Origin of the sequence: Burkholderia sp. AU33423 (assembly GCF_002223135.1) — a bacterium.
In the GTDB taxonomy this organism is placed as follows: Bacteria; Pseudomonadota; Gammaproteobacteria; order Burkholderiales; family Burkholderiaceae; genus Burkholderia; species Burkholderia lata_D.
In genome coordinates this window covers 1-918,887 of record NZ_NKFH01000004.1, presented here as the reverse complement: position 1 = coordinate 918,887, position 918,887 = coordinate 1, and the positions used below count along the sequence as shown (strand labels likewise).

The 918,887-nt window shown below is 66.4% G+C and carries 823 protein-coding genes, 16 tRNA genes, 1 rRNA gene, 2 other RNA genes, 6 pseudogenes and 3 riboswitches (1 of these 851 running past the window's edge); of the genes and pseudogenes, 356 read left to right on the top strand and 492 right to left on the bottom strand.

Translation table 11 applies throughout. The features are described from left to right. Positions 1-707 carry the 5' portion of a hypothetical protein gene (locus CFB50_RS06945; protein ID WP_089445346.1) on the bottom strand. 187 nt of this gene lie to the left of the window's left edge, so only the first 707 of its 894 coding nucleotides appear in the window; it begins with the start codon at positions 705-707; its stop codon lies beyond the left edge, outside the window. A 91-nt stretch (positions 708-798) separates the two neighbouring features. Between CFB50_RS06945 and CFB50_RS06940 the strand changes: the two genes are divergently transcribed. Next, positions 799-1,149, top strand: coding sequence for a helix-turn-helix domain-containing protein (locus CFB50_RS06940; protein ID WP_373452945.1), 351 nt, complete (start codon positions 799-801; stop codon positions 1,147-1,149). A gap of 7 nt (positions 1,150-1,156) precedes the next feature. Here the strand turns inward: CFB50_RS06940 and CFB50_RS06935 are convergent, their stop codons facing one another. The 7 genes from CFB50_RS06935 to CFB50_RS06910 all read right to left on the bottom strand — a co-directional run bounded on the left by CFB50_RS06935 (position 1,157) and on the right by CFB50_RS06910 (position 14,925). Beyond that, positions 1,157-1,819, bottom strand: a complete 663-nt coding sequence (locus tag CFB50_RS06935) for a hypothetical protein (RefSeq protein ID WP_256978763.1) — start codon at positions 1,817-1,819, stop codon at positions 1,157-1,159. Between the two features lie 16 nt (positions 1,820-1,835). Continuing rightward, positions 1,836-2,129, bottom strand: coding sequence for a hypothetical protein (locus CFB50_RS06930; RefSeq protein WP_089445344.1), 294 nt, complete (start codon positions 2,127-2,129; stop codon positions 1,836-1,838). Between the two features lie 1,916 nt (positions 2,130-4,045). Further along, entirely contained in the window at positions 4,046-4,297 is a 252-nt protein-coding gene (locus CFB50_RS06925; RefSeq protein WP_089445343.1) for a PAAR domain-containing protein, read from the bottom strand. A 29-nt stretch (positions 4,298-4,326) separates the two neighbouring features. After that, positions 4,327-5,214 (bottom strand): hypothetical protein, encoded by an 888-nt coding sequence (locus CFB50_RS38570; RefSeq protein ID WP_144020635.1) that lies wholly within the window; start codon positions 5,212-5,214, stop codon positions 4,327-4,329. Continuing rightward, positions 5,180-8,260 (bottom strand): lytic transglycosylase domain-containing protein, encoded by a 3,081-nt coding sequence (locus CFB50_RS06920; RefSeq protein ID WP_179254154.1) that lies wholly within the window; start codon positions 8,258-8,260, stop codon positions 5,180-5,182. Before CFB50_RS06920 ends, CFB50_RS38570 begins: the two co-directional genes overlap by 35 nt. Before the next feature lie 51 nt (positions 8,261-8,311). After that, positions 8,312-10,819: a type VI secretion system Vgr family protein gene (locus tag CFB50_RS06915; RefSeq protein WP_089445342.1), complete on the bottom strand. Its 2,508-nt coding sequence runs from the start codon at positions 10,817-10,819 to the stop codon at positions 8,312-8,314. Positions 10,820-11,256: 437 nt separating this feature from the next. Then, positions 11,257-14,925 (bottom strand): SIR2 family protein, encoded by a 3,669-nt coding sequence (locus CFB50_RS06910; RefSeq protein WP_179254153.1) that lies wholly within the window; start codon positions 14,923-14,925, stop codon positions 11,257-11,259. 393 nt (positions 14,926-15,318) lie between these two features. Here CFB50_RS06910 and CFB50_RS06905 point away from each other — a divergent pair, with 393 nt between their 5' ends. Further along, positions 15,319-15,918 (top strand): recombinase family protein, encoded by a 600-nt coding sequence (locus CFB50_RS06905; protein ID WP_089445341.1) that lies wholly within the window; start codon positions 15,319-15,321, stop codon positions 15,916-15,918. 531 nt (positions 15,919-16,449) lie between these two features. On the opposite strand, the gene CFB50_RS06900 is transcribed toward CFB50_RS06905, so the two are convergent. Next, positions 16,450-17,226 carry a hypothetical protein gene (locus CFB50_RS06900; RefSeq protein WP_144020633.1) on the bottom strand — a complete coding sequence of 259 codons (777 nt, stop codon included), beginning with the start codon at positions 17,224-17,226 and terminating at the stop codon, positions 16,450-16,452. Between the two features lie 242 nt (positions 17,227-17,468). Here CFB50_RS06900 and CFB50_RS06895 point away from each other — a divergent pair. Then, a tRNA-Ile gene (locus CFB50_RS06895) sits at positions 17,469-17,553 on the top strand. Positions 17,554-17,644: 91 nt separating this feature from the next. Here CFB50_RS06895 and CFB50_RS06890 read toward each other — a convergent pair. Next, on the bottom strand, positions 17,645-18,883 hold the full coding sequence (locus tag CFB50_RS06890) for a tyrosine-type recombinase/integrase (protein WP_089446052.1): 1,239 nt from the start codon (positions 18,881-18,883) through the stop codon (positions 17,645-17,647). Between the two features lie 536 nt (positions 18,884-19,419). Between CFB50_RS06890 and CFB50_RS06885 the strand changes: the two genes are divergently transcribed. Further along, positions 19,420-19,854, top strand: a complete 435-nt coding sequence (locus tag CFB50_RS06885; protein WP_089446051.1) for a hypothetical protein — start codon at positions 19,420-19,422, stop codon at positions 19,852-19,854. Positions 19,855-19,940: 86 nt separating this feature from the next. Here the strand turns inward: CFB50_RS06885 and ppx are convergent, their stop codons facing one another. Further along, positions 19,941-21,455: an exopolyphosphatase gene (gene ppx / locus CFB50_RS06880; protein ID WP_046545374.1), complete on the bottom strand. Its 1,515-nt coding sequence runs from the start codon at positions 21,453-21,455 to the stop codon at positions 19,941-19,943. 279 nt (positions 21,456-21,734) lie between these two features. On the opposite strand from ppx, the gene ppk1 reads away from it, so the two are divergent. Next, the gene (gene ppk1, locus CFB50_RS06875; protein ID WP_089445339.1) at positions 21,735-23,798 is read left to right on the top strand and encodes a polyphosphate kinase 1; all 2,064 of its coding nucleotides are present in this window, start codon (positions 21,735-21,737) and stop codon (positions 23,796-23,798) included. A gap of 127 nt (positions 23,799-23,925) precedes the next feature. Here the strand turns inward: ppk1 and phoR are convergent, their stop codons facing one another. The 11 genes from phoR to CFB50_RS06820 all read right to left on the bottom strand — a co-directional run bounded on the left by phoR (position 23,926) and on the right by CFB50_RS06820 (position 36,160). Then, positions 23,926-25,245: a phosphate regulon sensor histidine kinase PhoR gene (phoR, locus tag CFB50_RS06870; RefSeq protein WP_069247655.1), complete on the bottom strand. Its 1,320-nt coding sequence runs from the start codon at positions 25,243-25,245 to the stop codon at positions 23,926-23,928. Between the two features lie 57 nt (positions 25,246-25,302). After that, positions 25,303-26,004: a phosphate regulon transcriptional regulator PhoB gene (phoB, locus tag CFB50_RS06865; RefSeq protein WP_027787869.1), complete on the bottom strand. Its 702-nt coding sequence runs from the start codon at positions 26,002-26,004 to the stop codon at positions 25,303-25,305. 29 nt (positions 26,005-26,033) lie between these two features. Further along, complete coding sequence (gene phoU / locus CFB50_RS06860; protein ID WP_069247654.1) at positions 26,034-26,738, bottom strand: phosphate signaling complex protein PhoU; 705 nt, start codon at positions 26,736-26,738, stop codon at positions 26,034-26,036. Positions 26,739-26,756: 18 nt separating this feature from the next. After that, positions 26,757-27,605, bottom strand: coding sequence for a phosphate ABC transporter ATP-binding protein PstB (gene pstB, locus CFB50_RS06855; protein WP_069247653.1), 849 nt, complete (start codon positions 27,603-27,605; stop codon positions 26,757-26,759). 15 nt (positions 27,606-27,620) lie between these two features. After that, positions 27,621-28,514 carry a phosphate ABC transporter permease PstA gene (pstA, locus tag CFB50_RS06850; protein ID WP_069247652.1) on the bottom strand — a complete coding sequence of 298 codons (894 nt, stop codon included), beginning with the start codon at positions 28,512-28,514 and terminating at the stop codon, positions 27,621-27,623. Continuing rightward, positions 28,511-29,497 (bottom strand): phosphate ABC transporter permease PstC, encoded by a 987-nt coding sequence (gene pstC / locus CFB50_RS06845; RefSeq protein WP_089445338.1) that lies wholly within the window; start codon positions 29,495-29,497, stop codon positions 28,511-28,513. The genes pstA and pstC overlap by 4 nt, the downstream gene beginning before the upstream one ends. Positions 29,498-29,591: 94 nt before the next feature. Next, positions 29,592-30,626 carry a phosphate ABC transporter substrate-binding protein PstS gene (gene pstS / locus CFB50_RS06840; RefSeq protein WP_069247650.1) on the bottom strand — a complete coding sequence of 345 codons (1,035 nt, stop codon included), beginning with the start codon at positions 30,624-30,626 and terminating at the stop codon, positions 29,592-29,594. 452 nt (positions 30,627-31,078) lie between these two features. Then, complete coding sequence (gene glmM / locus CFB50_RS06835) at positions 31,079-32,434, bottom strand: phosphoglucosamine mutase (RefSeq protein ID WP_089445337.1); 1,356 nt, start codon at positions 32,432-32,434, stop codon at positions 31,079-31,081. A 28-nt stretch (positions 32,435-32,462) separates the two neighbouring features. After that, entirely contained in the window at positions 32,463-33,356 is an 894-nt protein-coding gene (folP, locus tag CFB50_RS06830; RefSeq protein ID WP_373452944.1) for a dihydropteroate synthase, read from the bottom strand. A gap of 76 nt (positions 33,357-33,432) precedes the next feature. Next, the gene (gene ftsH / locus CFB50_RS06825) at positions 33,433-35,331 is read right to left on the bottom strand and encodes an ATP-dependent zinc metalloprotease FtsH (protein WP_069247647.1); all 1,899 of its coding nucleotides are present in this window, start codon (positions 35,329-35,331) and stop codon (positions 33,433-33,435) included. Between the two features lie 166 nt (positions 35,332-35,497). After that, entirely contained in the window at positions 35,498-36,160 is a 663-nt protein-coding gene (locus CFB50_RS06820; RefSeq protein ID WP_046545366.1) for an RlmE family RNA methyltransferase, read from the bottom strand. Positions 36,161-36,353: 193 nt separating this feature from the next. Between CFB50_RS06820 and CFB50_RS06815 the strand changes: the two genes are divergently transcribed. After that, positions 36,354-36,881 carry a YhbY family RNA-binding protein gene (locus CFB50_RS06815; RefSeq protein ID WP_089445335.1) on the top strand — a complete coding sequence of 176 codons (528 nt, stop codon included), beginning with the start codon at positions 36,354-36,356 and terminating at the stop codon, positions 36,879-36,881. A gap of 78 nt (positions 36,882-36,959) precedes the next feature. Here CFB50_RS06815 and CFB50_RS06810 read toward each other — a convergent pair whose 3' ends face one another. The 8 genes from CFB50_RS06810 to gloB form a co-directional block, all read right to left on the bottom strand. Continuing rightward, positions 36,960-37,418 carry a DUF4149 domain-containing protein gene (locus CFB50_RS06810; RefSeq protein ID WP_006497614.1) on the bottom strand — a complete coding sequence of 153 codons (459 nt, stop codon included), beginning with the start codon at positions 37,416-37,418 and terminating at the stop codon, positions 36,960-36,962. Positions 37,419-37,432: 14 nt separating this feature from the next. Further along, a complete protein-coding gene (gene greA / locus CFB50_RS06805; protein ID WP_057927897.1) occupies positions 37,433-37,909 on the bottom strand; it encodes a transcription elongation factor GreA in 477 nt (158 codons plus the stop codon). A gap of 118 nt (positions 37,910-38,027) precedes the next feature. Beyond that, on the bottom strand, positions 38,028-41,282 hold the full coding sequence (gene carB / locus CFB50_RS06800; RefSeq protein WP_089445334.1) for a carbamoyl-phosphate synthase large subunit: 3,255 nt from the start codon (positions 41,280-41,282) through the stop codon (positions 38,028-38,030). A 49-nt stretch (positions 41,283-41,331) separates the two neighbouring features. After that, positions 41,332-41,991, bottom strand: coding sequence for a leucine efflux protein LeuE (gene leuE, locus CFB50_RS06795; RefSeq protein ID WP_089445333.1), 660 nt, complete (start codon positions 41,989-41,991; stop codon positions 41,332-41,334). 37 nt (positions 41,992-42,028) lie between these two features. Then, positions 42,029-43,174 (bottom strand): glutamine-hydrolyzing carbamoyl-phosphate synthase small subunit, encoded by a 1,146-nt coding sequence (gene carA / locus CFB50_RS06790; protein ID WP_041492797.1) that lies wholly within the window; start codon positions 43,172-43,174, stop codon positions 42,029-42,031. A 365-nt stretch (positions 43,175-43,539) separates the two neighbouring features. Beyond that, a complete protein-coding gene (locus tag CFB50_RS06780; protein WP_089445332.1) occupies positions 43,540-44,757 on the bottom strand; it encodes an MFS transporter in 1,218 nt (405 codons plus the stop codon). 157 nt (positions 44,758-44,914) lie between these two features. Beyond that, a complete protein-coding gene (locus tag CFB50_RS06775; RefSeq protein ID WP_089445331.1) occupies positions 44,915-46,474 on the bottom strand; it encodes a transglycosylase SLT domain-containing protein in 1,560 nt (519 codons plus the stop codon). A gap of 151 nt (positions 46,475-46,625) precedes the next feature. Then, positions 46,626-47,432, bottom strand: a complete 807-nt coding sequence (gene gloB / locus CFB50_RS06770) for a hydroxyacylglutathione hydrolase (RefSeq protein ID WP_089445330.1) — start codon at positions 47,430-47,432, stop codon at positions 46,626-46,628. Positions 47,433-47,450: 18 nt separating this feature from the next. Between gloB and CFB50_RS06765 the strand changes: the two genes are divergently transcribed. From CFB50_RS06765 to dnaQ, 3 genes are read left to right on the top strand one after another with little or no spacing between them, the layout of a single operon-like run. Beyond that, the gene (locus CFB50_RS06765; protein ID WP_069247641.1) at positions 47,451-48,263 is read left to right on the top strand and encodes a class I SAM-dependent methyltransferase; all 813 of its coding nucleotides are present in this window, start codon (positions 47,451-47,453) and stop codon (positions 48,261-48,263) included. Further along, positions 48,260-48,703, top strand: a complete 444-nt coding sequence (rnhA, locus tag CFB50_RS06760; protein WP_039347704.1) for a ribonuclease HI — start codon at positions 48,260-48,262, stop codon at positions 48,701-48,703. The genes CFB50_RS06765 and rnhA overlap by 4 nt, the downstream gene beginning before the upstream one ends. A 38-nt stretch (positions 48,704-48,741) precedes the next feature. Continuing rightward, positions 48,742-49,476: a DNA polymerase III subunit epsilon gene (gene dnaQ, locus CFB50_RS06755; protein WP_089445329.1), complete on the top strand. Its 735-nt coding sequence runs from the start codon at positions 48,742-48,744 to the stop codon at positions 49,474-49,476. Positions 49,477-49,512: 36 nt separating this feature from the next. Here dnaQ and CFB50_RS06750 read toward each other — a convergent pair whose 3' ends face one another. Further along, a complete protein-coding gene (locus CFB50_RS06750) occupies positions 49,513-49,845 on the bottom strand; it encodes a YnfA family protein (protein ID WP_089445328.1) in 333 nt (110 codons plus the stop codon). A gap of 539 nt (positions 49,846-50,384) precedes the next feature. Between CFB50_RS06750 and proP the strand changes: the two genes are divergently transcribed. Beyond that, positions 50,385-51,872, top strand: coding sequence for a glycine betaine/L-proline transporter ProP (gene proP / locus CFB50_RS06740; RefSeq protein ID WP_089446050.1), 1,488 nt, complete (start codon positions 50,385-50,387; stop codon positions 51,870-51,872). A gap of 82 nt (positions 51,873-51,954) precedes the next feature. On the opposite strand, the gene ltrA (CFB50_RS06735) is transcribed toward proP, so the two are convergent. The 3 genes from ltrA (CFB50_RS06735) to CFB50_RS06725 all read right to left on the bottom strand — a co-directional run bounded on the left by ltrA (CFB50_RS06735) (position 51,955) and on the right by CFB50_RS06725 (position 54,861). Next, positions 51,955-53,346 (bottom strand): group II intron reverse transcriptase/maturase, encoded by a 1,392-nt coding sequence (gene ltrA, locus CFB50_RS06735; RefSeq protein WP_089445327.1) that lies wholly within the window; start codon positions 53,344-53,346, stop codon positions 51,955-51,957. Positions 53,347-53,851: 505 nt separating this feature from the next. Beyond that, positions 53,852-54,046 (bottom strand): hypothetical protein, encoded by a 195-nt coding sequence (locus CFB50_RS06730; RefSeq protein WP_089446049.1) that lies wholly within the window; start codon positions 54,044-54,046, stop codon positions 53,852-53,854. Between the two features lie 185 nt (positions 54,047-54,231). Then, entirely contained in the window at positions 54,232-54,861 is a 630-nt protein-coding gene (locus CFB50_RS06725; protein ID WP_089445326.1) for a glutathione S-transferase family protein, read from the bottom strand. Positions 54,862-55,097: 236 nt separating this feature from the next. On the opposite strand from CFB50_RS06725, the gene CFB50_RS06720 reads away from it, so the two are divergent. Beyond that, positions 55,098-56,315: a polyhydroxyalkanoate depolymerase gene (locus CFB50_RS06720; protein ID WP_089445325.1), complete on the top strand. Its 1,218-nt coding sequence runs from the start codon at positions 55,098-55,100 to the stop codon at positions 56,313-56,315. A 7-nt stretch (positions 56,316-56,322) separates the two neighbouring features. On the opposite strand, the gene CFB50_RS06715 is transcribed toward CFB50_RS06720, so the two are convergent. The 11 genes from CFB50_RS06715 to madL form a co-directional block, all read right to left on the bottom strand. Continuing rightward, the gene (locus tag CFB50_RS06715; protein WP_089445324.1) at positions 56,323-56,967 is read right to left on the bottom strand and encodes a phosphoribosyltransferase; all 645 of its coding nucleotides are present in this window, start codon (positions 56,965-56,967) and stop codon (positions 56,323-56,325) included. A gap of 125 nt (positions 56,968-57,092) precedes the next feature. Continuing rightward, on the bottom strand, positions 57,093-57,614 hold the full coding sequence (locus CFB50_RS06710) for a phospholipase D-like domain-containing protein (RefSeq protein WP_089445323.1): 522 nt from the start codon (positions 57,612-57,614) through the stop codon (positions 57,093-57,095). Between the two features lie 117 nt (positions 57,615-57,731). Beyond that, positions 57,732-58,664, bottom strand: coding sequence for a malonate decarboxylase subunit epsilon (gene mdcH / locus CFB50_RS06705; protein ID WP_089445322.1), 933 nt, complete (start codon positions 58,662-58,664; stop codon positions 57,732-57,734). Beyond that, on the bottom strand, positions 58,661-59,527 hold the full coding sequence (gene mdcB, locus CFB50_RS06700) for a triphosphoribosyl-dephospho-CoA synthase MdcB (RefSeq protein ID WP_089445321.1): 867 nt from the start codon (positions 59,525-59,527) through the stop codon (positions 58,661-58,663). The genes mdcH and mdcB overlap by 4 nt, the downstream gene beginning before the upstream one ends. After that, on the bottom strand, positions 59,524-60,192 hold the full coding sequence (mdcG, locus tag CFB50_RS06695; RefSeq protein WP_089446048.1) for a malonate decarboxylase holo-[acyl-carrier-protein] synthase: 669 nt from the start codon (positions 60,190-60,192) through the stop codon (positions 59,524-59,526). The genes mdcB and mdcG overlap by 4 nt, the downstream gene beginning before the upstream one ends. Continuing rightward, the gene (gene mdcE, locus CFB50_RS06690; protein ID WP_089445320.1) at positions 60,179-60,886 is read right to left on the bottom strand and encodes a biotin-independent malonate decarboxylase subunit gamma; all 708 of its coding nucleotides are present in this window, start codon (positions 60,884-60,886) and stop codon (positions 60,179-60,181) included. Before mdcE ends, mdcG begins: the two co-directional genes overlap by 14 nt. Further along, a complete protein-coding gene (locus CFB50_RS06685; RefSeq protein ID WP_089445319.1) occupies positions 60,873-61,811 on the bottom strand; it encodes a biotin-independent malonate decarboxylase subunit beta in 939 nt (312 codons plus the stop codon). The genes mdcE and CFB50_RS06685 overlap by 14 nt, the downstream gene beginning before the upstream one ends. Further along, positions 61,808-62,125 carry a malonate decarboxylase acyl carrier protein gene (gene mdcC, locus CFB50_RS06680; RefSeq protein ID WP_089445318.1) on the bottom strand — a complete coding sequence of 106 codons (318 nt, stop codon included), beginning with the start codon at positions 62,123-62,125 and terminating at the stop codon, positions 61,808-61,810. Before mdcC ends, CFB50_RS06685 begins: the two co-directional genes overlap by 4 nt. Positions 62,126-62,135: 10 nt before the next feature. Further along, positions 62,136-63,782, bottom strand: coding sequence for a malonate decarboxylase subunit alpha (mdcA, locus tag CFB50_RS06675; protein ID WP_089445317.1), 1,647 nt, complete (start codon positions 63,780-63,782; stop codon positions 62,136-62,138). Between the two features lie 134 nt (positions 63,783-63,916). Next, entirely contained in the window at positions 63,917-64,684 is a 768-nt protein-coding gene (madM, locus tag CFB50_RS06670; RefSeq protein ID WP_027808885.1) for a malonate transporter subunit MadM, read from the bottom strand. An 11-nt stretch (positions 64,685-64,695) separates the two neighbouring features. Next, entirely contained in the window at positions 64,696-65,091 is a 396-nt protein-coding gene (madL, locus tag CFB50_RS06665; RefSeq protein WP_006485307.1) for a malonate transporter subunit MadL, read from the bottom strand. Between the two features lie 330 nt (positions 65,092-65,421). Here madL and CFB50_RS06660 point away from each other — a divergent pair, with 330 nt between their 5' ends. Both CFB50_RS06660 and CFB50_RS06655 read left to right on the top strand, forming a co-directional pair. Continuing rightward, a complete protein-coding gene (locus CFB50_RS06660) occupies positions 65,422-66,270 on the top strand; it encodes a LysR substrate-binding domain-containing protein (RefSeq protein ID WP_027787899.1) in 849 nt (282 codons plus the stop codon). 167 nt (positions 66,271-66,437) lie between these two features. After that, complete coding sequence (locus tag CFB50_RS06655) at positions 66,438-66,719, top strand: DUF4148 domain-containing protein (protein WP_089445316.1); 282 nt, start codon at positions 66,438-66,440, stop codon at positions 66,717-66,719. 34 nt (positions 66,720-66,753) lie between these two features. On the opposite strand, the gene CFB50_RS06650 is transcribed toward CFB50_RS06655, so the two are convergent. Continuing rightward, a complete protein-coding gene (locus CFB50_RS06650) occupies positions 66,754-67,671 on the bottom strand; it encodes a 3-hydroxyacyl-CoA dehydrogenase NAD-binding domain-containing protein (RefSeq protein ID WP_089445315.1) in 918 nt (305 codons plus the stop codon). A 247-nt stretch (positions 67,672-67,918) separates the two neighbouring features. On the opposite strand from CFB50_RS06650, the gene CFB50_RS06645 reads away from it, so the two are divergent. Continuing rightward, on the top strand, positions 67,919-68,359 hold the full coding sequence (locus tag CFB50_RS06645; protein WP_089445314.1) for an Hsp20/alpha crystallin family protein: 441 nt from the start codon (positions 67,919-67,921) through the stop codon (positions 68,357-68,359). A 16-nt stretch (positions 68,360-68,375) separates the two neighbouring features. After that, positions 68,376-68,786: an Hsp20/alpha crystallin family protein gene (locus CFB50_RS06640; protein ID WP_043182225.1), complete on the top strand. Its 411-nt coding sequence runs from the start codon at positions 68,376-68,378 to the stop codon at positions 68,784-68,786. 88 nt (positions 68,787-68,874) lie between these two features. Here the strand turns inward: CFB50_RS06640 and CFB50_RS06635 are convergent, their stop codons facing one another. Both CFB50_RS06635 and CFB50_RS06630 read right to left on the bottom strand, forming a co-directional pair. After that, positions 68,875-69,210 carry a TFIIB-type zinc ribbon-containing protein gene (locus CFB50_RS06635; RefSeq protein WP_089445313.1) on the bottom strand — a complete coding sequence of 112 codons (336 nt, stop codon included), beginning with the start codon at positions 69,208-69,210 and terminating at the stop codon, positions 68,875-68,877. Positions 69,211-69,303: 93 nt separating this feature from the next. After that, complete coding sequence (locus tag CFB50_RS06630) at positions 69,304-70,059, bottom strand: TerC family protein (RefSeq protein WP_089446047.1); 756 nt, start codon at positions 70,057-70,059, stop codon at positions 69,304-69,306. Positions 70,060-70,167: 108 nt separating this feature from the next. On the opposite strand from CFB50_RS06630, the gene CFB50_RS06625 reads away from it, so the two are divergent. Both CFB50_RS06625 and CFB50_RS06620 read left to right on the top strand, forming a co-directional pair. Beyond that, entirely contained in the window at positions 70,168-71,061 is an 894-nt protein-coding gene (locus CFB50_RS06625; protein ID WP_089445312.1) for a LysR family transcriptional regulator, read from the top strand. 115 nt (positions 71,062-71,176) lie between these two features. Beyond that, entirely contained in the window at positions 71,177-72,259 is a 1,083-nt protein-coding gene (locus tag CFB50_RS06620; RefSeq protein ID WP_089446046.1) for a DUF2242 domain-containing protein, read from the top strand. A 65-nt stretch (positions 72,260-72,324) separates the two neighbouring features. On the opposite strand, the gene CFB50_RS06615 is transcribed toward CFB50_RS06620, so the two are convergent. Together CFB50_RS06615 and CFB50_RS06610 are read right to left on the bottom strand one after the other, a co-directional pair. Next, positions 72,325-72,564, bottom strand: coding sequence for a hypothetical protein (locus CFB50_RS06615; RefSeq protein WP_089445311.1), 240 nt, complete (start codon positions 72,562-72,564; stop codon positions 72,325-72,327). A gap of 188 nt (positions 72,565-72,752) precedes the next feature. After that, a complete protein-coding gene (locus CFB50_RS06610; RefSeq protein WP_089445310.1) occupies positions 72,753-73,673 on the bottom strand; it encodes a pyridoxal-phosphate dependent enzyme in 921 nt (306 codons plus the stop codon). Positions 73,674-73,830: 157 nt separating this feature from the next. Here CFB50_RS06610 and CFB50_RS06605 point away from each other — a divergent pair, with 157 nt between their 5' ends. The 6 genes from CFB50_RS06605 to CFB50_RS06580 all read left to right on the top strand — a co-directional run bounded on the left by CFB50_RS06605 (position 73,831) and on the right by CFB50_RS06580 (position 81,855). Beyond that, positions 73,831-74,751 (top strand): LysR family transcriptional regulator, encoded by a 921-nt coding sequence (locus CFB50_RS06605; protein WP_089445309.1) that lies wholly within the window; start codon positions 73,831-73,833, stop codon positions 74,749-74,751. A 735-nt stretch (positions 74,752-75,486) separates the two neighbouring features. After that, on the top strand, positions 75,487-76,692 hold the full coding sequence (locus CFB50_RS06600; protein WP_089445308.1) for an MFS transporter: 1,206 nt from the start codon (positions 75,487-75,489) through the stop codon (positions 76,690-76,692). Positions 76,693-77,265: 573 nt separating this feature from the next. Then, the gene (locus CFB50_RS06595; RefSeq protein WP_089445307.1) at positions 77,266-77,769 is read left to right on the top strand and encodes a Csu type fimbrial protein; all 504 of its coding nucleotides are present in this window, start codon (positions 77,266-77,268) and stop codon (positions 77,767-77,769) included. A gap of 15 nt (positions 77,770-77,784) precedes the next feature. Further along, positions 77,785-78,504, top strand: coding sequence for a fimbrial biogenesis chaperone (locus CFB50_RS06590; protein WP_089445306.1), 720 nt, complete (start codon positions 77,785-77,787; stop codon positions 78,502-78,504). A gap of 7 nt (positions 78,505-78,511) precedes the next feature. After that, entirely contained in the window at positions 78,512-80,896 is a 2,385-nt protein-coding gene (locus CFB50_RS06585; protein ID WP_089445305.1) for a fimbria/pilus outer membrane usher protein, read from the top strand. Beyond that, positions 80,893-81,855, top strand: coding sequence for a Csu type fimbrial protein (locus CFB50_RS06580; RefSeq protein WP_089445304.1), 963 nt, complete (start codon positions 80,893-80,895; stop codon positions 81,853-81,855). Before CFB50_RS06585 ends, CFB50_RS06580 begins: the two co-directional genes overlap by 4 nt. Positions 81,856-81,887: 32 nt before the next feature. On the opposite strand, the gene CFB50_RS06575 is transcribed toward CFB50_RS06580, so the two are convergent. The 4 genes from CFB50_RS06575 to CFB50_RS06560 form a co-directional block, all read right to left on the bottom strand. Next, complete coding sequence (locus CFB50_RS06575) at positions 81,888-82,184, bottom strand: hypothetical protein (RefSeq protein ID WP_144020632.1); 297 nt, start codon at positions 82,182-82,184, stop codon at positions 81,888-81,890. A 104-nt stretch (positions 82,185-82,288) separates the two neighbouring features. Further along, positions 82,289-83,311, bottom strand: coding sequence for a histone deacetylase family protein (locus CFB50_RS06570; protein WP_089445302.1), 1,023 nt, complete (start codon positions 83,309-83,311; stop codon positions 82,289-82,291). A gap of 49 nt (positions 83,312-83,360) precedes the next feature. Beyond that, positions 83,361-84,632 (bottom strand): Zn-dependent hydrolase, encoded by a 1,272-nt coding sequence (locus CFB50_RS06565; protein WP_089445301.1) that lies wholly within the window; start codon positions 84,630-84,632, stop codon positions 83,361-83,363. A gap of 31 nt (positions 84,633-84,663) precedes the next feature. Next, the gene (locus CFB50_RS06560) at positions 84,664-85,974 is read right to left on the bottom strand and encodes an MFS transporter (protein ID WP_089445300.1); all 1,311 of its coding nucleotides are present in this window, start codon (positions 85,972-85,974) and stop codon (positions 84,664-84,666) included. Positions 85,975-86,164: 190 nt separating this feature from the next. On the opposite strand from CFB50_RS06560, the gene CFB50_RS06555 reads away from it, so the two are divergent. Next, the gene (locus CFB50_RS06555; protein ID WP_069256256.1) at positions 86,165-87,121 is read left to right on the top strand and encodes a LysR family transcriptional regulator; all 957 of its coding nucleotides are present in this window, start codon (positions 86,165-86,167) and stop codon (positions 87,119-87,121) included. Positions 87,122-87,179: 58 nt separating this feature from the next. Here CFB50_RS06555 and CFB50_RS06550 read toward each other — a convergent pair whose 3' ends face one another. The 3 genes from CFB50_RS06550 to CFB50_RS06535 all read right to left on the bottom strand — a co-directional run bounded on the left by CFB50_RS06550 (position 87,180) and on the right by CFB50_RS06535 (position 90,822). Beyond that, on the bottom strand, positions 87,180-88,250 hold the full coding sequence (locus tag CFB50_RS06550; RefSeq protein WP_089445299.1) for a porin: 1,071 nt from the start codon (positions 88,248-88,250) through the stop codon (positions 87,180-87,182). Between the two features lie 160 nt (positions 88,251-88,410). Further along, positions 88,411-89,841, bottom strand: coding sequence for a purine-cytosine permease family protein (locus CFB50_RS06545; protein WP_089445298.1), 1,431 nt, complete (start codon positions 89,839-89,841; stop codon positions 88,411-88,413). 303 nt (positions 89,842-90,144) lie between these two features. Further along, positions 90,145-90,822 (bottom strand): SOS response-associated peptidase family protein, encoded by a 678-nt coding sequence (locus tag CFB50_RS06535; RefSeq protein ID WP_089445297.1) that lies wholly within the window; start codon positions 90,820-90,822, stop codon positions 90,145-90,147. A gap of 192 nt (positions 90,823-91,014) precedes the next feature. Between CFB50_RS06535 and CFB50_RS06530 the strand changes: the two are divergent. Then, positions 91,015-91,257: pseudogene (locus CFB50_RS06530) on the top strand (LysR family transcriptional regulator); the annotation flags it as partial. Positions 91,258-91,281: 24 nt separating this feature from the next. Here CFB50_RS06530 and CFB50_RS06525 read toward each other — a convergent pair. From CFB50_RS06525 to CFB50_RS06495, 8 genes and pseudogenes are all read right to left on the bottom strand, one after another. Then, complete coding sequence (locus CFB50_RS06525; RefSeq protein ID WP_089445296.1) at positions 91,282-91,911, bottom strand: NAD-dependent epimerase/dehydratase family protein; 630 nt, start codon at positions 91,909-91,911, stop codon at positions 91,282-91,284. Between the two features lie 128 nt (positions 91,912-92,039). Continuing rightward, positions 92,040-92,246: pseudogene (locus CFB50_RS06520) on the bottom strand (helix-turn-helix domain-containing protein); the annotation flags it as partial. A gap of 78 nt (positions 92,247-92,324) precedes the next feature. Beyond that, on the bottom strand, positions 92,325-93,716 hold the full coding sequence (lpdA, locus tag CFB50_RS06515) for a dihydrolipoyl dehydrogenase (protein WP_089445295.1): 1,392 nt from the start codon (positions 93,714-93,716) through the stop codon (positions 92,325-92,327). 7 nt (positions 93,717-93,723) lie between these two features. Beyond that, positions 93,724-95,061, bottom strand: coding sequence for a dihydrolipoamide acetyltransferase family protein (locus CFB50_RS06510; RefSeq protein WP_089445294.1), 1,338 nt, complete (start codon positions 95,059-95,061; stop codon positions 93,724-93,726). Position 95,062: 1 nt separating this feature from the next. Beyond that, positions 95,063-96,103 carry an alpha-ketoacid dehydrogenase subunit beta gene (locus CFB50_RS06505; protein ID WP_034197866.1) on the bottom strand — a complete coding sequence of 347 codons (1,041 nt, stop codon included), beginning with the start codon at positions 96,101-96,103 and terminating at the stop codon, positions 95,063-95,065. 2 nt (positions 96,104-96,105) lie between these two features. Next, complete coding sequence (locus tag CFB50_RS06500; protein ID WP_089445293.1) at positions 96,106-97,338, bottom strand: 3-methyl-2-oxobutanoate dehydrogenase (2-methylpropanoyl-transferring) subunit alpha; 1,233 nt, start codon at positions 97,336-97,338, stop codon at positions 96,106-96,108. Positions 97,339-97,820: 482 nt separating this feature from the next. Continuing rightward, complete coding sequence (locus tag CFB50_RS38565) at positions 97,821-97,991, bottom strand: zinc-binding dehydrogenase (RefSeq protein ID WP_256978757.1); 171 nt, start codon at positions 97,989-97,991, stop codon at positions 97,821-97,823. Positions 97,992-98,122: 131 nt separating this feature from the next. Further along, entirely contained in the window at positions 98,123-98,617 is a 495-nt protein-coding gene (locus CFB50_RS06495) for a hypothetical protein (protein WP_089445292.1), read from the bottom strand. A 247-nt stretch (positions 98,618-98,864) separates the two neighbouring features. Here CFB50_RS06495 and CFB50_RS06490 point away from each other — a divergent pair, with 247 nt between their 5' ends. The 8 genes from CFB50_RS06490 (at position 98,865) to CFB50_RS06450 (ending at position 108,575) form a co-directional block, all read left to right on the top strand. Further along, entirely contained in the window at positions 98,865-100,337 is a 1,473-nt protein-coding gene (locus CFB50_RS06490; protein ID WP_089446045.1) for an HD domain-containing phosphohydrolase, read from the top strand. 1,023 nt (positions 100,338-101,360) lie between these two features. After that, entirely contained in the window at positions 101,361-102,386 is a 1,026-nt protein-coding gene (locus CFB50_RS06480; protein ID WP_089446044.1) for a LacI family DNA-binding transcriptional regulator, read from the top strand. A 75-nt stretch (positions 102,387-102,461) separates the two neighbouring features. Further along, on the top strand, positions 102,462-103,490 hold the full coding sequence (locus tag CFB50_RS06475; protein WP_089445291.1) for an ABC transporter substrate-binding protein: 1,029 nt from the start codon (positions 102,462-102,464) through the stop codon (positions 103,488-103,490). 17 nt (positions 103,491-103,507) lie between these two features. Then, entirely contained in the window at positions 103,508-104,332 is an 825-nt protein-coding gene (locus CFB50_RS06470) for an ABC transporter permease (protein WP_089445290.1), read from the top strand. Between the two features lie 10 nt (positions 104,333-104,342). After that, positions 104,343-105,239, top strand: a complete 897-nt coding sequence (locus CFB50_RS06465; RefSeq protein ID WP_069247586.1) for an ABC transporter permease — start codon at positions 104,343-104,345, stop codon at positions 105,237-105,239. Positions 105,240-105,252: 13 nt separating this feature from the next. Next, the gene (locus CFB50_RS06460) at positions 105,253-106,284 is read left to right on the top strand and encodes an ABC transporter ATP-binding protein (RefSeq protein WP_069247585.1); all 1,032 of its coding nucleotides are present in this window, start codon (positions 105,253-105,255) and stop codon (positions 106,282-106,284) included. An 84-nt stretch (positions 106,285-106,368) separates the two neighbouring features. Beyond that, the gene (locus tag CFB50_RS06455) at positions 106,369-107,193 is read left to right on the top strand and encodes a phosphodiesterase (protein WP_089445289.1); all 825 of its coding nucleotides are present in this window, start codon (positions 106,369-106,371) and stop codon (positions 107,191-107,193) included. 182 nt (positions 107,194-107,375) lie between these two features. Beyond that, entirely contained in the window at positions 107,376-108,575 is a 1,200-nt protein-coding gene (locus tag CFB50_RS06450; RefSeq protein WP_089445288.1) for an MFS transporter, read from the top strand. 21 nt (positions 108,576-108,596) lie between these two features. Here CFB50_RS06450 and CFB50_RS06445 read toward each other — a convergent pair whose 3' ends face one another. Then, entirely contained in the window at positions 108,597-109,805 is a 1,209-nt protein-coding gene (locus tag CFB50_RS06445) for an EamA family transporter (protein ID WP_089445287.1), read from the bottom strand. 505 nt (positions 109,806-110,310) lie between these two features. Between CFB50_RS06445 and CFB50_RS06435 the strand changes: the two genes are divergently transcribed. Together CFB50_RS06435 and CFB50_RS06430 are read left to right on the top strand one after the other, a co-directional pair. Beyond that, positions 110,311-110,664: a type II toxin-antitoxin system RelE/ParE family toxin gene (locus CFB50_RS06435; RefSeq protein ID WP_089445286.1), complete on the top strand. Its 354-nt coding sequence runs from the start codon at positions 110,311-110,313 to the stop codon at positions 110,662-110,664. After that, positions 110,661-110,942: a helix-turn-helix domain-containing protein gene (locus CFB50_RS06430; RefSeq protein WP_089445285.1), complete on the top strand. Its 282-nt coding sequence runs from the start codon at positions 110,661-110,663 to the stop codon at positions 110,940-110,942. The genes CFB50_RS06435 and CFB50_RS06430 overlap by 4 nt, the downstream gene beginning before the upstream one ends. Before the next feature lie 75 nt (positions 110,943-111,017). Here the strand turns inward: CFB50_RS06430 and CFB50_RS06425 are convergent, their stop codons facing one another. The 3 genes from CFB50_RS06425 to CFB50_RS06415 form a co-directional block, all read right to left on the bottom strand. Next, the gene (locus CFB50_RS06425) at positions 111,018-111,806 is read right to left on the bottom strand and encodes a molybdopterin-dependent oxidoreductase (protein WP_089445284.1); all 789 of its coding nucleotides are present in this window, start codon (positions 111,804-111,806) and stop codon (positions 111,018-111,020) included. Between the two features lie 29 nt (positions 111,807-111,835). Next, entirely contained in the window at positions 111,836-112,468 is a 633-nt protein-coding gene (locus CFB50_RS06420) for a cytochrome b/b6 domain-containing protein (protein WP_089445283.1), read from the bottom strand. 92 nt (positions 112,469-112,560) lie between these two features. Continuing rightward, complete coding sequence (locus tag CFB50_RS06415; protein ID WP_089445282.1) at positions 112,561-112,836, bottom strand: pentapeptide MXKDX repeat protein; 276 nt, start codon at positions 112,834-112,836, stop codon at positions 112,561-112,563. Between the two features lie 272 nt (positions 112,837-113,108). Beyond that, positions 113,109-113,225: riboswitch (TPP riboswitch) on the top strand. Between the two features lie 124 nt (positions 113,226-113,349). On the opposite strand from CFB50_RS06415, the gene thiC reads away from it, so the two are divergent. The 5 genes from thiC to CFB50_RS06390 all read left to right on the top strand — a co-directional run bounded on the left by thiC (position 113,350) and on the right by CFB50_RS06390 (position 119,025). After that, positions 113,350-115,281, top strand: coding sequence for a phosphomethylpyrimidine synthase ThiC (thiC, locus tag CFB50_RS06410; RefSeq protein WP_069247577.1), 1,932 nt, complete (start codon positions 113,350-113,352; stop codon positions 115,279-115,281). Positions 115,282-115,520: 239 nt separating this feature from the next. After that, positions 115,521-115,733, top strand: coding sequence for a glycine zipper 2TM domain-containing protein (locus CFB50_RS06405; RefSeq protein WP_069247576.1), 213 nt, complete (start codon positions 115,521-115,523; stop codon positions 115,731-115,733). A gap of 219 nt (positions 115,734-115,952) precedes the next feature. Further along, positions 115,953-116,207: a hypothetical protein gene (locus CFB50_RS06400; protein WP_006497666.1), complete on the top strand. Its 255-nt coding sequence runs from the start codon at positions 115,953-115,955 to the stop codon at positions 116,205-116,207. 152 nt (positions 116,208-116,359) lie between these two features. Continuing rightward, positions 116,360-117,286 (top strand): DMT family transporter, encoded by a 927-nt coding sequence (locus tag CFB50_RS06395; RefSeq protein WP_089445281.1) that lies wholly within the window; start codon positions 116,360-116,362, stop codon positions 117,284-117,286. Positions 117,287-117,744: 458 nt separating this feature from the next. Beyond that, positions 117,745-119,025 carry a sensor domain-containing phosphodiesterase gene (locus CFB50_RS06390; protein ID WP_069247573.1) on the top strand — a complete coding sequence of 427 codons (1,281 nt, stop codon included), beginning with the start codon at positions 117,745-117,747 and terminating at the stop codon, positions 119,023-119,025. Between the two features lie 57 nt (positions 119,026-119,082). Here the strand turns inward: CFB50_RS06390 and arfB are convergent, their stop codons facing one another. Genes arfB through recC form a run of 4 tightly spaced genes read right to left on the bottom strand, consistent with a single transcriptional unit; the run spans position 119,083 to position 128,826 of the window. Continuing rightward, positions 119,083-119,487 (bottom strand): alternative ribosome rescue aminoacyl-tRNA hydrolase ArfB, encoded by a 405-nt coding sequence (gene arfB / locus CFB50_RS06385; RefSeq protein WP_039352282.1) that lies wholly within the window; start codon positions 119,485-119,487, stop codon positions 119,083-119,085. After that, complete coding sequence (locus CFB50_RS06380) at positions 119,484-121,784, bottom strand: AAA family ATPase (protein ID WP_089445280.1); 2,301 nt, start codon at positions 121,782-121,784, stop codon at positions 119,484-119,486. Before CFB50_RS06380 ends, arfB begins: the two co-directional genes overlap by 4 nt. Beyond that, positions 121,781-125,491, bottom strand: coding sequence for an exodeoxyribonuclease V subunit beta (recB, locus tag CFB50_RS06375; RefSeq protein ID WP_089445279.1), 3,711 nt, complete (start codon positions 125,489-125,491; stop codon positions 121,781-121,783). The genes CFB50_RS06380 and recB overlap by 4 nt, the downstream gene beginning before the upstream one ends. Then, positions 125,488-128,826 carry an exodeoxyribonuclease V subunit gamma gene (gene recC, locus CFB50_RS06370; RefSeq protein ID WP_089445278.1) on the bottom strand — a complete coding sequence of 1,113 codons (3,339 nt, stop codon included), beginning with the start codon at positions 128,824-128,826 and terminating at the stop codon, positions 125,488-125,490. Before recC ends, recB begins: the two co-directional genes overlap by 4 nt. Before the next feature lie 182 nt (positions 128,827-129,008). Here recC and CFB50_RS06365 point away from each other — a divergent pair, with 182 nt between their 5' ends. Together CFB50_RS06365 and CFB50_RS06360 are read left to right on the top strand one after the other, a co-directional pair. Further along, positions 129,009-131,300, top strand: a complete 2,292-nt coding sequence (locus CFB50_RS06365; RefSeq protein ID WP_089445277.1) for an FUSC family protein — start codon at positions 129,009-129,011, stop codon at positions 131,298-131,300. A gap of 290 nt (positions 131,301-131,590) precedes the next feature. Further along, positions 131,591-132,958, top strand: a complete 1,368-nt coding sequence (locus CFB50_RS06360) for an amino acid permease (protein ID WP_089445276.1) — start codon at positions 131,591-131,593, stop codon at positions 132,956-132,958. Between the two features lie 147 nt (positions 132,959-133,105). Here the strand turns inward: CFB50_RS06360 and CFB50_RS06355 are convergent, their stop codons facing one another. Next, positions 133,106-133,267, bottom strand: coding sequence for a hypothetical protein (locus CFB50_RS06355; RefSeq protein ID WP_006476417.1), 162 nt, complete (start codon positions 133,265-133,267; stop codon positions 133,106-133,108). A gap of 244 nt (positions 133,268-133,511) precedes the next feature. Here CFB50_RS06355 and CFB50_RS06350 point away from each other — a divergent pair, with 244 nt between their 5' ends. From CFB50_RS06350 to CFB50_RS06340, 3 genes are read left to right on the top strand one after another with little or no spacing between them, the layout of a single operon-like run. Then, a complete protein-coding gene (locus CFB50_RS06350) occupies positions 133,512-134,555 on the top strand; it encodes a Fe(3+) ABC transporter substrate-binding protein (protein ID WP_043182119.1) in 1,044 nt (347 codons plus the stop codon). Beyond that, positions 134,545-136,236: an ABC transporter permease gene (locus CFB50_RS06345; RefSeq protein ID WP_089445275.1), complete on the top strand. Its 1,692-nt coding sequence runs from the start codon at positions 134,545-134,547 to the stop codon at positions 136,234-136,236. The genes CFB50_RS06350 and CFB50_RS06345 overlap by 11 nt, the downstream gene beginning before the upstream one ends. Before the next feature lie 4 nt (positions 136,237-136,240). Beyond that, positions 136,241-137,014 (top strand): ABC transporter ATP-binding protein, encoded by a 774-nt coding sequence (locus CFB50_RS06340; protein ID WP_089445274.1) that lies wholly within the window; start codon positions 136,241-136,243, stop codon positions 137,012-137,014. An 81-nt stretch (positions 137,015-137,095) separates the two neighbouring features. Here CFB50_RS06340 and CFB50_RS06335 read toward each other — a convergent pair whose 3' ends face one another. The 4 genes from CFB50_RS06335 to CFB50_RS06320 form a co-directional block, all read right to left on the bottom strand. Next, positions 137,096-137,566, bottom strand: coding sequence for an Lrp/AsnC family transcriptional regulator (locus CFB50_RS06335; protein ID WP_011351482.1), 471 nt, complete (start codon positions 137,564-137,566; stop codon positions 137,096-137,098). A gap of 253 nt (positions 137,567-137,819) precedes the next feature. After that, the gene (locus tag CFB50_RS06330; protein ID WP_089445273.1) at positions 137,820-138,461 is read right to left on the bottom strand and encodes an NAD(P)-dependent oxidoreductase; all 642 of its coding nucleotides are present in this window, start codon (positions 138,459-138,461) and stop codon (positions 137,820-137,822) included. Between the two features lie 130 nt (positions 138,462-138,591). Beyond that, positions 138,592-139,047, bottom strand: a complete 456-nt coding sequence (locus CFB50_RS06325) for an Rrf2 family transcriptional regulator (RefSeq protein ID WP_069247562.1) — start codon at positions 139,045-139,047, stop codon at positions 138,592-138,594. A 90-nt stretch (positions 139,048-139,137) separates the two neighbouring features. Then, positions 139,138-139,566, bottom strand: a complete 429-nt coding sequence (locus tag CFB50_RS06320) for a hypothetical protein (protein ID WP_069247561.1) — start codon at positions 139,564-139,566, stop codon at positions 139,138-139,140. Between the two features lie 192 nt (positions 139,567-139,758). Between CFB50_RS06320 and CFB50_RS06315 the strand changes: the two genes are divergently transcribed. The 3 genes from CFB50_RS06315 to CFB50_RS06305 all read left to right on the top strand — a co-directional run bounded on the left by CFB50_RS06315 (position 139,759) and on the right by CFB50_RS06305 (position 143,717). Beyond that, complete coding sequence (locus CFB50_RS06315) at positions 139,759-140,094, top strand: hypothetical protein (protein ID WP_069247560.1); 336 nt, start codon at positions 139,759-139,761, stop codon at positions 140,092-140,094. Positions 140,095-140,368: 274 nt separating this feature from the next. Further along, positions 140,369-141,562 carry an ammonium transporter gene (locus CFB50_RS06310; protein ID WP_069247559.1) on the top strand — a complete coding sequence of 398 codons (1,194 nt, stop codon included), beginning with the start codon at positions 140,369-140,371 and terminating at the stop codon, positions 141,560-141,562. Positions 141,563-141,752: 190 nt separating this feature from the next. After that, complete coding sequence (locus CFB50_RS06305) at positions 141,753-143,717, top strand: PhoX family protein (RefSeq protein ID WP_089445272.1); 1,965 nt, start codon at positions 141,753-141,755, stop codon at positions 143,715-143,717. A gap of 96 nt (positions 143,718-143,813) precedes the next feature. Here the strand turns inward: CFB50_RS06305 and CFB50_RS06300 are convergent, their stop codons facing one another. The 13 genes from CFB50_RS06300 to CFB50_RS40405 form a co-directional block, all read right to left on the bottom strand. After that, positions 143,814-144,446 carry a type II secretion system protein gene (locus CFB50_RS06300; protein ID WP_089445271.1) on the bottom strand — a complete coding sequence of 211 codons (633 nt, stop codon included), beginning with the start codon at positions 144,444-144,446 and terminating at the stop codon, positions 143,814-143,816. Further along, positions 144,443-144,832 carry a type II secretion system protein gene (locus tag CFB50_RS06295; RefSeq protein ID WP_069249252.1) on the bottom strand — a complete coding sequence of 130 codons (390 nt, stop codon included), beginning with the start codon at positions 144,830-144,832 and terminating at the stop codon, positions 144,443-144,445. The genes CFB50_RS06300 and CFB50_RS06295 overlap by 4 nt, the downstream gene beginning before the upstream one ends. A gap of 8 nt (positions 144,833-144,840) precedes the next feature. Further along, complete coding sequence (locus CFB50_RS06290; RefSeq protein WP_256978754.1) at positions 144,841-145,398, bottom strand: type II secretion system protein; 558 nt, start codon at positions 145,396-145,398, stop codon at positions 144,841-144,843. A 3-nt stretch (positions 145,399-145,401) separates the two neighbouring features. Then, positions 145,402-147,720: a type IV pilus secretin PilQ gene (locus CFB50_RS06285; protein WP_089445269.1), complete on the bottom strand. Its 2,319-nt coding sequence runs from the start codon at positions 147,718-147,720 to the stop codon at positions 145,402-145,404. Further along, the gene (locus tag CFB50_RS06280) at positions 147,721-148,272 is read right to left on the bottom strand and encodes a hypothetical protein (protein WP_373452943.1); all 552 of its coding nucleotides are present in this window, start codon (positions 148,270-148,272) and stop codon (positions 147,721-147,723) included. 38 nt (positions 148,273-148,310) lie between these two features. Next, complete coding sequence (locus tag CFB50_RS06275) at positions 148,311-148,877, bottom strand: hypothetical protein (RefSeq protein ID WP_089445267.1); 567 nt, start codon at positions 148,875-148,877, stop codon at positions 148,311-148,313. Then, positions 148,874-149,404: a hypothetical protein gene (locus CFB50_RS06270; protein WP_089445266.1), complete on the bottom strand. Its 531-nt coding sequence runs from the start codon at positions 149,402-149,404 to the stop codon at positions 148,874-148,876. Before CFB50_RS06270 ends, CFB50_RS06275 begins: the two co-directional genes overlap by 4 nt. Next, on the bottom strand, positions 149,401-150,321 hold the full coding sequence (locus CFB50_RS06265; protein WP_089445265.1) for a hypothetical protein: 921 nt from the start codon (positions 150,319-150,321) through the stop codon (positions 149,401-149,403). The genes CFB50_RS06270 and CFB50_RS06265 overlap by 4 nt, the downstream gene beginning before the upstream one ends. Then, the gene (locus tag CFB50_RS06260) at positions 150,302-152,023 is read right to left on the bottom strand and encodes a GspE/PulE family protein (RefSeq protein WP_089445264.1); all 1,722 of its coding nucleotides are present in this window, start codon (positions 152,021-152,023) and stop codon (positions 150,302-150,304) included. Before CFB50_RS06260 ends, CFB50_RS06265 begins: the two co-directional genes overlap by 20 nt. Before the next feature lie 18 nt (positions 152,024-152,041). Continuing rightward, positions 152,042-153,244, bottom strand: a complete 1,203-nt coding sequence (locus CFB50_RS06255) for a type II secretion system F family protein (protein ID WP_089445263.1) — start codon at positions 153,242-153,244, stop codon at positions 152,042-152,044. Between the two features lie 55 nt (positions 153,245-153,299). Next, positions 153,300-153,716, bottom strand: a complete 417-nt coding sequence (gspG, locus tag CFB50_RS06250; protein WP_069249251.1) for a type II secretion system major pseudopilin GspG — start codon at positions 153,714-153,716, stop codon at positions 153,300-153,302. A 219-nt stretch (positions 153,717-153,935) separates the two neighbouring features. After that, positions 153,936-154,610, bottom strand: coding sequence for a response regulator (locus CFB50_RS06245; protein WP_069247548.1), 675 nt, complete (start codon positions 154,608-154,610; stop codon positions 153,936-153,938). 30 nt (positions 154,611-154,640) lie between these two features. Beyond that, positions 154,641-155,213: an SCO family protein gene (locus CFB50_RS40405; RefSeq protein WP_373452951.1), complete on the bottom strand. Its 573-nt coding sequence runs from the start codon at positions 155,211-155,213 to the stop codon at positions 154,641-154,643. Positions 155,214-155,753: 540 nt separating this feature from the next. Here CFB50_RS40405 and CFB50_RS06235 point away from each other — a divergent pair. After that, positions 155,754-156,992, top strand: coding sequence for a sensor histidine kinase (locus CFB50_RS06235; RefSeq protein ID WP_256978751.1), 1,239 nt, complete (start codon positions 155,754-155,756; stop codon positions 156,990-156,992). Between the two features lie 14 nt (positions 156,993-157,006). Here the strand turns inward: CFB50_RS06235 and CFB50_RS06230 are convergent, their stop codons facing one another. After that, positions 157,007-157,786, bottom strand: coding sequence for a response regulator (locus tag CFB50_RS06230; RefSeq protein ID WP_089446043.1), 780 nt, complete (start codon positions 157,784-157,786; stop codon positions 157,007-157,009). A gap of 511 nt (positions 157,787-158,297) precedes the next feature. On the opposite strand from CFB50_RS06230, the gene CFB50_RS06225 reads away from it, so the two are divergent. Next, a complete protein-coding gene (locus tag CFB50_RS06225; RefSeq protein WP_089445259.1) occupies positions 158,298-158,927 on the top strand; it encodes a transglycosylase SLT domain-containing protein in 630 nt (209 codons plus the stop codon). A gap of 106 nt (positions 158,928-159,033) precedes the next feature. Here CFB50_RS06225 and CFB50_RS06220 read toward each other — a convergent pair whose 3' ends face one another. The 11 genes from CFB50_RS06220 to CFB50_RS06170 form a co-directional block, all read right to left on the bottom strand. After that, on the bottom strand, positions 159,034-159,543 hold the full coding sequence (locus CFB50_RS06220; RefSeq protein WP_089445258.1) for a DUF1269 domain-containing protein: 510 nt from the start codon (positions 159,541-159,543) through the stop codon (positions 159,034-159,036). A gap of 132 nt (positions 159,544-159,675) precedes the next feature. Next, complete coding sequence (gene ccsB, locus CFB50_RS06215) at positions 159,676-160,899, bottom strand: c-type cytochrome biogenesis protein CcsB (protein ID WP_089445257.1); 1,224 nt, start codon at positions 160,897-160,899, stop codon at positions 159,676-159,678. 152 nt (positions 160,900-161,051) lie between these two features. Continuing rightward, complete coding sequence (locus CFB50_RS06210; protein WP_089445256.1) at positions 161,052-161,885, bottom strand: c-type cytochrome; 834 nt, start codon at positions 161,883-161,885, stop codon at positions 161,052-161,054. Positions 161,886-162,041: 156 nt separating this feature from the next. Continuing rightward, complete coding sequence (locus tag CFB50_RS06205; RefSeq protein ID WP_089445255.1) at positions 162,042-163,427, bottom strand: cytochrome C; 1,386 nt, start codon at positions 163,425-163,427, stop codon at positions 162,042-162,044. A 160-nt stretch (positions 163,428-163,587) separates the two neighbouring features. Further along, positions 163,588-165,318 (bottom strand): c-type cytochrome, encoded by a 1,731-nt coding sequence (locus CFB50_RS06200; protein WP_089446042.1) that lies wholly within the window; start codon positions 165,316-165,318, stop codon positions 163,588-163,590. Next, positions 165,315-166,145 carry a hypothetical protein gene (locus tag CFB50_RS06195; protein WP_089445254.1) on the bottom strand — a complete coding sequence of 277 codons (831 nt, stop codon included), beginning with the start codon at positions 166,143-166,145 and terminating at the stop codon, positions 165,315-165,317. The genes CFB50_RS06200 and CFB50_RS06195 overlap by 4 nt, the downstream gene beginning before the upstream one ends. A 5-nt stretch (positions 166,146-166,150) precedes the next feature. Beyond that, a complete protein-coding gene (locus tag CFB50_RS06190) occupies positions 166,151-166,990 on the bottom strand; it encodes an outer membrane lipoprotein-sorting protein (protein ID WP_174945747.1) in 840 nt (279 codons plus the stop codon). A gap of 61 nt (positions 166,991-167,051) precedes the next feature. Continuing rightward, positions 167,052-167,552 carry a hypothetical protein gene (locus CFB50_RS06185; RefSeq protein ID WP_089445253.1) on the bottom strand — a complete coding sequence of 167 codons (501 nt, stop codon included), beginning with the start codon at positions 167,550-167,552 and terminating at the stop codon, positions 167,052-167,054. Then, positions 167,549-176,302: a choice-of-anchor Q domain-containing protein gene (locus CFB50_RS06180; RefSeq protein WP_089445252.1), complete on the bottom strand. Its 8,754-nt coding sequence runs from the start codon at positions 176,300-176,302 to the stop codon at positions 167,549-167,551. The genes CFB50_RS06185 and CFB50_RS06180 overlap by 4 nt, the downstream gene beginning before the upstream one ends. 17 nt (positions 176,303-176,319) lie before the next feature. After that, positions 176,320-177,969 carry a multicopper oxidase domain-containing protein gene (locus CFB50_RS06175; RefSeq protein WP_089445251.1) on the bottom strand — a complete coding sequence of 550 codons (1,650 nt, stop codon included), beginning with the start codon at positions 177,967-177,969 and terminating at the stop codon, positions 176,320-176,322. 66 nt (positions 177,970-178,035) lie between these two features. Continuing rightward, on the bottom strand, positions 178,036-179,619 hold the full coding sequence (locus CFB50_RS06170; protein WP_089445250.1) for a multicopper oxidase domain-containing protein: 1,584 nt from the start codon (positions 179,617-179,619) through the stop codon (positions 178,036-178,038). Between the two features lie 825 nt (positions 179,620-180,444). Here CFB50_RS06170 and CFB50_RS06165 point away from each other — a divergent pair. The 5 genes from CFB50_RS06165 (at position 180,445) to CFB50_RS06145 (ending at position 189,823) form a co-directional block, all read left to right on the top strand. Next, positions 180,445-181,269: an IclR family transcriptional regulator gene (locus CFB50_RS06165; RefSeq protein WP_069247538.1), complete on the top strand. Its 825-nt coding sequence runs from the start codon at positions 180,445-180,447 to the stop codon at positions 181,267-181,269. A 254-nt stretch (positions 181,270-181,523) separates the two neighbouring features. Then, a complete protein-coding gene (locus CFB50_RS06160) occupies positions 181,524-182,894 on the top strand; it encodes an MdtA/MuxA family multidrug efflux RND transporter periplasmic adaptor subunit (protein WP_089445249.1) in 1,371 nt (456 codons plus the stop codon). Positions 182,895-182,909: 15 nt separating this feature from the next. After that, complete coding sequence (locus CFB50_RS06155) at positions 182,910-186,023, top strand: MdtB/MuxB family multidrug efflux RND transporter permease subunit (RefSeq protein WP_089445248.1); 3,114 nt, start codon at positions 182,910-182,912, stop codon at positions 186,021-186,023. Between the two features lie 3 nt (positions 186,024-186,026). Next, a complete protein-coding gene (locus CFB50_RS06150; RefSeq protein WP_089445247.1) occupies positions 186,027-189,335 on the top strand; it encodes an efflux RND transporter permease subunit in 3,309 nt (1,102 codons plus the stop codon). Positions 189,336-189,439: 104 nt separating this feature from the next. Continuing rightward, complete coding sequence (locus CFB50_RS06145) at positions 189,440-189,823, top strand: VOC family protein (RefSeq protein ID WP_089445246.1); 384 nt, start codon at positions 189,440-189,442, stop codon at positions 189,821-189,823. Positions 189,824-189,947: 124 nt separating this feature from the next. On the opposite strand, the gene CFB50_RS06140 is transcribed toward CFB50_RS06145, so the two are convergent. Beyond that, positions 189,948-191,399, bottom strand: a complete 1,452-nt coding sequence (locus CFB50_RS06140) for an NYN domain-containing protein (RefSeq protein WP_089445245.1) — start codon at positions 191,397-191,399, stop codon at positions 189,948-189,950. A gap of 312 nt (positions 191,400-191,711) precedes the next feature. On the opposite strand from CFB50_RS06140, the gene CFB50_RS06135 reads away from it, so the two are divergent. Beyond that, entirely contained in the window at positions 191,712-192,341 is a 630-nt protein-coding gene (locus CFB50_RS06135; RefSeq protein WP_089445244.1) for an NAD(P)H-binding protein, read from the top strand. A gap of 101 nt (positions 192,342-192,442) precedes the next feature. On the opposite strand, the gene CFB50_RS06130 is transcribed toward CFB50_RS06135, so the two are convergent. After that, entirely contained in the window at positions 192,443-192,994 is a 552-nt protein-coding gene (locus tag CFB50_RS06130; protein WP_089445243.1) for a peroxiredoxin, read from the bottom strand. 279 nt (positions 192,995-193,273) lie between these two features. Between CFB50_RS06130 and cdpA the strand changes: the two genes are divergently transcribed. Both cdpA and CFB50_RS06120 read left to right on the top strand, forming a co-directional pair. After that, entirely contained in the window at positions 193,274-195,016 is a 1,743-nt protein-coding gene (gene cdpA, locus CFB50_RS06125) for a putative bifunctional diguanylate cyclase/phosphodiesterase (protein ID WP_217481559.1), read from the top strand. A gap of 27 nt (positions 195,017-195,043) precedes the next feature. Continuing rightward, positions 195,044-196,543: an HDOD domain-containing protein gene (locus CFB50_RS06120; RefSeq protein WP_089445241.1), complete on the top strand. Its 1,500-nt coding sequence runs from the start codon at positions 195,044-195,046 to the stop codon at positions 196,541-196,543. Positions 196,544-196,651: 108 nt separating this feature from the next. Here CFB50_RS06120 and CFB50_RS06115 read toward each other — a convergent pair whose 3' ends face one another. The 17 genes from CFB50_RS06115 to hpnI all read right to left on the bottom strand — a co-directional run bounded on the left by CFB50_RS06115 (position 196,652) and on the right by hpnI (position 216,802). Continuing rightward, entirely contained in the window at positions 196,652-197,446 is a 795-nt protein-coding gene (locus tag CFB50_RS06115; RefSeq protein ID WP_043182082.1) for an ABC transporter substrate-binding protein, read from the bottom strand. A 355-nt stretch (positions 197,447-197,801) separates the two neighbouring features. Beyond that, positions 197,802-198,857: a succinylglutamate desuccinylase gene (gene astE, locus CFB50_RS06105; protein ID WP_089445240.1), complete on the bottom strand. Its 1,056-nt coding sequence runs from the start codon at positions 198,855-198,857 to the stop codon at positions 197,802-197,804. Further along, positions 198,841-200,181, bottom strand: coding sequence for an N-succinylarginine dihydrolase (gene astB, locus CFB50_RS06100; protein WP_047850485.1), 1,341 nt, complete (start codon positions 200,179-200,181; stop codon positions 198,841-198,843). The genes astE and astB overlap by 17 nt, the downstream gene beginning before the upstream one ends. 14 nt (positions 200,182-200,195) lie before the next feature. Further along, positions 200,196-201,659, bottom strand: coding sequence for a succinylglutamate-semialdehyde dehydrogenase (astD, locus tag CFB50_RS06095; RefSeq protein ID WP_089445239.1), 1,464 nt, complete (start codon positions 201,657-201,659; stop codon positions 200,196-200,198). 7 nt (positions 201,660-201,666) lie between these two features. Next, positions 201,667-202,698: an arginine N-succinyltransferase gene (gene astA, locus CFB50_RS06090; RefSeq protein WP_089445238.1), complete on the bottom strand. Its 1,032-nt coding sequence runs from the start codon at positions 202,696-202,698 to the stop codon at positions 201,667-201,669. Further along, a complete protein-coding gene (aruF, locus tag CFB50_RS06085) occupies positions 202,695-203,747 on the bottom strand; it encodes an arginine/ornithine succinyltransferase subunit alpha (RefSeq protein WP_089445237.1) in 1,053 nt (350 codons plus the stop codon). The genes astA and aruF overlap by 4 nt, the downstream gene beginning before the upstream one ends. 30 nt (positions 203,748-203,777) lie before the next feature. Beyond that, entirely contained in the window at positions 203,778-205,010 is a 1,233-nt protein-coding gene (locus tag CFB50_RS06080) for an aspartate aminotransferase family protein (protein WP_089445236.1), read from the bottom strand. A gap of 1,035 nt (positions 205,011-206,045) precedes the next feature. Then, positions 206,046-207,089, bottom strand: coding sequence for a GlxA family transcriptional regulator (locus CFB50_RS06075; RefSeq protein WP_089424883.1), 1,044 nt, complete (start codon positions 207,087-207,089; stop codon positions 206,046-206,048). 22 nt (positions 207,090-207,111) lie between these two features. Beyond that, complete coding sequence (locus tag CFB50_RS06070) at positions 207,112-207,912, bottom strand: ABC transporter ATP-binding protein (protein WP_039348269.1); 801 nt, start codon at positions 207,910-207,912, stop codon at positions 207,112-207,114. A 20-nt stretch (positions 207,913-207,932) separates the two neighbouring features. Continuing rightward, on the bottom strand, positions 207,933-208,646 hold the full coding sequence (locus CFB50_RS06065) for an ABC transporter permease (protein WP_011351456.1): 714 nt from the start codon (positions 208,644-208,646) through the stop codon (positions 207,933-207,935). Next, the gene (locus CFB50_RS06060) at positions 208,643-209,332 is read right to left on the bottom strand and encodes an ABC transporter permease (RefSeq protein WP_043182060.1); all 690 of its coding nucleotides are present in this window, start codon (positions 209,330-209,332) and stop codon (positions 208,643-208,645) included. Before CFB50_RS06060 ends, CFB50_RS06065 begins: the two co-directional genes overlap by 4 nt. 271 nt (positions 209,333-209,603) lie before the next feature. After that, a complete protein-coding gene (locus CFB50_RS06055; RefSeq protein WP_089445235.1) occupies positions 209,604-210,161 on the bottom strand; it encodes a hypothetical protein in 558 nt (185 codons plus the stop codon). Positions 210,162-210,286: 125 nt separating this feature from the next. Continuing rightward, on the bottom strand, positions 210,287-211,678 hold the full coding sequence (gene ltrA, locus CFB50_RS06050; protein ID WP_089445234.1) for a group II intron reverse transcriptase/maturase: 1,392 nt from the start codon (positions 211,676-211,678) through the stop codon (positions 210,287-210,289). Positions 211,679-212,119: 441 nt separating this feature from the next. Next, entirely contained in the window at positions 212,120-213,163 is a 1,044-nt protein-coding gene (locus CFB50_RS06045; protein ID WP_069247519.1) for an HpnL family protein, read from the bottom strand. Further along, positions 213,160-214,044, bottom strand: coding sequence for a hopanoid biosynthesis-associated protein HpnK (gene hpnK, locus CFB50_RS06040; protein ID WP_089445233.1), 885 nt, complete (start codon positions 214,042-214,044; stop codon positions 213,160-213,162). Before hpnK ends, CFB50_RS06045 begins: the two co-directional genes overlap by 4 nt. Positions 214,045-214,047: 3 nt before the next feature. Then, positions 214,048-215,490 carry a hopanoid biosynthesis associated radical SAM protein HpnJ gene (hpnJ, locus tag CFB50_RS06035; protein WP_306426965.1) on the bottom strand — a complete coding sequence of 481 codons (1,443 nt, stop codon included), beginning with the start codon at positions 215,488-215,490 and terminating at the stop codon, positions 214,048-214,050. Positions 215,491-215,626: 136 nt separating this feature from the next. Beyond that, positions 215,627-216,802 carry a bacteriohopanetetrol glucosamine biosynthesis glycosyltransferase HpnI gene (hpnI, locus tag CFB50_RS06030; RefSeq protein ID WP_089445232.1) on the bottom strand — a complete coding sequence of 392 codons (1,176 nt, stop codon included), beginning with the start codon at positions 216,800-216,802 and terminating at the stop codon, positions 215,627-215,629. 640 nt (positions 216,803-217,442) lie between these two features. Between hpnI and CFB50_RS06025 the strand changes: the two genes are divergently transcribed. Then, positions 217,443-218,441 carry an LLM class flavin-dependent oxidoreductase gene (locus CFB50_RS06025; protein ID WP_089446040.1) on the top strand — a complete coding sequence of 333 codons (999 nt, stop codon included), beginning with the start codon at positions 217,443-217,445 and terminating at the stop codon, positions 218,439-218,441. Positions 218,442-218,477: 36 nt separating this feature from the next. On the opposite strand, the gene CFB50_RS06020 is transcribed toward CFB50_RS06025, so the two are convergent. After that, complete coding sequence (locus CFB50_RS06020) at positions 218,478-219,539, bottom strand: alpha/beta fold hydrolase (protein ID WP_089445231.1); 1,062 nt, start codon at positions 219,537-219,539, stop codon at positions 218,478-218,480. A gap of 173 nt (positions 219,540-219,712) precedes the next feature. On the opposite strand from CFB50_RS06020, the gene pdxY reads away from it, so the two are divergent. The 3 genes from pdxY (at position 219,713) to CFB50_RS06000 (ending at position 224,511) form a co-directional block, all read left to right on the top strand. Beyond that, positions 219,713-220,573: a pyridoxal kinase PdxY gene (gene pdxY, locus CFB50_RS06015; RefSeq protein ID WP_089445230.1), complete on the top strand. Its 861-nt coding sequence runs from the start codon at positions 219,713-219,715 to the stop codon at positions 220,571-220,573. A gap of 280 nt (positions 220,574-220,853) precedes the next feature. Next, complete coding sequence (locus tag CFB50_RS06010) at positions 220,854-222,998, top strand: phosphocholine-specific phospholipase C (RefSeq protein ID WP_089445229.1); 2,145 nt, start codon at positions 220,854-220,856, stop codon at positions 222,996-222,998. Between the two features lie 364 nt (positions 222,999-223,362). Then, the gene (locus CFB50_RS06000) at positions 223,363-224,511 is read left to right on the top strand and encodes a branched-chain amino acid ABC transporter substrate-binding protein (RefSeq protein WP_069247514.1); all 1,149 of its coding nucleotides are present in this window, start codon (positions 223,363-223,365) and stop codon (positions 224,509-224,511) included. A 137-nt stretch (positions 224,512-224,648) separates the two neighbouring features. Here CFB50_RS06000 and CFB50_RS05995 read toward each other — a convergent pair whose 3' ends face one another. Beyond that, positions 224,649-225,398, bottom strand: coding sequence for a FadR/GntR family transcriptional regulator (locus CFB50_RS05995; protein WP_069247513.1), 750 nt, complete (start codon positions 225,396-225,398; stop codon positions 224,649-224,651). Between the two features lie 358 nt (positions 225,399-225,756). Here CFB50_RS05995 and gudD point away from each other — a divergent pair, with 358 nt between their 5' ends. Then, complete coding sequence (gene gudD, locus CFB50_RS05985; protein WP_069247512.1) at positions 225,757-227,109, top strand: glucarate dehydratase; 1,353 nt, start codon at positions 225,757-225,759, stop codon at positions 227,107-227,109. A gap of 92 nt (positions 227,110-227,201) precedes the next feature. Here gudD and CFB50_RS05980 read toward each other — a convergent pair whose 3' ends face one another. From CFB50_RS05980 to CFB50_RS05970, 3 genes are all read right to left on the bottom strand, one after another. Then, the gene (locus CFB50_RS05980) at positions 227,202-227,666 is read right to left on the bottom strand and encodes a DUF2214 family protein (RefSeq protein WP_089445227.1); all 465 of its coding nucleotides are present in this window, start codon (positions 227,664-227,666) and stop codon (positions 227,202-227,204) included. A gap of 39 nt (positions 227,667-227,705) precedes the next feature. Then, positions 227,706-228,512, bottom strand: coding sequence for a hypothetical protein (locus CFB50_RS05975; protein WP_089445226.1), 807 nt, complete (start codon positions 228,510-228,512; stop codon positions 227,706-227,708). Between the two features lie 236 nt (positions 228,513-228,748). Further along, the gene (locus tag CFB50_RS05970) at positions 228,749-229,813 is read right to left on the bottom strand and encodes a glycosyltransferase family 4 protein (RefSeq protein WP_006476459.1); all 1,065 of its coding nucleotides are present in this window, start codon (positions 229,811-229,813) and stop codon (positions 228,749-228,751) included. Positions 229,814-230,377: 564 nt separating this feature from the next. On the opposite strand from CFB50_RS05970, the gene CFB50_RS05965 reads away from it, so the two are divergent. Beyond that, complete coding sequence (locus CFB50_RS05965; protein ID WP_069247509.1) at positions 230,378-232,210, top strand: ABC transporter ATP-binding protein; 1,833 nt, start codon at positions 230,378-230,380, stop codon at positions 232,208-232,210. 77 nt (positions 232,211-232,287) lie between these two features. Here CFB50_RS05965 and otsA read toward each other — a convergent pair whose 3' ends face one another. Continuing rightward, a complete protein-coding gene (gene otsA / locus CFB50_RS05960) occupies positions 232,288-233,667 on the bottom strand; it encodes an alpha,alpha-trehalose-phosphate synthase (UDP-forming) (RefSeq protein WP_089445225.1) in 1,380 nt (459 codons plus the stop codon). Beyond that, complete coding sequence (otsB, locus tag CFB50_RS05955) at positions 233,664-234,416, bottom strand: trehalose-phosphatase (protein WP_089445224.1); 753 nt, start codon at positions 234,414-234,416, stop codon at positions 233,664-233,666. Before otsB ends, otsA begins: the two co-directional genes overlap by 4 nt. 281 nt (positions 234,417-234,697) lie before the next feature. On the opposite strand from otsB, the gene CFB50_RS05950 reads away from it, so the two are divergent. Genes CFB50_RS05950 through CFB50_RS05940 form a run of 3 tightly spaced genes read left to right on the top strand, consistent with a single transcriptional unit; the run spans position 234,698 to position 236,672 of the window. After that, positions 234,698-235,333 carry an SCO family protein gene (locus CFB50_RS05950; protein ID WP_089445223.1) on the top strand — a complete coding sequence of 212 codons (636 nt, stop codon included), beginning with the start codon at positions 234,698-234,700 and terminating at the stop codon, positions 235,331-235,333. Positions 235,334-235,345: 12 nt separating this feature from the next. Continuing rightward, a complete protein-coding gene (locus CFB50_RS05945; protein WP_069247505.1) occupies positions 235,346-235,792 on the top strand; it encodes a copper chaperone PCu(A)C in 447 nt (148 codons plus the stop codon). 10 nt (positions 235,793-235,802) lie between these two features. Continuing rightward, on the top strand, positions 235,803-236,672 hold the full coding sequence (locus CFB50_RS05940) for a cytochrome c oxidase assembly protein (RefSeq protein WP_089445222.1): 870 nt from the start codon (positions 235,803-235,805) through the stop codon (positions 236,670-236,672). A gap of 22 nt (positions 236,673-236,694) precedes the next feature. On the opposite strand, the gene CFB50_RS05935 is transcribed toward CFB50_RS05940, so the two are convergent. Both CFB50_RS05935 and CFB50_RS05930 read right to left on the bottom strand, forming a co-directional pair. After that, a complete protein-coding gene (locus CFB50_RS05935; RefSeq protein WP_089445221.1) occupies positions 236,695-237,180 on the bottom strand; it encodes a GNAT family N-acetyltransferase in 486 nt (161 codons plus the stop codon). A 126-nt stretch (positions 237,181-237,306) separates the two neighbouring features. Continuing rightward, a complete protein-coding gene (locus CFB50_RS05930; protein WP_085040580.1) occupies positions 237,307-238,179 on the bottom strand; it encodes a pirin family protein in 873 nt (290 codons plus the stop codon). Positions 238,180-238,288: 109 nt separating this feature from the next. Between CFB50_RS05930 and CFB50_RS05925 the strand changes: the two genes are divergently transcribed. Next, complete coding sequence (locus CFB50_RS05925) at positions 238,289-239,206, top strand: LysR family transcriptional regulator (protein ID WP_089445220.1); 918 nt, start codon at positions 238,289-238,291, stop codon at positions 239,204-239,206. A 102-nt stretch (positions 239,207-239,308) separates the two neighbouring features. Beyond that, positions 239,309-239,812, top strand: a complete 504-nt coding sequence (locus CFB50_RS05920) for a GAF domain-containing protein (RefSeq protein WP_089445219.1) — start codon at positions 239,309-239,311, stop codon at positions 239,810-239,812. A gap of 157 nt (positions 239,813-239,969) precedes the next feature. On the opposite strand, the gene map is transcribed toward CFB50_RS05920, so the two are convergent. Both map and CFB50_RS05910 read right to left on the bottom strand, forming a co-directional pair. Next, positions 239,970-240,776, bottom strand: coding sequence for a type I methionyl aminopeptidase (map, locus tag CFB50_RS05915; protein ID WP_069247500.1), 807 nt, complete (start codon positions 240,774-240,776; stop codon positions 239,970-239,972). After that, on the bottom strand, positions 240,776-241,012 hold the full coding sequence (locus CFB50_RS05910) for a ParD-like family protein (RefSeq protein WP_039348336.1): 237 nt from the start codon (positions 241,010-241,012) through the stop codon (positions 240,776-240,778). The genes map and CFB50_RS05910 overlap by 1 nt, the downstream gene beginning before the upstream one ends. 141 nt (positions 241,013-241,153) lie before the next feature. Between CFB50_RS05910 and CFB50_RS05905 the strand changes: the two genes are divergently transcribed. The 5 genes from CFB50_RS05905 to CFB50_RS38555 all read left to right on the top strand — a co-directional run bounded on the left by CFB50_RS05905 (position 241,154) and on the right by CFB50_RS38555 (position 245,160). Continuing rightward, positions 241,154-241,777, top strand: coding sequence for a helix-turn-helix domain-containing protein (locus tag CFB50_RS05905; RefSeq protein WP_089445218.1), 624 nt, complete (start codon positions 241,154-241,156; stop codon positions 241,775-241,777). A gap of 58 nt (positions 241,778-241,835) precedes the next feature. Beyond that, entirely contained in the window at positions 241,836-242,384 is a 549-nt protein-coding gene (locus tag CFB50_RS05900; RefSeq protein WP_089445217.1) for a GNAT family N-acetyltransferase, read from the top strand. Between the two features lie 1,154 nt (positions 242,385-243,538). Further along, entirely contained in the window at positions 243,539-244,228 is a 690-nt protein-coding gene (locus CFB50_RS05895) for a hypothetical protein (RefSeq protein ID WP_069247496.1), read from the top strand. 87 nt (positions 244,229-244,315) lie between these two features. Next, positions 244,316-244,546: a hypothetical protein gene (locus CFB50_RS05890; RefSeq protein ID WP_069247495.1), complete on the top strand. Its 231-nt coding sequence runs from the start codon at positions 244,316-244,318 to the stop codon at positions 244,544-244,546. Between the two features lie 311 nt (positions 244,547-244,857). Further along, positions 244,858-245,160, top strand: coding sequence for a hypothetical protein (locus CFB50_RS38555; protein WP_144020631.1), 303 nt, complete (start codon positions 244,858-244,860; stop codon positions 245,158-245,160). A gap of 305 nt (positions 245,161-245,465) precedes the next feature. On the opposite strand, the gene CFB50_RS05885 is transcribed toward CFB50_RS38555, so the two are convergent. Next, positions 245,466-245,882: an AidA/PixA family protein gene (locus CFB50_RS05885; protein WP_089445216.1), complete on the bottom strand. Its 417-nt coding sequence runs from the start codon at positions 245,880-245,882 to the stop codon at positions 245,466-245,468. 296 nt (positions 245,883-246,178) lie between these two features. Between CFB50_RS05885 and CFB50_RS38550 the strand changes: the two genes are divergently transcribed. Then, positions 246,179-246,490, top strand: a complete 312-nt coding sequence (locus CFB50_RS38550; RefSeq protein WP_144020630.1) for a hypothetical protein — start codon at positions 246,179-246,181, stop codon at positions 246,488-246,490. 1,119 nt (positions 246,491-247,609) lie between these two features. Further along, positions 247,610-247,924, top strand: coding sequence for a hypothetical protein (locus CFB50_RS38545; RefSeq protein ID WP_144020629.1), 315 nt, complete (start codon positions 247,610-247,612; stop codon positions 247,922-247,924). Between the two features lie 340 nt (positions 247,925-248,264). Here CFB50_RS38545 and CFB50_RS05875 read toward each other — a convergent pair whose 3' ends face one another. The 10 genes from CFB50_RS05875 to uvrC form a co-directional block, all read right to left on the bottom strand. After that, positions 248,265-248,828, bottom strand: coding sequence for a TlpA disulfide reductase family protein (locus CFB50_RS05875; protein WP_089445215.1), 564 nt, complete (start codon positions 248,826-248,828; stop codon positions 248,265-248,267). Continuing rightward, positions 248,818-249,885 (bottom strand): hypothetical protein, encoded by a 1,068-nt coding sequence (locus tag CFB50_RS05870; RefSeq protein WP_089445214.1) that lies wholly within the window; start codon positions 249,883-249,885, stop codon positions 248,818-248,820. Before CFB50_RS05870 ends, CFB50_RS05875 begins: the two co-directional genes overlap by 11 nt. Before the next feature lie 151 nt (positions 249,886-250,036). Further along, on the bottom strand, positions 250,037-250,399 hold the full coding sequence (locus CFB50_RS05865; protein ID WP_089446039.1) for a DUF2946 domain-containing protein: 363 nt from the start codon (positions 250,397-250,399) through the stop codon (positions 250,037-250,039). Positions 250,400-250,909: 510 nt separating this feature from the next. Continuing rightward, a complete protein-coding gene (locus tag CFB50_RS39425) occupies positions 250,910-251,050 on the bottom strand; it encodes a hypothetical protein (RefSeq protein ID WP_166893620.1) in 141 nt (46 codons plus the stop codon). 103 nt (positions 251,051-251,153) lie between these two features. Then, positions 251,154-251,227: transfer RNA gene (locus CFB50_RS05860), tRNA-Cys, on the bottom strand. Between the two features lie 100 nt (positions 251,228-251,327). Then, positions 251,328-251,403, bottom strand: a tRNA-Gly gene (locus CFB50_RS05855). A 51-nt stretch (positions 251,404-251,454) separates the two neighbouring features. Beyond that, positions 251,455-251,530, bottom strand: a tRNA-Gly gene (locus tag CFB50_RS05850). Between the two features lie 53 nt (positions 251,531-251,583). Continuing rightward, positions 251,584-251,659: transfer RNA gene (locus tag CFB50_RS05845), tRNA-Gly, on the bottom strand. A gap of 135 nt (positions 251,660-251,794) precedes the next feature. Further along, complete coding sequence (gene pgsA, locus CFB50_RS05840) at positions 251,795-252,382, bottom strand: CDP-diacylglycerol--glycerol-3-phosphate 3-phosphatidyltransferase (protein ID WP_011351424.1); 588 nt, start codon at positions 252,380-252,382, stop codon at positions 251,795-251,797. Between the two features lie 90 nt (positions 252,383-252,472). Continuing rightward, complete coding sequence (uvrC, locus tag CFB50_RS05835) at positions 252,473-254,506, bottom strand: excinuclease ABC subunit UvrC (RefSeq protein ID WP_089445213.1); 2,034 nt, start codon at positions 254,504-254,506, stop codon at positions 252,473-252,475. Positions 254,507-254,582: 76 nt separating this feature from the next. Here uvrC and earP point away from each other — a divergent pair, with 76 nt between their 5' ends. The 3 genes from earP to CFB50_RS05820 all read left to right on the top strand — a co-directional run bounded on the left by earP (position 254,583) and on the right by CFB50_RS05820 (position 258,117). Beyond that, positions 254,583-255,776, top strand: coding sequence for an elongation factor P maturation arginine rhamnosyltransferase EarP (earP, locus tag CFB50_RS05830; RefSeq protein ID WP_089445212.1), 1,194 nt, complete (start codon positions 254,583-254,585; stop codon positions 255,774-255,776). A gap of 127 nt (positions 255,777-255,903) precedes the next feature. Beyond that, the gene (efp, locus tag CFB50_RS05825) at positions 255,904-256,461 is read left to right on the top strand and encodes an elongation factor P (RefSeq protein WP_011351421.1); all 558 of its coding nucleotides are present in this window, start codon (positions 255,904-255,906) and stop codon (positions 256,459-256,461) included. 270 nt (positions 256,462-256,731) lie between these two features. Then, a complete protein-coding gene (locus CFB50_RS05820) occupies positions 256,732-258,117 on the top strand; it encodes a sigma-54-dependent transcriptional regulator (RefSeq protein ID WP_069247490.1) in 1,386 nt (461 codons plus the stop codon). A gap of 189 nt (positions 258,118-258,306) precedes the next feature. Here the strand turns inward: CFB50_RS05820 and nagZ are convergent, their stop codons facing one another. The 22 genes from nagZ to CFB50_RS05710 form a co-directional block, all read right to left on the bottom strand. Next, complete coding sequence (gene nagZ, locus CFB50_RS05815) at positions 258,307-259,335, bottom strand: beta-N-acetylhexosaminidase (protein WP_085039819.1); 1,029 nt, start codon at positions 259,333-259,335, stop codon at positions 258,307-258,309. Positions 259,336-259,351: 16 nt separating this feature from the next. Continuing rightward, on the bottom strand, positions 259,352-259,780 hold the full coding sequence (gene acpS, locus CFB50_RS05810; RefSeq protein WP_089445211.1) for a holo-ACP synthase: 429 nt from the start codon (positions 259,778-259,780) through the stop codon (positions 259,352-259,354). 72 nt (positions 259,781-259,852) lie between these two features. Continuing rightward, on the bottom strand, positions 259,853-260,629 hold the full coding sequence (gene pdxJ / locus CFB50_RS05805) for a pyridoxine 5'-phosphate synthase (RefSeq protein WP_046545252.1): 777 nt from the start codon (positions 260,627-260,629) through the stop codon (positions 259,853-259,855). After that, positions 260,626-261,462: a DNA repair protein RecO gene (recO, locus tag CFB50_RS05800; protein WP_089445210.1), complete on the bottom strand. Its 837-nt coding sequence runs from the start codon at positions 261,460-261,462 to the stop codon at positions 260,626-260,628. Before recO ends, pdxJ begins: the two co-directional genes overlap by 4 nt. Continuing rightward, positions 261,449-262,348, bottom strand: coding sequence for a GTPase Era (gene era / locus CFB50_RS05795; protein ID WP_006476493.1), 900 nt, complete (start codon positions 262,346-262,348; stop codon positions 261,449-261,451). Before era ends, recO begins: the two co-directional genes overlap by 14 nt. A 60-nt stretch (positions 262,349-262,408) precedes the next feature. Further along, positions 262,409-263,635, bottom strand: a complete 1,227-nt coding sequence (rnc, locus tag CFB50_RS05790) for a ribonuclease III (RefSeq protein ID WP_089445209.1) — start codon at positions 263,633-263,635, stop codon at positions 262,409-262,411. 154 nt (positions 263,636-263,789) lie between these two features. After that, on the bottom strand, positions 263,790-264,683 hold the full coding sequence (gene lepB / locus CFB50_RS05785) for a signal peptidase I (RefSeq protein WP_089445208.1): 894 nt from the start codon (positions 264,681-264,683) through the stop codon (positions 263,790-263,792). Between the two features lie 16 nt (positions 264,684-264,699). Next, the gene (gene lepA, locus CFB50_RS05780) at positions 264,700-266,493 is read right to left on the bottom strand and encodes a translation elongation factor 4 (RefSeq protein WP_069247485.1); all 1,794 of its coding nucleotides are present in this window, start codon (positions 266,491-266,493) and stop codon (positions 264,700-264,702) included. 193 nt (positions 266,494-266,686) lie between these two features. After that, the gene (locus CFB50_RS05775) at positions 266,687-266,929 is read right to left on the bottom strand and encodes a glutaredoxin family protein (RefSeq protein ID WP_069247484.1); all 243 of its coding nucleotides are present in this window, start codon (positions 266,927-266,929) and stop codon (positions 266,687-266,689) included. 7 nt (positions 266,930-266,936) lie between these two features. After that, positions 266,937-268,436, bottom strand: a complete 1,500-nt coding sequence (locus CFB50_RS05770; RefSeq protein WP_089445207.1) for a DegQ family serine endoprotease — start codon at positions 268,434-268,436, stop codon at positions 266,937-266,939. A 16-nt stretch (positions 268,437-268,452) separates the two neighbouring features. Next, a complete protein-coding gene (locus CFB50_RS05765; RefSeq protein WP_039348382.1) occupies positions 268,453-269,505 on the bottom strand; it encodes a MucB/RseB C-terminal domain-containing protein in 1,053 nt (350 codons plus the stop codon). Between the two features lie 5 nt (positions 269,506-269,510). Next, positions 269,511-270,128: a sigma-E factor negative regulatory protein gene (locus CFB50_RS05760; RefSeq protein ID WP_027788009.1), complete on the bottom strand. Its 618-nt coding sequence runs from the start codon at positions 270,126-270,128 to the stop codon at positions 269,511-269,513. An 86-nt stretch (positions 270,129-270,214) separates the two neighbouring features. Then, a complete protein-coding gene (rpoE, locus tag CFB50_RS05755) occupies positions 270,215-270,814 on the bottom strand; it encodes an RNA polymerase sigma factor RpoE (protein ID WP_069247482.1) in 600 nt (199 codons plus the stop codon). 91 nt (positions 270,815-270,905) lie between these two features. Beyond that, positions 270,906-271,370: a hypothetical protein gene (locus tag CFB50_RS05750; RefSeq protein WP_069247481.1), complete on the bottom strand. Its 465-nt coding sequence runs from the start codon at positions 271,368-271,370 to the stop codon at positions 270,906-270,908. Positions 271,371-271,382: 12 nt separating this feature from the next. Then, positions 271,383-272,615, bottom strand: coding sequence for a beta-ketoacyl-ACP synthase II (fabF, locus tag CFB50_RS05745; RefSeq protein WP_069247480.1), 1,233 nt, complete (start codon positions 272,613-272,615; stop codon positions 271,383-271,385). Between the two features lie 167 nt (positions 272,616-272,782). Then, positions 272,783-273,022 carry an acyl carrier protein gene (gene acpP / locus CFB50_RS05740; protein ID WP_004197638.1) on the bottom strand — a complete coding sequence of 80 codons (240 nt, stop codon included), beginning with the start codon at positions 273,020-273,022 and terminating at the stop codon, positions 272,783-272,785. 144 nt (positions 273,023-273,166) lie between these two features. After that, complete coding sequence (fabG, locus tag CFB50_RS05735; RefSeq protein ID WP_006476504.1) at positions 273,167-273,916, bottom strand: 3-oxoacyl-ACP reductase FabG; 750 nt, start codon at positions 273,914-273,916, stop codon at positions 273,167-273,169. A 36-nt stretch (positions 273,917-273,952) separates the two neighbouring features. Then, entirely contained in the window at positions 273,953-274,885 is a 933-nt protein-coding gene (gene fabD / locus CFB50_RS05730; protein ID WP_089445206.1) for an ACP S-malonyltransferase, read from the bottom strand. An 83-nt stretch (positions 274,886-274,968) separates the two neighbouring features. Then, positions 274,969-275,958, bottom strand: a complete 990-nt coding sequence (locus CFB50_RS05725; protein WP_089445205.1) for a beta-ketoacyl-ACP synthase III — start codon at positions 275,956-275,958, stop codon at positions 274,969-274,971. Then, entirely contained in the window at positions 275,959-277,065 is a 1,107-nt protein-coding gene (plsX, locus tag CFB50_RS05720; protein ID WP_089445204.1) for a phosphate acyltransferase PlsX, read from the bottom strand. 129 nt (positions 277,066-277,194) lie between these two features. Further along, positions 277,195-277,374, bottom strand: coding sequence for a 50S ribosomal protein L32 (gene rpmF, locus CFB50_RS05715; protein ID WP_006051932.1), 180 nt, complete (start codon positions 277,372-277,374; stop codon positions 277,195-277,197). A 98-nt stretch (positions 277,375-277,472) separates the two neighbouring features. Continuing rightward, positions 277,473-278,108: a YceD family protein gene (locus CFB50_RS05710; RefSeq protein ID WP_089445203.1), complete on the bottom strand. Its 636-nt coding sequence runs from the start codon at positions 278,106-278,108 to the stop codon at positions 277,473-277,475. A gap of 230 nt (positions 278,109-278,338) precedes the next feature. Here CFB50_RS05710 and CFB50_RS05705 point away from each other — a divergent pair, with 230 nt between their 5' ends. Further along, the gene (locus CFB50_RS05705) at positions 278,339-278,971 is read left to right on the top strand and encodes a Maf-like protein (RefSeq protein ID WP_089445202.1); all 633 of its coding nucleotides are present in this window, start codon (positions 278,339-278,341) and stop codon (positions 278,969-278,971) included. Continuing rightward, entirely contained in the window at positions 278,968-279,690 is a 723-nt protein-coding gene (locus tag CFB50_RS05700; RefSeq protein WP_089445201.1) for an SAM-dependent methyltransferase, read from the top strand. The genes CFB50_RS05705 and CFB50_RS05700 overlap by 4 nt, the downstream gene beginning before the upstream one ends. A 57-nt stretch (positions 279,691-279,747) precedes the next feature. Here CFB50_RS05700 and CFB50_RS05695 read toward each other — a convergent pair whose 3' ends face one another. The 4 genes from CFB50_RS05695 to CFB50_RS05680 are packed head-to-tail and all read right to left on the bottom strand — an operon-like array spanning position 279,748 to position 282,820. Then, entirely contained in the window at positions 279,748-280,740 is a 993-nt protein-coding gene (locus CFB50_RS05695) for a S49 family peptidase (protein ID WP_089445200.1), read from the bottom strand. A 12-nt stretch (positions 280,741-280,752) separates the two neighbouring features. Continuing rightward, on the bottom strand, positions 280,753-281,154 hold the full coding sequence (locus tag CFB50_RS05690) for a Rieske (2Fe-2S) protein (RefSeq protein ID WP_043181955.1): 402 nt from the start codon (positions 281,152-281,154) through the stop codon (positions 280,753-280,755). After that, positions 281,151-281,810, bottom strand: coding sequence for an HAD-IA family hydrolase (locus tag CFB50_RS05685; RefSeq protein ID WP_089445199.1), 660 nt, complete (start codon positions 281,808-281,810; stop codon positions 281,151-281,153). Before CFB50_RS05685 ends, CFB50_RS05690 begins: the two co-directional genes overlap by 4 nt. A 5-nt stretch (positions 281,811-281,815) precedes the next feature. Further along, positions 281,816-282,820 carry an RluA family pseudouridine synthase gene (locus CFB50_RS05680; RefSeq protein WP_039348433.1) on the bottom strand — a complete coding sequence of 335 codons (1,005 nt, stop codon included), beginning with the start codon at positions 282,818-282,820 and terminating at the stop codon, positions 281,816-281,818. Between the two features lie 725 nt (positions 282,821-283,545). Here CFB50_RS05680 and CFB50_RS05675 point away from each other — a divergent pair. From CFB50_RS05675 to CFB50_RS05650, 6 genes are all read left to right on the top strand, one after another. After that, the gene (locus CFB50_RS05675; RefSeq protein WP_089445198.1) at positions 283,546-286,710 is read left to right on the top strand and encodes an Rne/Rng family ribonuclease; all 3,165 of its coding nucleotides are present in this window, start codon (positions 283,546-283,548) and stop codon (positions 286,708-286,710) included. Positions 286,711-286,841: 131 nt separating this feature from the next. Next, on the top strand, positions 286,842-287,954 hold the full coding sequence (moaA, locus tag CFB50_RS05670; protein ID WP_069247470.1) for a GTP 3',8-cyclase MoaA: 1,113 nt from the start codon (positions 286,842-286,844) through the stop codon (positions 287,952-287,954). A 28-nt stretch (positions 287,955-287,982) separates the two neighbouring features. Continuing rightward, positions 287,983-288,600 (top strand): molybdenum cofactor guanylyltransferase MobA, encoded by a 618-nt coding sequence (gene mobA, locus CFB50_RS05665; protein ID WP_089445197.1) that lies wholly within the window; start codon positions 287,983-287,985, stop codon positions 288,598-288,600. 105 nt (positions 288,601-288,705) lie between these two features. Then, entirely contained in the window at positions 288,706-290,004 is a 1,299-nt protein-coding gene (gene moeA, locus CFB50_RS05660) for a molybdopterin molybdotransferase MoeA (RefSeq protein ID WP_089445196.1), read from the top strand. A 41-nt stretch (positions 290,005-290,045) separates the two neighbouring features. Next, positions 290,046-290,321, top strand: coding sequence for a hypothetical protein (locus tag CFB50_RS05655; protein WP_006401288.1), 276 nt, complete (start codon positions 290,046-290,048; stop codon positions 290,319-290,321). Further along, complete coding sequence (locus tag CFB50_RS05650; protein WP_089445195.1) at positions 290,318-290,803, top strand: GNAT family N-acetyltransferase; 486 nt, start codon at positions 290,318-290,320, stop codon at positions 290,801-290,803. Before CFB50_RS05655 ends, CFB50_RS05650 begins: the two co-directional genes overlap by 4 nt. 90 nt (positions 290,804-290,893) lie before the next feature. Here CFB50_RS05650 and rmuC read toward each other — a convergent pair whose 3' ends face one another. From rmuC to pncB, 5 genes are all read right to left on the bottom strand, one after another. Beyond that, positions 290,894-292,372 carry a DNA recombination protein RmuC gene (rmuC, locus tag CFB50_RS05645; RefSeq protein WP_089445194.1) on the bottom strand — a complete coding sequence of 493 codons (1,479 nt, stop codon included), beginning with the start codon at positions 292,370-292,372 and terminating at the stop codon, positions 290,894-290,896. After that, complete coding sequence (locus CFB50_RS05640) at positions 292,369-293,358, bottom strand: 2-hydroxyacid dehydrogenase (RefSeq protein ID WP_069249244.1); 990 nt, start codon at positions 293,356-293,358, stop codon at positions 292,369-292,371. The genes rmuC and CFB50_RS05640 overlap by 4 nt, the downstream gene beginning before the upstream one ends. Positions 293,359-293,439: 81 nt before the next feature. Continuing rightward, entirely contained in the window at positions 293,440-294,870 is a 1,431-nt protein-coding gene (locus CFB50_RS05635; RefSeq protein WP_089445193.1) for a sodium:proton antiporter, read from the bottom strand. Positions 294,871-294,913: 43 nt separating this feature from the next. After that, entirely contained in the window at positions 294,914-295,576 is a 663-nt protein-coding gene (locus tag CFB50_RS05630; protein WP_089445192.1) for a LutC/YkgG family protein, read from the bottom strand. An 88-nt stretch (positions 295,577-295,664) separates the two neighbouring features. Continuing rightward, entirely contained in the window at positions 295,665-296,864 is a 1,200-nt protein-coding gene (pncB, locus tag CFB50_RS05625; protein ID WP_089445191.1) for a nicotinate phosphoribosyltransferase, read from the bottom strand. Positions 296,865-297,186: 322 nt separating this feature from the next. Between pncB and fdxA the strand changes: the two genes are divergently transcribed. The 8 genes from fdxA to CFB50_RS05580 all read left to right on the top strand — a co-directional run bounded on the left by fdxA (position 297,187) and on the right by CFB50_RS05580 (position 301,559). Then, entirely contained in the window at positions 297,187-297,510 is a 324-nt protein-coding gene (fdxA, locus tag CFB50_RS05615) for a ferredoxin FdxA (protein ID WP_011351384.1), read from the top strand. A 103-nt stretch (positions 297,511-297,613) separates the two neighbouring features. After that, positions 297,614-297,689, top strand: a tRNA-Asn gene (locus CFB50_RS05610). A 75-nt stretch (positions 297,690-297,764) separates the two neighbouring features. Beyond that, positions 297,765-297,840: transfer RNA gene (locus tag CFB50_RS05605), tRNA-Asn, on the top strand. A 119-nt stretch (positions 297,841-297,959) separates the two neighbouring features. Then, positions 297,960-298,445 carry a CreA family protein gene (locus CFB50_RS05600; protein WP_089445190.1) on the top strand — a complete coding sequence of 162 codons (486 nt, stop codon included), beginning with the start codon at positions 297,960-297,962 and terminating at the stop codon, positions 298,443-298,445. Positions 298,446-298,507: 62 nt separating this feature from the next. Continuing rightward, the gene (locus tag CFB50_RS05595) at positions 298,508-299,407 is read left to right on the top strand and encodes an AraC family transcriptional regulator (RefSeq protein ID WP_089445189.1); all 900 of its coding nucleotides are present in this window, start codon (positions 298,508-298,510) and stop codon (positions 299,405-299,407) included. Positions 299,408-299,510: 103 nt separating this feature from the next. Then, the gene (locus tag CFB50_RS05590) at positions 299,511-300,278 is read left to right on the top strand and encodes an AzlC family ABC transporter permease (protein ID WP_089445188.1); all 768 of its coding nucleotides are present in this window, start codon (positions 299,511-299,513) and stop codon (positions 300,276-300,278) included. Beyond that, complete coding sequence (locus CFB50_RS05585; protein WP_069247459.1) at positions 300,275-300,613, top strand: AzlD domain-containing protein; 339 nt, start codon at positions 300,275-300,277, stop codon at positions 300,611-300,613. The genes CFB50_RS05590 and CFB50_RS05585 overlap by 4 nt, the downstream gene beginning before the upstream one ends. Positions 300,614-300,773: 160 nt before the next feature. Then, on the top strand, positions 300,774-301,559 hold the full coding sequence (locus tag CFB50_RS05580; protein WP_089445187.1) for a DUF4088 family protein: 786 nt from the start codon (positions 300,774-300,776) through the stop codon (positions 301,557-301,559). A gap of 123 nt (positions 301,560-301,682) precedes the next feature. Here CFB50_RS05580 and CFB50_RS05575 read toward each other — a convergent pair whose 3' ends face one another. Further along, positions 301,683-302,084: a hypothetical protein gene (locus CFB50_RS05575; RefSeq protein ID WP_069247457.1), complete on the bottom strand. Its 402-nt coding sequence runs from the start codon at positions 302,082-302,084 to the stop codon at positions 301,683-301,685. Positions 302,085-302,354: 270 nt separating this feature from the next. Between CFB50_RS05575 and CFB50_RS05570 the strand changes: the two genes are divergently transcribed. The 3 genes from CFB50_RS05570 (at position 302,355) to fumC (ending at position 305,647) form a co-directional block, all read left to right on the top strand. Continuing rightward, the gene (locus CFB50_RS05570) at positions 302,355-302,573 is read left to right on the top strand and encodes an RNA-binding S4 domain-containing protein (protein WP_006486208.1); all 219 of its coding nucleotides are present in this window, start codon (positions 302,355-302,357) and stop codon (positions 302,571-302,573) included. A 135-nt stretch (positions 302,574-302,708) separates the two neighbouring features. Continuing rightward, complete coding sequence (norM, locus tag CFB50_RS05565; protein ID WP_089445186.1) at positions 302,709-304,097, top strand: multidrug efflux MATE transporter NorM; 1,389 nt, start codon at positions 302,709-302,711, stop codon at positions 304,095-304,097. A gap of 155 nt (positions 304,098-304,252) precedes the next feature. Continuing rightward, positions 304,253-305,647, top strand: a complete 1,395-nt coding sequence (gene fumC, locus CFB50_RS05560) for a class II fumarate hydratase (protein WP_047850516.1) — start codon at positions 304,253-304,255, stop codon at positions 305,645-305,647. A 52-nt stretch (positions 305,648-305,699) separates the two neighbouring features. Here the strand turns inward: fumC and CFB50_RS05555 are convergent, their stop codons facing one another. Both CFB50_RS05555 and CFB50_RS39420 read right to left on the bottom strand, forming a co-directional pair. Beyond that, on the bottom strand, positions 305,700-306,212 hold the full coding sequence (locus tag CFB50_RS05555; RefSeq protein WP_039370920.1) for an acyl-CoA thioesterase: 513 nt from the start codon (positions 306,210-306,212) through the stop codon (positions 305,700-305,702). A 130-nt stretch (positions 306,213-306,342) separates the two neighbouring features. Continuing rightward, positions 306,343-306,483, bottom strand: a complete 141-nt coding sequence (locus CFB50_RS39420) for a hypothetical protein (RefSeq protein WP_164991999.1) — start codon at positions 306,481-306,483, stop codon at positions 306,343-306,345. Between the two features lie 199 nt (positions 306,484-306,682). Here CFB50_RS39420 and CFB50_RS05550 point away from each other — a divergent pair, with 199 nt between their 5' ends. Continuing rightward, positions 306,683-307,390 (top strand): ArsR/SmtB family transcription factor, encoded by a 708-nt coding sequence (locus CFB50_RS05550; RefSeq protein WP_046545220.1) that lies wholly within the window; start codon positions 306,683-306,685, stop codon positions 307,388-307,390. 162 nt (positions 307,391-307,552) lie between these two features. Next, the gene (locus tag CFB50_RS05545; protein ID WP_089446037.1) at positions 307,553-310,141 is read left to right on the top strand and encodes a DUF6600 domain-containing protein; all 2,589 of its coding nucleotides are present in this window, start codon (positions 307,553-307,555) and stop codon (positions 310,139-310,141) included. Between the two features lie 102 nt (positions 310,142-310,243). Here the strand turns inward: CFB50_RS05545 and CFB50_RS05540 are convergent, their stop codons facing one another. Then, positions 310,244-311,215 carry a thymidylate synthase gene (locus CFB50_RS05540; RefSeq protein WP_089445185.1) on the bottom strand — a complete coding sequence of 324 codons (972 nt, stop codon included), beginning with the start codon at positions 311,213-311,215 and terminating at the stop codon, positions 310,244-310,246. Positions 311,216-311,256: 41 nt separating this feature from the next. After that, positions 311,257-312,654 (bottom strand): sigma-54 dependent transcriptional regulator, encoded by a 1,398-nt coding sequence (locus CFB50_RS05535; protein WP_089445184.1) that lies wholly within the window; start codon positions 312,652-312,654, stop codon positions 311,257-311,259. Positions 312,655-313,155: 501 nt separating this feature from the next. On the opposite strand from CFB50_RS05535, the gene CFB50_RS05530 reads away from it, so the two are divergent. Both CFB50_RS05530 and CFB50_RS05525 read left to right on the top strand, forming a co-directional pair. Further along, a complete protein-coding gene (locus CFB50_RS05530; protein ID WP_089445183.1) occupies positions 313,156-313,476 on the top strand; it encodes a hypothetical protein in 321 nt (106 codons plus the stop codon). Between the two features lie 274 nt (positions 313,477-313,750). Next, entirely contained in the window at positions 313,751-314,251 is a 501-nt protein-coding gene (locus CFB50_RS05525; RefSeq protein WP_069247452.1) for a dihydrofolate reductase, read from the top strand. Positions 314,252-314,334: 83 nt separating this feature from the next. Here the strand turns inward: CFB50_RS05525 and pmbA are convergent, their stop codons facing one another. After that, positions 314,335-315,705 carry a metalloprotease PmbA gene (gene pmbA / locus CFB50_RS05520; protein ID WP_039370934.1) on the bottom strand — a complete coding sequence of 457 codons (1,371 nt, stop codon included), beginning with the start codon at positions 315,703-315,705 and terminating at the stop codon, positions 314,335-314,337. A 127-nt stretch (positions 315,706-315,832) separates the two neighbouring features. Between pmbA and yjgA the strand changes: the two genes are divergently transcribed. Then, positions 315,833-316,438: a ribosome biogenesis factor YjgA gene (gene yjgA, locus CFB50_RS05515; RefSeq protein WP_272481932.1), complete on the top strand. Its 606-nt coding sequence runs from the start codon at positions 315,833-315,835 to the stop codon at positions 316,436-316,438. Further along, positions 316,419-317,039 carry a molybdopterin adenylyltransferase gene (gene mog, locus CFB50_RS05510; RefSeq protein ID WP_046545213.1) on the top strand — a complete coding sequence of 207 codons (621 nt, stop codon included), beginning with the start codon at positions 316,419-316,421 and terminating at the stop codon, positions 317,037-317,039. The genes yjgA and mog overlap by 20 nt, the downstream gene beginning before the upstream one ends. Before the next feature lie 16 nt (positions 317,040-317,055). Here the strand turns inward: mog and orn are convergent, their stop codons facing one another. Then, on the bottom strand, positions 317,056-317,676 hold the full coding sequence (gene orn, locus CFB50_RS05505) for an oligoribonuclease (protein ID WP_089445182.1): 621 nt from the start codon (positions 317,674-317,676) through the stop codon (positions 317,056-317,058). Positions 317,677-317,793: 117 nt separating this feature from the next. Between orn and CFB50_RS05500 the strand changes: the two genes are divergently transcribed. From CFB50_RS05500 to CFB50_RS05490, 3 genes are all read left to right on the top strand, one after another. After that, entirely contained in the window at positions 317,794-319,053 is a 1,260-nt protein-coding gene (locus CFB50_RS05500; protein ID WP_089445181.1) for a M48 family metallopeptidase, read from the top strand. Then, positions 319,050-319,991, top strand: a complete 942-nt coding sequence (gene rsgA, locus CFB50_RS05495; protein WP_069247449.1) for a ribosome small subunit-dependent GTPase A — start codon at positions 319,050-319,052, stop codon at positions 319,989-319,991. Before CFB50_RS05500 ends, rsgA begins: the two co-directional genes overlap by 4 nt. 66 nt (positions 319,992-320,057) lie before the next feature. Then, positions 320,058-320,375, top strand: a complete 318-nt coding sequence (locus tag CFB50_RS05490) for a putative signal transducing protein (RefSeq protein ID WP_011351362.1) — start codon at positions 320,058-320,060, stop codon at positions 320,373-320,375. Between the two features lie 64 nt (positions 320,376-320,439). Here CFB50_RS05490 and CFB50_RS05485 read toward each other — a convergent pair whose 3' ends face one another. The 6 genes from CFB50_RS05485 to rpsP all read right to left on the bottom strand — a co-directional run bounded on the left by CFB50_RS05485 (position 320,440) and on the right by rpsP (position 324,569). Then, complete coding sequence (locus CFB50_RS05485) at positions 320,440-321,378, bottom strand: CobD/CbiB family protein (protein WP_021159740.1); 939 nt, start codon at positions 321,376-321,378, stop codon at positions 320,440-320,442. A 120-nt stretch (positions 321,379-321,498) separates the two neighbouring features. Continuing rightward, complete coding sequence (locus CFB50_RS05480) at positions 321,499-322,185, bottom strand: CoA pyrophosphatase (protein ID WP_089445180.1); 687 nt, start codon at positions 322,183-322,185, stop codon at positions 321,499-321,501. An 87-nt stretch (positions 322,186-322,272) separates the two neighbouring features. Beyond that, the gene (rplS, locus tag CFB50_RS05475) at positions 322,273-322,665 is read right to left on the bottom strand and encodes a 50S ribosomal protein L19 (protein ID WP_006753174.1); all 393 of its coding nucleotides are present in this window, start codon (positions 322,663-322,665) and stop codon (positions 322,273-322,275) included. Between the two features lie 133 nt (positions 322,666-322,798). Continuing rightward, positions 322,799-323,593 carry a tRNA (guanosine(37)-N1)-methyltransferase TrmD gene (trmD, locus tag CFB50_RS05470; protein WP_006476548.1) on the bottom strand — a complete coding sequence of 265 codons (795 nt, stop codon included), beginning with the start codon at positions 323,591-323,593 and terminating at the stop codon, positions 322,799-322,801. 1 nt (position 323,594) lies between these two features. Beyond that, positions 323,595-324,272, bottom strand: coding sequence for a ribosome maturation factor RimM (rimM, locus tag CFB50_RS05465; RefSeq protein ID WP_089445179.1), 678 nt, complete (start codon positions 324,270-324,272; stop codon positions 323,595-323,597). Positions 324,273-324,314: 42 nt separating this feature from the next. Next, the gene (gene rpsP, locus CFB50_RS05460; RefSeq protein WP_006476550.1) at positions 324,315-324,569 is read right to left on the bottom strand and encodes a 30S ribosomal protein S16; all 255 of its coding nucleotides are present in this window, start codon (positions 324,567-324,569) and stop codon (positions 324,315-324,317) included. 153 nt (positions 324,570-324,722) lie between these two features. Here rpsP and CFB50_RS05455 point away from each other — a divergent pair, with 153 nt between their 5' ends. Both CFB50_RS05455 and CFB50_RS05450 read left to right on the top strand, forming a co-directional pair. Next, positions 324,723-325,862 (top strand): PQQ-dependent sugar dehydrogenase, encoded by a 1,140-nt coding sequence (locus tag CFB50_RS05455; protein ID WP_089446036.1) that lies wholly within the window; start codon positions 324,723-324,725, stop codon positions 325,860-325,862. A gap of 109 nt (positions 325,863-325,971) precedes the next feature. Then, positions 325,972-326,439 carry an NINE protein gene (locus CFB50_RS05450; RefSeq protein ID WP_089445178.1) on the top strand — a complete coding sequence of 156 codons (468 nt, stop codon included), beginning with the start codon at positions 325,972-325,974 and terminating at the stop codon, positions 326,437-326,439. A 49-nt stretch (positions 326,440-326,488) separates the two neighbouring features. Here CFB50_RS05450 and CFB50_RS05445 read toward each other — a convergent pair whose 3' ends face one another. After that, positions 326,489-327,670: a PA0069 family radical SAM protein gene (locus CFB50_RS05445; protein WP_089445177.1), complete on the bottom strand. Its 1,182-nt coding sequence runs from the start codon at positions 327,668-327,670 to the stop codon at positions 326,489-326,491. Between the two features lie 90 nt (positions 327,671-327,760). Then, positions 327,761-328,249 (bottom strand): Lrp/AsnC ligand binding domain-containing protein, encoded by a 489-nt coding sequence (locus tag CFB50_RS05440; protein WP_011351353.1) that lies wholly within the window; start codon positions 328,247-328,249, stop codon positions 327,761-327,763. 145 nt (positions 328,250-328,394) lie between these two features. Between CFB50_RS05440 and CFB50_RS05435 the strand changes: the two genes are divergently transcribed. Further along, a complete protein-coding gene (locus CFB50_RS05435; protein WP_089445176.1) occupies positions 328,395-329,681 on the top strand; it encodes a D-amino acid dehydrogenase in 1,287 nt (428 codons plus the stop codon). A 276-nt stretch (positions 329,682-329,957) separates the two neighbouring features. Here the strand turns inward: CFB50_RS05435 and CFB50_RS05430 are convergent, their stop codons facing one another. The 5 genes from CFB50_RS05430 to CFB50_RS05410 form a co-directional block, all read right to left on the bottom strand. Next, complete coding sequence (locus CFB50_RS05430; RefSeq protein ID WP_089445175.1) at positions 329,958-330,893, bottom strand: electron transfer flavoprotein subunit alpha/FixB family protein; 936 nt, start codon at positions 330,891-330,893, stop codon at positions 329,958-329,960. 16 nt (positions 330,894-330,909) lie between these two features. Continuing rightward, entirely contained in the window at positions 330,910-331,659 is a 750-nt protein-coding gene (locus CFB50_RS05425) for an electron transfer flavoprotein subunit beta/FixA family protein (RefSeq protein WP_011351349.1), read from the bottom strand. A gap of 228 nt (positions 331,660-331,887) precedes the next feature. Further along, positions 331,888-332,682 (bottom strand): MetQ/NlpA family ABC transporter substrate-binding protein, encoded by a 795-nt coding sequence (locus CFB50_RS05420; RefSeq protein WP_089445174.1) that lies wholly within the window; start codon positions 332,680-332,682, stop codon positions 331,888-331,890. Positions 332,683-332,711: 29 nt separating this feature from the next. Then, positions 332,712-333,365 carry a methionine ABC transporter permease gene (locus CFB50_RS05415; protein WP_069249240.1) on the bottom strand — a complete coding sequence of 218 codons (654 nt, stop codon included), beginning with the start codon at positions 333,363-333,365 and terminating at the stop codon, positions 332,712-332,714. Further along, the gene (locus CFB50_RS05410) at positions 333,355-334,389 is read right to left on the bottom strand and encodes a methionine ABC transporter ATP-binding protein (protein ID WP_046545198.1); all 1,035 of its coding nucleotides are present in this window, start codon (positions 334,387-334,389) and stop codon (positions 333,355-333,357) included. The genes CFB50_RS05415 and CFB50_RS05410 overlap by 11 nt, the downstream gene beginning before the upstream one ends. Before the next feature lie 219 nt (positions 334,390-334,608). Here CFB50_RS05410 and CFB50_RS05405 point away from each other — a divergent pair, with 219 nt between their 5' ends. Continuing rightward, entirely contained in the window at positions 334,609-335,529 is a 921-nt protein-coding gene (locus CFB50_RS05405; protein WP_089445173.1) for an alpha/beta hydrolase, read from the top strand. Between the two features lie 28 nt (positions 335,530-335,557). On the opposite strand, the gene CFB50_RS05400 is transcribed toward CFB50_RS05405, so the two are convergent. Continuing rightward, positions 335,558-336,481, bottom strand: coding sequence for a histone deacetylase family protein (locus CFB50_RS05400; RefSeq protein ID WP_089445172.1), 924 nt, complete (start codon positions 336,479-336,481; stop codon positions 335,558-335,560). Between the two features lie 43 nt (positions 336,482-336,524). On the opposite strand from CFB50_RS05400, the gene mltB reads away from it, so the two are divergent. After that, a complete protein-coding gene (gene mltB / locus CFB50_RS05395; RefSeq protein WP_089445171.1) occupies positions 336,525-337,868 on the top strand; it encodes a lytic murein transglycosylase B in 1,344 nt (447 codons plus the stop codon). Between the two features lie 79 nt (positions 337,869-337,947). Here the strand turns inward: mltB and cysM are convergent, their stop codons facing one another. From cysM to gyrA, 16 genes are all read right to left on the bottom strand, one after another. Continuing rightward, the gene (gene cysM / locus CFB50_RS05390; protein WP_069247438.1) at positions 337,948-338,850 is read right to left on the bottom strand and encodes a cysteine synthase CysM; all 903 of its coding nucleotides are present in this window, start codon (positions 338,848-338,850) and stop codon (positions 337,948-337,950) included. Between the two features lie 211 nt (positions 338,851-339,061). Beyond that, positions 339,062-339,403, bottom strand: coding sequence for a ComEA family DNA-binding protein (locus CFB50_RS05385; protein ID WP_089445170.1), 342 nt, complete (start codon positions 339,401-339,403; stop codon positions 339,062-339,064). Positions 339,404-339,477: 74 nt separating this feature from the next. Then, the gene (rfaD, locus tag CFB50_RS05380; protein ID WP_039343257.1) at positions 339,478-340,470 is read right to left on the bottom strand and encodes an ADP-glyceromanno-heptose 6-epimerase; all 993 of its coding nucleotides are present in this window, start codon (positions 340,468-340,470) and stop codon (positions 339,478-339,480) included. Between the two features lie 63 nt (positions 340,471-340,533). Then, entirely contained in the window at positions 340,534-341,484 is a 951-nt protein-coding gene (gene rfaE1 / locus CFB50_RS05375; protein ID WP_011351339.1) for a D-glycero-beta-D-manno-heptose-7-phosphate kinase, read from the bottom strand. Between the two features lie 7 nt (positions 341,485-341,491). Next, complete coding sequence (locus CFB50_RS05370; RefSeq protein ID WP_089445169.1) at positions 341,492-342,892, bottom strand: UDP-glucose dehydrogenase family protein; 1,401 nt, start codon at positions 342,890-342,892, stop codon at positions 341,492-341,494. A 90-nt stretch (positions 342,893-342,982) separates the two neighbouring features. After that, positions 342,983-344,155 carry a lipopolysaccharide assembly protein LapB gene (gene lapB, locus CFB50_RS05365; RefSeq protein WP_089445168.1) on the bottom strand — a complete coding sequence of 391 codons (1,173 nt, stop codon included), beginning with the start codon at positions 344,153-344,155 and terminating at the stop codon, positions 342,983-342,985. A 53-nt stretch (positions 344,156-344,208) separates the two neighbouring features. Beyond that, positions 344,209-344,502, bottom strand: coding sequence for a lipopolysaccharide assembly protein LapA domain-containing protein (locus tag CFB50_RS05360; protein ID WP_069247432.1), 294 nt, complete (start codon positions 344,500-344,502; stop codon positions 344,209-344,211). A gap of 210 nt (positions 344,503-344,712) precedes the next feature. Next, on the bottom strand, positions 344,713-345,036 hold the full coding sequence (locus CFB50_RS05355; RefSeq protein ID WP_006486894.1) for an integration host factor subunit beta: 324 nt from the start codon (positions 345,034-345,036) through the stop codon (positions 344,713-344,715). A gap of 22 nt (positions 345,037-345,058) precedes the next feature. Then, a complete protein-coding gene (rpsA, locus tag CFB50_RS05350; RefSeq protein ID WP_011544885.1) occupies positions 345,059-346,771 on the bottom strand; it encodes a 30S ribosomal protein S1 in 1,713 nt (570 codons plus the stop codon). 141 nt (positions 346,772-346,912) lie between these two features. Beyond that, positions 346,913-347,599, bottom strand: coding sequence for a (d)CMP kinase (gene cmk, locus CFB50_RS05345; RefSeq protein ID WP_039343267.1), 687 nt, complete (start codon positions 347,597-347,599; stop codon positions 346,913-346,915). 13 nt (positions 347,600-347,612) lie between these two features. After that, a complete protein-coding gene (aroA, locus tag CFB50_RS05340; RefSeq protein WP_089445167.1) occupies positions 347,613-348,917 on the bottom strand; it encodes a 3-phosphoshikimate 1-carboxyvinyltransferase in 1,305 nt (434 codons plus the stop codon). 13 nt (positions 348,918-348,930) lie between these two features. Next, entirely contained in the window at positions 348,931-349,857 is a 927-nt protein-coding gene (locus CFB50_RS05335) for a prephenate dehydrogenase/arogenate dehydrogenase family protein (protein WP_089445166.1), read from the bottom strand. Between the two features lie 186 nt (positions 349,858-350,043). Continuing rightward, complete coding sequence (pheA, locus tag CFB50_RS05330) at positions 350,044-351,126, bottom strand: prephenate dehydratase (protein ID WP_069247429.1); 1,083 nt, start codon at positions 351,124-351,126, stop codon at positions 350,044-350,046. Between the two features lie 33 nt (positions 351,127-351,159). After that, on the bottom strand, positions 351,160-352,242 hold the full coding sequence (gene serC, locus CFB50_RS05325) for a 3-phosphoserine/phosphohydroxythreonine transaminase (RefSeq protein WP_089445165.1): 1,083 nt from the start codon (positions 352,240-352,242) through the stop codon (positions 351,160-351,162). A 155-nt stretch (positions 352,243-352,397) separates the two neighbouring features. Continuing rightward, the gene (locus CFB50_RS05320) at positions 352,398-352,997 is read right to left on the bottom strand and encodes a DUF2059 domain-containing protein (RefSeq protein WP_006486966.1); all 600 of its coding nucleotides are present in this window, start codon (positions 352,995-352,997) and stop codon (positions 352,398-352,400) included. Between the two features lie 83 nt (positions 352,998-353,080). Next, complete coding sequence (gyrA, locus tag CFB50_RS05315) at positions 353,081-355,684, bottom strand: DNA gyrase subunit A (RefSeq protein ID WP_089445164.1); 2,604 nt, start codon at positions 355,682-355,684, stop codon at positions 353,081-353,083. Positions 355,685-356,223: 539 nt separating this feature from the next. Here gyrA and ompA point away from each other — a divergent pair. The 4 genes from ompA (at position 356,224) to ssrA (ending at position 358,866) form a co-directional block, all read left to right on the top strand. Beyond that, complete coding sequence (gene ompA, locus CFB50_RS05310) at positions 356,224-356,895, top strand: outer membrane protein OmpA (RefSeq protein ID WP_069247426.1); 672 nt, start codon at positions 356,224-356,226, stop codon at positions 356,893-356,895. A gap of 155 nt (positions 356,896-357,050) precedes the next feature. After that, positions 357,051-357,749 carry a bifunctional 2-polyprenyl-6-hydroxyphenol methylase/3-demethylubiquinol 3-O-methyltransferase UbiG gene (gene ubiG / locus CFB50_RS05305; protein ID WP_069247425.1) on the top strand — a complete coding sequence of 233 codons (699 nt, stop codon included), beginning with the start codon at positions 357,051-357,053 and terminating at the stop codon, positions 357,747-357,749. A gap of 13 nt (positions 357,750-357,762) precedes the next feature. Further along, positions 357,763-358,479, top strand: a complete 717-nt coding sequence (gene gph, locus CFB50_RS05300) for a phosphoglycolate phosphatase (protein ID WP_089445163.1) — start codon at positions 357,763-357,765, stop codon at positions 358,477-358,479. A 17-nt stretch (positions 358,480-358,496) separates the two neighbouring features. Next, positions 358,497-358,866: a transfer-messenger RNA gene (ssrA, locus tag CFB50_RS05295) on the top strand. A gap of 275 nt (positions 358,867-359,141) precedes the next feature. On the opposite strand, the gene CFB50_RS05290 is transcribed toward ssrA, so the two are convergent. Continuing rightward, a complete protein-coding gene (locus tag CFB50_RS05290) occupies positions 359,142-359,495 on the bottom strand; it encodes a DUF4148 domain-containing protein (protein WP_089445162.1) in 354 nt (117 codons plus the stop codon). A gap of 396 nt (positions 359,496-359,891) precedes the next feature. Between CFB50_RS05290 and CFB50_RS05285 the strand changes: the two genes are divergently transcribed. Next, complete coding sequence (locus CFB50_RS05285; protein WP_179254152.1) at positions 359,892-361,097, top strand: IS110 family transposase; 1,206 nt, start codon at positions 359,892-359,894, stop codon at positions 361,095-361,097. Positions 361,098-361,325: 228 nt separating this feature from the next. Here CFB50_RS05285 and CFB50_RS05280 read toward each other — a convergent pair whose 3' ends face one another. Further along, a complete protein-coding gene (locus tag CFB50_RS05280; protein ID WP_089445160.1) occupies positions 361,326-361,595 on the bottom strand; it encodes a hypothetical protein in 270 nt (89 codons plus the stop codon). A 101-nt stretch (positions 361,596-361,696) separates the two neighbouring features. Next, positions 361,697-362,803: a substrate-binding domain-containing protein gene (locus CFB50_RS05275; protein WP_089445159.1), complete on the bottom strand. Its 1,107-nt coding sequence runs from the start codon at positions 362,801-362,803 to the stop codon at positions 361,697-361,699. 131 nt (positions 362,804-362,934) lie between these two features. On the opposite strand from CFB50_RS05275, the gene CFB50_RS05270 reads away from it, so the two are divergent. Genes CFB50_RS05270 through CFB50_RS05255 form a run of 4 tightly spaced genes read left to right on the top strand, consistent with a single transcriptional unit; the run spans position 362,935 to position 368,237 of the window. Further along, on the top strand, positions 362,935-363,435 hold the full coding sequence (locus tag CFB50_RS05270) for an NAD(P)H-dependent oxidoreductase subunit E (RefSeq protein ID WP_089445158.1): 501 nt from the start codon (positions 362,935-362,937) through the stop codon (positions 363,433-363,435). Then, positions 363,432-365,009 carry a formate dehydrogenase beta subunit gene (locus CFB50_RS05265; protein ID WP_089445157.1) on the top strand — a complete coding sequence of 526 codons (1,578 nt, stop codon included), beginning with the start codon at positions 363,432-363,434 and terminating at the stop codon, positions 365,007-365,009. The genes CFB50_RS05270 and CFB50_RS05265 overlap by 4 nt, the downstream gene beginning before the upstream one ends. 17 nt (positions 365,010-365,026) lie before the next feature. Beyond that, positions 365,027-367,978 (top strand): formate dehydrogenase subunit alpha, encoded by a 2,952-nt coding sequence (fdhF, locus tag CFB50_RS05260; RefSeq protein ID WP_069247418.1) that lies wholly within the window; start codon positions 365,027-365,029, stop codon positions 367,976-367,978. 7 nt (positions 367,979-367,985) lie between these two features. After that, on the top strand, positions 367,986-368,237 hold the full coding sequence (locus CFB50_RS05255) for a formate dehydrogenase subunit delta (RefSeq protein WP_089445156.1): 252 nt from the start codon (positions 367,986-367,988) through the stop codon (positions 368,235-368,237). A gap of 8 nt (positions 368,238-368,245) precedes the next feature. Here CFB50_RS05255 and CFB50_RS05250 read toward each other — a convergent pair whose 3' ends face one another. Then, positions 368,246-369,889: an FAD-dependent monooxygenase gene (locus CFB50_RS05250; RefSeq protein WP_089445155.1), complete on the bottom strand. Its 1,644-nt coding sequence runs from the start codon at positions 369,887-369,889 to the stop codon at positions 368,246-368,248. A gap of 130 nt (positions 369,890-370,019) precedes the next feature. On the opposite strand from CFB50_RS05250, the gene CFB50_RS05245 reads away from it, so the two are divergent. Beyond that, on the top strand, positions 370,020-371,861 hold the full coding sequence (locus CFB50_RS05245; RefSeq protein WP_441299793.1) for a tetratricopeptide repeat protein: 1,842 nt from the start codon (positions 370,020-370,022) through the stop codon (positions 371,859-371,861). Between the two features lie 84 nt (positions 371,862-371,945). Here the strand turns inward: CFB50_RS05245 and CFB50_RS05240 are convergent, their stop codons facing one another. After that, on the bottom strand, positions 371,946-373,241 hold the full coding sequence (locus tag CFB50_RS05240) for an MFS transporter (RefSeq protein WP_089446035.1): 1,296 nt from the start codon (positions 373,239-373,241) through the stop codon (positions 371,946-371,948). Positions 373,242-373,592: 351 nt separating this feature from the next. Here CFB50_RS05240 and CFB50_RS05235 point away from each other — a divergent pair, with 351 nt between their 5' ends. Then, on the top strand, positions 373,593-374,543 hold the full coding sequence (locus CFB50_RS05235; RefSeq protein ID WP_179254151.1) for a hypothetical protein: 951 nt from the start codon (positions 373,593-373,595) through the stop codon (positions 374,541-374,543). 76 nt (positions 374,544-374,619) lie between these two features. Here CFB50_RS05235 and CFB50_RS05230 read toward each other — a convergent pair whose 3' ends face one another. Continuing rightward, on the bottom strand, positions 374,620-375,312 hold the full coding sequence (locus CFB50_RS05230; protein ID WP_089445152.1) for a DUF2968 domain-containing protein: 693 nt from the start codon (positions 375,310-375,312) through the stop codon (positions 374,620-374,622). A gap of 115 nt (positions 375,313-375,427) precedes the next feature. Then, positions 375,428-376,609 carry a gamma-glutamyl-gamma-aminobutyrate hydrolase family protein gene (locus tag CFB50_RS05225; RefSeq protein ID WP_089445151.1) on the bottom strand — a complete coding sequence of 394 codons (1,182 nt, stop codon included), beginning with the start codon at positions 376,607-376,609 and terminating at the stop codon, positions 375,428-375,430. Positions 376,610-376,889: 280 nt separating this feature from the next. On the opposite strand from CFB50_RS05225, the gene CFB50_RS05215 reads away from it, so the two are divergent. From CFB50_RS05215 to CFB50_RS05170, 8 genes are all read left to right on the top strand, one after another. Beyond that, positions 376,890-377,570 (top strand): GntR family transcriptional regulator, encoded by a 681-nt coding sequence (locus CFB50_RS05215; protein ID WP_089445150.1) that lies wholly within the window; start codon positions 376,890-376,892, stop codon positions 377,568-377,570. A gap of 7 nt (positions 377,571-377,577) precedes the next feature. Next, complete coding sequence (locus CFB50_RS05210; RefSeq protein ID WP_089445149.1) at positions 377,578-378,954, top strand: amidase; 1,377 nt, start codon at positions 377,578-377,580, stop codon at positions 378,952-378,954. A gap of 139 nt (positions 378,955-379,093) precedes the next feature. Next, on the top strand, positions 379,094-379,606 hold the full coding sequence (locus tag CFB50_RS05205; RefSeq protein ID WP_069247410.1) for a disulfide bond formation protein B: 513 nt from the start codon (positions 379,094-379,096) through the stop codon (positions 379,604-379,606). A 628-nt stretch (positions 379,607-380,234) separates the two neighbouring features. Continuing rightward, complete coding sequence (gene xdhC, locus CFB50_RS05195; protein ID WP_089445147.1) at positions 380,235-381,245, top strand: xanthine dehydrogenase accessory protein XdhC; 1,011 nt, start codon at positions 380,235-380,237, stop codon at positions 381,243-381,245. A gap of 18 nt (positions 381,246-381,263) precedes the next feature. Then, on the top strand, positions 381,264-382,289 hold the full coding sequence (locus CFB50_RS05190) for an adenosine deaminase (RefSeq protein WP_069247409.1): 1,026 nt from the start codon (positions 381,264-381,266) through the stop codon (positions 382,287-382,289). A 27-nt stretch (positions 382,290-382,316) separates the two neighbouring features. Further along, positions 382,317-382,664 carry a hypothetical protein gene (locus CFB50_RS05185; protein WP_089445146.1) on the top strand — a complete coding sequence of 116 codons (348 nt, stop codon included), beginning with the start codon at positions 382,317-382,319 and terminating at the stop codon, positions 382,662-382,664. Beyond that, entirely contained in the window at positions 382,661-383,977 is a 1,317-nt protein-coding gene (gene guaD, locus CFB50_RS05180) for a guanine deaminase (protein ID WP_089445145.1), read from the top strand. Before CFB50_RS05185 ends, guaD begins: the two co-directional genes overlap by 4 nt. 148 nt (positions 383,978-384,125) lie before the next feature. After that, positions 384,126-384,263: riboswitch (yybP-ykoY riboswitch) on the top strand. Positions 384,264-384,341: 78 nt separating this feature from the next. Then, the gene (locus CFB50_RS05170) at positions 384,342-384,914 is read left to right on the top strand and encodes a TMEM165/GDT1 family protein (protein WP_046545165.1); all 573 of its coding nucleotides are present in this window, start codon (positions 384,342-384,344) and stop codon (positions 384,912-384,914) included. Between the two features lie 52 nt (positions 384,915-384,966). On the opposite strand, the gene CFB50_RS05165 is transcribed toward CFB50_RS05170, so the two are convergent. Continuing rightward, positions 384,967-385,665: a DUF4136 domain-containing protein gene (locus CFB50_RS05165; protein WP_089445144.1), complete on the bottom strand. Its 699-nt coding sequence runs from the start codon at positions 385,663-385,665 to the stop codon at positions 384,967-384,969. Positions 385,666-385,852: 187 nt separating this feature from the next. On the opposite strand from CFB50_RS05165, the gene pepN reads away from it, so the two are divergent. The 7 genes from pepN to CFB50_RS05130 all read left to right on the top strand — a co-directional run bounded on the left by pepN (position 385,853) and on the right by CFB50_RS05130 (position 393,725). Then, positions 385,853-388,546 carry an aminopeptidase N gene (gene pepN, locus CFB50_RS05160; protein ID WP_089445143.1) on the top strand — a complete coding sequence of 898 codons (2,694 nt, stop codon included), beginning with the start codon at positions 385,853-385,855 and terminating at the stop codon, positions 388,544-388,546. A 281-nt stretch (positions 388,547-388,827) separates the two neighbouring features. Continuing rightward, positions 388,828-389,841 carry a class 1 fructose-bisphosphatase gene (locus CFB50_RS05155; RefSeq protein WP_069247404.1) on the top strand — a complete coding sequence of 338 codons (1,014 nt, stop codon included), beginning with the start codon at positions 388,828-388,830 and terminating at the stop codon, positions 389,839-389,841. A 207-nt stretch (positions 389,842-390,048) separates the two neighbouring features. After that, positions 390,049-390,124, top strand: a tRNA-Thr gene (locus CFB50_RS05150). Between the two features lie 170 nt (positions 390,125-390,294). Next, positions 390,295-391,104 carry a helix-turn-helix transcriptional regulator gene (locus tag CFB50_RS05145; protein WP_089445142.1) on the top strand — a complete coding sequence of 270 codons (810 nt, stop codon included), beginning with the start codon at positions 390,295-390,297 and terminating at the stop codon, positions 391,102-391,104. A gap of 164 nt (positions 391,105-391,268) precedes the next feature. Beyond that, complete coding sequence (locus CFB50_RS05140; RefSeq protein WP_089445141.1) at positions 391,269-392,999, top strand: FAD-dependent oxidoreductase; 1,731 nt, start codon at positions 391,269-391,271, stop codon at positions 392,997-392,999. Further along, positions 392,996-393,208 (top strand): hypothetical protein, encoded by a 213-nt coding sequence (locus tag CFB50_RS05135; protein WP_089445140.1) that lies wholly within the window; start codon positions 392,996-392,998, stop codon positions 393,206-393,208. Before CFB50_RS05140 ends, CFB50_RS05135 begins: the two co-directional genes overlap by 4 nt. Positions 393,209-393,470: 262 nt before the next feature. Continuing rightward, the gene (locus CFB50_RS05130) at positions 393,471-393,725 is read left to right on the top strand and encodes a GlsB/YeaQ/YmgE family stress response membrane protein (protein ID WP_039343362.1); all 255 of its coding nucleotides are present in this window, start codon (positions 393,471-393,473) and stop codon (positions 393,723-393,725) included. Between the two features lie 79 nt (positions 393,726-393,804). On the opposite strand, the pseudogene CFB50_RS05125 reads toward CFB50_RS05130, so the two are convergent. The 4 genes and pseudogenes from CFB50_RS05125 to CFB50_RS05115 form a co-directional block, all read right to left on the bottom strand. Then, positions 393,805-394,113 (bottom strand): annotated as a pseudogene (locus tag CFB50_RS05125) (TlpA family protein disulfide reductase); the annotation flags it as partial. A gap of 18 nt (positions 394,114-394,131) precedes the next feature. Further along, a pseudogene (locus CFB50_RS38535) lies at positions 394,132-394,272 on the bottom strand (exo-alpha-sialidase); the annotation flags it as partial. Further along, positions 394,260-396,641: a TonB-dependent receptor gene (locus CFB50_RS05120; RefSeq protein WP_089445139.1), complete on the bottom strand. Its 2,382-nt coding sequence runs from the start codon at positions 396,639-396,641 to the stop codon at positions 394,260-394,262. The pseudogene CFB50_RS38535 and the gene CFB50_RS05120, both read right to left, overlap by 13 nt. A gap of 124 nt (positions 396,642-396,765) precedes the next feature. Next, positions 396,766-397,155: a DUF2946 domain-containing protein gene (locus CFB50_RS05115; RefSeq protein ID WP_089445138.1), complete on the bottom strand. Its 390-nt coding sequence runs from the start codon at positions 397,153-397,155 to the stop codon at positions 396,766-396,768. A gap of 239 nt (positions 397,156-397,394) precedes the next feature. Between CFB50_RS05115 and CFB50_RS39415 the strand changes: the two genes are divergently transcribed. Both CFB50_RS39415 and CFB50_RS05110 read left to right on the top strand, forming a co-directional pair. Then, the gene (locus CFB50_RS39415) at positions 397,395-397,499 is read left to right on the top strand and encodes a chorismate mutase (protein ID WP_162269111.1); all 105 of its coding nucleotides are present in this window, start codon (positions 397,395-397,397) and stop codon (positions 397,497-397,499) included. Between the two features lie 223 nt (positions 397,500-397,722). Next, the gene (locus CFB50_RS05110) at positions 397,723-398,316 is read left to right on the top strand and encodes a chorismate mutase (protein ID WP_089445137.1); all 594 of its coding nucleotides are present in this window, start codon (positions 397,723-397,725) and stop codon (positions 398,314-398,316) included. 34 nt (positions 398,317-398,350) lie between these two features. Here the strand turns inward: CFB50_RS05110 and CFB50_RS05105 are convergent, their stop codons facing one another. Together CFB50_RS05105 and CFB50_RS05100 are read right to left on the bottom strand one after the other, a co-directional pair. Continuing rightward, positions 398,351-399,487 carry an exonuclease domain-containing protein gene (locus tag CFB50_RS05105; protein WP_089445136.1) on the bottom strand — a complete coding sequence of 379 codons (1,137 nt, stop codon included), beginning with the start codon at positions 399,485-399,487 and terminating at the stop codon, positions 398,351-398,353. 141 nt (positions 399,488-399,628) lie between these two features. Then, on the bottom strand, positions 399,629-399,832 hold the full coding sequence (locus tag CFB50_RS05100; protein ID WP_011351289.1) for a cold-shock protein: 204 nt from the start codon (positions 399,830-399,832) through the stop codon (positions 399,629-399,631). 400 nt (positions 399,833-400,232) lie between these two features. Between CFB50_RS05100 and CFB50_RS05095 the strand changes: the two genes are divergently transcribed. Both CFB50_RS05095 and CFB50_RS05090 read left to right on the top strand, forming a co-directional pair. Next, on the top strand, positions 400,233-400,505 hold the full coding sequence (locus CFB50_RS05095; RefSeq protein WP_069247397.1) for a hypothetical protein: 273 nt from the start codon (positions 400,233-400,235) through the stop codon (positions 400,503-400,505). A gap of 501 nt (positions 400,506-401,006) precedes the next feature. Then, on the top strand, positions 401,007-402,158 hold the full coding sequence (locus CFB50_RS05090) for a porin (RefSeq protein WP_069247396.1): 1,152 nt from the start codon (positions 401,007-401,009) through the stop codon (positions 402,156-402,158). Between the two features lie 83 nt (positions 402,159-402,241). Here CFB50_RS05090 and greB read toward each other — a convergent pair whose 3' ends face one another. Then, positions 402,242-402,805, bottom strand: a complete 564-nt coding sequence (greB, locus tag CFB50_RS05085) for a transcription elongation factor GreB (protein WP_089445135.1) — start codon at positions 402,803-402,805, stop codon at positions 402,242-402,244. Between the two features lie 129 nt (positions 402,806-402,934). Here greB and CFB50_RS05080 point away from each other — a divergent pair. From CFB50_RS05080 to CFB50_RS05070, 3 genes are all read left to right on the top strand, one after another. Continuing rightward, positions 402,935-403,011, top strand: a tRNA-Arg gene (locus CFB50_RS05080). A gap of 67 nt (positions 403,012-403,078) precedes the next feature. Next, positions 403,079-403,155, top strand: a tRNA-Arg gene (locus CFB50_RS05075). A gap of 60 nt (positions 403,156-403,215) precedes the next feature. Continuing rightward, positions 403,216-403,292: transfer RNA gene (locus CFB50_RS05070), tRNA-Arg, on the top strand. Positions 403,293-403,490: 198 nt separating this feature from the next. On the opposite strand, the gene CFB50_RS05065 is transcribed toward CFB50_RS05070, so the two are convergent. The 4 genes from CFB50_RS05065 to CFB50_RS05050 form a co-directional block, all read right to left on the bottom strand. Then, the gene (locus CFB50_RS05065; protein WP_089445134.1) at positions 403,491-405,857 is read right to left on the bottom strand and encodes a RelA/SpoT family protein; all 2,367 of its coding nucleotides are present in this window, start codon (positions 405,855-405,857) and stop codon (positions 403,491-403,493) included. 63 nt (positions 405,858-405,920) lie between these two features. Then, complete coding sequence (rpoZ, locus tag CFB50_RS05060; RefSeq protein WP_006025620.1) at positions 405,921-406,124, bottom strand: DNA-directed RNA polymerase subunit omega; 204 nt, start codon at positions 406,122-406,124, stop codon at positions 405,921-405,923. 58 nt (positions 406,125-406,182) lie between these two features. Continuing rightward, positions 406,183-406,866 (bottom strand): guanylate kinase, encoded by a 684-nt coding sequence (gene gmk, locus CFB50_RS05055; protein ID WP_069247393.1) that lies wholly within the window; start codon positions 406,864-406,866, stop codon positions 406,183-406,185. 6 nt (positions 406,867-406,872) lie between these two features. Continuing rightward, on the bottom strand, positions 406,873-407,796 hold the full coding sequence (locus tag CFB50_RS05050) for a YicC/YloC family endoribonuclease (RefSeq protein WP_011351283.1): 924 nt from the start codon (positions 407,794-407,796) through the stop codon (positions 406,873-406,875). Positions 407,797-407,970: 174 nt separating this feature from the next. Here CFB50_RS05050 and rph point away from each other — a divergent pair, with 174 nt between their 5' ends. The 9 genes from rph to CFB50_RS05000 all read left to right on the top strand — a co-directional run bounded on the left by rph (position 407,971) and on the right by CFB50_RS05000 (position 414,493). Then, a complete protein-coding gene (gene rph, locus CFB50_RS05045) occupies positions 407,971-408,702 on the top strand; it encodes a ribonuclease PH (protein WP_069247391.1) in 732 nt (243 codons plus the stop codon). A gap of 1 nt (position 408,703) precedes the next feature. Further along, positions 408,704-409,330, top strand: a complete 627-nt coding sequence (rdgB, locus tag CFB50_RS05040; protein WP_027788105.1) for an RdgB/HAM1 family non-canonical purine NTP pyrophosphatase — start codon at positions 408,704-408,706, stop codon at positions 409,328-409,330. Positions 409,331-409,364: 34 nt separating this feature from the next. Next, on the top strand, positions 409,365-410,579 hold the full coding sequence (gene hemW, locus CFB50_RS05035; RefSeq protein ID WP_089445133.1) for a radical SAM family heme chaperone HemW: 1,215 nt from the start codon (positions 409,365-409,367) through the stop codon (positions 410,577-410,579). 43 nt (positions 410,580-410,622) lie between these two features. Continuing rightward, positions 410,623-410,710, top strand: a tRNA-Ser gene (locus CFB50_RS05030). Positions 410,711-410,852: 142 nt separating this feature from the next. Continuing rightward, on the top strand, positions 410,853-411,248 hold the full coding sequence (locus tag CFB50_RS05025) for a hypothetical protein (RefSeq protein ID WP_089445132.1): 396 nt from the start codon (positions 410,853-410,855) through the stop codon (positions 411,246-411,248). Positions 411,249-411,484: 236 nt separating this feature from the next. Continuing rightward, on the top strand, positions 411,485-411,778 hold the full coding sequence (locus CFB50_RS05020) for a hypothetical protein (protein WP_089445131.1): 294 nt from the start codon (positions 411,485-411,487) through the stop codon (positions 411,776-411,778). Between the two features lie 335 nt (positions 411,779-412,113). Next, positions 412,114-412,605, top strand: coding sequence for an energy transducer TonB family protein (locus tag CFB50_RS05015; protein WP_089445130.1), 492 nt, complete (start codon positions 412,114-412,116; stop codon positions 412,603-412,605). A 293-nt stretch (positions 412,606-412,898) separates the two neighbouring features. Beyond that, the gene (locus CFB50_RS05005; protein WP_089445129.1) at positions 412,899-414,209 is read left to right on the top strand and encodes an MFS transporter; all 1,311 of its coding nucleotides are present in this window, start codon (positions 412,899-412,901) and stop codon (positions 414,207-414,209) included. Positions 414,210-414,313: 104 nt separating this feature from the next. Next, positions 414,314-414,493 carry a hypothetical protein gene (locus tag CFB50_RS05000; protein ID WP_039343411.1) on the top strand — a complete coding sequence of 60 codons (180 nt, stop codon included), beginning with the start codon at positions 414,314-414,316 and terminating at the stop codon, positions 414,491-414,493. A gap of 19 nt (positions 414,494-414,512) precedes the next feature. On the opposite strand, the gene waaC (CFB50_RS04995) is transcribed toward CFB50_RS05000, so the two are convergent. After that, positions 414,513-415,511: a lipopolysaccharide heptosyltransferase I gene (waaC, locus tag CFB50_RS04995; protein WP_089445128.1), complete on the bottom strand. Its 999-nt coding sequence runs from the start codon at positions 415,509-415,511 to the stop codon at positions 414,513-414,515. Between the two features lie 169 nt (positions 415,512-415,680). Between waaC (CFB50_RS04995) and CFB50_RS04990 the strand changes: the two genes are divergently transcribed. Further along, a complete protein-coding gene (locus CFB50_RS04990; protein ID WP_089445127.1) occupies positions 415,681-417,240 on the top strand; it encodes a chloride channel protein in 1,560 nt (519 codons plus the stop codon). A gap of 116 nt (positions 417,241-417,356) precedes the next feature. Here CFB50_RS04990 and CFB50_RS04985 read toward each other — a convergent pair whose 3' ends face one another. From CFB50_RS04985 to CFB50_RS04965, 5 genes are all read right to left on the bottom strand, one after another. Further along, a complete protein-coding gene (locus tag CFB50_RS04985) occupies positions 417,357-417,758 on the bottom strand; it encodes a YXWGXW repeat-containing protein (protein WP_089445126.1) in 402 nt (133 codons plus the stop codon). 160 nt (positions 417,759-417,918) lie between these two features. Continuing rightward, on the bottom strand, positions 417,919-418,173 hold the full coding sequence (gene minE / locus CFB50_RS04980) for a cell division topological specificity factor MinE (RefSeq protein ID WP_006476634.1): 255 nt from the start codon (positions 418,171-418,173) through the stop codon (positions 417,919-417,921). 12 nt (positions 418,174-418,185) lie between these two features. After that, a complete protein-coding gene (gene minD / locus CFB50_RS04975; RefSeq protein WP_046545140.1) occupies positions 418,186-419,001 on the bottom strand; it encodes a septum site-determining protein MinD in 816 nt (271 codons plus the stop codon). A 59-nt stretch (positions 419,002-419,060) separates the two neighbouring features. After that, complete coding sequence (minC, locus tag CFB50_RS04970) at positions 419,061-419,834, bottom strand: septum site-determining protein MinC (RefSeq protein ID WP_089445125.1); 774 nt, start codon at positions 419,832-419,834, stop codon at positions 419,061-419,063. Between the two features lie 169 nt (positions 419,835-420,003). Beyond that, the gene (locus CFB50_RS04965; protein WP_027788116.1) at positions 420,004-420,516 is read right to left on the bottom strand and encodes a GNAT family N-acetyltransferase; all 513 of its coding nucleotides are present in this window, start codon (positions 420,514-420,516) and stop codon (positions 420,004-420,006) included. 669 nt (positions 420,517-421,185) lie between these two features. Here CFB50_RS04965 and CFB50_RS04960 point away from each other — a divergent pair. Further along, on the top strand, positions 421,186-422,346 hold the full coding sequence (locus CFB50_RS04960) for an alkane 1-monooxygenase (RefSeq protein WP_089445124.1): 1,161 nt from the start codon (positions 421,186-421,188) through the stop codon (positions 422,344-422,346). Between the two features lie 102 nt (positions 422,347-422,448). Here CFB50_RS04960 and CFB50_RS04955 read toward each other — a convergent pair whose 3' ends face one another. The 3 genes from CFB50_RS04955 to serS all read right to left on the bottom strand — a co-directional run bounded on the left by CFB50_RS04955 (position 422,449) and on the right by serS (position 426,007). Then, positions 422,449-423,984 carry a methyl-accepting chemotaxis protein gene (locus CFB50_RS04955; protein ID WP_089445123.1) on the bottom strand — a complete coding sequence of 512 codons (1,536 nt, stop codon included), beginning with the start codon at positions 423,982-423,984 and terminating at the stop codon, positions 422,449-422,451. 513 nt (positions 423,985-424,497) lie between these two features. Continuing rightward, positions 424,498-424,588 (bottom strand) — tRNA-Ser (locus CFB50_RS04950). A gap of 117 nt (positions 424,589-424,705) precedes the next feature. After that, positions 424,706-426,007, bottom strand: a complete 1,302-nt coding sequence (gene serS / locus CFB50_RS04945; RefSeq protein WP_089445122.1) for a serine--tRNA ligase — start codon at positions 426,005-426,007, stop codon at positions 424,706-424,708. Positions 426,008-426,270: 263 nt separating this feature from the next. Between serS and CFB50_RS04940 the strand changes: the two genes are divergently transcribed. Further along, entirely contained in the window at positions 426,271-426,537 is a 267-nt protein-coding gene (locus tag CFB50_RS04940) for a DUF2164 domain-containing protein (RefSeq protein ID WP_047850576.1), read from the top strand. Positions 426,538-426,583: 46 nt separating this feature from the next. Here the strand turns inward: CFB50_RS04940 and CFB50_RS04935 are convergent, their stop codons facing one another. The 3 genes from CFB50_RS04935 to CFB50_RS04925 form a co-directional block, all read right to left on the bottom strand. Next, a complete protein-coding gene (locus CFB50_RS04935; protein ID WP_089445121.1) occupies positions 426,584-427,894 on the bottom strand; it encodes a replication-associated recombination protein A in 1,311 nt (436 codons plus the stop codon). Between the two features lie 207 nt (positions 427,895-428,101). After that, a complete protein-coding gene (lolA, locus tag CFB50_RS04930) occupies positions 428,102-428,791 on the bottom strand; it encodes an outer membrane lipoprotein chaperone LolA (protein WP_089445120.1) in 690 nt (229 codons plus the stop codon). 46 nt (positions 428,792-428,837) lie between these two features. Beyond that, positions 428,838-431,147, bottom strand: coding sequence for a DNA translocase FtsK (locus CFB50_RS04925; protein ID WP_069247376.1), 2,310 nt, complete (start codon positions 431,145-431,147; stop codon positions 428,838-428,840). A 431-nt stretch (positions 431,148-431,578) separates the two neighbouring features. Between CFB50_RS04925 and trxB the strand changes: the two genes are divergently transcribed. From trxB to CFB50_RS04910, 3 genes are all read left to right on the top strand, one after another. Further along, positions 431,579-432,541 carry a thioredoxin-disulfide reductase gene (trxB, locus tag CFB50_RS04920; RefSeq protein WP_089445119.1) on the top strand — a complete coding sequence of 321 codons (963 nt, stop codon included), beginning with the start codon at positions 431,579-431,581 and terminating at the stop codon, positions 432,539-432,541. 137 nt (positions 432,542-432,678) lie between these two features. Continuing rightward, the gene (locus tag CFB50_RS04915; RefSeq protein WP_089445118.1) at positions 432,679-433,458 is read left to right on the top strand and encodes a Smr/MutS family protein; all 780 of its coding nucleotides are present in this window, start codon (positions 432,679-432,681) and stop codon (positions 433,456-433,458) included. Beyond that, positions 433,445-434,068, top strand: coding sequence for a trimeric intracellular cation channel family protein (locus CFB50_RS04910; protein ID WP_027788121.1), 624 nt, complete (start codon positions 433,445-433,447; stop codon positions 434,066-434,068). The genes CFB50_RS04915 and CFB50_RS04910 overlap by 14 nt, the downstream gene beginning before the upstream one ends. Before the next feature lie 86 nt (positions 434,069-434,154). Here CFB50_RS04910 and CFB50_RS04905 read toward each other — a convergent pair whose 3' ends face one another. The 4 genes from CFB50_RS04905 to CFB50_RS04890 all read right to left on the bottom strand — a co-directional run bounded on the left by CFB50_RS04905 (position 434,155) and on the right by CFB50_RS04890 (position 438,557). Next, on the bottom strand, positions 434,155-435,273 hold the full coding sequence (locus CFB50_RS04905) for an ABC transporter ATP-binding protein (protein WP_089445117.1): 1,119 nt from the start codon (positions 435,271-435,273) through the stop codon (positions 434,155-434,157). 112 nt (positions 435,274-435,385) lie between these two features. Further along, positions 435,386-436,243, bottom strand: coding sequence for a carbohydrate ABC transporter permease (locus tag CFB50_RS04900; RefSeq protein WP_011544828.1), 858 nt, complete (start codon positions 436,241-436,243; stop codon positions 435,386-435,388). Next, the gene (locus tag CFB50_RS04895) at positions 436,233-437,171 is read right to left on the bottom strand and encodes a carbohydrate ABC transporter permease (RefSeq protein ID WP_042977917.1); all 939 of its coding nucleotides are present in this window, start codon (positions 437,169-437,171) and stop codon (positions 436,233-436,235) included. The genes CFB50_RS04900 and CFB50_RS04895 overlap by 11 nt, the downstream gene beginning before the upstream one ends. 138 nt (positions 437,172-437,309) lie before the next feature. After that, positions 437,310-438,557 carry an ABC transporter substrate-binding protein gene (locus tag CFB50_RS04890; RefSeq protein ID WP_069247370.1) on the bottom strand — a complete coding sequence of 416 codons (1,248 nt, stop codon included), beginning with the start codon at positions 438,555-438,557 and terminating at the stop codon, positions 437,310-437,312. Positions 438,558-438,987: 430 nt separating this feature from the next. On the opposite strand from CFB50_RS04890, the gene zwf reads away from it, so the two are divergent. The 3 genes from zwf (at position 438,988) to CFB50_RS04875 (ending at position 443,132) form a co-directional block, all read left to right on the top strand. Then, positions 438,988-440,457 carry a glucose-6-phosphate dehydrogenase gene (gene zwf, locus CFB50_RS04885; protein WP_089445116.1) on the top strand — a complete coding sequence of 490 codons (1,470 nt, stop codon included), beginning with the start codon at positions 438,988-438,990 and terminating at the stop codon, positions 440,455-440,457. An 88-nt stretch (positions 440,458-440,545) separates the two neighbouring features. Then, positions 440,546-441,226, top strand: coding sequence for a 6-phosphogluconolactonase (pgl, locus tag CFB50_RS04880; protein WP_089445115.1), 681 nt, complete (start codon positions 440,546-440,548; stop codon positions 441,224-441,226). After that, positions 441,204-443,132: a bifunctional transcriptional regulator/glucokinase gene (locus tag CFB50_RS04875; protein WP_089439434.1), complete on the top strand. Its 1,929-nt coding sequence runs from the start codon at positions 441,204-441,206 to the stop codon at positions 443,130-443,132. The genes pgl and CFB50_RS04875 overlap by 23 nt, the downstream gene beginning before the upstream one ends. 96 nt (positions 443,133-443,228) lie before the next feature. On the opposite strand, the gene CFB50_RS04870 is transcribed toward CFB50_RS04875, so the two are convergent. Next, the gene (locus tag CFB50_RS04870; protein ID WP_089445114.1) at positions 443,229-444,446 is read right to left on the bottom strand and encodes a Bcr/CflA family multidrug efflux MFS transporter; all 1,218 of its coding nucleotides are present in this window, start codon (positions 444,444-444,446) and stop codon (positions 443,229-443,231) included. 248 nt (positions 444,447-444,694) lie between these two features. Between CFB50_RS04870 and CFB50_RS04860 the strand changes: the two genes are divergently transcribed. From CFB50_RS04860 to CFB50_RS04820, 9 genes are all read left to right on the top strand, one after another. Continuing rightward, positions 444,695-445,159, top strand: coding sequence for a hypothetical protein (locus tag CFB50_RS04860; RefSeq protein ID WP_089445113.1), 465 nt, complete (start codon positions 444,695-444,697; stop codon positions 445,157-445,159). Positions 445,160-445,335: 176 nt separating this feature from the next. Beyond that, positions 445,336-446,619, top strand: coding sequence for a glutamate-1-semialdehyde 2,1-aminomutase (hemL, locus tag CFB50_RS04855; RefSeq protein WP_089445112.1), 1,284 nt, complete (start codon positions 445,336-445,338; stop codon positions 446,617-446,619). Positions 446,620-446,634: 15 nt separating this feature from the next. After that, entirely contained in the window at positions 446,635-447,756 is a 1,122-nt protein-coding gene (gene ribD / locus CFB50_RS04850; protein WP_089445111.1) for a bifunctional diaminohydroxyphosphoribosylaminopyrimidine deaminase/5-amino-6-(5-phosphoribosylamino)uracil reductase RibD, read from the top strand. A 14-nt stretch (positions 447,757-447,770) separates the two neighbouring features. Beyond that, the gene (locus CFB50_RS04845) at positions 447,771-448,400 is read left to right on the top strand and encodes a riboflavin synthase (RefSeq protein ID WP_089445110.1); all 630 of its coding nucleotides are present in this window, start codon (positions 447,771-447,773) and stop codon (positions 448,398-448,400) included. Positions 448,401-448,745: 345 nt separating this feature from the next. Continuing rightward, on the top strand, positions 448,746-449,264 hold the full coding sequence (locus CFB50_RS04840) for a DUF1993 domain-containing protein (protein WP_069247362.1): 519 nt from the start codon (positions 448,746-448,748) through the stop codon (positions 449,262-449,264). Positions 449,265-449,450: 186 nt separating this feature from the next. Continuing rightward, a complete protein-coding gene (ribBA, locus tag CFB50_RS04835; RefSeq protein ID WP_089445109.1) occupies positions 449,451-450,593 on the top strand; it encodes a bifunctional 3,4-dihydroxy-2-butanone-4-phosphate synthase/GTP cyclohydrolase II in 1,143 nt (380 codons plus the stop codon). Between the two features lie 53 nt (positions 450,594-450,646). Then, positions 450,647-451,165, top strand: a complete 519-nt coding sequence (gene ribH / locus CFB50_RS04830; protein ID WP_011351235.1) for a 6,7-dimethyl-8-ribityllumazine synthase — start codon at positions 450,647-450,649, stop codon at positions 451,163-451,165. Beyond that, a complete protein-coding gene (gene nusB / locus CFB50_RS04825) occupies positions 451,162-451,599 on the top strand; it encodes a transcription antitermination factor NusB (RefSeq protein WP_021157083.1) in 438 nt (145 codons plus the stop codon). Before ribH ends, nusB begins: the two co-directional genes overlap by 4 nt. Before the next feature lie 72 nt (positions 451,600-451,671). Continuing rightward, the gene (locus tag CFB50_RS04820; protein ID WP_089445108.1) at positions 451,672-452,868 is read left to right on the top strand and encodes a pyridoxal phosphate-dependent aminotransferase; all 1,197 of its coding nucleotides are present in this window, start codon (positions 451,672-451,674) and stop codon (positions 452,866-452,868) included. A 101-nt stretch (positions 452,869-452,969) separates the two neighbouring features. On the opposite strand, the gene CFB50_RS04815 is transcribed toward CFB50_RS04820, so the two are convergent. Further along, a complete protein-coding gene (locus CFB50_RS04815; protein ID WP_089445107.1) occupies positions 452,970-454,082 on the bottom strand; it encodes a lytic transglycosylase domain-containing protein in 1,113 nt (370 codons plus the stop codon). A 596-nt stretch (positions 454,083-454,678) separates the two neighbouring features. Here CFB50_RS04815 and CFB50_RS04810 point away from each other — a divergent pair. Further along, positions 454,679-456,235: a UbiD family decarboxylase gene (locus CFB50_RS04810; protein WP_089445106.1), complete on the top strand. Its 1,557-nt coding sequence runs from the start codon at positions 454,679-454,681 to the stop codon at positions 456,233-456,235. Positions 456,236-456,293: 58 nt separating this feature from the next. Next, complete coding sequence (locus CFB50_RS04805) at positions 456,294-456,962, top strand: LysE family translocator (RefSeq protein WP_089445105.1); 669 nt, start codon at positions 456,294-456,296, stop codon at positions 456,960-456,962. Between the two features lie 124 nt (positions 456,963-457,086). Here CFB50_RS04805 and CFB50_RS04800 read toward each other — a convergent pair whose 3' ends face one another. Next, positions 457,087-457,389 carry a hypothetical protein gene (locus CFB50_RS04800; protein WP_039371021.1) on the bottom strand — a complete coding sequence of 101 codons (303 nt, stop codon included), beginning with the start codon at positions 457,387-457,389 and terminating at the stop codon, positions 457,087-457,089. 515 nt (positions 457,390-457,904) lie between these two features. On the opposite strand from CFB50_RS04800, the gene CFB50_RS04790 reads away from it, so the two are divergent. Further along, positions 457,905-458,834, top strand: a complete 930-nt coding sequence (locus CFB50_RS04790) for a Rossmann-like and DUF2520 domain-containing protein (protein WP_089445103.1) — start codon at positions 457,905-457,907, stop codon at positions 458,832-458,834. 72 nt (positions 458,835-458,906) lie between these two features. After that, positions 458,907-459,470 carry a YggT family protein gene (locus CFB50_RS04785; RefSeq protein ID WP_069247355.1) on the top strand — a complete coding sequence of 188 codons (564 nt, stop codon included), beginning with the start codon at positions 458,907-458,909 and terminating at the stop codon, positions 459,468-459,470. Positions 459,471-459,485: 15 nt separating this feature from the next. Here the strand turns inward: CFB50_RS04785 and CFB50_RS04780 are convergent, their stop codons facing one another. Both CFB50_RS04780 and crcB read right to left on the bottom strand, forming a co-directional pair. Beyond that, positions 459,486-459,836: a DUF190 domain-containing protein gene (locus CFB50_RS04780; RefSeq protein WP_089446033.1), complete on the bottom strand. Its 351-nt coding sequence runs from the start codon at positions 459,834-459,836 to the stop codon at positions 459,486-459,488. A 23-nt stretch (positions 459,837-459,859) separates the two neighbouring features. Next, positions 459,860-460,246: a fluoride efflux transporter CrcB gene (crcB, locus tag CFB50_RS04775; RefSeq protein WP_069247354.1), complete on the bottom strand. Its 387-nt coding sequence runs from the start codon at positions 460,244-460,246 to the stop codon at positions 459,860-459,862. Between the two features lie 405 nt (positions 460,247-460,651). Here crcB and CFB50_RS04770 point away from each other — a divergent pair, with 405 nt between their 5' ends. Further along, entirely contained in the window at positions 460,652-461,863 is a 1,212-nt protein-coding gene (locus tag CFB50_RS04770) for a S53 family peptidase (protein WP_089445102.1), read from the top strand. 37 nt (positions 461,864-461,900) lie between these two features. Here CFB50_RS04770 and CFB50_RS04765 read toward each other — a convergent pair whose 3' ends face one another. From CFB50_RS04765 to CFB50_RS04755, 3 genes are all read right to left on the bottom strand, one after another. Further along, complete coding sequence (locus CFB50_RS04765; RefSeq protein WP_089445101.1) at positions 461,901-462,770, bottom strand: SIR2 family NAD-dependent protein deacylase; 870 nt, start codon at positions 462,768-462,770, stop codon at positions 461,901-461,903. A 184-nt stretch (positions 462,771-462,954) separates the two neighbouring features. Continuing rightward, a complete protein-coding gene (locus tag CFB50_RS04760) occupies positions 462,955-463,335 on the bottom strand; it encodes a DUF4406 domain-containing protein (RefSeq protein WP_089445100.1) in 381 nt (126 codons plus the stop codon). Continuing rightward, positions 463,332-463,931 carry an NUDIX domain-containing protein gene (locus tag CFB50_RS04755; protein ID WP_089439421.1) on the bottom strand — a complete coding sequence of 200 codons (600 nt, stop codon included), beginning with the start codon at positions 463,929-463,931 and terminating at the stop codon, positions 463,332-463,334. Before CFB50_RS04755 ends, CFB50_RS04760 begins: the two co-directional genes overlap by 4 nt. Before the next feature lie 81 nt (positions 463,932-464,012). On the opposite strand from CFB50_RS04755, the gene CFB50_RS04750 reads away from it, so the two are divergent. From CFB50_RS04750 to CFB50_RS04740, 3 genes are all read left to right on the top strand, one after another. Further along, complete coding sequence (locus CFB50_RS04750) at positions 464,013-464,768, top strand: DeoR/GlpR family DNA-binding transcription regulator (RefSeq protein ID WP_089445099.1); 756 nt, start codon at positions 464,013-464,015, stop codon at positions 464,766-464,768. 223 nt (positions 464,769-464,991) lie between these two features. Continuing rightward, complete coding sequence (locus CFB50_RS04745; RefSeq protein ID WP_089445098.1) at positions 464,992-465,603, top strand: chromate transporter; 612 nt, start codon at positions 464,992-464,994, stop codon at positions 465,601-465,603. Then, a complete protein-coding gene (locus CFB50_RS04740) occupies positions 465,600-466,139 on the top strand; it encodes a chromate transporter (RefSeq protein ID WP_089445097.1) in 540 nt (179 codons plus the stop codon). Before CFB50_RS04745 ends, CFB50_RS04740 begins: the two co-directional genes overlap by 4 nt. Before the next feature lie 119 nt (positions 466,140-466,258). Here the strand turns inward: CFB50_RS04740 and scpB are convergent, their stop codons facing one another. From scpB to CFB50_RS04725, 3 genes are all read right to left on the bottom strand, one after another. After that, positions 466,259-467,068, bottom strand: coding sequence for a methylmalonyl-CoA decarboxylase (gene scpB / locus CFB50_RS04735; RefSeq protein ID WP_089445096.1), 810 nt, complete (start codon positions 467,066-467,068; stop codon positions 466,259-466,261). Continuing rightward, complete coding sequence (locus CFB50_RS04730) at positions 467,065-468,288, bottom strand: CaiB/BaiF CoA transferase family protein (RefSeq protein ID WP_089445095.1); 1,224 nt, start codon at positions 468,286-468,288, stop codon at positions 467,065-467,067. The genes scpB and CFB50_RS04730 overlap by 4 nt, the downstream gene beginning before the upstream one ends. 61 nt (positions 468,289-468,349) lie before the next feature. Next, positions 468,350-469,672, bottom strand: a complete 1,323-nt coding sequence (locus CFB50_RS04725; RefSeq protein WP_089445094.1) for an MFS transporter — start codon at positions 469,670-469,672, stop codon at positions 468,350-468,352. A gap of 170 nt (positions 469,673-469,842) precedes the next feature. On the opposite strand from CFB50_RS04725, the gene CFB50_RS04720 reads away from it, so the two are divergent. Together CFB50_RS04720 and CFB50_RS04715 are read left to right on the top strand one after the other, a co-directional pair. Continuing rightward, on the top strand, positions 469,843-470,772 hold the full coding sequence (locus CFB50_RS04720) for a LysR substrate-binding domain-containing protein (protein WP_089445093.1): 930 nt from the start codon (positions 469,843-469,845) through the stop codon (positions 470,770-470,772). Positions 470,773-470,850: 78 nt separating this feature from the next. Continuing rightward, positions 470,851-471,495, top strand: coding sequence for a LysE/ArgO family amino acid transporter (locus CFB50_RS04715; protein WP_089445092.1), 645 nt, complete (start codon positions 470,851-470,853; stop codon positions 471,493-471,495). Here CFB50_RS04715 and CFB50_RS04710 read toward each other — a convergent pair. From CFB50_RS04710 to CFB50_RS04700, 3 genes are all read right to left on the bottom strand, one after another. Continuing rightward, positions 471,481-472,641 (bottom strand): mandelate racemase/muconate lactonizing enzyme family protein, encoded by a 1,161-nt coding sequence (locus CFB50_RS04710; RefSeq protein ID WP_089445091.1) that lies wholly within the window; start codon positions 472,639-472,641, stop codon positions 471,481-471,483. The two genes, CFB50_RS04715 and CFB50_RS04710, sit on opposite strands and share 15 nt — an antisense overlap. Before the next feature lie 116 nt (positions 472,642-472,757). Continuing rightward, on the bottom strand, positions 472,758-473,222 hold the full coding sequence (locus CFB50_RS04705) for an ion channel (RefSeq protein WP_089445090.1): 465 nt from the start codon (positions 473,220-473,222) through the stop codon (positions 472,758-472,760). Positions 473,223-473,559: 337 nt separating this feature from the next. Continuing rightward, positions 473,560-473,904: a cupin domain-containing protein gene (locus CFB50_RS04700; RefSeq protein ID WP_089445089.1), complete on the bottom strand. Its 345-nt coding sequence runs from the start codon at positions 473,902-473,904 to the stop codon at positions 473,560-473,562. Between the two features lie 237 nt (positions 473,905-474,141). Between CFB50_RS04700 and CFB50_RS04695 the strand changes: the two genes are divergently transcribed. The 3 genes from CFB50_RS04695 (at position 474,142) to trmB (ending at position 476,561) form a co-directional block, all read left to right on the top strand. Then, a complete protein-coding gene (locus CFB50_RS04695) occupies positions 474,142-475,410 on the top strand; it encodes an IS256 family transposase (protein WP_089445088.1) in 1,269 nt (422 codons plus the stop codon). A gap of 174 nt (positions 475,411-475,584) precedes the next feature. Continuing rightward, positions 475,585-475,659 (top strand) — tRNA-Gly (locus tag CFB50_RS04690). Positions 475,660-475,793: 134 nt separating this feature from the next. Next, on the top strand, positions 475,794-476,561 hold the full coding sequence (trmB, locus tag CFB50_RS04685; protein WP_089445087.1) for a tRNA (guanosine(46)-N7)-methyltransferase TrmB: 768 nt from the start codon (positions 475,794-475,796) through the stop codon (positions 476,559-476,561). A gap of 111 nt (positions 476,562-476,672) precedes the next feature. Here the strand turns inward: trmB and CFB50_RS04680 are convergent, their stop codons facing one another. From CFB50_RS04680 to CFB50_RS04670, 3 genes are all read right to left on the bottom strand, one after another. Then, positions 476,673-477,503, bottom strand: coding sequence for an undecaprenyl-diphosphate phosphatase (locus tag CFB50_RS04680; protein WP_046545097.1), 831 nt, complete (start codon positions 477,501-477,503; stop codon positions 476,673-476,675). 81 nt (positions 477,504-477,584) lie between these two features. Continuing rightward, positions 477,585-478,166, bottom strand: a complete 582-nt coding sequence (locus tag CFB50_RS04675) for a DUF1439 domain-containing protein (RefSeq protein ID WP_046545096.1) — start codon at positions 478,164-478,166, stop codon at positions 477,585-477,587. After that, entirely contained in the window at positions 478,163-478,477 is a 315-nt protein-coding gene (locus CFB50_RS04670) for a YkgJ family cysteine cluster protein (protein WP_069249234.1), read from the bottom strand. Before CFB50_RS04670 ends, CFB50_RS04675 begins: the two co-directional genes overlap by 4 nt. A gap of 173 nt (positions 478,478-478,650) precedes the next feature. Here CFB50_RS04670 and hemN point away from each other — a divergent pair, with 173 nt between their 5' ends. The 16 genes from hemN (at position 478,651) to ureG (ending at position 493,346) form a co-directional block, all read left to right on the top strand. Then, the gene (hemN, locus tag CFB50_RS04665; protein ID WP_089445086.1) at positions 478,651-480,042 is read left to right on the top strand and encodes an oxygen-independent coproporphyrinogen III oxidase; all 1,392 of its coding nucleotides are present in this window, start codon (positions 478,651-478,653) and stop codon (positions 480,040-480,042) included. A 79-nt stretch (positions 480,043-480,121) separates the two neighbouring features. Then, entirely contained in the window at positions 480,122-480,379 is a 258-nt protein-coding gene (locus tag CFB50_RS04660; protein WP_006488573.1) for a hypothetical protein, read from the top strand. Between the two features lie 104 nt (positions 480,380-480,483). Beyond that, entirely contained in the window at positions 480,484-481,140 is a 657-nt protein-coding gene (locus CFB50_RS04655; protein ID WP_069247335.1) for a protein-L-isoaspartate O-methyltransferase family protein, read from the top strand. A 14-nt stretch (positions 481,141-481,154) separates the two neighbouring features. Beyond that, entirely contained in the window at positions 481,155-481,478 is a 324-nt protein-coding gene (locus CFB50_RS04650) for a rhodanese-like domain-containing protein (RefSeq protein WP_089424695.1), read from the top strand. A gap of 425 nt (positions 481,479-481,903) precedes the next feature. Continuing rightward, positions 481,904-483,211 (top strand): urea ABC transporter substrate-binding protein, encoded by a 1,308-nt coding sequence (urtA, locus tag CFB50_RS04645; RefSeq protein ID WP_069247333.1) that lies wholly within the window; start codon positions 481,904-481,906, stop codon positions 483,209-483,211. A gap of 149 nt (positions 483,212-483,360) precedes the next feature. Continuing rightward, the gene (urtB, locus tag CFB50_RS04640) at positions 483,361-484,980 is read left to right on the top strand and encodes an urea ABC transporter permease subunit UrtB (RefSeq protein WP_089445085.1); all 1,620 of its coding nucleotides are present in this window, start codon (positions 483,361-483,363) and stop codon (positions 484,978-484,980) included. 1 nt (position 484,981) lies between these two features. Further along, a complete protein-coding gene (urtC, locus tag CFB50_RS04635; protein WP_089445084.1) occupies positions 484,982-486,169 on the top strand; it encodes an urea ABC transporter permease subunit UrtC in 1,188 nt (395 codons plus the stop codon). After that, positions 486,166-487,026, top strand: coding sequence for an urea ABC transporter ATP-binding protein UrtD (urtD, locus tag CFB50_RS04630; protein WP_069247331.1), 861 nt, complete (start codon positions 486,166-486,168; stop codon positions 487,024-487,026). The genes urtC and urtD overlap by 4 nt, the downstream gene beginning before the upstream one ends. A gap of 4 nt (positions 487,027-487,030) precedes the next feature. Then, positions 487,031-487,723: an urea ABC transporter ATP-binding subunit UrtE gene (urtE, locus tag CFB50_RS04625; protein ID WP_089446032.1), complete on the top strand. Its 693-nt coding sequence runs from the start codon at positions 487,031-487,033 to the stop codon at positions 487,721-487,723. Positions 487,724-487,917: 194 nt separating this feature from the next. Continuing rightward, positions 487,918-488,793, top strand: a complete 876-nt coding sequence (locus CFB50_RS04620) for an urease accessory protein UreD (RefSeq protein WP_089445083.1) — start codon at positions 487,918-487,920, stop codon at positions 488,791-488,793. Positions 488,794-489,027: 234 nt separating this feature from the next. After that, positions 489,028-489,330: an urease subunit gamma gene (gene ureA / locus CFB50_RS04615; RefSeq protein WP_006406310.1), complete on the top strand. Its 303-nt coding sequence runs from the start codon at positions 489,028-489,030 to the stop codon at positions 489,328-489,330. Positions 489,331-489,338: 8 nt separating this feature from the next. Continuing rightward, a complete protein-coding gene (locus tag CFB50_RS04610; protein WP_046545089.1) occupies positions 489,339-489,644 on the top strand; it encodes an urease subunit beta in 306 nt (101 codons plus the stop codon). Between the two features lie 29 nt (positions 489,645-489,673). Further along, positions 489,674-491,380, top strand: a complete 1,707-nt coding sequence (gene ureC, locus CFB50_RS04605) for an urease subunit alpha (protein WP_089445082.1) — start codon at positions 489,674-489,676, stop codon at positions 491,378-491,380. A 22-nt stretch (positions 491,381-491,402) separates the two neighbouring features. Next, a complete protein-coding gene (gene ureE, locus CFB50_RS04600; RefSeq protein ID WP_089445081.1) occupies positions 491,403-492,014 on the top strand; it encodes an urease accessory protein UreE in 612 nt (203 codons plus the stop codon). After that, positions 492,001-492,681, top strand: a complete 681-nt coding sequence (locus CFB50_RS04595) for an urease accessory protein UreF (protein WP_089446031.1) — start codon at positions 492,001-492,003, stop codon at positions 492,679-492,681. Before ureE ends, CFB50_RS04595 begins: the two co-directional genes overlap by 14 nt. A 17-nt stretch (positions 492,682-492,698) precedes the next feature. Then, positions 492,699-493,346, top strand: coding sequence for an urease accessory protein UreG (ureG, locus tag CFB50_RS04590; protein ID WP_046196649.1), 648 nt, complete (start codon positions 492,699-492,701; stop codon positions 493,344-493,346). 63 nt (positions 493,347-493,409) lie between these two features. Here ureG and waaA read toward each other — a convergent pair whose 3' ends face one another. The 4 genes from waaA to CFB50_RS04570 form a co-directional block, all read right to left on the bottom strand. Continuing rightward, a complete protein-coding gene (gene waaA / locus CFB50_RS04585) occupies positions 493,410-494,765 on the bottom strand; it encodes a lipid IV(A) 3-deoxy-D-manno-octulosonic acid transferase (RefSeq protein WP_089445080.1) in 1,356 nt (451 codons plus the stop codon). A 37-nt stretch (positions 494,766-494,802) separates the two neighbouring features. Next, positions 494,803-495,687, bottom strand: a complete 885-nt coding sequence (locus tag CFB50_RS04580) for a Kdo hydroxylase family protein (protein WP_089445079.1) — start codon at positions 495,685-495,687, stop codon at positions 494,803-494,805. Between the two features lie 34 nt (positions 495,688-495,721). Continuing rightward, on the bottom strand, positions 495,722-496,717 hold the full coding sequence (waaC, locus tag CFB50_RS04575; RefSeq protein ID WP_089431360.1) for a lipopolysaccharide heptosyltransferase I: 996 nt from the start codon (positions 496,715-496,717) through the stop codon (positions 495,722-495,724). A gap of 174 nt (positions 496,718-496,891) precedes the next feature. After that, positions 496,892-498,286 (bottom strand): phosphomannomutase/phosphoglucomutase, encoded by a 1,395-nt coding sequence (locus tag CFB50_RS04570; RefSeq protein WP_089445078.1) that lies wholly within the window; start codon positions 498,284-498,286, stop codon positions 496,892-496,894. A 263-nt stretch (positions 498,287-498,549) separates the two neighbouring features. Between CFB50_RS04570 and CFB50_RS04560 the strand changes: the two genes are divergently transcribed. Genes CFB50_RS04560 through CFB50_RS04540 form a run of 5 tightly spaced genes read left to right on the top strand, consistent with a single transcriptional unit; the run spans position 498,550 to position 503,987 of the window. After that, positions 498,550-499,806, top strand: coding sequence for a lipopolysaccharide biosynthesis protein (locus CFB50_RS04560; protein WP_039361066.1), 1,257 nt, complete (start codon positions 498,550-498,552; stop codon positions 499,804-499,806). Continuing rightward, positions 499,803-500,627, top strand: coding sequence for a glycosyltransferase (locus CFB50_RS04555; protein WP_089445076.1), 825 nt, complete (start codon positions 499,803-499,805; stop codon positions 500,625-500,627). The genes CFB50_RS04560 and CFB50_RS04555 overlap by 4 nt, the downstream gene beginning before the upstream one ends. A gap of 51 nt (positions 500,628-500,678) precedes the next feature. Beyond that, on the top strand, positions 500,679-501,815 hold the full coding sequence (locus tag CFB50_RS04550) for a glycosyltransferase family 4 protein (RefSeq protein WP_089445075.1): 1,137 nt from the start codon (positions 500,679-500,681) through the stop codon (positions 501,813-501,815). Positions 501,816-501,830: 15 nt separating this feature from the next. Further along, on the top strand, positions 501,831-502,853 hold the full coding sequence (gene galE / locus CFB50_RS04545) for a UDP-glucose 4-epimerase GalE (protein WP_089445074.1): 1,023 nt from the start codon (positions 501,831-501,833) through the stop codon (positions 502,851-502,853). Positions 502,854-502,880: 27 nt separating this feature from the next. Beyond that, positions 502,881-503,987: an MraY family glycosyltransferase gene (locus tag CFB50_RS04540; RefSeq protein WP_089445073.1), complete on the top strand. Its 1,107-nt coding sequence runs from the start codon at positions 502,881-502,883 to the stop codon at positions 503,985-503,987. A gap of 99 nt (positions 503,988-504,086) precedes the next feature. Here CFB50_RS04540 and CFB50_RS04535 read toward each other — a convergent pair whose 3' ends face one another. Genes CFB50_RS04535 through CFB50_RS04520 form a run of 4 tightly spaced genes read right to left on the bottom strand, consistent with a single transcriptional unit; the run spans position 504,087 to position 508,749 of the window. Beyond that, positions 504,087-505,961, bottom strand: coding sequence for a polysaccharide biosynthesis protein (locus tag CFB50_RS04535; RefSeq protein WP_089445072.1), 1,875 nt, complete (start codon positions 505,959-505,961; stop codon positions 504,087-504,089). Positions 505,962-505,973: 12 nt separating this feature from the next. After that, positions 505,974-506,990, bottom strand: coding sequence for an MraY family glycosyltransferase (locus CFB50_RS04530; RefSeq protein WP_089445071.1), 1,017 nt, complete (start codon positions 506,988-506,990; stop codon positions 505,974-505,976). A gap of 5 nt (positions 506,991-506,995) precedes the next feature. After that, positions 506,996-507,961 (bottom strand): UDP-glucose 4-epimerase family protein, encoded by a 966-nt coding sequence (locus tag CFB50_RS04525; RefSeq protein WP_089445070.1) that lies wholly within the window; start codon positions 507,959-507,961, stop codon positions 506,996-506,998. Then, on the bottom strand, positions 507,958-508,749 hold the full coding sequence (locus CFB50_RS04520; RefSeq protein ID WP_256978739.1) for a glycosyltransferase family 2 protein: 792 nt from the start codon (positions 508,747-508,749) through the stop codon (positions 507,958-507,960). The genes CFB50_RS04525 and CFB50_RS04520 overlap by 4 nt, the downstream gene beginning before the upstream one ends. Before the next feature lie 353 nt (positions 508,750-509,102). Between CFB50_RS04520 and CFB50_RS04515 the strand changes: the two genes are divergently transcribed. Both CFB50_RS04515 and CFB50_RS04510 read left to right on the top strand, forming a co-directional pair. Then, on the top strand, positions 509,103-511,478 hold the full coding sequence (locus CFB50_RS04515; RefSeq protein WP_089445068.1) for a glycosyltransferase: 2,376 nt from the start codon (positions 509,103-509,105) through the stop codon (positions 511,476-511,478). Between the two features lie 115 nt (positions 511,479-511,593). Continuing rightward, positions 511,594-512,262 (top strand): NeuD/PglB/VioB family sugar acetyltransferase, encoded by a 669-nt coding sequence (locus CFB50_RS04510; protein ID WP_089445067.1) that lies wholly within the window; start codon positions 511,594-511,596, stop codon positions 512,260-512,262. 46 nt (positions 512,263-512,308) lie between these two features. On the opposite strand, the gene CFB50_RS04505 is transcribed toward CFB50_RS04510, so the two are convergent. Then, positions 512,309-514,213 carry a glycosyltransferase family 2 protein gene (locus CFB50_RS04505; protein ID WP_256978737.1) on the bottom strand — a complete coding sequence of 635 codons (1,905 nt, stop codon included), beginning with the start codon at positions 514,211-514,213 and terminating at the stop codon, positions 512,309-512,311. Between the two features lie 55 nt (positions 514,214-514,268). After that, positions 514,269-515,228, bottom strand: a complete 960-nt coding sequence (locus tag CFB50_RS04500; RefSeq protein WP_256978735.1) for a glycosyltransferase family 4 protein — start codon at positions 515,226-515,228, stop codon at positions 514,269-514,271. Between CFB50_RS04500 and CFB50_RS39880 the strand changes: the two genes are divergently transcribed. Further along, positions 515,223-515,639 (top strand): hypothetical protein, encoded by a 417-nt coding sequence (locus CFB50_RS39880; RefSeq protein WP_240159137.1) that lies wholly within the window; start codon positions 515,223-515,225, stop codon positions 515,637-515,639. The two genes, CFB50_RS04500 and CFB50_RS39880, sit on opposite strands and share 6 nt — an antisense overlap. Before the next feature lie 29 nt (positions 515,640-515,668). Here CFB50_RS39880 and CFB50_RS04495 read toward each other — a convergent pair whose 3' ends face one another. From CFB50_RS04495 to rfbB (CFB50_RS04460), 8 genes are all read right to left on the bottom strand, one after another. After that, positions 515,669-517,036, bottom strand: coding sequence for a glycosyltransferase (locus tag CFB50_RS04495; protein ID WP_256978734.1), 1,368 nt, complete (start codon positions 517,034-517,036; stop codon positions 515,669-515,671). Then, complete coding sequence (locus tag CFB50_RS04490) at positions 516,966-518,111, bottom strand: DegT/DnrJ/EryC1/StrS family aminotransferase (RefSeq protein ID WP_089445063.1); 1,146 nt, start codon at positions 518,109-518,111, stop codon at positions 516,966-516,968. Before CFB50_RS04490 ends, CFB50_RS04495 begins: the two co-directional genes overlap by 71 nt. Before the next feature lie 77 nt (positions 518,112-518,188). Beyond that, on the bottom strand, positions 518,189-519,502 hold the full coding sequence (locus tag CFB50_RS04485; RefSeq protein WP_089445062.1) for an ABC transporter ATP-binding protein: 1,314 nt from the start codon (positions 519,500-519,502) through the stop codon (positions 518,189-518,191). Further along, on the bottom strand, positions 519,492-520,298 hold the full coding sequence (locus tag CFB50_RS04480) for an ABC transporter permease (RefSeq protein ID WP_089445061.1): 807 nt from the start codon (positions 520,296-520,298) through the stop codon (positions 519,492-519,494). Before CFB50_RS04480 ends, CFB50_RS04485 begins: the two co-directional genes overlap by 11 nt. 76 nt (positions 520,299-520,374) lie before the next feature. Continuing rightward, entirely contained in the window at positions 520,375-521,271 is an 897-nt protein-coding gene (gene rfbD / locus CFB50_RS04475) for a dTDP-4-dehydrorhamnose reductase (protein ID WP_089445060.1), read from the bottom strand. Beyond that, positions 521,268-521,816, bottom strand: coding sequence for a dTDP-4-dehydrorhamnose 3,5-epimerase (gene rfbC, locus CFB50_RS04470; RefSeq protein ID WP_089445059.1), 549 nt, complete (start codon positions 521,814-521,816; stop codon positions 521,268-521,270). The genes rfbD (CFB50_RS04475) and rfbC (CFB50_RS04470) overlap by 4 nt, the downstream gene beginning before the upstream one ends. After that, the gene (gene rfbA / locus CFB50_RS04465) at positions 521,801-522,694 is read right to left on the bottom strand and encodes a glucose-1-phosphate thymidylyltransferase RfbA (RefSeq protein WP_089445058.1); all 894 of its coding nucleotides are present in this window, start codon (positions 522,692-522,694) and stop codon (positions 521,801-521,803) included. The genes rfbC (CFB50_RS04470) and rfbA (CFB50_RS04465) overlap by 16 nt, the downstream gene beginning before the upstream one ends. 11 nt (positions 522,695-522,705) lie before the next feature. Continuing rightward, on the bottom strand, positions 522,706-523,767 hold the full coding sequence (gene rfbB / locus CFB50_RS04460) for a dTDP-glucose 4,6-dehydratase (protein ID WP_089445057.1): 1,062 nt from the start codon (positions 523,765-523,767) through the stop codon (positions 522,706-522,708). 339 nt (positions 523,768-524,106) lie between these two features. Here rfbB (CFB50_RS04460) and CFB50_RS04455 point away from each other — a divergent pair, with 339 nt between their 5' ends. Then, positions 524,107-524,946, top strand: coding sequence for a symmetrical bis(5'-nucleosyl)-tetraphosphatase (locus tag CFB50_RS04455; RefSeq protein WP_089445056.1), 840 nt, complete (start codon positions 524,107-524,109; stop codon positions 524,944-524,946). A gap of 32 nt (positions 524,947-524,978) precedes the next feature. Here the strand turns inward: CFB50_RS04455 and CFB50_RS04450 are convergent, their stop codons facing one another. The 8 genes from CFB50_RS04450 to CFB50_RS04415 all read right to left on the bottom strand — a co-directional run bounded on the left by CFB50_RS04450 (position 524,979) and on the right by CFB50_RS04415 (position 531,576). Beyond that, positions 524,979-525,836: a lysophospholipid acyltransferase family protein gene (locus CFB50_RS04450; protein ID WP_089445055.1), complete on the bottom strand. Its 858-nt coding sequence runs from the start codon at positions 525,834-525,836 to the stop codon at positions 524,979-524,981. A 19-nt stretch (positions 525,837-525,855) separates the two neighbouring features. Beyond that, positions 525,856-527,136: a dihydroorotase gene (locus tag CFB50_RS04445; protein ID WP_089445054.1), complete on the bottom strand. Its 1,281-nt coding sequence runs from the start codon at positions 527,134-527,136 to the stop codon at positions 525,856-525,858. Positions 527,137-527,188: 52 nt separating this feature from the next. Further along, the gene (locus tag CFB50_RS04440; protein WP_006476735.1) at positions 527,189-528,220 is read right to left on the bottom strand and encodes an aspartate carbamoyltransferase catalytic subunit; all 1,032 of its coding nucleotides are present in this window, start codon (positions 528,218-528,220) and stop codon (positions 527,189-527,191) included. A 73-nt stretch (positions 528,221-528,293) separates the two neighbouring features. Beyond that, entirely contained in the window at positions 528,294-528,806 is a 513-nt protein-coding gene (gene pyrR, locus CFB50_RS04435; protein ID WP_089445053.1) for a bifunctional pyr operon transcriptional regulator/uracil phosphoribosyltransferase PyrR, read from the bottom strand. Next, positions 528,793-529,242, bottom strand: coding sequence for a Holliday junction resolvase RuvX (gene ruvX, locus CFB50_RS04430; protein WP_089445052.1), 450 nt, complete (start codon positions 529,240-529,242; stop codon positions 528,793-528,795). The genes pyrR and ruvX overlap by 14 nt, the downstream gene beginning before the upstream one ends. Further along, positions 529,239-529,817 carry a YqgE/AlgH family protein gene (locus CFB50_RS04425; RefSeq protein ID WP_011351143.1) on the bottom strand — a complete coding sequence of 193 codons (579 nt, stop codon included), beginning with the start codon at positions 529,815-529,817 and terminating at the stop codon, positions 529,239-529,241. Before CFB50_RS04425 ends, ruvX begins: the two co-directional genes overlap by 4 nt. 182 nt (positions 529,818-529,999) lie before the next feature. Continuing rightward, complete coding sequence (locus CFB50_RS04420; RefSeq protein WP_089445051.1) at positions 530,000-531,301, bottom strand: hypothetical protein; 1,302 nt, start codon at positions 531,299-531,301, stop codon at positions 530,000-530,002. Positions 531,302-531,405: 104 nt separating this feature from the next. Beyond that, entirely contained in the window at positions 531,406-531,576 is a 171-nt protein-coding gene (locus CFB50_RS04415) for a rubredoxin (RefSeq protein ID WP_004186709.1), read from the bottom strand. Positions 531,577-531,830: 254 nt separating this feature from the next. Here CFB50_RS04415 and CFB50_RS04410 point away from each other — a divergent pair, with 254 nt between their 5' ends. Beyond that, on the top strand, positions 531,831-532,697 hold the full coding sequence (locus CFB50_RS04410; RefSeq protein ID WP_089424656.1) for a hydroxymethylpyrimidine/phosphomethylpyrimidine kinase: 867 nt from the start codon (positions 531,831-531,833) through the stop codon (positions 532,695-532,697). A 188-nt stretch (positions 532,698-532,885) separates the two neighbouring features. On the opposite strand, the gene groL is transcribed toward CFB50_RS04410, so the two are convergent. Both groL and groES read right to left on the bottom strand, forming a co-directional pair. Then, positions 532,886-534,526, bottom strand: a complete 1,641-nt coding sequence (gene groL, locus CFB50_RS04405) for a chaperonin GroEL (RefSeq protein ID WP_039361154.1) — start codon at positions 534,524-534,526, stop codon at positions 532,886-532,888. 46 nt (positions 534,527-534,572) lie between these two features. Next, positions 534,573-534,866: a co-chaperone GroES gene (groES, locus tag CFB50_RS04400; RefSeq protein ID WP_004186661.1), complete on the bottom strand. Its 294-nt coding sequence runs from the start codon at positions 534,864-534,866 to the stop codon at positions 534,573-534,575. Between the two features lie 680 nt (positions 534,867-535,546). Here groES and CFB50_RS04395 point away from each other — a divergent pair. The 6 genes from CFB50_RS04395 (at position 535,547) to CFB50_RS04370 (ending at position 543,305) form a co-directional block, all read left to right on the top strand. Then, the gene (locus CFB50_RS04395; RefSeq protein WP_089445050.1) at positions 535,547-537,013 is read left to right on the top strand and encodes a carbohydrate porin; all 1,467 of its coding nucleotides are present in this window, start codon (positions 535,547-535,549) and stop codon (positions 537,011-537,013) included. Between the two features lie 64 nt (positions 537,014-537,077). Continuing rightward, positions 537,078-538,211, top strand: coding sequence for a hypothetical protein (locus CFB50_RS04390; RefSeq protein ID WP_089445049.1), 1,134 nt, complete (start codon positions 537,078-537,080; stop codon positions 538,209-538,211). A gap of 11 nt (positions 538,212-538,222) precedes the next feature. Next, positions 538,223-539,527, top strand: a complete 1,305-nt coding sequence (gene efeB, locus CFB50_RS04385) for an iron uptake transporter deferrochelatase/peroxidase subunit (protein WP_089445048.1) — start codon at positions 538,223-538,225, stop codon at positions 539,525-539,527. Between the two features lie 65 nt (positions 539,528-539,592). Then, positions 539,593-540,627 carry an iron ABC transporter substrate-binding protein gene (locus CFB50_RS04380; RefSeq protein ID WP_089445047.1) on the top strand — a complete coding sequence of 345 codons (1,035 nt, stop codon included), beginning with the start codon at positions 539,593-539,595 and terminating at the stop codon, positions 540,625-540,627. A gap of 2 nt (positions 540,628-540,629) precedes the next feature. Then, positions 540,630-542,228 carry an ABC transporter permease gene (locus tag CFB50_RS04375; RefSeq protein WP_089445046.1) on the top strand — a complete coding sequence of 533 codons (1,599 nt, stop codon included), beginning with the start codon at positions 540,630-540,632 and terminating at the stop codon, positions 542,226-542,228. 27 nt (positions 542,229-542,255) lie between these two features. After that, positions 542,256-543,305 carry an ABC transporter ATP-binding protein gene (locus CFB50_RS04370; RefSeq protein WP_089445045.1) on the top strand — a complete coding sequence of 350 codons (1,050 nt, stop codon included), beginning with the start codon at positions 542,256-542,258 and terminating at the stop codon, positions 543,303-543,305. A 46-nt stretch (positions 543,306-543,351) separates the two neighbouring features. Here CFB50_RS04370 and CFB50_RS04365 read toward each other — a convergent pair whose 3' ends face one another. The 9 genes from CFB50_RS04365 to CFB50_RS04320 form a co-directional block, all read right to left on the bottom strand. Beyond that, positions 543,352-543,867, bottom strand: a complete 516-nt coding sequence (locus CFB50_RS04365) for an SRPBCC family protein (RefSeq protein ID WP_069247292.1) — start codon at positions 543,865-543,867, stop codon at positions 543,352-543,354. A 44-nt stretch (positions 543,868-543,911) separates the two neighbouring features. After that, positions 543,912-544,544, bottom strand: a complete 633-nt coding sequence (locus tag CFB50_RS04360) for a LolA family protein (protein ID WP_089445044.1) — start codon at positions 544,542-544,544, stop codon at positions 543,912-543,914. Then, positions 544,541-544,972: a quinol oxidase gene (locus tag CFB50_RS04355; RefSeq protein ID WP_179254149.1), complete on the bottom strand. Its 432-nt coding sequence runs from the start codon at positions 544,970-544,972 to the stop codon at positions 544,541-544,543. The genes CFB50_RS04360 and CFB50_RS04355 overlap by 4 nt, the downstream gene beginning before the upstream one ends. Before the next feature lie 28 nt (positions 544,973-545,000). After that, positions 545,001-545,783: an anti-sigma factor family protein gene (locus tag CFB50_RS04350; protein WP_069247290.1), complete on the bottom strand. Its 783-nt coding sequence runs from the start codon at positions 545,781-545,783 to the stop codon at positions 545,001-545,003. After that, positions 545,780-546,295, bottom strand: a complete 516-nt coding sequence (locus CFB50_RS04345; protein WP_039361534.1) for a sigma-70 family RNA polymerase sigma factor — start codon at positions 546,293-546,295, stop codon at positions 545,780-545,782. Before CFB50_RS04345 ends, CFB50_RS04350 begins: the two co-directional genes overlap by 4 nt. A gap of 34 nt (positions 546,296-546,329) precedes the next feature. Beyond that, the gene (locus CFB50_RS04340) at positions 546,330-546,689 is read right to left on the bottom strand and encodes a COG4315 family predicted lipoprotein (RefSeq protein ID WP_089445043.1); all 360 of its coding nucleotides are present in this window, start codon (positions 546,687-546,689) and stop codon (positions 546,330-546,332) included. Between the two features lie 289 nt (positions 546,690-546,978). Then, entirely contained in the window at positions 546,979-550,344 is a 3,366-nt protein-coding gene (locus tag CFB50_RS04335; RefSeq protein WP_089445042.1) for a beta strand repeat-containing protein, read from the bottom strand. A 482-nt stretch (positions 550,345-550,826) separates the two neighbouring features. Beyond that, entirely contained in the window at positions 550,827-552,071 is a 1,245-nt protein-coding gene (locus tag CFB50_RS04325; RefSeq protein ID WP_089445041.1) for an NAD(P)/FAD-dependent oxidoreductase, read from the bottom strand. A gap of 73 nt (positions 552,072-552,144) precedes the next feature. Next, complete coding sequence (locus CFB50_RS04320) at positions 552,145-552,924, bottom strand: ABC transporter substrate-binding protein (protein ID WP_089445040.1); 780 nt, start codon at positions 552,922-552,924, stop codon at positions 552,145-552,147. 379 nt (positions 552,925-553,303) lie between these two features. Here CFB50_RS04320 and CFB50_RS04315 point away from each other — a divergent pair, with 379 nt between their 5' ends. The 5 genes from CFB50_RS04315 to CFB50_RS04295 all read left to right on the top strand — a co-directional run bounded on the left by CFB50_RS04315 (position 553,304) and on the right by CFB50_RS04295 (position 558,717). Beyond that, positions 553,304-554,278 (top strand): ornithine cyclodeaminase family protein, encoded by a 975-nt coding sequence (locus tag CFB50_RS04315; protein WP_089445039.1) that lies wholly within the window; start codon positions 553,304-553,306, stop codon positions 554,276-554,278. Further along, on the top strand, positions 554,275-555,069 hold the full coding sequence (locus tag CFB50_RS04310) for a helix-turn-helix transcriptional regulator (protein WP_069247283.1): 795 nt from the start codon (positions 554,275-554,277) through the stop codon (positions 555,067-555,069). The genes CFB50_RS04315 and CFB50_RS04310 overlap by 4 nt, the downstream gene beginning before the upstream one ends. Positions 555,070-555,276: 207 nt before the next feature. Further along, entirely contained in the window at positions 555,277-556,008 is a 732-nt protein-coding gene (locus tag CFB50_RS04305) for a DsbA family oxidoreductase (RefSeq protein WP_069247282.1), read from the top strand. A gap of 139 nt (positions 556,009-556,147) precedes the next feature. Continuing rightward, entirely contained in the window at positions 556,148-557,587 is a 1,440-nt protein-coding gene (locus CFB50_RS04300) for a DHA2 family efflux MFS transporter permease subunit (RefSeq protein WP_089445038.1), read from the top strand. Between the two features lie 341 nt (positions 557,588-557,928). After that, on the top strand, positions 557,929-558,717 hold the full coding sequence (locus CFB50_RS04295) for a sulfite exporter TauE/SafE family protein (RefSeq protein WP_069247280.1): 789 nt from the start codon (positions 557,929-557,931) through the stop codon (positions 558,715-558,717). Positions 558,718-558,823: 106 nt separating this feature from the next. Here CFB50_RS04295 and CFB50_RS04290 read toward each other — a convergent pair whose 3' ends face one another. From CFB50_RS04290 to CFB50_RS04265, 5 genes are all read right to left on the bottom strand, one after another. After that, on the bottom strand, positions 558,824-559,261 hold the full coding sequence (locus tag CFB50_RS04290; RefSeq protein ID WP_089445037.1) for a hypothetical protein: 438 nt from the start codon (positions 559,259-559,261) through the stop codon (positions 558,824-558,826). Next, the gene (locus CFB50_RS04285; protein ID WP_256978730.1) at positions 559,261-559,818 is read right to left on the bottom strand and encodes a nucleotidyltransferase domain-containing protein; all 558 of its coding nucleotides are present in this window, start codon (positions 559,816-559,818) and stop codon (positions 559,261-559,263) included. Before CFB50_RS04285 ends, CFB50_RS04290 begins: the two co-directional genes overlap by 1 nt. 286 nt (positions 559,819-560,104) lie before the next feature. Then, on the bottom strand, positions 560,105-561,940 hold the full coding sequence (locus tag CFB50_RS04280; protein WP_089430682.1) for a S10 family peptidase: 1,836 nt from the start codon (positions 561,938-561,940) through the stop codon (positions 560,105-560,107). Between the two features lie 616 nt (positions 561,941-562,556). Next, a complete protein-coding gene (locus tag CFB50_RS04270) occupies positions 562,557-564,647 on the bottom strand; it encodes a D-(-)-3-hydroxybutyrate oligomer hydrolase (RefSeq protein ID WP_089445036.1) in 2,091 nt (696 codons plus the stop codon). A 139-nt stretch (positions 564,648-564,786) separates the two neighbouring features. Continuing rightward, a complete protein-coding gene (locus tag CFB50_RS04265; protein ID WP_089424630.1) occupies positions 564,787-565,152 on the bottom strand; it encodes a BON domain-containing protein in 366 nt (121 codons plus the stop codon). Between the two features lie 439 nt (positions 565,153-565,591). Between CFB50_RS04265 and CFB50_RS04260 the strand changes: the two genes are divergently transcribed. The 3 genes from CFB50_RS04260 to CFB50_RS04250 all read left to right on the top strand — a co-directional run bounded on the left by CFB50_RS04260 (position 565,592) and on the right by CFB50_RS04250 (position 568,784). Further along, the gene (locus tag CFB50_RS04260) at positions 565,592-567,034 is read left to right on the top strand and encodes a TAXI family TRAP transporter solute-binding subunit (RefSeq protein WP_069247276.1); all 1,443 of its coding nucleotides are present in this window, start codon (positions 565,592-565,594) and stop codon (positions 567,032-567,034) included. Positions 567,035-567,128: 94 nt separating this feature from the next. Further along, positions 567,129-567,767, top strand: coding sequence for a DsbA family protein (locus CFB50_RS04255; protein ID WP_089445035.1), 639 nt, complete (start codon positions 567,129-567,131; stop codon positions 567,765-567,767). 69 nt (positions 567,768-567,836) lie between these two features. After that, positions 567,837-568,784: a LysR family transcriptional regulator gene (locus CFB50_RS04250; RefSeq protein WP_089445034.1), complete on the top strand. Its 948-nt coding sequence runs from the start codon at positions 567,837-567,839 to the stop codon at positions 568,782-568,784. 34 nt (positions 568,785-568,818) lie between these two features. Here the strand turns inward: CFB50_RS04250 and CFB50_RS04245 are convergent, their stop codons facing one another. The 4 genes from CFB50_RS04245 to xdhA all read right to left on the bottom strand — a co-directional run bounded on the left by CFB50_RS04245 (position 568,819) and on the right by xdhA (position 573,943). After that, complete coding sequence (locus tag CFB50_RS04245; RefSeq protein ID WP_089445033.1) at positions 568,819-569,220, bottom strand: polyketide cyclase; 402 nt, start codon at positions 569,218-569,220, stop codon at positions 568,819-568,821. An 88-nt stretch (positions 569,221-569,308) separates the two neighbouring features. Beyond that, positions 569,309-569,926 (bottom strand): xanthine dehydrogenase accessory protein XdhC, encoded by a 618-nt coding sequence (gene xdhC / locus CFB50_RS04240; RefSeq protein WP_089445032.1) that lies wholly within the window; start codon positions 569,924-569,926, stop codon positions 569,309-569,311. A gap of 84 nt (positions 569,927-570,010) precedes the next feature. Further along, positions 570,011-572,374, bottom strand: coding sequence for a xanthine dehydrogenase molybdopterin binding subunit (gene xdhB / locus CFB50_RS04235; RefSeq protein WP_089445031.1), 2,364 nt, complete (start codon positions 572,372-572,374; stop codon positions 570,011-570,013). Between the two features lie 18 nt (positions 572,375-572,392). Further along, positions 572,393-573,943 carry a xanthine dehydrogenase small subunit gene (gene xdhA, locus CFB50_RS04230; RefSeq protein ID WP_089445030.1) on the bottom strand — a complete coding sequence of 517 codons (1,551 nt, stop codon included), beginning with the start codon at positions 573,941-573,943 and terminating at the stop codon, positions 572,393-572,395. Positions 573,944-574,279: 336 nt separating this feature from the next. Here xdhA and CFB50_RS04225 point away from each other — a divergent pair, with 336 nt between their 5' ends. Then, the gene (locus CFB50_RS04225) at positions 574,280-575,494 is read left to right on the top strand and encodes an MFS transporter (RefSeq protein WP_089445029.1); all 1,215 of its coding nucleotides are present in this window, start codon (positions 574,280-574,282) and stop codon (positions 575,492-575,494) included. 80 nt (positions 575,495-575,574) lie between these two features. On the opposite strand, the gene CFB50_RS04220 is transcribed toward CFB50_RS04225, so the two are convergent. The 3 genes from CFB50_RS04220 to CFB50_RS04210 all read right to left on the bottom strand — a co-directional run bounded on the left by CFB50_RS04220 (position 575,575) and on the right by CFB50_RS04210 (position 577,886). Next, the gene (locus tag CFB50_RS04220) at positions 575,575-576,171 is read right to left on the bottom strand and encodes an RES family NAD+ phosphorylase (protein ID WP_089445028.1); all 597 of its coding nucleotides are present in this window, start codon (positions 576,169-576,171) and stop codon (positions 575,575-575,577) included. Positions 576,172-576,181: 10 nt separating this feature from the next. Then, positions 576,182-576,853: a hypothetical protein gene (locus CFB50_RS04215; protein ID WP_089445027.1), complete on the bottom strand. Its 672-nt coding sequence runs from the start codon at positions 576,851-576,853 to the stop codon at positions 576,182-576,184. A 142-nt stretch (positions 576,854-576,995) separates the two neighbouring features. Further along, positions 576,996-577,886, bottom strand: coding sequence for a DMT family transporter (locus CFB50_RS04210; protein WP_089424621.1), 891 nt, complete (start codon positions 577,884-577,886; stop codon positions 576,996-576,998). A 135-nt stretch (positions 577,887-578,021) separates the two neighbouring features. Between CFB50_RS04210 and CFB50_RS04205 the strand changes: the two genes are divergently transcribed. Further along, positions 578,022-578,957: an AraC family transcriptional regulator gene (locus tag CFB50_RS04205; protein ID WP_089445026.1), complete on the top strand. Its 936-nt coding sequence runs from the start codon at positions 578,022-578,024 to the stop codon at positions 578,955-578,957. Between the two features lie 27 nt (positions 578,958-578,984). Here the strand turns inward: CFB50_RS04205 and CFB50_RS04200 are convergent, their stop codons facing one another. After that, positions 578,985-580,196 (bottom strand): pyridoxal-phosphate-dependent aminotransferase family protein, encoded by a 1,212-nt coding sequence (locus CFB50_RS04200; RefSeq protein WP_069247266.1) that lies wholly within the window; start codon positions 580,194-580,196, stop codon positions 578,985-578,987. Positions 580,197-580,950: 754 nt separating this feature from the next. Between CFB50_RS04200 and CFB50_RS04190 the strand changes: the two genes are divergently transcribed. The 5 genes from CFB50_RS04190 to CFB50_RS04170 all read left to right on the top strand — a co-directional run bounded on the left by CFB50_RS04190 (position 580,951) and on the right by CFB50_RS04170 (position 586,566). After that, positions 580,951-581,934 carry a LysR family transcriptional regulator gene (locus CFB50_RS04190; protein WP_069247265.1) on the top strand — a complete coding sequence of 328 codons (984 nt, stop codon included), beginning with the start codon at positions 580,951-580,953 and terminating at the stop codon, positions 581,932-581,934. Between the two features lie 30 nt (positions 581,935-581,964). Then, the gene (locus CFB50_RS04185) at positions 581,965-582,963 is read left to right on the top strand and encodes a 2-hydroxyacid dehydrogenase (protein ID WP_089445024.1); all 999 of its coding nucleotides are present in this window, start codon (positions 581,965-581,967) and stop codon (positions 582,961-582,963) included. Between the two features lie 180 nt (positions 582,964-583,143). After that, positions 583,144-583,908, top strand: coding sequence for a 5,6-dimethylbenzimidazole synthase (gene bluB / locus CFB50_RS04180; protein WP_089445023.1), 765 nt, complete (start codon positions 583,144-583,146; stop codon positions 583,906-583,908). A 234-nt stretch (positions 583,909-584,142) separates the two neighbouring features. Beyond that, on the top strand, positions 584,143-585,312 hold the full coding sequence (locus CFB50_RS04175; protein WP_089445022.1) for an MFS transporter: 1,170 nt from the start codon (positions 584,143-584,145) through the stop codon (positions 585,310-585,312). Positions 585,313-585,405: 93 nt separating this feature from the next. Further along, positions 585,406-586,566, top strand: coding sequence for an MFS transporter (locus tag CFB50_RS04170; protein ID WP_089445021.1), 1,161 nt, complete (start codon positions 585,406-585,408; stop codon positions 586,564-586,566). Between the two features lie 214 nt (positions 586,567-586,780). On the opposite strand, the gene fahA is transcribed toward CFB50_RS04170, so the two are convergent. The 5 genes from fahA to CFB50_RS04145 are packed head-to-tail and all read right to left on the bottom strand — an operon-like array spanning position 586,781 to position 592,710. Further along, the gene (gene fahA / locus CFB50_RS04165) at positions 586,781-588,085 is read right to left on the bottom strand and encodes a fumarylacetoacetase (protein WP_089445020.1); all 1,305 of its coding nucleotides are present in this window, start codon (positions 588,083-588,085) and stop codon (positions 586,781-586,783) included. After that, positions 588,082-589,416, bottom strand: a complete 1,335-nt coding sequence (hmgA, locus tag CFB50_RS04160; RefSeq protein ID WP_089445019.1) for a homogentisate 1,2-dioxygenase — start codon at positions 589,414-589,416, stop codon at positions 588,082-588,084. Before hmgA ends, fahA begins: the two co-directional genes overlap by 4 nt. A gap of 15 nt (positions 589,417-589,431) precedes the next feature. Further along, the gene (locus CFB50_RS04155; RefSeq protein ID WP_089445018.1) at positions 589,432-590,793 is read right to left on the bottom strand and encodes an MFS transporter; all 1,362 of its coding nucleotides are present in this window, start codon (positions 590,791-590,793) and stop codon (positions 589,432-589,434) included. After that, entirely contained in the window at positions 590,790-591,020 is a 231-nt protein-coding gene (locus CFB50_RS04150) for a DUF2783 domain-containing protein (protein ID WP_069247256.1), read from the bottom strand. Before CFB50_RS04150 ends, CFB50_RS04155 begins: the two co-directional genes overlap by 4 nt. A gap of 28 nt (positions 591,021-591,048) precedes the next feature. Beyond that, entirely contained in the window at positions 591,049-592,710 is a 1,662-nt protein-coding gene (locus tag CFB50_RS04145; protein ID WP_089445017.1) for an FAD-dependent oxidoreductase, read from the bottom strand. Between the two features lie 364 nt (positions 592,711-593,074). On the opposite strand from CFB50_RS04145, the gene CFB50_RS04135 reads away from it, so the two are divergent. After that, positions 593,075-593,878: an EAL domain-containing protein gene (locus CFB50_RS04135; RefSeq protein ID WP_089445016.1), complete on the top strand. Its 804-nt coding sequence runs from the start codon at positions 593,075-593,077 to the stop codon at positions 593,876-593,878. Between the two features lie 205 nt (positions 593,879-594,083). Here the strand turns inward: CFB50_RS04135 and CFB50_RS04130 are convergent, their stop codons facing one another. Then, positions 594,084-594,494, bottom strand: a complete 411-nt coding sequence (locus CFB50_RS04130) for a GFA family protein (RefSeq protein ID WP_089445015.1) — start codon at positions 594,492-594,494, stop codon at positions 594,084-594,086. A gap of 131 nt (positions 594,495-594,625) precedes the next feature. Beyond that, on the bottom strand, positions 594,626-595,417 hold the full coding sequence (locus CFB50_RS04125; RefSeq protein WP_069247252.1) for an IclR family transcriptional regulator: 792 nt from the start codon (positions 595,415-595,417) through the stop codon (positions 594,626-594,628). A 262-nt stretch (positions 595,418-595,679) separates the two neighbouring features. On the opposite strand from CFB50_RS04125, the gene CFB50_RS04120 reads away from it, so the two are divergent. Then, complete coding sequence (locus tag CFB50_RS04120) at positions 595,680-596,867, top strand: acyl-CoA dehydrogenase (RefSeq protein ID WP_046545018.1); 1,188 nt, start codon at positions 595,680-595,682, stop codon at positions 596,865-596,867. A gap of 150 nt (positions 596,868-597,017) precedes the next feature. Here the strand turns inward: CFB50_RS04120 and CFB50_RS04115 are convergent, their stop codons facing one another. Next, a complete protein-coding gene (locus CFB50_RS04115; RefSeq protein WP_069247250.1) occupies positions 597,018-597,656 on the bottom strand; it encodes a peroxiredoxin in 639 nt (212 codons plus the stop codon). Positions 597,657-597,973: 317 nt separating this feature from the next. Between CFB50_RS04115 and CFB50_RS04110 the strand changes: the two genes are divergently transcribed. The 3 genes from CFB50_RS04110 to CFB50_RS04100 all read left to right on the top strand — a co-directional run bounded on the left by CFB50_RS04110 (position 597,974) and on the right by CFB50_RS04100 (position 599,283). Next, positions 597,974-598,276, top strand: coding sequence for a DUF883 family protein (locus tag CFB50_RS04110; protein ID WP_006494044.1), 303 nt, complete (start codon positions 597,974-597,976; stop codon positions 598,274-598,276). Positions 598,277-598,406: 130 nt separating this feature from the next. After that, on the top strand, positions 598,407-598,796 hold the full coding sequence (locus CFB50_RS04105; protein WP_069247249.1) for a phage holin family protein: 390 nt from the start codon (positions 598,407-598,409) through the stop codon (positions 598,794-598,796). A gap of 43 nt (positions 598,797-598,839) precedes the next feature. Continuing rightward, on the top strand, positions 598,840-599,283 hold the full coding sequence (locus CFB50_RS04100) for a DUF3318 domain-containing protein (RefSeq protein WP_089445014.1): 444 nt from the start codon (positions 598,840-598,842) through the stop codon (positions 599,281-599,283). Positions 599,284-599,340: 57 nt separating this feature from the next. On the opposite strand, the gene CFB50_RS04095 is transcribed toward CFB50_RS04100, so the two are convergent. The 8 genes and pseudogenes from CFB50_RS04095 to glyA (CFB50_RS04060) all read right to left on the bottom strand — a co-directional run. Beyond that, positions 599,341-599,787, bottom strand: coding sequence for a type IV pilin protein (locus CFB50_RS04095; protein WP_089445013.1), 447 nt, complete (start codon positions 599,785-599,787; stop codon positions 599,341-599,343). After that, on the bottom strand, positions 599,784-600,245 hold the full coding sequence (locus CFB50_RS04090; RefSeq protein ID WP_089446028.1) for a hypothetical protein: 462 nt from the start codon (positions 600,243-600,245) through the stop codon (positions 599,784-599,786). The genes CFB50_RS04095 and CFB50_RS04090 overlap by 4 nt, the downstream gene beginning before the upstream one ends. A gap of 200 nt (positions 600,246-600,445) precedes the next feature. After that, positions 600,446-601,285 carry a PilW family protein gene (locus CFB50_RS04085; RefSeq protein ID WP_089445012.1) on the bottom strand — a complete coding sequence of 280 codons (840 nt, stop codon included), beginning with the start codon at positions 601,283-601,285 and terminating at the stop codon, positions 600,446-600,448. After that, the gene (locus CFB50_RS04080) at positions 601,275-601,676 is read right to left on the bottom strand and encodes a type IV pilus modification PilV family protein (RefSeq protein ID WP_089445011.1); all 402 of its coding nucleotides are present in this window, start codon (positions 601,674-601,676) and stop codon (positions 601,275-601,277) included. The genes CFB50_RS04085 and CFB50_RS04080 overlap by 11 nt, the downstream gene beginning before the upstream one ends. Positions 601,677-601,681: 5 nt before the next feature. Next, a complete protein-coding gene (locus CFB50_RS04075; protein WP_089445010.1) occupies positions 601,682-602,245 on the bottom strand; it encodes a GspH/FimT family pseudopilin in 564 nt (187 codons plus the stop codon). A gap of 152 nt (positions 602,246-602,397) precedes the next feature. Further along, a complete protein-coding gene (nrdR, locus tag CFB50_RS04070; protein WP_050011738.1) occupies positions 602,398-602,877 on the bottom strand; it encodes a transcriptional regulator NrdR in 480 nt (159 codons plus the stop codon). 6 nt (positions 602,878-602,883) lie between these two features. Further along, positions 602,884-603,057: pseudogene (gene glyA, locus CFB50_RS40615) on the bottom strand (serine hydroxymethyltransferase); the annotation flags it as partial. Between the two features lie 109 nt (positions 603,058-603,166). Continuing rightward, positions 603,167-604,258: pseudogene (glyA, locus tag CFB50_RS04060) on the bottom strand (serine hydroxymethyltransferase); the annotation flags it as partial. 137 nt (positions 604,259-604,395) lie between these two features. Beyond that, positions 604,396-604,496: riboswitch (ZMP/ZTP riboswitch) on the bottom strand. 180 nt (positions 604,497-604,676) lie between these two features. Between glyA (CFB50_RS04060) and CFB50_RS04050 the strand changes: the two are divergent. The 9 genes from CFB50_RS04050 (at position 604,677) to CFB50_RS04010 (ending at position 611,221) form a co-directional block, all read left to right on the top strand. Continuing rightward, positions 604,677-605,423: an SDR family NAD(P)-dependent oxidoreductase gene (locus CFB50_RS04050; RefSeq protein ID WP_089445009.1), complete on the top strand. Its 747-nt coding sequence runs from the start codon at positions 604,677-604,679 to the stop codon at positions 605,421-605,423. A gap of 102 nt (positions 605,424-605,525) precedes the next feature. Continuing rightward, entirely contained in the window at positions 605,526-606,011 is a 486-nt protein-coding gene (ybgC, locus tag CFB50_RS04045; RefSeq protein WP_089445008.1) for a tol-pal system-associated acyl-CoA thioesterase, read from the top strand. A 130-nt stretch (positions 606,012-606,141) separates the two neighbouring features. Further along, positions 606,142-606,819, top strand: a complete 678-nt coding sequence (gene tolQ, locus CFB50_RS04040) for a protein TolQ (protein WP_021157170.1) — start codon at positions 606,142-606,144, stop codon at positions 606,817-606,819. Positions 606,820-606,829: 10 nt separating this feature from the next. Further along, positions 606,830-607,279, top strand: a complete 450-nt coding sequence (gene tolR / locus CFB50_RS04035) for a protein TolR (RefSeq protein ID WP_089445007.1) — start codon at positions 606,830-606,832, stop codon at positions 607,277-607,279. Next, complete coding sequence (tolA, locus tag CFB50_RS04030) at positions 607,276-608,331, top strand: cell envelope integrity protein TolA (protein ID WP_089445006.1); 1,056 nt, start codon at positions 607,276-607,278, stop codon at positions 608,329-608,331. Before tolR ends, tolA begins: the two co-directional genes overlap by 4 nt. 109 nt (positions 608,332-608,440) lie before the next feature. Next, positions 608,441-609,736, top strand: a complete 1,296-nt coding sequence (gene tolB, locus CFB50_RS04025; protein WP_089445005.1) for a Tol-Pal system beta propeller repeat protein TolB — start codon at positions 608,441-608,443, stop codon at positions 609,734-609,736. A 17-nt stretch (positions 609,737-609,753) separates the two neighbouring features. Beyond that, positions 609,754-610,266, top strand: a complete 513-nt coding sequence (gene pal, locus CFB50_RS04020; protein WP_089424598.1) for a peptidoglycan-associated lipoprotein Pal — start codon at positions 609,754-609,756, stop codon at positions 610,264-610,266. Between the two features lie 19 nt (positions 610,267-610,285). Continuing rightward, on the top strand, positions 610,286-611,035 hold the full coding sequence (gene ybgF, locus CFB50_RS04015; RefSeq protein ID WP_011351071.1) for a tol-pal system protein YbgF: 750 nt from the start codon (positions 610,286-610,288) through the stop codon (positions 611,033-611,035). A 109-nt stretch (positions 611,036-611,144) separates the two neighbouring features. After that, positions 611,145-611,221: transfer RNA gene (locus CFB50_RS04010), tRNA-Lys, on the top strand. Between the two features lie 169 nt (positions 611,222-611,390). Here CFB50_RS04010 and CFB50_RS04005 read toward each other — a convergent pair. Then, a complete protein-coding gene (locus CFB50_RS04005) occupies positions 611,391-611,711 on the bottom strand; it encodes a helix-turn-helix domain-containing protein (RefSeq protein ID WP_069247240.1) in 321 nt (106 codons plus the stop codon). A 138-nt stretch (positions 611,712-611,849) separates the two neighbouring features. Between CFB50_RS04005 and CFB50_RS04000 the strand changes: the two genes are divergently transcribed. From CFB50_RS04000 to CFB50_RS03975, 6 genes are all read left to right on the top strand, one after another. Then, a complete protein-coding gene (locus CFB50_RS04000; protein WP_174946159.1) occupies positions 611,850-612,245 on the top strand; it encodes a hypothetical protein in 396 nt (131 codons plus the stop codon). 67 nt (positions 612,246-612,312) lie between these two features. Further along, complete coding sequence (locus tag CFB50_RS03995) at positions 612,313-612,792, top strand: hypothetical protein (RefSeq protein ID WP_069249225.1); 480 nt, start codon at positions 612,313-612,315, stop codon at positions 612,790-612,792. A gap of 110 nt (positions 612,793-612,902) precedes the next feature. Continuing rightward, positions 612,903-613,115, top strand: a complete 213-nt coding sequence (locus CFB50_RS03990) for an antitoxin MazE family protein (RefSeq protein WP_069247238.1) — start codon at positions 612,903-612,905, stop codon at positions 613,113-613,115. Then, on the top strand, positions 613,112-613,435 hold the full coding sequence (locus CFB50_RS03985; RefSeq protein WP_069247237.1) for a type II toxin-antitoxin system PemK/MazF family toxin: 324 nt from the start codon (positions 613,112-613,114) through the stop codon (positions 613,433-613,435). The genes CFB50_RS03990 and CFB50_RS03985 overlap by 4 nt, the downstream gene beginning before the upstream one ends. 517 nt (positions 613,436-613,952) lie before the next feature. Then, positions 613,953-614,270, top strand: coding sequence for a hypothetical protein (locus tag CFB50_RS40485; RefSeq protein ID WP_231937745.1), 318 nt, complete (start codon positions 613,953-613,955; stop codon positions 614,268-614,270). Between the two features lies 1 nt (position 614,271). Continuing rightward, the gene (locus CFB50_RS03975) at positions 614,272-615,306 is read left to right on the top strand and encodes a relaxase/mobilization nuclease domain-containing protein (protein WP_083265841.1); all 1,035 of its coding nucleotides are present in this window, start codon (positions 614,272-614,274) and stop codon (positions 615,304-615,306) included. A gap of 248 nt (positions 615,307-615,554) precedes the next feature. Here CFB50_RS03975 and CFB50_RS03970 read toward each other — a convergent pair whose 3' ends face one another. From CFB50_RS03970 to CFB50_RS03930, 9 genes are all read right to left on the bottom strand, one after another. Continuing rightward, positions 615,555-615,863 carry a hypothetical protein gene (locus CFB50_RS03970; RefSeq protein ID WP_069247235.1) on the bottom strand — a complete coding sequence of 103 codons (309 nt, stop codon included), beginning with the start codon at positions 615,861-615,863 and terminating at the stop codon, positions 615,555-615,557. A 101-nt stretch (positions 615,864-615,964) separates the two neighbouring features. After that, positions 615,965-616,915 (bottom strand): fatty acid desaturase family protein, encoded by a 951-nt coding sequence (locus tag CFB50_RS03965; protein WP_069247234.1) that lies wholly within the window; start codon positions 616,913-616,915, stop codon positions 615,965-615,967. Next, the gene (locus CFB50_RS03960; protein WP_089446026.1) at positions 616,912-617,529 is read right to left on the bottom strand and encodes a phosphatase PAP2 family protein; all 618 of its coding nucleotides are present in this window, start codon (positions 617,527-617,529) and stop codon (positions 616,912-616,914) included. Before CFB50_RS03960 ends, CFB50_RS03965 begins: the two co-directional genes overlap by 4 nt. Further along, positions 617,526-618,683 carry a hypothetical protein gene (locus tag CFB50_RS03955; protein ID WP_089445003.1) on the bottom strand — a complete coding sequence of 386 codons (1,158 nt, stop codon included), beginning with the start codon at positions 618,681-618,683 and terminating at the stop codon, positions 617,526-617,528. The genes CFB50_RS03960 and CFB50_RS03955 overlap by 4 nt, the downstream gene beginning before the upstream one ends. Then, complete coding sequence (locus CFB50_RS03950) at positions 618,680-619,429, bottom strand: hypothetical protein (RefSeq protein ID WP_089445002.1); 750 nt, start codon at positions 619,427-619,429, stop codon at positions 618,680-618,682. The genes CFB50_RS03955 and CFB50_RS03950 overlap by 4 nt, the downstream gene beginning before the upstream one ends. Next, the gene (locus CFB50_RS03945) at positions 619,426-620,442 is read right to left on the bottom strand and encodes a hypothetical protein (RefSeq protein ID WP_089445001.1); all 1,017 of its coding nucleotides are present in this window, start codon (positions 620,440-620,442) and stop codon (positions 619,426-619,428) included. The genes CFB50_RS03950 and CFB50_RS03945 overlap by 4 nt, the downstream gene beginning before the upstream one ends. Positions 620,443-620,507: 65 nt before the next feature. Continuing rightward, the gene (locus CFB50_RS03940) at positions 620,508-621,572 is read right to left on the bottom strand and encodes a glycosyltransferase (RefSeq protein ID WP_089445000.1); all 1,065 of its coding nucleotides are present in this window, start codon (positions 621,570-621,572) and stop codon (positions 620,508-620,510) included. Positions 621,573-621,714: 142 nt separating this feature from the next. After that, positions 621,715-622,158, bottom strand: coding sequence for an inner membrane protein YiaA (yiaA, locus tag CFB50_RS03935; RefSeq protein ID WP_069249222.1), 444 nt, complete (start codon positions 622,156-622,158; stop codon positions 621,715-621,717). A gap of 103 nt (positions 622,159-622,261) precedes the next feature. Beyond that, complete coding sequence (locus CFB50_RS03930) at positions 622,262-623,209, bottom strand: cupin domain-containing protein (RefSeq protein WP_089444999.1); 948 nt, start codon at positions 623,207-623,209, stop codon at positions 622,262-622,264. Positions 623,210-623,338: 129 nt separating this feature from the next. Here CFB50_RS03930 and CFB50_RS03925 point away from each other — a divergent pair, with 129 nt between their 5' ends. The 3 genes from CFB50_RS03925 to cysC all read left to right on the top strand — a co-directional run bounded on the left by CFB50_RS03925 (position 623,339) and on the right by cysC (position 625,483). Then, the gene (locus CFB50_RS03925) at positions 623,339-623,668 is read left to right on the top strand and encodes a carboxymuconolactone decarboxylase family protein (RefSeq protein WP_011351062.1); all 330 of its coding nucleotides are present in this window, start codon (positions 623,339-623,341) and stop codon (positions 623,666-623,668) included. Between the two features lie 215 nt (positions 623,669-623,883). Continuing rightward, positions 623,884-624,717: a class II glutamine amidotransferase gene (locus tag CFB50_RS03920; protein WP_089444998.1), complete on the top strand. Its 834-nt coding sequence runs from the start codon at positions 623,884-623,886 to the stop codon at positions 624,715-624,717. A gap of 169 nt (positions 624,718-624,886) precedes the next feature. Beyond that, positions 624,887-625,483, top strand: coding sequence for an adenylyl-sulfate kinase (gene cysC / locus CFB50_RS03915; RefSeq protein WP_089444997.1), 597 nt, complete (start codon positions 624,887-624,889; stop codon positions 625,481-625,483). 141 nt (positions 625,484-625,624) lie between these two features. On the opposite strand, the gene CFB50_RS03910 is transcribed toward cysC, so the two are convergent. From CFB50_RS03910 to CFB50_RS03805, 20 genes are all read right to left on the bottom strand, one after another. Next, positions 625,625-626,248, bottom strand: a complete 624-nt coding sequence (locus CFB50_RS03910) for a GNAT family N-acetyltransferase (RefSeq protein WP_373452950.1) — start codon at positions 626,246-626,248, stop codon at positions 625,625-625,627. Between the two features lie 47 nt (positions 626,249-626,295). Continuing rightward, entirely contained in the window at positions 626,296-627,624 is a 1,329-nt protein-coding gene (locus CFB50_RS03905; RefSeq protein WP_089444995.1) for an aminotransferase class I/II-fold pyridoxal phosphate-dependent enzyme, read from the bottom strand. 285 nt (positions 627,625-627,909) lie between these two features. Beyond that, positions 627,910-628,932, bottom strand: coding sequence for an IS110 family transposase (locus CFB50_RS03900; protein WP_069250572.1), 1,023 nt, complete (start codon positions 628,930-628,932; stop codon positions 627,910-627,912). 196 nt (positions 628,933-629,128) lie between these two features. Next, entirely contained in the window at positions 629,129-630,046 is a 918-nt protein-coding gene (locus tag CFB50_RS03895; RefSeq protein WP_089444994.1) for a UDP-3-O-acyl N-acetylglycosamine deacetylase, read from the bottom strand. Then, on the bottom strand, positions 630,043-637,680 hold the full coding sequence (locus CFB50_RS03890; protein ID WP_089444993.1) for a type I polyketide synthase: 7,638 nt from the start codon (positions 637,678-637,680) through the stop codon (positions 630,043-630,045). Before CFB50_RS03890 ends, CFB50_RS03895 begins: the two co-directional genes overlap by 4 nt. A gap of 3 nt (positions 637,681-637,683) precedes the next feature. After that, positions 637,684-639,213: an LTA synthase family protein gene (locus tag CFB50_RS03885; protein ID WP_089444992.1), complete on the bottom strand. Its 1,530-nt coding sequence runs from the start codon at positions 639,211-639,213 to the stop codon at positions 637,684-637,686. After that, positions 639,210-640,001, bottom strand: coding sequence for an SDR family NAD(P)-dependent oxidoreductase (locus CFB50_RS03880; RefSeq protein ID WP_089444991.1), 792 nt, complete (start codon positions 639,999-640,001; stop codon positions 639,210-639,212). Before CFB50_RS03880 ends, CFB50_RS03885 begins: the two co-directional genes overlap by 4 nt. Next, positions 639,994-641,199, bottom strand: a complete 1,206-nt coding sequence (locus CFB50_RS03875; RefSeq protein WP_089444990.1) for a capsule biosynthesis protein — start codon at positions 641,197-641,199, stop codon at positions 639,994-639,996. The genes CFB50_RS03880 and CFB50_RS03875 overlap by 8 nt, the downstream gene beginning before the upstream one ends. Before the next feature lie 619 nt (positions 641,200-641,818). After that, entirely contained in the window at positions 641,819-642,775 is a 957-nt protein-coding gene (locus CFB50_RS03870) for a phytanoyl-CoA dioxygenase family protein (protein WP_089444989.1), read from the bottom strand. A 129-nt stretch (positions 642,776-642,904) separates the two neighbouring features. Then, positions 642,905-645,205, bottom strand: coding sequence for a glycosyltransferase family 2 protein (locus CFB50_RS03865; RefSeq protein WP_089444988.1), 2,301 nt, complete (start codon positions 645,203-645,205; stop codon positions 642,905-642,907). Between the two features lie 296 nt (positions 645,206-645,501). Further along, a complete protein-coding gene (locus CFB50_RS03860) occupies positions 645,502-647,790 on the bottom strand; it encodes a glycosyltransferase family 2 protein (RefSeq protein ID WP_089444987.1) in 2,289 nt (762 codons plus the stop codon). Next, a complete protein-coding gene (gene rfbC, locus CFB50_RS03855; RefSeq protein WP_089444986.1) occupies positions 647,787-648,329 on the bottom strand; it encodes a dTDP-4-dehydrorhamnose 3,5-epimerase in 543 nt (180 codons plus the stop codon). Before rfbC (CFB50_RS03855) ends, CFB50_RS03860 begins: the two co-directional genes overlap by 4 nt. Next, on the bottom strand, positions 648,326-649,234 hold the full coding sequence (gene rfbA / locus CFB50_RS03850) for a glucose-1-phosphate thymidylyltransferase RfbA (RefSeq protein WP_256978726.1): 909 nt from the start codon (positions 649,232-649,234) through the stop codon (positions 648,326-648,328). Before rfbA (CFB50_RS03850) ends, rfbC (CFB50_RS03855) begins: the two co-directional genes overlap by 4 nt. Continuing rightward, complete coding sequence (rfbD, locus tag CFB50_RS03845) at positions 649,227-650,117, bottom strand: dTDP-4-dehydrorhamnose reductase (protein WP_089444985.1); 891 nt, start codon at positions 650,115-650,117, stop codon at positions 649,227-649,229. The genes rfbA (CFB50_RS03850) and rfbD (CFB50_RS03845) overlap by 8 nt, the downstream gene beginning before the upstream one ends. Positions 650,118-650,119: 2 nt before the next feature. Further along, complete coding sequence (rfbB, locus tag CFB50_RS03840) at positions 650,120-651,178, bottom strand: dTDP-glucose 4,6-dehydratase (protein ID WP_089444984.1); 1,059 nt, start codon at positions 651,176-651,178, stop codon at positions 650,120-650,122. Positions 651,179-651,538: 360 nt separating this feature from the next. Next, the gene (locus tag CFB50_RS38505; protein ID WP_144020626.1) at positions 651,539-655,261 is read right to left on the bottom strand and encodes a rhamnosyltransferase WsaF family glycosyltransferase; all 3,723 of its coding nucleotides are present in this window, start codon (positions 655,259-655,261) and stop codon (positions 651,539-651,541) included. Positions 655,262-655,605: 344 nt separating this feature from the next. Then, the gene (locus tag CFB50_RS03820) at positions 655,606-656,259 is read right to left on the bottom strand and encodes an ABC transporter ATP-binding protein (protein WP_089444983.1); all 654 of its coding nucleotides are present in this window, start codon (positions 656,257-656,259) and stop codon (positions 655,606-655,608) included. A 7-nt stretch (positions 656,260-656,266) separates the two neighbouring features. Continuing rightward, on the bottom strand, positions 656,267-657,061 hold the full coding sequence (locus tag CFB50_RS03815; RefSeq protein ID WP_089444982.1) for an ABC transporter permease: 795 nt from the start codon (positions 657,059-657,061) through the stop codon (positions 656,267-656,269). After that, positions 657,051-658,160, bottom strand: coding sequence for a hypothetical protein (locus tag CFB50_RS03810; protein ID WP_089444981.1), 1,110 nt, complete (start codon positions 658,158-658,160; stop codon positions 657,051-657,053). Before CFB50_RS03810 ends, CFB50_RS03815 begins: the two co-directional genes overlap by 11 nt. Before the next feature lie 2 nt (positions 658,161-658,162). Further along, positions 658,163-659,347, bottom strand: a complete 1,185-nt coding sequence (locus CFB50_RS03805; RefSeq protein WP_089444980.1) for a polysaccharide biosynthesis/export family protein — start codon at positions 659,345-659,347, stop codon at positions 658,163-658,165. Between the two features lie 440 nt (positions 659,348-659,787). Here CFB50_RS03805 and CFB50_RS03800 point away from each other — a divergent pair, with 440 nt between their 5' ends. The 6 genes from CFB50_RS03800 to CFB50_RS03775 all read left to right on the top strand — a co-directional run bounded on the left by CFB50_RS03800 (position 659,788) and on the right by CFB50_RS03775 (position 668,441). Beyond that, the gene (locus tag CFB50_RS03800; RefSeq protein WP_089444979.1) at positions 659,788-660,939 is read left to right on the top strand and encodes a glycosyltransferase family 4 protein; all 1,152 of its coding nucleotides are present in this window, start codon (positions 659,788-659,790) and stop codon (positions 660,937-660,939) included. Positions 660,940-660,966: 27 nt separating this feature from the next. After that, a complete protein-coding gene (locus tag CFB50_RS03795) occupies positions 660,967-662,979 on the top strand; it encodes a capsular polysaccharide biosynthesis protein (protein WP_089444978.1) in 2,013 nt (670 codons plus the stop codon). A gap of 250 nt (positions 662,980-663,229) precedes the next feature. Continuing rightward, positions 663,230-664,042, top strand: a complete 813-nt coding sequence (locus tag CFB50_RS03790; protein ID WP_089444977.1) for a mechanosensitive ion channel family protein — start codon at positions 663,230-663,232, stop codon at positions 664,040-664,042. A 244-nt stretch (positions 664,043-664,286) separates the two neighbouring features. Next, positions 664,287-666,656, top strand: a complete 2,370-nt coding sequence (locus CFB50_RS03780; protein ID WP_144020625.1) for a hypothetical protein — start codon at positions 664,287-664,289, stop codon at positions 666,654-666,656. A 130-nt stretch (positions 666,657-666,786) separates the two neighbouring features. Next, positions 666,787-666,939: a hypothetical protein gene (locus CFB50_RS39410; RefSeq protein ID WP_179254148.1), complete on the top strand. Its 153-nt coding sequence runs from the start codon at positions 666,787-666,789 to the stop codon at positions 666,937-666,939. Positions 666,940-667,013: 74 nt separating this feature from the next. Beyond that, a complete protein-coding gene (locus tag CFB50_RS03775; protein WP_089444974.1) occupies positions 667,014-668,441 on the top strand; it encodes a mannose-1-phosphate guanylyltransferase/mannose-6-phosphate isomerase in 1,428 nt (475 codons plus the stop codon). Positions 668,442-668,593: 152 nt separating this feature from the next. Here the strand turns inward: CFB50_RS03775 and CFB50_RS03770 are convergent, their stop codons facing one another. Next, the gene (locus tag CFB50_RS03770; protein ID WP_179254147.1) at positions 668,594-669,277 is read right to left on the bottom strand and encodes a DedA family protein; all 684 of its coding nucleotides are present in this window, start codon (positions 669,275-669,277) and stop codon (positions 668,594-668,596) included. 173 nt (positions 669,278-669,450) lie between these two features. Between CFB50_RS03770 and mutL the strand changes: the two genes are divergently transcribed. Next, positions 669,451-671,442 (top strand): DNA mismatch repair endonuclease MutL, encoded by a 1,992-nt coding sequence (mutL, locus tag CFB50_RS03765; RefSeq protein WP_089444972.1) that lies wholly within the window; start codon positions 669,451-669,453, stop codon positions 671,440-671,442. Next, positions 671,439-672,419 (top strand): tRNA (adenosine(37)-N6)-dimethylallyltransferase MiaA, encoded by a 981-nt coding sequence (miaA, locus tag CFB50_RS03760; protein WP_089444971.1) that lies wholly within the window; start codon positions 671,439-671,441, stop codon positions 672,417-672,419. Before mutL ends, miaA begins: the two co-directional genes overlap by 4 nt. A 5-nt stretch (positions 672,420-672,424) precedes the next feature. Here miaA and tetR read toward each other — a convergent pair whose 3' ends face one another. Beyond that, positions 672,425-673,057, bottom strand: a complete 633-nt coding sequence (gene tetR, locus CFB50_RS03755; RefSeq protein ID WP_089444970.1) for a tetracycline resistance transcriptional repressor TetR — start codon at positions 673,055-673,057, stop codon at positions 672,425-672,427. A gap of 63 nt (positions 673,058-673,120) precedes the next feature. Between tetR and tet the strand changes: the two genes are divergently transcribed. Next, positions 673,121-674,320 (top strand): Tet(A)/Tet(B)/Tet(C) family tetracycline efflux MFS transporter, encoded by a 1,200-nt coding sequence (tet, locus tag CFB50_RS03750; protein WP_089444969.1) that lies wholly within the window; start codon positions 673,121-673,123, stop codon positions 674,318-674,320. Between the two features lie 61 nt (positions 674,321-674,381). On the opposite strand, the gene purM is transcribed toward tet, so the two are convergent. Continuing rightward, positions 674,382-675,437, bottom strand: coding sequence for a phosphoribosylformylglycinamidine cyclo-ligase (purM, locus tag CFB50_RS03745; protein WP_006484927.1), 1,056 nt, complete (start codon positions 675,435-675,437; stop codon positions 674,382-674,384). A gap of 250 nt (positions 675,438-675,687) precedes the next feature. Here purM and hda point away from each other — a divergent pair, with 250 nt between their 5' ends. The 6 genes from hda to panB are packed head-to-tail and all read left to right on the top strand — an operon-like array spanning position 675,688 to position 680,777. Beyond that, the gene (gene hda / locus CFB50_RS03740) at positions 675,688-676,422 is read left to right on the top strand and encodes a DnaA regulatory inactivator Hda (protein WP_006484992.1); all 735 of its coding nucleotides are present in this window, start codon (positions 675,688-675,690) and stop codon (positions 676,420-676,422) included. A gap of 11 nt (positions 676,423-676,433) precedes the next feature. Then, the gene (locus CFB50_RS03735) at positions 676,434-677,111 is read left to right on the top strand and encodes an HAD family hydrolase (RefSeq protein WP_069247202.1); all 678 of its coding nucleotides are present in this window, start codon (positions 676,434-676,436) and stop codon (positions 677,109-677,111) included. A gap of 5 nt (positions 677,112-677,116) precedes the next feature. Then, positions 677,117-678,655, top strand: a complete 1,539-nt coding sequence (pcnB, locus tag CFB50_RS03730; protein ID WP_089444968.1) for a polynucleotide adenylyltransferase PcnB — start codon at positions 677,117-677,119, stop codon at positions 678,653-678,655. 35 nt (positions 678,656-678,690) lie between these two features. Next, positions 678,691-679,233 (top strand): 2-amino-4-hydroxy-6-hydroxymethyldihydropteridine diphosphokinase, encoded by a 543-nt coding sequence (gene folK / locus CFB50_RS03725; RefSeq protein ID WP_069247200.1) that lies wholly within the window; start codon positions 678,691-678,693, stop codon positions 679,231-679,233. After that, entirely contained in the window at positions 679,230-679,916 is a 687-nt protein-coding gene (locus tag CFB50_RS03720; RefSeq protein ID WP_089444967.1) for a deoxynucleoside kinase, read from the top strand. The genes folK and CFB50_RS03720 overlap by 4 nt, the downstream gene beginning before the upstream one ends. A gap of 45 nt (positions 679,917-679,961) precedes the next feature. Beyond that, positions 679,962-680,777: a 3-methyl-2-oxobutanoate hydroxymethyltransferase gene (gene panB / locus CFB50_RS03715; RefSeq protein ID WP_069247198.1), complete on the top strand. Its 816-nt coding sequence runs from the start codon at positions 679,962-679,964 to the stop codon at positions 680,775-680,777. A gap of 121 nt (positions 680,778-680,898) precedes the next feature. On the opposite strand, the gene CFB50_RS03710 is transcribed toward panB, so the two are convergent. The 5 genes from CFB50_RS03710 to grpE all read right to left on the bottom strand — a co-directional run bounded on the left by CFB50_RS03710 (position 680,899) and on the right by grpE (position 687,312). Continuing rightward, a complete protein-coding gene (locus tag CFB50_RS03710; RefSeq protein ID WP_089444966.1) occupies positions 680,899-682,827 on the bottom strand; it encodes a chorismate-binding protein in 1,929 nt (642 codons plus the stop codon). Between the two features lie 13 nt (positions 682,828-682,840). Beyond that, positions 682,841-683,977, bottom strand: a complete 1,137-nt coding sequence (dnaJ, locus tag CFB50_RS03705; RefSeq protein ID WP_069247196.1) for a molecular chaperone DnaJ — start codon at positions 683,975-683,977, stop codon at positions 682,841-682,843. A 268-nt stretch (positions 683,978-684,245) separates the two neighbouring features. Further along, positions 684,246-686,198 (bottom strand): molecular chaperone DnaK, encoded by a 1,953-nt coding sequence (dnaK, locus tag CFB50_RS03695; protein WP_069247195.1) that lies wholly within the window; start codon positions 686,196-686,198, stop codon positions 684,246-684,248. 147 nt (positions 686,199-686,345) lie between these two features. Then, positions 686,346-686,756 carry a thioredoxin family protein gene (locus CFB50_RS03690; RefSeq protein ID WP_069247194.1) on the bottom strand — a complete coding sequence of 137 codons (411 nt, stop codon included), beginning with the start codon at positions 686,754-686,756 and terminating at the stop codon, positions 686,346-686,348. A 10-nt stretch (positions 686,757-686,766) separates the two neighbouring features. After that, positions 686,767-687,312 carry a nucleotide exchange factor GrpE gene (grpE, locus tag CFB50_RS03685; RefSeq protein ID WP_069247193.1) on the bottom strand — a complete coding sequence of 182 codons (546 nt, stop codon included), beginning with the start codon at positions 687,310-687,312 and terminating at the stop codon, positions 686,767-686,769. A gap of 355 nt (positions 687,313-687,667) precedes the next feature. Between grpE and CFB50_RS39405 the strand changes: the two genes are divergently transcribed. Next, positions 687,668-687,829 (top strand): hypothetical protein, encoded by a 162-nt coding sequence (locus CFB50_RS39405; protein WP_006476841.1) that lies wholly within the window; start codon positions 687,668-687,670, stop codon positions 687,827-687,829. Here CFB50_RS39405 and CFB50_RS03675 read toward each other — a convergent pair. The 3 genes from CFB50_RS03675 to hrcA form a co-directional block, all read right to left on the bottom strand. Beyond that, positions 687,801-688,208, bottom strand: a complete 408-nt coding sequence (locus CFB50_RS03675; RefSeq protein ID WP_069247192.1) for an RNA-binding S4 domain-containing protein — start codon at positions 688,206-688,208, stop codon at positions 687,801-687,803. The genes CFB50_RS39405 and CFB50_RS03675 overlap by 29 nt on opposite strands. Positions 688,209-688,292: 84 nt before the next feature. After that, the gene (hemH, locus tag CFB50_RS03670; RefSeq protein WP_089444965.1) at positions 688,293-689,357 is read right to left on the bottom strand and encodes a ferrochelatase; all 1,065 of its coding nucleotides are present in this window, start codon (positions 689,355-689,357) and stop codon (positions 688,293-688,295) included. A gap of 147 nt (positions 689,358-689,504) precedes the next feature. Next, positions 689,505-690,527: a heat-inducible transcriptional repressor HrcA gene (hrcA, locus tag CFB50_RS03665; RefSeq protein WP_031399637.1), complete on the bottom strand. Its 1,023-nt coding sequence runs from the start codon at positions 690,525-690,527 to the stop codon at positions 689,505-689,507. Positions 690,528-690,658: 131 nt separating this feature from the next. On the opposite strand from hrcA, the gene CFB50_RS03660 reads away from it, so the two are divergent. Next, positions 690,659-691,561, top strand: coding sequence for an NAD kinase (locus CFB50_RS03660; protein WP_069247190.1), 903 nt, complete (start codon positions 690,659-690,661; stop codon positions 691,559-691,561). 19 nt (positions 691,562-691,580) lie between these two features. Then, positions 691,581-693,230 carry a DNA repair protein RecN gene (gene recN / locus CFB50_RS03655; protein WP_069247189.1) on the top strand — a complete coding sequence of 550 codons (1,650 nt, stop codon included), beginning with the start codon at positions 691,581-691,583 and terminating at the stop codon, positions 693,228-693,230. A gap of 119 nt (positions 693,231-693,349) precedes the next feature. Here the strand turns inward: recN and glnE are convergent, their stop codons facing one another. Beyond that, positions 693,350-696,151 carry a bifunctional [glutamate--ammonia ligase]-adenylyl-L-tyrosine phosphorylase/[glutamate--ammonia-ligase] adenylyltransferase gene (glnE, locus tag CFB50_RS03650; protein WP_069247188.1) on the bottom strand — a complete coding sequence of 934 codons (2,802 nt, stop codon included), beginning with the start codon at positions 696,149-696,151 and terminating at the stop codon, positions 693,350-693,352. A gap of 227 nt (positions 696,152-696,378) precedes the next feature. Here glnE and CFB50_RS03645 point away from each other — a divergent pair, with 227 nt between their 5' ends. The 5 genes from CFB50_RS03645 to CFB50_RS03620 all read left to right on the top strand — a co-directional run bounded on the left by CFB50_RS03645 (position 696,379) and on the right by CFB50_RS03620 (position 704,888). Beyond that, on the top strand, positions 696,379-700,578 hold the full coding sequence (locus tag CFB50_RS03645) for a YhdP family protein (protein WP_069247187.1): 4,200 nt from the start codon (positions 696,379-696,381) through the stop codon (positions 700,576-700,578). Between the two features lie 63 nt (positions 700,579-700,641). Then, positions 700,642-701,469 (top strand): carbon-nitrogen hydrolase family protein, encoded by an 828-nt coding sequence (locus CFB50_RS03640; RefSeq protein ID WP_069247186.1) that lies wholly within the window; start codon positions 700,642-700,644, stop codon positions 701,467-701,469. Between the two features lie 85 nt (positions 701,470-701,554). Next, complete coding sequence (gene tldD / locus CFB50_RS03635) at positions 701,555-703,021, top strand: metalloprotease TldD (RefSeq protein ID WP_039361365.1); 1,467 nt, start codon at positions 701,555-701,557, stop codon at positions 703,019-703,021. Positions 703,022-703,422: 401 nt separating this feature from the next. After that, complete coding sequence (aroG, locus tag CFB50_RS03625; protein WP_069247185.1) at positions 703,423-704,496, top strand: 3-deoxy-7-phosphoheptulonate synthase AroG; 1,074 nt, start codon at positions 703,423-703,425, stop codon at positions 704,494-704,496. Between the two features lie 122 nt (positions 704,497-704,618). After that, positions 704,619-704,888, top strand: a complete 270-nt coding sequence (locus CFB50_RS03620) for a type II toxin-antitoxin system Phd/YefM family antitoxin (RefSeq protein ID WP_089444964.1) — start codon at positions 704,619-704,621, stop codon at positions 704,886-704,888. Positions 704,889-704,960: 72 nt separating this feature from the next. Here CFB50_RS03620 and hmpA read toward each other — a convergent pair whose 3' ends face one another. Next, positions 704,961-706,169 carry an NO-inducible flavohemoprotein gene (gene hmpA / locus CFB50_RS03615; protein ID WP_069247184.1) on the bottom strand — a complete coding sequence of 403 codons (1,209 nt, stop codon included), beginning with the start codon at positions 706,167-706,169 and terminating at the stop codon, positions 704,961-704,963. A gap of 92 nt (positions 706,170-706,261) precedes the next feature. Next, entirely contained in the window at positions 706,262-706,813 is a 552-nt protein-coding gene (locus CFB50_RS03610) for a cob(I)yrinic acid a,c-diamide adenosyltransferase (RefSeq protein WP_039361370.1), read from the bottom strand. A 173-nt stretch (positions 706,814-706,986) separates the two neighbouring features. Here CFB50_RS03610 and CFB50_RS03605 point away from each other — a divergent pair, with 173 nt between their 5' ends. From CFB50_RS03605 to proC, 6 genes are all read left to right on the top strand, one after another. After that, a complete protein-coding gene (locus CFB50_RS03605; RefSeq protein WP_089444963.1) occupies positions 706,987-708,396 on the top strand; it encodes an FAD-binding oxidoreductase in 1,410 nt (469 codons plus the stop codon). Between the two features lie 41 nt (positions 708,397-708,437). Further along, complete coding sequence (locus CFB50_RS03600; RefSeq protein ID WP_089444962.1) at positions 708,438-709,931, top strand: FAD-linked oxidase C-terminal domain-containing protein; 1,494 nt, start codon at positions 708,438-708,440, stop codon at positions 709,929-709,931. A 185-nt stretch (positions 709,932-710,116) separates the two neighbouring features. Continuing rightward, the gene (gene glcE, locus CFB50_RS03595) at positions 710,117-711,205 is read left to right on the top strand and encodes a glycolate oxidase subunit GlcE (RefSeq protein ID WP_069247181.1); all 1,089 of its coding nucleotides are present in this window, start codon (positions 710,117-710,119) and stop codon (positions 711,203-711,205) included. A gap of 3 nt (positions 711,206-711,208) precedes the next feature. Beyond that, positions 711,209-712,435: a glycolate oxidase subunit GlcF gene (gene glcF, locus CFB50_RS03590; protein ID WP_089444961.1), complete on the top strand. Its 1,227-nt coding sequence runs from the start codon at positions 711,209-711,211 to the stop codon at positions 712,433-712,435. Between the two features lie 131 nt (positions 712,436-712,566). After that, the gene (locus CFB50_RS03585; protein WP_089446023.1) at positions 712,567-713,265 is read left to right on the top strand and encodes a YggS family pyridoxal phosphate-dependent enzyme; all 699 of its coding nucleotides are present in this window, start codon (positions 712,567-712,569) and stop codon (positions 713,263-713,265) included. 51 nt (positions 713,266-713,316) lie between these two features. Next, the gene (proC, locus tag CFB50_RS03580; RefSeq protein WP_089444960.1) at positions 713,317-714,129 is read left to right on the top strand and encodes a pyrroline-5-carboxylate reductase; all 813 of its coding nucleotides are present in this window, start codon (positions 713,317-713,319) and stop codon (positions 714,127-714,129) included. Positions 714,130-714,274: 145 nt separating this feature from the next. Here the strand turns inward: proC and ubiA are convergent, their stop codons facing one another. From ubiA to recG, 6 genes are all read right to left on the bottom strand, one after another. After that, positions 714,275-715,138, bottom strand: coding sequence for a 4-hydroxybenzoate octaprenyltransferase (gene ubiA, locus CFB50_RS03575; RefSeq protein ID WP_089444959.1), 864 nt, complete (start codon positions 715,136-715,138; stop codon positions 714,275-714,277). Between the two features lie 275 nt (positions 715,139-715,413). Then, positions 715,414-715,902 carry a non-specific DNA-binding protein DpsA gene (gene dpsA / locus CFB50_RS03570; RefSeq protein ID WP_069247177.1) on the bottom strand — a complete coding sequence of 163 codons (489 nt, stop codon included), beginning with the start codon at positions 715,900-715,902 and terminating at the stop codon, positions 715,414-715,416. Between the two features lie 105 nt (positions 715,903-716,007). After that, a complete protein-coding gene (locus CFB50_RS39400; RefSeq protein WP_166896068.1) occupies positions 716,008-716,157 on the bottom strand; it encodes a hypothetical protein in 150 nt (49 codons plus the stop codon). A 93-nt stretch (positions 716,158-716,250) separates the two neighbouring features. Further along, positions 716,251-718,437, bottom strand: a complete 2,187-nt coding sequence (gene katG / locus CFB50_RS03565; protein WP_089444958.1) for a catalase/peroxidase HPI — start codon at positions 718,435-718,437, stop codon at positions 716,251-716,253. A 643-nt stretch (positions 718,438-719,080) separates the two neighbouring features. Continuing rightward, complete coding sequence (locus tag CFB50_RS03560; RefSeq protein WP_060084059.1) at positions 719,081-720,040, bottom strand: hydrogen peroxide-inducible genes activator; 960 nt, start codon at positions 720,038-720,040, stop codon at positions 719,081-719,083. 125 nt (positions 720,041-720,165) lie between these two features. Further along, a complete protein-coding gene (recG, locus tag CFB50_RS03555) occupies positions 720,166-722,502 on the bottom strand; it encodes an ATP-dependent DNA helicase RecG (RefSeq protein ID WP_089444957.1) in 2,337 nt (778 codons plus the stop codon). A gap of 167 nt (positions 722,503-722,669) precedes the next feature. Between recG and queA the strand changes: the two genes are divergently transcribed. The 6 genes from queA to CFB50_RS03525 all read left to right on the top strand — a co-directional run bounded on the left by queA (position 722,670) and on the right by CFB50_RS03525 (position 730,529). Next, positions 722,670-723,737, top strand: coding sequence for a tRNA preQ1(34) S-adenosylmethionine ribosyltransferase-isomerase QueA (gene queA / locus CFB50_RS03550; RefSeq protein ID WP_069247174.1), 1,068 nt, complete (start codon positions 722,670-722,672; stop codon positions 723,735-723,737). Positions 723,738-723,894: 157 nt separating this feature from the next. Continuing rightward, positions 723,895-725,094 carry a tRNA guanosine(34) transglycosylase Tgt gene (tgt, locus tag CFB50_RS03545; protein WP_069247173.1) on the top strand — a complete coding sequence of 400 codons (1,200 nt, stop codon included), beginning with the start codon at positions 723,895-723,897 and terminating at the stop codon, positions 725,092-725,094. A gap of 245 nt (positions 725,095-725,339) precedes the next feature. Beyond that, positions 725,340-725,663, top strand: coding sequence for a preprotein translocase subunit YajC (gene yajC / locus CFB50_RS03540; protein WP_006476868.1), 324 nt, complete (start codon positions 725,340-725,342; stop codon positions 725,661-725,663). Between the two features lie 106 nt (positions 725,664-725,769). After that, on the top strand, positions 725,770-727,791 hold the full coding sequence (gene secD, locus CFB50_RS03535) for a protein translocase subunit SecD (RefSeq protein WP_069247172.1): 2,022 nt from the start codon (positions 725,770-725,772) through the stop codon (positions 727,789-727,791). Between the two features lie 16 nt (positions 727,792-727,807). After that, positions 727,808-728,758, top strand: a complete 951-nt coding sequence (gene secF / locus CFB50_RS03530) for a protein translocase subunit SecF (protein WP_069247171.1) — start codon at positions 727,808-727,810, stop codon at positions 728,756-728,758. 208 nt (positions 728,759-728,966) lie between these two features. Further along, entirely contained in the window at positions 728,967-730,529 is a 1,563-nt protein-coding gene (locus tag CFB50_RS03525; protein WP_373452942.1) for a S41 family peptidase, read from the top strand. Positions 730,530-730,547: 18 nt separating this feature from the next. On the opposite strand, the gene CFB50_RS03520 is transcribed toward CFB50_RS03525, so the two are convergent. The 4 genes from CFB50_RS03520 to CFB50_RS03505 form a co-directional block, all read right to left on the bottom strand. After that, positions 730,548-731,825, bottom strand: a complete 1,278-nt coding sequence (locus CFB50_RS03520) for an MFS transporter (RefSeq protein ID WP_069247170.1) — start codon at positions 731,823-731,825, stop codon at positions 730,548-730,550. 218 nt (positions 731,826-732,043) lie between these two features. Further along, positions 732,044-732,625, bottom strand: coding sequence for a YceI family protein (locus tag CFB50_RS03515; protein WP_069247169.1), 582 nt, complete (start codon positions 732,623-732,625; stop codon positions 732,044-732,046). Positions 732,626-732,690: 65 nt separating this feature from the next. Beyond that, positions 732,691-733,251 carry a YceI family protein gene (locus CFB50_RS03510; protein WP_011350991.1) on the bottom strand — a complete coding sequence of 187 codons (561 nt, stop codon included), beginning with the start codon at positions 733,249-733,251 and terminating at the stop codon, positions 732,691-732,693. Positions 733,252-733,259: 8 nt separating this feature from the next. Beyond that, entirely contained in the window at positions 733,260-733,820 is a 561-nt protein-coding gene (locus tag CFB50_RS03505) for a cytochrome b (RefSeq protein ID WP_069247168.1), read from the bottom strand. A gap of 258 nt (positions 733,821-734,078) precedes the next feature. Here CFB50_RS03505 and CFB50_RS03500 point away from each other — a divergent pair, with 258 nt between their 5' ends. The 6 genes from CFB50_RS03500 to CFB50_RS03470 all read left to right on the top strand — a co-directional run bounded on the left by CFB50_RS03500 (position 734,079) and on the right by CFB50_RS03470 (position 741,767). Next, a complete protein-coding gene (locus tag CFB50_RS03500; protein WP_069247167.1) occupies positions 734,079-734,744 on the top strand; it encodes a paraquat-inducible protein A in 666 nt (221 codons plus the stop codon). Further along, a complete protein-coding gene (locus tag CFB50_RS03495; RefSeq protein ID WP_069247166.1) occupies positions 734,741-735,370 on the top strand; it encodes a paraquat-inducible protein A in 630 nt (209 codons plus the stop codon). Before CFB50_RS03500 ends, CFB50_RS03495 begins: the two co-directional genes overlap by 4 nt. Continuing rightward, a complete protein-coding gene (locus CFB50_RS03490) occupies positions 735,363-736,982 on the top strand; it encodes a PqiB family protein (RefSeq protein WP_069247165.1) in 1,620 nt (539 codons plus the stop codon). Before CFB50_RS03495 ends, CFB50_RS03490 begins: the two co-directional genes overlap by 8 nt. Beyond that, positions 736,979-737,704, top strand: a complete 726-nt coding sequence (locus CFB50_RS03485; protein ID WP_069247164.1) for a PqiC family protein — start codon at positions 736,979-736,981, stop codon at positions 737,702-737,704. The genes CFB50_RS03490 and CFB50_RS03485 overlap by 4 nt, the downstream gene beginning before the upstream one ends. 472 nt (positions 737,705-738,176) lie before the next feature. Beyond that, positions 738,177-740,300, top strand: coding sequence for a site-specific recombinase (locus CFB50_RS03475; RefSeq protein ID WP_069247163.1), 2,124 nt, complete (start codon positions 738,177-738,179; stop codon positions 740,298-740,300). Between the two features lie 165 nt (positions 740,301-740,465). Continuing rightward, on the top strand, positions 740,466-741,767 hold the full coding sequence (locus CFB50_RS03470) for a THUMP domain-containing class I SAM-dependent RNA methyltransferase (RefSeq protein ID WP_089444955.1): 1,302 nt from the start codon (positions 740,466-740,468) through the stop codon (positions 741,765-741,767). Positions 741,768-741,863: 96 nt separating this feature from the next. On the opposite strand, the gene CFB50_RS03465 is transcribed toward CFB50_RS03470, so the two are convergent. Further along, positions 741,864-742,328: an SRPBCC family protein gene (locus CFB50_RS03465; RefSeq protein ID WP_069247161.1), complete on the bottom strand. Its 465-nt coding sequence runs from the start codon at positions 742,326-742,328 to the stop codon at positions 741,864-741,866. Further along, positions 742,321-742,653: an ArsR/SmtB family transcription factor gene (locus CFB50_RS03460; RefSeq protein WP_069247160.1), complete on the bottom strand. Its 333-nt coding sequence runs from the start codon at positions 742,651-742,653 to the stop codon at positions 742,321-742,323. Before CFB50_RS03460 ends, CFB50_RS03465 begins: the two co-directional genes overlap by 8 nt. A gap of 173 nt (positions 742,654-742,826) precedes the next feature. Here CFB50_RS03460 and CFB50_RS03455 point away from each other — a divergent pair, with 173 nt between their 5' ends. Both CFB50_RS03455 and CFB50_RS03450 read left to right on the top strand, forming a co-directional pair. Then, a complete protein-coding gene (locus tag CFB50_RS03455) occupies positions 742,827-743,231 on the top strand; it encodes a VOC family protein (RefSeq protein WP_069247159.1) in 405 nt (134 codons plus the stop codon). Between the two features lie 73 nt (positions 743,232-743,304). Continuing rightward, positions 743,305-743,991, top strand: a complete 687-nt coding sequence (locus CFB50_RS03450; protein ID WP_069247158.1) for a helix-turn-helix transcriptional regulator — start codon at positions 743,305-743,307, stop codon at positions 743,989-743,991. A 77-nt stretch (positions 743,992-744,068) separates the two neighbouring features. Here CFB50_RS03450 and CFB50_RS03445 read toward each other — a convergent pair whose 3' ends face one another. Continuing rightward, on the bottom strand, positions 744,069-744,992 hold the full coding sequence (locus CFB50_RS03445) for a carbon-nitrogen hydrolase family protein (protein ID WP_046544957.1): 924 nt from the start codon (positions 744,990-744,992) through the stop codon (positions 744,069-744,071). An 80-nt stretch (positions 744,993-745,072) separates the two neighbouring features. Here CFB50_RS03445 and CFB50_RS03440 point away from each other — a divergent pair, with 80 nt between their 5' ends. Further along, complete coding sequence (locus CFB50_RS03440) at positions 745,073-745,993, top strand: LysR family transcriptional regulator (RefSeq protein ID WP_069247157.1); 921 nt, start codon at positions 745,073-745,075, stop codon at positions 745,991-745,993. 88 nt (positions 745,994-746,081) lie between these two features. Here the strand turns inward: CFB50_RS03440 and CFB50_RS03435 are convergent, their stop codons facing one another. The 3 genes from CFB50_RS03435 to CFB50_RS03425 are packed head-to-tail and all read right to left on the bottom strand — an operon-like array spanning position 746,082 to position 749,013. Continuing rightward, positions 746,082-747,533 (bottom strand): NAD(P)(+) transhydrogenase (Re/Si-specific) subunit beta, encoded by a 1,452-nt coding sequence (locus tag CFB50_RS03435; RefSeq protein WP_069247156.1) that lies wholly within the window; start codon positions 747,531-747,533, stop codon positions 746,082-746,084. After that, positions 747,530-747,856 (bottom strand): NAD(P) transhydrogenase subunit alpha, encoded by a 327-nt coding sequence (locus CFB50_RS03430; protein ID WP_069247155.1) that lies wholly within the window; start codon positions 747,854-747,856, stop codon positions 747,530-747,532. The genes CFB50_RS03435 and CFB50_RS03430 overlap by 4 nt, the downstream gene beginning before the upstream one ends. Positions 747,857-747,873: 17 nt before the next feature. Then, entirely contained in the window at positions 747,874-749,013 is a 1,140-nt protein-coding gene (locus CFB50_RS03425) for a Re/Si-specific NAD(P)(+) transhydrogenase subunit alpha (RefSeq protein ID WP_069249217.1), read from the bottom strand. Between the two features lie 274 nt (positions 749,014-749,287). Between CFB50_RS03425 and CFB50_RS03420 the strand changes: the two genes are divergently transcribed. Both CFB50_RS03420 and mnmA read left to right on the top strand, forming a co-directional pair. After that, positions 749,288-749,797 carry an NUDIX hydrolase gene (locus CFB50_RS03420; protein ID WP_069247154.1) on the top strand — a complete coding sequence of 170 codons (510 nt, stop codon included), beginning with the start codon at positions 749,288-749,290 and terminating at the stop codon, positions 749,795-749,797. Continuing rightward, positions 749,794-750,942 carry a tRNA 2-thiouridine(34) synthase MnmA gene (gene mnmA / locus CFB50_RS03415; protein WP_069247153.1) on the top strand — a complete coding sequence of 383 codons (1,149 nt, stop codon included), beginning with the start codon at positions 749,794-749,796 and terminating at the stop codon, positions 750,940-750,942. Before CFB50_RS03420 ends, mnmA begins: the two co-directional genes overlap by 4 nt. A 48-nt stretch (positions 750,943-750,990) precedes the next feature. Here mnmA and CFB50_RS03410 read toward each other — a convergent pair whose 3' ends face one another. Then, positions 750,991-751,365 carry a winged helix-turn-helix transcriptional regulator gene (locus CFB50_RS03410; RefSeq protein ID WP_069247152.1) on the bottom strand — a complete coding sequence of 125 codons (375 nt, stop codon included), beginning with the start codon at positions 751,363-751,365 and terminating at the stop codon, positions 750,991-750,993. 74 nt (positions 751,366-751,439) lie between these two features. Here CFB50_RS03410 and CFB50_RS03405 point away from each other — a divergent pair, with 74 nt between their 5' ends. Further along, positions 751,440-752,210: an NAD(P)H-dependent oxidoreductase gene (locus CFB50_RS03405; RefSeq protein WP_069247151.1), complete on the top strand. Its 771-nt coding sequence runs from the start codon at positions 751,440-751,442 to the stop codon at positions 752,208-752,210. 190 nt (positions 752,211-752,400) lie between these two features. After that, the gene (locus CFB50_RS03400; protein WP_069247150.1) at positions 752,401-754,020 is read left to right on the top strand and encodes an FMN-binding glutamate synthase family protein; all 1,620 of its coding nucleotides are present in this window, start codon (positions 752,401-752,403) and stop codon (positions 754,018-754,020) included. A gap of 112 nt (positions 754,021-754,132) precedes the next feature. Here the strand turns inward: CFB50_RS03400 and CFB50_RS03395 are convergent, their stop codons facing one another. Then, positions 754,133-754,747, bottom strand: a complete 615-nt coding sequence (locus tag CFB50_RS03395; RefSeq protein ID WP_069247149.1) for a glutathione S-transferase family protein — start codon at positions 754,745-754,747, stop codon at positions 754,133-754,135. A gap of 184 nt (positions 754,748-754,931) precedes the next feature. Here CFB50_RS03395 and CFB50_RS03390 point away from each other — a divergent pair, with 184 nt between their 5' ends. From CFB50_RS03390 to CFB50_RS03345, 10 genes are all read left to right on the top strand, one after another. Further along, positions 754,932-756,317: an aminopeptidase P N-terminal domain-containing protein gene (locus CFB50_RS03390; protein WP_089444954.1), complete on the top strand. Its 1,386-nt coding sequence runs from the start codon at positions 754,932-754,934 to the stop codon at positions 756,315-756,317. A 40-nt stretch (positions 756,318-756,357) separates the two neighbouring features. Then, positions 756,358-757,545: a UbiH/UbiF/VisC/COQ6 family ubiquinone biosynthesis hydroxylase gene (locus CFB50_RS03385; RefSeq protein ID WP_069247147.1), complete on the top strand. Its 1,188-nt coding sequence runs from the start codon at positions 756,358-756,360 to the stop codon at positions 757,543-757,545. 124 nt (positions 757,546-757,669) lie between these two features. Further along, complete coding sequence (gene dusB, locus CFB50_RS03380; RefSeq protein ID WP_006497523.1) at positions 757,670-758,737, top strand: tRNA dihydrouridine synthase DusB; 1,068 nt, start codon at positions 757,670-757,672, stop codon at positions 758,735-758,737. Then, positions 758,734-758,967, top strand: coding sequence for a Fis family transcriptional regulator (locus tag CFB50_RS03375; RefSeq protein ID WP_006476892.1), 234 nt, complete (start codon positions 758,734-758,736; stop codon positions 758,965-758,967). Before dusB ends, CFB50_RS03375 begins: the two co-directional genes overlap by 4 nt. Before the next feature lie 44 nt (positions 758,968-759,011). After that, a complete protein-coding gene (purH, locus tag CFB50_RS03370; RefSeq protein WP_069247146.1) occupies positions 759,012-760,577 on the top strand; it encodes a bifunctional phosphoribosylaminoimidazolecarboxamide formyltransferase/IMP cyclohydrolase in 1,566 nt (521 codons plus the stop codon). A gap of 151 nt (positions 760,578-760,728) precedes the next feature. Further along, a complete protein-coding gene (gene ruvC, locus CFB50_RS03365) occupies positions 760,729-761,271 on the top strand; it encodes a crossover junction endodeoxyribonuclease RuvC (RefSeq protein ID WP_069247145.1) in 543 nt (180 codons plus the stop codon). 192 nt (positions 761,272-761,463) lie between these two features. Next, positions 761,464-762,045 (top strand): Holliday junction branch migration protein RuvA, encoded by a 582-nt coding sequence (ruvA, locus tag CFB50_RS03360; protein WP_089444953.1) that lies wholly within the window; start codon positions 761,464-761,466, stop codon positions 762,043-762,045. A gap of 119 nt (positions 762,046-762,164) precedes the next feature. Continuing rightward, on the top strand, positions 762,165-763,235 hold the full coding sequence (gene ruvB, locus CFB50_RS03355) for a Holliday junction branch migration DNA helicase RuvB (protein ID WP_069247143.1): 1,071 nt from the start codon (positions 762,165-762,167) through the stop codon (positions 763,233-763,235). A gap of 24 nt (positions 763,236-763,259) precedes the next feature. Further along, positions 763,260-764,213, top strand: a complete 954-nt coding sequence (locus tag CFB50_RS03350; RefSeq protein WP_089444952.1) for an oxygenase MpaB family protein — start codon at positions 763,260-763,262, stop codon at positions 764,211-764,213. 151 nt (positions 764,214-764,364) lie between these two features. Next, the gene (locus tag CFB50_RS03345) at positions 764,365-765,492 is read left to right on the top strand and encodes a ParB/Srx family N-terminal domain-containing protein (RefSeq protein ID WP_089446022.1); all 1,128 of its coding nucleotides are present in this window, start codon (positions 764,365-764,367) and stop codon (positions 765,490-765,492) included. 60 nt (positions 765,493-765,552) lie between these two features. Here CFB50_RS03345 and CFB50_RS03340 read toward each other — a convergent pair whose 3' ends face one another. Genes CFB50_RS03340 through tyrS form a run of 3 tightly spaced genes read right to left on the bottom strand, consistent with a single transcriptional unit; the run spans position 765,553 to position 767,935 of the window. Next, positions 765,553-766,215 (bottom strand): histidine phosphatase family protein, encoded by a 663-nt coding sequence (locus CFB50_RS03340; protein WP_089444951.1) that lies wholly within the window; start codon positions 766,213-766,215, stop codon positions 765,553-765,555. Positions 766,216-766,238: 23 nt separating this feature from the next. Beyond that, complete coding sequence (gene dtd, locus CFB50_RS03335; RefSeq protein ID WP_021163703.1) at positions 766,239-766,697, bottom strand: D-aminoacyl-tRNA deacylase; 459 nt, start codon at positions 766,695-766,697, stop codon at positions 766,239-766,241. Further along, positions 766,694-767,935 carry a tyrosine--tRNA ligase gene (gene tyrS, locus CFB50_RS03330; RefSeq protein ID WP_069247140.1) on the bottom strand — a complete coding sequence of 414 codons (1,242 nt, stop codon included), beginning with the start codon at positions 767,933-767,935 and terminating at the stop codon, positions 766,694-766,696. Before tyrS ends, dtd begins: the two co-directional genes overlap by 4 nt. A 142-nt stretch (positions 767,936-768,077) precedes the next feature. On the opposite strand from tyrS, the gene CFB50_RS03325 reads away from it, so the two are divergent. Next, positions 768,078-769,226, top strand: coding sequence for an anhydro-N-acetylmuramic acid kinase (locus CFB50_RS03325; RefSeq protein ID WP_069247139.1), 1,149 nt, complete (start codon positions 768,078-768,080; stop codon positions 769,224-769,226). 113 nt (positions 769,227-769,339) lie between these two features. Here CFB50_RS03325 and erpA read toward each other — a convergent pair whose 3' ends face one another. Genes erpA through rplM form a run of 4 tightly spaced genes read right to left on the bottom strand, consistent with a single transcriptional unit; the run spans position 769,340 to position 770,762 of the window. After that, positions 769,340-769,711 carry an iron-sulfur cluster insertion protein ErpA gene (gene erpA / locus CFB50_RS03320; protein ID WP_011350956.1) on the bottom strand — a complete coding sequence of 124 codons (372 nt, stop codon included), beginning with the start codon at positions 769,709-769,711 and terminating at the stop codon, positions 769,340-769,342. A 20-nt stretch (positions 769,712-769,731) separates the two neighbouring features. Then, on the bottom strand, positions 769,732-769,920 hold the full coding sequence (locus tag CFB50_RS39395) for a hypothetical protein (protein ID WP_166893546.1): 189 nt from the start codon (positions 769,918-769,920) through the stop codon (positions 769,732-769,734). 9 nt (positions 769,921-769,929) lie between these two features. Further along, the gene (rpsI, locus tag CFB50_RS03315) at positions 769,930-770,322 is read right to left on the bottom strand and encodes a 30S ribosomal protein S9 (RefSeq protein ID WP_011883283.1); all 393 of its coding nucleotides are present in this window, start codon (positions 770,320-770,322) and stop codon (positions 769,930-769,932) included. Between the two features lie 11 nt (positions 770,323-770,333). After that, positions 770,334-770,762 carry a 50S ribosomal protein L13 gene (rplM, locus tag CFB50_RS03310; protein WP_009687896.1) on the bottom strand — a complete coding sequence of 143 codons (429 nt, stop codon included), beginning with the start codon at positions 770,760-770,762 and terminating at the stop codon, positions 770,334-770,336. A 311-nt stretch (positions 770,763-771,073) separates the two neighbouring features. Between rplM and CFB50_RS03305 the strand changes: the two genes are divergently transcribed. Then, entirely contained in the window at positions 771,074-771,379 is a 306-nt protein-coding gene (locus tag CFB50_RS03305) for a DUF1090 family protein (RefSeq protein ID WP_069247138.1), read from the top strand. A 411-nt stretch (positions 771,380-771,790) separates the two neighbouring features. After that, the gene (locus CFB50_RS03300) at positions 771,791-772,255 is read left to right on the top strand and encodes an OsmC family protein (protein ID WP_172625585.1); all 465 of its coding nucleotides are present in this window, start codon (positions 771,791-771,793) and stop codon (positions 772,253-772,255) included. Between the two features lie 70 nt (positions 772,256-772,325). Here the strand turns inward: CFB50_RS03300 and rnpB are convergent. Together rnpB and pyrC are read right to left on the bottom strand one after the other, a co-directional pair. Then, positions 772,326-772,737, bottom strand: an RNA gene (gene rnpB / locus CFB50_RS03295) — RNase P RNA component class A. A 72-nt stretch (positions 772,738-772,809) separates the two neighbouring features. Next, positions 772,810-773,874: a dihydroorotase gene (gene pyrC / locus CFB50_RS03290; protein WP_089444950.1), complete on the bottom strand. Its 1,065-nt coding sequence runs from the start codon at positions 773,872-773,874 to the stop codon at positions 772,810-772,812. Between the two features lie 205 nt (positions 773,875-774,079). On the opposite strand from pyrC, the gene CFB50_RS03285 reads away from it, so the two are divergent. Next, positions 774,080-774,991: a class II glutamine amidotransferase gene (locus tag CFB50_RS03285; RefSeq protein WP_069247137.1), complete on the top strand. Its 912-nt coding sequence runs from the start codon at positions 774,080-774,082 to the stop codon at positions 774,989-774,991. A 540-nt stretch (positions 774,992-775,531) separates the two neighbouring features. Next, the gene (locus CFB50_RS03280; RefSeq protein WP_089444949.1) at positions 775,532-780,793 is read left to right on the top strand and encodes an autotransporter outer membrane beta-barrel domain-containing protein; all 5,262 of its coding nucleotides are present in this window, start codon (positions 775,532-775,534) and stop codon (positions 780,791-780,793) included. A gap of 100 nt (positions 780,794-780,893) precedes the next feature. Here the strand turns inward: CFB50_RS03280 and CFB50_RS03275 are convergent, their stop codons facing one another. From CFB50_RS03275 to CFB50_RS03250, 6 genes are all read right to left on the bottom strand, one after another. Next, on the bottom strand, positions 780,894-781,619 hold the full coding sequence (locus CFB50_RS03275; RefSeq protein WP_011350949.1) for an amino acid ABC transporter ATP-binding protein: 726 nt from the start codon (positions 781,617-781,619) through the stop codon (positions 780,894-780,896). Beyond that, entirely contained in the window at positions 781,616-782,293 is a 678-nt protein-coding gene (gene gltK, locus CFB50_RS03270; protein ID WP_069247135.1) for a glutamate/aspartate ABC transporter permease GltK, read from the bottom strand. Before gltK ends, CFB50_RS03275 begins: the two co-directional genes overlap by 4 nt. After that, positions 782,293-783,033: an amino acid ABC transporter permease gene (locus tag CFB50_RS03265; RefSeq protein ID WP_089444948.1), complete on the bottom strand. Its 741-nt coding sequence runs from the start codon at positions 783,031-783,033 to the stop codon at positions 782,293-782,295. Before CFB50_RS03265 ends, gltK begins: the two co-directional genes overlap by 1 nt. An 84-nt stretch (positions 783,034-783,117) precedes the next feature. Beyond that, the gene (locus CFB50_RS03260) at positions 783,118-784,011 is read right to left on the bottom strand and encodes a glutamate/aspartate ABC transporter substrate-binding protein (protein WP_069249215.1); all 894 of its coding nucleotides are present in this window, start codon (positions 784,009-784,011) and stop codon (positions 783,118-783,120) included. Between the two features lie 252 nt (positions 784,012-784,263). Further along, positions 784,264-785,550 carry a Glu/Leu/Phe/Val family dehydrogenase gene (locus CFB50_RS03255; protein WP_069247133.1) on the bottom strand — a complete coding sequence of 429 codons (1,287 nt, stop codon included), beginning with the start codon at positions 785,548-785,550 and terminating at the stop codon, positions 784,264-784,266. Between the two features lie 273 nt (positions 785,551-785,823). Continuing rightward, complete coding sequence (locus tag CFB50_RS03250) at positions 785,824-786,777, bottom strand: LysR substrate-binding domain-containing protein (protein ID WP_046544936.1); 954 nt, start codon at positions 786,775-786,777, stop codon at positions 785,824-785,826. 230 nt (positions 786,778-787,007) lie between these two features. Between CFB50_RS03250 and purB the strand changes: the two genes are divergently transcribed. Next, complete coding sequence (purB, locus tag CFB50_RS03245; RefSeq protein WP_089439230.1) at positions 787,008-788,396, top strand: adenylosuccinate lyase; 1,389 nt, start codon at positions 787,008-787,010, stop codon at positions 788,394-788,396. Positions 788,397-788,471: 75 nt separating this feature from the next. Here the strand turns inward: purB and CFB50_RS03240 are convergent, their stop codons facing one another. Next, positions 788,472-789,893 carry an NAD(P)/FAD-dependent oxidoreductase gene (locus CFB50_RS03240; RefSeq protein ID WP_089444946.1) on the bottom strand — a complete coding sequence of 474 codons (1,422 nt, stop codon included), beginning with the start codon at positions 789,891-789,893 and terminating at the stop codon, positions 788,472-788,474. Between the two features lie 284 nt (positions 789,894-790,177). Between CFB50_RS03240 and CFB50_RS03235 the strand changes: the two genes are divergently transcribed. Beyond that, positions 790,178-790,825 carry a TetR/AcrR family transcriptional regulator gene (locus CFB50_RS03235; RefSeq protein WP_089444945.1) on the top strand — a complete coding sequence of 216 codons (648 nt, stop codon included), beginning with the start codon at positions 790,178-790,180 and terminating at the stop codon, positions 790,823-790,825. A gap of 77 nt (positions 790,826-790,902) precedes the next feature. Here CFB50_RS03235 and CFB50_RS03230 read toward each other — a convergent pair whose 3' ends face one another. The 4 genes from CFB50_RS03230 to edd form a co-directional block, all read right to left on the bottom strand. After that, positions 790,903-791,406, bottom strand: a complete 504-nt coding sequence (locus tag CFB50_RS03230) for a gluconokinase (protein WP_069247129.1) — start codon at positions 791,404-791,406, stop codon at positions 790,903-790,905. Positions 791,407-791,419: 13 nt separating this feature from the next. Continuing rightward, complete coding sequence (locus tag CFB50_RS03225; protein WP_089444944.1) at positions 791,420-792,781, bottom strand: GntP family permease; 1,362 nt, start codon at positions 792,779-792,781, stop codon at positions 791,420-791,422. Positions 792,782-793,000: 219 nt separating this feature from the next. After that, the gene (eda, locus tag CFB50_RS03215) at positions 793,001-793,627 is read right to left on the bottom strand and encodes a bifunctional 4-hydroxy-2-oxoglutarate aldolase/2-dehydro-3-deoxy-phosphogluconate aldolase (RefSeq protein ID WP_069247127.1); all 627 of its coding nucleotides are present in this window, start codon (positions 793,625-793,627) and stop codon (positions 793,001-793,003) included. 19 nt (positions 793,628-793,646) lie between these two features. Then, positions 793,647-795,503 carry a phosphogluconate dehydratase gene (gene edd, locus CFB50_RS03210; RefSeq protein ID WP_089444943.1) on the bottom strand — a complete coding sequence of 619 codons (1,857 nt, stop codon included), beginning with the start codon at positions 795,501-795,503 and terminating at the stop codon, positions 793,647-793,649. A 294-nt stretch (positions 795,504-795,797) separates the two neighbouring features. On the opposite strand from edd, the gene CFB50_RS03205 reads away from it, so the two are divergent. After that, positions 795,798-796,646 carry a MurR/RpiR family transcriptional regulator gene (locus CFB50_RS03205; RefSeq protein WP_031398862.1) on the top strand — a complete coding sequence of 283 codons (849 nt, stop codon included), beginning with the start codon at positions 795,798-795,800 and terminating at the stop codon, positions 796,644-796,646. Between the two features lie 101 nt (positions 796,647-796,747). Here CFB50_RS03205 and CFB50_RS03200 read toward each other — a convergent pair whose 3' ends face one another. From CFB50_RS03200 to CFB50_RS03160, 9 genes are all read right to left on the bottom strand, one after another. Then, entirely contained in the window at positions 796,748-797,170 is a 423-nt protein-coding gene (locus tag CFB50_RS03200) for a CopD family protein (RefSeq protein ID WP_011350935.1), read from the bottom strand. A gap of 19 nt (positions 797,171-797,189) precedes the next feature. Next, on the bottom strand, positions 797,190-798,461 hold the full coding sequence (locus CFB50_RS03195; protein ID WP_089444942.1) for a glutamate-5-semialdehyde dehydrogenase: 1,272 nt from the start codon (positions 798,459-798,461) through the stop codon (positions 797,190-797,192). A gap of 138 nt (positions 798,462-798,599) precedes the next feature. Further along, positions 798,600-799,694 (bottom strand): DNA polymerase III subunit delta, encoded by a 1,095-nt coding sequence (gene holA, locus CFB50_RS03190; protein WP_089444941.1) that lies wholly within the window; start codon positions 799,692-799,694, stop codon positions 798,600-798,602. A gap of 18 nt (positions 799,695-799,712) precedes the next feature. Next, complete coding sequence (locus tag CFB50_RS03185; protein WP_069247123.1) at positions 799,713-800,267, bottom strand: LPS-assembly lipoprotein LptE; 555 nt, start codon at positions 800,265-800,267, stop codon at positions 799,713-799,715. Between the two features lie 38 nt (positions 800,268-800,305). Further along, the gene (gene leuS, locus CFB50_RS03180; RefSeq protein ID WP_089444940.1) at positions 800,306-802,900 is read right to left on the bottom strand and encodes a leucine--tRNA ligase; all 2,595 of its coding nucleotides are present in this window, start codon (positions 802,898-802,900) and stop codon (positions 800,306-800,308) included. A gap of 283 nt (positions 802,901-803,183) precedes the next feature. Continuing rightward, positions 803,184-803,645, bottom strand: a complete 462-nt coding sequence (locus tag CFB50_RS03175; RefSeq protein WP_069247121.1) for an ExbD/TolR family protein — start codon at positions 803,643-803,645, stop codon at positions 803,184-803,186. A 24-nt stretch (positions 803,646-803,669) separates the two neighbouring features. Next, the gene (locus CFB50_RS03170; protein WP_059528793.1) at positions 803,670-804,338 is read right to left on the bottom strand and encodes a MotA/TolQ/ExbB proton channel family protein; all 669 of its coding nucleotides are present in this window, start codon (positions 804,336-804,338) and stop codon (positions 803,670-803,672) included. 18 nt (positions 804,339-804,356) lie between these two features. Then, positions 804,357-805,154, bottom strand: coding sequence for a 4-hydroxy-tetrahydrodipicolinate reductase (gene dapB / locus CFB50_RS03165; RefSeq protein WP_069247120.1), 798 nt, complete (start codon positions 805,152-805,154; stop codon positions 804,357-804,359). Between the two features lie 65 nt (positions 805,155-805,219). After that, positions 805,220-806,038, bottom strand: a complete 819-nt coding sequence (locus tag CFB50_RS03160; RefSeq protein ID WP_089444939.1) for an outer membrane protein assembly factor BamE — start codon at positions 806,036-806,038, stop codon at positions 805,220-805,222. A gap of 141 nt (positions 806,039-806,179) precedes the next feature. Between CFB50_RS03160 and fur the strand changes: the two genes are divergently transcribed. Beyond that, positions 806,180-806,608 carry a ferric iron uptake transcriptional regulator gene (gene fur, locus CFB50_RS03155; protein ID WP_043191276.1) on the top strand — a complete coding sequence of 143 codons (429 nt, stop codon included), beginning with the start codon at positions 806,180-806,182 and terminating at the stop codon, positions 806,606-806,608. Positions 806,609-806,787: 179 nt separating this feature from the next. Here the strand turns inward: fur and CFB50_RS03150 are convergent, their stop codons facing one another. From CFB50_RS03150 to CFB50_RS03140, 3 genes are all read right to left on the bottom strand, one after another. Further along, positions 806,788-807,306 carry an ureidoglycolate lyase gene (locus tag CFB50_RS03150; RefSeq protein ID WP_069247118.1) on the bottom strand — a complete coding sequence of 173 codons (519 nt, stop codon included), beginning with the start codon at positions 807,304-807,306 and terminating at the stop codon, positions 806,788-806,790. Between the two features lie 14 nt (positions 807,307-807,320). Beyond that, positions 807,321-808,328 carry an allantoicase gene (alc, locus tag CFB50_RS03145; protein WP_089439217.1) on the bottom strand — a complete coding sequence of 336 codons (1,008 nt, stop codon included), beginning with the start codon at positions 808,326-808,328 and terminating at the stop codon, positions 807,321-807,323. Between the two features lie 105 nt (positions 808,329-808,433). Then, a complete protein-coding gene (locus tag CFB50_RS03140; RefSeq protein ID WP_069247116.1) occupies positions 808,434-809,756 on the bottom strand; it encodes a C4-dicarboxylate transporter DctA in 1,323 nt (440 codons plus the stop codon). Positions 809,757-809,968: 212 nt separating this feature from the next. Between CFB50_RS03140 and CFB50_RS03135 the strand changes: the two genes are divergently transcribed. Next, entirely contained in the window at positions 809,969-810,691 is a 723-nt protein-coding gene (locus tag CFB50_RS03135; protein WP_089444938.1) for a FadR/GntR family transcriptional regulator, read from the top strand. Positions 810,692-810,736: 45 nt separating this feature from the next. Here CFB50_RS03135 and cynR read toward each other — a convergent pair whose 3' ends face one another. After that, on the bottom strand, positions 810,737-811,627 hold the full coding sequence (cynR, locus tag CFB50_RS03130) for a transcriptional regulator CynR (RefSeq protein ID WP_089444937.1): 891 nt from the start codon (positions 811,625-811,627) through the stop codon (positions 810,737-810,739). Between the two features lie 312 nt (positions 811,628-811,939). Here cynR and CFB50_RS03125 point away from each other — a divergent pair, with 312 nt between their 5' ends. Next, the gene (locus tag CFB50_RS03125) at positions 811,940-813,139 is read left to right on the top strand and encodes an MFS transporter (RefSeq protein ID WP_089444936.1); all 1,200 of its coding nucleotides are present in this window, start codon (positions 811,940-811,942) and stop codon (positions 813,137-813,139) included. A 102-nt stretch (positions 813,140-813,241) separates the two neighbouring features. Here CFB50_RS03125 and CFB50_RS03120 read toward each other — a convergent pair whose 3' ends face one another. From CFB50_RS03120 to CFB50_RS03105, 4 genes are all read right to left on the bottom strand, one after another. Then, positions 813,242-814,300 (bottom strand): L-idonate 5-dehydrogenase, encoded by a 1,059-nt coding sequence (locus CFB50_RS03120; RefSeq protein WP_089444935.1) that lies wholly within the window; start codon positions 814,298-814,300, stop codon positions 813,242-813,244. A gap of 10 nt (positions 814,301-814,310) precedes the next feature. Next, the gene (locus CFB50_RS03115) at positions 814,311-815,267 is read right to left on the bottom strand and encodes a 2-hydroxyacid dehydrogenase (RefSeq protein WP_089444934.1); all 957 of its coding nucleotides are present in this window, start codon (positions 815,265-815,267) and stop codon (positions 814,311-814,313) included. Positions 815,268-815,336: 69 nt separating this feature from the next. Beyond that, complete coding sequence (locus CFB50_RS03110) at positions 815,337-816,785, bottom strand: MFS transporter (RefSeq protein ID WP_089444933.1); 1,449 nt, start codon at positions 816,783-816,785, stop codon at positions 815,337-815,339. A gap of 149 nt (positions 816,786-816,934) precedes the next feature. Further along, positions 816,935-817,708, bottom strand: a complete 774-nt coding sequence (locus CFB50_RS03105) for an SDR family NAD(P)-dependent oxidoreductase (protein WP_089446021.1) — start codon at positions 817,706-817,708, stop codon at positions 816,935-816,937. Between the two features lie 151 nt (positions 817,709-817,859). On the opposite strand from CFB50_RS03105, the gene CFB50_RS03100 reads away from it, so the two are divergent. Further along, positions 817,860-818,762: a LysR substrate-binding domain-containing protein gene (locus CFB50_RS03100; protein WP_089444932.1), complete on the top strand. Its 903-nt coding sequence runs from the start codon at positions 817,860-817,862 to the stop codon at positions 818,760-818,762. 76 nt (positions 818,763-818,838) lie between these two features. On the opposite strand, the gene gap is transcribed toward CFB50_RS03100, so the two are convergent. Then, positions 818,839-819,849, bottom strand: coding sequence for a type I glyceraldehyde-3-phosphate dehydrogenase (gap, locus tag CFB50_RS03095; RefSeq protein WP_059500962.1), 1,011 nt, complete (start codon positions 819,847-819,849; stop codon positions 818,839-818,841). Between the two features lie 89 nt (positions 819,850-819,938). Then, positions 819,939-822,011, bottom strand: a complete 2,073-nt coding sequence (gene tkt, locus CFB50_RS03090; protein ID WP_089444931.1) for a transketolase — start codon at positions 822,009-822,011, stop codon at positions 819,939-819,941. Positions 822,012-822,227: 216 nt separating this feature from the next. Between tkt and speE the strand changes: the two genes are divergently transcribed. From speE to CFB50_RS03075, 3 genes are all read left to right on the top strand, one after another. Beyond that, positions 822,228-823,085 (top strand): polyamine aminopropyltransferase, encoded by an 858-nt coding sequence (speE, locus tag CFB50_RS03085; RefSeq protein WP_089444930.1) that lies wholly within the window; start codon positions 822,228-822,230, stop codon positions 823,083-823,085. Between the two features lie 161 nt (positions 823,086-823,246). Continuing rightward, positions 823,247-823,663 (top strand): VOC family protein, encoded by a 417-nt coding sequence (locus CFB50_RS03080; protein WP_069247106.1) that lies wholly within the window; start codon positions 823,247-823,249, stop codon positions 823,661-823,663. Positions 823,664-823,680: 17 nt separating this feature from the next. Then, positions 823,681-824,448 carry a 16S rRNA (uracil(1498)-N(3))-methyltransferase gene (locus CFB50_RS03075; RefSeq protein WP_089444929.1) on the top strand — a complete coding sequence of 256 codons (768 nt, stop codon included), beginning with the start codon at positions 823,681-823,683 and terminating at the stop codon, positions 824,446-824,448. Positions 824,449-824,454: 6 nt separating this feature from the next. Here CFB50_RS03075 and CFB50_RS03070 read toward each other — a convergent pair whose 3' ends face one another. From CFB50_RS03070 to CFB50_RS03050, 5 genes are all read right to left on the bottom strand, one after another. Beyond that, positions 824,455-825,276 (bottom strand): hypothetical protein, encoded by an 822-nt coding sequence (locus CFB50_RS03070; RefSeq protein WP_089444928.1) that lies wholly within the window; start codon positions 825,274-825,276, stop codon positions 824,455-824,457. 66 nt (positions 825,277-825,342) lie between these two features. Beyond that, positions 825,343-826,086, bottom strand: a complete 744-nt coding sequence (locus CFB50_RS03065) for a hypothetical protein (RefSeq protein WP_089444927.1) — start codon at positions 826,084-826,086, stop codon at positions 825,343-825,345. A 214-nt stretch (positions 826,087-826,300) separates the two neighbouring features. Then, positions 826,301-826,864: a barstar family protein gene (locus CFB50_RS03060; RefSeq protein WP_069247103.1), complete on the bottom strand. Its 564-nt coding sequence runs from the start codon at positions 826,862-826,864 to the stop codon at positions 826,301-826,303. Positions 826,865-826,880: 16 nt separating this feature from the next. Continuing rightward, the gene (locus CFB50_RS03055; RefSeq protein ID WP_006476946.1) at positions 826,881-827,312 is read right to left on the bottom strand and encodes a ribonuclease domain-containing protein; all 432 of its coding nucleotides are present in this window, start codon (positions 827,310-827,312) and stop codon (positions 826,881-826,883) included. Positions 827,313-827,690: 378 nt separating this feature from the next. Beyond that, the gene (locus tag CFB50_RS03050) at positions 827,691-830,033 is read right to left on the bottom strand and encodes an NADP-dependent malic enzyme (protein WP_269466151.1); all 2,343 of its coding nucleotides are present in this window, start codon (positions 830,031-830,033) and stop codon (positions 827,691-827,693) included. Between the two features lie 135 nt (positions 830,034-830,168). Between CFB50_RS03050 and thiL the strand changes: the two genes are divergently transcribed. Genes thiL through CFB50_RS03035 form a run of 3 tightly spaced genes read left to right on the top strand, consistent with a single transcriptional unit; the run spans position 830,169 to position 832,240 of the window. Continuing rightward, on the top strand, positions 830,169-831,167 hold the full coding sequence (gene thiL, locus CFB50_RS03045; RefSeq protein WP_089444926.1) for a thiamine-phosphate kinase: 999 nt from the start codon (positions 830,169-830,171) through the stop codon (positions 831,165-831,167). Continuing rightward, positions 831,157-831,708 carry a phosphatidylglycerophosphatase A family protein gene (locus tag CFB50_RS03040; RefSeq protein ID WP_069247100.1) on the top strand — a complete coding sequence of 184 codons (552 nt, stop codon included), beginning with the start codon at positions 831,157-831,159 and terminating at the stop codon, positions 831,706-831,708. Before thiL ends, CFB50_RS03040 begins: the two co-directional genes overlap by 11 nt. Before the next feature lie 31 nt (positions 831,709-831,739). Next, complete coding sequence (locus tag CFB50_RS03035; RefSeq protein WP_034186407.1) at positions 831,740-832,240, top strand: CinA family protein; 501 nt, start codon at positions 831,740-831,742, stop codon at positions 832,238-832,240. A 38-nt stretch (positions 832,241-832,278) separates the two neighbouring features. Here CFB50_RS03035 and CFB50_RS03030 read toward each other — a convergent pair whose 3' ends face one another. From CFB50_RS03030 to mpl, 18 genes are all read right to left on the bottom strand, one after another. Continuing rightward, a complete protein-coding gene (locus CFB50_RS03030) occupies positions 832,279-833,337 on the bottom strand; it encodes a phosphorylcholine phosphatase (protein WP_069247099.1) in 1,059 nt (352 codons plus the stop codon). A 221-nt stretch (positions 833,338-833,558) separates the two neighbouring features. After that, positions 833,559-834,386, bottom strand: a complete 828-nt coding sequence (pyrF, locus tag CFB50_RS03025; protein ID WP_069247098.1) for an orotidine-5'-phosphate decarboxylase — start codon at positions 834,384-834,386, stop codon at positions 833,559-833,561. Positions 834,387-834,425: 39 nt separating this feature from the next. Beyond that, complete coding sequence (locus CFB50_RS03020; protein ID WP_089444925.1) at positions 834,426-835,487, bottom strand: aldose 1-epimerase; 1,062 nt, start codon at positions 835,485-835,487, stop codon at positions 834,426-834,428. 49 nt (positions 835,488-835,536) lie between these two features. Continuing rightward, positions 835,537-836,346, bottom strand: coding sequence for an SDR family NAD(P)-dependent oxidoreductase (locus CFB50_RS03015; RefSeq protein ID WP_089444924.1), 810 nt, complete (start codon positions 836,344-836,346; stop codon positions 835,537-835,539). A 23-nt stretch (positions 836,347-836,369) separates the two neighbouring features. Further along, the gene (gene araH / locus CFB50_RS03010) at positions 836,370-837,386 is read right to left on the bottom strand and encodes an L-arabinose ABC transporter permease AraH (RefSeq protein WP_089444923.1); all 1,017 of its coding nucleotides are present in this window, start codon (positions 837,384-837,386) and stop codon (positions 836,370-836,372) included. Positions 837,387-837,456: 70 nt separating this feature from the next. Next, on the bottom strand, positions 837,457-838,968 hold the full coding sequence (gene araG / locus CFB50_RS03005; RefSeq protein ID WP_089444922.1) for an L-arabinose ABC transporter ATP-binding protein AraG: 1,512 nt from the start codon (positions 838,966-838,968) through the stop codon (positions 837,457-837,459). A gap of 69 nt (positions 838,969-839,037) precedes the next feature. Continuing rightward, positions 839,038-840,033: an arabinose ABC transporter substrate-binding protein gene (locus CFB50_RS03000; RefSeq protein ID WP_069247093.1), complete on the bottom strand. Its 996-nt coding sequence runs from the start codon at positions 840,031-840,033 to the stop codon at positions 839,038-839,040. A 102-nt stretch (positions 840,034-840,135) separates the two neighbouring features. Further along, on the bottom strand, positions 840,136-840,915 hold the full coding sequence (locus tag CFB50_RS02995; protein ID WP_089444921.1) for an SDR family oxidoreductase: 780 nt from the start codon (positions 840,913-840,915) through the stop codon (positions 840,136-840,138). Beyond that, positions 840,915-841,592 (bottom strand): 2-dehydro-3-deoxy-6-phosphogalactonate aldolase, encoded by a 678-nt coding sequence (locus CFB50_RS02990; RefSeq protein ID WP_089444920.1) that lies wholly within the window; start codon positions 841,590-841,592, stop codon positions 840,915-840,917. Before CFB50_RS02990 ends, CFB50_RS02995 begins: the two co-directional genes overlap by 1 nt. 22 nt (positions 841,593-841,614) lie before the next feature. Continuing rightward, positions 841,615-842,640, bottom strand: coding sequence for a 2-dehydro-3-deoxygalactonokinase (locus CFB50_RS02985; protein ID WP_089444919.1), 1,026 nt, complete (start codon positions 842,638-842,640; stop codon positions 841,615-841,617). Next, positions 842,637-843,536, bottom strand: a complete 900-nt coding sequence (locus CFB50_RS02980; RefSeq protein ID WP_089444918.1) for an IclR family transcriptional regulator — start codon at positions 843,534-843,536, stop codon at positions 842,637-842,639. Before CFB50_RS02980 ends, CFB50_RS02985 begins: the two co-directional genes overlap by 4 nt. Before the next feature lie 348 nt (positions 843,537-843,884). After that, on the bottom strand, positions 843,885-844,286 hold the full coding sequence (locus CFB50_RS02970; RefSeq protein ID WP_089444917.1) for an EF-hand domain-containing protein: 402 nt from the start codon (positions 844,284-844,286) through the stop codon (positions 843,885-843,887). A gap of 80 nt (positions 844,287-844,366) precedes the next feature. Beyond that, on the bottom strand, positions 844,367-845,977 hold the full coding sequence (locus CFB50_RS02965) for a S10 family peptidase (RefSeq protein ID WP_179254146.1): 1,611 nt from the start codon (positions 845,975-845,977) through the stop codon (positions 844,367-844,369). A gap of 437 nt (positions 845,978-846,414) precedes the next feature. After that, complete coding sequence (gene mtgA / locus CFB50_RS02960) at positions 846,415-847,152, bottom strand: monofunctional biosynthetic peptidoglycan transglycosylase (protein WP_089444916.1); 738 nt, start codon at positions 847,150-847,152, stop codon at positions 846,415-846,417. Positions 847,153-847,166: 14 nt separating this feature from the next. Then, positions 847,167-848,033, bottom strand: a complete 867-nt coding sequence (aroE, locus tag CFB50_RS02955) for a shikimate dehydrogenase (protein ID WP_089444915.1) — start codon at positions 848,031-848,033, stop codon at positions 847,167-847,169. Beyond that, on the bottom strand, positions 848,030-850,117 hold the full coding sequence (locus CFB50_RS02950; RefSeq protein WP_069247087.1) for a ribonuclease catalytic domain-containing protein: 2,088 nt from the start codon (positions 850,115-850,117) through the stop codon (positions 848,030-848,032). The genes aroE and CFB50_RS02950 overlap by 4 nt, the downstream gene beginning before the upstream one ends. Positions 850,118-850,197: 80 nt before the next feature. Continuing rightward, complete coding sequence (locus tag CFB50_RS02945) at positions 850,198-850,767, bottom strand: YqiA/YcfP family alpha/beta fold hydrolase (RefSeq protein ID WP_089444914.1); 570 nt, start codon at positions 850,765-850,767, stop codon at positions 850,198-850,200. Further along, positions 850,764-852,353, bottom strand: a complete 1,590-nt coding sequence (mpl, locus tag CFB50_RS02940) for a UDP-N-acetylmuramate:L-alanyl-gamma-D-glutamyl-meso-diaminopimelate ligase (protein ID WP_373452941.1) — start codon at positions 852,351-852,353, stop codon at positions 850,764-850,766. The genes CFB50_RS02945 and mpl overlap by 4 nt, the downstream gene beginning before the upstream one ends. A gap of 42 nt (positions 852,354-852,395) precedes the next feature. Here mpl and CFB50_RS02935 point away from each other — a divergent pair, with 42 nt between their 5' ends. The 10 genes from CFB50_RS02935 (at position 852,396) to CFB50_RS02890 (ending at position 860,632) form a co-directional block, all read left to right on the top strand. After that, positions 852,396-853,040 (top strand): UDP-N-acetylmuramate--alanine ligase, encoded by a 645-nt coding sequence (locus CFB50_RS02935; RefSeq protein WP_069247084.1) that lies wholly within the window; start codon positions 852,396-852,398, stop codon positions 853,038-853,040. Between the two features lie 7 nt (positions 853,041-853,047). After that, positions 853,048-853,599, top strand: a complete 552-nt coding sequence (locus CFB50_RS02930; RefSeq protein ID WP_046544895.1) for a TlpA family protein disulfide reductase — start codon at positions 853,048-853,050, stop codon at positions 853,597-853,599. A gap of 194 nt (positions 853,600-853,793) precedes the next feature. Continuing rightward, entirely contained in the window at positions 853,794-854,246 is a 453-nt protein-coding gene (gene aroQ, locus CFB50_RS02925; RefSeq protein WP_011350880.1) for a type II 3-dehydroquinate dehydratase, read from the top strand. Between the two features lie 66 nt (positions 854,247-854,312). Beyond that, entirely contained in the window at positions 854,313-854,786 is a 474-nt protein-coding gene (gene accB, locus CFB50_RS02920) for an acetyl-CoA carboxylase biotin carboxyl carrier protein (protein WP_039353042.1), read from the top strand. Between the two features lie 84 nt (positions 854,787-854,870). Continuing rightward, on the top strand, positions 854,871-856,238 hold the full coding sequence (gene accC, locus CFB50_RS02915) for an acetyl-CoA carboxylase biotin carboxylase subunit (protein WP_069255717.1): 1,368 nt from the start codon (positions 854,871-854,873) through the stop codon (positions 856,236-856,238). A gap of 2 nt (positions 856,239-856,240) precedes the next feature. Next, the gene (gene prmA, locus CFB50_RS02910) at positions 856,241-857,143 is read left to right on the top strand and encodes a 50S ribosomal protein L11 methyltransferase (protein WP_069247082.1); all 903 of its coding nucleotides are present in this window, start codon (positions 856,241-856,243) and stop codon (positions 857,141-857,143) included. A 45-nt stretch (positions 857,144-857,188) separates the two neighbouring features. Beyond that, the gene (locus tag CFB50_RS02905) at positions 857,189-858,538 is read left to right on the top strand and encodes a zinc-ribbon and DUF3426 domain-containing protein (RefSeq protein WP_089444913.1); all 1,350 of its coding nucleotides are present in this window, start codon (positions 857,189-857,191) and stop codon (positions 858,536-858,538) included. A gap of 73 nt (positions 858,539-858,611) precedes the next feature. Continuing rightward, a complete protein-coding gene (gene tpx, locus CFB50_RS02900; RefSeq protein WP_069247080.1) occupies positions 858,612-859,115 on the top strand; it encodes a thiol peroxidase in 504 nt (167 codons plus the stop codon). Positions 859,116-859,200: 85 nt separating this feature from the next. Beyond that, positions 859,201-860,139 (top strand): carbohydrate kinase family protein, encoded by a 939-nt coding sequence (locus CFB50_RS02895; RefSeq protein ID WP_089444912.1) that lies wholly within the window; start codon positions 859,201-859,203, stop codon positions 860,137-860,139. Positions 860,140-860,158: 19 nt separating this feature from the next. Then, positions 860,159-860,632, top strand: a complete 474-nt coding sequence (locus tag CFB50_RS02890) for a glycine zipper 2TM domain-containing protein (protein ID WP_021161893.1) — start codon at positions 860,159-860,161, stop codon at positions 860,630-860,632. Positions 860,633-860,891: 259 nt separating this feature from the next. Here CFB50_RS02890 and CFB50_RS02885 read toward each other — a convergent pair whose 3' ends face one another. From CFB50_RS02885 to CFB50_RS02845, 7 genes are all read right to left on the bottom strand, one after another. Next, a complete protein-coding gene (locus CFB50_RS02885) occupies positions 860,892-861,587 on the bottom strand; it encodes a histone H1-like DNA-binding protein (RefSeq protein WP_069247078.1) in 696 nt (231 codons plus the stop codon). 28 nt (positions 861,588-861,615) lie between these two features. After that, positions 861,616-861,942 (bottom strand): hypothetical protein, encoded by a 327-nt coding sequence (locus tag CFB50_RS02880; protein WP_076841698.1) that lies wholly within the window; start codon positions 861,940-861,942, stop codon positions 861,616-861,618. 82 nt (positions 861,943-862,024) lie between these two features. Further along, on the bottom strand, positions 862,025-863,236 hold the full coding sequence (locus CFB50_RS02875; RefSeq protein ID WP_039353057.1) for a ribonucleotide-diphosphate reductase subunit beta: 1,212 nt from the start codon (positions 863,234-863,236) through the stop codon (positions 862,025-862,027). A 365-nt stretch (positions 863,237-863,601) separates the two neighbouring features. Next, positions 863,602-866,595, bottom strand: a complete 2,994-nt coding sequence (locus CFB50_RS02865; RefSeq protein ID WP_069247077.1) for a ribonucleoside-diphosphate reductase subunit alpha — start codon at positions 866,593-866,595, stop codon at positions 863,602-863,604. Positions 866,596-867,046: 451 nt separating this feature from the next. After that, positions 867,047-867,637 carry a 1,6-anhydro-N-acetylmuramyl-L-alanine amidase AmpD gene (ampD, locus tag CFB50_RS02855; RefSeq protein ID WP_089444911.1) on the bottom strand — a complete coding sequence of 197 codons (591 nt, stop codon included), beginning with the start codon at positions 867,635-867,637 and terminating at the stop codon, positions 867,047-867,049. Next, complete coding sequence (locus CFB50_RS02850; protein ID WP_089444910.1) at positions 867,634-867,951, bottom strand: PP0621 family protein; 318 nt, start codon at positions 867,949-867,951, stop codon at positions 867,634-867,636. Before CFB50_RS02850 ends, ampD begins: the two co-directional genes overlap by 4 nt. 13 nt (positions 867,952-867,964) lie before the next feature. Then, entirely contained in the window at positions 867,965-868,858 is an 894-nt protein-coding gene (locus CFB50_RS02845) for a cytochrome C assembly family protein (protein ID WP_027783481.1), read from the bottom strand. Positions 868,859-868,947: 89 nt separating this feature from the next. Here CFB50_RS02845 and ffh point away from each other — a divergent pair, with 89 nt between their 5' ends. Next, positions 868,948-870,315 carry a signal recognition particle protein gene (gene ffh, locus CFB50_RS02840; RefSeq protein ID WP_069247074.1) on the top strand — a complete coding sequence of 456 codons (1,368 nt, stop codon included), beginning with the start codon at positions 868,948-868,950 and terminating at the stop codon, positions 870,313-870,315. 94 nt (positions 870,316-870,409) lie between these two features. Then, positions 870,410-870,961, top strand: coding sequence for a hypoxanthine-guanine phosphoribosyltransferase (locus CFB50_RS02835; RefSeq protein WP_069247073.1), 552 nt, complete (start codon positions 870,410-870,412; stop codon positions 870,959-870,961). A gap of 92 nt (positions 870,962-871,053) precedes the next feature. Here CFB50_RS02835 and CFB50_RS02830 read toward each other — a convergent pair whose 3' ends face one another. Both CFB50_RS02830 and CFB50_RS02825 read right to left on the bottom strand, forming a co-directional pair. Continuing rightward, complete coding sequence (locus CFB50_RS02830) at positions 871,054-871,656, bottom strand: MarC family protein (protein ID WP_069247072.1); 603 nt, start codon at positions 871,654-871,656, stop codon at positions 871,054-871,056. A 21-nt stretch (positions 871,657-871,677) separates the two neighbouring features. After that, a complete protein-coding gene (locus tag CFB50_RS02825; protein ID WP_089444909.1) occupies positions 871,678-873,414 on the bottom strand; it encodes a proline--tRNA ligase in 1,737 nt (578 codons plus the stop codon). 218 nt (positions 873,415-873,632) lie between these two features. Between CFB50_RS02825 and CFB50_RS02815 the strand changes: the two genes are divergently transcribed. Both CFB50_RS02815 and CFB50_RS02810 read left to right on the top strand, forming a co-directional pair. Then, positions 873,633-874,280, top strand: coding sequence for an RNA pyrophosphohydrolase (locus CFB50_RS02815; RefSeq protein WP_069247070.1), 648 nt, complete (start codon positions 873,633-873,635; stop codon positions 874,278-874,280). Positions 874,281-874,293: 13 nt separating this feature from the next. Further along, positions 874,294-874,902, top strand: a complete 609-nt coding sequence (locus tag CFB50_RS02810) for a CNP1-like family protein (RefSeq protein WP_069247069.1) — start codon at positions 874,294-874,296, stop codon at positions 874,900-874,902. Between the two features lie 95 nt (positions 874,903-874,997). Here CFB50_RS02810 and proB read toward each other — a convergent pair whose 3' ends face one another. The 4 genes from proB to rplU all read right to left on the bottom strand — a co-directional run bounded on the left by proB (position 874,998) and on the right by rplU (position 878,105). Beyond that, positions 874,998-876,116: a glutamate 5-kinase gene (gene proB / locus CFB50_RS02805; protein WP_089444908.1), complete on the bottom strand. Its 1,119-nt coding sequence runs from the start codon at positions 876,114-876,116 to the stop codon at positions 874,998-875,000. A gap of 88 nt (positions 876,117-876,204) precedes the next feature. Next, a complete protein-coding gene (obgE, locus tag CFB50_RS02800) occupies positions 876,205-877,317 on the bottom strand; it encodes a GTPase ObgE (protein ID WP_069247067.1) in 1,113 nt (370 codons plus the stop codon). A gap of 188 nt (positions 877,318-877,505) precedes the next feature. Continuing rightward, entirely contained in the window at positions 877,506-877,769 is a 264-nt protein-coding gene (gene rpmA, locus CFB50_RS02795) for a 50S ribosomal protein L27 (protein ID WP_006476999.1), read from the bottom strand. A 24-nt stretch (positions 877,770-877,793) separates the two neighbouring features. Continuing rightward, positions 877,794-878,105 (bottom strand): 50S ribosomal protein L21, encoded by a 312-nt coding sequence (gene rplU, locus CFB50_RS02790; protein ID WP_006025184.1) that lies wholly within the window; start codon positions 878,103-878,105, stop codon positions 877,794-877,796. Positions 878,106-878,315: 210 nt separating this feature from the next. Between rplU and CFB50_RS02785 the strand changes: the two genes are divergently transcribed. From CFB50_RS02785 to CFB50_RS02745, 9 genes are all read left to right on the top strand, one after another. After that, positions 878,316-879,311, top strand: coding sequence for a polyprenyl synthetase family protein (locus tag CFB50_RS02785; RefSeq protein WP_089444907.1), 996 nt, complete (start codon positions 878,316-878,318; stop codon positions 879,309-879,311). A gap of 149 nt (positions 879,312-879,460) precedes the next feature. Next, positions 879,461-879,537 (top strand) — tRNA-Pro (locus CFB50_RS02780). A gap of 141 nt (positions 879,538-879,678) precedes the next feature. Next, positions 879,679-880,971: an HlyC/CorC family transporter gene (locus tag CFB50_RS02775; RefSeq protein WP_174947201.1), complete on the top strand. Its 1,293-nt coding sequence runs from the start codon at positions 879,679-879,681 to the stop codon at positions 880,969-880,971. Positions 880,972-881,054: 83 nt separating this feature from the next. Further along, positions 881,055-882,329 (top strand): GspE/PulE family protein, encoded by a 1,275-nt coding sequence (locus CFB50_RS02770; protein WP_089444906.1) that lies wholly within the window; start codon positions 881,055-881,057, stop codon positions 882,327-882,329. Then, a complete protein-coding gene (locus tag CFB50_RS02765; protein ID WP_089444905.1) occupies positions 882,326-883,537 on the top strand; it encodes a type II secretion system F family protein in 1,212 nt (403 codons plus the stop codon). Before CFB50_RS02770 ends, CFB50_RS02765 begins: the two co-directional genes overlap by 4 nt. Positions 883,538-883,582: 45 nt before the next feature. Beyond that, a complete protein-coding gene (locus tag CFB50_RS02760) occupies positions 883,583-884,494 on the top strand; it encodes a prepilin peptidase (protein WP_089444904.1) in 912 nt (303 codons plus the stop codon). A 1-nt stretch (position 884,495) separates the two neighbouring features. Then, complete coding sequence (gene coaE / locus CFB50_RS02755; RefSeq protein WP_089444903.1) at positions 884,496-885,104, top strand: dephospho-CoA kinase; 609 nt, start codon at positions 884,496-884,498, stop codon at positions 885,102-885,104. Between the two features lie 109 nt (positions 885,105-885,213). After that, on the top strand, positions 885,214-885,969 hold the full coding sequence (gene zapD, locus CFB50_RS02750) for a cell division protein ZapD (RefSeq protein ID WP_069247060.1): 756 nt from the start codon (positions 885,214-885,216) through the stop codon (positions 885,967-885,969). Positions 885,970-885,994: 25 nt separating this feature from the next. Then, positions 885,995-886,195: a DNA gyrase inhibitor YacG gene (locus tag CFB50_RS02745; RefSeq protein ID WP_083265830.1), complete on the top strand. Its 201-nt coding sequence runs from the start codon at positions 885,995-885,997 to the stop codon at positions 886,193-886,195. Positions 886,196-886,248: 53 nt separating this feature from the next. On the opposite strand, the gene CFB50_RS02740 is transcribed toward CFB50_RS02745, so the two are convergent. The 4 genes from CFB50_RS02740 to secA form a co-directional block, all read right to left on the bottom strand. Further along, entirely contained in the window at positions 886,249-886,692 is a 444-nt protein-coding gene (locus CFB50_RS02740) for an NUDIX domain-containing protein (protein ID WP_039353126.1), read from the bottom strand. Next, entirely contained in the window at positions 886,689-887,558 is an 870-nt protein-coding gene (locus CFB50_RS02735; protein WP_069247059.1) for an ATP-binding protein, read from the bottom strand. Before CFB50_RS02735 ends, CFB50_RS02740 begins: the two co-directional genes overlap by 4 nt. A 19-nt stretch (positions 887,559-887,577) precedes the next feature. Next, positions 887,578-888,819, bottom strand: coding sequence for a bifunctional glutamate N-acetyltransferase/amino-acid acetyltransferase ArgJ (gene argJ, locus CFB50_RS02730; protein WP_089444902.1), 1,242 nt, complete (start codon positions 888,817-888,819; stop codon positions 887,578-887,580). Between the two features lie 144 nt (positions 888,820-888,963). Next, positions 888,964-891,762 carry a preprotein translocase subunit SecA gene (gene secA / locus CFB50_RS02720; protein ID WP_069247057.1) on the bottom strand — a complete coding sequence of 933 codons (2,799 nt, stop codon included), beginning with the start codon at positions 891,760-891,762 and terminating at the stop codon, positions 888,964-888,966. Between the two features lie 256 nt (positions 891,763-892,018). Between secA and CFB50_RS02715 the strand changes: the two genes are divergently transcribed. Continuing rightward, on the top strand, positions 892,019-892,495 hold the full coding sequence (locus tag CFB50_RS02715) for a DUF721 domain-containing protein (RefSeq protein WP_069247056.1): 477 nt from the start codon (positions 892,019-892,021) through the stop codon (positions 892,493-892,495). Between the two features lie 87 nt (positions 892,496-892,582). Here CFB50_RS02715 and lpxC read toward each other — a convergent pair whose 3' ends face one another. The 18 genes from lpxC to coq7 all read right to left on the bottom strand — a co-directional run bounded on the left by lpxC (position 892,583) and on the right by coq7 (position 912,743). Next, entirely contained in the window at positions 892,583-893,500 is a 918-nt protein-coding gene (gene lpxC, locus CFB50_RS02710; protein ID WP_011350845.1) for a UDP-3-O-acyl-N-acetylglucosamine deacetylase, read from the bottom strand. Between the two features lie 240 nt (positions 893,501-893,740). Continuing rightward, positions 893,741-894,247, bottom strand: coding sequence for a peroxiredoxin (locus tag CFB50_RS02705; RefSeq protein WP_011350844.1), 507 nt, complete (start codon positions 894,245-894,247; stop codon positions 893,741-893,743). A gap of 188 nt (positions 894,248-894,435) precedes the next feature. Further along, positions 894,436-895,623 carry a cell division protein FtsZ gene (ftsZ, locus tag CFB50_RS02700; RefSeq protein ID WP_089444901.1) on the bottom strand — a complete coding sequence of 396 codons (1,188 nt, stop codon included), beginning with the start codon at positions 895,621-895,623 and terminating at the stop codon, positions 894,436-894,438. Between the two features lie 117 nt (positions 895,624-895,740). Continuing rightward, positions 895,741-896,973 carry a cell division protein FtsA gene (gene ftsA / locus CFB50_RS02695; RefSeq protein WP_006487138.1) on the bottom strand — a complete coding sequence of 411 codons (1,233 nt, stop codon included), beginning with the start codon at positions 896,971-896,973 and terminating at the stop codon, positions 895,741-895,743. 26 nt (positions 896,974-896,999) lie between these two features. After that, the gene (locus CFB50_RS02690) at positions 897,000-897,752 is read right to left on the bottom strand and encodes a cell division protein FtsQ/DivIB (protein WP_069247054.1); all 753 of its coding nucleotides are present in this window, start codon (positions 897,750-897,752) and stop codon (positions 897,000-897,002) included. 19 nt (positions 897,753-897,771) lie between these two features. After that, positions 897,772-898,713 (bottom strand): D-alanine--D-alanine ligase, encoded by a 942-nt coding sequence (locus tag CFB50_RS02685; protein ID WP_089444900.1) that lies wholly within the window; start codon positions 898,711-898,713, stop codon positions 897,772-897,774. 1 nt (position 898,714) lies between these two features. Next, positions 898,715-900,112, bottom strand: coding sequence for a UDP-N-acetylmuramate--L-alanine ligase (gene murC, locus CFB50_RS02680; protein ID WP_069247052.1), 1,398 nt, complete (start codon positions 900,110-900,112; stop codon positions 898,715-898,717). Continuing rightward, positions 900,109-901,212, bottom strand: a complete 1,104-nt coding sequence (gene murG / locus CFB50_RS02675) for an undecaprenyldiphospho-muramoylpentapeptide beta-N-acetylglucosaminyltransferase (RefSeq protein ID WP_089444899.1) — start codon at positions 901,210-901,212, stop codon at positions 900,109-900,111. Before murG ends, murC begins: the two co-directional genes overlap by 4 nt. Next, entirely contained in the window at positions 901,209-902,492 is a 1,284-nt protein-coding gene (gene ftsW / locus CFB50_RS02670) for a putative lipid II flippase FtsW (RefSeq protein ID WP_069247050.1), read from the bottom strand. Before ftsW ends, murG begins: the two co-directional genes overlap by 4 nt. Continuing rightward, on the bottom strand, positions 902,489-904,003 hold the full coding sequence (gene murD / locus CFB50_RS02665) for a UDP-N-acetylmuramoyl-L-alanine--D-glutamate ligase (protein ID WP_089444898.1): 1,515 nt from the start codon (positions 904,001-904,003) through the stop codon (positions 902,489-902,491). Before murD ends, ftsW begins: the two co-directional genes overlap by 4 nt. A gap of 28 nt (positions 904,004-904,031) precedes the next feature. Then, entirely contained in the window at positions 904,032-905,201 is a 1,170-nt protein-coding gene (gene mraY / locus CFB50_RS02660; RefSeq protein WP_006477019.1) for a phospho-N-acetylmuramoyl-pentapeptide-transferase, read from the bottom strand. A gap of 16 nt (positions 905,202-905,217) precedes the next feature. After that, on the bottom strand, positions 905,218-906,624 hold the full coding sequence (locus tag CFB50_RS02655; protein WP_089444897.1) for a UDP-N-acetylmuramoyl-tripeptide--D-alanyl-D-alanine ligase: 1,407 nt from the start codon (positions 906,622-906,624) through the stop codon (positions 905,218-905,220). Continuing rightward, complete coding sequence (locus tag CFB50_RS02650) at positions 906,621-908,159, bottom strand: UDP-N-acetylmuramoyl-L-alanyl-D-glutamate--2,6-diaminopimelate ligase (protein WP_089444896.1); 1,539 nt, start codon at positions 908,157-908,159, stop codon at positions 906,621-906,623. Before CFB50_RS02650 ends, CFB50_RS02655 begins: the two co-directional genes overlap by 4 nt. Beyond that, positions 908,156-910,003, bottom strand: a complete 1,848-nt coding sequence (locus tag CFB50_RS02645) for a peptidoglycan D,D-transpeptidase FtsI family protein (protein ID WP_089444895.1) — start codon at positions 910,001-910,003, stop codon at positions 908,156-908,158. Before CFB50_RS02645 ends, CFB50_RS02650 begins: the two co-directional genes overlap by 4 nt. Beyond that, entirely contained in the window at positions 910,000-910,341 is a 342-nt protein-coding gene (ftsL, locus tag CFB50_RS02640) for a cell division protein FtsL (protein WP_009694564.1), read from the bottom strand. Before ftsL ends, CFB50_RS02645 begins: the two co-directional genes overlap by 4 nt. Next, positions 910,338-911,279, bottom strand: a complete 942-nt coding sequence (gene rsmH, locus CFB50_RS02635) for a 16S rRNA (cytosine(1402)-N(4))-methyltransferase RsmH (protein WP_089444894.1) — start codon at positions 911,277-911,279, stop codon at positions 910,338-910,340. Before rsmH ends, ftsL begins: the two co-directional genes overlap by 4 nt. Before the next feature lie 23 nt (positions 911,280-911,302). After that, the gene (gene mraZ / locus CFB50_RS02630; RefSeq protein WP_006487094.1) at positions 911,303-911,731 is read right to left on the bottom strand and encodes a division/cell wall cluster transcriptional repressor MraZ; all 429 of its coding nucleotides are present in this window, start codon (positions 911,729-911,731) and stop codon (positions 911,303-911,305) included. Positions 911,732-912,116: 385 nt separating this feature from the next. Next, positions 912,117-912,743, bottom strand: coding sequence for a 2-polyprenyl-3-methyl-6-methoxy-1,4-benzoquinone monooxygenase (coq7, locus tag CFB50_RS02625; protein WP_027788457.1), 627 nt, complete (start codon positions 912,741-912,743; stop codon positions 912,117-912,119). A gap of 277 nt (positions 912,744-913,020) precedes the next feature. Between coq7 and CFB50_RS02620 the strand changes: the two genes are divergently transcribed. Further along, on the top strand, positions 913,021-914,172 hold the full coding sequence (locus tag CFB50_RS02620; protein WP_069247044.1) for a porin: 1,152 nt from the start codon (positions 913,021-913,023) through the stop codon (positions 914,170-914,172). Positions 914,173-914,448: 276 nt separating this feature from the next. Here CFB50_RS02620 and CFB50_RS02615 read toward each other — a convergent pair whose 3' ends face one another. The 3 genes from CFB50_RS02615 to rrf all read right to left on the bottom strand — a co-directional run bounded on the left by CFB50_RS02615 (position 914,449) and on the right by rrf (position 918,884). Continuing rightward, a complete protein-coding gene (locus tag CFB50_RS02615) occupies positions 914,449-916,122 on the bottom strand; it encodes a long-chain fatty acid--CoA ligase (protein ID WP_089439157.1) in 1,674 nt (557 codons plus the stop codon). Positions 916,123-916,258: 136 nt separating this feature from the next. Beyond that, a complete protein-coding gene (locus CFB50_RS02610; RefSeq protein WP_089444893.1) occupies positions 916,259-918,334 on the bottom strand; it encodes a molybdopterin-containing oxidoreductase family protein in 2,076 nt (691 codons plus the stop codon). A 437-nt stretch (positions 918,335-918,771) separates the two neighbouring features. Next, positions 918,772-918,884: ribosomal RNA gene (gene rrf, locus CFB50_RS02605) — 5S ribosomal RNA — on the bottom strand. Positions 918,885-918,887: the final 3 nt, after the last annotated feature.

Sequence of the window (918,887 nt, the reverse complement as noted above, 5' to 3'; positions counted from 1 at the left end):
ATCGTGAGCCGAGCGGAACCGACATCGAGAATCGCCTGTCGGGCTGCGTCCTTGATCCGCTCAGGGCCGCTTCCTTCGCCGACACCGATCACCGCCCCCGTCGTGTCGCTGAACGCCTCTCGGACATCGAGGAAATCGCTTCCGGTCGGCATCCTCCATTCCGATGCAGCAGGTTGCGCGCCACGCATCGCCATCAGGTAGGCGTCAACCAAGCAATGCAGCACGGAAGGATGAGGAGATTCGGGAACGAACACGACCGCATCGGCGCGACCTGAAAGCTCGGCCGCAACTGCTCGAACCAGCGAGCCCGGAGGAAGCGGCGGCTGGGCCAGCAACACTACAATTCGCGCTCCGGCCTTCCGTGCGGCGGCGCTCACAATCGCCGAGACTCGCAGCGCATCCGGCTCGGCGGTGGCGGCGATGACTATCACCGCGTTCGCCCCCTCGAACGGTACGTGACCGGCAACCGGCGTTACGCCATCGGATAACTTGCCAGCCGTCACCGCTGCGACCTGCTGGAATGTGATGCCACTGTCGATGCCCGTCCGGTAGTACAGACCGGCTACCGATCCGCCTCCCGCTTCCCCCACGCCGACAATCTGAATCGACGAATGACCGTGCCCGCCGCCGGATGGTCCCCGCGCGGGCCAGCTCTCGAATTGAATCCCGTCTGTTGTAGTGGTCTTTTGTATGGTGGTTGCCGACATTTTTTTGGTTCCCCGGATGGCCTTGGGCGTGCGCCCTCAGCAGTTTTGTACGGTTAACATAACAAATAATGAGTGGTTTGGGAGATGGTATTTGCTGCGTTCAGGCGGCATCCTCTCGGTCATGAAAGCACCCGTCCCACCCACCGAAGAACGCAACCCCATTACCGTCGCCGTTGGAAAGCGGCTCAAGGAAGTCCGTCGACATGCTGGCAAGAGTCAGGAAGACCTGGCTCACGAGGCGTCGGTCGGTCGAGCCGCGATCAGTTCGATCGAGTCGGGTGTGACGAACCCGACGGTGCTGACGTTGGCGGCGTTGTGCGGGCCGCTCGGCATTTCGCTCTCGGAGTTGTTCGCGCCGCTAACGATGACGCTAGAGGACAAGGACGCCCGGCGAATCAACGTCGCCAAGCCGCCCAAGATCGAACGCTCACGATTGCGCTGACGCTGCACTACGGCGGCCGAGCCTTCCTCTCTGCCGCTGTTGCAGATGACCTGATCGACATTGCGCCGGTGAGCACGACTTTCCGTTGATCAAACCCAGTGACGTATTGGGCGTTTCCACTCAACCTGCCGAGGTCGGCTGCTGTCCGTGTCAACCGCGCGTTGTAGGCCGCGAGTACAGGCTCGGCTTCGGCAGAATCGACTACCAGCAACGTATGTCCGTCGAAGGTCGCCCCGATCTTTCGCCCCTCAATACCGACGGCCAACACTGCATGCAGGGTCGCGCGGCGTGACTGTCGAAATGTCAGGATCACCGGCCGACCGCGCATCACTTCTCGTTTGCTGAACCGGAAAACATCTGTGTGCGTTCCCTCGAAGCAGGCTGGGCGTAATCCCCAGTCGAGTTCTCGAATCAGCGCTTGCAACTCTTCGAGCGACACGCCGGAGAGATAGAGCGGCTGTGCACGACGCCAGAATTCCGCTTCCGGGGAGCTACGACGCGACGACACATGCAAGGGATCGGACAAGAACCCAAGCATGGCAAGCGCCATTGCTGTCGCATGCCACGCGCAGCCGCCGTCCCAGCAACCCTGAAACGAAAATGCTGGAGCATTCGAATTCGCGAGGGTGAGACGTCGGCCGGACTGAAGAGCCGGATGGAGTTGCTGCACGGTGGCCTCCATCGGGTCAGTATTCGAACGGCAACAAAAGGGTTGTCGCCCGCCGATCGGCTTCCGTGATGACCCACAGCCGTTCGCCACGATCGCCCAGCTCATACGCAGACAGCAGACGCGTTCCATGTGTCTCCGCGAGATCGTTCGAGCGAGCATCGGCCGCGCAGACGACACCCCAATCACCTCTGCTGTGCCGCCGAAGCAGGCCATTGGCGTTGGTGCCGGTTCGATCGAGAAGATCGAGCGCACCCGGTGTGGCAACAATCAAGCCAAGAGGGAACAAAGGTTCACGACGATGCGCATCCATAATTAGGTATCCATAATAATTAAGACGAGCGAAGGCACCGAACTGATGTTCGGAAACAATCTCACGGGTGGAAAAGACTGAAACGCGAGGCGATATAGGGGCGTTTCAGGAAAGCGAGGTGCGATGAATGGGACCGCGAGAGCCGTTGAAGACGCGACGCCCAGGCGGAGCCGTAAAACGTGCAGGCAACCACGAGGCAGAGAGGCAGTACTAGGGATTTTCGCTAAAAATCGACCAAAAACACCCCAGAACGACTCTTCGGCACGGAAAATGTAGCACAACCCGACCAAAACCGATAAAAGGGATCGATCAATCACCCTCAAATAGGTAATTTTTACTTTTCAGTGTCTTCTGGCCGGTCTCGAACGCTCCGGCGGTACCGGAAATGACCCTCTGACTTATTTTCCGGCCCGTCAGGGGCTCCGATTCACCCCAGATAGGGCTTGACATGGGTGCAGCCATGCGGCGGCGCTATGGACCGAATTTTTTCATCGAAAGAATTTTGTAATGTTTGCGCGGTGCGGCAACCGCCAGATGGGACCGTTGCGGGGTGAAAAAATGGGTACCGGTGCTCATTTTTTGAGCAAAACAGGCTGCCTCGGGTACTTGGCAGCCCGAAATATAGGCTGATGCCTTTATTACCCACCCAAACCGGCCGCTGAAATGCCAAAATGAGGCTCGATATTGGTTTCCAGTCCGGTCAAATCCGCTCAAGCGACGCCGAATCAAGGTTCTGACGACTTAACTACCTCGTAGCGGCGCTTCCGCCTCGTTTTTTCCAGGGTAATCTGCGAAAGATACTGACATTGAGCGCACCAGTTGCCGGCTGACGAAACCTGCCGGGGCCTCGCCCACCATCGATGGCCGCGCGCACACTCCCATTCGAGCCTCGTGTTGTTGTCGACATAGTGCTCAGATACGCATATGCCGCCCCGGTCCGCAGCGATCGATCGCATCAATTCGATGCCCTGCCGCTGCCTGTCTTCGGTACGACATGTCGGACACCAGTGCCCCTTCAAGATTTCCGTACCCCACGCCATCCACTCGTGTCCCCGGTCGCACTGAAATGGGTAACGAGCCTGAATACGTTGATAGCAGGATGCGAGGCATCTGCCGCCGTGCTCCGCCGCCTTCGCTTGCAGTTTCGCAAGTCCGTCGGGAATTCGCCGCGCATCAACGAAGCATTCTTGACACCATGCCTTACGCAAGATGTCGTAGCCAGCGGCCTCCCATTCATGCCCATTCCCGCATCGGAATCGATACTTCGCCATGCGGCCGTTATAGACGGGCGACAAGCATTCGCCGCCGCGCTCTCGCGCACGATCCTGTATCGGTTTCAGGCCGCCTTGATATCGACGACGCTCAGCTCGTCGTTCGGTGGAGCACTTTGCACACCAATGATCGGCCAAGACCGAAGCGGCGCTGGCCTCAAACTTATGGCCTGCAGCACAGACGAAGCGGTAGTGTGCGCTTTTTCCACGATACCGCTTACTCAGACACTGACCTCCAGCCGAGACAGCCGTCTCGTGCATTAGAGTCATCGTCTGCTCGCCCCAGCATTTAAGGCATCGTACCGAGCGCCGCGTCACTCGGACGAGGCGCAAAAGACTGGCTCCCAACTGGGAAGATACGTGCCCGTTTTCGCAACGAAACCGGTACTGATGCGAGACACCGCGCCACTCGCGGGCCATCAGCGTGAATCCCGCCGTGGCGAGGTAGTCACGAATTTTCGAGAGGCGATCGCTGCCGGGTACCATAAAGACTGCTCGTGTTACCAATAACAAACCATGTGTTACCCAACAACCCCGCCTTGAAAAAGTGTGCCGGGTATTAAGTGCTACACATCAGCGATGTGCAGATTTCGATACACGTCCGATGACGGTTGTCGACAAAGTGCCGCCGTTTCGATCTTAGGCTCAAACGAGACTTGAGATTAGGTGACAGCCGCATGTGGCGCGGTGGCCGTGCCGTGCGATCGGAATACCATCATCAATCATTGACGGATCGCCTTCCTCTATGAGGTTAGGCGACACATCGGGATGCTGGGGGCACGAGACGCGATCGCCCTTACGGGCGACATAGCGGCCATCGAAACGCATGGTCGTGGAGCCTGTTTCGACTTTGCCACCGTGGTCGGTGTCGTCACCGATACGGATCAAGTTCATCATAACTCACCCTAATAAAATGGTTTTGCGTATTAATTTTTTTGATGAAAATAATTTATGTCGTCGCATTTCAACCATTTCTCGATAACAACGCCTTTCTTGGTTACATACCGAAATTTAACATACCCACCCTCGGGGTCTCCGAGAGTCTTTACTTTGTCGCCAGCTATTAAGTATGCCTTCCCCCTTCCTTGAGGAGATGGTTGATCATATAAATACGCACGCTCAGCGACGACAAAGTCGTTTTCCGTTGCTTGATCGGCCGCCACCTTCCAGGAAGGAGGTATTTTTTTGACTAGAGATATCAAGTCATTCTTTTCATTCTCTCCAACCCTAGAGAAGTAGGCACGATCATTTTTTTTGATAATCTTATTGTTCTCGATAAAATTAATGGCGCCACCCTCATCAACGACATAGATGGTATCGTAACAATACGGATCTTTTTCTTCGTTTGATGGCTTTTTGTCTAGCAATAGAAATACACTCCGGCCGATCATTTTTTTATCTGCCGGCTTGCACATTGAATGTGACGCCATAATATCAGGCACCATTGGATTCAGATTTTGCGAGAAGAATGAACGAGGGAAATAACGCCCGGCCTCCAGTCCAATCACCACTCCATCATGGTTGACAAACCAGTTATTGTTGTTTTGCTCGGAACAATTGCATGAGCATGACACCAACGTCCAATCGCTTTTTTTGTTCCAAGACATTTGGATTGGTGAATTTGGGCACAGATTTTTTGCTTCGCTCATGTCATTGGTGACGGCCGTTGTGCACTCATCTCCGGGTCCACACTTAACTGAACCGTCTTTCTCAGTGGCCATTACATCTGCGGCACCGGAAGCTATGGCAATGGCAAGTAGCAGCCTCAGCGAAATCACTTTACAATCCGCAAACATTTCTTTCTGCCTTTCCATTAAGAAGTTTGAAGTTTACGTTATCTCTTGGCCTAGGTTTTTCGTGCTTGACTGGTGCATGTGGATATGGCTTTTGTTGAATGATCCCCATGCGACGACTGGTACAATCAAAAACGGAGCTGGGATTGGCTACCTTTGCTCTCTCTTGGACTGCTATTTTTAATAAGTCAATCTGTGTTGCAGGTTTTTCCGTGGCCGTGCGCTCCCGAATCTGCTGTGAGGCCTTACTTAAATCACCCTGTTGAACGCACAAATCATACAGAGCGCAGTAAGTAACCAGTTGCACTGATTCCATCAAATCAGAACGAAGCCCGCGCAGAAATTTCAAGCAACCCAAAACGTATTGGTGATATTTTGCAGCCTCATGAATTTGAATCGCCTGAAATTTTTCGTTGTCACCGATCGCTTTAAATGTTTTCACCCAGTTAGCTTTGTTACTATTTTGCTGCGCGATTGCCCAATTTTTTTGGGCCACAGAGTCGCCGCTATTTATGGCATTCCAAATTGCTTGGTAATTTGTGCCAGGGGCAAATGCGGCTTCAAAGGCCTGAGGGTCGACGTCGTGCATTTCTTTTAGAATCGGCCCGAGTGTATTCATGCCGAAATTCCACTGAATCAATCCGAAAGACATGCCCATGCCATCAAAATTATCTGCGCACTTCCCAAAACTTGGATCTCCGTTCTCAAAACCTGCCGTGATAAATAATGCAATCTTTTGGGCTTCGATTAATGGAATGCAGTCCCCGCCTTCACACGTGAAATTGCCAATCAACCCAATCGGATGGAAATGCCATGGCTTCGGCTCTTTCGGAAGAATCTTCGAATCAATACACTGAACATCTTCCCACCACTGAAGCTTCTTGATCCGCTCCATCTCGTTCTGCCATTTCCATGGCACGAGCTTCATATGAGGCGTGATGTCCTCCCACTTCCCCATATTGCCGCCCCATTCGCTTTCACTTTTCACGACTATGTGCGAAATCGCTTCGGCTAACCATGGCGTCTTCTGCGCATCCGCCAATTCCGCGGCAGTAACCTTGCCATCGTGATTGACATCAATGGCTTTTTCGAGCTTCTGGATGAGCTCACTGGTGGCCAATGCATCAGCACTCGGCTTGAAGTTATCCTGATCCTCTCCCATGGCCAGTTCAGCGACGAACAGGTAACGCTTGAACATATCAACCATCGTGGTCGAACTGTTGTCGACGAGCTCGAACCCCGGCCAGTCCCACTGGCTACACAGCTGCACTTTGAGATGGTCCCGTTCACGCACCCAGCCTTGACGCGTTCCACCGTCCTTCGTGCCGACCGTCACGTTCCACCAGCGTTTCGTTTTTCCGCTCGCTTCCTTGTCTTCTCGTGCCAAGCTTTGCGGTCCCTGCTTGTCAAGATCGACCACCCGAAATATGACCCGGAAGTCCGTTGGGGGCCCGTCTGCTTGGCTAACCTTTAGCGGAAAGTCTTTCCAGCCCTTGACAGGCGCCTTCGTCATTTGATTGACAAGACCTAGGGTGCTGTCGATCCAGAACGGGATACCGGTCGGCGTCTCGATTGATTCAGGCTTTTCCGCTGGCTTTGCCTTGTGCTTCTTCCCCTTGCCAGCCGGAGCAGCAGGCTCCGGTTGCACGGCAGGAATTTTTACGGTCTTGGGCTGTACCTTGACCCATCGCGATTTCGGATCGCTGATGGGTACGAGCTTCAAATCCGTCTGCTCAAGGGTGTAATCTGGATCAGGCGCTTTCGTCACGAGTTTTGCACCTGCCAGAACTTCCAGAAAAGGCTTGTCCATATTCGGATCCGCCGCCGACAATTCCTTCGCGCGCGCCTGACTCTTGGCGATGAACGCTGGAAGATCGGGGCCCGCAAAAACTTCGAGGTGCAGCAACGGTCGGGTGGGCAACGGCGGTGTGGGTTTCGCTTCCCTGTATCGCTGGTATTGTCCGATATGCGCAACAACGTCTCCCGCCTTGACAGGGTACGGCTTCTTGAGCACGACCACCTGATCGACGGGGCCAGACTGGGGAATCGGCTCGAGCTCCGAAACGAAAACGTAACCCCACTTCAGTTGCACGTCGGGCGGCTGACCAACGACTGGGCCCACCGGATCACCTTTAATGATCTTCGTGATTTTTGCCCAGCCCTTGCGCCCACCGCTATCAGCCTCATTCACAGTGAGTTCCGTGCCCTCGGGTAGCAAACCGAGGAGCTTGGCGTTCGGAGTAATGCGAACCCGCACACCTGAGACAGGCTCCGGCAGCGCATCATCTGGGCCTCGTTGCTGCGGCGACGAATCGTCATCGGGCGCACTCGGATCGATCGGCTTCGGTTTCGGAAGGTCCTGTTTGTTCGGTTTCAATGCTCGATACGAGCGGTCAGCTTCCCAGTACGGAAGAGGCTTGAGTTGCGGCGCCTTGGTGTCCGCACTCTCCGTTTTGGGCTGATCGAGCGCGGCTTTATACGTTTTCCAGTCGAGCGTATGCATGTACAGACTGAAGAACGTCAGCGTTTCACCGGGTGGCGGACCGGAGGACGCGGGAGCTGGTGTCGGGGCTGGCGGCGGAGGCGTTGCATTGCCCCCTGAGGCGGGTGATCCGGCGGGTGCATTTGCGGGGGCGGGTGCTGGTTGCGTCTTTATCGGTGCGGGTGGCAATTGCAATGTATGGCGGATCAACACGAAGCCCCGCGAGTACAACGCATGACGCTGGTCCTGGTAGGTCAGCGTGGGGTATTCGTTGTCGAGTCGGTAAGCGACAACCTCGCCCGTGGCGATCGCGCGTACGCCTTCGTCCTGTTTCAGGGCCTCACCTGTTTTCTGCCCGAAGTGAATGCCGCCGTGCCAGATGCCGCTAGCTCCCAGTGGATAAAATCCATCCTCCGCAGTCGCAAGCACCTTCATGTAGGTCATGGGGTCTGCGGCATCGGACGCTGCACCTTCCTTGGTAGCAGGCGAAAATGGATAGCTCCATGCAAGAGGCGTGTACGCGGGTTTGGCGTCCGGCTCAGGCGTCTTGGGAGGTTGTTTTTTAGGAGGGTGCTTATCCGTCATGGCAATTGAAATCGTAAGTCGTTATCGTGCTTCAGGAACGGGGCATCTCGATCAACCAGAGAAATCGTCGGCGTAACCACCATGCTTCGAAATCGGCGTGCCGTTCAGCGGATCACGCAACGTCATGGTCGACGCACCGGGCTTGTCCCACGACGCGCATTTTTCGAGAATCTGGCCCGACGTCCCGTTCTCGATCATGTCAGGCGTGATCTTGATATACGATCCACCGACATTAAGAATCAGTTCCTTCTCTGCGCGCAGAATCATCCGTCCCGATGCACTCTCGATCTTGACGTCCTGCTGCGCCAGCATCGTCAACGCATCGTTCTGAGCCTGAATTTCGATAGGGCCTTTGGTCGCGAAAATTTTGATCCCGAGGTTTTGAGCGTACAGGCTGATCTTGCTCATCACGCTCGCGAGCAGCGACTTCCCGGCTGCGAGATTGACATTTTTCCCCGCTACCAAGTTGACCTGTTGATTCGCCGACGCGTGAATCGATTGCTGGCTGGATAGGCCGACACCTGCCGGGCTCGACAGCAGCAACGCCGGTTTCGCAAAGCCACTGGCATTCCCCGTTCCACCGCCAGCCGTGCGGCCACCTTTGGTGACGCCCGGAACGTTGCCCTGCGTCATCTCAGTAAAGGCCTTCATCGCATCGCTGCCGTCCTGCAGGCTTTCGGCCCGATTCGTTTCGCTCGCCTGCGAGACCGTCTCTAATACTGCCTCCGAAGCTGCGAGCTGATCGGTCGCGGCCGATACGTTCATTGGCTGTACCGCTGCCGGGTGAGTCGAGATCGACAGGCCTTGTACCGCCCGAATCGCTCCATGCGCCTCCGACTTGAGATCAAAGCCACTGCCAACGAACGAGCCGCGCGTGTTATCGGACTGTTCGATCAGATAGCCGAGATGCAGGTGAGAACTGTAGCTCGACGAGTAAAGTTGAGCCCGGTTCTGCCCGCTCGAGTCGTCCATGACAAGCTGGTTGAAGCCGTCGCCACCATACTCGCGAGAGCGGAAACCAGACAGCAGGCCGTGCGTATGCCATACCGGCATCGTCGCGCCCCCGTGCAGTCGCGAGATGATCACCGGTCGGTCGCAATCGCCATTTACGAATCCTAGAAGCACTTGGTCATCTTTGCGCAACGGGAAATAGCCGCCGCGCCTAGCGCCCGCGTCCGGCATCGCCGCGCGAATCCACGACGTAGACTTCGTATTGCGATCCTTTCGACTGTTCGACGTCCGGACCCGCACACGATTGCCGTCGTCTGTGACGATTTCCTCGTCACTATCGGTTACGACAATTGCCGTCTGCAAATGCATTTCCGGCTTCTCATGCTCGAATGGGCTGCGAAATGGCGTCTTGCGAAGTTGCGCTTCGATCTCGACGTGAAAAAATCCGGTACCGCCATCGCGGTGGCTCACGGTCGTACCAGTTCCGGCCACCTTGACCTGTTCGATCGCGCTGCGCAGGCTGCGCGGGAATCGCGTGAGCGCATCCATGCCGGGCAAGTTATTTTGGATCAGCCAGTCGCTCGCGATGATCGACAGCTCGCGTTCCTCTTCCGGCAATGCATCGAAGAGGGGATGTCCCGACACCTTGAACCAGTAGCCTGGCAATGCATAGCGGGGACTGCCGATCGCGAAATAGCGTTTTGCTCGCGAAGCCCATTCCTCGGTGCGAATGCGGGCCTGTTGTTGTCCAGCATCAGATTCGGCCCACGTCTGTGAGCCGGTATAGAGATACTCTTCGCCCTGACCAGGTAACTCCTCCAAGTCGGCCGCTGGCGTGCTCGCCTGTTTATCGAGGTCAGGTCGCTTGTAGTCGGCGGTCCCGAGCGTCAGCGTCGCACTTTGGGCGTCCTGCTGTTCGCTCAACTGGGTAAGTCCGTCGAAATCCTCGTCGGTACCCGCGTGGCTGAACTTCATCTCCGAATTCGGTAACGATGGCCCAAAATAGAGGTCGTCCATCATGACGACCTTGTGCGATTTGCCATCCTTCGCGAAATCGAATCGCGGAAACACGCCGACCTCTTCCAGACTCCGGTGGACAAAATTCCAGTCGGTTTCCCACTGCACACGGTGCGAATACGAGCGCATCGCCGCGCGTAGCTCCTGACCATAGTTGCCGGAAGCCTGCGGATGTTTTTCGAAGACGTCGGTGAGAATCTGCCAGCCGCTGGCTTCCTGCCAGTCGCGCCGATCGCTGCTGAGCTTGAGGAAGCTTAACCACGAAGAGAACTGAAGCTGAAAATACGAGACGGTTCCATCGTTTCCAAGGCGGCGAGCCCGCTGCACATAGCCATGGATCGGCAGATAGCCTCCGTCAGTCTGCCGAATCCAGAGCGTGACGGGTTGCAGCATCAGAGCGTTGAGCTTGATCTTGTCGCCCATGACGGATGAGGCGTCAACGGTCACCTCGAAATTGCGCCCAAGCCGCGCGTTGATCTTGACGTACAGCGGCGTGAGCCAGTCGTCACCAACCGGCGTGTCAAGTTTGACGATGCGGTCGAACTGCGCATAGCCTCCGCGCAGCACCTTCAGCAAGACTTCCCCGCTCATGCGGTCACCCCGTTTTGTACAGAACGCGTCCGACCGTAACTAGACATCAAAACGCCGGGACTGCGTATGTGTTACATGAAAATTACAAATAACAAACATAAATATTAAATTCAGCCTTCACGCAGAGGCCGCAGTCGACCTAAAGTGTGATTGCGGAAGATGCCTCCAAAGATCATACCAAAGTCCGCTCGCCACGATAAAGGCGCCGTGACGATTCTTGACTGTCTTCTTGACGCTATCCGCCGAAACTCATCGCAGATTCGAATTACCGACCTTCACACCAGCACAACCAAAATCAGCGCCCGCCGACCTGTCGATCGTCGAGTCGTCAACCACTCAGTGCGTCATTTACTACGAGAAATCAGAGTGGTTGACGGGCCCGCTTCACGAGCCATCTACATCGCGCCCCAGTAAAAATACAAGGCGCTATCAGCACCCTATTCCGACAATAAATTATGTAGTCTTCTCCACGATTTTGTGGCTCGTAGAGTAGGGGCAGCCTCGACAATTTCATCCAGTAGCTCCCGCAATCCCATAGGGGGATAGCTAGGTGCCTGTTCGATGATTCTGTCTATCAAGAAAAGCACCTGCTTTGGCCATCTTCTGGAGAGTGACAGATTTTCTGTCATCTTTTCTCGCAAGCCATAAAGCACCACGTCCGGATGCTCAATTGGGGTAAGGTAGTCTCGCACAGCCTCTACAACCTTATTGAAGAGATTGGGTAGATCCTGAGCCATACGAATCATGCTTTCCGTGATAGCACTAGACTGCAATACGACTTCCTGTGGCCAAGTCGATACAAAAAATGACTTACCAAATGTTTCCCACGCTGACTGATCCACCACGATTCGACCAACCATCCATAATGCAGACTGCCGCCCCAAATCACTGATCTCCTGTAGAATGCGACGGCATTCTACAGCATTAATATATCGCCTATCGTTAGCCCACCAATATCTGGCGACGATCAACATATGTACCGCATTCCTTTCCAGCTCCTCATCTGACAACAGACTTTTGGATTCCGAGAAAAGCGCTACAAAATCACTCTTCAACAAATGAAAGAGCGCAGCCGAAGGCACATTTGCCTCCCAAATTAAACCTGCCCATACTGCGTTCGACAATGTGTTCTTGCGAGAGAAAAGTTGAAGTATTCGGCGCTTTACCCATCGGCTGTCCACATAAAAGAGGAAGTTCAATCGTCGGCCAACCAAGGTAGCCGCATGATGCGCCCCGTCACCAGGGGATGTAAGCGCTCGGCAGATTCTTTCAAGCAGTTCAGCATCGAGCCCCTCATTTAATTGGTAGCTCTTCTCCCCCAAAGTAGAAAACAACGTCTCAACCATACGACCTACCGGTGCATTTATGGCAAAATCCATCGACCTCGAAAAAGATTTCACCTCCCCACCCTGCCTTATCTCATGAATAGCACTTTCCGTTGCCCTACCCCCCATCGCAATAATCTTATCGAATACCCTGTCCCATAGACTCCAGAAGACATTTTCTCGATAAGAAAACAAGCGAGGCAAGTATTTTTCAATCCATGATGTAGCCTCAAAGCGAATTCTAAAAAATAAATCTTCTTGAGCGTCAGCAAGCTTGTACGCACAAATCAGAAGTGCTTTTCTCGGCGCGGCATCCGGCCAATTGGAAAGCAACTGTTTCCAAAGAAATACACTATGGTCGCCCCCTGGTTCATACACCGAAAGAGCTCTGAGTGCTCTGACTGGCCGCGCCGACGCAAGTCCAGCGAACGGTGCGTGTTCGACAAAATCTGAATTGTCATGTCGTGACAATTTAAGAGCTTGCGGGACAATTTCGGCCAATGGCAGGTGCAGCAAATTCTCTGGGTCCGTCTTTCGCTGAACCCAGCCGCTTCTACCATCCCAATCGTGGTCGGCAGCCTTCTCAGCATCCTCACTCCAACCCGGCCTTCTCCGGATAGCACTGAGAATATTTACGGCTGATCGCGATAACTCGCAGCCATTCCGTTCGAGCCATCCTAGAGAAGTACCGGCATCAAAAATAACTCTCTGCTCATAGTCCTCAGACGCCTCCCCCTCATACGGTTGCCGACCGTCGATGAACCTCTGCTCTATGCGCCTTCGGATCTCAGGTCGAACATCACACCATCGATCTCTGAGCAACAGAAGCACTTCCCGCCGCATATATGCATTCCAGAACACCTCATCAGATAACCCATTAAGCCCCTGCTCAACACACTCGCCATCAAATACGATGCGATTCCGCCAAAAATGTAATTTCAGTTTGTCAAAAAAATACCTATCTGATTTAGGCCATTTCACCACCTCATCACGTGCGTCTTCCGGATAAAGATCGCACAAGCGTTGAAACAATTCAACCGCCCAGAAGAAATCCGCCTCGACACCTTCACGATGACGGATATGCCCTCCCGGTCTTGCATCAGGTTCAATTGCAGGCAACCTAAAATAACTTAACGATCCGATGATTTCGTTCAGAAGGTCTATTGAACGGAGCAATATTCGCCGAACAATCTGAAAAACAGCAAGCACGAGATGGTCCGGGACGTTAATGTCGGCTCCATGTCGCTGCGCGGTTACAACTTCAAATCGAACAAGCCTCTCCATATCAACCGATTCATCTATCGGAGGCGGTACGGATGGGCGGGTGGCAGACATAGCCTTCACTGAAAGCCGTGGCTGCGCGATTTTTTCAAGCTTGCGAAGTACGGAAGTAGACCAGCCCTCGGTACGAATTCGATCAGCAAGCCTATACCATGAAAACTCCCTTACATCTTCCGGCAACTCAGCGAACGACTCGGACATGAGCGCCCAAATATGTCTAGATTCGCCTTCAAATGCTGAAACGGCTCCATTGCGCCCATTCAATCGACGATCCACAGCCTCCAAGAGCGATGAATGTAGACTCCGCTGCCGCGCGGCCCACCAAATAGCGGCAGGTTGTTCTGCGACTCGCTCAAACCAACGGACCAGCCACCAGAGACGCTTCGAATCCACGGTACCGGGAGAGGATCGCATCCCAGCGAGGCGCATGTAGTTCTGACCATCGTCATCAGTGGCCAATGTTCCGATCAGATCGACACCGCCTACGTCCGTAGACCGGCCATTCGCTGGAGGACGAGGTGGATCATCATCCAGTCCAAACTCTACGTGCGGATTGATCTCTGCTGCATCATTCGACCAGCCATTCTTTTCTGGACGTCCATATCGCGAGAATTTATCAAAAACACACAGCCATTCCGCTGGAGGTGGGGGCTCAGCGTCAGCAAACGCTTTCGCGCCTTCTCGAGTTTCGACCAACGCAACAACCTGACCACGCTGATGTGGAAGCAACGACCGTGGCGATGTGTGCGCATGCGCGAGAACACTTGCAGTCCACGAGTCCTTGTTGATTGCTCGAACAGACCAAGCTTCGAGCGTTGTCCATAAGTCATCAAACTGCCGAAAGGCTATACCGGTTACACCCAATTCGTGCCACTTCGCGCGCACGGTCTCCGGCTCCCCTCGGTCGAACGCATAAATTGTGCGCAATTTCGCGGAATTGCTTGCGGACAAACCTTCGAGGAGATAACGAACCGGGGGATCACTTGCTGAGTATCCCAATAGCACAACCACCCGCTGCTCAAGCAACTGACGCATAAATGTCGTCGCCCAGCCGTCTGCAAGATACGCACGGCCGAAGTCGGCCGAACTCAGCACGAGATTCTGACCATCGTCGCTCTGCTGCCGCAGACGGCCGTGAAGATAAACAATCCCCGTCGGCACCTCCATGGCTGTCATCGGTGGCAGCAACGGTGGTGTCCACCGACGCAGCTGTCTATTCGCCCGCTCAAACATCAGATCGAAGTTTGTCGTCACTACGAGCGGAGTACCGGAAGCATCAGCAGAGAGACGGAGGATAGCTTCATGCTTAGTCGGATTTGCTGCCTTTGGTATCTTCAATAGCCAATTGACCTCCCGCTCGACCCTCGGACGGGAATACTCTCTATGAAGAAGGCCAAATACTTGATCCAACGGCGGCGCCAGGTCCGGGTCGTTTTTCTCCATTGCAGGCGCCATGAGCTTGCCAATTTTTGACGCTGGGGAAACACCCAGACGCGTCATGACGCACTTCGTGAGTTTGAAAAAACTCGGTAAGCCAACTGGCATAGAAACACCAGCGCCACAAAAAAATACTACTTCGCCTTTATCCCTGAGGCTTAGCAGCTCATTTGGGATCGACGGCCCGTCAGGTAGGAACCTCAGTTTAGTCTCCGTTTGGTCAAAAACGACATCGAACAAAGCCTGATATCGAATGCCGTAGCCTACCGCAACTCGCAGAGTCAACGGGAGCAGCACGCATAAACACCAGCGCGCACGCCATTCATAAATATGGATCACTTGGGTACACCGTAACGAGCCAGTGGTGCGGGGATCGGGGCGTGGATCAATGGGGTCAACCGTCAAATTGAGCTATGTTATAATTGATCCATATACCCTAATGATCCACACAAAGCCATGCGCAAGCTCTACTACGGACGGATTTCCACCACGGACGGCCAGTCCTCGGCGAGCCAGTACGATGACGCCAAAGCCCACGGTGTCCAAGACAAGGACGTTTTCATTGACGAGGGCGTGAGCGGCTACCACGTCGCCCCTGACGCGCGGGAGCAGTGGCGCAAAGCGGAACTCGATCTGCGGCATGGCGGCGTTCTCGTCGTGCGCTGGCTCGACCGGATCAGTCGCCGCTATGACGAACTACATCGGACGATGCGCCGGCTAATGGACCTCGGCGTTCGGGTCGAATGCACGCTCAACGGAATGGCTTTTGACGGGACAGCCAAAGACCCCATCGAGAAAGCGACGCGAGATGCAGTGTTGGCATTTATGGCCGCTCAGGGCGAAGCGGACTACCGCAACCGGGCAGAGATGCAGCGCCGCGGTGTCGCGATCGCGAAGGCGGAAGGGAAATACAAGGGGCGCGCGCGATCCCACGACTACGCAGCCATCAAGGCATGGCGCGCTGAAAGCGGCGCGAGCATTCGGGAGACTGCCGAGCAGTTCGGTGTGGGAACGGCTACCGTAAAGCGAGCATGCGCAGAGCACCTGCTGTCCTGACCGGTAGCCAATCGCAAATATCAATGTGGCTGGCAATCAACAAGTCCGACCGCAGTTGTCTACCACGCTCACACCAGCAACCGGCCCGGTAACTTACCGGACGATTAATTACCGAATCGAGGATACCGCCACGTTACGGAATTCGTTGGTGAGTGAGCGCTAGCCGGAAACATCGGCCGCAACTACGAACTGCGATCGCGGCCGAGAGACAATAACCGAATGGGGAACCGACCGTTAGCGAGACGACCTCAAGTCGGTTTGGAGCAGCAGCAGTTCTTGCAGTGGCGGGGCATGCGCGAAAACGCGGGCACGCATGGGCGAGAGCCGTAGCATGCTACGGCCCTCGCTAGTACAATGAGTGCCTACAGTCGAAATGCAACTTTCACTGTAGGCGATTGGGTCTTCTGATGGTCACTTTCGTCACCGGTCCTTTCCGCTTGATCAGGCCGACAAGCTCGGCTGTCCGTGCTGGACATAGTTGCACTGAAGGGCTGGACGGTCGCACGTCTGGCCCTTCGCCTTTCCCCTCGATCACTGTTTTGCCTGCGCTAGCGTTTGGATGAACGCGCACAGACGATCTGCCTCGTCCTTCGTCATATCAATCGGGATAACAATCTGAGCCAAATGGCCCGGCCGGAGCGGAAACGGCAGCGCTAGGTTCGCGCCCGTTGACGTGCCGCCGATGGTCTTCGGGACAGAGTGGTCAACCTCGCCCCTAGTTTGATCTGGATTGGTCGTCGCGGCTGGCGTTTCCGCCGCTTGGTTCGGTTTGACCGTAGCCTTTTTTCTCTGCTCTGGCTTGTCGTTCTTACCATTGGGCAACCCACGCGAGGGCGCCTTGTAGTTGGTGGGGTCGGTCTTGTAGCTGACGAATTGCTGGATTACAGCCGTCACCCGCTTTTCATACGTCTTCAGCGATTCAGGGGACAAATCGCCCGGATGCAAATTGTTGTACCTCAATACCTGAGATTTGACATCGATCTGTCGAACGTCTTCGTCATCGGGGATGTCGACGAGCAGTTTCTTGACCGCTGCTTTCCAACTGTTGCCCGTGTTCACGTTCACCCAGCCCTTGCTGGTGATCATGTCAACGAACTGCAAGAGACCTGATTTTGTAATGGCTTCCATCTGGATTCCCCACATTAGATGGGATGGATATCTAGGATTGTACAGGCTATCTAGATTTTTTTGGAGGGATTTTCCAGTGCTGTGCCGAACGGCTAGATGGGCATCGGTGAGATAAGGCAGGCCGTCAAAACAGACAACACCTGTTGTGCCGCGCGCAAAAATGGCGTTAGTGTCGAGCATGGGTTGCTGGAGCCAGGAATCTCGAGCCGCGCTGAGGCATCAATCAACGGGGATTTTTGACCGTAGGGACGCGATCGTCGACTCCGTCGGTGCGGATTAGGGTCGGAGCCGAGCGGAGCGTCAAACCGGGGCCGTCACGCGAACAACGGCTAACCGGGTTGTCGACGGCTTCCTTGCGAGCGCGTGCTGTTGGCGGTACAGTTTGCGCTTGCTGAGCCACCTGCGGAATGCAGCAGTATTCCAGAGGTGGCTGAGTGGCAGAAAGCAGGGGACTGATACTCCCCAAACCGCGCAAACGGTTCACGGGTTCGAATCCCGTCCTCTCCGCAAAGCCCCCGTCCGCAAGGCGGGGGCTTTTACGGTTTACCACTTGGCGAAGACTGCCCCCTTCCGCCTTCATCTTGCCATCGCCAAATCCTCATTTGTCGTCACCTCCCTCGATAGATTCCGGTGTCCGTACAATTCGTGCAGCTTCGAGCATCGCCTCAGCCGCAGTTTCCATCGAATTGCGAACAGGTTCCATCCAGAGACGCGCATAGATTGCTGTCGTCTGCGTTGATTTGTGGTTCAGCGATCGGCCGATCACCGACAGATTCGCGCCGGTCCCCGCCTGCCACGACCCCATCGTGCGACGAAGATCATGCAACCGAAGATCGGCAATGCCGGCCTTATCAAGAATGATCTTCCATGCCTTCTTCGGCGAAACGAGATGCCCCGCCTCGCCCGAGCCCGGAAACACGAACGGCGAGCCCCCTCGATCCTTACCCCGCCCTCGCAGAATAGCCGCCACATCCGGAACCAGAGGAACGCTTTGCGGCGTTCCATTTTTCGTATCCGGGATACGCCACTCCGCTCGGTCGAGATTCACCTGATCCCAACGCATCGCAAGAACATTCCCTCTGCGCGCGCCAGTCAACAGGCTGACCAAGATGTAGTCCCGCACCGTGGCATTCGGATACGCCAACACCTGTTCGAAGAACTTCGGCAGTTCGTCCGGCTGCAGGAAGCGATCCCGGCTGACTTCGCTATGTTTGCGGATACCGTGGCATGGATTCATCTGGCTCCAGATTCCCCATTCGATCGCCTTGCCAAAGATACTGCTGACAAGCGCAAGCACCCGGTTCGCCATCACCTTGTGATCCTTGCTGATCTTGGTGAACAGTTGAGCAACCGTCGCCTTCGTGATCTCCGATAGCTGCCGCGACGCGAGGTTGATACCGTCCCCATTACTGGAAAGGTATTTCTCGAATTTCTGCTTGTCTTCCGCTGCCGTCTTTTTGTGCGGAACGCTGTGATTCTCGTAGTACTGGTCAAACAGCTCGCCAAAAGTCATCTCCGCGCGGCGGGCACGCTTCAGATCGGCTGGATTCGTCCCACCGGCGATGTCTGCGATCAGAGTCAGAGCTTGCGTCCTCGCTTTATCGACCGTCAGATCGGGATAGCGCCCAATCTTGATCCGCTCGGGCTTACGATTGACTTTCCGATAGAGAATGAACGTCTTGACGCCGCTCGGGCCGATGCCGATCGCTAGACCGCTCACCTTCGTGTCGTAGTAATACTTCCAGCCCTTCTCTGGCATCGGCAACGCTTCGATCGCCGCTTTCGTAAAATTCAGGGCGTCCTTGCCCGCCCGCTGCTTTTTCTCGCTATCGCTCATCGTTGCTACCATTTTGCTACTACGTGTAGCGTTGTGGGTCGGAACACAAAATCGCAGTGAGCTTAAATTTTACATCAAATCAATGGCTTATGATTTTTATCGATCACCAATGACGTTGAGAATAGCAGGAGCACCCGATTTGGGATCAGAGGGTCGTAGGTTCGAATCCTATCGCTCCGACCAAGGAATCAAGGGGTTACGGTTTATACCGTAGCCCCTTTTCCATTTCTGGGCCCGTTAAGCGTCAACCGGGATTCCGGTTCGCAGCGCCTCGATTCATTGTAGGGATCAATTGGGGCATCGACGCTACAACGATCCACCCAGCCCTCGGCGGCCCTATTTCGAAGGTCGGCACAAAGCAAGTGGCTTACGGCCTTTCGCTTCAAATGCAGGAAAGGCTGACTGGAAACGACCGAGCGCCCGCCTGGCCGGCCCATCGAATCACCGACGGCATACGGGCCAACAAGCCATCCGCAGCCCGCATACGGCACTTGCAGGAACACGCGATAATGCGCGTGGACAACCTGCATCCGCGCATGAAAAACAACATTCTCAAGACCGCCCTCTGCGCATCGCTGCTCGCGCTCGCGACTGCCGGCACCGCGTCGGCCAAAGCGCTCGACGACGCACTCGACTGCCACTCGACCGGCCACAAATTCGTCGCGCCGCTGCTCGCCGCCGGCGACATCCAGTCGGAGCCGATGCATGTCGAATCGAACTCGGTCAATGCATTCCGCACGAGCCACACGCTGACGGCGTACGGCTTCGGCGTCTATGTCGTACTCGGATACCAGGCGAACGACCCGATCTTCCGTCCGGGCGACGGCACGCCGATCGGCGACTGGGCCTATGGCGTCGTGGTACGGGGCACGAAAAGCGCGGTGGAAGAAGCCGTGCGCAAAGCCGGCAGCGATGCGACCGTCAAGCAGGCGTTTCCGTTCCTGACCGCGATCGTCTGTTCGTCGGACTGAGCGGCCGCTAGGACGATCATGCGGCAAGCCTGAGGGGCAGCAAGCCTGCCTGCTGCCCGGCCCCTCCCAGCCCCGCTATCGACCTTTTAGGCGCCGGTATACACCACGCGATACGGGATACCGACCTTTTCCCACTCGGCCGCCTCCTGGCTGAGGCTATAGTCGGTCAGCGGGTTCTGCTCGACCCACGCGCTCGGCAGGCGCACTTCATACCCACCTTTCTTCATCTGCGAAACGGAAATGTCCGGCAGCCCGGCATCGGTCCGGCGCCGGCACAGCAGCGCCGCAAGTCGCAGGCAGAACAGCAGCGGCCACTCGACCTCGCGCGCCTGCGACAGCTTGCCGAGCTTGCCGGCGTGACCGAGCACGAGCGCGGCGAGGCGCGCCTGGTCGGTGCGCGAAAAACCCGGCATGTCCGCGTTGCTCGCAATATAAGCCGAGTGCTTGTGATACGCGCTGTGCGAGATCGACAAACCGATCTCGTGCAACGCGGCCGCCCAGCCGAGGAACATCCGCCCTTCCTCGCGCGCCTCTTCGTCGGCTTCCTCGAGTTCGTCGTAGAAACGCCCCGCCAGCGCGCCGATCCGCTCGGCCTGCGCACGATCGACACCGTAGCGGCGCGTGAAGCCCTCGACGGTGACCGCACGCATGTCCTCGTGCTGCGTCCGGCCGAGCAGGTCGTACAGCACACCGAGACGCAGCGCGCCGTCGGTCGTATCGACGTAGTCGACGCCGAGCTCCTCGAACACCGCGAGCATGATCGCGAGGCCGCCCGCGAGCACCGGCACGCGATCGGGCTTCAGTGCGATCAGCTTCAGCCGGTTGACGTTCTCCGACTTGATCAGCGCGCGCTTCAGCCGCTCGAGACCGCCGCGCGAAATGCCGTGCGTGATGCCGGGATCGTTGAAGCCGTTTGCCTCGACGAGTTCCGCGAGCGCACGCGCGGTGCCCGACGAGCCGATCGCCTGGTCCCAGCCGGCCTTCTTGTACTCGCTTGAAATGATCTGGATCTCGCGCTTGGCCGCGAGCTCGGCCTGCCGCATCGTGTATTCGTCGACGTTGCCGGCCGGAAAGAAGGTGCGGCTGTGGCTCACGCAGCCGATATAGAGGCTCTCCATCACGATCGGCGTGTAGTGCGAGCCGATGATGAATTCGGTGGAGCCGCCGCCGATGTCGACGACGAGCCGCTTGCCCGCGCTCGCGGGCACCGAATGCGCGGCACCCGCATAGATCAGCCGCGCTTCTTCGCGGCCCGCAATCACTTCGATCGGGAAACCCAGTGCCGCTTCGGCCTCGCCGAGAAATTCGCCCGCGTTCTTCGCGACACGCAGCGTGTTCGTCGCCACCGCGCGCACGTGATCGGGATGGAAATCGCGCAGGCGCTCGCCGAACCGCTTGAGCGCTTCCCAGCCACGCTCCTGCGACGCGCGATCGAGCATCTTGTCACTCGACAGGCCCGCGGCCAGCCGGACGGGCTCGCGCAGCGCGTCGACGGGATAGATCTGGCTGCCCGCCGGCGTTTCCTCGACGCGACCGACGATCAGCCGGAAGCTGTTCGAGCCGAGATCCACGGCAGCCAGCAAGTGGGGGGTTGTAACCATCAGAAGGGGGCTCCGTGCGCGTTCGCCCGCGGCGGCCGGTGCGACAGCCGTGGGTGATCAATCAAAGGCGACATTTTAAGCGTGGAACGCTTGCCGTTGCCACGCTTCACGGGCATGCATACTGCTCGTTTGCATATAGCCGAAACATTTATGAGACGAAACGGTTACAGCGTAGAATTTCCCGATATAAATACACTACTGTCATCAGCACGTCATCGTACCGTGAGAGTTTCCGAGCGTCCTTTCGAATCATCGCCCGAATCACCCCCTACTCTGCCGATGTCCGTCCGTTATCCGCTTCTCAATCGTGAACTCGGCATCCTCGGTTTCAACGAGCGCGTGCTGGCCCAGGCAGCCGATCCGCAAGTCCCGTTGCTCGAGCGTCTCCGCTTCATCTGCATCACCAGCAGCAACCTCGACGAATTCTTCGAAGTCCGGATGGCCGGGCTGCAGGAGCAGATCCGCGACAACCCCGGCGCACTGACGCCCGACGGCATGTCGTTACAACATGCTTACGACCTCGTCGTCGAACGCGCGCAGCGGCTCGTCCATCGACAGTACACGATGCTGCACGAAACCGTGCTGCCCGCGCTCGAACAGGAAGGCATCTACTTCCACGCGAGCGACACGTGGAACGACGAGCAACTCGAATGGGCGCGCCGCTACTTCCTCGACGAGCTGCTGCCGGTGCTCACGCCGATCGGCCTCGATCCCGCCCACCCGTTCCCGCGCGTGCTGAACAAGAGCCTGAACTTCGTCGTCGAGCTCGAAGGCCGTGACGCATTCGGCCGCCAGGCCGTGATGGGCATCGTGCAGGCGCCGCGCGCGCTGCCGCGTGTCGTGCGCATGCCGCACGCGCTGTCGGGCTTCGAGCACGGCTTCGTGCTGTTGAGCTCATTCATGCAGCGCTTCGTCGGCGAACTCTTCCCGCAGCTGAGCGTGAAGAGCTGCAACCAGTTCCGCATCACGCGCAACAGCGAGCTGTTCGTCGACGAGGACGAAATCACGAACCTGCGCGTCGCACTGCAGGGCGAACTACCCGCGCGCCACCTCGGCAATGCAGTGCGCCTTGAGGTGTCGGCCGACACGCCGCCGCACATCGTGCGCCGCCTGCTCGAGGAAAGCGAACTCGGCGAGAAGGATTGCTATCGCGTGGCCGGATCGGTGAACCTCGTGCGGCTGATGCAGATTCCCGATCTCGTCGATCGCCCCGACCTGAAATTCACGCCGTTCACCGCGTCGACTCCGTCCGCGATCACGAACGCGCCGACGATGTTCGACGCGATCGACAACGGCGACATCCTGCTGCACCACCCGTACGAGAGCTTCCAGCCGGTGCTCGAACTGCTGCAGCAGGCCGCGAAGGATCCAAGCGTCGTCGCGATCAAGCAGACGATCTACCGCACCGGCACCGATTCGCCGCTGATGGACGCGCTGATGGAAGCCGCGCGCAACGGCAAGGAAGTGACCGTCGTCGTCGAGCTGCTCGCGCGCTTCGACGAGGAAACCAACATCAACTGGGCGTCGCAGCTCGAAGCCGTCGGCGCGCATGTCGTGTACGGCGTGGTCGGCCACAAGTGCCACGCGAAGATGATGCTGATCGTGCGGCGCGTCGTGCAGGCCGGCAAGGCGTCGCTGCGCCGCTACGTGCACCTCGGCACCGGCAACTACCACCCGCGCACGGCACGCCTCTACACCGACTTCGGTCTGATGACGGCCGACCAGAAGATCTGCGAGGACGTCCATCACGTGTTCCAGCAGCTGACCGGCATCGGCGGCGAACTCACGCTGCACGAGCTGTGGCAGTCGCCGTTCACGCTGCATCCGCGCATCATCGATTCGATCCGCGCGGAGATCGACAATGCACGCGCCGGCAAGCGCGCGCGCGTCGTCGCGAAGATGAACGCGCTGCTGGAGCCGACGGTGATCGCGGCGCTGTACGAAGCGTCGCAGGCCGGCGTCAAGGTCGACCTGATCGTGCGCGGTGTCTGCGCGCTGAAGCCGGGCGTGCCGGGGCTGTCGGAAAACATCACCGTGCGCTCGATCGTCGGCCGCTTCCTCGAGCACCACCGGATCTACTATTTCCACGCGAACGGTGCCGAGGACGTCTATCTGTCGAGCGCCGACTGGATGGACCGCAACCTGTTCCGCCGCGTCGAAGTCGCGTTCCCGATCCGCGATCGCAAGCTCAAGCGGCGCGTGATCGCCGAAGGGCTGTCGGTGTGCCTCGGCGACAACCAGTCGGCGTGGCAGATGCAAAGCGACGGCCACTACCGCCGCCGTCGCGCCGGCAAGACGATCCGCAACGCGCAACTCGGGTTGCTCGCGAAGTTCTGCTCTTGAATCGGTAGCGCGGCGCGCGTCGCGCACCGCGTCGCTCCAAATAAAAAACGCAGCCCGCGGGCTGCGTTTTTTGTTGCGAACCCGGCATGCCGCCGCTCGCCAAAGAGCGACGGATGCCGTTACGCGATCATGCCTCGTAAGCGGCCGGCCGGATCGCGATGATGCGCGCGCCCGGGAAGCGTGCGGTGAACGTGCTGCCGCGCCCTTCCTCGCTCTGCACGTACAGGTGCGCGTCGTGCCGCTGCAGCACGTGCTTGACGATCGCAAGGCCGAGCCCCGTGCCGCCGGTGTCGCGCGAACGGCTGCGGTCGACGCGGTAGAAGCGTTCGGTGAGCCGCGGCAGGTCGGCGGCCGGGATGCCGAAGCCGCTGTCCGTGACGGAAAACACACCCTGTGCACCTTCGCGCCGCCACGTCACGACGATCTTGCCGCCTTCCGGCGTATAGCGGATCGCATTCGTGACGAGATTCGCGAACGCGCTGAACAGCTCCGTCTGCGCGCCGGTGACGCCGAGCGTCTCGTCGATCGCGAACGCGATGTCGTGATGCCCGTTCGACAGCGTCTGCGCGTCCTCCTTCAGATGGTCGAACACGGCACGCATGTCGATCGCGCGATCGAGCGGCGGCTTGCTCTCGCCTTCCAGCTTCGCGAGCACCAGCAGGTCGGTGACGATGTGCCGCATCCGCGAGGCCTGCTGCTCCATCATGTCGAGATAGCGCGCACGGTCTTCCTCGTTCAGCGGCAGCTCACGCATCGTCTCGAGAAACCCCGACAGCACGGTGAGCGGCGTCTTCAACTCGTGCGACACGTTCGCGACGAAGTCGCGCCGCATCGCATCGGTCCGCTCGAGCTCGGTGATGTCCTGCGTGAGCAGCAGCTTGCGGTTCTCGCCGTACGGAAACACCTGCACTTCCAGCACGTTCTGCCGCGAATCGCCCATGCCGCGCATCACGAGCGTCTCGTCGTAATGTTGCGCGTTCAGATAGCGGACGAACTCGGGATGGCGTACCAGGTTGGTGATGTGCTGGCGCAGGTCGCGCTTCGCGTCGAGGCCGAAATGAACCTCGGCGATCGCGTTGCACCACTCGATCTGGTCGTGATCGTCGAGCATCGCGACGCCGTTCGGCGATGCCTGGATCGCCTGGATGAAGCGCGAATGCTGCTGTTCGACCTGACGCACCTGCGCATGCCACTGCTTCGCGAGCTTGTGCAGACGATAGTAGATCTCGCCCCAGATGCCCGGCGCGCTCGGCACCTCGCCATAGACCGGCGCATCGAGCAGCCGCCACAGACGCTGCGTATGAAAGGTGCTGAAAAAGCCCTGCGCGATCAGCATCACGACCACGAACACGAGGCCCGCGGTCGGGCCGGCGAAAACGCCGACCAATACGCCGATCAGCACGAGCAGCACGAGCGACACCAGAAAGCGCGCCCAGATGATGTTCATGATTCAGCGCCCGAAAGAATGAACGGCATGCCGTGGCACACGGCATGCGTGGATACGTTACGCGTGCTTGGCGAGCCGGTAGCCGCTGCCGCGCACGGTCTCGATCATCGCATCGCAGCCGGCCGGTTTCAAGGCCGCGCGCAATCGTTTGATGTGCACGTCGACGGTGCGCTCCTCGACGAACACGTGGTCGCCCCACACCTGGTCGAGCAGTTGCGTGCGGCTGTGCACGCGCTCCGGATGCGTCATGAAGAAATGCAGCAGGCGGAACTCGGTCGGGCCGAGATCGAGCTTGATCTCGCTGCCTTCCGCATGCGCGGCGACGCGATGCGTGGCCGGGTCGAGGCGCAGCCCGTTGATCGACACGACGTCCTCGGTCAGCTGCGGCGCGCGGCGGCGCAGCACGGCCTTGATCCGCGCCATCAGTTCCTTCGGCGAGAACGGCTTCGTCACGTAGTCGTCCGCGCCGATTTCGAGGCCGAGCACCTTGTCCTGCTCGTCGCCGCGGGCGGTGAGCATGATGATCGGGATGTGCTTGGTCCGTTCGTTGTTGCGCAGGTCGCGCGCGAACGCAATACCGGACTTGCCCGGCAGCATCCAGTCGAGCAGCACGAGATCGGGCAGCACGTCGCTGATCAGGTTCTGCGCCTGTTCGGCGTTGTACGCCCGAATCGGGCAGTGACCGGCGTGCTGGAGATTCACCGAGATCAGTTCGGAAATCGCGGGCTCATCTTCAACGACGAGAATGTTGCTGGGCATCGGCACCTCTGTTCTTCCTATGGAGTCGATTAACTGTTGGCTTCGCGATCGAGCGTGTCGCGCGGCTGGTGCCGCACGTCGGTGCCCTTCACGATGTAGATGATGAATTCGGCGATGTTCTTCGCGTGGTCGCCGATCCGCTCGATCGCCTTCGCGATGAACAGGTAGTCGAGGCCGACCGAGATCGTGCGCGGATCTTCCTGCATGTACGACACGAGCTTGCGCACGAACGCGCGGAATTCCATGTCGATTTCCTTGTCGTCCTTGACGATCTGCGCGGCGGCCACCGTATCGAGGCGCGCGAATGCGTCGAGCGCGCGGCGCAGGATCGTCACGGCCATCTCGCCCGACACCTTGATCTCGGCGATGTTGACCGCACGCGCGGCCGGCTCGTCGACCAGGCGGCGCACGCGCTTCGCGATCTTCTCGGCCTCGTCGCCTGCGCGCTCGAGGTTCGTAATCGTTTTCGAAATCGACATCAAAAGGCGCAGGTCACGCGCGGCAGGCTGCCTCCGCGCGATGATGTTGCCGCACTCCTGGTCGATGTCGACTTCCATCGTGTTCAGGACTTCCTCGTTCGCGATCACCTTCTCGGCCGCATCGCGATCGAATTCGTTCAGTGCGTGCATCGCGCCGACGATCTGCGACTCGACGAGCCCGCCCATTTCCAGCACTTTCGACGACACCGCGTTGAGATCGGCGTCGAACTGGCTCGACAGATGTTTATCCGACATGGCTGTTGTTCTCCGTCATCAGCCGAAGCGGCCGGTGATGTAGTCTTCCGTTTCCTTGCGCACCGGCTTGATGAAGATCTTTTCGGTCTCGCCGAATTCGATCAACTCGCCCAGGTACATGTAGGCCGTGAAATCCGAGCAGCGTGCGGCCTGCTGCATGTTGTGCGTGACGATCACGACCGTGTAGTCGCTCTTCAGCTCCGCGATCAGCTCTTCGATGCGGCCCGTCGAGATCGGGTCGAGCGCCGAGCACGGTTCGTCGAGCAGCAGCACTTCCGGACGGATCGCGATGCCGCGCGCAATGCACAGACGCTGCTGCTGGCCGCCCGAGAGGCCGTAGCCGCTCTGGTTCAGCTTGTCCTTCACTTCGTTCCACAGCGCGGCCTTCGTCAGCGCCCACTCGACGCGGTCGTCCATTTCCGAGCGCGTGAGCTTTTCGAACATCTTCACGCCGAACGCGATGTTGTCGTAGATCGACATCGGGAACGGCGTCGGCTTCTGGAACACCATGCCGATCCGCGCGCGCAGCAGCGAGATGTCGCGCTTCGTCGTCAGCAGGTTCTCGCCGTCCATCAGGATTTCGCCTTCGGCGCGCTGCTCCGGATAGAGCGCGAACATCTTGTTGAACGTGCGCAGCAGCGTCGACTTGCCGCAGCCCGACGGGCCGATGAACGCCGTCACCTTCCCTTCGGGAATGCTCAGGTTGATGTTCTTCAGCGCATGGAACTTGTTGTAGAAGAAGTTGAGGTTGTTGACCTCGATCTTCGCGTTCAGCGGCTCGAGCGGACGGCCGTGCGCCGCATCTTGCGTGCCGGCCGGCGCTGCAGTGCGCTCGACAGGATTCAGGTGGCTTTCTGCCATATTCATCGGATTGCTCCGCCGTTACTTTTTCGAGAAGATCGAGCGCGCCAGGATGTTGAGTCCAAGCACCCCGAGCGTAATCAGGAACACGCCCGCCCATGCGAGCGACTGCCATTCGGCAAACGGGCTCATCGCGAACTTGTAGATCGTGACGGGCAGGTTCGCCATCGGCTGGCTCATGTCCCACGAGAAGAACTGGTTCGACAGCGCGGTGAACAGCAGCGGCGCCGTTTCGCCGGCGATCCGCGCGACGGCAAGCAGCACACCCGTGATGATCCCGCCGACCGACGCGCGCAGCGTGATCTTCAGCACCATGCGCCACTTCGGCGTGCCGAGCGCGAAGGCTGCTTCGCGCAGCGCGTTCGGCACGAGCTTCAGCATGTTCTCGGTCGTGCGGATCACGATCGGAATCTGCAGCAGCGCGAGCGCGATCACGCCGGCCCAGCCCGAGAAGCGCCCCGACTTCGCAACGACGATTGCGTACACGAACAGGCCGATGACGATCGACGGCGCGGACAGCAGGATGTCGTTGATGAAGCGGATCGTGCTCGCCAACAGGTTCTTCTGGCCGTATTCGGCGAGATAGACGCCCGCGAGGATACCGATCGGCGTGCCGACCAGCGTACCGAAGCCGCACAGCAGCAGGCTGCCGACGATCGCGTTCGCGAGACCGCCGCCTTCCGTGTTCGGCGCCGGCGTCGATTCGGTGAACAGCTGCAGCGACAGGCCGCCGACGCCGAGATGCACCGTCGTGTAGAGAATCCACACGAGCCACAGCAGGCCGAAGGCCATCGCGGCGAGCGACGCGGTCAGCGCGATCGCATTGACGGCCTTGCGCTTGCGCTGCAGGCGGTTGCGCATCGCGTCGAGCACGGCGCCGTCCGGCCCCGGGAAATTCATGATGGGCTCGCTCATTTCTTGCCCTCTCCCTTCTCGAGACGAAGCAGCAGCAGTTTGGAGATGGTCAGCACGACGAACGTGATCACGAACAGGATCAGGCCCAGTTCCATCAGCGCGGACGTATGCAGGCCCGGCTGCGCTTCCGCGAATTCGTTCGCGAGCGCCGACGTGATGCTGTTGCCCGGTGCGAACAGCGACACGCTGTCGAGCAGGTTCGTGTTGCCGATCACGAAGGTCACGGCCATCGTCTCGCCGAGCGCGCGGCCGAGGCCGAGCATCACGCCGCCGATCACGCCGGTCTTCGTATAGGGCAGCACGACCTTCCACATCACTTCCCAGGTCGTGCAGCCGATGCCGTACGCCGATTCCTTCAGCAGCACGGGCGTGACTTCGAACACGTCACGCATCACCGATGCGATGTACGGGATGATCATGATCGCGAGGATCACGCCGGCTGCCAGGATGCCGATACCGATCGGCGGGCCGGCGGTCAGCGGGCCGAGAATCCACACGTCCTTGAACAGGCGGCCGATCGGCTTCTGGAAATATTCCGCGAAGATCGGCGCGAACACGAGCAGGCCCCACATGCCGTAGACGATCGACGGAATCGCGGCGAGCAGCTCGATCGCGATGCCGAGCGGGCGGCGCAGCCAGACGGGCGACAGCTCGGTGAGGAACAGCGCGATGCCGAAGCTGACCGGTACGGCGATGACGAGCGCGATGATCGACGTCACGATCGTGCCGTAGATCGGCACGAGCGCGCCGTAGATGTCCGAGTTGGGATCCCACTCGGATTGCAACAGGAAGCCGAGGCCGAACTTCTGGATGGTCGGCATCGACGCGATGATCAGGGAAACGATGATCCCGCCGAGCAGCAGCAGGGTCACGATGGCGGCAAGCCGTGCAAGACCGCCGAATACGACATCCCCGAGGCGGCTCGGCGCGCGTTGCTGCGCAACGTCGGCGGACCGTGAGGACGTATAGGAAATATCAGACATGGGTGCCTGCTTTTGATTGCCGGGCGCCGTAACGCCCGGCTTTACCGCACACACTGCCCGACCGGCACGGCCGGGCAGCGAACCGCTGCAATGCTTACTCGGCGGCGACCGGCTTGCCCGAAGCGTCCGTCACCTTGATCTTCCACTGCTTGCGGATTTCCGCTTCGACTGCCGGCGGCAGCGAGATGTAGTCGAGGCTGTCGGCAGCCTTCTCGCCGTTCTTGAACGCCCAGCTGAAGAACTTCAGCGTTTCGACGCCCTGCTCCGGCTTGTCCTGCTTCGCGTGCAGCAGCACGAACGTCGCGCCGACGACCGGCCATGCTTCCTTGCCCGGCTGGTTCGTCAGGATCTGGTAGAACGACTTCGACCAGTTCGCGCCGGCAGCAGCGGCCTTGAACGTTTCCGTCTTCGGCTCGACCACCGTGCCCGTCGAGTTCTTCAGCGCGGTGTAGACCATGTTGTTCTTCTTCGCGTACGCCCATTCGACGTAGCCGACTGCGCCCGGCAGGCGCTGCACGAACGCTGCGACGCCGTCGTTGCCCTTGCCGCCCGTGCCCGTCGGCCAGTTGACCGTCGTGCCTTCGCCGACCTTCGACTTCCACTCGTCGTTGACCTTCGACAGGTAGTTCGTCCAGATGAAGCTCGTGCCCGAGCCGTCAGCGCGGCGAACCACGGCGATGTCCGTGTCCGGCAGCTTGACCTTCGGGTTCAGCGCGGCGATCGCCGGGTCGTTCCACTTCTTGATCTTGCCGAGGTAGATGTCGCCGAGCACCGGGCCCGACAGCGTCAGTTCACCCGGCTTCACGCCCGGCACGTTGACGACCGGCACCACGCCGCCGACCACCGTCGGGAACTGGAACAGGCCTTCCTTCGCGAGCTCGTCATCCTTCAGCGGAGCGTCAGAACCGGCAAAATCGACCGTCTTCGCGACGATCTGCTTCAGGCCGCCCGACGAGCCGATGCCTTGGTAGTTGACCTTCGCGCCGCCGGTCTGCTGGTAGTCAGCAGCCCATTTCGTATAGATCGGCATCGCGAACGTGCTGCCTGCGCCCGTGATGTCGGCAGCGTGAGCGGCGACGGCGAAAAGCGCGCCAGCCAGGCCGGCAATCGCGGTTTGCATCAATTTCATGAGACCTCCAGTGTGTGAGCGGATGACTACGGCACCGCGAAGGTTAGGGGCTCCTCATGACGGTAATGTGACAATCGATGAAACTGGCGTGACAGTAACATGACTGGTTGAAAGGGAGTATCGGGTGCGGTGTGCGCGGCGCCCGGACGGCGCCGGAACAGCGGTGGCGGCAAGAATTGCCTGCCTGGAAGGGACGGGATGACGACCCGTTTCACATGGGTGCGAGCGGATCGTAGCGCGGTGTCTGCGCCATGGAAAGCCCCTGGTCGTGGCGGGCCGATATCAGGGGTCGGACGATTTTTCGCCCCTGGATTGCGGTGGCGACGCGTCCTTCTTTATAGGTATCGCAAACCTTTGCGTCTGACGAAATCACGGCGCCCCGAAGGCGCCGTGTGCGGGTTCGCCGGAGCACCGGCGCGCAGGTGTTTGACCTGACGCGCCGGGCCCGCGCGTCAGGCCGTCGCCGCGCGCACCGCGTCGGCAATCGTCTCCGCATGGCGGACCGCGTCGGCGGCCTGCTGCGCTTCGACCATCACGCGCAGCACGGGCTCCGTGCCCGATGCGCGGATCAGCACGCGGCCGCTGCCGGCGAGCGCGGCCTCGGCTGCGTCGATCGCGGCGCGAATCGACGTGCTGCCCTTCCAGTCGGCGCCCGGCTTCATTCGCACATTGATCAGCTTCTGCGGGAACAGCGTGACGCCGTCGAGCATCTGCGCAAGGGTCTTGCCGCTGCGCTTCAGCGCGGCCAGCACGAGCAGCGCCGACACGATGCCGTCGCCGGTCGAGTGGCGGTCGAGCGACAGGATGTGGCCCGAACCTTCCGCGCCGAGCTGCCAGCCGTGCTCGCGCAGTTGCTCGAGCACGTAGCGATCGCCGACCGCCGCGCGGACGAACTTCACGCCCTCGCGCTGCAGCGCGACTTCGACCGCGAGGTTCGTCATCAGCGTGCCAACCGCGCCTTCGACCTTGCCGTCGGTCGCGACCCGGTCCTTCACGAGCACGTAGAGCAGCTCGTCACCGTTGTACAGCCGACCGGTCGCGTCGACCACTTGCAGGCGGTCGGCATCGCCGTCGAGCGCGATGCCGAGGTCGGCGTGGTTCGCGCGCACCGCGCGCACCAGCGCGTCCGGCGCGGTCGCCCCGACGCCATCGTTGATGTTGAAGCCGTTCGGCGCGACGCCGATCGGGATCACGTCCGCGCCGAGTTCGTGGAACACATGCGGCGCGATCTGGTACGCGGCGCCGTGCGCGCAGTCGATCACGAGCTTCAGCCCGCGCAGGTTGAACGCGGCCGGGAACGTGCTCTTGCAGAACTCGATGTAGCGGCCGGCCGCGTCGTCGAGGCGGCGCGCCTTGCCGAGGCCGTCCGACGACGCGCACTCGAGCGGCTTGTCGAGCCACGCTTCGATCGCGGCTTCGGTGTCGTCCGGCAGCTTGTTGCCGTCGGCGGAGAAGAACTTGATCCCGTTGTCGTGATACGGGTTGTGCGACGCGCTGATCACGACGCCCGCCGACAGGCGCAGCGCACGCGTCAGGTACGCGACACCCGGCGTCGGCATCGGGCCGGCCAGCATCACGTCGACGCCCGCCGCCGAGAACCCGGCCTCGAGCGCGGCTTCGAGCATGTAGCCCGACACGCGCGTGTCCTTGCCGATCAGCACGGTCGGGCGCGAGCCTGCCGCAACATCGGCCGAGCTGGCCAGTACCTTGCCGGCTGCGTAGCCGAGACGCAACACGAAATCCGGCGTGATGGGTGCCTCACCCACCGTGCCGCGAATGCCGTCCGTGCCGAAATATCGACGTCCCATGGTGAATCTTCCTCCTTCGTCTTCTGACTTATCGTTGCCGCGCGGCTTCGCGCACGGCAACCCAGATTTTCAGCGCGTCGACCGTCGCCGCGACGTCGTGCACGCGCACGATTGCCGCCCCGCGCTCGACCGCGCACACTGCGGCCGCCACGCTCGCCGCGACGCGCTCCATCGGCGGCTTGCCGCCGATCACCGCGCCGAGCATCGACTTGCGCGACATGCCCGCGAGTATCGGATACGCGCGGCCGTCGGGCCGCGCGGGTGCCGTGCCCGGCAACGCGGCCAGCAATGCATAGTTGTCGTCGACGACCGCCTTGCCGAATCCGAAACCGGGATCGACGCAGATCCGCTCCGGCACAATCCCCGCATCGCGCAGCGCCTGCGTGCGCTCGGCGAGAAAATCGCGCACATCGGTCACGACGTCGCCGTAATCGGGTTCGCCGACCTGCATCGTCTGCGGCTCACCAAGCATGTGCATCGCACACAGCCCGCAGTTGCCGTCGCGCACCGCGTCGATCGCGCCCGGCTGGCGGAACCCCCAGATGTCGTTGATCAGGTCGGCGCCTGCCGCCAGCGCCGCACGCATCACGGCCGGCTTGTAGGTATCGATCGACAGCGGCACGTTCAGCGGCCGCAGCGCTTCGACGAGCGGGATCACGCGTGCGAGTTCCTCGTCGAGCGGCACGGGCGGCGCGCCGGGGCGCGTCGATTCGCCGCCGATATCGAGAAGGTCGACGCCTTCGGCAATCATCCGCTCGGCCTGGCGCAGCGCATCGTCACGCGCGAGGAAGCGGCCGCCGTCGGAGAACGAATCAGGCGTGGCGTTGAGGATGCCCATCACGAGCGGGCGTTCGAACGTCAGTTCGAAGCGGCCGCACTGGAGTGGCGCGGGAATGAATGGGGAAACAGCGGAATCGGACACGAGCAACTGGCGTGAATGAATGCAAAACGGGCCGGTGTGAAGCCACACCAGCCCGTGAACGGCGCTAAAGCGGAGATTATGCCGCCGGCGAAGCCGGCGCCGGCGCGTTGCCGGGCTTCACCTCGGCGCTGCTGCCACCACCCGACGAATCGCCGCCGACAGCCGGCGAGCTCTTCGGGGAGCGCGGCGGACGGCCTTCCATGATGTCGTTGATCTGATCGGCATCGATCGTCTCCCACTCCATCAGCGCGGCGGTCATCGCTTCGACCTTGTCGCGGTTCTCTTCGAGCAGGCGGCGCGCAAGGCCGTACTGTTCGTCGAGCACGCGGCGGATTTCCGAATCGACCTTCTGCTGCGTCGCTTCCGAGATCGTGCGCGTGAAGCCGCGGCCGAACGGCGATGCATCGTTTTCGTCGTCGACGTAGACCATCGGCCCGAGCGCGTCGGTCATGCCGAAACGGGCCACCATCGCGCGTGCCGTCTGCGTTGCCTTGTTGAAGTCGTCCGATGCGCCGGTGCTGACCAGGTTCATGAACAGCTCTTCCGCCACCCGGCCACCGAACAGGATCGCAAGGCGGTCCATCAGGTAGTCCTTCGAGTACGTTTCGTTGTCATGCTCCGGCAGCTGCCACGTGACACCCAGCGCGCGACCGCGCGGGATGATCGTGACCTTGTGCACGGGGTCCGCCTTCGGCAGCAGCTTCGCGATCACCGCGTGGCCCGACTCGTGATAAGCGGTCGCACGCTTCGCTTCTTCGCGGATCACGGCCGACTTGCGCTCCGGACCCATGAAGATCTTGTCCTTCGCGTCTTCGAAATCCTGCATCTCGACGATGCGCTTGCCGCGACGTGCGGCGAACAGCGCAGCCTCGTTCACGAGGTTCGCGAGATCGGCGCCCGAGAAGCCCGGCGTGCCGCGTGCGATGACTGCCGCATCGACGTCGTTCGCGATCGGCACCTTGCGCAGGTGCACGCGCATGATCTGCTCGCGGCCGCGGATGTCCGGCAGACCGACGTAGACCTGGCGGTCGAAACGGCCCGGACGCAGCAGCGCCTTGTCGAGCACGTCGGAACGGTTGGTTGCGGCGATCACGATCACGCCCGAGTTCGCCTCGAAGCCGTCCATCTCGACGAGCATCTGGTTCAGCGTCTGTTCGCGTTCGTCGTTACCGCCGCCCATGCCGGCGCCGCGATGACGGCCGACCGCGTCGATTTCGTCGATGAACACGATACACGGTGCATGCTTCTTCGCCTGCTCGAACATGTCGCGCACACGAGCCGCGCCGACGCCGACGAACATTTCGACGAAGTCCGAACCCGAGATGCTGAAGAACGGCACCTTCGCTTCACCCGCGATCGCGCGAGCCAGCAACGTCTTGCCGGTACCCGGGGGGCCGACGAGCAGCACGCCGCGCGGAATGCGACCGCCCAGCTTCTGGAATTTCTGCGGATCGCGCAGGAAGTCGACGAGCTCGGACACTTCTTCCTTCGCTTCGTCGCAGCCCGCGACGTCGGAGAAGTTCACCGCGTTGTTGTTCTCGTCGATCAGCCGCGCGCGCGATTTCCCGAACGAGAATGCGCCGCCTTTGCCGCCTCCCTGCATCTGCCTCATCATGTAGAACCAGAACACGATGATCAGGATCGTCGGCCCGAGGTAGTACAGCGCGGACATCAGCGCATTCGGCTCATCGTCGGCCTTGCCGCTGACCTGCACGCCGTACTTCATCAGATCGCCAACCATCCAGATGTCGCCGGGCGACACGATCTGGTATTTCTGGCCATCAGCCGGAGTGACGGTGAGGTTGCGCCCCTGAACGATGACGTTCTTGACCTTGCCGTTCTTGGCGTCGTCCATGAACTGCGAATAGGACACGCCTTCCTGGACGCGGGGCTTGTCGAACTGCTTGAACACCGTAAACAGCACCAGTGCGATCACCAGCCACACCGCTGCCTTCGAAAACATATTGTTGTTCAAAGCACCACTCCTTCACTCGTAGACGAGCGCCTACATTTTCCTTGCGGCGCCCCTCGGTCATTCTAATCCAGTCCGACCACCCTCGCCATAAGCATTGACAACCGCCGCGATAGCGCTTCGCTTGTCTGGCAAGGGCCGGAGCCCGTTTGCGGCACTTCGCTGCGCATCAGCGCGGACGTTTCAGATGCCGACCCAAAATGAACGTTTCGGACGATTTGTCGCGGGACGCCTTCGGCTTGCGCGGCGCGACGGTCTTAAACTGCTGTTTGAATTTCTCGACGATCTGGCTGTAGCCGCTGCCGTGAAAGCATTTCACGAGCAGCGCACCATCCGGCTTCAGATGATTCTGCGCAAATTCGAGCGCCAGATCGCACAGATGCTCGATGCGCGCCGCGTCTGCCGAGGCCACGCCAGAGAGGTTGGGGGCCATGTCGGAAATAACAAGGTCCACCGCGCGCCCTTCGAGCACTTCTTCGAGCTGGTGAAGGACTTCGTCCTCGCGGAAGTCGCCCTGCAGGAAGTGGACGTCGGCGATCGGCTCCATCGGCAGGATGTCGAGCGCCACGATCGTGCCGTCGATGCCGCCTTCGCGTTCCGCGTCACGCTTCTTGCCCTGCGCGAGCTTGTTGCGGGCATACTGGCTCCAGCTGCCCGGCGTCGCGCCGAGGTCGACGATCACCTGGCCCGGACGGATCAGCTTGTCCTGCTCGTCGATTTCCTTCAGCTTGTACGCGGCGCGCGCGCGATAGCCCTCCCGCTGCGCCATTTTGACGTAGGGGTCGTTGATGTGGTCGTGCAGCCAGTGCTGGTTGAAGCGGTTTTTTGCCATTCGAGAGAGAGATTGCTGCCCATTGCTTCGTGAAGCCGCGCTTTTAGCGGATAATACGCGTCTTCTTCGCGCGGCTGCGGCCCCTTTTCAGGCCCAAGCCGCGATTTTACGTGGTTTCGGCGCACGGCTGACGCGGTAACTTCCCGCGATCGCTATTCAGTCAGCGCGCCCTTATTTAGATTTCGACATTTCCATGCCCGCCCTTTCGCTTTCTCCCGCCGAGCGCTCCGCGCTGCGCTCCCAGGCCCATGCGCTCAAGCCCGTCGTGCTGATCGGCGCCGAAGGGCTCACCGACGCCGTACTGAAGGAAATCAAGGTGCACCTCGATGCGCACCAGCTGATCAAGATCCGTGTGTTCGGCGACGAACGCGACGAGCGCATCGCGATCTACGACGAGATCTGCGACCGCCTGAGCGCGGCGCCGATCCAGCACATCGGCAAGCTGCTGGTGATCTGGAAGCCCGAAGCCGCCGCAGCGGCCCCGTCCCGCGGCCGTCGTGCCGGCACGCTGCCGAGCGCGGCCGAAGCCGTCGACGACAAGAAAGGCCGTGCACCGCGCACCGTCAAGGTCGTCAAGGTGTCGCCGAACGCGAGCCCCGTGCGTCGCCCGCGGCCGGTCAAGGTCACGGTGCGCGGCAACGAGCGCGTGACGGCAGGCGGTAACGTGAAGCGCGCCAAGAAGCGCCAGGCCAGCACGAAGCGTCCGTTCCAGGACAAGTAAGCATCGAGGCGGCACGGCTCACCGTGCCACCACCCTGCCCGCGGGCCCGGCATCGACCGGGCCTGCGCGGCATTCGCGTCAGGCGTCGCGCGCCGGCAGACGCCAGATCAGCATCAGCCCCAGCACGCTCTCGACGAGGTAGAACACGCTCGAGACGCCGTGCAGCATCCCGAAGCGGCTCGCATACGGCGAGTTCGCGATATCGGTGCCCGCGTCCATTGCGGCCACCCGCAGCGCGTTCATGAACGGCTGCAGCGCGAAATACCCGACCAGCACACACACGACCATCGCGGCGACGATCCAGCGCACGCGGCGATACTCGCTGCTGCCGCGCCGCACCTGCTGGTTCGACAAGGCGAGCAGCAGCACGCCGCACACGACACCGAGGATCGCCTCGATACGGAACAACTGGGCGGCGACCGAACCGGCCGTCATCCGCTCCAGCGTCTTGAACAGCACGGGCGCGACCGCATACCCGATCGTCAGCAGGCTGCCGACCCACACGGCCGACAGCAGACGGAACACGCGATGCGGCATCACGTCGCCCCGCTTCAGATGTAGCTGACCGAGATGATTTCGTACTCGCGCACGCCGCTCGGCGCCTGCACGGCCGCGACGTCGCCTTCGGACTTGCCGATCAGCGCGCGTGCGATCGGCGAACTGACCGAGATCAGGCCGTGGTCGATATCGGCTTCGTCGTCACCGACGATCTGGTACTTGACGGTGTCGCCCGACTCGAGATCCTCGAGTTCGACGGTCGATGCGAAAACCACACGGCCTTCGGCATCGAGCACGGTGGGATCGATGACCTGCGCGGCCGACAGCTTCGATTCGAGTTCCGCGATACGACCCTCGATGAAGCCCTGCTTTTCCTTCGCGGCATCGTATTCGGCGTTTTCGGACAGGTCGCCCTGTGCGCGGGCCTCCGCGATCGCGTTGATCACGGCCGGCCGCTCGACGGACTTGAGGCGCTGCAATTCATCGCGCAGGAGTTCCGCGCCACGCTTTGTCAACGGAATGGTGCTCATAAACGGCTCAATCGCTAAAAACGGCTTTAAAAAAAATCACCGCGATTAAGCGCGTTTCCGATGCACTGGAAACACCGCCTAATCGCGGCACGTGTTGCTTCGACAGGTAACTGACTGCTTAGTTTAGGCGAGCGTGAAGACCTTGTAAATCATAGACTTCCAGATCCTTCAGGTAGCGCAGGCCTTCAACCGCCGCGCGCGCGCCCGACATCGTCGTGTAGTACGTGACCTTGTGCGCCTGCGCGCTCATGCGGATCGAACGCGAATCGGCGATCGCCTGGCGCGTTTCGTCGACCGTCGTGAACACGAGTGCGATCTCGCCGTTCTTGATCATGTCGACGATGTGCGGACGGCCGTCCTTCACCTTGTTCACGACCTTCACCGGCACGCCGGCCGCTTCGATCGCGGCAGCCGTACCCTTGGTCGCGACGATCGGGTAGCCGAGGTCGTGCAGCATGCGCGCGACTTCGACCGCCTTCGGCTTGTCGGCGTCCATCACGGTCAGCAGCACCGTGCCCGACTCCGGCAGGCGCGAACCGGCCGCGAGCTGCGACTTGAACAGCGCTTCGCCGAACGTCTGGCCGACACCCATCACTTCGCCGGTCGAACGCATTTCAGGCCCGAGGACCGGATCGACGGTCGGGAACTTGACGAACGGGAACACCGCTTCCTTCACGCTGAAGTACGGCGGCTCGACTTCCTTCGTCACGCCCTGCTGCGCGAGCTTCTGGCCGACCATCGCACGCGCCGCGATCTTCGCGAGCGGCAGGCTGGTCGCCTTCGACACGTACGGCACCGTGCGCGATGCGCGCGGGTTCACTTCCAGCACGTAGATGATGTCCTGCTTCGAACCGTCCGCCTGCGGCACCTGCTGGATCGCGAACTGCACGTTCATCAGGCCGACCACGTTCAGCGCCTTCGCCATCGCGCCCGTCTGGCGCTTCAGTTCGGCAACGGTTTCCTTCGACAGCGAGTACGGCGGCAGCGAGCATGCCGAGTCGCCCGAGTGGACGCCCGCCTGCTCGATGTGCTCCATCACGCCGCCGATGAACACGGCTTCGCCGTCGCAGATACAGTCGACGTCGCACTCGATCGCATCGTTCAGGAAGCGGTCGAGCAGCACCGGCGAATCGTTCGACACCTTCACGGCCTCGCGCATGTAGCGCTCGAGGTCACGCGGCTCGTGGACGATTTCCATCGCGCGGCCGCCCAGCACGTACGACGGGCGCACGACCAGCGGATAGCCGATTTCGTCGGCCAGCGCGAGCGCTTCGTCTTCGGCGCGTGCGGTGCGGTTCGGCGGCTGGCGCAGGCCGAGGTCCTGCAGCAGCTTCTGGAAGCGTTCGCGGTCTTCGGCCGCATCGATCATGTCCGGCGACGTGCCGACGATCGGCACACCGTGCGCTTCGAGGTCGAGCGCGAGCTTCAGCGGCGTCTGGCCGCCGTACTGGACGATCACGCCGACCGGCTTTTCCTTGTCGACGATTTCGAGCACGTCCTCGAGCGTCAGCGGCTCGAAGTACAGGCGGTCGGACGTGTCATAGTCGGTCGACACCGTTTCCGGGTTGCAGTTGACCATGATCGTTTCGTAGCCGTCCTCGCGCATCGCGAGCGCCGCGTGCACGCAGCAGTAGTCGAACTCGATGCCCTGGCCGATCCGGTTCGGGCCGCCGCCCAGCACCATGATCTTCTTGTTGGTGGTCGGCTGCGCCTCGCACTCTTCCTCATAGGTCGAGTACATGTAGGCGGTCTTCGTCGCGAACTCGGCCGCGCAGGTGTCGACGCGCTTGTAGACCGGGCGCACGTTGAGTTCGATGCGGCGCTTGCGGACGTCTTCCGGCGTCGCGCCGAGCAGCTTCGCGAGGCGGCGGTCGGAGAAGCCGCTCTGCTTCAGGTAGCGCAGTTCGTCGAACGACAGCGACGCGAGCGTGCGGCCGCCGAGCGCCTTTTCCTTCAGGATGATCTGCTCGATCTGCTCGAGGAACCACGGGTCGATCGCGGTTTCCGCGAAGATTTCCTGGGCCGTCATGCCGATCCGGAACGCATCGCCGACGTACCAGATGCGGTCCGGGCCCGGCTCGTGGATCTCGATCGCGATCTCGTCGCGGTTGGTCGACTTCTCGTCGAGACCGTCGACGCCCACTTCGAGACCGCGCAGCGCCTTCTGGAACGATTCCTGGAACGTGCGGCCGATCGCCATCACTTCGCCGACCGACTTCATCTGCGTGGTCAGGCGCGAATCGGCTTCGCGGAATTTCTCGAACGCGAAGCGCGGGATCTTCGTGACGACGTAGTCGATCGTCGGCTCGAACGACGCCGGGGTCTGGCCGCCGGTGATTTCGTTCTTCAGCTCGTCGAGCGTGTAGCCGACCGCCAGCTTCGCCGCGACCTTCGCGATCGGGAAGCCCGTCGCCTTCGATGCGAGCGCCGACGAACGCGACACGCGCGGGTTCATTTCGATGACGACCATGCGGCCGTCCCGCGGGTTGATCGAGAACTGCACGTTCGAGCCGCCCGTGTCGACGCCGATCTCGCGCAGCACCGCGAGCGATGCGTTACGCAGGATCTGGTATTCCTTGTCGGTGAGCGTCTGCGCCGGCGCGACCGTGATCGAGTCGCCGGTGTGCACGCCCATCGGGTCGAGGTTCTCGATCGAGCAGACGATGATGCAGTTGTCGGCGCGGTCGCGCACGACTTCCATCTCGTATTCCTTCCAGCCGAGCAGCGATTCTTCGATCAGCAGCTCGCGCGTGGGCGAGAGATCCAGGCCGCGCTTGCAGATCTCTTCGAACTCTTCGCGGTTGTAGGCAATGCCGCCGCCCGAACCGCCGAGCGTGAACGACGGGCGGATCACGACCGGGTAGCCGCTGCCGCCGGTGAGCGCCATGATCTCGGCGTGCACCTGGGTCGCTTCTTCCATCGAGTGCGCGATGCCCGACTTCGCGGAACCGAGACCGATCTTGGTCATCGCTTCCTTGAACTTCTGGCGGTCTTCCGCCTTGTCGATCGCTTCCGGCGACGCGCCGATCAGCTCGACGCCGAACTTCTCGAGCACGCCGTGGTGGTGCAGGTCGAGCGCGCAGTTCAGTGCGGTCTGGCCGCCCATCGTCGGCAGGATCGCGTCCGGGCGCTCCTTCTCGATGATGCGCGCGACGACTTCCCACGTGATCGGCTCGATGTAGGTCACGTCGGCCGTGTTCGGGTCGGTCATGATCGTCGCCGGGTTGCTGTTGACGAGAACGACCTTGTAGCCCTCCTCACGCAACGCCTTGCAAGCCTGCGCGCCCGAATAGTCGAACTCGCACGCCTGGCCGATGATGATCGGGCCGGCGCCGATGATGAGGATGCTCTTGATGTCTGTGCGTTTTGGCATGGCTTGTGAATTCAATAAGTAATCGTTGTCGTGGGTCGGCCGGCTGCGCTCAGCTCATCGTGGCGAGTGCGAGCTTCACCGAGAATCCGATGAACAGGCCACCCACGCTGCTCGCCGCGCCTGCTGCAAGCTTGCGGCGGCGGCGGAAGTGCTCGGCAAGCCGCGCACCGGCGAAGATCAGCGTGCTCAGGTACAGGAAGCTCGCGCATTGCGCGATCGCCCCGAGCACGACGAACGACAGCGCGGGATGCGGGAATGCCGGGTCGACGAACTGGATGAAGAACGAGATGAAGAACAGGATCGCCTTCGGATTCAGCAGGCTCACGATCAGCGCCTTGCGGAACGGCCGCTCGCCGTCGACCGCGGGCGGCGCATCGGCCGGCGCATGGGCCGGTGCGCGCAGCTTCCGCCACGCGCTGCGCAGCATGCCGGTGCCGATGTAGAGCAGATACGCGGCGCCGCCGTACTTGACGACGGAGAACAGCAGCGGGTTCGCCTTCAACAGCGACGCGACGCCGGCGGCGGACAGCACCATCAGCACCGTGTCGCCGACGAACACACCGCACGCCGCGCGATAGCCGGCCTTCACGCCGCGCTGCGCCGCGAGCGACAGCACGTACATCGAGTTCGGCCCCGGCAGCAGGATGATGAAGATCACGCCGAACACGTAGGTCCAGATATCCGTGATGCCGAGTGCGTGGCCGAACATGATGCGAATCTCCCGTCCTTCGGTTGCGTCGTTGACGTTAGGCGTTGCGCTGCTTCGCCGCGTCCATCAGCGCGGTGAAACGGTCGAACAGGTAGCCGATGTCGTGCGGGCCGGGCGACGCTTCCGGGTGGCCCTGGAAGCAGAATGCCGGCTTGTCGGTCAGCTCGAAGCCCTGCAGCGTGCCGTCGAACAGCGACACGTGCGTCACGCGCGCGTTGGCCGGCAGCGAATCCGCGTCGACCGCGAAGCCGTGGTTCTGCGACGTGATCACCACGCGACCGTCGCCGAGATCCTTCACCGGGTGGTTCGCGCCGTGGTGGCCCGTCTTCATCTTCAGCGTCTTCGCGCCGACCGCGAGGCCCATGATCTGGTGACCCAGGCAGATGCCGAAGGTCGGCACGCCGCGCTCGATGAACTGCTTCGTGGCCGCGATCGCGTAGTCGCACGGTTCCGGATCGCCGGGGCCGTTCGACAGGAACACGCCGTCCGGATTCAGCGCGAGCGCATCTTCCGCGCTCGCCTGTGCCGGCAGCACCGTCACGTGGCAGCCGCGCTCCGCGAGCATGCGCAGGATGTTGTACTTGACGCCGAAATCGTACGCGACGACGCGGTACTTCGGCGCTTCCTGCATGCCGTAGCCGCCTTCGAGGCGCCATTCGGTCTGCTTCCATTCGAACGGCTTCGTGGTCGACACGACCTTCGCGAGATCCATGCCCGCGAGACCCGGGAACGAGCGCGCGAGCTCGATCGCCTTCGCTTCGTCGTCCGAGCCCGTCAGGATGCAGCCGTTCTGCGCGCCCTTGTCGCGCAGGATGCGGGTCAGCTTGCGGGTGTCGATGCCGGCGATCGCGACGACGCCTTCGTCGCGCAGGTAATCGCCGAGCGTGCGGTCCATGCGGAAGTTCGATGCGAGCGAGGGCAGATCACGGATGATCAGGCCGGCGGCATGGACTTTCGTAGCTTCGACGTCTTCGGCGTTGACGCCGACGTTGCCGATATGCGGATAGGTGAGCGTGACGATCTGGCGCGAGTAGCTCGGATCAGTCAGGATTTCCTGATAGCCGGTGATCGCGGTATTGAACACGACTTCGCCGATCGTGTGGCCTTCGGCCCCGATCGAATAACCACGAAAGACCGTGCCGTCGGCGAGTGCAAGCAAGGCGGGAGTAAAAGACGGCAACACGGGAGGCTCCTTGGGGAACACCCTGCTGCCGACCTGTTTACCCTGCCGCGCGAGCGCCGCGCTGCGTGGGCGCGCGTGGTCGCTTGCTGGACGCGGCCTGCGTTGTCGAGACGCGAACCCGGCGCGTGGCGCACGAGGCTTCGCGGCATCGCCCGGCAGGCGGCGTGCGGCGGATGAACGGGATGAATGAGGTAGGCGCTAGGGTGCGAGGTTGATCAGCACAAACTTTCAAATTATAGCCTGAAAATGGCCCTATCTTCAATTGATATGGCCGTCCGATCGTGCGCGCGCCACGTCCGGCGACGCGGCACAACGCGCTGCGGCCCCGTTTACGCGGCCGCCCTACCCGTCAGCGTACCGCCGGATCAGTGCGCTTGACCAGCGCCGCGCGCGGGCCAGACGTACCAGACCGCGCTCGCGAGCTGCAGCGCGAGCAGCACGCCCCATGCAGTGAAATGCGCGGCCGCCGGGTAGCGGCCGTCGACCGCCGGCCAGTGCGACAGCACCGCGCCGACACCGATCTGGAACGCAAAGATCAGCACGAAGATCACGAGCGTGAGCGTCGTGTTCGCGCGGCCGATCAGGTGAGCGGGAAAATGCCCGGCCATCACCGCGTAGGTCAGGATGCCGACGCCGCCGAACATCCCGTAGGCGGCCCACAGCACGGCCGGCGGCAACGGCACGCGCGCGACGATCACGGCCTGCGTCGCGACGAACAGCGCCATGCCCACGCCGCAGAACGCGTACACGGACACGCCGCGCCGCTCGAGCACCCGCGCCGCGGCGCCGAAGCCGACGCAGCCGGCCATCATCGCGAAGCCGAGCACCGACACGAGGCGTGCGGCATGCGACGCATCGAACCCCGCGACATCGCGCAGGTACGGTCCGACCCACAGCGACTGCATCGCATAGAACACGCCCTGCGTGACAACGGAAAACGACGAGATCTTCCAGAACGCACGGCTGCTCAGGATGTGCCACGTGCCCTTGAACTGGCTGACGAGCCCGCCCTGGTGGCGCACCTGCCGCGCCTCCGGTGCGCCCAGCCCGATCGACGCCGCGACGATCACCGTCAGCACCGCGAGGCCGAAGCAGATCGCGCGCCAGCTCGTCCAGCCGAGCAGCCAGGTGAGCGGCGAGCCGACCATCACGCCGCCGAGCCCGCCCACGGCCATCACGAGGCCGTTGACGAGCGGCAGCCGGCCGACCGGGAAATGCTGCGCGAGCGCCTTGAACGCCGCGCCGAGACACACCGAGACGCCGACGCCGATCAGCAGCCGGCCGACCATCATCGTGCCGAGGCTGTGCGCGGCGCCGAACACGGCCGCGCCGGCGGCCGCGAACAGCAGCATGCCGGCCGTCACGCGGCGCGGGCCGAAGTGGTCGAGCATCACGCCGGCCGGGATCTGCGCGCCCGCGAAGCCGAGGAAATAAAGACTGGTGAGCAGGCCGAGATCGGCGGCCGACAACCCGAGCTCGTGCGTGACGAACGGCGCGAAACCCAGATTGACACCGCGAAACACGTACGACACGAAATACCCGACCGAAAACAGCGCGAGCACCCTCACCTGCACCGACGACATCACCTCTCCTTGTTATATGAAGGCCTTCGAAGCAGCGCCCCCGCGCCGCGCACAAACAAAAACGCCGTCACCTCGGTGACGGCGTTTCCTTGCATTTCGTCGGATGATACCGCAACCGCGCGAACCGGGCCGGCCGCACGATGCGCTCGCGACTGCGTTACTTCTTCTTGCCCTTGTGCGCAGCGGCCTTGGCCGGTGCCGCCTTCGCCGATTTGGCGGCCGGCTTCGCCGCGCCGCGCTTCGCGCCGTGCGACTTGCCGCCCACCGCCAGGCTCGCGCGCTCGATGTGCGCCCCGCCGGCCGACGTCGCGATCCGCTCCGGACCGGGTTCCGCCGGCACCGAACGGCCGACCGGCACGTGCAGCACGAGCGCCTGGCCCGGCATCGCGAGATCGCGGTGCGTACGGTTCCACGCCTTGAGCTGGCCGACCGACACGCCGTAGCGGCCGGCGATCGCCGCCATCGACTGCTTGCGGCGTACGCGGATCAGCATCTTGCGCGTGTCGGGTACGTCGGGTTCCATCGCGAGCGCGCCGTTTTCGGCGACGTCGGCGCTGATGTCCTCGTCGTCGTCATCGCCGCGCGGCACGACGATCGTCGAGCCCGGCTTCAGGCGCATGCCGGCCGGAATCTTGTTGATCGACATCAGCGTATCGGCGTCCACGCCGATCTTCTCGGCGATCGCGGCCGGCCGCGCCCGTTCGCTGACCGTATAGGTGGTCCACGACGACAGCTGGCCGTTGTACGCCTTCAGGTTCTTCTCGAACGCCGACGCGTTGTCGAACGGCAGCAGGATCTGCGGTTCGGTCGCGCCGAGAATCACCGGCTTCGAGAACGACGGGTTCAGCGAGCGGAATTCGTCGAGCGACAGGTTCGCGAGCTTCGCGGCCACCGCCACGTCGATGTCGCGCGACGTCGTGACCGTCACGAAATACGGGTGGTTCGGGATGTCCGGCAGCGCGAGGCCGTACTGCTGCGGATTCGCGATGATGTTCTTCACCGCCTGCAGCTTCGGCACGTAGTTGCGCGTCTCGTTCGGCATCCGCAGGTTCAGGTAGTCGGTCGGCAGGCCGGCCGCCTGGTTGCGCGCGATCGCGCGCTGCACGTTGCCCTCGCCCCAGTTGTACGCGGCCAGCGCGAGATACCAGTCGCCGAACATGTCATGCAGGCGCGACAGGTAGTCGAGCGCGGCGCTCGTCGACGCGAGCACGTCGCGGCGCTCGTCCTGCCACATGTTGCGCTTCAGGTTGTACGTGCGGCCCGTGCCGGGCATGAACTGCCACATGCCGGCCGCCTTCGCGACCGACAGCGCCTGCGGGTTGTACGCAGACTCGATGAACGGCAGCAGCGCGAGCTCGGTCGGCATGTGACGCGCCTCGAGTTCCTCGACGATGTGGTACAGGTACTTCTGCGAGCGCTCGGTCATGCGCTGCACGTAGTCCGGGCGCTGCGTGTACCACGTGGTCTGCATGTCGACGAGGTCGGTCTGCAGGTCCGGCATCTGGAAACCGCGGCGGATGCGACCCCAGAGATCGGAGTCTGCACTGGTCAGGTCGCCGACGGATTGCTTGTCGACGTCGACAGTTTCTTTGGCGGTGGCTGATTTACGGAGGTAGGTGGACGTCGCCTGCGAATCGGCGGCGTTGTTGGCGACAGGGGCCTGGCTCGCACAAGCGGCGAGCAGCAGAACCACCATCGCACTCAATATAAGTCGCATGAAAATCTCTGCTTCCGACGGCTGGAAATTGCAGGCGATACTACGGAAGTGCGTGCTTCACGTCAATAAAAACACCGAAAACTCAGCGAAATCCTACATTTGGAGCAATTTTTACAGACACTGCTTGAGCTTTGGAGTCCTCCGGAAATCATCATCGGAACCGGTTTTTCCACTCGCGCATCAGCGTGAACGCTGTCAGACGATCCGGCACCGTTTCGTGCAGTTCGGCCTCGAGCGTCGCGCGGATCGCATCGCTGTCCGCACGCATGAACGGGTTAACGGCGCGTTCATGCGCGATCGTAGTGGGCAGTGTCGGCACGCCGCGCGCGCGCAGCGCCTGTGCGTCGTCGCGCCACGTGGCGAGCGCCGCATTGCCGGGTTCGCACGCGAGCGCGAAGCGGATGTTGGACAACGTGTATTCGTGTGCGCAATGCACGTGGGTGTCGCCCGGCAACGCCGCGAGCGCGTCGAGCGACGCGAGCATCTGCGCGGGCGTGCCTTCGAACAGGCGCCCGCAACCGCACGAGAACAGCGTGTCGCCGCAGAACACGTGCGGCGCCGCGTTGCCCGGCCCGGCCGCCTGGAAATAGGCGATGTGGCCGCGCGTATGGCCCGGCACGTCGAGCACGTCGAACGTGGCGGCCGGCGCGTCGAGCGTCACGCGCGCGCCGCCCGAAAGCGGCCGCGTGACCACGCCGATCGCCTCGGCCGCGGGGCCGTAAACGACGAGCGGAACATCGTCCGGTTGGCTATCGCGCAGGGCCGCGACACCGCCGACGTGGTCGGCATGATGGTGCGTGAGTAAAATAGCGGTCAACCGCCAGCCTCGTTCGGCAAGAACCCGGCGCACCGGCGCGGCTTCACCCGGGTCGACGGCGACCGCATCGCGGCCGTCCGAGACGAGCCAGATATAGTTGTCATCGAATGCCGGAACCGGCACGTATTCCAGCTCGTTCATGGGCGCCCAATCATCGTTATGTCCGATCGTCAAATTATAGACTGGCCCGCCTGGACCGACTCACCACCCGGCCGCTACGTGCTGGGCTGGGAGCAGGCGCAGCTCGACCGGATCGTGTCCGACGTCTTCGGGTTCCACGCGCTGCAGCTCGGCCTGCCGCAGCTCGACGCGCTGCGCGAGAACCGCATGCCGTATCGCGGCCTCGTGCTCGATCCGGCGAGCGGCGCGAGCGCGCCGTACCAGTATCCGTGGGCGCGCGAAGCGCATGCGCCCGAGCACGCGCCCGACGGCCGCAGCACGACCTGGTGCGACCTGCTCGACCTGCCGTTCGAGTCGCAGAGCGTCGACCTGATCGTGATGCCGCACACGCTCGAATTCACGTCCGATCCGCACCGGCTGCTGCGCGAGGCCGAGCGCGTGCTGATGCCGGAAGGCCAGCTCGTGATCACCGGCTTCAATTCGCTCAGCCTGTGGGGCATGCGGCAATCGTTCGGGCGCATGGCGAACCGCCCGTTCGTGCCGGCCACGCGCGACCAGATCGCGTTCATCCGGCTCAAGGACTGGATCAAGCTGCTCGGCTTCGACCTCGAACGCGGCCGCTTCGGCTGCTACCGGCCGCCGCTCGCCACCGACCAGTGGCTGGCCCGCTACGGCTTCATGGAAGCCGCCGGCGACCGCTGGTGGCCGATCTTCGGCGCCGTCTACATGGTGACGGCCGTCAAGCGCGTGCGCGGCATGCGCCTCGTCGGCCAGATCCGGATGAAGAAGCCCGTGCTCGCACCGGGCCTGACGCCGGCGGCCTCCCCGACCACCCATCAAGAACATTCATGACTACCGATACCATCGACATCTATACCGACGGCGCCTGCAAGGGCAACCCCGGCCCCGGCGGCTGGGGCGCACTGATGCGCTACGGCGACAAGGAGAAGGAGCTGTTCGGCGGCGAGCCCAACACGACCAACAACCGCATGGAGCTGATGGGCGTGATCGCCGCGCTCGAAGCGCTGAAGCGGCCGTGCCAGGTGATCGTGCATACCGACTCGCAATACGTGCAGAAAGGCATCAGCGAGTGGATCCACGGCTGGAAGAAGAAAGGCTGGGTCACCGCGGCAAAGACGCCCGTGAAGAACGCCGACCTGTGGAAGCGGCTCGACGCGCTCGTCGCGCAGCACGAGGTCGAGTGGCGCTGGGTCAAGGGCCACGCGGGCCATCCCGAAAACGAGCGCGCGGACGCGCTCGCGAATCGCGGCGTCGAATCGCTCACGGCCTGAACGCGGGCCGCTCCCCTGTTTCCTTTGTTTTTCCCGACATGCGCCAGATCATTCTCGATACCGAAACCACCGGCCTGAACGCCCGCACGGGCGACCGCCTCATCGAAATCGGCTGCGTCGAGCTGCTGAACCGGCGGCTCACCGGCAACAACCTGCACTTCTACGTGAACCCGGAGCGCGACAGCGATCCGGGCGCACTGGCGGTGCACGGCCTCACGACCGAATTCCTGAGCGACAAGCCGAAATTCGCGGAAGTCGCCCACCAGATCCTCGACTTCGTGAAGGATGCCGAGCTGATCATCCACAACGCGCCGTTCGACCTTGGCTTCCTCGATGCGGAATTCGCGCGGCTCGGCCTGCCGCCGTTCACCGAGCATTGCGGCGGCGTGATCGACACGCTGGTGCAGGCCAAGCAGATGTTCCCGGGCAAGCGCAACTCGCTCGACGCGCTGTGCGACCGCTTCGGCATCAGCAACGCGCACCGTACGCTGCACGGCGCACTGCTCGACTCGGAGCTGCTCGCCGAGGTGTATCTGGCCATGACGCGCGGCCAGGACAGCCTCGTGATCGACATGCTCGACGACGCGGGCGCCGACGGCGGTGCCGCCAACGGCCAGCGCGTGTCGCTCGCCGCGCTCGATCTGGCCGTGGTGGCCGCAAGCGACGACGAACTCGCCGCACACCAGGCGCAGCTCGACGAGCTCGACAAATCGGTCAAGGGCACCTGCGTGTGGCGCACGTCCGCCGCCGCAGGCGTCGCCGAAACGGCTTGAAGCAGAGGCGGCCGGCGGTTCGCGCCGCGGCCGCGCTCACGCGCGCGGCTGCAGTGCGATGACCGCCATTCCGCCGAGCGCAAGCATCGCGCCGGCCACGTCCCAGCGGGTCAGCGCAACGCCATCGACCACCCGCAGCCAGACCAGCGCCACCGCGATATAAACGCCGCCGTACGCGGCATAGGTGCGCCCCGCCGCACTCGGGTGCAGCGTCAGCAGCCACGCGAACAGCGCGAGCGACAGCGCGGCCGGCACCAGCAACCACACCGGCCGGCCGCCCTTTAGCACGAGCCACGGCAGGTAACAGCCGACGATTTCGGCCAGCGCGGTGGCGGCAAACAGCGCCGCGATCCTCATCAGTTCGGTCATCCGGTTCCTCGTGAATTCGGCCCCTGTCACCAGGAGCCGCACGGCCCCGCCGTGCGCCGCCGATCATACCCGAGCCGCCTCCGCCGGACGCCCCACCAGCCGGGCGTTTCCCGGCAATTTGCACGATCATCCGTCATCGTGCTATCATGTCGCCTGTTTCAACATTCAATCTCTGTCTATTCGATTCCGAGAGAAGTCCGTCCGCGCGTTGCGGGCCGGCGCTTCGACCGAAATTGCACACACAGGAAAGCCCGCCCGACAGGCCCGCTTTTCTCGTTTCGTTGCCCCTCCGGGGCGCTTGCCGGAACGCTGGACACCGTCCGCACCGGCAGCTGCCGCCTGCATCACGCGGCCCATTCTTCATGAGCGCACTGTCGCGACGGCCCATCGGGCCCGCGTCGAAGCAGCCCCTTACGGCCCTTTACCGCCCATCGTGCAGTAAGTGCTTAAAGGTCTGCCCCGACGCGCCGCAGCCGACATCGCGCTCGCCGGCAAACCGTGTCGGACGGCTCGCCCGTTCGGCGCAGTCAAAGGAGTGCATGACCTTGACCGCAACACACGTCAGCCCGACCGCTGCTTCTTCCACCGCTTCGTCGTCCGGCGAAGCCCCGCTCGTCGCGGACGACATCACCGTCGTCGACCAGAGCCTCCTCAAGCGCGCCGTCAGCGCCATGGCCATCGGCAATGCGATGGAATGGTTCGACTTCGGCGTGTACAGCTACATCGCCGTCACGCTCGGCAAGGTGTTCTTCCCGTCCAGCAGCCCGTCCGCGCAGCTGCTCGCGACCTTCGGCACGTTCGCGGCCGCGTTCCTCGTGCGCCCGCTCGGCGGCATGGTGTTCGGCCCGCTCGGCGACCGCATCGGCCGCCAGCGCGTGCTCGCCGCCACGATGATCATGATGGCCGTCGGCACGTTCGCGATCGGCCTGATCCCCAGCTACGCGTCGATCGGCATCATGGCGCCCGTGCTGCTGCTCGTCGCCCGCCTCGTGCAGGGCTTCTCGACCGGCGGCGAATACGGCGGCGCAGCCACCTTCATCGCCGAATTCTCGACCGACAAGCGCCGCGGCTTCATGGGCAGCTTCCTCGAGTTCGGCACGCTGATCGGTTACGTGATGGGCGCGGGCGTCGTCGCGCTGCTCACCGCGTCGCTGTCGCAGGAAGCGCTGCTGTCGTGGGGCTGGCGCGTGCCGTTCCTGATCGCCGGCCCGCTCGGCCTGATCGGTCTCTACATCCGGATGAGGCTCGAGGAAACGCCCGCGTTCAAGCGCCAGGCCGAAGAGCGCGAAGCGCAGGACAAGGCCGTGCCGAAGGCGCGCTTTCGCGAAACGCTGATGCGCAACTGGCGCGCCCTGCTGCTGTGCGTCGGCCTCGTGCTGATCTTCAACGTGACCGACTACATGGTGCTGTCGTACCTGCCGAGCTTCATGTCGTCGACGCTGCACTTCGACGAATCGCACAGCCTCGTGCTCGTGCTGATCGTGATGGTCCTGATGATGCCGCTGACGCTCGCCGCCGGCCGCCTGTCGGACAAGATCGGCCGCAAGCCCGTGATGCTCGCCGGCTGCGTCGGCCTGCTCGCGCTGTCGATCCCGTCGATGATGCTGATCCACGCGGGCACCACGGCGTCGGTGTTCGGCGGCCTGCTGATCCTCGGCGTGCTGCTGTCGTGCTTTACCGGCGTGATGCCGTCGGCGCTGCCGGCGCTGTTCCCGACCGAGATCCGCTACGGCGCGCTCGCGATCGGCTTCAACGTGTCGGTGTCGCTGTTCGGCGGCACGACGCCGCTCGTGACCGCCTGGCTGGTCGATGTCACGCACAACCTGATGATGCCCGCGTACTACATGATGGGCGCCGCCGTGATCGGCATCGTGTCGGTCGTCGCGCTCGCCGAAACCGCGCGCCAGCCGCTCAAGGGCTCGCCGCCGGCCGTCGCGTCGCGCCGCGAAGCCCACCAGCTCGTGCGCCAGATGCGCGAGGACGACGAATCGGAGATGTACGGTGTCGCGTCGCCGGCACGCGCCTGAGCGTCGCCATCGGGTAGGGAGAGGGGTTACCCCCTCAGCCCTCCCACACCACCGTACGTGCGGTTCCGCATACGGCGGTTCATCAAGAACGCTGGAGGCGCTGCTGAGTATCCAGCAGCGAGACCAACCCCAAGGCGTCGAAGTAGCGTTTCGGGAAGGCCGCGTTCATGTGGCTCGCTCCCGCGTTCCACCATGGCCCTCGCCCATTGCGGGACGATTGCCATGCGCGTGCCTCCGTGAGGCCCCTTCGACGCAACATGATCGCGCGGGCTCCCCGGCGTTTCGCCTGTCTCCATAGAAGACTGCGCATTCGCCGTCTGACCCACCCGTCCAGTTCCTCCAACGCGCCTTTGACCTCCGTGTGCCGGAAGTAGCTTATCCAGCCGCGAAGCACCGGGTTCAGCGCCTCGATCGTCTGCGATACGCTACGCCCTCGGCCCGGACGCATCAGCTCCTTGACCCGCGCCGTCAGCCTCTTCAGGCTCTCCGGCGCGATTCGCAGCCTCGCCTGACGATGCATCGTCACGCTGTAGCCCAGGAACTTGCGCGCCCACGGTCGTGCACACGTGCTCTTCGCCTCGTTGATTCGCAGCCTCAGGCGCTTCTCGAGAAACGCCTTCATCTGTATCAACAGCCGCTCGCCCGCCACCTTGCTTCGAACATAGATGTTGCAGTCGTCCGCATAGCGGCAGAACGCGTGGCCGCGTCGCTCAAGCTCGCGGTCCCAATCCGTCAGCAGGATGTTCGACAGCAGCGGCGAGAGCGGCCCGCCTTGCGGCGTCCCCTCCCGTCGCACCGTCACCATCCCGCCTCGCATCAGGCCCGCCTCCAGATACCGCCGGATCAGCTTGAGCACCCGATCATCCTTTACCTGCCGGGCCACCCGCGACATCAGGATGTCGTGGTTCACCCGGTCGAAGAACTTCTCCAGATCGATGTCCACCACCCAGCGAAGGCCTTCCTGCACGTACTGTCGTGCCTTCAGCACCGCCTGCTGCGCGCTGCGTCGCGGCCTGAAGCCGTAGCTCGACTCGGAGAACCCCGGCTCGAACATCGGTTGGAGTACTTGGTGCAGCGCTTGCTGGATCAGCCGGTCCAGCACCGTCGGGATGCCCAGTGTCCTTACCCCGCCCGCAGGCTTCGGTATATCCACCGCGCGCACCGCCGCCGGTACGTATCGCCCTTCCAGCAGCGCCGCCTTCACGCTCGGCCAATGTACCTTCAGCCAGCCTTTGAACTGCTCCACCGGCAAGTCATCGACTCCCGGTGCGCCACGGTTCTCGACCACCCGTCGATACGCCAGCCACAGGTTGCTGCGTTCTACCACCGCCTCCATCAGCGATGGCCCCTCCGCTTTCGCTTGCCCGGTAGCCGCCGCGCCAACCTCCGCACCACGCGCGCCATCCCCAGGGTTCCGCCCCGGCTCCTGCGTCATGGCCCCGTTCTCACGGGCTTGTGCTTCATCGGCTCGCATCGAGTCTCCACCGTCCTAATCGCGGTCCTTCATGTTCGGGCCTTCAGCCTCGCGGCCTACTATGCCCTCTGCTGACTTCTGCATGGCCATCCCGACGCCTCTCGACGCCAGTAGCACTTCGGCAGCCGTGCAGATCTCCCCGGGTATTGCGCACCCACCTTCGCGCTTATGCCTGTCGGATATACGCCGCATCGTCCCGTGCAAGTTTCGGGCTTCGGCCTTTATGGCTGCCTTACCCCGATGCGTCGCCTCTTATCCGCTTCCTGTTCGTCAGGCCAGCGCTTTGCCTCGGGCTTCCTTCAGACTCGCAGTCACCCACGACGCCCTTGCCTCTAGCTAACACTTCCCCTTGCCGGGCGTGTAGAGGACTTTCACCTCCTAGTGAGTGCGCCCTGCCGGGCGCACCATGAAAAAGCCCCGGCCGAAGCCGGGGCCCGATCGAACCCGATCCGCCCGACCGGCTTGCGCCGGCCGGGCTTTTTTCATCCATTCGACGCCAGCGCGCTCATGCCTGCGCTTCGCAGTGGCGGCAGAAAATCAGCGCTCGCGAGCGCGACACGGCGGCCTGCGCACCGCGCGCCGCGACGATCAGCCCGATCTGACCGAGATTGAAATCGCGCTCGACCATCAACTGCGTCAGCGCAGCAAGCGGCAACACGAGGGACGGGTGGTACAGGCTCGATTCGATCAGGGCTTTCATCAGCGGCTCCATCAGGCAAGGCGTCATTCGATGGAGTGGATTCTAGGGACCGGCCGCGTCCGGATAAACAGCGCGAATGCGAAGTCACTTGTCAGCCGCCGAGAACAATCGACAACGTCATGCCCGACAAGGCCGAGCGGGCGACGGGCAGCGGCGCGGGGCCCCGCCGCCTGTCGCCGCGACGCCTAGACGAGCGGTGTTTCGACGAACGCCGGCAGCGCTTCCGCCCGCGCCGAATGCGCGGCCAGTGCCGGATAACGGGCCGGATCGATCCGCGCGAGCACCGGGTAGTCGGCGGCCATGAACTGCGTGAAGCGCCATGCGACCGCGACCGTCACGTCGGACTGCAGCAGGCGCGCGCCGCCGAACCAGCCGTTCGCGGCCGCGACGAGCGGCTCCAGTGCGCCGTATGCGCCCTCGATCTGGCTCAGCACGCGCTCGAGCCACGGCGCATGCTGCTTGTCGGCCGGACGCAGCGCCTGCTCGTAGACGACCTGCACGGTCTTCTCGGCGGCCGCCAGCGCGAAGCCGACCGGCACGAGCGCGCGCAGCCGCGCATCGGCGGTATCGAGCAGCAAGCGCCGCTCGGGCGCGACCCGATGATCGAGATAGTCGACGATCAATGACGAATCGAGCAGCGTCGCGCCGTCGTCGGTCACGAGCGTCGGCGCCTTGACGACCGGGTTGGTCGCCCTGAACTGCTCGAAATGACGGAACACCGAGATCGACTCGTGTTCGAACGGGAGGTCGAGCAGCTTCGCCGAAATGGCGACCCGACGCACGAACGGGGAATCCAGCATGCCGATCAGCTTCATCGCGAACGCTCCGCTTGAGGGGAATGGGAACGACGACTGTAGCAGCGTCGTCTGGCTTCGCCTAGCGCCCGCCGCCGCCGGCGCCACGAATGCGTTTGCCGACATAGCGGAACGTGCGCGGCCGGCCTTCGCGCCCGTGCGCCTGATGCGCATCAACCGGCCGCGCACGGGGCTCACGTTGTCCGGCCACAGTGACCATAATGCAAGTTCACGCCCCTTCCGCCCCAAGATTCGTCATGTGGTATGCCCTCGTCGAGCAGCAGCGGGAATGGATGCGCGCCTGGCGCGCCGCGACGCGGCACGCGTTCGACGCGTGGCCCGCGGCCACGCTGCCGCACGCCGCGTCGTCATGCTACGACGACCTGTTCGAGCCGCTGCTCGGGCCGCCGGACGGGCCCCCGCACTTCGACATCGGATGGCCGGCGCTCGGCGAGCGCGTCGTCGCGCGCATGCCGTTCTGCGACCTGCGGCACTTCACGCGCGCCGATGCGCGGCGCACGGTGCTGCTGTGCGCGCCGCTCGCCGGGCACGCGGCCGTGATGATGCGGGAAACCGTCGAGACGCTGCTCGCGGACGGCGATGTCTGCATCACCGACTGGCGCAATGCGCGCGACGTGCCGCTCGCGTCGGGCCGATTCGGGCTCGACGAGTACGTCGCGACGCTCGACGGCTTTGTCGACGGGCTCGCGCACGACGACCGGCCGCTGCATGTCGTCGCCGTGTGCCAGGCGACCGTGCCGGCGCTCGGCGCGCTCGCGCTGCGGGCGGCCCGCGGTCTCCCCTCGCCCGCGAGCGTCACGCTGATCGGCGGCCCGCTCGACGCGCGCCGGAATCCGAGTGCGCTCGGCACAGCCGCTGCCGCCCATTCGCTCGGCTGGTGCCACCGCCACCTGATCGACGTCGTGCCGCCCGGCTTCGCGGGGCACGGCCGCCACGTGTTTCCCACCTATCTGCAACAGGGCGAGATCGCGCTCGTGTACCCGCAGCGCTTCCTGTCGCTGATCGAAGCGTACGCGCTGGCCGCGTCGCGCTTCGACATGACCGGGCTCGCCGGCGCGCGGCGCGCGCTGCTCGAATACACGGCGCTGCTCGACATGCCGGCCGAGTATTTCCTCGATACGGTCGACATCGTGTTCCAGCGCATGAGCCTTGCGCTCGGCACGTGGGACGTGGGCGGCCAGCGCGTCGAGCCGGCGGCCTTGCGCGGCATCGTCCTGCTGACCGTCGAAGGTGCATGCGACAAGGTCACGGGCGCCGGCCAGACGCACGCGGCGCTCGACCTGTGCAGCGGCCTCGCCGACGACGAGCGCTTCCGCATCGACATCGACGACTGCGATCACTACGGGCTGTTTACGGGGGCGCGCTGGCACGGGGATGTGCATCCGATGTTGCAGCGCGTGTTCGCGTGGGCCGAATCCCGCCGCCCTCGCCCGCGCCGCATCCGGCGGACGTGACGCGGAATCAGCGCCGCGCCGCGTCGAGCAATGCGCGCACCTCGTCGTCACTCGTCTGCTCGAAGCGCGCGTAGAACTGGCTGATCCCGAAGAACGGCAGCGGCAACGTCACCGCGACGAATGCGTCGGCCAGATCGTCGAACACATGCCGTGTACCCGCCGGCGCGACCGGGGCAGCGGCCACGATCCGCGCCGGGTGACGCTCGCGCAACGCCTGCAGCGCGACACGCATCGACGCGCCGGTCGCGACGCCGTCGTCGACGACGATCGCGATGCGCCCTTCGACCGGCAGCGGCGGCGCGGCACCGCGATACAGCGCTTCGCGCCGATGCAGTTCGGCGGTCTCGCGCGCGACCACGTCGGCGAGTTGTTCGTCGGACACGTTCATCGAGCGGAGCACCGAACGCTGCAGATGAATCGCACCGCCCGTCGCGATCGCACCCATCGCGAGCTCGGGATCGTACGGCACGCCGAGCTTGCGCACGACCAGCACGTCGAGCGGCGCATGCAGCGCACACGCGACCGGATACGCGACGGGCACACCGCCGCGCGGCAACGCGAGCACGACGACATCGCCACGCCCCGCGTAATCACCCAATGCGCCGGCCAGCTGGCAGCCGGCATCGGTGCGATCGGCAAAACACTCGAACACGATCGGCTCCCTGCCGTTGCGCCGGATGCGCGAAACCCGCGCCGGCGCCTGTCAACGAGCATGGTTCATCGGCCGCGCCGATGCAAGCAGGGTCACACCGGCACGCGCGGCGCCGAGGGAAAAGGTCAGAGGCCGCCGGCCTGTCGGTACAGCCGCCAGAACGACTGTGCATAGGATTGCGCGAGCTCGGGCGCACGCTGGAACACGTTCACCGTTTCCGCATGCGCGGCCGCGCCTTCGGACAGCGTGGTCAGCGCGACGCTGTCGTCGACGATCACGAAGCGCGGCGCAGGATCGCCGTGCCGCGAATCGATCGCCACGTCGATGCCGGAGGACTTCAGATAGCCCGCGCCGCTGTACCTGCCCGCGCGCGGCGAACGCACGAGCACGACACGCACCTCGACCCCGCGCGCGCGGGCGGCGCGCAGCGCGCTCGCGACCGCCGGCGGCACGTGCGTGTAGCCGGCCAGCAGCACGCGGCGCTGCGCCTGCCCGATCAGGTCGACGGTCGCGTCGGCCGCCGCATTGTCATACGAAAAGTATGTGCCGACCGATGCGGCATCGGACGGAATCTGGGCGGCGTGGGCGCCCGCCGCGCAGCAAAGCGCGGCGAGAAGGAAGGCGGCTGGTCTCATGGCGGGCGCCATTTTAGCGACGCCATTTCGCGTGGCAAGCACCACCTGCGATGCTGCTGCGCCGGCGCAACACACAGCGCAAAACCGGTGCCCGCTGCGCGGGCTACAGCCCGTTTTTCATGCGGTCGATCAGCCCGCCGCGACGCGTGAGAGCCAGCTCGCCACGCCGTCGACGGAACGGAAATCCGCGAGGCTGCGCGCCGGCAGCGCCGGATAGGCGCCGCCAGCCATCTCGGCCAGCGCGCGGCCGGGACCGAGCTCGAGGAACGCGGTCGCACCGGCCTCCACGCAGGCGGCCAGACAGGCCGCCCACTCGACCGGCTCCGCGATCTGCCGCGCAAGCTTGTCGAGGCCGGCGTCGACGTCGAGCACCGATGCGCCATCGATCCCCGAAAACAGCCGCGCGCCGGGCAGCGGCCGCCGCACCGGCGTCGCGGCGAGCGACGCGCGAAACACCGGCACGGCCGCGGCGAGCCGGCGCGTGTGCGACGCGATCCGCACGCAGACGGGCGCGACGCGCAGCGCGCCGTCGCGCGACGCATCGTCGGCCACCGCATCGACATCGGCCTGCCGCCCCGCGACCACGAATGCATCGCCGGGATTCGCGATCGCGATCGCCGCGTCGCGACCGTCGCACAACCGCGCGAGTTGCGCGCGCGTCAGGCCGCGTACGAACACCATCCGCTCGTCGCCGCCGCTCGCGGCATCCATCGCGCGCGCACGCGCATCGGCCAGGTCGAGCGCGGCGTCCGGCTCGATCATTCCCGCGACGCTCCACGACGCGACTTCGCCGACGCTGTAGCCGGCGACGCAGCGCCGGCGCGGCCACACCGCGTCGAGCAGCACGGCGGCGGCGAGCGCCTGGACCGTGCAGAGAATCTGCGCGGCACGGTTTTCGCGCAGCGCATCCGGCCCGGCCTGCCGGACCCACGCGCGCGGATCGTCGCCGAGGAGCCTGCCGGCGTGCGCGAACAGCGCGTCGGCCTGCGGCGCAGTGCCGGTCAGGTCGAACATGTCGGCGCGCTGCGCGCCCTGCCCCGAACAGAGGATGGCCAGCGTCATCGCACGCCCTCGTCAACTTCGAGCGCATCGACGAAGACGCTCATCGCGAGCAGGTCGGCCGCGCCGCCCGGGCTCAGCCGCCGTGCCACGAACGCACGATGCGCGGCGGCCGCGCGCAGCCGCCAGTCGCGCGCACGCACGCCGCCACGTGCCACGAACGCGCGTGCGGTCGCCCGCGCGAAGTCGAGGCCGGCCTGCCCGCCCCGGTGCAGCAGGTTCGTATCGTCGAGCGCGGCAATCAGCGAGAAGCATGCATCGACGCGCGCGGCTTCCGGATCGCCCGGCAGGTCACGCTGCGCGCGACGCAGCGCGGGCAGCCCGACCGCATAGACGGTCGTGAAACCGTCGGCCGCCTCGCGACGTGCGCCGCCGACGCCGTAGCGGCGGCTCGCGCGTTCGCCGTGGCTGTCGGGCAAGCGCGGGCCGCCGAGGATATCGGCACCCCAGCGGCGGGAGACGAACGCACCCAGCGTCATGCCGAGCGGCACGGCCCCCGGCATCGCACGGCGGCCCGCGGCCGCACACAGCAGCCCGAGCCCGAAGATTGCGCCGCGATGCGTGTTGACGCCGCCGGTCGCGGCGAGCATCGCGTGCTCGGCACGCAGGCCGATCTTGCGCAGCACGGCCATGTCCGCATCGCGTGCGCCCGCGTCGGCCAACTCGGCGAAATACGGCCGCAGCACGGCGGCGCTGCGGGCGAACGTCGCGGCATCCATGTCGGTGTGACTGCCGGTGTCGACGTGACTGACGAGCCCCGGCTTCGGATAGGTCTCGATTTCGAGCACGAGGCTGCGCTCGGCCAGTTCGGCGATGCGCTCGGCTTCGGACGGCGCCGGTACGCGGCAGGCAGCCCATGCACTCATCGCGCACCTCCGATGAATGCGTCGGCCGGCATCAGTTCGACGGCGATCGCGGTCTTGACCGCGACTTCAGGCTGCCGCGTATGCAGTTCGCGCCAGTTGACGCCCGCGCCGTCGTCGCGCAGCAGTTCGCCGTCGATGCGCATCGGCGCGCGCGCGTCGATCGCCGCGAGGCCGTCGAGCAGCGGCGCGAGCGACGCCGGGTCCGGCAGCGGGAACGCGATATCGAGATCGGACGACGCCCCCAGATAGGGTTCGCCCGTCAGCGCCTGCCATGCAAGGCTGCCGAACACGCGGCCCTGCACGCCGTAACGCGCACCGAGCGCATCGAGTTCGCGCAACGCCGTGCGCCACGCGTCGGGCGCGGCGGCGAGCACGTCGGACAACGCCGGCAGCGAGCCGACCGTCGCGAGCGCGTCGGCAGCCGCGTTCAGCGCGATGCGCCGCTTGCCCGCGGAAGGCGGCAGCGGCAGGCCGAGCGGCACGCGGCCGGCATCGGCCTCGTCAGGCGACGCGCGGCGCACGATCAGCGGCCAGCCGCGTTCGGCCCACGCCTGCACGAGCGGATCGGCCGCGAGCGCGGGATCGCGCGCGAATGCCGCGCCCCACCCCGCCGCCGTCAGCGTGACGAGCGTGTGGCGGCGCAGCGGCAGCTCAGCGTGCGGCACGCGCGAGTGCCTCGACGCGCTGGGCGACATCGGCGGCAACCGGCCGGCCGCGCGCGGCACGCGGATCGACGCGGGCGGCCGGCTTGCCGAGCCATTCGCCGACCTGCGCGTCGAGCGCGCGGGCCGGATCGAGCACGGCGTCGACGGCGCCCATCTTCACGAGATTGTCGAGCCCCGGCGCGAACACCGGCGTCGAGCGCGACATCTCCTTCAGCACGTCGATCGGCAGCTTGGTCACGCGCGACATCGACGGCAGGTCCATCACCTCCGGCTCGGCGCCCGGCACCGCGAGCAGCGTGCGCGTCGCGAGCGCAGTCGCGATGAACGCGCCGGCGGCCGTGTGGCCATACAGCACGCCGATCGTCCGGTGCCCGGCGAGATCCGCGTGCATCAGGCACTTCGCGAGATGCGGCAGCCCTTCGTTCAGGCCCAGCAGCTCGTCGCGCTTGCTCATCCGCTGGCTGTCGCTGTCGACCAGCACGAGGATCGGCGTGTCGCCACCGCGTTCGATCGTGTCGAGCACGCGCGCCGCGAGCGTCAGCGCCTCGTCGATGCCGAACGGCAAGCGGTCGGCGACTCCGATCACGTCGACGCGCGTGCCGGCCAGTTCCGCGTGGCCGGTCAGCAGGCCGCCGTGACGGGCGATCGAATGGCCTTGCGGGAACAGTGATTTCAGGACTTCATCGAGCGTCATGCGAGCTCTCCTGCAGTTGGTCCGCGAGCGCGGCGAAGGCTTCGTCCGGCATCCCCGGAATCGCTTCCGGCGCCGATGCGCCCAGCGCACGCCACACGTCGAGCGCATCCTTGCACGCGCCGAACCGTTCGATGCGCGCCTCGAGGCGGGCCTGCTCCGCGCGCAGCATCGTCGCATCGAACTTCGGCGCACGGCCGATCAGCTCGAGCGCCGCCGCACGGAACGCTTCGGGCGTGTCGGCCACGTAGCGGTCCGCGCCGCCGATCAGCCGCCGGTGCTTGCCGCCCATCGTGCGCCAGATCAGCGCGCGGTCCTTCGCATCGAATTCCTCGACGCCGCGATTGGTCTCGATCACTTCGGGGCCCGACACGCTGATGCGGCCCTGCTCCGATATCGCGAGCGCCGAGCAGCACGCGGCGAGCAACCCGCCGCCGCCATAGCAGCCCGCGCGCCCGCCGATCAGCCCGATCACCGGCACGCCGGCCGTACGTGCTTCGACGAGCGCGCGCATGATCTCGGCGATCGCGAGTTCGCCCGCGTTCGCTTCCTGCAGCCGCACGCCGCCCGTATCGAACAGGATCAGCACCGGCTTGCCGGTTTCGCGCGCGGCACGCAGCAGCCCCGTGAGCTTCGCGCCGTGCACTTCGCCGAACGCGCCGCCCATGAAGCGGCCTTCCTGCGCGGCGACGAACACCGGCTGGCCGTCGAGCCGGCCGTGGCCGACCACCATCCCGTCGTCGAACTGCTGCGGCAGGTCGAACAGCGGCAGGTGCGGGCTCGTCACGCGCTCGGCCGGGCCGAGGAATTCGCTGAAACTGCCCGTGTCCAGCAGCCCGTCGATGCGCTGCCGCGCCGATGCTTCGTACCAGCTCGCGGCATTCGCGACGAACGCGGGGGCGTCGTGATCGTGATTCACGTCGTTCATGCTGCCTCTCCCTCGATCGCCCGCACCGCCTGCGCGAGCCGCAGCGACACCATGTCGGGGCGCGCGCCGCCGTCGTTGATCGACAGCTTCAGGCCGCCCGGCGTGCGCCGCTCGACGAAATCCATGACGACGGCCTGCCACACCGCGCCGAACCCGACCGCCGCCGTGCGGATGTCGATCTCGCATTCGTTGCCCGGCAGCACGCGCTCGACGAGCACTTCGAGATTGCCGGATGCCACCACGCCGACGAGCGCCGCGGCCTGCTCGCCCTTCGCGCGTTCGCGCGCGGTGAAGCGATAGTTCAACTGTTCCATGCCCTTGTCCTTACCAGTTGCGGAACCGGGCCGGCGGCGCATAGAGGCCGCCCGACCAGTGCACGAGATCCTTGATCGAACGCGCGGCGAGCCAGCGGCGATCGGCGTCGAGCGGATCGATGCCGAGATCCTCCGGGCGACGGATCACGCCGCGCTCGCGCAGCCGCTCGACCATCTTCCGGTCGCGGCCGCGGCCGACTTCCGTATAGCCGGCGACGCCGCGGATCGCGTGCTCGCGTTCGTCCTTGTCGCGGCACATCAGCAGGTTCGCGATCCCTTCCTCGGTGACGATGTGCGTGACGTCGTCGCCATAGACCATGATCGGCGCGAGGTCGAGCTGCAGCTTGTCGGCGAGCTTCAGCGCGTCGAGCTTCTCGACGAACATCGGCACGTTCTTGTCACCGAACGTCTCGCCGATCTGCACGACGAGCTTGCGGCCGCGCCTGAGCGCCGCCGGCGTGTCGGGATCGGCTTCCGCGCCGGCCTTCAGCCACGGCTCGCTCGGATGGCGCCGGCCGCGCGCGTCGCTGCCCATGTTCGGCGCGCCGCCGAAACCGGCGATGCGCTCGGCCGTGACCGTCGACGAATGGCCGGACAGGTCGATCTGCAGCGTCGAGCCGATGAACATGTCGCACGCATACAGGCCGGCGGTCTGGCAGAACGCGCGGTTCGAGCGCAGCGACCCGTCGGGGCCCGTGAACCAGATGTCGGAGCGCGCGCGGATGTAGTCGTCCATCCCGACTTCCGAGCCGAAGCAGTGGATCTGCTCGACCCAGCCCGACTCGATCGCGGGAATCAGCGTCGGATGCGGATTGAGCGCCCAGTGCGAGCACACCTTGCCCTTCAGCCCGAGCTTCTCGCCGTAGGTCGGCAGCAGCAGCTCGATCGCGGCCGTGTTGAAGCCGATCCCGTGGTTCAGGCGCTTGATGCCGTACGGCGCGTAGATGCCCTTGATCGCGAGCATCGCGGTGAGGATCTGCGTTTCGGTGATCGCCGCCGGATCGCGCGTGAACAGCGGCTCGACGTAGAACGGCCGGCCGGCCTCGACGACGAAATGCACGCGGTCGCCCGGGATGTCGACGCGCGGCACCTTGTCGACGATGCGGTCGACCTGCGCGATCACGATGCCGTCCTTGAACGCGGTGGCCTCGACGACGGTCGGCGTATCTTCGGTGTTCGGGCCGGTGTACAGGTTGCCGTCGCGATCCGCGCTGACCGCGGCGATCAGCGCGACCTGCGGCGTGAGGTCGATGAAGTAGCGTGCGAACAACTCGAGATAGGTGTGCACCGCGCCGAGCGCGATCTTGCCGCCGAACAGCAGCTTCGCGATCCGCTGCGACTGCGGGCCCGAATACGCGAAGTCGAGACGCTTCGCGATGCCGCGCTCGAACACGTCGAGATGCTCGGGCAGCACGACGCCCGACTGCACCATGTGCAGGTCGTGCACCTTCGCGCTGTCGACGTCGGCGAGCGCCGTCGCGAGCAGGTCGGCCTGCTTCTGGTTGTCGCCTTCGAGGCAGACGCGGTCGCCGGGCCGCAGCACCGCTTCGAGCAACGCCACGGTGTCGCGCGCATCGACCCGCTTGCCCTGCGCGTAAGCCGCGCCGGCCGCGAGGCGTGCATCGCGCGCCTGCCGCGCGTGATTCCATCCCGTCATGAACAGTTCTCCCGCTTCGATGGTTCAGCGGCATTCTAAGCCTGGCGCCGCCGCCGATTGATGATGTTGACGAATGCGACTCAGAGGACGCGGCGATGGATGTGGCCCGCGCACGAGCCGCCCATCGGTCGGGCCTATGCGCCGACCAGCGCGCGCGTCGTGAAGAACAGCAGCGACGGCCCGAGCAGGCAGCCGACGCCCGTGTGGAACGTCGCAACCAGCGCGCCGTACGGGACGAGCCGGCGGTCGGTCGCAGCGAGCCCCGCGCTCACGCCGCTGACGGTGCCGGCCAGGCCGCCGAAGATCATCGCGGAGCGTGGCGTCTTCAGGCCCATGAAGTTGGCCGCGACCGGCGTGCCGACCATCACGATGATCGCCTTCACGAGCCCCGTCGCGATGCTGAGCGCGATCACGTCGGAACTCGCGCCGATCGCCGCGCCCGTGACGGGGCCGACGATGTAGGTGACGGCGCCCGCGCCGATCGTCGTCATGCTGACCGCATCGGTATAGCCGAACGCGCGAGCGACGCACGCGCCGACGATGAACGGCAGCACGGTGCCGAGCAGCAGCGACACGACGCCGACGAGCCCGGCCTTGCGCGCCTCGGTCGGCTGCACTTCGAACGCGGTCGCGACGATCGCGAAATCGCGCAGCATCGCGCCGCCCATCAGGCCGATGCCGGCGAACAGCTTGACGTCGGCCAGCCCCTTCTCGCCGCCGGTGAATGCGCCGCCGACATAGGCCAGCACGAGACCGATCACGATCGCGATCGCGGAGCCGTGCACGCGGCCGAACGTGAGCTTGCGCGACGCGATCGACGACAGCCACATGATCAGGCCGACCAGCGCGAACGACGCGACGAGCCCGTTGTGGGCGACGGTTTTTTCGAGCATCTGCAGCATGGCGGCCTCCTTCACTGTTCTTCGAATTGCGGCACGCCCGCGAAGGCCGTGTCGTCGCGCCCCGTGCGCGCGAGTACCGCGATGCAGCATGCGCAGATCGCGACCGCGCCGACGGCGGCCAGCAGCGCGACGGGGCCGCCCTTGAGCGCGGCGACGACGTTCTGGTTCGCGGCCATCGCGACGACGACCGGGATGTACATCGCGCCCCAGAAACCGACGCCGGCCTCGGTCTCCTTCGGCAGCCAGCCGCGGCGGTGCAGCCAGAGCCGCAGGCAGATCAGCAGCAGCATCGCGATGCCGACGCCGCCGACGTTGGTCTTCACGCCGATCGCGCTGCCGAGCAGGTCGCCAAGGAACAGTCCGGCCAGGTGGCAGAACGCCAGCAGCGCGGTTCCGTAGATGATCATGAGTCGTCTCCAGTCTCTTCGTGACGGGCGCCTGACACGTGCGGGAGCCAGGCCCGCACGCCGATCCCGGGCGGACTGTCTGTCTCCTGCGGCGGGGCGCCGCGGCCCGGCGGCTCGTCGTGCGAGCGCGTTCTCGGGGTCGATGGGATGATGCGGTTTCGGGCCGGACGCCGGATGGCTTAGACTGACCGATGCCATCGGCGGCGCGACACGGGCTACGCGTCCAGTTCCCCCCCATTGGTGGAGGCCGCACTGGCGCGTGATCCGATACTAGCGCCGCACAATGCGGCCATTTATGAAGTTGTCGAAACCGATTCAGTGGATTTAGCAATGCGCCCGTTACCGCCCGAGCTGCTGCGCAGCTTCGTCGCCGTCGCCCAGTCCGGCAGCTTCACCGCCGCATCCGAGCGCGTGAGCCTGTCGCAGTCGACCGTCAGCCAGCATATCCGCCGCCTCGAGGAGCTGCTCGACCGGCCGCTGTTCGAACGCGACACGCGCAACGTGCACCTGTCGCAGCACGGCGACGCGCTGTTCCGCTACGCGGTGCGGATTCTCGAACTGATGGACGAGGCTGTCACGTCGGTGTGCGGGCCGCCGCTGTCGGGCAAGGTGCGGCTCGCGATGTCGGAGGATTTCGCGTCGGCGCACCTGACGGCCGCGCTCGCGAGCTTCGTGCAGCGCAATCCGGAAGTCGAGCTCGCGATCTCGACCGGGCTGTCGGGCGACCTGTTCGACGCGCTCGACGAGGGGCGGCACGATCTCGTGTTCGCGAAGCGCATCGCCGGCAGCCGGCGCGGCCGCGTGATCCGCAGCGAACCGCTGTACTGGTGCACGGGCCCCGATTCGCGGATCACCGGCCACGAGGCCGTACTGCCGCTCGCGATGCATCCGGAGCCGAGCGTGTCGCGCCGCCGCGTGCTCGAATCGCTCGAGGCCGTCGGGCGGCCGTACCGGATCGCGGTCGTGAGCAGCAGCGTCGCGGTGTTGCGCGCCGCCGCGAGCGCGGGGCTCGGCGTCAGCGCGTTCGCCGGCTACGTGATCCCGGCCGGGCTCGCGCGGCTCGACGCCGGGCTGCCCGAACTCGGCGAACTCGAATACGTGATCGACCGGCCGGCGGCTGCGTCGCGTTCGACGCTCGCACTCGAAGCGACGCTGATCACGGCGGCGTCGGAGTTGTAACCGCATCGGGAGCGACCTACGCAGGGGAGATCGCACCCGCACCTGACAGCTTTGCCCGGAACGCGTCATCGTCCACGCAGCGCCCGCTCGCGACAATGGGACCCATCGGAACGCACGGCCAGCCGCCGCGCGCATCCGGTGTCCCGTCCCCTTGATCGGAGCACGCCATGAATGTCATGCGATTCGCCGTCGCGACCGCCGCCGCCGCCCTGCTGTCCCCCGCCTTTGCCCAGACCGACGCTTCGGCCCCGGCACAACAGGGCCTGACACGCGCGGAAGTCATCGACCAGCTCAAGCAGGCCTATCTCGACGGCGAACTGCCGACCAACGACGGCAACTACCCGCCGGACGCCGCGACACGTTCGCGCAACCGCGAACTCGTGCAGGCCGTGAGCCCGGCGTGGCTGGCCCACACGCCGCCCGCCAGCCAGGCGACGTCGCAGCAATGACCGGCGCCGCCGCGCCGGCGCAACGCCATCAGGATCACGGCAGGAAGCTGCGGCGCCGCGCGTCGATCAGCTCGACGAGCAGGCGGTCGCGTTCGGCCGCGAGTTCCTGCATCGAGCGCTCGCCCTGGATCGCGCGCAATTCGTCGTTCAGCTTGCGATCGACGTCCGGATCGAATGACGGCGTGCCGAGATCGTCCCACCAGCTCGTGATCGGCCCCGACAGGTGTTCGAGAAAATGCGCGATCCCGCCCGCGCCGCCGCCGAGGTGATAGGTCAGGCACTGCCCCATCAGCCCCCACCGCAGGCCGGGCCCCCATGCGACGGCCTTGTCCGCATCGGCCACGCTCACGACGCCTTCGCCGACGAGGTGATACACCTCGCGGAACAGCGCGGCCGCGAGCCGGTTCGCGACGTGGCCGGTCATCTCCTTGTTGAGGACGATCGTCTGCTTGCCGAGCGCATCGTAGAAATCCTTCACGCGCGCGATCATGTCCTGGCTGGTGGCATCGCCGCCGACCAGCTCGACGAGCGGAATCAGGTGCGGCGGATTGAACGGATGCGCGATCAGGCAACGCTCCGGATGCTTGTCGCACGCGGTCTGGATGTCCGACATCTTCAGGCCCGACGAACTCGACGCGATCGGCACGTGCGCGGGCAGCACGTCGTCCATCTGCCGGTACAACGCGCGCTTCAGGTCGAGCCGCTCCGGGCCGTTCTCCTGCACGAAGTCGACGCCGTCGAGCGCACGCACGAGATCGGCGTCGAACGACAGCCGCGCGGAAAGTTCGGCGGCCCTTTCGCCGAGAAACGCGGCCAGCGCGTCGCGCAACCGCGTGTCGGCTTGCGGCGCCGGATCGGTCGCGACGACGTCGAAGCCCTGCGTCAGATAGAAGGCGGCCCAGCTCGCGCCGATCACGCCGGCGCCGACGATCGCGATGCGTCGAATGTCCATGATTGTCCCGTGTCGTTGGTCTGCAAACAGATCGCGGCGATTGTCGCATCGAATCGCGCGGGCCTGCATTGACGCAGATTGCAGATTCCCTCTTGAAATGCGTTTCGGCTGCCACTAATTACGCGTCGTCGGGCAGTGCAACATGCAGCGCACTGCTCCCGTTTCGATCCAGTGGAGCATCCACGACGCGCCCGCCGCAGGCGCCGCGCCGTCACGTCTCCCGCGTTCCCTGTTCAGGAGGACCAACATGAGCGGTATCCATTTCGGTAGCGACCTGTTCGACGAATTCGCCCGCGTGCAGCGGCAAGTGGCCAACCTGCTCGGCGATCGTCCGACCGGCATCCGCGCGGTACGGCCCGGCGCCTTTCCCGCGCTCAACGTCGGTGCCACCGACGGCGCCATCGAGATCGTCGCATTCGCACCCGGCATGGCCGCGGCCGACTTCGACGTCTCGATCGACAAGGACCTGCTGACGATCAGCGGCGAGCGCAAGCCTGCGCCGCGCGGCGAAGGCGACGATCTGCGCACCTATGCACAGGAACGCTTTCACGGTGCATTCCGCCGTGTCGTCGAGCTGCCGCGGGATGCGGATCCCGACCAGGTCAGCGCCCGCTACGAAAACGGCTGCCTGCTGATCCGCGTCGGCCGGCGCGAGGCATCGAAGCCGCGTGCGATCACCATTCAATAATACTCAGGATACCGACATGAATGCGAACCCGACCCTGGCCGAGCGTCAGACGAACACCGTCCACCCCGCTGCCGCCGAAGCGGCCCGCCGGCCCGCGATCACGCCGGCCGTCGACATCGTCGAGAATCATCTCGGCGTCACGCTGCGGGCCGACCTGCCCGGCGTGCCGCGCGAGAACCTCGACGTGAAGGTGCACGACAACACGCTGACGATCGAAGCCGACACGCATCTCGACACACCGGCCGACCTGCGCGTGCGGCACGCCGAAATCCGCGCGACGCGCTATGCGCGCAGTTTCGTGCTGAGCCCGGATCTCGACACGTCGAGGATCGACGCGAACCTGCGCGACGGCGTGCTGACGCTGACGATTCCGCGCCGCGAGGAAACGCGTCCGCGCCGCATCGACGTGACGGCCGGCAACGCGTAAGCCCCCACGCGGGCGGTCATCCCGCACGCATGAAAAAGCCCCGCCGGGTAAGCGCCCGGCGGGGCTTTTTTTACGACGTGCAGCGCAATCAGTCGAAGTCGAACAGGTCGAACACCGATTTCTTGCGACGTTGACCATCGTGCTTGTAGCGATCGTCGTATGAGCGGCCGTCGTGTCCGTCACGGCTATCGTGCGCGCGAGCGTCGCGCCCCCACCCGCCGTCGTGGCCGCGCGGTGCTTGCGCATCGTGCCGCACGGGCACCGCGTCGCGACGCACCGGCGCATCGCCGGTCTCGCGTGCGATCAGCTTGTCGAGTTCGCCGCGATCGAGCCACACACCGCGGCAGGTCGGACAGTAGTCGATCTCGATCGACTGGCGCTCGGCCATCAGCAGGTCGGGCGTCTTGCAGACTGGGCATTTCATCGCGCTTCTCCTTTCCGTGCGAATTTCGTCTGGATTCCATAAGAGGCGCGTGACGCCGGCCACCGCAGCGGCAGCCGTGTCACGCGCGCTGGCTCAGTGGCCATCCGTCGATGGCGAGCGCTTCGCCTTCGCGCGCCGCGCCAGCATGTTCATGCCTTCGACGAAAGCCGAGAACGCCATTGCCGCGTAGATATAGCCCTTCGGCACATGCGAACCGAAACCTTCGGCGATCAGCGTCATGCCGATCACGACCAGGAACGACAGCGCGAGCATCACGATGGTCGGGTTGCGGTCGATGAAGCGTGCGAGCGGCTGCGCGGCGAACAGCATCACGGCGACGGCGACGATCACCGCGACGAACATGATCGGCACGTGCTCGGTCATGCCGATCGCGGTCACGATGCTGTCGATCGAGAACACGATGTCGAGCATCACGATCTGGCCGATCGCGGCCCACATCGTCAGGCCGACCGCACCGCCCGAACCGCCCGCGCCTTCACCGTCGCGCGACACGTGGTGATGGATCTCGGTGGTCGCCTTCCACACGAGGAACAGGCCGCCCGACAGCATGATCAGGTCGCGCCACGAGAACGCGTGATCGAACAGCGTGAACACGGGTTCGGTGAGGCTCGCGATCCACGCGACGCTGCCGAGCAGCGCGAGGCGCATCACCAGCGCGAGCGCGATGCCGAGGCGCTGCGTGCGGGCGCGCTGCGCTTCGGGCAGCTTGTTGCTGAGGATCGAGATGAAGATCAGGTTGTCGATGCCAAGCACGACTTCCATCACGACGAGCGTCAGGAGCGCCGCCCAGACGGCGGGGTCGGCGGCAAGTGTCAGCAGGTAGTCCATGAAATGGGCCGATACGAAAGTGGAAAGCCAGATCATAGGCCGCCCCGAATTTCGAAAAAATCAGAGAGAATCTGATTTTTGGTTCGGTTTTTCCGAAATTACGATCCGATGCTCAATTTCCGACATCTGTACTATTTTTGGGTCGTCGTGAAGGAAGGCGGCTTCGCGCGCGCGGCCGCGCGGCTCGACATGGCCGTGCAGACCATCAGCGCGCAGGTGCGCGACCTCGAAAAAGCGCTCGGGCACCAGTTATTGCGCCCGGCCGGGCGCGGCGTCACGATGACCGACGCCGGCCAGGCCGCGTTTGCGCGCGCGGAGGCGATCTTCGAGATGGGGCGGCTGATCCCCGACGAAGTGCGCGCGGCGGCCAGCCAGCCGACCGTGCGGCTCGCGGTCGGCCTCGCGGACGGCATCTCCAAGCTCGCCGCGCACGCGATCCTTGCACCCGTGCTGGATACCCCCACGCTGCGGCTGCTGTGCCACGAAGGCGAGCACGATGCGCTGCTCGCGGAGCTGGCGCTGCATCATCTCGATCTGGTGCTGGCCGGCCAGGGCGCGCCGTCCGGCTCGAACCTGCGCGTGACGAGCGAGCGGCTCGTCGCGTCGCCGGTCGACTGGTATGGCCCCGCGGCGCTCGTCACGCCGGCCGCGCGGCAGCACTTTCCGCAGTGCCTCGCCGACCTGCCCGTGCTGTTGCCGACCGCGCATTCGGCGCTGCGCGCGCGCCTCGACCAGTGGCTGGAGAGTGAACGGATCGTGCCGCGCGTGGCGGGGGAATTCGAGGACAGCGCGCTGATGGCCGTGTTCGCGGCGCGCGGCCTTGGCGTGTTCCCGCTGAGCGAACTCGGCGCGAACGATGCGTCGCTGCTGCGCGGATTGCGCCGGCTAGGACGCGCGGGCGACGTGACCGAGGAGATCCACGCGATCCGCTCCCGGCGCGGCGAACACCATCCGCTGACGTCGCGATTGCTGGCCGCCGCACGCGGCGCACCGGCCGCCTGAAGCGAGCGCGACATCAAAGGAAACTATAATGACGCCCCGGCCTTACGAGATTGCCGCGCGCTTCATCCAGGCACCGCCGTTGCGCGACCTCTCGCCAAGCCTTCTGAAAGACGCCATGCACAACCGATTTCGCCTGTTTTCCGTTTCGTGCGCGCTCGCGGCCGCGACCGTGCTGGCGGCGTGCTCGTCGCCGCCCAAGCCGATCTACCAGCAGGAACAGTTCGACGCGACCAGCAGCCCGTACGCGCATACGTTCCACTCGAAATCCGACGCGGCCTGCGAGGCCGCGCGGCGCGCGCTGCTGAGCCAGGGCTATGTGGTGTCGTCGTCGCGCAACGATGCGGTCGACGGCAGCAAGAATTTCCAGCCGAACAACGACATGCACGTCGTGATCGAGTTTCACGTCGTGTGTGCGGACGCGAACGCGGACGGCTCGTCGAGCATCGCGTACGTGAACGCGGTGCAGGATCGCTACACGCTGAAGAAGTCGAATACGTCGGCCAGCGTGGGCTTGAGCGTGTTCGGCTCGCTATCGTTGCCGATCGGGTCGAGCGACGATGCGCTCGTCAAGACCGCCAGCGAGACGATTCCCGCCGGCGTGTTCTATGAGCGCTTCTTCAATCTCGTCGAGCATTTCCTGAAGATCGACCCGGCCCGCCGCGATCGCGCGACCGTCAAGGCCGCCGAGAAGGAACCCGTCACGCCGCTGCCCGAACCCGCGCCGACGCCGCAAGGCGAGCCGATGAAGATGACGACCCCGGTCGTGCCGACGCCGCCCGCGGCGCCGGTGCCGCTTTCGTTGCCGGCGGTCGCGCCCGAGTCGGGGGCGAATGCCGTGCCGGCCGCCGCGTCGGCCGTGGTTGCGCCGGCGGCGATGCGGGCTGCCGCGCCGGTGGCGGCGTCGGGTGCGACGCCTGCATCGGCCGCGTCGTCGACGCACGCACCGGCGGCCGGATCGGCATCCACGCCGGCTTCGGCTCCCGCGTCCGGCCCGGCATCGTCACCTGCAGCAGCATCGACGCCCGCCGTTTCGGCACCGGCCGCTGCAACACCGGCACCGGTCGCGCCGGCGCCTGCATCCACCGCCTCGGCCCCCGTATCGGCATCGGCGCCCTCGAGCCCATCGCCCGCGCCTGCCGCCGCCAACCCCGTCGCCTCGTCCGCACCGTCCGGCGCGAGCGCACCGGCCGCACACTGACCGGCCATCCGTATCGTCGCGCCCGACCACATCCGGCAACGCGCGACGATACGCTCCCTCATTCGTCACAGGAATTTCTGCGCCGCCGGCGGCCTGCTCGTCGTGTCGCTGACGTAGCTTCGATGCTGCGCGACGGGCACACGCGGCCGATGCCGACGTTCGCCGGGATCGACGGCCGCCTGGCCGTCATCCGACAGGCCGGCTAGTGCCGGCCGCCCCGCCTTCTGCAACGTCGCACGCAGCGTCTGCGTCGGCTCGACGGTCGCCGTCGCGTCATCGCTGGCGATCGCAAAGATATCCGTCATCGACCACCATCCGGCCGTCCCACGACAAACCGGCCAACGCCGGCCGCACCACCTACCGCAACGTCGCGCGCAGCGTCTGCATCTGCTCGACGGTCGCCGTCACGCCGCCGCAGACGATCGCAAAGATATCCGTCGTCGACCACCATCCAGCCGTCCCACGACAAACCGGCTAGTGCCGGCCGCCCCACCTACCGCAACGTCGCGCGCAGCGTCTGCATCTGCTCGACGGTCGCCGTCACGCCGCCGCAGACGATCACGGCGATATCCTTCGCCGAGGCGAGCACGGGCACCGGCCGCTCGAGCGCGGCCAGCGCGGCACCGCACGCGGGCTCGACGACGATCCGGTGCGCGTCGAGGAATCGCAGTGACGCGCCCACCGCCTCGGCATCGGACACGACGACCGGGTGAATCTCGTGTCGCGCGGCCCATTCGACCGCCGCCTCGCACGGCCGCTTCGCCCCGAGCGACGTCGCGATGCTCGTGATCGCCGGCAATTCGACCACCTGCCCCTGCGCGAGCGAGCGAGCATAGCAGTCGGCGCCTTCCGTTTCGACCGCGACCACCGGCACGTCGTGCCAGCCGTTGCGCGCCAGCCCTTCGAGCACGCCGCACAGCAGGCCGCCCCCGCCCACCGCGAGCACGACCGCGTCGGGCTTCGGGCCGGCCGCTGCCATCTCGTCGATCATCGTCGCGTGGCCCTGCCACAGCACGCGATCGTCGAACGGATGGACGAACGCATCATGCTCGCCGAGCACCGACTGCGCGAACGCATTCGCCTCGACCCAGCTCGCACCGTGCACGACGAGCTCTGCGCCCTCGACACGGATCAGCTCGCGTGCGCGGGCCGACGCGCTCTCCGGTACGACGACGAGCACCGGCACGCCGAGTTCGCGGCCGCAATACGCGACCGCGATGCCCGCGTTGCCGCCCGACGACGACACGAACCGCCGCGCGCCGGCCGCATGTCGCGCTTCGCAGACGGCGCCGATACCACGCAGCTTGAACGAGCCCGACGGCTGCAGCGCCTCGAGCTTCAGCCGGATGGTCCTGCCGAGCCGGCGGGATGCGATTGGCGAGCGGATATAAGGGGTCGGGATATGCAGCGGCATGGGGCGGGACCAATGGGAACGGAGAGAATGCTCGCGACGCGCAATGGCGAGCGGGGAATGACGGTCATCGTACGGCACGCCCCTCATGCTTTCCAATACCATCGAATGGCGTTTGCTATGCTCCACAGGTATATCGATGAATCTGAATGGATGCCGCATGCGCCAGATCGAATTGCGTCACCTGCGCTACTTCGTGGCCGTCGCGCAAGCCGGCAGTGTGATGGCCGGCGCCCGCGCGGCCGGTATCGTCCAGCCCGCACTGTCGCGACAGATCCGCGAACTCGAGGACGCGATCGGCACGCCGCTGCTGGTGCGCCGCGCAACGGGCGTCACGCTCACGGCGGCCGGCGCCAGCTTCCTGCGGGACGCGACCGGCCTGCTCGCGACACTGCAGGACAGCCGCGAGCGCGCCCTGCGCAGCGCGGCCGGCCAGCTGGGCGAGCTGCGGCTCGGAGCGCTGCCGAACTGCCTGCCGCTGCCCGTCGTCGGCACCGTCCTCAAGGCGTTTCGCGACGCATGCCCGGACGTGAAGCTGTCGATCGCGCCGATGCTGTCGGCCGAACAGGCGAATGCGCTGATGCGCGGCCAGCTCGACGGCGGGATCATGGCGTGGCGTCAGGACGAGGCGCCGCACCTGTCGGGCGTGCGGCTGCTGAGCGACCGCTTCGTGCTCGCGATGCCCGCGCCGCCGGGCGGACGCTTCACCGCGCCGCGCACGCTGGCCGACGTCGCGAACGAGCCGTTCGTCTGGTTCGACGCGCAGCGCTCCGCCGCGCACCACCGGTTCCTGATGGCGCAGTGTCAGCAGGCCGGCTTCATGCCGCGCATCGCGCAGGTCGGCAGCGACATTCCGACGTTGATCGGCCTCGTCGCGGCCGGGATGGGCTGTGCATTCGTGCCGGAAAGCGCGTCGCCGACCTGCCCGCACACGGTCCGACTCGTCGCGCTCGACGAACTCGCGAGCCGCTTCGATATCGAGTTCGTGTTCGACGGTGCGGCCGTGCCACCGTCGCCCGTCGTCGCGCGGTTTCTCGAGGCCGTGCGCGATGCGACCGGTGAAGCCCGCCAAGCGGGCTGAGTGGGCAGCAGATTCGGCAATCTCGCCCGGCACTTGAGCGACGTGACTTGCGGTGCCGAATGACGGGCGGAATCCCCTTCCGCCCAATCGTCGCTTCGGCTGCCGAAACACGCTAAATAGCCGCATCTTTTTTGCAAAAATTCTTTCAAAACGACGACGCCGGACGCCGTAGCGCCGGTGTTTTTAAATTGACACCAAAAACGGCCGTTTAACGCCGCTTCGAATTGTCATGATCCGAAATATACTGCGCGCGCATCCAACCCTCGTGCCAAAGAGAGGATGCCTTTCCGCCCCGGTCACGGTCCCCCTGTGATCGGGGCTTTTTTTGCCCGCGGGCCTTGTCTGAAAAGGGTTTCAGCGATGATGCGAGATTCGCCCGGCGTGGCGCCAGCCGCCTGACCGGCCCGTCCGATCCGCACGGCCACCCATCGCCGGACAGTCGGTGGACGGCTTCCGGCTCATCTGGCGGGAGCGACCGTCAGTCCGCGTCGAAGCGCCGATGGATCGCAATCTCCCGGCCTGAAGCCGCATTCCGAGCTTTACAAAAATCTTTCACAAAAACATCTCTTTCACCCGCTCCACCACCGGGCCTCAGGCGCTCGCTGCATTGTTGACATGAAATCAAGATAATTTCGTTCGGACACGGCTTTTTCCGCAAAAGTCATGCAGGCACACTTCGTCCTGTCCTCAACGGCCCGTGCCGTTCGTTGTTTCTCGACTACAGGAGCCCATCGCGTGAATACCACGACTTCCCCTCCTTCCCGCCCGGGTGGCAGCGCCGCGCTGCCGCTGCTGGCACTCGCCGCCGGTGCGTTCGGCATCGGCACGACCGAGTTCTCGCCGATGGGCCTGCTGCCCGTGATCGCCGACGGCGTGCATGTGTCGATTCCGCAAGCCGGCATGCTGATCAGCGCGTATGCGATCGGCGTGATGGTCGGCGCGCCGCTGATGACGCTGCTGCTCGCCCGCTGGTCGCGCCGCTCGGCGCTGATCGCGCTGATGTCGATCTTCACGATCGGCAACCTGCTGTCGGCGTGCGCGCCGGACTACACGACACTGCTGCTCGCCCGCCTCGTGACGAGCCTCAACCACGGCGCCTTCTTCGGACTCGGCTCGGTGGTCGCGGCCAGCCTCGTGCCGCGCGAAAAGCAGGCCAGCGCGGTCGCGACGATGTTCATGGGCCTCACGATCGCGAACGTCGGCGGCGTGCCGGCCGCAACCTGGCTCGGCCAGATCATCGGCTGGCGCATGTCGTTCGCGGCGACCGCGGGCCTCGGCCTGGTTGCGATCGCCGGGCTGTTCGCCGCGCTGCCGAAGGGCGAAGCCGGCAAGATGCCCGACCTGCGCGCCGAACTCTCGGTGCTGACGCGCCCCGTCGTGCTCGGCGCGCTCGGGACGACCGTGCTCGGCGCCGGCGCGATGTTCACGCTCTACACCTATGTCGCGCCGACGCTCGAACACCTGACCGGCGCGACGCCCGGCTTCGTGACCGCGATGCTGGTGCTGATCGGCGTCGGCTTCTCGATCGGCAACATCGCGGGCGGGCGCCTCGCCGACCGCTCGCTCGACGGCACGCTGATCGGTTTCCTGCTGTTGCTGATCGCGACGATGGCCGCGTTCCCGGTGCTCGCCGGCACGCATGCCGGCGCCGCCGTCACGCTGCTCGTATGGGGTGTCGCGACGTTCGCGGTCGTGCCGCCGCTGCAGATGCGCGTGATGCGGGCGGCCCACGAAGCGCCGGGCCTCGCGTCGGCCGTCAACATCGGCGCGTTCAACCTCGGCAACGCGCTCGGCGCGGCGGCCGGCGGCGCAGCGCTCTCGGCGGGCTTCGGTTATGCGGCCGTGCCGCTCGTCGGCGGGCTGATCGCCGCGGCCGGACTCGCACTGGTCTTCCTGCAGATCGCGCAGCAGCGCCGCGCACCGGCCGCCGCGAATTCGTAATCGCGACACGTCGCGCGCCGGCGATGCATGCCGAACCGCCGATCCGTACCGACACACGCTCACGGCCGCGCAATGCGGCCGTTTTCGTTTTCAACGATCAATTCGAATTCGACAATCCCTCGATGCAAAAATCCGGAATATCGAGCAATTTCACAGCGAGCCGGATTCCATTCATTTTAAAAATACTGAAATAGACCCAATCCATTCGAATGATTCATTCCCCGCCCCTTCCATTTCATCCAACGCATTAATCACCCATTTCCCACGGGCCGGCTCAACTCGCCAAGTCAGCTGAAAATCGTATCGAACCCCGCGTGAATTACTCATCATTGCCGCACCGCGGGATAATTTTTCGCTCGAATCGCCCGGAATAAATCGAAAAATTCAACTCTCCCCGGTTTTATTCAATCAATACCCGGATCAAATGTAACAAAATGAAACAGCATTAATTTAAAGATTGAAAGACTTGCCGATTCGTATCAGCATCTGCGATACCGTGGCATGCGAAGCGCGGCATAAATTCAATGAAAAAACAATCGATGAGGGGTCAGTGTGAAAGTCGCCATTGCTTCCATGACATTGTCGCTCGCGCTGTCAATCGGCCTTTCGATTCCCGCCGCCGACGCTGCCACCTATTCGAACGGCACCGCGACCGCCACCTTCAACGTCACGCTGACGCTGCAGCCGAACTGCACGATCGCCGCGAACCCGCTCGCCTTCGGCACCAGCGGGGTGCTAGCCACCGCGATCAACCAGCAGACGACCGTGAGCGTCACCTGCACCAACACGACACCGTACAACGTCGGTCTCGACGCGGGCACGGTCACGGGGTCGAGCGTCGCGAGCCGGCTGATGGCCGGCACGGCGACCGGCAACACGTCGACGACCGTCGGCTTCCAGCTCTACCAGGATGCCGGTCGCACGACGATCTGGGGCAACACGCAAGGCACGGACACCGTGGCCGGCACCGGCACGGGCGCAGCACAGACAATTACCGTCTACGGCCAGGTGCCCGCGCAGGCGACACCGAAGCCGGACACCTATCAGACGACCGTCACCGCAACCGTCTACTTCTGACCGGCGCTGCTCCCTATGTCCGCACTACGTCGAACGCTCGCCGCGCTACTGTGTGCGGGCGGCGCCGCGCACGCCGCATCGCTGCAGATCTCCCCGGTCACGATCGAATTCGGCACCGACGACACGGCCACCGGCATCACGCTGCGCAATCCGGGCGGGCGCCCCGTGTACGGGCAGGTGCGCGTGTTCCGCTGGGACCAGGCCGACGGCCAGGACACACTGACGCCCACCCAGGATCTGCTGGCCAGCCCGCCGCTCATCGAAGTCGGCACGCAGTCCGAACAACTGATCCGCGTCGTGCGCGCATCGCGCACGCCCGCCGGCGCCGAGCAGACCTACCGGCTGCTGATCGACGAGCTGCCGCAGCCCGGCGAAGCGCCGGCCAACGGCGTGTCGATCCGGCTGCGCTATTCGATTCCGGTGTTCGTCGAGCCGGCAACCAACGGCGCGCCGCAGCTCGACTGGACGCTGCTGCGCGGCAACGGCGGCTGGGTGCTGCGGGTGCGCAACGGCGGCACGCGGCGCGCGCAACTGGCATCGGTCGAACTCGTGACCGGCGACGGCCACACGTATCCGCTCACGCACGGCCTGCTCGGCTATGCGCTCGCGGGGCGCACGGGCCAGTGGAGCGTGCCGCTGCCGGCGGGCGTCGCGCTCGGCGGTACGGTCACGGTGCGCGCGGCCGTCAATTCGCAGCCGGCCAGTGCGGTCGTCAAGGTGGAGCCGCCGGGCTAGACCGCCGGTGCGCCGCCCGGCCTCTCCCCCTTCGCCACGCGCCGGCACGCGTCCAGCCAACGGACGCAGGACGCCGCACCGTTCGCCGCGCGCCGCGCTCGCGGCCGTCGTCGCCGGCGGCCTGCTCGCGCTCGGCTGCGCACGCGCGGATGAACCCGCGGCACTCGTGATGACCGACAGCACGCACGACGTGATCCTCGAAGTCAGCGTCAACGGTGAAAACACGACGCTGCTCACGCACTTCCGCGAACGCGACGGCCGCCTGTCGGCGAGCGGCGCAGACCTGCACACGATCGGCGTCGCGACCGACCGGCTCGGCATCGCCGACGCGACGACGGTCGACCTCGACACGATTCCCGGCCTGCGCTACCGCTACGACGCGGCGCACCAGAGCGTCGACCTGCAGATGCCCGACACGCTGCGCCGGCCGTACGCGGTCGACAGCCGCGCGCTGCGGCCGACGGAGGCGGCCAGCGCGTCGCGCGGCATCGCGATCAACTACGAGGCGTACGCGCAGACGCTCGGCGACCGGCAGTACTCGCTCTACACCGACGTGCGCTACTTCGATCCGGGCGGCGTGTTCGACACCACGGGCGTCGCGACCTTCTATGACGGCCGCCGGCGCTACACGCGCTTCGATACGTCATGGAGCCGCTCGGACCCGGCAAGGCCGAGCACGACACAGATCGGCGACACGATCTCGGGATCGCTCGCGTGGACGCGCTCGGTGCGCCTCGGCGGCTTCCAGTGGCGCAGCAACTTCGCGCTGCGGCCCGATCTCGTGACGTTCCCGATCCCGTCGCTCGCAGGCTCCGCGGCCGTGCCGTCGGCCGTCGACCTGTACATCAACAATGTGCGCCAGTACACCGGCAACGTGCCGAGCGGCCCGTTCATCATCCACGACGTGCCGGGCATCACGGGCGCCGGCCAGGCGACCGTCATCACGCGCGACGTGCTCGGGCGCACCGTCGCGACGTCCGTGCCGCTCTACGTCGATACGCGCATGCTGTCCGCCGGGCTGTCGAGCTATTCGTTCGAAGCCGGCTTCCTGCGCCGCAACTACGGGCTGCAGTCGTTCGACTACGACGCGCGGCCGGCCGTCAGCGGCTCGATGCGGCGCGGCATCACCGATGCGCTGACCGTCGAGGGGCACGCGGAAGCGACCGGCGGCGTGCTCAACACCGGCATCGGCGCGCTGCTGCGGCTCGGCAATGCGGGCGTCGTGAGCGGCGCGGTCGCAGGCAGCGCCGGCCGCTATCCGGGTACGCAGGTGAGCGTCGGCTACCAATTGATCGAACCACGCTTCTCGATCAACGCGCAGACGATCCGCGCGTTCGGCCGCTACGGCGACCTCGCCTCGCGCGACGGCGCGACGGTGCCCGCGGCGACCGACCAGGCGACGCTCGCGCTGCCGTTCATGCACCGCCAGACGCTGTCGCTCAGCTATATCGGCTTCCGGCTGCCGCAAGGCCCGAGCACGCGGATCGGCACGGTGTCGTACACGTTGAGCTTCGGCGATCTCGCGTCGCTGAGCGTGAGCGCGTACCGCGACTTCGCGCAGCAGGGTGCGAACGGCGCGTTCGTGTCGCTGAACATCGGGCTCGGGCGCAACACGTCGATCAATACGACCGTCGGGCGCCAGCGCGGCCAGTCGAACTACACCGTCGACGCGAGCCGTCCTCCCGACTACGGTGGCGGCTGGGGCTGGGGCGTGCAGACGGGCGGCACGGGCGCGGTGCCCTACCGGCAGGCACAAGTACGCTATCTCGGCCATGCAGGCGAAGTCATCGCGGCCGCGCAGAACATCGACCGCCAGACCGGCGCATCGCTCGACGTCAGCGGTGCGCTGGTGTTCATGGACAGCAGCCTGCAACTGTCGCGCCGCATCTACGACGGCTTCGCGCTGGTATCGACCGATGGCGTCGCGGGCATTCCGGTGCTGCACGAAAACCGCGTGATCGGCACGACCGATCGCACGGGGCACCTGCTCGTGCCCGACCTGAACGCGTACCAGAACAACCAGATCGCGATCGACTCGATGAAGCTGCCCGCCGATGCGCGGATCACCCGCACGTCGATGATGGTCGTGCCGCAGGCGCAATCGGGCGTCGTCGCGCAGTTCGGGGTGTCGCGCTATCGCGCGGCGTCGGTGATCCTGCGCGATACCGACGGCCGCCCGCTGCCGGCCGGTGCGCGCGTGCATCACGCCGAAAGCGGCGCGGATACGATCGTCGGCTACGACGGGCTCACGTTCATCGACGGACTGAAGGAGGACAACCACCTCGTGATCGACTACGGCACGCAACGCTGCGTCGCGGACTTCGCGTTCACCGCGCCCGGCAACGGCACACTGCCGACCATCGGGCCCCTCACCTGCCGGGCCGCACCATGAGGCTCGCGCTGCTGGTCCTCGTTGCCTTTGTCGCGTGGTTCGGCTCGCCCCGTCACGCACAGGCCGAAAGCTGCACGGCCACCGCATCGGACGTGAGCTTCGGCTCGGTCAGCCCGATCTCGAACGCGCCGGTCGCCGTAACCGGCACGGTCGGCATCACCTGCACGTGGTCGCCCGTCTCGCTGACGCCGAACGTGGTCGTCTGCCTGAATCTCGGCGGCACGAGCCCGCGCAGCCTCGTCAACGGCAGCAACGCGATGCAGTACGACCTCTATCTCGACGGCGGGCATTCGGTCGCGTGGGGTTCCGTGTATTCCGGCACGACTCCGGCGTCCGTCACGCTCGTCAAACCCGCGGTCGGCACGAGCGCATCCGCGACGGTCACCGTATACGGACAGATCACCGGGAACCAGCCGACCGTGCCGACGACCGGCAACAGCACGACGACCTACTCGCAGGCGTTCGGCGGCAACACGACATCGTTCAACGCCGGGTTCTATCTGGTCGGTGCGCCGACCTGCGCGTCGCTGACGACATCGAACGGGACCTTCCCGTTCAGCGCGACCGCCAACGTCATCAACAATTGCAACATCAGCGCGACCAACGTCAGCTTCGGCACCGCGAGCCAGCTGTCGGGCACACTCACGGCAACGGGTACGATCACCGCGCAGTGCACCAACGGCGACGCATGGAAAATCGCGCTGAGCGGCGGCAACAGCGGCAACGTGACGGCACGCCAGATGCAGCGCAGCAGCGGTGGCGGCACGATCGGCTACGGGCTTTACACGGACGCCGCACGCTCGATCGCGTGGGGCGACGGCACGGGCGGCAGTTCGACGGTCACGGGTGTCGGAACCGGCACGTCGCAGGTCGTGACCGTGTACGGTGCGGTGCCGGCGCAAACGACGCCCGCGCCCGGCAACTACAGCGACATGATCACTGCGACGATCAGTTTCTAGCGTTCAGTGGCATGAGCGGGCGCACGCGCCGTTCAGAACGTGACGGTCCATGCGGGCGATGCGCCCGCGCCGATGCTGCGCGGCGCCGATCGCACATCGGGCAGCGGCGCGTGACTGAGCACGAACGGCGTACCGTGCGCGCAACTGACGCGTGGCATGCCGGCATCGGCGGCGCCCTGCGGCTCGCCGGTGCCGATCGTGCAGGTTTCCGGAATGGTGAGACTGACGCGCAGCGGAATCGAAGGTTCCGTCGCGCTCGCGAGCGACCCGACGCCCGGCACGGCGAGCGCGATGGCGATCGCACCGCGTCTGATTTGGTCTGCTGTCATCGTGCGGCTCTCCTTCATGCATTCATTCAGCATAGGCGCGAATTATCGGCGTGCATGCGGAAAACCTGCAACCGCACGCACGCGATCGCGCCCCGCCGCGCCGGTCAGCGCGCGGCGGCAAACCCGCCGAAAAACGCACGCGCATTCGCGTCGAGGCTGTCGAGGTGATAGCCGCCTTCCTGCACGATCACCGTCGGCAACCCGAGCGCGCCGATCGCGCCGCCGAGCCGCCCGAAGCCGTCGGTCGTGACGGCCACCTGCGATTGCGGATCGTCCTTGTAGATATCGAAGCCGAGCGCGAGCACGAGCGCATCGGGCTGGAACCGCGCGAGCGCGCGCAGCGCGTCGTCGAGCCGCTCGAAGAACGCCGACTCCGGCGCGCCGTGCGGCATCGGCAGGTTGAGGTTGAATCCGTCGCCGGCCCCCGTGCCCGTCTCTTCCTCATAGCCCGCGACGACCGGGTAGAAGTTGGTCGGGTCGCCGTGGATCGACACGTACAGCACGTCGTCGCGGCCGTAGAAGATCTCCTGTACGCCCTGCCCGTGATGCATGTCGGTGTCGAGGATCGCGACCCGGCGATGGCGGCCGAGCAGCGACTGCGCGGCGATCGCCGCATTGTTTAGGTAGCAGAAGCCACCGGCCGCGTCGCGGCGTGCGTGATGGCCGGGCGGCCGGCACAGTGCGTACGCCTCGCGCGCGCCGTCGTTGACGTCGGCCGCGGCCGCCAGCGCGCCCTGCGCGGACCAGTACGCGGCGCGCCACGTGTTCGCACCGACCGGGCAGCTGCCGTCGGCGAGGTAGCGCGCGGCTTTCGCAAGCACGCCGCGCAGCGGGTTCGGGTCGCGCACGAACACGTTCGACATCACTTCGTCGCCCCAGTCGTCGGGCATCTGCTTCCAGTCGCGATGCGCTTCTTCCAGGAAGCGCAGGTAGTTCATGTCGTGCACGGCCGCGATCGGTGCAGTGCCGCGGTCGGCCGGCTCGCGCACGTCGAAGTCGAGCGACCGGACGGCCGCGACGAGCCGCGCCGCGCGCTCGGGTACTTCCTGCGGCTCACGCATCTGGCCGCGCGACAGGTAGCTGCGCGGATGGTGCAGCAACTGCTCGGGATGGAAATAGGTTTTCATCGTTCGCCCTCGTCGGTTTTTCGATTTGTCGGCTTACCGGCTCGCCGCGTCATGCGTCCTGCGCGGCGGCCGCCACGGCAACGCCCGCCGCGACGCCGGCGCGCGCGAGCACCGCATGAAGCAGCACGTTCGTGCCGCGCGTCACGTCATCCGGCAGCGCATCCTCGGCTTCGTTGTGCGACAGGCCGTCGACACACGGGATGAACACCATCGCGGTCGGGACGCAACGCGCGAGCAGGATCGCGTCGTGGCCCGCGCCGCTGACGATCCGCTCGTTCGTGTAGCCGAACTTCGCTGCCGCCTGCGCGACCTGTTCGACGCAGTCGCGATCGAACGGCGTCGCCGGGCTGCGCCAGCACGTTTCAATCGCGACCTGCACGCCGCGCGCGGCGGCGACACGCATGCACGCATCGCGCAAGTCGCGCTCCATCGCATCGACTTGCGCATCGTCGTGATGGCGAAGGTCGACCGTGAACGTCACGTCGCCCGCAATGGTGTTGCGCGATGCATTGCGGATGCCGACCTGACCGATCGTCGCGAGCCCGTGCGGCGCATAACCGGCGACGATCCGTTCGAGTTCGAGCGCCATCTGCGCACTCGCGAAATACGCATCCTTGCGATACGGCATCGGCGTCGTGCCCGCATGCGCGGCCACGCCCGTCACCGTCACGTCGAGCCAGCGGATCGCCTGCCCGCCCGTGACGATGCCAATCGTCGTGCCGTTCGCCTCGAGCACGGGGCCCTGTTCGATATGCGCTTCGAAGTACGCATCGACCGCGCCGCCCACCGCACGCGCGCCGCGATAGCCGCATGCGTCGAGCGCCGCGCCGAGCGTGACGCCGTCGGCGTCCTGCTTCGCGAGCGCTTCGTCGAGCGGCAATGCGCCCGTGAACACGGCCGAGCCGAGCATCGCCGGCGCGAAACGCGCGCCCTCCTCGTTGGTCCAGGACACGATTTCCAGCGGCTTGTCGGTCGCGATGCCGGCGTCGTTCAGCGTGCGCACGAGTTCGAGCGCGGCGAGTACGCCATAGACGCCGTCGAAGCGGCCGCCTTCGGGCTGCGTGTCGAGATGGCTGCCGATCAGCACCGGCGCGGCCTGCGCATCGGTGCCGTCGCGCCGCGCAAACAGGTTGCCGACTGCGTCGACGCTCACCGTCATCCCCGCGTCGCGGCACCACTGCGCGAAAAGGTCGCGCCCGCGACGGTCGTCGTCGGTGAGCGCGAGGCGCCGCACGCCGCCGCGCGGCGTCGCGCCGACACGCGCCATCTCCGCCAGGCTCTGCCACAAACGGGCGCCGTCGATTTCCAGCAGGTCTTTCATGTGCACTCCGGATGAATTCGTTCGTTGAGGGTCACTGCGAGCCGAGCGCTTCGGCGGCGGCCGGCCGTGCCGCGCGGCGTGCGTCGAGCGCGACGATGCACAGCAGCGAGATGCCGGCGAGACACGTGTAGAACACCGCGAGCGGCCACCACTGGCCCGCGAATCGATGCGCGAGCCACGTGCCGACCAGCGGCGTCAGCCCGCCCGCGAGCGCACCGCAGATCTGGTAAGCGAGCGAGATCGCCGAATAGCGCACGTGCGCGGGGAACACGTCGCTCACGAAGCCCGCGATCACCGAATAGAAGCCGGCCATGCAGACCACCGCGAGCGCGATGCCCGCGATCAGCGACGCGGACGTGCCGCCCTGCACGAGCATGAACATCGGATACGGCGACAGCATCGCGAGCAGCGCCGCGAGCTTCAGGAAGCGCGCGCCGCCGATGCGCTCGGCGATCCACGCGGCGATCGGCTGCGCGACGAACTGGATGATCGCGACCGCGAACAGGCTGTCGAGGATCAGCGAGCGCGAGACGCCGACGTACTGCGTCGTGTACGCGATCATGAACGTGTTCGTGAAGTAAACGCCCGCGATGCCGATCGTGTTCGCGCCGATGCAGAGCGCCACGAGCCCCGACGCGGAGCGGAACACTTCCGCGACCGGAAGCTTCACCGTGCGGTTGGTTTCCTTCACGCGCGCGAATTCCGGCGACTCGTTCACGCCGAGCCGGATCAGGATGCCGACCACGAGCAGCACCGAACTCGCGAGAAACGGCAGGCGCCAGCCCCAGGCGAGGAAGTCGGCCTTGTCCATCGACGTGACCGCGCGGAACGCGATCAGCGACAGGATCAGCCCGGCCGGGCTGCCGAGCTGCGCGAACGATGCGAAGAACGTGCGGCGCCCCTGCGGCGCATGCTCGCCCGCCATCAGCACCGCACCGCCCCATTCGCCGCCGACCGCGATCCCCTGCACCACGCGCAGCGCGACGAGCAGCACCGGCGCGAGCATGCCGACCTTCGAATAGTCGGGCAGCAGCCCGACGCAGACGGTCGCGACGCCCATCATCATCAGCGTCGTCATCAGCGCCTTCTTGCGGCCGATACGATCGCCGAGATGGCCGAAGATCACGCCGCCGAGCGGCCGCGCGAAGAAGCCGACCGCGAACGTCGCGAACGACGCCATCGTGCTGACGAAGCGGTCATGGGACGGGAAATAGAGTTCGCCGAATACGAGCGCGGCCGCGGTTGCATAGATGTAGAAGTCGTACCACTCGATCATCGTGCCGATGAACGCGGCCGTCGCGGCGCGTCCCGGCTGGCGGGCGGAAGGAAGGGACTGGGTCATGCGGGCTCCTGACGCGCGCCGCTGCAGAGCGACGCGCAATATCGTGTGAGGGCCGTCTGTCGCGGCCTTGGGCCGCACGCTGCGGCACCCCTCCTTTATCGGCGACCGCAAATCATTAGTCAAATTTCAAGTTATTATTCGGCGTATAAATTCAGCTAATGTCTGCCATGACGCCTCGCCCGGACACCCGATGCGCCCCGACCTCGCCCCGTTCCTGAACGACCGCCTCGACTGGAACCTGTTGCGCACCTACCTGGTGATCATCCAGGAGCGCAGCGTGAGCCGCGCGGCCGCGCGCCTGCACGTCACACAGCCGGCCGTGAGCCAGGCGTTGCGGCGGCTCGAGGACACGCTCGAACGCAAGCTGATCGAGCGGCGCGGCACGCACTTCGCGCCAACGCCTGCCGGCGAAGCCGTCTACCGGATCGCGAGCGACATCTACGGCGGCATCTCGCGTCTCGAAACCGAAATCGACGACAGCACCGCCGACCTGACCGGTTCGATCCGGCTGCTGACGGTGAGCCGCATCGAGTCGCCCGTCTACGACGAATTCCTCGCGGACTTCCATCGCGCGTACCCGCGCATCGACCTGCAGATCGAGGTGATGCGCTCGTCGGACATTCTGTCTTCGCTGCTGCAGAAAACGGCCACGGCCGGGCTCGGCCTGTGCCGCACGCCGCACGACAAGCTGGAGATGCGCTGCTTCCTGCGCCAGCGCTATGCGATCTACTGCGGCCGCCATCACCGGCTGTTCGGGCAGACGCAACTGCGGATGGACGATCTGCTCGCCGAGAATTTCGTGTCGTTCACGAGCGACCAGATCGGCGACAGCCTGTCGCCGCTCACCGTGTTTCGCGATCAGCGGGGCTTCACGGGGCGCATCGTCGCGTCGTCGCCGAGCCTCGAGGAAGTACGGCGGCTGATCTTCGCCGGCTACGGGATCGGCTGCCTGCCCGAGCACATCGTGCGCGACGACATCGCACAGCAGCGGCTGTGGCGGCTACCGCCCGACGACGGGCTCGTCGATGTCGACGTGTTCCTGCTGTGGCATCGCGATCGCAAGATGAACGCGGCGGAGCACGCGTTTCTCGACGCGATGGAGCGCTGCATGCAGCGCTATTCGCTTGCGGAGCGGTTGGGGAAATAGCGGCGCGAACGCGCCCGCGAAATGCACCGGGCGCGCACGGCCCGGCGCGTCGGCCTCGTCAGAACCGATGCACGATACCCAGCTGCACACCCCGTGCATTCGCCCCCGGATACGCGAGCGGCAGGCCGGGGTTCGCCGCACCGGCGAGCGTATAGCCGGCCTGGTTGCGGTTGCGCAGGTACGACAGCGCACCGTAGAAGCTCGTGCGCTTCGACAGGTCGTACTCGTACATCAGCCCGAGCTGGTCCGCATGGTTGCCCTGCGACGACCGGTCGTGCAGATACGCGTAGCCGAGCGCCACGTAGTTCGCCGGATTGAACTGGTATTTGACCGACAGCCCGACCACGCGCGAATCGATGCCGAGATCGGCCCACTTCACCGCGGAGAAGCCGCCGTACACGGTGGCCTTGCCGATCGCGTACGACGCGCCGGCCATGATCGTGCGATCGGTGGTGGTCGCCGTCGCGTTCTTCAGCCACTGGCCCGCGACGAACGCGCCGAACGGCCCGTGCTCATAGGTCAGGTCGAACTGCTGGCTGGAACCTGCCGAGCGCACGCCGCCCGCATCGCCGAACCCGAAGTACAGCCCGCCCTGGAAGCCCGCGATCTCCGGGCTCTGGTACGACAGCGTATTGCTGGTGCGGAACGCAAACACGGTCAGGTTGTCCATGCCGGACGCCTGCGTGACGCCGCCGAACGCATCCTGGCCGCCCTGGTCGTTGAACAGCGGCGAATTCTGGCGCCCCGCGCGCACCTTGCCCCACTGCCCCGCGATGCCGACCCACGCCTGCCGGTTGAACAGGCTGCCCGCACTCGCGAGCGAACCGTCGTTCGGGTTGAAGCCGTTCTCCAGCGCGAACTCTATCTTCTGACCGCCGCCGAGATCCTCGCCGCCCTTCAGCCCGAAGCGGCTGCCCCACTGGCCGCCCGAATTGATCGCCGCCGTATAGCCGTTACCCGTATTCACGTACTGCGCGAACTCGTCGATCACGCCGTACAGCGTGACGCCGTCCTGCGCGAACGCGGCGCCCGGTCCGGCGATGCACGCCGCCGCGACCGTCATGCGAAGACCGGCGTGCACCATCCGTGCCCGGGAATCGCTTCCGCGGGCCGCCTTTTGTTTAGTCATACTATTCAATGGTCAGAGAATGAAAAGACACCGTGCGCGGCAGTCGCCCCGCACCGGCATCGTGGGAAAGGAAACGTGTGGGAGAACCGGGCGCAGGCAGCGCCCGGCTCGCGCGACAGTCAGGCCGGCAGCCTGCCGGCCCGAGGCGCGTGACGTGTCGTCAGTGGTGAACTTCGCCGCGTTCGAGCGGCAGGATCAGGCGTTCGGGAATGCTGCGGCGCGACGCGCGCGCGCCGATGTAGTACAGCACGGCCGGCACGACCAGGCCGAGGATCCACGAGATGTCGGTGCCGCCGAGCGCGTCGACGAGCGGGCCCGTGTAGATATGCGTCGACATGAACGGCAACTGCACGAGGATGCCGACCACGTAGATCGTGATCGCCATCACGTTCCAGCGGCCGTAGCGGCCGTCCGGATCGGACAGCGCCGGCACGTCGTAGCGCGAGCGCGTGAAGCAGTAGTAATCGACCAGGTTGATCGCGCTCCACGGCGTGAAGAACGCGAGCAGGAACAGGATGAACGCGGTGAATTCCTTCAGGAACGAATGGCGGCCCGCGAGCGCGATGAGCGTGGATACGCAGATCATCCCGAAGATGTAGACGAGGCGGCTGCGCGACGACACAGCACCCTTGCCGCGGAAGCCGCTGACGATCGTCGCCATCGACATGAAGCTGCCGTATGCGTTGAGCGCCGTCACCGTCACCTTGCCGAATGCGATGCTGAAGTACAGCAGCGCAGCCACGGCGCCCGTCGAGCCGAGGCCGACGATATACGACACTTCATGGTGCGCGAACTGGCTGCCGGCCAGAGCCGCCGCGAACACGCCGAACACCATCGCCGCCTGCGCGCCGATCACCGAGCCGAGGCCGACTGCGACGAACGTCGCGACCGACGACGTCGAGCGCGGCAGGTAGCGCGAATAGTCGGCGACATACGGGCCGAACGCGATCTGCCACGACGCGGACAGCGACATCGACAGCAGGAAGCTGGCGAGCGAGAAATGCTTGTTCGCGAGCAGCGCGCCGATGTCGTGGTTCGCGAACAGCTGCGTGAACATGTAGACGAACGCGGCGATGCCGACCACGCTCGCGATCCGGCCGACGGCGTGGATCGCGCGATAGCCGAACACGGTCAGCACGACGATCACGGCCGCGAACAGCAGGATGCCGGCTGCGTCGTCGACGTGCAGCAGCTGCGCGACGGCCTGCCCGGCCAGCACCGAGCCGCTTGCGGAAAAGCCGATGTACATCAGGCACACGAGCACGATCGGGATCATCGCGCCGTAGACGCCGAACTGCACGCGGCTCGAGATCATCTGCGGCAGCCCGAGCTGCGGCCCCTGCGCACCATGCAGCGCCATCACCGCGCCGCCGATGAACTGGCCGAGCAGCAGCGCGACCAGCGACCAGAACACGTCGCCGCCGAGCACGACCGCGAGTGCGCCCGTGACGATGGCTGTGATCTGCATGTTCGCCGACAGCCACAGCGTGAACTGGCTCAACAGGCCGCCGTGGCGCTCGGCGTCGGGAATGAAGTCGATCGAACGGACTTCGATCAGGCCGCCGGCTTTTCCACTGGGGTTCGTTGACACGGGGAAATCTCCAAAATACTCAGGATCACAAATGGTTTGAACGAGACGGGAAACTGCGAGCCGCCCTTTCGGCTCGGCGGGTGCGGGGCGCCGTGGATCGCCGGCATGCGCCACGCACGCACGGTCTGCGCACTGGCGCGCAAGCGGCACGACGTGTGCCGACATTGCCAGCGGATGATCTTGTATATACAACTTGCAAGGTATCGGGGATTACCCGGTATCGGCCGATGATCGAAGTTGTCCGAATAATGGGGAGACGTTCGACCCGTACAGGCGAAAGCTGGATGTCGGAATAATGAAAGCTCAGGCGCGCGCGGGCGATGCTTGGTCCGGCTCGGCCATCATGTCGGCGGCGGGAAGGAGGTTCAGCATGCGCCGGGCGGCCTCGATGTCGCGCCCATGCAGCCATTCGTCGTAGTCGTCGCGGCGCAGCATCACGACGCCCCGCTTCTCTTCGCCGGGCCGATGCATCCGCGCGAACAGCGGGTGCGTATCCGCGTTGACCGTGAGCATCGCCATGCCCACGCGTTCGCGGCCGTCGTCGCCTTCGTAGCGCCGCCAGATGCCGGCGATGCAGTACGGTTGCCAGCCGTCGACGCCGATCCGCTGCCACACGTTGCGCCCGGTTTCGTAGCAGGGTTCGAAGATCCAGCGCACCGGAATCAGGCAGCGCTGACCGTTGCGCCACGCGTTGCCGTAGAGCCGCGACGAGCCGACCGTTTCCGCCCGTGCGTTCATCGTGTCGAGCTTCTTCTTTTTACGGCCGTTCTCGTCGACTCGCTCCGGCTGCATGAATTTCGGCCAGAAGCCGAACACGGCCGCGACGACCTCGAGGCCGTCGCCGGCGGCGCGCGCGATCGGCGCCGCGTAGTCGGGATACACGTCGGGTGCCCACGGGTCGCGGCGATACAGATCGCCGATGCCGATCTTCAGTTCGCTGATACCCGGGTCTTCGTCGGGGGCGCGGTAGTGAGTGCACACGGCTCGGCGGACGATGGAAGCAATGTTTCCATCGTAGGTCAGCGCATGCGCGGGGACGGCGCTATCGTTTTGTAAGACGAAACAGTTTTACGAATCGATGATGCGCCGGACGTTGCCCGACGCGTGCCGTCACGCGTGCTGTTAAATCTGCAGCGTCAGGATTTCATCGCCGGCGCGATGCATACAGGCAGATCAGTCGACGCCGACGTGATCTTCATCCTGTCCGGCGCGCATGTCGGCTTCCTGCCCGACCACGGCGCGGCGCCGTGGGTTGCCGCGGGCAAGATGCGCCGGCTGCTCGCGAGCAAGCTGAGCCATACGGTCGAATTCCTGCTCGCGACACCGCGCAACTGCGACGGCAGCGAAGCGCTGGACGCGTTCACGGCGGCGCTCGCCGAACAGTTCGGCGGGCTCGACGGCTTCGCCGGTCAGTGACCGGCGCGTGCCGCCCGTTTTGCGTCAGACGAGTTGGTCCGACGCGATGACCTGCACACCCGGCCGCGCGTCGATTGCCGCGTCGAGCATCGCGCGGGCGATCCGCGACGCGGGATTCACGCGCCACTTCGCCGGCAACACCGGTCCGGCCACGTTCAACGCGGACACCAGCAACCGCTCGCCGAACCTGAATTCGTCGCGGCTGCCGCCGATCAGGCCGGGCCGCACGTAAGTGAGCGACACGAACCCGACACCGGCGAGCGCCTGCTCGACCTCGCCCTTCACGCGGTTGTAGAAGATGCGCGACGCCGGGTCCGCGCCGAGTGCGGAATTCAGCACGTAAGCCGGTGTGCCGTAGCGGTGCGCGAGCCGCGCGACCGCGAGCGGATAGTCGTGGTCGACGCGCCGGAATGCCGCCTGGGAGCCCGCGGCGCGCATCGTGGTGCCGAGCGTGCAGATCACGGCGTCGGCGTGCCACCAGTCGGCCGTGTCGGGCAGATGATCGAAATCGACCTCGAGCGCGCGCATCTTCGGGTGCGGCGACAACGGGCGGCGCGCGAGGACGATCACCTGATCGACCCGCGCATCGGCGAGCGCGACTTCGAGGACGTGACGTCCGACGAGTCCGGTCGCGCCGACGAGCAGCAATTTCATGTCCGGTCCTTCGGTGTGGAGCCTGCGTTGGCGAGCCGGGAACGGCCCGGTTTCCGGCTTCCCACATGATCGTCGGGCGGCTCTGCGCCGACAACCCTCCAACATCTCTAAAAGTTACAGGCCGTACGCTACAAACCCGCCGCTTGTCGCGACACGCTCGGCGCGACACCCGTCCAGCGCTTGTACGCCTGCGAGAACGACGACATGTCGCTGAATCCCAGTTCCTGCGCGATTTCCTTGATCGACAGCCGCCTTTCCGCGATCGGCGCCTGCTCGCGGATCTTGCGCACCGCGCCCGACATGCCCCTGACGCATGCGCCGTCGTCCTGCAACCGGTCGAGCCGGCGCTGCAAATGAAAAGCCGCCGATGCGCACATTGCGCATCGGCGGCTTCGTGTCACGCGGGATACGCGTCACACATGCAACGCATGCCCGAGCGCACGCAGCGCGGCCTCCTGCAGCGCTTCGCCGAGCGTCGGGTGAGCATGGATCGTGCCGCCGATGTCCTCCAGCCGCGCGCCCATCTCCAGCGACTGCGAGAACGCGGCAGCCAGTTCCGACACACCGCGCCCGACCGCCTGCCAGCCGACGATGAGATGGTTGTCGCGCCGCGCGACGACGCGCACGAAGCCGTCGGTCGCCTGCAGCGTCATCGCGCGCCCGTTCGCCGCGAACGGGAACGACGCGCTCACGCAATCGACCTCGGCCGCACGCGCGTCGTCCGGCGACCAGCCTGCCGTGACGATCTCCGGATCGGTGAAGCACACGGCCGGGATCGATGCGGGCACGAACTTGCGGCGCTTGCCGGCGATCAGTTCGGCCACCATCTCGCCCTGCGCCATCGCACGATGCGCGAGCATCGGCTCGCCGGCGACGTCGCCGATCGCCCAGACGTTGCGCATCGACGTCCGGCATTCGTCGTCGATCCACAGCGCGCGGCCGTTGCGATCGAGCGGCAGCGACTCGAGCCCGAAGCCGTCGACGCGCGGCCGGCGGCCCACCGCCACCAGCACGCGGTCGGCCTGCAACGTCTGCTCCGCGCCATCGGCGGCCTGCACGCGCACCGCGCCGTGTTCCGCGGGCCCGAGCACCTTGTGGCCGAGCAACAGTCGCACGCCCAGCCGCGCGAGCGAATCGGCAACCGGCCGCGCGAGTTCGGCATCGTAGGCGGGCAGCACGCGCTCCGCCGCTTCGACCACGCTGACGTCGACGCCGAGCTTGCGATAGACGATCCCAAGTTCGAGCCCGATATACCCGGCCCCGACGACGACCAGCCGCTTCGGCAACGTCTCGGGCGACAGCGCCTCGGTGGACGACACGACATGCCCGCCGAACGGCATCGACGGCAGCGCGACCGGTTCGGAGCCGGTCGCGAGCAACAGGTGCTCGCAGCTGATTCGCGTCGTGTGGCCGCCGCCGACGACGTCGACGGTCTTGCCGTCGACCACGTGCGCATCGCCATGCAGCACGCGCACGCCGTTCTTCTTGAGCAGCGCGCCGACCCCGCGCGTCAGCCGGTCGACGATGCCGTCCTTCCATGCGACGCTTTTCGCGATGTCGATCTCGGGCGTGCGCACGCGAATCCCGAGCGCGCCCTCGCCCGCGTGGCCGCGGGCCTGTTCGAATGCGTCGGCCACGTGGATCAGCGCCTTCGACGGAATGCAGCCGATGTTCAGGCACGTGCCGCCGACCCGGTCGCGCTCGACGAGCACGGTCGGAATGCCCAGCTGGCCGGCGCGAATCGCGGCGACGTAGCCGCCCGGGCCGCCGCCGATCACGAGCAGCGTGGTGTGTTCGTTCTTCATTGCGTTATCACTCCACGAACAGCAGTGCCGGGCGCTCGAGCACCGCGCGCACGGCCTGGATGAATTCGGCCGCATCCGCGCCGTCGACGACACGATGGTCGAACGACGACGACAGGTTCATCATCTTGCGTGCGACGACCGCGCCGTCGCGGATCATCGGCCGCTCGACGATGCGGTTCACGCCGACGATGCCGACTTCAGGATGATTGATAACCGGTGTCGACACAATGCCGCCGAGCGCGCCGAGGCTCGAGATCGTGATCGTCGAGCCGCTCAGCTCGTCGCGCTGCGCGCGGTTCGCACGCACCGCATCGGCAAGCCGCGCGATCTCGGCGGAAATCGACCATACGTCCCGCGCTTCCGCATGACGCAGCACGGGCACCGTGAGGCCGCCGTCCGTCTGTGTCGCGACGCCCATGTGCACCGCGCCGTAGCGCGTGACGACACCCGCTTCGTCGTCGAAGCGCGCGTTGATCTGCGGGAAGTCGCGCAACGCGATCACCATCGCGCGGATCAGCAGCGGCAGCGGCGTGAGCTTGCCGCGCGTATCGCCGTAGCGACGGTTCAGATCCGTCCGCAACGATTCGAGCTCGGTGACGTCGATCTCCTCGACGTAGCTGAAGTGCGGAATGCGGCGCTTCGCTTCCTGCATCTTGCGTGCGATCGCACGTCGCAAGCCGATCACCGGTACGTCGGTTTCGTCGTTGCGTTCGGCGTAGCCATGCGCGTGTGCTCCGCGTGATCCGCGCGCCCCACCGCCACCGGTGCCCGCATACGCATCGAGATCCGCATGCAGGATCCGCCCTGCTTCGCCGGTGCCGCGCACATAGCGCAGCTCGATGCCCATGTCCCATGCGCGCTGGCGCACCGCCGGCGATGCGAGCGGCCGTTCGCCCGGCGCGAGCGCCGCGCGCGGCGGCTCCACTTTCTCCGCGTGGTCGGCATGCTTCGCACGACGCGGCTCCGCGGGTGCGTGCTTCGCAGCCGACTTGGCGGACGATTCCGCCGGCGCGTCGGCCACCGCCTTCGACGGCGCCGCCGCGACCGGTGCGGTTGCTACCTTTGATTCCCGCACCGGTGCGCCGGCCTTCAGGTTGCCGTCGCCTTCGACCTCGAGGCGGATCAGCTCGCTGCCGACCGCCATCATCTCGCCGATCCGGCCGCCGAGCTCGATCACCTTGCCCGTCACCGGCGACGGAATCTCGACCGCCGCCTTGTCGGTCATCACATCGGCGAGCGGCTGGTCTTCCTTGATCGTCTGCCCGACTTCCACGTGCCAGGCCACCAGCTCGACCTCGGCAATCCCTTCGCCGATATCCGGCATCTTGATGACATGAATCCCCATCTCACGCCTCCATCACGCGTCGCAACGCTTCACCGACCCGGGCCGGGCCCGGAAAGTACGCCCACTCCTGCGCATGCGGATACGGCGTATCCCAGCCCGTCGTGCGCTCGACCGGCGCCTCGAGGTGGTAGAAGCAATGTTCCTGGACCAGCGACACCAGTTCCGCACCGTAGCCGCAGGTGCGCGTCGCCTCGTGCACCACGACGCAGCGCCCGGTCTTGCGCACCGACGCGACGATCGTGTCGAGGTCGAGCGGCCACAGCGTGCGCAGGTCGATCACCTCCGCATCGATGCCCGTCTCCTCGGCCGCGGCGAGCGACACGTGCACCGTCGTGCCGTAGGTCAGCACCGTCACGTCGTTGCCGGGGCGCACCACGGCGGCCGTATCGAGCGGCACCGTGTAGTAGCCCTCCGGCACCGCGCTTGCCGGATGCTTGAGCCACGACGTGACCGGCCGATCGTGATGGCCGTCGAACGGCCCGTTGTACAGCCGTTTCGGTTCGAGGAAGATCACCGGATCGTCGTTCTCGATCGATGCGATCAGCAGCCCCTTCGCGTCGTACGGATTCGACGGCATCACCGTGCGCAGCCCGCACACCTGCGTGAACATCGCCTCCGGGCTCTGGCTGTGCGTCTGACCGCCGTAGATGCCGCCGCCGCAGGGCATGCGGATCGTCATCGGCGCGATGAACTGGCCGGCCGAGCGATAGCGCAGCCGCGCGCCTTCCGACACGATCTGGTCCGACGCCGGATAGAAATAGTCGGCGAACTGGATCTCGCACACCGGGCGCAGCCCGTATGCACCCATCCCCACCGCCGCGCCGACGATCCCGCTTTCGGAGATCGGCGCGTCGAACACGCGCGACTTGCCGTATTTGTTCTGCAGTCCTTCGGTACAGCGGAACACGCCGCCGAAATAGCCGACGTCCTGCCCGAACACGACCACGTCGCTGTCGCGCCCGAGCATCACGTCCATCGCCGAGCGCAGCGCCTGGATCATCGTCATCGGCTGCGTTGCCGTGCCTGTCTCGTGTTGCGCCATGATCACGCTCCCAGTTCCTGGCGCTGACGGCGCAGGTGCGCGGGCAGCTCCTTGTACACGTCGTCGAACATCGAAGCCGGCGACGGAATCCGGTCGTCGGCCAGCGTGCCGAATTTCTCCGCTTCCTTCTGTGCGGCAATTACCTCGGCCTCGAGCTCGGCCGTCAACGCTTCGTGCGCGCTGTCGGACCAGATGCCCTTGACGATCAGGTGGCGCTTGAAGCGTTCGATCGGATCGCCGAGCGGGAAATGGGACCAGTCGTCGCTCGGACGGTACTTGGTCGGATCGTCCGACGTCGAGTGCGCGCCCGCACGGTAGGTCACCCATTCGATCAGCGTCGGCCCGAGATTGCGGCGCGCGCGTTCGGCCGCCCAGCTCGACGCCGCGTAGATCGCGAGGAAGTCGTTGCCATCGACGCGCAGCGACGCGATTCCGCAGCCGACGCCGCGCCCGGCGAAAGTCGTGCCCTCGCCGCCCGCGATCGCCTGGAACGTCGAGATCGCCCACTGGTTGTTGACGACGTTCAGCACGACCGGCGCGCGGTACACGTGCGCGAACGTCAGCGCGGTATGGAAGTCGGATTCGGCCGTCGCGCCGTCGCCGATCCACGCGGACGCGATCTTCGTGTCGCCCTTGATCGCCGACGCCATCGCCCAGCCGACCGCCTGGATGAACTGCGTCGCGAGATTGCCGGAAATGGAGAAGAAGCCCGCTTCGCGGTCCGAATACATCACGGGGAGCTGGCGGCCTTTCAGCGGATCGCCTTCGTTCGACATCAGCTGGCAGATCATCCGTTCGAGCGGGACATCGCGCGCGATCAGGATGCTCTGCTGCCGATAGGTCGGGAAGCACATGTCGCCGTCGCGCAGCGCCATCGTGTGCGCGGTGCCGATCGCCTCTTCGCCGAGGCTCAACATGTAGAAGGAGATTTTCTTCTGACGCTGCGCGATCATCATGCGCGCGTCGAAAATGCGGGTCTTGAGCATCGCGCGCAGGCCGGCGATCAGCCGCACATCGTCGAGGTCCGGTGCCCACGGGCCGACGGCCTTGCCGCTGTCGTCGAGCACGCGCACGAGGCTGCGGGCGAGATCGGCGGTGTCCGCCGCGGCAACGTCGATCGGCGGGCGGCGAACCGCACCGGCCGGCGATAGATGCAGATAGGAAAAGTCCGTCTTGCAGCCCGGGCGCCCGGTGGGCTCCGGCACATGCAGACGCAATGGCTCTGACAGGCTCATCGTGTCGTCTCCACGCTCGATTGTGTCTCACGCTATTTGGGAACGCGCGGCCGGTTGCCGGCCTGCGCGCTGACTGGCGTGCGGATAGGCACGTCAATCTATTAAATTTAGGCAATATGGGGCCAGCCGTCGATGACCAACCCGCTCGACTGCGGTGAGCATATTTGCCATGTCGCGCTCAGGCAGGCCGCCAGGCGGGCACCGGTCGGCGCTCCGGCGTCGCCGTGCCGGTGCGAACCGGGGCCTGACGGGAAATCGCGGATGCCGCTACGACCGATGCCGGGCGCGGAGCGGATGCGCCGGACAACGCCGGCACGCCGCGCCCGATCGGGCGGCAGTCGATGTCAGGGGAATGTCGATCGCGGAGGAACGCCGCCGATCGGTGTGACCAATTCGCTCACCACGCGGATGCGAAGCGCGGCGAGCCGGCCTCGAGCGCTTGCCGGGAGATACGTCCCCGCATCTCCCGGCACGCTCGAACGTCAGTGGCTTTGCGCAGGCGTGAACACGCCGCGAAAGCGCATCTTCCCTGACGCGAGGCGGTCATAGGCGTCGGTCGCCTGGTCCAGCGAGAACGTCTCGACGATCGGCTTGACCTTGCCTTTGGCGGCGAGGTCCAGCACTTCGCTCAGGTAGCGCAAGCCGCCGTTCATCGCCACGTTTCGGGCGGGCTGCGGGCGCTAATCGACCTGGTGCGGGTGCGGCCGGTAGATGCCGATCCGAAAAGCCGCACGCCCGGGCGCGCGGAGCGATGAAGCAACGCGGCGCCCGCTTTTTCGCACAGTCAGGCGCGGCTGCGGTACGACCGAAGCCGCACGAGCTGCAGCACCGATCCAAGCACGAAGATGCCCAGCCACGCGGCGAGCGACCCGCGCACGAGGGGGGATGCGGGGCCATTGGCAAGCGGGTGACCGATCGGCAGCCGCGTCAGCGTCTCGTTGATCCCGGGAACCAGCAACAGAAAGAAGCTGAACGAGAAGGCGAACTGGGCCAGGTACGGCCGTGCACGCCCCAGCGCTTCGATGCGCGGCACGAGGAGCCCGCCCGATATCGCGATCAGCGCCAGGATGCCGAGTGCGTGCCCGGCATTGAAGCCGCCGGTACTGGACAAGCCGAACGACGTGAACACGGATATCGCCATGCCTGCGACGTAAATCCTGGCGGCCCGGGTCGCGTTGTCGATCTTCTGGTACCGAGCGAAGCTGTAGAGCCCCGCTGCGAACGTCACCAGGCTGACGAGGGTGTGACCGGCACCCAAGGCGGAAATGGGATGAGGCATAAGACGACGACTCCTTCTGACAATGTGGGCCCCGGTCGCCGCGACTTCAGCGACACCGGCGGCGCAAGGAAGCATTCGTGTGGCGTTGCATGTCGCTTGCCTCACTTGCAGCCAGATTGTCCCGATCGTTCGCGCCGTCCGGGATCGGTCAAATGACCGACCCCGGACAGCGTCATGCAACGCGGCGCCCGCGCCCGTGTCGCGTATGATCGTTCGCTCGTCCCTGCGTTTTTTCAAGCCGAGCCCGATGTTCGACGCCGACGCCAGCCACGCCGCACTGCGCATATTCGATTCCGTGAGGGCCATCGCCTTCATCGGCGATCTGAGCATGGGGCAACCGACCGACCATTCGCTTCGCACCGCGTGGCTGGGTGTACGACTCGCGGACGCGGCCGGACTGGGCGCATCGACGTGCGATACGGTTCGCGAGGTGTCGCTGCTTCGCTGGTCGGGTTGTACAGCGAACGCAGCAGGGTTCGCGCAGGTGTTCGGCGACGACATCGCGATCCGCACGGCGATGCTCGAGAACAGGCCCGGCATGGCCGAGGCAATCGGAGGCGCCGCCGCGTCGATGACGCAACTCGCGCGGATTCACTGCGAAGTCGCCGGCGAGGTCGCGCACATACTCGGGCTCTCGACGGCGACCGAAACGGCGCTGCGTCACATTTTCGAAGCCTGGGACGGCAGCGGCTTCCCTGCGCAGCTCGCACGCGAACGCGTGCCCGCAGCCGTGCCGGTCGTCGCGCTTGCCGGCGATCTGGAAGTGCTGGGTCGCACGTATGGCGTCGAGCGGGCACTGGGACTGATCGGGCAGCGCGCCGACTCGCGGTATCCGTCGCACCTCGTCGCGACGACGATACGTCACGCGCAAGCCTGGCTGACGGAACTGGAACGCACGTCGCCGGCCGAGTTCGACATCGCACTGGCGACCTCCGACATGCAACGGATGACTTCCGCCGAACTGATCGCCGACATCGTCGACCTGAAAGTGCCGTGGATGACGGGTTTTTCGCGTGCGGTCGCCGTGACGGCGGCCGGGTGTCACGCGCGACTCAAAGCGGATGACGCCGGGCGTTCGCTCGTCTACCAGGCCGGACTGATTCACGGCATCGGCAGGGCCGCCGTACCCAACGACATCTGGAACCTGGCTACGGCGTTGCCGGCAAGCGCGTGGGAGAAGGTTCGGCTGGTACCGTACTGGACGGAGCGCGCCGGCAAACAGTCCGGCGCGCTGCGCCATGCCGCGCTGCTGGCATCGCATGCTTACGAACGGCTGGACGGTTCGGGGTATTTTCGCGGCTCACATGCATCTGCGCTGACGCTGGAGGCGCGCGTGCTGGCGGCATCCGTCGCGTGGGTCGCATTGCGATCGCCGCGCCCCTGGCGCGCCGCGCTGACCGACGACGCGGCCGCCCGTCTGCTGAGGGACGAGGCCTCGCACGGCCGGCTATGCGGCGAAGCGGTCGGTGTGCTGACGTCGGCAGGCATCCCCGTCGCCAGACGCGTATCCAGAAGTGCACCGTCCGGTGCCGGCCTGTCCGGGCGAGAGATCGACGTGCTGCGCGTCATCTCGCGCGGCGCGAGCAACAAGGAGGCCGCGCGGGAATTGACCATCAGTCCGAGCACGGTGCGCACGCACATCGAAAGCGTGTTTCGCAAGCTTGGCTGTTCGACGCGCGCGGCAGCGACGCTCAAGGCATCGGCAATGGGCCTGATCTGAATGGCGCATCAGGCGGACGGTGGAACGCTCGGGTCACGAGGTGACGCGCTTTCGCATCGACACGTCGCGCACGCGCAATCTGACCTTCATGCGCGAGGGGGGTGATTCGTAGGGATCGCGTCGCTTCATGGTGCGACGTTTTCGTTGCGTGGTGGGGTTCGCGGCGTCGTCAGGAGGCGCGAGTTCCATCACGCGTCGGCGATGACTCGGCGTGACTTGGCCGCAGAACCACCCTGCCGGTCCATTCGACGAGTCGCTGATGGCGGTGGCGTCGCCGTTCGGTCGTCGGTAATCACACCCGACGCCACGCCACAAAAACAAAAAACCCGCGAGCGCATGGCTTCTCGCGGGCTTTCGTCCCTTCATTGAATCGCGATGAAGCGATCGTGGTGCCGGGGACCGGACTCGAACCGGCAAGCCAGTTAAGGCGGCGGATTTTCGTCACACTGCTTCTTTCAAAGCCGGCATCGCGTGCGCGATGCCGTTCGTGCGCTGGACTATGCCTTCACCGTCGCGCGCGGGCTTGCCTGCTGCCCGTGCGCCTTAGGCGCCCCCCGTCTAGTCTCTACACCTTCCTCGCGGATGCCGCGAGGCTTGGCTCGGCGTTGCCTCGATGCGCGCATCAGGGGTTTCGCCGAATTTGAAGGGTTCTGCACCGACCGTTTCCGACCGGGCACTCAATCGTTTAAGTCCGCTATGTTTACCAATTTCATCACCCCGGCAAGAGGGCGGACGCGATTCTACCATTGCTTGCGCATGCGTTCCCTTATTCCGCGGCGCTGCACCACGCCCCCCACCGCCGCACGGCATCCTCCTGTGTCGTCGGCGCCCACACACCGCCCCCCAACGATTTCCTCCCGCACTGCAGCATCCCCGATACAATCAAGTCTGCGTCGTCCGACGGCCCTATCCGTCAGACGTTTGTGTCGTGCTTTTTGCGAAACAAGCGTCGCCCGCGTCATCGCGAAGTCACATTGGTTTTCGATAATTCCCCCGCCGAAAACGTTTACATCGCAAGATTTCATGACCTCGACCATCAAGGACGTCGCTGCCCTCGCGGGCTTCTCGATCGCCACCGTCTCGCGTGCGATCAACGCCCCGCATACCGTCAGCCCCGCCACGCTGCAATCGATCCGCACCGCGATCGACACGCTGCAGTTCCGCCCGAGCCCGCTCGGCCGGCAACTGCGCGGCGAGCGCACGCGCCTCGTCGGCGTCGTCGTGCCGACGTTGTCGAACCCCGTGTTCACCGACTGCCTGCAAGGCATCGACGAGCTCGCGACCGCGGCCGGCTTCAAGCTGATCCTGATGACGACCGAATACGACACGGCGCGCGAGCGCCACGCGATCGAGACGCTGCGCGAGCAGCGCGTCGAAGGGCTGATCCTCACCGTCGCCGATGCGGATACCCACCCGCTGCTCGACATGCTCGACCACGACGGCCCGCACTACGTGCTGATGCACAACGACACGCAGCGCCGCCCGTCGGTCTCGGTCGACAACCGCAGTGCCGCGTATGACGGCGTGCGGCTGCTGACCGCGCGCGGCCACCGCCGCGTGCTGATGCTGGCCGGCTCGCTCGCCGCGTCGGATCGCGCACGCCAGCGTCATCTCGGCTATGCGCAGGCACTCGAGGAAATCGGCGTCGCCACGCTGCCGCCGGTCGAAGTCGACTTCAACGCGCCCGAGCTGCCCGACGCGGTGCTCGCGCATCTCACCGCGCACGCGACGCGGCCGACCGCCCTCTTCTGCAGCAACGACCTGCTCGCGATGGTCGTGATGCGCGGCCTGCGCCGCGCGGGCTTCTCGGTTCCCGACGACCTGTCGGTGCTCGGCTTCGACGGAATCGCGATCGGCGAACTGCTCGCGCCGCCGCTCGCGAGCGTCGCGACGCCGAACCGCGACATCGGCCGCCACGCGTGGCAGCGTCTCGTCGAATGCATCGGCGGCGCAGCGATCGACCGCACGTCGCTGATCCTGCCGCACGTGGTGCGCGACGGCGCGACGGTCGCTCCGCCGGCCACCGACCTGCAATTGCGCAAGGCCTGAACGCGCGCCGCCACACACGTACACACGCACGCCACCACACCACCCCAGCGCCTCACCCTCGCCCGGAGATCTACAGTGTCCTTTCGCCTGACCTCGCTGCTGCGCGCGTTTGCCGCGCCGCTCGCCTGCGCCGCGCTCCTCGCCGGCGCGCCCGCCGCCCACGCCGACGAAACGGCGATCTGCTACAACTGCCCGCCGGAATGGGCCGACTGGGCCGCGCAGATCGCGGCGATCAAGCAGAAGACCGGCATCCGCGTGCCGTTCGACAACAAGAACTCGGGCCAGTCGATCGCGCAGCTGATCGCCGAGCAGAAGAGCCCGGTCGCCGACGTGGTCTACCTCGGCGTGTCGTCGGCGTTCCAGGCGAAGGACAAGGGCGTGATCGCGCCGTACAAGCCCGCGCACTGGAACGACATCCCCGCGAACCTGAAGGATCCGCAAGGCTACTGGTTCGCGATCCATTCGGGCACGCTCGGCTTCTTCGTGAACAAGGACGCGCTCGACGGCAAGCCGGTGCCGCGTTCGTGGGCCGATCTGCTGAAGCCGGAATACAAGGGCATGGTCGGCTATCTCGATCCGTCGAGTGCGTTCGTCGGCTATGCGAGCGCGGTGGCCGTGAACCAGGCGCTCGGCGGCAGCCTCGACAACTTCAAGCCGGCACTCGACTGGTTCAGGAAGCTGAAGGCGAACGCACCGATCGTGCCGAAGCAGACCGCGTATGCGCGCGTGCTGTCCGGCGAGATTCCGATCCTGCTCGACTACGACTTCGACGCGTATCGCGCGAAGTACAAGGACAGCGCGAACGTCGAATTCGTGATTCCGAAGGAAGGCACGATCGCGGTGCCGTACGTGATGAGTCTCGTGAAGGGCGCCCCGCACGACGCGAACGGCAAGAAGGTGCTCGACTTCGTGTTGTCGGACGAAGGCCAGAAGCTGTGGGCCAACGCGTACCTGCGCCCGGTGCGCGCGCAGACGCTCGGCGCCGACATCGCGTCGAAGTTCCTGCCGGCAAGCGAATATGCGCGTGCGAAACCGGTCGACTTCGACAAGATGGCAGCCGGTCAGCAGGCATTCGGCCAGCAATACCTGCAAGTCATGCAGTAAGCGGCCGGACATCATCGATGCTTGACCTGACTTTCCCGCTGCGCTGGCGCGTCGCGCTCGTCGCGCCGGCGCTCGCGGTGTTCGCCGCCTTCTGGCTGCTGCCGATGGCGGCACTCGTGCAGGTGTCCGCCGACGGCGCGTTCTTCTCGCACTACGCGGCGCTGCTCGGCAATGCACGCTACATGAAGAGCCTCGGCGAGACCGTCGCGCTGTCCGCGGGCGTCACGCTCGCGACGCTCGTGCTGTCGACGATCTCGGGCCTCCTGCTCGCACGCCGCGAATTCGCGGGCAAGCGCGTGCTGCTCGCGCTGCTCACGTTCCCGCTCGCGTTCCCGGGCGTCGTCGTCGGCTTCATGGTGATCATGCTCGCCGGGCGACAGGGGCTGATCGGGATGCTGTCCGCGAAGCTCACGGGCGACAAGTGGGTATTCGCATACTCGGTCGCGGGCCTGTTCATCGGCTACCTGTACTTCTCGATTCCGCGCGTGATCGTCACCGTGATCGCGGCGGCGTCCAAGCTCGACGCGTCGCTCGAGGAAGCCGCGCGTTCGCTCGGCGCGTCGCCGTGGCGCATCTTCGTCGACATCGTGCTGCCCGCGCTCGCGCCAGGCCTGATCGCGGCCGGCGCGATCTGCTTCGCGACCGCGATGGGCGCGTTCGGCACCGCGTTCACGCTCGCCACCGACCTGAACGTGCTGCCGATGACGATCTATACCGAGTTCACGCTGAACGCGAACATCGCGACGGCAGCCGGCCTGTCGATCGTGCTCGGCATCGTCACCTGGGCCGTGCTCGCACTCGCACGCCGCTTCACCGGCCACACCGCCGCCGCCGCGGCCTGAGGATTTCCGCATGCAATCGCTTTCCGGCTCTTCCGCGCCGTCGCCGGCCCCCGCTCCCGCGCAGGCGAACGGCGTCGCCCGCCGCGCGCCGCGCGTCACCGGCGCGCGCGCGATCGCCGCGCTGCAATGGGGCGTCACGCTGCTGCTGTGCGCGTTCCTGATCGTGCCCGTCGTGATGTCGGTGCTCGCGGGCCTCACAGTCAACTATTTCCGCGGCCTGTCGAGCGGCCTCACGCTGCGCTGGCTCGAACAGGTGTGGCAGCAGTATCACGGCTCGGTCGCGCTGTCGCTCTACGTCGCGTTCGCGACGCTCGCGATCGTGCTCGCCGTCGGCGTGCCGGCCGGCTATGCGCTCGCGCGCAGCAAGAGCCGCGCCGCGCGCGCGATCGAGGAGGCGCTCGTGCTGCCGGTCGCGCTGCCCGGCCTCGCGTCGGCGCTCGCGCTGCTGGTCGTGTACGGCGGCTTCACCGCGTTCCGGATGAGCCTGTGGTTCATCGTCGTCGGCCACGTCGTGTTCACGCTGCCGTTCATGGTGCGCGCGGTGGCGGCCGTCGCAGCCGGCGCCGACCTGCGCACGCTCGAGGAAGGCGCGGCCAGCCTCGGCGCGTCGTTCGTCACGCGCTTCGTCACGATCGTGCTGCCGAACCTGCGCCCCGGCATCGTCGCGGGTGCGCTCGCGGTGCTCACGCTGTCGATCGGCGAATTCAACCTCACGTGGATGCTGCATACGCCCGACACCAAGACGCTGCCGGTCGGCCTCGCCGATACGTATGCGTCGCTGCGCCTCGAAGTCGGCAGCGCGTACACGATCCTGTTCCTGCTGATGACGCTGCCGCTGCTCGTCGCGATGCAGTGGCTCGGCGTCGATCCGTCCGGCACGCGGGCACTCAAGAAGCGCCCGCGCTGAATTTCTCGCAGACATGAAACTCGATTCCACTCCCATCACCCTGACCCGCTGCGCGAAGACGTTCCGCGGCACGCGCGTGCTCGAACCGCTCGACCTGTCGATCGGCGCGGGCGAAACGCTCGTGCTGCTCGGGCCGTCGGGCTGCGGCAAGACCACGACGCTGCGCCTGATCGCGGGCCTCGACACGCCGGACGCCGGCGGCACGATCGCATTCGGCAATGACGACGTGACCGCGCTGCCGATCGAGCGCCGGCAGGTCGGCATGGTGTTCCAGAACTACGCGCTGTTTCCGAACCTGACGGTGCGCGGCAACGTCGGCTACGGGCTGAAGATCCGCAAGACCGAGCCGCGCGCGCTGCGCGAACGCGTCGACGAGTTGCTCGCGATGATGCGGCTCGACGCGCATGCGGACAAGCCGATCGACCAGTTGTCGGGCGGCCAGCGCCAGCGCGTCGCACTGGCCCGCGCACTGGCGGTGCGGCCGCGCGTGCTGCTGCTCGACGAGCCGCTGACCGCGCTCGACGCGAAGCTGCGCGACACGCTGCGTCGCGAGATGAATACGCTGCTGCGCGAACTCGGCGTGACGACGGTCTACGTGACGCACGACCAGGCCGAAGCGATGGAGCTCGGCGACCGGATCGTCGTGATGGGCGCGGGCCGCATCGAGCAGATCGGCACGCCGCGCGACATCTACTACCACCCGGCGAACCGCACTGTCGCGCAGTTCATCGGCACGCTGAACCGGCTCGCCGGGCAATGGCGCGACGGCACGCTGGTGACCACGGGCGGCGCGATCGCGACGCCGCACGCCGCCGACGAGTGGTTCTTCCGCCCCGAGGATGCGCAACTCGCCGATCCCGGCCAGGCGCCGCTGCGCGGTGCCGTCAGTGCGTGCGCGTTCCTCGGCGAACGTACGCGGCTCACGATCGAGCATGCGGCCCCCGACGCGCTCGTGATCGACGTGCCGGGCCGCATCGCGCTCGCACGCGGCACGGCCGTCGGCCTCACGATCGCGCCGGAAGGCCTGATCGCGCTCGGCGCCTGATCCGTCATTCCGGCATCATTCATGCAGCACCCCACCGCGGCGCACGACGCCGCGACAACAATCAGACAATTCCGAGGAACGACGATGCTGCTTGCTCAAATCAGCGATCTCCACATCAAGCGTCCGGGACAGCTCGCGTACCGGCGCGTCGACACCGCGGCCGCGCTCACGCGCTGCATCGAAAAACTGAATGCGCTCGTGCCGCGCCCCGACGCCGTGCTCGTCACCGGCGACCTGACCGATTTCGGCCACGATGAGGAGTACGGCAACCTGCGCGGGCTGCTCGCCGCGCTCGAGATTCCGTACTACCTGATGATCGGCAATCACGACGACCGCGCCGGGCTGCGCCGCGCGTTCGCCGATCGCGCCGAACTGCAGGACGGCGAATTCGTGCAGTACGCGCTCGACGTCGGCGCGGTGCGCGTGCTGGCGCTCGATTCGCAGGTGCCGGGCGCAAGCCATGGCGACCTGTGTGACGCACGGCTCGCGTGGCTCGCCGCGCAGCTCGACGCGGTGCGCGACCGCCCCGTGATCGTCGCGCTGCATCACCCGCCGTTCGCGTCGGGCATCGGCCACATGGACAAGCTGCGCCTCGCGCCGGCCGCCGCCGCGAAACTCGACGCGCTGCTGCGCGGCCATCCGAACGTCGAGCGCGTGCTGTGCGGCCACGTGCATCGCACGATGTTCACGCGCTTCGGCGGCACGCTCGCAGCCGCGGTGCCGTCGCCCGCGCATCAGGTCGCATTCGACCTGCGGACCGATGCGCCCTCCGCGTTCCGGCTCGAACCGCCGGCCTTCGCGGTCCATCGCTATACGCCCGATACGGGGATGACGTCACATCACGTGTATGTCGATGAAGGGGCCGGGCCTTATCCGTTCTATGAACCGACGGGTGAGCTGGTCGACTGACGGGTTGACGCACGCACGATGACGGGCAGCGGCCGGCTGGTTACACCGGTTTGGCCGATTTGCCCCGCCCGGCAGGATTCCCGTCGCTCCGGTATGATCGGCAGCCTCGACGGCGCCCTGCCCGCCTGCGCACCCGACGCGTGCGCCGCGCGCTGCGCCGCCCCACTTCCGTTCGCGCAGCCATGTCCACCGCCTCCACCGACCGTCCGGCCGACGCCGCCTCGCCCCACTATTCGCGCAGCCTGCTGTTGCTGCTCGCGACGATCGCGGGTGTGTCCGTCGCGAACATCTACTACAACCAGCCGCTGCTCGACAGCTTCCGCTCGGCGTTTCCCGACGGCGCTTCGTGGATCGGCGCGGTGCCGACCGCGACGCAGCTCGGCTATGCGGCCGGCATGTTCCTGCTCGCGCCGCTCGGCGACCGCTTCGACCGACGCGGGCTGATCCTGATGCAGATCGCGGGCCTGTCGATCGCGCTGATCGTCGCGGCCACCGCGCCGTCGCTGGCCGTGCTCGCCGTCGCGAGCCTCGCGATCGGCGTACTCGCGACCATCGCGCAGCAGGCCGTGCCGTTCGCCGCCGAGATCGCGCCGCCCGCCGAACGCGGGCATGCGGTCGGCACCGTGATGAGCGGCCTGCTGCTCGGCATCCTGCTCGCGCGGACGGCCGCCGGCTTCGTCGCCGAGTATTTCGGCTGGCGCGCGGTGTTCGCCGCGTCGGTCGCGGCGCTCGTCGCGCTCGCCGCCGTGATCGTGCTGCGGCTGCCGCGCAGCTCGCCGACGTCGACGCTGTCGTACGGCAAGCTGCTCGGTTCGATGTGGCATCTGGCGGTCGAACTGCGCGGGTTGCGCGAGGCATCGCTGACGGGTGCCGCGCTGTTCGCGGCATTCAGCGCGTTCTGGCCGGTGCTGACGCTGCTGCTCGCCGGCGCACCGTTCCATCTCGGCCCGCAGGCAGCCGGCCTGTTCGGGATCGTCGGGGCAGCGGGTGCGCTCGCGGCACCGTACGCGGGCCGCTTCGCGGACAAGCGCGGCCCGCGCGCGATCATCTCGCTCGCGATCGCGCTGCTCGCGCTGTCGTTCGTGATCTTCGCGCTGTCGGGTTCGAGCCTCGTCGGGCTCGTGATCGGCGTGATCGTGCTGGACGTCGGCGTGCAGGCCGCGCAGATCTCGAACCAGTCGCGCATCTATGCGCTGAAGCCCGAGGCGCGCAGCCGCGTCAACACGGTGTACATGGTGTGCTATTTCATCGGCGGCGCACTCGGCTCGTCGGCCGGCGTCGCCGCATGGCACGCGTTCGGCTGGATCGGCATGTGCACGACCGGGCTGGTGTTCACCGCGCTCGGGGGCTGGTTCCACCATCGCGGCGGCCGGCGCGACTGAGCGCGACCGGCCACGGCCGCGTCACGCGTCGGCGCGGGGTGCGGCCGGTTCGGCGGCCGGTGGCGGAGCAAACGCCGGTGCCGGTTCAGCGATGGGCGGCGTGGTGAACGCCGGTGCCGGATCAATGACCGCGGCAGGATCCATCACGGCAGCCGGCGTCGGCACGGCCAGCGCAACGGCGGAAGGCGCCAGGATCGGCGCCGCATCCGGCACCGTGATCTGTTCGGGTACTGATGAAGCCTCTACCGTCGACTCGGCTGCCGCGGCCGCCGAACTGACAGCCGCCGCGCGCGCCGCGGGCCGGCGCGCCGGGTCGAACACGAACGACAGCCCGACGCTGCCGAGGATCGCGACGGTCGCGACCACGGTCGCCATCGTCACCGGTTCGCCAAGCAGCAGCGCACCGAGCGCGACCGCGACGATCGGGTTCACGTACATGCAACTGCTCGCAATGATCGGGCTCGTATGGCGGATCAGGTAGCCGTACGCGACGTACGCGGCCATCGTGCAGAACACCATCAGGTACAGGAACGCGAACACCGGCCCCACCATCAGGTGCTCGACGCGCTCGCCGACCAGCCACGCGACGAGCGTCGAGATCATGCCGCCGAGACCGATCTGCAGCGACGTGGACAGAAACAGGTCGGACGGCAGCTTGAGCCGCGTCGCGAGATGCGCGCCCCCCGCCCAGAACAGGGCGCCGGCGAGCACGCAGATCGTGCCGAGCGCCGAATTGTGCGCGGCCGCGCCGCCCGAGTTCAGCACGACGATGCCGACCATCCCGAGCGCAACGGCCGACCACTCGCCTTTCGTGACGGGCCGCCCGGCAACCGCGGCGATCACGGTCGCGAACAGCGGCACCGTGGCCACCATCACCGCGGCCGAGCCGCTGCTGACCAGACTGATCCCGAGCGCGATCGTGCCGGACGACAGCGCGACGAGCATCGTGCCGACGATCCCCGCATTGCGGATCTCGAGCAGCGTCGGCCATTCGGGCTTGCGCCGCAGCGCGAAGATGAACAGGCCGATCCCGCCGAGCAGGTTGCGCAGCCCCGACAGCAGCAGCGGCGGGAACGACTGCAGCGCGAAATGCAGGCCGCTGTAGGTCGAACCCCAGACGAAATAGATGAAGACGAGCGCCAGCGCGACGCGGCCGCCGCGGCTTTGCGGCAGGCGGATCCGGAACGAGAAGCGGGCGAAGAAGTCGAGGAGACGGTCGAGCGGCGTCATTGCGCAGCCTGCCCGCACGTCACGCCGCGTGCTCCGCTGAAAGACGCCGGCGATGCCGGCAAACGGCCCTGGCGGGACCGGGAAGGCAGAGCGAACGTGCGGAACGACATGGCAGTGCGAACGGCGACGAAAGAGAACCGGCAAGCGGCGGCAGAGGGACAAAAAAAACGCGCGCAACCGTTTCGGCTGCGCACGCTCGGCATTATGGCATCAAGGATTCGAAAGCATCGTCGGACCAGTCTGAAAGGATCGCGAATGATGTTTCCGCGCGACATTTCCCGGCCGGCGGGCGGGTGAAATCGGGGGCCCGATACGCGACACGCATGCGTTGCCGGGTGTCAATCCGACCCGCCATCCACGCCCATCCGTCGCGGTCGAGTCAGCCATCGACCAAACGGCCAGTCCTGCGCGCCAGCCAGCGCTTCCCCCTTATCGTGACGGTCAACTCACGCGCGTCCTGCCCTGCGCGGCCCTCTTTCGAAACCCACACCACCCATACAATATTTTGTATAATTCGACCATTCTTCCGCCGAAGCCGGTTGTTTTCGTCGGCAGCGCGCTGGACGATCTTCGCGGCTTTCCGTTGTCCGCGCGACGCGAAGCCGGCCACCAGATCGACCAGGTACAACGCGGGTTCGCGCCCGACGACTGGAAGCCGATGCGTACCGTCGGCATCGGCGTGCGGGAAATTCGCCTGCGCGATGCGAGCGGCGCGTTCCGGATCATTTACGTCGCGACATTCGCCGACGCCGTCTACGTGCTGCACTGCTTCCGGAAGCAATCGGCGCGCACCACCAGGGCCGATATCGAACTGGCCGCCCGGCGCTATCGCGCGCTGACGATGGAGAGGAAACGATGACCAACGACCGTTATTCGAGCGTCTGGGACGCAATCGAGGGCCAGCCGGCCGAAGCCGAGAACATGAAGCTGCGATCCGAGCTGATGATCGCGCTCAAGCAGCGCATCGCACAGCTCGAGCTCAGTCAGGCCCAGGCCGCGAAACAACTGGGTGTCACGCAGCCGCGCGTCTCCGACCTGATGCGCGGCAAGATCAACCTGTTCGGGCTCGACGCGCTCGTGAACATGGCGGCGGCCGTCGGCCTGCGCGTCGACCTCCAGGTGCGCGAATCCGCGTGACGCGTCACGTGCGATGCCGCGCTGCCCGACGCATCGCGGCCCGCGCATGCGCCGCGACCGCATGCCGCGCACCGCTCACGATCCGCCGAACCAGTTGTACCCCTGGTCGACCCAGTAGCCGCCCGGAAACGTATCGGTCACGAAGATCTCCATGATGTGCTTCGGATTCTTGTAGCCGAGCTTGGTCGGCATCCGCAGCTTCATCGGGAAGCCGAATTCCGGCGGCAACCGATGGCCGTCGTAGTCGAACGCGAGCAGCGTCTGCGGATGCAGCGCGGTCGGCATGTCGATGCTCTCGTAGTAATCGTCCGCGCACTTGAAGCCGACGTACTTCGCCCGCGTATCGGCGCCGGCGCGAGCGAGAAACGCGCCGAACGGCGTACCGCCCCAGCGGCCGATCGCGCTCCACCCTTCCACGCAGATATGCCGCGTGATCTGTTCCTCGTGCGGCAACGCATACAGTTCGTCGAGCGTCCACACGCGCTTGCCCGTCACGCGGCCGGACAGCACGAGCCGATACGTCGACGCGTCGACGTGCGGCACCTCGTCGATCCCGTAGTACGCGTTGAACGGGAACGGTCGCGTGATGTCGGCTTCGGTGTAGGTCGGCGCGAGCCGCTCGCCGCTGAACAGCCAGGCCTGCACGCGGTCGTTCATGCGCGACACCGTCTCGAGGAACGTGTTGACCGACGCGTCGTCCTTCAGCGTGCAGCCGGTCAGCATCGTCAGGCCGCCGAGCGTCAGCACGCGCCGGTTGAACAGACGCCGCGACGGCATCTCGAGCTCGCGGCGCACGTCGAGTTCGAGCGACTTCCGGTCGAGCGTCCAGCGCGAACCGTCGCGCTTGTATTCGGATTCCGACATGATGATTTCCTTCACCCGAAGTTGACGGGTCAGCGCCCGCGCAGCATCGCGAGCAGCGAGCGAGGCACCAGCAGCGCCATCGCGACATGAACGACAATGAATGCGACGAGCAGCGACATCGCCCAGAAGTGCACGACACGCGCGTTGTCGTAGCCGCCGAACAGTTCGCGCAGCAGCGGGAATTGCACGGATTTCCAGATCGTGAGCCCCGACAGCACCAGCACGACGAGATCGACGATCGCGGTCAGGTAGGCGGCACGCTGCACCGCGTTGTAGACGCTCAGGTCGGCGTGCGACAGCCGCCCGCCCAGCGCGGCACGGACGTCGCGCCAGATCGACGCCGGCGTGACGGGCAGCATCTTGCGCGCGAGGCGCCCCGTCGCGATCGACATCGTCAGGTAGAACAGCCCGTTGAAGACGAGCAGCCACATCGCCGCGAAATGCCATTGCAGCGCGCCGCCGAGCCAGCCGCCGATCGTGATCCCGTGCGGGAACGTGAACGGCGGATAGATCGGCGACGCGTCGTAGATGCGCCAGCCGGACAGCACCATCAGGATCGCCGCGAGCGCGTTGAGCCAGTGGCTCGCGCGCACCCACAGCGGATGGATGGGGCGCGCGGGCGGCGTGGCGACCGCGCGCCCGGTGGCGGGAACGGTTTGCATGATGAAGACTCCCGGTATGAGTCAACGGGACGGGACGAGATGCGCGCGGCCGCCGTGCGACGCACGCGCCGGCCGCGCCGCGTCCGCTTCCGTCAGTTCGACGGCGCCATCTTGTCGCCCGACGGCTTGCCCATCTCGTCGTGCGACATCTCGTCCTTCTTCATCGCGCCTTTCTTCATTGCATGCTTCTTCATGCCGTCCTTCTTCATCGCGTCGTGGCCCATTGCATCCTTGGCCATCGCGTCGTGGCCCATCGCATCCTTCGACATCGACGAACCCGGCTGCGAAGTCGCGTCGTTCTGCGCATACGCGCCCGTGGCGATCGTGGCGAATGCGGCGACGCAAGCGGCAATCAGTACTTTTTTCATGACATCTCTCCAAAACAACATGGGTTTAAGGAGCCGAATAGACGGACGACGTCGCGGGAAATGACAGCCGCTGCGAAAATTTTTTTTGAGGTTGCGCGAAAGCGCGTCATGCTGCACCGCTTTGCCGTGGCCGGCCAAGCCGGGAGGCCATGCGGCGGCGACGCGCGCTGCCATTTCGACGGGCCATCGCACCGCCCGCCATGCTGCGGCCGCACCGGGGCAGCCGATCCTCTCCCGGTTGAAACCGCCGCCAAGCCAGTGTATCGTGTGCGCTGCTAACGCGGGGGTCCTGCAATGCGCCCGGTCAAACAACCGGCATTGCGGGTGAGAAATACCCTTTGAACCTGATCTGGATAATGCCAGCGCAGGGAAGCGTACGGATTTCGCCGCCATCCTTCTGACGAAATCCGCCGCCTCACCAAGCCTCGTCTCCTGCTTAGCTCGAGCCCCACATACGTCAAGGGCTCCGGGCAAGCGCCGAAGCGCCTGTCCGGCGCTCACACAGGAGATTGCATGAACGCCAATCCGAAGTTTCTGTCCGCCGACGCTCATGTCGACGCCGCGGCCGTCGCCCCGCTGCCGAATTCCCGCAAGGTTTATGTCACCGGCTCCCAGCCCGACATCCGCGTGCCGATGCGTGAAATCACGCAGGCCGACACGCCGACCGGCTTCGGCGGCGAAAAGAATCCGCCGATCTACGTGTACGACACGTCGGGCCCCTACACCGATCCGGACGCGAAGATCGACATCCGTGCGGGCCTGGCCCCGCTGCGCCAGGGCTGGATCGAGGCGCGCGGCGACACTGAAGTGCTCGACGGCCTGTCGAGCCAGTACGGCCTCGAGCGCGCGGCCGACCCGGCCACCGCCGACCTGCGGTTCCCGGGCCTGCACCGCAACCCGCGCCGCGCCCAGGCCGGCAAGAACGTCACGCAGATGCACTACGCGCGTCAGGGCATCATCACGCCGGAAATGGAATACATCGCGATCCGCGAGAACCAGCGCCGCGCCGAGTACCTCGAGAGCCTGAAAGCGAGCGGCCCGAACGGCGCGAAGCTCGCCGCGATGATGGGCCGCCAGCACCCGGGCCAGGCGTTCGGCGCAGCAGCCTTCGGCGCGAACGCGCCGGCCGAGATCACGCCGGAATTCGTGCGCTCGGAAGTGGCGTGCGGCCGCGCGATCATCCCCGCGAACATCAACCACCCGGAATCCGAGCCGATGATCATCGGCCGCAACTTCCTCGTGAAGATCAACGCGAACATCGGCAACTCGGCCGTCACGTCGTCGATCGGCGAGGAAGTCGACAAGATGACGTGGGCGATCCGCTGGGGCGGCGACACGGTGATGGACCTGTCGACCGGCAAGCACATCCACGAAACGCGCGAGTGGATCATCCGCAACAGCCCGGTGCCGATCGGCACGGTGCCGATCTACCAGGCGCTGGAAAAGGTCAACGGCAAGGCCGAGGATCTCACCTGGGAAATCTTCCGCGACACGCTGATCGAACAGGCCGAGCAAGGCGTCGACTACTTCACGATCCATGCGGGCGTGCGCCTGCAGTACGTGCCGCTCACCGCGAACCGGATGACCGGCATCGTGTCGCGCGGCGGCTCGATCATGGCGAAGTGGTGCCTCGCGCACCACAAGGAAAGCTTCCTGTACGAACACTTCGAAGAGATCTGCGAGATCATGAAGGCGTACGACGTGAGCTTCTCGCTCGGCGACGGCCTGCGCCCCGGCTCGATCTACGACGCGAACGACGAAGCGCAGCTCGGCGAGCTGAAGACGCTCGGCGAGCTCACGCAGATCGCGTGGAAGCACGACGTGCAGGTGATGATCGAAGGCCCCGGCCACGTGCCGATGCAGCTGATCAAGGAGAACATGGATCTCCAGCTCGACTGGTGCAAGGAAGCGCCGTTCTACACGCTCGGGCCGCTGACCACCGACATCGCACCGGGCTACGACCACATCACGTCCGGCATCGGCGCCGCGATGATCGGCTGGTTCGGCACCGCGATGCTCTGCTACGTGACGCCGAAGGAGCACCTGGGCCTGCCGAACAAGGACGACGTGAAGGAAGGCATCATCACGTACAAGCTCGCCGCGCACGCCGCCGATCTCGCGAAGGGCCACCCGGGCGCGCAGGTGCGCGACAACGCACTGTCGAAGGCGCGCTTCGAGTTCCGCTGGGAAGACCAGTTCAACATCGGCCTCGATCCGGACAAGGCGCGCGAATTCCATGACGAAACACTGCCGAAGGATTCCGCCAAGGTCGCGCACTTCTGCTCGATGTGCGGCCCGCACTTCTGCTCGATGAAGATCACGCAGGACGTGCGCGAGTTCGCGGCGCAGCAGGGTGTGTCGGAAACCGAAGCGCTGAAAAAGGGGATGGAAGTGAAGGCGGTCGAGTTCGTCAAGACCGGCGCCGAAATCTATCACCGTCAGTAAGCGAATACGCGCTCCGGCGCTCCCCGCCGGATCGCCTCGCCAGGCACGAAGCCCGCTTTCGAGCGGGCTTTTTTGCGCATGCGGCGTGCCTGCCGGCCCATGCGAAACAATTGATTACGAAACCGCGCGAGCCTTAACAAGTCCTTACAGCAGCAGCGCGGGACGGCGCGTAGATTGGGGACATGCGCGGCCGCCAGCCGGTCGTGCGCCTTCCGTTCACTACCACAAGGACAACGATCATGAATTCGATTCGGCGTTTTGGGGTATACGCGCTCCTCGTCGCGACAGTAGCCAGCCTGTCGGCCTGCGATTCGATGTCGCGACGCCAGCGTGATACGGCAATCGGTGCGGGTGTCGGCGGCGTCGCCGGCGCGGCGATCGGCGGTAACGCGCTGTCGACGCTGGGCGGCGCGGCGGCTGGCGGCATCATCGGTAACCAGGTCGGCAAGTAAGCAGTCCGACATCGGCCGGCGGGGCGTCGTCGCCCCGCCGCAGGCCGCGCGGTTCAACGGCGTTTCCGCGGTGCGGAAGCGCCGTTTTCGTCTGTCGCGCCGCAACAGGCGCGGCCGCTCCACCCGGAAATGATCGGTTACCGTTTCTCATACCGTGTCATCGGTACTCGGCCTAAGCTTCAGGCATCTGCCGATAGCCGGCTCCGCCGGAGACACATCATGAACAGGACCTTCGTCGCCGCGGCACTTGCCTGCACGACGCTTGCCGGCTGCTATTACCCATACGGGTACTATCCGGGCGGCTATTACACGGCGGCGCCGGTGCCGGTACAGCCCGCGCCCGTATATGTCGATCCGGCCCCCGCCTACTACTATCCGGCGCCGGCCTATGCGCCCGCATGGGGCGGTTATTGGGGCCCGGCGCTGTCGCTCAATTTCGGCTTCGGCGGACGCGGCGGCTGGCGCCATCACTGATCTGATCGGCCGCGCCGCGCGTGGCGGGGCGTCCGCCGCCCAGCGGCAAACCGGCGAAATTGCCGTTTCTTGTCGTTTCATCCGATCATGAAACGACGGGGCGGTAACGCGGTGTAAGATTCCCCGCATCCCGTCCCCGCCCTCGCCGATCGATGTCACCCAAGAACGCTTTCCTGCTGACCGTGCTCGCCGCCCTGTGGGGCGCGTCCTTCCTGTTCATCCGAGTCGGCGTGGTCGATTTCGGCGTCGCGCCGCTGATGGCGTTGCGGGTGGGCATCGGCGCGCTGTTTCTCGCCGGCTTCGCGCTGACGCGCTTCAAACCCGCCGATCTCGGCGCCCGGCTGCGCCGTCATGCGTGGCCGTTGTTCGTCGTCGGCGCACTGAACTCGGGCATTCCGTTCTGCCTGTTCGCGTTCGCCGAACTGACGTTGTCGGCCGGCCTGACGTCGGTGATCAACGCGACGACGCCGCTCTGGGGCGCGCTCGTGGCCTACCTGTGGCTGAAGGACAAGCTGTCGCTGCCGCGCGCGCTCGGCCTCGTGATCGGTTTCGCCGGCGTGCTCACGCTCGTGTGGAACCAGATCGCGAATGCGCACGGCGAAACGGGCGCCGCCGCGACCGCCCTCGCCGCCGTCGCGGCGCTCGGTGCGACGCTGCTGTACGGCATCGCGGCCAACTACACGAAACGCAAGTTGACCGGCGTCGATCCGCTCGTCAACGCGACCGGCAGCATGATCGGCTCGACCCTCCTGCTGCTGCCGTTCGCGATCGCCACCTGGCCGGCCGCGCCGGTCAGCGCGCACGCGTGGGGCTCGGTGCTCGCCCTGGGCGTCGCCTGCACGGGCATCGCGTATTTCATCTTCTTCCACCTGATCGCGCACATCGGCCCGGCGCGAGCGATTACCGTGACGTTCGTGATCCCCGTGTTCGGCCTGCTGTGGGGCGCGCTGTTCCTCGGCGAACACGTGTCGGCCGTGATGATCGAAGGCTGCGCGATCGTGCTCGTCGGCACCGCGCTCGCGACCGGCGTGATCAAGCGGATTCCCGGGATCCGGCCGCGCAGCGGCGAAGCGACCTGACGATTCATTCAGGTGCACGCGCCGCCATCGTTCCGGCCGTGATGCCTGACGACCGGACGCCGACCGTTCATCGCCGCGCCGCGGAGGGTGCGGCAGCGCGACCGGCATTCCTCTGACGGCGACCTTCGCTCGCCTTTTGCCGGCCGCCAGGATTTCCCGCCTCGCATGCCATGCCATGCCATGCCATGCCACCGGATTGTCATGTGCGGCGGCGACGCCCGACGCTACGCGGCGGTCATGCGCGGCGCGCATGCGAGCGGCGCCGGCCGCAGTTGCATTCCCGCGTGCGTCTGGAGTTTCCCTGATACGCGAGCGGCCGCGTTCCCGTTACACTCCGAACACTTACCCGCAGAAGGCGGTCTCGATGTCCCACGTCCTTTCGCGTCCGCCGGCGCGTACGACTGCTTCAGCGTGGCGGCGCGCTGCCGTTCCGCCGCGCACTCCCGGGCACCGGTGACATGAAGCCCGCCCGCGACCTCTCGCTCGACTCCCTGCTCGAAAGCCTCACGCCGACGCCCGGCGGCTGGGTCGCCACCTATCGCACCACGACGTTGCGCAGCGTGTTCCAGCCCGTGCTGTCGATCACGCACAAGCGGGTCGTCGGTTACGAAGCGCTGCTGCGCGTCGTCGATTCGAACGGCGCACTGATCTCGCCCACCGCGCTGTTCGACAAGACGCGCGCCGACGCCGACGCGCTGCTGCTCGACCGGCTCGCGCGCTGCCTGCATACGGCCAACTTCGTCGCGCAGGGCATCGGCGACGGCTGGCTGTTCCTGAACGTCACGCCGCGCGTGCTCGACTCGGGCCTCGTGCAGCGCGAATTCGTCGAGGCGCTTTGCCGGCATTTCTCGCTGCCGCCGAACCGCATCGTGCTGGAAGTCATCGAACAGCCGGCACGCGACGAAGCCGCGCTCGCCCGCACGATCGACATGATCCAGCATCGCGACTTCCTGATCGCGATCGACGACTTCGGCACGGGATTCTCGAACTTCGACCGCGTGTGGCGCGCGCGACCCGATATCGTCAAGCTCGATCGCTCGCTTGTCGTACGCTCGACCGGTTCGGCCGACGATCGCCGCATCATGCATCACCTCGTGTCGATGCTGCATCAGGCCGGCGCGATGGTGCTCGCCGAGGGGGTCGAGAGCGACGACTCGCTGCAGGCGCTGATGGAAGCCGATATCGATTTCGTGCAGGGTTTTCAGTTCGGCCAGCCCGATGCATCGATCGCACATGCCAGCGCGGCAGCACCCGCGATGCTCGACGCCGCGTGGCAGCGCTTCATCGCGCGCCGGCATGCGCCGGTCGTCGCCGAGCAGCCGGGCTTCGACGCGATCGAGCGGCTCGTGCTGTCCGGCGCGGCGGCGTTTTCCGCAAGCGGCAACCTGCAGGACGCCGCGCAGCGCGTGTTCGCGGTGCCGGCCGCGCGCCGCGTGTTCGTCACCGACGAAACCGGCGAGCAGTTCCTGCCGTCGATCGGCGCGCGCGCCGACGACGGCCAGGCGGGCTTCACCCGCCTCTCGCCACTCTTCCCGGAAACCCACAGCAACTGGTCGCGGCGCCCGTATTTCCAGCGCGCGATCGCCGCGCCCGGACGCGTCGCGCTGATGGGCCCGCACTTCTCGTTGACGGAAGGCCGCGACTGCTACACAGCCGCCGTCGCGATCCGCGCGCAGAGCCGGCTGGTCGTGTTCTGCGTCGACTTCGTGCTCGACAGCGCCGGGACCGTGATGCGCTAGCCGGCACGACGGTGGGCAAACGACGCGCGCGCCAGTCGTTCACCCCTCATCGATTCGTCAGTCGATCACCTTCCCTCTCCCCGACTTCACCACGCTGCGGCGCGACTTGTGCTCGAGCCGCCGCTCCTTCGACGCACGCGTCGGCCGCGTGGCGACCCGCGCACGCGGCGTGAATGCCACGCCGCTGATCAACGCATCGAGTCGCGCCAGCGCGGCTTCGCGGTTCTTTTCCTGGGTGCGATATTCCTGCGACTTGATCACGACGATGCCGTCGCGCGTGATGCGCTGGTCGGACAGGGCGAGGAGCCGCTCCTTGATGACGGGCGGCAACGACGACGCGCGGATATCGAAGCGCAGGTGGATCGCGCTCGATACCTTGTTCACGTTCTGGCCGCCCGCGCCCTGCGCGCGCACGGCCGTCCATTCGACTTCGGCCGGATCGAGCGTATAGCGGATCATCATCGCGAAGCCTCCCCGCGGCGCCGTGCCAGCGCCTCGTCGACGCGTGCCGCGAGCCCCGAATCGCGTTGCGTACGCGTCGCGACCGCCTGCGCCAGCACGCGCCGCGGCCCGATCACCTGCACACGTGTGCGGGCACGCGTGACGGCCGTATAGACGAGTTCACGCGTGAGCACGCGGCCGAACGACGCCGGCAGCACGAGCGCGGCTTCGTCGAATTCCGAGCCCTGCGATTTGTGGACCGTCAGCGCGAACGCGGTTTCGTGCGGCGGCAGCGCGGCCGGCGATACCGCGCGCGCGGTGCCGTCCGCACGCCTGAACCACACGCGCAGCACACCGTGCGCGTCGGGCAGCGCAATGCCGATATCGCCGTTGAACAGCCCGAGCGCATAGTCGTTGCGCGTCACCATGATCGGCCGCCCCGTGAACCAGTGCGCGCCGACCGCCAGCGGCACCCGCGCCGCGTGGCGCACGTGCGCGGCCACGAGCGCATTGACGTGCTCCGCACCGCGCAAGCCGCTGCGAGTTGCGCACAGGATCCGGAACCGGTTGAGCGCGTCGAACAGCGGCAGCGGATCGGGCACCGGCGCGGCCAGCGTGTCGCACAACGCGTCGAGGTAAGCACCGAAGCGCCGCGCGAGCCGCTCGACCGTCGACGACGCGAGCGACTCGCCCGCATCGTCGTGGAATGATGCGGCAGCCGAATCGTCGGCGGGCAGCGCGTCGAGCGCGGCCTGCACGTCGCCGCTGCGGATCGCGAGCGACAGCCGCCCGATCGGCGAATCGAGACCGAAGCGGTAATTGCGTTCGAGCCAGACCACGCAGTCGGCGAGCGGTGCGGGTGCGGGCGTGGCTGGCGCGGCGGCCGTTTCGTCCGGCAATATCGAAGTGATCGACGCAAGCGCCGCGTCTCCCGCGTCGAACGGCGGCAGCTCGACGGCGTCGAGCCACGCAAGTTCGTCGACCTCGATCCACGCAGGGGCGTCGCCTGTCGCGCCAGCCTCACCAGGCTCACCGGTTTCGGTCAGCACCGGACCTGCGGCCGGCGGCGGCGCGACGCTGGTCGTCGAAACTTCGTGATCCTGCGGTTCGTCGTCGAAGAGCGATGCCTGTCGCTCATCGACTTTCCGTCGCGACGCCGGTTTGCGCGTAGCGGCCGCGGCAGGCGCCGGCGGCCGGACCGCGGCGGAAACCGGATCTGCAGCCGGAATCGCTGCGGTCGCGGCTTCATCCTGCACCGGCAGCGCCGCAACGAATGCCGCCTCGTCGATGCCGAGCGCCTGCGCGATGCGCGTGCGCGCCGCGGCGGTAAACGCCGGCCGCGCGCTCAACTCTGCGAACACGGCGCCCGCCTCGACCGCGGCCAGTTGGTCCTTGTCACCGAGCAGCACGAGCCGCGCACCCGGCGCGAGCGCATCGAGCAGATGCGCGGCGAGCGCGACGTCGATCATCGACGCCTCGTCGACGACGATCAGGTCGTACGGCAGCGGATTGTCGCGATGATGCCGGAAGCCGGCCGCCCCGCCGCCGCCCAGCAACCGGTGCAGCGTGAACGACGTCTCCGGCAGGCGCGCCGCGAGTTCGGGCGGCAGGTCGCCGGCCCGTGCGTGCAGCGCTTCCTGCATCCGCTGCGCGGCCTTGCCGGTCGGCGCGGCCAGCGCGACGCGCAGCCCCGGATGCGCGTCGAGCAGACAGGCCAGCACGCCGACGACGGTCGTCGTCTTGCCCGTGCCCGGGCCGCCGCTGACGATCGTCACGCGGCCCGTCAGCGCGACGATCGCCGCGACGCGCTGCCAGTCGACTTCGCCGGTTGCCGGCCCGAAGTAACGCGCGAGGCTGTCGCGCAACCGGTCGGGCGCGAGACCGTCGTCCGGCGCGGCCACGCCGGCCTGCGCGACGAGCGCATCGGCAAGCCGCCGTTCGTAGTCGAAATAGCGCGACAGGTACAGGTGGTCGTGGCGGTCGACGATCAGCGGCCGCTCGTCGCCGCGTGCGAGCGTGCCGAACGCGACCACGCCGCTCGCGGCAAGCGCCGAGCGGACTTCGTCGAGCGGTGCTTCGTAGCGCTGCGCGAGCGCGCCGAGCGCGACGCACACGTGGCCGCCCGCGGTCGCACGACTCGTCGCGAACGCGGCACGCGCCGCCCACCGCGCGGCCGCGGCCGGTGCGCCGGCACGGCGGGAAAGGTCGCCGATGCGACGCGCGAAACCTTCCGCGAGTGCGATACCGAAATCGGCGGGTTCGGGCAGGCGCGCGACGAGGCCGCCGGTAAATTCGAGCGTGTCGTCGTGCGCGTTCATGCGCGGCCCCCGTCCATCATCCGGTCGAGTGCGTCGACGAGCGCGCGCTCGGGCCGCCGCGCATGCACGCCGGCCGGTTTGCCGTCGCTGCGCCAGCCGGGCCGTACACCACGCACGAACAGGTACAGGTAGCCCGCGACATGCGTGTCGTAGTCATAGTCGGGCAGCCGCCCGCGCAGGTAGCGGTGCAGTGCGACCGTATAGAGCAGCGCCTGCAGGTGATACGCGTGATCGGCCATCGCGACGTCGAGCGCGCGCGGGCCATAGGCGTCCGGCGTCGTGCCGAGATGGTTCGACTTCCAGTCGACGATCCAGAAGCGGCCGTCGTGTTCGACGATCATGTCGATGAAACCCTTGATGAAACCGGCGAGCAAGCCCGCCTCCAGTGCAACGTCCGGGTAGCCGTGCGCGACCAGCAGGCGGCGCAGCGCCATCAGGTCGAGCGCGGGCGCCGGGAACAGGAAACCCATTTCGTCGAGCCGCTTCGCGGGATCGAGATCGGCGAGCCGCATGCCCGGCACGAGCTCGGTGCGCACGACATCGTCGACCAGCTGCACCATCATTGCCGGCAGGCGCGCGGCCAGCTCGGGCACGGCCTCGACCGGCCGGTCGTGCAGCGCGCCGAGCGCGGCCCTGGGCCACGACTCGGGCTCGGTGAAGCGGCTGAGTTCGAACAGGCGGTGCAGGCACTCGCCGGCCGCCGCGCCGCGCGGGAACACGAGGATATCGTCGTCCGGTGGCTCGGGCGCGACCATATCGGCCAATAGCCACTCGCCGTCCGGCACCACCGCGGCAAGCGCATCGTGATCGGGCCGCAGCTCGTCGTCGGGCACGGCCGCGACACCCACCTCCTCGCGCGCCATCGACGCGGTCAGCGAACTGAAGCTGGCCATCCGCCACGCATCGTGCAGCACACGTGTCGCATGGCGCGCCGCGAGCGTCTGCGACGCGTCGTGCCCGGCCGCGAGACGCTCGGGGCGCACGGGCGCCGGCAGCGGCGCGACGCTCACGGGGCCCCCCGCGAGCGCCTGCCACGCCGCATCGAGCGCGGCTTCGTCGGGCGGCTCGTCGAGCCATGCATCGAACGACTGGCCTGCGCCCGCGACGAGCCAGTTGAGCACGCTACGCCGTGATTCTCGCGTCGAGCGCGACGACAGGTACGGCCCGGCGACAACATAGCAGCGATAGACCGCGCGCGTGAGCGCCACGTAGACGAGCCGCGCGCGTTCCGCCGCCTGCTCGCGCAGCGCCTGCCGCGCCGCATGCTCGGCTGCCTCGTCGTCGCAGCCGTAATGCAGCACGGCGTCGCCCGCATCGTCGTGATACTCGCGCGCATCGGGCAACGCGGACGCGGGCGGCTCGCGCAACCCGCCGTCGTTCAGGAACGGACAGAACACGATCGCGTATTCGAGGCCTTTCGACTTGTGCACGGTGACGATCTGCACGAGGTTGCGATCGGATTCGAGCCGCAGCTGCGCTTCCTCGCCGCCGCCGTCGAGCCGTTGCGCGGCGAGCCAGCGCAGCGTCGGCGCGATGCCCGGCTGCGCGGACGCGCGCGCCTGCGTCAGTTCGGCCAGATGATTGATGTCGGTCACGCGGCGTTCGCCGTCCGCGCCGGCCATCAGTCGCTCGGCAATCCGCAGCTCCCGCGTGAACGTGCGCCACATCACCGCGAAGCCGCGCTCGCGCCACAACAGCCGATACCGCGAAAAGCGCTCGACCCAGCTCATCGCGTCGGCGCTGTCCGCCGCCGATGCTTCCCGTTGCGCATCGCCGTCGCCCTGCTCCATCCGCCACAGCGCACCGGCATCGAGGCCGAACCAGTCGGATGCGAGCGCCGCGCGCAAGCGCCGCAGGTCGCCCGGTGCATCGATCGCCGCCAGCACGCGTTCGAGCTGCTCGGCGTCATTAGTCGAGAACACCGAAGCCTGCGCCAGTTCGACGCTGCCGATGCCCCACGTCGACAGCACGCGCTTCACGAGACTGCCCTGCCGGTGCGTCTGCACCAGCACAGCGATGTTGCCCGGCGACAGCGGTGTCTCGCCGAGCCGCACGCGCCCTTCGCGCGCGCCGCGCATCAGCCGCGCGATCTCGGCGGCACAGGCCTGCGCGGCCTGTGCCTGCGCATCACGCTTGAGCAACGTGCCTTCGCCACCGGGCAACGCCCACACCCGGAAGTCGCCGGCCGGGCCCGGATCGGTTGCGTCGACGAACGGCGCGCGCGCGCGCGTGCCGGCACGCACCGCGTAGTAGTCGAGCCCGTCGAGCACGAACGCGCGCGGATTCGACATGAAGAAGCGGTTGCACGCATCGACGATCGCGGGCGTCGACCGCTGGTTGACCGCGAGCGTATAACGCTCGCTCGCCCGTGCGCGCGCGGCAAGATAGGTATGCAGATCGGCCGCGCGGAAGCTGTAGATCGCCTGCTTCGGATCGCCGACCAGAAACAGCGGGCCACCCGGCGCGAAGATCCGGTCGAAGATCGCGAACTGCAGCGGGTCGGTATCCTGGAACTCGTCGATCAGCGCGGCCGGATAGCGCGCGCGCAGCGTCTCGGCGAGCCACGGATGCGCATGCAGTGCGTGGTACAGGTTCGCGAGCAGATCGTCGAACGAGACGACGCGCCGCGTGCGTTTGCGCTCGGCCAACTCACCCGGCGCCATGTCGAGCCATTCGGCGATCAGCGCGAGCCAGCGCGCGCGCTGCGCGGCCTCGGCCGCCGCCACGGCCGCTTCGAGCGCATCGGCCACGTCGAAGAACGCGTGTTCGGGCGTCGCGCCGCCTTTTTTCGTGGCCTTCACGAGCGCGGTGCGCGTGAGCTTCAGCGCGGCCTTCGGCAGCGCAGCCGTCGCGTCGCCCTGCGCGAAATGCGCGGCCCATGCGGCCAGCGCATCGGCAACCGCTTCGGGTTTGTGCGAGCGCTGGTTGAGCGCGGGCTGCGCGGTGCGCAGCAACGCATCGATCGCTTCGCGTTCGGCCGCCCACATCCGCCCGGCCTCGGCGAAGCATTCGGCAGCCGCCGCCTCGGCCGATTCGTCCGGCTCGGTCACGCCGTCCCAGCGCAGCGCGGCAAGCGGCTTCTTCAGCCGGCGCGCGAGCTGTGCATCGAGCGCGGCCGGGCCGGCGCCCGATTCGACGAGCCAGGTCGCGAAGCCCGGCCAGCGCGCGGCTGCCGGCTCGACGCGCGTGCGCCAGAAATCCGCGGCGAGCTCGAAGCGCAGCGACGCGTCGTCGGCCTCCATGTCGAACGCGAACGGCATCGCCGCCGCGAACGGCGCTTCCTGCAACGCGCGCTGACAGAACGCATGGATCGTATGGATCGCGGCCTGGTCGAACGCGCGCAGCGCACGCCGGATCCGCTTCGCGGCCGTTTCGGGATCGAGCGCGCCGTCTTCGCCGAGCGTGGTTTCGAGTAGACGCTCGATGAACGGATCGCCGCCGTCGTCACCGGTGTCGAGCGCATGCGCGAGCTGCGCGAGGCGACCGCGAATCCGCTCGTGCAGCTCGGCGGTCGCCGCTTTCGTGAAGGTCACGACGAGGATTTCATCCGCACCGAGATCCTTCTCCAGCAACAGGCGCACATACAGTGCGCAGATGTTCCAGGTCTTGCCGGTACCGGCCGATGCCTCGATCTGGTTGACACCATCGAGCGGGCACGCGAACACGTCGAGTTCGAGCGCCTGCTGCGGCTGTGACACGGCGCTCATGCGACCTCCTTCAGATGCGCGACGAGCGGATCGAACACGAGCCGCGCGAGCGTGCCGAACGGCTCGTCGAGCGATGCATGCGCGCCGCGCCACGCGATCGCGATGGCGGGATCGTCGGCTTCGCTCACGACCCGCTCGTTGATCCAGACGCTCGCGGCCTTCGCCTCGCCGTCGGACACCCTCGCCCACGCGCTGCGCGGGAAAAACCGCAGCGGCATGCGCCGCCCCGCGCGAAACAGCGCGGCCAGCGGCGCGAGCTGCTCGAGCGGCGCCGCGACGGGCGTCAGCTCGAACGCACCGCCGCTGCCGAACCACAGCGTGCGGCGCGGGCCGTCAGGCTCCACCGCGCAGTAGACGAGATGCGCGAGCCACGCGGACAGGTAGTCGCGCGCACTCGGCCGTGCATAGCGATAGATGATCTGCCCGGCCGGCGTGAGCCGGTTCAGCGTGCCGTGCAGGTCGAACGGCGCGCTCACTGCGTCGCCCGACAGCAGCGCGTCATCGGCGCCGAACAGCGCCTGTTCGGTGTCCGGCCAGGCCGGCACGATGGTGAGCGTGAACGGCCGCCGCTCCATCCCGTCGGCCAGCGCGCGGCGCACGTTCGACGCAAGCTGCGTCATCGAACCGAGCGCCTGGTCGCGCCACACGGCGCCGGTCGCACCGCCCGGCAGTTCGGGGCTCGCGTCCGCGATGCGCAGCGCGTGATCGAGCACGCCGCCCTCGTCCGACTCGATCAGCAGCGGCAGCACGCGCTCGGCGAGCGCATCGCTACCGGCGAAGTCGAGTGCGAACGGCTCGGTGTCGAGCAGTTCGGCCTGCGCGTCGGCAAGCACGATGCCGAGCCGCGCGCGCAGCAGCGCACGTGCGGGATGCCGCCAGAAGCGTTCGAATTCGCTGAATGCGACAGGCTCGACCGGTTCGGCCGGCAGCGGCTGCGCGAAGAACGGCAGCTCGCGCGGCCCGTCGCGCGACGCCTCGGCGGCCAGCAACGTTGCGAGCGTCGCACGCTCGGCGTCGAAGGAAACGAGTTCGCTGCCGGGCTGGAAATAGGCGGCCGCGAACGGTTGCAGCGGATGCTCGACGACGAATGCACGCCGCGCGGCATCGACCGCGTCCGGTGCCGCGTCGGGCCCGGCCGTGACGAGCGCGAGATGGTCGAGCAGTTCGTCGACGAGTGCCGCGGGCGGCAACGGCGCGTTGTCGCGAATGCTGCGGCCGGTGTACGCGATCATCAGCCGGTCGCGCGCGGCGAGCAGCAGGTCGAGAAACAGGTTGCGCTCGTCGTCGCGGCGCTGCCGGTCGCCGAGCTTCGGCAACACGGCCATCAGGTCGAATTCGTCGGCACGCGCGAGGCTCGGCAGCACGCCATCGTCCATCCCGAGCAGGCAGACGACGCGATACGGCAGGCCGCGCAGGCTCGTCAGCGACGAGAACGTGACGCCGCCCCACGGCACGCCGCCGCGCGCCGGATCGTCGAGCGCGGCGGCCAGCCCCGCCCGGACGACGGCCGCCGGCAACGCTTCGTCGGGCGCGCCCTCCGTCATCGCGGCCAGCATCGCGTCGAGCGCGTCGCGCACGCCCGCGAGCGCGTCCGCATACGCGGCGCCCGAATCGAAGAACCGCGCGAGCGTGTCGGCGAACAGCTCGCTCCAGCCTTGCGGCGTATGCGATTCGGCCAGCCGCCGCGCGAAGCCGTCGAGATCGTCGGTGAAGCGTGCGAGCCGGCCGAGCAGTTCGGCCTCGCTGCCGGTGGCCGCCTCGATCGGCAGCCACGCGCCGACCGGCGCCGCGCCTTCCGGCATCGCATAACCGAGAAAGAGCCGCGCGAGCGCATCGGAGAACGTATGGCGCGGCGACGGCACGGCCGCGTCGTCGCTCGCGAGCGGCGACAGCCCGCGCCGCGCGCCGGCGGCCGCGAGCCAGGTCTGCACCGTCTCGAGCGCGGCCGCATCGATACCGTAGCGCGCCGCCACCGCGTCGACGCGCAGCCATTCGACCAGTTCGGGTGCGCCGACCTGCCGCTCCGGCAACGCGAGCCAGTCGAGCAGCACGCGCGCGACCGGGTTCGCCTGCGACGGCGGCAGGCCGGTGATCCGGTAAGGCACACGCGAGCCGCCGGCGCCGGCCGTGCCGAACACGGCGTCGATCAGCGGCCCGGCCGCCGCGAGATCGGCCACCGCGACGAGCACGTCGGACGGTTGCAGGCTCGCGTCGGCGTCGAACCACGCGAGCAGCCGGTCGTGCAGCACCTCGAGCTGGCGCGCGAGGCTGTGGCACACGTGCACTTCGATCCCGCGCTCGGCCGGCGTATCGCCGATTTCGGCCTCCGGCTGCAGTTCGAGGATCGCGTTCTGCACGCGCGCGAGCCACGTCGGCGCGGGATTCTCGACGAAACGCGACGCGTCGCCCGACGCGGCGCTTTCAGTCAGCTCGTGCAGCATGTGCAGCTGCGCCTGGGTCTGCCGGCCCCATTCGGCGAGCAGCGGATGGCCGACTTCCTGGTAATCGAGCCGCCCGGCCGCATCGAGCGCCTCGGCATGCGCGGCGGTCACGATGTCGAACCAGAATTCGCGGCACGGGTTCAGCGCATAGACGCGCACATCGATCCAGCGCGACAGCTCGCGCAGCAAGGCGACGTGCAGCGGCGGCATCGTCGGCAGCGCGAACACGCTGACCGATTCCGGCCAGTCCGCGCGCGCGATGGCGTCGGGATCGAGATGGCGCGCCTCGACGAGGAAACGGTGCGCCGGCGGCGTGCCGCTGTCGCTCAGCTCCGCGAGCAGCGCGCGCCACAGCGCGGCCTGCCAGCGTTCGTCGTCGCGCGCGGCGTCGCTGATCCCGCGCGGCGCGCCGTCGCCCGCGAGCACGGACTCGCCAGCCTGCCATGCGGCCAGCCATTCGGGACGATAAGTCAGGTAATGATCGAGCACGGCCGCGACGCGGTGCGCCAGCTCGTAGCGCATCGCATCGTCGGACGCGGACAGATACGCGGCCAGCCGCGGCGACGCGAGCCACGGCGCACCGTCGTTCGCCTGTGCAAACAGCCGGTAGCAGCGCCACACGAGGCGATCGGGTGCGAACGGCGAACGCGCTGGGACCGCCAGCACGCGGCCGATCTGCGCCCACAGCCATTGGGCGAGATACGTGAACTCGACGTTCGCGCACACGCCGTTGCGCGCGGCGATGTCGAGCTCGAGACGGCGGCGCAGCGCCGCGCTCGGCACGATGACCTGTTGCGACGCCCACGGGCCATTGCGGGCCGGGAACGCGGCCAGATCCTCGAGCAGCGCATCGGCCAGCGTTTCGTGACGGTTCGAATAGAAGAGATGGAGCATGAGGCAGGCGTCGGAACCTCGCGCCGGCCGGGCCGGGCGAACAGGATCACCAAGGATAGCAAATGGGCCGCCGTCGCGAACCTCGTCCGGAAAGCCTGGTTTTACGGACCGCGAAATACGATAGACTCGTCGCCAGTCAAGATGCCGCCCCCGGGCGTCTTCGTCTGCTATTCAGCCCATCGATGCGCTATTCGGTCGAAATCAGAAAGTTTTTCTACAGCCAGTACTTTTTCGGCGGCCTGCGGATCGCGGTCGGCGTCTCGCTGCCGGCCGTGCTGTGCCTGATCGTGTTTCACAACCGGGAGCTCGGCTTCACGATCTCGACGGGCGCGCTCGGCGCCTGCGTCGTCGACATGCCGGGCCCGCTCAAGTACAAGCACAACGAAATGCTCGCTTGCAGCGTGATCGGTTTTCTGGCCGCGCTCGCCACCGGCCTCGCGACACCGAACATCTTCGTGCTGTGGCTCACCATCGTGCCGCTCACCTTCGTGCTGTCGCTGATCGTCGTCTACGGCAACCGCTGGCCGCAGATCAGCTTCGCGACGCTGTTCATGATGGTGATGACGCTCGAGGAGAAGTTCACGCCGCTGCAGGCGTTCATCAACGCCGGCTGGATTCTCGCGGGCGGCCTCTGGTACACGTACTGGGCCACGCTCGTGTCGCAATGGCAGGCGCGCCGGATCGAGCAGCAGGCGCTTGCCGAGAGCCTGTTCGCGTGCGCCGACTACCTGCTCGCGCGCGCGCAGTTCTACGATCTCGATGCCGATCTCGACGAGTGCTACCGCAATCTCGTCGCGAAGCAGATCACGGCGGTCGAAACGCAGGAAACCGCGCGCGACATCGTGCTGCGCAACCTGCCGAAGCTGCGGCGCGGCAAGCTCGACCCCGCCCGCACGACGATGTACAACCTGTTCATCAACAGCGTCGACCTGCACGAGCTGTTCGTCGGCGCGCACACCGATTACCCGCTCGTGCGCAATACGTTCGGCGGCTCGGACCTGATCATTTTCTATCGAGACCTGATCCGCAAGGCCGCCGCCGATCTCGAGGAGGTCGGCCTCTCGGTGCTCGAAAACCGCGCGCCGCATTCGCACATCAGCGTGAAGGCCGAGCTGCGCGCGATCGAGTACGAGATCGAGCTGATGCGCAAGAAGAACTTCCCGGCCACCAACGCGGAAGCGTATGCGGCCGTGCTGGCCACGTTCCGGCGCATCTGGAGCGCGACGCGCCTGATCGACCGGATGCGCCGCAACCTGTCGGGCCACGCCGATCCGCAGCAAACCGAACTGAAGATCGACAAGGCGCTCACGCGCTTCCTGCAGCGCCGCCGCATGTCGCCGCTGCTGATCTTCTCGAACCTGAACATGCGCTCGCCGAGCTTTCGCCATGCGCTGCGCGTGACGATCGCCGTGGCGGTCGGCTTCTGGATCGGCCGGCTGCTGCCGCTCACGAACGCGTACTGGATCGTGATGACCACCATCATCATCCTGAAGCCCGGCTACTCGCTGACCAAGCAGCGCAACGCGGCGCGTATCGTCGGTACGCTGATCGGCTGCGCGGCGAGCGTCGCGCTGATCTACACGGTCAAGGATACGCACCTGCTGATCGCGATCATGTTCGGGTCGATGGTGATGAGCTACAGCCTGCTGCTGTTCAACTACGCGGCGAGCGTCGTGTTCACGTCGTCGTACGTGCTGCTGATGTTCCACCTGCTCGCGCCGGGCAGCATGCGGATCATCGGCGAGCGCGCGATCGACACGGTGGTCGGCTGCATGATCGCGATCGCCGCGAGCCGGCTGTTCCCGTACTGGGAATACCGGCTGATGGGCAAGCAGGTCGCCGACATGCTCACCGCCACCCGCAAGTATTTCGAGGCCGTGTGGCGCGCGGGGCGCGGCATGTCGCCGCCGCCGGTGCCGGCCGCCGACGGCGCGGCCGTCGTGCCGGTGGTCGCCGCGGCCATCGAGACGCCGGCCACGGCCCTCGACGACGACTACCGCTACCGCCTCGCCCGCAAGGACGTGCACATCGCGTTCGCGAATCTTGGGCAGGCGTTCCAGCGGATGATGATCGAGCCGAAGGCGCACCAGCGCTTCGTGCCCGAACTGAACGACCTGCTCGTGCAGACGCACGTGCTCGGCGCGCAGATCACGGCCGCCGCGCCGCTGATCCGCACGGCCTGCGCGGCCGACGGCAGCCTCCTCCACGACGACGCGCTGCATCGCGGCCTCGCCGCGGTGCTCGACAATCTCGAGAAGGCCGAGGCGGGCGAGCCGCCGCCCGCCGACCAGCTCGACGCGTCGAAGCAGATCACGCGCGACCTCGACGCGATGGTCGTGTCCGCGGAGAAATCCGATGCGGTGGGGGCCGAGCTCACGCACGACCTGAAGGTGCTCGCGCACCAGTGCAAGCAGATGCTGGCGTCGTCGCTGCTGATCCGCAAGGATGCGAGCGTGATCCGCCTGCCCGCCTGACCCAGGCTTTACCCCGCCGGTGGCCGGCCCGCGCATGTCGCGGATCGGCCCCGGCGCTCCCCGATTCAGCGATCCCCGAAGCATGACCCGCCCGTTCCACGCGGCCCGCGCCCTCGAAGCGCGACCGCCCAGCCCCCCATTGCGCCCGTCGCGCCAGTCAGGGAATACCCGATTCCGGTCACCCGGCCCGGCTTGTTATCATTCGTTCACATTTAAGTTGTATAGACAACTTGAGACAATCGGACCGGCTCCGCTCGCCCGGTCCGTCGCATAACGATATCGGAGACACGATGAAAAACTTGCAGCGCCACCTGAGCGCGCGGCACATCCGCTTTCTCGCGCTGGGTTCGGCGATCGGCACGGGCCTGTTCTACGGGTCGGCGTCCGCGATCCAGCTCGCGGGCCCGGCCGTGATCCTGGCGTACATCCTGGGCGGCGCGGCCGTCTACATGGTGATGCGCGCGCTCGGCGAGATGGCCGTGCGCGAACCCGTCGCCGGCTCGTTCGGCCACTACGCGACCGAGAACCTCGGCCCGTTCGCCGGATTCGTCACCGGCTGGACCTACACGCTCGAAATGGTGATCGTCGCGATCGCCGACATCACCGCCTTCGGCATCTACATGGGCTTCTGGTTTCCGGATGTCCCGCAATGGATCTGGGTTCTCGGCGTGGTCGCGATCATCTGCGGGCTGAACCTGTGCCACGTGAAGGTGTTCGGCGAACTCGAGTTCTGGCTGTCGATCATCAAGGTCGGCGCGATCATTGCGATGATCGGCGGCGGCGTCGCGATCCTGCTGACCGGCATGCACTTCGGCCACTCGGCCGACGTGCCGACGTTCGCGAACCTGTGGAACCACGGCGGCTTCCTGCCGAACGGCGTCGGCGGGCTGATCGCGTCGCTGTCGGTCGTGATCTTCGCGTACGGCGGGATCGAGGTGATCGGCATGAGCGCCGGCGAGGCGAAGGATCCCGAGCGCGTGATTCCGCGCGCGATCAACGCGGTGCCCGCGCGCATCCTGCTGTTCTACGTGCTGACGATGGTCGTGCTGATGTCGATCAGCCCGTGGACGGGTGTCGGCAACGACGGCAGCCCGTTCGTGCAGATCTTCTCGGCACTCGGCGTGAAGTCGGCCGCGACGATCCTGAATCTCGTCGTGATCAGCGCGGCGATCTCCGCGATCAACAGCGACATCTTCGGCGCAGGCCGGATGATGTTCGGGATGGCGCGCCAGGGCCAGGCGCCTGCCGTGCTGATGACGACGTCGCGGCACGGTGTGCCGTGGGTCACGGTGCTCGTGATGGCGGTCGCGCTGCTCGTCGGCGTGCTGCTCAACTACCTGATGCCGAAGGACGTGTTCCTGATGGTCGCGGCGATCGCGACGTTCGCCACCGTGTGGGTGTGGCTGATGATCCTGCTGTCGCAGGTCGCGATGCGCCGCCGGCTGTCGAGCGCCGAAGTCGCGGCGCTGAAGTTCAAGGTGCCGTTGTGGCCGGTCGCGCCGGCACTGACGATCGCGTTCATGGGCTTCGTGATCGTGATGCTCGGCTGGTTCGAGGACACGCGCGTCGCGCTGGTCGTCGGCGCGGCCTGGCTCGCGCTGCTCGCGGTCGTGTTCTACGCACGGATCCGCCCGAAATTCGCCCCTGCGTCACGTTGACGCACGACTGACCTGCCTACGCGGCGCGCCGGTTCCGGCGCCCGCTTCTCTCCCGGCTCCGCGCGGCATCCAGCGCGCCAGCAGCCGGGGATTCCGCCCCTTCGCATGCACCTGCGGGCGCGGCCCGCCGGGCCGCGCATCGGCACGTCAGTGCGACGCCGCGCTCGCGGCCTCGGCCGGATGGGCCTCGTCGTACGCGTGCTTCTGCGAAATCGCGTTGTACAGGATCGTCCCGATCACGAGCAGCACGGCCACGACGATCAGGATGCTCACGTTGCGGACAGGATTCTTCTTGCGCTGATCGTTCATGGTCGGGGCGACTCCGTCAAATTCATCGAAGCGGGCATTCTACGCGCTTGCGCGCCCGCTGCGACGCGCCGTTTCCGGCCCCCCTTCCCCGCCCTCCCCGCGCCCATCGCAAGCTTTCATTTGATAATCGTTCCTATTTCGATCTAGAATCTCGAGTCTTTCATTTTGTAATGTTTCGGATCGCTCGGGCGGCAGGCGCGCTCCGGAACGCTCCCTTCGTCCACCTGCCCCTTCCGGAGTCTTCATGTCGAATCCGCGCACCCGCCTGCTGCCGCTTGCCGGCGCCCTCGCCCTTGCCGCCGCCGCTTTCGCGCCGCTGGCCCAGGCAGCCGAGGAAGTGAGCCTGTACACCACCCGCGAACCGAAGCTGATCCAGCCGCTCATCGACGCGTTCACGAAGCAGAGCGGCGTCAAGGTCAACACGGTGTTCGTGAAGGACGGCCTGCTCGAGCGTGTGAAGGCGGAAGGCGCGCAGTCGCCGGCCGACGTGCTGATGACGGTCGACGTCGGCAACCTGCTCGATCTCGTCGACGGCGGGCTCACGCAGCCGGTGCGCTCGAAGGCGCTCGACGACGCGATTCCCGCGAACCTGCGCGGTGCGAACGGCGACTGGTACGCGCTGTCGCTGCGCGATCGCGTGCTGTACGTCGAGAAGGACCTGAAGGTCGACGCGTTCCGCTACGAGGATCTCGCCGATCCGAAATGGAAGGGCAAGGTCTGCATCCGCTCGGGCCAGCACCCGTACAACACGGCGCTCGTCGCGGCGATGATCGCGCACGATGGCGAAGCGGCGACCGAGAAGTGGCTGCGCGGCGTGAAGGCGAACCTCGCGCGCAAGGCAACGGGCGGCGACCGCGACGTCGCGCGCGACATCCTCGGCGGCATCTGCGACGTCGGCCTCGCGAACGCTTACTACGTCGGTCACATGAAGAACGCGGAGCCCGGCAGCGACGCGCGCAAGTGGGGCGACGCGATCAAGGTCGTGCGGCCGACGTTCGCGAACGCGAAGAGCGGCGGCACGCACGTGAACATCAGCGGCGCGACGGTCGCGAAGCACGCGCCGCACAAGGCCAACGCGGTGAAACTGCTCGAGTACCTCGTGTCGCCGGAAGCGCAGGCGCTGTATGCGCAGGCGAACTACGAATACCCGGTGCGCGCGAACGTGAAGCTCGACCCGGTGATCGCCAGCTTCGGCACGCTGAAGATCGACCCGCTGCCGCTGGCGGACATCGCGAAGCATCGCAAGCAGGCGAGCCAGTTGGTCGACAAGGTCGGTTTTGACAACTGACGCAACCACCGCCGGCGGCGCGCGCCGCCCGCCCGGCCGGCCGCGCGTGTTGCCGCGCGCGGGCAGCCTGTGGCTGCTCGCGGCGCTGGCGATCGCCGCGGCGGTCGCGGCGCCGCTTGCGGTGCTCGTGGCCGCCGCGTTCGACGCCGATCTCGCGCACTGGCGCCATCTCGCCGAATTCGTGCTGCCGCAGGCACTCGTCAATACGCTGCTGCTGCTCGCGGGCGTCGGCGCGATCGTGTCGATCGTCGGCACGGGCTGCGCGTGGCTCGTGACCGCGTACGACTTTCCCGGCCGCCGGATGCTGACGTGGGCGCTGCTGCTGCCGCTCGCGGTTCCCACCTACATCGTCGCGTTCGCCTATCTCGACCTGCTGCACCCGATCGGCCCGGTACAGGGCGCGGTCCGCTGGCTGCTCGGCTTCGACAGCCCGCGCCAGTTCCGCCTGCCCGACCTGCGTTCGCTGCCCGGCGCGATTTTCGTGCTCGGCTTCGTGCTGTATCCCTATGTTTACCTGAGCACGCGCGCGATGTTCGTCACGCAGTCCGCGAGCCTGCTCGAAGCCGCGCGCACGCTCGGCGCGGGACGCATGGCCACGTTCTGGCGCGTCGTCGTGCCGCTCGCGCGGCCCGCGATCGCGGTGGGCGTGAGCCTCGCGCTGCTCGAAACGCTGAACGATATCGGCGCGTCGGAATTCCTTGGTGTGCAGACGCTGACCGTGTCCGTCTACACGACGTGGATCACGCGCTCCGATCTCGCCGGCGCCGCGCAGATCGCGCTCGCGATGCTCGCGATCGTCGTCGGCATGATCGTGCTCGAACGCTACGGACGCCGCCGCCAGCGCTATGCGCATAGCCGGCGCATGCGGCCGATCGCGCCGCGCCGCCTGACGGGCACGGCGGCCTTGGGCGCCGCGGTGCTCGGCTGGCTGCCCGTGCTGCTCGGCTTCGGCGCACCGGCCGCGTACCTCGCGGTCGAGACGGCCAAGCGGCTGCACCTGGTCGGCGGCGTATCCGCACAACTGATGACCGGGCTCGCGAACACACTGACGATCGCCACCGCCGCCACCCTCGCGACGCTCGTGTGCGGGCTCGTCGTCGCATGGGCGGCGCGCGCGCAACGCGACAGCGCCCGCGCGGGCCCGGCCCGCGTGGGCGCGAGAATCGCGAGCCTCGGCTATGCGGTGCCCGGCACCGTGCTCGCGATCGGCCTGCTGATCCCGTTCGCGGCGGCCGACCGGCTGTTCGGCGCGGCGCTCGGCCGCGACGGGCTGCTGCTGATGGGTTCGACCGCCGCGCTCGTGATCGCCTATACCGTGCGCTTTCTCGCGATCCCGGCCGGCAGCATCGAGGCCGGCCTCGCGCGCATCCCGCCGTCGCTGGAACAGGCGGCGCGCTCGCTCGGCGAGACGGCCGGCGGCACGCTGCGCCGCGTGCACCTGCCGCTGCTGCGGCCCGCGCTCACGACGAGCGCGCTGCTGGTGTTCGTCGACGCGATGAAGGAATTGCCGGCGACGCTGCTGCTGCGTCCGCTGAACTTCGACACGCTCGCGACCTGGCTGTATGCGGAAGCCGCGCGCGGCACCTACGAGGAAGGCGCGGTCGCCGCGCTCGCGATCGTGCTGGCCGGGCTCGTGCCCGTGATCCTGCTCGCCCGCACCCGCTACAAGATCGGAGCCTGACACCGTGAACCTGCTCGAACTCGACGACCTCTGCCTCGCCTACGACACGCCGCACGGCCGCCGCACCGTGGTCGACGGGCTGAGCCTCGCGCTGCCGCGCGGCGACATCGGCTGCCTGCTCGGCGCGTCCGGCTGCGGCAAGACCACCGTGCTGCGCGCAATCGCCGGCTTCGAGCCGGTGCGCATGGGGCGCATCATGCTGGACGGCGTGCCCGTCGCGGCGCCATCGCTCGACGTGCCGCCCGAGCGGCGGCGCATCGGCATGATGTTCCAGGATTACGCGCTGTTCCCGCACCTGAGCGCGGCGGACAACGTCGCCTTCGGCCTGCGGCGCATGCCGAAGGCCGAACGACGCCTGCGTGTCGCGGAGATGCTCGAACTCGTCGGCCTGGCCGATTCCGGCGGCGCGTATCCACACGAGCTGTCGGGCGGCCAGCAGCAGCGCGTCGCACTCGCGCGTGCGCTCGCACCGTCACCGGAGCTACTGCTGCTCGACGAACCGTTCTCGAATCTCGACGTCGATATGCGCGAGCGGCTTGCGTTCGAGCTGCGCGACATCCTGAAACGCACCGGCCACACCGCGATCCTCGTCACGCACAACCAGGCCGAGGCGTTCGCGATCGCCGACCGGATCGGCGTGATGAAGGACGGCCAGCTCGCGCAATGGGATACGCCGTACGCGCTGCATCACCATCCGGCCAGCCCGTTTGTCGCGGATTTCGTGCGCCGCGACGCGCTGGCCGACGAACGCGCGCGCGCACTGGCGCGCGGCCGCTGAACCCGCGGGCGCGATACGCGCCCGCGTCGTTTCATCGCCGCGTTTCATCGCCGCGTTTCGTTCCTGCGTTTCATTGCCGCGTCAGGCCGGCTCGGCAAGATCGCGCACGGGCAGCGCGGTCGAATACTTGATCTGCTCCATCGCGAACGACGAGCTGACGTCGAACAGCGGCACCGCACGAATCAACTGCTTGTAGACGCGGTCGTAATCGTCGATGCCGGCCACCACGACGCGCAGCAGGTAATCGGTCTCGCCGCTCATCCGGTACACCTCGACCACTTCCGGCATGTCGCGCACGGCCTGCGTGAAACGCTGCGCCCATTCCTCGGTGTGCTGGTTCGTGCGGATCGCGACGAACACGGTCGTGCCGACCCCGAGCTTGCGCGGATCGCACAGCGCAACCTGCGCGCGAATCGCGCCGGTTTCCTTGAGCCGCTGCACGCGCTTCCAGCACGGCGTCTGCGACAGGTTCACGCGCTGCGCCAGTTCCGCGATCGGCAGCGTGGCATCCGCCTGCAACAGCTCCAGCAGCTTGCGATCGATGGCGTCCATTTCTCCAGTCCCTCGTAGATAGAAATTTATTCTATTCATCCTGCACAACGGGGAACAATATGAAAACGGCTTCGCCGCGTCGACCGGTATAAATACCGATCCGGTACGCGCGCGGAGCGAGCGGATCCGCCGCCACACCGCACGCGCCAAATGAAACAGGCGATCCCGCCCGTGAAGGTGGAATCGCCTGGCGTTCCTGCACGTCGCGGCCAGCCCGGCGCTCACGCGCCACGGGCCAGCGTCAGCGCACCGCTCAATACGCGACCGTCGCGATCTCGTGCACGAAGCTGCCTTGCTCGAGCGCGTCGACGAACGCGATCGCGTAGTCTTCCGCCGAGATCTTGCTGTTGCCTTGCGCATCCACGATCAGCTTGCCGACGCCCGTGCGGAACGTACCCGTCCGCTCGCCCGGGGCGATCAGTGCAGCCGGCGCGAAGAACGTCCAGTCGAGATCGCCGACCGTCTTCAGGTAGTCGAGCGCGTCGCGGTGCGCGAGCGCGACCGCCTTGTACGCTTCCGGGAAACCTTCGCTGTCGACGAGCTGCTTGCCCGGCGCAACTTCGAGCGAACCCGCGCCGCCCACCACCACGAGCCGCTTCAGCCCCGCCTGGCGCGTGCCGGCGACCAGCGCCTTCGCAGCGGCGACGACCTTCGCCGCATCATCCTGCTTCGGACCGTACGCGCTCGCGACGACGTCATGGCCCGGCAGGGCGGCCGCAATGCTGGCCGCGTCGAACAGGTCGGCCGCCTTCGCGGTGATGCCGTCGCCGGCTGCACCCGGATGGCGCGACAGCGCGGTCACGCGATGGCCGCGTCGTGCAGCTTCCGCGGCGATGCGCGAGCCGATCGTGCCGGTGGCGCCGAACAGCGCGATATTCAAGGTACGTTGCGTCATATCGATTCTCCAGTAAGAAAAATATGTAACGTAGTTAATTACATATAAGACCGAAAAAAAACGGGGCAAAGCCCCCGTTGTGCCGGTCGCCACGCGTCTCGCGCCGTCCGGCTTCCTGCCCTGCTGCCGCTCACCCGCCGGCGCGTGTCGCCTGCTGCGTGCGCTGCTCCAGATCCAGCACGTCGGCCGTGACGTCGGCCAGCGTGCGCGTGCCAAGCGATGCTTCCATCGCACGCTGCGCGTCGCCGATGTAGTCGATCAGCGCGCCCTGGATGTGCCGCCCGACGAGACACGCCGGATTCGGCGCCTCACGGTGCAGCGCAAACAGTTGCGCATCGTCGACCGCGCGATACACGTCGAGCAGCGTGATCGCGCCGGGCTCGCGCGCCAGCAGCGCACCGCCGCCCGCACCCAGTTGCGACGTGGTCAGCCCTGCGGCCGCCAGCATCGACAGCAACCGGCGGATCAGCGCCGGATTCGTGTTCACGCTACCCGCGATGATGTCGGACGACAACGGCACGCCCTCCTGCATCGACAGCAAGGCAAGCACGTGGACGGCAAACGCGAACCGGCTGCTGGTATTCATTCCTGACTCACTTGACGACGCCGGCCCATCCCGCAGCCGGCGACATGTGTAACTACTATAATTACATTTAGCGGATCATGCAAGCCCGCGTCACTCTCCGCTCGCGGGCTTGGCGCCCGACGCATTCTGCTGGCTCCACTGCTGGAGCTTCTTGCCGGCTTCGGCGATCTTCGCGCCGGCTTCGGAAGCCGCATGCGCGACGACCGCGGACGCGGCCGCGTCGATCTGCGCCTGCGCGGCGGATGCGAGGCCGCTCGCGGACAGCGGCGGCACGGCCGACGCCGCGGAGGCGATGCCGGCCTTCGCGGCGTTGAGCTGCTGGTTGACGGTGCTCGCCACCTGGTCGAGCGCCTTGGCCGCATTGTTCGCGGCATCGGCGGCCGCGCTCGCGGCCGTATCGGGTTGCGTGGCCGGCGCGCCGGACTTCTCGCAGCCCGCGAGCAACAACAGCGCACCGGCGGCCACGGCCGCCAATACGGACCCGGGCACGCGACGCGCCCGCGATGTCTTCATGTTCATCAGCAATCTCCGGCCGCGCGTCGCGCGGCCTCGTGGTTGGACCGACGTCGATGATACCGCCTGTGGAACAGGGCCAATCACGCGCCGCTATTAAAAATGGCTTTCAATTTCGGACTCGTCTGATTTAATCGCACACGCGAGGACACTAAAGTGGGCACGCTTCAACCCGCTTTGGACGTGCCCCTTTTTCCCATGAATTTTCTCGTCGACTGGCTCATCGCCCTGGCCGCCGTGCTCGCCGCCACCCTGTTCCTGTGCCTGCGCCCGCCGTCGGCCCATCGCCTGGCCGAATCCGGGCGCCCGCGCCGCGTCGCGTCCGCGCGCCTGCTCACGCAGGCCGTGATCGGCTTCTGGACGGCCGCGCTGATCGTCGCGGAAGGCATCCTCGGCCCGACCGCCGACGGCCAGTCGCTGGCGGGCTTCGCGGCACTCGCGTTTGCCGCCCTCGGGCTGACGACCGTCGCCGCCTACTGGTCGGCGTGCGCGCTGCGGCTGCGCCGGCCGCCGCTGCTGTTCCCACGTCACTGATGCGCCGGAACGGTGCGCAGCGACCTACCTTCGCGCACCACGACGCACCACACCGCGCCAATCGGCACGTCACACGCACCAGTTCTGCACGTGTCGCACCACACGCGTGCACCCCGAATCACATAGCATACGCATCGGCCGCGCCCCCTTCCCGTGCACGATTCACCGGATTGCCGCACCACACGGTGTTGAAGCACCAACTCCACGCAGCCGTTCACCAAGTTGGCTCGATACTTGCGTTCCTCGCCCGTTTTTTGCGCAAGGAAGCCACGGCATGGATGGTCTGAAATCCGGCGTCGATACACTGTTCCTGTTGATCGGCGCCGTCATGGTGCTCGCGATGCACGCGGGCTTTGCTTTTCTCGAACTCGGCACGGTCCGCAAGAAGAACCAGGTCAACGCGCTCGTGAAGATCCTGGTCGACTTCTCGGTGTCGACGCTCGCGTACTTCTTCATCGGCTACACGATCGCGTACGGTGTCGAGTTCTTCGACGACATCGGCACGCTGTCGCAGCACAGCGGCTATGCGCTCGTGCGCTTCTTCTTCCTGCTGACCTTCGCGGCGGCGATCCCCGCGATCGTGTCCGGCGGCATCGCCGAACGCGCGAAGTTCAATCCGCAGCTCGTGGCGACGCTGATCATCGTCGGCTTCATCTATCCGTTCTTCGAAGGGATCGCCTGGAACGAACGCTTCGGCGTGCAGGCCTGGCTCACGCACGCGTTCGGTGCGCCATTCCATGATTTCGCGGGTTCCGTCGTCGTGCACGCGTTCGGCGGCTGGGTCGCGCTGCCGGCCGTGCTGCTGCTCGGCGCGCGCCACGGCCGCTATGCGAAGGACGGCCGGATCGCCGCGCACCCGCCGTCGAACATCCCGTTCCTCGCGCTCGGCGCGTGGGTGCTCGCGGTCGGCTGGTTCGGCTTCAACGTGATGAGCGCGCAGACGCTCGACAAGATCAGCGGCCTCGTCGCCGTGAACTCGCTGATGGCGATGGTCGGCGGCACGCTCGCCGCGTGGATGGCCGGCCGCAACGACCCGGGCTTCACGTACAACGGGCCGCTCGCGGGTCTCGTCGCGGTGTGCGCGGGTTCCGACGTGATGCACCCGATCGGCGCGCTCGTCACGGGCGCCGCGGCCGGCGCGCTGTTCGTCGCGATGTTCACCTGCGTGCAGAACAAGTGGCGCATCGACGACGTGCTCGGCGTGTGGCCGCTGCACGGCATGTGCGGCGCGCTCGGCGGTCTCGCGGCCGGCGTGTTCGGCCTGCCAGCACTCGGCGGTCTCGGCGGCGTGTCGTTCATGTCGCAGCTCGTCGGCACGCTCGGCGGCATCGCGATCGCGACCGCGGGCGGCACGCTCGTCTACGGCGCGCTGAAAGCGACCGTCGGGCTGCGCCTCGACCGCGAAGCCGAGTTCGACGGCGCGGACCTGTCGATCCACCGCATCTCGGCGACGCCCGAACGCGATTGAGCGCAAACGCTTGCGACCGGCGGCCGTCCGTTCACCTGACGGCCGCCCGACACATCATTACGTTTTCAATTCAAAAAACTTTCATCTAGCGTCCCTACACTTCCGTCCAGTTTTCAATTTGCCTTCGCCGAGCTTGCCGATCGCCTGCTTCGCGAAGGCCATTCTTCCAACAACTGAAACTGGACTCCACATGCCCGCGTTGCCCAATACTTCCCGTCGTCAGGCCCTGAAGATCCTCGCCGGCGCGCCGATGCTTCCGCTTTCCGGCCTCGCGCTGCCGGCCCTGCTGACGGGTTGCGGCGGCGACGACAATCCGGCGTCGACGCCGGCCCCGGTCGCCGCCGCGTACACGTCGGCGACGTTCTCGGCGATGGCCGCTCCGACGCTCGACAACGCGGCCGCGATGGCCACGACGACGGTCGGCTCGACGCTGTCGGTGTCGTTCTCGGACGGCTCGGCGCGCAACTTCAAGCTGGCGTACCGGCCGTTCTTCGTGACGGGCGACCTGGTGCCGGACGGCAAGGGCGGCACGACGCTCGCGGGCGGCTACTACGACATCAACAACCAGCCGATCATCGACCGCTCGGTGGCCGGTAAGGAACGCCAGTTCTATTCCGACTGCCCGGACGGCAGTTCGCTGCTGACGCTGAAGAACGCGAACGTGCCCGGCGTGAAGGGCAACACGGTGTTCGCGGTCGTGCAGTTCGAATACACGACGCGCGACCAGGCCAGCGCATCGCAATACGGCCAGCTGCCGTCGCCGATCGCGGTGCTGACGCTCGATCAGGATCCGGCCAACGGCGCGCTGAAGGTCGTCAAGTACCACAACGTCGACACGTCGAAGGCGCACGGGCTGTGGATCACGTGCGGCGCGAGCCTGTCGCCGTGGGGCACGCACCTGTCGAGCGAGGAGTACGAGCCGGACGCGACGAAGGTCGCGACCGACGCGCAGTTCAAGGCGTTCAGCAAGAACACCTTCGGCGACGAGACGAAGGCGAACCCCTACCACTACGGCCACCTGCCCGAGATCACCGTGAATCCGGACGGCACGGGCAGCGTGAAGAAGCACTACTGCCTCGGCCGCATCTCGCACGAGCTGATCCAGGTGATGCCGGACCAGCGCACCGTGATGATGGGTGACGACGCCACCAACGGCGGCCTGTTCATGTTCGTCGCCGACAAGGCGGCCGACCTGTCGGCCGGCACGCTGTACGTCGCGAAGTGGACGCAGACGTCGTCCGCCGGCGCGGGCACCGCGACGCTCACATGGATCAAGATCGGCCACGCGACCAGCAGCGAGATCGAAGCGCTCGCGAACACGCTGAAGGCGTCGGACATCATGGACCTGGTGACTACCGACCCGAACGATGCGAGCTACACGAAGATCCACTTCGGCGGCAAGTTCAACTGGATGCGCGTGAAGCCGGGGATGGAAAAAGCGGCCGCGTTCCTCGAGACGCACCGCTACGCGGCGCTGCTCGGCGGCAGCATGGCGTTCACGAAGCTCGAAGGCACGACCGTGAACGCGAAGGACAAGATCGTCTACACGGCGATGTCGCGGATCGAAACGTCGATGGTCAAGGGCAATGCGGTGTCGCGCGACGTCGCGGTCGACAAGAAGATCGCCGCGGGCGCCGTCTATGCACTGAACCTGAAGGGCAGCCAGCGCGACACGACGGGCAGCACGATCGACAGCGAGTGGGTGCCGGTCGACATGGGCGCGCCGGCCGCGCTCGTCGGCGAGGATCTCGCCGCGGCCGACGGGCTCGGCAACCTCGCGAACCCGGACAAGATCGCGAACCCGGACAACCTGAAGTTCTCCGAAAAGCTGCGCACGCTCTTCATCGGCGAAGACTCGGGCATGCACGTGAACAACTTCCTGTGGGCCTACAACGTCGACACGAAGTCGCTGGTACGCGTGCTGTCGTGCCCGGCCGGCGCCGAATCGACGGGCCTGCACGCGGTCGACGAGATCAACGGCTGGACCTACATCATGAGCAACTTCCAGCACGCGGGCGACTGGGAATCGCCGCTGCACGACAAGGTCAAGCCGACGCTCGATCCGCTCGTGCGCGCGAACTTCAAGGATCGCTTCGGCGCCAGCGTCGGCTACCTGACCGCCGAGCAGACCAGCATCAAGCTCGCGAAGGCCTGACCGGGCGTCCCTTTCTTCACCACGTTCATTCGTCGGCGCTCCACGCCGGTTTATGCGCGATGCCCGTGTGGGCATCGCGCTTTTTTTCGTCGTCCATCAACGCAGACCGGACCGCGCCTGCCCCGGCAGGTATCCGCCCGCGAACCCGGAAAGGCTCGGGAAGCTGCCCACCGACGCAGACGCAGGCGCAGGCGTGGAAGCGGACGCACCGTCGGCCGGCGCGATCAGGCCGGGGGCGAGATAAAGGAAGCGCCACTTTCCGTAGGTTTCCTCGCCTTCGAAATCCGCATACCGAGGCGGAAATCCCGCGCGCTTGATCGTCGCCAGATCCGAGCTGCTGTAGATGCCGTAGAAGCGATCGGCGCGCCACAGGAATCCCCAGTCGTTCCGACCGGTGACCGGATCGGGATACGCGCGGCGCAGATGATGGATCGGCTTCGGAAAGCGGCTGTCTTCCAGCAGGTCGTCGACGGTTTCCGGATAGGCGCGCGCCAGCCGGTAGTAGTGGACGATCGCCCTCCGGTACTGATCGCCGACGAACAGCAGTTGCCGCTCCTGCTCGCGGCGACGCTGCAACGACCAGACATCCAGCGCGCCCGCCAGCGCGATCGACATCAGCATCAGCGCGATCAGCAGCGCCAGCAGCACGAGCCCGCGCTGACGTGCGGTGCACGGGCGGCCGCGCATCGCCCGCGCGACGACGTGCGCGGCTCGGCCGGCCTGGCTCATTTGGGCACGCTCGTCGCAGCGGGTTGAGCAGCCTGTGCGCTGCTCGCGGGCGCCACGTCGTAGACGCCCGGCTTGGTCTCGTCCGACGATGCGATCGCCGCCCACTTGTCGTCGCCGTTCACCGGATCGAGCGGGACCGCGCGCAGATAATGTTTCGAGACCAACTCGTCGAGCGTTTCGGGATACTGACCGTTGTCACCGTAGTACTGGTCGATCGCGTTGCGCATCACCGCGATGTTCTGTTGCCGGACCTGCTCCTTGCCGCGCTCGATGCTGTGCATGTAACGCGGCACCGCCAGCGTCAGCAGCAGGCCGATGATGGCCATCACGACCACGATCTCGATCAGCGTGAAGCCGCGAGTCCTGCGGATGCGAGCGGGGTTCATGATCACCGTCACCATTGTTTGTACGGGATGCCGTTGATGCCGACACGCGCGGATTTCGAGGTCACGTCGAACACGTCCTTGCCGGCCTCGGCGCTCCCGGATATCCCGTCGGCCGCCGGGTCGCCCGCCGCCGGATCCGGCGGCGTTCCATAGGCGCGCACGTCCCAGGTCTCCTCGGCGGGCGTATCGGGATCGCCGGCGAAGAACGGATCGCGCGGCACCCGGCGCAGGAACATCATCAGGCCGCCCTTCGGATCCCTCGCGTTCTTCACGCCCGTCACCAGCACGGCGAGCGACGGCGGATAGCCGGACGCTTCCGGTTCCTTGTCGATCTGCCCCGCGTCGCTCGCATCCTTGTACGCATCGACCGCGGTGCGGATCTCGCGCAGCGCGGCGCCGAGTTCCTGCTCCTTCTGGCGCTGCACGATCAGTTCGGAAAACGGCATGATCGCGAACGCAAGAATGCCGACGAGCGCGAGCGTGATCACCATCTCGATCAGCGTGAAGCCCCGCTGACCGGGATGACGAGGGCCGCCGACGCGCGACGTGCGGTGATGGATAGCCACGGTTCAATTTCCGGTGGGAACCGCGTGAAGCGGGTTTTCGCTCGGGATATCGCCCGCCGGCATCTGCAGCGTCGACGCCGGTGCCGCAGCCGGTGCCGCAGCCGGCGGCGCGGCCGGTGCCGCGACCTGCGTGGTCGACTGCGGCGTCGCCACCGGCGTCACGGTGGTGCCTGGGGCCGGCGCCACTTCGTTGCCCGCCGGCTCGGCGGCCTGCGCCGCGCCATCCGCGGGCGACGCTCCGCCTGTTGCCGCCGCGGGGGCAGGCAACTGCGGTCTCGCGAAGCGTCCGCCGTACGGTTCGGGCGGCGGCGTCGTGCGCGGCGCGGCCGGCATCTGCCCGAACGCGCCGCTCTCCGGCGACGGTTGCGCCCGGATCGCGGCCGCCTCCAGCGGCGTGGACGTCCTGCGGCCCGAGGTGCCGCCGCCCACGCTGCCGGGCACCACCTTCGCGACGGGCGCCGGCGCCGACGATGCGGACGCCGGGGCGGACCCTTCCGCGTTCAGCGCGACCGGGTCGAGCCGCAGCTGGTCGGCGTGCACGTTGACGTCGGTGCCCGACCACACTTCCTGCGTGTCCGAATCCGCCGCGACCTGTGGACGCACGATGCGCGGTGTGATCTGCAGCACGATCTCGGTCTTCTTGTGATCGCCGCCATGATCCGAGAAGAGCCGACCGAGCAACGGCAGTTGCCCCAGGCCCGGCACCTTGTTCGCGTTCCGGCGATCCTCGTCCGAGATCAGCCCGCCGAGTATCTGGGTTTCGCCATCCCGCAGGCGCAGGCTGGTCGACGCGCTGCGCGTACCGATCTGATACGCGAGCGAGCTGAGGCCTTGGGAATTGCTGCTCGAGATCGTGTTGGTGATATTGCTGACCTCGAGATTCAACTTGATGCCGACGTCGCCGTCGCGGTAAACCTGCGGCTCCACTTCGAGCTTGATGCCGACATCGAGGTACTGGATCATCTGCGTGAACGACGGGCCGCTCGTGCTCGGCGTGCTCGAGCTCGAAATCACCGGCACCTTGTCGCCGATCATGATGCGCGCCTTCTCCTTATTGCGCGTGCGGATGCGCGGGCTCGCGAGCAGGTTCGCGTCGGTATCCGTGAGCTTGAAATCCGCGGTCGCGGACAGGCCGCTGACATTCAGTGCATTGATCGGCAGATGGTGCAGCCCGCCCCAGGTATTCGCCGTGCTCGGCGTCGACACCGTGAACGAATTCGGCCAGTCGATGCCGAGCTGCGTCATCCGCTCGTGCGACACCTCCAGCACCTGCACTTCGAGCATCACCTCCGGTTCCGGCAGGTCCTGCGCGGCGATCATCTCCTCGGCGACCTTGATCATGTCCGGCGTGCCGCGGATCGTCACGGTGTTCGCGTGCTCGTCGATCACGACTTCCTTCACCTTCAGCAGGCTCTTCAGCAGCGACTGGATCTGCTTGGCATCGACGTTCGACAGCTGGAACGTGCGCACCTTGAGCTCCTGGTATTCGAGTTCCTTCGCGGGTGTCGCCGGATAGATGAACAACGTGTTCGCGTTCATCTGCTTCTTGTCGAGCTGGTTCTGCATCAGGATCATGTCGACCGTGTCCTGCAGCGACGCGTTCTGCACGAAGATCGTCGTCTTCAGGTCGGCGCGCACGTCGCGGTCGAAAATGACGTTCAGTCCGGAGGTCCGCGACAGCGCCTCGAACACCATCCGCACATTGGCGTCGCGGAACTGCAGCGACACCGGCGTGCGCATGATCGACGAAGCGGCGAGCTTGTCGTCCCGCTCCGCGCGTTGCTGCTGGCGCTTTGCGTCGAGTTCCGACTGCATGCTCAGCGCCATCGCATTGGCCGGATCCTCGACCAGCACGCGATGCACGCGGTCGGCCGCCGGCGCGTACGAGCCGCGCTTCATCATGCGGTCCGCTTCCTGCAGGATCGCCAGATGCTTGCGGTCCTGCTCGATCATCGTGCCGATCCGGCGCGCGCGCTCGCTGGTCGGGTCGAGCTCGGCCGCCATGTAGGCGGACCGCGCCGCGTCGTCGAACTGGTTCTGCCGGCGAAACGTGTCGGCGTTGTCCAGCAACTCGTTGACCTGCGCGTCGCGGTCGTGCATCGCGTCGATCCTCACCTGCGCATTGGTCGGATCGTCGTGAACGTTCGGCACATGCGCGCAGCCGCCGCCCGCGAGCAGCGCCACGGCGATCGCCAGCGCGCGTGTCGTCGCGATCCGGCTGACCGGCGCATGCCGGAGGTCGAACGGGGCGGCAGGCGTGAGGAGGGTCGACGGGCCGCTGTCCCCGGTGCGGCGCGCATCCCGTGTGCGTGAGGTTTTCATCTACTTTCCTTCCACTGGAATGGACACCACCTGCACCTGGTTCAGCGGCAGATAGGTGAGCACCACGCTCGACTCCGAAACCGACTCGACGCGATACTGGCGATCGATCACGTCGCCCGGAGACACGATCAGCAATTGATCCCCGTTGCTGAGAAACACACGCGGCCTGGCCGCCTTGGCATCCTGTTCGCCGACAAAGGTGAAAGGCATCGGCGGCGCCGTCGGCGGCGCCGGACGCGTTTCGGGCGGCGGCGGCACGACGGGGGGCGGCGGCAGCCACGACGACGCGGTGAACGGGTCGTGCGCCGCCTCGACGGACACCGGCGCACGCAATGCGGCGAGCCGCTCCAGCGGCGTCGGCGCCGCGACCGGTGGCGCGGGTCGCGACGCGGGCGTGGCCGGCGCGGCGTGCGCGGCGGCCCGGGCTGCCGGTGCGTGTGCGCTGTCGCGATGCACGCCGGCAATCGCCGCAACCGGCGACGTGCTCCGCGTCGCCGCGACCAGCACGCGATACCCGGCGCCGGCGAAGACGACGCAGCACAGTGCCAGCACGATACGCGTGCGCGAAGCCGGCTTCAGGGCGATGGCGTTCATGGCTGCGCGCTCCGGTAGATGAGCTCGAAGCGCACCCGCGCATCGAGGATATTGCTGCCCACCGCGGGACGCTCGACGTGGATTTCCTGCAGCGCCGCATTCGGCACGGTGTTGAGCACCGACGCCAGGAAATGCCGGATTGCGCCGTACTGATCCTTGACCGGCAACAGCACCTCGTAGCGCGCGAAGCGCGCGCCTGAATCGGTCGTCACCTGGTACTCGGCGGAGCCGAGCGTCAGGTGACTGTCGCGCGCCTGCGCGAAGATCGACGCGATGTCATCCGCGCTTTGCGTGAAACGCGGGAACAGCTCGGGCAACGCGTCGAGCGAAACCGCCTCCGCCGCCGGCGCGGGCGCGCCGGCCGGACGATGGACGGGCGCGGCCCGTACGAGCCCGGCCGGCGCGCGCAGCGCGCGCGTATCGGCATCCAGGCCGGGTACCGCCGCGACCATGATGGTCGCGGCGCCGACCAGCAGCAGGCCGGCAAGGCCCGGCAGACCGAACGCGCGCCGCCATTCGAAACGCAACGTGAGCAGCCGGTCGGCCAACCGATCGGTTTTCATGACTTCCTCCAGACGGCGGTGATCTGGAAACGCACCGGCATGCCCGGCACGTTGCTCTCGACGAGATGGCCGTTGAGCACCGCTTCGCGCAGCACGACGCTCGTCTGCAGATACTTCAGGTACGCGATCATCGCGTCGGGGTTCTTCGCTTCGGCCGTGATGCGGATCTGCCCCTGCGCCGGGTTCTGGTCGATGCCGATCAGCGCGACGTCGTGGTCCGGATAGTCCTCGACGATCGAGAACAGCGTCTGCCACGGCACCGTCAGCTCGCGCAGCACCGCCCCGCTCTGCTTTTCCGCGAGCTTCTCGGCCGCCGTCGGCAGCGCCTTCGCGACGTGCCGCTGCGCGAGCGTCCGGTGCCGGGCGGCCTCCATGCTCTCCTGCACGCGGTCGTTCTCCGCGTAGGCGTGCCACAGTCGCGCGCCGCTGGCGACACACAGCAGCACGGCAACACCGAGCAGGATCATGCCGCCCATCCGGACGCGCGCGCCGCGCCGGCAGAAGTCGATATCGAGCGGCCGCATCATGGCGCATACTCCATCAGCCGGCGCGCCGGCGAGCCGTCGAGCGCCGGCAGTGCGGGCCGGATCGCGGCCGCGAAACGCGCCTCGAACGGTGCCGCGTCCGTGTCGAGCGCCGGCAGATAGACCGTACAGTCCCTGGACTTCAGGCCCGCCCGCGTCGCCGAGCGTTCGAACAGTTGCTCCGCGAGTTCGGCGAGCCGCGACGCGTCGCCCAGCTCGCCGGGAAAGAGGCGCTGCGCATCGTACGCCGCCCAGCCGCCCCGCTCGATCACGACCGCCTGGAGCAACGCGTCGGCGGCGACCAGCAGCAGCGCATCGCCGTCGGACTTCACAGCGAGACGGTTCAGCGTCTCCGGCAGACACGATCTCAGGCTGCGCACGCGCACCCCGGCGGCCGCACCGACATCGTGGATGCCGTCGTACAGCGTGCGCGACAGCGCGCTGGCAAAGAGCGCGCGGCCGCCGGGCTGCACGCAGAAGCGCACCATCAGCGATTCGACGTCGATCCCGTACGTATCGGAGAAATGGGCGAGCGCGATCGTTTCGAGTTCGCGCGTGCGCAGCGTGCGGAAATCGCCGCGCAAAATCGCGTGGCGGCACCAGAAATCGTCGAGCACGATGTGTGCGCTGCGCTTCGGCGGCGTCTTGCCGTGCGCCGGCACGTGCGCGTCTTGCTCCTGCGCTTCGGAGGCGGAGACAGTGGCATCGGTAGCGGCGTCAGGTGGCGCGGCAAACGCGGCACGCAGTGCGTCGAGCACGCCCGTCTCGCTGCCGAACCGCTCGTCGGGAATCCCGATGCTGACCGGATCGCCGGCAAGCGTGCGCCGGTGCAGCCGCCACGGTACGGACGTGCGGACCCCGACCACGACTTCGCGCGTGCCGACGCCGATCGCAAGCGCATTATTCGACCATGGTGACACGATTGATCTCCTCGAGCGTCGTCTCGCCGCGCCTCACCTGCTCGATCGCCGCCGATCGCAGCGTCGTCATCCCGTAGCGCAGCGCCGCCGCCTTGATGTGCCCGAGCGGCGCGCGCTCCGACAGCAGTTGCCGCAGCTCGTCGTTCATGCGCAGCGCCTCCGCGATCGCGCGCCGACCCCGATAGCCGCTGCCGCGGCACATCGCGCACCCCGCGCCGCGCCGAAACAGGTAGCCGCCGGCCGTGTCCGGATCGATGCCCGAGCGGGCGAGCGTATCGGCGTCCACGCTGTCCTCGACGAGGCAATCCGGGCAGCACCGACGCAGCAGCCGCTGGGCGACCACGCCGTTGAGCGCGGATACGAAGCTGTACGAATCGACCTGCATGTTCGTGAAGCGGCCGATCACGTCGAACACGTTGTTCGCGTGGACGGTCGTGAACACCTGATGGCCGGTCAGCGCGGCCTGCACGGCGATCTGCGCGGTGTCGGGATCGCGGATCTCGCCGACCATGATCTTGTCCGGATCGTGCCGCAGGATCGAGCGCAGCCCGCGCGCGAAGGTCAGGCCTTTCGCCTCGTTGACCGGAATCTGCAGGATTTCGCCAAGCTGATATTCGACCGGATCCTCGATCGTCACGATCTTCTCGAGGCCGTTGTTGATTTCGGTGAGGATCGCGTAAAGCGTCGTGGTCTTGCCGCTGCCGGTCGGCCCCGTGACGAGCAGCATGCCGTACGGCATGGCCGCGACCGAACGCATGAACCGCGTGTCGCCCGGCTGGAATCCCAGCGCCTCGAGCGTCAGGCCGCCCGCGGCCTGGGAAAGCTGGTAGCGGTCGAGAATCCGCAGCACTGCGTCCTCGCCGAACTGGTTCGGCATGATCGACACGCGGAAATCGATTTCGCGCCCGGCGTACATCGCCTTGAAGCGCCCGTCCTGTGGAATGCGGCGCTCCGCGATATCGAGTTCGGAGATCACCTTCACGCGTGACAGTACCTGGTCGGCGACGTCATGGCCGTCGACGCGCCCCACCACGGTGAGCACGCCGTCGACCCGGCACTTGATCATCAATCCGTTCGCCCGGCATTCAAGGTGGATGTCGCTCGCCAGCATCTTGAGCGCATCGTAGATCGTCGAATTCAGCAGGCGCACCACCGGACTGTCGTCGCTGCTGATGCCCTGCAGCGTCAGCGCCAGCGACGCGGGATCCGGCGCGTGCTGGATCGAATCGTCGAACGCGAGCGAATCCATCGCGCGGATATCCTTCTCGCGCACGGCCAGATACGCGTTGAGGTCCCCCGCGCTCGCGAGCGCCCAGCCGTACGGCATCGCCGGCCGCGCGCGCATCCGGTGCTCGACCCAGCCACGCGTGCGCGCATCGAGCGGGTCTGCGATCGCGAACAGCAGCGCGTCGCCGCCGTCGGGATCGCGGAAGCACACACACAGGCGCGCCGTCGCCTCGACGAACGACACCGTGTCGAAATCGGGCTCGAGACGATCCAGTTCGCGAATCCCGATCGGCTTCATGTGGAATTGCGCGGCGAGCCGCACACGTATCTCGTCCGCGCCGAGGGCCGTCTGCGCCATCAGCGCTTCGAGCGCGCGAATACCGGAACCGTGCCGCTCGCCGAGCGCGCGCAGGATATCGCGCAATTCGACGCCTGCGTCGGGCAGGTTTTCCGGGAGGGTGATGTCGGTATCCACGCGTGTCTCCTGAGCGGCCTACTGGATGCTCGACGCGATCTCGAAGATCGGCAGGTACATCAGCACGACGATGCCGCCGATCACCACGCCGATCACGATCATCATCACGGGCTCGATCAGTCGCGAGATCAGATCGATCGTGCGCGACACCTGCGCTTCCTGGAACGCGGCGATCCGATCGAGCACGGGCCCGAGGCCGCCGGTTTTTTCGGCCACCGTCAGCAGGCGATAGCCGATCGCATTCGCGAGGCCGGCCTGCTGGAACGCATCGGAGATCCTCGCGCCATTGCGGACCTGCTGCAGCGCGCCCGCGAGCGCGGCCTGGTCCGCCCGGCCGACCAGGCCGCGCGCAAGGTCGAACGCACGCACGGCGGGAATACCGCCGTCCACCAGCATCGCCGTCGTGCGATAGAACTGGGACTGGCGAAACACGCGGAAGTGTTGCCCGATGCCGGGCAGCGCCAGCAGGCGATCGGCGATCCAGATCCGCAGCGATGGCCGACGCAACGCGATGCCGGTCACCACGGCCAGCACCGCGAGGCCGATGCCCAGCCCGGTGCCGTGCGCGTGCACCATGGCGCCCCACGCCATCAGCAGCCTCGACATCAGCGGCAGTTCGCGGCCGCTGTGTTCGAGGAGCGTCGCGAATCGCGGCACGACGAAGCCGAGCAGGAACAGCACGACGGCCGCGCCGACGAAAAGCAGGACCGTCGGATAGATCGCGGCCGACACGACGCGCCCGCGCAGCTCGTGAAGCGTCGCGCTATTGCGCGAGTAACGCGTCAGGCTGCCGGCCAGGCCGCCGGTCTGCTCGCTCGCCTTGACGCACGCGACCAGCACCGGCGGGAAGATGTGGCTCGCATGCTCGAGCGCCGCCGACAGCGACAGCCCCTCCTCCAGTCGCCGCAGCAGGTCGCGATAGACCTGCGCGGACGCCTCGCGCCGCACGTTGCCGCCGAGCGTGCGCAATGCGTCGACGACGCCGACCCCGGCATCGAGCAGCGCCGCCAGTTCGCGCGCGAACATCTCGACGTCGAACCGCCCGCCCGGCATGCCTAGCCGGCCCGTGCCGCGCCGTTGCCGCCGTGCGTCCGCGTTCACCGACACGACGCGAAGGCCGCGCGCACGTGCGAGCGCCGTCGCGCTGGCCGGCGAATCGCTGTCGACGCGAAGCGTCTGGACCAGGCCATTCGTATCGAAAACACGCAGCACGAACTTCACGTCGATTCTCCTTGCGCACGGCTCGCGACAGGCACGGCCGCCGCGCCACGCATCGCTACCACGACGAGATCGTCACGTTCTCGCCGGTACCGCCGCCGCGTCCGTCCTTGCCCAGCGAAAACAGGTCGTAGTCGCCGTGCTCGCCCGGCGAGCGATACTGATAGGGCCGGTCCCACGGATCGGCCGGAACGGTTTTCTGCAGATAGGGACCACTCCACCGCGATGCGTTTTGCGGCTTGTTCACGAGCGCATCCAGCCCCTCCTCGGTCGTGGGATAGGAGCCGACGTCGAGCCGGTATTGATCCAGCGCCTGGCCGAGGGACACGATCTGCGCACGCGCGATCTTCACGTTCGACTTGCCGACCTGTTCGAAATACCGTGGCGCCACGAGCCCTGCCAGCAACCCGATGATGACCATCACGACAAGCAGCTCGAGCAAGGTGAAGCCGCGACTCGCGTACGCGCGGCACACGCGTCGTTCAACACGCTGCCGCTGGTCCGCCCCCCCGGCGGCCGGGATCGAGAACGATTCGTGGCTCACGGCTCCCTCCCTGTATCGACCCGCGGCATCGGCACCGCCGATGCCGTTGATTGCATTCTTGCTCGCGTCGGTACGGGTCAGAAGTAGGGAGTGCCGTCCATCCCTGTGGGTAAATCCCCTCCAGTTTCGCCATGCGTCAATGGAGGGTGTTCACACACGGTCGTCGTCGTTCAGCGCGAGCACGCCGATGTCGATCGCGAAGTGGACCAGGCCGGTCAGGTTCACGATGCCGAGCTTGCGCATGAGATTGGCACGGTGCTTGTCCACCGTTTTCGGACTGACCTTCAGGCACTCGCCGACCTGCCGGCTCGTGTGCCCTTCGGCAACGAGCCGCAACACCGTGCGCTCACGATTGGTCAGCGCATTCCACAATCGCGCCTTGTGCGCGCTCGCGTCGTGCAGCCCGTGCAGGCCGGCGCGGGCACGATACGCGTCGAGGCTGACCACACACTTTCCCTGCATCACGAAACGCATCTCGCGAACCAGGTCGGCGAACGGCGAGTCCTTGACCACGTAGCCGTCGGCGCCGGCGAAGAACGCCTCGCGCACGTTGTCTTCGCTGCGATGGACCGTGAGGACGATGATCCGCGTATGCGGCGCGTCGCGCTTGATCGTCGCGATCGCTTCGAAGCCGCTGCCGCCCGGCATGGATAGATCCATCAGGATCAGGTCGGGCCGCGTCTTCTCGGCGAGACGGCAGGCCTCGACCCCGCCGCTCGCCGCACCGACGATGCAGTAGTCGGCCAACTCGGAAACCAGATGACTCAGGCCGACGCGTAACAGATGCTGGTCCTCGACGATCAGCACGCGGTGCTTGTTATCCAATTTCGACGCTCCCTTGCAGAAACGTGGCACCTAATTGGACGCGACGACATCGTGATAGGCGGCGAGCAGTTCGGTCGGCGTCGCGAAGCCGTCGATACGCAGCCACGGCTGGCCCGGCGCGGCCCGCACGAACGTCACCGGCGTGTGATTCATCTTGTCGCCGCGATACACATTGAATGCGCGCTGAGCCGCAACGCTCGCATCGACGGTACCGGTGTAGTGCTGCCATTCGGGGCCGGCACCGAAGCGTGCCGCGTAGGTCCGGAGCCGCTCGGGCGTGTCCGCCTCCGGATCGACCGAGATCGACATGATGTGCACCTTGTCGCGGTCGGCGCCGAGTTCGCCCTGCAGTTGTTCGAGTGTCTGGCTGACCATCGGGCAGATGGTCGTGCAACTGGTGTAGATGAACGTCAGGAACACCGGGCGGCCGTCGTCGAGCTCCTTGACCAGCGAAACGGCCTGACCGTCGTCGCGCACGAGCTGGACCGACGGCTCGGCATACCGGACGATCGTGTGCACGGTGCCCGGCATCACGGCGTGATGCATGTGCATGCCGGCGGCTTCGGTCGCGACCTCGGTCATGTGCGAGTCGGTTTTGCTCACCTCGCTCCCGGTGGGTGCGGCCGGTGCGTGCTCTGCGGGGTGCTCTGCGGGGTGCTCGGTGGCAGGCTCCGCGGCGGGTCCGGTAACAGGCGCAGCAGCAGGCGCGATGGCCGGCTCCGTCGCGTGCTCCGCGGTGGGCGGCGCAGCGTCGGCGGCGCTATCTACGGCGGTCCTGACCGGTTCTTCGACACCTTTCTGCATGTCCATTCCCATCGGACTTTCGCTGGCGTCCGGCGCGGCATCCTGCATGGCGCTCATGTTTGCGACGGCGCCCTCGGCGGCGCCACCGCCGGCGTTCATGATCTCGCTGCCATCGGGCGCACACCACGCGGGCGTCGTGGCAAGCGCAGCGCCCGCGATCACCCATGCGCGCATCGTCGATCTTGCGATCCTGTTCATACCAGCCTCCCTGACACGAGTGCAGGCGCCGGATAATTCCGTGCCTCGTCAATGCAGTGTCATGAAGTTGATCGCAAGCGTCATGGGATGACGCCCCCCAATGGCCGGTAGGACATGTCCGCTTGGCTGGAATGCCAGTGCATGCGTAAGGGATGGCCCTATGCATTACGCGCGAAATCCCCATGTTGCGGCCGGAGTCGGTCACGTCCTAGAATGACCGAAACCTTACGGTTTCCTGAAAACTGCGCATCGGGAGCTACCATGACTGAACACCAGCCCGAAGAGCCACGGATCAGGCTGCTCGACCTGATCGATGCGATGCGCAAGCTGCGCGGTGCCGTGCGTCCCGACGATCGCGGCACCGGTATCGTCACCGATGCGCGTGGCGCGGCGCTTGCCATTCTCGACCGCGACGGAACCTTCCTGGCGGTCAATCGCAGCGCCGCGGCGCTGTTCGGTTACACGACCACCGAGCTCGTCCACCGGCACCTGGTCGAACTGGCACCCGACGACGCCCACGCCGAACTGACGAATGAACTGTCGAGGAACAGCGCCCTTGCGCAGCATTCGTTCGCGGCCATGCTCAGCGGGCGAAGCGGCCATCCCGCGCGATTCGTCGTACATCAGCAGGTGCTGCCCGGCACCGGCCTGTCGCTGACGCTGTTCGAGGAACCGCCGCCCCCCGAGCCCGAACGGCGCGGCGCTGCGGCAAACGATACGGGCGTGCATGCCTTCCACACCTATATGCTGATGGGCCAACAGAAGGAACGGCATCGGCTTGCCGCGGAATTGCACGACGGGCTCGGCCAGGCGCTGACGCTCATCAAGCTGATGAATGAGGACGCGCTCATGCGCATCCGCCGAGGCGAGATTGCCGACGCGACGAATCTGCTCGACGTCGCCGTGTTGCGGATCCGCGAAACGATCGGCGAAGTGCGCCAGATCTGCGGCGAACTGAAGCCGCCGATGCTCGACAGGCTCGGGCTGCCGGCCGCGCTCGCTTCGCTTTGCCAGCGCATCGAGCGGGACGCGAACCCGCTGTCGGTCGAGTTCAATTGCAACGTCGACGACGACGACATACCGGATCATCTGAAGGCGGACATGTTCCGAGTTGCGCAGGAAGCGTTGCACAACGTCGTCAAGCATGCGCAGGCAACCGAAATCGTGCTCGGCCTGCAACACGATCCGGGCGGCCTGCTGCTGACGATCGACGACAACGGCGTCGGCTACGAGCGTCATCCGCTCTCGACGGACGACGCGCGCGCGGCGGGGCTCGGGCTCATCGGCATGCAGCACCGCATCGAGTCGCACGGCGGCACGCTTGCGATCCGGTCATCCGCCGCGACGGGTACACGCGTCTCGGCCACCTGGCCGGTCTGATGCGCCAGCCGCGCTCAGCGCTTCGCGCCGCCCGCCGGATAGTCATCCAGCCGCACGACGGCACCCTCAACCACCCCTGCGTCGACGACCGGGTGCGTCAGCACGTCGTCTACGTTCGGCTCCGCGCATTTCGCCGCGAGCGTGGTCAACAGACCCATGTTCATCGCGACGAGCACCAGTTCCGTCAGATTCGCGAGATGGAGCTTGTGCATCATGCTCGCCCGATACTTCTCGATCGTCTTCGGGCTCAGGTTCAGGTACAGGCCGACCTGCCGGTTGGTACGCCCTTCCGCGATCAGTTTCAGTACGCTACGTTCACGCGCGGTCAGGATGTCCCAAGCCCTTTTCGGCGCAGGCATTTCGCGCCCCGTCACGAACGAGTCGACCATGTAGCCGTATACATCCGCGCTCAGGTGCTTCTTCCCCTGCATGACCATGCGCATGGCGAGCAGCAATTCGTCAAACGAAACGTCCTTGAGCACGTAGCCTTCGACGCCCGCCCGCAGCGCCTCGCGCACATACTCTTCGTTCTGGTGGACCGTGAGCACGACGATCCGGATGGTCGGCATTCGACGCTTGATCGTCGCGCTCGCATCGATGCCGTTCATCCCGCGCATCGACAGATCCATCAGGATCAGATCCGGCGCGAGCGTCATGGCCAGATGGCAGACCTCCTTGCCGTCCCGCGCTTCTCCGACGACTTCGTAATCCCCCTGTGCGCAAAGCATCGACCGGAGCCCGTTTCTCAGCAGATCGTGATCCTCTGCAATGACCACTCGATATTTAGTATTCACGACTTCCCCCAAGTATTCCCGCGCGTTGGACATCAATGCCTCGTTGCACGGTGCCGGACTGCTTTCAATCATTTCATCGGTCCGGTCCGATGGCGGTTGTCCGGCCATGCCCGTTGTGCCCGCAAGGATCGCGCCAGCGCGCCACGCGCCAGCCCCCCGCGCCGGCATACACGTGCGGAATAGCCCCGCGGTAGCAGGAAATGTTTCAGGGTTGCATCGATTCAGCGTTGTGCGACGCATCCGTACGACTACGGATGGCGCGACTATCCAATCGCTTTCGTCGCGCGCGAAAAGATTTCTTCTTGAGCAACGATTGCGTTGAGCAAAAAACAATCGTCGCGCGTAAGGATCGTCAACTTCTGTCAATTACTGTGCGCTACCGATCATTACTTGTGTAACACTTTTGCAGCGCTGCCGCCGCGTATGGCCCCGGGCGTCGAAGTGTAGGAGGGTGCCCCATTGTCGATGAGCCGGCACGGCCACGACAATGCAGATGCAGGAGGCCAGAAAGATGCACCGCCACCCTTCATCCGGATTGAGCAAAGCCATCGTTGCCGCATGCGTGGGAATCGGCTCGGCATGGTCGTGCGTCGGCGTCGCGCACGCGCAGATTTACGGCACGGTGGCGAACAATGGCGTCATCGTCCTGACCAACGAGCCCGGCACGGCCAATCTGAAAGTGATCGTCGCGGCCCCCGGTCCGGCCGCATCGGCAGTGAAGCATGCCGCGCCGAAATCGGCGGTCGCGTCGTCGTTCGCGGACGTGATCACCGAGGCAAGCGCGGCGTTCAACGTTCCGCCCGAACTCCTTCGCGCGGTGATCGACGTCGAATCGGGATACAACCCGAAGGCGGTCTCGGACAAAGGCGCGCGCGGGCTCATGCAATTGATGCCGGAAACGGCGCGGCGCTTCTCGGGCGGCGACATGCTCGATCCGCGCGACAACGTGCTGGCCGGCGCGCGGTATCTGCGTTTCCTGCTCGACCTGTTCAAGGAAAACGTCGAACTCACGCTCGCTGCCTACAACGCCGGGGAGAACGCCGTGATTCGGGCCGGTTATCGCATTCCGTCGTTTCCGCAGACGCGCGAGTACGTGCCGCGCGTCCTGGCGCGCTACAAACGGCTCCTCGCCGCGAACTGAAACGCGGGCGGCACGCGATGCCGCCCGCGACGCGCGTACGATCCGCGGCCCGGCGTCACCGAGCGATGGCGGCCGGCGTGACACCGGCCGACGGGTCGAGAGACGATCAGGGAAATGCCGGGATGGTCGGATCTTCGCCCTGCAGATGCGCATCCCTATGATGAAGCTTGATCGCGTCCTCGATCTCGTGAACGCGGTCGGTCGGAACGTCGATCATCATCAGCAATTCGCCGTGCTCGATGCCGTCCTCGAAGCGCTTCAGGCGCGTGCTCGGCACGTCGACACCGATCATCGTCGCCACCCATGCGCCGAAGGCCGCGCCGAACAGCGTGATCGCCACGACGATGCCGCCGCCGATCCGCAAACCGTCGGGCGGGAACGCCAGCACGAGCAGCCCGAGCAGCATGCCGGTCCCGAAGCCGACCGCGGTGCCGCGCGCGAGTGACGGCAGCAGATCGCTGCGTTGCACGAGCGTGGCCTCCGGCAACCCGTCGCGCATCACATCGTGATTGGCGAGGCAATGGATATGTCGCCACTCGATTCGCAGCGACAGCAACTCGCCGACGATCGACTGCGCGCATTGCGTCGTCGGCAACAGAAAGTAGACCCGTCTCATGGTTCCTCCTACGTCACCGCGCAATGCGGCGATCCCCCCTTCGGACATTCTGGTCCGGCACGCGTCCGGCTTGTAGTGGTAGTGCTCGCCGAAGTGCATGGGTAGAACACGGTAGAAGCCGTCGCGCGCGTTTCAGAGCTGCCCGTAGCTGTGCAGCCCGGACAGGAACATGTTGACGCCGAGGAACGCGAAGGTCGTCACGAGCAGGCCCGTGAGCGCCCACCATGCGGCCACCGTGCCGCGCAGGCCCTTCATCAGGCGCATGTGCAGCCACGCCGCGTAGTTGAGCCACACGATCAGCGCCCAGGTTTCCTTCGGGTCCCAGCTCCAGTAGCCGCCCCACGCTTCGGCGGCCCACAGCGCGCCGAGGATCGTCGCGATCGTGAAGAACGCGAAACCGACCGCGATCGACTTGACCATCACGTCGTGGAGCACGTCGAGCGTCGGCAGGCGATCGGCGAGCACGCCGCGCGCCTTCATCAGGTACGCGACCGACACCATCGCCGACAGCGCGAAGCTGCCGTAGCCGATGAAGTTCGCCGGCACGTGGATCTTCATCCACCAGCTCTTCAGCGCCGGCACGAGCGGCTGGATCTGCTGCGCGTCGCGCGCGACCGAGTACCACATCAGGAAGCCGACGGCCGCGCTGATCACCAGCAGCACGAACGCGCCAAGCGCGCGCGTGCCGTAGTGGCCTTCGTAATACAGATAGAGCAGCGCGGTGATCAGGCTGAACAGCACGAACACTTCATACAGGTTCGACACCGGAATGTGCCCGACGTCCGTCCCGATCAGGTAGGACTCGTACCAGCGCACCATCAGGCCGGTGAAGCCCATCAGCACGGCGACCCACGTGAGCTTCTGGCCGATCGCGGAACCCGACTCCGAACGCGCGAGCAAGCCGATCCAGTAGAAGATCGTCGCGAGCACGAACAGCGCGCTCATCCACAGGATGGCCGACTGGCTCGACAGGAAGTACTTGAGGAAGAACGCCGAATCGGCGCGCGCGAGATCGCCCTGGTAGATCTGGATCGACAGCAGCGCGAGCACGGCGATCGACGCCATCATCAGCCGCGCGGGCTTCCAGCGCCAGCCGAGCGCGACGAGCGCCGGCACGGCGCCGATCATCACCGCCTTGTCGTAGTCATCCATGTGCGCGTTGTAGTGCACGAGCGCATAGCCCGCGCCCACCACGAGCGCCAGTGCGAACAGCCAGTCGAGCAGCGACAGGCGCGCGAGGAACGGACGGTCGTCGAACAGATCGACTGCCCGAACCTCCCGCAACGCACCTGTTTGCCGATACGGCGACGCGGCAACGGAAGCCGCATCGCCGCGAGAGGATTGCATCGCTTTCATGGCATTCACCGGAATGGAACTGCGCAGGGTTGGAAGAAAAAGAGGCGCCCCGCCCCGGGGGAGACGAAACGCCTAAATGATCACAGCCGGCGCCGGCCGCCTGCCCGCCGCGCGGCACGTGCCGCCTGCGACGCCGATTCGGCGGCGCTTGCTCATTGATCAGCCGGCGGGTTCGTCGGTGCACCGGCCTCCGGCGCGTTCGTCGGTGCACCGGCCTCCGGCTCGTTCATCGATGCACCCACCTCCGGCGCGTTCATCGGTGCACCCACCTCCGGCGCGTTCGTCGATACGCCGGTTTCCATCGGGCTCGTCGATGCACCGACTTCCGGCGGGTTCGCCGGTACGCTGGCCTCCGCCGGGAATGCCTCGACGAATGCCGCGACGGCGCGCATGTCCTGCTCCGTCATGTTCGAGCACACCGACTTCATGATCGCGCCGCGCGGCCGCGTGTCGGTTTCCCGGAAGATCCTCAGTTGCTTCAGCACGTAGTCCGCGTGCTGGCCGGCGAGACGGGGAAACCCGCTCATGCCCTCGCCATGCTGGCCATGACACCCGATACAGGCCGCGACGCCCTTGTCCGGCAGGCCCGACACGAAGATCGCCTTGCCCGTGTCGACGAGCAAGCGATCGCCGACCTCGCCGAGCGCCGCAGGCTGGCTCGAGAAATAATCCGCGAGCTGGTCGATCTGCGCATCGGTCAGATGCGTGAAGCCCCACATGTAGCGCTTCGCATTCGGATCGGCGCGCGCGTGATGCTTGAAGTCGTTCAACTGATCGACGAGATATTCCTTGCGCTGTCCGGCCAGCTTCGGAAACATCGGCGACACCGACACACCGGTCGCGCCGTGGCAGTTCGAGCACACCTGCAGCGCGATGGTCTTGCCGGACACGGCCGGGTTGTCGACCTGCCGCGACCGCTCCAGGTCGTGGCAACCCGCCCCGGCCAGCACCAGCGCAAGCGAGACGATATGGGCCACCTTGTTCATGTCAGGCACCTCCTTGCCGCAATTTCCGACGCCGCGCGAACCGATTCCGTTCGGCAACGGTGCGCATCTGCATCGACACGCGATGCGAGATGCGCGCCACCCGCTCGCTGCGCGTGCTCCAGTCGGCCTGGCGAACGGGGAACGCCGGCCGGGAAGTCAGAACGACGCGACCCATAGGTACAGGAACAGCGTGTCGTTGTCCCGTGCATTGCGACCCGCGCCGTCGTAGTTGGTCGCCGCACCGAGGAACCGCGTGAAATGCGTGTACTGCAAGCCGATCCGCACGTACTGAACCGGTATCCAGAAGATCTCCGGCGTCCAGCCCTGCGTGTTCGGATGGAAGTTCGCGCTGCCCGAATACAGCGTGCTGTCCGCCGTGCCGGTCGTATTGAAGAACGACAGGCTCACGCCGTATTTGTTCTGGTAGATGTACGACGCCTTGAGCCGCAGCGAATCGAGACGCGCCGCCGCACTGTCGCCCAGCACGAAGTTGTTCGGGTCGTGGATGTTCTCGCGCACGTAGCGCGCCTGCGCGGTGACCGTGTGCGGCTCCAGCAGGTACTGGTACTGCGTGTCGAAACCGTAGTCGCGATAGCGTGTCACGCCCGTGCCGAAGATCGGGAAGTTGTTCGGGTCGTTCGGATAGATGTCGACGCTCAGCCCGAACGCGCCGACCATCAGGCTGTGCGGGCCCCATTCGCGCGTCAGCGCGATGCGCGCATACGGGTTGTAGCCGCGCAGATAGACCTGCGGGTGGTCCGGGTTGCCCTCGTGGTTGCCGTGGCTCAGGAACGACCAGATGCCGTCGGCCGTGCTGTAGGCGGTCAGCTCCGCATAAACCGTCTTGTTCCAGTACAGGTAGCCGCCCATGCCGACCACCTGCATCGCAAGACTCCCTTCGAGCACCGGCAGCGCCGGAACGCTGGCGACCGGGCTGATCGTGGACGCGATGTACGGATAACCCCAGGCCGGCGCGGTGTTGAAGACGTCCTGCACGGTCGGGTTGTTGTGCAACGTCAAGCCGAGGATCAGATCGGTCCCGGCGGACATGATCCGGTCGACGAAGCGGAAGTCGGTATTGTCCGACGACCAGTGGCCTTTCCATTTGCCGCTGTCGTTCTGGTGATCGTAGTTCGTATAGGTAAACTGAGCGAATCCACCGATCTTGTCGGTGATCTTCCCGGCGAGGAACACGCTCGCGAAATCGAAGATCGGCAGCGCGTTCTTGGGATTGATCGGGTTGCCGTTGGCGTCGCTGTTGCCCCGTGTCGTGCTCAGGTCGCCGATGGCCATCGCGGCGAGCGGAATCGTGCGCTCGCCCAACGTATAGCCGTTCAGCTTGAACATGCGCCCGTACGGCGTGAGTTCAGGAAACTGTCCGCCGGCATGGCAAGCGACGCAGCTCTGCCCGGTCTGGCGCGCAAAGATCGGCAGCGCGTGCGCGACGGACGCCTGCAGCAACGCGAGCGCCGCGAGCACGGCCAGCCAGCCGCGATATGCCCGGCGATGTCGCGCATCATGGCCGGCCAGGAACGTTGTCATGACGATTTCCCTCCCCGCATCGTTTGCCGCGATACTCCGGCGCGACATCGGAACGTCGCGCGATGACTTCATTGTGCGAAGCACGCATCGGAACCGACATGGGGCGACTCCCTCCATACGCGGTCTGATCCCCACTCCATCCGCAGGCGCGTACCGCCGTTCACGGAACGATCCAGCCTCCGTCGGCGGAGATCTTCGTGCGGTCCGGCCCGGCGAACCGCACGATATAGCCGCCCTTCGACGCGAAGCGCTGCCCGGGCGCGAGCGTCAGGCGCGGGTAGTAGCCGGTCAGGATGCGGCGTTCGAGCATGTCCTGGATGCGCTCGACCAGATACTCGGGCACGAACGAATCGACCACGTGACTCAGCGTTTCGGCGAGCAGGCCGCACGCGAGATAGGTATCCGCCTGCACCTGCGGCGCGACCATCGGTATCTTCCGGATCGTGAACCAGCCGAACGCGTAGTCGACGCGCACGCGCCGCCCCTCGGGCAAATCGAACGGATAGGCGACGCGCGTCACGCCGCGCCAGCTCGTCGGCAGCGGCATGCTGTCGAGCCCGCCGAGGAGCCCCGACACGAACACCGTGTCCGACGCGGGCGGCATAGGGTCGAGCGCCGCGAGATCGGGCGGCCGCAGCCACAGCACGAGCACGTCGTCGCTCGGCATGCGGCGCAACGCGTGCGCGACGCCGTCGCGGGGCGCGAGCGCGTGATTCGACACCGCGATGCCGCGCGCCTTCAGCGCGGCTGCCAGCGCCTGCGCGCCGCGCTCGCCGTTGTCGCCCGCGCGATAGACCTGCCATACCGTCTTCACCGGCCGCGCGCCGGCTTCGTCCAGGATGCGCTTCGCGATCAGGTCCGACTCGAGCAGCACGCCACGCGAGAAGTACACGGAATAGAAATCGCGATCGGTCTCGACCGGCACTTCGACGTTCGGAAACAGACACGGCACGGCCGCCGCTTCGCAGAAGTCGTGGACCGGCGCCCAGTTCCGGCCGCCGAGCCCCGACACCACAGCCAGCACCGGCTGCCGCTCGAGATACGCGTCCAGTTGCGCATGCCACGTGTCCGGCGGCCCGGTGAGCGACCAGACATGCAGTTCCCAGCGCCGATTGACCATGAACATCATTTTTCGCGTCGAGCGCAGCGGCGGCGTCGTGCCGAACGGAAACGCGTTCTTGTCCGCGAAGTAGTGCTGCAGGACGTCGAGCATGCCCGCCCGCTTCACCGGGTCCGCGTCCGGCGTGACGATCGTCGCGAAATGCAGCACCGTGTCCGTCACGCCCGGCAGCCGGCGCCGGTCGAGGCGTTTCAGATACCCGCTCAGCGCGGCCATGTCGGCATCGTCGAGCGCATACTGCGGCATCAGCCCGGCGAGCGGCCGGCCCTCCGAATCGATCCCGTCGCGCACGGCCCGCGCGAGCTGTTCTTCCGTGTACGGTTCGCGATCGGTGCGCATGCCGGGGACGTACGGAATGTCGAGATCCTCGCCGGTCTGCGCGCGAGGATGCACGAGGTAGCGCCACGTGATCGGCGGGATCGTATTGTTGCCTTCCTTCGCACCGAGGCCGCTGCGCCGGTGGCAATTGATGCAGGCGGCCGCGGCACCGCGCAGGCGCACGCCGTCCTGATGCATCGCTTCGAGCGGCGCGCCCGAACCGAGGATGCCGCGCTGGTAGATCGCCGCGCCCGCGTCCGCCGGCGCGGCAGCAGCGGACACGGCGGAGACGGCCGACGCGGTCGGCACGGCGGGCGCCGCCGCCTCGTCGCCGAGCGCCTGCCCTGCGCTCACGCCCAGTACGGCCAGCACCATCCACCGCGCCAGCTGCCTGCGCGACGCCGGCAGGCACACCCGCGCGAGGGCGCGCAGCCGCCCCCGAATGCCGTTCATGGCCGGGCCGTCGGCCCGCCGACGCCGGGCAGTATCGGCCACGCGTTCGCATCGATCGCCACCGGACGGCGTCCGCCCGGCGACGCGGGCCGCGCGAAGATCGCGTCGTCGAGCGGCGGATTCAGCGACACCTTGTCGATGAACAGCGTGTCCTTGGTCGCTGCCGCGGCCGTGCCGCTCTCGATCTTCATCGGGATCTGCAGGCCGTCGATGCGCTTGAAGTTGCTGTAGTTCACCTCCACGGTGATCGGGCCGGCGGGCCCGCGCACCACGCGGTCGGCCTTCACGTCCAGGAACGTATGGCTGTCGATCCACACGTGGCGCACCGCGCCGGATGGCAGCTTCACCGCGAGGCGGTACGCGTCGTGACCGCCGAGCGATTCGACGCCGTCCAGCGCCACGCCGATGCCCTTCGCGTCATGGTCGACCAGCGGCCCGTCGATCACCTGCTCGTCGCGCGCGGACGTCAGCTCGCCCGGCGTATACGGCCGCAGGCTCGCCCCGCTGCTCGCGCCCTGCTTCCAGCCTTCGCGGCCGTCGAACACGCGCACGGCCTTCTGGTTGAGCACGGTGAGTTCGAAGCGCGTCTTGTTCGGCCGCTTCATCGCGAGGATGAACGGCATGTCGCGCACGGGCGCGTTCGGGCTGTCCACATGGCCCGACCAGACCATCGTCTGGATCTTGCGCCATGCATCGGGCCCGCCTCGCGCCGCGATGTTCTTCTCGACGACCTGGTCTGCGGTCAGGCCCTGTCCCGGCAATTGCTCGCACGCGCACAGGGCCGCCATCGCGCAGCCGGCGAGCACCCACGATCCGATCCGTCCCATGGCCGTCACCTCGTCGGGCTGTCCGTCGGGTGACTCGCCACCCGGGCGACGGTGAGCGGCGGCTTGCCGAACAGCGCGTCGTCGGCCGTCTCGTTGAGCGCGACGTGCTCGATCGTGATCCGGTGCGTCTGCCTGACGCCGCTCACGACGGTCTCGAGCGTGTGCGGCATGACCAGCCCGTTCTCCTTGCGGTAATCGCGATAGAGGATGGCGACGCTATGCGTCTTGCCATCCAGTACGCGCGGTTCGCCGTCGATCTTCAGTTCGAGGAAGCTCGACGCGTCGACCCACAGACGCCGCGTCGCGCCGTCCTTCGTCGTCAGCTTCAGCACGTACGCGCGGTGCCCTTCCACCTGCTCCGTGCCGAGCGTCTCGATCGTGGTGCCCTTGTTCGCGTAGTCGATCAGCGGGCCGTCGAGCTCGGCTGACGACGCGGCCGACTTGAGCTGCGCCGGCGTATACGGCTCGACGTCGTTGCGGCCGAGGTACGGCCGGACGAGCCAGCCCTGCGAACCGTCGTACACCTGCAGCGCGGTCTGCTGCTCGAACTGGATCTCGAGCCGGCTCTTGCGCGGGCGCTTCAGCGTCAGCGTGAACGGCAGCTTCACGTTCTTCTTGCCGCCCGCATCGAGCTGGCCCGTCATCCTGAGCGTCGACACCGCCCGCCACGCCTGCAACCCGCCGCGCGCCGCGACATTGCGCGCGGCGATCTGCGCCGCGTCCATGCGCGCGGCCGACGCCGCCTGCGCATTCCCCGCCGCCGAAGCCGCGAAGGCGGCCTGGCCGAAAGTCAGAAAGACGGCGGCGCACGCCGCCGAAATCGACTTGAAAAGAAACCGGTTCATGACTGCTCTCCCCGCATGCAGGCCGCCCGTTGCCGATGCGCGACGGCACGCGTTTATGTGATTACTCGACCACCAGCCCGTCGATATGCAGCGAATCGATCAGGATGCTGACCCGTTCGCCGCGCTTGATCGGCCCTCCCTTGTTGGAAAACACCATCCAGTACTCCTGACCGGCGATCAGCTGGCCGGTCTGCCGCAGCGCGCCGATCTGGTCCATGACCGGAATCACGAGCATCGCGTGGCTCGTTTCTCCGTACAGGTAGACGGTCGACTTCGTATCGGCGAGCAGCCGCGCCTTGTCCGGATCGACCACGCGATAGCTGAAGCGGATCAGGTTGCCCGACGCGGTGCTGCGCACGTGCAGGTCGTCGATGCCTTTCCCCATCTGGTAATAGGCCTTCGCCTCGCGCGGCAGGCTCACCGGCACGTACGGCGAGCGCCGGTGCGCGGCCTCGGCCGGCGCGTCCTGCCCGGCCGCGGCCGGCCGCGGCAGGACCACGGCAACGCACGCGCCGCCCGCGAGCAGCAGCGCCGCTGCCGTGCGCCACGCGGCCCGTTTCACCGCAGCGCCCCGGTGAGCGTGGCGGGTGCCGCCTGTGCCGGAATCGGCGCCGGCGGGCGCGGCGCGGTACCCGGTTGGGTACGGGTCTGCGTCTGCGTGCGATTGCGCGGCGGCGTCTGGGCCGGGGCCTGCAGCAGCACGTTTGACGGCGGCCGCGCGAGCGCCGGAGACTGCGTCAGCGCGCCGGCCGGCCGCGGCCGGGTCACCGGCGGAGCCAGCCGCGCCCCTGCAAGCGGCCGCCTCAGCGCCGGCGCCACGATCGGTGGCAGCGGTACGTTACGGCTGAAGATGGCCGGGATTCCGCCGATGCCCGGGATGCCGCCGACACCCGGGATTCCGCCGCCACCCGGGATGCCACCGCCGCCCGGAATTCCGCCGACACCCGGGATGCCACCGCCGCCCGGAATTCCACCGCCCCCAGGGATAAGCGCGGCAAGGCCGGTCGGCTGGCCCCCCAGTGCGAGCGGGTCGATCGGCGTGCCGCCGCCGAGCAGGCCGCCAAGCAGGCCCGGCGTCACGTACTCGACCGCGCCGATGTCGTAGCCGTTGGCTTGCGGCCGCGGCGTGCCGAAGATGTCGTGATGCGGTGCGCCATGCCCGGTGGCCGCCCCGATCGCCGGCGACGTGCCCTTGATCGAGTAGTTGCCCATCATCACGTTGTAACCCGCACTGCCCGGCGTGAGCGCCTCGTTGAACAGCGACAGCGGCCCGTACGACATGTTGATCCACTGGTTGCCTTCATCGGGCGTGGCCGTCGGCATCAGCCCGAACAGCGGGTTCGGCATCACCGCGTCGGCGATCCCGGGCGGCACGGCGAAGCCGTTCCCGCCGGCTTCCGGCGGCACCCGCGACCCGTTGCAGTACTGGCCCACCGTCTGCGGATCCGCCGCGATGTTGGTCGCGTCGTAGCCCGCCGTGCTGGTCATGATCGAATGTCGCGGATTCATGGTCAGCCCGGACTGGTGATTGGCCGGCCCGGTGTCGCCGTACGCGCCGATATCCCAATAGAACGGCGGGGTCGTGCCGCCCGTCACGCAGTAGCCAGTCGACTGCCCCTTCTGGTTCAGGACCGGGTTCAACGTGACCGCGTTCTGCACGCCGGGGATGTTCGGGTTCGGCTGCGAACTCACCGAGATGTAGAACGAGCGGTTTTGCCAGAACAGGTTGTTGGTCAGCACCGGGTTCGAGAACTTCGTGCAGTTCGGCGCATCCTCGGGACACCTGACGTGCCCGTTGAAATTCGCGGGCGGGACGAACGCTGCCAGCAGGTTCTGCGTATGGGACGTCGTCTCCAGCCCGGCCGGTTGCTGCGTCGAGGTCTCGATGAAGCTCGTGCAGGTCGAGTCCGCGCTGTTCGGGCTGCTCGTGCATCCGGGCGGCGGCACGTTCGACTGCGACGCGGCCGGCGTATTGAACAGCACGCCCGCCGACGCCGTCGCATCGTTCGCGATCACCGTGTTGTTGATGAAGTTCACGCGCACCGCATCCTGCAGCGACACGCCGCCGCCCGACCAGCCGGCCACGTTGTCCGCGATGATGTTGTTGATGACGCGCACCTGGTACCACTTGTTCGGGTTGCCGAGGTTGCGCTGCACGTCCGTGCCGTTGACGTTCTGCAGCCGCAGGCCGCCGCCCTTGCCGCTTTCCGCGGTATTGCCCATGATCAGGTTGCCGTCGATCACCAGATCCGGGCCGATGCCGTCGGAGAGCTGCGGCGCGCAGTCGACGTCGACGAGGCTGTTCTCGCAGAACGTGCCGTCGGGCGGCACGCCCTGCGCGATGATGCCGCCGCCGTACGTCGGCAACGTCGGGTTGTTGCTCTGGTTGAACAGCACCACGTTGTGCGACAGGTCGCCGTTGTAGCTGAACCCGAAGTGCGCGACGCCGCCGCCGTCACCGCTGCTGATGTTGCCGCAGACCCAGTTGTAGTTGAACTTGTAGTAGTCGGCGCCCGAGCAGAGCGTCACGCCACCCGCCGACGACGGCGTGGTCGAGTTGATCTCGTCGCCGTACGACGCGTTCCCCGTCACCGCGTTGTGGTGAACGTTGACGAACGTGTTGTACATGAACGGCAGCTGCGTCACGCCGTCCGCGGCGATGGTGCCGTCGGGCACCTCCACCTGGCCGACCGTGATGCCGCCCGACAGCGTGCCGGCATTGCCGGTCACCCGGTTGTTCGAGACCTCCGTGTAATGGTTCCAGCCGTGCAGGAAAATCCCGCCGCCGCCCTGCGAGCTGTTGGTGACCGTGATCCCGTCGATGCGCGACGGGTTGCACAGGAAGTTGCTGTAGTTCGGGTTGTTCGGATCCGTCGTGCAGTCGTGCCGCGTGAGCAGCGTGCAGACGCCGTTCGCGGTGCAGTTCGCGCTCGGCCTCACACCCTTGCCCAGCACCGTGATGCCCGCGCCTTCATACGCGCCCAGCAGCGACGGCTCCATCAGCAGCTCGCCGAGATTGCCGTTCAGCGTACCGTCCCAGCCGACCGTCGGCTCGAACGGGATCGGATCCGCGTGCCCCTGCATCTGCGTCGAGCACTGATAGGCGCCTGACGGATCGTACGGGTTGTTGGTCGGCGAGATCGGCTTCGTCGGGTCGTACGCGGCCGAAATCATCCCGCCGTCCAGCGACGTACCGAACAGGCACGAGATCAGCCTGCGCCACGGATCGAGCTTGCCGGACGGATGCGTGTTCGCATTGACCGTCACCGACGCGGCGCCGACGCCTTGCAGCCGCACCGGCTTCCACATCACCAGCATCTCGTTGTACGTGCCCGGGCCGACGACGATCATGTCGCCCGCGCTCGCGTTGTCGATCGCGGTCTGCAGCGCGTTGCTCGCGCCGTTCTCGCCGCCGACGTAGGTCGGCGTCTTGCCGCCGACCGTCACCGTGACCGCGTCGATCGAGCGCTTGCCGTTGCCGGCCGTGACCACGAGCTCGCCGCACTGCGTCGCCGGCGCGCCCATCTGCTGGATCGTGCAGGTCGACGGCACCGTCAGCCCCGGCAGCGTCGGAATGCTCAGGTCGGGCACGGTGACGACGATCTGCGAGTCGCTCCACGACACGACCGGCGCTTTGACGCCCGCGATCGTGACCGTACCGGTGCCCTGCGATCCGCCGAAGCCGTAGTGGCGCGTGATGAACTTCTGGTTGAACGGCGCCGCGGTCTTGTTCGGTCCGGTGTACGCGTGGTTCGGCACCTGCTGGTCGCCCAGCGCCTTGATCGTCAGCGTCTTGCCGGGCGCACTGACCCACGGGCCCGCGCCGGCGCCGATCGCATCGCCGGTCACGCTCGAGATCGCCGGCGTCGCATCCGGATACGCGCAGTCGGGCTGGTTGTATCCGTCGGCGAACGCCTGCACCGGCACCACCGGCGTATCCATGTACTGCGTCTGTCCGGGCATGAACGGAATCTCGTAACAGAACTGGCTGTAGGCCGGGTTGTACATCGGATCGGTCATCATCTTGCCCGGATGATTCGGATCGGGGATCGGGCCCGGGTCGTTCATGCACGTGACCATCATCGTCGGCGCATAGCCGGTCGGGTTCGGCGGGTTCACTTCCCAGGTCGAGAAGGTCAGCCCGTTGTAGATGCCCCACTGGTCCGAATAAGTGCGCGAGGTTTCGTTGCCGGAGAAGTCCTTGAACGAGACCGGCACGTTCGGCACCGCGAACTTCTCGCCGAACTGCGGCGAATACGGGTCGAACTCCGACGAGAAGTCGTCGAGCATGAAGCCCGTGTAGTGCGCCGCGACGTGCGTCGAGCTGAAGATCCAGAACTTCGCGAGCACGGATTCCTCGTCGGTCAGCATCACCTCCTTGCGATCGCACAGATGCCGGGACGCGCCCGCGAACGGTGCGACTTCCTTCGAGCCCGGGAACAGGCTGATGTAGTCCGGCACGATGCGCAGCTCGCCGACGCACGGCCAGAACCGCTCGACGCTGCCGGTGTCGCCTTCGGCATGCGGCGTCGAACCGAGGTTCGTGGTCGGGTTCTGCGCATTGTTCTTGTTGTACGTCGAGTTCACCGCGGCCTGGTCGGGCAGGATGAAGATCGCGCCGATCCCGCCGAACTGCTGCGTCACCGGGGCGATGAAGTTGTCGCCGATCAGGATGTTCTTGTCTTCCTCCTTCACCAGTTCATAGCCCGGCGGCACGATGATCTCGACCACGTACTTGCCGGCCGGCAGCATCGGCGTGCCGTCGACGGGGTTCTTGCCGACGCAGATCGTGCAGTTCGACGCGACCGGCTTGCCGTTCGCATCCGTCGCCGTCACGCTCGGGAACTTGTACATCCCGTCATACGGCGCCGGCTGGATCTGGTTGAACACGTGCATGCCGTCGTAGCACTTGAACTGCGCGTTCGCCGGCAGTTGCCGATGCTGCGGATCGAGCCAGTTGGTGCTGTTCTTCAGCGTGAAGTAGAACGGGTCGTTCGGATCCTGGCCCGGGCAGTTCATGTTCGGCGTCACGCCGTCCGCGCGGAAGCCCTGCGCCCAGTCGTCCCAGCTCGCCGTCTTGGTCGTGTCCACCAGCGTCAGGTTGGACGTGCCGTCCGCGGCCGTGCCCTCCTGATACAGGTTCACCGTGACGTTCGGCACGTTGGGCGTCCACTTCGTGTGGATAAGCAGCGTCGGATCGTCGAACGGCCGCGTCGACGCATAGATCACCTCGCCGTGAATCCCGCCGTTCTCGCCCTTCGCGAACGGCGTCTTGCCGAACTCGATGAACGAGTTCTGCCCGGAGAAGCCCTGCCATGCCTCCGAGTTCACCCACGGCGGATCGACCCGGCCGGTCGAGCCGCTGCCGGTCGACGAGCAATCCGCGTCCGCGCAGTAGCGAGCGCCCGGCACCCGCAGGTTCGACGGCACGGGCAAGGTTTCGACCGTGTTCGCGAAATTCCCGGCGATCGTCGAGTTCCCGCTGCCGGGCACGCCGGTGCTGTCGACCGGACCGCCCGCGTCGTACACGACGTGCGTGCCGGTCGACTTGAAGCGCGTCTGGTCATCGTCCACCACGTACCAGTTGAACAACGGGAACACTTCGTTGAACGGCGCATAGCCATTGCCGTCCGTGTTGTTGAAGCTCGAGAAGCTGCCGTCGCGGAACCGCAGGTTGGTCGACGCCAGCGCGATGCCGGGATCGTCCGGGTGCGAGATGCCGTCGCCGTGCAGGTCGATGAAGGTCCGCGTATAGAGGTTCGTCTGCCACTGCAGCACGGCGAGATCACCGACGTCGACCGTCGTGCTCCCGTTGGCCGCGGGCAGCTGGACGGCCTTCGCCAGCCCGTCGACGATCTGGTCGTTCCACTGATCGAAGACCGTGATGCGCGTCGTGCCGCTCGGCAACCCGCTGATCGTGAAGCGGCCCTGGCTGTCGCACTTCGTGAAGCCGTAATCCTCGCCGTCCGGATCGCCGACGCTCACATAGCATTGCGAGAACGCCAGCGAATCGTGCGAACCGCTACTGTACAGATTCTCGTTCGGCGGACGGCCGTAGTGCAGGTTCGTCACGCGGCCCGTGATCGTGTTCGGGCACGCGCCGGTGTCGCACAGCCCCGTCTTGGCCGTGTTGGTGCGCCGCGCGTTGATGGTCTTCGGATTCGCGAAGCCGATCGACACGTGATAGCCGGCCGGCCCGAACTCCTGGAAGTACGCGGGCCCGCCGACCTTGATGAACGCGTCGTGCGCCTTCTGGCCGTCAAGCGTGTTGGTCTGCAGCCATTCCTCGCCACGGCCGATCCGGTCGGCGGCCGGCGTCGCGATCACGCCGTAGCGGCCCGGCATCAGGTTGGCGATGACCGCCTGGCCGACCAGCGGCGACAGCGTCTTGCCGTCCGATTCGAATTTGGGGCAGGTCGGGATCATGCCGACCAGGCCGTCGGTCGCCGTCGTGATCGGGCACGCATTGAGCCCGGTGAGCGGGTCGATGGTGCCCTGCAGCGAATTCGACAGCGGCATGTTGAACATGTCGTAGGTCATCTGCCCGGTCGGGTCGCCAGTGCCACCGGCGTCGTCCCAGAGCTTGATCTCGAAGCCGCCGAGGCCCGGCTCGCGCGCGGTGCCGAAACCGTCGGTCCCGCCGCTGACATCCACTTCGCCGTTCAGCGGCGCATCGTCCTCGAACACGAACACCGACAGCTTCGCGGTCTGGTACGGGGTTTCCGTCAGCAGCACGTTGAGCTGCCCGGCCTGGCCCGCCGCGGTCTGCCCGGCCTTCGCGGCCGTGATCTGCGCGGGCGAAATCGGCGCGCCGCCCATGCTGTGGCCGCACTTGCCGGTGCCCGGCGCGAAATCCGCGCCGCTCGGGCCCGACGGGCAGTCGAGCGCGATGCTGAATTGCCGCGTGGTGTTGGCGGGCGGCACGCCGCCGCCATTCACGAACGTGTTGCCCGCGTCACCCGGCAGGATCGAGATGTAGTAATGCTTGGTCGGATCGAGCGCCACGTACTTCGGATCGACCGGCGTCTGCTGCGAAACGTTCGTGCCGGTACGGCACGCGCCGTTGCCGACGTCGCACACGGTCGGCAGGTGCGTGTTGGACACCGGGTCGTACACGGTCTGCCCGGATTCGCACGCGACGGTGCCGACGCAGCCGGCCGCCACCACCGGCATGTAGCTCGTATGGAAGTTCGTGCCGAGACTCGGCACCGGCAGCGGCGGGCAGTTCGCCGGCCGCGACGTCGTCGAGTTCACCTGGCAGGCCGGATCGATCTGCATCGTGCGGTCTTCCTCGATGATCCAGCGATAGTCGGTGAGCTTGACCATCTTGTTCGGTGCGACCGCATCCGGCGCCATGCTCGGCGCATCCATCACGTTCACGACCAGCCCGCTGCCGGGATTGAACGTGACCGTCACGGTCCCTGCGTTCGCGCTCGTCTGGTTCTGCGTGTTGGTGACCTTGTACTGGAACGTCATCGTCTGCGCGGACGCACCGGCCATCGGCGGCGTCGTCGGCGCCGCGGTAAACGAGCCGTCCGGATTCAGCGTCACGGTGCCGTTCGTCGCGCTCGACGCGACGATCTGCGCGGTGAGCGGCAGCCCGGACGGATCGCTCGCGCTGGCGAGCACGCCGGGCGCGCCGATCTGAACCTGCGACGCGATGTTGCTCGAGAAGCTCGCATTGCCGGCCGTGGGAACCGACAGGCACTTGTTGCTCGTGGTGCAGGCGGTCAGCGTCACCTTCGCCGTCACCGGCGGCGTGCCGTTGGTCGACTGATAGACGAAACTGTCGTTCGTCGCGCTGCTCGACAGATACGTGAACGTACCGTCCGTGTTCAACGTGAGCGTGCCGCTCGCGGGCGGCGTCTGGACCTTCACGCCGTACACGCCGGAGTCGTTCGCGATCACGCCCTTGGCCGGATCGGACACGGCCAGCGTCGTGCCCGGCACGAAGTAGTAGTTCGCGCCCGCGGCGGTCGGCGTTTCGCCGACGCCGGCGGTCGCCGACGGTTGGGCGTTGTTGACCGCGATGTAGCCTTGCATCCCGCCATCGCGCATATTGTTGGTCGACAGGCTCAACTCGCGGTCGTATACCGGCATCGCACCTGCGGCCGGCGCGTTCACCATCACGTCGTAGGTCTTGCCAGCCGCCATGAACACGGCGTTCTGGATGCGCGCGGCGCCGGGAATCACGTTACCGTCCTCGGCGATCAGCGTGAAGCCGGGAACGGACGGATTGCCCGTTTGCGCGCCGACCACGGCCGGAACGTGCATGCGCAGCCCGGCGTTCACCATGCGCACGAGCACCTGCCCGGTCGACGGCGGCACGGTCGCGCTCGGCGGAAAAGCCGACGCGTTCGGGTTGGTGCGATCGAAGGCCACGCCGTTGATCAGGTAATAGCGCGGATCGTAGTTCACCACCGGCGGATAGCAGGTGCCGAACGTGACCGACTTCGAGTCGCCGCACCCGCCGGGCTGCCCCGACCACGCAGCGGTTTCGCTGAAGCCCTTGGTCGCGACGGCCGCGGCGACCGCGGCGTTCTGCACCGGATCGATCTCGCTCATCACGAGCGGCACGTCGGCGTCGTAGCACGACGCCGTCTGCGGATAGGCCTGCTTCGTCGATGCGCACGTCGAGCTGGGGACGCCCGGGCTCTTCACCACCAGCACCCCGTAGAGGCCCATCGGCCCCTGGATCGACGGGTGCGTGCCCGACTCGAGCAGGTAGGTGCCGGGCTTGAGATTGGTCCAGGTGAGCGTCGTGTGCGATTTCGGATCGGTCGACGGCGCCACCTCGGTCCCGAACGACTGAATGCGCGGCCCCTGCGCGGGCGGCACGAACGATGCCATCGGCGCGGTCGAGGTCGCCGTGACGATCGGCCAGGTCGTGGCGGTCTGCGTCGGATGGGCCGGGCTCGGCGTGGTCGTCGGCTTGTCGCCCAGACCGCCGCCCAGCTGGCCGACGATGACGAGCGAGGTCGGCACGGGCGCAGGCAGGTTGTTCGTCAGGTTGATCTGCAGCTGCCCTGCCGGCACGGTGACGACCACCGGCGACCAGTTCGCACCGGCGGCCGGATTCGCCGCCGCGCAGGTCGCATTGGCGGCCGGCATCGCCGCAACGGCGGCCGGCGTGCAGCTGTAGCCCCACATCGGCACCGCCTGCCCGTCCGGCATCAATGCCGTGGATGCCTTCGCCGTCAGATTGACGACCGCTTGCGCGAAACATGCTTCGCCTGCCGTCAGCAATATGGATGCCGCGACCCCCGCCTTGAACAGATCAAGGAGCGTCGCCGTGAGCTTGGTGGATCTCATCGCCTTTCTCCCCACCCCTAATTGGATTCGTCGATCGGAAATACCGGAGGATCAACGAGCATCATCATCATCATTCCGCCCGGGAAGATGTTGTTCGTCGTGATCTCGCGCTCGTTATGCGAGTGCCACATGAACGCGAAGCCTGCTTCCGTCGCCGGCGGGTTCAGGATCGTGTTGCTGGGTGGCGACGTGCCGGTCGGCGCGGTCGCACGCACGGTCGCGTCCGGCCCGAGATACGGACTGCCGCCGTACCAGAAACCGTTCGTCAGGATGTTCGAGTCCGGCAACGTGACCGGCCCGCCGCTGGCGACCTTGCCGAACGGCGCCTTCTCGAGCGCCTTGCCGTGGTCCTGGCACCACTCGTAGTAGTTCGGCGCGCTGCGCGGCGCCGGCGGATTCGACGCCGTCGTGTAGTAGCCGTTCGCGTCCGGCACGCAGACGGAGCCGTCGCCCGCGTAGTGCGCATAGACGTCCCAGTTCAGGCCCTTGCCGGTCCAGTAGAAAATCCCGTCCAGGGTGGTGCCCGGCGTGGTGGTGGTCGTGAACAGCAGCGGACCGGCCGGCAACTGCGGGTTCGCCGGGTGGCTCGGGTCGACCGGGCTGAGCAACAGGTTGCCGTCGCGCGCCAGCACGCGCACGTGATTGCCGTGCTCGTGGAACGGATGCTGCCAGCGGCCGGTGCCGATGATCCGCAGCAGCACCAGTTCGCCCGGATGCATGTGCGGGTTGCCGTTGTACGGCTGGTGCGGGTACTGCGGCGCGTAGTTCGGATCCATGTCGTCCGGCATCGAGCGGCCGTTGACCATGAAATAGGCCGGGTGATAAGGCTCGGTCTCGACCGTCATGCAGCCGGTCGGCTTCGTGCATGACGTATTTGCCGCCACCTGCTGCTCTGCCTGCTGATGGATACGCGGATCCATTTCGGAGAACTGAAAAAGATACTCACGGTCATAGCATGCCGCGCTGTTGTCGAATGCCGCCGCTGCGTTGCGGAAATCGTGCTGGCCGAACGGCCTGCCCGAATCCGGCAGCGCCATGCAGCCTGCCGTGTTGACCGCCGTATTCGGCAGCACGATGATCGCCCCGTACAGCCCCATCTCGATCTGCAGGTCGCCCTGCGTGCCGCTGTAGTACGTATGCGTACCCGGCGTCGCCGCGACGAACGTGTAGGTGACCGTCGCGCCGTGCTGCGCTTCCTGCGCCAGCAGCCCGGCAACGCCGGAGGTGCCGGTGCAGGTCTTGCCGTCCGGGCTCAGGGTGCCCGTGCACACGACGAAGCCGGGAAACAGCATCGACGTGTTGCCGGCCGCCGCGGGCAGGTTGTTGGTGAGTGTCACGGTGATGATGTCACCCTGCCTGACGATCAGCGTCGGACCGGGAATCTGCATCGTCGGACAGGTCGCACCGGTAATCGTCGACGGCGAGAAGACGAGCGGCGTCGCGCTGGTCGCTGCACAGCCGTAGCCCCACGAATAGACGCTCGTGCCGTCCGGCTGCGTGATGCGCGCCTCCTGGGCCGTGAGGTTGAAGACCTTGCCGGTGATGCCCGGCGCGGCGGCTTGCGCGTGCACCGACAGCAACGCGGCGAGCGTCGCGACACCGACGCGTGCAAGCCGTCCGAGACGGGCGAGCGTCGCGGTCCAGGCATGATGAGTGATGTGTCCCACGGCTTTTCTCCTCAGGGCAGGACTTCCCGGCCGGGTCCGCCCGATGAGGCGGGCGGACCCTGGTCATCAAAGAGTGCAATGCTTCGTGACCGGATCCACGGCGCTGCAGATGTGGACCTCGGTCATCAGTCCGCCGAAGTTCTCCTGATCGTTCGACAGGTGATCGAGGTTCGGCGTGTACAGATAGAAAATCTGGCCCGAGTGGTACTTCGTCTTGTCGCTGGCGTCCAGAATCAGGTCGAGCGATTCGCCACCGCCGAGCGTGATCGAATTGGTGTCGTAGGCCATGTTGTTGCCGGCCATGTCGCGCAGCATGCGGGCGTTGATCGCGATCACGTGCATCGGAATGCCGATCGACGCCAGCGTCTGATATTCGGTCACGTCGAGATCCGAGATCCGCAACAGCGCCCGGCCGCCGGCCGGAATGTTGACCAACGTCGGCAGCGGTTGCGACGGATGCATCGAACTGTCCGAAGCGGGCGTCGACATCGGCCCTTCGGTCACGGTATCCGGATAGCTGCGGCCGTTCAGCAGGAAGAACTTGTCCTTCATGTCGGTGAACGGCTCGGGATTGAACGTCATGCCGACGAAGTGGAAGTTCGGATCGAAGCCGTGGATCTGGATCGGATACTCGACGTCGTACGCGGTCGAGCCGTCGCCGTCGTTGTACGCATAGAGCGACAGCGTTTCCGGCGAGGTCGCCGGGATGTTGGGATTCGCGGCGCGCACGAGACCGTTGTTGCGCGTCGGCAGCGGCGTCGAGCACAGAATGTCGTTGCCGCAGCGCGTCCGGAGGTCCGCCTGTTGCGTGACCAGCGCCTCGTACAGCGACACGCCCTTCGGCACCCGGTCCTGGCGCGGGCGCACGTAGATCTGCCCGACCATGCCCATCTGCAGGTGCTCCGGCGGCGTGATGTGGCAGTGCCAGAAATAGGTGCCGGCATCCGGCGCCAGATAGTAGTAAGTGAAGCTCGCGCCGATGTTGATCGCCACGGACGCATCGGGCACGCCGTCGTAGAACGACGACGCATTCGGATAGCCGTGGAAGTGCACCGTGTGCCGCTCGAACAGGTCGGGACGCATGATCATCCCGACGTTGGTCAGCGTGAGGAAGAACTCGTCGTCCTCGTCGATCGCCATCAGCGGCGCGGGCTGGTTGCCGTTCATCACGCCGATGTCCATGATCGGGCGCGGATCGACGTGGCCGGTCAACGCACCGCCGGCATCCGGGTCGGGCGCGAGCCCGACCGCGCCGTTGTAGGTCGGGTCGGTTCGCGGGTCGCCGACGGTGTTGAATACCGACGCGAGCTCCGTGCCGGGCAACCCCGCCTTGACGTCGGCAAGCCCGGAGAGCGGGCCGAACGCGAACAGGTAGGTCTGCACGCCGTTGGCCATCGTCGCGTAACCGTCGCCGCCGGAGATCTGCTGGCATTTGATCGCACCGTTGACGGCACCGGTCGCGGTCGAGGTCTGTCCGGTGTAGGTCGGTTTCGTGTAGGCGGGCTCGCCGACGCCCGGTGCGAGCGCGGTCGGGTGGGCGGGCGTGGTGAACGGGCATTGAACCCGGAACGACTGAGCGAACGAAGGAGCGGCGCACAGGAACAGCAACAGTGCCGCCACACTGCTGCAATACGCGCGGGTACTGAACATATGACCTCCATCCGAGGGGTCAACCAGCGATACGCGCTGGACGTCATGCTCTGCTGCGGACGCGGGCTGGCGACGTCATCGCCCTGACCCGTATCTGGATTCTGCAGATGCGCATGAACGGCCGGGATGGGGCACCCCCCTACTTTTGCGTAGGGGGCCACCAGTGTGCGGGAGGCGTCATGCTTCGCACATGGCCGGATGCGCGGCCGGGCGGGCTTGCAGCGCATCGTCGGGATGGCGAAACGACGGTGCGCGACCGCCCATGCCGGTCATGACAACCGCCGACCACGCCGTGTCGGCGACATGCCGGTGTTTGCACTGCGCGGCCGCGGCAGGATCGATGACGTATGGCGAGACTCGTCCCGATAGCCGAATTTAATTAAAATCATGGACCGGATGCAGGAAGGTGCGGGACGCGGCAGGCTTGGGCTGTATCGGAAGGGCGCGGCGAACCAGGCGGTCGCCGGAAAGACGGGCAAAAAAAAGCGCCACGGAGACCGTGGCGCTAAAAAAGTTCTAGCCATTCCGAGGGCCGTGCTAGAACCTGAGAGACTGCGCGAAACATCGTTGCCGGTTAAACTCTTGAAACGATGTTTCGAAAACGTGAGACATTCTTTCCGTTTCCGCCCGACAAGTCAAGCGGTATTTGCACCGGTTCATGCACTTTCTGGCAACGCTCATTTGAGCGTTTTCCTAATAAACCAAGGGTGAACCCGTAAAATCTCATCCAATGACCGGTTCACCCGCGGAACATGCATCCTTTGACAATAGTCCTACAATACCAACAAAATTGAAATCGAGTTTCGGAATTAGAGAGAATCCCTCGTGTCGACAACTGTAACCCCTCCCGCGTCGCGGGACCGTGAATCGTCGCCCGACGAGATCACCGCCCTTGCCCGCGGCCTCGCCGTGCTGCGTCGCATCGCGGCGGCCGACGCGCCCGTCAGCAACCGCGAGCTGACCGAACTGACCGGCATCCCGAAGCCGACCGTCTCGCGCATCACCGCCACGCTCGTCAGCGCGGGCTTCCTGTTCCAGTTGCCCGACAGCGAGCGCTTCGTGCTCACCGCGTCGGTACTCGAACTGAGCCACGGCTTCCTGCGCAACTTCGACATCCGCGCGCGTTCGCGGCCGTTCATGATCGAGCTGGCCGAACGCACGTCGCTGTCCGTGCACCTCGCGGTGCGCGACCGGCTCGACATGGTCGCGATCGACGTGGTCCGTCCACGCTCGGCCGTGCTCGTCACGCGCCTCGAGATCGGTTCGCGGATGGACATCGCGCGCACCGCGGTCGGCCGCGCGTATCTCGCCGCACTCGAGGACGACGAACGCCGCCAGTTGCTCGAGTCGCTGCGCACCACGGCGGGCGACGACTGGCCGCACGTGTCCGCGCGCCTGAACCCCGCGCTGGACGACGCGATGCGCGACGGCCACGCGATCGCGATCGGCGAATGGCGCGAGGGCCTGAATGCCGTCGCGGCCGGTTTCGTCGGTCCGTCGGGCCAGCGCTATTCGGTGAATTGCGGTGGCGCGTCGCACCAGTGCCCGCCCGAATGGCTGGACGAACACGTGGTGCCCGCGCTGCACGAATGCATCGCGAAAATCACGCGCGAAATCGGCGGCGCACCGGCCCGTCGCATCGCCGTGTAATCGTTTCGTCATCGTCCTGTCGCGTTCTGTAACGACCGTAACCCGTTGAAAGATAGACCGCTGGACTGTAACGGGGACGGGACGTAGGATCATGCCCATCGTCGCGCCGCACTCGCGGTGCGCACCGCTCTTTTCCCGCGCAGACCGGCGGGGGCCCGGACCGAGCCGGGCGCCCCCTCCCCGGCACCGCTCGCCCACGCGCAGCTCAGCAGTCCGATTTCCGGCCCGCCGCGCCGTCTTCCTGACAGATCACGATGGATAACGAACAAAAGCCCACGCCTCCTTCGAAAGAACCCGCGTCCCCCGCCGCGCGGCGCCCGCGCCGCACGCTGATGGCCGGCGCGCTCGCGGTCGTCGTCATCGGCGGCCTGCTGTGGTGGCATCCGTGGAACCGCACGCCGGCGGCCGGCACGGGTGCGAGCGGCGCAGGCGCAAGCGCGGCCGGTGCCGCCGGCGGCCACCGCGGCCGTGGCGGCCCCGCCGCGATGGCGAACATTCCGCAGCCCGTGCAGGTCGCAACCGCGACGCAGGGCGAAATGCCGATCGTGCTGTCCGCGCTCGGCACCGTCACGCCGCTCGCGAACGTGACGGTCAAGACGCAGTTGTCCGGCTACCTGCAATCGGTGGCATTCCAGGAAGGCCAGATCGTCAAGAAGGGCGACCTGCTCGCGCAGATCGACCCGCGCCCGTACCAGGTCGCGCTCGAGAACGCCGAAGGCACGCACGCGCGCGACTCGGCGCTGCTCGCGACGGCCCGCCTCGACCTGAAGCGCTACCAGACGCTGCTGTCGCAGGACTCGATCGCGTCGCAGACCGTCGATACGCAGGCCTCCCTCGTCAAGCAATACGAAGGCGCGGTGAAGACCGACCAGGCCGCGATCGATTCCGCGAAGCTGAACCTCACTTATGCGCGCATCACCGCGCCGGTGACGGGCCGCGTCGGCCTGCGCCAGGTCGACCCCGGCAACTACGTGACGCCGGGCGATACCAACGGCCTCGTCGTGATCACGCAGCTGCAGCCGATGAGCGTGATCTTCACGACGTCGGAAGACAACCTGCCGCAGATCGTCAAGCAGGTGAACGCGGGCCAGAAACTGTCGGTCACCGCATACAACCGCAACAACACGGTGCCGCTCGAGACGGGCTCGCTCGCGACGCTCGACAACCAGATCGACACGAGCACGGGCACGGTCAAGCTGCGCGCGAACTTCGATAACAAGGAAGGCATGCTGTTCCCGAATCAGTTCGTGAACACGCGCCTGCTCGTCGACGTGATGCGCAACGCGACGATCGTGCCGACCGCGGCCGTGCTGACCGGCTCGATCGGCCAGTTCGTCTACGTCGTGAAGCCCGACAACACGGTGACCGTGCGCAAGGTCACGATCGGCCCGGTCGACGGCGAACGCACCAGCATCGTCAGCGGCATCGCGCTCGGCGAGCGCGTCGTGACCGACGGCTCCGACCGCCTGCGCGAAGGCGCGAAGATCTCGATCCCGGCCGACAAGCCGAAAGGCGCGTCGGGCGCGCGCGGCGCCGGTGCGGCGTCGGGCGCATCGGGCACCGGCGGCCATCGCGGCGAACACAAGCACGGCGCGTCGCAGGCAGCGGCCCCCGCGGCCCAGTAACGCGCGGGCCGCTCGATGAATCCCTCCCGCCTCTTCATTCTCCGGCCGGTCGGCACCGCCCTCCTGATGGCGGCGATCATGCTGGCCGGTCTCGTCGCACTGCGCTTCCTGCCGCTCGCCGCGCTGCCGGAAGTCGACTATCCGACGATCCAGGTCCAGACCTTCTACCCGGGCGCGAGCCCGGAGGTGATGACCTCGTCGGTCACCGCGCCGCTCGAACGGCAGTTCGGGCAGATGCCGTCGCTGAACCAGATGTCGTCGCAAAGCTCGGCCGGCTCGTCCGTGATCACGCTGCAGTTCTCGCTCGACCTGCCGCTCGACATCGCCGAGCAGGAAGTGCAGGCCGCGATCAACGCGGCCGGCAACCTGCTGCCGTCCGACCTCCCTGCCCCGCCGATCTACGCGAAGGTCAACCCGGCCGATGCGCCGGTGCTGACACTCGCCGTCAAGTCGAAGACGCTGCCGCTCACGCAGGTGCAGGATCTCGCCGACACGCGCCTCGCGATGAAGATCTCGCAGGTCGCGGGCGTCGGTCTCGTCAGCCTGTCGGGCGGCAACCGCCCGGCCGTGCGGATCCAGGCGAACCCGACCGCGCTCGCGAAGTACGGGATGAACCTCGACGACCTGCGCACGACGATCTCGAACCTGAACGTGAACACGCCGAAGGGCAACTTCGACGGCCCGACGCGCGCGTACACGATCAACGCGAACGACCAGCTCACGAGCGCCGACCAGTACAACAGCGCGGTCGTCGCGTACAAGAACGGCCGCCCGGTGATGCTCACCGACGTCGCGACGGTCGTCGCCGGCTCGGAGAACACCAAGCTCGGCGCGTGGGTGAATGCCGACCCCGCGATCATCCTGAACGTGCAGCGCCAGCCGGGCGCGAACGTGATCCAGACGGTCGACGCGATCAAGGCGCAATTGCCGAAGCTGCAGGAAACGCTGCCGGCCGCGCTCGACGTGGAGATCGTCACCGATCGCACGACGATGATCCGCGCCGCCGTGCGCGACGTGCAGTTCGAACTGATGCTCGCGGTCGCGCTGGTCGTGCTCGTGATGTACCTGTTCCTCGCGAACGTCTACGCGACGATCATCCCGAGCCTGTCGGTGCCGCTGTCGCTGATCGGCACGCTCGCGGTGATGTACATGGCCGGCTTCTCGCTGAACAACCTGTCGCTGATGGCGCTCACCATCGCGACCGGCTTCGTGGTCGACGACGCGATCGTGATGATCGAGAACATCGCCCGCTACGTCGAGGAAGGCGAAACGGGGCTCGAGGCCGCGCTGAAGGGCTCGAAGCAGATCGGCTTCACGATCATCTCGCTGACGGTGTCGCTGATCGCGGTGCTGATCCCGCTGCTGTTCATGGGCGACGTGGTCGGGCGCCTGTTCCATGAATTCGCGATCACGCTCGCGGTGACGATCGTGATCTCGGCGATCGTGTCGCTCACGCTCGTGCCGATGATGTGCGCGAAGCTGCTGCGCCATTCGCCGCCGCCCGAGAGCCATCGCTTCGAGGCGCGCGTGCACCGGGCGATCGACTGGGTGATCGCGCGCTACGCGGTCGCACTCGAATGGGTGCTGAACCGCCAGCGCTCGACGCTCGTCGTCGCACTGCTGACGCTCGCGCTGACCGCCCTGCTGTACGTCTACGTGCCGAAGGGCTTCTTCCCCGCGCAGGATACCGGCGTGATCCAGGCGATCACGCAGGCGCCGCAGTCGATCTCGTACGGCGCGATGGCGGAGCGCCAGCAGGCGCTCGCGGCCGAGATCCTGAAGGATCCGAACGTCGAGAGCCTCACGTCGTTCATCGGCGTCGACGGCAGCAACATCACGCTGAACAGCGGCCGGATGCTGATCAACCTGAAGGCGCGCGACGAACGCTCCGAGACGGCCGCGCAGATCATCCGCGACCTGCAGCACCGCGTCGCGAACATCACCGGCATCTCGCTGTTCATGCAGTCGGTGCAGGACCTGACGATCGACTCGACCGTCAGCCCGACGCAGTACCAGTTCATGCTGACGAGCCCGAACTCGGAAGAGTTCGCGACCTGGGTGCCGAAGCTCGTCGCACGGCTGCAGCAGGAGCCGTCGCTCGCCGACGTCGCGACCGACCTGCAGAGCAACGGCCAGTCCGTCTACATCGAGATCGACCGCCCGAGCGCCGCGCGCTTCGGCATCACGCCGGCGACCGTCGACAACGCGCTGTACGACGCGTTCGGCCAGCGCATCGTGTCGACGATCTTCACGCAGTCGAACCAGTACCGCGTGATTCTCGAGTCCGAGCCGAAGGAGCAGCACTACGCGCAATCGCTGAACGACATCTACCTGCCGTCGGCGGGCGGCGGCCAGGTGCCGCTGTCGTCGATCGCGTCGTTCCACGAGCGGCCGTCGCCGCTGCTGGTCGCGCACCTGTCGCAGTTCCCGTCGACCACCATCTCGTTCAACCTCGCGGCGGGCGCGTCGCTCGGCGAGGCGGTCAAGGCGATCGACGCCGCCGAGAAGGACATCGGGCTGCCCGCGTCGTTCCAGACGCGCTTCCAGGGCGCGGCGCTCGCGTTCCAGGCATCGCTGTCGAACCAGCTGTTCCTGATCCTCGCCGCGGTCGTCACGATGTACATCGTGCTCGGCGTGCTGTATGAGAGCTACATCCACCCGATCACGATCCTGTCGACGCTGCCGTCGGCCGGCGTCGGCGCGCTGCTCGCGCTGATGATCACCGGGCACGACCTCGACATCATCGGGATCATCGGCATCGTGCTGCTGATCGGCATCGTGAAGAAGAACGCGATCATGATGATCGACTTCGCGCTCGAGGCCGAACGCGTCGAAGGCAAGCCGCCGCGCGAGGCGATCTACCAGGCGTGCCTGCTGCGCTTCCGGCCGATCCTGATGACGACGCTCGCCGCGCTGCTCGGCGCGGTGCCGCTGATCGTCGGCTCCGGCGCGGGCTCCGAGCTGCGCCAGCCGCTCGGGATCGCGATCGCCGGCGGCCTGATCGTGTCGCAGGTGCTGACGCTGTTCACGACGCCCGTGATCTACCTCGGCTTCGACTCGCTCGCGCGCCGCGTGCGCGGCTGGTTCGAACGCCACGGCCCGCAAGCCGGCTCGCGCACGGATGCGTAAGCCATGAACCTGTCGCGCCCCTTCATCACCCGCCCCGTCGCGACGACGCTGCTCGCGCTCGGCGTCGCGCTCGCGGGCCTGTTCGCGTTCATCAGGCTGCCGGTGTCGCCGCTGCCGCAGGTCGATTTCCCGACGATCTCGGTGCAAGCGTCGCTGCCCGGCGCGAGCCCGGAAACGGTCGCAACCAGCGTGACGAGCCCGCTGGAGCGGCACCTCGGCTCGATCGCCGATGTGTCCGAAATGACGTCGACCAGCACGGTCGGCAATGCGCGGATCATCCTGCAGTTCGGGCTGAACCGCGAAATCGACGGCGCCGCGCGCGACGTGCAGGCCGCGATCAACGCGGCGCGCGCCGACCTGCCCGCCGCGTTGAAGAGCAACCCGACCTACCGCAAGGTCAACCCGGCCGATTCGCCGATCATGGTCGTCGCACTGACGTCGGAAACGGCGTCGCCGGCGAAGGTGTACGACGCCGCGTCGACGGTGCTGCAGCAGTCGCTGTCGCAGATCGACGGGATCGGCCAGGTCACCGTGAGCGGCTCCGCGAACCCGGCCGTGCGCGTCGAGCTCGAACCGCAGTCGCTGTTCCATTACGGGATCGGCCTCGAGGACGTGCGCGCGGCACTGGCTTCCGCGAACGCCAATGCGCCGAAGGGCGCGATCGAGTTCGGCCCGCAGCGCTTCCAGCTCTATACGAACGACCAGGCGTCCCAGGCGTCGCAATACCGCGACCTCGTCGTCGCGTACCGCAACGGCTCGGCCGTGCGGCTGTCCGACCTGTCCGACGTCGTCGATTCGGTCGAGGACCTGCGCAACCTCGGTTTGTCGAACGGCAAGCGCGCGGTGCTCGTGATCCTCTACCGCTCGCCCGGCGCGAACATCATCGAGACGCTCGACCGCGTGCGCGCGGCGCTGCCGCAGCTCACCGCGTCGCTGCCGGCCGACATCACCGTCACGCCGGTGCTCGACCGCTCGACCACGATTCGCGCGTCGCTGAAGGACACCGAGCACACGCTGCTGATCGCGGTCAGCCTCGTCGTGATGGTCGTGTTCCTGTTCCTGCGCAACTGGCGCGCGACGCTGATCCCGAGCGTCGCGGTGCCGATCTCGATCATCGGCACGTTCGGCGCGATGTACCTGCTCGGCTTCTCGATCGACAACCTGTCGCTGATGGCGCTGATCGTCGCGACCGGCTTCGTCGTCGACGATGCGATCGTCGTGCTCGAGAACATCTCGCGGCACATCGAGAACGGCAAGTCGCGCATGCAGGCCGCGTTCGACGGTGCGCGCGAGGTCGGCTTCACGGTGCTGTCGATGAGCATTTCGCTCGTCGCGGTGTTCCTGCCGATCCTGCTGATGGGCGGCATCGTCGGGCGGCTGTTCCGCGAGTTCGCCCTGACGCTGTCGCTCGCGATCGCCGTCTCGCTCGCGGTGTCGCTCACGGTCACGCCGATGATGTGCGCGCGCCTGCTGCCCGAGTCGCACGACCCGCAAAACGAAGGCCGCTTCGGGCGTTTCCTGGAACGCTGTTTCAGCCGCATGCAGCGCGGCTACGAACGCTCGCTGTCGTGGGCGCTGCGCCGGCCGCTCCTGATCCTGCTGACCCTGTTCGCGACGATCGGGCTGAACGTCTACCTGTACATCGTCGTGCCGAAGGGCTTCTTCCCGCAGCAGGACACCGGGCTGATGATCGGCGGCATCCAGGCCGACCAGTCGACGTCGTTCCAGGCGATGAAGCTGAAGTTCTCCGAGATGATGCGGATCGTGCAGGGCAACCCGAACGTGAAGAGCGTCGCGGGCTTCACCGGCGGCACGCAGACCAACTCGGGCTTCATGTTCATCACGCTGAAGGACCGCACCGAGCGCAAGCTGTCGGCCGACCAGGTGATCCAGCAGCTGCGCCCGCAGCTGGCGGACGTGGCAGGCGCGCGCACGTTCCTGCAGGCGGCGCAGGACATCCGGGTCGGCGGCCGGCAGAGCAACGCGCAGTACCAGTTCACGCTGCTCGGCGATTCGAGCGCCGACCTGTACAAGTGGGGGCCGATCCTGACCGAGGCGCTGCAGAAGCGCCCCGAGCTGACCGACGTGAACTCCGACCAGCAGCAAGGCGGCCTCGAGGCGATGGTGACGATCGACCGTGCGACGGCCGCGCGGTTCGGCATCAAGCCCGCGCAGATCGACAATACGCTGTACGACGCATTCGGCCAGCGTCAGGTCTCGACGATCTACAACCCGCTGAACCAGTACCACGTGGTGATGGAAGTCGCGCCGAAGTACTGGCAGAGCCCCGAGATGCTGAACCAGGTGTGGGTCAGCACGTCGGGCGGCAGCGCGAACGGCTCGCAGACCACCAACGCAGCGGCCGGCACCTACGTCGCGACCTCCGCCGGCACGTCGAGCGCCGGCACGGCCACGCAGAGCGCCGCGGCGATCGCGTCCGACTCCGCGCGCAACCAGGCGCTCAACTCGATCGCCGCGAGCGGCAAGTCGAGCACGTCGTCGGGTGCGTCGGTGTCGACGTCGAAGTCGACGATGATCCCGTTGTCGGCGATCGCGACGTTCGGGCCGAGCACGACGCCGCTGTCGGTCAACCACCAGGGGCTGTTCGTCGCGACGACGATCTCGTTCAACCTGCCGCCCGGCGTGTCGCTGTCGCAGGCGACGCAGGTGATCTACCAGACGATGGCGCAGGTCGGCGTCCCGCCGACCATCGTCGGCAGCTTCCAGGGCACCGCGCAGGCGTTCCAGCAGTCGCTGAACGACCAGCCGATCCTGATCCTCGCGGCGCTGCTGGCCGTCTATATCGTGCTCGGGATCCTGTACGAGAGCTACATCCATCCGATCACGATCCTGTCGACGCTGCCGTCGGCCGGCGTCGGCGCGCTGCTTGCGCTGCTGCTGTTCAAGACCGAGTTCAGCATCATCGCGCTGATCGGCGTGATCCTGCTGATCGGTATCGTGAAGAAGAACGCGATCATGATGGTCGACTTCGCGATCGACCAGACGCGCAACTACGGGAAGTCGTCGCTCGACGCGATTCACGAAGCGTGCCTGCTGCGCTTTCGCCCGATCATGATGACGACGATGGCCGCGCTGCTCGGCGCGCTGCCGCTCGCGTTCGGCAACGGCGACGGCGCCGAGCTGCGCGCGCCGCTCGGGATCGCGATCGCCGGCGGCCTGATCGTGTCGCAGGTGCTGACGCTCTATACGACGCCGGTCGTCTACCTGTACATGGACCGCTTCCGCGTGTGGGCCGAGAAACGGCGCAACCGCCGCGGGAATTCCGGCGGGCCGGCCGTCGCCGGGGAGTGATGAAGCGGCCGCCTTGTGCGGCCGTTTTTTTTGCGTTTGAACAGCGGCGACGATCGGCTATCGTGAGTCCATGCCCACCGCAGGGCCCTTCACGGGGACACACCATGAACGTCCAGCTCAACCATACGATCGTCTGGTGCCGCGACAAGCGCGCGTCGAGCCGCTTCCTCACCGAGCTGCTGGAATTGCCGCCGCCGACGCCGTTCGGCGCGATGCTGGTCGTCCCGCTCGGCAACGGCGTGTCGCTCGATTTTTATGAACAGGCCGGAGAGATCGCGTCGCAGCATTACGCGTTCCTGCTCGACGAAGCCGGCTTCGATCGCGTGCTCGCGCGCATTCGCGAGCGCGGGCTGCCGCACTGGGCCGATCCGGCGAAGCGGCAACCCGGTGACATCTACCGCCACAACGGCGGCCGAGGCGTGTACTTCGACGATCCGGACGGCCACTTTCTCGAAGTGATGACGCAGCCTTATGTGCTGAACGACTAGTCCGGCTGGCGGGCCCGCATTGCGCCGGCCGCCATGGCGTGGAGCGGGGCCCGCCTGGGTGTCGCCGGTTGCGTTGCGGACGACACCCGAGGCCGGCGGCCGCTATTCGGCCGCTATTCCGCCATTACTCGGCCGCTGCCGCCGTCTTGCGCGGACGCCGCGCGCGCGGCGCCGCCTTGCGGGCCGGTTTCTTCGGCTTGGCTTCGGCCGTCGCGTCGCCAGCCGCCTCGGCCGGCGCAGCCGCCACCTCCCCGCCGACATCGCTGCCCGCCGGCTCGGCGTGCGTCACTGCGGCGTGCCGCGCATCGCCCTGCTCCGCGTCACGATGCGTCTCGTCCGCATGCTTGCCATGCGCGTGCGTGTCGCCAGCGTGCTTCGGCGCGCCATGCCCGGCGGCGTCCGGCTCCCCGGCCGCCTGACGGCCTGCGGACTTCGCGGCGGCGCCCTTCTTCGCGCCGGCCTTCTTCGCCGGGCTCTTGCGCGCACGCTTGCGGCCATCCTTCGCGTCGCCGTGCCCCTCGGCCACGTCCACCGCTTCAGCCGTTTCAGCCGGCACGACCGCCGCGGTTTCGGCGGCTTCAGCCATCGCCGCCTCTTCCGCGTCGGCCTGCACGGTGTCGTGCACGGCCGCTTCCGCCCGCTGCTCGCGGCGTCGCGGTTCGCGACCGGCCCGCGCCGGCTCGGCCGCGCGCGCCCCGTGGTGCGCGCCATGGTGGGCGGCACCACCGTCGCCGGCCTGCTCTGCGGCCGCCGACTGGCGTGCCCGCGACACGAACGCGCCAGACTTGTCGTCACGCCCCACTTCGAGCAGGCCGCGCGCCTGCGCCTCGTCGAGCAGGTTGCCGAACGCGCGGAACCCGTAGTACGACTCGTTGAAATCCGGCTTGCGACGCTTGATCGCGCTCTTGAGCACCGACGCCCAGATCTTGCCGACGTCGTCCCGCTCCGACGCGAGCGCGTCGAACGTCTCGACCGCCAGCGCGATCGCCTCGGCCTTGCGCGCGTCCAAGTCGTGCTTGCGCGACGGCTCGTCCGGCCGCTTCGCGCCGCCGTTGCCCGCACGCTGCTGCTGTTCGCGCTTGGCGAGCGCGCGCTGCTGCTCGCGCACCAGGTCGTCGTAGAAGATGAATTCGTCGCAGTTCGCGACCAGCAGGTCCGACGTCGATTTCTTCACGCCGACGCCGATCACCTTCTTCGCGTTCTCGCGCAGCTTCGACACCAGCGGCGAAAAATCCGAGTCGCCGCTGATGATCACGAACGTATCGACGTGCGACTTCGTGTAGCAGAGGTCGAGCGCGTCGACGACGAGCCGGATGTCGGCCGAGTTCTTGCCCGACTGGCGCACGTGCGGAATCTCGATCAGTTCGAAGCTCGCCTCGTGCATTGACGCCTTGAAGCCCTTGTAGCGATCCCAGTCGCAATAAGCCTTCTTCACGACGATGCTGCCCTTCAGCAGCAGGCGCTCCAGCACGGGCTTGATGTCGAACTTCTCGTACTTCGCGTCGCGCACGCCGAGCGCGACGTTCTCGAAGTCGCAGAACACGGCCATGCTGACGTTGTCCAGGGGTAATGCCATGTGTACTCCAACCAGTGGGCCGATGCGTTGTATGACGTAACGGCGAAAAATGCATCGCGCACATGATAGCCGGTCGGCGCGTCATTCCCGCATCCGTGTGAGTGAATGGCGACCGGAATGTCGGCGTCGGTCGCGCCGCCGCAGCTCACGTGCCCGCACCGGGCAGCCCTGACCGGCGCCCGATGCCGGTACGCCCGCTGCCGGTATGCCCCTTAATACACACCCGCCGCATCGGCAAATCGACATTACACTTGAGTTATCGGTCGTCCGTCCCTATCTGGACGGATGACGCATCGAGCAAGGAGCGGTTTCATGACGACGAAGGTACTGCTGATTGGCGCGACCGGCCGAACGGGCCAGGCCTGCGCGGATCTGCTGCTCAAGCAGCCGGAGTTCGAGGTCACGGCGCTCGTGCGCCGGCACGGCTATGCGCTGCCAGGCGCACGGGTGGTCGAGGCCGACCTGACGAACGATTTCTCGCACGCATTCCAGGGCATCTCGCACGTGATCTACGCGGCCGGCTCGGCCGAATCGGAAGGCGCGGCCGAGGAGGAGCAGATCGACCGCGACGCGGTCGCCCGCGCGGCCGAATACGCGCTGGCTTACAACGCGCAGAAGCTCGTGGTGATCAGCTCGCTGTCCGCGTACCAGCCCGAACTCGGCCCGGACGCGCTGCGCCACTATTCGCAGATGAAGCGCGAAGGCGACGATCGCGTGATCGCGTCCGGCGTCGACTACGCGATCCTGCGCCCCGGCCCGCTCACGGACGATCCGGGCGTCGGCAAGATCGCGCTGACCGACGTGTGGTTCGAAGCCGCCCCGCCCGTGTCGCGCCAGGATGTGGCCTGGGCCGCGATCGAGGCGATCAAGCTGGGCATCTCGCGCAAGATCGTCGGCTTCGTTGGCGGCAGCGTGCCGATCGAGCAGGCATTGCGGGCCTAGCGGCCTCTCGCGCGCCGCCGCTCGGGCGGGCGTGTTGCTCCGTACCGGGCGGCCCGCACGACGGGCCGCTTTGCCGTGCGGGGGTCGTGCGGCGCGGCCGCTTACTGCTTCGGATGCGCGTCAGCCCACGCCTTCACGGCGGCGAGCGTGTTCTCGACGTGCTTGTCGGGCGACAGGCTTGTGTATTCGTAGAGCACCTTCCCTTCCGGCGAAATCACGTAGGACACGCGGTTCGCCTTGTCGATCGCCGGCAGCTTCGCGTCGTATTCGCGGATGATCTTCGCGTCCGGATCGGCCGCGACCGGGAACTTGCTCCGGCACTCACTCACCGAGAACTTCGCCAGCGTGTCGATGTTGTCAGCCGATACGCCGATCACCGTCGCGCCGTAAGCCTTGTAACGGTCGACCGCGTCCGCGAACGCATGCGCCTCGATCGTGCAGCCCTTCGTGAACGCGGCCGGGTAGAAATACAGCACGACCGGCCCCTGCTTCAGCGCGTCCGCGAGCGAGTACGTGTAAGTCTTGCCGCCCAGCGACGCCTGCGTCGTGAAATCGGGCGCCGCGGCACCCGGCTTCAATTCCGCCTGCGCCATCAGCGCATGGCCGGCCACCAGCGCCGCCACGGCGGCGCCCAGCAACAGTTTTCGCTTCATCTGCGTCCTCATTTCTTATAAAGTCAGCCTCGATGTAGGCCCCGCCGGCGTTCGCCTGTCGAACACCCGCGCGACCGATCCGGTCCAGCGGCAACGCCATCCGCGGCCGGTCCGTTAAAGATTCCGCACAGTCTGCCGTTATTCCTTCCGGACAACCGGTTCCAGCCCTTCACGTCAGCGAGAAACATGGAAGCCAACAGGAAACAGACGTCACGCAAGGGCTCCTGGCGCAGCGCCTTGCATACGCTGCGCCGCTTCGCTCGGTCGGGCGGCGCGCTGATGCCCGCGCGCGCCGTTGCGCCGCGACGCGACGACTCCGTGCGCAACTGGCTGGAACAGACGGTCGGCACGGTGGATTTCCTCGCCCATGTCGATCGCGAGCTGCGCTTTCTGTACGTGTCCGACGCGAGCCTGCGCTTCATCGGCTACCACCGCGACTACCTGCACACGCTGACGCTGCGCGACCTGATCGCCGAACAGGATACCGCGGCGCTCGAAGACCTGCTCGCCCGCGCCGCGCGTTCCGGCCAGGTCGAGAAGGCGACGATGTGCATCGTCAAGTCGCTCACCTACCCGCTGGACGTCGAGATCCGCGCGTTCAAGAGCCGTCACCACGGGGTCGACGGGTTCGCGATCGCGGCGTTCGACGTGTCGTCGTGGCGCGCGCTCGAGGCGCGCCTGACTTACGAAATGCACCACGACCCGATGACGGGGCTCGACAACCTGTCCGCGCTCGTGCCCGCGTTGATCCGCGCGCAGCAGGCCGCCGACGGGGACGACACCTGCGCGGCGCTGCTGCTGCTCGACCTCGACGACTACCAGCGGATCAACCGCGCGCTCGGCTACGACGCGGGCGACACGCTGCTGCGCGAGACCGCGCAGCGGCTGAAGGCGCTCGTCACGCCGAACGAGCAGCTCGCGCGCGTCGCGAGCGACAAGTTCGCGGTCGTGCTCGGCGCACCGAACCGCGCGCAGGCGAGCGATGCGGCGGACGCACTCGCACGCCGGCTGCAGGCCGCGGTGCGCGAGCCCTACGTGTACCAGGGGCAGACCGTGCACCTGTCCGCGAGCATCGGCATTGCGCTCTACCCTGACGAGCGCTCGGCGCCGCATCGCGCGCAGCACCACAGCCCGCTGCTGCGCCGCGCCGACCATGCGCTCGCGCAGGCGAAGGCGTCGGGCGGCAATGCGCTCGCGTTCCACGCCCCCGTCGACGATCCGGCCGACGCCGAACGGCTGAAGCTCGAGGCCGACCTGTACGACGGCGTGCGCAACGGCGAGTTTTCGCTCCATTTCCAGCCGATCACGCGCAGCCGGTCGGGCGCGGTGGTCGGGGTCGAGGCGCTGATCCGCTGGCGCCATCCGGTGCACGGGCTCGTGCCGCCGGCGACCTTCATTCCGCTCGCCGAATCGATCGGCCTGATCAACTATCTCGGCAACTGGGTGCTCAAGGCCGCGTGCATGCAGCTCGTCGCCTGGGACCGCCAGGGGCTCGCGCTGCAGTACGTGGCGGTCAACGTGTCGCCGCAGCAGTTCCGCGACCCGCGCTTCACGCAGAGCGTGCGCGAGGCGATCGCGCTGACGGGCATCGACCCGCGCCGCATCGTGCTCGAGATCACCGAAAGCCTGCTGATGCACGACCCCGCGCAGGCAAAGGGGCTGCTCGAGGAGCTGACCGATCTCGGCATCCGCTTCGCGATCGACGATTTCGGCACCGGCTATTCGAGCCTCGCGTACCTGCAGCGCTTCCCCCTTGCGAAGCTGAAGATCGACCGCAGTTTCGTCGAGAACCTGCTGACCTCGCGCAACGATCGCGCGATCGTGTCGGCGGTGGTCGGCCTCGCGCAGACGCTCGATCTCGAACTCGTCGCGGAAGGCGTCGAGACCGAGGCGCAGCGCGAATTGCTGACGGAGATGGGCTGCAACCATATCCAGGGCTGGCTCGTCTGCCAGGCGCTGCCGTCCGAGGAGCTCGCGCGGCGCTTCGAGGCGCAGCAGCTGCACCTGCACGCCGCCGCCTGACGCGCGCGGCGAACCGGACAGATCCGTATGTCAATCACCGAACACCTGCCCCGCACCGCATTGCTCGACAAGCTGTGGGCCCGGATGAACGAACGGGGCGATTTCCCGCTGCTGTCGGAATCGCTGCGCGCGACGATGGCCGCGATGAAGAACGACGACCTCGACTTCACCGCGCTCGTGCGCGTCGTGCTGTCGGACTTCGCGCTCACGCAGAAAGTGCTGCGGCTCGCGAACTCCGCGATGTACATGGCGTTCGGCGGCAACATCACGACCGTGACCCGCGCACTGATGGTGCTCGGCATGGACGCCGTCGGCCACCTGGTCGTCGGGCTCAAGCTCGTCGACCATTTCCATCAGAGCACGCCGCGGCGCATCGACGCGAAGCTGGAGCTGAACCGCGCGCTGCTGTCCGGCTGCGTCGCGCGCAAGCTCACCGAGCGCGCCGAGCTGCGCTCGGGCGAGGAAGCCGTCGTCTGCACGCTGATGCGCCAGGTCGGCAAGCTGCTGGTGGTCTGCTATCTCGACAGCGAATGGGACCGGATCCGCCGTCGCGCGGCCGAGCTGAACGGCGACGAAGCGGCCGCCTGCGTCGATGTGCTCGGCGTCGGCTTCGACGAGATCGGGCTCGAGGCGGCCGCGCGCTGGCGCCTGCCCGACGTGATCCGCGCGGGGATGGCCGATCACGACCACGTGGTCCATGCCGATGCGTTCGGCAACGAGGATGACGATCACGATGCGGGCCATGCGACCGATGACGGCCCGGCCGACCGCGTCCGCTGGCTGCGCACGATCAGCCGCTGCTCGACCGACGTCGCGGGTGCGCTCGTGATGCCCGCGAGCCCGCAGCGCGATGCGCGCATCGCGGCGCTCGCGCAGCACTACGGCGCGGAACTCGACATGGAATCCGACGTGCTCGTCGAGATCGCCGAGCGGCTCGCGCGCGAGGAAGCGAGCGACACCGTGATGCGCGAGATCGTCGAGCTGCGCGCGAACGCCGATGCGATCGCGCGTGCGCAGGCCGAGCCCGAGGTGTGCCTCGAGGCCGGTCTCGCGGACCTGCGTGCGCTGCCGTCCGAGCACGTACTGACGCCCGTGCTCGCACTCGCGTCGGAAAGCCTGCTGGCCGGCCTCGCGTTCACGCGCACCGTGATGTTCGTGCGCCACGACGACGGCATGTTCGCCGCACGCCTCGGCTTCGGCCCCGGCGTCGATACGACGCTCGACCGGCTGCGCTTCGACGAGCGCTTCGAGCCGGACGTGTTTCATCTCGCCATCTCGAACTCGGTCGGCATCTTCATCGAGCAGGCGCAGGAGCCGAAGATGATGAAGCGCCTGCCCGCGTGGTATCTCGACGCATTCGACGACACGCGCGCGTTCGTGCTGCTGCCGGTGCGCGTCGGCACGACGACCGTCGCGTTGCTGTACGGCGACTGGGCCGGCGCGCAGCCCGCGCGCAAGATCACGCAGCAGGAGATGGCCGTGCTCAACGAGCTGGCGCGCGAACTGGGCCGGTTCTTTCCGGCCTGACGCTGCCGCCGGCCGCTGCCGCGCCGTTTCCCGCCCATTCCCGCTCCCGAAAACAAACCGGCCGCATCAGCGGCCGGTTTGCTTGCATCGTGCGATCGAACGCAACGCTTACTTGAGCGTCACGGGCACGCTGAAGTACTTCTTCGCGAGGTTGTCGATCGTGCCGTCGGCCTTCAGTTCCTTCAGCGCCTGATCGAGCGCGGTCTTCAGCGCCGCGTCGTTCTTGCGCAGGCCGAAGCCGACGCCCGAGCCGAGGATCTCGGCGTCGCTCACGGTACCGCCCGCGAACGCGAAGCCCTGGCCTTGCGGCTTCGTCAGGAAGCCCTTCGAACCGGCTTCCGCGTCCTGGAACGTCGCGTCGAGACGGCCCGACTTCAGGTCGGCATACGCCAGGTCCTGCGTCTGGTACGGCACGACTTCGACGCCGGCCGGCGCCCACTTCTTCTTCGCGTACGCTTCCTGGATCGTGCCCTGCAGCACGCCCACGCGCTTGCCCTTCAGCGATTGCGGGGTCGGCAGCAGGCCGCTGCCCTGCTTCGCGATCAGCTGGTTCGGGATCGTGTAGATCGCGTCGGTGAACGCGATCGCGTGCTTGCGCTGGTCGGTGATCGTCATGTCCGAGTTGATCGCGTCGAACTTGCGCGCCTGCAGCGCCGGGATCAGGCCGTCGAAGTCGTTCTCGACCCACACGCACTTCGTCTTCAGCTTCGCGCACACCGCGTTGCCGATGTCGATGTCGAAGCCGGTCAGCTTGCCGTCGGGCGTCTTGTATTCGAACGGCGCGTACGAGGCTTCGACGCCGAAACGGATCTCTTTCAGATCCGCCGCCATCGCGCTGCCTGCCGCCACGGCCGATGCCGCCACCACCGCGTGCGCGGCCACTTTACGCCAATCCAACTTCATCAGGTGTTCTCCTCGATACTCGAATGTTCCGGAACTACGGGCGCATGCATCATTGCAGGGTCGGATGACCACGGCAATGCCGCCGCCGCGCCGTGATGCGGCGCAACAGCCGCAAGGCCGCGATTGTACCAATCCGCGCGGCCCGATATGGCAAAGCAGCCGCCGGCACGCGATGCTGCGCTGCGGGCGCCGACGTCAGCCGGGCGGCCCGTCGAACTTGCAAGACGATGTCGCAAATACGCAAGCGCGACCCGCGGGCCTTCTGCGCGGCGTGCGAGCGTTATCTCGAAATAGGAATGGTCGCCGGGCGATGCGCGGGCCGCGGGTCGCCGCGGCCACGCGCAACCGGTTACCGTCAGACGAGCGCGGCGATCGTGTCGCGGGTCGTGTCGACGACGAGCAGGCCCGCGCGCAAACCCGGCTTCACCGACGGATTCGGGAACACGATGCGCTCCTCGTCGTGCGTCACCGTGTAACGGTAGTCGCCGTCCTGCGCGAGCACCGTGCCGCGTGCGAACGCGGTGAAGTTCGCGACGTCGGCCGCGACGAACAGCTCGAGCGCGTCGCTCTGCTTCGTGATCTGGTCGATCACCGTGAAGACGCGCGGCAACGGAACGTCCACCTCACGATTGGCGCCCGACACGAGCTTGCGCACCGCGCGGTCGGCCGGCGCGAAGCGCGCCAGGTCGTTCTGGCCGAACGGGCGCACCTTGCCGAGTTCCAGCGTGCACGCGAGCGCGCCGCAGTGCTCGGCCGTGAAATGCGAGTACGTGTTGCCCTTCGCGGTATGCAGCAGCACGGCCGCGATCCGCGCGTCGCCGAGCCATTCGAACATCGTGCGCGTCGGCGGCATGCCCGTGTGCGGCAGCAGCGCGAACTGCTCGAACACCGACGCGCGGATCGCCGTGTGCATGTCGATGTGCCAGCGCGCGGCGCCGGCCGGCGCGGCCGCGAAGAACGCGGTGGCAGCGGCTTCGAGCTGCACGGCGCGCGGCGCTTCGCGGCTGTCGGGCACCTGCGCGTGACGGCCGCTGAACAGCCGGTTCAGGTCGTCGTCGAGATAGCGTTCGCCGGCGCGCATCGCCGGTACGTTGCCGAGCACGACGAGCAGCCGGCACGCGAGCGGCAGCGCGCCCGACGCGAGATCGTGCACGAGCATCGACAGCAGCTCGATCGGCGCCGTCTCGTCGCCGTGCACGCCGGCCGACACGAGCACGCTCGCGCGCGCCGGGCCGGCGGCGTCGGCCACGGCCGGCTCGAGCGCGAGCAGACCGTCGCCGAGCCATTGCCAGCGCACGGCGCCGGCGGCACAGGTGCCGTCCGTCGCGGACGGTGCGCCGCCGGCCAGCGTGAACGCGAGGAAGTCGTCGAGCAGCGCGTCGGCCATGCGGGAATCAGCGCTGGAAGTCATACAGCGAACCGACGCGCAGGATCTGCGTGAGCTCGTCGAGCGCGGTGCGCGATTCGTCGAGCAGCGCCGGATCGGCGAGGTCTTCCGGTGCGAGGCGATCGCGATAGTGCCGGTCGATCCACGTGTCGAGCGACGCGAACAGCGTGTCGTTGATCCACACGTTCGACGTGACGGCCGCGCGCTCCGCTTCGTTCAGCACGACGCGCAGGCGCAGGCATGCAGGGCCGCCGCCGTTCTTCATGCTTTCGCGCAGGTCGAACACGAGCACGTCGTGGATCGGGCCGTTGCCGGCCGCGAGTTCGTCGAGATAGGCCGCGACGTTGCCGTTCTCGCGGCATTCCTGCGGCACGACGAGCACCTGCGAGCCGTCCGCGCGCGACAGCAGCTGGCTGTTGAACAGGTACGACGTCACCGCGTCGTTCACGCTCACGGCGGCCTCGGGCACCTCGATCACGTTTAGGCGTGCACCACGGGCGTCGAGCGCGGCGGTCAGCGTGTCGTAGATCGCCTGCTTGTTGACGAACGCGCGTTCGTGCGTGAACAGCGTGTCGCGGTTGCCGACCGAGATCACGTCGTTGTGGAACACGCCTGCGTCGATCACGTCCGGATCCTGCTGCGCATAGACCGTCGCTTCTTCGGCAAGGCCGTGGCGATGCGCGACCGCGCGGCTCGCCTCGAAGGTCTGGCGCGCCGGGAAGCGCTTCGGCTCGGGGCCGCGGCGGTATTCCGCGCGGCCGTACACGAAGAACTCGATGCCCGGCTTGCCGTATTCGGCGCAGAAGCGCGTGTGGTTCGCCGCGCCTTCGTCGCCGAGTGCCGGCGTGCCGGTCAGCGCTTCATGCACCGCGAAATGCGCGGGATCGGCGAACAGCGTCGACAGCGTGCGGCGCGTCGCTTCGTGCTCGATCGCGCGATGCAGCTTGCTGCACAGGTTCGCCGGCGTGAAGTGCACGCGGCCGTCGCTCGTGTCGGCCGACGGGCTGACGGTCGCCGCGTTCGCGGTCCACATCGCCGACGCCGAGCTCGCCGCGGCGAGCAGTTCGGGCGCCTGCTTCGCGGCCTTCGCGATCACGTCCGCGTCCTTGCCGGAGAAGCCGAGCTCGCGCAGCAGGCGCAGCGACGGCCGCTCCTGCGGCGGCAGCACGCCTTGCGCGAAGCCGAGATCCGCGAGCTGCTTCATCTTGCGCAGCCCCTGCTTCGCGGCGGCCTTCGGATTCGCGGCCGACTTTTCGTTGTTGAGCGACGCCACGTTGCCGAACGACAGCCCGGCGTAGTTGTGGGTCGGGCCGACGAGCCCGTCGAAATTGGCTTCTTGTGCGTTCATCGTCGTTCCCTCGATCAGAAATGCAGGCCCGGCGACAGGCTCGCGGGCAAGGTCAGTTGCGTGCTTTCCACCGACGCCATCGGATACGCGCAATAGTCGGCCGCGTAGTACGCGCTCGGGCGATGGTTGCCCGAGCGGCCGGTGCCGCCGAACGGCGCGGCGGACGATGCGCCGTTGGTCGGCCGGTTCCAGTTGACGATCCCGGCGCGAATGGTGCGGCGGAAGTGTTCCCATGCGTTCGCGTCGTCGGCCAGCAGGCCGGCGGACAGGCCGAACGCCGTGTCGTTCGCGCGCTCGATCGCTTCGTCGAACGTCGCGTAGCGGACGATCTGCGCGAGCGGGCCGAAGTGCTCCTCGTCCGGCAGGTTCGCGACGCCCGTCACGTCGACGATCGCCGCGTTCACGAAGCCGAGGCGCGGATCGCGCTGCGTCATCGCGATGATCGGCGTCGCGCCCTGCTCGATCAGGCGCGACTGCGCGTCGACGAGCTTCGCCGCGGCACGCGCCGAGATCACCGCGCCCATGAACGGCTGCGGATCGGCGTCGAACACGTCGGCCGTGATCTTCGACGTGACGTCGGCGAAGCGCGCGAGGAAGCGGTCGCCGAACGCGCCCTGCGGCACGAAGATGCGGCGCGCGCACGTGCAGCGCTGGCCGGCCGACAGGAACGCCGACTGGATCGTGTGGTGGACGGCCGCGTCGATATCCTCGACTTCGCCGATCACGAGCGGGTTGTTGCCGCCCATCTCGAGCGCGAGCACGATTTCCGGACGGCCGCCGAACTGCTTGTGCAGCAGCGTGCCAGTATCCGAGCTGCCGGTGAAGAACAGCCCGTCGATCTGCCGGTGGTTCGCGAGCGCGATGCCCGTGTCCTTCTCGCCCTGCACGAGGTTCAGCACGCCGTCCGGCAGGCCGGCGTCCTTCCACACTTCGACCGTCGCGCGTGCGACGCCCGGTGCGAGCTCCGACGGCTTGAACACGACCGCGTTGCCGGCGATCAGCGCGGGCACGATATGGCCGTTCGGCAAGTGGCCGGGGAAGTTGTACGGGCCGAACACCGCGACGACGCCATGCGGGCGGTGACGCAGCACCGCGACGCCGTCGGCCATGTCCTGGCGCTTCTCGCCGGTGCGTTCCTGGTAGGCCTGGATTGAGATGCCGACCTTCGCGGCCATCGACGCGACTTCCGTGCGTGCTTCCCACAGCGGCTTGCCCGTCTCGCGGCCGATCGCGGTCGCGATCGCTTCCTTGCGTTCGTTGAGCAACGTGGCGAACCGCTTGACGATCGCGCAGCGCGATTCGAAGTCGAGCGCCGACCAGCCGGCGAATGCGCGACGCGCGCTTGCGACCGCACGATCGACGTCGGCCGCCGACGCGCTTTCACCCTGCCATGCGATCTCGTCGGTGCCCGGGTTGCGCGAAGCGAACACGGGGCCCGAGCCTGCGACCCAGGCGCCGTCGATGAAGAGTTCCGTCATGATTCGTTTATCCCTGTTTGACTTTGAGCGGCAGCACGCGGACCGGATCGCCGGCCTTCACGTCGAGCGCGACTGCATCGTCGGCCGACAGCACGAACGATCCATTCGCGACCACGCCCGGCGCGACGCCGACGCGGAAGTCGGTGAGCGACGTATTCGACACGAGCGACTTCGGCGCGTCATCCCTTGCATCGGGCACACCGATCGCGACCGGCACGACGACGCTCTCGCGCACCGTGCGCAGGTCGTTCACATGGCATTCGAGCACGGGGCCCGCGTCGAAGATGTCGACGTGATTCTGGTAACGCAGCCCTTCCGCCTCGAGCATCTTGCGGGCCGGCAGCGTGTCGCGGTGCGTGAGGCCGACCGCGTCCTGCGCGTCCTGCGGCAGCAGGTCGACGTACACCGGATAGCGCGGCATCAGTTCCGCGAGGAACGACTTGCGGCCGTGCGAGCTGAGATAGTCGGCCGCGTTGAAATCGATCTGGTAGAAGTGCGAACCGACTGCGCGCCAGAACGGCGACGTGCCGTCCTCGTCGAAGTGGCCGCGCAGTTCCGCGCAGATGCGTTCCGGAAAGCGCTCGCGGAACTGCGCGATGAACATGAAGCGCGAGCGCGACAGCAGGCCGCCCACGCCGCCCGTGCGATAGCGCGGGCTCAGGAACAGCGAGCACACTTCCGCATAACCGGTCAGGTCGTGCGAGATGTTCAGCGCGGACATCCGCGTCCACACGCCGAGCTCCTGGCTCGCGTGCACGACCGTGCTCACGCGGTAGTTGTAGAACGGCTGTTCGAGGCCGACCTGCGTCTCGATCCCGCACACGCCTGCGATGTCGCCCGTCTTCGACTCCTCCATCACGAAGAAGTAGCCGGCCTCGCCTGCTGCCGCCTCGCCCGCGAGCGTGCGGCGCGTGCGCTCGATGCGCGCGGCGAGCGCGTCGCGATCGGGCTTGAACGTGGTCAGGCCCGGCCCGGTTTCCTTCGCGAGCGACACGAGCGCGTCGACGTCGCCCGTTTGTACGACCCGAACGACGATCATGCTGCGTCTCCCTTCAAATCTTCATCGTCGCGGCGGTGCAGCGGCACGCAGCGCACGACATCGCCCTCCTTCACATCGAGCGCCGCGCGCACGTCGCCGGCCAGCGGCGCATCACCCGCATCGCCCGGCAGGTCGGCCAGCACGCAGCGGAACGATTCGCCGCTGCCCGTCGACACCATGTAGGCGACATCGCCCTGCTGGTGCGCGGCCTCGCGCACGATGCGCTCGGCGCCGTGCTTCACGCACGCGGTGCGGTCGACCTGTGCGGTCAGCACCGGGCCCGCGTCGAAGATGTCGACGAAGCGGTCGGGCTCGAAGCCTTCCTCGAGATGGATGTCATAGGCGAGCAGCGCCGATTCGTTCGGCTCGCCGAGCACGCGCTGCGCGGCTTCCGGCAGCAGCGGCACGTAGAGCGGATAGGCCGGCATCACTTCCGCGATGAAGGTCCGGCTGCGGCCGCCCGACGCGATGTCGACGTCGGTGAAGTCGCGGCCGAAGAACTTGCGGCCCACCGCTTCCCAGAACGGCGATGCGCCGTTGCCGTCGCTCACGCCGAGCAGCAGCGTGAACACTTCCGGCGTGAAGCGCCGGCGGTTCGCGGCGATGTACATCATCCGCGCACGCGAGATCAGGTGCGCGGCCGCGTCGCCGCGCAGCGACGGATCGACGTAGAAGCCCGCCAGCCGGCTCTTGCCGGTCAGCTCGTGCGACATCGTGAGCGCGTGGATCTTGCGGTTCACGTGCAGCTCGCGCGACGCGTGAATCAAGGCGTCGTTGCGGAACGCGTAGAACGGTTCCGAGTAGCCGGCCGCGGCCACGATGCTCGCCGTGCCGAGCAGCTTGCCGGTCGACGAATCCTCGAGCACGAAGAGGTAGAACTCCTCGCCGGCGAAGTCGACGTCCGCGCGAAACGAATCCTCGGAAAGCGCCACGCGCGCTTCAAGCGCCGCGCGGTCGTGCGGCAGCGAGTGCAGGACCGGCTGCGCGATGCGCGCCATGTGCGCGAGCGCATCGAGATCCGTGAGTTTGCCGGGGCGAACAAATAGCATCGTCGTTCCTGTCTGCGATGGGCGCGCCGATCAGCGCGCGGTGGCTTCCTGGGCGGCGAGCACTTGTTCGACGGCCTTCTCGAAGCGCTTCATGCCTTCGTCGAGCAGGTCGAACGGGATCACCAGCGACGGGACGAAGCGCAGCACGTTCGGGCCGGCGATCAGCATGATCAGGCCGTTTTCCGCGGCGGCGGTGACGAAGTCCTTCGCGCGGCCGTCGAATGCCGCGGTGAGTTCGGCGCCGACGAGCAGGCCCTTGCCGCGCACGTCCTTGAAGATGCCGAAGCGCGCGTTGATGCGCTCGAGCGCGCCTTTCAGGCGCACGCTGCGTTCGCGGACGCCTTCGAGCAGCGCCGGGTCGCCGATCAGTTCGACGACCTTGTCGGCGATCGCCGATGCGAGCGGGTTGCCGCCGTACGTCGTGCCGTGCACGCCGACCTTGAAGTGCGCGGCCAGTTCGTTCGTCGTCAGCATCGCGCCGATCGGGAAGCCGTTGCCGAGCGCCTTGGCGGTCGTCAGGATGTCCGGCGTGACGCCGGTATCCATGTACGCGTAGAACTGGCCCGTGCGGCCGACGCCCGTTTGCACTTCGTCGAAAATCAGCAGCGCGCCGTGCGCATCGCACGCTTCGCGCAGTGCCTTCAGGAAGGCCGGATCGGCCGGGATCACGCCGCCCTCGCCTTGCACGGGCTCGACGATCACGGCGCAGGTTTGCGGGCCGATCGCGGCCTTCGCGGCTTCGATGTCGTTGAACGGCAGGTGCTTGATGCCTTCCGGCACCGGGCCGAAGCCTTCCGAGTATTTCGGCTGGCCGCCGACGCTGACCGTGAAGAACGTGCGGCCGTGGAACGACTGCACGAACGACACGATTTCGTATTTGTCGGCGCCGTGGCGATCGAACGCGACGCGGCGCGCGAGCTTCAGTGCGGCTTCATTTGCTTCCGCGCCCGAGTTTGCGAAGAACGCGCGGTCGGCGAAAGTCAGCGATTCGAGGCGTTTCGCGAGGCGCAGCACCGGCTCGTTCGTGTAGCCGTTGCCGATGTGCCAGAGCTTGCGGCCTTGTTCGTCCAGCACCTTCAGCAGTTCCGGGTGGCCGTGGCCCAGCGACGTTACCGCGATGCCGCACGCGAAGTCGATGTACTCGCGGCCGGCGGTGTCCCACACGCGGGAGCCCTCTGCACGGTCCGGCACGAACGGGGCGGGGGAAAATACCGGCACCATCACTTCGTCGAATGTCTGGCGGGTCACGGTCGAGGTCGTCATGGTCGTTCCTTTCGGTTTCGTAAGAGGGTTCAACAGGATCAAGTTTAGGTAAGGGTGACGCAAGCGTCTTGCGGAATTGCGACGGGTTCTATCGGAAGCGGATAGTGCGGTTTGTTTTTGCCCTTCCGGGCGGGGGTTCTTCGTTTTTTGGTGGCGGTATTTTGAGGCTTTTTGGGTGGTTCGCTTGTGTTTGGCGTGAAGCACCTGTGGACTTGTCGGTCTATTAGTGTCGCCCCTGCGCGGGGCGGCGGTTACTTTTCTTTGTCTTGCCAAAGAAAAGTAACCAAAAGAAAGGCGCTCGGATAACGCATGACTTCCCGGTGCCATAGCGCTCAGAGTGGACCGCGCCTAAGTGTCCGCGCCAGTCACGAACACGGAGTGGTTCGAGCAATGGTTCTGACACCACTCACCACCCAACAGAGCGGTATACCGCCCGCCAGCTCCGCCCTCGCTTCGCTCGGCCGACAGGGACACCCCCTCCAGTAACGCTTCAGGTCAATCAGTTCCAGCAATCACGAACAAGCACCCCGAATTCAACGAATCAAGGCGAGCCCTCATTCGCCAGGAAAAAGGGACGCAGCACGCACTTACGCACTCACGACGTTATCAAACACTCACCGATGGCAAGCAGTCCGATAGGTACGAATGGTGTGAGAAAAGACGGGTTGCGTGGTTTGCTGATGCATCGCCGGCAGAAGCACGTAAGTGCATGCAATGCGACGTGAAGTACCTTGCAGCCGAGCGTAGCGAGGATGGAGCTGGCGGGCGGTATACCGCTCTGTTGGGTAGTGGGAGGTGTCAGAACCATTGCTCGAACCACTCCGTGCTCGTGACTGGCGCGGACACTTAGGCGCGGTCCACTCCGAGTACCATGGCACCGGGAAGTCATGCGTTATCCGGGCGCCTTTCTTTTGGTTACTTTTCTTTGGCAAGACAAAGAAAAGTAACCGCCGCCCCGCGCAGGGGCGACACTAATAGACCGACAAGCTCACAGGTGCTTCACGAAAACCGCAAGCGAACCACCCAAAACCAAAATCACCCCTTATCCCCGCGCTCGACAAGCGCGCCCCCTCGAGGCTCACCGCCGCCCCCGGTCTGCTTTTCGAGCCAGGCTCGCCGATCCTCCCGAGGCGTGACCCCGAACCTTTCGCGGTAAGCGTTAGAGAAATGCGCAGCAGAAGAAAACCCACAAGCGAGAGAAACCTGCACAACCGACTTGCTGGTCCGCTGCAACTGCGTCCGGGCCTTGAGCAACCGAAGATTGAGGTAATACTTGGAGGGCATTGCCCCGAGATACTGTCGAAAGAGCCGTTCCAGTTGCCGGCGTGACACGCCAACGAGCTCGGCGATCTCATCGGTCGTCAAAGGATCTTCGACATTGGCTTCCATCAACAGCAACGCATCATTCAACCGAGGATGCCGCTCGCCCGGCGCAGTAACAAAAGGAATCCGCTGCCGCTCCTCGCCACTGCGCAAAGTCCCGGCGCCGAGCGCATCGGCGATCCTCTCGGCGAGATCGGGCCCATGTTCCCGGCCAATCATGGCCAGCATGAAATCAACGGTGGCCTGCCCACCGGCACAGGTAGCCCGATCGCGATCGATCTCGAAGATCTGCTGCGTGACGATCGACCGCTCGAACTGTTCGGCGAACTGCTGATACGTCTCCCAGTTCACGCTCACGCGATACCCGGAAAGCTGCCCGGCCATGGCCAGCCACCACACGCCGTGGTGAATGCCAGTGACGACCGGCGTCCGCTGCCCCACCCTCGCGAGACTCGCGAGAAACAACCGATAGTCGGCAAACTGCTGAAAACGCTCCGACACGACGATCACCCAATCACACGCGATCGCATCGTTGAACGCGGCATCGGCATGCCACTGCGCGCCGCCGGCGAGCGGCACCGGCCGCCCGTCCCACGAACACACCTGCCACCGATACAGCAGCCGCCCGTCAATCTCGTTCGCGAGGTTCAGCGCATCGACGATCGGACCCACGCCCGACATCGACACGGGCGGCAATGCAACGATCGCCACCTGCGTCGTGCGGGTGGCGCCTGCGGGACGAGACACCGGTACCACGGTTGAAACCTGCCCTGTCGCGTTACTTGAGACTGCCCGACAGGAACTGCTTCAGCCGCTCGCTCTGCGGGCGTACCAGCACTTCCTTCGGATCGCCCTCTTCCTCGGTCCGCCCCTGATGCAGGAACATCACGTGGTTCGACACGTTGCGCGCGAAACCCATCTCGTGCGTGACGACGATCATCGTGCGACCTTCCTCGGCCAGCTTCTGCATCACCTTCAGCACTTCGCCCACCAGTTCCGGGTCGAGTGCCGACGTCGGTTCGTCGAACAGCATCACGTCCGGATGCATCGCCAGCGCACGCGCAATCGCCACGCGCTGCTGCTGGCCGCCCGACAAATGCGACGGATACTGCTTCTCGACGCGCGGCGGCAAGCCGACCTTCTCCAGGTACTCGCGCGCCCGCTCCTCGGCTTCCTTCTTCGAAATGCCGAGCACGTGCACCGGCGCTTCCATCACGTTCTCGAGCACGTTCATGTGCGCCCAGAGGTTGAAGTGCTGGAACACCATCGCGAGCTTCGTGCGGATGCGCTGCAACTGCTTGTGATCGGCGACTTCGAGCGCACCGGCGCGGTCGGTCTTCGTGCGCACGGCCTCGCCGTCGACGACGATCTGCCCCGCATTCGGCCGCTCAAGAAAATTGATGCAGCGCAGGAACGTGCTCTTGCCCGAGCCGCTCGCGCCGATGATGCTGATGACGTCGCCGGCCTTCGCGTTCAGCGATACGCCCTTGAGCACTTCGTTGTCACCGTAGCGCTTGTGAATGTCGACCGCGGCAAGCTTGGTGGAAGCGGCAGCGCTCGTTTGAGTGATCTCGGCCAACTGGCTCTCCTCGAAGTGATTCAATGACGGGCGGCCGCGAGATACGCAAGCCAGTGGCGCTCCGCGCGACGAAACGCCGCGACGAGTGCGAACGATACCGCAAGATAGATCAGTGCGGCGATCCCGAACGACTGGAACGCCATGTAGGTCGCGGAATTCGCGTCACGCGCGACCTTCAGGATGTCCGGCACGGTCGCGGTGAATGCAACGGTCGTCGCGTGCAGCATCAGGATCACCTCGTTGCTGTACAGCGGCAGCGCGCGGCGCAGCGCCGACGGCAGGATCACGCGGCGATACATCGTGAACGGCGACATCCCGTACGCCCGCGCAGCCTCCACTTCACCGTGCGGAATCGCGCGGATCGCACCCGCGAAGATCTCCGTGGTGTACGCGCAGGTGTTCAGCGCGAACGCGAGAATCGCGCAGTTGAAGCCGCTGCGGAAGAACGCGTCGAGCAGCGAATGCGAACGCACGAACTCGAGGCTGTACATGCCCGTGTAGAGCAGCAGCAACTGCACGTAGAGCGGCGTGCCGCGGAACACGTACGTGTAGAACCGCACCGGCGTCGACACCCACTTGTTCTTCGATACACGTGCGACCGCGAGCGGCACCGCGCACACGAAGCCGAGCGAAATCGACGCGACGAGCAGCCACAGCGTCACCGCGAGGCCGGAGAGGCGCTGGCCGTCCCAGTAAAGGAACGCCTGGCCGAATTCCTGGAGGATCTCGATCATAGTTCTGCGTGCCGCACGCCCATGGAATAACGCTTCTCGAGCTGGATCAGCACGAGGTTGGAAACGGTCGTGATCGCGAGATAGATCAGCGCCGCGACGAGGATGAAGAAGAACATGTTGAATGTGCTCTTGCCGGCGTCCTGCGCGGCCTTCACGACGTCCGCGAGACCGATGATCGACACCAGCGCGGTGGCCTTCACGAGCACCTGCCAGTTGTTCCCGATCCCGGGCAGCGCGAAGCGCATCATCTGCGGAAACATGATCCGCGCGAACACGCGCGCGCCGCTCATCCCGTAAGCCGCACCGGCTTCGAGCTGGCCGCGCGGCACCGACAGGAACGCGCCGCGGAACGTCTCGGTGAAGTACGCGCCATAGATGAAGCCGAGCGTCAGCACGCCGGCCACGAACGGGTCGATGTCGATCTGGTCCCAGCCGACGAAGTCGGTGAACTGGTTCAGCCAGATCTGGATGCTGTAGAACAACAGCAGCATCAGGACGAGATCGGGCACCGAGCGGATCAGCGTCGTATAGCCGGTCGCGATCGCTCGCAGCACCCGGTTGTGCGACAGCTTCGCCACCGCGCCAATCAGCCCCAGCGCCACCGCAGTGGCGAGCGACAGCACCGACAGCTCGATGGTCTGCACGGTGCCGGCCCAGAGGACAGGACCAAAGCCGTAAAGGAACACGCGCGTCTCCAGAGTTGGAATGGATGCCGACGCGTCTACCTGTCCCGCGCCGGGCTGACGCGGATAGTCGCAAGCGAAATTGATTGCCTCAAACCACCTGGCACGCGATTGCTGCATCGCAACAATCCGCCCCATCATTTGCAACTACGACCTACGCCGCTGTTTCAAAAGGGAAAAAGCCGCTCCCTGACAACCGGATAACGTGCAGGGAAGCGGACTTTTTGCAATTTTCCGGTCGCTTTTTCGATATAGCGCCGAAGACGGGTTGCGCCTACCGTCCCTTCAGGATGTCGGAGCGCGAAGTCGTATAGACAAGCCCGTCCGGGCCGAAATGGACGTTGAAGAATGCGTCGGTGTTGACGCCGTCCTCGAGCCAGCGCCAGCTCCAGACGATCTCGGGCTTGAGCGGATACTGCGCGATGTCGCCGGGCTTGCCGAGCAGGCGCCGTACCTCGTCCTCGTTCATGCCCGGACGCACTTTCGCGAAATTCTCGGCGGTCAGCACCTGCGTCGCGCCCGTGTAGCGGCCATTCGCATCGAGATCGACGAACCACGTCTGGTTGCCCATCGGGCCGCGCGGGTATTCGAGCCGCTTCGAGCCGTCGGTGAAGTCGCGCTCGGTCTCGGGCTTGCCCATCGTGCCGCGCACGTCGGCCTCGGTCGATTCGCCGACCTTCAGCCCCTTCAGCAGCAGCGGCGCGGGCTTGATCGCGTTGAAGAAGTCCCTGATACGTTGCACGTCGAGGTTGCCTTGCTTGTCGTCGCAGCCGGTCAGCGCCAGCACAGCGGCCAGCATCGTCACGGGAAGCAGCCGGAAACGGAAATTCATCGGAAGAAATGCGCGTCGAGAAAACACGCGGCAAGGATACCCGCGCAACGCATTGGGTAGGGAGAGGGGTTACCCCCTCAGCCCTCCCACACCACCGTACGTGCGGTTCCGCATACGGCGGTTCATCAAGAACGCTGGAGGCGCTGCTGGGTGTCCAGCAGCGAGACCAGCCCCAGGTCGTCGAAGTAGCGTTTCGGGAAGGCCGCGTTCATGTGGCTCGCTCCTGCGTTCCACCAAGGCCCTCGCCCATTGCGGGACGATCGCCATGCCCGTGCTTCCGTGAGTCCCCTTCGACGCAGCATGGTCGCGCGGGCTCCCCGGCGTTTCGCCTGCCTCCATAGAAGGCTGCGCATTCGCCGTCTGACCCACCCGTCCAGTTCCTCCAACGCGCCTTTGACCTCCGTGTGCCGGAAGTAGCTTATCCAGCCGCGAAGCACCGGGTTCAGCGCCTCGATCGTCTGCGATACGCTACGTCCTCGACCCGGACGCATCAGTTCCCTGACCCGCGCCGTCAGCCTCTTCAGGCTCTCCGGTGCGATTCGCAACCTCGCCTGACGATGCATCGTCACGCTGTAGCCCAGGAACTTGCGCGTCCACGGCCGTGCACACGTGCTCTTCGCCTCGTTGATTCGCAGCCTCAAGCGCCTCTCCAGAAACGCCTTCATCTGCATCAACAGCCGCTCGCCCGCCGCCTTGCTTCGAACATAGATGTTGCAGTCGTCCGCATAACGGCAGAACGCGTGGCCGCGTCGCTCAAGCTCGCGGTCCCAGTCCGTCAGCAGAATGTTCGACAGCAGCGGCGAGAGCGGCCCGCCTTGCGGCGTCCCCTCCCGTCGCACCGTCACCATCCCGCCTAGCAGCAGGCCCGCCTCCAGATATCGCCGGATCAGCTTGAGCACCCGATCATCCTTCACCTGCCGGGCCACCCGTGACATCAGGATGTCGTGGTTCACCCGGTCGAAGAACTTCTCCAGATCGATGTCCACCACCCAGCGGCGGCCTTCCTGCACATACCGCCGTGCCTTCAGCACCGCCTGCTGCGCGCTGCGCTGCGGCCTGAAGCCGTAGCTCGACTCAGAAAACCCCGGCTCGAAGATCGGTTGGAGTACTTGGTGCAGCGCTTGCTGGATCAGCCGGTCCAGCACCGTCGGGATGCCCAGTGTCCTTACCCCGCCCGCAGGCTTCGGTATGTCCACCGCGCGTACCGCCGCCGGCATGTATTGCCCCTCCAGCAGCGCCGCCTTCACGCTCGGCCAATGCATCTTCAGCCAGTCCTTGAACTGCTCCACCGGCAAGTCATCGACTCCCGGCGCGCCACGGTTCTCGACCACCCGTCGATACGCCAGCCACAGGTTGCTGCGTTCTACCACCGCCTCCATCAGCGATGGTCCCTCCGCTTTCGCTTGCCCAGTAGCCGCCGTGCCAGCCTCCGCACCACGCGCGCCATCCCCGGAGTTCCGCCCCGGCTCCTGCGTCATGGCCCCGTTCTCACAGGCTTGTGCTTCATCGACTCGCATCGAGTTTCTACCGTCCTAATTGCGGTCCTTCATGTTCGGGCCTTCAGCCTCGTGGCCTACTATGCCCTCTGCTGACTTCTGCATGGCCATCCCGACGCCTCTCGACGCCAGTAGCACTTCGGCAGCCGTGCAGATCTCCCCGGGTATTGCGCACCCACCTTCACGCTTATGCCTGTCGGATATACGCCGCATCGCCCCGTGCAAGTTTCGGGCTTCGGCCGTTTTGGCTGCCTTACCCCGATGCGTCGCCTCTTATCCGCTTCCTGTTCGTCAGGCCAGCGCTTTGCCTCGGGCTTCCTTCAGACTCGCAGTCACCCACGACGCCCTTGCCTCTAGCTAACACTTCCCCTTGCCGGGCGTGTAGAGGACTTTCACCTCCTAGTGAGTGCGCCCTGCCGGGCGCACCAAAAGCGCGAGACGGGCGCGCGGCCCGTCTCGTATTCAGTGCGTCGTTTCGGTTTCGGTCTCGGCCACGCGACTCGCCGCTTGGGGCGAGCGCGGCACGGCCGGCGGCGCACTGATGCGGCGCCGCGTGCGCACGAGTTCGGCCAGCTGCCACGAACCGAGCGCCAGGCAGCCGAACAGCACCTCGCGGCCGCGCTTGACGAGCGCGAGCGACAGCGCCGTCTCCCGGTCGACGCCGAACATCTGCGCGAGCAGCACGACGGTCGCCTCCTGTACGCCGAGGCCGCCCGGCACCATGAACGCCGCATGGCGCACGGCCTGCGTCATCGCCTCGATCGCGATCGCGCCGCCGATCGACACCGGATGGCCGAGCAGCGCGAGCGCCCAGTAGATCTCGAGCGCGCCGAGCACGTAGCCGGCCAGCTGCCAGAAGAATGCGCTGAACAGCAGGCCCGTGCGCGACATCAGCCCGTCGATGTCGGCGTCGAGCCGCTTGCCGTCGACGCCCTGCAGCAGCCGGTGCGAATCGCCGAGCAGGCGGCCCGCGAAACGCTCGATCGCATGGAAGATGCCGCCGCGGCGCATCAGCACGACGCCGAGCACCGGCAGCGGCAGCGTCAGCAGCAGCGCGAGGCCAATCGTGCCGCCGCCCATGTTGTCCGTCGTCGCGAGCAGCAGCACGAGGCCGAGCGCCGCGAACGCATACTGGACGACGATCGTCACGAGCACCTCGACGATCACCGATGCCGTCACGCGGCTCGCGTCGGGCACCTGCCAGCGCGCGAGCCGGATGCCGACCAGCTCGCCGCCGATCCCGACCACGGGCAGCAGCCGGTTCACCGCTTCGCGCACGGTCGCGATCCACCACAGGAACGGCAGCGACGAGCGCTTGTCGAGCAGCAGGTGCCACGCGTAGGCGTCGAGCAGCAGCGGCAGCGCATGGAACGGCACGAGCCACAGCAGCGCGTAACCGGCGCGCGCGAGCATCTGCGACACGTCGCCGATGCCCTCGTGCAGCCCCAGGGCGAGCAGGATGCCGATGCCGAGCGGCCAGCCGAGCCATTTGATCCACTTGGTCATGACGGCTGCGCTCCCGGTGCGCGCGACGCCGGCGTGCCGCGCCGTGCGGCGGCCTGGCCGAACACGTCGGCAAAGCCGCCGGTCGCGACGCCCGCGGCCTTCAGCGCGGCCGCGACACGCGGCGACAGCAGCGCATCGAGTTCGTCCACCGGACGGTAGCCGGCCATCGTCGGCGTGATCGGGCCGTCGCCGGCCTCGGCCGGATGGCAGTAGATCTCGCCGACGCCCGGCGGCAGCTTGGCGAGCGCATCGAGCAGCACGGCCTCGTCCATCGCGCCCGTATGCTCGATCCCGACCACGTAGTCGTTGTGCGCGAGCCCCGCGCGGTCGAGCCGCGCGCGCACGAGCGCGATCCACGGCTTGAGCAGCGCGGGCGCACTCGTCTCGTACGGCAGCCGCACCGCGCGCAGCCCGTAGTCGCGGCCGATCTCGATGATCAGCGACAGTACGGTCGGATGCAGGTGGAAATGCTTGTGCGCGTTCACGTGGTCGAGCGGCAGGCCGCTCGCCGCGAACGCGTCGAACTGCGCGCGAATCTCGCGGCGCAGCTGCGCGCGCACGTGCGGCAGGAAGAAGAAGCGGCAGCCGTCCTTCGCCATCGCATCGCCGAACCGCCCGTCGGGGCCGACGAGCGCGGGAATCTCACGTGCGGGCAGCGTGGCCGGCCCGTCCGCGAGGACGAGATGCAGGCCGACCGCGAGCGACGGCAGCCGCCGCGCGCGCTCGATCGCATCTTGCGCGGCGGGCGCGCCGACCATGAGGCTGGCGGCGTTCAGCACGCCGTCGCGGTGCGCGCGCTCGACCGCCGCGTTGACGCGCGGGTGCAGCCCGAAGTCGTCCGCGGTGAAGATCAGCGCCCGCGCCGCCGGGTGCGTCGCCACGAATCAGGCCTCGTGCGCGCGCAGGAAGCGGAAGAACTCGACGCCTTCGCGCAGGCGGCGCTTCATCATGTCCCAGCTCGTCAGCATCTCGCGGACGATCTCCCAGATCTTCGACGGGCGGAAGTAGAACTGGCGATAGAACTGCTCGAGGTGGTGATAGATCTCGTCGCGCGACAGGTGCGCATAACCGATCGCCGCGAGCTGCACGCCTTCCTTGCTGACCAGGTTGATGGTCTTGTTCTCTTCCATCCAGCCGTTTTCCACGGCCTGCTTGTAGAGCGTCGTGCCCGGATACGGCGCGGCGAGCGACACCTGGATCGTGTGCGGATTGATTTCCTTCGCGTACTCGATCGTCTTCTTGATGGTTTCTTGCGTCTCGCCCGGCAGGCCGAGGATGAAGGTGCCGTGGATCTTGATGCCGAGCTTCTTGCAGTCCGCGCTGAAGCGGCGCGCGAAATCGGTGCGCACGCCCTTCTTGATGTTCACGAGGATCTGGTCGTCGCCGGATTCGAAGCCGACCAGCAGCAGGCGCAGGCCGTTTTCCTTCATGACCTTCAGCGTCTTGTACGGCACGTTCGCCTTCGCGTTGCACGACCACGTCATGCCGAGCTTGCCCAGGCCGATGGCGATTGCTTCAGCGCGCGGCAGGTCGTCGGTGAAGGTGTCGTCGTCGAACATCAGTTCCTTCACTTCCGGCATGTTGTCGCGGATCCACTTCGCTTCCGCGAGCACGTTCTCGACCGAGCGCGTGCGGTAGCGATGGCCGCTGACCGTCTGCGGCCACAGGCAGAAGGTGCAGCGCGACTTGCAGCCGCGGCCCGTGTAGATCGACACGTACGGATAGTTGAGGTAGCCGATGAAGTAGTTGTCGATCTTCAGGTCGCGCTTGTAGACGGGCGCGACGAACGGCAGTTCGTCCATGTTCTCGAGGATCGGACGCGCTTCGTTGTGCTCGATCGAGCCGTCCTTCGCGCGCCAGCTCAAGCCCTTGATCTCCGGGAACGGCTTGCCTTCGGCGATTTCCTTGCAGGTGTAGTCGAATTCCTCGCGGCACACGAAGTCGATGGCCTCGCTCGCCGTGAGCGAGTTGTGCGGATCGACCATCACCTTCGCGCCGACCATGCCGACCAGCATCGACGGCTTCATCTTCTTCAGGTCCTGCGCGAACATCGCGTCGGTCGGGAACGACGGCGTGCTCGTGTGGATGATCACGAGGTCGTAGTCGTTCGCGATCTTCAGCGTTTCCTCGACCGACAGGCCGTCGGCCGGTGCGTCGACGACGCGGCTGCCCGGCACGAGCGCGGCCGGCTGCGCGAGCCACGTCGGATACCAGAAGGAACGGATTTCGCGCTTCGCCTGATAGCGCGACCCGGCTCCGCCGTCGAAGCCGTCATACGAAGGGGCCTGCAAGAACAGCGTTTTCATGAATGCTCCGGTAGCCTGCATAGTTCGATTCGTCACAACGATTCAGTCAAAAAACCGCGGGCCGCCGTGCCGGCGCCCGCCTCTCTGTCATGTCGCGCCGCACGGCCTCGCCGTGCAACGCGTCTCGGCCCTCGGGCCGGGTTCGGTCGGAACGGCCCTAGCGGCCGTCCACTGCTTCCACTGCCGCCGTCGCGCGTTCGCCGCCGACGACCGTCATCCTCGCGCCGCGCCACACCACGTGCGTGCCGAACACGGCCGCGAGCCACTCGAGCGCGAGCAGCGTGTCGCGCACCGCGACGAGCGGCAGGTCGCGCCAGAACGCGCGCCAGCCATCCTCGCCGCGGGCGTGCAGCACGAGCCGCCCGAACGCGCCCACCACGGCCGCCCAGCCCGCCAGCGAGCCGGCGAAGGTGCCGTCGAGGCGCAGCGCGAGCGCCGCGCCGATCGCGAGCCACGGCACGGTAAACGTAATGAACAGGAACGCGAAGCCGGCCGGGTTCAGCGAACGGATCGTGCGCAGCCAGCGCGTCTCGCGGTGCCACAGCGGCCCGAACGACGGTTCGATCACGTCGGTCGCGACCTCGACCTCCGACAGCACGGTGCGTCGCCCGAGACGGCGCGGCAGCTCGGCCAGCCAGAAATCGTCGGCCAGTTCGTCCTTCAGCGCGGGAAAGCCGCCGACCCGGTCGAGCGTGTCGCGCGTCAGCGCGAGCGTCGCGCCGAAGCCGAAGCGGCTCGAGCGGCCGAGGTGCGTGATCCGGACCGACGGTGCGAACCATGCGTCGACGAATTGCGCGCCGATCCGCGTCCAGAACCCGCCGACGCTGCGCGCATGATACAGGCACGTGACGACACCGACCGACACGTCGGCGAGCGGCGCCGTCACGTGCTCCAGATAGTCGGGCTTTACCGCGATGTCGCTGTCCGCGATTACGATGCGGCCGTACTTCGCGCGCTCGGCGAGGTTGATCAGGTTGCTGACCTTCAGGTTCTTGCCATGCACGCGCGCGTCGATCACGAGCGTGATGTCGCACTCGGGATAATCGGCGCGCAGCCGTTCGACCACGGCAATCGCCGGATCGGCCGCCGATGCGACGCCGAACAGCACTTCATACCGCGGATGGCGCTGCTCGCAGAACGTCGCGAGGTTTTCGTACAGGTGCGGCTCCGCGCCGCACAGCGGCTTGAGCACGCTGACCGGCTCGAAGCCGTCGCGCACGGCCGTGCGCGGCGTACGCGGCCGCGGCGCGAACGCGGCGACGAGCGCATAGCCGGCCGCGGCCAGCGTGAAGACGATCAGGAGCCAGTCGAGCATCGTTGCGGTTGCCGTCATGCGCGACGCCTCCCGGCGACCTGAACGCCATGGAGAACGCTTGAGCATGATTGAGCGTGATTCGATATTCCGGCAACGACGAACGCGGGCACGACCCGACTCCTTGTTCCAGCAGCGTCTGTGTATGGGGGAGGCTCGACCCATCTTTCGGATACGGCCATGCCCGGCTTCGCGTGGTGCATCTCCGCGCGACGCCCGGACGGGATGCGGGAAGATTCGTATGGCTACCTTCGGCACAACATGGGTAGGCGCCGGATTTTAGCAGCCTGCGGCACCCCGCGCTTGGCACTACGAGAAACGGACTGGTGCATTTCCGGCAAAGCTGTGCAGTCGGCGAACCATTTGGGCGCACCCGCGTTCACGTTAGCGTAAGCGGTTTGCAGGCGTATTGCAGTCTTGAAAATCATACGTTTCGTGCAAATTTGTACGTCGATGCGAATTCACATCCAATCGCCGTAAAGACCGGTAATTAATCACCAATTAGATTGATTTTTGCAACGATCACCGAATTCGACCCTGCACCCCTGAAAGGCGCATGGGTATCGGGCCGCCTCCAGCACGTTCCGGAACCCTTTGGCAAAATCCTTGGCATTTGTTGCGTCAGCGCATCACCGCGCGCGCCCCTTTCGAAGGCCATCCGATGATTCCGTTTTCCGTACTCGATCTCGCCCCCATTCCGGCCGGCGCCGACGCCTCCCAGGCATTCCGCAATACCGTCGATCTCGCGCAGCATGCGGAACGCTGGGGTTACCGGCGCTACTGGCTCGCCGAGCATCACAACATGCCCGGCATCGCGAGCGCGGCAACGGCCGTCGTGATCGGCCATGTCGCGGGCGCCACGCAGACGATCCGGGTCGGGTCGGGCGGCATCATGCTGCCGAACCACGCGCCGCTGGTGATCGCCGAGCAGTTCGGCACGCTCGCGTCGCTGTATCCGGGGCGCATCGACCTCGGCCTCGGCCGTGCACCCGGCACCGACCAGACCACGTCGCGCGCGCTGCGCCGCGACCTGATCGGCAGCGCCGACTCGTTTCCGGATGATGTCGCCGAGCTGCAGCGCTACTTCGCGGAGCCGGTGCCCGGCCAGCGCGTGCGCGCGGTGCCCGGCGCAGGGCTCGACGTGCCCGTGTGGCTGCTCGGCTCGAGCCTGTTCAGCGCCCAGCTCGCCGCGATGCTCGGGCTGCCGTTCGCGTTCGCGTCGCACTTCGCGCCGGATTACCTGATGCGCGCGCTCGAGATCTATCGTGCGCAGTACCGGCCGTCGGCCGCGTGGCCGAAGCCGCATGCGATGGTCGGCGTCAACGTGTTCGTCGCCGATACCGACGACGAGGCGCGGCGCCTGTTCACGTCGCTGCAGCAGCAGTTCATCAATCTGCGGCGCGGCACGCCGGGCAAGCTGCCGCCGCCGGTCGACGTGCTCGAGGCGAACGAGCTCGAACTCGCGACCGTCGCGCATTCGCTGTCGTTCGCGGCCGTCGGCTCGCGCGACACGGTGCGCGACAAGCTGCGCGACCGCATCGCGCAGACGGGGGCCGACGAGCTGATCGTCACCGCACAGATCTACGATCACGCGGCACGGCTGCGCTCGTTCGAATTGACCGCGCAGATCCGCGACGAGCTCGCGAGCGAAACGCGCTGACGGCGCGCGCCCGGGCCGCCTGCGGCCGGCCCGGCATCACTGCGGGTGCACGGCCTCCAGCCCGGCGAGCAGCGCCTTGTGGAACGCGTCCGGATCCTGGATCTGCGGCGCGTGCCCGAGCGCCGGGAACTCGACGAGCTGCGCGCCGGGGATCGCCGCCTGCGTGCGCTTCGCGAGTTCCGGGTAGCGGCCGAGCTTCGCATGCACGTCGGGCGGCGAAACATCCTTGCCGATCGCGGTCGTGTCCTTGTCGCCGATCATCAGCAGCGTCGGCACGCGGATCGCGCCGAGTTCATAGACCACCGGCTGCGTGAGGATCATGTCGTAGATCAGCGCGGAGTTCCACGCGACCGCGTCGCGACCGGCGCCACGGTACATCCCGGCCAGCATCTGCACCCAGCGCTCGTACGACGGCGACCACTTGCCCGCGTAGTACGTGCCCTGCTCGTAGCGGCGAATGCCGTCGGACGTGGTCTTCAGTTCGCGCGCATACCAGTAGTCGACCGGCAGCGGCGGCACGCCGAGCGCCTTCCAGTCCTCGAGGCCGATCGGGTTCACGAGCACGAGCTGGTCGGTCGCCTTCGGATACATCAGCGCGTAGCGCATCGCGAGCATCCCGCCCGTCGAGTGCCCGACGATCGTCGCCGACTTCACCCCCATCGATTCGAGCAGCGCATGCGTATTGCGTGCGAGCTGCTGGAAGCTGTACTGGTAGCGATCGGGCTTCGACGACTTGCAGAAGCCGATCTGGTCCGGCGCGATCACGCGATAGCCGGCGCGGCTCAGCACGCCGATCGTGTCCTCCCAGGTCGCCGCGCAGAAGTTCTTCCCGTGCAGCAGCACGACGGTGCGGCCGTTCGGGTGTGCCGGCTGCACGTCGAGGTAGGCCATCTCGAGGGTTTCGCGCTGCGACACGAACGTGTAGAGATGCACGGGCGCCGGATAAGTGAACCCTTCCAGGCGCGGGCCATACACGGGCCCGTCGTTGCCGGCGGGCGAGGCGGCGGCCGCCATGGCGGGCACGGCGCACGCGACGGCGACACCCGCGCCGAGCACGGCGGCGCGCACGGAAAACAACATCTTGCGAATCGAAAGCATGGCGATCACGGTGATTGGAGACGCACGCGGGCGGCCGGGCCGCCTCGCGCCCCGCGATTCTACGCGGTCGCGCTGACGACGGCGCGCAACACTCCGGCGCCGCGCGACTTCCGCGTGCGCGACGAACTCGGGTATCGTGTGACGTGACCCTGAAACGCGTGCAGGCGCTTCCCATGAAAAACGTCCTCAGCATTCAGTCGCACGTCATCTACGGCCATGCCGGCAACAGTGCGGCCGTGTTCCCGATGCAGCGCCTCGGCGTCAACGTCTGGCCGCTCAATACCGTCCAGTTGTCGAATCACATGCAGTACGGGAACTGGGCCGGCAGCGCGATCGATGCCGCGAAGATGGAGCAGCTCGTCGACGGCATCGCCGCGATCGGCGCACTCAAGCGCTGCGACGCCGTGCTGTCCGGCTTCCTCGGTTCGCCGCCGCAGGCGCGTGCGGCGATCGAGATCGTCCGCTCGGTGAAGGCGATGAACCCGAACGCGTGGTACTTCTGCGATCCGGCGATGGGCCAGACGGGCGGCATCCGGCCCGAGCCGGGCGTCGAGGAATTCATGGTCCAGGAGGTGCCGGCGCTCGCGGACGGCATGTCGCCGAACCACACCGAACTGCAGAAGCTCGCCGGGCGGCGCATCGAAACCGTCGCCGAAGCCGTCGAAGCCTGTCGCTCGCTGATCCGTCGCGGACCGCAGATCATCCTCGTCAAGCACCTGCACGACCGCAACAGCCCCGCCGATCGTTTCAACATGCTCGCGGTCACCGAAACCGAAGCGTGGATCGGCCAGCGCCCGCTGTACGCGTTTCCGCGCCATCCGGTCGGCGTCGGCGACCTGACCAGCGCGATCTTCGTCGCATGCCGGCTGCGCGGCGACTCCGTGCGCGCGGCGTTCGAGCACACGCTCGCGGCCGTCCACGCGGTCGTGAAGGCCACCTACGATGCGCGCCGCTACGAGCTCGAACTCGTCGCCGCGCAGGACGAAATCGCGCGCCCGAGCGAATGGTTCGGCGCGTGGGTCACGGACGCCTGACACGCCGGCATCGCCCTCCGCTTCACCGGTGCGCATCCCGCGCCGCATCGCTTTCCCGCCTCATCCCCGCCGCACCGCGACCGCTGGCGACATGCACCCCGATGCCGCTTCGATATCACTTCGATGCGGATGCAAACGTTTCCGGACTTCACATGAATGACACCGATTTCTCGCTATGCTCGCGGCGGCACCACCCGGCGCAGCCGCATCCTGCGACCCGGGCGCGCCCTTCCAGCAGGTCCCGCCAATCGGCTCCCCCCTTTACCGCACGATAACGACCATGACCCGATCGAACCGTCGTGACTTCCTGCGCGTCGCTGCCGGCACCGCCGGCGCCGCCGCGCTGAACCTGTTCCCCCCCGTGATTCGCGATGCGCTTGCGATTCCCGCGAACCGCCGCACCGGCACCATCCGCGATATCGAACACATCGTCATCCTGATGCAGGAGAACCGCTCGTTCGACCACTACTTCGGCACGATGCGCGGTGTCCGCGGCTTTGGTGACCCGCGTCCGCTGCGCCTCGCGAACGGCAAGTCGGTGTTCCACCAGCCGGTCGGCCCGGCCGAGCTGCTGCCATTCCACCCGGGCGCGGACAAGCTCGGCCTGCAGTTCCTGCAGGATCTGCCGCACGGCTGGCAGGACATGCACGCCGCCTGGAACAAGGGCCGCTACGACCAGTGGGTGCCGAACAAGGGCACCACGACGATGGCGTACCTGAAGCGCGACGACATCCCGTTCCACTACCAGCTCGCCGACGCGTTCACGATCTGCGACGCGTACCACTGCGCGATCCCGAGCTCGACCGACCCGAACCGCTACTACATGTGGACCGGCTACGTCGGCAACGACGGCACGGGCGGCGGCCCGGTGCTCGGCAACGAGGAAGCGGGCTACGGCTGGACGACCTATCCGGAAGTGCTGGAGAACGCCGGCGTGTCGTGGAAGATCTACCAGGACGTCGGCACCGGCCTGAACGCCGCCGGGTCGTGGGGCTGGACGCAGAACCCGTACATCGGCAACTACGGCGACAACTCGCTGCTCTACTTCAACCAGTACCGCACCGCGCTGCCCGGCACGCCGCTGTACGAGAAGGCGCGCACCGGCACCAACATCAGCGCGGGCGGCACGCTGTTCGACGTGCTGCAGCAGGACGTGAAGAACGGCACGCTGCCGCAGGTGTCGTGGATCTGCGCACCGGAAGCGTATTCCGAGCATCCGAACTGGCCGGCGAACTACGGCGCGTGGTACATCGAGCAGGTGCTGCAGGCGCTCGTGTCGAATCCGGAGGTATGGAGCAAGACCGCGCTCTTCATCACGTACGACGAAAACGACGGCTTCTTCGACCACGTGCCGCCGCCGTTCGCGCCGCAGTCGCGCGACAACGGGCTGTCGACGGTCGCGACGACCAACGAGGTGTTCCCCGGCGACGCATCGCACATGGCCGGCCCGTACGGGCTCGGGCCGCGCGTGCCGATGCTCGTCGTGTCGCCGTGGACGAAGGGCGGCTGGGTCTGCTCGCAGACCTACGATCACACGTCGCTGCTGCAATTCATCGAGGCACGTTTCGGCGCGCAATACCCGGTCAAGGCCGGCAACATCTCGCCGTGGCGCCGCGCGGTGTGCGGCGACCTGACCGCCGCGTTCGATTTCGCGACGGCCGATGCCGGCTGGCCGAAGCTGCCGGACACGAGCAGCTACGCGCCGCCCGACCGCCTGCGCCATCCCGACTACATCCCTGTGCCGCCGGTGCTGCAGAAGCTGCCGAAGCAGGAGGCCGGGCTGCGTCCGGCGCGCGCGCTGCCGTACGAGCTGTTCGTGCACGGCCGCGTCGAATCGGTGAACGGCCTGTTCCGGCTGACCTTCGCGAACACGGGCCGGGCAGGCGCCGCGTTCCAGGTGCAGTCGCGCAATCGCCTCGACGGCCCGTGGGCGTACACGGTCGAAGCCGGCAAGCGGATCGCCGACACGTGGAGCGCCACGGCGTCTCTCGGCCTGTACGACCTCGACGTGTACGGCCCGAACGGCTTCTACTGCCATTTCCGCGGCCCGTTCGCGACCGGCGTCGGCAGCGCGAACGTGAACCCCGAGGTGATCTACGGCTACGACGTCGCGAACGGCAACATCACGCTGCGCCTGATGAACCGTGGCCACAAGGCGGTGCGGCTCAAGGTCACCAACGCGTATGGCCACGGCCACGCGCGCACGTTCGACCTCGCACCGGGCCAGCAGGTCGACGACTACTGGGATCTGCGCGGCAGCCACGGCTGGTACGACCTGACCGTCAGCGACGGCCGCCTGCTCGGCTTCCTGCGTCGCTTCGCGGGTCACGTCGAAACCGGCCGCCCGAGCACCAGTGATCCGCTGATCCGCACGCACGCATCGCACGACGATGCCGAAGCCGCATCGGACGCCCTGTCCGACTGACGGCATCCCGTGCGCGGCGCGGCCCCGACGGGCCGCGCCGCCTCCCTGTTCCCCCCTCCTCTCGGCCCGCTCCGTTCGCGACGGGAAACTCCCGATACCGGCTGCCGCCGCACGCGCGGAAGCTATGCGCAAATCCGCACCGAATGCGCGGCGAATTGCCAAGACCCGGGCATATCGGCGACCTATATATCGAGGCGATCGGGGCTCTTCTTCGCGGAGCCTGACGGGAGATTCTTCCGAGGATAACGATGCCGACCTCCCCGCCCGATTCCGAGAAGCGGTCGAACCGCCCGCCCGTCGCACGCGTCCGGCCCGCCCGGGCGCATGCGGTACTCACTCGCAGGTATCGAACAAGAGGAACAACATGAAATTCCGTCATTCCCTGCTGTCGGTGTCGATTGCATCCGCGCTTGCCCTTCTCTCGCAACAGGCCGCCCAGGCCGCCGATACGACCGACGTGAAGGTCGGCTTCGCCGCGCCGCTCACGGGCGTGAACGCCGGCTACGGCAAGGATCTGCAGAACGGCGTGCAGCTCGCGCTCGACGATGCCGCCGCGCAGAAGGTGCAGATCGCCGGCAAGCCTGCCCACTTCAACCTCGTCGTGCAGGATGACCAGGCCGACCCGCGCATCGGTGTGCAGGCCGCGCAGGCGCTCGTCGACCAGAACGTGTCGGTCGTGGTCGGCCACTTCAACTCGGGGACGACGATTCCGGCGTCGGTCGTCTACGACAAGGCCGGCATCCCGGTGATCGATCCGGCCGCGACCAACCCGACGCTCACCGCGCGCGGGCTCGCGAACATGTTCATGGTGATCGCGACCGACGGCCAGAACGCCGGCAACGCGGGCAAGTACGCGGTCGACGTGACGAAGGCGAAGCGCATCGCGATCATCGACGACCGCACCGCGTTCGGCCAGGGCGAGGCCGACGAGTTCGAGAAGGCCGTGAAGGCCGCGGGCGGCAACCTCATCGGCCGCGAATTCACCAGCAACCAGGCGGTCGACTTCCGCGCGCAGATCACGAGCCTGAAGGCGAAGAACCCCGACCTGATCTTCTTCGGCGGCCTCGATTCGCTCGCCGCGAACTTCATCAAGCAGATGCGCCAGCTCGGGCTGAACGCGCAGTTCGTCGGCGGCGGCGGCGTGAAGGACAACGAGTTCATCAAGATCGCGGGCCCGGCCGCCGAAGGCGCGATGGCGTGGGAATACGGCCGGCCGCTCGACGAGCTGCCGCAGGGGAAGGATTTCGAACAGCGCTTCAAGAAGCGCTTCGGCGTCGACGTGCTGTCGTACGCGCAGTTCGGCTATGACGCCGCGTGGGCGGCAATCAAGGCGATGCAGGCGGCCGGCTCGACCGACCCGAAGGTCTATCGCCCGGCGCTGAAGAAGATCGACTTCGAAGGCGTCACCGGCCGCATCTCGTTCGCCAACGACGGCTCGCTGAAGAGCGGGATGTCGACGCTGTACCAGGTGAAGAGCGGCGCGTGGAAGACGATCACGACGAAGGGAGGCTGATCGGCGGTGCCGGCGGCCGGCGGCGGCAACGCCGCCCGGCCCCGGTGATCGATGAACGGATATCGATCTTGTATGACGACTGATGTTGAGGCGATTCGACCGGGCCGGCGGCACTGTGGGCCGCGCCGCCCGGTGCGTCAGCCGGCCTCGGCCTCGGCGGCCTCGTGCGCGCGGCGCAGCCGTTCGCGGCTGTTGGTGAGGTGCGTGCGCATCGCCGCGCGTGCCGCTTCCGGGTCGTGGCGCGCGATCGCCTCGTAGATATCCTCGTGTTCGTGGTTCAGCCGGCCGACGTAGCGCTCCAGATCGTCGCCGGCAAAGCGGGCCGAATTCACGCGCGTGCGCGGAATGATCGACGTGCCGAGCTGCGTCATGATGTCGACGAAATAGCGGTTGCCGGTGGACTGCGCGATCTGCAGGTGGAACTGGAAGTCGAGCTGCGCCGTGTCGCGGCCGCCGCCCGCCCCCGATGCGATCGCGTCGAGCGCGCGCCGCAGCGCGGCCAGGTCGGTATCGTTCGCGCGTTGCGCGGCAAGGCTCGCGCATTCGCTTTCGAGGCTGATGCGCAGTTCCAGCACCGCGAGCACGTCGCGCAGCGTCGTGATCGTCGCCGGGTCGATGCCGAGCGTCTGGCGGCGCGACGGCTCCAGCACGAAGCTGCCGATGCCGTGGCGCGTTTCGATGAGGCCGCTCGCCTGCATCCGCGAGATCGCCTCGCGCACGACCGTCCGGCTCACGCCCTGCGCCGCCATGACTTCGGTTTCGGTCGGCAGCTTGTCGCCGGGACGCAGCGTGCCGTTTTCGATCTGCGCGGTCAGCGCGTCGACGACATCTTGTGCGAGGCTGCGTGCGCGACGGCGCGGCGCTGCGGGAAGCGTAGGCACGGACATGAGGCCGGTTCCTTTTTGAATGATCGTAATGTGAGCCGAGGGTTTACGCGGGGTTTGAGCGAAAGCCGATGATTCATTATACTGCGTCACAAGTCATCCGACGACTGATGATCGAAACACGGATCTCCTGTCGACTCAAGCGCGCAGTCCAGCGCCGCCTGGTCCCATGCCTTACGATCGGCCAGCGTTCGCGTTCTGCGCTCCGCTGGTCAGGTTGTCGCCCCCACCCCGTTTCGGGTTGCGTCGACCTGCGGGGCTTGCGCGCCGCGCATGTCGGTTGTCGAATGATCGCACCTCCCGTCGCGCGCGGCAAAGCTTTTGCCGCACGGCATTGCCCACCCTTTCGCCATCGCCGCCCATGAACGCCGTCACTGCCTCGCCCTCCCACGACACGCCGCGTATCGTCGACCTGCAAGCGATTCCGGTCGCCGGCCACGACAGCATGCTGCTCAACCTGAGCGGCGCACACGGCCCGTTCTTCACCCGCAACCTCGTGATCCTGAAGGACAGCGCGGGCCGCACCGGCGTCGGTGAAGTCCCGGGCGGCGAAAGCATCCGCCGCACGCTCGACGATGCGCGCGCGCTCGTCGTCGGCCAGCCGGTCGGCAATTACCACGCGGTGCTCAACGACGTGCGGCGCACCTTCGCCGACCGCGACGCGAGCGGCCGCGGGCTGCAGACCTTCGACCTGCGCACGACGATCCACGCGGTCACCGCGCTCGAAGCCGCGCTGCTCGACCTGCTCGGCCAGCATCTCGGCGTGCCGGTCGCCGCGCTGCTCGGCGAGGGCCAGCAGCGCGAGCGCGTCGAAATGCTCGGCTATCTGTTCTACATCGGCGACCGCACGAAGACCGCCCTCGCCTACCGCGACGGCCGCGGCGCGACCGACGACTGGACGCGCGTGCGCGACGAAGCCGCGCTGACGCCCGAGGCCGTCGTGCGGCTTGCCGAGGCCGCACATGCGCGCTACGGCTTCAACGACTTCAAGCTGAAGGGCGGCGTATTCGAAGGCGCGAGCGAGATCGAGGCCGTGACGGCGCTCGCCGAGCGCTTCCCCGACGCGCGCGTGACGCTCGACCCGAACGGTGCGTGGTCGCTCGACGAGGCCGTGCGGCTGTGCCGCGACCAGCATCACGTGCTTGCGTACGCGGAAGATCCGTGCGGCGCGGAGAACGGCTACTCGGGCCGCGAGGTGATGGCCGAATTCCGCCGCGCGACCGGGCTGCCGACCGCCACCAACATGATTGCGACCGACTGGCGGCAAATGGGTCACGCGGTGCAGTTGCAGGCCGTCGACATCCCGCTCGCCGATCCGCACTTCTGGACGATGCAGGGTTCGGTGCGCGTCGCGCAGATGTGCCGCGACTGGGGCCTCACGTGGGGCTCGCATTCGAACAACCACTTCGACGTGTCGCTCGCGATGTTCACGCACGTCGCGGCCGCAGCACCAGGCCAGGTCACCGCGATCGACACGCACTGGATCTGGCAGGACGGCGAGCGGCTGACGCGCGAACCGCTGAAGATCGAGAACGGGCTGGTAGAGGTGCCGAAGCGGCCGGGGCTCGGCATCGATATCGACATGGATGCCGTCGCGGTCGCGCACGAGCTGTACAAGCAGCACGGGCTGGGTGCCCGCGACGACGCGGCGGCGATGCAGTATTTGATTCCCGGTTGGACCTTCAACAACAAGCGCCCCTGCCTCGTGCGCTGAGCGTGGGACGGACCGGGCGGCAGGGTCGCCCGGTCGAGCCTGGGCCCCACCTACCCGGCCACGCCTAGCCGGCCGCACCTACCCGGCCAGGCCTAGCCGGCCGCCCCAATCCCCCGCGCCATCCCCGACGCGGCGAACACGATGACGATCACGAGCACCGCCTGCCAATGGCCGATCCGCACATAGGTGCGCGCGCGGCCGAGATCGGGCATCTGCTGCTGCCGCGCGGCGATGCGCCACCGGATCAGCCCGAGCATCGGCACGACCTCGAGCAGCAGGATCAGCACGAGCGCGGTCATCTTCAGGTGAAAGAGCGGTTCGTGCAGGTAGTACGCGGCGCCTTTCTCGAAACCGCCGAACGCGCGCATCAGGCCCGTCACGATCAGCACGAGCGCCGACAGCCCCCACGCGGCATCCGCCTTGAATACGCCGGGCAGGTCGGCCGCCTGCGCCGACGCGATGAGCCGGCGCAACGCGCGGTTACGCCCCGCGATCGCGGCAAACGCGACGCCGAACGCACTCAGGTGAATGGCAGCCAGCAACCAGCGGACGATCATCACGCCTCCCTGTCGCCCGCATGCCGTGCACGGGACGTGTCAGACGATCTGTTTGAGCGCGGCGTCGAGCGCGAGCACCGCGACGCGGTCGCCTTCGGTCGCGAGCGGCGCACGCATGACGACCTGCCGGTTGTGGCCGACGGCCGCCGGCGAATCCCACAGCAGTTCGACCTTCGGTCGATTGAAGAAGCTGCCGCGGCGTGGCGGCACGACGGCCGGCTGCGCGTCCGATGCACCCTCGCCTGCGGCAGGCGCCGCCTGGCCGGGCCAGCGCACCGACAGTTCGCGCGCATCGTACTGGCCGACCTTGCGGCTTTCCATCCACACGATCGCAGTGCGCGTCAGCACGTCGAGCGAAATCGCATAACGGCCGACCGCGAAGCGCCGGGCGGCCACGTTGGTCCGCCACAGCGGCCGCGGGCGGCAGATCCAGACGATCGCCGCATAAAGCGCCGGTGCGGCGACGAGCCAGCCGTTGGTCGCCGTCACCGCATGCAGCGCGAGGCGCCAGCCGTCCACCCAGACGAACACGCCGATCGACCAGACCGCGAACAGGAAACCGATCAGCGCGAAGACGCGCAGCGCCTGGCGCAGCCACTGCGGCAGCGGATGAAACGGCCGTTCGGCGCGCGCGACGGCGCCCGGCAGCGCGAGCAACAGGAAGATCAGCAGGAGGTAGACGAATGCCCAGGGCGACGACACCATCGCCGACAGCGACGAGCGATAGCCCATCTGGGACATCGAGAACAGCCAGCGCGCGAGCAGCACGAGACCGATCGCACGCAACGCGAAGATCACACCGGCGCCGGGGGCCGGCGCTGCGCGCGTGGATTTCGTTCTCGCCAAGACTGCTCTCCTCTGGATATTCGTGCGGGGCCGGATTTCACGGCACGGCCATTATAGGGACATTACCGTCTGGACAGACGGACGGATGCCCTGCCGGGCCGCTTCGGGGGCCGTTCGCGGCGTCGGGCGCGGCGAGAATACAACAGATCCGCGCCGTGGATGTGACAACGCCCCGCCGGGAACCCGGACGGGGCGTCGATGGCAAGCCGCCCGCCGCAACGCGGCGGCGGCCGCGATCAGCTTGCGTTGACTTCGCGAAGCACCGTGCGACGCTTCTGGCGCAGCAGTTCCTCGTAGCCCTTCACGTAGTTCTGCGCCATCACCTTCGACGAGAAGCGGGCTTCGAACGCGGCGCGGACCTTCTCGCGCGGCAGCGTATCGAGGCGCTTGAGCGCGGCAACGGCCGACAGTTCGTCTTCGACGACGAAGCCCGACACGCCGTTGTCGATCACTTCCGGCACCGAGCCGCGCTTGAACGCGATCACCGGCGTGCCGCAAGCCATCGCCTCGATCATCACCAGGCCGAAGGGCTCCGGCCAGTCGATCGGGAACAGCAGCGCGTGCGCGTTGCCGAGGAATTCGGTCTTTTCGGATTCGCTGATTTCGCCGATGTACTCGACGTGCGGCAGCGCGAACAGCGGCTTGATCTTCTCTTCGTAGTACGCGCGGTCAGCCTTGTCGAGCTTCGCGGCGATCTTGATCGGCAGGCCGGCCTGCTCGGCGATGCGGATCGCCGTGTCGACGCGCTTCTCCGGCGAGATGCGGCCCAGGAACGCGAGGTAGCTCGGCTTGACGTTCGGGATCGGCGTCAGCAGGTTTTCCGGAAGGCCGTGGTAGACGGTCGACAGCCAGTTCGCCTGCGGCAGCGGGATGCGCTGGTTGTCGGAGATCGACACGACCGGCACGTCGCTGAATGCGTTGAAGATCGGCTGCAGTTCCGGCAGGTCGAGACGGCCGTGCATCGTCGTCAGATGCGGGACCGGCTGGCGCGAGAACAGCGAGAACGGGTAGTAGTCGATGTGGCAGTGCAGGACATCGAACTCTTCCGCGCGGCGGCGCACCTGCTCGAGGAGCAGCATGTGCGGCGCCATCACGTCGCGGATCGTCGGGTCGAGGCGCAGCGCCTGCGGCCAGCAGGCTTCGAGCTTCGCGGAGGTTTGCGAATCGCCGCTCGCGAAGAGCGTCACGTCATGCCCCATCTCGACAAGTGCTTCGGTGAGGTAGGACACCACTCGCTCGGTACCACCGTACAGTTTCGGGGGCACCGCTTCGTGCAACGGAGCGATTTGGGCGATTCGCATGCGTAACTCCTAAAAAATCGGCTAAAAACCAGGTATGGGTCGGCAACCTGCCGGCGGTCCGGGCTGGATGCATGTCGTCCGAAAGATCGGACGAATCAGCCTGCCGGGGGCGTCAAACCCGCGCTGCTCAAGGAGCGTCGGCGACGCGACAGGCATAGAACGTTTGAAACGAAGACCCGTTGACAGGGGTTCGTAAAAAACCTGGAATCGAACCCGGAGCCGATTATCTAGGGTTAATCCCGATACGGCGCACAACATTTCAAACACTTTACTTTGTTACAAAGGCGCAACACTTTGCAACCCGCGGACTTGGGTGTCCGTTCTAGAGTGGAAGGCCCTTTTGGCATTCCTTGCCCCCGTGACCGCCGGCAGCGTGATTCCGGCACATGAGGCAGGACGGGATGCCGGATTTTATCTCAAAATCGACCGCGAGCCCCTGGCCAAGGCAAGATTCGCGCAGCGCGACACGCGGGCTTGTTTACAATGCCGGATTATTCAGTCCGGGCGAACGCCGGCCTGCGATCCAGCCGCCACGCTCACTCACCGAATCACCGCACGCATATTTTGGAATCTCTCACCCCTGCCCAGCGCAACGCCCACAACGCGAAGCTGTCGAGCTACGCGCATCGACCGATCGCGTTCCTGTTCCGCTACATCCGCCTGCATCCCGTCGCCCACCTGATCGTGCTCGGCAGCGTGCTGGCCGCCGTCGGCTGCGCGCTCGGCTCGCAATACGCGATCAAGCACCTGATCGACGTGCTGGCGACCGGGCGGCATCACCCCGGCCCGCTGTGGAGCGCGTTCGCGCTGCTCGTCGGGCTGATCGCGGCCGACAACCTGCTTTGGCGCGTCGGCGGCTGGTTCGCCGCGCACACGTTCGTCGCGGTCACCGGCGACCTGCGGCGTGACCTGTTCCAGTATCTGATCGGCCATTCGCCCACCTACTACGCCGAAAAGCAGCCCGGCACGCTGGCGAGCCGCATCACGGCCACGTCGAACGCGGTCTACACGTCGGAGAACACGATGGCGTGGAACGTGCTGCCGCCGTGCATCGCGGTGATGGGCGCGATCCTGATGATCATCGTCGTCAATCCGATGATGGCGGCCGGCCTGCTCGGCTGTTCGGCCGTGCTGTCCGTCATCCTGTTCAAGCTCGCCGGGCGCGGCTCGGCCCGCCACCACGCGTTCGCGGCGAAGGCCGCGGCGGTCGACGGCGAGCTCGTCGACGTGATCGGCAACATGGGCCTCGTGCGTGCGTTCGGGATGACGCTGCGCGAACAGAAACGCTTCGGCGCGACGGTCAAGGCCGAGATGGATGCGCGCCAGCAGAGCCTGCTCTATCTCGAGAAGCTGCGCCTGCTGCACGCGGTGATCACCGCGATGCTGTCCGCCGGCCTGCTCGGCTGGGCGCTGTGGCTGTGGGACCAGGGCCGCGCGACGTCGGGCGACATCGTGCTCGTCAGCTCGCTCGGCTTCACGATCCTGCACGGCACGCGCGATCTCGCGGTCGCGCTCGTCGACGTCACGCAGCACATCGCGCGCCTGTCCGAGGCGGTCAAGACGCTGCTCGAGCCGCACGGGATGCCGGACAGCTCCGACGCGCAGCCGCTGTCAGCCAAGGGCGGCCGCGTCGATTTCGAGCGCGTGACGTTCGCCTATCCGCACCGCCGCGCGATCCTCGACCACTTCGACCTTCGTATCGAGCCGGGCCAGCGCGTCGGCCTGATCGGCAAGTCGGGCGCCGGCAAGTCGACCGTGCTCGCGCTGCTGCAGCGTTTCTACGACACGCAGGACGGCGCCGTGAAGGTCGACGGCCAGGACGTGAAGACGATCACGCAGGACAGCCTGCGCCACGCGATCGCGCTCGTGCCGCAGGACATCTCGCTGCTGCACCGGACGATCTACGACAACATCGCGTACGGCCGCCCCGAAGCGACCCGTGAGGAAGTGCTCGCCGCCGCGCGCGACGCCCGCTGCGCGGAGTTCATCGAAGCGATGCCGGAAGGCTATGACACGATCGTCGGCGACCGCGGCGTCAAGCTGTCGGGCGGCCAGCGCCAGCGTATCGCGATCGCGCGCGCGATCCTGAAGGATGCGCCGATCCTGCTGCTCGACGAAGCGACGTCCGCGCTCGACAGCGCCTCCGAGGAAGCGATCCAGAGCGCGCTCGACCGCCTGATGGTCGGCCGCACGGTGATCGCGATCGCCCACCGCCTGTCGACGCTGCGCAACTTCGACCGGATCATCGTGATGAACAACGGCAAGGTGATCGACGACGGCCCGCCCGACGTGCTGCGCAACCGCCCGGGCCTGTACCGCGACCTGCTCGCGAAACAGCACGGCCGCCATCACCCGGCCCCCGACGGCAGCACGCCGACCGGCGAACGCGTGGCCTGACACACCGGTCCGCAGCCGACAAAAAAGCCGCAGTGCGCGTCGCACTGCGGCTTTTTTATTACTCGGTGAACCGCCCGTTACGCGTGCTGCAGATCGCGCAGGAAGTTGTCGCGCCACACCGACACGTTGTTCTCGCGAAGCTGCGCGATCATGTCCGTATAACGCGCGCGCCGCTCGGCGAGCGGCATCGTCAGCGCCTGCGACAGCGCATCGGCCATCCCGTCGATATCGATCGGATTGACGATCAGCGCCCCCGTCAGCTCGCGTGCGGCACCCGCGAAGCGCGACAGCACGAGCACGCCCGGATCCTCCGGATTCTGCGCGGACACATACTCCTTCGCGACGAGGTTCATCCCGTCGCGCAGCGGTGTCACGTAGCCGACCCGCGCGAGCCGGTACAGCGCAGCGAGCAGCTGGCGGTCGTACTGGCGATGGATATAGAGGATCGGCGCCCAGTCGAGTTCGGCGAAGCGTCCGTTGATGCGCCCCGACTCCCCTTCGAGCTGCAGGCGGATGTCCTGGTACGCGCGCAGCTCCGCGCGGGTCGACGGTGCGATCTGCAGGAACGACACGCGATTGCGATGCGACGGCTCGTGTTCGAGCAGCTTCTCGAACGCGCGGAAGCGCTCGACGAGCCCCTTCGAGTAATCGAGCCGGTCGACGCTCATGATCAGCTTGCGGCCGCGCAGCGAGGTCGCGAGCGTACGCACCGCCTTGCCGTGCTCGCCGGCCTGCGCGAGCGACGCGATCTCGTCCGGATGCACGCCGATCGGATAGGCGGCCGCGCGCAGCGTCCGGCCGAATGCGCGCACCGTCGCCAGGTGGCCGTCGCGCTCGATCGTGCCGCCCGCTTCCGATTCGACGTAGTCGCAGAACGCGCGCAGGTCGGGTTCGGTCTGGAAGCCGAGCAGGTCGAACGCGCACAGCGACTCGACGAGGTCGCGATGCGGCGGCACGCTGACGAGCACCTGCGCAGCCGGAAACGGGATGTGCAGGAAGAAGCCGATGCGGTTCTTCACGCCGGCCGCGCGCAGCGCGCGCGCGAACGGGATCAGGTGATAGTCGTGCACCCAGATCACGTCGTCGTCCTGCAGCAGCGGCACGAGCTGCTGGGCGAGCCACACGTTCACGCGGCTATAGCCTTCGAACTCGTGACGGTCGTACTGGATCAGGTCGGTGCGGTAGTGAAACGCGGGCCACAGCGTCGCGTTCGAGAAGCCGCGGTAATACTGGTCGTAGTCGCGCCGCGACAGGCCGATGGTCGCGAACGTGACCGGCCCGTGCTCCTCGACGCGGATCTGCGGCGCGCCGGACGCGACGACCTCGCCGCTCCAGCCGAACCACATGCCGCCCGTCTCCTTCAGCGCATCGTAGACGCCGATCGCGAGACCGCCCGCCGCCGGTTCGCCTTCCGAAATCGGCGCGACGCGGTTTGAAACAATGATGAGGCGACTCATGCGTCCGGTTGCCCCGCACCGAGCCAGCGCGCGATCTGCTCATGCAGCGCGTCGACCGAATCGAGCCGCGTGCGGGCAGACGTCTCGCCCGCGCCGACCTTGATCGACAGGCCGCCGCGCGCGTTGACCACCGCGAAGCCCTTCTCGTCGGTCAGGTCGTCGCCCGCGAACACCGGCATACGCCCCGCGAACGGCGGTTCGTCGAGGAACGCAGCGAGCGCGCGCCCCTTGTCGACGCCTTTCGGCTTGATCTCGAACACCATCTTGCCGGGCTGCAGCACATACGCATCGGCGTAGTCGGCGACGAGGCGCTCGGTGGCCGCGCGTGCAGCCGCCTCGCGCTCGGGCGCGTTGCGGTAGTGCAGCGCGACGGCCGCGCCCTTGATTTCGAGCAGCATGCCCGGATGACGGTCGACGACGGCCGCCAGCTCGCGCTCGATGCGCAGCAGGCGTTCGTCGTTGAAGCCGACGCGCTGCGTGTCGCCGTTCGCATCGCGGCGCTCCGCGCCGTGCAGGCCGGCGATCGGCATGCCGGGCATCTTCAGGAATGTGTCGATGTTGTCGATGCCGCGCCCGGACACGATCGCGACCGCGCCGTGCGAGCGGCGCTGCAGCTCGTCGAGCAGCGTCAGCAGCGACGGCGGAACATGAATGCTGTCGGGCGTCGGCGCCAGTTCGACGAGCGTGCCGTCGAAGTCGAAGAAGAACGCGGTGTCGGTCAGGGACAGGGAAGCCGGAACGGATTGCATCGATTCGATAGTGTGAGGGCCGGCCGGCAAACGCCGGGCGGCCGCTGCGCGAATGGAATTGTGCGCATCTTACCGCGCCTGCGCATCGAGATGGGCGAAACCGGTGCGGCGCCGGCGTCGCGCCGCCGCGCGCGTCAACTGCGACATATTGCCCCGCTCTCCCGCGGCGTACGGGTTTCGAAAGGACGCAGGCGCGCGAATTGCGCTACAGTCGCAACCGCCTGCCGCGCGACGCATGGCGCCGCGCCACCGGCCACCATTTCGTCTGATCGAGCCCCTGGATGTCGTCTGCCCGCACCGCGCCGCACCGGCGCTTCTCCCGCCTCATCCGCACGGCCGCGGCCCTCGCCGCCGCCGTGGCGCTCGCCGCGTGCTCGCACGACGAGCCGCGCTGGAACCTGACCAACGTTACCGGCCACCTGCCCGACCTGTCGTTCACGCTGACGGGCGGCGACGGCCATCCCGTCGACGCCGATGCGTTCCACGGCCAGGTCGCGCTCGTCTACTTCGGCTACACGCACTGCCCCGATGTCTGCCCCGAAACGATGGCGCGGCTGATGGAAGTGCTGGCGAAGCTCGGCCCGCAGGCCAACAACGTGCGCATCCTGTTCGTTTCGGTCGATCCTGCGCGCGACACGCCGCAGGCAATGCAATCGTATGTCGCCGCGTTCGACGCCGCGCATGCACGCGGCCTGACCGGCACCGACCGCCAGATCGAGTCGCTCGCGAAACGCTATCGCGTCGCGTACCAGATGGAAAAGCGCGATCCGTCCGGCGGCTACGAAGTCACGCACAGCTCGGCCGTCTACATCTTCGACGCGAGCGGCCGCGCCCGCCTGCTGGCGACCGACCGGGACTCGCCCGACGCCATCGCCGCCGATCTGCGCCGGATCATCGACACCGCCTCCACTACCTGAATTCATCCCGACATGAAAACGAAAACGACCCTCAAGACGCTCGCCCTCCTCGCCGCGCTGTGCGCAGGCGCTCACGCGTATGCCGCCGGCGCGATCACGGCGCAGAATGGCTGGGTGCGCTGGCTGCCGAACAAGCTGCCGGCAGGCGGCTACGTGACGCTCGTGAACACGAGCGACAAGCCGGTCGATCTCGTCGACGTCGGCAGCCCCGACTACGGGATGGCGATGCTGCACCAGACCGTCTCGAATGGCTCGACGCAGAAGATGGAAATGGTCGACAAGCTGACGATCCCCGCGCGCGGCAAGGTCGACATCGCGCCGGGCGGCTACCACTTCATGCTCGAGGAGCCGAAGCACGCGATCAAGCCGGGCGACACCGTGCACCTGCGCCTGAAGTTCTCCGACGGCGAAACGGTCGATGCGCCGTTCGCCGTGAAATCGCCGGCCCAGGCGAAGTGATGCGCGCGCGATGAACCTCCTGTACTGGCTCGATCCGTGGGAACCGTCGCCCACCGTGGTAATCGCGGTGCTGGCCGCCGCCGTGCTGTTCGCACGCGGCGTGAAGAAGGCGAAGGTATCGCCGCTGCGGCAGTTCTCGTTCTGGTTCGGGCTGACGGCGCTCTACATCGCGCTGCATACGCGGCTCGACTATTTCTTCGAGCACGAGTTCTTCCTGCACCGCGCGCAGCACCTCGTGCTGCACCACCTCGGGCCGTTCTTCATTGCGCTGTCGTATCCGGGCGCGGCGATGCGCGCGGGCATTCCGTTCCGCTGGCGGCAGCGTTTCGTGCGCCCCGCGCTCGCGTGGGCGCCCGTGCGCGCGACGCTCGACGTGGTGTTCCATCCCGTCGTCGCGGTCGTGCTGTTCGTCGGGCTGATCTATTTCTGGCTGCTGTCGCCGATCCACTTCATCGCGATGCTCGACTGGCGCCTCTATCGCGTGATGAACTGGAGCATGGTGATCGACGGGCTGCTGTTCTGGTGGCTCGTCGTCGATCCGCGCCCCGCGCCGCCCGCGCGGTTGTCGCCGGGCCGCCGGATCCTGATCGTCGTCGCGGCGATCCCGCCGCAGATCGCGCTCGGCGCGCTGATCTTCTTCACGCCGCACGAGCTGTATCCGATCTATTCGATCTGCGGCCGTGCGTTCACGTGGCTGAGCCCGCTGCGCGACCAGCAGATCGGCGGCCTGCTGCTGTGGATTCCCGGCTCGATGATGAGCGTGATCGGCGCGCTGATCGCGCTGCGCCACTGGCTGCGGCTGTCCGCGCGCGGCCGCCTGATCGATGAACGGGCCGCGCAGTGCGCGGCCCGGCCGCCGGTCGCGCACGCCGCGCACTGACGGCTGGGCGGCGCATCGCGCATTACGCGCGTGCGCTGCTCATCCACACGTGCGGGATGCCGTCCTCGTCGTGCACGTCCGAACTCGGCGTGAAGCCGAATGCGCCGTAAAAACGCTGCAAGTGGGCCTGCGCGTGCAGGCTCACCGGCGTATCCGGCCACTGCGCGCGGATATGCTCGAGCGCACGCGACAGCAGCCCGTTGCCGAGGCCCGCGCCGCGAAACGCGGCGGTCGTCAGCACGCGGCCGATGCGTACGTCGGTGTTCTGCGCATCGGGCAGCAGCACACGCAGATAGCCGGCCACGCGACCGGCCGGATCGAAGGCGGCCAGGTGCCATGCGGCCTGATCCGCGTCGTCGATGTCGCGATACACACAGTTCTGCTCGACGACGAACACCGCGCTGCGGGCTTCGAGGATCGAATAGACTTCGCGCGCCGTCAGCGCGTCGAAGAATTTCCAGCGCCAGTCGAGATCGGCGGCGCTCGGGGATGCAGCGGATGCGTTCATGGTCGGTCCTGATTCGGGCGCGCCGGCCGGCGCGCGGCAATCGACGATTATGCCTCGAAGCGCACTCGCCGCGCGACCGACTGCCCGCGCACAAAAAAAAGCCCCGCATTGCGCGGGGCCTGTCCGTCATGCCGGCATCTGGCCGAAGCGGCCGCTGTTGAAGTCCTCGATCGCGGTACGAATCTCCGCTTGCGAGTTCATCACGAACGGCCCGTAACCGACGACGGGTTCGTCGATCGGTTCGCCGCTCAGGATCAGCAGCTTCGCGTCGCCGTTCGCTTCGATCTCGACATCGCTGCCGTCGCGGCCGAGTTGCACGAACTGCGCTTCGCGGGCGACCGTCTCGCCGTTCACCTGCACGGTACCGCTCAGCACGACCACCGCGAGCGTACGCCCTTCGGCGACCGGGAACCGCGCATGGCCGCCGGCCACGAGCCGCACGTCCCACACGTCGATCGGCGTATGCGTGCGGGCCGGGCCGCGCCGCCCGTCGAGTTCGCCCGCGATGATCCGCGCACGCCCCGCGCCGTCCGGCAGCTCGACCACGGGGATGTCGGCGTTCAGCAGCGTCTGGTAACCGGGCGCCCCCATCTTGTCCGCGGCGGGCAGGTTCACCCACAGCTGCACCATCTCGAGCGGGCCGCCGCGCTTCGTGAACCCTTCCGAGTGGAATTCCTCGTGCAGGATCCCGCTCGCGGCCGTCATCCACTGCACGTCGCCCGGGCCGATCACGCCGCCCGCGCCGGTCGAGTCGCGGTGCGCAACCTCGCCGTCATAGACGATCGTCACCGTCTCGAACCCGCGGTGCGGATGCTGGCCGACACCGCGCGGTGCCGCGGCCGAGCCCGGCTCGAACGTGGTCGGGCCGGCGTAATCGAGCAGCAGGAACGGGCTCAGGTGCGCGCCGTGGGACTGGTAGCTGAACATCGAACGCACCGGGAAACCGTCGCCGACCCAATGGCCGCGCGGCGCACTGTACACACCCTGGATCTTCTTCATTGCCTTCTCCGAATTGCGGCGAAACACGTGTTTCGCATCCTGGGTAGAAATATAGTGGTGGAACGATCGATCCGGTAGACTGCCAAAATCGCACTCAGCGTTCCATTTCATGAACGATAAAGCGCGGGATCTGAACGATCTCTATTACTTCGTGCAGGTCGTCGAACACGGCGGCTTCGCTCCGGCCGGGCGGGCGCTGGACATGCCGAAATCGAAGCTGAGCCGCCGCATCGCGCTGCTCGAGGCGCGGCTCGGGATGCGGCTGATCCAGCGCTCGACGCGCCGCTTCACGGTCACCGACGTCGGCCAGACCTATTACGCGCATTGCCGCGCGATGCTCGTCGAAGCCGATGCGGCCGACGAGGCGATCGCGCTGCTGCACGAGGAGCCACGCGGCATCGTGCGCGTCAGTTGCCCGATCGTGCTGCTCGATTCGCTGGTCGGCACGATGATCGCCGCGTTCATGGTCGCGTGCCCGCGCGTCGAGATTCATCTGGAAGCGACCAACCGGCGCGTCGACGTGGTCGGCGAAGGAATCGACGTCGCGATCCGTGTACGCCCGCCGCCGCTCGAAGACAGCGATCTCGCGCTGCGCGTGCTGGCCGAGCGCGGCCAGTGCCTCGTCGCGAGCCCGGCGCTGCTGCGCGAGCAGGGCGTCCCGGCCGTTCCCGCCGATCTCGCGCGCCTGCCGAGCCTCGATCACGGCGCCCCGCAGTCCGCGCACGTGTGGCGGCTGCGCGGGCCCGACGGCGCGCACGCGGAAATTCATCACCAGCCGCGCTTCGTGACGGGCGGCATGCTCGCGCTGCGCGCGGCGGCCGTCGCGGGCGTCGGCATCGTGCAGTTGCCGACGATGATGGTGCGCGATGAGGTCGCGCGCGGCGAGCTGGTGACCGTGCTGCCCGACTGGGCGCCGCGCCGCGAGATCGTGCATGCGGTGTTCGCGTCGCGCCGAGGGTTGCTGCCCGCGGTGCGCGCACTGCTGGATTTTCTCGCGGAGCGGTTTGCCGAACTCGAACCCGATTGAGCGCGCCGCTTCACGCGTGACCAGGCGCTGCAAACCCTGCGCGCGTGCCGTAGACTGCGGTACGCGCATCGCGCATTCCACAACCCTGATCGCTTTCCCGCCATGTTCACGCTGTCCAACGACCCCAACGCCTCCAAGGCCGATCAATACGCGACGCTCGTCGAGCAGGCCCGTGCACTCGTCGAATCCGAACGCGATCTGACCGCGAACGCGGCCAACTTCGCCGCACTCGTCTACCACTCGCTGGACCGTCTCAACTGGGCCGGCTTCTACTTCTTCGACGGGACGGAACTCGTGGTCGGGCCGTTCCAGGGCAAGCCCGCCTGCGTGCGGATCGCGCTCGGCAAGGGCGTGTGCGGCACGGCCGCGCAGACGCGCGAGACGCAGGTCGTGCGCGACGTGCATGACTTCCCCGGCCATATCGCGTGCGACGCCGCATCGGAGTCGGAAATCGTCGTGCCGCTGGTGGCCGCCGACGGCACGCTGATCGGCGTGTGGGACGTCGACAGCCCGGTCGCCGCGCGCTTCGACGACGAAGACCGCCAGGGGATGGAAGCGCTGTGCCGCGTGTTCGTCGAACACGCATGGCAGAAGGCGCGCGGTTGAGCGGCGGCCAGACCGCGCTCCCCAACCAAGCAATCGGTCGCCGCGTTCGCGCGTCAATCGCGCGCGCCGCGCAACCTCGAACGAAAGCGAAACGGGCCCCGCAAAGGGGCCCGTTCCACTGTGCCGCTGCACCACCCTTCGTGGCGCACGGCAGGTATCAGGCAGCGTGCGTGCCGGACAGCGCCGGGAACGCCTGCGGCTTCGCGTCCTCGGTCAGCACCTCGAAGCCCGTTTCCGTCACCACGACCATGTGCTCCCATTGCGCCGACAGTGAATGGTCCTTCGTGACCACCGTCCAGCCGTCCGCCAGCATGCGCGTGTCGCGCTTGCCCGCGTTGAGCATCGGCTCGATCGTGAAGATCATCCCCGGCCGGAGCGGCACGCCGGTGCCCGGACGGCCATAGTGAAGCACCTGCGGCTCGTCGTGATAGACATCGCCGATGCCGTGCCCGCAGTATTCGCGAACCACGCTGAATCCTTCGCGATGCGCGACCTGCTGGATCGCGTAGCCGACGTCGCCGAGCGTCGCGCCCGGACGCACCGCGCGAATGCCCGCGTGCATCGCCTCATAGGTCGTCGCGACGAGGCGCCGCGCAAGCTCGTTCGGTTCGCCGACGAAATACATGCGGCTCGTATCGCCGAACCAGCCGTCCTTGATCACCGCGATGTCGAGGTTCACGATGTCGCCGTCGCGCAGCGGCCGCGACGTCGGAATGCCGTGACACACCACGTGGTTGACCGATGTGCACAGCGTCTTCGGATAACCGTGGTAGCCGATGTTCGCCGGGATCGCGCCGAGCACGTCGACGATGTATTCGCGGCAGCGTGCGTCCAGATCATCGGTGGTGACGCCCGGCTTCACGTGCTCGGTGATCATCGTCAGCACCTGCGACGCGAGCTTCGCGGCTTCGCGCGACTTGGCGATTTCCGCGGCGCCGCGGATCGGGATTTCTCGTTTCGCCATTACGCCACCTGCTCGATGCCGTGCTCGACCGGTTCCGCCGGCCCCGTCTCACCGCCCCGTGCTTCGGCCTCGATCAGCATCCGGCAGATGTCACCGTAGGACAGCGCCGGATTGAGTTCCGCCAGCATCCCCACGCGCAGCCAGTGTTCGGCCTGCGCGTTGATCGAGCGGCTCAGCGCCGTGCTGGTCGAGCGCAGCCGCTCGTGCATGTGCTCGGAAATCTTGATGATGCCCATATATCCCCAATTAAACGAAACGTAGTCGATTCGTATATTACGCCGCGCACGACTGCCGGGCAAGCTGTTGGAATCCCGTCGAGCCGTCTGAGGTCGATCCCGTTGACAGCGAATTCCAGTTTGCTGGAAAATAAATCCATCATGAAAGAATCAGCGCCCCCCGTTGCCGACGACACCGGCATCAACGAACGCATCGCCCGGCGCGTACGCGACCTGCGCACCGTGCGAGGCTACACGCTCGATGCGCTGGCCGCGCGCTCCGGCGTCAGCCGTTCGATGATCTCGCTCATCGAACGCGCATCGGCCAGCCCGACGGCCGTCGTGCTCGACAAGCTCGCGGCCGGGCTCGGCGTGTCGCTGGCTGGCCTGTTCGGCGGCGACCCGGACGACACGCCCGCGCAGCCGCTGGCCCGTCGCGCGCAGCAGGCCGAATGGCGAGATCCGGCGTCCGGCTATGTGCGCCGCAACCTCTCCCCGGCCGGTTGGCCGTCGCCGATCCAGCTCGTCGAGGTGGATTTCCCGCCCGGCGCACGCGTCGCGTACGACAGCGGTGGACGCGAAAGCGCGCTGCATCAGCAGGTGTGGGTGATCAGCGGCCGCGTCGACGTCACGTTCGGCGACGCGCTTCACGAACTTCACGAAGGCGACTGCCTGGCGATGCGGCTCGACCAGCCGCTGATTTTCAGCAATCCGTCGTCGCATGCCGCCCGCTATGTCGTCGCGATCTGCGATGCGTCTGCCGCCGCCGGCGTGCGGAACCTCTGATGAACGCGTCGTCGCAGTTGCCGTGCGCGCGCCCTATCCATTGCCCACAGGAGCCGGTATGAATTCCCCGAAACAGCGCGACGACGTGCGCCTGATCGATTGCAGCGAGGCCGAGCATGCGCCGGCCATCCTCGAGATCCTGAACGACGCGATCGCGAACTCGACCGCGCTGTACGACTACAAGCCGCGTCCACCGGAAGCGATGGTCGCGTGGTTCGCGGCGAAGCGCGCGGGCGGCTTCCCGGTCATCGGCGCGGTCGATGCGTCGGGCACGCTGCTGGGCTTTGCGAGCTGGGGCACGTTCCGCGCGTTTCCCGCCTTCAAGTACACGGTCGAACACAGTGTGTACGTGCATCGCGACCAGCGCGGCCGCGGGCTGGGCGAGGTGCTGCTGCGCGAAGTGGTCCGGCGCGCGCGCGAAGCGCAGGTACACGTGGTGGTCGGCTGCATCGATGCGACCAATGCGGGAAGCATCGCTCTGCATACGAAACTGGGCTTCGTGCACTCGGGCACGATCGCGGAGGCGGGATTCAAGTTTGGCCGCTGGCTCGATGCGGCGTTCTATCAGCTGACGCTCGACACGCCGGCGCAGCCGGTGGATGGGTGATCGGCGGGAGGCCGTTGCATGCGCCGTGCGCGTCGGCCACCAAGCGATGCGGAGACGTGTAGCGTGCAAGCGTGCCGCCACCTCCTCTTCTTGGCCCAAAAAGCGCGCTTCTCGCCTGCTCGTCAGGGCCGCTGGGCAACTCGGGTTCCAAAGCACTTCCCGGTCACATGAGCACGCAACCCCCGCGGCACCTGCAATCATCACCCCGATGGTGCAACAGTGCCTGCGCCCTGTCTGACAAGGTTCGCGCCTAAAGCGACGCCGCGACCTACGCCCGCCTTTTCGGGGACGAGCCGTTGCCGACCCACTGCGGTCTCCCGCAACGCTCTGGCGCAGACCTTCGAAGCAATCGTTGAGCGCATCGCAGATACACTGCGGCTGCGCCCCTTCAATAGCCCTAGGTAGATTTCCTGCAACGAGCTCAACGCCGCATTCCTCCAACCGCCTTTTCGCGGCAACCAAGAACTTTGTTCCCCGAGCATCAGGTGCGTACTCGTGAATCAATTCAATCCGCACCTCTTTGCCGCGGAGCACGCTCTCCCCTTACCAGTCTCCCGACGCGCTATGTAACAACCCGGCGCGAGCGGAACGGGCAATTTGCAGTAGAGCGGTAACGGCAGCCGTAGTTTCATTTACCGAATATTCATCGTGATCGGCACTCGGATCCGAAACCGAAACTACAACGCTCGGCGCTGACAAAAACATCCGCTATTGCCAACAGAGAAACGCTCAATTTAATTAAATATAAAATCATAAAATTGACACCTAAGGGTAAACGATAAATCGTTTACCACACCTTATTTAAGGAAATTTCCTAAGATGATCTAACGGGGATGACGGACTGGATTATTTCCTGCCACCGGAAAATCATTACGGCACTTCTTTTTTAAAAACTATTGAGAAATTTCACCAGAGCCTCCGGCAGTCGCCAATGGGGCGGAAAGACCTATTGCCGACGACAAACATTCCGAGCACGAGCACTGGATGCCTGTCAAAAAATATACAACCCGAATCCCGGGCGCTGTAGATTTTGTCTACCAAAGAGTATCAGACCGTCAATCGCAGATTACGGAGACATTTATGTAAAAAATCAAGCCACCCATGAACCCAGTGCAGCGAGGCACAAAATCCATCTTTCATCGTGGAGACCGAAAATGACTTCTTATTATGTTGATTTCAACAATGATACCAAGCAGACCTGGACTATGGCTGTATACCAGACCCTGCCGAGTTCAATTGGACTGGAGAGCGTGTCGTGGAAGCAAACGACCGTCCCTCAAAGTGGCGCCAGCGGTGTGACGTGGGATATTTTCTACAACGTCGCCATTGCCAATTACCAGCAGATCGGTGGTATTGGAGTCTACAAAGCCAGTCAGACGTTGAAGACGGAATTGGGAACGGCATGGGACTGCATTTTCCAAGATAACGTCCAGCAATTGGTGCCGGGGTCCGGTTCCGTACCGGGAGATTCCGTCCTGATCAATAACAAGTCGACCAATCTCGCGAACCTTGGCATCGGCATGAGCGGTCAGGGATCGGTGTTCAAGAAGGGCGTGGTCAGCGGCGCATCGGCTCAGTTCCAGGTGACACCGACTTATTGGGTCGGCTTGTTCAATTCACTCGTCCTCGGCGAAGTGATTTCAAGCAATGTCGTGGTGGGTCCGCTACAGCTGTCCTACCCTAGCGGGCAGAATCTCGCGACTGTCAACGCATACATGGACGGCAACACGATCAAGCTCAACGTCACATACGGCCAGCAAGTTGCTGTCGAAAATAATGTGGCGGAAAGAATCATTGCTGCGCAACCAGCGCGGTCCGGGATTTTGCTCGAATACGGTAACTAAATGGCTGCGTGCCATTGTTATGCGAGAGATAAGTACCGTAACGGTGCCTATTTTGTTACCCATTACTTTTCGACCGAGACAATCGATATGCGCACCATTGCCAAGATTCTCTTTCCGACCTTGATGGCCTGCCTTTTTTTCAACGGTGAAGCCGGCGCCGCCGAAAAATCCTTCTGCTATTACCATCACAATTGTCCTGCCGACGGAAAGCTGCCGAAAGGTCAGTTGCCCGAGCAATACACCAAGCGGCAATGCACGAACGGAGGAGGAAAGAGCTGGGGCGAAGGCCCGAAGAGCTGCGAGAATGTGAACGATTGATGGGGCAATCGCCTCTAAAAACGAGTCCACCTCGTCACACGAGGTAATAGCAGGAAGAATCGCATAATTATTTAACATCCCAACAACTGCTTTTATATTTATGACGCACCTTCACCTCGTGCCTGAACGGTGCGTTCGCAGCCCCTGCCACTTCCCTCGTTGTGGCAGGGGGTTTTTTAGTGTCCTCCGATATTACGGTCGCACGGTCTGGTCATGCCATAGGCGGGCCTTCCAAACGAGTTGCCCGAATTCCGCCAACGCGTGGGACAGGACGAGTTGCTCGACGCCTGGAGCACAACCACCTTCAGGAAATGACGCTCGAACAACGCTTCGTGCCGGAACGCGTGCATGTGCACCGAACGTTGGAGGGCCGCACGACGGCGACCATTGATGGAAAGCCCACACCGGCGTCGGCCACAAGTACTTTTTCCCCGCGGGGCGACAGCGCCTTTCCGGTCCTGCCGGTCACAGGGTGGCATTACTCTCGCCCGTTCAATGGCCGGGAACCCGCCATCGATGGCATGAAAGCCGCATGCGGAGCGACGCCGATCGCATCGCGGTCGTCCGCAACGTTCAACGACGTCGGCTCTGGTAAAGCGACCGATGGTCGTTGAGACTGAGGTAATCGCTCGCGAGCGGCAGATGCGCGACCGACAATTCCGCCTCCAAACGCAACGGATTCGAAGCCGGCGGACGTTCAGTCCGCGTCCGGAACATCTGCCCCCAGTTTCCCGCCAAAGCAACTTTTCTGCAGGTTCGCGAGATTTGACTGACTCATCGCCGCCAGCCGCTGGCGGGCTATGCTCGCCACCACACTGCTAGCCCGTCAAAACAACTTGACGGGCCACGCCACATCGCCCCAACTCAAGACAAGCAACCAATTTTGGCGATCAGCAATTAATTAGAGTCGTCAATTCAATTACTCGCTCTCATCTTCGGACGCGCGAGGAGTTGCAGTAATAAACGGATCGAAACTCATAGGAGGCGAATCATCAAGAATCAAACTCATACTATATTGGACCTTGGTACCCGCCTTCGCAACATACGCCTGTGTGCTAGTCACGCCACCCGGCGGGATATGATCAACATTGATCATGCCAGAATTTACAGCCTGCCCGTTAATTCCAGCTATTGAAACATCATTCCCAGGATTAATTGATGTAACAGTCCATTGAATCGTATCCTTGACCTTGCATGTCGTCTGCAACTCATTCCCGCCCTCTCCATTGACTCCAACGTACCCGGTCGAATCGATCATATACGTGTATTTGGCAAGATTCTTCTCCTGAAGAGCCTTGCTAACATTGACGACCACCAGAACATAACGGATTGCCATGACGCCCTCATTTATAAAAAATAGATCATAAATTGATTCGAGCCAAAATCACCACAAAGCAGCCACTCCAAACCTCAAATACCCGCCACAACCAGAAACAGCTCCTGCACCGTCGATACTAACCCCGTCAATGAAAATTTCAATTACAACCAATAACATCCATCAACCCTCGAAAAGAATCAATTAACCCGACAATTAACAAAATTCGATCAAACGAGATCTTCGATTGACGAAACATTTTCATCATCTAGAATCATTCTGAGCTTCACCTCATCAACAATCGAAAGGAATCGAAAATGGAAACGATCAAACCGAATATTCTCGAAATTTACAAAGACGCAAGAGTCATTCGGATCGAGGCAAGTCCGAATATCTACACCAACAATCTGCTCGCCACACTGGCCCAGCGAAACGGCGACGAAATCCATTTTCAATTTCTGGCCGACCCATCAAGAGGTCAATCCGCAATAGATCACATTTACGTTGCACTAATGGCCAGCCTCTATTCCGGCCGCCCCGTAACCATTCAAACGAATGGAAGAGCGAGCACAGAGGGATACGGCTACATTAGCAATTGCACCATTTCCGCCCCCCAGTCTTCACAATGAATCTCAACTGTTGATAGGCGAGCAAAACCGCTCCATTTGCAGCCGGTTTTTTCATCGAAAACAGGCCCACATGTTCGAATGCCGGCTTGGGACGCCAAGCAGGAAAACCGGAGCGCTTGCGGTGAGCATGTTGGCCAAAATCCGGCGAAAGCATTTCCCGATGGCGTCCCTCTCCGGGATATTTCCCGACGTACCGGGCTGTCCAGCAACACGATCAGACGAGGGCTTCGAGAGCCATTCGCTCGCGAGGGATGAAGGTTCGCAGCGCGGTGCGTTCGGTCCTATGTCGTTCGAATATGAGGACGCGTTCCAGTTTGACTGGGCTGCGAACACGTCCCCATCTGCGGATTGCGCCGGCGCCTCTAAGCGGCGCATGTAAAACTCGCGACAAGCCGGGCATTCTCGCTTGTTGGGTACGACACCCGAAGTCGTGAAATGTTGTTCAGTTCGTCGTTGTCGGCCGAGAACACTTCATCCTTGATGCTGATAAGGATCGTGCCGAGCCTCCGCTTCCGAACTGTCGACAACGCGGCAACGATCAGCTCCGCCGACTGTAGTGGTCAAATGAATCCGGACACTGATTTAGGTGAGAATGCTCGCGGTCTGAACCGCCTGGATTTCTAGAACAGATCGAATGGCGGACTGGCACCGGCTGTCGCGGAAGAAAAACTTAACGCAGTGTCCGGAACGAGTCGACCACTACAGGTGGAGGTCAACGTACGCGTCGCCCTCTTCCTCAGTGTCAAAGGTCTGGGAAAGTGGCTTTTGGTAGCAGGTTCGCCCGCTTGATGGGGCATCCCTCGTGCCGGACGGCCGCAGTCGTTTGCTCGCCATGCCCAGATGAACTCGCCTCGATTGCCAACTAGCCGATTGACGGATGGTTGGCGTCGGTTTTTAGTTGATTGCAGGCGACTCTTTACCACTCTGAACAACTTCGTTACAAGGACGAAAGCGACGCAGAAAAAAGAAAAGCCCCGCCGAAGCGGGGTTTTATCTCGTTCTACCTTGAGGCGCGAGCCGGAGTCGAACCGGCCTAAACGGCTTTGCAGACCGTCACATCTTATTTCATATCAATCACTTATTATGTTTAACCGCCCAACTTAACCGCCTTTCCAGTGTATGGGCGGACTGAAACAACTAGACGATCTGGTACGGCAAGCAAAGCAACTCGAAGTGGCACTGAACTCTCGCGCTCGGCAGGCAGCCGATGAGTTGTTTTCCGACTACGTGAAATTATTCAGGGCCCACATGGAGGCCAGTGGCTTTACGGTGCAAGCATCGCAGGTCAATGCGATAGCCCAATACGGCAGCACAAATATCATGATGGCTTGTGACTTCGCCGAGGAGCAGCGTACAAGCTCAATTGTTGTTCGCATCGAATCCCCAGCACTGGATGACGAATATTCAGTGAATGTGTCACGCATTCCGGTATAGAACGCTGGCGAAATAACACCAAAGAGCCCCATCGAAAAAGCGCAACAGCGGCTAGCCACGCTGAAACAAGAGTACACAAGTGACGCACACTTGCGCTTCATCGTGCATCCGCGAAACTCTGCACCCATAGAACGCGACACGTTCCAGTCCGTCCTCGAGCTGCTGCTGCCTGAATGACGTATCCGTCCCTCCTGTAGTTCAGGGGAGGGAACTATAAACGCAAGGCTTATTCAATCACTTGCGACCTATCCCCGCCAGTGCAAATCCGAACGAGAAAGCGTCCCGTCGGGGTGCATAGCGACTGGCGGGGAGCCGCCTGACAATGTGATCGATACCGATTCTATCTTCGCAAGAGCGGCGCAACGACGCGCTCAAGGCGCTCGGCAGTCCACGACGGTTGCGGATCGTCCCAGCCATTGTCGACGAGGAGCCCGTTCCGGTCGATCGTGAAGTTCACCGGGATCCGCCACATGCGCCCGTAGCCTCCGGCATAGGCACTCCCCAACAGCCCCACCGGAAAGCTCAGGCCGGCCGCCACCTGCCGCACCTCCGCGGGGTTGTCCGGCCCGTCCAGGCTGAAGCCGAGCACGCGCAGGCCGTTCGCCGCATGGCGCGCGGCATACGCGGACAACAGCGGCAGTTCGGTCCGGCAGGGCTCGCACCATGTGGCCCAGAAGGTCAGGATGACGACATTACCCCGCAAATCCTCACTGGCGATGCTTTGTCCGTCGAGCGTGTGCAGGACGAGGCCGGGCGCCGGACGGCCGACCGTCAGACTGCCGGCCTGTGCGGCCGGCAGCCATCCGCCGACGCCGGCGCCCAGTGCAAGCCCTCCAGCCATGCGCAGCCAGTCGCGCCTCGCCCGGCGACGCCCGCGGCTTCCCCCCAAACCGTCAGAACGCATAGCTCGCCCCCACCGTGCCCGACCAGCGCGGGAACAACTGATAGCCGCTGAGCCTGCTGTACAGCGCCTTCTGGACGAACGCATAGACGCTCAGGTTCTTCACGACGTTCACCGTCACGCCGGGCGACAGATAAACGACCGTGCCGGCCGTGTTGCCGGTGTCGGCGAGCGCCCCCTGGTCCGAACTCTTGCGCGTCACGTTGATCTGGAGCTGCGGCACGATTCTCGGGTTCTCCTCGTAACGCAGGCCGACGCTGACCGTCGCCTGGTTACCGGGCCGGAAGTCCTCGCCGAGGCCGCGAAGATTCTCGACCACCGCAGCCTGGAATTGACCGTTGATGAACGCGTCGAAATTCTGGCTGACCGGCTGATAGTAGTACGCACCGACGATCAGATCGGTACTGCCCGTCCCGGGCTGCAGGCTCGTATCGAGGGCCTGGCCGTTCGCGCTGTTCGGGCCTGACGAGAAGAACACCGGGCTACGCCCGACGTTGGCGCCCGTCAGCACGTTCTGGCCGCCGTACTTTCCCGTCGGCAGCTTGACCCCCAGTTGCACGCCGAGATTGCGGGTCGGCAGGAAGCCCTGGTAGCTGGCGATCAGCTTGATGTCGCCCAGCCCCTTGCTGGTGACGCCGCTCAGATTGTCGGGTGTGAGCTGGTCCGGCGTGGCATTCCCGTACGTCGAGTGGCCCCGATCGACGAACGGCACGATCGCGCTGAAGTTCCACTTGGGGTTCGGGCTGTAGCTGATGCCCAGGTTCCAGTAGCGGTTGATCGTCTGGTTCTCGACCTCCTGGCTGCCGCCTGCCGCGTTGATCGCCGCCGGTACAACGGCCGAAACCGCATGCGTTCCGCTGCGCAACTGGTTCTGCGGGATGAAGGTGTAGTCCAGGCTGATACGCCAGCCCGGCATGGCCGAATACCCCATCGCGGCATCCGTGCTCAGCGAGCAGCCACAGGTCGCGCAGGCGTGGGCGGCAACCGGCAGAGTCAAGCCCGTCAGACAGGCGAACGCGGCCAACGCCGCGTCGACGGTCTTCTTCGATTCGATTCGCATATCGTTCCCCTCTCATGTCGTGTGCAGGCACGCGCGTTATCCGCAACATGGCGGACGCGCGGTGCGAGATGACCCGATTGCCGGCTCGCGGCCGCGGGCGTTTCACGCGCCGCGGGGGAGCCTGTCCGGATCAACTGCTGGAGTGACTACGTCAGAGGTAGAACGGCGAATCGCGGGGCCGGCCCGCCCGGGGGATATCCCGAAGGACGAACGGGCGTGAAGCGGGTGGATGCGCGACGGCATAGCCGGGAACCGCCAGCCATTGCGGCAAGGACGGTGACGGTGCAGGCGCATGATGCACGAGCAGGTCGCAATACCCGCAAGCCGCGAAATGGTCAGCGGCAAGTGCGTGATTGTCTGCGTCGGGCTGTCCGTCGGCCGAACAGATCGATGCGACTGGCGCATTCTGGTCATGGGAGACCAGGGCATGGCTCACGAGCGGCGCAATGACGACGAGCAGCATGGCAAACATGCCAAGCCACGCTGCCAGACGATTGCGGGAACGTGCGGTCATGATGAGCGGCATCGGGACGGTGGCTGGATCTTAGCCGAAGCGAGCCGTGGCAACCGGAAAACCGTCGTCGGCACGATGCGGCCCTGCCCCGGACGGTTCTCGTGACGGCGCGCGTTCGAAACCGGCCGCCGGGATCCGGCAGCCGTTTGCGATGACGATCGTGCTGCGGATCGGTACGCGCGCACTGTCCGCTCGTCGATTTGACTTCATTGAACTGTCCCCCGCCTGGTCGATGGGTCAGGCGGCGCCGAAGTCGCATGGCGCGCCTTGAGCCTTTCGATTTCTGAATTCGATAACGCAAACGGCGTGCCATGTGAAGCAGGCGCCCGCCGTCATTACACGTCAGGCGTATGCAAAAAAACGCCGTCGTATTGATCGCATGAAGTGTTTCAGACCTGCAACGCTGTCGTCGACATCGTGGCGAACGTGTCGGGCACGACGCTTCATGCGGGCGCTCTTCCATGCTGACGTCGATCGGATACAGGCACTTGCCTGCTTCGCGCGAGGCACTCAATCGAGGTTGCGCAACACCATCGGTACGATGCGCACTGTCGCAGACAATTTCGCGTGCGTCAGGTCATTCGTCGCATCAACGAATGCTTCCGTTTCAGTCTCGCAACGCATACGTGAATTTCGTTCCAGACGACTCATGTTCAATCCGCGGTCCAACGTCGGACGCTTGGCGGTTGCAACGTCGCGGAAAGTGGCTCCGGGCGCAGAAAAAAGAAAAGCCCCGCCGAAGCGGGGCTTTATCTGGAGGCGCGAGCCGGAGTCGAACCGGCCTAAACGGCTTTGCAGGCCGCTGCATAACCGCTTTGCTATCGCGCCAAAAGCGGACTGTGCGAATGCCGTGAGGCAAGCGACAGATTTTTTATTCGAGGACTGAAAGTCCATCAAATAAAAGGGGAAGCGTGGCTTCCCCATTACTTGGAGCGGGAGACGAGTCTCGAACTCGCGACCTCAACCTTGGCAAGGTTGCGCTCTACCAACTGAGCTACTCCCGCATTGTCCTGCATCTGCAGCGCTTCGCCGACCAACACGCTGCCAGAAAAATCTGGAGCGGGAGACGAGTCTCGAACTCGCGACCTCAACCTTGGCAAGGTTGCGCTCTACCAACTGAGCTACTCCCGCATGTGTCCTGCATCTGCAGCGCTTTGCCGACCAACACGCTGCCAGAAAAAATCTGGAGCGGGAGACGAGTCTCGAACTCGCGACCTCAACCTTGGCAAGGTTGCGCTCTACCAACTGAGCTACTCCCGCGTATTGCTGCGCTACTGCTTCCCCGTCACACACTTACTTCGTCGTGCAGCGGAGAAGCGAGATTATGTCGAAGGCACATTCGTGTGTCAAGGGCTTTTCCAGCCCTTTTTACAAAAACCTGCTCGACCGGACGGATCACGCGCCGCCGCGCTCGCGAATCTGCGGCCATGCGAGCTTCATGTAGTACAGCATCGACCAGATCGTCAGCACCGCGGCGAGATACATCAGCCATTCGCCCCACACGCGCGTGTCGATCGTCGCGACGCCGAGCGGCAGCGGCCCGTAGAACAGCAGCATTGGAATCGCGACCATCTGGCATGCGGTCTTGAACTTGCCGAGCTGGTTCACCGCGACGCTCTTCGACGCGCCGATCTGCGCCATCCACTCGCGCAGCGCCGAAATCGCGATCTCGCGGCCGACGATCACAAGTGCGATCGCCGCGTCGACCCGCGAAATCTGCACGAGGATCAACAACGCGGCCGTCACCATCAGCTTGTCCGCCACCGGATCGAGAAATGCACCGAACGACGACGTCTGGTTCCACTTGCGGGCCAGATAGCCGTCGAACCAGTCGGTCAGCGCCGCGAGTATGAAGATCGCCGCCGCCGCAAGATTGCGATGCGCGCCGCCCATCACCGTGTCCGGCAGATAGAACACGCCGACGACGAGCGGAATCAGCACGATTCGTACCCACGTCAGGAAAATCGGGAAATTGAACGGCATGGCATGCGGGACAGTAAAGGATTCGCAATTGTGCCGTGTCGACCGGCCTGCCACAAGAACGCTGGCAAGGCTGCCGGCCGCACGGCCGCGTCAGTGAAGCTGCTTGTAGATCTGCTCGGCGAGCGCGTGCGAGATGCCCTCGACGCTCGCGAGTTCCTCGACGCTCGCGGCCACCACGCCGCGCAACCCGCCGAACCGCGCGAGCAGCCGCTGCCGGCGCTTCGCCCCGACGCCCTCGAGTTCCTCGAGCCGCGACGTCTGGCGCGCCTTCGCCCGCTTGGCACGCATGCCGGTGATCGCGAAGCGGTGCGCCTCGTCGCGGATCTGCGCGACGAGCATCAGCGCGGCGCTTTCCTTGCCGAGTTCGAGCGGCGTACGGCCGTCCGCGAACACGAGCGTCTCGAGGCCGACCTTGCGCCCCTCGCCTTTCGCGACGCCGACCAGCATCGACGTGTCGAGACCGAGCTCGGTGAACACCTGGCGCGCGATTTCGACCTGACCCTTGCCGCCGTCGATCAGCACGATGTTCGGCAGCAGGCTCGATGCCTCGGCCTGGCGCGTCGACTCGCCGTCGATACCGGCCGCATCGTCGGCGGCAGCCGCCTGCGCGGCCTGCTCGACCATCTTCTCGTAGCGACGCGTGAGCACCTGCCGCATCGCCGCGTAGTCGTCGCCCGGCGTGATCCCGGTGATGTTGTAGCGACGGTATTCGCCCGACTGCATCTTGTGATGGTGGTAGACCACGCACGACGCCTGTGTTGCCTCGCCCATCGTATGGCTGATGTCGAAGCATTCGATCCGCAGCGTCGCGAGATCGTCGCATTCGTAGCTGAGCGTCTCCGCGAGCGCACGCGTGCGCGCCTGCTGCGAGCCCTGCTCGGACAGCAGCCGCATGAGCGCGATCTGCGCATTCTGCTCGGCCATCGACAGCCACGCGCGCCGCTGCCCCTGCGGCTGCCGCACCAGCGATACCTTGTGGCCGGCCTGCTCGGACAGCAGCTCGAGCAGGTCGCGGCTCGCGGGCGCATGGCTCACGACCAGCACGGGCGGCACGCGGTTGCCGAGATAGTGCTGCGCGATGAACGCGTCGAGCACCTCGGCCTCGACCGACGCCGCCGCGTCACCGCGCGTGCGGCCGGGTTCTTCCGCGGGCAGGTCGGGCAATGTATCGGCGGACGCATCGGCCGCCTCCGCCAGCTCGGACTCGTCGCCGATACCGCCCTCGGCGAGCGTCAGCGCGCTTTCGACGTGCGTCGGGAAATACGCCTTGTCGCCGAGATGCCGGCCGCCGCGCACCATCGCGAGGTTCACGCACACGCGCCCGCCCTGCGCGACGACGGCCAGGATGTCGACGTCGCTGTCGCTGCCGACCTCGATCGCCTGCTGGTGCAGCACCGTCGCGAGCGAGCTCATCTGGTTGCGCACGGCCGCCGCCTGCTCGAATTTCAGCTCGGCCGCGAACGCGTGCATCTTCTGCTCGAGTTCCTTCATCACTTCGGACTGCCGGCCGAGCAGGAAACGCGCGGCGTTCGATACGTCGATCGCGTAGTCCTCGTCGGAGATCGCGCCGACGCACGGCGCCGTGCAGCGCCCGATCTGGTGCAGCAGGCACGGCCGCGTGCGGTTGTTGAAGACCGAATCCTCGCAGGTGCGCAGCTGGAACACGCGCTGCAGGATCTGGATGCTCTCGCGTACGGCCCAGGCACTCGGGAACGGCCCGAAATACTGATTCTGCTTGTCGACCGAGCCGCGGTAGTAGGCCATCCGCGGAAAGCGGTGCGCAGTGAGCTTCAGGTACGGATACGACTTGTCGTCGCGAAACAGGATGTTGTAGCGCGGCGCGAGCGCCTTGATCAGGTTGTTCTCGAGCAGCAGCGCCTCGGCCTCCGAGCGCGTGACGGTCGTCTCGATGCGCGCGATGCGCGTAACCATCATCGCGATGCGCGGCGACAGCTGCGTCTTCGTGAAATAGCTCGATACGCGCTTCTTCAGGTCGCGTGCCTTGCCGACATAGAGCACGGCGCCCGCCGTGTCGTAGTAGCGATAGACGCCCGGCATGTGCGGCAACTGCGCAAGGATCTTCTTCGGTTCGAACGGGGTATCGGAAGCTTCAGGGGATGTCATGCGTGATCCGGGCGCCTTGTAACGCGGAACGGGTCTATTAGAATCGCCAGTTTAGAGCATTCACCGGCCCGCTTCGATGCCCCGCACCACCGCTGCCCCCCCGCCCGCCACGCCGCTCGCGCCGGGCGAACCGATCGCCTGCGACCTCTTCTGTACGGTGGTCGACAATTTCGGCGACATCGGCGTCTGCTGGCGCGTCGCGCGCCAGCTCGCGCACGAGCACGGCTGGCAGGTTCGCCTGTTCGTCGACGACCTGCGCACGTTCGCGCGCCTGCTGCCCGGGGTCGATCCCGACGCGGGACGGCAGACGGTCGACGCGATCGTGATCGAGCACTGGCATGCGGAAGCCGGCGACGCACTGGAGATCGCCGACGTCGTGATCGAAGCGTTCGCGTGCGAGCTGCCCGGCGCGTATCTCGCGGCGATGGCGCGGCGCGAACGGCACCCCGTGTGGATCAACCTCGAATACCTGAGCGCCGAGGACTGGGTCGCCGATTTCCATCTGCGGCCGTCGCCGCATCCGCGCTACCCGCTGCTGAAGACGTTTTTCTTCCCCGGCCTGTCGGCCGGCACCGGTGGCGTCCTGAAGGAACACGACCTCGATGCGCGCCGCACGGCCTTCGAAGCCGATGCGGCGGCGCGCGACGCTTGGTGGCAGCGCGCGACCGGCGGCGCGCCGCCCACCGCCGGCACGACGGTCGTCAGCCTGTTCGCATACGAGAATCCGGCCGTCGACGCGCTGCTCGCGCAGTGGCGCGACGGCCCGACGCCGGTCGTCGCACTCGTGCCGGCCGGTCGCGTGTCGCCTGCCGTCGCGCGTTTTTTCGGGGTCGAGTCGTTCGGCGCGGGCACGCACGCGCGCAGCGGCAACCTGACTGCTCACGGGCTCGCGTTCGTCCCCCAGGCCGACTACGATCCGTTGCTATGGGTGGCCGACCTCAATTTCGTGCGCGGCGAGGATTCGTTCGTCCGGGCGCAGTGGGCCCGCAAACCGTTCGTGTGGCACATCTACCCGCAGGCCGACGACGTGCATCTGCCGAAGCTCGACGCCGCGCTCGCCCACCTGTCGGCCGGCCTCGCCGACGCGCCGCGCGCGGCGCTCGAGCGGTTCTGGCACGCATGGAACGGCGTCGGCACGCCCGACTGGGCCGATTTCTGGCAGCACCGCGCGGCACTGGACGCCAACGCGGTCCGCTGGGCCGATGCGCTCGCGGCCGTCGGCGATCTCGCCGGAAAGCTGGCGGAATACGCAAAATCTCAGTTAAAATAAGCGGTTATCCGACGGCTGACCAGGCAAGCGCTCGCTTTTGGCGTCCACCGGAACGCACCGCTTGCGCCGTCAGCCGTTGCGCAACGCTCAGGCACCTATTTATTTGATTTGATCAGGACAGTTTTTTATGAAAACCGCACAGGAACTCCGCGTAGGCAACGTCGTGCAGATCGGCAGCGACGCATGGGTCATCGCCAAGGCTGAATACAACAAGTCGGGCCGTAACTCCGCCGTCGTCAAGATGAAGATGAAGAACCTGCTGACGAACGCAGGCCAGGAAGCGGTCTACAAGGCTGACGACAAGTTCGACGTCGTCGTGCTCGACCGCAAGGAAGTGACGTACTCGTACTTCGCCGATCCGATGTACGTGTTCATGGACGCCGACTACAACCAGTTCGAAGTCGAAGCGGAAATGATGGGCGAAGCGCTGAACTACCTCGAAGACGGCATGGCTTGCGAAGTCGTGTTCTACAACGAGAAGGCGATCTCGGTCGAACTGCCGACGGTCCTCGTTCGCGAGATCACCTACACGGAACCGGCAGTCAAGGGCGACACGTCGTCGGGCAAGGTGCTGAAGAACGCCAAGCTCGCAACGGGCTTCGAGCTGCAAGTGCCGCTGTTCTGCAACACCGGCGACAAGATCGAAATCGATACGCGTACGAACGAATACCGCAGCCGCGCGTAATCGCCAGCGATACCCGCATCGAACAAAGCGCCCTTCGGGGCGCTTTTTGTTTGTCCGGCGCCAACAACCGGGCGAGAATCAGGGTCATGTAAAGCACAAAAATCCACCGGTAAAGATATTCAATTTGTATCATCGGTAACTGTTTTATAGCGTCGGAGAAATAATGCTCGTGACGCGTTCAGCGGGGCATAAAATCAGTTTTTAATCCGACATGCGGCTGCGGCCCCGACGGCCGACAGCCCGCCTCTCTTGACTCGACTCGCGTCCACCATGCCACACGCCCTGATTGTCGAAGACGATCCCAACAGCCTGTCCGGCCTCACCGCGCTGCTTGCCGCGGACGGCTTCTCGGTCGACACGGCCACGTCGCTCGCCGAAGCGCGCACGGCGCTCGGCCGCTCGATTCCCGACGTCGTTCTGGTCGACCTGAACCTGCCGGACGGCAGCGGGTTCGACCTGCTCCAGCACCTGCCGCAGCAACAGCCGAATGGCTCGCTGCCCGTCATCGTGCTGACCGGCAATGCGACGGTCGAGAGCGCCATCGAGGGCCTGCGTCACGGCATCTGGGACTACCTGTTGAAGCCGATCAACATTCCGCGCCTGCGCAGCCTGCTCGCGCGGATCCCGCGTCCGTACGAACTGATCGACGAAGTGCAGTCGCTGCGCGCCTCGCTGCGCCATCTCGGCCGCTTCGGCGCGCTGGTCGGCCGCAGCGACGCGATGCAGCACGTGTACGACATGATCGAGCACAACGCGCGCACGGAGACGGCCGTACTGTTCTCGGGCGAAGCCGGGACCGGCAAGAAGCTGGCCGCGCGCACGCTGCACGACCTGAGCCGGCGCCGCAAGGGGCCGTTCGTGTCGTTCGACTGCCGGACGATCGCGCAGGCCGGCCGGCATGGCGCCTCGCTCGACAGCGTGCTGTTCGGCCATGAGCGCGGCGCGTTCGACGGCGCGGAGCGCCGCGAATCGGGCCTGTTCGAACAGGCCGGCGGCGGCACGCTGTTCCTCGACGAAATCACCGCACTGCCGCTCGTGCTGCAGGAAGCGCTGCTGCATGCGCTCGATTCGCAGAACTTCATGCGGATCGGCGGCACGAGCTCGATCACGAGTGATTTCCGGCTGATCGCGACCACGCGCCGCCCGGCGCGCGAAGCGGTCGCGAACGGCACGCTGCGCGAGGATCTGTGGCTGCGCCTCGATGCGGCATCGATCACGATGCCGCCGCTGCGCGAGCGCGACGGCGATGCGCTCGCGATCGCGGATGCGCTGATCGACGAACTGAACCGCGACGCGCGCACAACCGGCCGCAGCACGACCGACAAGCGCGCGGCGCCGGGCTTCGTCCGTGAATGCCTGTCCTACGAATGGCCGGGCAACGTGCGTGAACTGCAGGAGCGCGTGCGCTTCGCGTACGACGCATCGGGCGATTTCATCGAGACGCTGCGCGCGGGCGAGCCGAGCTTCTCGGCCGGCGCCGCCCTGAACGGCAGCAGCGTGCAGATCAAGGTCGGCACGCCGCTGTCCGACGTCGAGGATCTGCTGATCCGCGCGACGCTCGACGCCGTCGGCGGCACGCGCCACCGCGCGGCAACGTTGCTCGGTATCAGCCCGAAGACGCTGTACAACAAGCTGCAGCGGATGAAGGTGAACTGAGCGGGCGACGATGCTCGAAGGTATTGGCAGGGCTTGACCGTTAGTTGCACCACAGCACACTTGGTCGACCTGCCTGATTCCTGAAGCTGCCCGGTTCGCACCGGCAGTCACTCATGAAAAAGCCGCGCGATTGCGCGGCTTTTTGTTTCGGTGACCGGAACGGCGCAGACCGCGCCATCCCCTCCCCGCTCAAGCCAGTGCGCTGCTCAACAGCGCCTGCGCCTGCAGATACTCGGGCTGCGCGATCAGCTTGTCCCACTTGAGCGCCTTGCCGCGCGCACGCATCCGCTTGATGCGTCGCACCGACTCGTCCGTGGCTCGCGCTTTCAGCCCGTTCAGCACGACCTCGGCCGCGTCCGGCTGGTTGCAGACGAGCACCATGTCGCAACCGGCCGCGAGCGCGGCGTCGGCCGCCTGCGTGAGCGTGCCGCCTTCGCGCGCGGCTTCCATCGACAGGTCGTCGCTGAAGATCGCGCCCGTGAAGCCGAGCCGTCCGCGCAGGATGTCCTGCAGCCACACGCGCGAGAAACCGGCCGGCCGCTTGTCGACCTGCGTGTAGATCACGTGCGCGGGAATCACCGCGGACAGCGACAGACCGAGCCAGTCGTACGGTGCGACGTCCTGCTTGAGGATCGCGTCGAGGGTACGGTCGTCGGTCGGCAACGCGACGTGCGAGTCGGCCTCCGCGAAGCCGTGCCCCGGGAAATGCTTGCCGCAGTTCGCCATCCCGGCGAGCGACAGCCCGTGGTTCAGGCTCTTCGCGAGCAGCGTGACGACGCGCGGATCGCGATGGAACGCGCGATCGCCGATCACTTTCGAGTGCCCATAGTCGAGGTCGAGCACGGGCGTGAAGCTCATGTCGATCCCGCACGCACGCAGCTCGGCGGCCAGGATGTAGCCGACGGCCGTGGCGACCTTCGTCGCGAGCAGCACGTCGCGATCCCACAGCTCGCCCAGGCGGCGCATCGCGGGCAGCACCGTGAAGCCGTCGGTGCGGAAACGCTGCACGCGCCCGCCTTCGTGATCGACGGCGATCAGGATGTCTTCGCGCACCGCGCGGATCGAGTCGGTCAGCGCGGTCAGTTGCGCGCGGTTCTGGAAGTGCCGCGCGAACAGGATCACGCCGCCGGTATTCGGATGCGCGAGGCGCCGCGCATCGTCGCGCGACAGGGCCGTGCCGACGACGTCGAGCATGACCGGGCCGGGAGTCGTTTTCATTGAATCGGGAATTCCGTCAGGAGGAGGTTCGGGAAGCAGGTGCAGGCGCGGCGTCCGTCTCGGCGACCACGAACGACACCGCATAGTCGCGTTCGTCGCTGACCGTCACGCGCGCCGTGATGCCACGGGCGGCAAGCCAGTCGGCCAGCTCGCCCGATGCAACCACGTACGGCTCGCCGCTCGGGTGGTTGAGGGTCTGCAGCGCACGCCACGTCATCGGCCAGTGCATGCCGAGCCCGATCGCCTTCGAGAACGCTTCCTTCGCGGAAAAGCGCGTCGCGAGGAACGCGATGCCGCGCGCCTCGGAGCGAGCACGGCGCGCATGGAACACGCGCAGCTCGTCGGGGCCCAGCACCTTCTCGGCAAACCGGCCGCCCGTGCGTTCGAGCACGGCCGCGATGCGGCTCACCTGGGCGATGTCGGTACCGATGCCGTAGATCGCCATGTCAGTACGCGCCGGTACGACCCGGCCGGGCCGGGTCGGGCATGACGCGCGACGCACGGCGGCATCTCATCTTCAGCGCGCGCCGCCATGCAGCGCGGCAACGCGTGCGGCAACCATGATCGCCTTCATTTCGCGCACCGCGTTGTCCCAGCCCGCGAAAATCGCGTGCGCGACGATCGCGTGGCCGATGTTCAGTTCGACGATACCGTCGATCGCGGCGATCTGCTGCACGTTCGTGTAGTGCAGCCCGTGACCGGCATTGACCTTCAGGCCGAGCTGCGCGCCGGCCTGAACGCCCGCGACGATGCGCTCGTATTCGCGCTGCTGCTCGGCTTCGTCGTGCGCTTCGGCGTAACGGCCCGTATGCAGCTCGATCACCGGCGCGCCCGCTTCGTGCGCGGCACGGATCTGCGTCTCGTCCGGATCGATGAACAGCGACACGCGCACGCCCACGTCGGCAAGCTGCTTGCACGCCGCACGCACGGCCTCGAAGTGGCCGGCGACATCGAGACCGCCTTCGGTCGTCAGTTCCTCGCGCTTCTCGGGCACGAGGCACGCGTCGTGCGGACGCACTTCGCAGGCGATATCGAGCATCTCGGCCGTCACCGCGCATTCGAGGTTCATGCGCGTCTTCAGCAGCGGACGCAGCTTGCGCACATCCGCATCGACGATGTGGCGTCGATCCTCGCGCAGGTGCAGCGTGATCGCATCCGCACCGGCTTCTTCGGCGGCGAGCGCCGCGCGGATCGGATCGGGATAGGTCGTGCCGCGCACATTGCGCAGCGTCGCGACGTGGTCGATGTTGACGCCGAGGTCGATGGCGGTGGGCGTTGTCAGGAAGAAGCTCATAGGTTTTGCAGGTCGATCAGGATCTGACGCGTGGCAAGCGGCGTACCGCCGAGATAGGTGTTCAGCAGGAAGCGCATCAGCGTCTTGCTTTGCGCAACCGTCTGGGCTCGATGGTAATCGTCCTGCTCCATATCGAGCAACGTCTGTCCGGAAATGACCGGCCAGTGCGATGGGACTTCGTCGTCCGCATTGCGCACGCCACGCTCGGGATCGAACACGTAGCGACGATCAGGCTCGACCGCGCGGCGCGCGACCGTGCGGTTCAGCGCCATCGCGTAGCCGGTTTCGCGCAGCAGCACGCGCTCGAACGAGCGCAGCACCTGCACCGCGGGTTCGCCGTGCGCGAGGCGCGTGAGGGTCAGCACGTAATGATTGAAGAGCGGTGGCTGGGGATCTTCGCGTGCGCAGAATTTCACGAGCAGCTCGTTCACGTAGAAGCCGCACAGGAGCCCGTCGCCGCCGAGCGGCAGCATCCCGCCGACCCACTCGGCGCCCGTCAGCGTGCGCACCTCGGATTTGCCCGACCAGGACAGCAGCAGCGGCTGAAAGGTCTGCAGTACGCCGCGCAACGCGGAGTGCGGGCGCTTCGCGCCCTTCGCGACGAGCGCGAGCCGGCCATGATCACGCGTCAGCACGTCGATGATCAGGCTCGTTTCCCGATACGGATAACTGTGCAGCACGTATGCCGGCTGCTCGGCGACACGGAAATCGGACGTGCGTGACGTCGCGCGCCGCGCCTTGCGCGGCGGTTCGGGCGGTGCCGGCAGCGGCGCGTCGTTCGCACCGGCCGTCACCGCGTCTTCAGTCGACGTCAGCGCGTCATTCGTACCCATAGGCGCGCAGCCCCGCCTCGTTGTCGGCCCAGCCGCTCTTCACCTTCACGAAGGTCTCGAGATACACGGGGCCGTCGAACAGCTTCTCCATGTCCATCCGCGCCTCGGTGCTGATCTGCTTGAGCTTCTCGCCCTTCTTGCCGATCACCATCGCCTTGTGCGAATCGCGTTCGACGAGAATCGTCGCGAAGATGCGCTTCAGGCGCCCTTCCTCCTCGAACTTGTCGATCAGCACGGTGCTCGTGTACGGCAGTTCGTCGCCGGTCCAGCGGAACACCTTCTCGCGCAGGATTTCGGCTGCGAGGAAACGCGAGCTGCGGTCGGTCAGTTCGTCCTCGCCGTAGATCGGCTCGCCTTCCGGCAGGTACGGCTTGATCGTGTCCAGCAGGCGCTTGATGTCTTCCGGTTTTTGCGCCGACAGCGGCACGAGCTCGGTGAATTCGCGCAGCTCGCTCACCTTCTGCATGAACGGGAACAGCGTGGCCTTGTCGTTCACGCGGTCGATCTTGTTCGCGATCAGCAGCGTCGGCATGCCGGGCGGAATCAGGTCGAGCACCTTCTGGTCGTCGGGGCCGAATCGGCCGGCCTCGATCACGAACAGGATCACGTCGACCGACGTGAGCGTCGACGTGACCGCACGGTTCAGCGAACGGTTCAGCGCGGTGCTGTGGCGGGTCTGGAAACCCGGCGTGTCGACGAACACGAATTGCGCGTCGTCGAACGTATTGATGCCGGTGATGCGGTGGCGGGTCGTCTGCGCCTTGCGCGACGTGATGCTGATCTTCTGGCCGACGAGTGCGTTCATCAACGTCGACTTGCCGACGTTCGGGCGGCCCACGATCGCGATCATGCCGCAACGGAAACCGGTAGGAGCGGGAGTGTTCATATCGTTTGGGAGACAGGTTCGGAAACGGCCGCGCGGCGCGCGGCACGATCGATGGGCAATTCAGTGGTCGGCATCGGCCACGCGCGCCTGCGCGGCGGCGAGGCTCGCGCCGCCCGGCGGCGTCTCGGAATCCGGTGCCGCGGCGTCGCGTGTGCGCGCAGCCGCACGCGAAGCGGGGTCGGTACCGGCGGACGGCTTGTCGGCGGACGACGATGCCGGATCGGCGGCCTGGCCAGCCGGCTTGTCGGCTGCGCGTGCAGCGGGCACGGCTTCCGCGGGCTTCTCCGCGCCCTTGTCGGCTCGCTCGGCCGGCTTGTCGACAGCCTTGTCGGCCGCCGGCTTCGCCGCCCGTTCGCCCTTTTCCGCAGCCGCGTCGACATGCGCCGCGCGAATCGCGGCCATCGGCGCCGCGGCCGGCTCGGTACCGGTCGCGGCGGTGGCCGCAGGCGCCGCACCGGCCGCCCTCGCCTCGCGCGCCGCCGCGCGTTCCTTCCGCTCCGGCGAGCGCAGGTCGAGCGCTTCCTGCACGCCCTTCACGCCCGGCACGATTTCGGGTTCGACATGCTTCGACCCACGCGCGTTTTTCGAGCGCTTCGGCTTCGCGGCCAGCATCGGCGCGGCCGCCATCACTTCATCGAGCGCCTTCTTCGCGGCAGCCTGCTCGGCTGCGCGCCGGCTCGCACCGGAGCCCGACACCTTCACGTCGAGCTTCGGCACCGTGCATTCGACTTCGAATTGCTGATTGTGCGCCGCACCATGCGTCGCGACCACCGTGTAAGTCGGCAGCGCGATCTTGTGCCCCTGCAGGTATTCCTGCAGCAGCGTCTTCGCGTCCTTGCCGAGCGTGCGCGGATCGATGTGGTCGAGAATCGGGATATAGAGGCGCTTGATGACCCCTTGGGCGGCTTCGAAGCCGCCATCGAGGAACACTGCCCCGATGATGGCTTCGAACGCGTCCGCGAGGATCGACGGGCGGCGGAACCCACCGCTGCGCAGCTCGCCCTCGCCGAGCCGCAGCCCGTCCGAGATATTCAGGGCCTGAGCAATTTCGTACAGCGACTGCTGCTTGACGAGGTTGGCGCGTACGCGCGACAGATCGCCTTCGTCCAGCTTGCTGAAACGCTGGAACAAAAGGGCGGCCACCGCGCAATTCAGAACGGAATCGCCGAGAAACTCGAGCCGTTCGTTGTGCGTGGCACTGTGACTGCGATGGGTCAAAGCCTGGCGCAACAATTCCGCATTGCGAAATTCGTAGCGCAGCCGGCTTTCCAACTGGGATGAGGGCATGTGCAGGAGTATAACGCGGGCGCCCGGTCGGGCCGAAACGGCACGGCCGGACGCGACAAGGCGTGACGAGGCGGTGTTACCGCCGGTTCTTAAAGTAGTTCGGCACTACGCGACGCGGCCCGTGCGTCGCGTAGTGCGAGTGAGTCGAATGCGATCAGTTGAAGGAACCGATGCGCTTCAGTTCGCTGAAGTTCATCCAGATGAAGAACGCGCGGCCGACGATGTTCTGGTCCGGCACGAAACCCCAGTAGCGGCTGTCCGCACTGTTGTCGCGGTTGTCGCCCATCATGAAGTAGTGACCCGGCGGCACCTTGCAGATCACGCCGCGGCTGTTGTACGTGCAGTTGTCGCGAAACGGATAGTCGTATGCGCCCATCACGAACGGCGGCACGGCCGGGTTGTTGAGGATCGCGTTCTTCTTGTTGCCGATCGTTTCCTCGAACTGCTTCGCGTAGTTCTGGCGCTCGTCGTCGAAGAAATCGGGCAGCGGCGTTTCGGGCACCGGCTGGCCGTTGATCGTGAGCTGCTTGTCCTGGTACGCGACGATATCGCCCGGCAGGCCGATCACGCGCTTGATGTAGTCGACCGATTCGTCCTTCGGATAGCGGAACACGACGACGTCGCCGCGCGACAGCGGGCTGCCCTGCGTGATCTTCGTGTTCGTGACCGGCAGGCGCAGCCCGTATTCGAACTTGTTGACGAGGATGAAATCGCCGACGAGCAGCGTCGGCACCATCGAGCCCGACGGAATCTTGAACGGCTCGACGACGAACGAACGCACGACGAACACCGCCAGGATCACCGGGAAGAAGCTCGCCGTGTACTCGAGCCACCACGGCTGGCGCAGCTTCTCGTCGCGCAGCTTCGAACGCGTCTGCACCGCGTTTTCATCCGCAAAGCGCTTGTCGATGCGCGACTGCTGGCGATCGAACTCCTCGATCGCCGAGTCGGCCGCCTTGCGTCGCTGCGGCAGGAACACCAGTTTGTCCAGCACCCACGCTACGCCCGTCAAAATGACGAGCACAAAAAGAATCAGCGCAAAATTCATAAAAGGATCAGTCCTGTTATTTGTCTTCGACGCGCAAGATCGCAAGGAACGCTTCCTGCGGGATCTCGACCGAACCCACCTGCTTCATCCGTTTCTTGCCTTCCTTCTGCTTCTCGAGCAGCTTCTTCTTTCGCGTGATGTCGCCGCCGTAGCACTTCGCGAGCACGTTCTTGCGCAGCGCCTTGATGTTCTCGCGCGCGACGATGTGCGCGCCGATCGCGGCCTGGATCGCCACGTCGTACATCTGGCGCGGGATGATCTCGCGCATCTTCGCGGCCACTTCGCGGCCGCGATATTGCGACTGCGAACGGTGCACGATGACCGACAGCGCATCGACCTTGTCGCCGTTGATCAGCATGTCGACCTTCACGACGTCCGACGAACGGTATTCCTTGAACTCGTAGTCCATCGACGCATAGCCGCGCGACACCGACTTCAGGCGATCGAAGAAGTCGAGCACGATCTCGGCCATCGGGATCTCGTACGTGAGCTGCACCTGGCGGCCGTGATACTGCATGTTGATCTGCGAGCCGCGCTTCTGCTCGCACAGCGTGATCACCGAGCCCACGTAATCCTGCGGCATGTACAGATTCACGGTGACGATCGGCTCGCGGACTTCCGCGATACGGCCGGGCTCCGGCATCTTCGCCGGGTTCTCGACCTTGATCGTCGAGCCGTCGCTCTGCACGACCTCGTAGACGACCGTCGGTGCGGTCGTGATGAGATCCATGTCGAACTCGCGCTCGAGCCGCTCCTGCACGATTTCCATGTGCAGCAACCCGAGGAAGCCGCAGCGGAAACCGAAGCCGAGCGCCTGCGACACTTCCGGCTCGTACTGCAGCGATGCGTCGTTCAGCTTCAGCTTCTCGAGCGACTCGCGCAGCGCGTCGTACTGGTTCGCCTCGACCGGATACAGCCCCGCGAACACCTGCGGCTTCACTTCCTTGAAGCCCGGCAGCGGCTCGGTGGCGGCCTTGGCCACGTGAGTGACGGTATCGCCGACCTTCGCGGCCGTCAGTTCCTTGATGCCCGCGATGATGAAGCCGACCTGCCCCGCCGACAGCGATTCGAGGTTGCGCGACTTCGGCGTGAACACCCCGACGTGCTCGACCGGATACTGCGCGCCGGTCGCCATCATCTTGATCTTGTCCTTCGGACGCAGCGTGCCGTTGACGATACGCACGAGCATCACGACGCCGACGTAGTTGTCGAACCACGAGTCGATGATGAGCGCCTGCAGCGGCGCGGCCGGATCGCCTTTCGGCGGCGGCACCTTCGCGATCAGCGACTCGAGCACGTCCTCGACGCCGAGGCCCGTCTTCGCGCTGCAACGCGTCGCGTCGGTCGCGTCGATGCCGATCACGTCCTCGATCTCCTCGATCGCGTTCTCGGGGTTCGCGGCCGGCAGGTCGATCTTGTTCAGCACCGGAACGACCTCGACGCCGAGCTCGATCGCCGTGTAGCAGTTCGCGACGGTTTGCGCCTCGACGCCCTGACTCGCATCGACGACCAGCAGCGCGCCTTCGCACGCGGACAGCGAACGGCTGACCTCGTACGAGAAGTCGACGTGCCCCGGCGTGTCGATCAGGTTCAGGTTGTAGACCTTGCCGTCGCGCGCGCGATAGGACAGCGCGGCTGTCTGCGCCTTGATCGTGATGCCGCGCTCGCGCTCGATATCCATCGAGTCGAGCACCTGCGCTTCCATTTCACGGTCGGCGAGGCCGCCGCATACCTGGATGATGCGATCCGCGAGCGTCGACTTGCCATGGTCGATGTGCGCGATGATCGAGAAATTGCGAATATGATCCATTCAGTGCCGATCAAGCGAAAAAGGCGCGCTCGACGACTGCAGAGCACGCCTTGTGTAAGTCGGTGAAAAAACAGCTTATTTTAGCCGAAAAGGCCTTTGCCGGGCGGGTTTTACTACGCCGTGCCGTGCGGTGGCCCGCCGGGGGCGCCCGCCGGGTCAAGCCCCGTGCGAAACGACGCCCGCCAGCGGCAGGTCAGGCTCGGCGCCGAGACGTCAGCGCGTCGCGTACCCGTGCGTCGTCGAACCGGTGGCGGCATACCTCCGCCCCGTCCAGCAACAGCACGGGCACGTCCTCGTCGTAGCGGGCGACGAGTGCCGCATCGGTGTCGATGTCGACGTAATCGACCGCGACGCCGAATTCGGCCGCCACCGGCGCCAGTGCGTCGCGCATGTCGTCGCACAGGTGGCACCAGCCGCGGCCGTAGAGCGTGAACATCGGCGCGTTACTTCTGGCGCGGCCGCACGGGCACGAACTGCGTGTTGTCGCCACGCCGCACCAGCACCGCGACCGCCTTCTGCGGATCGAGCTGCGCGGTCACGTCGGCGAACTGCTTCGCGTTCGTGATGTCGGTGTCGCCGACGCGCAGCACGATGTCACCGCGCTGCAGGCCCGCACGGGCGGCCGGGCCGTCGACGCCGTCGATCTGCACGCCGTTCTTCAGCTTCAGCGTCTTCATCTGCTCCGCCGTCAGGTCACTGACCGTCAGGCCGAGCGAATTGGTCTGGCGCGGCTTCTGCGGCGCGTTCTTGCGCTGCTCGGCCTTTGCCGTCGTTTCGGCCGGCGTTTCCGCGATCGTGATCGGCAGATCGCGAGCCTGACCCTTGCGCCACACGCTGACCGTCGCCTTCGTGCCGGGCTTCGTGTCGCCGACCATACGCGGCAGATCCGACGCCGCATCGACCGAACGGCCATTGAACTTCAGGATGATGTCGCCCGGCTGGATGCCCGCCTTGTCGGCCGGGCCACCCGGCTCGACGCTGCTGACGAGCGCGCCCTCGGCCTTCGGCAGCCCGATCGAATCGGCCACGTCCTTCGTCACCTCGCCGATCGCCACCGCGATCCGGCCGCGCGTGACCTTGCCCGTCGCCTTCAGCTGGTCGGCCACGCGCATCGCCTCGTCGATCGGAATCGCGAACGAGATGCCCATGAAGCCGCCGGTACGGCTGTAGATCTGCGAGTTGATGCCGATCACCTCGCCCTGCATGTTGATCAGCGGGCCGCCCGAGTTGCCGGGGTTCACGGCGACGTCGGTCTGGATGAACGGCAGGTAGTCGCCCGTATTGCGGCTCTTCGAACTGACGATGCCGGCCGTGACCGTGTTGTCGAGGCCGAAAGGCGAACCGATCGCGACGACCCACTCGCCGACGCGCACCTTGTTCGAATCGCCAATTGCGACGACCGGCAGGTTCGACGCCTGGATCTTGACGACCGCGACGTCCGTGCGATCGTCGACGCCGATCAGCTTCGCCTTGAATTCACGCTTGTCGGTCAGCGTCACGTAGATGGTGTCCGCATCGTCGACGACGTGCGCATTGGTCATCACGTAGCCGTCGGCCGACACGATGAAGCCCGAGCCGACGCCGCGATTCTGTTCGGTGTCGGGCGGATTGTCCGGCGTCGGCGCGTTTTTCGGATTGCCGCCGCCATTGCCGCCACCGTTGCCCGGCGCCTGCGGCAGCGGAATGCCGAAGAAGCGGCGGAAGAATTCCGACATGTCGCCGTTGTCGAAACCCGGCGGAAGCACGCCGCGCGGGCCGGGTACCGGCACGTTCGCGGTGGTCCGGATGTTCACGACCGCGGGGCCGACCTTTTCGACGAGATCGGCGAAATCGGGAAGGCTGGCAGCGGGAGGCGTGACAGCGACCGCGGTTTGCGGGACGAGCGGCAGGCAGGCACACAGCGCCGCCGCCGCGAGCACTTTGCGCAGCGTGAGTTTCGTCATGTCGGAAGCCGTAGCGTTACTTGGAAGCCTTGTATTCTATGGCAGACGCGAACTGCTGCAACGTAGCCGGCGGCACTTCTCCGAGTACGGTGATCCAGTAGTCGCCGCGGCGCTTCACGAGAACGTTCGTTGCACCGGTGCTGCCCGCGCCTTCCTTGCGCGTATTCTTTTCGGCCGGCTCGATGAAAACCGAGATCGTCGCGAGACCGTCGGTGAAGACGGCCTGATCGACCGGGATCGGCGGCTCACCCGCGTCGCGCGCGGCCATCGGCCGCCGCACTTCGCGAATCTTCTGGAAACCGGCCACGCTCGGGGCGAGCTGCCAGCCCTGCGCTTCCATGTCGACCGTCGCAACCGGCGGCCGTACGACCGTCCAGCCGTTCAGGTTGCGCATGCCGGCCGCGATCGCGGCCTTGTCGCCGCTTGCGCCGCCCGTCTGCAATTGCGAGAACGCGATCTGCTCGAGCACGTGATCGTTCGCATCGAGCGTCTGCGAGCGCAGCAGCAGCCCCGTGCGCGCGTCGGCCCACAGCTTGTACGTGAAGCGGTACGCATCCTTCGGCACGAGCTCGACGACCTGCGCGTCGATCCCCGCCACGCGGTCCTTGCCGAGCGACTTCGCGTCGTAGACGGACATCACGTGCTCGCCGCTCGCGCCGAGCAGCGCGGGGAACGAATCGCGCGTCTGACGGCGCTCGACCACACACAGCTTGCGCTCGGGCACGAACGTGTACAGCTCGTCGTTATGGCGCAGCAGCTTGCGCGGCTTGCCGTCGAGCGTCTCGATGCGCTCGAACTCGCCGTCGCGGGACGCGACGTGCGCGATGCGCGACGACTGCACATACCCGCCGCGCTGGTAGACGAACGTGCCTTCGTAGCTCTGCTGCTGCGCCGCTTGCTGGACACGGTCGAGCCAGTCGGCGGCACCCTTGCGGGTCGCGACGGGATCGTCCGGTTGCTGGGCGCTGGCAGGAAGGGATTGAACGGACAACAGGGCGGCTGCGCAAAGCAGTAGGGCCGGCAGCCGCTTCCATCCGGAGATGGCGTGATTCAACTGCAATGTCCGCATCGGGTTTATTGGCCTGGCGTGGTGGTCACGGCAGCGCGGATCAGCGGCATCGAACCCGTGACGACGGGCTGCTGCGCGAATTGCTGGTGCGCTTCAAGGTATTGGTCGAGGCTGGCGTCGCGGATGATGTTGACGTCCTGCAGGCCCGGCTGGGCCGATGCCTGCGCAACCGTCACGCGCTGCAGGTTGCCGCCTTGCGGCGCACCGGCCGACGCGACCTGGACGGCGCCCGGGGCACCGGCCGTCTGCATTTGCGGGACGACGATCCACGTCAGCGTGGCCGCCGCGGCGGCAACCGCGAACGCGGGCACGACGCGCCGGCGCAGCGACAGCAGCTTGCGCGCGACGGGTGCGGCCGCCGGCGCGAGCAGGTGCGGCTCGCTTTCGAGCGCAGCCGACATGCGCGCGGTGAACGCGACGCTCAGCGCAGGCGACAGCGCGAGCTCGTCCGAGCGCAGCGCATCGCCGATCAGGTGGTAATGGGCCCACGCAGCGCGATCCGCGCGGTTGAGCTCAGCCAGAAACTGCCCGTTGTCCGGGCCATCGAACATTTCGCCGTCGACCAGCGCGGAAAGGCGCTCGCCGCGCGAGCACGCTTGCGACTGCGTATTGACCGACCCCATGATGCTCCCCATCTTGCACACCCCGTCGTGACTTCACGACTCTAACCGTAACTAGACCCCGACCCGCGTCGCTCCGCCTGTCGCGCTTACCAGCGCTTGCCTTCGGGCGTATCGAGCAGCGGACGCAATTTGGAAGCGATTGCCTCACGTGCGCGGAAGATCCGCGACCGGACCGTCCCGATCGGACAGCCCATCATTTCCGCGATCTCTTCGTAGCTCAGGCCCTCGATCTCGCGCAGCGTAATTGCCTGGCGCAGTTCTTCGGGCAGCAGAGCCATGGCAGCGTTGACCGTCTCGGCAATCTGCTTGCTCATCAACATCGACTCAGGCGTGTTGATATCCCTTAGTTGGTCTGCGTCGGAGAAAGTTTCCGCTTCCTCCGCATCGGCCTCGGTCGAGGTCGGCGCCCGGCGGCCTTGCGTCGCAAGGTAGTTCTTCGCCGTGTTGACGGCAATTCGGTACAACCACGTATAGAACGCCGATTCGCCGCGGAATTGCGGCAGCGCACGATACGCCTTGATGAACGCGTCCTGAGCCACATCCTCGACCTCGGCGGGATCCCGCACGAGGCGCGAGATCAGCCGAATGATCTTGCGGTGGTATTTGGAGACCAGGAGTTCGAACGCTGCCTTGTCGCCCTTCTGTACGCGCTCGACCAGAGCCTGATCGATTTCTTTTTCACTCACCTGACAAATCCGTTAACTAGGGATGCAACGCGGAGCGATATTGTAGCGTTCCCGCGCCGGCCGCTGGTTACGGTAGGTAACCGTGCCGCCGTCAAACCCGCCCCGCCGCGCCCGCCGTTCTCGCCAGCACGGAAAGCGCGCTGAACGATGCGGCGTCGAGCGCATCGGCCGGAATCAGCAGCGGCCGGGCCCGCCGGGCACCCTGCCCGACCGACAGCACCAGCAGCAGGCTGCTCCAGTGCGCATGGCCCGTCACGCGGCCGCGGGCCAGCAGGCGCCCGGTGCGGCCAAACGCCGCGACTTCCCCGAATGCGTCGATCTGCAACTCGGCCGGCAGCCGGCGGGCACAGGCCCGCGCAGCGCACACGGCCAGCAGCGCGGCCGTCACGGCCGACACGCCTGCGCCGGCGGCAGCGCCCGCGCGCGGCGCCCAGAACAGGTAGGCCGACGCGGTAGCCGATGCGACGAACACGGCCAGCACGAGATACGACACGGCCGAGGCCCGCAACGCAAAGCGCTGCGGACGCCCGGCCGGAGCATCGAATGGACTCGTCAAGCGATTGCGGCGTCAGACGCGCTTGAACACCAGCGTGCCGTTGGTGCCGCCGAAGCCGAAGTTGTTCTTCACGGCTACGTCGATCTTCATGTCACGCGCGGTGTTCGCGCAGTAGTCGAGATCGCACTCCGGGTCCTGGTTGAAGATGTTGATGGTCGGTGGCGACACGTTGTTGTGCAGCGCCAGCACCGTGAACACCGATTCGAGGCCGCCCGCGCCGCCCAGCAGGTGGCCCGTCATCGACTTCGTCGAGTTCACGACGATCTTGTACGCATGCTCGCCGAAGGCCGCCTTCACCGCGTCCGACTCGTTCTTGTCGCCCAGCGGCGTCGACGTGCCGTGCGCGTTCAGGTACTGGACCTCGTCCGGGTTCACGCCGGCGTCGCGCAGTGCCGCGACCATGCAGCGGCGCGGGCCGTCCATGTTCGGCGCGGTCATATGGTACGCGTCGCCCGTCATGCCGAAGCCCGAGACTTCCGCGTAGATCTTCGCACCGCGTGCTTTCGCCGCTTCGTACTCCTCGAGCACCATCACGCCGGCACCCTCGCCCAGCACGAAGCCGTCGCGGTCCTTGTCCCACGGACGGGATGCGCTAGCAGGGTCGTCGTTGCGGGTCGACAGCGCACGCGCCGCCGCGAAACCGCCGATGCCGAGCGGCGACACCGTCGATTCGGCGCCGCCCGCGACCATCACGTCGGCGTCGCCGGCCTGGATCAGGCGCGCTGCGAGACCGATGCTGTGCAGGCCGGTCGTGCAGGCCGTCACGGCCGCGAGGTTCGGGCCCTTCAGGCCGAACATGATGCTCAGGTGACCCGAGATCATGTTGATGATCGAACCCGGCACGAAGAACGGCGAAATCCGGCGCGCGCCGCGATCGACGTAGGTCTGGTGCGTATCTTCGATCATCGGCAGGCCGCCGATGCCGGAACCGACCAGCACGCCGATGCGTTCCGCATTGGCTTCGTTCACTTCCAGCCCGCTGTCCTTGATGGCCTGGACGCCGGCGGCGATGCCGTAATGGATGAACGTATCCATGTTCCGGGCTTCCTTCGCCGGGATGTACTCCTCGGCGACGAAACCCTTCACTTCGCCCGCGAATTGGCAGGCGAGGTTCGACGCATCGAACTTCGTGACGGTGGCAATACCGGACTTGCCGGCGACGAGATTGGCCCAGCCGTCGGCAACATTATTGCCAACAGGCGAAATCAGCCCCAGGCCTGTAACAACAACACGACGGCGGCTCACGGTAACCTCTTTTCCATTATTGGATGACAAAAACAAAAGCCACAGTGGCCACAGGAACCAGCCCTGCGAGCCCTGTGGCTGTTAGTCCGTCCGGCGCGAGGCCGGCAGGATGGCGCGTCAATCGCGAAGATCGCGGCGACGTGGCGGACAAGCGCGAAAGGCGCTCGTTACGCCTTGACGTTTGCGCGAGCGTAGTCGATCGCTTGCTGAACCGTCGTGATCTTCTCTGCTTCTTCGTCCGGGATTTCCATGCCGAACTCGTCTTCCAGAGCCATCACCAGTTCGACGGTGTCGAGCGAGTCGGCGCCCAGGTCGTTCACGAACGAAGCTTCGTTCTTGATCTCGGCTTCGGCGACGCCCAGTTGTTCAGCGACGATCTTCTTGACACGTTGTTCGATGTTGTCCATTACCCCTCCGAGGGAAAGTTCAGATTTACAAGTGCGCGCATTTTATCAGGTTTGCTGACGCCAAAACGCGCGTTGGCTTGATGGTCGATCAAGCACCGATCCGCCTGAAAAACGGGATACGGCGCGGATGGTAAACGAAAATCGTTACGACATGTACATGCCGCCGTTCACGTGCAGCGTCGTACCGGTGATGTAACCGGCTTGCGGCGATGCGAGGAACGCGACGGCATGGGCGATGTCTTCCGGGCTGCCGAGGCGGCCGAGCGGAATCTGGGTCTTGAGCGCGGCCTGCTGTTCTTCCGGCAGCGTCTTCGTCATGTCGGTGTCGATGAAGCCCGGCGCCACGCAGTTCACGGTGATGCCGCGGCTGCCGATTTCACGTGCAAGCGCACGCGTCATGCCCGCCACGCCGGCCTTCGCAGCCGCGTAGTTGACCTGACCCGGGTTGCCGGCCGAGCCGACCACCGACGTGATGTTGATGATGCGGCCGCCACGCGCCTTCATCATCGGGCGGAGCACGGCGCGCGACAGGCGGAACACCGACTTCAGGTTGGTGTCGATCACCGCGTCCCAGTCCTCGTCCTTCATCCGCATCGCGAGCTGGTCCTGCGTGATGCCCGCGTTGTTGACGAGCACGTTCAGCGCGCCGAATTCCTTCACGGTCGCGTCGATCAGCGCCTCGGCGGCTGCCGCGTCGTTGACGTTCAGCACCGCGCCGCGGCCCGTGACGCCCGCTTCCGCAAACGCTGCGGTAATCGCAGCGGCGCCCGATTCGCTCGTCGCCGTGCCGATCACCGTCGCACCCAGGCGGGCGAGTTCGAGCGCGATCGAACGGCCGATGCCGCGCGATGCGCCGGTGACGATCGCAACCTGTTTATCGAGAGTCTTGTCCATGAATCGAATATCCGTCTCTTGAGAAAAGGCGCCGCGTCAGGCGGTCACCAGCTTGAGCGCTTCGTCGAGCGAAGCCGGATCGAATACCGACGCGCCCGTCAGGTTGCCGTCGATGCGCTTCGTCAGGCCGGCGAGCACCTTGCCCGGACCGCATTCGATCACGTGCGTGACACCCGTGCCGGCGATGTGCCGCACGCACTCGACCCAGCGCACCGGGCCTGCGGCCTGGCGCACCAGCGCATCCTTGATCGCAGCCGGATCGCTGACCACGGCGACGTCGATGTTGTTGACGACTGGAATCTGCGGCGTCTTGACGTCGACGTTCGCAAGATAGTCGCGCAGTTGATCCGACGCCGGCTTGAGCAGCGACGAATGGAACGGCGCCGACACCGGCAGCGGCAGTGCGCGCTTCGCGCCCTTCGCCTTTGCGATTTCGCAGGCCTTTTCGACCGCGGCCTTGTTGCCTGCGATAACGACCTGCGCGGGTGCATTGAAGTTCACCGCTTCGACGACGCCCGCTTCCGCGGCTTCGGCGCAAACCGCACGCACCGTGTCGTCATCGAGGCCCAGGATCGCGGCCATGCCGCCCTGGCCGACCGGCACGGCCGTCTGCATCGCCTGCGCGCGGAAGCGCACGAGCGGCACCGCGTCCTTGAACGCGAGCGCGCCTGCGGCGACGAGCGCCGTGTATTCACCGAGGCTGTGGCCGGCAACGATCGCCGGCGCCGGGCCGCCTGCCTGCTGCCACGCGCGATAGCACGCATAGGCTGCGGTCAGCATCACGGGCTGCGTGTTGGTGGTGAGGTTCAGCTCCTCGGCCGGGCCTTCGGCGATCAGCTTGCCGAGATCCTGATTGAGTGCATCGGACGCTTCCTGGAGCGTCTCGCGCACGACGGCCAGATCGGCGAATGCGTTGAGCATGCCGACCGCCTGCGAGCCCTGCCCCGGAAATACGAATGCAAATTTCATATCGTCCCCAATTGAATCGATTCGGACGGCGCGCACGAATGGCGCACCGATGGGATCCGCGCGCAGCAGTCGCGCGCCGCGGATCAGTAGCGGAAGACCGACGCGCCCCAGGTGAAGCCGCCGCCGACGCCTTCGATCAGCACGTGCTGGCCGCGCTGGATGCGACCGTCGCGCACCGCGGTATCGAGCGCCAGCGGGATCGACGCGGCCGACGTGTTGCCGTGCTGGTCGACCGTCACGACCATGCGCTCCTGCGGCAGGCCGAGCTTGCGGCAGGTGCTGGTCATGATGCGGATGTTGGCCTGGTGCGGAATCAGCCAGTCGATCTGCTCGGGCGCGAGATTCGCCTTCGCGAGCGCCTCGATCGCGACCTTCTCGAGCACGTTGACCGCGAGCTTGAACACGGCCTGCCCGTCCATGTACAGGAACGCGCTGCCTTCGATCACGCCGCGGTTGACGTTGCCCGGCGTGCAGAGGATGTGCGAATAGCTGCCGTCCGCGTGCAGCGCGCTGCCGAGCACGCCCGGCTCTCCCGACGCGGACAGGATGACCGCGCCCGCGCCGTCGCCGAACAGCACGCAGGTCGTGCGGTCCTTGAAGTCGAGAATGCGCGAGAACGTCTCCGCGCCGACGATCAGCGCCGTGCGGTGCTGGCCGCTGCGGATGAAGCTGTCGGCCGTCGCCATCGCGTACGCGAAGCCCGAACACACGGCCTGCACGTCGAATGCCGCGCCGCCGTTCTTGATGCCGAGCTTGTTCTGCAGCAGGCACGCGGTGCTCGGGAACACGTAATCGGGGGTCGAAGTCGCGACGATGATCAGGTCGATCGACTGCGGATCGATGCCGGCGGCTTCGATCGCGCGACGCGACGCCTCGAGCGCGAGGTCGCTGGTCGTGACGTCCGGTGCGGCGAAATGGCGCGCATGGATACCCGTGCGCGCAACGATCCATTCATCGCTCGTCTCGATGCCTTCCTTCGCAAGACGATCGGTCAACTGCTGGTTCGTGACGCGGTCAGGCGGCAGGTAGCTGCCCGTGCCGAGCACGCGGGAATAGAGAGTCGATTGGGCCATTTATGCTTTAGAGGATTGCGCAGCGGAAGGTTCGGCGTGATGGCCTGCGGCGGGGCTTGCATGGCCCGCGCCGCCCGAGTCGTGTTCGCCTTCGCCGAGCGACACTGAATTATCCGCCATCGCGCGCGCGAGGCGCTCCAGCACGCCGTTTTTGACGGCATCATACCCGCGTTTGATCGCCCACTCAAACGCGTAGGCATCGGCCGAACCGTGGCTCTTGATCACGAGGCTTTTCAGCCCCAGCAGCGCCGCGCCGTTGTACTGGCGGTGGTCGACGCGCTTCTTGAAACGCATCAGGACAGGCAGCGCGAGCAGCGCCATCAGCTTCGACATCAGCGAACGGCCGAACTCCTCGCGGATGATGTCCGACAGCATCTGCGCGAGCCCCTCGGACGTCTTCAGCGCGACGTTGCCGACGAAGCCGTCGCACACGATCACGTCGACCGTGCCCTTGTAGATGTCGTTGCCTTCGACGTTGCCGCGGAAATTAAGCGTGCTGGCGCGCAGCAGTTCGCCTGCGCGCTTGATCGTCTCGTTGCCCTTGATCACCTCTTCGCCGATGTTCAGCAGGCCGATCGTCGGACGTTCCTTGCCTTCGAGCGCCGCCACGAGTGCGTGCCCCATTTCCGCGAACTGCAGCAGGTGCTGCGGTTCGCAGTCGACGTTCGCGCCGAGGTCCAGCATCATCGTGTAGCCGGTCGGGTTCGGCAGGGCGAACGCGATCGCGGGCCGCTCGATGCCGGGCAGCGTCTTGAGTACGTAACGGGAAACGGCCATCAGCGCGCCGGTATTGCCGGCGGAGATGCAGGCCTGCGCCGCGCCTTCCTTGACGTGGTTGAGTGCGACGCGCATCGAAGAATCCTTCTTCTTGCGCAGCGCCACTTCGACAGGGTCGTCCATCGCCACGACTTCGGTGGCGGGAACGATGGTCAGCGCGGGATCGTCGAGGGCTTTCAGCTTTTTCAGCTGAGCGCGGATCGCGCTTTCGATGCCGACGAGCATCAGGTGCGCATCGGGATGCGCGCGGACGAACTTGACTGCCGCGGGAACGGTCACGGACGGGCCGTGGTCGCCTCCCATGCAATCGATTGTGAGCTTTACGGTCATGGAATGCGACGAATTTCAGGCACAAAAAAGCGGCAGTTGAATGCCGCCTTTTTGTTGAGCCAGGAAAGTGTCAAGCGAACCAGTTGTCACGCGAACGGCAAGCGTAGCGCGCAACGCGTGACTTGACGCTTAGTCGTTCTTCGTCTTGACGACTTTCTTGCCGCGGTAGTAGCCGTTCGGGCTGACGTGGTGACGCAGATGCACTTCACCCGTGCTCGGCTCGACTGCCAGCGGCGCTGCCGTCAGGAAATCGTGCGAACGATGCATGCCGCGCTTCGACGGCGACTTCTTGTTTTGCTGGACTGCCATGACTAACTCCTAAATAATTTTCCGGATTCTAACACAGCCCGATCCGGCGCTTAACTACCCTGGCCCAAAGCCTTTACGCCTTCCCGCGCCACAACTGCTTAGTGTTTCTTGGTGCCGTCACCGTCCTTCTTCAGCGCTTCCAGCGCTGCGAACGGATTCGGCCGTTTGCCTTCGTCCCCGGCTTCACCGGACTCTTCGTCCGACTCTTCCGCGGGACCGCTCGCACCCGACACGAGGCTTTCGTGAACTGCCGGGCAAACCTCGTGCTTGGGCACGAGCGGCAACGAAAGCAGCAATTCCTCTTCGATCAAGTCGACGAGATCGAACTGGCGTGAGCCCACGATCACATCGGCTTCATCGTCGTCGAGCGGAAATTCTTCAGCTTCTTCTTCGGTCGCGACGACCCGGTACGTCATATCGACGTCGAACGTCTGGTCGTACGGGCTCATGCAGCGCTGGCACGTGAGCCACGCATGGCCGTGCACCGCAAGGCGCAGATACGGCTGCTGCCCGTCGGCGCCGTCGTCCTGCAATTCCTTCTGGGTGAACCCTTCCGCCTGCCATGTGAAGACCGTGTCGCGATCTGGCGCGTCCGCGGGCACTTCGTTTAACATGCGCGGCAGTTGCGAGAGGCGCACCGCACCGGCTGCCTGCCGCCCGCTGCGGGCGAACTCGAACAGGTCGATTGCATGCGGATCAAGCGCCGCAGCCGGTTTGCCAGAAGAAGTGTTCATATGCGCTCCTGCCTACAGGCTGACTTGCGAATCCGGCTTGGTACCGCTCGCGTACGGCTCATCCACGGATGACGTACTTTACTTCCGAAGACCCGGCAGGCGCCACCACAACGGAAGCCTGCCGACGAAAAGCGGGAAAGCATACCTGTTTTACCTTTTGCGGTCAATCACTTAAGCTTGCGTCCGCGCAACGCCACACAACACCCGACGACTCACCGATCCAACCGACCATGCCGGATACCGTTTGCCGCCCGCCGCGGCTGATTCTTGCCTCCAGTTCACGCTACCGCCGCGCGCTCCTCGAGCGCCTCGGCCTCCCCTTCGACGTCGTGTCGCCCGACCTCGACGAAACTCCGCACGACGGCGAAACGCCGGCCGCGACCGCCCTGCGGCTCGCCGGCGCGAAAGCGCGCGCCGTCGCCGCCACCATCGACGCGCCGGACGGCGTGCTCGTGATCGGGTCGGACCAGGTCGCGACCTTCGACGGGCTCCAGATCGGCAAGCCCGGCACCCACGAGCGTGCGCTCGCACAACTCGTGTCGATGCAGGGCCGCGAAGTCGAATTCCACAGCGCGCTCTGCCTGTACGACAGCCGGACGGGCGAAGCACAGGTCGAGGACGTCGTCACGCACGTGCGCTTCCGCTCGCTGCCCGAGGCCGAACTCGACGCGTACCTGCGTGCCGAAACGCCGTACGACGTCGCCGGCAGCGCGAAGTCCGAAGGGCTCGGCATCGCGCTGCTCGACGCGATCGACTCGAACGATCCGACCGCGCTCGTCGGCCTGCCGCTGATCGCGCTCACGCGCATGCTGCGCGCCGCCGACTATCCGTTGTTTGCAATCACCCGTGGAGACCGCGCATGACCGCCGGCACGCTTTACCTCGTCCCGAACACGCTCGGCGAAGGCGACGAGTCGATGCTCGCGGCCGTCCTGCCCGCGGCCGTGCAGGCGCGCGCCGGCACGCTCGGCTATTACATCGGCGAGAACGCGAAGACGACGCGCGCCTTTCTGAAGAAGATCGGCACGACGCGCCCGATCCAGGAAATCGAGATCAGCGAACTGAACGTCAACACGCCGGCCGGCGCCATCGACCGGCTGCTCGCACCCGTGCTGGCCGGTGCGGACGCCGGCCTCGTGTCCGAAGCCGGCTGCCCGGCCGTCGCCGACCCCGGTGCCTTGCTGGTGCGCCGCGCGCACGAGCGCGGCGTGAAGGTGGTGCCGCTCGTCGGGCCGAGTTCGATCCTGCTCGCACTGATGGCATCGGGCCTGAACGGCCAGAGCTTCGCGTTCAACGGCTACCTGCCGGTCGACGCGGCCGCGCGCGCGAAACGCCTGCGCGAACTCGAGCAACTGTCACGCAAGGCGCGCCAGACGCAGATCTTCATCGAAACGCCGTACCGGAATCAGGCGATGCTCGACACGCTCGTCGCGACCTGCGCGCCGTCGACGCAGATCTGCGTCGCGGCCGACCTGACCCTCTCGACCGAGACGATCGCGAGCCGTACCGTCGCGGACTGGAAAAAGGCGCCTGCACCGAATCTGCACAAGCGCCCTGCGATCTTCCTGCTGCTGGCGAACTGAACGCGGCAGGCGAACCGCCCCCTGAACGGCGGGCCATCGCGGCCCGCCCGCCTCCGGTCAGCGCAGGCTGACCGACGCACCGCCGGCCGTCAGCGCCTTCATCGCGGCGCCGCCGACCGCCGCGCCGAACTTGCGCGCGACGCGGTTCGTCAGGCTTTCCTTCACCGTATAGTCGACGAGATCCGGCGCCTTCAGCACGTCGCGCGCGACCGTGTCGGTCGTGCCGTAGCCGTCCGCAAGCCCGAGCTCGACGCTCTTCTCGCCGGTCCAGAACAGGCCCGAGAACATGTCGGGCGTCTCGTGCAGCCGCTTGCCGCGGCCATCCTTCACGGCCTTGATGAACTGCGCGTGCACCTGGTCGAGCAATGCCTGCGCATGCGCGTCCATCTTCGGCGTTTCCGGAGAGAACGGGTCGTAGAAGCCCTTGTTTTCACCCGACGTATGCAGGCGCCGATCGACACCGAGCTTGCCCATCAGCCCGGTAAAGCCGAACCCGTCCATCAGCACGCCGATCGACCCGACGATGCTCGCCTTGTCGACGAAGATCTTGTCGGCCGCGGACGCGATGTAATAGCCGCCCGATGCGCACATGTCGGTCACGACGACGTACAGCGGCTTGTCCGGATGCTTCGCGCGCAGCCGGCGGATCTCGTCGTAGACCATCCCGGCCTGCACCGGGCTGCCGCCCGGGCTGTTGATCCGCAGCACGACACCGACCGTGCCGTCGTCGTCGAACGCGGCGTCGAGCGCGGTATTGATGTCATCGGCGTTTGCGTTGACGCCAGCCGCGATCTCGCCGTCGATCGTCACGAGCGCCGTATGCCGCCCGCTCGACGAAAACTTCGAATCGCTCGAGAAATCGATCAGCGCGAACGCGAACAGCACGAATACGGCGAGGAACGCGAAGCGGAAGAAGATCTTCCAGCGCCGCGCCGCGCGCTGCTCCTTGACGGCCGCGAGCGCGATCCGCTCGAGCGCCGCGCGCTCCCAGTTCGGTTCACGGCTGTCGGGACGGGAGGAGGAATCCGGGGAATTCGGTTGGTCGGCCATGCAGGGTTGTCGTTAGTCGGTCGTAGCGGGAACGGCGGGACGCAGGTCGGCGTCGGGCACCCAGAATACCGCACGCCCGTCGGACGTGTCGCGCTCGTCGACCTCGACCGGCCGCAGGCGGCCACCCCGGCACGGGCCGCCGACGCACTTGCCGGTGTTCGGCTCGTAGATCGCGCCATGCGTCGCGCACATCAGGTAGAGGCCCGACGATTCGAAGAACTGCCCTTCGGCCCAGTCGAGCTCCATCGGCACATGCGCGCAGCGATTCAGGTAGCCGTATGCCTGGCCCTCGTAGCGCACGAAGAACACGACGGCCTGCTCGCCGCGCAGCGTCGCGTCGACGCGCACGCCGGCGCCGCCGTCGGCCAGGGCATCCGATGCGCACACGCGCACGGCGTCCGGCGCCGCGCTCATGCGTGCTCCCGCAGCCACGCGGCCAGCGCGCCGACGTCCGGCGCGACGAAGCGCGGCGCGAGCGCAGCCAGTGCGTCGGCCGTGTGCGCGCCGTACGCGACGCCGACGCCGGCGGCCCCGGCACTCGCGGCCATCTGCAGGTCGTGCGTCGTGTCGCCGATCATCACGGTGCGCGACAGGTCCTGCCCCAATTCGCGGGTCAGTTCGTGCAGCATCGCCGGATGCGGTTTCGAGAAGGTCTCGTCGGCGCAGCGCGTCGCATCGAACAGGCTCGTCAGCTTCGACTGGTCGAGCACGCGATTCAACCCGACTCGCCCCTTGCCGGTTGCAACCGCGAGCAGATAGCCCGTGTCGCGCAGCTCGGCGAGCAGTTCCCGCACGCCGGCAAACAACTCGATGCGCTGGTCATCGAGCAGATAGTGATAGCGGTAGCGCTCGGCGAGCCGCGAATAGTCGGACGGATCAAGGGTCGGAGCCGTAATCTGCAGCGCATCGCGCAGGCCGAGGCCGATCACGTAGCGTGACGCCTCGTCGGACGGCGTGGGCAGGCCGAGATCGCGGCATGCGGCCTGGATGCTGTGCGCGATGTGCGCAGTCGAATCCATCAGCGTGCCGTCCCAGTCGAAGACGATCAGGTCAAATTGCTGTCGAGCCATGCGGTTCAGGCGGTATCGCGCAGTGCGCTGAGTTGATCGAGGAAGCGCCGGCATTCGTCCGGCAGCGGCGCATCGAACTGCAGCGCCTCGCCGGTCAGCGGGTGGGCGAGGCGCAGCCGGTACGCATGCAGGAACATCCGTTTCAACGACGGCTGCGCATTCGCGCGCGCCAGCGCCTTGTTCAATGCGAAATCGCCATACTTGGCGTCGCCGGCGATCGGCAGGCCGAGATGCGCGAGGTGCACACGGATCTGATGGGTCCGACCCGTTTTGAGTTCCGCTTCGAGGAGCGCGTACTCGGGCCAAAGGTCGACGAGGTTGAACACCGTGTGCGACGGCAGCCCGTCGTCCTGCACCCGCACGCGGCGCTCCCCTTCCGGGGTCGAATACTTGAACAGCGGCGCCTTCACCGCGCGGCGACGCCCCCAGTCGGACTGCCATTCACCGTGGACGCACGCGAAGTAGCGCTTGTCCATCTTGTTCTCGCGAATCTGTTCGTGCAGGCCCACCAGCGCCGTGCGCTTCTTCGCGAGCATCAGGATCCCGGACGTCTCGCGGTCGAGCCGGTGCACGAGTTCGAGGAATTTCGCGCGCGGGCGCGCCTGGCGCATCTGCTCGATCACGCCGAACGCGACGCCGCTGCCGCCGTGGACCGCAACCCCGGCCGGCTTGTTGATGACGAGCATCGCGTCGTCCTCGAACAGCACGTCGAAGTGCGCGGGCGGCACGATGGTGGCTTCGGCACGCGCGAGGTCGGCGGCGGCCACGCGCACGGGCGGCACGCGGACGATGTCGCCGAACGCGAGCCGGTACTGCGCATCGACCCGGCCCTTGTTCACGCGCACTTCGCCGCTGCGCAGGATCCGGTAAATATGGCTTTTCGGCACGCCTTTACAGACGCGCAACAGGAAGTTGTCGATACGCTGACCGGCCGAGTTTTCGTCGATCTCGATCATCGATACCTGGCCGCTTGCGACCGAATTCTGGGATATTTTGCCTAACTCGTTCATACTGAATATAATTTTGCCCAGCCAGACGTTGCGGGCGGCCTCACCGGCCGGCCCGGACCAACCGGGCAAGGCGCAAGCGCAAACCGTTATTTTACTTGCGCCGGGGGTCTGCTGCTCGCCCCTAATTAAAGAGAAGCAGCAAGTTGCACGCACGGCGCCGCCCGTCGGCAAGGATCGCGCCCACAGGCGGATTCGGTCGGCAAGGCGCCGCGGTAACGGAAAGTTGGTTGAAAAGAATTTGATCGGCAGCCCGACGGCGCGAAGTGCGTCCGCGCAGGCTGCCGGTTGCGAAAATTACGGCGTTGCGCCCGATTTGGCCCCGCGAAGCGTGCGGGGCCTGGCGACGTCAAACCAGGGAAGTACACCCCAGGCGGGAAAGTCGGGCTGGATTCGATACTCCCCGCTGCGGCCCGAGCCGCAGCATCTGCCGCCCGTTGGCACGCGCGTCGCACGACGACGCGCCCCGCGGCAGTGCCCGGCCTCAGGCTTAGCGCGCTTTGACAGCGTGCGGTGTGTGGACGCCGTGCTTTGAAGCCGTGTTCGCAGGTGCCCTATGGCCGCCGGCCCCGTCTTTCGGGCCCAAGCGCCTCTTCAGGCAATTCTCCCCGCCATCGTTCCCGCTCCAGCGTGCTCGTGACAACACAACAAGGCGCGGCCTGCCGTCGTTCCCGCCCTCGCGACTGACAACCGCGAGGCGCCGCCAGCAGAGCCGCCTGGAGTCGTTCATGAAACGCATGCTGTTCAATGCGACGCAGCAGGAGGAGCTGCGCGTCGCCATCGTCGATGGGCAAAAGCTCATCGACATCGACATCGAAACCGCCGGGCGCGAACAGCGCAAAGGCAATATCTACAAAGGTGTCATTACCCGCATCGAGCCGTCGCTCGAAGCGTGCTTCGTCAACTACGGCGAAGACCGCCACGGCTTCCTGCCGTTCAAGGAAGTCGCCCGCCAGTACTTCAAGGACGGCATCGACATGCGCTCCGCGCGCATTCAGGATGCGCTGCGCGAAGGCCAGGAGCTGATCGTCCAGGTCGAGAAGGAAGAGCGCGGCAACAAGGGCGCTGCCCTCACCACGTTCATCTCGCTCGCCGGCCGCTATCTGGTGCTGATGCCGAACAATCCGCGCGGCGGTGGCGTGTCGCGCCGGATCGAAGGCGACGAGCGTCAGGAACTGCGCGAAACGATGGCGCAACTGCAGATCCCGGACGGCATGAGCATGATCGCCCGTACCGCAGGCATCGGCCGCAGCGCCGAGGAACTGCAGTGGGACCTGAACTACCTGCTGCAACTGTGGCGCGCGATCGAAGCGGCGTCGCAAAGCGGCAACCCCGGCCAGCCGATGCTGATCTATCTGGAATCGAGCCTCGTGATCCGCGCGATCCGGGACTATTTCCAGCCCGATATCGGCGAAATCCTGATCGACACGAACGAAATCCACGATCAGGCCCGCGCATTCATGGACATCGTGATGCCGGACAACGTCGCGAAGGTGAAGCGCTACCACGACGACGTGCCGCTGTTCTCCCGCTTCCAGATCGAACACCAGATCGAGACCGCGTACTCGCGCACGGTGCCGCTGCCGTCGGGCGGCGCGATCGTGATCGACCACACCGAAGCGCTCGTCGCGATCGACGTGAACTCGGCGCGTGCGACCAAGGGCGCGGACATCGAGGAAACGGCGACCCGCACGAACCTCGAAGCGGCCGACGAAGTCGCCCGCCAGCTCCGCCTGCGCGACCTGGGCGGCCTGATCGTGATCGATTTCATCGACATGGAATCGGCGAAGAGCCAGCGCGAAGTCGAGCAGCGCCTGAAAGACGCGCTCAAGCATGACCGCGCGCGCGTCCAGATGGGCAAGATCTCCCGTTTCGGCCTGATGGAACTGTCGCGCCAGCGCCTGCGTCCGGCCCTGTCGGAAGGCAGCCACGTGACCTGCCCGCGTTGTAACGGCACCGGTCACATCCGCGATACCGAATCGTCCGCGCTGCAGGTCCTGCGGATCATTCAGGAAGAAGCGATGAAGGAAAACACCGCGGCGATCCACTGCCAGGTGCCGGTCGAGGTGACCGCCTTCCTGCTCAACGAAAAGCGTCAGGAAATCAACAAGATCGAGTCGCGCTTCAAGGTCGGCATCGTGCTGATCCCGAACAAGCACCTCGATACGCCGCACTACAAGCTCGAGCGCCTGCGCCACGACGACGCCCGTCTCGACGATCCGCGCGCGTCCTGGAAGATGGCCGAGGAAGCCGCCCGCGAACTCGAGTCGGAAACCGGCTACAGCAAGCGCGCGGCGGAAGTGAAGCCGAAGCAGGAAGCCGCGGTCAAGGGCATCACGCCCGAGCGTCCGGCCCCGAGCCCGGCACCGCAACGCCCGGTCGAACCGGTTGCAGCGCCCGCGCCAGTCGCGCAGGCCAGCGGCGGCTTCATCGGCTGGCTGAAAGGTCTGTTCGGCGTATCGCCGGCGCCCGCACCCGCACCGGTCGCTCCGGCCCCGGCGAAGGAGCAGGCAGCCCGTCCGGCTCGCGGCGAACGCACCGAGAAGTCCGAGCAACGCGGCGAACGCGGCGGCGATCGCAACCGCAACCGTCGCGGCGGCGCCCAGCAGGCGCAAGGCGGCCGCGACCAGGTCGCGGCCGGCCGTGGCCAGCCGCAACGCCAGGAGCGCGAAGGCAAGGAAGTGCGCGAACCGCGTGAGGCTCGTGAGCCGCGTGAAGGCCGCGAACCGCGCGAGGGTCGTGAACCGCGTGAAGGTCGCGAGAACCGCGAAGGTCGCGAGGGCCGTAGCCCGCGCGAAGGCCGCGAGCCGCGTGAAAGCCGTGAGCCGCGCGAACCGCGTGAGAGCCGCGAACCGCGTGAACCGCGTGAACCGCGCGAGCGTGTCGAGCAGCCGGAAGGCGTCGAAGCAGCGGGTCGTGGCGAGCGCCAGGAACGTCGCGAACGCGGCGAGCGCCGCAAGCCGACCCAGCATGCGGCAACGCTGGAAACCGTCACCCGTGGCGAAACCCATCCGGAACCGGAAGCCGACAAGGCCGTCGCAGAAGCCCTGCCCGGCGCCGAGCTGGCAGCCGATGCGGAAGCCGGCGCGCGTGATGGCGAGGAACGTCGCCGTCGCCGTCGCGGCCGCCGCGGCGGTCGTCGCGAGCGCGAGGAAGACGGCTCAGTCGTCGACCACGCCGAGCAAGGCGCAGAAGGCGAAGTGACGGTGCAAGCAGTGACGCCGGAAGCACCGGCTGCTGCCGAACCGGCCCACACGGCCGCACCGGCAGTCGTCGTGGCAGCCGCCGCGGCAAGCGCCGTCGTCACCGAAGCCGTGGTCGAACGCCACGCCGAACCGGCAGCACCGACCGCTGTCGAGCCGCAGCCGGCACCGGTACACGTCGAAGCAGCGCCGGTCGAAGCAGCAGTGGTCGTCCAGGCGGCAGAACCGGCACCGGTCGCACCGGCCGTCGATACGGAAGCCGGTCCGGCTCCGGTCGCGGTTTCGCCGACCGACGCGTTCGAAGTGCCGGCAGCACCTGTCGCCGTCGCGGCGCCGCAGCAGGCATCCGTCGAGCAGGCCGCGCCCGCCGTGACGACCGAAGCCGCTCCGGTGGCTGCGGAGCCGGCCCATGTCGAAGCGGCGCCGGTCGAGGCCGCCGCCGCACCGGCACCGGCTCCGGCACCGGCTCCGGCCCCCGCCCAACCGGCAGCCGAGCCCGCTTCGGCGAGCCTGGATACCGTGCTGGAGCAGGCCGGTCTCGTCTGGGTGAACACGGACGCAAGCAAGTTCGCCGCTGCGCAGGAAGCCGCGTCGCGCCTCCCGCGTCCGGCTCGCGTGCCGCGCGAACGCAAGGCGCTGCCGCCGGTCGATACGGCCCCGATGCAGCAGGTCGAAACGACGCATCACTGATCGACGCATCGTCCGGCCAGGAAAAGCCCGCCTCCGGCGGGCTTTTTCATGTCCGCGCTGCGGGTTTCCGCCCACCGGACCGACCCGCCGCTTGCGGCTAAAATAGAGGTCTGGTTCGCACTTCTTTCAACATGTCCCGACGCATCATTCCCCTCGCCGACGTCAGCGGGATGCCGGACGTCTCCGGCGTCGCGCACGCCCCGGACGGCACGCTGGCCGACACGTTCGCCAGGCCGCTGCGCGACCTGCGCATTTCGGTGACGGATCGCTGCAACTTCCGCTGCGTGTACTGCATGCCGCGCGCCGTCTTCGACAAGGACTACCCGTTCCTGCCGCACAGCGCGCTGCTCACGCACGAGGAAATCGAACGCGTAGCGCGACTCTTTGTCGCACATGGCGTCGAGAAAATCCGCATCACGGGCGGCGAGCCGCTGCTGCGCAAAAATCTCGAATTCCTGATCGAGCGCCTCGCCCGCCTGACTACGCATGACGGCCGCCCGCTCGACCTGACGCTCACGACCAACGGTTCACTGCTCGCACGCAAGGCGCGCGCGCTGAAGGACGCCGGGCTCACGCGCGTGACGGTCAGCCTCGACGCGCTCGACGATACGTTGTTCAAGCGCATGAACGATGCCGAGTTCGCGAGCGCCGACGTGCTCGACGGCATCTTCGCGGCCCAGGCCGTGGGCCTCGCGCCGGTCAAGGTCAACATGGTCGTGAAGCGCGGCACCAACGACAGCGAAATCCTGCCGATGGCCGAGCGTTTCCGCGGTACCGGCGTGATCCTGCGCTTCATCGAATACATGGACGTCGGTACATCGAACGGCTGGAACATGACCGAGGTGCTGCCATCGGCCGACGTCATCGCACGGATCGCCGAGCACTTCCCGCTCGTGCCGCTCGATCCGCACACGGCGGCAGAAACCGCGCAGCGCTGGGGCTATGCGGACGGCGGCGGCGAGATCGGCGTGATTTCGAGCGTCACGCAGGCCTTCTGCGGCGACTGCACGCGCGCGCGGCTGTCGACCGAAGGCAAGCTGTACCTGTGCCTGTTCGCGTCGACCGGCCACGACCTGCGCGCACTCGTGCGCGGCGGTGCGAGCGACGCCGAGATCGCGACCGCGATCGCCCGCATCTGGCAGGCCCGCACCGACCGTTATTCGCAGCTGCGCGGCAGCGCGTCGGCCGACGCCGCGCCCGACGGCGCCGGCAAGCGGGTCGAGATGTCGTATATCGGCGGCTGACGCACGCTGCCCTTCCCGCGCTCCTACCATGCCCGCTTCCGCCTCTCCCTCGATCGCCGGCCTGCTGCTCGCAGGCGGGCGTGCCACACGCATGGACGGCGTCGACAAGGGCCTGCAGTTGCTCGACGACACGCCGCTCGCGTTGCACGTGCTGCGCCGGCTCTCGCCGCAGGTCGACGAGACGCTGATCAGCGCGAATCGCCATGCCGATCGCTATGCCGAACTCGGTGCGCCATTCGACGCGCGCATCGTCGCGGACGAAACCCCCGATTTCCCCGGCCCGCTCGCGGGCCTGCTCGCCGGCATGCGGGCGGCACGCGCGCCGCTCGTGGCGTGCTCGCCATGCGATACGCCCTATCTGCCGGCCGACCTCGTCGCACGGCTGCAGGCGGCGCTCGACGCGCAGCAGGCCGACATCGCCATGGCGGTGACCGTCGACGCACAACACGTGCGCTCGCCGCAGCCGACGTTCGCGCTGCTGCGCACGTCGCTGGCCGACGATCTCGCCGCCCGGCTCGCCGCCGGCGACCGCAAGGTGCGTGCGTGGTACGCACGCCACAAGACGGTCGAAGTCGAGTTTCACGACGAGCGTGCGTTTTACAATGCCAACTCCTGGCAGGAACTCGCCGCACTGGCCCGCCGCTGACGGCACCCGTGCGGTTCCCGCCCGCCGCACGCGAAACCCGCGCCCAGGCACCCTCCTCGCGCCACCGGCCACGAACCCGATACGCCTTGCGGCGCAGTCCGACTGATGATCACGCAATCCTCGCCCGCCCCCCGATCCGCACCCGATTCCGATGCCCCGCTGTCGCTCGCCGAAGCGCAGGCGCTCGCGTGCCGCTTCGCGATGCCGGTCGACGCGTGTGACACGGTGACGCTGCGCGATGCGCTCGACCGCGTGCTCGCGTCCGACGTGAACGCCCCGTTCGACATTCCCGCGTACGACAACTCGGCGATGGATGGCTATGCGTTCGACGGGCGCACCGGCTCGCACGCATCGCAGCAAGCGGAGATCGCGCTGACGGTCGCCGGCTCCGCGCTCGCGGGCCATCCGTTCGACGGCGCCGTGGCGGCCGGATCATGCGTGCGCATCATGACGGGCGCGCCGATGCCGGCCGGCTGCGACACGGTGATTCCGCAGGAACGCGTGCGCGTCGACGGCGACACGATCCACTTCGCCGCGCACGACTTCGCGCGCGGCGCGAACTGCCGCAAGGCCGGCGAGGATCTCGCGCGCGGCGCGTGCGCGCTTGCCGCAGGCCGCATCCTGCGGCCGTCCGATCTCGGCCTGCTCGCGTCGTTCGGTGTTACCGAGGTTTCGGTGCGCCGGCGCGTGCGCGTCGCCGTGTTCTCCACCGGCGACGAACTGCGCGAGCCCGGCGAGCCGCTCGGCCCCGGCGCACTGTACGACAGCAACCGCGGGATGCTGATCGCGATGCTCGAAAGGCTGCATGTCGACGCAGTCGATCTCGGGATCGTCCGTGACGACCCGGCCGCGCTCGAAGCCGCATTGCGCGGCGCGGTCGCCGCGCAAGCCGACGCGGTGATCACGTCGGGCGGCGTATCGGTCGGCGAAGCCGACTTCACGCGCGACGTCATGGCACGGCTCGGCGACGTAACGTTCGCCAGCCTCGCGCTGCGTCCCGGCCGGCCGCTCGCGTGCGGCACGCTCGCGCGCGCGGCCAAAGGCGCCGGTCACGCACTGTTCTTCGGGCTGCCCGGCAACCCGGTCGCGTCTGCCGTGACGTTCTACGCGATCGTGCGCCCCGCACTGCTGACGCTGGCCGGCGCGCAGGCCCAGCCGCCGGCGATGCATACGGCACTCAGCACGCAAGCGCTGAAGAAGCGCCCGGGCCGCACCGACTACCTGCGCGGCATCGCGACGCGCGCCGCCGACGGCCGCTGGCACGTCGCACCGGCCGGCTCGCAGAGTTCCGCGTCGCTGAGCGGCCTCTCGGCCGCCAACTGTTTCATCGTCCTGGGCCACGATACCGCGGCAGTCGACGCGGGCACCCCGGTCGACATCCTGCCGCTCGACGGCCTGATCTGAATTCCACACTATCGGTATATTTCTACGGGGGCAATCCGCACATGAAGAAACAAATTTCATCGATCGCCGCGGGGCAGACCGCAAAAGCGCTGATCCTCGTCTACCTGACGTTCAGCGTGCCGATCGTGCTGCTCGGCATTCTCGTCGCGTACGTCCGCTACGGGATGGTCGAACTGAGCACGATCCTGAGCGCGCTGCTGCTGAACGCCATCCTCGGCTTCGTGCTGCTCTGGATCGCATGCCACGCGTACAACTGGGTCGCATCGCGCTTCGGCGGCATCGAGATCGTGCTGTCCGACCCGCCGGAAGAAGCGTGAGCGGCACACCGCTGATCCGCGCGGCCCAAGCACGCGACGTCGGCGCGATTCTTGCGCTGATGCGCGAGCTGGCCGAGTTCGAGAAGCTCACGCACCTGTTCGTCGCGACCGAGGCCGATCTCGCCGACGCGCTGTTCGGCGAGCAGCCTGCCGCCGAGGCAAGGGTGGCCGAGCACGACGGCGCGATCGTCGCGTATGCGCTGTTCTTCCACAATTATTCGACGTTCCTCGGCCGTCGCGGCCTCTATCTCGAGGACTTGTACGTGCAGCCGTCGCAGCGCGGCACGGGTCTCGGCACCGCGATGCTGCGTCACCTCGCAGCCTTGGCCGTCGAGCGCCGTTGCGGGCGCTTCGAATGGTCGGTCCTCGACTGGAACCAGCCGGCGATCGATTTCTACGAAAAGATGGGCGCAACCGTGCTGCCCGACTGGCGCATCGTTCGCGTCACGGGCGACGCACTGGACACGCTCGCCGGGCATTGACCGCGAGCCGGCCACGCCGGCCATCGCGTCAAAAGAAAACGGGCGCCGCGGCGCCCGTTTTTGCTTTCCGGCCGATGTCGGCCATGTGCGTCATACGTCGTCCGAATCGGCACCGTCGGCCCCTTCCGCACCGAGCAGCCCTGCCGCCGTATCGCCCGGCAGCGCCTCGACCTGCTTCAGCTTGCGGTTCATCACGCGCGTGCGCTGCTCGGCGGCCTCGATCGAGCGCGTGACCGTTTCGAGCTGCGACTTCGTGCGCGCGAGCACGTCGCCGAACTTGCCGAACTCCGTCTTCACCGCCCCGAGCACCTGCCACACCTCGCTCGACCGTTGCTCGATCGCGAGCGTGCGGAAACCCATCTGCAGGCTGTTCAACAGTGCGGTGAGCGTCGTCGGGCCGGCGACCGTCACGCGATAGTCGCGCTGCAGCAGGTCGGTCAGCCCCGGGCGACGCAGGATCTCCGCATAGAGCCCTTCGGTCGGCAGGAACAGCAGCGCGAAATCGGTCGTGTGCGGCGGCGCGACGTACTTCTCGGCGATCGTGCGCGCCTCCAGCCGCACGCGTGCTTCGAGCGCGCGGGCCGCGTCCTCGACCGCCACCGCATCGGCACGCTCCTGCGCGTCGATCAGCCGCTCGTAGTCTTCACGCGGGAATTTCGCATCGATCGGCAGCCACACGGGCGGCGCGTCGCGCGTGCCGGCTTCGCGCCCCGGCAGCCGGATCGCAAACTCGACGCGCTCGCTGCTCTTCGGCACCGTCGCGACGTTCTTCGCGTACTGCTCGGGCGTCAGTATCTGTTCGAGCAGCGCCTCGAGCTGCACTTCGCCCCAGGTGCCACGCGTCTTCACGTTGGTCAGCACCTTCTTCAGGTCGCCAACACCCGCCGCGAGCGTCTGCATCTCGCCGAGCCCGCGATGCACCTGTTCGAGCCGGTCCGACACGAGCTTGAACGATTCGCCGAGCCGCTGCTCGAGCGTCGCATGCAGCTTCTCGTCGACGGTGCGGCGCATCTCCTCGAGCTTCGCCGCGTTGTTCGTCTCGATTTCCTTCAGCCGCTGTTCGAGCGTCGCGCGCACCTCGCCGATCCGGCGGTCGTTCGCTTCGGTCAGTTGCGTGAGCTGCCGGTTCAACGTGTCGCCGAACAGCCTGAGCGCGCCCGTCTGCTCCTCGCGCGCCTGCTGCGCCTGGCGCTGCACGCTTTCGCGCATCGCGTCAAACTGCTGCGCATTGCCGGCGACGAGCTTGCCGAGCTGCTGTGCAAAACCCTCGATCTGGTTGTTCTGCACAGTGGCCACGCTTGTCAGTTGCGCGGCGAGCGTCTGCTGGAGCTGCGCGAAGCTGCCGGCCAGCTCGGTGCGCGAACCGCGCGCGTTCTCGACGATCTCGCCGCGCAATTCGCGTTCGAGCCGCTCGACCGCGCGCGCCTGCGCATGCGCGGCGTCCTCGATCTGGTCGCCCAGTATCGCCGCATCGTCGTGGCGGCCACCGCCACGCACGAGCGCGACGATCGCCACCGCAAGCGCGACGGCCAGCACGACGACCGCCGCAAGCAACAACGTCATCGTCATGCGCGCGGCTTCCCGATCACGTCAGGGTTGATCGGATTCGGCGGCTGCCCCGCGCGCGGCCCCTCGCCCAGCGCGGCGATCAGGTTGTCGGCGGCGAGGTTCGCCATCGCGCGGCGCGTCTTTTCGGTCGCGCTCGCGATATGCGGCGTCAGCACGACGTTCGGCACCTCGAGCAGCGCCGGATGGACCGTCGGCTCGCCTTCGTACACGTCGAGGCCGGCCGCGGCGATCGTCCCGTTGCGCAGCGCGACGGCCAGCGCCGCGTCGTCGACGATCCCGCCGCGCGCGATGTTGGTCAGCGTCGCGGTGGGCTTCATCTTCGCGAGCTCGGCCGCGCCGATCGTGTGATGGTTCTCCTTCGTGTACGGCAGCACGAGCACGACGTGATCGGCGCGGGCGAGCAGCGCGTCCTTCGACACGTATTCGGCATTCAGCTCGGCCTCGATCTCGGGCGCGACCCGCGACCGGTTGTGATAGATCACCTGCATCCCGAAGCCGCGCGCGCGGCGCGCGAGCGCCTGGCCGATGCGCCCCATCCCGATGACGCCGAGCGTCGAGCCGTAGATGTCGTTGCCGAGGAAACCGTCGTACGCCCACTTCTGCCAATGGCCGGCGCGCAGCCAGTGCTCGGACTCGGCGATCCGGCGGGCCGCGGCCATCATCAGCGCCCAGCCGAAATCGGCGGTCGACTCGTTCAGCACGTCGGGCGTGTTGGTGCCGAGCACGTTCGCCGCGTTAAACGCGGCCATGTCGAAATTGTTGTAGCCGACCGCCATGTTCGCCACGACGCGCAGGCGCGGCGCTGCCGCGAGCTCGGCCGCGCCGACCGGATCGCCGGCCGTCAGCGCGCCGTCCTTGTCGGCCAGACGCGCGGCAAGCGCGTCGGGAGCGAGTGCGTCGCCGTTGTTCCAGTCGACGTCGAAATATTGCTTGAGCCGCTCGATCACGTCCGGAAAGATCGGACGCGCGACCAGGATCTTCTGCATCGCCATCTCCGCATGCCGCGGGCGGATCGCAGCGCGCCGTGCGCCACTGGAACCACCCGCTCTAGGTTGAAAATCGTCAGCTTACGCCGTGAAGAAGATCCACGACGTGAGCAGGAATACCGGTATCAGCACGACCAGCGCCCAGCCGAGATACGCGAAGAAGCTCGGCATCTTCACGCCGCGCGATTCGGCGATCGCCTTCACCATGAAGTTCGGCGCGTTGCCGATATAGCTGTTCGCGCCCATGAACACCGCGCCCGCGGAGATCGCGGCGAGCGTCGACGCGCCGGTCGTCATCAGCGACTGCGCATCGCCGCCCGCGAGGTTGAAGAACACGAGATAGGTCGGCGCATTGTCGAGGAACGACGACAGGATGCCGGTCGCCCAGAAGTACATCGCGTCGATCGGCTTGCCGTCCGGCCCCGTGACGAGATGGACGATCTGCGCGAATGCGCCGTCGGCGCCGGCACGCAGGATCACGATCACCGGCGCGATCGTCACGAAGATCCCCGCGAACAGCTTCGCGACTTCCTCGATCGGTGCCCAGTTGAACGCGTTGCCCTCGCGCGCGGAACGCGGCGTCAGCGCAAGCGACGCGAGCGTCACGCCCACGAGCGCGACGTCACGCACGAGATTCTGCAACGCGACGTGCGTGCCCCATACGTCGAACGCGATGCCCGGCTTCCAGATGCCGCTCATCAGCACCAGGCCGATCACGGCCGCGAGCAGCACGAAATTGATCTTGCCGTCGATCGACAGCCGCTCGCTGTCGGGCGTCGGGTCGAGCACGGCCGGCCGCTCCTCGCCGCCCTTCCGGTAGGAGTACGTATCGAGCGCGAAGAACAGCGTCAGCAGCACAACGCAGATGAACAGCATCGGCAGCGCGAGATGGGTGGTCGTCCAGAAGAAGCTCACGCCATTCAGGAAACCGAGAAACAGCGGCGGATCGCCGAGCGGCGACAGCGAGCCGCCCGCGTTCGCGACGAGGAAGATGAAGAAGATCACGACGTGCACAACATGCTTGCGGTTGTCGTTGGCGCGCAGCAGCGGCCGGATCAGCAGCATCGCGGCGCCCGTCGTGCCCATCACGCTCGCGAGCAGCGTGCCGAGCGCGAGGATCGCGGTGTTCAGCTTCGGCGTGCCGTGCAGGTTGCCGTTCACGCAGATACCGCCCGCGACCGTATAAAGCGCGGTGAGCAGCACGATGAACGGAATGTATTCCTCGAGCAGCGCATGCACGAGCGTGCCGAACGCGGTGCCGGCGCCGAATGCGAACGCGAACGGGATCAGGAACACGACCGCCCACCCGGCCGCGATCTTGCCGAAGTGGTGATGCCAGAACACGGGGGCGACGAGCGGGAACAGCGCGATGGACAGCAGGATCCCGGCGAACGGGATGCCCCAGAGAGCGGACAGCGTGGCACCGTCGAGCGTTGCGGCCGATGCAAGCGCGGGGACGGCGCCAAGCGCGATCCCCGACGCCATGCCCGCCCAGGCGGCATGTCGTTTCATGCAGAACTTCCTTGTTCGAGTGGTAGTGGATGCAGCAGGCGCGTCATGCGCCCCGTACGACGATCACGTGTACGCGGTACGGACCGTGCGCGCCCAGTACGATGGTCTGCTCGATATCGCCCGTGCGCGACGGGCCCGATACGAAGTTGACCGCGCGCGGCAATTCGCCGCGCTCAGAGCGGATCAGCGCAAAGGCGTCTTCATGACCGGCGACGATCCGCGACGCGGGAACGATCGCGATGTGCGTTTCCGGCAGCAGGCCGGCCGACGCATAGGTGTCGGGGCCGGACAGCAGCACCAGCGAGCCCGTTTCGGCAGTCGCGCAAAAGCAGCCGGTGAGGCCAACCAGATCGCCGTCGCGCGGCTTGCGGCATTCGACCGACAGGCCCGCACCCGCCCAGTCGAAATCGGCCAGCGTGCGCCACGCGATAGCCTGCGTCGGCAAGCCGTGAGCGGAAAGGTAACGAGCCGCGGCGGCCGGTACGTCGGCAAGCGTCGCGACTTCGTCGATCGTCGTCGACAGGCGTACCGCTTCGTCGACGAATGCAGCGACGAGATCGGCCGGCGCCGGCGGACGCGGGCCCTCCGGATGACGGGCGAGATAGTCGGAAACACCGTCGCGCTCGGCCGCATCGGGTTCGGCCGCACGCCCCTGCGCCGCGCGAATGCGCGCGAGGATCTGGCGACGGGCAGCGGAAGTGTCCATGAACGGTCCTCGTGACGTTGGCGGGCGATACCGTCGGATTATACCGGCCGCCCCCGCCGCCACGCAGCTTTGGCCGTTCGGCCGGCGCTTACTTCGACGCGTCTTCCTCGACCGGCTGCGCGATGCCAAACACCTGGCGCAGGTACGCGAGATACGCCTTGTCGTCGCACATGCTCTTGCCCGGCGAATCCGACAGCTTCGCGACCGGCTGGCCGTTGCAGCGGACCATCTTGATCACGATCTGCAGCGGCACGTAGCCGAGATCGTTGGTGAGGTTCGTGCCGACGCCGAACGCAAGCTTGCAGCGGCCACGGAACCGTTCGTACAACTGCATGACCCTCGGGATGTCGAGTGCGTCCGAGAACACGAGCACCTTGGTCCGCGGGTCGCAACGGTTCGTCTCGTAATGGCGCAGCATCCGCTCGCCCCATTCGAACGGATCGCCCGAATCGTGACGCGCGCCGTCGAACAGCTTGCAGAAATACATGTCGAAGTCGTTCAGGAATGCATCCATCCCGTAGACGTCCGACAGCGCGATCCCGAGGTCGCCGCGGTATTCCTTCGCCCACATCTCGAAGCCGTAGATCTGCGAATCGCGCAGCCGCGGGCCGAGCGCCTGGCAGGCCTGCAGGTACTCGTGCGCCATCGTGCCGAGCGGCGTGATGCCGTGCTTCATCGCATACAGCACGTTGCTGGTGCCCGCGAACTGCGGGCCGAGGCCGTCGCGCAGCGTAAGCGCGACCTCCTCGTGCCAGACCTTCGAGAAGCGCCGGCGCGTGCCGTAGTCGGCGATCTTGCAGTCGGCGAATTCGGGCTTCGCGCCGAGCAGCTTGATCTTCTCGCGCAGCCGCTCGCGGCCTTCGCGATAGTCGGGCTCGCGCTGGGTATTGCGGAAATACACTTCGTTGACGATCGCGAGCACCGGGATCTCGAACAGGATCGTGTGCAGCCACGGCCCCTCGATTACGACGTCGATCTCGCCATTGCCCTTCGGCGACGGCGTGATCGAGATGTACTTCTCGTTCAGGTGGAACAGCGCGAGGAAGTCGACGAAGTCGCTCTTGATGAAGCGCATCCGCCGCAGGTAGTCGAGTTCGACGTCGGAAAAGCGCAGCGAGCACAGGCCGCGCACCTCGTCGCGAATCTCGTCGATGTACGGCACGAGATCGACGCCCGGCGTGCGGCACCGGAAACGGTATTCGACGCTTGCAGCGGGGAAGTGATGCAGGACGACCTGCATCATCGTGAACTTGTAGAGATCCGTGTCGAGCAGCGAAGTGATGATCATGATGACGGCAGCGCCAATATCGTGACCGGCGCCGGCGCACCGCGCGCCGCCCGGTCTGTGGGTCATGTTACCCGAATGCGGGCCGGACCATCGTGAAACCGCCTGCCGCCCCGCTCCGGACGCACCGCCCGTTCCGGCGTACGCGCGACACGCACTGCCGCTGGCGCGCCCCTTCAGCGCCCCCTGCGAGGCCCCCATAAACTAATCACGAAACGATATAAGCCGGATAGCCGACCACGCCATGCGGGTTTTGCGCTTCAGTTACAATGCCGGTTTTGGCGCAACCGCCACCCCATATATACCGCCAAGCAGGAGCGTTTTAATGACTCACGTTGTGACCGAAGGCTGCATCAAGTGCAAATACACGGACTGCGTGGATGTGTGCCCGGTGGATTGCTTCCGTGAAGGTCCCAACTTTCTCGCCATCGATCCGGACGAGTGCATCGACTGCGCCGTGTGCGTCGCCGAGTGCCCGACCAATGCGATCTATGCCGAAGAAGACGTTCCGGGCGACCAGCAGCAGTTCACCGCGCTGAACGCCGAGCTGGCGAAGGACTGGCCGTCGATCACGAAGACCAAGCCGGCACCGGCCGACGCGGACGAGTGGAAGGACGTGCAGGACAAGCTGCACCTGCTCGAGCGCTGATCGCGCAGCGGCCGCAGAAATTTTTTTGTGCGCCGCGGCTCAAAAGTGTTGACGACCTGATCAACGCTCCATATAATCTCGTTTCTCTGCTGTTGTTGTTTGTTCCCCGATAGCTCAGTCGGTAGAGCGCCGGACTGTTAATCCGTAGGTCCCTGGTTCGAGCCCAGGTCGGGGAGCCAAAAGCGCAAAGGCCCGTTGAAAGTGGACGGGCTTTTTGCTGGTAGACAAACAAGCATGCAGATGTACCGATTTATTCCCCGATAGCTCAGTCGGTAGAGCGCCGGACTGTTAATCCGTAGGTCCCTGGTTCGAGCCCAGGTCGGGGAGCCAAATAGCAAAAGGCCCGTCATTCGACGGGCCTTTTGTTTTTCCGGTCCACCATTCCGCTTTCATCGCCCGGTCGCGCGCATGCTAGAGTCTCTGTCCCGCATTCGCATCCGGTTCCGTCGATGAAGCACCGCCTCCTCCGCTCAGCCCTCTTCGCCCTCCTGCTTTCCGCATTCGCCGCGGCACCGCTCGCGCACGCGGAGGAAGTCGGCAGCGTCAACACCCATTTCCGCGTCACGGGCTCCGATCGCGTGGTCGTCGAGGCGTATGACGATCCGATCGTGAACGGCGTGACCTGCTACGTGTCGCGCGCCCGCACCGGCGGAATCAAGGGCACGCTCGGCGTCGCCGAGGATCCGAGCGAAGCGTCGATCGCATGCCGGCAGGTCGGCCCGATCAGCTTCAAGGAGCCGCTCAAGCAGCAGACCGACGTGTTCAGCGAGCGCATGTCGTTCATCTTCAAGACCCTGCACGTCGTGCGCGTGGTCGACGTCAAGCGCAACACGATCGTCTACCTGACCTACAGCGACCGCATCGTCAGCGGCAGCCCGAAGAACGCCGTCACTGCGGTACCGATGCCGGCCGGCACGACGATTCCGGTCAAGTAAAGCCCGCGCCTGCCGGGCGCGCGAGCGATACACTGTCGATTCGACCGCTTCCGCGCCCGATCATGTCCGCCACCCGCCTTCCCGACTCCGCACGCTACTGGCGCACGCCGCTGCTGCCGGACGCGGATCTCCTCACGGCCACCTATCGCGATCACACCTTCGCACCCCACTGGCACGACGCGTACACGATCCCCGTGATTCTCGAAGGTGCGGAACGCTACACGTATCGCGGCAGCGGCTATGTCGCCGAAACCGGCTCCGTGCCCGTCATCAATCCCGGCGAGGTGCATACGGGGTCACGCGCGGCCGATGAAGGCTGGTGCTATCGCGTCAGCTACATGCCGGTCGAATTCATTCGCGAACTCACCTGTTCGATCGCCGGCCGCCCCCAGGATGCCCCGTGGTTTGCGCCCGACGTGATTCGCGACGCCGATCTTGCGGCCCGGCTCACGCTGGCGCACCGGATGATGGAGGCCGGCAGCGAGCGCGCATTGCCCTTGCAGACGCACCGGCAGCCGGCTCATGATCCGGCGAGCGGCGCACCGCGCATCTACGATCCGCTCGCCGCCGAAACGGCGATGCTCGACGCGTTGTCGACGCTGATCGTGCGCCATGCCGACGCACTGCCGCGACCGGCGCCGCTCGCAGCGGACGAACCGCGCGTCGACGCGATGCGCGAGCGTCTCGCTGCCGACCTCGTGTGCACGGTGACGCTCGACGAAGTCGCGCAGGCGGCCGGCCTGTCACCGTTCCACGCGGCGCGCCTGTTCACCCGCACGACCGGCATGCCGCCGCATGCGTGGCGCAACCAGTTGCGCTTGCAGCGCGCGCTCGCGCCGCTGCGCGCGGGCGTGCCCGTCGCCGACGTCGCGGCAGCCAGCGGCTTCGTCGACCAAAGCCACTTCACACGGCATTTCAAACGCATGTTCGGCGTGCCGCCCGGGCGCTGGCAGGCGAGCTGACGCGCAGCGTCCGACCCGCCATCGCGATACCGCCGGCATCGCCCATCCGGCGAGCGCAAGAACATACAAGCCGGCACACCCCCTGCCCGCTATCCTCCAGCTCATGGAGGAGCATCCTTTGAATCCGATACCCGCATCGCCTGCCCGCCGTCCATTGAACGAATGGCTCGACGGTGCGCGCGACACGATCCCGATGATGATCGGCGCCGCCCCGTTCGGCGTGATTTTCGGCACGCTCGTGGGCGGCGGCCCGCTCGCCGCATGGCATGGCGCGCTGATGTCGCTCGCCGTGTTCGCGGGCTCCGCGCAGTTCATCGCGCTCGGCCTGATCGCGGGCAGCGCGAGCTTCGTCGTCGTGCTCGCGACCACGCTGATCGTGAACCTGCGTCACCTGCTGTACAGCGCGACGCTCGCGCCCTATGTCGCACACCTGCCGCTGCGCTGGCGTGCGACGCTCGGCGCACTGATGACCGACGAGGTGTTCGCGGTCGCCTATGCGCACTACCGGCATTTTCCGCCGGGCGCGATCGGCCCCCACTACTTCTTCGGCTCGGGGCTCGCGATGTACCTGAACTGGCAGGTCTGGACGCTCGCGGGCATCGGCTTCGGCGCGGCATTCCCGGGCCTGCAGTCGCTTGGCCTCGATTTCGCGATGGCGGCGACCTTCATCGCGATCGTCGTCCCGCAACTCGGCACGCTGCGCTATTTCGCGGCAGCCGTGACGGCCGGCACGCTCGCGTACTTCTGGCAGGGCTGGCCGTACAAGCTCGGGCTGCTCGGCGCGGTCGCGGCCGGCGTCGCGATCGGTGTCGCGCTCACGTTGCTGCACGAACGCACGCGCGCCGGCTCGCGCACGGAGACCGCATCGTGAGCTACGCGCTGCTGATTCTCGGGATGGCCGTCATCACGTACGCGATCCGCTCGACGCTGTTCCTGTTCGGCGAACGGCTGACCTTCCCGCCGCTCGTGCGGACCGCGCTCGGCTTCGTGCCCGTCACCGTGCTGACCGCGATCATCGTGCCGATGGCCGTCTCGCCGCACGGCGGCGCGGCCGAGCTGACCTGGCGCAATCCACAGCTCGTCGGCGCGCTCGCCGCCGTGCTCGTGTCGGCCGCCACCCGCCGCCCGCTCGTGACGATCGCGGCAGGGCTCGCGGTGTTCTTTTTCTGGCAAGGGGTCGTGCTGCCCCACTGGCTGCCCGCCTGAGCAAACGCTCGGTCACGCGCGCTCAAGTTTCCGCCCGGCACGCCGATAAAGGGAATGAATACCCGCCACCGGCCTCGGCGCGCACGGTCAGTCGACGCTGCGCCCGTCCCGGTGCGCCGTGCCGGCCGCCGGCTTGCACGGGCCGCCATCGAGACGATTCATGGGCCAGATCACCCTTTCCCTCAAGGACGACACGCTCGAGTCCCTGCGCAAGGACTACGACGCGTTCGTCCGCGTGTCGCTGAAACTCGACCCGCAGTTCGCGACGCCGTCGTTCGAGGATTTCCTGCGCGCCAAGCTGCTCGACAACATGGTGCCGCTGACCGAACACGCGGTGCAGCGGATGCTGCAGGGCGGCCAGTACGCGTGGGCAAAACGCACGCTCGACAAGGAATTTCCGGACGTCGTCGCGATCCTGATGCGACAGGCCGGCGAATTCGGCTTCGGCTTCGCGTCGCGCTCCGAATGGACCCCCGACGAACTCGCGAAGGCTTGCCGCGACTGGGCGAAAGCGATCGTCGCCGAAGCGCAGGGCGACCCGTCGCTGATCGATCCGCTCGCCTCGCAGATCAAGGGGGCGGCGCAAGACATCCAGACGCTCGAGGAACTGATGCAGACGCCTGCGTGGCGGCTCGCGGAATCGCTGCGACAACGGGTCTACGAGGCCAAGCTCGCGTGCGAGATGAGCGTCGGCAGCACCGCGCGCGACAAGCTCGGCGAACTACGCGGGCTGCTGCGGCTCGGGCTCGCGCACGGCTCGTTCCAGAAGCAGGAAGCGCAGCAGATCATGGAGTACCTGCGGCTGCTGAAGCCGGAGATCTTCGTCGAGGAACCGTACGACGTCTTCGCCCGGCTCGCCGCGTGGCTGCGCAGCGTATTCACCCCGACGGCCGCACGGCCGGCGCAGGGTCAGCAGGGCCAGGGGCAAAGCCAACGGCGGCCGTAACGGCGCGCCCGATCGCATCGACAGATGAAAGCGGCCCGGTTCGCGCCACGCGAACCGGGCCGTCGGATGGCCACCGTCGCGACGCGCCGTCGAGGACGAGCGTCGCGCGGCGCCGGCCACCGCTTACTGCGTGGCGCCCTGGGCCGATGCACCGCCTTCCGCGCCGACCGACGCACCGCCTTCGGTCGCTTCGCCAGCCTTCGCCTTGGCCGAACCGACATGGCTCTTGGCCGACTTCGCGGCATGCTTCGTGTGCTTCTTGGCCGAGTGGACGGCCGACGACGCCGACTCCTTCGCGCCATCGGCTGCCGCGCCGACTGCATCGGTTGCGCCGCCTGCCGCATTGCCCGACGCGTTCGCGCCCGCGCCGCCCTGCATGCCGGCACCGGCACCTGCCGCCGGCGTCTGCGCCTGTACGCCGGCACCGGCTGCGCCCTGCACCGCCGTGCCCGTCTGGGCAAATGCGGCCGAAGTGGCGAACGCCGTCAACGCGGCACCGATCAGCATCGTACGAATCTTGGACATGGCAATTCTCCTCAGGAAGTTGTGAGCCCGAACCGCAGCGATGCGGTCCGTTGCGTCCCCCGCCGCAACACGCAGCAGGTACGACAGAAGACCCGCGGCCCGCGCGGCCGGTTCTCGAATCTCTCAGACTGTTACCCACCGTTTCATTTGCTGACGAATGGCTCACACTCCCTAACAACTGCGGGCGGCGGCCGACCGCGCTCGCGCGCCGGCCCGCGGTGCCGTATGATGCGAGGCGATTCCTCCCGCGCTTTGCGCACCTTCTTCGTCATGCCCAATCTGGATTTCACGCTGACCGGCGAATACGTCGAGCTGCACAACCTTCTCAAGATCACCGGCCTCGCGGACAGCGGCGGCACCGCGAAGCTGATCGTCGCGTCCGGCGCGGTGAAAGTCGACGGCGCGGTCGAGCTGCGCAAGACCTGCAAGATCCGCGCGGGCCAGGTCGTCCTGCTCGGCGACACGCGCATTGCCGTGCGCGAAGCCTAGGGCCGACGGTTCCCCCTGCCTGCGACATGGCCATCGGCGCGCGCGTTCGACACCGTTCGAATAAAGCCGTAAGCTAACCGTCTCTCAAAATAAATACATATAGCGCGGGCCCGCACCCGCGCGAGCGCCCATTCCATGTCGCATTCCGGTCTTACGCGGACGGCCGCCGCGCCGCCGTCCCTGTCCAGTCATGCCGCCGATACCGCGCGCCTCGCCGCGCCGCTCGCGATCGCGCAGCTCTCGCAGATGGCGATGAGCGTCACCGACACGGTGCTGCTCGGCTCGCTCGGCCCCGATTCGCTCGCGGCGGGCGGGCTCGGCGCGAACTTCTTCTTCGTCATCGTGACGGTGCTGCAAGGCGTGCTGTCGTCGGTCAGCGTCAGCGTCGCGCATGCGCGCGGCGCGAAGGCCGATGAGCGCGTCCCGCACATCTACTGGACCGGCTTCGCGCTGTCCGTGCTGCTCGCGATTCCGGCCATCATCGCGCTGTCGCTGTCCGAACCGATCCTGCTGATGTTCCACGAGCCGCCGCTGCTCGCGCATCACGTCGGCGAATACACCGGTATCCTGCGCTTCGCCGCGCTCGGCAGCCTGATCGGCGTCGGGCTGATGCGTGCATTCCTGCCGGCGATCGGCGCGGCGCGCCGGCTGCTGTGGGTATCGATCGGCGGTGTCGGCGTCAACGGGGTGCTGAACTACGGGCTGATCCACGGCGCGTTCGGGCTGCCGCGCCTCGGCTTCCTCGGTTCGGCCGTCGCAACGACGATCACGATCTGGCTCACCGCATTCGCCCTGATCTGGCTGCTCCACGGCCGGCAACGCTTCCGCCATTTCGTCACGGCCGCACGCCCGAAGCTGCCGATGATGGGCGAACTGATCGGCATCGGCTGGCCCGTGGCGATCACATACGGAGTCGAGTCGACGCTGTTCCTCGCCACCGGCCTGACGGTCGGCGTGCTCGGCGCGACGTCGCTGGCCGCCCACCAGATCGCGCTGAACGTCGCGTCGGTGGCGTTCATGGTGCCGCTCGCGATCGGCCAGGCCGCCAACGTGCGGGTCGGTTACTGGGTCGGCGCAGGGGCGCCCGTCGCCGCGCGGCATGCCGGCTTCGTCGCACTCGGCCTCGGTGTCGCGTTCATGACGCTGTCGGGCATCGTGCTGATCGTCGCGCCCCATGCGATCGTCGGCCTGTACCTGAACCTCGACGATCCGGCCAACGCGGCCACCGTGTCGCTCGCCGCGTCGCTGCTCGGCATCGCCGCGGTGTTCCAGATCGTCGACGGCGCGCAGACCGTCGGGTCGGGTGCGCTGCGCGGCCTGAAGGACACGCGCATCCCGATGCTCGCGGCGACCCTCGGCTACTGGGGCATCGGCTTTCCGACCGGCTACTGGTTCGCGTTCCACGTGGGCCTCGGCGCCCGCGGCCTCTGGTGGGGCCTCGCGGCCGGCCTCGCCAGCGTGGCCGTGCTGATGGCGTGGCGCTTTCATCTGAAAAGCGCGTCGCTCGTGACGTCGTCGCACTGAGCGCGACAAGACGCGAAATCCGGGCCGGCGCTATGCTAGTCGGCTGAACACCTCGAGACGCCGCGCAAGCGGCGCGACTGCCTCACGATACGTCTGATTACGTCTGATGCCGCGCGACCACGCGCGGCCTTTCCCCTTTTCTGGAGGAGTGGATCATGAACGAAGCAGTTCGGATGGAACGCGATACGTTCGGCGAGATCGCCGTGCCGGCCGACCGGCTCTGGGGCGCGCAGACCGAGCGCTCGCTGCAGAATTTCCGGATCTCGACCGAGAAGCAGTCGCCCGAGCTGATCCACGCGCTCGCGATCGTCAAGCGCGCGGCGGCGGCCGTGAACCAGTCGCTCGGCGTGCTGGCCGACGACAAGGCGCGCGCGATCATCGACGCGGCCGACGAGATCATCGCCGGCAAGCATCCGCGCGAATTCCCGCTCGCCGTGTGGCAGACGGGCTCCGGCACGCAGACCAACATGAACCTCAACGAGGTGATCGCGAATCGCGCGAGCGAACTGATGGGCGGCGAGCGCGGCGAAGCGCGCAAGGTTCATCCGAACGACGACGTGAACCGCGGCCAGTCGTCGAACGACGTCTTCCCCACCGCGATGCACGTCGCGGCCGCGTACGCGATCGTCAACCACCTGCTGCCGGCGCTGCGCACGCTGCGCACGACGCTCGATGCGAAGTCGAAGGCGTTCGCCGACATCGTGAAGATCGGCCGCACGCACTTGCAGGACGCAACGCCGCTCACGCTCGGCCAGGAGTTTTCCGGCTACGTTGCGCAGCTCGACCAGGGCATCCGTCACGTCGAATCGGCGCTGCCGCACCTGTACGAACTCGCGCTCGGCGGCACCGCGGTCGGCACGGGGCTGAACGCGCATCCGGAGTTCGCGGTGCGCGTCGCCGATGAAATCGGCCGGCTCGCGAAGCTGCCGTTCGTGACGGCGCCGAGCAAGTTCGAGGTGATGGCGGCGGCCGACGCGCTGGTGTTCGCACACGGCGCGCTGAAGACGGTCGCGGCCGGCCTGATGAAGATCGCGAACGACGTCCGCTGGCTCGCGAGCGGGCCGCGCTGCGGGCTCGGCGAACTGTCGATTCCGGAAAACGAGCCGGGCAGTTCGATCATGCCGGGCAAGGTGAACCCGACGCAGTCCGAAGCCGTGACGATGCTGTGCTGCCAGGTGTTCGGCAACGATGTCGCGGTCAACGTGGGCGGTGCGAGCGGCAATTTCGAGCTGAACGTGTTTCGGCCGATGATCGCGCACAACGTGCTGCAGTCGGTGCGGCTGCTCGCCGACGGCGCGCAGAGCTTCAACGACCACTGCGCGGTGGGCATCGAGCCGAACCGCTCGCGGATCGACCTGCTGCTGAACGAATCGCTGATGCTCGTGACGGCGCTCAATCCGCACATCGGCTACGACAAGTCGGCGCAGATCGCGAAAAAGGCGCACAAGGAAGGCACGACGCTGAAGGCGGCCGCGCTCGCGCTCGGCTACCTGACCGAGGCGGAATTCGATGCGTGGGTACGTCCCGAGCAGATGATCGGGTCGCAGTAACGGCAAGAAGAAGCAGGACGACGGGCGCGGCGCGATGCGGCGCCCGCAGCGGTCAGACCGCGCCCTTCGCGACCTCTTCCGGTTTCATCTCGACGATCTTGTCGAGCGCGGCCCGCACGTCGGCCGCATATTTCGCGAGCACCTTCTGCTCGTCGGTCTCGGGCACGAACGGCGGCACCGGCACCGGGTTGCCGTTCTCGTCGACCGCGACGAACACGACGAGGCAATCGGTCGTCTGACGCAGCATGCCGCCCTTCGGATCGCCGGCATGCACGGACACATGGATGTGCATGCTGGTGCGGCCCGTCGCGACGACGCGCGCCTTCAGCTCGACCAGATTGCCGACCATGATCGGACGCTGGAAACGGATGTTGCCGACGCTGACCGTCACGCAATAGCGGCTCGACCAGACGGCCGCGCACGCATACGCGACCTCGTCGATCCACTTCATCAGCGCGCCGCCATGCACCTTGCCGCCGAAGTTCACGGACGACGGCTCGGCGAGGAAGCGGAATACGGTTTCGGTGCGGTCGAGGGCGGCCGGTACGGGGGACGGTTGGGACATCTTGTTGGCTCCAGGCGGCAGGGGCGCTGTAATCGGGCCATTATACGTTGCGCTGCGGCAACGCGTCGCGGGGCGCCCCGTGTGGCGCGGCTGCCGGGGATTGGCCCGGCGCGCGCACAGCCGGCACCGGTCAGCGGCGCACCGTGATGCCCTGATCGATCGTTCCGTACATCTCGATGCTGCCGCCACGCTCGCCGGACGCGCCCGCACCGCCCTGCGCACAGGCCGCGCAGACGAGCGCGGCCGCCAGCAAACAGAAAATCGTCTTCATCGTTGCATCGTGTCACGTGCGGCCGCCCGCTGCAGCCGCTTTCGGCCATCATTCTACGCGCGCCCTGCAAGCGGCCGCAGCCCGGTTCCGCCGCGTCGACGACGCCCGCGCCCGTGCATCCGACATTTCAGTCAAAAGCGAAACATCGAATGCGCGCGCCCACTACACTGAAGATCATCCCGCCTGACGAGACACGACGATGACCGACCAAGACGACCACCACTTTCCGGGCCTGAGCCGCATCGGCTCGCTGATCGCCGACCCGGGGCGCGCCGCGATGCTGTGGGTGCTGATGGACGGCAGCGCAAGACCGGCAGGCGAGCTGACGATGATCGCGGGGCTGTCACCGTCCGCTGCAAGCGCCCACCTCGCGCGCTTGACCGAGGGCGGCCTGCTCGCGCTCGACGTGCGCGGCCGGCACCGCTACTACCGGATCGCATCGGCCGACATCGCGGCGTCGCTCGAGGCGCTCGCGAACGTCGCGCGTGCAGCCGCGCCGCATCGCCCGGTTCCGGCGCCGTCCCGCACGGTCCCGGCCGAATTGCGCTATGCGCGCACCTGCTACGACCACATGGCCGGCGAACTCGCGGTGCGTATCTTCGACGGGCTCACCGCGCGCGGCTGGCTGCTTGCCGACGGCGATGCGATCGAAACCACCGAACTCGGCACCCAGGCGCTCGCGCAATGGGGCATCGACGTCGCGCAGCAACGCACGCGCCGGCGCCGCTTCGCATGCGGCTGCCTCGACTGGAGCGAACGGCGCTCGCATCTCGGCGGCGCACTCGGTGCGGCGCTGCTCGAGAGCTTCTGCGCGCACGGCTGGATCGAGCGCGCCGCACGGCCGCGTGTGCTGCGCGTCACGGTGCCCGGACAGCAGGTTTTCGACGGGTGGCTTACGTCCGCTTGACGCCTGGATTGCGTCTGCACGACAACGGCGCGCGATCGACAGGTTTTGTTACATCGCGTGCCATTCGACTTACAAAACACCGAGCATTGAAACAGGCCGAGCGGATATTGTGAACTCAACGGCACGAATCGACGCGCCGCGATAATGACGAAGACGCTCACCATGGCCACCCTGTTCACGCTCAAGCGAACCGCCCGCTGCACGCTGGTCGCGTTCATCGCGCTTGCGGCACTGCCCCCCGCATTCGCGCAATCGGCCGGCGCCCCGCCCTATGCGGCGGCGGCACGGCAACCGGGCGGCGATCCGCCCGGTCGTGTCGCGCGGCTCAATTACCTGTCGGGCGCCGTGACGACCGAACCGGCCGGCACCGATACGTGGTCGTATGCCGCCGTGAACCGGCCGCTGACGACCGGCGACCAGCTCTGGAACGATGCCGGTGCGCGCTCGGAACTGCACATTGGCTCGACCGCGGTGCGGCTCGGTGAATCGACGAGTGTGTCGGTACTGAACCTCGACGACACGACGACCCAGCTGAAAGTGGGGCTCGGCACCGTATCGACGCACGTGCGCGATCTGCCGGCCGGCGGATCGTATGAAATCGACACGCCCAACCTCGCGCTCGGCATCACGGGCCCCGGCGACTATCGCGTCGACGTCGCGCCGAACGGCACGAGCACGACGGTCACGGTGCGCAGCGGCAGTGCGACCGTCTACGGCAGCAATGGCCAGTACCCGCTGTCGCCCGGGCAGCAGGTCGTGTTCACGGGCACCGACCTGCAGGTCGCACAGCAATCCGCCGCCCCGGGCCCCGATCCGCTCGACCAGTGGGCCGCCAGCCGCGACGCGGCCGAGGAGCGCTCGGTGTCGGCTCGCTACGTGTCCCGCGACATGCCCGGCTACCAGGATCTCGACGCGAACGGCACATGGCGCGAAACGCCGAATTACGGCCAGGTATGGGTGCCGAACGACACGCCGGCCGACTGGGCGCCGTATCACGACGGCCACTGGATCTGGCAGGCACCGTGGGGCTGGACGTGGGTCGACGATGCGCCCTGGGGTTTCGCGCCGTATCACTACGGCCGCTGGGCATACGTGGACGATAGCTGGGCCTGGGTACCGGGCCCGCTGGTCGTCAGCCAGCCGCCGGTCTATGCGCCGGCACTGGTCGCGTTCGTGGGCGGGGGCGGCGGCCCCGACTGGAGCGTCGCGCTCACGGTGGGCGGCGTCGCCGCGGCCGGCTGCGCGTGGTTCGCGCTCGGCCCGGGCGAACCGTGGCATCCGGGCTGGGGCGGCTGGAGCCCGCACTACTACGACCGCGTGAACCGCAACATCGTGGTGAACAACGTCAACGTGAACAAGACCGTGAACGTGACGAACATCACCAATATCACCAACATCAACAAGACGTACGTGAACTTCCGCGCGCCGCACGCGATCACGGCCGTACCGGCCTCCGCGTTCGTGCACGGCCAGCCGGTCGCGCACTTCTCGCAGCACGTCGATCCGCAACAATGGCGCAACGCGCACGTGACGCCGGGGACACCGGGCATTGCGCCGGTGCGCCAGAGCTTCACGGGCGGGCTGCGCAATGCGAGCTACCGTCCGCCTGCAGCGATTGCCCAGCACCCGTACGTCGCGACGCGCAATCCCGCCGTGCCGGCCGCGTATCTCGACCACGCGGCGGCCCATCTCGCGCAGCAAGGCGGACGCGTACCGGGTGCCGGCGCACCTGTCGTGAAGACGAACGTGCCGGCCGACTATACGGCTCGCCCGGTCCGCGTTCCGGGCAAGCCGGACGGCGGCGCATGGGCGATGCACAACGTGCAGCTCGTGAATCCGCACGGCCCCGTCGTGCAACCGGCTCGCGCGCCTCGCGAAGGCCAGCCGGCCGCCGTGCAGGCCGGGCGGCCGGGCACACCGATACCGGGCATGCCGATACCGGGCACGCCGAATGTCGCGCGGCCGGCGAACGGCGAAACCCCCAACGCACCGCGTTTCGCCAACGGCGGCATGCCGCAGGCGCCCGGCAACCCGGTGCCGCATCAGGCATTCGGGCCCGGCAACGGCGTCCCGCATCCGCCGGTCGCGAACAACGGTCCGGCGGGCATCGGCAATGCACATGCGGCCGAGACGCCGTCACCCGCGTGGATGCAGCCGCACACACCGATGGAACGTCAACGCCCTGCTCCGCCGACCGCGCTCCACGCGGCGGGACAGAATGCGCTGCCGCCCGTGCGGAGCGCGGCGGTGCCGCATCCGGAAGGCGTGCCGACGCCGCAGGGCGCGCAGCCCGGCAGCCGGAACGAAGCGCCGCGCGCCCTGCCGCAACCGCGGCTCGACAGCACGGCGCAGATTCCGCAGCCGCGTCCGCGCCCCGATTTCCAGTCGCCGGCCCAGCATGGGCAATCGCAACCGGAACGGGCGGCAGCTGCGCCGCAAGCGCACCCCGAATTCGCACAACCGGCGCCGCATCGCGAAGTCGCGCCGCCCCGTGTGAACGAGTACCGTCCGCCGGCCCCCGCCGTGCATGACATGCCGCGCCCGCAACCGCAGGCGCCGCGCATGGAGCCGCGGCCACAGCCCGCGCCGCGTATGGAGCCGCGACCGCAGCCGGCGCCACGCATGGAACCGCGCCCGTCGATGCCCGCACCGCGCATGGAACCGCGGCCGCAACCGGCACCGCACGTCGAGGCGCCCCACCCGAGCAACCCGCCGCCGCAAGGCGGTCACGAAGAGCGGCATCGCCAGTAAGCGCCGCAAACGTGAAACAAAAAGGCCCGACCGGGATCAGCCGGTCGGGCCTTTTTTCTATGGGGCGCGGCTCGATGCATCCGCGCGGCCCGGCTTGCTCGATCAGACCGCCATCGGCGCGGTCAGCGGCTCATGGTGGCGGTAGCCGATGAGCGAGAAATCAGACGGCTCGATCTGTTCCAGCCACTCGGGCGCGTAGACGCCCGTCTTCGCGTATTCCGGCACGCGCTCGGCAATCTCGAGCCGCGGGCTGTCGTAAGGCTCGCGCGTGAGCTGGCGCTGCAGCATGTCGAGCTGGTTCTCGTAGATGTGCGCGTCGCCGATGAAGTACGTGAACCAGCGCGGCGTGTAGCCCGTCAGCCGGCCAACGAGTTCCAGCAGTGCGGCCCCTTCCGTCAGGTTGAACGGCGTGCCGAGGCCGACATCGTTGCTGCGGATGTACAGGCACAGCGAGATTTCGCGCTTCGTCGCATTCGGCAGGAACTGGTACAGCAGGTGGCACGCGGGCAGCGCGATCTGGTCGAGCACGGCCGGATTCCACGCGTGAAACAGGATGCGGCGGTCGGACGGATTCTCCATGATCGTGTCCAGGCACTGGCGCAACTGGTCGATCGCCTTGTACAGCAGCACCTTCGGCGCACCGTCTTCGTCGAAACGCGTGACGATCCGGAAGCCGCGGCGCGTCGCATCGGCGATCTGCGCGTCGGCGCCCGCGTCGAGCACCTTGTAGCCCGGCCACTGGCGCCATTGCACGCCGTACACGTCGCCGAGATCGTCGACGCCCTGGCGATACGGGTTCGCGAGCCATTGCGCGTTCTCGTTCGCGTTCGCATCCCACACCTTGCAGCCGAGCGCGCGGAAATCGGCCGCGCTGCGCGTCGCGCGCAGGAAGCCGACCAGTTCGCCGATCGCGGACTTGAATGCCAGCTTCTTGGTCGTCACGGCCGGGAAGCCTTGCTGCAGGTCGAAGCGCAGCATCGCGCCCGGCATGCTGATTGTGCGGATCCCCGTGCGGTTCTCCTGCCAGGTGCCGGTATCGAGAATGGTACGAACGAGATCGAGATACTGTTTCATGCGGGTTCCTTCGGCCGCGAGGGCGGCCGTACCCGCCAATTTTAGCAAGCGTGGTGAGGAAGCTCCGGCGACGGCGCTGAAAACCCTGCCAGCGTGTCGCCGCGATCGCGCATGCCGTGTGCGCACATCAGCCGGTAGAGCGTGACGCGCGACACGCCGAGTTCGCGCGCGGCATCCGCGAAACGGCCGCGATGACGCAACAGCGCCTGCTCGATCGCCTGCCGTTCGGCCGCCTCGCGCGCCTCCAGCAGCGATACGGGCGCGAGCGTCGCGAAATCGTTCAGCTCGAGATCGGCTGCGGTGATCATCCGGCCTTCCGACATGACGATCGCGCGGCGCACGCGATTGATCAGCTCGCGCACGTTGCCCGGCCACGAATAGCCGTACAGCGACGCGACCGCGTCAGGGGAAAAGCCGCGCAGGCGACGATGCGCGTCGCCCTTGAAACGCTCGAGCATGTGGCGCGCGAGCACCTCGATGTCCTTGCCGCGCGCGCGCAGCGGCGGCTCCTCGATCTTCAGCACGCACAGGCGATGGAACAGGTCCTCGCGGAACCGCCCTTCGCGCAGCGCCGCTTCCATGTCCACATGCGTCGCGCAAATCACGCGCACGTCGACGGGCACCGACACGTGCGCACCCAACCGCTCGATCTTGCCTTCCTGCAGGAAGCGCAGCAGGCTCGCCTGGCTTTCGAGCGGCAAGTCGCCGATCTCGTCGAGAAACAGCGTGCCGCCGTTGGCGGCCTCGACGCGGCCGATCTTGCGCTGGTTCGCGCCGGTGAACGCGCCGCGCTCATAGCCGAACAGTTCGGCCTGCAACAGCGTCGACGGAATCGCACCACAATTGATCGCGATGAAAGGCGCCTGCGCGCGCGACGAACGTTCGTGAATCGCGACCGCCGTCAGTTCCTTGCCCGTGCCCGATTCGCCGGAGATGAATACCGGCGCGTCGGTCGCCGCGACGCGGCGTATCGTCCTGAAGAGCCCGAGCATCGCATCACAGGTCCCGACCATTTCGCCTTCGCTGCGTCCGGCACCGACGGGCGGCGCCACGGTTTCCGTCAGCGCGATCATCCCGTGTGCATGGCCGACGGTCTCGACGATCCGCGCCGTCTCGTACGGCATCGTCACGTAGTCGAAACAGTAGTCGCGAATGAGATGGCGCAGCGTAGCGTCCTGCAACTGGCCGCGGCGCGTCGCCGCGATCCAGCCGATGTGCTGAATGCTCAGACAGGATTCGAGTTCGCGCAGGTCGGAAGGCTTGAAGCCCGGCGAAAAATCGAGCAGCCCGGCCGTTGCGACACCATGCTGCACGACGCGTCGTACGTCTCGCACGGTCTCCGCGAGATCGACACGCCAACCGCATTCGTCGAAATGGCCGCGCAACGCGTCGTTCGGTTCGCGCGAATAGTAGACCACGTGCCGCTGATCGGCGCCCATATGCTCACCCCGTTCATCAACCGTCTAACGATTGCCGCGCACGCCAGGTCACGTGCGAAAAGGATCGAATCGGTCAGCCGAAGGCGGCTCGATTCGCCATGCCGATGCGTGGCGACGACAAAGCCTCGCATGATGGCGCTTATCTCGCGTCCAGTTATTTTGATCAAGACAGCTTAGTTGTAGGCACTGAATACGACAATCCGGTTTCAGCGCGGTGGGCGATGCGGCCGTATCGCTCAGGAGGTCGATGCATGTCAATCGTCTGCACATAGCCCCCGGCGCAGCGATCGCTCTGTCATCAACACTTGCGACGATTTTCATCCTTGAAGCGTGTCGATTGAATCCGCAGTATTCCCGAGCCCCCTCGTTTCAGGCCTGAAACATTTTCAGCCGTTTTCCGACACCATTCGCAACGCTTGAGCACGAATCGCAGTCTCGACAACGGTCCCGGCGCGATGGCATGCATTTCGCTGAACATGGAAACCGTCGGAGACAGCGACCATGCGAAAACATCTTTTACTTTCTTTCGTGTCGATGACCATTGCGGTCGCGGCCGCCGGCCCGCCCGCACGCGCAGACGAAAGCACGATTCCGGATCGCGCCACGCTGCTTGCGGCCAACGCGCCGGGCATGCAACACGGCAACGGGCTCGGCATCGTGACCGTGTCGTCACCGCAACCGCTACCGGCCGGCAGGACGTCGGTGACCCTGTGGGACGAGATCCCGCCACCGCCTCAATTGCCGATGCCACTTCCCGCACCGCATCCGGGCGACTGGCAGCACGCGATGGAAGGCACCACGCAAGGCAGTACGCATCAGTGATGCACGAGTCGATCCATTTGATCAGGATGCCGTATTGATTTGATCGAGCCGGCCAGCATCGACCCGATGCCGGTATCGTCACGCTCGCAACACGATGCGGTTTTTGTGCTCCGTCCCCCGGCGGGCACTCTTTTTATTCATTCCGTCGCCGCGACGCCTTGCCTCGGGCGTCGCGGCGCGCAGTGCAGAAAGGCGGATGTGCGCACCCGGAACCGGCGCGTGCCGCCGTTCCGGTAAAATCGGCGCCATTCCGGTTTTCCTTTCCCCGACCTTCATGACGACGTTGACCCTGATCGTCGCGCGTGCCCGCAACGGCATCATCGGCCGCGACAACCAGTTGCCCTGGAAACTTCCCGAGGATCTGGCCTTCTTCAAGCGCACGACGATGGGCGCACCGATCGTGATGGGCCGCAAGACCCACGAGTCGATCGGCCGGCCGCTGCCGGGCCGCCGCAATATCGTGGTCACGCGCGACGCGACGCGACGCTTCGACGGCTGCGACACGGTCACGTCGCTCGCCGATGCGCTCGCGCTCGCCGCACGCGACGGCGTGCCCGAGGCGTTCCTGATCGGCGGCGCGCAACTCTACACCGAAGGGCTCGCACTCGCCGACAAGCTGGTCGTCACCGAGATCGATGCCGACTTCGACGGTGACGCCTCGTTCCCGGCACCCGACGCCGCGCAGTGGCAGGAAGTGTCGCGCGATGCGCACCAGGCGGCCGCGCCGAATACGTTCGGCTATGCGTTCGTCGTCTACGAGCGCAAGCGCGGCTGACGCGTCACGCACCATGAAAAAAGCCCGACCGGCTCGCGCCGGTCGGGCTTTTTCGTTTGATGGCGGCCGATGCCGCGCGCCGCTTACTGCCCGGCGATCGTCATCTGCTCGATCAGCACCGAGCCCGTTTCCTTCGTGCCGCGCACGATCGAATCGGCACCGATCGCGACGATATGCCGGAACATTTCCTGCAGCGTGCTCGCGACGGTGATTTCCTCGACCGGATACTGGATCACGCCGTTCTCGACCCAGAAGCCCGCCGCACCGCGCGAATAGTCACCCGTCACGTAGTTCACGCCCTGCCCCATCAGCTCGGTCAGCAACAGGCCCGTGCCGAGCTTCTTGAGCATCGCGTCGAAATCGTCGCCCGCCTGCGTGTTCGAGCTGCGCAGCGCGAGGTTGTGCGAGCCGCCCGCGTTGCCGGTGGTCTGCGTGCCGAGCTTGCGCGCCGAATAGGTCGACAGGAAATAGCCTTCGACGACGCCGTCCTTGACGACGCTGCGCGCACGCGTGCGCACGCCTTCCTCGTCGAACGGCGCGCTGCCCATCGCGCGCGGCACGTGCGGATCCTCGACGACCTGGATATGCGGCGCGAACACCGGCTTGCCGAGGCTGTCGACGAGGAACGACGTCTTGCGGTACAGCGCACCGCCGCTCACCGCCTGAACGAATGCGCCGAGCAGGCCGGCCGCGAGCGGCGCCTCGAACAGCACGGGCACCTTGCGGGTATCGAGGCGGCGCGCGCCCATCCGCGCAAGCGCACGCTCGGCCGCGTAACGGCCCACCGCTTCGGGTGCCGCGAGATCGATCGCACTGCGCTTCGACGAATACCAGTCGTCGCGCTGCATGTGACGGCCGCTGCCCGCGATCGGCGCGCATGCGATGTAATGACGCGAGTACGGGTAGCCGGACAGGAAACCGCGCGACGTGGCCAGCACGAACTGCGAATGCTGGGCCGACACGCTCGCGCCTTCCGAGTTGCGAATCTGCGGGCTGACCGCGAATGCGGCGTCTTCCGCACGGCGGGCAAGTTCGACGGCCTCGTCGGCCGACAGCGCCCACGGGTGGTAGAGGTCGAGGTCACGCGGGTCGGTTTCGAGCAGCTCGGCTTCGGCGAGGCCGGCCGCCTCGTCCTCGGCAGTGAAGCGCGCGATGTTGTACGCGGCGGCGACGGTATCCTTGATCGCGCCCGGCGAGAAATCCGATGTGCTCGCGTTGCCGCGCTTCTTGCCGATGAACACGGTCACGCCGACCATTTTGTCGCGGTTGTGCTCGATCGTTTCGACTTCGCCGCGGCGCACCGACACCGACAGGCCGTCGCCCTCGGAGATTTCGGTCGCGGCGTCCGTCGCGCCGAGCGCCTTCGCATGGCGAAGGATGTCCGAGGCGATTTCTTTGAGCTGGTCCTGCGTGTGCGGGAAATAGCGCGCTTGTACGTCGAGATTGGCTGCCATCGTCTTGGTATCCGGTGGCGGGCGGGCGCCCGCATGTTCAAAATATTACGTATCCCGCGATCATAGCAAGGTCCGGGGCCGGACACCGACAAGCTTGGGGTGTCCGCGGCGCGATACAATGCCGTCCATGACACGCAAAACCCGAATCCAGCCGATCGAGCATGCCGCCGAAGAGGACGACAATGGCTACGATCGCCCCAGCAAATCCCAGTTGAAGCGCGAGATGCACGAGCTGCAAGTGCTCGGCCAAGCACTCGTCGATCTGCCGAAAGACGCGCTGAAACGCATGCCGATGCCCGAAAGCCTCGGCGACGCCGTGCGCGAGGCGCGCCGGATCACCGATCACGAAGGCAAGCGCCGCCAGCTCCAGTACGTCGGCCGCGTGATGCGCTCGCTGACCGACGACGAGACGGCCGCGCTGCGCACCGCGCTCGACGCGCAGCGCGGCGTGAACAAGGCCGCGACGGCCCGCCTGCACTGGATCGAACGCACCCGCGAACAGTTGCTCGCGAGCGACGACGCACTGACCGAATTCCTGCGTCAGCACCCGGAAGCCGACATCCAGGAAGGCCGCACGCTGATCCGCAACGCACGCAAGGAAGCGCAGCAAGGCAAGCCGCCGCGCTATTTCCGCGAGCTGTTCCAGTGGATCAAGACCGCCGGCGGCACGTCCCATGCGGACGACGAAGCGGCGGACGACGCCGGAGACGACCATGACGACGACGAAGCGTAACCACCCGGACGAGCTCGTGGTCGGCCTCGTGTCGATCAGCGACCGCGCGAGCACGGGCGTCTACGAAGACAAGGGCATTCCGGCGCTGCAGGAGTGGCTCGCCGGCGCGCTGGTGTCGCCGTGGCGCGCCGAAACGCGCCTGATCCAGGACGACGCGCCGACGATCTCCGCCACCCTCGCCGAGCTCGTCGACGTCGCGGGGTGCGACCTCGTGCTGACGACGGGCGGCACGGGCCCGGCGCGCCGCGACGTGACGCCGGAGGCCACGCTGGCCGTGGCGACGAAGGAAATGCCGGGATTCGGCGAACAGATGCGGCAGATCAGCCTGAATTTCGTGCCGACCGCGATCCTGTCGCGGCAGGTCGCGGTGATCCGCGAGACGGCCGACCATGCGGCCCTGATCATCAACCTGCCCGGCCAGCCGAAGTCGATCCGGGAAACGCTCGAAGGGCTGCGTGATGCCGACGGCAAGTCGACCGTGCCCGGCATCTTCGCCGCGGTGCCCTACTGCATCGACCTGATCGGCGGCCCTTACATCGAGACCGACGCCGCGGTGGTCGCGGCATTCCGGCCGAAAAGCGCTCAGCGCGCGCCGCGCTAGGCGCGTGCCGGCCCGCTCAGGCGGCCGGCGCGGACTCGCCTGCCGAAGCCGACGCGGCCGGAATCAGGAAATGCTCGCGGTAGTACTTCAGCTCGTCGATCGACTCGTGGATGTCCGCGAGCGCCGTGTGCATCGCCCGCTTCTGGAAGCCCTTGTAGATCACGGGCTGCCAGCGTCGGCACAGCTCCTTGAGCGTACTGACGTCGAGGTTGCGGTAGTGGAAGAACCGCTCGAATTCCGGCATCCAGCGCGCCATGAAGCGGCGGTCCTGACAGATCGAGTTGCCGCACATCGGCGACTTGCCGGGCGACACGTACTGCGCGAGGAAAGCCTGCAATTGCTCGGCGGCTTCCGCCTCGGTCACGGTCGACGCGCGCACGCGGTCGATCAGGCCCGAACGGCCGTGCGTCGACTTGTTCCAGTCGTCCATCTTCGCGAGCGTTTCGTCGCTCTGGTGAATCGCGAACACGGGGCCTTCGACGGCGATGTCGAGCGTGGAATTGGTCACGACGACCGCGATCTCGATGATGCGGTCGTTATCCGGGTCGAGGCCCGTCATCTCCATGTCGAGCCAGACGAGGTTCAACTCGTTGCGCACGAGCGCGGGCTGGCTGGCGGAAGCGGCGGTATCGGTCATGAGTCATCCTGGAAAATGGCGGACGGCGCGCGGCGCCGCCCGGGCGGCCGGCATCGCATCAGCGGGGCCGGTCCGCAAGAACATATAATTCTCGCATAGAACCCTTTGGCGCCTTCGATGTCACCCTTTTCGTTCACCCTGCTGTTCGCGCTCGCCGTGCTCGCGATGGTCGTCACCAAGCTGTGGCTCGCGTCGCGGCAGATCCGCTTCGTCGCGGCGCACCGCAACGGCGTCCCCGCGCAGTTCAGCGCAACCATCCCGCTGACCGCCCACCAGCGCGCGGCCGACTATACGGTCGAGCGCACCCGGCTGACGATGCTCGAAATCGTCGTCAGCGCGGCTGTGCTGATCGGCCTCACGCTGCTCGGCGGCGTCGGCGCACTCGATACGCTGCTCACCGGCTGGCTCGGCCGCGGCTACGGGCAGCAGGTCGCGCTTGTCGCGGCGGTGCTCGTGATCACGGGCGTCATCGACGTCCCGTTCGAGTATTACCGCCAGTTCGGGATCGAACAGCGTTTCGGCTTCAACCGGATGACGAAGCGGCTGTTCTTCACCGACATGCTGAAAAACTCGCTGCTCGGCGCCGCGCTCGGCCTGCCGCTGCTGTTCGTCGTGCTGTGGCTGATGAACCAGGCCGGCAGCCTGTGGTGGCTGTGGACCTGGATCGTCTGGGTCGCGTTCCAGATGCTCGTGCTGCTGATCTACCCCACCTTCATCGCACCGATCTTCAACAAGTTCGAGCCGCTGAAGGACGACGCGCTGCGCGCGCGCATCGAGTCGCTGATGAAGCGCTGCGGCTTTGCGGCGAAGGGGCTGTTCGTGATGGACGGCAGCCGCCGCTCCGCGCACGGCAACGCGTACTTCACGGGCTTCGGCGCGTCTAAGCGGATCGTGTTCTTCGACACGCTGCTCGCGCGCCTGTCCGGCCAGGAAATCGAAGCCGTGCTTGCGCACGAACTCGGCCACTTCAAGCGCCGCCACGTGATGAAGCGGATGCTCGTGTCGTTCGTGCTGAGCCTCGTGCTGCTTGCGCTGCTCGGCTGGCTGGCGCAACGCACGTGGTTTTACACGGGGCTCGGCGTCACGCCGTCGCTCGACACGAGCAACGCGGGTGCCGCGCTCGTGCTGTTTTTCCTCGCGATTCCCGTGTTCCTGTTCTTCGCGACGCCGTTCAGCAGCCTCACGTCGCGCAAGCACGAATTCGAGGCCGACGCGTTCGCGGCCAGCCAGACCGACGCACAGGATCTCGTCAGCGCGCTCGTGAAGCTCTATGAGGACAACGCGTCGACACTGACGCCCGACCCCGTCTACACGGCCTTCTACTACTCGCATCCGCCCGCGTCGCAGCGGATCGACCGCCTGATGCAGCACGCATGAGCCGGCCGACCTCCCGCAAGCCGGCCCCGCGCGCGTCGGGCGCGCAACGTGCCGAAGGCCGCGTGATCGCGGCACACGGGCGCCACTACATCGTCGCGCCCGACGACGGCGGCCCGATGCTGCAGTGCTTCCCGCGCGGCAAGAAGAGCGAGATCGCGGTCGGCGACCGTGTCGCGTACGAACTCGCGTCGGCCGACCAGGGCGTCATCGTCGAGATCGGCGAACGGCGCAACCTGCTGTACCGTTCCGACCAGTTCAAGTCGAAGCTGTTCGCGGCCAACCTCGATCAACTGCTGATCGTGCTCGCGACCGAGCCCTACTTCAGCGAGGACCTGCTCGGCCGCGCGCTGATCGCCGCCGAGGCGAACGAGCTGAAGCCGCTCGTCGTGCTGAACAAGATCGACGTCGAAGCCGCGCTGCCGGTCGCGCGCGAGCGCCTCGCGCCCTACCGCGCCCTCGGCTACGACGTGCTCGAGCTGTCGGTGAAGGGCTCGCCCGACGACGCGCGCGCGCAACTGATGCCGCACCTCGCCGGGCACTCGACGATCCTGCTCGGCCAGTCCGGGATGGGCAAGTCGACGCTCGTGAACCTGCTCGTTCCCGATGCCGAAGCCGCCACGCGCGAGATTTCGGCCGCGCTCAACAGCGGCCGTCACACGACGACGTTCACGCGCCTCTACCCATTGGCGGGCGGCGGCGCGCTGATCGATTCGCCGGGCTTCCAGGAATTCGGCCTCTACCACCTGACGGAAGGCCGTCTCGAGCGCGCCTTTCCGGAGTTCCGGCCGCTGCTGGCCGACTGCCGTTTCTATAATTGCCATCATCTGCACGAACCCGGCTGTGCGATTCTCGACGCTGTCGCCGACGGCCGCATCGCACCGTCGCGGCATGCGCTGTATGCGCAGCTCGTGCACGAGGCAAGCCAGATCGTCCGCTGACCGCGCGGCACGCGCGCGGCGGCCAGCCGGTGCCATGCGGGCCGGCTTTCACCGACAGGAGCCGCGATGCGTTTCAAGGCACCCGATCTCGCGACGGCGCAGCATTGGGCCAACGTGCTTCAGGTGGCCGGCATCGGTTGCGAACTGCATAACTGCTACGCGACCGGCGCGCTCGGCGGCCTGCCCGCCGACGCGTGCACGCCCGAACTGTGGCTCGACGACGAACGCGACGACGCGCTCGCACGCCGGCTCCTCGATGCCGCGTCGCACGGCCCGTCGGCCGGCGCCGCGCCGTGGCGTTGCCGGCAGTGCGGCGAGGCGCTCGAAGCCCAGTTCACCGCATGCTGGCAATGCGGCGCTGTGCGCGATCCGCTGGACGACTGACCCACAGCAAAAAGGCCGGCTTCAAGCCGGCCTTCTGCCTACCATCGGGTACCGCATTGCCCCGTCACGACACCCAGACGGCAAGCGTCAGCATCAGCAGCAGAATCATCCACAGGATCACCGCACGCCAGACGAGGCCCACCGCGGATTGCAGCGTGCGCGGCGTGCAATCGTCACCGACCGTCAGCGGACCGCTGTCGCCGACTGCCAGCGCGTCGAGGCTCGACGGTTCCGCGAGCGGCCCCGCGAGGCGGGCGCCGAGTGCTCCACTGCCGGCTGCCAGCAGGACGCCATCGTTCGGATCGGGCCACTGGCGCGTGTGGTTGCGCCACGCATAGATCGCGTCCTCGAAATTGCCGACGATCGCGAAGCCGAGCGCGGTCAGTCGTGAGGGAATCCAGTCGATCACGAAGAACGCGCGCTGCGCGAACGTCGAGAAGGCCGCCGTGCGGTCGTCGCCCGGCGTCGACCAGCTGCGCGCGAGGTATTCGGAAATCCGGTACAGCACGGCACCGGCCGGGCCGATCGGCAGCACGTACCAGAAGAACACGCCGAACACGTGGCGATGCGATGCGACCACGGCATGAATCAGCGTATGGCGGACGATTTCGCCGACCGGCATGTCGACCGTGTCGATGCCCGTCCACTCGTGCAGGATTTCGCGCGCACGCGGCACGTCGTCGTTATTGAGCGCGAGGTGGATGTCGGTGAAGTAATGGCTGAACTGCCGGAAGCCGAGCGTGAAATACACGACGACGACGTTCCAGATGAATGCGAGCACGAAGCTCACCTTGTACAGCAGGAAATAGATCAGCGCGACGATCAGCACCCACGGCAGCACGACCGCGAGCCAGGCGAGGATGCCGTGCTTCTGCTTGCCCGCGTCGAGACCATGCGCGACGGTTTCCGCATGAAACTGGAAGAGCGCGAACACCGGATTGTTCGGCGACAACGCGCGGACCTGTTCGATGATGAGAGCGAGGAGAACCGAAAAGAAAGTCATGCGTGGCGCCGTCTTCGGAGTTATGTCATTTTTTGCATAACGATAGCACAGCGTAAGCACCGGATGGCTGCCGGTGCAGTCGCCCGCCAGCCGGCCACGCGCGCCGACAGCCGTGCACGCCTAGCCGGCGGCCAAGAAGCGGTACAGATTGCGCAACATGCCGGCAGTTGCGCCCCAGATGAAGTAATGCCCGCCGGGTTCGCCATTCGGATAGGGCATCGCAAAAAAACGACGCTCGCCGCCTTCCCAGCGGAACACACGGACCTGATGGTTCGCGGGATTCATCAGGAACGCGAGCGGGACCTCGAAAATCTCGGCCACTTCGAACGTGTCGGCCTGCACGGTGAACGGCGGATGCACGAGGCCGACCACCGGTGTCACGCAAAAGCCCGTACCGGTCAGGTAGTCGGGCAGCGCGCCGAGGATCTCGACACGCTCGTCTGCCAGACCGATCTCTTCCTTCGCCTCGCGCAACGCGGTGGCGGTTGCATCGCGATCGAACGGTTCGCGACGACCGCCGGGGAAACTGATCTGCCCGGCGTGGTCGTTCAGGTGGTCGGCGCGCTGGGTCAGCAGCATGGTGAGGCCGGACTCGCGGACGACGAGCGGCACGAGGACGGCCGCGCTGCGTGGATCGACGCCCTCCTGCAGCCTCGCCTCGCCGGGCTCGACGCTCCATTCGAGCGTGCGCGCGAAACGGTCGCGCAGGCCGGCCGGCGTCATCAGGCGGGAATCGATGGCCGGCAGGCCGGCGCCGGTGCCTTCGACCGGCAGGACTTCGGGATCGATGATGGGGCGGCGATTCAATGGGGCTCTCGGGTTCGTGTCGTATCGAGCATATTCTCGCGCCAGAATGAAAAAAGCACCCGGTTGGGTGCTTTTTCCTTACAGCTCTTACTCTTGGGAAGCTGCTGCGGCGCGATCCTTCGACACCAGCTTTTCCTTGATACGAGCCGACTTGCCCGAACGCTCGCGCAGGTAGTACAGCTTCGCACGACGCACATCGCCGCGACGCTTCACGACGATGCTTGCCAGCAGCGGCGAGTACGTCTGGAACGTACGCTCGACGCCTTCGCCCGACGAGATCTTGCGGACGATGAAGTTCGAGTTCAGACCACGATTGCGAATCGCGATCACGACGCCTTCGTAAGCCTGAACGCGCTTGCGGTTACCTTCAACCACGTTCACGTTCACGATCACCGTGTCGCCCGGGGCGAATTCGGGGATCGTCTTGCCGGCGAGCGCGCGCTCGATTTCTTCCTGCTCAAGTTTTGCGATCAGATTCATTACTGACTCCTTATGCCATCGTGTCGGCGTTCACACCCGCCTGCTTCCAGGCCTGGCCCCGATAGAGGATGGATTCACATCAGGCGCCGCACACGCATGTACGGCACCGCCAATTCCCGCTCGCGCAGCCGCCTCAGGAGGCGTCCTTCGCTTCGCGTGCGAGGTTCGCGAGCCACGCCTCGTCGGCGCGGCTCAACAACTTCTCGCGGCGCGCCCGGACGATCAGATCCGGCCGCTTCCGCAACGTATTCCTCAATGCTTCCTGACGCCGCCACTTCTCGATCTCGGCATGATGCCCGCCGAGCAGCACGTCCGGTACGCGCACGCCGTCGTATTCCTCCGGGCGCGTGTAGTGCGGACAATCGAGCAGGCCATCGGCGAAGCTGTCCTGCACGGCCGACAGCGAATCGTTCAGCACGCCGGGCAGCAACCGCACGACTGCATCCATCATCGCCATCGCCGGCAATTCGCCGCCCGACAGCACGAAATCGCCGAGGCTGATTTCCTCGTCGACGCAACGGTCGAGCAGGCGCTGGTCGATCGCTTCGTAGCGACCGCACAGCACGACGACGCCGGGTTCCTGCGCCATCCGCACCGCACGATCATGCGTGAGCGGCGCGCCTTGCGGCGACATCATCACGACGCGCGTGCTCGCGATGCCCTGCTCCGCCTGCGCCGCTTTCGCGGCGTCGATCGCGGCTTCGAGCGGCCTGGCCAGCATCACCATGCCCGGACCACCGCCGTACGGACGATCGTCGACCGTGCGGTAGTTGTCCGTCGTGAAATCACGCGGATTCCAGGTGCGCAGCCCGAAGCGCCCTTGCTTGACGGCCCGACTGGTGATCCCCCAGTCGGTCAGTGCACGGAACATCTCGGGAAAGAGCGTGACGACGTCGAACTGCACCGCGCTCTCGGTAACCTGGTTCATTTCAGTAATCGGCTTCCCAGTCGACGACGATGCGACGCGCCGCCTGATCCACCGTTTTGACGTATACGCCGACGAACGGAATCAACCGCTCGTCGGTGGTCGGCTGACCGTCTTTGCCGGTCGCCGGATACTCGACACGCATGATCGAATGCACGCCATTGTCGATCATCCCGCTCACCTTCCCGAGCGCCACCGATTGCTCGTTGACGACGTCGAGACCGATCAGGTCGACCCAATAGAATTCGTCCGCGGCCAATGCCGGGAAATCTTCCCGGCGCACGAACACGCGAAAGCCGCGCATCGCGTACGCGGCATCGCGGTCGCTGACGCCCGCGGGTTGCGCAACGACGGTGTCGCTGTGCGCCTTCGACTGCATGATGCGGACGGAAAGCCGCTCCGCACCGCGTTCCAGCCACCAGTGGCGCGCCTTGAGCAGCGCATCGCCACCGCGGCCGGCGTCGGCATGCGTCACCACCTTGACCCAACCCTTCAGGCCATAGGCGTCGACCACCGCGCCGACCTCGACGGCATCGTCGGGCCAGGCTTGCGCCACTTCGAGACTGCCCTGCTCGGCAGCCTGACCGGCGTTCGCGACAGCGTCGCGCTCGACCGGCTTGCGGACGAATGCGCCAAACGACGCACGCCCGCGCCTTGCATTACCGGAATCGTGACCCGCCATCAATGCACCTCACAGCCGGCACGACCGGCACACCGTGCCATGTTAGGCAGCCGGTTGCGCCTTTTGCGCTTCCTTCACGAGACGCTGGACGGTCGGCGACAGTTGCGCGCCAACACCTTGCCAGTACGTCAGGCGATCCTGAGCGATACGCAGCGATTCGCCCTTCGTAGCGACCGGGTTGTAGAAGCCGACGCGCTCGATGAAGCGGCCGTCACGACGGTTGCGCGAATCGGTAGCAACGATGTTGTAGAACGGGCGCTTCTTCGAGCCGCCACGAGCCAGACGGATGATAACCATATGATGTCCTTCGGGAAAACCGGGTTCGAAACTACTGAAACACGCGATTATAGCCGGAAACCAGAGGTACAACAAACACTTACGCGTAAAAAATCCGGAGGGGGCCTGTCCGCCGGGCATACAATCGTCGTGTCCGGGACGTTCCACACCGTCATGCCGCCCCTTCGCGCCGCCTCGATGCGCCGCGCGCAGCACCGTTTCGCGGCGCTGCTTGCCGGCCTTGCCTGCCTCGCGTCCTCACTGGCGTTTGCCGCGCCGTTGCCGGTGGGCGAACTCGTCGTGCCGCCCGGCTTCCACGTCGAAGTGCTGGCCGACGCGGTACCGACCGCGCGCGAAATGGCGTGGTCGCCGCGCGGCATCCTGTATGTCGGCACCCGGGAAGGCCGCGTTCACGCGTTCGTCATGCACGAGGGCCGGATCAGCGCGCGCTATGTTGTAGCGTCCGGGCTCGACATGCCGGTCGGCGTCGCCTACCGCGGCGGCGCACTCTATATATCCGCCGTCTCGCGCATCCTGCGTCTCGATCGCATCGACGACCGGCTGGCCACGCCGCCCGCACCTGCCGTCGTCACCGACGCGCTGCCGACCGAACACCATCATGGCTGGAAATTCATCGCGTTCGGTCCCGACGGCAAGCTGTATGTACCGACTGGCGCACCGTGCAACGTCTGTCTCGCCGATCGCAGCCGCTACGCGATCATCGCACGCATGAAGGCGGACGGCAGCGGGAATGAGGTTGTTGCCCGCGGCGTACGCAATACGGTCGGCTTCGCGTGGCACCCCGATTCGGGCGAGCTTTGGTTTACCGACAACGGGCGCGACATGATGGGCGACGACGTGCCCGACGACAAGCTGAACCGCGCACCGCGCGCCGGCCTCGACTTCGGCTTCCCGTACTGCCATGGCGGCGACACGCCCGACCCCGAATTCGGCAGCGCCGACGTATGCCGCCGCTATGTGCCGCCCGTATTGAAACTCGGTGCACACGTCGCAGCACTCGGCATGCGCTTCTATACAGGGTCGATGTTTCCGGCGTCGTATCGCAATAACGTCTTCATCGCCGAACACGGCTCATGGAATCGCAGCACGAAAGTCGGCTACCGCGTGATGCGCGTCGTCGTCTCGGCGGATGGCAGCCAAGCGCGCCAAACCCCGTTCGTCACGGGCTGGCTGCGGCCCGACGGCACGGTATGGGGACGCCCCGCCGACGTATTGCCGCTGCCGGACGGCTCGCTGCTCGTCAGCGACGACTACGCGGGCGCGATCTACCGCGTGACCTATGCGGCACCTTGACGCAGGACAGGGGTGACCGGGCCCGACCGGGCATCGTAGAATGCGTGCCGGGCCGCGTGCCCGCGCCGGCCCGCCGGCCGCCCATGCCAACGACAATACGCCGCCATCCATGTCCAGCAGCACCGCACCGTCCCGCCGCTTTCGCTCCAAGACGCTCACCACCGCCCTCGCGTTCCTGTTCGGATCGCTCGGCGCGCACCGCTTCTATCTGTATGGCTTCCGCGACGTGTTCGGCTGGGCGCACCTGCTCGCGACGATCGTCGGCATCCCGGGCTTCCTCCTGCTCGCCGCCACCCAGCGCAGCGCGGGCCTCGGCTGGTGGCTTGCCGTTCCCGGCGCGATCTCGCTGCTGGCAGCGTTTCTCGCCGCGCTCGTCTACGGGCTGCGCCCCGACGAAAAATGGGACGCGCAATTCAACGCAGAGACGGGTAAGCACAGCAAGTCGGGCTGGACCGTGATCTTCGTGGTGATCTTCTCGCTGCTGATCGGTGCATTCCTGCTGATGACCGCACTCGCGCTGTCGTTCCAGACGTACTTCGAGTCACAGGTCGAAGCAGCCAAGCAGATTTCGCAGTAAGCGTAACGGCCGCTACGCACCGGCGCTTTGCGCCGGTTTGGCACGCCGGTCAGAACAGGTTCAATTGCGTGTCGTCACGCGACTGCGTCGACCGCGTCGCGGCTGAACGAACGGCAACGCGCGGCGCCGCGGTGGCCGGTGCACCGCGAAACTGCGACAGATCGAGAATCCCGTTCGTGCGCTCGTTCAACCCGAGCCGCTTGACGGCCTGGCGGAAACGCTGCCGCAGCAGGTCGGCCCAGATCCCCTCGCCCTTCATCCGTTTCGAGAAATCCGAGTCGTAATCCTTCCCGCCGCGCATGTCGCGCACGCGGTTCATCACGCGCTCCGCGCGATCGGGAAAATGCGCGGTAAGCCAGTTCTTGAACAGCGGCGCGACTTCCCACGGCAGCCTCAGGATGATGTAGCTCGCATGCGTCGCGCCGGCTTCCGCGCATGCCTCGAGCACGCGCTCCAAGTCAGGCTCGGTGACGAACGGAATCATTGGGGCAATGCTCACGCCGACCGGCACGCCCGCCTCGCTCAGCGCCCGAATCGTACGCAACCGGCGCGCCGGCGTTGCCGCGCGCGGCTCGAGCGTGCGCGCGAGATCGGCATCGAGCGTCGTGATCGTGACCGCCGCCATCACCTGCCCCCGTTCGGCCATCGGCGCGAGCAGGTCGAGATCGCGCTCGATCAGCGACGACTTCGTGATCGCGGCGAACGGCAACCCGCGATCGTGCATTACCTGGATCACGCTGCGCGTGATGCGCAGGTCGCGCTCGACCGGCTGGTAGGCATCGGTGTTGACGCCGAGCGCGATCGGCTCCGGCACGTAGCGCTTGCGTGAAATCTCGCGCTCGAGCAGTTCGGCCGCATTGACCTTCGCATAGATGCGGCTTTCGAAATCGAGCCCCGGCGACAGGCCGAGATAACTGTGCGTCGGCCGCGCGAAGCAATAGATGCAACCGTGCTCACAGCCGCGATACGGATTGAGCGATACGCTGAATGGAATGTCGGGCGACTGGTTGTGCGTCAGGATGCTCTTCGCACGCTCCTCGAAGACCTGCGTGCGCAGCGGCGCGGGGAAATCGGTATCGTCCGACTCGTGTGCCCAGCCGTCGTCGACCGCTTCGCGCTGCGCGATCTCATATCGCCCCTGCAGGTTGTCGACCGCACCGCGCCCCTTGCGGGGCACGGGCGGCGCTATCGGAAATTCGTTGTCGGATCGATCGTCCATGTGCCCACCCATTCGCCTGCACCCAATACTGTATATTTATACAGTATTGGGTGCAGCATGCCAAGGGCGGGATAAAGGGCCCGACGGCCCGCCGCGGGCGCGTCAGTCGCCCACCGCGATCGTCAGCGTCTCCTTGATTTCTTCCATCACGACATAGCTCTTCGACTGCACGGCGCCGGGCAGCTGCAGCAGGATGTCGCCGAGCAGCTTCCGGTAGTCGGCCATCTCGCCAATTCGCGCCTTGATCAGGTAGTCGAAATCACCGGACACGAGATGACACTCGAGCACCTCGTCGATCTTCATCACTTCGCGGCGGAATTGCTCGAACATGTTGCCGCCCTTGTGGCCAAGCGTGATCTCGACGAACACCAGCAGCGCGGCATCCAGCTGGTGCGGGTCGACCCGTGCGTGATAACCGGTGATCACGCCATCCCGCTCCATGCGCCGCACGCGCTCGATACACGGTGTCACGGTCAGTCCAACCTGTTCCGCAAGGTCTTTCATCGCCATCCGGCCGTCGTCCTGGAGCAGTTTCAGGATGCGTCGGTCGAGCTTGTCGAGCGAGCGTACGGGCTGACGTTGCGTTCTCATTTGTTTATGCTGAAAACCTGAAAAATACGATAACAAAACCTACACATTCGACAATACCATAGCGCAAAAAACTAGATCAGCTAGAGGTTACACGGAGACGCAGGTGCGCCCGGCCTCGATCTGGTCCCTTCCATCTGGAGCAGCTATGCGAGTCGTCATTCTGGGCAGCGGTGTGGTGGGCGTGGCAAGCGCGTATTACCTCGCGCGCGCCGGCCATGAAGTCACGGTGATCGACCGGGAAGCCGGCCCGGCGCTCGAGACGAGCTTCGCGAACGCAGGCCAGATCTCCCCCGGCTATGCCGCGCCGTGGGCCGCACCCGGCGTGCCGCTGAAGGCCGTCAAGTGGATGTTCGAAAAGCACGCGCCGCTCGCGATCCGCCTCGACGGCACGCGCTTCCAGCTCCAGTGGATGTATCAGATGCTGCGCAACTGCACGGCCGAGCGCTACGCGGTCAACAAGGGCCGCATGGTTCGCCTCGCCGAATACAGCCGCGACTGCCTGCAGGCATTGCGCGCCGATACCGGCATCCAGTACGAAGGCCGCACGGGCGGCACGCTGCAACTGTTCCGCACGCAGCAGCAACTCGACGGTGCGGCGAAGGACATCGCCGTCCTGCAGGAAGCGAACGTGCCGTTCGAACTGCTTTCCCCTGCCGACCTGAAGAAAGCCGAACCGGCGCTTGCCGCCGTCTCGCACAAGCTGACGGGCGGCCTGCGCCTGCCGGGTGACGAAACGGGCGACTGCCAGCTGTTCACGACGCGCCTTGCCGCGCTCGCCGAATCGCTTGGCGTGAAGTTCCGCTACAACACGCCGATCGATGCGCTCGCGATCGCGGGCGGCAAGATCGCCGGCGTGCAGTGCGGCAGCGAGACGGTGCGCGCGGACGCGTACGTCGTCGCGCTCGGCTCGTACTCGACCCGCTTCATCTCGAACCTGATGAAGATCCCCGTCTATCCGCTGAAGGGCTATTCGATCACCGCGCCGATCGTCAACGAAGCGGCCGCGCCCGTGTCGACCGTGCTCGACGAGACCTACAAGATCGCGATCACGCGTTTCGACCAGCGCATCCGCGTCGGCGGCATGGCGGAAATCGTCGGCTTCGACAAGAAGCTGCGCGCCGCGCGCCGCGAAACGCTTGAAATGTGCGTGAACGACCTGTTCCCGGGCGGCGGCGACACGTCGAAGGCAACGTTCTGGACGGGCCTGCGCCCGATGACGCCGGACGGCACGCCGATCGTCGGCCGCACGCCGGTGTCGAACCTGTTCCTGAACACCGGCCACGGCACGCTCGGCTGGACGATGTCGTGCGGCTCGGGCCAGCTGCTCGCGGACCTGATCTCGGGCAAGATGCCGGCGATCCAGGCCGACGACCTGTCGGTGCATCGTTACCTGAAGGACGTGGCTGGCCAGACGCGCCCGGCATACGCATAAGCCGCGCCGCCCGCAGCCAAGCGGGCCCGGCTGGCATCGAAAAGAAAGGCGCCCCTCGGGGCGCCTTTTTCATTTCATCGAACGGTCAGCCGGTCAGAACTGGGCTTCCGTCAACGCGAGCAGGCCCTCGTTGCCCTTCGTGCCGACAACAGCATGTCCTTGACGGGGGCGTGATAGCTCATGGCGCGTCTCCTCTCTCTTCTGTCGATGGCGAAAAAAAGGGGCGCTCATCGCGCCCCTCTTCTCGTGTGCTTAACGCCGAAGCGTCACACGGCTTTAGCCGAGTTCGGTCACGAGTTCCGGCACGAGCGCGAACAGATCGCCGACGAGGCCGTAATCGGCCACGCTGAAGATCGGCGCTTCCGGATCCTTGTTGATCGCAACGATCACCTTCGAATCCTTCATGCCTGCCAGATGCTGAATTGCACCCGAGATGCCGACCGCGATGTACAGCTGCGGTGCAACGATCTTGCCGGTCTGGCCGACCTGGTAGTCGTTCGGCACGTAACCTGCGTCGACTGCCGCGCGCGATGCGCCCAGTGCCGCGCTCAGCTTGTCCGCCAGCGGCTCCAGCACCTTCGTGTAGTTCTCGCCGCTGCCGAGGCCACGGCCGCCCGACACGATGATGCTTGCGCTCGTCAGTTCCGGACGGTCCAGCTTCGTCACTTCACGGCTCACGAACTGCGACTTGCCGGCGTCCGCCGCCGCTTCGATCTTCTCGACCGACGCGCTGCCGCCTTCCGCTGCCACCGGATCGAAACCCGTTGCACGCACCGTGATGACCTTGATCGGATCGCTCGACTGCACCGTCGCGATCGCGTTGCCCGCGTAGATCGGGCGTTCGAACGTGTCGGCCGAATCGACCGCCGTGATGTCGGAGATCTGCGCGACGTCCAGCTTCGCGGCGATACGCGGCGCGATGTTCTTGCCGTAGGCGGTAGCCGGCGCGAGGATATGCGAGTAATCCTTCGCGATGTTCAGCGCGGTCGCTTCGACGTTTTCCGCGAGGCCCGCTTCGAGTTGCGGCGCGTCGGCCAGGAGGACCTTCGACACACCCGCGATCTTCGCTGCCGCGTCCGCGGCCGCTTGCGCATTGTGGCCCGCGACCAGCACGTGAATGTCGCCGCCGATTTTCGCTGCCGCCGCCACCGTGTTCAGCGTCGCGGCCTTGATCGACGCGTTGTCGTGTTCTGCAATCACCAGAATCGTCATTTCTTTCCGCTCCCTCTTACAGCACCTTGGCTTCGGTCTTCAGCTTCTCGACCAGCGTCTTCACGTCCGGCACCTTCACGCCAGCTGCGCGCTTCGGCGGCTCGACCACCTTCAGCGTCTTCAGACGCGGCGCGACGTCGACACCCAGGTCTTCCGGCTTCACCGTTTCCAGCGGCTTCTTCTTCGCCTTCATGATGTTCGGCAGCGTCACGTAACGCGGCTCGTTCAGGCGCAGGTCGGTCGTGATCACGGCCGGCAGCGACAGCGACAGCGTTTCCGCGCCGCCGTCGACTTCGCGGGCGACCGTTGCCTTGCCGTCGGCCACCGTGACCTTCGATGCGAACGTCGCTTGCGGCAGGCCTGCCAGCGCAGCCAGCATCTGGCCCGTCTGGTTCGAATCGTCGTCGATCGCCTGCTTGCCGAGGATCACCAGTTGCGGCTGTTCCTTGTCGACCAGCGCCTTCAGGATCTTCGCGACGCCCAGCGGCTCGACGCCATCGTTCGACTCGACGAGGATCGCGCGATCCGCGCCGATCGCCAGCGCCGTACGCAGCGTTTCCTGCGCTTGCGCGACACCAACCGACACGGCGATCACTTCGGTCGCCACGCCCGCTTCCTTCAGGCGCACGGCTTCTTCAACCGCGATTTCGTCGAACGGGTTCATCGACATCTTCACGTTCGCGATGTCGACACCCGTGTTGTCCGACTTCACGCGGACCTTCACGTTGTAATCGACCACTCTTTTCACTGGCACCAGGATTTTCATGCACACGCTCCAAAGTTACGAATACGACCAGAGGCCATTCTATAGCGAGGCCTCATGACTGCGCGGCCAAGCGGACCCAACCTTCGTGGTTGTCGAGGATACCGCTTCTTGGCGACGCGCCAATGATAGCGAACGGTCGTTCTATTTTAAAAGAGAAAAAACCCGGACGCAAAGCCCGGGTTTTCGATCATCGACTCTAATCACGCCGGGCGCCCCGTGCTTCGCCTGTTACCAGGCGGCAATGACCGCGCCGCCGAACTTGCCTTCGATGAACTGCTTCACCTCGGCCGAATGGTAGGCCGCGACCAGCTTCGCGACCCACGGCTTGCTCCGGTCCGCCTCGCGGATCGCGAGGATGTTCGCGTACGGGCCGTTCGGACCCTCGATCGCGATCGCGTCCTGTTTCGGTTTCAACCCCGCTTCCATCGCGTAGTTGGTATTGATCGCGGCCGCGTCGACGTCACCGAGTGAGCGCGGAATCTGCGCCGCATCGAGTTCGACGATCTTCAGCTTGCGCGGATTGTCGACGATATCGAGCGGCGTCGCCTTCAGCCCCGCGTCCGCGCGCAGCTTCAGCAGGCCCTGCTTTTGCAGCAACAGCAGCGCGCGGCCGCCGTTGGTCGGGTCGTTCGGGACCGCAATGCGCGCGCCCGGCTTCAGCTCGGCCAGCGACTTCACGCGCTTCGAATAGATGCCCATCGGGAACGTGACGGTATCCGCGACCTTGACCAGCTTGTAGCCGCGATCCTTCACCTGCGCCTGCAGATAGGGATCGTGCTGGTAGCTGTTCGCGTCGAGGTCGCCAGACGCAAGCGCGGCGTTCGGCTGCACGTAATCGGAGAATTCGACGATGCGGATGTCGAGGCCGCTCTTCGCCGCGACCTTCTTCACCGCTTCCATGATCTGCGCGTGCGGCCCGCCCGTCACGCCCACCTTGATGGTTTCGGCCTGCGCGTGCGCGCCCGCGAACAGCGCGGCCGCGCCCAGTGCCGCCGCGAATTTCAGCATGAAGCGTCGTTGCATCGAGTGTCCCCTGACGGATCAATCTTGTTTTACTTGTGGCTCAGCCGGCGAACGAGCCAGTCGCCGAACGACTGCACGATCTGCACGAACACGATCAGGATCGCGACCACCGTCCACATCACTTCGGGCAAATAGCGCTGGTAGCCGTAGCGGATCCCGAGATCGCCGAGGCCGCCACCGCCGATCGCGCCCGCCATCGCCGAATAGCCGACCAGCGACACGAACGTGATGGTCAGGCCCGCGACGACGCCCGGCAGCGATTCGGGCAGCAGCACCTTGAAGACGATCTGCGACGTGGTCGCGCCCATCGATTGCGCGGCCTCGATCAGCCCGCGGTCGACTTCGCGCAACGCCGTCTCGACGAGACGCGCGATGAACGGCGCGGCCGCGAGCGTCAGCGGCACGACCGCCGCGGCCGTGCCGATCGACGACCCCGTGACGAGCCGCGTAAACGGAATCACCGCGACCAGCAGGATGATGAACGGTGTCGAGCGGACGGCATTCACGACGCCGCCGAGCACGCGGTTCACCGCGAGGTTCTGCAGCACGCCCTGGCGGTCGGTCAGGTAGAGCAGCACGCCGAGCGGCAGGCCGACGAGCGCGCCGACCACTCCGGAGATGCCGACCATGATCAGCGTCTCCCAGAACGACTGCACGAACATATCGAACATCTCACTCAACATACGAAAGCTCCTCTACCACCACACCTTGCTCGCGCAGGAACGCGAGCGCCTGCCCGACCTTGCCCGGCTCGCCGCCCGCGAGCACCGCGAGCGAACCGAATGCCTGCCCCTGGATCTCGTCGATCTGGCCGTGCAGGATGTTGAAATCGAGTTCGTACCGGCGGATCGTCTCGGACAGGATCGGCTGGTCGACACCCGAGCCCGTGAACGCAAGCCGCAGCAAATGCCCGCTACCCGTCTTCAGCCGCTCGGCCACGCGCACCTTCAGCGCGGGCGGCAATTCCTGCGCGATCACGTCGCCGATCAGCGCGCGCGTCACTTCGTGATGCGGCTGCAGGAACACGTCGATCACGCGGCCTTCCTCGACCACGCGCCCCGCATCGAGCACCGCGACGCGATCGCACACCTGCTTGATCACTTCCATCTGGTGCGTGATCAGCACGATCGTCAGCCCGAGTTCGCGGTTGATGCGCTTCAGCAGGTCGAGGATCGAACGCGTGGTCTCGGGATCGAGCGCGGACGTCGCTTCGTCCGACAGCAACACCTTTGGCTGGCTCGCGAGCGCGCGGGCGATGCCGACGCGCTGCTTCTGCCCGCCGCTGATCTGCGACGGATAGCGATCCTTCTGCGCGGACAGCCCGACGAGGTCGAGCAGCGGCAGCACGGCGGCCTCGATCTCGGCGCGGCTTGCGCCGGCCAGTTCGAGCGGCAGCGCGACGTTGTCGAACACCGTGCGCGACGACAGCAGGTTGAAGTGCTGGAAGATCATGCCGATCTCGCGGCGCGCCTCGCGCAGCGCGCCAGCCGGCAGCAGCGTGAGATCGCGCCCGCCGACGACGACATTGCCTTCGGTCGGCCGCGTGAGCAGGTTGATGGTGCGCACGAGCGTGCTCTTGCCGGCGCCGCTTCGGCCGATGATGCCGAACACCTCACCCTGCGGGATCGTCAGGTTGATGTTGCGCAGCGCCTCGACCCAGCCACCCGGCCCGGGAAATCGCTGCGAAAGATTGCGTAATTCGATCATGTAAACAAAACGGCGGCCCGGCTGGCGAGTTGGCCCGCCAGTCGGCCGCCGATGCATCTGGAATAACCGTCGATTTTACCGCAAACCCCTCATTCCCCTTAATAATCGATTTCGATCTTTTCATAACCGCACGAAATTAGAGGAGCACCGCTGGCGCGCCGCGACGGTGCCGCGACTATGATCCGGAACACACATGCCAACCGACAGGGGACACGCCAGATGACCGCCACCACTACGCCGGCCGCCGCACCCGCCACCGCCGGACCGGCGCCTTCGTCGCCGCGCGCGCCGACCATGGGCCGGCTGCGTACCGCGGACGGGATCGAACTGGCGTCGTACCGGTGGCCCGCCGGCGAAGGCACCGCGCCGCCGCGCGCGACGATCGCGCTCGTGCACGGTCTTGCCGAACACGCGGGCCGCTATGCCGCGCTCGCCGGCCGGCTGAATGCGGCCGGCATCGACGTGCTCGCGATCGACCTGCGCGGACACGGCCAGTCACCCGGCAAGCGCGCCTGGGTCGAACGCTTCGACGGCTACCTGAACGATGCGGATGCGCTTGTCGCCGAAGCCGCGCGCGGCAATTCGCCGCTGTTCCTGATGGGGCACAGCATGGGTGGCGCGGTCGCGGCGCTGTACGCGATCGAACGCGCGCCGACGCGCGGCCACGCGCTGACGGGCCTCGTGTTGTCGAGCCCGGCGCTCGCGCCGGGGCGCGACGTGCCGCGCTGGATGCTCGCGGTGAGCCGCGTCATCAGCCGCGTATGGCCGACCTTCCCTGCCATCAGGATCGATGCGGCGCTGCTGTCGCGCGATCCGGCCATCGTTGCGGCCAATCGTGCCGATCCGCTCGTGCATCACGGCGCGGTGCCCGCACGCACCGGCGCGGAGATTCTCGACGCGATGGCGCGCATCGAAAGCGGCCGCGGTGGGCTCCGCGTTCCGGTGCTCGTCTATCACGGCACCGAGGACAAGCTGACCGAGCCCGACGGCAGCCGGGCGTTCGGCGCGCGCGTCGGCTCGACCGATCACACGCTGACGCTATACGAAGGCGGCTTTCACGAAACGATGAACGATCTCGAACGCGATCGCGTGATCGACGCGCTGATCGCGTGGATTCACGCACGCGTGCCGGCGTGCTGAGCGCCCGGCACGGCCGGTCAATCGATCGTCAGATACCGGCCAGCACGCGCAGGTGCGCGACGACGCTGCGCCCGAGTGCGGACAGGTTGTAGCCGCCTTCGAGGCAGCTCACGATGCGGCCCTGCGCATGCCGGCGCGCCACGTCGACGATCTGCGCGGTCAGCCATTCGAAATCGGCCTCGACGAGGCCGAGGTTGCCGATATCGTCCTCGCGATGCGCATCGAACCCCGCCGACACGAACAGCATCTGCGGCTTGAACGCATCGAGGCGCGGCAGCCAGAACATGTCGACCGCCTCGCGGATCGCCATCCCGTTGCTGCGCGCGGGCATCGGCAGGTTGACCATGTTCGGCGCTTGGTGATCGACGCCCGAGAACGGGTACAGCGGATGCTGGAAGAAGCTGCACATCAGCACGCGCTCGTCATTCGCGAATGCGGCCTCCGTACCGTTGCCGTGATGCACGTCGAAATCGATGATCGCGACACGCTCCAGACCGTGTACGTCGAGCGCATGCCGCGCGGCGATCGCGACGTTGTTGAAGAAGCAGAAGCCCATCGCGCGCGCGGGCTCCGCATGGTGGCCGGGCGGTCGCACGCCGCAGAACGCATTCGCATAGCGGCCTTCGATCACCGCATCGGTCGCCGCGATCGCGGCTCCGGCCGCGCGCAGCGCCGCGCGCCACGTATCGCGGTTCATCAGCGTATCGGGATCGATCTCCACGTGGCCGTCGACCGGCGTCATGCTCCGGATGTAGTCGATGTGCGCCTGCGTATGCACCCGGCCCAGCGCCACCTCGCTCGCGAACGGCGCGGTTTCGTGCACGATCAGGTCGTCGATGCGGCTCGCGATCATCTGATCCTGGATCGCGGACAGGCGGGCCGGGCATTCCGGATGCCACTCCCCCATCTCGTGCAGCATGCAGTCGGGGTGCGTATAGAAAGCGGTTGCCATAAGCTGTCATCCGCAGCGCACGATGCGCCGCAGGTCTCCATCAATGATGTCCATCGTCTGCCGCGAATTCGCCGCTAACTTACCACAACGGGGGCCTGCCACGCCCCGGCGCGCCGGATCCGTCGGGTATACTGCGCCGAACCCAATCGCCTTGTCCGCCCGCTTCGACATGAATTCCAGCAAGCCTGCCGCCCTTCTCTCCGCGCTGTTCCGTGTTCGCGTGCCGCTCGTTGCGGCCGCTGTAGTCGCGGCCCTCGGCACCGCGCCTGCCGGCGCGCAGACGCAACCCGCGAAGTCCGCGGGCAAGCTCGTCGCACAGGCCCAGCCGCAGCAGCCGACGCCGCCAGGCCAGACCTTCGAAGAGGAAATTGTTCCGCAGCGTTACGCGAACAACGCGAAGGTCGATGCGTTCATCGACGAGATGGTAAGCCGCAACGGCTTCGACTCCGCGAGCCTGCATGCGCTGTTCTCGCGCGTCAGCTATTCGGCGACGGCCGTCAAGCTCGTGAAGCCGGCCCCGTCGCCGACGGTCAAGAACTGGCGCGTCTATCGCTCGCGCTTCATCGAGCCGATCCGCATCAACGCGGGCGTGAAATTCTGGAAGGCGAACCAGGCAACGCTGCAGCGCGCGTCCGAGCAGTTCGGCGTGCCGCCCGAGGTGATCGTCGGCATCATCGGCGTCGAGACGATCTACGGTCGCTACATGGGCAATTTCCGCGTGCTCGACGCGCTGACGACGCTCTCGTTCGACTATCCGGATACGCCGAATCGCGACAGCCGCCAGGCGACGTTCCGCAAGAACCTCGAGGATTTCCTGGTCTGGACGCGCGACAACCAGCTCGACCCGACCACCGTGCTCGGCTCGTATACGGGCGCGATCGGGATTCCTCAGTTCCTGCCGAGCAGCATCCGCGAATACGCGGTCGACTTCGACGGCACGGGCCATGTCGACCTGCGCAGCAGTCCTGCCGATGCGATCGGCAGCGTCGCGAACTACCTGAAGCAGCATGGCTGGGAAACCGACCGCCCGGTGGTCTGGCAGATCACGCCCGACACGGGCAGCCTGGGGATCGCCCAGGCCGCCGCCGACGGCCAGCCCGAACCGCACTGGGCGTTGTCGCAACTGCTGCGCGCGGGCATGACGCTGAACGAGCCGACCGTCAACATCACGACCGAAGGCGGTACCCCCGTGACGGTGGTCGACCTGCCGTCGCCGGGGCGTGCGACCGAGTACATGCTCGGTCTCAAGAATTTCTATGTGCTGACGCGCTACAACCGCAGCTTCTTCTACGCGCTCACCGTGTACCAGCTTGGCGAGGCGGTGAAGGCGCAGATGGAAGCGAGCGGCGCACTTCCGCCGGCCAGCGTCGACACCGAGTCGCAATAAGCACCAGCCGCTCAAAGAAAAAGCGCCGCACTAGCGGCGCTTTTTTTATCGCACGCGCACTGCGCGCACCTGCCTGCGTTCAGGCAGGAAACACGCCCGTGGACAGGTAGCGGTCGCCGCGATCGCAGATGATGAACACGATCGTCGCATTCTCGACCTGACGTGCGATGCGCATCGCGACTTCACATGCGCCGCCCGACGAAATGCCGGCGAAGATGCCTTCGACCGACGCGAGCCGGCGCGCCATCGTTTCCGCCGCGGCTTGGCTCACGCTCTCGACGCGGTCGACGCGGCTGCGATCGAAGATGGTCGGCATGTACGCTTCCGGCCACTTGCGGATGCCCGGAATGCGCGAACCGTCTTCCGGCTGTGCACCGACGATCTCGATCGCCGGATTCTGTTCCTTCAGATACTGCGACGTGCCCATGATCGTGCCCGTCGTGCCCATGGCCGACACGAAGTGCGTGATGCGCCCTTCGGTATCGCGCCAGATTTCCGGGCCCGTCGCTTCGTAGTGCGCAATCGGATTGTCGGGGTTCGCGAACTGATCGAGGATCACGCCCTTGCCTTCGCGCTGCATCTGGTCCGCGAGATCACGTGCCAGCTCCATCCCGCCCTTCACCGGCGTCAGGATGATTTCAGCGCCATAGGCGGCCATGCTCTGGCGGCGCTCGACCGACAGGTCCTCCGGCATGATCAGCACCATCTTGTAGCCGCGGATCGCCGCTGCCATCGCAAGTGCGATACCCGTGTTGCCGCTCGTCGCCTCGATCAGCGTATCGCCCGGCTTGATGCGCCCGCGCGCCTCGGCCTTGCTGATCATCGACAGTGCCGGACGATCCTTCACGGAACCAGCCGGATTGTTGCCTTCGAGCTTCGCGAGCACCACGTTGTTGCGCGCGCGAATTTCATCGTCCGGCAAGCGGACCAGTTGGACGAGCGGCGTATTGCCGATCGTGTCTTCGATAGTTTTGTAAGCCATGGATATACCGTGAGTACGAGGCCGATCAATCGATCGATTGTAAACCAGCACCGCTGCTCACGCCGGCAACCCCATTGCGACGATGGAATACGCGTGCCGTGCAACGCGCCGCCGCATACGCCGCGCCCACGCAAAAAACCCGCGGCATGCCGCGGGAAGCCGTCGCAACGACGGCGACTGAAGGAGCTCGTTGTCGGTCGCGCGCGACGCGTTACTTCTGTGCCGTGCGGGCAGGCGGTGCCGTGGGCTTGCCGAGCGGCTTGCCCGGTGCCGGCAGCGTGGCACCCGTGCCGGCCGCGCCTACCGTCAGGCCTTCCTGCTGAAGCCGCTCGACGGTATGGCCACCCATGCCTTTCACGCGCGATGCGAGATCTTCCGCGTTCTTGAACGGACCGCGTGCGCCGCGTTCGTCGAGGATCGCCTTCGCCCGTGCCGGGCCGATGCCCTTGATGCCGACGAGTGCATCCTCGTTCGCGGTGTTGACGTCAACGGCCGCCCAGGCCGACGCGATCGTGCCGAGCATTGCCGCTGCGGCCAACCATTTCCTGATCATGTGCTGGATCTCCGATGAAAAACGGCCGGCGGCTGCCGACCGTGAGACCCAGTCTATCGATTCAACGCTTCCGCTTAAACCTGGCCAGATAGCCAACGCACATAGCGGTCGACGCCTTCCTGCACGGTCAGGAACGGTGCGTCGTAACCGGCCGCGCGCAGCTTCGTCTGATCGGCCTGCGTGAAGCACTGGTACTTGCCGCGCAGTGCATCGGGGAACGGCACGTATTCGATCAGTCCTTGCTCGACCTGCTGCGCGAGCGTCAGCGGCGGCTGGTTGTCGAGCGCACGCAGCGTATTCACGACCGTCGACGCGATATCGTTGAACGGCTGCGCACGACCCGTGCCGAGGTTGAAGATACCCGACTTCTCCGGATGATCGAAGAAGAACAGGTTCACCTTCGTCACGTCCTCGACCGACACGAAGTCGCGCGTCTGCTCGCCCGGTGCATAGCCGTTGTACTCGCCGAACAGCTTCACCTTGCCTTCCGCACGGAACTGGTTGAAGTTGTGGAACGCAACCGACGCCATGCGCCCCTTGTGCGTCTCGCGCGGGCCGTACACGTTGAAATAGCGGAAGCCGGCGATCTGGCTCTTCGCGGTCGGCAGCACGCGACGGATCACCTGGTCGAACAGGAACTTCGAATAGCCGTAGATGTTCAGCGGCGCCTCGACCTCGCGCTCCTCGACGAAGCGCGTCGATCCGCCGTAGGTCGCGGCCGACGATGCGTACAGGAACTGCGTGCCCTGCGCGAGGCAGGCGTCGAGCACCGCGCGGCTGTAGCGGAAGTTGTTGTCCATCATGTAGCGGCCGTCGGTTTCCATCGTGTCCGAACAGGCGCCTTCGTGGAATATCGCGCGTACCTTGCCGAAATCGCCGCGTGCGAAACGTTCGACGAATTCCGTCTTGTCCAGATAGTCGTCGATCTCGCAATCGACGAGATTCCGGAACTTGTCCGCGCGCGTCAGGTTGTCGACCGCGATGATGCGCGTCTCGCCGCGCTCGTTGAGCGCCTTGACGATGTTCGCGCCGATAAAACCGGCTGCGCCGGTGACGATGAGGGTCATGATCGTCCTGCCTGAAAAGTGCGAGCCATGCGTGCGGCGCGCTCGTCGCGCCACCGCATGCGCTCAGTGAAACAGTTCGTCGTAATCCACCGTGGCCGTGCCGAGCTTGCCGACCACGATGCCTGCCGCGCGATTCGCGAGCACGACGGCGTCGACGAGCGGCACGCCCGCGCCGAGCATCGTCGCGACCGTTGCAATCACGGTATCGCCCGCGCCCGACACGTCGAACACCTCGCGCGCGAGCGCCGGTGCGTGCAGTTCGCCGGTGGCGGAAAACAGCGTCATCCCTTCTTCCGAACGCGTGAGCAGCAGCGCGTCGATGCCGAGTTCCGCGCGCAGCTTCGCGACGCGCGCGCGCAGATCGTCTTCCGACTTCCACTGCCCGACCACTTCGCGCAATTCAGCGCGATTCGGCGTGATCAGCGACGCGCCGCGATAGCGTGCCCAGTCGTCGCCCTTCGGGTCGACGAGGACGGACTTGCCGGCCGCACGCGCCTTCTCGATCATCGTCGTGACGTGCGTCAGCCCGCCTTTCGCGTAATCCGACATCAGCACGACGTCGTGCTGCGGCAGCAGCGCATCGAAGCGCGCGAGCCCCGCGAGCAACACCTCGTGCGTCGGCATGGCCTCGAAGTCCACGCGCAGCAGTTGCTGCTGGCGCGCGAGCACGCGCAGCTTGATCGTGGTCGGCAGCGCCGGGTCGCGCTCGAGATGCGGCGTCACGCCGCTGCTGCCGAGCAGCTCGACGATCCGCTCGCCGGGTTCGTCGCAACCGACGACGCACAGCAACCCGGCCTGGCCGCCGAGCGTCACGGCGTTGCGTGCGACGTTGGCCGCACCGCCGAGGCGCTCTTCCTGACGCTGCACGTGCACGACCGGCACCGGCGCTTCAGGCGAAATGCGATCGACGTTGCCGAACCAGTAACGGTCGAGCATCACGTCGCCGACGACAAGCACGCGCGAGCGCGCAAGCTGCTCGCGCGGCACCGGAACGACTTCGCGGAGAGTATTCATCGTGTGGTCAGCCACGGGTGGACGACTGGGGATCGACATACGGCCGGCCGATCGCGTAGTAGTCGATGCCGAGTTCGGCCATCGCATCCGGCTCATAGAGGTTGCGACCGTCGAAGATCACCGGCGCCTTCAGTTCGGCCTTCAGGCGCGTGAAGTCGGGGCTCCGGAACTCCTTCCACTCGGTCACGATCACGAGCGCGTCTGCGCCCGTCACGGCGATGTCCTGCGTCTCGACGAGATGCAGCCGGGCCAGCGCGTCCGGATCGGTGCCGAAATCGAGCGCAAACACGCGCCGCGCCTCGTCGACCGCGACCGGATCGTACGCACGCACGGTCGCGCCGCGTTCGAGCAGCGCGGCGATCAGGCGGCGGCTCGGCGCCTCGCGCATGTCGTCGGTGTTCGGCTTGAACGCCAGGCCCCAGACCGCGAACTCGCGGCCGGTCAGGTCGGCGCCGAAGCGCTGCTCGATCTTGCTGATCAGCACGTCCTTCTGCGCAGAGTTGGCCGCCTCGACGGCCTCCAGGATGCGCAGCGGCTGGCCGTTCTCGCCGGCCGTGCGAATCAGCGCCTGGACGTCCTTCGGGAAGCACGAGCCGCCATAGCCGACGCCGGCGTACAGGAAGTGATAGCCGATGCGCGGATCGGAGCCGATCCCGCGGCGCACGGCCTCGATGTCGGCGCCGACCTTGTCGGCCAGATTCGACATCTCGTTCATGAACGAGATACGCGTCGCGAGCATCGCGTTCGCCGCATATTTCGCGAATTCGGCCGAACGCACGTCCATGTAGATGGTTCGCTCGTGGTTGCGATTGAACGGCGCGTAAAGCTTCTTCATCTTCTCGCGCGCGATCGTGCCCGTCTCGTCGTCGTCGACGCCGATGATGATCCGGTCCGGACGCATGAAGTCTTCGACCGCAGCGCCTTCCTTCAGGAACTCCGGGTTCGACACGACCGAGAAGCGATGCGCGACGCTGCCTGCCAGACCGCGGGCGGCAAGCGCCTCGTCGACCACGCCGCGCACGCGCTGCGCGGTGCCGACCGGCACCGTCGACTTGTCGACGATCACCTTGAAGCCCGTCATGTGGCGGCCGATGTTGCGTGCTGCTTCGAGCACGTACTGCAGGTCGGCCGAGCCGTCCTCGTCGGGGGGCGTGCCGACGGCGATGAACTGGATCTCGCCGTGCGCGACGCTCGCCGCGATATCGGTCGAGAAGCGCAGGCGCCCCGCCGCGCGATTGCGCGCGATGATGTCCAGCAGCCCCGGTTCGTGAATCGGCATCCCGCCGTTGTTCAGGATGTCGATCTTGCGCTGATCGACGTCGAGACAGAAGACGTCGTGACCGATCTCCGCGAGGCAGGCGCCCGTGACGAGACCGACATAGCCGGTGCCGATGATGGTGATTTTCATAGATGTTCCGGTACTTCCCGGTAATTGACTAACTTGGCCGCCGGGACGAGCCCGGCGGCAACCGCAGCGCGTTGGCTCCGCGTGCCGGGATCAGCCCGGCATCGCAGGTTCGACGCGGCGCGGCGCATAGGTTTCCCAGCCGCTGCATCCAGGGCACTGCCAATAGAAGAGCCGTGCCCGGAAACCGCAATTCTGGCACGTATACCGTGGCAGATTCTTCGTGCGCTGCTTGATCAGCGCACGCATCATTTCAAGTTCCTTACGACGCGGTTCGTCGGCCGCGGCGATTTGCGCATCGAGCAGATGCAGCATCCCCGACAGGTTCGGTGACTTCTCCATCTGCGTGCGCGCGAGCGTGTGCGCCGCATCCTGGCCGCGCAACCCCGCGATGTGCTGGTACGCGATGTCGAGCAGGTCGTTCGACGGATAGCGGTCGATATACCCCATCAGCAGCTCGGCGCCCTCGGCATGCTTGCCGAGCGCGACATACGCCTTCATCAGCTTGTCGGCGACGAGCGGCAGATACGCCGGATTCTGCGCCTCGACGCGCTTCCAGTGCTCGATCGCGGCCGCGTGGTTGCCCTCGGCTTCCGCCGCGTCGCCGGACAGCACCGTCGCGCGGACGTTCTGCGGGTTCACGGTCAGCGCAAGGCGCAGCTGTTCGGCGGCCGCTGCCGCGTTCTTGCGCTGCAGCGCATCCTGTGCGAGTTCGCAGTGGAACTGGGCAATTTCGACGCCGAGCGGCTTGTCGCTCATCGACTCGATGCGCTTCGCCGTATCGATCGACTTGTTCCAGTCCTTCTCGATCTCGTAGATCGTCAGCAGCGCCCGCTGCGCGCCAAGCGCGTAATCGCCGTCGGCGAGCTTGTGAAACGCTTCCTCGGCACGATCGAGCAGCCCGGCCTTCAGGAAATCCTGGCCGAGCTCGTACAGCGCGTGGTCGCGCTCGTTGACCGGCAGGTCCGTGCGGCTCAGCAGGTTCTGGTGCACGCGGATCGCGCGATCGGTCTCGCCCCGGCGGCGAAACAGGTTGCCGAGCGCGAAGTGCAGCTCGACCGTCTCGGGATCGAGCTTGGCGACCTCGATGAACGCGTCGATCGCCTTGTCAGGTTGTTCGTTCAACAGAAAATTCAGGCCGCGAAAATACGATCGCGGCAGGTTGGCACTCTCCGACAGGAGATTCTTCAGGTCATAGCGTGACGCCGCCCAACCGAGCGCGAACGCGACCGGAATCGCGAGCAACCACCAGAAATCCAGATCCATGCGAAATATCGAAGCAGAGACGAAAACCGCGCGATGATCGCGCGGCGTCCGTGTTAAATGACGGGCGGCATCGGCGGCTGGTCGATGACGGCCGGCGTTTCGCGCGCCGCACGCAGATCGCGCTTCAGACGCCCGTTCTCGAGACGCAGGCGGAAGATCGAAGGCAGCGCGGACAGCAGGCCGGCCAGCAGCCCCACGCCGAAGAACGCCAGGCCGATCAGGATCAGCGGCGCTTGCCATGAATAGCCGGCAAGGAAATTCAGCGTCGCGGTTTGCGTATTGGCCAGCGCGAGCACCAGCAGCAGGACAAACACCAATACCCGGATCAGCCAGACGATAAACTTCATGAAGCCCTCTCTTTGTTGAGGTTTGCCGCGGCGCGCGACTCCCCTTCGTCGCGCCGAATCGACCCGTATTGTAAAGGATGCGTTTCCGCGGCTGCGCAGATCCTGCGTGCCGCCGTTGCGCGACGATCGCCGGAAATGAAAAAAGCGCCCGCAAGGGGCGCTTTTCTTTTCAGCCTTCGCCGGATGGGTTCCGGGCAAACCGGATGACGCTTAACGCTCGTCGTCCGGATCATCAGCCTTCAGCGGTTCACCGGCGCGGCCGTCGACGCGTTCACGCAATTCCTTGCCAGGCTTGAAGTGCGGCACGAACTTCTCGGGCACCTGCACTTTCTCCCCTGACTTCGGGTTGCGTCCGACGCGCGCCGGGCGACGGTTGAGGCCAAAGCTGCCGAAACCCCGAATTTCAATGCGATGCCCTTTCGCCAGGGCGTCAGACATCGCATCGAGCATCGTTTTCACCGCGAAATCCGCATCCTTGAGGACAAGTTGCGGAAATCGCGATGCCAGCTGCGCGACCAACTCGGATTTGGTCATACTTCAGCAGACCTCGTGAGGCTTACTGGTTCTGGCCGTCGAGCTTCGCCTTCAGCAGCGCGCCGAGGTTGGTCGTACCGGTCGCAGCAGCGCTCGAGTCCGACTGCAGGCCGCGGATCGCTTCCTGTTGTTCAGCCGAATCCTTCGCCTTGATCGACAGGTTGATGCCACGCGACTTGCGATCGATGTTGATCACCATCGCGTTGACCTTGTCGCCTTCCTTCAGCACGTTGCGTGCGTCTTCGACGCGATCCTGCGAGATTTCCGACGCGCGCAGGTAGCCTTCGATGTCACCCGTCAGCGTAACGACCGCACCCTTCGCATCGACCGTCTTCACGACGCCGTCGACGATCGAGCCCTTGTCGTTCATTGCAACGTAGTTGCTGAACGGGTCGCCTTCGAGCTGCTTGATGCCCAGCGAAATACGTTCCTTCTCGACGTCGATACCGAGCACGATTGCTTCGACTTCGTCGCCCTTCTTGTACTTGCGAACAGCTTCTTCGCCAGCTTCGCTCCACGACAGGTCCGACAGGTGGACCAGGCCGTCGATGCCGCCCGGCAGACCGATGAACACGCCGAAGTCGGTGATCGACTTGATTGCGCCCGTGATCTTGTCGCCCTTCTTGAAGTTGCGGCTGAAGTCATCCCACGGATTCGGCTTGCACTGCTTCATGCCGAGGCTGATACGACGACGGTCTTCGTCGATCTCGAGGACCATGACTTCGACTTCGTCGCCCAGCTGGACAACCTTCGACGGAGCAACGTTCTTGTTGGTCCAGTCCATTTCCGACACGTGGACGAGGCCTTCGATGCCCGATTCCACTTCGACGAATGCGCCGTAGTCGGTGATGTTCGTGACCTTGCCGAACAGGCGCGTGCCCGACGGGTAACGGCGCGAGATGCCTTCCCACGGATCGTCGCCCAGTTGCTTGATGCCCAGCGAGACGCGGTTCTTCTCTTGGTCGAACTTGAGGATCTTCGCGGTGACTTCCTGGCCAACCGACAGGACTTCGCTCGGGTGACGCACACGACGCCATGCGATGTCGGTGATGTGCAGCAGGCCGTCGATGCCGCCGAGGTCGACGAACGCGCCGTAGTCGGTGATGTTCTTGACCACGCCGTTGACGATCGCGCCTTCCTTCAGCGTCTCGAGCAGCTTCGCGCGCTCTTCGCCTTGCGTTGCTTCGATCACTGCACGACGCGACAGCACGACGTTGTTACGCTTGCGATCGAGCTTGATCACGCGGAACTCGAGCGTCTTGCCTTCGTACGGGGTCGTGTCCTTGACCGGACGCGTGTCGACCAGCGAACCCGGCAGGAACGCGCGGATACCGTTGACCATCACGGTCATGCCGCCCTTCACCTTGCCGGTGATCGTGCCGGTGACGAGCTCGTTGTTGTCGAGCGCCTTTTCCAGCGACAGCCACGATGCAAGGCGCTTCGCCTTGTCGCGCGACAGGATCGTGTCGCCGTAGCCGTTTTCGAGTGCGTCGATCGCGACGGACACGAAATCGCCCGACTGCACCTCAACCTCGCCCTGATCGTTCAGGAATTCCTCGATCGGAATGTAAGCCTCGGACTTCAGGCCTGCATTGACGACCACGAAGTTGTGGTCGACGCGCACGACTTCGGCGGAAATCACTTCGCCGGCGCGCATGTCTTGGCGGGTCAGCGACTCTTCGAACAGAGCCGCGAAAGATTCAGTATTCGGGGTAGAGGTTTGCAGGTCGGACATAAAAATCTGATTGTGCATGGATCGCTGTGCCACGCCGGCCGGAATGGCAGGCTGAAAGGGCCAGATCGATGTCCACACGGGGTTAAGGGTTCGAAACACGCTCCGCCGTTACGCGCGGAGCACCTACCGCTGCCCGCCTTCTCAGGCGGGCTGGCCGAGCGCCCGGTACCACTGCAGCACCTGGTCGACCGCTTCATCGACCGAAAGCGCCGACGTATCGAGCAGCTTGGCATCTGCTGCAGGCTTCAGCGGCGCGGCCGCGCGATTGCTGTCGCGCGCGTCACGTTCACGTAGATCCCGGAGCAAGTCATCTATATTAGCAGAAAAACCTTTTTGCATCAATTGCTTATGCCGTCTGGTCGCGCGTGCCTCGGCGCTGGCCGTCAGGAACACCTTCAGCACGGCGTCCGGGAAGATCACGGTACCCATGTCGCGCCCGTCCGCAACGAGGCCCGGCGTCTTGCGGAACGCGCGCTGGCGCGCGACGAGCGCGGTGCGCACCGGCCCGTGCACGGCAATCGCCGACGCGCGGTTGCCGACCGCTTCGGCGCGGATGTCGTTCGACACATCGACGCCGTCGAGCTGTGCGCAGCCTTCGCGGAACGTGATGTGGAGATCGTCGATCAGCTTCACCAGCGCGTCGATGTCCTCGGCCTCGATGCCGTAGCGCACGCTCGCGAGCGCGGCGAGCCGGTACAACGCGCCGCTATCGAGCAGGTGGAAGCCAAGATGCGCGGCGACGAGCGCGGCGACGGTGCCCTTGCCGGAAGCAGTCGGGCCGTCGATCGTGATGACGGGAGTCGGGTGAAAGGGTCGGGTCGATTTCATCAGAACAGTGGGGTCAGGCTTTGGCGAGCGCAGCGAAGCGGTCGAAATAGTCGGGGAACGTCTTGCCGACGCACTTCGGATCGTTGATCCGCACGGGCACGCCGCCCAGGCTGACGAGCGAGAAGCACATCGCCATCCGGTGATCGTCGTACGTGTCGATCGCCGCGTTCGGCGTGAGCTTTTCCGGCGGCGTGACGACGAGGTAGTCCGGGCCTTCCTCGACGATCGCACCGACCTTGCGCAACTCGGTCGCCATCGCGGCGATGCGGTCGGTTTCCTTCACGCGCCAGCTCGCGATGTTGCGCAGCGTGCTCGTGCCGTTCGCGAACAGCGCCGCGACCGCGATGGTCATCGCCGCATCGGGAATCAGGTTGAAGTCCATGTCGATCGGCTCGAGCTTGCCGTGGTCGTGGCCGATGCCGCGCACGTCGATCCAGTCGTCGCCCATCGTCACGTTCGCGCCCATCTGCATCAGCGCGCTCGCGAAGCCGACATCGCCCTGGATGCTCGCGCGCCCCACGCCTTCGACGCGCAGCGGGCCGCCGCCGAGCGCGCCGGCCGCGAGGAAGTACGAAGCGGACGACGCATCGCCCTCGACCATGATCCGCCCCGGCGAGCGGTAGCGGACGCCGGCCGGCACGACGAAGCGCTGCCAGCCGTCGCGCTCGACGGTCACGCCGAAGCGCTCCATCAGCCGGATCGTGATGTCGATGTACGGCTTCGAGATCAGCTCGCCATCGACCTCGACGACGATCTTGCCGTCCTTCGCCTTCACGAGCGGCAGCGTCATCAGCAACGCCGTGAGGAACTGGCTCGACACGTCGCCGCGCACGCGGATCGGCGCATCGACGGAAATGTTCGCGGGCTTGATCCGCAGCGGCGGGTAGCCTTCGTTCAGTTCGTAGTCGATCTGCGCGCCGATTTGCCTCAGACCGTCGACGAGATCGCCGATCGGCCGCTCGTGCATGCGCGGCACGCCGTGCACGCGATAGTCGCCGCCGTTCACCGCGAGCGCGGCGGTCAGCGGCCGCACGGCCGTGCCCGCATTGCCGAGGAACAAGTCGGCCGTCTTCGCGGTGAATGCGCCGCGCGTGCCCATCACGACGCAGGTGTCGCCATCGCGCCTGAGCTTCACACCGAGCGTGCCGAGTGCGTCGAGCATCACGCGCGTGTCGTCGGAGTCGAGCAGGTTGGTGATCGTCGTTTCGCCTTCGGCAAGCGCCGCGAGCAACAGCACGCGGTTCGAAATGCTCTTCGAGCCGGGCAGGCGCACGGTGCCCGATGCACTGGAGTACGGGCCGAGATCGAGATAGTCCATGGGAATCGTCCTGTTATTTCTTGACCGGTTCGGCAGCGGGCGTACCACCGCGCTCCTGCCATGCCTTGCGCGCCGCGCGCGAACGCGTGAACACCGCTTCGAGCGCCGCGCCGTCGCCGGCGTCGATCGCTGCGCGCAGCCGCGTGAGCACACGTGTGTAGCCATCGAGCTCGTCGAGCAGCGCCGCGCGGTTCGCGACACATACGTCGCGCCACATCTCCGGGCTCGACGCCGCGATGCGCGTGAAATCACGGAAGCCGCCCGCCGCGTACGAGAATTTCAGTTCCGCGTCCGCTTCGCCGAGGATCTGCTCGACGAGCGCGAACGACAGCACGTGCGGCAGATGGCTGATCGACGCAAACACGCGATCGTGCTGCTCCGTGCTCATCGTGCGCACGTCGGCGCCGGTCGCGCGCCACATCGCGTCGATCCGGGCGACCGATTCAGGTGCGTTTTCCGGCAGCGGGCACAGCACGACGTTACGGCCGACGTACAGATCCGGCAACGCGGCCTCGACGCCGCTCGACTCGCGACCGGCGATCGGGTGCCCCGGCACGAACTGTGCGATCCGCGCGCCGAGCGCTTCGCGCGCGGCCGCGACGACATCGGACTTGGTGCTGCCCGCATCGGTGACGATCGTCGCCGCTTCAAGCCACGGCGCGATGCGCGCGAGCAACGGGCCCGTTTGTGCGACGGGCGCGGCCAGCAGCACCAGATCGGCGCCCGCCAGTGCGTCGCGCAATTGCGCGTCGTCGTCGAGCGCCGCCGCGCGGTCGATCACGCCGAGTGCGAGCGCACGCTCGACCGAAGTACGTGAACGGCCCACGCCGACAACCTCGCCCGCGCCGCCCGGCGCGCGCTCGCGCAGCGCGCGGGCCAGCGATCCGCCGATCAGGCCGACGCCGAAGATGACCAGTTTGTTGAATGCAAAGCCTGACACGACAAGAGCCAAGTTACGCGCGCAGGACGACGCCCCGCACGCGGAATTCCAGATTCCGGGCAACGGGCCCGCATCCGGCGCAACCTGCGCCGGGTGCCGCCCGAACCCGCCTTCGGCAGCGCCGATCGGCCTGCCCTGCCCGCCGGGCCCCCACGCCTGCGTGAACAGGCGACGGGCCGCCACGCCTCAGCGTGCGCGCGGATACGAACCGAGTATCTTCAGGAACGCGGCCTTCTGGCCGAGTTCCGCGAGCGCGGCCGCAACCGACGCATCGTCCCGATGCCCTTCGATGTCGATGTAGAAGTAGTACTCCCACGTGCCGACGCGCGCCGGACGCGACTCGAAGCGCGTCATCGACACGCCGTGCCGCGCGAGCGGCTCGAGCAGCTTGAACACGGCGCCCGGTTCGTTCTTCACCGACACGATCAGCGACGTCTGGTCGTGACCGCTCTGCCCGGCCGGCTGCTTGCCGATGATGACGAAGCGCGTACGGTTGTGCGGATCGTCCTGGATCAACGAGAACGCGATCTGCAAGCCGTAGTGTGCGGCCGCGCGGTCGCCCGCGATCGCCGCGACGGTCGGATCGGCCGCCGCGAGACGCGCAGCCTCCGCGTTGCTCGCCACCGCCTGCCGCTCGAGCTGCGGCGCATTCGCCGCGAGCCACTGCTGGCATTGCGCAAGCGCCTGCGCGTGTGCGCAGACGCGCTTCACGCCGTCGAGCGTGCCGCTCTGCGTCAGCAGGTTGTGATGGATCGGCAGCGCGAGTTCGCCGCTGATCAGCAGTTGCGTCTGCAGCAGCAGGTCGAGCGTGCGCGACACGGCGCCTTCGGTCGAATTTTCGACCGGCGCGATACCGAACGCGGACGCGCCGGCCTCGACCGAGCGGAACACCTCGTCGATCGACGGGCACGGCAGCCCTTCGATCGACTGGCCGAAATACTCGAGCATCGCCTGCTCGCTATACGTGCCGACCGGGCCGAGGAACGCGACGTGGATCGTCTGCTCGAGCGCGCGGCTCGCGGCCATGATCTCGCGCCAGATGGCGCTGATGTGCTCGCTCGCGAGCGGCCCCGCGCTCATGTCCTGCAGCCGGGCGATCACTTGCAGCTCGCGCTCGGGCCGGAACACCGGCGCGTTAAAATGCTTCTTGACCTCGCCCACCTCCAGCGCCACCGCGGCGCGCTGGTTCAGGAGCGCGATCAGCTGCGCGTCGATCGCGTCGATGCGGTCGCGCAGCGGTTTCAGGCGGGAATTCAGTTCGTCGTCCATGCGTTTTGCCGTGCTGTTTGAGCAGCGCCGCCGTCAGGCGCCGCGCTGCTCGAAGTCCTTCATGTACTCGACGAGCGCCTTCACGCCCTCGAGCGGCACCGCGTTGTAGATCGACGCCCGCATGCCGCCGACGGACTTGTGGCCCTTCAGCTGCAGCAGCCCGCGCGCCTTTGCGCCGGCAAGGAAGTCTTCGTTGCGCGTTTCGTCAGCCAGGAAAAACGGCACGTTCATCCGCGAACGTGCTGCCGGCTCGACCTTGTTCAGATAGAAACTGCTCGCATCGATCGTGTCGTAGAGCAGCTTCGCTTTTTCGATATTGCGGGCCTCGATCGCTTCGAGGCCACCCTGCCGCTTCAGCCACTGGAACACCAGGCCCGCGATATAGATCGCGTAGGTGGGCGGCGTGTTGTACAGCGAGTTGTTCGCGGCGATGGTCTTCCATTCGAACGCGGACGGGCAGATCGACAGCGCGCGGTCGAGCAGATCCTCGCGCACGATCACGAGCGTCACGCCGGCCATCCCGATGTTCTTCTGCGCGCCGCCGAACAGCACGCCGTACTTCGCGACGTCCATCGGACGCGACAGGATGTGCGACGAGACATCCGCGACCAGCGGGATGTCGCCGAGATCGGGAATCTCGAACGTCTCGACGCCGTCGATCGTCTCGTTGGTACACAGATGCACGTAGGCCGGATCGTCCGACAGCTGCCATTCGGCGCGCGCGGGCGCACGCGTGAAGCCGTCTTCCGTCTTGCCGGTTGCGGCGAGATGCGGCGTGCCGTATTTCTTCGCTTCGCTGAACGACTTCTGCGACCACGAGCCCGTGACGACGAAGTCGGCCGTCTTGCGCGACCCGAGCAGGTTCATCGGCACGATCGCGTTTTCCGCGATACCGCCGCCCTGCAGGAACAGGATCCGGTGACTGGCCGGCACGCCGAGCAAGTCGCGCAGGTCGGTCAGCGCGGCCTCGTGGATCGACATGAATTCCTTGCCGCGATGGCTCATCTCCATCACGCTCATGCCGCTGCCATGCCACTCGAGCATTTCGTCGGCCGCTTGCCGCAGCACTTCCTCGGGCATCGCCGCAGGGCCGGCGGAGAAATTAAAGACGCGCATCGTGAAAACCTCGGAGGGACGCGACCGGCTCGCCGCCGGCAGAACGCGCCAGAAAAGAAATGGCCGCTTGCGCTCGCGCGCAAACGGCCATTATCGCACTGTCGTCAGGCTCCCGCCAAACCCGGCCGAACGGCCGGGGGCGTGCCCGGACGGCTTTACTTGCCCGGCTTGACTGCTGCGACTTCCTTGTCAGCCTGCGTGCGCGTTGCCTGGATAGCTTGCGGCATGTACTTCTGCATCAGGCCGTTGACCACGTCGCGACCGACCTGATCCTGAACCTGGATGAACTTGCGGCCCGTCGGGCTCTTGTAGAACGTCGTCAGATCCTTGATCTCCGACGTGCTGTAGTACTTCGCGTAGGCGTCGTACTGAGCCGACATCGCGTCGCTCTGGAACTGCTGCGTGCCGAACACCTTGCCTGCGCCGTCAACCAGCTTCGGCACCGCGTTCTTCTGCAGCGTCGGAACGGCAGCCTGCTTCTGCTTGTCGTTCAGCGTCTTGTTTTCCGACAGCGCGTCCGACAGGATCGCCGGGACGAGTTGCTTGGCCTGCATTTCGGCGCTGTTGCCGATTGCCGACACGAGCTTCGGCGCGTCGATCGCGTCGAGCAGATCCTTGATCGCTGCCTTCTTGTCGGCGTCGATCGGCGCAGCTGCCGCCGGAGCTGCCGGTGCGGAATTCGACAGCGCTTGCGCCATCGCGAACGTCGGCACCAGTGCAGCCAGCAGAACCAGTTGCTTGAATTGCTTTTGCATCATCACTCCCTTTTGGAAATATGAATGGTTGCTCGCCGGCCGCGGCGCTTCGCGCCCGCGGCGGCCAGAGTCTCATCCGTTCTTCAGGCTTCGCCGTCCGACGCCTCGTCGGCTTCGCCCTCTCCCTCTTCGGCCTCCGCGATCTGCTGCAGGCCAGAGAGCTTGGTACCCTCATCGAGACTGATGAGTGTAACACCTTGCGTGGCGCGCCCCATTTCGCGTATCTCGGAAACACGGGTGCGAATCAACACGCCGGCCGTCGTGATCAGCATGATCTGATCCTCGGCGTCGACGAGCGTCGCAGCCACGACCTTGCCGTTACGCTCGGACGTCTGGATCGCAATCATACCCTTCGTGCCGCGGCCGTGACGCGTGTACTCGGTGATCGGCGTGCGCTTGCCGTAGCCGTTTTCGGTGGCGGTGAGCACCGTCTGCTCCTCGCTGCCGGCGACCAGCATCGCGATGACCTGCTGCCCGTCCTCGAGCTGCATGCCGCGCACGCCGCGCGCCTCGCGACCCATCGGACGCACGTCGTTCTCGTCGAAACGCACGGCCTTGCCGGAGTCCGAGAACAGCATCACGTCGTGCGCGCCGTCGGTGATCGACGCGCCGATCAGGTAGTCGCCTTCGTCGAGGCCGACCGCGATGATGCCCTTCTTCATCGGACGGCTGAATGCCTCGAGCGGCGTCTTCTTCACGGTGCCGAGCGACGTTGCCATGAAGATGAACTTGTCGGCCGAGAATTCCTTGACCGGCAGCACGACGTTGATCTTCTCGCCTTCCTGCAGCGGGAACATGTTGACGATCGGGCGGCCGCGCGAGTTGCGCGAGCCCTGCGGCACTTCATAGACCTTGACCCAGTACACGCGGCCGCGGTTCGAGAAGCACAGGATGTAATCGTGCGTGTTCGCGATGAACAGCGTCTCGATCCAGTCGTCTTCCTTCATCTGCGTCGCCTGCTTGCCGCGACCGCCGCGCTTCTGCGCACGGTACTCGGACAGCGGCTGCGACTTCACGTAGCCCGCATGCGACATCGTGACAACCATGTCCTGCGGCGTGATCAGGTCTTCGGTGTTCAGCTCGGTCGCGTTCAGCTCGATCTTCGAGCGGCGCGCGTCGCCGAACTCGGCCTTCACCGAGGTCAGCTCCTCGCCGATCATCGTCGTGATCCGCTCGGGGCGCGCGAGGATGTCCAGCAGGTCGGCGATCTGGGCCATCACTTCGCGGTACTCGCCGATGATCTTGTCCTGCTCGAGGCCGGTCAGGCGCTGCAGACGCATCTGCAGGATTTCCTGGGCCTGCGTGTCGGACAGGCGGTACAGCCCGTCGGCCTGCATGCCGAACGCCGGGTTCAGGCCTTCCGGGCGGTACGCGGAGCGGCCGCCGGCCGCCGCGTTCTCGCTCTCGGCACGCGTGAGCATCTCGCGCACGAGCGATGAATCCCACGGCTTCGCCATCAACTCCGCCTTCGCGATCGGCGGCGTCGGCGCGGCCTTGATGATCGCGATGAACTCGTCGATGTTCGCGAGCGCGACCGCGAGACCTTCGAGCACGTGGCCGCGTTCGCGAGCCTTGCGCAGTTCGTAGATCGTGCGGCGCGTCAGCACTTCGCGTCGATGCGACAGGAAGCACTGCAGGATTTCCTTCAGGTTCAGCAGCTTCGGCTGGCCGTCGACGAGCGCGACCATGTTCATGCCGAACGTGTCCTGGAGCTGCGTCGCCTTGTACAGGTTGTTCAGCACCACTTCCGGCACTTCACCGCGCTTGAGCTCGATCACGACGCGCATGCCGCTCTTGTCGGACTCGTCGCGGATGTCGGAGATGCCTTCGAGCTTCTTCTCGTTGACGAGTTCGGCGATCCGCTCGAGCAGCGAGCGCTTGTTCACCTGGTACGGCAGCTCGTCGACGATGATCGCCATCCGCTGGCCGCGGTCGATCTCCTCGAAGTGCGTGGCCGCACGCATCACGACGCGGCCGCGCCCGGTGCGATAGCCGTCGCGCACGCCGGCGACGCCGTAGATGATGCCGGCCGTCGGGAAATCCGGCGCCGGGATGATCTCGATCAGCTCGTCGATCGTCGCTTCCGGATTGGCCAGCAGGTGCTGGCACGCGTCGACGACTTCGTTCAGGTTGTGCGGGGGGATGTTGGTCGCCATGCCGACCGCAATACCCGACGAGCCGTTGATCAGCAGGTTCGGGATGCGCGACGGCAGGACCGACGGCTGCATTTCGTTGCCGTCGTAGTTCGGCTCGAAGTCGACCGTTTCCTTGTCGATGTCCGCGAGCAGCTCGTGACCGATCTTCGCCATGCGAATTTCGGTGTAACGCATCGCCGCGGCATTGTCGCCGTCGATCGAGCCGAAGTTGCCCTGCCCGTCGATCAGCATGTAGCGCAGCGAGAAGTCCTGCGCCATCCGCACGATGGTGTCGTAGACCGCGGTGTCACCGTGAGGGTGGTACTTACCGATCACGTCACCGACGATACGCGCCGACTTCTTGTACGCGCGGTTCCAGTCGTTGTTCAGTTCGTGCATCGCGAACAACACGCGCCGGTGCACGGGTTTCAGGCCATCGCGGACATCCGGGAGGGCACGTCCGACGATCACGCTCATCGCGTAATCGAGATACGAACGGCGCATTTCCTCTTCTAGGGAGGTGGGCAGGGTCTCTTTGGCGAATTGATCCATGTATCCGTATCGTTTCGGAGCGAAGACGGCGAACGCCTTTCGCGTGGGCGCTGCATGCGCAACGCAACGCGAGATTCTAACATGCGCCCATCAGCCGCCAATTCGCCCCCTCTATATATGAATAGCAAAAATCGCGGCGTCAGCGAATCGGCCGCAATTGCACCTCGCAATCGCACCCGACTCGGCATCACAGACGATTGCCGCGTCACGTGTTTCTCGCGCACGAGTAAACAACTGCATTCATCGGCGCAATTTCGCCGCCACACTCTTGACAATCTCTAAAAGTTACGGCAGGTCAGTGTTGCGCATGCACCACAAAGTTGAAGCGATCTTGGGGTGGGGAGGATTTTTTTTCGTAGGAAGGGAACGATATGGCAAAATGCCAACGCACTGAAAGTTAGACGCTGCTCGAAGTCTACACAGAGGCGGCGCCGCGTTTTTTGTGCCGCACCAATGTTATACTTCGAGCAATGTATGACTTGTCACCGTCAACAGGCTCGCAGTAAACCTGCGGTAATCTCAATTTCGAGAGGAGAAATATGAATAAACTTTCAAAGCTCGCGTTCATTGCAGCTACCGCAGTTATGGCTGCATCCGCTTCGGCACAGTCGGTGCCGGCGTCGCGCCAAGCCGTCAATGACAACTGGGTCAACGGCACGGGCGAATGGGTGTGGATGAACGGTACGAACGAGCTCTGCTGGCGCGATGCGTTCTGGACGCCGGCCACCGCCAACGCGAAGTGCGATGGCGCACTGGTCGCCCAGGCACCGGCACCGGCACCGGTCGCTCCGGCCGCTCCGGCAATCACGAGCCAGAAGATCACGTATCAAGCTGACGCACTGTTCGACTTCGACAAGGCAACGCTCAAGCCGCTGGGCAAGCAAAAGCTGGACGAACTGTCGTCGAAGATCCAGGGCATGAACACGGAAGTGGTCGTCGCAACGGGCTACACGGACCGCATCGGTTCGGACAAGTACAACGACCGTCTGTCGCTGCGCCGTGCGCAAGCCGTGAAGTCGTACCTGGTCAGCAAGGGTGTGCCGGCCAACAAGATCTACACGGAAGGCAAGGGCAAGCGCAACCCGGTTACGACGGGCTGCAACCAGAAGAACCGCAAGCAACTCATCGCCTGCCTCGCACCGGACCGCCGCGTGGAAGTCGAAGTGGTCGGTACGCAAGAAGTCCAGAAGACGACCGTTCCGGCAAACTAAGCCGCGGTTTTCGACTGCTTCAAAGCCCCGCTCCGGCGGGGCTTTTTCATTGACGCCCGTCCAGGCGCTCGCCGCTTCGCCGCTCGTCCGCTTCCTTATATACTCGGGGCTGACGAATCGCAGCACCGCCCTCCTCCCGTAGCCCGTTTGCCGACATGACCAACGCCGATCCGCACGAACTCCAGAAATTCAGCGACCTCGCCCATCGGTGGTGGGATCCGAATGCCGAATTCAAGCCGCTGCACGACCTGAACCCGGTCCGGCTCGGCTGGATCGATGCGCATGCGCACCTCGCCGGCAAGCGCGCACTCGACGTCGGCTGCGGCGGCGGCATCCTGTCCGAATCGATGGCCGGACTCGGCGCGCAGGTGAAAGGCATCGACCTGTCGACCGAAGCACTCGGCGTCGCCGACCTGCACAGTCTCGAAAGCGGCATCTCAGTCGATTACGAGGCCATCGCTGCCGAAGCGATCGCCGCGCGCGAACCGGGCACCTATGATGTCGTCACGTGCATGGAAATGCTCGAGCACGTGCCGTCGCCCGGCGATATCGTCGCCGCTTGCGCGACGCTCGTGAAGCCGGGTGGCTGGGTGTTCTTCTCGACGCTGAACCGCAACCTGAAGGCATACCTGTTCGCCGTGATCGGCGCGGAGTACATCGCTCAAATGCTGCCGAAGGGCACGCACGACTACGCGCGCTTCATCCGTCCGTCGGAACTGGCCGGCTTCGTGCGGGCAACGGATCTGCACATCGTGGAGATCAAGGGCATCACGTATCACCCGATCGGCAAGCGCTTCGCGCTGTCGAACGACGCCGACATCAACTACCTCGTCGCGTGCCGTCGCGGCGCGTGACCTTCCAACCGGCATGACGACTCCCCTCTCGACCGCGCGGGCTGCCCTCGACGAACCGCGCCTGCTGCACTGCGATGCCGTGCTGTTCGACCTGGACGGCACGCTCGCCGACACGGCGCCCGATCTCGCGGCTGCCGTCAACAAGATGCAACGCGTGCGCGACCTGCCCGAAACACCACTCGACGTGCTGCGGCCTCTGGCCTCGGCCGGCGCACGCGGCCTGCTCGGCGGCGCGTTCGGCATCGATCCGCACACGCCCGGCTACGAAGCGATGCGCGACGAATTCCTGGCCAACTACGCGACGGATCTGTGCGTGCATACGACGCTGTTCCCGGGCATCGGCGACGTGCTCGACGAACTCGACGCGCGCGGCGTGCGCTGGGGCATCGTCACGAACAAGGCAATGCGGCTCACGGCGCCGCTCGTCGACCTGCTCGGCCTCGCGCGGCGCGCCGCCTGCGTCGTCGGGGGCGACACAACGCCGCACCCGAAGCCTCACCCGGCCCCGCTGCTGCATGCGGCCGACCAGCTGACGCTCGCGCCTTCGCGCATCGTCTACGTCGGCGACGACCTGCGCGACATTCAGGCCGGCAGCGCCGCCGGCATGGCGACGGTCGCGGCGGCGTATGGCTATTGTGGTGATGGCGCCGCGCCGGCCGACTGGCAAGCGCAGCATCTCGTCGACACGACGCTGCAACTGCGCGAACTGCTGCGCGATGTTGGGCTATAATGATTGATCTTATCCGCGGGGGCGACCTGGTTTCGACAGGGGTTGTGAAGCGGCTAGGGCATGTCGAGGACCCGTCACCTCGTTAATCAATGGGAAAATCGTAACTGCAAACGACGATACGTTCGCACTGGCAGCCTAACGGCCGCCGTCCTCTGCCTAGTTCACTGACGGGCTAGTGTCGCAAGACCGGTAGCAATACCGCCAGAGGTCATTTACGTCAGTTAAGCCCTGTCGGCGTCGCGACGCCAGGGTCGAAAACCTAGCGAATCGCCGTAGTGCAGCGTGTTCGTCCGCGTCGCTGCGGTTAAATCAAATGACTGAACTAAACATGTAGAACTAGTCGTGGAGCGCTTCTGGACGCGGGTTCGATTCCCGCCGCCTCCACCAAATTCCGCGCTCGCCGCACGAACCCCGCATGACGCAAGTCTGCGGGGTTTTTTGTTGCCGGCGAAACGCATGCGCCCCTCTCCTGCCGAAAAAGCGCCCAGCCACGGGTGGGCCGGGCGGAATGCCGCCGGACGTCCGGCGACAGGAGGTGACGGATGTGCTGCCGCGCCTGCGCAATCATCGATCGCGCCAGGCAGCGGCCAGCCCGGGTGCGGCGGCGCCGGGCGCGACGTGTCGTCGCACCCGGCATTCACGCACACCGGGCAATACGCGGCTTAGCTGCCGCGATACAGCGACTTCATTTCTTCAGCGGTGGCCGGGCGCACGCCCATTGCGCGCGAACCCGATGCCGACGCGCCCTTCGCCTGCGCACCGTAACCGCTAGCGTCGGCGCCTTGCGCTTGCGCCAGCGCAGCGCGCTGCTGCTCTGCAACACGCGCCGTTGCAGCCTGGATCGCTTCCGGGTAATGCGGATCTTCGCCGCGAGCGGTGTTGTAACCTGCCTGCTGCAACTGGACCAGTTCGGCGCGAACCTGTGCGCGGGTGATCGTCGAGCCCGACTGGGCGAACGACACGACCGGGGCAACGAGAGCGGCAGCAACGACAACGGCTTGAACGAGCGACTTCATGATGACCTACCTCCAGATTTGTCTGTGTTCGCGGTGAACACCTTGTTCATCGCTGACAACCCGAAGTTTATGTAGGCGGATGCTTAAGAATAAGGCAGGTTTCTGAAAGACATCCTTCCTGATTTACGGGTTAACCCTAAATCACCCGTCAGGCCGGCGATGCGCCCCCGTTACTATCTTCACGCCCCGATAATCGGGGCTTTGGCCAGCCAGGCCCGGCATGATTCTCGCCCCCAGTCGCAGTCATGATCCGGGGGGTGTTGTCACCGGGCCTGGTGGGTGGCTGGTGATCGCTGATAGGGGTTTGGCCGGGATATCCCGACGCCGTCCGTAACGTGGATGCCGAGACTTGCCACCGATGTTGCAGGCCAATCCGTTCACTCTGCTCATACTTCGATGCAAGACACTCAACAACATAGCGCCGTCGATGTCTTCGTCGGTGTTGATGTCGGTAAAGGCCAGCATCACGCCGTCGCGCTCGATCGGAACGGCAAGCGCCTGTACAACAAGGCGCTACCCAACGACGAGGCCAAGTTGCGCGCCCTCATCGACGAACTCAAGACTCACGGCCGACTCCTGTTCGTCGTCGATCAGCCTTCCACCATCGGCGCGCTTCCCGTGGCCGTTGCCCGCGATGAAGGCGTACTCGTCGCCTATCTGCCCGGACTGGCCATGCGCCGCATCGCTGATCTGCACGCCGGCGAAGCCAAGACCGATGCCCGCGATGCCGCGATCATCGCCGAAGCCGCTCGCTCGATGCCGCACACACTGCGCTCGCTTCGGTTGGCCGATGAGCAGCTCGCCGAACTCACCATGCTGTGCGGCTTCGACGACGATCTCGCCGACCAAGTCACCCAAACCAGCAACCGCATTCGCGGCTTGCTCACCCAGATCCATCCCGCTCTCGAACGCGTTCTCGGACCGCGCCTCGACCATCCAGCGGTGCTCGATCTGCTTGAGCGCTATCCGTCGCCCGCCGCGCTCGCCGCCACCAGCGAGAAGACACTCGCCAATCGCCTGACCAAGCTCGCACCGCGCATGGGCAAAGGCTTGTCGGCCGAGATCGTTCAGGCGCTGAGCGAACAAGCCGTGACCGTGCCCGGCACGCAAGCTGCCACCATCGTTATGCCTCGCTTGGCTCAGCAGCTTGCGGCCTTGCGCAAGCAACGCGACGAGGTCGCCGCCGAAGTTGAGCGACTGGTGCTTGCTCACCCTCTTTGGCCGGTCCTGACCAGCATGCCGGGAGTCGGCGTCAGGACCGCCGCCAGACTCCTGACCGAGGTCGCCCATAAAGCGTTCGCTTCGGCCGCCCACTTGGCGGCCTACGCCGGCCTTGCCCCAGTCACCCGGCGCTCAGGCTCATCCATCCGCGGCGAGCATCCATCCAGACGAGGGAACAAGGTGCTCAAACGCGCCTTGTTCCTATCCGCCTTCGCGGCCTTGCGGGACCCCCTCTCGCGGGCCTACTACGCGCGCAAGATCCAGCAGGGCAAGCGCCACAACCAAGCGCTCATCGCGCTAGCACGGCGACGCTGCGACGTCCTGTTCGCCATGCTGCGCGACGGCACCATTTACCAACCCAAGTCAGCCCCTAACGCTTGACGAACGACATAGGGGCACCCCCCCTGCATCGCCCGGCGTCGAATCGCATGAAGATGCGCCGGAAAGCAAAAGCCCCGCGAAGCGGCAACGCTTCGTGGGGCTCGGACAAAATCGGAAATCGCACGGGCGTCCGGCTGCCACCGGTCTGTCAGGTCGGCGTGCGAGCGCAACGCCCGCCAGTCGAACCGGTGCCGCGGGCCCCTCGTGGGGACGCGCCCGTCAGCCAGGTTACCGGCTATCCATCGGACACTTCAGGTTGCAGCCGTTCGGATCGCCCAGGTCGCCCTTGCGGCGCAAGGCCGACTTCTTGCCGCTCTGGTATTTCTCCGACGGCGCGGACGCCGCGAACGGCATCTGCGGATGCTCGTTCAGGCGAAACTGTTCACTCAGGATACCGCCAGGCACACCGGGCGAATTCTGCGCGAGCGCGAACGGCGAAACAGCGGCCAGCAGCCCCGCGGTCAACACTGCCGCGGCGAGGGGAACGGAAAATTTCATGGCGGGATGACGCTTGAACGGCGTGCTTGTTGGAACGTTGGTCAAGCGGCAAGCGTAGCGTAAATCCCCTGCTGCTGCATCGCGGTTCGATTGCGTCCGCGTTACCGGGAATTGCCTTCCGGCACGCTCGCGCCGTCGCCGCCGGCCAGCCCCGACGCGATGCTCGTCAGCGTTCCGCACGCAGCCGGATCGTAGCCGTCGAGATGCGCGACGCGCTCGACGAAGCGCGCATCGCGCAGCAACGCCAGCACACCGGCAAGCGGCCGCGCGTCGAGCCGCGCGCGTTCGCATGCAAAGTAATAGTCTTCGTCGACGACCGGGATGAAATCGAGCCCGAAATGATGGGCGGCCGGCTCGACGCCGAAGCCGAGATCGGCCATCCCGCTCGCGACGAACGCCGCGATCGCCGAATGCGTAAGCTCGGCCGACGCGTAGCCGTCGATGCGCTCGGGATCGATGCCGATCGCGCGCAGCGCAAGATCCAGCAGCATGCGCGTGCCCGACCCCGGCTGGCGGTTGACGAAGCGGATGTCGTTGCGGGCGAGATCCGCGAGCCCGCGAACCTGCTTCGGGTTGCCGCGCGGAATGAACAGCCCCTGCTGGCGCCGTGTCAGGTGGATCAGCACATGGCGCGTATCGTCGAGCCACGGCCGGTAGATCTGCGCGCACTGCGCGCGAAACGCGCCGCGCGGCAGATGGAAGCCGGCCAGGTCGCACTCGCCGCGGGCAAGCGCCTGCACGGCCTCGACGCTCTCGCGATACTTGATGTCGACAGCCGCCTGCGCATCGACCAGCGCGGAGACGAGCGTCGCGACCGCGTAGCCGTGCGACGCGTGAATACGTACGGCGCCGTCGCGCTGCGCGAGCCGCCGGTTCAGGTCGCTCGCCACTTCGGCGGCCAGCGTGCGCAGGTTCCCGTCGAGCCGGCTGCGCGCGAGGCGCTGCGCATCGACGACGGCCTGTCCGAGCGCCGACAGCGTCGAGCCCTTGCCGCGCGCGGTTTCGATCAGTTCCCCGCCGATGCACGCCTCCAGCGCGCGCAGCATGCCCCACGCGTGCCGGTAGGACAGCCCTTTCGCTTGCGCGGCCTGCGCAATGCTGCCCGTGTCGGCCACGAGTTCGAGCAACGGCGCGACATCCGACAGGCTGGCCGCACGGCCTTCCGTGTCGCGCACGGTCAGATACGCGTCGCATTCGATGCGAATCAATTATGCACTCCGATTTCCTATTGCGACCGCCAAATCTTCCGCTTATCGTTGGTCAAAATCAATCAGAGCGAAGTCTCGATGTGCACTATATGAATTTCGAGCACATATGAGATTTTGGAGGAGCACAACTGATGTCCCCGAATTCCCAAGCGCCCGACGCACTCGTCGAGCGCCATGCGCGCGCCGGCCGGTCGCTCGTGGCGATCCTGCACGCGATCCAGGACGACGCGGGTTACGTGCCGCCAGGCTGCGTCGCGCCGCTCGCGCGCGCACTCAACCTGTCGCGCGCGGAAGTGCACGGCGTCCTGACTTACTACCACCACTTCCGCACCGCGCCGCCCGCCCGCGTAACGATCCAGATGTGCCGCGCCGAAGCGTGCCGCAGCATGGGCTGCGAAGCGCTGGCCGCGCATGCGGAAGCCCGCACGGGTTGCCGGTTCGACGCGGCGCACGGCGATGCCGCCGATGCGCATGCGCCCGGTGACGTCGCGCTGGAATCGGTCTACTGCCTCGGACTGTGCGCGCAGTCGCCGTCGCTGACGGTCAACGGTGTGCTGCATGCCAAGGTCACGCCGGAGAAATTCGACGCGCTGCTTGCCGACGCGGTCGCCCACACGCCGGAGGCCGCATGACGACCCGCATCCATGTCCCGCGCGATTCGTCCGCCCTGGCACTCGGCGCCGACGCGCTCGCCGCCGCGATCGAGGCGGAAGCCGCACGCCGCGGCATCGCCATCGACCTGGTCCGCAACGGCTCGCGCGGGCTGCTGTGGCTCGAGCCGCTCGTCGAGGTCGGCACGGCCGCCGGCCGCGTCGGCTATGCGAACCTGTCGGCCGCCGACGTGCCGGCCCTGTTCGACGCAAACTGGCTCGAAGGCGGCACGCATCCGAGCGGCGTCGGGCTCGTCGACGCACTGCCCTATCTCGCGCGCCAGCAACGCCTCACGTTCGCCCGCATCGGGCTGACCGACCCGCTGTCGATCGACGACTACCTGCGATACGAAGGCCTCGCGGGCCTGAAGAACGCGCTCGCGCTCGACGGCGATGCCGCGTGCGAAATGCTGATCGAATCGGGGCTGCGCGGCCGCGGTGGTGCTGCGTTCCCGGCCGGCATCAAATGGCGCACGGTCCGGCAAGCAAGCGCCACGCAGAAATACATCGTCTGCAATGCAGACGAAGGCGATTCGGGCACCTTCTCCGACCGCCTGATCATGGAATGCGATCCGTACTGCCTGATCGAAGGGATGATCATCGCGGGCGTCGCGACCGGCGCGACGGTCGGCTACATCTACGTGCGCAGCGAATATCCGCACGCAATCGCCACGCTCGAAGCCGCGATCGTCCGCGCACGCGAAGCCGGCTGGCTCGGCGAGCACGTGCTCGGCTCCGCGCACGCGTTCGAGCTGCACGTCGCGAAAGGCGCGGGCTCGTACGTGTGCGGCGAGGAAACGGCACTGCTCGAATCGCTCGAAGGCAAGCGCGGCGTCGTGCGTGCGAAACCGCCGCTGCCCGCGCTCGCCGGCCTGTACGGCCAGCCGACCGTCATCAACAACGTGATCACGCTTGCAACTGCGCCCGTGATCTTCGCGCGCGGCGCGGCGTTCTATCGCGACTACGGGATGGGTCGCTCGCGCGGCACGCTGCCGTTCCAGCTCGCCGGCAACATCCGCCACGGCGGCCTCGTCGAACTCGCGTTCGGCGTCACGCTGCGCGAGCTGCTGTTCGACTTCGGCGGCGGCACGGCCAGCGGCCGGCCCGCACGTGCCGCGCAGGTGGGCGGCCCGCTCGGCACCTACCTGCCCGACCACCAGTGGGACGTGCCGCTCGACTACGAAGCGTATACGGCGATTGGCGCGGTGGTCGGCCACGGCGGCATCGTGCTGCACGACGACTCGTCGAACCTCGCCGAGCTGGCCGAATACGCGATGAAGTTCTGCGCGATCGAGTCGTGCGGCAAGTGCACGCCGTGCCGGATCGGTTCGACGCGCGGCGTCGAGACGATCGCACGCATCCGCCACGGCGATACGTCGGAGCGGCAGGTCACGCTGCTGCGCGACCTGTGCGACACGATGCTGGCCGGTTCGCTTTGCGCAATGGGCGGCATGACACCCTACCCGGTGCTGTCCGCGCTCGACCATTTCCCCGAAGATTTCGGGCTCGCTACCGGCACACCTGCCGCGTCGGGTCCGGTCAAGGCTGCGGCCTGACCCAGAAGGAGCCCTGCATGTCCCTCGACACGAACAACGTCCGCCAAGGCGGCTGCGGCTCGGGCCAATGCGCGTGCAAGAACGCTGCGCAGGCGCGTGCCCTCGATCCGTTCGACGATACCGACTACGGCACGCCGCAACGGCATGCCGATACCGACGTCACGCTCGAAATCGACGGCCAGCCGGTCACGGTGCCGGCCGGCACGTCGGTGATGCGTGCGGCGATCGAAGCCGGCGTCAACGTCCCGAAGCTCTGCGCGACCGATTCGCTCGAACCGTTCGGCTCGTGCCGGCTGTGCCTCGTCGAGATCGAAGGCCGGCGCGGTTATCCGGCGTCGTGCACGACACCTGCCGAAGCGGGCATGAAGGTGCGCACGCAGTCGGACCGGCTGCAGTCGCTGCGTCGCAACGTGATGGAGCTGTACATCTCCGACCATCCGCTCGACTGCCTCACCTGCCCCGCCAACGGCGACTGCGAGCTGCAGGACATGGCAGGCGTCGTCGGGCTGCGCGAGGTGCGTTACGGCTTCGACGGCGCAAATCATCTGCGCGACAAGAAGGACGAATCGAACCCGTACTTCACGTACGACCCGTCGAAGTGCATCGTCTGCAACCGCTGCGTGCGCGCCTGCGAGGAAACACAGGGCACGTTCGCGCTGACGATCGCCGCACGCGGCTTCGAATCGCGCGTCGCGGCCGGCGAAAGCGAATCGTTCATGGCGTCGGAATGCGTGTCGTGCGGCGCGTGCGTCGCCGCCTGCCCGACCGCCACGCTGCAGGAAAAATCCGTCGTGCAACTCGGGCAGGCCGAACACTCGGTCGTCACGACCTGCGCATACTGCGGCGTCGGCTGCTCGTTCAAGGCGGAGATGAAGGGCACGCAGGTCGTGCGCATGACACCGCACAAGAACGGCCTCGCGAACGAAGGCCACGCGTGCGTGAAGGGACGCTTCGCGTGGGGCTATGCGACGCACAAGGACCGCATCACGAAGCCGATGATCCGCGAGAAGATCACCGATCCGTGGCGCGAAGTCAGCTGGGACGAAGCACTCACCTACGCGGCAACGCAATTCCGCAAGCTGCAGGACAAGTACGGCCGCGATTCCATCGGCGGCATCACGTCGTCGCGCTGCACGAACGAGGAAACCTACCTCGTGCAGAAGCTGGTGCGCGCCGCGTTCGGCAACAACAACGTCGACACCTGCGCACGCGTGTGCCACTCGCCGACGGGCTATGGCCTCAAGACGACGCTCGGCGAATCGGCCGGCACGCAGACGTTCGCATCGGTCGGCCAGGCCGACGTGATCGTCGTGATGGGCGCGAACCCGACCGACGGCCACCCGGTGTTCGGCTCGCGGCTGAAGCGGCGCGTGCGTGAAGGCGCGAAGCTGATCGTGATCGACCCGCGCCGCATCGACGTCGTCGACGGCCCGCACGTGAAGGCGACCCACCACCTGCAGTTGCGCCCCGGCACCAACGTCGCGATCGTCAACGCCCTCGCGCACGTGATCGTCACCGAAGGGCTCGTCGCCGATGCATTCGTCGCCGAGCGCTGCGAGACGCGCGCATTCGAGCAATGGCGCGAGTTCGTCTCGCGTGCCGACAACTCGCCGGAGGCGACCGCCGACGTGACGGGCGTGCCGGCCGAGTTGGTCCGCGAAGCCGCGCGCCTCTATGCGACGGGCGGCAATGCCGCGATCTATTACGGACTGGGCGTGACCGAACACGCGCAGGGCTCGACGACGGTGATGGGCATCGCGAACCTCGCGATGGCGACCGGCAACATCGGCCGCGAAGGCGTCGGCGTCAATCCGCTGCGCGGCCAGAACAACGTGCAGGGCTCGTGCGACATGGGCTCGTTCCCGCACGAACTGCCCGGCTACCGGCACATCGGCGACGAGGTCGTGCGCACGCAGTTCGAAGCAGCGTGGTCGGCGAAGCTGCAACCGGAACCGGGGCTGCGCATCCCGAACATGTTCGACGCGGCGCTCGACGGCAGCTTCAAGGGGCTTTACTGCCAGGGCGAGGACATCGTCCAGTCGGACCCGAATACGCAGCATGTCGCGGCCGCGCTGTCGGCAATGGAATGCATCGTCGTGCAGGACATCTTCCTGAACGAGACCGCGAAATACGCGCACGTGCTGCTGCCCGGTTCGTCGTTCCTCGAGAAGGACGGCACGTTCACGAACGCGGAACGCCGCATCTCGCGCGTGCGCAAGGTGATGCCGCCGCTCGCGGGCTACGCCGACTGGGAAGTCACGCTGATGCTGTCGCGCGCGCTCGGCTACGAGATGGACTACGCGCATCCGTCGGAAATCATGGACGAGATCGCGCGACTCACGCCGACCTTCTCGGGTGTGTCCTACGCGAAGCTCGATACGCTCGGCAGCATTCAGTGGCCGTGCAACGAGCACGCGCCGGAAGGCACGCCGACGATGCACATCGACGCATTCGTGCGCGGCAAGGGCAAGTTCGTGATCACGCAGTTCATCGCGTCGCCGGAGAAGGTCACGCAGCGCTATCCGCTGATCCTGACGACGGGCCGCATCCTGTCGCAGTACAACGTCGGCGCGCAGACCCGCCGCACCGAGAACGTGCAGTGGCACGAAGAGGACCGCCTCGAGATTCATCCGCACGACGCCCAGGATCGCGGTATCCGCAGCGGCGACTGGGTGGGCATCGAATCGCGCGCGGGGCAGACGGTGCTGCGCGCGCTCGTGACCGAACGCATGCAGCCGGGTGTCGTTTATACGACGTTCCACTTCCCCGAATCGGGCGCGAACGTGATCACGACGGACAGCTCGGACTGGGCGACGAACTGCCCCGAGTACAAGGTGACGGCCGTGCAGGTGCTGCCCGTCGCGCAGCCGTCCGACTGGCAGCAAGCGTATGCGCGCTTCAACGCGGAGCAGCTCGACCTGCTCGAGCGCCGCGCCGCCGCGACCGCCGGCGTGACGACAGGCAAGTGAGGAAGCGATGGACAACGGACACCTGATCGACATGGCCAACCAGATCGGCGCATTCTTCGAATCGATGCCCGATCGAGACGAAGCGCTGACCGGCATCGCCGACCATATCCGGCGCTTCTGGGAGCCGCGGATGCGTCGCGCGTTTCTCGCGGCGCTCGACAATCCGTCGAGCGAGGCCGGGCAACGTGCGGCACCGATCGTGCGCGACGCGATCGCCGTGCACCGCGCGTCGCTCGTACCCGCCGCGGCGAGCGCCTGAGCGCAGCGCTACGCGGACCGCGACATGCCCGCGAACCAGATTTCGCAGTGGCGCAGCAGCGCGTTCGCGTCAGTCGCCGTGCGCCCGCGCACGGCGACGTAACCATCCGGACGCAGCAGGTAAAACGACGGCCGCGAGCGGCCGTATTCCTGCGCGAGCCCGGCATCGCCGCCTTCGGGATCGGTGACGCGCCAGACGCGCACCGCATCCGGCATGATCCGGTCGAGCCCCTGCACGAGCGCCTGCGCATCGGCCGGCATCGGCGGCACCGCGCCGGTGTCGGTATTCACCGGCTCCTCCAGCAGCAGCAACGTGAAGCTCGCCGGATCGTGCAGGTCGTATAGCCGCGCCGTTCCGGGCGCCTGACCGAGCGGCCCGTCGAGCACCCGCACGCGCGCATCGGGTGCCCGCTCGCCTGCGCGCGGCCCACCGTCGAGCACGCGCTCGAGCGTAAGCGGACTCTTCCGGTACTGCACGCCGAGCTCGCTGACCGTGCGCCGCACCGCGTCGCGCATCGGCCCGAACGACGCCAGCACCGGCACGACGTGATCGCGCAGCAGCTTCATCGCGCCGCGCTCGGCTTCGACGATCTGCGTGACGAACCCGGTCTGCCGCAACACGTCGCGCTCGATCGGATGACGCTCCGCGTGATACGTGTCGAGCAGCCGCTCGGGCGTGCCCGCGCCGAGCACGCGCGCGAGCTTCCAGCCGAGATTGAACGCCTCCTGGATGCCGGTGTTCATGCCCTGCGCGCCGGCCGGGCTGTGGACGTGCGCGGCGTCGCCCGCGAAGAACACGCGCCCGTGACGCAGCCGGTCGACCATCCGGCTGTGCAGATGAAAATACGACGACCAGGCGAGATCGCTCGGCGAGATCGACGCACCGGCGCGGGCACGCACAATCGCGTCGCATTCCGCGAGCGACGGGGGCGGCGCATCGGGTGACGCGTCGCTGCCGGGCGGCCGGTCGGCCACGAGCCGGTAACGGCCGCCGCCCATCGGAAACAGGCCGGCGATGCCTTCGGATGTCGTGAACAGGTGGATCTCCTCGTCCGGCCAGTCGGGTATCGCCGCGAAATCGGCAAGCAGGAAGGTCTGCTCGAACGCATGCCCGGTGAAGCCCAGGCCGAGCAGATGCCTGACCGTGCTGTGCGCGCCGTCGGCGGCGATCAGGTACGACGGCGAGAACGATTCGTCGCGGCCGTCGGCACAGCGGATCGACACGTCGAGCGACGCGCCGCCCGCATCGCACGCGGTCAGCGTCGCGCCACGCTCGACCGTCACGCCGAGCCGGGCCAGATGGTCGGCAAGCAGGCGCTCGGTGATGGTCTGGTCGAGAAACAGCAGGTACGGATAGCGCGTTTGCAGCGGATCGAAATCGAGCCGCGCGATCACGCGGCCGTCGGCATGCAGTGCGGCCGCATGGGCACGGTGACCGAGCGCGAGAAATGGCTCGACCGCGCGATGCTGCTCCAGCAGTTCGAGCGTGCGCGCCTGGATGCCGATCGCGCGCGAATGCGGCGCGGGCGCGGCGAGCCGATCGATGATGCGCACCGGCACGCGGGCCCGCGCGAGGCTCATCGCCGCGGCAAGGCCGGTCGGCCCCGCGCCGACGATCAGCACGGGCCGGATATCGGGCAGTGTGTCAGCCATGAGAACCTCGATGACACGCAACCCTGCAAGTCTACGCCGCTCCGCGTGACGGGGCCATATGCCGATCGGCCGACGCGCGGCACTACCACGCGGTGTGGGAAAATACGCGCTTTCCGCCAGTTTTCGCGTTATGGATTCCGCATTCGACCAGGCGTATGCCGCACACCGCGCGGGCCGCCTCGCCGAGGCCGAGCACGGCTATCGCAACGCGCTCGCCTCCAATCCGGCCGACGCCGACGCGCTGCATCTGTTCGGCGTGCTGCGGCACCAGCAGGGCCAGCACGCCGAGGCGGCCGATCTCGTCGGCCGCGCCGTCGCGCTGCGGCCGGGGGATGCCGCACTGCAGCTCAATCTCGGCAACGCGCTGAAGGCACTCGGCCGGCTCGACGAAGCCGTCGACCGCTTTCGCAACGCGCTGACGCTCGCGCCCGAATTTCCGCTCGCGCACTACAACCTCGGCAACGCGTATGCGGCGCTGCAGCGCCACGACGATGCGATCGATGCATTCGGCCGCGCGCTGCGGCTCACGCCCGACGATGCATCGATCCACAACAATCTCGGCAACGCGCTGAACGCGCTCGGCCGCCACGACGACGCGCTCGCCGCGTTCCATCGCGCGCTCGAGCTGCGGCCCGGGCATGCGGGGGCGCACAACAACCTCGCGATGGCGCTGAACGCGATGGGCCGCGCCGACGACGCGATCGCGCATTTCCAGGCCGCGATCGCCGCGCAGCCGCGCTTCGTCGCCGCCCATTTCAATCTCGGCAACACGTTCGATGCGGTTGGCCGGCATGCGGAGGCGGTCGCCGCGTTCGAGGCCGCGCTCGCGCTGCATCCGCCGTTTCCGCTCGCGCTGTTCGGGCTCGCGAACGCACTGAGCGCGCAGGCCCGCCACCGCGATGCACTGCCCTACTACGAGCGTGCCGTCGGTCTCGATCCGTCGTTCAGCCTGGCCTGGCTGAATCTCGGCAACGCACATCACGCGCTCGGTGCGCACGAAATGGCGCTGCGCGCCTTCGACCAGGCGCTGCGCGTCGCGCCCGATCTCACGCTGGCACGGCTGCACCGCGCGGTCACGCTGCTGACGCTCGGCGACTTCGCGCGCGGCCTGCCGGCCTATGAAGCGCGCCACGACACGCCGGGCGCGACGCCGCTCGGCGCGCTGCCGCGCTGGCAAGGCGAGCCGATTGCGTCGCGCACGCTGCTGATCCGCGCGGAACAGGGCTTCGGCGACACGCTGCAGTTCGTCCGCTTCGTGCCGCTCGCCCGCGCACGCTGCGCGCGCGTCGTGCTCGAAGTCCAGCCGGAACTGGTGACGCTGCTGGCGCCGGCCGCGGCGCGCTGGCGCGTGACGCTCGTCGCACTGGGCGCGGCAAAACCGCCTGCCGCGGATGTCGCGTGCACGCTGATGAGCCTGCCGTTCCTGCTCGGGCTTCAGACGAAGGAGGACATCGTCGCGGGCTCGCGCTACCTCGACGCGCCCGACGGCGCCGGCCGGCGCTTTCGCGGCTCGCTCGGCGGGCAGTCGAAGCGCAAGTTCGGCCTTGCGTGGTCGGGGCGCCGGCAGGCGCAGGAAAACCGTTCGATGCCGTTCGACGCACTCGCACCGCTGCTCGCGCTGCCGGACATCGACTGGATCGTGTTGCAGCCCGCACTCGACGACGATGAACGCGCGCGCGTCGACGCGCATCCGCGCGTGCATCGGCTCGACGGCCGGCTGAACGACTTTGCCGACACGGCCGCACTGATCGATCGGCTCGACGGCGTCGTCACGATCGATACGGCGGTCGCGCACCTCGCCGGCGCGCTCGGCAAGCCGCTGTGGGTGATGTTGCCGTTCGCGCCCGACTGGCGCTGGTTCACCGGCGACGACTGCCCGTGGTATCCGCAGGCCAGGCTCGCCCGCCAGCCCGCGCCGGGCGAATGGCACGACGTGGCGGCCGCGGTCGCCGGCATGCTGCGCGAAACCTGAACGCAGACGAAAAAAGGGAGCGCGCCGCGCTCCCTTTCTCATTCCATTGCGTGCGGACGGCGCCGCGCGCCATACGGCTGCCGGTCAGGCCGCCTTGTACTGGTTACGCGCGTCGGGCGTGCGATACAGCACGAGTGTCGCGATCAGCCCGCAAATCGCGGCAACGCTCAGCCATAAACCCGGCGCCGCCTTGTTCCCGGTCTGATGAATCAGCAGCGTCGAGATCGCGGGCGTGAAGCCGCCGATCGTCGTCGCCAGGCTGTAGGCAAGCGAGAAACCGGCCGTGCGCACGTCGGCCGGCATCACTTCGGTCAACGCGACGACCATCGCCCCGTTGTACGACGCGTACAGGAATGACAGCCACAGTTCGACCGCGAGCAGCCGCAGGAACGACGGATCGCCGACGAGCCACAGCACAGCCGGGTAAGCCGTCAACAGCGTCAGCACGGTGAACGCGATCAGCACCGGGCGGCGACCGATGCGGTCGGACAACGCACCGGACAGCGGCAGCCACACGAGATTGGAGATCCCGACGCAGACGGTCACGACGAGCGCGTCGAGCGACGACAGGTGCAGCACTTCCTTGCCGAACGTCGGCGTATAGGCAGTAATCATGTAGAACGACACCGTCGTCATGATCACCATCCCCATGCCCGCCACCACGATGCCCCAGTTGTCGAGCATCGAACGCATGATCTCGCCCATCGTCGGACGATGACGCTTCGCGAGGAATTCGTCGGTCTCCTTCAGCGAACGACGGATCAGGAACAGGAACGGCACGATCAGGCAGCCGATCAGGAACGGAATGCGCCAGCCCCACGCGGTCATCTCCTCGACCGGCAGTGCGCGATTCAGCAGCACACCGACGAACGCGGCGAACACGACGGCCACCTGCTGGCTGCCCGACTGCCACGACGTATAGAACCCCTTGTGCCCCTTCGTCGCGATCTCCGACAGGTAGACCGACACGCCGCCGAGTTCGACGCCCGCCGAAAAGCCCTGCAGCAGCCGGCCGAGCAGCACGAGCGCCGGTGCGAGCACACCGATCGTCGCATAGCCGGGTATCGCGGCCACCGTGAGCGTGCCGAGCGCCATCAGCCCGAGCGTCAGGATCAGCCCCTTGCGGCGGCCGTGATGGTCGATGTAAGCGCCGAGCACGATCGCGCCGACCGGCCGCATCAGAAAGCCCGCGCCGAACACCGACAGCGACAGCATCAGCGACGCGAATGCGTTGCCGCTCGGAAAGTAGGTTTTCGCGATGGCCGACGCGTAATAGCCATAGACCATGAAGTCGTACATTTCCAGGAAGTTGCCGCTGACGACCCGGAACACGGTGCGGACTTTCGACTCCTGCGCGATGGCGTGTGACGCTGTGGACATGTTTTTCTCGCTCAGCTCGGATGGCGCGAATCCGCGCCGCATGGATCCGACGACGCACGCGGCGCCGGGCCGGCGCGCACGGGCATCGCTGCCCGCCGGCGGCGCGCCGCGCAACGACGCGCGCACCGGCATGGTTCGCGCATCATGCCACGCCCACCCGACATTTGCCTTGAGTCGCCCCTGCCAGTGCGGTCGCCGCGCCCTCCTCGTACGAGTCGTCCCGAAACGGAAGCAAAAATCGGATTGATCTGATCGACCGGGCTTCGCCGGCTGACCACAATGTCTCGATTTGCAACCACAGTTCGGCGCCGCACCGGCACGGTTGCCCGTGTCGCATGGCGCACCGCCCTCATGACCCCATCGCCCCTCGTCCCCGTTGCAGGCGCACTCGCCCGCCCTCGCGTCGCTCCGCTCGATCACGTGCCGTCGTTCGGCCGCGAGTGGACCTTTCGCGGCGCCCCCGGTGCGCGGCCCGGCAAGCACTGCCTCGCGACACTGACGACGTCCTGCATCGACGTGGACCGGCCGCACCGCGCATGCCACTGGCAGCCGCCGCCCGCCATGGCGTCGGCATCGACTTGTGCCGAGGCGCCGGTTGCATTGCCTGCCGCTGAGAGCCCGTGTTCCCGCCGTATCGCCGGCAGCGCTCGCGACCGGCGTGCGAAGTACGCGATCTGCTGGACTATCGGCGCGCTCGGCATCATCGGCTGGCTGATTGCCGCGCATGAACCGGTTGCGGGGTTCGGGCCTGCATACGCGATTCACGCGGCAGGTGGCGTACCGGATCACGGTACGTCGTCGTCCAGTACCGTGCGGGTCGCCGCGGGTCATCCGCATACGTCGACGAGTGCGCCACCGCCGCGCAGGACGGCAGCGCCTGTCGCGACCACGGCCGCGTCACCGCCGGCCACGCACCAGGTCGGGCATCGTCCCGCATCGCTTCGTCCGAAGGCAACATCCAGCGTGCCGCCGACAGCCACTGCCGCATCGCCGCGCTCGGGCGGCAAGCGCATGGCGGCGGCGCCGGTCCGAACACCAACCGTGATGCTGATGGCCACGCGGCCGCCGATCCGCGGCAGCATGGTCGATGCCCGCACACGCGGTCGGCTCGCCGCGTCGCCGCGTACAGTTGCCGATACGCGCGATACGCTCGACGATCCGCTCACGCTGATCGCAATGGCAAGCGCGCTGCGTGCTACCCAGCCTGCCCGCGCAACACACGCACCCGCTACCGGCGTGGACTGGACGGCACAGCTGTCCCACCGCCGCCTGACCGATACGCCGGACGCATTCGCGCGCTGACGGCCCGGCCATAAAAAAACCCGGCGAAGCAAGCTTCGCCGGGTTTTGCTCGTCTCCGCGTCCGTCTGACGATGCGTTACTTGTGCGCGGGCAGCCCCGTCTCGGTCTGCTTCTCGAGCTGTCGCACCTGCTCCTGCAGATCACGCAGCTGCAACTGCGCGGCCCGCTTCTCGACCTGCAGCGCCTGCGTCTGCTCCTGCGCCGAGCGCTGCCGCTGCGCGACTTCAGCCTGCTGGCTGCGCGCAACGCTCAGGTCGGCCTGCAACTGCTGAGCACGATTCGCCTGCAGCGCGATCACGCGTTCGAGAAACGCCTTCTGCGCCTCCAGCTCGGTGCGGCGGATCTCGATATCGGCGAGTTGTACGGTCTGCTGAACGAAGTTCGCGTACACCATCTCCGCGCGGTTCTTCTCCTGCGACCGGATCACGCGCCACAGATGCTTGTCCTGGAACAGTGCGACGTAGTACGTCATCTCGCGCGGGTCGAACATCAGGCTCGCACCGTAGCTGCCGTTGTATGTCGTGCGCATCTCGACGATCCGGCCGTCGTGCAGCATCTGCGTCAGCTCGGCGACGTTGCCTTGTGCGGATGCATCCGTCGCGGCCGTGGCGGATGCATCCGTGTCGCCGCGCAGGCTCGTGACTGACGGACGCGTACCGGCGGCGGGCGCCGTCGCGTCAGCGGCCCAGGTCGCGCCCGCTTGCGCGCAGGCAGCCAGCGCAACGATCCACGTGGCGCATCGTGCAGGGAAAAATTTTCGGAAAACCAACGTCAGACTCCGGCGAACGAATCGGAACTCGCGATTATCGTTCAAAACGAAACGGCCGCATCTCGAATTTGTCGGGATGCGGCCGGCCTTCGTCCGACGCGAAGAATACGGCTTGCTACAGGCGGGTTTCGCGCGCCGCGCGCAGGAATGCATCGAGCAGCGGCGTGCAGTCGAGCAGCTCCGAACCGCCGGCGCGATGGAACTCGGGGTGCCACTGCACGCCGACGACGAACGGCGAACGGCGATGGCGAATGCCCTCGATGATCCCGTCGCCGGCCGACACGGCTTCGATGTTCAGATCGCGGCCGAGATCGCGGATCGCCTGGTGGTGGATCGAGTTGACGATCGCTTCGCTGCGCCCCGGGAACATGCTCGCAAGCGTCGACGAATCCGGGAAGCGGATCGCGTGACGATGCTGGTCGTAATGCTCGCTCACGTGCGCATTCGCGGTCGGCACGTCGGTGGCGATGTCCTGGTACAGCGAGCCGCCGAACGCGACGTTGATCAGCTGGCAGCCGCGGCACACGCCGAGAACGGGTTTGCCGGATTCGACGAACTCGTGCAGCAGTTCGAGCTCGTACATGTCGCGCACGCGATCGCCCGGCCATTCGGGGCGGGCGTCGGATGCAGCATAGGTTTGCGGCGATACGTCTGCGCCCCCCTGCAGCAGCAGGCCGTCGAGATGCTTCGCATAGTCGCGCAGGCGGATGTTGCTCGGATGAATCATGCCCTGGTGGCCGACGGTCGGAATCATGAACACGAGCACGTCGCGTGACATGACCCAGTGGGCGATCGATTCCTCGAGATACTGGAGCGTCTTGCCCCGCAGCCCCTTCGCACCCGGTTCCGGATGGAAGATCCGTGCCGACACGCCGATGCGCAGCGTGCGCTGCGTGATGCGCTGGCCGGCACGGTCGAACAGCCGGCGGGCGCGCGCGGCCACGATCCGGCCGAATACCGACCACGGCGTGTCGCTCTGCTTCAGATAGGCCGGCGGCGCATTCTGCGCGTTCGCAGGCGGCGGGCGCGGCGTGTCGAAATCAGGCTGCGCGCCGAAACCGGGTGGCGGCGTTCCAGCCTTCGGCGGCGCGGCGGCAGCAGCACCATTGATGGCGGCACCGGGCGCACCCGGCTCGGACGCGGCCGTCACCGGTGACGCGCCGTCGGCAGCAACGTTCCGCGCGGCGGCCTGGGCGGCCGGCGCATCGGGCGCTTTCGCCGGATTGGGACGGGGGGAATCGGAAGAAACGGAGGCGTTGCCGGGCAGACCGGCCGGGGAAGGCGTGTTTTCGCTCATGACGATGGTCTGGTACGTCGCTCACGCGTATGGATAAACGAGGATTCATTATGCTTCAGCGCGCGATCGAGCGGCAAACCTGCAACATCCTGTCGATATTGTTGCAAGTCGGCGGCAAACTGCGTCGGGGAGCGTCCCCGCCCGCGCGCCGGCTATGCCGATGCGGCACCGCCAGTACTGGACACCAGTGATATATCACAATAATATCCACGCATCGCCCACGTTTCCCGACCGCCTGCGCCATGATCGCGCCCCGCCCGGCCGCTGCGCCGCACCCCGCATGAATGCCCTCGCCGACGTCACCCGCGAGCACCCGGCCGCCCCGACGGCCAGCCTCGCCGACCGCGCGTATGCCCTGATCCAGCGCGACATCATCACGATGCGCCTGAAGCCCGGCGCCGCCCTCAACGAAGCCGACCTCGTCGCCCGCACCCGCATCGGCCGCACGCCGGTGCACCAGGCCGTGCATCGGCTCGTGCTCGAGGGGCTGCTGTCCGTGATGCCGCGCAAGGGATTGATGGTGCAGCCGCTGTCGCTCGACGACATCGTCGCGGTGATCGACGTGCGGCGCATCAACGAAGCACACTGCGCGGAACTCGCCGCGCGCCATGCGACCCCCGAGGACCTCGCGCGCCTGTCCGCGCTGCTCGACGACGGGCAGGCCTGCGTCGACACGCACGACGTCGAAGGCATGATGGAACTCGACCGCGCATTCCACCAGGCGATCGCCGCGGCCGCGCGCAATGCGGTCCTCGCCGACATCCTGCGCGGCCTGCATGAGCGCTCGCTGCGCTTCTGGTTCGTCACGCTGTCCGAACCTCACCATCTCGCCGACGTCCAGCACGAGCACCGCGAACTGTTCGATCGGCTATCCGCGCGTGACGCCGCCGGCGCACGCGCGGCCGTTGAAAGTCATATCGATTCGTTCCGCTCCACGCTTCTTCAACATCTTCGCCCCTGAGCCGCCCATGACCTCTTTCACGCCCTTCCCCCCGCTCGCCCAGCTCGCCGCCGACCTTGCCGCCGGCCGGACCACGAGCCGCGCGCTCGTCGACACCGCGCTCGACCGGATCGCCGATCCGTCGGGCCAGGGCGCCGTCGTCTTCACCGAAGTCGATGCCGACAACGCGCGTGCGGCCGCCGATGCGCACGACCGGCTGCGCGCCGCGGGCACCGTGCTGTCGCCGCTCGCGGGCATTCCGGTGTCGGTCAAGGACCTGTTCGACGTCGCGGGTCAGGTGACGCGTGCAGGTTCGCGCGTGCTCGACGGCGCGCCGGCCGCGCGCACCGACGCGGTCGCCGTCGCGCGGCTCAAGCGCGCGGGCGCGGTGCTGGTCGGCCGCACCAACATGAGCGAGTTCGCGTTCTCGGGGCTCGGGCTGAACCCGCACTTCGGCCATCCGCGCTCGCCGTACCACCGCGACGTGGCGGGCGACGCGCGGATTTCCGGCGGCTCGTCGTCCGGCGCGGCCGCGTCCGTCGCCGACGGGATGGCCGCCGTCGCGCTCGGCACCGACACGGGCGGCTCGATCCGCATTCCGGCCGCGCTGTGCGGGCTGACGGGCTTCAAGCCGACCGCGAGCCGGATCCCGACGCAAGGCGGCGTGCCGCTGTCGACGACGCTCGACTCGTTCGGCCCGATCGGCCTGACGGTCGCCTGCTGCGCGCTCGTCGACCGGATGCTCGCGGGGCTCGAGCCGCACGTGCCAGCCGCCCGGCCGCTCGAAGGCGTGCGGCTCGGCGTGCTGACGAACTACGTGACGGACGGCGTCGATGCCGACGTCGCGGCCGCGCTCGACACCGCGCTCAAGCATCTCGAAGCCGCCGGCGCGATCGTCACGGAAGTGCGTTTCCCCGCGCTCGACCGGCTGCCGGACGTCAACCGCTTCGGCTTCTCGCCGATCGAGGCCTACGCATGGCATCGCCCGCTGCTCGCCAAGCACCGCGACCAGTACGACCCGCGCGTGCTCACGCGGATCCTGAAGGGCGAACCCGCGAGCGCGGCCGACTATCTCGACCTGCTCGCCGCGCGCACGGCGATGCTCGATGAAGCCGCGCACACGGTCTGGTCGCGCTTCGATGCGCTCGTCGCGCCGACGGTGCCGGTCGTGCCGCCGCGCATCGCCGACCTCGAAGCGGATGACGATGCCTTCACGCGCACCAACGCGCTGATCCTGCGCAACCCGAGCGCGTTCAACTTCCTCGACGCGTGCGCGTTGTCGCTGCCCTGCCATCCGCGCGACGCGGCGCCAGTCGGGCTGATGCTCGCAGCCGCACCGCATCGCGACGACGCGCTGCTCGCGATCGGCCAGGCGGTCGAGGCCGTGCTGAACACGATCCGCTGAGCGCAGCCAACCGGGCGCCGGCGGACAGGGCGCGCGGTGCGGCAGGCTGCCGCATGCGCGCTGTCAGTTTCGTGCCAGACCGTTCGCGCTAAAATCGCGCGATTGTTTTCCGGACCGACCGACGAGGAACCCCGCCGACATGAACGACTACACGCTTGCACTCCGCCGCGAACGCCGTCTGCTGATGCTGCTCGGATGGGTGTGCATCGCCCTGCTGGCCGGTGCGCTGTACCTGCAGTACGTGAAGAACGAAGACCCGTGCCCGCTGTGCATCATCCAGCGCTACTTCTTCTGCGCGATCGGGATCTTCGCGTTCCTGGCCGCCGGGATCCGCAACTGGCGCGGCGTCTGGGTGCTCGAGCTGCTGATCGCGATCGCCGCGGCCGGCGGCGTCGGCACGGCCGCCCGGCACCTGACGATCCAGATGAATCCGGGCTTCAGCTGCGGCTTCGACACGCTGCAGCCGATCGTCGACAGCCTGCCGCCCGCGCAGTGGTTCCCCGGCATGTTCAAGGTCGCCGGGCTGTGCGAGACCGTCTATCCGCCGATCTTCGGCATCCTGCTGCCCGGCTGGGCGCTGATCGGCTTCGCCGTGATCCTGATCGCGGTCGTCGCGAGCCTCTGGCGCCATCGCCGCAAGCTCGCGGCCTGACCGGCCGGCTTCGTACCGTCCTGCGCGCGGCCCGTTCGCCCGGGCCGCACACCGCCGGCCGGTAGCCGCCCGGCTCAGGCGCGCCCGCCGGCCAGCCCGGTGAGTCGCATCCGGCCCGCCAAGCGTAAACACTTACCCCGCCGCCGCCCGGCTCTCCGGGCGAACGTGCATCGCGCGACTTCCGCGCCCAGCCCCGCCACGCCTGCGTTTCGGCCCGATGTGCACGCATCGGCGCCCCGATCCCGCGCGGCGGGCCTATGATCGACATGATCGCCTCCTGATAGCCCGGATCACCGCCCAGCGATGTTCCCGTCGCCTTGCGGTGCTATCTTCGTGACTGGATGGCGATCTACGTGCGCGAGGCCAGGCGGTCTCACCACCCCTGCGTAACGCGCGCCCGATCCGCAATGTCGACTGGATTCATCATGACAACGCAAACCATCCGCATCCGTCACCCTCATGGCGTCCGCACATCCGGCGGTGCCGTCCGCGCGCGCCGTCGGCGCGCTGCCGCCGCACTGCATCAGCCGTGCGGCCGGCCCGCCTCGCTCCCGTCCGTCATCGTTGCCGTCACGCCCGCCAGCTCGCGCCGCGTGTCGTGCCGCGTCGTCCCGAACGGAGCGTGCTGATGGAAGCCTGGCTCGGCGATCTGCAGCAACTGCTCGCGCACGGCGAAGCGGCCGTGCTCGTGACGGTCGCGCACACCGACGGCTCCGCGCCGCGCGAAGCCGGCACCAAGATGCTCGTCACGCGCGACACGGCCCGCCATACGATCGGCGGCGGTCATCTGGAATGGAAGGCGATCGAGATCGCGCGGCATCTGCTGAAGGATGGCGCGCACGTGCCGCACGCGCGCCGGCTCGAACGGCTCGCGCTCGGCCCGAGCCTCGGCCAGTGCTGCGGCGGCGCCGTGGTGCTCGCGTTCGAGCGGCTCGATGTGGGCGATCTCGGCTGGATCATGTCGCTCGCGAAGCGTGTCGCGGCCGGCGCCGCGACCGTGCGTAGCGTATCATTCGGCCCCTCGCCGGGCGCGCCGCTGTTGAGCGAGCCCGAATCGGAAGCCGCGCGTGCCGACTGCCTGCTGTGGGAAACCGGCGGCGTGTCGCTGATGACCGAAACGATCGCGCCGTATGCGTTCCCCGTCATGCTGTTCGGCGCCGGACACATCGGCACCGCGCTCGTGAAGGTACTGGCGACGCTGCCGTGCCATGTGCGCTGGATCGACGGGCCCGATGCGGTGTTCCCGCCGGCCGACACGCTCGCCGGCATCGGCAACCTCGCGATCGAAGCGGCCGCTGCCCCGGCCGACGCGGTCGACGCCGCACCGCCGCAGTCGTATTTCGTCGTGATGACGCACGACCACGCACTCGATTTCGTGCTGGCCGAGCGCATCCTGCGGCGCGGCGACTACGCGTACTTCGGGATGACCGGCTCGCACGCGAAACGCGTGCAGTTCGATCATCGCCTCGCCGCGATCGGCATCGACCCGGCCCAGGTCGCGCGGATGCGCTGCCCGATCGGTGTCGAAGGCATCATCGACAAGGCGCCCGAAGTGATCGCGATCTCGGTGGCTGCGCAATTGCTGCAGGCCGTCGAGGCAAACGCGAATGCGTCCACGCAGGCTTCCCCTACCTACTGACCGACCAAGAACGACGCCATGACCCCGACATTCAAGGACAAGATTGCCCGCGCGCCGAAAGCGGAGCTGCACATCCATATCGAAGGCTCGCTCGAGCCCGAACTGATCTTTGCACTCGCGCAGCGCAACGGCGTGAAGCTCGCGTACGACTCGATCGACGCGCTGCGCGCCGCGTACGCGTTCACCGACCTGCAGTCGTTCCTCGACATCTATTACGCCGGCGCGAGCGTGCTGCTGACCGAGCAGGATTTCTACGACATGACGGCCGCGTACTGCGAACGCGCGCTCGCCGACAACGTCGTCCATACCGAGCTGTTCTTCGATCCGCAGACGCACACCGAGCGCGGCGTATCGATCGAGACGGTGGTCGCGGGCATCGAACGCGCACTCGCCGATGCCGAACAACGCGGGCTGTCGAGCAAGCTGATCCTGTGCTTCCTGCGCCACCTGTCCGAAGAGGACGCGCTCGCGACGTTCGAATCCGCGCTGCCGCTGTTCGAGCGCTATCGCCATCGCCTGATTGGCGTCGGCCTCGACTCGTCCGAGCTCGGCCATCCGCCGACGAAGTTCGCACGCGTGTTCGAGAAGGCGCGCGCGCTCGGGCTGAAGCTCGTCGCACACGCTGGCGAGGAAGGCCCGCCCGCCTACATCTACGAAGCGCTCGACGTGCTGAAGGTCGACCGGATCGACCACGGCGTGCGCAGCATCGAGGACGCGGCACTCGTCGAGCGTCTCGCGAAATCGCGCACGGCGCTCACCGTGTGCCCGCTGTCGAACCTGAAGCTGTGCGTGTTCGACGACATGGCGAAGCACACGCTGAAGGCGCTGCTCGATCGCGGCGTCGCGGTGACGATCAACTCCGACGATCCGGCCTATTTCGGCGGCTACGTCAATGAAAACTACTTCGCGACGGCCGAAGGGCTGCAACTTACGGATGCCGAAGTCCATGCGGTGATCCGCAACGGCTTCGAGGCGTCGTTCATCGAACCGGCGCAGCGCGACGCACTGTACGCGCGCCTCGACGCGTACTGGCAGGCCGCGTGACGGCCGGCATCGAGGCACGCTAGACAGATGAAACACGGCAACGGCATCCGCTTCGCGACCACCGGCCCGGCCCTGCGCCGCGACGACCGCGTGCGTGAGCGCGCGGCGACGGCGCTGTTTGTCGTCGCCCGCGCGTGCCTGCCGTCGCGATTTGCCGTTTCGCTCGCCGCCGCATCGATCGCGAGCGCAACGGCTGCGAGGCCCGCCGGCAACCACTCGCTGGCGGCTTCGGCCGCCACGTTCGCCCGCGCAATCGCATCCGGTCGTGCCGCACGCAGCGTGCCGCACCCGCTCGCCAGGCGCCGTCTTGCCCCCGTGCGGCGTCGCCCGTTTTCTTCTGTTCGCCTTACCTTGATGCAGGACCATTCGTCATGACGCAAACCGCTTTTCGTTCCCAGCTGCTGACCTTCAACGGCGATCCGGCCCAATCGAGCCAGGCCGCGACCTACGAGACCGACGGCCTCCTGGTCGTCGACGACGGCAAGGTCGTCGCGGCCGGCCCGTACGCGCAGCTCGCCGCGACGCTCGCGCGCGACGCGATCGTCCATGACCTGCGCGACAAACTGATCGTGCCCGGCTTCATCGACACGCACATCCACTATCCGCAGACGGACATGATCGCGTCGCCGGCGCCGGGCCTGCTGCCGTGGCTGGACAAGTACACGTTCCCGACCGAGCGCCAGTTCGGCGATCCCGAGCATGCGCGCGAAGTCGCCGACTTCTTCGTCGACGAACTGCTCGCCTGCGGCACGACGAGCGCACTCGTCTACTGCACGGTGCACAAGCAGTCGGCCGATGCACTGTTCGCGGCGAGCGATGCGCGCGACCTGCGGATGATCGCGGGCAAGGTGCTGATGGACCGCAACTGCCCCGAATTCCTGCGCGATACCGCGCAATCGGGTTATGACGACAGTGCCGAGCTGATCGACCGCTGGCACGGCAAGGGCCGCCAGATGTACGCGCTCACGCCGCGTTTCGCGCCGACGTCGACCGAGGCGCAGCTCGAGGCGTGCAGCGAGCTCGCGCGCCGCCATCCGGACGTGTTCGTGCAGAGCCACGTCGCGGAGAACGTCGACGAGGTGAAATGGGTGGCCGAGCTGTTCCCCGGCCATCGCAGCTATCTCGACATCTACGACCGCTACGGGCTGCTGCGTCCGCGCGCGGTGTACGGCCATTGCATCCATCTCGACGACGAGGACCGCCGCCGGATGGCCGAGACGCGCACCGTCGTCGCGCACTGCCCGACGTCGAACTTCTTCCTCGGCAGCGGGCTGTTCGATTTCGACAAGGCCGGCGAATACGACGTGCCCGTCACGCTCGCGACCGACGTCGGCGGCGGCACGTCGTTCTCGATGCTGCAGACGATGAACGAAGCGCACAAGGTCGCGCGGCTGTCCGGCCACCACCTGACCGCGACGCGGATGTTCTGGCTCGCGACGGCCGGCGCCGCGCAGGCACTCGACCTCGCCGATACGGTCGGCACGCTCGCACCGCGCACCGAGGCCGACTTCGTCGTGCTCGATCCGCAGGCCACGCCGCTGCTTGCACGCCGCACGAAGCGCGCGGATTCGCTCGAGGAGTTGCTGTTCGCATTCGCGCTGCTCGGCGACGACCGCGCGGTGTATCGCACCTATGCGGCCGGCAACCTCGTCCACGAGCGCGGCGCGGCACGCCGCCCCGCCGCGTAACGACCTGCCGGGGTTCGCCCCGGCACGCGTAAGCATCCACCGCCGCGCGCGCCGGGCCGCCGAGATTGCCGTACGCCGATCCCCCGCCCCGACTCCGGGCACAGCGCCCGGCAACCGCTTTCCCGCGCGCAACGCACCGTGCTAGAATTCGCCGCTCATTGGGGAGTAGCCGCTCCGCTCGATGTCCCGCGCTCCCGGCGCGCATCGTGACGGAGGCGTCCGTCAACAGACTTGGCCGTACGGCCATGGCGGACGCAGCCACCTAGGCCTGGCGAGACCGATGGTTCACAGCGCGTCGCATCAGGGCCCGGCGCGCGGTGGATCGTCGCTCGCACGCACAACATCGGCCCGTGGAACCCCATACGTGTCCCAAGCCTTCCTGATCTCCACCGGCGCCGTCGCCCTCGCTGAAATCGGCGACAAGACCCAACTGCTTTCCCTCGTACTGGCCGCGCGCTATCGCAAGCCGGTGCCGATCATTCTCGGCGTGCTCGTCGCGACGCTCGTGAACCACGGTTTCGCCGGCGCACTCGGCGAATGGCTCGGCGTGCTCGTCACACCGTCGATCATGCGCTGGGCGCTCGCGTTCTCGTTCATCGCGATGGGGCTGTGGATTCTCGTACCGGACAAGCTCGATGCCGACGAAGCCAATGCCAACCGCTCGCGGCTCGGCGTGTTCGGTGCGACCCTCGTCGCATTCTTCCTCGCGGAAATGGGCGACAAGACGCAGATCGCGACCGTCGCGCTGGCCGCGCGCTTCCAGGACTACATCGGTGTCGTGGCCGGCACGACGTTCGGGATGATGCTCGCGAACGTGCCCGCGATCCTGCTCGGCGACCGCTTCGCGCATCGCCTGCCGACGAAGCTCGTGCACGCGATCGCAGCCGTGCTGTTCGTCGTGCTCGGCGCGCTGGCGCTGCTGGGTATCGGGGTCTGACGGAAGGGCATGACCGGCGCGGCCGGACGGCCGCGCCGAGCGGGATACCGCGTTACTTCGCGGCGGCGGCACCCGAAGCGGGCGCCACGGGCACCGCGCGCTCGTTGGCGGCCGGCGCCGCCGGGCCGCCGCGCTTGTCGACCGGCAGCCGGACCGAACGGACCGCGCCGTTGGACAGCGGGAAATCGGCGAGCGCGCTGCGCGCGAGGAACGGCATCGCATACAGCAGCGTGCCGTTGTCGCCGGTCGTGCGCGCGGACACGTTGTACACCTCCTTGCCCGTCGCGCGCTCGGTGATGCGGATGCCGAGCGTGTAGTCGAACACCTGGTACGTCTGCGCGACGTAACCGGCCGGCATCGGCCCCCAGGGACCCCACGGGCCCCACGGCCCGCGCCGCCAGTACGGCCCGGGCGCGAACCACGGATCGTAATAGACCGGCTGCGGTACCGTCACGAGATCGCTGCCGACCGCATAGGTCAGCCCCACGAGATATCGCGCCTGCGCCTGCGGCACCTGCCGGAACGCATAGGTCGACAGCTCGTTCGCGACGATCGGCTCGTAGGTCGACTGCTCGATGCTGTTCTTCTGCGCCTCGGTGCGCGTGAACGCATAGGTGCGTGTCGCGTCACTGCCGCTCCAGTCGGAGAAGGCCGTGACCTGGGTCGTCACGTAGCTGGTGCAGCCGGTCAGCAGCGCCACGCACAGCACCGCCGCCCAGCCCGCACCGCGTTGAATCCATTCGCGTTTCATGTTGATCCTCTTCGATCCGTCACCCGTTCGTCGCACCGCGCGAACCGTAACGGGATGCCGATAATACGCGGACTCCCGGAACCGGTAAAAAGTTCGCCCGGCACGCGGCCGCCAGCCTTTGTACAATGGCCCGGTTCGCCCGGCCCGTGCCACGGGCCCGTCCCCCACTCCACCGATCTCGACGACCATGTCCGACAACGCCTCTTCCACCGTGATCCGCCGCGCCGACTACACGCCGCCGGCCTTCCTCATCGATTCCGTCGCGCTCGAATTCGATCTCGCGCCGGCCCGTACGATCGTCAGGAACACGATGCGCGTGCGCCGCAATCCGGACGCCGCGCCCGCGCCGCACCTGGAGCTGATGGGCGAAGCGCTCGAATTCCTCGGCGCACACCTGGACGGCGCGCCGCATGGCGCCGTGCGCGCGCACGAACACGGGCTGACCGTCGAGAACGTCCCCGAAGCCTTCGAGCTGACGCTCGAAAGCGCATGCGCACCCGACCAGAATACGACGCTGTCCGGCCTCTATGTGTCGAGCGGCAACTTCTTCACGCAGTGCGAAGCCGAAGGTTTCCGCCGCATCACCTACTTCCTCGACCGCCCCGACGTGATGGCGTCCTATACAGTGACGCTGCGCGCCGACAAGGCCGCGTACCCGGTGCTGCTGTCGAACGGCAACCTCGTCGATTCGGGCGACCTGCCCGACGGCCGCCACTTCGCGAAATGGGAAGACCCGTTCCGCAAGCCGAGCTATCTGTTCGCGCTGGTCGCGGGCAAGCTGGTCGCGATCGAGGAAACCATCACGACCGGCTCCGGCAAGGAAAAACTGTTGCAGGTGTGGGTCGAGCCGGCCGATCTCGACAAGACGCGTCACGCGATGGATTCGCTGATCCACTCGATCCGCTGGGACGAAAAGCGCTTCGGCCTCGAGCTCGATCTCGACCGCTTCATGATCGTCGCGGTCGGCGACTTCAACATGGGCGCGATGGAGAACAAGGGGCTCAACATCTTCAACACGAAGTACGTGCTGGCGAACCCCGAGACCGCGACCGATACCGATTTCGCGAACATCGAATCGGTGGTCGGCCACGAGTACTTCCACAACTGGACCGGCAACCGCGTAACCTGCCGCGACTGGTTCCAGTTGAGCCTGAAGGAAGGGCTGACGGTGTTCCGCGACCAGGAATTCTCGGCCGACATGGCTGCGGGCGACGACCTCGAATCGGCGGCCCGCGCGGTCAAGCGCATCGAGGACGTGCGCGTGCTGCGCCAGTTGCAGTTCGCCGAGGACGCGGGCCCGATGGCGCACCCGGTGCGCCCGGAAAGCTACGTCGAGATCAACAACTTCTACACGATGACGGTCTACGAGAAAGGCTCGGAAGTCGTGCGGATGTACCAGACGCTGTTCGGCCGCGACGGCTTCCGCAAGGGGATGGACCTGTACTTCAAGCGCCATGACGGGCACGCCGTGACCTGCGACGACTTCCGTCACGCAATGGCCGACGCGAACGGGCGCGACCTCGCGCAGTTCGAGCGCTGGTACAGCCAGGCCGGCACGCCGCGCGTGTCGGTGCGCACCGCGTACGACGCGGCCGCACGCCGCTATACGGTGACGCTCGCGCAGGGGTACGGCGACGGGTCGCCGGCCGCGCGCGAAACGCAGCAAGGGCCGCTGCTGATCCCGTTCGCGATCGGCCTGATCGGCCGCGACGGCCGCGACCTGCCGCTGCGTCTCGACGGCGAAGCCGCCGCCGCAAGCACGACGCGCGTGCTCGACTTCACCGACACCGAGCAGACCTTCACGTTCGTCGACGTACCGGAACAACCGCTGCCGTCGCTGCTGCGCAATTTCTCGTCGCCGGTGATCGTCGAGTACGACTACAGCGACGATGACCTCGCGTTCCTGCTCGCGCACGACAGCGATTCGTTCAACCGCTGGGAAGCCGGCCAGCGCCTCGCGACACGCGCGCTGCTGACGCTCGCCACGCGTGCGGCCGCGAACGAGCCGCTCACGCTCGGCGAGAACTTCGTCGCCGCATTCCGCCGCGTGCTGACCGACGCGACGCTGTCGCCGGCATTCCGCGAACTCGCGCTGACACTGCCGTCGGAAACCTACCTCGCCGACCAGATGGCGGAAGCCGATCCGGCCGCCGTGCATCGCGCACGCCAGTTCGTGCGCCGCCAGCTCGCCACCGCGCTGCGCGCGGAATGGCTCGCCGCATACGAGCAGCACCAGACGCCCGGCGCCTACGAACCGACGCCGGAGGCCTCCGGCCGCCGCGCGCTGAAGAACCTCGCGCTCGCGTATCTCGCCGAACTCGAGGATCCGGCCGATGCGGTGCGCCTCGCGACCGCGCAATACGATGCGGCGAACAACATGACCGATCGCGCGGCAGCGCTCGGCGCGCTGCTGTCCGCCGCGGCCGCCGGCGCGACCGAACCGGCCGAGCACGCGCTCGACGATTTCTATCGTCGCTTCGAGAAGGAAGCGCTCGTGATCGACAAGTGGTTCGCAATGCAGGCGGCACAACGCGGCACGCCCGCGCAGCCGACGCTCGCAAAGGTTCGCAAGCTGCTCGCGCACCCGGCGTTCAACCTGAAGAATCCGAACCGCGCCCGCTCGCTGATCTTCAGCTTCTGCGCGGCCAACCCCGCGCAATTCCACGCGGCCGACGGCTCGGGCTACGCGTTCTGGGCCGAACAGGTGCTCGCGCTCGACGCGATCAACCCGCAGGTCGCGGCACGCCTCGCCCGCTCGCTCGAACTGTGGCGCCGCTTCACGCCGGCACTGCGCGACCGGATGCGCGAAGCGCTCGAGCAAGTCGCCGCCGGTGCGAAATCGCGTGACGTGCGCGAGATCGTCGAGAAGGCGCTCGCGTAACGCCATCTCCCGCATCGCGCCTGCGCGATACAGCCGGTGCCGCCCGTCGCGGCGCCGGCTTTTTTATGGTCTGAAGACTGCTGGAAGCGCACGCAATCGCGGGGTTCGACCGCGCCGCCTGCCGCTGGCGTCAAGCGCGTCCCGCTGGTTTCCACCGCCGGAAAGCCGGACCGGGCCGGCCGCCCGGCCATGTAACCGGACGAAAAAAGCCGGCGGCACGGGAGGCGCGGCGGGTAAAATTGCGGCTATTCAAGGATTCTTTTGGCCTTCTGGAGTCTGTCATGTCCATTGCCCGCCGCACCACGCTGTCGAAGTTCCTGATCGAACAGCAGCGTGAGACCAACAACCTCCCCGCCGACCTGCGCCTGCTGATCGAAGTCGTCGCACGCGCGTGCAAGGCGATCAGCTACAACGTGTCGAAGGGCGCGCTCGGCGAAGCGCTCGGCACCGCCGGCAGCGAGAACGTCCAGGGCGAAGTGCAGAAGAAGCTCGACATCCTGTCGAACGAAATCCTGCTCGACGCGAACGAATGGGGCGGCAACCTCGCCGCGATGGCATCGGAAGAAATGGAAACGTTCTTCCCGATCCCGGCGAACTACCCGCGCGGCGAATACCTGCTCGTGTTCGATCCGCTCGACGGCTCGTCGAACATCGACGTGAACGTGTCGATCGGCACGATCTTCTCGGTGCTGCGCTGCCCGGACGGCAAGCAGGCGACCGAGGAATCGTTCCTGCAGCCGGGCACGGAGCAGGTCGCGGCCGGTTACGCGGTGTACGGCCCACAGACGGTGTTCGTGCTGACGACCGGCAACGGCGTGAACTGCTTCACGCTCGACCGCGAAGTCGGCTCGTGGGTGCTCACGCAGAGCAACATGCAGATTCCCGAAGAGACGCGCGAATACGCGATCAACGCATCGAACGCGCGCCACTGGTACGACCCGGTCAAGCGCTACGTCGACGAGCTGAACGCCGGCAAGGACGGCCCGCGCGGCGACAACTTCAACATGCGCTGGATCGCATCGATGGTGGCCGACGTGCACCGGATCCTGAACCGCGGCGGCATCTTCATGTACCCGGCCGACAAGCGCACGCCCGATCGTCCGGGCAAGCTGCGCCTGATGTACGAAGCGAACCCGATGTCGTTCATCGTCGAACAGGCGGGCGGCGCCGCGACGACCGGCACGCAGCGCATCATGGAAGTGCAGCCGACGGGCCTGCATCAGCGCGTCCCGGTGTTCCTCGGTTCGAAGAACGAAGTCGAGCGCGTGACGGGCTACCATCAAGAAAAGCAATAAATTTGCACTGCAGCACTAGACAGTGTCGCGCGACGTACGTAGAATCGCGGCTCTCGATGTGACCCCAACGGGTCGCATCGCAGTGAAACGAAGCGGGAAGTTTGCCGAGTCGATGCGTTTCGCGAAACAGCAGCAGCAAGCTGAAAAAAATTCGCAAAACCTATTGCCAAGGCCTCAGATTTCACCTTATAATTTCGTTTCTCTGATGCCGGTGTAGCTCAGTTGGTAGAGCAGCGCATTCGTAATGCGAAGGTCGTAGGTTCGACTCCTATCTCCGGCACCAAGTTATAAAGGGCTGACAAGCAATGCTTGTCAGCCCTTTTCTCATTCCGGGCGCCGAATCGTGCGCTGCCCTTCTTCCCCCGTGTCCGCTCCGCTTGCGGGCATCACCCGACTCCCGCGCCGCACGCCGCCGATTACAATCGCCGGACCACTCCGCCCTTTCCGAGCATCATGCGCACCTGGCGTCTCGAGCGACCGAACCTCACCGGGCAACTGGACGTATCGCGTGCGACACGCCTCGTCGCCGCGATCGGCGGCAACGAGCCCAACGCATTCGCAGCCGAAGTGCTGAAGCTGTTCGACGATGCGCTGTCGGTCACGCAATGCACGATCTTCGCGTACGAGTTCGGCAACCGCCCGCGCACGCTATCCGTCGCCGACCATCGCGGCGGCCGCTACCTGCGCGACGTGGCCGACACCTACGCGCGACACTTCTACGCGCTCGACGGCAACCAGACGATCGTGTCGAGCGCGCATCGCGGCACGTGCCGCCACGACCTGCTGCTGCACCAGCAGGCCGGCGACGAGATCGATCATGAAGCGTATCGAGCGGCCTGCTACCGCGGCCCCGACGTGTCCGACCGGCTGTCGTTGCTGACGCAGCCCAACGATGCGAGCTGGCTGTCGATCAACCTGTACCGCGCGCATCGCAGCGGCGCGTTCCAGCCGCGCGAGATCGCGGAGATCGAAGCGCTCGCGCCGCTGATCGCGCAGGCCGCGAAGCATCACTACGCGCTCGCCGGTGCGGCGCAGACGGGGATCCCGCAGCGGATGCTCGCGCGGCTGCGCAGCGCGTGCCCGGCGCTGTCCAAGCGCGAACTCGATGTACTGCGCGGTGTGCTCGAAGGCCAGACCGCGCACGAGATCGGCGAGACGATCGGCGTGAAGGCGTCGAGCGTCGTCACGTACCAGAAACGCGCATACCGGCGCCTGGGCATCTCGAGCCAGCGCCAGCTGTTCGCGCTCTGCCTGCAGCCCTGAACCGAACCGGCCGGTGATGACCGAATCGGGATAAATCCCGGTCGGCCTGCTGTACCCGGAATGGGGACAGCGGATTTCCGCACGGCTTCCATACTGCTCCGACTGCCTGCACGCGTTGCCCCGGCGCGCGTGCACGTCGAACTGCCCTCCCCTGGAAGCCCACGATGGATATCGACTTCAAGCCCTACCCGTTCGTCGCCGAGCGCCATCCCGCGCATCTGCCGGCCTGCGACGACGGTATTGATACACACCGGCATCGCGTGGCGATCGTCGGCGGCGGCCCCGTCGGCCTCGCCGTCGCGCTCGGTCTCGCGAACCACGGCATCCGCAGCGTGCTGATCGAGGCCGACGATGCGGTCTGCCACGGCAGCCGCGCGATCTGCATCTCGCGGCGCAGCCTCGAGATCATCGAGCGGCTCGGCGCGCTCGACGACTTCCTGCGCACGGGGCTGCCGTGGACCGGCGGACGCAGCTTCTACCGTCGCGACGAAGTGCTGCATTTCACGATGCCGCAAGACGAAAACCAGAAGCTGCCGCCGATGATCAATCTCGCGCAGTATCACATCGAGCAGTTCCTGCTCGACGCCGCGCTGCGCCGCCCCGAACTCATCGAGATCCGCCGGCAGGCGAAAGTCACCGGCGTGACCCGGCAACCGGACGGTGTGCGCCTGGACGTCGACACGCCGCTCGGCGGCTACGCGCTCGACGCCGACTGGGTCGTCGCGTGCGACGGCGGACGCAGCACGATGCGCGAAGCGCTCGGGCTGTCGTTGCAAGGCACGAGCTACGAAGGCCGCTACGTGATCGTCGACATCGCGCTCGACAGCGACCGGCCGACCGAACGGCTCGCGTACTTCGACCCGTCGTCGAACCCGGGCTCGACGGTACTCGTCCACAAGCAGCCCGGCAACGTGTGGCGAATCGATTACCAGTTGCGAGACGATGAGGATCCCGAAGCGGCCGTCAAGCCGGAGAACGTGATCCCGCGCGTGCAGAACCTGCTCGACATGATGGGCGAGCGCGGCGACTGGTCGCCGATCTGGATCACGATCTACAAGGCGAATGCGCTGACGCTCGAACGCTATCGGCACGGGCGCGTGCTGTTCTGTGGCGACGCCGCGCATCTCGTGCCGATCTTCGGCGTGCGCGGCGCGAATTCGGGCATCGACGATGCCGACAACCTTGCATGGAAACTCGCGTACGTGACGCGCGGGCTCGCATCGGACTCGCTGCTCGACAACTACTCGGACGAACGCGTGTACGCGACGCACGAGAACCTGCGCTACGGCACGAAGAGCACCGAGTTCATGGCACCGCCGTCGTTTGCGTTCGAACTGATGCGCAAGGCCGTGCTGTCGCTCGCGGTCCGGCACCCGGCACTGCGCTCGCTGATCAATCCACGCCAGACGACCGCCATCGCGTACGCGACGTCGTCGCTCAACGCAGCCGAACGCGACACGTTTTCAGCCGGCCCCGCGCCCGGCACGGCGCTCGCCGAATGTCCGCTGACGCTGTACACGGCGCAGGGCAGCGACACGCACCGCGGCCACCTGACCGATCTCGTCGCCCCGCGCTTCACCGCGTTCTGCTTCATGTCCGACGGCGTACTCGATCCGACGCTCGCCGATCTTGAACAGCGCCTGCACGCAGCGCGGATACCGTTCGCGCTCGTCACGCTCGCACGGCATGCGGCGCCGCGGCAACCGGCCTGCGGCGGGCATGACGACGGCCGACTGTTCGACATGTACGGCGCGCGCGACGGCACCGTCTATCTCGTGCGTCCGGACGGTCACGTGCTCGGCCGCTGGCACGACGCTCGCGCGAGCGACGTGACCACCGCGCTCGAACGCGCACTCCATCCGTGCGCCTCAACCGATCCTCAGGAGACCGCATGATGACGGACATCGAACGTGACATGCTTTACACCGACCTGTGCCGCACGATGACGCGGATCGGTGAAGCCGATGCGTCGCTCTTTCTCGCCCGCTTCGCCCTGCTGTCGATCGAGGCGATCGGCGAACCCGCGACCGTCGCCCGGCTGATCGCCGACGCAGGCGACGGCTTGCCCGACGCGGGCATGCAGGCATCGACGCACGACCGATGACGCCGACGGCCGACCGGTTTCACCAGCGGTCTTTTCTTACAGATTCATTTCGGCACGCATCGCCCGTGCGCGAGCCATGCCGTATGTAGACAAATTCGCTGGAAAATCCCGTTAAGGGTGCATAACATTACTTAACGATTCCGACCCGTCTATCGCGTTACATTGCGTGGGCGGCGCGGCGAGTCGTGATGCCGCCTTCATTCAGCTTGCGGCGACACAGCCGACGTCCGGTCATTCGACACAACTCAAGGAGAGGACAACCATGACTCATGGCTTGATTATGTGGCTCATCATCGGCGCGATCGCCGGCTGGCTTGCCGGCTTGCTCGTCAAGGGCGGCGGCTTCGGGCTGATCGTCGACATCATCGTCGGGATTGTCGGCGCGGTGATTGGCGGCTGGCTCGCCGGGATACTCGGCATCAGCATCGGCAGCGGCTTCATCGGTTCGGTGATCGTCGCAGTCGTCGGCGCGGTGATCCTGCTGTTCGTGATCCGGCTATTCAAGCGAGCGGCCTGACGCTTCTCTCCACGCGCCTTCGGGCGCGTTTTCGCATCAGGCCGGCGCGCGGCACGCTCGCCGCGCGCCGCCGGCCCGTTCAGCGCTTCGCGCGCTGCAACCAGCCGTCGAGCACGTCTGCCGTCAGCAATCCGCTGCGTGCTTCGCGTGTGCCATCGCGCCCGATCCACACGGTGCGCGGCATCTCCCCCCTCCATCCCGCATCGAGCGCCGCGCGCAAGCGCTCGGGCATCGACTCCGCATTGGCATACTGCGCGACCTGCGGCGGCAAGTTCATCTGCGCGAGCGCCTGCGAGACGGCCGCGCCGTTGTCGTCGTACGCATCCATCGCGACCATCGCGAGCTGCACGTCCGGATGACGACGCTGCCACGCGACCAGATGCACGGCGAGCAGCTGCTTCTGCTACGCGGGCGCGGCTTGCATGCTCGTATGCGCCGCGCGGGAATCGGCGGCCTTCGGCGCGTCGTGCGCATCATGCGCGCCGGCTGGCGACAGTAACGCGAACCACAGCGCGCCGCCTGCCGCGAGCGATCTCACAGCGACCATTTCAGTTCTCCATAGAAAGTACGGCCCGGATACGGATGGAACACGTAGTAGCGGCGGTCCGCCAGGTTGTCGATGCCGAGCGACGCGGTCCAGTGACGGTCGAAGCGGTAGCGCGCCTTCAGGTCGACGACCGTGAACGAGCTCGTGCCGCCGTAGACGTCCGGGTTCACGTCGCTGTTGTCGAGCGTGTTGAACTGGCGGCCCGAGTAGCGCACGCCGACGCTCGCGAGCCAGTGCTCGTCGAAGCGATACGACGCGAGCAGGTTCGCACGCATGCGCGGAATCCGCGGAAAGCGCGAGCCGACATACGCGGGATTCGCGGCATCGGCAAGGATCTGTGCATTGCTCGCCGACACGTTCGCGTCGAGCGCGAGCCCCTTCAAACCGACGTTCTCGCCGCTGAACGCGAGTTCGACGCCGCGCACGCGCACGCGATCGACGTTCGAGATGTTGGTCACCGTCGTCGCGCCCGACACCGTCGTCTGGCTGTAGATCGAATCGCGCAGGTCGCTCTGGAACACGCTGGCACGCACGACGCCGACACCCACGTCGCGTTCGGCCGTGAAGTCCCAGTCGATCGCCTTTTCCGGCCGCAGGTTCGGGTTGTTGTTGACGATCGCGTTGTTCGAGATCGTGCCCTGGAACAGTTCGCCGACCGTCGGGAAACGCGTGCCGGTCGCGAACGACAGCCGAAAGCGCCAGACGTCGGTCGCATCCCATTGCACCGCGACCTTCGGCGACAGCGCATTCGCGCTGCGGTCCGCATAGCCGAGCGTGCCCGTTGCATTGCCGAGCGCACCGCCGTACGCATCCCAGCGCTCGTAGCGCAGCCCCAGCGTCGCGAGCCAGCCCGGCGCGAAGCGCCACGCGTCCTGCCCGAACAGCGCCTGCGTGCGCGTGTCGCCGCGATAGACGCTCGACAGCGACGTGGTCGGCCCGGCCAGCCAGTCGGCCGTGTTGTACGTGACGTTGCGCAGGAAGTAGTTGTCGTAGTGATAGCCGAACGTGAACGTGTGGCCCTTCACTTCCGGCGCCTCGGCCTTCAGGTCGAGCGTGCGCCAGCCGGTGCCGTCGCCCTGGAACAGCGTGCCCGCACCGCCCCGCACGGTGGACGCCGAGCGTTGCACGTCGCGCGACACGTCGTACGCGGACACGACGCCCGACAGGCGCCAGCCGGAATCGAGCCGGCCATTCAGGTCGAGCGCGTACAGCCAGTTCTCCTGGTCGCCGCGCTGCGGCGCGAATGCGTTCGGCGCGACGGTCATGTTCTGGCCGCCCATCGACACGTTGCCGCCGTAGACCGGATCGCCGGCCGCCGGATTGCCAGCCGCATCGCGCAAGAAGGTCTCGCCGTGCTGCCGGTAATGGTTCTCCCAATGCCCGAGCGTCAGCGTCGCATCGACGTGGTCGGTGAACGCATAGCCCATCCGCACCGTCTCGTTGAGCTGCTCGGTCCGCTCGATCGTCTGCGCGCCGACGATCGTTCGCGGCTTGCCATTGGGCCCGATGTCGGTCACGGCGCCCGTCACGGGCACGGCGGCGCCGAGCTTCGGGTTGTATGCCGAATTGGGGCTCGCATACTGCATCGGCTGACCGTTGTTCTCGAGCCGGTCGAGCGACAGCGCGAACCAGAACCGGCCGACCCGGTTCGCGATCCGCGCGGTCTGGTGATTGCCGCCGAAGCTGTCCGCGAATCCGTAGCCGTCGTGATAGCGCTGCGTGAAGAACTGCGTCGACAGCGACGCCTCGAGCTTGTCCGGGCGCCGCGTCGTGAGCAGCACGGTCGAGCCGATCGAGTTGCCCGGATACAGCGCGGAAAAAGGGCCATAGAGCACGTCGACGCGCGCGATATCGTCGGGCGGAATCAGCGACCAGCGCGGCGGATACGCGTAGCTCGACCCGAGCAGGTTCGACAGCAGCACGCCGTCGGCGTAGACGAGCCCGCGCGCGCTCTGCAGTTCGTTGAAGTCGCGACCGGCGAACACGCTGTTGCGGTCGCCGATATAGCGCTTGCGGACCATCAGGTTAGGCGCGTACTTCAGCGCGTCTTCGGTGGTGACGTTGGTGTGCGACTCGATCTGCTCGCGTGTGATCGACGTGACGACGGCCGGTGTATCCGGATCGACCGGTTGCCGCTGCGCGGTCACGCTGACGGCGGTCAGCGTATCGCCGGCCGCCGGCGCCGGCGGCACGGTTGCGACGGCCGAAGCGGGAGCGGGGACATCGGCGGCACGCTCGACGCCATCGCGTGCGGTAGCACCGCGTGCATCGTCGGTCGACGCCGCATGGGCGGCGGGCCACGCAAAAGCGGCCGCGCACGCGAGCGCGAGCCGGCCGCGCGTCGGCCGCGCGGCAAAGGGAGAGGACATGAGTGAATTCCTGAAAACGTGATCGGACGCCGCCGGACACGAGCGCGCGCCGCGCGCGGACGGCGCGGCACGCGGCCCTGCCGCGGACGGCACGCGCGCCACCGGGGCGCGCGGACGACATCAATCAGATCGGAGCGTTTTCAGGCGGGGCGCGAGGCTGCGCGAGACGGATGCCCTTGCGGGGAAAATCGGGATTGGCCGGCGCGGCGGCGCGATAAGCAAACGTCCGCACGAAGCCCGGCAGCGCGGGCAGGCTCGACCCGAGCGCAACGTTCGCCGCGAAGCCGGGACAGTACACGCAGTGCGGCACGCCGGCATGGTCGAACGACGACGTATCGTGATCGCCGCCCGCCTGCGCGAGCACGACCTGGCGGGCGCCCGCTGCACTGCACAACTCGAGCGTGAGCTCGCCGGAGCCGCTCGATGCAAGACGCGCATGGCCGATGACGGGCGACAGTACGTTCAGTACCAGCGCCAGCCATACGAGGCCGATCCATCGCGTCGTTTGTTTCATCGCGGTCCAGAAAAAGTGCGCGCGAGTATAACAAGCGGCCCGATTGTTACCGATTCCGCACGATGCAATAGTCGGCATCGCAGCGCGCGTCAGAGCGCATGTGCCGTTAATACAACAGAGACAAAATCTAACGATTCGCCACTGGCATAAATCCAAGCACGAGGTTGATAATTATCGAACCTGCTGGAGAAATCACCATGGACGAAAGACCAACTCGCATGCCACCGCCGGAGCAAGTGATGAGCCCGGATCCGGAACCCGTCGGCGTGGAATTCCTCGCCGAATTGCCCGACCACGTGCGGGCATTCTTCGACGAGCAGCACAAGCTGTACTCGCCGAAGTGAACGCCTGTTCGGTTCTGTAACCGCCACGTGTCGATCATCGCTATCGTGCGGTTCATCACTGCGCATCGCGCGCAATTCGCCTCGCACCCGGGCCGCAACAGCCTGACGGTGCCGGATCAGCTCGCCTGCTGATTCTCCGGTCGCTGCGCTACGCCGCGCGACTGTCTTCGTCTATCCTTCTGGTTTTCCACCTCCGGCCCGCCCGGCTCTCCCGATCGTTCCGATGAAGCAAGCCATTCGTGCCAGCCTCGCTGTCGCCGCGCTCGGCGTCACCCTCTTTTCGTCCCCGCGCATCGCCAAGGCAGACGGTGACGACACCGCCCTCACCAATATCGTCGCGCTCGCGTCGCAGCGCCTCGCGCTCGCCGAACCGGTCGCTCGATGGAAATGGGCGAATCACAAGGCAATCGAGGACCAGCCGCGCGAAGCGGAACTGCTCGCATCGGTCGAGAAGCGCGCGGCACAGGCCGGCGTCGATCCCGCGTTCGCACGGACGTTCTTCGAGGATCAGATCACCGCGAGCAAGGATGTGCAGAACGCGCTGTTCGCGACCTGGCGCACGACGCGGCCGCCGGAAGGCACGCCGCCCGATCTCGCGACCAGCACGCGCCCGGCGCTCGACCGGCTGACGCAGAAAATGCTCGCGGGGCTCGTGCAGGTTGCACCGCTACGGGATGCGCCTGATTGCCAGGCGCGGCTCGCGCGCAGCATCGCCAACTGGAAGACGCTCACGCGCTACGACGCCACGCAAACACGGGCACTCGACACTGCACTGTCGCACGTCTGCTCGGCCGGCGGCGCAAGCGCGATCGGCTGACGACAGCGGGCGCGGGTCACGCGACCGCGCCTGATTAACCCGCCTGCCCCGCAGGCGTAAGCGTGGCGAGCGGAATCAGCTGCAGGCCGCGCGCGAGATGCGTCTGCAGCAGGCGGTGGGTGAAGGGCTCGAACGCACCGTCCGTCCCGTCGGCCGCGAGTTGCGCGGCCGCGTCGAGCGATTCCGCCGCGCCGAGATAGCGCCAGCCGTCGATCACATGAAACAGACAGCGCTCGCCGCTCGCCTCGAATGCGACCGCACCTTCGAACGGCCAGGGCGCAGCGCCCGCACGGGTGTCGGCCGCGGGGCGCCGGTTGTACGACGGGCGCAGCCGGGCAATCCATTGTGCCTCGGCCAGCATCGCCCCCAGCTCGTTACCGGTCTCGCGCCACTCGACCCGCCGCACCTGCTGCGCCAGCCGCATTTCCTTCGACGAACGGCGCTCGCCCGTCAGCAGCGCGCGCAACCGCTGCCGCACACGTACGCTGCGGCCAACATACAGCGGCGCGTCATCCTCCCCGAACAGGGCGTACGCACCGCAGCCGGCCGGCGCGGTATCGAGCCAGGCTTCGGTCAGGTCGCCGCCCAGACGGAAGTGGCGCGTCGTGCGCGCGATCTGGTCGCGCAGCCGCTCGAGCGGCACGATGTCGTGCAACAGCCGCCAGAACTGCCACAGCAGGTCGGCATCCGCCAGCGCCCGATGGCGCGCAGCCGGCACGAGGCCGTGGCGCTCGATCAACGCATCGAGCCCGTGCCGCGATTCACGCGGGAACAGCGCTCGCGACAGCCGCACCGTACACAGCACATCGGGATTGAACGCGAAGCCGGCTCGCTCGAATTCGGCCCGCAGGAAGCCACGGTCGAAGCTCGCGTTGTGCGCGACGAAAAGCTTGCCGTCGAGCCGCTCGAACAACGCCGGCGCCAGCGACGCAAATGACGGCGCGTCGCGCACCATCTCGTCCGAAATGCCCGTCAGTTGCTGGATGAACGGCGGAATCGGCTGCCCCGGATCGACGAGCGTCGTCCACGTCGACACGCCGAACGGGCCGATTTCGACCACGCCGATTTCGGTGATGCGGTGTTCGGCGGGCGAACCGCCAGTGGTTTCAAGGTCGACGAAAACGAGCGGCTGTTCGCTGGCGGGATCGGACGGACGGGGGGAATCAGACATGAAAAGACTGGGAAACGATGCTTCCGTGAGTATGCACCGGCATTCAGGTTCGCGGCCAGCCCGAACCGGAATGTTCCGTCCCCGCAAAACAAAAAGCCCCCGCGATGCGGGGGCCGGACGTGATCGGCAATGCGTGGCGCGTCAGACCGCCTGGATATTCGCTGCCTGCTTGCCTTTCGGCCCGACTTTCACGTCGAACGAAACACGCTGGTTTTCCTTCAGCGTCTTGAAGCCGTCCATCTTGATTTCGGAAAAGTGTGCAAACAAATCTTCACCGCCATTGTCCGACGTAATAAAGCCGAAACCTTTAGCATCGTTAAACCATTTCACGATACCGGTATCCATGTCTTCGTTCCCCACTCGATTAGATCCAAAAAAGCTATTTTTATAGCCGTTTCCCGAAATCCCGAAACATTGCGCCAGCACCTGCACCAGCACCAGCACGCCGCCCGAGGACGGAGTGCTGACTTTATAAATTGGACAATCCGGGTGCGTCAAGGAAATTTTTGACGATCGTTTTATCAAAAAAGTGCTAATACCACTGGAATCGGTACACTGCCGCCTTTGATTAATTGATTCGCATCAAAAACCTGTCAACATTACCGGGATCGGAACATTAATAATCTTGGCCGAGAAAATCCTACCGGGGACAAATCGGCTCGGTAAATTCCTCGGGTTTTTTCCGGGTTGCGGAAATCCGAGGACATTGCGATGCTCAGTTAACGTCGGAAGGAAGGAGAAGGTCATGTGGCTGGACGGAATCAAGCGCTTCGCGAGCCGGCTCGGACGCGTACACCGCAAGTCCCGCGCCCTGGCCGAGTCAGCGTCCTCGCGCGAAGCGCCGTGCGACACCGAATTCGATACGACCTGGCACGGCGATCACTGGCAGAACCTGCTCTCGTCGCCTCTCGATGCCCGTCACTATGTGATGGAAGACTGGACATACACGCCGCCCCCCAATGAAGCCAAGGAGGCCGCACCTGCGGCCAAGCGCAAGCGGCGCTCGTTAGCGCAATAGCGCGCGGACCGACGGGGCAAAAAAAAAGCGCGACTGGGAAGTCGCGCCGACAAAGGTTTGGAGATCTTTTCCGTCAACGAAAAAGTCTGCTTCGGAAAGCAGAGATCGCAGTATAGCGAGAGAACAACCTTTCATTAGCCATGCTCCACACAAACCTCTATTGCCGATGTGTCAATAATCGGATCACGGCCACCCCCGCCTCCTACTGACCGTTTGTCGCGCTCGCGCAACGCCCGCTACGTAGTCCTGATCGCTGTTTTTCTTCGCTGCACCGCCGCAAACCCTTGATGGACAATCGTTTGCGCCGCATTGTCAATCTTTGCGGATTCCAAAATATACTATTGCTTAAAGCGCATCATTCCCGCGCTCCACGCACTCCGTACACTGCAGATGGCTTTTTGATAAGCGCACCGCCGCTCTGCCGGACCGGCCGCAACGTCAAGCACAACATGCCAGTCCGCAGCAGGTTCGATCGACATCATCCTGTTTGGAGACAGATCCATGAAAAAAACCCTGATCGTCACCGCGTTGTCGGGTGTATTCGTTACGGCAGCTCACGCCCAAAGCAGCGTGACGCTCTATGGCCTGATCGACGCAGGCATCACCTACACGAACAACCAGGGTGGCCATAGCTCGTGGTCGGAACGCAGCGGCCAGATCAACGGCAGCCGCTGGGGCCTGCGCGGTACGGAAGATCTCGGTGGCGGCCTGAAAGCAATCTTCGTGTTGGAAAACGGCTTCAACATCGCCAACGGCACGCTCGGCCAGAATGGCCGCGAATTCGGCCGCCAGGCGTTCGTCGGCCTGTCTCAAGACCAGTTCGGCTCCGTCACCCTCGGTCGCCAATACGATAGCGTCGTCGACTACATCGGGCCGCTGTCGCTGACCGGTACGCAATTCGGCGGCACCCAGTTTGCCCACCCGTTCGATAACGACAACCTGAACAATTCGTTCCGGATCAATAACTCCGTCAAGTACACGAGCGTCAATTTCGGCGGCCTGAAGTTCGGCGCGTTGTACGGCTTCTCGAACAGCAACCAGTTCTCGAACAATCGCGCATACAGTGCGGGTGTGTCGTATAGCTACGCCGGCTTCAATATCGGCGCTGGCTACCTGCAGTTGAACAATGACATCTCGGGTCTCACGTCGGCTGCGGTCACCAACAGCGGCGGCGCGGTAGCAGGCGACAACACGTTCGTCGGCAAGCGTCAGCGCGTGTTCGGCGGCGGCTTGAACTACACGTTCGGCCCCGCGACGGCCGGCTTCGTCTTCACGCAAACGCGCGTGAACCGGGCGCTCGGCATCTCCGCGGGTGCCTCGGGCGTGTCGAGCGGCCTGGGTCTCGACGGCACGTTCGCCCGCTTCAACAACTACGAAGTGAACGCGCGCTACGCACTCACGCCGGCCTTGTCGCTGGCCGGGTCGTACACGTACACCGCCGGCTTCCTGGACGGTCGCCATCCGGGCTGGAATCAGTTCAACCTGCAGACCGACTATGCACTGTCCAAGCGGACCGACGTGTACGTGCAAGGCGTGTATCAGCGCGTCAGCACGGACGGCCTGGGCATCGGCGCCTATGTCAACGGCCTCGGTGGTGCTTCATCGACCAACAAGCAGATCGCGGTCACGGCCGGCCTGCGCCACCGCTTCTGAGCGGCCGGCATTTCCGCCGCACGCCGGATGACGAAGCGCCCCATCGGGGCGCTTTTTCTTTGCCCGGTTGCGCCGTGCGCTGCTCAGGCGTTGCCCGGCGCCGGGTAACGGACGTCGAGCACGTCGATCGGCTGCGGGCCGGCCGGCGTCATCAGCATGACGGTATCGCCGATCTTCGCCTTGATCAGTGCGCGCGCGACCGGCGAAATCCAGCTGACACAGCCGTGATCGAGATCGACCTCGTCGATTCCGACGATCGTGATCGTGTGATCCTCGCCGTCCGGTGTCTCGTAGTCGACCGTTGCGCCGAAAAACACCTGGTCGACATTCTCCTGCCGGCTCGCATCGACGACTTCGGCCAGATCGAGCCGCTTCGTCAGGAAGCGGATGCGGCGATCGATCTCGCGAAGCCGCCGCTTGCCGTAGATGTAGTCGCCATTCTCCGACCGGTCACCATTCGACGCGGCCCAGGACACGAGCCGCACGACCTCGGGACGCTCGACGTCGATCAGGTTCAGCAGTTCGTCCCTCAGCCGCTTGTGGCCGGCGGGCGTGATGTAGTTCTTCGCACCCGCCGGGATCGCGGGCTGGGCCTGGTCCAGATCGTCGTCGTCGCCGTCCGACTCTTTGACAAACGCCTTGTTCATGATGCAGATTCAACATGGATGACTGATGCTCCAAGGGTACACGAAGGGCGCCCCGGCAAGGTCATGGCACCTAATTTGCGAATAAGGCTTCCCTTTTTATACAACCCTGCTATACTTCCGCTTCTGCGTGCGGCTGTAGCTCAGTTGGATAGAGTACTTGGCTACGAACCAAGGGGTCGTGGGTTCGAATCCTGCCAGCCGCGCCACTTTTTCGAGGGCCTTCCCAACCGAAGGCCCTTTCAGTTCGAAGCAGTAGAAGTCTTGTTGTTGCGTGCGGCTGTAGCTCAGTTGGATAGAGTACTTGGCTACGAACCAAGGGGTCGTGGGTTCGAATCCTGCCAGCCGCGCCACTTTTTTGGGAACCTTCCCATCGCAGAAGGTTCCGACAGTTGAGAAGTACCGTTTTGCGTGCGGCTGTAGCTCAGTTGGATAGAGTACTTGGCTACGAACCAAGGGGTCGTGGGTTCGAATCCTGCCAGCCGCGCCACCTTAAAAGGGCTTTCCTCCGGGAAAGCCCTTTTTCTTTTCCGCCTCCCCTTCCCTGCTCACGACACAGCAACGTCCGGTTGCGTGGCGCCTTTTTTCGGAAGAACGTCGACCACACCGCACGTTCATGCCTCCGCCAGCACAAATGAAAACGGCGGCCATTGGCCGCCGTCGATCGATCGCCCCTGCGGGCCACGCATCAATAATCCTGCCGCTCGCGCTCGATGCGCATGCCGCCGTCGTGGCGCGCATGCGCACCGTCGTCGGTCGAACGCTCGCGCATGATCCGCATCACATCCGGATTGGTTCGCACGCGTCGCATCACGTTCGCGAGATGCACGCGGTCGCTGACCTGGATCACGAAGCGCAGCACCGTCGATTCGTGCGTCAGATCCTCGTCCATCGCGATATGCACGATGTTCGCATCGGCCGACGTGATGTCCGCCGCCACGCGTGCAAAGATGCCCTTCGTATTCTTCACGAGCGCCTTCACCGCGACATCGAACAGGCGGCCCGGCTGCGGCGCCCATTCGACGTCGATCCAGCGGCCCGGATCGCGGCGATGGATACGCTGCGCCACGCGGCAATCGGTCGTATGAATCGCCATCCCCAGGCCGATGCCGATGTATCCCATGATCGCGTCGCCCGGAATCGGCCGGCAGCATGCGGACAACTGCACGGACATCCCTTCGGTGCCGGTAATCACGACCGGCGGCGCGTGGTGCGCGGGATGCCGCTCGGACTTCGGCAGATCGTCGTCCGCATCGCGGCCGCTCATCAGCACCTCGATGCGCTTGGCCATTACCGCGGCCACGCGTCGGCCGAGGCCGATGTCCGCGAAGATTTCCTGACGGCTCTTGTTGCCCGTCCACTGCACGAGCTTCTCCCACACTTCCGGCTCGACATCGGCCAGCGCAAGACCGTAGCCCTTCAGGCTCTGGTCGACCAGCCGTTCGCCCAGCTGCACCGATTCGTTCAGGCGCATCGTCTTCAGGTAGTGCCGGATCGCCGAGCGCGCCTTGCCGGTACGCACGAAGCCGAGCCACGCAGGGTTCGGCTTCGAATACGGCGCCGTGATCACCTCGACGATGTCGCCGCTCTTCAGCTCGGTGCGCAGCGGCAGCAGCTCGTTGTTGATCTTCACGGCCACGCACTGGTTGCCGAGATCGCTGTGGATCGAATACGCGAAATCGAGTGCCGTCGCGCCACGCGGCAGCGCCATGATCTTCGACTTCGGCGTGAACACGTAGACCGCATCCGGGAACAGGTCGATCTTCACGTGCTCGAGGAATTCGCTCGAATCGCCGGCTTCGCTCTGGATGTCGAGCAGCGACTTCAGCCACTGATGCGCGCGCTTCTGCACATCGCTGAGATCCGCGCTGCCGTTCTTGTACAGCCAGTGCGCGGCGACCCCCGCCTCGGCGATCTCGTGCATCTTGCGCGTGCGCACCTGGAACTCGATCGGCGCGCCGAACGGGCCGACCAACGTGGTGTGCAGCGACTGATAGCCGTTGATTTTCGGGATCGCGATGTAGTCCTTGAACTTGCCGGGCACGGGCTTGTACAGCGCGTGCAGCGCGCCGATGCACGTGTAGCAGTCGAGCGGGCTGTCGACGACGACGCGAAAGCCGTACACGTCGAGCACCTGCGAGAACGACAGCTGCTTGTCGCGCATCTTGCGGTACACGCTGTAGATGGTCTTTTCGCGGCCGGTGATCTCGGCGTCGATCTTCGCATCGGCCATCGCGCGCTGCGCGGCTTCGAGGATCTTGCTGATCACTTCGCGGCGGTTGCCGCGCGCGGCCTTCACGGCCTTCTCGAGCGTCGCGTAGCGATGCGGGTTGAAGTTCGCGAAGCTCATGTCCTGCAGCTCGCGATACGTGTTGTTCAACCCGAGGCGGTGCGCGATCGGCGCGTAGATGTCGAGCGTTTCCCGCGCGACGCGGCGGCGCTTTTCCATCGGCACCGCGCCGAGCGTGCGCATGTTGTGCAGGCGGTCGGCGAGCTTGACGAGAATGACGCGCACGTCGCGTGCCATCGCGAGCAGCATCTTGCGGAAGTTTTCCGCCTGCGCTTCCTCGCGGCTGCGGAATTCCATCTTGTCGAGCTTCGACAGGCCGTCGACCAGTTCGGCAACCTTCGGGCCGAACCGTTCGGCCAGCTCGCTCTTGGTCACACCCTGGTCTTCCATCACGTCGTGCAGGAGCGCGGCCATGACGGCCTGCGCGTCGAGCTTCCAGCCGGCGCAGATTTCCGCGACGGCGACGGGATGGGTGATGTAGGGTTCGCCGCTCTGGCGATATTGACCGAGGTGGGCTTCGTCACTGAAGTGGAACGCCGCCTTGACCTCTTTGATTTCTTCCGGAGGAAGATACTCGGCAAGCACGGCCGTCAGTTTCGCGATCGAAACGACGCCGTGCTTGCGAGGCTGCTCCGGTGTGGCGGTCGGCCCGAACAGATGCCGGAAGGACTGTTCGAGGACCGCGTCGATGTACTGGCGCGCAGGCGACTGGGCCGGGGCTTCGGTGGTCGAATCCGCGGAGGCGGACGATGGGGTGGTGCTCATATTCGCCTCCAGGTCGAGTCGTTGCGCGCGTGGATTACATGGCTGGAACGGGCCGGATGCGCGTTACACCGGCACCTTCTTCAGCATCTCGACGCCGACCTGGCCGGCAGCGATTTCGCGCAGCGCGACGACGGTCGGCTTGTCGCGGCTTTCGATCTTCGGCGTATGGCCTTGCGCGAGCTGCCGCGCGCGATAGGTGGCGGCGAGCGCCAGTTCGAAGCGGTTCGGGATTTGCTTCAGGCAGTCTTCGACGGTAATGCGAGCCATGTTGGTAATTCCTTCTGAATATAGTCCTTATTCTACCTTATGTCCCTCGTCCCCCGCGTCATTCCGCGTGGGGCAGATGGATGCCGAGCTCGATGAACAGCTCCGTGTGTCGAGCGTACTGCGAAGCAAAACGCAAGCGCGTGGCCGCGACGATGCATTCGAGCTCCGCGAGGGCACGCTCGAAATTCTCGTTGATCACCACGTATTCCGCTTCCGACGCGTGCGCGATCTCGCTGCCGGCGGCCAGCAGGCGTCGCGTGATCACGTTCGGCTCGTCCTGGCCGCGCTTCTTCAGGCGCTCCTCGAGCGCGTCGAGCGACGGCGGCAGGATGAAGATGCCGACTGCGTTGCGGAACTGCTTCTTCACCTGCAGCGCACCCTGCCAGTCGATCTCGAGCAGCACGTCGTGGCCGTTCTTCATCTGCTCTTCGATCCAGACGCGCGACGTGCCGTAGTAGTTGCCGTGCACTTCCGCGCTCTCGAGGAATTCGTGCGCCGCGTGACGCGTGCGGAAATCCTCGACCGTCGTGAAGTGATAGTGCTGGCCGTCCTGCTCGCCCGGGCGCGGCTTGCGCGTCGTGTACGAGATCGACAGGCAGATGTCGCTGTCCTTCGACAGCAGCGCATTCACGAGCGTCGACTTGCCGGCGCCCGACGGCGCGACGACCATGAACAGGTTGCCGGGATAGACGCCGCCGTGCAGCGAATGCGACGCGTGAGCGTCGCGATGAGATTCCGTCATGTTGCTTTACTCCAGGTTTTGCACTTGCTCGCGCATCTGCTCGATCAACAGCTTGAGCGCCATCGATGCGTCGGCGAGTTCCTTCGCCGCCGCCTTCGAGCCGAGCGTGTTCGCTTCGCGATTCAGTTCCTGCATCATGAAGTCGAGACGCTTGCCGACGCGGCCGCCCTTCTCGATCACATGGCGCGTTTCGTTCAGGTGTGCGGTGAGCCGCGACAGCTCTTCCGCGATGTCGATCCGGATCCCGTACATCGTCACTTCCTGACGAATGCGCTCCGCGGCTTCCTCGCGCGTGACGATCGTCGAGCTGCCTTCGGGCGCCGCGATGCCGAGCGCCTCCTGCAGCCGTTCGACGATCTTCTGCTGGTGCTTCGCGATCAGCTCCGGCACGAGCGGCGTGATGCGCGCGACGATCGCTTCCATCTCGGTGACGTTCGACAGCAGCATCGTCGCCAGTTGCGCGCCTTCGCGCGAACGCACGACGACGAGCTCGCCGATCGCTTCCTTGCCGCACGCGAGCACCGCCTCGCGGATCGCATCAGCCGACACGCCGCTCTCGGCGATCACGCCGGGCCAGCGCAGGATCTCGCCCGCGCGCAGGCGGCCGACGCCCGGGAACGAGTCGAGCACCGAGCGCTCGAGCTCGGCGAGCTGGCCGAGCGCGGACTGGTTCAGCGCGCCCGCGCCGATGCTCTGCTCGCCGCGCTGCAGGTTGATGCGGATATCGACCTTGCCGCGCGACAGCTTGTTCATCAGCATTTCGCGCAGCGCGGGTTCGCACGCGCGCACGTCGTCCGGCATCCGGAAATTCAGGTCGAGGAAGCGCGAGTTCACGGTGCGCAGTTCGACCGACACGCTGGTGCCGCCGTTGCCGGTGGCCGTCGCGAGTTCGCGCGTCGCGCTCGCGTAGCCCGTCATGCTGTAGATCATGGTTCGTCTCGCCGTTCTGGGTGCCCTCGCGGGCGGGGATATGTCGAGGCGCCCGGCGCATCGGAAAGCGCGGGGCGGGAAGCGCGCATTATCCCATTTTTGCGGACCACCCCGCCGGGCACGCCCGCCGTTCGGCGCTAAAATCGGGGTTTCCTCTCGTTCCGCGATTCCCACATGACGTCCTCCGTTTCCCGCCCGAGCGGCCGCCGCGCCGACGCACTGCGCAAGGTCGCCCTTACGCGCCACTACACGAAACATGCCGAAGGCTCGGTGCTGGTCGAATTCGGCGACACCAAGGTGCTCTGCACCGCGAGCGTCTCCGAGCGCGTGCCCGACTTCCTGCGCGACCGCGGGCAAGGCTGGCTGACCGCCGAATACGGGATGCTGCCGCGCGCGACGCATACGCGCAGCGACCGCGAAGCCGCCCGCGGCAAGCAGACCGGCCGCACGCAGGAAATTCAGCGCCTGATCGGCCGCGCGCTGCGCGCGGTGTTCGACCTGGAAGCGCTCGGCCCGCGCACGATCCACATCGACTGCGACGTGATCCAGGCCGACGGCGGCACGCGCACGGCGAGCATCACCGGCGCGTTCGTCGCCGCGCACGACGCCGTGTCGAAGCTGATCGCGGCCGGCAAGCTCACGCGCTCGCCGATCACCGACCACGTCGCCGCGATCTCGGTCGGCGTGTACCAGGGCGCCCCCGTGCTCGATCTCGATTACGCGGAAGATTCGCAGTGCGACACCGACATGAACGTCGTGATGACGGGCGCCGGCGGTTTCGTCGAAGTCCAGGGCACGGCTGAAGGCGTGCCGTTCTCGCGCGCCGAGATGAACGCGCTGCTCGACCTCGCGCAAGGCGGGATCGCCGAGCTCGTGCAGCGCCAGAAAGACGTGCTGGGCGCCTGACATGCCGGACGACCACACCATCGCGCCGCTGTCGCGCATCGTTCTTGCGTCGAACAACGCCGGCAAGCTGCGCGAATTCACCGCGCTGTTCTCGACGGTCGGCATCGAGATCGTCCCGCAGGGCGACCTTGCCGTGCCGGAAGCGGAGGAGCCGTTCGGCACCTTCATCGAGAATGCGCTGACGAAGGCACGCCATGCGTCGCGGCTCACCGGGCTGCCGGCGATCGCCGACGATTCGGGCCTGTGCGTGCGCGTGCTGCGCGGCGCGCCGGGCGTCTATTCGGCGCGCTACGCGCAGCGCGCGGGCCGTGACAAGGGCGACGCGGCGAACAACGCGTATCTCGTCGAGCAGCTGCGCGGCGTCGACGACCGGCGCGCATACTACTGCTGCGTGCTCGCGCTTGTGCGCCACGCGGACGACCCCGAACCGCTGTTCGCCGAAGGGCGCTGGGCGGGCGAAATCGTCGATACGCCGCGCGGCGAGCACGGATTCGGCTATGACCCGTATTTCTACCTGCCGTCGCTCGGCGCGACGGCCGCCGAACTCGAGCCGGCCGTGAAGAACACGCACAGCCATCGCGCGCTGGCGCTGAAGGCGCTGCTGGCGCGGCTCGCGGAGGAAGCATGAGCACGCCCGATACCCGTTCGCCAACGGAGGCCGCATGAGCCAGGCCGCGGAAACCGGCGCGCGCGTCGTCGCGACCTTCACGTCGCCCGGCCAGGTGCGGCTCACGTCGCTGCCGCCGCTCGCGCTGTACGTGCATTTCCCGTGGTGCGTGCGCAAGTGCCCGTACTGCGATTTCAATTCGCACGAGTGGAAGGGCGAACGGTTTCCGGAAACCGACTATCTCGACGCGCTGCGCGCCGATCTCGAGCAGGCGCTGCCGCTCGTGTGGGGCCGCCAGGTGCATACGGTATTCATCGGCGGCGGCACGCCGAGCCTGCTGTCGGCGGCCGGCCTCGACCGGATGCTGTCCGACGTGCGTGCGCTGCTGCCGCTCGACGCCGATGCCGAGATCACGCTCGAGGCGAATCCGGGCACGTTCGAGGCCGCGAAGTTCGCGCAGTTCCGCGCCAGCGGCGTGAATCGCCTGTCGGTCGGGATCCAGAGCTTCAACGAGACGCACCTGAAGGCGCTCGGCCGGATTCACGACACCACGCAGGCACGCGCCGCGGTCGAGATCGCCGCGAAGAACTTCGACAACTTCAACCTCGACCTGATGTTCGCGCTGCCGAACCAGACGCTCGACGAATGCCGCACCGACATCGAGACCGCACTGTCGTACGCGCCGCCGCATCTGTCGCTGTATCACCTGACGCTCGAGCCGAATACGCTGTTCGCGAAGTTCCCGCCGGTCGTGCCCGACGACGACGCGTCGGCCGACATGCAGGAATGGATTCACGCGCGCACCGCCGAGGCCGGTTACGGACGCTACGAAGTGTCCGCGTATGCGAAGCCGAATCATCAGTGCAAGCACAACCTGAACTACTGGCGCTTCGGCGACTATCTCGGGATCGGTGCGGGCGCACACACGAAGCTGTCGTTCCCGAACCGGATCCTGCGGCAGGCACGCTACAAGCATCCGGCGACCTTCATCGAGCAGGCGATGGCCGGCACGGCCGTGCAGGAGGAACGTGAAGTCGGCGCACGCGACCTACCGTTCGAGTTCATGCTGAACACGCTGCGGCTCGTCGAGGGCTTCCCCGTGCACAGCTTCGCCGAACGCACGGGCCTGCCGATGAGCACGATCGAGCCAGCGCTGCAGGAAGCGGAACGGCGCGGGCTGATCGCGCGCGATTTCGCGCAGATCGCGCCGACGCCGCTGGGCCAGCGTTTCCTCAACGACCTGCAGGAATTGTTCCTGCGCGACGATTGAAGGATGAACCACGCGGCATTTCGGTTACAATGCCGCCTCGTGTGGAAGCGTGGCCGAGCGGTTTAAGGCACCGGTCTTGAAAACCGGCGACGGGAAACTGTCCGTGAGTTCGAATCTCACCGCTTCCGCCAGGAAGTTCGCCAAACCCCGTCCATTCACCGAATGACGGGGTTTTTTGTTGGTCCGCGCACACCCATCCCCCACGTTCCGACACGTCGAGCCGGATGCCGCTACAATCCGGCGCTCCGATTCGCGAAACGGGAAACCCACGTCATGAAGCCCTTCATCGTCTCGTCGCTCGCCGCGCTGCTGGTTGCCGTCAGCACGCAGGCGACGGCCGACACCGCCGCCGGCAGCGACGCGCAAGCGTCGTGCGCGATCGCCTACGTGAGCGGCGTCGGCGGTTCGCCGCGCGGCCTGAGCGAATACCTCGCGAGTCCGTCGCCGTACAACTACCTGAAGGACAACGACCTCCAGTGCAAGGTGGGCGACGATGGACGCACGTCGAACTGCACCGGCGTGACCTACCTCCGGAACGAACAGGTCAGCGTGTACGACGATTCCGATCCGGCGACGCTGACCGTCGTGGCGCGTGTGGAGCTCGACCACGGCCAGAAATACCCGGTGATCATCGTCGTGCAGCGCAAGGACGCGCGCTGCAAGCAATGATGCAGCGCCGCGCGCGAGCCCGTCCGCCGAAACGGCACGGGCGTTCGCGCCGGCCCTCGCGCGGCACCTGAGCTGCGGGCACCGGCAGCGGCCCGCCATCGCATCGCACCGCGCCGGAAGCCATCCTCCCGGCCGGCCGCTCGATCACCTAGAATTCGATCAACACGGCGACACGACCGCCGCCGCGTACTCGATGCCGCGCGCGCCACCCCTGCGTGCGGTACACGGAGATCGCCATGACCGAACTGTCGACACCGGCGGAACACGTCGATTACGAAGGCTTCGAGGTCCATGTCGTGCCGGCCGTCGTGCCCGGCAACGACACGCGCTATACCTACACCGGTTACGTGTGCCATCCGGGTGCGAATCCCGCATTGCCCGGCCACGCGGTGCCCTTCCATGCGGACGGCGAGGAAAGCTTCGCGAGCCTCGATGAAGCCGTCCACGAAGCCGTGCTCATCGGCAAGAGCATCATCGACGGCACGCACCCCGACCTGTCGATCCTGTCACTCGTGACGCACGGCTTCTGAACCGGGCGGCACGCATCGCCGAAGATGGCGCGGGCGACCGCCGCGGTGCTGCCTGCGGCAACCCGCTGCGCTCGCGCCGGACCATCGCCACGCGCCTGCGTGCCACACGCGTCCCTCGCGTTTCTTTCAACCTTGCAACACGCACGCCGGGATGCACACGTGCGGCAGTCACGCGAGCGTGCCGTCATATGTCACGTCACATCGCGATGCGCGAGCGCACGCCTTCTGTCATCAGCGATCGCATCATCCGGCATCGCCCGTTATGCGTTTCTCCCGATATCGGCTCGCGTCCGTGCGCCTATCATTTTTTTATAGTCACTTCCGGCTAGCCTCCCATGCGCCCACTTCCCCGTTTGCATGTCGACCGGCTGCGTGCAGTTGCGCTGACCGTCGTCGCCATGCTCGCGGCGTGCACGATCACGCCGCCTCCGTCGCTGCACTCGATCCTGACGATTCCGTCGATCACCCGCAGCGGCAACCTCGACCAGTACCGCGTCGAAGTCGCGCACCGTGTCGCCGAACGCAATCCGTCCGGCATGCTGCACGGCGTACCACAGGCCATGCTCCGCTCGCTCGTCGTCGTGGCCTTCACCGTCGATGGCAGCGGCCGGCTCGTCAACGCGTCCGTCTATCGCAGCAACGGCGACAGCGAAGCGGAAGCACTCGCGCTCGCGTCGCTGCGCCGCTCGGCGCCGCTGCCGCCGCCGCCGTCGCGACTGCTCGACGGCAACGGCCGGCTCGAAATGATGGAAGGCTGGCTCTTCAACGACGACGGCCACTTCCAGTTGCAAAGCACCGCGTCGGCGCAGGCGCAATCGATCGACTGAGCGGTCGCCGCCCCGCGATTGGCGGTGCGCGGCGGCGCTGGCTATAATTTTCCGCAGTCGCGCGGCCATCACGCCGCGCGCGCGTTCGTGCGCCCCACCCGGCATGCGAGCCGACCACGCCGGCACCGGGCGGCGGCGACGTACCCGTCTCCATCGTCGACCGGCGGGTGACGTCCGCGCCCCGGCGCGCGTCCACGCCGCCACCACATCATCCGGTCGGCTGCCCCCGGCAGGCATCCGCCTGCCCGACCGCACGCTCAGCCGACCGCCCCAACGACAAAACGGAGACATCCATGTCCGCATCCCCCCCGGCCGTTGCACACGCAACCGGTTCGGCCGGCGCCGTCAGCCACCGGCGCATCGTGTTCGCCAGCTTCATCGGCACCGCAATCGAGTTCTACGATTTCTACGTGTACGCAACGGCCGCTGCGCTCGTCATCGGCCCCGTGTTTTTCCCGCACGGCTCGGCGACCGCACAGGCGCTGTCCGCCTTCGTCACGTTCGGCATCGCGTTCATCGCACGCCCGATCGGCTCGTTCCTGTTCGGGCACTTCGGCGACCGCATCGGCCGCAAGTCGACGCTCGTCGCATCGCTGCTGGTGATGGGCGTATCCACCACCGCCATCGGCTTCGTGCCCGGCTACGACGCAATCGGCGCGCTCGCGCCCGTGCTGCTGTGCGTGCTGCGCTTCGGCCAGGGGATCGGCCTCGGCGGCGAATGGGGCGGTGCCGCGCTGCTCGCGACCGAGCACGCGCCGCAGGGCAAGCGCGGCTGGTTCGGAATGTTCCCGCAGCTCGGGCCGTCGGTCGGCTTCCTGATGTCGAACGGGCTGTTCTTCGCGCTCGCGCTGTCGCTGTCGGACGAGCAGTTCCGCAGCTGGGGCTGGCGCATCCCGTTCCTGGTCAGTGCGGTGCTCGTCGCGCTCGGCCTGTACGTGCGGCTCAAGATCACCGAAACGCCCGCGTTCCAGGCCGCGCTCGATCGCAACGAGCGCGTGCGCGTGCCGGTCGCGACGCTGATCACGCATCACTGGCGGCCGACGCTGCTCGGTGCGCTCGCGATGGTCGTCTGCTACACGCTGTTCTACATCTCGACGGTGTTCTCGCTGTCGTACGGCGTGTCGGCGCTGCATATTCCGCGCCAGAGCTTCCTCGGCCTGCTGTGCTTCGCGGTCGTGTTCATGGGGCTCGCGACACCGCTGTCCGCATGGGCATCGGACCGCTTCGGCCGCAAGCCGGTGCTCGTCGTGGGCGCAATCGCCGCGCTGCTGTCGGGTTTCGCGATGGAGCCGCTGCTCGGCAGCGGCTCGATGCCGCTCGTCGCGCTGTTCCTGACGATCGAGCTGTTCCTGATGGGCGTGACGTTCGCGCCGATGGGCGCGCTGCTGCCGGAGCTGTTCCCGACCAACGTCCGCTACACGGGCGCGGGCGTCGCGTACAACCTCGGCGGGATCCTCGGCGCGTCGATCGCGCCGTATATCGCGCAACTATTGGCGGCGCGCGGCGGGCTGTCGTGGGTCGGCGGTTATGTATCGGTTGCGGCGGCAATCAGCCTGATCGGCGTGCTGCTGATGCGCGAGACGCGCGACGCATCGCTCGTCTGAGACTCCGGGGCGCCCCGGGTTGTGCGGCGGTCGGCGCTGCCTATACTCGATCCTGGGTGCGCCATTGCGCGCCCCCGGGATCCCGCCCCAAAGGAGCCGCCGCCATGAACATCCGCCTCGGCAATGCCGATCTCGTCCTGATCCTCGCGCTTGCGCTGGGCGGCGCGATCCTGCTCGCGATGCGCTTCCGGCCGCAGACGTGGCGCGGCCTCGTGTTCGAGGCGCTGCTGGCGAATCTGGCGGCCGTCGCCGCCGTCGTCACGGTCGAGGCGCTGCTCGCCTGAACCGGCACACCCCGCTTCGTCAGGCGGTCAACCGCGCGCGCAGGGCGCCGTAGGCCGGGCCGACCGTATCGATCGCGTCCAGCGCCTCGTCGACCGACGGCATCGTGCCCGGCTCGCCGATCGACAGTGCATTCGGTGCGCCGCCGATCCCGCAATGGTGGCGCGACGTCGCGACGAAAATCATCACGGTCGGCCGCTGCAGCGCGTGCGCCATGTGTACGAACCCCGTATCGACCCCCACCACGAGCGCAGCCCGGCCGAGCGCCGCGCCGAGCTCGCGCACCGTCATCGCGGGCAGCACGACCGAACCCGGCGCGCGTGCGGCAATGTCCTGCGCATCGTCATGCTCGGCAGCCGATCCCCACGGCAACAGCACGCGTACGCCACGCGCCATCATCTGCGTGGCGAGCGCGGCCCAGCGGTCGGCCGGCCATTTCTTGTCGGGGTTGGACGTCGCATGGAACAGCAGCATGAATGGGGCGCCATCGGTCACGGCGGCCGGCAGGTTCACGTCCCGCGGCGGGACGATGCCGTACGTGGCAATACCCTCGGGCGCGTAGCCGAGCGCCTCGCCGGCGCTCACGCGCATCCCGTGCCACGCGTCGCAGTCCGGCCGCGGGCCGAAACGATGCGAATACGCGAAGCGTGCGCCCGTTTCGCCGAGATCCTGCGTCTGGTAGCCGACGCGGCGCGCGGCGCGCGCGAGTGCCGAAATGATCGCGCTCTTGTAGACGCCGTGCAGATCGATCACCGCATCGTAGCGGTGCGCCCGCAGCGCGCCGATCGATGCCGTGATCGCCTTCAGGTCGCCACGATTGCGCATCTTCTTGAAGCGGCGCAGCGGCGCGCACAGGACACGGCTGACGCCCGGATGCCAGCGCACGACCTCCGCGCACGATTCATCTACTGCCCAGTCGACCGTTACGCCGGGAAAGGCGCGATGCAGATCCGCGACGACGGGTAGCGTCTGGACGACGTCGCCGAGCGACGTCACTTTCACGATGAGGATACGTTTCACGATGTGTGGGGATAAGCCAGTCAATTTGGCATGCTCTCGATGGTTACATGCGCAGACATTACGTGAAATTACTTTTGCAACAAAATGCATCTCCTTTCGGGAACATTCTCGCTCCCCGCCCGCATCCGGTTCTTTTTATAATTCGATCTTTGCCTGCCGGCCCGCGCCGATGCCACGCCCCGCTCTTCCCGCCCTGTTTCCCGCCCTCACCCGCCGTTCGCTGAGGATCTGGCGCCAGTACGGCGTTTTCTGGCTCGGTGCGATCGTCGTCGGCCTCGCGGCCGTACTTTACGCGCGATTGATCGACTGGGGTTACGAAACCTTCCGCACGATGCGCGATCACGCCGCGTGGCTGCCGCTGCTGCTGACGCCGGCCATCGCCGCGGTGTCGGTATGGATCACGCGGCGCTTCTTCCGCGGCGCCGAGGGCAGCGGCATCCCGCAAGTGATCGCGACGCTGCATGCGCGCCCGAGCGCGTTCGGCTCCCGGCTGCTGACGCTGCGCATCCTGTTCGGCAAGGTGCTGGTGTCGTTCCTCGGCATCCTGGGCGGCTTCACGATCGGCCGCGAGGGGCCGACCGTGCAGGTCGGCGCGGCGCTGATGTTCAACCTGCGACGCTTCTACCCGCGCTCGAACGCGCAGATCGAACGCCAACTGGTGCTCGCCGGCGCGGCGGCCGGGCTGTCGGCCGCGTTCAATACGCCGCTCGCCGGGATCGTGTTCGCGATCGAGGAACTGACGCGCAGCTTCTCCGCGCGCGCCAGCGGCGTGCTGATCACCGCGATCATCCTCGCCGGTGTGGTCGCGCTCGGCCTGAACGGCAACTACACGTATTTCGGCACGATCGATGCTGGCCCCCATTTCCCGAAACTGCTGGCGCTCGCCGTGCTGGTCACCGCGATCGTCACGGGGATCGCAGGCGGCCTGTTCTGCTGGCTGCTGCTCAACACGGGGCGCTGGTTGCCCGCGCAACTGCTGGGCCTGTATCGCGAACGGCCGATCGCGTTCGCCGCGCTGTGCGGCTTCGCGATCGCCGTCGTCGGCCTCGTATCGGGCGGCACGACCTTCGGCAGCGGCTATGCCGAAGCGCGCGGCCTGCTCGACGGCAGCCAGCATCTGTCGGTGTTCTATCCGTTCCTGAAGATGATTTCGATGGTCGCGTCGTACCTGCCGGGCATCCCGGGCGGGATCTTCGCGCCGTCGCTGTCGATCGGCGCCGGGTTCGGCAACCTGCTGCACGTCGTGTTCAGCAACATGAGCCTGCCGATGCTGATCGCGCTCGCGATGGTCGGCTACATGGCGGCCGTCACGCAGTCGCCGATCACGTCGTTCGTGATCGTGATGGAGATGATCAACGGTCACGCGCTCGTGATTTCGCTGATGGCCACCGCGCTGGTGTCGAGCCGCGTGTCGCGCTTCTTCGCACCACCGCTCTACGAAACGCTCGCCCTGCGCTATCTCGCGCCGCCCGTCGCGGCCGCGGAACCGGCTGCGGCAACCGCGGCAAGCGCGACGGTGGCAACCGGCGTCACCGAGCCGCAGGACGCGGCCGCGGCGCCCGCCGATCCGCTCGATACGCTGCGCGACGAAGGCGGCAAGGGCGACGACGCGTCCCCCGCCGCCGCGCCGGCCGAAGGCGCAGCACATGCACCGGCACTGCACGACGACGAGCCGGCCGCAACCGGAACGAATGGCCCGGCACAGCCCGGCCCACGCGACGTTCAGTAGATCACGACGGGCGCCGGCCGGTAGTACACGGGCCGCGCCGGCACGACGATGCACCCGGCCAGCGTGATCGCGACGAGCACGATGGCGATTGCGGTTCTTTTCATCGTCCGCCTCCATCACGCCCAGTGGCCACGGGTCCAGAACCAGTTCGGACCGCGCTGGTCCCAATGGCCCGGCACCCATTGCATGCCGACGCGCTCGGCTTCCCAGTGGCCGCCGATCCACACGTAGCGGCCATGCTCCCAGTGCCAGTGCCCGCGATCCCACACGTAGCCCACGCGCGAGGCCGGCACGACCTCGTAGCGCACCGGCGGCGGCGCGTTCGGCGCGACGATCACGACTTCCTCGGTGCGCACGGCAACCGGCTGAGCGACGACCACGCGGCCCTGCGGCGCGATCACGGGGGTGCCGACGAGAATCTCGTCCGCATGCGCGGCAAGCGGCGCGACGACGGCTGACAGGTTCGCGGCAAGCAATGCGAGCGAAACGATACGACGTTGAACGGTAGAGACAGCCATCACAACCTCCTGGTTGAACAAGTTACGCGAGCGTATTCGTTCAATGCGGGAGGGGCGATTACGGCCGACAGATGCCGTGTTACGGCATGCCCGAAAGTGCAACAGGGCGTAAGACGCGCACGGCGGCGAGTGCCGCCGTGCGGAGGGATACCTGCAACGGTCAGGCTTGCGGGATCTCGATCTTCACTTCGAGGACTTCGAGATCGTCCTGGCGCTCGAGGCTCACGCGGATGTCATCGTCAGAAATATGGACGTACTTCGAGATGACCGCGACGAGCTCCTTCTGCAGCGCCGGTAGGTAATCGGCCGGCGGCCGGCCGCCGACGCGCTCGTGCGCGATGATGAGCTGCAGGCGCTCCTTCGCGACCGATGCGGACTTCTTCTTCTCACCGAGGAGAAACGAAAGGATGGACATGGGCGGCCTCCGTTACTTGCTGCCGAAGAGGCGCTGCAGCAGGCCCGGCTTCTGGTAATCGGTGAAGCGCAGCGGCTTGTCTTCGCCGAGGAAACGCGCGACGACGTCCTTGTACGCTTCCGCAACGTCGGTACCGTCGATATGCACGGCCGGCAGACCCTGGTTCGATGCATGCAGCACGGCTTCCGACTCGGGCACCACGCCGATCAGCTTGATGCGCAGGATCTCGCTGATGTCCTCGAGCGACAGCATCTCGCCTTCGCTGACGCGCTTCGGGCTGTAGCGCGTGATCAGCAGGTGTTCCTTGATCGGATCCTTGCCTTCGGTCGCGCGCTTCGTCTTCGACGACAGGATGCCGAGAATGCGATCCGAGTCACGCACCGACGACACTTCCGGGTTCGTGACGATCAGCGCTTCGTCCGCGAAGTACATCGCGTGCAGTGCACCCGCCTCGATACCGGCCGGCGAATCGCAGACGATGTATTCGAAGTCCATCGCGACCAGGTCGTTCAGCACCTTCTCGACGCCGTCACGCGTGAGCGCATCCTTGTCGCGCGTCTGCGACGCCGGCAGGATGAACAGGTTCTCGCACTTCTTGTCCTTGATCAGCGCCTGGTTCAGGTTCGCTTCGCCCTGGATCACGTTCACGAGGTCGTACACCACGCGGCGCTCGCAGCCCATGATGAGATCGAGGTTGCGCAGGCCGACGTCGAAGTCGATCACGGCCGTCTTGTGGCCGCGCAGCGCGAGACCGGACGCAAAGCTCGCGCTCGTCGTCGTCTTGCCCACGCCGCCCTTGCCCGAGGTCACCACGATGATTTTTGCCATTTACCCAATACCCTGTGTTCGTCAATGAGAGCCGATCGATCCGGAGCGCACCGCGTGTTTTACGTCAGGCGCAGCGGTTCGATCATCAGTTTTTCCTCTTCGAGCCGGATCTGCACCGATTTGCCCAGTACTTCGGCGGGCAACGGGTTCTCGGTCGTTCGATAGATACCCGCGATCGAAATCAGTTCCGGCTCGAGACACGTGCAGAAAATGCGCGCGTCGTGATTGCCGTGCACGCCCGCGAGTGCGCGGCCGCGCAACGGCGCGTAGATGTGGATATTGCCTTCCGCGATGATCTCCGCGCCGTGACTGACCGGCGCGAGCACCACGAGGTCCCCTTTCGCGTAAATCTGCTGCCCCGAACGCAACGGCCGGTCGATCACGAGCGTCTGGCCGCCCGCGTGCAACAGCGTCGGTGCGGGCTCCTGCGCCGGTTCGGCTGCCGGAGCGGCGGCGATTTCGGCGACGGGCGCCGGCGCCGGTTCCGCTTCGTCGGCGTGCTTCGCGGCCGGCGCACGGCGATCGCGCGCCTCGAGCAACGGCAGGCCGGCTTCCCCCGCCCAGCCCTGCGTGGCCAGCGCGACGACGCCCACCGGGCGCATCCGCACGTCGTTCAGCATCTGGCGGATGTCCGCCAGCGCGACGCGTTCGCCGTCAGCCAGGCGGCGGACGTCGATCGCGACGACATCGTCGGCGAAAAACTCGGGAGTCGCTTCGAAGCGCTTGACCAGTTCGGTACGCAACGCATCGAGATCGGTCGTCTTCACGGTGAACAGCAACGTATCGACCGATCCGCTGCGCAGCTCGAAGAATGGCGATTTTTTAAGCGACATGGACACTCTGCAAAAATTTTTTGCGTATTTTACAGGCGTCCACGCGCGCGGCCATTATTTTTGGGGAACCGGGTGGCGGCGACCCGGGCGGGCGCGCAACCGGCAAGCGGGCAGGCAGGCGGGCGACCGGATCTTCATCGCGCCGTGCGGCCCGCGTTCTGACGTCACGTCAGTGCTTCACCTGCGATACGTACAGCGATTTCATCGCGCCGGGCATCCGTGCGATCGGTGCGTGTTCGCCGGTGTTGCCGAAACCCGCCCGCTCGTAGAAGCGGATCGCGTTGCGGTTCGCATCGGCAATCCACGCGTAGACGTCCTGGGCGCCGCGTTCGGCGAGCCAAGCGGTGGCTGTCTCCAGCAGCAGCACGCCGCCGCGCAGATGACGCACCGCGTGCGCCACCCACAGCTCGCTGACGAACGCGCGCCGATCGGGCGTATTGTCGAAATACGCGCCGATCATGCCGGCCGGATGGCCTTCGGTATACAGCAGGAAAGTCGTCGATTCGTCGGACACGGCGCGCTGCGCGGCAATCGCCGACGCCGCGTCCGTTTCGACGTTCAGCAATTCGGCCTCCGGCGCTTCGCCGGGCGCGTAGGGCTCGCGCAGCGATGCAGCGCGGAGTTCGCGATACACGCCGCCCTGGTCGGCAACGATACGACGAACGGTCAAGGTCGAACTCATGCAGGCACAGCCCCCTTCGGACAGCAAGCTACTAGCTTCAACCGAAAGCGGGGCATGAGTCAAATCGTTATTTTCAAATGACAGCGCGAATCGAAAGGCGGCATGCACAGCCGGCGGCCCGGCGGCCAGCGGGTGTGCAGGTGCAGCATTACCAGGTCGATACGTGCCGCCGAAAGACGGTTGCGGCGGCCGGGTTCGACGCATGGCGGCGGTTGCCTTGCGACACGCGGCAGTGGGCCCGTCGGACCCCGTGGATTTCAGCGCGAAAGCCGTAATGATCCGTAAGATTGGCAACCCCGGAAATAGGTATCACGGGTACTGCCGCCTTCCGAATATTGCGTCGCAACATTTGTTGCGGCCCCGTGGCGCCGACACCCGCATACGTAACGACGCGCCATCCGTCTGACAAACCGGTCGCCCGTACGGGTCGATCCGGCGTTCCCCGCATGTTTCAATCAGCGTGCGCGGGCCCTCCCCTGCCTGCGCCGCGCACGCCCGTCCGTTTGGAGCCGCGCGCCTAGCGCCGGGGTTTGGCAAGCGTGCGCATGGGTCGTATAACAGGCAGAACCGGGTGACGATCCGGCAAAACCGCGCGTGCGTCGCGGACCAACGAGAATTCGAACAACCGTACAGGCGGCCGCCCTCGGGCTGGCCGGCAGGAGGGAGACAATGGCAATGACCAACGGATCGGCTTCGGGCTGGTCGGATGGCAAGCGTTACCTGTGGCTGCTCGGCGCGCTGACGATCACGCTGCCGATCCTCGCCGCCCAGCTCGCGCTGTCGACGGGCCTGCACGTGTTCTGGTGGTTCGGCCCGCTGTTCGCGTTCGGCGTGATCCCGGTCCTCGACACGCTGATCGGCGACGATCGCGACAACCCGCCCGAGGACGTCGTGCCGCATCTCGAACGGGAGCGCTACTACCGGTTGATCGTCTATCTCGCGACCGTCGTCGAATACGTAGCGTTCTTCGTGTGCGTCTGGATCGTCGGCACGCACGCGCTCGCCTGGTACGACTACGTCGGCTTCGCGCTGTCGCTCGGCGCCGCGACGGGCATCTCGATCAATACCGCGCACGAACTCGGGCACAAGACCAACCGCTTCGAGCGCTGGCTCGCGAAGATCACGCTCGCGCCGGTCGCATACGGCCACTTCTACGTCGAGCACAACCGCGGGCACCACGTGCGCGTCGCGACGGCGGAGGATCCGGCGAGCGCGCGCTACGGCGAATCGTTCTGGGCATTCCTGCCGCGCACCGTGACCGGCAGCATCCGCTCGGCGTGGCGGCTCGAGAAGGCACGCCTCGAACGGCTCGGGCATTCGCCGTGGACCTGGCGCAACGAGGTGCTGCACGCGTGGGCGATGACCGTCGTCGTGTGGGGCATCGCGATCGCGATGGCCGGCAAGGTCGTGATCCCGTTCCTCGTGATCCAGGCCGTCTACGGCGCGTCGCTGCTCGAAGTCGTGAACTACGTCGAGCATTACGGGCTCGGCCGCCGCAAGCTGCCGAACGGCCGCTACGAACGCTGCACGCCGCAGCATTCGTGGAACAGCAATCACGTCGTCACCAACCTGTTCCTGTACCAGTTGCAGCGGCACGCCGACCATCACGCGAATCCGACGCGCTCGTACCAGGCACTGCGCCACTTCGACGATGCGCCGCAACTGCCGGCCGGCTACGCGACGATGATCCTGTTCGCGTACGTGCCGCCGCTCTGGTATCGCGTGATGAATCCGCGCGTCGTCGCGCACTACGGCGGCAACATGGCGCAGTCGAACATCAAGCCGTCGATCCGCGCCCGGGTGCTCGCGCAATATCCGGCAGCGGCGTGATCGCGGGGGACGGGCCAGGGTCGATCGGCGCCGTTGCGCCGCTGAAAGCCGGCGCCGCGACGGCCCCGGTTCCATCGAAGTCCGGCGCGACAGCGGCCGCCGTCACGCCATTTCCGGTAGCCTGAACACGGCCACCGCATGCCGCAGCGCGCTCGCCTGCTCGGCCAGTGCCTGTGTCGCGGCCGAAGCCTGCTCGACGAGCGCCGCGTTGCGCTGCGTCGCCTCGTCCATCTGCGTCACCGCGATGTTCACCTGCTGGATGCCGCCGCTCTGCTCCTGCGACGCGGACGAGATCTCGCCGACGATCGTCGTGACGCGCTGCACCGCGCCGACGATCTCGTGAATCGATTCGCCCGCCCGGCCGATCAGCACGGCGCCCTCGTCGACCCGCTTCGTCGACTGCTCGATGAGCCCCTTGATCTCCTTCGCGGCAGCGGCGCTGCGCTGCGCGAGCGTGCGCACTTCCGCCGCGACGACCGCGAAGCCGCGCCCCTGTTCGCCCGCGCGAGCCGCCTCGACCGCTGCGTTCAGCGCGAGGATGTTGGTCTGGAACGCGATGCCGTCGATCACCGCGATGATCTCGCCAACCTTGGCGGAGCTGTCGGCAATGCCGTTCATCGTGCCGACGGCATCCGTCATCACGCCGCCGCCCGCCGCCGCGATGTTCGACGCGTCGTGCGCCAGCTGCGCCGCGTGCTGCGCGTGCTCGGCCGACTGGCGGACGATGCCCGTGAGTTCGGTCATGCTGGCAGCCGTCTCCTCGAGCGACGCGGCCTGTGCCTCGGTCCGCGCCGACAGGTCGTGATTGCCCGACGCGATCTGTGCGCTCGCCGTCGCGACGGCTTCGGCGTGCGTACGCACTTCGAGCACGACGCCCGACAGGCTCGTCTGCATGGCCTGCAACGCGCGCAGCAGATCGGCGATCTCGTCGCGGCCGGCCGCGTCGACGTCGCGCGTCAGGTCGCCTTCGGCGACGGCCTGCGCGCACGCCACCGCACGATCGAGCGGACGCAGGATCGCGCGGCTGAACAGGAACGCGCCGACCATCGCGACGCCGAGCACGACCAGCATCAGCACGAGGCTCGCGGTGGTTGCGTGCTGCGCGTCGCGGCTCGCCTGCGCCGACACCGCGGCGCTCTCGTCGGCGATCGACTTCGCGGCCCGCTCCAGTAGCGCCGCCGGCTCGCGGTCCACGCCCGCCACTGCGGCATCGCCCGCCGACGGCTCGAAGCCCGCAGCCTTGAACGCGTCGAACCCGCGCCGGTAACCCTCGCCCATCGCCGTATGCGCACGCATGAACTGCTCGACGAGCGAGCGGCTCTCGCCGGGCGGCAACTGGTGAACGAGCTGCGCAGCGAGCGTGTCGACCGTCCGCTCGCGCGTCTGGAACGCCTGCCAGTACTGGTCGAGTTTGCCGGGTTGCTTGCCGCGCAACAGCGTGTCCTTCCATTCCTGCACCTGCAGCTTGAACTGTACGAGCGTGGCCGACACGAGCCGTTCCTCGCCGACGTTCGTCTGCACGTCGTCGGCGAACGTATCGATCGACCGATTGAGAATGTGGATACCGTACAGCGCGCCACAGAACATCAGCAGCAGCGCGACAGCAAATGCGAGGGGAATCTTGTAGCTCAGCTTCATGGGACCTTGAATCGACGGGGAACGACGCGGTCCGGCACGGGTGCCGGCCGCCGCCTCGTGTTAACGGCGCGGGAAGCGCGGGCTTAAAGCTGAAGAATGCGGTAAAGGCCGGATGTACGGAACGAGGCCGGCCAGTGCGATCAGGTCGGCTGCGTCGCGCGCGGCCCGATTGTCGCGATCCTGCACGGCCCCGCCATCCAGCGGCGCACAACGACGATCGACAGCACGCCGAATACGATCCTCGCGATCACGTCGGACAGGTAGCGCCACCTTGGGTCGGCGTCGACACGATCATCGCGGCATTCAGCGCGATCGATGCTGCGTTTGCCATTCAGCGCGGCGGTATCGAGGGCGCGGCACGATCATGCATGCGGTGGGCGCCCTCGCACCAGCACGATCCGAATTGCCGGCAGTCGAGCGGTTGCCACTGCAACGGCTTGCGACACGACGCACGCACCGCGAACCCAAAACGAAAAACCCCTTGATCCTTCCGGATCAAGGGGCTTCGTATTTTGGCGGAGAGGGTGGGATTCGAACCCACGGTACGGGGAAACCGTACGCCTGATTTCGAGTCAGGTACATTCGACCACTCTGCCACCTCTCCTTCCTTGCTGCATCTCGCGGCTGGTCGTTTCCGCGAGAAAAAGATTATAAGACGATCGCTTCGTGCCTGACAAGCCCTTTCTGCAAAATTTTTTGCGAGGGCTTCGGGAGGCGTGCGTTACGACGCCTGTGCCGGTGCGTCGACCCGCTCCATGCCGCCCATGTACGGACGCAGCACTTCCGGCACCGTGACCGAGCCGTCCGCGTTCTGGTAGTTCTCCAGCACCGCGACGAGCGTGCGGCCGACGGCGAGACCCGAGCCGTTCAGCGTGTGCACGAGTTCCGGCTTGCCCTGCGCGTTGCGGAACCGCGCCTGCATCCGGCGCGCCTGGAACGCTTCGGTGTTCGAGCAGCTCGAGATCTCGCGATAGGTGTTCTGCGCAGGCAGCCACACTTCGAGGTCGAACGTCTTCGCGGCCGAGAAGCCCATGTCGCCCGTGCACAGCGTGATCACGCGGTACGGCAGGCCGAGCTTCTGCAGGATCGCTTCCGCATGGCCGACCATCTCGTCGAGCGCGGCGTAGGATGCTTCCGGCGCGACGACCTGCACCATCTCGACCTTGTCGAACTGGTGCTGGCGGATCATGCCGCGCGTGTCGCGGCCGTACGACCCGGCTTCCGAGCGGAAGCACGGGGAGTGCGCGGTCAGCTTGATCGGCAGTGCGGACGCGTCGACGATCGACTCGCGCACGGTGTTCGTCAGCGAGATTTCCGACGTGGAAATCAGGTATTGCGTGACCTTGTTCTCCTCGCCGCCCTTCTCGACGCGGAACATGTCGTCCGCGAACTTCGGCAGCTGGCCCGTGCCGTACAGGATCTCGGGGTTCACGATGTACGGCGTATACGTCTCGGTGTAGCCGTGCTGCAGCGTGTGCGTGTCGATCATGAACTGCGCGAGCGCGCGGTGCAGGCGCGCGATCGAGCCGCGCAGCATCGTGAAGCGCGCGCCGGCGAGCTTCGCGCCGGTTTCGAAATCGAGGCCGAGCGGCGTGCCGACGTCGACGTGATCCTTCACCTCGAAATCGAACTCGCGCGGCGTGCCCCAGCGGCGCACCTCGACGTTGTCGGCTTCGTCCTTGCCAACCGGCACGCTTTCGTGCGCGACGTTCGGCATGCCCAGCATCAGATCTGACAGGCGCGCCTGGATCTCGCCGAGCTTGGCTTCTCCCGCCTTCATTTCGTCGCCGATCCCGCCGACCTCGGCCATCACGGCCGACGTGTCCTCGCCCTTCCCCTTCATCGCGCCGATCTGCTTCGACAGGCTGTTGCGGCGCGCCTGGAGCTCTTCGGTGCGGGTCTGGATCGCGCGGCGTTCCGCTTCGAGCGCGGAGAAGGCGGCGACGTCGAGGGTGTAGCCGCGATCGGCGAGGCGCTTGGCGACGCCGTCGAGGTCTTTGCGCAGCAACTGGATGTCGAGCATGGGAGGACTTGGAGAATCGTTGTGTAAGACGGGAATTCTAACGCACCGCGGGGCCGCCACGGCACTGGCCGGACGGACAATGCTGCAAACGGGCGATGACCGTGGCGCGACGGCCATGGCAGTATCGCACTGCCGGTCCGCGCGTCGGCGCCCGCCAAATCGCGCGGCATCGACCCGCCGCGGATCGCGAAACACCCGGGCGTGCCCGCCGCAGCGCATCGAACGAGGCACGCGCCACCCGTCACAGCTACCCAAGGAAACCGATGGCCATCGAACTGGAGAAGGACGTACGCGACCGCGCGATCGCGTCGCTGCAACGCTATTTCACAGAAAACATGGATGAGCCGATCGGCAATATCCAGGCGGGTGCACTGCTGCACTTCTTCGTCGAGGAAATCGCACCGGCGATCTACAACCTCGCGATCGCCGATGCGCAGCAGAGCCTGCACGCCCGCGTCACCGAACTCGACATCGAGTGCCATCAGGAGCCGTTCGGCTACTGGAAGAAGCAGCCGGCCCGCAAGCGCTGACGCGTTCGTGGCGGCACCGGCGCGGACCGCGCCGGACGTTGCCCGGTCAGTCCTTCTTGCCGGCCTCGCGGTCGAGTTCGCGCAGCCACGCGAGCTTGTCGGCGATCTTCGATTCGAGCCCGCGCGGCACCGGCTTGTACCAGCGCGGCTCGCGCATGCCGTCCGGCAGGTACGTCTCGCCGGCCGCATACGCATTCGGCTCGTCGTGCGCGTAACGGTACGCATGACCGTAGCCGAGTTCCTTCATCAGCTTGGTCGGCGCGTTGCGCAGATGCACGGGCACCTCGCGCGACTTGTCCTGCTTCACGAACGCCATCGCCTGGTTGAACGCGTTGTAGCCCGCGTTGCTCTTCGCCGCGCACGCGAGATAGATCACCGCCTGCCCGAGCGCGAGCTCGCCTTCCGGCGAGCCGAGCCGCTCGTAGGTTTCGGCCGCGTCGTTCGCCATCTGCAGCGCGCGCGGATCGGCGAGGCCGATGTCTTCCCACGCCATCCGCACGATCCGCCGTGCGAGATACTTCGGATCCGCACCGCCGTCGATCATCCGGCAGAACCAGTACAACGCGCCGTCCGGGCTCGAGCCGCGCACCGACTTGTGCAGCGCCGAGATCTGGTCGTAGAAGTTGTCGCCGCCCTTGTCGAAGCGCCGTGCGTTCAGCGTCATCGCGCTGCTGACGAATTCGGCATCGATCGTCGCGGTGCCGGCCGACGTGGCCGCCGTCTGCGCCTGCTCGAGCAGGTTCAGGAAGCGCCGCGCGTCGCCGTCCGCATAGCCGACCAGCGTATCGATCGCCTTGTCGTCGAACGACAGGCCGTCGAGTGCGATTTCCTGCGCGCGCTTCAGCAACTGGCGCATCTCGTCGTCGTCCAGCGACTTCAGCACGTACACCTGCGCACGCGACAGCAACGCCGAGTTGACCTCGAAGCTCGGGTTCTCGGTCGTCGCGCCGATGAAGGTCACGAGCCCCGACTCGACGAACGGCAGCAACGCGTCCTGCTGCCCCTTGTTGAAGCGGTGGATCTCGTCGACGAACAGGATCGTGTGGCGGCCGGTGCGGTTCAGCGTGTCCTTCGCCTGCTCCATCGACTCGCGGATGTCCTTCACGCCACCGAGCACCGCGGACAGCGCAATGAACTCGCAGTCGAACGCGAGCGCGGTGAGCCGTGCGAGCGTCGTCTTGCCGACGCCGGGCGGCCCCCACAGGATCATCGAATGCGGCTTGCCCGATTCGAACGCGAGCCGCAGCGGCTTGCCTTCGCCCAGCAAATGCGTCTGGCCGATCACCTCGGCGAGCGTCTTCGGCCGCAGCGCCTCGGCGAGCGGGCGGCGCGGCTCGACTTGAAACAGGTCGGACATGAACCCTCGCTCCACATCAAACAATGGCGGCCGAACCGGCCGCCGGACCCGACATTATGACAGCCGCGCGAAAGCACCGCCGCGCCCAGTGCCCAGTGCCCAGGGCCCAGGGCCCAGTGCCCGGCGCCTGGTGCCCGGCGCCCAGAAACAACAAGGGCCTGCCGTCGCCGGCAGGCCCGTCGGTGAAACAGCAGCGCGCGGCGCCGGTCAGCCGGTAATCACGTCGGCGCCCTTCGGCACGACGAACTTGAACGTATCGCCCTTCAGCGGCGGATTCGTCTGGATGTTCGTAAACGTCAGCAGCGTGACGTTACCGAACACGTCGTGCAGCTCCATCGCGGCGAGCGTGCCGTTCTTGAAGCCGATGCCGATCCGCTGGAACTGCGTGTCCTGCGCCTTCGGCAACATCTCGAGCCACTCGATGCCGCCCTTCTCGCCGGCATCGCGCAGCGTGTAATTCTTCTCGAGATCGTTGCTGCCGAACAGGATCGCGGCGGGGCTCGCGCCCAGCGCGCCGTTCAGCTTGCGCTCGGTGACCTGGTTCAGGTCGCGGTCGTACACGTAGAGCTTCTCGCCGTCGGCCTGCAGCACCTGCTGGTACGGCTTCTGGTACGTCCAGATGAACTTGCCGGGGCGTGCGAACACGAACGTGCCGCTCGAATTGTCGGTGGGCTTCGGCGCGGCCTGCGCGGCGCTCGCGCCCTTCGACGGTGCCTTGACGATCTGCTGCGTGAAGTCGCCCTTCGCCGAACGCACCTGCGACACGAACGCCTTCAGTTGCTCGGTGCCGCCCGCGAACGCGTGCGTCGCCGCGAGCATCAGCGAGGCGCCGGCGAGCGCCACGCCGAGCCAGCGCCGCGTCGAACGAAGGGACATTGCGAACGAATGTTGCTGCATATTGCGGTTTTCTCCCTGGGTGGCCGGCGCTGCGAGCGCCGCGGACTCATTCCGCGTCGCGCGCCGGCACAAGAATTTCGCGGTTGCCGCTCGACGACATCGCCGACACGAGCCCCGACTGCTCCATCTGCTCGAGCAGCCGCGCCGCGCGGTTGTAGCCGATCCGCAGGTGACGCTGCACGAGCGAGATCGATGCGCGGCGGTTCTTGATGACGATCTCGACCGCCTGGTCGTACAGCGGATCAGACTCGCCGCCGCCTTCACCGGTTCCCGCGCCGGCCGAGCCCTCGTCGCCGTCGGCGGTGCCGCCTTCGAGCAGGCCCTCGACGTAGTTCGGCTCGCCCTGCTCCTTGAGCTTCTCGACGACGCGATGCACTTCGTCGTCGGCGACGAACGCGCCGTGCACGCGCACGGGCAGCCCCGAACCGGGCGGCAAGTACAGCATGTCGCCCATCCCGAGCAGCGATTCGGCGCCCATCTGGTCGAGAATCGTGCGCGAGTCGATCTTCGACGACACCTGGAACGCGATCCGCGTCGGCACGTTCGCCTTGATCAGCCCGGTGATCACGTCGACCGACGGGCGCTGCGTCGCGAGGATCAGGTGGATGCCGGCCGCACGCGCCTTCTGCGCGATCCGTGCAATCAGTTCCTCGACCTTCTTGCCGACGACCATCATCAGGTCGGCCAGCTCGTCGATCACCACGACGATGTTCGGCAGGCGGCCGAGCGGCTCCGGATCTTCCGGCGTCAGGCTGAACGGATTCGGCAGCTTCTCCTCGCGCTTCGCGGCCTCGTCGATCTTGTTGTTGTAGCCCGCGAGGTTGCGCACGCCGAGCTTGCTCATCAGCTTGTAGCGGCGCTCCATCTCCGCCACCGTCCAGTTCAGCGCGTGGCCGGCCTGGCGCATGTCGGTGACGACCGGGCACAGCAGGTGCGGAATGCCTTCGTAGACGCTCATTTCGAGCATCTTCGGATCGATCAGGATCAGGCGAACCTGGTCAGCCGTCGCCTTGTACAGCAGCGACAGGATCATCGCGTTGATCCCGACCGACTTGCCCGAGCCGGTCGTGCCGGCCACCAGCAGGTGAGGCATCTTCGCGAGATCCGCGCACACCGGCTTGCCGCCGATGTCCTTGCCGAGGCTCAGCGTCAGCGCCGACGACGCGGCCGCGTACACCTCGGAACCGATGATCTCGGACAGGTGCACCGTCTGGCGGCGCTGGTTCGGCAGCTCGAGCGCCATGTAGTTCTTGCCGGGAATCGTCTCGACCACACGGATCGACACGAGCGACAGCGAGCGCGCGAGATCCTTCGCGAGGTTGACGATCTGGCTGCCCTTCACGCCGGTGGCCGGCTCGATCTCGTAGCGCGTGACGACCGGGCCCGGATACGCGGCGACGACGCTCGCCTCGACGCCGAAGTCCTTCAGCTTCTTCTCGATCAGGCGCGACGTGAATTCGAGCGTGTCGGCGGAAATCGCTTCCTGCGTCTTCGGCGCCGGATCGAGCAGCGATACCGCCGGCAGCGTCGAATCGCCCGGCAGGTCGGTGAACAACGGCACCTGGCGCTCGCGCTCGACGCGCTCGGACTTCGCCGGCGTGACGACCGGCGGCACGATCGTCACGGGCTCGTGATCCTCGATGCGCACCCGCTCCTCTTCGACCTTGCCTTCGCGGCGCACGGCCGCGGCTTCGCCGAGCTTGCGGTCGCGCTCGGCCTCGCGGCGCAGCTTCGCGACGTTGACGGCGGACAGGATGGCGCCGCCGACACGCTCGGCGACGGACAGCCACGAGAAACGGAAATACAGCGACAGGCCGATCGCGAGCGCGATCAGCAGCAGCAGCGTGCCGCCCGTGAAGCCGAACGCATGCGACATCGCACCCGCGACGGCCTCGCCGACGACGCCGCCCGGCGCGCGCGGCAACTGCACCTTCAGCGACCACATGCGCAGCGCCTCGATGCCGTCGCACGCCAGCACGACGAGCACGAACGCCAGGATTTCGGTGAGCCAGCCGATCGGCCGCTCGGGTTCGTCCGAGACCGCCTCGTGGCGCGTGATGCGGCGATAGTTGACGGCGATGCGCCGCGCGAGCGGCACGATCAGCCAGTAGGCCGACAGGCCGAACAGCAGCAGGATGATGTCGGCCGTCCAGGCGCCGACGCGGCCGGCCCAGTTCGAGATGTGGTCCACCTGGGCGGCGTGCGTCCAGCTCGGATCGCGCCGGCTGTAGCTCAGCAGGGCCATCACCAGAAAGGCGCAGAGCGCGACCTGGAGAATCCAGCGGATCTCCGTGAGGAGCTTCGACATCCGGTGCGGCAACGCCTGTGCCTGGGCGGAATAAGGAGCTTTTGCCATGAATCCGTATAAAGAGGACGGGCCGTGCGCCCGCCTGTCGTTCGATCCCGCTTATTGTAAACGCTGCACCGGGCCGCCAAGTGTAAATGACGGTTACATAACAGGGCCGGGGTCCGGACGGCCCCGCGGACGCGCTTCGCAGCGGCCCTTTCGCCCTGGTTCGGCCGGCCCCGTCGGGGCACCGCCACTACGCTCCCCCGAACCGGCGCCAGGCCCGGCCACACACGTGCGCCAGGTGCCCCGCCCATCCCGCGTGCGCGGCCGTTGCGCTGCCCGACACTATCGCCCCGATTGAAACTCTCGTTCGGCAACGCAGCAACGGGGCCTTTATAATGCGCGTCTGATACCCATCTATGACGGCATCCCGGTCAACCCGGATCGTACGGCGAGCCCTACCCCGCCCGCCGCGGCCGCCTTTTACGGATTCGCACATGTCCACGCCCAAACACGCCAAAGTCCTGATTCTCGGTTCCGGCCCCGCCGGCTACACGGCTGCCGTCTACGCGGCACGCGCCAACCTGTCCCCGGTGCTGATCACCGGCATCGCGCAGGGCGGCCAGCTGATGACCACGACCGATGTCGAAAACTGGCCGGCAGACGCGAAAGGCGTGCAGGGTCCGGAGCTGATGGCGCGCTTCCTCGAGCACGCCGAGCGCTTCAACACCGAAATCGTGTTCGACCACATCCACACCGCGAAGCTGCACGAGCAGCCGATCCGCCTGATCGGCGACTCGGGCGAATACACGTGCGACTCGCTGATCATCGCGACCGGCGCGTCCGCGCAGTATCTCGGCCTGCCGTCCGAAGAAGCGTTCATGGGCAAGGGCGTGTCGGCCTGCGCGACCTGCGACGGCTTCTTCTATCGCGGCCAGGAAATCGCGGTGATCGGCGGCGGCAACACGGCCGTCGAGGAAGCGCTCTACCTGACGGGCATCGCGAAGAAGGTCACGGTGATCCACCGCCGCGACAAGTTCCGCGCGGAGCCGATCCTGATCGACCGCCTGCTGGAGAAGGAAAAGGAAGGCGCGGTCGTGATCAAGTGGGATCACGTGCTCGACGAAGTGACCGGCGAGGATTCGGGCGTCACCGGCCTGCGCATCAAGAACGTGAAGACCGGCGCGACGGAAGACCTCAATGTGCAGGGCGTGTTCGTCGCGATCGGCCACAAGCCGAACACTGACCTGTTCCAGGGCCAGCTCGAGATGAAGGACGGCTACATCCTGACGAAGAGCGGCCTGCACGGCAACGCGACGTCGACGAGCGTCGCGGGCGTGTTCGCCGCGGGCGACGTGCAGGACAACGTGTACCGCCAGGCGATCACCAGCGCCGGCACGGGCTGCATGGCCGCGCTCGACGCGCAGCGCTACCTCGAAAGCCTGCACGACAAGAAGTAAGCCGCGAGACCTGTCGCGCCGGGCGCTACAATGGCGTCCGCTGCCGCGAAGCGGGTCTGGCCGGACAAGCCGCTGCCGCCGTACAGCGGCTTTTTTTTGCCCGCGCGCCCGAACGCGCCTGCCCTGCGTACCGAATCATGGCGAAGAACCAGCCCCATCCGAGCGATCCCGCGAAGCGGCAGATCGCCGCCCGTCCCGCGAACCCCGCGCCCGTTGCATCGGCGCCCGCACCCGATCCCGCCGCGTTGCGCGGCCAGGGGCTCGCGGGCCTCGGCGCGCTGCGCAAGTCGCTGCAAGGCGAAGCCGATCGTCGCGAACGCGAGCGCGTCGAAACGGCCAAGGCCGAGCGCAAAGCGGAAGCCGACGCGAACCTGTTCCGCAACGAGATCGGCGCGATCCGTCCGCTGAACGCGCCGCCGCGTGCGTCGGCCGGGCGCACACCGCCCGACCCGGTGCCGAAGCAGACGCAGCGCGACGAGGAAGCCGTGCTGAACGCGACGTTGTCCGACGAATTCGATCCCGAGACATTGCTCGACAGCGACGACTCGCTGTACTACCACCGCCCCGGCATCAGCCGCGACGTCGTGCGCAAGCTGCGCAGCGGCGCGTGGATCGTGCAGGCGCAGATCGACCTGCACGGGATGCGGCGCGACGAGGCGCGCGACGCGCTCGCCGAGTTCATCCGCGAAGCCGGTAAAAAGGGGCTGCGCTGCCTGCGCGTGATCCACGGCAAGGGGCTCGGCTCGATCGGCAAGGAACCCGTGCTGAAAGGCAAGGTGCGCGCGTGGCTCGTGCAGAAGGAAGAAGTGATCGCGTTCTGCGAGGCGCGCGGCAACGACGGCGGCGCGGGCGCGGTGCTGGTGCTGCTGCAGCCGTTCGCGGCACCCGGCGACCGGGGGCCGCGTGCCGCATCCTAGGCTGACGCTCGCGATCGCGGTACTGGAGGCGATCGCCACGCTGGCCTTTGCGATCTCGGGCTTCATCGAGGCGCGCAAGAACCGCCTCGACTCGGTCGGTACGTTCGTCGTCGCGCTCGCCACCGCGTTCGGCGGCGGCACGCTGCGCGACATCCTGCTCGAGCGCCGGCCGTTCTATTGGGTCGTGCACGACGACTACGTGATCGCGATCTTCGTGCTCGCGCTGTTCGCGCCGTTCGTGCTGCGAATGTTGTCGCGGCTGTCGGCCGAGCGATTGCTGCTCGTCGCCGATGCGATCGGGCTCGGGATCTTCAGCATCTCGGGCACGGCGATCGCGCTCGATGCCGAGATGCCGCGCTTCATCGCGGTGATGATGGGCGTGATCACGGGCGTAGTCGGCGGGATCATCCGCGACGTGCTGTGCAACGACATCCCGCTGATCCTGCGCGATTCGCGGCCGTATGCGACCTGCGCGTTCGTCGGCTGCTGGTTCTACCTGCTGCTCGTGTGGCTGCAGTTCGACTCGGTGTACAGCGTGCTGCTCGCGACCGGCTTCATCCTCGTCGCGCGGCTCGCAACGTTCAAGTTCGACGTAAGGCTGCCGCACTGAGCGCCGCTGCGGCATCAACCGCCGCGCCAGAACAAAAGGGCCGTCCAAAGACGGCCCTTTTTTCTTCGTTCAGCGCTCGCGCGACGTTACGCGATCCGCTCTTCCGACGCCGGATCGAACAGCACCGCCTTCGACACGTCGAACAGCAGCGACAGCGTCTGGTCGGGCTGCGGGTTCGCGGCCGGATGCACGCGGCTCACGATGCGCTTGCCGTTCACCTGCGCGAACACGTGGGTATCCGGCCCGGTCGGCTCGGTCACGTCGACGCGCACGTCGAACGGTTGCAGATGCGACGCGTCGCCGTTGTGCGCGTGGCGCACGTCGGTGATGCGCTCCGGCCGCAGGCCGAGGATCACCTCGCGGCCGACGTGCGACTTCAGCTTCGCCGCATCGAACGGCAGGTTCAGCGTGCCGCGCTTGACGCCCGTGTCGACTTCAAGCGCGATCCCGCTGCCCTGCTCGACCAGCTTGCCGTTGATGAAGTTCATCGGCGGCGCGCCGATGAAGCCCGCGACGAACAGGTTCGACGGCGAATCGTAGATCTCCTGCGGCGCGCCGAACTGCTGGACCACGCCGTCCTTCATCACCGCGATCCGGTCGCCGAGCGTCATCGCCTCGATCTGGTCGTGCGTCACGTAGACGATCGTCGTGCCGAGGCGCTGGTGCAGCAGCTTGATTTCCGCGCGCATCTCGATGCGCAGCTTCGCGTCGAGGTTCGACAGCGGCTCGTCGAACAGGAACAGCGACGGATCGCGCGCGAGCGCCCGGCCCATCGCGACACGCTGGCGTTGGCCGCCCGACAGCTGGCCCGGCTTGCGGTCGAGCAGGTGCTGGATCTGCAGCATCTGCGACACGCGGTCGACGATCTGCTGCTGCTCGCTCTTCGGCACCTTGCGGATGTTCAGGCCGAACGAGATGTTCTCGCGCACCGTCATCGACGGATACAGCGCGTACGACTGGAACACCATCGCGATGTCGCGATCCTTCGGCGACAGGTCGTTGACGACCTTGCCGTCGATGCAGATCTCGCCGCTCGTCACGGTCTCGAGCCCGGCGATCATGTTGAGCAGCGTCGACTTCCCGCAGCCCGACCCGCCGACCAGGATCAGGAACTGTCCGTCCTCGATCTCGATGTCGACACCCTTCAGGACCGGCACCCCGTTCGGGTAGGTCTTGTACACGTCACGGATGGAAAGGCTTGCCATGCTGTGAATCCTCTGTCTCGTCTCGCGCGGCGCACTCCGGCGCCGCGTCGGGTTCGTTTCGATGCGCCGCGCGCGAGGCGCGGCCGGTTCGTCGTATCGGATGAAGCCGCGCTTACCCCTTCACCGCGCCCGCCGTCAGCCCGCGCACGAAGTAGCGGCCGGCGACGATGTAGACGAGCAGCGTCGGCAGCGCGGCGATGATCGCGCCGGCCATGTCGACGTTGTATTCCTTCACGCCCGTCGACGTGTTGACGAGGTTGTTCAGCGCAACCGTGATCGGCATCGAATCGACGCCGGAGAACACGATCCCGAACAGGAAGTCGTTCCAGATCTGCGTGAATTGCCAGATCAGGCACACCATGAAGATCGGCAGCGACACCGGCAGCAGGATCTTCGTGAAGATCGTGAAGAAGCCCGCACCGTCGATGCGCGCGGCCTTCACGAGCTCGGCCGGCACGCTCACGTAGAAGTTGCGGAAGAACATCGTCGTGAACGCGATCCCGTACACGACGTGCACGAACACGAGGCCCGGAATCGTGTTGGCGAGGCCGAGCATCCCCTGCAGGCGCGCCATCGGCAGCAGGATCACCTGGAACGGGATGAAGCAGCCGACCAGCATCATCGTGAACAGCGCGTCGGCGCCACGAAAGCGCCAGTGCGTGAGCACGTAGCCGTTGAACGCGCCGATCAGCGACGAGATCAGCACGGCCGGGATCACCATCTGCAGCGAGTTCAGGAAGAACGGCTTCATGCCGTCGCAGCGCACGCCGGTGCACGCCCCGCTCCAGGCCTTCACCCACGGGTCGACGGTCCACGTGGTGGGCGGCGTCAGCAGGTTGCCGGTGCGCAGCTGGTCGAGATCCTTGAACGACGTCGACAGCATCACGTAGATCGGAAACAGGAAATACAGCGCGAACAGGATCAGTGCCGCATAGATCACTGCCCGGCTGATCGTCATCTTAGGCTGCATTGCGGGTGCTCCTCGATTCCATATACATCAGCGGCACCAGCACCGCGACCACGGTCGCGAGCATCATCACCGAGGACGCCGCGCCGAGCCCGAGCTGGCCGCGGTTGAACGAAAACGTGTACATGAACATGGCCGGCAGCGACGACGAGGTGCCCGGGCCGCCTGCCGTCAGCGCGACGACGAGGTCGAAGGTCTTGATCGTGATGTGGCAGAGGATCAGCAGCACCGAGAAGAACACCGGGCGCATGCTCGGGATCACGATCTTGCGATAGATGGTCGGCAGCGTCGCGCCGTCCACCTGCGCGGCCTTGAAGATCTCCGCGTCGACACCGCGCAGCCCCGCGAGGAACAGCGCCATCACGAAGCCGGTCGATTGCCACACGGCCGCGATCACCACGCAGAAGATCGCCTTGTCCGGATCGTCGAGCCAGCCGAACGAAAAGCTCGTCCAGCCCCAGTCGTGCATCACCTTCTCGAGGCCGAGGCCCGGGTTCAGGATCCACTGCCAGGCGGTACCGGTGACGATGAACGACAGCGCCATCGGGTACAGGAAGATCGCGCGCAGCGCGCCTTCGTTGCGGATCCGCTGGTCGAGCAGGATCGCGAGGAACAGGCCGAGCCCGACGCAGATCGCGATGAACGGAATCCCGAACCAGCCGAGGTTCGCGGCGGAGGTCCACCACACGTCGTTCTGGAACAGGTCCGTGTAACGGCCGAAGCCGTCGAATTCGTAGTTGGGCAACAGCCGCGAGCGGGTCAGCGACAGATAGCCGGTAATCAGGATGAAGCCGTAGATGAACACCACGGCGATCGCGACGCTCGGCGCGAGCACGAGCTTCGGGATCCAGCGATCGGCGAAGGCCGACATCGGCGACGTACGCCGTGCGGCGGCAGCGCCGGATCCGTTTCCGCTAAGAGGGGCAGCCACTTGATTCGACTCCTGGAACGAGGGCGACGCAGGCCGGGCCGGCGCCGGGTACGGCACGGGCCCGCGGGCGAGCCCGTTTGCTGCACATGCAAAAACGCCCGGCCGACGAAGCGTATCCGGCCGGGCGCCTGGCGCGCGTTACTTGACCTTCGCGGCCTTCGCGAGCGCAGCGACCGCGCTCTTCGAATCCTGCTGCGAGTTCATGAACTTCGTCACGACGTCCGTGATCGCGCCGGCGGTCGCGTCGCTTTGCGCCATGCCGTGCGCGAGCGACGGCACGAAGCCGCCCGACTTGATCGCGGTCTGCTCGTCGGCATACGACTTCTTCGCGCAATCGTCGAACTTGTCCATCTTCACGCCGAGACGCACCGGCACCGAGCCCTTCAGCAGGCTGAACTGCTCCTGGAAGTCCGGCGTCATGATCGTCTTCGCGAGTGCGAGCTGGCCCGGCGTCGCGTTCTTCTCGCCCTTCTGCTGGAAGAACACGAACGAGTCGACGTTGAACGTGTACGAATTCGCGGTGCCCGGCACCGGCGCGCAGACGTAGTCCTTGCCCGCCTTCTTGCCGGCGTTCTCGAACTCGCCCTTCGCCCAGTCGCCCATGAACTGCATGCCGGCCTTGCCGTTGATGACCATTGCGGTCGCGAGGTTCCAGTCGCGGCCGTTACGGCCGGTATCGAAGTAGCCCTGGATCTTGCGCACCGTGTCGAACACGGACAGCATCTGCGGCGAGGTCAGCGTCGCCTGGTCGAGGTCGACCAGCGCCTTCTTGTAGAACGCCGGGCCCTGCGACAGCACGACGTCTTCCCACAGCGTCAGATCCTGCCACGGCTGGCCGCCCATCGCGACCGGCTGGATGCCCGCGGCCTTCAGCTTGTCGGCCACCGCGAAGAATTCAGGCCAGGTGGTCGGCACCTTCGCGCCGACCTTGTCGAGCGCGGCCTTGTTGATGTACAGCCAGTTCACGCGGTGCACCGAGAACGGCGCCGCGACGGTGTGGCCCTTGTACTTGATGATCTTGTCGATTTCCGGCGGCAGGTTCTGCTTCCAGTCGCCGGCAGCGGAATCGATGTTGACGAGCACGCCCTGGTCGGCCCAGTCCTGGATCAGCGGGCCCTTGATCTGCGCGGCCGACGGTGAGTCGCCGCTGATCACCTTGGTCTTCAGCGCGGTCATCGCCGCGGCGCCGGCGCCGCCCGCGACCGCGAAGTCCTTCCACACGTAGCCCTGCTTCTGCACGTCGTCCTTCAGCACGCCGACGGCCTTCGACTCGCCACCCGAGGTCCACCAGTGCAGCACCGTCACATTCTCGGCTGCCTGCGCCGCCACGGCACCAGCCATCAGACCTGCGGCGCAGAGCGCACCCATGATCGAGCGAACTTTCATTACTTATCTCCTCCAGACTGAATCAACTCGTGAGGTTCCCCGACAGGGAACCGGCTTCTTGATAACGACGGGGAAATCGAGCCGCGGGACGCATGCAGCGTACGGGCCGATGACCGGCCGGGCTCTTACAGAAAGCGTGAATCGAGATTCAACGGCGTGTCTCCTCTTTGTGTTTCTGGCCCGCCGCAATGATGCGGCGCGAGCCCGGGGCCGACGTCGCGCGGACGATGCGCGCCGTCAATGTCCGATAACATTCGGCACAAGGCGTTCCCGAAGGCGAAGCTCGCGCAGTTCATCGACCGCACTTCTTTTTTTCTTCACCCAGGTGCTACCCCTTGCGGCGGATTGTAGTTAAACTACAATTCAGTGTCAAAAATATTTTTATCGCACTACGGATCGCTTCCGGGCACCCCCAACACGGCGGAGACACATGCATACCGATTCCAGCTTTACCTTCGTACTTTTCGGCGGCACCGGCGATTTGTCGATGCGCAAGATCCTGCCCGCGCTGTTCGAAGCGCACCGCGCGAACATGCTGGCGGAGAGCGGCCGGATCGTTGCCGTGGCGCGTCATGAATCGGATCGGGCGTCCTATCTCGAATGGGTCGACACGCACGTGAAACCGCACGCGGCCAAGGCCGCCGGCAAGGCGTTCGACGAAGCTGCGTGGAAGTCCTTCCTCGATCGCATCGAGTACGTGCACCTCGATCTCGGCCGCGCGGAAGACTACGGCGTGCTGCGCGATGCCGTGGCATCGCTGCCCGGTATCCGCGTGTTCTATCTGGCGACGGGCCCGTCGCTGTTCGTGCCGATCTGCAAGGCGCTCGCGTCGGTCGGCCTGAGCGAAGGCTCGCGCATCGTGCTCGAAAAGCCGCTCGGCTACGACCTGAAGTCGTCGAATGCGATCAACGACGCGGTCGGCGAGATCTTCGCGGAAGGCCAGATCTACCGGATCGACCACTACCTCGGCAAGGAGCCGGTACAGAACCTGCTCGCGCTGCGCTTCGGCAATGCGCTGTTCGAGCCGCTGTGGCGCCGCGAATGGGTCGAGAGCATCCAGATCACGATCGCCGAGGAGCTCGGCGTCGAGGCGCGCGGCGATTTCTATGACAATACGGGCGCGCTGCGCGACATGGTGCAGAACCACCTGCTGCAGCTGCTGTCGATCGTCGCGATGGAGCCGCCGCATTCGATGGATTCGGATTCGGTGCGCGACGAGAAGCTGCGCGTGCTGCGCGCGCTGAAGCCGGTCGATCCGCGCGACATCGGCAAGGTGGCCGTGCGCGGCCAGTATCATGCGGGCGTGATCAAGGGCGTGCAGGTGCCGGCCTACGCGACCGAGCCGGGCGTGAAGCCCGACAGCCAGACCGAAACCTTCGTCGCGCTGAAGGTCGAGATCGAGAACTGGCGCTGGGCCGGCGTGCCGTTCTTCCTGCGCACCGGCAAGCGGCTTGCCGATCGCGTCGCGGAGATCGTCGTCAATTTCCGCCCGGTGCCGCATTCGGCGCTCGGGCCCACTGCGCTGCGCCCCGGCGCGAACCGCCTCGTGATCCGGCTGCAGCCGAACGAGACGATCCGCCTGTACTGCCTCGCGAAGCAACCGGGCGAAGGGATGAACCTCGCGAGCGTGCACCTCGACCTCGCGTTCGACCAGTTCTTCAAGGAAGGGCAGATGGAGGCGTACCAGCGCCTGCTGCTCGACGTGATCAACGGCCGTCTCGCCCTGTTCGTGCGCCGCGACGAACAGGAAGCCGCCTGGCGCTGGGTCGAGCCGATCCTGAACGAATGGGCGCGCACGCTGAAGCCGCCGAAGCCGTATGCGGCGGGCACGTGGGGGCCGGCCGCGGCGAGCGCGATGCTCGCGCAGCACGACACCTGCTGGCTCGAAGAAGAGAACTGATGCAAACCGTTGCCGCGCACGCCACCGTACGCGGCAACGTGCCCCACGATTCGTACGATTTGAACAGACAAAGCAGTCCGGAGGAGATGTGATCGAGATTCACGCTTTCGACACCCAGGAAGCGCAAAGCGAAGCGCTCGCGCGCGCCGTCGGCGATGCGCTGCGCGCCGCGCTCGCCGGCCCCGCGCGCCCGACGCTCGCGGTGTCCGGCGGCACGAGCCCGCGCCCGTTCCTGCAAACGCTGTCGCACGCGGCGCTCGACTGGGCCGGCGTCGACGTGACGCTGGTCGACGACCGCTGGGTGCCGGAGGACGATGCAGCCAGCAACGCGCACCTCGTGCGCGACACGCTGCTGCAGCATGCAGCCGCCCCTGCCCGCTTCCTGCCGCTCGTCGACACGCGCACCACGCTCGACGCGCACGTCGCCGCGCTGAACGCGAACGCCGACTACCGCGTGCCGAGCGTCGCGGTGCTCGGCATGGGCGAGGACGGCCACACCGCGTCGATCTTCGCCGATGCGCCCGAATGGGATCACGCGATCACGACGCCCGAGCGTTTCGTCGCCGTGCATCCCGGCGCCGCGCCGCATGCGCGCGTGAGCTTCTCGCTCGATGCGCTCAAGCGCGTCGACCGGCTGTTCCTGCTGATCGCGGGCGAACGCAAACGCGCGGTGCTCGACGCCGCGGCCGCATCGCTGCAGAAGAACGCGATTTCCCAACTGGCCAACGACAAGGGGACCCAGCTCGATGTCTACTGGTGCGCAAAGTAAGGCGGTCGTCGCGGGTCAGCATGCCGACGGCCCGCGCCTGCTCGCGGACGTCGGCGGCACCAACGCGCGCTTCGCGCTGGAAACCGGCCCGGGCGAGATCACGCAGATTCGCGTCTATCCCGGCGCCGACTATCCGACGATCACCGACGCGATCCGCAAGTATCTGAAGGATGTGAAGATCAGCCGCGTGAATCACGCGGCGATCGCGATCGCGAACCCGGTCGACGGCGACCAGGTCACGATGACCAACCACGACTGGAGCTTCTCGATCGAGGCGACGCGCCGCGCGCTCGGCTTCGACACGCTGCTCGTCGTCAACGACTTCACCGCGCTCGCGATGGCGCTGCCGGGGCTGACCGATGCGCAACGCGTGCAGGTCGGCGGCGGCGCGCGCCGCCAGAACAGCGTGATCGGGCTGCTCGGGCCCGGCACGGGGCTCGGCGTGTCGGGGCTGATTCCGGCGGACGACCGCTGGATCGCGCTCGGCAGCGAAGGCGGTCACGCATCGTTCGCGCCGCAGGACGAGCGCGAGGATCTGGTGCTGCAGTACGCGCGCAAGAAGTTTCCGCACGTGTCGTTCGAACGCGTGTGCGCGGGCCCCGGCATGGAGATCATCTATCGCGCGCTCGCCGCGCGCGACAAGAAGCGCGTGGCCGCGACCGTCGACACGGTCGAGATCGTCGAGCGCGCCCATGCGGGCGACGCACTCGCGCTCGAGACGGTCGAATGCTTTTGCGGGATTCTCGGCGCGTTCGCGGGCAGCGTCGCGCTGACGCTCGGCGCGCTCGGTGGCGTGTACATCGGCGGCGGCGTCGCGCTGAAGCTCGGCGAACTGTTCACGCGCTCGTCGTTCCGCGCGCGCTTCGAGGCGAAGGGCCGCTTCACGCACTACCTCGAGAACATCCCGACCTACCTGATCACCGCCGAATATCCGGCGTTCCTCGGCGTATCGGCGATCCTCGCGGAGCAGCTGTCGAACCGCTCGGGTGGTGCATCGTCGGCCGTGTTCGAGCGGATCCGCCAGATGCGTGACGCACTGACGCCGGCCGAGCGCCGCGTCGCCGATCTCGCATTGAACCATCCGCGCTCGATCATCAACGATCCGATCGTCGACATCGCGCGCAAGGCCGACGTGAGCCAGCCGACGGTGATCCGCTTCTGCCGCTCGCTCGGCTGCCAGGGGCTGTCCGACTTCAAGCTGAAGCTCGCCACCGGCCTCACCGGCACGATCCCGATGAGCCACAGCCAGGTGCATCTCGGCGACACGGCCACCGACTTCGGCGCGAAGGTGCTCGACAACACGGTGTCCGCGATCCTGCAGTTGCGCGAGCACCTGAATTTCGAGCACGTCGAGAACGCAATCGAGATCCTGAACGGCGCGCGGCGCATCGAGTTCTACGGGCTCGGCAACTCGAACATCGTCGCGCAGGACGCGCATTACAAGTTCTTCCGCTTCGGGATCCCGACGATCGCGTACGGCGACCTGTACATGCAGGCCGCGTCGGCCGCGCTGCTCGGCAAGGGCGACGTGATCGTCGCGGTATCGAAGTCGGGGCGCGCGCCCGAGCTGCTGCGCGTGCTCGACGTCGCAATGCAGGCCGGCGCGAAGGTGATCGCGATCACGTCGAGCAACACGCCGCTCGCGAAGCGCGCGACCGTCGCGCTCGAAACCGACCACATCGAGATGCGCGAGTCGCAACTGTCGATGATCTCGCGGATCCTGCATCTGCTGATGATCGACATCCTCGCGGTCGGCGTCGCGATCCGCCGTGCGTCGACGAACGGCGAACTGCCCGAGGCCGTCGCTCAGGCGAGGGCGCGCGCGAGCGACGACGAAACGGCCGACGTGCTCGACTGGCTGAGCCACGGTGCGTCGCCGGCGGCGAAGGACGTCGCGCGGGATTGACGCGGCGCGGCGGCAGCCGCTTCCCGCGTTCGAAACAAAAACGCCACCGGCGCAGCGCGCGCGGTGGCGTTTTTCATGCTGCCGTCAGGCCGCGGTTCAGGCGCCCGCCTTGACGGGCCGCCCGTGCCAGCGCAGCACGAGGCAGCGGCCGGCGAAACACAGCACGCCCGAAATGCCGATCGTCACGCCCATCGCGAACGGCGTGCCGTCCGCGAGTGCGCCGATCGCGACGCTCGCGAGCGCACCGAGCGCCAGCTGCATCGCGCCGAACACGGCCGCCGACGCGCCCGCGTTGTGCGGATAGCGATGCATGAGGTCGGTCGTGCAGTTCGCGGACAGGATCCCGACCACGCCGACGACGAAGAACAGGCACACGACGATCGACCACAGCCCGCCCCACCCCGTCAGCGCGACGAGCGCGACCGCGAGCGACGCGATGCAGCTCACGAGCGACGCGGCCGCGATGATGCGCAGCGAGCCGAGGCGGCCGACGAGCCGCGTGTTCGCGAAGTTGCCGATCATGATGCCGACCACGTTCAGACCGAACAGCAGCCCGTAGTGCTGCGGCGACACGTGGAAATACTCGATGTACACGAACGGCGTGGCGGTGATGTACGAGAACATCGACGCGAACGCCATCCCGCCGCACAGCATGTGCCCCCAGGCGACGGGATCGGACAGGATGCGCCCGTACGACGCGAACGACGCGAGCACGGCCGCGCTCTTGCGCCGCTCCTTCGGCCAGGTTTCGGGCACGCGCAGGTACGCGGTCGCCGCGCATACCGCGCCGAATACGGCCAGCACGACGAACACCCCGCGCCAACCGGAGAAGCGCAGGATCTGCCCGCCGATCAGCGGCGCGAGCAACGGCCCGACCGCGGTGACGATCGCCACCATCGACAGCACCTTCGCCGCGTCGGTCGGCTCGTGCGCGTCGCGCGCGATCGCACGCGACAGCACCGACGCCGCGCCGGCGCCGAGCGCCTGCAGGAAGCGCACGAGGATCAGCATGTCGATCGACGTCGACACGAAGCAGCCGATGCTCGCGAGCGTGAACAGCGCGATGCCGCCGAGCAGCACGGGGCGTCGGCCCCACGTGTCGGACAGCGGGCCGTACAGCAGCATGCCGATCGAGAAGCCGGCCATGAAGCTCGTCAGCGTGCGCTGCGCGGCGCCGGGGCTGACGGAGAAGCCGGCGGCGATCGACGGCAGGCTCGGCAGGTACATGTCGGTAGCGATCGGCCCGCAGGCGGCGAGCGCGCCGAGCAACAGGATCAGCCGGGCGTCGGGCCGGCGTCGGATGACGTGAGACATGGGTATCCGGAATGGAGCCCGCGCGCATCGGGGCGCACGTGGCGGTGAAGACGGGAGGCCGCGCCGCGAACGGTGCGCCCAGGCCCATGATTGTACGCGCAACTTTTTTACGTGCTGGCGGTGTAAGTGTGCAGCGGGCCGAAAAGTACCGCCGTGGCGCCCGCCACGCGGGATCGCACGCGGGAATTCGATTAAGCTTGCAGCGCCTCACCTCTCTTGTCTGACCAATTCGACGCCCGACCGAACCGATGACCGCTTTCCTGTTGATCTGGAGCCCCAAGAAATGGCCGTGGCCCGAACTGCCCGACGTCGCCGCGCGCGTGAAGGCCGGCGAGGCCGTGCATGACGTGTGGGGCTGCGGCTTCGCGCGCGGCATCCTGCCGGGCGACCGCGTGTTCCTGCATCGCGTCGCGAAGGAGCCCAAGGGCGTGTTCGGCTCCGGCTACGTGACGCGCGCGCCGTACGAGGTGCCCGATCCGTCGACGAAGCGCGGCTACCGGCTGTGCATCGACTTCGTGTACGACTGGCTGGTCGACGCGCACCAGGACGTCGTGATCCCGCGCGACGCGCTGCGCGTCCATCCGTACTCGGTGCAGACCTGGGATGCGCAGAGCTCCGGCACGGTGATCAAGCCGATGGTCGAAGGCCCGCTCGAGAAGCGCTGGGCCGAGCTGACCGGCAAGCGCAAGCCGCCCCCGTTGCCGAACCGATAACGGGGCGGAATCACCTCCTCTTGCTTCCCGGCCCGCGCGATCCCTCGCGCGCCGATACGCCGCAGACCGCGCCGCGGGCTCGCCGCGCGCGTCTCCGGTACAATCGGACGATCGTTCCGCCCAGGCGCCGCGGCCCGTGCACAGGCCCCCGCGCCCTTCTCTCGCAGGTTTCGCTCATGTCCAACAATCAGATCCTCTTCGAACGCGCCCAGAAGACCATTCCCGGCGGCGTCAACTCGCCGGTGCGCGCATTCCGTTCGGTCGGCGGCACGCCGCGCTTCGTCGCACGCGCGCAAGGCCCGTATTTCTGGGATGCCGACGGCAAGCAGTACATCGACTACATCGGCTCGTGGGGCCCGATGATCGTCGGCCACGTCCATCCGGACGTGCTGTCGGCCGTGCAGAACGTGCTCGCCGACGGCTTCTCGTTCGGCGCGCCGACCGAAGCCGAGATCGAGATCGCCGAGGAAATCTGCAAGCTCGTGCCGTCGATCGAGCAGGTGCGGATGGTGTCGAGCGGCACCGAGGCCACGATGAGCGCGCTGCGTCTCGCGCGCGGCTTCACGGGCCGCAGCCGCATCGTCAAGTTCGAGGGCTGCTACCACGGCCACGCGGACAGCCTGCTCGTGAAGGCCGGCTCGGGCCTGCTGACGTTCGGCAACCCGACGTCGGCCGGCGTGCCCGCCGACATCGCGAAGCATACGACCGTCCTCGAATACAACAACGTCGCCGCGCTCGAAGAAGCGTTCGGCGCGTTCGGCGACGAGATCGCCGCCGTGATCGTCGAACCGGTCGCGGGCAACATGAACCTCGTGCGCGGCACGCCCGAATTCCTGAACGCGCTGCGCGCACTGTGCACGAAGCACGGCGCCGTGCTGATCTTCGACGAAGTGATGTGCGGGTTCCGCGTCGCGCTCGGCGGCGCGCAGGCTTACTACGGAATCACGGCCGACCTCACTTGCCTCGGCAAGGTGATCGGCGGCGGGATGCCGGCTGCCGCGTTCGGCGGCCGCCGCGACATCATGGCCCACCTCGCGCCGCTCGGCGGCGTCTACCAGGCCGGCACGCTGTCGGGCAACCCGATCGCGGTCGCCGCGGGCCTGAAGACGCTGCAGCTGATCCAGGCGCCCGGCTTCTACGACGCGCTGACCGCGCAGACGAAGCGGCTCGCCGACGGCCTCGCGGCCGAAGCGCGTGCGGCCGGCGTGCCGTTCGCGGCCGACTCGATCGGCGCGATGTTCGGCCTCTACTTCGCCGAACGCGTGCCGATCAGCTTCGCCGAAGTGACGAAGAGCGACACCGAGCGCTTCAACCGCTTCTTCCACCTGATGCTCGACGAAGGCGTGTACTTCGCGCCGTCCGCGTACGAGGCCGGGTTCGTGTCGAGCACGCACGACGACGCGGTGATCGACGCGACGCTCGCGGCCGCGCGCCGCGCATTCGCGGCACTCGCTGCCTGACCCGGGGCCGCGCGCATGTTCTCGGATATCGATTTCGCCCACATGCAGCGCGCGCTCGCGCTCGCCGCGCGCGGCATGTATACGACGGCACCGAACCCGCGTGTCGGCTGCGTGATCGTCAAGAACGGTGACGTGATCGGCGAAGGCTTCACGCAGCCGGCCGGCCAGGATCACGCCGAAGTGCAGGCGCTGAAGGACGCGCGTGCGCGCGGCTATGACGTCGCCGGTTCGACCGTCTACGTGACGCTCGAGCCGTGCAGCCACTTTGGCCGCACGCCGCCGTGCGCGAACGCGCTGATTGAAGCGCGCGTCGCGAAGGTGGTCGCCGCGATGGAAGACCCAAACCCGCAGGTATCGGGGCGCGGCCTCGGCATGCTGCGCGACGCGGGCATCGACGTGCGCTGCGGGCTGCTCGCGCACGAAGCCGGCGAACTGAACATCGGCTTCGTGTCGCGCATGACGCGCGGCCGCCCGTGGGTGCGGATGAAGACCGCCGCGTCGCTCGACGGCCGCACCGCGCTGCCGTCCGGCGAAAGCCAGTGGATCACCGGCGAGGCCGCGCGCCTCGACGGGCATGCATGGCGTGCGCGCGCCTGCGCGATCCTCACCGGCATCGGCACCGTGCGTGAAGACAACCCGCAGCTGACCGTGCGCGGCATCGACACACCGCGCCAGCCGCAACGCATCTTGGTGGACAGCCGCCTCGACCTGCCGCTCGACGCGCGGCTGCTAGAAGGCGCGCCGCTGCTGATCTTCTGCGGCCGGCTCGACGCCGCCGGCGAAGTGCGCGCGAACGTGCTGAAGTCCCGTGGCGCGGAAATCGTGCCGATCGCGAATGCGCAAGGCAAGGTCGACCTGCCCGCGATGCTGGCGGCGCTCGGCGCGCGCGGCGTCAACGAGCTGCACGTCGAGGCCGGCCACAAGCTGAACGGCTCGCTGCTGCGCGAGCAGTGCGTCGACGAACTGCTCGTCTACCTCGCGCCGAGCCTGCTGGGCGCCGATGCGGCCGGCATGTTCGACCTCGCCGCGCCGGCGAACCTCGACGCGCGTACGCGGCTGTCGTTCCACGGGTTCGAGCGGGTCGGCGACGATCTGCGGATCCTCGCGCGCTTCGCGCCGCCCGACACCCCTCACTGAACGGGATCGTCACGATGTTTACCGGCATTGTCGCGGCCGTCGGCCGTATCGAATCGATCCGGCCGCTCGGCGCATCGGCCGACGCGGGCGTGCGCCTCACCGTGCTGGCCGGCGGGCTCGACCTCACGGATGTGGCGCTGGGCGACAGCATCGCGATCCAGGGCGCGTGCATGACGGTGATCGAAAAGACCGATGCGTCGTTCGACGTCGACGTGTCGCGCGAAAGCCTGAACCGTACGGTCGGCCTCGCGTCACCCGGCGACGTGAACCTCGAAAAGGCATTGCGCGCGCACGACCGCCTCGGCGGGCACATCGTGTCGGGTCATGTGGACGGCCTCGGCACGGTGTCGCGCTTCGCGCCGGTCGGCGAGTCGCACGAGCTGCGCATCGTCGCGCCGCGCGAGCTCGGCCGCTATCTCGCGTACAAGGGATCGATCACGGTCAACGGCGTGAGCCTGACCGTCAACACGGTCGACGATCGCGCGGACGGTTGCGAGTTCTCGATCAACCTGATTCCGCATACGGTCGAGGTCACGACGCTGCGGCATGTGAAGGCCGGTGACAAGGTCAATCTCGAAGTCGACATGATCGCGCGATACGTGGAGCGGATGCTCTCGTCTTTGCAAGGCATGCATCAGGACTGATCGTCAGGTCCACCGACGGGCGGTTCGACCCGTCGTGGCCGGGGCGCCGCCACTACGCCACCTCGTTCGGTCGGCCGCCGGTCGAACTCGCCGCGCGACGCATTTCGTCCATCGCGTCGGGACGACGCGGGTTGCTCCCACCCCATTTCTCTCCTCGCCGCGCGGCGCCGGCCGAAGCCACGACGCCTGCGCTCGACGCTCGCCGGCACGCCCCGACAACTGGCCGAATGGCCAACGACGCGCACGGGTCATGCCGCCGCGCTAAGATGCGTCGACAGCGGTTCCGGCGCCGCAACGTACGGGCGGCCGCGTATTGGTCACCCTCTTCCTCAAGGAGTCGTCCCCATGTCCATTTCGATGTATCAGGCCTCGGTGCCTGTCCTGATCCGTGGCCTGACCAATCTTCAGCACATCCTCGGCAAGGCGCAGGCGCATGCGGCCGAGAAGCAGATCGATCCGTCGGTGTTCGTCGGCGCCCGCCTGTACCCGGACATGCTGCCGCTCGTCCGCCAGGTCTACATCGCGACCGACACGGCCAAGGGCTGTGCCGCGCGCCTCGCCGATGTCGAGATCCCCAGCTACCCGGACGTCGAGCAGACCTTCGACGAACTGCACGCCCGCATCCAGAAGACGATCGACTACCTGAAAAGCTTCGACGCCGCGCAGATCGACGGCAGCGAGGCGCGCCAGATCGTGCTGAAGATGCGTGTCGGCCCGATCGAGTTCACCGGCCAGTCGTACCTGCTGAACTTCGTGCTGCCCAATTTCTTCTTCCACGTGACGACCGCGTACGACATCCTGCGCCACAGCGGCGTCGAGCTCGGCAAGCTCGACTACCTGGGCGGGCGCGACCAGCACGCCTGACGCGCGGCCGGGCAGGCCCGCCACCGTCCGCATGCGCGTGCAGCCAATGCGCGGCGGCCCGCCAGGCCTGCCGCACAGGCCGGCCGCAGTGCTTTCCGGAGCACTCGCCGGCCGCGCGCGGCCCATGCCAGCCGAAACGTCGTCCGGCTGGCGTAAAATACGCACTTTCCTCTTTCACGCCCCCTTATGACGCTCGCCTCCACGCTCGACATCATCGCCGAGCTGAAAGCCGGCCGGATGGTGATCCTGGTCGACGAAGAAGACCGCGAAAACGAGGGCGACCTCGTGATCGCCGCCGAATTCGTCACACCGGAAGCGATCAACTTCATGGCCAAGTACGGCCGCGGCCTGGTTTGTCTGACTTTGACGCAGGAACGCTGCAAGCAACTGCACCTGCCGCTGATGACCTACCGCAACGGCACGCAGTACGGCACCGCCTTCACGGTCAGCATCGAAGCGGCCGAAGGCGTGACGACCGGCATCTCGGCCGCCGACCGTGCGCACACGATCGCCACGGCGGTCGCGCACGACGTGCGCCCCGAGCACATCGTGCAGCCGGGCCACGTGTTCCCGATCATGGCGCAGCCGGGTGGCGTACTCGTGCGCGCGGGCCATACCGAGGCCGGTTGCGACTTCACCGCGCTGGCGGGCCTCACGCCGGCCGCGGTGATCTGCGAGATCATCAAGGACGACGGCACGATGGCGCGCCTGCCCGACCTGATCGAGTTCGCGCAGGAACACAATCTGAAGATCGGCACGATCGCCGACCTGATCCAGTACCGCAGCCGCACCGAATCGATCATCGAGCGGATCGCCGAGCGTACGATGCAGACCGCGCACGGCACGTTCCGCGCGGTGCTGTACCGCGACCAGCCGAGCGGCTCGCCGCACATCGCGCTGGTGCGCGGCACGCCATCGCCCGACGTCGATACGCCGGTGCGCGTGCACGAGCCGCTGTCGGTGCTCGACCTGCTCGAGACGGGCGTGTCGACGCACTCGTGGACGCTCGACGCCGCGATGCGCGAGATCGCGGAGCGCGACCTCGGCGTAATCGTGCTGCTCAACTGCGGCGACACGAAGGAACACCTGATCGACGTCTTCAAGGCGTTCGACGAGGAAGAAAAGGCCGCTGCGCTCAAGCGCCGGCCGGTTGATTTCAAGACGTTCGGCATCGGCGCGCAGATCCTGCGCGATGTCGGCGTCGGCAAGATGCAGGTGCTGTCGAATCCGCGCAAGCTGGGCAGCATGTCCGGCTACGGCCTGGAAGTCACGGGCTTCATTCCGATGCCCGGCGCCGAAGCCAAGTCCTGCCCGGCGCCCCACGCGTAACCCGCCACGGCGCTTTCGCCCTATAACCGTTCATCCACACCACGGACAAGATCATGGAAATCGGACAATACCAACCGAATCTCGAAGGCGACGGCCTGCGTATCGGCATCGTGCAATCGCGCTTCAACGAGCCCGTGTGCAACGGCCTCGCCGACGCGTGCGTCGAGGAACTGGAACGCCTCGGCGTCACCGGCGAAGACGTGCTGCTCGTGTCGGTGCCCGGCGCGCTGGAAATCCCGCTCGCGCTGCAGAAGCTCGCGGAAAGCGGCCAGTTCGACGCGCTGATCGCACTCGGCGCGGTGATCCGCGGCGAGACCTACCACTTCGAACTCGTGTCGAACGAGAGCGGCGCGGGCATCACCCGCATCGGCCTCGACTTCAACCTGCCGATCGCGAACGCGGTCCTGACGACCGAAAACGACGAGCAGGCCGTCGCGCGCATGACCGAAAAGGGTCGTGACGCCGCACGCGTCGCCGTCGAGATGGCCAACCTGACGATGGCCCTCGACCAGCTCGGCGATGACGACGAGGACGAAGAGGAAGACGAAGACGACGAAGAGGAGCGCGCATGAAGAAGAGCGCCCGCCGACAATCGCGCGAGCTGGCGACGCAGGGGCTGTACCAGTGGCTGCTGTCGAACGCGTCCTCCGGTGAGATCGACGCGCAACTGCGCGGCGCGCTCGGTTACGACAAGGCCGACAAGGAGCTGCTCGACGCGATCCTGCACGGCGTGATCCGCGAGCACGCGACGCTCGTCGAAGCGCTGACGCCGTCGCTCGACCGCCCGATCGACCAGCTGTCACCGGTCGAACGCGCCGTGCTGCTGATCGCCACGTTCGAGCTCACGCACCACGTCGAAACGCCGTACCGCGTGATCATCAACGAAGCTGTCGAACTCGCGAAGACGTTCGGCGGCTCCGACGGCTACAAGTACGTCAACGGCGTGCTCGACAAGCTCGCCGCGAAGCTGCGCCCCGCCGAAACGCAGGCGCGCCGCAACGGCTGAATCCGTTGGTCCGGAACGGGCGCGCATGCGCCCGTTTTTTCTTTGCTCCGCCTCCCTCGCCCTGCCCGCCCGATGAATACCGCCACCGATTCGCTCGTCAGACTCGCCGCACGCGTCGACGCGATCCAGCCCTTCTACGTGATGGAACTGATGAAGGAGGCACAGCGTCTCGAGTCCTCGGGGCGCGATGTTATCCACATGGGCATCGGCGAGCCGGATTTCACTGCGCCGGAGCCGGTCGTCGAAGCGGCTGCGGCCGCGCTGCGCCGCGGCGTCACCCAATATACGAGCGCGCTCGGCATCGCACCGCTGCGCGAGGCGATCGCCGCGCACTACGCACACGCGTACGGCCTCACGATCAGTCCGGAACGGATCGTCGTGACGGCAGGCGCGTCGGCCGCGCTGCTGCTCGCATGCCTCGCGCTCGTCGGGCGTGACGACGAGGTGCTGATGCCCGACCCGTCGTATCCGTGCAACCGGCACTTCGTCGCGGCGGCCGAAGGCCGCGCAGTGCTCGTGCCGAGCGGCCCGGATGCGCGCTTCCAGCTCACCGAGGATGACGTCCGTACGCGCTGGGGCGATCGCACGCGCGGCGTGCTGCTCGCGTCGCCGTCGAACCCGACCGGCACGTCGCTCGAACCGGACGAACTGAAGCGGATCGTCGAAGCCGTGCGCGCACGCGGCGGCTTCACGATCGTCGACGAGATCTACCAGGGACTCAGCTACGACGCGGCGCCCGTGTCGGCGCTGTCGTTCGGCGACGACGTCGTCACCGTGAACAGCTTCTCCAAGTATTTCAGCATGACGGGCTGGCGGCTCGGCTGGCTGGTCGTGCCGCCAGCGCTGGTCGGCACGTTCGAGAAGCTGGCGCAGAACCTGTTCATCTGCCCGTCCGCGCTCGCGCAGCACGCGGCGCTCGCGTGCTTCGAGCCGGCCGCGCTCGACATCTACGAAGCGCGCCGGCTCGAATTCAAGCGCCGCCGCGACTTCATCGCACCGGCGCTCGAACGGCTCGGCTTCACGGTGCCCGTGATGCCGGACGGCGCGTTCTATGTGTATGCGCACTGCGGCGGCGTCGCCCACCCGGCAGCCCGCGACAGCGCCGCGCTCACGACGGCGATGCTGCACGACGCGGGCGTCGTGCTGGTGCCCGGCATGGATTTCGGTGTCCATGCGCCGCGTGACTATATCCGCCTGTCCTATGCGACCGCCTACTCGCGGCTCGAGGAAGCCGTCGACCGGCTCGCGACGCTGTTCGGGCAGCACTGACACGCGGCCGGCGCGGCGGCCATTGCCCACTCCGCAAAAGCGAAAAAGGCACCCGGATCGGGTGCCTTTTTCATTTCTCGCCGGCCGGAGCCGTGCGCAAGTTACGCGCCGAGCTCCGAACGATCGCCGTGCGACTGTTTCGCGGTATCGACGCTCGCGTCGTCCTGCGGCGCGGCTTCCTTCGATGCCGTCGACTTCGCCGACGTCTCGAGCGTCGCATGCACGCGCTTCGCACCGCCTGCCGATGCCGTCACGGCGGCGGCCGTGACGATCGGCTTCGCCGGCGCCTGCGGCGCATTGACCGGTACGCTACGACCACGCGCGACGTCACGCAGGCGACTGCGCTCGGCCATCACCTTCGAACCGTAGCCGTTGTCGTCGGGGTTCGTCGAGCCGTTGTACAGGCGCAGGCCGTTCGCGAGCGAGCCGCCACGTGCGATGCAGTCCTTCAGCACGAGCGCGCCGACCTGGAGGTTCGCGAGCGGCTGCAGTGCGGTATCGGTGCCGCCGAAATACTCGAACTTGTCGGAATGGACCTTCGACATGACCTGCATCAGGCCCTTCGCACCGACGCCGCTTTCGGCGTACGGGTTGAAGCCCGATTCGATCGCCATCACGGACAGCAGCAGCAGCGGATCGAGGCCGACGTCACGGCCGGTCTGGAACGCAGCCTTGACGAGCTGGCCGAGCGGCTCCTGGGCAACGCGATAACGGCGCGACAGGTAGGTCGCGACGAGCGCCTGTTCGCGATTCGATGCGAGCGCACGGTCGTCACGCGCATCGGCCGCCACACGCTGGGTCGGGATCAGCTTCGCCAGCGCGACGGGCGACGGGCCGTTGCGGGCCGGATCGGACGCATCACCCTGCGCGGCGGCGGCTTCCGGTGCGACGTCGAGGCCGACCGCAAGCGCGTCCGTTTCGGGGCTGTTGTCTTCCTGCTGCGGCTGCACGCCGGCGGGCGCGAAGTTCGGCAGCGGATGGCCGGTCAGCAGACGGGCCGGGCCCGCTTGCACGGCCGCGGATACGACCGGCATCAGCTTCGCGGCGAGCGTGCCGCGGACGGTTGGCAGCAGCCACAGTGCAAGCGCAACTGCGACAGCGAGACAGCCGACAACGCTGAATAGATGGTGACTGACACGCGTCCCGCGACGCAGCATGCTGCGCACGAATTGCGCATGCTGCTCACTAGGACGCCACGATAACCAAGCGTTCATTCAGATCATCTCCCATGAACATGACTCGTGCGGCTCGCTCAGCTCGATGGCGAGACAGGTAACGCGCCGCGGAATCACGACGCCGCACGCTTTGGTTGGGGCGTGCAAGCATCGGGGAAACGGTATAAGTACCGTTCGAGGCCACGGTGTAAGAGGGCCGGCACCTTCGCATACTGGGCGAGGCGGGCATACGCGGTGGCACCCACGCAAAAAACCAGCGTCTGGTGGCGCTGGCTGAGACTACGACTAAGGCCGTCGGATACGCCGTGCAGGATTCGGCGGACGGTGACGCGCTGCGTCAAAGATCGGTGATTGGCGGCTCGAAGCCTTTTACCCTGCAGCCAATGTGAGCGGATTCTAGCAGGGTTTTATAGATCGTCAACACTATAAAACCTTGAAATTATAACAAAAAGTAATTTGCCGGCACTCTTCAGATCGCAAGCCCCGTGCCGTAGGGGGTTTGCGCGCGGTCGACTTTTTTCTCCGCCGGGCGGGCATGCGGCAGCGCGGGTAAAATCGTCGGTCGATTCGGGGTCGCAGCCGGCCGCTGCGCCCACCCATCGCTGCCCGCCTGGCGGGTGGCCCGGACCATCTTCATGAAATACAAAGACTTACGCGATTTCATCCAGCGCCTCGAGGCGCTCGGCGAACTGCGGCGCGTCACGCAGCCCGTGTCGCCCGTGCTCGAAATGACTGAGCTGTGCGACCGCGTGCTGCGCGCCGGCGGCCCTGCGCTGCTGTTCAACGCGCCGATCGGCTACGACTTCCCGGTGCTCGGCAACCTGTTCGGCACGCCGCGCCGCGTCGCGCTCGGGATGGGCGTCGATGCGGGCGACGACGCCGCGCTCGATTCGCTGCGCGATCTCGGGCGCCTGCTGTCCGCGTTGAAGGAACCCGATCCGCCGAAGAGCCTGAAGGACGCCGGCAAGCTGCTGTCGCTCGCGAAGGCCGTGTGGGACATGGCGCCGAAATCGGTGTCGTCGCCGCCGTGCCAGGAGATCGTCTGGGAAGGCGCCGACGTCGACCTGAACCGGCTGCCGATCCAGACCTGCTGGCCCGGCGACGCAGGGCCGCTCGTCACGTGGGGCCTGACGGTCACGCGCGGGCCGAACAAGTCGCGGCAGAACCTCGGGATCTACCGCCAGCAGCTGATCGGCCGCAACAAGCTGATCATGCGCTGGCTCGCGCATCGCGGCGGCGCGCTCGACTTCCGCGAATTCGCGCTGCGGAACCCCGGCAAGCCGTATCCGGTCGCGGTCGTGCTCGGCGCCGATCCGGCCACGACGCTCGGCGCGGTGACGCCGGTGCCCGATTCACTGTCCGAGTACCAGTTCGCCGGCCTGCTGCGCGGCAGCCGCACCGAGCTGGCGAAGTGCCTGACGCCCGGCGTCGACACGCTGCAGGTGCCCGCGCGCGCGGAGATCGTGCTCGAAGGCTTCATTTATCCGCAGGAAGGCTCGCCCGCCCCCGCTCCGGCCGGCGCACCGCCGCGCCCCGCCGGCAATGCATCGGCCAAGTACGAGCACGCGCTCGAAGGCCCGTACGGCGACCACACCGGCTATTACAACGAGCAGGAGTGGTTCCCGGTGTTCACCGTCGAGCGCATCACGATGCGCCGCGACGCGATCTACCACTCGACCTACACAGGCAAGCCGCCTGACGAGCCGGCCGTGCTCGGCGTCGCGCTCAACGAGGTGTTCGTACCGCTGCTGCAGAAGCAGTTCACCGAGATCACCGACTTCTACCTGCCGCCCGAAGGGTGCAGCTACCGGATGGCCATCGTGCAGATGAAGAAGAGCTACGCGGGCCACGCGAAGCGCGTGATGTTCGGCGTGTGGAGCTTCCTGCGGCAGTTCATGTATACGAAGTTCATCGTGGTCGTCGACGAAGACGTGAACATCCGCGACTGGAAGGAAGTGATCTGGGCGATCACGACGCGCGTCGACCCCGTGCGCGACACCGTGATGGTCGACAGCACGCCGATCGACTATCTCGATTTCGCGTCGCCGGTGGCCGGCCTCGGTTCGAAGATGGGCCTCGACGCGACCAACAAGTGGCCCGGCGAGACCAACCGCGAATGGGGTCGCCCGATCGAGATGGATGCGGCCGTGAAGGCGCGCGTCGACCGGCTCTGGCAGGAGATCGGCCTCTGACGCCATGCGGCCGGCGCCTGCCGGCCCGTGGACTGCCATCGCGACCAGAACACCGAAGATGACCTTTCCGCCCGCCTCCATGCTGTCCGACGGCTTCTTTCTGTCGCTGTCGTTGTGTCTCGACATCGGCCTCGTCAATGTCGCGATGCTGTCGCTGACGCTGTCGCACGGCTTCCGGCCGGGCTTCTGGCTCGGCATCGGCTCGTGCGTCGGCGATCTCGTCTATGCGGCGCTCGCGCTTGCGGGGATGGCCGTGCTGCTGCAGTTCGAGCCGGTGCGCTGGATCGTGTGGATCGGCGGCGGCGCCGTGCTGCTGTTCCTCACGTGGAAGATGGCGCGCGAAGCGCTCACGCCGGCCAAGGCAGCCGGCGACGATGCCGAGGACACGCCGCAGCCGCGCGCCAGCGCACGGCGCAGTTTCCTGCGCGGGATGCTGCTCGCGATGTCGTCGCCGAGCGCGATCCTGTGGTTCGCGGCGGTCGGCGGCGCGCTGATCGCGAAGGCCGGCGCGACCACGCCGGCCACCGCGTCGGTGTTCCTGTCGGGCTTTTTCCTCGGCGGCCTCGCGTGGACGCTCTTCATGTGCACGCTCGCGAGCCAGGGGCGCAAGCGCGCGGGCGCCGGGCTGATGCGCGCGTGTCACATCGCGTCGGCGCTGCTGTTTGCGTATTTCTCGTACAGCGTGATCGTCGGCGGCTACCGCGACCTGATCGTGCACGCGGTGTAATCGCAGCCGGCCTGCCCGGGTCGCTCACCGAGGTCGGGCGGCGGCTCCAAAGAAAAAACGGCGCAGCGCCCCTCGCGGGACGTTGCGCCGTTTTGCCACGCGCGGCTAGGCCGCGCGGCACGAATCAGCGACGCCAGTAGCCGTGATGGCCCCAGCCGCCACCATAGTAGCCATGGTGCCAGTACGGTCGGCCATAGTAGCCACCGACGACCACGGCGGGCGGCGGCGCGTAGTAGGCCGGCGCCGGTGCGTAATAGACGGGCGGAGGCGGCGGCGCGTAGTACACGGGCGGCGGCGGTGCATAGACGGGATACGCGGGCGCGACCGGAATACCGATGCCGACCCCGATCGACACGTGAGCCTGTGCAGCGCTTGCGGCACCCAGACCCAGCGCGGCGGCGGCGATGAACGGAATGAGCTTTTTCACTTCGATTCTCCTGCTGGAGCGGTATTTTATGCGCCCCTGTCGGCAACGGCGGGCATGCACGTCGCATGGAAGCAATGTAGCGAAAACCCGCCCCTCGCGTACCGTGCATTTGTTGCAAATTGCAATTGCAGGTGGCCGGAGCCGCCGTGCAGCGTGGCTCGGAGCACCGGCGGAAACCCTTGCGGGTCGCGCGATTCCGTCCGACGGGTCGGGTCGCAACATCATGGCCGGTCAGTCTTACCGGATACGGCGCGCGCAGCGGGCACGCAACCGTAATGAACGATTACAAATTTGAGACAAGATGCCGACATTTCAAGCCGAATAGGGGGACATGTTTCGGGGTCGGGTTCCTCAATCATGAATCGACCGGGGTGCCGGACGGTGATACACGCATCGATATCGCGCCGCCTACCGACAAGCCAAGTCACGTGCTCGCGCGGAAACTTCCCTTTCGCGGCCCCGCAGTCATTCCTGCGATACTGGCGGTTGCTTCGTTTTCGCTTACACCCGCTGCCATGTCCCTCCCCGACACACCCCGCCTCGGCTTCATCGGCGCCGGCCGTCTCGCGCGCTGCGTCGCGCAGCGCTTCGCGCAGGCCGGCTTTCCGGTCGTCGCGATCGCGAGCCGTACGCCCGCGTCGGCCGCGGCGCTCGCCGCGCGCATCGACGGCTGCCACGCGGTCGACACGCCGCAGCAGGTCGCCGACGCCGCCGACCTGATCTTCCTGACCGTGCCCGACGACCATCTCGCGTCGGCCGCCGCGGCGCTGCACTTCGACGCGTCGCGCGCCGCGCAGCAGGCCGTCGTTCACTGCAGCGGCGCGTCGGCGGTCGCCCTGCTCGATCCGGCGAAACGGCAAGGCGCGGCCACCGGCGGCTTCCATCCGCTCTACCTGTTCGGCGGCACCGACGCCGACCTCGCCCGCATCGACGGCTGCTCGGTCACGATCGAAGCCGACGGCGCGTTGCATGCGACGCTGCTGCGACTTGCTGCCGCACTCGGCTGCCATCCGCTGTCGATTCCGGCCGGCGGCCGGATGCTCTATCACGCAGCCGCGCACTATGCGGCGAGCTTCGCGCTGTGCGGGCTGGCGGAAGCGGTCGAGCTGTGGCGCGGCCTCGGTTTCGACGAGGACGCCGCGCTGCGCGCGCTGCTGCCGATGCTGGCCGGCACGATCGAAACCGCACGCGACAAGGGGCTCGCGAACGCGCTCTCCGGCCCGGTGTCGCGCGGCGACACGGGCATCGTCGAACGCCAGTTGGCACTGCTTGAAACGCGCGGCGGCGATCATGCGGCGCTGTACGCGCTGCTGACCCGCCGCGCGATCGCGCTCGCGGCGCAGCGCGCCACGCCGCCGGCGTCGCTGCCGGCGCTCGCCGAAGCCGTCGAAACGTCGCTCGCGCGCACCGCGGCACACCCCTCCCCGTCGCAAGACGAGGCGTGATAATGTGTCGGCCGATGCGCCGCCATCCGGCGTTGGCGGCCGCACGCTACTGACTAAAAAAGGATGCCAACGATGTTCGGCGAGATCGCCCGTTTTCTGCTCAATACCGTCTTCACGCTATTCGGTGCCGCGCTGATCCTGCGCGTCTGGATGCAGGCCGTCCGCGTGCCACCGTACAACCCCGTCACGCAGGCCGTGCTGCAGGCAACCAACTGGCTCGTGCTGCCGCTGCGCCGCGTCATCGCGGGCGTGCGCGGCATCGACTGGGCCAGCGTCGTCGCCGCGCTGCTCACCGCGCTCGTCTACGTCGTGCTGATGGTCGTGATGGCCGGCTTCGACCCGGCCTCGGTGATCGCGACGCTCGTCGTGGTCGCGCTGCTCACCGTCGTGAAGTGGGCGCTCAATCTCGTGATCTGGATGACGATCCTGATGGCGCTGCTGTCGTGGCTCAACCCGCGTTCGCCGGCGATGCCGATCCTCTACCAGCTCACCGCGCCGTTCCTGAACCCGCTGCGCCGCATCATCCCGAACCTCGGCGGCATCGACCTGTCGCCGATCCTGCTGTTCGTGATCGTGCAGGTGCTGCTGATGGTCGTCACGCGCGCCGCCGTGTCGCTGACGATGTTCGGCATCTGACGCGAACGCCGCACCCTACGCCGCCGGCCCCTGCGCCGGCGGTCCGCCGAGCGTGTCGATCACGCCGAAGCGCGCCGGCATCATCGCGTAGCACACGCGCACCTTCTCGCGCGACAGCCGGTCGAGCAAGCGCTGCGCCTCGTCCTCGGTGACGATGAATTCGATCTCGATCGCGAGCGACCCCTGCAGTTCGAAGAAGCGGTCCTCGTGCAGCACGCGATGCTGGCCGAACCCGGCCATCGCGCGAAACGCGGAGCCGCCCGCGACGCCCATCCGGTTCGCCTCCTCCAGCAGCCATTCCCACAGCGGCTTCCAGTGCAGCCGATGCTTCTCGTGCACATAGAAGCGCAGGAAGACCTTGTCCATCGCACCCTCCGATGGCGGCACGCTCAGGCCGCCGCGAGCCACGCGCGCGCAGTCCACATGCCGAGCGCCGTCAGCGCGAACGATCCAGTCAAGTGTAGGGCAGCCACCGCAAACGCCCATCCGAATTCGCCCTGCATCGCATGCGTCATCACTTCGACCGAATAGGTCGAGAACGTCGTGAGGCCGCCGAGAAAGCCCGTGATCACGAACAGCCGCCACTCGGGCGGCAGCCCGACGCGGGTCGTGAACACGACGGCGGCGATACCGATCACGTAGCCGCCGATCAGGTTCGCGGCGAGCGTGCCGAGCGGCACGGCGGGAAAGAATTCATTGAGCGCGAGGCTCAGGAACCAGCGCAGCAACGCGCCGAGCCCGGCGCCGACGAAGATCGCGACGATCGAATAGAACAAGGGCACTCCTCACTGATGCCGCCGCGTGGCCGACGCGGCCTACGCTGAACTGTATGCGGAATCGCGCCACGCCGGCAATGCCGGCGGCCCGGGCCCGCGAGCGCCGGATCGTGTCGCAATGGCGCGACGCGTTTCATTATTTCCAAGCGTGCACCGCACGTCGATATTTTCCAAACAATTACATCTGACATTACGAATCCATTTTGAATCGGCCGAATATTTATCGGCTTTTCAAAAATCGATAAAGCGATTCAATTCGGCGGGGGTTAGCCCTTGAAAATGCGTGCTCCACGTATTTTCCCTCATCAGACATTCCCGAATCCGGCCGATATTCCATGCAATTGACGCAGTCGATTTCGTAGAATTATTTTGCCAATCCACTCCATCGACATGGAGACTCGAAAAATGAACAATATCCGCCTGTCATCCATGTTGATTCCGGCGCTGTGCGCGTCGCTGCTCGCATCGGGCGTCGCGCTCGCCGACGGCAACGGGCCACCGTCCTACGTCGAGGGCAATCGTGCACCGAAAGGCTTCGCACGGCCGCCGTTCCACACGAAGCCGCGTGCGAGCACGGCCGCGATCGCCGGCCTCACGCCGGCACTCACCCGACATGCATACGGCTTCGACTCGATTGCCAACCAGGGCGACGGGACGACCATCGCGATCGTCGACGCATACGACGACCCGAAGATCGAGTCCGATCTCGGCGTGTTCAGCAACGCATTCTCGCTGCCGGCCTGCACGTCGTCGAACGGCTGTTTCACCAAGGTATACGCACGCGGTACGCGGCCCAGGACGGATTCGGGCTGGTCGCTCGAGATATCGCTCGACGTCGAATGGGTGCATGCGATCGCGCCGAAGGCGAAAATTGTGCTCGTCGAGGCTGCATCCGCCAGCTTCAGCGACCTGCTGGCCGCGGTCGACGTCGCGGTGAAACGCGGCGCGTCGGTCGTGTCGATGAGTTTCGGCGGCAATGAGTTCAGCAGCGAGACCGGCTCCGACAGCCACTTCAACGTCCCGGGCGTCACGTTCGTCGCGTCGTCCGGCGACAGCGGCACCGGGACCGAGTACCCGGCGGCATCGCCCTACGTGGTGTCGGTCGGCGGCACGACGCTGTCGTCTGATGCGGCCGGCAACTATGTCGGCGAAGCCGCATGGAGCGGCAGCGGCGGCGGCGTGAGCACGACCGAGGCCGAGCCGGCCGGACAGACCGCGTGGCCGATTCCGGTGGCCGGCAAGCGCGGCGTGCCCGACGTCAGCTACGACGCGAATCCGTCCAGCGGCTTCGCCGTGTACGACTCGGTCACCTATCAGGGGCAGGCCGGCTGGTTCCAGGTCGGTGGTACGAGCGCAGGCGCGCCGCAATGGTCGGCGCTCGTCGCGATCGCCAATTCGCTGCGCACGGCAGCCGGCAAGAAATCGTTGAGCGGTAGCTACGACGCGCTTTATACGGTCGGCAAAACCGCCTACGGCAGCGACTTTCACGACGTGACGATCGGGTCCAACGGCAATTGCGGCAGCGTCTGCAACGCGGCGGGCGGCTACGACTACGTGACGGGACTCGGTTCACCCGTCGCGCCGGCGCTCGTGCAGGCGCTCGTCGCGCAGCCGTAACTGCGCGGTCGTCGCCGGTCGGCCAGTGGCGCGGCGCTCAGTCGCCGTGCCAGGCACGATCAAGCACGCTCAGCGTTGCGCGTGCACCGCCCTTCAAGCCGATCACGTCCGCACGGCGCGCATGCGCTTCGCGCGCGTTGATGCGGATCACGTCCGCACCGAGCCGTTCGCTCAGCAGGCGCACGGTCGGGATCGCGGTGCCCGCGCCGATCTCGACCACGGCGACCCGCCCGGCCTGCGCGAGCCAGTCTTCCAGCGCGCGTTCCTGCGCGTCGTAGCGCGCACCGAGCCAGCCGGTGTCGCCGAACATCAGGATGTTCGGCCGCGCGAGGCCGCCGCAGTGCGGACAGCGCGGCAGGTCGCCGACGATGCGGCAGGTGGCCTCATCAACGTCCGGCACGAACGACGCCGCTTCCCACGTGTCGTCCGAACAGGGGCGCAGGCACTGCATCGCGTGGATCGACCCGTGGATCTCGACGATCCGCGCCGGATCGAAGCCGGCTTTCTGGAACTGGCCGTCAACGTTGCTGGTCAGCACGAAGCCGCCGTTCGGCATCGCGTCGATCCAGCGACGCAGGATCGCGAAGCCCGCATGCGGCACCGTCGCGCGGTAAAGCGCGAGACGGTGCCCGTAGAAGCCCCACGCGAGCGGCGAGCGTGCCCGGAATGCGTGCGGCGACGCGATCTCGTGGAATTCGAAACGCTCGTGGCGCAGCGCCGGATACGCACGCCAGAAGCCGTCCGTGCCGCGAAAATCGGGCAGCCCGGAATCGACGCCCATGCCGGCGCCGGCCGTCACGAGCAATGCGTCGGCACGCGCGAGCGCGGCGACGGCGGAAGCGACGAGATCGGCGGGCAGTTGTGCGGCGGTAGCAGCAGTGGCGGCAGCGGAATCGGAAAGCGGCATGATGGGACGGTGGTAGCGTCGGGCGGTGCGCGGGTGGCGTCGCGATCATACGCCGGTTCGCGCGCGCCGCGGCATGCGCAATGCAACGGCTTGACCCGATGCTCGCCCGGCCGCGAGGGATGCGGTCAGCCGGCCGATGCAGGGGGCGGCCGGCGGTGCGCCCGCTGGCCGCGTCCTCGCCTGTTCAGCTATCCGAATCGTCCTGCGCGACCGGAATGTCGTCGGCCGCGAAATAGACCGGCTTGCCGAGCTGCCGTGCGAGACCGACGTCCATGTCCGCCCCGCGCGACGCGCCGTCGATGCGCAGCACGGCATCGCAGCGGCGCAGCAACCGGTGCGCGGCCGGATACAGGAACGTCTCGCTGATCGCGTCGCCGACCTGTCGCGACCCGGCCGCGACGGCGAGCGGCAGCGACACCCATTCGCCGATCATCGGCACGTGTCCGCGGCGATACACGGCAAGCGCCGCCTGCTCCAAGCGGTGCAGGTTCGCGGCGATGCGCGCGGGGTCGCCATCCGTGCCGCTGCGATAGGGGCCGGCGACCAGCACGAGCAGCGGCGTCATGCCGTGCGCGCGCCGGCGGTTTCCCGCAGCGCGACGTACTGGAGCAGCATGATCGTCTTCGCATCGACGATCTCGCCGCGTTCGATCGCGTCCAGCGCGGCTTGCAGCGGCATCTCGACGACCTCGAGATCCTCGCCCTCTTCCGCGACGCCGCCGCCGTCGCCGGTACGCAGCGACGCATCGTATTCGCCGACGAAGAAATGCAGCTTCTCCGTCACCGAACCGGGGCTCATGAACGCCTCGAACACCTTGCGCACGCCGCGCACGCGATAGCCGGTCTCCTCCTCGGCCTCCGCGCGGATGCGGGCTTCGGGCGTCGCGTCGTCGAGCAGGCCGGCGGCGGCCTCGAGCAGCATGCCGTCGTGCCCGCTGACGAACGCCGGCATCCGGAACTGCCGCGTCAGCAGCACGTCGCCCGTCCCGGCGTTGCGCAGCAGGATGGTCGCGCCATGGCCGCGATCGTAGGTCTCGCGGCTCAGGCGCTGCCAAGTTCCGTCGCGGCGCAGGAAATCGAACGTCACCTTCTTCAGCACATACCAGTCATCGGACAGCACCGTCGTATCGACGATGCGGACACGGTCCCGCGTTGCAGCCATCGCAGCCTCCGGTTCGACAAAAGACGGCGCCCATGGTAACGTGCATATTCGTGCAACTTCAAGAAAATTCGTGCAATCACGATGCTGACGACTCAACGCAAGAAAGCGATCCTCGACGCACTCGCGCGCGACGGCCAGGTGCTGGCGGTCGAACTGAGCGCGCAATTCGGCGTGTCCGAAGATACCGTCCGCCGCGACTTGCGCGAGCTTGCGGCCGAAGGCCTGCTGCAGCGCGTGCATGGCGGTGCGCTGCCGGCATCGCCCGCCGTTGCGCCGTTCGCGCAGCGCGAGGCGCTCGAGACGGCGGAGAAGCGGCGCATCGCGCGGCGGGCCGCGGAGATGATCGCGCCCGGGCAGGTGGCGATCGTCGACGGCGGCACGACCTCGGCGCTGCTCGTCAGCCAGTTGCCGGCCGACCTGCGCGCGACGATCGTCACGCACAGCCCGAGTGTCGCGGTCGCGCTCGCCGCGCATCCGTCGATCGACGTGATCCTGATCGGCGGGCGGCTCTACAAGCATTCGATCGTGGCCGTCGGCGCGGCGGCGATGGAAGGCATTGCGCGCATCCATGCGGACCTGTACTTCATGGGCGTCACGGGTGTGCATCCGGTCGCGGGGCTCAGCACCGGCGATTTCGAGGAAGCGGCGATCAAGCGCGCGCTCGCCGAACGCACGGCCGAGACGGTCGTGCTCGCGTCGCAGTCGAAGCTGCGCGCGGCGTCGCAGTTCGTGATCGGTGAACTCACGCTGGCGCAAACCGTGGTGGTCGAAAAGGAAACCGACGCCGCGCTGACGAAGCCGATCGAGGCGGCAGGCGTGACGGTCGTGCGCGCGTAGCGGCCCGGGGTTGCGGCCGAGCGGATGTGGCGGATATGCGGACTTGCCGCTGCGCGGATGTGCCTGATGCGCTGACGTGCCTGATGTGTCCGATGTGCCTGCACACGTCCGTCGATTCAGCAGCACACTTTCATCGCATCGCCACCGAGCCCATGTCAGCGTGCTGACAGGGTCCGCTTGCTAACATGGGCGATCCGCCCAACCGCCACGCGCCTCCCGCCCGATGCCCCCGCCCTCAGCCGCCACCTCACCTGCACCGCCTGCAGGCGATGCGCCGCCACCCGGCGTCCTCGCGCTGTTCATCGCGTTCTCGCAGATCGGCCTGACCAGTTTCGGCGGCGGGCTCAGCGGGCGGATGATGCGCGACTTCGTCTACGAGCGGCGCTGGCTCGACGAGGAGGCGTTCCTCAACGGCCTCGCGCTGTCGCAAGCGCTGCCGGGCGTCAACGTGAAGAACCTCGCGATCTGGATCGGCTACCGGCTCGCCGGATGGCGGGGCGCGGTGGCCGGCTTCACCGGCATCATCGCGCCGCCCGCCGTGCTGATCGTGCTGTTCGGCATCGCATTCTCGACCCTCACGCGCTTTCCGCTCACGCATGTCGCGCTCGCCGGCTCGGCAGCCGCGGCGATCGGGCTGTCGATCTCGATGGCGATCACGGCGGTGCGTCGATTGCCCCGCCGCGCGCTGCCGTTCGCGGTGATGGCGCTCACCTTCGTGTCGGTGGCCGTGCTGCACTGGCCGCTCGTGTGGACCGTGCTGGTCGGCGGCACGCTGAGCGTCGCGCTCGAATACCGCCGCGCGGCCGCGACGCCAGCCGGGAGCGACACGCGATGACCGCATCGCAACGCTACGCCGCGCTGTTCGGCGTGTTCGCGCCGCTGTCGATCGCAACGATCGGCGGCGGACAAGCGATCATCGCCGACATCCAGCGGCAGGTCGTCGACGTGCATCACTGGATGACCGCCACGCAATTCGTGAACGACTTCGCGATCGCGCGGATGGCGCCGGGCCCCGGCTCGCTGCTGGCCACACTGATCGGCTGGCAGGTGGCCGGCTTCTGGGGCGCGGTGATCGCGACGCTCGCGCTGTTCGGCCCGACGGCGTTCCTGATCTATGGCGTCGCGCATCTGTGGCGGCGGCACCAGGGGGCGCGCTGGCAGATCGCGCTCGAGGCCGGCCTGCGCCCGGTCGCGGCCGGCATGATCCTCGCGTCGGTGTGGGTGCTGCTGCAGGCGCTCGACGGCGGCTGGGCCGCGCGCGCGATCGCGGTTGCATCGACGCTGTGCGTGATTTACACGCGCCTTCACGCGCTGCTGCTGATCGCGATCGGTGCGCTGTTGCTCGCCGGCGTGCACGCGCTCGGCATGTGATGTACGGCAACGCGGCACACGACGGCGGCCGCGAACGACGCAACCGATACCTGCACAACCACACGAACGCGTCCGCACGCTTTTCACCGCTTGCGCACCCCGCTCGCACAACCCATCGCCTAGACGCCGCGAAACACCGGCGCGCGCCGCTCCGAGAACGCGCGCAGCCCTTCGTCGAAGTCGCCGCCGTCGCAAGCCTGCCGGCGCAACTCGGCGATCCGTTCGAACGCATCGACCGGCAACGGCCGCGCGTCCTGCAGCACGCGCAATTGTTCCTTCACGGCGTGCACCGCGAGCGGCGCCTTCGCGGCGATCGTGCGCGCGACGTCGAGCGCCGCATCGTCGACGCCATCCGCGTCGGCCAGCCGGTTCACGAGCCCGTGATGCGCGGCGCGCTCCGCATCGAGCGGCTGCGCGCAGAAGAACATCTCCTTCAGCACGTGGATCGGCAGGTTGTCGTAGAAGCGCAGCAGGCCGCTCGTCGAATACGGCAGGCCGATGTTCGCGGGCGTCATCGCGAAACGCGCATCGCGCGCCGCGACCACCAGGTCGCAGCTCATCACGAGATCGACCGCCCCGCCCCACGCCGAACCCGACACCGCCGCGATCACCGCGCCCGGATAGGTCCGCACGCGCCGCAGCGCCCGTTCGAGCGGCTTGCCGTATGCGAGCGGATCGCGATCGTCGGCCAGTTCGCGCAGGTCGTGCCCCGCGCTCCACACGTCGCCGCTGCCGTCGTTCGACAGGATCACGACGGGCGGCGGACGGTGTTCGGCCAGCGCGTCGAGGCGCGCGACGAGCGCATCGAGCAACGGTGCGTCGAGCGCATGCCGTCGCGCCGGATTCGCGAACCGCACGCGCGCGATCCGTTCGCCGACCCTGTCGACCGTCACGTTCGACGCGCCTTCGTGTTTCGTCGTGTCGCTCATTGCACGGCCTCCGCCACGGCTTGCGCCTGGAAAATTGCGCGCTCGGCCAGCAGCGCGTCGATCGCATCGTCGCCATACCCCGCTTCGCGCAGTACGTCGACCGTATGCTCGCCGAGCAGCGGTGGCGCATGGCGCGTGCGCGGCGCCGGTATCTCGTCGCCCATCCCGCCGAGCGGCGTGACGACCTGGCGCAGCGTGCCGAGCGTCGGATGCGCGACGGGCTCGACCAGCCCGCAATGCGCGAGCTGCGGATCGTCGAACACTTCGTCGAGCGTGTTGATCGGCCCGGCCGGCAGCCCGGCGTCGACGAAACGCTGCGTCCATTCGCGCTTGCCGCGCGTGCGCAGCCGGCTTTCGAGCAACGCTTTCAGTTCGTCGCGATGCGCGACGCGCGCATCGTTGGTCGCGAAGCGCGGATCGCTCTGCAGCTCGGGCAGGTCCAACAACTGGCACAGCCGCAGCCACATGTCGATCGTGATCGGCGCGAGGTTGAGCGGCCCGTCGGCCGTCTCGAACACGCCATACGGCGCGATCACCGCATGCGCGTTGCCGGTGCGCCGCGGCACGTCGCCGAGGCTCAGGTAGCGTTGCCCGTGCACGCTCAGCAGCGAAACGAGGCTTTCGAGCAGCGACGTGCCGACATGCTGCCCGCGCCCGGTGCGCTCACGCTCGTACAGCGCCGCCATCACGCCGGTCGCGACCCACATCCCCGAGCTGAGATCGCCGATCGCGGTGCCCGTGCGCGTCGGCTCGCCGTCGGGAAAACCGGTGAGGCTCATCAGCCCCGCATAGCCCTGCGCGATCTGGTCGAAGCCCGGCCAGTCGCGCAACGGGCCGCGCGGGCCGAACGCGGTTACGCTGCCCATCACGAGCCGCGGATCGCGCGCACTCAGCGCGGCATAGCCGAGCCCCATCGCGTCCATCGTGCCCGCCTTGAAATTCTCGATCACGACGTCGGCCTGCGCGATCAGCCGGCGCAGGACGTCGAGGCCGGCCGGCTGCCGGAAGTCCACGCAGATGCCGCGCTTGTTGCGGTTGCAGGACAGGTAGTACGTGCTCACGCCGCGATCGAACGGCCCCCATGCGCGGCTCATGTCGCCGTGCGGCCCCGACTCGACCTTGATCACGTCGGCGCCGAGATCGGCGAGCACCATCGAGCAGAACGGCCCCGACAGCGCGCGGCTCAGATCGACGACCCTGATTCCTTGTAATGCCTGCATTCCGGACTCCTGATATTGATGACTGGGTGTGGCTGGATGCCGAGCGTTCGCGGCGTGCCGCTCATTCGGGCAGCGTCTGGTGACGCGTTTCGACCGCGAACGGCAGGATCAGGATGCCGAGCCCGAACACGGCTGCGGTCCATGCGACCGGCACGCCGAGCGATCCGTAACCGTGTATCGCGGCGCCGAGCAGGAAATTCACGCCTGCGCCGATGAAGCGGCCGACCGACGCGTTGAACGCGAACGCGGTGGCCCGCACGCGCGTCGGGTACTGCTCGGGCAGCCACAGCGAGAAGATCGCGAAATTGCCGCCGAAGAAACCGAGGAACGCGAGCGACACCATGAACGCCGCGAGCCCGTTCGGCTGGTAGAACGCCCAGCCGAATGCGAACACGATCGATGCGGCCATGCCCGCGAAATACACGCCGAGCGCCGTGCGCCGGCCGAGCCGCTCGGAGAGCCACGGCGCAACCAGGCAGCCGGCGATCGTCGCACACGACAGGATCGCCGCGCCGATCGATGCAAGCCGCATCGCGCCGATGTGATCGATGCCCGCACGCGCCGCCAGCGTGCTGACCGCGCTCGCCTCGTACACGGAACCGGCCCACAGCCCGACGATGGCGACGCCGACGAGGCTTGCGCTCGTCAGCGTGCGACGCAGGAAGGCCGGCGCGAAGATCTCGCGCAGCGGATGCGCGCGCCGTGCGTCGGCCACGTCGCCGTCGCGTGCATCATGCCGGCGCCACTGGCCGGGCTCCTTCACGCGCATCACGGTGAACACCGCGAGCAGCGCAGGCGCGAGGCCGCACAGGAACATCGCGCGCCAGCCGTAGGTCGCGCCGATCGTGTAGTTCAGGCACGCCGCGATGAAGAAGCCGAAGTAGTAGCCCGTCTGCAGGTAGCCGGCGCCCATCTTGCGGCGGTCTTCCGGCCAGCTCTCGGCGACGTAGGTGCCCGCTAGCGCCCATTCGCCGCCGACGCCGATCCCGGCGATCAGCCGGCACGCGGCCAGCGCCCACACGTCGTGCACGAACGCGGCTGCGCCGGTGAACACCGAGTAGATCAGGATGCTCGCGGCGAGCGTGCGCACACGGCCGAAGTGGTCGGCGAGCGGGCCCCAGATGAACGACAGCCCCCAGCCGATCAGGAACAGCGCGAACAGGATCGAGCCGTACATCCCGAGATTCGCGGGCGTCGCCGCGATGCCGGACGCCGGCAGCAGCTCGGTCAGCGCCGGAATCAGCACCAGCGCGTAGATCACCGAATCCACGCCGTCGAGCACCCAGCCCGCATACACGGCCCAGAAGCCCTTGACCTGCTCGCGCGTGAGCGGCGTGCGCCGCGGCTTCGCGCCGGCCGCCGGCGCGTCGATCGCCTTGAACATCTTCGTCTCCTTGCCGGCCGGGCCGGCGCTTTTGCCGCGTCCGGTCCGGGATGGCCGGGAGGCTGGCTCTTTTGTGAGACGAGTATAGAAACACCATCGATCGGGGAAAAATATGATATTCATCTTGCTCGATCGGATTCGCTTATGGCTCGAATCGGGAGGGGGCGACGATGGACTTGAGGCAGTTGCGCTATTTCGTGAAGGTCGTCGAATGCGGCAACGTCACGCATGCGAGCGAGGCGCTGCATGTCGCGCAGCCGGCGGTCAGCCAGCAGATGCGCAATCTCGAACAGGATCTCGGGATGCAACTGCTCGAACGCAGCGTGCGCGGCGTTGCGCCGACCGCAGCCGGCCGCACGCTGTACCAGCACGCGCTCGAGCTGCTGCGCCAGGCCGACGGCACGCGCGAGCTGCTGCGCCGCGATGCCGACACGCCGCAGGGCCGCGTGACGGTCGGCATGCCGTCGAGCACCGCGCGCGTGCTGGCCATCCCGCTTGCCCGCGCGGTGCGCGACCGCTACCCGGGCATCATGCTGGAGCTGATCGAGGCGCCGAGCGCCGATCTCGACACGCTGCTCGAACGCACGCGGCTCGATCTCGCGATCGTCGTCGACGCGGTCGACACGCGCGGCATCGCGGTCCACCGGCTGCTGACGGAAACGCTGTACCTGATCACGTGGCCCGGGTTCCCGGTGCCGGACGATCCCGTGCCGCTCGACGCGATCGCGCAGATGCCGCTCGTGCTGCCGAGCGCGCCGAACACGATCCGCAACCGCGTCGACTGGGCGATGCGCGAGGCCGGGCTGTCGTACGAGATCAGCTTCGAGGCGAGCTCGACCGGGCTGCTGTTCGCGGCCGTGATGGCGCAGCTCGGCGTGACGATCCTGCCGTGGACGGCCGCGCACGTCGAGATCGAGGAACGCAAGCTCAAGCTGTCGACGGTCGCGCACCGGCTGTTCGCGCGCGACCTGTCGCTGTGCTGGCACGATACGGCGCTCGTCAGCAACGCGGTGCAGAAGGTGAAAGCGGAGATCGTCCGGCTGTTCGACACGCTCGGGCAGCGGCCCGAGTGGGCGGCCGGGCACCCGAAAGGGCATTGACAATGCTCTCGGGCGCCCCTTAAGGTTTCGTTCATCGTAACCATCACCGGTTCAGCTTAAGAGGTTGTCGGCCCGCTCGTGCTCGACACCTCTGCCTTCATCGAAGGCCTGCTGCTTGGCGCCGGACTGTTCACGTCCGTCGGCCCCAAGGACGCTTTCGTCATCAAGCGCTCGATCTCGAGCCCCCATCTGCTTTCCATCGCCCTCGTCTGCGCAGGCAGCGACGCGCTGCTGATCGCGCTCGGCGCGCACGGGTTGTCGTCGTTGCTGTCGCGACATCCCGGCGTGGTATCGGCCGCGCTGTGGACCGGCATCGCGTATCTCGCCGGCTATGGCCTGCTCGCGCTGCGCTCGGCGATCCGGCGACGACAGCCGGAGCACGTCGACGGTCCGCGCACGGGCAGCGAACCCACGCGCTCGCGCACAGTGCTCGTGACCGCCGCCGTCTCGCTGCTCAATCCGTATGCGTGGATCGACACGGTGCTGCTGCTCGGCACCGTGATCGTGAGCCACACGCCGGCCGCACGCGCGCCATTTGCGATCGGCGCGATGACCGCTTCGCTCGCGTGGTTCCTGATACTCACGTATGGCGCACGCGCATGCCGCGCTTGGTTCGCCCGCACGCTCGCATGGCGTGTACTCGATTGCTTCGTCGCGGCGATGATGCTCGGATTCGCGGTGCGTTTCGCGATCGGCGCGCTACAGGCGTCAGCGGCTCGATAACGTGCGAAACACGTCGTGCGCGCCGGCATGCAGCTCGAAGCCGATGCCCGGCGCCTGCGGCACGCGTGCGTATCCGGCGTCGACGCTTGCGCCATCGGCCAGTCCGCTGAACGGATGAAACGCGAACGGACTGACTTCCGCACCGCCGAGCCCGAGCGCCGCGACGACGTGCAGCGAGAACAGGTGGCCGCCATGCGGCCAGAACGCATCGCGCCGCCAGCCGCGCGATGCAAAGTGTTCGACGATCTGCAGATAGCCCGGCAGTCCATAGCCATGCACCGGATCGAACACGAGCACGTCGCGCTCGGGGCGCAGGCCGCCGTAGCGGTCGAGCAGCTTCGCTTCCGCGAGCGAGAACAGTGCCTCGCCGGCCGCGATCGGCGGTGCGTAGCGCGTGGCGATGTCCGCCTGCAGCGGCAGGTCGAGCGGATCGCAGATGTCCTCGAACCACCAGAGATCGAACGGCGCGAGCATCGCGGTGGCCGCGCCGACAGTCGTCGCGTCGTACGTGTTCATCGCGTCGACCGCGAGGTGCGAACTGTCCGCTAATTGCCTTGCGGCCGCTTCGATGCGCCTGCGGTCCTGCTCGAGATCCGCGCCGCCGATCTTGATCTTCGCGTGCGTGTAGCCGAGATCGGCGATACGGCGCATCTCGTCCGACAGACGCACGAGATCGTCATGCGGATAGCGGTAGCCGCCGCCGGCGTACACACGCACGCTTGGGGCGGCCGTGCGTCCAAGTCGGTCGGCGAGAAAGCGAGCGAGCGGCACATCGGCGATCTTCGCGGCAGCATCCCAGATCGCCATGTCGAGCGTGCCGACTGCGACACACCGTTCACCGTGTCCACCCGGCTTCTCGCCGGCCATCATCGCGCGCCATGCGCGGAACGGGTCGAGGTTCGTGCCGGCTTCGTCGGCGAGCGTGTCGGCCGCGGCCAGCAGGCGCGGCGCGAACCGTTCGCGAATCAGGCCGCCCTGCGCGAAACGGCCAATCGACGCGTAGCCGTAGCCCGTCACCGGGCGGCCATCGCGCACGACATCGGTGGTGACCGCGACAATGCTCGTCGTCAGGCCGCCGGACGGGATCGCCGGATCGGCATAGCGGGACACGGGAATCGCTCGTTCGTGGATCGCGGTGATGCGCATGGTCGGGGTTCCGAAGGTGACGGCCGAGGCGCTGGCGCACGAGGTACGCGATGCGGCCGGAACGATGGGCGAACCGCTGCATCATAGGCGCTGGCGGCGCCGGCTGCAGGCGTGCGCTACCGAGGGGGACGATCGCGCTGCAGCCGCTGCGTGATTGCCGAAAAATCGGCCTGGATCACGGCGAAGATGAACGCGGTCGACATCCCGAACAGCAGCACGCCACACGACGATTCGATCGCGCCGAGCATTCGCCAGTTCGCGGCGGGCACGATGCCTGACGCGCCGCGCGTCGACATCGTGTCGATCGAGAAGAACAGCGCATCGCCGAATGAACCGATCGCGCCAACCTGCACGAAGGTCGCGCCCCACGCGATCGCCTCCAGCGTATGCAGAAGCGCGAGCGCGATACAGATCAGCGCGATGATGCCCGTCACCTGGCGCAGTTGTTGGTGGATGTCGTCGCGGCGCACGTCGAGCGCTTCGCGAAGCCGGCGCGCGACGACCGCCAGGCCGACCAGCGCCGCGGTGTGCACGAGGATCGTGGTCATGCCGAGCAGGATGCCGATCGTCCAGCTTTCCATGGGAGGCCTTTGGGGTCGGGGGCGGCTGCGGGAATGGGCGGAAGATTAACACCGGCGCCGTGCAATGGCGCAGGCGAGTGGCAATGGGTATCCGGCGGCCGCGCCGGGAGCGACGTCAGACCATGCAATCGGCACGCTCGGTACTTCCGGCCCTTTCGGGAGCAACGCTTGATATGTGCGCCTGCTCAGCCTCGCTGAAAGAAACGCGATCACGCTCGGCGAGCTGTTTCCGGAACGAGTGCTATTGAGCCGGAATCCTCCGCTTGCCCTCCCGGCTCCGGGAGCCGGAAAGGGTTCGGGCGACGCAGGTATGCGTGGAGCGAATCAACCGGCCCGCTCAGGCAAAGACGAAGTACTTGCGCACCGTTTCCACCACTTCCCACGTGCCTTTCATGCCGGGTTCGATCACGAACACGTCGCCGGCCTTCAGGTGCACCGCCTCCTCGCCTTCCGGCTTGATGATGCAGTAGCCGTCGAGGAAGTGGCAGTACTCCCACTTTTCGTAGTTCACCTCGAACTTGCCCGGCGTGCAGATCCAGGTGCCCATGATCTTGCTGCCGTCCTTCGAGAGGTAGGCGTTCAGGTTCACGGTGTGCGGATCGCCGCCGATGCGCTTCCACTTGGTCGCATCAAGGACGGGGGTCGGGCAGGTTTCGCGCAGAACGGTGATGAAATCGGACATGTCGGCTCCAGACTAACGATCGTATGAGAGGCCTGTCACGTTAGTTCGAAAGCGTGGTGGGGACTTGTATGCTTCCGACGCGGACTCGTCTATTTTCGACACGGGCCTGCGGGCGGGCATTCCGCCGTTCGTTCGGCTCCGCGTTGCGCGTTGCGCCGACGAACCGCTTCCAGCCGATCGAGCCTGTCAGATTTTTAGTGTGCCGAGGTCATGAGACGATAACGGAAATAACGTCCTATGACCGATGTAACAGTGACCAAGAAGAGCAAGAACCCGAAGGCGCCGAAGCTGTTCCCCGATGAGCTAATCGATCAACTGCTTGCCCAGGTACAGAGCAAGGACGCCGAGTCGATCCTGGGCGAATCGGGCCTGGCCGGCCAGCTCAAGAAGCAGCTGGCCGAGCGCATGCTTGCAGCCGAGTTGAGCCACCATCTCGAAGCCGAGGCCGAGCAAGGCAAGGCCGGCAACCACCGCAACGGCACCAGCCCCAAGACGGTCCTGACGCCCAACGGCGAGCTGAAGCTGGATATTCCGCGCGATCGGCAGGCGACGTTCGAGCCGCAATTGGTCGGCAAGTATCAACGCCGGCTGCCTGGCTTCGACGACCACGTCATCAGCATGTATGCGCGCGGCATGAGCGTGCGCGAGATTCAGGGCCATCTGCTGGAACTGTACGGACTGCAGGTGTCGCCCGACCTAATTTCGACAGTCACCGACGAGGTGCTGGCCGACGTCGAGCAATGGCAGCAACGCCCGCTCGAGGCCATGTATCCGATCGTGTACTTTGACGCGCTGCGACTGAAGATACGCGACGAAGGCACGGTCAAGAACAAAGCGGTCTATCTGGCGCTGGGCATCCGCGCCGACGGCCGCAAGGAAGTACTGGGTTTGTGGATCGAGCAAACCGAAGGCGCCAAGTTCTGGCTGAAGGTCTTCAACGAGCTGAAGAACCGCGGTTTGCACGACATCCTGATCGCGGTGGTCGACGGTTTGCGCGGCTTTCCCGAAGCGATCGAGGCGGTCTATCCGGCCGCCCAGATCCAGACCTGCATCGTGCATCTGATCCGCAATTCGCTGAATCTGGCGAGCTGGAAGGACCGCAAGCCATTGGCCGCCGCGATCAAGCCGATCTACCAGGCCGCCACGGCCGAGGCGGCGGCAGCGGCGCTGGATGCCTTTGCGCAAAGCGAGTGGGGCCGCAAATTCCCCACCGTCGCGGCCATGTGGCAGCGCCAATGGGAGCAGGTAATACCCTTCTTCGCCTATCCGCCCGAGGTGCGTCGAATCGTATATACGACCAACGCCATCGAGAGCATGCACATGCAGTTGCGCAAGATCGTAAAGAATCGCGGCCACTTCCCGAGCGACGAAGCCGCCAGCAAACTGCTGTTTCTTGCCTTGCGCAACATCGAAAAGGATTGGAAGATGCCGCCTATCACCTGGCGGCAAGCAGTCAATCAGTTCGCCATTCTGTTCGGCGAGCGATTCACCTCCGCCATCAGCTGAGATTTTTAACCGGCCTCAGCACACGAAATTCCTGACACGTCCAGCCGATCCCTTTTTGACGACCATTTCCGGCGGTGCCACCGCACCTCCCTCGCGTCGTGCGGGCCTTGAAGCCACCGTCCAAAACAGCCCACTTGCCACGTCCCGGCCAAACCCTGTAGAATTGCGCGTTCTGCGGGCGTCGTATAATGGCCATTACCTCAGCTTCCCAAGCTGATGACGTGGGTTCGATTCCCATCGCCCGCTCCACTTTCCGGCTGCATCGCAGCCTGCGCATGAGCCGCCTCGTCGAAGGCGGCTTTTTTGTACCATGTGCCGGTTCCCCCGGCGCACTGCTGCGCGCAACGGGCCCTCGCCCGCAACCGAGCCTTTCTCTGTCACCGATGATGCACGACGATCCGAACGAAGCCGGCCTGCCGCCGCACGACGACGCCATTCCCGATGAAGCCGCCGAAGGCGCCGACGCAGTCAATCCGCTGCACCACCGCCGCATCCGCAGCTTCGTGACGCGCGCCGGCCGCGTGTCGACCGGCCAGCGCCGCGCGATGGACGAACTCGGCCCGCGCTTCGTGGTGCCGTATGCGCCGGAAGTGCCCGACTGGAACGCCGTGTTCGGCCGCAGCGCACCGCGCATCCTCGAGATCGGCTTCGGCATGGGCGCATCGACCGCGGAAATCGCCGCGAACCGCCCCGGCGACGACTTCCTCGGCGTCGAGGTGCACGAGCCGGGCGTCGGCGCGCTGCTGAAGCTGATCGGCGAACAGGATCTGCCGAACATCCGCATCATCCAGCACGACGCGGTCGAAGTGCTCGAGCACATGCTCGCGCCGGAAAGCCTCGACGGCGTCCACATCTTCTTCCCCGACCCGTGGCACAAGGCGCGCCACCACAAGCGCCGGCTGATCCAGCCGCCGCTCGTCGCGCATCTCGCGTCGCGCCTGAAGCCCGGTGCGTACATTCACTGCGCGACCGACTGGCAGAACTACGCGGAACAGATGCTCGACGTGCTCGGCGCGGAGCCGACGCTCGAAAACACGGCCGCCGACTACGCGCCCCGCCCCGACTACCGCCCGGTGACGAAGTTCGAACGGCGCGGGCTGCGGCTCGGCCACGGCGTGTGGGACCTGGTGTTCCGCAAGCGCGCAGCCTGAGCCCTCTGGCCGCGGCGGCACACGCCGCCCCGCTCCGGACAAGAAAAAGCCCGACCGGCCTACGCCGATCGGGCTTTTTTCATGGAAGGCGCGCCGGCCTTCGTGTTCGCGTCACGCCCAGTTCAGCCAGCCGCTGTACCCGACCAGCAGCACGAACAACCCGAACGCGATCCGGTACCACGCGAACACCGTGAAATCGTGCGTCGCGACGTAGCGCAGCAGCCAGCGCACGCACACGAACGCGCTGACGAATGCCGCGACGAGCCCGAGCGCGAACAGGCCGAGCGAATCGACGGTGAACGCCTGCCAGTCCTTGACGGTTTCATAGAGCGTCGCGCCGAAGATGATCGGGATCGCGAGGAAGAACGAGAATTCGGTGGCGACCCGCCGGTCGAGGCCGAACAGCATCCCGCCGATGATCGTCGAGCCCGAGCGCGACATGCCGGGAATCAGCGCAAAACACTGCGCGATACCGACCTTCAGCGCATCGAGCGGCGTCAGCGCATCGACCGACACCACGCGCGGCGGCTCGCTGCGCTCGCGCTGCCGTGCCTCGGCCCACAGGATGATCGCGCCGCCCACGACGAGCGCGAACGCAACGGGGACCGGCGAGAACAGCACGGCCTTGATCTTCTTCTCGAACAGCAGGCCGAGTGCGATCGCGGGAATCGTCGCGATCACGACGTTCAGCGTGAAGCGCCGCGCGTCGGGCCGGCTCGGCAGCCCGGACACGATGGACGCGATCCGTTGCCGGTATTCCCAGCACACCGCGAGGATCGCGCCGAACTGGATCACGACGTCGAACGTCTTCGCGTGTGAATCGTTGAAATTCAGGAAGCTGCCCGCGACGATCAGGTGACCGGTGCTCGACACCGGCAGGAATTCCGTCAGCCCCTCGACGACGCCGAGGATCAAAGCCTTGCAGATCAGGATCCAGTCCATCCGTGGCCCAACTCCGAAATGGTCGAATGAATGGGCCACTCTTCCACGCGCGGCCCCCCTCCGGCCGAGCGCGGTGCGTCGTCATTTTTCGACGATCGCCACGCGTATGCCGTTTGTAAGAATCGTAATTGTACCGGGTTCGTAGTTCACCCCGGCAAACTGCAGTTGTTCGGGCTTGAACGTGTAGATCGGATAGTTGGTCAGCAACTGCGTCGCGAGCAGGCCGGCGGCCGCGCCGACCTGCTGCGCGTACATCTGCGCATCGCCGTCGAGCGCGAGGCTGTCGACGGCCGGCGACCTCAGCACGACCGAGCGGCTCGGCGCGTCGTAAGCCAGCTGGCCCGACACGGTGAACTTGCCGCTGACGGGCGCGCGCAGGAACGGGCTCACGAAGTGCGCGTCGAGTTGCACGGCCACGCGGTTCTGGTCGGGAAGCAGGTTGACGGCCGGGTTCGCGAGCGATACGTCGACGACCTGCGCGACCGTCTTCTGGTACGGGAACTTGCGCGCGACGGCTTTCTGCACGTCACCGCGCGAGAACGTGTAGTGATCGGGGATGAACGGGAACGTCGACGCACACGCGGCAAGCGAGAGCGTCACGCCGATGGCGCCGACGGTCGCGGCGAGAAAACGGCGCCGGCCTGGCGCGCAAGATGCGGTCATGCTGAACACTCTCCTGGTTGCGACGGCCGCGTCGCGGCCTCGAGACGCGTGAGCCACGCGAGCGCGTCGTCGCGCGACGCGCCGCACATGTCCGCGGCCGGCTGCAGCCCGGAACAGCACGCGGGCCGCTCGGGGCGGCCGAAGATCCGGCAGCGCAGGTCGTCGCCGAGCTGCACGCAGCGCACGCCGGCCGGCTTGCCGTCGGGCATGCCCGGAATCGGGCTGGAAATCGACGGCGCGATGCAGCACGCGCCGCAGCCCTCGCGGCACGCATGCGGCGGCGGGACGGCTGACGCCGGGCGGACAGGCAATTCGACGGACACTCGGCTCTCTCGAACGAACAACAAAAAACGGTGCGGCAACCGGACGCGGTGCCGGCAGCCCCACCCCGCATTGTGCCATCGCCGGCTGCGACGTTATTACACAATGCAGCCGAATCGCGCGTTTATATACTCGAAAGCATCTAAAAAAGCGCGAGACCATCATGCGTTCCGGTTCTGCCGACACATTGTTCCGTCCCGATTTGCTCGCGAAATACGGCGCGAACGGGCCGCGCTATACGTCGTACCCCACCGCGCTGCAGTTCCGCGACGATTTCGACCCCGCCGACTATGCGCGCGCGGCAAGCGACCCCGGCGCGTCGTCGAGCGAGCTGTCGCTGTACTTCCACATCCCGTTCTGCAACACCGCATGCTTCTACTGCGGCTGCAACAAGATCGCGACCAACAACCACCGCCGCGCGCGCCCGTACCTCGACCAGCTCAAGCGCGAGATGGCGCTGCAGGCCGCATTGTTCGATCCCGCGCGCCCGGTCACGCAGTTGCATTGGGGCGGCGGCACGCCCACCTTCCTGTCCGACGACGAAACAGCCGAGCTGATGGCGGCCACCCGCGAGCACTTCATGCTCGCGCCGGATGCCGACGCCGAATTCTCGATCGAGATCGACCCGCGCACGGTCACGCCCGCGACGCTCGTCCACCTGCGCAACATCGGCTTCAACCGGCTGAGCCTCGGCGTGCAGGATTTCGATCCGGTCGTGCAGCAGGCGATCAACCGCATCCAGCCGCTGGCGATGACGGCCGACCTGCTCTCCGCCGCGCGCACGATGGGCTTTCATTCGGTGAGCGTCGACCTGATCTACGGGCTGCCGCACCAGACCGTGTCCGTGTTCGCGCGCACGCTGGAAACGATCATCGAACTCGCACCGGACCGGCTGTCGGTGTTCGGCTACGCGCACATGCCGCACCTGTTCAAGATGCAGCGACAGATCGACGACGCGACGCTGCCGCCGCCGGAAACGCGCATCGCGCTGCTCGGCCTCGCGATCGACATGCTGACGTCGGCCGGCTACGTGTACATCGGGATGGATCACTTCGCGCGGCCGTCCGACGAGCTTGTGCGGGCGCAGAAGAACGGCACGCTGCAGCGCAATTTCCAGGGCTATAGCACCCGCGCGGATACCGATCTCGTCGGGTTCGGCGTGTCGTCGATCGGCAAGGTCGGCGACGTCTACGCGCAGAACGCGAAGGACCTGCCCGCCTACGGCGCCGCGCTCGACGCGGGCCGGCTGCCGATCGCGCGCGGCGTGCGGCTCACGCCCGACGACCGGCTGCGCCGCGACGTGATCACGCAGCTGATGTGCAACCTCGACCTGCCGTTCTCGCATGTCGAGGCCGCGCACGGCATCCGCTTCGCCGATCATTTCGCGCGCGAACTCGACGCGCTGCGCCCATTCGAGCACGACGGGCTGCTGACGATCGCGGCCGACCGCCTGACGATCCATCCGGCCGGCCGGATGGTCGTGCGCAACATCGCGATGGCATTCGACGCGTATCTCGGCCAGACGCCGCAGCAGCGCTACTCGCGCACGGTCTGAGCCCGACGGGCCCGGCCGGCCGCACGCGGGCGGCCGGTTTGATACAGTGTGGGGCTTACGCCCCGCCAGATTCCGCACGATGCGCACCACCAAAGCGACCCACGCGGTCGAACGCCTGAAGACCCGCTCCGGCAACCCGCAATTCGCGGCCGTCGCGATGGCGGGCGGCCTGTTCTATCTCGTCGACCGCTCCGGCGGCACCGCCGAGAAGCGCTGCGAGCCGCTGCCGCTCGACGAGTTCGTCAAGTTCGTCGACGAATTCGGCCCCAAAAAGCCGCGCAAGGCGAGCAAGCTCGACCTCGCGTTCGAGGCGCAGATCAAGAAGAGCAAGGGGTAAAGGTCTGTTGCAGGCCGCCTGAAGGCTTCGCGGCCGCCCCGTTTGGTACAATCACGAAGTTTCTCTATCCCCGCTGATGGCCGACGAGGCTGCGTGACCACACCATGAATATCGAAAACGCGCGTTTCAACATGATCGAACAACAGATCCGGCCGTGGGACGTGCTGGATCTCGACGTCCTGGGCCTGCTGTCGATCGTCAAGCGTGAAAACTACGTTCCGGCCGAATACCGCGATCTCGCGTTCGCCGACCTCGAACTGCCGCTGCCCGGCGGCAACAGCAAGATGCTGTTCCCGCGCGTCGAAGCGCGCGTGCTGCAGGAGCTGACGGTCAAGAAGCACGAGAACGTGCTCGTGATCGGCGCAGGCTCGGGCTATCTCGCCGCACTGTTCGCGCACCGCGCGCAGCACGTGACGGCCGTCGAGATCGACCCGACCAACGCGAAGTTCGCGGAAGACAACCTGCGCAACGACGGCGTGACCAACGCGGAAGTCGTCCTCGGCGACGGTTCGCGCGGCTGGGCCGGCAAGGCGCCGTATGACGTGATCTGCGTCGCGGGGGGCCTGCCCGTCGTGCCGCAGGAAATGCTCGAACAGCTGAAGGTCGGCGGCCGCCTCGCGGCATTCGTCGGCGGCCGTCCGGTGATGAAGGCGCAGATCATCACGCGCATCGACGACAAGCAGTACCGTGTCGCCGACGTGTTCGAAACGTACATCGACCACCTCGTCAACGCGATCGAGCCGTCGCGCTTCAAGTTCTGAGCGGCGGAGCCACCATGCAGATCCTGACGGCCGCGATGCTCGCGGAATGGCTCGGCGACAAGGCGCGCCCCGCGCCGGTCGTGCTCGACGTGCGCGAACCGTGGGAAATCGCGACCGCGCACATCGCTGGCAGCGTATCGATCCCGATGCAGCAGATTCCCGCGCGCAGCGAAGAGCTCGACGACGAAGCGGAAATCGTCTGCGTGTGCCATCACGGGATGCGCAGCGCGCAGGTCGCGATGTTCCTCGAATCGCGCGGCTTCACGAAGCTGTACAACCTGCAAGGCGGGATCGACGCGTGGTCGCGCGACGTCGATCCGGCCGTACCGCGTTACTGATCCTGCCCGCGGCGCATCACGCGCCGCCTCGCCGATCGGTACCCTGCCGACGGCCGCACTGATCCCCCCAACGGGCACGCATTCGCGTGCCCGTTGCTCTTTTCCGCTCCGGTCAATCACCCCAACGGCGCTGCGCCGCGCCCGCGCCCGAGTAGTGCGAAGTCATGGTGCACGACGGTTCCGTATCGCGTGCAGGTGCAGGCACCGGAACGGGGAACCCCGACCGTGCACCATTTGCGCCCGTGAACCTGCACCGCGACGGACCGCGCATGCTGCACGACGCGTCATGCGCACCGTCCCGACGCTCCGCATCGTCCCGCGCAGGCACGCCGGACGTGCATCCGCACGACTGGCACATGCCTTGCGTTACTCGTTGGCCGACGCCTTCAAGGCGCACGCATATCCAACACGACAAGGGGATCCCGATGAAACGTCGCAGTCTGTTGAAGTTCGGTTCGATGGCCGGCGCACTCGCGCTCGCGGGCAAGAGCCCGTTCGTACACGCGGCTGACGCGGGCACCGGCCCGATCAAGGTCGGCATCCTGCACTCGCTGTCGGGCACGATGGCGATCTCGGAGACGTCGCTGAAGGACACCGCGTTGATGACGATCGCCGACATCAACAAGAGCGGCGGCGTGATGGGCCGCAAGCTCGAGCCCGTGGTGGTCGATCCCGCGTCGAACTGGCCGCTGTTCGCGGAGAAGGCGCGCCAGCTGCTCACGCAGGACAAGGTCGCGTGCGTGTTCGGCTGCTGGACGTCGGTGTCGCGCAAGTCGGTGCTGCCGGTGTTCGAGGAACTGAACGGCCTCCTCTACTACCCGGTGCAGTACGAAGGCGAGGAAATGTCGCGCAACGTGTTCTACACGGGCGCCGCGCCGAACCAGCAGGCGATCCCGGCCGTCGAGTACCTGATGGGCGCCGAAGGCGGCGGCGCGAAGCGCTTCTTCCTGCTCGGCACCGACTACGTGTATCCGCGCACGACCAACAAGATCCTGCGCGCGTTCCTGAAATCGAAGGGCGTGAAGGACGCCGATATTCAGGAGGTCTACACGCCGTTCGGCCATAGCGACTATCAGACCATCGTCGCGAACATCAAGAACTTCTCGCAAGGCGGCAAGACGACCGTGATCTCGACGATCAACGGCGACTCGAACGTACCGTTCTACAAGGAGCTCGGCAACCAGGGGATCAAGGCGACCGACGTGCCGGTCGTCGCGTTCTCGGTCGGCGAGGAAGAGCTGCGCGGGATCGACACGAAGCCGCTCGTCGGCCACCTCGCCGCGTGGAACTACTTCATGTCGGTGAAGAATCCGACCAACACGAAGTTCAAGGACCAGTTCGCCGCGTGGGTGAAGGCGAACAACCTGCCGGGCGGCGCGAAGCGCGTGACCAACGACCCGATGGAAGCGACCTACGTCGGCATCCACATGTGGAAGCAGGCCGTCGAGAAGGCGAAGAGCACCGACGTCGACAAGGTGCGCGTCGCGATGATCGGCCAGACGGTGGCCGCACCGTCGGGCTTCACGCTCGCGATGGACGGCAACCATCACCTGCACAAGCCGGTGATGATCGGCGAAATTCGCGGCGACGGGCAGTTCAACGTGGTGTGGAAGACCAAGACCGCGGTACGCGCGCAACCGTGGAGCCCGTTCATCGCGGGCAACCAGGGCAAGCCGGACATCGTCACGTCGATCCCGGCGTTCCTGCGCCGGCAGCGCGCGGCGCTCGCCTGATGCAGGGCGGCACGTCGCGCGTGAAGCGCGACGTGCCGCTCGCACGCCGACGCCGAACCCGATGCGCCGGCCGCGCTTGCCGTGATGAACCGCATACGCCCGCGCATCGCCGCCCGCATCCGCTTCCCCACGCCCGACAGGATTTCCCGATGCCTACACGCTTTCGCCGAGCCGCCGCCGCGATCGTCGCGTGCGCTGCCCTCGCGGGCGGGTTGCCGCACGCCGCGTTCGCGCTGACGGCCACCGATACCTCCGCGCTCGCCGGCGACGACTTCGACGCGAAGACGGCCGCGATCGAACGGCTCGCCGCCGACTCCGATCCGCGCGCCGTCGCGCTGCTCAACGCGCTGTCGACCGGCGACGCGCTCGCCACCGGCGACGGCCGCCTGCTGATCCAGACCGGCGACACCGCACACGACGCGCTCACGCAGGCCGCGACGCCGGCCGGCGACGCGCAGCCCGTGATGCTGAACAACCTGTTGCGCACGAAGATCGCGGGCGCGCTGTCGGGGCTCGCGCTCGCGTCGCCCGACGTCGCCGCTCGCCGCGACGCGATCGATGCGTTGCTGAAATCGCCCGACCCGGCGCTCAAGCCGATGATCGACCGCGCGCGTGCAAAGGAAACCGACCCCGCGCTGAAGCGCCGCCTCGACGCGTTGTGGGCGATTGCCGCGCTGCACGATGCCGATCCGGCGAAGCGCCTCGACGCCGTGCAGCTGGTGGCCGCGCGCCAGGACCTCGACATGATCGAGCAGTTGCGCCCGCTCGTCGCGAAGAACGCCGACGGCAGCTACGCGGAACCCGACGCGCGCGTGCGCGACGCCGCGCAGCAGGGTCTCGACACGCTGCACGCGTTGCAGCGCCGCGGCGAGATCGTCGGCACGCTGTTCGCCGGACTGTCGCTCGGCAGCGTGCTGCTGCTCGCCGCGCTCGGCCTCGCGATCACGTACGGGCTGATCGGCGTGATCAACATGGCGCACGGCGAATTCCTGATGATCGGTGCGTACGCAACCTATGTCGTGCAGACGCTGATCCAGCGCTACGCGCCCGGCGCGTTCGACTGGTATCCGCTCGTCGCGGTGCCGGTGTCGTTCGTGACGGCCGCGCTCGTCGGCATCGTGCTCGAACGGCTCGTGCTGCGACACCTGTACGGCCGCCCGCTCGAGACGCTGCTCGCCACCTTCGGCGTGAGCCTGATCCTGATCCAGGCAACGCGGATGCTGTTCGGCGCGCAGAACGTGCAGGTCGTGAACCCGTCGTGGATGAGCGGCGGCGTGACCGTGATGCAGAACCTGATCCTGCCGTACAACCGGCTCGCGATCCTCGCCTTCGCGCTCGCAGTCGTATTCGTCGCATGGGCCGTGCTGACGAAGACGCGGCTCGGCCTGTTCGTGCGCGCGGTCACGCAGAACCGCCGGATGGCCGCGTGCGTCGGCGTGAAAACCGCGCGCGTCGACGCGTATGCATTCGCGTTCGGCGCGGGCATCGCGGGCCTCGGCGGCTGCGCGCTGTCGCAGATCGGCAACGTGGGCCCCGACCTCGGCCAGAACTACATCATCGATTCGTTCATGGCGGTCGTGCTCGGCGGGGTCGGGCAGATCGCCGGCACCGTGCTCGGCGGCTTCGGGCTCGGCCTCGCGAGCAAGGCGATCGAGCCGTTCTGGGGCGCCGTGCTCGCGAAGATCGCGGTGCTCGTGATGATCGTGCTGTTCATCCAGAAACGTCCGCAGGGCATGTTCGCCCCGAAGGGCCGCAGTGCGGAGGCTTGACGTGACTTCATTCACCCATTCCCTGTCGAACCCGGCCGCTGATGCGCCGAAGCCCGCTGCCGCCGCACGCGCGGAAGAGCGCTTCGCGCTCGGCCTGCCGCCCCGCCCCGCGCTGCTGTCGCGGCGCGCGTGGCTCGCGCTGATCGCGCTGTGCCTCGCGATCGGCATCGGCGTGCCGCTCGCCGCACTCGTCGCGCCCGAGTCGAGCGCGTTCCATCTGTCCGCGTACGCGATGACGCTCACCGGCAAGCTGATGTGCTACGCGATCGCCGCGCTCGCGCTCGATCTCGTGTGGGGCTACTGCGGGATCCTGAGCCTCGGCCACGGGCTGTTCTTCGCGCTCGGCGGCTATGCGATCGGCATGTACCTGATGCGCGAGATCGGCCGCGACGGCAAGTACGGCAGCGACCTGCCCGACTTCATGGTGTTCCTCGACTGGCACCAGTTGCCGTGGTACTGGAGCGGCACGCAGCATCTCGCGTGGGCGCTCGCGCTCGTCGTGCTCGTGCCGGCCGTGCTCGCGTGGGTGTTCGGCTTCTTCACGTTCCGCTCGCGCGTGAAGGGCGTGTACCTGTCGATCATCACGCAGGCCATGACGTTCGCCGCGATGCTGCTGTTCTATCGCAACGAGACGGGCTTCGGCGGCAACAACGGCTTCACCGACTTCAAGCGCATCGCGGGCTTCGCGATCACGTCGCCCGGCACGCGCACGGTGCTGTTGCTGCTGACGTTCGCGACGCTCGTGCTCGCGTTCATCTCCGCGCGCGCGATCGTCACGAGCAAGCTCGGGCGCGTCGTCACCGCGGTGCGCGACGGCGAGACGCGGCTGATGTTCCTCGGCTACAGCCCGCTCGCGTACAAGCTGTTCGTGTGGACCGTGTCGGCCGTGCTGTGCGGCATCGCGGGCGCGCTGTACGTGCCGCAGGTCGGCATCATCAACCCCGGCGAGATGTCGCCCGGCAACTCGATCGAGATGGCGATCTGGGTCGCGGTGGGCGGGCGCGGCACGCTGATCGGGCCGATCGTCGGCGCGTTCGCGGTGAACGGCGCGAAGAGCCTGTTTACCGCGTACTTCGCCGAATACTGGCTGTTCTTCCTCGGCCTGATCTTCGTGCTCGTGCCGCTCTTGCTGCCGCGCGGGATCATGGGCCTCGTCGAAACCGTGCTCGCGAAGGGGAAACGCGCATGAACGGAACGGCTCTCTATCAGTTCACGCCGCCGCCGCCCGAAGACGAGCTGCTTGCCGTCAGCGGCACCGCGTCGATGGGGCGCGTGGTGCCGCCCGGCATCGACACGTCGCACGGCACGATCCTCTACCTCGAGGATATCGAGGTGAGCTTCGACGGCTTCCGCGCGCTGAAGAAGCTGTCGCTCGCGATCGACGCGGGCGAGCTGCGCTGCGTGATCGGCCCGAACGGCGCGGGCAAGACGACGATGATGGACGTGATCACCGGCAAGACACGTCCCGACGCGGGCAAGGTGTTTCTCGGCCAGACGATCGACCTCGCCCGGATGAACGAGCCCGAGATCGCACGCGCGGGCATCGGCCGCAAGTTCCAGAAGCCGACCGTGTTCGAACAGCATCCGGTATGGGAGAACCTCGAGCTCGCGATGCAGACCGACAAGGGCTGGCTTGCGTCGCTGCGTGCAAAGCTTGATCGCACTGCGCAGACGAAGATCGAGGAGACGCTCGCGCTGATCGGCCTCGAAAGCCAGGCCTTTCGCGCGGCCGGCGAGCTGTCGCACGGGCAGAAGCAGCGGCTCGAGATCGGCATGCTGCTGATGCAGCGCCCCGCGCTGCTGCTGCTCGACGAGCCGGCGGCCGGGATGACCGACCACGAGACGATGGAACTCGCCGAACTGCTGAACACGCTGCGCGGCACCTGCTCGATGATGGTCGTCGAGCACGACATGGAATTCGTCGCGGCACTCGCGGGCGACACGGGCCGCGTGACGGTGATGGCCGAAGGCGCGGTGCTCGCGCAAGGCACGCTCGACCAGGTCAAGCGCGACGACGCGGTGATCGAGTCTTATCTTGGACGATGATGCGATGCTGAAGATCGATGCACTGAACCAGTACTACGGCGGCAGCCATATCCTGCGCAACGTGAGCCTCGCCGCCGACGACGGCAAGCTCACCGTGCTGCTCGGCCGCAACGGCGTCGGCAAGAGCACGCTGCTGCGCTGCCTGATGGGCGTCGTCGCCGCGAAGAGCGGCAGCGTGTCGTGGCGCGGCACGGCGCTCGGCGCGATGCCGCCGTATGCGCGCGTCGCGGCCGGGCTCGCCTACGTGCCGCAGGGCCGCGACATCTTTCCGCGGCTCACCGTCGAGGAAAACCTGCTCGTCGGCGCGGCGAGCCGCAAGGCGCCGTCGAAAGTGCCCGACCGCATCTACGACCTGTTCCCGGTGCTGAAGGACATGCGCGCGCGACGCGGCGGCGACCTGTCGGGCGGCCAGCAGCAGCAGCTCGCGATCGGCCGTGCGCTGATGAGCGAGCCGCAGCTGCTGATCCTCGACGAGCCGACCGAAGGCATCCAGCCGTCGATCATCCAGGACATCGGCCGCACGCTGCGCCAGCTCGTCGACGAATCGAAGATGACCGTGCTGCTCGTCGAACAGTATTACGAATTCGCCCAATCGATCGCCGACCGCTACTGGGTGATGAGCCGCGGCGAGATCGTCGCGGGCGGCGACGCGCACGAGATGGAAGCGAACGGCGTGCGCGAGCTGATCGCGGTGTAGCCGGGAAGGTGGCTCGGCGCGGCGTCGCCCCCGGCCATCGATTCGGCGCCTCGTCAAACGGCACATGTCGGGCGCGCGCCGGCGAAGCGGCACGGCGCGGGACCGGCGTTGCCACGCGCTGCAACGCGGGTACCGAAGCGTATATTGTTGCGGTAGCATCCTCGTTCCCCGCGCCCGTCCCCTGCTTCCCGCCGATGTCCGCCCCCGATTCCCATGCCCCGCTGTCCCGCCCCGCCGTCGCCAAATCGTGGCGCGGCCGCCTCGAACTCGGCTTCGAGCGGCACGGCGCGCGCACGACGCTCGCGCACCGGCTGCACGACGGCCCGCTGCGCGTGCAGCGGCCGCTGTATCCGGAAGGCGACGCGATCTGCCACGCGGTGATCGTCCATCCGCCGGGCGGCGTCGCGGGCGGCGACCGGCTCGACATCGACATCGCGCTCGGCGACGGCACGCACGCGGTGCTGACGACACCCGGCGCGACCAAGTGGTACAAGTCGAACGGGCTGGACGCGACGCAGCGCATCGGCATCACGGTCGGCGAACACGCGAAACTCGACTGGCTGCCGCAGAACAACCTGTTCTTCGACGCGGCGCATGCTTCGCTCGATTTCACGGTCAAGCTCGGCGCGGGCGCCAGCGCGATCGGCTGGGACGCGACGCAGCTCGGCCGCCAGGCGGCCGGCGAAACCTGGTCGGCGGGCCGCATCGCGTCGACGTCGGCGCTCATCGCTGCCGACGGCCGGCCGCTGTGGACCGAACGCGCGCTGCTCGATGCGCACGACCCGCTGCGCGGCGCGCTGCAGGGTCTGGCCGGCTTTCCGGCGTACGGCACGCTGTGGGCCGCCGGTGCCGCGTGCGACGCCGCGCTCGCCGAATCGCTCGCCGCGCGGATGCCGTTCGATGCCACGCTGCGCGCGGGCGCAACCTGCGTGACACCGGGCGTCGTGCTGGTCCGAGCACTGTCGACGTCGATGGAAGCGCTGCAACGGCACTTCACCGACTGCTGGCTGCACCTGCGGCCGATCGTGCACGGCGTCGACGCACGGCCGCTGCGCCTCTGGCAAACCTGAGCGCGGCCGCCACGCACCGTTTCGGCGCAACGTCGCTGCCGGGGCTGCACGCTGCGCATGCATCGCGCACCACGAGCGCGCATCGCACTGCGTCTGATGCACATGGCACGCGCCTTGCTCCTTACATAACCGATACACGACGCACGCAAAACAGCGCGGTGCTACGATGACCCACACGTCCGCCCCGTTGCGCACGCACCGATAAAAATTACGTTTTCCTGAACGTTTGCCTTCATGAAACTGACTCCCCGCGAGAAGGACAAGCTGCTGATCTTCACGGCGGCGCTGCTGGCCGAGCGCCGTCGCGCACGCGGCCTGAAGCTCAACTATCCGGAGGCGGTCGCCTTCATCACCGCCGCGCTGATGGAAGCCGCGCGCGACGGCAAGACGGTCGCCGAGGTGATGCACTACGGCACGACGCTGCTCACGCGCGACGACGTGATGGACGGCGTGCCGGAGATGATTCCCGACATCCAGGTCGAGGCGACCTTCCCCGACGGCACGAAGCTCGTGACCGTCCATCACCCGATTCCGTGAGGCCCCGCATGATCCCCGGCGAAATCCTCACCGACGACGGCGAACACGAACTGAACGCGGGCCGCGCGACGCTGACGCTCGTCGTCGCGAACACCGGCGACCGCCCGGTGCAGGTCGGCTCGCACTACCACTTCTTCGAAGTCAACGACGCACTGTCGTTCGATCGCGCGGCCGCGCGCGGCTTTCGCCTGAACATCGCGGCCGGCACCGCGGTGCGCTTCGAGCCGGGCCAGACGCGCACCGTCGAGCTGGTGGCGCTCGCGGGTGATCGCGCCGTCTACGGTTTTCAGGGCAAGGTGATGGGGCCGCTGTAAGCCGCGCCCCGCTCTTCAGGAACAGCACCATGACACTACGCTTGAGCCGCCGCGCGTACGCGGAAATGTTCGGGCCGACGACGGGCGACCGCGTCCGGCTCGCCGATACCGAATTGCTGATCGAGATCGAACGCGATTTCACGACCTACGGCGAGGAAGTGAAATTCGGCGGCGGAAAAGTGATCCGCGACGGGATGGGCCAGTCGCAGCGCGTGGCCGCCGACGTGCCCGATACGATCATCACGAACGCGGTGATCCTCGATCACTGGGGCATCGTGAAGGCCGACATCGCGATCAAGCACGGCCGCATCGCCGCGATCGGCAAGGCCGGCAACCCGGACATCCAGCCGGGCGTGACGATCGCGATCGGCGCCGCGACTGAAGTAATCGCCGGCGAGGGTCTGATCGTGACGGCCGGCGGCATCGACACGCACATCCACTTCATCAGCCCGCAGCAGATCGACGAGGCGCTCGCCTCGGGCGTCACGACGATGCTCGGCGGCGGCACGGGGCCGGCCACCGGCACCAACGCGACCACCTGCACGCCGGGCCCGTGGCACATGGAGCGGATGCTGCAGGCCGCCGACGGCTGGCCGATCAACCTCGGCTTTCTCGGCAAGGGCAATGCGAGCCTGCCGCAGCCGCTCGTCGAGCAGATCGCGGCCGGCGCGATCGGCCTGAAGCTGCACGAGGACTGGGGCACGACCCCCGCGGCGATCGACAACTGCCTGTCCGTCGCCGACGATACCGACACGCAGGTCGCGATCCACACCGACACGCTGAACGAAGGCGGCTTCGTCGAATCGACGGTCGCCGCGTTCAAGGGCCGCACGATCCACACGTACCACACCGAAGGCGCGGGCGGCGGGCATGCGCCCGACATCCTGAAGGTGTGCGGCGAGTCGAACGTACTGCCGTCGTCGACCAACCCGACGCGCCCGTACACGATCAACACGCTCGACGAGCACCTCGACATGCTGATGGTGTGCCATCACCTCGATCCGTCGATCGCCGAGGATCTCGCGTTCGCCGAATCGCGGATCCGCCGCGAGACGATCGCGGCCGAGGACATCCTGCACGATCTCGGCGCGCTGTCGATGCTGTCGTCCGATTCGCAGGCGATGGGCCGCGTCGGCGAGGTGATCATCCGCACCTGGCAGACCGCGCACAAGATGAAGGTGCAGCGCGGCGCGTTGCCGGAAGACGGCACGCGCAACGACAACTTCCGCGCGAAGCGCTACGTCGCGAAGTACACGATCAACCCGGCGCTCACGCACGGCATCGCGCACGAAGTCGGCTCGATCGAGCCGGGCAAGTGGGCCGACCTCGTGCTGTGGGAGCCGGCGTTCTTCGGGATCAAGCCGTCGATGATCCTGAAGGGCGGGATGATCGCGATGGCGCAGATGGGCGACCCGAACGCATCGATTCCGACGCCGCAGCCGGTCCACTATCGCGAGATGTTCGCCACCCGCGGCGGCGCGCTCGCGCGCACGTCGCTGACCTTCGTGTCGCAGATGGCCGCCGATGCAGGCATCGCGGAACGCTACGGGCTCGCGAAGCGGATCGTGCCGGTGCGCAACTGCCGCAACGTGACGAAGGCCGACATGATCCACAACGCGTGGCGCCCGTCGATCAGCGTCGACCCCGAAACCTACGACGTGATCGCCGACGGCCAGTTGCTCACCTGCGAGCCGGCCACGGTACTGCCGATGGCGCAGCGCTATTTCCTGTTCTGACCTGATTGCCGGTTTTCGATTCATGCGCACCCTCGACAAACGCATTGCCCCGAACGTGAAACTCGCCGCGTCGCTCGTCGCGCGCGCGCCGACGCTCACGCTCGCCTACGACGCCCGCTGCAAGAGCCGCCTCGCGGCGACGCTCGACACCGGCGAGGACGTCGCGGTCCTGCTGCCGCGCGGCACGATCCTGCGCGACGGCGACGTGCTCGTCGCCGACGACGGCGCGCTCGTGCGCATTGCCGCGGCGCCCGAGACCGTGCTGCGCGTGCGCGCGGCCGACCCGCTCACGCTGATGCGCGCCGCGTACCACCTCGGCAACCGTCACACGCCGGTCGAGATCGGCGACGGCTACCTGAAGCTCGAAGCCGACCCGGTGCTCGCGGACATGCTGCGCCGGCTCGGCACGCAGGTCGAGGAGACCCTTGCACCGTTCCAGCCGGAAGCCGGCGCGTACGGCGGCGGCCACAAGCACGGGCACGACGCGACGTTCGCCGAGGATTACGCGCTCGCGCAGCAGGTGTTCGGCGAGCATCACGGCCACGCGCATTCGCACGACCACGACCACGATCACGATCACGACCATCAGCATGGTCCCGGTTGCGCGCACGGCCACGGCCATGACCACCACTGAACTCGTCGCGCTGCTGCACCTTGCATCGCCGGCGCTGCCGATCGGCGCGTTCAGCTATTCGCAAGGGCTCGAAGCGGCGCTCGACGCGAACCTGATCCACGACGCGGATACCGCGCGCGACTGGATCGCGAGCGGCCTGACCGACGTGCTCGCGCACGGCGAGCTGCCGTTCCTCGCGCACCAGCTCGCGCGCTGGCACGCGCACGACGTGCCGGCGCTCGTCGCCGAGAATGCGTGGTTCATCGCGAGCCGCGAATCGGCGGAACTGCGCTGCGAGACCGAACAGATGGGCTGGTCGCTCGCGCAGCTCTGCGCGTCGCTCGAATGGGGTGATGCCGGGCGCCGCACGACGCTCGCGGCGATTGCGCCGATCGCGCTGCCCACCGCATTCGCGTACGCGGCCGCCGCGCACGACGCGAGCGCCGACGCCGTACTCGCCGCGTACGCATTCGGCTGGGTCGAGAACCAGACGTCCGCCGCGCTGAAGGCCGTGCCGCTCGGCCAGCTCGCCGGGCAACGCATCATCGTCGCGCTGCGCGGCGCGATCGACGCGGCCGTGCGCCGCGCGCTCGCGACGCCTCCCGACGCCGTCAACACGTTCGCGCCGCAGCTCGGCATCCTGTCCGCGCGGCACGAAACCCAGTATTCGCGGTTGTTCCGCTCCTGAACCCGACGCTACCCGCCATGAACGCACCTGCTCCCTCCTCCGCCCGCCGCACGAAGAAACTGCCGCCGCTGCGCGTCGGCATCGGCGGCCCCGTCGGCTCCGGCAAGACCACGCTGCTCGAAATGCTGTGCAAGGCGATGCGCGACAAATACGACCTCGTCGCGATCACCAACGACATCTATACGAAGGAAGACCAGCGGCTGCTGACGGTCGCGGGTGCGCTGCCCGAGGAACGCATCATGGGCGTCGAGACGGGCGGCTGCCCGCACACGGCGATCCGCGAGGATGCGTCGATCAACCTCGAGGCCGTCGACCGGATGCTGTCGCGCTTCCCCGACGCCGACATCGTGTTCATCGAATCGGGCGGCGACAACCTCGCGGCGACTTTCAGCCCCGAGCTGTCGGACCTGACGATCTACGTGATCGACGTCGCGGGCGGCGAGAAGATTCCGCGCAAGGGCGGCCCCGGCATCACGAAGTCCGACCTGCTCGTGATCAACAAGACCGATCTCGCGCCGCTGGTCGGCGCGAACCTCGACGTGATGGCGTCCGACACGAAGAAGATGCGCGGCGAGCGGCCTTACGTGATGACGAACCTGAAGGCGCTCGAAGGCGTCGCGGACGTGATCGCGTTCATCGAGAAGAAGGGTTTGCTGACGGTCTGAGCGACGCGGCGGCATCATCCGGTGCCGCCGCGCCTGCTCATGGCGGCATGGCGCCGCCTTCGCCTAGTCGTCGGAAGGGTCCTGCGTGTCCTGCAGCGCGCGCACGCCGCGTTCGGCGGGCGGCAACAGTGCCGCGAGCACGTCGACCGTGCGTGCGGTCGCGCCGCGATGACGCGATGCGAACGCCGCGCCGGCCGCACCCATTGCGATGCGCCGCGCCTTGTCGGCGAACAGCGCATCGAGCACGTGCGCGAGATCGAGCGGATCCTCGACCTGCAGCGCCGCGCCGGCCGCGACCGCGTCGGCGGTCGCCTGCGTGAAGTTGAACACGTGCTTGCCAATCAGCACCGGCACGCCGACCGCGCACGCTTCGATCAGGTTCTGGCCGCCGAGCGGCAGCAGGCTGCCACCGATGAACGCGATGTCAGCCGCCGCGTAATACGCGCCGAGCTCGCCCATCGAATCGCCGAGCAACACCGTCACGTCATCCGGCAGCGGCTCGGCAGCCGGCCGGCCAGACGCGAGCGCGGCCGTGTCTGCCGCCCACACCGAGCGTCGCACGCACTTGAGCCCGCTGCGCTCGACGAGCGCCTCGACCTCGGCGAAACGCTGCGGATGACGCGGCACGAGCACCAGCAGCGCGCCGGGCGTGCGCATCGCCGCGAATGCGTCGAGCACCAGCGCCTCCTCGTTCTCGCGCGTGCTCGCGGCGACCCACACGGGCCGCGTGCCGATCGCCTCACGCCACGCATGGCCGCGCGCCGCGAGTTCCGGTGGCGTCGTCATGTCGAACTTCAGGTTGCCGAGCACGGTCACGTTGCGCGCGCCGAGCGACGTCAGCCGCTCCGCATCGGCCGGGCTCTGCGCGAGCACGCGCGAGAAGCCGCCGAACACGTCATGTGTCGCCGCGCCGAACTTCGATGCCCGCCGGAACGAACGCGCGGACATACGCGCATTGGTCAGCACCAGCGGCACGTCAGCACGCCGGCACTCGTCGATCAGCGTGGGCCACACCTCGGTTTCCATCACGAGGCCGAGCGTCGGCCGCCACGTGCGCAGGAAACGTCGCACCGCGCCAGGCATGTCGTACGGCAGGTAGCAGCGCAGCACGCGATCGCCGAAGATCTGTTCGCCGGTCGCGCGGCCGCTCGGCGTCATGTGCGTGAGCAGGATGCGCGCATCGGGACGGGCGTGCATCAGCGCGTCGATCAGCGGCTGCGCCGCGCGCGTCTCGCCGACCGATACCGCATGCACCCAGATCAGCGGCGCACGGTCGTCGCGCGAACGGCCGGCCACGTGGCCGAAGCGTTCGCCGATGTGTTCGCGATAGCCGCGCTCCTTGCGCGAGCGCACGACAAGCCGGATGACGGCGATCGGTGCGACGAGCCACCACAGCGCGCGATAGATCACCCTCAGCATGCGGCGATCCTCATGTTGCAACGGAGAAGAGGCGCGCTCAAACCAGCGCCCTGCCCTTCAGGCGTTCGAGAATGCCGAGCGGCGCGCATTCGCGGCGCACCATCGCGTCGACCGGCAGGAAGAAGGTCTGTTCGAGCATGAACTGGCCGGACATCACAGCGTGCGAAGTCTGATCGGAGAAACATATCCACACGCTGCCCGGCGGAAACGGCATCGTTTGCTGTGGACAAGTCTTCTGGTAGTCGAGGTCGGCCTTCATGCTGTCGTGCAGGTTCAGCATCAGGTGGTCGTACGCGCTGCGCGGCGATTTCGTCACGTGCAGCAGGTTCAGCAGCCATGCGGCGCCCGGCAGCTGCGGCTTGATGTGCGGCAGGAAGCGCTTCGCGACGTCCTCGAACGGCTCGCCGACGCGCCACACGCGCGGCACGCCGGCCGGGTTCACGTTCGTGAACACGCGCAGGATCCGCTCGCCGTAGTTCGGCCGCGACGGAAACGCGTCGACGTGCAGCCGGCTGTCGTCCTTGCGCCACGACGTCTGGCGCGTCTCGACCTGCATCAGCCGCAGGCTCGTCGGCGCGACGCGCAGCTTGCCGCGGTATTCGGGAAAGAGGCCGTCGACGAGCGTGCCGGCCTGCTGCTGGAAGCGCGCGACGAGCGCGCGCACCGCCGACTGCGTGACGCTGTCGCCGAGCACGCCGACGAGCGCGCCGCCGTTTGGCGCGAGGCTGATGTTCTTGCGTTTCGGGTCGGCGAGCGCCGGATCGAGCAGCGCTTCCTCGCCGCCCTCGATCGCGAAGCGCAGGTGCGGGAAATACAGCACCTTGCCTTCCTCGACGGCGGCCAGCAGTTGCTCGCGCGGCGCCGACAGGTTGTGTCCGCTCCAGTCGGCGGACGGGACTTCGATGATCTGGGATTCGCTCATGTTCGGTTCGCGTGGGTTCGCGCGTGTGACTGCGTTACAGGAGACCGAAGCCCGCGAGCGCCGACTTCACCTGCGCGATCGACGGGGGTTGCCCCGCCGTGCCGAGATTGACGACGTTCGGCGACCAGTAGCCGCCGGTCCGCCAGGCCGTCGCGAAATTGTACAGTTCGACCGTCGGACGCTTCAGCGCGGCCGCGATGTGAACCAGACCTGTATCAACCCCGACGATCGCATCCGCGCCGTCGATCAGGCCGACCACGGCCGGCAGCGACAGCTTCGGCGGCACGATCGCCGCCGCGCCGAACGCCTGCGCCAGCCGCTCGCTGGTCGCGCGCTCCGCGTCGTTGCCCCACGGCAGCACGAGCGACGCGCCGCGCCGCACGAGGGCCTGGCCGAGCTCGATCCATGCGGCGTCCGGCCACTGCTTGTCGGCACGCGACGTCGCATGGACGAACACCACGTACGGCACCGGCAGGTTCAGGCCGAGCGCGGCCACCGCGAGCGCCGCCGCGCGCGTATCGAGGCCGAACTCGACCGGGTCGGCCGGCGTCGGCGCCGGGTCGCCCAGCGCGGCCGCGACGAGTTGCCGCGAGCGCTCGACGACGTGCGTGCGCGGCGCGATCGGCACGCGCTTGCGATAGAAGAAGCGGACGGGCCACTCGTAGCCGGCGCCGTCGGTGCGGTTGCCGAGCCCGACGAGCGGGCCGCGCGCCCAGCTCGCGACCCAGGCTGTCTTGATGAGGCCCTGGCAGTCGATCACGAGGTCGTACTGCTCGGCCGCGAGGCGCTGGCGAAACGCGCGGATCTCGCGCCACGTGGCGCCCGAGAACGGCTTCTTGCGCCAGCGGCGCAGCGAGAACGGCAGCACGTTGCGCACGCCGTCGACGAGCTTGACCAGGTCGACGAAGCTTTCCTCGACGAGCCAGTCGATCTGCGCATCGGGGTGGCGGCGCCGGATATCGGCGATCACCGGCATGTTGTGCACGACGTCGCCCAGCGACGACACGCGCACGATCAGGATCTTTTGCACGCTGAAAAAACGCCGGCAGGCAGCCGGCGACAAGCATAAAGAGGGGATTTTATCTCGCCCGGAGGGCCAGACAGACAAAAAGCGGCCGCACGCCCTTGGCGTGCGCCGCTTTTCGGGGATGGCGCGACGATCGGACTCACCGTCGCGCCGGTGGCGGCCCGAGGCCGCCGACGCTCAGAACGGCAGCTTGACGTCCGGCTTCGCGGCCGTCAGCACACGGCGGAAGTCCTCCTGGATGCGCTTGAGCCCTTCCTGGGTCTCCGACTCGAAACGCATCACGACGACCGGCGTCGTGTTCGACGAGCGCGCGAGGCCGAAGCCGTCCGGATACTCGACACGCAGGCCGTCGATCGTCACGACTTCCTCGGCGCCGTCGAACTTCGCCTCCTTCTGCAGCTTGTCGATCAGGCGGAAGTTCTCGCCTTCGTCGAGCCACAGCTGCAGTTCGGGCGTGCTCATCGCGTCCGGCAACCCGTTCAGCAGCGCGCTCGGATCGGCCGTCTTCGCGAGGATCTCGAGCAGGCGCGCGCCCGTGTAGAGACCGTCGTCGAAGCCGTACCAGCGATCCTTGAAGAACACGTGGCCGCTCATTTCACCGGCGAGCGGCGCCCCCGTCTCGCGCAGTTTCGCCTTCACGAGCGAATGGCCCGTCTTCCACATCAGCGGCTCGCCGCCCTTCGACTTCACCCATTGCGCGAGGTGGCGCGTGCACTTCACGTCGTAGATGATCTGCGCGCCCGGGTTGCGCGACAGCACTTCTTCCGCGAACAGCATCAGCTGGCGGTCCGGATAGATGATCTTGCCGTCCTTCGTGACGACGCCGAGGCGGTCGCCGTCGCCGTCGAACGCGAAGCCGATCTCGGCATCGGTGTCCTTCAGCGCCTGGATCACGTCCTGCAGGTTTTCCGGGTGGGCAGGATCCGGATGGTGGTTCGGGAACGTGCCGTCGATGTCGGTGAAGCGCTCGACGAGCTCGCAGCCGAGCGCCTTGAACAGGCGCGTCGCGAGCGGGCCGGCCACGCCGTTGCCGGCGTCGACGACGAGCTTCATCGGGCGGGCTGGCTTGATGTCGCCGACGATGCGCGCGATGTATTGATCGGCCACGTCGAACTGTTCGTACGAGCCGCTGCCCGTCTCGAAACGCTCGTCGACGATGCGCTGGTACAGCGCCTGGATCTGCTCGCCGTAGATCGCGGCACCGCGCAGCACCATCTTGAAGCCGTTGTAGTCGGGCGGGTTGTGGCTGCCCGTGACGACGATGCACGAATCGACGCGGCGCTCGCCGCCCTTCAGCGCGAGCGGGACGTTCGCCGCGAAATAACCGACCGGCGTGGGTACCATGCCGACGTCGACGACGTCGACGCCCGCCGCACGCAGACCGTCGGCCAGCGCGCCGACGAGGTCCGGCCCGGACAGGCGGCCGTCGCGCGCGACGACGACCGCATCGCCGCCCTGTGCACGCACTTCGCTGCCGAATGCCCGGCCGATCCCGCGTGCGGTGTCGGTGTCGAGCGTCTTGCCGACCACGCCACGAATGTCATAAGCCTTGAAGATGGATTGGGAGATCATCGATTCACTTCTCTCAGTTGCGTGCATGGAAAATTGTCTGGCTTGCCTGGCCGCCGCGCGCCGGTGCCGCGCATGATACATGCTGGCCCGGCACGGAGCGAAACCGCTGGCGCCGAACGGCGGGAGCGACCCCGATCCCACTTATAATCGCGGGTTTTGATGACTCGCATACCGCCCATTTTAATGCCTAGCTGTCCCGTCGCCGCCAACCTGCAGCCCCCGGGCGCCCTGCCGGCCGCCTCGCGCGCACGCCGCTGCCGCGCATGCTGAAGCGCTTCGGCAATCCGGACGTCGCGAAGGCCGTCGCGAATCTCGTCTGGCTGGGGCTCGAACGGCTCACGCAGATCGGCGTCGCGATCGCGATCAGCGGCCTGCTGGCCCGTTATTTCGGGCCAGATGTGTTCGGCAAATGGCAGTATGCGAATACGCTCCTCCTGGTACTGGCGCCGCTCACTTGGGTGTGCGGCGCGGAAATCCTCGTCCCGACCATCGTCCAGCGCCCGCCCGCCCAGCTCGGCGCGGTGCTCGGCAGCGCATTCGCGCTGCGCATCGCCGTCTCCGTCGCCGCACTCGTCGCGACCTGGATCGCGATCGCCGCGGGCGCCTTCGATCCGCTGGTCGGCGCGATGCTCGCGGGCCTCGCGGTCACGATGGTGTTCCGCGAGCCGTTCGTCGGCGTCATCAACGCGTGGCTGCAGAGCATGACCTACAGCAAGCCGCAGCTCGTCACCAGCATGGTCACGGCGCTGGTGAAGGCGCTGCTCGTCTGGCTGCTGGTCCGCGCGGCCGCAGGCCCCGCCCGCTTCGCGTGGCTGTGGGCGCTCGAGGCCGCCGCAATCGGCTTCGCGCTGCTGCTGTACTACCGGCATCGCAACGGCGGCGCGCTCGGCTGGACGTTCGACAAACCGCTGTTCAGGCACTTTGCAACGGCCGGCACGGTGTTCTGGCTCGGCCTCATCTGCATGTACCTGTTCCTGAAGCTCGACCGCCTGATGCTCGAGCGTCATGTTTCGTTCGCCGATCTCGGCCGCTACTCGGCCGCGCAGCAGCTCAACGAGAACTGGATCACGCTCGCGCTGATGCTCGCGCAGACGATCGCGCCCGCCTTCGTCTACCGCGTGCAGGACGTCGCGCGGCTGCGCCGCAACATCGTCCGGCTGATCGCGATGACGGCCTGCCTGATGACGGCCGGCGCGCTCGTGCTCGACGCCGCCGCCCCGCTGATCGTCGGCAAGGTGTTCGGCCACGGCTACGAGGCCTCGGTCGACATCTTCCGCTGGGCGGTCTGGCTGTCGGTGCCCGCCGGCATCGAGGCGATAGGCAATCTTATCGTTCTCAAATATCAAGCAAAATTCGTGTTGCTGTCGAAATGGCTGCTCGCGCTCGCGATCGCGGCGCTCGTCAACCTGTTCGCGATCCCGCGGCTCGGCCTGTACGGCGCGCTCGTCGGGCTGGCGGCCGGCTACCTGGCCGCCGCCGCCGTCAATTTTTATTACATCCGTTTCAAGCTGCGACCATGACGTCCCCTGATTGCCCGACCCCGCTCGACGACGTGGCCGTGCTGATGCCGGCCTACAACGGGCACGACGACGTCGTTCGGACCCTCGCCTCGTTTCGCGAGGACACGCCCGTGCACGTGCTGATCGTCGATGACGGCAGCACGCCGCCGATCGTCGCGCCCGACCTGCCCGGCCTCACGATCGACGTGCTGCGCATGCCGCAGAACGGCGGTATCGAGCGTGCGCTCGCCGCCGGCATCGACGCGCTCGCCGCGCGCGGCTTCCGCTATGCCGCGCGCATCGACGCGGGCGATCTCGCCGCGCCGCAGCGCCTCGCGAAAGAGCGCGCGTACCTCGGCGCCCACCCGCGCGTGGCCTGTGTCGGCATGTGGACGCAAGTCGTGTCGCGTGCCGGCGAGCCGCGCTTCATGCTGACGCCGCCCGCCGATCCGCGCACGCTGCGCCGCACGCGCTTCCTGCGCTCGCCGCTCGTGCATCCGTCGGTGATGCTGCGCATCGACGCCGTGCGGGAAGTGGGGAACTATCGGGCGAAATACCGTGCGGCCGAGGATCTCGATCTTTTTTTACGGTTAATGCAACGCTACGATTGCGCGAACCTGCCGGAACTGGGTCTCTATTACGAACTGAACGAGGGCGGGATCAGTGCGACCAAGCGCCGGCGCCAGCTGGTGTCGACGCTCACACTGCTGCTGAGCCACTTCAACGCGCTGAACCCGTACGACTGGGCCGGCCTCGCCAAGAACCTGCTGCATTTCGTGACGCCGTACCGGACGTTGCAGCGGATCAAGCAGACGCTGTTCGCCGCGCGGCCGTCCGCGTGACGCCCATTCGGCGTATCCGGCATTTACGACGCTTTATTTATTCTTTTTTTCATGTCCGCCACCTCCCCGCTGCGCATCGCGCTCGTCTGCAACACGGCCTGGGCGATCTACACGTATCGCCACGGGCTGATCCGGGCGCTCGTCGCGCGCGGCGCCGAGGTCATCGTCATTGCGCCGCACGACCGCACGGTGCCGCTGCTCGAGCAGATGGGCTGCCGCTACGTGGCGCTGGCGGTTGCATCGAAAGGCACGAGCCCGCGCGAGGATCTCGGCACGCTCGCCGCGCTGGTGCGTCACTACCGCGCGCTGAAGCCCGATCTCGTGTTCCATTACACGATCAAGCCGAACATCTACGGCTCGGTCGCCGCGTGGCTCGCGCGCGTGCCGTCGATCGCGGTGACGACCGGGCTCGGCTACGTCTTCATCCAGAAGAGCCGCGCGGCAAGCGTCGCGAAGCGCCTGTACCGGTTCGCGTTCCGCTTCCCGCGTGAAGTGTGGTTCCTGAACCGCGACGATCTCGCGACCTTCACCGACGAGCAGTTGCTCGCGCATCCCGATCGCGCGCGGCTGCTGCACGGCGAAGGCGTCGATCTCGAACAGTTCGCGCCCGTGCCGCTGCCCGCCGGCGACGCACCCGTCTTCATCCTGATCGGCCGGCTGCTGTGGGACAAGGGCGTGCGCGAATACGTGGAGGCCGCGCGCATCGTGCGCGCGCGCTTGCCGAATGCGCGCTTCCAGTTGCTCGGACCGCTCGGCGTCGACAATCCAAGCGCAATCGGCCGCGCGGATGTCGATGCGTGGGCCGGCGAAGGCGTGATCGAATATCTCGGCGAAGCGCACGACGTGCGCCCGCATATCGCGGCGGCCGACTGCGTCGTGCTGCCGTCGTACCGCGAAGGCGTGCCGCGCACGCTGATGGAAGCATCGGCGATGGGCCGCCCGATCGTCGCGACCGACGTGCCGGGTTGCCGCGACGTCGTCGCCGACGGCGAAACGGGCTTTCTGTGCCGCGTGCGCGACAGCGCGAGCCTCGCGGAGCAGTTGCTCCGCATGATCGAACTCGGAACGGCCGGCCGCGACGCGATGGGCGCGCGCGGCCGGCAGAAGGTCACGGCGGAATTCGACGAACAGCAGGTCGTCGAACGCTACCGGCGTACTATCCATTCGTTAACCGGTATCACCCTCTGAAGGAGCGCATCAGCAATGACCGCGAAAGGCACCATCCTCGTCACCGGCGGAGCGGGCTATATCGGCTCGCACACGACCGTCGAACTGCTCGGCAACGGCTACGACGTCGTGATCGTCGACAACCTCGTCAACAGCAAGGCCGAATCCGTGCGCCGCATCGAGCGGATAACGGGCAAGACGCCCGCGTTCCACCAGGTCGACGTGTGCGACGAAGCCGCGCTCGCGAAGGTGTTCGACGCACACCCGATCACCGGCACGATCCATTTCGCCGCGCTCAAGGCCGTCGGCGAATCGGTGGAGAAGCCGCTCGAGTACTACCAGAACAACATCGGTGGCCTGCTTGCCGTGCTCAAGGTCATGCGCGAGCGCAACGTCAAGCAGTTCGTGTTCAGCTCGTCCGCAACCGTATACGGCGTGCCCGAGCGCTCGCCGATCGACGAATCGTTCCCGCTGTCCGCGACGAACCCGTATGGCCAGTCGAAGCTGATCGCCGAGCAGATCCTGCGCGATCTCGAAACCTCGGACCCGACGTGGCGGATCGCGACGCTGCGCTACTTCAACCCGGTCGGCGCGCACGCGAGCGGGCTGATCGGCGAGGACCCGGCCGGCATCCCGAACAACCTGATGCCGTATGTCGCGCAGGTCGCGGTCGGCAAGCTGGAAAAGCTGCGCGTGTTCGGCTCCGACTACCCGACGCCGGACGGCACCGGCGTGCGCGACTACATCCATGTCGTCGATCTCGCGAAGGGGCACATCGCCGCGCTCGACGCGCTCGCGAAGCGCGACGCGAGCTTCGTCGTGAACCTCGGCACGGGCCAGGGCTACAGCGTGCTGGAAGTCGTGCGCGCGTTCGAGAAGGCGTCGGGCCGCCCGGTGCCGTACGAGCTCGTCGCCCGCCGCCCGGGCGACATCGCCGAGTGCTACGCGAACCCGCAGGCCGCGGCCGACATCATCGGCTGGCGTGCCGCGCTCGGCATCGAAGAAATGTGTGCCGACCACTGGCGATGGCAGGAGGGGAACCCGCGCGGTTTTGTATAATCCGCTGTCCATTTTTCGAGCGATCCCATGCTCAGCTTCGCGTCCGGCTTCATCGTTTCCCTGCTCGTCACGCTGTTCATCGTGCGCTATGCGCACCTTCACGAGAAATTCTCGATCGACAGCGATCTGGCCGGTGTGCAGAAATTCCACGTGCGGCCCGTGCCGCGGGTCGGGGGCATCGGGATCCTCGCGGGCGTCGTCATTGCCGCGCTGATCCTGTCCCGGCGCTATCCGACGATCGCCGGCAGCATTCTCGGGATCGTTGCCTGCGGAATGCCGGCGTTCCTGTCAGGCCTCGTCGAGGACCTGACGAAGCGCGTGTCGCCGCGCGCGCGGCTGCTCTGCACGATGGGGGCGGCCGCGCTGGCGTTCTGGCTGCTGGGCATCGCGGTCAAGCGCATCAGCGTGCCGCCGCTCGATTTCCTGCTCGGCTACGTGGTCATCTCGGCGTTCATCACCGTGCTCGCGGTCGCGGCGCTCGCGAACGCGATCAACATCATCGACGGCTTCAACGGGCTCGCGTCGATGGTCAGCTTCATGATGTTCGCGTCGCTCGCGTATGTCGCTTTCCACGTCAACGACCCGGTCGTGATGTCCGCGTCGATCATCATGATGGGCGCCGTGCTCGGGTTTTTCCTGTGGAATTTCCCGGCCGGACTGATCTTCCTCGGCGACGGCGGCGCGTACTTCATCGGCTTCATGCTCGCGGAGCTCGCGATCATGCTCGTGATGCGCAACCGCGAGGTGTCCGCGTGGTACCCGGTGCTGCTGTTCATGTACCCGATCTTCGAGACCTGCTTTTCGATCTACCGGAAGAAATTCATCCGCGGGATGTCGCCCGGCATCCCGGACGGTGTGCATCTGCATATGCTCGTGTACAAGCGGCTGATGCGCTGGGCCGTGGGGACGAAGCATGCGCACGATCTGACGCGGCGCAATTCGCTGACGTCGCCGTACCTATGGCTGCTGTGCCTCGTCGCGGTGATTCCCGCGACGCTGTTCTGGCGGCATACGGTGCACCTGTTCGTGTTCGTCGTGCTGTTTGCGCTGACCTATGTCTGGCTGTACATCAGCATCGTGCGGTTCCGCGCGCCGAGGTGGATGGTGGTACGCAAACACCGGCCCAGTCGCTGAGCCGTTCTCGGCCCGGCATGAAAAAAGCGCCCTGCGGGGCGCTTTTCTTTTTGGCCGGCCGGCTGGCCGCTGTGGCGGCGACCACACGGACCTCCGCGTTCAGCGGTTCGACGCGACCCGTACGCTCTTCAGCGCCGGAACGGCAGCCGTCTGATACTCGGGCACCCAGCGCCGCAGGTCGCGCCGCACTTCGTCATCGGGCAGGACACGATGCTGCATCAGCCACGGCAGCAGCTCGTCGAGGAAATTGTCCGGCACTTCCCGCGCCCGCGCGATTCGCAGCTTCGGATGCGGGGTACGCGTCGTTGCCTCGTCATCGGCGAGCAGTTCCTCATAGAGCTTCTCGCCGGGCCGCAGCCCGGTGAATTCGATCCGGATCTGCTCTTCCGAGAAACCGTACAGGCGGATCAGGTCGCACGCCAGATCGACGATCTTCACCGGCTCGCCCATGTCGAGAATGAAGATCTCGCCGCCATGCCCCATGCTCGACGCCTGCAGCACCAGCTGCGACGCTTCCGGAATCGTCATGAAGAAGCGCGTGATCTCCGGGTGCGTGACCGTGACCGGGCCGCCCTTCGCGATCTGCTGCTGGAACTTCGGGATCACGCTGCCCGCGCTGCCGAGCACGTTACCGAAGCGCACCGTCTCGAACTGCGTGCGCCCGCTCGTCTGCTGCAGCGCCTGACAGGCCATTTCGGCGAGGCGCTTGCTCGCGCCCATCACGTTGGTCGGATTGACGGCCTTGTCGGTCGAGATCAGCACGAAGTGACGCACATCGTGGCGAATCGCCGCGCGGGCCACGCGATAGGTGCCGAGCACATTGTTGCGCAGCGCCTGCCACGCGTTGTGCTCCTCCATCAGCGGCACGTGCTTGTAGGCAGCCGCGTGGAACACGATGTGCGGCGCATGACGCGACATCACCTGGTCGAGCAGCAGCGAATCCTTCGCATCGCCGATGATCGGCACGACAGGCAGGTCGGGGAAGCGCTCGCGCAGCTCCTCGGTCAGCCGGTACATCGCGTACTCGGACAGGTCGAACGCGACGAGCTGCGCCGGCGCGAAGCGCAGGATCTGCCGGCACAGCTCGGAGCCGATCGACCCGCCCGCGCCCGTCACCATCACGACGCGGCCGCGCAGCAATGCTTCGACATGCGGCGTGTCGATCGTCACCGCGTCGCGGCCGAGCAGATCCTCGAGATCGATGTTTCGTACCTGCGACAGGAAGCCCTGCCCCGGCATCAGCGCGGTCAGCGACGGCAGCACCATCGCCTTCACGCCGGCCCGCACGCACAGCGTCGCGACTCGGCGCTGTGTTTCGACCGACGCTGACGGAATCGCGATGATCGCGTAATCGACCTTCATTGCATCGGTCCAGTGCTTGAGGTCGTTGAACGAGCCCAGCACCTTGTAGCCGTAGATTTCGCGGCCCTGCTTCGTGACGTCGTCGTCGAGCAGGCCGACGAGGCGCCATTCGCCCGAGCGCGACAGTTCGCGGGCGAGGCTCGCGCCTGCCGTACCGGCGCCGAGCACCAGCACCGGCTTGCCCTTGCCGACGAGCCCGCCGTACAGGTAGTACTCCTTCGTCGCGCGATACAGCGCGCGTGCGCCGCCCATCGCCAGAAACAGCATCAGGGGCGACACGAGCAGCACCGAGCGCGGAATGATCGGCACCGGCTGGAACATCACGGCGCCAATCATCACGATCACGCCACCGCCACCCACTGCCTTCGCGATACGCATCAGGTCTGGCAGGCTCGCGAACACCCACAGCCCGCGATACAGGCCGAACACGTGGAACATCAGCGCGTACACGGGCAGCACCCACGTCAGCGCCATCAGCGCGCCGCTCAGGAAATCGGTCGGGACGCTACCGTTGAATCGGACGAGATAGGCGAACAACCACGCTGCAAGCACCGCCAGCAGGTCGAACAGGAAAGCACTCAATGACAGCCAAGATGCTTTGGATCGCAACATCGGCGGGAGACCTCAAGATTTGTTTTCGGTGGCCATGCCGACACGGCGCCAGCGCGCGTCGATCACGCAACCGATGCACGCAAGAACGCCATACCAGGCGACAAACAGCCCCCACTGCTGCAGTGTGGGACGGCCCAACGCCCACAGGGCTACAATTATGCCCGCGAGCATCACGAGGTACCAGTAGATGGCAGTGCGCCGATGACCGGTGCCGGAGCGAACCATGCGCTGATAATAATGCTCCCGGTGCGCCTGCCAGAACTTTTCGCCGCGTAACAAACGTCTCGCAAGTGTTACAGATGCATCCGCAATAAAGGGCGAGAACACCATCGCCGGAAACCAGATCGGCCAGACCCCGCCTCGCCACCCCCAGTAACCGAGCGCGCCCGCCATGAACCCAAGCGGAATCGAGCCCGCGTCGCCGAGAAACAGCTTCGCTGGATGGAAATTCAGCAGCAGGAAGCCGAACGCGGCGCCTGCGATCGCCGCGCCGCCCGCCACGAGATCCGGCTCCGGCTGCGCGCCCGCCAGGGCGGCGGCCGCATACGCGCCGAAGCCGAATAGCGCCATGCCACCGGCAAGGCCGTCCGCGCCGTCCATGAAATTGTACAGATTGGTCAGCCAAACCATTCCGAAACCGATGCCGACGAGAAGCCACCACGGCGCGGCGGCCGGATAGACGACGATCAGCGCGACGACCGCGGCAAGGTGTGCCGCGAACCGGACCCGCGCGGGCAGCCCGCGCCGATCGTCGAGTTGCGACAGCGCGGCGAGGCCCGCAGCGGCCACGGCGACCAGCCACATCGACGGCGCGAGCCACAGCATTGCGATCACGGACACCGGCACAATGCCCCAGCCGCCCACACGCGGCGTCGGCAGTGTATGCAGCGAACGGTCGTTCGGAATATCGGTCGCGAGGCGCCAGGCCAGCCCCGTCGCGAGCAGCGTCCGCAGGATAAGGGTCGAGGCGAAGGCAGCGGCTATTGCGACGCCGGCCACCGTGAGCCACGTGGTAATCGCGGGATGCATATTGTCTATTTCTGTTTGTCGCGCGAACGATACCACGCGGCGGTCGCCTCGAGGCCCTGTCTCGTCGTATAAGGTGGTCGCCAGTCGAGCATGCGCTTCATGCGGCCGGTGTCGAGCTGCAGGCTGCCCGTCAGGCGGTCGACGGCGGCGCTGCGGCCGGTCAGCCTGCCGAGCGTGCGTAGCATCGCGGCCGGTACAGGGAACAGCCGTGCCGGCCTGCCGAGCGCGTCGCCGACCAGCCTCAGCAACCCGGCCACCGACGGCGCGTCGTCGTCGGCGACATGAAAGCACTCGCCCGCTGCCCTTGGATCGGTTGCGCACCGCAGCAGCGCGTCAGCGAGGTTGTCGATATAGACGAGGCTGCGGCGTGCCTCGATCGCGCCGAGCGGGAGCGGCAATCCTCGCGCGACGGCGTCCATCATTCGCAGGAAGTTGGCCCGCACGCCGGGGCCGTAGACGAGCGGCGGACGGACGGTGACTACATCGATGCCCGCCTGCCGCCCGAATTGCGCGAGTGCCTGCTCCGCATGCAGTTTCGAACGGCCGTATGGATCCTGCGGTGCGGGTACGATGTCCTCCGCGAGCGGCACGCCGCGATCGCCCTCGGCGATTGCCTTGATGCTGCTGGCAAATACGAAGCGGCGTGCGCCGTGCGCATGCGCCGCTTCGGCAACGCGCAGCGTCCCTGCGACGTTGGTCGCCTCGAACGCGGCATCCGGATCTGGCGATTCGTCGTGCATCACATGGACACGCGCGGCCAGGTGGATCACGCAATCGGCCTCCAGATCATCCGGCCACGCGTGCGCGAGCCCGGCGAAATCCGGCGCGTCATGCACCCACTCGCGAACGCCGTCGACGCATCCGCCGGGACGGCGTACCAGCGCCGTGACCGTATGTCCTGCCGCGAGCGCCAGCCGGCAGACCGCACGGCCGACGAAGCCGTTTGCCCCCGTCACGACGATGCGAGTCACCACAGCCTCCAGCCAAAGCGGTTATAGAACTTGAACGCCGACGCCGCGAACATGCGGATGTGCGCGGAACCCTTGCGGGATGCGCCGCCGCCGTGATGAATCACGCGCGCCAGCGGCAGGTAGACCGTTCGTGCGCACTCACCGGTCCGCAAGCTGAGGTCGTAGTCCTCGAAGTAGAGGAAATAGCGTGGATCGAAGCCCTGCAGACGCGCGAGCACATCGGTGCGGAACAGCATGAAACAGCCGCTGACGATAGGCGGATCCCACACGACGTCGGTTTCATTGATACGGTCGCGCATCTCGTAACTTGCCAGCCGTCGCTCGAACGGCGGGCGCAAGGCCGCAGGCAGGAATCCCCTGACCAGAAGATCCACCAGCGCCGGATAGCGGCGGCACAGATACTGGATCCGTCCCGATTCGTCACCGATGCGCGGCGACAGCAAACCTGCTTCAGGATGCGCGTCGAGAAAGTCGAGCGCGTGCACGAGCGCATCCGGCTCGAGGTCGATATCGGGATTCAGGATCAGGTGATAGCGGCTGCGTGCCGCTTCGATCGCAAGGTTGTGCCCGCGTCCGTAGCCAACGTTGCCGTGACCGGACAGCACGCTACAGGAGATGCCGGCCTGCTCGAATGCGGCAAGATCGGCTGCGAAATCCGGCAAGCCGCCGTTGTCGACAAGGCAAACGCTGATGGCACCGCCGCCGCGCACGGCCCGGAGACGCGCGCACGCCGCACGGAGGCTGGAGAACGTACGAGCGAGGAGTGCCTCGTCCGGATGGTACGTCACGATGGAAATCGACAGTATTTCGTCGACGGGGTGCGGTGAGCGAGTGGATGCTTGCGGATGAGAAGTCACGTGCTGACTATTGTTTACATTTTGCGCGTAAGGCGCGTTACTAGTGTGCGCAGGCAGGCCAGCCCGCGCAACCGAGATTGCCATTTGTAGCAATTATGACGTGGCGGCGCGCGCCACAGGCGCCATGACCGGAAAAAGGGGCACAAGGCAGGGGCTCATCTGCACGGAGCGGGCAGCCCTCGCGTGCGCTGCCCCCGCCCCCGCGGGCGGGTGCGCGCGCCGAAACGCCAAATGCTTCTGTATATAATGCGTGACCTCGATACGCATCCGGCCAGCTGCACCCTATGTTTGATATTTCGGTGATTCTCAACGCCCACAATGAGGGCGGCATCATCAACCGGACGTTGCGGTCCCTGACTGAAGCGGCAGACTTCGCAAGAGCCCGCGGTATCACCCTGGAAATTGTCGTCGTCCTTGATAACCCGAACGAAGCGACCCGCTCCGTCATCGCGTCGGCAGATTTCTCCAGTTTTGATGGGGTCCAGACGATCGAGGTCTCGAACCGGTCGCTGGGCCTGAGCCGAAACTCCGGTTGCGCAATTGCACGAGGCGAATATTTCGCCACGGCCGACGCCGACGATCTCGTGTCGTTCAATTTCTTCGTCGAAGCGCTAGCGGCTGCGAAGCAGTACGGCAACGATGCCCTGCTGTTCCCGCAGTACCTGATCGCATTCGGTTCGATGTACTTCATTACCGAGTACGGCGAAGCGGATCTGATGCCGTTCCTGCTTGCGGACATCCATCCGTACGTGTCGCGCGTGTTCTTCCATCGCTCGACATTCGATCGTCTCAAGTACGTTCACTGCGACACGCAACGCGGCCACGCATTCGAAGACTGGCACTTCAATTCGTGTGCGATTGCGCTCGGGATGAAGGCGCACTACATCCCCGATACGGTTCTGTACTATCGTCAGCGCCAGCAAAGCATCATGGCAACCGCGCGCAACCAGAGCGTCGAGCTCGAAACGCCGGACACCAACCTGTTCGCCCCGGACGTCTACCTGCGCGTATTCGCCGACGATTATCGCGCGTATCGCGCCGGCGAACGTACGCTGCCGCCGTGGTACGACGTCAAGCAGAAGTTCCTCGGCAGCCGGATGCTGTCGGATATGACCGAAGCCGCCAACCGGATCGATCCTGCCGTCGATACGTTGTCGCTGCGGCACGGCAGCCAGACGAGCGCGATGTGGTCGACGCCCGAGCCCTCCGCGGTCTACTACGAAATGTGCGAAGCCATTCGCGACGCCGGACCGATTACGGACGTGTTCCTGATTCCGTTCCTGCCCGCCGGCGGCGCGGAGCGCTACGTTCTCGACGTAATGAACGGCCTGCTGGCAAGCGGTGCGTCGAAACGCATCCTCGTGCTGTCCGGCGAACCAATGGACAAGCATGCGTGGCTGTCGCGGCTGCCAGACGCTGCGATCTTCATCGACGTCGCGGTGCTCGGCAAGGATCTCGACGATCGTCAACGCGATCGCATCACCGCACGCCTGATTCGCGCAGCGGCGCCCGACGCCCGGCTGCACATTCGTGCGTGCGTGTTTTCGCATCGCATGCTGAGCCGCCATTTCGCGCAATTCAGCGGACGTGATGTCACGTACTATCGTTTCTGCGACACGCGCGTCTATGAAGACGACGTCTCGATCATTTCGGGCGGCGCGGTCGAGTTTCTGACGAACAACATCCAGCACATCACACGGATCGTCACCGACAACGAACAGACCGTCGTCGACGACAAGTTCATCTTCGGCGCCGGCGCGTCCCGCTGGATCAATCTCCCCGCGCTGCTGCACGGCGTCAAGGAGCCGACGATTCATGCGACACCGCGACGACGCCTGCTGTGGGCGTCGCGGCTGGACGGCCAGAAGCGGCCGCAACTGGCCGTCGCGCTGTCGAAGTACTTCGCGCAGAGCGGCACCGGCATCACGCTCGACCTGTATGGCGGCATCACGCCAGGCTTCGAAATCGACTTGACCGGCGCAAACTACAAAGGGCCGTTCTCGGCGTTCGCGGATCTTCCGCTGCACGAGTACGACGCGCTCGTCTATACGTCGTGGTTCGACGGATTGCCGAACGTGATTCTCGAAGCCATGGGCTCGGGACTCCCGGTCATCGCACCGAACATCGGCGGCATCGGCGAAGCCGTGCTCGACGGTCAAACCGGCATGCTCATCGAGGCATCCAACGACATCGACGAAGCCGTCGACGCGTATCGGGAGGCCATCGAGCGCCTGTACGCACAACCCGATCTGCTCGGAGCGCTGTCGAAGCGCGCTTCCGACTACGTTCACGACAAGCACGGCGACGCACAGTACGTCGCGAACATTCAGCGGATATTCGGTATGAATGCCTCCCATCAAGAATCCCATCCGCCTGCTCAGGTGCCCGCCGATCAAGCCGCTTCGTCCGCGGAAAACCAGGAAGAACTGCGTCGATTGAGACGGGAACTCGCAGACGCGCGCGCAAAGCTGCTCGTTCATGCGCGCGAATCCGATCTCCTCAGGAACGAGTCCGTCGAACTGCGGCAGTACGCGAACCAGTGGGTCGCGTTTCAGCGCGCACGGATATTCATCATCTATCGCGCGTATCTGCGCCTTCACCGGATTCCGGTACTGGGTCCGCTGCTGCGGGCGATCATGCGGCCGTTTACAGGAAGGTGATCGCCGGTCCGTGCCGCCGCCATACCGCGCAAGCCGGTCGGGCAACCCGCATAATGAGGTTGCCCGCCGTGTATCGCTACCTTTAGACTGCTCCCCATTCAGACCGGAGTAAATGATGGAGCGAATCGCTATTTACGGGTGCGGCGGGTTCGGGCGCGAGATCCTGCCGCTGGCACGGCAACATCAAGCCCGGACCGGTACCGGTTCGGCATCCGGAATCGTCTTCGTCTCCGACACGCCGTCGGAAATCGGCACCGTCCAAAATGGCGTCGAAGTCATTTCCTTCGATGCCCTCATCACGCCGGCGCATCGCGACCGCGCGGTCGTCGTGTCGCTCGGCTCGTCCGCGGCCCGCCGCACGCTGGTCCAGCGCTGCGAAAGCGAAGGCCTCGCGTTCGGATCACTGACTGCCGGTTCGCATGTGTCGCTCGACAACGTCGAGGTTGGCGAGGGTGCGGTGTTCTGCGATTTCTCGATGTGCACATCGGATATCAAGATCGGCCGCCATTTCCAGTGCAACATCTACAGCTATGTCGCTCACGACTGCGTAGTCGGCGATTTTGTGACGTTCGCTCCGCGCGTCGCCTGTAACGGCCGGATCGTGATCGAAGACGATGCCTACATCGGTACGGGCGCGGTGCTGAAGCAAGGCACGCCCGACAAACCCCTGACGATCGGCAAGGGTGCGGTGATCGGTATGGGGGCCGTCGTGACCAAGGACGTACCACCGGGCATGACCGTTGTCGGCAACCCGGCTGCGCCGATGGTGAAACGGCCGGCGTGAACCGCGCAGGCGCACGCCGTGGTGTGCGCGTCGCGCGCCGCCGCGGTCAGTCAGGCTGCTCCTGTCCGTGCGCGACCATCACACCTGGCTGCACGTACCCGAGCAGGCCCGCATAGGTTTCGGCACTCGTCCACACGATGCGGTCGAAGTACGAATTGAATTCCCGCAGGAAATTGAGCACGGGAGGCGGTGCGTCCGCCGCGACGAACATCTCGCATCGTCGCCCCTGCCGCCACGCTTCCTTCAGTTGAGCAATCGACGGCATCGATCTCGCGTCGCTCGAAAACCGCTCGACCGGCCCGGTTCGATCGCGCCCGCCACAGAGCCATCTGGCGGCAAACTGCCGGCGAACGATATTGGTCTTCCTGAACTGGCCGACGCTGTCCGACGACGTGACGGATCGCGTATGGATCCGATGCCGATAGAGCGGCTCATGCAGGTAGTGGAAGCTGCCGAATTCCGCGATCTTCAGCGCCAGTTCCCAATCCTGGATGCCGGAATACGCGTCGATCGAACCACCTGACTGCAGATATGCATCGCGTCGAATGACCTTCAGGTGCGACGCGACCATGCCGTCGAGCAGATCGTCCTTGATGCCCTCGTCGTTCCTGAACGCAATTGCCGGATATCCGCCGTAGTCGGCCCGCCGGATTTCGTTGCCACTTTCGTCGATGTCGAACCGGTCCGTGAACAGGTAATCGCATGGCTGCCCCTGCGTCACGACTTGCGCGACACGAGACAGCGCGCCGAGCGCCAATGCATCGTCACAATCGACGAAGGCAACGTATTCTCCGACCGCCTGCGCGACCGCCTCGTTCTGCGTGCGCGAAATGCCCTTGTTCTCGCTGTTGAGGACAATCCGCACGTTCGGGTGAGTTCCCTGCAACGCGCGCAACAGCGCCGTCGTACGCGCATCGGGAGAACAATCGTCGACGCAAATGATCTCGAATGCGACGTCCTGCTGCTCGATAACGGACAGCAGGCAACCATCGATATAGTCGAAATGGTTGTATGCGGGGATCACGACGCTGATGAGCGGCGCCGCCGACACCGGCATCTTCGCGATGGCCGCCTGCAAGCGCGCGAGCTTCTGCGCGTGCAGATCGACGGGAACGGCCGGCGACGCGGCAGCGCCCGATCCGGCTGCACGCGGGAGGCCGCGCAACTGCGCGATTTCCTCTGCGTACGCAGGGTGCTTCCGATAGAAATTCTCGAACCAGTCGACCGCAGACTCGAAAAACGCCGGTTCGCGCGCGGACACCATCGCGTCGATCTTGGCAGCCGCGTGCAGCCAGCTCTTGCCCATCTTCACATAGGACCGGCGCATGCTTTGCGCGTGCTGCCGGTAGATCGCGTTGTGCGCGTTGATATAGGCCATCCGTGCGCCGCGCGCACTCAGGCCGCACCAGAACAGCCAGTCTTCCTTGGCGCGCGCGGATGTATCGAACGGCGTGTCCAGCAGCACGGCGCGGCGGAACAGTGCGCAATGAATCGGAATCGCGAAGCCGCGCTCCCATTTGTACAGAAAATCGGACAGCACGAGCGCCGAATGTGCGATCGCCTCGTCATGCTTCGAAAAGACCGAGCGGGAATCGTCACACAACAGGAAGTTGGACACCGATACGTCGAGCGCATTCGCCACCTGGAAATGCGCAACCTGCAAGTCGAGCTTCGGCGGAACGATGAGGTCGTCCGCGTCCAGCAATTGCACGAATTCGCCGTTCGCAGCGGCAATACCCGTGTTGCGCGCGCCCGAAAGCCCCGCGTTCTGCTGCGAAATCACCCGTACTGCGGGCGACAGCGCTTCCGCCGCACGTAAGTGGATATCGGTCCGGGATGCCGTGCTGCCGTCGTCGACGACGATGATTTCCAACGGCCCGCGGTATGCGTCGAGCACCGACGAGATCGACTCATTCAGATACTGCGCCTGATTGAAACAGGGGATTACCACCGATACGAGCGGCAACGACAAATCACGCGAGTCGTCCGTGCCCGATTCTTTCCGGTCAGATCCCATAACCTTCCAACTCCTTGACATGCTCGACGAACCGCTGCCACGTATGCCGCTCGTCGATCAGCTCGACGAGCGCGCGTGCGCGCGCTTCGACTTCCTGCGAATTCGAAATGACTGATTCCATCGCCGCGCGATAATCGGCGACATCCGGCTTCTCCGACAGCAGATATCCGGTCGAATCCGATATCAGCTCGCCCACGCCGCCGACCGACGGCGCGATGATCGGTACGCCCAATGTGCCGATTTCAAGCAGGATATTCGGCATACCTTCCCATTTCGATGTGAAGATGAAGCCGGTGTACGCGCGGTCGCGCACCAACTCGTCCGGGGACGTGAACGGCCCCATCAGATGCAGGTTCGCGAGATCGGGAAGCTGCTCACTGACGTTGACGACAGCCTGGCCGTAGACGTAGAAATCGATGTGCGGGCACGCCTGCACGAGCGCCAGCAACAGGTCGACGCGCTTCTCCTTGTCGAGCCGCCCGGCCCACAGAAACGCAGGGCGCTGCCCCGCCAGGTCCTGCCCGCGGCTCGCGATGCTCGCGAGCGCCCGGGCCTTCCACCCGGCGGTCGCCAAGCGGCTGGGGTTGTACACGGCGCGCAGCTTGTCGCCCTGCTGCCCGAGGCCGTACTCGGCGCGTGCATCGGTCACGAAGCGCTGGTTGTCGGACAGCAGCGCAGTCAGCGCCGGCAGCCCCGGTTGCAGGAAATAGGCCGCGTAGCCGATCTTGCTCTTTCCGTCCTCGGCGAACTGGAACGCGAAAATGCTGGCGAACAGGCGCGTGACTTCCTTGAGCTGCGGCCCTTGCGCGATGACCGCGTTCCACGCGACCTCGCTGTTGATGTTGTGGAATACGGCGGGCCGGATCGCCAGCAGCATGTCGTACAGCAGCGCCTGCTTCAGCGCGTACGAATCGTCGCGCGTGAAATCGCGCAGGACGACCACATGCACACCGTCGATCCGCGCAACGCGCTCGTCGACCAGATCGCGATCGGCAACGACGAGCAGGACCTGACGGTCCGGATGGATCTCGCGGAGCGCTTTCGAGAAATTGAGCGCGACATTCTCCGCGCCCCCCGTTCCAAGGAACGGCACGGCAATGACATGGCTGACATTTCTCACGCCATGCTGCGCGAGGTCGAGCATCAAGTGTTGCAGGCGCGACTCACGCGCGTGGTCGAGCAACACCTCACGCGTGACGGCAGACCGCAGCGCCTGACGAATCGACTTGCCGTGGCGCAACGACGTGATAACCGGCGAAATGGCCTTGCGGACGCGCCACTTCGCCTCCTGGCTCAACGGCAGGCGATGGTAGACGCGTTGTGCAAAGTACAGAAGATGCTGGTATCGCGGCATGGTTAGATATCTTGAATCATTCGCTGGTGCATGGGCTATCGGCTCAGGCGCCGGTACAGATTATCCGCCTTGCCCCAGATGGTGCCCCTGACACGATCGAGTTCCGTCTGCGCGTCAGCCAGGCTGGCGGTGAGCCGCCCTTCCCGGTCGGCCGCGGCACGCAGCTCCGCTTTCGCGTGCTCGAGTTCCGCGGCGACACGTTCGTGCTCGGTACGCACCTGATCCAGTTCGGCAAGCGCACGGTCGCGCTCGCCTCGAATCAGCAGTTGAAACGTCGCGGCGCCTGCGGCCGCCTGCGCGTCCGCCGCCGGCGCCGGCGCCGAACCATCGTACGCACCCTTCGGCTTCGACAGGCGCTCGCGAACGGCGGCAAAAGCCTGCGGCGACCACCCGGACGCGAGTCTCGTGACGAACGCTGTCAGTTCGCCATTGAAGAACAGATGCGGCGGAATCCTGAACGTGTCCTCGTGACGGTCGTACACGCGCAGCATCTCGATCAGCTCCAGGAACCGCCGCCAGTCGCCGTCAATCTCGAAGAAGCGCCCGACGAACGACTCCATGCTCTTGCGGAGCAGGTCGAAGCGCTCGATCCGCTCGAGGTACGGGTGCACGACGCCGCCGGAGATATCCGCATACTCCCACATCAGCGCATCGCGATTGCGATGCGTCACGTTGCCGCCGTGCGCACGGTAGAGGAGGAGCGCGTCCTTCATCACATGAAACCGGGCGCCGCCGGCGAGCGAACGAAGCCAGAAATCCCAGTCTGGCGAGTAGGTCAGGTCCTCCCGGAAAAAGCCGATCCGGTCGTGCGTGGACTTCCTGACCAGCACGGTCGAATGGCACAGGTGGTTCTCCCACACCCAGCTGTCGGGCGCATTCAGGTCGAGATCCTGATTGAACCACGGCGCATAAAAGCATTTGTCGGGGTCGACCGGCTGGCTCGACGCATCGATCTCAGCCATGAAGCTGCCGCAGATATCGACATCCGGATGGGCGTCCATGAACGCAACCTGCGCGGCAAGCTTCTCGGGCGCGAACACATCGTCGGAATCCAGGCTCGCGATGAATTCTCCGGACGCGAGGCGCAGCGCCGTGTTGTACGCCGCGCACGCGCCCTGGTTGCGCTCCTGGCGCACCGCGCGAATCCGCGGGTCATCGAACTGCTGGATGACCTCCCAGGAATCGTCTGTCGAACAGTCGTCGACAATGATCAGTTCCCACGACGCGTACGTCTGGGACAGCACCGACCGGATCGTCTCCCCGATGAATCTGCCGTAGTTGTAAGACGTCGTGAGAACGCTGACACGCGGCCGCGAATCTCCGGTCGAATAATTACTGTTTGCCATTGCAGATGTATTGAATGATGTCGACGATGCGATTCGCCCCGTCTTCCCCGAGTTCACCGTACAGCGGCAACGCCAGCACTTCGCGCGACACGCGCGTCGCAATCGGCAATCTTCCAGGATCGGCGCTCGGTAGCGCGCGATAACAATTGTGCTCACTGCAAAGCGGGTAGAAATAGCGCCGCGAAAACACGTTGAACTGCTTCAGCATGTCGTACAACCGATCGCGCGACACGCCGCATGCCTGCGGGTTCACGCGCACGATGAAATACTGCATGCTATGGCCGATGTTCGGAGGCAGCCGGAAGCACGTGATGCCGGGAATCTCGTCCAGGCGGCTCAGGTAAACCTGGGCAACGCGCTGCCGCGCGGCATGCTCGGCATCGTAATGGGCGAGATTGACGAGACCCAGTGCCGCCTGTACTTCGTTCATCTTGCCGTTGGTACCCGGCATGATGACTTCGGTCTCGTTCAAGATGCCGAAATTCTTTAGCAGATCGACGCGCCGCTTCATCGCCTCGTCAGCCATTGCCAGCCCGCCGCCTTCGGCCGAGTGGAACAGCTTCGTCGCGTGGAAGCTGTACATCGTCGCGTCGCCGAACTCGGCGACCGGCTTGCCGTCGATTTCCGTGCCGAACGCGTGCGCGCCGTCGTAGAGCACCTTGACGCCGTACTGCTCGCGAATGCGCTCGAACGCGTTCACGTCGCACGGCATCCCGTATACATGCACGCCGAGCACACCCGTCGTGCGCGGCGTGATCAGCGCTTCGGCCACCGCCGGGTCGATGGTCAGCGTTTCCTCATCGATGTCGCAGAACACCGGCGTCACGTTGTTCCAGTGCAGCACATGCGGCGTCGCGGGAAACGTAAACGGCGTCGTGATGACTTCTCCGGCGAGCCGCAGCGCCTGGCAAGCGACGAGCAGTGCGCTCGTCCCGTTGTTGAACAGCGAGAAGTGCCGGGCACCGAGCCGCTTCGCGAGCGCTGCCTCCAGCGCGGCGTGCTTCGCACCGCCGTTCGTCAGCCACGCGCTGTCCCAGATGTCTTCCAGCTGCGACGTGAACTCGCCGAGCGGCGGCAACATCGGTTTCGTCACGTAGATCGGATTGGCGAAACCATCCGGCTTTTGTCTCATAGGGCACTCCTGATTGATTCCTCGTGCGGATCCGCACGCCGGCCCCGGCGCCGGATCCGCTGCCGGCCAACGCTGCGTCAGGCTACCGTCTTCGACAACAGCCGCGTCTGGACCTTGTTGTCGAAATGTACGGCGCCATAAAGCGGCAGATAGGTGCCGCGCGAGACGTTGAATTGCACGGCGATCGGCACATGATCGCACGTGTCGACCTGGCCGATGCTCAGGTCGGTCGGCACCGACGTGGCGGCGCTGATGCTGTAGTCGCCGCCGCGCAGCGATACCTTGAACGTCCAGTCGACCACGTGGACTTCGCCCGCATGCACGTCGTACAAATGCGCGTGCTCGAGGCCGGTGTCCGAGTACGCGATATCGAACCCGTTCTTGTCGCGCAGGTGATAGCCGAATGCCAGCAGCGGCAAGTCTTCCTCGACGCTCACGACCATTCTCAGCGTCACGGTGTCGCCGTAGGTAACCTGGCGCGTCGCGCGCCCCTGCTCGTTCAGCAGTTGCACGTTGACGAAGCTCGCGCGGCCGTTGCGGATCCGCTGAAACGCCGCCTGCTTCTGGAACTCGTCCGCGCCGTCGTTGAGGTCGGCGTCGAGCTCGGCGATCTGCGTCGACGGCGCCTCGTCGTCGGCAATCACGTGCTGCTTCTTGCGGACATAGGACGAGTAATACGATTCGATCACATGGTCCGTCGATCCGACGGCAAGCATGTTGCCGTGATCGAGCAGGATCGCGCGGTTGCACAGTGCCTTCACCGAACCCGGGTCGTGGCTGACGAACAGCAGCGTCGTGCCGCGATCCATCAACTTCTTCATCACGGCCATGCACTTCGCCTGGAACAGCGCGTCGCCGACCGACAGCGCCTCGTCGACGATCAGGATGTCCGGATTGACGTGGATCGCGACCGAAAATGCGAGGCGCACGTACATGCCCGACGAGTACGTCTTCAGCGGCTGGTTGACGAAATCGCCGATCTCGGAGAAATCGACGATGGCCGGATACTTCTCTTCCAGCTCCTCCTCGCTCATCCCGAGAATCTGGCCGTACAGCATCACGTTTTCGCGACCGGTGAACTCGGGATTGAAGCCCGACCCGAGCTCGAGCAGCGCGGCAACCTTACCGTTCGTTTCGACGTTGCCGGCGCTCGGCGCGAGCGTCCCCGAGATCACCTGGAGCAGCGTGGACTTGCCGGAGCCGTTGTGGCCGACAATCCCCACCGTCTCACCGCGCGCGATATCGAACGAGACATCGCGCAACGCCCAGAATTCCCGGTAATACTGCTTGCGGGAGCCGAACAGCATCTGCATCAGGCGTGCGCGCGGGTTATCGTAAATATGAAAGACCTTGCTTAGATCCTTCACGCTGACTGCAAGATCAGAGGACATCTGCGAATCCTTTCCGCGTGCGATTAAACCATTGGTAGCCCAGTACCGCGACGCCGACACTGACGATCACCATCACCAACACACCGGTCCAGCTCGGCACGCCTCCAAAGATCACGACGTTGCGGCTTTGCTCGATGACGAACGCGAGCGGATTCATTCCGACGATACGCTGGTAACTGGCCGGCAACGAGCTCACCGGATAAAACACCGGCGTCAGGAACATCAGCACCGTCGTCACGAGCCCGATCGACTGGCCGATGTCCTGGATAAACACGCCCAGCGACGCCAGGAACCAGCAGACACCGAGGGTGAACAGGATGAACGGCAATACGATCAGCGGGAAATAGAGGATCGTGAGATGCACCTGGAAACCCAGCACGAGCATCGCGAGCACCAGCACGCAGAAGCTGATCGCGGCATGGAACAGCGCGACAAGCAATGCGACGACAGGCAGCACCTCGAGCGGGAACACGACCTTCTTCACGTAGTTCGCGTTACTGATGATCAGTGATGGCGCACGGTTCACGGCTTCCGAGAACACCTGAAACATGATCATCCCGACGAATAGCACGACTGCAAATTCCGTCTTCGAATCGGATCCGGTATTCCAGCGCGCCTTGAAAATCACGCTGAACACGAACGTATAGACGGTCAGCAGCAGCAGCGGGTTGAAGAACGACCACAGCAGGCCGAGCACCGAGCCGCGATATCGGCCGACCACTTCGCGGCGCGCCATTTGGAGGATCAGGCGGCGATGCCGCCAGATAGGCAGTGATGGTTGAATGATTTCCCGCATGACAATCTCTAGCTAAACCATGCCGCACGAACGACTCGGCATGAGATGTGATGTGCACCGCCCGGGCAGGGCGGCATCAGGCATCGAACAGTTCCGCGAGGACGAGCGCAAGCCCGTCCGACCACTGCGGCCGATGCAATCCGAAACGCTCGTCGAACCGCGTATTGTCGAGCACCGAAAAGGTCGGACGCGGCGTCTTCGCCGGATACTCGGCTGCGGGGATCGGCTTCACTTCGCGGACAGACAGGCCTATCTGTGGGGACAGGCTTCTGGCGCCGGCAAAAATGGCTTCCGCGAACGCGTGCCAGGTCGTCGAGCCTTGCGCCGTCATGTGATAGAGGCCGCTCGCGAACAATTCCGCCCGCTGCTCGACGAGCGCTTTCGCCGCCGCGTGCGCGGTCAGGTCCGCAATCATGCGCGCGCTCGTCGGCGCGCCGAACTGATCGCTGACGACCGACAGGGTCTCGCGACTCGCACCCAGCCGAAGCATCGTGCGCAGGAAATTCTGGCCGCGCGACGCGTAGACCCACGACGTGCGGAACACGAGCCAGTCGCCGCCGGCTTCGGCGATCGCCTGTTCGCCGGCCAGCTTGCTCGCGCCGTAAACGTTCAGCGGGCGGACGTCGTCGCTCTCGGCATACGGCGTCTGCTTGCTCCCGTCGAACACATAGTCGGTCGAGAAGTGGATCAGCAATGCGCCACGCTTCCGGGTGGCACGCGCGAGCGCGCCCGCCGCATCGCGGTTGATTGCAAATGCAGAGTCGGGCTCGTCCTCGGCGCGATCCACCGCGGTATAGGCAGCCGCATTGACCACGAGATCGGGCGCGAGCGCGTCGACATATGCAGCGACGGCCGCCGCATCGCCGAGATCAACGACTTGACGTGTCGCGGCTACCACCTGGCCCAGCGGTTGCAGCGCACGCACGAGCTCCCATCCGACCTGCCCGTTCGCACCCGTCACGAGAATCTTCATGCGTAGGCCTCCAGATCCGCCAGCACGGTGCCGGCGAGATCCTTCGGTGCGATCACCGGAGCGCCGTCGAGCGGCCAGTCGATGCCAACGTGTGCGTCGTTCCAAAGCAGCACGCGCTCGAATTCGGGATACCAGAAATCGGTCGTCTTGTATTGAAACGTCGCCGCCTCGGACATCACCAGAAAGCCGTGCGCAAATCCGGCAGGCACCCACATCTGAAGGTGGTTTTCCGCGGACAGAACACTGCCAACCCATTTGCCGAACGTCGGCGAGGAACGACGCAGATCGACGGCGACGTCGAACACTTCGCCTTCGACGACGCGGACCAGCTTGCCCTGCGCATGGCGGACCTGATAGTGCATCCCGCGCAGCACGGACTTGACCGAGCGCGACTCGTTATCCTGAACGAACTCGACATCCGCAACCTGCTCACGGAATTCCCGCTGATTGAAGCTCTCGAGGAAATACCCGCGAGCGTCGCCGAAGACTTTGGGCTCGATCAGCTTGACGTCCGGAATTGCCGTGGAAGTTACCGTGATTGCCATAGAATCTTGTCCGTCAGTAGGTTCTTCAGATATTGCCCGTACGCGTTCTTGGCGAGAGGCGCGGCGAGCGTCAGCAGGCGCTCGGCATCGATCCAGCCCATTCGGTATGCAATCTCCTCCGGGCATGCCACCACGAGGCCTTGGCGCTTCTGCAGGGTCGCGATGAAAGCCGCGGCCTCCATCAGCGAATCGTGCGTGCCCGTGTCGAGCCATGCGTAGCCGCGCCCCATGATCTCCACTTGCAGCTTGCCTGCCGCGAGATAACGGGAATTGACGTCGGTGATTTCGAGCTCGCCGCGCGCTGACGGCTTGATGTCAGCCGCAATGTCGCACACGTCGTTGTCGTAGAAATAGAGACCGGTCACGGCGTAGCGGGAGCGCGGCTGGGCCGGCTTCTCCTCGATCGACATCGCGCGCATCTGGTCGTCGAATTCGACGATGCCGTAGCGCTCCGGATCCTGCACGTGATAGGCAAACACGGTCGCGCTGTCGGTACGCCCATTCGCCGCGTGAAGCTGCTTCGCGAGATCGTGACCGTGGAAGATGTTGTCGCCGAGCACCAGTGCGCTCGGATCGTTACCGATGAAATCCCGCCCGATGATGAACGCCTGCGCGAGCCCGTCGGGCGACGGCTGGACCGCGTACTGCAGGTTCATCCCCCACTTCGAGCCGTCGCCCAGCAACGCCTCGAAGCGCGGCGTGTCCGCCGGCGTCGAAATGACCAGCACGTCGCGAATTCCCGCGAGCATCAACGTCGAAAGCGGGTAGTAAATCATCGGCTTGTCGTACACCGGCAGCAGCTGCTTCGACACCGAGTGGGTAATCGGATACAGCCGCGTGCCCGAGCCGCCGGCGAGAATAATGCCTTTACGTGCCATCGATCAGATCCTCACGTGCGTTGCGCATAGTTCGTTTCGACCCACTTGCGGTAATCGCCGGACACGACCTCGTCCACCCATCCCTGATTGTCGAGATACCAGCGCACGGTCTTCGCGAGCCCGGTCTCGAACGTTTCGGCCGGCTTCCAGCCAAGCTCGCGCTCGAGCTTGCGCGCATCGATCGCATAGCGGCGATCATGGCCCGGGCGGTCCGTCACGTACGTGATCAGATCGCGGTACGAGCCCGTCGCCTTCGGCCGCGCCGCGTCGAGCAGATCACAGAGCGTGTGCACGACGTCGAGGTTCTTCTTCTCGTTCCAGCCGCCGATGTTGTACGTCTCGCCCGGCACGCCGCGCGCAAGCACTTCGCGGATCGCACTGCAGTGATCGCCGACGTACAGCCAGTCGCGCACGTTCTGGCCGTCGCCGTAGACCGGCAGCGGCTTGCCGGCGAGCGCATTTGCGATCATCAGCGGGATCAGTTTCTCCGGGAACTGGTACGGACCGTAGTTGTTCGAGCAGTTCGTTGTGAGCGTCGGCAGGCCGTACGTGTGATGATACGCACGCACCAGATGGTCGGAGCCGGCCTTTGTCGCCGAATAGGGGCTGTTCGGGGCGTAAGGCGTCGTTTCCGAGAACTGGGGGTCGGTCGCGGACAGCGACCCGAACACCTCGTCGGTCGACACGTGCAGGAAGCGGAATGCTGCCTTGTTCGCGTCGTTCAGGCCATTCCAGTACGTACGCGCTGCTTCGAGCAGCGTGAACGTGCCGACGACGTTGGTCTGCACGAAATCGGCCGGCCCGTGGATCGAGCGGTCGACGTGGCTCTCGGCGGCAAAATGGATCACGGCGCGCGGCCGATGCTCGGCAAACAGCGCATCGAGTGCCGCGCGATCGCAGATATCGACACGAGCGAACACATGATCCGGATTCCCGTCGAGCGGTGCCAGCGTCCGCAGATTGCCCGCATAGGTCAGCTTGTCGACGTTGAGCACGGCTTCGTCCGAGACGCCCATCCAGTCGAGTACAAAGTTGGCACCGATAAAACCCGCGCCGCCGGTAACCAGGATCATGAAACGTCCTCTAGTAATAATGTGCGGCGCGCCAGGCAGGCGCTCGTCGCACTTCTTGTCATGTCACAGTGGCCGAGTCTCGGCCGATCAGGCCCGGCATTTTAACCGGTCGTCATACCAGCAAAGTCACGAGATGTTAATTTCAGAGTGAAAATGTCAATTATAGGAATCCAGCCGGTGCCAACTCCATGCTGCTAACAACTTGATACAGCGCGAGGACCCTTTTCGCCACGAAGAATCGCATGCCTGGCGGGCCGCCCGATGTGGAACAGCCATGGCGCTACCTTATATTCATACGATTCTCCCCAGTTCACCCCGTTTCGGCACGATCTGACCCTCATGCTTCCCGCCCCCATCGCCATCGGCGACATCCAAGGCTGTCATTCCGCCTTCCAGTCTTTGTTAGAAAAGCTTTCAGCCCCCGCCGACACGCCCCTCTGGATCGCCGGCGACGTCGTCAACCGCGGCCCGGACTCCCTCGCCGCGCTGCGCGCACTCGTCGACCTCGGCCCGCGCGCGACCGTCGTGCTCGGCAATCACGACCTGCACCTGCTCGCGGTCTCCGCCGGCCTGCGCACCGAACGCCCGGGCGACACCATCGGCGAGATCCTCGACGCGCCCGACGCCGATGCGCTGCTCGACTGGGTCCGTCACCGCCCGTTCGTGCATGCGGAGAACGGGATGCTGCTCGTGCATGCGGGCGTGCTGCCGCAGTGGGATGCGACCCTCGTGCTGGAACTCGCCGACGAACTGCAGCGGGCACTGCGCGCGCCGGACTGGCGCGACACGCTGCAGCACCTGTACGGGAACGAACCGAACCAGTGGCATCCGAACCTGAAGAAACGCGACCGGATGCGGGTGGCATTCAATGCGTTCACGCGCGTACGCTTCTGCACGCCCGACGGTGCGATGGACTTCAAGGCGAACGGCGGCCCCGGCAGCGCGCCGCCTGGCTACCTGCCGTGGTTCGACGTACCGGGGCGCCGCACGGAGGACGTGACGGTCGTGTTCGGCCACTGGGCCGCGCTCGGCCTGATGGTGCGCGAGAACGTCATCGCGCTCGATTCAGGGTGTGTGTGGGGGAACCAGCTGTCGGCCGTACGGCTGACGGCCGATCCGGCGCAGCGCACGGTCACGCAGGTGCAATGCGAAGCGTGCCGCGCGCCGGGCGGAGAGTGATTAAAGGCTGACCCGCGTCGCCTGAACGCGCGTCAACCCTCACGCCCCGGCACGGGTGCGTCAGCCGCCTCGTCGCCTGCCGCACCGGCACCGAGTTCCGTCGCTGGATACGCATGCTTCTGCAATTCCGCGAGCGACTCGGCCGTCGGCTTGCCAACCTTCTCCTGCAGCTTTGCAAGCGCAGCCGCGATCGCATCGCGCGCCGCCGCGGACGTCGCCCGCCGGTCGCCGCCCGGCGCGATGGGTTCGCACACGTAAAGGTGCGCGACGAGCGGGCCGCCGCGCAACACCATGTCGAGCGACGTGCCGAGCGCCAGTTCGCCCGTGTAGGCCGGCGCGACCGACTGCCGCCGCTGCGCGTCCTCGTACATCAGGCAGATCGGCTGCACCGCGCAGCCGGCCGATACCGCGGCCTGGAACAGGTTCGCGTGGAACGGCAGCAGCTCCTGCCCGTCGGTCGTCGTCCCTTCCGGAAACACGCACATCAGCCCGCCGTTGCGCAGGCGCTCGGCCATCTCGTGCATGACGCGCATCGCCTCGGTGCGCTTCTCGCGCTGCAGGAACACGGTGTCGAGCTTCTCGGCGAGCCAGCCGACCACCGGCCACTGCCGCACCTCGGCCTTCGACACGAACGGCGTCGGCCGCCACGCGTTGACCGTGTAGATGTCGAGCCACGACACGTGATTGCCGACCACGAGCGCGCTCGCGTCGAGCCGCGCGCTGTCGTTATGGACGACGAGGCGCATCCCGCAGATCCGCAGCAGCTTGAGCGACCAGCGGCGTATCAGCTCGGCGCGGCGCGCGGGTGTGACGTGCGAAAAACGCAGCGCGACGATCGCCATGCCGCGCAACAGGTGAAAGACGAGACGCAGCTTGCGAATGGCAATCATGGCGATAGTCCGGCGTGGTTCAGTGGCGCTCGAACGCGACCCGCCCGGCCACGAGCGTCGCGCGCACGGTGGCCGGCAGTTCGTAGCCGAGGAACGGCGAGTTGTGGCCCTGGCTCTTCAGCGCCCGCGGCTCGACACGCCAGTGGGCACGCGGATCGAACACGCACAGGTCGGCCGCGCCGCCTTCGGCAAGGCGGCCGGCCGGCAGCTTCAGCACGTCGGCCGGTGCGGACGTGATGCGGCGCAGCGCCTGCGCAAGCGGCGTACGCGTCTCGTCGGCCCACTTCAGCGTCAGCGACAGCAGCAGCTCGAGCCCGGTCGCGCCCGGCGTCGCTTCGCCGAACGGCAGCAGCTTCTCGTCGTCGTCGACCGGCGTGTGGTCGGAGCAGATCGCATCGATCGTGCCGTCGGCGAGCGCCACGCGAATCGCTTCGCGATCGCGCTCGCTGCGCAGCGGCGGATCGAGCCGGAACTGCGAATCGAAGTAGCCGATGTCGACGTCGATCAGATGCAGGTGATTCACGCCGACGTCGCAGGTCACGGGCAGCCCCTCGGCCTTCGCCTCGCGCACGAGCGCGAGGCCGGCTGCCGACGACAGCCGCGCGAGGTGCACGCGTGCGCCCGTCACGCGCATCAGTTCGAAGATCGTGTGCAGCGCGATCGTCTCGGCCGCGACCGGCACGCCGGACAGCCCGAGCCGCGACGCCAGCGCACCGCTCGCGGCGACACCGCCGCGGCCGATGAAGGCGTCTTGCGGGCGCAGCCACGTGGTGTAGTCGTAGGTGCTCGCGTACTGCAGCGCACGCAGCAGCACCTGCGTGTCGCGCACCGGCACGTTGGCATGCGTGAAGCCGACGCAACCGGACTCGGTCAGCGCGACCATCTCGGTGATCACCTCACCCTTGAGGCCGACCGTCAGCGCGCCGAGCGGATGCACGTTCGCCTGGTGCAGGTTGCGCGCACGGAACTTGAGCATCTCGACGAGGCCCGGCTCGTCGAGCACGGGGTCGGTATCCGGCGGGCACACGAGGGTCGTGACACCGCCCGCGACGGCCGCGGCCATCTCGGACGCGAGCGTCGCCTTGTGTTCGTAGCCGGGCTCGCGCAGCCGCGCGCACAGGTCGACGAGGCCGGGCGCGACGATCAGGCCCGCCGCGTCGATCGTGTTGTCCGCGTTGAAACCGGCCGGCGCCGCCGTGCCGAGCGCGGCGATCTTGCCGTCCGCGACGAATACGTCGGCCCGCTGCTCGGTGCCGGCGACCGGGTCGATCAGCGTGCCGCCTTTGATATGAATCTTCATGCGCTGTCTGTGAATGCGTTGATTGCGTGAATAAGGAGGCGCGAAAGCGGGCTCAGTCGCTGTTGCCGGCGACGATGCCCATCACCGCCATCCGCACGGCGATGCCGAACGTGACCTGGTTGAGGATCACCGACTGCGGGCCATCGGCGACCTGCGAATCGATCTCGACGCCGCGGTTCATCGGGCCCGGGTGCATCACGATCGCGTCGGGCGCGGCGAGCGCGAGGCGCTCGGGCGTCAGGCCCCAGGTCTTGAAGTATTCCTGCGCGGACGGCAGCAGCGCGCCGCTCATCCGCTCGTTCTGCAGGCGCAGCATGATGATCACGTCGACGCCCTTCAGCCCTTCGTCGAGGTTGTGGAACACCTTCACGCCCATCTGCTCGAGACCGCCCGGCAGCAGCGTGCGCGGGCCGATCGCGCGCACTTCCGGCACGCCGAGCGTGGTGAGCGCGTGGATGTCGGAGCGCGCGACACGCGAATGCAGGATGTCGCCGACGATCGCCACGCGCAGCTTCGTGAAGTCGCGCTTGTAGTGACGGATCGTGTACATGTCGAGCAGGCCCTGCGTCGGGTGCGCATGGCGGCCGTCGCCGGCGTTGATCACGTGCACGTGCGGTGCGCAGTGCTCGGCGATCAGGTACGGCGCGCCGCTCGACGCGTGGCGCACGACGAACAGGTCGGCATGCATCGCCGACAGGTTGTTGATCGTGTCGAGCAGCGATTCGCCCTTGCTCGTCGACGACGCATTGATGTTCAGGTTCAGCACGTCGGCCGACAGGCGCGTCGCGGCGATCTCGAAGGTCGTGCGCGTGCGCGTCGAGTTCTCGAAGAACAGGTTGAACACGGACTTGCCGCGCAGCAGCGGCACCTTCTTCACTTCACGGTCCGTCACGCTGACGAACTGCTCGGCCGTATCGAGGATGTGGTTGACGATCGAGCGCGGCAGGCCCTCGATCGACAGCAGGTGCTTCAGTTCGCCGTTTTTCGTGAGCTGCGGGTTGCCCTTCAGGAAGCCGTAGCGGAACCGGTCGGGGCTCGCGGCCGCAGCGGGATTGCCGGTGCGGCCAGTGGTGTCGGTGGTCATGGTGTGCGTGATTCCAACTATGCAAACGGGCCGCGGTGCAAACCAGCGGCCCGGGATACGGTTCGCGTGTCGTTCAGGCGCCGTGCGCCTCGACGCGCAGCGTGAACTGCGCATCGTCGCGTGCGAGCACGAGCGTCGCGCCGGCCGGCACGTCGAGCGCGCCGCCCGCGAAGCGCGCGGCGACCGGCAGCTCGCGGCCGCCGCGATCGGCGAGCACCGCGAGCTCGACCGCGGCCGGACGGCCATAGTCGAACAGCTCGTTGAGTGCCGCGCGCACGGTGCGCCCGGTAAACAGCACGTCGTCGACGAGCACGATGCGCGCGCCGTCGACCTCGAACGGCAGCGACGTCGGGCTGGCCTGGCTGTGCAGCCCCTTCTTCGCGTAATCGTCGCGGTGCAGCGCGACGTTCACGACGCCGAACGCCGTCGCGCCGAGGTCGCGCGCGAGGCGCTCGGCAAGCCATGCGCCGCCGCTGTGAATGCCGGCGAGCCGCGGGCCGCCCGGTTCGGCGAAAGCCGTGCCGTACGCGGCGCGGATCTGGTCGAGCAGGACGCGGTAAAGCGCCTCGGCGTCAATGGTGCTCATGGTCGGACGATTGATCGAAATACTGTTGAAGGATGACGCGCGCGGCCTCGGCATCGAGCATGTCGGCCCGTGCGCGGCCGCGCACATTGCGCTCGCGCAGCCCGGCCTCGGCCTCGACCGACGAATAGCGCTCGTCGACCCACGTGACGGGCAGCCCGAAGCGGCCGTTCAGCTGGTTGCCGAAGCGCTTCGCCTGCTGCGTCATGTCGTGCGGCGTGCCGTCCGGATGCATCGGCAGGCCGACGACGAGCGCGTCCGGCCGCCATTCGGCCAGCAGGTCGCCGACCGCCTTGAAGCGGTGTTCGCGGTTCAGGTTCTGGATCACGACGAGCGCGCGGGCCGAGCGCGTCAGCGCATTGCCGACCGCGACGCCGATACGTTTTTCGCCGTAGTCGAACGCGAGGAACGTCGCATCGCGCGCACTCGCGCCACTCATGCGTGCCCTGCTTCGCCGGACAGCATCGACGAGCTGACGCCGAGCAGGCCGAGTGCGGCTTCGAAGCGCTCTTCGGCCGGCGTGTCGAACACGATGCGCGGATCGGCGGCCACGGTCAGCCAGCCGTTGCGGGAAATTTCTTCCTCGAGCTGCCCTGCCCCCCAGCCCGCATGGCCGAGCGTCAGCAGGAAGCGTTTCGGGCCGGTGCCCGTCGCGACCGCCTCCAGCACGTCCTTCGACGTGGTCATCTCCAGCCCGCCCTCGACGGACATCGACGAGTTGTAGCTCGCGCCCTCCACCGGCTCGTGCAGCACGAAACCGCGCTCGGTCTGGACCGGGCCGCCGAAGTACACCGGGATGTGCAGCAGCGGCTCGATGTCGAGCTTCAGGTCGATGCGGTTGAACAGCGATTCGAGGTCGATGTCGGTAGGACGATTGATGACGAGGCCGAGCGCACCGCGCTCGCTGTGATCGCAAAGATAGACCACCGTTCCCGAGAACGTCGGATCGGCCATGTTCGGCATGGCGATCAGGAACTGGTTGGTGAGATTGATGCGATCGGAAGGCTTTGACATGGTTTGAATTTTAGCAAAGACGCCGCGGCCTGACCGGGCCGCGATCAACAAGCAACGCCGCACCGCGCTGGCAACGGCGCGCACGGATCACACGGCACTCTAACACGCGCGCGGGCGCTGTCGGCAGCGTGTTGCGGGCCCGCGCGGCAAGGGCCGCCGGCGCGTGTTCGTCCCCTTGTTCGTCAGGCCCGTCCGAGCGCCGCGCCGAGCGCGCCGGACACCGCCGTGAGGTCCGGCGGCGCAACGCCGGCCGCAATCTTCAGCAGCGCCGCGCGCAGCATGTCGGACGCGTGGCCGTGTGCATCGAGGCCGCCGTCGGCGAGCGGCACGCCGTGCGCCGCACGCCGCCACGCGAGGCCGAGCGTGTCGGCCAGGAGCGCCGCGTGACCGAGCCCCAGCGCGCACGCGGCGGTACCGACCCGGTAGGCGGCGCCGGACGCATGCCATGCGGCACCCGCGTCGGCGCTCGCCGGATCGGCAGCCAGGTCGGCCATCGACGCATCGGCCGTCTGCAGGAAATCCTCATAGGCATGCGCATTGACCGTCACGACGCCGAGCGCGCGGGTCGGCGCAACCGCGACCGCATCGTGTTCGGCCCGGGCGGCATCGGCCTCCCACAACGCTTCGGACGCGGGCGTGCCGGCGACGTGCCAGTCGACCGTCAACCCGTAGTCGTGCAGCACGTCGACGAGCGCGACATCCTCGGCCGCGGCGCCGAACAGCGCGAAATCGCGCCACAGCAGCGCCACCGTCTCACGCACGAGTTCGGGCGGCGCACTGCGCCGGCCCTGCGCGTGCTCGCCGAGCAGCAGGTTCGTCCGCGCGAGAAAGCGCTTCAGCTCGGGTGCGCCGCTGGCGCGCAATGCGCGCACGCAGGCGGCCGCGAGCCGCCAGAAATCGTATGGATCGTCGCTGGCGAGCGCGGCCAGCATCGCATCGAGTTCGTCGAGCGCCGCGTCGGGTGCGCCGTGTTCCGCACGCAGCACACCGAGCAGCGCCTGTTCGTAGCGGGCACGAATCCGGGTCGCGAACGCGTCGGGCAGCGCGCGCAGCGTGGCGGGCGGCACCGCGCGGCCGACGAGCGCGAGCGCGTCGAGCGGCGCCTGCGCGCGCAGGTCGGCGGCGCTTTGCGCACGCAATGCACGGAAATGTTCGAAGAGAACGGGCGAGCAGGCAAGTTCGCGCAGGTTGTGGCGTGCGACGGCCGCGCGGAAATCGCGCAGCGCGGCACGCCAACCGGCCGAAGTCGGCTCGGTGGCGACGAGCGGCACGGCGGCCGACAGCTGCCCCGCGAAACGCGCGGCCGGCAGCCAGCCGGCTTCCGCCAGCACGGCCGCCGCAGCGGACAGCGGTGCGGCCGCGTCGTCGCGATGCTCGAAAGCGTCGGCGGCCGCCGCAAGCCATGCGTCGGCCGCGCGCACGGCCCCGCCGCGCGGGTTGGGCAATGCGTCAGGGTGGGGAACGTTCGCCGGTTCGGGCCTCATGGACACGCGCGCCTGTCATCGTCAAGTCGCTCGCGCAAGCCTCGACGCGCGAGCGCCGGGCCGATGCGAGGCCTGAGCGGTGTGTCCGTGGGCCAAGGGTCCGGTCAGATCTGGACCATCTCGAAGTCTTCCTTGCGGGCGCCGCATTCAGGACACGTCCAGTTGATCGGGACGTCTTCCCAGCGCGTGCCCGGGGCAATGCCCTCTTCCGGCAGCCCGGCTTCTTCGTCGTAAATCCAGCCACAAATCAGGCACATCCAGCTCTTGTATTCCATCTTAAGCCGCGTCGGGAAAGTCGGTAAATTCGGGAGCCATGATGGTACCGTGTCGGGGCCGGACTGCCTAGCAATCGCGCTGGAGTAACGCGACTACGTTGCGCTGCGCTAAAAAATCCGTCGTGCAGGCCGGATTCCGCCGCATAATGGCTGAAAAGTGCGGCCTGCCGGGCAACACAGGGCCGAAAACGCCCATTTCGCCTCGCCGTCCGCATGCCCGTCGCTTTCCCGTTTTTCTCTTGCCCCATTTTTACATGTCCAGCAACGCCCCTCCGATCGTCCTCACCTTTGGCCTGTCCGACCCCACCGGCGGCTCTGGCATTCAAGCCGATCTGTTGACCCTGGCGAGCATGGGCTGTCACGGCGTGTCCGTCCTGACGGGCTACACCGTGCGCGACTCGGCCGCCTGCGACGAAGTGACCGGCCTCGATCCCGACGTGGTCGCCGCCCAGGCGCGCATGCTGCTCGAAGACATGCCGGTTGCGGCGTTCAAGATCGGCGCGGCGACGCGCGCGGAAGTCGTGAGCGCGATTGCCGAGGTCGTCGCCGACTACGACGGCGTGCCGCTCGTGCTCGCGCCCGACTTCACGCTCGACGACGAGCACGTGCTCGCCGCCGACGACCTGCGCGAATCGATCGCCGACCTGCTGGCGCCGCAAACCACACTGCTGGTCGCCGACTACGCGACGCTGATCGCGCTTGCGCAGCCGGACGGCGACGCCGAGGCGCCGAATCTCGACGCGGCCGTCTCGCACCTGCTGTCGCAGGGCTGCGAGTACATCCTGTCGTCCGAGACGGGCTCGCACCGGCTCGTCAATACGCTGTACGGCGAGGAAGGCCAGCTCCGCGAGGACATGTGGGATCGCTCGCCGCACCGGCTGATGGGCATCACCGACACGCTGGGCGCGGCCATCGCGGCGCTGCTCGCGAACGGCCAGGAGCCGCCCGAAGCGGTTCGCGAGGCGCAGGAATACCTGTACCAGGCCGTGCGTGATGCGTTCCGGCCCGGCATGGGGGCGTACCTGCCCGACCGGTTCTTCTGGGCGCGCAGCAACGAAGATTCGGATACGCCGCCGGCCGTGAAGGCCGACCCGGTGCCGAGGACATCGCACCGGCATTGACGCACGTGCGGCGGGGCATGCCCCGCCGTCGCCCCCACGTCAGGCCCTTTGGGCGCAGCACCTCCGGCCGCCCCGCGCACGCATCGAAATCCGCGCGCACATAAAAAAAGACCCGCATCGCTGCGGGTCTTTTCTTTTGGCTGGAACGCGCATCGCTGCGCGCTCCGGACACCATCGACCGAAGTCGATTACATGTCCATGCCCATGCCGCCCATGCCGCCCGGCATGCCGCCCGGCATCGGTGCATCTTCCTTCGGCAGTTCAGCAACAGCTGCGTCCGTCGTCAGCAGCAGGCCTGCAACCGACGCTGCGTTCTGCAGTGCGGTACGCGTGACCTTGGTCGGGTCGACGACACCGGCTTCGACCATGTCGACGTACTCGCCCGTCGCTGCGTTGTAGCCGTAGTTGCCCTGGCCTGCAGCAACTGCCGCCACCACGACGCTGGCTTCTTCGCCGCCGTTCGTGACGATCTGGCGCAGCGGCTCTTCCATTGCGCGCAGCACGATCTTGATGCCGGCGTTTTGATCGGCGTTAGCGCCGGTCAGGCCCGCGATCGCGGTGCGAGCGCGGATCAGCGCAACGCCGCCACCTGCCACGATGCCTTCTTCCACAGCTGCGCGCGTTGCGTGCAGTGCGTCTTCGACACGTGCCTTCTTTTCCTTCATTTCGACTTCGGTCGCAGCACCGACCTTGATCACTGCAACACCGCCGGCCAGCTTGGCCACGCGCTCTTGCAGCTTTTCACGGTCGTAGTCCGACGTCGCTTCTTCGATTTGCGCGCGCACTTGCTTCACGCGTGCTTCGATGTTCACGGCTTCGCCTGCGCCGTCGATGATCGTCGTGTTTTCCTTGCCCACTTCGATGCGCTTCGCCTGACCCAGTTCTGCCAGCGTTGCCTTCTCGAGCGTCAGGCCGGTTTCTTCCGCGATCACCTGGCCGCCGGTCAGGATCGCGATGTCTTCCAGCATCGCCTTGCGACGATCGCCGAAGCCCGGCGCCTTGACCGCAACGGTCTTCAGGATGCCGCGGATGTTGTTGACGACCAGCGTTGCGAGCGCTTCGCCTTCGATGTCTTCCGCGATGATCAGCAGCGGACGGCCAGCCTTCGCGACTTGCTCGAGCACCGGCAGCAGATCACGGATGTTCGACACCTTCTTGTCGTGCAGCAGCACGAACGGGTTGTCGAGGACGGCGACTTGCTTTTCCGGGTTGTTGATGAAGTACGGCGACAGGTAGCCGCGGTCGAATTGCATGCCTTCGACGACGTCGAGTTCGTCAGCCAGCGACTTGCCGTCTTCGACGGTGATGACGCCTTCCTTGCCGACCTTGTCCATCGCTTCAGCGATGCGATCGCCGATCGACGTGTCGCTGTTCGCCGAGATCGAGCCGACCTGTGCGATTTCCTTGTTGGTCGTGCACGGCTTGCTGATCTTCTTCAGCTCTTCGACAGCCGCTGCGACTGCCTTGTCGATGCCGCGCTTCAGGTCCATCGGGTTCATGCCCGATGCGACGTACTTCATGCCTTCGCGAACGATCGATTGCGCGAGGACGGTTGCCGTCGTCGTGCCGTCGCCTGCGTTGTCGCTGGTCTTGGAAGCGACTTCCTTGACCATTTGCGCGCCCATGTTCTGGAGCTTGTCCTTCAGCTCGATTTCCTTCGCGACCGACACACCGTCCTTGGTGACCGTCGGGCCGCCGAAGCTGCGCTCGAGCACGACGTTGCGGCCCTTCGGACCCAGCGTGACCTTGACTGCGTTGGCGAGAATGTTCACGCCTTCGACCATCTTCGAACGGGCGGAATCGCCGAATACGACGTCTTTAGCTGCCATCTTCTAACTCCTTGAATTCTTGGGAATATGTACCGTCAGTGGACGCTTACTTCGCGTTGACCACGGCCATGATGTCTTCTTCGCGCATGACCAGCAGTTCCTGGCCGTCGACCTTGACGGTCTGACCAGCGTACTTGCCGAACAGGACGCGATCGCCGACCTTCACGTCGAGTGCGATCGGTGCGCCCTTGTCGTCGCGCTTGCCCGGGCCGATGGCCAGGACTTCGCCTTGATCCGGCTTTTCAGCTGCTGCGTCGGGGATCACGATGCCCGAGGCGGTCTTGGTTTCCTGATCCAGGCGCTTGACGATCACGCGATCGTGCAAAGGACGAAGGTTCATATTCACTCCTCTCTTGACTGAGATTGAAGAACGCTTAGGGAATCTGCCCGGCGGGTCGCCCGGCAGAGAATTGTTAGCACTCTCGTGCAGCGAGTGCTAATTATATGGACGGGTTTTGACAAATTCAAGAAGGGGAACCGGACGAATTTTCAAGGCGGGGATGGGGCGAAAAAAGCACGAGGATCCGACAAAAAATCCTTTGAAAACAAACCCCGACAAGCGTCGCCCGGCCTTGTCGATGGGGCCGCGCGGCCCGGGAATCTCATCCAGCCCCGTTTGGACACCGGGAAAGCACGGAGTTCCTGCGATCGGCGGCATTACCTCATAAATTCCGTAGCGGCGTCGATTCCGTCCGCCGGCACGCGTCATCCGGCGCCCGCCGGTTGCCTCCTGCGCCCCGCCCCGCGGATCCATCGATCCGCATCGAAGCATTCATTTTCATTACGGCGATATTTACGGTTTACCTCGGCACCAAACACATGTCGGGCTCCATCCGTAAGGAGGTGGATTACATTCAGTAATTTAGATGCGAATCATTCTCGTTTACATTGACTTTCTCATTTGAGACTCCTACGATGCGCCGCGTTGCGTTCATCTTCATGCCCTGGCCGATCGGTGCCGAGCATCCGGACAGCGACCGACAAGCAGGACTCCACACTAATTAGAACCACGGATTTGATATGAAGTTTGCGTCGTTCGAGGGAGACAACCTCCGGGCCCGGATGCGCCCCGCCGCGTGCGCGGCCATCCTCGCGTGTGCATCGTTCGCGAGCGGCGCGGCTTTCGCCGACGTGCCGGTCGACGCACAGCCCGAAGCCCCCGAGGCCGACCTGGCGATCCAGGCGAAGCCGACCAACATGTGGACCGGCATCTGGACGCGCCAGAGCCTGCTCGGCGACATGGGCGGCATCCGCCCGTGGCTCGGCAAGTACGGCGCGACGCTGCAGATCACCGAAACCAGCGAATACCTCGCGAACCTGCGCGGCGGCCTGAACCGCGGCGGCGCGTACGACGGCTTGACGACGGCCACCTTGACGGTCGACACGCAGAAGGCAATCGGCCTGCCTGGCGGCACGTTCAACGTCAGCGCACTGCAGATCCACGGCACCAACCTGAGTGCGCGGAACCTCGGCACGCTCAACACCGCGAGCGGCATCGAGGCGCAGGGCACGACGCGCCTGTGGGAGCTGTGGTACCAGCAGTCGTTCCTCGACAAGCGCGTCGACGTGAAGATCGGCCAGCAGAGCCTGGACCAGGAATTCATGGTCAGCACGTATGCGAACACGTTCGTCAACACGATGTTCGGCTGGCCCGCGCTGCCGTCGTACGACCTGCCGAACGGCGGCCCCGCGTATCCGCTCGCGGGCCTCGGCGTGCGCGTGCGCGCGCAGCTCACGCCGAAACTCACCGCGCTCGCAGGCGTGTTCGACGGCGACCCGCTCGGCAACAACCCGAACAACCTCAGCGGCACCAACTTCAACCTGCACAACGGCGCGCTCTATATCGGCGAACTGCAGTACGCGCTGAACCAGCCGTCGGACGGCGAAATGGACACCGGCCGCTCGAGCGGGCTGCCGGGCACCTACAAGATCGGCGTCTGGTATCACAACGGCCGCTTCGCGGACCAGAACGTGGGCACCGACGGGCTGTCGCTCTCGGATCCCGCGTCGAACGGCGACGCGCAGCAGCGTCACGGCAACTACAGCTTCTACGCGGTGGCCGACCAGATGATCTGGCGCCCCGACCCGACCGGGCCGCGCAGCCTCGGCGTGTTCGCGCGCGTGATGGGCGCGCCGGGCGACCGCAACCTGGTGAGCTTCTCCGCCAACGCGGGGATCGTGCTGAAGGCGCCGTTCGCAGGCCGCGACAACGACAGCGTCGGCCTCGGCGTCACGTACATCCAGGTCGGCAACCACGTGACCGACCTCGACCAGACCGCGCGAACGTTCGCGACCGGCCCCTACGGCGTGCGCACGCGCGAGACGACGCTCGAAGCGACCTACCAGTACCAGGTCAACCCGTGGTGGATCGTCCAGGCCGACGCGCAGTACACGTTCAATGCCGGCGCCGGCCAGAACCCGAGCGACGCGACCCAGCCGCTGCGCAACACGTTCGTGCTCGGCGCGCGGACGACGATCACGTTCTGAGCGACGCGCCCACGCTGACCATTTTCGCGCGCCGCCCGGACGGCGCGCTCCCCAGGAGCCCCACATGAATCCATCCGCCCCGCTTCGCCGTCTCGCGACGGGCGCACTGGCCGTCGCCGCACTGACGGCCGCCGCCGGCGCACTCGCCGAGCCGCAAGGTTTCCTCGAGACCGTGCATCGCCACACCACGCTCGTCAACACGGTGCCGGACAACGGCGACCAGAACCCGTACGCGATCGCGGTCGCACCGGTGTCGGCCGGCACGATCCAGGCGGGCGACGTGCTCGTCGACAACTTCAACAACTCGGCGAACCTGCAGGGCACCGGCAGCACCATCGTCGACTACCGCCCGTCGACGAAGCAGTTGAGCCTGTTCGCGTCGATCCCGCGCGACCTGAAGGCGTGCCCGGGCGGCATCGGCCTGTCGACGGCGATGACGATGCTGAAATCCGGCTGGGTGATCGTCGGCAGCACGCCGAGCAACGACGGCACGACCAACACCAAGGGCGCCGGCTGCCTGATCGTGCTCGATCCGCAGGGCAAGATCGCGTCGACGTGGTCGACCCCGAACATCAACGACCCGTGGGGCAACATGGCCGTGGTCGACCGCGGCGACAGCGCGACGCTGTTCGTCAGCATGGCCGGCTTCGGCGTCGGCGGCGCGGACGGCAATCCGCCCGTCTACAAGCAGGCGACCGTACTGCGTCTCGACCTCGACGTGCCGGCCGGCAAGCCGCCCGTCATCAAGCAGGAAACGATCGTTGCGAGCGGCCTCGGCGCGCAGGCCGACAAGGGGGTGTTCCTGGTCGGCCCGACCGGCCTCGCGCTGTCGGGCGACCAGAAGAAGCTGTACGTGTCGGACGCGATCGGCAACCGCATCGTCGAGATCGACGACCCGCTCACACGCGACACCAGCGCGGGCGTCGGCCGCCAGGTGACCGCCGACGGCTTCCTGCGCCGCCCGCTCGCGCTCGCCACCGCACCGAACGGCCACCTGCTCGCGACCAACGCGCAGAACGGCCAGGTCGTCGAGATCGACCCGGTCGCCGGCAAGCAGATCTACGCACGCTGGATCAATACCGACAAGGCGCAATCGCCCCCCGGCAACGGCAACCTGTTCGGCATCGCCATGACGCCCGAAGGCGACGGTTTTTACTACGTCGCGGACGACGTCAACACGCTGTTGCTCGCGAAGTAAGGGAGCCCATCATGGCAGACGATTCCAACCAGCCACCGCGCCCCGCGCGGCGCGGCTTCCTGAAGGCGGGCGGCGCCGCGGTGGCCGCCGGCCTCGCGGCGGCGTCGATCCCGGCCGCGAAGGCAGCGGATGCACCCGCCGCCGCACCCGCGCCCGCTTCCGCGCACGACGGCGTCGAGCCGTTCTATGGCAAGCACCAGAGCGGCATCGCGACGCCGCAGCAGCGCCACGCGTATTTCGCGGCGCTCGACCTGACGACGGCCCAGCGCGCGGATGTCATCACGCTGCTGAAAACCTGGACCGACGCCGCCGCGCGCATGACGCGCGGTGATACCGCACTGCCGCTCGCCGCGACGGGCGTCGACGACATCGCGCCGGCGGACGGGGGCGACGCGCTCGGCCTCGGCCCCGCGCGCCTGACGATCACGTTCGGCTTCGGCCCCGGCATGTTCGCGCTCGCCGGCAAGGATCGCTTCGGCCTCGCGAAGCATCGCCCCGCCGCGCTCGTCGACCTGCCGCGCTTCAACGGCGACCAGTTGCTGCCGGAAAAGACCGGCGGCGCCCTGTTCATCCAGGCGTGCGCGGACGACGCGCAGGTTGCGTTCCACGCGGTGCGCCAGCTCGTGCGCCTCGGCGCGAAAGCGGCGCAGATGCGCTGGGGCCAGGCCGGCTTCACGTCGGGCAAGCCCGGCGAGACGCCGCGCAACCTGATGGGCTTCAAGGACGGCACGATGAATCCGCCGATGTCCGACCCGGCCGCGATGGATGAATTCGTGTGGGCCGGCAGCGAAGGCCCGGCATGGATGAACGGGGGCACCTATACGGTCGTGCGCCGCATCCGCATCACGCTCGAGCACTGGGACAACACCGAGCTCGGCTTCCAGGAGCAGGTGGTCGGCCGTCACAAGTACAGCGGCGCGCCGCTCGGCCAGAAGCACGAGTTCGAGGCGCTCGATCTCGACGCGGCCGACAAGGACGGCAACCCGGTGATCCCCGACAACGCGCACGCGCGCCTCGCGTCGCCGCAGTTGAACAACGGCGCGCAGATCCTGCGCCGCGCGTACTCGTACAACGACAGCACGAACTTCTACATCGAGCGCTGGCCGCCGTGGCGCCAGCAGACCGAGTACGACGCGGGGCTGATGTTCGTCGCGCACCAGCGCGACCCGCGCAAGGGCTTCATTCCGATCAACGAGAAGCTCGCGAAGCTGGACATCATGAACCAGTTCACCACGCACGTCGGCAGCGCGATCTTCGCGTGCCCGCCGGGCGCGCAACCGGGTTCGTACATCGGCGCCGCGCTGTTCGACGCATGACGACACGCCACGCAAGCCAAGGCACACCTTCCCGGCCCGGCCGGATGCAACCTGCTGAAAACCTCATGAACACTTCACCCGTTAGCCGCCCGCTGCGGCACCTGATTTCCGCGGCGGCCGCCGCGCTGATGCTGACCGGCGCACTGCACGCCGCGCGCGCGCATGCCGCGACGCTCACGCTGTACAACGCGCAGCACGAGCAGGTCGTCAACCAGCTCGTCAAGGACTTCGAGGCGCAGAGCGGGATCACCGTGAAGGTGCGCTCGGGCGAAGGCCCGGCACTCGCCGCGCAGCTCATCGCGGAAGGCGACCGCACGCCGGCCGACGTGTACTTCACCGAGAACTCGCCGGAGCTCGTGCTGCTCGACCGCAAGGGCCTGTTCGCGAAGACCGACGCCGCCACGCTGCAATCGGTACCCGCGCGCTTCAACCCGGCCGACGGCGACTGGGTCGGCGTGCTCGCGCGCGAGAACGTGCTCGTCTACAACACCGCGAAAATCCAGCCGCAGCAGCTGCCCGCTTCGCTGCTCGATCTCGCGAAACCGGAATGGAAGGGCAAGGTCGGCGTCGCGCCGAGCGACGCGGACTTCCTGCCGCTCGTGAGCGCGGTGCTCGCGCTGCACGGCGAAGCCGCGACGCTGCAATGGCTGAAGGGCCTGAAGGCCAACGCGCAGATCTTCGACGACGACGAAGGCGTGACGGCGGCCGTCAACCGCGGCGGCGTGCTGACCGGCATCGTCAACAACTACTACTGGGACCGCCTGCACGCCGAGCTCGGCGACAAGTCGACCCGCAGCGCGATCCATCACTTCGGCAAAGGCGACGTCGGCGGTGCCGTCAACGTGTCCGGCGCCGCCGTGCTGAAGGCCTCGAAGCACCAGCCGGAAGCGCAGAAGTTCGTCGCGTATCTCGTCAGCGAGCGTGCGCAGAAACTGATGGCCGGCGGCCATATCAGCTTCGAGTATCCGCTGCATCCGGGCGTCGCGCCCGATCCGATCCTGAAGCCGTTCAACGAACTGAGCCCGCCGGCGCTGTCGTTCGAACAGCTCGGCGACGACAGCCAGGCCGGCAAGCTGCTGCGCCAGGCAGGCCTGCTCTGAGCATGAGCGACGCCGTGTCCCGCACGGCAGGCACCGCACGCGACGGCGAGCACACCGCGACACGGCGCCGCCCGTCGCGCGCGCTCGTCGCCGCGGCCGCGTGCGGGCCGCTCGCGATCCTGCTGCCGCTCGGCTTCACGCTGTACCGCGCGGCCAGCTTCGGCGTCGACGATGCGATCGAGCTGCTGTGGCGCCCGCTCGTCGGCGAACTGCTGATCAACACGTTGTCCATCACGCTCGCCGCGACCCTCGCGTGCACGCTGCTCGGCACCGCGCTCGCTTGGTTCATCGAGCGCACCGACCTGCCCGCCCGGCCGCTGTGGACCGCGCTCGCGGCCGCGCCGCTCGCGGTGCCGCCGTTCATCACGAGCTACGCGTGGGTGTCGCTGAGCCTCGACCTGCAGGATTTCCTCGGCGCGCTGATCGTGCTGACCTCCGCGTACTTCCCGCTCGTCTACCTGCCGGTGGCCGCCGCGCTGCGCGAACTCGACCCCGCGCTGGAAGAAAGCGCACGCACACTCGGCTGCTCGCCGTCGCATACCTTCTTCCGCGTCGTGCTGCCGCAACTGCGCCCCGCGCTGTGCGGCGGGATGCTGCTCGTCGCGCTCGGCGTGCTGTCCGAGTTCGGCGCATTCCAGTTGCTGCGCTTTCGCACGTTCACGACCGAGATCTATGCGGAATACCGCACCGCGTTCGACGGCGGCGGCGCATCGCTGCTCGGCTGCGTGCTGATCGCGCTGTGCCTGCTGTGCCTCGCGATCGAGGCACGCGCACGCGGCCATGCGCGCTACGGTCATACGCACCGCGCCGCGCGCCGCGTCGCGATGCGTTATCCGCTCGGCCCGCTACGCGGCCCCGTCACCGCCGCGTTCGCCGCACTCGCCGCGGCGACGCTCGGCGTGCCGCTCGCGATGATCGGCTACTGGCTCACGCAACAGGGCGCGGCCGCCGTCACGCCGGCCGACGTGTCGCCCGAACTGCTGTGGCAGGCCACGCTGGCGTCGTCCGGCTACGGCCTGATGGCGGCCGCCGTCACGACGCTGCTCGCGCTGCCGCTCGCGTTCCTGCTGGTCCGTTATCCGGGCCGCGTCGCGACGCTCCTCGAGCGCACGGCGATGACCGTGCAGGGCGTGCCGGGCATCGTCGTCGCGCTGGCGATCGTGTCGATCACGGTACGGCTGCTGCAGCCGCTCTACCAGAGCGCACCGGCGCTCGTCGCCGCGTACGCGATCCTGTTCCTGCCGCTGGCGGTCGTCAGCGTGCGCGCGGCGCTGTCGCACGTGCAGGTCCGGCTCGAGGAAACCGCACGCTCGCTCGGGCTCGGCTGGCGCGCGACGCTCGCGCGTGTGGTGCTGCCGCTCGCGGCGCCCGGCCTCGGCGCGGCCGCGACGATGGTGTTCATCTCGGTCGTGACGGAACTCAACGCGACGCTGCTGCTGTCGCCGATCGGCACCCGCACGCTCGCGACGCAGGTGTGGAGCGATACGGCGACGCTCGCGTTCGCCGCCGCGGCGCCCTATGCGGCGCTGCTCGTCGCGCTGTCGCTCGGCGCATCGGGACTGCTGTTCCTGCTGCTCGGCCGCGCGTCGGTGCGCGACTGAGCGCCGCCCTTTTCCCCGGAACCGCCCATGAGCGAACTACGCATCCACGGCCTGTCGAAATCGTTCGGATCACATACCGTCCTGCACGACATCGACCTCACGGTGCGGCGCGGCTCGCGGCTCGCGCTGCTCGGCCCGTCCGGCAGCGGCAAGACCACCCTGCTGCGCGTGCTGTGCGGCTTCGAGCGTGCCGAGCGCGGCACCGTCGAGATCGATGGCCGCCGCGTGGCCGCGCCCGACGTGCACCTGCCGCCCGAGCAGCGCCGAATCGGCTACGTGCCGCAGGAAGGCGCGCTGTTTCCGCACCTGTCGGTGGCCGACAACATCGCGTTCGGTCTGCCGCGCGCGGCGCGGCGGCGCCATCATCGCGTCGACGAACTGCTCGAGATGGTCGGGCTGCCCGCGTCGTATGCGAGCCGTGCACCGCAGCAACTGTCCGGCGGACAGCAGCAGCGCGTCGCGCTCGCTCGCGCGCTCGCGCCCGAGCCGTCGCTCGTGATCCTCGACGAACCGTTCTCCGCGCTCGACACGTCGCTGCGCCACGAAACGCGCAGCGCGGTCGCCGATGCGCTCGCCGCGGCGGGCGCGACCGCGGTGCTCGTCACGCACGACCAGCCCGAGGCGATGACGCTCGGCGACGAAGTGGCGGTGATGTGGCACGGCCGGCTCGTGCAGACGGCCGCGCCGCAGACGCTGTACCGTCAACCCGTCACGCGCGACGTCGCGTCGTTCGTCGGACAGGCGGTACTGCTCGCCGGCCGCGTGCGCAACATGCGCATCGCCTGTGCGCTCGGCGACCTGCCGCTCGTCGCGCCGCTGCCCGACGGGCCGGCCGATGCGATGCTGCGCCCCGAGCAGATCGGCATCGTGCCAGTCACGCACGGCGACGCGGCGCGCGGCCATACAGCGCGTGTCGAAGTCGCGCAGTTCGCGGGTCAGGACGCCGACGTGCTCGTGCGCCTCGATGCCGATGGCGACGTACGCGTGCGCGCACGCGTGCCGGGACACCGGTGTCCGGCCGTCGGCGAACGTGTCGCATTGGTGGTGGATGGCGCGGTGATGGCGTACGCGCGCTGAGCGGCGCGGCCCGCGGCTACGCGCTTTTACTCGCGTTCACCCGCGCTCAGGCATCGGCGCAGCCCGCATCCGGCAAAGGCCGGAAGGTCCGGCCCTCCGTCTCGACCGCCGCGCCCAGCAGCCGCGCGAGCCCCTTCGCGCCTTCGCGCATCACGACGTCGTGGTTCCATCGGAACAGCGGGCGACCGAGCGGCTCCAGCCGATTCATCCAGCGCACGTGCGTGCGGATGTGCCAGTCGTAGCGCACGATCGTACGTGCGCCGTCGGCGACGAACGACCAGCATCCGTCGCCTTCGATCGCGCCGCTCGCGCGGCCTTCGAGTGCATGCGGCGGCTCGACGCGTCGCACGCGCATGTCGAAGGTCAACCGGTACGGCAGCGCCCCCTTCCATGTGTAACGGTGCAGCGCGCCGACGCCGCGCGCGTCGCCCGGTTCGATCTCGACGGTGCTCACGGCACCCTTCCACCAGGCGGGCCAGCGGTCAACCTGGTAGATCGCGTCCCACACCGCCGCGAGCGGCGCGTCCACGCGCCAGGTCGTCGAGAACCGGTATTCCGCCATGCAGCCTCCGGCATGCCCGTCACGGGCACGAGTCAGCGCACCGCTCAGGGCGCGAAGAAGCGTTCGGGAAACGCGACGTCGATCTCGATGTCGTCGAGCGTCACGGTTTCGAGCGGCACATCGTCATCGTCCGCGAAGCTGACGACCTTCCGCGGAAAGCCGTCCTCGGTATCGAGCCACAGCCGGTAGCGATGCACACCGTCGACCGCGTGCGCGGGCGCGCCCGTGACCGACACGCGCAGCGCGGTCCGGCCGCCGACGGCCTCCTCGCCTTCGGTCACCGTCGCGCCGCCTTCCTGCAGCGCGTGGACGTTGCGCAGCAGTTCGCCGACGTCCGACCGGTCGACCCGGTGGCCGCTGCGGTCGCGCACGAGCGGATTGGACGGCGACAGCGTCAGCGCGGGCGGCGCATGCACGCCGAACGGACGCAGCCGCACCTTGCCGTCGCCGGGATCGTAGGCGAGCACCGCGCCGTGATGCGGTGACACGAAATCCATCCGGACGAAGCCCGGTTTCAGGTACGCGTAATGGATTTCGGTGTGCTCGCCGCCGCGCGCGGACGAGCGGATCGTCGCGCGGTACGAGCGGACGTGGTCGAAATGCGCCTGCGCAACGGTCACGGGATCGGCGGTCATGCTCGCTCCTATCAGGCTCGCGGCCAGCAACGCGGCGATCACGGCGCCGCCTCGACATCGAGCACGCCTTCCATCCCGCGCTCGCGATGGCTCCTGAAAAACAGCAGCCGATGCGTGCAATAGTAGGCGAACCGGCCCGGCTGCGCCGGCGTGAAGCGAAACGTCTTCGGCGTCGTGCCGAGCTCGGTGCGCACCGCGATGCCGGCTTGCGGCGCATCGATTTCAAAGCTGTGCGGCACCACGCCGGGCTCGGCCGACACGGTCAGCTCGACCGGCACGTGCGCCCGCACGATCACGTGGTTCGGTCGGAAGAAATAACTGCCGCCGACGATCGCCACCCGTTGCACGCCGTCGGCGTCGACGGGCACGCGCAGCGGCGCGTCGCCGTCCGCCCGAGCAAGCGCGGCGCCCGCGGCGAGCGCCGCCAGCACCAGCATCGGCACGAGCCCCTTCGTCATCGTCGTCTTCATCACCTGCTCCCTGCCGGCGCCGCGCGCGTCACCCCTTCCACGCGTCGGTCGGGCCGCCGAGTTCGCCGCACGCATCGATCGCGAGTTCGCGCAGGCGCCGTTCGTCGCCCTGGCCGGACAATGCGTAGCCCATCCCGCGATCCGACCAGAAATACGTGTAGCGGTCGCCGGCCGACATCGCCTGCGGCGCGAGACGCCGTGTGTCGTAGGCCGTCATGTACAGCGTCACGCGCTCGCCGTCCGCGCGCTGGTACATGAGTTGCGCGGCCGGCCCCGCTTCGCCGGGAAGCAGCCGGCCGCCGAGCAACTGGTAACCATATTCGTCGAGCGACGGCGCACGCACGGGCCGCCCGAGACGCGCGGACAGCCACGCGACGAGATGGTCGGGGTCGCCCGCACCGACCTCGACCGGATGGTCGCGGTCGGCCACGTACGTCGCATAGGCGACATCCGCGCGCGCGGCGAACGCCGGTTCACCGCCGAACGCCATCCAGCCCGCATGCAGCGCGACACCGATCAGCAGCCCGGCCGCGAGCCCCGCGAACGCATAGGCGATCCCGCGCCGGCGCGGCGCACGGCGTTGCACGAACAGCGCGGACGCGGCGGCCGGCAGCGGGAACAGCGCCTGCAGCGCGTCGCGCTGCGCCTGATAATGCGCGAATCGTTCGGCTTCCTCCGGATTGGCCAGCACGCGCTCGAGCACCTCGCGACGCTCATGCCCGGACAGCTCGCCGTCCAGCAACGCGGACAGCAGTTGCGCCGACGCATCGTCGTCCCGCTCGTTCGAAGGCTTGTGCGGATCGTCCATCATGTCTTCCCGATCACCCGTAATGCAGCCGTGCCGTGCGCCGGCGGCTCGTCGGACAACAGCGCGCGCATCTGCCCGCGCGCCCGTGCAAGCCGCGACATCACCGTTCCCACCGGGACGCCGAGCACCTCCGCGGCATCGCGATAGCTCAATTCCTCGAGCGCGACCAGCAGCAGCACCTCGCGCTGTTCGACCGGCAGCCGGTACAGCGCGCGCTGCACGTCGCGCAGCACCAGCCCGCCGATTTCGCCGGCCGGTGCGGCCATCGTCTGCCACGGCGCCGTCGCATCGTCGACCGCGATCTCGTGCCGTGCGCGCAACTGGTCAATGAAGCGGTGCCGCAGCAGCGTCAGCAGCCATGCGCGCAGGTTGCCGCCGTCGCGCGGCGGCCGGTTCAGCGCACGCTCGAGCGTGTCCTGCACGAGATCGTCTGCCCAGGCCCGGTCACCCGTCAGCGCGCGCGCATAACGCGTGAGATGCGGCAACCACACCAGCAGATCCGATTCGTAGCTCATCGGGATGCCTCGCGCACCGCCCCACCGCCCGTCGTCACGGACGCGCGACGTGCCACTTGCCGCCGACCCCGTCGCCGCCCGCGTCGCCGGGCTTGTGATCGAGCTTCCAGCGATACAGCGGGCGCCCGCGGTACGCCCATTGCTTGCTGCCGTCGTCACGCGCGACGAGACTCAACGCGCCGGTTGCCTTGTCGTACGCGTCGGCAAGCGCAGGCGGCCAGTTCGCCGCGCACGCGCGGTCGCACGCGCTCTTGCCGGGTGCATCGCGATCGAACACGTACAGCGTCATGTGATCTTCGTCGACCAGCTTTCCGTCGCCGGCTCGCGGTGGTTCCGCGGCGGCGGGCTGCACGATTGACGCCGTCAGCGCGGCGGCGACGAGTATCCGTTTCATGCCCTTTCTCCTTGACGCGGTATCGCGACACGGCGGCACCGGCCGGGACGATCGGCTTCGTCACGACCATTATCCCGCCGGCCGGCGCTGCCGGGATTCGGTATGTAAACGGATGGAGGCGACCGGTTATTCCACGCCGGCCGGCGAGCGCCGTTGGCGGCGGCCATTCATCCGACGAAATAAAAAAGGGACACCAAAGACAACGCGGCATGACATCGCTGTCATGCCGCGTTGTGCGGCCCGTTGCGCACGGCGGCCGATCCTGGCTCCGCCGTGCGTGCGCGGCCGGTTACTTCGGCAGTGCGCCCGTCAGCGACTGGAGCAGCGACGACACCGGCGCGAGCGGGTTGCCCGGCGCGCTGTTGCCCGAGTGCGGCGTGACCGACAGGCCCGGCGCGGAGCCGAGCGCCGTGCCCACCGTCGTACCGACCGCGTTGACGACCGTCGCCGTGGCGTTGGCGCCCGTCGTCAGCAGCGAGCCGACTGCACCCGCCGTGCCGCCGGCCGCGTTCGCGCCCGAGCCGAGCAGGCTGCCGCCCGCCGCTGCCGTCGAACCGGCCGCGCCCGACAGCGCGCCGGCCGCCTGCCCGAGGGCCACCGGACCGTTCGCGAGTGCGCCCGACACCGAACCGAGCGCACCGGTCAGTGCGCCGGCCGGGTTGCTGCCGCCCGTCAGGCCGCTCACGAGGTTCGTGATCGGGGCGATCGGGTTGCTGCCTGCCGCGCCCGACAGCGTGCCGACGACCTGGTTCACGACGCCTTGCACCGGCGCCAGCGGGTTCGAGCCGCCGAGGTTGCCGAGCGTGCCGACCACCTGGTTCACGACGCCCTGGACCGGCGCCAGCGGGCTCGAGCCGCCGAGGTTGCCGAGTGCGCCCACGACGGAGCCGACCGCGTTACCCAGTGCGTTCGTGGCCGTGCCGACCGCGTTGCTGCTGCCAAGCGTGCCGACGACCTGGTTCACGACGCCCTGCACCGGCGCCAGCGGGTTCGAGCCGCCGAGGTTGCCGAGTGCGCCCGTCACCGAGCCCAGCGCGCCGGTCAGCGCACTGGCTGCGTTGCCGCCCGTCGGCAGCGCGTTCTGCAGACCGTTGACGAGGTTCGTGATCGGCGTGATCGGGCTACCGCCACCCGCGCCGGACAGCGTGCCGACGACCTGGTTCACGACGCCTTGCACCGGCGCCAGCGGGCCTCCCGCGTCGCCCAGCGTGCCAGCGAGCTGCGTGACGACGCCCTGCACCGGAGCCAGCGGGCTTCCCGCGCCGCCGACGTTGCCGAGCGTGCCCGTGATCGTGTTGACCGCGTTGCTCAGTGCGCCGGCCGGGTTGCCGCTGCCGAGCTTACCCGTGACCTGGTCGACGACGCTCTGGATCGGCGCCAGCGGGTTCGAGCCGCCGCCGATGCCGCCCAATGCGCCCGTCACCGTGCCGAGCGCGCCGGTCAGCGCACCAGCCGGATTGCCGCTGCCGAGCGTGCCCGTTACCTGGTTCACGACGCCTTGAACCGGCGCCAGCGGGTTCGAGCCGCCGCCGATGCCGCCCAATGCGCCCGTCACCGTGCCGAGTGCGCCGGTCAGTGCGCCTGCCGGATTGCCGCTGCCGAGCGCGCCCGTGACCTGGTTCACGACGCCTTGTACCGGCGCCAGCGGATTCGAGCCGCCACCGATGCCGCCCAATGCGCCCGTCACCGTGCCGAGCGCGCCGGTCAGCGCACCAGCCGGATTGCCGCTGCCGAGCGTGCCCGTTACCTGGTTCACGACGCCTTGAACCGGCGCCAGCGGGTTCGAGCCGCCGCCGATGCCGCCCAATGCGCCCGTGACCGTGCCGAGAGCGCCGGTCAACGCGCCAGCCGGGTTGCCACCACCGAGCGCACCCGTCACTTGATTGACGACGCCTTGAACCGGCGCCAGCGGATTCGAACCGCCGCCGATGCCGCCCAGTGCGCCCGTGACCGTGCCGAGAGCGCCCGTCAACGCGCCAGCCGGGTTGCCACCACCGAGCGCACCCGTCACTTGATTGACGACACCTTGAACCGGCGCCAGCGGGTTCGAGCCGCCGCCGATGGATCCCAGAGCACCCAGTGCCCCCGTCACGTTGCCGAGCGCACCCGTCAACGCACTGGCCGGGTTGCCGTTATTGAGCGCCGTCGTCACTTGATTGACGACACCTTGAACGGGCGCCAGCGGGTTCGAACCACCGCCGATGCCGCCCAACGCGCCCGTCACTTGATTGACGACGCCTTGAACCGGCGCCAGCGGGTTCGAGCCACCGCCGACGCCGCCCAGGGCGCCCGTGACCGTGCCGAGTGCGCCGGTCAGTGCGCCTGCCGGATTGCCGCCACCGAGCGCACCCGTTACTTGATTGACGACGCCTTGAACCGGAGCCAGCGGATTCGAACCGCCGCCGATGCCGCCCAATGCGCCCGTCACCGTGCCGAGGGCGCCAGTCAGCGCGCCAGCCGGGTTGCCGCCACCGAGCGCGCCCGTTATCTGATTGACGACGCCTTGTACCGGCGCCAGCGGATTCGAGCCGCCGCCGATGCCGCCCAGTGCGCCCGTGACCGTGCCAAGTGCGCCGGTCAGTGCGCCTGCCGGATTGCCGTTGCCGAGCGTGCCCGTGACCTGGTTCACGACGCCTTGTACCGGCGCCAGCGGGTTCGAGCCGCCACCGATGCCGCCCAATGCGCCCGTCACCGTGCCGAGGGCGCCAGTCAGCGCGCCAGCCGGGTTGCCGCCACCGAGCGCGCCCGTTATCTGATTGACGACGCCTTGAACCGGCGCCAGCGGGTTCGAGCCGCCGCCGATGCCGCCCAATGCGCCCGTCACCGTGCCGAGTGCGCCGGTCAGTGCACCAGCCGGATTGCCGCCACCGAGCGCCCCCGTCACTTGATTGACGACACCTTGCACCGGCGCCAGCGGGTTCGAACCACCGCCGATGCCACCCAGTGCTCCCGTCACCGTGCCAAGTGCACCGGTCAACGCGCCTGCCGGGTTGCCGCCACCGAGCGCACCCGTTACTTGATCGACGACACCTTGAACCGGCGCCAGCGGGTTCGAACCACCGCCGACGCCGCCCAGTGCGCCCGTGACCGTGCCGATCGCGCCAGTCAGTGCACCAGCCGGGTTGCCGCCACCGACCGCACCCGTCACCTGATTGACGACACCCTGAACCGGTGCCAGCGGATTCGACCCGCCGCCGACATTACCCAGTGCCCCCGTTACCGTGCCAACCGCATTGCTCAGCGTCCCCGTCGCCGTATTCAGCGCACCGGTCAACGCACCCGCCGGGTTGCCGCCGCCCAACGCACCCGTCACCTGATTCAGCACACCCTGGACCGGCGCGAGCGGCTGTACCGTGCCGCCGCCACCGCCGAGTGCGCCCGTCACCGCCCCCACGGCGCCCGACAGTACCTGGCCGGGATCGCCCAGCGACGTCTGGATCGCGCCCGCCCCGCCTGCCGCCACGGTGACCGAGCCCAACGGCGACGTACCCGTCGCGACCAACCCGACCGACACGCTGTTCGTCGGCGGGTTGACGATCACTTGCGGAATCGGCAGCGCATCAAGGGCCCCCGCCACCGCGGAACCCGAAGCCAGTACCCCGAACACCGTCGCGACCGACAGCGCCACACCCGTCAATTTAAAATTGTGTCTCATCTTTATTTTCCCCATCTCGGTTGGCACAACGTTGATAAAGCATGGGGACGGATTGCACGAAGTGTGCCAATTCGAAAAACAGGATTGATTCGTCTGCCTATTGACGGGCAATAACGCTTTTTAATCGATTTCAGACGAAATTCACGGCCTTGGCGCCGCAATCATCTGATGAAAAAGGCCGACGGAACGCGGATGTAACGTAACGTTTGCGCGCCCCGTGGTAACGTGTTCCGGTACATTCCGCGTAACACCGGAACACCCGCCGCGACGGTGTGCCTCACGTCGCGAGCGGCTGCCCATTACGCATTTCAGCAATATGAAAATGCATTGATAAATCGCCGATTTGCTGATTTTCTTTATTTCGCGATTATCTTTCTTGCCGATTACGCAGATCATTTCCGATCGCGTGATTTCCGATAATTCGGATAGCAGATTGAAACATTGTGAAGACCGGCGCGCGCGACGCAGCGCGCGCCGCCGGATCAGCCGAAGCGCGCGGGCCGGTACGGATGGGGATCGATATAGGTCGGCGCGCCCGTCATCATTTCGGCGAGCAGGCGTCCGCTTGCGGGGCCGAGCGTGAGCCCGTGGTGACAATGGCCGAACGCGAACCACAGGTGGCGATGGCGCGGCGCGGGCCCGATCACAGGGCGCATGTCGGGCGTGCACGGCCGCATCCCGAGCCACGGTTCGGGATCGAGCCGCTCGCCGATGCCGAACGCGTCGCGCGCCAGCGGCTCGGCGCGCGCGAGCTGCACGCCGGTCGGCAGTGCGCCGCGCAGCGCGATCTCGACGCCGGTCGTGAGCCGCAGGCGGCCGCCTTCCATCGGCGCGACGACGAAACCTGCCTCGGTATCGCACACGGGCACGTTCAACGGCGCGCGGGTCGGCCGGTAATGCATGTGATAGCCGCGCTTCGCGCGCAGCGGAATCCGGTAGCCGAGCGGCTCGAAGACGTGATCGGACCACGGCCCGAGCGCAACCACGGCCGAGCGCGCCGAGATCGGCCCATGTTCGGTACCGACCTGCCAGCCGCCATCCACCTGCGCGAGCGTCCGGGCATCGCCGAGCGCGAACGTACCGCCGTCGCGCTCGAACAGCCGCGCGTAGGCCTTGGTCAGCCCGCCCGGGCTCGACACGGTCTTCGGGTCCTGCCAGTGGAATGCGCCGCAGAACGCGTCGCCGATACCGGGCTCGCGTGCGCGCAACGCACGTGCGTCGAGCACGGTCATCCGCAGCCCGTGCGCGTCGGCCACGCGCTGCTGCGCGCGCGTTTCCGCATCGAACAGCGCGGGCGAACGGAACGCCTCGATCCACCCGCCGTCGTGCACGAGCGGCTGCGCATCGGTGCGCGCGAGCAGCGCGTCGTGCTCGACCACGCTCGCCGCGACGAGCGGCAACAGGTCGCGCGCGGCGGCCGCCAGCCGCTGCGGCGACGATTCGCGCCAGAAGCGCGCGAGCCAGCCCGCATACGCGGGCAGCGCGCGGTAGTCCCAGTAGAGATCGACCGAGCGGTTGCGCGCATAGCGCAGCAGCGTGCCGAGCCGGCGCGGAAACGCGTACGGCACGACCGACGAGCGCTCGATCAGCCCCGCATTGCCGTGGCTCGTTTCCTCGCCGGGCGCGCGCCGGTCGACGAGCGCGACGCGCAACCCGCGATCCTGCAGATGCAGCGCCGACGACACGCCGACGATGCCGGCCCCCAGAACGATGACGTCGAAATCCATGGTTCCCCGTACTGCGTCGAGATTCGATGCGACACGCGCCGGCGCGGCGGCCGGCGCACGGCGGTCATTACGATTACTTCGAGACGATGTCGCGCTTGAAGTACTTCTGCGACAGCGCGCTGAGCGTGCCGTCCTTCTTCAGCGCGTCGAGCGCACCGACGATCTTCGCCTGCAGCGCCTTGTCGTTCTTGCGCATCCCGAAGCCCGTGCCTTCACCGAGCGTCGCCGGATCCTTCAGCGGCTCGCCGACGATCTGGTAGTCGCGGCCGGCCGGCTTGTCGAGGAAACCGTCCTGCGCGGTCTGTGCTTCCTGCACGGCCGCGTCGAGGCGCCCCGCGACGAGGTCGGCATAGATCTGGTCCTGATCCTGGTACGACACGACGGCCACGCCCGCGTTGGCCCAGTGCGCCTTCAGGAAGTCCTCCTGCGACGAGCCCTGCAGCACGCCGACGTGCTTGCCGCACAGGCTCGCGACGTCGGGCCGCAGCGGCGAGCCGTGCTTCGCGATCATCACGATCGGCACCACGTAGATCGCCGGCGTGAAATCGATGCTCTGCCGGCGCTTCGACGTGATGTTCATCGCCGAGTTGATCGCGTCGAACTTGCGCGCCTGCAGCGCAGGGATCAGTCCGTCGAACGCATTCTCGACCCACACGCATTTCATGTTCAGCTTCGCGCACACCGCGTTGCCGATGTCGACGTCGAAGCCCTGCAGCTGGCCGGCCGGCGTCTTGCTCTCGAACGGCGGATAGGCGGCTTCGATCCCGAAGCGCAACATGGTCTGTTCCGCATGGGCCGTGACGGCCGCGCAGGCAAGCGCCGCGGCGGCGCAAAGGGAGAGCTTCCAGTTCATGACGGTCCTTCCGTTCTGGATTGAGGCGATGAAGATCGGTGCACGACGGTGCCGGCCGGACGCCCGATCGGCATTCGAAGCAGGCGGCCGCCACACGGCGGCGCATCGTGTCCTGCACACGAAATATAGACTTAAAGTCTACTATAGACTATAGGGGATACGAGAATCGTGCCCCGATACGCGACATCAAAAGATCGCCACCCATCAGAAATGCCTTTGATTTACTGGCGTTTTTTTCGAACCAAGCGACGACACTAAGTCTCGAAAAGAAAAATTCTCCCGATTTTGTTTGTCTATATTAGACTTTTCGTCCATCACGAACATTGCCGGACACCGTCGATCGAGACTGTCCTGTCCGGCCCCGACCGGAGATGTCCCCATGACGCAAACCGCCCCGACCCTGCCGCTGACCGTCGACGAAGCCGCGGTGCGCGCGGCCCTGCCGTCGCTCGACGTGCTCGGCACGCTGCGCCGCATGTTCGCGTCGCTCGCCGCGGCGCGCGCGGTGCAGCCGCCGCAGACGCTCACGCTGTTTCCCGACCAGGCCGGCGACTTCATCACATATCTCGGCGCGCTCGCCGACGCGCAGGTGTTCGGCGCGAAGCTGTCGCCGTATGTCGTGACGGGCGGCAAGCCCGACGGGAGACCAATCGTCACCGCGTGGACCGCGCTGATGTCGATGCGCACGGGCCAGCCGCTGATGTGGTGCGACGCGGGGCGGCTCACCGTCGAGCGCACGGCCGGCACGACCGCGCTCGCGGTCGACTGCCTCGCGCCGCGCGACGCGCGCCATCTCGCGATCGTCGGCGCGGGCGCGGTCGGCCTCGCGCACCTGCGGCACACGGCAGGCTTGCGCGACTGGGAGACGATTCGCGTGTACTCGCCCTCGCTCGCCGGCGACGCGGCGCAGCAGGCGGCGCTCGCGCAGCTCGATCCGCGTGCGCGCGCCGCGGCGAGCGTCGAAGCGTGCGTGCGCGACGCGGACGTCGTGATGCTGTGCACGTCGTCGGGCACACCCGTGCTCGGCGACGGGATGCTCACGCGCCCCGCGCTCGTCACGTCGATCAGCACGAACGTCGCACGCGCGCACGAGATCCCGCCTGCCTGGCTGCCCGACATGGACGTGTACTGCGACTACCGGCACACGACGCCCGCGAGTGCCGGCGAAATGCAGATCGCGGCGGCCGAGCACGGCTGGGACGCCGCGCGGATCGCCGGCGACCTGCCCGTGCTCGTCGCCGGCACCTGCCCGGCACCGTCGTATGCCCGTCACGCGTTCTTCCGCTCGATCGGCCTCGGCCTCGAGGACATCGCGATCGCGCACGCGCTGTACACGCACCTGACGCGCGCATGAGCGGCACGCGCGCGCGGGGCCGATACAATGGCGCAACCGCCGCGGCGGCCGCGCGCGGGCGCACGGGCATGCCGGCCAACGGTGCGCCGGCACGCCGGCCCGATGCGCTGCCCGGCCCCCGCCCACCCGAGATGGCGAACCCGATGCGCAAGAAGAAATCCCCCGTCAAAGACCTGCTGCTCACCCGCTATGCGCCGATCGCCGACGGCATCGCCGCGCTGTTCTTCCCGTACGCGGAAGTCGTGATCCACGACCTGCACGACCAGACCGTGCTGTATCTCGCGAACAACCTGTCGAAGCGCGAGGTCGGCGACGATTCCGCGCTCGAGGAAATCGATCATTCCGCACGCGAGCGCGTGATCGGCCCGTACGAGAAGCTGAACTGGGACGGCCGGCGAATGCGCTGCGTCAGCAACGTGCTGTTCGACGACGAAGGCCGCCCGGCCGGGATGATGTGCATCAACTTCAACATCGCGGTGTTCGACGAGGTGCGCGCGACGCTCGACCTGTTCATCAAGGGCGCGGGCGTCGTCGCGCAGCCGGACGAGCTGTTCCGCGACGACTGGCAGGAGCGCATCAACACGTTCCTGCACGGCTGGCTGCGCGAGCGGCAGGTCGGGCTGAACGGGCTCACGCGCGAGCACCGGCGCGAGCTCGTCGAAGCGCTTTACGCGGAGGGCGCGTTCCGCGGCAAGAGCGCGGCGAACTACGTCGCGAACGTGCTCGGGATGGGCCGCGCGACGGTCTACAAGCACCTCAAGCACCTGAAGGAAACGCAGGGCGACGCGTAAGCGCTCCCCTTTCGGGCCGGTTCGCCGCAGCACACGGCGACGGCCGGGCATCGGCATTCGCTATCGGGACGCCGCTTCCGTGTCTATGCTTCGTGATACGCCGGGCGCCCGTTTCATATGACCGCATGGCCGCCCGGCCAACACGAAGCGTCGAAGAACAAAATGATATAGTCCCGGTTACACTTTTTTTGCTGCCCGGAACCGCCCATGACGACCGCTCCCGCCCCGACTGCCCGCCCGACCCTGACCGTCGAAATCTGGTCCGACCTGATCTGCCCGTGGTGCTGGATCGGCAAGCGCCGCTTCGACGAGGCGCTCGCCGCGTTCGCGCACGCCGACCGCGTCGACGTCGCGCTGCGTGCGTACCGGCTGATGCCCGGCCAGCCCGTCGAGCCGGTCGAGGCGATGCTCGCCGGCAAGTACCGGATGTCGCCCGCGCAGGTCGACCAGATGCTGCGCCAGGTGACCGATGCGGCCGCGAGCGTCGGGCTGCGCTACGACCTGCCCGGCACGCTCGTCGGCGATACGCTCGACGGCCACCGGCTCGTGAAGCTCGCGGAAGCGACGGGCCGCGCACACGTGCTGACCGAGCGGCTGTACCGCGCGTATTTCTGCGAGCACGGCTCGCTGTTCGATCACGCCGAGCTGACCGAATTCGCGGTCGAAGCGGGGCTCGAGCGCTCGGCCGTCGAAGCCGTGCTGCGCAGCGACCAGTACCACGCCGAAGTCGACGCCGATGCCGCCCGCGCCGCGCAGATCGGCGGCCGTGGCGTGCCGTTGTTCGTGTTCGGCGGCCGTTACGCGGTATCGGGCGCGCAACCGGCCGACGCGTTCGCGCAGGCGCTCGACCAGGCATGGCGCGACGGCATCGTCGAACTCGATGGCGGCGACGCAGCCGCGTGCGGCCCCGACGGCTGCGAACTGCCGGCGCGCTCGTAACGCCCGTCGCGTCCATCGTCACGCGCGTCCCGCCCGGACGCGCGACTACGCATCGCTGCTGCCACAAACCGGCAGGAAGCCCGCGCCGAGGGGGTCTACAATGCAGCCGTTCAAATAACGATCAGAAGGCGGCAAGCCCATGACCCACGGGATTCACGGCGAGAAGCGCTGGTACGCGCTGATCGTTCTCTGCCTCGGCGTGCTGATGATCGTGCTCGACAGCACGATCGTGAACGTTGCCCTGCCGTCGATCAGCACCGACCTCCATTTCACCGAGACGGCCCTCGTGTGGGTCGTCAACGCGTACCTGCTGACGTTCGGCGGCTGCCTGCTGCTCGGCGGGCGGCTCGGCGACCTGTACGGCCAGCGGCGCATGTTCCTCGCGGGCCTCGTCGTCTTCACGCTCGCATCGCTCGCGTGCGGCCTCGCGCAATCGCAGGCGATGCTGATCGCCGCGCGCGCGGTGCAGGGAATCGGCGGCGCGGTCGTATCGGCCGTCGCGCTGTCGCTGATCATGAATCTCTTTACCGAGCCCGGCGAACGCGCCCGCGCGATGGGCGTGTACGGCTTCGTCTGCGCGGGCGGCGGCAGCATCGGCGTGCTGCTCGGCGGGCTGCTGACGAGCTCGCTGTCGTGGCACTGGATCTTCCTCGTCAACCTGCCGATCGGCATCGCGGTCTATGCGATGTGCGCCGCGCTGCTGCCGCGCCTGCGCGCGCCGGCTGGCAACGCGCGGCTCGACGTCGCGGGTGCGATCACCGTGACCGCGTCGTTGATGCTGGCCGTCTACGGGATCGTCGGCGGCAACGAGGCCGGCTGGCTGTCGACGCAGACCGTCGCGCTGATCGGCGCGGCCGCCGCGCTGCTCGCGCTGTTCATCGCGATCGAGGCGCGCGCCGCGCATCCACTGATGCCGCTCTCGCTGTTCGCCTCGCGCAACGTCTCGCTCGCGAACGTGATCGCCGTGCTGTGGGCGGCCGCGATGTTCGCGTGGTTCTTCCTGTCCGCGCTGTACATGCAGCGCGTGCTTGGCTACGGGCCGCTGCAGGTCGGTCTCGCCTTCCTGCCGGCGAACCTGATCATGGCCGCGTTCTCGCTCGGGCTGTCCGCGCGGATCGTGATGCGCTTCGGCATCCGCGGCCCGATCGCGGCCGGCCTGCTGATCGCGGCCTGCGGCCTCGCACTGTTCTCGCGTGCGCCGGTGGACGGCGGCTTCGTCTGGCACGTGCTGCCCGGCATGACGCTGCTCGGCATCGGCGCGGGCGTCGCGTTCAATCCGGTGCTGCTCGCCGCGATGAGCGACGTCGATCCGGCCGATTCCGGGCTCGCGTCGGGGATCGTCAACACCGCGTTCATGATGGGCGGCGCGCTCGGCCTCGCCGTGCTCGCGAGCCTCGCGGCTGCCCGCGCCGACGCGCTCGCGGCAGCGAATGCCGCGCCGCTCGACGCGCTGAACGGCGGCTACCATGCGGCCTTCGCGTTCGGCGCGGCATTCGCCGCCGTCGCCGCGCTGATCGGCCTCGCGCTGCGCATCCGGCAGCAGGGTGCGGTCGAAGGCGTCGGCCCCGCGATGCACTGACCGGTGGCTGGTGGCTGGTGGTGTCCACCGCCGCCATCGAACCAGGGCGCGCACTGTCGCGCCCTTTTTTATACGTGCCAGGCCTGGCACCCGCTCTCGCTTCACCGGACGTTTCAGGCCGATCAGCCGCGAGGAGGACGGCCACCACGCCCCCACGCCACTCAAACGCCCGTTTTACTTCCAGCCGGATGCCCGCCCCACGGGCTTTCCCCTTCGATTTTTAACGCAGTCGTACATCGACGCGCCACATTTGCGACAATGGCGGACTTTGATGCGCGCGCAGCGGCCACGCGCCGCCGCCGAACATTGCATAACCGTCGCCGCATAACCGTCTGCTTCCGATGTCGCTTCCCCATATCGATCTGCTGTACTCGTTGTCCGGCCTGTTCGTCGGCATCCTCGTCGGCCTGACGGGCGTTGGCGGTGGTTCGTTGATGACGCCGATCCTCGTGCTGCTGTTCGGCGTCCACCCCGCAACGGCGGTCGGCACCGACCTGCTGTACGCGGCCGCGACCAAGGCCACCGGCACGCTCGTCCACGGCCTGAAAGGCTCGATCGACTGGCGCATCACGGGCCGGCTCGCGGCGGGCAGCGTCCCGGCCGCGGCCGTCACGCTGTGGTGGCTGCATACGCACGGGATGAACACGCCGGGCACCGCGCGGATGATCCAGCTCGTGCTCGGCATCGCGCTGCTGCTCACGTCGCTCGCGCTGATCTTCCGGCCGCAGCTCACCGCGTTCGCCGCACGCAACCCGCTCGCGCCGAGCCCCGCGCGCACGCTGTGGTCGACCGTGCTGACGGGCGCCGTGCTCGGCGTGCTCGTGTCGATGACGTCGGTCGGTGCGGGCGCGATCGGCGTGACCGTGCTCCTGCTGCTGTATCCGATGCTCGCGACGACCCGCATCGTCGGCTCCGACATCGCGCACGCGGTGCCGCTCACGCTCGTCGCGGGCATGGGCCACTGGCTGCTCGGCTCGGTCGACTGGTCAATGCTGCTGTCGCTGCTGCTCGGCTCGCTGCCCGGCATCGTGATCGGCAGCCTGCTGTCGGCGCGCGCGCCCGAACGGCTGCTGCGCAACCTGCTCGCCTCGACGCTCGTCGCGGTCGGCATCCGGCTCGTGCTCGCGTAAGCGGCGCGACTGCCGCGCATCGACTCTCTCTCGCCCCAGACGAAACACACCGCCCGGGCTCACGCCCCGGCCTTCGCCCGTGTCTTGGCAGTCGTCCGGACAAGTCTTACGGCGTACCGGTCAGCGTATGCGCCACGGGCAGGTATTTCGTCAGGATGCTCAGCATGGTGGCGGCCTCCGCCTTCGACACCGGCGGAAACGGCGAAACGTACGACGTTCCATTGCGACGCTCGTGCGCCTTCGTGATGAAGGCAAATTCCTGGGGGCTCACACCCAACGAGGCGGACACCCGCTGGATGGCGAGGTTGCGGCCGGCATCTTTGGTTCGCACTTCGTAGAATTCCAGGATCGCCTGGACTACCTGAAAATAGCCTTCGTAGGCCAAGGTAAATACCTGCAGATGCCGGGTGGAATCCAACTCGTCGGCAGTTATCTTGTAGTCCGCGGCATTGCGAAGGAAGCCGGCGATTGCCCCGGGCGTCGGAGCAACCTCATCGAAGGCCTTTGCCTTGATCAGGTTTTCGTATTCAGTCGGGCGCGACATCACAGTATCCTCAGCGTGGGGCTTTGCGCGATCTGCGCCATGACCGGATCGGCTTCTACCAGCGCCGCCCATTCATCGGGCTCGTACAAAGAGAAGTTGACGGGGCGCAGCAGGTTTTGCTCGACCACGTGCAAGGCTTCAGATAGCTCGAGGAGCGGGACGTTCCCGATGACGATCAGGTCGATGTCACTACGGCCGCTGTCGGTACCCTTGGCCACTGAACCAAACACGAACGCCGTGGAGATGTGCGCGGCAAAGGGCAACAAGGCTTCCGTCAACGGCTCCGCAACGGCAAATGACTTGCGCGCGATACTGACCAGTTCCGGATAGAGGACGAATTCCGTATTGGCTCGGATGCTTCGTTGTCGACCTCGTCGGGCGTCTTCCCTCAGTACGCCGACCTCGACCAGCCGGTCCACCTGCTTTTGCGCACTTCCGCGCCCACTGTTTGCCAGACGCAGCAATTCCTGCAGCGTAAAACTGCGGTCGGGTTGCAGCAGCGTGGCACCAAGAACCCGTTGCATGCCCGGCGTGAAGAGAAAGTCCGCGAGACTCACGACAATCCTCGATCTAGGGATGATCGGCCTCATTATGGGGATTTTCTGGTGAATCCTCAATAGAGGGCCATTCATCCCTTGTTTGAGGATTCTGCGGCACCTTTATGCAGACTTCCGGCGTCAACGAGTCGCCCCTCGAACAAGACGATGCCCCGGAAGTCCATGACTCACGGGGCATCTTGGAGAACGCCAGCACTGCCTTCAACACACGCCACGTGACGTGCTGGAGCACGTAGCCGGGCAGCGCCTCGATCTCACGTCAGGCGGCGCAAGCCGCCCGCGGCGCTTACTGCCCCTGCTGCTGCAACTTCTGCTGCTTGAGCTGCTGCGTGCGCATCTGCAGCTTCAGCACGCGCTGCAGCGCGGTGCGGTTGGCCAGGATGCCGTCGTAGAAGTTGGCGAGATCGCCCTTCAGCGCGGTCCGCGACGCGTCGTTCAGGTAGATCATGTGGCCCGACGGGTAGTTCTTGATCGTCAGGTTCTGCGCCTTGAGCGTCGGGTCGAGCGGCATCTGCGCGAGCGTCAGCTCCGTCTGGTGGAACGGCGTGACGGCGTCGAAGTAGCCGTTCGCCGACAGCACCTTCAGGTCCGGGTTCACGCTCATCGTCGACGCCAGGTCGCCGGCCGTGTACAGCGTATTGCCGCCGCCCTTGTTCGCGCCGGTCGGGTCGGTGTGGCTGAAGTCCCAGTTGTTGAAGACCTGGTCGTTCAGGTCCACGAACGACGACGTCGACGTGTACTTGAGGTCGGTGTTGATGTAGCTGTTCCACAGCACCGTGTACGCACCGCCCACGTTCGTGATCGACGGATCGTTGCTGCCCGAGTTCGGCAGGATGTACGGCGCGATGCCCTTGCCCGTGAAGTTCGCGCGACCGTCGTACTGGCCGATCTGCGTGCCCGGCACGAGTGTCAGGAAGAACGTGTACGGCGGGTTGTCGTTCGACGACGGCACGTTGCCGAGCGCGGCCGGGTTGCCGAACGTCTGGATCAGCGACGTCGGATCCGTGCCGATGTACGCGCCCATCTGCTGCGCGGTCTGCAGGTTCAGGTTCAGGCGCACGTTCACGAAGCCGCCGTCCTGCGGGTTCGGCTTCTGCGCGAGCGGCGCGAGCGTGTTGTCCGCGTAGTTGCGGGCCTGGACCATGTACGCGTCGAGGTCGGTCGGCGTCGGGTTGAGCGTCGTCTTCTTCCAGTAGAACGCATCGGCCGCGAGCGTCGGGAACGTGCCCGGCGCGGACAGCGCGTTCGCGTAGTCGAGGATCGACGACTGCAGCGTGATCCCGTTCAGGTCGATGCCGTCCTCATGCAGCACCCACGACACGACCGCGCTGCGCGCGGTGCCGTACGACTCGCCGTACAGGAACTTCGGCGAATTCCAGCGCGAATACTTGGTCAGGTAGCGCTGGATGAAGCGGTCGATCGAGCGGGCGTCCTGGTCGGTGCCCCAGAAGTCCTTGTTCTTCGCCGGGGCGATCGCCGCCGAGTAACCGGTGCCGACCGGGTTGATGAACACGAGGTCGGTACGGTCGAGCAGGCTGTCCGGGTTGTCGAGTAGCTTGTACGGCGCGGGCGGCGTGAAGTTCGGGAACGACGACTGCAGGCGCTTCGGCCCGTACGAGCCGAGCAGCAGGTAGACCGACGACGAGCCGGGGCCGCCGTTGTAGAAGAACGTGACCGGGCGCGGCTTCGACGGGTCCGGATTGTCCTGCGTGTACGCGACGTAGAACATCTTCGCGTTCGGCGCCGACGTGACCGGATCGATCGTCGTCAGGTGGCCCGTGGTGGCCGTGTACTTGATCGTCTTGCCGCCGATCGTGACCGTACGGTGCACGACGGCCGCCCCTTCCGTGGAATCCGTGACCGCGTCGTTCGGCCCGGTGCCGTACACGTCGTTGTCGACGTACGGCTGGTCGGCCGCGGCGGCCGTTGCGGTGGTGTTGGCCGACGTGCTGGCGCCGGCCGACGTCGCGGCGGCGGCGGCGGCCGAAGCGGCCGGGCTCGACCCGTCGTCGCCGCCGCACCCCGTGACGAGCAGCGCAGCGGCCGCGGCCGCTGCGAGCGGCACGCTCAGTGTCGTTCCGAATAGCGCGAAACCGTCTTTCAAGGACTTCCGTGTCGTCATTATTGCCTCTCGAACAGAACGATAAATACCGCCGGTCGCAAAGGATCATTTGCGCCGGCGCTCCGCACCGGGAATGCATTCGTTATGCGACGCACTCCGAGTTTTTTACCGGCTCGACGAATACCGACCGGCATGATTTACCCCACCCATATTTTTTGCGACCGCACAATGAAATCAATTTCATTGCGAACGACAATTCGATAATCCGCAGCAATACATATTCATTCAGCACATTTGCAGACGCACAAAATCGACGGCAAAAGCATGCCCCGCCAGGCCAGCCCCAACAAGGGCGCCTCGCTTCGAACAGACGAACAATCCCCCTCGACGAGATGCCGATTAATCGCAAAACGACGATCAATCGCGACTCGAGCCGATTTAATAAAATCGAAAGGATCGATTAACTAAACGGAAAGGAATATTCTCGTATCTGGAATTTATTAAATTAAGTGAAAATACCGGCGCATATTAGGGTCCCGATTTATCGCCGTAAAGTAATAATTTGTTACGGCGCTCGCCATTCCGATAAAAGGCAGTTCGGGACCGATTCCAGAGCCCCCAAAAAGAAAAAGCCGGACGACTGTCCGGCTTCGCGAGGGCGGTACGACGCTCGCCGTCAGAGCGGCACGTCGATCGCGCCGGCGCCGACGGGAATCGCGTTCGCGCCCGGCGCGGCCGAGATCGGCGGCAGGTTCGCGCTCGTCAGCGCGGGCGCGGCGCCCGGCGTGCCGCCGCGCGGCACCGTGCGGATCACCTGCGACGGCGGCAGCGGCGCGCCGCTCTTCAGGTGCTTCCACATCAGGTTCAGCGCCTGCAGGTTGTAGTAATGAACCGGCACGAAGCGCGTGTCGAAGCCCGGCACCGGCAGGAACGCGTCGAAGTGCTGGCCGTTCGTCACCTCGTAGAACACGAGCTGGCTGCGCGCGCCTTCGCTGATGCCGTTCTGCGCGACGTACGCGCGCGACGCGTGGTTCACGGGCACGAGCGCGTCGCTGCGGCCCTGCACGATGATCGCCGGCTTGCCCTGCAGGTTCGCGTTCACGCGCACCGCGTCGACGTTCGCGGGCATGCCGAGCATCCCGTTCGTCCAGAGCTGGCGCAGGCACAGCGCGCCCGCGAAGCTTGCATCGGGCGTCGCGAGCCGGTGATCGACGCCCGCGCCCGTGTTGAACACGAGGTTGATGCCCGCCGTCGGCGGCACGCCGTTGCCGACGCCGAACACGGCGGGCATCGGCGACGTGGCGGGCGCGACGACGGCGCCCGTCGCCGGGTTCGTCGTCGCGAAGCTGAAATTGCACAGGTTGTCGGTGACGCGCGAGCGCGTGTACGCGTTCGCATAGGTGACCGCGATCGCCGGAATCGCCTGCGAATCCCACATCGGCGCCTGCAGCAGGTCGGAATCGGCGAGGTAGCCGGCCGCGTGGAGCTGCGCGAGCGCGTCGGCGGCCTGGCTTTGCGTATCGGCGCCCGACACGAGCCCGGCCGCGGCGAGCGTCGCGCAGCGCTGGGTGCGGATCGACTGCGTGGTCGCCGCCGGCAGCGCGCTCAGGTACGGCGCGTCGGCAAGCGACGCCGACGCGGCCGCGCACGGCTCCAGCAGGTTCGCGAGCGTCGCGTAGTCGGCCAGCGGCCGGCCGAACGACGGCACGGGCTGGCCGCCCGAGCGCACGACCGCGTTCGGCGCCATCCGCACGTTGATCTGCGGCTCGCCGACCACGACCGCGGTGATCCAGCCGCGGTTGTCCTGTTCGGCCGCCGCGAGCGACGCGCCGCCGCCGTTGCTGACCGACGCGGCGATCGTCGTGATGTCGCCCGCGCGATAGCGCACGCCGTGATGCGAGCCGTCGATCGGCGGTCCGAACTGCTCGTTGAGCGCCCAGTACGCGAACTCGACCGACTGCAGTGTCACGCGCCCCCAGTCCTGCTCGGGATTCTGCTGCGAATGCGCGTGCTTGAACGCATAGCGGTTCGGGAAGCGGGAATTGAACGCGGCGAGATCGCCGCTGGTGACGTTCGCGGTGAACAGGCTCGCGGTGCCGGCCAGCACCGCGTTGGCGAGCGTGCCGTCGATCAGCGTGATGGTGTCCGACATCAGCTCGTGCGCGCCGTTGCCGCCGCCCTTGTCGTTGTAGGCGACCGCGCAGCCGCGCTTGAGCGCCCATTCGCCGGCCGCGGAAATCGCGCCGTACACGCCGCGCGAGCCGGACGACGTCGCGGTGACGATGCACGGCTGCGCGGGATTGAAGCTGGCGGGCACCTGCACGAGCAGCGTGACGTTCTTGCTGCCGCTGCCGTCGTCGGCGTACGCGAGATATTCGGTGCCGGGAATCTTGCCTTCGCCGAGCGTGTCGTTGCCGTCGAGGTCGACGTTCGGCCCCCAGAAGCGGCCGTAGCCGCCGTTGGCGCTCATGTCGACGAGCGCGCGGTAGTTCGACCAGATCGCGAGACGCCGCAGCTCGGCGCTCGTCGGCCGGGCGGCATTCGCAAAGCCGGGGGCGCTCGCCGAGCCGAGGCCCGTCTTGCCGAGGCCCGCCGTCAGCAGGTCGTCGCTCGCGCCGTCATAGGCCGTCGTGCGCACGCTGCCGGACACGAAACCGGGCAACCGGTTGCGCTCGGCCGACTCGTCGCCGTTACAGGCGCCGAGTATCGCGACCGCGGCCAGCGCCGCGCCCCACACCACCCGCCTGCCCCACCCGAGCTTCGTCATCGCCGCCCCCTCCGATATCGTTATCGGTCCGCCGCCGCGCCGCGCGCGACTGTCGGCCGCTGAAGCGCAAACGGGCCCCGGCATGCCGGGGCCCGCCTGAAAACGGGCGCATGCGGCGCTCACGCGCCGCTGCCCGGCGTTACTGCTGCTGAACCGTCAGCTTGTTCGACACCGACGTCACGCCGCTCACGCCCTTCGCCGCCTCTTCCGCCTTGTCGATCTGGGCCTGGTCGGGCACCGTGCCCTCCAGCGTGATCGCGCCGCCCTTCGAGCGCACGACGATGTTCGCCACGTCGATGCCGCCCGCCTTCGTAATGGCCTTGCGCACCGCGTAGCCAAGCTTGCGGTTCGCCTTCTTCGCGGTCTTCGCGGCGGCCTTCGGCGCGCTGGTCGCGGCCGCGGGCGCTTCCGTTGCCGCGGCATCGCTCGACTGCGCATACACGCTGCCCGACAGACAGGCCGCCACGGCGGCGACACCCAACGCTCTCAACACGATCGACTTCATGCTATCTCCTTATCACTCCGGAACGGCCGTGCACAGTACGGCCGATTACCCCCAAAAACAGCCGGCCCGCGCGCGAACGGGCGGGACAGCCGGTGTTTTCCACGGCGATACGAGAGAGGCGAGACGGGCTGGCGGCAGGCGCACGCGAAAGCGGGCCGGCCGGGCCGGACAGCCGCCGGCCGAACGCGCCCGGTCTCATTGGGTGCCGGGTCGCGCGCAAATCGGGCGCGGCTGCGTCGCACAATGTAATCCAGCGCCCGCGGAAGCGCAAAGCTTTTGACGCAGGGGCGCCCGCCACTGTCGCCACGGGGCCGCGCCAGGCCGCCCCCACTCGCGCACGCCCGGCGAAACCGGGTACCATCGCCGCGAGCATCGGCGTCGTCCATGACAACCGTCCGATCGTCACCGATACGTCACGCCAGCGTCATCCGCCGCCCCCATGAAGCCAGCCCGCCCTCGCCCGCCTCGCCGCATCCTCGCCCGCTTCGTCGCGGTGTCGTGGCGCGACCTCGCGCTGTCGATCGGCCCTACCGTGCTGCTCGCCGGCGCGGCCGTCTGGCTCGCGGTCAAGCTGATCCAGCCGGCACCGCCGTCCACGCTCGTGATCTCGTCCGGGCCGCCCGGCAGCACGTACTGGAACGCCGCGCAGAAATACAAGACGATCCTCGCGAAGAACGGCGTCACGCTCGACGTCCAGTCATCCGAAGGGTCCGCCCAGAACCTCGCGCGGCTGTCGAACCCGAACGCGCCGGTCGACGTCGGCTTCGTGCAGAGCGGCATCGGCCCGAAGGAGCGCGACGAACACCTCGTGTCGCTCGGCAGCATCGGCTACGTGCCGCTCGCGATCATGTATCGCGGCCCGGTCGTCGCGCGCCTGTCCGACTTCAAGGGCAAGCGGCTCGCGCTCGGCGCGGAAGGCAGCGGCGCGCGCGAGCTGAGCCTCGCGCTGCTGAAGATGAACGGCATCGTGCCGGGCGGCTCGACCGAGCTGCTGCCGACCGCCGGCGAGGACGCGGCCACCGCGCTGCTCGACGGCAAGATCGACGCGGCGTTCCTGTCCGGCGACTCGACGCAGATCCCGGTGATGGCGAAACTGTTCCGCGCGCCGGGCGTGCACGTGTATTCGTTCACGCAGGCCGAGGCGTACGCGCGGCGCTTTCCGTACCTGACCGCGATCACGCTGCCGATGGGGGTCTACGATCTCGGCCGGAACCTGCCGCCCGCCGACATCCACACGGTCGCGCCGACCATCGAACTCGTCGCGCGCGACTCGCTGCACCCCGCGTTGTCCGACCTGCTGATCGAGGCCGCGCGCGAGGTGCACGGCCACGCGACGATCCTGCAGCACGCGGGCGAATTCCCGTCGCCCGTCACGCGCGGGTTCCCGCTCTCCGACGACGCCGCGCGCTACTACAAGTCAGGCAAGACCTTCCTGTACCGGCGGCTGCCGTTCTGGGTCGCGAGCCTCGTCGACCGGCTGCTCGTCGTGGTCGTGCCGCTGATCGTCGTGCTGATCCCCGGGCTGCGGCTCGTGCCGTCGCTGTACGGCTGGCGCGTGCGCTCGCGCATCTACCGCTGGTACGGCGCGCTGATCGCGCTCGAGCGCCGCGCGCTCGGCGAGCACACGGCCGAGGAGCGCGTGCAGTTGCTCGACGAGCTCGACGACATCGAGGAAGCCGTCAACCGGATGAAGATGCCGCTGGCTTATGCCGGGCAGTTCTACGTGCTGCGCGAGCACATCGGCTTCGTGCGCGAACGGCTCACCGCGCACGACCAGGACACGCCGGCCGGCCCGCCGGGCGCCGGCGGCCCGCCGCAGGCACGTGCCGAGGCCGCGCCGCCGGCCGGCACGCCCCCTCGGGCGACTCCCGGTTCCGCGTGAGCGGACGATCCGCGATCATTGCTGCATGCGCGCGCCGCCGCGTAACATGGAGGCCGCCGCCAGGCGCCGCACGCCCCACCTTCTGGAGATCGCCATGACAACCGGCCTCGATACCGCCCAACCCGCCTGGTTCTACGACTTCGTGTCGCCGTTCTCCTACCTGCTCCTCGAACAGCTCGACAAATGGCCGGACGTGCCGTTCGAGCCCGTCGCGGTGTCGCTGCCCCACCTGCAGCGCCACTGGGGGCAACGCCCGAGCGCGGACGTGCCCGCCAAGCGCGTGTTCACGTACCGTCACGCATTGTTTCGCGCCGAGCAGCTCGGCATCCGCTTCAAGATGCCGCCCGCCCATCCGTTCGATTCCGACAAGGTGCTGCGCCTCGCGATCGCGCTGCGCGCCGACATCGCAACCGTGCTGGAAATGTTCCGCTTCATCTGGCACGACGGCAACGACCCGTCGACGCCGGAAGGCTTCGCGGCACTGTGCGAGCGCGTCGGCGTCGGCCACGGCGACGAGTTGATCGAGTTCGAGGAGACCACCGCGCAACTGGCCCGCAACAACGCCGACGCGATCGCGCTCGGCGTGTTCGGCGTGCCGACGTTCTGGATGAACCAGCAGCTGTTCTGGGGCGAGGACGCGCTGCCGATGGTGCTGTACTGTGCGCGCACGCCGAACTGGCTCGAATCGCGCGAGGTCAAGCGGATCAGCGCGCTGCCGAAGGGCCGCGTGTGATGGCCGGTATCACGCACGCCAACGCGCGGCTGCGGTAAGGTTACGCGTCACCGGAATCGCCCCGAATCGATGGAAGAAGACGACCGTACCGCCTCGCTCGACATCTGGCTCGTGCGCGTGTTGCGCACGCTGCTGCTCGAGCGCAGCGTCACGCAGGCCGCGCTGCGGCTGAACCAGACCCAGCCCGCGATCAGCACCGCGCTGCGCAAGCTGCGCGAGACGCTGAACGACCCGATCCTCGTGCGCGGCAAATCCGGGATGGTGCCGACCGAATACGGCGCGTCGCTGCTCGAGGCCGCGCAGCGCGCGCTGCGCGAGGTCGACTTCATCGCGACGCCGCACGGCGATTTCGATCCGTCGTCCGCGCGGCGCACGTTCCGCGTCGCCGCGCCCGATTACCTGAACGATTTCTTCATGCCGACGCTGATCGAGCGCTTTCGCGACGCGGCGCCGCATGCCCATCTGGAAATCGATTCGCTGAATCCCGCACTCGATCACGCGGGCGCGCTCGAATCGGGCGCGCTCGATCTCGTGATCGGCAACTGGCCGAAGCCCGACCCGCAGTTCGCGCGCCAGGACCTGTTCTCCGATACGATCGTGTGCCTGATGCGCGATGCGCACCCGCTCGCACGCGAGCCGCTCACGCGCGAAGCGTACGCGTCGGCCGCGCACGTCGCGCCGACGCCGTACACCGGCGACAAGCGCAACGCGATCGAGATCGGCCTGACACGCGCGCGCCTCACGCGGCGCATCGTGACGACGCTGCCCTACTTCGGAATCGTGCCGCAGGTACTGCTGCAGTCGGACCTGATCTTCACGACGACGCGCCGCTTCGCGACGCACTATGCGCAGTTGCTGCCGCTCGTGGTCGTCACGCCGCCCGTGCCGTTCCCGCGCATCAAGAGCTACCTGCTCACGCATCCGCAGCCCGACCGCCCGACCGACATCGCGTGGCTGTGCGCGCTGATGCAAAGCGTGTCCGACGAACTGACGGTTCCCCGCAGCCGCAAGCGCTGAGCCGCGGCACGAAACACGGCGCAGCCGCTCAAGCTCAGGCCGTGCAGAAGGTTTCCTGCAGATGGGCCCAGCGCACGACGCCCGCCACGTCGCGCTCGAACACGGCGGTTGCACGGCGCGCGGGCAGCTCGCCCGACGCCGCGTGCTGCGCTTCGAGATAGGTGAGCGTCGCATGCGACGCGTCGGCCGTGAGCACGCGGGTGTCCGACAGCGTGATGCGCAGCCCCGGCTTCGCGCCGGCGAGCTTCGCGAACAGCACGCGCGTACCGTCATGATCGACGACGCGACCGTCGGTCAGGATCATCGTGAATTCGGCGGAAAACGCGGCGAGCAGCGCATCGAGCGCCTCGGGTGCGGTATCGACGCCGGACAGCCAGCGTTCGATGGCCACGAGGCTCGCATCGAGCGCGTCGAGATAAACCTGATGATCGGACATGGCACGTGCACGGTAAGGCGCGGCCCGATGCCGCGCGTCGTCGTGCAGTGTAGGCAAAATCGCGCGGCCCTGCGCTGGCCGCGCGGCGCTACCGCGCGCAGGACACGTCGTCGCGCGCACGCCCCGATGCGGCCACCTTCGCGTCGGCCACCGGCATGCCCGAGCGCGCCTGCAACAGCTCCGCGCACACGGCCACCGCGATCGCGCCCGGCGCCTTGTCGACGATGCCCGCGACGCCGATCGGGCACACCATCTCCACGAGCCGCGCCGGATCGACGCCGCGCGCGGCAAGCCGGCGCTCGAACTTCACGCGCTTGGTGCGCGAGCCGATCATCCCGAAGTACGCGTAGTCGCGCCGCCGCATGATCTGCGCGGCGAGCGAGAAGTCGAGCGCGTGGTTGTGCGTCATCACGAGGAAGTACGCGCCGGGCGGCGCCGCGTCGACCACGGCCTCCGGCGTGTCGGTCGGCTCCGGCTGCACGTTCGGCGGACATTCGTCCGGGAACAGCTCGTCGCGCGTGTCGACCCACTGCACGACGCACGGCAGCGCGCCGAGCAGCGTGACGAGCGCGTGACCGACGTGCCCGGCGCCGAACAGCACGATGTGCATCGGCGCCGGCGTGCCGGTCGCCCGGTTGCGCCGGCCGGTGCCCGGCGCGAATGCCGGGGTCGACGCGGTGCGGAGCGAGCGTGCGGGGCCGTTCATGTCGGTCTCCGCCGGGCTGCCCCAAGGAGGCTGACCGCCCCCACGGGGGACCGTGAACGAAGTGAGCGCGGGCGGCGTTTCATCTCAGCCTGCCTGACCGGCGCGTGCCGCACGCACCGCGCTGACCGCACGCAGGATCGACTCGCCGGTCGCCGGCGCGTCGAGCGGCGGGTTCACCTTGTAGTCGCCGACCGCGGCCACCGCATCGCGCACCGCGAAGAACACCGAGAACGGCAGCAGCAGCGGCGGCTCGCCGACGGCCTTCGAGCGGTGGATGCTGTCCTCGACGTTGCGGTTCTTGAACAGCCGCACGTTGAATTCCGGCGGCGTGTCGTTCACCGTCGGGATCTTGTATGTGGACGGCGCATGCGTCATCAGCTTGCCGCCCTTGTTCCACCACAGCTCCTCGGTCGTGAGCCAGCCCATCCCCTGGATGAACGCGCCTTCGACCTGGCCGATGTCGAGCGCCGGGTTCAGCGACGCACCCACGTCGTGCAGCGCATCGACGCGCAGTGTGCGCATCTCGCCCGTCAGCGTGTCGATCACGACTTCCGACACGGCCGCGCCGTACGAGTAGTAGTAGAACGGCCGGCCCTGCAGCTTCGACTGATCCCAGTACAGCTTCGGCGTCGCGTAGAAACCGTCGGACCACAGCTGCACGCGCGCGAGGTACGCCTTCGCGATCACTTCGCCGAACGGCACGCCGTTGCCGCCGATCCACACGACGTCGTTGCCGAACGTCACGTCGGCCGCATCGACCTTGCCGTCGCCGAACTGCTTCGCCGCGAACACCGCGAGCCGCTCGCGCAACTGGCGCGCCGCATCCTGCGCGGCCTTGCCGTTCAGGTCCGAGCCCGTCGACGCGGCCGTCGCGGACGTGTTCGCGACCTTGCTGGTGTCGGTCGCCGTCACGCGGATCCGGCCGAAGCGGATGCCGAGCTCGTGCGCGACGACCTGAGCGACCTTCGTGTTGAGCCCCTGCCCCATCTCCGTGCCGCCGTGGTTCACGAGCACCGAGCCGTCGGTGTAGATGTGCACCAGCGCGCCGGCCTGGTTGAAGTGCGTGACGTTGAACGCAATGCCGAACTTCACCGGCGTGATCGCGATGCCCTTCTTCAGCACCGTGTTGCGTGCGTTGAATGCGCGCACGCCGGCACGCCGCGCACGGTAGTCGCTCGTCGCTTCGAGTTCGCCGAGCAGCTCCTGCAGCACGTTGTCCTCGACCGTCTGCCCGTACGGCGTGACGTTGCGTTCGGTCTTGCCGTACAGGTTCGCATAGCGGACGTCGAGCGGATCGCGATCGAGCGAACGCGCGACGTCGTCGAGGATGTACTCGATCGCGAACGCGCCCTGCGGGCCGCCGAACCCGCGGAACGCGGTGTTCGACTGCGTGTTGGTCTTGCCGCAGTAACCGGCGATGTTGACGTCGCCCAGCCAGTACGCGTTGTCGAAGTGGCACACCGCGCGCGTCATCACCGGGCCCGACAGGTCGGCCGAGAAACCGCAGCGCGACGTCATGTCGAGCGCGACACCGTCGATGCGACCGTCGTCGTCGTAGCCGACGTCGAAGCGGTAATGGAAATCGTGCCGCTTGCCGGTGATCATCATGTCGTCGTCACGGTCCGGACGCAACTTCACCGGGCACAGCAGCTTCCACGCCGCGAGCGCCGCGCAGCACGCGAACAGGCCCGACTGCGATTCCTTGCCGCCGAACCCGCCGCCCATCCGGCGGCATTCGACCAGCACGTTGTGCGACGCGACGCCGAGCACGTGCGCGACCAGGTGCTGCATCTCGCTCGGGTGCTGCGTCGAGCAGTACACGTGCATCCCGTCGTCGTCCTTCGGCACGGCGTACGCGATCTGCCCTTCGAGGTAGAACTGCTCCTGGCCGCCGAGCAGCATTTCGCCCGACTCGCGGTGCGGCGCGACGGCGAGCCGCGCGGCCGCGTCGCCGCGCGCGAGCTTCAGCGGCGGGATCACGTAGGTTTCGGCCGCGCGCGCTTCCTGCGCGGTGAGGATCGCCGGCAGCTCCTCGTAGTCGACCTGCGCGCGGCGCGCGGCGAGCCGCGCGATTTCATGCGACGTCGCGACGACGATGAACATCGGCTGGCCGACGAACTGCACGATGCCCTTCGCGAGCACCGGGTCGTCGTGGATGATCGGGCCGCAATCGTTGACACCCGGGATGTCGTCGGCCGTGAACACGGCGACCACGCCCGGCGTCGCGCGCACCGCGTCGAAGTTCATCGACACGATCTTCGCATGCGGCTTCGCCGACAGGCCGAGCGCCGCGTGCAGCGTGCCCGCGACGATCGGGATGTCGTCGGTGTAGGTGGCCCGCCCGCTGACGTGCAGGTGCGCGGATTCGTGCGCGCGCGATACGTGGACCTGCGCGGCGTCGGCTTGCGGGTCAAGGGTGCTCAGGAACGGTTCTGCTTGCTGGTTCATGTTCGGTGTTCTCCGTCTTCAGACGCGCGCCGCGTCGGTGCCGGGTTCGGCGGCCACTTCACGCACATTCAGGGCTTGCGGCGGCAGCGGGTCGTGCGGGCGCGTCTCCAGCCAGAATCGATACATCAGGTTCTTCGCGGTATCGAGACGGTACGTGCTCGTCGCGCGCATGTCGGACAGCGGCTGGTAGTCACGCTCGAGCGCCTGCATCGCCGCCTGCGCAGTGGCTTCGTGCCACTGCGCGCCGTCGAGCACGGCTTCCGTCTGGGTCGCGCGCTTCGGCGTCGCGGCCATCCCGCCGAACGCGATGCGCGGCTCGCGGATCGTGTCGCCGTCCGCGATGAACGCGAACGCCGCGCACACGGCCGAGATGTCGGAGTCGAACCGCTTCGACAGCTTGTACGTGCGGAACTGCAGCTTCTCGCGCGCGCCGGTGCGGGTCGGCACCTTCAGGCCGACGACGAATTCGTGCGGCGCCATGTCCTTCTGCTGGTAACCCGTGTACAGCGCCTCGAGCGGCAGCTCGCGCACCGTGTCGCCGCCGCGCAGCACCACGCGCGCGCCAAGCGCGATCAGGCCCGGCATCGAATCGCCGATCGGCGAGCCGTTCGCGACGTTGCCGCCGATCGTGCCCGCGTTGCGGATCGGCAGCGACGCGAAGCGCTTCCACATCTCGGTCAGTTCCGGATACTGGCCGGCCAGCGCCGCATACCCTTTCTCGACCGTCACGCCAGCCCCGATTTCGATCCAGTCGTCGCCGTGCACGATGTTCTGCAGTTCGGCGATCTGGCCGACGTAGATCAGGTCGTCGAGCCGGCGCATCTGCTTGGTGACCCACAGGCCGATGTCGGTGCTGCCCGCGAGAATGCGCGCGTCGGGCCGCTCGACCTTCAGCGCGGCCAGCGCGTCGAGCGTGCGCGGCGCCGCGAAGCGCGCGCCATTGATCGTCGTGTAGTCGAACGTATCGTCGCGCTTGAGCGACGCGAGCGTGCGGGCCAGCACGGCGGTGTCGACCGGCGCCGACGGCGCCGGCGCGTCGAACATCTGAACGGCCGCATCGACGATCGGGCGATAGCCGGTGCAGCGGCACAGGTTGCCGGTCAGCGCATCGGCGATCTCGGTGCGCGTCGGCACGTCCTTCGCCTTCGCGCACGTGCCGGCACGGCCGCAGCCTTCGTGGCCATGCTTCTCGTACAGCGCCCACATCGACATCACGAAGCCGGGCGTGCAGAACCCGCATTGCGAACCATGGCAGTCGACCATCGCCTGCTGCACCGGATGCAGCGCACCGTCCGGCTGGCGCAGGTCCTCGACCGTCAGCAGCGCCTTGCCGTCCAGCGTCGGCAGGAACTGGATGCACGCGTTGACGGCCTTGAACTCGACCGCGCCGGCATCGGTCAGCTCACCGACGACGACCGTGCACGCGCCGCAGTCGCCTTCCGCGCAGCCTTCCTTGGTGCCGGTGCAATGCGCGTCCTCGCGCAGGTATTGCAGCACGGTGCGGGTAACGTCCGCGCCGCTGACTTCGCGGATCGCGTGACGATGGTAGAAGCGGATCGGCTCACTCATGTCTCGATGGTTCTTCAAATGGGGGCAAGGCGGCCCGCGCTTTGCGCTCGACCGACGTTTTTCTGACAGTTTGCACGCTATCACCATCAAATTTCGCAACCCATAGCCCATCACGCATGGGGCCCATATAACTGCCGCGATATGAGCGCCGGGCCCGCCCGACGCCCTTTCCACACGGCGCTCCGAGCCTCTTCCCAGCGCCCCCGCGACCGTCCGTGATCGTCGAAAACAGGTCGCGATTAACTAAATGGTACCTGCGTGAAAACCGGTTCCATGGGAAAATCCCGATTCCCTTTTTCGCCGTCCTCTGCCGTCTCGTTCATTCGTTCCGACCCCATGTCAACCGATTCCGCCACACCGCCGCGCAGCGGGTTCGCGGTCACGCTGCAAATCGTGTCCGTTGTCTGCTTCACGTTCATCTGCTACCTGACCATCGGCCTGCCGCTCGCGGTGCTGCCGGGCTTCGTCCACGGCGACCTCGGCTTTTCCGCGATCGTCGCGGGCGGCGCGATCAGCGTCCAGTATTTCGCGACGCTCGCGTCGCGGCCGCTCGCCGGGCGCCTGGCCGATACGCTCGGCCCGAAGCAGACAGTGCTCCGCGGGCTGGTCGGTTGCGGCGTGTCGGGCGTGCTGCTGCTCGTCGCGCTGCTGCTCGCGCACTGGCCGGCCGCGAGCCTCGTGCTGCTGGTCGCGAGCCGGCTCGTCCTCGGCGTCGGCGAGAGCCTGTGCGGCACTGGCGCGATCCTGTGGGGCATCGGCCGGGTCGGCGTCACGCACAACGCGAAGGTGATCTCGTGGAACGGCATCGCGACCTACGGCGCGCTCGCGCTCGGCGCGCCGGTCGGCGTCGCGATCGCGAATACGCTGAATCCGGCGCTGATCGGCGTGCTCGTGATCGCGCTGGCCGCAATCGGCTTCTACCTCGCACGCCTGATCGCTTCGGTGCCGCTCGTGCACGGCGAACGGATGTCGTACGCAAGCGTGTTTACGCGCGTACTGCCGCACGGCCTCGGCCTCGCGCTCGGCTCGGCCGGCTTCGGCTCGATCGCGACCTTCGTCACGCTGTACTATGCGGCGCGCCACTGGCCGAACGCCGCCCTGTCGCTGACCGTATTCGGCACGCTGTTCATCGGCGCACGCCTGCTGTTCGCGAACACGATCAAGACCTACGGCGGCTTCCGCGTCGCAATCGTATCGTTCGCATTCGAATGTTCGGGCCTGTTGCTGCTGTGGCTCGCGCCAGTGCCGCACATCGCACTCGTCGGCGCCGCGCTGACGGGTTTCGGCTTCGCGCTGATCTTCCCGGCGCTCGGCGTCGAGGCCGTCGCACTCGTGCCGCCCGCGAGCCGCGGCGCGGCGCTGTCCGCGTACTCGGTGTTCCTCGACCTGTCGCTCGGCATCACGGGCCCGCTCGCCGGCTATGTCGCGGGCGCGTTCGGCTATCCGCAGGTGTTCCTGTTCGCGGCGGTGGCGGCTGCCGCGGGCGTCGCGCTGTCGATGGTGCTGTACCAGCGGCAGGCGCGGGTCGAGGGAAGCGGCGCGGCGGCCTGACGGAGCAAGGTTCGGCGGGCTCAGCCCGCCGGGCGCAAAGGGCGGGTACATCAGCCATCCGCCGGCCGCTGCGGCGCAGACTAGCGCGGCAGAACGTTGAATTCCCGCAGCACGCGGGCGGCTTCCGGATGATGGCGAAACGGCACTGCAGCCGCGCGTTCAAGCTTGAACGCGGCGCGATCGAACAGGACAAGCGCTTCCGACGTGTTGAGGTGCCTCGACATGTACAGGAAGCCGTCGACCCGCTGGTCGTGCCGGTGCACGGCGGCGGACCATTGTTGCGGGATGTCGTAGGGCACGACAGTCGACAGCGACCCGTCTCCGCCAAGATTCTTCAGCGGCAGACCGTGCAGGACGGCCACGTTCAGTGGCGAACCCGTAAAGGACAGCACGTAGCGCTCCAACTCCGCCGTCACGAGCGGGAACCCGCCGAGTTCGAGATCCGCGACTTCGTCGTGCAGCACCGTCTCGGCAAACGCGCAATGCAGGTCGAAGCCGAAATAGCAGGTGCCGAACCTGCCCCGCTTGCGCGGATCGTCGAACCGGTTGCCACCCGACCTGCCGAAGTAGGGCTCGCCGGTGTCGTAGCGTGAAATACGGAGCAGCGTGGCAGGCGCGACTTCTTTCGTCGTCAGCGTTGCATGCGCGAAATGCCTACCCGGCGCCGCCAGCGTCAACCGCGCGCTCCTAGCGTTCCGCGAAGGCTGCCGCCGCGCGCTCCACCCGCTCGACCTGCCCTTGCGACAATGCTTTCAGCGGCGTGACGTTACCGAGCGAAGCCTTCGGTGTCGTAAAAAACTGCCACTTGCTCCAGCCCGGCAGGCTGCCCAGTTGCTGCGTCACCTTGCCCAGCGTCTTGCGATCGATGTCGCCTGCCAGATAGAAGGCCGGATAGTATTGCGCGGCCCCGACGTCCACCGTGAAGATGCGCCCCGACACGAGCGCCTTGTTGAGCGCCTGCCGGCTAATGCCCAGCCCCGCCCAGAGTTCGGCGGCCGGCAACAACCTGCCGGCGGCAACCAGCGCCTGCCGCTCGGACAACGCAATCCGCTCGACCTCGGAAAGCACTGCACCCTCGTACGCGGCCGGCTTCGGATTCGGCTTCGCGCGGCTGGGTGCTTTCCTGTCGCGGGTCGCCGCGGCGGCGATCCCGAAAGTGACGACACCGGCAAGATCGATGACCTGAGCGATACCGACCTTGAACAGATGGCCCAGTTGCGCGTCGGACAGCTCGAGCAATGCGCGTGCCTTGTCCGGCCCGAGCATGGTCGCTGCGCCGACGGCGCAGCGCAGCGCCACTTCGGTATCCACATCGAGGATGACATCGGCGCCCTCGAGCGCTTGCGCATGCCGACCCATCATCGCCTCCTTTCACGATTAGGATTAAGGATAGGTCAGCCGCGCAACCAAGTCAACCGAGTCAACTTTTCTGCGTACCCAAGACTGCCAGCACCGGGCGGACGATCGATGCATCGGGCCCCCGCAGACAACCGCCTTCCGGTCAGGCCGTCCGCAAAAACAACCGCCGCGTCAGGTCGAACGCGACCAGATTGCCGGCCACCACCAGCAGCAGCCCCACCACCGCGAGCGGCGACCACTGGTAGCCCTCGAACACCGTCGACACGGCCAGCGCGACGATCGGGAACAGCACCGTGCAGTACGCGGCGCGCTCCGGCCCGATCCGGCCCACGAGGGTCAGATAGGCGGTAAAGCCGATCACCGAGCCGGGCACGGCCAGGTAGACGAGCGCGCCGAGATAGCGCGGGCTCGTGTCGAGCGTGAACGGCATCCCGGCCACCACGCTGCCGACGGTCAGGATCGCCGCGCCGATCAGCATCGCCCAGCCGTTGGTCGCGAGCGGGTGCAGCCCCATCGACTGCATCCGGCTCGACAGCAGGTTGCCGATCGAGAAACACATCGTGCCCGCGAACGCGATCGCGAGCCCCGTCCACGTCGCGTGGTCGTCGAGATGGCCGGCCATCTGCTGCCAGAACAGGCACGCGATGCCGGCCAGCCCGAGCAGCGCACCGGCGATCGCCGACGGCCGCAGCGGACGACCCATGAACAGCCGGCCGTTGATCGAGTTCAGCAGCGGCGCGGTCGAGAAGATCACCGCGACGAGGCCGCTCGGCACGACCTGTTCCGCGTAGTAGAAGCACAGGAAGTTCAGGCAGAACAGTGCAAAGCCCTGCGCGAGGAGAAAGCGCCACGCTTCGCGCGGCGGCCGTACCGGCCGGCGCATCACGCGCAGCAGCGCGAACAGCACGGCGGCCGCGAGCCAGAAGCGCCATGCGATCGACACGGGCGGCGGCACGGCGCCGAGCTGCCATTTGATCGCGATCCAGGTGGTGCCCCAGATCAGCACGGTGACGAAATAAAGCGACAGGTTCATGGCGGCAACGATCCCAAAAGCAGGTGAAACGGATCCCGACTATGCCGCCGCCCGGCGCGCGCCGATTGTCCGGAATTGCGGTCTTTTTCGGGCCGCCGCACGCGGCGCCGTGCGCCCGCTTATACTCGGCCCATCATGAGCCTCTCCCTTTCCGCGCCCCCCGTCGACCACCCCACCGCCCTGGCTGGCGGCGATCTGCCGTTCGGCCTGCAGTCGGTCTGCCGCACGCTCGCGGACGCGAACGCGACGCTCGAGCGCTTCGCGTGGCTCGGCGACCATCTGGCGATCGCCGAATGGACGCGGATCACCGACGAAAGCGAGACGGTCTACGAGCAGCCGGGCCACCACACGCTGTCGTGCTACCTCGACGGCGGCTACCGGACCGAACGCCAGCGCGTGCCGCGCTACGGCGCGCCGAGCCTGCTGTGCGCGCTGCCGGGTGACCATGAATCGCGCTGGTGGGTGCGCGGCGAGATGCACTTCATCCATCTGTATTTCCTGCCCGAGCACTTCACGCAGCGCGCGATCCGCGAACTCGACCGCGAGCCGCGCGAGCTGAAGCTCGCCGACCGCACTTACTTCGAGGATGCGCGCGTCGCCACGCTGCTGCGCTCGCTCGCGCTGGACGGCTGGGACGATGCCGACGAACGGCTGCGCGTGAACGAGACCGCGCACGAGGTGCTGAGCCTGCTGCTGCGCGGGCAGAGCACGACCCGCACCGACACGTCGTTCCGCGGCGGGCTCGCGCCGGCCGTGCGTCGCCGCGTGCGCGACTACATCGACACGTACCTGACGCAACCGCTGACGCTCGGCGAACTCGCCGACGTCGCCGCGCTATCCGAATACCACTTCTCGCGGATGTTCCGGCTGTCGTTCGGCCGCGCGCCGCACGCGTGGGTGGCCGAGCAACGGCTGGCGCGGGCACGCGAGCTGCTGCGCACGACGGCGCTGCCGCTCGCGCAGATCGCGGCCGACTGCGGCTATGCGAACGCCGGCCACTTCAGCCATCGCTTCCGCGACGCACACGGCACGACGCCGAATACGTACCGGCGCGCGATGCAGGGCCGCTGAGCGCGGCCCCTTTCGTCGTTTCCCCGCTTACGCGCCGCGCCGCGAGAGTTCCTGTTCGAGCGCCGCGACGCCGGCCGGCAGGTCGACCGGCACCTTCAGGTCGACCATCGTGCGGCCGAACGCATGCAGCGTGCGGAACAGGTTGTGTTCGCGGCACTGCTCGCCCATCTGCCCGATCCGTACGATCGGCAAGCCGAACGAGCCCGAAATCTCGACCTGGTACTGCTTCGAGATATGGCCGCAGACCATCCCCGGCGTGAGCCCTTCCGGCGTCTCGATCCCGACCACTGAATTGAGCCGGCAGTCCTTCGGCGCATAGAGCTTGAGCCCCATCGACTCGACGCCCGCCTGCAGCGCGAGCGAGCAGCGCAGGTGGCGCGCGAAGCGGCTTTCGAGCGTCTCCGCGCAGACGAGGCGCAGCGCTTCGTGCAGCGCGAGCACGCCGGACACGGGCGCCGTGTAGTGATAGCCGGCGTTGTGCCAGAAGTTCTCGGCGAGCGCCATGTCGAGGCACCAGTGCGCGTTCGGTTCGGGGCGATGCTTCATGCGGTCCCATGCGGCATCGGAGAACGCGATCAGCGACACGCCCGGGATCGACGACAGCCCTTTCTGGCCACCGGTGATCACCGCGTCGATGCCCCACGCGTCCATCTCGAGCGGCATCGTCGACAGCGTGCACACCGCGTCGACCACGACCAGCGCGCCGGCCGCCTTCGCGAGCGCCGCGATGTCGCGCAAGTCGCGGTTCCATACGGTGTTCGACGTCTCGCCCTGCACGATCGTGACGATCTCGGGCCGCTCGCGCGCGATCGCGTCCGCGATCTCGTCGAGGCCGGCGACCGCGCGGTCGGCCACTTCGAGCGTCGCGACGTCGGCGCCGACGCGCGTGGCCATCTCGGCCATCCGCGCGCTGAAGAAGCCGTTGCGGATCGACAGCACGCGCGTGCCGCGCCACGCGAGGTTCGAGATCGCCATCTCCATCGCGGCCGAACCGGGGCCCGCGACGCCGAGCACCCACTTCGTGCGGGTCTGGAACACGTAGCGCGCCATCTCCTTCACCTGCTCGATGATCTTCGCCATCGTCGCGCCGAGGTGGTTGATCACGATCGTGTTCGCCTTCGCGACGGCGGCCGGGATCGGGACCGGGCCGGCCCCCATCATCAGCAGCGGTTCTTCGGGCAGGATCGCGTCGAGCGGCACGACGACGGGACAGGGAATCGGCGAGTAATCGATGGACATGGCTGGTAAAAGGTGAGGAAAGGAAGTGCACGGACGCCCGCCGCGCTGCATGGCGAACTGATCGATCATTCCGCGTTCCGCCGCCTCGCGCAAGAGGCACGCGCGGCCGGACAGCGCGACGGTGGCCCGGTCCGGCGACCGGGCCAGCCAGCCGTGCGCGGGTCGCACGCCGGTCATCCGGATTGGAAATGGATTGCCGGCCAGGTTGTGAAACGGTTCCACTCGTGCGTCAAGCGCACGATTTTCTCCGTCAATAACACCGCGCTTCGTCGACATCGCCGCTTCAGCGCGACTTCCGTATCGATTGAAATAGACCGGATCCGTGATGAAAATCGCCGCGCGGAATCAGATACGCTAAACCCCCACACGGCAGAAAAACATCCACTACTGCGGCATGAATTGGGGAACGCTTCCTGGCAATACCTGAACAAACCCACGCAAATATCTCACAACCCTCTGATTTAAATACAAAACATTCGAACCAAACATGCTTATTCGAATACCGTGCCACCTTTGAACGGCCGGCATGCGAGACAGCACTACGTTTAACGCGTTACTCCCGATTTCGATTTTCCGCAACCCGCCCATTTTCTCAGGTTGACGGATATCGCTCTGTATTGAACAATCGTCTGCGGAATCGAAGAAAACGATTTTTCGATACGATGCAAAAACCGAGGGCCGCGCGATGCGCTTTCGAGCTGCGCGGCGTAAAACCAAACCATAATCAATCAACCGGGCCAGAAATACGCAAGCCATGAACCAGATTCAGACCATGCGTGTATTCGTCTGCGTCGCCGAGCAACAGAGCTTCCGGCGCGCGGCGCACCATCTCGGTGTGTCCAATGCACTCGTCACGCGTTCGATCGCGATGCTCGAGGGCCACCTGAACACCCGGCTGATCCACCGCACCACGCGGAATCTGTCGCTCACCGAGGCCGGCGTGCGCTACCTCGACGGGTGCCGGGCGCTGCTCGAGGAATTCGACCACCTCGAATCGTCCGTCGCGCATGCCGTGCGCGAGCCGGCCGGCACGCTGCGCGTCGTCGCGTCGGGCCTGCTGTCGCCGCTTGCGCTGACGCCGCTCGTCAGCAGCTTCCGGCACCGCTACCCGGAGTTGCGCGTGCAGCTGACCGTCGCCGAGGGGCCGCTCGACGTGCTCGATTCCGGGTACGACGTCGGCATCGTCACGGGCAACCGGCTCGACGGCAATCCGACGCTGATCGGCCACGCCCTTGCGCCCAACCCGTTCGTCGCGGTCGCGGCGCCGGCCTATCTCGAGCGACGCGGCGAGCCGCGCCTGCCCGACGACCTGCCGGGCCACGACTGGGTCACGCTCGCGCCGCATCAGCATGCGCCCACGTGGCAACTGGTCGGCCACGACGGCGTCGCGCATTCCGTCACAGTGCGCCCGGCCTGCACGGTCAATCAGCTCGCGCTCGTCCACGCGGCCGCCGTGGCCGGCGCGGGCATCGCGGTGCTGCCCGAGCCGTGCGTCGCCAGCGCGCTCGCCAGCGGCACGCTCGTGCGGCTGATGGCCGGCTACCGGATCGACGATCCCGACACGCAGCTGTCGCTCGTCTACCCGAATCGCCAGTACGTGCCGGCGCGCACGCGCAGCTTCGTCGAGCACGCGCTCGATCACTTCAGCGCGCAGCCGGCCCGCGAACGCACCGATTACGGCTTCCTGCGGCCGTCGCGCGGCCCCGACCGCTCCGACATCGTCACGGGGCTGCAGTAAACTGCGCGCGTCAGCCTTCGGAGGTGCAGCGTGCGCGTGATCCTGTTCAGCAGCCGGCAGTACGACGACGATTCGTTTGCCGCCGCCAACCGGCAGTTCGGCTATCGGCTGCACTTCCAGCCGTCGCACCTCGACGCGGAAACCGCGATCCTCGCGCATGGCTATGACGTCGTCTGCCCGTTCGTCAACGACACCGTCGACGCGGCCGTCCTCGAACGGCTGGCGGACGGCGGCACGCGCCTGATCGCGCTGCGCTCGGCGGGCTTCAACCACGTCGACCTGGCCGCCGCCGAGCGGCTCGGCATCACGGTCGTGCGCGTGCCCGCCTATTCACCGCACGCGGTGGCCGAGCACGCGGTCGCACTGATCCTCGCCCTCAACCGCCGCCTGCCGCGCGCCGTCGCGCGCACCCGCGAAGGCGACTTCTCGCTGAACGGCCTGCTCGGCTTCGACCTGCACGGCAAGACCGTCGGTGTGATCGGCACCGGCATCATCGGCAGCGTGTTCGCGAAGATCATGATGGGCTTCGGGATGCATGTGCTCGCGCACTCGGTGCCGCCGTACAACGACGAGCTGATCGCGTTCGGCGCGCGCTATGTCGCGCTCGACGCGTTGCTGCACGACGCCGACATCGTCAGCCTGCATTGCCCGCTGCTGCCGTCGACGCACCATCTGATCAACGAACGGACGCTCGCGCGGATGAAGCACGGCGCGATGCTGATCAACACCGGGCGCGGCGGCCTCGTCGATGCGCAGGCGCTGGTCGACGCGCTCAAAAGCGGCCAGCTCGGCCATCTCGGGCTCGACGTGTACGAAGAGGAAAGCGGGCTCTTCTTCGAGGATCACTCCGACCTGCCGCTGCAGGACGACGTGCTCGCGCGGCTGCTGACGTTCCCGAACGTGATCGTCACGTCGCACCAGGCATTCTTCACGCGCGAGGCGCTCGCCGAAATCGCGCACACCACCCTGTTGAACATCGAGGCGTGGCATGCGGGCACGCCGCAGAACGTCGTGACGGCGAATCGCTGAGAAATCGACCAAACCGGCTGGTTTCACGGTTGCAAGCGATATCGCAATCGTTTGCTTTTGATCAGCGCTGAAAACACGACCTTTTGCATCAACAATTTCGCGCTTTGTTTCAAATGATGTAACGCGGCTCGCGCGCCGTCTGCTATCGTTGCGCCGACGTTATCCCGCCCTCTCCCGTCCATGCGTTTCGACGACTCCGACATCGCCGCCGTCTACCGCGCCATTTTCGAACGGCGCGACATGCGTCACTTCACGCCGGCGCCCGTCGATCCTGCCATGCTCGCGCGCCTGCTGCGCGCGGCGCATCACGCGCCGAGCGTCGGCTTCATGCAGCCGTGGCGCTTCATCCGCATCACCGATCCGGCGCTGCGCACCGCGATCCACGCGCTGGTCGAGGCCGAGCGCCGTGCAACCGCCGACGCGCTCGGTGAGCGCCAGGACGAATTCATGCGGCTGAAAGTCGAGGGTGTGCGGGAATGCGGCGAGCTGCTGGTCGTCGCGCTCGCCGACGGCCGCGAGCGCCACGTGTTCGGCCGTCGCACGCTGCCGGAGATGGATCTCGCGTCCGCGGCTTGCGCGATCCAGAACATGTGGCTCGCGGCCCGCGCCGAAGGGCTCGGGATGGGCTGGGTGTCGCTGTTCGACGTCGATGCGCTGCGCACGCTGCTGCGGATGCCCGACGGCGCGAAGCCGATCGCCGTGCTGTGCGTCGGGCACGTCGACGCGTTCTATGCAAAGCCGATGCTTGAGCAGGAGCGTTGGGCGGCGCGGATGCCGATCGAAGCGTGCCTGTTCGAAAACGGCTGGGACGATCCGGCCGCGATCGACGCCGCCGGCTCGCCTTCGTCTCCCGCCGACGTGGCGGACGCGGCAACGGAAACTGGGGCCAACTCGGCAAGCGCTTCGACCACGAGCGTCGGCGGGTCCCCCGAACGCATCGCCTGACGAGCCCCCGCCGTCATCGTTCCGCCCCCCGCAATTTCACCGCCGCAAAACCCGCTCAATCCCACACTGTGAGCACCACACGGGCCATCCCGTCGCACGCCGGCAACAACCGTTTTGGCCCCAAGCATAGGGGTTTTCACTGAAGTAGAATCGCGGCTGTCGTTCGCCTTACCGTCCGCCTGTCCCGCGCATCCTGCGCCAGCCCGAGCGGCGGCTTTTCCCGAGCCCACCGCGATGCCCTTACCTCTTTTCGCCCTCGCCGTCGCCGCATTTGGAATCGGTACCACCGAGTTCGTGATCATGGGGCTGCTGCCCAATGTCGCGCGCGATCTCGGCGTGTCGATCCCGGCCGCCGGCATGCTCGTGTCGGGCTATGCGCTCGGCGTGACGATCGGTGCGCCGATCCTCGCGATCGTCACCGCGAAGATGCCGCGCAAGCGCGCGCTGATGGGCCTGATCGGGCTGTTCATCGCGGGCAACCTGTTCTGCGCGATCGCACCGGGCTATGCGGTGCTGATGGCCGCGCGCGTCGTCACCGCGTTCTGCCACGGCGCGTTCTTCGGGATCGGCTCGGTGGTCGCGAGCAACCTCGTCGCGCCGAACCGTCGCGCGCAGGCGATCGCACTGATGTTCACCGGCCTCACGCTCGCGAACGTGCTCGGCGTGCCGCTCGGCACCGCGCTCGGCCAGGCATACGGCTGGCGCGCGACGTTCTGGGCCGTCACCGGCATCGGCATCGCCGCGGCCGCCGCGCTCGCCGTCTGCCTGCCGAAGAACCTCGCGATGCCTGACACCAGCATCACGCGCGAATTCAGCGTGCTGAAACATCCGCAGGTGCTGATGGTGCTCGGCATCAGCGTGCTCGCCTCGGCGAGCCTGTTCAGCGTGTTCACGTACATCACGCCGATCCTCGAGGACGTGACGGGCTTCTCGCCGCGCCAGGTCACTTACGTGCTGCTGTTGTTCGGCCTCGGGCTGACGGTCGGCGGCACACTCGGCGGCAAGCTCGCCGACTGGCGGCGGATGCCGTCGCTGATCGCGACGCTCGCGCTGATCGGCGTGATCCTCGCGCTGTTCGCGGGCACGATGCACCTGCCGTTCGCCGCGCTCGCGACGATCTTCGTGTGGGGCATCCTCGCGTTCGCGATCGTGCCGCCGCTGCAGATCCTGATCGTCGACCGCGCCAGCGACGCGCCGAACCTCGCGTCGACGCTGAACCAGGGCGCGTTCAACCTCGGCAACGCGACGGGCGCGTGGCTCGGCGGGATGGCGATCGGCTCCGGCGTGTCGCTCGTGAACCTGCCGTGGGTCGGCGTCGCGATGGCCGTTGCAGCACTCGCGCTCACGCTGTGGTCGGCGTCGCTCGAACGTCGACCGGTGACCGTGCCGACCGAGTACGTGTAAAGCAACCCTGCTGCAATCGTTGCGCACACAACCCCACGCGGACCTGATGGCCTTCATGGACCTTTCAAGGTCCGCGGTGTAGCATCCCCGCCGATGAAAGCCATTCTTAATCGCGATTTCCTCGCACTCATTCTGAGCGTCGCGGTCGTCGGTCTCGGCACCGGCGCCACGCTGCCGCTCACCGCACTCGCGCTGACCGAAGCCGGACACGGCACCAACGTCGTCGGCATGCTGACGGCCGCGCAGGCCCTCGGCGGCCTCGCGATCGTCCCGTTCGTCACCGCGCTCGCGCGACACATCGGCTCGCGCCGCGCGATCGTCGTGTCGGTCGTGCTGCTCGCGGCCGCCACCGCGCTGATGCAGTTCACGTCGAACCTGATCCTGTGGGGCGTGCTGCGCGTGCTGTGCGGCGCCGCGCTGATGCTGCTGTTCACGATCGGCGAGGCGTGGGTCAACCAGCTCGCCGACGATTCGACGCGCGGCCGCGTCGTCGCGATCTACGCGACCAACTTCACGCTGTTCCAGATGGCGGGCCCCGCGCTCGTGAGCCAGATCGCCGGGGCGACGAGCATCCGCTTCGCGCTGTGCGGCGCGCTGTTCCTGCTCGCGCTGCCGACGCTCGCGACGATCCGGCGCGCACCGCTCGCCAGCGACGACGCACATCACGAAGCGCACGGCCGCTGGCTCGACGTGCTGCCGCGCATGCCCGCGCTGATCATCGGCACCGGCTTCTTCGCGCTGTTCGATACGCTCGCGCTGTCGCTGCTGCCACTCTACGCGATGGATCACGGCGTCGCGAGCGCCACCGCCGTGCTGCTCGCGTCGATCATGCTGTTCGGCGATACTGCGATGCAGTTCCCGATCGGCTGGCTCGCGGACAAGCTCGGCCGCGAACGCGTGCACCTCGGCGCAGGCTGGATCGTGCTCGCCGGCCTGCCGCTGCTGCCGTTCGTGATCGCCAATCCGTGGCTCTGCTGGCCGTTGCTGTTCGTGCTCGGCGCGGCGGCCGGCAGCATCTACACGCTGTCGCTCGTCGCGTGCGGCGAACGCTTCCGCGGTGCGGCGCTCGTCACCGCGAGCTCGCTCGTGTCGGCATCGTGGAGCGCCGCGAGCTTCGGCGGCCCGCTGGTCGCCGGCGCGTTGATGGAACAACTGGGCAGCAACGCGCTGGTCGGCGTGCTGGTCGTCTGTGTCGCGGCGTTCGTCGCGGCCGCGCTGTGGGAGCGCCGCGTCGCGTTGCAGCGCGCGGTCTGATGCAGATTGGCGTTGGCGTTGGCGTTGGCGTTGGCGTTGGCGTTGGCGTTGGCGTTGGCGTTGGCGCGCAGCATCATGCACCGATACGCATCGGGCCCGCTCGCGTCCCTCCCGCGGTAAACGAAAACGGCCCGCGCAATGCGGGCCGCCCTGTCCTTCCGGACTACGCGCGATCTACACGTGACCTACGCGTATCGTTTCGCGCTGCGATCCGTCACGCGCTGCGCGCCGGCAAAATCTTGCCCGCACACGTGCCGAAGCCGACGCGATAGCCGTCGCCCTGGCACCAGCCGGCGAGCGTCAGCTCGTCGCCATCCTCGATGAACGTGCGGCTGCCGCCGCCGTTCAGCACGACCGGCTCCTTGCCGTTCCACGTCAGTTCGAGCAGGCTGCCGAACGAATCCTTCGTCGGCCCGCTGATCGTACCCGAACCCATCAGGTCGCCCACGCGCGTGTTGCAGCCGGCCACCGTGTGATGCGCGAGCTGCTGCGCCATCGTCCAGTACATGTGCTTGAAGTTCGTGCGGCAGATCGACGTGGCCTCGGCGGCCCCCTCCGCGCGCAGCGTGACTTCCAGCGCGATGTCGAACGCATGCTTGCCCGCATGCTGCAGATACGCGAGCGGCTGCGGCGACTGCTCCGGCTGCGCGACGCGGAACGGTTCGAGCGCGTCGAGCGTGACGATCCACGGCGAGATCGTCGTCGCGAAGCCCTTCGAATTGAACGGCCCGAGCGGCACGTATTCCCACTGCTGGATGTCGCGCGCGCTCCAGTCGTTCAGCAGCACCATCCCGAAGATGTGCGCTTCCGCGTCCTCGCACGCGATCGGCTCGCCGAGCGTGTTGCCCTTCCCGACGATGAACCCCGTCTCCAGTTCGATGTCGAGCTTGCGGCACGCGCCGAACACCGGGCGCTCCTGGTCGGGCAGCTTCAGTTGCCCGCTCGGGCGCCGCACCGGCGTGCCGCTCACGACCACCGACGACGCGCGGCCGTTGTAGCCGATCGGCATCTCCGACCAGTTCGGCAGCAGCGCATTCTTCGGATCACGGAACATCGAGCCGACGTTGGTCGCGTGCTCCTTCGACGAATAGAAATCGGTGTAGCCGGGAATCTCGACCGGCAGATGCAGCGTCGCGTCGCGCTGCGCGACGAGCACCTGCGCGCGCAGCGCCGTATCGTCGCGCAGCCGCGCGTTGTCGCGCGAGAACAGCGCAGACAGCTGCACGCGCACGCTGCGCCACGCGTCGCGGCCGAGCGCGATGAACGCATTGAGCGTCGGCGCGGCGAACACGTCGGCGCCGGCCGGCAGCGTCACGAGGCCCGCGCGCGCGAGCGCTGCAAGATCGACGATCTGGTCGCCGAGCGCCACGCCCGCACGGCGCGACGCTTGCTTCGCATCGCTGAAGATCCCGAACGGCAGGTTCTGGATCGGGAAATCGCAGGCGGCGTCGTTCGCCGTCTCGACCCAGCTCTTGCGGGCCGGGTCGAGCGTCGCGCGCCAGTCTTGGGTATCGCTCATCGTTGCTCCGGGTTGAAGTGTTTCTTGATGCCTTGCCAGCATTCGAAGTAGTCGGCCTGCAGCTGCGCGGTGTCGAGCGCGTAGCGCGTCGGCCGGATCAACGTGCGGGTTTCGAACATGAACGCCATCGTCGCGTCGACCTTGTGCGGCTTCGTCGTGTCGCTCGCGGAAGCCTTCTCGAACGTGTCCGCGTCGGGCCCGTGGCCCGACATGCAGTTGTGCAGGCTCGCGCCGCCCGGCACGAAGCCTTCGGCCTTCGCGTCGTACGCACCGTGCACGAGCCCCATGAATTCGCTCGCGACGTTGCGGTGGAACCAGGGCGGGCGGAACGTATCCTCGGCCGCGAGCCAGCGCGGCGGGAAGATCACGAAGTCGATCGTGTCGACGCCCGGCGTGTCGCTCTGCGACTGCAGCACCAGGAAGATCGACGGATCGGGATGGTCGTAGCTGATCGAGCCGATCGTGTTGAACAGGCGCAGGTCGTATTTGTACGGCGCGTAGTTGCCGTGCCACGCGACGACGTCGAGCGGCGAATGACCGATGTCCGCGCGCCACAGGCGGCCGTTCAGCTTCGCGATCAGTTCGAACGCCCCTTCGCGGTCTTCGTACGCGGCCTGCGGCGTCAGGAAGTCGCGCGGGTTCGCGAGACCGTTCGAGCCGATCGGGCCGAGGTCCGGCAGGCGCAGTTGCGCGCCGAAGTTTTCGCAGATGTAGCCGCGCGCGTCGTCGTCCGGCAGCGTGACGGTAAAACGCACGCCACGCGGGATCACTGCGATCTCGAACGGCTCGACGTCGACCCGGCCGAATTCGGTCGCGATGAACAGGCGCCCCTGCTGCGGCACGATCAGCAGTTCGCCGTCCGCGCTGTAGAAGAAGCGGTCCTGCATCGAGCGGTTCGCCGCGTACAGATGGATCGCGCAGCCGTTCATCGCGGCGGCCGAGCCGTTACCGGCCATCGTCACGAGGCCGTCGACGAAATCGGTCGGCTCGACCGGCATCGGCAGCGGATCCCAGCGCAGCTGGTTCGGCGGCGTCGGCGGCACGTCGGCCGAATCGCCGAATTCCGACACGAGCCGCTGCGGGCCTGCGTACGGCTCGAACGGCCGGTGCACGGCCGCCGGACGGATGCGGTACAGCCACGAGCGGCGGTTGTGGCCACGCGGCGCGGTGAACGCGGTGCCCGACAGCTGCTCCGCATACAGCCCGTACGGCGCGCGCTGCGGCGAGTTGCGGCCGTGCGGCAGCGCGCCGGGCAGTGCCTCGGTCGCGAACTCGTTCGCGAAACCGCTCTGGTAGCCGGCGTTCGCCGGTTTCGACAGGTCAAGCGTCATCGTTTCCTTTCTCCATCAATTCAGGGCGGCGTTCGGCGCCGGCGCGCCGCTGCGCCGCGTTACGCCCGCCAACCCGAGGACGAACAGCGCGGAGCACAGCACGGGCACCGCGGCCGCGTGGAACAGCGCACCGTTCGACCAGTTGAGCGCAATCAGTTGTCCACCGACGAGCGGCCCGAGCACCGAGCCGATCCGGCCGATGCCGAGGCTCCAGCCGATGCCCGTCGAGCGCAGCGACGTCGGGTAATACTGGCCCGCGAGCGCGTTCACGGCCGGCTGCCCGCCAACCACGCAGAACCCGCCCGCGAACACGACCACCAGCAGCCACGGCAGCGCATGCGCGACCGAGCCGATCAGCCCCACCGACACGGCCGCGCACGCGAAGCATGCGAACAGCACGCGCACGAAGCCGTAACGTTCGATGAACCAGCCGAGCGACAGCGTGCCGATCACGCCGCCCGTCTGCAGCACCGTGCCGACGATCACGGCCGTGCCCGGCGAATAGCCGGCGTCGCGCATCACGGTCGGCAGCCAGTTCGACAGGAAGTACAGATCGATCAGGTTCATGAAGCTGATCGCCCACAGCAGCAGCGTGACCGGCAGGCGGCCGTGACTGAACAGCTCGGCGACCGGTGCGCCGGTCGCGGCGCGCTCGCGCACCACGAGCCGCGTGTTCGCATCGATGCCGGCCTGCGGCGCGAAATGTGCGAGCCACTCGCGTGCCTGCGCGACGCGCCCTTTCAGCACCAGGAACTGCAGCGACTCGGGCAGCCGCGCGACCATCGCGATCGTCAGCACGAGCGGCACCGCGCCGCCGACGAAGAACACCGACCGCCAGCCGAGCGCCGGAATCAGCGCGGCGCTGATGAAGCCGCCGATCGCCGCGCCGAGCGTGAAGCCGCACGACACGATCATCATCCGCTTCACGCGATGCGCGGCGGGGCTGAACTCGCCGACCAGCGCCATCGCGTTCGGCATGATGCAGCCGAGGCCGAGGCCCGTGACGAAGCGCAGCGCCATCAGCACCGGGATCGAACCCGCGAACGGCGTCGCGAGCATCGTCACGGCGAAAAACAGCGTCGAGCCGATCAGCACCGGGCGCCGCCCGATCCGGTCGGCCAGCACCGACAACCCGAGCGCGCCGAGCAGCATCCCGAACAGGCTCGCGCTGAACACGGGCCCCAGCGCCTGTTTCGGCACGCCCCATTCGGCGATCACGCTCGGTGCGACGTAGCCCATCGCCTGCGCATCGAAACCGTCGATCACGAGGCACAGCCCGCACAGCACGAGCAGCATCCAGTGGAAGCCCGGGCGATGGGTCTCGTCGATCACGCGCTCGACTTCGAGCGCGCGCGCGTCGGCCGGCGCCGCGCTCATTGCGTCACCTCGGCGGCCGGATGCACGGGCGGCGTCACGCCCTGGCGCGCGAGCGCCATCGCTTCGCGCAGCACGTCGGCGTCGCCGATCTGGTTCGCGAGCAGCAGGATCAGCTTCGCGTTGACGAGCTGGCTGTCGGCGTCGGACAGGTCGCGATGCATGTCGATCAGCGCTTCGTAGAACGCGTCCGGGTCGGCCAGGCGCGGGCGGGTGTCGAGTGGGGGCATGACGGAGTCTCCGGTGTCTTTATCGTTTTCAGCGTGCGCAGGTCGCGCGCGCCAGTGCGTCGGCCAGCGCCTGACGGTCGAGCGTGCGCGTGCGCGCGCACACGTGCTGGTCGGGGCGCAGCAGGTAGAACGTGCCGGGCTTCGCGTCGTAGCGTTGCGCGGCGAAGCCGTCGACGTCCTCCACGACGACGACACCCGCGACCGGCTGCGCGTGCCCGGCCGGCACGACGAGCACGGGCCGAACCGGCAGCGCGAGGCCGTCGAGCGCCTGCGCGAGCGCGGCCGCATCGCCCGGCAACCCGAACAGCATGCCGGTGAAGCCGCTGCCCAGATGCTGCAGCAGCCAGCCCGGCGTGCCCTGCGTACGCACCGGCGCATCGGCCGCTGCCGCGCCCGGCCGCATCGCGCCCGCGAAGGCGTCGCCGCTGCGGTCCGGTGTGTTCAGCGGCGAATCGGCGAGCACCGCCGGCACCGACAGGCGGCCGCTGTTCACGAGCTTGCGCGCGAACTCGCAGTCGCGTGCAAGCTTCAGCGTCGCGTCGCGGAACACGCGCGACACCGGGCTCTTCGGCGTGATGAAGTCGGTCGAGCGCGCCGAGTTGCGGATGTTCTCGTCGGCCGCGAATTCACGCTCGCTCGCATACGTATCGAGGAGGCTGTCGGCCGAGCGGCCGTCGAGCACGAGCTTCAGCTTCCACGCGAGGTTGTCGGCGTCCTGCACGCCGCTGTTCGCGCCGCGCGCGCCGAACGGCGACACGCCGTGCGCGGAGTCGCCCGCGAACAGCACGCGGCCGTGCCGGAACGACGCCATCCGCTGGCAGCGGAACGTATAGACGCTCACCCATTCGAGCTCGAACTCGACGTCCGGCCCGAGCAGCGCCCGCACGCGCGGGATCACGCGCTCCGGCTGCTTCTCGGCGACGGGGTCCGCATCCCAGCCGAGCTGGAAGTCGATGCGCCATACGTTGTCGGGCTGGCGATGCAGCAGCACCGACTGATTCGGGTGGAACGGCGGGTCGAACCAGAACCAGCGCTCGGTCGGAAACTCCGCCTTCATCTTCACGTCGGCGATCAGGAAGCGGTCCTTGAACGTGCGGCCGTGGCTTTCGAGGCCCATCATCGTGCGCATCGGGCTGCGCGAACCGTCCGCCGCGATCACGTACTGCGCGCGCAGCGTCGCGACGCCTTCCGGCGTTTCGATCGTCAGCACCGCGTGTTCGGCCGACTGGTCGATGCCCGTGACCTTGTGCTTCCAGCGGATGTCGATGTTCGGCAGCTCGAACGCGCGGTCGGCCAGGTAGCCTTCAACGTAGTACTGCTGCAGGTTGATGAACGCGGGGCGCGCATGCCCTTCCTCGGGCAGCAGGTCGAACGCGTACAGCTGCTCGTCCTGCAGGAATACCTTGCCGACGTGCCAGCTCACCCCCTTGTCGACGAAGCGCTCGCCGCAGCCGAGCCGGTCGAAGATCTCGAGCGTGCGCTTCGCGAAGCAGATCGCGCGCGAGCCGGTCGACAGCGTGTCGTCGTCGTCGAGCAGCACGACGCTCACGCCCTGCTGCGCGAGGTCGATCGCGGCCGCGAGGCCCACCGGGCCCGCGCCGACGACGATCACCGGGTGAACGGTCGTGTCCTGCGCACGCGGGCGGTATTCGAACTTCAGCGTCTGGTAATCGATGCTCATGGTCGCCATCCGCTCCTCAACCCTGCCGGGCACGGGCCGGCTCGCCCGTCATCCCGCCCGCCGCCTGTCGGCGCGCCGCGCCGCTCTCCCGCGTGCCATTCCTGTCAACCGCCACGTCTCGCTCCTTGCTTCCTGTTGATTCGTGAACGGCGCCGTTTCGCGGCGCCGGCCTGCCGCATTTCTTGATCGGCAATACATTCTGGATTTACGAATAGTAAAACCAATTACGAATAGTGAAATCAACGTAAACCCTAGGCGAAGCGTCGACGACGGGATAACCATATGAACGAAACGCCGAGCCGAGCTTGGCCGGCGCTGCTAATATCAAGCTACGAGGCGGCCCGTTCGGCCGCCGTTTTTCCTTCTTACGCCGATGATTCCGCCCACCATTCCCGAGCTGGTCGCCCGTGCCGGGCAACTGCCGTATCTGCGGGATCACCTCGCGCTCGCCGAAGGCGGCACCGCAAGCGCGAACCTGCCCGAGCGCACGCTCGGCAGCGCCTACGAACCGATCTACGACGTGACGATGCCGGGCGCGCCGCAATCGACGTCGTTCGCGGACGCGATCGAGCGCTACGGCGACGAGCTCGGCTTCCAGGCCGTCACGGTCGTCACGGGCGCGCCGCACGATCCGGTCGACTCGGCCGTCGACGACCAGACGCTCGTCGCGATCGACCGCCTGTCGCGCGCGCTGCACGCGATCAATTTCTTTGGCGCACAGCGCCATGGGCTGCTGTTCCTGCGCGTGCACGAACGGCTGCTGAAGAGCGTGAAGTACGACCACGGCAAGCATTTCTCGTCGGTGCTGCAGCGCTTCGGGCTGCCGGCCGAGCGGATCGTGATCGAGCTGCCGGCGGTCGCGGTCGCGCACAAGACCTTCCTCGGCTACCTGACGCGCAGCTACCAGCATCACGGCTTCAAGGTCGCCGACAAGCTGCCGGACCCGGGCCGCATCCTCGCGGTCGAATCGGACATGGCGCGCCCGGACTACATCAAGATGGACGCGGGCATCGCATTGCGCGACGGGATGGTCAAGGCGCTCGTCGCCTATGCGCAGCGCGTGCGGATTCCGCTGATCTTCGACGGTGTCGTCGACGAAACGCAGTGCGAGCTGCTGCGCCAGTACGACGTCCGGTTCATGCAGGGGCCCGTGTTTGCGAAGGTCGTGACGGCCTGAGCCTCGGTGGATGAGGGGGTTCGCACACGCGGGGCGTCGCGTGCCGAAAGTGGAATGCAGGTGATGTGACGGGGGATCGGGCCCGGCGGGCTTAAGCCGTCGCCCGATGTCCGGCGGGCAATTGCCGGCCTCGTGGAAAGACCGGCTTCGCGGGAGCGTGTGCGCCTCGTTTCCGGCGCAGTCGATGTCGGCGGTTACCTACCGCTTACGCCCTTCCACCATCATCGTACTTGGGCAGATCGTCGTCGATCTCGATGCCCGGGAAGCGATCCGCATACCAGACATGCCAGGCCGGACGTAGCCGCGACGGCTCGTCGAGCGTCGCGTAATTGATCTCGACCGTCCTGGGTGCATCACTGAGCCGGTATTCGAGCTGCGCGCCGCAACGACCGCAGTAGCGCCGCTCGCCCCACGCGCTCGACGCATACACCGTCGGCTCACCTTGCAGGTATTCGAACGCGTCGATCGGCACCGATGCCGACGCGACGACCGCCGCGCCGGTCGTGCGCTGACAGAGCCGGCAGTGGCAAAAGCCGGCATCGGCCGGGACATGGGTGATCCGGTACCGGATCGCGCCACATGCGCATCCGCCTTCCATCGGTTCTGCGTGAGACATGGCAAGCCTCGTCGTCGGTGAGCTGGCGAACGATCATGCACGCGGTTCGTCCGTGACACAACCGGCGGCGGTGTCGCGCGCGTACGCTGCCGACCGTACCGGCGACGCCCCCCTACCGCTCGCGCCCCCGCTCAGGCCGTCTGCCCGAGCCGCTGCGCGAGCGCCTTCAGCTTCGGCCCGACCTGCGTACGGAACACGTCCTCGTCCATCGACGACGCGGGGCCGCTGCAGCTCAGGATCAGCCAGCGCCCCTCGCGCGGCTCGCGAAACGGGACGGCCGCCGCGTTGACGTCCATGTGCCACGCCCTGAACGAATAGCAACAGCCACCCGCCGAGAATTCGGCCACCGCCTGCTGCGCGGCGGCGACGAGCGCATCGGCGTCGGCCGCGCCGCCGGCCGCACGATGCAGCTCCGCATAAAGTGCGCGTCGCGCGTCTTCCGGCTGCACGGCCAGGTACGCGCGCCCCATCGAGCTCGTCAGCATCGACAGCCGCGAACCGGGCGCGAGCCCAAGCGTCAGCGCGGTCTCGCTGCGGATCGTCTCCAGGTAGATCATGTCGAGCCCGTCGCGGCAGCCGAGCGACACGGCCGCGCCGATGTCGCGCGCGAGCGCCTGCATGTGCGGCCGCGCGAGGTCGATCGTGCCCGCGCCCGACAGCAGCGCGTAGCCGAGCGACAGCACGCCGGCGTCGAGCGCATACTTTCCGAGCGTCTCGTCGTAACGCAGGTAGCCGAGCACGGTCAGCGTGTAGGCGAGCCGGTTCACCGTCGCCTTCGGCAGCCCGGTGCGTTCCGCGAAGTCGCGGTTGCCCAGCATCGTCTCCCCGGGCCGGAACGCGCGCAGCAGGTCGAGCCCGCGCGCGAGCGCGACGACGAACTTGCGTTCGTCGATCGTGGTTTCGTCGATGGTTGAAAGTGTCATCTGGTGCTACACTGGGGTCGATTTGCAAAACATTGTTCCGCACAGCGGAACTTCCGTCAAGCAAACTCTCAGGCAACAAACCCTGCTGAATCAGGGACTGACCGCAAAGCATGGGGCCCGGGGAAGCGCTGAAGGGCTAACTCGGGTCGACCGCGAAGCATGGGACCCGGGGAAGCGCTGAAGCGCCAACTCGGGTCGACCGCAAAGCATGGGACCCGAGTAAGCGCTAAAGCGCTAACTCGGGTCGACAGGAGATGAGACGATGAGTGCTGCAACTTTTCATTGGGACGATCCGCTGCTGCTCGACCAGCAACTGACCGAAGAAGAGCGAATGGTGCGTGATGCCGCGCAGGCGTACGCGCAGGACAAACTCGCACCGCGCGTCACCGAAGCGTTCCGCCACGAACGCACCGACGCCGAAATCTTCCGCGAGATGGGCGAAGTCGGCCTGCTCGGCCCGACGATTCCCGAGGAATACGGCGGCCCCGGCCTCAACTACGTGAGCTACGGCCTGATCGCCCGCGAAGTCGAGCGTGTCGATTCGGGCTACCGGTCGATGATGTCCGTGCAGTCGTCGCTCGTGATGGTGCCGATCCACGAATTCGGCTCCGACGCGCAGAAGCAGAAATACCTGCCGAAACTCGCCACCGGCGAATGGATCGGCTGCTTCGGGCTGACCGAGCCGAACCACGGCTCCGATCCGGGCAGCATGGTCACCCGCGCGAAAAAGGTGCCCGGCGGCTACTCGCTGTCCGGTGCGAAAATGTGGATCACGAACTCGCCGATCGCCGACGTGTTCGTCGTGTGGGCGAAGCTCGAAGAGAACGGCAAGGACGCGATCCGTGGCTTCATCCTCGAGAAAGGCTGGAAAGGCCTGTCGGCGCCCGCGATCCACGGCAAGGTCGGGCTGCGCGCATCGATCACCGGCGAGATCGTCCTCGACGAGGTGTTCGTGCCGGAAGAGAACCTGATGCCGAACGTGAGCGGCCTGCGCGGCCCGTTCACGTGCCTGAACTCGGCGCGCTACGGGATCGCATGGGGCGCGCTGGGTGCCGCCGAGTCCTGCTGGCACACCGCGCGCCAATATGTGCTCGACCGCCAGCAGTTCGGCCGGCCGCTCGCCGCGAACCAGCTGATCCAGAAGAAGCTCGCCGACATGCAGACCGAAATCACGCTCGGCCTGCAAGGCGTGCTGCGCCTCGGCCGGATGAAGGACGAAGGCACGGCGGCCGTCGAGATCACGTCGATCATGAAGCGCAACTCGTGCGGCAAGGCACTCGACATCGCACGACTCGCGCGCGACATGCTCGGCGGCAACGGTATCTCCGACGAATTCGGCGTCGCGCGCCACCTCGTGAACCTCGAAGTGGTCAACACGTACGAAGGCACGCACGACATCCACGCGCTGATCCTCGGCCGCGCGCAGACGGGCATCCAGGCATTCTTCTGATCGTCCGGATGCGGCGAGCGCGGCAGCCACGCCATGCCCTGCTCGCGCAAAACACACGGCCCGCCCGGCAGTCATGCCGGGCGGGCCGTTTTTCATCGGATCCGCGCACCGGGCCGCCGGCCCGGTATCGCGCTCATTTGCAGCCGATGCTTACTTGTTCGGCTGCGGCGTGAGGCGCAGATACGGACGCACCGCGTTGAAGCCCTTCGGGAAGCGTTTCTTCAGCTCTTCCGGATCCTGCAGCGACGGGACGATCACGACATCGTCGCCATCCTTCCAGTTGCCGGGCGTCGCGACCTTGTAGTTGTCGGTCAGTTGCAGCGAGTCGATCACGCGCAGCACTTCGTCGAAGTTGCGCCCCGTGCTGGCCGGATACGTGATGGTGAGCCGCACCTTCTTGTTCGGGTCGATCACGAACAGCGAACGCACCGTCAGCGTTTCGTTCGCGTTCGGGTGGATCATGTCGTACAGTTGCGAGACCTTGCGGTCCGCATCGGCGATGATCGGGAAGCCGACGACCGTCGACTGCGTGTCGTTGATGTCGTTGATCCAGCCCTTGTGCGATTCGACACCATCGACCGACAGCGCGATCACTTTTACATTGCGTTTCTCGAATTCTCCCTTCAGCTTCGAGGTCAGCCCGAGTTCGGTCGTGCACACCGGCGTGTAGTCGGCCGGATGGGAGAACAGGACGCCCCAGCTGTTGCCCAGCCACTCGTGAAACTTGATCGGGCCCAGGCTCGATTCCTGCTCGAAATCCGGTGCGATGTCGCCAAGACGCAGACTCATGATGTTCCCTCCTCGAACGATGCTGGTTGAAACCGCGGCCGGGTCGGCGCGGGAAAGTCTGTCAGCTTACGGGAAGCAATGGGGCATGCGAACGATTATTCCGTTTGATATTCATACTTTTTTGTCATTTTTGCCCAATGTCGGTGCCGGACAGGCGGCCGCGGGGAAACTTTTCACCCCGTTTGCCGCTCTGTTGATGATTACAAATCGTTTACCATGCGGTCTTGCGCTGCCGTCGTGTGTCTTCCCGGCTCGCCAGCAGGCAGGCGTTTCGCTACGATGTGAACCTGCAGCATGACAGCACGAAGGGAGTTGCAATGTCGGAAATCAACAAGGAGAAACTGATGTCGGATATCAAAACCGTTCTCTCGGACGCCGAAGACCTGCTCAAGCAAGCTGCGAGCAGCACGGGCGACCGTGCGGCCGAGCTGCGCGAGAAAGCCATGTCGCGCCTCAAGCAGGCCAAGGAAAAGGCTGCCGACGTCCAGGTCGTGGTGGTCGAGAAAGGCAAGAAGGCCGCGCGCGCGACCGACGATTACGTACACGAGCATCCGTGGACGTCGATCGGCGTCGCCGCCGGCGTGGGTGTGCTGATCGGCCTGCTGATCAACCGCAAGTAACGCGCTCTGCGCCGTTTCGTCCCGTCGGCCGCGTCGCGCGGCCTGCGGGCGTCGAAGCCAGCCGGCGGTTTCCGCCGGCCGGCTTTGTCCTAGCTGCACACTGCACACTGCACGCGCACGCACCTCATCCATGACGACAGACACCACCTCGCCGCCGTCCGGCCAAGGACCGCTGCGCCGCTTCGTCGGCTCCGCGATCGGCCTTCTGCAAACGCGCCTCGAACTGGTGGGCATCGAGCTTGCCGAGGAGAAGGAGCGCCTGATGGGCGTGCTGTTCCTCGGGCTCGCCGCGATGATGCTTGCGACGATGGCACTCATCAGCCTGACCGTGCTCATCGCGATCGCGTTCTGGGATACCTACCGCTGGCAGGCGCTCGCGGCGATCACCGCGCTGTATGCGGTGGGCGGGATCGCATGCGCACTGAAAGCCCGCTCGGGCCTGCGCGATGCGCCGACCGTATTCGAGGCAACGCTCGCCGAACTCGAGAAAGACCGCGAACTGTTCCGCGGCAAGCCGTGAACGCAGTCGCGCTCACCCCTCCCACCTACTTCGCCGACGCGCCATGAGCCAGAACGTCACGGGCAATTCACCCCGCTCCCATTCGTCGCGATCGAACTGGAGCGCGTCGCAGCATCGCGCGCTCCGCAAGGAACTGCTGATCCTGCGATCCGAAGTCGAGCGGCTCGAACTCGCGGAAGCCGCCGGCGAAATGCGCCACGCGGTCACGCGCTTCAGCTGGCTCAAGGTGTTCATCCCGGGCCTGTCCAGCAACAAGTTCAGCCAGTCCGCCAAGAACCTGAACGCGAGCCTCGGCCAGCTCGTCAACCAGTATCCGATGCTGAGCTCGCTCGCATCGCTCGTGCTCGCCAAACCCGTTCGCTCGCTGCTGCGCGCGAGTGCGGGCCCCGCGCTGAAGTGGGGTACCCTTGGTTTTGCGGCATGGGAGGTCTACCGGATCTGGAAGCAGTCCCGCGACGAGCGTGGTCTCGACACGCACGACGACTGACCGTCACCGGCATCCTGCGCGCACGGCCAAGCGCCGTGGCGCGCCTTTCCTCCGAGTTCAACGTACACCCCAGCACGCGGCTATCTGTCCGTCAGCGCCGTCACGCCGCACATTACCGATGGTCCCGTCCGAACGCAGCGTGAATGCGCCGCACGCATCGTCGTGCATCGGGCCCGTGTCGAGCGGGATGGCCTCCAGATCGCAACTCACCGGCGAATCGTCGCGGTCCGGCCGCCTGAGCGCCAGTCGATAGACCGCGCGCCCGTCGGGCGGCGCTTGTGTGAACGCCATCGGCAATGCCGAAGGCGGCACACCGTCCACGGTTTCGAGATATTGGGCCGCCCGGTACAACGCGGCGACCGCCGACGCGCGATGAACGCGCGCGACATGCTCGCGATACGACGGGATGCCCCATCCGGCCAGCACCGAGACGATCGCGAGCACGATCATCAGTTCGATCAGCGTGAATCCCGCCGAGCGATAGACGGACGCGCGACCGTTCATCGAAGCACCGTCGCGACGCGACGCCAGTGCAGGGCAACGATGTGTCCATCACGGATCGCGACCTGATGCTGCAGCCAGACTGCGCTCGATACATGCGCACCGACGCCACGCGCGGTGACGACGTAAGCGCGGCCGCCGGCCGGCCCCGCCCCGCGCCACGCTTCGATCAGACATCGTGGCGGTTGAACGGACATCGGCCATCCGGCGAACGGAGCGAACGCTTCGGCGACCGCCAGCGCCGGCATGCGCCGCCACGCGTCGGGCTCCGCGTGCGATTCGCCTTCGTTCACGTACGGCGCCGAGCCCCGGCGCAATCGCGCGGTACACGCTGCCAGCGCGGCATCGGCCGCGTGGAATGCGACCAGCCGATCGGATAATGCGCGCGTACGGCGCGATTCCGTCAGTGCGGCTTCGAACCACGTGCCGGTCAGGGCCGCCACCGCTGCGCCAACCGCGATCACCGCAGGCAGGGCGAGGCCCGCGTCGCGACGCCAATCGCGGCGGGCTGACCGCAAGCGTATGTGCGGCGCTTGCTGGCTCGCTGTTTGGACTTTCGCACCCGCAGCCTGCCGCGGACCGCTACCGCGTGTTTCGATTCGCTCATGCATGTTGCGTGTCGCGACGCGCTGCGACCTCGCCCGCTTCTGCCCTGCTCCGTTCATCGCGGCACCTCGGGTTCATCCGTGACATCACGCGACGTATCGTCGAATGTGCGCGCGGCATTGCGCAACGCGACGATACGATCGAGCGTCAGACGCACGCGGCCGTCTTGCGCAACGACAGTGCGGCCGTTGCAATCGACGTGCCGTATCGGCTCGCCCGTCGGTTCGCCACGCGCCCGCACGCAGACATGCGCGGCCACGACATCGCGCCAGTCGTCGCCGCGCAATGCATCGGCATCGACGAACTGCGTGCCGCCGCGGCGAAGATAGCGCATCCGCAACTGATCGATTCCCGACACGACCGGCTGCGGCGTGCCCGGACGGCCGCTTCCTTCGCAATACAGCTCAGGCTCGCCCGTCGACGGACTGGTGTGCACGTCGAAGCGGTTCTCCACCGGCGCAGGTTCGCCGGACACACCGACGCCCTGCCCAAGGCAATCCGACACCTGGCCGCCAACGGTGGACCACGTCGACACGGCATCGCCGACGTAGCGGATCAACAGCGCGTCCGATGTACCGCGCACGGGCTCGCACCGTAACTGCGCGCCCGCTCCCCGCACGCGCGCCATCGAACAGCCGAACACCGGCGGCAACGACGACACGCCCTCCCCCTCCCTATCGAGCGGCCGAAATCCTGCCATCTGGATCTGCTGGCCGATCAGTATCAGCGCGGTGCCGGCAGCATCACGCATCCGGAACCCGTCATCCGCGCGCCGCTGTGCGACGCGCTGCGCGTGGTACAGCGCACCGGCCGCCGCGAGCACGAGCAGACCGACGGTCATCGCGATCAACACTTCAAGCAGCGTATGCGCGCGCATGCGACGGTCAGCGTTCATCGGCTTCAGCCTCCCGATACGGAATCCGGACGCACGACGGCGGCTGCGCCGAGCTTCCCGCCGCTTCGCATCGCGGCCCGGTGGCCACATTGCCGCCGCGCCAGCCGACAACCGTGTAGCGGACGCCATCCGGCCCATCACCGCGCGTCATCGTGCCGCCGGGCAGCGACGCTGCGACCCGCGCCGCGAGGCCATCGTCGGCCTCCGCAGCGACGTGCAAGCGCTCGATACGCGCATCGGCCAGCCACAGCGCGCGTTCACGCCAGATCGTCGCGCGCTGCGCACGCGCCATCCCAAGCTGGCTGCCCGCTACAGCCAGCATCACGGTCGCGAGCAGCGCGATGGCCAGCATCGCTTCGATCAGCGACGTGCCGCGCATGGCATTGCGCATGACGCTCACGCCGCATCGCAACGGCCGGCGACAACTCGCGCCCGGCCGCCGGCCGCGATTCTTACGCAACGCGATGCATGCGCGTCGTCACCTCCCGGCACGTCGCGCCGCGGACGCAATTCGAAGCGCCGGATGCCACCGATTGCCTGACCGACCGGCGGTGCGAACGCGAGATCGTGCGCGGCACCCGCGACGGCCACTTCGGCATCACGCGGATAGCGCCGCAGCACGCGTGACTGCCCGTCGACCTGCCCGCTGACGATCCAGTCACACGACCATTCAGCCGGATCGCACCGCTCACCTGCACGCAGACAGGTGCCGGCGCTACCCGCCCGGCACAGCGTGACGCGCACGCCGAGACGCGTCGCCTCGGTACGTGCAAACGACAGCGCACCGAGCAACACGCGCGAGCGTGCATCCACACGTTCGCGCATGCGCCACTGGTCGAACGCGGGCGCAGCATAAAGCGCGAGGCCGGCCGCCAGCGAGATGGCGACCATCAGCTCGACGAGCGTGAACCCGCCCGCGCGTCGCAATACATTTTTCAGGGGTTGAGCGTGCAGTCCCATCGCAGTCGTCCTTCGCCAAGGTGATGCGACGACTGTAGCGATACGTGCGGACACGCACCATTTGCCGAATGGCCGACTGGCGGCATGCAATCGCGACCGACACAATCGGCGCGAACTGACCAACGGAGAAGACGATGAACGAACGCAGCGCGTCAGCGCTTACGCGGAGTCTTGGCGGGAGAGGCGCGACGGAACTCTTCGATCACGTCGGCAAATTCGGAAACGTCCTCGAACTGGCGATACACCGATGCGAAGCGGACATAAGCGATCGTATCGAGGCCGCGCAACTCGTTCATCACGAGTTCGCCGAGCTTCTCGCTACGCACTTCGCGCTCGCCTGTCGCGAGCAGTTGATATTCGATGCGGGCGACCGCCGCGTCGATCGCGTCGGCAGCAACCGGCCGCTTGCGCAGCGCGAGTTGCATGCTGGCGACGATCTTGCGACGGTCGAATTCCGTGCGGCTGCCGTCCTTCTTCACGACGAACGGCAGGGACAGCTCGACCCGCTCGTACGTCGTGAAGCGCTTGTCGCAAGCCGAGCAGCGACGGCGCCGCCGAATCGCGGCGCCATCTTCGGACACGCGGGAATCCACGACCTGCGTGTCGTCATGCCGGCAGAACGGGCAGCGCATCGTCGATCAGCGATAGACCGGGAAACGCTTGGTCAGCTCGGCGACCTGCGCGCGCACGCGCTCGATCGTCGCTGCATCTTCCGGATTCTCCAGCACGTCCGCGATCAGGTTGCCCACCTGTTCCGCTTCCGCCGGACCGAAGCCGCGCGTCGTCATCGCCGGCGAACCGAGACGAATGCCGCTCGTCACGAACGGCTTTTCCGGATCGTTCGGGATCGCGTTCTTGTTCACCGTGATGTGCGCCGCGCCCAGTGCCGCTTCCGCTGCCTTGCCCGTGATGTTCTTTGCACGCACCGAGACGAATGCCGCTCGTCACGAACGGCTTTTCCGGATCGTTCGGGATCGCGTTCTTGTTCACCGTGATGTGCGCCGCGCCCAGTGCCGCTTCCGCTGCCTTGCCCGTGATGTTCTTTGCACGCAGGTCCACCAGCATCACGTGGCTTTCCGTGCGGCCCGACACGATCCGCAGCCCACGCTTCACCAGCGTTTCTGCCAGCACGCGGGCGTTCTCGACCACCTTCTCCTGGTACGCCTTGAACTCCGGCGACAGCGCTTCCTTGAACGCCACCGCCTTGCCCGCGATCACGTGCATCAGCGGGCCGCCCTGGATGCCCGGGAAGATCGCCGAGTTGATCGGCTTCTCGTACTCGGCCTTCATCAGGATCACGCCGCCGCGCGGGCCGCGCAGGCTCTTGTGCGTCGTCGTCGTCACGAAGTCCGCGTGCGGCACCGGGTTCGGGTACACGCCTGCCGCGATCAGGCCAGCGTAGTGGGCCATGTCGACCATCAGGTACGCACCGACCGACTTCGCGATCTTCGCCAGACGCTCGAAATCGATCTTCAGCGAGAATGCCGATGCGCCCGCGACGATCAGCTTCGGCTTGTGTTCCTGCGCGAGCTTCTCGGCCGCTTCGTAGTCGATGTCTTCGTTTTCGTTCAGGCCGTAGCTCACCACGTTGAACCACTTGCCCGACATGTTCACGGGCGAGCCGTGCGTCAGATGGCCGCCGTGCGCGAGGCTCATGCCCATGATCGTGTCGCCCGGCTTGAGCATCGCGAAGAACACGCCCTGGTTCGCCTGCGAACCGGAGTTCGGCTGCACGTTCGCGGCTTCCGCACCGAACAGCTGCTTCACGCGGTCGATCGCCAGCTGCTCGACCACATCCACGTATTCGCAGCCGCCGTAGTAGCGCTTGCCCGGATAGCCTTCGGCGTACTTGTTCGTGAGTTGCGAACCCTGCGCGGCCATCACCGCCGGGCTCGTGTAGTTTTCCGACGCGATCAGCTCGATGTGATCTTCCTGGCGGCGGTTTTCCTGCTCGATCGCGGCAAAGATTTCGGGATCGACGTTCGCAATGGTGCTTTGGGCTCTGTCAAACATACGGTTTCCGTTAAGTGTGTACAGGTTGACCGGAGCGGCCGAGTACGGTGCGCTGCTGGCGGGACCAGCTCGACGTGGCGGAAGAATCCGTATGACGCGAGGCAGGACAGCCACCGGCGATGCACGCGACGGCGCACAACGGCTGCCCAGGCGAACGGCAAAAACGGCGCCCCGCGCTTCACGGTGGGATGCTCCACCTTGAACCCGAAGGGTTCTATCGCCAGTCACGCAGGGGTGATGAGCGCGTTAGTGTATTGGATGCGTCATGAATAGGCAACCGCACGGCGGTGCGCCGGAAGCAATTGGGGCCAGACTCTACGCGCCCGTGCGGGAACGCTGTGCCGCCTTGCCGCGGTGCGGCAATCTCAGTAGGCTTGCGGGATATCACTCGCTATTTTGTCATCGACCAGGAGCAGCAATGATCGTGTTCGTCACAGGCGCGTCCGCCGGCTTCGGCGCCGCCATCGCCCGTGCTTTCGTCAAGGGAGGCCATCGCGTCGTCGCGACCGCGCGCCGCAAGGATCGTCTCGATGCACTCGCCGCCGAGCTCGGCGATTCCCTTCTGCCGCTGGAGCTCGACGTCCGCGACCGCGCGGCCGTCGAAGCCGTGCCGGCCGCCCTCCCCGCCGAATTCGCGGCGCTCGACGTGCTCGTCAACAACGCCGGCCTCGCGCTCGGCGTCGAGCCGGCCCAAAAGGCCAGCCTCGACGAATGGCACACGATGATCGACACGAACTGCACGGGGCTCGTCACGGTCACCCACGCACTGCTGCCCGGCATGATCGATCGCGGCCGCGGCCACATTTTCAATCTCGGCTCGGTCGCAGGTTCGTACCCTTATGCGGGCGGGAACGTCTACGGCGCGACCAAGGCTTTCGTCAGACAATTCAGTCTGAACCTGCGCGCGGACCTGCTGGGCACGCCGCTGCGCGTCACCGACATCGAGCCGGGCCTGTGCGGCGGCACCGAATTCTCGAACGTCCGCTATCGCGGCGACGACGCCAAAGCGGCGAACGTCTACAACAACGTCCAGCCGCTGATGCCCGAGGACATCGCCGACACGATCTACTGGATCGCGACGCGCCCGGCGCATGTCAACGTCAACACGATCGAGCTGATGCCGATCGCCCAAGCCCCCGGCGGCCCGACCGTCCACCGCGGCTGAAGCCACGCGGGCCCGGCCCTTCCGGGCCGGCCCGCGGTGTGCTACGGCATACTACATTCCGTTACGAATCGGTTACGAATCAGGCTCTTGCCTTCCGGTAGAATGCGCGCCATGACCCAGCCTACCCGCTCCCCGGAAGCGCCCTCCGGCTTCATCTGGCCGGTGCGCGTGTACTACGAGGATACCGACGCAGGCGGCATCGTCTTCTATGCCAACTACCTGAAGTTCTTCGAACGTGCCCGCACCGAGTGGCTGCGCGCATGCGGCATCGACCAGCGCCAGCTCGCCGACGATACCGACGCGATCTTCGTCGTCCGCAGCACGTCGCTCGACTACCGCGCCCCGGCGCGACTCGACGACACGCTGGCGATCACGAGCCGGCCCGGACGCATCGGCCGCGCATCGGTGGAATTCGCGCAGGAAGCCTGGTGCGGCAACACGCTGCTCGTGGCCGGACACATCCGTCTCGGCTGCGTCGACCGTACCGGCATCCGGCCCGCGGCCATCCCGCCGGCCGTGCTCGACGCCCTGCAGCGCGGGCCCGTCATCAACGACGGGCAGACTGCACTGTCAACGAAGCTCGCATGAGCGCCGTTTAGACGAAGCCTATGAACTTGCGTTTCTGATTCGATACTAAGCAAGGTTCGGCGCCAGGCATGGCCGGCGCGCCGCGCCACACGCATACCGGGCGCCCCGAAGGGACGTTACTCAAACCTCTATGAACACTTCTCAAGACCTGTCGATCATTTCCCTCGTCCTCAACGCGAGCGTGCTGGCCCAGGCCGTGATGGGGCTGCTGCTGCTGCTGTCGCTGATGTCGTGGACCTTCATCTTCCGCAAGTGGTTCGCGATCCGCCGCGCACGCGCGCAGACCGAACGCTTCGAGAAGGATTTCTGGTCGGGCGGCGACCTGCAGGCGCTGTACCAGAGCGCCGCCAACAACCGCCACACGATCGGCGCGCTCGAGCGGATCTTCGAATCGGGCATGCGCGAGTTCCTGAAGGCGAAGGAAAAGCGCATCAGCGATCCGGGCCTCGTGCTCGACGGTGCGCGCCGCGCGATGCGCGCGTCGTTCCAGCGTGAAATGGACGTACTCGAAGCGAACCTCGCGTTCCTCGCGTCGGTCGGCTCCGTCAGCCCTTACATCGGTCTGTTCGGCACGGTCTGGGGGATCATGAATTCGTTCCGCGGTCTCGCGAACGTGCAGCAGGCCACGCTCGCGAACGTCGCGCCGGGCATCGCCGAGGCGCTCGTCGCCACCGCGATCGGCCTGTTCGCCGCGATTCCGGCGGTGGTCGCATACAACCGCTACGCGCACGACATCGACCGCCTCGCGATCCGCTTCGAGACCTTCATCGAAGAGTTCTCGAACATCCTGCAGCGTCAGGCCCAGTAAGGAGCGCGCCATGGCAGGAAGTCCCATCCGATCCAGCATGCGCGGCGGCCGCTCGCGCCGCGCAATGGCCGACATCAACGTCGTGCCGTACATCGACGTGATGCTGGTGCTGCTCGTGATCTTCATGGTCACCGCACCGCTCGTCGCCCCGTCGATCATCAACCTGCCGACCGTCGGCAACGCCGCGCCGCAGGAGCAGACGCCGCCCGTCGTCGTCAACATCAAGGCCGATCGCACGATGAGCGTCAAGTACAAGGGCGACTCGGGCGCGACCCAGGAAGACACGATGTCGAAGGCCGAGCTCGACAGCTTCATCGTGGCCCGGCAGGCTGACCATCCCGACCAGCCGGTCGTGATCGCGGCCGACAAGACCGTGCAGTACGATGCCGTCATGACCGTGATGTCCGATCTGAAGGCGCGCGGCGTCAAGCGCGTCGGCCTCCTCGTCAAATCGCAATGAACCGGCAGCAATCCACGCGCAGTTCCGCCTACCCGCCTCAGCCTCCCCGCGAGCGCGGCACCTGGCGCGCATTCGCGCTCGCCGCGCTGATGCACGTGCTGCTCGCGCTGTTTCTGTATCACGGCGTGCAGTGGCAGAACAGCACGCCGGCCGGCGCCGAAGCCGAGCTGTGGACCGAGGTGCCCGATGTCCCGGCGCCGCGGCCCGTTGTCACACCCACGCCGCCCGTCAAGGTCGCGCCGCCCGCGCCCCCGGTGCGCGACGAGCAGGCCGACATCGCACTGCAACAGAAAAAGCGGCAGCAGGAAGCGGCCGCGCGTGAAGCGCTGCTCGAACAGCAGCGCCGCGCGCAGCAACTGAAGGCCCATCAGGAAGAGGAAGCGCGGCGCGCGCAGCTCGCGGCGCAGCAGGCCGCCGCACTCGCCGCACAGAAGGCCGCGGAACGCGACAAGCAGAAGCAGGCCGACAAGCTCAAGCAACAGCAGCTCGCCGAGCAGCAGAAGCTCGAACAGCAGAAACTCCAGCAGCAGAAGCAGGCGCAACTCGAAGCGCAGCAGGCGGCGAAGGCGAAGGCCGACGCAGCCGCGAAGGCAAAGGCGGAAGCCAAGGCCAAGGCGAAGGCCGAAGCCGCGGCGCGCGCGAAAGCCAGTGCGGCAGCGAACGCGAAGCTCGACCGCGAGCGCAGCGCACGCCTGGCACAGATGCAGGGCCTGTCCGGCGCCGGTGAAGGCGGCGGCGAAGGCCTCGCGAAAAGCGGCACGGGCACGGGCTCAGGCGGCAATGCCGCGACGCCCGGCTATGCCGACAAGGTGCGCCGCCGCGTCAAACCGAACATCGTTTGGGGCGGCGAGCGAGCAGGCCTGACCACCGTCGTCAAGATTCGGTGCACGCCGTCCGGTGACGTATTGAGCGCATCGGTTTCCCGCTCCAGCGGGAATTCGGGGTGGGATCAAGCCGTGGTGAATGCGATCCACGCGTCGGTCCCGTTGCCGCCCGATTCTAACGGTCGTACCCCGTCGGACATTACGATTACCTTCAAGGCGGCGGAGTGAAAAGAAATGCGCTTACACTCCGGGCGTCGCTGTCGGGCGGGAACGAATCGGGTATTTTTACTGTCTCTGCCGTTGCGCAGCGATCCAAGCCATACGGGAAGCAACAAGCATGAGTTTGATGACAAAGCTAGGTTTCAGGGCACTCGTGGCCTCGTGTCTGATTACGGCGGGCAGCGCCGCTAACGCCCAGGTCAACGTGCTGATCACCGGTGTCGGGTCGACCCAGTTCCCCATCGCCACGGCGAATTTCGCGAATGAGGCGAACCTGCCGCAGCAGGTCACGTCGATCGTCCGCGCCGACCTCGCCCGCAGCGGCAAATTCACCAACATCGACGCCGGCAGCACGCCCGTGCCGGAGAGCGCATCGGTCGATCTCGGCGCATGGAAGGCCAAGGGCGCGAATGCGTTCGTCGCCGGCAGCGTGAACCGCGAGGCGAACGGCCAGTACAAGGTCAACTTCATCCTGTACGACACCGTGAAGCAGCAAAGCCTCGGCGGCCTGTCCCTGACGGCCACCGACACCACGCTGCGCACGGCCGGCCACAAGATCGCCGACTACATCTACCAGAAGCTGCTCGGCGTGCGCGGCGTGTTCGCCACGCGCCTGTCGTACGTGATCAAGACCGGTAACCGCTACCAGCTGCAGATCTCGGATTCGGACGGCCAGAACGCGCGCATCGCGCTGTCGAGCACCGAACCGATCATCTCGCCATCCTGGTCGCCGAGCGGCACGAAGGTCGCGTATGTCTCGTTCGAGCGCAAGAAGCCGATCGTCTACATCCACGACCTGCCGACCGGCCGTCGCTACATCGTCTCCGACCAGAAGGGCAACAACAGCGCACCGGCGTGGTCGCCGGACAGCAACACGCTGGCCGTCGCGCTGTCGCTGACGGGCAATACGCAAATCTATACGGTCAACTCGACGGGCGGCGGCCTGCGCCGCCTCACGCAGAGCAGCTCGATCGACACCGAACCGTTCTACTCGCCGGACGGCCGCTGGATCTACTTCACGAGCGATCGCGGCGGCGCGCCGCAGATCTACCGGATGCCGGCACAGGGTGAAAGCGCCGGCGCCGCGCAGCGCGTGACTTTCACCGGCAGCTACAACACGAGTCCGCGCATCAGCCCGGACGGCAAGCTGCTCGCTTACATCTCCCGCACGGGTGGGGGCTTCAAGCTGTACGTTCAGGATCTGCAGAGCGGCGCGGCGAACGCCGTCACGAATACGAATCGCGACGAATCGCCGAGCTTCGCGGCAAACGGCCAGTACCTTCTGTACGCTACCCAGTCGGGTGGTCGCAATGTTCTGGCAGCAGTGCCCTCCGACGGCAGCGCGCCGCCGCAAATCCTGTCCGTCCAGGGCGGCTCCGTTCGTGAGCCGTCGTGGGGGCCCTTCATGCAATGACCACAAGGAGAGTAAACATGATGTCGAATAAAGCTCGTCTGGCCCTGGCCGTGATGATGATCAGCGCGCTCGCAGCGTGCAAGTCGGGCGTGAAGCTCGACGACAAGGCGAATGCCGGCGGTGCGGTCAGCACGCAACCGAGCGCCGACAACGTCGCGCAAGTGAACGTCGATCCGCTGAACGACCCGAACAGCCCGCTCGCGAAGCGCAGCATCTACTTCGACTTCGACAGCTATTCGGTGAAGGACGAGTACCAGCCGCTGATGCAGCAGCACGCTCAGTACCTGAAGAGCCACCCGCAGCGCCACGTGCTGATCCAGGGCAACACCGACGAACGCGGCACGAGCGAGTACAACCTCGCGCTGGGCCAGAAGCGTGCGGAAGCCGTCCGTCGTGCGATGGCACTGCTCGGCGTGAACGATTCGCAAATGGAAGCCGTGAGCCTCGGCAAGGAAAAGCCGCAGGCAGCGGGTCACGACGAAGCATCGTGGGCGCAGAACCGTCGCGCCGACCTCGTCTACCAACAGTAAGTAACGGAAGAATCGCCGTATGACGCACCGTGTATCCCTGCTGCGCGTTGCTGCAGCATTCTGCGTCGCCGGCGCGGCGTGGTCGGCCGCGCCGGCGCACGCCGGCGTGTTCGACGACAACGAAGCGCGCCGCGCCGTGCTCGATCTGCGCAGCAAAACCGACAACCTGGCGAGCCAGTTGTCCGCCGCCCAGCGTACGATCCTCGATCAATCCGGCCGTCTCGACCAGCTGAACCAGCAGGTCGCGACGCTGCGCGGCGAGAACGAGGACCTGACGAACCGGCTGACGACACTCGAGCGGCAGCAGAAGGAGTACTACCAGGATCTCGACACGCGGCTCAAGAAGTTCGAGCCGCAGCAGGCGACGATCGATGGTGTCGAAGGCACCGTGCAGCCGGGTGAAACGGATGCGCTCAGTGCGGCGCAGCAGCAGTTCCGCAATGGCAACTTCAAGGCGGCCGCGGCTTCGTTCCGCGCGTTCATCGCGAAGTATCCGCAGAGCCCCTACCAGCCGACCGCGCAGTACTGGTACGGCAATGCGCAATACGCGCTGCGCGACTACCGCGGTTCGACTGCAACGTGGCAAGGGATCGTCAGCAAGTTCCCGCAGCATCCGCGCGCAGCCGACGCCCTGGTGGCAATCGGCACGAACCAGCTCGAACAAGGCCAGAAGGCGGCCGCGAAGAAGACGTTCGAGCAGGTCGTGTCGCAGTACGCCGGGTCGAACGCTGCGCAGACCGCGCAGGGCAAGCTCGAGACGATCAAATAATTATCGCGGCGGGTTGTTGACAGCCTGACAGTCCGTCGCTATAATCTTTTGCTCTTCGGGTCGTTGCCCAAGTTGTTGAAGCAACGAACGAAACAGGTTTCAAGAATGTGGGGTGGTAACTCAGTTGGTTAGAGTATCTGACTTTTAATCAGAGAGTCGAGGGTTCGAGTCCCTCCCACCCTACCAACTATCTTTGATAGTGCAAATTAAAGCCTCCCAAGCGGAGGCTTTTTTGCGTCTGTCGCCGAGCGGCGTATGCCGCTCATTTTCATTTCACGGCCTAACGCCCATCGCGATCCCTCGCCTTGATCGCATCCCGCACACGACGCACACCGCCCCAAGGCGAGCTGAGCAACTATTGCGACGACTGTTCAGCAATTGCCTCTATCAGCGCCAAAATCACCTCGCGTTTGCGCGCGTCGAGCGCTCGAAATCCAGAGACGATCCGCTGCTCGTCTGGGTTTTCAAGCCGGGCGCTCTCTTCGCCGGTAAGCACGTACCAGACATCGACGCCAGCAAGTGCAATCGCGCTCAAGTAGTCAGAGTTCGGGCGCCTCATGCCCTTTTCGTACTGAAATTGTGCGTGTTTCTGGACCCCACCCAGCACCGCCAGTTCAGTCTGATTCAACCCCAAACGCAATCGCTCCCTTTTTAGTCGCACTTCAAAATCATTCATTTGATATTTTTTTCCCTTGACAATATATCAAACGGCTCTAAACTGAAATCCAGAAGTATCCAATTGCTAGTAGACCTCCCCCTAGCGGGGCGTTTGCGCGGGCCGACGCTGGCCGGGATTCCTCGATGCGGAGATTGCATGTCCCTCACCTATGAAATATGCGGCTCACTGTCTGTACGCGACAATTTTCGGCACTACCATGCGCAGCAATTCGCTCGAACCATTGCCGAGCCCGCAGACATCTACTTTGCGACCGATGCCGTCACACGATCCCTCGTAATTCGCATTCGTGGCGCACTGACAGACGACGAAACGAAATCGGTCGACGGCGCATTGGAACAATTCTCCCAGAAATGGGCGCAGACCGGCGCAATCTTCAGGCGAGTGCGCTACGGCGAGGTGTCGTTCGTGCCTGTTGGATTCGCTTTGCACGCTGAACTGCTTAAGAAGCTCATCGATGAGCAGACTCGACTGGAAGCCCTTCTACAGCGTCAGGCACGGATTCTCGAAAAGTTTCTGCCTACTGCGAGCTAGCGTACGGGCTCACCAACATTCGAGCGCCAACCGCAACGCTTTGGAGTCAAACCAACGGAGGTTCAGCATGAAAGAGGTAGCGCCTTATGTCCTGACCGGAGCCCTGGCCGTGCAGGACGATTTCGAAGACGAGCAACTCGACCGAGTATCCCGCCATCTAGGGGGTATCGCCACGGTGTATGCGAAGCACGACAAGATTGCTCACACTGTCGCACTGCGCATCTCCGGCACGCTGGTACGTGACGACGTGCGCTATATCGAGCAGCGTGTGGAGCGGTTCGCGGAGGAAAACGCCCGCGTCGCCGCGATTCTCATCAGCGAGTGGAATGGTGTGACGAGCGAGCTCGTTGTCGGTATGAACTGGGACGCACAGTGTCTGCTCAGGCTCGGCGCTGCACAAGAACAGCTCGGGAAGCTAACGGAACAGTACTTCGACTTTCTGCTGCGTATCGAACCTCCAAGTTCCCCTGTCAACGGTAGCCCGCTCGTGCGTGTCGCGATCGAAGCACAAAACGCTCAGTGTTCGACAGATAGGTTCGCTCCCTAACCCAGTCTCCGAGAGTCGCCTGTTTGAACGGCCCGACCAAGAAAGGCCGCGGCTCATTGAATCGTTACATGTAACGCTGTATTCTTCGTTACATGTAACAGGAGGCCACAATGGCAGCTACCACTTCCGAGCGTGTTCGAATCCACCGCGAGAATCTTCGTGCTGCCGGCCTGCGCCCAATTCAGATCTGGGTGCCCGACGTCCGCCAACCGGGTTTCGCCGATGAATGCGCTCGGCAATCGCGCATGGTCCACCAGAGCATCGACGAGAGTGATCTGCTCGATTTCATTGAACAGGCCACGGATCTCGGACACTCACAATGAATCGGGGGAGCATTGTCACAGTTGCGCTCCAAGGTGACTTCGGCAAGGCCCGGCCGGCGCTCGTGGTGCAGTCGGACCTGTTCGCCGAACATCCCAGTGTAACGTTGCTGCTGATGTCGAGCTCAATAGTTGATGCGCCCTTGATACGCATCACTGTTGCCCCATCCGAGCAGAACGGCTTGCGCATGCCAACCCAGATTGCCGTAGACAAAATGTTCACCGTGCGCCGCGAAAAAATCGGTCGGCCCATCGGCCACCTCGAAGATGAACTGATGGTTGCCGTCAATCGTTCGCTACTAGTTTTTCTAGGACTAGCGTAACCGAGCCGCAAAAAACAGCGGGAGGGATTTCAATACAAGACACAATGCCCCCTCTCCGACTGCTGCATCAGTGAGAGTCGGCGCTTACCGGCCTTGATCGCGACCTTTTTGTTTACCGGGGGCGACTTAGCACTATGGTCGCCGTGTATACGCCTGTCAACGCCAAACCTACCCAGTTGCCACGCTGGCACGCCCTTCCTAGATTCGAATCAATGCAGCGATCCATCTGCGTGCCTTGCAAGGTCGGGGAAGCGACGCGCTTGCCGTCGTCGCTATCCGGGTACCACACCGCTTCCAACATGCGCCAAACATGAGCAAACAAGCCCGAGCCAGACTAAGCGTTGAACTCGGCCCGCTAAAGCGGGAGTGGGACGCATATTGTGCACAGCGTGGCATGACACCCAGCGAGGGTTTGCGACAGTTCGTTGCGAAGGTCATTGCAAACGCTACAAACCGACCGCAGCCACATCAACCCCTACCGCCGCGACAAGGCCCGTGCAAACAAATTGGGATCGCGTTGACCCACGCCGAGCTGGCGCGCGTAAGGAGTGCGGCCTATCTTGATGGCTTTACGGCAAATCGATGGATTGTTGCACTGATCCGCGCATACCTTACGGACGAACCGCAGCTGGGTAACCGAGAATTGACGCTTCTCGCCGAATCAAATCAACAGCTCGCGGTAATTCGGAGGCAGCTCGGCGAGCTTGCAAGAGACGTCAACGCAAGCGGATGTATGGACGGGCTCGATGGGGAGCAAATCCATGCCACGATCGACGCCCATCTACGTACCGTGGCGAAGCTGCTGCGCAGAAACCTCGATCGCTGGAGCCGGTGATATGTCCTTTCCGAGAGTCTACGTCGACGAACTGTTGCTCAACTGGGGAGATCGCCTGTTTCACGATCCCCTGCGGCATGTTCGGCCACCGCGTCTTTCGGAATGGACGTTCCACCGAGATGCAACGCATCTGCGCGAGAAGCTGATGATGACACTTCGAGGCGCCCCCGAAGTGATGGTCAAGATCAGCAATAGAGCATCCGGTCCGCAGGGAATGAGCGTAGTCCGTCGTCACTTGAAGTACATTTCGCGCGACGGTTGTGTCGAACTGGAGGACCAGGACGAATGCCTGATTGCCGGAAAGCAGGCATTGGATGCTCTAATCGAGCAATGGCATGTTGGCGGATGGGGCATCCCCCAAGAAAGCAAACGTCGAGAGACGCTCAACGTGTTGCTGTCGATGCCCCCGGGTACCGACCGCCAGGCGGTATGGGAGGCGGCACGGGCATTTGCACACGAAACTTTCGGTGACGGACGCCCGTATGTATTCGCGAAACACGATGACGAGGCACATCCCCACGTACATATGAGTATTCACACCCGTGGCCCGGACGGCCGGCGGCTCAATCCACGCAAACGAGATTTGCATCAATGGCGAGAAGCGTTCGCCCAACAACTTCGCGCACACGGCGTCGACGCAAATGCGACTCCCAAAATGGTGCGCGGCCAAACTCGGCGACCTTCGAAGCAGGCAGCCATTTGGAGGGCGCCACACGAGATTCCGGTCCACTCGCCCGTAACCGACGAGCGGGCACGCCATACCTTGTGGGAGGCACACATCGAGACTTTGAGCGCCTGGCATCAAATTGCACGCACGTTGGCTATCTCCAATGTCCCAGAAGATCGGGCAATGGCGATAGGCATCGTAGAGTTCGTACGGCAAATGCCCATTTGTTCGTTGGGGCCAACGAACATGCTGCAAGTCCCCGGCTCGCTGCCATGGCCCACCGGGTCGACCGAGCGAGAACGCTCGCCTGCTGTACCGAATCTGCAAACGGACAGAAGTCTCCCGCCATCGTTAGATATTGAGCGCTGATGACTGACCGCCATAAGGGCATAATCCGGATACCGTATCGTGCGCCCGCCGTATGCCGCCCGTCCCGCTCCTGGAATCCAACGTAATTCCCGGTGATACGCGACCGATACTTGGACGCCCCCCCGAAAATGGGAACTCCGGTTAGCGACACAATATGCGCTGCCCTATTGCGAACAAGCCGGTGACACGCACGGCATCAGAGAGGGAAGCCACTGATGAAGCGCGAAGCAGCTATCCATAGCGATCGATCAGTTCGTTGACACCGACGTCGCCGCCGCAACCAGCTCCTGCGCCACGACCGCGTTCGGCGCGCCGGCGGTCCCTGCTGGCCGATTCAGCGCACGTGCCTCCTCCGACCGGTCGCCGTGTGAACCGAGTTGCCCGGCGATTACCGCGACGGATGTGTCGCTGTGGCGGGTGACGTACACACGTTTGCCGTCCGGTATGACTGCGATACCGAATGGCCCGTTACGGACAACGATGACAGCCAGCGCATCGGTCGCCGCGGACACGGTCGGAACGGGCACAGTCTGCGCGCACGCGTCGGCCGCCAGCATCGCAATCCGCGGAAAACACGGCCCGATGCAGCACGCGCAACTTGAAATAGACTGTCACTCCTTGGCTCCTGGAAGAGAGGCATACAGCGTCGAACGGAGCGTCAGCGCACGCTCACGTCCCGCAGCACCGCGCCATATCCCGCATACAGATTGCCCTCGGGCAGCAACCGCCGCTCGGCAAGCTGCCGATGCACGACCGGCAGGTGGTGGAACGGCATACGCGCGAACAGGTGATGTTCGATATGAAAATGAATCGCGTGCGGGCCGAACAGGAACGTCTGCCACGAACGCCGGACGATCGTGCGCGCGTTGCGGCTCTGGTCGGCACAGGCCGGCAGCCCCGCATGCTCGAAGATCGCGCGCACCTGCCCGGCGAGCGGCAGCAGCGTGACGGACGGCACGATCCACAACGTGACATACAGCAGCGGATGCCCAGCCCATGCGAGCGCGCCGAACAGCACACCATTGCCAGCCAGCATCGACGCGACTTCCCACGCGGCGTACGCACGCGACTTCCCGACCTTCGGCATTGCATGTGCAAACTCGCCGCGGGCGAGCTTCACGACGCTCGTCACGTAGCCGATCCCGCATGCGTACGCGAGCAGGCGGCCGATCAACCGCCCGCGCGTCACCGGATAGTCGTGCACGCCAAAGAGCAGCGCGACGGGATCGTCTGGCTCCATCGGTGCGCGATGGTGTTTCAGATGGCCGGCACGATACGTCCGCAGCGACAACCACAGCGGGCCGGCCGCGAACAGTTGGCCCACCGCGTCGTTGACGCGCCGGTTCCGCGCCAGCAAACCGTGCGCACCTTCGTGCATCATGACCGCGAGCGCAAGCTGGCTGCGCGCGATTACGATCGCTGCCAACGCGTACACGAGCGGATGCGCAAACACGATCGCAACCGCGAACGCGGCGGCAATCATCAGCCAGTCACCTGCCAGCGCAGCGCCGACGCGCGATGCGCTCACGCGGAACAACGCCGGATCGGGCACGAACCGCGCAAGCCCGGCGTTCGGCCCGGCTTGGTGAACACGGGGGGTATCGGTCACGCGAGCCTCCCGCGCAGCGATCGCCGCTCGACCCACAGCGCACTGACCATCGCGAGTGCCACGCCGCCCAGCACATCGGCCACCGTATGCTGCTTGAGCGTCAGCGTCGACGTGCAGATCAGCAGGCCGACCGCCACGGTCACGAGCCGTCGCCGGTCCGCCAGCATCCGGCAGGCAAGGCACGTCACCGCGACATGCAGGCTCGGAAAACCATTTGCCGCGAGATCGAGCTGCCACATGCGCGCGAGACGGTGACGCACGAACGTGTTGCCGATCTCCGCGACGTCGGGCCGCGGCACGGCCTCCGGAAACAGCAGGAAACACGCGACACCGAGCACGAACGCGATCAGCACGGCCTCCTTGAACGCGGCGAACGCGGGCGGCCGCGCATACGCGGCAAGCGCAATCACGAACGGGAAGAAGCCGACATAGACGAACCACGACCACGCGATGAACGGAATCCGCGCATCGATCGACGTGGCGAACACGTAGCGCGGCGTGACGCTGCGCTCCAGCAGAAAGAAGATCGCGAGGCCGGCTGCCATGCCGAACGTCGCGGCCAGCATCTGCCGGATGTCGGGCCGGCGAGCGTCACGAAACGACAGCGAATTCATCGGGGTGCCGGCGCCTCGCATCGCGTCTCCGTATCGGCCACCTTCGCATGCGGCAGCAACGCGAGGAGGCGTGACGTCCAAGCGTCCACACGCGCACGTGCATGCTCGCGGCCGGCGATCGTCCGTGCCCGCGTACCGGGGTGGCGCATCAGTTCGGCGGCAGCCTGCCCGACTTCCCGCCGGAACTCGACTGCGTCGCCGCGCCACGTGACGACCCGATGCACGAGTTGCAGTTGCGCGGCGCGCGCTGCGTTGCTCGCCTGCTCGGGCTGGTCGGACTGCACGAGCAGGATCGGGCGGTGATACACGTGTGCGATCGACAGCGCGGCCATGCCGGGTGCGGACACGATCAGCGGAGCATGGGCGGCGCGCGTCACCCAGTCGGCGTCGACGCCGGTCCAGCCGTCGTGCCCGGCATAGCCCTCGCCCACGCGATGGGTGGCGAGCCCCGCGTCGCGCATGCCGGCGGACAACGCATCGGCGAGCGCGATATCGCGAAAGTGCGGGTTCAGGTAAATGGCGGCCGCAGCCGGTTCCGAAGCCGGCCGCTCGGCGACGATCGGCACCGGCGTCGGCAGCCGGCAATGCGTGCACGATCGCCGGACGTCATCGGCGGCATCGTATGCAAAATCGTGTTCGATGCAGCACCGCGCCGAATCGATCTGCCAGTCGACGATCCGTGCAAATGCGCGCGCCAGTGCGCGCGGCAGACGTGCGTCGAAATTCGCGGTCAACGCGCGGCGCAGGCTGCCGCCGTACACGTGGACGATGCGGCGTCGCCAACCCGGCATCGCGCCCATGAACAGCAGCGCCGGATGAAACGAGTCGTTGATCACGAGATCGGCATCGCGGACGATCGCACCCAGCCGCGCGATGTCACGCGGCATGCGCGTCGGCCTGAACACGTAGTGCGCGACATTGCGATCGGTCGCGTCGCGCAGCATGTTCTGCCGTTCGTCGAACTGCACCGCGTAGTGACGGGACAGCACGGCCGCGTCGATGTCGAACGCAGCCAGGAACGCCTGCCCCACATCGGACGTCGTCAGCACGTCGACCTGCGCGCCGGCCGCACGCAGCGCATGCACGAGCAGTTGCGCGCGCATCAGGTGGCCGCGTGCGTCGGCCGTCGCGAGATAGACGATTCGCGGCATCATGCGCGCGGACGAAGCGACTGGAACCAGCCGGCCGCGACCATCGCCAGCGCGCCCGTCACGCCGAAACCGGCTTCGATCGCGCGGATCTCGTTCAGCAACGCGGCGAGATGCGCTGCCTCGGACGGCGCAACCAGACGGCGCAGCGTGTCCGAGCAGAGCCTGACATGCCGCGTCTCGTCGGCGAGCACGCGCGAGAGCAGCGGGTACAACGGATGTGCATCGCCGATCGTCGCGCAGTGACGCGCGAGCACACGCATCGCCATCTGTTCCGCACATAACCCCGTCGCATAGGCCGGCACGAGCACGCCTTGCGAGAAATGCGGCGCATGGCGCTGCGCAAGCCGGCGCCATCGCATGATCTTGCGCCGGCTCAACCAGTCGGGCTCATGCGGTGCAGTCGACGGCGCGACGCCGCGCTCGCGCAGCGCATCGGCGAACGCCGCGGCGTGGCGACGCTCGTCCGCGAGGTGCTGCTCGATCCGCGGCGCAAGCCAGTCCGGTGGCTGTCCGGTCCAGTCCTCGTGCAACGCGCACTCGGTCGCTTCCTCGCCGATCAGGTACATGCGCAGCACCCAGCGCTCGCCATGTGTACTGCGATGCAACTGCCGGATCGCCGCCCGCTTGAGGCGATCGACGAGGTACGCGCGCACCCGCGCCGCCCCGTGCGGCACGGGCGCCTCGAGACAGTCGAAGCATGCCTCGTGCGCTGCCTGCGGCGACGCCGGCAGTTCGCCTGCTGCGCTCATGCCGGCTCGCCTCGTGCGGACGCAGATTTCGTCGCAGCCGCCGCAGCGCCGGCAGGATCGCGGCGCCATCCGAGGATCAGGCCGATGAAGCTTTCCTGCATGAACGCATGCGCGGATGCGGTCGCCCCCGCAAATGCTTCCTCGCGGCCGTTGACGCGCAGATAGCCGCTGCCGTCACGCGCGCCGAATTCGATCCGGTCGTTCTTCCTGAAGCCGCGCGTGCGCATGTCCTTCACCAGCGCGCTGCCGTCCAGGCCGAACAGGAACAGCTCGCGCTGGGCGACCCACACCGGAATGTGATTGCTCAGCGCATCGAAACGAATCGTCCACGTGCCGGCTGCGAGTGCGCGATCGACGTCGGCATCGTGAGGCGCGTTCGACGTAAAGCTCGCACGCGCGACCGACTTCGTCAGGCCGCCGACGCCAAGCCCAATCGTGATGTCATCCGCGGACGGCTGTTTCGGATCGGTCGCGCTCACCTTCACGAGATGCCGCGCGAGCCGCGATGCCAGCGACGGATGCGCGAACAGTGCCAGCGTTTCGTCCGGCGTGAGCACGTCGCGCTCGCCGCCGCCCTCCTTCACCCGCACGCGATATGGATCGATCCGGACATCGGTGAACGTGCCGCGCACGGGCGCATGGACGTACACATCGCGGTCCCATTTCGCGCCGTCGCGACGCAGCAGCACGTGCACGCTCAGCGGCACGCGCCGGCCGTCGCCGTCGACGCCCGTGCCCTGCAGCAGCACGTCGCCGAGCACGTCCTTCGTGCGGCGCGCTGCATCGCTCGAGAAGACGATCGCGTGCGCATCGGTATCGATGCTCGCGTGAACGTCCGGCGCATCGAGCGCGACGCGATTGCAGTCCGCGGCGGCCGCGTTCGCGAACGGGCAGCCGCTTTGCGATGCGAAGTGGTAGATCCCGCGTCCCGCATGGTCGACCGGCGCGGCATGGGCGCCGACGCTGGCGGCAAACAGGGCGAGGCAGGCAACACGGGTGGCGAGAGTGGGCATGGTCGTTGTCAGGATGGATGCAGGGTGTCGGCGTGTCGTGACCGCGCGTGATGCGCGGCGCCGGTTCAATGACGGTGATAGGACAGCGCTTCGAGATCGCGCCGCGCCGATGCACGCCCGGCGAGACCGAAACCGCGCGCGAGCGCGCCGAGCGTATCGACGGCGGACGCCGCGATCGTGACGCCGACGGCCGCGAGATAGCGGGCAGCGCCCAGTCGCGGCAACTGCTGGCGATTGAGCGCGCGCAGGCTGTAGCCGAGCCGCATCGCCATCACGCAGAACGGGCCGAGCGGGCCGCTGCGGCCGAGCCACTGCCAGCCGCGCGGCAGGTACGCGTTCACGAGATACGGCGTCAGGCCGACGCTGTCCTCGCCGCGCATCCAGCGCAGCTTCAGCGATTCGCGTTGCGTGTCCGGCAGCCGATGTTCGGTGTGCGCGTCCGGCGCGAACTCGACGGCTACACCAGCTGCCTGCATCCGCAGCCCCATCACCTGGCAATGCGCGCGATAGACGCCGTCGAGCGGCTCGTAGCGGAATCGCGCGAACACGTCGCGGCGGAACGCGACGTTGTTCGCGTAGAAATTGCGCGTCGCACCGTCACGCAGCGGGCTCGGGAAATACATGAAATCGATCGACGTCAGCGCGGTGCCGAGCACGTTCGGCGCATAGCTGGTGCGCCCCGCCACCGCGACGGGCGCACCGCCCGCTTCGCGCGCGAACGGTGCGAGCAGGTGCTCGAGCCAGTCGTCGGCCGGCCGGCAATCGGCATCGGCGAACACGACGATGTCGCAGCGGGCCGCGTCGACGTGGTCGAACCCGTCGTTCTTCGCGTCGTAGTAGCCGGTGCTCGCGCCGATCTCGACGAAATCGATCGGGCGGCCGGCCAGCGCGGCGATCTCCGCGCACGCATCGGCCGGCAGGCCCTCGTGCGTGATGATCCATTGCGCGAGTGCCGCGGGCGGCACGGTCTGCCTCGACAGCGCCGAGACGAGACGCTTCAGGCTGTCGACGGCCTGCACGAGCCCCGCGCCGCCGCGCAGGTTGTTCGTCTCCAGCACGAGCGCGGCCTGCGCCGCCACGGCGCGGGCCGCCGCGCGGGTGTGCCGCGTGGTTTCTGTGAAGTCTGGCATCCGGAATATCTCCATCGTCATGCGCACCGGCATGGATGAAACAACGAATGGGCGGGGAGCCCGCCGCGCATCGGCGAATGCGGGTCGCCCGCGACCGTCGTCGCAAAGCAGGCGGCCTGGAAGGCGCCCGCTTCGCGTGCCGTCACTCCTGGACGGACGGCGCCGATTCGGCGTCGGGATAGCGCGGCTTCGCGTTCTGCAGGTCGCGCGTGTTCTTCTGCACGGCGACCGAGCCGAACAGCGCGAGCACGAACGACATCGCGTAGAAGCCCTTTTCGCTCAACTGCAGCGTCGCGTTGAAGAGGCCGACGACCAGCAGCGCGATCGACAGCAGCAGCGCGATCCAGCTGAGGCCGTAGTAGATGCCGGTGACGGGAATGCCTTCCGCGCGATCGCGGACGCTCTTCTGCAGCGAGATTGCCGCATAGAGACCGAACACCAGCACGGTGAAGTAGTAGCCCTTCTCGTTGAGCTGCATGCCGGCGTTCCAGAGACCGATCAGGAATGCCGCGAAACCGGCGAGCAGCGCGGCCCACGAGGCGGCCACGAACGCGAACGACGGCTGCTGGATGGTGGTCTGGTTCATTGCTTTGCCCTCTCTTTCTTCTTGTTCGAAATCGTTTTCGTTGAACTGCGTTTCGCGCATGGTAGCAGCTTTGGCGCATACCACGACAGCCTCGCTTGCAGTCTTACATGCCGCGCTGCGCCCGCCGCCAGCGTCCCGGCGTCGTGCCGAGCACAGCGCGAAACGCCTTGCCGAACGCGGCTTCGGACTGGTAGCCGACCGCCTGCCCGATTTCCGCCTGCCCGCGCTGCGTGTCCTGCAGCAGCGCGCACGCGTGCATCATCCGGATCTGCGCGACGAACGCGCCGACGCTCATCCCGGCCCGCTCGCGGAAATGCCGTGCGTACGTCGCGCGCGACATCGCGGAGGCGTCGCCGAGCGACTCGACCGTCCACGGTTTCTCCGGTGCCTGCAGCACGGCCTGGACCGACGGGCCGAGCCGCGCGTCGGCCGCCAGCGCCAGCCAGCCGGACGGCACGCGCGCACCCCGACCGTATGCGCGCAACGCGTACGCGAGCAGCGCCTGGCCGAGCGCGTTCACGATCGCGCCGGCGCCCGGCTGCCCGTTCGACGCCTCGGTGCGCAGCACGCTCGTCAGCAGTTGCAGCGGCGCGAACCCCGACGCGTCGCGCAACCCGACGTGCAGCACGTGCGGCAGCGTGCGCATCAGCAGTTCGCCCGCGCCGCGCGCATAGACGAACCGCCCGCACAGCAGGTCCACGCTCGCACCGCCCGGTTCGGCCGGATCGAGATTCGACTTGACCGGCAGCACCGCGCCGCCGCCGGCGCCCTGTTCACGCAGCGCCGCAGCCGGCCGCGACCGGCCGGCCCCTGCGTCGAGCAGGTCGTGCGCGCCACCCGCGGGCAGCAGCACGAAATCGCCGTCGGCGAGCTGCAGCGTGCGCCCGTCCGCGGTACGCAGCCGGCAGGTTCCGGCCAGCACCAGGTGAAACGCCGCCTCGCCGGACGGCAGCGGGTCGTGCGGCATCGCGAACGGCCCGTCGAGCAGGCAGCGCACGTCGAGCTCGACATGGCTGCGGCCCAGCGACAGGAGTTGACTCAACGCATCCATGAGACGATCGCGCTAAAAATTGACACTCTAGCGTATCGAAACCCTCAACGCGAACGATCAGAATAGCCCTGCATCGCCCGAGATCGCGGCACCCGCCGCCCTCCTCACCCCTACTCGAAAGGACGCATCATGCTGAACTGGAACGAATACCGGAAGGAACTCTCGACGCGCATCGGCGAGATCGCCAAGCTGTCGCCCGATACGCTGGCCGGCTACAAGGCGCTGTCGGGCGCCGGTGCCAAGACCGGCCATCTCGACGCGAAGACGCGCGAACTGATCGCGCTCGCGGTCGCCGTCACGACGCGCTGCGACGGCTGTATCGCCGTGCACACCGCCGAAGCGGCCAAGCATGGCGCGACCAAGGAGGAAGTGGCGGAAGCGCTCGGCGTCGCGATTGCGCTGAACGCGGGTGCGGCACTCGTCTATTCGGCGCGTGTGATGGACGCGCTCGGCGAGTGAGCTCGACGGCCGCGGCGCTGCCGTCGCGGGGCGGCGCCCGGTCGGATTGGCCGCAGGCCACCCGGTTGCGCATCGCGCATCCGGGCAGGCAAGGCAATCGATGTATGACGATTGGCCGGCGTACCTGCCCGAATGACTGGCCGCGTGCGCCCAGGCACGGATGCGCCGCGAAGTCGGCTACCATGCGTGAACGATCCATCGTGAAGGAGCGCTCCATGTGCCGCTGGCTCGCCTATACGGGCAATCCGCTTCATCTCGAGACCGTACTGTTCCGCGCGAAGCATTCGCTGATCGACCAGAGCCTGCATTCGGAGCTGGGGGCGACAACCACCAACGGCGACGGCTTCGGTATCGGCTGGTACGGGCGCCCCGACGAACTTCCGTTCCGCTACCGCTCCGTGCATCCCGCGTGGAACGACCGCAACCTGCGCGAAGCCGCACGCGCGATCCGCTCGCGGATGTTCATCGCGCACATCCGCGCGGCCACCGACACCCCCGTGCAGGAAACCAACTGTCACCCGTTCCGCCACGGCCGCTGGCTGTTCGCGCACAACGGGCTGATCCGCGACTTCCACAAGCTGCGCCGCGACCTGACGATGAAGGTCGATCCCGCGCTGTTCCCGACGCTCGAAGGCTCGACCGACTCCGAACTGATGTTCCGTCTCGCGCTGACCTACGGCCTCGAGCAGACGCCGCTGCCGGCGCTCGAGCGGATGGTCGGCGTGGTTGAAGAAACCGCCGGCCGGCACCGCGTGGCCGACCCACTCAACATGACGATCTGCGCGACCGACGGTGAACGGATCATCGCGGTGCGCTATTCGAGCGAACGGCAGTCGCGCTCGCTGTTCCACAGCACGTCGTTCAAGCACCTGCACGAGCTGTATCCGCACAACCCGCGCATCGCCGAGGCCGGCGACGACGCGTTCATGGTCGTGTCCGAGCCGCTCGTCGACTTGCGGGGCGCGTGGGAAGAAGTACCGGAGAGCACGGCGATCGTCGCGCACGGCGCCGACGTGCAGCAGCGGCCGTTCGGGCCGCGGCACAAGTAGCGCATTGGCACCGTTGACCTCATCTAGACGGTGGTATCAGACACACACGCACGAAGCAATTCGTTAAAAAAGGAAGGGATTACAAACTTTCCGTCGCGTTACAATCCGCCCCAGGAGTAAACAGAACCCAAGAAAGCAACTGCACGATCGCCCGCACCTCATATCGGAAATGCCCCAAGATTTCAAGAATTTGTCACCCGCCACGCCGACGAACGGTCGCTCCACCAGTCCGGACGGAAAACAGGATCGCGCCTTCGTGGTGTGGCTGACCGGCATCTCCGGCGCAGGCAAATCGACGCTGGCGACTCTGCTGCAGGAACACCTCGATGACCGCGGACTGCGCACCTATCTGCTGGATGCTGACCGCCTGCGCGAGGGGCTGAACCGGGACCTCGGATTCAGCGATGCCGATCGCCATGAAAATATCCGACGAACCGCCGAGGTGGCGAGGCTGCTGGTGGATGCCGGATTCGTCGTCATCGCTGCGCTGATCTCGCCATTCCAGGAGGCGCGCGCCAAAGCGCGTGCGCGCTTTGCGGCCGGTACGTTCATCGAGGTCTTCGTCGACGCGGCACTCGAAGTCGCAGAGGCTCGCGACCCGAAGGGACTCTACGCGTTGGCAAGGCAAGGCGCGATTCGCCAATTTACCGGCATCGATTCTGTCTATGAGCCACCGCAGTCCCCTGACGTCCATGTCAGGACGGCCGAGGCCAGTCCCTCGGAGTGTGTGGACGCGATCATCCGGAAACTGCCGCTGGGCGGCTGACGCCGTCGCGATCGAACGCCGTCCCGCGTGCGTCGGTGCGCCATTCGCGCGAACGGCAAGGACATCCGCACGCGATGCCAACGGACTCCGCCCGCCGTTCAGCCCGCGACACAAGTAAGGCGGCAGGCACGATACTCGCCGTCAGGCGCGGCGAGAAAACCGCATCCGGACCGAATCGAGTTCGGCGGGCAGCCGGCGCGAACGGGCGCGCGGGCGCGGCAGCGCGGCGAACCCGAGCCGTTCGTACAGCGCGCGGGCCCGCACGTTGCGGGTCAGCACGTCGAGCACGACGTCGCGGCTGCCGTCGGCGGGCAATGCACCGATGTCCAGCGCATCGCGAAACAGCGCGCTGAATACGCCCGTGCCGCGCTGCCGCTCGTCGGTTGCGCAATGCGCGACGAGGATCTGCGAACGCTTCGGCGCCGGAATTTCCGTTTCGAGGATCAGCCCGCGCAACAACTGGCCAATCGTGCGGCGTACACCGAAAAAGCGCGAGAGTGCCCACACGACATGCACGTCGTCGAACATCGTCCGTTGCCCGTCGTGAATCGCCATCACCGCCAGCACCGCACCATCGTCGGCGACCGCGACACGATGCCGGCGCCACGAGAAGCGCCCGTAACGCGACCGGAACGCCTGTTGCAGGAACGCGATGCAGCGTGCGTCGCTTTCGCCGAGAAAGAACCCGAATTCCGCCACGCCGGAGGCAAAGACGAGCGGCGCGCACGCCGCCGCGTCGCCCGCATCCGCCGCGCGAAACCGCATGCGCTCGCCGGCGCGCGGCACCGCTTGCGCGAACGCTCCGGCCAGCGTCACGTGCTGCGCCCCGCGAGGCGCGACAACACGGCGACCGTCCGGCTGATCTGCTCCGGCTCGTGCGTCGAGCAGATGAAGAAGCGCAGGCGCGCGGCCTTTTCCTCGACGGCCGGATAGAAGATCGGCTGCACGTTGATCCCTTCGTCGAACATCGCATTGGCCCATTGCGCGGCCTTCAGCGAGCTCCCTGTGATCACCGGCACGACCGCGAACCCGGCGCTCGTGCCCGTGTTCAGCCCGGCGGCGCGCGCCTCGGTCAGGAACTGCCGCCCGCGCGCCTGCAGTTGCGCGACGCGCTCCGGCTCGGCCTGCAGCCGCTCGAGCGCGGCCAGCGACGCTTCGGCGAGCGTCGGCGCGAGCCCGACGCTGTACAGGAAGCCCGGCGCCAGATGCCGCAGCATGTCGACCAGCGGCTGGCAGCCGGCGATGAAACCGCCGCAGCCGGCCAGCGTCTTGCTCATCGTGCCCATCCACATGTCGACCTGGTCGGGCGCGACGCCGCAATGCTCGCGGATGCCCTTGCCGGTCGCGCCGAGCACGCCGAGCGAATGCGCCTCGTCGACCAGCAGGAATGCACCGTGGCGCGTCTTCACGTCGACGAAGCGCTGCAGGTCGGGGAAATCGCCGTCCATGCTGTACAGCCCTTCGATCGCGATCAGCACGTGCCGGTATTCGCGGCGCACGCGCGACAGCAGTTCGTCGAGCGCCTGCCAGTCGTTGTGCGCGAAGCTGAGCCGCTTCGCGCCGCTCAGCTGCGCGCCCTGCACGATGCTGTTGTGCGCGAGCGAATCGTGGACGACCAGATCGCCGGGGCCGAACAGCGCGCCGATCACGGTCACGTTCGTCGCATGGCCGCTCACGAACGCGACGCAGTCGTCGGTTTCATAGAACGCCGCCAGCGCGCGCTCGAGGTCGCGCTGCACCGGGCGTTCGCCCGCGACCATCCGGCTCGCGGAGGCCGACGTGCCGTAGCGGTCGATCGCGGCTTTCGCGCGCGACGACACGGCCGGATCGCCGGCCAGGCCGAGGTAGTTGTAGTTCGCGAAGTTCAGGTACTCGCGGCCGCCGATCTGCGTCGTCGCGCCGGCCACACCTTCATGCACGCGGAAAAACGGCGAGTCGACGCGCAGCTTCTCGCCCATCTCGCGCATGATCCGGACCTGCTGATACTGCGGCATCGATTCGAAGCGGCTGCGCGCCGATGCGGTTTGCGCGGCCAGCGTGCCGGGCACACCCGGTGCCGCGGCCGCATCGGTCGCGCGCTCCAGTTGCCGTTTCAGCGCTTTCGCCGCCAGTTGCTGGCGAAGTTGCTCTCCCAGTGCCATTGCTTCTATATGAACGCGTCCCGTTTGCAACAGTTTTCGTGTGTTCTGACAGACAGGATGGCTGCATCTCTATATCCGGGCTTGCTTGCAGCTCGCACTGCCGCTGCGGCCCCCTATGAAATCCGCTGATCTACACCTCATTCCTTCGGCGAGCTCGCAGCTCTTGGAGCAATTCAGGTTTAGTAGATCCCGGTCCTACCTGGCTTGTCATCACACTCGATTGCTGCGCAACCTTTCGACGTTCACCCTGTGCTAAACATTGATCTTGATGTGCCGTGCCGTCGCTTACGCCGGTTTCACGCTCACGTAGTCCTTTCGGTACGGACGACCATGGGCGAGTACCGCCCAGATCATTCGCGCCATCTTGTTCGCCAATGCAACGACCACGACATTCGTTGGTCGACGCTTCTGCATCTGCTCAATCCACTCGCCGGGTTCCTTCACATGCGCCAGTACCGATCGAGCACCGTGAATCAGCAGCGTACGCAGGTACGTGTCGCCACGCTTCGATATCCCGTGCAGGTTCACTTTGCCTCCGGAGCCTGTCTGCTTGGGTACAAGACCAGCCCAGGCTGCGAATTCACGTCCGGATCTGAAGACCTTCGCATCGCCCATCATTGCAACCGCCGCCGTCGCCGTTAGCAGCCCGACACCCGGAATCTCGCTAATCGCTTTCACCGCCTTGTCTTCTTTCTTCCACTCGCGCATGCGTTGCTCGATCTGCGCTACCTGCTCGTCAAGCTTCGCCAATCCATTCCACTGTTCGCGCAATGTGTGGACGAAAACTGCTGGCAAACGCTCCGCGATACGCTCAAGCACTTCCGGAATTTCCTTGTCCAGCTTCGCCCGACTCTTGCTCATCACCTCACCGTATTCCGTGAGCAGCCCGCGCAATCCATTAATCTGCATAGTGCGAAACTTAATGAGTTGCTGGCGCATCCGGTGCAAGGCCAGCATCGCCTGCTGCATCTCCGTCTTCACTGCGACCGCCTTACTCGGCTGCTGTACGGCCAACCAGATCGCCCGAGCGTCCGCCGCATCATTCTTGTTACGGATGTTGAACGCCTTCACGAACTCGGCAGGCATCAGCCTGACCTGGTGACCCATCTTCGTCAGTTGCCGAGCCCAGTGGTGCGCACCACCACACGCTTCCATACCAATCAAGCAAGCTGCCCGGTTCGCAAAGAACTCAAGAAACTTCCCGCGCCTGATCGGCTTATTCACGATCTCCCCGGTTTCCTGATCAACGTAATGCACCTGAAAAATCGACTTCGCAATATCCACGCCCACTGCCGGACAATTGACCACTGGATCCTCCGGTTACCTTGGAAAACTCCGTATTTTCCACGTTGGGCACATCGATGCCGGCAGCCCACGAGGATCCATCTTCCTCATCCGCTTCTTTTGCTCACCCGGTCACGGGGTGGGACGCGTTCATTTAATTCCTTCGCTTGTATCTCGAAAAGGCGCTATGTTACGCCGCGCATCATGAAAAAGTGTGGTGTCACGCGTCGGGAAACTCGGCCCACTGCCACGCATCGGGTTCGGCCAGCAGCGCGTCAACCAGCCGGAAATTCATCTCGTGGCTCGGCCGCAGCGCGCTCACGCGCGCCAGCAGCGGCGCGCCGGCCAGCGCGAGATCGCCGACCAGGTCGAGCACGCGATGCCGGACGAACTCTTCCGGCAGCCGCATCCCGCCCAGCACGCGATTGCCGACGATGGACGCCGTGCACGACGGCCGCGCGCCGCGCAGGATCGGCACCCCGCGCAGATAACCGGCGACGATCGCGGGTACCGCCCATTTCACGCGGCCGTACGAGCGCGATGGTGCGATTTCGGTCGCGAATGCGGCCGGCGTCAGCGCCCCGTCCCAGTGCATGTCGCCGAAGCCGCGCAGGTCGTTACGCACGCTCAGTTCGTAACGCGGCGCCGGTTCGATCCGCATTTCGCGCCGCTGGTCGCCCTCGCCGTCCGTGACGACGACGGGCCGCAGCACGCGGATGAAGCGTTTCGGTGCATCGAGCGCGACACGGCCGCACGCGCGGATCGCATCCACCCAAGGCGCGGCGCTGCCATCGAGAATCGGCACTTCTTCCGCATCGATCTCGACGATCGCATGATCGATCTCGCACGCGAGCAGCGAAGCGAGCAGGTGCTCGATCGTGCGAACGCCGACGCCGTCGGCGTTGCGCAACATCGTGCACAGCGGCTGCGCGCGGCGCAGCGTGGGATCGACCGGCAGCGTCGCGAGCGTGCGCCCCTGCGAGACGCGACGGAACGCGATGCCCGTCACGCCCTCTTCCGGACGCCCGGGCAGGATCCGCACGCCCACCCGGCGCCCCGTGTGCAGCCCGTGACCGTCGATCGCCAATGGACGTGCCAGCGTGCCCTGACGCGTCGCCCAGCCGGACGGCGCGCTCATCGCGCGACCTCCAGCGTCGGCGACGCCTGGCCCGCGACGGGTGCCTGCCGCGCATCGAGCATCGCGCGCGCTTCGCCGTCGATCGCGTGCTTCGCCGCGAGCGCCGCGACGGCCTCCTGCGCGGCATCCGTCGCGGAACCGGCATCCGCATCGGTCGACGCGCCGATCGAATCGACGATTCGTCCGGCCAGCGTCGTCACCGACGCGCCCTCGGCAATCGCCATCACCGACAGCTTGACCTCGAACGCTTCCTCGACCGCGAGGCCGAGCTCCATCCCCATCAGCGAATCCATGCCCATGTCGAGCACCGACTTGTCGAGCGCGATGCGATCCGGCGTCATGTGCAGGATTCGCGCGATCTGCCCCTGCAGCGTCCGGGCGACCAGCGCGATCGCTTCATCGCGCGGCAACGCCAGCACATCTTCCCGCAGCTGCGTACCGCCGTCGCGCGCATCGCCGCCCTTCGCGTGCGATTGCAGCAGCGAATACCGGCGCGCCTTCGCGGCAGGCATCCCGCGCGCCACGGCGTGCCAGTCGAGCCGGACTACGGCTTCGCCTGCCGCGCCCGCCACCAGCGCGCGCTCGAGCGCGACCATCGCCTCGTCGGACGTGATCGACGCACCGCCGATCCGCGACTGCAACGCCTCGCGCGTATCCGCGTGGCGTGCGAGGAAGCCGACGTCCTCGAGCGGCCCCCATGCCATGAACGTGCCCGGCAATCCCGCCGCGCGACGATGTTCGACGAGCGCCTCGAGGAAGGTGTTGGCCGCGACGTAGTTCGACTGCCCCGGATTGCCGAGATAAGTCGTCGCCGACGAATAGACCACGAACAGGTCGAGCGGCAACGCGCGCGTCGCGCGATGCAGGTTCCACGCGCCGGCCACCTTCGGTGCGAGCACCGCGGCCATGCGCGCATCGTCGAGATTGCGCACGAGGCCGTCGTCGATCGACATCGCGGAATGCAGCACGCCCTTGAGCGGGCTGCCGCGCCGGACGATCGCATCGATCATCGCCTCGACCGCCGCTGCGTCGGTCACATCGCACGACACGACATCGACCGTGACGCCGAGCGTCGTGCGCCAGCGCTCGACTTCCTCGCGTGCGGCGGCAGCGAGCTCGCCGGAACGACTCGCCAGCGTCAGCCGGCGTGCACCGCGCTCGACCATCCAGCGCGCGCTCGCAAAACCGAGCCCGCCCGTGCCGCCGACCACCAGGTACGTGCCATGCGGATCGAGCGCGAGCGAACCCGCGCGCGTGACGCCGCGCGTCGGGGCCGGCGTGCCGGACGGATAGGTCACGAGCACCTTGCCGATCTGGCGCGCCTGCTGCATGTAGCGGAACGCATCTTCCGCCCGTTCGGCCGGAAACGCGCGATACGGCAGCGGATGCAGCACGCCTGCCTCGAACAGCGCCATCACTTCGCCGAACAGGCGCGCGGTCAGCTCCGGCAGCGCACCCATCAGCTGGTCGGCATCGATGCCGAAATAGCTGATGTTGTTGCGGAACGGCCGCAGCCCGATATGGCTGTTTTCGTAGAAGTCGCGCTTGCCGAGCTCGAGGAAACGACCGAACGGCCGCAGCGTATCGATGCTGCGCACCATCGCTTCGCCGGCGAGCGAATTCAGCACGATGTCGATGCCCTGGCCGCCCGTCAGCGCACGAATCTCGTCCGCGAACGCGAGGCTGCGCGAATCGAGCACGTGGTCGGCGCCGAGCAGGCGCACGAACTCGCGCTTCTCGTCGCTGCCGGCCGTCGCGAACACTTCCGCGCCGAAGTGGCGCGCGAGCTGGATCGCGGCGATCCCGACCCCACCCGCGCCGCCGTGCACGAGCACGCGTTCGCCGCGACGCAGGCGCGCGAGCTCGACGAGTGCGTAGTACGCGGTGAAGAACGTGGTCGGCACGGTCGCCGCTTCCTCGAACGACAAGCGTTCGGGTTTCAGTGCGATCGCTTGCGCGCGCGTCCTGACGCGCGTCGCGAACGAGGCCGGCGCGAAGCCGAGCATCGCATCGCCCGGCGCGAATCCCGTCACCGCGTTGCCCACGCGGACGACGCGGCCGGACAGTTCCATCCCGATCGTCGCACCCGCGAAGCCGGTCTCGACCGCCTCATCGGACAAGAGCCCCATCGCATACATCACGTCGCGGAAATTGAGGCCGGTGGCAACCGGCTCGATCTCCACCTCGTCGTCACCCAGCGGGCTTTCCGGCAACGCGAACCATTCGAGGTTGCGCAACGAGCCCGGCGCGTCGAACGCGAGCACGGCCGCACGCGCGATCGCGCCATCGTCGCGGGCCGCGGCCTGCGCGGCCGTCAGCATACGCGGCACCTGCCGCCCGTGCGCGCCCAGGACGACTTCTTCCTCGACCGCTGCGCCGGTCAGCTCGCGAATCAGCGCGTCGGGGATCCGGTCCGCCGCGCGATCGACGTCGATCAGGCGGCACGCGAGCTCGGGATGCTCGTTCGCCAGCACGCGACCGAGACCCCACAGCGTGGCCTGTTCCGGATGCGCATTCGCGGTCCCGGCGAATGGCGCGCCGCCACGTGTGACGACGGTCAGCCGCGTGGCCGCGTTCGGCTGCGCGCCGAGCGCGCGAACGAGTGCAGCAAGGGCGATCACGCCGTTACGCTGCGCGGCCATCAGGTCATCCCCCGTCGCCGATTCCGCGAGCGGCGTTTCCGGCGCGCAGAATACGACATGCGCCGGCTGCCCGGCCGGCAACGACGCGATCGCATCGGCCGCGTGCGTGACGTCGACGATATCGGCCGGATAGCCCGCGCGCGCCAGCGCATCGGCCAGCCGCCCGCCGAAACTGCCGGCGGCATCCGGTGCATGCATCACGAGCCATTGCTCGCTGCGTGCAAGCGTATCGAGATCGCTCGGTTCCTCGCCGCGTTGCGCGACCACGGCGTTCGCGGGGTTGCGCGCGATGACGAACGTCGGCGTGCCGTCCAGATCGAGCGATTGCTCGACGTGCCGCACGACATCGACGAAGCCCGCGCGTTCGAGTGCGGCATCGAGATCTGCCGGCGCCAGCGGCGCGGGCGCATCGGCTTCCGTCGACGAAGCCTGCGCGCCGGATACGATGTCGGAGAAACGGCCGCGACGCGATTCGGCCAGCAGCAGCAACCCGCCCGGCGCCAGCCATGACCGCATCGCATTCAGCGTGTCGGCCACATCGTGCCGGCCGCTCAACGCGCGGTTCGCGACGATCAGGTCGTAAGGGCCGGCTTCGTCGGCGGCCAGCGACAACCGCTCGCCCGCCTGCAATGCAACCGTGCGCACCGCCGCTTCCGCATCAGCGTCGAACCCGGCGAGTTGGCCGGCAGTCGCCGCAATTGTGTGATCGCAGCGCGCGGCCGCGAGATGCATGCCGAGCGTCTGCAGCACGTCGCCGTCCGTCGCGCCCAGCTCGAGCACGCGCAACCGGCGTGCCGGTTGCCATGCGTCGACCGCCTGCTCGACGCTCGCGATCAGCAACGCGTGCACGTGCTGCCACGTCGGCGATGCCGCAAGGAGTTGTTCGACCAGGCTGTGCCCGGTCGGCGACAGCAGGCGGGCGCCGTCCTTCGCGCCGTTCAGCACGTCCGGCAACGCCGCGCCGCAATGCGCGAGCAGCGTCAGTTCGGCCACGTGCCCCGGCGATTCGGCCAGCAGCCCGCGCCACAGCTCGTCGAGCGGCGGCAACACCGCGCACGCCGCGTCGTCGCGCACGAGCAGCGCGCCATCGCGATGAGCGAGACCGTCCTCGACCAGCATGTCGGCAAGACGTGCGGCCAATGCCTCACGCCCGGCCGCTGGCTGCCATGCCCCGCCGAATGCGCCGAGCGCATCGAACGCGCGGAGCGCGTAGAGGCTCGCCAGCACGTCGAGCAGCGGCAGGATTTCGGTCAGATGCTGCGTCCGGCGGCCGTCGTGCCCGGCCGCATCGAGCCGCGCGACAGACTGCGCGAGCAGCGCGTCGGGGGCCGGTAAGCCGGCTGCATTGACGTCACCCGGCAGCGGCACTTCTTCAAGGCGGTAGACGAAGCGCGCGGGCAGGTTCTGCCGGCGGCCGACGAGATCGACACGCCGGAACCGGCATGCGCCGAGCCGCGCGACGATCGCGCCGCGCGCGTCGAGGAATTCGAAATGCGCGACGATCGAATGCGGGCTGTGCCGGTCGATCCGCACGAGCACCCGCTCGACCGTGTCGCCGCGCAGATAGTCGACCCGGCCGATCTGCACCGGCACGTAGGCCGGATGCTCGCCTTCGCGCGCGTGCGCCGCAAGCAGCGCGAACAGCGGATGAAACCCGCTGTCCATCAGCGCCGGATGCAGCAGATACGCGGACAATGCCCGCGCATCGCCGCATGCGGCCGGCGCGGCCACGTCGGCCAGCGCCGCGCCGTCGTCCGCGGCGACCCGCACGGTGCGGACCCAGCGGAATGCCGGCCCGTAGCTGAGGCCGATGGCTGCCGTGTCTGCATACAGCGTGTCGCCATCGGCAGCGGGCAGCGCGAGCAGACGATCGAGCGCGCCCGACGGCACGACGCTCGCATCGCCGAGCGTGTTGCCGCTTTCCAGCATCCGCCCCGTCACATTCAGCGTCCATGCACCGTCCGACATCCGGTCGCGCGTCTCGATCGTGAAGGTCGCGGTACGCGGCTCGATCACGAGCCGGAACAGCTTCGCCTGCTGCGGCTGGAATACCACCGGCGTGCGGATCTCGACGTTTTCGAGCGCCGCGTCCGGCGTATCGAAGAAGGTGCGTGCCGCGGCGAGCGCCATTTCCACGTACCCGGCCCCCGGGAACGCCACGCCGCCGTCGACGACGTGATCGGCCAGCATCGGCAGCTTCGCCGGATCGAGCTGGTTTTCCCACGCGAATGCGTGCTCGTGGAGACGATAGCCGAGCAACGGATGCTCGCGGCGACGATTGACGAGGCCGTAGCCTTCGACGGTCGGCGTCAGCCAGAAGCGGTCGCGCTGCCACGGATAGGACGGCAATGCAGCGCGCGATTCGCCCGGCGCGAAGCGGTCGGGGTCGACGCTCGCGCCGTGCGCGATCGCCGCGAGAATCGCTTGTCGCAGCGTCGCCGCGCTGCCGTGATCGCGCTTGAGCGTCGGCAGCGCCATGCCGGTCACGCCGGCGGCCGCGAATGCCTGCTTCACGTACGTGCGCAGGATCGAATGCGGCGAGACCTCGACGAACAGCCGGACGCCCTGCGCGATCAGATGTGCGATACCGTCGCCGAAGCGCACCGGCTCGCGAATGTTGCGCCACCAGTAGCGGGCATCGAGCTCGGTGCCGGCCAGTGCGCCGCCGGTCACAGTGGACACGAACGTGCCGTTGCCCGGCTGCGACCGCAGGCTCGCCAGCTCGGCCAGCACGACCGGCTCGATGCGGTCCATGTGGCTGCTGTGGAACGCATAGTCGAGATCCAGCATCTGGAAGAACTTGCCGCTGCCGCGCAGCGCGGCCTCCAGCGCCTGCAAGCCCTGCAGTTCGCCCGCGAGCGTCACCGCGTCGGGGCTGTTGATGCCCGCGATCTCGACGCGCCGCGCCAGCCCGTGGCGCGCGATCAGTTCACGCGCCGCCGCATCGCCGATGCCGACGGCCGCCATCCGGCCGCTGCCGCGTGTCATCGCCTGCGCGCGGCTGCGGATCTTGATCACGCGAACCGCGTCGGCGAGCGACAGCGCGCCCGTCACCCACGCCGCGGCAATCTCGCCGACGCTATGGCCGATCGCCGCGTCGTAACGCATCCCGCGCGCGTCGATCACGCGAATCATGCCGATCTGGATCGCGAACAGCAGCGGCTGCGCGTTCTCCGTCGCGGCGAGCCATTCGGCACCCGCACCGGCCAGCCATTCCGCGCTCGGGCCACCGCGCATCACGTCGACGAGCGACGGGCTGCCATCGGCGCACCACAGCGCGTCGACTTCGTCGAGCGCCGCGCGGAACACGGCGTTCTCCGCATAGAGGTCATTGCCCATCCCGACCCACTGGCAGCCGTTGCCAGAGAAGACGAGCGCGGTGCGCACTGCATCGGCCGGCGCCTGACCGGTTGCCACGCAGGCAGGCAGGCCTTCCTGCGCCGGCTGGGCCAGCGCCGCGAGCGCCGCGCGCCCTTCGGGCAGGTCGGCCGGCGCGACGATCGCGCGATGCTCGAGCCATTGGCGACGACGTGCGGCCGCGGCGGCCAGCGCCTGCCAGTCGCCGCCGTTGTCGAGCAACGCCAGATAGCGGCCCGCGAGCGCGCCGAGCGCATTCGCGCTGCGCGCGGTCAGGACGAGCGGAGACAGTTGCGCTTGCGTCGGCTCGGGCTTGGGCGCGGCCGTCGACGCCTCGTTTGCAGCCGGCGCCTCGGTCAGCACGACGTGTGCGTTCGTTCCGCCGAAGCCGAACGAGTTGACGCCGACCGTCAGCGGCGCGTCGCCCGTGTCGAGCGGCATGTAGCGATCGACGACACGCAAACGCCCGCCGTCGAAATCGATCCCGGGATTGGGCGTGACGAAATGCAGCGAGCGCGGTACCGCGCGATGCTTCAGGCACAGCACGGCCTTCAGCAGCCCGGCCATGCCGGATGCGGTCTCGAGATGGCCGATGTTGGTCTTGACCGAACCGATAAGCAGCGGACGATCCGCCGGGCGCTCGCCCGACACGACGTCGATCAGCGCACGCGCTTCGATCGGATCGCCGACCGCCGTGCCGGTGCCGTGCGCTTCGAGATAGGCCAGCGACTGCGGATCGATGCCGGCGCGCGCGTACACGCTGCGCAGCAGCGACGCCTGTGCGGCCGCACCCGGCACGCTGATGCCGCCCGGCGAGTGGCCAACCGAATTCACACCGGAGCCGGCGATCACCGCATGGATCGTGTCGCCGTCGGCGAGCGCGCGATCGAGCGGCTTGAGCAGGACGAATGCGCCGCCTTCCGAGCGGACATAACCGTCGCCGGTCGCATCGAACGCGCGGCAACGGCCGCGCGGCGACAGCATCGATGCCTTGGAGAAGCTGACGAAACCGAACGGGTGCAGCAGCAGGTTGACGCCGCCCGCGAGCGCCACGTCGGCTTCGCCGGACTGCAGCGCCTTGACGGCCTGGTGGAGTGCGACGAGCGACGACGAGCAGGCCGTGTCGACGGACATGCTCGGGCCGCGCAGATCGAACAGGTAGGACACGCGGTTCGACGCGATGCTCAGGGTGTTGCCGGTCGCCGAATACGGATCGATCACGTTCAGATCGTCCATGTTGCGGTTGCCGTAATCCATGCTGGCGGCGCCGACGAAGACGCCGCAGTTGCTGCCGCGCATGTCGGCCGGACGCACGCCCGCGTCCTCGAACGCTTCCCATGCGAGTTCGAGCAGCAGGCGCTGCTGGGGGTCCATCTGGGCCGCTTCGCGCGGGGAAATGCCGAAAAACGCCGCATCGAAGCCGGCAACGTTGTCGACGACGCCGGCCGAGAATGTGTAGCTCTTGCCCGGTTCGCGCTTGGACGGGTGCTGGTAGAAATCGGTGCCGAAGCGGTCGGCGGGGATTTCGGTCACTGCGTCGCGTTCGTCGCGCAGCAGTTGCCAGAAGTCGCCGAGATTATTCGCGCTTCCGGGAAACCGACAAGCCACCCCAATTATTGCAATCTTACTGTTCATCTTTTATGTCGCTTTCTCGGATGCGTGCGGTTCTTCCGCGCGATTTCCGTCATCTTGTACCACACTCAGCAGTGCCGCCCCAAGCTCTTCGGCTGCCAAATTCCGGCATTCGGGAGCATCTGTGCCGTAATTTCGCCAAATGAAGTAGTCGCTGGTTTGTGGAGAAACGCCCAGCTTTTCGAATACGTGAGGTAACGCGGGAACATGGTCGCCGTAAAAACAAACGACTGTTTCACGATCGCTGGCGCGCAAATGATCGAGCAAGCGCCCGATCATTGCGTCGGCGTTTTCAATATGGCGCAGGTATGCAGTCAGGTCGCGCCAGGCAGTGCCCTCGCCCAGAGTATGCCTTGAAGACGATTCCCCAGGCAAAACCTGCTCCAAATGCAGCGGGCCGTGATTTTCCATCGTCATCGCGAACACGAAACGCGGCTTGTCGCGCGCAGCTTCCAGTTCGGTAAGCACGGCATCCAGCACGGCCGCGTCGGAGATATACGGGCCGGCTCGCGGCGCATCGGCGAAGTGTTCTATATCGAGGAACTTGTCGAATCCGAGTAACGGGAATACGCGGTTACGACCAAAGAAATCAGCGTAGTACGGGTGAATTGCAGCCGTGCCGTAGCCAGCCTGCCCGAACCAGCGTGCAATCGATGCGCACGCGCGACGCACAAAAGCATAGGGATAAAAACGCGCGTAGCCGAGCTGTTCATATGCCAGGCCGGTCAGCATCGCGAATTCGGTGCGCATCGTATTTGCGCCCCACGCCGGCACCGAAAGCTCGCCGTAACAGACCGCCTCGCTTCTTGCCCGATCAAAATGGGAAAGCACGGTGGGGGTGATCGCCGGTGAAATACGTCGCACGTCGAACAGCGACTCGCTCTGGATCACGATGACGTCAGGGCTCAGCGCCGGCGTACCGGTCGCGAACGGTCCCGCTTCGACCGCGCGCCGGAACGCTGCGAAAGTCGCGGGCCGCATGCCGTTCAGCAAGTATGCGATGAAGACTGCGAAAAAACCGTGACGGCACTGATCTTCCTCTGCGTCGAGCAGCAATGGCAGGCGAGCTGCAATGTATCGCGTCAGTAAGAATGTGAACGCAACCACGACCGCCAGCGCGCGCACCGGACGCGGCGTGACGGGCGCCTCGGCGAGATAGCCGGCGACGACCAACACGATCCCCACGCCGATGGCAACGATCTTGCCCGTGCTCAGGAACGGCAGATAGAGCCGCGGATGCGAGAATAACTGGCTGAAGAGGCTGAGGTCGGTAAAAACGAACGGTTCACGCAGGGATTCATATTTTGCGTTGCTCACGACCGCAACGAGCCCGACCAGCGCAACCGCGACGGACGACGAGAAGATTGGACGCGCAGTGACGAGCAACATCAGCGACGCAAGGAATACTACCGAAAGCACATGCAAAAGCAGCGCATCAGCGCGACGCCGCAATGGAGCGCGCGGAACTGCGATCCGGTCCGGCAGAAACGACGCGCCGGCCGCAACGGCGAACGCGAGCCAGATTGCGCCCGTCAATTTACGTCTTCCTTGCCGGGCAGATACGAAAGCTTGTCGAGAATCGCATCGGCCAGCGTGATAGGCAGCAGGGCCAGGATGCGCATTCCGAATGCAAGCAGGCCCGGAAACGCGATTTCCGCACGCCCGATATCGAGCTTTCTACGAATATATGCGGCAGCCTGATCAGCAGTCCACATGAAAGGCTTGTCGCCCGGGAACACGTCGCTCATCGACGTTTTGACGAAGCCGGGAAGAATGACCGAGACACCGACGCCATCGCGCTTCAGAAGCGGGCGGACGGAATCGGCGTAGGCCTTGATCGCCGATTTGCTCGCGCAGTATGCGGGCGAGATAGCCATGCCGCGCAGGGCTGCCAGAGAGCTGACTGCGGCGATGCGGCCACGCTTGCGGATGCGCATGCGTTCGACAATCGGGAGGACGGTGTGCATCGCACCGTAGAAATTTGTGTCGACGACACTGGTAATACGGTCGAGATCTTCCCAGTCGGATGCGGAGGACAGCGTACTCGCGACGCCGGCGTTGGCGATGAGCAGGTCGATCGGATACTGATCGTCGAAGCGATGCAGCCAGGCGCGAATCGGGCCGGACTCCCGGACGTCGACGATACCGACGATCACTGTCGCGCCGCGCGCCCTGCAAGCCATGGCGGTCGATTCGAGTTGCGCTTCGTTCCGGCCAGCGATGCCGAGTACGGCACCAGGCTGCGCGTATGCGAGCGCAAGAGCGCGACCGATACCCGCGCTCGCGCCGGTGACAACGACGTGCCGAACCGACGCCTTAGCCATCCGCACGCTCTAGCCGGGCGACCGCGCCGGCAATGGCCATCGCAATACCGGTTCGGGTGTAGAAATCGCCGTTGATCTGGGTGTGATGCATCACGTAGTCGAGGAACGCGTGATAGAGATCCATTTCTGGCGGCACGCCTCCAAGCCAAAAGTCGTCGAGGGCACCCTGCCAGGTCAGGCCGCTGAAATTGTAGATAGCCGAGCCAAGTGCAACCAGCGGCCGCTTGTGATGCAGCGCGGACAAGCCGACCGTGCTGTTGATCACCACGACCCCACGCGCATGTTCAAGCAATGTCGGAAGATGGCCGGCATCGATGAAACGAATCCGGTTCTCCATGCCTGCGGCACGCGCAATTTTAAGCGAAAAATTCCGATACTCGATCAGGCCGGTATCCAATGGGTGATTTTTGATCACCAACAACGCATCTTGCGGCGCGTATCGCGCGAAAGACTCCACAACATGGCTGATCGCTGCTCGAATCCCATCGAAAGACGAATGCACGACGATTTGCGCATCCGAATTCAATTGCAGCGGAAACAGGTAGTAACTCCGTCCGGTGTCGAGCAACTCGCGCGTAACCATCTCCGCTTCGCGTCGATGCTTGCGCTGCAAAAGCATCCGAACGGCCAGCCCTGAATATTCGAAGAAGCCGTTTTTCGGCCGGTGGCTGCGATACTTCGGGAACCGGGGCCAGCATACCGTGTTCGCAAAACGATACGTGATGTCATGGAAGGCCCGCTCGTACAGGTTGTAGCCCGTAGCCTTCCACTGCTTGGCGGGGGGCGTTACGCTGCGTTGCTGCAGGTACCATGCGGGGTCGCGCGGCAGCAACGAGCGCCCGTTGACGCCGTGACGCTCCAGCGTGATCCAGTGCGGTCGAACGTAGCCTTCCTCGAACACGTGGACACGCAAGCCGTGCGCCGTCGAGACTGCCAGCATCTCGCGATGGATGTCGCGGCAGTCGCCGAACATGATGACGTCGGTGATCCCCTCCCGTCGCACGATATCGTCATACCATTGCGGCAAACCCTCGACCCCGCCGCTATAATTTAAAACAGTCCCGACTCCACCATACAGCATGTCGCCACCGCAAAAATTAACGCGGTAGACGGCAAATCCCCTGCTCCGTAGCGCACGCGAGAGTCGATAGAAAAAAAGCGAGGCAGTGCCTTGCAGCACGAGAAACGAGCGCGGCATCTAGGTTATTGAATGGAAGCCAGAAGAAGAACGAAATGTTTGCGCAATGTTATTGAAAGTAAAATGTAATGAACGCAACCTTTCGCGCCAGACTCTGTGGCTGAATGAGGCGACAATGACCGCCGGAGGTGTGGAGGATACCGCATTGCATTACAAACGAGAAATATCTGCCGTCGTCAAAAAAACGACATCTCTCGCCCGTCAAAAACGATTTCGTACGTGCGTCACATTCTTGCGGATGAGCCCGCTCGACGTAGGGCCGGCATCCGCCCGCCAATCGCCAATCGCAAGTCGTGCCCCCTTCGCCGCCTCGCGCATCACCGGACTGCGCAGATGCTGCCCTCACACCGTGGCGAATCCGACATGCCAATCAAGACCGCATCGATCACACCTCAACCGTTCCAGTTCAAGAGTCGGCGAACCACGGCGCGCCGTAGGGCACCCCGTCATAGGAACGCTTACACGCCGAAACTTTTGCCGGCACGCCACAAGATCAGCCGTTGAAGCTCGACGCGCATGGCTTCACGCGCCCGTCATTCGACTCAGCCTCATCGTCAAACCCAAGGGACCTTGGTCGGTTGCGAGCACCAACTCCAACTAGGCGATCTTAGAAACGGACTCAAAAGCGACGCATCCAGTTGCGCAACCTTCCCGTGAGGGTTTGCGACTTACTTGCACCCGAGGCCGGCGACACAATCTCCTCGCCCAGATACGAGTTACGTTTTCGTGCGCCGTCGACCACGCTGACCAGATCGCGGAGTTGCAAGCGCCCAAGGTATTCGTCGGAAAACGCTGGCGTATAGTAAATACAATCGTCGAAGAAATAGTGCGTTACCTGCGACCAGCGTGACATCGCAGGGTCGATTTGCGGACTTCCCCCGTGCAACAGGTTGGCGCACCAGATCAACGCTTGCCCCTTGCGTGCCTCGAAAGTCTTAATGCTGGCGCCCTTTGCCTCCAACATGGCATCCCAGATTTCCTGATACGGCAACTGCGCCGACTCACTGGACACCCCAAACCCTCGTCGGCCTGCCGTCGCATTGTCGATGATGGGCCAGTTGTGCGATCCGGGAACCAGTTGAAGCGGCCCGGCCTCCGAAGAGATATCTTCGAGCGCAACCCACACCCCACACATGAAGCGTTGAGGAATTGACGAGAAATGCACCGCATCGGTGTGCAGCTTTTGCTGAGTACCGACCCGGAAATTGAGTGTCTGGAACGGGAAAGCAGTCCTACCATACAAGCGCCCGAGCAAATCCAGCATCTGCACATTGGTGGCAATTGCCTTCACATCGGGGTCGTTTATCCACGCATCCTGGATGCGACCAGCAGCATGAAACACACCATCGTCACTCAGTCCGGTGTCAGCAAACAGCGGAGCCAGGCGTTCACGAATACGTGCAATCCGCGCATCGAGCTCAGGATCGGGAAAATCGATCACCGCGTAGCCGTTACGGTTCAGTGCGCCTGCAATCTCACGCTCTTCGGGTGTCAACTCCGCCTGGGAAATCTCGGTATCGAAAAGTGGCGACTCAATCAACGGAATGCCGGGCAGCAGACGTTTCTTTACATCCATGGATCTTCCTTCGACGTTACTTTATTCAATATACTCCGAGTCGCCATAGAGATGCGATGGAGCAGCGAACCCAAAACCACTGCACGACACTCATCCCGAAGAAGGCCCTAGGCGGCCGGCGGAAGGCACTCAAACCGCTCTCGTGCGCCAAGGCTCATATAATCTCGGAAAATCAGCAATAGTAAAATCCTCCCGATCGAGCGTCAGATTTTGATTGTAATACGGATCATTCAACAGGTCGGTTTTCCACCGGGAAAGCATGAAATTCTTCTCTCGATTGAATCTGGCACGCTTTTCAGGAGACATTTGATCATCCCCTCTACTGTAGGACTCGTAGTGATGCAAGATTGCGTACGGAGTCCACAAGACCCTATAGCCCGCCTCTCGGACACGGAGACACAAATCCACATCATTAAATGCAACCGGAAGATTGTCCTCATCAAAACCACCGATAGCACGGAATACATCTCGGCGCATTACGAGACACGCCCCGGTGACGGCCGAAAAATTTTGCACAAGAAGTGCTCTTCCAGCATATCCCGGATGCGTCGCGGGATATAACCGATGAGCGTGACTCGCGAACCCACCGATGCCCATCACGACGCCCGCATGCTGAATAAATCCATCGGCATAAAGAAGTTTTGCTCCCACAGCGCCAATATCTGGGCGCAAGGCATGCGAGACCATCTCACTTAGCCATTCCGACTCGATTGCCTCAACGTCATCATTGAGAAAGCACAATACATCGCCGGAAGCATGCTTTTCCGCAAAATTATTTATCGAAGAATAATTGAACGGAAAATCATATCTCAACACGGAGACATTACTTTTCTTTGACAATGATTGAAGAAAATCGATCGTCTCCCGATTTCGACTCTGATTATCTACAACAATAACTTCCAAATTATCATAAACGGTCCCACCGAAAATGCTATGTATGCATTTTTTCAACAGTGGACCACCATCTCGAGTCGGCACGATCACAGTGACCTTGGGCGCAGGCGTTGGAATCGGATATCTCACCCGATAGGTTCCAGTCATATCTCCGCGGGAAACACTCACCCCAGGCTGATCTCTGAAAAACTCCGAAAGCGCCCGCTCCCTCGCTATGCATGAATTATTTTCCACATTTGAATCGGCTGAGCCAGGCTCGCCACGCCGACGAAAATGATAGAGCACGCGTGGAATATGACATATCTGAGAAGACGCACTTTTTTTCACACACCTGAGCGCAAGGTCATAGTCCTGCCCGCCCTCGTACTCGGTCCGGAACCCACCTATTTCGCGCACGAGTGATGTTCTGTAAGTAGCCGAGCGAGAAATCTTGTCAGAAGAAAAAAATAAATCCGGATTCCATGAACTATTGAAGCAGACGTTACCACGAACCCCATCTTCATCAATTTCATCGGTATCCGAATAGATGACATTCAGATTGTCAATGTCGTTGATTTTCGCGACTATGAAATATAGCGCAGCAGCGGAAATAGTGTCTTTCGGGTCAAGAATCGTAACAAACTCCCCCGTCGCCAACTTCAAGGCGCCATTCTTTGCAGTCGACACGGACCCGCTCGCACTCAGAAAAGCAACCTTTACCCGACCATCACTCTCGGAAAGAGACTTCAGATATGAAGCGGTTTTTGGATCGCCATCCTCATCGACAGCGATACACAACTCCCATTCTTCATAAATCTGCTCAACAACAGACTGAACGGCTGATTTCAGACGATCAACCGGCGCTCCACACACGGAAATCAGAATGGAAATCGGTGGCCGCTTTGCCAACAAGCCGATATGCCGCCGAATCGAATCAACATCGGACTGACGCAGAGTATCAAACTTTCTTACGTACGCGTCGTAATCCAAAGGCGCTGAATGGAATCGCAATTTCGCGCAATCCTCATACGCCCCCTTCAAATCAACCAACAAACGCACCCAGGTAATATTATATTTTTTTGCTCGATCAGTATTTTTGAATTTTATTATATCACCAGCCACCCACTCCGTCATTCGGACAATTCTTTCCACGGCAGATATTCCTGTTATTCGCAGAAAATCCAACCGAACAACACCCTCACTCTGCATGGGAGCCAGACGCAAACGAAGGGTGCCGCGCGGAATCTTGATGATCTGTTTGATGTTTCCCGCGCGAGTTGCGGGAAGGACGATGGATTCCGCATCCGTAAAGCCCGCGCCTGTATCAATGTAGAGTCTAGCCACCAGATGCGCTCCCCGTCGCATCATCCTGGCCTCGACATAGACCCAGCCCGATGGAACAGCTTCGCCCACGCTATCCGGCTCAAGGTCAAAGACCGGATGATCACCCGTCGACGTCCAGTCGAAAGACGTCGTCCCTGACAAAGCCAGATCCCGAACTGGATTGACCTTGAATCGAACGGTTCGACGAACTATCGACAGGAAGAACGCTTTCATGTTGTCCAAAAGTAGATGAATCTGGGTCGACCATGTAGCAAGCCCGCACGCGAAGCACACTCGGCCTGTGGAGGATTATTAATGAGGTGCGCGGCGACCCGCGCAAGCAGGCGCCGGCAGAGACGTGGGAGCCGCTGTCCAACTCAGCGAGACCACGGCGCCCCCGGGGCCAGCACTCGCTAGAGTACACACAGTGTCATGCAATTGTTCCCCGCGCCCGACTTGTGCGAGCGGTCGAAGAACATTTGGATCAGCTCTGGGCAAGCATAAACAAGTCTCTTGCCCGGAATCTATACTCAAGTCGCGGTCACTCTAGGCGCATTGAGCGCGAGGCGCCTGAGCGACGCGACCCGCGGCGGCCACGCCAACTGACAGTCGAATCGGTCCAAGGACAGGTTCGGGTTATAGGCGGGGTCATTCGCGATCAGGTCCGGCCAGTGTTGGCGCATGTAATCGATCTCTCGATTAGCCCGAGCGATCTTCTCCACGGTATCGTCCCTGCCTCGTGTTGCGGACTCGTGGTGATACAGCACGGCATGCGGCGTCCAGAGCACCGTGTAGCCCGCTTGTCGAACGCGGAGGCAAAAATCGACGTCGTTGAATGCAACTGCGAGATCGTGCTCGTTCAATCCACCCAGCTGCAGATATAGCGATCGCCGGACGACGAGGCATGCACCGGTTACCGCGGACAGTGACTGCGTCGTTACCGCTCGCGCCTGATATCCCGGTTCATCTCGACCCAACCCGCGATGCAGATGATCGGCGCAGCCGCTGAGCCCGACTATGACTCCCGCATGCTGAACGGTTCCGTTCGAATAGAGAAGCTTGACGCCGACAACGCCGACTTCCGGACGCAGCGCGTGTCCCATCACTTCGTCAAGCCAATCGCCGTCGATGATCTCCACGTCATTATTGACCAGGGCGACGAATTCGCCCCGGGCAATATCTATCGCACGATTGTTGAGAGCGGAGTAATTGAACGGCCGATCGTCCCTGAGGATACGTACACCGTGGTCGATCGAAAGCCTCTCCATATAGTCGAGCGTTTCCGGGTCGTCGGAGCCATTGTCGACAATGATGATTTCGAAGGCACGATAGCGAGTTTTTTCGATAATCGAATTGACACAGCGGCTAAGTAACTCGAACCCGTTGCGAGTAGGAATGACGAGCGTGACGAGCGGCACCTTCTCCGGCAACGGATACTGTATGTGCCTGCCGTAATCCGTCGACGAAACCGTTGCTTGAACACCGGCCCGCGACAGGTGACGTACGACTGCCATCCGGCTTGCATCGCGCGCATTGCGCCGGACAACCGGATCTTGAATTGAATCGGATTGCGCACGGGAGTGATAAAGCACACGCGGAATGTGCAGGATCCTGTCTCGGCTCGTATGCGAGAGACAGCGAAGTGTCATGTCATAATTCGACGCTGCCCCGTGGCGCTGATCCCGCCCGCCAGATGACACGAAAACTTCCGTTCGGTAAGCACCTAGACCGGTAAACAGATCCGAGGAGAGCATCAGATCCTCGTTCCAGTCGCTTTTGAAACGGGGGCTGTGTCGAATTCCGTCGACGTCAATGCAGTCTTCATCCGAATAGATCAAGTCGACATCGGGGCGTCGGTTAATCGAGTCAGCCACGACATACAGGCCGTGCTGCGGAAGTACATCGCACTGCCCCAGAAACACGACCCAACTGCCACTTTCGGCGAGTTTCCGATCAAGCGTCGAATGTGTCTCCGTCGACAATCGACCAGAAATTACACGGATACGAGAATCAGCACGTAGGTCGCGCGGAATCAGTTCAGAGCGATCGGAGCTAGGGCGTCGATCAACAACCAGCAGTTGCCAGTGCGGGTAAATCTGAGCTGAGACCGAACGAATTGCCGCCTCCAAATGCGGCAACGGTGCGTCGGACACCTCCATGCCAATCGCGAAGACCGGGCAAGTCGTGAAGTAGCGCAGATTGTCCTTCATCACACGATACGTGTCAGAGCTCGGCGTATCGAAGTGTCGAACCCAGTCTGGGTATCCAACCAGCAGTTCAGATTCATCGAACAGGCCGCAGTAGTCGCGCCATGCCCGTGCAAGATCGACGCGACTGTGACGAACATCCGTCAGTTCGTAGTCATCGCCGCATGGCTTGTACTTGGGGTGCAGTGCCTCCAGTTTGGTCATGATGCGCGAACGGGCAAACCGCGTCGTTACCCTGACAAGGCGAAACGTATCGATTCGGTCGACAGACGGATCATCGAGGTCAAGCTCGATTTCGATCTTTCCACGCGCCGGGAGATATACAAGCCGCTTACTGACTTGCCGGGCGCTGAGCTCCATTGCAAGCACGGCAGAAAGCGACCCGGTGTTCAGCTTTAACCGGGCCGGCACCTGCGCCACCTGACCATTCACACGAAGCTCGATCATGTACCAACCTGGCAGCAATTGGACATTGATCAAATAAGCCCTGGATCTCGGCCGATTTTCCGGCACATGCGTTTCGGCATCCGGCAGATCGACCAAGAAAGGCATCCCCCACGTCAGGCGCAGGGCATTGAAGTCAAACATGAACTTGCGCAGAAAGCGACTCAAAAGTACTCAGCATCCTTGAAAGCAGGAGCCGCGCCGTCCTTGCCGGACACCATTGCCTCACCGGAGATGGGCCATTCGATCGCGAGCGTCGGATCGTCCCAGCGGATCGCTCGTTCAGCATCCGGATACCAGTAATCGGTGGTCTTATACAAAAACTCTGCTGCATCGGAAACGACAACAAAGCCGTGCGCAAAACCCTCGGGAATCCACAGTTGCCGCTTGTTCTCGGCAGACAGCATGACACCGACCCATCGACCGAACGTCGGCGAATCGCGACGAATATCGACCGCGACATCGAACACTTCCCCTGCCACTACTCGAACCAGCTTTCCCTGTGCGTGATTGATTTGATAGTGCAGCCCTCGCACGACGTTCTTCGCAGATTTCGAATGATTGTCTTGGACGAACTCAATGGAACGCCCAATCGCTTCTTCGAACACGCGGTGATTGAAGCTCTCGAAGAAGAAGCCACGCGCATCACCGAATACTTTCGGCTCGAAAATCTTAACGTCCGGAATGGCAGTCGCTATTACATTCACCGGGCTTTTCCTTCTTTCAGGATATTCTTCAGGTAACGGCCATAGCCGTTTTTGCTGAGTGGTTGCGCCAGACGGTCAAGTTGCTCGTCGTCGATATAACCGAATCGATATGCAATCTCTTCGATGCACGCAATCTTCAATCCTTGCCGATGCTCCATCGTTGCAATGAAGTGCGAGGCCTCGAGCATCGAATCGTGCGTGCCGGTATCGAGCCATGCAAAACCACGCCCCATGGTCTGCACATTTAGCATGCCATCCCTCAAGTACAGGGCGTTAAGATCGGTAATTTCCAGTTCGCCGCGGTGCGACGGCTTCAACGATTTCGCAAAGTCCACCACCTGCTGATCGTAGAAATAGAGCCCAGTCACCGCGTAGTGCGATTTCGGAATCTCTGGCTTCTCTTCGATACTGATCGCTTTGCCGGACGAGTCGAACTCGACAACACCATACCGCTCCGGATCCTGGACATGATAGGCGAAGACCTGCGCGCCCCACGTTTGGTCGGCCGCCCCCTTCAACAGACCACCGAGATCATGACCATAGAAAATGTTATCGCCAAGAATCAGCGCCGAAGCGTCGCCGTCGATGAAGGACTCACCCAGCAGGAACGCTTGGGCAAGCCCGTCCGGGCTGGGCTGTACCTTATATTGCAAACGGATCCCCCACTGCGATCCGTCACCCAACAATTGCTCGAAGCGAGGCGTATCTTGGGGTGTCGAGATGATCAGAATATCCTGAATTCCCGCTAGCATCAGCGTGCTCAATGGATAATAGATCATCGGTTTATCGTAAATTGGCAGCAGTTGCTTGCTGATCGCTTGTGTCGCCGGATAAAGACGGGTACCCGACCCTCCAGCGAGAATAATGCCTTTGCGCTTCATGCTTGTTTTTTCCGAGTCAGCCATGCAGTTGTTCGAAGACGTAGTCAACGCCATTTCGCCAATCGGGAAGTGTCATTCCGAACGTAGACGTCAGTTTGCTGCAATCCAGACGTGAATTCATGGGTCGCTTTGCCGGAAGCGGATACTCATGCGTCGCGATTGGCACGATATCGGTCGAGCGCAACTTTAGATCAAGGCCTCGCGCTTCTGCAAGCGCCACGACGTGACGCGCGTACTCGCACCAGTTCGTTTCGCCAGACGCCGCAAGGTGGTATGTACCGAACGCAAAGTGTTCACGATCGGCAAAATAACGGGCAATGAGATGAGCCGTCACATCGGCGATCAACGCGGCCGAGGTCGGCGCGCCCGTCTGATCGGCCACGATGCGAAGCTGATCCCGCTCCCGAGCAAGGCGCAAGATCGTCTTGAGAAAATTTCCGCCATGCGCGCCCACTACCCAGCTCGTCCTAAGAATCAGGTGCTGCGCGAAGGCCTGCCGAACTGCATTTTCCCCTTCGCACTTGGTCGCCCCATAGATAGATTGGGGATTAACCGGTGCATCTTCGCGATACGACGCCGCACCGGTGCCTTCGAAGACATAATCAGTCGAGTAGTGAACAAGAGGCACATTCCGCACTGCCCCCCATTGGGCCATCGCGCCGGGCGCTCCGGCATTGACTGCCCTGGCCAACTCCGGCTCGCTTTCGGCCTTGTCCACTGCCGTATAGGCGGCAGGATTGACGATCAGATCGGGTTGATGGAGATCCAGTGCCGCAACAAGATTCTCGGGATCGCCCAGGTCCACGTCACGCCGGGTCAACGCAATCACCTCTCCAAGCGGAGCAAGCGCACGTCGCAATTCGAAGCCGACCTGTCCATTCGAACCCGTAATCAAGATCCGCGGCATCATCATTCTCCGTAGTGGTGGTCGACCCAAGTACGATACTGACCACTCGTGACGTTCTTCACCCACCCCTGATTCTCCAGATACCACTCAACGGTCTTGCGGATACCGGTATCAAAGGTTTCAGCGGGCTTCCAGCCGAGTTCGCGTTCGAGTTTGCGAGCGTCGATTGCGTAACGGCGATCATGACCCGGTCGATCCTGTACATAGCTGATCTGCGTCGCATACGGCTGACCGTCATCGCGAGGCTGCAGTTCATCGAGGATCGCGCAGATCGTATGCACAACTTCGATGTTCCGTTTCTCGTTCCAGCCACCAACGTTATAAGTCTCGCCGAGCGCACCATTGGCGAGAACGGTGCGAATTGCAGAGCAGTGATCTTTGACATAGAGCCAGTCACGAATCTGCTGGCCATCGCCATAGATCGGCAACGGCTTGCCCGCGAGCGCATTCAGGATGACCAGCGGAATCAGCTTCTCGGGAAAATGGTACGGACCATAGTTGTTTGAGCAATTGGTGGTCACAACCGGCAAACCATACGTATGGTGCCAGGCGCGCACCAGATGATCTGATGCCGCCTTGCTCGCCGAATAGGGACTGTTCGGTTCGTACGAGTTAGTTTCAGCGAACGGCGGATCATCGGCTCCAAGTGTGCCGAACACCTCGTCGGTAGAGACATGCAGGAAGCGAAATGCCTGACGCTCGTCTGCCGCAAGGTCTGACCAGTAGGCACGTACCGATTCGAGAAGATTAAACGTACCGACAACGTTCGTCTGAATAAAATCGCCCGGGCCATGAATCGATCGATCCACATGCGACTCAGCCGCAAAATTGATCACGGCACGCGGCCGATATTCGGAAAGCAGCTTCGAAATAAGCTGACGATCACCGATGTCACCACGCGCAAAATGATGCCGTGCATCGCCATCCAACGATTTCAGCGTTTCGAGATTTCCGGCATAAGTCAATTTATCGAGGTTAACAATAGCCTCATCAGACTGAGCCAACCAGTCAATAACAAAATTCCCACCAATAAATCCTGCCCCACCCGTAACAAATAACACTCGCTGCACCCTTTTAAGTTCTATCGAACATTGGCACTCGAAAACTCAACATCAAGATCATGCAATCTTCGCACACCCGCCATCAAGTTCCCATGCAGCACCACATCGAATTCAAATCATCTGAAACGGAGAAAAATATCGCTTTATTTCACAAATAGCATTACACCAAATCTCGCCACCGTCGCCAGAAGAATCTCAGTCAACACACTCCATTACAACCCGGCAACATACGAGTCATGGCCGCATGACATTTAATACCGCCGCCCATATTCTCGCATCACCTCCCTATGCGCGTGGCCACGGCGTGACCACGCGGATTATCTAAAATATGCGAGACGTAGCCGGGTAACGTAGTGCCCTCTAGCTCACATCTCGAGATTGACTTTCCTTCCATCCATGCATTCTTCCTCGAACGAGGGCATCGATAGATTTGAGTCTTCGCTTCAGCACGCTCTCCACGATCCCGTTCTCCCTTGCGTAGCGACGATCTATATCGCACATTTGCGCAATCACAGAGGATGCATCGGTGTGCAATTTAATTCCAAACTCTGCCGCCCAGAACTTCCCCTCGGCCATCGCAACCTTGAACGTGTCCTTCTCAGACAGATCATGCGAATGGAAAACGACGGCATCGTCGACGTAGGCCTTCTGATATCCAGCCTTGATCGCGGACGCAGACCATACGTAATCCTCGCCCCACTCAATATCCGGATAAGGCAAATCCTTCCACACGCGACGGGACATTGCCGAATTATTATCCGAGTAAAAATATGCCAGCATGCGCCATGTAATACTTCCTCGGAAATAATGACTAGGCAGACCAACCGACGAATCTATGACCGATGGCAATAATTTCAAATTATCAAAATGATTTTCGATATCCCTCGACACAAAAGGTCCATGTGTCGGATATGCCCGATGTCGCCCCGTGACACCAGCCACACGATCACCTTGTTTGAAACCTCGGACCAACGAGGCAAGCCACGCATCATTGGCCGGCATGGCATCTTGCGTCAAAATGGCAACATAGTCGCCGTCGGTCATCGATATCCCGAGGTTTCTAGTACGTCCATGCTGGAAATCTCGCTTATCAATTTGATGAAGTCTTACCTTCTTCGAATCAAATTTTCCAACAATCCCCGGAGTGCCATCGGTTGATGAACTATCAATAACAAGCACATCATATTCAAAATCCGTCTTCTGACTAACGACGGAGTTCAAAACCGCCTCGAATTCCTTACCGGCATTATAAGTCGGAATAAATACCGAAACCTTCGGCTTCGAAATGAATGCCGGCGCGAAGATCTTCGACGAGACATCACCGAACCCAAGATCGCGCAACTTCTCAATTATCGACGCCTCGACCTTGCGAGCACTTCCTTCCCAAGATTTATTGCGAATAAACGTGAATCCATTTTCACGCTGGCGATTCATCTTATCAGGATTATTCAGCAACCCCTCAATCGTATCAGCAATACCATATGGAGTCGGCGGCGCAAAAGCCACCTCATCGTTCTTAAAAATCGCACGAGTGCTTGGAACATCCAATTCCACCACCGGCAATCCACAAGCAATCATCTCTAGAGGAATCAGAGAATAATTGGTTGCCGAGTAAACCAATCCAATATCCGAGGATTGATACAACACAGCAAGTTGTTCGTGAGACAAAACACCATGCTGCGTGCATGGAAAATCGTACGGAACGTCAATATTGTGTTCACCAAAAAGATGAACGTGGAATCGTCTACCGGATTTCTTGAGTCTTTCCAGCGCAGCAAACCCCAATTCGACTGCCCGCCTCGGCGTATACGGACGCGCATAGAAAGCAATTTGCACTTCCCGAGCCATCGGAAAAGTACCACCACTCCCGGACGAAACCGGAAAATATATTTCGTGATCCGCAGCCAAATCCCAACTGCGAGACCAACATCCCCGTTCCGTCATGAGGCCATCAAGCCAGTCTCCAGCGCACAAGGCCGAGAACCCTAAATCATAGGTGCTTTCCGCGACCAAGCGATTTGCACCAGCCGGATGAAAATCAGGCTCAAAATCCTGAATAAAATAAAATCTCTCTTTGAATTTCTGAGCTTGACTGACCGGGAATGCCGTCCAGCAATCAGTCGCAATAATCACATCTCCGGACAACTGTCGAACATCTTCAGGCAGATAAAGAACGGAGACATTTGATCCGATTTTTACATACCAATCAATAATTTGCTGCCGAGCCACTTCCTCATTTGGAATATGGTTCGCATTTTGAACCCATATTGTTTGTTGGTGCCCAAATTCCTCAAGATATTTAACCATTCGGAAAATGGTCATATGCCCGCCAGCCCCCTTGCCAAACCCTGGGATGACCCAATGAATATCGAGGGACTTGCTATTGAAACTACGGCTAGGAGGAGCCAGCGGACGCGGAGGATGGACAGCGCGAACGCTGTCGCGTGGCCACGCATCCGTCACAAAAGAACTGCCAAAATCCCGCCCAGGCCCCGGAAGGGGTTCTCCTACCGAAGTTCGAATCGGCGTTGAGTACGCACAGACAGAATACCCGTTGGCCCGCACTTGCGCGGGTATCACACGCTCCAGTGCGTGCGCGAATGTGCCATCAACTTGACCGTCTTCCGACTCAAAAAGCTCAACGTCATTAATTTTCTCGATCAATGAATCCAGCGAGCTCGTTCGATACCACGCCATCGAACCCGCAGCAAATTCCGCAGAGCAATATTCCTCGTCAATCTCGAGAAATCGAAGAGCGCTCTTTACACCGTCGGTATTAGCATTGGTAATGATGAATTTTTTAATATCGTAATAATTCTCCGGGTATAACGCACCCAGATCTTCATTACGAGCAAAATTACCAAGCACCGCCGCAACCAAATCCTTGCTACCCATGACTTGGTCGTAAATATATTTACGCCACGCATCGCCCCAAGAAATATGCTTACTTCGCTTGGTGTGCAGATGCAAAACAACATCGTACTTCTTCCATACGTCAGCGCACCCAACAATAAAAGGTGCTATATCACGCCCTCGATTCTGAACCAGGATAACGTCGTTACTAAAATGAGGAACGTATTGCGTCAAATATTTTGAGCAATACTGCCGGTCCGCCTCGGTACACACAGTTACAACAATATGACTCCCCTCAGGGAAATTCAAAATCCCGGCGCAAACTTCACCAAGCAGCTCCGGATAGAAGCAATGAACGTGAACGCAAACCGACAGGCCGACAGCCTCATCGTGCGGCAGGCCAATAACTTTCGAATTCTCCGAGCGTGTCTTGAGATTTGTGCTACGCCCAACGCTCAGATAGTGAACAAGCGGATTTATATCATTCCGCCCTTCTAGATATGTATTCTTATAAAAAAATGCATCAAAATCGGGGCGAGGGTTTCTATCTTCCGCAAACCCGTGATTCATGTAATGGATGTATGGATCCATTCCCGATGCCTTTACATCGGGATACGTCGAAATATAATATTCTTGATCAAATTCGGAAAAACACAACTTTGCCACTGAGTCACTGGAATCCTCAGCAACCACTTCCGGCACCGCAACCTCAGGCATAACAATCTCTGGCATCACAACATCGGGAATTGAAATCTCGGGAATCACAACTCCCGGCGTAACTTTCTTGTTTGTCGACTCAGATGCGACTGGAGGCAATGCACGCCTAGCCTTCCAATTGTAATCACCATACGCCCGTATGCAGAATTCGGCCAAGTCTACCGAACCAGCTTGCACATAAGGGTGCGCAGCCAAAAATTCATTTCGATCAAACAACGGTGACGGACTACGCCCTTCTTTCCAACCATTCGTCAAATAGTGAAGCAATGGATTTATTTTGTGCTCCGCAACATCGCCATATAATTTCAGATAATAAGCGGCATCGAAAAATTTTGAAGGATTCGCCAATGAGTGCGCCCAATTCTCCAAATAATGTCGAACAGGATCCCTCGCCGCGGTCAATCCGAACTCCTTGGCATAATCATCCGCATCAAAAAGGGGAGATCCCTTTAAGACATCAATTTTCCATTTACTGACGCTTTTTCCAAAAAACATGGCACCCTCAAAAGACATTTAATTGAATGCTTTTATCAAAACGCATTACGCCATACAGCACGGACTGGAGAATGTAATTTTTATCATCGTCGGCGACCAAGCATATAAAAAAATTCACCATGATCACCAGACTCGTCACTCCGGCCTTCCACTTCCCCGAAGCATAAATATGCTACATATTTGCCAGAACACCCGACATTCAGTTTTCGAAAAACGCCAGCATTAACGGAAACCCGTCAGTCCTGCGCCTCACCCCAATCGACCAACTTCAACGAACACCAATTTGCCGCTCGATCGCCACAACACAGATATATCTGCAATGCGGAGTGACATCACTCAATCGACGCCCCCCCCCAAAAAGATCAAAGGGAGTGGTACATATTGATTGCATCTTCAACCGTATCGCAAACCTTAAGCACCCCATCATCCAAAACAGCAGCATGATTACAATGATTTCGAATGAGATCTATCTGGTGGGCAACGATAATCATTGCACGGTCGCCACGCTTCTCAAATAACTCAACATTACATTTTTGCTGAAATCGATGATCCCCAACCGACATACCCTCATCAATCAGAAAGCAATCGAATTCAATAGACATTGATATTGCAAACGCCAATCGCGACGCCATACCAGACGAATACGATTTAAACGGCTCATTCAAATACGCCCCAAGCTCAGCAAATTCCTCAACCAGCTCAAGCGTTTTTTGATAATCAACATCGTACACGCGAGAAATCAATCGAACATTATCCTTACCGGTCAAACTACCCTGAAACGTGCCGCCAAACGCCAGCGGCCAGGAAACCGACATGTTCTTAATGATTTCACCAGAATGCGGATGGTCCGAGCCGCTAATAATTCGAATTAGCGTTGATTTCCCCGCACCATTTCGGCCGAGAATACCCCATCGCTCCCCCGCCTGGACACGCAGATTAACGCCCTTGAGTATTTCCCGATGCGATCGCCCGTGATGGATCGGATAACGTTTTGTTACATTACGCAACTCAATCATATTATCCTTAATTCAACTGAACTCGCCGAATGGCAAGATGCATGATCGAAAGAGAAAAGAGCGTAAAAAACGACAGAACCGCTACTGTGTAGCCCAGATTGTAAAATGTCGGCATCCTGTCACCATAATAGCCGTGATGGAAATATTCGACCGCATTAATCAATGGGAAGTACAACATCAAGTCAATCAATTTCGGCGGAAGCGCATACAGAGGAATAAACACCCCCGAGAACGGCACCATCAGGTAGAGGATAATGTGCGAAATTTTATCGATCGACTCACTCATCTCCGACAACGCCGCCATCGTTATGACAAAGCTGAACGAAAACCAAATTATTAGAAAATATCCAACGATCATCTCCAACACGTCCGCCGGAAATTGACAAATACCTATTACGATCAAAATTACAAACAAAACAATGAACGAAGCAGTAGCGCCCGCAAATTCAAGAATAATTCGCGAATACAATATATCAAACGGCCTAATCGGCTTGTGATGTAGTAGTGTGCGATTTGACTCAATCGCCTTCATCATTCTATTTGTCGCATTTCGCCAGAAAAGCACTGTCGGATAACTAACCGCCAAGAACTCCGCCACCGAATATTTGGTGCTTTTTTCGGCGTGGCTAAAAATCACCATCACCCCAACGACAAACATTGCGGGCTCGGCCAATATCCACAATACACCGAGCCCTTCCCGACCAAAGCGGGTGATCATTTCACGCATAACCAACGCCCAAATCACTCGGATTTGGATACGCAATTGATGCCGAAAGGTCGGAGGACGGTGCTCAGCGGTCATAGTGTTCTTTTACTCCACCAATAACGATGGTTAACACGCCCCACAAGATCAAACCAAACAAAAAGGTGGCAAGAATATTGCGTCCACGACGGGGGCTCATCGCGTGGTCTGGCAAGCTGGGTTCAGAAATACGCTCGAGGTAAAGCTGCTTGCGCTCAGCCTCGACACGAGCTTGATCCAGCATCGTTATCGCCCCAGCGAGAATCTTATCGGCGACATCCTTTTCAAGCGTCAGACGTTGAAATTCGGCAGCCTTACTGGCCAAAGATCCGCCTCCTTGGCCCCCTGCGACGCGCTGATTTACTTGATCGATTGCCTCCTGCAGCAATTTGGCACGATCACGCAAAGTCGGCAGCCCCGGATTCGCAGGTGACAACCGCTCCATTTGAGCAATCTGTACACGGGTTGCAATCAAATCATCCTGCAATTTTCCAACCTGTTGCAATGGAATAGTCGACTGACGTTCCGGGTCGATCACTCCTGCAGTGTTTCTATAACGCGCCAGCGCCAATGTGGCGATACGATCGTATTCTTTGGCCTGATCCACATCGCGCTGGGCCGCGTTGATCAGATCGGAGCGAGCGCGTACATTCATTTGATTGATGATCCTTTCGCTCAACTCCAACAAGCGTTTATTCATAGTCCACGCAAGATGTGCATCGTATGCATGAGTATTCAATGTCACGATAGGCGAGTCGGTATCTACTTTTGCATCTACAATTTTATTGCCGTAGTAGAGATAAAACTCCTCCAAACTATCACCGAACCCAAGCACAGAGAACCGATTCAGGAAATCAATGGACCCACTTTGAAAGGCCGATTTGATATGCTGTTCCTGATTCAGCACCGCCATCGCGTCACGAGAAAGAATATACTTCTGAACCGTATATGCATCTCCCTCAGACTTAGAAAATCCACCAACCCCTTTCAGCAAGCCACCCAATCCGGATACGCTGCTTTGCTGCGGGCTACGAATCAAAAAACTACTGGTGGACGTATATTTATCGCTCGCAATAATTCCAAAATAAATAATTGCGATGCCAGTAGGTATAACAACTGTCAGCCAAAACAAACGGTTAATACGCTTCAGAAATTTCATAGTTATTTGAACGTCTGAACACCAGACACGATCGGGTAGGCAACGGAGAACACCAGGTTCAGCACTTTCTGCAGCTCGGCCACCGGCGCATTGGAAACATAGAGGACGTCCTTGTTGTCCATCATGAAACTCTGCGCTACGAAGAACGAGTCAGGGTCCTTCAGATTAATGTGGTAGATAACCGGGACTTTGCCATTTGCCGTCGTTCGTACCGGCTGATTGGGCCACTTCAGCGCCTGCTGATCTTCCAACCTGAAAATGAATACGCCCTGTGCATCTGAACGCGAGTCTTGCAGGCCACCCGCACGCGCTAACGCCTGCGCCAGCGTAATGCCCTGCGCCTCGAAATTGATTTCTTCGTTCTTGCCGGTCGCACCAAACGCAGTAAAGCTGTAGGGCTGGAACAGTGCGGTGACAACGTCACCTGCCTTCAGCGGTACATTCTGGCGCGGGTCGCGGATCACCGTTTCGAGCGGTTCCAACGCGACGGTTTCGCCGCGCGTCACCTGAATCATGGTCTTGTTGATCGGCTGCTTCGTGCCGCCAGCCGCGGCGAGCGCGTCGAGCACGCGTTCGCCACGCGCACTCAGCTGCATGCGCGTGCTGCTCGACACGTCTCCCACCACGGTGACATATGAGGTTTCGTTCCGCGCCAGTTGCACCAGAACCTGCGGGTCATGCGCGATATTCTTGAGACGCGCTGCGATATAGGATTGCAACTGGCTTGGCGAACGGCCCGTTGCCTTGATCGCACCAACGAACGGCACATGGATGTTGCCGTTGCCGTCGATCACTTGCGTCGGCAACTTGGTCAGCCGCGCGCCAGTCGGTGCACCGCTGGGCGTCGGTGCGTCACTCGTACCACCGCCAAACAGAGTGGCAGGCGGCGCCTCCCAAATCGACACCTCGACCACGTCGCCCACACCCAACTGTTGCTGAAACGCCGAGTTGTCGCCTAGAGTTGCAGCAAAATCCGTACTTTTGCGGCCGGCATAGAGTTGCCGCGCCACCTGATCGGTCACATCAACGACCTGGATTCCTTGCGAACTGACTTGATTTGTGCCGGCACCACTGGCATTAATCTCGGAACGACTCGGCCCGGACGTGGGAATGGATCCACACGCAGCCAAGCCAATGGTGCCGCCGATGGCAGCAGCCAACCACACACTGCGATTTAAACTCTGCATTTAACAATCCAGTCATTCAAAGGCCGCCGGATTTTACCGCACAATGTAAGATGTACCGGTGAATTTACCGGCATGGCGCATCCGAAACACCGATGGGGACCCTTGGGGTTCCTCGAGTTTTCGCCGTCCAGCAGCCCTGGCTTACGCGCAGCCGAACCCTTTGCCCGCTAAGACGCGAGCCGGTCTGGCACAAACAGGGGCGGTTCCAAAAGTCCATTGCTGCCGCGCGCAAGGGCACGAGCAGATCGGTAAATCTGACCTCAAGCTTCAATTGTGTTTGGCATACTCGGCGCTTGTGCTGATCAATCGACGCACACGCGCGAATTGTCCCGCCATCCGAGATGCCATAGAATTACCCGGCGGAATTGTTGCATGAGCCATCGGGCTTCGGCAAACGGAAACATTTTTCGTTTCCGCACGCACAACCAAATTTCACCTGCGTGACAAAAATACTTCTAGACGTCACTCGTCTCGCCACCCGATTTTATGATGGCCTGATCCCCACCGGGGTAGACAGAGTAGGACTGGCTTACATTCGTAAATATGGCGACCGTGCACGCGCAGTCCTGAGTGAACGCGGTTTTTCCACCGTTTTGACGGAAAAAGACTCGCAGAAGATGTTCTCGCTGCTGCTCTCGTCCGATCGCGACCGATGGGCACTGCGCAGAATAATTGCTTCCGCGTTGCTAAACCGGCTTCAATCGGCGAAATTCGATCGCGCAATTTTGTTGCATACAAGTCACAACGGGATGGAGTTCACGCGCTACTACCGGGCGATGGCGCAACGCAACGCGCACTCGGTGTTCATGGTTCACGATCTCATTCCGCTCACCCACGCGGAGTATTGTCGTCCTGGTGTGGACGCATCGCATCGTGCCCGTATCCATACAGCACTCCGACATGCGAGCGGCCTGATCAGCAATTCACAGGCGACCTACGACGAACTGGCGAACGAAGCCCGGCGAGCCTCGCTACCGCTCCCGCCAGTCGTCGTCGCTCCACTCGCCCCTGCCGTGGAACCGCATCCGCCGAGCCCGGCTCCGATCGATGCCCCCTACTTCGTGATGCTCAGCACGATCGAGCCGCGCAAGAACCACTGGTTCATCCTGCACGTCTGGCGGCGCCTGGTCGAACAGATGGGGGAAGCCGCCCCCAAGCTCGTGGTCATCGGCCGGCGCGGCTGGGAATGCGAGAACGTCGTCGACATGCTGGAGCGCTGCGCAACGATTCGCGGTGCGGTTATCGAAGAATCGGATTGCAGCGACGAACGTCTGCATGCATGGTTGCAGCATGCACGCGCGCTAGTCTTCCCGTCGTTCGCCGAAGGCTACGGGATGCCGCTCGTCGAAGCGCTTATGTTGGGCGTGCCGGTGCTCGCCAGCGACTTGCCGGTCTTTCACGAGATCGCGTCGGACATTCCTGATTATCTCGACCCGCTCGACGGACCGGGATGGCTTGTACGGATTCGCGAGTACGCTCGCTCGGACAGCAGCGAGCGGTCGAATCAGCTCACGCGGATCGGTCACTTTCGAGCGCCGACCTGGGCCGAGCACTTCGATCGCATCGATGGCTTCCTCGATTCGCTCCGGTAAATGATTCCGGCACCTGCTGAGCACTCGATGACGTCCGAACCCCGGTCATTCGACGCAAGTGCAATCGCTCGCGGCAAACGCATGATCGGCTGGCTGACCGGAAAGTCACCATTCGTGTGGATCGATTCGTGGCTTGGCGTCGCGCTTGCCCGAGCGTCCGCGTCGATCGGACGTACCGTGTACCCCGTATGCCCCGGTCCCGTCTTCGTCCGGCACGCAACGCACGCACCGCCTCTTTCATGGTTCTGCGTTCCGTCGGATCTGGTTGCGCGCGGTGGACTGGTCGCCGCACTCGAACGTCTGCTCGAGGCCACGCCTGTCACCGACACGGACAAGCGATGCCGCGATCTGATGCGCCGCGTGCTCGACAGCGACGCGTTGCACGTTCGCCATCAGATAGCCGAATTGCCGGATGCATGGCACGAATCCGGCGGTGGCAAGCGCATTGTGCTGATCGACGAACGCGAGACGTCGCATACCGACGTCTGCACACGGGCAGCGCTGCGCCAACGGAATTTCGCTGCGATGGCGGATGCGGCGTGTGCTGTGCACCCCGATGCAGCCCTATGGATCTTGCGCTCCGCCGATGCGGGTGCTGGCAACTGGCTTTCGACGAAAACCCAGCTGCACGGAAATGCAAGAGTTCTCGAAGTCGCGCACTCCTTGCGGGACGTACTGCGGCAAGCCGACGCCGTCCATGTCGTGGGAGCATCTGAAGGGATGGCGGCGCTTCTGGCCGGCGTCCCTGTTCACGTGTTCGGCACCCCCTACTACGCAGGCTGGGGACTGACGCAGGACCACACCGCGATGCCGGAACGCCGTGCGCGCCCCTCCGTAGACGCATTATTTGATGCCGTTTTCCTTCAGCTCGCGCGCTACCTTGACCCGGCACGCGGCACACAAGGCACGCTCGAAACCGCACTCGACTGTATCGAACTGCAGCATACCGTCGCCGACCGATACAGGGATCTCGGCCGGGTTGCCGGCGTGCGCTTCCAATGGTGGAAGCGGCCTTACGCTACGCCCTACCTGTCGGCGGGAGGCGGAACGTTGCGTTGGATCGCGGATCCGCGCGACACCCACACCGACGAACACGCGGCAATATGGGGGGGACGATCGGCCGAAGGCCTGCCCGCCGGCGTCGCCCATGTCCGGATCGAAGACGGCTTTATCCATTCGACCGGACTCGGCTCGGACATGTCGCCGCCGTGCAGCCAGGTCATCGACCGCCGCGGCCTGTATTTCGACGCGAGTCGTCCGAGCGACCTGACCGTCATCCTCAACCAGACCACGTTCGACGAAGCGGAATTGCGGCGCGCGGCAGCGCTCAGGCAGGAAATCGTGCGGCTCGGGCTCACGAAATACAATCTCGGCCGCCAGGCGCCGACATGGCACGTCCCTCATGACAAGCGCGTCGTACTCGTCGCCGGCCAGGTTGCGGACGACGCGTCGATCCGCCTGGGAACCGGCACGATAGCCACGTCGGAAGCATTGTTAAAGGAAGTGCGGGCTCGTCGACCGGACGCGTTCATTATTTACAAACCGCATCCGGACGTACTGTCCGGCAATCGCGCCGGGCTCGTCGATGCTGAACATCTCGCAGACATCGTCGATGCGGCCGCGGATCTCATTTCGTTGATCGACGTGGCGGACGAGTTGCATACGCTCTCGTCGCTCGCCGGCTTCGATGCCCTGATGCGGGGGAAGGAAGTCCACACCTATGGCCTGCCCTTTTATGCTGGCTGGGGACTAACGCACGATGCGCTGGAACAGCCGTGGCGCGAACGCCGACTATCGCTCGACATGCTGACGGCCGGAGTGTTGCTCCGTTACGCCATTTATTGGGACTGGCAGCTCTCGCTGTTCACGACACCCGAAGCAATCGCCCGGCAACTCGCGCCGAATGCGGCCCGGCCACTCGAGAAAATACGCGGAAACCGCGCCCGACCACTCGTCAAGGCAATACGTTGGTCGCGCAACGCGATACGTTATGCCGGGTGGCAGGGGCGGCAATACGTTCGCGACCGAGCGATGCGCTGAAGATGATCTGCACGTTTGCTGGCCGATGACAGGTCGTTTTTGCCGAGTCGCACGGCACATTCCGTTCAAACCAATCTAGGTGCCAACTGCAAAGAAGGCCACCCTCCGACGGGCTGTACACTCATACGTATTGCCCGCTTTGCACTGCGTCAAACTCCACAAAGCAGGTTGCCGGGCACGCGCAGGTCAGGTTATAAAAATGCCATCCGGTGCATGCGCCGCCCTTTCTACCCCTGACTTCGGAGAACGCATGATCGATCTCGCCACCGCCCAGCAATTCCTGATGACACGCGGTCTCGACTTCGGCCTCAACCTCCTCGCCGCGATCGTATTGTGGTTCATCGGCCGCTGGGCGATCCGCATCGGCACGCGCCTGCTCGGCAAGGTCGTGCGCCGTAGCGGCAAGGTCGACCCGACACTGACCGACTACCTGACCTCCGTCGTCGGCGTGCTGCTGACGATCCTGCTGATCCTCGCGATCCTGCAGATTTTCGGCGTGCAGACGACCTCGTTCGCCGCCCTGCTCGCCGGCCTCGGCCTCGCGATCGGTACCGCCTGGGGCGGCCTGCTCTCGCATTTCGCAGCAGGCGTGTTCATGCAGGTGCTGCGCCCGTTCAAGATCGGCGACGTGATCAGCGCAGGCGGCGTCACGGGCACGGTGAAGGAGCTCGGCCTGTTCGGCACGACGATCGTCACTGCGGACAACATCGTGACGATCGTCGGCAACAACAAGATCTTCTCGGACAACATCGCGAACTACAGTGCCACGCCGCACCGCCGCGTCGACCTGACCGCGAAGATCGCGAACGGCGTCGATGCGGTCGACGCGATCAGCCGCCTGAAGACGTCGATCCAGCAGATCCCGAACGTGCTGACCACCCCGGCGCCGGACGTCGGTGTGCTGCAGTTCACGCCGGAAGGCCCGTTGCTGTTCGTACGCCCGTCCACGGCACCCGAGAACTACTGGCAGGTATATTGCGACACCAACCGCGTGATCATCGAGACGTTCCGCGACGCGCAGTATCCGACGCCCGAAACACCGGTCTCACATCGCACGGCTTGACGGCGCAATCCGTCGATGCATAAAAATTGCTCGACGCAGCCACTTCAGTTTGAGGTCAAACCCGTCGTTATCCGAGAGAAGGGGCGATACTTCCTCAGCCGCCCCTGAACCTTGTTCCCTGGCTTGTGAAGTAAGACTCCGGGGCAAAAAATGACGTGGCAGTCGCCGCAAGGCGCTGGAAAAAGACCGCAGCCGCAGACGTAGAGTTGGCTATCACCGCCTCACTTACGGTACCTTACAGAAATTGAAACACCACCTTCTCATCGCCGGCACCGGTCGTGCCGGAACAAGCTTTCTGGTCCAATACCTCACGGCGTGTGGCCTCGATACGCACCTCGCGAGAAATCCTGAAGATCGGCTCGATGAGAATGCCAATGCCGGACTTGAGGATTTCCCGACAGGCGACGCCAATCTTCCCTACGTCATCAAGTCTCCTTGGCTTTACGAATTTGTCGACGAACTGCTCGCGCGCGACGATATCCAAGTTGACGCCGTCATTATCCCCATGCGGGATCTTGTGGAAGCAGCCACGAGTAGAGTAGTAAACGAACTGCGTGCGCGTCTCGGGCGCGAAGACATTCCCGGTGAATTGACACGCTGGCACACGTGGGGGGTCGTGCCAGGGGGCACTGTCTATTCGTTGAACCCGATCGATCAGGCGCGCCTGCTGTCGATGGGATTCCACCAGGTCATTCATGCCTGTGTAAAGAAGCGAGTGCCGCTGATCTTCCTGGAGTTTCCGCGCTTCATCACTGACGGCAAATACCTCTATGAGCAATTGCGACCGGTCCTTGCCGGGATCGATTCTTCCGCGGCAATACGCGCCCACGCCCAAACCGCCCAGCCCGGCAAAGTGCGAATCGGTGGCGAACTCGCAAATTCGGCGAACATAGCAAAGGGTGACCTCTTTCCGAACTTCGATGCGCTTGATCGGGTAGCGCTTCACCGAGAGATTGCCAACGCGCGGCGCGATCGGGATATCCATCGCGCCGAAGCAGAACACTTAAGATCCCTCATCATCGATGTAGAGCAGAGACTGGGGGAGGGAATCCTTTCGAGCGCGCGGATCCAGTTGTTTGTGGATGAAGGCAATGGCTTCTCCGAAGAACACTCGTCAAGTCAAACTATCGATCCGAAAAAGCGATCCGCGAGATATGTCTTTAACGTCGATCGTGCCATCGACATCAAGACGTTGCGGCTCGATCCTATCGATGATTCTGCAGTCCTGGTCGTTGAAGATGCCATCCTCGTCGGGCCGAATGATTCGATCAGCTTGATGGGCAAGCTGACTTCCAATTGTTCATTCAGCGCCGACGGCACTCTCTATTTCGAGAGTAAAGACCCCCAGATTATCTTCGACGACATCCCGGTTAATTCCTCAGACCAACACGGGGTCCGGCTTGAATTTCAGATTAACTTCCTCAAGACCGGCATAGACGCGCAGCTTGCCTGTGCGAAGCTCGCATACCAGCACGGTGAAACCAGGACACGAGAGCTGGAAGCCCAGGTGACGCAGTTACAGGGGGCATTACATGCGCACGTCAGCGCGCGCGAAGAACAGACCAGGTTGACGCAATCCCTTGAGGACGCTCATCGGCAAACCTTGCAGACGATGCAACTGGAACTCGCGCGACGCGATACCGAGCATGCAGCGGCGATGGAACTGCTGAAAGCACAATTCGAGACTGCAACGCGCAGTTCGGACGAGCAGCATACCCGATTGACTCAATCTCTTGAGGATGCCCACCGGCAAACTTTGCAGGCATTGAAGCAGGATCTCGCACAACGCGACACTCAGCACAACGCGGCAATCGAATTGCTGAAAGCTCAGTTCGAAGCAGCAGCGCGCATTTCGGAAGAGCAGCAGACTGCGCTGGCGCAAGAATACAAAACGACAAACGCCGCCTTGACGGCATCCCATACAACCGCGCTTGAGCTCCAAGCGGAAAAGCAACGTGCTGCTCACGAATCGGCGATAGACTCCCTTCGCTCAGCCCATCAGAATGCAATTCGAGCAATTGAGGATCGGATTCGCGAGGTCATCGAACAGCAAATCGTTGAACTCGACGCGTTCGATCGTACGATTTTGAGTTGGTTCGCGAGCGCGGAGTCCATGCTCGATCAATTCGACGGATTCACCGAATTGCAACGACTGCGGCCGATAGACGTAGCAGCAACCACTGAGCCGGATCTCCCTCAACAGCCCGCCGTTCCCGAACTGTCAGACGCTCCGGCGACGCATTCGCTAGGCTTCCATAACGAACATGCTTCGTGCAATCCGGATGCACTGTCAACCGCTCTCACCAAACTAGCATCGGAATTCGCCCAATACGAGCCGGGGTCTCGCGGTAGCCAATCGAGTCTCGGCAAACGCTACCTCGCAGCTCTTGCTTCGCTTCGACACGATCACGCACATGCCGCGGAGCAGTTCGCGACTCGAAACCACCAACTGCTGACATGCCAACTGGAAAATCTTGCACAGGCAGAGCGGAAACACGGGAACGAGGTAAAGAACCTAATGGAACAGATCGAGGCACTTGAAGCAACCATTGAAACCATTCGGAAATGGAAGGGCTTCCGAACCGTCGCTTGGCTGAATGAGCGAAGCAAGTAAGCTCCCCAAAACGCGCTGCCGCGAGCCTGACGGGCAACACGTCACAGAGCCGGCTAAAGTGAAGACGCGGCGCGACCGAGTGGCGTGCCTCAATCGGAACCGCTCTCCGTCGCGACTGCCCGGAACGGCGATGTCCCTGCCCCAGGACAACCATGTCAGGCCGTTCGGCACGACGATCGTCAACGACGACACATCGTCCGAATGCGGCGATCCAGTAAATCCCGACCATACTGACCAGGCGGCTCCGGACAAAAAGAGGCGTGGCACCCGCCACGCTTTTTGATTACCGCGCTTTGCTAGAATGACTCCCCCGGCAACCGAGCCATCACCCATTCGCCCTACCCCGGACATCCCCGCATGAGCCTCCATCCGATCCTCCTATGCGGCGGCAACGGCAGCCGGCTGTGGCCGATGTCCCGCAGCAACTACCCGAAGCAGTATCTGAAGCTGGCGGGAGAACAAACCCTTGTCCAGCAGACCGTCCTTCGCGCGAGCGAAGTGCCGGGGGTCGCGCCTCCAGTCATTGTCGCGAACCACGCGCATCGTTTCACGATTGCGGAGCAACTTCAGCACACCGGTATCAAGCCACGGGCGATCGTGCTGGAGCCGCTCGGCCGCAACACTGCACCAGCGATTGCCGTCGCGGCACGCATCGCGTTGCGCGACGATCCGGACGCGTTGCTCCTGGTGTTGCCGTCGGACCACATCGTCCAGAATCTGCCGGCATTTATCACGGCCGTCGACACCGCAGCCACGGTCGCAAAGCGCGGACATCTCGTCACATTCGGGATTCCCCCCAACGAGCCGCATACCGGATACGGTTATATCCGCCGCGGCGACGCGCTTGAAACCGTCAACGGCGCTCACGCCGTCGACGCATTCGTCGAAAAGCCCGACCGTGAACGTGCTGCGGAATTCGTCAATGACGGCCGCTATTACTGGAACAGCGGCATGTTCCTGCTGAATGCATCGGTCTATCTCGACGAGATCGCGCAATATGCCCCCGACATCGCCCGACATGCAGCACAGGCACTCGATCATGCGCAGCAGGACTATGATTTTCTGCGTCTCGATATCGAAGCATTCGGCGCTTGTCCGGACATCTCAATCGACTATGCCGTCATGGAGAAGACGAAACGCGCCGCCGTGGTCGCGGCTCCCGCACTCGGCTGGAGCGATGTCGGTTCGTGGAGCGCGCTCGCCGATATTGCCGCACGCGATGACCAAAACAATACTGTTTCCGGCGACATCTATACCGACACTGTCGCAAACTCCTACATCCGTGCGGAACACCGGATGGTTGCGGCGATCGGTGTCCGGGATGTCGTTGTGGTCGAAACTGCGGATGCAGTCCTGGTCGCGCATCGCGATCACGTCCAGGACGTCAAGAAGGTTGTCGAACAACTGAATCGTTCGGGACGGCTTGAATCAGTCACGCACCGTCGTGTCCCGCGGCCGTGGGGCTCCTACGAAAGCATTGATGCTGGCGATCGCTTTCAGGTCAAGCGGATCATCGTCGCTCCCGGAGCACAACTGAGCCTGCAGATGCATCATCACCGTGCCGAACATTGGATTGTCGTGAAAGGCACGGCGCTTGTGACGAATGGCGATGCAGAAATCATCCTTACCGAAAATCAGTCGACGTACATCCCCCTCGGCACCCCACATCGGCTCAGAAACCCGGGCAAGATTCCGCTCGAACTGATCGAAGTCCAGTCGGGCTCGTATCTCGGCGAGGACGACATCGTCCGCTTCGAAGACACCTACGGCCGCGCAGCGTCGTAACGACGACATTTCCCGGCTCACAGTGCAGCCGGCCTCTATCTCACGCCCGCCCCCCGATCTCGCATCGCAACGCGTAACGGAAGCACCGGACGAAAAAAAAGCGTGGCACCCGCCACGCTTTTCTCGTTTCACCGAAACCTACGAACGCGCGCTCAACGCCCGCCCGCCTTCGGCGCATTATCCGACTGCTTCCCGCGCACCAGCTTCCACACCGCACCCAGCGCAACCGGCACGACCGCCGCCCCGATCCCGACCAGCACGATCACGTTCAGGTACTGGCGGATGAACGGGATGTTGCCAAAGAAATAACCGAGCAGCACGAGCAGCAGCACCCACACCAGCGCACCGATCACGTTGAAGAGCTGGAAGCGCGCGACGCTCATCGACGACGCACCCGCGACGAACGGCGCGAACGTCCGCACGACCGGAATGAAGCGCGCGAGCACGATCGTCTTGCCGCCGTGCTTGTCGTAGAACGAGTGGGTCTTCTGCAGCGCGGCGCGATCGAGGAAGCGCTCGAGCACCGGGATATGCGTATTGAACACCTTCGGGCCGACCCAGCGGCCGATCAGGTAGTTCACGGTGTTGCCGGAAATCGCCGCGACGAGCAGCAGCACGATCAGCAGGCCGACATTCATCTCGCCTGTCGCCGCGAACGCGCCGCCGATGAACAGCAGCGAATCGCCGGGCAGGAACGGGAACACGACGAGCCCCGTCTCGCAGAACACGATCAGGAACAGCACGAGATAGACCCACGCGCCGTACTGCCGGATGAAATCGCCGAGGAAGGCGTCGATATGCAGGACAAGGTTGACGAAATGAAGCAGCGTATCCAAATGCGATTCCTCGAAGGCGATAGGGCCGGAACGGCCGAAAAAGGCTGAAGCGCCCGCCGGTCAAGACCGGGCGTGTTACGGACCCATGATACCGAAACTACCTTAAGGCTCCGTGAAAAAACGTAACGGCCGGCCACCGCGGCACGCAATCGCCGCCTCGCTATAATTCGGCCATGTCCGATATCACCGAAACGGCCGCGGGCGCCGCGCCCGCCCCTGCTCCGCGCCCGCTGCGCGCGATCCAGCCCCTGCCCGACCAGCTGATCAGCCAGATCGCCGCCGGCGAGGTCGTCGAACGCCCGGCGTCGGTCGTCAAGGAGCTGCTCGAGAACGCGATGGACGCCGGCGCCAGCACGCTGCGCATCGTGCTGGAAGAAGGCGGCGTCAAGCGCATCTCGATCACCGACGACGGTTGCGGGATTCCACCGGACGAGCTGGCGCTCGCACTGATGCGCCATGCCACCAGCAAGATCCGCTCGCTCGAGGAGCTCGAAGCGGTCGCGACGCTCGGGTTCCGCGGCGAAGCGCTCGCGTCGATCGCGTCGGTCGCCGAGATGTCGATCACGAGCCGGACGGCCGATGCCGCGCATGCGACGAAGATCGACGCGCAGACGGGCGTGCTGTCGCCTGCCGCCGGCGCGACCGGCACGACGATCGAGGTGCGCGAGCTGTACTTCAACACGCCCGCGCGGCGCAAATTCCTGAAAAGCGAGCAGACCGAGTTCGGCCACTGCCTGGAAATGATTCGCCGCGCGGCGCTCGCGCGGCCGGACGTCGCGATCTCGGTGCTGCACAACGGCAAGGCGGTCGAGCACTGGAATGCGACCGAACCGGCGCAGCGCGTCGCGAAGATCCTCGGCGACAGCTTCGCGACCGCACACCTGCCGCTCGACGAGCAGGCTGGCCCGCTCGCGGTCTATGGCTGCGCCGGCCTGCCGACCGCGAGCCGCGGTCGCGCCGACCAGCAATACTTCTTCGTCAACGGCCGCTTCGTGCGCGACAAGCTGCTGACGCACGCGGTACGCGCGGCCTACGAGGACGTGCTGCACGGCGACCGCTACCCGTCGTACGTGCTGTTTCTGGACCTTCCGCCCGAAGCCGTCGACGTGAACGTGCACCCGTCGAAGATCGAGGTGCGCTTCCGCGATTCGCGTTCGATCCACCAGTACGTGTTCCATGCGGTCCAGCGCGCGCTGGCGCGCCACGCGGGCGCGTCGCCGGAAACCACGGCGGGCGGCCATGCCGCGCAACTCTCACCGGCGCCGCGCGGGCCCGCTTCGTTCCTGGACACACCGCTCGGCCAGAGCCAGGGCCACGCAACCGGCAGCGGCGGTAGCGGCTTCTCGTCGCCATCGTCGTCCTCGTCGTCGGGCAACACGTGGATGCGTCAGGCGCGGATGACCCAGGGCACGCTGCCCGTCGCGCAGCCGCTCGCGCTCTATGACGCGCTGTTCGGCCGCAAGGACACCGGCGCGGGCACGCCGGACGGCACGACGACCCGCGCCCGTGATTCGGCCGACGCGCCGATCGCACCGCTGTCGGGCCTCACCGCGTCGCCGATCGCCGCCACCGCGCACGACGAGCAGCCGCTCGGCTTCGCGCTCGGCCAGATCCACGGCATTTACGTACTCGCGCAGAATGCGCACGGCCTCGTGATCGTCGACATGCATGCGGCGCACGAGCGGATCCTGTACGAACAGTTCAAGAACGCGCTCGCCGACCGCTCGGTCGCGGTGCAGGCGCTGCTGCTGCCGATCTCGATGACGGCCACGCCGGTCGAGATCGGCACGGTCGAGGAAGAGCGCGACACGCTCGAATCGCTCGGCTTCGACCTGGCGGTGCTGTCGCCGACAACGCTCGCGATCCGCGCGGTCCCGGCGCTGCTGAAGGATGCCGACCTGCAGTCGCTCGCGCGCGCGGTGCTCGCCGACCTGCACGCGTTCGGCGGCTCGCGCGTGCTCACCGAGCGCCAGCACGAACTGCTCGGCACGCTCGCGTGCCACCACGCGGTGCGCGCGAACCGGCGCCTGACGCTCGACGAGATGAACGCACTGCTGCGGCAGATGGAAGCGACCGAACGCGCGGACCAGTGCAATCACGGCCGGCCGACGTGGTATCAGCTCACGCTGAACGATCTCGACCGCCTCTTCATGCGTGGCCAATGAGCGCAGCACCGCACGCCAACCCCAACCCGACGACGATCGCCTGCCTGCTCGGCCCCACCGCATCGGGCAAGACGGCCGCGGCGCTGGCGCTCGCCGCGCGGCGCCCGATCGAGATCGTCAGCGTCGATTCGGCGCTCGTCTACCGCGACATGGATATCGGCACCGCGAAGCCTTCGCGTGACGAGCGCGCGAGCGTGCCGCATCACCTGATCGACATCATCGATCCGGCCGACGCGTATTCGGCCGCGAGCTTCCGCGCGGACACGCTGCGCCTGATCGGCGAGATCGCCGCGCGCGGCCGAACGCCGCTGCTCGCGGGCGGCACGATGCTGTACTACAAGGCGCTGACGCAGGGGCTCAACGACCTGCCGGGCGCCGATCCGGACGTGCGCGCGACGCTCGATGCCGAAGCCGCGCGCGATGGCTGGCCCGCGTTGCACGCGCGGCTCGCGCACGTCGATCCCGACACGGCCGCGCGGCTCGCGCCGAACGATTCGCAGCGGATCCAGCGTGCGCTCGAAGTGTTCATGCTGAGCGGGCAGCCGATGTCGGTGCTGCTCGCCGCACCGCGCCGCACCGACGATGCGGCCGCCGCTTACCGCTTCGTGCCGGTCGCGCTCGAACCGTCGGATCGCGCGGTATTGCACAAACGGATCGCGCAACGCTTCGACGCGATGCTCGACGCCGGCTTCATCGACGAGGTCGAGCGGCTGCGTCGTCGCGAGGACCTCCATCCCGACCTGCCGTCGATGCGCTGCGTCGGCTACCGGCAGGCGTGGGAATTCCTCGACGGCGACACCGACTACCGGACGATGCGCGACAAGGGGATCTTCGCGACGCGCCAGCTCTGCAAGCGCCAGATCACCTGGCTGCGCGCGATGCCGAAGCGGATCGTCGTCGACTGTATCGCGCCGGACTCGACGGCCCGCGCACTCGACGCGCTCGAACGCGTGCTCGACGGCAGCACGCCGGACTGACCGCGTCAGCCACGCCCGCGCGCTGCCAGATGCGCGCGGGCGCCGTCGACGATCAATGCGACGCCGCGCTCGAACGCCTCATCGCCGCCGCGCGCGCGCAGCGCGGCCCAACCCTTTGCGAGCAGCGGATACTCGGCCGCGTCCGGCAGCGGCGCATCGACCTCGTCGCTTGATTCCGCCTGCTCTTCCAGCACCCATCCGACCACGAAGCGGCCCAGCGCATACATCAGGTCGACCGCCTCGTCCGGTGCGAAACCCGCGTCGCCGAGCAGCGCGACCTTGCGTTCAATCGAGCCGAAGTGCAGCGCACGCGGCCGCGTACCGGCATGCAGGCGCGCGCCGTCGCGATAGGCCAGCAGCGCACGACGGAAACTGCGCGCGTTGTCCAGAAGCCACGCATCCCACGCTTCGCCCGGCCGCGGCAGCGACGCATCGTGACGCTCGAGCATGATCGCCTCGGCCATCGCATCGAGCAGTTCGCCCTTGTTCTTGAAATGCCAGTAAAGCGTCGGCGACTGCACGCCGAGCCGCTCGGCGAGCTTCCGCGTCGACAGCCCGTCGATGCCGACTTCGTCGAGCAGGTCGAGCGCCGCGCGCAATACCGTGTCGCGCGTCAGCCGCGCCCCTGTGTCCTTCATCTCTATCACCGATAGGGAAAGCTGTGAAATAATTGCCACTCTATCACCGATAGAGTCACGCTCTTGAATCCGTCCCTTATTGCCATCCTGGCCACGGTCCTGCTCGACGCGATCGGCGTCGGGATCGTGATGCCGATCCTGTCCGGGCTGCTGCGCTCGCTCGCCGACGCAGGCAGCACCGATACCCATTACGGGACCCTGCTCGCGCTGTACGCGTTCGCGCAGTTCCTGTGCGCCCCGCTGCTCGGCGCGCTGAGCGACCGCTTCGGCCGCCGGCCCGTCCTGCTCGCGTCGCTCGCGGGCGCCGCGCTCGACTACCTGCTGATGGCGCTCGCGCCGACCCTCGCGTGGCTTTACGCCGGGCGGCTGATCGCGGGCATCACCGGTGCGAACGTCGCGGTCGCGACCGCCTATGTCACCGACGTCACCGCCGAACCCGATCGCGCACGACGCTTCGGCCAGCTCGGCGCGATGATGGGCATCGGCTTCATCGCGGGCCCGCTGATCGGCGGCCTGCTCGGTGCGCTGCACCTGCGCGCACCGTTCGTCGCCGCCGCCGTGCTCAACGCGCTCAATCTCGTGCTGGTCTGGCGCGCGCTGCCGGAATCGCGGCCGCGTTCGGCCCGCGAAGGCCATCCGGTTGGCGCGCTCAATCCGTTCGCCAGCCTGCGCCGGCTGACCGGCGCGCCCGCGCTCGCACCGCTGATCGGCATTTACGTGATCGTCGCGCTGGTGTCGCAGGCACCGGCGACGCTGTGGATCCTGTACGGCCAGGAGCATTTCGGCTGGTCGACGCCGATCGCGGGGCTGTCGCTGGCAGGCTACGGCGCCTGTCACGCGCTCGCGCAGGCCTTCGCGATCGGCCCGCTGATCGCGCGGCTCGGCGAGCGCCGTGCGCTTGCACTGGGTCTCGCAGGCGATGCGCTGGGGCTCGCGGCGATTGCGTTCGCAACCGCCGCGTGGCTGCCGTTCGCGCTGCTGCCGCTGTTCGCGGCGGGCGGCATGACGCTGCCGGCCCTGCAGGCGATGCTCGCGCGGCAGGTCGACGATGCGCGCCAGGGCGAACTGCAAGGCGCGCTCGCGAGCGTGGCGAGCCTGATCGGCGTCGCGGGGCCGCTGGTCGTCACCGCGACCTACGCGGCGACCCGCGCGACGTGGCCGGGGCTCGTCTGGGCCGCGGCTGGATTGTTGTACCTGTTCGTGCCGCCGCTGCTGGCCGGCGCACGCAACGCGAATTCGAGCGCACCGCGCCCGTCGGCATGAAAAAAGCCGCCCGGATCGACTCCGGGCGGCTTTCCTTGCTGCATTTGCTGCAGGCAGTGCGTCAGACCACGACCGTCTGCGCCTCGCCTTCGCGGGTCGCACGCACGGTGCCGATCTTCCACACCTGTTCGCCGGCGGCGGTCAGGTCGGCGATCGCTGCGTCGGCATCGGCCGCCGAAACGATCACGGCCATGCCGATGCCGCAGTTGAACACGCGGTGCATTTCCGCATCGGCGACACCGCCGTGCTCCTGCAGCCACTTGAACAGCGGCGGCAGCGGCCACGCGTTCTGGTCGAGCTCGGCGGTGAGGCCTTCGCGCAGCACGCGCGGAATGTTCTCGACGAGACCGCCGCCCGTGATGTGCGCCATGCCCTTCACCGACAGCTTCTGCATCAGCGCGAGCAGCGGCTTCACGTAGATGCGGGTCGGCGCCATCAGCGCGTCGGCCAGCGAGCGGCCATGGAAATCGGCCGACAGGTCGGGGTTTGCGCGCTCGATGATCTTGCGCACGAGCGAGAAGCCGTTCGAGTGGATGCCGCTCGATGCGAGGCCCAGCACCACGTCGCCTTCGGCGATCGTGCTGCCGTCGATGATCTTGCTCTTCTCGACCGCGCCGACCGCGAAGCCGGCCAGGTCGTATTCGCCGTCCGGGTACATGCCCGGCATTTCGGCCGTTTCACCGCCGATCAGCGCGCAGCCCGACAGTTCGCAACCCTGCGCGATGCCCTTGACGACCGTTGCAGCGGTGTCGACGTCGAGCTTGCCGCACGCGAAGTAGTCGAGGAAGAACAGCGGCTCGGCGCCCTGCACGAGGATGTCGTTCACACTCATCGCGACAAGATCCTGGCCGACGGTGTCGTGTTTGTTCAGATGAAATGCCAGCTTGAGCTTGGTGCCCACGCCGTCGGTGCCCGACACGAGCACGGGCTCCTTGTACTTCTTCGGCACTTCGAACAGCGCGCCGAACCCGCCGATGCCGCCGAGCACGCCGTCGCGCAGGGTTTTCTTCGCAAAAGGCTTGATCTTGTCGATGAGTGCGTCGCCTGCGTCGATGTCGACACCTGCGTCGCGATAGGACAGACCCTGAGCGTCGGGAGCGGATTTCGGAGGATTCATGGGGGAATGCGAGAAGGTCGGTAAAATGCGATTTTACCCGAAGCCGGCCCGTTGGCCGGAATTCCCAGCACCGAATCGTCAGGGATTGCATCTTGGTCAACACGTCCCCGTTTTCATCGCCGAGCGAACTGCGCCGAAACCGGCGTGGCGCCGTGCGTGCGGCCGCGCGTGAAGCCCGTGAAGACGCAAGCCCCGGCGCGTGCCCGGCGTACGGCGCGCGTATTTTCAACCGACCCGCATTGTGACTGTTGTGTCTCGTCAACTGACGCTCGATCTCGGCACGCCGCCGCCCGCCACGTTCGACAACTTCATCATGAACGAGGAGAACGACGAGCTCATCTCGCGCCTGCAGAAGCTCGACCTCGCGCTCGCGGCGGGCCCCGTGCCGGATCGGTCGTTCTACATCTGGGGCGAGCCCGGCTGCGGCCGCACCCATCTGCTGCAGGCGCTCGTGAGCGACGCGTCGTACGGCTATGCGCGCTACCTGACGCCGCAGAGCCCGCTCGGCGCGTTCACGTTCGACCCGCGCATCGGCATCTACGCGATCGACGACTGCGACCGGATGAGCGACACGCAGCAGGTCGCGCTGTTCAACCTGTTCAACGAAGTGCGCGCGCACCCGTCGAGCGCGTTCGTCGCGGCGGGCCCCGCGGCGCCGCTCGCGCTCGACGTGCGCGAGGATCTCCGCACGCGCCTCGGCTGGGGGCTCGTGTTCCACCTGTCGCCGCCGTCAGACGCCGGCAAGATCGCCGTGCTCAAGCTCGCGGCGAAGGAGCGCGGGATCGCGCTCACCGACGACATCGCCGCCTACCTGCTGACCCATTTCCGCCGCGACATGCCGAGCCTGATGGCGCTGCTCGACGCGCTCGACCGCTTCTCGCTCGAGCAGAAACGCGCCGTCACGCTGCCGTTGCTGCGCCGCATGCTGGCGCGTCCCGGCGACGACATCACACCACCGGGCACGGGCCCGAACCGCTTCGAGTAAAATGCGCTTCCATGACTAATCTGGCACTCTTTGACCTCGATCACACGCTGATCCCGACCGATAGCGACCACGAATGGGGCCGCTTCATGGTGAAGCTCGGCATCGTCGACGCGGAAAGCTTCTCGCGTCAGAACGATCAGTTCTTCGCCGACTACAAGGCCGGCAAGCTCGACATCCACGCGTATCTCACGGCGATGATCACGCCGCTCGCGAAGTATTCGCGCGCGCAGCTGGCCGAATGGCACGATCAGTACATGCACGAGGTGATCCGGCCCGCCATGACACCCGCCGCGCTCGAGCTCGTGCGCAAGCACCTCGATGCGGGCGACCTGTGCTGCGTCGTGACGGCGACCAACGAATTCATCACGCGCCCGATCGCCTCCGCGTTCGGCGTCGACACGCTGATCGCCTGCGAGGTCGAAACGACCGACGGGCATCCCGATTCGCCGTACACGGGCCGACCGACCGGCACGCCGAGCTATCGCGAAGGCAAGATCGTGCGGACCGAAGCGTGGCTCGCATCGCTCGGCAAGCAATGGAGCGACTTCACGCACACCTATTTCTACAGCGACTCGCACAACGACATTCCGTTGCTCGAGAAAGTCACCGACCCGATCGCGACCAACCCTGACGACACGCTGCGTGCGCATGCAAGCAACCGCGGCTGGCGCATCCTCGATCTCTTCTGAACGTCGTGATCAAAAAATTCATCCGCAAGCTGCTCGGCCAGGACGAAACCGAGCAAACGTCTCCCGCAACGGCCCCGGCCGACGAAGCGGCCCCGGCTACCTCGCGCGCCCCGAAGGGCGCCCGCGGCGGCGGCGCGAAGAAACCGCGCAGCAACCATGAACCGACCGTCGTGCCGGCCAGCGTGCACGGCATCAACCCGGCGCTGATCTCGAAGAATGCCGTGCGCGTGACCGACACGCTGCAGCAGGCGGGCTTCCGTGCCTTCATCGTCGGCGGTGCGGTACGCGACCTGCTGCTCGGCATCGCGCCGAAGGACTTCGACGTCGCGACCGACGCAACGCCGACCGAGGTGCAGCGCCTGTTCCGCCGTGCGCGCCTGATCGGCCGCCGCTTCCAGATCGTCCACGTGCAGTTCGGCCAGGAGCTGATCGAGGTGTCGACGTTCCGCGCGCTGGTCGACGCGCCGCCCGAGGCGGCCGCTGCCGAGCCGCCGAAGCGCCTGAAGCGCGACGAACTCGATCGCCGCACGCACGCGGTGGACGCGAGCGGCCGCGTGCTGCGCGACAACGTGTGGGGCGAGCAGCACGAAGACGCTGCACGCCGCGACTTCACGATCAACGCGATGTACTACGACCCGTCGACGCAGACGGTGCTCGACTACCACGACGGGATGGCCGACGTGCGCGCCCGTCTGTTGCGGATGATCGGCGATCCGGCCACGCGCTTCCGCGAGGATCCGGTGCGGATGCTGCGCGTCGTGCGCTTTGCAGCCAAGCTCGGTTTCGAGATCGAGCCGCACACGCGCGAGCCGATCAACGCGCTCGCCGACCTGATCAACAACGTGCCGGCCGCGCGCCTGTTCGACGAAATGCTGAAGCTGCTGCTGTCGGGCCACGCACTCGCGTGCCTGACGCGGCTGCGCAAGGAAGGCCTGCACCACGGGCTGCTGCCGCTGCTCGACGTCGTGCTCGAACAGCCGCAGGGCGAGAAGTTCATCACGCTCGCGCTGAGCAACACCGATGCACGCGTGCGCGCCGGCAAGACGGTATCACCCGGCTTCCTGTTCGCGACGCTGCTGTGGCACGACATGCGCCAGCGCTTCGAGCAATACACGGCCGAAGGCGAAATCCCGGTGCCGGCGCTTCATCGCGCGATGGACGACGTGCTCGACATGCAGACCGAGAAACTCGCGATCCACAAGCGTTATTCGGCCGACATGCGCGAGATCTGGGGCCTGCAGCTGCGCCTCGAGAAACGCTCGGGCCGCAGCGCGATGCGGCTGCTGGAACACCAAAGGTTTAGAGCGGGGTATGATTTCCTCCTGTTACGCTGCGAATCCGGCGAGCTCGATGCGGAAGTCGGACAGTGGTGGACGGATTTCATCGAAGGCGACGCGGCCGCTCGCGAGGCATTGCTCACGCAGGGCGGCACGAAGGAAAAATCGCCCCGCAAGCGGCGCCGCCGCGGCGGCGTGCGAAACCGCAAGCCGGGTGAAGGTGCCGCCGAGCAGGCACCGGACGCCTCGGGCGGTTCCGACGACTGACGCGCTCGCCGGCGAACGACGTAGGAAGTGATGCCATGACGGTTGCATATATCGGACTGGGGGCGAATCTCGGCGATGCGCGCCAGACCCTGAAGGACGCGGTGGTGTGCCTTGCACAGCAGCGCACCATCTCGATCCTCGGCAAATCGAGCCTGTATCGCACGGCGCCCTTTGAAGCGGGCGGCGGCGACTACTACAACTGCGTCGTCAAGCTCGACACGACGCTGTCGGCCCGCGAGCTGCTCGCGCTGTGCCAGAAGATCGAACATCACTTCGGTCGCGAGCGCCCGTATCGCAACGCGCCGCGCACACTCGATCTCGACATCCTGCTGTTCGGCGACGATTCGATCGACGAGCCCGACCTGATCGTCCCGCATCCACGCCTCACCGACCGTGCGTTCGCACTCGTGCCGCTCGTCGAGATCGAGCCGGCACTCGACATCCCCGCGCGCGGCCGTGCCGACGCTTTCCTCGCCGCCGTCGCGGACCAGCGGGTCGAGAAGGTGCAGACCTGCCAGTGCCTGATGCAGAAGGCGCTCGCTGCCAGCGAAGACGCCGACAAGAACCGCTGCCGATGACCCCGACTCCCCTTACCGTCACCGCGCCCGACCTGCGCGCCCCGCACCGCTATCTCGTGATCGAAGGCCCGATCGGCGTGGGCAAGACGACGCTCGCGTGCCTGCTCGGCGAACGCTGGTCGATGCAGACGCTGCTCGAGCGCCCGCAGGACAACCCGTTCCTCGAACGCTTCTATCGCGACACCGCACGCTACGCGCTGCCCGTGCAGCTGTCGTTCGCGCTGCAGCGCGCGCATCAGGCACGCGAACTGATCGGTGCGCTCGACACGGGCCGCCCGGTCATCGCCGATTTCATGCCGCAGAAGAACGACATCTTCGCGCGGCTGAACCTGCCGGAAGACGAGTGGCAGCTCTACCGCTCGGTCGCGACGCACGTGGATGTGCCGCAGGCACCGTCGCCCGACCTCGTCGTCTACCTGCAGGCGAGCCCCGAAGTGCTGTTCTCGCGCATCCAGAAGCGCGGGCTGCCGATGGAGCTGCAGATCAGCGATGCGTACCTGCGCTCGCTCGTCGACGCGTACAACGAATTCTTCTACCACTACGACCGCACGCCGGTGCTGACAGTCGCCGCGGAACACCTGAATCCGCTGGATTCCCCCGAAGATCTCGCCCTGCTGGTCGAGCGCATCGAGACGATGCGCGGCCGCAAGGAATTCTTCGTCAAGGGCGAGACGACGCGCTGACGCGTCCTCGCCTGTCGTTCCACCCCCATTCGAACCGGATTTCCCATGACCTATCTCCAGGAATCGAGCCGGCCTGCCGTCACGGTGCCCAAGCTGCAGGCAATGCGCGACGCCGGCGAGAAGATCGCGATGCTCACCTGCTACGACGCGAGCTTTTCCGCACTGCTCGACCGTTCGGGCGTCGACGTGCTGCTGATCGGCGATTCGCTCGGCAACGTGCTGCAAGGCCACACGACCACGCTGCCCGTGTCGCTCGACGACATCGCGTATCACACCGCCTGCGTCGCCCGCGCGCAGCCGCGCGCGCTGATCATGGCCGACCTGCCGTTCGGCACGTACGGCACGCCGGCCGAGGCATTCGCCAGCAGCGTCAAGCTGATGCGCGCCGGTGCGCAGATGGTCAAGCTGGAAGGCGGCGAATGGCTCGCCGAGACGATCCGCTTCCTCGTCGAGCGCGCGGTGCCCGTGTGTGCGCACGTGGGCCTCACGCCGCAGTCGGTGCATGCGTTCGGCGGCTTCAAGGTGCAAGGCAAGACCGAAGCCGGCGCCGCGCAACTGCTGCGCGACGCGCGCGCGGTCGAAGCGGCCGGGGCGCAGGTCGTCCTGCTCGAAGCCGTGCCGACGCTGATCGGATCCGAAGTCACGCAGATGCTGCGCGTGCCGACAATCGGCATCGGCGCAGGCGCCGACTGCTCGGGCCAGGTGCTGGTGCTGCACGACATGCTCGGTGTGTTTCCCGGCAAGCGGCCGCGCTTCGTGAAGGATTTCATGCAGGGCGAGCCGAACATCCAGGCGGCCGTCGAAGCATACGTGCGCGCGGTCAAGGACGGTTCGTTCCCCGGCCCCGAGCATTCGTTCTGACGTCCGGCGCGGTGCCGGCGATGCGTTCGCCGGCGCCTCGATGAAAAAAAACGCGGCGCCCTTTGCGGGGCGCCGCGTTTTTTCTTTCTCACGCAGCCGGCAGCGGTCGATTATCCGCCGGTTACTTCAGTACCGCGTCGAGCGCGCCGCGCAGCGCGTTGGTCAGCAGCAGCGCCTCCGCACGCGCGAGATCGTCGCAGGTCACGACCCGCTCCGTCGCGCCGAACGCACGATCGTCGAGCAGCACGCCGCGCATCACACCCGGCAGCACGCCAGACTCGAGCGGCGGCGTCACCCACTGGCCGTCGAGCTTCACGAACAGGTTCGAGCGCCCGCCTTCCGTCACCTCGCCGCGCTCGTTGACGAACAGCATGTCGAAGCCGCCAAGCGCCTCTGCCGCCTGCCACGCGCGATCGTATTCGGCGCGGCGCGTGGTCTTGTGCAGCAGCAGCGCATCGCCTGCACGGGTCGGTGCGAAGCCGTGCGCGGACGCCAGCAGCACGCCGACCGGCCCCGCCGGCAGCGGCTTGAGCGGTGCCGCGGTGATCTCGATCGTGCCGCCCTTCGCGAGCGCGAGCTTCATCCGGTAAGCGCCGTCGCCGTCGAGCGCCGCGCACCGCGCGTCGATCGCGCGACGCAACGCATCGGTGTCGAAGCGAAAGCCGAACGCATCGGCGCTACGCTGCAGCCGCGCGAGATGGCGATCGAGATGCCGGATGCCGTCCGCACGCGTGGCGGCGGTCGTTTCGAACAGCTGGAAGCCGGGATCGGCGTCCGTCAGGAATCGTGCTTTCAATTCGCACTCCGCATATTCGTCGGCCGCGACACTGTCGAGCACGATGCCCGCGCCGACGCCCATCGTGCCGCGGCGCCGGCCGGCAATGACCGTCGCCGGATCGCGTGCTTCGGCATCGGCCACGCCGGCACTGCCATCACCTTCGCTGGCAGCCTCGAGCATCAGCGTACGGATCGCGACCGACAGGCAGAAATCGCCGCAACCGGCCAGGCGATCGCCCGGCGCGTCGGAATCGGCGCCTTGCGTCGCAGCGTCAAGCCAGCCGATCGCGCCCGTATAGAGCCCGCGCGGCGTCGACTCGATCGCGTCGATCAGTTCCATCGTCTTGTGCTTCGGCGCGCCCGTGATCGATCCGCACGGAAACAGCGCACGCAGCATCTGCGCGAACGTCGTCCCGTCGCGCCAGCCGGCCTCGACCGTCGACGTCATCTGCCACACCGACGCATACGGCTCGACGGAGAACAGCGCCGGCACGCGGACCGTGCCGGTGCGCGCGATCCGCGACACGTCGTTGCGCAGCAGGTCGACGATCATCACGTTTTCCGCGCGGTTCTTCGGGTCGTTCGCGAGGAACGTGGCCGCCGCCGCATCGTCGCGCGGGTCGGCCGAACGTGGCGCGGTGCCCTTCATCGGCCGCGCGCGCAGCACGTCGCCGTGCTTCTCGACGAACAGCTCGGGCGAGCACGACACGACCCACGTACCGTCAGGCAATGCGATCAACGCGCCGTAGCGCACGGGCTGGCGCGCACGCAGCCGCCGGTACAGCGCGAGCGGCGTGCCGAACACGTCGAAGTTCAGCCGGTACGTGTAGTTGACCTGATACGAATCGCCCGCGCGCAGCGCGTTGCGCACCGCGGCGATCGCCGCGTCGAACGCATCGCGCGACACACTCTTCCCGACATGCGCGACGCCCGCGATCGACGGCGTGCCGCCGCCGTCCTGCTGCGCGAGCCACGCGTCGACTTCGTCGCACGACAGGCGCTCGCAGCGCGCATACAGCAAAAAGCGCAGCGGGGCATGGCCCGGCTGCGCTCGTTGCAGGTTGCGTCCGAATTCGTAATCGCCGACGACGACCGCATGCAGCCCGTCGCGCAGATCCTGCGCCACGGCCGCGTCGACCTCGTCGAGCCGAGCCGGATCCGTGCACACGCGTTCGCGCACGAACCCCGAATACAAACGACTCGACCGCGCGAGCGCGGTCGAGTCGCAATCGTCCAAGAGCGCGAACGACGCGCTCTCGTTGCCTTCAGTCATGCTGTTACTCGAGTTACTCGAAGAAGCTCTTCACACGATCGAACCAGCTCTTGCTCTGCGGGCTGTGACGCGCGCCGCCCTCGGCCAGCGATTTCTCGAACTGCTTGAGCAGGTCGCGCTGGTTGTCGGTCAGCTTCACCGGCGTCTCGACCTGCACGTGGACGTACAGATCGCCCGCGATGCTCGAACGCAGCCCCTTGATGCCCTTGCCGCGCAGGCGGAACGTCTTGCCCGACTGCGTGCCTTCCGGCACCGGGAACGACGCACGACCGGCCAGCGTCGGCACCTCGATCTCGCCGCCGAGCGCGGCGGTCGTGAACGGGATCGGCATCTGGCAGTGGAGATCGTCGCCGTCGCGCTCGAACACCGAGTGCGGCTTGATGTGGATCTCGACGTACAGGTCACCCGGCGGCCCGCCGTTGATGCCCGGCTCGCCGTTGCCGGCCGAGCGGATCCGCATCCCGTCGTCGATCCCGGCCGGGATCTTCACTTCGAGCGTCTTGGTTTCCTTCACCTTGCCCGACCCGTGGCAATGCACGCACGGCTCGGGGATGTAGGTGCCCGTGCCATGGCACTTCGGGCAGGTCTGCTGGATGCTGAAGAAGCCCTGCGACATGCGCACCGTGCCCTGGCCGTGACAGGTCGGGCAGGTTTCCGGCTTCGTGCCGGGCTTCGCGCCCGACCCGTGGCAGACCTCGCACGATACCCAGCTCGGCACGCGGATCTGCGTGTCGTAGCCGTGTGCGGCCTGCTCGAGCGTGATTTCCATGCTGTAGCGCAGGTCGGCACCGCGATACACCTGCGGGCCGCCGCGGCCGCCGCGCGCGGCGCCGCCCGCGGCCTGGCCGAAGATGTCGCCGAAGATGTCGCCGAACGCGTCCGCGAAGCCGCCGAAGCCCTGTGCGCCCGCACCGCCCATGTTCGGATCGACGCCCGCGTGGCCGTACTGGTCGTACGCTGCCCGCTTCTGGCCATCCGACAGCATTTCGTAGGCTTCCTTCGCCTCCTTGAAATGCTCTTCCGCATCCTTGCTGTCCGGATTGCGGTCAGGGTGATACTTCATCGCAAGCTTGCGATACGCCTTCTTGATTTCGTCGTCGCTCGCATTCTTCGCGACGCCCAGAACCTCGTAGTAATCCCGTTTCGCCATATCGATTCACTGTGCCGCCACGCATCGCGCACGCGACGGCTCCTTTCGCCTGCAGTAAAGTCTCTCGACTCGTCTGGCGCTGCGCCCGTCCGCGGACGGCTCGTGCAGCACCCGCCAAAAAACAAATGTGCCCGGAGGGCCGCGAAGCCCGCCAGGCGTGGAGTCGATCCGGCCATCCGGAAGGAAAGACAGACCGCTTGTCAGCCAACCCGTCAGCCGCGCCGCGCGCGGGTTGCGCGCGCGGCGTGCGGCACCGGGGCAACCCGGCTTAGTCCTTCTTCACTTCCTTGAACTCGGCGTCGACGACATCGTCGGCAGCCTGCTGCGCGCCACCCGCGTGGGCCGCGCCTTCCGCTGCACCCGCTGCGCCGGCCGCACCTGCTTGTTGAGCCTGCATGTCGGCGTACATCTTTTCGCCGAGCTTCTGCGACACCTTGCCGAGCTCCTCGACCTTCGCGTCGATCGCAGCCTTGTCGGCCGACGCGTCCTTCAGCGCTTCCTCGAGCGACTTCAGCGACGCTTCGATGGCTTCCTTCTCGCCCGCATCCAGCTTGTCGCCGTACTCGGTCAGCGCCTTCTTCGTGCTGTGGACCAGCGCGTCGCCCTGGTTGCGCGAATCAGCCAGCTCGCGCAGCTTGTGATCTTCCGCTGCGTTTGCTTCCGCGTCCTTGATCATCTGGTCGATTTCAGCCTCGGACAGACCCGAGTTCGCCTTGATCGTGATCTTGTTTTCCTTGCCGGTCGCCTTGTCCTTCGCGCCGACGTGCAGGATGCCGTTCGCGTCGATGTCGAAGGTCACTTCGATCTGCGGCACGCCGCGCGGTGCCGGCGGGATGCCTTCGAGGTTGAACTCGCCGAGCAGCTTGTTGCCGGCTGCCATTTCGCGTTCACCCTGGAACACCTTGATCGTCACGGCGCCCTGGTTGTCGTCCGCCGTCGAGTACACCTGAGCGTGCTTCGTCGGGATCGTCGTGTTCTTGCTGATCATCTTCGTCATCACGCCGCCGAGCGTCTCGATGCCGAGCGACAGCGGGGTCACGTCGAGCAGCAGCACGTCCTTGCGGTCGCCCGACAGGACCTGGCCCTGGATCGCCGCGCCGACTGCGACGGCTTCGTCCGGGTTCACGTCACGGCGCGGATCCTTGCCGAAGAACTCCTTCACCTTCTCCAGCACCTTCGGCATACGCGTCTGGCCGCCGACCAGGATCACGTCGTCGATGTCCGACACCTTGACGCCTGCGTCCTTGATCGCGATGCGGCACGGTTCGATCGTGCGCTCGACGAGGTCTTCCACCAGCGCTTCCAGCTTCGCGCGGGTGATCTTCAGGTTCAAGTGCTTCGGGCCCGACGCGTCCGCCGTGATGTACGGCAGGTTGATTTCGGTCTGCTGGCTCGACGACAGCTCGATCTTCGCCTTTTCAGCGGCTTCCTTCAGGCGCTGCAGCGCGAGCACGTCCTTCGACAGGTCGACGCCCTGCTCCTTCTTGAACTCGCCGATGATGTAATCGATGATGCGCTGGTCGAAGTCTTCGCCGCCGAGGAACGTATCGCCGTTGGTCGACAGCACTTCGAACTGCATTTCACCGTCGACGTCCGCGATCTCGATGATCGACACGTCGAACGTACCGCCGCCGAGGTCATACACGGCGATCTTGCGGTCGCCCTTCTCGGCCTTGTCGAGGCCGAACGCGAGCGCAGCCGCGGTCGGCTCGTTGATGATCCGCTTGACTTCGAGGCCCGCGATGCGGCCGGCGTCCTTGGTTGCCTGGCGCTGGCTGTCGTTGAAGTACGCCGGCACCGTGATCACGGCTTCCGTGACCGGCTCGCCGAGGTAGTCTTCGGCCGTCTTCTTCATCTTGCGCAGCACTTCCGCCGAAACCTGCGGCGGCGCGAGCTTTTCGCCGTGCGCTTCGACCCATGCATCGCCGTTGTCGGCCTTGATGATGGTGTACGGCATCAGGCCGATGTCCTTCTGGACTTCCTTCTCTTCGAAGCGGCGGCCGATCAGGCGCTTCACCGCGAACAGCGTGTTCTTCGGGTTGGTCACCGACTGACGCTTGGCCGGCGCACCGACGAGCACTTCGTTGTCGTCCATGTAGGCGATGATCGACGGCGTGGTGCGCGCGCCTTCCGAGTTCTCGATGACCTTGACCTGGTTGCCTTCCATGATGGCAACGCACGAGTTCGTGGTGCCGAGGTCAATACCGATGATCTTTCCCATTTTTCCTAATCTCCAGAAATGCTTGTTTGCTGCGCAAAACCCCGCGTTTTGGGGCGGTTTCGCGCGCCAGAATTCAACTCTGTTCCCGAAATGCGTCCGTCCGATCCGTTTTCAAGACCCGACGAGCGATGCGGATATTAAATTTTTTCAATCGCCGCCGGCTAGCGGATCGCCGCCTGCAGCAGCGATCTTCGCGCGTGCCGCCGACACCGCTGCCTGGAACTGCGCGAGGCCATGCCAGCCCGTCGCGCGGCCGAGCCGCTTGCCGCGGTGGAAGAAGAACCACGTCGGCACGCCGTGCAGCCCGAAGCGGCGCCCCAGCTGGCGGTGTTCGTACACGTTGCAATGGAACCACTTCAGGTCCAGCGCGCGGATCGCGTCGGGCTGGGCGAGCATCGCCTTCTTCGCGATCTCGCAGTTGAAGCAGTCGACGCCCCAGAAGAACACCACCGCGAGCGCATCACCCGCGCCGTCGATCGCCGCGTCGAACGTGCCGGCGTCCAGCGCCTGCATGTCGAACGTGTCGAACGCGGCCGGATCGACGCCGGCTGGCAGCATCGCGACGGCCTTACTTCGGCTGCGCGACGGTGACGAGCGCCGGACGCAGCACGCGGTCGGCGATCGTGTAGCCCTTTTGCAGCACGGTGACGACGGTATTCGGCTCCTGGTCGGCCGGCACCATCGAAATGGCCTGGTGCTGGTGCGGATCGAACTTCTCGCCGACCGGGTTCAGCGCGACGACGCGGCCCTTCTCGAGCGCGCTCGTCAGCTGGCGCAGCGTCAGCTCGACGCCTTCGCGCACCTTCGTGATGTCGCCGGATGTATCGTTGACGGCCGCTTCCAGGCTGTCCAGCACGGGCAGCAGGTGCTCCGCAAAGCTCTCGATCGCGAACTTGTGTGCCTTCGAGACGTCGTCCTGCGCGCGGCGGCGGACGTTCTCGGTCTCGGCCTTCGCCCGCAGGAAGCTCTCCTGCAGCTCGGCGACCTTGGCTTGAGCCTCCGCGAGCGCCGCGTCGGCTGCTTCGGCGGCGGGAGCAGCGCCTTGCGCCGCCTGCTTCTCGCTGCCGATATCTTCGGCCGATTGGGATGCCGGGTTCTCTTGCGTGTTTTCCATGTCGCTGAAAGTCGATTAGAGGTTGAAGCCAAATCGGCAACCGCCGGACCGTATATCCGGTGGCACCGCACATTGCTGGTGCAAATAAGGGTGAAAACTGCGATTTCAAGAGGGTTATCCGCCGGCATTCTCCAATACCGCGAAACAACCGCGCGTCACGCCGGGGCATCGGCCGCATAGTCCGCCAGATCGGGCGAAACGGGCGGTAACAACGCTTACCTGGCAAGTACTAGCTTGGCACAGGCCCGCTGCACTACACTCCACTCAAGCGTCGGAAAAGCGTGTTTACCCCTAGCTGACCGCCGCCTGACATCCACCTGGCGCCGTTTTCACCCTTCTTCTCGAGGGGAGTACCATGAAACTGACGTTTGCGATCTCGGTGGTCGCGCTGGTACTCATTGCCGGCACCACCACCATCTGCCTGTCGGGAGCCGTCACCGACCGCACGACCGAATACGGAAGCGCGCGAGCGACCTTCGACCAGATGTTCAGCTCCCACCAGAAAATCTGTCGATGATGCGCCGGTCGCGCTTCGTCGGCCGGCCGTGCAATTCGGCTGCCGGCTCACGATACGTGCGGCGCCGCTCCAGTTCGGCGAGCCGTGCGGCCCGCCCCGCTTCCGTTTCCGCATAAAGCGTCTGCGCGACGCTCGCCGGCCCGCGCACGTCGCACACGCCGAGCACGGCAATGTGCCAGACGATGCCGTCGATCGCAATCTCGACCTCGTCGCCCACGCGCACGTCCTTCGCCGGCTTGACCGCCGCGCCGCCAATCTTCACGTGCCCCTTGTCGACCGCATCGGTCGCGAGCGAGCGCGTCTTGAAGAACCGGGCCGCCCACAGCCATTTGTCGATGCGCAGCTTCGCGCCCAGTTCGGTCGAAATCTTGTAGTTCATCGCAGCCTCCGCCGGGCCGCCCCAAGGAGGCTGACCGCCCCCTCGGGGGGCAGTGAACGAAGTGAGCGTGGGGGTCGTTTCATCTCAACCCACCGTTTCGGGCTGCGCGGCCCTGACCGGCCAGCCCTGCAGATTCTCGGCGACGATCTCGCCGAGCGCACCGATCCACGCGGACGCGCCATTCAGGCACGGAATGCGGTGGAACGCCTTGCCGCCGCCGGCGAGGAATTCGTCACGCACTTCCATGCCGATCTCCTCGATCGTCTCCAGGCAGTCGGCCGTGAAACCGGGACAGAACACGTCGGCCCGCCGCACGCCGGCCTCGCCGAACTCGCGCAGCGTCGGCGCGGTATACGGCTGCAGCCATTCGGCCTTGCCGAAACGCGACTGGAACGTGACACGGCATTCGGTCGTCGACAGCCCGAGCGCGGCCATCAGCAGCGCACCCGTCTGCTGGCACTGGTCGTGATAGGGGTCGCCGAGGTCGAGCGTGCGCTTCGGCACGCCGTGGAAGCTCAGCACGAGCTTGTCTCCGGCCGCGAAGTCGGGCCGGCCGTGCTGCGCCCAATACTGGCGCACCTGCTCGGCCAGCGCATGGATATAGGCCGGATGGTCGGCGTAGTGCCGCACCGTGCGCACCTCGGGCTGGTTGCGCATGCGCGCGAGCGCGTCGAATGCGGCGTCGAAGGCCGTGGCCGTGGTCGACGCCGAGTATTGCGGATACATTGGCATCAGCAGCACGCGCTCGACGCCCGCACGCTTGAACTGCGCGAGCGCGTGCGAAATGTTCGGGCTGCCGTAGCGCATCGCGTAGTCGACCATCACGTGATAGCCGTTCGACGTGAGCAGACGCCGCACGCTGTCGGTCTGGCGCTCCGTGTACACGCGCAGCGGCGAGCCCTCGGGCATCCAGACCGCCGCGTATTTCTTCGCGGACGCGCGGCCGCGCAGCGGCAGGATCAGCGTGCGCAGCAGCACCTGCCAGACGGCCTGCGGAATCTCGACGACCCGCGGATCCGACAGGAATTCGGCCAGGTAGCGCCGCACCGCACGCGGTGTCGGGGCGTCGGGCGTGCCGAGATTGATCAGCAGCACACCGATGCGATGGGCAGCCGCGGTGCTCGAAGGCGGCTCAAGATCGAAACGCATGGGCAATTACGTGCTCGGGGCACGGGACCGGACGGCTCTCAATTATAGCGGGCCGCTCCGCGCCGGTCGGCTGGCCGTTCGGCCGACTGCCGGCACACGCGGTGCCGCGGCACGATGACGGGGCAGGATCGGGCTGGCGACGGCAGGCTACTGCTGGCTCAGCGTGAGCGACAGCAGGCGCGCGGTGATGTCGACGATCGGTATCACGCGGTTGTACGCCATGCGGGTCGGGCCGATCACGCCGAGCGTGCCGACGATCTGCCCGTTCACCTCGTAAGGCGCGGTAACGACGCTCATTTCCTCGATCGGCACGAGCGTCGATTCGCCGCCAATGAAGATCTGCACGCCCTGGGCGTGGCTCGACACGTCGAGCAGTTGCAGGAGGCCCGTCTTTTGGTCGAATACGTCGAACAGCTTGCGCAGCCGCGCCATGTCGGACGAGAGATCCGCCACTTCGAGCAGGTTGCGCTCGCCGGAAATCAGCACGGTGTCCTCGGTGTCGGGCACCTCGGTGCTGGCCGTCACGGCGGCGTGCATCAGCGCGGTCATGTCGCCGCGCAACTGGTCGATCTCGTCGCGCAGGCGGCGGCGCACCTCGTCGAACGACAGTCCGGCGAAATGCGCGTTGATGTAGTTGGACGCCTCGGTCAGTTGCGACGGCGAGTAATCGCGCGGCGTCGCGAGCATCCGGTTCTGCACGTCGCCCTCGGGCGTGACGATGATCAGCAGGATGCGCTTGTCCGACAGGCGCATGAACTCGATCTGCTTGAACACGTGGCTGCGGCGCGGCGTCAGCACCACGCCCGCGAACTGCGACAGGTTCGACAGCACGCTCGCGGCGGCCGCCACGACCCGCTGCTGCGGCTCGCCCGCCTGCAGCGTGTTCTGCACCTGCCGCGCCACGGCTTCGGCGTCGATCGGCGCCTCGACCGTCAGCATCGTGTCGACGAACAGCCGGTAGCCGCGCGGCGTCGGCACGCGGCCGGCCGACGTGTGCGGGCTCGACACGAGGCCGAGCTCCTCCAGGTCGGACATCACGTTGCGGATCGTTGCCGGGCTCAGCTCGAGCCCGGAGTAACGGGACAACGTGCGCGATCCGACTGGCTGACCGTCGGCGATATACCGTTCGATCAGGGTTTTCAGGAGGGTTCGTGCGCGAGGATCTAGCATGGTGGAAAATTTTAGCGCAACCGCGCGACCGCGGCGAGTGGCGTCGGCTACCGTTGCGCGGGCCGGCCCGATCCGGCCCCGACTGCGCACAGCCGGTTCTTTTCGTCAACGAGCTATGGTGTAATGCCGGCATGAAAACCGGTAATCTGTTCAACACTGTCGCGCTCGTCGGTCGGAGCAACACGCCGAACATCGCCGAGCCGCTCGCCACGCTGGCCGCCTGCATCGCCAAGCGGGGCTTCGAGGTCGTCTTCGAAGCCGAGACCGCGCGCGAGATCGGCATCACCGGCTACCCGGCGCTGACCCCGGCCGAAATCGGGGCGCGTGCCGATGTGGCGGTCGTGCTGGGCGGCGACGGGACGATGCTCGGCATCGGCCGTCAGCTCGCGCCGTACAAGACACCGCTGATCGGGATCAACCACGGGCGGCTCGGCTTCATCACCGATATCGCGGCGGCCGACATGCAGGCGCTCGTCCCGGTGATCCTGTCGGGCAAGTTCGAGCGCGAGGAGCGCGCGCTGCTCGAAGCGCGGATCATGCGCGACGGCGAACCGATCTACCACGCGATCGCCTTCAACGACGTCGTCGTGAACCGCAGCGGCTTCTCCGGGATGGTCGAGCTGCGCGCTTCGGTCGACGGCCGGTACATGTACAACCAGCGTTCGGACGGCCTGATCGTCGCCACGCCGACCGGTTCGACCGCTTATGCGCTGTCGTCGGCCGGCCCGATCCTCCATCCGCAGCTGGCGGGCATCGTGCTCGTGCCGATCGCGCCGCATGCGCTGTCGAACCGGCCGATCGTGCTGCCCGACGATTCGAAAATCGCGATCCAGATCGTCGGCGGCCGCGACGTCAACGTGAACTTCGACATGCAGTCGTTCACCGCGCTCGAACTGAACGACACGATCGAGGTGCGCCGCTCGAAGCATACGGTGCCGTTCCTGCACCCGATCGGCTACAGCTACTACGCGACGCTGCGCAAGAAGCTGCACTGGAACGAACACGCCTCGAACGAAGACGACAAGGCGTCCTGACGCCACTCCGCCCGACACCATGCTCCGCCACCTCTCGATCCGCGACTTCGTCATCGTCGCCGCGCTCGATCTCGAATTCGACAGCGGCTTTTCCGTCTTTTCCGGTGAAACCGGCGCCGGGAAATCGATCCTGATCGATGCCCTTGCCCTCGCGCTCGGCGAACGTGCCGACGCCAGCGTCGTGCGCACCGGCTGCAGCCGCGCCGACATCACCGCCGAATTCACGCCGCACGACCGCGTCGCGCGCTGGCTCGACGAACATGCGTTCGACACCGAGGACACCGTGATGCTGCGCCGCGTGATCGATGCGAACGGCCGGTCGCGCGCGTTCATCAACGGCACCAGCGCGACGCTCGCGCAGCTGCGCGAGCTCGGCGAAATGCTCGTCGACATCCACGGCCAGCATGCGCACCAGCTGCTGATGCGGCCGGATGCGCAGCGCGAGCTGTTCGATACGCACGCGGGTCTCGTCGCCGATGCCGCGAACGTCGCACGCGCATGGCGCGTGTGGCGCGACGCGACGCAGGCGATCGAGGCTGCAAAAGCGCATGAGCGCGAGCTGCAGCTCGAACGGGAAAAGCTCGCCTGGCAGCTCGCCGAACTCGACAAGCTCGCGCCACAAGCCGGCGAATGGGACGAAGTCAGCAACGAGCACAAGCGCCTGTCGCATTCGGCAAACCTGATCGAAGGCGTGCGCGGTGCGCTCAACGCGCTGTCCGAGTCCGACGACGCGATGCTCGCGCAGCTCGGCGCGATCGTGTCGAAGCTGCGCAGCCTCGCCGACTACGACACCTCGCTCGGCGACGCGCTCGCGTCGCTCGAACCGGCCGAGATCCAGCTGCAAGAAGCCGTCTATTCGCTGTCGCACTATGCGCAGCGCGTCGATCTCGATCCCGAACGGCTCGCGCAGGTCGAAACGCGCCTCGATGCGCTGCACTCGACCGCCCGCAAGTTCCGCTTGCCGCCCGACACGCTGCACGAAGAACACGCGGCACGCCGCGCGCAGCTCGCCGCGCTCGATGCGGCGGCCGATCTCGGCGCGCTCGAGGCGGTGCAGGCCAAGGCGCGGGAAGCCTATCTCGCCGACGCCAAGCACCTGTCCAAGGCACGCGCGCAGGCCGCCAAGGCGCTCGGCACGGCCGTCACGGCCGGCATGCAGGAACTGTCGATGGCGGGCGGGAGCTTCGAAGTCGCGCTCGTGCCGCTCGCCGACGGCGGTCCGCACGGGCTCGAACAGGTCGAATTCCGGGTCGCCGGGCACCCCGGCGTGCCGCTGCGGCCGCTCGCGAAGGTTGCGTCGGGCGGCGAGCTCGCGCGGATCAGCCTCGCGCTCGCGGTGATCGCCAGCGCGGCAAGCCCGACGCCGACGCTGATCTTCGACGAAGTCGATACGGGGATCGGCGGCGGGGTCGCCGAAGTGGTCGGCCGCCTGCTGCACCAGCTCGGGCGCGATCGCCAGGTGCTGTGCGTGACGCACCTGCCGCAGGTCGCCGCGCGCGGCGATCACCACTACCAGGTCGCAAAAGGCGCCGACGACCGTGGCGGTACGGTGTCGACCGTCGTCGCACTCGACCGCGCCAACCGGATCGAGGAAGTCGCGCGGATGCTCGGCGGGCTCGAGATCACGGCCACGACGCGCAAGCACGCGAAGGAAATGCTGGCCGCCTGACGCCGGCCCCCCGTTATCCGTTCGTCGAATGCAAAAAGACCGGCGCACGCGCCGGTCTTCTTTTTGGCACGGCGGGCAGCACGATCGTGTCCGCCCTGCCCCCGCATCGAACGGCCGTTTCAACTGTCCGTTTCAACCGCCCCGAACACGCGCTCCCACAGCGCCGTCACGGCCGCCCGCTCGTCAGCCACCACGGCCGGATCGACCCGCGCCTTCTCCATCCCGTCGAGCCGCAGCTTGTGCTGCAGCTTCCGGTACTTCCGGTACGCCGCCCCGACGCGCTCGGCCTCGTCCTCGCCCATCAGCCCGAAGCGTGCGACCTCGCGCAGCAGCGCGATGTTGCCCGTGTTGCGGATCAGCTCGGCGTCGCTCGACGCGTGCAGCAGCACCCAGTACTGGACGATGAACTCGATGTCGACCATCCCGCCGCGATCGTGCTTCAGGTCGAACAGCTCGGTCTGGTTCGGGTGGCCGGCGAACACCTTGCCGCGCATGTCGACGATTTCCTTCGCGAGCACGCCGCCGTCGCGCGGCGTCGTCAGCACCTGCTGGCGGATCGCCTCGAAGTCCGCGCCGATCTGCGCGTCGCCCGCACTGTAGCGGGCCCGCGTCAGCGCCTGGTGCTCCCAGACCCACGCGGTATTCGCGGCGTCGCCCTCGCGCAGCTGGTAGCGGCGGAACGCGTCGAGATCGGTGACGAGCAGCCCGGCCTCGCCGTTCGGCCGCAGCCGCAGGTCGATGTCGAACAGCGCGCCCGCCCCGGTCGCCGTGGTAAGCCACGTGATCAGGCGCCGCGTAAACGTTGTGTAGACGTCCGCCGAGCGCTCGTCGGCGTCGTCGTACAGGAAGATCAGGTCGAGATCCGATGCGTAGCCGAGCTCCTTGCCGCCCAGCTTGCCGTACGCGATCACCGCGAACTTCGGCACGTCGCGATGGCGCTTCGCGAGCTGCGACCAGACCACTTCGATCGTCACGTCGAGCACCGCGTCGGCCAGCTCGGACAGCCGGTCGCTCACGTGCTCGACCGACAGTTGCCCGGCCAGATCGATCAGCAGGATCCGGAACACCTCCGCGTGCTGGGCGTGCCGCAGCAGGTCCATCTGTTGCTCGGGGCCGTCGGCCGCGGCGAGTCGCGCGCGCAGTGCGTCCTTGAACGCGGGCCAGTCGAACGGGCTCGCGATCGCCTCGTCGTCGAGCAGTTCGTCGAGCAGTTGCGGGTGGCGGATCAGGTAGCCGCCGCCCCAGCGCGTCGCGCCGAGCACCGACAGCACGCGATCGAGCGCGGCCGGATATTCGGTCAGCAGCGCGAGATAGACACCGCGCCGGCTGACCGTCTCGAGCAGGTCGAACAGGCGCACGATCGTGTCGTCACGGCGCGCCGCGTCGATGTTCGGCGCGGCGTCGAGCGCCCGCTGCGCGACGCTGTCGAAGCGCTGCCGGCTCTTTTCCGGCAGGCCCGTGTAGCGCGACGACTGCCAGATCGCGCGCAGCCGGGCGAGCACGGTGGCCGGATCCGTAAAGCCGAGGCCGTCGAGACGCGCGACCAGCGCGTCGTCCTCGCCGTCGTCGGCCAGCGCGCCGCTCCAGATCCACGCGGCGGCCGTGTCGTCGCCGGCCGCGCAGGGCGCGCCGCTCGCCTTGTCGGCAAAAATCTGGTCGAACTGCGCTTCGACGAACGTGCGGTGGCCGTCCAGCACCGTCATCAGCGCCGCATAGTCGGCAAAGCCCAGCGACGCGGCCAGCGCCGCGCGTTCGTCCGGCTCGACCGGCATCGCGTGCGTCTGTGCGTCGTTGCGGTACTGCAGCCGGTGCTCGAGCGTGCGCAGGAAGTTGTAGGCATCGGTCAGGCGCGCACGCACGTCCTCGCCGATCAGCCCGCGCGCCTGCGCATGGCGCAGCACCGCGAGCGTCGGCCGCACGCGGAATTCCGCATCCTGGCCGCCGCGGATCAGCTGGAACACCTGCGCACTGAATTCGATCTCGCGGATCCCGCCGCGCCCGAGCTTGATGTCGTCGGCCTTGTCGGGCCGCATCGACGCGCGGCGCGCGGCTTCCTGCCGGATCTGCTGGTGCAGCGAGCGGATCGCGCCGATCACGCCGAAGTCGAGGTAGCGGCGGTACACGAACGGCTTGACGATCGACTCGAGCTGCGACTCCAGCCGTTGCGCCGCGTCGCTGTCGCCTTCCGACACGAGCCGCCCCTTGATCCAAGCATAGCGCTCCCACTCGCGGCCCTGCACGTAGAAATATTCCTCCAGCATGCCGAGGCTGCAGACGAGCGGCCCCGAATCGCCGTTCGGACGCAGCCGCATGTCGACGCGAAACACGTAGCCGTCGGCGGTGACCTCCGACAACACGCCGATCAGCCGCCGGCCGAGCCGCGTGAAGTATTCCTGCGTGGACAGCGGCGAACGCGCGCCGCCGGTCGTCTCGCCGTCGTCCTCGTAGACGAAGATCAGGTCGATGTCCGACGACACGTTCAACTCGCGGCCGCCGAGCTTGCCCATCCCGACCACGCCGAGCACGACGCGCTGGCCGTCGGCGCCGCGCGGCTCGCCGTACAGCGCCTCGAGCTCGGCCGACAGTAGCGCGAGCGAGCGCTGCACGGCCACTTCCGCGAGATCGGTCATCGCGCCCGTCACCTCGGCGACGTCCGCCACCCCGCGCAGGTCACGCTCCGCCACCGCGCCGAACACCTCGGCGCGCAGTTGCCGCAGTGCGCGCTTCAGTTGCTCCTCGGTCGGCGCGGCCGTGCCGGCCGGCGTCGCGAGCAGTTCGGTGAGGCGCGCGTCGAGCTGCGCGCGACCGAGCGGTGCGGCAACCCACGCAGCGACCTGGTCGACCAGCGCGGGTCGCGCGGCGGCCGCGCGGGCCAGGTAACGGGAATAGGACGTGCTGATCAGGGCGGAAGCGTCGGTCATCGAGAAGCGGGCCTGGCGGAACGGCCGGCCGGCGCGGGAAGCGCACGCGCGCCCCGCTCCCGACCGGCTCCATGGACTCGGCGCGGCGTCGCGGGGCGGATGCGCCCGTCGCGAAACCGCGCGCCGGAAAGCCCGTGCCACGCTGCCGCAACGGCCGCCGGCACGAACCCGTGTGATACATTTCTACGTCAGTCTGCAAAACTACCATATCGCCGCCCGTCCGCCGCATGCCCGACCGTCAGGAATCCGCCGTAGCTGCGCCCGAAGCGGGACCTCCGAAGCACGATCACCCGGTCTTGCGTCGCGTGTTCAAAGTGACGCTGGCAGTCGGGATCGGCACCTACTTCGTCGCTGCGGGCACGTTCCTCGGGCTGCGCTACGTCCTGCTGCCCCGCATCGACGAATTCCGCCCGCGCATCGAACGCGCGGTGTCCGACAAGCTCCACGCGCAGCTTTCGATCGGCAAGCTTTCCCCGAACTGGTCCGGCATGCAGCCGGGCGTCGAACTTACGAACCTGACGATCCGCGGCCGTGACGGCAAGGTCGCGCTGTCGGTGCCGCATGCGACGGCCGCGCTGTCGTGGATGTCGCTGCTGCGGCTGTCGCCCGCACTGTCGAGCCTGATCGTCGACCAGCCCGACCTGGTCGTCGCGCGTGCCGCCGACGGCTCGCTGAGCATCGCGGGCGTCGGCGTGGCGACCACCCACGGCGGCAACGACACGTTCGGCACGTGGCTGCTGAAACAGGAGGCGATCGTGCTGCGCGGCGGCACGCTGCGCTGGCGCGACGCGCAGCATGACGCGCCGGAGCTCGTGCTGTCGGGCATCCGGATCGCGGTGCTCAATGCCGGCCGCGTGCACAAGGCCGCGCTGCAGGCGCCCGCGAACGGCACGCTGCTGCTCGGCCCGCTCGACTTCCGTGCGCGCTTCAGGCACAAGCCGCTCGCGCCGGTCGGCAAGCCGGCGAACTGGACGGGCGACGCGTACCTGTCGACGGGCCCGGTCGACCTGCAGACGCTCGCGCGCTACCTCGACATGCCGCTCACGATCCACGCGGGCCGGATCGACAACGCGATCTGGGCCACCTTCGGCGACGGCCACCTGCATTCGGCGGGCGGCGACCTGCAGGGCGCGGACGTCGCGCTGCGCGTGCGCCCGACGCAGCCGCGGCTCGACGTGCCGACGGTCGGCTTCGGCTGGGACATGCAGCTCGACGCCGGCCACGACTACACGCTGCACCTGACGCGCTTCAACGCGGAGCTCGGCCAGCCGCCGCTGCCGGACGGCACGCCGCTCGCCCGCTCGCTCGCGCTGTCGACGCTGACGGCCCGCTACCGCGTGCCGACCGTGAACCAGGGGCAGTTGCTGAGCGTGGTCGGCGACCGCGTCGATCTCGGCATCCTCAGCGAATTCATCCGCGGGCTGCCGCTGCCGGCACGCCTGCGCAACGAGCTGATCAAGCTCGACCCGCGCGGGATGGTGTCGAACTATCACATCGAGGTCGAGCGCGCGAAACCCGCACACGCGGACCTCGCCGACGAGGAGCGGCGCATGGGCGCGGCGCCGATCGTGCGCTACCGCTTCCTCGGCGACCTGCAAGGCATCAGCTTCGCCGCGCAGGAGCCGCCGCCCGGGCTCTCGCCGCGCGGCCACCCGCGCGCCGGCTGGCCGGGTGTCGAGAACCTGTGGGGCCGCGTCGACGCGAACGAGACAGGCGGCTCCGCGCATTTCGACACGGTCAATGCAGCCGTCACGGTGCCCGGCGAATTCGACGAGCCGCGCCTGACGTTCGACCGGCTGCGCGGCAATGCCAAATGGACGATCACGCCCGCGCCCGGCGACAAGCACGCGCGCGTCGACGTGTCGCTGCCCGACCTGTTCGTGTCGAACCCCGATGCCGAAATCGCGGTGTCGGGCTCGTACACGAACCCCGGCCACGGCCGCGGCTCGCTCGACCTGCGCGCCGATTTCGCCCGGGCGTCGGTGGCGCGCATTCCACGCTACCTCCCGACCGGGATGTCCGAGCACCTGCGCGACTATCTCGGCCACGCACTGCAGGACGGCCAGGTGGCCAAGGGCGCATCGATCGTCGCCCGTGGCCCGCTCGAGAAATTCCCGTTCGAACACGAGCCGGACGCCGGCGTGTTCCACATCGTCGCGCCGTTCACCGGCGGCCGCTTCGAACCGACGCCGTACCCGCCGCGCAAGCTCGCGAACGGCACGCCGAGCATCTGGCCGGCGCTCGACGGGATCGACGGCGTATTCGAACTCGCGCAGAACAAGCTGCGCTTCGACATCCACCGCGCACACTACAAGCGCGTCGCACTGACGAAGGTCGCGGGCCGCATCGACGATCTCGGCAATCCGAGCCACTCGCCGCTGATCATCGACGGCCATGCGCAGGGCCCGCTCGCCGACCTGATCGACTACGCGGACAACAGCTCGCTCGGCACGATGAGCGGGCACATCGGCCAGCGGATCGACGCGCAGGGGCCCGCGTCGCTCGGGCTCAAGATCACGATTCCGCAGCACGTCGCGCATCCGCACACGCACGTCGAAGGCGCGCTCGCATTCGGCGGCAACACGCTGACGACCAGCGGCGTGCCGCCGCTGTCCGCACTGCGCGGCAGTGTCCGGTTCACCGAGGCCGGCGCATCGCTGCACGAACTCTCGGGGCGCTTCCTCGGCGGCCCGGTGCGCGCGAACGGCAACTTCCAGTCGCACGGGCCCTACACGGTGGACGTCGACGGCCGGCTCGCACTCGACGCCGCGCGCGGCCTGAACCTGCACGGCCCGGCCGCCGCGCTGCTCGAGCACGTGGTCGGCGACGCGCCGTACAAGGTCGCCGTACGCGGCGCGCCGGGCCGCCTGCCCGACATCAGCGCGCATTCCGACCTGACCGGCGTCGCGCTGAATTTCCCCGCGCCGTTCGCGAAGGCGGCCGGCACGCCGATGCCGTTCAACTTCACGCTGCAGCCGGCGCCGCAAGCGGACGGCAAGCGCCTCGAGCACGCCGACCTGACGCTCGGCCCCGTGTCCGCGACCTACCTGCTCGACGCGACGCGCGGCCAGCCGCTGCGCGCGGTGCGCGGCGCGATGGGCATCCACCGGATGCCCGACATGCCGCAGGACGGCGTGAGCGCGGCCGTCGACGTCAACGAACTGGACGCCGATGCGTGGCTCGCGCTTGCCCATACGCTGAAGTCCGACACGCCGCGCGCGCCGGAGCCGCAGGCCGCGCCGCGCGTCGATTTCGCGAGCTTCGCGCCGAAGCGCTTCGCGCTCCATTTCGGCACGCTGAAGCTGCTCAAGCGCAACTGGGAAAACGTGATCGTCGGCGCCTCGCACATCGACGAGCTGTGGCAGGCGAACATCGCGTCGAACCAGGTGTCGGGCTACCTGTCGTGGGCGCCGGGCGGCGGCCACAACGGCGCCGGCGTGCTGAACGCGCGGCTCGCGAAGCTCGTGGTGCCCGACAGCGCGCAGCACGATCTCGTCGGCCGCGCGATGAACCTGCCGACGCCGACCGACCGCCCGATACCGTCGATCGACCTGATCGTCGACCAGGTCGTCGCGCGCAACCACGACATCGGCCGCCTCGTCGTCAACGCGCGCAATATCGATGAAGCCGGCACGCCGGTCTGGCAGCTCGACAAACTGGAGCTGTCGAACCCGGACGCGAAGCTGACGGCGACCGGCAACTGGCGCACGTCGCGCCGCGCGCTCGCCCGCGGCACCGACGAGAGCGACGCACCGCGCCGCACCGTGTTCGACTTCAAGCTCGACATCGGCAACGCGGGCGCGCTGCTCGACCGCGTCGGCCTGCCGCGCACGCTGGCGAACGGCCATGGCTCGGTGACCGGCAAGGTCGGCTGGCGCGGCGGCCCGACCGCGCTCGACTTCCCGTCACTCGGCGGCCAGATCGCGATCGATCTCGAACACGGCCAGATCCTGAAGGTCGACCCGGGCGCGGCAAAGCTGCTCGGCGTGCTGAGCCTGCAGAGCCTCGCGCGCTTCCTGACGCTGAATTTCCGCGACGTGATCGGCAAGGGGCTGCCGTTCGACAAGATTACCGGCACCGGCCAGATCTCGAACGGGATCGCCCGCACCGACGACTTCTCGATGATGACGGGGCCCGCGAACGTCTCCGTGCGCGGCGCGGTCGATCTCGGCGCCGAGACGCAGGACCTGCATGCGCACGTCGCACCGAAGATCAGCGCGGGCGCCGCCGCGATCGGGGCGGCCATCATCAACCCGCTGCTCGGCGTCGGCGTGCTGGCCGCGAACTATGCGCTGTCGGAGACGCTGTCGCGCGCGTTCGCGCTCGACTACGCGATCACCGGCTCGTGGGCGCACCCGCACATCGAGCGGGTGCGGGGCGATCAGGGTAAGATGAATCACGGTCCGGCCGATGCGGCGAATCATTGAGCCGCGCGTCGAATCGCGCACGGTGCCGGGCCGCACCCCATTTATGACGCAACCGATCCTGCGATGACCGACCACACCCGTTCCGCCACGCCCTTCCAGGTCGCCGCGCTGCAGATGGTGAGCACGCCGGACGTCGCGCGCAATCTCGCCGAAGCCCGCCGCCTGATCGCGGAAGCCGCCGGCGAAGGCGCGCAGCTCGTGCTGCTGCCCGAGTATTTCTGCTTCATGGGCCACCGCGACACCGACAAGCTCGCGCTCGCCGAACCGTACCAGGACGGCCCGGTCCAGCGCTTCCTCGCGGACGCCGCGCGTCGCCACGGCATCTGGGTGATCGGCGGCACGCTGCCGCTGAAGGCGCCGGAGCCCGATCGCGTGCTCAACACGACGCTCGTGTTCGATCCGTCAGGCAACGAAGCCGCGCGCTACGACAAGATCCACCTGTTCAACTTCGAGAAAGGCGACGAGTCGTTCGACGAGGCGCGCACGATCCGCGCGGGCGATACGGTCGTCGCGTTCGACGCGCCGTTCGGGCGGGTCGGCCTGTCGGTCTGTTACGATCTCCGCTTTCCGGAGCTGTATCGCAGGATGGGCGACTGCGCGCTGATCGTCGTCCCGTCGGCGTTTACGTATACGACGGGCCGCGCGCACTGGGAAACGCTGCTGCGCGCGCGGGCCGTCGAAAACCAGTGCTACGTGCTCGCGGCCGCGCAAGGCGGCAAGCACGAGAACGGCCGGCGCACCTGGGGCCACAGCATGCTGATCGACCCGTGGGGCGAGATCGTCGCGGTCCGTGACGTCGGTGCCAGCGTCGTGCTCGGCGCGATCGATCCGCAGCGCATCGCCGACGTGCGCCAGAGCCTGCCCGCGTGGCGGCACCGCGTGCTGACCTGAATCGGCCGCACCGCTTGAAACGCCGCGCGGCCAACCCATCTGCCCAGAAGCACCCGACAACTTTTTGAGAAACCCCGATATCCGCATGAACATCATCGAACCCGGCATCCGCAACCTCGCGCTGGCGAAGGACATCCTGCTTACGCCGTACGGCCTCGACGAAAGCCTGCTCACGCGCACGATCGCCGACATCTTCACGCATCGCGTCGACTATGCGGACCTGTACTTCCAGGCGACCCGCAGCGAAGCGTGGAGCCTCGAGGAAGGCATCGTCAAATCGGGCAGCTTCAGCATCGACCAGGGCGTCGGCGTGCGCGCGGTCGCGGGCGACCGCACCGCGTTCGCATATTCCGACGACCTGTCGCCGGAAGCGATCGCGCAAGCCGCGGCGGCCACCAAGGCAATCGCAGCGGCCGGCGGCGGCCGCCAGAAGATCAAGGCGGCATCGTCGCTGAAGGGCATCTCGGGCCGCGACCTGTACCTGCCGTCCGATCCGCTCGCGTCGCTCGACGCGACGGCCAAGGTCAAGCTGCTCGAGCGCATCGAGCAGATGGCGCGCGGCCGCGACCCGCGCATCACGCAGGTGATGGCAGGCCTCGCCGGCGAATACGACGTCGTGCTGGTTGCCCGCAGCGACGGCGCGCTCGCAGCCGACATCCGCCCGCTCGTGCGCGTGTCGGTCACGGTGATCGCCGAGCAGAACGGCCGCCGCGAGATCGGCTCCGGCGGCGGCGGCGGCCGCTTCGACTACGGCTATTTCACCGACGACGTGCTGTCGCGCTACGTCGACGACGCCGTGCATGCGGCGCTCGTGAACCTCGACGCCCGCCCCGCGCCGGCCGGCGCGATGACGGTCGTGCTCGGGCCGGGCTGGCCGGGCGTGCTGCTGCACGAGGCGATCGGCCACGGTCTCGAAGGCGACTTCAACCGCAAGGGTTCGTCGGCATTCGCGGGCCGGATCGGCGAGCGGGTCGCCGCGAAGGGCGTGACCGTCGTCGATGACGGCACGCTGCCGAACCGCCGCGGCTCGCTGAACATCGACGACGAAGGCAACCCGACGCAGTGCACGACGCTGATCGAGGACGGCATCCTGAAGGGCTACATCCAGGACACGCTGAACGCCCGCCTGATGAAGATGCCGGTGACCGGCAACGCGCGCCGCGAATCGTACGCGGCGCTGCCGATGCCGCGCATGACCAACACGTACATGCTGAACGGCGACAAGGATCCGCAGGAAATCATCGCGTCGGTGAAGAACGGCCTGTACGCGGTGAACTTCGGCGGCGGCCAGGTCGACATCACGAACGGCAAGTTCGTGTTCTCGGCGTCCGAGGCGTACATGATCGAGAACGGCAAGATCACCTACCCGGTGAAGGGCGCGACGCTGATCGGCAGCGGCCCGGAATCGCTGAAGGACGTGAGCATGATCGGCAACGACATGTCGCTCGACTCGGGTGTCGGCGTGTGCGGCAAGGAAGGCCAGAGCGTGCCGGTCGGCGTCGGCCAGCCGACCCTGCGGATCGACAGAATGACGGTCGGCGGTACGGCATAACCGCATCGCGGCGCAGACATTCCGCGCATTCTGAAGAAAACGCGCGGAATGTCCGCATTTTCGACGTTTCCCGGTTGCCAGCCGCCCGGCGACGGGGTATAAATTCCGAATCAACTTTTTTGACGAACCGAATCTCCGTCATGTCCGCCAAGTTTTACTTTTACTTTTTTTGGTATCTCAGACCGCTGGCGGATCGAGAGGGTTGATGGCGCGTAAAGCGCAACCGAAATTCCCGAAAAAACCGCCGGCGAACCCGGCGGTTTTTTTTCGCCCTTCGCCCCCGGTCGCCGCCGCAGCGGTCCCGCGGCCCCGACCGAAACCACTGAATCGCTTGAATTGATGAATCTGCCGCACGCGCACTCGCACTGACCGAACCGCGCCCGGAACCAAGGAGAAACAGCATGCCCCCGCACAACACCGACGACGTCCGCATTCGCGAACTCAAGGAACTGACGCCGCCCGCCCACCTGATCCGCGAATTCGCGTGCTCCGAAGCCGCGTCCGAGCTGATCTACAACTCGCGCCAGGCGATGCACCGCATCCTGCACGGGATGGACGACCGGCTGATCGTCGTCGTCGGGCCGTGCTCGATCCATGACACGAAGGCGGCGATCGAATACGCGGGCCGGCTGGTGAAGGAGCGCGAGCGCTTCAAGGGCGAACTGGAAATCGTGATGCGCGTGTACTTCGAGAAGCCGCGCACGACGGTCGGCTGGAAGGGCCTCATCAACGATCCGCACCTCGACAACAGCTTCAAGATCAACGAAGGGCTGCGCACCGCGCGCGAGCTGCTGCTGCAGATCAACGAAATGGGGCTGCCGGCCGCGACCGAATACCTCGACATGATCAGCCCGCAGTACATCGCCGACCTGATCTCGTGGGGTGCGATCGGCGCGCGCACGACGGAATCGCAGGTGCACCGCGAGCTCGCGTCGGGGCTGTCGTGCCCGGTCGGCTTCAAGAACGGCACCGACGGCAACGTGAAGATCGCGGTCGACGCGATCAAGGCCGCCTCGCAGCCGCACCATTTCCTGTCGGTGACGAAGGGCGGCCATTCGGCGATCGTGTCGACGGCCGGCAACGAGGACTGCCACGTGATCCTGCGCGGCGGCAAGGCGCCGAACTACGACGCGGACAGCGTGAACGCCGCGTGCGCGGACATCGGCAAGGCCGGCCTCGCCGCGCGCCTGATGATCGACGCGAGCCACGCGAACAGCTCGAAGAAGCACGAGAACCAGATCCCGGTATGCGCGGACATCGGCCGCCAGATCGCGGCCGGCGACGAGCGCATCGTCGGCGTGATGATCGAGTCGCATCTCGTCGAGGGGCGCCAGGACCTGAAGGAAGGCTGCGATCTGACCTACGGCCAGAGCATCACCGACGCGTGCATCGCATGGGACGACAGCGTGAAGGTGCTCGAAGGCCTCGCGGAATCGGTGAAGGCGCGCCGCGTCGCACGCGGCAGCGGCAACTGACGGACGCAAACAGGCTGGCCGCATGACCCCGCCTGTGGCGGGTTGGCCGTGCGGCCAGCGTGCGAGTATTCATTTTGCGTTGACCCATTAGCCAGCGTTATCTAGCTAATCAGGAAGTGGACATGCCGACCGTCAACATGCACGATGCAAAATCGCAACTCTCAAGCCTTGTCGAATCTCTTGAATTTGGGCGCGAATCAGAGGTCGTGATCACTCGCAATGGCCGACCAGTCGCCCGGATCGTTCCCTATGCAGCGCCAAGGCGAATCGGCGCAGCCCGTCAGTTGCTTGCCGGACTGAGCATCTCGACGACAGTCGAGGCATTCAACGCCAGCGATGGATCTATCGCCGCCGACTTTGAGGCTAGCTCGGGGCCGCGACTCGCACCGTAGAGGCGCTGCGCGCAACAAAATGCCCGGCTCGCGCCGGGCTTCTTCATTGGCCGGAGTTCCTCCGCCCGTGCATCACTCGAGCGCGCCCGAGCCGAAGATCTCGGTATTCACGCGTTCCGGCGCGACGCCCAGCGCGACGAGCGCGTCACGCTGCGCCTTCATGAACCCGATCGGGCCGCAGATGTAGTAGTCGGCGTCCGGTACCAGTGCGTATTGCCGCACGCGTTCCGGCGTGAGGCGCCCTTCCAGGTCGTGGTCGATGCCCGCGCGATCGTTCGGGCCGACCAGTTCGTACAACACCGTGCGCCTGACGTTCGCATGGTCGCGCACCGTATCGTTCAGCCAGTCGCGGAACGCGTGCACCGCGCCCGAGCGGCAGGCGTGGACGAACCGCACTTCGCGCCGGCTGCCCTCGGCGATCAGCGTCGACGCCATCGACATCATCGGCGTGATGCCGACGCCGCCGGAGATCAGCACCACCGGCGTCTCGACGCCACGCTTCAGCGAGAATTCGCCCATCGGCGCGGTCACTTCGACGATCGCGCCCTCTTCCACGCCGTCGTGCATCAGCGACGACACCTTGCCGGCCGGAATGACTTCCGGCTTGCCGGCTTCACGCTTCACCGAGATGCGCAGCCACTTGCCGTGCGGCGCGTCGGACAGGCTGTACTGGCGCGGCTGGTCGACGCCGAGGTCGCCGACGAAGCGCTTCACCGTGATGTACTGGCCGGGCTCGAACGTCGGCGCCGCGCCGCCGTCGGCCGGCGTCAGGTAGAACGACGTGATCTCGTCGCTTTCGCGCACCTTGCGCTCGACCTTGAACGGGCGGAACCCGCTCCACGCGGCGCCCGCGTACAGGTCGGCCTCGACGCCGATCAGGATCTGCGCGAGCTGGCCGTACGCGACCCGCCACGCCTCGAGGGTTTCGGCATCGACCGCGTCGCCCAGCACTTCGACGATCGACGCGAGCAGGTTCTCGCCGACGATCGGGTAATGCTCGGGGCGGATGTTCAGGCTCGCGTGCTTGTGCGCGATCTTGGTCACGGCGCCGCCCAGCGCGCCGAGGTTGTCGATGTTCGCCGCATATGCGTAGACGGCCTTCGCGAGCGTTTCCGGCTGGCTGCCCGTCTTCTGGTGCGTCTGGTTGAACAGGTTCTTCAGTTCCGGATGGCGCGCGAACATGCGCTGGTAGAAGTGCTTCGTGATCGTCGCGCCGTGCTCGGCGAGGACAGGGGCAGTGGCCTTCACGCGAGCCATCTGGTCAGCGGTGATGTGGGTCATGTTCGTTCTCCGTTAAACATGCGCACACAATACCTCTTTAAAAATCGGCGCTCCTCGGGCAAATTGTCGCAGCGCGTCAAAGGGGCAACCCGTCAGCGGACGCGGCCGCGCTCCCACAGCACGTCCGAGCCGCCGTCGGTGCGGTTCAGCACGCGCGCCAGCACGAACAGCAGGTCCGACAGCCGGTTCACGTAGCGCCGCGGCGCATCGTTGAGCGTCTCGGTCCGCCCGAGCGCGACGATCGAACGCTCCGCGCGCCGGCATACGGTTCGGCATACGTGCGCGAGCGACGCCGCGCGCGAGCCGGCCGGCAGGATGAATTCCTTCAGCGGCGGCAGCGTCGCGTTGTAGTCGGCGAGCCAGCGGTCGAGACGCGCGAGATGCGTGTCGTCGAGCACGGTATGGCCGGGAATGCACAGTTCGCCGCCAAGATCGAACAGGTCGTGCTGGATCGTCACGAGCGCCGTGCGGATCTCGTCCGGCAGCGTTTCGGCGAGCAGCACGCCGAGGTTCGAGTTCAGTTCGTCGACGTCGCCGATCGCAGCGATCCGCGTGTCGTCCTTGCCGATGCGCCGGCCGTCGCCGAGCCCGGTGGTGCCATCGTCGCCCGTGCGCGTGGCGATCTTGCTCAAGCGGTTGCCCATGCGAATGTCCTCTCGTGCGCGGCCGCGAGGCGGCCCGGTTGCGTTCGAACGCGATTATCGCAGCCCGCGGAGGCGGGCGCAGCAGGCGTTACAGCGTAGAATGGGCTGAAACCCTGCAGCACGGGAGCCGGGCCGGCGCCAACGCGCCCACCCGGATCGACAAGGAGACGTACGTGAATCACCCTGCCCAGCCGGCTGCCACGCGCCGCCCCCTTCCCCCTGCCATGCTCGATGCGCTGCGCGCCGCCTTCGGCGAGCGCGTGTCGACCGCCGACGCCGTCCGCGCCCACCACGGCCGCGACGAATCGCCGTTCGACCCGCAACTGCCCGACGCCGTCGTGTTCGCGCACAGCGCGGACGACGTGCGCGAAGTCGTGTCGCTGTGCTCGCTGTACAGCGTCCCGCTGATCCCGTACGGCGCCGGCTCGTCGCTCGAAGGCCACCTGCTCGCGGTGCGCGGCGGCGTCTCGCTCGACCTGTCGGAAATGAACCGCGTGCTGTCGATCAACGCCGAAGACCTGACCGTGACGGTCGAGCCGGGCATCACGCGCAAGGCGCTCAACGAAGCACTGCGCGACACCGGCCTGTTCTTCCCGATCGACCCGGGCGCCGACGCAAGCATCGGCGGGATGACCGCCACGCGCGCGTCGGGCACCAACGCCGTGCGCTATGGCACGATGCGCGAGAACGTGCTCGGCCTGACCGCGGTGCTCGCCGACGGCCGCGTGGTGAAAACCGGCTCGCGCGCCCGCAAGTCGTCGGCCGGCTACGACCTCACGCGCCTGTTCGTCGGCTCCGAAGGCACGCTCGGCGTGATCACCGAGATCACGCTGCGCCTGCATCCGCTGCCCGAAGCCGTATCGGCCGCGATCTGCACGTTCCCGTCGATGGGCGACGCGGTGCGCACCGTGATCGAGACGATCCAGATCGGCGTGCCGATCGCGCGCGTCGAATTCGTCGATGCGCTCGCGGTGCGCTCGATCAACCGCCATTCGAACCTGACGCTGACCGAAGCACCGACGCTGTTCTTCGAATTCCACGGCACCGAGGCCGGCGTGAAGGAACAGGCCGAGCTCGTCCAGGCGCTCGCCGGCCAGAACAATGGCCAGGGCTTCGAATGGGCAACCCGCCCCGAAGACCGCAGCCGGCTCTGGGCCGCCCGCCACAACGCGTATTTCGCGATGCTGCAGTTGAAACCCGGCTGCCGCGCGGTGACGACCGACGTGTGCGTGCCGATCTCGCAGCTCGCCGCGTGTGTCGAGGAAACCGAAGTCGACCTGCGCGCGTCGTCGCTGCCCTGCCCGATCGTCGGCCACGTCGGCGACGGCAATTTCCACGTCGCGATCCTGATCGACCCCGACAAGCCCGAGGAAATCGCCGAAGCCGAGCACATCAACGACCGGATCGTCGAGCGCGCGCTGCGCCTCGGCGGCACCTGTACGGGCGAGCACGGTGTCGGGCTGCACAAGATGCGCTTCCTGCCGAAGGAGCACGGCGACAACGCGATCGACACGATGCGTGCGATCAAGCTTGCGCTCGATCCGCGCAACCTGATGAATCCGGGCAAGATTTTCACGTGCTGACACGGTGGCGCGACACCGCGCCGCCTGCTGCAGGAGACCCCATGAACGCTCCCGTCGAACTGTCGAGCGCGGCACGCGCGCAGCGCCAGCGCGAAGTCGTGCAGGCGCTGATGGCCGTGCTGCCGACGCACTGCCTGCTGTACCGCGACGAAGACACGGCGCCGTACGAATGCGATGGCCTGTCCGCGTACCGCCGCCTGCCGCTCGCGGTCGCGCTGCCCGAAACGGAATCGCAGGTGCAGCGGATCGTGCAGATCTGCCGCCGCATGGAGGTGCCCATCGTGCCGCGCGGCGCGGGCACGAGCCTGTCGGGCGGCGCGTTGCCGATCGCGCTCGGCGTCGTGCTGTCGCTGGCGCGCTTCACGCGCATCGTCGAAGTCGATCCCTACGCGCGCACCGCGACCGTGCAGCCCGGCGTGCGCAACCTCGCGATCTCGGAAGCCGCCGCGCCGTACGGCCTGTATTACGCGCCCGATCCGTCGTCGCAGATCGCGTGCACGATCGGCGGCAACGTCGCGGAGAATTCCGGCGGCGTCCACTGCCTGAAATACGGGCTGACCGTGCACAACGTGATGCGCGTGCGCGCGGTCACGATCGACGGCGAGATCGTCGAGTTCGGCTCGCTCGCGCTCGACATGCCGGGCCTCGACCTGCTCGCCGTGATGATCGGCAGCGAAGGGATGTTCGCGATCGTCACCGAGGTCACGGTGAAGCTGATCCCGAAGCCGCAAACGGCCCAGCTCGTGATGGCGAGCTTCGACGACGTCGTCAAGGGCGGCGAAGCCGTCGCGGCGATCATCGCGTCGGGGATCATCCCGGCCGGGCTCGAAATGATGGACAAGCCGGCCACGCAGGCCGTCGAGTCCTTCACGCATGCCGGCTACGACCTCGACGCGAAGGCGATCCTGCTGTGCGAATCGGACGGCACGCCGGAAGAAGTCGCGGAAGAGATCGTGCGGATGACGGCCGTGCTGCGCGAGCATGGCGCGACACGCATCCAGGTATCGCGCAACGAGAGCGAGCGGCTGCGCTACTGGTCGGGCCGCAAGAACGCGTTCCCGGCCGCCGGCCGTATTTCGCCCGACTATTACTGCATGGACGGCACCGTGCCGCGCCGCGCGATCGGCCCGCTGCTCGCGCGCATCGAGCAGCTCGAAACGCGCTACGGGCTGCGCTGCATCAACGTGTTCCATGCGGGCGACGGCAACATGCATCCGCTGATCCTGTACAACGCGAACGATCCGGACGAACTGCACCGCGCCGAGCAGTTCGGTGCGGAAATCCTCGAATGCTGCGTGGAATTCGGCGGCAGCGTGACGGGCGAGCACGGCGTCGGCATCGAGAAGCTCAATTCGATGTGCGTACAGTTCTCGCCGCAGGAGCGCGATGCATTCTTCGCGATCAAGCGCGCCTTCGATCCGGCGGGGCTGCTGAACCCGGACAAGGGCATCCCGACCCGCGCGCGCTGCGCCGAATACGGTCGCCAGCACGTGCGCGGCGGGCTGCTGCCGCACCCCGACCTGCCGCGCTTCTGAGCGTCGCGCGCGGGTCGCGGCCCGTGCCGGCCGCCGGGTCACGGCGGCGGCGCGCGCCCGTGTGGCCCGCTCGCGCGACGGCGCAAGCATGCGGCCGGCAATCCGGGGCTTAGGGATAGTCGCGATGTGGATTCGCGCCACCCCGGTACAATCGACCGAACAACAAGTCGAGGCAGCAACAGAACATGGAAGAGGACGACATCGTCGCCGGATGGGCCGAGCGCATCCGCGCCGCCAGTGCCGACGGCCGGCCGCTGCGGATTCGCGGCGGCGGCACCAAGGACTGGTACGGCCAGGCGCTCGAGGGCGAAATACTCGACACACGTGCGTTTCAGGGCGTCGTGTCGTACGACCCGGCCGAACTCGTCGTCACGGTCCGCGCGGGCACGCCGCTCGCGCAGCTTGAAACCGTCCTCGCCGAGTGCGGCCAGATGCTGCCGTTCGAGCCGCCGCACTTCGGCCGCGCGGCCACCGTCGGCGGCTGCGTCGCGGCCGGCCTGGCGGGCCCGCGGCGCGCCACCTGCGGCGCACCGCGCGATTTCGTGCTCGGCGTCACGCTGATGAACGGCCGCGGCGACATGCTGCGCTTCGGCGGCCAGGTCGTGAAGAACGTCGCCGGCTACGACGTGTCGCGGCTGATGGCCGGCGCGCTCGGCACGCTCGGGCTGATGCTCGACCTGTCGATCAAGGTGCTGCCGATGCCCGTCGCCGAAGTCACGCTGAAGTTCGAGATGACCGCGACCGACGCGGTGCGCAAGCTCAACGAATGGGGCGGCCATCCGCTGCCCGTCAGCGCGAGCGGCTGGCGCAACGGCACGCTCGTGCTGCGCCTGTCGGGCGCCGAAGCGGCCGTGAAGTCCGCGAAGACGCTGCTCGGCGGCGAAGTCGTCGACGCGGTCGAGGCCGAGCGCTTCTGGGCCGGCCTGCGCGAGCATACCGACCCGTTCTTCAACGGCATCCCGCCCGGCTATGCGCTGTGGCGCCTCGCGCTGCCGTCGATCACCGAACCGATGCACCTGCCCGGCACCCAGCTGATGGAGTGGGGTGGCGCGCAGCGCTGGTGGATCACCGACGCCGACGCGCAGACCGTGCGGATGAGCGCGAAGCAGGCCGGCGGCCACGCGACGCTGTTCCGCGCGGGCGACGCGTACGACCGCAGCGCGGGCGTGTTCACGCCGCTCCCCGCCCCGATGATGAAAATCCACCGCGGGCTGAAAGCCGCGTTCGACCCCGCGCGCATCTTCAACCGCGGCCGGCTCTATCCGGACCTCTGAGCGATGCAAACGAACCTCGCCGATTTCATCCGCAATACGCCCGACGGCGACGAAGCCGACGCGATATTGCGCAAGTGCGTGCATTGCGGGTTCTGTACCGCGACCTGCCCGACCTACCAGTTGCTCGGCGACGAACTCGACGGCCCGCGCGGCCGGATCTACCTGATCAAGCAGATGGTCGAAGGCGCGCCCGTCACGCGCAGCACGCAGCAGCACCTCGACCGCTGCCTCACCTGCCGCAGCTGCGAGACGACCTGCCCGTCCGGCGTCCAGTACGGCCGGCTCGTCGAGATCGGCCGCAAGCACGTCGAGGCGCAGGTGCAGCGCCCGGTGCAGCAGCGTGTCGTGCGCCGCCTGCTCGCGAGCCTCGTGCCGAACGCCGCGCTGTTCTCGCCGGTGATGCGGCTCGGCCAGCACGTGCGGCCGCTGCTGCCGAAGCGGCTGCGCGACAAGGTGCCGCCGCGCACGCGGCTGCTCGAATGGCCGCACCTCACGCATACGCGCAAGATGCTGATGCTCGGCGGCTGCGTGCAGCCGTCGATGCTGCCGAACATCAACATCGCGACCGCGCGCGTGCTGGACGCGCTCGGCATCGAGACGGTCGTCGCGCCCGATGCGGGCTGCTGCGGCGCGATCCGCCTGCACCTGAACTATCACGACGAAGCGCTCGACGACGCGCGCCGCAACATCGACGCGTGGTGGCCCCACGTCGAACAGGGTGTCGAGGCGATCGTGATGAATGCGTCGGGCTGCGGCGCGACGGTGCTCGAATACGCGCACCTGCTGCGCGACGACCCGGCCTACGCGGAGAAAGCGCAGCGCATCGTGTCGCTCACGCGCGACATCTCCGACGTGCTGCTCGCGTTCGAGGCCGAGCTCGCGACGCTCGCGCGGCGCCGCGCGATCCATACGGTCGCGTACCACCCGCCGTGCACGCTGCAGCACGGCCAGCAGTCGCGCGGCAAGGTCGAACGCCTGCTCGAGACGCTCGGCATCGACGTGCGGCTGCCGGCCGACAGCCATCTGTGCTGCGGGTCGGCCGGCACCTATTCGCTGACGCAGCCGTCGCTGTCGTACCGGTTGCGCAAGCAGAAGCTGCTGAAGCTGCAGGCGCTCGAACCGCAGATGATCGTCTCCGGCAACATCGGCTGCATCGCGCACCTGCAGAGCGGCACGCAGATTCCGGTCACCCACTGGATCCAGCTCGTCGAGCATCTGCTGTACGGCTAGCGCGTGCTCATACGAATGACGGGTGGACGCTGGGCCTCGCGCCCGGCGTCCGTATAATGGGCGAATCGATACGTCGCGTGCCGCGGCGCATCCGCACCATGCCCGCTTCCGTGCCTGCTTTCGTGCCCGTCATGTCCGATCTCGCCGCCCGTCTCGCATCCGTTCATCGCCGCATCGCCGACGCCGCCCGCGCGGCCGGCCGCGATCCCGCCACCGTGTCGCTGCTCGCCGTGTCCAAGACCTTTCCCGCCGACGACGTGCGCGCCGCGCATGCGGCCGGGCAGCGTGCCTTCGGCGAAAACTACGTGCAGGAGTCGGTCGACAAGATCGACGCACTCGCCGACCTGCGTGCGAACCTCGAATGGCATTTCATCGGGCCGCTGCAATCGAACAAGACGCGCCCCGTTGCCGAACGTTTCGACTGGGTTCATTCGGTCGACCGGCTGAAGATCGCGCAGCGCCTGTCGGAACAGCGCCCCGCGCACCTGCCGCCGCTCAACGTGTGCGTGCAGGTGAACATCAGCGGCGAGGCGTCGAAGAGCGGCGTCGCGCCGGCCGACGTGGCCGAAGTTGCGCGCGCGGTCGCCGCGCTGCCGTCGCTGCGGCTGCGCGGGCTGATGGCGATTCCGGAACCGGCCGGCGACACCGACGCGCAACGCGTGCCGCACCGTGCGCTGCGCGCGCTGTTCGACACGTTGTGCGCCGACGGCCTGCCGCTCGACACGTTGTCGATGGGCATGTCCGCCGATCTCGACGCGGCCGTGCTCGAAGGCGCGACGATCGTACGCGTCGGCACCGCGATCTTCGGTGCGCGCGATTACTCGCACTGAACGCCACGCCCTTTCCGCCCTACCGTTCACTCACTCGCTCAATCGGACATCATGAAAATCGCATTCATCGGCGGCGGCAACATGGCCGCGGCCCTGATCGGCGGCCTGATCAAGCGCGGCGTCGCCGCTGACGGCCTATATGCCATCGACGTCAACGAAGAAATGCGCGCGCGCGCCGCGCAGCAGTTCGGCGTGCGCACCGGCGCGGCCATCGACGCGACGCTCGCCGACTACGACGCGGTCGTGCTCGCGGTGAAGCCGCAGGTTCTGAAGGACGTCGCGCAGGCGCTCGCGCCGCACCTGACGTCGCAGCTCGTGATCAGCATCGCGGCCGGCATCCGCGGCAGCGATCTCGCGCGCTGGCTCGGCGACTACGCGCGCGTCGTGCGCACGATGCCGAACACGCCCGCGCTCGTCGGCATGGGCGTGACGGGCCTCGCCGCACTGCCGGGCGTCGACGCCGCAGGCCGTGAACTCGCGTCGAACGTGCTCGGCGCGGTCGGCGAGATCGTGTGGTTCGACGACGAATCGAAGCTCGACGCCGTCACGGCCATTTCGGGCAGCGGCCCCGCGTACGTGTTCTATTTCATCGAAGCGCTGCAGGAAGCCGCGCGCCAGCTCGGCATGAACGACGAACAGGGCCGCGCACTCGCGGTCGCGACGTTCACGGGCGCCGCGCAACTCGCCGCGCAATCGGGCGAGCCGGCGAGCGTGCTGCGCGAGCGCGTGACGTCGAAGGGCGGCACGACGGCCGCCGCGCTCGCATCGTTCGACGCGCAAGGCGTGAAGGATGCGATCGTGCGCGGCGCGCTCGCAGCCGAAGCGCGTGCGAAGGAAATGGGCGACGAACTCGGCCGCGCGTAAGCGCGCCTGCGGTACCGGCCCGATGCGCCGTGCGTCGCACGGGCCGCCCCCTTTGCCTTGCTCGACCCACAAAAAAAGCGGCCCAGGCCGCTTTTTTTGTTGCTGCGTTCCGCACGACATGACGCCGGCGGGCACATCGGGAAACTCAGTTCCCCGCCAGCAGGTAATGCACGGCGATCCCGGCGAACAGCACGCCGCCGAGCCAGTTGTTGTGCCGGAACGCCGCGAAGCACGGCATCCGCTCGCGGTCCTTGATCAGCGTGTAGTGATACAGCGCGCAGCCGACCGCCGCGGCCCAGCCGCCCCAGTATGCGAGGCCGAAGCCGAGCGTCACGCCGATCCACACGTAGATGCCGAGCGTCACCGCGTAGCACAGCATCACGGCCGCGACGTCGAAGCGGCCGAACGTCAACGCGGACGTGCGGATGCCGATCTTGATGTCGTCGTCGCGATCGACCATCGCGTATTCGGTGTCGTACGCGACCGACCAGAAAATGTTCGCGACCAGCATCACCCATGCGATCGTCGGCACCGTGTCCTGCACGGCCGCGAACGCCATCGGGATACCGAAGCCGAACGCGATGCCCAGATAGGCCTGCGGAATCGCGAAGAAGCGCTTCATGAACGGATACGAGCCCGCGACGAACAGCGCGACGACGGACAGCTGCTTCGTCAGCGTGTTGAGGGGCAGGATCAGCAGGAACGAGATGAATGCGAGCCCGACCGCGATCGCGATGGCTTCCCACGCGTGGATCTTGCCCGACGTCAGCGGCCGGTCGGCCGTGCGCTTCACATGACGGTCGAAATCGCGGTCGGCGTAATCGTTCATCGCGCAGCCGGCCGAGCGCATCAGCAGCGTGCCGAGCGAGAAGATCACGAGCAGCGGCCAGCGCGGATGGCCGTCGGACGCGATCCACAGCGCGTTGAGCGTCGGCCACAGCAGCAGCAGGCTGCCGATCGGCTTGTCCATCCGGACGAGCCGCAGATACAGGGGAAAGCGGGCAAGCATGGCGAAGCACCGGGAAGATAACCCCGGCATTTTAGAGCCGAGCGGTGCTTCGCGTCATGTCGGCGCGGCCCGCGGGCGCTCGCGGCCGGACGCCGGCGCGCTGCCCGTGCCCGCCGCACCTGGTCGAGCCGCAACGCGCATCAATCAAGGGACAGAGTCGGTGCACGCGCGGATTCGCGCAGTGCACCGGCCTTGGTTCGGCCCGACGGCGGTGGATCGATCAGGGCCGGCGTCACGATGCGCAGGCTTCGGCCGGCCTGCCGCGCGTTGCACGCCTACGCGAGCAACGACCGCAGCATCCACGCGGTTTTTTCATGAACTTGCAGGCGTTGCGTCAGCAGGTCGGCGGTCGGCTCGTCGCTCGCCGCATCGGCAAGCGGGAAGATCGCACGCGCGGTACGCACGACGGCCTCGTGCCCTTCGACGAGCTGGCGGATCATGTCCTCAGCCGCCGGCACGCCGTTTGCTTCCGGCACCGACGACAGTTTCGCGAAATCGCCGAAGGTGCCCGGCGCGACGACGCCGAGCGTACGAATGCGCTCTGCGACCGAATCGACCGCGAGCCACAGTTCGTTGTACTGCTCCTCGAACATCAGGTGCAGCGTGTTGAACATCGGGCCCGTGACGTTCCAGTGGAAATTGTGGGTCTTCAGGTACAGCGTGAACGTATCGGCGAGCAGGCGCGACAGGCCTTCCGCGATCTTCTTGCGGTCCTTGTCGCTGATGCCGATGTTGATCTGGGCAGCGGGGGTCTTCCTGGCCATGTTCCGGACTCCTTATTCAATGAACCAGAGCAATGAAAGCGAATCGGGCTACCTGCCTATTGATACCACACTCGCCGCATGCGCGTGGCGCGTGAAACGCCGCGCTCAGGCGGCCGCGATCGCGTGCAGCGCCTGCGACACGAGTTCGGCGGCCCCGCCGATGACGATGGCGGATCCGACGACGTATCGCGCGACCTCGGCCGGCGACGCCAGTACAGCGCGCGTTTTCAACATCATTTGCGTCATGATCGTCACTCCTTCAACAAAACTCAGGGTCAGGAAGAAACGGCCGGTCGGACGACCGGCCGTTTCCCGTTACTGCCTCACCGCGCTACTGCACGGCGACGCTTACGCGAGGTCGAAGCGGTCCAGGTTCATCACCTTGTTCCAGGCCGCGACGAAGTCGTGCGCGAACTTCTCCTTCGCATCCGCGCTGCCGTACACCTCGGCCAGCGCACGCAGTTGCGCATGCGAGCCGAAGATCAGGTCGACGCGCGAGCCCGTCCACTTGACCTGGCCCGTCGCCCGATCGCGCCCTTCGAACACGTCGTTCGCGGCCGACACCGGCTTCCATTCCGTGCCCATGTCCAGCAGGTTCACGAAGAAGTCGTTCGTCAGCGCTTCCGGACGGTCGGTGAACACGCCCAGCTTCGCATCGCCGGCGTTCGCACCGAGCACACGCAGCCCACCGACGAGCACCGTCATCTCGGGCGCGGTCAGCGTCAGCAGTTGCGCCTTGTCGACCAGCAGCGCCTCGGCCGGCGTCTGGTACGCGTGCTTCAGGAAGTTGCGGAAACCGTCCGCGACCGGCTCGAGCACGGCCATCGCTTCGATATCGGTCTCTTCCTGCGACGCATCCGCACGGCCCGGTGCGAACGGCACCGTCACCGCGACACCCGCGTTCTTCGCGGCCTGCTCGACACCGGCCGCACCGGCCAGCACGATCAGGTCGGCGAGCGACACCTTCTTGCCGCCCGTCTGCGCGTCGTTGAACGCCTTCTGCACGCCTTCGAGCGTCTCGAGCACCGTCGCGAGTTCAGCCGGACGGTTCACTTCCCAGTCCTTCTGCGGCGCCAGGCGGATACGCGCACCGTTCGCGCCGCCGCGCTTGTCCGACCCGCGGAACGTCGCAGCCGACGCCCATGCGGTCGACACGAGCTGCGACACCGACAGGCCCGTGGCCAGTACCTTCGCCTTCAGCGCGGCGACGTCGGCGTCGTCGATCAGCGGGTGATCGACGGCAGGGATCGGGTCCTGCCACAGCAGGTGTTCCGCCGGCACGTCCGGGCCGAGATAGCGGGAACGCGGGCCCATGTCGCGGTGCGTGAGCTTGAACCAGGCGCGGGCGAACGCGTCGGCGAACTCGGCCGGGTTCTCGTAGAAACGGCGCGAAATCTTCTCGTAGGCCGGATCGAAACGCAGCGACAGGTCGGTCGTCAGCATCGTCGGGCGATGCTTCTTCGACGCGTCGAATGCATCCGGAATCACTTCGCCGGCGTCCTTCGCGACCCACTGGTGCGCGCCGGCCGGGCTCTTCGTGAGCTCCCACTCGTAGCTGAACAGGTGCTTGAAGAAGTCGTTGCTCCACTGCGTCGGCGTCGACGTCCACGTGACTTCGAGGCCGCTCGTGATGGCGTCCTTGCCCTTGCCCGTGCCGAACGTGCTCTTCCAGCCGAGACCCTGCTGCTCGAGGCCCGCGGCTTCCGGCTCGGGGCCGACGTTCGAGGCCGGACCGGCGCCGTGCGTCTTGCCGAACGTATGGCCGCCCGCGATCAGCGCGACCGTCTCTTCGTCGTTCATCGCCATGCGCGCGAACGTCTCGCGGATGTCATGCGCGGCGGCGACCGGGTCGGGGTTGCCGTCCGGACCTTCCGGGTTCACGTAGATCAGGCCCATCTGCACCGCGGCGAGCGGGCTTTCGAGTTCGCGCTTGCCCGAGTAACGGCTGTTCGGGCCGCCGCTCAGTTCCAGCCAGATCTTTTCCGAACCCCAGTACACGTCGTCCGGTTCCCACGTATCGACGCGGCCGCCGGCGTAGCCGAAGGTCTTGAAGCCCATCGATTCGAGCGCGACGTTGCCGGTCAGGATCAGCAGGTCGGCCCACGAGATGTTGCGGCCGTACTTCTGCTTGATCGGCCACAGCAGGCGGCGCGCCTTGTCGAGGCTGACGTTGTCCGGCCAGCTGTTGAGCGGCGCGAAGCGCTGCTGCCCGCCGCCCGCGCCGCCGCGGCCGTCGGCCGTGCGGTACGTGCCGGCGCTGTGCCAGGCCATGCGGATGAACAGGCCGCCATAGTGGCCGAAGTCGGCCGGCCACCAGTCCTGCGACGCCGTCATCAAGGCATGCAGGTCCTTCTTCACCGCCGCGAGGTCCAGCTTCTTGAACGCTTCGGCGTAGTCGAAATCCTTGTCCATCGGGTCGGACAGCGCCGAATGCCGATGCAGGATGTTCAGGTCAAGCTGATTCGGCCACCAGTCCTTGTTCGTCGTGCCGCCACCAGCGGTGTGGTTGAACGGGCACTTCGTTTCGTTCGACATGCGATTTCTCCTTGGCTTGCTCGTATGACTCCATCCGTCTGCTCCGGCGGCATGCCGGGCGCGGTGGGTGGAGTGTCATTGCGGGGATGGGAAACGGAACAGGTTGGTCCTCCTGTCGTACTACGGGATGTCGTGCGTGGCCTGTGGTGCGCGCGCCCGCCGTGACGTGCCGCAGGCGGGACGCACGGGGAACCGGCTGCCGGCAGGCGCGGTGCCGGCGCTGCGGGCGATATTGAAGTTTTCGGACATGCGATGCTCCCTCATGGCTTGACGGCGAGTGAATCGGGGGAACACTGAACCGGCGCGCGGCGATCTTCAGCCGCCATACACACGGTCCGCCAGGTACGCGAACGCAATCGGACGCAGGCTGCGAACCGCCGCCCTGGCGCGATGTACGACCGCGTCGCGCGACGGGATGTTCCGCTGCGCGTGCTGCAATACCGACCGCATCATGACATCCTCCTTTGACGCTTGCATCCAACGTGCTGATCAGTCGTCGACATCACGCCGATCCATGGAGAGGATTCTATCCATATCTATCGATTAATTGAATTTGATAAATTTCATCTATTCGATAGAGAAAAATAAACGGGGTCGCAAGACCCCGTTCATCGTGCTGCCACACGCGCATGCTGCAGCGCGCTCAGTTCATCGTCGCCGGCATGTCGAGCTTCGCGACACCCGGCAGCTCGCACGCGGAAATCGCATCGCTGATCGCGTCGATCGCGGGCATCCGCGTGAAGCTCTTGCGCCACACGAGCACCACGCGGCGGTCGGGCACCGGCTCGTTGAACGGCACGTACGACAGCAGTTCGGCATCGGGGCCATTCGCGCGCGGGCCAATCTCGGCGACCGACATCCGCGGCAGCACGGTAATGCCGACACCGCTTGCGACCATGTGGCGGATCGTCTCGAGCGACGAGCCCTCGAAGGTCTTCTGGATGCCGTCGGCCGTCTGCGAGAAGCGCATCAACTCCGGGCACACGCCGAGCACGTGATCGCGGAAGCAGTGGCCGTTGCCGAGCAGCAGCATGGTTTCCTGCTTGAGATCCTCGGCGTCGATTTCCTCGCGCTTTTCCCACGGATGGCCGGCGGGCAGCGCGACGACGAACGGCTCGTCGTACAGCGGGCGCACCATCAGGCCGGTTTCCGGAAACGGCAGCGCCATGATCGCGGCGTCGATCTCGCCCTGCTTCAGCAGTTCGAGCAGCTTCAGCGTGTAGTTTTCCTGCAGCATCAGCGGCATCTGCGGGACACGCTGGATCATCTGCTTGACGAGCGTCGGCAGCAGATAGGGCCCGATCGTGTAGATCACACCGAGGCGGAACGGGCCGACCAGCGGATCCTTGCCCTGCTTCGCGATCTCCTTGATCGCGAAAGTCTGCTCGAGCACGCGCTGCGCCTGTGTGACGATCTGGTCACCGATCGGCGTCACGCTCACTTCACTCGCGCCGCGTTCGAAAATCTGCACGTTGAGCTCGTCTTCGAGCTTCTTGATCGCCACCGACAGCGTCGGCTGGCTCACGAAGCATGCTTCGGCCGCGCGGCCGAAATGCCGTTCGCGCGCGACCGCGACGATGTATTTCAATTCAGTCAGCGTCATTGTGGGTCAATCAGAGATATACAAGCGATAGGTTTAATTTATACACCCTGTGACACCGGTTCGCCAAGTTTCTCTGCATCGGAATGCTTCGAACGGCGGTTTTAAATCCGGCCCCGACCCGCGGATCAGGCCTTCAGATACTGCTCCCGCGCGCCGAGCCAGCGCGCGAGATGCTGCGTGACGACCTCGGGATACGCGGCAATCAGCCGCGTCGCGGCTTCGCGGGCCGGATCGATCAGCCAGCCGTCGGTCTCGAGGTTCGCGAAGCGCAGCATCGCCGCGCCCGACTGGCGTGCGCCGAGGAATTCGCCGGGGCCGCGGATCTCGAGGTCGCGCCGTGCGATCTCGAAGCCGTCGGTCGTCTCGCGCATCGTCTTCAGCCGCTCGCGGCCGGTGAGCGACAGCGGCCCCGTGTACAGCAGCACGCACACCGACGCGGCGGTGCCGCGCCCGACCCGGCCGCGCAACTGGTGCAGCTGCGCAAGGCCGAAGCGCTCGGCGTGCTCGATCACCATCAGCGACGCGTTCGGCACGTCGACGCCGACCTCGATCACGGTCGTCGCGACGAGCAGCTGCACTTCGTTGCGCGTGAACGCTTCCATCACGGCCGCCTTGTCGGCCGGCGACAGCCGGCCGTGCACGAGCCCGACCTTCAGCTCCGGGAGCGCGGCGGCCAGCGTCTCGTAAGTCTCGACGGCCGTCTGCAGCTGCAGCGTCTCGCTCTCCTCGATCAGCGGGCACACCCAGTACACCTGGCGCCCGGTAAGCGCGGCCTCGCGCACGCGGGCGATCACCTCGTCGCGCCGCGCATCGCCGACGAGGCGCGTCAGCACGGGCGTGCGGCCCGGCGGCAGCTCGTCGATCGTCGAGACTTCGAGATCGGCGTAATACGTCATCGCGAGCGTGCGCGGAATCGGCGTGGCCGACATCATCAGCTGGTGCGGCTGGAAGTCGCGCGCGCCATTGGCCGCATTCGCGGCCTTCGCACGCAGCGCGAGCCGCTGCTCGACGCCGAAGCGGTGCTGCTCATCGACGATCACGAGGCCGAGCCGCGCGAATTCGACCGTATCCTGGATGATCGCGTGCGTGCCGATCACGAGCTGCGCGGTGCCGAGCGCGGCCGCCTCGATCGCCGCGCGCTTCTCCTTCGCCTTCAGGCTGCCCGCGAGCCACGCGACCGTGACGCCCAGCGGCTCGAGCCACGCGCGCAGCTTGCGCGCGTGCTGTTCCGCGAGGATTTCGGTGGGCGCCATCAGCGCGGCCTGGTAGCCGGCGTCGATCGCCTGCGTGGCGGCCAGCGCCGCGACGACCGTCTTGCCGCTGCCGACGTCGCCCTGCAGCAGGCGCTGCATCGGGTGCGCAAGGGTAAGATCGTTCGCGATTTCGTCGACGACGCGCGCCTGCGCACCCGTCAGCGTGAACGGCAGCGCCGCGTAAAGCCGGGTCGTCAATGCATCGGCATCGCTCGCGGCGCGGCGCGGCATCGCGGGCGCCGCACGCGTGCGGCGCTCCTCGTGTGCGCGCTTGAGCGACAGCTGCTGCGCGAGCAGTTCCTCGAACTTGATACGCGTCCACGCCGGATGCGAGCCGTCCATCAGCGCGGCTTCATCGGAATCGACGCGCGGGTGATGCAGGATCCGCACCGCCTGCTCGAGGGTCGGCACGTCGAGCGGCTTCAGATAGTCGCGCTGGATCTCGGGCGGCAGCAGCTCGGGCAGCGGCGTGCGCTCGACCGCGTTCTCGATCGCCTTGCGCAGATAGGCCTGCGACACGCCGGCCGTGCTCGGATAGACGGGCGTGAGCACCTGCGGCAGCGGCGCATCCGCTTCGACGACGCGCACCGCCGGATGCACCATCTCCATCCCGAAGAAACCGCCGCGCACGTCGCCGCGCACGCGCAGGCGCTGGCCGACGGCCATCTGCTTGACCTGCGAGCCGTAGAAATTCAGGAAGCGCAACACGAGGTGCTCGCCGTCGTCGTCCTGGATCTTCACGACCAGCTGGCGGCGCGGCCGGTACGCGACCTCGTTGTCGAACACGACGCCTTCGGTCTGCGCGATGCCGCCCGGCAGCAGCTCGCCGATCGGCGTGAGCGTGGTTTCGTCCTCGTAGCGCATCGGCAGATGCAGCACGAGATCGATCGAGCGCGTGAGGCCGAGCTTCGCGAGCTTGTCGACGGTCTTCACGGGTTTGTCGGCGGCGGGCTTCTTCTTGCGCTTCGCGCCGGCCGCGCCTGCCGCGTCGCTCGCGGCGGCGCCGTCGGAATCGGCATCGGGCGCGGCGGCGGCCGGCTGCGCGAGCCTGCCGTCGGCGCCGCGCTTCGGACCGGCGCGGCGCGGTGCGGTGCGCTCCGCGGAATCACGCTCCCCCGCGCTTTGCGCGGGCGGCGCGGCATCCTCCGCGTCGAACGGATCGGCGGAATCGGCAACGGCAGCGGGGGAACGGCGTGGTGACACAGGCATCGGATCGTCTGGGTGCTTCGCAAGGCAAGTACAATAGCGGCTTTCACGTCGTCCGACCGAACGACGCCGGCCAGGCCGCGCATCCCGTCATCATAGCGGCTCGCGCGCCCCATTTACGCGTTTCCGCCCTGCCGGCGACGCCCGCCGGCCGCTTCGAACCAGCCCGCATGTTCACGCTTTCCGATTTCGATTTCAATCTGCCGCCCGAGCTGATTGCACAAACCGCGCTGCCCGATCGCACCGCGAGCCGCCTGCTCGAGGTCGACGGCACGGTCGCGCCCGCACGCCTGGTCGACCGCCAATTCACCGAGCTGCCGTCGTGCATCGCGGCCGGCGACCTGCTCGTCTTCAACGATACCAAGGTGCTGAAGGCGCGTTTCTTCGGCCAGAAGGCCAGCGGCGGCAAGATCGAGGTGCTGATCGAGCGCGTGACCGGCACGCACACGGCGCTCGCGCAGATCCGCGCGAGCAAGTCGCCGGGCGCCGGCACGACGCTGCGGCTCGCCGATGCGTTCGACGTGACGGTGGGCGAGCGCGTCGATCCGTTCTTCACGCTGAACTTCCCCGCGCCGTGCCTCGACCTGATCGAGCAGTACGGCCGCCTGCCGCTGCCGCCCTATATCGAGCACGATCCGGACGCGACCGACGAGACGCGCTACCAGACCGTCTACGCGAGCAACCCGGGCGCGGTCGCAGCACCCACGGCCGGGCTGCACTTCGACCAGCCGATGCTCGACCGGCTCGACGCGATGGGTGTGGAGCGCGCGACGCTGACGCTGCACGTCGGCGCCGGCACGTTCCAGCCGGTGCGCGTCGACAACATCGCCGAGCACAAGATGCACAGCGAGTGGTACGACCTGCCGCAATCGCTCGTCGACAAGATCGCCGCGACCCGTGCGCGCGGCGGCAACGTGATCGCGGTCGGCACGACGTCGATGCGCGCGCTCGAAGCCGCGGCGCGCGCGGCCGACGAAGCGGGCCGCCCGCTCGCGGCCACCCAGGCCGAGACCGACATCTTCATCACGCCCGGCTATCGTTTCCGCGTGGTCGACCGGCTCGTCACGAACTTCCACCTGCCGAAGTCGACGCTGCTGATGCTGGTGTCCGCGTTCGCGGGCGTCGAGACGATCCGCGCCGCGTACCGGCACGCGATCGACGAGCGCTACCGCTTCTTCAGCTACGGCGACGCGATGCTGCTCACGCGGCGCGACACGCCGGAGGCGCCGGGCGCGTAAGCGCGGCATGGAGGCCGGCCGCCGTACCGAACGGCCAGGTTCCGCTTTCACGTTGTGCGTGCGATGCTCGCACGCACCCGCTTTCCCCGCCGCCGGATTCCCGGCGGCGTTTCCAACCTGCGCCGGACTGTTTTCCGGTAGCGAGGAGAATGACGCGATGACCGAAGGTTCATCCCACGATACGCACGCTGATACGCACGCCCCCGTGCTGGACCGCCCGGCGAACGGGCTCGAATTCGAACTGCTGACGACCGACGGCCATGCGCGCCGCGGCCGCGTGAAGCTCAACCACGGCGTGGTCGAAACGCCGATCTTCATGCCGGTCGGCACGTACGGCACCGTGAAGGCGATCCAGCCGCGCGAGCTGCATGAGATCAAGGCCCAGATCATCCTCGGCAACACGTTCCACCTGTGGCTGCGCCCGGGCCTCGACACGATCGACGCGCACGGCGGCCTGCACGCCTTCATGGGCTGGAACAAGCCGATCCTGACCGACTCGGGCGGCTTCCAGGTGTTCTCGCTCGGCGACCTGCGCAAGATCACCGAGGACGGCGTGACGTTCGCGTCGCCGATCAACGGCGACAAGCTGTTCCTGTCGCCGGAAGTGTCGATGCAGATCCAGAAGGTGCTGAACTCCGACGTCGTGATGCAGTTCGACGAGTGCACGCCGTATGCGACCAACGGCGTGCCGACCACGCACAAGGAAGCGGCCGACTCGATGCGCATGTCGCTGCGCTGGGCGAAGCGCTCGCTCGACGAGTTCAACCGGCTCGGCAATCCGAATGCGCTGTTCGGGATCGTTCAGGGCGGGATGTTCGAGGACCTGCGCGACGAATCGCTCGCGGGCCTCGCGGAACTCGGCTTCCACGGCCTCGCGATCGGCGGGCTGTCGGTCGGCGAGCCGAAGGAAGACATGATGCGCGTGCTGCGCCACGTCGGCCCGAAACTGCCGGCCAACAAGCCGCACTACCTGATGGGCGTCGGCACGCCGGAGGACCTGGTCGAGGGCGTCGCGAACGGCGTCGACATGTTCGACTGCGTGATGCCGACCCGTAACGCGCGCAACGGCTGGCTGTTCACCCGCTTCGGCGACGTGAAGATCCGCAACGCGACGCACAAGAACTCGCTGAAGCCGCTCGATGCGAGCTGCACGTGCTACACGTGCCAGAACTTCTCGCGCGGCTACCTGCATCACCTGCACCGCGTCGGCGAGATCCTCGGCGCACAGCTCAACACGATCCACAACCTGCACTACTACCTGCAGCTGATGAGCGAGATCCGCGAAGCGATCGAGACCCACACGTTCGACGCGTTCCGCCAGCGCTTCGCGGAGGACCGCGCGAGAGGCGTCGACTGACGGGCCGGCAGACGCGCGGGCGGCCCGATGGGCGGCCCGTCACATGGGACGTGTACTCAATAACGCGCCCCGACTGTCGAACCCGACCGCCAAATATTACAATTACCTTTCCAAACAAGTCGCAACGGACCCGGTTCGCGCTTTAACAGCTTGATCCGAAAGCGCATTTGCCGATCCGTTTGCGCATGGGGCCGGTGGTAGAATAACCGGCTTATTTTTCGATCTTCCCCTACGGAGAGACCAACGTGCCGTTCATTTCCAACGCGTTCGCCCAAGGTGCCGGTGGCGCCGAATCGAGCCTGATGAGCTTCCTGCCGCTCATCCTGATGTTTGCCGTGCTCTACTTCATCATGATCCGTCCGCAGATGAAGCGTCAGAAGGAGCACCGCAACATGCTCGCGGCCATGGCCAAGGGCGACGAAGTCGTCACGAGCGGCGGCCTCGTGGGCAAGGTGACGAAGGTCACCGAAGGCTACATCGGCGTCGAAATCGCCGAAGGCACCGAAATCACCGTGCAGAAGGCCGCGGTCACGACCATTCTGCCGAAGGGCACGATCAAGTCGCTGTAAGCCCTTCACCGAGCGTCCGGCTCCCCGCGCCGTGCCCGCCTGAGAGAGCGGGCCGCCGCGGCGCCGGACGCGACGCTTTCACGCCAACCACCCGTTCGGCTCCCTCATGAATCGTTACCCACTCTGGAAATATGTCGTGATGGTCGTGGCGCTCGCCATCGGCCTTCTGTACACATTGCCCAACTTCTTCGGCGAAGCGCCGGCGGTGCAGGTGTCGAGCGGCAAGGCCACGGTCAAGCTCGACTCGACCACGCTGACCCAGGTCGAATCGGCGCTCGCGTCCGCGCAGATCACGCCAGACGACGTCACCTTCGAGAACACGGCGACCAACGCGAACATCCGCGTGCGCCTGAAGGACACCGATACGCAGCTGCGCGTCAAGGACCTGCTGCAGAAGTCGCTGAACGCCGACCCGAACGATCCGCAGTACGTCGTCGCCCTGAACCTGCAGAGCGCGTCGCCGCGCTGGCTGACCTCCCTGCACGCGCTGCCGATGTATCTCGGCCTCGACCTGCGTGGCGGCGTCCACTTCCTGCTCCAGGTCGACATGACGGGCGCGCTGACGAAGAAGCTCGATTCCGACGCGTCCGACGCGCGCACGCTGCTGCGCGACAAGAACATCCGCGACGGCGGCGTGAGCCGCGTCGACCAGTCCGTGGTCGTCAACTTCAGCGATGCGCAGACGGCGGAAGACGCCCGCAAGCTGCTCGCACTGTCGATCACCGAACTGCAATGGGCGACCCAGCCCGGCGGTGGCGGCACGCAGGTCGTCGGCACGTTCACGCCGGCCGTGCAGAAGTCCGTCGAGGACGCCGCGCTCAAGCAGAACCTGACGACGCTCCACAACCGCGTGAACGAACTCGGCGTGTCCGAGCCGATCCTGCAGCAGCAAGGTAGCGACCGTATCGTCGTCGAGCTGCCGGGCGTGCAGGACACCGCGAAGGCGAAGGACATCATCGGCCGCACCGCGACGCTCGAGGCGCGCCTCGCCGATCCGATCAACACGCACCCGAACCCGAACGACCCGGTGCCGCCGGGTGAAGAGCTGTTCACGCAGGGCAACCAGGCGCCGGTGCTGCTGAAGAAGGAAGTGATCTTCACGGGCGACCGCATCATCGATGCATCGGCCGGCTTCGACGAGCACCAGCGTCCGTCGGTCAACATCCGCCTCGATTCGGCGGGTGGCCGCTCGGTGCGCGCGGTGTCGCGCGAGAACATCGGCAAGCCGATGGCGATGGTGCTGTTCGAGAAGGGCAAGGGCGAAGTGCTGACGGTCGCGACGATCCAGTCGGAGCTCGGCGACCGCTTCCAGATCACGGGCCAGCCGACGCCGCAGGCTGCGGCCGACCTCGCGCTGCTGCTGCGCGCCGGTTCGCTCGCCGCGCCGATGGACATCATCGAGGAACGCACGATCGGCCCGAGCCTCGGTGCCGACAACATCAAGATGGGCGTCCACTCGGTGATCTGGGGCTTCTGCGCGATCGCCGTGTTCATGATCGCGTACTACATGCTGTTCGGCGTGATCTCGGTGATCGGCCTGTCGGTGAACCTGCTGCTGCTCGTCGCCGTGCTGTCGCTGATGCAGGCGACGCTGACGCTGCCCGGTATCGCCGCAATCGCGCTCGCGCTCGGTATGGCGATCGACTCGAACGTGCTGATCAACGAACGCGTGCGTGAAGAACTGCGCGCCGGCCAGCCGCCGCAGACCGCGATCCAGGCCGGCTACGCGCATGCGTGGGCGACGATTCTCGACTCGAACGTCACGACGCTGATCGCCGGCCTCGCGCTGCTCGCGTTCGGCTCGGGCCCGGTTCGCGCGTTCGCGATCGTGCACTGCCTCGGTATCCTGACGTCGATGTTCTCCGCGGTGTTCTTCTCGCGCGGGATCGTCAACCTCTGGTACGGCGGCCGCAAGAAGCTAAAGTCGCTCGCGATCGGCCAGGTGTGGAAGCCGGAAGGCGCCGCTGCCGCCGCGTCGTTCACCGACGCCGACGAATCGACCGACACCGCACGCGCCGCGAAGCTCGCCGCCCCCGCGAAGGGCAACGCGCCGCGCGCCGGCAAGCCGCAGCTGCGCAACCGCGCGCAGCAAGGCGTGTCGCCGAAGAAACCGGGCTCGACCCAATAAGGCCCCGGAGAAGACCATGGAATTTTTCCGCATCCGTAAAGACATTCCGTTCATGCGGCACGCGCTGGTGTTCAACGTGATCTCGCTGGTCACGTTCCTCGCCGCCGTGTTCTTCCTGTTCCACCGCGGGCTGCACCTGTCCGTCGAATTCACCGGCGGGACGGTGATCGAGGTGCAGTACCAGCAGGCCGCTGAACTCGAGCCCGTGCGCGCGACGCTCGGCAAGCTCGGCTATGCCGACGCGCAGGTGCAGAACTTCGGCACGTCGCGCAACGTGCTGATCCGCCTGCAGCTGAAGGAAGGCCTCACGTCCGCGCAGCAGAGCGACCAGGTGATGGGCGCGCTGAAGGCGCAGAGCCCGGACGTCACGCTGCAGCGCGTCGAGTTCGTCGGCCCGCAGGTCGGCCGGGAGCTCGCGACCGACGGCCTGCTCGCGCTCGCGTGCGTCGTGATCGGCATCGTGATCTACCTGTCGTTCCGCTTCGAGTGGAAGTACGCGGTGGCCGGCATCATCGCCAACCTGCACGACGTCGTGATCATTCTCGGCTTCTTCGCGTTCTTCCAGTGGGAGTTCTCGCTGGCGGTGCTCGCGGCGATCCTCGCGGTGCTCGGCTACTCGGTCAACGAGTCGGTCGTCATCTTCGACCGGATCCGCGAAACGTTCCGCCGCGAACGCAAGATGAGCGTGCAGGAAGTGATCAACCACGCGATCACGACCACGATGTCGCGTACGATCATCACGCACACGTCGACCGAAATGATGGTGCTGTCGATGTTCTTCTTCGGCGGCCCGACGCTGCACTACTTCGCACTCGCGCTGACGGTCGGCATCATGTTCGGCATCTACTCGTCGGTGTTCGTCGCGGGCTCGCTCGCGATGTGGCTCGGCATCAAGCGCGAAGACCTGATCAAGGAAAAGAAGTCCGCGCACGATCCGGACGATCCGAACGCAGGCGCGCAGGTCTAAGCGCCACGCTGCTTCGGCACAGACGAAAAGCCGGCCCGGTTGGGCCGGCTTTTTCATGCCCGCGCCACCGTCGCGCATCGCGCCGCCGGCTCGCCCTGCCCCGTCACGCGCGTCGGCTACAATCGTGACCGTCCCGCCGCGCCACTTTCCGGCCGGCCGTGCGTCAGCGGGACAGCACCTTCGCCCTCCGTTCAAACGTGCGGTCCCGATGATGCCTCCCACGCGTGTCGCTCTTCGCCTTGCCGTTTGCGCCGCCGTCACGGCCGCGCTCCTGCCGTGTGCGTCATCCGTCGGTGCGCAGCAACCGGCGTCCGCCCCGCCCGCATCCGTATCCGCCGCTTCGGCGCCCGCCGCCGCTTCGCCCGCCCCCACCCATCCGCCTTCGCCCTGCCCGCCCGACTGGGAGCCGCAGATCTGCGAGCTCAAGGCGGCCGTCGACGTGCTCAAGAAGCAGCACCTGACCGACGTCGACATCGGCGCGCTGCTCGACGCAACGACCCACGCGGGAATCAAGACGCTGCCGTACGCACGTTTCTTCGACGCGAAGGAGGAGCAGGAGCGGCGCGACGACGAACGGCGCACGCGTGACGGCACGCCCGGCATCGGCATCGTGTTCGAGACGCGGCCCGACGGGCTGCACATCGTCGACGTGATGCCCGACGCGCCCGCGGAAAAGGCCGGTGTGCGCGCCGACGATCTCGTCGTCGCGATGAACGATGCGAGCGTCGTCGGCATCGACCCCGCCGATCTGATCAAACTCGCCAAGGGCGATGCGGGCGTGCCGCTGAAGCTCACGGTCCAGCGTGGCCCGTCGCACGCGGTGCTGAGCTTCGCGCCCGTGCGGACGATCCTCAAGCCCCATCCGGCGACCGCGAAACGGCTCGACGGCGACATCCTGTACACGCGGCTGTCGAGCTTCCCCGAGCCGGCCGTCGGCGACTACATCGACGCGGTGCAGGCCGCGCGCCGCACAGGCCCGCCGGTGAAAGGCGTGATCCTCGACCTGCGCATCAACGGCGGCGGCGCGCTCAATGCGGCGATCGGCATCACCGCGCTGTTCGCGGGCCGCGACCGCACCGCGATGGTGACGGTCGAGCGCGGCGACGCCAACCGCCGCCGCTACACGACCAACTGGCCCGATTACGAATTACCGGTCATGCACGGCCAGGATCCGCTCGCGCCGCTGCAGGCCGACGACTGGTGGCGCACCGTGCCGCTCGTCGTGCTGGTCGACGGACAAAGCGCGTCGGCCGCCGAAGCGACCGCGGCGGCACTGAAGGATCTCGGCCGCGCGAAGCTGCTCGGCATGCCGACCTACGGGAAGGGGCTTGCGCAGACGGGCGTCGACCTGATCGACGGCACGCGCCTGAATTTCACGTTCGCGCGCAACCTGCGGCCGAACGGCTGCCCGATGGACGGCTACGGCGTCGTGCCGGACTGGCTCGTGCCGCCGCGCCGCGACTCGGACGTCGACGGCGTGCTGCTGTGGTACCGGGAAGCCGACCTCGCCCGCGCGCCATACGCGGACCGGCTGGCGCCCGATCCGTTCGCGAAGGTGCGCAAGGAACGGCAGAAGCTGCGCGAGCAGCGCATGCTCGCGAAGATCGATACCGCGAAGAGCGCGGCGCTGCCGCAGCGCGAGTTCGGCACGACAACCGACTGGCAGCTCGGTCAGGCGCTTGCGGCGCTCGCCGGGCATCCGGTGCGGACCGTCGAAGCCAGGCCGCAGCTGATGCCCGCCCAACCCGTGTGCGAGCACGCCGGCAACTGACGCACGCCGCCCGTCCGGTTACCGGAAGCCGAACCGCTTGCGCAGCACGACCAGCGCCACGAGGCTCAGCACGGCCGCAAACATCAGGTAGAAGCTCGGCGCGGTCTTCATCCCGGTCGCCTTGATCAGCCACGCGATGATGAACGGCCCGAAGCCGCCGAAGATCGTCACCGCGACGTTATACGCAAGCGACATCCCCGTCGTGCGCGTCTGCACCGGAAACACTTCGGACAGCAAACCCGGCAGCGCCGCGAAGTAGCCCGTCATCAGGAACGCGAGCAGCACCTGCAGCGCGATCAGCGTGCCGAAGCCCGGATGGGCGACCAGGTACGCGAATGCCGGGTAGATCAGCACGAGGATGCCGACGGCCGGCGCGATCATCACGCGTACGCGGCCGTAGGTGTCCGACCAGTGGCCGACGAGCGGCGCGAACCCCATCTGGATCACGCCGACCACGAGGATCGCCGCGAACGCAGCCGACGGCGCGAGGCCGAGCTGCTTCACGCCGTAGGTCGGCATGAACAGCACGAGATAGGTCGCGACGGTGCCGAGCACGACCACGCCCATCGCGGCGACGAGGCGCGCCTTGTGCGACGCGAACGTGTCGCGCAGCGGGTTCGCGGTGCCTTCCGCCGCGAGGAATTCGGGGGTCTCGTCGACCTTCGTGCGGATGTAGTACGCGACCGGCCCGAGCAGCAGGCCGAAGAAGAACGGCACGCGCCAGCCCCACGACGCCATCTGCGCGGCCGTGAGCTGCGCGTTCAGCACGGTGCCGAAGCCGGCGGCGAGCAGCGTCGTGAGCCCCTGGCTCGCGACCTGCCAGCTCGCGAAGAAGCCGCGCCGGCCCGGCACGTGCTCGGCGAGGAACGCGGTCGCGCTGCCGAACTCGCCGCCGGCCGAAAAGCCCTGCATCAGCCGCGCGGCGACGAGGATCACCGGCGCGGCGACGCCGATCGTCGCGTAGGTCGGCAGCACCGCGATGATCAGCGTGCCGCCCATCATCAGCAGGATCGACAGCGTGAGCGCGGCCTTGCGGCCCGCGCGGTCGGCGTACGCGCCGAGCACGATCGCGCCGAGCGGGCGCATGAAGAACGACACGCCGAACGTGCCGAGCGTGAGCAGCAGCGACACGGTGTCGTTGCCGGACGGGAAGAACAGCTTCGAGATCGTCACCGCGAAGAAGCCGTAGACGACGAGATCGAACCACTCGAGCGCATTGCCGATCGACGCGGCGACCACCGCGCGCCACACGCGCGGCGACGAAGCAATGGAACGGGACTGCGTGACGGCATGCATCGGCGATCTCCTTGTCGTTGTACGTTCTGTGCGAAGCGGCCGCGCGCGCCGTCGGCCTGCCCGGCACCGCGCACGGCGCTCGGCGCACGGCGCTCGGCGCTCGGCGCTCGGCGCTCGGGCGATTATAGGCGCGCAAAAAAATACCGCCGCGCCCCCTGACGGGAACGCGGCGGTCGGCTCGCGGCGGGCCGGCGCGAACGCCGGCCCGGCTGGCGGGCTTACTGCTGCTTGACGGCTTCGGCCGTGATCAGCAGCTTCGTCTTCATCTTGAAGCCGTACTGCTTGCCGTAGTCGAGGCCGAAATCGTCGCGGCTGAATTCGCCGACGGCGTCGACACCGCACACTTCACGCTTGAGCATCGGGTGCGGCATGCACTTGAACGAATCGATCTTCAGCGTGACCGGCTTCGTGACGCCATGCAGCGTCAGGTTGCCGACCACCGACACCGGCTTGTCGCCGTCGAACTTGATCGTGCCCTTGTAGTTCGCCTGCGGGAACTTGGACACGTCGAAGAACTCGGCCGTCTGCAGATGCTCGTCGAGCTTCGCGCTGCCGGTGTGGATCGACGCGATGTCGGTCGTCACGTCGACCGTACCCGTCTTCGCCGCGCGGTCGAGCGTCACGGAGCCGCTCGACTTGTCGAACTTGCCGCGCCAGACCGACAGGCCGCCGAAGTGGTCGGCCTCGAAGCTCGGGTACGTGTGGCTCGGATCGAACTGGTACGTTGCGCTATCGGCAAACGCCGAGAACGACAGCGATGCTGCCAGCGCGCCTGCGGCGATGATCAGTTGCTTTTTCAAACTTTTTCTCCTTGGAACGGCGCCGCGCCCGCGCGCGGCATTCGGGTGAGGCAACAGCCCGCCGCTTACTTGGTGGCGACGAGATGGAACTTGATCTGCACTTCGTCCGCGACGACCGACGTGTCCTTCCACTCGCCGGTGCCGACGTTGAACGCCGAGCGCTTGATCGGCAGTACGCCGTCGAAGGTCTGCGTCGCGCCGCTCTGCGTGACCGTGACGGGCACCGTGACGTTCTCGGACTTGCCCTTGATCGTCAGCTTGCCGGTCACGTTGTACTTGTTGCCGCCCGCCGGCGCGATCGCCGACGACACGAACGTGGCCTGCGGATACGCCTTCGCGTCGAACCAGTCCTTGCCGGCGACCTGGTCGTTGTACATCTTGTCGCCGAGGTCATAGCTCGCGACGTCGATCGTCATCTGGGCGCTGCCCTGCGCGGCTTTCGCCGGGTCGAACTTCACCTGCGCGGAAAACTTCTTGAACGCGCCTTCGGTCGGCACGTTCATCTGCTTCGACACGGCGGACACCTTGCTCTTCGCGAGATCGACATCGGCGAGCGCCGCGCCCGACGCGACAAGTGACACCGCGGCGAACGCGGTCAGCATGGAGCGGGAGAAAGACACTTTCATGGGATCCTTCATTTAGCAAAGGGAAGCATTCGCGACAGCAGGCCGTCGCGGTCCAACAACTGGTGCTTGAGCGCCGCGACCACGTGCAGCGAAACGAGCGCAAGCAGAATGTAATTCAATGACACGTGAAGCGTCTTGAAGGTTTCCTTCAGCACCGGATCGGGGTCGATCAGCCGCGGCAGCGGCACGATGCCGAGGTAGACGACCGGGATGTTCGACGCCGAGCTGTACAGGTAGCCCGTCACCGGAATCACGATCATCAGCACGTACAGCAGGATGTGCACGCCGTGCGACGCCGCACGCTGCCACGCGGGCGTACCGCCCGGCAGCGCCGGCGGCACGTGGGTCGCACGCCACAGCACGCGCGCGACGGCCAGCGCGAAGACCGTCACGCCGATCCACTTGTGCCACGAGAAGTACTTCAGCTTGGTCGGCGTGAAGCCCGGGATGTCGGTCATCACCCAGCCCAGCGCGAACGCGCAGACGATCAGCAGCGCGATCAGCCAGTGCAGCGCGATCGCCGTCTGCGTATAGCGTACCGGCCTGGCCGGCAGCGATTTCGATGCCATCTTGGATTCCTCAGTTCAGCGAACGGCCGCGCCGGCCATGCGTCCGACGCTTGTCAAGGGCGCCATGCTACCGCAACCTTTTGACGCGCGCGGACTCTGAAGACAGGCCCGCCAGCCGGCTGACAGCTTCCTGTCATGTTACCGATCGGTCACCGAACTGGCGATCGTTGACACACCGAAAAAGGCCTTTTGGTAAGATTGGCGCGGGTTCCGGCCCCGTCGACGCGTTCCCCGAGCCGTCGCAACACCGCCTTTTCCATGCAACGATACGACCTGATTGCCTGCCACGAATGCGACGCACTGTTGCATAAACCGCGCCTGAGGCGCCGCGAGATCGCGCGCTGTCCGCGCTGCGACGCGCTGCTCTATCGCAACAGCACCACGCAGATCGAGCGCATCACCGCGCTCGCGGTCGCGGCGCTCGTCACGTTCATCATCGCGCAGACGTTCCCGATCCTCGAAATGGACCTGAACGGCACGCGCGTGCAGACGACGCTGATCGGCGCGATCGACACGCTATGGCATCAGGACATGGCGGTCGTCGGCGTGATGGTGTTCTGCTCGACCGTGCTGTTCCCGCTCGTCGAGATGGCCGCGCTGCTTTACGTGCTGCTGCCGATCCGCCGCGGCGTCGTGCCGCCGGGCCTGAACCTCGTGCTGCGCACCATCCAGCTCGTGCGGCCGTGGGGGATGATCGAGGTGTTCATGCTCGGCATCGTGGTCACGATCGTGAAGATGGTGAGCCTCGCGCGCGTCGTGCCCGACGCGGCGCTGTTCGCGTTCGGCGCGCTCACGCTGATGATCGCCGTCGTGCTGATGTTCGACCCGCGCACGGTGTGGGACATCGCCGACGACCTGCGCGCCGGCCGCTCGCCCGCGGGGCCCGACACCGCGGCGCCGCTGCCGGACGCGCCCCGCCGATGACGACGCCGACCGCCGCCCGCGAGGGCTACGTCAGCTGCCACGCGTGCGGGCTCGTGCAGACGATCGACCAACCGCACGCGCATTGCGTGCGCTGCGGCAGCGCGCTGCACGTGCGCACGCCGAACAGCATCATGCGCACGTGGGCGCTGCTGCTCGCGGCCGCGATCCTGTATATCCCGGCGAACCTGCTGCCGATCATGCGCACGTCGTCGATTGTCGGCTCCCAGGAAGACACGATCATGAGCGGCGTCATCTATTTCTGGACGTCCGGCGACTGGCCGCTCGCGGTCGTCGTGTTCGTCGCGAGCATCCTCGTGCCGATGCTCAAGCTCTGCGTGCTGCTGATCCTCGTGATCAGCGCGCAGCGCCGCACCGCCTGGCGGCCGCTGCAGCGCACGCGCCTGTTCCGGATCGTCGAGCGCATCGGCCGCTGGTCGATGCTCGACATCTTCGTCGTGACGCTCACCGTCGCGCTCGTCCATTTTCGTTCGCTCGCCACCATCACGGCCGGCCCCGGCGCGCTCGCGTTCGGTTCCGTCGTGATCCTGACGATGCTCGCATCGATGCAGTTCGATCCCCGCCTGATCTGGGATCCAGTCGAAACCTCAGGGAATCACCATGAATAGTCCACAAGGCCCGCAGCACGACGCGCCCCGGCCGCCCGATCCGACGATCTCGACGAAAAGCGGCTGGCTGCCGTCGCTCGTCTGGCTCGTGCCGCTGATCGCCGCGCTGATCGGCATCGGCCTCGTGATCAAGTCCGTGCGCGAACGCGGCCCGGAAATCACGATCAGCTTCCACAGCGCCGAAGGGCTCGAGCCCGGCAAGACCCAGGTCAAGTACAAGGACGTCGAGATCGGCATGGTCAAGACGATCAAGCTGTCGAAGGACCTGTCGCGCGTGCTCGTCCACGTGCAGCTCAAGAAGGAAGCGGAGGACTTCGCGGTCAAGGGCTCGCGCTTCTGGATCGTGCGGCCGCGGGTCGGCGCGACCGGCGTGTCGGGGCTCGGCACGCTGCTGTCGGGCGCGTACATCGGCGTCGACGCCGGGCGCTCGGAGGATACGCTGACCGACTTCACGGGCCTCGAGTCACCGCCCGCCGTCACGGGCGACCAGAAAGGCACGCAGTACGTGCTGCGCGGCGATTCGCTCGGCTCGGTCGACATCGGCTCGCCGGTCTACTACCGCCGCGTGCAGGTCGGCCAGGTGGTCGGCTTCTCGCTCGACAAGGACGGCACGGGCGTCACGTTCAACGTGTTCGTCAATGCGCCGTACAACCAGTACGTCGGCGTGAATTCGCGCTGGTGGCAGGCGAGCGGCGTGGACCTGCGGCTCGACTCGAGCGGCCTGAAGCTGAACACGCAGTCGCTCGCGACGGTGATCCTCGGCGGCATCGCGTTCCAGACGCCGCCGAACCAGGGCTCCGGCGCGACGGCGCCGAACAACACGACGTTCCGCCTCGCAGCCGACGAGGGCGACGCGATGCGCGACCCGGACGGCCAGCCGCTGCAGGTCGTGATGAACTTCAACCAGTCGCTGCGCGGGCTCGCGGTCGGCGCGACGGTCGACTTCCGCGGCATCGTGCTCGGCGAAGTGACGAACATCGGCATCGACTTCGATCCGAAGACGAAGAACTTCCTGATGCCGGTGACGATGAACGTGTATCCGGAACGCCTCGGCCGCCGCTTCCGCGAAACGATCGAGAGCAAGGGCGAACCGGCCCGCCGCGAGATCGTCGAGCGGCTCGTCCAGCACGGGCTGCGCGGCCAGCTGCGCACCGGCAACCTGCTGACGAGCCAGCTGTACGTCGCGCTCGACTTCTTCCCGAAGGCGCCGGCCGTGAAGATCGACACGGCGCGCCAGCCGCTCGAGCTGCCGACCGTGCCGAACACGCTCGACGAGCTGCAGCTGCAGGTCGCCGACATCGCGAAGAAGCTCGACAAGGTGCCGTTCGACCAGATCGGCGCGAACCTGAATAGCGCGCTCGCGAACGCCGACAAGCTGTTCAAGCAGCTCGACACGCAGGTCGCGCCGGAAGCACGCGACACGCTGTCGGCCGCGAAGCAGACCTTCTCGACCGCCGAAGCGACGCTGCAGCAGGATTCGCCGCTGCAGTCCGACGTGCGCGGCGCGCTGAAGGAGCTCACACGCACGCTGCAGTCGCTGAACGCGCTCGCCGACTACCTCGAGCGTCACCCCGAATCGCTGCTCAAGGGCAAGCCAGGAGATCAACCATGACGACACGCGTGAACGGTTTCGCGAGCGGCGCGGCGGCGGCTGTCGCCGCCCTCGCGCTCGCCGCGTGCAGCTCGCCGCCCGCGCGGTTCTACACGCTCAGCCCGGCCGATGCCGCGGCGCCGCTGCGCACCGCGCCGGCCAACCCGGCGTTCCTGATCGAGGTGCCGTCCGTCGGCGTGCCCGAGCAGGTCGCGAAGAACCAGCTGGTCGTGCAGAAGAACGCCGCGCAGGTCGACGTGCTCGAGCAGGAACGCTGGGCGTCGCCGCCCGCCGACGAGATCCGCCGCGCGTTGTCGGACGATCTCGCCGCGCAGCTCGGCACGATCGACGTCGCGAATTCCGCGTACCCGCCCGGCGTGCCCGTGTATCGCATCAGCGTGAACGTGCAGCGCTTCGAATCGTGGCCGGCCAAGCGCGCGGCGATCGACGCCGTGTGGAGCGTGCGCTCGCTCGCCACGCAGGCCGTGATGACCTGCCGCACGAGCGTCGCGGAACCGGTCGCCGACGGCTACGACGCGCTCGTCGCCGGCCACCGGCGCGCGCTCGACGTGATTGCCACGCAAGCCGCGGCCGGCGTGCGCGCGATGGCCGCGCGCCGCGGCACTGCGGCTGCCGCGGCGCCCGCGGCCGGCAGCAAGACGGCCGCCGCGCCGGTCGTGTCGTGCCCGGCCAACCCGACGTCCGGCGGCGACGCCGGCGCGACGGGCAAGTCCGGCGCGTAAGCGGGCGGCGCGCAGGCGAGCGTTCGATGGCGTCTCGCCTGCGCGGTTTCGGGCGGCGTGATCGGGATCGTCGACGCGGCGCTGGCCGCCGTCGGCGTTGCGGCGCCGCCCGCCTCCCATCACGCTCATCGGCCAAACGGCCTCTTTGCATTGTTTGTCAAAGTCGGCCGGAACCGGCGCCATGCCATATGGTCGGCTTGCGTTTTCCGGCTCGATTGACGATCCTACGCACTTTCCGGCTCGCGCCGTTCGTCGTGCGTGCCAGCCAGCGGCGCCGGGCCGCGTTCGGCCCGACCGCCGTGCCTCCCGGCGCCCGCACGCGATCGGCGTGCACCGCAGCGGGGCAGCCGCATCGCGGGTCGCCGCGCATCGTCCGGCAACCGGCCCCGTCTCACCCGTTCTCCCCGGCGCCGCGCCGTTTCCCCGGCCGGCATCCCGAACCCGCCCGTCGAGGGCTTTCGTTATTCCGTTTATGTTTCGTTCCCTGACGACCCTGATCAAGAAGTGGCGCGCGTCGCGCAATGCCGGTCACCAGCTCGATGCGCTGCTCGCGCACGCCGACGCCGATGCGTCGTACGCCGAGCGCAGCGAATGGCTGATCGAGCTCGCGCACTGGCTGCGCCGCACCGGCACGATGCAGGCCGCGCAGGACGCGCCGGCCGATCGCGACGCCGATGTGCGCGCGTATCCGGCCCATGCGCGGCTGCGCTACCTGTTCCACGTGCTCGATCGCAATCCCGCGTGGAAAACCCACGCCGCGCGCATCCTGCGCGGCATCCTGCGCGAGTGCGACGGCATCTCGCTCCTGTGCGACGCCGGCATGCCCGTGCACTCGGGCTTCTTCGGCGCGCTGTTCGAGCGGATCGACTCGTCGCTGATCCCGCCCGCGCCGAACCGCCGCGAGCTGTCCGCGCTGTTCACGCTGATGTTCCCGACGCCGGAAGACGCGCAATGGATCGACGCGCTGCCCGACGATCTCCTCACGCGCCTCGCCGAGCTGATCTCGTTCGACGTCACCGATGAAGAGCGCCACGAGCCGGGCTCGTTCTCGCGCGACCTGCTGGCCGCGCTGCACAACCTGACCTGCCAGATCAGCTCGACCGGCCTGTCGCAGACGGTGCGCAGCCGGCTCTCCGACGACGATGCACGCAAGCCGCTCGAAACGCAGCCGTTCTACCGCCTCACGCGCGCGATGCTCGCGGTCGAGACCGCGCACGCGGCCGTCGAGGACGGCGGCGACCCGAGCAAATTGCTGCACGAGGTGAACTACCTGCGCGTGCTGCTCGACGAATGCCGGATCGCCGTCGACGAGGTGTTCTCGCACCTGTACCGCAACGGCGTGTCGGTCGACATCGTGTTCCAGGTCGAACGGATGCGCATGCGCATCGTGCGCGCCGAGATGCTGCTGAACGCGTGGATGGCGCGCGACGACCTGCACGGGATGGCGCACCTGACGGCCGAGCTCGTCGACGCGAACCACAACAGCCAGAGCGTGTCGCACCTCGTGCGCAGCAACTTCTCGCTGTTCGCGCGCAAGCTCGTCGAGACCAACGCGGACACCGGCGAGCACTACATCTCGCGCGGCCGCGCCGAGTACCTGAAGATGCTGCGGATGGCCGCGGGCGGCGGCCTCGTCACGGTCGTGACCGTGTGCGTGAAGTTCGCGATCACGGGCGCGCACCTGCAGTCGATGCTCGAAGGGCTGCTCGCGGGCGTCAACTACGCGGCCAGCTTCATGCTGATGCACTTCCTGCACTTCACGCTCGCGACCAAGCAGCCCGCGATGACCGCGCCGACCCTCGCGCGCGAGCTCGACGACACCGGCCACGAGGAAGGCGTGAAGGCGTTCGTCGCGTCGGTGATCGCGCTGATCCGCACGCAGGCCGCCGCGATTTCCGGCAACGTGCTCGTCGTGCTGCCCGTGTGCCTGCTGGTGCAGCTGTTCGCGGGCAACGTGATGCACGCGAACCTGATCTCGCCGGAGAAGGCGCACGCGACCCTGCATTCGTTCTCGCTGCTCGGCCCGACGCCGCTCTACGCGGCGCTGACCGGCGTGCTGCTGTGGGCGTCGAGCCTGCTCGCGGGCTGGGCCGACAACTGGTTCGTGCTGCACCGGGTCGGCGACGCGCTCACGTACAACCGCCGGCTGCGCCTCACGCTCGGTACGGCCGGTGCCGCGAAGCTCGCGCACTTCTGCCGGTCGAACGTGGCCGGCGTGGTCGCGAACGTCGGCCTCGGCCTGATGCTCGGCCTCGTTCCGGCGATCGTCACCGTGTTCATGTTCCCGTTCGAGGTGCGGCACGTGACGCTGTCGGCCGGCTCGATCGGCGTCGCGCTCGGCGTGCTGGGCAAGGATGCACTCGGCACGCCCGAGCTGTGGTGGGCCGGCGCCGGCGTACTCAGCATGGCGATCCTCAACGTGCTCGTGAGCTTCGCGCTCGCGTTCACGATGGCCGTGCGCTCGCGCAGCCTGCGCCGGACCAAGGTGCGCGCGCTCGTCGCCGCGATCGTCCGCACGGTGCTGTCGAACCCGCTCGCGCTGTTCTGGCCGGGCAGCGGCCAGGCCGCGCGCGCCGGCCAGCCGGGCTCGCACTGAGCCTGCGGCGGCATGGCGGTGCCCGTCCGGGCGCCGCCGCGCGGCCTGCCGGCACGCCTGCGCGGCGCCCCGGCCCGCGCCGCGGCACCGAAAGGCGACGCAACGCCGGCCCCGGCCGCCCGCGCCGCGTACAATAGTGGACTTTTGCACGTCCTCACCCGCCTTATGTCCTCGCCCACCCTGTACGAATTCTTCGCCCCCTGCCCGCGCGGCCTCGAAGCGGCGCTTGCCGCCGAGCTGGCCGAAATCGCCGGCCGCCACCTGAACGGCGCGCCGTTCACCGCGGGCGCGCAGGTGCCGGGCGGCGTCCATTTCAGCGGCGGCTGGGCCGCCGGCATGGCCGCGAACCTCCATTCGCGGATCGCGAGCCGGATCCTGCTGAAGATCGCGCACGGCCCGTACCGCAACGAACAGGACGTCTACGCGCTCGCGCTCGAGCAGCCGTGGGAACGCTGGTTCGCGTCGACGCAAACACTGCGCATCGACATCACCGCGATCAAGTCGCCGCTGAAAAGCCTCGAATTCACGACGCTGCGCGTGAAGGATGCGATCTGCGACCGGATGCGCGAGAAAACCGGCTCGCGCCCGAGCATCGACACCGGTGCGCCGGACGTGCGCGTATTCGCGTTCCTGACCGTCAACGAGTGCACGCTGTACCTCGACACGTCGGGCGAGCCGCTGTTCAAGCGCGGCTGGCGTCTCGACAAGGGCGCGGCGCCGCTGCGCGAAAACCTCGCGGCCGGCATCCTGCGCCTGACGGGCTGGACGCCCGGCACGGCGCTGTACGACCCGATGTGCGGCAGCGGCACGTTCCTCGCGGAAGCCGCGCAGATCGCGCTCGGCGTGGCGCCGGGCGTCGAGCGCCGGTTCGGCTTCGAGAAACTCAAGCAGTACGACATCACCGCATGGCAGGGGCTGAAGGTCCCGGCGCTGGACGCGAAGCGCGCGGCGCGCGGCAAACGCGGCGAAGCGCTCGGCGTGTACGGCAGTGACATCTCCGGCGACATGCTCGAGAAGGCGCGCGCGAACCTCGAGCGCGCAGGCGTGCCGTCGGTATGGCTCAAGCAGGTCGACGCGCGCGGGATGACGCCGCCGTGCGACGGCCCGGGCATCATCCTCGCGAACCCGCCGTACGGCGAGCGGATCGAAGTGCGCGGCCGCAGCGCGCGCGGCGAGGTGCGCGAGACGGGCCGCAACCGCGGCAACGACGACGCCTTCCGCCGCACCCACACCGACGCACCGGACAGCGAGTTCTTCAACGCGCTCGGCGATGCGCTGAAGCAGCGCTTCACCGGCTGGCAGGCGTTCCTGCTGACGTCCGACCGTTCGCTGCCGGGCCAGCTGCGGCTGCGCGAATCGGCGAAGACGCCGCTGTTCAACGGCGCGCTCGAATGCCGGCTGTTTCGCTTCGACCTGATCGCCGGCAGCGTGAAGGCGCGCCCGGCCACGCCGGAAGGCGACGCGTAACCTGCATCATGATCGCCACGGGGCCGCCGGTGCGGCCCCGCTGCGGCACCCGGAGCGCCGCCGTTACCGCACCCGCGGCAACGGCGGCGTTTCGTTTCAGTGCTTCGAGCACGCCCAGCGCCCCATCGTGAACGGCAGCGCCTGCCCCGTCTCGAGCAGCGTCTTGAGGCTCGACAGCACGACCGGCCAGCCACCGCGAATCCCGCGATCCATCTCCGAGCCCGGCACCAGCCCGTCGTGCGTGACGGTCAGCTTCACGACGCCCTCGTGCGGCTCGACGAGATAGGTCACGCGCGACGTCTCCGCCTCCCCAGACGGCGTACGCCACGTGACGACCAGCCGGTGCGGCGGATCGTTCTCGACCACTTCGCCGACGATGTCGACCCGCGATGGATCGTCGTAGTCCTGATGTTCCCAGCGCGAGCCCGGCCGCCAGTCGGGCGACGCGTTGCGGTGCCGCACCCAGTAGTCCTTCGTCAGCTCGGCGTTGGTGAGCGCATCGAACACACGCTCGGGCGTCGATGCAATGAACGTCACGTACACAAGGGCGGGATTACTCATCGTTGCCTCCAGATTCGCCGGCCGCTTCCAGCCCGCGCTTGAGGTCCGCCAGCGCCTGCAGCCGCTGACGCTCGAACTTGCCGATCCAGCGTTCCGCGATGTCGTGGATCGGCACCGGATTCAGGTAATGCAGCTTCTCCCTGCCGCGCCACGTCGTCGCGACGAGATTCGCGGCCTCGAGCAGCGCGAGATGCTTGCTCACCGCCTGCCGGCTCATCGCGAGCCCGTCGCACAGCTCGGACAGGGTCTGTCCGCTTTTCGCGTGCAGCAAATCAAGCAACTGGCGGCGCGTGGCGTCGGCCAGCGCCTTGAAGACGAGATCCATGCCACTCCCGGGTCAATGACCTTATTATGCAACCAAACAGTTGCATGTCAAGGGTGACAACTCTACTGACAATACGGTGTCAGCAGGCCGCGATCACACTGCAATCCGGGCGCAATGCAACGCTGGTTTCCGCACCGAACCCGAACAACAAACAACGCAACAAGGAGCTCGTCATGACGTCCGCAACTGCCAATGCCACCCTGGAGCGCGCGATCGCGTGGTTCGACATTCCGTCCCTCGATTTCGACCGGGCGATCCGCTTTTACGAAACCGTGCTGCAGACGACGCTGCAGCGCGCGGTCATCGGCGGCGTGCCGATGGCCACGTTCGACCGCGACGCATCGAGCACGGGCGGCAGCATCGTGTTCGATCCGCAGCAGATGAAGCCGAGCGCGAACGGCGTGCTCGTCTACCTGAACGCCGGCGAATCGGTCGTCGCGGCGCTCGAACGCGCGAAGCGCGCGGGCGGCGTCGTGCAGGGCTCGGTCGTCGAGCTGCCGAACAACTACGGCTACGTCGGCTACCTGATCGACACCGAAGGCAACCGCGTCGGCCTGCACGCGCCGAAATGCCACTGAGCGCAGCGGCCGTCGGACCCGCGCGGCGCTATCATCGCGAAGTCCCCACTGCCGTTGGAATCGAGGTGCCGTCATGACGCGCCGTGCCGACCGCCTGTTCCAGATCGCCGAGCTGCTGCGCGGGCGTCGTCTCACGACCGCGCAGCAGTTGGCCGACTGGCTGTCGGTGTCGCCGCGCACCGTCTATCGCGATGTGCGCGACCTGCAACTGTCAGGGGTGCCGATCGAAGGCGAAGCCGGCATCGGCTACCGGCTGAACCGCAACGCGAGCCTGCCGCCGCTCACGTTCACGGCCGAGGAACTCGCGGCGCTCGCCACCGGCGCACGCATGCTCGAAACCTGGGGCGGTGCGCGCTTCGCGAGCGGCGCGCGCTCGGCGCTCGCGAAGATCGCATCGGCGATGCCGGCCGACAAGCGCACGGCGCTCGACCGCCTGCCCGTGTTCGCGCCGTCGTTCCACATCGACGAGACGTTTTGCGCGAAGGTCGACGCGATCCACCAGGCCATCGACACGCGCCACGTCGTCAGCTTCGGCTACCGCGACCGGCTCGGCGCGCATTCGCAACGCCGCGTGTGGCCGCTCGGGCTCGTCTACTGGGGCGGGCGCTGGACGATCGGCGCATGGTGCGAGCTGCGCGAGGATTTCCGCACCTTCGACATCGCGCGGATGGGCGACATCGTCGTGCACGAGCAGTTTCCGGACATGGAAGGGCGGCGGATCGCCGACTACATGCGAATCGCGGAAGCGCCGATGCGCTGACGCGGCACGACGGCGAGTGCGCGGCGCGCCGCCGCCGCTGTCCATGTTCCGGGCCGCCAAGCGGCGCCCGGCCCACCCTACCCGCCGAACACCACCGTCCGCTTCGGCCGCTCGTCGACGTGCAGCGAGAACACGTCGGGCCGCGCGTAATGCCCGACCACGTCGAAGTCATAGCGCGCCCGCACGAGTTCGTCGGTATCGATGCGCGCGGTCACGAGCCCGGCTTCGCCGATCAGCGGCTCCGTCAGCAGGTCGCCGAGCGGCCCGACGATCACGCTGCCGCCACGGATCAGCGGCCGCTCCGGATCCCAGCCCGGCACGTCGATGCCGAGCGCGCGCGGCGACGGCTGCACCTGGCACGCACTGACGACGAAGCAGCGCCCCTCGTGCGCGATATGCCGCATCGAGCTCTGCCAGACGTCGCGCTCGTCGACGGTCGGCGCACACCAGATCTGCACGCCCTTCGCGTACATCGCGCAGCGCAGCAGCGGCATGTGGTTCTCCCAGCAGATCGCGGCGCCCGCGCGGCCCGCGGCCGTGTCGACGACGGGCAGCGTCGAGCCGTCGCCCTGCCCCCAGATCAGCCGCTCGGTGCCGGTCGGCATCAGCTTGCGGTGCTTCGCGACGAGCCCGTCGCGCGGATCGAAGAACAGCGCCGTGCAGTACAGCGTGCTGCCGCCGCGCTCGATCACGCCGACCACGAGGCTCGCGCCCGTGCGCTGCGACAGCGCGGCCAGCTCGTCGGTTTCCGGCCCCGGCACGTCGATCGCCTGCGCGGCATAGCGCGCATACGCGTCGCGGCCTTCGGGCAGCCGGTAGCCGAGCCGCGTGCCGAAGATCTCGCCTTTCGGATAGCCGCCGAGCACGGCCTCGGGCAACACGACGAGCGACGCGCCGCTGTCGCGGATCGCGGTTTCGTAGCCGAGGATCGTGTCGAGCGTGGCGCGCGTGCCGGCGGGCGATGCGCCGATCTGCAGCGCGGCGATGACTGACGTGGACATGAAGGCGTCTCCGGTGAATGGGGTAACGCCATCTTTATCGATAAGATGTCATCGATCAAATCGATAGAACGATAAGTGTCATGAATGCAGATGATATCGCCGGCCTCGACCTGAACCTGCTGAAAGTGTTCGAGGCGCTGTACGAGGAAGGCGGCGCGAGCCGCGCGGCGCTGCGGCTCGGCCTCACGCAGTCGGCGGTCAGCGCGGCGCTCGCGCGGCTGCGCGTGATCTATGGCGATCCGCTGTTCGCGCGCACCGGCCGCGGGCTCGCGCCGACGCCGCGCGCGGACGAACTGAAGCCGATCCTGTCCGACGCGCTCGACCGCTGTCGCGAAAGCCTCGCGATCGCGGCCGACGGTGGCGACCGCATCGGCCGCACGATCTCGATCGGACTGTCGGACGACTTCGAGATCGCGCTCGGCCGCGCGCTGATCGACGCCGTCGCGCGGGAAGCCGCCGGCATCCGGCTGATCTTCCGGCAGACGCACAGCGGCATCGCCGGCGACGCACTGCTGCGGCACGGCGTCGACCTCGCGATCGCGTCGGGCGGCTTCTCGGCGAACGGGCTCAGCCGGCGCGCGGTCGCGACGGGCGGCTATGCGTGCCTGATCGACCCGGCCGCCAGCCCGAGGCCGCCGCGCACCCTCACGCTCGCCGATTTCCTGCGGCGCGACCACCTGCTCGTGTCGTCGGGCGGCGTGATCGGGATCGTCGACGAAGCGCTGGCCACGCTCGGCCACAAGCGGCGCGTCGCGGCGTCGACCACGCATTTCGCCGCGCTGCCGTACCTGCTCGCCGGCTCCGACGCGGTCGCGACGATTCCCGCGCACGCGGCGCGCGCGATCGCGCAATCCACCCCGCTGCGCGCGCTCGCGTGCCCGGTCGACTTGCCGCACTACCCGGTCGAAATCGGCTGGCGCACGAGCACGCAGCGCGACCCGGCGATCGTGCGCGTACGCGACACGATCGCCGCGTGCGTCGCCCATCTCGTCGCGCCATGAACAAGGCCCGACTGACTTGCGCCAGTCGGGCCTGCCCGGTCACGCTGCCCATGAATCGAAGCAGGCAGCCGCGTCACCCGCGCGTGCGTCATTCGACCGACTTCACCATGTCCTCGATGACCTTCTTCGCATCGCCGAACACCATCATCGTCTTGTCCATGTAGAACAGGTCGTTGTCGAGCCCCGCGTAGCCGGCCGCCATCGAGCGCTTGTTGACGATCACCGTGCGCGCCTTGTACGCCTCGATGATCGGCATCCCCGCGATCGGCGACGCCGGATCGTTCTTCGCGGCCGGGTTCACGACGTCGTTCGCGCCGAGCACCAGCACGACGTCGACCTGACCGAATTCGCCGTTGATGTCCTCCATCTCGTGCACGATCTCGTACGGCACTTCCGCTTCCGCGAGCAGCACGTTCATGTGCCCGGGCATGCGCCCCGCGACCGGATGGATCGCGTACTTCACGTCGATGCCCTTGTCGACCAGCTTGTCGGTCAACTCCTTCAGCGCGTGCTGCGCACGGGCCACGGCCAGCCCGTAGCCCGGCACGATCACGACCGTCTCCGCGTTGCCGAGCATGAACGACGCGTCTTCGGCCGAGCCCGACTTCACCGGCCGCTGCTCCTTCGAACCTGCCGCGCCACCCACCGCCTCGCCGCCGAAGCCACCGAGGATCACGTTGAAGAACGAGCGGTTCATCGCGTGGCACATGATGTACGACAGGATCGCGCCCGACGAGCCGACGAGCGACCCGGCGATGATCAGCATCGCGTTGTTCAGCGAGAAGCCGATGCCGGCCGCGGCCCACCCCGAGTACGAGTTCAGCATCGACACGACCACCGGCATGTCCGCGCCGCCGATCGGGATGATGATCAGCACGCCGAGCGCGAACGCGATCGCCGTCATGATGATGAACGGCAGCCACGACTGCGTGATGAAGAACAGGATGCCGAAGCCGAGCATCGCGAGCGCGAACATCAGGTTGAGCAGGTGCTGGCCCGCATACACGACCGGCGCGCCCTGGAACAGCCGGAACTTGTATTTGCCCGACAGCTTGCCGAACGCGATCACCGAACCGGAGAACGTGATCGCGCCGACGACCGTGCCGATGAACAGCTCGACGCGGTTGCCGTACGGGATGAAGTTCGACGACACCGCATCCTGCGGCACGAGCCCGAACGCTTCCGGCTCCGACACCACCGCATACGCGATGCACACGGCCGCGAGACCGATCAGCGAGTGCATCGCCGCGACGAGCTCCGGCATCTTCGTCATCTCGACGCGCGCGGCGACGAACGCCCCCACGCCGCCGCCGACGATCAGCGCGCCGAGCACCAGCGCGATGCCGAGCGGCAGGTTCGCACCGAGCCACTCGGCCTGCTTGACGATCAGCGCGACCGTCGTGAGGATCGCGATGGCCATCCCGGCCATCCCGAACAGGTTGCCGCGCCGCGCGCTCTTCGGGTTCGACAGGCCCTTCAACGCCTGGATGAAGCACACCGATGCGACGAGATACAGCAGCGTGACGACGTTCATGCTCATCGCGCGCCCTCCTTGCCGCCGTCGGCCTGTTTCGGCGCCTTCTTGCGGAACATCTCGAGCATTCGCCTCGTCACGAGGAAGCCGCCGAACACGTTGACGGCCGCGAGCGCGACCGCGAGCGTGCCGAAGATCTTGCCGGTCGTACCGACGGTGAGCGCCGCCGCCAGCATCGCGCCGACGATGACGATCGCCGAGATCGCGTTGGTCACGGCCATCAGCGGTGTATGCAGCGCCGGCGTGACGTTCCATACCACGTGGTAGCCGACGTACACGGCCAGCACGAAGATGATCACGTTGATCACCGTGTGATTGATGACTTCCATGGTCGCCTTCTCCCCGGTTACTTGCGCGCGACTTCGCCGTCGCGGCACAGGAGCGTCGCGGCGACGATGTCGTCGGTCAGGTCGATGTGCAGCGTGCCGTCCTTCGTGACGATCAGCTTCATGAAGTCGAGCAGGTTGCGCGCATACAGCGCCGACGCGTCCGCCGCGACCATCGACGCGAGATTCGTGTAGCCCGCGATCGTCACGCCGTCGTGCACGATCACCTGGTCGGCGACCGTCAGCGGACAGTTGCCGCTCTTGCGGCCGTCGAATTCCGGACCGCGGCCGGCCGCGAGATCGACGAGCACCGAGCCCGGCTTCATCGACTGCACGGTTTCAACGGAGATCAAGGTCGGCGCCGGGCGCCCGGGAATCAGCGCGGTGGTGATCACGATGTCGGCCTGCTTCGCCCGCTCATGCACCAGCGCGGCCTGGCGGCCGAGCCACGACGGCGGCATCGGGCGCGCATAGCCGCCCACGCCCTGCGCCGCGTCGCGCTCTTCGTCGGTTTCGTACGGGACGTCGAGGAATTTCGCGCCGAGCGACTCGATCTGCTCCTTCACGGCCGGCCGCACATCGGACGCCTCGATCACCGCGCCGAGGCGCTTCGCGGTCGCGATCGCCTGCAGGCCCGCGACGCCCGCGCCGAGAATCAGCACGCGCGCGGCCTTCACGGTGCCCGCGGCCGTCATCAGCATCGGAAAGAAGCGCGGATACAGCGCGGCGGCCACCAGCACGGCCTTGTAGCCCGCGATGTTCGCCTGCGATGACAGCACGTCGAGGCTCTGCGCGCGCGTCGTGCGCGGCGCGGCTTCGAGCGCGAAGGCCGTCACGCCGGCCGCGGCGAGCTTCGCCGCCTGCTCGCCGTCGAACGGCTCGAGCATGCCGACCAGCACCGAGCCGCGCTTGAGCAACGGCAGTTCGGCGTCGGTGGGCGCCTGGACCTTCAGCACGATGTCGACATCGAAAGCGGCCGGCTGGCCGGTCAGTTCGGCACCCGCGGCCACATAGGCGTCGTCGGGATAACTCGCGGCGATGCCGGCCCCTTTCGCGATGCTGACCCGATGCCCGGCCGCCGCGTATTTCTTCACGGTTTCCGGCGTCGCAGCCACACGCGCCTCGTTCGCCCGCGTTTCGGCAGGTACGCCAATATGCATCGTCGGTCCCTCCGTCATCGTCAGTGTTTCGTTTCCTGCGTTTTCTACTGCGCAACGAGCCGGCAGGCTGACTACCGGCTCACGAGCGACGACACTCACCTTCCACTTTAGGCGAAAGCGAGGGCCGTACCAGCAGCTCCGCACGGTCGTGCCTGATGGCGCGCCAGCCCGGCCGGCTTCGCCGCGCACCGGCAGGACAGACGAATGACGAGGGTCAGATTCGTTTAGCGTGGCGACCGGCAGCGTTCGGGCGCAACCGGTAAAATGCCGAACCATGAAACCCGAAATCTGGACCCCGCATGTGACGGTCGCCGCGCTCGTCGAGCACGCCGGCCGCTTTCTCATGATCGAGGAAGAAACCTCGTCGGGCCTGCGCATCAACCAGCCGGCAGGCCACCTCGAAGCCGGCGAAACGCTGGCCGACGCCGTGATCCGCGAAACGCTCGAGGAAACCGCGCACCCGTTCACGCCCGACGCGCTCGTCGGCGTCTATCTCGCGCATTACGACCGCCCCGGCAACGCCGGCGCGACCTACCTGCGCTTCACGTTCTGCGGCACGGCCAGCGAGCCGATCGCGGGCCACGCGCTCGACGACGGCATCGTCCGCACGCTGTGGATGACCGCCGACGAGCTGCGCGCGTGCGGCGAGCGCCATCGCTCGCCGGCGGTGATGCGCTGCGTCGACGATTACCTCGCCGGGCGGCGCATTCCGCTCGATTTCGTGCACACGCATTCGGTCGCGCCGCGCCCCGAAGCATTCGAACGTCAGGCGGTCAACAAATGAGCAAGCGCCGTGTAGTGGTGGGCATGTCGGGCGGCGTCGATTCGTCGGTGACCGCGTGGCTGCTGAAGGAACAGGGTTACGACGTGGTCGGCCTGTTCATGAAGAACTGGGAAGACGACGACGACGGCGAATACTGCTCGACGCGCCAGGACTGGATCGACGTCGTGTCGGTGGCCGACCTGATCGGCATCGACGTGGAAGCCGTCAACTTCGCGGCCGAATACAAGGACCGCGTGTTCGCCGAGTTCCTGCGCGAATACTCGGCCGGCCGCACGCCGAATCCCGACGTGCTGTGCAACGCCGAGATCAAGTTCAAGGCGTTCCTCGATCACGCGATGTCGCTCGACGCGGAAATGATCGCGACCGGCCACTATGCGCGTGTGCGCGAGCGTGACGGGCGTTTCGAACTGTTGAAGGCCTTCGATCATACGAAAGACCAGTCGTACTTCCTGCACCGGCTGAACCAGGCGCAACTGTCGAAGACGATGTTCCCGCTCGGCGAGATCCCGAAGACGAAGGTACGCGAGATCGCCGCGCAGATCGGGCTGCCGAACGCGAAGAAGAAGGATTCGACCGGCATCTGCTTCATCGGCGAACGGCCGTTCCGCGATTTCCTGAACCGCTATCTGCCGACCAAACCCGGCCCGATGAAAACGCCGGACGGCAAGGTCGTCGGCGAGCACATCGGCCTCGCGTTCTACACGTTCGGCCAGCGCAAGGGTATCGGCCTCGGCGGCAGCAAGACCGGCAACGGCGATCCGTGGTTCGTCGCCGCGAAGGACATCGCGTCGAACACGCTGTACGTCGTGCAGGGCCACGATCATCCGTGGCTGCTGGCGCGCGAGCTGGTCGCGGGCAACGTGAGCTGGGTCGCCGGCGAACCGCCGGCCGAAGGTTTCGCGTGCGGTGCGAAGACGCGCTACCGGCAGGCCGATGCGGCGTGCGCATTCGGTGCCGCCACGCCCGGCCCCGCAGGCGAAGCACGCTTCTCGCTCGCGTTCGACGACGCGCAGTGGGCCGTCACGCCCGGCCAGTCGGCCGTGCTGTACGACGGCGAGATCTGCCTCGGCGGCGGGATCATCGAATCCGCGCTGTCCGGCAACACGCAGGCGAACGACGCGCCCGCCCTCGCGCTCGCCCGCTGACGCGGCGGCGCCGCGCAAGCGGCAGCCGGCCGGAAGCGGCCGCGCCACTCACCGCATGTTCCGCACCGACGCGTCGTAGCGCTCGCGCGCCGCGTCCAGCTCGGGAAAATGGCGCTCGGCCCAGCGGTCGAGCGCCACGAGCGTCTCCACGAGCGACCCCGCCACCGCCGTCAACCGGTACTCGACGTGTGCGCGCCGCACAGCCACCGCGATGCGTTCGATCAGCCCGTTGCGCTCCAGCTCGCGCAGCGTCTGCGTCAACACCTTCTGGGAAATCCCGCCGATACGCCGCAGCAGTTCGCCGTTACGCAGCGGCCGCTCGGCCAGCGCGGGCAAGATCAGCAGCGACCACTTGCCGGCGACCAGCGCCAGCGCGTCGCGCGCCGAGCAGTCCGCCGCATAGACGTCGCCGGGAAATGCCATGGTTACCTCCGGGTGCGTGATTGCGCGGCCCCATCGCCGCCGGCCATCATCGTCGCACACTCCCGGAGCCCGCCATGCATGCGCTGATCGTCGTCGCCCATCCCGAACCGCAGTCGTTCAACGCCACCCTCGCCGGCGCGGCCGCCGATGCCTGGCGCACCGGCGGCCATACCGCGACGGTCGCGAACCTGTACGCAGACGCGTTCGACCCGTGCGAAGCGCCGCACCATTACGCAGACCGGCTCGACACCGCCCGCTTCGACACGCAGCGCGAGCAGCGCCATCACTGGGAACGCGGCACGCTCCCGCCCGAGATCGCGCATCAGGTCGACCAGCTGACGCAGGCCGACGCGCTGATCCTGCAGTTCCCGCTGTGGTGGTTCGGCGCGCCCGCGATCCTGAAGGGCTGGATGGATCGCGTGTTCGTCTACGGCGGCCTCTACAGCAGCCGGCAGCGCCACGATCGCGGCGTACTGCACGGGCGGCGCGCGCTGCTGAGCGTCACGACCGGCTCGTCGGCCGCCGCCTGCGCGCCCGACGGCCGCGAAGGCGACACCCGCCTGCTGCTGTGGCCAATCATGTACGCGCTGCGCTACGTCGGCTTCGACGTGCTCGAACCTCACCTGATCCACGACGTCCGCGGCGGCCTCGCGGGCGCCGCCGCTCGGCGGCAGGACACGCGCCTCGCGCACAGTCTCGCCGGCTACCGCGCGCGGCTGCGCGACTGGCAAGCATGGCCGCGGGTGCCGTTCAACCGCGACGAAGACTTCGACGACGACGCCCGGCTGAAGCCCGGCAGCCCGGCGTACAGCCCGTTCATCCGCCCGACCGGCGCGGGTGGCTAGGCCCCGACTCGGCAACGCGAGCTTCGCGACACCCGTAGTAGACTCTCGACCATCGTGGGCGCCGGCAGCGGCGGGTACGGCACGGGCAGCATGCCCGCCGGGCCCGCGCGATGCCTCGGGCGCCGACCTGCCGGCCGCCGCGCGATCCTGGCGACGTGACGGCCATCCAGACAATGACGATGGAGTCCCCATGTTTTCCCGACGCTATATCGCGATGTGGTGCGCGGTCCTGCTGTTCGTGGCCGTCGCGGCGCTCGCCGCGCGGCACACGATCGCCTGGCTGTGGCTGCTGATCCCGGCCGCCCTCGTCGCGCTCGGCCTGTACGACCTGAAACAGGACCGCCACGCGATCCTGCGCAACTACCCGCTCTGGGGCCACTTCCGCTTCCTGTTCGAATTCATCCGACCTGAAATCCGCCAGTATTTCGTCGAGGACGACACCGACGAAAAGCCGTTCTCGCGTGCGCAGCGCAGCCTCGTCTACCAGCGCGCGAAGAACGTCGCCGACAACCGCCCGTACGGCACCGAGCTGAACGTGAAGGCCGTCGCGCACGAATGGATCAGCCACTCGCTCGCGCCGACGAAGCTGCCGAACCACGATTTCCGCATCCGCGTCGGCGCGAACCGCGCGCAACCGTATGACATTTCGATCTTCAACATCTCGGCGATGAGCTTCGGCTCGCTGTCCGCGAACGCGATCCGCTCGCTGAACCTCGGCGCGAAGAAAGGCGGTTTCGCGCACGACACCGGCGAAGGCTCGCTGTCGAAGTACCACCGCGAAAACGGCGGCGACATCATCTGGGAAATCGCGTCCGGCTACTTCGGCTGCCGCAACGACGACGGTACCTTCAACCCCGACAAGTTCGCGAAGCAGGCCGCCGATCCGCAGGTCAAGATGATCGAGGTGAAGCTGTCGCAGGGCGCGAAGCCCGGCCACGGCGGCGTGCTGCCGGCCGCGAAGATCACGCCGGAAATCGCCGAGACGCGCGGCGTGCCGATGGGCAAGGACTGCATCTCGCCCGCGACGCACTCGGAGTTCTCGACGCCGCGCGGGCTGCTCGAATTCGTCGAACGGCTGCGCACGCTGTCGGGCGGCAAGCCGACCGGCTTCAAGCTGTGCATCGGCCATCCGTGGGAATTCTTCGGGATTGCGAAGGCGATGCTCGAGACCGGCATCGTGCCGGACTTCATCGTCGTCGACGGCGCGGAAGGCGGCACGGGCGCGGCGCCGCTCGAATTCACCGATCACGTCGGCGTGCCGCTGCAGGAAGGGCTGCTGCTCGTGCACAACACGCTCGTCGGGATCGGCGTGCGCGATCGCGTGAAGCTCGGCGCGAGCGGCAAGATCATCACCGCGTTCGACATCGCGCGTACGCTCGCGATCGGCGCGGACTGGGTGAACTCGGCGCGCGGCTTCATGTTCGCGGTCGGCTGTATCCAGGCGCAGCACTGCCACACCGATCGCTGCCCGACCGGCGTCGCGACGCAAGACCCGGTGCGCCAGCGCGCGCTCGTCGTGCCCGACAAGGCCGAGCGCGTGTACAACTTCCACCGCAATACGCTGCATGCGTTGCAGGAACTCGTGCAGGCGGCCGGCCTCGCGCACCCGTCCGAGCTGCGCGCGCATCACATCGTGCAGCGGGTCGCGCCGCACGAAGTGCGGCTGATGTCGCAGTTGCTGAAGTACCTGAAACCCGGTGCGCTGCTCGACGGCCAGACCTGCGGCTTCTCGCTGTACGACAAGTGGTGGCCGATTGCGCGCAGCGATTCGTTCACGCTCGGCGAGGCCGTGTACGCATCGATCGAATGACGCGGGCGACCGCCCCCGCCGCGGGGCGGCCCGGCAAAAAGAAAAGCGCCCCGCGGGGCGCTTTTCTTTCGTCTGCCGAATGCGTGAAACGCGTGAATGCGTCGCGTGCGGCTCAGGTCTGCGGCAGCGTGTCGGCGAACGACGGCCGCTGCAGCAGCTTCGCGAAGTGCTTGTCGAGGTTCGGATGGCGATCGCGCCAGTTGAGCTCGGGCATCCGGAAGTCGAGATAGCCGAGCGCGCAGCCGAGTGCGATGTCGGCGAGCGTGTAATGATTACCGACGCACCACGTCTTGCCGCCGAGGCCCTGCGACATCGCGACGAGGCCGTCGTCGATCTTGCGTTGCTGGCGCGCGATCCAGCTCGCGCTGCGCTGCGCCTCGTCGCGCATCGTATGTTCGACGCGAATCGTCACCGCCGCGTCGATCACGCCGTCGCCCAGCGCTTCCCAGCATCGCACCTCGAGGCGCTCGCGGCCCGACGGCGGAATCAGCTTGCCGACCGGCGACAGCGTATCGGCGTATTCGCAGATCACGCGGGAATCGAACACCGCGGCACCATCCTCCATCACGAGACACGGGACCTTGCCGAGCGGATTCGATGCATGAATATCCGTCTCCGGCGCCCACACGTTCTCGAGCTCCAGCTTGTAGTCGATCTTCTTTTCAGCCAGCACGATCCGCGCCTTGCGGACGTACGGGCTGCTGAGCGAACCGATTAATTTCATCATCTGCCTTTTTAAGGGAACCGCCGAGAGTATACGTTGTCGCCGATCATAACCGGCCAGCGCCGCGCGACAGAAAATCGCCCGGACGGCCTGTGGATGGTTTGCAACAACCGCCGCGCGGGCCTTCCAGGGCGGCTTCCCGCCCCCTCTCTCACGCACGGCGTCCCGCGGCGCTACAATCGCACGAATGAACGCGCCCCTCGATACCGCCATCGCCGTCGACGTCTACCGCCAGCGCCGTGAACGCGTGCTTGCCGCACTGCGTGCCGCCGGCGGCGGCGTCGCCATCGTCCCCACCGCGCCCGAAGTGCCGCGCAACCGCGATACGGACTATCCGTACCGGTTCGACAGCTACTTCCACTACCTGACGGGCTTCAGCGAGCCGGATGCCGTGCTCGTGCTGAACGCGGCCGCGCCGCACGGCGCGCCGGAGTCGATCCTGTTCTGCCGCGCCAAGAATGCCGACCGCGAAATCTGGGAAGGCTTCCATTACGGGCCGGAAGCCGCGCGCGATGCGTTCGGCTTCGACGCGGCATTCGCGGTCGACGTGATCGATACCGAGATGCCGCGCCTGCTCGCCGACGCGGGCACCGTGCACTACCGGTTCGGCGCATCGGCCGACTTCGACCGCCAGCTCGCGGGCTGGGTCGACGCGGTGCGCGCGCTGGCGCGCACGGGTGTCGCCGCGCCGGATGCGATGCTCGACCTCACGCCGCTGCTCGACGACATGCGGCTCGTGAAGGACGAGCACGAACTCGCGATCATGATGCGCGCCGCGCACATCTCCGCCCTTGCGCACCGCCGCGCGATGCAGGCGTGCCGCCCCGGCATCCGCGAATACGAACTCGAGGCCGAGCTGCTGTATGTATTCCGCAAGCACGGCGCGCAGTCGCCCGCGTACGGCTCGATCGTCGCGGCCGGCGCGAACGCGTGCGTGCTGCACTACCCGGCCGGCAACGCGGCCGCACAAGATGGCGACCTGATCCTCATCGACGCCGCGTGCGAACTCGACGGCTACGCGTCGGACATCACGCGCACGTTCCCGGCCAACGGGCGCTTCTCGCCCGCGCAACGCACGCTGTACGACATCGTGCTCGCCGCGCAGCAGGCCGCGATCGACGCGACGCGCGCCGGCGTGCCGTTCGAGGCGCCGCACGACGCCGCCGTGCGCGTACTCGCGCAGGGGCTGCTCGACACCGGCATCATCCCGAAAACGCGCTTCTCGAACGTCGACGACGTGATCGCCGAGCGCGCCTACGCGCGTTTCTACATGCATCGCACCGGCCACTGGATCGGCATGGACGTGCACGATTGCGGCGACTACCGCGAGCGGCTCGCCGAGCGTGACGGCAACGGCGCGCTGCCATGGCGCACGCTGAAAGCCGGCATGACGCTGACGATCGAGCCCGGCCTGTACGTGCGCGCCGCCGACGACGTGCCGCCCGAGTACTGGAACATCGGCATCCGCATCGAGGACGACGCGATCGTACGCGAGCACGGCTGCGAGCTGATCACGCGCGGCGTGCCCGTCGCGGCGGACGAGATCGAAGCACTGATGCGCGCGGGCGCATGACCGGCTGCCGCCGACCGTTACCTCCGTTTCACGAATCAAGATGACGACCGCCTCCTCCCCGGCCACGCCGGACTACGATCTCGCCATCGTCGGCGCGGGCCCTGTCGGGCTCGCGCTCGCCGGCTGGCTCGCGCGCCGCAGCGCCACGCAGCACGCATCGATCGCACTGATCGATGCACGCGAACCGGCCGCGAGCGTGAACGATCCGCGCGCGATCGCCGTGTCGCACGGCAGCCGCGTGCTGCTCGATACGCTCGCGTGGCCCGCCGACGCGACGCCGATCGAACATATCCACGTGTCGCAGCGCGGCCATTTCGGCCGCACGCTGATCGACCGCGACGAGCATGACGTCGCCGCGCTCGGCTATGTCGTGCGTTACGGCTCGCTCATGCAAGCGCTCGCGGGCGCCGTGCGCGGCACGCGCGTCGACTGGCTCACGTCGACCACCGCGCGCACGCCGCAGCAGGACGCCGACGGCGTCACGCTGACGCTCGACGGCCCGCAGGGCGAGCGCACGCTGCGCGCACGCGTCGTCATCAATGCCGAAGGCGGGCTGTTCCACGAACAGCAGGCCGACGCCGGCAAACATCGCCGCGACTACGGACAGACCGCGATCGTCGGCACGGTCACGGTATCGGCGCCGCGCCCGAACGTCGCATGGGAACGCTTCACGCACGAAGGCCCGCTCGCGCTGCTGCCGCTCGGCGGGCCGCGCCAGGCCGAGTACGCGCTCGTCTGGTGCTGCACGCCCGACGAAGCGGCGCGCCGCGCCGCGCTGCCCGACGATGCGTTCCTGCGCGAGCTCGGCAGCGCATTTGGCGAACGCATGGGCGACTTCGTCGCGATCGCGGGGCGCGCATCGTTCCCGCTCGGCCTGACCGCCGCGCAAACGCTCGTCAACGGCCGCGTCGCGATCGTCGGCAATGCCGCGCAAACCCTGCACCCCGTCGCGGGCCAGGGGCTCAACCTCGGGCTGCGCGATGCGCATACGCTCGTCGATACGCTGTCCGCGCAAGGCTTCGAAGCGATCGCGCTCGCCACCTTCAACGCGCGCCGCGCACTCGACCGGCGCTTCACGATCGGCGCGACCGACACGCTGGCGCGCCTGTTCACGATCGACTCGGGCCCGCTCCCGCTGCTGCGCGGCGCCGCGCTCACCGCGCTGGAGTTCGTGCCGCCGCTCAAGAAGGTGATCGCGCGCCAGATGATGTTCGGCCAGCGCAACTGACGCGCGGCGCGCACAGTCGCGCCGCTCAAACCGGGTCAAATCGGCGGGGCATGGGAATACGGTAAAATGCGCGTTTCCGTCCGCCCTTTCCCTCCCCGCGCCCGCCGCGGGCGGTGCCATTGCGATGCCCGTTATCGGTCCTCACGTATTGCGTAACAACCTGTTCGTCGCGCCGATGGCCGGCGTGACGGATCGTCCGTTCCGCCAGCTCTGCAAGCGGCTGGGAGCCGGTTACGCCGTGTCCGAGATGGTCGCGTCCAACGCCCAGCTGTGGAAAAGCGCGAAGACGATGCGGCGCGCGAACCACGAAGGCGAGGTGGAACCGATTGCGGTCCAGATCGCCGGCGCCGATCCGGCGATGATGGCCGAAGCGGCCCGCTACAACGTCGACAACGGCGCGCAGATCATCGACATCAACATGGGCTGCCCGGCGAAGAAGGTCTGCAACGTCGCGGCCGGCTCCGCGCTGCTGCAGAACGAGCCGCTCGTGCAGCGCATCGTCGAGGCCGTCGTCGCGGCGGTCGGCACGGGGCCCGATGCGGTGCCCGTCACGCTGAAGATCCGCACCGGCTGGGATCGCGAGCACAAGAACGCGATCACGGTCGCGCGCCTGGCCGAAGCCGCCGGCATCTCGATGCTCACCGTGCACGGCCGCACGCGCGCCGACCTGTACCGCGGCGACGCCGAATACGACACCATCGCCGCCGTGAAGGCGGCCGTGCGGATTCCGGTGGTCGCGAACGGCGACATCACGTCGCCCGCGAAGGCGAAGGCCGTGCTCGACGCCACCGGCGCCGACGCGCTGATGATCGGTCGTGCCGCGCAAGGTCGGCCGTGGCTGTTCCGCGAAATCGATCATTTCCTGCAAACCGGCGAGCTGCTGCCCCCGCCGCGGATCGACGAGATCCAGCACGTGATGAACGAACACCTGGAAGACCACTACGCTTTCTATGGTGAATTCACGGGAGTCCGTACTGCGCGCAAGCACATCGGCTGGTACACTCGCGGCCTTTCCGGTGCCAACGGGTTCCGGCACAGGATGAACACGCTCGATTCCACCCGCGAGCAGCTCGCCGCCGTCAATGCATTCTTCGAGGCGCAAAAGGCGCTGTCGGACCACCTCGTCTACGTCGATGACGAAGAGGAAAACGGCCAGGGCGAGTCGGACGACCATAACCAGTTAGCAGCATGAGCAAGCACAACATCGAACAATGTGTCCGCGAGAGCCTGGACGTGTATTTCCGGGATCTAGACGGCTCCAATCCGCACGACGTCTATGAAATGGTGATGTCCTGCGTCGAAAAGCCGATGCTCGAGGTCGTGCTCGTACAGGCAGGCGGCAACCAGTCGCTCGCCGCGGAGTACCTCGGCATCAATCGCAATACGCTGCGCAAGAAGCTGCAGCAGCACGGCCTGCTGTAGGCGGCCGTCCCGTCCCCGTTTCCCTGGCTATTGGTGGTTCCATCATGATCAAGCAAGCGCTCATTTCCGTTTCCGACAAGACCGGCATCGTCGACTTCGCGAAGTCGCTGTCCGACCTCGGCGTCAAGCTGCTGTCGACGGGCGGCACCGCGAAACTGCTCGCCGACGCGGGCCTGCCCGTGACCGAAGTGGCTGATTACACGGGCTTCCCGGAAATGCTCGATGGGCGCGTGAAGACGCTCCACCCGAAGGTGCACGGCGGCATCCTCGCCCGCCGCGACCTGCCCGAGCACATGCAGGCGCTGGAGCAGCACGGCATCCCGACGATCGACCTGCTCGTCGTGAACCTGTACCCGTTCGTCGCGACGATCGCGAAGGACGACTGCACGCTCGCCGACGCGATCGAGAACATCGACATCGGCGGCCCGACGATGCTGCGCTCGGCCGCGAAGAACCACCGCGACGTGACGGTCGTCGTCGATCCGGCCGACTACGCGGTCGTGCTCGATGAAATGAAGGCGAACGGCAATGCGGTCGGCTACGCGACCAACTTCCGCCTCGCGACCAAGGTGTTCGCGCACACCGCGCAATACGACGGCGCGATCACGAACTACCTGACGAGCCTGACCGACGAGCTGAAGCACGCATCGCGCAGCGCGTACCCGGCCACGCTGAACCTGGCGTTCGACAAGGTGCAGGACCTACGCTACGGCGAGAACCCACACCAGAGCGCCGCGTTCTACCGCGACCTCGCGACGCCGGCCGGCGCGCTGGCGAATTACCGCCAGCTGCAGGGCAAGGAACTGTCGTACAACAACATCGCCGATTCCGACGCCGCGTGGGAATGCGTGAAGACGTTCGACGCACCGGCCTGCGTGATCATCAAGCATGCGAACCCGTGCGGCGTCGCGGTCGGCAACGATTCGGCCGACGCTTACGCGAAGGCGTTCCAGACCGACCCGACGTCGGCATTCGGCGGCATCATCGCGTTCAATCGCGAAGTCGACGAAGCGGCCGCCCAGGCTGTCGCGAAGCAGTTCGTCGAAGTGCTGATCGCACCGTCGTTCTCCGACGCCGCGAAGCAGGTGTTCGCCGCGAAGCAGAACGTGCGCCTGCTTGAAATCGCGCTCGGCGAAGGTCACAACGCATTCGACCTGAAGCGCGTGGGCGGCGGCCTGCTCGTGCAGTCGCTCGATTCGCGCAACGTGCAACCGAGCGAGCTGCGCGTCGTCACGAAACGCCAGCCGACCGCGAAGGAAATGGACGACCTGCTGTTCGCGTGGCGCGTCGCGAAGTACGTGAAGTCGAACGCGATCGTGTTCTGCGGCAACGGCATGACGCTCGGCGTCGGCGCCGGCCAGATGAGCCGCGTCGACTCGGCGCGCATCGCGAGCATCAAGGCGCAGAACGCCGGCCTCACGCTGGCCGGTTCGGCCGTGGCATCGGATGCGTTCTTCCCGTTCCGCGACGGCCTCGACGTCGTCGTGGCAGCCGGCGCGACCTGCGTGATCCAGCCGGGCGGCTCGATGCGCGACGACGAAGTGATCGCGGCGGCCGACGAGCACGGCATCGCGATGGTCCTGACGGGCGTACGCCACTTCCGTCACTGATCGCATGCGGCCCGCGCGGCCGCTGCACGACAACCCGGCGGCATCGCACCCGCCGGGTTTTTTATTGCACGGCGCCTTCGCGCACGACCGGGCGACCGGCTTGCCGCACCAATCGTTGTAGTATCGCTGCATCACGCCACTCTCCTCACTCATGCGAATTCTCGGCATCGACCCCGGCCTGCGCGTCACCGGCTTCGGCATCATCGACGTCAGCGGCCATCGGCTCGCGTATGTTGCGAGCGGCGTGATCCGCACGCCGACCGCCGACCTGGCCACCCGGCTCGGCACGATCTTCCAGGGCGTCTCGACCATCGTGCGCGAGCACGCACCCGACCAGGCCGCGATCGAAAAGGTGTTCGTCAACGTGAACCCGCAATCGACGCTGCTGCTCGGCCAGGCGCGCGGCGCCGCGATCTGCGGCCTCGTCGCCGGCGGCCTGCCCGTCGCCGAATACACGGCGCTGCAACTCAAGCAGGCGGTAGTCGGCTACGGCCGCGCGACCAAGACGCAGATGCAGGAAATGGTCACGCGGTTGCTCAGCCTCTCCGGACAACCAGGCTCCGACGCGGCCGACGCGCTCGGCATGGCGATCTGCCACGCGCACGGCGGCAATACGCTCAGCACGCTCGGCGGCCTCGCGCCGGCGCTCGCGAAGAAAGGGCTGCGCGTGCGGCGCGGGCGGCTGGTCGGCTGACACCGGCGCGCATCGCGGCCCGGCACGTCGGCTCGACTGCGTTGGCCACCTTGGCTGCGCTGACCACCTTGATCGCTTTACCCGCGCCCGACGCGCCCGCGACACGCGCCGCTCCGGCCTGATGGCCGATCCCGTCGGCATCGCGCCGCACGTGCGCTACACTCGCGCTTTCTTCCTCGCATCAAGCCATCCATGATCGGTCGCATCGCCGGCATCCTGCTCGAAAAGAACCCGCCCCACCTGCTCGTCGACTGCAACGGCGTCGGCTACGAAATCGACGTGCCGATGAGTACCTTCTACAACCTGCCGCAAACGGGCGAGCGCGTCGTGCTGCTCACGCAGCAGATCGTCCGCGAGGACGCGAACCTGCTGTACGGCTTCCTGACGCCGCAGGAGCGCACGACCTTCCGCGAGCTGCTGAAGATCACCGGCATCGGCGCGCGCATGGCGCTCGCCGTGCTGTCCGGCATGAGCGTGCAGGAACTCGCGCAGGCCGTGACGATGCAGGACGCCGCGCGCCTCACGCGCCTGCCCGGCATCGGCAAGAAAACGGCCGAACGCCTGCTGCTCGAACTGAAGGGCAAGCTCGGCGCCGATCTCGGTGCACTCGCCGGCGCCGCATCGCAGTCCGACCACGCGACCGACATCCTCAACGCGCTGCTCGCGCTCGGCTATTCCGAAAAGGAAGGCCTCGCCGCGATCAAGAACGTGCCGGCCGGCACCGGCGTATCCGAAGGCATCAAGCTCGCGTTGAAGGCGCTGTCGAAGGTGTAACGCCCGCCTGACGCGCCGCCAACCGGTGCGTTGAAGCCAGTGTCGCGCAGCCGCGCGACGCTCGCCAGTCGGCCGTTCGGCCAGGTGGGCGGGACTGCGGCGCGCGGTACAATGGCCGCATGATTGAAACCGACAAACTCGCCACCGAGCAGCGGATCATCGCCGCCACGCCCACCTCGTCGCACGAGGAGGTGTTCGAACGTGCGCTGCGGCCGCGCCAGCTCGACGACTACGTCGGCCAGGAAAAGGTGCGCGGCCAGCTCGAGATCTTCATCGAAGCCGCCAAGCGCCGCTCCGAGCCGCTCGACCACGTGCTGCTGTTCGGGCCGCCGGGCCTCGGCAAGACGACGCTCGCGCACATCATCGCGCGGGAGATGGGCGTGAACCTGCGCCAGACGTCGGGCCCCGTACTCGAGCGCGCGGGCGATCTCGCCGCGCTGCTGACGAACCTTGAAGCGAACGACGTGCTGTTCATCGACGAGATCCACCGGCTGTCGCCGGTCGTCGAGGAAATCCTGTATCCGGCACTCGAGGATTACCAGATCGACATCATGATCGGCGAAGGCCCGGCCGCGCGCAGCGTGAAGCTCGACCTGCAGCCGTTCACGCTGGTCGGCGCCACCACCCGCGCCGGGATGCTGACCAACCCGCTGCGCGATCGTTTCGGGATCGTCGCACGCCTCGAGTTCTACGATGCCGATCAACTGTCGCGCATCGTGCGGCGCTCGGCATCGCTGCTGAACGCGCAGATCGATCCGAACGGCGCGCTCGAAATCGCGAAGCGCTCGCGCGGCACGCCGCGGATCGCGAACCGGCTGCTGCGCCGCGTGCGCGACTTCGCGGAAGTGAAGGCCGACGGCCAGATCACCGCGGCCGTCGCCGATGCCGCACTCGCGATGCTCGACGTCGATCCGGTCGGCTTCGACCTGATGGACCGCAAGCTGCTCGAGGCGATCCTGTACAAGTTCGACGGCGGCCCGGTCGGTATCGACAACCTCGCGGCGGCGATCGGCGAAGAGCGCGACACGATCGAGGACGTACTCGAGCCGTACCTGATCCAGCAGGGCTTCCTGCAGCGCACGCCGCGCGGGCGCGTCGCGACGCTGCTCACGTATCGCCACTTCGGGCTTTCCGTGCCCGACACCGGCCGCACCGAACGCGGCGAGTGGGATACCCCCGACGGGAAGTAACCCGCCGCCCGAGCCGCACCCGCCATGACGACGCCGCCCAGCTCCCGCCCCGCCGCACCCGCACCGGGCCCGCGCTGGGCCGAGCCGATCCGCAAGCGGCTCGTGGCCGGCGTCACGCACCTGACAGTGGGCGGTGGCGGCCCGTCGCTCGACCTCTCTTCGCCGCCGGGAGACCCCGGGCTGTTCGGTCCCGAGGCCGTCTGCTGGCGCGTGCATGCCGACTTCACGTCGATGATGACGGGCGGCATCGCCGCGCTGCTGCTGCAGGCGCTCCACCCGCTCGCGCTCGCGGGCGTCTGGGATCACTCGTCGTTCCGCACCGACATCCTCGGCCGCTTGCGACGCACCGCCACGTTCATCACCGGTACGACGTTCGGCAGTCGCGCGGACGCCCTCGCGCTGATCGAGCGCGTGAAATCGATCCACGCGCACATATCGGGCACCGCGCCGGACGGCCGCCCGTACCGCGCCGACGATCCGGCATTGCTGACCTGGGTGCACGTCGCTGAAGTATCGAGTTTCCTCGCCGCGCACCTGCGCTATGTGAATCCCGCGCTGCCGGGCGAGTTGCAGGACCGCTACTACGCCGAAACGGCATTGATCGCCGAGCTGCTCGGCGCACACGAGGTGCCCCGTTCGCGTGCCGAGGTGGCCGCCTATCTCGCGCGCATGCAGCCCGAGCTCGAGGCCGGGCCGCGCACGTTCGACGTGATGTCCATCCTGCTGAACGTGCCGGTCGCCAAGCCCGTGCTGCGGCCGGCCGCGTCGCTGGTGATGCATGCGGGCATCGACCTGCTGCCGCCGTGGGCGCAGCGCATGCTCGGCGTGTCGGCGTTCGCGCCGCTGCGCCGCGCGGTGGTCCGGCCCGGCATCCGGGTCGTCGCACCCGTGCTGCGCTGGGCGCTCGTGAACGGCGCGTCAAAGCGTGCACGCCGCCGCGCCGCCGCGACACCGCCCGACGGCACCCCGCCTGCCTGACGATTCGCTTCCTCTTATCATTTCAATTGACTGTCAAATACCTGTGTCAAGCTGACGGGCTTGCACCCGCGCACGGTCGCACGTGCCGTCCGTCCCGCTTGCCGTGACCCGCGCGGTGTCCCGCCCACCCGACCGACACCCGATGCCCGCGATGCCACGCCTGCCGATCCGTTTCGCCCTTGCCGCCAGCCTGTCCACCGTCTTCGCCCTCGCCGCCTGCGGAGGCGACGATGTCGCCGCCGTCGCGCGTTCGGACGCGCAAACGCCTTCCGGCGGCACCCCGACCACGCCGGCTCCCACGCCGCCCGCCACCGTCACGCCGCAACCGGGCAAGTGGAAGGCCGCTCGCGCGGGCGACCTGATCGACGTGACGCTCGGCGACCTCCATCCGACGCAGGGCGCGATCGGTTACGACCAGATCTACTACAAGCTCGGCCGCTACGAACTGCAGCCCGACAAGAAATTCGACGACTTCTGCGCGGACGAAGGCCTCGGCGGCGTCGCGTCGAGCGGCTACACAGCGAAGTCGACGCTGCGCGAGCCCGCGAGCTACACGTGCACCACGACCGACGCGAACGCCCGCGACCGCTCGGTGCTGAACCCGGTCGTGATCGGCCCGAACGGCGACGCGCTGTACCTGACCGACGGCCACCACGGCCTGTCGACCTACTACGAGACGCCCGACGGCGGCCCGGCGCTGCACGTGCACGTCGTCGTCAAGGACAATCTCAGCGACTACTCGGGCGACGCGTTCTGGCAGCAGATGCAGAGCCGCGGCTATCTGCGCCTCAAGAATGGCGAAGGCAAGGCGATCACGACCGCGCAACTGCCGACCGGGCTCGGCCTGAAACTCGGGATGACGAACGACCGCTACCGCTCGCTCGTCTATTTCACGCGCGACATCGGCTACAGCAAGCCCGCACAAGCCACCGACTACCTCGAGTTCTACTGGGCCGACTGGCTGCGCGCGCAACCGGACACGTTCACGCTCGCCGGTTATGACCTGACGCGCGCCGGCACAACCGACCCGGATCCGGCGAAGGCCGACACCGGCTACCTGAACGCGGTCTGGAATGCGTCGACGCGCATGGTCGCGGCCACGGACCCGGTGATCGACGGCAAGACGGGCGCCGACCTCGGGCGCGCGGACACGATCAACGGCGGGAAGAAATACAACAAGGGGGAATTCGACAAGCTGCGCCAGCCGATCACGGCGGACAAGCCCGGCAAGATCGCGTACGCGCTCGACTACAAGGCGCGCCACGCGCTGCCGCAGTAAGCAGCCGGCACCACGCAGGAAGGAAGCCCTGACCGGCAATGCCGGACGGGGCCTGCGGGTTCAGAGCACCTTGCGGTACCCGTCGTCTTCGCTCGTGGCGTCCAGGTGCGACACGTCGGCCCACTGCACGACCTGCGCGCGGCCATCGACGTAATCGACGACGTTGATGCTCGTGTTGAGCAGCTGATAATTGCGCGGCGCCGACAGCTCGATGCCGTTCGCAAAACGATAGACACAGTCGAGCACGCCGCCATGCGCGACGCACGCGATCCGGCCACCCGGATGCTCGGCGACGATCGGTTCGAGCGCATGCAGCACGCGGTGGTAGAACTCGCGCTGCGACTCGCCGCCCTCCGGCGCGAAGCCGGGGTCGCGCGTCTGCCAGGCCGCGTACGCGTCGGGGAACAGCGTCTCGATCTCGGCGCTGTCGTGCCCCTGAAACTGCCCGTACGAGCGTTCGCGCAGCCCTTTCCGCAGCCGCGGCACAAGCCCGAGCGCGTCGGCGAACGGCTGCGCGGTCTGCTGCGCACGCATCAGGTCGCTCGAATAGATCGCGTCGAGCCGCGCACCGTCACGCGCGTCGCGTGCGAGCCGTATGGCCAGCTTTTTCGCCTGCTCGAGGCCCGTTTCGGCGAGCGGGATGTCGATATGACCCTGGATGCGCTTGATGCGATTCCAGGCCGTCTCGCCATGGCGGATGAAAAGAATCTGCGTGGTGGCCATCGCGGCGCGTCTCCGGGGAAGAATCAGGGCCGCACTTGCAGCCAGAATGTCACGGGGCCGTCGTTGACGAGCGACACCTGCATGTCGGCGCCGAACTCGCCCGTCTCGACGACCGGATGGCGCGCACGCGCGGCCGCCACGAAATAGTCGAACAGCCGCGCGCCTTCGTCGGGCGGCGCGGCCGGCGTGAAGCTCGGACGCAGCCCGCTGTTGGTATCGGCCGCCAGCGTGAACTGCGACACGAGCAGCAGGCCGCCCGCGCGGCCCTCACCGTCGATATTCGACACCGGCAGGTTCATCTTGCCGGCGGCGTCGCTGAACACGCGGTAGCCGAGCATCTTTGCGAGCAGCTTGTCGGCCGCTGCCTCGGTGTCGCCGCGCTCCGCGCAGACCAGCGCGAGCAGGCCCGCGCCGATCTCACCGGTCGTGCGGTCGCCGACGCGCACGTCGGCGCGCTTCACGCGCTGGATCAGCGCGATCATGCGGTCAGCGTGACGCGTGCGAAGCGGCGCTTGCCGACCTGCACGACGAACTCGCCGGCTTCGACCTTCAGGCCCTTGTCCGACACGGTCGCGCCATCGATCTTCACGCCGCCCTGCTCGATGTTGCGCAGTGCCTCGCTCGTCGACGGCACGAGACCGGCCTGCTTCAGCAGCTGGCCGATCGCGAGCGGCGCGCCTGCGAGCGTGACCGACGGGATGTCGTCCGGCACGCCGCCCTTCGCGCGGTGGTTGAAGTCCTCGAGCGCACGCTCGGCGTCGGCCTGCGAGTGGAAGCGCGCGACGATTTCCTGCGCGAGCAGCACCTTGAAGTCGCGCGGGTTGCGGCCGCCTTCGATCTCGCGCTTGAAGCCGGCGATCTCTTCCATCGGACGGAACGACAGCAGCTCGAAGTAACGCCACATCAGCGTGTCCGAGATGCTCATCAGCTTGCCGAACATGTCGTTCGGCTGCTCGCTGATGCCGACGTAGTTGCCCTTCGACTTCGACATCTTCTCGACGCCGTCGAGGCCTTCGAGCAGCGGCATCGTGAGAATGCACTGCTGCTCCTGGCCGTACTGCTTCTGCAGTTCGCGGCCGACCAGCAGGTTGAACTTCTGGTCGGTGCCGCCGAGCTCGAGGTCGGCGTTCAGCGCGACCGAGTCGTAGCCCTGCATCAGCGGGTACAGGAATTCGTGGATCGAGATCGGCACGCCGCCCTGGAAGCGCTTCGTGAAATCCTCGCGCTCGAGGATCCGCGCGACCGTGTAGCGCGACGCGAGCTTGATCATCCCGTCCGCGCCGAGCGGCATCGACCATTCGCTGTTGTAGCGGATTTCGGTCTTGTCGCGATCGAGCACGAGCGCGGCCTGCTCGAAGTAGGTCTTCGCGTTCGACTCGATCTGTTCGCGCGTGAGCGGCGGGCGCGTCGCGTTGCGGCCCGACGGATCGCCGATCAGCGACGTGAAATCGCCGATCAGGAAGATGACCGTGTGGCCGAGGTCCTGCAGCTGACGCATCTTGTTCAGCACGACCGTATGGCCGATGTGGATGTCAGGCGCGGTCGGGTCGAGGCCGAGCTTGATGCGAAGCGGCGTGCCCGTCGCCGCGCTGCGTGCGAGCTTCTGCGCGAACTCTTCCTCGACCAGCAGCTCGTCGACGCCGCGCTTCGTGACGGCGAGCGCATGCCGGACTTCGTCGGTGATCGGGAAAACAGGCTTGGAACTGGGTTCGGTGCTCATCGGTGCCAGGAAGAATGTCGCAAAAACAGGGATTTTCCCATAACTTGCGCGCCCATCGCTTAACGGCACGTCACGTTGCGCGGATAATCGGGCGCAAGGCGCGCGGCACCGGCCCGCGCCGCACGATCCAGGAGAACCCAACGTGCCGCAACGACAGCCGCAAAATGCCCATCCGGCCGACGGCATCTACTTCGGGCTGATGTCGGGAACCAGCATGGACGGCGTCGATGGCGTCGCCGTGCGTTTCGAGGGCGGCCGCGCGCCGGTCGTGCTCGCGGAAGCGTTCGTCGGCTTCGCGCAATCGCTGCGCGACGCGCTGTTCGCGCTGCAGCAGCCCGGCCACGATGAAATCGACCGCGAATCGCTCGCGGCGAACGCGCTGGTCGCGCGCTACGCGGTGTGTTGCCACGAATTGCAGCGCACGGCCGGGCTGTCGCGCGACGAGATCCGCGCGATCGGCGTGCACGGCCAGACCGTGCGCCATCGCCCCGAGCGCGGCTATACGCGGCAGATCAACAACCCGGCGCTGCTCGCCGAGCTGACCCAGCTCGATGTGATCGCCGATTTCCGCAGCCGCGACGTCGCCGCGGGCGGCCATGGCGCACCGCTCGCGCCGGCCTTCCATGCGACGGTGTTCGGCGCGCCGGGCGAAACGCGCGTCGTCTGCAATCTCGGCGGGATCAGCAACATCACGATCCTGCCCGGCGAAGGCGGCGACGTGCGCGGCTTCGACTGCGGCCCCGCGAACGCGCTGCTCGACGAATGGGCGACCCGCCATCTCGGCAAGCCATACGACGACGGCGGCAAGTTCGCCGCGCGCGGCACCGTCCACGCGCCGCTGCTCGACGCGCTGCTCGACGAGCCGTATTTCGCCGCACCGCCGCCGAAAAGCACTGGGCGCGACCTGTTCAATCCCGCATGGCTCGACGCAAAGCTCGCCGCGTTCGCGCAGGTCACGCCGGAGGACGTGCAGGCGACCCTTACCGCGCTCACCGCCGTGTCGGTCGCACGCGAGATCGCGCAGCACGCAGCGAGCTGCAAGGCCGTGTTCGTCTGCGGCGGCGGCGCACGCAATCCGGTGCTGCTCGACGCGCTGCGGAACGCCCTGCGCGAGGCCGGCGTGCCGGCCACGGTCGATACGACGGCCGCGCTCGGCGTGCCGCCGCAGCAGGTCGAGGCGCTCGCATTCGCGTGGCTCGCGTACCGCTTCACCGCGCGCCAGCCCGGCAATCTCGCGACGGTCACGGGCGCAGCCGGCAATCGGGTGCTGGGCGCGCTCTATCCGCGCTGACGCGGCGCCTGCCGCACGGCGGGGGCCGCATCACCATGGCGAACGGGCATAAAAAAACGGGGCATGACGCCCCGTTTTTCATTCCGGCGAACCGGATCGGATCTGCCGTGTGCTCAGACCGAGAACGACGAGCCGCACCCGCAGGTGGTGCTCGCGTTCGGGTTCTTGATCACGAACTGGGCGCCGTTGAGGTCGTCCTTGTAGTCGATCTCGGCGCCGACCAGGTACTGGTAGCTCATCGAGTCGATCAGGAGCTGGACGCCGTTCTTGTTCATCACGGTGTCGTCCTCGTTGACTTCCTCGTCGAACGTGAAGCCATACTGGAAGCCGGAGCAGCCGCCGCCCTGCACGAACACGCGCAGCTTCAGGTCGGGATTGCCCTCTTCGTCGATCAGTTGCTTGACCTTGTCGGCTGCGGCGTCGGTGAAGACGAACGGAACCGGCATTTCGGCCGTCGTTGCTGCGGATTCGGTAACAGCGTTCATTGCGAACTCTCCAAAAAGCTTTAGCCGCTATTGTAGGGCCGATCAGAAGATCGTGCTGAAGTCCATGAAATCAATAGGTTCTTGTCGATTTCATCAAACACGCCCGCGCGGGCCGCGGCAGCACGCGCCTGGAAGCGGACATAAAAAAACCGCCAGCGCGAACGCTGGCGGTTTTTCCGGCGGACGCCGCCCGGGAGCGGCGAGGCCATGAAGCGGAATTAACGCTTCGAGAACTGCTTTGCGCGACGTGCCTTGCGCAGACCAACCTTCTTACGCTCGACTTCACGTGCATCGCGCGTGACGAAGCCTGCGTTCGACAGCGACGGCTTCAGCGTCGCATCGTAGTCGATCAGTGCACGGGTGATGCCGTGGCGCACTGCACCTGCCTGACCCGTTTCGCCGCCGCCGTTGACGTTGACCTTGATGTCGAACGTCTGGCCGTGGTTCGTGAGTTCCAGCGGTTGACGCACGATCATCAGCGACGTTTCACGCGAGAAGTAGTCAGCGATGGGCTTGCCGTTGACGATGATGTCGCCCTTGCCAGCCTTGATGAAGACACGTGCGACTGCGCTCTTGCGGCGGCCCGTACCGTAGTTCCAGTTACCGATCATGTGGGCTCCCCTTAGATCTCGAGCGCCTTCGGCTGTTGCGCCGAATGCGGATGCGTAGCTTCAGCGTAGACCTTCAGCTTCTTGATCATCGCGTAGCCGAGCGGGCCCTTCGGCAGCATGCCCTTGACCGCTTTCTCGAGCGCGCGGCCCGGGAAGCGTTCTTGCATCTTGCCGAACGTCGTTTCATAGATACCGCCCGGGTAGCCCGAGTGACGGTAGTACTTCTTGTCCAGAGTCTTGTTGCCCGTGACCTTCAACTTGCTTGCGTTGATGATGATGATGAAATCACCAGTGTCGACGTGCGGGGTGAACTCAGGCTTGTGCTTGCCGCGCAGACGGCGTGCCACTTCGCTGGCAACACGGCCGAGAACCTTATCCGTCGCGTCAATCACGTACCATTCGCGCGTCACCTCATGGGCTTTTGCGGAAAACGTCTTCATGATCGATCCAAAAAAATTGCTTTGCCCGATGTGTTCTTCCTGCTTGTCTGTGTGCGCTTCGAGGCGCGGTGCAGGCTCTCCCTGTTCTTTTTCCGTGGGCATGAATGCGGAAAAGCCCTGAATTATAAAGGAAATACGGCAACGCGGTCAAAGGGAATCCACTTCCCGTGTCCACGGCGGCCGAAATGGGCCAAAATCCGTTCGTGCCCCGACAAGCCAGGCGAACCGAGCGCCCGGGGAGGCACCCATCGACGCGCGGCACATGACCATCCCGCGCCAGACCGGCCGAATCTGGAAAACAACAAACAAGCATGATGAATCAACGACTTACGCCCTTCCTTGCGGCCGCACTGCTGGCCGCCGCGGCGCCTGCCGTCGCCGCCCGCACCGACTGCGAAGCCAAGCTCGACGTACTCGATACACGCATTACCGAAGCCCGCGCCGCCCATGCCGAGGATCGCGTCGCCCGCCTGCGCGCGGTGCGCGAACGCGTCCGCCACTTCTGCGCACGCGGGCACGGCCATGCGTCGGCCGTCCACGCGCCGGCACCTGACACACGCACGCCCGGCACGGCGCCCGCCGCAACCGCGCAGCCGGCCGGCAAGCAACCGGCGTAACGATGCCGGGGCGCGCAAGCCGCGCGCCGATGTTTGCATGGGACGAAAAAAAGCCCGAACGGCTGGTTCGGGCTTAATCCACCATAGGAGGAGGGTGGAGGAGACATTCGGAGGTTGCCGCAGCGCGACAACCAATGAGGCCCATTATACGAATGCGTCGCCGACTTCACAAGAAAATCTGCATTACGAAATCAAACACCATAATGCGGAATTTTTCGCGTTGCGTTTGAAAAATTCACTTTTCCCTTTTAAATCAATCACCTGATCCCGCCTGGCAGGCTCGAAAACGCCCCTCTTCTAGAGCAAAACCCCTAAATCCGAGCGGGAAATGGCCGTCCGGCGCGCCGCTCGCGCGGCTCCGGCATTGCGCGTCGTGCAGCGCATCAGCCGTCCGTTGCGCAGCGGGCTACAATGCCGGATCGAATCCGAATCAGGCAACGCTGGAGTGCAAGCATGGAATGCAAAGTAAGCTGGATGGGCCAGGACGGCATGGCGTTTTCCGCCGAGACCGGCAGCGGCCACCTCGTCACGATGGACGGCGCGCCCGAAGGCGGTGGCCACAACCTCGCGCCGCGCCCGATGGAAATGGTGCTGCTCGGTACCGGCGGCTGCACGGCCTATGACGTCGTGCTGATCCTGAAGAAGAGCCGCCAGGAAGTCAGCGGCTGCTCGGTCACGCTGAAGGCCGAGCGCGCGAGCGAAGATCCGAAAGTGTTTACGAAGGTGCACTTCCACTTCACCGTCACCGGGCGCAACCTGAACCCGTCCACGGTCGAACGCGCGATCAACCTGTCGCACGACAAGTATTGCTCCGCGTCGATCATGATCGCGAAGACGGCCGAACTCACGCATTCGTTCGACATCGTCGCCGGCTGAACGCACGGCGAGCGCGCATGAAAAAAGGGCCGGCGCTCCGTGGGGAGACGCCGGCCCTTTCGCATTCGAACGGCAAAGCAGGCCGATAAGCCGGATTCTGTGCACGCTGCGCGCCGAAGCGCACAACGCGTGGCAGCCATTCCTCTAGGCGCGCCATTGCTGACGCGCTCAAGCTTCCTACCCGCAGACGAGACGGGGGCCCCGTCCTGCATCCGAAAATGCGCGCCTGCCTACTTGGAATTGCTCCGGGTGGAGGTTACCGTGCCGGCGAACGTCGCCGTCGCCGCGGTGCGCTCTTACCGCACCGTTTCACCCTTACCTGATCCCGGCTTGCGCCGGGCCATCGGCGGTTTGCTTTCTGTTGCCCTGTTCCGCGTGTCGCCACGGATGGCCGTTAGCCATCACCCTGCCCTGTGGAGTCCGGACTTTCCTCGCCCCCGCGCGCCCGAAGGCGGCGAGGCCGCGACTGCCTGGCCTGCTTTGCGACGCGCATTCTAGCACTGCCCGCCGCAGGCCGCATGGGGCCGGGTTCACGCGACGGCGCGGTGGCTGGCTTACGCCAGCTTCCAGCCGATCGTCTCACCGCCGCGCAGCGGCACGACGGGCGTATCGCCTGCGAAGATCTCGCGCGGCAGTTCCCATGCCTCGCGACGCAGCGTGACCGTCTCGGCGCTGCGCGGCAGCCCGTAGAAATCGGCGCCGAAGAAGCTCGCGAAGCCTTCCAGCTTGTCGAGCGCGCCGGCGGTGTCGAATGCTTCCGCGTACAGTTCGAGCGCGTGCAGCGCCGTGTAGCAGCCCGCGCAGCCGCACGCGGTTTCCTTCGCGTCGCGCGCATGCGGCGCGCTGTCGGTGCCGAGGAAAAAGCGCGGGTTGCCCGATGTCGCGGCTTCGACCAGTGCGACGCGATGCGTCTCGCGCTTCAGCACCGGCAGGCAGTAGTAGTGCGGGCGAATCCCGCCGACGAACAGCGCATTGCGGTTGTACAGCAGGTGATGCGCGGTGATCGTCGCGCCGAGCAGGCCGGGCGCCGCGTCGGCGTCGCGCACGTAGTCGGCCGCGTCCTTCGTCGTGATGTGTTCGAACACGACCTTCAGGCCCGGGAAATCGCGGCGCAGGGGCGTCATCACGCGGTCGATGAAGACCTTCTCGCGGTCGAACAGGTCGATCGACGCATCGGTCACCTCGCCGTGCACGAGCAGCGGCATGCCGGTTTCCTGCATCGCCTCGAGCGTCTTCGCGCATTTCGCGAGATCGGTGACGCCGTGGTCGGAGTTCGTCGTCGCGCCCGCCGGATACAGCTTCACGCCGTGCACGAAGCCACTTTCGCGCGCGCGGCGAATCTCGTCGGGCGGCGTGTTGTCGGTCAGGTACAGCGTCATCAGCGGTTCGAACGTCATTCCGGCCGGCAGCGCGGCGAGGATGCGCTCGCGATAGGCCTGCGCGTGCGCGGTGGTCGTCACCGGCGGCTTCAGGTTCGGCATGACGATCGCGCGGCCGAACTGGCGCGCGGTGTGCGGCAGCACGGCGGCCAGCATGTCGCCGTCTCGCAGGTGCAGGTGCCAGTCGTCGGGACGGGCGAGCGAGAGCGTCGCCGGGGAGGAAGCGTTCGAGGCAGTCATAGGAGGCGTCGTGAGGTACGGGCTGGCCATCGGCGGGGCCGGATCGCGCGTGCGCGGGCCGACTGACGGCAAACCGCAACACGGGGCCTTCGGCCGGCGGAATCCGCTTTTTACCGCTCAGGGCTCGGTGATATGCTAGAAGCCGCATTGTACCGGGGTTCGCCCGGTTCGTTACCCCCCGCCTCAGCCTGCTGCCCCAAGTAAAATGTGCCAACTCTTAGGAATGAACTGCGCCGCGCCGACGGACGTCACATTCTCCTTCACAGGTTTCGCGGCCCGGGGCGGGCTCACCGATCACCATGCCGACGGCTGGGGCATCGCGTTCTTCGAAGACAAGGCCTGCCGCCTGTTCATCGATCACCAGGCCTCGGCCACGTCGCCGATCGCCGAAATGGTGAAGCGCTACCCGATCAAGTCCAAGAACACGATCGCGCACATCCGCAAGGCGACGCAAGGCCACATCCTGCTCGAGAACAGCCATCCGTTCATGCGCGAGCTGTGGGGCCGGCACTGGATCTTCGCGCACAACGGCGACCTGCAGGACTACGCACCGGACATGGACGGCAGCGTCTATCATCCGGTCGGCACGACCGACAGCGAGCAGGCGTTCTGCGTGCTGATGCAGGGGCTGCGCGAAGCGTTCCCCGGCGCGCAGCCGCCATTGCCCGAACTGTTCGAGCGCGTCGGCGAGCTGACGCGCGGCATCACCGACCACGGCGTGTTCAACTTCCTGATGTCGAACGGCCAGGCGCTGTTCGCGCATTGCTCGACGCGTCTGCACTATCTCGTGCGGCGCTGGCCGTTCTCGACCGCGCACCTCGTCGACGAAGACCTGTCGATCGACTTCGCGAAATACACGACGCCCGAGGATCGCGTCGCGGTGATCGCGACCCAGCCGCTCACCGACAATGAAGTCTGGACCGCGTTCGAGCCGGGCGAGCTGATCATGTTCCAGTGCGGTGACGTCGCCGCGCGGATGCGGATCCCGGTGCCGGAACGCGTGCTCGAGAAACTGCGCAATCCGGCGCTCGACGCGTCGGCATCGGCGCCGCGCGACCCGCGCGAGGTGCTCGCCACCGCCGCCGAAGTCGATTCGGACGACGCGATCGACTTCTGAGCAAGCGATTCATTGACGTTCATTGTCCGAACAAATCGCCCACCCGAGCACCGACTGCGTTTCATCCGGACCATATTCCGGCATATCGAATGCGACGCCGCGCAACACTTTTCAGAGTTAGTTTATTTTCAATAGAAAATAAACTAAAAACAAAATACAGGATCGGTTTTCAGATAATCCGGCAACCGCATCTTAACGCACCAATTCGGCGCAAACCGTGCGCTACGCCACTGAGCCGGCAATCGCTGATTCGCATCGCTTAAATCCACCCAACCTTTATACAACAAGGCTTTCAGTTCGATTCATCACACAATCAAAAAATACCCGATGAAAACAGCATGATTGCCGCATTTGTTAGCTTCCCGACAATCGATCACGCGCCCGATCAATAGACTCCACCCATCCTCGGTGTAACGAATTGCGATTCGCGGAGAAACGGCCACGGCCGCCGCACACCCATTCACGCCATTCTCCACCGCGGATTGCGATTTCACTGCGCCGCGGTGAAAACCACATCAAAAGAAGAGAGAGGGGCTTGTCGTGAATCATTCATTTCGATCGATATGGAGCGAGACCATCGGCTGCTGGGTCGCGGTTGCGGAAACGGCACGGGCGCGCGGCAAGCGTTCGCGCAGCGGTTCCTGCGCGAGCCGCCGCGCCGCGCACGCGGCAACGCCCCGGACATCGCTTCGCATCGTCGCATTCGGCGCGTTGCTGGCCGCGCTGTCGGCCGGTTCCGCGCATGCCTCGACCTGCGGCGGCGGCACGGCCGTCGCGAACGGCGGCACCTGCGCGCCCGGCAGCTTCAGCCCGACCGTCAACGACAACCTGGCAGGCTCCGCCACCGTCTCGGGCGGCGACACCATTGGCGTGTCGGGCGCATGGACCGGCGCCGGCGCCGACCCGGGCTACACGCTCACGCCGATCGGCAGCACGGCCATCGTGTCGGGCAACCCGAACCAGCCGCTGCTGTCGCTCGGCGGCAAGACGCACAGCGTCAGCACGCCCGACTCGATCACCGGCACCCGCACGTCGGTCGCGACCTACGACTCGTCCGCGTTCACCGCGTCGACGGCCGGCGCGACCCAGGTGCCCGTCTACCACGACGTGAACGGCGATCAGTACGTGAACACGCGCATCGGCACCGTCGCCGCCACCGGCGGCACGCTCAACGTGTCGATCGGCAATGCGGCGAACGCGCCCGATGCAGCCGGCAACGCGATCGAGATGGCCGCGAAGCAGACCGACCTGACCTTCGCGGACGGCACGGGCGCCGCGAAAAGCACCGTCACCTGGAACTCGCGCAACCAGGTCCGGTTCACCACCGGCGACTATCTTGCGGACGGCGGCGCCATCGGCAGCCGCCAGCTCGACGTGCCGGCCTACGCGGGCACCTTCACCGCGTTCGACGGCAGCACGTGGAAGGTCACCGACGCCGCATCGCTCGCCGCGTACAACGACTTTCTCATGCGCTCGGTGCAAAGCGGCGCGCTCGGCTCGCAGGCCGCCTACGACAGCGCGTTCAGCCAGGCCGTCACGTTCTCGCAGCAATCCTTCCAGTATCAGAACAACGTTTCCGCGGGCGACAAGAACACGCTGCCGATCGATCACCTGTCGGCAATGCACGCCACGGGTGCGAACGCGACGCTGCAGATCGGCAAGGACGGCCAGATCGACTTCCGTGGCGTCAACACGATCGTCTCGAGCTCGGCCGTCCTCGCGGAAAACGGCGCGCACTTCATCAACGACGGGCGCCTGTCGGGCGACTTCACGCTGGTTCGCCTGCTGAGCGGGGCAAGCGGCGTCAACAACGGCGTGATCTCGTCCGGGTACGCGTCCGGCGACGACTTCGACACGAGCGGCAGCGCGCCGCCGAACAACTTCAACTACCACGCGTACACCGAAGGCAACGGCGTGTTCGCGAACGGCGCGGGCACCGCGTTCGTCAACAACGGCGTGATGAACGTCGGCGCATGGACGCTCGACGGCAACCAGCCGGCCCTGCAGAACTACGCGGTCGCCGTGACAGGCGGCGCGACGGCATCGAACGCCGGCACGATCAACGTCGGCGTCAACGCGACGACGCTCGACAGCCAGGTGATCGGCGGCCTCGTCGCCGGCGGCAGCTTCACGAACGAAGCCGGCGGCACGATCACCCTCGGCCGCTCGGCCCAGTACGCACCCGGCGGAACGACGAACGACGTCGCGCTCGCGGCGCACGCGTACGGCATCCTGCTCGGTGCATCGGGCACCGCGAGCAACCTCGGCACGATCGTGATCGGCTCGCAGACGCAGAACGGCGCCGCGCTGGCGAGCATCGGCTCAACCTCCGGCACGCTGACCAACGCGGGCGCGATCGTCGTCAACGGCGCCGCGCCCGGCACGTCGCTCGCCAACGTCGGCATGCTCGCGGCCAACACGGCCGCGACCGTGACCAACACCGGCACCATCACGCTGAATGGCGTCAACGGCATCGGCATCATGGTCGTCGGCACCGGTGCGCAGGCAACGTCCGCCCTGTCGAGCGGCACGATCAACGTCGCCGGCGGCCTCGATCCCGCCTCGGGCACGCGCAACTATGGCGTGTGGGCCGAAGGGCCGCGCGCCACGGCCACGCTCGACGGCGCGCTCAACCTGACGGGCACCGGGGCGATCGGCGTGCATGCACGCTCGGGCGCGACGATCAACGTCGGCGCCAATGCCGTGCCGGCCTTCATGTCGGGCACCAACCAGATCGGCTTCTACGCGTATGGCGCGGGCTCGAAGATCAACGTCGCCGCGCAGCACCTCAGCGTCGACACCGACGATTCGACGCTGTTCCGCGTCGCGGGCGGCGCGGCCTACACGGGCACGTCGACGGCCGGCGCGCTGACGACCGACGTCAACGGCCAGCGCGCGCACGGCGTGCTCGCGACCGACGCCGGCACCGTGCTGTCGACCGGCAACGCGATCTACAACGTCAACGGCGCGAACGGCATCGCGATCGCGGTCGAAGGCGGTGCGCAAGGCACGATCGACGCGGGCGCGACGATCAACCTGAACGCGGCCGGTGCGATCGCCGGCGTCGTCGACGGCCAGGCGCACGACCTCGCCGGCGCCAATGCGGGCGCACCAGTCGCCACGACGCTCACCAACCACGCCGCCGTCACGTCATCGACGGCCGGCGTGACCGGCTTCGTCGCGCAGAACCTCGGCACGCTCGAGAACCGCGACACGGTGCTGCTGACGGGCGCCGGCTCGACCGGCGTCGTGATCGGCACGCTCGGCACGGTGAACAACGCGTCGACGATCCGCGTATCCAACGGCACCGGCGCGCTCGTCCAGGGCGCGTCGGCGACGCTCGCCAACGCCGGTTCGATCGAAGCCGACGACGGCATCGCGGGCGTCCACCTGACGGGCACCGGTGCATCGGTCGCGCTGTCGGGGGCCGGTACCGTGATCGCGAACGGCAGCGCCGACGGCGTGCTGATCGACTCGACCGTGACGGGCGGCGGGCTCGCGGCCGGTGCGACGTCGATCGCGGTCGGCGGCTCGGGCAAGGGGATCGACAACCAGGGGACGAACGCGACGATCGCGCTGGCCGGCACGCAGATCGGCACGACCGGCGGTGGCGCCGACGGCCTGTCGTCGACGGGGGCCGGCGCACGCATCGCGACCGATGCGGCGACCGTCGTCAGGACCACCGGCGACAACGCACGCGGCTTCTTCGTGTCGGGGGCGGATTCGACGCTGGCGGCCAACGGCACGACCGTCGCGACGACCGGCGCGGGTTCGGCCGCGATCGTGACGACCGGCGGCGCGACCGCGCTGCTGTCGGGCGCGACGATCACCACGTCGGGCGCGACGTCCGACGGCCTCGTCGCGCGGAACGGCGGCCGCATCGGCGATACGGGCTCGACGATCGCCAGCGCCGCCGGCAACGGCGCGACCGTCGACAGCGGCGGCGTGCTCGCGTTGACCGGCACGACGCTCAAGGGTGCGACGGCCGGCGTGCTGACGTCCGATATGCTCGCAAACGGCGCGACGAGCTCGGTGCTCGTCGACGGCGGCAGCGTCACGTCCGTCACCGGGCCGGCTTTCGCCGCGCGCGGCGGCACGGCCGACATCGCCGTGCGCAACGGCACGGTCGTGACGGCCGGCAACGACACACTGCTCGACCTGTCGAACGGCAGCCACGCCACCTTCACCGCATCGGCCGTAAACCTCGCCGGCGACATCGTCTCCGACGCATCGAGCACCGGCAACGTGTTCCTCTCGAACGGCACGACGCTGACCGGCAAGATCGATCCGGTCGCACTGACCGTCGACCCCACCAGCACGTGGCGCATGACGGGCAGCTCGGTGCTGGGCAGCCTGAACAATGCGGGCCTCGTCGCATTCGCCGCACCGACCGGTTCGCCGACGCTCGCGGGCAGCTACAAGACGCTGACGACCGGCAGCTACGTCGGCAACGGCGGCACGATCGCGCTCAACACGTTCCTCGGCGCCGACGCCTCGCCGACCGACCGGGTGATCGTGAACGGCGGCGCCGCGAGCGGCACGACGGGCCTGAAAATCGCCAACACGGCCGGCACCGGCGCGCAGACGAAGGGCGACGGGATTCCGGTGGTCGTCACGGCCAACGGCGGCACGACCACCGCGTCGGCGTTCCAGCTCGCGGGCCCCGTGCAGGCGGGCGCGTACGAATACCGGCTCTATCGCGGCGGGCAAGGTGACGCGAACGGCTGGTACCTGCGATCGCAACTCGATCCGTCGGACCCCGGCGACCCGATCCACCCGTCCGGCGGCGGTGACGGCGGCAACAACGGGAATGGCAACGGCGGCACGCTCGCGTATCGCCCTGGCGTGTCGGGCTATACCCTCACGCCGCTGCTCAACGCCGACTACGGCTTCTCCACGCTGGGCAAGCTGCACGAGCGCGTCGGCGACATCTACAACCTCGAAAAGCAGCAGCCCGGCAATCGCGACGGCGTGTGGGGGCGCATCGGCGGCCAGAGTCTCGACGCGAACGCGGGCCGCTTCGCGGCCGACGAGCGCACGTTCTTCGCACAGTTCGGCAAGGACTGGACGCTCGACCAGGCGCCGAACGGCGGCGGCAGCACGCATGCGGGCGTGACGGCCAGCATCGGCGTGTCGAACGCGAGCTTCAGCGACATGGCGCGCGCCGCTACGGCCAACCTGTCGACGTCGACGGGCTCGGTCGAGATGCACGCGCAAAGCATCGGCGGCTACTGGACCCGGTACCTGTCCGACGGCACGTACTTCGACAGCGTCGGTCAGGTCACGCGCTACGGCAACCGCTATCGCGACAGCTACGGCAACGAGGCGTCGCAGAACGGCTTCGGCATCGCGCTGTCGCAGGAAGTCGGCAAGCCGTTCGCGATCGGCGCGCTGCCGGTCGCGGTCGAGCCGCAGGCGCAGCTCATGTACCAGTACCTGAAGCTGAACGGGTTCAACGACAACGTCTCGGCAGTATCGGGTACGACGACGAACGCGCTGCGCGGCCGCGTCGGCGTGCGCATCTTCCGGCCGAACCTCCAGTCGGATTCGGGCGGCGGCGCCGCCACGCCGTACTTCACGGCCGACGTGCTGCACGACTTCGTGTCGCCGGGCCAGACCGTCGTCGGCGGCACGCCGTTCGCGACGCATCTCGGCCGCACGTGGTACGAACTGGGCGTCGGCGTGACCGCGGGCTTCGGCAAGTCGGGCGAGCTGTACGCGAACGCGAAGATCGCGCGCAACATCGGCGGCGACTACCGGCGCGGCATCGTCGGGCAGGTCGGCTACCGCTACAGCTGGTAACGGCGCTCACCCGCGTAACGGCAGACGAAAAAAAACCGCCCGGCGCTCGGCCGGGCGGTTTTTGTATCGGCGCACCTGCAGCGCCGACGCGCGCGAACGCTCAGTGCAGGATCTTCGCGAGGAAGTCCTTCGCGCGTTCCGATTTCGGATTCGAGAAGAAATCGTCCTTGCGGTCGTCCTCGACGATTGCGCCCTTGTCCATGAAGATCACGCGATGGGCGACCTTCTTCGCAAAGCCCATCTCGTGCGTGACGACCATCATCGTCATTCCTTCCTGCGCGAGTTCGACCATCACGTCGAGCACTTCATTGATCATCTCGGGGTCGAGCGCGGACGTCGGCTCGTCGAACAGCATCGCGATCGGGTCCATCGACAGCGCACGCGCGATCGCGACACGCTGCTGCTGGCCGCCCGACAGCTGGCCCGGGAACTTGTGCGCATGCGCCTTCAGGCCGACGCGGTCGAGCAGCTTCATGCCCTTCTCGTTCGCCTCGTCCTTGCCGCGGCCGAGCACCTTGACCTGCGCGAGCGTCAGGTTCTCGGTAATCGACAGGTGCGGGAACAGCTCGAAATGCTGGAACACCATCCCGACCTTCGAGCGCAGCTTCGACAGGTTCGTCTTCTTGTCGCCGACCGACTGGCCGTTCACGAGGATCTCGCCCTGCTGGAACGGCTCGAGGCCGTTCACGGTCTTGATCAGCGTGGATTTACCCGAGCCCGACGGGCCGCACACGACGACCACTTCACCTTTCTTGACCTCGGTCGTGCAGTCGGTGAGGACCTGAAACTGGCCGTACCACTTCGAAACGTTCTTGATGGAAATCATCTTGTGACCTTTTTCTGGAGACCCTTGACGAGTGCAGACGCCAACGAGCAAATCACGAAATAGCATGCGCCGGCGAACAGGACCATCTCGACGGTCGTGCCGTCGCGATCGCCGATGTTGGCCGCCGTGCGGAAGAAGTCCGCGAGACTGATCACGTACACGAGCGACGTATCCTGGAACAGGACGATCGCCTGCGTGAGCAGCAGCGGCACCATCGCGCGGAACGCCTGCGGCAGGATCACGAGGCGCATCGCCTGCGCGTAGTTCATGCCGAGCGCGAACGCGGCGTTCACCTGCCCGCGCGGCACCGACTGGATGCCGGCGCGGATGATCTCGGAATAATACGCGGCTTCGAACAGCGAGAACGCGACCATCGCCGATGCGAGACGGATGTCGATCGTCGGCGACAACCCGAGCACGCCCTGCAACAGCTGCGGCACGATCAGGAAGAACCACAGCAGCACCATCACGAGCGGGATCGAACGGAACACCGTCACGTACGCTTTCGCGAACCACGCGAGCGGCGTCACGCCGGACAGCCGCAGCAGCGCGAGCAGCGTGCCCCAGACGATCCCGACCACGATCGCGATCAGCGTGATCTGGAACGTGACGACCGCCCCCGTCCACAGCGTCGGCAGCGCGCCGGGAATACTACTCCAGTCGAACTGATGCATCACTTGCCTCCGATATAGCCGGGCAGCCGCGTACGGCCTTCGATCCAGCGCATGAACGCCATCACGACGAGGTTGATGATCACGTAGGCGAGCGTCACCGCGATGAACGATTCATACGTCTGCGCGGTGTAGTCGACGAGCTGGCGCGCCTGCGCGGACAGGTCGAGCAGGCCGATCGTCGACGCGACGGCGGAGTTCTTGAAGATGTTCAGGAATTCCGACGTGAGCGGCGGCACGATGATCCGGTACGCAACGGGCAGCAGCACGTAGCGGTACGTCTGCCATTGCGTGAAGCCCATCGCAAGACCGGCCGCGCGCTGGCCCTTCGGCAGCGCGTTGATCCCCGAGCGCACCTGTTCGCACACGCGCGCGCCCGTGAACAGGCCGAGACAGATGATCGACGCGGTAAAGAACTGCGTGGCGGGCGGCAACTGCTTGATCCAGGTGCCGATCGATGCGGGCAGCACCTCCGGTATCACGAGATACCAGATGAAGAACTGCACGATCAGCGGAATGTTCCGGAAGATCGACACGTACACGGTACCGATCGCGGACAGCCATTTATTCGGCACGGTGCGCAGCACGCCGAACAGCGAACCGACGATCAGCGCGATGACCCAGGCGACGAGCGACACTTCGATGGTCACCCAGAAGCCGGACATCAGCCATCCGAAATAAGTCGTCGGCTCGCCGGTCGATACGGGGCTCAGGAAGATGCCCCAGTTCCAGTGGTAAGACATGGGCAAGACTCCAGCAAAAAGAGACGGAAGAAGCGGGGCCTCTTCCGTCTCATTAGCGTCATTTCTGCATCAACGGCCGTATGGTCAGTCGAGCGCCTTGTCGTTCGGGTTCGCGTACAGCTTCTTCATCGAATCGGACAGCGGGAAGTTCAGGTTCAGCCCCTTCGGCGGGATCGGGTTCTCGAACCACTTCGCGTAGATCTTCGCGGCTTCGCCCGACTTCTCGACTTGCGAGATCGCGTCGTCGACGACCTTCTTGAACTCCGTATCGCCCTTGCGCATCATGCAGCCGTACGCTTCTTCCGATTGCGGCGTGCCGACGATCACCCACTCGCCCGGCTGCTTCGCCTTCGCGCGCTCGCCCGCGAGCAGCGCGTCATCCATCATGAACGCGACCGCGCGGCCCGATTCCAGCGTATTGAACGAATCGCCGTGATCCTTCGCGCTGATGATGTTCATGCCGAGCTGCTTGTCGTTGTTCATCTTGCGCAGCAGGCGCTCCGACGTCGTACCGGCGGTGGTCACGACCGTCTTGCCCTTCAGGTCGGCGAAATCCTTGACGCCCGAATCCTTCTTCGTCATCAGGCGCGTGCCGATCACGAAGATCGTGTCGGAGAACGAGGCCTGCTGCTGGCGTTCCGCGTTGTTGGTCGTCGAGCCGCACTCGATGTCGACCGTGCCGTTCTGCACGAGCGGGATGCGGTTCTGCGACGTGACCGGAATGTTCTTCACCTGCAGGTTCGGCAGGTTCAGCTTCTTCTTCACCGCGTCGACCACCTTCAGCTGGAATTCGCGCGAATAGCCGACCACCTGCTGGTTCTGGTCGTAGTAGGAGAACGGAATCGACGATTCGCGGTGCCCCAGCGCGATCACGCCCGTGTCCTTGATCTTCTTCAGCGTGCCCGTCTCCTGAGCATGCGCGCCGCTTGCGAACGCACAAAGCGCCGCGAACATCAGGACTGCCTTTTGGTATTTCATTTTGGTCATCTCCTTGGCTAAAACCCGCGCCAGTGTATCAAAGTAATATTTTTGAAAGTACTGGTTGTTTACCGCACTACGAATCGCGCTGCGCGAAGCCTTCCTCCCGGCTTCGGGCGCCCCTTCCGGCGCCTGAATGCGCGCGCGGGCGATGCCGGATTCGGCACCGCCCGCGAGGGTTCATGCACGCAACCGGATGGATTGCGTCATGGATTGATCGTAGTCAACCGATCTGAAATCGGCAACCGCCGATCAGGGGTAGAGGCCGCGCATTTCGCGCGCCATCAGGATGCGCTTGCACGCAACGATGAACGCTGCGGTACGCACCGACACCTTGTGCTCTTCCGCGACCGCCCACACGCCGGAGAACGCTTCGCGCATCACGCGTTCGAGACGGTGGTTGATCTCGTCTTCCGTCCAGAAGAAGCTCGAGAAATCCTGCACCCATTCGAAGTACGACACGGTCACGCCACCCGCGTTCGCGATCACGTCCGGGATCACCAGCACGCCGTTCGCGGTCAGGATGTCGTCCGCCGCCGTCGTCGTCGGGCCGTTCGCGCCTTCGACGATGATCTTCGTGCGGATCTTCCCTGCGTTCTTCTCGGTGATCTGGTTTTCCAGTGCCGCCGGGATCAGGATGTCGGTTTCGACGGTCCAGAACTCGTCATTCGGCATCGGCTCCGCGCCTTCGAAACCCGCGACGCCGCCCGTGTGTGCGACGTGGTCGAGCAGCTTGTTCGAATCCAGACCGGCCGGCTGGTAGATCGTGCCCGTGTGATCCTGCACCGCGATCACCTTCGCACCCGCTTCCTGGAACAGCTTCGCCGCGATGCCGCCGACGTTGCCGAAGCCTTGCACCGCGATGCGTGCGCCTTCGATTTCCAAGCCCTTCTTCTTCGCCGCTTCGGAGCCGACGACGAACACGCCGCGGCCCGTTGCTTCCTTGCGGCCGAGGGAACCGCCGAGCGCGATCGGCTTGCCGGTCACGACGCCCGTCGACGTCTGGCCCTGGTTCATCGAGTACGTGTCCATCATCCACGCCATCACCTGTTCGTTGGTGTTGACGTCCGGCGCCGGAATGTCGGTGTTCGGGCCGATGATGATGCCGATTTCGCTGGTGTAGCGGCGCGTGACGCGCTCGAGCTCACCACGCGACAGCTTGCGCGGGTCGACGCGGATGCCGCCCTTCGCGCCGCCGTACGGCACGTTCACGGCCGCGTTCTTGACCGACATCCAAGCGGACAGTGCCATCACTTCCGACAGCGTCACGTCCTGGTGGTAGCGCACGCCGCCCTTGCCCGGGCCACGCGACACGTTGTGCTGCACGCGATAGCCTTCGAAGTGCGCGACGGTACCGTTGTCGAGCTCGATGGGGCAGTCGACGATCAGGATGCGCTTCGGGCGCTTCAGCGTTTCGAGCCAGCGCGACAGCGAGCCGAGGTACGGCGCGACGCGATCGACTTGCTGAAGGTAGTTGCCCCACGGGCCGAGATCGTCGGCGTGCAGGTAGGACGGGATGGACTGCAATTGCGAAGACATGGATGCTCCAACGGTCAACAGGTGCGCACATTGTCGAAAAACCCGTTTTTTTTATCCAATGCCGTTTGCTTATTCGATTATGCGTTTCTTGCATGATCGCGATTTTTCGCAAATCCGCGGTCGATTTGCGCAAGAACGCACGCGATCGACCGTGCATCGCGTGCGTGAAAAATCGCGTTTCCTGGATGAGGGAAGGCCGCCGGACAGCCGCCCGACAGGCATCGCAAGCTCGACGACAGCCGGCCCGCCTGCTCGACGATTAACCGCCCACGGTTAACCCGCGGTTTCGCGCAGTTCGTCGCGCACGACGTCCCACAGCGCACGCACGAGCTTCTGGCGGGGATCGTCGCCCTGCAGCGCGAGCTTGTCGCAGTACAGCCGGATCTCCATCGTCAGCGTGAACGGGTGCGCGCCGCCGCGCACCGACCGGTCGAGCCGGATCAGGCGACCGCCCGCGACCGCATCCTCGACCGCGCTGTGCGGCAGGAACGCGATGCCGTGGCCCGCGAGCGCCATCGCCTTCAGCCCTTCGGCCATGTCGGTCTCGTAGACGCGATCGAGGAACAGCGGTGTCGTCGCATTCGCGACGATGACTTCCGTCATCCGGCCGAGATACGCGTTCGGCGTATATGACAGGTACGGCACGCGTGCGTCGGCCGTGCCGGGCAGCGTATAGCGCGGCCGCCCCGCGCGGCCCGGCGCCGAGAACGGGCTGATCGGCTCGCTGCCGAGGATCAGCATGTCGTAGCGCGCCGGGTCGAGCGCGACCGGATGGCTCGGGTGGTGGTAGCCCATCACGAGATCGCAGCCGCCCTCGACGAGCGACAGCACCGCGTCGTGCACGTTCAGTGCGCGCAGCCGCGTGTGGACCTGGCCCATCTTCGCCTCGATCCGCTGCAGCCAGCGCGGGAAATACGTGAGCGACAGCGTGTGCGGCACCGCGAACTCGATCGTCGGCACCGGCGCGCCGACGTGGCCGCGCAGCAGCGTGCGCGCCTCGTGCGCCTGCGACAGCATCGTCAGCGCCTGTTCGTAGAAGATCTGCCCGGCCTGTGTGAGCCGCGTCGGATAGACCGAACGATCGATCAGTTCGGTCGCGAGCCATGCCTCGAGCGCCTGGATGCGCCGCGAAAACGCCGGCTGCGACACGTGCCGCAGCTCGGCGGACCGGCTAAAGCTGCGCGTTTCCGCGAGCGAGACGAAGTCTTCGAGCCATTTCAGTTCCATGCAGGCGGGCGCGGCGGGCGGCGGTCGGGAAGAAGCCTGCATTCTACCGGCGGGCGGGCCCGGCCGGCGGTGCGGCGAGCGGCCCGGCGCCCCGCCGCGAACCGGCGCCGGCGCGGTATCCGCACGCGGCAGCGCCCGCCGGCCGCACGCGACCGGGATCGTCCCGCGCCGATGGTAAAATGCCGGATTCTCCTCCCCTCGCTCGACCCGGCCCCAAAGCCCGCCCGATCATGTCCGACACTCGTCCCGATACGCTTTTCGCCCTCACCGCGCTTTCACCCATCGACGGCCGCTACGCCAGCAAGACCGAAGCGCTGCGCGACTGGCTCTCCGAAGCCGCCTTCATGCGCCACCGCGTCACCGTCGAGGTGCACTGGCTGATCGCGCTGTCGCGCGCCGGCTTCGCGGAAGTCCCGCGCTTCTCCGATGCGTCCGAACAATTCCTGCTGCAGCTCGCCGAGCGCTTCACCGCGCACGACGCCGCCCGCATCAAGGACATCGAGCGCGTGACGAACCACGACGTGAAGGCCGTCGAATACTGGCTGAAGGAATCGGTGAAGGGCCAGGAAGAACTCGAAAAGGCCAGCGAATTCATCCACTTCGCGTGCACGTCGGAAGACATCAACAACACGTCGCACGGCATGATGCTCGCCGGCGCGCGCGAACACGTGATCCTGCCGGCCCTGCGCACGGTCTACCAGCGCCTCGTCGCACTCGCGCACGCGCACGCCGAGCAGCCGATGCTGTCGCGCACGCACGGCCAGCCGGCCAGCCCGACGACGCTCGGCAAGGAACTCGCGAACGTCGCGGCCCGCCTCGCCCGTGCGATCACGCGCATCGAGAAGGTCGAGATCCTCGGCAAGATGAACGGCGCGGTCGGCAACTTCAACGCGCATCTCTCCGCGTATCCGGAATTCGACTGGGAAGCGTTCTCGCGCGACGTGATCGAGAACCGCCTGAAGCTCACGTTCAACCCGTACACGATCCAGATCGAACCGCACGACTACATGGCCGAGCTGTTCGACGCCGTGGCGCGCGCGAACACGATCCTGCTCGACCTCGACCGCGACGTGTGGGGCTACATCTCGGTCGGCTACTTCAAGCAGAAGACGAAGGCCGGTGAAATCGGCTCGTCGACGATGCCGCACAAGGTCAACCCGATCGACTTCGAGAACTCGGAAGGCAACCTCGGCCTCGCGAACGCGACGCTGCGCCACCTCGCCGACAAGCTGCCGGTGTCGCGCTGGCAGCGCGACCTGACCGACTCGACGGTGCTGCGCAACATGGGCGTCGCGCTCGGCTACTCGCTGCTCGCGTACGACTCGCTGATCCGCGGCCTCGACAAGCTCGAAGTGAACCCGCAGCGCCTGAACGAAGACCTCGACAACTGCTGGGAAGTACTCGCCGAGCCGGTGCAGACGGTGATGCGCCGCTACGGCATCGAGAACCCGTACGAGCAGCTGAAGGAACTGACGCGCGGCAAGGGCATCACGCGCGAAGCGCTGCAGGAATTCGTCGGCACGCTCGCGATCCCGCAAGAGGCGAAGGATCTTCTGCTCGCGATGACGCCGGCGTCGTACATCGGCAAGGCCGTCGAACTCGCGAAGCGGATCGCGTAAGCGCCGCCGTCTCCGCACGTAAAAAAGCCCGATGCGAGCAATCGCATCGGGCTTTTTGTTGCCTGCCGCGGCCGGTCAGAACGAAATCATCCGCCCCGGGTTGAGCGCGCTCATCACGCTCATCGCGGCCTTCGCGGCGGGAATCGCGATCGGCGACAACTGGCGGCCGAGCGGAATCGCGCGATGGTCGATGCCGGTCAGCATCGAGAAATCGTCGTTACGGCCGACGAAATCGTCGCAGATCGCCTTGCCGATCCGCACCGTCTGCGCGACGCCGTGGCCGCTCCAGCCCTGCACCATGTACATCGGCACGCGGCCGTCGGTCTTGCGGCTGTCGGTCGCGCCGTTCAGCGTGAAGTCGCTGACGCCGCTCCAGCAGTAGTCGAGCGCGAACCGGCCGTCGTGCTGCGGGAACACCGTGTTCAGCCGCGTCAGCAGGTACGCGTTCACGTCGGGCTGCCCCCAGCAGGTGCCGGTGCCCTGCCCGCCGAACAGCAGGCGGTTGCCGCGTACCGGCCGGTAATAGTCGATCTGGAACTGCGTGTCGTACACCGGCATGCCGGCCGGCATCAGCGTCGCGACGTCGACATCGAGCGGCGCCGTCACGCTCACGTAGGTAAAGAACGGCACCGTGGTCGCCGCGCCGTCGTCGAGCAGCCGGAACGTCGTGTTGTGCAGTGCGAGCACGACGCCCTTGCGCGCGGTGATCGTGCCGCCCGGCGTCGTCGCGACGACGCCGTCCGGCGTCTCGTCGAGCTCGAGCACCTCGGTGCCCTCGAACAGCGCGCCGCCGTTCAGCCGGAAGCCGTGCACGAGGCCGCGCACCAGCGCGAGCGGATGAATCTGCCCGCCGATCGCGTCGATCGCCGCGCCGTGGTACAGCCCCGAGCGCACGTAGTCGTCATGCAGCTGATGGCGGCCGACGAGCGTCACGCCCGCGTCGCCGAGATGGCGGCGCGCATCCGCGCCGTCCAGCAGCGCGCTCATGTGGCCCGGGTGGACCGCCGCCGTAATGTGCCCGCGCTTGCGATCGAGCGCCAGCGCGTAACGTGCGCCGATCGCATCGATCAGGTCCATCGATTCGGCCGACGCGAAGCGCCACAGCCGCTTCGCGTCGTCGTGCGACAGGTAGTCGATCATGTCGGCGGCTTCCCAGCGCGCGAGGCCGGGCGTGAGCTGCCCGCCGTTGCGGCCCGATGCGGCCGAGCCGACGTGGTGCTTGTCGACGAGGATCGTGTCGACACCCGCTTCCGCGAGATGCAGCGCGGCCGATGCGCCGAGCAGGCCCGCGCCGATCACGAGCACGTCGCAGACGGCATCGTGCGCGAGCGGCGCGCTGTTCGCATGGCGGGACAGCGACGCCTCGTACCAGTTCGCCGGACGCTCGCCGTCGTAGCGGGCCGGGTCGCACCAGTTCCAGTTGTCTTTTTCGATGTTCAGTTGCGTTTGTTCGAAACGCGATTCGCCCTGGATCAGGGGTTGGTTATTGGACGTCATGATTGCACTTGCATGGTCTTGGGCCGCCTGTCGAAGGGCCTCGTTGCTTCGAGGCTTCGCGGGTGGGGCAGCCGGTTCCACATGGGTGTCAACGAGAAAAGGGGCGTGATGGCCCGTGTTGACGGCAGGCACGCTCGTGCCGCCTGGATCCCGGACTGTGCGAAAGCACGTATTGAAAGGTGCCGGGACACCCAATTTCTACACCGCAGAAATAATTCTACAGTGTAGAATAAGCTTTCGTCAAGTTTACAGCCGGTGCCGCACCGGCACGCCAGCCCGCATCGATGAAAGACAAACCCGCCCAAGGCCCGCGCGGCCTCGACAAGGATGCGATCGTCGCGGCCGCACTCGCGCTGCTCGAAGACGTCGGCGAAGCCGCGTTCAGCGTGCGCAAGCTCGCGCAGTCGGTCGGCTGCGACCCGATGAGCGTGCTGTACCACTTCAAGTCGAAGGAAGGCCTGAGCCGCGCGATCGCGAACGCGCTGTCGCGCTCGCTCGTGCCGGTCGATCCGTCACTGCCGTGGCGCGAACGGCTGCGCGACCTCGCACGCCAGTACCGCGCGCTCGCGCTGCGCTACCCGGCCGCGTTCGCGCTGCTGCAGCGGCACATGAGTACCGGGCCGGCCGATCTCGCGCACATCGAGGCCGTGCATCGCGCGCTGGCCGACGCCGGCATCCCGCGCGCGGCGCTGCCGTCGGTGTGCGTCGGCTGGTATGCGAGCGTGATCGGCCTTGCCGCCGCCGAAGCCGGCGGCCTCACGCGCGCCGCGAACGACGTCGAGCTCGCGGAAATGGAAGCGCTGTCCGACGCCGCGCATCCGCTCGTCAAGGCGGCCGCCCCGCTCTACGCGCAGCTCGATCCGGCGGCCGTGCACGACACGATGCTCGACGTACTGCTCGACGGCATCGCGAAGCAGGCGCCCGAGGCCTGACCGGCCCGCGACGACGAGCCGCCAACGAAAAAGGCGCCCGAAGGCGCCTTTTCCATGACGATTGCCGCGAACCGCGCTCAGTGCTGCTGCGCGATGCCGAGCTTCAGCATGACCTGATCGACGATCTGTTCGGGCGTCAGCTCGATGCTGACCTCGATCGCTTCGTCCGGGCCCGGCTCCTCGAGCGTGTCGAGCTGGCTCTTCAGCAGCGACGGATCGAAGAAATGGCCGGTGCGGCTCTTCAGGCGCTCGTGCAACACCTCGAACGAACCCTTCAGATACACGAACCGCACGTCGGTGTCGGTGCCGCGCAGCACGTCGCGGTACGAGCGCTTCAGCGACGAGCATGTGAACACGGCCGTCTCACCGGCACGCTGCTTTTCCTCGATGGCCGCGCGGATCGTGCGCAACCACGGCCAGCGGTCGTCGTCGGTCAGCGGAATGCCGTGGTGCATCTTTTCCTTGTTCGCCGCGCTGTGAAACGCGTCGCCATCGGTATAGCTGCACGACAGGCGTTCCGCCAGCATTTCGCCAATCAGCGACTTGCCGGCGCCCGACACGCCCATTGCGATCAGAATCATTGACTACCCCTTGTTACAGAACCATGCTCAGCAGCAGTGTAAAGCCGAGGCCGAGCACCGAGATGATCGTTTCGAGCAACGACCAGGTCTTGAACGTCTGACCGACCGTCATCCCGAAATATTCCTTGATCAGCCAGAAACCGCCGTCGTTCACGTGCGAGAAGATCAGCGAGCCCGAGCCGGTGGCGAGCACCAGCAGCTCCGGGCTGACCGCCGCGCCGGACGCCGCCGCGATCGGCGCGACGATGCCGCAGGCCGTCGTCATCGCGACCGTCGCCGAACCCGTCGCGAGACGCATCAGCGCGGCGACGAACCAGCCGAGCAGCAGCGGCGACAGGTGCGCGTGCTTCGCGGTCTCGACGATCTGCTGCGAAATCCCGCTGTCGCGCAGGACACCGCCGAAGCCGCCGCCCGCGCCGACGATCAGCGTGATGCCGGCGATCGGTGCCAGGCACTCGCTGCAGAACTTCTGGATCTGGTCGCGGTTGAAGCCCTGCAGCTTGCCGAACGTGAAGAAGCTCACGAGCACGGCGATCAGCAGCGCGACGTCCGAGTTGCCGGCGAAGCGCAGCAGGTTGTTCGGCAGCGACTTCGGCGTGAACACCAAGTCGGCCCAGCTGCCGACCAGCATCAGCACGACGGGCAGCAGGATCGTGAACAGCGTGATGCCGAAGCTCGGCAGTTCACGCTTGCGGCCATCCGTGTGCGACTCGACGAACTGCGCGGCGAGCGGGTTGTTCTCCGGCAGCTTCACGAACTTCGAGATCGTCAGCGCGAACAGCGGGCCCGCGATGATCGCGGTCGGCACGCCGACGATCAGGCCGAACGCGATCGTCTTGCCGATATCGGCGCCGTATTGCTGAACGGCCAACAGCGCAGCCGGGTGCGGCGGGATCAGGCCGTGCACGACGGACAGGCCGGCCACCATCGGCAGGCCGACGACGAGCAGCGACTTGCCGGTGCGCTTCGCGACGTTGAACGCGATCGGGATCAGCAGCACGAAGCCGACTTCGAAGAACACCGGCAGGCCGACGATGATCGCGACGAACATCATCGCCCAGTGGATGTTCTTTTCACCGAACCAGTCGATCAGCGTGGTCGCGATCCGTTCGGCGCCGCCCGATTCGGCCATCATCTTGCCGAGCATCGTGCCGAGGCCGACGACGATCGCGATGTGGCCGAGCGTACCGCCGGTGCCCGTCTCGAACGACTTGACGATCTTGTCCATCGGCATGCCGACGACCAGGCCAAGCCCGAGCGACACGATGATCAGCACCAGGAACGGGTAGATCTTGTAGCGCGCGATCATCAGGATCAGCGCGGCAATCGCGATCAGCGTGAATACGAGCAGCATGCTGCCTTGGACAGCCCCCATGTGGCACTCCTCCTAGAATTGTTCGAACCGGGCGAGTTGTTGCGAGTATGCCCGGCTATGCAGGTCTCCGAAACACGGGGGGTACCCACCCCGTCAGGACGCTGAATTTTACTTATCTTTACGGTCCGCGGATAGAACCGGTTCCATCAGCAAAAACCCTCGGCAAAACAAGCACTAACGCTTGCTTTCCGAGGGCTAAACCGTCATCTGGTACAAGGCTTAACGGGGCAGTTGGCTCGCGGCTTGCGCGAGGCGCGTGACTTCGGCCCAGTCCTGCGCGGCGAGCGCGGCTTTCGGCGTGAGCCACGAGCCGCCGACGCATACGACATTCGGCAGTTTCAGGAAATTCGGCGCGGTGTCGACGGTGATGCCGCCGGTCGGGCAGAACTTCAGCGCCGGGAACGGGCCGTGGAACGCCTGCAGCATTGGCACGCCGCCCGCTTGCTGCGCGGGGAAGAACTTCACGATCTCGTAGCCGAATTCGAGCGCCTGGATGATGTCGCTCGGTGTCATCACGCCCGGCAGCAGCGGCAGGCCCGCGTCGAGCGACGCGAGGTGCAGCTCCTTCGTCAGGCCCGGCGACACGCCGAACTTCGCGCCCGCGCGCTTCGCCTGCTCGCAATGCTCGGGCTTCGTGATCGTGCCGACGCCGACGACGATGTCGTCCGCGAGCTGGCTGGCGCGCTGGATCGCTTCCAGGCCGGCCGGCGTGCGCAGCGTGATCTCGAGCACCTTCACGCCGCCTGCGTGCAGTGCACGCGACACGTGTTCGCCCTGCTCGACCGAGTCGAATGCGAGCACCGGGATGACCGGGCCCAGCTTCACGATTTCAGCAATCGTCTTCATTGAATTGGCTCCTTGAAATTCATGCGGCGACGTGGGCGGCCGTTTCGCCGACCAGCGCGCCGAAAACCGATGCGCCCTGCTCGGCCGGCGCGGCGGCCGCGCGGAACACGCCGAACAGTTCACGCCCGAAACCGACCTCGTTCTCGGCCTGGTGCAGCGGCTGCGCGACCGGGCGCGCCTGCCACTCGGCGGCGTCGACCTCGATGTCGAGCACGCCGGCTTCCGCGTCGATCACGAGCGTATCGCCCGTCTTCACCTTGCCGAGCGGGCCGGCCAGCAGCGCTTCCGGCGACACGTGGATCACGGCCGGCACCTTGCCCGACGCGCCCGACATGCGGCCGTCGGTGACCAGCGCGACGTGGAAGCCCTGATCCTGCAGCACGCCGAGCAGCGGCGTCAAACGGTGCAGTTCGGGCATCCCGTTCGCGCGCGCGCCCTGGAAGCGCACCACCGCGACGAAATCGCGCTTCAGCTCGCCGCGATCGAATGCTTCCTGCACGGCTTCCTGCGAATCGAACACGACCGCGGGCGCCGTCACCTTGCGGTGCTCGGGCGCGACCGCCGAAATCTTGATCACGCCGCGGCCGAGGCGGCCCTGCATCAGGCGCAGGCCACCGTCCGGCTGGAACGGGTCACGAATGCCGCGCAGCACCTTCGTGTCGTGGCTCTCGGCCGCGCCGTCGACCCACGTGAGCTTGCCGTCGATCAGCTTCGGCTCCTTCGTGTAGTGCGCGAGACCCTTGCCGGCGACCGTCGTCACGTCCTCGTGCAGCAGCCCGCCTTCGAGCAGGTTGCGTACCAGGAAGGCCACGCCGCCCGCCGCGTGGAAATGGTTCACGTCGGCCTTGCCGTTCGGGTAGATCTTCGCGAGCAGCGGCACGACGGCCGACAGTTCGTCGAAATCGTTCCAGTCGATCAGGATGCCGGCGGCGCGCGCGATCGCGACGAGGTGCAGCGTGTGGTTGGTCGAGCCGCCCGTCGCGAGCAGCGCGACGATCCCGTTGACGATCGCCTTTTCGTCGATCACATGGCCGATCGGCGTGTACTGGCCGCGCTCGACGGTCAGGTCGAGCACGCGGCGCGCAGCCTCGGCAGTCAGCGCGGTGCGCAGCGGGGTATGCGGGTGGACGAATGCCGAACCCGGCAGGTGCAGCCCCATCAGCTCCATCAGCATCTGGTTGCTGTTCGCGGTGCCGTAGAACGTGCAGGTGCCGTGGCCGTGATACGCGGCCGATTCGGCTTCGAGCAGCGCGTCGCGGCCGACCTGGCCGGTCGCGAACTGCTGGCGGATCTTCGCCTTGTCGTCGTTCGACAGGCCGCTCGTCATCGGGCCGGCCGGCACGAAGATCGTCGGCAGGTGGCCGAACTGCAGCGCGCCGATCAGCAAGCCCGGCACGATCTTGTCGCAGATGCCGAGGCAGAGCGCCGCGTCGAACATGTTGTGCGTGAGCGCGATCGCCGTGCCCATCGCGATCGCCTCGCGCGAGAACAGCGACAGCTCCATCCCCGGGTTGCCCTGCGTGACGCCGTCGCACATCGCCGGCACGCCGCCCGCGAACTGCGCGACACCGCCGTTCTCGCGCGCGGCCGCCTTGATGATCTCGGGGAAATCCTTGTACGGCGCATGCGCGGACAGCATCTCGTTGTACGAGGACACGATGCCGATGTTCGGCTCGCGGATCGCCTTGATCGAGAACTTGTCGTTACCTTCGAGGCCGGCGAAGCCGTGCGCGAGGTTCGCGCACGACAGCGCGCCGCGTGCCGGGAACTTGCCCTGCGCGCCGTCGATGCGCTGCAGATAGGCGGAACGGGTCGATTGGCTGCGGGCGATCACGCGTTCGGTGACCTTCGCCAGAGTGGGGTGCAGCGACGTCATGCTGGGCGCTCCTGTATGCCGGCCGACACCGGCGGTTGGAATCGTGGGGACGGTCGAGCTTCGTCGAACGAACGAAAGCAGTCTAGTAGAAAAACTACACGCACGCAATGCGGATGAGCATGCTCGCAACCCTCATTCCCGCCACCAGCAAGGCTTTACTTAGTGAAAACCCTAATCATCAGCCCTACCTACCTCATTAATCACCGACGATTGAGCTAGTATTTTCATGTAGATTTTCTACAATTCGATTGCGATACACTCGCTCATCCGAACCCGATTTCTGCCTGCCGCCCCATGCTGCCCCGCATTGAAGCGATCCGCACCGAGTTGCGCCCGTCCGAGCGCAAGCTCGCCGACTACATCCTTGCCGCGCCGCGCGAGGTGCTCGACCTCGCGATGACCGAGCTGTCGACGCGCGCGGGCGTCAGCCAGCCGACGATCGCCCGCTTCTGCCAGGCGCTCGGCTGCAGCGGCTTCCGCGAATTCAAGATCCGGCTCGCGCAGAGCGTCGCGCCGGGCGTGTCGTCGGTCTATCGCGACGTCGAGCCTGACGAACCGGCGCCCGGCATCATCGGCAAGGTGTTCGACCGCACGATCGGCGCACTGATCGAGGTGCGCAACAGCCTGTCCGCCGGCAGCGTCGCCGAGGCGATCGCGCTGCTGTCGAACGCATCGCGGATCGAGTTCTACGGCGCCGGCGGCTCGGGCATAGCCGCGCAGGACATCCAGCACAAGTTCTTCCGGCTCGGCGTGCCGAGCGTCGCGTATTCGGATCCGCACACGTTCTCGATGTCGTCGGCGCTGCTCGGCCCGCACGACGTCGTCGTCGCGATCTCGAACACCGGCCGCACGCGCGACATCGTCGACGCGGCGCGCTCCGCGCTCGCGTGCGGTGCGAAGGTCGTCGCGATCACGCAGAGCCATTCGCCGCTCGCGAAGCTCGCGACAGTGAGTCTCGCGTCGAACGTGGCGGAGGAAACGGACGTGTTCTCGCCGATGACGTCGCGGATGTCGCATCTCGCGATCGGCGACATCCTCGCGGTCGGCGTCGCGCTGTCACGCGGCCCCGCGCTGATGGAACGGGTCGGCCGCGCGAAGGAGGCGATCACGCGCCGCCGGATCGACGACGGCACGAAGGATTGAGCAGACGCCCGCGCCAGCCGCGTGCGCGTAAACGACAAACGGCGCCCCGCGGGGCGCCGTTGCACATCAGGCGGCGCCGGCAACTGCGCCGGCAATGCCGCTCAGAACGGCTTGATCACGACCAGCGCGACCGCCGCGAGCATGCCGAGCACCGGCAGCTCGTTGAACACGCGATACCACTTGTCGGTGCGGCGGTTCTCGCCACGCTCGAACACCCGCAGCAGGTGCCCGCAATACGCGTGATAGACGATGAGCAGCAGCACGACCGTCACCTTCGCGTGAATCCAGCCCTGCCCCTGCCCGATGCCGATCGACAGCCAGAGCCACAGCCCGCAGGCCAGCGCCGGCACCGCGATCATCGTCATGAAGCGGAACAGCTTGCGTGCCATCAGCAGCAGGCGGCGCACGGCGGCCGGATCGGTTTCCATGGCCAGGTTCACGTAGATGCGCGGCAGGTAGAACAACCCTGCAAACCACGCGGCGATCAGAACGATATGGAACGTCTTGACCCAGAGCATCGCCATCGATTGTGTGCCTCGCTGTTTACTGGCGGCCTTCGCCGTGTCCGAGCACGACGTACTTCAGCGACGTCAGCCCTTCCAGGCCGACGGGGCCGCGTGCGTGCAGCTTGTCGTTCGAGATGCCGATTTCCGCGCCGAGGCCGAATTCGAAGCCGTCCGCGAAGCGCGTCGACGCGTTGACCATCACGCTCGCCGAATCGACTTCGCGCAGGAACCGCATCGCGCGGTCGTGATCCTCGGTGACGATTGCGTCCGTGTGGTGCGAGCCGTAATGGTTGATGTGCTCGATCGCTGCGTCGAGGCCGTCGACGACCTTGATCGCGAGCACCGGCGCGAGATACTCGGTGTGCCAGTCTTCCTCGGTTGCGTCGACGAGCGGGCCGACGCCCGCATCGGCGAGCACCGCGCGCGCGGCCGCATCGACGCGCAGTTCGACCTGCTTGTCGCGATACAGCTTGCCGAGCGGCGGCAGCAGCTTCGCCGCGATACCGCTCGACACGAGCAGCGTCTCCATCGTGTTGCAGGTGCCGTAGCGGTGCGTCTTCGCGTTGTCGCAGACGGTCAGCGCCTTCTCGAGATCGGCGCGATCGTCGACGTACACGTGGCAGATGCCGTCGAGGTGCTTGATCATCGGCACGCGCGCCTCGTTGATCAGGCGCTCGATCAGGCTCTTGCCGCCGCGCGGCACGATCACGTCGACGTATTCGGTCATCGTGATCAGCTTGCCGACCGCCGCGCGATCGGCCGTCGCGACGACCTGCACCGCGTCCTGCGGGAGGCCTGCCGCCTCGAGCCCTTCGCCGATCAGCTTCGCGAGCGCCGCGTTCGACTCGAGCGCTTCGGAGCCGCCGCGCAGGATCGTCGCGTTGCCCGACTTCAGGCACAGCGCGGCCGCGTCGATCGTCACGTTCGGGCGCGATTCGTAGATGATGCCGATCACGCCGAGCGGCACACGCATCTGGCCGACCTGGATGCCGCTCGGGCGGTACTTGAGGTTGCTGATCTCGCCGATCGGATCGGCCAGCGACGCCACCTGGCGCAAGCCTTCGACCATCGTCTTCAGCGCCTTGTCCGACAGCGTCAGGCGATCGACGAATGCCGCATCGAGACCCTTTTCACGGGCACGGGCGACATCGCGGGCATTCGCGTCCTTCAGCGCCTGCGCATCGCGTTCGATCGCGCGCGCCACGGCGTCGAGCGCCGCGTTCTTCGCCGCCGTGCTGGCGCGCGCCATCGCGCGGGAAGCGTGCCGGGCGCGACGGCCCAGGTCGGTCATGTACTGATCGATATCCATCGTGTGACTCGAGAAGCGCGCCGCGCTGGGCGGCATGAATTCGTGGGGAAGCGTGAGCGGCGGCGGCCGGGAGACCGCGCCAGCGATCAAAACATTGTAAGCGGGTTGCGCAGCGCGCGCTGAAGGCCCGAACGGGACTTAGCGTCGCACGCGCCCCGCGGTCGGCGGTCGCTCGCCGCGGGCACCGGCCACCGTCATCGCGAGCTGGAACAGCCCGTCCCACGGATCGGGCGGCGGTTCGTCCTGCGTGCGGCGGCCCGGCGCGACGGCCGTGAGCCCCTTGACCTGACGGTCGAGCTTCGCGGCAAACGCGAGCGCCTTCTCGAGCGCGGCTTCGGACACGCGATTCAGCGCGGGGCCGATCAGCCGCTCGCGCGGCCCCCACACGCGGTTCTCGCGCAGCAGCGTCGCGAGCGGCTTGCCGGCCGTCGTGCCGCGCTTGATCCGCAGCAGCGTGCGCAATTCCTCGACGACGGCCCACATCACGAGCACGATCGCCTCGCCCTCGCCCTTCAGCCCGTCGATCATCCGCGCGAGCCGCGCGGCGTCGCCGGCGAGCATCGCTTCGTTCAGCTTGAAGACGTCGTAACGCGCGACGTTCAGCACCGCGTCGTGCACCTGCTCGAACGACAGCGCGCCCTGCGGATACAGCAGCCCGAGCTTCTGGATTTCCTGGTGTGCAGCGAGCAGGTTGCCTTCGACGCGCTCGGCGATGAACTGCAGCGCGCGGCGCCCGTCCTCGCCGGGCGCGGCGCGCTGGCCCTGCATCGCGAGGCGCTGGCCGATCCAGTTCGGCAGCTGCGCGCGGTCGACCGGATCGATCTTCAGCGCGACGCCGCCGTTCTGCAGCGCGGTAAACCACGCGGATTTCTGCGTGGCCGCGTCGAGACGCGGCAGCGTGACGAGCATCAGCGCGTCGGGGTTCGGCGTGGCCGCGAGCGTCTTCAGCGCATCGGCGCCTTCCTTGCCGGGCTTGCCCGACGGAATGCGCAGCTCGATCAGCTGGCGCTCGCCGAACAGCGACATCGCCTGGGTCGCGCCGAGCAGCACGCTCCAGTCGAAGCCGCGCTCGACCGTATGCACCGAGCGCTCGGTGAAGCCGGCCGCGCGCGCGGCCGCACGAATGCGGTCGCACGCTTCCTGCGCGAGCAGCGGCTCGTCGCCGTAGACGGTATAGAGCCCGGCCAACCCCTTCGCGAGGTGCGGCTCCAGCGCATCAAGTCGCAATTGCATCGATACGTGCGCCGTCGATCAGAGCGGCGGCGGCGGCAACGGCGCGCGCGGTGCGACGCCCGGCACCACGTCTTCCGGCGCCGGCGTCAGCGAATGGACGATCGCGAGACGCCGCATCAGCTGGTCGACCGCATCGCTCTGCATGTCGGCGTACAGGAGGTCCGCTTCCTGCGCCTTCGCGTTCGTGTACTGATCGCTGTACGTCATCGCGCGGTTCAGCGCGATCGCGCTCGGCGGGATCAGCACCGTGCCGTCCTTGCTCGTCAACTGATAACGCAACGTATAGAAGAGCGCATATTCCTGCGCCGAGCCGTACTTGTTGAGCGTCAGCGTGTTCTGGCCACGCGATTCCCACATGGTCAGCACGGCATCGGCGTCGTCCGCCGACTTGACGATCTTCGTGTCGCTGCCGGCCTCGACGAGGCGCACGAGACGCGCCTCGACCGGCGCCGGCGCGCCGGCGATCAGCAGGTGCTTGAACGCGTAGTCCTGCTGGCCGCGCAACTGGAAGCCGCATGCCGACAGCGCAACCGCGCTGCCGACAGCGAGCATCAAAAACGATCTGCGGATCACCTTCGCTCCTTCTGGGTACGTCCGATGGCCGGCGGCCGTCAGACGACGATGTTCACGAGGCGGCCCGGCACGACGACGATTTTCTTCGCCGGCTTGCCGTCGCTGAACTTCGCGAACGCGTCGTCGGCCACTGCCGCGGCTTCGATCGCCTCGCGGCTCGCGTCCTTCGCCACCTTCAGCGCGCCGCGCACCTTGCCGTTCACCTGCAGCACGAGTTCGATCTCGGCCTGCTCGAGCGCGGCCTCGTCGACCTTCGGCCACGGTGCGTCGAGCAGCGGGCCGAATTCGTCCGCGTAGCCCAGCGCCTTCCACAGTTCGAACGTGACGTGCGGCACGACCGGGTACAGCACGCGCAGCAGCACGCCGTACGTTTCGCGCAGCACGCCCGGCGTCGCGCCCTTCGCGCCGTCGATCGCGTTCAGCATCTTCATCGCGGCCGACACGACCGTGTTGTACTGCAGGCGCTGGTAGTCGAAATCGGCCTGCTTCAGCACGCTGTAGATCTCACGGCGCAGCGCCTTGTCGGCTTCGCCGAGCGCGGCCGCATCGAAGCCCGCGCGCGCGGCGAGCACTTCGCGGTTCGTCGCGCCGAAGCTCCACACGCGGCGCAGGAAGCGGCTCGCGCCTTCGACGCCCGCACCCGACCACTCGAGCTGCTGCTCGGGCGGCGCGGCGAACATCGTGAACAGGCGCGCGGTATCGGCGCCGTACTGGTCGATCAACAGCTGCGGATCGACGCCGTTGTTCTTCGACTTCGACATCTTCTCGATGCCGCCGAGCACGACCGGCTGGCCGTCCGTGTTCAGCGTCGCGCCGACCGGGCGACCCTTGTCGTCGTGCGTGACCGTCACGTCGAGCGGGTTGTACCAGGTCTTCTTGCCCGATGCGTCCTCGCGGTAGTACGTCTCGTTCAGCACCATGCCCTGCGTGAGCAGGTTCTTCGCCGGCTCGCCGAACTTCACGAGGCCGAGGTCGCGCATCACCTTGGTCCAGAAGCGCGAATACAGCAGGTGCAGGATCGCGTGCTCGATGCCGCCGATGTACTGGTCCATCGGCATCCAGTAGTCGGTGCGCGCGTCGACCATCGTCTCGGCGTCCGGCGCCGTGTAGCGCGAGAAGTACCACGACGAATCGACGAAGGTGTCCATCGTGTCGGTTTCGCGCTTCGCGGCCGCGCCGCACTTCGGGCACGTGCAGTTCAGGAACGCTTCCGACTTCGCGAGCGGGTTGCCCGAGCCGTCCGGCACGAGATCTTCCGGCAGCACGACGGGCAGATCCTGCTCGGGCACCGGCACGTCACCGCACGACGGGCAGTGGATGATCGGGATCGGCGTGCCCCAGTAGCGCTGGCGCGACACGCCCCAGTCGCGCAGGCGCCACGTGACCTGCTTGTCGCCGAAGCCGCCGGCCTTCAGGTCGGCCGCGACCGCGTCGACGGCTTGCGCGTAGTGCAGGCCGTCGTACTTGCCGCTGTTCACGCAGACCGCGACTTCCTTGTCGCCGTACCACTCCTGCCATGCGTCGAGCGAGTACTGCTGGCCTTCGGCCGAGATCACCTGCTTGATCGGCAGGTCGTATTTCTTCGCGAACGCGAAATCGCGCTCGTCGTGGCCCGGCACGCCCATCACCGCGCCTTCGCCATAGCTCATCAGCACGTAGTTGCCGATCCACACCTCGACCGGCTCGCCGGTCAGCGGGTGCGTGACCGAGAAGCCCGTCGCGACGCCCTTCTTCTCCATCGTCGCCACGTCGGCCTCGGCGACGCCGCCGCGCTTGCATTCGTCGATGAACGCCAGCAGTTCCGGCTTGTCCTGCGCGAGGCGCGTGGCGAGCGGATGCTCGGCCGCGATCGCGCAGAAGGTGACGCCCATGATCGTGTCGGCACGCGTCGTGAACACGCGCAGCAGCTTCTTCTCGCCGTCGAGTTCGTACGGGAAGCCGAAGTTCACGCCGAAGCTCTTGCCGATCCAGTTCTGCTGCATGATCTTCACGCGCTCGGGCCAGCCGAGGCCGTCGAGGTCGTTCAGCAGCTCATCCGCGTACTGCGTGATGCGCAGGTAGTACATCGGGATCTCGCGCTTCTCGACGAGCGCGCCCGACCGCCAGCCGCGGCCGTCGATCACCTGCTCGTTCGCAAGCACGGTCTGGTCGACCGGGTCCCAGTTCACGGTGCCCGTCTTCTTGTACGCGATGCCCTTCTCGAGCATCTTCAGGAACAGCCACTGGTTCCACTTGTAGTAGTCGGGCTTGCACGTCGCGATTTCGCGCGACCAGTCGATCGCGAGGCCCATCGACTGCATCTGGCCCTTCATGTAGTCGATGTTGTCGTAGGTCCACTTCGCGGGCGGCACGCCGTTCGCCATCGCGGCGTTCTCGGCCGGCATCCCGAACGCGTCCCAGCCCATCGGCATCAGCGTGTTGTAGCCGTTCATCCGCAGATAGCGGTACATCACGTCGTTGATCGTGTAGTTGCGCACGTGACCCATGTGCAGCTTGCCGGACGGGTACGGCAGCATCGACACGCAGTAGAACTTCGGCTTCTGCGAATCTTCCTTCGTCTTGTAGGCATCGGCTGCGCGCCAGTCGCCCTGGGCGGCGGCTTCGACGTCGGCGGGTACGTATCTCTCGTGCATGGTGTGGTTCGGACTAGGCTTTAAGCGACGCGACGGCGCGCGCGCAGGAGTGGATCGAAAATCGTGCTTGCCCGGCGGACCTGCAGGTTCGCTGTTGCCGGACCTGTTCGCGGTTTCCGGGCATTTTCCGGGTAACCCGCAGCATGCCCGGGTAGCCTGGAAAATTCCGGGTTACCTGAAAAAAGCCTGCCAACCGGGAAAAACGTTGATTATACCGCCCGCGCCGGCCCATTCGACCCGTCTTGCAGCGCGCGGCCCGATCCCGCGGCGGGGACGGGCCCGCTCAGCGGTTGGCCGGCACGGCAGGCGCCGCCGCTGAACCGCCCGCCTGCGGCGGCACGTCGGTCACGAAACCGATCCGCGTAAGGCCGGCGGCCTGCGCGGCCCCCATCACCTGCGCGATCACGTCGTAGCGGGTCGCACGCGACGCGCGCAGCCGCAATTCGGGCGGCGCGCCGCCCGCGGCGGCGGCCCGGAAGCGCGCGGGCAGCGCATCGAGCGCGACCGGCGAATCGTCCCAATACAGCTTGCCCGCGTCGTCGATCGACAAGGTGACGGATTGCGGCGTGTCGCGCGCGACGCTGGCCGCGACCTTCGGCAGGTCGAGCCGGATCGCGTGCGTCATCAGCGGCGCGGTGATGATGAAGATGACGAGCAGCACCAGCATCACGTCGATCAGCGGGGTCATGTTGATCTCCGCCATCGGCGCGGAGGTCTTGTGGTGCTCGAGTCCGCCGAATGCCATGGTCGCTCCTCCGGAATGGGCGCGTCACGCTTCCTGCGCGCACACGAACACGTGCAGGTCGCGTGCGAAGCCGTCGAGTTCCTCGGCGAGCTGCCGCACGAGGCGCCCGAGGATGTTGTAGGCCAGCACCGCCGGAATCGCGACGACGAGCCCGAACGCGGTCATGATCAGCGCCTCGCCGACCGGCCCCGCGACGTTCTCGATCTGCGCCTGCCCGCTCGCGGCGATGCTGCCGAGCGCGTGGTAGATGCCCCACACGGTGCCGAGCAGCCCGACGAACGGCGCGGTGCTGCCGATCGACGCGAGCAGCACCTGGCCGAATTCGAGACGCCGCTGCGAGCGCAGCATCGCGTGCCGCAACGCGCGCAGCACGCGCTCGCTGCGCTCGACGCGCGCGGCCAGGGCAGCCGGGTCGTGGTCGTCGGCCGCATCGCGCGCGGCTTCGGCGAGCGGCACGAACACGCGCTCGCGATCGGCGCCGGCGAGCGCGGCGATGCCCGCGTCGAGCGACGGCGCGCGCCAGAACGCGGCGAGCGCGCGCGGCCCCTGCCGCTTCGCGCGGACCAGGAGCCAGGCTTTCATGAGGAGGAAGCACCAGCTGGCGACGGACATCGCCAGCAGCACATAGGCGACGGCATGCGTGATCGCATCGCCGCTTTCGAGGTAGTGGACAACGCCGGTGGGTATCGCCATCGGAGTTTCCCCGTGGTGTCAGCGCAGGCCGAGCACGTCCTGCATGTCGAACAGGCCGGCGCCGCGCGCCGACAGGAAGTGGACCGCGCGCAGCGCGCCCTGCGCATACGATACGCGGCTCGACGACTTGTGCGTGATCTCGATGCGCTCGCCGATCCCGGCGAACAGCACGGTGTGATCGCCGACGATGTCGCCGCCGCGCACCGCGGCAAAGCCGATCGACGACGGATCGCGCTCGCCCGTCACGCCGTGGCGGCCGTACACCGCGCAATCGTCGAGCGAGCGCCCGAGCGCACCGGCGACGGCTTCACCCATCATCAGCGCGGTGCCCGACGGCGCGTCGACCTTGTGGCGATGATGCGCCTCGATGATCTCGATGTCGTAGCCGTGCGAGAAATGCTTCGCCGCGAATTCGAGCAGCTTCAGCGTGACGTTCACGCCGACGCTCATGTTCGCCGCGAACACGATGCCGATCTTGCTCGCCGCGGCCTGCAGCTCGGCCTTCTGCTCGGCGGTGAAGCCGGTGGTGCCGATCACGAGCTTCACGTCGTGGCGCAGCGCGGCCTCGATATGGGCCATCGTGCCTTCCGGACGCGTGAAATCGATCAGGGTGTCGGCCTGCGCGAACACGGCGTCGAGGTCGGCGGTCAGCTTGACCCCGGTTTCCTTGCCGAGGAACGCACCGGCGTCCTGGCCGAGGAACGGCGAATCGGCGCGGTCGAGCGCACCGACGAGCTGCGCGTCGGCATCGTTGAGAACGGCTTCGATCAGCATCCGGCCCATTCGGCCCGATGCCCCGGCAATCGCAATCTTCATGGCTTTCTACACGACAGGTATAAAAGCGGGCGGCGCATGCCGCCCTGTTTCCGCACGCCGGCTGCTTACTGCGCCGGTGCGGTGAGCGGCTGGTTCTGCAGGTTGTCCGAGCCTTGCGGGCCGACCGGCGGCGGCGCCTCGTTCGACACGTTCGGCTGCGGCGGACGATGGAACTGGAACTGCGGCTGGATCGCCGGCGCGGCGCCCGGCGGCTGGCCGCCCGGCACTGGCGCGCCGCCCGAGGCCTTCGCGGCCGGCGTGAACCGGCGCGAACCCGAACCCTGCCCCGACACCTGGTTGGTCGCGCGGTTCGCCGCGCGGGCGGCCTGCGCGTTCGCATCCTGGTCGACCACCGCACCGGCCGCCGGCGCAGTGGACGGGCTGGCGACAGCCTCCAGCGCCGGCGCGCTCGCGGCCGCTTGCGCGGCGCTCGCGGCGGCGGCAGCCTCGGCGGCCTTCTTCGCCGCTGCGGCCGCCTTCGCCTTCTTGCCGCCGCGGTCGCCGTCGATGTCGGCCAGCAGGTCGAGTTCCGAAGGCAGGTTGTCCGCCCCCGTCCAGCTCGCCAGGCGATCGCCCGAGAACGTCACGACGAGATCGCGCTGCTGGACGACTGCTGTCGAGCCGCGCTTGAAGTAGAAGAGGTAGTCCCAACGGTCGGCGTGGAACATGTCGGCCAGCAGCGGGGTGCCGAGCAACGCGCGCACCTGCTCGCGCGACATGCCGACCTGCAACTGCGCGGCCTTCTCCTGCGACACGAAGTTGCCTTGCACGACGGTGATCCGGTAGGGGGTGATGCTCTGCGCGATGCGCTGCGTCACGCTGTCGTACGACGAACAACCAGCCAGCGCGGCAACGGCGGCGGCAGCGATGATGACACTCCGCATGCGGCTCCTCTGAAAGTGCGAAAGAGATTCTGGAATCATTTCCCTCACCGTGCAGGCCCGTGTGCAGGCCGCGCGTGTTTCTGGAACGGCGAAAAGCCGGTAACATTGAAGCCCTGCATTGTACTCTAGGGATGCCTAGCCATGACCAATCCGACGGATCTCAAGAATATCGGGCTAAAGGCCACCCTACCGCGCCTCAAGATTCTCGAGATCTTCCAGCAAAGCCCGGTGCGCCACCTGACGGCAGAAGACGTCTACCGGAACCTGCTCAACGAGCAGCTCGACATCGGGCTGGCCACCGTCTACCGCGTGCTGACGCAGTTCGAGCAGGCCGGCCTGCTCACGCGCAGCAACTTCGAATCCGGCAAGGCCGTGTTCGAACTGAACGAAGGCTCGCACCACGACCACCTCGTGTGCCTCGATTGCGGCCGTGTCGAGGAATTCTTCGACGCCGAGATCGAAGGCCGCCAGCAGGCGATCGCCAAGGAGCGCGGCTTCAAGCTCCAGGAGCACTCGCTCGCGATGTACGGTTCCTGCACGACCGAAAACTGCCCGCACCGCAAGCACTGATTCGCACGCCTCGCGCACGCGGCACGGCCCGGCCGGCATCTCGCCGCCCGGGCCGTGTTCTTTTCAGGATAGCGGCGGCGCACCGCCGCGTGAATCGTGCGCCCCAGCCTTTCGAAAACCCTTCGACACGCCCGCCCGGGCTGCCGTCAGGCAAGCCGGAGTTGGGCGTTGCCCTTGCGTCAGGCCGCGCAGGCCGGCTCGAACTCGAGCGCCCACGCGCGCTCGAGCGGGATCTCGTCGCAATTCGGCTGCGGCCCGCCGCGATCGACGATCACGAAATCGCTGACCGCGTCGAGCGCGAGCAGCGGATGGTGCCAGACGCCTTTCGCATAGTTCACGCCCTGCCAGCCTTCCGCGAGAAACGCGCGCATCGCGTCGGGCCGGAACTCGCCGGCCGGCGCGACGACGATCGCGTAGCGCGACACGGCCGCGAGCGGGATGAACGCCTGGCTGCCGTGCGGATGGCGCTCCATCAGCGTGACCGCGACCGGCAGCGCGCGCGGCTGCGCGCGGAACACGCTGACGAGCGGGCGGCCGCCGTCCGCGCACACGTCGATCGTCGCGAGATCGTGGAAGCGCTCGGTCGTGCCGCCGTTGATCGGAAAATGACGCGCGCCTTCGAGCGCGATCACGTCGCCGAACGGCGCGAACGCTTCGCGCGTCAGGCGCTCGACGCGCAGGATCCGGGATTCGCTCATGCCGTTGCCCTCCTTCAAGCCGGCTCGCCCCACAGACGCAGCCGCGACACGCCGCCGTCCGGGAAGATGTTGAAACGCACGTGCGTGACGGGGCCGAGCGCGGCAAGTTGGTCGAACGTGTGGACGTGGTCCATCTGCAGCTTCTGCTCGCCGAGCAGTTCGGCCCAGAACATCGCCTGCGTGACGAGCGAATCGTCGGTGCCGCCCGCGACCCGCGCGGCCTGCAGCGAGCAGCGGTCGGGGAAATTGCCCTTGAAGAACGCGGTATCGACCTCGACGCGCCGGATGATGCCCGGCCGCGCGAGCGCGACGATCGCCCAGTCGTTGCCGGGCTCGCGGCGCCGCCGCGTTTCCCAGCCGTCGCCCATGTTCACGCCGCGCCCCGGCATCAGCATCTGCGAGGCCGGGCCGAAGTGCTGGTTGTTCGCGGCCACCAGGTAGCCGCCGTTCTCGATCGCCGCGAGATCGACGAGCTCGCCGGCCGGCACCTGGCGCCAGTCGCGCTGCGGCTGGCCGTACACGCGCAGCCGGGCGAGGCCGCCGTCCGGGTACAGGTTCACGCGCAGGTGCGTATAGGGCTGCGCATCGTCGACGCTCACGTAGTGATGCGAATTGCCCTGCAGCGTCGTCGCCGGGACGATCGGGCGCCATTGCGCGTCGTCAGGCGGCGTGTCGCCTTCGGCGACGCACGCGTCGATCGACGCGGCCGGCGGGAAGTTGCCGGTGAAGTGGCTCGTATCGAGGTCGACGCCGTGGATCACGCCCGGCCGCGCGAGCCGCACCACGCAGAAGTCGTGGCCGGTCGTGCGCTTGCGGCGCGTTTCCCAGCCGTCCATCCACTTGCCGTGGTCGTCGTACTTGCCGGGGATGAATACGGCCGGCTCGGGATTCAGCATGCGCTCCTTCGGTGCGAAGAATTCATCGCTGGCAAAGAGCGCCTGCGCCCCGAGACGCGGGTCGGCGAGGTTCATGTAACGCCGGGTAAAGGCCGGCGCATTCGGATCGAGGATGGGGGCTGCCATGTCGTCTCCTGTTGTTTGATGATGTGCCGGCGCATCGAGGCGCCGGCCACATGAACTCGGGTGCGCGGGACGACCAGGGGAAGCCGCCCCGCGCGGGGGGTGCGCTCAGAGCGCGTGAGCCTGGTCGCCGGCGACCGGCGCCGCGCGGTCTTCCTCTTCGGCCGGCACGTAGCGCAGCTCGCGATTCAGCACGCGTGTCGCGCGGGCACGATCGATGTCGTTCTCCCACACCGCGACGACCACCGTCGCGACGCAGTTGCCGATCAGGTTGGTCAGCGCGCGGGCGATGCCGACGAACCAGTCGACCGGCAGGATCAGCACGAGGCCGAGCACCGGAATCGCCGGGATCGCCGACAGCGTCGCCGCGAGGATCACGATCGCCGAGCCCGGGATCCCGTGCGCGCCCTTCGACGTGACGAGCGACACGAGCAGCACGACGATCAGGTCATGCGTCGACAGCGGCGTGTTGGTGGCCTGCGCGATGAACAGCACGGCGAGCGTCAGGTAGATCGAGAAGCCGTCGAGGTTGAACGAATAGCCGGTCGGGATCACGAGGCCGACCGTCGAATCCTTCACGCCCATGTATTCGAGCTTGCGCATCACCTGCGGCAGCACCGCGTCCGACGATGCCGTGCCGAGCACGATCGACAGTTCCTCGCGCAGGTAGCGGATCAGCTTGAACACCGAGAAGCCCGCGAGCCGCATCACGACGCCGAGCACGACCGTGACGAACACGAAGCAGCTCAGGTAGAACACCGCGACCAGGTAGCCGAGTTGCTTGAGCGACGCAACGCCGTACTTGCCGGTCGTGAACGCGATCGCGCCTAGCACGCCGAGCGGCGCGAGCTTGATGATGAAGCCGATGATCCGGAAGAACACGTGCGACAGTTCCTCGATCAGCGAGTTGACGCGCTGCGCCTTGTCGCCGAGCAGCGACAGCGCGGAGCCGAACAGCACCGCGAACACGAGGATCTGCAGGATGTCGCCCTTCGCGAACGCGTCGATCGCGGTCTCGGGGATGATCTTCATCAGGTAGCCGGCCGTGTCCTTCAGGCTTTCGGCGTTCTTCGCGTACGTCGACAGCGACGCCGCGTCGAGCGAGCGCAGGTCGATGTTCATCCCGACGCCCGGGCGCGTGAGCCACGCGAGGACGAGCCCGATGCCGAGCGCGAGCGTCGTCATGATCTCGAAGTAGATGACGGCCTTCAGGCCGACCCGGCCGACCTTCTTCAGGTCGCCCGCGTTGGCCATCCCGCTGACCACCACGCAGAACACGATCGGCCCGATCACCATCTTGATCAGCTTCAGGAAGCCGTCGCCGAGCGGTCGCAACGACTCGGCGAAATGCGGGAAGAACGCGCCGAGCGCGATCCCTAGAATCAATGCGACGACTACCCGGCCAAACAGCGAATTGAGGAATTTCGACACGGCGCTCTCCCGATCCAACGGTTGCAGTTTCGTCTGTTCATACTGGTAAGACCAGTGATGTTATGGTGGATAGTAGGAAGCCGATATAGTCGAGTCAAGGACGGACAAAATAGGGATTTCCCGCCCCTGCCCGCCTGGCTTCGATGCATCGGACAGGGGCAGATCGTGGCTTTCCCGTAGGCCGGCCATGCACCGCCTGCGTGCGGATTACAATGCCGGTCAGACCGGCCAAAGTTCACATCATGAAAAACGTTCCGCATACCGTGACCGACGCCGCCATCGCGACGATCCGCGACCGGATCGAGGCAGGCATTTATCCGGTCGGCAGCCTGCTGCCGGCCCAGCGCCAGCTCTCCGAGGAGCTGGAGATCAGCCGCGCGTCGCTGCGCGAGGCGCTGTCGACGCTCGAGGCGCTCGGGATGCTGCGCATCCGCGCCGGCAAGGGCGTGTATGTCGAAAGCGCGCAGGCCACGGCCGCGCACGCATGGCGCTTCGCCGAGCAGTCGTCGCCGCCCGACACGTACCAGATGCGCTATGCGCTCGAAGGCTTCGCCGCGCGGATGGCCGCGCACGTCGTCAGCGACGACGACATCGCATGGTTCGAGGACAACCTCGCCGACCTGCACGTCGCGCTCACCGAAAGCGCGCTCGACGAGGCGTCGCAGCTCGACTTCGACTTCCACATGCGGATCATCCATCTCGCCGGCAACGCGGCGATCGAATCGGTGCTGCGCAGCAGCGCGGACATCATGAAGGAAAGCCAGCGCATGCCGTTCTACCGGCGCGAGCTGCTGCTGTCGACGTGGCAGGAGCACCGCGCGATCGTCGACGCGCTGATCGCGCGCGATGCGGGCGCCGCCGGCATTGCGATCGAAACGCACATCGCGAACGCCGCGCAGCGCGCGGGCATCTTCTTCCCGACACCCCGCACATGACGGCCCGGGCGGCCGCCCGTCGCGCGCGCCGCCCGGTCGTACCGGTCAACCTCCCGACGGGTCCCGATACGCGAGCGCACGCGCGATGAACGCGCGCGCCGCGACGCTGCGGTACGCGCCCTTGCGTGTCAGCAGCGCGGCCGTGCGCGCGGGCAGCGGCGGATCGATCTCCAGCGCGCACAGGTCGGCGCTCTCGCGCGCGACCGCGTCGGGCAGCACCGTCGCGAGGCGGCCGCACCGCACGAGCGCCAGCACCGCGCTGATCGTATTCGTCTCGATCGCGATCTTCGGCTGCGCGCCGTGCTCGATGAAATACCGGTCGATGCGCTCGCGCGTCGCGAACGCGCGGCTCAGCAGCACCAGCGGCTCGCCGCCGAGCTCGGCCGGCGTCAGCGCGCGGCGGCGCCGTGCGAGACGATGCGTGCGGCCCGTAACGAGCGCGAGCGGCTCGTCCCACAGCGGCAGCGCGTCGATGTCCGGCGCGCGCGGCGGCATGAACGCGAAGCCCGCGTCGAGCCGGTCGTCGGCGAGCAGCGCCTCGATGCGCTCCTGCGGCATCGCGTCGATCGTCAGCGCGACGTTCGGATGGTCGGCATGGAACGCGTCGATCAGCGAGCCGCTCAGGTAGGCCGCGAAGGTCGGCATCATCGCGAGCCGCAGCGACCCGCTGCCGAGATCGGCGACGTCGTGCAGCGCGCGCTGCCCCGCATCGAGCTCGTGCAGCGCGGCGCGCGCATGGCGCGCATAGACTTCGCCGAACTCGGTGAGCTGCACCGTGCGGCCCGAGCGGTCGAACAACTGCACGCCGAGCGTGTCCTCGAGCTGGCGCACCTGCTGCGACAGCGTCGGCTGCGAGACGTGCAGCGCGTCGGCCGCGCGCGTGAAACTGCGCTGCTCGGCGACGGCCAGGAAATAGCGGATGTGGCGGAGGAGCATGGCGGCAGAGGTATTGGTTCTACCAATGGAGAGCATAACGATCCAGTCTTGGACGCTATGGTTCGATTCCCGCATCATACGCACATCCGTTCCCGTGCATGACCGCTGTCGCCGCACCGGAGCGGCTCGCCCGGGCCCGCCCTGCGTCCGCCCGCCGCACGACGATCCGCCGCCCGCCCGATCCGGGCCCGGCCGCGGTCCGCCCGACGCGCATCGGCTCACCGCCGATCCGTCAACGCCGGCCCCGATTTCCGTCACCCCGCGCATCCGGCGGCCCCATGCCGCCGGCCGGCGCCGCTGTTTTTCGCGACCATGGAACCGCATCACGACACCCATCCTCCCCTGACCCGCGCCATGACGCTGCTGTTCGCCTGCGCGTGCGGCATCGTCATCGGCAACATCTATTACGCGCAGCCGCTGCTCGCCGCGATCGCGCGCAGCTTCGGGCGCGCACCGACCGAGCTCGGCTATCTCGTCACGCTGACGCAGCTCGGTTACGCGGCGAGCCTGCTGCTGATCGTCCCGCTCGGCGACGCGGTCAATCGTCATACGCTGATCGTGCGGCTGCTGATGCTCAACGTCGTCGCGCTGGTCGCGGTCACGTTCAGCACGAACTTCACGATGTTCGTCGTCGCGAACGTCGCGGTCGGCTTCGTCACCTGTTCGACGCAGCTGCTCGTGCCGTTCGCCGCGTCACTCGCCGATGCGCGCTCGCGCGGCCGCGCGGTCGGCACCGTGATGAGCGGGCTGCTGCTCGGCATCCTGCTTGCGCGCGTCGCGGCCGGTGCGATCGCCGACGGGTTCGGCTGGCGTGCGGTGTACGGCATCGCGGCGGTGATGGTGGCGGCGCTGACCGCCGTGCTCGCCGTTAAGCTGCCGAAGGATCGTCGCGATGCGCGCCTCGACTATGCGGCGCTGATGAAGTCGCTCGTCGCGCTGGTGCGCGCGCAACCGCTGATCGCGCTGCGCTCGACCTACGGCGCGCTCGTGTTCGCGTGCTTCAGCCTGCTGTGGACGGGCCTCACGTTCCTGCTGAGCCAGCCGCCGTACAGCTATTCCGAAGGGCAGATCGGCCTGTTCGGCATCGTCGGCGCGGTGGGTGCGCTCGCGGCGACGTCGGCCGGCCGGCTCGTCGATCGCGGCCACGGCAATGCAGCGACGGGGCTGTTCGCGGCGGCCGTGCTCGCGTCGTTCGCGCTGATAGCCGCCGGCGCGCACTCGCTCGCGGCGCTGATCGCGGGCATCCTGCTGCTCGACGTCGGCGTGCAGGGCATGCACATCTCGAACCAGAGCGTGATCTATGCGCTGGCCGGCAACGCGCGCAGCCGCGTGACGACGATCTACCTGACGAGCTACTTCATCGGCGGCGCGTTCGGGTCGTTCGCGGCGAGCGTCGCGTACGGCATCGACGGCTGGCGCGGCGTGTGTGTCGCGGGCGCTGCGCTTGCCGGTGTGCTGATCGCGCTGTGGCTCGCATCGCAGCGCGTCGGCGTGCGGCAAGTCACGCAGTAAGTCGTTTCCTCGCCACCATGAAAAAAGGCACGTCCCGCGAACCGCGGGCGTGCCTTCTGTTGACAACGCCGATAGCGTCCGTCGCGCGCTAGCGCTTGATCGTCACGCCGCCTCGTCCGCGAAGTCGATCAGCACCTTCATCGCGCGCTGCCGGTCGCCGGCCAGTTCGAACGCGAGGTTCGCATCGCGCATCGGGAACACGCGCGTGACGGCCGGACGCAGGTCGACGCGCCCCGCGTTGATCAGCTGTACCGCGAGCGCGAATTCCGCATGAAAACGGAACGACCCGCAGATCGACAACTCCTTCGCGACCACGACGTTCTGCGGCAGGCCGACATCGCCGCCGAGCCCGAGCTGCACGACGACCCCACGTGGACGCATCACGTCCAGCCCGTCACGCAGCGCGCGCGCATTGCCCGAACACTCGATCATCACGTCGAACGTGCCCTTGTCGGCGCCGTAGCGCTCGACCCAGCCGGCATCGGCCACCGCGTTGATCGTGCGGTCGGCGCCGAGCGCGCTCGCCACTGCCAGCGGCGCCTCGACGACGTCGGTCGCGACGATCTCCGTCGCGCCGTGCACGCGCGCCGCCGCCACCGCCAGCACGCCGATCGGCCCGCAACCCGACACCAGCACGCGCTTGCCGATCAGCGGGCCCGCGCGCGACACCGCATGCAGCCCGACCGCGAACGGTTCGGCGAGCGCCGCGAGCGACAGCGGCACGTGATCGGCGACCTTCACGCACTGCACCGCGTCGCACACGAGCGCGTTGCGGAATGCGCCCTGCACGTGCGGCATCCGCATCGCGCTGCCGTAGAAGCGCATGTCGAGACACTGGTTCGGCAGCCCTTCGAGGCAGTAGCGGCACGCGCCGCACGGCCGGCTCGGATTGACCGCGACGCGATCGCCGACCTTCACCGCCGTCACGTCCGGCGCGACTTCGGCGACCGTGCCGGCCACCTCGTGGCCGAGCACCATCGGCTGCTGCAGCCGGATCGCGCCGAAACCGCCGTGCCGGAAATAATGGAGATCGGAGCCGCAGATGCCGCCCATTGCGACTTCGACGCGCACCTGGCCCGGGCCGATCTCGCCCGCGTCCTGCTCTTCGACCCGCAGGTCGTTCGGCCCGTGGATCACGACACACATGCAACGCATACGCATGACAGCCTCCTCAGACGACCGGCGTGACCAGCGGCTCGCCGGCGAAGTGCGCGGCAAGGTTGTCGCGCACGAGCCAGCCCATCGCCTGGCGCGTCTCGATCGTGCCGCTCGCATGGTGCGGCTGCAGCAGCACGTTCGGCAACGCGAGGAAACGCGGGTCGATGCGCGGCTCGTTCCAGAACACGTCGAGCGCCGCGCCGGCGATCGCGTTGCGCTCGAGCGCGTCGAGCAGCGCCGGTTCGTCGACGGTCGTGCCACGCGACACGTTCACCAGATAGCCTTGCGGCCCCAGCGCGTCGAGCACGGCGGCGTCGACGAGGTGGCGCGTCGTCGGCCCGCCCGCGAGCGTGACGATCAGCAGGTCGCACCAGCCGGCCAGCTCGGCGAGGTCGCCGAAGAAGCGGTGCGGGCTGTCCGCGCGCGGTGCGACGTCGAAGTAGCCGAGCTCGACGTCGAAGCCCGACAGCCGGCGCGCGATCGTCGTGCCGATCCGGCCGAAGCCGACCACGCCGACGCGCTTGCCGTACAGCCGCGTGACGAGCGGCATGTCGCCGTCGCGCCATGCGCCGGAACGCACGTATGCGTCGCCCGCGCCGATGCGGCGCATCATCGCGAGCGCGAGCCCGACGCCGAGATCGGCCACGTCGCCGGTCAGCACGTCGGGCGTGTTGGTCACGCGAATGCCGCGTTCGCGCGCGGCGGCGAGATCGATCGCATCGGTGCCGACGCCGTAGCAGGAGATGATCTCGAGCTTCGGCAGCGCGGCGATCAGCGCGGCATTCGCACCGAGATCGCCGCGCGTCGCGATCGCGCGCACGCCGGCGCCGTGTTGGGCGAGAAACGCCGCACGGTCGGCGGCCTCCCACAGCCGGTGGACGTCATAGCCTGCCGACAGCCATGCGTCGTCCCACGGCTGGTAAGGGCCCGTCATCAGCAGTCCGGGCCGCTGGGTCGATTCGTGCGCCATCTGCGCTTGCTCCTGTCGAGATAAGTGGAATGCGAAAGCGTGCCGGGCCGCGTCAGCCACCCGGCCCGTTCATGCGTGCCGCGCGAGCGGATCGGCGCCCGGTGCCGGCGCCGCCTGCGCCGCGTCGAGCGGATCGTCGAGATCGCGGTTCAAGGTTTCCGGCATCCGCGACGTCGTGAACAGCGTGATCAGCGTCAGCAGCACCAGGTACGCGGCGATCGGCACCCATGCGCGCACACCGGCCGCATGCTCGCCGCCGTGCAGCGCGATCACGGTCGCGATGATCGTCGCGCCGACGAGCGGCGCGATCCCGCCCGCGAGCACCGCCGACACTTCACGCGAGAACGACACGCCCATGTAGCGATGGCGCGCGCCGAACAGTTCGGGCAGCAGCGCGGCCTGCGCGCCGAGCATCCCCCAGTTCGCGAAGCCCTGCGCGACCGAGATCGCGATCACGCTCGCAATCACGTTGCCATGGCTGAAGATCCACCACACCGGGAACGCGAGCGCGAGTTGCAGCCACGCGAACGTGCGATACACGCGCACCCGGCCGAAGCGGTCGCTGAGCCAGCCGGCCAGCGGCACCGTGCATGCGCCGACGGTCGCCGCGCACACCAGCGCGAGCGCGCCGATCGGCCCCTTCATCCCGATCACGCCGGCGAGATAGCTGACCGCGAGCGCCTGGTAGATCGACGAGCCGCCGTTCTCGGCCATCCGCAGGCCGATGCCGATCAGCAGCGAGCGCTTCGAATGCTGCACGGCGCTCTTCAGCGGATTCGCCAGGACCTGCGCACGCTTCTCGAGTCGCACGAAGGTCGGCGACTCGTGCAGTCGCACGCGCATGTAGATCCCGACCGCGACGATCACCGCGCTGAACAGGAACGGCACGCGCCAGCCCCAGCCATCGGTGACGCGGTCGATGTTCGCGAGCAGCAGGAAATAGACGGCCGCCGCGAGCACCGTGCCGAGCTGGATGCCGAGAAACGGCAGCGACGCATAGAAGCCGCGCTTGCCCGGCGGCGCGTATTCGGTCATCAGCACCGCGGCGCCCGCCTGCTCCGCGCCGGCACCGAGGCCCTGCACGATGCGCAGCAGGATCAGCAGCGCGGGCGCCCAGTAGCCGGCCGTCGCGAAGGTCGGCAGCACGCCGATCAGCGTGCTCGCGATCCCCATCAGCAGCACCGTCGCGGTCAGCACGAACTTGCGGCCGATCCGGTCGCCGAGCACGCCGAACACGACGCCGCCGAGCGGGCGCACCGCGAAGCCGACGAAGTAGGTGCCGAAGCTCGCGATCAGCCGCATCTCGGCGGTCTGCGCGGGAAAGAACAGCGGCCCGAACACCAGCGCCGATGCGAGCGTGTACAACGCGAAATCGTAGTATTCGAGCGCGCTGCCGAGCGAACAGGTCCATGCCGCGCGGTTGAGCTGCTTCGTGTCGACGCCGCGGCGCTCGACGGTCCCGCCCGGCGCACCGGACCCTGCATCGTGCCGCGCGGGCGGCGGGGAAATGCGACCCATCGTTGTCTCCTGCCTTCCGTTCCGGAACCCGGCGGCGCATCGCGCGACCGGGACATCGGCCCGCTCGTGCGGCGGACTCTTCTGGGAATTCGGATGCCGGCCGCAGCCGGCGCAACGGCACACCGCGCACGGCGCGGGCGCGCCGCCGCTCAGACGGCGCTGGTCAAGCCGCCGTCGACGAACAGCGTCTGGCCGTTCACGAAATCGGATGCGGCCGACGCGAGGAAGATCGCCGCGCCGCACAGCTCGTCCACGCGCCCCCAGCGGCCAGCCGGCGTACGCTTGCACAGCCAGTCCGAGAACGCCGCGTCGTCGACCAGCGCGCGGTTGAGTTCGGTTTCGAAATAGCCGGGGGCGAGGCCGTTCGCCTGGATGCCGTGGCGCGCCCAGTCGGCGCACATCCCTTTCGTCAGCATCCGCACCGCGCCCTTGGTCGCCGCATACGGCGCGATCGTCGGCCGTGCGAGCTCGCTCTGCACCGAGCAGATGTTGATGATCTTCCCGCGGCCGCGCGCGATCATGTGCCGCGCGACGGCCTGCGCGACGTTGAACACGCCGTCGAGGTTCACGCGCATCAGCGCATGCCAATCGTCGGGTTCGAACGCGTCGAGCGGTGCGCGGCGCTGGATGCCCGCGTTGTTCACGAGGATGTCGATCGCGCCGACGCGCGCCTCGAAATCGTCGATCGCCGCGCGCACCTGCGCGTGCTCGGCGACGTCGAATATCGCGTAGTCGGCCGTGAAGCCTTCCTCGCGCAGATGCCGCACGAGCGTCGCGGCCTTCTCCTCATTGCGATCGTTGATGACGATTGCCGCCCCCGCTTCGGCCAGCCCGCGGGCGAGCGTCAGCCCGATCCCGCGTCCGGAACCGGTAATCAGTGCGCGGCGGCCGTCGAGGCGGAACCGTTCAAGCGCGTGGGTCATGCGTGTCTCCTCGTGCCAGTCGAGCCGGCGGCCCATCGCGGCCGGTCTCGCGTTGACGGTATCTTCGGCTGCCGGCCGGGGGCCGCGCCAATGGTCTTTTTTGATCCGGTTATCATGAAACTTGATCACCGCCCTCGCCTGCCCGCCGCCCATGGAACTCAAGCAATTGCGCGCCTTCGTCACGCTCGCGGAAGAACTGCATTTCGGGCGCGCCGCGCAGCGCCTGTTCATCGTGCAGCCCGCGCTGAGCATGCAGATCAAGGCGCTCGAGGAAGAACTCGGCGCGCGCCTGTTCGAGCGCGACCGGCACAAGGTCGAACTGAGCGACACGGGGCGCGTGTTCCTGCCCGAGGCGCGCGCCACGTTGCAGCAGGCCGCACGCGCGGAACAGCTGGCGCGGCTGTCGAGCCGCGGCGAGATCGGCACGCTGCGGATCGCGTTCGTGTCGTCGGTGCTGCCCGTGCTGCTGCCGGCCGTGCTGCGCACGATGCGCGAGCGCTATCCGCTGATCACGCTCGAACTGAAGGACCTGCCGACGCCCGACCAGATCGCCGCGCTGCGCGACCGGCGGATCGATTTCGGGATGATCCGGCTGCCGGCCGCGTATGCGGGCATCGACACGCGCGTGGTGCTGGAGGAAGGCTTCGTCGTCGCGCTGCCGCTCGACCATCCGCTCGCCGCGCACGATGCGATCGCGCCGGCCGCGCTGCGCGGCCAGCCCGCGTTCGTGCTCGCGCGCCGCTACGCGCCGGGCTTTCACGACGACATGCTGCTCGCGCTGAGCCGCGCGGGCACGACGCTCGAGATCGCGCAGGAGTTCGGGGAATTCACGACGATGCTCGCGCTCGTCGCGGCGGGGATGGGCATCGGGCTGATTCCGGCGGAAGCCGCCAGCGCGCTGCCGCCGAACGTGCTCGCGCGGCCGCTCGACCTGGCCGGACATCGCACCGGCATCGGCCTCGCGTGGACCGACCTCGACAGCCCGCTGAAGCGCGCGTTCGTCGCGGTGCTCGAGCAAGTGACGGCAGCATCGAGCCATAACGGCGGGCAATAAAAAAGCCCGGCCGGAAAACCTGGCCGGGCTCGTTCGCTGCGCAAGCCGCCTGGCAGCGGCCGCGCAACGTGCGGGATTACTTCGCGTTCGCGAATGCGACAGCCGTATCCAGCATGCGGTTCGAGAAACCCCACTCGTTGTCGTACCAGCTCGACACCTTGACGAGACGGCCCGACACCTTGGTCAGCGTGGCGTCGAACGTCGACGAAGCCGGGTTGTGGTTGAAGTCGATCGACACCAGCGGTGCGTCGTTGTAGCCGAGGATGCCCTTCAGCGCGCCTTCCGATGCTTCCTTCATGATCGCGTTGACTTCCTCGACCGTCGTGTCGCGCTTGGCGATGAACGACAGGTCGACGATCGACACGTTGATCGTCGGGACGCGGATCGCGTAACCGTCGAGCTTGCCGTTCAGTTCCGGCAGCACGAGGCCGACGGCCGAAGCAGCGCCCGTCTTCGTCGGGATCTGGCTGTGCGTGGCCGAACGCGCGCGGCGCAGGTCTTCGTGGTAAACGTCCGTCAGGACCTGGTCGTTCGTGTACGCGTGGATCGTCGTCATCAGGCCGGTTTCGAGGCCGATCTTGTCGTTCAGCGGCTTGACGAGCGGCGCGAGGCAGTTCGTCGTGCACGATGCGTTCGAGATGACGGTGTGCTCGGCCTTCAGCACGTCGTGGTTCACGCCGTAGACGATCGTGGCGTCGACATCCTTGCCGCCCGGTGCCGAGATGATCACCTTCTTCGCGCCGCCCTTCAGGTGCGCGCTGGCCTTTTCCTTCGTCGTGAAGAAGCCCGTGCATTCCATCACGACGTCGACGCCCAGCTCGCCCCACGGCAGTTCGGCCGGGTTGCGGTTCGCCAGCACGCGGATCTTGTCGCCGTTCACGACGAGGTAGTCGCCGTCGACCGACACTTCACCCGGGAACTTGCCGTGCGCGGTGTCGTACTGGGTCAGGTGCGCGTTGGTCTTCGCATCGCCCAGATCGTTGATCGCCACGATCTCGATGTCGTGCTTCTTGCCGTTCTCGTAGAACGCGCGCAGCGTGTTGCGGCCGATGCGGCCGTAGCCGTTGATTGCGACGCGAATCGTCATGGTCTATCTCCTGATGGCTGAAAAAATTCGTTTCGTGCAGCTTCACGGTGCGACGCGCGCGAGGGGTGGCGCGCGTCGCGTCTGTCTCTTTAGGCCAGCACGGCCTTGGCGGTCTCGACGACGTGCTCGACGGTGAAGCCGAAGTACTTGAACAGCACGCCGGCCGGCGCCGATTCGCCGAACGTATCGATCCCGACGACGCCGCCTTCGAGGCCGACGTACTTGTGCCAGAAGGCCGTCACGCCCGCTTCGATCGCGACGCGGCGCACGCCGTGCGGCAGCACGCGCTCACGGTATTCGGCGTCCTGGCGGTCGAACACGTTGGTCGACGGCATCGACACGACACGTGCCGCGATGCCTTGCTGCGCGAGCGGCTCGACGGCCTTCATCGCGAGTTCGACTTCCGAGCCCGTCGCGATCAGGATGATCTTGCGCGCGACGATCTCGTCGTCCCAGTCCTTCAGCACGTAGCCGCCCTTCTCGATGTTCGCGATCTGCGCATCGGTACGCAGGTTGAACGCCAGGTTCTGGCGGCTGAAGATCAGGCTCGACGGACGGTCGGCGGCGACCGCGTGGGTCCACGCGACGGCCGTCTCGACCGTGTCGGCCGGACGCCATACGTCGTGGTTCGGGATCAGGCGCAGGCTCGACACGTGCTCGATCGACTGGTGCGTCGGGCCGTCTTCGCCGAGGCCGATCGAGTCGTGCGTGAACACGAAGATCGACGGCACCTTCATCAGCGCGGCCACGCGCAGCGCGTTGCGGCTGTAGTCGGAGAACGTCAGGAACGTGCCGCCGAACGGCTTGTGGCCGCCGTGCAGCGCGAGGCCGTTGATCGCGGCGCTCATGCCGAATTCGCGCACGCCGTAGTTGATGTGGTTGCCCAGCTGGACGCCCGGGCCTTCCGGATTCGCACGGACGGCCTTCGATGCCTTCCAGTTGGTCAGGTTCGAGCCGGTCAGGTCGGCCGAGCCGCCGAGCAGTTCGGGCAGTACGGCAGCCAGGCCTTCGATCGCCTGCTGCGACGCCTTTCGGGTCGCGACCGTCTCGGCGCGCTCGTTCGCGCCGGCGATGATCGCCGCAGCCTTCTGCGCCCAGTCGGCCGGCAGCTGGTTGGCCATCCGGCGCTCGAATTCAGCGGCTTCTGCCGGGAACTTGGCGCGATATTGCGCGAACGTCGCATCCCATTCGGTTTCCGCGCGCTTGCCGGCTTCCTTCGCATCCCATGCCGCGTAGACTTCCTGCGGAATCACGAACGGCTCCCAGGTCCAGCCGAGTGCCGCGCGCGTCTTCGCGATTTCTTCCGCGCCGAGCGCCGCGCCGTGCACGTCGTGGCCGCCGGCCTTGGTCGCCGCGCCCTGGCCGATCACCGTCTTGCAGCAGATCAGCGTCGGCTTGTCCGACAGCTTCGCCTTCGCGATGGCTGCGTCGACCGCGTCGACGTCGTGGCCGTTCACGTGCGGGATCACGTTCCAGCCGTACGCTTCGAAGCGCTTCGGGGTGTCGTCGTGGAACCAGTTCACGACGTCGCCGTCGATCGAGATGCCGTTGTCGTCGTACAGCGCGATCAGCTTGTTCAGCTTCAGCGTGCCGGCGAGCGAGCAGGCTTCGTGCGAGATGCCTTCCATCAGGCAGCCGTCGCCGAGGAACACGTACGTGTGGTGATCGACGATCTTCGCGCCGTCACGGTTGAACTCGTCGGCCATCAGCGCTTCGCCGAGCGCCATGCCGACCGCGTTCGCGAGACCCTGGCCGAGCGGGCCGGTGGTCGTCTCGACGCCCGGCGTGATGCCGTATTCCGGATGGCCCGGCGTCTTCGAGTGCAACTGGCGGAAGTTCTTCAGCTCTTCGATCGGCAGGTCGTAGCCGGTCAGGTGCAGCAGCGAGTACAGCAGCATCGAGCCATGGCCGTTCGACAGCACGAAGCGGTCGCGGTCTGCCCAGTGCGGGTTCGTCGGGTTGTGCTTCAGATGGCGCGACCAGAGCGCGACGCCGATTTCGGCCATGCCCATCGGCATGCCGGGGTGGCCGGAGTTCGCTTGCTGGACGGCGTCCATTGCGAGCGCACGGATCGCGTTGGCCATCAGGGTGGTGGAGGCGGGAGACGAAGTCGTCATGTCGAGTCCGGAGAACGAGTCGAGGAAACGGGGGCACGGCGGCATCCGGAAGCTCGAGCGTCAATCGTTCCCGGCGCGCGGTGCGGCGCCTGACGGACGCGAAGCGGACGGAGCCTACGGACGGGGCTGCAAAGCTCGTCATTTTAACAGATGGGCTGACATTTCCCTTGTCCATGCACAGTGTTCCGGCACGCTTTTCCGCACAACCGCGCGCCTCCTATAATTCAGACGTCAGAACTGCCCGCCCCGAGCCGCCCGCCCGTGAGCACGACCCTTCTCTTCCATCCCACGCCCAACGCCGCCTACGGATTCCCGAACGCACGCCGGCTCGCACACGTCGCATCGCCGCACCAGCGCATCGAAGTCTGGGAAACGCCGCAGCTCGGCCGCCTGTTTACGCTGGACGGCCGGCCGATGACGTCGGTCGGCGACGAATACGTGTATCACGAGTGCATGACGCACCCGGCCGCACTCGCGCATCCGTGCCCGAAGAAGGCGCTCGTGCTCGGCGGCGGCGACGGCGGCGCCGCGCGCCAGTTGCTCAAGCACGCATGCATCGAGCGGATCGTCGTCGCCGAGCTCGACGACGAAGTGGTCGGCATGGCGCGCCGCTATCTCGACGACGTGCACCACGGCGCACTCGACGACCCGCGCGTCGAGGTCGTCATCGGCGACGCCGCGCATTTCGTCACGTCGACCATCGAGCATTTCGATCTCGTCGTGTTCGACCTCACGCCGCCCGATTCGCCCGCGGCCGGCCTCTATACGCGCGAGTTCTACGCGCAACTCAAGCGGATCCTCACGCCGTGCGGCGCGATCTCGATGCACCTCGGCTCGCCGGAGTTCCACGCGGCGCGCATCGCCGCGCTGCTCGACGATCTGCGCGCGAGCTTCGCGGTCGTCGATCCGCTGTCCGCGCATGTGCCGCTATACGGGTCCCAATGGCTGATGGCGATCGCGAGCGACACGCTCGATGCGGCCGCGCTGTTCGCGCACGACGTCGATGAACGCCTCGCCGCACGCCACGTGCAGGGATTGCGCTACTACGATGCGCGACTTCATGCGGCCCTCTTTGCCCTGCCGTGCGCGCTGCGCGATACACTGGGCGTTCGCCGCTGAGCGTCCGCGCGGCCGCCTCGCTTCCGTTTTTCCATCGCGTCCTGGCAGGCTTCGCGATGCATGGCACCGGGGCGGAACGTCCCGGACGCCGCGCCGCCCCTGAACGAACGCCCAGGCATGGAATCGGAATACGTGCCCAAGCGCCCCCACAGGAGATTTTCATGACCGATCCACGTCCGGCCAACGTGCCTTGGTTGACGCCCTACCTGGCCGTACGCAACGCGCGCGCGGCCATCGAGTTCTTCAAGGCCGCATTCGGCTTCACGGTACGCGACGTGCACGACGAGGACGGTGCGATCATGCACGTCGAGATGGCCTATCGCGGCCAACTGATCGTGATGTTCGCGCCCGAAGGCGCGTTCGGCTCGCCCGCGCTCACACCTAAGAGTGCGAACGCCACCGCGCCGCAATCGTTCTACCTGTATGTCGACGACGTCGACGCCACCTGGCAGCGCGCGCTCGACGCGGGCGCGAAATCGCTGAGCGCGCCGCAGGATCAGTTCTGGGGCGACCGGTTCGCGCAGATCGAGGATCTCGACGGCTACCGATGGGCGCTCGGACGCCGTCTCGACGCATGACCCCAACCGTTACACGCATGAACGAAGCCACCACCACCGCGGCCGTGCCGCGCTTTTTCGTCGACGCGGCACTGCGCGCCGACGCCACGCTCGCATTGCCGGCCGAGGTCGCGCGCCACGCACAGGTGCTGCGCCTGCAGCCCGGCGACGTGCTCGCGCTGTTCGACGGCACCGGCGGCCAGTACCGCGCGCGGCTCGTCGAGATCGACAAGCGCAGCGCGCTCGCGCAGATCGACACGTTCGAACCGGCCGAGGCCGAGCCGCCCTATCGCGTGACGCTCGCGCAAGGCATCGCCGGCGGCGACAAGATGGACTGGGTGATCGAGAAGGCCGTCGAGCTCGGCGTGACGGCGGTCGTGCCGCTGTCGACCGCGCGCGGCGTCGTGAAGCTCGCCGGCGAACGGGCGGACAAGCGCGTCGCGCACTGGCGCGGCGTCGTGCGCGCGTCGTGCGAGCAATGCGGGCGCAACCGCGTGCCCGACGTCGCGCCGGTCGCCGGCTTCAACGCATGGCTCGATGCGCTGCCGGCCGCACCGGCGGACGGCGAGCTGCGGCTGCTGCTGTCGCCGCGCGCGAGCATCCCGTTCGCGTCGCTGCCCGACGCGCCGCCCGCGGCGGCCGTCACGCTGCTGATCGGACCGGAAGGCGGGTTGTCGCCCGACGAGGAAAATGCGGCACGTGCACGCGGGTTCACCGCGCTGTCGCTCGGGCCCCGCGTGCTGCGCACCGAGACGGCCGGCGCGGCCGTGCTCGCGGCGCTCGCGGCGCGCTGGGGCGGGTGGTGATGCGCGTCAGCGCGCGGCGCTCAACGGCTCGATGTCGATGACGCTGGAACCCTTGAGCGCCAATGCCAGCGCGTCGATGCTCGCATCATCGAACGGGAAGGTCGTCGCTGTGACGCGCAACGGCGGCGTCGCCTGGATCGCCTTGATCAACGGACCGCGATAGCGCAGGTTCATCAGCATCGGCACGATCTGCGTGATTCCCACCGGCCGGCCGTCGTGCTGCACTGCGGCGGCATCGACCGTGTCATTCCAGCCCTGGATGAAGCCGCCGGCATCGATCCGCGTGTTCAGTTCGATCCAGCGCCGCTTTTTCTCGTCCGCGCTGTCGTCCGATGCGCGCAATGCGGCGGCCTCGCGACTCACGTCGGCATCGTGCTTCGCACGCCACGCCATGTAGCCCAGCGCGAAGACCATGTTGTCCGGCAGGATGTCGCCGTCATGCACGACGTGGGACAGGCGCCGCGGCGCCTGGCTCTCGACGAAGGCGGGCGTCAGGATCCAGACGCTGCCGTTGCGCAACGCGCCGGACGTCCGGCCGAGCGCGGGTTCGCCGCTGTCGACCGCGATGCGCGTCAACAACCCGGCATCGACCAGTTCGTTCAGTTGGCCGGCCAGCGCCGGCGACGCGTGAATCGCACGGGCCACCGCCGCATACTGGTCCGGCGTCGAGCGCGTGCGCAACTCGCCAAGCAGCCGCTCGACCGCCGGATACACGGCCTGCGCCGCCGGCGTCGGTGCCGGTTCGGCCGCGGCGGCATCCGCGGCCGACGCGCCCCCGATCGAAGCGACGGCTGCGGCCACCAGCAGCCCGCGTGTGAAAACGTTCATTGCTGACTTCCCCCGTTCGAATGTCCGGCACGCCGGCAACATGCACGGCGGCCCGAATGCTGCCGGTTAATTGGCGGCGTCGCCGTTCGCGTCACGCATCTGGCTCATCAGCGCGTTGACGACGGGCCGCAGCACCTGGGCGGGGGAATCCGCGATCCAGCCCTTGTCGTCCGTGCCATGCAGGTCGATCCGGCCCGTGATCGGCCGGCTCGTCGGCGCGTGGTCGAACACGGGTACCACACCGTTCAGGAACGCCGCGAGATATGCCGCGCGCGCGTTGTCGTCTTCCGAGCGCGGCTCGTCGACCGTCTCCCGCAGCACCCTCAAGCCAGGCTCCACCTCGGCGACGCGGCACGCGAATTCGACCGTCGCGATCGATTCGCCTTTCACGGATTCGTTCGGTTTCCGGGTCGAACCGGTGGCCTTGCACTCGGAACGCGCGAGCGCATGCTGAAATGACCCGATCGCCGCGGTGACCGGCCCGTTCACCGTTGTGCGTACCGTCGCCGGCACCTTGTTCAGGATGGACGCGACGATCGTCCCGCTCAATTTGTCCGCGAGCTTCGCAACGGCCGCCACGTCGAGCACACCCTCGCCATCGAAGTGCGTGCGCGTTGCGTCGTTGAACTGCTCGGCCTTCGACGCGTCGCCATTGACGAACGCGCCGAGATACAGATCGGTCGTCTGCTCCGGGGTCAGCACGGCGGCCTGGGCGACCAGTGGGAGGCCGAGCGACAGTGCGCACGCGGTCAGCGCGCACACGAGCGGATGGCACGCACGGGTGCGCGCCGCTGATCGGGTAGCGGTCATGGGGAAACGGCCCTCTCTCGAATGTTGGTCTGGTGTGATGCGCCCGGCACGGCGGCGTCGCCCGGGCTGCGCGATTGTCGCGGAAAAAAGTGGGCGATGAAAGGTCCGTGTCGGATCGGGCCAAGCGCATGCAACAGGCGCAGGCGCAAAAAAGCCCGCTCGAGGCGGGCTTTTGAAGGGTGATTCGCCGAATCGGCCGGCGGCCGACGTGCGCTTACGCGAACGAGTAGAACACGCGGAACGCGACCTTGCGCTCGGCCCAGAATTCGGCCGCCTCGCGGAACACGTCGAGCAGCGTCTCGCGGCCTTCCTTGTCGAATTTCTGCGCGATCGGCAGCCCTTCGAGGACGATCACGAACCCGGGCTGCGCGCCGGCCTTCGCGACGAGGTCGGTCAGGCAGTCGTACAGCGCGTCGTAGTTCTTCCCGAAATGTTTCGGGAACAGGAACGACGTCGCGATCGTTTCCATCACTTCCTGCTTCGATTGCGCGGCGCCGCAAAACGCATACAGGAAATGCTGGCCGAGCCGGCCGGCTTCGTCGGCGAGATCCTGCACGCGGAACGCGCGGATCGACTGCACGAGATTGGGTCGCACGGTCGTGAAAAGGCTCATAGGCTCCTCGTTCGATGAAAGCCCGGGCTCGGCTTCCTGTTGCTCCGGCGTGCTGCCAGCCTGCGCCGCCGCGTGCAGTTGGATCACGCGCTGAAACAGATTGCCGTCGCCGGCCGCGAACAGTTCCGCCGCCGCCGTTTCGTGCGCGTAGATGGAGTCGCTCATGCCATTCGTCCCGAAGTCATTCAACAATACGTTTAAAACTGTTGTAGTGGTCGCCCGTGTAATAACAGTTGTCGATCCGGCGCAATGGCCCGCCACAGACGATCCGGCGGGCACCGCGATTGCGGGCGCGCGGCGTCGGCACCGTGTACTCATGGTAGTAGCCGCGCTTCGCTTTTGGCAGGATCCGCTCGCGGTTGCCAAACACGACGCCGTCTTTCTCGTACGGATACGGACCGCCGGCGCCGATCAGGCCCAGCGTGGTCACGGCCTCGCGCGGAAGACTGGCGGTCGGAATCGTATCGAGCCCGCTCGCCGCCACGTCGGCCGGAACGGCCTCCCGTGCGTAAGCGGCGGAAACCAGACTGCCCGTCGGCGTGCCGACGATACCCATCGCGAACATCGCGAAGACGGACGCGAGCGCGCCGTTGCGGAGCCACTTGCGTGCCATGAACCAGGGTTCCCGCTGTTAAATCAAGTAGTTGACGACCAACAAAGGCGTTAGCGTAGCGTTATTGGCCGCGCGAATCAATGTCCGTTTGGGAATCGAAAGGCCAGTGATACCCGAAATTGCGCATTTTTTACCTAAATCACACTACATTTACCTTACATGAGATAAAATGCAGGCGGCATCTCTGGCATGGCAAGACTCTGCCTCCTTGCCGTGCTCGCTACGCTGAGTGGAGAGAGATGCTGCTGTTGCTTGACGGAAGCGCGTTTGCGCCCTGCCCGCGGCGTGCCCATTGCGGGCACGCCTCTTTTTGCTTTTGTTTACAATTTCGCGCGACGCGCCACGCCGATTCGACCGGCCTGGCGCGTTCGTTTTGGCTCAGCGCGTGGCGTTCACGTCGGCGACCAGCAGCGCCGCCATGTTGACGATGCGGCGAACGGTCGCCGATTCGGTCAGCACGTGCACCGGCTGCGCTGCGCCCAGCAGGATCGGCCCGATCGCGATGTTGTTGCCCGCGGCCGTCTTCAGCAGGTTGTACGCGATGTTCGCGGCGTCGATGTTCGGCAGGATCAGCAGGTTCGCTTCGCCTTCCAGCGTCGATTCCGGCAGGATTTCCTTGCGCAGCGCCGCGTCGAGTGCGACGTCGCCGTGCATCTCGCCGTCCACCTTCAGCTCCGGCGCGCGATCCTGCAGGATCGCGAGCGTATCGCGCATCTTCTTCGCCGAAGGTGCGTTGCTCGTGCCGAAATTCGAGTGCGACACCAGCGCGACCTTCGGCTCGATGCCGAAGCGGCGCACTTCTTCCGCCGCCATGATCGTGATCTCGGCCAGCTCTTCCGGGGTCGGATCGACGTTCACGTGCGTGTCGACGAGGAAAATCTGGCGACCCGGCAGCACGAGGCCGTTCATCGCCGCGTACACGCTGCAGCCCGGGCGCTTGCCGATCACCTGGTCGATGAAGTGCAGGTGGCGGTGCGTGGTGCTGATCGTGCCGCAGATCATCCCGTCCGCTTCACCCTTCTTCACCAGCATCGAGCCGATCAGCGTCGTGCGGCGGCGCATCTCGACGCGCGCGAGCTGCTCGCTGATGCCCTTGCGCGCCATCATCTTGTAGTACGTCTGCCAGAAGTCGCGGTAGCGCTCGTCGTGCTCGGTGTTGACGACCGTGAAATCGGTGCCCGGCGTCAGGCGCAGGCCGTAGCGCTGGATACGGTGCTCGATCACCGACGGGCGGCCGATTAGGATCGGCTTCGCGAGTTTTTCGTCGACGATGATCTGAACGGCGCGCAACACGCGCTCTTCTTCGCCTTCCGCGAACACGACGCGCTTCTTCTCTTCCGGTGCGGCGCGCGCGATCTGGAAGATCGGCTTCATCGTCGTGCCGCTGTGGTACACGAACTGCTGCAGATGCTGCTTGTACGCGTCCATGTCCTCGATCGGGCGCGTCGCGACGCCGCCGTCCATCGCGGCCTGCGCGACGGCCGGTGCGATCTTCACGATCAGGCGCGGATCGAACGGCTTCGGAATCAGGTATTCGGGCCCGAACGACAGATCCTGGATGCCGTACGCGGTCGCGACGATGTCGCTCTGCTCGTGCTGCGCAAGCTCGGCGATCGCGTTGACGGCCGCGATCTCCATTTCACGCGTGATCGTCGTCGCGCCGACGTCGAGTGCGCCGCGGAAGATGAACGGGAAGCACAGGACGTTGTTGACCTGGTTCGGGTAATCGGTGCGGCCCGTGGCCAGCACCGCATCCGGGCGCACTTCGAGCGCGAGTTCCGGCAGGATTTCCGGCGTCGGGTTCGCGAGCGCGAGGATCAGCGGGCGCTCGGCCATGCCCTTCACCATCTCCTGCTTCAGCACGCCGGCGGCCGACAGGCCGAGGAAGATGTCCGCGCCGTCGATCACTTCGGCCAGCGTCCGGGCTTCCGTTTCGCGGGCGAAACGCTCCTTGTCCGGATCCATCAGCTCGGTGCGGCCCTTGTAGACCACGCCCGCCAGGTCGGTCACGATGATGTTCTCGATCGGCAGGCCGATGTCGACCAGCAGGTCGAGACACGCGAGCGCGGCCGCACCCGCGCCGGACGCGACGAGCTTGACCTTCTTGATGTCCTTGTTGACGACCTTCAGCCCGTTCGTGACGGCCGCGGCCACCACGATCGCGGTGCCGTGCTGGTCGTCGTGGAACACCGGGATCTTCATCCGCTTGCGCGCTTCGCGCTCGACGATGAAGCAGTCCGGCGCCTTGATGTCTTCCAGGTTGATCCCGCCGAAGGTCGGCTCCAGCGCGGCGATCACGTCGACGAGCTTGTGCGGGTCCGATTCGTTCAGCTCGATGTCGAACACGTCGATGCCCGCGAACTTCTTGAACAGCACCGCCTTGCCTTCCATCACCGGCTTCGACGCGAGCGGGCCGATGTTGCCGAGACCGAGCACCGCCGTACCGTTCGTGACGACGCCGACCAGGTTGCTGCGCGCGGTGAAGCGCGCCGCGTTGAGCGGATTCTCGACGATCTCCTCGCACGCGTACGCCACACCCGGCGAGTACGCGAGCGCGAGGTCGCGCTGGTTGATCATCTGCTTGGTCGGGGCGATCGCGATTTTCCCGGGGGTCGGGAATTCGTGATAGTCGAGCGCGGCTTCGCGGAGTTTGGCTTTAGAGGAGGCTTGGGTAGACATGTGTCTCTTGGCGGGCGGATTAGAATAACTCTTCGACGGCATTGTAGCGCCAATCATCGGCCGCCAGACCGGCGATTCGGGTGCAACAGCCGCGACAAAATTGTACTGAACGGTGCAGGAACGCCGCCGCTCGCCTCGTACAATGCCGTTCCTTCCATCGTTTCGGATCCATCCGCCGTGCCAGCCGCCCTCTCCGAGTTTTCGCTGATCGAACGCTTCTTCACGCGCCGCGCCGCGCAGGGCGCCCGCGCGTCGACGCTCGGCATCGGCGACGACTGCGCGTTGATCACGCCCCGATCCGGGAAATTGCTGGCCATTTCGACGGACATGCTGGTGGAAGGCCGCCACTTCTTCCCCGACGTCGCGCCCGACGCGCTCGGCCACAAGACGCTCGCGGTCAATCTGTCCGACCTCGCGGCGATGGGCGCCGAGCCGCGCGCGTTCACGCTCGCGTGCGCGCTGCCGCGTGCCGACGCCGCGTGGCTGGAAGCTTTCAGCAACGGGCTGTTCGCGCTCGCCGAGCGCTACGGCTGCGAGCTGATCGGCGGCGACACGACGAGCGGCCCGCTGAACCTGTGCGTGACCGTATTCGGCGAAGTCGCACCCGACGCGGCGCTGCGCCGCGATGCCGCACGCGACGGCGACGACGTCTGGGTGTCCGGCACGCTCGGCGATGCGCGCGCCGGCCTCGGCGTCGCGCGCGGCGAATGGGCGGCCGGTGCGAACGAAGCGGCCGCATTCCGGCGCGCGCTCGAGTACCCCGAACCGCGCATCGCGCTCGGCCTCGCGCTCGCGGGCGTCGCGCACGCGGCGCTCGACCTGTCGGACGGCCTCGCCGGCGACCTGCAGCACATCCTGGCCCGCTCGAACGTGCGCGCCGAAATCGATGCCGACGCGGTGCCGCGCTCGGCCGCGCTCGCGACGCTGCCGCCCGACGTGCAGCGCCGCTGCACGCTGGCCGGCGGCGACGACTACGAACTGTGCTTCACCGCGCCGGCGGCAGCTCGCGTGGCGGTCGAAGCAGCCGGCGTAACGGCCGGCGTGGCGGTCACCCGAATCGGTACAATACGCGCGTTGTCCGTGCCGTCGGACCCGCCCGCGATCGCGTGGCGCGACGCCGACGGCGCGCCTCTCGCTCTCACGTTGCACGGCTTCGACCACTTCCATGCAGACTGACCCGACGCCCGCGCACACCGCGGCCGAGCCCGGCGCCGCATCCGCCGGCAACGCGCCGCGGCGCGCGACCGCGCGCTTCATGCTGTCGCACCCGGCGCACATCGTGTCGCTCGGCTTCGGCAGCGGGCTCGCACCGATCATGCCCGGCACGTTCGGCTCGCTGTTCGGCTGGCTCACGTTCGTCGTGCTCAACCGCTACCTGACGGTGCCCGAATGGTGGGCGCTGATCGCGGTCGGCTTCGTGGCGGGCACGCGGCTCACCGATTTCACCGCGAGGAAGATGGGTTCTGCCGATCCGGGCGCCGTCGTCTGGGACGAGATCGTCGCGATCTGGCTCGTGATGCTGTTCGTCACGCCCGCGACCTTCGTCGGCCAGCTGTGGGCGTTCGTCGCGTTCCGCTTCTTCGACATGCTCAAGCCGCCGCCGATCCGCTATGTCGAGCGCCGCCTGAAAGGCGGGCTCGGCATCATGGTCGACGACCTGGTCGCCGCGTTCATGACGCTGCTCGTGATCGCCCTGTGGCGCTCCGTCGTCGGCTGACCGATTTTCCGACTTCCGTTTCCCGACGCGCATGCCAACCGATTCCGTCGTCCACCAGCTTGCGATCCGCGCAGGCAACAAGCTGCGTGACGAGCACCTGACGCTCGCCACCGCCGAATCCTGTACCGGCGGCATGATCGCCGCGGCGATCACCGACATCTCCGGCAGCAGCCAGTGGTTCGAGCGCGGCTTCGTCACATACTCGAACCAGGCCAAGATCGAGATGATCGGCGTGCCGCCCGACCTGATCGACAAGCACGGCGCCGTCAGCGAGCCCGTCGCGCGCGCGATGGCCGAAGGCGCGCTGCGCAACAGCCGCGCGCAGGTCGCGCTGTCCGTCACCGGCATCGCGGGCCCCGCAGGCGGCAGCGAGAAGAAGCCGGTCGGCACCGTGTCGTTCGGCTGGAGCAACCGGCTGCATACCGACGTCGAGACGCTCGTGTTCAAGGGCGACCGCGAACAGATCCGCACGCAGGCGGCCGCGCATGCGCTGCGCGGGCTGCTGAAGCTGCTCGACGAGCGCGAGGGCTGATCGGGCCGGGGGCGCGCGCCGCGCCCCCGCGTGCCCGCTTACTGGATCGCGTCGGGCTTCACGACGATCCAGTTCTTGTCCGCCGTCACCGGCAGGCCGAGCGACTTCTGCCGCGCGGCCGATTCATCCGACCACGCGCGGATCTGCGCCATCTGCTTGTCCTTCTTGTTCACCCACACGCGCACGCCGCCGCGCGCGACGTCGGTCGCGTTCAGCAGCATGTAGCCGTCGGACGTCGGCGTGTCGCCCGCGACGAGCACCGGCTTCTTCCACTGGTCGATCCAGCCGACGATCGAGCCGAGCTTGCCTTCGTACCACGTCATCGGGTTCATCAGGAACGGCGTGATCACCAGGCTGCGGTTCGCGGCCTCGTCGTACTTGCCGGCCTTGATCTGCAATCTCGAGGTGGTCAACGCGCCGGTCGCCGGGTTGCGCAGCAGCGTCGTCACGCCGATCACGTTCTGCGGCTTCACGTTGTAGCCGTACTTCGGGTCGGACAGCACGAGCCGCGCGAGCTCCTCGTGCGCGGCCGTCATCACGTAGACCTCGATCCCGTTCTCGCGCAGCGCGTTGTACAGCTCCTGCATCCCGCGGAAGAAACGCGGCGGGTTCACCGTACCGTCGACCACCTTGTCGCCCTGCCAGTAACGGATGGGGATCGGCTTGCCATCGGCGAGCATCGCGTCGACGTGGCGCTTCAGGTCGGCCAGCGACTGCCCAGCGAACGCCTGCGCGATCCACGGGTAGCAGACCAGGTCGTCGATCTCGCACAGCCGGTAGTAATAGCTCGTCAGCGATTCCCGGTAGTCGGCGGAATCCTTGAACGGGATCAGCTTCAGCGACGGGTCGAGCGTGTCGCGCGTCAGCACGCCGCGACTCTCGAGGTACGGCAGCAGCGACTCCTCGAGGTCGTAGCGGTAGGTCGTATTGTCGGCGTCGAACACCGCGTAGTCGCCGCGGTGCGCGTGCGCGGCGATCATTGCGTTCAGCGCCTTCGCGCTGTCGGCCGGCCAGTGCGAGAGATCCGCCGCATGGGCGAACGTCATGCACAGCGATGCAGCGAATGCGCTCAGAAGACGGCGGGACAGCTTGGGCATGGCGTCGCTCCTTTCTTGACATTTTCGTGACGGATCGATGACAAGCGGGAGCATCGCGCGATTGGCGCGCGGGGATGCAGTGCGGAAGCGACGGGAAGTTGTCCGCGTGCGCCAGTGCGAGCCGGGCAGGCGGAAAGGCGGGAACCAGGAGGGAAAACGGCCCGGGCCCGCGCGTGCGGGCTGGCCGGAACCGGCCGCCCGGGAAGGCGGCCGGTGCGACATCAACGATGCGCGTTGATCGTGTCGCGGGTCTTCTGCGCGGCGAGCGCCGCGGCTTCGGCAAAATCCTCGCCCTTGCTCGCGTACAGGATCGCGCGCGACGAGTTGATCATCATGCCGGTGCCGTCGGCCGTGCGGCCCGCGTTGACGGTCGCCTGCACGTCGCCGCCCTGCGCGCCGATGCCGGGAATCAGCAGCGGCATGTCGCCGACGATCCCGCGCACGATCTCGATTTCCTTCGGGAACGTCGCGCCGACCACGAGGCCGAGCTGGCCGTTCTTCGCGTTCCACTTGTTCGCCGCGAGGTCGGCGACGACCTGGTACAGCGGCCGGCCGTTCGTGTCGAGGAACTGCAGGTCCGAGCCGCCCGGGTTCGACGTGCGGCACAGCACGATCACGCCCTTGCCTTCGTGCTCGAAGTACGGCTCGACCGAGTCGTAGCCCATGTACGGGTTCACCGTGACGGCGTCCGCGCGGTAGCGCTCGAACGCTTCGCGCGCGTACTGCTCGGCCGTGCTGCCGATGTCGCCGCGCTTCGCGTCGAGGATCACCGGCAGGCCCGGATGCTGGAGGTGGATGTGCGCGATCAGCCGCTCGAGCTGGTCTTCCGCGCGATGCGCGGCGAAGTAGGCGATCTGCGGCTTGAATGCGCTCGCGTATTCCGCGGTCGCGTCGACGATCTGCCGGCAGAATTCGAAGATCGCGTCGGGCTGGCCGTCGAACTGCACGGGAAAACGCGACGGCTCGGGATCGAGGCCGACGCACAGCAGCGAGTTAGTGCGCTGCCACGCGGCGCGCAGCGATTCGATGAAAGTAAGCGGGGAAGACATGGCGGGTACTCGCGGCAAACCGTTGGTAGACCGCGTATTTTACCCGCGTCGCCGGCGCGCCTCGCGCGAAGCCGCATTGCCGCGCGCATCGGCGCGCTCGACGGTGAACGCGAAACGCCGCGTGAGCCGCTCGCCGGGCGCGAGCAGCGTCATCCCGTGCGCGGTCGCGCCGCCCGGCAGGTTCACCGCGTTGATCGGATGATCGACCGGCTCGAAGCAGAAGAAATCCTCGCCGGGCGGCGTATAGAGCACGTATGCGTCGGCGTCGGCCGCCACCGTCAGCGACAGCCCGCGGCGCGGCCAGCTCACCGTCGCGTGGCCGCCCCAGCCGGTGAACGCATGATTGACGAGCGCGGCCGGCAGCGGATACGCGACGCCGAACTGCCAGGCCGGCGGCACGCTCACGTGCCGCACCGGCAGGAAATCGGCGCCCGACAGCCACAGCCCGCCGGCAGCCGCGGCCAGTTCGGTCGCGGTATCGCGCACGAGGAACGGATGCACGCCGAGCCCGAACGGCAGCCGCGCACGCCCCGCGTTCTCGATCGTCAGCGCGATCGACAGCGTCGCGTCGTCGAGCTCGAACGACTGGATCGCACGGAACGCATACGGCGCGCCGGCGGTGCGGTCGAGCGACAGTTGCAGCGACGTGCCGGTCGCATCGTCCACCTGCCACGGTGCGAGCCAGCCGTCGCCGTGGATCGGCAGCGGCTCGTCGCGGCGGTTGCGCGGCACCGCGACCTTACGCCCGTCGCATTCGAAGCGCCCGTCGCCGATCCGGTTCGAGTACGGCAGCAGCGGATAGCACGCTAGCTCGTTCGGGTCCGTCGCCGCCTCCGGGTGCTCGCAGCGGCGGAACACCGGCATCAGCGCGCCGTTGTCGCCGCGCCAGTCGAAGCGCGCGATGCCGCCGCCGAGATGCGGCAGCACGTCGAGCCGCAGCAACGCGTTCGACAGCGTGACGGCCGCCGCATGCGCGGCGCCGACGCCCTGCGCAAAGGCTGCTGTCTGCGGGCCGGGGCTGACCGGCTGCGCGGCGGCGGCCAGGCGCGCGCGGCGCGACTGGCTGGTGGACGACGATGCGCTCGAGGACGTGGCGGTCATGGTGAACTCCTTTCCTTCGTCGAAGAAACGATGCGGGTCGTGCGAACGGTCAGGCCCAGCCGCCGTCGACGATCACGTCCTGCGCGGTGATCATCCGGCTGTCGTCGGCCGCAAGGAACAGCGCCATCCGCGCGAGATCGGCGGGCAGCAGTTCGGCATCGAGGCACTGGCCGGCCTTGATCGCCGCGCGGCCCGCGTCGTCGAGCCACAGCCGGCGCTGCTTGTCGGTCATCACCCAGCCGGGCACCAGCGAATTCACGCGGATGCCGAACGGGCCGAGGTCGCGCGCGAGGCCGCGCGTCAGCCCCTGCACGGCCGCCTTCGCCATCACGTAGACGGGGTAGCCGCCGTTCTTCAGCATCCAGCTGATCGAGCCGAGATTGACGATCGCGCCGCCGCCCTGCCGCTTCATGTCGTCGATCACCGCCTGCGCGGCGAAGAACTGGTGACGCAGGTTCACCGCGATGCCCGCGTCGAACGATTCGGGCGTCACGTCGCCGATCGCGTGGCGCGTGTCGTTCGCCGCGTTGTTCACGAGCACCGCGATCGCGCCGATGCGCGCGCGGATCGCGTCGATCGCATGGCGCAGCGCGTCGATGTCGGTCAGGTCGCACTGGAGGAACAGCGGCGCATGGCGTACGTGCGCGAGGCTTTCCGCGAGCGCGGTACCGGCCGCCGCGTCGAGGTCGACGAACGCGACGCGCGCGCCCTGCTCGGCGAAGTGTTCGACGAACGCCGCGCCGATACCGGTCGCGCCGCCCGTGATCAGCACCGCGCGATCCTCGAGGCTCGGGTAGCGTGCGAAGCGCGCGTCGCTCGCCGCCGCGTGCGTGCCGTGCACTGATGTGTCGATGGTCATGCGTATCGTCTCCGTGGATTCGGTCAGTCGCGGACGCCGCGGTTCTTCAGCTGGTCGAGCAGCACGGCCGCGAGCAGGATCGCGCCGCGCACGAGGTACTGGTAGAACGCATCGATGTTCAGCAGGTTCATCACGTTCTCGACGGTGCCCATGATCAGCACGCCGATCACGACGCCCGAGATCGTCGCGCGGCCGCCCATCAGCGACACGCCGCCGAGCACGCACGCGGAGATCACGTTCAGCTCGAAGCCCTGCGCGGCGTTCGGCTGGCCCGACGTGATGCGCGACGCGAGGATCACGCCCGCCAGCGCCGTCACCGCGCCCTGGATCAGGAAGATGTACACGCGCGTGCGTTCGACGTTGATCCCCGCGAGCCGCGAGGCTTCCGGGTTGCCGCCGATCGCGAGCGTGTTGCGGCCATAGACCGTCTGGTTCAGCAGCACGCCGAAGCCGATGAAGCACAGCAGCGTGACCCAGATCGGCAGCGACACGCCGAACATCGACAGCCCGCCGAGCGCGATAAACGTATCCGACGACACGCCGACCGCCTGCCCCTTCGACACGATGAAGCCGAGCCCGCGCACGATCTCCATCGTCGCGAGCGTCGTGATCAGCGCGTTGATGCGCAGGTACGCGATCACCGCGCCGTTCACGAAGCCGATCGCGGCGCCGGCCGCGACCGCCGCGACGATCGCGACGAACGTGTTGTCGGTCGCGTTCAGCACCATCGCGCACAGCACGCCGGAGAACGCGACGGTCGAGCCGATCGACAGGTCGAAGTCGCGCGACGCGAGGCAGAACATCATCGTGCACGCGACCATGCCGATCTGCGAGATCGACAGCGCGAGACCGAGCATGTTGTCGATCGAGAAGAAGTGATCGACGGTCAGCGACATCGTGATGAACATCACCGCGAAGATCGCGATCAGGCTGTATTCGGTCAAATGCTGCCACCACTTCTGGCGGTCGCTCTGCTGCGGCACCAGCGCGTCGGCCGACGGCTTCACGGCGGCGCTGCCAAGGTTTTCGTTGACTTGCATGATTGAGTCTCCTGCTCCTGCATCGCACGGCCCGCGCCGTGCATGTCCGATTCGATTGTCGTGTCCTGCGTCAGGCTGCCTCGACGGCGCTCGTCTGCGGCAGCGCCAGGCTCAGCACCGCATGTTCGTTCGCCCGCTCGCGCGGCAGCTCGCCCGCGATCCGCCCTTCGCGCATCACCACGATGCGGTCGGACACGCCGAGCACTTCCGGCAGCTCCGACGACACCATCACGATCGCGCAGCCGCGTTCCGCGAGCCGGTAGATCACGTCGTAGATCTCGTGCTTCGCGCCGACGTCGATCCCGCGCGTCGGCTCGTCGAGGATCACAACCTTCAGGTCGGGCTCCGCGAGCCAGCGCGACAGGATCGCCTTCTGCTGGTTGCCGCCCGACAGGAAGCGGATCTTCTGCCGCCGGTTCGGCGTCTTGATCTTGAGCCGCTGGATGAAACGGTCGGCCGTTTCGCTTTCGGCCTTGCGGTTGATGAAGAGCCCCGCGCGCAGCGAATGGCGGCGGCAGCTGATGTTGATGTTCTCCGCAACCGACGCGATCGCGATGATCCCCTCTTCCTTGCGGTCCTCGGGGCACAGCACGATGCCGTGGCGGATCGCATCGCCGGTGCGCTTCACGTCGATGCGCGCGCCGTCGAGCGTCAGCGCGCCCGCGCGCCGGTGATCCGCGCCGTACACGAGCCGCATCAGCTCGCTGCGGCCCGCGCCGACGAGCCCGAAGAAGCCGACGATCTCGCCCGCGCGCACCGAGAAGCTCGCGGGTTCGCGCAGTGCCGGGCCGTCGATGCCTTCGGCCGCGAAGCGCACGTCGCCGAGCGCACGCGGCGCGTAATGATAGATATCCGAAATCTCGCGCCCGACCATCTCGGCGACGAGCCGTTCGCGCGGCACGTCGGCGAGCGATTCGTGCGATGCGATCTTGCGCCCGTCGCGGAAGATCGTGCAGGCGTCGCACAGCCGGTAGATCTCGTCCATCCGGTGCGAGATGTAGATCAGCGCGCGGCCCTGCGCACGCAGGTCGTCGACCAGCTTGAACAACACTTCGGTCTCGCGATGCGACAGCGAGCTGGTCGGTTCGTCGAGCGCGATCACGCGCGCATTGCGCATCAGCGCCTTGCAGATCTCGACCATCTGCCGCTGCGCGATCGACAGCCGCCCGAGCCGTGCATCGGGATCGAGATCGACGCCCATCGCGGCGAGCCGTTCGCGCACGAAGCGCTTCGCCTCGCGCTTCCTCACCCAGCCGAACGCATTCGGCAGGCGGCCGAGCAGCAGGTTTTCCGCGACCGTCAGGTCGGGCACGTACTGCAGTTCCTGGTGAATCACCGCGATGCCGGCCGCGATCGACGCGGCCGCACTCGCGAACTGCACGGGCTGGCCGTCGACCAGCACGCTGCCCGCATCGGGCTGGTATTCGCCGCCGAGAATCTTCAGCAGCGTCGACTTGCCCGCGCCGTTCTCGCCCATCAGGCCATGCACCTCGCCCGCATGCACGTCGAACGAGATGCCGTCGAGTGCGCGCACGCCGGGAAAGACCTTGCCGATATTGTCAAAACGCAGTGCCGCTGACACGTCGTCTCCCTACTCTTGCAGATCCATCGATCGCCGGCTGCCGCGTTGCCGCCGCAGCCGGCAAGCCGCTTACTTCGACGCGAGCCCCATCTCGTCGCGCACCTTCGACACGTTGTCGCGCGTCGCGAGCATGCCGGTCGTCAGCGTCAGCGCCGGCGGCGCCTTGCCCTGCGTGATCCACGTGTACATCAGGTCCGAGGTTTCCTCGCCGTGGCGCTTCGGGCTGATGATCACGGTGCCGTAGAAGCCCGTCGGCTGCGGCTTCTTGAACTCGTTCAGCGCCGAGTCGGAGCCGCCGATGCCGATGCCGATCATGTTGTCCGCCTTGAAACCGCGCCCTTCGGCCGCGCGCACCGCGCCGAGCACCGCTTCGTCGTTCAGGCCGTACGCCACCCAGTGCTTGAACTGCGGGTTCTTCGTGAGCGCGATGTTCGCCGCGTTGAAGGCGTTCTCGGTGTCGGTCTTCGCCTGCGGCGCCGCGATCACGTTCGCCTTCGGGAAGCCGGCGGCCACCAGCGCGTCGGTCGCGCCGCTGGTGCGGTCATGCGCGGTCGGCAGTTGCTCGTAGGTGATGTCGATCGCGCCGACGTCCTTCATGTCCCAGCCGCGCTTCTTGATCTCGGCCGCGATGCCGTCGCCGACCTGCTTGCCGATGTTGTAGGCGGAGATCCCCATGTGCGGGACCGCCTCGATCGGCTTGCCCGCGCCGTCGACGAGGCGGTCGTCCACCGTCATCATCTTCAGGTTGTGCGACTTCGCCTTCGCGACGATGCCCGGCCCGAGCTTCACGTCCGGCGTGCAGATGATGAAGCCCTGCGCCTTCTGTGCGGACAGGTTGTCGATCGCGCTCATCACCTTTTCACCGGACGGCGCGCCGATCTTCACGAGCGTGAAGCCCTTCTGCTTCGCCGCGATTTCGGCGAACTTCCACTCGTCCTGGAACCACGGCTCTTCCGGCTGCTTCACGAGGAAGCCGATCTTGACCGGATCGGCCGCGTGCACGACGGGGCTCCCGATCACCACCGCGGCCGCGGCCGCCAGCGTTACGAACGTTCTGCGTTTCATCTCCAGTGTCTCCTTGTCTTCATCGAACAGGATGCAGCCGCTTGTTGGTTTCGACGCAGCGTGCGCGCGGCCGTCGCACGTGCGGTCTTTCGAATCGTTGCGTCAGTCGTGATACAGCGCCGCGCGTCCGCCATCGACGGTGATGCACGCGGCATTGATGAACGGCGCCTCGTCGGACGCGAGGAACACGGCCGTCATCGCGACCTCCTCCGGCCGGCCTATCCGCTTCATCGGCTGCAGCGCGAGCGTTTCGGCGCGCGCGGCAGCAGGGTCGGGTTGCGCGTCCCACCAGTCGCGCGTGAGCTGCGTCTCGATGTAGCCCGGCGCGATCGCGTTCACGCGCACGTTGCGCGCCGCGTATTCGATGCCGAGCGCACGCGTGAGGCCCAGCACGCCATGCTTCGCGACCGGGTACGGAAAGCAGCCCGGAATGATCCTGAACGCGTGCGTCGACGCGATGTTCACGATGCTGCCGCGGCCGCGTTCGACCATCCCCTCCAGCGCCGCGCGGCAGCCGTGCCACACGCCGTCGAGATCGACCGCGAAGCAGCGGCGCCAGTCGTCGTCGGTCATCGTCAGCGGATCGGCGAACACGTTGATGCCCGCGTTGTTCACGAGTACGTCGAGCGGGCCGAACGCCGCCTCGGTCTGCGCCAGTGCAGCACGCACCGCCTCCTGCCGCGCGACATCCGCCTGCAGCGGCAGCACGCGCGCACCGGCGATCTCCTGCGCAATCGCGGCGGCCGTGCGCTGCGCCTGCGGGAAGTCGAGATCGACGAGCGCGACCGCCGCGCCCTCGCGAACGAACGCGCGGGCGATCGCGGCGCCGATGCCCCGGCCCGCGCCCGTCACCATCGCGACCTTGTCCGCGAGGCGGCCCATCATGCGGCTCCGCCGCGCGCCGCGCGCAAGCCGGCCTGGAACGCACGCGCGTTCGCCGCGGTCGCGTCGGCCGACTGGCCGGGGCGGTACAGCGCCGAGCCGAGCCCGAAACCGTTCGCGCCGGCATTCAGGAACGGCGCCATGTTGTCGGGCGAGATGCCGCCGACCGGAATCAGCGGCACCGCGCGGTCGATCACCGCGCGCCACGCCTTCACGACAGGCACGCCGAGCTGCTCGGCCGGAAACATCTTCAGCACGTCGGCGCCGTTCGTCAGCGCCGCGAATGCTTCGGTCGGCGTCGCCACGCCCGGCGCGCTCGCGAGGCCGCGCTCGCGGGCGCGGCGGATCACGGCCGCGTCGCTGTGCGGCATCACGATCAGCGCGCCGCCCGCGTCCTGCACGCGGTCGACGTACTCGGCGCGCAGCACGGTCCCCGCGCCGACGATCGCGTCGTCGGGCAGCACCCGCCGCAGCGCGGCGATGCTGTCGAACGGATCGGGCGAGTTGAGCGGCACCTCGACGATCCGGAAGCCGGCTTCATAGAGCGCGTGGCCGTGGTCGGCCGCTTCAGCGGGCGTGATCCCGCGCATGATCGCGATCAGCGGGCACGCGTCGAACGCACGCATCAGCGCGGCGTGGGGCGCGTAGGGTGCGGGCAAGGTCAGGTCGGACGGCATCGAGGAATCCTCTGCAAACAGTTCATTGGTCGGCGCAGACGGGCTCGCCATCCGCACGCACGAGCCCGGCGCGCGACGCGATCCGCCACAGCCCGCGGTCGGTCGCATGCGCGACGACACGGGCATGCGGGTGGCCGAATTCCTGGAGCGCATCGGCGTAGCGCGCGCACAGGCTGTCGTCGCCGATCAGCAGCAGCGGCTGGTCCGCGAGCGCGATGCCGCGCTCCGCGAGCATCGCGTCGAGCGCGTTGAGCTCATGGCCGATCAGCAGCCCGGACAGGTAGTCGCCCTGCGCATCGGGCGCGAGCCGGTCGGTCAGGCCGAGCGTGCGCGTGCTGAAGATCGTCGCGAGCAGCCCCGTGTGCTGCGCGCCGCGCGCGACCGAGACGCCGCGCACGAACGCCGCGCGATCGGGCGACGCGCCCGCGCGCATCGTGCGGCCGAGGATCGTGTGGTCGCGCAGCACCGCGAACAGCTCGCCCGTCATGAAGGTCTGGAAGCGCTCGATCAGCCCGTCCCTCACCCACGCCCATTTCGCATGGGTGCCCGGCAAGCCGATCAGTACCCCTGAACGATCGGCGCCAAGCGTGGGATCGCTCGCGAGCGCACCGAATATCTGCGTTTCTTCACCGCGCATCACGTCGGGCAGTTCGCCCGTGGCGATGACGCCCGGCACGATCGAGATCGTCGTGCCGCGCGCCGTCGTCACCGTGATGAGGCCCGCGACGAGCGCGTCGGCGCCGGCCGGCACCGCGACGTACGGCGCCTCGCGCCAGCCTTGCGCACTGCCGACCATCCCGGCGGCGAGCACCGGCAGGCCCGGCGTGCGGTCGAGCCAGTCGCCGCACGCTTCCTCGAACACCGCGTCGAACGCGCGCGCGCCGCCGCCCGGCACATGCATCACGCCCGCCGCACGGCTGCGCGTGTCGATGAGCGCGCCGTGCGCGTCGTACAGATAGGCGCGCAGCGACGTCGTGCCCCAGTCGAGCGCGATCAGCGACGGGGTGGCGGAGCTGGCATCCGGAACGGGCCGGGTCGAAGTCGTCATCGTTTGATCCTGCGGGTACCCTGCGGCGGGCTCCAGCCCAGTTCCGCGGAAATGGCTCGCGCTTCGCGCTGCACGAGCGGAATCAGTTCGTCCATCCGGTCGTGCGACATGTACGGAATCGTGCTCGCGACCGACACGGCCGCGACGATCGCGCCCGATGCGTCGCGGATCGGCGCCGCCACGCAGCGGATCGACGCCTCGTTCTCCTCGAGATCGAACGTATAGCCGCCGGCCGCGTAATGCGCCATGCGCTGCAGGAACGCGCTCGTCTCGGGCCGGTTGTCCGGCTTGAAACTGACGCCGGCAAGCGCCCGCCGGGCGGCCTCGAACAGCGAGCGCCACGTGTCGGGATCGGTGTCGAGCATCATCGCCTTGCCGATGCCGGTCGACGCGAGCGGCATCCGGTGGCCGACGCGCGAGCGCATCTCGAGGCCGCGCGTACCGGGAATCTTGTCGATGTACAGCACGTCGTCGCCGTCGCGCACACCGAGATGGATCGTGTCGAGCGTCGCTTCCGCGAGCGCTTCGAGGTGCGGGCGCGCCACCGCGGTGAGCGGCATCTGCTCGAGCGCGATCGTGCCGAGCTCGATCAGCTTCGGGCCGAGCAGGTAGCCGCCCTGCACCTGGCGCAGGTAGCGCGCCTGCACGAGGCTGCTGACGAGGCGATGCGTGGTGCTGCGCGTCGTGCCGAGCGCCGCGCCGATCGCACGCATGTCGCGCGCGCCGTTCGCGATCGCCTCGAGGATCGCAAGACCGCGCAGCAGCGTCTGCGTGCCGGCCTGCTGCGCGGCGAGATCGAGCGGCGTGCTGGTCGCGCCGATGCTGTCGGTCAGTGACGCATCGTCCGGCGTCGCACGCCGGGCGTCGAGGGCAAGGGTGTCGGGCATCTTGGTCATGGGACGGGCTTCTTCAACGGAACCGGTGAAGCCGTTCGCACGATGCCGGAATAACGTCCGGCGTCGCGACGAGGCGGCGGTCGATGCACCGAATAAAGCGCCCGGCGAACTTCATGGAAGGTGTCTCCGTGTGCGTCGGGCGCCACGCGATGCGTGGGTCCGAAGCTGTGATGTGCTTCGGATTGTAGGAGCGCACGCACTCGTCTCCAATATTTGAATGCGTTGCCCAGATAATGAGAATTCGGCGTGAATCCGCCGTGTCTTCGACGTAACGGCGGCTTCATGTGCACGGGGGCGGAACCCGCCGTGCAGCAGGTTCCGCCCCCGTTTTCTCACCGCGCGCCGCGCTTACTGCTGGCTGCTCGTGCTGCGTGCCTGCATGTAGCGCTGGACGTCCGCGAACGACACGCGGCCGTTGCCGCCCGAGTCGATCTGCCGGAAGTGGTTCGCGACATAGCCGAGGCCGGCCGCGCGTGCCTGCGATTCGGTGATCGAACCCGTGTTCTGCGCGTCGGCCGCGCTGAACTGCCGCGCGAGCTTGCGCACCACCTGCGCATGCAGCGCGGCGCCCGTCGTCTGCGTGCCGGCGGTCGGCTTGCGCGCGGCCGGCGGTACGTACGGATCGCCGAGCTGCGCCTGGCGCGCACGCGCCGGTGCGGCGGCATCGCTCGCCTGCGCGAACGCGGATACGGATGCTGCGGCGCCGACACAGGCGAGCGCCGCGGCAACGACGATGAAACGATTCTTCATATCAGGCTCCAGTCTGGAATGAGGTCGTCGACGGCAGGCGCGGCGCCCCCGCGGGCGCGCGTCGCCTGCGTGGCGCAGCATCAGTGCGCGGCCGCGTTGTAGAAGGTCACGAGGTCGGCTTTCTCCTGCGGACGCGACGTATCGTCGAGATAGACCATGTGTCCGCCCTGATAGTCCTTGATCGTCAGGTTCGGTTGCGTCCCGAGCCGCGCGAGGTCGAGCTCGGTCTGGTAGAACGGCGTCGCGATGTCGTGATACCCGTTCAGCGACAACACCTTCAGCTGCGGATTCAGCGACAGCGCCGCGGCGAGATCGGGGATCGTGTCCGGCATCGCGAGGCCGTCGTGCGTCCAGTCCCACGTGTTGATCGCATTGCTGCTCAACGAATACGCCGACTGCGCGGTGTACTTCAGCTCGTTCGGCAGGTACTTGCCGATCGTGTCGGTGAACGGCTTCGTGATGAACGAGCTCGACGGATCGCCGTCGGCCGCCAGCGGGCTCGACACCGGCACGTTCACGCGCGCGTCGTAGCGGCCGATCAGCGTGCCCGGGATCAGCGACAGCTGGAAGCTGTTGTCGAAGAAGGTCGGGACCACGTTGAAGTTCGCATTCCACAGCGACTGCTTCACGCCGGTCGAATTCACCATCGTCGTGACGAGGGTCGGCGGCGGCGGCGTATGGCTCGCCAGATACGCGTTCACGGCAGGCGCGTAGCTGCCGGCCGTCAGCAGGCGCATCTGGTCCGCATACTGCGGCAGGCTCGACGGGTTCGGGTTGTCGAGCTGGTAGTACGCGCCGACGGTGCCATACGACGGCACGAAACCCGCGCAACTCACCGGGCTCGACCCGTTGTTCGAGTTGCCGATGTAGTCGCTCGCCATGTCGCAGTTCACGTTGTAGTTCAGGATCGACGACTGCAGCACGATGCCGTCGAGCTTCACGCCGGCCGTCTCGAGCAGGTTCGCGAGCACGTCGGTGCGCGGCGTGCCGTACGATTCGCCGAACAGGTATTTCGGCGAGTCGTTGCGCTGGTTCACGGTGATGTAGCGCGTCACGAAATCGCGGAATGCGCCGCCGTCCTGGTCGACGCCCCAGAACGTCTGGTTCGTGTTCGGCGCGATCGCTTCGGAGAAGCCGGTGCCGATCGCATCGACGAACACGAGGTCGGTCGTGTCGAGCAGGCTTTCCTGGTTGTCGACGAACGGGAACGTCGACGTATTCGCGTTCGGGTCGCCCGTCTGGATCCGACGCGGGCCGAACGAGCCGAGGTGCAGCCACACCGATGCCGAGCCGGGGCCGCCGTTATACAGGAACGTGACCGGCCGCTTCGCCGCGGGCTGGTTGTCGGCCGTATAGGCGACATAGAAGAACGATGCTTCGGGCGCGCCGGTCTGCGGATTGCGCGCGACGAGGTGGCCGGCCGTGGCCGTGTAGCGGATCGTCTTGCCGTTGAGGGTGATCTGGTGATGCGTGACGGCGGCCTTTTCAACCGCGGCGGAGGCGTCGAGCGACGCGTTCGCGCTCGACGAATAACTGTTCGGATCGTTGTACGCCCTGTCCGCCTGAGCGGCGGGATCGGCTGAGCTGTTGGCGCTGGCAGCAGCGGACGATGTCACGTCATCGTTGCAGGCCGTCAGAATCAGCGAAGAAAACACCACTCCCAACAACAGCTTCGCTTTGCTTGCTGGCATCGTTGCTTTCCTTCTCTCGGATGTTTTTTGTGTCGAGCAGCCGGATAAGCCACCCCCCGCCTCGATTGCGGCCGATAAGCCGAGGCGCTGGCCAATATACGCGAGCCCGTCAGCTTTGAAAAATTTTGAAATATTTGGCGGGCGGCCGGTGCGGCGCACACCTTTCAGGAATGCTTCGGTTCGCGAAACATTGCATTTCACGCGCCTTTCACGGGCTTTCGCGTTTATCCGCGGAGACTAAAAATCCCCGAATTTCGTGCCATATCGGCGAACAAAATCACACGGCGGCCGGTATTGCTCAGCAAAACGAAATAGACGGATTCGTCTAAAGGATGTGGCCCGAAATGATCGCGACATGAATGCGCTGCAGCGCACAAACGTCGCCTGACGGGCGCCCGGGCGACGAAACGGTCAATGCGACGGCGCCAGCGCGCCGTTCACTCCGATTGCGGCAGCTCGGCCGCCCCCATCCGTCGGGCGATGACCGCCGCGCGCTGCGCCTGGTACGCCGAGCCGCGATGCGCGTCGAACCAGCGCGGCTTCGGCAGCATCACCGCGAGACGCGCCGATTGCCACGCGCCGAGCCGACTCGCGGGAATCCTGTAGTAATAGCGGGCGGCCGCTTCGGCGCCGTACACGCCGCGCCCCCACTCGACGGAATTCAGGTAGATCTCGAAGATCCGCTCCTTGTCGAGCACCGTTTCGAGCATCCACGTGATGATGAGCTCCTGCCCCTTGCGGATGTAGCTCTTCTCGCGCGACAGGAACAGGTTGCGCGCAAGCTGCTGCGTGATCGTCGAGCCGCCCGCGACGATCCGGCCGCGCGCCTTGTTCTTCTCCCACGCCTGCAGGATCGCGTCGACGTCGTAGCCGTTGTTGGTCGCGAAAGTCGAATCTTCCGACGCGATCAGTGCGCGCTTCAGGTTGCGCGAAATCTGGTCGTACGGCACCCACTGGTGCTGGATCTGCGCGGGTGGCTTGTCGCGCGACAGCCACCACGCGTCGGTACGCATGAACGCGGTCGAGCCCGGGTTCACGAACGACCACAACGCGATCTGCGCGAGATAGAACAGTTGCGTCGCGAGCCATGCACCCGCGAACACCGATCCCGCATAGACGATCCAGCGAGCCAGGCTCACCGTCCGCGTGTGCTGCGTGCCGCTCACCGCCACCACGTGCCGCGCTCCGCTCAGCTCGCCGCGAGCGCCTGGCGCAGCGCGGCCAGCACCGGTGCGCCGTCCGGCCGCACGCCGCGCCAGATGAAGAACGATTCGGCCGCCTGCTCGACGAGCATGCCGAGCCCGTCGGCGGTGCGCGCGCCGAGCGATGCCGCATGCTGCATGAATACCGTCGGCTGCGCGCCATACATCATGTCGTACGCGAGCGTGCCCGTGCCGAATGCAGCGGCATCGCACTCCGGCAGCGCGGCATCGAGGCTGCCGGCCGTCGCGTTGATCACCACGTCGTACGGCTCCGCGCGCACGACGTCCGGGCCGCCGCCCGCGAGCGTGCAGCCCGCATCGTGCGCGGCCTGCATGAACTGGCCGACGAGCGCTTCGGCCTTGCTCGCGGTGCGGTTCACGATTCCGATCGACAGCGGCGCGCGATCGAGCAGCGGCAGCACGACACCGCGCGCCGCGCCGCCCGCGCCGAGCAGCAGGATGCGTGCGCCCGCCAGCGACACGCCGAGATTCGCTTCGATGTCGCGCACGAGGCCGACACCGTCGGTGTTGTCGCCATGGATGCGGCCGTCGGCGTCGATGCGCAGCGTATTCACGGCCCCCGCTGCCGCCGCACGCGGCGACAGCGTGTCAGCGAGCGCATGCGCTTCGAGCTTGAACGGCACCGTCACGTTCGCGCCGCGACCGCCCTCGGCGACGAAGGCCCGCACGGCCGCGTCGAAACCGTCGAGCGGCGCGAGCCGGTGCGTGTATTCGATCGACTCCCCCGTTTGCGCGGCGAACTGCGCGTGGATGAACGGCGACTTGCTGTGCGCCACCGGGTTGCCGAATACGACATAGCGGTCGGCGCCGCTCGTCGACGCACCCGCGGTCATGATGTGCGCCCTTCTTCGCCGGCGTTGCCGTTCGCGGCTTCGCCGCCTTCACCGGCCGCCGCGCCATCCGCCTCCGCCAGCGCTTCGGCTTCGGTTTCGGCCGTCGCGTCTTCGGCGTCGATCAGCGTGTCGTCGCCGCCTTCGGCGTCATCCTCTTCCTCGGCCGCGTCGCCGCTCGTCACGGTCGGCGCGTCGAGCACGTTCAGCAACCGCACCGACGCCTCGATCGTCAGCTCGTCGAGCGACATCACGTCGAGCAGCACGCGCGTACCGCGCGCATGCACGCCGAGCCCCGGCACGTGCAGCAGCAGCGGAATTTCCTCGAGGCGCACCAGGTCGCCCTTCACGACGCTCGCGACGACCTGCTTCTTCTGTTCCTGCGCGAGCCAGCGCAGGCACCAGAAATATTCCATCCGGCGCTGGTAGTCGGCGTAGGCCGTGTAGGTGTCGTCGAAGCCCTGCACGACCGCGTAGAGATCCGCGTCCTTCGGCTTGAACGGTGCGGCGAGCTTCGCGGTGACGCCATGCTGCACGCACGCGAGCAGTTGCCACTGGTTCACGAGGTCGACGTAGCGGCGCAGCGGCGACGTGCTCCACGCGTACTGCGCGACGCCGAGGCCTTCGTGCGGCGCGGCCGTCGTCTGCATCCGCGTGCGCTTCGGGCCCGGCGCGCCGAAGCCGCGCTGCGAGCGGTAGATGCCCGGCACCGTGTGGTCGTGCAGGAAGGCGCCCCAGGTCGAGTTCGCCAGGATCGCGAGCTCCGACACGATCAGGTCGAGCGGCGACCCGCGACGGCGCGGCGTGATCGACACGTGCTCGCCGTCGACGTAGAAGTTGTAATCGGTGTTGCGCTGCACCTCGCGCTTCAGGCCGTAGCCCGCGCGCGCGACCTGGCGCTTCTCGAACAGCGCCTGTGCGAGCGGCCACAGCACGGCGATGTCGTCCTTGTGCGGATAGTCGCCGGTGCCGGCCGCGAGCGTCTCTTCATTGACGAGCTCGTCGAGGTGGTTGTGCCGCAGGTTGTTCTTCACGAACACGAGCTCGGCGCGCGTCTCGTTCGCGACGATCTCCTGGGTTTCGCGATTGACGATGATGTACAGCGACAGCGCCGGACGGTAATCACCCTCTTTCAGCGTGAACACGTCGACGACGTCGTCCGGCAGCATCGTGATCTTGTCGCCCGGCATGTAGACGGTCGACAGGCGCGTGCGCGCGATCGCGTCGACCGGGTCGCCGCGCACGATGCCGAGCGCCGGTGCCGCGATGTGCACGCCGATCCGCACGCGGCCGTCGGCCAGGTGCTCGACCGAGAACGCGTCGTCGATTTCGGTCGTCGTGATGTCGTCGATCGAGAACGCCTGGACGTTTGCGCGCGGCAGGTCGTCCGGCAGCGGGCCGACCGTGACGGCCGGAAAGCCCGTGCCGTGCGGGAAGAATTCCGCGAGGAAGCGCGCCTCGTGCAGCGCACGCGGCGACGCGATGCCGCCGCAGTCGAGCATCAGCCGCGCCGGCGACACGCCGCGCGCACCGGCGGCCGCTTCCATCGCCTTGTATTCGATCGCGTTCTTGTCCGGCCGCGTCAGCAGCCCGAGCACCTTGCCCGCGAACGCGTCCGGCAACTTGCCGGCCTTCAGCTCCTCTTCATACTGCGCCTGGACGAGCGCCTGCTGGCGCTTGCGCTCGAGCGACGCGAGCGCCATCTTGAGCTGCTCTTCCGGCGCGCGCTGGTACTGGCCGCGCCCCTTGCGGCGGAAGTAGACGGGCGAGCCGTGCAGTCGCAACACCAGCGCCGCGCGCTCGACCGGGCCGTACGACGCGCCGAAGTATTCCGCGGCCAGCGCCGTGTACGCGAACTCGTCGGCCGGCGCGCATTCCCACAGGAAATCCAGATCGATCTGCTGCGCGGCCGTGTCGGCCTCCTGCATCAGTTCGCTCGCGGCCGGCTTGTCGAATTCGATCAGCACGTCTTTCGCGCGCACCTTCGCCCGCCGCCCGCCGGGCAACTCGACCTGAAACGCGTCGCCCTGGCGCGACAGCACGCTGCCCGCCTTGAAACTGCCCGATTCCTCGAAGAAAACGTTCACTCAGTACTCTCGTTCAGACTGCCGGCCGCCGCGTCGGCGGCGCCGCATGATGATGGGAATTCGATCGGCACATGGCCGGTTTAAGACGTCTTTCCGTCGCAAAAGGCGAGAACGTCGTCGACATAGTCGGCAAATTCGCTGATCCCGTGATCGCTGCCTTCGATCAAGCGCGTCTTCGCGCCCGGGTAATGCGCGAGCATCTCGCGGTAATCGAGCACCTCGTCACCGGTCGCCGCGAACAAATAGTAGCGTTCGGCACGCGTGATCGCCGGCACGCGCAGCGCATCGAGCTCATGCAGGTGACGGCGCTCGACGACGATCGTGCCGCCGCCGTGGTACAGCGGCTGTTCGCCGAGATGCTGCTCGAGATCGCGCTGCGGCACGATGGCCGGATTCAGCAGCACGGCCTTCCAGCCGTGCTTTTCGGCCAGCCACGTGGCGTAATAGCCGCCGAGCGAACTGCCGATGACGGTCACGTCGCGCGCACCAGCCACCTCGGCTTCCGCCACCGCGATCGCTTCGAGCGGCGACACCGACAGCGACGGGCACCGCCACTCGCGGGTGCGGCCCAGTTCGGCCATGCGCGCCGCGAGCAGCCGCGACTTCTGCGATTCCGGCGACGACCGGAAGCCGTGCAGGTACAGGATCACGTGCGGCTCCCGAGCGCGTCGAGCAGCTTCTGGTGCACGCCGCCGAATCCGCCGTTGCTCATCACGAGCACGTGGTCGCCCGGGCGGGCGGCTGCGACGACGGACTTCACCAGCAGGTGCAGATCGTCGAATGCGTGCGCCTTCTCTCCAAGCGGCGCCAGCGCCTCGGCCAGATTCCAGCCGAGCGCATCGCGCCCGGTCGGCGCGCCGTAGCCGAACACGAGATCGGCGTCGGCCAGGCTCGCCGGCAGTTGCGACTTCATCACGCCGAGCTTCATCGTGTTCGAGCGCGGCTCGAGCACCGCGAGGATGCGGGCATGCTGACGGCCGATGCGTGCACGAAGGCCGGCGATCGTGGTGTCGATCGCGGTCGGATGGTGCGCGAAGTCGTCGTAGACGGTCACGCCGTCCACGCTGCCGCGCACTTCCATCCGGCGCTTCACGTTGCGGAACGACGCGAGGGATTCGGCCGCCTGCGCGGGCGGCACGCCAACGTGGCGCGCGGCCGCGATCGCCGCGAGCGCGTTCATCCGGTTGTGATCGCCCTGCACCTGCCACGCGACTTCGCCGACGCGTTCCGCGTGCGAATACACCGCAAAGCGCTCGTCGACCGGCACGCCGTCCTCGGCCGGCAGCGCCTGCCAGCCGCCGTCGACGCCGAAGCGCTCGACCTCGCTCCAGCAGCCGCGCGCCAGCACGCGCTCGAGCGCGTCCGAGCGGCCGTTCGTGACGATCCGGCCGACACCGGGCACCGTCCGCACGAGATGGTGGAATTGCGTCTCGATCGCAGCGAGATCCGGGAAGATGTCGGCGTGATCGAATTCGAGATTGTTCAGCACCGCGGTGCGCGGCCGGTAGTGGACGAACTTCGAGCGCTTGTCGAAGAACGCCGTATCGTATTCGTCGGCCTCGATCACGAAGAAGCTCGAATCGGTGAGCCGCGCCGACACGCCGAAGTTCAGCGGCACGCCGCCGATCAGGAAACCCGGGTTCAGGCCTGCGTCTTCCAGCAGCCACGCGAGCATCGACGACGTGGTCGTCTTGCCGTGCGTGCCCGCGACCGCGAGCACCCATTTGCCGGCCAGCACGTGCTCGCCGAGCCACTGCGGGCCCGACACGTACGGCAGGCCGCGATCCAGGATCGCCTCCATCAGCGGATTGCCGCGCGTGACGACGTTGCCGATCACGAACAGGTCCGGTTTCAGGTCGATCTGCTCGGCGCCGTAGCCCTCGATCAGCGTGATGCCCTGCGCCTCGAGCTGCGTGCTCATCGGCGGATAGACGCCCGCGTCGCAACCCGTCACCGTGTGGCCCGCCTCGCGCGCGAGTACGGCGAGACCGCCCATGAAGGTGCCGCAGATGCCAAGAATGTGGATGTGCATAGATGAATGCTTTCGCGCCGCCGGGCGCCGTCGATTCGGAAAGGATGCGTGTGCGGCGCGGCGGACAGGCCGTGCGGCCGGCGCCCGGCCAACGGCTTTTGCCGCGACACAAAGAGCGCTATTGTAACTGACGGCCTGCCGTGCCCGGCGGCCCGAACGCTGCGCGCGAACGTCGCCGGCACGCCGGGCGGCAGGCCGCCGCACCCGCGCTCGGGCCCTGCGGCGATCGAGTATGATTGCCGGATCATGTCTCGTAAAACCCTTCTCGACCCGCGGCGCGTCCGCGAGGAAATCGCCCAGTCCGCCGCGCGCCTGATCGCGGAGGACGGCCTGGACTATGCCGGCGCAAAACGCAAGGCCGCGCGCCAGTTGCTGGGAGATACGCGCGTTGCCGGCGAATGGCTGCCGGATAACGACCAGATCGAGGAAGAACTGCGCGAGTACCTCGCCTTGTTCCAGAGCGACACGCAGCCGGACGAACTGCGCCGCCTGCGCGAAATCGCGCTCGACTGGATGCGCCGGCTCGCCGAGTTCCATCCTTATGTGACGGGTGCCGTGCTGAACGGCACCGCGAACGCGCATTCGGATATCCATTTGCAGGCATTCACCGACAACCCGAAGGACGTCGCGATCTACCTGCTGAACCAGAACGTCCAGTACGACGTATCCGAGACGCGGCACTTCGCGGGTCGCGCCGACGTCGAGACGCTCAGTTTCCTGTGGCGCCCGCGGCGCGACGTCGATGCGATCGGCATCCACCTCGCGCTCTATGCGAGCGACGACCTGCGCGGCGCGGTCAAGGCCGACGCGCGCGGCCGGGTCGCCCGTGCGGATGCCGCCGCGCTGCGCGCGCTCGTCGAAGCAGGCAAGGCCCCTTCCGAACCGGAATGATTCAACGATGATGATGAAACGCATGTTGGCGCTCGCGGTGGTCGCGGCCGCCGCCGTTGCCGGCGGGCTCGCCGCCGGCCATTGGTTCCGCGGCACCGCCGACGACGGTGTCGCCGTCGCCGCGCCCGCCGCACACGGCAGCCCGGTCGAGCAGTTGTGGGCCGCGTCGCTGACGGGCACCGACGGCAAGCCCGCCACGTTGTCCGCGTTCAAGGGCCAGAAAGTCGTCGTCAATTTCTGGGCGTCATGGTGCGGCCCGTGCGTCGAGGAGATGCCGGAGCTCGTCGCGCTATCGCACCAATACAAACAGAAGGGCATCCGTTTCATCGGGATCGGCGTCGATTCCGAACAGAACGTGAAGAACTTTCTGCAGAAGGTGAAGGTCGACTATCCGGTATTCGTCAGCGGATATGCGGGCGCCGATCTGGCCCGCAATTTCGGAAATACGGCCGGCGCGCTGCCGTTTACGGTCGTCATCGACGAAACCGGCAAGATTCGCGAGACAAAATTGGGACAAATCCAGCCGGCCGAGCTGAAAAAGACGCTCGACGCGCTGTAAGCTGTCCGAACGGCGGCCCGCACGTTGGCGGCGATTTGCCCGTCGATCGCCGCAATTTCGCGTGAATTCGCCGATACTTTGGATGCGCGCCGGTAATTCTTGCAGGTCGCATGCGCTCGGTCGTTCGGCAAAACTAGACAAATTTCTCTAAATAGCGCTAAAGTTCGCGCAATTCCGCAGAAATAGAAGCGACCATGACACGATTGCTGGTGCTGCACGGCCCCAACCTGAACCTTCTCGGCACCCGGGAACCGGAGGTGTACGGCCGCGTCACGCTCGCACAGATCGATCAGGCGCTTGCCGCGCGCGCCCGGGAAGCCGGCGCCGAACTGTCGTCGTTCCAGAGCAACCATGAAGGTGCGCTGGTCGACCGCATCCAGGCCGCGCGGGAGGAACAGACCGATTTCATCCTGATCAATCCGGCCGCGTACACGCACACGAGTGTCGCGATCCGGGACGCGATCGCCGGCGTTGGCATCCCGTTCGTCGAGGTTCACTTGTCGAACGTGCATCGCCGCGAAGCGTTCAGGCACCACTCCTACTTTTCCGACCAGGCCGAAGGCGTGATCTGCGGGCTCGGCTGGAAAGGTTATCTGTACGCGCTCGAGTACGCGCTGGACAAGCTGCAAGGCACGTCGCGCGGCTGATTTCGCGATCTAGATTCAGCGCCGGCCCCTAACCGGCGCTTTCACGTATTGAAAGGGGAATTCCCGATGGATCTTCGTAAGCTGAAAACTCTGATCGACCTCGTTTCCGAATCCGGCATCTCCGAGCTGGAAGTGACGGAAGGCGAAGGCAAGGTGCGCATCGTCAAGAACGCGCCGCCGGTCTACGTGCAGCCGACGGCTGGGTATGCCCCGCAAGTCAGCGCGCCCGCTCCGTCGGCCGCGCTGCCGACCGAAGGCGCTGCCGCGCCGGCCGCTGGCGCCGCAGCCGCTCCGGCTGTGCCGCAGGGCCACGTCGTGACGTCGCCGATGGTCGGCACGTTCTATCGCGCACCGTCGCCGGGCGCGGACCCGTTCGTCCAGGTGGGCGATACGGTCAAGGAAGGCCAGACGATCTGCATCATCGAAGCGATGAAGCTGCTCAACGAGATCGAGTCGGACAAGGCCGGCGTGATCAAGGAAATCCTCGTCGAGAACGGCCAGGCCGTCGAATACGGCCAGCCGCTTTTCGTGATCGGCTAAGTCCGCCGCGCGGCCTGCGGGCCGCGCGCCGCCGATGCCCGCCAGGCGCCGTTCGCGCGCCCCTCGAAGAGACGAATACTCGCTATGTTTGAAAAAATCCTCATTGCCAACCGCGGTGAAATCGCGCTGCGCATCCAGCGTGCGTGCCGCGAGCTCGGCGTCAAGACGGTGGTCGTCTACTCGGAAGCCGACAAGGAAGCCAAGTACGTGCGCCTCGCGGACGAAGCCGTCTGTATCGGCCCGGCCCCGTCGAACCTGAGCTACCTGAACATGCCGGCGCTGATCAGCGCCGCGGAAGTCACCGATGCCGAGGCGATCCACCCCGGCTACGGCTTCCTGTCCGAGAACGCCGACTTCGCGGAACGCGTCGAGCAGTCGGGCTTCACGTTCATCGGCCCGCGCCCGGAAACGATCCGCATGATGGGTGACAAGGTCACCGCGAAGCAGACGATGATCAAGACCGGCGTGCCGTGCGTGCCGGGCTCGGAAGGCGCGTTGCCGGACGATCCGAAGGAGATCGTCAAGATTGCGCGCGCGATCGGCTATCCGGTCATCATCAAGGCGGCAGGCGGCGGTGGCGGGCGCGGGATGCGCGTCGTGCACACCGAGGCCGCGCTCGTCAACGCGGTCAACATGACCCGCGAGGAAGCCGGCCGTGCGTTCGGCAACCCGCAGGTGTACATGGAGAAGTTCCTCGAGAACCCGCGCCACATCGAAATCCAGGTGCTGTCCGACGCGTTCAAGAACGCGATCTGGCTCGGCGAGCGCGATTGCTCGATGCAGCGCCGCCACCAGAAGGTGATCGAGGAAGCGCCGGCACCCGGCATTCCGCGCCGCCTGATCGACCGCATCGGCGACCGCTGCGCGGACGCATGCAAGAAGATGGGCTATCTCGGCGCGGGCACGTTCGAATTCCTGTACGAAAACGGCGAGTTCTATTTCATCGAGATGAACACGCGCGTGCAGGTCGAGCACCCGGTATCGGAGCTGATCACGGGCGTCGACATCGTGCAGGAACAGATCCGCATCGCGGCCGGCGAGAAGCTCACGCTGCGCCAGCGCGACATCCAGTTCCGCGGACATGCGATCGAATGCCGGATCAACGCGGAAGATCCGTTCAAGTTTACGCCGTCGCCGGGCCGGATCACGTCGTGGCATACGCCGGGCGGCCCCGGCGTGCGCGTCGACTCGCATGCCTACAATGGCTATTTCGTGCCGCCGAACTATGATTCGATGATCGGCAAGCTGATCACCTACGGCGCGACGCGCGAGCAGGCGATCAGCCGGATGCGCATCGCGCTGTCGGAAATGGTCGTCGAAGGCATCCAGACCAACATCCCGCTGCACCGCGAGCTGATGATCGATTCGAAGTTCGTCGAAGGCGGCACCAGCATCCATTACCTCGAAAACCGGCTCGCCCAGAAGCAGCAGGTCGCACCGGAAGAAGCGTAAGCATGAGCTATCGCGAACTCGTCGTCGAACTGGCCCGTGAGCATGCGGAGGCGCTGTCCGACGCGCTGCTCGAACTCGGCGCGCTGTCGGTGTCGGTCGAAGATGCCGACGCCGACACGCCCGACGAACAGCCGCTCTTCGGCGAGCCGGGCCTCGTGCCCGACCGCACCGCGTGGCAGCACTCGCGCGTGGTCGCGCTGCTCGCGGCCGACCATGAGCCGGCCGTGCTGCTTGCGGCGGCCGCGAACGAGATCGGCGTCGCAGAGACGCCGGCATTCACCGTCCGAGAAGTCGAAGAGCAGGACTGGGTGCGTCTCACGCAATCGCAGTTCGAGCCGATCCCGATCGGCGAGCGAATCTGGGTCGTGCCGTCGTGGCACGATGCGCCCGATCCCGACGCGCTCATCCTCGAACTCGATCCGGGCCTCGCATTCGGCACCGGTAGCCACCCGACCACGCGCCTGTGCATGGAATGGCTCGAGCAGTCGGTGCAGCCCGGCCAGTCGGTGCTCGACTACGGCTGCGGCTCCGGCATTCTCGCAATCCTCGCGAAGAAATGCGGGGCGAACCCCGTGATCGGCATCGACATCGATCCGCAGGCGGTCGAATCCGCGCGGCAGAACAGCGAACGTAACCGTGCGGAAGTCACGTACGGCCTGCCCGATGCATGCCCGGATGGTGAATTCGACATCGTCGTCGCGAACATCCTGTCGAATCCGCTGAAGCTGATGGCGTCGATGCTCGCATCGAAGGTCAAGCCGGGCGGGCGCATCGCGCTGTCGGGCGTGCTCGCGCGCCAGGCGGACGAAGTGGCGGCCGTCTACGCACGCTACGTCGACATCTCGGTCTGGCGTGAGCACGAAGGTTGGGTATGCCTCGCCGGAACCCGACGCGAAAGCCATTAGAATAGCGCTGTCCTTCACTCTGGCCAGCAGGCCGCCCGGCTCGACATGCTTCTTGCGACGCGCTGCCCTCATTGCGAAACCGTCTTCCGGCTGCAGCAGGAACAGCTCTCGCTGCATCAAGGGCTCGTGCGCTGCGGGCATTGCCACGAAGTCTTCAACGCATCCGAGTCGCTCGTTCCCGAGCACGCGCAGCAGCTCGAGCCGGCCCTGACCGAACCGGCTGCCGCGCCGGATGACGGCGACGCACGTCTTCCGGCCCCGCCTCGGCTGTTCGCCGCCGAAGCGCCGGCCGGGTCACCTTCCGACACCGATTACAAGCCGGAAGGCTGGGACATGTGGGCGCCGTGGCTCGATGCCGGCGTCGACCCGTCGCTGCAGCACAACGTGCAGACCGTGCGCACCGAGCCGCTGATCCCGCTCGCCCTTCCGTCCACCGAAGCCGGCGTCGTTCACCTGTCGGGCACGCCCGCACCGTTCGCACCCTCCCCGGCCGAGCTGGCCCCCTCCGCTGCCGTCGAACAACCGGCCGAATCGCTGCCGGCGCAGACGCAAACGCCGCAGGATTCCGAACCATCCGCCGCGTCCGTCGAACGCGACCCGCGTGAACCCCGCTTCGTCACCCACCGTCCGTCGGACGCAGAGACCACTCGCGATGCCGCAGAGCCCGTCGGCACCGCGCACTTCGCCGTGCCGGACGACGAACACGCGCCGCGCGAACCGCGTTTTGCGTTCACACCAGCGCCGGCCGTCGCCGCACCTGGATCCGAGCCCGAACCTGACACCGGCGCCACACGGCACGACGAGACGCCCGCCACGGCCACCAACGCACCGGCCGCACCGTTCCCCGCTACGTTGACCGACGACGATCGTCCGCACTTCGCCGTCACGCGCGAGACGCGCGCACCGCAGCGGCGCAGCATGCTCGGCGGGTTTTTCGGCGGCCTCATCGCCGCTGCGCTGACCGTGCTGCTCGCTGCACAACTCGCATGGTGGCAGCGCGAAACGCTGATGATCTACTGGCCCGTCACGCAGGGCTGGTTCCGGCAGGCCTGCGCGCCGCTCGGCTGCACGGTCGCGCCGCCGCGCGCGATCGACGGCCTGCGGCTCGACGCAACCGACCTGCGCCAGCTCGACGGCCCGCGCGAGCTCGAACTGAAGGTGCCGCTGACGAACCGCTACCGCGTCGCACTCGCCTACCCGTCGCTCGAGCTGACGCTGCTCGACGACACCAACCACGTGACCGTGCGCCGCGTACTCGCGCCGCGCGACTACGTGCGCCCGGGCACGCCGATCGACGCCGGGCTGCCGCCCGGCACGACGCAGACGATGGTTGTCCGCGTCGAAACGAACGGCACGCCCGCCTCGAATTTCCGCGTCCAGATTTTCTATCCGTGACGCGCCGCGGCGCGCGCCTGCGCGCCCGTCTCAACCCGCGCGCCCGAGCGGCGCGCTATTTCGGAGCACGAACATGAGCAAAGTTACGCTGGGTGGCAACCCGATCGATCTCGCCGGCACGTTCCCGGCCGTCGGCGCACAAGGCGCCGATTTCAAGCTGGTCGGCAAGGACCTCGCCGACCTGTCGCTCGCCAGCTTCGCCGGCAAGCGCAAGGTGCTGAACATCGTCCCGAGCCTCGACACGCCGACCTGCGCGACGTCGACCCGCAAGTTCAACGAAGCCGCATCGTCGCTCGACAACACGGTCGTCGTCGTCGTGTCCGCCGACCTGCCGTTCGCTGCTACGCGCTTCTGCACGACCGAAGGCCTCGAGAACGTCGTGACGGCTTCGACGTTCCGCACCGGCCGCGCGTTCGCGAACGCGTATGGCGTCGACGTGACGAGCGGCCCGCTGAACGGCCTGACCGCACGTGCGGTCGTCGTGCTCGACGAGCAGGACAAGGTGATCCACGCGGAACTCGTCGGCGAAATCAAGGACGAGCCGAACTACGATGCAGCGCTCGCCGCACTGAAGTAAGCTTTCTTCCGGTTTCCCCTGCCGCGCCGCGCCTTTCGCGCGGCGTTGTCGCGCAGGGTCCCTCATTTCTACAGGAACGCACACCTTGGCTACGTTGATTTGCGGCTCGATCGCCTACGATTCCATCATGACTTTCGAGGGTCGGTTCCGCGAGCACATCCTGCCCGACCAGGTGCACCTCATCAACCTGAGCTTCCTGGTGCCGACGATGCGCCGCGAATTCGGCGGCTGCGCGGGCAACATCGCGTACGCGCTGCACCTGCTCGGCGGCGATGCGCGCATCATGGGGACGATCGGCGCACTCGACGCGCAGCCGTACCTCGACCGCCTCGACCAGCTCGGCCTGCGCCGCGACCACGTTCGCGTGCTGCCCGAGACGTATACGGCGCAGGCGATGATCACGACCGATCTCGACAACAACCAGATCACGGCGTTCCACCCGGGCGCGATGATGCAGTCGCACCTGAACCACGCGGGCGACGCGCCCGGCATCAAGCTTGCGATCGTCGGCCCCGACGGCTTCGACGGGATGGTGCAGCACGTGGAAGAACTCGCCAAGGCCGGCGTGCCGTTCGTGTTCGATCCGGGCCAGGGCCTGCCGCTGTTCGACGGTGCAACGCTGCGCCGCAGCATTGAACTTGCGACCTATGTGGCGGTCAACGACTACGAGGCCAAGCTGGTGAGCGACAAGACGGGATGGTCCGAAGATGAAATCGCCAGCCGGGTCGACGCCCTCGTCATTACGCGTGGCGAGCACGGCGCGACCATCCGCCACAAGCAGGGCACGGAGCAGATTCCTGTCGTGCCGGCCGAGCGGATCTCCGATCCGACCGGCTGCGGCGACGCCTTCCGGGGTGGCTTGCTGTACGGCATCGAGCATGGCCTCGACTGGGCAACCACGGGCCGCCTCGCGAGCCTGATGGGCTCGATCAAGATCGCCCACCAGGGGCCCCAGACTTACGCACTGACGCGCGCCGAAATCGACGCGCGCTTCGAGACTGCATTCGGTTACAGTCTCAAATGAATATTGTGGGAGAGCAAAGATGTTGACGAAAAAGACCCTCACGCTCGCGGCCATGCTGACGGCCTCGCTGACGCTCACCGGTTGCTTCACCGCACCCGGTTCGGCGGATGTCTATAGCGTCGGCCAGGCGCAGCGCGAACAGACGGTCCGCATGGGCACGGTCGAAAGCGTCCGCGCGGTGCGCATCCAGTCCGACGGCGGCGGCAGCGCGATCGGCACGCTCGGCGGCGGCGCACTCGGCGCGGTGGCAGGCAGCGCGATCGGCGGCGGCAAGGGGTCGATCCTGACCGCGATCGCCGGCGGCCTCGTCGGCGCGGTCGCGGGCAACGCGGTCGGCGAAAACCTCAGCACGGCGAACGGTGTCGAAATCACCGTGCGCCTCGACAACGGCGACCTGCGCTCGATCACGCAGGCTGCAAGCGGCGAAGCGTTCCGCGCCGGCGAACGCGTGCGACTGCTGTCGAGCGGCGGCGTCACGCGCGTCACGCACTAACAGGTACCTCAGCACGCGGCGCAAGCCGCGGTCGAACGCATGTGCGAAGCTGCACATGCGTTTTTTTTTCGTCCGTACTCGCCGCAGCCGGCATACGGGCGTCCGGGATACGGGCGTCCGGTGTGCGGGCACCCGGCACATCGGGCAAGGACGGACGAAAAAAATCCCGCCACCTGAGCCAGATGGCGGGACTGATTGAGTAGCGCTACTCAACCCACGGACACCACGTGAGTGTCCGGGTGGTACAGGTCAGCCTCGATTACGGACGGCTGCCGGTCGGGAACGGCCATGCCGCTGCCGGGTTGAGCGCGGTCTTCACGCCCGATGCCGGCGCAACCGATGCGGTCGACGCGGTCGTTGCCGGCGCAGCCTTCTTCACGACGGCCTTCTTCGGCGCAGCAGCCTTCTTCGGAGCCGCGGCCTTCTTCGCCGGAGCGGGAGCCGGAGCAGCAGCGGCAGCCTTCTTCGCCGGAGCAGCGGCCTTCTTCGCAGGGGCAGCCTTCTTCGCAGCAGGCGCAGCCTTCTTCGCAGCGGCCTTCTTCGCAGGCGCAGCCTTCTTCGCAGCAGCCTTCTTCGCCGGCGCGGCTTTCTTCGCAGCAGCCTTCTTAGCCGGTGCGGCCTTCTTCGCAGCAACCTTCTTCACTGCGACTTTCTTGGCGGCAACCTTCTTCGCTGCGGCCTTCTTCGCCGGTGCTGCCTTCTTCGCGGCAACCTTCTTCACCGCGACCTTCTTGGCTGCAACCTTCTTCGTTGCGACCTTCTTCGCAGCAACCTTCTTCACTGCTGCCTTCTTCGCCGGTGCTGCCTTCTTCGCGGCAACCTTCTTAACCGCGACCTTCTTCGCAGCAACCTTCTTCACTGCAACGGCCTTCTTCGCCGGAGCAGCAGCCTTCTTCGCAGCGACCTTCTTCACTGCGGCCTTCTTTGCAGCCGGTTTCTTCTTGGCAAGTGCCATGTTGTTCTCCTTCAGGTTCAGATGAGAGTCAGTTCAAACTACACCCTTCGTCAAAACCCGCTTCCCGCGGACGCTGTTCAGGACGTGCGCTTCGAAGCGGGCTATTCATCGGCGTACGCGGATACCACGCGCTTACGCTAATGAATACGGTATGGCGCGCGTGGCCACCCGGCCTCGCGCGCCAAATCAAGTCGGTAGCCGGCGCACCTCGCGCCGCTACCCCTAATCGCTTGATCAAGCGGACCGCCACACGGCCGTCCGCTTTTTCCGGAGGGAAGTTTGCCCATCCCACTGAAGGGTTCGCAAAGTGCCTGTCGTGTCGTCGTGCCGTTAAGGCACCGGGCATGCTTTGCATCAGGCGTTCTTGCTCCTAAACCTTGAGCCGGGGCCGAGAGGCCGCCGGCTGTTCCATCATGTGACGGGTTCGCTGCTGCGGGTTATTCCCAGGACAGCGCGCCGCCCGTCTGATACTCGATCACACGCGTCTCGAAGAAGTTGCGTTCCTTCTTCAGGTCGATCATCTCGCTCATCCACGGGAACGGGTTTTCCTCGTTCGGGTACAGCGGATCGAGGCCGATCTGCTGGCAACGACGGTTGCTGATGAAGCGCAGATAGCTCTTGAACATCGACGCGTTCAAACCCAGCACGCCGCGCGGCATCGTGTCCTCGGCGTAGCGGTATTCGAGTTCGACAGCCTGCTTGAACAGCTCGCGGATCTCGGCGCGGAATTCGGCGGTCCAGAGATGCGGATTCTCGAGCTTGATCTGGTTGATCAGGTCGATGCCGAAGTTGCAGTGCATCGACTCGTCGCGCAGGATGTACTGATATTGCTCTGCAGCACCCGTCATCTTGTTCTGGCGGCCGAGCGCGAGGATCTGCGTAAACCCGACATAGAAGAACAGGCCTTCCATGATGCAGGCGAACACGATCAGCGACTTCAGCAGCTTCTGATCCGCTTCGAGCGTGCCGGTCTTGAAGGCCGGATCCGTCAGCGTGTGGATGAACGGGATCAGGAATTCGTCCTTCGCGCGGATCGACGTGACCTCGTGGTACGCGTTGAAGATCTCGCCTTCGTCGAGACCGAGCGATTCGACAATGTATTGGTACGCGTGCGTGTGGATCGCCTCTTCGAACGCCTGGCGCAGCAGGAACTGCCGGCACTCGGGCGCCGTGATGTGGCGGTACGTGCCGAGCACGATGTTGTTCGCCGCGAGCGAATCGGCCGTCACGAAGAAGCCGAGGTTGCGCTTCACGATGCGGCGCTCGTCCTCGGTCAGGCCGTTCGGGTCCTTCCACAGAGCGATGTCGCGGGACATGTTGATTTCCTGCGGCATCCAGTGGTTCGCGCAACCGGCCAGATACTTTTCCCACGCCCACTTGTACTTGAACGGCACCAGCTGATTGACGTCAGTCTGGCCGTTGATGATGCGCTTGTCGGCGACATTGACCCGCGCTTCCGAACCGCCGGCGGGAACAGCCGATGCTTGCGGGGGCACCGCAAGATCGCCTTCGAAAATGTCGCGGACCTGATGGGCGGCAGGCGTTGCAGCCTGCAGTCCGACAGCCGTTCCTGCGGAGGTGCGCATCGCGTTTTGCTGCGCTCCGCTCGCGGGAGTTACGGCAGTCTTCTCTTCATCCCAGTTGAGCATAAATTCTCACCATCAATTTAGAACGGTTTGTACCATCTTTTCCTGAGCGATAAAAGGGTTCGCTCACGAAAAATCCTTTTTTCGATTCGCGTTGCGACCTCGATACAACACTTTGAGCAACGCATCGTCGTTCATGCAGCGCGCGATGTGTGTCGCGCGTGTATCGCGAGGTGCGCTCGACGCATCGAACGCTGATCGAAACACGACGTCGTCGGGGATGTTTCGATCGCTTGTCACTGCCTGCAACGCAGGTGCCGCGTTACAGATTCCTTATCATTTTTTTAGTTGAGAGCGGCGCACACTTCAACCTCGATCGGTCGTCGTGTGCGCCGCGCTGACCTGCTTCTCAGGTCAGGCGCACTGCGTTACTGGCACGCTTCGCATTCGTCGAAGCCGGGATCGCCCGGACGCATCGTGCACACCGGACCATCCGCCTCGACCGGTGCGAGTGCCGGTGCCGCGTTGACCGCGCCCGACGACGCATCGCCGCCTGCCGCACCGAAGCCGCCAGCCGCGCCTTGCGCGCCGCCGCTGCTCGAACCGCCGCCCGTCGGCACGGCGTTCAGCGCGCCGTGTGCGACCGTCGACTTCTCGACGTGCGTCGCCGCCATCGTGCGGAGGTAGTAGGTCGTCTTCAGGCCGCGCAGCCATGCGAGCTTGTAGACCTCGTCGAGCTTCTTGCCCGACGCGCCGCCCATGTAGATGTTCAGCGACTGCGCCTGGTCGATCCACTTCTGGCGACGCGATGCCGCTTCGACCAGCCACGTCGGGTCGACTTCGAACGCGGTCGCGTAGATCGCGCGGAGGTCGGCCGGGATGCGGTCGATGCGCGACAGCATGCCGTCGAAGTACTTCAGGTCGGCGACCATCACTTCGTCCCACAGGCCGCGTTCCTTCAGGTCGCGCACCAGGTACTCGTTCACCACCGTGAATTCGCCCGACAGGTTCGACTTCACGTACAGGTTCTGGAAGGTCGGCTCGATACAGGCCGACACGCCGATGATGTTCGAGATCGTCGCCGTCGGCGCGATCGCGACGCAGTTCGAGTTGCGCATGCCGTGCGTGGCGATCCGCGAACGCAGCGACGTCCAGTCGAGCGATTCGGAGGTGTCGACTTCGACGTAGCCGCCGCGTGCTTCCGTCAGCAGCTTCAGCGTGTCCTGCGGGAGGATGCCGCGATCCCACAGCGAGCCGCGGTAGCTCGAGTAGCGGCCGCGCTCTTCAGCCAGCTCGGTCGACGCGTAGTACGCGTAGTAGCAGACCGCTTCCATCGAACGATCGGCGAACTCGACCGCCGCTTCCGACGCGTACGGCGTGCGCAGCAGGTGCAGGCAGTCCTGGAAGCCCATGATGCCCATGCCGACCGGACGGTGCTTCAGGTTCGAGTTACGCGCCTTCGGCACCGCGTAGTAGTTGATGTCGATCACGTTGTCGAGCATGCGCATCGCGACGCTGATCGTGCGCTTCAGCTTGTCGTGGTCGAGCGCGTAGCTGCCGTCGGCCTGCTTCACCAGGTGGGCGACGAGGTTCACCGAGCCGAGGTTGCACACCGCGATTTCGGTGTCGCTCGTGTTCAGCGTGATTTCCGTGCACAGGTTCGACGAGTGGACGACGCCGACGTGCTGCTGCGGCGAGCGCACGTTGCACGGATCCTTGAACGTGATCCACGGGTGGCCCGTCTCGAACAGCATGCCGAGCATCTTGCGCCAGAGTTGCTGCGCCGGGATCTTCTTGAACAGCTTGATCTCGCCGCGTGCGACCTTGTCTTCGTAAGCCGTGTAAGCCGCCTCGAATTCCGCGCCGAACTTGTCGTGCAGGTCCGGGCAGGTCGACGGCGAGAACAGCGTCCAGTCGGCGCCTTCCATCACGCGCTTCATGAACAGGTCGGGAATCCAGTTCGCCGTGTTCATGTCGTGCGTGCGGCGGCGATCGTCGCCCGTGTTCTTGCGCAGCTCCAGGAACTCCTCGATGTCGAGGTGCCACGATTCGAGGTACGCGCAGACCGCGCCCTTGCGCTTGCCGCCCTGGTTGACCGCGACGGCCGTGTCGTTGACCACCTTCAGGAACGGGACCACGCCTTGCGACTTGCCGTTCGTGCCCTTGATATGCGAGCCGAGTGCACGCACGCGCGTCCAGTCGTTGCCCAGGCCGCCGGCGAACTTCGACAGCAGCGCGTTTTCCTTCAGCGCTTCATAGATGCCGTCGAGATCGTCCGCGACGGTCGTCAGGTAGCACGACGACAGCTGCGAGCGGTGCGTGCCCGAGTTGAACAGCGTCGGCGTCGAGCTCATGAAGTCGAAGCTGGACAGCACGTTGTAGAACTCGATCGCGCGCGTTTCGCGGTCGATCTCGTTCAGCGACAGGCCCATCGCGACGCGCATGAAGAATGCCTGCGGCATTTCGATGCGGGTGCCCTCGACGTGCAGGAAGTAGCGGTCGTACAGCGTCTGCAGGCCGAGGTAGCCGAACTGCAGGTCGCGGTTCGCGTCGAGCGCTTCGCCGAGGCGCTTCAGGTCGAACTGCAGCAGTTTGTCGTCGAGCAGGCCGGCGTCGACGCCGCGCTTCAGGAACTGCGGGAAGTATTCAGCGTAACGGGTCGACATCTCGGCCTGCACCACTTCCTCGCCGAGGATCTCGCGGCGGATCGTGTGCAGCAGGATGCGGGCCGTGACCTGGCTGTACGCCGGATCCTTCTCGATCATCGTGCGCGCAGCCAGGATCGCCGAGTCGTAGACCTGGCTCATCGGCACGCCGTCGTACAGGTTCTTCACCGTTTCCGCAACGATCGGGTCAGGGTTAACCGCAGCGCCGAGGCCGTCGCATGCCGACACGATCAGCGCGCGCAGCGCGTTCAGGTCGAGCGGACGCGTGACGCCGTTGTCGACGACGTTGATGCCGGTGCTCGCCTCGCCGCCGGCTGCCGCCGCTTCCTCGCCCGCATGCTGGCGCTCGAGGTGGCGCTTCTCGCGATACAGCACGTACGCACGCGCGACGTTGTGCTCGCCGCCGCGCATCAGCGCGAGTTCGACCTGGTCCTGGATGTCTTCGATATGGAACGTACCGCCGTTCGGGCGGCTGCGCACGAGCGCGCGCACGACGTTGTGCGTCAGTTGCTCGACCTGCTCGCGTACGCGCGCCGATGCCGCGCCCTGCCCGCCATTGACGGCCAGGAAAGCCTTGGTCACCGCGATCGCGATCTTCGAGGGTTCGAACGATACGACGCTGCCGTTGCGGCGGATCACCTTGTAGTCGGCGAACGTGGCCTGCGGCGCGAGCGCCTTCGCGCCCTGTTCGGTCCCGCCGAGCGGACGGCTCGAGGCGCTCTCGTACTGGGACGTCGCGTTGTCGGTGGTTTGCATGTGCAAAGCTCCTGGTGTTGGATGGTGCGGAGAGAACCGCGGATTAAAACGAACGCTGCGCAACGCGGTGCGCGAGCGGTAAGAGGCGAGCGATGCGCCGGGGAAGCCGGTTCGGTCGATGCGCGACAACCGATCCGGTCGTGTGCTTCGTCATGTGTACCCTGCCCCGTCGATGTTCGCTGCGCTGATCGCGACGCCCGGACCGCCCGGCCTGACGCGCCGCCCTGAGAACCCTGTCCGCCGGCGTTGCCCGCCGGCCGGTGCCGCTCGGGTTTCCCCTGCGACACACACTATATCTAGTGCGGAACTGCTCAACTGGCACCAAGTATAGTGGACATTCGGAGGACATCAAAACGGAGAATTTGCGATAGAGGTCTTGACATCGCTCACGTGCAGACACGGCAAGGCATTGGTCGGAGAAAAAACTTTCTCCGCTCAAAAAACCCCGCGATCAGTGCTGACGGAAAGGAAAGTATTCGGCGGAAAAACCGGCATCGCTCGCGAAGCGTTGCCAATCGAAATGCGGGCCCGGGTCGGTCTTGCGGCCCGGCGCGACGTCCGAGTGCCCCGCGAATGCGTCGACCGGGTAGCGTGCCGCGAGCGTGCGGGAGAGCGCGGCGAGCATGGCGTACTGCGCGTCGTCGAACGGCACGTCGTCCGCGCCTTCGAGCTCGATGCCGATGGAGAAGTCGTTGCAGCGCGGCCGGCCGAAGAATTCAGAGGAGCCCGCGTGCCATGCACGCTCGTCGCACGACACGAACTGCACGAGTTCGCCGCTGCGGCGGATCAGGAAGTGCGCGGACACGCGCACGTCGCGCAGGTGGCTCTGGTAATAGGGGTGCGCATCGCAGTCGAGACGATTCAGGAACAGCGCCTCGATCGCGTCACCGCCGAATTCGCCGGGCGGCAGGCTGATGTTGTGGACGATCACGAGCGTCGGCACCGCGCCTGCGGGCCGCACCTCGAAGTTCGGCGACGGCGCATGGCGCGCTTCGCGCACCCAGCCGTTCGCGTCGACCGACAGCAACCGCGCGTCGCTCATCGTGTGTCGCGACCGCTCGACCGTGCGGCGTGGCGCTGCGCGTGCTCGGCACTGCAGAAGTATTCACCGCCCGCGGCGACGGCGTCGCCCTTCGGCGCATGCACGCCGCACTCTGCGCAGCGCACCATCGGCTCGGGCAGCGCTCGCGCGTCACCGCTCGGGCGCCCCGCACCCGCGCCGCCGGCGCCGGGCATGCCGTCGTAACCGGCGCCGCGGCCGGTGCGCGCCTGCGCGTGCTCCTGGGCCTGGCGCAGCTTGCGCGCGATCCACGAACCCGCGAAGAAGAGAAGAATCAGGAGAAGAATCTGTCGCATCGGAAACCTGCGTTCAAACCACGGAACGGTGCAGCAGCACCTCGAAAACGAACCGGCTGCCGACATACGCGAGCAGCAGCGCGGCGAACGACACGAGCACCCAGCGCGCGGCACCGCGGCCACGCCAGCCCGACGTCTTGCGGGCGACCAGCAGGCCGCCGAACATCAGCCACGACAGGATCGCGAATACCGTCTTGTGGTCGAGCCGCAGCGCGCGCGCGTCGACCTGCTCGCTGAACAGGATGCCCGACGCGAGCGTCAGCGTGAGCAGCACGAAGCCGGCGCCGATCAGGCGGAACAGCAGCTTCTCGAGCGTCAGCAGCGGCGGCAGCGTCTCGAGCCAGCTCGCGATCCAGCCCGTCGAGCCGTCGCGCCCGCCGCTCCTCAGCGACTGCAGGCGCCGCTCGACCATCAGCATCAGGACCGCGTGCAGCGCCGCGATCGCGAACAGGCCGTATGCGATGTTCGCGATCAGGAAGTGCAGCTTGAACAGCGGTGCTGCGGCATAAGGAAGCACCCGCACGCCGCCGAACACGAGCGGCAGCAGCGACGCGCCGCACGCGAGCGGCAATACCAGCAGGCGCAAGCTGTCGAGCGGGAAGAAGAAGCTCTCGATCCAGTAGATGCCGGCGCCGAGCCAGAACATCGCGGACAGCGCGAACGCGAAGCCGAACACCATCGCGTCGTTCGGAAAGATCGTCATGTGGAGCAGCACGCCGTGCGCGACCAGCGCGGCGAACAGCAGCGCGCGGCCGGCCCCGCTCATCCCGGACGCGGCGGACGCGGGAACCGGCACGGCCGGCACGCTCGCGACGAGCGGCGTCGCGCCCTGGCGGTGCGTGCGCCAGCCTGCGACGGCGAGGCCGCCGTACAGGAATGCGGTGAGGGCATACAGTACAATATCCATGTTCGAAGTTTACACTAGGCCCCCTTCCCGCGACGGCTCCCTTTGTTCGGTTCCGCCGCGCCTTCGGGCCCCACTGTCCATCGCTCCCCATGCTCGACAATCTCACTCAACGGATGGCGCGCGTCGTCAAGACGCTGCGCGGCGAGGCCCGGCTTACCGAGGCGAACACGCAGGAGATGCTCCGCGAGGTGCGTCTCGCCCTGCTGGAGGCCGACGTTTCGCTGCCGGTCGTCCGCGAATTCATCGCCAAGGTCAAGGAAAAGGCGCTCGGCGAAGAAGTGATCAGCAGCCTGTCGCCGGGTCAGGCGCTGGTCGGCGTGGTCCAGAAGGAACTGACCGCCGTGATCGGCGGCGACTACGAAGGCAAGGCCGCCGAGCTGAACCTCGCGGTCACGCCGCCCGCCGTGATCCTGATGGCCGGCCTGCAGGGCGCGGGCAAGACCACGACCGTGGGCAAGCTCGCGAAGCTGCTGCGCGAGAAGTACAAGAAGAAGGTGCTCACGGTGTCGTGCGACGTGTATCGTCCGGCCGCGATCATGCAGCTGAAAACGGTGACCGAGCAGGTCGGCGCCGACTTCTTCCCGTCCACGCCCGACCAGAAGCCCGTCGACATCGCGGTCGCGGCCGTCGACTGGGCGAAGCGCCACTACCATGACGTGCTGATCGTCGATACGGCCGGCCGCCTCGGCATCGACGAGGCGATGATGCAGGAAATCGCCGCGCTGCACGGCACGCTGAAGCCGGCCGAGACGCTGTTCGTCGTCGACGCGATGCTCGGCCAGGACGCGGTCAACACCGCGAAGGCGTTCAACGACACGCTGCCGCTCACCGGCGTCGTGCTGACCAAGCTCGACGGCGACTCGCGCGGCGGCGCCGCGCTGTCGGTGCGTCACGTCACGGGCAAGCCGATCAAGTTCGTCGGTGTCGCCGAGAAGCTCGACGGCCTCGAGGTGTTCCACCCCGACCGGATGGCGAACCGGATCCTCGGCATGGGCGACATCCTCGCGCTCGTCGAGGAGGCGCAGCGCGGCGTCGACGTGCAGGCCGCGCAGAAGCTCGCCGACAAGGTCAAGAAAGGCGGCGACTTCGACCTGAACGATTTCCGCGCGCAGATCTCCCAGATGAAGAACATGGGCGGCCTGTCGTCGCTGATGGACAAGCTGCCTGCGCAGTTCCAGCAGGCGGCGGCCGGCGCCGACATGGGCCAGGCCGAGAAGTCGATCCGCCGGATGGAAGGCATCATCAGCTCGATGACGCCGGCCGAGCGCGCGAAACCCGAGATCATCAAGGCGACGCGCAAGCGCCGCATTGCAGCCGGCGCGGGCGTGCCGGTGCAGGAAGTCAACCGGATGCTGAACCAGTACGACCAGATGCGTACGATGATGAAGAAGCTGAAGGGCGGCAACATGCAGAAGATGATGCGCGGCCTGAAGGGCATGATGCCCGGCATGCGCTGATTCCGCCCATCGGCCGGCGCGCGGGTTTTTGCTGTAGCGCGCGCCCGCCGTTCTGCTTCATTCTTATTTGTATACCGACTGCCCGCCAGAACACATGAACCGCGAAGAAGCCCTCCACATTTTCAACCACTCCGAAGAGATCGTCTCGGCGGACGCCGTCAACGCGTCGATCTCCAAGATGGCCGACGCGATCCGCGCCGAGATCGGCGACGCGTTCCCGCTCGTTCTCTCGGTGATGGGCGGCGCCGCGGTGTTTACCGGGATGCTGCTGCCGCATCTCGATTTCCCGCTGGAATTCGACTACATCCACCTGACTCGCTACCGCAACACGACGCAGGGCAGCCCGGAAATGCACTGGCGCGTCGCGCCGCGCGAATCGGTGAAAGACCGGATCGTGCTCGTGCTCGACGACATCCTCGACGAAGGCGAGACGATGGCCGCGATCCGCGACCGGATTCTCGACATGGGCGCGCAGCGCTTCATGTCGGCCGTGCTGTGCGAGAAGACGCTCGCGAAGGCCAAGCCGCTGCACCCCGACTTCTGCGGCTTCGCGGTGCCCGACCGCTACGTGTTCGGCTGCGGGATGGATGCGAAGGGCTACTGGCGCAACCTGCCGACGATCCGTGCGCTGACCACGAACGTCTGAGCACCCCGCTCCGCACTATATAAAGAGAAAGCGGCGCTCCGGTTTCCCGGAGCGCCGCTTTTTTTCGCGCATTGAGTGTGCGCCGCCCCGCCCTACAGCTGGTGCACGAACACGCGGACGCCGCCCAGCATCATCTCGACCGAAATCGCGACGAGCACGAGGCCCATCAGCCGCTCGAATGCCGCGACGGTCCGCTCGCCGATCCATTGCTGGATCCGCTCGGCCAGCACCAGCGTCACCGCGCAGACGATCATCGTGACCGTCAGCGCGCCGACCCACTCGAGCATCTTGCCGGGCCCCTGCGACGTCAGCAGCATCACCGTCGCGAGCGCGGACGGCCCGGCGAGCGCCGGAATCGCGAGCGGCACGATGAACGGCTCGCCGCCCGCTCGCGGATCGTTGCCGAGCGCGCCGTCCGGATGCGGGAAGATCATCCGCAGCGCGATCAGGAACAGCACGATCCCGCCGCCGAGCCGCAGCGACAGGTCGGTGAGGCTCATCATCCGCAGGAAACGATCACCGACCAGCATGAAGAACAGCAGGATCACGAACGCGATCCCCACTTCACGCAGGATCAGCTTCACGCGCCGCTCACGCGGCACATCCCGCATCGCCGAAATGAACAGCGGGATGTTGCCGAGCGGATCGGTGATCAGCACCAGGAGCACGGTGGCCGACAGGAAGGTGTATTCCACCGCGTTCCCCGGTCGGTACGCTTAGCGCGCGAGCGCGGCGCGGATCTTCTCCGCGACCGTCGCCGCAGCCGCGTCGGCCGGCAGCAGCGTCGCTTCGGCGTCGCGGCGGCCCTGATACTCGATCTTGCCTTCCTTCAGGCCGCGCTCGCCGATCACGAGGCGATGCGGCACGCCGATCAGTTCCCAGTCGGCGAACATCACGCCCGGGCGCTCGCCGCGATCGTCGAGGATCACGTCGATGCCGGCAGCGACGAGTTCCGCGTACAGCTTGTCGGCGGTCTCGCGCACCATGTCGCTGCGGTCATAGCCCATCGGGCACAGCACGACTTCGAACGGCGCGATCGACTCGGGCCAGATGATGCCGCGGTCGTCGAAGTTCTGCTCGATCGCCGCGCCGAGAATGCGCGTGACGCCGACGCCGTAGCAGCCCATCAGCATCGGCTGCGGCTTGCCCGACTCGTCGAGGAACGTCGCGCCCATCGCTTCCGAATACTTGGTGCCGAGCTGGAAGACGTGGCCGACCTCGATGCCGCGGCAGATGTCGATCACGCCCTTGCCGTCCGGCGACGGGTCGCCCTTCTTCACGTTGCGCACGTCGGCGACGTCCGGCTCGGGCAGGTCGCGGCCCCAGTTCACGCCAGCGATGTGGTAGTCGATCTCGTTCGCGCCGACGACGAAGTCGCTCATGTTCGCGACCGTGCGGTCCGCGATCACCTTCACGGGCTTCTTCGTGCCGACCGGGCCGAGATAGCCCGGCGGCGTGCCGAACCACTCGACGATTTCCTGCTCGGTCGCGAAGCGGTGGTTCTTCAGGCCCGGCAGCTTCGACACCTTGATCTCGTTCAGGTCGTGGTCGCCGCGCAGCATCACGAGCCAGATGGTCGGCTCGGCGCCTTCGTTGTCGGTCGCGAGCACGATCGACTTGATCGTGCGCTCGAGCGGGATGGCCAGCAGCTCGGCGACGGCTTCGCACTTCGCCTTGCCCGGCGTCGCGACCTTCTCCATCGCTTCGGCCGGCGCCGCGCGCTCAGGCGTCAGCGGCAGCGCTTCGGCCGCCTCGATGTTCGCCGCGAATTCGGACGTCGGGCAGTACGCGATCGCGTCTTCACCGGTGTCGGCGATCACGTGGAATTCGTGCGAGAAGTTGCCGCCGATCGAGCCGCTGTCGGCCGCGACCGCACGGAACTCGAGGCCGAGGCGCGTGAAGATGCGCACGTACGCGTCGTACATCTTGCGATACGACTCGTTCAGGCCGGCCGCGTCCTTGTCGAACGAGTACGCGTCCTTCATGATGAATTCGCGGCCGCGCATCACGCCGAAGCGCGGACGGATCTCGTCGCGGAACTTCGTCTGGATCTGGTAGAAGTTCACCGGCATCTGCCGGTAGCTCTTGATCTGGTTGCGCGCGATGTCGGTGATGACTTCCTCGTGCGTCGGCCCGATCACGAAGTCGTTGTCCTTGCGGTCCTTGAAGCGCAGCAGCTCGGGGCCGTACTGTTCCCAGCGGCCCGATTCCTGCCACAGCTCGGCGGGTTGCACGGCCGGCATCAGCAGCTCGATGGCGCCCGCCCGGTTCATTTCCTCGCGCACGATCGCCTCGACCTTGCGAATCGAACGCAGGCCGACCGGCAGGTAGTTATAGATGCCGCCGGCGACGCGACGGATCATGCCGGCGCGCACCATCAGCTTGTGGCTGACGATCTCTGCGTCGGCGGGTGCTTCTTTCAGGGTGCCGATAAAGAAACGGGAAGCTTTCATGCGGACGGTTCCAAAAACGGCGCCCCCAGGCGGGGCGCCCGAAAAAGTTTCAAGGTGAAAAAGCGGCGCGCCGCGAACAACGATGGCGCAGATGACTTAGCAGACTAATCAGGGACAATTCAGTCGGTGCACCCCGCGCGGATTCGCTCCGTCACGGTGCGCAGCGCCCGTTATCTGTTTATAATCAAAGCAATTTTAAAGGATTCGAAGGTGGTTGTATGCTGGATCGTGAAGGCTTTCGCCCGAACGTCGGCATCATCCTCTTGAACGCGCGCAACGAGGTGTTTTGGGGCAAGCGGCTCCGCGAGCATTCTTGGCAGTTTCCTCAAGGTGGGATCAAGTACGGCGAGACCCCCATGCAGGCGATGTACCGGGAACTGCACGAGGAAACGGGCCTGCATCCGGAACACGTCAAGATAATCGGCCGCACCCGCGACTGGTTGCGTTATGAGGTGCCTGACAAGTTCATTAAACGCGAAGTACGCGGTCATTACCGCGGCCAGAAGCAGATCTGGTTCCTGCTGCGGATGGTTGGACGCGATTGCGACATTTGCTTGCGCGCGACCGACCACCCGGAGTTCGATGCGTGGCGCTGGAACGAGTACTGGGTGCCGCTCGATGCGGTGATCGAGTTCAAGCGGGATGTCTATCAGTTGGCGCTGACGGAACTGTCGCGCTTCCTGCGCCGCCCGGCGCAGCGAGCCGAGAAGCCGCGTGGGCCGCGTCTGTCGCGCTATCCGCGCGTCATTGGCGTACAGGCCCAGCAGACGCTGACGATTGTCGACACATCGGTAGTCTGTTCGGAGATCGAAGTGGAAGCGGGCACGCTCGACGAGATGCCGCCCCACGTGATCGTCGGCAAATGACGAATCGAACTGCATGACCGGGCGCGACCTTGGTGTCGCGCCCTTTTTTTACGAGGAATGCATATTGAAAGCGATTGCTCTCGCGCTCGCATCGATTGCCGCGGTAGCCACGCTGGCAGGTTGCGCGAATTCGAAGACGCCCACCAACAAGGATGACAGCGAGTTCGTGTATCTGCTGGACCGCCAGGGCACCTGGAAGGAAAACACGGTCGACTCGCTGCCGCCGTTGCCGCAAACGGGCGACCTGCTGCCGTTCAACGTCTCGCAGAACACGCCGCTCAAGTTCTTCGTCGATGCGAAGTCGCTCGCGGTCGGCACCGATGGCGTCGTGCGCTACGCGGTCGTCATCACGAGCCCGGCCGGTGCGCGCAACGTGAACTACGAAGGTATCCGCTGCGACACCTACGAATGGCGCCAGTATGCCGGCCTGAATTCGGAACACGACGGCTGGGACCGCACCGTCGAGAACGACTGGCGGCGCATCGAGAACGGCGAGCTGAATGCCTACCACTCGGCGCTCTATCAGGACTACTTCTGCTCGAACAAGATGCCGCAGGGCACGACCCAGCAGATCCTGGAGAACATCCGGTTTCACCGCACCGCGATGAGCCAGTTGCGCTGACGGCACGCGGCGCCCGCCGCGCCCCTGCCCGCCGCATGAAAAAAGCCCGCATCACGCGGGCTTTTTCGTTTGACGGCCGGATCCGGCACGAAGGGTCACACCAGCACCAGGTTGTCGCGATGGATCAATTCGGGCTCCAGCATGTAGCCGAGCACGGATTCGATCTCGCCACTCGGCTTGCGGTGAATCAGTTTCGTCTCCGCGCTGCTGTAGTTCGTGAGCCCACGCGCCACTTCGCGGCCGTCGGGACCGACACACGCGATGACTTCGCCGCGCGCGAACGCGCCCTGCACGTCGATCACGCCGATCGGCAGCAGGCTCTTGCCGCCGGCCGTCAGCTTCTCGACCGCGCCTGCGTCGATCACGACATGGCCGCGCACCTGAAGATGGTCGGCCATCCACTGCTTGCGCGCCGCCATCCGCGCGGTACGTGCGATCAGTTGCGTGCCGATCGCCTCACCGGCCGCCAGACGCACGAGCACGTCGGCCTCCCGGCCGCTCGCGATCACGGTGTTCGCGCCGCTGTGCGCCGCGCGCTTCGCCGCGAGGATCTTCGTCAGCATCCCGCCGCGGCCGAGGCTCGAACCCGCCCCGCCGGCCATCGCCTCGAGTTCCGGCGCGCCTGCATTGGCTTCCGCAACGAGCGTCGCGTTCGGGTCCTTGCGCGGATCGGCCGTGAACAGCCCCGACTGGTCGGTCAGGATGATCAGGGCATCGCCTTCGATCAGGTTTGCCACGAGCGCGCCGAGCGTATCGTTGTCGCCGAACTTGATTTCGTCGGTGACGACCGTGTCGTTCTCGTTGATGATCGGCACGACGCCAAGCCGCAACAGCGTCAGCAGCGTCGAACGCGCATTCAGGTAGCGCTCGCGGTCTGCCAGATCGGCATGCGTCAGCAGGATCTGCGCGGTGCGGATGTCGTGCTCGGTGAAGCGGCTTTCATAGACCTGCGCGAGCCCCATCTGGCCGACTGCGGCGGCAGCCTGCAACTCGTCGATTTCCCGCGGTCGCTTGCTCCAGCCGAGCCGCTGCATCCCTTCGGCAATCGCGCCCGAACTGACGAGCACGACTTCCTTGCCCTGGGCGCGCAGTGCGGCGATCTGAGCCGCCCAACGGCCGATTGCCTCATGATCGAGCCCCTTGCCGTCGTTGGTCACGAGGCTGGAGCCCACCTTCACCACCAATCGCTTCGAATCCGCGATGATCGAACGCATCCTGCACTGTCTCCTGTATCTGCTGCCTTTCCGACCGGGCGCGATTGAGCCGGCGCCGGGCGGCATGCCCGGCGCGTTCCGGAATCGCTCAGGCGTCGTCGCCCGACGCTGCATCGCCCTTGGCAGGCGGTGCGTCGCGGAAACGCACGTCTGCCGCGAGATCTTCCGCCTCCGCCGCGCGATGCGCGTCCGAATGTTCGGAGAGGTAGTCGTAGATCGCGTAGCACAGCGCTTCACAGCCCTGACCGGTCAGTGCCGAGATCTCGAACACGGGGCCGTCCCACTCGAAGCGCTCGAGGAAATCCTCGACCCGTGCCTTGCGCTCGTCTTCCGGCACCATGTCGAGCTTGTTGAGCACGAGCCAGCGCGGCTTCTCGTAGAGCGCCTCGTCGTACTTGCGCAGCTCGCCGACGATCGCCGTCGCTTCCGCGACCGGATCGACGCTTTCGTCGAACGGCGCGAGATCGACCAGATGCAGCAGCACGCCGGTGCGCTGCAGGTGGCGCAGGAACTGATGGCCGAGGCCCGCACCTTCGGCGGCGCCCTCGATCAGCCCCGGGATGTCGGCGATCACGAAGCTCTTGCTCGGGCCGACGCGCACCACGCCGAGATTCGGCGCAAGCGTCGTGAACGGATAGTCGGCGATCTTCGGCCGCGCGTTCGACACCGACGAGATGAACGTCGACTTGCCTGCGTTCGGCATGCCGAGCAGGCCGACATCGGCGAGCACCTTCAGCTCGAGCTTCAGCATGCGACGCTCGCCGGGCTTGCCGTCCGTCTTCTGGCGCGGCGCGCGGTTCGTGCTCGACTTGAAATGCAGGTTGCCGAGCCCGCCGGCGCCGCCCTGGGCAAGCATCACCTGCTGGTCGTGCTCGGTCAGGTCGGCGATCAGCTCGCCGGTATCCATGTCGCTGATGATCGTGCCGACCGGCATGCGCAGCGTGACGTCGTCGCCGCCCTTGCCGTAGCAATCCGATCCGCGCCCGTTTTCACCGTTGCGCGCCAGGTGCTTCTTCGCGTAACGGTAGTCGATCAGCGTGTTGATGTTGCGGTCGGCGATCGCGTATACGCTACCGCCCCGGCCGCCGTCGCCGCCGTCCGGCCCGCCGAACGGGACGAATTTCTCGCGGCGCATCGACGCACTGCCATCGCCTCCGTCTCCGGCGATGACTTCGATTCGTGCTTCGTCAATGAACTTCATTCGTCACTCCGCCCAGTATTTCCGCTATTGTGCCGCGCGCCGGCGCGCTTGAACAATCTGCCGTTCGGCCGATCGTACGCCGGTTGCGCGATGGCCGCCCCAACGCACACGCGCCTGACGACCAAATAAAAAAAGGCCCCGCGAAGACTGCGGGGCCTTTCGGCTACGAAGCCCGTGGGTGCCTGAACTTAGGCAGCCGCCGGGACAACGATGACCAGATGCTTCTTGTCCGCGCCCTTCGTCGCGAACTTGACGTGACCGTCTACCAGCGCGAACAGGGTGTGATCCTTGCCCATGCCGACGTTCTCGCCTGCGTGCATGCGCGTACCGCGCTGACGCACGATGATGCCGCCGGCATTGATTGCCTGGCCGCCGTACACTTTCACGCCGAGACGTTTCGACTCGGAGTCGCGGCCGTTCCGGGAAGAGCCGCCTGCCTTTTTGTGTGCCATCTGATTGCTCCTTTACCGAGGCGCTTACGCGTTGATCGCGTCGATGCGCAGCTCAGTGTAGTTCTGGCGGTGGCCGCCGTGCTTTTGGTAGTGCTTCCGGCGACGCATCTTGAAGATGGTGACCTTGGCATGACGACCGTGCGACACAACGGTGGCCTTGACGGAAGCCCCACTGACCAGCGGCGTACCGAACTTAATCGATTCGCCTTCGCCCACTGCGAGAACCTGGTCGAGCGTGATTTCAGCGTCAATGTCAGCCGGTATCTGTTCTACTTTGAGTTTTTCGCCAACGGCAACCTTGTACTGCTTGCCGCCGGTTTTTATGACCGCGTACATTGAGAACCTCACTCTGGATCCAATTTTTCCGCACACCACGCGCGGAAAACACGTGATTATACATGGGGTTAGCACCCAAGTCAAAGCCGATCGACGATTGCCGCGCGCGGGCCTCTACCGGACGGCCAAAATCGCGCCGCTGGTACGTCTGACAGACCGGCATATCGCGGATTCGACTTATAATCCGCGGCATCACCCAATTCCATCATCATGTCGTCGCCCACCGCCTCCCCCACCCTCAGCGCCGCCCATCTGCTCGCTCCGATCACCAGTGACATGGAGCAGGTGAATCGCGTTATCCGGCAAAGCCTCGCGTCCGATGTGCTGCTGATCAACCAGATCGCCGAGTACATCATCGGCGCGGGCGGCAAGCGGCTGCGTCCGGCATTGCTGCTGCTCGTCGCTGGCGCGCTCGGCGAAACGTCGCACCAGCGGCACGTGCTGGCCGCCGTCGTCGAGTTCATCCACACGGCCACGCTGCTGCATGACGACGTCGTCGACGAATCCGAGCTGCGCCGCGGCCGCCAGACCGCCAATGCGCTGTTCGGCAACGCGGCGAGCGTGCTGGTAGGCGACTACCTCTATTCGCGCTCGTTCGAGATGATGGTCGGCGTCGGCAAGATGCGCGTGATGGAGATCCTGTCGGAAGCGACGACGATCATTTCCGAAGGCGAGGTGCTGCAGCTCCTCAACATGCACGACGCGGACGTCGACGAAACGCGCTACATGCAGGTGATTCGCTACAAGACAGCCAAGCTGTTCGAGGCATCGGCACGCCTGGGCGCGGTACTCGCGGGCGCCGATGCGCCGACCGAGGCGGCCGCCGCCGAATACGGCCGCCGGATCGGCACGGCATTCCAGATCATGGACGACTGGCTCGACTACGCAGGCACCGTCGAGGCAATGGGCAAGAATGCCGGCGACGACCTTCGCGAAGGCAAGCCGACGCTGCCGCTCATCTATCTGATCGAACGCGGCACGCCCGAACAGTCGGCGCTGGCACGCGAGGCGATCGAACAGGGCGGCACCGACCGCTTCGACACGATCTTCGAAGCGATCACGCGCTCGGGCGCACTGGATCACACGCTCGAATGCGCACGTCAGGAAGCGCAGGCGGCAGCCGCGGCGATTGCCGCGTTCCCGGACTCGATCTATAAGGAAAGCCTGCTCGGGTTGTGCTCATACTCGACGTCGCGGCAATCGTAAACACGCCGCGAACGCGAAGCGATGCCTTGTCTCGAAAATTTTCTTCATCAAAGTATTCCCTTTTAGAAAAAACATCGTTATAGTTACGTTCTTGCTTGTGACGACGCAGCGATTCTTAACGAAGACGGCGAAGTCTGAAGAGCAAAAATCGGGGTGTAGCTTAGCCTGGTAGAGCGCTACGTTCGGGACGTAGAGGCCGGAGGTTCGAATCCTCTCACCCCGACCAGATTTGTAAAAAACCGTGCACTCCGTGCACGGTTTTTTTTTACCCGGCCGCCGCAGGCCCCTCGTGTCGCGCACGACACATCGCCGCCGCCGGCCTCTGCTATATTCCTTCCATCCCTGTCCTTCACTGCCCTTCCAACGCGTGGACCAAATTCCCTTATGGGCGCAAATCGGCGCCGTCTTCCTGCTTCTCCTCTGTTCCAGCTTCTTTTCGATTTCCGAGACCGCGATGATGGCGCTCAACCGCCATCGGCTGAAGCATCTCGCCAGCCAGGGCGCACTCGGCGCGAAAACCACGCAAGGCCTGCTCACGCGCACTGACCTGCTGCTCAGCGTGATCCTGATCGGCAACAATCTGTTCAACACGATCATCCCGGTCCTGACGACGTCGCTCGCGCTGCATACGTTCGGCCGCAACAACCTCGCGCTGTCGATCGCGACCGGCATCGTCGCGTTCCTGATCATCGTGTTCGCCGAAATCGCGCCGAAGATCGTCGGCGCGACGTTCCCCGAACGCATCGCACTGCCCGCGAGCCTCGTGATCGCGCCGCTGATGCGCGTGTTCAAGCCGGTCGTCTGGTTCGTCAACGCCCTCGCGAACGGCGTGCTGTGGGTGCTGCGCATCAACACGAAGAAGGGTCGCGACCAGCGAATGTCGGCCGACGAGCTGCGGGCCATCGTGCTCGAGTCGAGCAGTTTCATGCCGACCAAGCACCGCAGCATCCTGCTCAACCTGTTCGACCTCGAGAACATCACGGTCGACGACGTGATGGTGCCGCGCCGCCAGATCGAGTCGCTCAATTTCTACGCGCCGCTCGACGACGTCCTGCACCAGCTCGAGACCTGCTATCACAACCGGCTCGTCGTCTACGAAGGCGACATCGACAAGGTGCTCGGCGTGCTGCACGTCCGCAAGACGCTGACCGCGCTGCACAACCAGGAATTCGACCGCGAGACGCTGCGCGCGCTGCTCGCCGAGCCGTACTACGTGCCGTCCGGTACGCCGGTGGTGCAGCAGCTCCAGTTTTTCCAGGAAACGCGGCAGCGGACCGCGCTCGTCGTCAACGAGTACGGCGAGCTCGAAGGGCTCGTGACGCCCGAAGACATCATCGAGGAGCTGATCGGCGAATTCACGACGTCGATGCCGCGCAGCGAACGCAAGGGCGGCTGGGACGAAAACGGCGAATGCATCGTCTCGGCGAGCATGCCGCTGCGCGAACTGAATCGCTGGCTGCACCTGAAGCTGCCGACCGACGGGCCGAAGACGCTGAACGGCCTGGTGCTCGAAATCCTCGAGGAAATTCCGGAAGACGACGTGTGCCTGAAAATCGGCGACGTCATGCTCGAGGTGATGCGCAGCGACGACCAGGCCGTACGCACCGTCAAGCTCTTCAAACCGCGCGGCTCGCGCACCGCACGCGCCACCGCGCGCTAGCCGAACGGCTGACTGCCGGCGCGGCCTCCGACGCGCGACCATCTGCTGGTCACGGTCAACAGGCGGCCAGCGTGCCGGCTCACATGCATTTCCCTCCTCCCGGGGCGCCGCTGCGCACGCAGCCGCCCGCCCATTCCGATGCGTCGCCCGCTGCCGCATCGCGCGCGCTCGACGCGGCCCAGCTCGACGATGCGCCGGCCGTACGGCTGCTGACGGATACGCTTCACGCGGCTCGCGTACGCGACGCATCCGACATCCACGTCGAACCATTCGAAGCCGGCTGGCGCATCCGCCTGCGCATCGACGGCGTGCTGCACGAACACGCGCGGCCGCCCCTTCATCTGCGCGACGCGCTCGTCACACGGATCAAGGTGCTCGCGCGCATGGACATCGCCGAGCGGCGGCTCCCGCAGGACGGCAGGCTGCGCATCGTGATCGACGGCGGCACGCGCGACGACTACCGGGTCAGCTCGCTGCCCACGTTGTTCGGTGAAAAGCTGGTGCTGCGGCGGCTCGAAACCATGCCGCCCGATCTCACGCTCGCCCGCCTCGGCTTCGACGCGCAGCAGGCAGCCGCGATGGAGGCCGCGATACGCGCACCGCATGGTCTCGTGCTCGTCACGGGTCCGACCGGCAGCGGCAAGACGCTGTCGCTCTACTGCGCGCTGCAGATGCTCGATCGCGACACGCACAACGTCTGCACGGTCGAGGATCCCGCCGAGATCCAGCTCGACGGCATCAGCCAGGTCGGCGTCGCCGAAAAGGCCGGGCTCACGTTCGCAACGGCTCTGCGCGCGCTGCTGCGGCAGGATCCGGACATCATCATGGTCGGCGAGATTCGCGATGCGGAGACGGCCGACGTCGCGATCAAGGCCGCCCAGACCGGCCATCTCGTGCTGTCGACGCTGCACACGAACGACGCACCGGCCGCCGTCGCGCGGCTGCTCGACATCGGCGTCGCGCCGTACAACCTCGCGGCCGCGCTGCACCTCGTCACCGCGCAGCGCCTCGTCCGTCGACTGTGCACCGCCTGCCGCGTGCCCTCGGACGCACCGGTGCCCGTCCTGCGCGAAGCCGGCTGCGACCCGGCTGCCCTTGCAGCCGGATGGCGGCCGTTCGTGGCGCGAGGCTGTCCGGCCTGTCACGGCATCGGCTATCGCGGCCGCGTCGGCCTGCATCAGACGATGCCGGTATCGTCCGGGCTCGCGGAACGCATCGTCGCACGGGCGAGTGTCGGCGAACTCGCGCAATGCGTGGCGGCCGAAGGCGTGCGCAGTCTGCGCGACGCGGCGCTCGCGCGCGTCCGTGACGGCACGACGAGCATCGCGGAAGCCCTCGCCGCGACACCTGCCGCATGAGCATGCGCACGCCGCCGCGCGAGACCCGCTTCGCGTGGCGCGGCCGCCGTCGCGACGGCACGTCGCGTCGCGGGACCGTCATCGCATTCGACGCCGCGAGCGCGCGTGCCGCGCTCGCACGCGACGGCATGGCCGTACTGTCGCTCAACGTCCGCGGGCCTGCCCGGCCGCCAACAGCCAGCGCGAGAGACGTCACGCGCTTCACGCGCCAGCTCGCGAGCCTGCTGCAGGCCGGGTTGCCGCTCGCGCCGTCGCTCGAGATGCTCGCGCGGACGCGTCCACACGATGGCCTGCCGCGCATCGCAGCGGGTCTCGCCCGCGAGATCGTCAGCGGCCGGCGCTTCGCCGATGCGCTCGCACGCTATCCATCCCAGTTCGGCACGCTGTATCGCCAGCTGATCGAGGTCGGCGAAGCGTCCGGCTCGCTCGGCATCGTGCTGACTCGGGTCGCGGAGCACCGCGAGCGCACCGACGCGCAGTGGCGCAAGCTGCGGGCCGCGCTCGCGTACCCGGTGGCCGTCATCCTGTTCGGGTTCGCGATCTCGGCCGCGTTGATGGTGTGGGTGGTACCGACGTTCCGCCAGATCTTCGACGGTTTCGGCGCCGCACTTCCGGCGCCGACCCGCGCGCTGCTCGCGCTGTCCTCCGCACTGTCGGCATGGGGCGGTGGGCTCCTTGCCATTGCCGCGGCGGCCGGGCTGGCCGCGCATCACGCACTGCGGCGGTCGGCACCGCTGCGCCACGCTGTCGCGCGGCGCCTGCTACATGCGCCGCTCGCGGGTAGCGCGCTCGGCCGGTACGCGGCCGCACGCTGGTGCCGCTCGCTTGCGACACTGCTTGGCGCCGGCGTGCCGCTCGCCGACGCCTTCGCCACGCTCGAGCGCACCGCCGGCCATCCGGTGTTCGAGCACGCCACTGCGCACATCGCGGCTCGCGTGCTGCGCGGCGCACGCCTCGCGGACGCGATGCAGTCGGCCGGCTGTTTCCCGGACGACGTCGTGCAGCCGATCGCCGTCGCCGAGGAGACGGGTGCGCTCGACACCATGCTCGCCGACATCGCCGCGTTGTGCGAACGCCAGCTCGATGCGCGTCTCGATGCGCTCGCCGCGCTCGGCGAACCGCTGATCGTGATCGTACTGGGCGCACTCGTCGGCGGTCTCGTGATCGCGATGTACCTGCCCATCCTTCAGCTCGGCAACGTGGTGTAGCATCGCAACCGATTCTGTCGCCTTTTAGTCCGAACCTTGACCCTCATGACGCCAGCGCCCCTGTCCGCCGTTACCGATTCGCCCGAGAGCACGCTGCTCGCGCTGGCGATGCTGCCGCCCGCGCTACAGTATGCGTTCGCGGTCGTCGTCGGCCTTTGCATCGGCAGCTTCCTGAACGTGGTCGTGCACCGGCTGCCTGTGATGATGCAGCGTGCGTGGCAGGCCGAGATCGATGAAGCGACCGGCAACGCGAGCGCCCCGCCCGACGACGGCTACCCGCCGCGCTACGATCTGTGGCGCCCGCGCAGCGCCTGCCCACATTGCGGCCACGTGCTGCGCGCATGGGAAAACATCCCGCTCGTCAGCTATCTGATGCTGCGCGGGCGCTGCCGGCGCTGCGGCCACGCGATCGGCATCCGCTATCCGCTCGTCGAGCTCGCGTGCGCGCTGCTCGCCGCCGGGTCGCTCGCGGCATTCGGCCCGACCGTCGCCGCGCTTGCCGCGTTCGCGCTGTGCGCCGCGCTGCTCGCGATGAGCGCGATCGATATCCGGACAGGCTACCTGCCCGACTCGATGACGCTGCCGCTCCTCTGGGCCGGGCTCGTGCTGAACCTCGGCGGCACGTTCACGTCGCTGCGCTCGGCGGTGATCGGGGCCATGGCCGGCTACCTGTTCCTGTGGGCGATCTACTGGCTGTTCAAATGGCTGCGCGGCATCGAGGGCATCGGTTTCGGCGACCTGAAGCTGCTCGCCGCGCTCGGCGCATGGATGGGCTGGGCCGCATTGCCGCAGGTCGTGCTGTTCGCCGCGGTGGCGGGTGCGATCGTCGGGCTCATTGCGACCTGGCGCGGCCGCATGCGCTTCGAGGAGCCGATTCCGTTCGGCCCGTTCCTCGCGGCAGGCGGCGCCGCGACGCTGTTTTTCGGCACCCCGTTCTATTCGGCGCTCGGAGGCTGACATGTTCACAATCGGACTCACCGGCGGCATCGGCAGCGGCAAGACGACCGTCGCCGACCTGTTCGGCGCCCGCGGCGCATCGCTGGTCGATACCGACCTGATCGCCCATCGCATCACCGCACCGGGCGGCCTCGCGATGCCCGCGATCGAACAGGCATTCGGCCGCGGCTTCGTTGCCGCCGACGGCTCGCTCGATCGCGCGAAGATGCGCACGCTGATCTTCAGCGACGACGCCGCGCTCCGCCGCCTCGAAGCGATCACGCACCCGCTGATCCGCGCGGAGACCGATCGCGAAGCACGCGAAGCGCAAGGCCCGTACGTGATGTTCGTCGTGCCGCTGCTCGTCGAGTCAGGCAACTGGAAGGCGCGCAGCGATCGCGTGCTCGTCGTCGATTGCCCGGTCGAAACGCAGATTGCACGCGTGATGCGGCGCAACGGCTTCACGCGCGAGCAGGTCGAAGCGATCATCGCGAAACAGGCGACGCGCGAAGCACGTCTCGCGGCGGCCGACGACGTGATCGTCAACGACGCGACGACACCCGACGCGCTCGCCGCACAGGTCGATGCACTGCACCAACGCTATCTCGGGTTTGCGGCCGCCGCGCGCTGAACCTCGCGCCCAATCGTGATGGTGTACGAAATTGGCGCGTTGCTAGGGTAGAGAGTGGGCATTAGAATGTCCTGCATTGTTTCAATCCCTACCCAAGAGGCGAGCGCGCTTGATTCTTTACGAGTATCCGTTCAACGAGCGAATTCGCACGCTGTTGCGCCTCGAAGATCTCTTCGAGCGCTTCGCGTTCTTTTTGGCTCAGGAGGACCCGCGTGAACACCACGTCGCGCTGACGACGCTGTTCGAAATCGCCGAGGTAACGGGCCGCGCGGACCTGAAATCGGATCTGATGAAGGAGCTCGAACGTCAGCGCCAGACGCTCGCCCCCTTTCGCGGCAATCCGGGCATCGAGCAGAACGCGCTCGAAGCCGTGCTCGGCGAAATCGAGCAGACACTCGCGAATCTCGCGCAGATGCAGGGCAAGACCGGGCAGCACCTCGTCGATAACGAGTGGCTCGCCAGCATCCGCAGCCGTGCGGTGATTCCCGGCGGCACGTGCAAGTTCGACCTGCCGTCGTACTACGCATGGCAGCAGTGGCCCGCCGAGCAGCGGCGCCAGGACATCGCGAAGTGGATCCTGCCGATGCTGCCGCTGCGCGACGCCGTGACGATCGTGCTGCGGCTCGCGCGCGAATCGGGCCAGGCGTCGAAGGTCATGGCGATGCAGGGCAGCTACCAGCAGATGCTGTCCGGCCGCACCTACCAGTTGATGCAGGTGCGCGTGCCGCCGGAGTTGCGCGTCATTCCGGAAGCGAGCGCGAACAAATACATGCTGTGGGTACGGTTCACCACGCAGGACGGCGATGTGCGTCCGCGCGCGGTGGATATCGACGTGCCGTTCCATCTGACACTGTGCAATCTGTAACGGCCGCAGGCCGGATCGCTTTCGTATGACTACCGTTGTGAAATGCCCGTCGTGCGGCGCTGAAGTGCGCTGGACGCCCGAAAATCAGTTCCGCCCGTTCTGCTCGGCCCGCTGCAAGCAGCTCGACCTCGGCGCATGGGCCGCGGAAAAGTACCGGATCGGTGGATCCTCCGACGAGGGCCCCTCGTCGGAAGAAGACGGCACGGAAGGCCGTCGAGACAGCTGAGCGGCGCTGCCCGTTGGTGATATGGCCCGCCTTTCCGGCAGGCCATCGTGGCGTCAGTTCGACGCGGCTTCTTTCTCGAGCAATTCGAGCACCGGCAGCGCAGCGGGCAGCAGCGGCGCGACGGCGACCGGCAGTTGCTGCCACACGAACGCCTGCCCTTCCTTGCTGTGCGGCTCGCCCGTCCAGCCCGTCACCTTGCAGAAATACAGCCGCACGTACGCATGCGGATAATCGTGCTCGAGCGTGTGCCAGCGGTGGCTGGCCGTGACTTCGATGCCGAGCTCCTCGTGCAGTTCGCGCGCAAGCGCGTCCTCGACGCTTTCGCCGGCCTCCAGCTTGCCGCCCGGAAACTCCCAGTAGCCTTCATACGGCTTGCCTTGCAGCCGCTGCGCGAGCAGGTAGCTACCGTCCGGCTGCACCATCACGCCGACCGCGACTTCCGTCACCTTGCGCCCATCGGGCGCGCGCACCGCGCCTTGTGCGAGATCCGCGCTCATGCCTGCTCCTTGCGGCCCGACCAGTCACGCGCAAACTGCCACGCGACGCGCCCCGACCGCGAACCGCGCTCGAGCGCCCACACGAGCGCGTCGCCGCGTGCGGATTCGATCTCCGCATCCGGGCAGCCGAAATGACGCAGCCAGTGCCCGACGATATCGAGGTAATCGTCCTGCTTGAACGGATAGAAGCTGACCCACAGGCCGAAGCGCTCCGACAGCGAGATCTTTTCCTCGACGACTTCGCCGGGGTGAATCTCGCCATCCGGAAGATGCTTGTACGACTCGTTGTCGCTCATGTACTCGGGCAGCAGATGGCGGCGGTTCGACGTCGCGTAGATCAGCACGTTGTCCGACTGCGCGGCGATCGAGCCGTCGAGCGCGACCTTCAGCGCCTTGTAGCCCGATTCGCCTTCCTCGAACGACAGGTCGTCGCAGAACACGATGAAGCGCTCGGGACGCTGCGAGATCAGGTCGACGATGTCGCCGAGATCGTGCAGGTCGTCCTTGTCGACTTCGATCAGACGCAGGCCGTCGTTCGCATACGCGTTCAGGCACGCCTTGATCAGCGACGATTTGCCGGTACCGCGCGCGCCGGTCAGCAGCACGTTGTTGGCCGGCTTCTGCTGTACGAACTGCCGCGTGTTCTGTTCGATCAGCCCTTTCTGGCGATCGATGTTGTGCAGATCGTCGAGCGTGATCGACGACACGGCCGGCACCGGTTGCAGATAGCCGCGCCCCTGGCGCTTGCGCCAGCGGAAAGCGTGCGCGGCATTCCAGTCGACCGCGGCCGGCGCGGGCGGCAGCATCCCTTCGAGACGGCCGAGCAGCGCTTCGGCGCGCGTCAGAAACTGTTCAAGCTTGTCCATGTCGTTCGAACGCTCCCGATCAGGAGCGGTAATCCGCGTTGATGCTCACGTAGTCGTGCGACAGGTCGCACGTCCAGATGGTGGCCTGCGCGTCGCCACGGCCGAGCAGCACACGGATCGTGATTTCGCTCTGCTTCATCACGCGCTGGCCGTCCTCTTCCTGGTAAGCCGGGTTGCGGCCGCCCGCCTTCGCGACGAGCACGTCGTCGAGATAGAGGTCGATCTTGTCGACGTCCAGATCCGCGACGCCCGCATAACCGATCGCCGCGAGAATCCGGCCGAGGTTGGGGTCGGATGCGTAGAAGGCCGTCTTCACGAGCGGCGAATGGCCGATCGCGTACGCGATCTGGCGGCATTCCGCGACATTCTTGCCGCCTTCGACCTGCACCGTCATGAATTTCGTCGCGCCTTCGCCATCGCGCACGATCAGTTGCGACAGCACCTGCGCGACTTCCGTCACCGCATCGCGCAGCGCCGCATAGGCCGGCGAATCGGTCGACGTGATCGCCGGCAGCGTGCTCTTGCCCGACGCGATCAGGATGAACGAGTCGTTCGTCGACGTATCGCCGTCGATCGTGATGCAGTTGAACGAACGGTCGGCCACTTCCTTCACGAGCGTGTCGAGCACCGGCTGCGCGACGTTCGCGTCGAACGCGAGGAAACCAAGCATCGTCGCCATGTTCGGCTTGATCATGCCCGCGCCCTTGCTGATGCCCGTCAGCGTGACCGTATGGCCGTCGATCGTCACCTGGCGCGACGTGGCCTTCGGCAGCGTGTCGGTCGTCATGATCGCCTGCGCGGCATCGAACCAGTTCGCGGCCTTGCGGTTCACGAGCGCGGCCGGCAGGCCGGCCTTCAGGCGATCGATCGGCAGCGGCTCGAGGATCACGCCGGTCGAGAACGGCAGCACCTGCGCCGGCTCGATGCCCGCGAGGCGCGCGAGTTCCGTGCAGGTTTCGCGTGCGTTCACGAGGCCTGGCTCGCCGGTGCCCGCGTTCGCATTGCCCGTATTCACGACGAGCGCGCGAACGCCCGCGCCGCCCGCGCGCACCTTCGCCAGGTGCTCGCGGCAGACGGTGACCGGCGCTGCGCAGAAACGGTTTTCGGTGAACACGCCCGCGACCGTCGCGCCTTCGTCGACGGAGATGACCAGCACGTCCTTGCGATTCGGCTTGCGGATGTTCGCTTCCGCCCAGCCGAGCGTGACGCCGGCGACGGGATGCAGTTGGGCGGGATCGATCGACGGAAAATTGACAGCCATGGGGCACACCTGCCGGATGGAAAATGCCGGCATGCGCCGGCATCGATTGGAAGAACCAGCGGCCGCATGCGCGGGCCGCCGCAACTCACATCACTCACTCGAAGCTGCGAACGAAGCGGCACGCGCGATGCGCACCGCCGTCGATCATGACAGCTTCCCGTGACATTGCTTGTACTTCTTGCCGCTGCCGCACGGGCACGGGTCGTTGCGGCCGACCTTCGGCATTTCACCGCCGGGGCCGCTGTGCGTCATCGCGCTGCCGACCATGTCGGCCGTCGCGGTGGCCGCCGCGGCAGCCGCGACGTTCGCCACCGGCGCACCGGCTTCCGCGTAATCGGCGTGCTGGTACTCGACGTTCTCGAGATGACCGCCACGCTCCTCGATCTGCTCGGCGGCCTCCTCGAGCTGTTCCGGCGACTGGATCTGCACGTTCATCACGACGCGCGTGACTTCCTGCTTGATCGCCTCCAGCATCGCGGCGAACAGTTCGAACGCTTCGCGCTTGTATTCCTGCTTCGGATTCTTCTGTGCATAGCCGCGCAGGTGGATGCCCTGGCGCAGGTGGTCGAGCGCCGCGAGGTGCTCGCGCCACAGGCGATCGACCGTCTGCAGCATCACCGAGCGCTCGAACGCGCTGAACGATTCGCGGCCGACCATCGCGACCTTCGCCTCGTACTGCTCGTCGGCGGCCGTCGTCACCGCGTCGAGGATCTCCTCGGCCGTGATCGACGAGGACTCGTTCACCATTTCCTGGATCGCGAGGTCGAGCTGCCAGTCGTTGCGCAGCGCTTCCTCGAGCTCGGGCACGTCCCACTGCTCTTCGATGCTGCCTTCCGGCACGAACTGGCGGACGACTTCGGTAATCACGCCGTGACGCATCGCGGTGATCGTCTCGGTGATGTCGTGCGCTTCGAGCAACTCGTTACGCTGCTGGTAGATCACCTTGCGCTGGTCGTTCGACACGTCGTCGTACTCGAGCAGCTGCTTGCGGATGTCGAAGTTGCGCGCTTCGACCTTGCGCTGCGCGGACTCGATCGAACGCGTGACGATGCCCGCCTCGATCGCCTCGCCTTCCGGCATCTTCAGGCGGTCCATGATCGAGCGCACGCGGTCGCCCGCGAAAATGCGCAGCAGCGGATCGTCGAGCGACAGGTAGAAGCGCGACGAGCCCGGATCGCCCTGGCGGCCCGCACGGCCGCGCAGCTGGTTGTCGATCCGGCGCGATTCGTGGCGCTCGGTGCCGATGATGTGCAGGCCGCCCGCGGCCTTCACCTCCTCGTGCAGCGTTTCCCACTCGTCGTGCAGCTTCTGGATGCGGCGCGCCTTTTCGTCGGCCGGGATCGCTTCGTCGGCCTCGATGAACGCCGCCTGCTTCTCGGCATTGCCGCCGAGCACGATGTCGGTACCGCGGCCGGCCATGTTGGTCGCGATCGTGATGCGCTTCGGCCGGCCGGCTTCCGCGACGATCGCGGCTTCCCGCTCGTGCTGCTTCGCGTTCAGCACCTCGTGCGGCAGCCCGGCCTGCTTCAGCAGGTGCGACAGCAGTTCGGAGTTCTCGATCGACGTCGTGCCGACCAGCACCGGCTGACCGCGTTCGTAGCAGTCGCGGATGTCGCGGATCACCGCGTCATAGCGCTCCTTGGCCGTCTTGTAGATCTGGTCCTGCTTGTCGATCCGCTTCGGCGGACGGTTGGTCGGGATCACGACCGTTTCGAGGCCGTAGATCTCGTTGAATTCGTACGCTTCGGTGTCGGCGGTACCGGTCATGCCGGCCAGCTTCGCGTACATCCGGAAGTAGTTCTGGAACGTGATCGACGCGAGCGTCTGGTTCTCGCTCTGGATCTTCACGTGTTCCTTCGCCTCGACGGCCTGGTGCAGGCCGTCGGACCAGCGGCGGCCGGCCATCAGGCGGCCCGTGAATTCGTCGACGATGACCACTTCGCCGTTCTGCACGACGTAGTGCTGATCCTTGTGGAACAGCGTGTGCGCGCGCAGCGCCGCGTACACGTGGTGCATCAGCGTGATGTTCTGCGGTGCGTACAGGCTCTCGCCCTCGCCGATCAGGCCCCATTCGGCGAGCAGGCGCTCGGCCTTCTCGTGGCCCGATTCCGTCAGGAACACCTGGCGCGCCTTCTCGTCGAGCGTGTAGTCGCCCGGCTTCTCGACGCCGGTGCCGTCGGCCTTCTCTTCGCCAATCTGGCGCTCGAGCAGCGGCGGCAGTGCGTTCATCCGCACGTACAACTCGGTGTGATCCTCGGCCTGGCCCGAAATGATCAGCGGCGTACGCGCCTCGTCGATCAGGATCGAGTCCACTTCGTCGACGACCGCGAAATTCAGGGCCCGCTGCACGCGCGCGTCGGTCTCGTAGACCATGTTGTCGCGCAGGTAGTCGAAGCCGAATTCGTTGTTCGTGCCGTACGTGATGTCCGCCGCGTAAGCCTGCTGCTTCTGGTCGTGCTCCATGCCGGACAGGTTGATGCCGACCGACAGACCGAGGAAGTTGTAGAGGCGCGCCATCCATTCGGCGTCACGCTGCGCGAGGTAATCGTTGACGGTCACCACGTGCACGCCGCGGCCTGCCAGCGCGTTCAGGTACACGGGCAGCGTCGCGACGAGCGTCTTGCCCTCGCCGGTGCGCATTTCCGCGATCTTGCCGTAGTGGAGCACCATGCCGCCGATCATCTGCACGTCGAAGTGCCGCATCTTCAGCACGCGACGGCTGGCCTCGCGACAGACCGCGAAGGCTTCTGGCAGCAGCTTGTCGAGCGACTCGCCGGCCGCGACCCGCTGGCGGAATTCGTCCGTCTTGCCGCGCAACTGGTCGTCCGTCAGCTTCTCGATCTGCGTTTCGAGCGCATTGATCGTCGCGACGGTCTTTTGGTATTGCTTGACGAGCCGCTGGTTGCGGCTGCCAAAAATTTTCTGGAGAAAACCGGTTGTCATCGGATCGGATCCTGCGTCGCAGCACCGGCGCCCGGCGCGTGTTGCGCGCCCCGACGCCCGAGCCTCGGCGGCTTAGCGAATTAGTGGACTCAAACGAGGAATTTTAGCACGCGGGGAAGCATGCGCCCGTGTCTCGGGCAGACGGGCACTGCGCGCAGACGGCCGGGCCAACGGGGCGAAAGCCGCCCGTGCACGGGCCCGCGCGGGTACAATCGGCGTCAACGTCCGCGCGCGTGCGCGCCCGAAGAATGTCTCGATGAACCGATTTTCCAAGCGTTTCGGCCCGCTCGCCCCGTATCGCCCACAGCCCGTGTCCGAAGTGCTCGGCCGCACCGACGCGTTCGCGGCGCTGCGCGCCGGCGTCGAACAGATCGCGTCGCTGCAGCGCGATCTTGCCGCGCTCCTGCCCGACTATCTGGCGAACCACGTCGAGCCCGGCTTCGTGAAGGACGGCACCCTGACCCTCTTTGCTGCGCACAATGCGTTGGCCGCCCGGCTGCGACAGGTCGAACCGCGGCTGCTCGGCGATCTGCAAAAACGCGGCTGGCCGGTCTCGACGCTGCGCGTACGCGTGCGCCCGAAAGATGCGCCTGAGCCGCCCCACGTGAAGCAGGCGCGGATGACGTCGGCTGGCGCGGCCGCGTTGCGCGATCTGGCAGATCATCTCGAACCGTCACCGCTGCAGGCCGCGCTCGCGCGGATGGCGGCCCGGCACGGCGCGAAGCCGCGCTGACTGAACGCGCCGCCGGCAACGCCAAGCGGCCGGCCAATAAAAAAGCAGCCCGAAGGCTGCTTTTTTATTGCTTGCGTCGAACGCAGATCAGGCGAAGGCCGTCTGCATGTCGAACGCGAAGCCCTTCGGTGCGGCTTGCGGATCGTCGAACGTGACGATCTCGTACGCATCTTCGTTCGCGAGCAGTTCGCGCAGCAGCGCGTTGTTCAGCCCGTGGCCCGACTTGTACGCCGTGTACGACGCCAGCAGCGGATGGCCGATCACGTACAGGTCGCCGATCGCGTCGAGCATCTTGTGCTTCACGAACTCGTCGTCGTAGCGCAGCCCGTCGTTGTTCAGGATGCGGTACTCGTCGAGCACGATCGCGTTTTCCATGCTGCCGCCACGGGCGAGACCCATCTCGCGCAGCATCTCGGCCTCATGTGCGAAGCCGAACGTACGCGCACGCGCGATCTCGCGCACGTAAGACGTATTCGCGAAATCGACCTCGAGCTCCTGGCCGGTCTTGTCGACGGCCGGGTGACGGAAGTCGATCGAGAATTTCAGCTTGAAGCCGAAGTACGGATCGAGACGCGCAAACTTGTCGCCGTCGCGGATTTCGACCGTCTTCTTCACCTTGACGAAGCGCTTCGGCGCGTTCTGCTCCTCGATCCCGGCAGACTGGATCAGGAACACGAAGGTCGCCGCGCTGCCGTCCATGATCGGGATTTCCTCGGCCGTCACGTCGACATAGAGGTTGTCGATACCGAGGCCGGCACACGCCGACATCAGGTGCTCGACGGTCGACACGCGCACGCCATCCTTCTGCAACACCGACGCGAGCCGCGTATCGCCGATCGACGTCGCCGCAGCGGGAATGTCGACGGGCGTGGGAAGGTCGACGCGCGAGAAGACGATGCCCGTACCCGGCGCGGCAGGACGGAGCGTCAGCTCGATCTTGCGGCCCGAGTGGACACCGATACCCACGGTCTTCACGATGGATTTGATGGTGCGCTGCTTCAGCATGATGTTCTTCGTCTTGATTGAAGATATCAATCAGGAGTTATATTCGATAGGGGAGATTATAGCGTAATTCCCTATTCAGCGTAGTTTGAAACTGCGTATCAATCTGTTTCGACTGTTTACCCGCGCCGATACGGGACGGGCTGATGCCCGGAACGGAGGCGTTTCCGGTCATCAGCCCGTGTTACAACTGCCCTGAGGCGGGTGAGCAGCGTTGCCCGAAGGCAACGGCGCACCGCACGATCAGGACGTCAACGTCGCGAGAACACTCGCCGCATCGCTCACTTCGAATTTGCCCGGCGCCTCGACGGCCAGCGTCTTGACCACACCGCCGTCAATCACCATCGCGTAGCGCAGGGAACGAATTCCCATGCCACGCGCGGACAAATCCTGCGTCAGCCCCAGCGCATGAGTGAAAGCCGCGCTGCCGTCCGCCATCATGCGCACCTTGCCCGCGGTGTGCAGATCACGTCCCCATGCGCCCATCACGAATGCGTCGTTGACGGACACGCACCAGATCTCGTCGATGCCCGCCGCGCGCAACTGCTCGGCGTGTTCGACGTAGCCCGGCACATGCTGCGCCGAGCAGGTCGGCGTGAAAGCGCCCGGCAATCCGAAGATCACCACCCGCTTTCCCGCAACCTGGTCGCGCACGCTGTAGGCGTTCGGCCCCAGCGTGCACCCTTCGCGCGCGTCGTCGATGTACTCGAACAATTGCGCGTCGGGCAGCGCGTCGCCCACTTGAATCATGGCTGGTCCCTCATAGCGATACGGTTTTTCAGCGTGTCGCGGACAGCACGGCCCATCCCGCCCCGCTTGTGCGGAGAGGGCACGTTTCCCGGCCCGGCGTCGCAGCCGACGCGGCCTGTCGTGGTCCGTAGCATCCGTCACGCCGGCGATACCGCGGCAGATTCGCCGCGGCTTCGCCTGTGTTTGCGTCAGTCAGCCTGCTTGCGCAGGAAAGCCGGGATGTCGTACGTGTCGACACCCTTCTCCTGCAGCGCCTGCACGTGCGATGCCGCGGTTTCGCGCGAATTGCGCCACACCGCCGGCGTATCGAGCGCGCCGTAGTCTGCCGTGCTGACGTGATGCGTCGGAGCATAGCCGGCGCTGACCGGCTGGTTGTCCGTACCCGTGCGCAGCAGCGTCATCGGTGCCGACTGCTGCTTCTTCGCCGCACGGCCCAGACCCGTCGCCACGACCGTCACGCGCAGTGCATCGCCCATTGCGTCGTCGTACACCGCACCGAAGATCACCGTCGCATCTTCCGCCGCGTAGCTCTTGATCGTGTTCATCACTTCGCGCGTTTCCGACAGGCGCAGCGAACGGCTCGACGTGATGTTGACCAGCACGCCGCGCGCGCCCGACAGATCGACGCCTTCGAGCAGCGGGCTCGCCACGGCCTGTTCCGCCGCGAGGCGTGCGCGATCGACGCCGGCGACCGTCGCCGTGCCCATCATCGCCTTGCCCTGCTCGCCCATCACCGTCTTCACGTCTTCGAAGTCGACGTTCACGAGGCCATCGACATTGATGATTTCAGCGATGCCTGCAACCGCGTTGTTCAACACGTCGTCCGCGCACTGGAAGCACTTGTCCATCTCGGCGTCGTCGCCCATCACGTCGAACAGCTTGTCGTTCAGAACGACGATCAGCGAGTCGACGTGATCCTCCAGTTGCTGCGAACCGGCTTCAGCGACGCGCATGCGCTTGCCGCCTTCGAACTCGAACGGCTTGCTGACGACACCGACCGTCAGGATGCCCATCTCCTTCGCGATCTGCGCGACCACCGGCGCCGCGCCCGTGCCCGTGCCACCACCCATGCCGGCCGTGATGAACACCATGTGCGCGCCGCGCAGTGCGTCGGCGATGCGCTCACGCGCCTCTTCCGCTGCCGCACGGCCCATTTCCGGCTTCGCGCCGGCGCCCAGGCCCGTGTTGCCGAGCTGGATCACCGACGATGCGCGCGAACGCGACAGCGCCTGCGCATCCGTGTTCATCACGATGAAGTCGACGCCCTGCACGCCGCGGTTGATCATGTGCTGGACGGCATTGCCGCCAGCGCCGCCAACGCCGACCACCTTGATGATGGTGCCGTTGGTCTCGGTTTCCAGCATTTCGAATTCCATTGTTGCCTCCGTCAAGAGAATGACTGCTACTCGGCCGTTATTCGGCAGGAGATCGGGCAACCCCCTGTCGCGCGCCAGCCGCCGGCACCAGCGCGAATTTCGATTCGGTTCGATTCGTCAGAAGTTGCTCAGGAACCATTCCTTCATCCGCGAGAACACCTGCCCCGCGTTGCCGGACTGCACGGCGACCTTGCGGCCGCGCATGCGCTGAGCACTGCCTTCGACGAGCAGCCCCATCGCCGTCGAGTAGCGCGGATTGCGCACGACGTCGGAAAGGCCGCCTGCATATTCCGGCGCGCCGATGCGCACCGGTTTCAGGAAAATGTCTTCGCCGAGCTCGACCATGCCGGGCATCATCGACGCCCCGCCGGTAATGACCACGCCGGAGCTCAGCAGTTCTTCATAACCGGATTCGCGCACGACCTGCTGCACGAGCGAGAACAGTTCCTCGACGCGCGGCTCGATCACGGCTGCGAGCGCCTGGCGCGACAGCGTGCGCGGACCGCGTTCGCCGAGGCCCGGCACTTCCACCATTTCGTCCGGATCGGCGAGCGCCTGCTTCGCGATCCCGTAGCCGACCTTGATGTCTTCCGCATCCGGCGTCGGCGTGCGCAGCGCCATCGCGATGTCGCTCGTGATCTGGTCGCCGGCGATTGGAATCACCGCGGTGTGGCGGATCGCGCCTTCGGCGAAGATCGCGATGTCCGTCGTGCCGCCGCCGATGTCGACCAGCACCACGCCGAGATCCTTCTCGTCTTCCGTCAGTACGGCCAGCGACGACGCGAGCGGCTGCAGGATCAGGTCGTTCACTTCGAGCCCGCAGCGGCGCACGCACTTGACGATGTTCTGCGCGGCGCTCACCGCGCCCGTCACGATGTGCACCTTCACTTCCAGCCGGATGCCGCTCATGCCGATCGGCTCGCGCACGTCTTCCTGGCCGTCGATGATGAATTCCTGCGTGAGGATGTGCAGCACCTGCTGGTCGGTCGGGATGTTGATCGCCTTCGCGGTCTCGATCACGCGCGCGACGTCCGTCTGCGTGACTTCCTTGTCCTTGATCGCGACCATCCCGCTCGAGTTGAAGCTGCGGATATGGCTGCCCGCGATCCCCGTGAACACGTTGGTGATCTTGCAGTCGGCCATCAGCTCGGCTTCCTCGAGCGCGCGCTGGATCGACTGCACGGTGGCCTCGATGTTGACCACCACACCTTTCTTCAGACCCTTCGACTCGCTCTGGCCGAGACCGATCACCTCGTAGTGGCCTTCGCCCTTCAGCTCGGCGACGATGGCCACCACCTTCGACGTGCCGATGTCGAGGGAAACCAGCAGATCCTTGTAGTCTTTGCTCATAAAGTGCTCTTGCGTGTGATCTCTCGTTACTTCTTGCGCTTGTCGGTATCGGTCAGGAACCGCATGCCTGCCGCGCGAATCGCGAATCCGTTCGGATAGCGCAGGTCCGCGTACTCGATGTCGTTGCCCCAACGCTCCGTGACGGCCGGCCATGCAGCGACCAGGCGCTGGCTCCGGTCATGCAGCGACTCGCTGTTGCGTTCCTTGCCCAGCTCGACCTGCATGCCGTTCGACAGCTTCACCGTCCACGCGTACCGCGCCGACAGCGTCACTTCTTCCGGCGCCGCCTTCAGCGGCGCAAACCATTTCCCGAAGTCGCGATACCGCGTGACGACTTCCTTCGCACTGCCCTCCGGGCCGTCGAACGCCGGCAGTGCCTGCTCCAGCTCGCCCTGGTTCGCGGTGAACAGCTCGCCGTCGACGCTCACCAGCTGGTCGCTGCCCCAGGTCCCGAGCGGTTTGTACTCCTCGAGCGTGACAGCCAGCGCATTCGGCCACACCCGGCGCACGCTCGCATGGCGCACCCAGGGCATCTGCTCGAACGCGGCGCGCGCGGCGTCGAGATCGACCGTGAAGAAATTGCCTTTCAGCCGACCGACCACGCCTGCGCGCACCGTCGGTGAATTGATGTGCTCGGTGTCGCCGTCGATCCGGATTTCCCGCAGCGCGAACGTCGGGCGCTGGATCAGCCAGTAGCAACCGGCCGCCGCCAACACGAGCAGCAGCAGCGCGTACAGCGCGCTGGCGGCAAGGTTGAGTTGGCGAACGTTGTTCCACATACGTCGTTCCGTTCCTGCGTCAGTCGTTGAGCGTGAGCGACAGCACCTTCACGACCAGCTCCGAATAGCTGATGCCGACCGCGCGCGCGGCCTTCGGCGGCAGCGAGTGGTCGGTCATGCCCGGCGCGGTGTTCACTTCCAGGAAGTACGCGTTGCCGTCGGCGTCGAGCATGAAATCCGCGCGGCCCCAGTCGGTGCAGCCGAGCACGTCGAACGCCCGGCGCGCGATGCGCTTGAGCTCCGCTTCCTTGTCGGCGGGCAGCCCGCACGGAATCAGGTATTGCGTGTCGTCGGCGACGTACTTCGCGTGATAGTCGTAGAACTCGCCGGCCGGCACGATCTTGATCACCGGCAGGTCGAGATCGCCGGCGATGCAGGCGGTGTACTCGCCGCCGCCCTCGATGCTCTTCTCGACGATCACGATCGGGTCATGCTTTGCGGCTTCCGCGAGCGCAGCCGGCAGCGCGTCGGCCGTCTTCACCTTCAGCACCGCGACGCTCGAGCCTTCGCTCGCCGGCTTCACGAACAGCGGCAGGCCGAGCTTCGCGACGATGTCCGTCGCACGCGCCGCGAGGTCGTCGCCGCGCAGCACCGTCTCGAACGGCGGCGTCGGCACGCCCGTCTGCTGCCACACGAGCTTCGTGCGGAACTTGTCGAGGCCGAGCGCAGACCCGAGCACGCCGCTGCCCGTGTAGCGAATGCCGTAGAAATCGAGCGCGCCCTGAATCTGGCCGTTCTCGCCGTAGCCGCCGTGCAGTGCGTTGAACGCGCGCACGAACCCTTCGTCTTTCAGCGCCGACAACGGCCGCTCGGCCGGGTCGAACGGGTGCGCGTCGATGCCCGCGTCGCGCAGGCCCTGCAGCACGAGCTTGCCCGACGTGAGCGACACCTCGCGCTCCGAGGACTCGCCGCCGAACAACACCGCCACCTTGCCGAAACGTTTCGGATCAATCCCGCTCATGTCATGCCTTCTGTTGAGTGTGCTGCGCGACCTTCGCCGGCACGCCGCCGATCGAACCCGCGCCCATCGTGATCACCACGTCGCCGTTCTGCGCGACCTTCGCCAATGCGTCCGGCACGTCGTCGACCGTCGCGACGAACACCGGGTCAACCTTCCCCACCGCGCGCAGCGCACGCGACAGCGCGTCGCCGTTGGCGGTCGAGATCGCCGCCTCGCCCGCCGCGTAGACTTCCGTCAGCACCAGCGCGTCGACCGTCGACAGCACGTTGACGAAATCGTCGAAGCAGTCGCGGGTGCGCGTGTAGCGGTGCGGCTGGAACGCCAGCACGAGGCGGCGGCCCGGGAACGCGCCGCGCGCGGCCGCGATCGTCGCAGCCATCTCGACCGGGTGATGCCCGTAGTCGTCGATCAGCGTGTACTGGCCGCCGTCCGCGGTCGGCACGTCGCCATAGCGCTGGAAGCGCCGGCCGACGCCGTTGAATTCCGCCAGCGCCAGCTGGATCGCGTCGTCCGACACGCCGAGATCGGTCGCGATCGCGATCGCCGCGAGCGCGTTCTGCACGTTGTGCAGGCCTGGCATGTTCAGCACGACCGCGAGCGGCGCGCGCCCTTCGCGGATCACCGTGAAATGCATGCGGCCGTCGCGCGCATCGATGTCTTCGGCGCGAACCTGCGCGTCCGGCGACAGCCCGTAGCGCACGACCGGCTTCGAAATGAACGGGATGATCTGCCGCACGTTTGGATCGTCGACGCACACGACCGCGCTGCCGTAGAACGGCAGGCGCTGCGTGAATTCGATGAACGCCTGCTTGAGCCGCGCGAAATCGTGGCCGTAGGTGTCCATGTGATCGGCATCGATGTTCGTGATGACTTCGATCACCGGATACAGGTTCAGGAACGATGCGTCCGACTCGTCGGCCTCGGCGACGATGAAGTCACCCGTGCCGAGCCGCGCGTTCGCGCCGGCACTGATCAGGCGCCCGCCGATCACGAAGGTCGGGTCGAGCCCGCCCGCCGCGAGCACGCTCGCGACGAGGCTCGTCGTCGTGGTCTTGCCGTGCGTGCCGGCGATCGCGATGCCCTGCTTCAGGCGCATCAGCTCCGCTAGCATCACCGCACGCTGCACGATCGGCACGCGCTTCGCGCGCGCGGCCAGCACTTCCGGGTTGTCCGAGCGCACGGCCGTCGACACGACGACCGCGTTCGCGCCCTCGATGTTCGCCGCGTCGTGGCCGATCGCGATCCGTGCGCCGAGCGCCTGGAGACGATCGGTCACCGCGTTGCGCGACAGGTCCGAGCCGCTGACCTCGTAGCCGAGGTTGACGAGCACTTCGGCGATGCCGCTCATGCCCGCGCCGCCGATCCCGACGAAATGAATGTGTTTGACGATGTGTTTCATTGCAGTTGTTCCAGGTTCGCGCCGGCCGCCTTCGCGCACACGCGCGCGACTTCGTCGGTGGCCTCGGGCTTCGCCAGCGAGCGCGAACGTTCCGCCATGTCCGCGAGCGATGCCCGCGACTGGCCGCGCAGCCAGTCGGCAAGCAGTTCCGCCGACAGGTCGCGTTGTTGCACCAGCACGGCCGCGCCCGCATCGGCGAGGAACGCGGCGTTGCTCGTCTGGTGATCGTCGACCGCGTACGGGAACGGCACGAACAGCGCCGCCACACCCACCGCCGCGATCTCCGACACCGTCATCGCCCCCGACCGGCAGATCACGAGATCCGCCGCCGCATACGCGGCCGCCATGTCGTCGATGAACGGCACGAGCCGCACGTCTTCGCCGGCCGCGAAACCGGCCGCTTCGTAATGCGCCTTCAATGCTTCGATGTGCTTCGCGCCTGCCTGGTGCACGATGCGCGGGCGTTCGCCCGGCGCCAGCATCGCCAGCGCGCGCGGCACGACTTCGTTCAGCGCGGCCGCCCCGAGGCTGCCGCCGACAACCAGCACGTTCAGCGGGCCGCTGCGCGATGCATAGCGTGCTTTGGGCGCTTCCGTGCCGGCAAGTTCCGCGCGAATCGGGTTACCCGTCCATTCCGCGTGCGGCAGCGCGCCGGGGAACGCGACGAGCACGCGTTTCGCAAATTTCGCGAGCACCTTGTTCGTCAGACCCGCGATCGAATTCTGTTCATGCAGTACGAGCGGACGGCCCGACAGCGCGGTCATCACGCCCGCCGGGAACGTGATGTAGCCGCCCATCCCGAGCACGACGTCGGGCCGCACACGGCGCAGCGCGGCAAGGCTTTGCCCGCATGCGCGCAGCAGGTTGAACGGCAGTGTCAGCTTGGTCTTCAGGCCCTTGCCGCGCAGCCCGCCGAACCGCACGTATTCCATCGGAATGCCGTGCTTCGGCACGAGCGTCGCTTCCATCCCGGCCGGATTGCCGAGCCAAACGACGCGCCAGCCCGCCGCTTCCATCCGGTGCGCGACCGCGAGCCCCGGGAACACGTGGCCCCCGGTGCCGCCTGCCATCACCATCAGCGTGCGTTGCGACGCGGTCATACCTTCCCTCCCCGCATCAGCACCCGGTTCTCATAGTCCACCCGCAGCAACACCGCGAGCGCGACGCAGTTCAGCAAAATGCCCGAGCCGCCGTAGCTCACGAGCGGCAGCGTCAGGCCCTTGGTCGGCAGCAGCCCGAGGTTCACGCCCATGTTGATGAAGGTCTGCGCGCCGAACCAGATGCCGATACCCTTCGCCATCAGGCCCGCGAACGTGCGATCGAGTGCGAGCGCCTGACGGCCGATCTCGAACGCGCGGCGCACGATCCAGTAGAACAGCAGGATCACGACCAGCACGCCGACGAAACCGAGCTCCTCGCCGATCACCGCGAGGATGAAGTCGGTATGCGCTTCCGGCAGGTAGTTCAGCTTCTCGACGCTGCCGCCGAGGCCGACGCCGAACCACTCGCCGCGGCCGAACGCGATCAGCGAGTGCGTGAGCTGGTACGCCTTGCCCTGCGCGTAGCGCTCGTCCCACGGATCGAGGTACGCGAAGATCCGCTCGCGACGCCACGGCGACAGCCACACGAGCATCGTGAAGGTGCCGATCGCGGTCGCGACGAGACCGCCGAACAGCTTGCCGTTCACACCGCCGAGGAACAGCACGCCCATCGCGATCGCCGCGACCACCATGAACGCGCCCATGTCCGGCTCGAGCAGCAGCAGCGCACCGACCAGGCCGACCGCGAACGCCATCGGCAGGAAGCCCTTGGCGAAGCTCTGCATGTATTCCTGCTTGCGCACCGTGTAGTTCGCCGCGTAGATCGTCACTGCGAGCTTCATGATTTCCGACGGCTGCATGTTCGTGATGCCGAGCGGAATCCAGCGGCGCGCACCGTTCACGCCCTTGCCGACGTGCGGGATCAGCACGATCACGAGGCCGACGAGCGCGATCAGGAAGAGTTGCGGCGCGTATTTGTCCCACGTCGACACCGGCACGCGGAACGCGATCACCGCCGCGATGAACGCGACGGCGAGCGAGATGCAGTGGCGCATCAGGAACGCGTAATCGTGATACGACGCGTATTTCGGCGAATCGGGCATCGCGATCGACGCCGAATACACCATCACGACGCCGAGCCCGAGCAACGCGATCGCGACCCACAGCAGCGAGTAGTCGAAGTCGAGCATCCGCGAACGGCTCGGGCGCACGCCGTTGACGACGCTCGCGAGGCCGCCCGTCGCGGCGCGCGTGGCCGACGCGACGCGGCCGCCCGCGGCATTGCCGCCGGTGTCGCGCCGATCGTTGAATCGGGAGACGAGGCGATCGGACCAGCTCATGGCGTCGCTCCTTTGTCGATGGCGATTTCGTCGACCGCCGCGCGGAACACATCCGCGCGATGGGCGTAGTTCCGGAACATGTCGAGGCTCGCGCAGGCAGGCGACAGCAGTACCGCATCGCCCGGTTCCGCGAGGTCGGCCGCCGCGTGCACCGCCCCTTCGAGCGTCGCGTGGTCGACGAGCGGCACGCCCGTTTCGGCGAGCGTGTCGCGGATCGCCGGTGCGTCGCGGCCGATCAGCATCACCGCGCGGCACCAGCGCGCGACCGGCGCGACCAGCGGTGCGAAATCCTGCCCCTTGCCGTCGCCGCCCGCGATCAGCACGATCTTCTGCGCAAGCCCGTCGAGCGCGGCGACCGTCGCGCCGACGTTCGTGCCCTTGCTGTCGTCGACGTAGTCCACGTCGTCGATCGTCGCGATCACTTCGACGCGATGCGCTTCGCCGCGGTATTCGCGCAGCGCGTGCAGCAGCGGCGCGGCCGGCAGGTCGATCGCGCGTGCGAGCGCGAACGCGGCCAGCGCGTTCGCCGCGTTGTGCAGCCCGCGGATACGCAGTGCGTCGGCCGGCATCAGGCGCTTCTGCGCGATGTCGGGGGTATGCGCGGCATCGCGCTTGCGCCGACGGGTCGTCGTCGCGGTTTCATCCGGGGCGTCGCGATCGACCGCTTCGACCAGCCACGCGATGCCGTTATCGCGCGACAGCCCGTAGTCGCCGTCCTGCACCGGTTCGTTCAGGCCGAACGTGACCGTGCGCGGCGCATCGGCCGCGCCGGCTGCCGGGGCGAACTTCATCACGGCCGCATCGTCGCGGTTCAGCACGCGCGTGGTCGTCGCGCCGAAGATCCGGCCCTTTGCCTGCGCGTACGCGTCGAAGCTGCCGTGCCAGTCGAGGTGGTCCTGCGTGATGTTGAGGATCGCGGCCGCATCGGGCGCGAACGTGCGCGCGGTCTCGAGCTGGAAGCTCGACAGTTCGAGCACCCAGACGTCGGGCAACGCGGTTTCGTCGATCGCACCGGCGAGCCGGTCGAGCATCGCGGGGCTGATGTTGCCCGCAACGGCGACCTTCTTGCCCGAGCGCTGGCACAGCAGGCCGGTGAGGCTCGTCGTCGTGGTCTTGCCGTTGGTGCCGGTAATCGCGAGCACCTTCGGCTGGTAGCCGCTCGTGCCGAGCGCACGCAGCGCCTGCGCGAAGAATTCCAGCTCGCCCCACACCGCGACGCCCTGCTCGTTCGCGGCCGCGATCAGCGCCGCGAGTGCCGGCTCGAGCGGCGACAGCCCGGGGCTCAGCCCGACGAGCTCGATGCCGCCGTCGAGCAGCGCAGGCGTGAACGCCCCGCCGACGAATTCCGCATCGATGCCTTCGGCCTGCAGCGCGGCAAGGTTCGGCGGCGCCTCGCGGGTATCGGCAATACGCAGCCGGCACCCGTGCCTCGCGCACCATCGCGCGATCGCGAGACCCGATTCCCCGAGCCCCAGTACGAGCACCATCGGCCGTTGCCGATCTCCAAACATCTCGCCAGACATCCTTGTTACCTTTCCTTTACCGCAGCTTGAGGGTGGTCAGACCGAACAGGCACAGCATCAGCGTGATGATCCAGAAACGCACGACCACCTGCGTTTCCTTCCAGCCGGACAATTCGAAATGGTGATGCAGCGGCGCCATCTTCAGCAGGCGCCGCCCTTCGCCGTAGCGCTTTTTCGTGTACTTGAACCACGAAACCTGCAGCATCACCGACAGCGTTTCCGCGACGAAGATGCCGCCCATGATGAACAGCACGATTTCCTGGCGCACGATCACCGCGACCGTGCCGAGCGCGCCGCCAAGCGCCAGCGCACCGACGTCGCCCATGAACACCTGCGCGGGGTGCGTGTTGTACCAGAGGAACGCAAGCCCTGCCCCACCCATCGCGGAACAGAAGATCAGCAGTTCGCCTGCGCCCGGAATGTGCGGGAACAGCAGGTATTTTGAATAGACCGCGCTGCCCATCACGTACGCGAACACACCCAGCGACGCACCGACCAGCACGACCGGCATGATCACGAGGCCGTCGAGGCCGTCGGTCAGGTTCACCGCGTTGCTCGCGCCGACGATCACGAAGTACGTCAGCACGATGAAGCCCCACACGCCGAGCGGGTAGCTGATCGACTTCAGGAACGGCAGCATCAGGTCGGCGCGTGCCGGCAGCCCCATCGACAGGCCGCTCCTCACCCACGCCATGAACAGGTCGAACACGCGCACGTTGTTCGCCTCGGACACGCTGAAGGCGAGGTAGACCGCTGCGAACAGCCCGATCACCGATTGCCAGAAATACTTCTCGCGCGACGACATCCCGCGCGGGTCCTTGTGGACGACCTTGCGGTAATCGTCGACCCAGCCGATCACGCCGAAACCGAACGTGACGAGCATCACGATCCAGATGAAACGGTTCGTCAGGTCGCCCCACAGCAGCGTCGCGACCGCGATGCCGATCAGGATCAGCACGCCGCCCATCGTCGGCGTGCCGGACTTGACCAGGTGCGTCTGCGGGCCGTCCTTGCGCACGGCCTGGCCAACCTTCATTTGCGTCAGCTTGCGGATCACCCACGGTCCGCACACGAGCCCGATCCCGAGCGCGGTGATGGTGGCCATCACCGCACGGAACGTGAGGTACGTGAACAAGCGCAAAAAGCTTGCGTCTCCTTGCAGCCATTGCGCCAGCGCCAGCAGCATGCTTCCTTCCTTCTACTCAGTGTGCGGCGGGCGCCGTGCCCGCCGCGGGTTGGTTCGTCAGCGCGTCGACCACGCGCTCCATCTTCATGTACCGCGAGCCCTTCACGAGCAGCGTCGCCTGCGCGCCGTAGCCCGCCGCGAGCAATGCGCTGACCAGCGCGCCGACGTCGCCGAAATGGCGCGCCGTGTCGCCGTACGCGGTGCAGGCATCGCGCGACGCGTCGCCGAGCGCGAACAGCGCGTCGATCCCGCGCTCGCGCGCGTAGGCACCGACCTCGCGATGGAAGGCCGGGCCTTCGTCGCCGACCTCGCCCATGTCGCCGATCACCAGCACGCGCGGCGCCGGTTGCGCGGCAAGCACGTCGATCGCGGCACGCATCGAATCGGGATTCGCGTTGTACGTATCGTCGACGACCGTTGCACCCGCGAGGCTGCCTGCGATCGCCTGCTTCACCTGCAGCCGGCCCTTGACCGCCTCGAACGATTCGAGACCCTGCTTGATCGCCGACAGCGCGACGCCGGCACCCAGTGCCGCCGCCGTGGCGGCCAGCGCGTTGCGCGCGTTGTGCTCGCCGAGCGCGCGCAACCGCACCGTGACGGCGCCCGCGGGCGTGTCGATCGCAAGTTCGCCACCGTGCAGGCGGCCCGTGACCTGCGCGTCGTTCTGCCGTTCGGCATCGTGCAGCGCGAAATCGAGGATCCGGTTGCCCGTCGCCGCAACGCGCCAGATGCCCGCATAGGCGTCATCCGCCGGGAACACCGCGACGCCGTCCGGCGGCAGCGCGTGAATCACGGCCGCGTGTTCAAGCGCGACGGCTTCGACCGTCGCCATGAATTCCTGGTGCTCACGCTGTGCGTTGTTGACGAGCGCAACCGTCGGCGCCGTGAGGCGCGCGAGGACTTCCGTCTCGCCCGGGTGGTTCATCCCGATCTCGATCACCGCGAGACGATGCGCGGCCGACAGGCGCAGCAGCGTCAGCGGCAAGCCGACATCGTTGTTCAGGTTGCCGGCCGTTGCGAGCCGCGCGTCGGCGCCGACCGCCGCCGCGAAGATCGACGCGATCATTTCCTTGACGGTCGTCTTGCCGTTGCTGCCCGTCACCGCGACGAGCGGCAGCGCGAATCGCTTGCGCCAGCCATGCGCAAGCGCGCCGAGCGCGGCACGCGTTTCGCCGCCTTCGATCACCGGCATCGTGACGCCCGCCGGCACGTGCGCGACCAGCGCCGCGGCGGCACCGCGCGCGGAGACATCGCCGAGAAAGTCGTGCGCATCGAAGCGCTCGCCTTTCAATGCGACGAACAGGTCGCCGGGGCCGGCGGTACGGCTGTCCGTCGACACGCGGTCGAACGTGACGCCCGCGTCGCCGTGGACGGTTGCGCCGGGGATCAGGCGAGCGGCTTCGCCGAGACTGAGCATCGTCATTCGGCGCCTCCCTTGCCATGCGTCGCACGCGCTGCCAGCGCGAGCCGTGCGTGATCCTGGTCGGAGAACGTACGCTTCTTGCCCATGATTTCCTGCGTGGCCTCGTGGCCCTTGCCGGCCAGCACGACGACATCCTCGCGTGCGGCGCCGCGCACGGCCTGCAGGATCGCGCTCGCGCGATCCTCGATACGGCGTGCGTGATCGGGCGCGGTCATGCCCGCGACGATCTGGTCGATGATGCGCTGCGGATCCTCGCTGCGCGGGTTGTCGCTCGTGACGACGGTTTCGTCGGCGAGCCGCTCCGCGATCGCGCCCATCAGCGGGCGCTTCGTCGCATCGCGATCGCCGCCGCAGCCGAACATGCAGACGAGCCGCCCGCCGCGCGCCGTAGCGATCGGGCGCAGCGCGTCGAGCGTCTTTTCGAGTGCGTCGGGCGTGTGTGCGTAGTCGATCACGACCAGCGGTTCGTCGTTCTGCAGCCGGCCGCCGAGCCGCTGCATCCGGCCGTTGACGGACTCGAGCCTTGCGATCTCGGCGAGCGCCGCGTCGAACGGCACGTCGGACGCGAGCAGCGAACCGAGCACCGCGAGGAGGTTGCTGACGTTGAACGTGCCGAGCGTGCCGACCTCGACGTCCGCGTCGCCCCACGACGAACGCAGGCGGAACGCCGTGCCGTTCGCGGTGGCGCGCACGTCGATCGCGACCAGTTCGCGATCGGCGTCCGGCGCCGGTGCGTCACCGATCCCGTACGCGATCGTGCGCACGCGGCCGGCCAGTTTCTCGAGCAGGCGCCGCCCCGCTGTGTCGTCGCGGTTGACGACCGCCGCGCGCAGGCCGCGCCATGCGAACAGCTTCGCCTTCGCGGCTTCGTACGCGTCGAACGTGCCGTGATAGTCGAGGTGATCCTGCGTGAGGTTCGTAAACACTGCGATGTCGAAAGCCGTACCGTTCACGCGCCCCTGGTGCAGCGCGTGCGACGACACTTCCATCGCGACGGCCTTCGCGCCCGCGTCACGCAATTGCGCGAGGCTGCGCTGCAGCTGCGGTGCGTCGGGGGTCGTGAAGCCGGTCGGCACGAGCTGGCCGGGCATCCCGGTGCCAAGCGTGCCGATCACCGCGCACGGCTGGTGCAGCGCCGTCAGCGCGGTGGCGATCCACTGCGTGCACGAGGTCTTGCCGTTCGTGCCGGTCACGCCCACCGCGAGCAGGCTGTCGCTCGGATCGCCGTACCAGCCGCTGGCGATCTCGCCGGCGAGTTGGTCGAGCGCCGGCACGGCCAGTGCGACGGGCACCGCCGGCGCAGCGTCCAGCCCTTCCGGCTGATACAGCACGGCGGCCGCACCGCGTGCGACGGCTTCGGCAATGAATGCGCGGTTGTCGGCCCCGTCGACCGCATACGCAAAAAACACGTCGCCCGCCTTGAGGCTGCGCGTGTCGGCATGCAGTTGCGCCGCGGGGGCCACATGCTGACGCAGCCACGCAAGCGCGGCTGCGATCTGCTGATGCGCCGGATGGGAACTGCGAGCGGCGCTCATCGAACAACTCCTGGTGAATTACGCGTCGTGCTGGACACGATCATATGCTTCGCACCGCCACCCGCGGGCAGCTTTTGCGGCCCTGTCGCGGAAGGTGCTGCCGGCGAATCGTCAGACACGACGAGCTGCTTGATCGGCATGTTCGGCGGCACGTTCAGCGCACGCATCGTGTCGCCGGCGATCGCCGAGAATACGGGGCCGGACACCTGGCCGCCGAAGTGACTGCCGGCGGTCGGCTCATCGACCGACACCGCGACGACGATACGCGGATTCGGCATCGGCGCCATCCCGACGAACGACGCGCGGTACTTGCGCGTGTAGCCGTGACCTTCATGCTTGTACGCGGTACCGCTCTTGCCGCCGACGCGATAGCCCGGCACAGCCGCATCGGGCGACGTGCCGCCCGGCGCCACCACCGTCTCGAGCATCGCGCGCACTTCGCGCGCGGTGGTCGGGTTGAATACCTGCGTGCCAGCGACCGGCTGATTGGGGTCGGTCTTGAAAATGGTCACGGGCATCAGCTCGCCGTCGTGGGCGATCGCCGTGTACGCCCGTGCGAGCTGGAACAACGACACCGACAGCCCGTAGCCGTACGACATCGTCGCCTGCTCGATGCGGCGCCAGCTCTTCCACGGACGCAGGCGGCCGGCCACCGCGCCCGGGAACCCGACCTTCGGCGCCTGGCCGAGGCCGATGCTCGTATACATATTCCACATTTCCTCGGGCCGCATCGTCATCGCGATCTTCGTCGCGCCGATGTTGCTCGACTTCTGGATCACGCCGCCGACCGTCAGCGTGCCGAAACCCGCGTCGTCGGTGATCGGTGCGCCATCGAGCACGAAATGCCCGTTGCCCGTCTCGACGAGCGTGTTCGGCGTCACGCGGTGCAGGTCGAGCGCGAGCGACACCGTAAACGGCTTCATGATCGAGCCCGGCTCGAACACGTCGGTCATGATCCGGTTGCGCAACTGCTCGCCCGTCATGCGCGAGCGGTCGTTCGGGTTGTACGTCGGGTAGTTGACAAGCGCGAGCACTTCGCCGGTGCGCACGTCGACGACCATCGCCGCGCCAGCCTTCGCCTTGAACTTCTCGACGGCGGCCTTCAGGTTCGCGTACGCGATGTACTGGATCTTGCTGTCGATCGACAGGTCGACGTCGGTCCCGTTGTGCGGCGGGATCTGCTCGGCGACGTCCTCGACGATGTGCCCCATCCGGTCCTTGATCACGCGACGCATGCCCGACGTGCCGGACAGCATCTTCTGGTCGCCCAGCTCGACGCCCTCCTGCCCTTCGTCCTCGACGTTCGTGAAGCCGATCAGGTGAGCGGTGATCTCGCCTTCCGGATAGAAGCGCTTGTATTCGTTGCGCTGATAGATGCCGGGAATGTCGAGCGCGGCGACCTTGTCCGCAACGTCGATCGGCACCTGACGCTTGACGTAGACGAAACCCTTGTCTTCCGACAGCTTCACGCGCAGTTCCTTCGACGTCATGCCGAGGAGCTTGCCGAGCTGGTTGACCTTGTCGGCATCGAGATCGTCCGGCACCGCGTCGGGAATCGCCCAGATCGCGCGCACGGGCAGGCTCGTCGCGAGCACGAGCCCGTTACGGTCGAGAATCTTGCCGCGCGTCGCCGGCAGATCGATCGTGCGCTGGTAGCGGCTTTCGCCCTGCTTCCGATAGAACGCGTTGCCGGGCCCCTGGATCCAGAACGCGCGCGCGGCCAGCGCGACGAACGCCATGAACAGCAGGAACACGACGAGCTTCGAGCGCCACATCGGCAGATGCACGCCCAGCACGGGGCTCGACGAGAACTTCACGTTATGGCGCTGCGGGGACGGCTTCATCGCGCGCCTCCCTTGCCCTTGCCAGCCGTGTCCGCCGAAGCCGGGATCGGTGCATCGATCGCCTTCGCGGCGCCCGGCGGCAGCGTCAGGTATTGCGTGCGGCCGGTCGTGATCGGCTGCATCTTCAGCGAATCGTTCGCGAGCTGCTCGATGCGCGACGTCTTCGACAGCGCGCTCTGCTGATATTGAAGCTGCGCGTAGTCCTGCTGGAGCTGACGCTCCTGCGACTGCGCACGCTGCAGCTGGATGAAGATCTGGCGCTGCTGGTTCGTCGAATTGACGACCGACAGCGCGCAACCCATCACGATGATCAGCAGGAAGATGTTGAAGCGGCTCATGGCGTGACGCGCTCCGCAATGCGCATCACGGCCGAGCGGGCGCGCGGATTGGCAGCGACTTCCGCTTCACTGGGAAACTGGCGGCTGATGATCTTGAGCGGCGGGCTCGGGAGGTCGACGGCGCGGATCGGCAGGCGACGATCGACCGCAGGCGCACTCGCGTGCGCCTGCATGAATCGCTTGACGATCCGGTCCTCGAGTGAATGAAAGCTGATGACCACCAGCCGCCCCCCTTGCTCCAGCAACGACAGTGCCGCGTCTAGTACGACTTGCAGGTCCGCAAGCTCTTGATTGACGTGAATCCGTATAGCCTGAAAGGTGCGGGTTGCCGGATCCTTGCCCTTCTCACGGGTTTTGACGACGTGACCCACGATTTGGGCAAGCTCGCCCGTGGTGTCGAGAGGCCCAAGACGGTCGGACTCTGCCCGGCGAGCAACAAGCGCCTTTGCAATCTGAAAAGCAAACCGTTCTTCCCCATAATCCCGTATCACCTCCGTCAATTCCTGCACCGAAGCCCGTGCGAGCCATTCCGCCGCCGACTCGCCGCGCGTCGGATCCATCCGCATGTCCAGCGGACCATCGGCGCGGAAGCTGAAGCCGCGCGCCGGATCGTCCACCTGCGGCGAGGACACGCCCAGGTCGAGCAACACACCCGACACCTTCTCGACGCCGCGCGCCGCAAGCGCGTCGCGCATCGATGCAAAGCTGTCATGCACGATCGAGAAGCGCGCATCCTCGATGCCCTGCGCCGTCTCGATCGCCCTCGGATCCTTGTCGAACGCGATCAGCCGCCCGCCCGGCGCCAGCCGCGCGAGCACCGCGCGGCTATGGCCGCCGCGCCCGAACGTACCGTCGACATAAATGCCGTCCGGTCGCGTCACGAGCGAGTCGACCGCTTCGTCCAACAACACGGTCCGATGCTGCAATTCGTTTCCCATCGCGGGCGTCTCCGTCACCGCAATCAGAACGTGAAATTCTTCAGCGCGTCGGGCATGCCCTGCGCCATCGCTGCCTGCTCCTTCGCGTTGTAGGTCTGCGAATCCCACAGCTCGAAGTGACTACCCATTCCCAGCAACATGACTTCCTTTTCCAGTCCGGCTGCCATGCGCAGCTCGGGCGATACGAGAATCCGGCCCGCGCTGTCGAGATCGACATCCATCGCATTGCCGAGAAAAATGCGCCGCCACCAGTGCGCGTCCATCGGCAGCGCGGCGATCTTGGCGCGGAATACCTCCCATTCGGGGCGCGGAAACAGCAACAGGCAGCCGTCCGGGTGCTTGGTCACAGTCACCCGTCCTTCTGCCTGTCCTTGCAGCGCTTCGCGATAGCGAGCCGGCACCGACATCCGCCCTTTCGCATCGAGCGTCAGCGCCGACGCCCCTTGGAACACTTTCCGCTCTCCCGTTCAGGGCACCGAAGCACCCGCTCAATGCTGAGAATTTAGCCGGAATAGCCCGCCAAATCACACAAAAATACACTTTCTCACACTGTCTCCCACTTTAGAGGAAGGGTGTGGCACGGTCAAGGGAGCGGCCCGCTTTTTTGACGAATTTTGTTAGTTAGAACAAGGACTTACGCGCACATGCTCATGCGGCCCCTCATTCTAAAAACCGTTATAAATGAATGAGCTAGTGCAACTTGTGAAGGTGATACGTGAGAAAGACGGGCCAGACGGGTGTGCGGACGGGGCTTTCGTGGGCGGGAAAACGAGGAATAAACGGGCGGTATCAGCGGTGGGGAACCGGGGCGACTCACGCATCGCCCCGGTGGGAATCTCACAGATAGTACGCAGTGCTCGTCATGACTTTCGACGCGGCGCGCATCAGCATTCGCGCGGGCAGCGGCAGCTCGATCCCGCCCGCGTCGGCCGCGGCCTTGCCGTGCTTCACCTCGTCGATCCGCATCTGGTCGACGATCGCGCGCGACGCGGTATCGGCCGCCGGCAACTCGGACATGTGGCCTTCGAGATGGCTCTCGACCTGCCGTTCGGTCTCGGCCATGAAGCCGAGGCTGACCTTGTCGCCGAGCGCGCCGGCCGCCACGCCGATTGCGAGCGAACCCGCATACCAGAGCGGGTTCAGCAGGCTCGGGCGCGAGTCGAGCTCCTTCAGGCGATGCGCGGTCCACGCGAGGTGATCCTCTTCCTCACGTGCGGCTTCCTCGAACATCGCCTTCGCCGACGCCGTGCGCGCGGTGAGTTTCTGCGCCTGGTACAGCGCCTGCGCGCAGACCTCGCCGACGTGGTTCACGCGCATCAGCCCGGCGGCATGCGTACGCTCCGCAGGCGTCAGTTCGACGGCCGGCGCCTCCGCCGGCGCGGGCACCGGCCGGCTCATCCGGCTAATGCCGGTCAGCGATCGCAGGCCGCGATCGAATTCGCTGATCAGTTCATCAAACACCATCCTGTTCTCCTGGCTGCAGGTGCCGCCGCGAGCGGCAAGGGGCACGAGTCCGCTGCGTAACCGACTTGATTATTCAGCGGAAATTGCGGTTAACCCGTGATTTTAACCATTGTTGCATAAAGGAAACATGGCGACCTTGAGCTGCGGCATTTCGCTTTGTGGCAAAAAACGGTTTTGCTACATTACGTCCGACTTCTTGCGAAGTTGATGGGGCCCGTCAACAGAACATAACTATCCGCCCCGCCAGAAAAATTCAGTGAATTTTGGAGATCCGTTAATGAAAAAGTCGCTTCTCGCGCTCGTCGCGCTGGGCGCGTTCGCTGGCGCTGCCCATGCGCAAAGCAGCGTGACGCTTTACGGCATCATCGATGAAGGCCTGCTCTTCAACAACAACGCGGGCGGCAAGCACCTGTACAGCATGGCCAGCGGCGTGATGCAAGGCAGCCGGTTCGGCCTGCGCGGCACCGAAGACCTCGGTGGCGGCCTGAAGGCGATCTTCACTCTCGAAAACGGTTTTGACGTGAACAGCGGCAAGCTCGGTCAGGGCGGCCTGATGTTCGGTCGTCAGGCTTACGTCGGCCTGTCGAGCCAGTACGGTACGGTCACGCTGGGTCGTCAATACGACTCCGTCGTCGACTTCGTCGGCCCGCTCGAGGCAGGCGACCAGTGGGGCGGCTACATCGCCGCTCACCCGGGCGACCTCGACAACTTCAACAACGCGTATCGCGTGAACAATGCAGTCAAGTTCACGAGCCAGACCTACGGCGGCTTCTCGTTCGGCGGCTTGTACAGCTTCGGCGGTCAGGCAGGCCAGTTCTCGAAGAACCAGGTCTGGTCGCTCGGCGCAGGCTACAACAACGGCCCGCTGGTCTTGGGCGTCGGTTACTTGAACGCACGTACGCCGAACCAGTTCGGCGGCATGTTCAACAACGGCTCGGCGTCTTCGTCGGTCTCGTCGCCGATCTACGGCGCGTACGCGAACAACGCGAACACGTACCAGGTCATCGGTGCAGGCGGCGCCTACACGTTCGGCGCAGCGACGATCGGCGCGACGTACTCGAACACGAAGTTCAAGGGCTTCTCGGCAGGCCCGTTCGTGAACCAGACCGCGACGTTCAACAACGGCGAAATCAACTTCAAGTATCAGCTGACCCCGGCGCTGATTCTCGGCGCTGCGTACGACTACACGCAAGGCAGCAAGATCGACGGCAACTCGGCAGCCAAGTACCACCAAGGCTCGCTGGGCGTCGACTACTTCCTGTCGAAGCGTACGGACGTGTACGCAATCGGCGTGTACCAGCACGCATCGGGCAACGTGCTCGACTCGAACGGCAACGTCCTGAAGGCGACGGCAGCGATCAACGGTCTCGCAGGTTCGAGCTCGGCCAACCAGGTCGCAGCACGCGTCGGCATCCGTCACAAGTTCTAATCAGCTTGCCTGGCAAGCCGCAGCATATTGAAGGCGCCTTCGGGCGCCTTTTTCTTTTCCGGTCGGTGCAGCCGCGAAGCCGGAGCGTGGCGAACCGTATCGACTACGATGCGCTCGTCGAGGAAGCACCGTCCCGTCCTTGCTGCGTCGTAACGCATTGCTGCCGCATCGAGCCCACCCCAGAAGCCGCCTCGCGCGGAAACAGCCTCTTCCGGGTCAAGCCGCAAACGAAAAAGCCCGGCACGAGCCGGGCTTTTTCGTTCCGATCGACCGCCGTTATGCGCGTCCGTCGCGCAGTTCGCGCCGCAGGATCTTGCCGACGTTCGTTTTCGGCAGCTCCGTACGGAACTCGACCAGCTTCGGCCGCTTGTAGCCGGTGAGCCGCTCCTTGCAGTAGGCAAGGATGTCCTTGTCGGTGAGCGCCGGGTCCTTCTTCACGACGAACAGCTTCACGGCTTCGCCGGAATGCTCGTCGGGCACCCCGACCGCCGCCACCTCGAACACGCCCGGATGCGACGCCACCACGTCCTCGACTTCGTTCGGGTACACGTTGAAGCCCGACACGAGGATCATGTCCTTCTTCCGGTCGACGATCTTCACGTAACCTCGCGCATCCATCACGCCGACGTCGCCCGTCTTGAAGAAGCCGTCCGCGAACATGACCTTCGCGGTCTCGTCCGGCCGGTTCCAGTAGCCGGCCATCACCTGGGGCCCGCGGATGCAGATCTCGCCGGGTTCGCCGAGCGCGACGTCGTTGCCCGCATCGTCGCGAATCGCCACTTCGGTCGACGGCAGCGGCAAGCCGATCGTCCCGCTGTACTCGGTCGCGGTCACGGGGTTGCAGGTCGCCACCGGCGACGTTTCAGACAGCCCGTAACCTTCGATAATCGCGGTATGGGTCTTTTCATACCAGCGTTTCGCGACGCCTTCCTGGATCGCCATGCCGCCGCCGTTGGCGATCACGAGCTTCGACAGGTCGAGCTGATTGAATTCCGGGTGGTTCAGCAGTGCGTTGTACAGCGTGTTGACCGCCGGGATCGTCGAGATCTGGTAGCCCTTCAGCTCCTTGATCATGCCGGCGATGTCGCGCGGATTCGGGATCAGGATGCCCATGCCACCGGTACGCATTGTCAGGAATCCGCAGACGGTCAGCGCGAACACGTGATACAGCGGCAGCGCGACAACGGTCACGAACTGTTTCACGTCCGGAAACTTCTCGTGAGCCGGATGATGCCAGGCGCCCGCCTGCAGCACGTTCGACACGATGTTCCGGTGCAGCAGCGTCGCCCCCTTCGCCACGCCGGTCGTACCGCCCGTGTATTGCAGGAACGCGACGTCATCGGGGCCGATCTTCTGCGCCTTGAATGCCTGGCGCGCACCTTCCGACAGCGCGGCCTTGAAGCGCGTGAACGACGGCAGCTGCCAGGCAGGCACCATCTTTTTCACGTTGCGCACGACGTAGTTGACGAGCCATCCCTTGATGCCCAGCAGATCGCCCATCGATGCGACGACGACGTGCTTGACGCCCGTATTCGCGATGACGGCCTGCAGCGTCGATGCAAAATTCTCGAGGATGACGATCGCCTCCGCACCGCTGTCCTTCAGCTGATGCTCGAGCTCGCGCGGCGTATAGAGCGGGTTGACGTTGACGACGGTGTAGCCCGCGCGCAGTACCGCGGCGATCGCCACGGGGTACTGCAGCACGTTCGGCATCATGATCGCGACGCGCGCCCCGCGCGCAAGCCCGCGCGATTGCAGCCATGCGCCGAACTGGCGCGACAGCTTGTCGAGTTCGCCGTACGTGATGCCCTTGCCCATGCAGACGAATGCCGTGCGGTCGCGATACTGCCGGAAGCTCTCGTCGAGCAGGTCGGGAACAGAGGGATAAGGAGACGCGTCAATTTCGGCTGGAACGCCGGGTGGGTACGATTTCAGCCAAATTTTGTCCATGCCGCGCGTCTCCTCACAGATTTTCGAATGGTCGTGCTAAAACGCATCGTAACGGCTCGCTCGTTCCGAGACAACAGGGTTAGATGTCCACTTCGAACTTCCGTGGAAATTCGTCTGATCATACGGTGATATCCGATCAAATGCGCTCAACTTCCACGAGGCAGTCGTAGAACGTCGCCGAATTGCCAAGATCGGTCAGCGCCTGGCTGGTCACTTCGTTCGCGTTTCTGCCGTCCGGCGACAGCTTCTTCCACCAGATCGACAGCCCGACGACGAGCCCTGCGCGTGCGCGATCGGTAATTCTCGCGAGCGCCTGCATCGATCCGCGGTCGTTGAAGATGCGGACGACGTCACCTTCGGCGATCCCGCGCGCATCGGCGTCGGACGGGTGGATGTCGAGATGCGGCTCGCCTTCGGTATGACGCAGGCTGTCGACGTTCACGAACGTACTGTTCAGGAAGTGGCGAGCCGGCGGCGAGATCATCGCGAGCGGATAGCGTGCGGCGAGCTCGGGCGCGGCCTCGGCCGACTCGAACGGCGGCAGGTAGTCGGGCACGGGATCCGCGCCCATCTGCTCGAGTCGGGGGCTGTAGAACTCACACTTGCCGGACGGCGTGCGGAAACCACCGTTCGCGAACGGCGCCTCCGGCAGCTTGAGCTTCAGCCAGCCGGCGCGCTTCAGCGTGTCCCAATCGCTGTCGAGCACCGGATCGTCCCAGCGGAGCGCCGCGCGCGCGACCTCTTCGTCGCTGTGATAGAGCGCCGGTTCGTCCAGCCCCATGCTGCGCGCGATGCCGCGGAAGATCTCCGTATTCGGCCGCGCCTCTCCCACCGGAGGAATCGACGGCAGGTTCGCCATCACATAGGTGTGACCGTACGATTTGTGGATGTCCAGGTGCTCGAGCTGGGTGGTTGCCGGCAACACAATGTCGGCAAAATCGACGGTATCTGTCTTGAAATGTTCGAGAACGACCGTGAACAGATCGTCACGCGCGAACCCTGCCGCGACCTTCGATGAATCCGGCGCGACAGCCACCGGGTTCGAGTTGTATACGATCACCGCCTCGACCTTCGGCCCGAAGGTTGCATCGCCCGGGTGCAGCAGCGCGTCGCCAATCGCGTTCATGTTGATGATGCGTGGCAGTTTGTGCGGCCAGCCCGGCATCAAATCCGGGCGAAGCAGCGCAGCCTGGTTGACCGGCGCGGATTCCGACGACGAGAGCAACAGCCCGCCGGCTCGATCCCGCCAGGCGCCCGTCAGCGCCGGCAGGCTTGCGATCGCGCGGACGGCATTGCCACCGCCGCGAACGCGCTGCATGCCGTAGTTGAGGCGGATCGATGCCTTGCGGGTCGCACCGTAACGACGTGCAAGGTCGATCAGCTCCGACGCGTCGATCCCGCAGATCTGCGCAGCGCGTTCCGGCGGATAGGACATCGCGCGCTCCTTGAGCGCGTCGAAGCCGAGCGTATGGCTGACAATGTAATCGTGATCGAGCAGGTCCTCGGTAATCAGCACGTGCATCATGCCGAGTGCGAACGCGCCGTCGGTACCGGGTTTCAACGCGATATGCTGATGGCACTTCTCCGCTGTCAACGAACGATACGGATCGATGGCGACAAGCCGTGCGCCTCGGCGCTTCGCTTCCTGCGCTCGCGTCCAGAAGTGCAGGCTTGACGCGATCGGGTTTGCCCCCCAAATCAGAATCAGCTCGCTTTCCTCGAAATGCTCGAGGTGCATGCCGAGACTGCCGCCATAGGTGTAACGCAACCCGGCTGCACCGGCCGCCGCGCAGATCGTGCGCTCGAGTCGCGAGGCACCGAGCTTGTGGAAGAATCGCTGGGCGATGCCCTCCCCCTGCACGAGCCCCATCGTCCCCGCATAGCTGTACGGCACGATTGCTTCCGGTGTGCGCGCCGCGATTTCACCGAGACGACGGCCGATCTCATCGAACGCCTCGTCCCAGCTGACGGGTACGAAATGCCCTTCCCCTTTGGCACCGATGCGCTTGAGCGGGACGGTGAGGCGGTCGGGGTGATGAACGCGATCGGCGTATCGGCTGACTTTCGTACACAACACGCCTTGTGTCGGCGGATGGTCGGGATCGCCCGTGACCTTGATCGCCTTGCCGTTTTCGACAGTCACACGCATTGCGCACGTGTCCGGACAATCATGCGGGCAAACGGCCCGAGCTACCTGAATGGCGGCGTTCATCGTTTTGTGTGCAGAGATGGGGATTCGCAAATTTTACGTGGACACGCCGAATAAAGCGTTCATTTCGTACGAGATCTGAGGTATTTGGCCGAAACACGAGTGGAGGAATCGGCTCGGCTTCGGTGGTTCGGCGTGTCGTCCGCGGGCGATTTGCATGGCGACCCGACACTCGTTGTCGACGATGGCAAGCTGATCACGTACGAGAGTGCTAACCGAGCCGCGGGAGAGAGATTGCAGCTTTGAACGGAGATAGGAGCAATAGGCCAAGGGATCGCGGATGATACTGGCCAATTGGCGTGCCGGGAGCGGCGAGTGGTTGTATTTGGGAGAGGCGATGTGGAAACTCCAGCCAGGCCGCCACCCCCAGTCCCTTATGCATTTCCTTCGCTGAAATGCAAAAACCCCCGCCTTTCGGGCGGGGGTTCTTGGCTTAGGGAGCCTGACGATTACCTACTTTCACACGGGAATCCGCACTATCATCGGCGTAGAGTCGTTTCACGGTCCTGTTCGGGATGGGAAGGGGTGGGACCGACTCGCTATGGTCATCAGGCAA

Excerpts from the sequence above, each read along its gene's own strand:
- CFB50_RS02930 (WP_046544895.1), top strand. The coding sequence starts at position 853,048 with ATGATGATGAAACGCATGTTGGCGCTCGCGGTGGTCGCGGCCGCCGCC.
- CFB50_RS02740 (WP_039353126.1), bottom strand. The coding sequence starts at position 886,692 with ATGAGCGCGGATCTCGCACAAGGCGCGGTGCGCGCGCCCGATGGGCGC.
- CFB50_RS06610 (WP_089445310.1), bottom strand. The coding sequence starts at position 73,673 with ATGCCGCTGCATATCCCGACCCCTTATATCCGCTCGCCAATCGCATCC.
- CFB50_RS05270 (WP_089445158.1), top strand. The coding sequence starts at position 362,935 with ATGTCCCCGAATTCCCAAGCGCCCGACGCACTCGTCGAGCGCCATGCG.
- CFB50_RS04225 (WP_089445029.1), top strand. The coding sequence starts at position 574,280 with ATGTCAACCGATTCCGCCACACCGCCGCGCAGCGGGTTCGCGGTCACG.
- CFB50_RS05890 (WP_069247495.1), top strand. The coding sequence starts at position 244,316 with ATGCGCACCATTGCCAAGATTCTCTTTCCGACCTTGATGGCCTGCCTT.
- CFB50_RS04450 (WP_089445055.1), bottom strand. The coding sequence starts at position 525,836 with ATGATTGCCATTCGCAAGCTGCGTCTCGTCTTTCACCTGTTGCGCGGC.
- CFB50_RS03375 (WP_006476892.1), top strand. The coding sequence starts at position 758,734 with ATGAGCAAGCACAACATCGAACAATGTGTCCGCGAGAGCCTGGACGTG.
- CFB50_RS04290 (WP_089445037.1), bottom strand. The coding sequence starts at position 559,261 with ATGTCGCGCCCGACTGAATACGAAAACCTGATCAAGGCAAAGGCCTTC.
- CFB50_RS05130 (WP_039343362.1), top strand. The coding sequence starts at position 393,471 with ATGACTCATGGCTTGATTATGTGGCTCATCATCGGCGCGATCGCCGGC.
- CFB50_RS05250 (WP_089445155.1), bottom strand. The coding sequence starts at position 369,889 with ATGGCTGACACACTGCCCGATATCCGGCCCGTGCTGATCGTCGGCGCG.
- rpsI (WP_011883283.1), bottom strand. The coding sequence starts at position 770,322 with ATGATCGGTAACTGGAACTACGGTACGGGCCGCCGCAAGAGCGCAGTC.
- CFB50_RS04455 (WP_089445056.1), top strand. The coding sequence starts at position 524,107 with ATGCTTCCCGCCCCCATCGCCATCGGCGACATCCAAGGCTGTCATTCC.
- CFB50_RS04265 (WP_089424630.1), bottom strand. The coding sequence starts at position 565,152 with ATGAAGTCGATCGTGTTGAGAGCGTTGGGTGTCGCCGCCGTGGCGGCC.
- CFB50_RS06595 (WP_089445307.1), top strand. The coding sequence starts at position 77,266 with ATGACATTGTCGCTCGCGCTGTCAATCGGCCTTTCGATTCCCGCCGCC.
- CFB50_RS05065 (WP_089445134.1), bottom strand. The coding sequence starts at position 405,857 with ATGAGCACCACCCCATCGTCCGCCTCCGCGGATTCGACCACCGAAGCC.
- CFB50_RS04550 (WP_089445075.1), top strand. The coding sequence starts at position 500,679 with ATGTCCGCCACCTCCCCGCTGCGCATCGCGCTCGTCTGCAACACGGCC.
- CFB50_RS03035 (WP_034186407.1), top strand. The coding sequence starts at position 831,740 with ATGCCAACCGATTCCGTCGTCCACCAGCTTGCGATCCGCGCAGGCAAC.
- CFB50_RS06635 (WP_089445313.1), bottom strand. The coding sequence starts at position 69,210 with ATGAAATGCCCAGTCTGCAAGACGCCCGACCTGCTGATGGCCGAGCGC.
- CFB50_RS03950 (WP_089445002.1), bottom strand. The coding sequence starts at position 619,429 with ATGAGCGCAGCAGGCGAACTGCCGGCGTCGCCGCAGGCAGCGCACGAG.
- CFB50_RS04680 (WP_046545097.1), bottom strand. The coding sequence starts at position 477,503 with ATGGACTGGATCCTGATCTGCAAGGCTTTGATCCTCGGCGTCGTCGAG.
- CFB50_RS04570 (WP_089445078.1), bottom strand. The coding sequence starts at position 498,286 with ATGATCTCCCAATCCATCTTCAAGGCTTATGACATTCGTGGCGTGGTC.
- CFB50_RS06905 (WP_089445341.1), top strand. The coding sequence starts at position 15,319 with ATGCGCAAGCTCTACTACGGACGGATTTCCACCACGGACGGCCAGTCC.
- CFB50_RS06275 (WP_089445267.1), bottom strand. The coding sequence starts at position 148,877 with ATGAAAACCGATCGGTTGGCCGACCGGCTGCTCACGTTGCGTTTCGAA.
- CFB50_RS04075 (WP_089445010.1), bottom strand. The coding sequence starts at position 602,245 with ATGGGACTGCACGCTCAACCCCTGAAAAATGTATTGCGACGCGCGGGC.
- CFB50_RS03075 (WP_089444929.1), top strand. The coding sequence starts at position 823,681 with ATGAACGAAGCCACCACCACCGCGGCCGTGCCGCGCTTTTTCGTCGAC.
- nrdR (WP_050011738.1), bottom strand. The coding sequence starts at position 602,877 with ATGCGCTGCCCGTTCTGCCGGCATGACGACACGCAGGTCGTGGATTCC.
- CFB50_RS05445 (WP_089445177.1), bottom strand. The coding sequence starts at position 327,670 with ATGGGTGGGCACATGGACGATCGATCCGACAACGAATTTCCGATAGCG.
- CFB50_RS06925 (WP_089445343.1), bottom strand. The coding sequence starts at position 4,297 with ATGATGAACTTGATCCGTATCGGTGACGACACCGACCACGGTGGCAAA.
- CFB50_RS06505 (WP_034197866.1), bottom strand. The coding sequence starts at position 96,103 with ATGGCGCAACACGAGACAGGCACGGCAACGCAGCCGATGACGATGATC.
- CFB50_RS06625 (WP_089445312.1), top strand. The coding sequence starts at position 70,168 with ATGCTCAATTTCCGACATCTGTACTATTTTTGGGTCGTCGTGAAGGAA.
- CFB50_RS05525 (WP_069247452.1), top strand. The coding sequence starts at position 313,751 with ATGACGACGTTGACCCTGATCGTCGCGCGTGCCCGCAACGGCATCATC.
- CFB50_RS05005 (WP_089445129.1), top strand. The coding sequence starts at position 412,899 with ATGTCCGCATCCCCCCCGGCCGTTGCACACGCAACCGGTTCGGCCGGC.
- CFB50_RS04255 (WP_089445035.1), top strand. The coding sequence starts at position 567,129 with ATGACAACCGGCCTCGATACCGCCCAACCCGCCTGGTTCTACGACTTC.
- mltB (WP_089445171.1), top strand. The coding sequence starts at position 336,525 with ATGATGTCCATCGTCTGCCGCGAATTCGCCGCTAACTTACCACAACGG.
- CFB50_RS06270 (WP_089445266.1), bottom strand. The coding sequence starts at position 149,404 with ATGATGCGGCCGCTCGATATCGACTTCTGCCGGCGCGGCGCGCGCGTC.
- CFB50_RS02825 (WP_089444909.1), bottom strand. The coding sequence starts at position 873,414 with ATGAAAGCTTCCCGTTTCTTTATCGGCACCCTGAAAGAAGCACCCGCC.
- CFB50_RS05120 (WP_089445139.1), bottom strand. The coding sequence starts at position 396,641 with ATGTCCTCTCCCTTTGCCGCGCGGCCGACGCGCGGCCGGCTCGCGCTC.
- gap (WP_059500962.1), bottom strand. The coding sequence starts at position 819,849 with ATGACGATTCGCGTCGCAATCAACGGCTACGGCCGCATCGGCCGCAAC.
- CFB50_RS06580 (WP_089445304.1), top strand. The coding sequence starts at position 80,893 with ATGAGGCTCGCGCTGCTGGTCCTCGTTGCCTTTGTCGCGTGGTTCGGC.
- hemH (WP_089444965.1), bottom strand. The coding sequence starts at position 689,357 with ATGCGTTTCGATCTTGAGCCGCCTTCGAGCACCGCGGCTGCCCATCGC.
- CFB50_RS03255 (WP_069247133.1), bottom strand. The coding sequence starts at position 785,550 with ATGTCTTCGCAATTGCAGTCCATCCCGTCCTACCTGCACGCCGACGAT.
- CFB50_RS06640 (WP_043182225.1), top strand. The coding sequence starts at position 68,376 with ATGAATGCGAACCCGACCCTGGCCGAGCGTCAGACGAACACCGTCCAC.
- CFB50_RS06560 (WP_089445300.1), bottom strand. The coding sequence starts at position 85,974 with ATGACCCAGTCCCTTCCTTCCGCCCGCCAGCCGGGACGCGCCGCGACG.
- CFB50_RS04305 (WP_069247282.1), top strand. The coding sequence starts at position 555,277 with ATGACGACCGCTCCCGCCCCGACTGCCCGCCCGACCCTGACCGTCGAA.
- CFB50_RS05100 (WP_011351289.1), bottom strand. The coding sequence starts at position 399,832 with ATGGATACCGGTATCGTGAAATGGTTTAACGATGCTAAAGGTTTCGGC.
- mdcA (WP_089445317.1), bottom strand. The coding sequence starts at position 63,782 with ATGACGGGATGGAATCACGCGCGGCAGGCGCGCGATGCACGCCTCGCG.
- CFB50_RS03960 (WP_089446026.1), bottom strand. The coding sequence starts at position 617,529 with ATGAATTCGCTGTCGTTTCGTGACGCTCGCCGGCCCGACATCCGGCAG.
- CFB50_RS05280 (WP_089445160.1), bottom strand. The coding sequence starts at position 361,595 with ATGAAATTTTCCGTTCCCCTCGCCGCGGCAGTGTTGACCGCGGGGCTG.
- hemW (WP_089445133.1), top strand. The coding sequence starts at position 409,365 with ATGAGCCAGGCCGCGGAAACCGGCGCGCGCGTCGTCGCGACCTTCACG.
- CFB50_RS03055 (WP_006476946.1), bottom strand. The coding sequence starts at position 827,312 with ATGGCACGCAAGTGGCTCCGCAACGGCGCGCTCGCGTCCGTCTTCGCG.
- CFB50_RS06750 (WP_089445328.1), bottom strand. The coding sequence starts at position 49,845 with ATGACCGAACTGATGAGGATCGCGGCGCTGTTTGCCGCCACCGCGCTG.
- miaA (WP_089444971.1), top strand. The coding sequence starts at position 671,439 with ATGAGCGCAGCACCGCACGCCAACCCCAACCCGACGACGATCGCCTGC.
- CFB50_RS06565 (WP_089445301.1), bottom strand. The coding sequence starts at position 84,632 with ATGAAAGACCTGCTGGAAATCGACGGCGCCCGTTTGTGGCAGAGCCTG.
- CFB50_RS06130 (WP_089445243.1), bottom strand. The coding sequence starts at position 192,994 with ATGAAGCGAAAACTGTTGCTGGGCGCCGCCGTGGCGGCGCTGGTGGCC.
- glnE (WP_069247188.1), bottom strand. The coding sequence starts at position 696,151 with ATGACCGACGCTTCCGCCCTGATCAGCACGTCCTATTCCCGTTACCTG.
- CFB50_RS38570 (WP_144020635.1), bottom strand. The coding sequence starts at position 5,214 with ATGGAAAGGCAGAAAGAAATGTTTGCGGATTGTAAAGTGATTTCGCTG.
- CFB50_RS06590 (WP_089445306.1), top strand. The coding sequence starts at position 77,785 with ATGTCCGCACTACGTCGAACGCTCGCCGCGCTACTGTGTGCGGGCGGC.
- rfaE1 (WP_011351339.1), bottom strand. The coding sequence starts at position 341,484 with ATGAATACTCTCCGCGAAGTCGTTCCGGTGCCGCGCGAGCAGCTTGCG.
- CFB50_RS04415 (WP_004186709.1), bottom strand. The coding sequence starts at position 531,576 with ATGGAATACAAGAGCTGGATGTGCCTGATTTGTGGCTGGATTTACGAC.
- CFB50_RS04480 (WP_089445061.1), bottom strand. The coding sequence starts at position 520,298 with ATGCGGGAAATCATTCAACCATCACTGCCTATCTGGCGGCATCGCCGC.
- CFB50_RS06725 (WP_089445326.1), bottom strand. The coding sequence starts at position 54,861 with ATGAAGCTGATCGGCATGCTGGATTCCCCGTTCGTGCGTCGGGTCGCC.
- dnaQ (WP_089445329.1), top strand. The coding sequence starts at position 48,742 with ATGCGCCAGATCATTCTCGATACCGAAACCACCGGCCTGAACGCCCGC.
- CFB50_RS04530 (WP_089445071.1), bottom strand. The coding sequence starts at position 506,990 with ATGCATCCCGCGATTACCACGTGGCTCACGGTGGCCGGCGTCGCAATA.
- CFB50_RS03235 (WP_089444945.1), top strand. The coding sequence starts at position 790,178 with ATGAAAGACAAACCCGCCCAAGGCCCGCGCGGCCTCGACAAGGATGCG.
- fahA (WP_089445020.1), bottom strand. The coding sequence starts at position 588,085 with ATGAGCGATACCCAAGACTGGCGCGCGACGCTCGACCCGGCCCGCAAG.
- CFB50_RS04445 (WP_089445054.1), bottom strand. The coding sequence starts at position 527,136 with ATGAAGATTCATATCAAAGGCGGCACGCTGATCGACCCGGTCGCCGGC.
- CFB50_RS05430 (WP_089445175.1), bottom strand. The coding sequence starts at position 330,893 with ATGACGATTCTGGTGATTGCAGAACACGACAACGCGTCGATCAAGGCC.
- CFB50_RS03070 (WP_089444928.1), bottom strand. The coding sequence starts at position 825,276 with ATGAACGTTTTCACACGCGGGCTGCTGGTGGCCGCAGCCGTCGCTTCG.
- CFB50_RS05090 (WP_069247396.1), top strand. The coding sequence starts at position 401,007 with ATGAAAAAAACCCTGATCGTCACCGCGTTGTCGGGTGTATTCGTTACG.
- CFB50_RS02985 (WP_089444919.1), bottom strand. The coding sequence starts at position 842,640 with ATGACGACTTCGACCCGGCCCGTTCCGGATGCCAGCTCCGCCACCCCG.
- CFB50_RS06605 (WP_089445309.1), top strand. The coding sequence starts at position 73,831 with ATGCGCCAGATCGAATTGCGTCACCTGCGCTACTTCGTGGCCGTCGCG.
- CFB50_RS39420 (WP_164991999.1), bottom strand. The coding sequence starts at position 306,483 with ATGAAGACGATTTTCTGTTTGCTGGCGGCCGCGCTCGTCTGCGCGGCC.
- CFB50_RS02690 (WP_069247054.1), bottom strand. The coding sequence starts at position 897,752 with ATGTGGAACAACGTTCGCCAACTCAACCTTGCCGCCAGCGCGCTGTAC.
- CFB50_RS05405 (WP_089445173.1), top strand. The coding sequence starts at position 334,609 with ATGACCGCCACCACTACGCCGGCCGCCGCACCCGCCACCGCCGGACCG.
- CFB50_RS03485 (WP_069247164.1), top strand. The coding sequence starts at position 736,979 with ATGACGACACGCGTGAACGGTTTCGCGAGCGGCGCGGCGGCGGCTGTC.
- CFB50_RS05360 (WP_069247432.1), bottom strand. The coding sequence starts at position 344,502 with ATGAAGTTTATCGTCTGGCTGATCCGGGTATTGGTGTTTGTCCTGCTG.
- ffh (WP_069247074.1), top strand. The coding sequence starts at position 868,948 with ATGCTCGACAATCTCACTCAACGGATGGCGCGCGTCGTCAAGACGCTG.
- CFB50_RS03175 (WP_069247121.1), bottom strand. The coding sequence starts at position 803,645 with ATGGCATTCGGCGGACTCGAGCACCACAAGACCTCCGCGCCGATGGCG.
- CFB50_RS03870 (WP_089444989.1), bottom strand. The coding sequence starts at position 642,775 with ATGGATGTAAAGAAACGTCTGCTGCCCGGCATTCCGTTGATTGAGTCG.
- astD (WP_089445239.1), bottom strand. The coding sequence starts at position 201,659 with ATGACGGAACTCTTCATCGACGGCGCCTGGGTCGCAGGCTCGGGCCCC.
- ltrA (WP_089445234.1), bottom strand. The coding sequence starts at position 211,678 with ATGCGAGTCGATGAAGCACAAGCCTGTGAGAACGGGGCCATGACGCAG.
- CFB50_RS06120 (WP_089445241.1), top strand. The coding sequence starts at position 195,044 with ATGTCAATCACCGAACACCTGCCCCGCACCGCATTGCTCGACAAGCTG.
- CFB50_RS04535 (WP_089445072.1), bottom strand. The coding sequence starts at position 505,961 with ATGTTGCGATCCAAAGCATCTTGGCTGTCATTGAGTGCTTTCCTGTTC.
- rfbB (WP_089445057.1), bottom strand. The coding sequence starts at position 523,767 with ATGATCCTGGTTACCGGCGGCGCGGGTTTTATCGGTGCCAACTTTGTA.
- CFB50_RS03240 (WP_089444946.1), bottom strand. The coding sequence starts at position 789,893 with ATGACGTCCAATAACCAACCCCTGATCCAGGGCGAATCGCGTTTCGAA.
- CFB50_RS04955 (WP_089445123.1), bottom strand. The coding sequence starts at position 423,984 with ATGAAGCTGAGCTACAAGATTCCCCTCGCATTTGCTGTCGCGCTGCTG.
- CFB50_RS06655 (WP_089445316.1), top strand. The coding sequence starts at position 66,438 with ATGAATGTCATGCGATTCGCCGTCGCGACCGCCGCCGCCGCCCTGCTG.
- CFB50_RS05135 (WP_089445140.1), top strand. The coding sequence starts at position 392,996 with ATGATGACGGACATCGAACGTGACATGCTTTACACCGACCTGTGCCGC.
- rnhA (WP_039347704.1), top strand. The coding sequence starts at position 48,260 with ATGACTACCGATACCATCGACATCTATACCGACGGCGCCTGCAAGGGC.
- CFB50_RS03620 (WP_089444964.1), top strand. The coding sequence starts at position 704,619 with ATGCCGACCGTCAACATGCACGATGCAAAATCGCAACTCTCAAGCCTT.
- CFB50_RS03265 (WP_089444948.1), bottom strand. The coding sequence starts at position 783,033 with ATGTCTTACCACTGGAACTGGGGCATCTTCCTGAGCCCCGTATCGACC.
- ribD (WP_089445111.1), top strand. The coding sequence starts at position 446,635 with ATGTTCTCGGATATCGATTTCGCCCACATGCAGCGCGCGCTCGCGCTC.
- CFB50_RS04815 (WP_089445107.1), bottom strand. The coding sequence starts at position 454,082 with ATGAACGCTTGGTTATCGTGGCGTCCTAGTGAGCAGCATGCGCAATTC.
- CFB50_RS03890 (WP_089444993.1), bottom strand. The coding sequence starts at position 637,680 with ATGAACAGTAAGATTGCAATAATTGGGGTGGCTTGTCGGTTTCCCGGA.
- tetR (WP_089444970.1), bottom strand. The coding sequence starts at position 673,057 with ATGAAGGACACAGGGGCGCGGCTGACGCGCGACACGGTATTGCGCGCG.
- CFB50_RS03460 (WP_069247160.1), bottom strand. The coding sequence starts at position 742,653 with ATGGATCTCGTCTTCAAGGCGCTGGCCGACGCCACGCGCCGCCAGTTG.
- pgsA (WP_011351424.1), bottom strand. The coding sequence starts at position 252,382 with ATGCCGTTCAATTTCCCGATTTTCCTGACGTGGGTACGAATCGTGCTG.
- aroG (WP_069247185.1), top strand. The coding sequence starts at position 703,423 with ATGCCCCCGCACAACACCGACGACGTCCGCATTCGCGAACTCAAGGAA.
- CFB50_RS06300 (WP_089445271.1), bottom strand. The coding sequence starts at position 144,446 with ATGAGCCAGGCCGGCCGAGCCGCGCACGTCGTCGCGCGGGCGATGCGC.
- gudD (WP_069247512.1), top strand. The coding sequence starts at position 225,757 with ATGAACGCCGTCACTGCCTCGCCCTCCCACGACACGCCGCGTATCGTC.
- CFB50_RS05760 (WP_027788009.1), bottom strand. The coding sequence starts at position 270,128 with ATGGGGTCGGTCAATACGCAGTCGCAAGCGTGCTCGCGCGGCGAGCGC.
- CFB50_RS04320 (WP_089445040.1), bottom strand. The coding sequence starts at position 552,924 with ATGAACTGGAAGCTCTCCCTTTGCGCCGCCGCGGCGCTTGCCTGCGCG.
- CFB50_RS04215 (WP_089445027.1), bottom strand. The coding sequence starts at position 576,853 with ATGGGTCGGCATGCGCAAGCGCTCGAGGGCGCCGATGTCATCCTCGAT.
- mdcC (WP_089445318.1), bottom strand. The coding sequence starts at position 62,125 with ATGGAACAGTTGAACTATCGCTTCACCGCGCGCGAACGCGCGAAGGGC.
- tyrS (WP_069247140.1), bottom strand. The coding sequence starts at position 767,935 with ATGAGCACCGAACCCAGTTCCAAGCCTGTTTTCCCGATCACCGACGAA.
- CFB50_RS06615 (WP_089445311.1), bottom strand. The coding sequence starts at position 72,564 with ATGACGGATATCTTTGCGATCGCCAGCGATGACGCGACGGCGACCGTC.
- CFB50_RS04765 (WP_089445101.1), bottom strand. The coding sequence starts at position 462,770 with ATGCCGCTTTCCGATTCCGCTGCCGCCACTGCTGCTACCGCCGCACAA.
- fur (WP_043191276.1), top strand. The coding sequence starts at position 806,180 with ATGACCAATCCGACGGATCTCAAGAATATCGGGCTAAAGGCCACCCTA.
- murG (WP_089444899.1), bottom strand. The coding sequence starts at position 901,212 with ATGACCGCGTCGCAACGCACGCTGATGGTGATGGCAGGCGGCACCGGG.
- CFB50_RS02875 (WP_039353057.1), bottom strand. The coding sequence starts at position 863,236 with ATGCTCAACTGGGATGAAGAGAAGACTGCCGTAACTCCCGCGAGCGGA.
- CFB50_RS03930 (WP_089444999.1), bottom strand. The coding sequence starts at position 623,209 with ATGGATGCGTTGAGTCAACTCCTGTCGCTGGGCCGCAGCCATGTCGAG.
- rmuC (WP_089445194.1), bottom strand. The coding sequence starts at position 292,372 with ATGACGATGACGTTGTTGCTTGCGGCGGTCGTCGTGCTGGCCGTCGCG.
- CFB50_RS03875 (WP_089444990.1), bottom strand. The coding sequence starts at position 641,199 with ATGCCGCGCTCGTTTCTCGTGCTGCAAGGCACTGCCTCGCTTTTTTTC.
- CFB50_RS04295 (WP_069247280.1), top strand. The coding sequence starts at position 557,929 with ATGTCGCTTCCCCATATCGATCTGCTGTACTCGTTGTCCGGCCTGTTC.
- ruvC (WP_069247145.1), top strand. The coding sequence starts at position 760,729 with ATGCGAATTCTCGGCATCGACCCCGGCCTGCGCGTCACCGGCTTCGGC.
- ppx (WP_046545374.1), bottom strand. The coding sequence starts at position 21,455 with ATGGTTACAACCCCCCACTTGCTGGCTGCCGTGGATCTCGGCTCGAAC.
- rsgA (WP_069247449.1), top strand. The coding sequence starts at position 319,050 with ATGAGCCGGCCGACCTCCCGCAAGCCGGCCCCGCGCGCGTCGGGCGCG.
- CFB50_RS03125 (WP_089444936.1), top strand. The coding sequence starts at position 811,940 with ATGGAACCGCATCACGACACCCATCCTCCCCTGACCCGCGCCATGACG.
- CFB50_RS04005 (WP_069247240.1), bottom strand. The coding sequence starts at position 611,711 with ATGAATGATTTTGAAGTGCGACTAAAAAGGGAGCGATTGCGTTTGGGG.
- CFB50_RS05685 (WP_089445199.1), bottom strand. The coding sequence starts at position 281,810 with ATGGCTCGACAGCAATTTGACCTGATCGTCTTCGACTGGGACGGCACG.
- mdcH (WP_089445322.1), bottom strand. The coding sequence starts at position 58,664 with ATGACGCTGGCCATCCTCTGTTCGGGGCAGGGCGCGCAGCGCGCCGAC.
- CFB50_RS05185 (WP_089445146.1), top strand. The coding sequence starts at position 382,317 with ATGAAACACGGCAACGGCATCCGCTTCGCGACCACCGGCCCGGCCCTG.
- CFB50_RS04115 (WP_069247250.1), bottom strand. The coding sequence starts at position 597,656 with ATGAGTCTGCGTCTTGGCGACATCGCACCGGATTTCGAGCAGGAATCG.
- CFB50_RS06360 (WP_089445276.1), top strand. The coding sequence starts at position 131,591 with ATGAAAAACTTGCAGCGCCACCTGAGCGCGCGGCACATCCGCTTTCTC.
- CFB50_RS04175 (WP_089445022.1), top strand. The coding sequence starts at position 584,143 with ATGCCCTTACCTCTTTTCGCCCTCGCCGTCGCCGCATTTGGAATCGGT.
- ltrA (WP_089445327.1), bottom strand. The coding sequence starts at position 53,346 with ATGCGAGCCGATGAAGCACAAGCCCGTGAGAACGGGGCCATGACGCAG.
- acpP (WP_004197638.1), bottom strand. The coding sequence starts at position 273,022 with ATGGACAACATCGAACAACGTGTCAAGAAGATCGTCGCTGAACAACTG.
- CFB50_RS02745 (WP_083265830.1), top strand. The coding sequence starts at position 885,995 with ATGACTACCGTTGTGAAATGCCCGTCGTGCGGCGCTGAAGTGCGCTGG.
- hrcA (WP_031399637.1), bottom strand. The coding sequence starts at position 690,527 with ATGCTAGATCCTCGCGCACGAACCCTCCTGAAAACCCTGATCGAACGG.
- CFB50_RS03985 (WP_069247237.1), top strand. The coding sequence starts at position 613,112 with ATGAATCGGGGGAGCATTGTCACAGTTGCGCTCCAAGGTGACTTCGGC.
- pepN (WP_089445143.1), top strand. The coding sequence starts at position 385,853 with ATGTCCGACAACGCCTCTTCCACCGTGATCCGCCGCGCCGACTACACG.
- madL (WP_006485307.1), bottom strand. The coding sequence starts at position 65,091 with ATGATCATCTACGGAACCGCGCTGCTGGCGTTCTGCCACCTGGCCGGA.
- CFB50_RS05820 (WP_069247490.1), top strand. The coding sequence starts at position 256,732 with ATGCCACACGCCCTGATTGTCGAAGACGATCCCAACAGCCTGTCCGGC.
- rimM (WP_089445179.1), bottom strand. The coding sequence starts at position 324,272 with ATGGCGGGTCACGATTCCGGTAATGCAAGGCGCGGGCGTGCGTCGTTT.
- CFB50_RS03435 (WP_069247156.1), bottom strand. The coding sequence starts at position 747,533 with ATGAGCATGAACGTCGTCACGCTGCTGTATCTCGTCGCATCGGTGTGC.
- CFB50_RS03735 (WP_069247202.1), top strand. The coding sequence starts at position 676,434 with ATGACTAATCTGGCACTCTTTGACCTCGATCACACGCTGATCCCGACC.
- araH (WP_089444923.1), bottom strand. The coding sequence starts at position 837,386 with ATGCAAGTCAACGAAAACCTTGGCAGCGCCGCCGTGAAGCCGTCGGCC.
- recB (WP_089445279.1), bottom strand. The coding sequence starts at position 125,491 with ATGAGCGCCGTGTCACAGCCGCAGCAGGCGCTCGAACTCGACGTGTTC.
- CFB50_RS05885 (WP_089445216.1), bottom strand. The coding sequence starts at position 245,882 with ATGGCAATCCGTTATGTTCTGGTGGTCGTCAATGTTAGCAAGGCTCTT.
- CFB50_RS04250 (WP_089445034.1), top strand. The coding sequence starts at position 567,837 with ATGGAAGAAGACGACCGTACCGCCTCGCTCGACATCTGGCTCGTGCGC.
- CFB50_RS06150 (WP_089445247.1), top strand. The coding sequence starts at position 186,027 with ATGAACCTGTCGCGCCCCTTCATCACCCGCCCCGTCGCGACGACGCTG.
- CFB50_RS05400 (WP_089445172.1), bottom strand. The coding sequence starts at position 336,481 with ATGGCAACCGCTTTCTATACGCACCCCGACTGCATGCTGCACGAGATG.
- CFB50_RS04105 (WP_069247249.1), top strand. The coding sequence starts at position 598,407 with ATGACGACAGACACCACCTCGCCGCCGTCCGGCCAAGGACCGCTGCGC.
- CFB50_RS02735 (WP_069247059.1), bottom strand. The coding sequence starts at position 887,558 with ATGGACAAGCTTGAACAGTTTCTGACGCGCGCCGAAGCGCTGCTCGGC.
- CFB50_RS04555 (WP_089445076.1), top strand. The coding sequence starts at position 499,803 with ATGACGTCCCCTGATTGCCCGACCCCGCTCGACGACGTGGCCGTGCTG.
- CFB50_RS06045 (WP_069247519.1), bottom strand. The coding sequence starts at position 213,163 with ATGACCAAGTGGATCAAATGGCTCGGCTGGCCGCTCGGCATCGGCATC.
- CFB50_RS39405 (WP_006476841.1), top strand. The coding sequence starts at position 687,668 with ATGAAACTGACGTTTGCGATCTCGGTGGTCGCGCTGGTACTCATTGCC.
- CFB50_RS05580 (WP_089445187.1), top strand. The coding sequence starts at position 300,774 with ATGGGCCAGATCACCCTTTCCCTCAAGGACGACACGCTCGAGTCCCTG.
- CFB50_RS05950 (WP_089445223.1), top strand. The coding sequence starts at position 234,698 with ATGTCGTCTGCCCGCACCGCGCCGCACCGGCGCTTCTCCCGCCTCATC.
- CFB50_RS05945 (WP_069247505.1), top strand. The coding sequence starts at position 235,346 with ATGAAAACGAAAACGACCCTCAAGACGCTCGCCCTCCTCGCCGCGCTG.
- CFB50_RS03195 (WP_089444942.1), bottom strand. The coding sequence starts at position 798,461 with ATGGATATCGATCAGTACATGACCGACCTGGGCCGTCGCGCCCGGCAC.
- CFB50_RS06310 (WP_069247559.1), top strand. The coding sequence starts at position 140,369 with ATGGATGGTCTGAAATCCGGCGTCGATACACTGTTCCTGTTGATCGGC.
- CFB50_RS05190 (WP_069247409.1), top strand. The coding sequence starts at position 381,264 with ATGACCCCGACATTCAAGGACAAGATTGCCCGCGCGCCGAAAGCGGAG.
- CFB50_RS03990 (WP_069247238.1), top strand. The coding sequence starts at position 612,903 with ATGGCAGCTACCACTTCCGAGCGTGTTCGAATCCACCGCGAGAATCTT.
- CFB50_RS06065 (WP_011351456.1), bottom strand. The coding sequence starts at position 208,646 with ATGATCGAGATCCTCCAGGAATTCGGCCAGGCGTTCCTTTACTGGGAC.
- lpxC (WP_011350845.1), bottom strand. The coding sequence starts at position 893,500 with ATGCTGAAGCAGCGCACCATCAAATCCATCGTGAAGACCGTGGGTATC.
- edd (WP_089444943.1), bottom strand. The coding sequence starts at position 795,503 with ATGACGTCGCTGCACCCCACTCTGGCGAAGGTCACCGAACGCGTGATC.
- CFB50_RS05415 (WP_069249240.1), bottom strand. The coding sequence starts at position 333,365 with ATGTTGAGTGAGATGTTCGATATGTTCGTGCAGTCGTTCTGGGAGACG.
- pstA (WP_069247652.1), bottom strand. The coding sequence starts at position 28,514 with ATGAGCGAGCCCATCATGAATTTCCCGGGGCCGGACGGCGCCGTGCTC.
- CFB50_RS03895 (WP_089444994.1), bottom strand. The coding sequence starts at position 630,046 with ATGAGCGCGCCGTCCGGCTGGGCGACGCGTCAGGGCACGCTGGCACGT.
- rsmH (WP_089444894.1), bottom strand. The coding sequence starts at position 911,279 with ATGGGAAACGAATTGCAGCATCGGACCGTGTTGTTGGACGAAGCGGTC.
- recG (WP_089444957.1), bottom strand. The coding sequence starts at position 722,502 with ATGCCTGTGTCACCACGCCGTTCCCCCGCTGCCGTTGCCGATTCCGCC.
- CFB50_RS05115 (WP_089445138.1), bottom strand. The coding sequence starts at position 397,155 with ATGAAACAAACGACGCGATGGATCGGCCTCGTATGGCTGGCGCTGGTA.
- ftsW (WP_069247050.1), bottom strand. The coding sequence starts at position 902,492 with ATGAGCTGGTCCGATCGCCTCGTCTCCCGATTCAACGATCGGCGCGAC.
- CFB50_RS03395 (WP_069247149.1), bottom strand. The coding sequence starts at position 754,747 with ATGATGAAATTAATCGGTTCGCTCAGCAGCCCGTACGTCCGCAAGGCG.
- CFB50_RS02990 (WP_089444920.1), bottom strand. The coding sequence starts at position 841,592 with ATGCCGTCCGACCTGACCTTGCCCGCACCCTACGCGCCCCACGCCGCG.
- CFB50_RS06315 (WP_069247560.1), top strand. The coding sequence starts at position 139,759 with ATGAATTTTCTCGTCGACTGGCTCATCGCCCTGGCCGCCGTGCTCGCC.
- CFB50_RS05245 (WP_441299793.1), top strand. The coding sequence starts at position 370,020 with ATGGATTCCGCATTCGACCAGGCGTATGCCGCACACCGCGCGGGCCGC.
- CFB50_RS03690 (WP_069247194.1), bottom strand. The coding sequence starts at position 686,756 with ATGCTGCCAGCCGGCGTCGATCCGGCCGCGTTCGACACGTTCGACATG.
- urtB (WP_089445085.1), top strand. The coding sequence starts at position 483,361 with ATGCCTACACGCTTTCGCCGAGCCGCCGCCGCGATCGTCGCGTGCGCT.
- CFB50_RS03820 (WP_089444983.1), bottom strand. The coding sequence starts at position 656,259 with ATGATTGAGTTGCGTAATGTAACAAAACGTTATCCGATCCATCACGGG.
- CFB50_RS02770 (WP_089444906.1), top strand. The coding sequence starts at position 881,055 with ATGCATTTCCCTCCTCCCGGGGCGCCGCTGCGCACGCAGCCGCCCGCC.
- CFB50_RS03230 (WP_069247129.1), bottom strand. The coding sequence starts at position 791,406 with ATGATTCTGATCGCAATGGGCGTGTCGGGCGCCGGCAAGTCGCTGATT.
- recO (WP_089445210.1), bottom strand. The coding sequence starts at position 261,462 with ATGGGTACGAATGACGCGCTGACGTCGACTGAAGACGCGGTGACGGCC.
- CFB50_RS03645 (WP_069247187.1), top strand. The coding sequence starts at position 696,379 with ATGCCCGACCGTCAGGAATCCGCCGTAGCTGCGCCCGAAGCGGGACCT.
- tgt (WP_069247173.1), top strand. The coding sequence starts at position 723,895 with ATGACCGAAGGTTCATCCCACGATACGCACGCTGATACGCACGCCCCC.
- CFB50_RS06415 (WP_089445282.1), bottom strand. The coding sequence starts at position 112,836 with ATGAAAAAAGTACTGATTGCCGCTTGCGTCGCCGCATTCGCCACGATC.
- uvrC (WP_089445213.1), bottom strand. The coding sequence starts at position 254,506 with ATGACATCCCCTGAAGCTTCCGATACCCCGTTCGAACCGAAGAAGATC.
- map (WP_069247500.1), bottom strand. The coding sequence starts at position 240,776 with ATGGCGAAACGAGAAATCCCGATCCGCGGCGCCGCGGAAATCGCCAAG.
- CFB50_RS03400 (WP_069247150.1), top strand. The coding sequence starts at position 752,401 with ATGTTTTCCCGACGCTATATCGCGATGTGGTGCGCGGTCCTGCTGTTC.
- CFB50_RS03115 (WP_089444934.1), bottom strand. The coding sequence starts at position 815,267 with ATGGCGCACGAATCGACCCAGCGGCCCGGACTGCTGATGACGGGCCCT.
- CFB50_RS04805 (WP_089445105.1), top strand. The coding sequence starts at position 456,294 with ATGACCTTTCCGCCCGCCTCCATGCTGTCCGACGGCTTCTTTCTGTCG.
- earP (WP_089445212.1), top strand. The coding sequence starts at position 254,583 with ATGCCCCGCACCACCGCTGCCCCCCCGCCCGCCACGCCGCTCGCGCCG.
- CFB50_RS03105 (WP_089446021.1), bottom strand. The coding sequence starts at position 817,708 with ATGACCCACGCGCTTGAACGGTTCCGCCTCGACGGCCGCCGCGCACTG.
- ompA (WP_069247426.1), top strand. The coding sequence starts at position 356,224 with ATGAATAAACTTTCAAAGCTCGCGTTCATTGCAGCTACCGCAGTTATG.
- CFB50_RS06355 (WP_006476417.1), bottom strand. The coding sequence starts at position 133,267 with ATGAACGATCAGCGCAAGAAGAATCCTGTCCGCAACGTGAGCATCCTG.
- groL (WP_039361154.1), bottom strand. The coding sequence starts at position 534,526 with ATGGCAGCTAAAGACGTCGTATTCGGCGATTCCGCCCGTTCGAAGATG.
- CFB50_RS06490 (WP_089446045.1), top strand. The coding sequence starts at position 98,865 with ATGTTCGACGCCGACGCCAGCCACGCCGCACTGCGCATATTCGATTCC.
- CFB50_RS03940 (WP_089445000.1), bottom strand. The coding sequence starts at position 621,572 with ATGCCAGACTTCACAGAAACCACGCGGCACACCCGCGCGGCGGCCCGC.
- CFB50_RS04490 (WP_089445063.1), bottom strand. The coding sequence starts at position 518,111 with ATGAGACAAAAGCCGGATGGTTTCGCCAATCCGATCTACGTGACGAAA.
- panB (WP_069247198.1), top strand. The coding sequence starts at position 679,962 with ATGACCTATCTCCAGGAATCGAGCCGGCCTGCCGTCACGGTGCCCAAG.
- CFB50_RS02965 (WP_179254146.1), bottom strand. The coding sequence starts at position 845,977 with ATGCCAGCAAGCAAAGCGAAGCTGTTGTTGGGAGTGGTGTTTTCTTCG.
- secA (WP_069247057.1), bottom strand. The coding sequence starts at position 891,762 with ATGACAACCGGTTTTCTCCAGAAAATTTTTGGCAGCCGCAACCAGCGG.
- CFB50_RS03275 (WP_011350949.1), bottom strand. The coding sequence starts at position 781,619 with ATGATTTCCATCAAGAACGTTTCGAAGTGGTACGGCCAGTTTCAGGTC.
- CFB50_RS39395 (WP_166893546.1), bottom strand. The coding sequence starts at position 769,920 with ATGGCCTCGCCGCTCCCGGGCGGCGTCCGCCGGAAAAACCGCCAGCGT.
- accB (WP_039353042.1), top strand. The coding sequence starts at position 854,313 with ATGGATCTTCGTAAGCTGAAAACTCTGATCGACCTCGTTTCCGAATCC.
- CFB50_RS05410 (WP_046545198.1), bottom strand. The coding sequence starts at position 334,389 with ATGATCGAATTACGCAATCTTTCGCAGCGATTTCCCGGGCCGGGTGGC.
- hmpA (WP_069247184.1), bottom strand. The coding sequence starts at position 706,169 with ATGACCCACATCACCGCTGACCAGATGGCTCGCGTGAAGGCCACTGCC.
- CFB50_RS04270 (WP_089445036.1), bottom strand. The coding sequence starts at position 564,647 with ATGACGAAGCTCGGGTGGGGCAGGCGGGTGGTGTGGGGCGCGGCGCTG.
- CFB50_RS06730 (WP_089446049.1), bottom strand. The coding sequence starts at position 54,046 with ATGAAAGCCCTGATCGAATCGAGCCTGTACCACCCGTCCCTCGTGTTG.
- CFB50_RS04840 (WP_069247362.1), top strand. The coding sequence starts at position 448,746 with ATGTCCATTTCGATGTATCAGGCCTCGGTGCCTGTCCTGATCCGTGGC.
- CFB50_RS02885 (WP_069247078.1), bottom strand. The coding sequence starts at position 861,587 with ATGGCACTTGCCAAGAAGAAACCGGCTGCAAAGAAGGCCGCAGTGAAG.
- murD (WP_089444898.1), bottom strand. The coding sequence starts at position 904,003 with ATGTTTGGAGATCGGCAACGGCCGATGGTGCTCGTACTGGGGCTCGGG.
- CFB50_RS03450 (WP_069247158.1), top strand. The coding sequence starts at position 743,305 with ATGACGCGCCGTGCCGACCGCCTGTTCCAGATCGCCGAGCTGCTGCGC.
- CFB50_RS03640 (WP_069247186.1), top strand. The coding sequence starts at position 700,642 with ATGACCGACCACACCCGTTCCGCCACGCCCTTCCAGGTCGCCGCGCTG.
- CFB50_RS04785 (WP_069247355.1), top strand. The coding sequence starts at position 458,907 with ATGTTCGGCGAGATCGCCCGTTTTCTGCTCAATACCGTCTTCACGCTA.
- CFB50_RS03285 (WP_069247137.1), top strand. The coding sequence starts at position 774,080 with ATGTGCCAACTCTTAGGAATGAACTGCGCCGCGCCGACGGACGTCACA.
- CFB50_RS03500 (WP_069247167.1), top strand. The coding sequence starts at position 734,079 with ATGCAACGATACGACCTGATTGCCTGCCACGAATGCGACGCACTGTTG.
- CFB50_RS06460 (WP_069247585.1), top strand. The coding sequence starts at position 105,253 with ATGAAACTCGATTCCACTCCCATCACCCTGACCCGCTGCGCGAAGACG.
- CFB50_RS04510 (WP_089445067.1), top strand. The coding sequence starts at position 511,594 with ATGGAGCGAATCGCTATTTACGGGTGCGGCGGGTTCGGGCGCGAGATC.
- holA (WP_089444941.1), bottom strand. The coding sequence starts at position 799,694 with ATGCAATTGCGACTTGATGCGCTGGAGCCGCACCTCGCGAAGGGGTTG.
- CFB50_RS03470 (WP_089444955.1), top strand. The coding sequence starts at position 740,466 with ATGTCCTCGCCCACCCTGTACGAATTCTTCGCCCCCTGCCCGCGCGGC.
- CFB50_RS05940 (WP_089445222.1), top strand. The coding sequence starts at position 235,803 with ATGAACCTCCTGTACTGGCTCGATCCGTGGGAACCGTCGCCCACCGTG.
- CFB50_RS06775 (WP_089445331.1), bottom strand. The coding sequence starts at position 46,474 with ATGCGACTTATATTGAGTGCGATGGTGGTTCTGCTGCTCGCCGCTTGT.
- CFB50_RS06195 (WP_089445254.1), bottom strand. The coding sequence starts at position 166,145 with ATGGGACGGATCGGATCGTGGGTGCTCGCCGGCTGCGCGATGGCGGCC.
- CFB50_RS06815 (WP_089445335.1), top strand. The coding sequence starts at position 36,354 with ATGCCCGCCCTTTCGCTTTCTCCCGCCGAGCGCTCCGCGCTGCGCTCC.
- efp (WP_011351421.1), top strand. The coding sequence starts at position 255,904 with ATGAAAACCGCACAGGAACTCCGCGTAGGCAACGTCGTGCAGATCGGC.
- CFB50_RS05865 (WP_089446039.1), bottom strand. The coding sequence starts at position 250,399 with ATGACCGCACGTTCCCGCAATCGTCTGGCAGCGTGGCTTGGCATGTTT.
- CFB50_RS04130 (WP_089445015.1), bottom strand. The coding sequence starts at position 594,494 with ATGTCTCACGCAGAACCGATGGAAGGCGGATGCGCATGTGGCGCGATC.
- rph (WP_069247391.1), top strand. The coding sequence starts at position 407,971 with ATGACGTCCTCCGTTTCCCGCCCGAGCGGCCGCCGCGCCGACGCACTG.
- rpsP (WP_006476550.1), bottom strand. The coding sequence starts at position 324,569 with ATGGTTATCATCCGTCTGGCTCGTGGCGGCTCGAAGAAGCGCCCGTTC.
- CFB50_RS06200 (WP_089446042.1), bottom strand. The coding sequence starts at position 165,318 with ATGAACGGCATTCGGGGGCGGCTGCGCGCCCTCGCGCGGGTGTGCCTG.
- CFB50_RS04750 (WP_089445099.1), top strand. The coding sequence starts at position 464,013 with ATGCTGACGACTCAACGCAAGAAAGCGATCCTCGACGCACTCGCGCGC.
- acpS (WP_089445211.1), bottom strand. The coding sequence starts at position 259,780 with ATGGCGATCTACGGCATCGGTACCGACATCGCCCAGGTGAGCCGCATC.
- CFB50_RS03970 (WP_069247235.1), bottom strand. The coding sequence starts at position 615,863 with ATGCTGGCGGCCGACGCGTGCGCGCAGACTGTGCCCGTTCCGACCGTG.
- trxB (WP_089445119.1), top strand. The coding sequence starts at position 431,579 with ATGTCCACGCCCAAACACGCCAAAGTCCTGATTCTCGGTTCCGGCCCC.
- CFB50_RS06620 (WP_089446046.1), top strand. The coding sequence starts at position 71,177 with ATGCACAACCGATTTCGCCTGTTTTCCGTTTCGTGCGCGCTCGCGGCC.
- CFB50_RS03110 (WP_089444933.1), bottom strand. The coding sequence starts at position 816,785 with ATGGGTCGCATTTCCCCGCCGCCCGCGCGGCACGATGCAGGGTCCGGT.
- CFB50_RS06390 (WP_069247573.1), top strand. The coding sequence starts at position 117,745 with ATGAAGCCCGCCCGCGACCTCTCGCTCGACTCCCTGCTCGAAAGCCTC.
- CFB50_RS03790 (WP_089444977.1), top strand. The coding sequence starts at position 663,230 with ATGATCGATCTCGCCACCGCCCAGCAATTCCTGATGACACGCGGTCTC.
- CFB50_RS03465 (WP_069247161.1), bottom strand. The coding sequence starts at position 742,328 with ATGAGTAATCCCGCCCTTGTGTACGTGACGTTCATTGCATCGACGCCC.
- rfbD (WP_089444985.1), bottom strand. The coding sequence starts at position 650,117 with ATGCCGCGGATCTTGATTACGGGTTCGAATGGACAGGTCGGCTTCGAA.
- ftsA (WP_006487138.1), bottom strand. The coding sequence starts at position 896,973 with ATGAGCAAAGACTACAAGGATCTGCTGGTTTCCCTCGACATCGGCACG.
- CFB50_RS06900 (WP_144020633.1), bottom strand. The coding sequence starts at position 17,226 with ATGCTCGACACTAACGCCATTTTTGCGCGCGGCACAACAGGTGTTGTC.
- CFB50_RS04205 (WP_089445026.1), top strand. The coding sequence starts at position 578,022 with ATGAGCCTCTCCCTTTCCGCGCCCCCCGTCGACCACCCCACCGCCCTG.
- era (WP_006476493.1), bottom strand. The coding sequence starts at position 262,348 with ATGAACACTCCCGCTCCTACCGGTTTCCGTTGCGGCATGATCGCGATC.
- cmk (WP_039343267.1), bottom strand. The coding sequence starts at position 347,599 with ATGAAATCGACCCGACCCTTTCACCCGACTCCCGTCATCACGATCGAC.
- dpsA (WP_069247177.1), bottom strand. The coding sequence starts at position 715,902 with ATGGCCAGGAAGACCCCCGCTGCCCAGATCAACATCGGCATCAGCGAC.
- CFB50_RS03815 (WP_089444982.1), bottom strand. The coding sequence starts at position 657,061 with ATGACCGCTGAGCACCGTCCTCCGACCTTTCGGCATCAATTGCGTATC.
- CFB50_RS02610 (WP_089444893.1), bottom strand. The coding sequence starts at position 918,334 with ATGAACGCCGCCATTCAGGTAGCTCGGGCCGTTTGCCCGCATGATTGT.
- CFB50_RS05655 (WP_006401288.1), top strand. The coding sequence starts at position 290,046 with ATGAAGAAACAAATTTCATCGATCGCCGCGGGGCAGACCGCAAAAGCG.
- CFB50_RS03300 (WP_172625585.1), top strand. The coding sequence starts at position 771,791 with ATGCCGGATCGAATCCGAATCAGGCAACGCTGGAGTGCAAGCATGGAA.
- rpmA (WP_006476999.1), bottom strand. The coding sequence starts at position 877,769 with ATGGCACACAAAAAGGCAGGCGGCTCTTCCCGGAACGGCCGCGACTCC.
- CFB50_RS03150 (WP_069247118.1), bottom strand. The coding sequence starts at position 807,306 with ATGAGCGAATCCCGGATCCTGCGCGTCGAGCGCCTGACGCGCGAAGCG.
- CFB50_RS05420 (WP_089445174.1), bottom strand. The coding sequence starts at position 332,682 with ATGCAACGACGCTTCATGCTGAAATTCGCGGCGGCACTGGGCGCGGCC.
- CFB50_RS02890 (WP_021161893.1), top strand. The coding sequence starts at position 860,159 with ATGTTGACGAAAAAGACCCTCACGCTCGCGGCCATGCTGACGGCCTCG.
- urtE (WP_089446032.1), top strand. The coding sequence starts at position 487,031 with ATGCTGAAGATCGATGCACTGAACCAGTACTACGGCGGCAGCCATATC.
- CFB50_RS05240 (WP_089446035.1), bottom strand. The coding sequence starts at position 373,241 with ATGTCCACAGCGTCACACGCCATCGCGCAGGAGTCGAAAGTCCGCACC.
- CFB50_RS04110 (WP_006494044.1), top strand. The coding sequence starts at position 597,974 with ATGTCGGAAATCAACAAGGAGAAACTGATGTCGGATATCAAAACCGTT.
- CFB50_RS05145 (WP_089445142.1), top strand. The coding sequence starts at position 390,295 with ATGCGCACCTGGCGTCTCGAGCGACCGAACCTCACCGGGCAACTGGAC.
- CFB50_RS04145 (WP_089445017.1), bottom strand. The coding sequence starts at position 592,710 with ATGGCGACCATGAGCATCGATTACCAGACGCTGAAGTTCGAATACCGC.
- CFB50_RS05695 (WP_089445200.1), bottom strand. The coding sequence starts at position 280,740 with ATGGCCGACCAACCGAATTCCCCGGATTCCTCCTCCCGTCCCGACAGC.
- CFB50_RS04770 (WP_089445102.1), top strand. The coding sequence starts at position 460,652 with ATGAACAATATCCGCCTGTCATCCATGTTGATTCCGGCGCTGTGCGCG.
- CFB50_RS04900 (WP_011544828.1), bottom strand. The coding sequence starts at position 436,243 with ATGCAGCCTAAGATGACGATCAGCCGGGCAGTGATCTATGCGGCACTG.
- CFB50_RS05110 (WP_089445137.1), top strand. The coding sequence starts at position 397,723 with ATGAAGCAAGCCATTCGTGCCAGCCTCGCTGTCGCCGCGCTCGGCGTC.
- CFB50_RS38505 (WP_144020626.1), bottom strand. The coding sequence starts at position 655,261 with ATGTCTTTTGAGGGTGCCATGTTTTTTGGAAAAAGCGTCAGTAAATGG.
- waaA (WP_089445080.1), bottom strand. The coding sequence starts at position 494,765 with ATGCTGAGGGTGATCTATCGCGCGCTGTGGTGGCTCGTCGCACCGATC.
- CFB50_RS03975 (WP_083265841.1), top strand. The coding sequence starts at position 614,272 with ATGTCCTTTCCGAGAGTCTACGTCGACGAACTGTTGCTCAACTGGGGA.
- CFB50_RS05105 (WP_089445136.1), bottom strand. The coding sequence starts at position 399,487 with ATGTCTGATTCCCCCCGTCCGTCCGATCCCGCCAGCGAACAGCCGCTC.
- CFB50_RS04345 (WP_039361534.1), bottom strand. The coding sequence starts at position 546,295 with ATGAGCTACGAATCGGATCTGCTGGTGTGGTTGCCGCATCTCACGCGT.
- tolA (WP_089445006.1), top strand. The coding sequence starts at position 607,276 with ATGAACCGGCAGCAATCCACGCGCAGTTCCGCCTACCCGCCTCAGCCT.
- CFB50_RS05235 (WP_179254151.1), top strand. The coding sequence starts at position 373,593 with ATGACCCCATCGCCCCTCGTCCCCGTTGCAGGCGCACTCGCCCGCCCT.
- CFB50_RS05600 (WP_089445190.1), top strand. The coding sequence starts at position 297,960 with ATGAAGCACCGCCTCCTCCGCTCAGCCCTCTTCGCCCTCCTGCTTTCC.
- CFB50_RS03510 (WP_011350991.1), bottom strand. The coding sequence starts at position 733,251 with ATGAAAGTGTCTTTCTCCCGCTCCATGCTGACCGCGTTCGCCGCGGTG.
- pdxY (WP_089445230.1), top strand. The coding sequence starts at position 219,713 with ATGAAAAACGTCCTCAGCATTCAGTCGCACGTCATCTACGGCCATGCC.
- CFB50_RS04365 (WP_069247292.1), bottom strand. The coding sequence starts at position 543,867 with ATGGCGGAATACCGGTTCTCGACGACCTGGCGCGTGGACGCGCCGCTC.
- aroE (WP_089444915.1), bottom strand. The coding sequence starts at position 848,033 with ATGACCGCGGGTGCGTCGACGAGCGGCGCCGACCGCTATGTCGTATTC.
- alc (WP_089439217.1), bottom strand. The coding sequence starts at position 808,328 with ATGGCAGCCCCCATCCTCGATCCGAATGCGCCGGCCTTTACCCGGCGT.
- scpB (WP_089445096.1), bottom strand. The coding sequence starts at position 467,068 with ATGAGCGACACGACGAAACACGAAGGCGCGTCGAACGTGACGGTCGAC.
- gloB (WP_089445330.1), bottom strand. The coding sequence starts at position 47,432 with ATGAACGAGCTGGAATACGTGCCGGTTCCGGCATTCGATGACAACTAT.
- CFB50_RS05355 (WP_006486894.1), bottom strand. The coding sequence starts at position 345,036 with ATGACCAAATCCGAGTTGGTCGCGCAGCTGGCATCGCGATTTCCGCAA.
- urtA (WP_069247333.1), top strand. The coding sequence starts at position 481,904 with ATGAAACGTCGCAGTCTGTTGAAGTTCGGTTCGATGGCCGGCGCACTC.
- CFB50_RS05920 (WP_089445219.1), top strand. The coding sequence starts at position 239,309 with ATGTTCACGCTGTCCAACGACCCCAACGCCTCCAAGGCCGATCAATAC.
- CFB50_RS05140 (WP_089445141.1), top strand. The coding sequence starts at position 391,269 with ATGGATATCGACTTCAAGCCCTACCCGTTCGTCGCCGAGCGCCATCCC.
- CFB50_RS05320 (WP_006486966.1), bottom strand. The coding sequence starts at position 352,997 with ATGCAAAAGCAATTCAAGCAACTGGTTCTGCTGGCTGCACTGGTGCCG.
- CFB50_RS05290 (WP_089445162.1), bottom strand. The coding sequence starts at position 359,495 with ATGAAGTCGCTCGTTCAAGCCGTTGTCGTTGCTGCCGCTCTCGTTGCC.
- CFB50_RS03660 (WP_069247190.1), top strand. The coding sequence starts at position 690,659 with ATGAAAACCGGTAATCTGTTCAACACTGTCGCGCTCGTCGGTCGGAGC.
- CFB50_RS04420 (WP_089445051.1), bottom strand. The coding sequence starts at position 531,301 with ATGAGGCCCGAACCGGCGAACGTTCCCCACCCTGACGCATTGCCCAAC.
- CFB50_RS05595 (WP_089445189.1), top strand. The coding sequence starts at position 298,508 with ATGTCCGCCACCCGCCTTCCCGACTCCGCACGCTACTGGCGCACGCCG.
- CFB50_RS03520 (WP_069247170.1), bottom strand. The coding sequence starts at position 731,825 with ATGCATGCCGTCACGCAGTCCCGTTCCATTGCTTCGTCGCCGCGCGTG.
- CFB50_RS03455 (WP_069247159.1), top strand. The coding sequence starts at position 742,827 with ATGACGTCCGCAACTGCCAATGCCACCCTGGAGCGCGCGATCGCGTGG.
- CFB50_RS03065 (WP_089444927.1), bottom strand. The coding sequence starts at position 826,086 with ATGACCGCTACCCGATCAGCGGCGCGCACCCGTGCGTGCCATCCGCTC.
- xdhA (WP_089445030.1), bottom strand. The coding sequence starts at position 573,943 with ATGAGTGAGCCGATCCGCTTCTACCATCGTCACGCGATCCGCGAAGTC.
- CFB50_RS03490 (WP_069247165.1), top strand. The coding sequence starts at position 735,363 with ATGAATAGTCCACAAGGCCCGCAGCACGACGCGCCCCGGCCGCCCGAT.
- CFB50_RS38545 (WP_144020629.1), top strand. The coding sequence starts at position 247,610 with ATGGGCGGACTGAAACAACTAGACGATCTGGTACGGCAAGCAAAGCAA.
- CFB50_RS04000 (WP_174946159.1), top strand. The coding sequence starts at position 611,850 with ATGTCCCTCACCTATGAAATATGCGGCTCACTGTCTGTACGCGACAAT.
- CFB50_RS05970 (WP_006476459.1), bottom strand. The coding sequence starts at position 229,813 with ATGCGAATCGCCCAAATCGCTCCGTTGCACGAAGCGGTGCCCCCGAAA.
- CFB50_RS06055 (WP_089445235.1), bottom strand. The coding sequence starts at position 210,161 with ATGAATTTCCGTTTCCGGCTGCTTCCCGTGACGATGCTGGCCGCTGTG.
- CFB50_RS03910 (WP_373452950.1), bottom strand. The coding sequence starts at position 626,248 with ATGCGGTTTCGCGCGGCGGATGCGGGCGACGCGGCGGCGTGCGCGCCG.
- lolA (WP_089445120.1), bottom strand. The coding sequence starts at position 428,791 with ATGCAGCAACATTCGTTCGCAATGTCCCTTCGTTCGACGCGGCGCTGG.
- CFB50_RS05930 (WP_085040580.1), bottom strand. The coding sequence starts at position 238,179 with ATGAAGAAGATCCAGGGTGTGTACAGTGCGCCGCGCGGCCATTGGGTC.
- CFB50_RS02655 (WP_089444897.1), bottom strand. The coding sequence starts at position 906,624 with ATGACGATGCTCAGTCTCGGCGAAGCCGCTCGCCTGATCCCCGGCGCA.
- galE (WP_089445074.1), top strand. The coding sequence starts at position 501,831 with ATGACCGCGAAAGGCACCATCCTCGTCACCGGCGGAGCGGGCTATATC.
- pdxJ (WP_046545252.1), bottom strand. The coding sequence starts at position 260,629 with ATGAGCTTCTTCCTGACAACGCCCACCGCCATCGACCTCGGCGTCAAC.
- groES (WP_004186661.1), bottom strand. The coding sequence starts at position 534,866 with ATGAACCTTCGTCCTTTGCACGATCGCGTGATCGTCAAGCGCCTGGAT.
- argJ (WP_089444902.1), bottom strand. The coding sequence starts at position 888,819 with ATGGCTGTCAATTTTCCGTCGATCGATCCCGCCCAACTGCATCCCGTC.
- tolR (WP_089445007.1), top strand. The coding sequence starts at position 606,830 with ATGGCAGGAAGTCCCATCCGATCCAGCATGCGCGGCGGCCGCTCGCGC.
- CFB50_RS04350 (WP_069247290.1), bottom strand. The coding sequence starts at position 545,783 with ATGATGGACGATCCGCACAAGCCTTCGAACGAGCGGGACGACGATGCG.
- hpnJ (WP_306426965.1), bottom strand. The coding sequence starts at position 215,490 with ATGCAGGCTACCGGAGCATTCATGAAAACGCTGTTCTTGCAGGCCCCT.
- ftsZ (WP_089444901.1), bottom strand. The coding sequence starts at position 895,623 with ATGGAATTCGAAATGCTGGAAACCGAGACCAACGGCACCATCATCAAG.
- CFB50_RS04915 (WP_089445118.1), top strand. The coding sequence starts at position 432,679 with ATGGCGAAGAACCAGCCCCATCCGAGCGATCCCGCGAAGCGGCAGATC.
- CFB50_RS06890 (WP_089446052.1), bottom strand. The coding sequence starts at position 18,883 with ATGAGCGATAGCGAGAAAAAGCAGCGGGCGGGCAAGGACGCCCTGAAT.
- CFB50_RS02705 (WP_011350844.1), bottom strand. The coding sequence starts at position 894,247 with ATGATTCAAGTGGGCGACGCGCTGCCCGACGCGCAATTGTTCGAGTAC.
- CFB50_RS06660 (WP_027787899.1), top strand. The coding sequence starts at position 65,422 with ATGCGCCCGTTACCGCCCGAGCTGCTGCGCAGCTTCGTCGCCGTCGCC.
- tkt (WP_089444931.1), bottom strand. The coding sequence starts at position 822,011 with ATGCCGCCGTGCCCCCGTTTCCTCGACTCGTTCTCCGGACTCGACATG.
- CFB50_RS04845 (WP_089445110.1), top strand. The coding sequence starts at position 447,771 with ATGTTTACCGGCATTGTCGCGGCCGTCGGCCGTATCGAATCGATCCGG.
- CFB50_RS04245 (WP_089445033.1), bottom strand. The coding sequence starts at position 569,220 with ATGTCCGATCATCAGGTTTATCTCGACGCGCTCGATGCGAGCCTCGTG.
- pal (WP_089424598.1), top strand. The coding sequence starts at position 609,754 with ATGATGTCGAATAAAGCTCGTCTGGCCCTGGCCGTGATGATGATCAGC.
- CFB50_RS05980 (WP_089445227.1), bottom strand. The coding sequence starts at position 227,666 with ATGATCGTCCGCTGGTTGCTGGCTGCCATTCACCTGAGTGCGTTCGGC.
- CFB50_RS06320 (WP_069247561.1), bottom strand. The coding sequence starts at position 139,566 with ATGAACATGAAGACATCGCGGGCGCGTCGCGTGCCCGGGTCCGTATTG.
- ribBA (WP_089445109.1), top strand. The coding sequence starts at position 449,451 with ATGACGCTCGCCTCCACGCTCGACATCATCGCCGAGCTGAAAGCCGGC.
- thiC (WP_069247577.1), top strand. The coding sequence starts at position 113,350 with ATGAACGCCAATCCGAAGTTTCTGTCCGCCGACGCTCATGTCGACGCC.
- lpdA (WP_089445295.1), bottom strand. The coding sequence starts at position 93,716 with ATGAAGAACGAACACACCACGCTGCTCGTGATCGGCGGCGGCCCGGGC.
- CFB50_RS06425 (WP_089445284.1), bottom strand. The coding sequence starts at position 111,806 with ATGTCGGAATCCGAATACAAGCGCGACGGTTCGCGCTGGACGCTCGAC.
- CFB50_RS03405 (WP_069247151.1), top strand. The coding sequence starts at position 751,440 with ATGCATGCGCTGATCGTCGTCGCCCATCCCGAACCGCAGTCGTTCAAC.
- CFB50_RS05455 (WP_089446036.1), top strand. The coding sequence starts at position 324,723 with ATGCCGCCCCTTCGCGCCGCCTCGATGCGCCGCGCGCAGCACCGTTTC.
- katG (WP_089444958.1), bottom strand. The coding sequence starts at position 718,437 with ATGTCGAACGAAACGAAGTGCCCGTTCAACCACACCGCTGGTGGCGGC.
- CFB50_RS06685 (WP_089445319.1), bottom strand. The coding sequence starts at position 61,811 with ATGAACGACGTGAATCACGATCACGACGCCCCCGCGTTCGTCGCGAAT.
- CFB50_RS05710 (WP_089445203.1), bottom strand. The coding sequence starts at position 278,108 with ATGAACACTTCTTCTGGCAAACCGGCTGCGGCGCTTGATCCGCATGCA.
- CFB50_RS04355 (WP_179254149.1), bottom strand. The coding sequence starts at position 544,972 with ATGAAGACGACGATGACGAAGGGGCTCGTGCCGATGCTGGTGCTGGCG.
- CFB50_RS04730 (WP_089445095.1), bottom strand. The coding sequence starts at position 468,288 with ATGCAGGCATTACAAGGAATCAGGGTCGTCGATCTGAGCCGCGCGCTG.
- CFB50_RS04485 (WP_089445062.1), bottom strand. The coding sequence starts at position 519,502 with ATGTCCTCTGATCTTGCAGTCAGCGTGAAGGATCTAAGCAAGGTCTTT.
- CFB50_RS03495 (WP_069247166.1), top strand. The coding sequence starts at position 734,741 with ATGACGACGCCGACCGCCGCCCGCGAGGGCTACGTCAGCTGCCACGCG.
- CFB50_RS04580 (WP_089445079.1), bottom strand. The coding sequence starts at position 495,687 with ATGAGCGAATCCCAGATCATCGAAGTCCCGTCCGCCGACTGGAGCGGA.
- CFB50_RS04190 (WP_069247265.1), top strand. The coding sequence starts at position 580,951 with ATGAACCAGATTCAGACCATGCGTGTATTCGTCTGCGTCGCCGAGCAA.
- CFB50_RS06910 (WP_179254153.1), bottom strand. The coding sequence starts at position 14,925 with ATGACGCGTCTGGGTGTTTCCCCAGCGTCAAAAATTGGCAAGCTCATG.
- CFB50_RS06630 (WP_089446047.1), bottom strand. The coding sequence starts at position 70,059 with ATGGACTACCTGCTGACACTTGCCGCCGACCCCGCCGTCTGGGCGGCG.
- greB (WP_089445135.1), bottom strand. The coding sequence starts at position 402,805 with ATGAACAAGGCGTTTGTCAAAGAGTCGGACGGCGACGACGACGATCTG.
- CFB50_RS03675 (WP_069247192.1), bottom strand. The coding sequence starts at position 688,208 with ATGAACTACAAGATTTCGACCGAACTGGGCGCGAAGCTGCGCATCGAC.
- CFB50_RS02760 (WP_089444904.1), top strand. The coding sequence starts at position 883,583 with ATGACGCCAGCGCCCCTGTCCGCCGTTACCGATTCGCCCGAGAGCACG.
- CFB50_RS05630 (WP_089445192.1), bottom strand. The coding sequence starts at position 295,576 with ATGGACACTTCCGCTGCCCGTCGCCAGATCCTCGCGCGCATTCGCGCG.
- yiaA (WP_069249222.1), bottom strand. The coding sequence starts at position 622,158 with ATGAACCAGACCACCATCCAGCAGCCGTCGTTCGCGTTCGTGGCCGCC.
- CFB50_RS05225 (WP_089445151.1), bottom strand. The coding sequence starts at position 376,609 with ATGAGCGAAAACACGCCTTCCCCGGCCGGTCTGCCCGGCAACGCCTCC.
- CFB50_RS06575 (WP_144020632.1), bottom strand. The coding sequence starts at position 82,184 with ATGACAGCAGACCAAATCAGACGCGGTGCGATCGCCATCGCGCTCGCC.
- CFB50_RS03345 (WP_089446022.1), top strand. The coding sequence starts at position 764,365 with ATGCCACGCCTGCCGATCCGTTTCGCCCTTGCCGCCAGCCTGTCCACC.
- mutL (WP_089444972.1), top strand. The coding sequence starts at position 669,451 with ATGTCCGATATCACCGAAACGGCCGCGGGCGCCGCGCCCGCCCCTGCT.
- CFB50_RS04655 (WP_069247335.1), top strand. The coding sequence starts at position 480,484 with ATGAATATCGAAAACGCGCGTTTCAACATGATCGAACAACAGATCCGG.
- obgE (WP_069247067.1), bottom strand. The coding sequence starts at position 877,317 with ATGAAGTTCATTGACGAAGCACGAATCGAAGTCATCGCCGGAGACGGA.
- CFB50_RS38550 (WP_144020630.1), top strand. The coding sequence starts at position 246,179 with ATGGAAACGATCAAACCGAATATTCTCGAAATTTACAAAGACGCAAGA.
- CFB50_RS02815 (WP_069247070.1), top strand. The coding sequence starts at position 873,633 with ATGCTGGATCGTGAAGGCTTTCGCCCGAACGTCGGCATCATCCTCTTG.
- CFB50_RS04210 (WP_089424621.1), bottom strand. The coding sequence starts at position 577,886 with ATGAACCTGTCGCTTTATTTCGTCACCGTGCTGATCTGGGGCACCACC.
- CFB50_RS03880 (WP_089444991.1), bottom strand. The coding sequence starts at position 640,001 with ATGGCTAAGGCGTCGGTTCGGCACGTCGTTGTCACCGGCGCGAGCGCG.
- CFB50_RS06180 (WP_089445252.1), bottom strand. The coding sequence starts at position 176,302 with ATGAGATCCACCAAGCTCACGGCGACGCTCCTTGATCTGTTCAAGGCG.
- ruvA (WP_089444953.1), top strand. The coding sequence starts at position 761,464 with ATGATCGGTCGCATCGCCGGCATCCTGCTCGAAAAGAACCCGCCCCAC.
- phoB (WP_027787869.1), bottom strand. The coding sequence starts at position 26,004 with ATGCCCAGCAACATTCTCGTCGTTGAAGATGAGCCCGCGATTTCCGAA.
- pncB (WP_089445191.1), bottom strand. The coding sequence starts at position 296,864 with ATGATCATCACTTCGCTGCTCGACACGGATCTCTACAAGTTCACGATG.
- cysC (WP_089444997.1), top strand. The coding sequence starts at position 624,887 with ATGCCCCAAGATTTCAAGAATTTGTCACCCGCCACGCCGACGAACGGT.
- CFB50_RS06135 (WP_089445244.1), top strand. The coding sequence starts at position 191,712 with ATGACGACGAAGGTACTGCTGATTGGCGCGACCGGCCGAACGGGCCAG.
- trmD (WP_006476548.1), bottom strand. The coding sequence starts at position 323,593 with ATGAACCAGGTTACCGAGAGCGCGGTGCAGTTCGACGTCGTCACGCTC.
- lepA (WP_069247485.1), bottom strand. The coding sequence starts at position 266,493 with ATGGATCATATTCGCAATTTCTCGATCATCGCGCACATCGACCATGGC.
- astA (WP_089445238.1), bottom strand. The coding sequence starts at position 202,698 with ATGATCGTCGTTCGGGTCGTACAAACGGGCGACGTCGACGCGCTCGTG.
- leuE (WP_089445333.1), bottom strand. The coding sequence starts at position 41,991 with ATGTTCGGCCACGCACTCGGCATCACGGATATCTGGACCTACGTGTTC.
- tpx (WP_069247080.1), top strand. The coding sequence starts at position 858,612 with ATGAGCAAAGTTACGCTGGGTGGCAACCCGATCGATCTCGCCGGCACG.
- moaA (WP_069247470.1), top strand. The coding sequence starts at position 286,842 with ATGTCCCGACGCATCATTCCCCTCGCCGACGTCAGCGGGATGCCGGAC.
- tolB (WP_089445005.1), top strand. The coding sequence starts at position 608,441 with ATGAGTTTGATGACAAAGCTAGGTTTCAGGGCACTCGTGGCCTCGTGT.
- CFB50_RS04515 (WP_089445068.1), top strand. The coding sequence starts at position 509,103 with ATGTTTGATATTTCGGTGATTCTCAACGCCCACAATGAGGGCGGCATC.
- astB (WP_047850485.1), bottom strand. The coding sequence starts at position 200,181 with ATGAACGCACAAGAAGCCAATTTCGACGGGCTCGTCGGCCCGACCCAC.
- CFB50_RS03560 (WP_060084059.1), bottom strand. The coding sequence starts at position 720,040 with ATGACGCTGACTGAATTGAAATACATCGTCGCGGTCGCGCGCGAACGG.
- aruF (WP_089445237.1), bottom strand. The coding sequence starts at position 203,747 with ATGCTATTTGTTCGCCCCGGCAAACTCACGGATCTCGATGCGCTCGCG.
- CFB50_RS05635 (WP_089445193.1), bottom strand. The coding sequence starts at position 294,870 with ATGAAACGACATGCCGCCTGGGCGGGCATGGCGTCGGGGATCGCGCTT.
- secD (WP_069247172.1), top strand. The coding sequence starts at position 725,770 with ATGAATCGTTACCCACTCTGGAAATATGTCGTGATGGTCGTGGCGCTC.
- CFB50_RS05675 (WP_089445198.1), top strand. The coding sequence starts at position 283,546 with ATGAAACGCATGCTGTTCAATGCGACGCAGCAGGAGGAGCTGCGCGTC.
- CFB50_RS04960 (WP_089445124.1), top strand. The coding sequence starts at position 421,186 with ATGGCAATGACCAACGGATCGGCTTCGGGCTGGTCGGATGGCAAGCGT.
- CFB50_RS05530 (WP_089445183.1), top strand. The coding sequence starts at position 313,156 with ATGCGAAAACATCTTTTACTTTCTTTCGTGTCGATGACCATTGCGGTC.
- CFB50_RS05435 (WP_089445176.1), top strand. The coding sequence starts at position 328,395 with ATGCGAGTCGTCATTCTGGGCAGCGGTGTGGTGGGCGTGGCAAGCGCG.
- CFB50_RS04720 (WP_089445093.1), top strand. The coding sequence starts at position 469,843 with ATGGACTTGAGGCAGTTGCGCTATTTCGTGAAGGTCGTCGAATGCGGC.
- CFB50_RS05215 (WP_089445150.1), top strand. The coding sequence starts at position 376,890 with ATGAATGCCCTCGCCGACGTCACCCGCGAGCACCCGGCCGCCCCGACG.
- CFB50_RS02970 (WP_089444917.1), bottom strand. The coding sequence starts at position 844,286 with ATGAAGAATCGTTTCATCGTCGTTGCCGCGGCGCTCGCCTGTGTCGGC.
- CFB50_RS05450 (WP_089445178.1), top strand. The coding sequence starts at position 325,972 with ATGTCCAGCAGCACCGCACCGTCCCGCCGCTTTCGCTCCAAGACGCTC.
- zwf (WP_089445116.1), top strand. The coding sequence starts at position 438,988 with ATGCATACCGATTCCAGCTTTACCTTCGTACTTTTCGGCGGCACCGGC.
- CFB50_RS06810 (WP_006497614.1), bottom strand. The coding sequence starts at position 37,418 with ATGCCGCATCGCGTGTTCCGTCTGCTGTCGGCCGTGTGGGTCGGCAGC.
- ruvB (WP_069247143.1), top strand. The coding sequence starts at position 762,165 with ATGATTGAAACCGACAAACTCGCCACCGAGCAGCGGATCATCGCCGCC.
- CFB50_RS03585 (WP_089446023.1), top strand. The coding sequence starts at position 712,567 with ATGTCCGATCTCGCCGCCCGTCTCGCATCCGTTCATCGCCGCATCGCC.
- phoR (WP_069247655.1), bottom strand. The coding sequence starts at position 25,245 with ATGAACATCATCTGGGCGCGCTTTCTGGTGTCGCTCGTGCTGCTCGTG.
- CFB50_RS05555 (WP_039370920.1), bottom strand. The coding sequence starts at position 306,212 with ATGTCCCAACCGTCCCCCGTACCGGCCGCCCTCGACCGCACCGAAACC.
- CFB50_RS02620 (WP_069247044.1), top strand. The coding sequence starts at position 913,021 with ATGAAAAAGTCGCTTCTCGCGCTCGTCGCGCTGGGCGCGTTCGCTGGC.
- mraY (WP_006477019.1), bottom strand. The coding sequence starts at position 905,201 with ATGCTGCTGGCGCTGGCGCAATGGCTGCAAGGAGACGCAAGCTTTTTG.
- CFB50_RS06115 (WP_043182082.1), bottom strand. The coding sequence starts at position 197,446 with ATGAAGTTGGATTGGCGTAAAGTGGCCGCGCACGCGGTGGTGGCGGCA.
- CFB50_RS03250 (WP_046544936.1), bottom strand. The coding sequence starts at position 786,777 with ATGGAACTGAAATGGCTCGAAGACTTCGTCTCGCTCGCGGAAACGCGC.
- pstS (WP_069247650.1), bottom strand. The coding sequence starts at position 30,626 with ATGAAATTGATGCAAACCGCGATTGCCGGCCTGGCTGGCGCGCTTTTC.
- CFB50_RS05900 (WP_089445217.1), top strand. The coding sequence starts at position 241,836 with ATGAATTCCCCGAAACAGCGCGACGACGTGCGCCTGATCGATTGCAGC.
- CFB50_RS05095 (WP_069247397.1), top strand. The coding sequence starts at position 400,233 with ATGTGGCTGGACGGAATCAAGCGCTTCGCGAGCCGGCTCGGACGCGTA.
- mnmA (WP_069247153.1), top strand. The coding sequence starts at position 749,794 with ATGAGCAAGCGCCGTGTAGTGGTGGGCATGTCGGGCGGCGTCGATTCG.
- accC (WP_069255717.1), top strand. The coding sequence starts at position 854,871 with ATGTTTGAAAAAATCCTCATTGCCAACCGCGGTGAAATCGCGCTGCGC.
- aroA (WP_089445167.1), bottom strand. The coding sequence starts at position 348,917 with ATGGACTATCTCGATCTCGGCCCGTACTCCAGTGCATCGGGCACCGTG.
- CFB50_RS06885 (WP_089446051.1), top strand. The coding sequence starts at position 19,420 with ATGAAAAACAACATTCTCAAGACCGCCCTCTGCGCATCGCTGCTCGCG.
- CFB50_RS06525 (WP_089445296.1), bottom strand. The coding sequence starts at position 91,911 with ATGAAATTGCTGCTCGTCGGCGCGACCGGACTCGTCGGACGTCACGTC.
- orn (WP_089445182.1), bottom strand. The coding sequence starts at position 317,676 with ATGACCGATACCGCCGCTTCCGCCAGCCAGCCCGCGCTCGTGCGCAAC.
- pmbA (WP_039370934.1), bottom strand. The coding sequence starts at position 315,705 with ATGGCAGCCAATCTCGACGTACAAGCGCGCTATTTCCCGCACACGCAG.
- dapB (WP_069247120.1), bottom strand. The coding sequence starts at position 805,154 with ATGAAGATTGCGATTGCCGGGGCATCGGGCCGAATGGGCCGGATGCTG.
- CFB50_RS05425 (WP_011351349.1), bottom strand. The coding sequence starts at position 331,659 with ATGAAAATCCTGGTGCCAGTGAAAAGAGTGGTCGATTACAACGTGAAG.
- rnc (WP_089445209.1), bottom strand. The coding sequence starts at position 263,635 with ATGCCCTCATCCCAGTTGGAAAGCCGGCTGCGCTACGAATTTCGCAAT.
- tolQ (WP_021157170.1), top strand. The coding sequence starts at position 606,142 with ATGAACACTTCTCAAGACCTGTCGATCATTTCCCTCGTCCTCAACGCG.
- CFB50_RS04810 (WP_089445106.1), top strand. The coding sequence starts at position 454,679 with ATGAAATACAAAGACTTACGCGATTTCATCCAGCGCCTCGAGGCGCTC.
- glmM (WP_089445337.1), bottom strand. The coding sequence starts at position 32,434 with ATGGGACGTCGATATTTCGGCACGGACGGCATTCGCGGCACGGTGGGT.
- urtD (WP_069247331.1), top strand. The coding sequence starts at position 486,166 with ATGAACGGAACGGCTCTCTATCAGTTCACGCCGCCGCCGCCCGAAGAC.
- CFB50_RS06455 (WP_089445289.1), top strand. The coding sequence starts at position 106,369 with ATGCTGCTTGCTCAAATCAGCGATCTCCACATCAAGCGTCCGGGACAG.
- CFB50_RS04935 (WP_089445121.1), bottom strand. The coding sequence starts at position 427,894 with ATGTCCGACCTGTTTCAAGTCGAGCCGCGCCGCCCGCTCGCCGAGGCG.
- CFB50_RS05570 (WP_006486208.1), top strand. The coding sequence starts at position 302,355 with ATGCCCAATCTGGATTTCACGCTGACCGGCGAATACGTCGAGCTGCAC.
- CFB50_RS03305 (WP_069247138.1), top strand. The coding sequence starts at position 771,074 with ATGATGAATCAACGACTTACGCCCTTCCTTGCGGCCGCACTGCTGGCC.
- CFB50_RS03600 (WP_089444962.1), top strand. The coding sequence starts at position 708,438 with ATGAACGCTCCCGTCGAACTGTCGAGCGCGGCACGCGCGCAGCGCCAG.
- queA (WP_069247174.1), top strand. The coding sequence starts at position 722,670 with ATGTTCACGCTTTCCGATTTCGATTTCAATCTGCCGCCCGAGCTGATT.
- gltK (WP_069247135.1), bottom strand. The coding sequence starts at position 782,293 with ATGCATCAGTTCGACTGGAGTAGTATTCCCGGCGCGCTGCCGACGCTG.
- CFB50_RS03945 (WP_089445001.1), bottom strand. The coding sequence starts at position 620,442 with ATGCCCACTCTCGCCACCCGTGTTGCCTGCCTCGCCCTGTTTGCCGCC.
- ampD (WP_089444911.1), bottom strand. The coding sequence starts at position 867,637 with ATGAGCGACGCGCGGTTGCTGTCGGTCGACGCGAACGGCTGGGTGCGC.
- gph (WP_089445163.1), top strand. The coding sequence starts at position 357,763 with ATGACGACTCCCCTCTCGACCGCGCGGGCTGCCCTCGACGAACCGCGC.
- ftsL (WP_009694564.1), bottom strand. The coding sequence starts at position 910,341 with ATGAGCCGCTTCAACATCTTCCTGCTGATCATCGTGATGGGTTGCGCG.
- CFB50_RS06220 (WP_089445258.1), bottom strand. The coding sequence starts at position 159,543 with ATGAGACGGGTCTACTTTCTGTTGCCGACGACGCAATGCGCGCAGTCG.
- rpoZ (WP_006025620.1), bottom strand. The coding sequence starts at position 406,124 with ATGGCTCGCATTACCGTCGAAGACTGCCTGAAGCAAATCCCGAACCGC.
- CFB50_RS06000 (WP_069247514.1), top strand. The coding sequence starts at position 223,363 with ATGAAATTCCGTCATTCCCTGCTGTCGGTGTCGATTGCATCCGCGCTT.
- CFB50_RS06145 (WP_089445246.1), top strand. The coding sequence starts at position 189,440 with ATGAACGTCCAGCTCAACCATACGATCGTCTGGTGCCGCGACAAGCGC.
- CFB50_RS06210 (WP_089445256.1), bottom strand. The coding sequence starts at position 161,885 with ATGAACAAGGTGGCCCATATCGTCTCGCTTGCGCTGGTGCTGGCCGGG.
- CFB50_RS04990 (WP_089445127.1), top strand. The coding sequence starts at position 415,681 with ATGCCACGCCCCGCTCTTCCCGCCCTGTTTCCCGCCCTCACCCGCCGT.
- CFB50_RS06010 (WP_089445229.1), top strand. The coding sequence starts at position 220,854 with ATGACCCGATCGAACCGTCGTGACTTCCTGCGCGTCGCTGCCGGCACC.
- CFB50_RS03160 (WP_089444939.1), bottom strand. The coding sequence starts at position 806,038 with ATGCGGAGTGTCATCATCGCTGCCGCCGCCGTTGCCGCGCTGGCTGGT.
- CFB50_RS04410 (WP_089424656.1), top strand. The coding sequence starts at position 531,831 with ATGTCCAGCAACGCCCCTCCGATCGTCCTCACCTTTGGCCTGTCCGAC.
- astE (WP_089445240.1), bottom strand. The coding sequence starts at position 198,857 with ATGACTTCCAGCGCTGATTCCCGCATGGCCGACGCGCTGCTCGACGAC.
- CFB50_RS03385 (WP_069247147.1), top strand. The coding sequence starts at position 756,358 with ATGACGACCGCCTCCTCCCCGGCCACGCCGGACTACGATCTCGCCATC.
- CFB50_RS05440 (WP_011351353.1), bottom strand. The coding sequence starts at position 328,249 with ATGAGAACGCAACGTCAGCCCGTACGCTCGCTCGACAAGCTCGACCGA.
- CFB50_RS06920 (WP_179254154.1), bottom strand. The coding sequence starts at position 8,260 with ATGACGGATAAGCACCCTCCTAAAAAACAACCTCCCAAGACGCCTGAG.
- xdhC (WP_089445032.1), bottom strand. The coding sequence starts at position 569,926 with ATGAACGGCCCCGCACGCTCGCTCCGCACCGCGTCGACCCCGGCATTC.
- rfbD (WP_089445060.1), bottom strand. The coding sequence starts at position 521,271 with ATGAAGATTCTCGTGACGGGTGCGAACGGGCAGGTCGGATGGGAGCTC.
- CFB50_RS05995 (WP_069247513.1), bottom strand. The coding sequence starts at position 225,398 with ATGTCCGTGCCTACGCTTCCCGCAGCGCCGCGCCGTCGCGCACGCAGC.
- nusB (WP_021157083.1), top strand. The coding sequence starts at position 451,162 with ATGAAGAAGAGCGCCCGCCGACAATCGCGCGAGCTGGCGACGCAGGGG.
- CFB50_RS06365 (WP_089445277.1), top strand. The coding sequence starts at position 129,009 with ATGCGCTATTCGGTCGAAATCAGAAAGTTTTTCTACAGCCAGTACTTT.
- CFB50_RS02850 (WP_089444910.1), bottom strand. The coding sequence starts at position 867,951 with ATGCGACAGATTCTTCTCCTGATTCTTCTCTTCTTCGCGGGTTCGTGG.
- CFB50_RS06780 (WP_089445332.1), bottom strand. The coding sequence starts at position 44,757 with ATGTCGTCGGTGCAGGTGAGGGTGCTCGCGCTGTTTTCGGTCGGGTAT.
- CFB50_RS05725 (WP_089445205.1), bottom strand. The coding sequence starts at position 275,958 with ATGGCCCAATCGACTCTCTATTCCCGCGTGCTCGGCACGGGCAGCTAC.
- rfbC (WP_089445059.1), bottom strand. The coding sequence starts at position 521,816 with ATGGCAATCACGGTAACTTCCACGGCAATTCCGGACGTCAAGCTGATC.
- CFB50_RS05205 (WP_069247410.1), top strand. The coding sequence starts at position 379,094 with ATGAACGACTACACGCTTGCACTCCGCCGCGAACGCCGTCTGCTGATG.
- CFB50_RS05000 (WP_039343411.1), top strand. The coding sequence starts at position 414,314 with ATGAACATCCGCCTCGGCAATGCCGATCTCGTCCTGATCCTCGCGCTT.
- gyrA (WP_089445164.1), bottom strand. The coding sequence starts at position 355,684 with ATGGATCAATTCGCCAAAGAGACCCTGCCCACCTCCCTAGAAGAGGAA.
- CFB50_RS05285 (WP_179254152.1), top strand. The coding sequence starts at position 359,892 with ATGCAAGACACTCAACAACATAGCGCCGTCGATGTCTTCGTCGGTGTT.
- CFB50_RS05025 (WP_089445132.1), top strand. The coding sequence starts at position 410,853 with ATGAAGCCCTTCATCGTCTCGTCGCTCGCCGCGCTGCTGGTTGCCGTC.
- CFB50_RS03120 (WP_089444935.1), bottom strand. The coding sequence starts at position 814,300 with ATGCGTATGCGTTGCATGTGTGTCGTGATCCACGGGCCGAACGACCTG.
- ybgF (WP_011351071.1), top strand. The coding sequence starts at position 610,286 with ATGACGCACCGTGTATCCCTGCTGCGCGTTGCTGCAGCATTCTGCGTC.
- CFB50_RS06555 (WP_069256256.1), top strand. The coding sequence starts at position 86,165 with ATGCGCCCCGACCTCGCCCCGTTCCTGAACGACCGCCTCGACTGGAAC.
- ureC (WP_089445082.1), top strand. The coding sequence starts at position 489,674 with ATGACACTACGCTTGAGCCGCCGCGCGTACGCGGAAATGTTCGGGCCG.
- hemL (WP_089445112.1), top strand. The coding sequence starts at position 445,336 with ATGTCCAACAATCAGATCCTCTTCGAACGCGCCCAGAAGACCATTCCC.
- phoU (WP_069247654.1), bottom strand. The coding sequence starts at position 26,738 with ATGTCGGATAAACATCTGTCGAGCCAGTTCGACGCCGATCTCAACGCG.
- CFB50_RS39415 (WP_162269111.1), top strand. The coding sequence starts at position 397,395 with ATGAGCCCGGATCCGGAACCCGTCGGCGTGGAATTCCTCGCCGAATTG.
- CFB50_RS05540 (WP_089445185.1), bottom strand. The coding sequence starts at position 311,215 with ATGAAACAGTATCTCGATCTCGTTCGTACCATTCTCGATACCGGCACC.
- CFB50_RS04120 (WP_046545018.1), top strand. The coding sequence starts at position 595,680 with ATGAGTGCTGCAACTTTTCATTGGGACGATCCGCTGCTGCTCGACCAG.
- CFB50_RS04440 (WP_006476735.1), bottom strand. The coding sequence starts at position 528,220 with ATGACCACCGACACCACTGGCCGCACCGGCAATCCCGCTGCGGCCGCG.
- fabD (WP_089445206.1), bottom strand. The coding sequence starts at position 274,885 with ATGAAATTTGCATTCGTATTTCCGGGGCAGGGCTCGCAGGCGGTCGGC.
- CFB50_RS04925 (WP_069247376.1), bottom strand. The coding sequence starts at position 431,147 with ATGGCAAAAGCTCCTTATTCCGCCCAGGCACAGGCGTTGCCGCACCGG.
- rfaD (WP_039343257.1), bottom strand. The coding sequence starts at position 340,470 with ATGACCCTCATCGTCACCGGCGCAGCCGGTTTTATCGGCGCGAACATC.
- CFB50_RS06470 (WP_089445290.1), top strand. The coding sequence starts at position 103,508 with ATGCTTGACCTGACTTTCCCGCTGCGCTGGCGCGTCGCGCTCGTCGCG.
- CFB50_RS39880 (WP_240159137.1), top strand. The coding sequence starts at position 515,223 with ATGCACACCGTCGATCCGCGCAACGCGCTCGTCGACCAGATCGCGATC.
- CFB50_RS05155 (WP_069247404.1), top strand. The coding sequence starts at position 388,828 with ATGTCCATTGCCCGCCGCACCACGCTGTCGAAGTTCCTGATCGAACAG.
- CFB50_RS04790 (WP_089445103.1), top strand. The coding sequence starts at position 457,905 with ATGTCCCTCCCCGACACACCCCGCCTCGGCTTCATCGGCGCCGGCCGT.
- CFB50_RS02785 (WP_089444907.1), top strand. The coding sequence starts at position 878,316 with ATGTCGTCGCCCACCGCCTCCCCCACCCTCAGCGCCGCCCATCTGCTC.
- CFB50_RS06400 (WP_006497666.1), top strand. The coding sequence starts at position 115,953 with ATGAACAGGACCTTCGTCGCCGCGGCACTTGCCTGCACGACGCTTGCC.
- fdxA (WP_011351384.1), top strand. The coding sequence starts at position 297,187 with ATGACTCACGTTGTGACCGAAGGCTGCATCAAGTGCAAATACACGGAC.
- CFB50_RS06450 (WP_089445288.1), top strand. The coding sequence starts at position 107,376 with ATGTCCACCGCCTCCACCGACCGTCCGGCCGACGCCGCCTCGCCCCAC.
- CFB50_RS05545 (WP_089446037.1), top strand. The coding sequence starts at position 307,553 with ATGGCCACCCTGTTCACGCTCAAGCGAACCGCCCGCTGCACGCTGGTC.
- CFB50_RS05210 (WP_089445149.1), top strand. The coding sequence starts at position 377,578 with ATGACCTCTTTCACGCCCTTCCCCCCGCTCGCCCAGCTCGCCGCCGAC.
- CFB50_RS02980 (WP_089444918.1), bottom strand. The coding sequence starts at position 843,536 with ATGACCAAGATGCCCGACACCCTTGCCCTCGACGCCCGGCGTGCGACG.
- CFB50_RS05255 (WP_089445156.1), top strand. The coding sequence starts at position 367,986 with ATGGACAACGGACACCTGATCGACATGGCCAACCAGATCGGCGCATTC.
- CFB50_RS04315 (WP_089445039.1), top strand. The coding sequence starts at position 553,304 with ATGACGCAAACCGCCCCGACCCTGCCGCTGACCGTCGACGAAGCCGCG.
- CFB50_RS04780 (WP_089446033.1), bottom strand. The coding sequence starts at position 459,836 with ATGGACAAGGTCTTCCTGCGCTTCTATGTGCACGAGAAGCATCGGCTG.
- rplS (WP_006753174.1), bottom strand. The coding sequence starts at position 322,665 with ATGAATCTGATCGCAAAACTTGAGCAGGAAGAAATCGAGCGCGCGCTC.
- CFB50_RS04080 (WP_089445011.1), bottom strand. The coding sequence starts at position 601,676 with ATGCGCAATGCCATGCGCGGCACGTCGCTGATCGAAGCGATGCTGGCC.
- CFB50_RS04335 (WP_089445042.1), bottom strand. The coding sequence starts at position 550,344 with ATGAGACACAATTTTAAATTGACGGGTGTGGCGCTGTCGGTCGCGACG.
- guaD (WP_089445145.1), top strand. The coding sequence starts at position 382,661 with ATGACGCAAACCGCTTTTCGTTCCCAGCTGCTGACCTTCAACGGCGAT.
- ruvX (WP_089445052.1), bottom strand. The coding sequence starts at position 529,242 with ATGAGTGGCGCGAGTGCGCGCGATGCGACGTTCCTCGCGTTCGACTAC.
- cdpA (WP_217481559.1), top strand. The coding sequence starts at position 193,274 with ATGCCCGCGCGCGCCGTTGCGCCGCGACGCGACGACTCCGTGCGCAAC.
- CFB50_RS06930 (WP_089445344.1), bottom strand. The coding sequence starts at position 2,129 with ATGGATGCGCATCGTCGTGAACCTTTGTTCCCTCTTGGCTTGATTGTT.
- carB (WP_089445334.1), bottom strand. The coding sequence starts at position 41,282 with ATGCCAAAACGCACAGACATCAAGAGCATCCTCATCATCGGCGCCGGC.
- CFB50_RS04700 (WP_089445089.1), bottom strand. The coding sequence starts at position 473,904 with ATGTCCGATTTCATCACCGTTCTGCGCGAAACCTGCCCGACCCCCGTC.
- CFB50_RS04260 (WP_069247276.1), top strand. The coding sequence starts at position 565,592 with ATGAAGCCAGCCCGCCCTCGCCCGCCTCGCCGCATCCTCGCCCGCTTC.
- greA (WP_057927897.1), bottom strand. The coding sequence starts at position 37,909 with ATGAGCACCATTCCGTTGACAAAGCGTGGCGCGGAACTCCTGCGCGAT.
- CFB50_RS05680 (WP_039348433.1), bottom strand. The coding sequence starts at position 282,820 with ATGAACGAGTTAGGCAAAATATCCCAGAATTCGGTCGCAAGCGGCCAG.
- CFB50_RS05020 (WP_089445131.1), top strand. The coding sequence starts at position 411,485 with ATGACCGAACTGTCGACACCGGCGGAACACGTCGATTACGAAGGCTTC.
- CFB50_RS06225 (WP_089445259.1), top strand. The coding sequence starts at position 158,298 with ATGCACCGCCACCCTTCATCCGGATTGAGCAAAGCCATCGTTGCCGCA.
- recC (WP_089445278.1), bottom strand. The coding sequence starts at position 128,826 with ATGCTCCATCTCTTCTATTCGAACCGTCACGAAACGCTGGCCGATGCG.
- CFB50_RS03795 (WP_089444978.1), top strand. The coding sequence starts at position 660,967 with ATGACGTCCGAACCCCGGTCATTCGACGCAAGTGCAATCGCTCGCGGC.
- CFB50_RS06305 (WP_089445272.1), top strand. The coding sequence starts at position 141,753 with ATGCCCGCGTTGCCCAATACTTCCCGTCGTCAGGCCCTGAAGATCCTC.
- CFB50_RS02865 (WP_069247077.1), bottom strand. The coding sequence starts at position 866,595 with ATGCAAACCACCGACAACGCGACGTCCCAGTACGAGAGCGCCTCGAGC.
- serS (WP_089445122.1), bottom strand. The coding sequence starts at position 426,007 with ATGCTCGACATCCAGTTGCTGCGCAAAGACCTCGACGGCGTCGCCAAG.
- madM (WP_027808885.1), bottom strand. The coding sequence starts at position 64,684 with ATGCTGCAGATGCTCGAAAAAACCGTCGCCCACAACGGGCTCGTCGCG.
- CFB50_RS04325 (WP_089445041.1), bottom strand. The coding sequence starts at position 552,071 with ATGGATTTCGACGTCATCGTTCTGGGGGCCGGCATCGTCGGCGTGTCG.
- CFB50_RS04135 (WP_089445016.1), top strand. The coding sequence starts at position 593,075 with ATGATTCCGCCCACCATTCCCGAGCTGGTCGCCCGTGCCGGGCAACTG.
- minC (WP_089445125.1), bottom strand. The coding sequence starts at position 419,834 with ATGTCGCTTAAAAAATCGCCATTCTTCGAGCTGCGCAGCGGATCGGTC.
- CFB50_RS06155 (WP_089445248.1), top strand. The coding sequence starts at position 182,910 with ATGAATCCCTCCCGCCTCTTCATTCTCCGGCCGGTCGGCACCGCCCTC.
- CFB50_RS05640 (WP_069249244.1), bottom strand. The coding sequence starts at position 293,358 with ATGCAGAAGATCCTGGTCGCGCGTCCGATCTTTCCGGACGTGATCGAG.
- glcE (WP_069247181.1), top strand. The coding sequence starts at position 710,117 with ATGGAAGAGGACGACATCGTCGCCGGATGGGCCGAGCGCATCCGCGCC.
- pheA (WP_069247429.1), bottom strand. The coding sequence starts at position 351,126 with ATGGACGACGAACTGAATTCCCGCCTGAAACCGCTGCGCGACCGCATC.
- trmB (WP_089445087.1), top strand. The coding sequence starts at position 475,794 with ATGATGCACGACGATCCGAACGAAGCCGGCCTGCCGCCGCACGACGAC.
- CFB50_RS06140 (WP_089445245.1), bottom strand. The coding sequence starts at position 191,399 with ATGGCATTACCCCTGGACAACGTCAGCATGGCCGTGTTCTGCGACTTC.
- otsB (WP_089445224.1), bottom strand. The coding sequence starts at position 234,416 with ATGCAATCCGTTCCGGCTTCCCTGTCCCTGACCGACACCGCGTTCTTC.
- ubiG (WP_069247425.1), top strand. The coding sequence starts at position 357,051 with ATGACCAACGCCGATCCGCACGAACTCCAGAAATTCAGCGACCTCGCC.
- CFB50_RS03475 (WP_069247163.1), top strand. The coding sequence starts at position 738,177 with ATGTTTCGTTCCCTGACGACCCTGATCAAGAAGTGGCGCGCGTCGCGC.
- CFB50_RS03425 (WP_069249217.1), bottom strand. The coding sequence starts at position 749,013 with ATGCATATTGGCGTACCTGCCGAAACGCGGGCGAACGAGGCGCGTGTG.
- CFB50_RS05370 (WP_089445169.1), bottom strand. The coding sequence starts at position 342,892 with ATGAAAATCACCATCATCGGCACCGGCTATGTCGGTCTCGTCACGGGC.
- CFB50_RS06510 (WP_089445294.1), bottom strand. The coding sequence starts at position 95,061 with ATGGGGATTCATGTCATCAAGATGCCGGATATCGGCGAAGGGATTGCC.
- CFB50_RS03135 (WP_089444938.1), top strand. The coding sequence starts at position 809,969 with ATGCCGGTCAGACCGGCCAAAGTTCACATCATGAAAAACGTTCCGCAT.
- serC (WP_089445165.1), bottom strand. The coding sequence starts at position 352,242 with ATGCGCGTCTTTAATTTCTCCGCCGGCCCTGCGGCGATGCCCGAGGAA.
- CFB50_RS04725 (WP_089445094.1), bottom strand. The coding sequence starts at position 469,672 with ATGTTCAAGGCGATCGACGCGCCGGCGGCCGGCGCGAAGCCGCGGCGC.
- CFB50_RS02615 (WP_089439157.1), bottom strand. The coding sequence starts at position 916,122 with ATGGACAAAATTTGGCTGAAATCGTACCCACCCGGCGTTCCAGCCGAA.
- gmk (WP_069247393.1), bottom strand. The coding sequence starts at position 406,866 with ATGACGGAATCTCATCGCGACGCTCACGCGTCGCATTCGCTGCACGGC.
- lepB (WP_089445208.1), bottom strand. The coding sequence starts at position 264,683 with ATGAATTTTGCGCTGATTCTTTTTGTGCTCGTCATTTTGACGGGCGTA.
- CFB50_RS04860 (WP_089445113.1), top strand. The coding sequence starts at position 444,695 with ATGACCGCTTTCCTGTTGATCTGGAGCCCCAAGAAATGGCCGTGGCCC.
- prmA (WP_069247082.1), top strand. The coding sequence starts at position 856,241 with ATGAGCTATCGCGAACTCGTCGTCGAACTGGCCCGTGAGCATGCGGAG.
- purM (WP_006484927.1), bottom strand. The coding sequence starts at position 675,437 with ATGAATCCTCCGAAATCCGCTCCCGACGCTCAGGGTCTGTCCTATCGC.
- CFB50_RS04755 (WP_089439421.1), bottom strand. The coding sequence starts at position 463,931 with ATGGCTGCAACGCGGGACCGTGTCCGCATCGTCGATACGACGGTGCTG.
- CFB50_RS04760 (WP_089445100.1), bottom strand. The coding sequence starts at position 463,335 with ATGACGCCGCTGCTCGTGCTGGTCGCCGGCCCCTATCGCAGCGGCACG.
- CFB50_RS04390 (WP_089445049.1), top strand. The coding sequence starts at position 537,078 with ATGAATCCATCCGCCCCGCTTCGCCGTCTCGCGACGGGCGCACTGGCC.
- CFB50_RS06570 (WP_089445302.1), bottom strand. The coding sequence starts at position 83,311 with ATGAAAACCTATTTCCATCCCGAGCAGTTGCTGCACCATCCGCGCAGC.
- CFB50_RS04380 (WP_089445047.1), top strand. The coding sequence starts at position 539,593 with ATGAACACTTCACCCGTTAGCCGCCCGCTGCGGCACCTGATTTCCGCG.
- glcF (WP_089444961.1), top strand. The coding sequence starts at position 711,209 with ATGCAAACGAACCTCGCCGATTTCATCCGCAATACGCCCGACGGCGAC.
- CFB50_RS04340 (WP_089445043.1), bottom strand. The coding sequence starts at position 546,689 with ATGAAACGGATACTCGTCGCCGCCGCGCTGACGGCGTCAATCGTGCAG.
- CFB50_RS06765 (WP_069247641.1), top strand. The coding sequence starts at position 47,451 with ATGTCCGATCGTCAAATTATAGACTGGCCCGCCTGGACCGACTCACCA.
- CFB50_RS03390 (WP_089444954.1), top strand. The coding sequence starts at position 754,932 with ATGAACGCGCCCCTCGATACCGCCATCGCCGTCGACGTCTACCGCCAG.
- CFB50_RS05590 (WP_089445188.1), top strand. The coding sequence starts at position 299,511 with ATGGAGGAGCATCCTTTGAATCCGATACCCGCATCGCCTGCCCGCCGT.
- CFB50_RS04050 (WP_089445009.1), top strand. The coding sequence starts at position 604,677 with ATGATCGTGTTCGTCACAGGCGCGTCCGCCGGCTTCGGCGCCGCCATC.
- CFB50_RS03205 (WP_031398862.1), top strand. The coding sequence starts at position 795,798 with ATGCTGCCCCGCATTGAAGCGATCCGCACCGAGTTGCGCCCGTCCGAG.
- cysM (WP_069247438.1), bottom strand. The coding sequence starts at position 338,850 with ATGGCTTACAAAACTATCGAAGACACGATCGGCAATACGCCGCTCGTC.
- CFB50_RS04300 (WP_089445038.1), top strand. The coding sequence starts at position 556,148 with ATGACCCACGGGATTCACGGCGAGAAGCGCTGGTACGCGCTGATCGTT.
- pstB (WP_069247653.1), bottom strand. The coding sequence starts at position 27,605 with ATGAATATGGCAGAAAGCCACCTGAATCCTGTCGAGCGCACTGCAGCG.
- CFB50_RS03060 (WP_069247103.1), bottom strand. The coding sequence starts at position 826,864 with ATGAGCGACTCCATCTACGCGCACGAAACGGCGGCGGCGGAACTGTTC.
- CFB50_RS03430 (WP_069247155.1), bottom strand. The coding sequence starts at position 747,856 with ATGGAAGTCATCAATCACACGGTGATCAACGTGATCATCTTCGTGCTG.
- arfB (WP_039352282.1), bottom strand. The coding sequence starts at position 119,487 with ATGATGATCCGCTATACGCTCGATCCGGCCGAAGTCGAATGGACGGCC.
- otsA (WP_089445225.1), bottom strand. The coding sequence starts at position 233,667 with ATGAGTCGCCTCATCATTGTTTCAAACCGCGTCGCGCCGATTTCGGAA.
- folK (WP_069247200.1), top strand. The coding sequence starts at position 678,691 with ATGACGGTTGCATATATCGGACTGGGGGCGAATCTCGGCGATGCGCGC.
- CFB50_RS05895 (WP_069247496.1), top strand. The coding sequence starts at position 243,539 with ATGACTTCTTATTATGTTGATTTCAACAATGATACCAAGCAGACCTGG.
- CFB50_RS04280 (WP_089430682.1), bottom strand. The coding sequence starts at position 561,940 with ATGACGACACGGAAGTCCTTGAAAGACGGTTTCGCGCTATTCGGAACG.
- dnaK (WP_069247195.1), bottom strand. The coding sequence starts at position 686,198 with ATGGGAAAGATCATCGGTATTGACCTCGGCACCACGAACTCGTGCGTT.
- CFB50_RS02715 (WP_069247056.1), top strand. The coding sequence starts at position 892,019 with ATGAACCGATTTTCCAAGCGTTTCGGCCCGCTCGCCCCGTATCGCCCA.
- CFB50_RS06405 (WP_069247576.1), top strand. The coding sequence starts at position 115,521 with ATGAATTCGATTCGGCGTTTTGGGGTATACGCGCTCCTCGTCGCGACA.
- CFB50_RS03525 (WP_373452942.1), top strand. The coding sequence starts at position 728,967 with ATGATGCCTCCCACGCGTGTCGCTCTTCGCCTTGCCGTTTGCGCCGCC.
- CFB50_RS03905 (WP_089444995.1), bottom strand. The coding sequence starts at position 627,624 with ATGGCACTGGGAGAGCAACTTCGCCAGCAACTGGCGGCGAAAGCGCTG.
- CFB50_RS06235 (WP_256978751.1), top strand. The coding sequence starts at position 155,754 with ATGCGTAAGGGATGGCCCTATGCATTACGCGCGAAATCCCCATGTTGC.
- CFB50_RS06420 (WP_089445283.1), bottom strand. The coding sequence starts at position 112,468 with ATGCAAACCGTTCCCGCCACCGGGCGCGCGGTCGCCACGCCGCCCGCG.
- ureA (WP_006406310.1), top strand. The coding sequence starts at position 489,028 with ATGAAACTGACTCCCCGCGAGAAGGACAAGCTGCTGATCTTCACGGCG.
- yjgA (WP_272481932.1), top strand. The coding sequence starts at position 315,833 with ATGACACGCAAAACCCGAATCCAGCCGATCGAGCATGCCGCCGAAGAG.
- CFB50_RS06430 (WP_089445285.1), top strand. The coding sequence starts at position 110,661 with ATGACCAACGACCGTTATTCGAGCGTCTGGGACGCAATCGAGGGCCAG.
- cynR (WP_089444937.1), bottom strand. The coding sequence starts at position 811,627 with ATGCTCCTCCGCCACATCCGCTATTTCCTGGCCGTCGCCGAGCAGCGC.
- CFB50_RS03015 (WP_089444924.1), bottom strand. The coding sequence starts at position 836,346 with ATGACCATCGACACATCAGTGCACGGCACGCACGCGGCGGCGAGCGAC.
- CFB50_RS04170 (WP_089445021.1), top strand. The coding sequence starts at position 585,406 with ATGAAAGCCATTCTTAATCGCGATTTCCTCGCACTCATTCTGAGCGTC.
- CFB50_RS04985 (WP_089445126.1), bottom strand. The coding sequence starts at position 417,758 with ATGGCTGTCTCTACCGTTCAACGTCGTATCGTTTCGCTCGCATTGCTT.
- fdhF (WP_069247418.1), top strand. The coding sequence starts at position 365,027 with ATGTCCCTCGACACGAACAACGTCCGCCAAGGCGGCTGCGGCTCGGGC.
- CFB50_RS04965 (WP_027788116.1), bottom strand. The coding sequence starts at position 420,516 with ATGAGTTCGACCTTGACCGTTCGTCGTATCGTTGCCGACCAGGGCGGC.
- CFB50_RS02765 (WP_089444905.1), top strand. The coding sequence starts at position 882,326 with ATGAGCATGCGCACGCCGCCGCGCGAGACCCGCTTCGCGTGGCGCGGC.
- mdcE (WP_089445320.1), bottom strand. The coding sequence starts at position 60,886 with ATGACGCTCGATGAAGTCCTGAAATCACTGTTCCCGCAAGGCCATTCG.
- CFB50_RS05875 (WP_089445215.1), bottom strand. The coding sequence starts at position 248,828 with ATGCGTTCTGACGGTTTGGGGGGAAGCCGCGGGCGTCGCCGGGCGAGG.
- recN (WP_069247189.1), top strand. The coding sequence starts at position 691,581 with ATGCTCCGCCACCTCTCGATCCGCGACTTCGTCATCGTCGCCGCGCTC.
- CFB50_RS06020 (WP_089445231.1), bottom strand. The coding sequence starts at position 219,539 with ATGCTTTCGATTCGCAAGATGTTGTTTTCCGTGCGCGCCGCCGTGCTC.
- rpmF (WP_006051932.1), bottom strand. The coding sequence starts at position 277,374 with ATGGCAGTCCAGCAAAACAAGAAGTCGCCGTCGAAGCGCGGCATGCAT.
- CFB50_RS06395 (WP_089445281.1), top strand. The coding sequence starts at position 116,360 with ATGTCACCCAAGAACGCTTTCCTGCTGACCGTGCTCGCCGCCCTGTGG.
- CFB50_RS03440 (WP_069247157.1), top strand. The coding sequence starts at position 745,073 with ATGAATGCAGATGATATCGCCGGCCTCGACCTGAACCTGCTGAAAGTG.
- CFB50_RS06710 (WP_089445323.1), bottom strand. The coding sequence starts at position 57,614 with ATGGCGCCCGCCATGAGACCAGCCGCCTTCCTTCTCGCCGCGCTTTGC.
- CFB50_RS03030 (WP_069247099.1), bottom strand. The coding sequence starts at position 833,337 with ATGCCCAAGCTGTCCCGCCGTCTTCTGAGCGCATTCGCTGCATCGCTG.
- hemN (WP_089445086.1), top strand. The coding sequence starts at position 478,651 with ATGCGTTCCGGTTCTGCCGACACATTGTTCCGTCCCGATTTGCTCGCG.
- CFB50_RS06205 (WP_089445255.1), bottom strand. The coding sequence starts at position 163,427 with ATGACAACGTTCCTGGCCGGCCATGATGCGCGACATCGCCGGGCATAT.
- ribH (WP_011351235.1), top strand. The coding sequence starts at position 450,647 with ATGGAAATCGGACAATACCAACCGAATCTCGAAGGCGACGGCCTGCGT.
- CFB50_RS05385 (WP_089445170.1), bottom strand. The coding sequence starts at position 339,403 with ATGATCAGGAAATGGTTGGCCGCAGCGGCAATGCTCGGCACGATCGCG.
- CFB50_RS05775 (WP_069247484.1), bottom strand. The coding sequence starts at position 266,929 with ATGTTCACGCTCTACGGCCGCGGCTGGTGCCACCTGTGCGACGACATG.
- proC (WP_089444960.1), top strand. The coding sequence starts at position 713,317 with ATGAAAATCGCATTCATCGGCGGCGGCAACATGGCCGCGGCCCTGATC.
- CFB50_RS03865 (WP_089444988.1), bottom strand. The coding sequence starts at position 645,205 with ATGAAAGCGTTCTTCCTGTCGATAGTTCGTCGAACCGTTCGATTCAAG.
- nagZ (WP_085039819.1), bottom strand. The coding sequence starts at position 259,335 with ATGAAAACGACTCCCGGCCCGGTCATGCTCGACGTCGTCGGCACGGCC.
- CFB50_RS04695 (WP_089445088.1), top strand. The coding sequence starts at position 474,142 with ATGACCGATGTAACAGTGACCAAGAAGAGCAAGAACCCGAAGGCGCCG.
- CFB50_RS04155 (WP_089445018.1), bottom strand. The coding sequence starts at position 590,793 with ATGAGCGCGGCGCCGGCCGACGCGCGCGCGCTCGAAGTCGAGCGCGTG.
- CFB50_RS06465 (WP_069247586.1), top strand. The coding sequence starts at position 104,343 with ATGCAATCGCTTTCCGGCTCTTCCGCGCCGTCGCCGGCCCCCGCTCCC.
- CFB50_RS05870 (WP_089445214.1), bottom strand. The coding sequence starts at position 249,885 with ATGCGAATCGAATCGAAGAAGACCGTCGACGCGGCGTTGGCCGCGTTC.
- proB (WP_089444908.1), bottom strand. The coding sequence starts at position 876,116 with ATGCGTTCGATCATCGCGGATTCGAAGCGATTGGTGGTGAAGGTGGGC.
- CFB50_RS04650 (WP_089424695.1), top strand. The coding sequence starts at position 481,155 with ATGCAGATCCTGACGGCCGCGATGCTCGCGGAATGGCTCGGCGACAAG.
- rdgB (WP_027788105.1), top strand. The coding sequence starts at position 408,704 with ATGCCGGACGACCACACCATCGCGCCGCTGTCGCGCATCGTTCTTGCG.
- tldD (WP_039361365.1), top strand. The coding sequence starts at position 701,555 with ATGAACATCATCGAACCCGGCATCCGCAACCTCGCGCTGGCGAAGGAC.
- coq7 (WP_027788457.1), bottom strand. The coding sequence starts at position 912,743 with ATGGTGTTTGATGAACTGATCAGCGAATTCGATCGCGGCCTGCGATCG.
- fumC (WP_047850516.1), top strand. The coding sequence starts at position 304,253 with ATGAACGAAGCAGTTCGGATGGAACGCGATACGTTCGGCGAGATCGCC.
- CFB50_RS02685 (WP_089444900.1), bottom strand. The coding sequence starts at position 898,713 with ATGAGCGGGATTGATCCGAAACGTTTCGGCAAGGTGGCGGTGTTGTTC.
- CFB50_RS04085 (WP_089445012.1), bottom strand. The coding sequence starts at position 601,285 with ATGAACGCTGACCGTCGCATGCGCGCGCATACGCTGCTTGAAGTGTTG.
- CFB50_RS04595 (WP_089446031.1), top strand. The coding sequence starts at position 492,001 with ATGACCACCACTGAACTCGTCGCGCTGCTGCACCTTGCATCGCCGGCG.
- CFB50_RS03350 (WP_089444952.1), top strand. The coding sequence starts at position 763,260 with ATGACGACGCCGCCCAGCTCCCGCCCCGCCGCACCCGCACCGGGCCCG.
- leuS (WP_089444940.1), bottom strand. The coding sequence starts at position 802,900 with ATGCACGAGAGATACGTACCCGCCGACGTCGAAGCCGCCGCCCAGGGC.
- CFB50_RS03260 (WP_069249215.1), bottom strand. The coding sequence starts at position 784,011 with ATGAAATACCAAAAGGCAGTCCTGATGTTCGCGGCGCTTTGTGCGTTC.
- CFB50_RS05705 (WP_089445202.1), top strand. The coding sequence starts at position 278,339 with ATGCCGGATACCGTTTGCCGCCCGCCGCGGCTGATTCTTGCCTCCAGT.
- CFB50_RS06170 (WP_089445250.1), bottom strand. The coding sequence starts at position 179,619 with ATGTTCAGTACCCGCGCGTATTGCAGCAGTGTGGCGGCACTGTTGCTG.
- coaE (WP_089444903.1), top strand. The coding sequence starts at position 884,496 with ATGTTCACAATCGGACTCACCGGCGGCATCGGCAGCGGCAAGACGACC.
- mobA (WP_089445197.1), top strand. The coding sequence starts at position 287,983 with ATGCCCGCTTCCGCCTCTCCCTCGATCGCCGGCCTGCTGCTCGCAGGC.
- CFB50_RS05765 (WP_039348382.1), bottom strand. The coding sequence starts at position 269,505 with ATGCGGACATTGCAGTTGAATCACGCCATCTCCGGATGGAAGCGGCTG.
- dusB (WP_006497523.1), top strand. The coding sequence starts at position 757,670 with ATGCCCGTTATCGGTCCTCACGTATTGCGTAACAACCTGTTCGTCGCG.
- hpnI (WP_089445232.1), bottom strand. The coding sequence starts at position 216,802 with ATGACGGCAACCGCAACGATGCTCGACTGGCTCCTGATCGTCTTCACG.
- bluB (WP_089445023.1), top strand. The coding sequence starts at position 583,144 with ATGCGTTTCGACGACTCCGACATCGCCGCCGTCTACCGCGCCATTTTC.
- CFB50_RS03040 (WP_069247100.1), top strand. The coding sequence starts at position 831,157 with ATGCAGACTGACCCGACGCCCGCGCACACCGCGGCCGAGCCCGGCGCC.
- CFB50_RS03805 (WP_089444980.1), bottom strand. The coding sequence starts at position 659,347 with ATGCAGAGTTTAAATCGCAGTGTGTGGTTGGCTGCTGCCATCGGCGGC.
- CFB50_RS03020 (WP_089444925.1), bottom strand. The coding sequence starts at position 835,487 with ATGACCGCCACGTCCTCGAGCGCATCGTCGTCCACCAGCCAGTCGCGC.
- CFB50_RS03200 (WP_011350935.1), bottom strand. The coding sequence starts at position 797,170 with ATGGCGATGCTCTGGGTCAAGACGTTCCATATCGTTCTGATCGCCGCG.
- CFB50_RS03050 (WP_269466151.1), bottom strand. The coding sequence starts at position 830,033 with ATGCCGTCGAAGAGTTATTCTAATCCGCCCGCCAAGAGACACATGTCT.
- CFB50_RS06285 (WP_089445269.1), bottom strand. The coding sequence starts at position 147,720 with ATGAAAACCTCACGCACACGGGATGCGCGCCGCACCGGGGACAGCGGC.
- CFB50_RS06335 (WP_011351482.1), bottom strand. The coding sequence starts at position 137,566 with ATGGACGCCATCGATCGCAAGCTGCTGGAGCTGTTGCAGGCGGATGCC.
- CFB50_RS03995 (WP_069249225.1), top strand. The coding sequence starts at position 612,313 with ATGAAAGAGGTAGCGCCTTATGTCCTGACCGGAGCCCTGGCCGTGCAG.
- proP (WP_089446050.1), top strand. The coding sequence starts at position 50,385 with ATGACCTTGACCGCAACACACGTCAGCCCGACCGCTGCTTCTTCCACC.
- pyrF (WP_069247098.1), bottom strand. The coding sequence starts at position 834,386 with ATGTCTTCCCCGCTTACTTTCATCGAATCGCTGCGCGCCGCGTGGCAG.
- CFB50_RS04820 (WP_089445108.1), top strand. The coding sequence starts at position 451,672 with ATGAATACCGCCACCGATTCGCTCGTCAGACTCGCCGCACGCGTCGAC.
- CFB50_RS05015 (WP_089445130.1), top strand. The coding sequence starts at position 412,114 with ATGCGCCCACTTCCCCGTTTGCATGTCGACCGGCTGCGTGCAGTTGCG.
- CFB50_RS04560 (WP_039361066.1), top strand. The coding sequence starts at position 498,550 with ATGCTGAAGCGCTTCGGCAATCCGGACGTCGCGAAGGCCGTCGCGAAT.
- dtd (WP_021163703.1), bottom strand. The coding sequence starts at position 766,697 with ATGATCGCGCTGATCCAGCGCGTGAAGCGCGCCGACGTGCGCGTCGGC.
- erpA (WP_011350956.1), bottom strand. The coding sequence starts at position 769,711 with ATGAACGCTGTTACCGAATCCGCAGCAACGACGGCCGAAATGCCGGTT.
- pyrR (WP_089445053.1), bottom strand. The coding sequence starts at position 528,806 with ATGAGCACCATTGACGCCGAGGCGCTTTACCGCGTCCTGCTCGACCAG.
- minD (WP_046545140.1), bottom strand. The coding sequence starts at position 419,001 with ATGGCAAAAATCATCGTGGTGACCTCGGGCAAGGGCGGCGTGGGCAAG.
- CFB50_RS06190 (WP_174945747.1), bottom strand. The coding sequence starts at position 166,990 with ATGAACCGGTTTCTTTTCAAGTCGATTTCGGCGGCGTGCGCCGCCGTC.
- CFB50_RS04310 (WP_069247283.1), top strand. The coding sequence starts at position 554,275 with ATGAGCGGCACGCGCGCGCGGGGCCGATACAATGGCGCAACCGCCGCG.
- secF (WP_069247171.1), top strand. The coding sequence starts at position 727,808 with ATGGAATTTTTCCGCATCCGTAAAGACATTCCGTTCATGCGGCACGCG.
- norM (WP_089445186.1), top strand. The coding sequence starts at position 302,709 with ATGTCGCATTCCGGTCTTACGCGGACGGCCGCCGCGCCGCCGTCCCTG.
- pyrC (WP_089444950.1), bottom strand. The coding sequence starts at position 773,874 with ATGACTGCCTCGAACGCTTCCTCCCCGGCGACGCTCTCGCTCGCCCGT.
- CFB50_RS04200 (WP_069247266.1), bottom strand. The coding sequence starts at position 580,196 with ATGTCCATCGATTACTCGCCGATTCCCTGTCCCGTCGTCGTGCCGCTC.
- CFB50_RS04540 (WP_089445073.1), top strand. The coding sequence starts at position 502,881 with ATGCTCAGCTTCGCGTCCGGCTTCATCGTTTCCCTGCTCGTCACGCTG.
- CFB50_RS04375 (WP_089445046.1), top strand. The coding sequence starts at position 540,630 with ATGAGCGACGCCGTGTCCCGCACGGCAGGCACCGCACGCGACGGCGAG.
- CFB50_RS02645 (WP_089444895.1), bottom strand. The coding sequence starts at position 910,003 with ATGAAGCCGTCCCCGCAGCGCCATAACGTGAAGTTCTCGTCGAGCCCC.
- rfbA (WP_089445058.1), bottom strand. The coding sequence starts at position 522,694 with ATGGCACGTAAAGGCATTATTCTCGCCGGCGGCTCGGGCACGCGGCTG.
- purH (WP_069247146.1), top strand. The coding sequence starts at position 759,012 with ATGATCAAGCAAGCGCTCATTTCCGTTTCCGACAAGACCGGCATCGTC.
- CFB50_RS05265 (WP_089445157.1), top strand. The coding sequence starts at position 363,432 with ATGACGACCCGCATCCATGTCCCGCGCGATTCGTCCGCCCTGGCACTC.
- CFB50_RS06550 (WP_089445299.1), bottom strand. The coding sequence starts at position 88,250 with ATGACTAAACAAAAGGCGGCCCGCGGAAGCGATTCCCGGGCACGGATG.
- CFB50_RS04610 (WP_046545089.1), top strand. The coding sequence starts at position 489,339 with ATGATCCCCGGCGAAATCCTCACCGACGACGGCGAACACGAACTGAAC.
- ubiA (WP_089444959.1), bottom strand. The coding sequence starts at position 715,138 with ATGCTTGCCCGCTTTCCCCTGTATCTGCGGCTCGTCCGGATGGACAAG.
- CFB50_RS05535 (WP_089445184.1), bottom strand. The coding sequence starts at position 312,654 with ATGGGCGCCGATCAGCGGCACGTGGTCTACTATTCGCGCGAACCGAAC.
- CFB50_RS03080 (WP_069247106.1), top strand. The coding sequence starts at position 823,247 with ATGACCGATCCACGTCCGGCCAACGTGCCTTGGTTGACGCCCTACCTG.
- CFB50_RS05575 (WP_069247457.1), bottom strand. The coding sequence starts at position 302,084 with ATGTCCAAGATTCGTACGATGCTGATCGGTGCCGCGTTGACGGCGTTC.
- grpE (WP_069247193.1), bottom strand. The coding sequence starts at position 687,312 with ATGGAAAACACGCAAGAGAACCCGGCATCCCAATCGGCCGAAGATATC.
- CFB50_RS05905 (WP_089445218.1), top strand. The coding sequence starts at position 241,154 with ATGAAAGAATCAGCGCCCCCCGTTGCCGACGACACCGGCATCAACGAA.
- CFB50_RS06720 (WP_089445325.1), top strand. The coding sequence starts at position 55,098 with ATGTGGTATGCCCTCGTCGAGCAGCAGCGGGAATGGATGCGCGCCTGG.
- rpsA (WP_011544885.1), bottom strand. The coding sequence starts at position 346,771 with ATGTCCGACCTGCAAACCTCTACCCCGAATACTGAATCTTTCGCGGCT.
- CFB50_RS38555 (WP_144020631.1), top strand. The coding sequence starts at position 244,858 with ATGACGCTCGAACAACGCTTCGTGCCGGAACGCGTGCATGTGCACCGA.
- CFB50_RS05700 (WP_089445201.1), top strand. The coding sequence starts at position 278,968 with ATGACCGCCGGCACGCTTTACCTCGTCCCGAACACGCTCGGCGAAGGC.
- CFB50_RS03810 (WP_089444981.1), bottom strand. The coding sequence starts at position 658,160 with ATGAAATTTCTGAAGCGTATTAACCGTTTGTTTTGGCTGACAGTTGTT.
- CFB50_RS03000 (WP_069247093.1), bottom strand. The coding sequence starts at position 840,033 with ATGAAACGCAGAACGTTCGTAACGCTGGCGGCCGCGGCCGCGGTGGTG.
- minE (WP_006476634.1), bottom strand. The coding sequence starts at position 418,173 with ATGTCCATCCTTTCGTTTCTCCTCGGTGAGAAGAAGAAGTCCGCATCG.
- CFB50_RS06380 (WP_089445280.1), bottom strand. The coding sequence starts at position 121,784 with ATGAACGCGCACGACGACACGCTCGAATTTACCGGCGGCCTCGTCGCG.
- CFB50_RS06330 (WP_089445273.1), bottom strand. The coding sequence starts at position 138,461 with ATGACGCAACGTACCTTGAATATCGCGCTGTTCGGCGCCACCGGCACG.
- CFB50_RS04875 (WP_089439434.1), top strand. The coding sequence starts at position 441,204 with ATGTCTACTGGTGCGCAAAGTAAGGCGGTCGTCGCGGGTCAGCATGCC.
- xdhC (WP_089445147.1), top strand. The coding sequence starts at position 380,235 with ATGGAAGCCTGGCTCGGCGATCTGCAGCAACTGCTCGCGCACGGCGAA.
- CFB50_RS05485 (WP_021159740.1), bottom strand. The coding sequence starts at position 321,378 with ATGACTTTCTTTTCGGTTCTCCTCGCTCTCATCATCGAACAGGTCCGC.
- CFB50_RS06645 (WP_089445314.1), top strand. The coding sequence starts at position 67,919 with ATGAGCGGTATCCATTTCGGTAGCGACCTGTTCGACGAATTCGCCCGC.
- CFB50_RS03445 (WP_046544957.1), bottom strand. The coding sequence starts at position 744,992 with ATGTCCACGTCAGTCATCGCCGCGCTGCAGATCGGCGCATCGCCCGCC.
- rfbA (WP_256978726.1), bottom strand. The coding sequence starts at position 649,234 with ATGGCTGACTCGGAAAAAACAAGCATGAAGCGCAAAGGCATTATTCTC.
- CFB50_RS04125 (WP_069247252.1), bottom strand. The coding sequence starts at position 595,417 with ATGACACTTTCAACCATCGACGAAACCACGATCGACGAACGCAAGTTC.
- CFB50_RS05910 (WP_039348336.1), bottom strand. The coding sequence starts at position 241,012 with ATGGGCATCATCAAGATTTCCGAGCACATGCACGAGCGGCTGCGCTCG.
- CFB50_RS38565 (WP_256978757.1), bottom strand. The coding sequence starts at position 97,991 with ATGAACGGCGGCTTGCGCTACCTGAGCGAAGTGCTGGACCTCGCCGCC.
- CFB50_RS03340 (WP_089444951.1), bottom strand. The coding sequence starts at position 766,215 with ATGGCCACCACGCAGATTCTTTTCATCCGCCATGGCGAGACGGCCTGG.
- CFB50_RS03225 (WP_089444944.1), bottom strand. The coding sequence starts at position 792,781 with ATGGGGGCTGTCCAAGGCAGCATGCTGCTCGTATTCACGCTGATCGCG.
- xdhB (WP_089445031.1), bottom strand. The coding sequence starts at position 572,374 with ATGAACCAGCAAGCAGAACCGTTCCTGAGCACCCTTGACCCGCAAGCC.
- CFB50_RS04675 (WP_046545096.1), bottom strand. The coding sequence starts at position 478,166 with ATGACCGCATCTTGCGCGCCAGGCCGGCGCCGTTTTCTCGCCGCGACC.
- CFB50_RS03420 (WP_069247154.1), top strand. The coding sequence starts at position 749,288 with ATGAAACCCGAAATCTGGACCCCGCATGTGACGGTCGCCGCGCTCGTC.
- hmgA (WP_089445019.1), bottom strand. The coding sequence starts at position 589,416 with ATGACGCTTGACCTGTCGAAACCGGCGAACGCCGGCTACCAGAGCGGT.
- murC (WP_069247052.1), bottom strand. The coding sequence starts at position 900,112 with ATGAAACACATCGTCAAACACATTCATTTCGTCGGGATCGGCGGCGCG.
- CFB50_RS02935 (WP_069247084.1), top strand. The coding sequence starts at position 852,396 with ATGTCTCGTAAAACCCTTCTCGACCCGCGGCGCGTCCGCGAGGAAATC.
- ybgC (WP_089445008.1), top strand. The coding sequence starts at position 605,526 with ATGCGCGCCATGACCCAGCCTACCCGCTCCCCGGAAGCGCCCTCCGGC.
- CFB50_RS04620 (WP_089445083.1), top strand. The coding sequence starts at position 487,918 with ATGTCCGCCCCCGATTCCCATGCCCCGCTGTCCCGCCCCGCCGTCGCC.
- CFB50_RS04660 (WP_006488573.1), top strand. The coding sequence starts at position 480,122 with ATGCGCACCACCAAAGCGACCCACGCGGTCGAACGCCTGAAGACCCGC.
- CFB50_RS03920 (WP_089444998.1), top strand. The coding sequence starts at position 623,884 with ATGTGCCGCTGGCTCGCCTATACGGGCAATCCGCTTCATCTCGAGACC.
- CFB50_RS03955 (WP_089445003.1), bottom strand. The coding sequence starts at position 618,683 with ATGATGCCGCGAATCGTCTATCTCGCGACGGCCGACGCACGCGGCCAC.
- CFB50_RS39410 (WP_179254148.1), top strand. The coding sequence starts at position 666,787 with ATGTCCCTGCCCCAGGACAACCATGTCAGGCCGTTCGGCACGACGATC.
- CFB50_RS06025 (WP_089446040.1), top strand. The coding sequence starts at position 217,443 with ATGATTCCGTTTTCCGTACTCGATCTCGCCCCCATTCCGGCCGGCGCC.
- CFB50_RS03410 (WP_069247152.1), bottom strand. The coding sequence starts at position 751,365 with ATGGCATTTCCCGGCGACGTCTATGCGGCGGACTGCTCGGCGCGCGAC.
- CFB50_RS04870 (WP_089445114.1), bottom strand. The coding sequence starts at position 444,446 with ATGTCTCACGTCATCCGACGCCGGCCCGACGCCCGGCTGATCCTGTTG.
- pstC (WP_089445338.1), bottom strand. The coding sequence starts at position 29,497 with ATGTCTGATATTTCCTATACGTCCTCACGGTCCGCCGACGTTGCGCAG.
- CFB50_RS06650 (WP_089445315.1), bottom strand. The coding sequence starts at position 67,671 with ATGGACATTCGACGCATCGCGATCGTCGGCGCCGGCGTGATCGGCGCG.
- ppk1 (WP_089445339.1), top strand. The coding sequence starts at position 21,735 with ATGTCCGTCCGTTATCCGCTTCTCAATCGTGAACTCGGCATCCTCGGT.
- CFB50_RS04425 (WP_011351143.1), bottom strand. The coding sequence starts at position 529,817 with ATGTCAAAGCCTTCCGATCGCATCAATCTCACCAACCAGTTCCTGATC.
- CFB50_RS06495 (WP_089445292.1), bottom strand. The coding sequence starts at position 98,617 with ATGCCTCATCCCATTTCCGCCTTGGGTGCCGGTCACACCCTCGTCAGC.
- CFB50_RS03775 (WP_089444974.1), top strand. The coding sequence starts at position 667,014 with ATGAGCCTCCATCCGATCCTCCTATGCGGCGGCAACGGCAGCCGGCTG.
- CFB50_RS03720 (WP_089444967.1), top strand. The coding sequence starts at position 679,230 with ATGACCCCGACTCCCCTTACCGTCACCGCGCCCGACCTGCGCGCCCCG.
- CFB50_RS05165 (WP_089445144.1), bottom strand. The coding sequence starts at position 385,665 with ATGAAACGCGAATGGATTCAACGCGGTGCGGGCTGGGCGGCGGTGCTG.
- CFB50_RS06820 (WP_046545366.1), bottom strand. The coding sequence starts at position 36,160 with ATGGCAAAAAACCGCTTCAACCAGCACTGGCTGCACGACCACATCAAC.
- CFB50_RS04740 (WP_089445097.1), top strand. The coding sequence starts at position 465,600 with ATGACCGCATCGCAACGCTACGCCGCGCTGTTCGGCGTGTTCGCGCCG.
- CFB50_RS06350 (WP_043182119.1), top strand. The coding sequence starts at position 133,512 with ATGTCGAATCCGCGCACCCGCCTGCTGCCGCTTGCCGGCGCCCTCGCC.
- ureG (WP_046196649.1), top strand. The coding sequence starts at position 492,699 with ATGAACGCACCTGCTCCCTCCTCCGCCCGCCGCACGAAGAAACTGCCG.
- aroQ (WP_011350880.1), top strand. The coding sequence starts at position 853,794 with ATGACACGATTGCTGGTGCTGCACGGCCCCAACCTGAACCTTCTCGGC.
- CFB50_RS05500 (WP_089445181.1), top strand. The coding sequence starts at position 317,794 with ATGTCACCCTTTTCGTTCACCCTGCTGTTCGCGCTCGCCGTGCTCGCG.
- lapB (WP_089445168.1), bottom strand. The coding sequence starts at position 344,155 with ATGGATCTGGATTTCTGGTGGTTGCTCGCGATTCCGGTCGCGTTCGCG.
- ccsB (WP_089445257.1), bottom strand. The coding sequence starts at position 160,899 with ATGAAAGCGATGCAATCCTCTCGCGGCGATGCGGCTTCCGTTGCCGCG.
- CFB50_RS04370 (WP_089445045.1), top strand. The coding sequence starts at position 542,256 with ATGAGCGAACTACGCATCCACGGCCTGTCGAAATCGTTCGGATCACAT.
- CFB50_RS05690 (WP_043181955.1), bottom strand. The coding sequence starts at position 281,154 with ATGAGCGCGGCGCCGGACGCCGTGCGCGTGTGCGCATCGGATGCCCTG.
- CFB50_RS04095 (WP_089445013.1), bottom strand. The coding sequence starts at position 599,787 with ATGAACGGTCGCGCGTCCGTCTATCGCTCGGCGGGATTCACGCTGATC.
- CFB50_RS06480 (WP_089446044.1), top strand. The coding sequence starts at position 101,361 with ATGACCTCGACCATCAAGGACGTCGCTGCCCTCGCGGGCTTCTCGATC.
- CFB50_RS02650 (WP_089444896.1), bottom strand. The coding sequence starts at position 908,159 with ATGAGCGCCGCTCGCAGTTCCCATCCGGCGCATCAGCAGATCGCAGCC.
- CFB50_RS05935 (WP_089445221.1), bottom strand. The coding sequence starts at position 237,180 with ATGAACGCATCCGCTGCATCCCCGAGCGCCGCCGATCTCGACTGGCGC.
- purB (WP_089439230.1), top strand. The coding sequence starts at position 787,008 with ATGTCCGACACTCGTCCCGATACGCTTTTCGCCCTCACCGCGCTTTCA.
- CFB50_RS02835 (WP_069247073.1), top strand. The coding sequence starts at position 870,410 with ATGAACCGCGAAGAAGCCCTCCACATTTTCAACCACTCCGAAGAGATC.
- CFB50_RS04745 (WP_089445098.1), top strand. The coding sequence starts at position 464,992 with ATGCCCCCGCCCTCAGCCGCCACCTCACCTGCACCGCCTGCAGGCGAT.
- CFB50_RS04940 (WP_047850576.1), top strand. The coding sequence starts at position 426,271 with ATGGCCATCGAACTGGAGAAGGACGTACGCGACCGCGCGATCGCGTCG.
- CFB50_RS06080 (WP_089445236.1), bottom strand. The coding sequence starts at position 205,010 with ATGACGACCTCGACCGTGACCCGCCAGACATTCGACGAAGTGATGGTG.
- efeB (WP_089445048.1), top strand. The coding sequence starts at position 538,223 with ATGGCAGACGATTCCAACCAGCCACCGCGCCCCGCGCGGCGCGGCTTC.
- CFB50_RS02905 (WP_089444913.1), top strand. The coding sequence starts at position 857,189 with ATGCTTCTTGCGACGCGCTGCCCTCATTGCGAAACCGTCTTCCGGCTG.
- CFB50_RS06325 (WP_069247562.1), bottom strand. The coding sequence starts at position 139,047 with ATGAATACCAGCAGCCGGTTCGCGTTTGCCGTCCACGTGCTTGCCTTG.
- CFB50_RS02880 (WP_076841698.1), bottom strand. The coding sequence starts at position 861,942 with ATGCAAAGCATGCCCGGTGCCTTAACGGCACGACGACACGACAGGCAC.
- rplU (WP_006025184.1), bottom strand. The coding sequence starts at position 878,105 with ATGTACGCGGTCATAAAAACCGGCGGCAAGCAGTACAAGGTTGCCGTT.
- fabG (WP_006476504.1), bottom strand. The coding sequence starts at position 273,916 with ATGGACAAGACTCTCGATAAACAGGTTGCGATCGTCACCGGCGCATCG.
- CFB50_RS06445 (WP_089445287.1), bottom strand. The coding sequence starts at position 109,805 with ATGACGCCGCTCGACCGTCTCCTCGACTTCTTCGCCCGCTTCTCGTTC.
- CFB50_RS03925 (WP_011351062.1), top strand. The coding sequence starts at position 623,339 with ATGCTGAACTGGAACGAATACCGGAAGGAACTCTCGACGCGCATCGGC.
- dnaJ (WP_069247196.1), bottom strand. The coding sequence starts at position 683,977 with ATGGCGAAACGGGATTACTACGAGGTTCTGGGCGTCGCGAAGAATGCG.
- moeA (WP_089445196.1), top strand. The coding sequence starts at position 288,706 with ATGATCACGCAATCCTCGCCCGCCCCCCGATCCGCACCCGATTCCGAT.
- CFB50_RS03610 (WP_039361370.1), bottom strand. The coding sequence starts at position 706,813 with ATGGGCAACCGCTTGAGCAAGATCGCCACGCGCACGGGCGACGATGGC.
- CFB50_RS06160 (WP_089445249.1), top strand. The coding sequence starts at position 181,524 with ATGGATAACGAACAAAAGCCCACGCCTCCTTCGAAAGAACCCGCGTCC.
- CFB50_RS03100 (WP_089444932.1), top strand. The coding sequence starts at position 817,860 with ATGGAACTCAAGCAATTGCGCGCCTTCGTCACGCTCGCGGAAGAACTG.
- CFB50_RS03170 (WP_059528793.1), bottom strand. The coding sequence starts at position 804,338 with ATGGCGATACCCACCGGCGTTGTCCACTACCTCGAAAGCGGCGATGCG.
- CFB50_RS03505 (WP_069247168.1), bottom strand. The coding sequence starts at position 733,820 with ATGGCATCGAAATCGCTGCCGGCCAGGCCGGTACGCTATACGCAGACG.
- CFB50_RS06295 (WP_069249252.1), bottom strand. The coding sequence starts at position 144,832 with ATGAACCCCGCTCGCATCCGCAGGACTCGCGGCTTCACGCTGATCGAG.
- CFB50_RS02810 (WP_069247069.1), top strand. The coding sequence starts at position 874,294 with ATGACCGGGCGCGACCTTGGTGTCGCGCCCTTTTTTTACGAGGAATGC.
- CFB50_RS04710 (WP_089445091.1), bottom strand. The coding sequence starts at position 472,641 with ATGCGCATCACCGCGATCCACGAACGAGCGATTCCCGTGTCCCGCTAT.
- ureE (WP_089445081.1), top strand. The coding sequence starts at position 491,403 with ATGCGCACCCTCGACAAACGCATTGCCCCGAACGTGAAACTCGCCGCG.
- eda (WP_069247127.1), bottom strand. The coding sequence starts at position 793,627 with ATGAAGACGATTGCTGAAATCGTGAAGCTGGGCCCGGTCATCCCGGTG.
- rplM (WP_009687896.1), bottom strand. The coding sequence starts at position 770,762 with ATGAAGACGTTTTCCGCAAAAGCCCATGAGGTGACGCGCGAATGGTAC.
- CFB50_RS05490 (WP_011351362.1), top strand. The coding sequence starts at position 320,058 with ATGCGTTTCAAGGCACCCGATCTCGCGACGGCGCAGCATTGGGCCAAC.
- CFB50_RS06500 (WP_089445293.1), bottom strand. The coding sequence starts at position 97,338 with ATGAGCCTGTCAGAGCCATTGCGTCTGCATGTGCCGGAGCCCACCGGG.
- CFB50_RS05550 (WP_046545220.1), top strand. The coding sequence starts at position 306,683 with ATGACCGACCAAGACGACCACCACTTTCCGGGCCTGAGCCGCATCGGC.
- mog (WP_046545213.1), top strand. The coding sequence starts at position 316,419 with ATGACGACGACGAAGCGTAACCACCCGGACGAGCTCGTGGTCGGCCTC.
- CFB50_RS04150 (WP_069247256.1), bottom strand. The coding sequence starts at position 591,020 with ATGCCCCCACTCGACACCCGCCCGCGCCTGGCCGACCCGGACGCGTTC.
- CFB50_RS04890 (WP_069247370.1), bottom strand. The coding sequence starts at position 438,557 with ATGAAAGTTCGCTCGATCATGGGTGCGCTCTGCGCCGCAGGTCTGATG.
- CFB50_RS05050 (WP_011351283.1), bottom strand. The coding sequence starts at position 407,796 with ATGATCTACAGCATGACGGGCTACGCGAGCGCGACGCGCGAACTCGCG.
- CFB50_RS04100 (WP_089445014.1), top strand. The coding sequence starts at position 598,840 with ATGAGCCAGAACGTCACGGGCAATTCACCCCGCTCCCATTCGTCGCGA.
- mdcB (WP_089445321.1), bottom strand. The coding sequence starts at position 59,527 with ATGAGTGCATGGGCTGCCTGCCGCGTACCGGCGCCGTCCGAAGCCGAG.
- CFB50_RS04905 (WP_089445117.1), bottom strand. The coding sequence starts at position 435,273 with ATGGCAAGCCTTTCCATCCGTGACGTGTACAAGACCTACCCGAACGGG.
- CFB50_RS05770 (WP_089445207.1), bottom strand. The coding sequence starts at position 268,436 with ATGACGAAACTCACGCTGCGCAAAGTGCTCGCGGCGGCGGCGCTGTGT.
- CFB50_RS04395 (WP_089445050.1), top strand. The coding sequence starts at position 535,547 with ATGAAGTTTGCGTCGTTCGAGGGAGACAACCTCCGGGCCCGGATGCGC.
- CFB50_RS05925 (WP_089445220.1), top strand. The coding sequence starts at position 238,289 with ATGAACGATAAAGCGCGGGATCTGAACGATCTCTATTACTTCGTGCAG.
- plsX (WP_089445204.1), bottom strand. The coding sequence starts at position 277,065 with ATGACCGTAAAGCTCACAATCGATTGCATGGGAGGCGACCACGGCCCG.
- CFB50_RS06915 (WP_089445342.1), bottom strand. The coding sequence starts at position 10,819 with ATGAGCGGGGAAGTCTTGCTGAAGGTGCTGCGCGGAGGCTATGCGCAG.
- CFB50_RS03710 (WP_089444966.1), bottom strand. The coding sequence starts at position 682,827 with ATGACTGAAGGCAACGAGAGCGCGTCGTTCGCGCTCTTGGACGATTGC.
- CFB50_RS02995 (WP_089444921.1), bottom strand. The coding sequence starts at position 840,915 with ATGGGCCGCCTCGCGGACAAGGTCGCGATGGTGACGGGCGCGGGCCGG.
- CFB50_RS04705 (WP_089445090.1), bottom strand. The coding sequence starts at position 473,222 with ATGGAAAGCTGGACGATCGGCATCCTGCTCGGCATGACCACGATCCTC.
- CFB50_RS02845 (WP_027783481.1), bottom strand. The coding sequence starts at position 868,858 with ATGGATATTGTACTGTATGCCCTCACCGCATTCCTGTACGGCGGCCTC.
- CFB50_RS39425 (WP_166893620.1), bottom strand. The coding sequence starts at position 251,050 with ATGAGTCGTCTGGAACGAAATTCACGTATGCGTTGCGAGACTGAAACG.